729 protein-coding genes, 37 tRNA genes, 16 rRNA genes, 1 other RNA gene, 9 pseudogenes, 2 riboswitches and 1 other annotated feature (1 of these 795 running past the window's edge) are annotated in these 825288 nt (G+C 51.7%); of the genes and pseudogenes, 300 read left to right on the plus strand and 492 right to left on the minus strand.

Translation table 11 applies throughout. The annotated features are described in order from the left end of the window. The 4 genes in view from ACS18Q_RS10885 to ACS18Q_RS10900 are tightly spaced (at most 24 nt apart) and all read left to right on the plus strand, a layout consistent with a single transcriptional unit that may run on beyond the window. On the plus strand, positions 1–327 hold the 3' portion of the coding sequence (locus tag ACS18Q_RS10885; protein ID WP_441257078.1) for a beta-barrel assembly-enhancing protease. Its footprint begins 1134 nt before the window's first position; 327 of the gene's 1461 nt are visible here — the last part of the coding sequence; the start codon falls outside the window, past its left edge; its stop codon occupies positions 325–327. Between the two features lie 24 nt (positions 328–351). Continuing rightward, on the plus strand, positions 352–702 hold the full coding sequence (gene arsC, locus ACS18Q_RS10890; protein WP_055465398.1) for an arsenate reductase (glutaredoxin): 351 nt from the start codon (positions 352–354) through the stop codon (positions 700–702). Continuing rightward, on the plus strand, positions 699–1274 hold the full coding sequence (gene wrbA / locus ACS18Q_RS10895) for an NAD(P)H:quinone oxidoreductase (protein ID WP_154180304.1): 576 nt from the start codon (positions 699–701) through the stop codon (positions 1272–1274). The genes arsC and wrbA overlap by 4 nt, the downstream gene beginning before the upstream one ends. 8 nt (positions 1275–1282) lie before the next feature. Next, a complete protein-coding gene (locus ACS18Q_RS10900; protein ID WP_172562318.1) occupies positions 1283–1702 on the plus strand; it encodes a DUF2069 domain-containing protein in 420 nt (139 codons plus the stop codon). An 87-nt stretch (positions 1703–1789) separates the two neighbouring features. Here ACS18Q_RS10900 and ACS18Q_RS10905 read toward each other — a convergent pair whose 3' ends face one another. Then, entirely contained in the window at positions 1790–3061 is a 1272-nt protein-coding gene (locus ACS18Q_RS10905; RefSeq protein WP_441257079.1) for a DUF2066 domain-containing protein, read from the minus strand. A 220-nt stretch (positions 3062–3281) separates the two neighbouring features. Here ACS18Q_RS10905 and ACS18Q_RS10910 point away from each other — a divergent pair, with 220 nt between their 5' ends. Further along, the gene (locus ACS18Q_RS10910; RefSeq protein WP_004724744.1) at positions 3282–4532 is read left to right on the plus strand and encodes a uracil-xanthine permease family protein; all 1251 of its coding nucleotides are present in this window, start codon (positions 3282–3284) and stop codon (positions 4530–4532) included. A gap of 88 nt (positions 4533–4620) precedes the next feature. On the opposite strand, the gene ybaK is transcribed toward ACS18Q_RS10910, so the two are convergent. The 8 genes from ybaK to hemA form a co-directional block, all read right to left on the minus strand. Next, on the minus strand, positions 4621–5100 hold the full coding sequence (ybaK, locus tag ACS18Q_RS10915) for a Cys-tRNA(Pro) deacylase (RefSeq protein WP_441257080.1): 480 nt from the start codon (positions 5098–5100) through the stop codon (positions 4621–4623). A 148-nt stretch (positions 5101–5248) separates the two neighbouring features. Then, entirely contained in the window at positions 5249–6913 is a 1665-nt protein-coding gene (gene ushA / locus ACS18Q_RS10920) for a bifunctional UDP-sugar hydrolase/5'-nucleotidase UshA (protein ID WP_441257081.1), read from the minus strand. A gap of 348 nt (positions 6914–7261) precedes the next feature. After that, entirely contained in the window at positions 7262–8113 is an 852-nt protein-coding gene (gene kdsA, locus ACS18Q_RS10925) for a 3-deoxy-8-phosphooctulonate synthase (protein WP_004724752.1), read from the minus strand. 21 nt (positions 8114–8134) lie between these two features. Beyond that, positions 8135–8944: a SirB1 family protein gene (locus ACS18Q_RS10930; RefSeq protein ID WP_041942496.1), complete on the minus strand. Its 810-nt coding sequence runs from the start codon at positions 8942–8944 to the stop codon at positions 8135–8137. Positions 8945–8994: 50 nt separating this feature from the next. Beyond that, the gene (locus tag ACS18Q_RS10935; protein WP_004724756.1) at positions 8995–9378 is read right to left on the minus strand and encodes a SirB2 family protein; all 384 of its coding nucleotides are present in this window, start codon (positions 9376–9378) and stop codon (positions 8995–8997) included. Further along, the gene (gene prmC, locus ACS18Q_RS10940) at positions 9363–10244 is read right to left on the minus strand and encodes a peptide chain release factor N(5)-glutamine methyltransferase (RefSeq protein WP_055465402.1); all 882 of its coding nucleotides are present in this window, start codon (positions 10242–10244) and stop codon (positions 9363–9365) included. The genes ACS18Q_RS10935 and prmC overlap by 16 nt, the downstream gene beginning before the upstream one ends. 10 nt (positions 10245–10254) lie before the next feature. Continuing rightward, positions 10255–11343 carry a peptide chain release factor 1 gene (prfA, locus tag ACS18Q_RS10945; RefSeq protein ID WP_004724760.1) on the minus strand — a complete coding sequence of 363 codons (1089 nt, stop codon included), beginning with the start codon at positions 11341–11343 and terminating at the stop codon, positions 10255–10257. A 33-nt stretch (positions 11344–11376) separates the two neighbouring features. Next, positions 11377–12636 (minus strand): glutamyl-tRNA reductase, encoded by a 1260-nt coding sequence (gene hemA / locus ACS18Q_RS10950; RefSeq protein WP_238808918.1) that lies wholly within the window; start codon positions 12634–12636, stop codon positions 11377–11379. A gap of 163 nt (positions 12637–12799) precedes the next feature. On the opposite strand from hemA, the gene lolB reads away from it, so the two are divergent. The 22 genes from lolB to ACS18Q_RS11060 all read left to right on the plus strand — a co-directional run bounded on the left by lolB (position 12800) and on the right by ACS18Q_RS11060 (position 19467). Continuing rightward, a complete protein-coding gene (gene lolB, locus ACS18Q_RS10955; protein ID WP_004724764.1) occupies positions 12800–13414 on the plus strand; it encodes a lipoprotein insertase outer membrane protein LolB in 615 nt (204 codons plus the stop codon). Positions 13415–13425: 11 nt separating this feature from the next. After that, positions 13426–14298: a 4-(cytidine 5'-diphospho)-2-C-methyl-D-erythritol kinase gene (gene ispE / locus ACS18Q_RS10960; protein WP_041942668.1), complete on the plus strand. Its 873-nt coding sequence runs from the start codon at positions 13426–13428 to the stop codon at positions 14296–14298. 29 nt (positions 14299–14327) lie between these two features. Then, on the plus strand, positions 14328–15272 hold the full coding sequence (locus ACS18Q_RS10965; RefSeq protein WP_004724767.1) for a ribose-phosphate pyrophosphokinase: 945 nt from the start codon (positions 14328–14330) through the stop codon (positions 15270–15272). 152 nt (positions 15273–15424) lie between these two features. Next, positions 15425–16015 carry an aminoacyl-tRNA hydrolase gene (pth, locus tag ACS18Q_RS10970; protein WP_055465404.1) on the plus strand — a complete coding sequence of 197 codons (591 nt, stop codon included), beginning with the start codon at positions 15425–15427 and terminating at the stop codon, positions 16013–16015. A gap of 10 nt (positions 16016–16025) precedes the next feature. Next, positions 16026–17117, plus strand: coding sequence for a redox-regulated ATPase YchF (ychF, locus tag ACS18Q_RS10975; RefSeq protein WP_004724772.1), 1092 nt, complete (start codon positions 16026–16028; stop codon positions 17115–17117). A 279-nt stretch (positions 17118–17396) separates the two neighbouring features. Then, positions 17397–17473: transfer RNA gene (locus ACS18Q_RS10980), tRNA-Met, on the plus strand. Between the two features lie 50 nt (positions 17474–17523). Next, positions 17524–17608 (plus strand) — tRNA-Leu (locus ACS18Q_RS10985). Between the two features lie 27 nt (positions 17609–17635). After that, a tRNA-Gln gene (locus ACS18Q_RS10990) sits at positions 17636–17710 on the plus strand. A 41-nt stretch (positions 17711–17751) separates the two neighbouring features. Then, positions 17752–17838 (plus strand) — tRNA-Leu (locus tag ACS18Q_RS10995). 16 nt (positions 17839–17854) lie between these two features. After that, positions 17855–17929, plus strand: a tRNA-Gln gene (locus ACS18Q_RS11000). 82 nt (positions 17930–18011) lie between these two features. Next, positions 18012–18088: transfer RNA gene (locus tag ACS18Q_RS11005), tRNA-Met, on the plus strand. 46 nt (positions 18089–18134) lie between these two features. Next, a tRNA-Leu gene (locus ACS18Q_RS11010) sits at positions 18135–18219 on the plus strand. Between the two features lie 28 nt (positions 18220–18247). Next, a tRNA-Leu gene (locus tag ACS18Q_RS11015) sits at positions 18248–18332 on the plus strand. A 27-nt stretch (positions 18333–18359) separates the two neighbouring features. Further along, positions 18360–18434: transfer RNA gene (locus ACS18Q_RS11020), tRNA-Gln, on the plus strand. Between the two features lie 41 nt (positions 18435–18475). Then, a tRNA-Leu gene (locus ACS18Q_RS11025) sits at positions 18476–18562 on the plus strand. 16 nt (positions 18563–18578) lie between these two features. Continuing rightward, positions 18579–18653, plus strand: a tRNA-Gln gene (locus ACS18Q_RS11030). Between the two features lie 49 nt (positions 18654–18702). Then, positions 18703–18787 (plus strand) — tRNA-Leu (locus tag ACS18Q_RS11035). 36 nt (positions 18788–18823) lie between these two features. Beyond that, positions 18824–18900: transfer RNA gene (locus tag ACS18Q_RS11040), tRNA-Met, on the plus strand. Between the two features lie 50 nt (positions 18901–18950). After that, a tRNA-Leu gene (locus tag ACS18Q_RS11045) sits at positions 18951–19035 on the plus strand. A 124-nt stretch (positions 19036–19159) separates the two neighbouring features. Next, a tRNA-Leu gene (locus ACS18Q_RS11050) sits at positions 19160–19246 on the plus strand. A gap of 15 nt (positions 19247–19261) precedes the next feature. Then, positions 19262–19336: transfer RNA gene (locus ACS18Q_RS11055), tRNA-Gln, on the plus strand. A 46-nt stretch (positions 19337–19382) separates the two neighbouring features. Next, a tRNA-Leu gene (locus tag ACS18Q_RS11060) sits at positions 19383–19467 on the plus strand. Between the two features lie 188 nt (positions 19468–19655). On the opposite strand, the gene ACS18Q_RS11065 is transcribed toward ACS18Q_RS11060, so the two are convergent. The 15 genes from ACS18Q_RS11065 to ACS18Q_RS11135 form a co-directional block, all read right to left on the minus strand. Beyond that, positions 19656–20789 carry a flagellin gene (locus ACS18Q_RS11065; protein ID WP_004724775.1) on the minus strand — a complete coding sequence of 378 codons (1134 nt, stop codon included), beginning with the start codon at positions 20787–20789 and terminating at the stop codon, positions 19656–19658. A 592-nt stretch (positions 20790–21381) separates the two neighbouring features. Next, on the minus strand, positions 21382–22521 hold the full coding sequence (locus tag ACS18Q_RS11070; RefSeq protein WP_004724776.1) for a flagellin: 1140 nt from the start codon (positions 22519–22521) through the stop codon (positions 21382–21384). A gap of 396 nt (positions 22522–22917) precedes the next feature. After that, a complete protein-coding gene (gene flgL / locus ACS18Q_RS11075) occupies positions 22918–24111 on the minus strand; it encodes a flagellar hook-associated protein FlgL (protein ID WP_004724779.1) in 1194 nt (397 codons plus the stop codon). A gap of 13 nt (positions 24112–24124) precedes the next feature. Then, a complete protein-coding gene (gene flgK, locus ACS18Q_RS11080) occupies positions 24125–26059 on the minus strand; it encodes a flagellar hook-associated protein FlgK (protein ID WP_441257082.1) in 1935 nt (644 codons plus the stop codon). Positions 26060–26226: 167 nt separating this feature from the next. Beyond that, positions 26227–27168 (minus strand): flagellar assembly peptidoglycan hydrolase FlgJ, encoded by a 942-nt coding sequence (gene flgJ, locus ACS18Q_RS11085; RefSeq protein WP_158165624.1) that lies wholly within the window; start codon positions 27166–27168, stop codon positions 26227–26229. Positions 27169–27178: 10 nt separating this feature from the next. Next, entirely contained in the window at positions 27179–28264 is a 1086-nt protein-coding gene (locus tag ACS18Q_RS11090; RefSeq protein ID WP_004724785.1) for a flagellar basal body P-ring protein FlgI, read from the minus strand. An 84-nt stretch (positions 28265–28348) separates the two neighbouring features. Then, positions 28349–29128, minus strand: coding sequence for a flagellar basal body L-ring protein FlgH (flgH, locus tag ACS18Q_RS11095; protein WP_004724787.1), 780 nt, complete (start codon positions 29126–29128; stop codon positions 28349–28351). 26 nt (positions 29129–29154) lie between these two features. After that, positions 29155–29943, minus strand: coding sequence for a flagellar basal-body rod protein FlgG (gene flgG / locus ACS18Q_RS11100; protein WP_004724789.1), 789 nt, complete (start codon positions 29941–29943; stop codon positions 29155–29157). 17 nt (positions 29944–29960) lie between these two features. After that, positions 29961–30710, minus strand: a complete 750-nt coding sequence (gene flgF / locus ACS18Q_RS11105) for a flagellar basal-body rod protein FlgF (protein ID WP_004724791.1) — start codon at positions 30708–30710, stop codon at positions 29961–29963. 187 nt (positions 30711–30897) lie between these two features. Continuing rightward, a complete protein-coding gene (flgE, locus tag ACS18Q_RS11110; RefSeq protein ID WP_004724793.1) occupies positions 30898–32202 on the minus strand; it encodes a flagellar hook protein FlgE in 1305 nt (434 codons plus the stop codon). Positions 32203–32230: 28 nt separating this feature from the next. Beyond that, entirely contained in the window at positions 32231–32938 is a 708-nt protein-coding gene (gene flgD / locus ACS18Q_RS11115; RefSeq protein ID WP_004724795.1) for a flagellar hook assembly protein FlgD, read from the minus strand. Between the two features lie 17 nt (positions 32939–32955). Further along, entirely contained in the window at positions 32956–33372 is a 417-nt protein-coding gene (flgC, locus tag ACS18Q_RS11120) for a flagellar basal body rod protein FlgC (protein WP_004724796.1), read from the minus strand. A 4-nt stretch (positions 33373–33376) separates the two neighbouring features. After that, positions 33377–33772, minus strand: coding sequence for a flagellar basal body rod protein FlgB (gene flgB / locus ACS18Q_RS11125; RefSeq protein ID WP_038150821.1), 396 nt, complete (start codon positions 33770–33772; stop codon positions 33377–33379). A gap of 291 nt (positions 33773–34063) precedes the next feature. Next, a complete protein-coding gene (locus tag ACS18Q_RS11130; RefSeq protein WP_004724800.1) occupies positions 34064–34891 on the minus strand; it encodes a protein-glutamate O-methyltransferase in 828 nt (275 codons plus the stop codon). A 10-nt stretch (positions 34892–34901) separates the two neighbouring features. Then, positions 34902–35828 carry a chemotaxis protein CheV gene (locus ACS18Q_RS11135; protein WP_038150823.1) on the minus strand — a complete coding sequence of 309 codons (927 nt, stop codon included), beginning with the start codon at positions 35826–35828 and terminating at the stop codon, positions 34902–34904. A 56-nt stretch (positions 35829–35884) separates the two neighbouring features. Here ACS18Q_RS11135 and flgA point away from each other — a divergent pair, with 56 nt between their 5' ends. From flgA to ACS18Q_RS11150, 3 genes are all read left to right on the plus strand, one after another. Then, complete coding sequence (flgA, locus tag ACS18Q_RS11140; protein WP_167498028.1) at positions 35885–36652, plus strand: flagellar basal body P-ring formation chaperone FlgA; 768 nt, start codon at positions 35885–35887, stop codon at positions 36650–36652. A 162-nt stretch (positions 36653–36814) separates the two neighbouring features. Further along, entirely contained in the window at positions 36815–37138 is a 324-nt protein-coding gene (gene flgM / locus ACS18Q_RS11145; protein WP_004724805.1) for a flagellar biosynthesis anti-sigma factor FlgM, read from the plus strand. 31 nt (positions 37139–37169) lie between these two features. Further along, positions 37170–37595, plus strand: a complete 426-nt coding sequence (locus tag ACS18Q_RS11150; RefSeq protein ID WP_004724807.1) for a flagella synthesis protein FlgN — start codon at positions 37170–37172, stop codon at positions 37593–37595. Between the two features lie 81 nt (positions 37596–37676). On the opposite strand, the gene flgP is transcribed toward ACS18Q_RS11150, so the two are convergent. Together flgP and ACS18Q_RS11160 are read right to left on the minus strand one after the other, a co-directional pair. Next, positions 37677–38114, minus strand: coding sequence for a flagellar assembly lipoprotein FlgP (gene flgP / locus ACS18Q_RS11155; protein WP_370447163.1), 438 nt, complete (start codon positions 38112–38114; stop codon positions 37677–37679). A gap of 6 nt (positions 38115–38120) precedes the next feature. Continuing rightward, on the minus strand, positions 38121–38756 hold the full coding sequence (locus ACS18Q_RS11160; protein WP_014204584.1) for a FlgO family outer membrane protein: 636 nt from the start codon (positions 38754–38756) through the stop codon (positions 38121–38123). Positions 38757–38919: 163 nt separating this feature from the next. Between ACS18Q_RS11160 and ACS18Q_RS11165 the strand changes: the two genes are divergently transcribed. The 3 genes from ACS18Q_RS11165 (at position 38920) to ACS18Q_RS11175 (ending at position 40973) form a co-directional block, all read left to right on the plus strand. Continuing rightward, complete coding sequence (locus tag ACS18Q_RS11165) at positions 38920–40053, plus strand: flagellar assembly protein FlgT (protein WP_208550525.1); 1134 nt, start codon at positions 38920–38922, stop codon at positions 40051–40053. A gap of 54 nt (positions 40054–40107) precedes the next feature. Continuing rightward, positions 40108–40184 (plus strand) — tRNA-Arg (locus tag ACS18Q_RS11170). 282 nt (positions 40185–40466) lie between these two features. After that, positions 40467–40973, plus strand: coding sequence for a Fe3+-citrate ABC transporter substrate-binding protein (locus ACS18Q_RS11175; RefSeq protein ID WP_004724816.1), 507 nt, complete (start codon positions 40467–40469; stop codon positions 40971–40973). A gap of 84 nt (positions 40974–41057) precedes the next feature. Here ACS18Q_RS11175 and ACS18Q_RS11180 read toward each other — a convergent pair whose 3' ends face one another. After that, complete coding sequence (locus tag ACS18Q_RS11180) at positions 41058–42056, minus strand: OmpA family protein (protein WP_441257083.1); 999 nt, start codon at positions 42054–42056, stop codon at positions 41058–41060. A 274-nt stretch (positions 42057–42330) separates the two neighbouring features. After that, a complete protein-coding gene (gltX, locus tag ACS18Q_RS11185) occupies positions 42331–43758 on the minus strand; it encodes a glutamate--tRNA ligase (protein ID WP_055466468.1) in 1428 nt (475 codons plus the stop codon). Between the two features lie 226 nt (positions 43759–43984). On the opposite strand from gltX, the gene ACS18Q_RS11190 reads away from it, so the two are divergent. Next, a complete protein-coding gene (locus tag ACS18Q_RS11190; protein ID WP_441257084.1) occupies positions 43985–46750 on the plus strand; it encodes a heavy metal translocating P-type ATPase in 2766 nt (921 codons plus the stop codon). Positions 46751–46863: 113 nt separating this feature from the next. Continuing rightward, positions 46864–47307 (plus strand): DUF411 domain-containing protein, encoded by a 444-nt coding sequence (locus ACS18Q_RS11195; RefSeq protein WP_143680652.1) that lies wholly within the window; start codon positions 46864–46866, stop codon positions 47305–47307. A 63-nt stretch (positions 47308–47370) separates the two neighbouring features. Here ACS18Q_RS11195 and ACS18Q_RS11200 read toward each other — a convergent pair whose 3' ends face one another. Next, positions 47371–50022: a beta-N-acetylhexosaminidase gene (locus tag ACS18Q_RS11200; protein ID WP_154180313.1), complete on the minus strand. Its 2652-nt coding sequence runs from the start codon at positions 50020–50022 to the stop codon at positions 47371–47373. Positions 50023–50482: 460 nt separating this feature from the next. On the opposite strand from ACS18Q_RS11200, the gene ACS18Q_RS11205 reads away from it, so the two are divergent. After that, complete coding sequence (locus tag ACS18Q_RS11205) at positions 50483–51355, plus strand: TraB/GumN family protein (protein ID WP_238820938.1); 873 nt, start codon at positions 50483–50485, stop codon at positions 51353–51355. A 219-nt stretch (positions 51356–51574) separates the two neighbouring features. On the opposite strand, the gene ACS18Q_RS11210 is transcribed toward ACS18Q_RS11205, so the two are convergent. Further along, positions 51575–51651 (minus strand) — tRNA-Pro (locus ACS18Q_RS11210). Between the two features lie 230 nt (positions 51652–51881). Between ACS18Q_RS11210 and ACS18Q_RS11215 the strand changes: the two genes are divergently transcribed. The 3 genes from ACS18Q_RS11215 to rluF all read left to right on the plus strand — a co-directional run bounded on the left by ACS18Q_RS11215 (position 51882) and on the right by rluF (position 53879). Continuing rightward, positions 51882–52022 carry a DUF3149 domain-containing protein gene (locus ACS18Q_RS11215; RefSeq protein ID WP_004724828.1) on the plus strand — a complete coding sequence of 47 codons (141 nt, stop codon included), beginning with the start codon at positions 51882–51884 and terminating at the stop codon, positions 52020–52022. Between the two features lie 148 nt (positions 52023–52170). Next, positions 52171–52749 carry a DNA endonuclease SmrA gene (gene smrA / locus ACS18Q_RS11220; protein WP_004724831.1) on the plus strand — a complete coding sequence of 193 codons (579 nt, stop codon included), beginning with the start codon at positions 52171–52173 and terminating at the stop codon, positions 52747–52749. Positions 52750–52835: 86 nt separating this feature from the next. Further along, entirely contained in the window at positions 52836–53879 is a 1044-nt protein-coding gene (gene rluF, locus ACS18Q_RS11225; RefSeq protein WP_275722774.1) for a 23S rRNA pseudouridine(2604) synthase RluF, read from the plus strand. 65 nt (positions 53880–53944) lie between these two features. Here rluF and upp read toward each other — a convergent pair whose 3' ends face one another. After that, the gene (gene upp, locus ACS18Q_RS11230; RefSeq protein ID WP_038150875.1) at positions 53945–54571 is read right to left on the minus strand and encodes a uracil phosphoribosyltransferase; all 627 of its coding nucleotides are present in this window, start codon (positions 54569–54571) and stop codon (positions 53945–53947) included. A gap of 317 nt (positions 54572–54888) precedes the next feature. Here upp and purM point away from each other — a divergent pair, with 317 nt between their 5' ends. Beyond that, positions 54889–55929 carry a phosphoribosylformylglycinamidine cyclo-ligase gene (gene purM / locus ACS18Q_RS11235; protein WP_004724837.1) on the plus strand — a complete coding sequence of 347 codons (1041 nt, stop codon included), beginning with the start codon at positions 54889–54891 and terminating at the stop codon, positions 55927–55929. 3 nt (positions 55930–55932) lie between these two features. Further along, complete coding sequence (gene purN, locus ACS18Q_RS11240; RefSeq protein ID WP_014204574.1) at positions 55933–56571, plus strand: phosphoribosylglycinamide formyltransferase; 639 nt, start codon at positions 55933–55935, stop codon at positions 56569–56571. Positions 56572–56655: 84 nt separating this feature from the next. Here purN and ACS18Q_RS11245 read toward each other — a convergent pair whose 3' ends face one another. Together ACS18Q_RS11245 and lpcA are read right to left on the minus strand one after the other, a co-directional pair. Further along, positions 56656–57501, minus strand: coding sequence for a class II glutamine amidotransferase (locus ACS18Q_RS11245; RefSeq protein WP_014204573.1), 846 nt, complete (start codon positions 57499–57501; stop codon positions 56656–56658). 82 nt (positions 57502–57583) lie between these two features. Next, positions 57584–58159: a D-sedoheptulose 7-phosphate isomerase gene (lpcA, locus tag ACS18Q_RS11250; protein WP_004724840.1), complete on the minus strand. Its 576-nt coding sequence runs from the start codon at positions 58157–58159 to the stop codon at positions 57584–57586. A 301-nt stretch (positions 58160–58460) separates the two neighbouring features. Here lpcA and fadE point away from each other — a divergent pair, with 301 nt between their 5' ends. Then, complete coding sequence (fadE, locus tag ACS18Q_RS11255; RefSeq protein WP_441257085.1) at positions 58461–60905, plus strand: acyl-CoA dehydrogenase FadE; 2445 nt, start codon at positions 58461–58463, stop codon at positions 60903–60905. Positions 60906–61012: 107 nt separating this feature from the next. Here fadE and ACS18Q_RS11260 read toward each other — a convergent pair whose 3' ends face one another. Both ACS18Q_RS11260 and dnaQ read right to left on the minus strand, forming a co-directional pair. After that, on the minus strand, positions 61013–62263 hold the full coding sequence (locus ACS18Q_RS11260; protein WP_441257086.1) for a TIGR03503 family protein: 1251 nt from the start codon (positions 62261–62263) through the stop codon (positions 61013–61015). 8 nt (positions 62264–62271) lie between these two features. Next, on the minus strand, positions 62272–63012 hold the full coding sequence (gene dnaQ, locus ACS18Q_RS11265) for a DNA polymerase III subunit epsilon (RefSeq protein ID WP_004724846.1): 741 nt from the start codon (positions 63010–63012) through the stop codon (positions 62272–62274). A 59-nt stretch (positions 63013–63071) separates the two neighbouring features. On the opposite strand from dnaQ, the gene rnhA reads away from it, so the two are divergent. After that, positions 63072–63539: a ribonuclease HI gene (rnhA, locus tag ACS18Q_RS11270; protein ID WP_004724848.1), complete on the plus strand. Its 468-nt coding sequence runs from the start codon at positions 63072–63074 to the stop codon at positions 63537–63539. 18 nt (positions 63540–63557) lie between these two features. Here rnhA and ACS18Q_RS11275 read toward each other — a convergent pair whose 3' ends face one another. Continuing rightward, on the minus strand, positions 63558–64292 hold the full coding sequence (locus tag ACS18Q_RS11275; RefSeq protein ID WP_004724854.1) for a class I SAM-dependent methyltransferase: 735 nt from the start codon (positions 64290–64292) through the stop codon (positions 63558–63560). Between the two features lie 37 nt (positions 64293–64329). On the opposite strand from ACS18Q_RS11275, the gene gloB reads away from it, so the two are divergent. From gloB to ACS18Q_RS11290, 3 genes are all read left to right on the plus strand, one after another. Continuing rightward, positions 64330–65088 carry a hydroxyacylglutathione hydrolase gene (gene gloB / locus ACS18Q_RS11280; protein ID WP_441257087.1) on the plus strand — a complete coding sequence of 253 codons (759 nt, stop codon included), beginning with the start codon at positions 64330–64332 and terminating at the stop codon, positions 65086–65088. Positions 65089–65160: 72 nt separating this feature from the next. Beyond that, positions 65161–66723 carry a LysM peptidoglycan-binding domain-containing protein gene (locus tag ACS18Q_RS11285; RefSeq protein WP_441257088.1) on the plus strand — a complete coding sequence of 521 codons (1563 nt, stop codon included), beginning with the start codon at positions 65161–65163 and terminating at the stop codon, positions 66721–66723. Beyond that, complete coding sequence (locus tag ACS18Q_RS11290; RefSeq protein WP_041942492.1) at positions 66720–67406, plus strand: YIP1 family protein; 687 nt, start codon at positions 66720–66722, stop codon at positions 67404–67406. The genes ACS18Q_RS11285 and ACS18Q_RS11290 overlap by 4 nt, the downstream gene beginning before the upstream one ends. Here ACS18Q_RS11290 and ACS18Q_RS11295 read toward each other — a convergent pair. The 21 genes from ACS18Q_RS11295 to rpsB all read right to left on the minus strand — a co-directional run bounded on the left by ACS18Q_RS11295 (position 67375) and on the right by rpsB (position 90046). Next, on the minus strand, positions 67375–68238 hold the full coding sequence (locus ACS18Q_RS11295; RefSeq protein ID WP_441257089.1) for an endonuclease/exonuclease/phosphatase family protein: 864 nt from the start codon (positions 68236–68238) through the stop codon (positions 67375–67377). The two genes, ACS18Q_RS11290 and ACS18Q_RS11295, sit on opposite strands and share 32 nt — an antisense overlap. A gap of 220 nt (positions 68239–68458) precedes the next feature. Further along, positions 68459–68797 carry a nitrogen regulatory protein P-II gene (gene glnB, locus ACS18Q_RS11300; RefSeq protein ID WP_038150877.1) on the minus strand — a complete coding sequence of 113 codons (339 nt, stop codon included), beginning with the start codon at positions 68795–68797 and terminating at the stop codon, positions 68459–68461. 110 nt (positions 68798–68907) lie between these two features. Beyond that, positions 68908–69219 carry a c-type cytochrome gene (locus ACS18Q_RS11305; protein WP_014204566.1) on the minus strand — a complete coding sequence of 104 codons (312 nt, stop codon included), beginning with the start codon at positions 69217–69219 and terminating at the stop codon, positions 68908–68910. Between the two features lie 66 nt (positions 69220–69285). Beyond that, a complete protein-coding gene (gene tilS / locus ACS18Q_RS11310) occupies positions 69286–70584 on the minus strand; it encodes a tRNA lysidine(34) synthetase TilS (RefSeq protein ID WP_441257647.1) in 1299 nt (432 codons plus the stop codon). A gap of 141 nt (positions 70585–70725) precedes the next feature. Then, positions 70726–71685 (minus strand): acetyl-CoA carboxylase carboxyl transferase subunit alpha, encoded by a 960-nt coding sequence (accA, locus tag ACS18Q_RS11315; RefSeq protein WP_004724871.1) that lies wholly within the window; start codon positions 71683–71685, stop codon positions 70726–70728. A gap of 44 nt (positions 71686–71729) precedes the next feature. Continuing rightward, complete coding sequence (gene dnaE, locus ACS18Q_RS11320) at positions 71730–75209, minus strand: DNA polymerase III subunit alpha (protein ID WP_392439952.1); 3480 nt, start codon at positions 75207–75209, stop codon at positions 71730–71732. 74 nt (positions 75210–75283) lie between these two features. Next, complete coding sequence (gene rnhB, locus ACS18Q_RS11325; RefSeq protein WP_441257090.1) at positions 75284–75904, minus strand: ribonuclease HII; 621 nt, start codon at positions 75902–75904, stop codon at positions 75284–75286. Positions 75905–75919: 15 nt separating this feature from the next. Beyond that, on the minus strand, positions 75920–77059 hold the full coding sequence (gene lpxB, locus ACS18Q_RS11330) for a lipid-A-disaccharide synthase (protein WP_055466480.1): 1140 nt from the start codon (positions 77057–77059) through the stop codon (positions 75920–75922). Positions 77060–77184: 125 nt separating this feature from the next. Continuing rightward, complete coding sequence (gene lpxA, locus ACS18Q_RS11335) at positions 77185–77973, minus strand: acyl-ACP--UDP-N-acetylglucosamine O-acyltransferase (protein ID WP_004724878.1); 789 nt, start codon at positions 77971–77973, stop codon at positions 77185–77187. A gap of 1 nt (position 77974) precedes the next feature. After that, positions 77975–78406, minus strand: coding sequence for a 3-hydroxyacyl-ACP dehydratase FabZ (gene fabZ / locus ACS18Q_RS11340; protein WP_004724879.1), 432 nt, complete (start codon positions 78404–78406; stop codon positions 77975–77977). Between the two features lie 116 nt (positions 78407–78522). After that, positions 78523–79557: a UDP-3-O-(3-hydroxymyristoyl)glucosamine N-acyltransferase gene (gene lpxD, locus ACS18Q_RS11345; protein WP_014204560.1), complete on the minus strand. Its 1035-nt coding sequence runs from the start codon at positions 79555–79557 to the stop codon at positions 78523–78525. Between the two features lie 10 nt (positions 79558–79567). Then, entirely contained in the window at positions 79568–80077 is a 510-nt protein-coding gene (locus ACS18Q_RS11350; protein WP_004724881.1) for an OmpH family outer membrane protein, read from the minus strand. Between the two features lie 14 nt (positions 80078–80091). Further along, positions 80092–82500 (minus strand): outer membrane protein assembly factor BamA, encoded by a 2409-nt coding sequence (bamA, locus tag ACS18Q_RS11355; RefSeq protein ID WP_004724882.1) that lies wholly within the window; start codon positions 82498–82500, stop codon positions 80092–80094. 48 nt (positions 82501–82548) lie between these two features. Beyond that, positions 82549–83907 (minus strand): sigma E protease regulator RseP, encoded by a 1359-nt coding sequence (gene rseP / locus ACS18Q_RS11360; protein ID WP_441257091.1) that lies wholly within the window; start codon positions 83905–83907, stop codon positions 82549–82551. Continuing rightward, complete coding sequence (ispC, locus tag ACS18Q_RS11365; protein ID WP_441257092.1) at positions 83904–85112, minus strand: 1-deoxy-D-xylulose-5-phosphate reductoisomerase; 1209 nt, start codon at positions 85110–85112, stop codon at positions 83904–83906. Before ispC ends, rseP begins: the two co-directional genes overlap by 4 nt. 51 nt (positions 85113–85163) lie before the next feature. Further along, positions 85164–86006 carry a phosphatidate cytidylyltransferase gene (locus ACS18Q_RS11370; RefSeq protein WP_014204557.1) on the minus strand — a complete coding sequence of 281 codons (843 nt, stop codon included), beginning with the start codon at positions 86004–86006 and terminating at the stop codon, positions 85164–85166. 16 nt (positions 86007–86022) lie between these two features. Next, complete coding sequence (gene uppS, locus ACS18Q_RS11375) at positions 86023–86775, minus strand: polyprenyl diphosphate synthase (protein WP_004724890.1); 753 nt, start codon at positions 86773–86775, stop codon at positions 86023–86025. 94 nt (positions 86776–86869) lie between these two features. Further along, on the minus strand, positions 86870–87427 hold the full coding sequence (frr, locus tag ACS18Q_RS11380) for a ribosome recycling factor (protein ID WP_004724891.1): 558 nt from the start codon (positions 87425–87427) through the stop codon (positions 86870–86872). 36 nt (positions 87428–87463) lie between these two features. Then, complete coding sequence (pyrH, locus tag ACS18Q_RS11385) at positions 87464–88195, minus strand: UMP kinase (RefSeq protein WP_004724892.1); 732 nt, start codon at positions 88193–88195, stop codon at positions 87464–87466. Between the two features lie 147 nt (positions 88196–88342). Further along, complete coding sequence (gene tsf / locus ACS18Q_RS11390; protein ID WP_004724893.1) at positions 88343–89185, minus strand: translation elongation factor Ts; 843 nt, start codon at positions 89183–89185, stop codon at positions 88343–88345. A 132-nt stretch (positions 89186–89317) separates the two neighbouring features. After that, positions 89318–90046: a 30S ribosomal protein S2 gene (rpsB, locus tag ACS18Q_RS11395; RefSeq protein ID WP_004724897.1), complete on the minus strand. Its 729-nt coding sequence runs from the start codon at positions 90044–90046 to the stop codon at positions 89318–89320. A 407-nt stretch (positions 90047–90453) separates the two neighbouring features. Here rpsB and map point away from each other — a divergent pair, with 407 nt between their 5' ends. The 3 genes from map (at position 90454) to ACS18Q_RS11410 (ending at position 94581) form a co-directional block, all read left to right on the plus strand. Next, the gene (gene map, locus ACS18Q_RS11400; protein WP_014204556.1) at positions 90454–91296 is read left to right on the plus strand and encodes a type I methionyl aminopeptidase; all 843 of its coding nucleotides are present in this window, start codon (positions 90454–90456) and stop codon (positions 91294–91296) included. A gap of 148 nt (positions 91297–91444) precedes the next feature. Then, complete coding sequence (gene glnD, locus ACS18Q_RS11405; RefSeq protein ID WP_158107709.1) at positions 91445–94069, plus strand: bifunctional uridylyltransferase/uridylyl-removing protein GlnD; 2625 nt, start codon at positions 91445–91447, stop codon at positions 94067–94069. 131 nt (positions 94070–94200) lie between these two features. Continuing rightward, a complete protein-coding gene (locus tag ACS18Q_RS11410) occupies positions 94201–94581 on the plus strand; it encodes a DUF3461 family protein (protein WP_004724902.1) in 381 nt (126 codons plus the stop codon). A 45-nt stretch (positions 94582–94626) separates the two neighbouring features. Here the strand turns inward: ACS18Q_RS11410 and pgpA are convergent, their stop codons facing one another. The 17 genes from pgpA to ACS18Q_RS11495 all read right to left on the minus strand — a co-directional run bounded on the left by pgpA (position 94627) and on the right by ACS18Q_RS11495 (position 110223). Further along, positions 94627–95133 (minus strand): phosphatidylglycerophosphatase A, encoded by a 507-nt coding sequence (pgpA, locus tag ACS18Q_RS11415; RefSeq protein WP_441257093.1) that lies wholly within the window; start codon positions 95131–95133, stop codon positions 94627–94629. Further along, positions 95130–96104: a thiamine-phosphate kinase gene (gene thiL / locus ACS18Q_RS11420; protein WP_055466483.1), complete on the minus strand. Its 975-nt coding sequence runs from the start codon at positions 96102–96104 to the stop codon at positions 95130–95132. Before thiL ends, pgpA begins: the two co-directional genes overlap by 4 nt. An 89-nt stretch (positions 96105–96193) precedes the next feature. Next, complete coding sequence (nusB, locus tag ACS18Q_RS11425) at positions 96194–96664, minus strand: transcription antitermination factor NusB (protein WP_004724908.1); 471 nt, start codon at positions 96662–96664, stop codon at positions 96194–96196. Next, positions 96664–97134, minus strand: a complete 471-nt coding sequence (gene ribH, locus ACS18Q_RS11430; protein ID WP_004724909.1) for a 6,7-dimethyl-8-ribityllumazine synthase — start codon at positions 97132–97134, stop codon at positions 96664–96666. The genes nusB and ribH overlap by 1 nt, the downstream gene beginning before the upstream one ends. 192 nt (positions 97135–97326) lie before the next feature. Beyond that, positions 97327–98436, minus strand: a complete 1110-nt coding sequence (gene ribBA / locus ACS18Q_RS11435; protein ID WP_441257094.1) for a bifunctional 3,4-dihydroxy-2-butanone-4-phosphate synthase/GTP cyclohydrolase II — start codon at positions 98434–98436, stop codon at positions 97327–97329. 41 nt (positions 98437–98477) lie between these two features. Beyond that, positions 98478–99134: a riboflavin synthase gene (locus ACS18Q_RS11440; protein WP_014204552.1), complete on the minus strand. Its 657-nt coding sequence runs from the start codon at positions 99132–99134 to the stop codon at positions 98478–98480. A gap of 2 nt (positions 99135–99136) precedes the next feature. Continuing rightward, on the minus strand, positions 99137–100246 hold the full coding sequence (ribD, locus tag ACS18Q_RS11445; RefSeq protein ID WP_154180328.1) for a bifunctional diaminohydroxyphosphoribosylaminopyrimidine deaminase/5-amino-6-(5-phosphoribosylamino)uracil reductase RibD: 1110 nt from the start codon (positions 100244–100246) through the stop codon (positions 99137–99139). Positions 100247–100259: 13 nt separating this feature from the next. Next, entirely contained in the window at positions 100260–100709 is a 450-nt protein-coding gene (nrdR, locus tag ACS18Q_RS11450) for a transcriptional regulator NrdR (protein WP_014204550.1), read from the minus strand. Positions 100710–100810: 101 nt separating this feature from the next. Further along, on the minus strand, positions 100811–102061 hold the full coding sequence (locus ACS18Q_RS11455) for a glutamate-5-semialdehyde dehydrogenase (RefSeq protein WP_441257095.1): 1251 nt from the start codon (positions 102059–102061) through the stop codon (positions 100811–100813). Between the two features lie 11 nt (positions 102062–102072). Further along, on the minus strand, positions 102073–103230 hold the full coding sequence (gene proB / locus ACS18Q_RS11460; RefSeq protein WP_004724922.1) for a glutamate 5-kinase: 1158 nt from the start codon (positions 103228–103230) through the stop codon (positions 102073–102075). Between the two features lie 98 nt (positions 103231–103328). Then, positions 103329–103718, minus strand: coding sequence for a sigma factor-binding protein Crl (crl, locus tag ACS18Q_RS11465; RefSeq protein WP_004724924.1), 390 nt, complete (start codon positions 103716–103718; stop codon positions 103329–103331). 100 nt (positions 103719–103818) lie between these two features. Further along, on the minus strand, positions 103819–105066 hold the full coding sequence (frsA, locus tag ACS18Q_RS11470) for an esterase FrsA (RefSeq protein WP_004724926.1): 1248 nt from the start codon (positions 105064–105066) through the stop codon (positions 103819–103821). Positions 105067–105156: 90 nt separating this feature from the next. Continuing rightward, entirely contained in the window at positions 105157–105621 is a 465-nt protein-coding gene (gene gpt, locus ACS18Q_RS11475; protein ID WP_038150864.1) for a xanthine phosphoribosyltransferase, read from the minus strand. Positions 105622–105658: 37 nt separating this feature from the next. Then, positions 105659–106951, minus strand: coding sequence for an NCS2 family permease (locus ACS18Q_RS11480; RefSeq protein WP_004724929.1), 1293 nt, complete (start codon positions 106949–106951; stop codon positions 105659–105661). 270 nt (positions 106952–107221) lie between these two features. Beyond that, on the minus strand, positions 107222–108544 hold the full coding sequence (locus tag ACS18Q_RS11485) for a TRAP transporter large permease (RefSeq protein ID WP_004724932.1): 1323 nt from the start codon (positions 108542–108544) through the stop codon (positions 107222–107224). Further along, positions 108534–109151: a TRAP transporter small permease subunit gene (locus ACS18Q_RS11490; protein ID WP_014204548.1), complete on the minus strand. Its 618-nt coding sequence runs from the start codon at positions 109149–109151 to the stop codon at positions 108534–108536. The genes ACS18Q_RS11485 and ACS18Q_RS11490 overlap by 11 nt, the downstream gene beginning before the upstream one ends. 55 nt (positions 109152–109206) lie before the next feature. Beyond that, on the minus strand, positions 109207–110223 hold the full coding sequence (locus ACS18Q_RS11495) for a TRAP transporter substrate-binding protein (protein ID WP_004724936.1): 1017 nt from the start codon (positions 110221–110223) through the stop codon (positions 109207–109209). A 219-nt stretch (positions 110224–110442) separates the two neighbouring features. On the opposite strand from ACS18Q_RS11495, the gene ACS18Q_RS11500 reads away from it, so the two are divergent. From ACS18Q_RS11500 to ACS18Q_RS11530, 7 genes are all read left to right on the plus strand, one after another. Then, positions 110443–111870: an NAD-dependent succinate-semialdehyde dehydrogenase gene (locus tag ACS18Q_RS11500; RefSeq protein ID WP_014204547.1), complete on the plus strand. Its 1428-nt coding sequence runs from the start codon at positions 110443–110445 to the stop codon at positions 111868–111870. A 32-nt stretch (positions 111871–111902) separates the two neighbouring features. Continuing rightward, positions 111903–113174, plus strand: a complete 1272-nt coding sequence (gabT, locus tag ACS18Q_RS11505) for a 4-aminobutyrate--2-oxoglutarate transaminase (RefSeq protein ID WP_055466488.1) — start codon at positions 111903–111905, stop codon at positions 113172–113174. A 100-nt stretch (positions 113175–113274) separates the two neighbouring features. Beyond that, positions 113275–115059, plus strand: coding sequence for a PLP-dependent aminotransferase family protein (locus tag ACS18Q_RS11510; RefSeq protein WP_441257096.1), 1785 nt, complete (start codon positions 113275–113277; stop codon positions 115057–115059). 696 nt (positions 115060–115755) lie between these two features. Continuing rightward, positions 115756–117228 carry an aminoacyl-histidine dipeptidase gene (locus ACS18Q_RS11515; RefSeq protein ID WP_441257097.1) on the plus strand — a complete coding sequence of 491 codons (1473 nt, stop codon included), beginning with the start codon at positions 115756–115758 and terminating at the stop codon, positions 117226–117228. A gap of 260 nt (positions 117229–117488) precedes the next feature. Continuing rightward, on the plus strand, positions 117489–117929 hold the full coding sequence (locus ACS18Q_RS11520) for an ATP-dependent zinc protease family protein (protein ID WP_014204542.1): 441 nt from the start codon (positions 117489–117491) through the stop codon (positions 117927–117929). Further along, positions 117929–118834, plus strand: coding sequence for a 30S ribosomal protein S6--L-glutamate ligase (gene rimK, locus ACS18Q_RS11525; protein ID WP_004724949.1), 906 nt, complete (start codon positions 117929–117931; stop codon positions 118832–118834). Before ACS18Q_RS11520 ends, rimK begins: the two co-directional genes overlap by 1 nt. Next, positions 118794–119894: a succinylglutamate desuccinylase/aspartoacylase family protein gene (locus ACS18Q_RS11530; protein WP_086027257.1), complete on the plus strand. Its 1101-nt coding sequence runs from the start codon at positions 118794–118796 to the stop codon at positions 119892–119894. The genes rimK and ACS18Q_RS11530 overlap by 41 nt, the downstream gene beginning before the upstream one ends. An 82-nt stretch (positions 119895–119976) precedes the next feature. Here the strand turns inward: ACS18Q_RS11530 and ACS18Q_RS11535 are convergent, their stop codons facing one another. From ACS18Q_RS11535 to bolA, 14 genes are all read right to left on the minus strand, one after another. After that, positions 119977–121332, minus strand: coding sequence for a sodium-dependent transporter (locus tag ACS18Q_RS11535; protein ID WP_004724952.1), 1356 nt, complete (start codon positions 121330–121332; stop codon positions 119977–119979). Positions 121333–121489: 157 nt separating this feature from the next. Next, positions 121490–123007, minus strand: coding sequence for a sensor domain-containing diguanylate cyclase (locus ACS18Q_RS11540; protein ID WP_441257098.1), 1518 nt, complete (start codon positions 123005–123007; stop codon positions 121490–121492). 57 nt (positions 123008–123064) lie between these two features. Further along, positions 123065–123811, minus strand: a complete 747-nt coding sequence (locus ACS18Q_RS11545) for a YggN family protein (RefSeq protein WP_038150868.1) — start codon at positions 123809–123811, stop codon at positions 123065–123067. Positions 123812–124062: 251 nt separating this feature from the next. Beyond that, positions 124063–125127 carry a DNA polymerase IV gene (gene dinB, locus ACS18Q_RS11550; RefSeq protein ID WP_441257099.1) on the minus strand — a complete coding sequence of 355 codons (1065 nt, stop codon included), beginning with the start codon at positions 125125–125127 and terminating at the stop codon, positions 124063–124065. Positions 125128–125202: 75 nt separating this feature from the next. Further along, the gene (locus ACS18Q_RS11555; protein WP_004724957.1) at positions 125203–125436 is read right to left on the minus strand and encodes a DUF2789 domain-containing protein; all 234 of its coding nucleotides are present in this window, start codon (positions 125434–125436) and stop codon (positions 125203–125205) included. Between the two features lie 122 nt (positions 125437–125558). Beyond that, entirely contained in the window at positions 125559–125792 is a 234-nt protein-coding gene (gene nqrM / locus ACS18Q_RS11560; RefSeq protein WP_004724959.1) for a (Na+)-NQR maturation NqrM, read from the minus strand. Between the two features lie 22 nt (positions 125793–125814). Then, complete coding sequence (locus ACS18Q_RS11565) at positions 125815–126819, minus strand: FAD:protein FMN transferase (RefSeq protein WP_004724961.1); 1005 nt, start codon at positions 126817–126819, stop codon at positions 125815–125817. A gap of 155 nt (positions 126820–126974) precedes the next feature. Then, a complete protein-coding gene (gene nqrF, locus ACS18Q_RS11570) occupies positions 126975–128198 on the minus strand; it encodes an NADH:ubiquinone reductase (Na(+)-transporting) subunit F (RefSeq protein WP_004724962.1) in 1224 nt (407 codons plus the stop codon). Between the two features lie 33 nt (positions 128199–128231). Further along, entirely contained in the window at positions 128232–128828 is a 597-nt protein-coding gene (gene nqrE / locus ACS18Q_RS11575; RefSeq protein ID WP_004724963.1) for an NADH:ubiquinone reductase (Na(+)-transporting) subunit E, read from the minus strand. Positions 128829–128835: 7 nt separating this feature from the next. Beyond that, positions 128836–129468, minus strand: coding sequence for an NADH:ubiquinone reductase (Na(+)-transporting) subunit D (locus ACS18Q_RS11580; RefSeq protein ID WP_004724965.1), 633 nt, complete (start codon positions 129466–129468; stop codon positions 128836–128838). Continuing rightward, positions 129468–130235, minus strand: a complete 768-nt coding sequence (locus ACS18Q_RS11585) for a Na(+)-translocating NADH-quinone reductase subunit C (protein ID WP_004724967.1) — start codon at positions 130233–130235, stop codon at positions 129468–129470. The genes ACS18Q_RS11580 and ACS18Q_RS11585 overlap by 1 nt, the downstream gene beginning before the upstream one ends. Next, positions 130225–131469, minus strand: a complete 1245-nt coding sequence (locus ACS18Q_RS11590; protein ID WP_004724969.1) for an NADH:ubiquinone reductase (Na(+)-transporting) subunit B — start codon at positions 131467–131469, stop codon at positions 130225–130227. Before ACS18Q_RS11590 ends, ACS18Q_RS11585 begins: the two co-directional genes overlap by 11 nt. 5 nt (positions 131470–131474) lie before the next feature. After that, a complete protein-coding gene (locus ACS18Q_RS11595; protein ID WP_081454213.1) occupies positions 131475–132815 on the minus strand; it encodes a Na(+)-translocating NADH-quinone reductase subunit A in 1341 nt (446 codons plus the stop codon). 495 nt (positions 132816–133310) lie between these two features. Continuing rightward, positions 133311–133619, minus strand: coding sequence for a transcriptional regulator BolA (gene bolA, locus ACS18Q_RS11600; protein WP_004724973.1), 309 nt, complete (start codon positions 133617–133619; stop codon positions 133311–133313). Between the two features lie 153 nt (positions 133620–133772). On the opposite strand from bolA, the gene ACS18Q_RS11605 reads away from it, so the two are divergent. From ACS18Q_RS11605 to ACS18Q_RS11620, 4 genes are read left to right on the plus strand one after another with little or no spacing between them, the layout of a single operon-like run. Beyond that, positions 133773–134906 carry a methyltransferase gene (locus ACS18Q_RS11605; protein WP_441257100.1) on the plus strand — a complete coding sequence of 378 codons (1134 nt, stop codon included), beginning with the start codon at positions 133773–133775 and terminating at the stop codon, positions 134904–134906. Between the two features lie 39 nt (positions 134907–134945). Continuing rightward, positions 134946–135521, plus strand: coding sequence for a YajG family lipoprotein (locus ACS18Q_RS11610; protein WP_004724983.1), 576 nt, complete (start codon positions 134946–134948; stop codon positions 135519–135521). Continuing rightward, positions 135514–136059, plus strand: a complete 546-nt coding sequence (locus ACS18Q_RS11615; RefSeq protein ID WP_004724984.1) for a peptidylprolyl isomerase — start codon at positions 135514–135516, stop codon at positions 136057–136059. Before ACS18Q_RS11610 ends, ACS18Q_RS11615 begins: the two co-directional genes overlap by 8 nt. A gap of 52 nt (positions 136060–136111) precedes the next feature. Beyond that, positions 136112–137497 carry an AmpG family muropeptide MFS transporter gene (locus ACS18Q_RS11620; protein ID WP_441257101.1) on the plus strand — a complete coding sequence of 462 codons (1386 nt, stop codon included), beginning with the start codon at positions 136112–136114 and terminating at the stop codon, positions 137495–137497. Positions 137498–137536: 39 nt separating this feature from the next. Here ACS18Q_RS11620 and nfsA read toward each other — a convergent pair whose 3' ends face one another. From nfsA to ACS18Q_RS11670, 10 genes are all read right to left on the minus strand, one after another. Continuing rightward, positions 137537–138259 carry an oxygen-insensitive NADPH nitroreductase gene (nfsA, locus tag ACS18Q_RS11625; RefSeq protein ID WP_172561611.1) on the minus strand — a complete coding sequence of 241 codons (723 nt, stop codon included), beginning with the start codon at positions 138257–138259 and terminating at the stop codon, positions 137537–137539. A gap of 16 nt (positions 138260–138275) precedes the next feature. Beyond that, positions 138276–138608, minus strand: a complete 333-nt coding sequence (locus tag ACS18Q_RS11630) for a DUF1904 domain-containing protein (RefSeq protein ID WP_004724990.1) — start codon at positions 138606–138608, stop codon at positions 138276–138278. 101 nt (positions 138609–138709) lie between these two features. After that, positions 138710–139621, minus strand: a complete 912-nt coding sequence (locus ACS18Q_RS11635) for a dienelactone hydrolase family protein (RefSeq protein WP_441257102.1) — start codon at positions 139619–139621, stop codon at positions 138710–138712. Positions 139622–139797: 176 nt separating this feature from the next. After that, positions 139798–139874: transfer RNA gene (locus tag ACS18Q_RS11640), tRNA-Trp, on the minus strand. A 36-nt stretch (positions 139875–139910) separates the two neighbouring features. Further along, a tRNA-Asp gene (locus tag ACS18Q_RS11645) sits at positions 139911–139987 on the minus strand. Positions 139988–140019: 32 nt separating this feature from the next. Then, a 5S ribosomal RNA gene (gene rrf, locus ACS18Q_RS11650) occupies positions 140020–140134 on the minus strand. A 93-nt stretch (positions 140135–140227) separates the two neighbouring features. After that, positions 140228–143118 (minus strand): 23S ribosomal RNA (locus ACS18Q_RS11655). 299 nt (positions 143119–143417) lie between these two features. Continuing rightward, positions 143418–143493 (minus strand) — tRNA-Ala (locus ACS18Q_RS11660). Positions 143494–143555: 62 nt separating this feature from the next. Continuing rightward, positions 143556–145108: ribosomal RNA gene (locus tag ACS18Q_RS11665) — 16S ribosomal RNA — on the minus strand. The 16S, 23S and 5S rRNA genes sit together here with 3 tRNA genes alongside, the layout of an rRNA operon. Positions 145109–145596: 488 nt before the next feature. Then, a complete protein-coding gene (locus ACS18Q_RS11670) occupies positions 145597–146955 on the minus strand; it encodes an amidohydrolase family protein (protein ID WP_441257103.1) in 1359 nt (452 codons plus the stop codon). A 482-nt stretch (positions 146956–147437) separates the two neighbouring features. Between ACS18Q_RS11670 and ACS18Q_RS11675 the strand changes: the two genes are divergently transcribed. From ACS18Q_RS11675 to ACS18Q_RS11695, 5 genes are all read left to right on the plus strand, one after another. Further along, positions 147438–148430 (plus strand): ABC transporter substrate-binding protein, encoded by a 993-nt coding sequence (locus ACS18Q_RS11675; RefSeq protein WP_441257104.1) that lies wholly within the window; start codon positions 147438–147440, stop codon positions 148428–148430. A gap of 10 nt (positions 148431–148440) precedes the next feature. Continuing rightward, entirely contained in the window at positions 148441–149265 is an 825-nt protein-coding gene (locus ACS18Q_RS11680; protein ID WP_158165672.1) for an ATP-binding cassette domain-containing protein, read from the plus strand. A 24-nt stretch (positions 149266–149289) separates the two neighbouring features. Further along, complete coding sequence (locus tag ACS18Q_RS11685; RefSeq protein ID WP_014204530.1) at positions 149290–150072, plus strand: ABC transporter permease; 783 nt, start codon at positions 149290–149292, stop codon at positions 150070–150072. A gap of 9 nt (positions 150073–150081) precedes the next feature. Continuing rightward, on the plus strand, positions 150082–150558 hold the full coding sequence (locus tag ACS18Q_RS11690; RefSeq protein WP_004728820.1) for a nucleoside deaminase: 477 nt from the start codon (positions 150082–150084) through the stop codon (positions 150556–150558). A gap of 103 nt (positions 150559–150661) precedes the next feature. Further along, positions 150662–151648, plus strand: coding sequence for an isopenicillin N synthase family dioxygenase (locus ACS18Q_RS11695; protein WP_441257105.1), 987 nt, complete (start codon positions 150662–150664; stop codon positions 151646–151648). A 98-nt stretch (positions 151649–151746) separates the two neighbouring features. On the opposite strand, the gene clpB is transcribed toward ACS18Q_RS11695, so the two are convergent. The 3 genes from clpB to rluD form a co-directional block, all read right to left on the minus strand. Further along, positions 151747–154320: an ATP-dependent chaperone ClpB gene (gene clpB / locus ACS18Q_RS11700; RefSeq protein ID WP_004728823.1), complete on the minus strand. Its 2574-nt coding sequence runs from the start codon at positions 154318–154320 to the stop codon at positions 151747–151749. Positions 154321–154419: 99 nt separating this feature from the next. Next, entirely contained in the window at positions 154420–155154 is a 735-nt protein-coding gene (pgeF, locus tag ACS18Q_RS11705) for a peptidoglycan editing factor PgeF (protein ID WP_004728825.1), read from the minus strand. Positions 155155–155157: 3 nt separating this feature from the next. Then, positions 155158–156132 carry a 23S rRNA pseudouridine(1911/1915/1917) synthase RluD gene (rluD, locus tag ACS18Q_RS11710; RefSeq protein ID WP_004728828.1) on the minus strand — a complete coding sequence of 325 codons (975 nt, stop codon included), beginning with the start codon at positions 156130–156132 and terminating at the stop codon, positions 155158–155160. A gap of 155 nt (positions 156133–156287) precedes the next feature. Between rluD and ACS18Q_RS11715 the strand changes: the two genes are divergently transcribed. From ACS18Q_RS11715 to yjjX, 7 genes are all read left to right on the plus strand, one after another. Then, complete coding sequence (locus ACS18Q_RS11715) at positions 156288–157013, plus strand: outer membrane protein assembly factor BamD (RefSeq protein WP_004728830.1); 726 nt, start codon at positions 156288–156290, stop codon at positions 157011–157013. Between the two features lie 120 nt (positions 157014–157133). Beyond that, positions 157134–158579, plus strand: a complete 1446-nt coding sequence (locus tag ACS18Q_RS11720; RefSeq protein ID WP_441257106.1) for a transglycosylase SLT domain-containing protein — start codon at positions 157134–157136, stop codon at positions 158577–158579. 294 nt (positions 158580–158873) lie between these two features. Continuing rightward, positions 158874–159203 (plus strand): ribosome hibernation-promoting factor, HPF/YfiA family, encoded by a 330-nt coding sequence (hpf, locus tag ACS18Q_RS11725; RefSeq protein WP_004728834.1) that lies wholly within the window; start codon positions 158874–158876, stop codon positions 159201–159203. A gap of 111 nt (positions 159204–159314) precedes the next feature. Further along, positions 159315–159435: a sequence feature (Phe leader region), on the plus strand. A gap of 12 nt (positions 159436–159447) precedes the next feature. After that, positions 159448–160629, plus strand: coding sequence for a prephenate dehydratase (gene pheA, locus ACS18Q_RS11730; protein ID WP_004728835.1), 1182 nt, complete (start codon positions 159448–159450; stop codon positions 160627–160629). Positions 160630–160806: 177 nt separating this feature from the next. Next, positions 160807–161853: a polyamine ABC transporter substrate-binding protein gene (locus ACS18Q_RS11735; protein ID WP_441257107.1), complete on the plus strand. Its 1047-nt coding sequence runs from the start codon at positions 160807–160809 to the stop codon at positions 161851–161853. Continuing rightward, positions 161837–164185, plus strand: a complete 2349-nt coding sequence (locus ACS18Q_RS11740; protein WP_441257108.1) for a putative bifunctional diguanylate cyclase/phosphodiesterase — start codon at positions 161837–161839, stop codon at positions 164183–164185. The genes ACS18Q_RS11735 and ACS18Q_RS11740 overlap by 17 nt, the downstream gene beginning before the upstream one ends. Next, positions 164157–164684, plus strand: coding sequence for an inosine/xanthosine triphosphatase (yjjX, locus tag ACS18Q_RS11745; protein ID WP_041942487.1), 528 nt, complete (start codon positions 164157–164159; stop codon positions 164682–164684). The genes ACS18Q_RS11740 and yjjX overlap by 29 nt, the downstream gene beginning before the upstream one ends. Before the next feature lie 38 nt (positions 164685–164722). Here yjjX and trpR read toward each other — a convergent pair whose 3' ends face one another. Both trpR and sltY read right to left on the minus strand, forming a co-directional pair. Beyond that, positions 164723–165016, minus strand: coding sequence for a trp operon repressor (gene trpR / locus ACS18Q_RS11750; protein ID WP_004728843.1), 294 nt, complete (start codon positions 165014–165016; stop codon positions 164723–164725). 54 nt (positions 165017–165070) lie between these two features. Then, a complete protein-coding gene (gene sltY, locus ACS18Q_RS11755) occupies positions 165071–167017 on the minus strand; it encodes a murein transglycosylase (RefSeq protein ID WP_441257109.1) in 1947 nt (648 codons plus the stop codon). Between the two features lie 257 nt (positions 167018–167274). Between sltY and ettA the strand changes: the two genes are divergently transcribed. Beyond that, positions 167275–168942, plus strand: a complete 1668-nt coding sequence (ettA, locus tag ACS18Q_RS11760; protein WP_004728847.1) for an energy-dependent translational throttle protein EttA — start codon at positions 167275–167277, stop codon at positions 168940–168942. Between the two features lie 151 nt (positions 168943–169093). After that, positions 169094–169471: a PilZ domain-containing protein gene (locus ACS18Q_RS11765; RefSeq protein ID WP_004728849.1), complete on the plus strand. Its 378-nt coding sequence runs from the start codon at positions 169094–169096 to the stop codon at positions 169469–169471. A gap of 51 nt (positions 169472–169522) precedes the next feature. Here the strand turns inward: ACS18Q_RS11765 and tyrA are convergent, their stop codons facing one another. Both tyrA and ACS18Q_RS11775 read right to left on the minus strand, forming a co-directional pair. Beyond that, positions 169523–170650 (minus strand): bifunctional chorismate mutase/prephenate dehydrogenase, encoded by a 1128-nt coding sequence (tyrA, locus tag ACS18Q_RS11770; RefSeq protein WP_014204518.1) that lies wholly within the window; start codon positions 170648–170650, stop codon positions 169523–169525. A gap of 14 nt (positions 170651–170664) precedes the next feature. Continuing rightward, positions 170665–171738, minus strand: coding sequence for a 3-deoxy-7-phosphoheptulonate synthase (locus ACS18Q_RS11775; protein WP_004728853.1), 1074 nt, complete (start codon positions 171736–171738; stop codon positions 170665–170667). Between the two features lie 318 nt (positions 171739–172056). Here ACS18Q_RS11775 and ACS18Q_RS11780 point away from each other — a divergent pair, with 318 nt between their 5' ends. Then, positions 172057–173733 (plus strand): sensor histidine kinase, encoded by a 1677-nt coding sequence (locus ACS18Q_RS11780; protein ID WP_004728855.1) that lies wholly within the window; start codon positions 172057–172059, stop codon positions 173731–173733. Continuing rightward, a complete protein-coding gene (btsR, locus tag ACS18Q_RS11785) occupies positions 173733–174449 on the plus strand; it encodes a two-component system response regulator BtsR (protein ID WP_004728857.1) in 717 nt (238 codons plus the stop codon). Before ACS18Q_RS11780 ends, btsR begins: the two co-directional genes overlap by 1 nt. Before the next feature lie 70 nt (positions 174450–174519). Here the strand turns inward: btsR and nagZ are convergent, their stop codons facing one another. Further along, positions 174520–175509 carry a beta-N-acetylhexosaminidase gene (gene nagZ, locus ACS18Q_RS11790; RefSeq protein ID WP_441257110.1) on the minus strand — a complete coding sequence of 330 codons (990 nt, stop codon included), beginning with the start codon at positions 175507–175509 and terminating at the stop codon, positions 174520–174522. Positions 175510–175645: 136 nt separating this feature from the next. Between nagZ and ACS18Q_RS11795 the strand changes: the two genes are divergently transcribed. After that, a complete protein-coding gene (locus tag ACS18Q_RS11795; protein ID WP_441257111.1) occupies positions 175646–176758 on the plus strand; it encodes an anhydro-N-acetylmuramic acid kinase in 1113 nt (370 codons plus the stop codon). Between the two features lie 42 nt (positions 176759–176800). Further along, positions 176801–177733 carry an N-acetylmuramic acid 6-phosphate etherase gene (murQ, locus tag ACS18Q_RS11800; RefSeq protein ID WP_238773686.1) on the plus strand — a complete coding sequence of 311 codons (933 nt, stop codon included), beginning with the start codon at positions 176801–176803 and terminating at the stop codon, positions 177731–177733. Here murQ and ACS18Q_RS11805 read toward each other — a convergent pair. Next, positions 177730–179541 carry a cation:proton antiporter gene (locus tag ACS18Q_RS11805; RefSeq protein WP_014204515.1) on the minus strand — a complete coding sequence of 604 codons (1812 nt, stop codon included), beginning with the start codon at positions 179539–179541 and terminating at the stop codon, positions 177730–177732. The genes murQ and ACS18Q_RS11805 overlap by 4 nt on opposite strands. A gap of 21 nt (positions 179542–179562) precedes the next feature. Beyond that, positions 179563–179904, minus strand: coding sequence for a DUF2799 domain-containing protein (locus ACS18Q_RS11810; protein WP_004728867.1), 342 nt, complete (start codon positions 179902–179904; stop codon positions 179563–179565). A 239-nt stretch (positions 179905–180143) separates the two neighbouring features. On the opposite strand from ACS18Q_RS11810, the gene ACS18Q_RS11815 reads away from it, so the two are divergent. Then, positions 180144–181628, plus strand: a complete 1485-nt coding sequence (locus ACS18Q_RS11815; RefSeq protein ID WP_004728870.1) for a carbon starvation CstA family protein — start codon at positions 180144–180146, stop codon at positions 181626–181628. Between the two features lie 123 nt (positions 181629–181751). On the opposite strand, the gene ispH is transcribed toward ACS18Q_RS11815, so the two are convergent. The 6 genes from ispH to murJ all read right to left on the minus strand — a co-directional run bounded on the left by ispH (position 181752) and on the right by murJ (position 189368). Then, entirely contained in the window at positions 181752–182714 is a 963-nt protein-coding gene (ispH, locus tag ACS18Q_RS11820) for a 4-hydroxy-3-methylbut-2-enyl diphosphate reductase (protein ID WP_004728872.1), read from the minus strand. 33 nt (positions 182715–182747) lie between these two features. Then, positions 182748–183191 carry an FKBP-type peptidyl-prolyl cis-trans isomerase gene (gene fkpB, locus ACS18Q_RS11825; protein WP_004728873.1) on the minus strand — a complete coding sequence of 148 codons (444 nt, stop codon included), beginning with the start codon at positions 183189–183191 and terminating at the stop codon, positions 182748–182750. 181 nt (positions 183192–183372) lie between these two features. After that, positions 183373–183879, minus strand: coding sequence for a signal peptidase II (lspA, locus tag ACS18Q_RS11830; protein ID WP_004728875.1), 507 nt, complete (start codon positions 183877–183879; stop codon positions 183373–183375). 9 nt (positions 183880–183888) lie between these two features. Further along, positions 183889–186735 (minus strand): isoleucine--tRNA ligase, encoded by a 2847-nt coding sequence (gene ileS / locus ACS18Q_RS11835; RefSeq protein ID WP_441257112.1) that lies wholly within the window; start codon positions 186733–186735, stop codon positions 183889–183891. Positions 186736–186798: 63 nt separating this feature from the next. Then, positions 186799–187734: a bifunctional riboflavin kinase/FAD synthetase gene (gene ribF / locus ACS18Q_RS11840; protein WP_004728880.1), complete on the minus strand. Its 936-nt coding sequence runs from the start codon at positions 187732–187734 to the stop codon at positions 186799–186801. Between the two features lie 71 nt (positions 187735–187805). Next, positions 187806–189368, minus strand: a complete 1563-nt coding sequence (murJ, locus tag ACS18Q_RS11845) for a murein biosynthesis integral membrane protein MurJ (RefSeq protein WP_004728882.1) — start codon at positions 189366–189368, stop codon at positions 187806–187808. Positions 189369–189626: 258 nt separating this feature from the next. Here murJ and rpsT point away from each other — a divergent pair, with 258 nt between their 5' ends. After that, positions 189627–189887 (plus strand): 30S ribosomal protein S20, encoded by a 261-nt coding sequence (rpsT, locus tag ACS18Q_RS11850; RefSeq protein ID WP_004728884.1) that lies wholly within the window; start codon positions 189627–189629, stop codon positions 189885–189887. 157 nt (positions 189888–190044) lie between these two features. On the opposite strand, the gene ACS18Q_RS11855 is transcribed toward rpsT, so the two are convergent. Next, positions 190045–190341, minus strand: coding sequence for an ArsR/SmtB family transcription factor (locus ACS18Q_RS11855; protein WP_004728885.1), 297 nt, complete (start codon positions 190339–190341; stop codon positions 190045–190047). Between the two features lie 262 nt (positions 190342–190603). After that, positions 190604–191494 (minus strand): transcriptional activator NhaR, encoded by an 891-nt coding sequence (gene nhaR / locus ACS18Q_RS11860; RefSeq protein ID WP_055466553.1) that lies wholly within the window; start codon positions 191492–191494, stop codon positions 190604–190606. A 392-nt stretch (positions 191495–191886) separates the two neighbouring features. Between nhaR and ACS18Q_RS11865 the strand changes: the two genes are divergently transcribed. Continuing rightward, positions 191887–193035 carry a Na/Pi symporter gene (locus tag ACS18Q_RS11865; RefSeq protein ID WP_004728888.1) on the plus strand — a complete coding sequence of 383 codons (1149 nt, stop codon included), beginning with the start codon at positions 191887–191889 and terminating at the stop codon, positions 193033–193035. A 147-nt stretch (positions 193036–193182) separates the two neighbouring features. Here the strand turns inward: ACS18Q_RS11865 and ACS18Q_RS11870 are convergent, their stop codons facing one another. Genes ACS18Q_RS11870 through rppH form a run of 5 tightly spaced genes read right to left on the minus strand, consistent with a single transcriptional unit; the run spans position 193183 to position 198462 of the window. Then, positions 193183–194034 carry a thymidylate synthase gene (locus tag ACS18Q_RS11870; protein ID WP_004728890.1) on the minus strand — a complete coding sequence of 284 codons (852 nt, stop codon included), beginning with the start codon at positions 194032–194034 and terminating at the stop codon, positions 193183–193185. 9 nt (positions 194035–194043) lie between these two features. Beyond that, positions 194044–194859 (minus strand): prolipoprotein diacylglyceryl transferase, encoded by an 816-nt coding sequence (gene lgt / locus ACS18Q_RS11875; RefSeq protein WP_004728892.1) that lies wholly within the window; start codon positions 194857–194859, stop codon positions 194044–194046. A 31-nt stretch (positions 194860–194890) separates the two neighbouring features. Continuing rightward, a complete protein-coding gene (locus ACS18Q_RS11880; protein WP_014204510.1) occupies positions 194891–195685 on the minus strand; it encodes a sulfite exporter TauE/SafE family protein in 795 nt (264 codons plus the stop codon). A gap of 9 nt (positions 195686–195694) precedes the next feature. Then, complete coding sequence (gene ptsP, locus ACS18Q_RS11885) at positions 195695–197941, minus strand: phosphoenolpyruvate--protein phosphotransferase (RefSeq protein WP_004728897.1); 2247 nt, start codon at positions 197939–197941, stop codon at positions 195695–195697. A gap of 2 nt (positions 197942–197943) precedes the next feature. After that, entirely contained in the window at positions 197944–198462 is a 519-nt protein-coding gene (rppH, locus tag ACS18Q_RS11890) for an RNA pyrophosphohydrolase (RefSeq protein WP_004728900.1), read from the minus strand. Positions 198463–199080: 618 nt separating this feature from the next. On the opposite strand from rppH, the gene mutH reads away from it, so the two are divergent. After that, entirely contained in the window at positions 199081–199746 is a 666-nt protein-coding gene (gene mutH / locus ACS18Q_RS11895) for a DNA mismatch repair endonuclease MutH (RefSeq protein WP_238773680.1), read from the plus strand. Between the two features lie 3 nt (positions 199747–199749). On the opposite strand, the gene ACS18Q_RS11900 is transcribed toward mutH, so the two are convergent. Continuing rightward, entirely contained in the window at positions 199750–200064 is a 315-nt protein-coding gene (locus ACS18Q_RS11900) for a DUF6482 family protein (protein WP_004728904.1), read from the minus strand. A 187-nt stretch (positions 200065–200251) separates the two neighbouring features. Here ACS18Q_RS11900 and ACS18Q_RS11905 point away from each other — a divergent pair, with 187 nt between their 5' ends. After that, positions 200252–201286 (plus strand): NADP(H)-dependent aldo-keto reductase, encoded by a 1035-nt coding sequence (locus ACS18Q_RS11905; RefSeq protein ID WP_158107737.1) that lies wholly within the window; start codon positions 200252–200254, stop codon positions 201284–201286. Positions 201287–201326: 40 nt separating this feature from the next. Here the strand turns inward: ACS18Q_RS11905 and ACS18Q_RS11910 are convergent, their stop codons facing one another. The 5 genes from ACS18Q_RS11910 to brnQ all read right to left on the minus strand — a co-directional run bounded on the left by ACS18Q_RS11910 (position 201327) and on the right by brnQ (position 207853). Continuing rightward, the gene (locus ACS18Q_RS11910) at positions 201327–201578 is read right to left on the minus strand and encodes a hypothetical protein (protein ID WP_004728907.1); all 252 of its coding nucleotides are present in this window, start codon (positions 201576–201578) and stop codon (positions 201327–201329) included. A gap of 519 nt (positions 201579–202097) precedes the next feature. Continuing rightward, positions 202098–203432, minus strand: coding sequence for a cyclic-di-GMP-binding transcriptional regulator VpsR (vpsR, locus tag ACS18Q_RS11915; RefSeq protein ID WP_004728911.1), 1335 nt, complete (start codon positions 203430–203432; stop codon positions 202098–202100). Between the two features lie 269 nt (positions 203433–203701). After that, entirely contained in the window at positions 203702–205234 is a 1533-nt protein-coding gene (gene lysS / locus ACS18Q_RS11920; RefSeq protein WP_004728914.1) for a lysine--tRNA ligase, read from the minus strand. 32 nt (positions 205235–205266) lie between these two features. Then, a protein-coding gene (prfB, locus tag ACS18Q_RS11925) for a peptide chain release factor 2 (RefSeq protein ID WP_115333250.1) occupies positions 205267–206365 on the minus strand; the annotation gives its coding sequence in 2 pieces (ribosomal slippage) (positions 205267–206289 and positions 206291–206365; 1098 coding nt in all). A 174-nt stretch (positions 206366–206539) separates the two neighbouring features. Beyond that, positions 206540–207853 (minus strand): branched-chain amino acid transport system II carrier protein, encoded by a 1314-nt coding sequence (brnQ, locus tag ACS18Q_RS11930; RefSeq protein WP_004728918.1) that lies wholly within the window; start codon positions 207851–207853, stop codon positions 206540–206542. 306 nt (positions 207854–208159) lie between these two features. On the opposite strand from brnQ, the gene ACS18Q_RS11935 reads away from it, so the two are divergent. Continuing rightward, a complete protein-coding gene (locus tag ACS18Q_RS11935) occupies positions 208160–208879 on the plus strand; it encodes a tRNA1(Val) (adenine(37)-N6)-methyltransferase (RefSeq protein WP_441257113.1) in 720 nt (239 codons plus the stop codon). A gap of 91 nt (positions 208880–208970) precedes the next feature. Further along, positions 208971–210215 (plus strand): ATP-dependent RNA helicase SrmB, encoded by a 1245-nt coding sequence (gene srmB / locus ACS18Q_RS11940; protein WP_004728921.1) that lies wholly within the window; start codon positions 208971–208973, stop codon positions 210213–210215. A 107-nt stretch (positions 210216–210322) separates the two neighbouring features. Here the strand turns inward: srmB and prfC are convergent, their stop codons facing one another. Further along, positions 210323–211912, minus strand: coding sequence for a peptide chain release factor 3 (prfC, locus tag ACS18Q_RS11945; protein WP_055466548.1), 1590 nt, complete (start codon positions 211910–211912; stop codon positions 210323–210325). A gap of 208 nt (positions 211913–212120) precedes the next feature. On the opposite strand from prfC, the gene ACS18Q_RS11950 reads away from it, so the two are divergent. Then, positions 212121–214178: a putative bifunctional diguanylate cyclase/phosphodiesterase gene (locus ACS18Q_RS11950; RefSeq protein WP_004728925.1), complete on the plus strand. Its 2058-nt coding sequence runs from the start codon at positions 212121–212123 to the stop codon at positions 214176–214178. A 5-nt stretch (positions 214179–214183) separates the two neighbouring features. Here the strand turns inward: ACS18Q_RS11950 and rimI are convergent, their stop codons facing one another. The 4 genes from rimI to ubiT form a co-directional block, all read right to left on the minus strand. Beyond that, positions 214184–214627, minus strand: a complete 444-nt coding sequence (rimI, locus tag ACS18Q_RS11955) for a ribosomal protein S18-alanine N-acetyltransferase (RefSeq protein ID WP_004728927.1) — start codon at positions 214625–214627, stop codon at positions 214184–214186. Beyond that, positions 214624–215034 carry a DNA polymerase III subunit psi gene (locus ACS18Q_RS11960; protein ID WP_004728929.1) on the minus strand — a complete coding sequence of 137 codons (411 nt, stop codon included), beginning with the start codon at positions 215032–215034 and terminating at the stop codon, positions 214624–214626. Before ACS18Q_RS11960 ends, rimI begins: the two co-directional genes overlap by 4 nt. 191 nt (positions 215035–215225) lie before the next feature. After that, the gene (locus tag ACS18Q_RS11965) at positions 215226–215732 is read right to left on the minus strand and encodes a GNAT family N-acetyltransferase (protein ID WP_004728932.1); all 507 of its coding nucleotides are present in this window, start codon (positions 215730–215732) and stop codon (positions 215226–215228) included. Beyond that, on the minus strand, positions 215716–216243 hold the full coding sequence (gene ubiT, locus ACS18Q_RS11970; RefSeq protein WP_038152678.1) for a ubiquinone anaerobic biosynthesis accessory factor UbiT: 528 nt from the start codon (positions 216241–216243) through the stop codon (positions 215716–215718). The genes ACS18Q_RS11965 and ubiT overlap by 17 nt, the downstream gene beginning before the upstream one ends. 209 nt (positions 216244–216452) lie before the next feature. Between ubiT and ACS18Q_RS11975 the strand changes: the two genes are divergently transcribed. From ACS18Q_RS11975 to ACS18Q_RS11985, 3 genes are all read left to right on the plus strand, one after another. Then, positions 216453–218498, plus strand: coding sequence for an EAL domain-containing protein (locus tag ACS18Q_RS11975; protein ID WP_441257648.1), 2046 nt, complete (start codon positions 216453–216455; stop codon positions 218496–218498). A 107-nt stretch (positions 218499–218605) separates the two neighbouring features. Beyond that, complete coding sequence (gene ubiU / locus ACS18Q_RS11980; protein ID WP_441257114.1) at positions 218606–219619, plus strand: ubiquinone anaerobic biosynthesis protein UbiU; 1014 nt, start codon at positions 218606–218608, stop codon at positions 219617–219619. A gap of 17 nt (positions 219620–219636) precedes the next feature. Then, positions 219637–220515 (plus strand): U32 family peptidase, encoded by an 879-nt coding sequence (locus tag ACS18Q_RS11985; protein ID WP_158107741.1) that lies wholly within the window; start codon positions 219637–219639, stop codon positions 220513–220515. A gap of 95 nt (positions 220516–220610) precedes the next feature. On the opposite strand, the gene ACS18Q_RS11990 is transcribed toward ACS18Q_RS11985, so the two are convergent. The 17 genes from ACS18Q_RS11990 to rlmE all read right to left on the minus strand — a co-directional run bounded on the left by ACS18Q_RS11990 (position 220611) and on the right by rlmE (position 238505). Next, complete coding sequence (locus tag ACS18Q_RS11990; protein WP_441257115.1) at positions 220611–221945, minus strand: MATE family efflux transporter; 1335 nt, start codon at positions 221943–221945, stop codon at positions 220611–220613. A 48-nt stretch (positions 221946–221993) separates the two neighbouring features. Further along, positions 221994–222404, minus strand: a complete 411-nt coding sequence (locus tag ACS18Q_RS11995) for a MarR family winged helix-turn-helix transcriptional regulator (protein ID WP_004728942.1) — start codon at positions 222402–222404, stop codon at positions 221994–221996. A 114-nt stretch (positions 222405–222518) separates the two neighbouring features. After that, positions 222519–223436 (minus strand): lipoprotein NlpI, encoded by a 918-nt coding sequence (gene nlpI / locus ACS18Q_RS12000; protein WP_014204500.1) that lies wholly within the window; start codon positions 223434–223436, stop codon positions 222519–222521. Positions 223437–223548: 112 nt separating this feature from the next. After that, the gene (gene pnp / locus ACS18Q_RS12005) at positions 223549–225684 is read right to left on the minus strand and encodes a polyribonucleotide nucleotidyltransferase (protein ID WP_014204499.1); all 2136 of its coding nucleotides are present in this window, start codon (positions 225682–225684) and stop codon (positions 223549–223551) included. A gap of 284 nt (positions 225685–225968) precedes the next feature. Beyond that, positions 225969–226238: a 30S ribosomal protein S15 gene (gene rpsO / locus ACS18Q_RS12010; protein WP_004728948.1), complete on the minus strand. Its 270-nt coding sequence runs from the start codon at positions 226236–226238 to the stop codon at positions 225969–225971. Positions 226239–226354: 116 nt separating this feature from the next. Then, positions 226355–227302 (minus strand): tRNA pseudouridine(55) synthase TruB, encoded by a 948-nt coding sequence (truB, locus tag ACS18Q_RS12015; RefSeq protein ID WP_004728950.1) that lies wholly within the window; start codon positions 227300–227302, stop codon positions 226355–226357. After that, positions 227302–227697 carry a 30S ribosome-binding factor RbfA gene (gene rbfA / locus ACS18Q_RS12020; protein WP_004728952.1) on the minus strand — a complete coding sequence of 132 codons (396 nt, stop codon included), beginning with the start codon at positions 227695–227697 and terminating at the stop codon, positions 227302–227304. Before rbfA ends, truB begins: the two co-directional genes overlap by 1 nt. Before the next feature lie 99 nt (positions 227698–227796). Beyond that, positions 227797–230502 carry a translation initiation factor IF-2 gene (gene infB / locus ACS18Q_RS12025; protein ID WP_004728954.1) on the minus strand — a complete coding sequence of 902 codons (2706 nt, stop codon included), beginning with the start codon at positions 230500–230502 and terminating at the stop codon, positions 227797–227799. A gap of 24 nt (positions 230503–230526) precedes the next feature. Next, complete coding sequence (nusA, locus tag ACS18Q_RS12030) at positions 230527–232014, minus strand: transcription termination factor NusA (RefSeq protein WP_004728956.1); 1488 nt, start codon at positions 232012–232014, stop codon at positions 230527–230529. Positions 232015–232032: 18 nt separating this feature from the next. Further along, positions 232033–232488: a ribosome maturation factor RimP gene (gene rimP, locus ACS18Q_RS12035; protein WP_004728957.1), complete on the minus strand. Its 456-nt coding sequence runs from the start codon at positions 232486–232488 to the stop codon at positions 232033–232035. A 205-nt stretch (positions 232489–232693) separates the two neighbouring features. After that, positions 232694–232770: transfer RNA gene (locus ACS18Q_RS12040), tRNA-Met, on the minus strand. A gap of 54 nt (positions 232771–232824) precedes the next feature. Beyond that, positions 232825–232908 (minus strand) — tRNA-Leu (locus ACS18Q_RS12045). Between the two features lie 27 nt (positions 232909–232935). Continuing rightward, entirely contained in the window at positions 232936–233274 is a 339-nt protein-coding gene (gene secG, locus ACS18Q_RS12050; RefSeq protein ID WP_004728959.1) for a preprotein translocase subunit SecG, read from the minus strand. Between the two features lie 266 nt (positions 233275–233540). Continuing rightward, positions 233541–234881 (minus strand): phosphoglucosamine mutase, encoded by a 1341-nt coding sequence (gene glmM, locus ACS18Q_RS12055; protein ID WP_004728960.1) that lies wholly within the window; start codon positions 234879–234881, stop codon positions 233541–233543. A gap of 16 nt (positions 234882–234897) precedes the next feature. Beyond that, a complete protein-coding gene (folP, locus tag ACS18Q_RS12060) occupies positions 234898–235737 on the minus strand; it encodes a dihydropteroate synthase (RefSeq protein ID WP_004728962.1) in 840 nt (279 codons plus the stop codon). A 71-nt stretch (positions 235738–235808) separates the two neighbouring features. After that, positions 235809–237776, minus strand: a complete 1968-nt coding sequence (ftsH, locus tag ACS18Q_RS12065; RefSeq protein WP_082469516.1) for an ATP-dependent zinc metalloprotease FtsH — start codon at positions 237774–237776, stop codon at positions 235809–235811. 99 nt (positions 237777–237875) lie between these two features. Next, positions 237876–238505 (minus strand): 23S rRNA (uridine(2552)-2'-O)-methyltransferase RlmE, encoded by a 630-nt coding sequence (rlmE, locus tag ACS18Q_RS12070; RefSeq protein WP_014204493.1) that lies wholly within the window; start codon positions 238503–238505, stop codon positions 237876–237878. A 119-nt stretch (positions 238506–238624) separates the two neighbouring features. Here rlmE and yhbY point away from each other — a divergent pair, with 119 nt between their 5' ends. Next, positions 238625–238921 carry a ribosome assembly RNA-binding protein YhbY gene (gene yhbY, locus ACS18Q_RS12075; RefSeq protein ID WP_004728967.1) on the plus strand — a complete coding sequence of 99 codons (297 nt, stop codon included), beginning with the start codon at positions 238625–238627 and terminating at the stop codon, positions 238919–238921. A 72-nt stretch (positions 238922–238993) separates the two neighbouring features. On the opposite strand, the gene greA is transcribed toward yhbY, so the two are convergent. Beyond that, the gene (gene greA, locus ACS18Q_RS12080; RefSeq protein WP_004728969.1) at positions 238994–239467 is read right to left on the minus strand and encodes a transcription elongation factor GreA; all 474 of its coding nucleotides are present in this window, start codon (positions 239465–239467) and stop codon (positions 238994–238996) included. 539 nt (positions 239468–240006) lie between these two features. Between greA and ACS18Q_RS12085 the strand changes: the two genes are divergently transcribed. Together ACS18Q_RS12085 and dacB are read left to right on the plus strand one after the other, a co-directional pair. Continuing rightward, positions 240007–241011: a porin gene (locus ACS18Q_RS12085; protein WP_238796031.1), complete on the plus strand. Its 1005-nt coding sequence runs from the start codon at positions 240007–240009 to the stop codon at positions 241009–241011. Positions 241012–241108: 97 nt separating this feature from the next. Then, the gene (dacB, locus tag ACS18Q_RS12090) at positions 241109–242560 is read left to right on the plus strand and encodes a serine-type D-Ala-D-Ala carboxypeptidase (RefSeq protein WP_441257116.1); all 1452 of its coding nucleotides are present in this window, start codon (positions 241109–241111) and stop codon (positions 242558–242560) included. Here dacB and ACS18Q_RS12095 read toward each other — a convergent pair. After that, positions 242526–243371, minus strand: a complete 846-nt coding sequence (locus ACS18Q_RS12095; protein ID WP_004728974.1) for a magnesium transporter — start codon at positions 243369–243371, stop codon at positions 242526–242528. The two genes, dacB and ACS18Q_RS12095, sit on opposite strands and share 35 nt — an antisense overlap. A gap of 393 nt (positions 243372–243764) precedes the next feature. Here ACS18Q_RS12095 and ACS18Q_RS12100 point away from each other — a divergent pair, with 393 nt between their 5' ends. After that, on the plus strand, positions 243765–244166 hold the full coding sequence (locus ACS18Q_RS12100; RefSeq protein ID WP_041942484.1) for a YbaN family protein: 402 nt from the start codon (positions 243765–243767) through the stop codon (positions 244164–244166). A 29-nt stretch (positions 244167–244195) separates the two neighbouring features. Here ACS18Q_RS12100 and tyrS read toward each other — a convergent pair whose 3' ends face one another. Further along, a complete protein-coding gene (tyrS, locus tag ACS18Q_RS12105) occupies positions 244196–245383 on the minus strand; it encodes a tyrosine--tRNA ligase (protein ID WP_004728978.1) in 1188 nt (395 codons plus the stop codon). A 130-nt stretch (positions 245384–245513) separates the two neighbouring features. Between tyrS and ACS18Q_RS12110 the strand changes: the two genes are divergently transcribed. Continuing rightward, the gene (locus tag ACS18Q_RS12110) at positions 245514–246806 is read left to right on the plus strand and encodes a peptidoglycan DD-metalloendopeptidase family protein (protein ID WP_014204489.1); all 1293 of its coding nucleotides are present in this window, start codon (positions 245514–245516) and stop codon (positions 246804–246806) included. A 39-nt stretch (positions 246807–246845) separates the two neighbouring features. Here the strand turns inward: ACS18Q_RS12110 and ACS18Q_RS12115 are convergent, their stop codons facing one another. The 3 genes from ACS18Q_RS12115 to erpA form a co-directional block, all read right to left on the minus strand. Next, entirely contained in the window at positions 246846–249926 is a 3081-nt protein-coding gene (locus tag ACS18Q_RS12115) for an efflux RND transporter permease subunit (RefSeq protein WP_441257117.1), read from the minus strand. A 9-nt stretch (positions 249927–249935) separates the two neighbouring features. Further along, complete coding sequence (locus tag ACS18Q_RS12120) at positions 249936–251036, minus strand: efflux RND transporter periplasmic adaptor subunit (RefSeq protein WP_441257118.1); 1101 nt, start codon at positions 251034–251036, stop codon at positions 249936–249938. Between the two features lie 95 nt (positions 251037–251131). Then, complete coding sequence (gene erpA / locus ACS18Q_RS12125) at positions 251132–251473, minus strand: iron-sulfur cluster insertion protein ErpA (RefSeq protein WP_014204486.1); 342 nt, start codon at positions 251471–251473, stop codon at positions 251132–251134. Positions 251474–251784: 311 nt separating this feature from the next. Between erpA and hemL the strand changes: the two genes are divergently transcribed. Continuing rightward, positions 251785–253077 (plus strand): glutamate-1-semialdehyde 2,1-aminomutase, encoded by a 1293-nt coding sequence (hemL, locus tag ACS18Q_RS12130; protein WP_004728988.1) that lies wholly within the window; start codon positions 251785–251787, stop codon positions 253075–253077. 95 nt (positions 253078–253172) lie between these two features. Here the strand turns inward: hemL and ACS18Q_RS12135 are convergent, their stop codons facing one another. Then, on the minus strand, positions 253173–253295 hold the full coding sequence (locus tag ACS18Q_RS12135) for a hypothetical protein (protein ID WP_004728990.1): 123 nt from the start codon (positions 253293–253295) through the stop codon (positions 253173–253175). 75 nt (positions 253296–253370) lie between these two features. Between ACS18Q_RS12135 and ACS18Q_RS12140 the strand changes: the two genes are divergently transcribed. From ACS18Q_RS12140 to ACS18Q_RS12200, 13 genes are all read left to right on the plus strand, one after another. Beyond that, positions 253371–254456 carry an AI-2E family transporter gene (locus ACS18Q_RS12140; RefSeq protein ID WP_172561636.1) on the plus strand — a complete coding sequence of 362 codons (1086 nt, stop codon included), beginning with the start codon at positions 253371–253373 and terminating at the stop codon, positions 254454–254456. A gap of 95 nt (positions 254457–254551) precedes the next feature. Beyond that, positions 254552–255574, plus strand: a complete 1023-nt coding sequence (rsmC, locus tag ACS18Q_RS12145; RefSeq protein WP_441257119.1) for a 16S rRNA (guanine(1207)-N(2))-methyltransferase RsmC — start codon at positions 254552–254554, stop codon at positions 255572–255574. Between the two features lie 198 nt (positions 255575–255772). Beyond that, positions 255773–259165 (plus strand): response regulator, encoded by a 3393-nt coding sequence (locus ACS18Q_RS12150; protein WP_143680368.1) that lies wholly within the window; start codon positions 255773–255775, stop codon positions 259163–259165. A 697-nt stretch (positions 259166–259862) separates the two neighbouring features. Further along, positions 259863–261533, plus strand: a complete 1671-nt coding sequence (locus ACS18Q_RS12155; RefSeq protein WP_004728998.1) for an ABC transporter substrate-binding protein — start codon at positions 259863–259865, stop codon at positions 261531–261533. Positions 261534–261697: 164 nt separating this feature from the next. After that, positions 261698–262684 (plus strand): ABC transporter permease, encoded by a 987-nt coding sequence (locus tag ACS18Q_RS12160; protein ID WP_143680367.1) that lies wholly within the window; start codon positions 261698–261700, stop codon positions 262682–262684. Between the two features lie 2 nt (positions 262685–262686). Then, positions 262687–263712 (plus strand): ABC transporter permease, encoded by a 1026-nt coding sequence (locus ACS18Q_RS12165; protein ID WP_004729001.1) that lies wholly within the window; start codon positions 262687–262689, stop codon positions 263710–263712. 2 nt (positions 263713–263714) lie between these two features. After that, positions 263715–264698 carry an ABC transporter ATP-binding protein gene (locus tag ACS18Q_RS12170; RefSeq protein WP_004729003.1) on the plus strand — a complete coding sequence of 328 codons (984 nt, stop codon included), beginning with the start codon at positions 263715–263717 and terminating at the stop codon, positions 264696–264698. A gap of 32 nt (positions 264699–264730) precedes the next feature. Then, complete coding sequence (locus tag ACS18Q_RS12175) at positions 264731–265726, plus strand: ABC transporter ATP-binding protein (protein ID WP_286211224.1); 996 nt, start codon at positions 264731–264733, stop codon at positions 265724–265726. Positions 265727–265772: 46 nt separating this feature from the next. Then, the gene (locus ACS18Q_RS12180; protein ID WP_441257120.1) at positions 265773–267497 is read left to right on the plus strand and encodes a glycoside hydrolase family 9 protein; all 1725 of its coding nucleotides are present in this window, start codon (positions 265773–265775) and stop codon (positions 267495–267497) included. Then, entirely contained in the window at positions 267494–268369 is an 876-nt protein-coding gene (locus ACS18Q_RS12185) for an N-acetylglucosamine kinase (RefSeq protein ID WP_154180371.1), read from the plus strand. Before ACS18Q_RS12180 ends, ACS18Q_RS12185 begins: the two co-directional genes overlap by 4 nt. Before the next feature lie 9 nt (positions 268370–268378). Next, positions 268379–270295 carry a beta-N-acetylhexosaminidase gene (locus ACS18Q_RS12190; protein ID WP_238773655.1) on the plus strand — a complete coding sequence of 639 codons (1917 nt, stop codon included), beginning with the start codon at positions 268379–268381 and terminating at the stop codon, positions 270293–270295. A gap of 69 nt (positions 270296–270364) precedes the next feature. Further along, positions 270365–272767 carry a GH36-type glycosyl hydrolase domain-containing protein gene (locus ACS18Q_RS12195; protein ID WP_441257121.1) on the plus strand — a complete coding sequence of 801 codons (2403 nt, stop codon included), beginning with the start codon at positions 270365–270367 and terminating at the stop codon, positions 272765–272767. Positions 272768–272814: 47 nt separating this feature from the next. Then, positions 272815–274227 (plus strand): phosphoglucomutase/phosphomannomutase family protein, encoded by a 1413-nt coding sequence (locus ACS18Q_RS12200; protein WP_441257122.1) that lies wholly within the window; start codon positions 272815–272817, stop codon positions 274225–274227. 52 nt (positions 274228–274279) lie between these two features. Here ACS18Q_RS12200 and ACS18Q_RS12205 read toward each other — a convergent pair whose 3' ends face one another. From ACS18Q_RS12205 to hrpB, 10 genes are all read right to left on the minus strand, one after another. Next, the gene (locus ACS18Q_RS12205; protein WP_158140214.1) at positions 274280–275311 is read right to left on the minus strand and encodes an ABC transporter ATP-binding protein; all 1032 of its coding nucleotides are present in this window, start codon (positions 275309–275311) and stop codon (positions 274280–274282) included. Further along, positions 275311–276936: an ABC transporter permease gene (locus ACS18Q_RS12210; RefSeq protein WP_038152687.1), complete on the minus strand. Its 1626-nt coding sequence runs from the start codon at positions 276934–276936 to the stop codon at positions 275311–275313. Before ACS18Q_RS12210 ends, ACS18Q_RS12205 begins: the two co-directional genes overlap by 1 nt. Before the next feature lie 100 nt (positions 276937–277036). Then, on the minus strand, positions 277037–278050 hold the full coding sequence (locus tag ACS18Q_RS12215) for a Fe(3+) ABC transporter substrate-binding protein (RefSeq protein ID WP_014204475.1): 1014 nt from the start codon (positions 278048–278050) through the stop codon (positions 277037–277039). A 140-nt stretch (positions 278051–278190) separates the two neighbouring features. Then, entirely contained in the window at positions 278191–279420 is a 1230-nt protein-coding gene (locus ACS18Q_RS12220; RefSeq protein ID WP_004729025.1) for an ammonium transporter, read from the minus strand. 26 nt (positions 279421–279446) lie between these two features. Continuing rightward, positions 279447–279785, minus strand: coding sequence for a P-II family nitrogen regulator (locus ACS18Q_RS12225; protein ID WP_004729026.1), 339 nt, complete (start codon positions 279783–279785; stop codon positions 279447–279449). A gap of 206 nt (positions 279786–279991) precedes the next feature. Next, the gene (locus ACS18Q_RS12230; RefSeq protein WP_143680357.1) at positions 279992–280363 is read right to left on the minus strand and encodes a YacL family protein; all 372 of its coding nucleotides are present in this window, start codon (positions 280361–280363) and stop codon (positions 279992–279994) included. 124 nt (positions 280364–280487) lie between these two features. Further along, positions 280488–283085: a bifunctional aconitate hydratase 2/2-methylisocitrate dehydratase gene (gene acnB / locus ACS18Q_RS12235; protein WP_014204474.1), complete on the minus strand. Its 2598-nt coding sequence runs from the start codon at positions 283083–283085 to the stop codon at positions 280488–280490. A 244-nt stretch (positions 283086–283329) separates the two neighbouring features. Beyond that, positions 283330–285579, minus strand: coding sequence for a patatin-like phospholipase family protein (locus ACS18Q_RS12240; RefSeq protein WP_394625048.1), 2250 nt, complete (start codon positions 285577–285579; stop codon positions 283330–283332). 119 nt (positions 285580–285698) lie between these two features. Further along, positions 285699–288047 carry a penicillin-binding protein 1B gene (gene mrcB / locus ACS18Q_RS12245; protein ID WP_143680355.1) on the minus strand — a complete coding sequence of 783 codons (2349 nt, stop codon included), beginning with the start codon at positions 288045–288047 and terminating at the stop codon, positions 285699–285701. After that, positions 288044–290506: an ATP-dependent helicase HrpB gene (gene hrpB, locus ACS18Q_RS12250; RefSeq protein WP_441257123.1), complete on the minus strand. Its 2463-nt coding sequence runs from the start codon at positions 290504–290506 to the stop codon at positions 288044–288046. The genes mrcB and hrpB overlap by 4 nt, the downstream gene beginning before the upstream one ends. Before the next feature lie 73 nt (positions 290507–290579). Here hrpB and sfsA point away from each other — a divergent pair, with 73 nt between their 5' ends. From sfsA to panC, 7 genes are all read left to right on the plus strand, one after another. Next, on the plus strand, positions 290580–291335 hold the full coding sequence (sfsA, locus tag ACS18Q_RS12255) for a DNA/RNA nuclease SfsA (RefSeq protein ID WP_154180379.1): 756 nt from the start codon (positions 290580–290582) through the stop codon (positions 291333–291335). A gap of 125 nt (positions 291336–291460) precedes the next feature. Next, positions 291461–291907, plus strand: a complete 447-nt coding sequence (gene dksA / locus ACS18Q_RS12260; RefSeq protein WP_004729038.1) for an RNA polymerase-binding protein DksA — start codon at positions 291461–291463, stop codon at positions 291905–291907. A 94-nt stretch (positions 291908–292001) separates the two neighbouring features. Beyond that, on the plus strand, positions 292002–292892 hold the full coding sequence (gluQRS, locus tag ACS18Q_RS12265) for a tRNA glutamyl-Q(34) synthetase GluQRS (RefSeq protein WP_143680353.1): 891 nt from the start codon (positions 292002–292004) through the stop codon (positions 292890–292892). 90 nt (positions 292893–292982) lie between these two features. Then, a complete protein-coding gene (gene pcnB / locus ACS18Q_RS12270; protein WP_143680352.1) occupies positions 292983–294347 on the plus strand; it encodes a polynucleotide adenylyltransferase PcnB in 1365 nt (454 codons plus the stop codon). Next, positions 294344–294853 carry a 2-amino-4-hydroxy-6-hydroxymethyldihydropteridine diphosphokinase gene (folK, locus tag ACS18Q_RS12275; RefSeq protein ID WP_014204468.1) on the plus strand — a complete coding sequence of 170 codons (510 nt, stop codon included), beginning with the start codon at positions 294344–294346 and terminating at the stop codon, positions 294851–294853. Before pcnB ends, folK begins: the two co-directional genes overlap by 4 nt. After that, positions 294850–295644: a 3-methyl-2-oxobutanoate hydroxymethyltransferase gene (panB, locus tag ACS18Q_RS12280; RefSeq protein ID WP_004729046.1), complete on the plus strand. Its 795-nt coding sequence runs from the start codon at positions 294850–294852 to the stop codon at positions 295642–295644. Before folK ends, panB begins: the two co-directional genes overlap by 4 nt. Positions 295645–295655: 11 nt before the next feature. Beyond that, positions 295656–296537, plus strand: a complete 882-nt coding sequence (gene panC, locus ACS18Q_RS12285; RefSeq protein WP_004729048.1) for a pantoate--beta-alanine ligase — start codon at positions 295656–295658, stop codon at positions 296535–296537. Between the two features lie 74 nt (positions 296538–296611). Here panC and ACS18Q_RS12290 read toward each other — a convergent pair whose 3' ends face one another. Together ACS18Q_RS12290 and ACS18Q_RS12295 are read right to left on the minus strand one after the other, a co-directional pair. Further along, positions 296612–297382, minus strand: coding sequence for an ABC transporter permease (locus tag ACS18Q_RS12290; RefSeq protein ID WP_004729049.1), 771 nt, complete (start codon positions 297380–297382; stop codon positions 296612–296614). Positions 297383–297387: 5 nt separating this feature from the next. Beyond that, positions 297388–298305, minus strand: a complete 918-nt coding sequence (locus ACS18Q_RS12295) for an ABC transporter ATP-binding protein (RefSeq protein WP_004729051.1) — start codon at positions 298303–298305, stop codon at positions 297388–297390. Positions 298306–298647: 342 nt separating this feature from the next. On the opposite strand from ACS18Q_RS12295, the gene can reads away from it, so the two are divergent. After that, positions 298648–299316, plus strand: coding sequence for a carbonate dehydratase (can, locus tag ACS18Q_RS12300; protein WP_004729053.1), 669 nt, complete (start codon positions 298648–298650; stop codon positions 299314–299316). A gap of 47 nt (positions 299317–299363) precedes the next feature. Here the strand turns inward: can and hpt are convergent, their stop codons facing one another. Beyond that, positions 299364–299891: a hypoxanthine phosphoribosyltransferase gene (hpt, locus tag ACS18Q_RS12305; protein ID WP_004729056.1), complete on the minus strand. Its 528-nt coding sequence runs from the start codon at positions 299889–299891 to the stop codon at positions 299364–299366. Between the two features lie 320 nt (positions 299892–300211). Between hpt and ACS18Q_RS12310 the strand changes: the two are divergent. Beyond that, positions 300212–300833 (plus strand): annotated as a pseudogene (locus ACS18Q_RS12310) (LuxR/HapR/OpaR family quorum-sensing transcriptional regulator). Positions 300834–300951: 118 nt separating this feature from the next. Here ACS18Q_RS12310 and lpdA read toward each other — a convergent pair. The 7 genes from lpdA to xerD all read right to left on the minus strand — a co-directional run bounded on the left by lpdA (position 300952) and on the right by xerD (position 311898). Continuing rightward, positions 300952–302379 carry a dihydrolipoyl dehydrogenase gene (gene lpdA / locus ACS18Q_RS12315; protein WP_004729062.1) on the minus strand — a complete coding sequence of 476 codons (1428 nt, stop codon included), beginning with the start codon at positions 302377–302379 and terminating at the stop codon, positions 300952–300954. Between the two features lie 272 nt (positions 302380–302651). After that, positions 302652–304544, minus strand: coding sequence for a pyruvate dehydrogenase complex dihydrolipoyllysine-residue acetyltransferase (gene aceF / locus ACS18Q_RS12320; protein WP_004729064.1), 1893 nt, complete (start codon positions 304542–304544; stop codon positions 302652–302654). Positions 304545–304561: 17 nt separating this feature from the next. Further along, positions 304562–307222 carry a pyruvate dehydrogenase (acetyl-transferring), homodimeric type gene (gene aceE, locus ACS18Q_RS12325; RefSeq protein WP_004729066.1) on the minus strand — a complete coding sequence of 887 codons (2661 nt, stop codon included), beginning with the start codon at positions 307220–307222 and terminating at the stop codon, positions 304562–304564. A 50-nt stretch (positions 307223–307272) separates the two neighbouring features. Next, a complete protein-coding gene (pdhR, locus tag ACS18Q_RS12330; RefSeq protein ID WP_004729068.1) occupies positions 307273–308043 on the minus strand; it encodes a pyruvate dehydrogenase complex transcriptional repressor PdhR in 771 nt (256 codons plus the stop codon). Between the two features lie 376 nt (positions 308044–308419). Next, positions 308420–310159, minus strand: coding sequence for a single-stranded-DNA-specific exonuclease RecJ (gene recJ, locus ACS18Q_RS12335; RefSeq protein WP_004729070.1), 1740 nt, complete (start codon positions 310157–310159; stop codon positions 308420–308422). 49 nt (positions 310160–310208) lie between these two features. Then, entirely contained in the window at positions 310209–310973 is a 765-nt protein-coding gene (gene dsbC / locus ACS18Q_RS12340; protein WP_055466521.1) for a bifunctional protein-disulfide isomerase/oxidoreductase DsbC, read from the minus strand. 16 nt (positions 310974–310989) lie between these two features. Then, positions 310990–311898: a site-specific tyrosine recombinase XerD gene (xerD, locus tag ACS18Q_RS12345; RefSeq protein ID WP_004729073.1), complete on the minus strand. Its 909-nt coding sequence runs from the start codon at positions 311896–311898 to the stop codon at positions 310990–310992. A gap of 140 nt (positions 311899–312038) precedes the next feature. On the opposite strand from xerD, the gene fldB reads away from it, so the two are divergent. After that, positions 312039–312560 carry a flavodoxin FldB gene (gene fldB / locus ACS18Q_RS12350; RefSeq protein ID WP_004729075.1) on the plus strand — a complete coding sequence of 174 codons (522 nt, stop codon included), beginning with the start codon at positions 312039–312041 and terminating at the stop codon, positions 312558–312560. Between the two features lie 35 nt (positions 312561–312595). Here the strand turns inward: fldB and ampD are convergent, their stop codons facing one another. After that, positions 312596–313150: a 1,6-anhydro-N-acetylmuramyl-L-alanine amidase AmpD gene (gene ampD, locus ACS18Q_RS12355; protein ID WP_158140199.1), complete on the minus strand. Its 555-nt coding sequence runs from the start codon at positions 313148–313150 to the stop codon at positions 312596–312598. A 150-nt stretch (positions 313151–313300) separates the two neighbouring features. Here ampD and nadC point away from each other — a divergent pair, with 150 nt between their 5' ends. The 8 genes from nadC (at position 313301) to yacG (ending at position 320444) form a co-directional block, all read left to right on the plus strand. Then, positions 313301–314188, plus strand: coding sequence for a carboxylating nicotinate-nucleotide diphosphorylase (gene nadC / locus ACS18Q_RS12360; protein ID WP_154180385.1), 888 nt, complete (start codon positions 313301–313303; stop codon positions 314186–314188). Positions 314189–314434: 246 nt separating this feature from the next. Then, positions 314435–314884 (plus strand): pilin, encoded by a 450-nt coding sequence (locus ACS18Q_RS12365; RefSeq protein WP_055466517.1) that lies wholly within the window; start codon positions 314435–314437, stop codon positions 314882–314884. A gap of 6 nt (positions 314885–314890) precedes the next feature. Then, positions 314891–316579 carry a type IV-A pilus assembly ATPase PilB gene (pilB, locus tag ACS18Q_RS12370; RefSeq protein WP_441257124.1) on the plus strand — a complete coding sequence of 563 codons (1689 nt, stop codon included), beginning with the start codon at positions 314891–314893 and terminating at the stop codon, positions 316577–316579. A gap of 78 nt (positions 316580–316657) precedes the next feature. Beyond that, positions 316658–317884 (plus strand): type II secretion system F family protein, encoded by a 1227-nt coding sequence (locus tag ACS18Q_RS12375; RefSeq protein WP_441257125.1) that lies wholly within the window; start codon positions 316658–316660, stop codon positions 317882–317884. Positions 317885–317935: 51 nt separating this feature from the next. Further along, complete coding sequence (locus ACS18Q_RS12380; protein WP_014204458.1) at positions 317936–318805, plus strand: prepilin peptidase; 870 nt, start codon at positions 317936–317938, stop codon at positions 318803–318805. Between the two features lie 2 nt (positions 318806–318807). After that, positions 318808–319416 carry a dephospho-CoA kinase gene (gene coaE, locus ACS18Q_RS12385; RefSeq protein WP_143680340.1) on the plus strand — a complete coding sequence of 203 codons (609 nt, stop codon included), beginning with the start codon at positions 318808–318810 and terminating at the stop codon, positions 319414–319416. A gap of 32 nt (positions 319417–319448) precedes the next feature. Continuing rightward, complete coding sequence (gene zapD / locus ACS18Q_RS12390) at positions 319449–320189, plus strand: cell division protein ZapD (protein ID WP_004729090.1); 741 nt, start codon at positions 319449–319451, stop codon at positions 320187–320189. Between the two features lie 57 nt (positions 320190–320246). Further along, entirely contained in the window at positions 320247–320444 is a 198-nt protein-coding gene (yacG, locus tag ACS18Q_RS12395) for a DNA gyrase inhibitor YacG (protein ID WP_004729092.1), read from the plus strand. 92 nt (positions 320445–320536) lie between these two features. On the opposite strand, the gene parC is transcribed toward yacG, so the two are convergent. The 6 genes from parC to nudF all read right to left on the minus strand — a co-directional run bounded on the left by parC (position 320537) and on the right by nudF (position 327401). Beyond that, positions 320537–322810 carry a DNA topoisomerase IV subunit A gene (parC, locus tag ACS18Q_RS12400; protein WP_004729093.1) on the minus strand — a complete coding sequence of 758 codons (2274 nt, stop codon included), beginning with the start codon at positions 322808–322810 and terminating at the stop codon, positions 320537–320539. Positions 322811–322813: 3 nt separating this feature from the next. Then, positions 322814–324694, minus strand: coding sequence for a DNA topoisomerase IV subunit B (gene parE / locus ACS18Q_RS12405; protein ID WP_014204455.1), 1881 nt, complete (start codon positions 324692–324694; stop codon positions 322814–322816). A 212-nt stretch (positions 324695–324906) separates the two neighbouring features. Then, positions 324907–325494 (minus strand): esterase YqiA, encoded by a 588-nt coding sequence (gene yqiA, locus ACS18Q_RS12410; protein ID WP_004729098.1) that lies wholly within the window; start codon positions 325492–325494, stop codon positions 324907–324909. Position 325495: 1 nt separating this feature from the next. Beyond that, positions 325496–326317, minus strand: coding sequence for a 3',5'-cyclic-AMP phosphodiesterase (cpdA, locus tag ACS18Q_RS12415; protein WP_441257126.1), 822 nt, complete (start codon positions 326315–326317; stop codon positions 325496–325498). 17 nt (positions 326318–326334) lie between these two features. Further along, entirely contained in the window at positions 326335–326784 is a 450-nt protein-coding gene (locus ACS18Q_RS12420) for a DUF1249 family protein (RefSeq protein WP_038152693.1), read from the minus strand. Further along, the gene (nudF, locus tag ACS18Q_RS12425; protein ID WP_038152695.1) at positions 326772–327401 is read right to left on the minus strand and encodes an ADP-ribose diphosphatase; all 630 of its coding nucleotides are present in this window, start codon (positions 327399–327401) and stop codon (positions 326772–326774) included. Before nudF ends, ACS18Q_RS12420 begins: the two co-directional genes overlap by 13 nt. Before the next feature lie 234 nt (positions 327402–327635). Here nudF and tolC point away from each other — a divergent pair, with 234 nt between their 5' ends. Beyond that, positions 327636–328955, plus strand: a complete 1320-nt coding sequence (tolC, locus tag ACS18Q_RS12430; RefSeq protein WP_004729105.1) for an outer membrane channel protein TolC — start codon at positions 327636–327638, stop codon at positions 328953–328955. A gap of 99 nt (positions 328956–329054) precedes the next feature. Here the strand turns inward: tolC and hldE are convergent, their stop codons facing one another. The 3 genes from hldE to ACS18Q_RS12445 all read right to left on the minus strand — a co-directional run bounded on the left by hldE (position 329055) and on the right by ACS18Q_RS12445 (position 334752). Further along, positions 329055–330485, minus strand: a complete 1431-nt coding sequence (gene hldE, locus ACS18Q_RS12435) for a bifunctional D-glycero-beta-D-manno-heptose-7-phosphate kinase/D-glycero-beta-D-manno-heptose 1-phosphate adenylyltransferase HldE (protein WP_004729107.1) — start codon at positions 330483–330485, stop codon at positions 329055–329057. Between the two features lie 62 nt (positions 330486–330547). Continuing rightward, on the minus strand, positions 330548–333394 hold the full coding sequence (gene glnE, locus ACS18Q_RS12440) for a bifunctional [glutamate--ammonia ligase]-adenylyl-L-tyrosine phosphorylase/[glutamate--ammonia-ligase] adenylyltransferase (RefSeq protein WP_441257127.1): 2847 nt from the start codon (positions 333392–333394) through the stop codon (positions 330548–330550). A 101-nt stretch (positions 333395–333495) separates the two neighbouring features. Next, positions 333496–334752, minus strand: a complete 1257-nt coding sequence (locus tag ACS18Q_RS12445; protein WP_014204449.1) for a methyl-accepting chemotaxis protein — start codon at positions 334750–334752, stop codon at positions 333496–333498. A gap of 93 nt (positions 334753–334845) precedes the next feature. Here ACS18Q_RS12445 and ACS18Q_RS12450 point away from each other — a divergent pair, with 93 nt between their 5' ends. Further along, positions 334846–335631, plus strand: coding sequence for a potassium channel family protein (locus ACS18Q_RS12450; protein ID WP_441257128.1), 786 nt, complete (start codon positions 334846–334848; stop codon positions 335629–335631). A 27-nt stretch (positions 335632–335658) separates the two neighbouring features. Here ACS18Q_RS12450 and ACS18Q_RS12455 read toward each other — a convergent pair whose 3' ends face one another. Beyond that, a complete protein-coding gene (locus ACS18Q_RS12455; RefSeq protein ID WP_055466510.1) occupies positions 335659–337176 on the minus strand; it encodes a CYTH and CHAD domain-containing protein in 1518 nt (505 codons plus the stop codon). A 205-nt stretch (positions 337177–337381) separates the two neighbouring features. On the opposite strand from ACS18Q_RS12455, the gene ACS18Q_RS12460 reads away from it, so the two are divergent. The 3 genes from ACS18Q_RS12460 to ACS18Q_RS12470 all read left to right on the plus strand — a co-directional run bounded on the left by ACS18Q_RS12460 (position 337382) and on the right by ACS18Q_RS12470 (position 340250). Next, complete coding sequence (locus ACS18Q_RS12460) at positions 337382–338062, plus strand: TIGR00153 family protein (RefSeq protein ID WP_038152709.1); 681 nt, start codon at positions 337382–337384, stop codon at positions 338060–338062. Between the two features lie 152 nt (positions 338063–338214). After that, positions 338215–339474 carry an inorganic phosphate transporter gene (locus ACS18Q_RS12465; RefSeq protein WP_004729118.1) on the plus strand — a complete coding sequence of 420 codons (1260 nt, stop codon included), beginning with the start codon at positions 338215–338217 and terminating at the stop codon, positions 339472–339474. Positions 339475–339641: 167 nt separating this feature from the next. After that, positions 339642–340250 carry a TIGR04211 family SH3 domain-containing protein gene (locus ACS18Q_RS12470; RefSeq protein ID WP_038152710.1) on the plus strand — a complete coding sequence of 203 codons (609 nt, stop codon included), beginning with the start codon at positions 339642–339644 and terminating at the stop codon, positions 340248–340250. A 40-nt stretch (positions 340251–340290) separates the two neighbouring features. Here the strand turns inward: ACS18Q_RS12470 and ACS18Q_RS12475 are convergent, their stop codons facing one another. Together ACS18Q_RS12475 and ACS18Q_RS12480 are read right to left on the minus strand one after the other, a co-directional pair. Continuing rightward, a complete protein-coding gene (locus ACS18Q_RS12475; RefSeq protein ID WP_441257129.1) occupies positions 340291–341187 on the minus strand; it encodes a general secretion pathway protein GspB in 897 nt (298 codons plus the stop codon). Further along, positions 341187–342779 carry an AAA family ATPase gene (locus ACS18Q_RS12480; protein ID WP_441257130.1) on the minus strand — a complete coding sequence of 531 codons (1593 nt, stop codon included), beginning with the start codon at positions 342777–342779 and terminating at the stop codon, positions 341187–341189. The genes ACS18Q_RS12475 and ACS18Q_RS12480 overlap by 1 nt, the downstream gene beginning before the upstream one ends. Before the next feature lie 89 nt (positions 342780–342868). On the opposite strand from ACS18Q_RS12480, the gene ACS18Q_RS12485 reads away from it, so the two are divergent. Continuing rightward, on the plus strand, positions 342869–344083 hold the full coding sequence (locus tag ACS18Q_RS12485) for a multifunctional CCA addition/repair protein (protein ID WP_172561658.1): 1215 nt from the start codon (positions 342869–342871) through the stop codon (positions 344081–344083). A gap of 117 nt (positions 344084–344200) precedes the next feature. Here ACS18Q_RS12485 and eno read toward each other — a convergent pair whose 3' ends face one another. From eno to rlmD, 5 genes are all read right to left on the minus strand, one after another. Then, a complete protein-coding gene (gene eno / locus ACS18Q_RS12490) occupies positions 344201–345502 on the minus strand; it encodes a phosphopyruvate hydratase (protein ID WP_004729126.1) in 1302 nt (433 codons plus the stop codon). A 79-nt stretch (positions 345503–345581) separates the two neighbouring features. Continuing rightward, positions 345582–347219, minus strand: a complete 1638-nt coding sequence (locus tag ACS18Q_RS12495) for a CTP synthase (RefSeq protein ID WP_055466507.1) — start codon at positions 347217–347219, stop codon at positions 345582–345584. Positions 347220–347424: 205 nt separating this feature from the next. Beyond that, positions 347425–348225 (minus strand): nucleoside triphosphate pyrophosphohydrolase, encoded by an 801-nt coding sequence (gene mazG, locus ACS18Q_RS12500; RefSeq protein ID WP_004729131.1) that lies wholly within the window; start codon positions 348223–348225, stop codon positions 347425–347427. A gap of 122 nt (positions 348226–348347) precedes the next feature. Further along, positions 348348–350573 (minus strand): GTP diphosphokinase, encoded by a 2226-nt coding sequence (relA, locus tag ACS18Q_RS12505; protein WP_014204441.1) that lies wholly within the window; start codon positions 350571–350573, stop codon positions 348348–348350. Between the two features lie 64 nt (positions 350574–350637). Beyond that, positions 350638–351960, minus strand: coding sequence for a 23S rRNA (uracil(1939)-C(5))-methyltransferase RlmD (gene rlmD / locus ACS18Q_RS12510; protein WP_238810580.1), 1323 nt, complete (start codon positions 351958–351960; stop codon positions 350638–350640). A gap of 173 nt (positions 351961–352133) precedes the next feature. Between rlmD and barA the strand changes: the two genes are divergently transcribed. Beyond that, positions 352134–354935: a two-component sensor histidine kinase BarA gene (barA, locus tag ACS18Q_RS12515; protein ID WP_041942482.1), complete on the plus strand. Its 2802-nt coding sequence runs from the start codon at positions 352134–352136 to the stop codon at positions 354933–354935. Positions 354936–355006: 71 nt separating this feature from the next. On the opposite strand, the gene acpS is transcribed toward barA, so the two are convergent. The 11 genes from acpS to rpoE all read right to left on the minus strand — a co-directional run bounded on the left by acpS (position 355007) and on the right by rpoE (position 364151). Continuing rightward, positions 355007–355384 (minus strand): holo-ACP synthase, encoded by a 378-nt coding sequence (gene acpS, locus ACS18Q_RS12520; RefSeq protein WP_004729139.1) that lies wholly within the window; start codon positions 355382–355384, stop codon positions 355007–355009. Between the two features lie 5 nt (positions 355385–355389). Continuing rightward, positions 355390–356121: a pyridoxine 5'-phosphate synthase gene (gene pdxJ, locus ACS18Q_RS12525; protein WP_004729141.1), complete on the minus strand. Its 732-nt coding sequence runs from the start codon at positions 356119–356121 to the stop codon at positions 355390–355392. Next, positions 356118–356843 carry a DNA repair protein RecO gene (gene recO, locus ACS18Q_RS12530; RefSeq protein ID WP_004729143.1) on the minus strand — a complete coding sequence of 242 codons (726 nt, stop codon included), beginning with the start codon at positions 356841–356843 and terminating at the stop codon, positions 356118–356120. Before recO ends, pdxJ begins: the two co-directional genes overlap by 4 nt. A gap of 76 nt (positions 356844–356919) precedes the next feature. After that, positions 356920–357885 (minus strand): GTPase Era, encoded by a 966-nt coding sequence (gene era, locus ACS18Q_RS12535; protein WP_004729145.1) that lies wholly within the window; start codon positions 357883–357885, stop codon positions 356920–356922. Then, on the minus strand, positions 357878–358555 hold the full coding sequence (gene rnc / locus ACS18Q_RS12540; RefSeq protein WP_004729147.1) for a ribonuclease III: 678 nt from the start codon (positions 358553–358555) through the stop codon (positions 357878–357880). The genes era and rnc overlap by 8 nt, the downstream gene beginning before the upstream one ends. Before the next feature lie 35 nt (positions 358556–358590). Further along, positions 358591–359487, minus strand: coding sequence for a signal peptidase I (lepB, locus tag ACS18Q_RS12545; protein ID WP_441257131.1), 897 nt, complete (start codon positions 359485–359487; stop codon positions 358591–358593). 92 nt (positions 359488–359579) lie between these two features. Beyond that, positions 359580–361373 (minus strand): translation elongation factor 4, encoded by a 1794-nt coding sequence (gene lepA, locus ACS18Q_RS12550; protein WP_004729151.1) that lies wholly within the window; start codon positions 361371–361373, stop codon positions 359580–359582. Positions 361374–361486: 113 nt separating this feature from the next. Then, the gene (locus ACS18Q_RS12555; protein WP_004729153.1) at positions 361487–361957 is read right to left on the minus strand and encodes a SoxR reducing system RseC family protein; all 471 of its coding nucleotides are present in this window, start codon (positions 361955–361957) and stop codon (positions 361487–361489) included. Then, entirely contained in the window at positions 361954–362922 is a 969-nt protein-coding gene (rseB, locus tag ACS18Q_RS12560) for a sigma-E factor regulatory protein RseB (RefSeq protein ID WP_004729155.1), read from the minus strand. Before rseB ends, ACS18Q_RS12555 begins: the two co-directional genes overlap by 4 nt. Next, positions 362919–363548, minus strand: a complete 630-nt coding sequence (locus ACS18Q_RS12565; protein ID WP_041942481.1) for a sigma-E factor negative regulatory protein — start codon at positions 363546–363548, stop codon at positions 362919–362921. The genes rseB and ACS18Q_RS12565 overlap by 4 nt, the downstream gene beginning before the upstream one ends. Before the next feature lie 30 nt (positions 363549–363578). Further along, positions 363579–364151 (minus strand): RNA polymerase sigma factor RpoE, encoded by a 573-nt coding sequence (gene rpoE, locus ACS18Q_RS12570; protein ID WP_004729159.1) that lies wholly within the window; start codon positions 364149–364151, stop codon positions 363579–363581. Between the two features lie 460 nt (positions 364152–364611). On the opposite strand from rpoE, the gene nadB reads away from it, so the two are divergent. Then, entirely contained in the window at positions 364612–366222 is a 1611-nt protein-coding gene (gene nadB, locus ACS18Q_RS12575) for an L-aspartate oxidase (protein WP_004729161.1), read from the plus strand. A 15-nt stretch (positions 366223–366237) separates the two neighbouring features. On the opposite strand, the gene ACS18Q_RS12580 is transcribed toward nadB, so the two are convergent. Then, positions 366238–366468: a hypothetical protein gene (locus ACS18Q_RS12580; protein WP_231623435.1), complete on the minus strand. Its 231-nt coding sequence runs from the start codon at positions 366466–366468 to the stop codon at positions 366238–366240. Positions 366469–366598: 130 nt separating this feature from the next. Beyond that, the gene (locus ACS18Q_RS12585) at positions 366599–366859 is read right to left on the minus strand and encodes an FAD assembly factor SdhE (RefSeq protein ID WP_004729165.1); all 261 of its coding nucleotides are present in this window, start codon (positions 366857–366859) and stop codon (positions 366599–366601) included. A gap of 149 nt (positions 366860–367008) precedes the next feature. Here ACS18Q_RS12585 and ygfZ point away from each other — a divergent pair, with 149 nt between their 5' ends. The 3 genes from ygfZ (at position 367009) to ACS18Q_RS12600 (ending at position 369224) form a co-directional block, all read left to right on the plus strand. Beyond that, positions 367009–367980: a tRNA-modifying protein YgfZ gene (ygfZ, locus tag ACS18Q_RS12590; RefSeq protein WP_238773606.1), complete on the plus strand. Its 972-nt coding sequence runs from the start codon at positions 367009–367011 to the stop codon at positions 367978–367980. Further along, on the plus strand, positions 367973–368449 hold the full coding sequence (locus ACS18Q_RS12595) for an aminoacyl-tRNA deacylase (RefSeq protein WP_004729169.1): 477 nt from the start codon (positions 367973–367975) through the stop codon (positions 368447–368449). Before ygfZ ends, ACS18Q_RS12595 begins: the two co-directional genes overlap by 8 nt. Before the next feature lie 568 nt (positions 368450–369017). After that, complete coding sequence (locus ACS18Q_RS12600; protein WP_014204432.1) at positions 369018–369224, plus strand: DUF1107 domain-containing protein; 207 nt, start codon at positions 369018–369020, stop codon at positions 369222–369224. Positions 369225–369290: 66 nt separating this feature from the next. Here ACS18Q_RS12600 and ACS18Q_RS12605 read toward each other — a convergent pair whose 3' ends face one another. Genes ACS18Q_RS12605 through ACS18Q_RS12615 form a run of 3 tightly spaced genes read right to left on the minus strand, consistent with a single transcriptional unit; the run spans position 369291 to position 372305 of the window. Next, positions 369291–370520, minus strand: a complete 1230-nt coding sequence (locus tag ACS18Q_RS12605) for an FAD-dependent 2-octaprenylphenol hydroxylase (protein ID WP_238825920.1) — start codon at positions 370518–370520, stop codon at positions 369291–369293. Between the two features lie 13 nt (positions 370521–370533). Next, positions 370534–371718 (minus strand): 2-octaprenyl-6-methoxyphenyl hydroxylase, encoded by a 1185-nt coding sequence (ubiH, locus tag ACS18Q_RS12610; RefSeq protein WP_004729174.1) that lies wholly within the window; start codon positions 371716–371718, stop codon positions 370534–370536. A gap of 11 nt (positions 371719–371729) precedes the next feature. Next, a complete protein-coding gene (locus tag ACS18Q_RS12615; protein WP_441257132.1) occupies positions 371730–372305 on the minus strand; it encodes a YecA/YgfB family protein in 576 nt (191 codons plus the stop codon). A gap of 242 nt (positions 372306–372547) precedes the next feature. Between ACS18Q_RS12615 and zapA the strand changes: the two genes are divergently transcribed. From zapA to serA, 5 genes are all read left to right on the plus strand, one after another. After that, positions 372548–372856, plus strand: coding sequence for a cell division protein ZapA (zapA, locus tag ACS18Q_RS12620; protein WP_004729178.1), 309 nt, complete (start codon positions 372548–372550; stop codon positions 372854–372856). 17 nt (positions 372857–372873) lie between these two features. Beyond that, positions 372874–373057: non-coding RNA, 6S RNA (ssrS, locus tag ACS18Q_RS12625), on the plus strand. A 2-nt stretch (positions 373058–373059) separates the two neighbouring features. Beyond that, positions 373060–373650 carry a 5-formyltetrahydrofolate cyclo-ligase gene (locus ACS18Q_RS12630; RefSeq protein WP_441257133.1) on the plus strand — a complete coding sequence of 197 codons (591 nt, stop codon included), beginning with the start codon at positions 373060–373062 and terminating at the stop codon, positions 373648–373650. A gap of 119 nt (positions 373651–373769) precedes the next feature. Beyond that, complete coding sequence (gene rpiA, locus ACS18Q_RS12635; RefSeq protein WP_014204428.1) at positions 373770–374426, plus strand: ribose-5-phosphate isomerase RpiA; 657 nt, start codon at positions 373770–373772, stop codon at positions 374424–374426. Positions 374427–374679: 253 nt separating this feature from the next. Continuing rightward, positions 374680–375909: a phosphoglycerate dehydrogenase gene (serA, locus tag ACS18Q_RS12640; protein WP_004729184.1), complete on the plus strand. Its 1230-nt coding sequence runs from the start codon at positions 374680–374682 to the stop codon at positions 375907–375909. Between the two features lie 91 nt (positions 375910–376000). Here serA and ilvN read toward each other — a convergent pair whose 3' ends face one another. From ilvN to ACS18Q_RS12675, 7 genes are all read right to left on the minus strand, one after another. Next, a complete protein-coding gene (gene ilvN / locus ACS18Q_RS12645; RefSeq protein WP_004729186.1) occupies positions 376001–376498 on the minus strand; it encodes an acetolactate synthase small subunit in 498 nt (165 codons plus the stop codon). Position 376499: 1 nt separating this feature from the next. After that, on the minus strand, positions 376500–378221 hold the full coding sequence (locus ACS18Q_RS12650; RefSeq protein WP_004729188.1) for an acetolactate synthase 3 large subunit: 1722 nt from the start codon (positions 378219–378221) through the stop codon (positions 376500–376502). A 426-nt stretch (positions 378222–378647) separates the two neighbouring features. Then, positions 378648–380462, minus strand: a complete 1815-nt coding sequence (locus tag ACS18Q_RS12655) for an AMP-dependent synthetase/ligase (RefSeq protein WP_441257134.1) — start codon at positions 380460–380462, stop codon at positions 378648–378650. Positions 380463–380638: 176 nt separating this feature from the next. Continuing rightward, complete coding sequence (gene leuO, locus ACS18Q_RS12660) at positions 380639–381598, minus strand: transcriptional regulator LeuO (RefSeq protein WP_004729191.1); 960 nt, start codon at positions 381596–381598, stop codon at positions 380639–380641. A 362-nt stretch (positions 381599–381960) separates the two neighbouring features. Beyond that, positions 381961–383007 carry an MJ1255/VC2487 family glycosyltransferase gene (locus ACS18Q_RS12665; protein WP_441257135.1) on the minus strand — a complete coding sequence of 349 codons (1047 nt, stop codon included), beginning with the start codon at positions 383005–383007 and terminating at the stop codon, positions 381961–381963. Continuing rightward, positions 383004–383537 carry a phosphatase PAP2 family protein gene (locus ACS18Q_RS12670; RefSeq protein ID WP_004729194.1) on the minus strand — a complete coding sequence of 178 codons (534 nt, stop codon included), beginning with the start codon at positions 383535–383537 and terminating at the stop codon, positions 383004–383006. The genes ACS18Q_RS12665 and ACS18Q_RS12670 overlap by 4 nt, the downstream gene beginning before the upstream one ends. A gap of 102 nt (positions 383538–383639) precedes the next feature. Then, entirely contained in the window at positions 383640–384272 is a 633-nt protein-coding gene (locus ACS18Q_RS12675) for a TetR/AcrR family transcriptional regulator (RefSeq protein WP_441257136.1), read from the minus strand. Between the two features lie 393 nt (positions 384273–384665). Between ACS18Q_RS12675 and leuA the strand changes: the two genes are divergently transcribed. The 5 genes from leuA to ACS18Q_RS12700 all read left to right on the plus strand — a co-directional run bounded on the left by leuA (position 384666) and on the right by ACS18Q_RS12700 (position 390335). Next, entirely contained in the window at positions 384666–386216 is a 1551-nt protein-coding gene (gene leuA, locus ACS18Q_RS12680; RefSeq protein ID WP_014204424.1) for a 2-isopropylmalate synthase, read from the plus strand. A 62-nt stretch (positions 386217–386278) separates the two neighbouring features. Continuing rightward, positions 386279–387370, plus strand: a complete 1092-nt coding sequence (gene leuB / locus ACS18Q_RS12685) for a 3-isopropylmalate dehydrogenase (protein WP_441257137.1) — start codon at positions 386279–386281, stop codon at positions 387368–387370. Between the two features lie 58 nt (positions 387371–387428). Continuing rightward, the gene (gene leuC / locus ACS18Q_RS12690) at positions 387429–388835 is read left to right on the plus strand and encodes a 3-isopropylmalate dehydratase large subunit (RefSeq protein ID WP_004729201.1); all 1407 of its coding nucleotides are present in this window, start codon (positions 387429–387431) and stop codon (positions 388833–388835) included. A gap of 18 nt (positions 388836–388853) precedes the next feature. Beyond that, entirely contained in the window at positions 388854–389456 is a 603-nt protein-coding gene (leuD, locus tag ACS18Q_RS12695; protein WP_004729205.1) for a 3-isopropylmalate dehydratase small subunit, read from the plus strand. 93 nt (positions 389457–389549) lie between these two features. After that, positions 389550–390335, plus strand: a complete 786-nt coding sequence (locus ACS18Q_RS12700; protein WP_441257138.1) for a DUF547 domain-containing protein — start codon at positions 389550–389552, stop codon at positions 390333–390335. Between the two features lie 126 nt (positions 390336–390461). Here the strand turns inward: ACS18Q_RS12700 and rrf (ACS18Q_RS12705) are convergent. From rrf (ACS18Q_RS12705) to ACS18Q_RS12750, 10 genes are all read right to left on the minus strand, one after another. Continuing rightward, a 5S ribosomal RNA gene (gene rrf, locus ACS18Q_RS12705) occupies positions 390462–390577 on the minus strand. 35 nt (positions 390578–390612) lie between these two features. Beyond that, positions 390613–390688 (minus strand) — tRNA-Thr (locus tag ACS18Q_RS12710). 63 nt (positions 390689–390751) lie between these two features. Beyond that, a 5S ribosomal RNA gene (rrf, locus tag ACS18Q_RS12715) occupies positions 390752–390867 on the minus strand. 94 nt (positions 390868–390961) lie between these two features. Next, positions 390962–393852, minus strand: a 23S ribosomal RNA gene (locus ACS18Q_RS12720). Between the two features lie 291 nt (positions 393853–394143). Next, a tRNA-Ala gene (locus ACS18Q_RS12725) sits at positions 394144–394219 on the minus strand. Positions 394220–394261: 42 nt separating this feature from the next. Beyond that, positions 394262–394338, minus strand: a tRNA-Ile gene (locus ACS18Q_RS12730). Positions 394339–394403: 65 nt separating this feature from the next. Then, positions 394404–395956: ribosomal RNA gene (locus ACS18Q_RS12735) — 16S ribosomal RNA — on the minus strand. A 464-nt stretch (positions 395957–396420) separates the two neighbouring features. Further along, positions 396421–397686, minus strand: coding sequence for an HD-GYP domain-containing protein (locus ACS18Q_RS12740; protein WP_038152628.1), 1266 nt, complete (start codon positions 397684–397686; stop codon positions 396421–396423). Positions 397687–397799: 113 nt separating this feature from the next. Beyond that, positions 397800–398204: a VOC family protein gene (locus ACS18Q_RS12745; protein WP_055465798.1), complete on the minus strand. Its 405-nt coding sequence runs from the start codon at positions 398202–398204 to the stop codon at positions 397800–397802. A 156-nt stretch (positions 398205–398360) separates the two neighbouring features. Beyond that, the gene (locus tag ACS18Q_RS12750; RefSeq protein WP_441257139.1) at positions 398361–399323 is read right to left on the minus strand and encodes an isopenicillin N synthase family dioxygenase; all 963 of its coding nucleotides are present in this window, start codon (positions 399321–399323) and stop codon (positions 398361–398363) included. Positions 399324–399773: 450 nt separating this feature from the next. On the opposite strand from ACS18Q_RS12750, the gene ACS18Q_RS12755 reads away from it, so the two are divergent. Then, positions 399774–400202: a DUF7282 domain-containing protein gene (locus tag ACS18Q_RS12755; protein WP_004728691.1), complete on the plus strand. Its 429-nt coding sequence runs from the start codon at positions 399774–399776 to the stop codon at positions 400200–400202. Between the two features lie 205 nt (positions 400203–400407). Here the strand turns inward: ACS18Q_RS12755 and ACS18Q_RS12760 are convergent. Together ACS18Q_RS12760 and ACS18Q_RS12765 are read right to left on the minus strand one after the other, a co-directional pair. After that, positions 400408–400492 (minus strand) — tRNA-Leu (locus ACS18Q_RS12760). A 143-nt stretch (positions 400493–400635) separates the two neighbouring features. Beyond that, a complete protein-coding gene (locus ACS18Q_RS12765; RefSeq protein ID WP_441257140.1) occupies positions 400636–402009 on the minus strand; it encodes a GGDEF domain-containing protein in 1374 nt (457 codons plus the stop codon). A 278-nt stretch (positions 402010–402287) separates the two neighbouring features. Here ACS18Q_RS12765 and ACS18Q_RS12770 point away from each other — a divergent pair, with 278 nt between their 5' ends. Next, a complete protein-coding gene (locus ACS18Q_RS12770) occupies positions 402288–402761 on the plus strand; it encodes an RDD family protein (RefSeq protein ID WP_441257141.1) in 474 nt (157 codons plus the stop codon). 60 nt (positions 402762–402821) lie between these two features. Here ACS18Q_RS12770 and lptG read toward each other — a convergent pair whose 3' ends face one another. Together lptG and lptF are read right to left on the minus strand one after the other, a co-directional pair. Next, entirely contained in the window at positions 402822–403892 is a 1071-nt protein-coding gene (gene lptG, locus ACS18Q_RS12775) for an LPS export ABC transporter permease LptG (protein ID WP_004728688.1), read from the minus strand. A gap of 3 nt (positions 403893–403895) precedes the next feature. Beyond that, positions 403896–404999 carry an LPS export ABC transporter permease LptF gene (gene lptF, locus ACS18Q_RS12780; RefSeq protein WP_014204393.1) on the minus strand — a complete coding sequence of 368 codons (1104 nt, stop codon included), beginning with the start codon at positions 404997–404999 and terminating at the stop codon, positions 403896–403898. 191 nt (positions 405000–405190) lie between these two features. On the opposite strand from lptF, the gene pepA reads away from it, so the two are divergent. The 3 genes and pseudogenes from pepA (at position 405191) to ACS18Q_RS12795 (ending at position 410178) form a co-directional block, all read left to right on the plus strand. Then, a complete protein-coding gene (pepA, locus tag ACS18Q_RS12785; RefSeq protein ID WP_004728686.1) occupies positions 405191–406699 on the plus strand; it encodes a leucyl aminopeptidase in 1509 nt (502 codons plus the stop codon). A gap of 75 nt (positions 406700–406774) precedes the next feature. Continuing rightward, complete coding sequence (locus tag ACS18Q_RS12790; protein WP_154180433.1) at positions 406775–407224, plus strand: DNA polymerase III subunit chi; 450 nt, start codon at positions 406775–406777, stop codon at positions 407222–407224. A 92-nt stretch (positions 407225–407316) separates the two neighbouring features. Next, positions 407317–410178: pseudogene (locus ACS18Q_RS12795) on the plus strand (valine--tRNA ligase). An 81-nt stretch (positions 410179–410259) separates the two neighbouring features. Here ACS18Q_RS12795 and ACS18Q_RS12800 read toward each other — a convergent pair. Continuing rightward, positions 410260–411222 carry a D-2-hydroxyacid dehydrogenase gene (locus ACS18Q_RS12800; protein ID WP_441257142.1) on the minus strand — a complete coding sequence of 321 codons (963 nt, stop codon included), beginning with the start codon at positions 411220–411222 and terminating at the stop codon, positions 410260–410262. Positions 411223–411267: 45 nt separating this feature from the next. After that, positions 411268–412005, minus strand: coding sequence for an RluA family pseudouridine synthase (locus ACS18Q_RS12805; RefSeq protein WP_206981736.1), 738 nt, complete (start codon positions 412003–412005; stop codon positions 411268–411270). Between the two features lie 305 nt (positions 412006–412310). Here ACS18Q_RS12805 and ACS18Q_RS12810 point away from each other — a divergent pair, with 305 nt between their 5' ends. Continuing rightward, positions 412311–413582, plus strand: a complete 1272-nt coding sequence (locus tag ACS18Q_RS12810) for an Nramp family divalent metal transporter (protein ID WP_004728681.1) — start codon at positions 412311–412313, stop codon at positions 413580–413582. A 61-nt stretch (positions 413583–413643) separates the two neighbouring features. Here the strand turns inward: ACS18Q_RS12810 and rapA are convergent, their stop codons facing one another. After that, positions 413644–416553 (minus strand): RNA polymerase-associated protein RapA, encoded by a 2910-nt coding sequence (rapA, locus tag ACS18Q_RS12815; RefSeq protein WP_432583494.1) that lies wholly within the window; start codon positions 416551–416553, stop codon positions 413644–413646. 417 nt (positions 416554–416970) lie between these two features. Between rapA and ACS18Q_RS12820 the strand changes: the two genes are divergently transcribed. From ACS18Q_RS12820 to ACS18Q_RS12840, 5 genes are all read left to right on the plus strand, one after another. After that, positions 416971–418347: a PhoH family protein gene (locus ACS18Q_RS12820; RefSeq protein ID WP_004728679.1), complete on the plus strand. Its 1377-nt coding sequence runs from the start codon at positions 416971–416973 to the stop codon at positions 418345–418347. Positions 418348–418464: 117 nt separating this feature from the next. Next, positions 418465–419469 (plus strand): ornithine carbamoyltransferase, encoded by a 1005-nt coding sequence (gene argF, locus ACS18Q_RS12825; RefSeq protein WP_441257143.1) that lies wholly within the window; start codon positions 418465–418467, stop codon positions 419467–419469. Positions 419470–419776: 307 nt separating this feature from the next. Beyond that, positions 419777–420706: an aspartate carbamoyltransferase gene (gene pyrB, locus ACS18Q_RS12830; RefSeq protein ID WP_004728677.1), complete on the plus strand. Its 930-nt coding sequence runs from the start codon at positions 419777–419779 to the stop codon at positions 420704–420706. Between the two features lie 12 nt (positions 420707–420718). Continuing rightward, complete coding sequence (gene pyrI / locus ACS18Q_RS12835) at positions 420719–421186, plus strand: aspartate carbamoyltransferase regulatory subunit (protein ID WP_004728676.1); 468 nt, start codon at positions 420719–420721, stop codon at positions 421184–421186. A 108-nt stretch (positions 421187–421294) separates the two neighbouring features. Beyond that, on the plus strand, positions 421295–421684 hold the full coding sequence (locus ACS18Q_RS12840) for a RidA family protein (RefSeq protein ID WP_004728675.1): 390 nt from the start codon (positions 421295–421297) through the stop codon (positions 421682–421684). A gap of 56 nt (positions 421685–421740) precedes the next feature. Here ACS18Q_RS12840 and ACS18Q_RS12845 read toward each other — a convergent pair whose 3' ends face one another. The 8 genes and pseudogenes from ACS18Q_RS12845 to mlaF form a co-directional block, all read right to left on the minus strand. Further along, the gene (locus ACS18Q_RS12845) at positions 421741–422481 is read right to left on the minus strand and encodes a 1-acylglycerol-3-phosphate O-acyltransferase (protein ID WP_004728674.1); all 741 of its coding nucleotides are present in this window, start codon (positions 422479–422481) and stop codon (positions 421741–421743) included. Between the two features lie 72 nt (positions 422482–422553). Continuing rightward, the gene (gene murA / locus ACS18Q_RS12850) at positions 422554–423819 is read right to left on the minus strand and encodes a UDP-N-acetylglucosamine 1-carboxyvinyltransferase (RefSeq protein ID WP_004728673.1); all 1266 of its coding nucleotides are present in this window, start codon (positions 423817–423819) and stop codon (positions 422554–422556) included. 9 nt (positions 423820–423828) lie between these two features. Next, on the minus strand, positions 423829–424083 hold the full coding sequence (ibaG, locus tag ACS18Q_RS12855; protein ID WP_004728672.1) for a BolA family iron metabolism protein IbaG: 255 nt from the start codon (positions 424081–424083) through the stop codon (positions 423829–423831). Continuing rightward, positions 424076–424405, minus strand: a complete 330-nt coding sequence (locus ACS18Q_RS12860; protein WP_014204386.1) for an STAS domain-containing protein — start codon at positions 424403–424405, stop codon at positions 424076–424078. Before ACS18Q_RS12860 ends, ibaG begins: the two co-directional genes overlap by 8 nt. Further along, positions 424402–425015: pseudogene (locus ACS18Q_RS12865) on the minus strand (ABC transporter substrate-binding protein). The gene ACS18Q_RS12860 and the pseudogene ACS18Q_RS12865 overlap by 4 nt, the downstream one beginning before the upstream one ends. 47 nt (positions 425016–425062) lie before the next feature. Then, positions 425063–425557, minus strand: coding sequence for an outer membrane lipid asymmetry maintenance protein MlaD (mlaD, locus tag ACS18Q_RS12870; protein WP_004728669.1), 495 nt, complete (start codon positions 425555–425557; stop codon positions 425063–425065). 2 nt (positions 425558–425559) lie between these two features. Next, complete coding sequence (mlaE, locus tag ACS18Q_RS12875; protein ID WP_004728668.1) at positions 425560–426351, minus strand: lipid asymmetry maintenance ABC transporter permease subunit MlaE; 792 nt, start codon at positions 426349–426351, stop codon at positions 425560–425562. Beyond that, the gene (mlaF, locus tag ACS18Q_RS12880) at positions 426341–427144 is read right to left on the minus strand and encodes a phospholipid ABC transporter ATP-binding protein MlaF (protein ID WP_158140140.1); all 804 of its coding nucleotides are present in this window, start codon (positions 427142–427144) and stop codon (positions 426341–426343) included. The genes mlaE and mlaF overlap by 11 nt, the downstream gene beginning before the upstream one ends. Positions 427145–427490: 346 nt before the next feature. On the opposite strand from mlaF, the gene ACS18Q_RS12885 reads away from it, so the two are divergent. The 12 genes from ACS18Q_RS12885 (at position 427491) to mgtE (ending at position 436677) form a co-directional block, all read left to right on the plus strand. After that, positions 427491–428456: a calcium/sodium antiporter gene (locus ACS18Q_RS12885; protein ID WP_014204384.1), complete on the plus strand. Its 966-nt coding sequence runs from the start codon at positions 427491–427493 to the stop codon at positions 428454–428456. 12 nt (positions 428457–428468) lie between these two features. After that, complete coding sequence (gene kdsD / locus ACS18Q_RS12890; protein WP_014204383.1) at positions 428469–429443, plus strand: arabinose-5-phosphate isomerase KdsD; 975 nt, start codon at positions 428469–428471, stop codon at positions 429441–429443. Beyond that, positions 429443–430000, plus strand: coding sequence for a 3-deoxy-manno-octulosonate-8-phosphatase KdsC (gene kdsC, locus ACS18Q_RS12895; RefSeq protein WP_441257144.1), 558 nt, complete (start codon positions 429443–429445; stop codon positions 429998–430000). Before kdsD ends, kdsC begins: the two co-directional genes overlap by 1 nt. Beyond that, positions 429997–430560, plus strand: a complete 564-nt coding sequence (lptC, locus tag ACS18Q_RS12900) for an LPS export ABC transporter periplasmic protein LptC (protein WP_004728663.1) — start codon at positions 429997–429999, stop codon at positions 430558–430560. The genes kdsC and lptC overlap by 4 nt, the downstream gene beginning before the upstream one ends. Next, positions 430541–431032, plus strand: a complete 492-nt coding sequence (lptA, locus tag ACS18Q_RS12905) for a lipopolysaccharide transport periplasmic protein LptA (RefSeq protein WP_004728662.1) — start codon at positions 430541–430543, stop codon at positions 431030–431032. The genes lptC and lptA overlap by 20 nt, the downstream gene beginning before the upstream one ends. An 8-nt stretch (positions 431033–431040) precedes the next feature. After that, entirely contained in the window at positions 431041–431766 is a 726-nt protein-coding gene (gene lptB, locus ACS18Q_RS12910) for an LPS export ABC transporter ATP-binding protein (protein ID WP_004728661.1), read from the plus strand. A 50-nt stretch (positions 431767–431816) separates the two neighbouring features. Then, entirely contained in the window at positions 431817–433277 is a 1461-nt protein-coding gene (locus ACS18Q_RS12915) for an RNA polymerase factor sigma-54 (RefSeq protein ID WP_004728660.1), read from the plus strand. Positions 433278–433300: 23 nt separating this feature from the next. Then, entirely contained in the window at positions 433301–433588 is a 288-nt protein-coding gene (gene hpf, locus ACS18Q_RS12920; protein WP_004728659.1) for a ribosome hibernation promoting factor, read from the plus strand. A 2-nt stretch (positions 433589–433590) separates the two neighbouring features. Beyond that, positions 433591–434046 carry a PTS IIA-like nitrogen regulatory protein PtsN gene (gene ptsN / locus ACS18Q_RS12925; RefSeq protein WP_004728658.1) on the plus strand — a complete coding sequence of 152 codons (456 nt, stop codon included), beginning with the start codon at positions 433591–433593 and terminating at the stop codon, positions 434044–434046. Positions 434047–434054: 8 nt separating this feature from the next. After that, positions 434055–434915 carry an RNase adapter RapZ gene (gene rapZ, locus ACS18Q_RS12930; protein WP_158140138.1) on the plus strand — a complete coding sequence of 287 codons (861 nt, stop codon included), beginning with the start codon at positions 434055–434057 and terminating at the stop codon, positions 434913–434915. Between the two features lie 9 nt (positions 434916–434924). Then, entirely contained in the window at positions 434925–435203 is a 279-nt protein-coding gene (locus ACS18Q_RS12935; RefSeq protein WP_014204381.1) for an HPr family phosphocarrier protein, read from the plus strand. 115 nt (positions 435204–435318) lie between these two features. Further along, a complete protein-coding gene (gene mgtE, locus ACS18Q_RS12940) occupies positions 435319–436677 on the plus strand; it encodes a magnesium transporter (RefSeq protein WP_004728655.1) in 1359 nt (452 codons plus the stop codon). 104 nt (positions 436678–436781) lie between these two features. Here mgtE and pmbA read toward each other — a convergent pair whose 3' ends face one another. Next, a complete protein-coding gene (gene pmbA / locus ACS18Q_RS12945) occupies positions 436782–438125 on the minus strand; it encodes a metalloprotease PmbA (protein ID WP_004728654.1) in 1344 nt (447 codons plus the stop codon). Between the two features lie 108 nt (positions 438126–438233). On the opposite strand from pmbA, the gene yjgA reads away from it, so the two are divergent. Further along, on the plus strand, positions 438234–438761 hold the full coding sequence (yjgA, locus tag ACS18Q_RS12950) for a ribosome biogenesis factor YjgA (protein WP_004728653.1): 528 nt from the start codon (positions 438234–438236) through the stop codon (positions 438759–438761). Positions 438762–438848: 87 nt separating this feature from the next. Here the strand turns inward: yjgA and thiQ are convergent, their stop codons facing one another. From thiQ to mpl, 5 genes and pseudogenes are all read right to left on the minus strand, one after another. Next, complete coding sequence (gene thiQ, locus ACS18Q_RS12955; protein WP_232658204.1) at positions 438849–439565, minus strand: thiamine ABC transporter ATP-binding protein; 717 nt, start codon at positions 439563–439565, stop codon at positions 438849–438851. Beyond that, a pseudogene (thiP, locus tag ACS18Q_RS12960) lies at positions 439559–441167 on the minus strand (thiamine/thiamine pyrophosphate ABC transporter permease ThiP). Before thiP ends, thiQ begins: the two are co-directional and overlap by 7 nt. Before the next feature lie 7 nt (positions 441168–441174). After that, positions 441175–442136: pseudogene (gene thiB / locus ACS18Q_RS12965) on the minus strand (thiamine ABC transporter substrate binding subunit). A gap of 281 nt (positions 442137–442417) precedes the next feature. Continuing rightward, positions 442418–443041 (minus strand): flavin prenyltransferase UbiX, encoded by a 624-nt coding sequence (locus ACS18Q_RS12970; protein WP_004728649.1) that lies wholly within the window; start codon positions 443039–443041, stop codon positions 442418–442420. A gap of 25 nt (positions 443042–443066) precedes the next feature. After that, on the minus strand, positions 443067–444437 hold the full coding sequence (gene mpl, locus ACS18Q_RS12975; protein ID WP_014204376.1) for a UDP-N-acetylmuramate:L-alanyl-gamma-D-glutamyl-meso-diaminopimelate ligase: 1371 nt from the start codon (positions 444435–444437) through the stop codon (positions 443067–443069). A 259-nt stretch (positions 444438–444696) separates the two neighbouring features. Between mpl and fbp the strand changes: the two genes are divergently transcribed. Both fbp and ppa read left to right on the plus strand, forming a co-directional pair. Continuing rightward, entirely contained in the window at positions 444697–445707 is a 1011-nt protein-coding gene (gene fbp / locus ACS18Q_RS12980) for a class 1 fructose-bisphosphatase (protein ID WP_441257145.1), read from the plus strand. A 229-nt stretch (positions 445708–445936) separates the two neighbouring features. Beyond that, complete coding sequence (gene ppa / locus ACS18Q_RS12985) at positions 445937–446467, plus strand: inorganic diphosphatase (RefSeq protein WP_004728646.1); 531 nt, start codon at positions 445937–445939, stop codon at positions 446465–446467. Between the two features lie 91 nt (positions 446468–446558). On the opposite strand, the gene ACS18Q_RS12990 is transcribed toward ppa, so the two are convergent. From ACS18Q_RS12990 to tamA, 4 genes are all read right to left on the minus strand, one after another. Continuing rightward, on the minus strand, positions 446559–446906 hold the full coding sequence (locus tag ACS18Q_RS12990; protein ID WP_004728645.1) for a DUF2799 domain-containing protein: 348 nt from the start codon (positions 446904–446906) through the stop codon (positions 446559–446561). An 89-nt stretch (positions 446907–446995) separates the two neighbouring features. Beyond that, positions 446996–447343, minus strand: coding sequence for a gamma-glutamylcyclotransferase family protein (locus ACS18Q_RS12995; RefSeq protein ID WP_004728644.1), 348 nt, complete (start codon positions 447341–447343; stop codon positions 446996–446998). A 46-nt stretch (positions 447344–447389) separates the two neighbouring features. Further along, positions 447390–451145, minus strand: coding sequence for an autotransporter assembly complex protein TamB (tamB, locus tag ACS18Q_RS13000; protein WP_441257146.1), 3756 nt, complete (start codon positions 451143–451145; stop codon positions 447390–447392). Continuing rightward, complete coding sequence (tamA, locus tag ACS18Q_RS13005) at positions 451142–452857, minus strand: autotransporter assembly complex protein TamA (RefSeq protein WP_041942473.1); 1716 nt, start codon at positions 452855–452857, stop codon at positions 451142–451144. Before tamA ends, tamB begins: the two co-directional genes overlap by 4 nt. Positions 452858–453002: 145 nt before the next feature. Here tamA and msrA point away from each other — a divergent pair, with 145 nt between their 5' ends. The 8 genes from msrA to ACS18Q_RS13045 all read left to right on the plus strand — a co-directional run bounded on the left by msrA (position 453003) and on the right by ACS18Q_RS13045 (position 459179). Further along, positions 453003–453638, plus strand: coding sequence for a peptide-methionine (S)-S-oxide reductase MsrA (gene msrA, locus ACS18Q_RS13010; protein WP_004728641.1), 636 nt, complete (start codon positions 453003–453005; stop codon positions 453636–453638). Between the two features lie 109 nt (positions 453639–453747). Continuing rightward, on the plus strand, positions 453748–454299 hold the full coding sequence (locus ACS18Q_RS13015; protein WP_004728640.1) for a YtfJ family protein: 552 nt from the start codon (positions 453748–453750) through the stop codon (positions 454297–454299). A gap of 106 nt (positions 454300–454405) precedes the next feature. After that, the gene (locus ACS18Q_RS13020; RefSeq protein ID WP_143680295.1) at positions 454406–454747 is read left to right on the plus strand and encodes a DUF2607 family protein; all 342 of its coding nucleotides are present in this window, start codon (positions 454406–454408) and stop codon (positions 454745–454747) included. Positions 454748–454767: 20 nt separating this feature from the next. Beyond that, entirely contained in the window at positions 454768–455430 is a 663-nt protein-coding gene (gene zrgA / locus ACS18Q_RS13025; protein ID WP_441257147.1) for a zinc uptake protein ZrgA, read from the plus strand. Between the two features lie 57 nt (positions 455431–455487). Continuing rightward, positions 455488–456204 (plus strand): ABC transporter ATP-binding protein, encoded by a 717-nt coding sequence (locus ACS18Q_RS13030; RefSeq protein WP_441257148.1) that lies wholly within the window; start codon positions 455488–455490, stop codon positions 456202–456204. Next, positions 456201–457460, plus strand: a complete 1260-nt coding sequence (locus ACS18Q_RS13035; protein WP_004728636.1) for an ABC transporter permease — start codon at positions 456201–456203, stop codon at positions 457458–457460. Before ACS18Q_RS13030 ends, ACS18Q_RS13035 begins: the two co-directional genes overlap by 4 nt. A gap of 27 nt (positions 457461–457487) precedes the next feature. Further along, a complete protein-coding gene (locus tag ACS18Q_RS13040) occupies positions 457488–457982 on the plus strand; it encodes a DUF3299 domain-containing protein (RefSeq protein WP_004728635.1) in 495 nt (164 codons plus the stop codon). 297 nt (positions 457983–458279) lie between these two features. After that, positions 458280–459179, plus strand: coding sequence for a TIGR03899 family protein (locus tag ACS18Q_RS13045; protein ID WP_004728633.1), 900 nt, complete (start codon positions 458280–458282; stop codon positions 459177–459179). Between the two features lie 69 nt (positions 459180–459248). Here ACS18Q_RS13045 and cysC read toward each other — a convergent pair whose 3' ends face one another. The 5 genes from cysC to cobA form a co-directional block, all read right to left on the minus strand. Continuing rightward, positions 459249–459869: an adenylyl-sulfate kinase gene (gene cysC, locus ACS18Q_RS13050; protein WP_014204370.1), complete on the minus strand. Its 621-nt coding sequence runs from the start codon at positions 459867–459869 to the stop codon at positions 459249–459251. A gap of 29 nt (positions 459870–459898) precedes the next feature. Beyond that, a complete protein-coding gene (locus tag ACS18Q_RS13055; protein ID WP_004728631.1) occupies positions 459899–461623 on the minus strand; it encodes an SLC13 family permease in 1725 nt (574 codons plus the stop codon). A gap of 43 nt (positions 461624–461666) precedes the next feature. Then, positions 461667–463097 carry a sulfate adenylyltransferase subunit CysN gene (cysN, locus tag ACS18Q_RS13060; RefSeq protein ID WP_004728630.1) on the minus strand — a complete coding sequence of 477 codons (1431 nt, stop codon included), beginning with the start codon at positions 463095–463097 and terminating at the stop codon, positions 461667–461669. A gap of 17 nt (positions 463098–463114) precedes the next feature. Next, positions 463115–464023, minus strand: a complete 909-nt coding sequence (gene cysD, locus ACS18Q_RS13065) for a sulfate adenylyltransferase subunit CysD (protein ID WP_038152619.1) — start codon at positions 464021–464023, stop codon at positions 463115–463117. A gap of 72 nt (positions 464024–464095) precedes the next feature. After that, positions 464096–464974, minus strand: coding sequence for a uroporphyrinogen-III C-methyltransferase (cobA, locus tag ACS18Q_RS13070; protein ID WP_154180448.1), 879 nt, complete (start codon positions 464972–464974; stop codon positions 464096–464098). A 304-nt stretch (positions 464975–465278) separates the two neighbouring features. Between cobA and cpdB the strand changes: the two genes are divergently transcribed. After that, positions 465279–467240, plus strand: coding sequence for a 2',3'-cyclic-nucleotide 2'-phosphodiesterase (cpdB, locus tag ACS18Q_RS13075; protein ID WP_004728626.1), 1962 nt, complete (start codon positions 465279–465281; stop codon positions 467238–467240). Between the two features lie 86 nt (positions 467241–467326). Beyond that, positions 467327–467893 carry a Crp/Fnr family transcriptional regulator gene (locus ACS18Q_RS13080; RefSeq protein WP_172562325.1) on the plus strand — a complete coding sequence of 189 codons (567 nt, stop codon included), beginning with the start codon at positions 467327–467329 and terminating at the stop codon, positions 467891–467893. Between the two features lie 3 nt (positions 467894–467896). Here ACS18Q_RS13080 and dbpA read toward each other — a convergent pair whose 3' ends face one another. Then, a complete protein-coding gene (gene dbpA, locus ACS18Q_RS13085; RefSeq protein WP_441257149.1) occupies positions 467897–469279 on the minus strand; it encodes an ATP-dependent RNA helicase DbpA in 1383 nt (460 codons plus the stop codon). Positions 469280–469449: 170 nt separating this feature from the next. On the opposite strand from dbpA, the gene ACS18Q_RS13090 reads away from it, so the two are divergent. Beyond that, a complete protein-coding gene (locus ACS18Q_RS13090) occupies positions 469450–469902 on the plus strand; it encodes a GNAT family N-acetyltransferase (RefSeq protein ID WP_441257150.1) in 453 nt (150 codons plus the stop codon). After that, positions 469899–470804: a DMT family transporter gene (locus ACS18Q_RS13095; protein ID WP_081454510.1), complete on the plus strand. Its 906-nt coding sequence runs from the start codon at positions 469899–469901 to the stop codon at positions 470802–470804. Before ACS18Q_RS13090 ends, ACS18Q_RS13095 begins: the two co-directional genes overlap by 4 nt. Here ACS18Q_RS13095 and ACS18Q_RS13100 read toward each other — a convergent pair. Further along, on the minus strand, positions 470750–471328 hold the full coding sequence (locus tag ACS18Q_RS13100) for a LysM-like peptidoglycan-binding domain-containing protein (protein ID WP_143680287.1): 579 nt from the start codon (positions 471326–471328) through the stop codon (positions 470750–470752). The genes ACS18Q_RS13095 and ACS18Q_RS13100 overlap by 55 nt on opposite strands. Positions 471329–471558: 230 nt before the next feature. Between ACS18Q_RS13100 and ACS18Q_RS13105 the strand changes: the two genes are divergently transcribed. Together ACS18Q_RS13105 and ACS18Q_RS13110 are read left to right on the plus strand one after the other, a co-directional pair. Continuing rightward, positions 471559–472179, plus strand: a complete 621-nt coding sequence (locus ACS18Q_RS13105; protein ID WP_004728621.1) for an FKBP-type peptidyl-prolyl cis-trans isomerase — start codon at positions 471559–471561, stop codon at positions 472177–472179. Between the two features lie 99 nt (positions 472180–472278). After that, positions 472279–472776, plus strand: coding sequence for a DUF2780 domain-containing protein (locus tag ACS18Q_RS13110; RefSeq protein ID WP_004728620.1), 498 nt, complete (start codon positions 472279–472281; stop codon positions 472774–472776). An 85-nt stretch (positions 472777–472861) separates the two neighbouring features. Here the strand turns inward: ACS18Q_RS13110 and rplQ are convergent, their stop codons facing one another. From rplQ to rnr, 30 genes are all read right to left on the minus strand, one after another. Continuing rightward, positions 472862–473248 carry a 50S ribosomal protein L17 gene (gene rplQ / locus ACS18Q_RS13115; protein WP_001216360.1) on the minus strand — a complete coding sequence of 129 codons (387 nt, stop codon included), beginning with the start codon at positions 473246–473248 and terminating at the stop codon, positions 472862–472864. Between the two features lie 26 nt (positions 473249–473274). After that, positions 473275–474267, minus strand: a complete 993-nt coding sequence (locus ACS18Q_RS13120) for a DNA-directed RNA polymerase subunit alpha (RefSeq protein ID WP_004728619.1) — start codon at positions 474265–474267, stop codon at positions 473275–473277. A 24-nt stretch (positions 474268–474291) separates the two neighbouring features. Continuing rightward, positions 474292–474912: a 30S ribosomal protein S4 gene (gene rpsD / locus ACS18Q_RS13125; RefSeq protein WP_014204361.1), complete on the minus strand. Its 621-nt coding sequence runs from the start codon at positions 474910–474912 to the stop codon at positions 474292–474294. A 27-nt stretch (positions 474913–474939) separates the two neighbouring features. Continuing rightward, positions 474940–475329, minus strand: a complete 390-nt coding sequence (gene rpsK / locus ACS18Q_RS13130) for a 30S ribosomal protein S11 (protein WP_001118870.1) — start codon at positions 475327–475329, stop codon at positions 474940–474942. Between the two features lie 19 nt (positions 475330–475348). Beyond that, on the minus strand, positions 475349–475705 hold the full coding sequence (rpsM, locus tag ACS18Q_RS13135) for a 30S ribosomal protein S13 (protein ID WP_004728617.1): 357 nt from the start codon (positions 475703–475705) through the stop codon (positions 475349–475351). Positions 475706–475854: 149 nt separating this feature from the next. Beyond that, the gene (rpmJ, locus tag ACS18Q_RS13140; RefSeq protein ID WP_000868186.1) at positions 475855–475968 is read right to left on the minus strand and encodes a 50S ribosomal protein L36; all 114 of its coding nucleotides are present in this window, start codon (positions 475966–475968) and stop codon (positions 475855–475857) included. Positions 475969–476006: 38 nt separating this feature from the next. Next, positions 476007–477341, minus strand: a complete 1335-nt coding sequence (gene secY / locus ACS18Q_RS13145; protein ID WP_004728616.1) for a preprotein translocase subunit SecY — start codon at positions 477339–477341, stop codon at positions 476007–476009. 20 nt (positions 477342–477361) lie between these two features. Then, entirely contained in the window at positions 477362–477796 is a 435-nt protein-coding gene (rplO, locus tag ACS18Q_RS13150; protein WP_004728615.1) for a 50S ribosomal protein L15, read from the minus strand. A gap of 5 nt (positions 477797–477801) precedes the next feature. Continuing rightward, a complete protein-coding gene (gene rpmD / locus ACS18Q_RS13155) occupies positions 477802–477978 on the minus strand; it encodes a 50S ribosomal protein L30 (protein WP_000201159.1) in 177 nt (58 codons plus the stop codon). A gap of 7 nt (positions 477979–477985) precedes the next feature. After that, positions 477986–478489: a 30S ribosomal protein S5 gene (gene rpsE / locus ACS18Q_RS13160; RefSeq protein ID WP_004728614.1), complete on the minus strand. Its 504-nt coding sequence runs from the start codon at positions 478487–478489 to the stop codon at positions 477986–477988. A gap of 15 nt (positions 478490–478504) precedes the next feature. Continuing rightward, positions 478505–478858, minus strand: a complete 354-nt coding sequence (rplR, locus tag ACS18Q_RS13165; protein ID WP_004728613.1) for a 50S ribosomal protein L18 — start codon at positions 478856–478858, stop codon at positions 478505–478507. A 9-nt stretch (positions 478859–478867) separates the two neighbouring features. Beyond that, positions 478868–479401: a 50S ribosomal protein L6 gene (rplF, locus tag ACS18Q_RS13170; protein WP_004728612.1), complete on the minus strand. Its 534-nt coding sequence runs from the start codon at positions 479399–479401 to the stop codon at positions 478868–478870. 12 nt (positions 479402–479413) lie between these two features. Beyond that, positions 479414–479806: a 30S ribosomal protein S8 gene (rpsH, locus tag ACS18Q_RS13175; protein WP_004728611.1), complete on the minus strand. Its 393-nt coding sequence runs from the start codon at positions 479804–479806 to the stop codon at positions 479414–479416. 29 nt (positions 479807–479835) lie between these two features. After that, positions 479836–480141, minus strand: coding sequence for a 30S ribosomal protein S14 (rpsN, locus tag ACS18Q_RS13180; protein ID WP_004728610.1), 306 nt, complete (start codon positions 480139–480141; stop codon positions 479836–479838). Positions 480142–480158: 17 nt separating this feature from the next. Continuing rightward, positions 480159–480698 carry a 50S ribosomal protein L5 gene (rplE, locus tag ACS18Q_RS13185; protein ID WP_004728609.1) on the minus strand — a complete coding sequence of 180 codons (540 nt, stop codon included), beginning with the start codon at positions 480696–480698 and terminating at the stop codon, positions 480159–480161. 24 nt (positions 480699–480722) lie between these two features. Continuing rightward, a complete protein-coding gene (gene rplX / locus ACS18Q_RS13190; protein ID WP_004728608.1) occupies positions 480723–481040 on the minus strand; it encodes a 50S ribosomal protein L24 in 318 nt (105 codons plus the stop codon). 14 nt (positions 481041–481054) lie between these two features. Next, entirely contained in the window at positions 481055–481426 is a 372-nt protein-coding gene (rplN, locus tag ACS18Q_RS13195; protein WP_004394532.1) for a 50S ribosomal protein L14, read from the minus strand. Between the two features lie 161 nt (positions 481427–481587). After that, positions 481588–481842, minus strand: coding sequence for a 30S ribosomal protein S17 (rpsQ, locus tag ACS18Q_RS13200; protein ID WP_004728607.1), 255 nt, complete (start codon positions 481840–481842; stop codon positions 481588–481590). Then, on the minus strand, positions 481842–482033 hold the full coding sequence (gene rpmC, locus ACS18Q_RS13205; protein ID WP_004728606.1) for a 50S ribosomal protein L29: 192 nt from the start codon (positions 482031–482033) through the stop codon (positions 481842–481844). The genes rpsQ and rpmC overlap by 1 nt, the downstream gene beginning before the upstream one ends. After that, on the minus strand, positions 482033–482443 hold the full coding sequence (gene rplP / locus ACS18Q_RS13210) for a 50S ribosomal protein L16 (RefSeq protein WP_004728605.1): 411 nt from the start codon (positions 482441–482443) through the stop codon (positions 482033–482035). Before rplP ends, rpmC begins: the two co-directional genes overlap by 1 nt. An 11-nt stretch (positions 482444–482454) precedes the next feature. Next, positions 482455–483156 (minus strand): 30S ribosomal protein S3, encoded by a 702-nt coding sequence (gene rpsC / locus ACS18Q_RS13215; protein WP_004728604.1) that lies wholly within the window; start codon positions 483154–483156, stop codon positions 482455–482457. Between the two features lie 19 nt (positions 483157–483175). Continuing rightward, positions 483176–483508 (minus strand): 50S ribosomal protein L22, encoded by a 333-nt coding sequence (rplV, locus tag ACS18Q_RS13220; protein WP_004728603.1) that lies wholly within the window; start codon positions 483506–483508, stop codon positions 483176–483178. Between the two features lie 10 nt (positions 483509–483518). Next, entirely contained in the window at positions 483519–483797 is a 279-nt protein-coding gene (gene rpsS, locus ACS18Q_RS13225; protein ID WP_004394525.1) for a 30S ribosomal protein S19, read from the minus strand. A 21-nt stretch (positions 483798–483818) separates the two neighbouring features. After that, positions 483819–484643, minus strand: a complete 825-nt coding sequence (gene rplB / locus ACS18Q_RS13230; RefSeq protein WP_004728601.1) for a 50S ribosomal protein L2 — start codon at positions 484641–484643, stop codon at positions 483819–483821. A 16-nt stretch (positions 484644–484659) separates the two neighbouring features. Next, a complete protein-coding gene (gene rplW, locus ACS18Q_RS13235) occupies positions 484660–484962 on the minus strand; it encodes a 50S ribosomal protein L23 (RefSeq protein WP_004728600.1) in 303 nt (100 codons plus the stop codon). After that, positions 484959–485561 carry a 50S ribosomal protein L4 gene (gene rplD, locus ACS18Q_RS13240; protein WP_004728599.1) on the minus strand — a complete coding sequence of 201 codons (603 nt, stop codon included), beginning with the start codon at positions 485559–485561 and terminating at the stop codon, positions 484959–484961. The genes rplW and rplD overlap by 4 nt, the downstream gene beginning before the upstream one ends. Before the next feature lie 16 nt (positions 485562–485577). Then, positions 485578–486207: a 50S ribosomal protein L3 gene (gene rplC, locus ACS18Q_RS13245; RefSeq protein ID WP_004728598.1), complete on the minus strand. Its 630-nt coding sequence runs from the start codon at positions 486205–486207 to the stop codon at positions 485578–485580. 14 nt (positions 486208–486221) lie between these two features. Next, a complete protein-coding gene (rpsJ, locus tag ACS18Q_RS13250) occupies positions 486222–486533 on the minus strand; it encodes a 30S ribosomal protein S10 (RefSeq protein WP_001181007.1) in 312 nt (103 codons plus the stop codon). Positions 486534–486951: 418 nt separating this feature from the next. Continuing rightward, a complete protein-coding gene (gene rlmB / locus ACS18Q_RS13255; RefSeq protein WP_055465822.1) occupies positions 486952–487692 on the minus strand; it encodes a 23S rRNA (guanosine(2251)-2'-O)-methyltransferase RlmB in 741 nt (246 codons plus the stop codon). A 7-nt stretch (positions 487693–487699) separates the two neighbouring features. Beyond that, entirely contained in the window at positions 487700–490150 is a 2451-nt protein-coding gene (rnr, locus tag ACS18Q_RS13260) for a ribonuclease R (RefSeq protein WP_206981760.1), read from the minus strand. Between the two features lie 184 nt (positions 490151–490334). Here rnr and ACS18Q_RS13265 point away from each other — a divergent pair, with 184 nt between their 5' ends. Then, the gene (locus ACS18Q_RS13265; protein ID WP_441257151.1) at positions 490335–492170 is read left to right on the plus strand and encodes a DUF3413 domain-containing protein; all 1836 of its coding nucleotides are present in this window, start codon (positions 490335–490337) and stop codon (positions 492168–492170) included. A gap of 53 nt (positions 492171–492223) precedes the next feature. On the opposite strand, the gene motX is transcribed toward ACS18Q_RS13265, so the two are convergent. The 7 genes from motX to kefG form a co-directional block, all read right to left on the minus strand. Beyond that, positions 492224–492859, minus strand: a complete 636-nt coding sequence (gene motX, locus ACS18Q_RS13270; protein ID WP_014204354.1) for a flagellar protein MotX — start codon at positions 492857–492859, stop codon at positions 492224–492226. Between the two features lie 226 nt (positions 492860–493085). Next, positions 493086–494402 carry an adenylosuccinate synthase gene (locus tag ACS18Q_RS13275; RefSeq protein ID WP_004728593.1) on the minus strand — a complete coding sequence of 439 codons (1317 nt, stop codon included), beginning with the start codon at positions 494400–494402 and terminating at the stop codon, positions 493086–493088. A 128-nt stretch (positions 494403–494530) separates the two neighbouring features. Continuing rightward, complete coding sequence (locus ACS18Q_RS13280; RefSeq protein WP_275723074.1) at positions 494531–495472, minus strand: isoaspartyl peptidase/L-asparaginase family protein; 942 nt, start codon at positions 495470–495472, stop codon at positions 494531–494533. 172 nt (positions 495473–495644) lie between these two features. Then, a complete protein-coding gene (slyD, locus tag ACS18Q_RS13285) occupies positions 495645–496208 on the minus strand; it encodes a peptidylprolyl isomerase (protein WP_004728591.1) in 564 nt (187 codons plus the stop codon). Between the two features lie 164 nt (positions 496209–496372). Further along, on the minus strand, positions 496373–496588 hold the full coding sequence (locus ACS18Q_RS13290; RefSeq protein ID WP_004728590.1) for a YheV family putative zinc ribbon protein: 216 nt from the start codon (positions 496586–496588) through the stop codon (positions 496373–496375). A gap of 13 nt (positions 496589–496601) precedes the next feature. Further along, positions 496602–498404, minus strand: a complete 1803-nt coding sequence (gene kefB / locus ACS18Q_RS13295) for a glutathione-regulated potassium-efflux system protein KefB (protein ID WP_158165872.1) — start codon at positions 498402–498404, stop codon at positions 496602–496604. A gap of 1 nt (position 498405) precedes the next feature. Next, a complete protein-coding gene (gene kefG, locus ACS18Q_RS13300) occupies positions 498406–498975 on the minus strand; it encodes a glutathione-regulated potassium-efflux system ancillary protein KefG (RefSeq protein ID WP_004728588.1) in 570 nt (189 codons plus the stop codon). A gap of 136 nt (positions 498976–499111) precedes the next feature. On the opposite strand from kefG, the gene ACS18Q_RS13305 reads away from it, so the two are divergent. From ACS18Q_RS13305 to crp, 6 genes are all read left to right on the plus strand, one after another. After that, positions 499112–501034: an ABC transporter ATP-binding protein gene (locus tag ACS18Q_RS13305; protein WP_172561690.1), complete on the plus strand. Its 1923-nt coding sequence runs from the start codon at positions 499112–499114 to the stop codon at positions 501032–501034. Further along, a complete protein-coding gene (locus tag ACS18Q_RS13310) occupies positions 501031–501504 on the plus strand; it encodes a TIGR02444 family protein (RefSeq protein ID WP_004728586.1) in 474 nt (157 codons plus the stop codon). The genes ACS18Q_RS13305 and ACS18Q_RS13310 overlap by 4 nt, the downstream gene beginning before the upstream one ends. A gap of 127 nt (positions 501505–501631) precedes the next feature. Continuing rightward, positions 501632–502609, plus strand: a complete 978-nt coding sequence (locus tag ACS18Q_RS13315; RefSeq protein WP_004728585.1) for a hydrolase — start codon at positions 501632–501634, stop codon at positions 502607–502609. Between the two features lie 88 nt (positions 502610–502697). Next, positions 502698–502907, plus strand: a complete 210-nt coding sequence (locus tag ACS18Q_RS13320; RefSeq protein WP_004728584.1) for a YheU family protein — start codon at positions 502698–502700, stop codon at positions 502905–502907. A 94-nt stretch (positions 502908–503001) separates the two neighbouring features. Beyond that, positions 503002–503871, plus strand: a complete 870-nt coding sequence (locus tag ACS18Q_RS13325; RefSeq protein WP_004728583.1) for a phosphoribulokinase — start codon at positions 503002–503004, stop codon at positions 503869–503871. Positions 503872–504113: 242 nt separating this feature from the next. Then, a complete protein-coding gene (crp, locus tag ACS18Q_RS13330; RefSeq protein WP_004728582.1) occupies positions 504114–504746 on the plus strand; it encodes a cAMP-activated global transcriptional regulator CRP in 633 nt (210 codons plus the stop codon). An 82-nt stretch (positions 504747–504828) separates the two neighbouring features. Here the strand turns inward: crp and ACS18Q_RS13335 are convergent, their stop codons facing one another. The 18 genes from ACS18Q_RS13335 to pilM form a co-directional block, all read right to left on the minus strand. Continuing rightward, the gene (locus ACS18Q_RS13335) at positions 504829–505623 is read right to left on the minus strand and encodes a DUF1338 domain-containing protein (RefSeq protein WP_055465827.1); all 795 of its coding nucleotides are present in this window, start codon (positions 505621–505623) and stop codon (positions 504829–504831) included. A gap of 185 nt (positions 505624–505808) precedes the next feature. Continuing rightward, the gene (gene astD, locus ACS18Q_RS13340) at positions 505809–507266 is read right to left on the minus strand and encodes a succinylglutamate-semialdehyde dehydrogenase (RefSeq protein WP_238820885.1); all 1458 of its coding nucleotides are present in this window, start codon (positions 507264–507266) and stop codon (positions 505809–505811) included. Between the two features lie 33 nt (positions 507267–507299). Beyond that, positions 507300–508319, minus strand: coding sequence for an arginine N-succinyltransferase (gene astA, locus ACS18Q_RS13345; protein WP_004728579.1), 1020 nt, complete (start codon positions 508317–508319; stop codon positions 507300–507302). Positions 508320–508418: 99 nt separating this feature from the next. Then, positions 508419–509630, minus strand: coding sequence for an aspartate aminotransferase family protein (locus ACS18Q_RS13350; protein ID WP_004728578.1), 1212 nt, complete (start codon positions 509628–509630; stop codon positions 508419–508421). 431 nt (positions 509631–510061) lie between these two features. Further along, positions 510062–510640, minus strand: a complete 579-nt coding sequence (locus tag ACS18Q_RS13355; protein ID WP_004728577.1) for an aminodeoxychorismate/anthranilate synthase component II — start codon at positions 510638–510640, stop codon at positions 510062–510064. Positions 510641–510916: 276 nt separating this feature from the next. Continuing rightward, positions 510917–513550, minus strand: a complete 2634-nt coding sequence (locus ACS18Q_RS13360) for an ExeM/NucH family extracellular endonuclease (protein ID WP_441257152.1) — start codon at positions 513548–513550, stop codon at positions 510917–510919. A gap of 307 nt (positions 513551–513857) precedes the next feature. Beyond that, positions 513858–514874, minus strand: a complete 1017-nt coding sequence (gene trpS / locus ACS18Q_RS13365; RefSeq protein WP_004728575.1) for a tryptophan--tRNA ligase — start codon at positions 514872–514874, stop codon at positions 513858–513860. Positions 514875–515028: 154 nt separating this feature from the next. Beyond that, positions 515029–515709 carry a phosphoglycolate phosphatase gene (locus tag ACS18Q_RS13370; protein WP_014204341.1) on the minus strand — a complete coding sequence of 227 codons (681 nt, stop codon included), beginning with the start codon at positions 515707–515709 and terminating at the stop codon, positions 515029–515031. A 37-nt stretch (positions 515710–515746) separates the two neighbouring features. Beyond that, positions 515747–516418: a ribulose-phosphate 3-epimerase gene (gene rpe / locus ACS18Q_RS13375; RefSeq protein WP_004728573.1), complete on the minus strand. Its 672-nt coding sequence runs from the start codon at positions 516416–516418 to the stop codon at positions 515747–515749. Positions 516419–516543: 125 nt separating this feature from the next. Beyond that, positions 516544–517374 (minus strand): Dam family site-specific DNA-(adenine-N6)-methyltransferase, encoded by an 831-nt coding sequence (locus ACS18Q_RS13380; protein ID WP_055465832.1) that lies wholly within the window; start codon positions 517372–517374, stop codon positions 516544–516546. A gap of 94 nt (positions 517375–517468) precedes the next feature. Further along, positions 517469–518965 (minus strand): SPOR domain-containing protein, encoded by a 1497-nt coding sequence (locus tag ACS18Q_RS13385; protein WP_441257153.1) that lies wholly within the window; start codon positions 518963–518965, stop codon positions 517469–517471. 45 nt (positions 518966–519010) lie between these two features. Further along, positions 519011–520096: a 3-dehydroquinate synthase gene (gene aroB / locus ACS18Q_RS13390; RefSeq protein WP_441257154.1), complete on the minus strand. Its 1086-nt coding sequence runs from the start codon at positions 520094–520096 to the stop codon at positions 519011–519013. A 27-nt stretch (positions 520097–520123) separates the two neighbouring features. Next, positions 520124–520642: a shikimate kinase AroK gene (gene aroK / locus ACS18Q_RS13395; protein ID WP_004728569.1), complete on the minus strand. Its 519-nt coding sequence runs from the start codon at positions 520640–520642 to the stop codon at positions 520124–520126. A 187-nt stretch (positions 520643–520829) separates the two neighbouring features. Next, positions 520830–522554: a type IV pilus secretin PilQ gene (locus tag ACS18Q_RS13400; RefSeq protein WP_004728568.1), complete on the minus strand. Its 1725-nt coding sequence runs from the start codon at positions 522552–522554 to the stop codon at positions 520830–520832. A 24-nt stretch (positions 522555–522578) separates the two neighbouring features. Continuing rightward, positions 522579–523091, minus strand: a complete 513-nt coding sequence (locus ACS18Q_RS13405; RefSeq protein WP_143680276.1) for a pilus assembly protein PilP — start codon at positions 523089–523091, stop codon at positions 522579–522581. Continuing rightward, entirely contained in the window at positions 523081–523671 is a 591-nt protein-coding gene (locus ACS18Q_RS13410; RefSeq protein WP_232658224.1) for a type 4a pilus biogenesis protein PilO, read from the minus strand. Before ACS18Q_RS13410 ends, ACS18Q_RS13405 begins: the two co-directional genes overlap by 11 nt. Then, positions 523664–524254, minus strand: coding sequence for a PilN domain-containing protein (locus ACS18Q_RS13415; RefSeq protein WP_441257155.1), 591 nt, complete (start codon positions 524252–524254; stop codon positions 523664–523666). The genes ACS18Q_RS13410 and ACS18Q_RS13415 overlap by 8 nt, the downstream gene beginning before the upstream one ends. Next, positions 524244–525248, minus strand: coding sequence for a type IV pilus assembly protein PilM (pilM, locus tag ACS18Q_RS13420; protein WP_441257156.1), 1005 nt, complete (start codon positions 525246–525248; stop codon positions 524244–524246). The genes ACS18Q_RS13415 and pilM overlap by 11 nt, the downstream gene beginning before the upstream one ends. Before the next feature lie 144 nt (positions 525249–525392). On the opposite strand from pilM, the gene ACS18Q_RS13425 reads away from it, so the two are divergent. Continuing rightward, positions 525393–527873: a penicillin-binding protein 1A gene (locus ACS18Q_RS13425; RefSeq protein ID WP_038152617.1), complete on the plus strand. Its 2481-nt coding sequence runs from the start codon at positions 525393–525395 to the stop codon at positions 527871–527873. Between the two features lie 86 nt (positions 527874–527959). On the opposite strand, the gene oxyR is transcribed toward ACS18Q_RS13425, so the two are convergent. Continuing rightward, entirely contained in the window at positions 527960–528856 is an 897-nt protein-coding gene (oxyR, locus tag ACS18Q_RS13430; protein ID WP_014204332.1) for a DNA-binding transcriptional regulator OxyR, read from the minus strand. Between the two features lie 143 nt (positions 528857–528999). Here oxyR and ACS18Q_RS13435 point away from each other — a divergent pair, with 143 nt between their 5' ends. Together ACS18Q_RS13435 and ACS18Q_RS13440 are read left to right on the plus strand one after the other, a co-directional pair. After that, a complete protein-coding gene (locus tag ACS18Q_RS13435) occupies positions 529000–529734 on the plus strand; it encodes a glutathione peroxidase (RefSeq protein WP_004728561.1) in 735 nt (244 codons plus the stop codon). Positions 529735–529857: 123 nt separating this feature from the next. Then, positions 529858–530121, plus strand: a complete 264-nt coding sequence (locus tag ACS18Q_RS13440) for a DUF3624 domain-containing protein (protein WP_004728560.1) — start codon at positions 529858–529860, stop codon at positions 530119–530121. Between the two features lie 199 nt (positions 530122–530320). On the opposite strand, the gene argH is transcribed toward ACS18Q_RS13440, so the two are convergent. The 4 genes from argH to argC all read right to left on the minus strand — a co-directional run bounded on the left by argH (position 530321) and on the right by argC (position 535556). Next, complete coding sequence (gene argH, locus ACS18Q_RS13445; RefSeq protein WP_004728559.1) at positions 530321–532195, minus strand: argininosuccinate lyase; 1875 nt, start codon at positions 532193–532195, stop codon at positions 530321–530323. 251 nt (positions 532196–532446) lie between these two features. Continuing rightward, positions 532447–533664, minus strand: a complete 1218-nt coding sequence (locus ACS18Q_RS13450; protein ID WP_004728558.1) for an argininosuccinate synthase — start codon at positions 533662–533664, stop codon at positions 532447–532449. An 86-nt stretch (positions 533665–533750) separates the two neighbouring features. After that, positions 533751–534542: an acetylglutamate kinase gene (argB, locus tag ACS18Q_RS13455; RefSeq protein WP_004728557.1), complete on the minus strand. Its 792-nt coding sequence runs from the start codon at positions 534540–534542 to the stop codon at positions 533751–533753. Positions 534543–534551: 9 nt separating this feature from the next. Then, on the minus strand, positions 534552–535556 hold the full coding sequence (gene argC / locus ACS18Q_RS13460; RefSeq protein ID WP_206981779.1) for an N-acetyl-gamma-glutamyl-phosphate reductase: 1005 nt from the start codon (positions 535554–535556) through the stop codon (positions 534552–534554). Between the two features lie 156 nt (positions 535557–535712). Here argC and argE point away from each other — a divergent pair. From argE to ACS18Q_RS13475, 3 genes and pseudogenes are all read left to right on the plus strand, one after another. After that, positions 535713–536850: pseudogene (gene argE, locus ACS18Q_RS13465) on the plus strand (acetylornithine deacetylase). Between the two features lie 229 nt (positions 536851–537079). Continuing rightward, positions 537080–539713 carry a phosphoenolpyruvate carboxylase gene (gene ppc, locus ACS18Q_RS13470; protein WP_441257157.1) on the plus strand — a complete coding sequence of 878 codons (2634 nt, stop codon included), beginning with the start codon at positions 537080–537082 and terminating at the stop codon, positions 539711–539713. A 357-nt stretch (positions 539714–540070) separates the two neighbouring features. Further along, entirely contained in the window at positions 540071–540610 is a 540-nt protein-coding gene (locus ACS18Q_RS13475; RefSeq protein ID WP_041942469.1) for a PadR family transcriptional regulator, read from the plus strand. A 59-nt stretch (positions 540611–540669) separates the two neighbouring features. On the opposite strand, the gene cysE is transcribed toward ACS18Q_RS13475, so the two are convergent. The 5 genes from cysE to epmA form a co-directional block, all read right to left on the minus strand. Then, entirely contained in the window at positions 540670–541491 is an 822-nt protein-coding gene (cysE, locus tag ACS18Q_RS13480) for a serine O-acetyltransferase (protein ID WP_441257158.1), read from the minus strand. A gap of 93 nt (positions 541492–541584) precedes the next feature. Continuing rightward, a complete protein-coding gene (gpsA, locus tag ACS18Q_RS13485; RefSeq protein WP_004728551.1) occupies positions 541585–542619 on the minus strand; it encodes an NAD(P)H-dependent glycerol-3-phosphate dehydrogenase in 1035 nt (344 codons plus the stop codon). Between the two features lie 188 nt (positions 542620–542807). Then, positions 542808–543275, minus strand: a complete 468-nt coding sequence (gene secB, locus ACS18Q_RS13490; RefSeq protein ID WP_004728550.1) for a protein-export chaperone SecB — start codon at positions 543273–543275, stop codon at positions 542808–542810. A 162-nt stretch (positions 543276–543437) separates the two neighbouring features. Then, on the minus strand, positions 543438–543872 hold the full coding sequence (locus ACS18Q_RS13495; protein WP_441257159.1) for a rhodanese-like domain-containing protein: 435 nt from the start codon (positions 543870–543872) through the stop codon (positions 543438–543440). Between the two features lie 163 nt (positions 543873–544035). Continuing rightward, entirely contained in the window at positions 544036–545010 is a 975-nt protein-coding gene (gene epmA / locus ACS18Q_RS13500) for an elongation factor P--(R)-beta-lysine ligase (protein ID WP_441257160.1), read from the minus strand. Between the two features lie 305 nt (positions 545011–545315). On the opposite strand from epmA, the gene frdA reads away from it, so the two are divergent. From frdA to frdD, 4 genes are read left to right on the plus strand one after another with little or no spacing between them, the layout of a single operon-like run. Continuing rightward, positions 545316–547121 carry a fumarate reductase (quinol) flavoprotein subunit gene (gene frdA / locus ACS18Q_RS13505; protein ID WP_441257161.1) on the plus strand — a complete coding sequence of 602 codons (1806 nt, stop codon included), beginning with the start codon at positions 545316–545318 and terminating at the stop codon, positions 547119–547121. Continuing rightward, positions 547121–547861 (plus strand): succinate dehydrogenase/fumarate reductase iron-sulfur subunit, encoded by a 741-nt coding sequence (locus ACS18Q_RS13510; protein WP_004728546.1) that lies wholly within the window; start codon positions 547121–547123, stop codon positions 547859–547861. The genes frdA and ACS18Q_RS13510 overlap by 1 nt, the downstream gene beginning before the upstream one ends. A gap of 2 nt (positions 547862–547863) precedes the next feature. After that, positions 547864–548247 (plus strand): fumarate reductase subunit FrdC, encoded by a 384-nt coding sequence (gene frdC / locus ACS18Q_RS13515; RefSeq protein WP_441257162.1) that lies wholly within the window; start codon positions 547864–547866, stop codon positions 548245–548247. A gap of 10 nt (positions 548248–548257) precedes the next feature. Continuing rightward, positions 548258–548620, plus strand: a complete 363-nt coding sequence (frdD, locus tag ACS18Q_RS13520; RefSeq protein ID WP_004728544.1) for a fumarate reductase subunit FrdD — start codon at positions 548258–548260, stop codon at positions 548618–548620. Positions 548621–548738: 118 nt separating this feature from the next. Here frdD and efp read toward each other — a convergent pair whose 3' ends face one another. Further along, complete coding sequence (gene efp / locus ACS18Q_RS13525; RefSeq protein ID WP_038152610.1) at positions 548739–549305, minus strand: elongation factor P; 567 nt, start codon at positions 549303–549305, stop codon at positions 548739–548741. A 32-nt stretch (positions 549306–549337) separates the two neighbouring features. Between efp and epmB the strand changes: the two genes are divergently transcribed. Together epmB and ACS18Q_RS13535 are read left to right on the plus strand one after the other, a co-directional pair. Further along, positions 549338–550360, plus strand: coding sequence for an EF-P beta-lysylation protein EpmB (gene epmB, locus ACS18Q_RS13530; RefSeq protein WP_441257163.1), 1023 nt, complete (start codon positions 549338–549340; stop codon positions 550358–550360). A 125-nt stretch (positions 550361–550485) separates the two neighbouring features. After that, the gene (locus tag ACS18Q_RS13535; RefSeq protein ID WP_004728541.1) at positions 550486–550959 is read left to right on the plus strand and encodes an MgtC/SapB family protein; all 474 of its coding nucleotides are present in this window, start codon (positions 550486–550488) and stop codon (positions 550957–550959) included. 78 nt (positions 550960–551037) lie between these two features. Here ACS18Q_RS13535 and ACS18Q_RS13540 read toward each other — a convergent pair whose 3' ends face one another. The 4 genes from ACS18Q_RS13540 to ACS18Q_RS13555 form a co-directional block, all read right to left on the minus strand. After that, positions 551038–551595: a VC2662 family protein gene (locus ACS18Q_RS13540; RefSeq protein ID WP_004728540.1), complete on the minus strand. Its 558-nt coding sequence runs from the start codon at positions 551593–551595 to the stop codon at positions 551038–551040. Positions 551596–551703: 108 nt separating this feature from the next. After that, complete coding sequence (modF, locus tag ACS18Q_RS13545) at positions 551704–553152, minus strand: molybdate ABC transporter ATP-binding protein ModF (protein ID WP_283512492.1); 1449 nt, start codon at positions 553150–553152, stop codon at positions 551704–551706. Positions 553153–553278: 126 nt separating this feature from the next. Beyond that, positions 553279–554916, minus strand: coding sequence for a chaperonin GroEL (gene groL, locus ACS18Q_RS13550; protein WP_143680267.1), 1638 nt, complete (start codon positions 554914–554916; stop codon positions 553279–553281). Between the two features lie 48 nt (positions 554917–554964). After that, positions 554965–555255, minus strand: a complete 291-nt coding sequence (locus ACS18Q_RS13555; RefSeq protein WP_004728537.1) for a co-chaperone GroES — start codon at positions 555253–555255, stop codon at positions 554965–554967. Between the two features lie 251 nt (positions 555256–555506). Here ACS18Q_RS13555 and ACS18Q_RS13560 point away from each other — a divergent pair, with 251 nt between their 5' ends. Together ACS18Q_RS13560 and ACS18Q_RS13565 are read left to right on the plus strand one after the other, a co-directional pair. Beyond that, the gene (locus ACS18Q_RS13560; protein WP_038152609.1) at positions 555507–556124 is read left to right on the plus strand and encodes a helix-turn-helix transcriptional regulator; all 618 of its coding nucleotides are present in this window, start codon (positions 555507–555509) and stop codon (positions 556122–556124) included. A gap of 113 nt (positions 556125–556237) precedes the next feature. Continuing rightward, positions 556238–556588 carry a DUF3135 domain-containing protein gene (locus tag ACS18Q_RS13565; protein WP_004728535.1) on the plus strand — a complete coding sequence of 117 codons (351 nt, stop codon included), beginning with the start codon at positions 556238–556240 and terminating at the stop codon, positions 556586–556588. Between the two features lie 59 nt (positions 556589–556647). Here ACS18Q_RS13565 and ACS18Q_RS13570 read toward each other — a convergent pair whose 3' ends face one another. After that, positions 556648–557085 carry a DUF805 domain-containing protein gene (locus tag ACS18Q_RS13570; RefSeq protein ID WP_014204318.1) on the minus strand — a complete coding sequence of 146 codons (438 nt, stop codon included), beginning with the start codon at positions 557083–557085 and terminating at the stop codon, positions 556648–556650. A 34-nt stretch (positions 557086–557119) separates the two neighbouring features. Then, on the minus strand, positions 557120–557467 hold the full coding sequence (locus ACS18Q_RS13575) for a 5-carboxymethyl-2-hydroxymuconate Delta-isomerase (RefSeq protein ID WP_004728533.1): 348 nt from the start codon (positions 557465–557467) through the stop codon (positions 557120–557122). A gap of 232 nt (positions 557468–557699) precedes the next feature. Between ACS18Q_RS13575 and tpiA the strand changes: the two genes are divergently transcribed. Together tpiA and ACS18Q_RS13585 are read left to right on the plus strand one after the other, a co-directional pair. Then, complete coding sequence (gene tpiA, locus ACS18Q_RS13580) at positions 557700–558470, plus strand: triose-phosphate isomerase (RefSeq protein WP_004728532.1); 771 nt, start codon at positions 557700–557702, stop codon at positions 558468–558470. Between the two features lie 172 nt (positions 558471–558642). Beyond that, positions 558643–560004, plus strand: coding sequence for an MATE family efflux transporter (locus ACS18Q_RS13585; protein WP_441257164.1), 1362 nt, complete (start codon positions 558643–558645; stop codon positions 560002–560004). Between the two features lie 117 nt (positions 560005–560121). Here ACS18Q_RS13585 and rraA read toward each other — a convergent pair whose 3' ends face one another. The 7 genes from rraA to priA form a co-directional block, all read right to left on the minus strand. Beyond that, positions 560122–560652 carry a ribonuclease E activity regulator RraA gene (gene rraA, locus ACS18Q_RS13590; RefSeq protein ID WP_143680265.1) on the minus strand — a complete coding sequence of 177 codons (531 nt, stop codon included), beginning with the start codon at positions 560650–560652 and terminating at the stop codon, positions 560122–560124. A 75-nt stretch (positions 560653–560727) separates the two neighbouring features. Next, positions 560728–561645 (minus strand): 1,4-dihydroxy-2-naphthoate polyprenyltransferase, encoded by a 918-nt coding sequence (locus tag ACS18Q_RS13595; protein WP_014204315.1) that lies wholly within the window; start codon positions 561643–561645, stop codon positions 560728–560730. Positions 561646–561738: 93 nt separating this feature from the next. Continuing rightward, the gene (gene hslU / locus ACS18Q_RS13600; RefSeq protein ID WP_004728528.1) at positions 561739–563070 is read right to left on the minus strand and encodes an HslU--HslV peptidase ATPase subunit; all 1332 of its coding nucleotides are present in this window, start codon (positions 563068–563070) and stop codon (positions 561739–561741) included. Between the two features lie 36 nt (positions 563071–563106). After that, the gene (hslV, locus tag ACS18Q_RS13605) at positions 563107–563664 is read right to left on the minus strand and encodes an ATP-dependent protease subunit HslV (protein WP_014204312.1); all 558 of its coding nucleotides are present in this window, start codon (positions 563662–563664) and stop codon (positions 563107–563109) included. Positions 563665–563802: 138 nt separating this feature from the next. Beyond that, positions 563803–564354 (minus strand): SPOR domain-containing protein, encoded by a 552-nt coding sequence (locus tag ACS18Q_RS13610; protein ID WP_038152602.1) that lies wholly within the window; start codon positions 564352–564354, stop codon positions 563803–563805. A gap of 129 nt (positions 564355–564483) precedes the next feature. Next, on the minus strand, positions 564484–565491 hold the full coding sequence (gene cytR, locus ACS18Q_RS13615) for a DNA-binding transcriptional regulator CytR (protein ID WP_004728525.1): 1008 nt from the start codon (positions 565489–565491) through the stop codon (positions 564484–564486). Between the two features lie 307 nt (positions 565492–565798). After that, positions 565799–568000, minus strand: coding sequence for a primosomal protein N' (gene priA, locus ACS18Q_RS13620; RefSeq protein ID WP_441257165.1), 2202 nt, complete (start codon positions 567998–568000; stop codon positions 565799–565801). A 246-nt stretch (positions 568001–568246) separates the two neighbouring features. Between priA and rpmE the strand changes: the two genes are divergently transcribed. Next, positions 568247–568465: a 50S ribosomal protein L31 gene (gene rpmE / locus ACS18Q_RS13625; protein ID WP_004728523.1), complete on the plus strand. Its 219-nt coding sequence runs from the start codon at positions 568247–568249 to the stop codon at positions 568463–568465. Positions 568466–568675: 210 nt separating this feature from the next. After that, a complete protein-coding gene (locus ACS18Q_RS13630) occupies positions 568676–569950 on the plus strand; it encodes a malic enzyme-like NAD(P)-binding protein (RefSeq protein WP_004728522.1) in 1275 nt (424 codons plus the stop codon). Between the two features lie 76 nt (positions 569951–570026). Here the strand turns inward: ACS18Q_RS13630 and metJ are convergent, their stop codons facing one another. Further along, complete coding sequence (gene metJ, locus ACS18Q_RS13635; RefSeq protein ID WP_004728521.1) at positions 570027–570344, minus strand: met regulon transcriptional regulator MetJ; 318 nt, start codon at positions 570342–570344, stop codon at positions 570027–570029. Between the two features lie 217 nt (positions 570345–570561). Here metJ and ACS18Q_RS13640 point away from each other — a divergent pair, with 217 nt between their 5' ends. From ACS18Q_RS13640 to metF, 3 genes are all read left to right on the plus strand, one after another. After that, entirely contained in the window at positions 570562–571728 is a 1167-nt protein-coding gene (locus ACS18Q_RS13640) for an O-succinylhomoserine (thiol)-lyase (protein ID WP_004728520.1), read from the plus strand. After that, positions 571728–574139: a bifunctional aspartate kinase/homoserine dehydrogenase II gene (locus tag ACS18Q_RS13645; protein ID WP_206981790.1), complete on the plus strand. Its 2412-nt coding sequence runs from the start codon at positions 571728–571730 to the stop codon at positions 574137–574139. Before ACS18Q_RS13640 ends, ACS18Q_RS13645 begins: the two co-directional genes overlap by 1 nt. Positions 574140–574416: 277 nt before the next feature. Continuing rightward, complete coding sequence (gene metF, locus ACS18Q_RS13650) at positions 574417–575304, plus strand: methylenetetrahydrofolate reductase (protein WP_004728518.1); 888 nt, start codon at positions 574417–574419, stop codon at positions 575302–575304. Positions 575305–575389: 85 nt separating this feature from the next. On the opposite strand, the gene zapB is transcribed toward metF, so the two are convergent. Continuing rightward, positions 575390–575632: a cell division protein ZapB gene (zapB, locus tag ACS18Q_RS13655; protein ID WP_004728517.1), complete on the minus strand. Its 243-nt coding sequence runs from the start codon at positions 575630–575632 to the stop codon at positions 575390–575392. 314 nt (positions 575633–575946) lie between these two features. Between zapB and glpX the strand changes: the two genes are divergently transcribed. After that, positions 575947–576954, plus strand: coding sequence for a class II fructose-bisphosphatase (gene glpX / locus ACS18Q_RS13660; RefSeq protein ID WP_004728516.1), 1008 nt, complete (start codon positions 575947–575949; stop codon positions 576952–576954). Positions 576955–577018: 64 nt separating this feature from the next. Here the strand turns inward: glpX and pfkA are convergent, their stop codons facing one another. From pfkA to ACS18Q_RS13675, 3 genes are all read right to left on the minus strand, one after another. Then, positions 577019–577981, minus strand: coding sequence for a 6-phosphofructokinase (pfkA, locus tag ACS18Q_RS13665; protein WP_004728515.1), 963 nt, complete (start codon positions 577979–577981; stop codon positions 577019–577021). Positions 577982–578243: 262 nt separating this feature from the next. Next, positions 578244–579152 carry a CDF family cation-efflux transporter FieF gene (fieF, locus tag ACS18Q_RS13670; protein ID WP_004728514.1) on the minus strand — a complete coding sequence of 303 codons (909 nt, stop codon included), beginning with the start codon at positions 579150–579152 and terminating at the stop codon, positions 578244–578246. Positions 579153–579283: 131 nt separating this feature from the next. After that, complete coding sequence (locus ACS18Q_RS13675; RefSeq protein ID WP_154181306.1) at positions 579284–579829, minus strand: CpxP family protein; 546 nt, start codon at positions 579827–579829, stop codon at positions 579284–579286. Positions 579830–580017: 188 nt separating this feature from the next. On the opposite strand from ACS18Q_RS13675, the gene ACS18Q_RS13680 reads away from it, so the two are divergent. The 4 genes from ACS18Q_RS13680 to trmL all read left to right on the plus strand — a co-directional run bounded on the left by ACS18Q_RS13680 (position 580018) and on the right by trmL (position 583334). Then, positions 580018–580704, plus strand: coding sequence for a response regulator (locus ACS18Q_RS13680; RefSeq protein ID WP_004728512.1), 687 nt, complete (start codon positions 580018–580020; stop codon positions 580702–580704). Beyond that, entirely contained in the window at positions 580704–582083 is a 1380-nt protein-coding gene (cpxA, locus tag ACS18Q_RS13685) for an envelope stress sensor histidine kinase CpxA (protein ID WP_004728511.1), read from the plus strand. Before ACS18Q_RS13680 ends, cpxA begins: the two co-directional genes overlap by 1 nt. A 79-nt stretch (positions 582084–582162) precedes the next feature. Next, a complete protein-coding gene (locus ACS18Q_RS13690) occupies positions 582163–582780 on the plus strand; it encodes a superoxide dismutase (protein ID WP_154180473.1) in 618 nt (205 codons plus the stop codon). 80 nt (positions 582781–582860) lie between these two features. Further along, positions 582861–583334 carry a tRNA (uridine(34)/cytosine(34)/5-carboxymethylaminomethyluridine(34)-2'-O)-methyltransferase TrmL gene (gene trmL / locus ACS18Q_RS13695; protein ID WP_004728509.1) on the plus strand — a complete coding sequence of 158 codons (474 nt, stop codon included), beginning with the start codon at positions 582861–582863 and terminating at the stop codon, positions 583332–583334. A 98-nt stretch (positions 583335–583432) separates the two neighbouring features. Here the strand turns inward: trmL and ACS18Q_RS13700 are convergent, their stop codons facing one another. Continuing rightward, complete coding sequence (locus ACS18Q_RS13700) at positions 583433–583924, minus strand: FxsA family protein (RefSeq protein ID WP_004728508.1); 492 nt, start codon at positions 583922–583924, stop codon at positions 583433–583435. Between the two features lie 223 nt (positions 583925–584147). Between ACS18Q_RS13700 and ACS18Q_RS13705 the strand changes: the two genes are divergently transcribed. The 13 genes from ACS18Q_RS13705 to ACS18Q_RS13765 all read left to right on the plus strand — a co-directional run bounded on the left by ACS18Q_RS13705 (position 584148) and on the right by ACS18Q_RS13765 (position 605023). Then, positions 584148–586058: a GGDEF domain-containing protein gene (locus ACS18Q_RS13705; protein ID WP_143680259.1), complete on the plus strand. Its 1911-nt coding sequence runs from the start codon at positions 584148–584150 to the stop codon at positions 586056–586058. 183 nt (positions 586059–586241) lie between these two features. Further along, positions 586242–587693, plus strand: coding sequence for an aspartate ammonia-lyase (aspA, locus tag ACS18Q_RS13710; RefSeq protein ID WP_004728506.1), 1452 nt, complete (start codon positions 586242–586244; stop codon positions 587691–587693). A gap of 157 nt (positions 587694–587850) precedes the next feature. After that, positions 587851–589158, plus strand: a complete 1308-nt coding sequence (locus ACS18Q_RS13715) for an anaerobic C4-dicarboxylate transporter (protein ID WP_004728505.1) — start codon at positions 587851–587853, stop codon at positions 589156–589158. Between the two features lie 698 nt (positions 589159–589856). Further along, the gene (locus tag ACS18Q_RS13720; RefSeq protein WP_004728504.1) at positions 589857–591302 is read left to right on the plus strand and encodes a YfcC family protein; all 1446 of its coding nucleotides are present in this window, start codon (positions 589857–589859) and stop codon (positions 591300–591302) included. Between the two features lie 961 nt (positions 591303–592263). Next, on the plus strand, positions 592264–593484 hold the full coding sequence (gene arcA, locus ACS18Q_RS13725) for an arginine deiminase (protein ID WP_004728502.1): 1221 nt from the start codon (positions 592264–592266) through the stop codon (positions 593482–593484). Positions 593485–593550: 66 nt separating this feature from the next. Beyond that, complete coding sequence (gene arcC / locus ACS18Q_RS13730) at positions 593551–594465, plus strand: carbamate kinase (RefSeq protein ID WP_441257166.1); 915 nt, start codon at positions 593551–593553, stop codon at positions 594463–594465. A gap of 89 nt (positions 594466–594554) precedes the next feature. Further along, the gene (gene argF, locus ACS18Q_RS13735; protein WP_004728500.1) at positions 594555–595565 is read left to right on the plus strand and encodes an ornithine carbamoyltransferase; all 1011 of its coding nucleotides are present in this window, start codon (positions 594555–594557) and stop codon (positions 595563–595565) included. A 432-nt stretch (positions 595566–595997) separates the two neighbouring features. Then, positions 595998–596927, plus strand: a complete 930-nt coding sequence (gene pyrB, locus ACS18Q_RS13740; protein ID WP_004728499.1) for an aspartate carbamoyltransferase — start codon at positions 595998–596000, stop codon at positions 596925–596927. A 15-nt stretch (positions 596928–596942) separates the two neighbouring features. Beyond that, complete coding sequence (gene pyrI / locus ACS18Q_RS13745; protein ID WP_004728498.1) at positions 596943–597404, plus strand: aspartate carbamoyltransferase regulatory subunit; 462 nt, start codon at positions 596943–596945, stop codon at positions 597402–597404. A gap of 351 nt (positions 597405–597755) precedes the next feature. Beyond that, on the plus strand, positions 597756–598229 hold the full coding sequence (locus ACS18Q_RS13750; protein WP_172475432.1) for an arginine repressor: 474 nt from the start codon (positions 597756–597758) through the stop codon (positions 598227–598229). A gap of 222 nt (positions 598230–598451) precedes the next feature. Beyond that, positions 598452–600248 carry a protein-disulfide reductase DsbD gene (locus tag ACS18Q_RS13755; protein ID WP_441257649.1) on the plus strand — a complete coding sequence of 599 codons (1797 nt, stop codon included), beginning with the start codon at positions 598452–598454 and terminating at the stop codon, positions 600246–600248. Positions 600249–600627: 379 nt separating this feature from the next. Then, on the plus strand, positions 600628–604206 hold the full coding sequence (pulA, locus tag ACS18Q_RS13760) for a pullulanase-type alpha-1,6-glucosidase (RefSeq protein ID WP_441257167.1): 3579 nt from the start codon (positions 600628–600630) through the stop codon (positions 604204–604206). A gap of 187 nt (positions 604207–604393) precedes the next feature. Next, entirely contained in the window at positions 604394–605023 is a 630-nt protein-coding gene (locus ACS18Q_RS13765; RefSeq protein WP_004728494.1) for a response regulator transcription factor, read from the plus strand. A gap of 2 nt (positions 605024–605025) precedes the next feature. Here ACS18Q_RS13765 and ACS18Q_RS13770 read toward each other — a convergent pair whose 3' ends face one another. Continuing rightward, positions 605026–606771, minus strand: a complete 1746-nt coding sequence (locus ACS18Q_RS13770) for a potassium/proton antiporter (protein ID WP_004728493.1) — start codon at positions 606769–606771, stop codon at positions 605026–605028. A 426-nt stretch (positions 606772–607197) separates the two neighbouring features. Between ACS18Q_RS13770 and ACS18Q_RS13775 the strand changes: the two genes are divergently transcribed. Together ACS18Q_RS13775 and ACS18Q_RS13780 are read left to right on the plus strand one after the other, a co-directional pair. Continuing rightward, a complete protein-coding gene (locus ACS18Q_RS13775; RefSeq protein ID WP_004728492.1) occupies positions 607198–607464 on the plus strand; it encodes a DUF4212 domain-containing protein in 267 nt (88 codons plus the stop codon). Positions 607465–607476: 12 nt separating this feature from the next. After that, positions 607477–609180 (plus strand): sodium:solute symporter family protein, encoded by a 1704-nt coding sequence (locus tag ACS18Q_RS13780; protein WP_004728491.1) that lies wholly within the window; start codon positions 607477–607479, stop codon positions 609178–609180. A 93-nt stretch (positions 609181–609273) separates the two neighbouring features. On the opposite strand, the gene ACS18Q_RS13785 is transcribed toward ACS18Q_RS13780, so the two are convergent. Continuing rightward, entirely contained in the window at positions 609274–609939 is a 666-nt protein-coding gene (locus ACS18Q_RS13785) for a 7-cyano-7-deazaguanine/7-aminomethyl-7-deazaguanine transporter (RefSeq protein ID WP_004728490.1), read from the minus strand. A gap of 394 nt (positions 609940–610333) precedes the next feature. On the opposite strand from ACS18Q_RS13785, the gene gmk reads away from it, so the two are divergent. The 6 genes from gmk (at position 610334) to ACS18Q_RS13815 (ending at position 618189) form a co-directional block, all read left to right on the plus strand. Beyond that, entirely contained in the window at positions 610334–610957 is a 624-nt protein-coding gene (gene gmk, locus ACS18Q_RS13790) for a guanylate kinase (RefSeq protein WP_014204297.1), read from the plus strand. A gap of 102 nt (positions 610958–611059) precedes the next feature. Further along, positions 611060–611332 (plus strand): DNA-directed RNA polymerase subunit omega, encoded by a 273-nt coding sequence (gene rpoZ, locus ACS18Q_RS13795; RefSeq protein WP_004728487.1) that lies wholly within the window; start codon positions 611060–611062, stop codon positions 611330–611332. Positions 611333–611370: 38 nt separating this feature from the next. Beyond that, positions 611371–613491 carry a bifunctional GTP diphosphokinase/guanosine-3',5'-bis pyrophosphate 3'-pyrophosphohydrolase gene (gene spoT, locus ACS18Q_RS13800; RefSeq protein ID WP_014204296.1) on the plus strand — a complete coding sequence of 707 codons (2121 nt, stop codon included), beginning with the start codon at positions 611371–611373 and terminating at the stop codon, positions 613489–613491. Between the two features lie 112 nt (positions 613492–613603). Next, positions 613604–614290 carry a tRNA (guanosine(18)-2'-O)-methyltransferase TrmH gene (trmH, locus tag ACS18Q_RS13805; protein WP_004728485.1) on the plus strand — a complete coding sequence of 229 codons (687 nt, stop codon included), beginning with the start codon at positions 613604–613606 and terminating at the stop codon, positions 614288–614290. A 145-nt stretch (positions 614291–614435) separates the two neighbouring features. Beyond that, positions 614436–616514: an ATP-dependent DNA helicase RecG gene (recG, locus tag ACS18Q_RS13810; protein ID WP_038152632.1), complete on the plus strand. Its 2079-nt coding sequence runs from the start codon at positions 614436–614438 to the stop codon at positions 616512–616514. A 283-nt stretch (positions 616515–616797) separates the two neighbouring features. Next, positions 616798–618189, plus strand: coding sequence for a uracil-xanthine permease family protein (locus ACS18Q_RS13815; protein WP_004728483.1), 1392 nt, complete (start codon positions 616798–616800; stop codon positions 618187–618189). Positions 618190–618410: 221 nt separating this feature from the next. Here ACS18Q_RS13815 and envZ read toward each other — a convergent pair whose 3' ends face one another. The 4 genes from envZ to ACS18Q_RS13835 form a co-directional block, all read right to left on the minus strand. Next, positions 618411–619718 carry a two-component system sensor histidine kinase EnvZ gene (gene envZ / locus ACS18Q_RS13820; protein WP_004728482.1) on the minus strand — a complete coding sequence of 436 codons (1308 nt, stop codon included), beginning with the start codon at positions 619716–619718 and terminating at the stop codon, positions 618411–618413. A gap of 73 nt (positions 619719–619791) precedes the next feature. Beyond that, positions 619792–620514 (minus strand): osmolarity response regulator transcription factor OmpR, encoded by a 723-nt coding sequence (gene ompR / locus ACS18Q_RS13825; RefSeq protein ID WP_014204292.1) that lies wholly within the window; start codon positions 620512–620514, stop codon positions 619792–619794. Positions 620515–620782: 268 nt separating this feature from the next. Then, on the minus strand, positions 620783–621388 hold the full coding sequence (locus ACS18Q_RS13830; RefSeq protein ID WP_004728480.1) for a bifunctional 4-hydroxy-2-oxoglutarate aldolase/2-dehydro-3-deoxy-phosphogluconate aldolase: 606 nt from the start codon (positions 621386–621388) through the stop codon (positions 620783–620785). 12 nt (positions 621389–621400) lie between these two features. Then, positions 621401–622780, minus strand: coding sequence for a GntP family permease (locus ACS18Q_RS13835; protein WP_441257168.1), 1380 nt, complete (start codon positions 622778–622780; stop codon positions 621401–621403). A 159-nt stretch (positions 622781–622939) separates the two neighbouring features. Between ACS18Q_RS13835 and ACS18Q_RS13840 the strand changes: the two genes are divergently transcribed. Both ACS18Q_RS13840 and edd read left to right on the plus strand, forming a co-directional pair. Continuing rightward, complete coding sequence (locus ACS18Q_RS13840; RefSeq protein ID WP_055465858.1) at positions 622940–623461, plus strand: gluconokinase; 522 nt, start codon at positions 622940–622942, stop codon at positions 623459–623461. Next, entirely contained in the window at positions 623458–625263 is a 1806-nt protein-coding gene (gene edd / locus ACS18Q_RS13845; protein ID WP_441257169.1) for a phosphogluconate dehydratase, read from the plus strand. The genes ACS18Q_RS13840 and edd overlap by 4 nt, the downstream gene beginning before the upstream one ends. 8 nt (positions 625264–625271) lie before the next feature. Here the strand turns inward: edd and ACS18Q_RS13850 are convergent, their stop codons facing one another. Beyond that, a complete protein-coding gene (locus ACS18Q_RS13850; RefSeq protein WP_004728476.1) occupies positions 625272–626270 on the minus strand; it encodes a substrate-binding domain-containing protein in 999 nt (332 codons plus the stop codon). A gap of 134 nt (positions 626271–626404) precedes the next feature. Further along, a complete protein-coding gene (greB, locus tag ACS18Q_RS13855) occupies positions 626405–626890 on the minus strand; it encodes a transcription elongation factor GreB (RefSeq protein ID WP_004728475.1) in 486 nt (161 codons plus the stop codon). A gap of 130 nt (positions 626891–627020) precedes the next feature. Between greB and ACS18Q_RS13860 the strand changes: the two genes are divergently transcribed. Then, complete coding sequence (locus ACS18Q_RS13860) at positions 627021–627683, plus strand: hypothetical protein (RefSeq protein ID WP_417870758.1); 663 nt, start codon at positions 627021–627023, stop codon at positions 627681–627683. A 55-nt stretch (positions 627684–627738) separates the two neighbouring features. Beyond that, positions 627739–630048 (plus strand): Tex family protein, encoded by a 2310-nt coding sequence (locus ACS18Q_RS13865; RefSeq protein WP_441257170.1) that lies wholly within the window; start codon positions 627739–627741, stop codon positions 630046–630048. An 82-nt stretch (positions 630049–630130) separates the two neighbouring features. Here the strand turns inward: ACS18Q_RS13865 and ACS18Q_RS13870 are convergent, their stop codons facing one another. After that, a complete protein-coding gene (locus tag ACS18Q_RS13870; RefSeq protein ID WP_004728470.1) occupies positions 630131–630601 on the minus strand; it encodes a hypothetical protein in 471 nt (156 codons plus the stop codon). A 128-nt stretch (positions 630602–630729) separates the two neighbouring features. Next, positions 630730–631500, minus strand: coding sequence for a pimeloyl-ACP methyl ester esterase BioH (gene bioH / locus ACS18Q_RS13875; protein WP_441257650.1), 771 nt, complete (start codon positions 631498–631500; stop codon positions 630730–630732). Positions 631501–631586: 86 nt separating this feature from the next. Between bioH and ACS18Q_RS13880 the strand changes: the two genes are divergently transcribed. The 4 genes from ACS18Q_RS13880 to cysQ all read left to right on the plus strand — a co-directional run bounded on the left by ACS18Q_RS13880 (position 631587) and on the right by cysQ (position 634521). Next, a complete protein-coding gene (locus tag ACS18Q_RS13880; RefSeq protein ID WP_238773826.1) occupies positions 631587–632288 on the plus strand; it encodes a phosphoribosyltransferase family protein in 702 nt (233 codons plus the stop codon). Between the two features lie 100 nt (positions 632289–632388). Beyond that, a complete protein-coding gene (nfuA, locus tag ACS18Q_RS13885) occupies positions 632389–632976 on the plus strand; it encodes a Fe-S biogenesis protein NfuA (protein ID WP_038152592.1) in 588 nt (195 codons plus the stop codon). 145 nt (positions 632977–633121) lie between these two features. Next, positions 633122–633670, plus strand: coding sequence for an ADP compounds hydrolase NudE (nudE, locus tag ACS18Q_RS13890; RefSeq protein WP_004728462.1), 549 nt, complete (start codon positions 633122–633124; stop codon positions 633668–633670). Between the two features lie 23 nt (positions 633671–633693). Next, positions 633694–634521: a 3'(2'),5'-bisphosphate nucleotidase CysQ gene (gene cysQ, locus ACS18Q_RS13895; RefSeq protein ID WP_004728460.1), complete on the plus strand. Its 828-nt coding sequence runs from the start codon at positions 633694–633696 to the stop codon at positions 634519–634521. Between the two features lie 60 nt (positions 634522–634581). Here cysQ and ACS18Q_RS13900 read toward each other — a convergent pair whose 3' ends face one another. From ACS18Q_RS13900 to gspC, 12 genes are read right to left on the minus strand one after another with little or no spacing between them, the layout of a single operon-like run. Beyond that, the gene (locus ACS18Q_RS13900) at positions 634582–635340 is read right to left on the minus strand and encodes a type II secretion system protein N (protein ID WP_441257171.1); all 759 of its coding nucleotides are present in this window, start codon (positions 635338–635340) and stop codon (positions 634582–634584) included. Continuing rightward, the gene (locus ACS18Q_RS13905; protein WP_158141343.1) at positions 635337–635846 is read right to left on the minus strand and encodes a type II secretion system protein M; all 510 of its coding nucleotides are present in this window, start codon (positions 635844–635846) and stop codon (positions 635337–635339) included. Before ACS18Q_RS13905 ends, ACS18Q_RS13900 begins: the two co-directional genes overlap by 4 nt. Before the next feature lie 9 nt (positions 635847–635855). After that, positions 635856–637067 carry a type II secretion system protein GspL gene (gspL, locus tag ACS18Q_RS13910; RefSeq protein ID WP_441257172.1) on the minus strand — a complete coding sequence of 404 codons (1212 nt, stop codon included), beginning with the start codon at positions 637065–637067 and terminating at the stop codon, positions 635856–635858. After that, positions 637036–638052, minus strand: coding sequence for a type II secretion system minor pseudopilin GspK (gene gspK / locus ACS18Q_RS13915; RefSeq protein WP_004728455.1), 1017 nt, complete (start codon positions 638050–638052; stop codon positions 637036–637038). The genes gspL and gspK overlap by 32 nt, the downstream gene beginning before the upstream one ends. Continuing rightward, positions 638042–638689, minus strand: coding sequence for a type II secretion system minor pseudopilin GspJ (gspJ, locus tag ACS18Q_RS13920; protein ID WP_004728454.1), 648 nt, complete (start codon positions 638687–638689; stop codon positions 638042–638044). Before gspJ ends, gspK begins: the two co-directional genes overlap by 11 nt. Further along, positions 638676–639032 carry a type II secretion system minor pseudopilin GspI gene (gene gspI, locus ACS18Q_RS13925; RefSeq protein ID WP_004728453.1) on the minus strand — a complete coding sequence of 119 codons (357 nt, stop codon included), beginning with the start codon at positions 639030–639032 and terminating at the stop codon, positions 638676–638678. The genes gspJ and gspI overlap by 14 nt, the downstream gene beginning before the upstream one ends. Further along, a complete protein-coding gene (gene gspH / locus ACS18Q_RS13930; RefSeq protein ID WP_004728452.1) occupies positions 639019–639600 on the minus strand; it encodes a type II secretion system minor pseudopilin GspH in 582 nt (193 codons plus the stop codon). Before gspH ends, gspI begins: the two co-directional genes overlap by 14 nt. A gap of 53 nt (positions 639601–639653) precedes the next feature. Continuing rightward, a complete protein-coding gene (gene gspG / locus ACS18Q_RS13935; protein WP_004728451.1) occupies positions 639654–640097 on the minus strand; it encodes a type II secretion system major pseudopilin GspG in 444 nt (147 codons plus the stop codon). A gap of 37 nt (positions 640098–640134) precedes the next feature. After that, on the minus strand, positions 640135–641358 hold the full coding sequence (gspF, locus tag ACS18Q_RS13940; RefSeq protein WP_004728450.1) for a type II secretion system inner membrane protein GspF: 1224 nt from the start codon (positions 641356–641358) through the stop codon (positions 640135–640137). Further along, entirely contained in the window at positions 641358–642869 is a 1512-nt protein-coding gene (gene gspE, locus ACS18Q_RS13945; RefSeq protein ID WP_004728449.1) for a type II secretion system ATPase GspE, read from the minus strand. Before gspE ends, gspF begins: the two co-directional genes overlap by 1 nt. Further along, complete coding sequence (gene gspD, locus ACS18Q_RS13950) at positions 642869–644896, minus strand: type II secretion system secretin GspD (RefSeq protein WP_004728448.1); 2028 nt, start codon at positions 644894–644896, stop codon at positions 642869–642871. Before gspD ends, gspE begins: the two co-directional genes overlap by 1 nt. A 35-nt stretch (positions 644897–644931) precedes the next feature. Further along, a complete protein-coding gene (gene gspC, locus ACS18Q_RS13955; protein ID WP_172475433.1) occupies positions 644932–645780 on the minus strand; it encodes a type II secretion system protein GspC in 849 nt (282 codons plus the stop codon). Positions 645781–646045: 265 nt separating this feature from the next. Here gspC and hslR point away from each other — a divergent pair, with 265 nt between their 5' ends. The 4 genes from hslR to ACS18Q_RS13975 all read left to right on the plus strand — a co-directional run bounded on the left by hslR (position 646046) and on the right by ACS18Q_RS13975 (position 651314). Further along, on the plus strand, positions 646046–646432 hold the full coding sequence (gene hslR / locus ACS18Q_RS13960) for a ribosome-associated heat shock protein Hsp15 (protein ID WP_038152589.1): 387 nt from the start codon (positions 646046–646048) through the stop codon (positions 646430–646432). A gap of 33 nt (positions 646433–646465) precedes the next feature. Beyond that, positions 646466–647341: an Hsp33 family molecular chaperone HslO gene (gene hslO, locus ACS18Q_RS13965; RefSeq protein WP_004728445.1), complete on the plus strand. Its 876-nt coding sequence runs from the start codon at positions 646466–646468 to the stop codon at positions 647339–647341. 335 nt (positions 647342–647676) lie between these two features. Then, on the plus strand, positions 647677–649305 hold the full coding sequence (pckA, locus tag ACS18Q_RS13970) for a phosphoenolpyruvate carboxykinase (ATP) (protein ID WP_004728444.1): 1629 nt from the start codon (positions 647677–647679) through the stop codon (positions 649303–649305). Between the two features lie 110 nt (positions 649306–649415). Beyond that, positions 649416–651314: an AsmA family protein gene (locus tag ACS18Q_RS13975; protein WP_441257173.1), complete on the plus strand. Its 1899-nt coding sequence runs from the start codon at positions 649416–649418 to the stop codon at positions 651312–651314. Here ACS18Q_RS13975 and ACS18Q_RS13980 read toward each other — a convergent pair. Genes ACS18Q_RS13980 through ACS18Q_RS13990 form a run of 3 tightly spaced genes read right to left on the minus strand, consistent with a single transcriptional unit; the run spans position 651311 to position 653594 of the window. Beyond that, on the minus strand, positions 651311–652237 hold the full coding sequence (locus ACS18Q_RS13980) for a bifunctional GNAT family N-acetyltransferase/hotdog fold thioesterase (protein WP_004728442.1): 927 nt from the start codon (positions 652235–652237) through the stop codon (positions 651311–651313). The two genes, ACS18Q_RS13975 and ACS18Q_RS13980, sit on opposite strands and share 4 nt — an antisense overlap. A gap of 36 nt (positions 652238–652273) precedes the next feature. Beyond that, positions 652274–652708, minus strand: coding sequence for a D-aminoacyl-tRNA deacylase (gene dtd, locus ACS18Q_RS13985; RefSeq protein ID WP_014204277.1), 435 nt, complete (start codon positions 652706–652708; stop codon positions 652274–652276). Continuing rightward, on the minus strand, positions 652680–653594 hold the full coding sequence (locus ACS18Q_RS13990) for a virulence factor BrkB family protein (protein ID WP_014204276.1): 915 nt from the start codon (positions 653592–653594) through the stop codon (positions 652680–652682). The genes dtd and ACS18Q_RS13990 overlap by 29 nt, the downstream gene beginning before the upstream one ends. 62 nt (positions 653595–653656) lie before the next feature. Between ACS18Q_RS13990 and ACS18Q_RS13995 the strand changes: the two genes are divergently transcribed. Further along, on the plus strand, positions 653657–654295 hold the full coding sequence (locus ACS18Q_RS13995) for a DUF2959 domain-containing protein (RefSeq protein WP_004728439.1): 639 nt from the start codon (positions 653657–653659) through the stop codon (positions 654293–654295). Between the two features lie 4 nt (positions 654296–654299). Here ACS18Q_RS13995 and ACS18Q_RS14000 read toward each other — a convergent pair whose 3' ends face one another. Next, on the minus strand, positions 654300–654839 hold the full coding sequence (locus tag ACS18Q_RS14000) for an AAA family ATPase (RefSeq protein ID WP_441257174.1): 540 nt from the start codon (positions 654837–654839) through the stop codon (positions 654300–654302). Positions 654840–654911: 72 nt separating this feature from the next. Continuing rightward, the gene (typA, locus tag ACS18Q_RS14005) at positions 654912–656741 is read right to left on the minus strand and encodes a translational GTPase TypA (protein WP_004728437.1); all 1830 of its coding nucleotides are present in this window, start codon (positions 656739–656741) and stop codon (positions 654912–654914) included. A 506-nt stretch (positions 656742–657247) separates the two neighbouring features. Between typA and glnA the strand changes: the two genes are divergently transcribed. From glnA to add, 6 genes and pseudogenes are all read left to right on the plus strand, one after another. Next, the gene (gene glnA / locus ACS18Q_RS14010; protein ID WP_004728436.1) at positions 657248–658657 is read left to right on the plus strand and encodes a glutamate--ammonia ligase; all 1410 of its coding nucleotides are present in this window, start codon (positions 657248–657250) and stop codon (positions 658655–658657) included. 167 nt (positions 658658–658824) lie between these two features. After that, positions 658825–659355 (plus strand): DUF4124 domain-containing protein, encoded by a 531-nt coding sequence (locus ACS18Q_RS14015; RefSeq protein WP_441257175.1) that lies wholly within the window; start codon positions 658825–658827, stop codon positions 659353–659355. A 135-nt stretch (positions 659356–659490) separates the two neighbouring features. Beyond that, positions 659491–660536 (plus strand): annotated as a pseudogene (glnL, locus tag ACS18Q_RS14020) (nitrogen regulation protein NR(II)). A 55-nt stretch (positions 660537–660591) separates the two neighbouring features. After that, complete coding sequence (glnG, locus tag ACS18Q_RS14025; RefSeq protein WP_014204272.1) at positions 660592–661995, plus strand: nitrogen regulation protein NR(I); 1404 nt, start codon at positions 660592–660594, stop codon at positions 661993–661995. Between the two features lie 58 nt (positions 661996–662053). Then, the gene (locus ACS18Q_RS14030) at positions 662054–664612 is read left to right on the plus strand and encodes a bifunctional diguanylate cyclase/phosphodiesterase (protein WP_441257176.1); all 2559 of its coding nucleotides are present in this window, start codon (positions 662054–662056) and stop codon (positions 664610–664612) included. 81 nt (positions 664613–664693) lie between these two features. Beyond that, positions 664694–665698 (plus strand): adenosine deaminase, encoded by a 1005-nt coding sequence (gene add, locus ACS18Q_RS14035; protein ID WP_441257177.1) that lies wholly within the window; start codon positions 664694–664696, stop codon positions 665696–665698. Between the two features lie 332 nt (positions 665699–666030). Here the strand turns inward: add and ACS18Q_RS14040 are convergent. The 5 genes from ACS18Q_RS14040 to ACS18Q_RS14060 all read right to left on the minus strand — a co-directional run bounded on the left by ACS18Q_RS14040 (position 666031) and on the right by ACS18Q_RS14060 (position 671256). Further along, positions 666031–666107 (minus strand) — tRNA-Asp (locus tag ACS18Q_RS14040). A gap of 32 nt (positions 666108–666139) precedes the next feature. Next, positions 666140–666255, minus strand: a 5S ribosomal RNA gene (rrf, locus tag ACS18Q_RS14045). A 93-nt stretch (positions 666256–666348) separates the two neighbouring features. After that, positions 666349–669239 (minus strand): 23S ribosomal RNA (locus ACS18Q_RS14050). Between the two features lie 290 nt (positions 669240–669529). Continuing rightward, positions 669530–669605, minus strand: a tRNA-Glu gene (locus ACS18Q_RS14055). Between the two features lie 98 nt (positions 669606–669703). Then, positions 669704–671256: ribosomal RNA gene (locus ACS18Q_RS14060) — 16S ribosomal RNA — on the minus strand. 589 nt (positions 671257–671845) lie between these two features. Here ACS18Q_RS14060 and ACS18Q_RS14065 point away from each other — a divergent pair. Beyond that, positions 671846–672307 (plus strand): RNA recognition motif domain-containing protein, encoded by a 462-nt coding sequence (locus tag ACS18Q_RS14065; RefSeq protein WP_038150749.1) that lies wholly within the window; start codon positions 671846–671848, stop codon positions 672305–672307. Here the strand turns inward: ACS18Q_RS14065 and murI are convergent. From murI to ACS18Q_RS14080, 3 genes are all read right to left on the minus strand, one after another. Next, the gene (gene murI / locus ACS18Q_RS14070; RefSeq protein ID WP_004724482.1) at positions 672270–673073 is read right to left on the minus strand and encodes a glutamate racemase; all 804 of its coding nucleotides are present in this window, start codon (positions 673071–673073) and stop codon (positions 672270–672272) included. The two genes, ACS18Q_RS14065 and murI, sit on opposite strands and share 38 nt — an antisense overlap. Before the next feature lie 72 nt (positions 673074–673145). Beyond that, complete coding sequence (locus tag ACS18Q_RS14075; protein ID WP_412499249.1) at positions 673146–673820, minus strand: ATPase; 675 nt, start codon at positions 673818–673820, stop codon at positions 673146–673148. Between the two features lie 43 nt (positions 673821–673863). Then, complete coding sequence (locus ACS18Q_RS14080) at positions 673864–675690, minus strand: TonB-dependent receptor domain-containing protein (protein WP_441257178.1); 1827 nt, start codon at positions 675688–675690, stop codon at positions 673864–673866. A gap of 48 nt (positions 675691–675738) precedes the next feature. Beyond that, a riboswitch (cobalamin riboswitch) is annotated at positions 675739–675935 on the minus strand. Between the two features lie 150 nt (positions 675936–676085). On the opposite strand from ACS18Q_RS14080, the gene trmA reads away from it, so the two are divergent. Beyond that, positions 676086–677195, plus strand: a complete 1110-nt coding sequence (trmA, locus tag ACS18Q_RS14085) for a tRNA (uridine(54)-C5)-methyltransferase TrmA (RefSeq protein ID WP_172561730.1) — start codon at positions 676086–676088, stop codon at positions 677193–677195. 48 nt (positions 677196–677243) lie between these two features. Here trmA and ACS18Q_RS14090 read toward each other — a convergent pair whose 3' ends face one another. Together ACS18Q_RS14090 and fabR are read right to left on the minus strand one after the other, a co-directional pair. Further along, positions 677244–677615, minus strand: coding sequence for a YijD family membrane protein (locus ACS18Q_RS14090; RefSeq protein ID WP_014204266.1), 372 nt, complete (start codon positions 677613–677615; stop codon positions 677244–677246). Next, positions 677615–678256 carry an HTH-type transcriptional repressor FabR gene (gene fabR / locus ACS18Q_RS14095; RefSeq protein ID WP_004724434.1) on the minus strand — a complete coding sequence of 214 codons (642 nt, stop codon included), beginning with the start codon at positions 678254–678256 and terminating at the stop codon, positions 677615–677617. The genes ACS18Q_RS14090 and fabR overlap by 1 nt, the downstream gene beginning before the upstream one ends. Before the next feature lie 287 nt (positions 678257–678543). Here fabR and sthA point away from each other — a divergent pair, with 287 nt between their 5' ends. Next, positions 678544–679944 (plus strand): Si-specific NAD(P)(+) transhydrogenase, encoded by a 1401-nt coding sequence (sthA, locus tag ACS18Q_RS14100; protein WP_055466659.1) that lies wholly within the window; start codon positions 678544–678546, stop codon positions 679942–679944. A gap of 57 nt (positions 679945–680001) precedes the next feature. On the opposite strand, the gene dinF is transcribed toward sthA, so the two are convergent. The 4 genes from dinF to ACS18Q_RS14120 all read right to left on the minus strand — a co-directional run bounded on the left by dinF (position 680002) and on the right by ACS18Q_RS14120 (position 683394). Then, a complete protein-coding gene (dinF, locus tag ACS18Q_RS14105; protein ID WP_441257651.1) occupies positions 680002–681306 on the minus strand; it encodes an MATE family efflux transporter DinF in 1305 nt (434 codons plus the stop codon). A 110-nt stretch (positions 681307–681416) separates the two neighbouring features. Further along, a complete protein-coding gene (locus ACS18Q_RS14110; protein WP_014204263.1) occupies positions 681417–682229 on the minus strand; it encodes a class I SAM-dependent methyltransferase in 813 nt (270 codons plus the stop codon). An 86-nt stretch (positions 682230–682315) separates the two neighbouring features. Then, on the minus strand, positions 682316–682942 hold the full coding sequence (lexA, locus tag ACS18Q_RS14115) for a transcriptional repressor LexA (protein WP_004724427.1): 627 nt from the start codon (positions 682940–682942) through the stop codon (positions 682316–682318). A gap of 89 nt (positions 682943–683031) precedes the next feature. After that, the gene (locus tag ACS18Q_RS14120) at positions 683032–683394 is read right to left on the minus strand and encodes a diacylglycerol kinase (RefSeq protein WP_014204262.1); all 363 of its coding nucleotides are present in this window, start codon (positions 683392–683394) and stop codon (positions 683032–683034) included. A 203-nt stretch (positions 683395–683597) separates the two neighbouring features. On the opposite strand from ACS18Q_RS14120, the gene plsB reads away from it, so the two are divergent. Continuing rightward, entirely contained in the window at positions 683598–686021 is a 2424-nt protein-coding gene (gene plsB, locus ACS18Q_RS14125; RefSeq protein ID WP_004724424.1) for a glycerol-3-phosphate 1-O-acyltransferase PlsB, read from the plus strand. Positions 686022–686111: 90 nt separating this feature from the next. On the opposite strand, the gene ubiA is transcribed toward plsB, so the two are convergent. After that, complete coding sequence (ubiA, locus tag ACS18Q_RS14130; RefSeq protein WP_004724423.1) at positions 686112–686966, minus strand: 4-hydroxybenzoate octaprenyltransferase; 855 nt, start codon at positions 686964–686966, stop codon at positions 686112–686114. After that, complete coding sequence (locus ACS18Q_RS14135) at positions 686967–687506, minus strand: chorismate lyase (protein ID WP_286211381.1); 540 nt, start codon at positions 687504–687506, stop codon at positions 686967–686969. Positions 687507–687672: 166 nt separating this feature from the next. Between ACS18Q_RS14135 and ACS18Q_RS14140 the strand changes: the two genes are divergently transcribed. After that, positions 687673–688080, plus strand: coding sequence for a flagellar basal body-associated protein FliL (locus ACS18Q_RS14140; RefSeq protein ID WP_014204260.1), 408 nt, complete (start codon positions 687673–687675; stop codon positions 688078–688080). A 66-nt stretch (positions 688081–688146) separates the two neighbouring features. On the opposite strand, the gene glpG is transcribed toward ACS18Q_RS14140, so the two are convergent. From glpG to ftsY, 6 genes are all read right to left on the minus strand, one after another. After that, a complete protein-coding gene (glpG, locus tag ACS18Q_RS14145; protein ID WP_432583654.1) occupies positions 688147–688992 on the minus strand; it encodes a rhomboid family intramembrane serine protease GlpG in 846 nt (281 codons plus the stop codon). 3 nt (positions 688993–688995) lie between these two features. Further along, positions 688996–689316 (minus strand): thiosulfate sulfurtransferase GlpE, encoded by a 321-nt coding sequence (glpE, locus tag ACS18Q_RS14150; RefSeq protein WP_004724416.1) that lies wholly within the window; start codon positions 689314–689316, stop codon positions 688996–688998. Between the two features lie 399 nt (positions 689317–689715). Next, complete coding sequence (gene rpoH / locus ACS18Q_RS14155) at positions 689716–690573, minus strand: RNA polymerase sigma factor RpoH (RefSeq protein WP_038150731.1); 858 nt, start codon at positions 690571–690573, stop codon at positions 689716–689718. Positions 690574–690737: 164 nt separating this feature from the next. Then, a complete protein-coding gene (ftsX, locus tag ACS18Q_RS14160; RefSeq protein WP_004724412.1) occupies positions 690738–691706 on the minus strand; it encodes a permease-like cell division protein FtsX in 969 nt (322 codons plus the stop codon). Next, positions 691696–692370 (minus strand): cell division ATP-binding protein FtsE, encoded by a 675-nt coding sequence (gene ftsE / locus ACS18Q_RS14165; protein ID WP_004724409.1) that lies wholly within the window; start codon positions 692368–692370, stop codon positions 691696–691698. The genes ftsX and ftsE overlap by 11 nt, the downstream gene beginning before the upstream one ends. Before the next feature lie 72 nt (positions 692371–692442). Then, entirely contained in the window at positions 692443–693618 is a 1176-nt protein-coding gene (gene ftsY, locus ACS18Q_RS14170; RefSeq protein ID WP_441257179.1) for a signal recognition particle-docking protein FtsY, read from the minus strand. A gap of 286 nt (positions 693619–693904) precedes the next feature. Between ftsY and rsmD the strand changes: the two genes are divergently transcribed. Then, the gene (rsmD, locus tag ACS18Q_RS14175; protein ID WP_055466651.1) at positions 693905–694504 is read left to right on the plus strand and encodes a 16S rRNA (guanine(966)-N(2))-methyltransferase RsmD; all 600 of its coding nucleotides are present in this window, start codon (positions 693905–693907) and stop codon (positions 694502–694504) included. Beyond that, positions 694501–694766 (plus strand): annotated as a pseudogene (locus tag ACS18Q_RS14180) (DUF1145 domain-containing protein). Before rsmD ends, ACS18Q_RS14180 begins: the two are co-directional and overlap by 4 nt. Before the next feature lie 24 nt (positions 694767–694790). Here ACS18Q_RS14180 and ACS18Q_RS14185 read toward each other — a convergent pair. The 3 genes from ACS18Q_RS14185 to ACS18Q_RS14195 all read right to left on the minus strand — a co-directional run bounded on the left by ACS18Q_RS14185 (position 694791) and on the right by ACS18Q_RS14195 (position 696409). Next, on the minus strand, positions 694791–695378 hold the full coding sequence (locus ACS18Q_RS14185; protein WP_004724403.1) for a YhgN family NAAT transporter: 588 nt from the start codon (positions 695376–695378) through the stop codon (positions 694791–694793). 97 nt (positions 695379–695475) lie between these two features. Continuing rightward, positions 695476–695712: a YecH family metal-binding protein gene (locus tag ACS18Q_RS14190; RefSeq protein ID WP_004724402.1), complete on the minus strand. Its 237-nt coding sequence runs from the start codon at positions 695710–695712 to the stop codon at positions 695476–695478. Positions 695713–695779: 67 nt separating this feature from the next. Beyond that, positions 695780–696409, minus strand: coding sequence for a lysoplasmalogenase (locus ACS18Q_RS14195; protein ID WP_004724399.1), 630 nt, complete (start codon positions 696407–696409; stop codon positions 695780–695782). 80 nt (positions 696410–696489) lie between these two features. Here ACS18Q_RS14195 and ACS18Q_RS14200 point away from each other — a divergent pair, with 80 nt between their 5' ends. Beyond that, a complete protein-coding gene (locus ACS18Q_RS14200) occupies positions 696490–696687 on the plus strand; it encodes a hypothetical protein (protein WP_441257180.1) in 198 nt (65 codons plus the stop codon). Positions 696688–697304: 617 nt separating this feature from the next. Here ACS18Q_RS14200 and ACS18Q_RS14205 read toward each other — a convergent pair. Further along, a complete protein-coding gene (locus ACS18Q_RS14205; protein WP_004724398.1) occupies positions 697305–697673 on the minus strand; it encodes a hypothetical protein in 369 nt (122 codons plus the stop codon). 232 nt (positions 697674–697905) lie between these two features. On the opposite strand from ACS18Q_RS14205, the gene ACS18Q_RS14210 reads away from it, so the two are divergent. Further along, a complete protein-coding gene (locus ACS18Q_RS14210; RefSeq protein ID WP_441257181.1) occupies positions 697906–698235 on the plus strand; it encodes a DUF2500 domain-containing protein in 330 nt (109 codons plus the stop codon). Here ACS18Q_RS14210 and ACS18Q_RS14215 read toward each other — a convergent pair. Then, positions 698232–699245 (minus strand): acyltransferase, encoded by a 1014-nt coding sequence (locus tag ACS18Q_RS14215; RefSeq protein ID WP_432583651.1) that lies wholly within the window; start codon positions 699243–699245, stop codon positions 698232–698234. The genes ACS18Q_RS14210 and ACS18Q_RS14215 overlap by 4 nt on opposite strands. A 230-nt stretch (positions 699246–699475) precedes the next feature. Here ACS18Q_RS14215 and ACS18Q_RS14220 point away from each other — a divergent pair, with 230 nt between their 5' ends. Then, on the plus strand, positions 699476–699946 hold the full coding sequence (locus ACS18Q_RS14220; RefSeq protein WP_004724392.1) for a Dps family protein: 471 nt from the start codon (positions 699476–699478) through the stop codon (positions 699944–699946). A gap of 43 nt (positions 699947–699989) precedes the next feature. Here ACS18Q_RS14220 and arsJ read toward each other — a convergent pair whose 3' ends face one another. The 6 genes from arsJ to rhtB all read right to left on the minus strand — a co-directional run bounded on the left by arsJ (position 699990) and on the right by rhtB (position 705078). Continuing rightward, positions 699990–701216, minus strand: coding sequence for an organoarsenical effux MFS transporter ArsJ (arsJ, locus tag ACS18Q_RS14225; protein WP_014204253.1), 1227 nt, complete (start codon positions 701214–701216; stop codon positions 699990–699992). A gap of 48 nt (positions 701217–701264) precedes the next feature. Beyond that, complete coding sequence (locus tag ACS18Q_RS14230; RefSeq protein ID WP_014204252.1) at positions 701265–701762, minus strand: cyclin-dependent kinase inhibitor 3 family protein; 498 nt, start codon at positions 701760–701762, stop codon at positions 701265–701267. Beyond that, positions 701759–702763 (minus strand): ArsJ-associated glyceraldehyde-3-phosphate dehydrogenase, encoded by a 1005-nt coding sequence (locus ACS18Q_RS14235; protein ID WP_014204251.1) that lies wholly within the window; start codon positions 702761–702763, stop codon positions 701759–701761. The genes ACS18Q_RS14230 and ACS18Q_RS14235 overlap by 4 nt, the downstream gene beginning before the upstream one ends. 10 nt (positions 702764–702773) lie before the next feature. Next, a complete protein-coding gene (locus ACS18Q_RS14240; protein WP_004724386.1) occupies positions 702774–703109 on the minus strand; it encodes a metalloregulator ArsR/SmtB family transcription factor in 336 nt (111 codons plus the stop codon). Positions 703110–703200: 91 nt separating this feature from the next. Next, the gene (locus ACS18Q_RS14245) at positions 703201–704427 is read right to left on the minus strand and encodes an EAL and HDOD domain-containing protein (protein ID WP_004724383.1); all 1227 of its coding nucleotides are present in this window, start codon (positions 704425–704427) and stop codon (positions 703201–703203) included. A 33-nt stretch (positions 704428–704460) separates the two neighbouring features. Further along, positions 704461–705078, minus strand: coding sequence for a homoserine/homoserine lactone efflux protein (gene rhtB / locus ACS18Q_RS14250; RefSeq protein WP_014204250.1), 618 nt, complete (start codon positions 705076–705078; stop codon positions 704461–704463). An 84-nt stretch (positions 705079–705162) separates the two neighbouring features. On the opposite strand from rhtB, the gene ACS18Q_RS14255 reads away from it, so the two are divergent. Together ACS18Q_RS14255 and ACS18Q_RS14260 are read left to right on the plus strand one after the other, a co-directional pair. Continuing rightward, on the plus strand, positions 705163–706143 hold the full coding sequence (locus ACS18Q_RS14255; RefSeq protein WP_395213116.1) for an alpha/beta fold hydrolase: 981 nt from the start codon (positions 705163–705165) through the stop codon (positions 706141–706143). 114 nt (positions 706144–706257) lie between these two features. Continuing rightward, a complete protein-coding gene (locus ACS18Q_RS14260) occupies positions 706258–707085 on the plus strand; it encodes a Cof-type HAD-IIB family hydrolase (protein ID WP_004724378.1) in 828 nt (275 codons plus the stop codon). 117 nt (positions 707086–707202) lie between these two features. Here the strand turns inward: ACS18Q_RS14260 and ACS18Q_RS14265 are convergent. Then, positions 707203–707280 (minus strand): annotated as a pseudogene (locus ACS18Q_RS14265) (EVE domain-containing protein); the annotation flags it as partial. A gap of 41 nt (positions 707281–707321) precedes the next feature. Here ACS18Q_RS14265 and ACS18Q_RS14270 point away from each other — a divergent pair. Together ACS18Q_RS14270 and ACS18Q_RS14275 are read left to right on the plus strand one after the other, a co-directional pair. Then, complete coding sequence (locus ACS18Q_RS14270) at positions 707322–708851, plus strand: COG3650 family protein (protein ID WP_441257182.1); 1530 nt, start codon at positions 707322–707324, stop codon at positions 708849–708851. Continuing rightward, positions 708848–709444, plus strand: a complete 597-nt coding sequence (locus ACS18Q_RS14275; protein ID WP_441257183.1) for a tRNA-uridine aminocarboxypropyltransferase — start codon at positions 708848–708850, stop codon at positions 709442–709444. Before ACS18Q_RS14270 ends, ACS18Q_RS14275 begins: the two co-directional genes overlap by 4 nt. 19 nt (positions 709445–709463) lie before the next feature. Here ACS18Q_RS14275 and ACS18Q_RS14280 read toward each other — a convergent pair whose 3' ends face one another. From ACS18Q_RS14280 to lptM, 7 genes are all read right to left on the minus strand, one after another. Continuing rightward, positions 709464–711947 (minus strand): bifunctional diguanylate cyclase/phosphodiesterase, encoded by a 2484-nt coding sequence (locus ACS18Q_RS14280; protein WP_441257184.1) that lies wholly within the window; start codon positions 711945–711947, stop codon positions 709464–709466. A gap of 107 nt (positions 711948–712054) precedes the next feature. Continuing rightward, positions 712055–712774, minus strand: a complete 720-nt coding sequence (gene yigB / locus ACS18Q_RS14285) for a 5-amino-6-(5-phospho-D-ribitylamino)uracil phosphatase YigB (protein WP_154180515.1) — start codon at positions 712772–712774, stop codon at positions 712055–712057. 3 nt (positions 712775–712777) lie between these two features. Then, positions 712778–713707, minus strand: a complete 930-nt coding sequence (gene xerC / locus ACS18Q_RS14290; protein WP_004724367.1) for a tyrosine recombinase XerC — start codon at positions 713705–713707, stop codon at positions 712778–712780. Continuing rightward, complete coding sequence (locus ACS18Q_RS14295) at positions 713679–714383, minus strand: DUF484 family protein (RefSeq protein ID WP_004724364.1); 705 nt, start codon at positions 714381–714383, stop codon at positions 713679–713681. Before ACS18Q_RS14295 ends, xerC begins: the two co-directional genes overlap by 29 nt. A gap of 12 nt (positions 714384–714395) precedes the next feature. Beyond that, positions 714396–715226 carry a diaminopimelate epimerase gene (gene dapF, locus ACS18Q_RS14300; RefSeq protein WP_004724363.1) on the minus strand — a complete coding sequence of 277 codons (831 nt, stop codon included), beginning with the start codon at positions 715224–715226 and terminating at the stop codon, positions 714396–714398. A gap of 11 nt (positions 715227–715237) precedes the next feature. Next, the gene (gene lysA / locus ACS18Q_RS14305; RefSeq protein WP_441257185.1) at positions 715238–716491 is read right to left on the minus strand and encodes a diaminopimelate decarboxylase; all 1254 of its coding nucleotides are present in this window, start codon (positions 716489–716491) and stop codon (positions 715238–715240) included. Between the two features lie 30 nt (positions 716492–716521). Continuing rightward, positions 716522–716638 (minus strand): LPS translocon maturation chaperone LptM, encoded by a 117-nt coding sequence (gene lptM, locus ACS18Q_RS14310; protein WP_004724359.1) that lies wholly within the window; start codon positions 716636–716638, stop codon positions 716522–716524. A 75-nt stretch (positions 716639–716713) separates the two neighbouring features. On the opposite strand from lptM, the gene cyaY reads away from it, so the two are divergent. Continuing rightward, complete coding sequence (gene cyaY, locus ACS18Q_RS14315; protein WP_004724357.1) at positions 716714–717028, plus strand: iron donor protein CyaY; 315 nt, start codon at positions 716714–716716, stop codon at positions 717026–717028. 65 nt (positions 717029–717093) lie between these two features. On the opposite strand, the gene ACS18Q_RS14320 is transcribed toward cyaY, so the two are convergent. Next, positions 717094–719622, minus strand: a complete 2529-nt coding sequence (locus tag ACS18Q_RS14320; protein WP_038150722.1) for a class I adenylate cyclase — start codon at positions 719620–719622, stop codon at positions 717094–717096. Between the two features lie 351 nt (positions 719623–719973). Here ACS18Q_RS14320 and hemC point away from each other — a divergent pair, with 351 nt between their 5' ends. Genes hemC through ACS18Q_RS14340 form a run of 4 tightly spaced genes read left to right on the plus strand, consistent with a single transcriptional unit; the run spans position 719974 to position 724082 of the window. Beyond that, positions 719974–720912: a hydroxymethylbilane synthase gene (hemC, locus tag ACS18Q_RS14325; protein WP_004724353.1), complete on the plus strand. Its 939-nt coding sequence runs from the start codon at positions 719974–719976 to the stop codon at positions 720910–720912. A gap of 3 nt (positions 720913–720915) precedes the next feature. Further along, on the plus strand, positions 720916–721644 hold the full coding sequence (locus tag ACS18Q_RS14330; protein ID WP_014204241.1) for a uroporphyrinogen-III synthase: 729 nt from the start codon (positions 720916–720918) through the stop codon (positions 721642–721644). A gap of 18 nt (positions 721645–721662) precedes the next feature. Further along, a complete protein-coding gene (locus ACS18Q_RS14335) occupies positions 721663–722901 on the plus strand; it encodes a uroporphyrinogen-III C-methyltransferase (protein WP_441257186.1) in 1239 nt (412 codons plus the stop codon). Next, complete coding sequence (locus ACS18Q_RS14340; RefSeq protein WP_441257187.1) at positions 722901–724082, plus strand: heme biosynthesis protein HemY; 1182 nt, start codon at positions 722901–722903, stop codon at positions 724080–724082. Before ACS18Q_RS14335 ends, ACS18Q_RS14340 begins: the two co-directional genes overlap by 1 nt. A 67-nt stretch (positions 724083–724149) precedes the next feature. On the opposite strand, the gene hemN is transcribed toward ACS18Q_RS14340, so the two are convergent. From hemN to ACS18Q_RS14365, 5 genes are all read right to left on the minus strand, one after another. Next, a complete protein-coding gene (hemN, locus tag ACS18Q_RS14345; RefSeq protein ID WP_441257188.1) occupies positions 724150–725538 on the minus strand; it encodes an oxygen-independent coproporphyrinogen III oxidase in 1389 nt (462 codons plus the stop codon). Between the two features lie 139 nt (positions 725539–725677). Next, the gene (locus ACS18Q_RS14350) at positions 725678–726166 is read right to left on the minus strand and encodes a DUF2489 domain-containing protein (protein ID WP_441257189.1); all 489 of its coding nucleotides are present in this window, start codon (positions 726164–726166) and stop codon (positions 725678–725680) included. A 9-nt stretch (positions 726167–726175) separates the two neighbouring features. Next, the gene (gene yihI, locus ACS18Q_RS14355; protein ID WP_441257190.1) at positions 726176–726751 is read right to left on the minus strand and encodes a Der GTPase-activating protein YihI; all 576 of its coding nucleotides are present in this window, start codon (positions 726749–726751) and stop codon (positions 726176–726178) included. Continuing rightward, entirely contained in the window at positions 726751–727383 is a 633-nt protein-coding gene (locus ACS18Q_RS14360) for a class I SAM-dependent methyltransferase (protein WP_441257191.1), read from the minus strand. The genes yihI and ACS18Q_RS14360 overlap by 1 nt, the downstream gene beginning before the upstream one ends. 692 nt (positions 727384–728075) lie before the next feature. Next, positions 728076–728693, minus strand: coding sequence for a c-type cytochrome (locus tag ACS18Q_RS14365; RefSeq protein WP_014204237.1), 618 nt, complete (start codon positions 728691–728693; stop codon positions 728076–728078). Positions 728694–728839: 146 nt separating this feature from the next. Between ACS18Q_RS14365 and yihA the strand changes: the two genes are divergently transcribed. Beyond that, positions 728840–729514: a ribosome biogenesis GTP-binding protein YihA/YsxC gene (yihA, locus tag ACS18Q_RS14370; RefSeq protein ID WP_014204236.1), complete on the plus strand. Its 675-nt coding sequence runs from the start codon at positions 728840–728842 to the stop codon at positions 729512–729514. Between the two features lie 603 nt (positions 729515–730117). Here yihA and ACS18Q_RS14375 read toward each other — a convergent pair. The 4 genes from ACS18Q_RS14375 to hemB form a co-directional block, all read right to left on the minus strand. Continuing rightward, the gene (locus ACS18Q_RS14375) at positions 730118–730165 is read right to left on the minus strand and encodes a hypothetical protein (protein ID WP_438356636.1); all 48 of its coding nucleotides are present in this window, start codon (positions 730163–730165) and stop codon (positions 730118–730120) included. 193 nt (positions 730166–730358) lie between these two features. After that, on the minus strand, positions 730359–733157 hold the full coding sequence (gene polA / locus ACS18Q_RS14380) for a DNA polymerase I (protein WP_441257192.1): 2799 nt from the start codon (positions 733155–733157) through the stop codon (positions 730359–730361). 695 nt (positions 733158–733852) lie between these two features. Next, on the minus strand, positions 733853–734281 hold the full coding sequence (locus ACS18Q_RS14385) for a GNAT family N-acetyltransferase (protein WP_412499225.1): 429 nt from the start codon (positions 734279–734281) through the stop codon (positions 733853–733855). A 128-nt stretch (positions 734282–734409) separates the two neighbouring features. Continuing rightward, positions 734410–735453: a porphobilinogen synthase gene (gene hemB, locus ACS18Q_RS14390; protein ID WP_004724330.1), complete on the minus strand. Its 1044-nt coding sequence runs from the start codon at positions 735451–735453 to the stop codon at positions 734410–734412. A 184-nt stretch (positions 735454–735637) separates the two neighbouring features. Here hemB and ACS18Q_RS14395 point away from each other — a divergent pair, with 184 nt between their 5' ends. Continuing rightward, positions 735638–736399 carry a TatD family hydrolase gene (locus ACS18Q_RS14395; protein WP_004724328.1) on the plus strand — a complete coding sequence of 254 codons (762 nt, stop codon included), beginning with the start codon at positions 735638–735640 and terminating at the stop codon, positions 736397–736399. A 345-nt stretch (positions 736400–736744) separates the two neighbouring features. Here ACS18Q_RS14395 and tatC read toward each other — a convergent pair whose 3' ends face one another. The 7 genes from tatC to rmuC form a co-directional block, all read right to left on the minus strand. Further along, on the minus strand, positions 736745–737488 hold the full coding sequence (gene tatC, locus ACS18Q_RS14400) for a twin-arginine translocase subunit TatC (RefSeq protein ID WP_441257193.1): 744 nt from the start codon (positions 737486–737488) through the stop codon (positions 736745–736747). A gap of 62 nt (positions 737489–737550) precedes the next feature. Next, positions 737551–737952: a Sec-independent protein translocase protein TatB gene (gene tatB / locus ACS18Q_RS14405; protein ID WP_004724325.1), complete on the minus strand. Its 402-nt coding sequence runs from the start codon at positions 737950–737952 to the stop codon at positions 737551–737553. Between the two features lie 3 nt (positions 737953–737955). Beyond that, entirely contained in the window at positions 737956–738198 is a 243-nt protein-coding gene (gene tatA / locus ACS18Q_RS14410; protein ID WP_004724324.1) for a Sec-independent protein translocase subunit TatA, read from the minus strand. Positions 738199–738248: 50 nt separating this feature from the next. Continuing rightward, entirely contained in the window at positions 738249–739883 is a 1635-nt protein-coding gene (ubiB, locus tag ACS18Q_RS14415) for a ubiquinone biosynthesis regulatory protein kinase UbiB (RefSeq protein ID WP_004724323.1), read from the minus strand. Then, positions 739880–740518, minus strand: a complete 639-nt coding sequence (locus ACS18Q_RS14420) for a ubiquinone biosynthesis accessory factor UbiJ (RefSeq protein ID WP_441257194.1) — start codon at positions 740516–740518, stop codon at positions 739880–739882. Before ACS18Q_RS14420 ends, ubiB begins: the two co-directional genes overlap by 4 nt. A gap of 10 nt (positions 740519–740528) precedes the next feature. Then, positions 740529–741311 carry a bifunctional demethylmenaquinone methyltransferase/2-methoxy-6-polyprenyl-1,4-benzoquinol methylase UbiE gene (gene ubiE / locus ACS18Q_RS14425; protein WP_441257195.1) on the minus strand — a complete coding sequence of 261 codons (783 nt, stop codon included), beginning with the start codon at positions 741309–741311 and terminating at the stop codon, positions 740529–740531. Between the two features lie 49 nt (positions 741312–741360). Then, positions 741361–742893 (minus strand): DNA recombination protein RmuC, encoded by a 1533-nt coding sequence (gene rmuC / locus ACS18Q_RS14430; RefSeq protein WP_004724320.1) that lies wholly within the window; start codon positions 742891–742893, stop codon positions 741361–741363. 147 nt (positions 742894–743040) lie between these two features. On the opposite strand from rmuC, the gene ACS18Q_RS14435 reads away from it, so the two are divergent. Then, on the plus strand, positions 743041–743946 hold the full coding sequence (locus ACS18Q_RS14435) for a DMT family transporter (protein WP_004724319.1): 906 nt from the start codon (positions 743041–743043) through the stop codon (positions 743944–743946). 62 nt (positions 743947–744008) lie between these two features. On the opposite strand, the gene ACS18Q_RS14440 is transcribed toward ACS18Q_RS14435, so the two are convergent. The 6 genes from ACS18Q_RS14440 to ACS18Q_RS14465 form a co-directional block, all read right to left on the minus strand. Continuing rightward, the gene (locus ACS18Q_RS14440; protein ID WP_004724318.1) at positions 744009–744839 is read right to left on the minus strand and encodes an HDOD domain-containing protein; all 831 of its coding nucleotides are present in this window, start codon (positions 744837–744839) and stop codon (positions 744009–744011) included. A gap of 80 nt (positions 744840–744919) precedes the next feature. After that, on the minus strand, positions 744920–745759 hold the full coding sequence (gene araC / locus ACS18Q_RS14445) for an arabinose operon transcriptional regulator AraC (protein WP_004724317.1): 840 nt from the start codon (positions 745757–745759) through the stop codon (positions 744920–744922). Positions 745760–745824: 65 nt separating this feature from the next. Beyond that, positions 745825–746340, minus strand: a complete 516-nt coding sequence (locus tag ACS18Q_RS14450; protein ID WP_004724316.1) for a hypothetical protein — start codon at positions 746338–746340, stop codon at positions 745825–745827. A gap of 45 nt (positions 746341–746385) precedes the next feature. Next, positions 746386–747888, minus strand: a complete 1503-nt coding sequence (araA, locus tag ACS18Q_RS14455) for an L-arabinose isomerase (RefSeq protein ID WP_004724315.1) — start codon at positions 747886–747888, stop codon at positions 746386–746388. Positions 747889–747901: 13 nt separating this feature from the next. Then, positions 747902–748651, minus strand: coding sequence for an L-ribulose-5-phosphate 4-epimerase (gene araD, locus ACS18Q_RS14460; protein WP_441257196.1), 750 nt, complete (start codon positions 748649–748651; stop codon positions 747902–747904). Further along, positions 748648–750360 (minus strand): ribulokinase, encoded by a 1713-nt coding sequence (locus ACS18Q_RS14465; RefSeq protein WP_238809914.1) that lies wholly within the window; start codon positions 750358–750360, stop codon positions 748648–748650. Before ACS18Q_RS14465 ends, araD begins: the two co-directional genes overlap by 4 nt. Positions 750361–750722: 362 nt before the next feature. Here ACS18Q_RS14465 and ACS18Q_RS14470 point away from each other — a divergent pair, with 362 nt between their 5' ends. Genes ACS18Q_RS14470 through araH form a run of 3 tightly spaced genes read left to right on the plus strand, consistent with a single transcriptional unit; the run spans position 750723 to position 754303 of the window. After that, positions 750723–751724, plus strand: a complete 1002-nt coding sequence (locus ACS18Q_RS14470) for an arabinose ABC transporter substrate-binding protein (RefSeq protein ID WP_004724312.1) — start codon at positions 750723–750725, stop codon at positions 751722–751724. 60 nt (positions 751725–751784) lie between these two features. Further along, entirely contained in the window at positions 751785–753299 is a 1515-nt protein-coding gene (araG, locus tag ACS18Q_RS14475; protein WP_441257197.1) for an L-arabinose ABC transporter ATP-binding protein AraG, read from the plus strand. A 17-nt stretch (positions 753300–753316) separates the two neighbouring features. After that, positions 753317–754303, plus strand: coding sequence for an L-arabinose ABC transporter permease AraH (araH, locus tag ACS18Q_RS14480; RefSeq protein ID WP_004724310.1), 987 nt, complete (start codon positions 753317–753319; stop codon positions 754301–754303). Positions 754304–754376: 73 nt separating this feature from the next. Here the strand turns inward: araH and ACS18Q_RS14485 are convergent, their stop codons facing one another. From ACS18Q_RS14485 to ftnA, 3 genes are all read right to left on the minus strand, one after another. Further along, positions 754377–755564: an NAD(P)/FAD-dependent oxidoreductase gene (locus ACS18Q_RS14485; protein ID WP_441257198.1), complete on the minus strand. Its 1188-nt coding sequence runs from the start codon at positions 755562–755564 to the stop codon at positions 754377–754379. A 105-nt stretch (positions 755565–755669) separates the two neighbouring features. Next, positions 755670–755993 carry a universal stress protein UspB gene (uspB, locus tag ACS18Q_RS14490; protein ID WP_004724304.1) on the minus strand — a complete coding sequence of 108 codons (324 nt, stop codon included), beginning with the start codon at positions 755991–755993 and terminating at the stop codon, positions 755670–755672. 74 nt (positions 755994–756067) lie between these two features. After that, on the minus strand, positions 756068–756595 hold the full coding sequence (gene ftnA / locus ACS18Q_RS14495) for a non-heme ferritin (protein ID WP_004724303.1): 528 nt from the start codon (positions 756593–756595) through the stop codon (positions 756068–756070). A 162-nt stretch (positions 756596–756757) separates the two neighbouring features. Here ftnA and uspA point away from each other — a divergent pair, with 162 nt between their 5' ends. Together uspA and ACS18Q_RS14505 are read left to right on the plus strand one after the other, a co-directional pair. Beyond that, a complete protein-coding gene (gene uspA / locus ACS18Q_RS14500) occupies positions 756758–757183 on the plus strand; it encodes a universal stress protein UspA (RefSeq protein ID WP_004724302.1) in 426 nt (141 codons plus the stop codon). Positions 757184–757239: 56 nt separating this feature from the next. Continuing rightward, complete coding sequence (locus tag ACS18Q_RS14505) at positions 757240–758124, plus strand: carboxylate/amino acid/amine transporter (RefSeq protein WP_004724301.1); 885 nt, start codon at positions 757240–757242, stop codon at positions 758122–758124. A gap of 81 nt (positions 758125–758205) precedes the next feature. Here ACS18Q_RS14505 and ACS18Q_RS14510 read toward each other — a convergent pair whose 3' ends face one another. The 3 genes from ACS18Q_RS14510 to ACS18Q_RS14520 all read right to left on the minus strand — a co-directional run bounded on the left by ACS18Q_RS14510 (position 758206) and on the right by ACS18Q_RS14520 (position 761830). Continuing rightward, positions 758206–758613, minus strand: a complete 408-nt coding sequence (locus ACS18Q_RS14510) for a hypothetical protein (RefSeq protein WP_014204217.1) — start codon at positions 758611–758613, stop codon at positions 758206–758208. A gap of 77 nt (positions 758614–758690) precedes the next feature. Continuing rightward, positions 758691–759479: a class I SAM-dependent methyltransferase gene (locus tag ACS18Q_RS14515; protein WP_055466621.1), complete on the minus strand. Its 789-nt coding sequence runs from the start codon at positions 759477–759479 to the stop codon at positions 758691–758693. A gap of 65 nt (positions 759480–759544) precedes the next feature. Beyond that, positions 759545–761830, minus strand: coding sequence for an EAL domain-containing protein (locus ACS18Q_RS14520; protein WP_441257199.1), 2286 nt, complete (start codon positions 761828–761830; stop codon positions 759545–759547). Positions 761831–761930: 100 nt separating this feature from the next. Between ACS18Q_RS14520 and asnC the strand changes: the two genes are divergently transcribed. After that, positions 761931–762395, plus strand: a complete 465-nt coding sequence (gene asnC / locus ACS18Q_RS14525) for a transcriptional regulator AsnC (protein ID WP_004724297.1) — start codon at positions 761931–761933, stop codon at positions 762393–762395. A gap of 42 nt (positions 762396–762437) precedes the next feature. On the opposite strand, the gene tsrA is transcribed toward asnC, so the two are convergent. Next, on the minus strand, positions 762438–762719 hold the full coding sequence (gene tsrA / locus ACS18Q_RS14530; protein ID WP_004724296.1) for an H-NS-like global regulator TsrA: 282 nt from the start codon (positions 762717–762719) through the stop codon (positions 762438–762440). Positions 762720–762825: 106 nt separating this feature from the next. Next, positions 762826–763986, minus strand: a complete 1161-nt coding sequence (locus ACS18Q_RS14535) for a multidrug effflux MFS transporter (RefSeq protein ID WP_004724295.1) — start codon at positions 763984–763986, stop codon at positions 762826–762828. A 144-nt stretch (positions 763987–764130) separates the two neighbouring features. On the opposite strand from ACS18Q_RS14535, the gene ACS18Q_RS14540 reads away from it, so the two are divergent. The 8 genes from ACS18Q_RS14540 to choV all read left to right on the plus strand — a co-directional run bounded on the left by ACS18Q_RS14540 (position 764131) and on the right by choV (position 774064). After that, complete coding sequence (locus tag ACS18Q_RS14540; RefSeq protein WP_004724294.1) at positions 764131–765072, plus strand: LysR family transcriptional regulator; 942 nt, start codon at positions 764131–764133, stop codon at positions 765070–765072. A 116-nt stretch (positions 765073–765188) separates the two neighbouring features. Next, positions 765189–766979 (plus strand): aminopeptidase P family protein, encoded by a 1791-nt coding sequence (locus ACS18Q_RS14545; RefSeq protein WP_441257200.1) that lies wholly within the window; start codon positions 765189–765191, stop codon positions 766977–766979. A 267-nt stretch (positions 766980–767246) separates the two neighbouring features. Then, entirely contained in the window at positions 767247–767849 is a 603-nt protein-coding gene (gene betI / locus ACS18Q_RS14550) for a transcriptional regulator BetI (RefSeq protein ID WP_004724292.1), read from the plus strand. Positions 767850–767857: 8 nt separating this feature from the next. Next, the gene (gene betB, locus ACS18Q_RS14555; RefSeq protein WP_441257201.1) at positions 767858–769318 is read left to right on the plus strand and encodes a betaine-aldehyde dehydrogenase; all 1461 of its coding nucleotides are present in this window, start codon (positions 767858–767860) and stop codon (positions 769316–769318) included. Positions 769319–769327: 9 nt separating this feature from the next. Further along, positions 769328–771049, plus strand: coding sequence for a choline dehydrogenase (gene betA, locus ACS18Q_RS14560; RefSeq protein ID WP_441257202.1), 1722 nt, complete (start codon positions 769328–769330; stop codon positions 771047–771049). Positions 771050–771059: 10 nt separating this feature from the next. Next, positions 771060–771989, plus strand: coding sequence for a choline ABC transporter substrate-binding protein (locus ACS18Q_RS14565; protein WP_441257203.1), 930 nt, complete (start codon positions 771060–771062; stop codon positions 771987–771989). A gap of 51 nt (positions 771990–772040) precedes the next feature. Beyond that, positions 772041–772883 carry a choline ABC transporter permease subunit gene (choW, locus tag ACS18Q_RS14570; RefSeq protein WP_055466617.1) on the plus strand — a complete coding sequence of 281 codons (843 nt, stop codon included), beginning with the start codon at positions 772041–772043 and terminating at the stop codon, positions 772881–772883. Beyond that, positions 772880–774064: a choline ABC transporter ATP-binding protein gene (choV, locus tag ACS18Q_RS14575; RefSeq protein ID WP_206982367.1), complete on the plus strand. Its 1185-nt coding sequence runs from the start codon at positions 772880–772882 to the stop codon at positions 774062–774064. The genes choW and choV overlap by 4 nt, the downstream gene beginning before the upstream one ends. A gap of 122 nt (positions 774065–774186) precedes the next feature. Here choV and thiH read toward each other — a convergent pair whose 3' ends face one another. The 24 genes from thiH to ACS18Q_RS14695 form a co-directional block, all read right to left on the minus strand. Further along, on the minus strand, positions 774187–775299 hold the full coding sequence (gene thiH / locus ACS18Q_RS14580; protein WP_206982366.1) for a 2-iminoacetate synthase ThiH: 1113 nt from the start codon (positions 775297–775299) through the stop codon (positions 774187–774189). Next, positions 775296–776066, minus strand: coding sequence for a thiazole synthase (locus ACS18Q_RS14585; protein WP_441257204.1), 771 nt, complete (start codon positions 776064–776066; stop codon positions 775296–775298). Before ACS18Q_RS14585 ends, thiH begins: the two co-directional genes overlap by 4 nt. Before the next feature lie 5 nt (positions 776067–776071). Then, the gene (gene thiS, locus ACS18Q_RS14590) at positions 776072–776278 is read right to left on the minus strand and encodes a sulfur carrier protein ThiS (protein WP_441257205.1); all 207 of its coding nucleotides are present in this window, start codon (positions 776276–776278) and stop codon (positions 776072–776074) included. After that, positions 776275–777084 carry a HesA/MoeB/ThiF family protein gene (locus ACS18Q_RS14595; RefSeq protein WP_441257206.1) on the minus strand — a complete coding sequence of 270 codons (810 nt, stop codon included), beginning with the start codon at positions 777082–777084 and terminating at the stop codon, positions 776275–776277. The genes thiS and ACS18Q_RS14595 overlap by 4 nt, the downstream gene beginning before the upstream one ends. Continuing rightward, positions 777071–778273 (minus strand): thiamine phosphate synthase, encoded by a 1203-nt coding sequence (locus ACS18Q_RS14600; RefSeq protein WP_441257207.1) that lies wholly within the window; start codon positions 778271–778273, stop codon positions 777071–777073. The genes ACS18Q_RS14595 and ACS18Q_RS14600 overlap by 14 nt, the downstream gene beginning before the upstream one ends. Positions 778274–778276: 3 nt before the next feature. Further along, positions 778277–780226, minus strand: coding sequence for a phosphomethylpyrimidine synthase ThiC (thiC, locus tag ACS18Q_RS14605; protein ID WP_441257208.1), 1950 nt, complete (start codon positions 780224–780226; stop codon positions 778277–778279). A 109-nt stretch (positions 780227–780335) separates the two neighbouring features. Next, positions 780336–780434: riboswitch (TPP riboswitch) on the minus strand. A gap of 51 nt (positions 780435–780485) precedes the next feature. Beyond that, a complete protein-coding gene (gene crcB / locus ACS18Q_RS14610; RefSeq protein WP_004724280.1) occupies positions 780486–780869 on the minus strand; it encodes a fluoride efflux transporter CrcB in 384 nt (127 codons plus the stop codon). A gap of 138 nt (positions 780870–781007) precedes the next feature. Continuing rightward, a complete protein-coding gene (locus tag ACS18Q_RS14615) occupies positions 781008–782390 on the minus strand; it encodes a multicopper oxidase domain-containing protein (RefSeq protein ID WP_441257209.1) in 1383 nt (460 codons plus the stop codon). A gap of 273 nt (positions 782391–782663) precedes the next feature. Next, a tRNA-Trp gene (locus ACS18Q_RS14620) sits at positions 782664–782740 on the minus strand. 58 nt (positions 782741–782798) lie between these two features. Then, positions 782799–782875 (minus strand) — tRNA-Asp (locus ACS18Q_RS14625). A 32-nt stretch (positions 782876–782907) separates the two neighbouring features. Then, positions 782908–783023 (minus strand): 5S ribosomal RNA (rrf, locus tag ACS18Q_RS14630). Between the two features lie 93 nt (positions 783024–783116). Then, positions 783117–786007 (minus strand): 23S ribosomal RNA (locus ACS18Q_RS14635). A gap of 303 nt (positions 786008–786310) precedes the next feature. Next, positions 786311–786386 (minus strand) — tRNA-Ala (locus ACS18Q_RS14640). Positions 786387–786428: 42 nt separating this feature from the next. Next, a tRNA-Ile gene (locus ACS18Q_RS14645) sits at positions 786429–786505 on the minus strand. 65 nt (positions 786506–786570) lie between these two features. Beyond that, a 16S ribosomal RNA gene (locus tag ACS18Q_RS14650) occupies positions 786571–788123 on the minus strand. A 346-nt stretch (positions 788124–788469) separates the two neighbouring features. Next, positions 788470–788585: ribosomal RNA gene (gene rrf / locus ACS18Q_RS14655) — 5S ribosomal RNA — on the minus strand. 94 nt (positions 788586–788679) lie between these two features. Then, a 23S ribosomal RNA gene (locus ACS18Q_RS14660) occupies positions 788680–791570 on the minus strand. Positions 791571–791920: 350 nt separating this feature from the next. Continuing rightward, a tRNA-Val gene (locus ACS18Q_RS14665) sits at positions 791921–791996 on the minus strand. A gap of 28 nt (positions 791997–792024) precedes the next feature. Next, a tRNA-Lys gene (locus ACS18Q_RS14670) sits at positions 792025–792100 on the minus strand. Position 792101: 1 nt separating this feature from the next. Further along, positions 792102–792177 (minus strand) — tRNA-Glu (locus tag ACS18Q_RS14675). Positions 792178–792244: 67 nt separating this feature from the next. Beyond that, positions 792245–793797, minus strand: a 16S ribosomal RNA gene (locus ACS18Q_RS14680). 487 nt (positions 793798–794284) lie between these two features. Continuing rightward, the gene (gene hemG, locus ACS18Q_RS14685) at positions 794285–794809 is read right to left on the minus strand and encodes a menaquinone-dependent protoporphyrinogen IX dehydrogenase (protein ID WP_441257210.1); all 525 of its coding nucleotides are present in this window, start codon (positions 794807–794809) and stop codon (positions 794285–794287) included. 10 nt (positions 794810–794819) lie between these two features. Continuing rightward, the gene (locus ACS18Q_RS14690; RefSeq protein WP_004728698.1) at positions 794820–796277 is read right to left on the minus strand and encodes a TrkH family potassium uptake protein; all 1458 of its coding nucleotides are present in this window, start codon (positions 796275–796277) and stop codon (positions 794820–794822) included. 33 nt (positions 796278–796310) lie between these two features. After that, complete coding sequence (locus ACS18Q_RS14695) at positions 796311–796934, minus strand: YigZ family protein (RefSeq protein ID WP_004728699.1); 624 nt, start codon at positions 796932–796934, stop codon at positions 796311–796313. 217 nt (positions 796935–797151) lie between these two features. Between ACS18Q_RS14695 and fadB the strand changes: the two genes are divergently transcribed. Next, the gene (gene fadB, locus ACS18Q_RS14700) at positions 797152–799323 is read left to right on the plus strand and encodes a fatty acid oxidation complex subunit alpha FadB (protein WP_232658283.1); all 2172 of its coding nucleotides are present in this window, start codon (positions 797152–797154) and stop codon (positions 799321–799323) included. Positions 799324–799348: 25 nt separating this feature from the next. Further along, complete coding sequence (gene fadA, locus ACS18Q_RS14705) at positions 799349–800512, plus strand: acetyl-CoA C-acyltransferase FadA (protein WP_004728701.1); 1164 nt, start codon at positions 799349–799351, stop codon at positions 800510–800512. 54 nt (positions 800513–800566) lie between these two features. On the opposite strand, the gene punR is transcribed toward fadA, so the two are convergent. Next, positions 800567–801472 carry a DNA-binding transcriptional activator PunR gene (punR, locus tag ACS18Q_RS14710; RefSeq protein ID WP_004728702.1) on the minus strand — a complete coding sequence of 302 codons (906 nt, stop codon included), beginning with the start codon at positions 801470–801472 and terminating at the stop codon, positions 800567–800569. A 153-nt stretch (positions 801473–801625) separates the two neighbouring features. Here punR and punC point away from each other — a divergent pair, with 153 nt between their 5' ends. Then, positions 801626–802828, plus strand: coding sequence for a purine nucleoside transporter PunC (gene punC / locus ACS18Q_RS14715; protein WP_004728703.1), 1203 nt, complete (start codon positions 801626–801628; stop codon positions 802826–802828). A gap of 108 nt (positions 802829–802936) precedes the next feature. On the opposite strand, the gene ACS18Q_RS14720 is transcribed toward punC, so the two are convergent. Then, complete coding sequence (locus ACS18Q_RS14720; protein ID WP_441257652.1) at positions 802937–803710, minus strand: transporter substrate-binding domain-containing protein; 774 nt, start codon at positions 803708–803710, stop codon at positions 802937–802939. A 93-nt stretch (positions 803711–803803) separates the two neighbouring features. Here ACS18Q_RS14720 and ACS18Q_RS14725 point away from each other — a divergent pair, with 93 nt between their 5' ends. Next, positions 803804–804541, plus strand: coding sequence for an amino acid ABC transporter permease (locus ACS18Q_RS14725; RefSeq protein WP_441257211.1), 738 nt, complete (start codon positions 803804–803806; stop codon positions 804539–804541). A 30-nt stretch (positions 804542–804571) separates the two neighbouring features. Here ACS18Q_RS14725 and glmU read toward each other — a convergent pair whose 3' ends face one another. From glmU to ACS18Q_RS14840, 23 genes are all read right to left on the minus strand, one after another. After that, positions 804572–805933: a bifunctional UDP-N-acetylglucosamine diphosphorylase/glucosamine-1-phosphate N-acetyltransferase GlmU gene (gene glmU, locus ACS18Q_RS14730; RefSeq protein ID WP_004728706.1), complete on the minus strand. Its 1362-nt coding sequence runs from the start codon at positions 805931–805933 to the stop codon at positions 804572–804574. A gap of 153 nt (positions 805934–806086) precedes the next feature. Further along, entirely contained in the window at positions 806087–806509 is a 423-nt protein-coding gene (locus tag ACS18Q_RS14735; RefSeq protein ID WP_004728707.1) for a F0F1 ATP synthase subunit epsilon, read from the minus strand. An 18-nt stretch (positions 806510–806527) separates the two neighbouring features. Beyond that, a complete protein-coding gene (gene atpD / locus ACS18Q_RS14740) occupies positions 806528–807931 on the minus strand; it encodes a F0F1 ATP synthase subunit beta (RefSeq protein ID WP_004728708.1) in 1404 nt (467 codons plus the stop codon). Between the two features lie 34 nt (positions 807932–807965). Then, entirely contained in the window at positions 807966–808832 is an 867-nt protein-coding gene (gene atpG, locus ACS18Q_RS14745) for a F0F1 ATP synthase subunit gamma (protein ID WP_004728709.1), read from the minus strand. A gap of 43 nt (positions 808833–808875) precedes the next feature. Further along, positions 808876–810417, minus strand: a complete 1542-nt coding sequence (atpA, locus tag ACS18Q_RS14750; RefSeq protein WP_038152645.1) for a F0F1 ATP synthase subunit alpha — start codon at positions 810415–810417, stop codon at positions 808876–808878. 13 nt (positions 810418–810430) lie between these two features. Further along, positions 810431–810964 (minus strand): F0F1 ATP synthase subunit delta, encoded by a 534-nt coding sequence (gene atpH / locus ACS18Q_RS14755; protein ID WP_004728711.1) that lies wholly within the window; start codon positions 810962–810964, stop codon positions 810431–810433. Positions 810965–810979: 15 nt separating this feature from the next. Continuing rightward, entirely contained in the window at positions 810980–811450 is a 471-nt protein-coding gene (gene atpF, locus ACS18Q_RS14760) for a F0F1 ATP synthase subunit B (protein WP_041942459.1), read from the minus strand. Between the two features lie 78 nt (positions 811451–811528). Next, positions 811529–811783 (minus strand): F0F1 ATP synthase subunit C, encoded by a 255-nt coding sequence (gene atpE / locus ACS18Q_RS14765; RefSeq protein ID WP_002540812.1) that lies wholly within the window; start codon positions 811781–811783, stop codon positions 811529–811531. Positions 811784–811842: 59 nt separating this feature from the next. Further along, on the minus strand, positions 811843–812655 hold the full coding sequence (atpB, locus tag ACS18Q_RS14770) for a F0F1 ATP synthase subunit A (RefSeq protein ID WP_004728713.1): 813 nt from the start codon (positions 812653–812655) through the stop codon (positions 811843–811845). Between the two features lie 8 nt (positions 812656–812663). Continuing rightward, a complete protein-coding gene (locus tag ACS18Q_RS14775; protein WP_038152649.1) occupies positions 812664–813053 on the minus strand; it encodes a F0F1 ATP synthase subunit I in 390 nt (129 codons plus the stop codon). Positions 813054–813240: 187 nt separating this feature from the next. Beyond that, a complete protein-coding gene (locus ACS18Q_RS14780) occupies positions 813241–814122 on the minus strand; it encodes a ParB/RepB/Spo0J family partition protein (protein WP_441257212.1) in 882 nt (293 codons plus the stop codon). A 23-nt stretch (positions 814123–814145) separates the two neighbouring features. After that, positions 814146–814919 carry a ParA family protein gene (locus ACS18Q_RS14785; RefSeq protein WP_014204191.1) on the minus strand — a complete coding sequence of 258 codons (774 nt, stop codon included), beginning with the start codon at positions 814917–814919 and terminating at the stop codon, positions 814146–814148. Positions 814920–814934: 15 nt separating this feature from the next. Continuing rightward, the gene (rsmG, locus tag ACS18Q_RS14790; protein ID WP_004728717.1) at positions 814935–815570 is read right to left on the minus strand and encodes a 16S rRNA (guanine(527)-N(7))-methyltransferase RsmG; all 636 of its coding nucleotides are present in this window, start codon (positions 815568–815570) and stop codon (positions 814935–814937) included. After that, positions 815570–817465 carry a tRNA uridine-5-carboxymethylaminomethyl(34) synthesis enzyme MnmG gene (mnmG, locus tag ACS18Q_RS14795; protein WP_441257213.1) on the minus strand — a complete coding sequence of 632 codons (1896 nt, stop codon included), beginning with the start codon at positions 817463–817465 and terminating at the stop codon, positions 815570–815572. The genes rsmG and mnmG overlap by 1 nt, the downstream gene beginning before the upstream one ends. Before the next feature lie 488 nt (positions 817466–817953). Next, a complete protein-coding gene (mioC, locus tag ACS18Q_RS14800; protein WP_014204189.1) occupies positions 817954–818388 on the minus strand; it encodes an FMN-binding protein MioC in 435 nt (144 codons plus the stop codon). Positions 818389–818687: 299 nt separating this feature from the next. Next, positions 818688–820049: a tRNA uridine-5-carboxymethylaminomethyl(34) synthesis GTPase MnmE gene (gene mnmE, locus ACS18Q_RS14805; RefSeq protein ID WP_004728720.1), complete on the minus strand. Its 1362-nt coding sequence runs from the start codon at positions 820047–820049 to the stop codon at positions 818688–818690. Between the two features lie 93 nt (positions 820050–820142). Next, complete coding sequence (gene yidC, locus ACS18Q_RS14810) at positions 820143–821765, minus strand: membrane protein insertase YidC (protein ID WP_004728721.1); 1623 nt, start codon at positions 821763–821765, stop codon at positions 820143–820145. A gap of 2 nt (positions 821766–821767) precedes the next feature. Further along, positions 821768–822025, minus strand: a complete 258-nt coding sequence (gene yidD, locus ACS18Q_RS14815) for a membrane protein insertion efficiency factor YidD (protein WP_081454181.1) — start codon at positions 822023–822025, stop codon at positions 821768–821770. Next, the gene (gene rnpA, locus ACS18Q_RS14820; protein ID WP_441257214.1) at positions 821992–822315 is read right to left on the minus strand and encodes a ribonuclease P protein component; all 324 of its coding nucleotides are present in this window, start codon (positions 822313–822315) and stop codon (positions 821992–821994) included. Before rnpA ends, yidD begins: the two co-directional genes overlap by 34 nt. Positions 822316–822361: 46 nt before the next feature. Further along, complete coding sequence (gene rpmH / locus ACS18Q_RS14825) at positions 822362–822499, minus strand: 50S ribosomal protein L34 (protein WP_004728723.1); 138 nt, start codon at positions 822497–822499, stop codon at positions 822362–822364. 254 nt (positions 822500–822753) lie between these two features. After that, positions 822754–823491: an amino acid ABC transporter ATP-binding protein gene (locus ACS18Q_RS14830; protein ID WP_004728724.1), complete on the minus strand. Its 738-nt coding sequence runs from the start codon at positions 823489–823491 to the stop codon at positions 822754–822756. Beyond that, positions 823488–824159 (minus strand): amino acid ABC transporter permease, encoded by a 672-nt coding sequence (locus ACS18Q_RS14835; protein ID WP_004728725.1) that lies wholly within the window; start codon positions 824157–824159, stop codon positions 823488–823490. The genes ACS18Q_RS14830 and ACS18Q_RS14835 overlap by 4 nt, the downstream gene beginning before the upstream one ends. 72 nt (positions 824160–824231) lie before the next feature. Continuing rightward, the gene (locus ACS18Q_RS14840; RefSeq protein WP_004728726.1) at positions 824232–824978 is read right to left on the minus strand and encodes an amino acid ABC transporter substrate-binding protein; all 747 of its coding nucleotides are present in this window, start codon (positions 824976–824978) and stop codon (positions 824232–824234) included. Positions 824979–825288: the final 310 nt, after the last annotated feature.

Below are 825288 nucleotides of genomic sequence, written 5' to 3' on the forward strand. Positions count from 1 at the left end.
CTGACCATCAACTACGCCAACGCGATGATGAAGGAAGAGAAGTACAGCGACGCAATTCGTATTCTGCAACGCTACACCCACGATAACCCCAACGACACCAACGGCTGGCAGCTCTTGTCTGAAGCCAACATTCGTTTGGGGAACAGCTCGGAAGATTTGGCGGCGCGCGCCGAAATTTTTGCGCTGCGGGCCAACTGGAACAAAGCCATTCAGTTTTACACCCAGGCCAGCCAGTTAGCTAAACTGGGCAGTTTAGAACAGGCACGTTACGACGCTCGCATCGACCAATTGATGGTGCAGCGTGAACGTTTCCTATCACTCCAATAACAAAATAATGATGAAGGAAGAATTATGTCAGTCGTGATTTATCACAACCCTCGATGCTCAAAAAGCCGCGAAACGCTGGCCTTACTGGAAGAGAAAAACATTCAACCACAGGTCGTCAAATACCTTGAAGAGCCGCTGAGCGTGGCGCAACTGAAAGAACTCTATGCACAGTTGGGTCTAACGCAAGTGCGCGACATGATGCGCACCAAAGAAGACATCTACAAAACGCTCAACTTGGCTGATACCAGCCTGTCTGACGATGCGCTGTTTGAAGCCATGGTGGCCAATCCAAAACTGATTGAACGCCCTATCGTTGTGGCAAACGGCAAAGCGCGTCACGGCCGTCCACCGGAGCAAGTGCTGGATATTCTATGAGTTGTCGTTTGGTGGTGCTGTATTACAGTCGCCATGGTGGCACCCAAGCCTTGGCGCGCCAAATTGCGCGCGGCATTGAGTCGGTACCGGGTTGCGAAGCGTTGCTGCGCACCGTGCCGGAATTGACCGAACAGGCTGGATTGGCCGACGACCCCCTGCTGACGCTGACAGAACTGCGTCAGTGTGATGGGTTAGCGATGGGCAGTCCGGTGTGGTTTGGCAATATGGCCGCGCCGTTGAAACACTTTTGGGATCAAACCACGCCGTTATGGCTCAGTGGCGACCTGATCGATAAACCCGCATGTGTATTTACCACCTCATCCACACTGCACGGCGGTCAGGAAACCACGCAGCAAACCATGATGATGCCGCTGTTACACCACGGCATGCTGGTGCTGGGGATCCCCTACTCGGAACCGGCGTTGCACACCACCACCTCAGGCGGCACGCCGTATGGGGCCAGTCATGTGTCTGGACACAACGATCGCATCACCGGTGACGAAAGCGCACTGGCACAAAGTTTAGGAAAACGACTTGCCCGCGTGGCAAGCCAATTGAAGGAAAAATCATGAGCGTCGATATGTCGCCGCGCACCACGCTGTTTCGTTGGCTTGCGCTGGGCGGGAACTTGTCTCTCTTGGGCTGGATTGCCCTATGGCAACTGGAACTGTCACCCCATCCACACATTAACCCACTCACGTTGACCATTGCGTGGCTCATTCCGCTGCTGCTCCCGCTGCCGGGAATTTTAGCTGGCAAACCGTATACGCATGCATGGGCCAATTTCATTTTGATGTTCTATTTTCTTCACGCCTTGACCCTCTTGTACATTGATGATGGTGAGCGCGTGTTGGCCGCGGTTGAGCTATTGCTGACGCTGGCGGCATTTATGGGCAACATTCTTTATGCTCGTCATCGCGGGAAAGAGCTAGGATTGAAACTGACCAAGTTGTCGGAAGTGGAAAAGCAGGAACGCGCTCGGTTTGACAACAAGTCGTAACCGCGTTTTCTCGCCACTCACTCGTACAAAAAAAGCGCCATAACGGCGCTTTTTTCATGTTGCAGGGTTTATGTTGCAAGAATCGATTTACCCTTGCCACTGAAAGTAGAGCGTGTTGATCGCGGGTTCAGCAGGCATCACCGGCTGCGCATCAACGCTTGGCTCGGTAGCCAGTACTGGTTGCACATCAATCGTCGACGTCGATGACGCGGCATCCGCTTGTGCAGGAACTGCGGCAGCCCCTTCGCTATCAATGGCATTCGTTTCGACACCATCTGTCTCTACACCGTCCGTTTCAACGCCATCCATGCCAACAGCATGCGTTTCCGCGGCGGGCATCAGCGATGGTTCTCGTTGCAACTGCGGCGCTGGCGCTTCGCGAGTCACCACGCGGCCCATGCGCAGCACTTCTTGCTGAAACTGGCTTTCGCTCGCCAGCAAGTGCACTTTGAAAATCACTTCATTGCCTTGAATTTTAAGAATATCCAACGACGCAACCGAGCTTAACCGTTTGAGGCGGTCTTCCAGCGTAAAGAATGACACCGCGCCATTCACCGGCGTAAACGACGCCAGCACTGCTTCCGAGGATTCGCTGTTGACCATCACCGCGCCTTTCTGTGCGTAGTAATCACTCAGTTCATCCACCATGTCTGCGGCCGCATTTTGCCCCGACGCCTGACCGCTCATCGGCGTTTTAGGCGCCGCAATCATGTTGCCAGCGTTTTGATCGTACAGTGTCCAACGCAAATTCGAGCCTTGCGCACGCACCACCAACACCGCATCGGTTGGGTAACGTTGGCTAGCCAAACTGATCGGCTGCGCAAAGCCGCCCCACAGATCGGAAATTTGCACCCCAGTGATGTCATCAAAATCACCGACAGGCACAATAAGCGGCAGGCCACGTAATTGAGCGCTGGCTTTGAGCTGGCGCAGCAGGGGCGTATTGGCGTGCTCCCACGTGATGCTGCGATCATAGTTGGACTCTTCCACCAGCCAAACCAACAGGTTGGCGCGATTTTCAGGCCAAAATGGCAACTGCGCCTGAGTCAGCAGCGAACGGATATGTTGGCCACTAAATCCCATGCGCAGGGTTTTCGCATCGCCTTGCTGCGCGTAGCTGATTTGATTCAAGTACTGCGAATTCTGACGCAGCGCCTTTTGAATGACCTCGTTGTTGACCGACTCTTTATCGCCGGTCGCACGCACAATCACTTGTTGCATCCCCGCAATGCGGGCCGCGGCGTCAGCATTGTCCTGCTGCTCATCGATCACGACTTCTGTTTGGTACAAATTGACTTTCGTCAGCGCAAGCGCCGGCAGACTCATCAGCCCGGCCATCAACAATGCTAAATAACGCATAGTGTTCCTAGGTCCTCAATTGTGAAGGTTGATGATAAGCAACTATCCGATTTCGGGCAAGAAAACGCCGCCAGTATCGCGTCAAAAAATCCCCAATTCGTGGCTGGCTATTTCGTCACTGTAAACTAAAAATAATCCATTTTTTGATCCAGTTTAAATGGCAAACGTTTGCAAAAGTGATAGAATCCCGCGAATTTTGTTCAGTATCAGGGAAAATACAATGAAAAATGCCATTCAAGGCGCACAGATGCTTTTCGTCGCATTTGGTGCTCTGGTTCTTGTACCGTTGTTAACCGGTCTTGATCCCAACGTCGCACTTTTCGGTGCTGGTGCCGGCACCCTCCTCTTCCAAATCATCACCCGTCGCTCCGTTCCAATCTTTCTTGCTTCTTCTTTCGCTTTCATCGCTCCCATTATGTACGGTATCCAAGCTTGGGGTATTCCGGCAACCATGGGTGGATTGATGGCAGCCGGTGCGGTTTACATCCTTATGGGTGCAGTGATTAAAGTGCGCGGTGTGGAAATCATCCACAAACTGCTGCCGCCTGTAGTGGTAGGGCCGGTGATCATGGTGATCGGTTTAGGCCTTGCGCCAGCCGCAGTCAACATGGCACTGGGTAAAACCGGGGACGGTTCGGTGCAACTGGTCGCAGGCGATGCGGCCCTGTGGATTTCATGCGTTTCACTGCTGGTCACCATCGTGATGAGTGTGTTCTCCAAAGGCTTCTTTAAGCTGGTTCCCATTTGTGGTGGGATTGCATCGGGCTACGCTTTGTCGCTTTACTTTGGTGTGGTGAGCTTTGCGCCAGTACAACAAGCGGCATGGTTTGCACTGCCAAACTTTACTTTCCCAGAATTCAACATCAACGCCATTCTGTTCATGATTCCGGTTGCCATTGCACCCGCTGTTGAACACGTGGGCGATATGCTGGCGATCTCGAATGTGACCGGCAAAGACTACATCAAAAAACCAGGCCTGCACCGCACCATCACCGGTGACGGGGTTGCCACCATGGCGGCAACATTCCTTGGCGCGCCACCAAACACCACCTACAGTGAAGTGACCGGTGCCGTGATGCTGACCAAAGCATTCAACCCAGCAATCATGACATGGGCAGCAGTGACTGCCATTGTGCTGGCACTGGTGGGTAAACTGGGCGCACTGCTACAAACCATTCCTGTGCCAGTCATGGGCGGCATCATGATTCTGCTGTTTGGTTCGATTGCAACCGTGGGCCTCAACACGCTGATCAAAAACAACGTCGACCTGCACAAATCACGTAACCTCGTGATCGTGGCGGTGACGCTGGTATTTGGTATCGGCGGCATGGCTTTCGGTATTGGCGAATTCAGCCTGCAAGGCGTGAGCCTATGCGGTATTGTCGCGATTATTCTTAACCTGGTCTTGCCAAATGATTTGGGCGAAAACCACATCGTGGATAACGCGCAGATGGAAGAAGGCAAACACTGATTCGTTCGCGAATAACGGATTCGTTCTTGAAGATCAAAACGGCCTCTGATGAGGCCGTTTTTTTATGTGGGGTGTTTGCGCCTGCGCGTTAGGCATTTTGGCACAAATCGACAAACTGCGCGCGCGTGAGCATGGCTAAATCCTTGGGTGCCAGCTCGATTTCCAGCCCGCGTTTACCGGCGCTCACACACAGCGTTGGCAGTTCCAACGCACTAAGGTGAATGAAGGTTGGCAGCGCTTTTTTCTGCCCCAGTGGGCTGATGCCCCCCACCACATAACCCGTGGTTTTCTGCGCGATCTCAGGGTTTGCCATGTCTGCCTTTTTGGCATGCGCCGCTTTGGCTGCCAGTTTCAAATTCAATTTGTGATCCACCGGAATCACCGCGACCGCCAGATTCTTCTCTTCTCCATTGAGGCAAAACAGCAAGGTTTTGAATACGGTTTTCGGATCTTGGCCGAGTGCCTGAGCGGCTTCTAAGCCGTAGCTGCTGTGGCTCGGATCGTGTTCGTATTGATGAATGGTGTGGGAAACTTTCTTTTTCTTCGCAAGGTTAATCGCTGGAGTCATGGTGAATCGGTCCTTTATACCAATCAGGATAAACCCGGGCGGGCTTATAGTGATTCGTACCATTGAGATAAAAAAACAGGCGATGCGCCATCGCGCATCGCCTGATAGTTAAAGGGATTCAACCTATTGAGTCAATCCTTTCCTGTCCTCATTCCTGATAAACGATTTCACCCGATGGCGCGAAACGGTTCACATCCACCGGACTGTTCGCTTCCAGATAATCTTTCAGCACTTCAGCGTCGACAAAACCGGTGTTGACGTAACCTGCGTGATCAGAAATCTTCGGATAACCGTCACCGCCCGCCGCGTTAAAGCTTGGCACAGTAAAGCGGTAATTCTCATCCAGACGCAGCTGTTTACCACCGATGAAGACGTTCGACACTTTACCGTTGGCGACCGTCATGGTAATCCCCGCAAATTGCGCGTAAGCACCGGAATCAATCGGCTTGGTTGCCACCACGTTGAGGTAATCCAACACTTCCTGACCATTCATGTCAACGTAGCTCACGATGTTGCCAAATGGCTGCACTTGCAGCACATCTTTATAGGTCACATCACCGGCAGGAATGGAGTCACGCACGCCGCCCGAGTTCATCACCCCAAAGTCGGCTTTCGCGCGCTGCATGTGCGCGGTCGCAATCAAACGACCCAGATTGGTTTGTTGGTAGCGCACCACATCGCGATCACCTTCCAATTTACCGTTGGTTTCAGCGATCTTCACGTTCAGCTGCGCTGCACCTTTTTCCTGATACGGACGCAAGAAATCGAGCATCGCTGGATCTTCTTTAATTTCAGTGGTGGTAAACACACGTTGGCTTTCGCCGTTCACCTTCACTTTTTTCTTCAAGTTCACCGGAATGAGGTTGTAGCTGACCATGTTCAGCTCACCGTTACGGAATTCGTAATCCGCACGACCGACATATTTCCCCCATTCGTACGCTTGAACGATGTACGTTCCGTTTTGAATGTCCGGCTTGCACTCATCACCCGGTACGAAGTTTTTCTTCACCAGATTTGGGCCTTCCATACAGACCGGCTCTTGGGAGTGACCACCGACGATCATGTCGAGCTCACCTTTCGGCAGGAAGCGCGCCAGTGCCACATCGCCCGGCGCGTTAATGCCATGCTGACCATTCTGGTAGTGGCCCATGTGTGTCACGGCGATGATCAGATCCGGGTGTTCGGTTTTTTTCAGTTCTTGGATCACCTGTTTCGCTTCCGCTTTGGGATCACGAAAATCAATGCCACCGATGTATTCCGGGTTACCAATCTTGGCGGTGTCTTCTGTAGTTAGGCCGATCACCGCAATCTTAATGCCCTGCTTGTCGAAGATGTGGTACGGCTGGAACAGACGTTTGCCAGTCGCTTTGTCATAAATGTTGGCCGACAGCATCGGGAAGTTGGCCCACTCTTCCTGTTGGAACAGCACTTCGAGCGGGTTATCGAATTCGTGGTTACCAATGGCCATCGCATCATAACCAATATGGCTCATGCCTTTGAAATCCGGTTCGGCATTCTGCAAATCAGATTCTGGTACCCCGGTGTTGATGTCACCGCCAGACAACAACAGCACGCTGCCGCCCTGTGCTTCTACATCCGCACGGATCTGGTCAATCAACGTTTTGCGCGCGGCCATGCCGTATTCACCATAGTTGTTCTGCCAAAAACGGCCGTGATGGTCGTTGGTGTGCAAAATGGTCAACTTGTAGGTGGTATCTTGTTGCCATTCGTGGGCGGGTTGCGAAGCACAGCCAGCCAGCGACGCAATAATTGCGGCGCTTAACACGGATTTGAGGAGTAAGCCTTGTTTCATTGTCGTACCTTTCAACTGATGGGGGTCCACTACTTTTCTTTTCAAAGTGTAGTCAGTCAATGCGCTCTTCTTTGAGAGTGATCGCGCCAACTGACTGATAAAACATGAACTAATTTAAAATAAGCCAAATGATGTAACAGCTTTGTTGCATCACTCTGTGAAATTCATCACTAAAAATAGCCACAGGCGCGGCGAAGCGTATCGAGAAATGGCAAATGGTGTTGTGAAGCGCCGAGAGTATTTCACCCGTTATCCGCACGCCATCTGCAAAAATGAGTGCGCAAGCGTTTACGTCACCGCCGAAGCACAGCGACAAAAAAGCCGCCCGAAGGCGGCTTCTGCAATCGATTAGCGAATGTCGATCGGCGCGAAGCTTTTCACCAAATCGTCCAGCGCTTTCATTTGCGCCAAGAACGGCTCCAGCTTGTCGAGCGGCAGTGCCGATGGGCCATCGCATCGCGCTTGATCTGGATTTGGGTGCGCTTCAATGAACAAGCCCGCGATGCCCGTTGCCAGACCCGCTTTCGCCAGTTCCACAGTTTGCTCACGACGACCACCCGAGGCAGCGCCCGATGGGTCACGCATTTGCAGGGAGTGCGTCACGTCAAAAATGATAGGGCTGCCGTTCGACGCTTTCTTCATCACGCCAAATCCCAGCATATCAACAACCAAGTTGTCGTAACCATGGCATGAGCCGCGCTCACACAGGATCACTTTCTCATTGCCACACTCTGCGAATTTTTCCACGATGTTGCCCACTTGACCTGGGCTCATGAATTGTGGTTTTTTCACGTTGATCACCGCGCCTGTCTTCGCCATGGCTTCAACAAGGTCGGTTTGACGCGCCAAAAACGCGGGCAACTGAATCACATCCACCACGTCCGCAACCGGCTGTGCTTGTGCTTCGGTGTGTACGTCAGTGATGATTTTCACGCCGAACGTGTCTTTCAGTTCTTGGAAGATTTTCATGCCTTCTTCCAAGCCAGGACCACGGTACGAGTGCACTGAGCTGCGGTTCGCTTTATCAAACGAAGCTTTGAATACGTAAGGGATGCCCAATTTGTCAGTCACTTTGACGTAGTGCTCACAGATTTGCATCGCCATATCGCGCGACTCCAGAACGTTCATGCCTGCAAACAGGGTAAACGGCTTGTCGTTGGCAACCGGAATATCACCGACGTGAACAATTTTCTGTTCCATTCTCTTTTCTCTTCGTTGTGATTAATGCAGCGTCACGTGGTTGTGACTGAGTGCATTGAGTTGAGTTTTCAATAATTCTGCGGCCGGATCGTCCGGGCACTGCTCAATAAAATATTGATAATCCGTCAGCGCCACCTGATGGCAATCCAACTGTTGATAGATAAAGCCGCGATCGCGAATTTCATACGGATCATCAGGCACAAACGTCAGTGCCAGATCGGTGCATCTCAGCGCTAGAGTATAGCGCTCTTCACGCAGCAGAGCACTTTTCAGCAAGGCCAACCAACGCCCAATGATGGTTGGATGATCGGCAGGCTTCAAATGGTCGGCTTTGAGTTTGGTCAGCGGCCCTTTGTGGCCAATCAGCCACGCTTGCAAGGTATGACGCGACACATATTCACCGGAAAACGGGTTCAGGTACAAAGGCGCTTCTCCCGGCCAGCGAAGTTCTAACAAGAACTGCGTCGGAAAGGTGATGCCTTGCAGCGGAAAGCCCAATTGGCGACCAAAAAACAGCAGCAACGCGCCCAAACTGACGGGAATGCCTTTTCGGCGTTCCAGCACTTTATCGATGAACGCGTTGTGGGAATCGTAGTAGGCCTCGCGGTCACCACAAAATCCCCACTCAAAATAGAATAAGCGTAGAAACGATTCAAAACGCTGCTTTTCATCGCGTTCATGAACCAGACTTTGCTCAGCGTCGTCCAGTAATCGTTTCAATTCGATGCGCGCCCAGTCGACCTGGGTGTCCGGATTGATGGCTTTATTCAGCGCAAGGGCACCTTCCACCAGCTCCATCGCATCGAAATCTTCATCAAACAAATCCAGCATCACACTACTCTATCTGTGAATCTAATACGGACAGCAACAGCCAATGCGGCTTAGCCAAAGAACATCGGAATTTTGGTTACGGCAATTTTGCCGGCAATCGCCAGCCAGCCCAGCGCACCAAAAAACGCAAATGTGCGCAGCAGCTTGTTGCGACCCAGTTTCAGGGCAAAGAAACCCAGTGCGATGTAAGCCAGCACGCTGGTCAGTTTGTCGGTCATCCAAGGCGCGGCTGCGGTAAATGGCACAAATCCGGTGACAAAAATCAGGCCGATCCCGGAGAGCAGCAGGCAGGTGTCCACAATATGAGGAAACACTTTGAGGAATTTATGTTGGCGCAGTTCTGAATCCATCATCATCAGTACGTAACGTACCGAGAGCAGCAGCGCGCTCAGACCGATGGTCAGCAAGTGAAAATGTTTTAATCCTTCGTACATTGTCTTCCTCGTTCGTCGTTATATTGGCCCAGCGTCACGCGATCATGACCGGCATAATCCTGCTCGGTGATCACGTGCTGATAGCCCAGCGCTTGCATGATGGTTCTCACGCTCGCACCCTGATCGTAACCGTGTTCAAACGCCAACCAGCCGCCGCTTTGCAGATAATCACGGCCAGCGTCGCTGATATGTTTGATGTCGGCTAACCCGTTATCGGCGGCAACCAGCGCACTTTTCGGTTCAAAGCGCACATCGCCCTGAGCCAAATGCGGATCGTTTTCTTCGATGTATGGCGGGTTGGAGACTATCAAAGCAAACTTTGTACCGTGTGATAAGGGTTCAAACCAACTGCCCTGCAAAAACGTGACATTGGTTAAGTGCAAACGGTTTGCATTGTCGCTGGCCAATTGCTGCGCTTCGTCACGCAGGTCGATCCCAACCACGCGACGTTGTGGCAGTTCAGACGCAAGCGCCAAGGCAATCGCGCCTGTGCCCGTCCCCAAATCGAGAATATCGCCATCCAGCGTCTGCGCTTTTTCCAGCGCCACTTCCACCAAGCGTTCCGTGTCGGGACGCGGAATTAAGGTGGATGGCGAGACTTTCAGCGGCAGCGACCAGAATTCACGCTCCCCGATGATGTACGCAACCGGCTCGCCAGTCAGGCGACGGGCAAGCAATGCATCAAATGCTGCGTGCGTGGTGTCATCGAGAATTTTATCGGGCCAAGTCAGCAAGTAGGAGCGCGGTTTATCCAGCGCATGGCAAAGCAGCACGGCGGCATCGAGTGACGGCGAATCACTGCCGCTGTGCGTCAATTGCAAAGTCGCCGCCTTGAGGGCGGCTTCTATGGTCAGTGGCGAAGTCATTGACATCAAATCAGTTGAGCTCAGCAAGCGCGGCCAGCTGATCCGCTTGGTGCTCTTGAATCACGGGATCCACCAGCGATTGCAGATCGCCTTCCATCACTTCACTCAAACGGTAAACCGTCAGGTTGATGCGGTGATCAGACACGCGGCCTTGCGGGTAGTTGTAAGTCCGAATGCGGTCACTACGATCGCCCGAACCCAGCAGGTTACGACGCGTGTCGGAGATTGCCGCCGCACGTTTTTCTTCTTCCGCTTTGGCAATGCGCGCGGCCAGTACCGACATCGCTTTGGCTTTGTTTTTGTGCTGTGAACGCTCGTCCTGACACTCCACCACAATACCAGTCGGCAAGTGGGTAATACGAATTGCAGAATCGGTGGTGTTGACGTGCTGACCACCCGCACCAGACGAGCGGAAGGTATCAATTTTCAGATCCGCGGTGCGGATTTCTGGAATTTCAGCTTCTGGCACTTCAGCCATGACCGCCACGGTACACGCCGAGGTGTGCACACGGCCTTGCGATTCGGTCGCAGGAACACGTTGCACGCGGTGGCCGCCGGATTCAAATTTCAGCACACCGTACGCGCCATCGCCGCTCACTTTGGCAATCATTTCTTTGTAACCGCCGTGCTCTGCTTCGTTGGATGACATCACTTCGATGCGCCAACCGCGTTTTTCAGCAAAACGGCTGTACATGCGGAACAGATCGCCGGCAAAAATGCCCGCTTCATCACCGCCCGCACCAGCGCGGATTTCCAAGAAACAGTTGCGGTCATCGTTGGGATCTTTAGGCAGCAGCAAAATTTGCAGCTCGTCGCTCAGGCGCTCAATCTCGGCTTTCGCGACCTTGATTTCGTCTTGCGCCATTTCACGCATCTCTGCGTCGTCTTCTTTGGCCATCTCTTCCGCCGCGCTCAGATCGTCCTGCGCTTGCTGATAAGCCTGAAAACAGTGAGTGATCTCCTCAAGCTGTGAGTACTCTTTTGACAGAGCACGGAACTTGTCCTGATCTCCGATAACTGCGGGGTCGCCCAGCAGGTGTTGAACCTCTTCATAACGCTCAACCAGGGATTCAAGCTTTACTAAAATCGACGCTTTCATAGTTTCTTCTTTAAACGAATAAGGAGTAAGTGTTTATTGTGGGTCATCAAGACCCAGACTTTGTCTGATAATGGCCAGTTTGGCTGGCTCTCCCTGCTCCGCGGCGGTTTGCAGCGCACGCGTCGGGGTGTGGATCAGTTTGTTGGTGAGTTTGTTGCTCAGTTCAATCAGCAGTTTTTCCGGATCGCCGCCTGCCGCCAACGCTTGTAAGCTTTTGCTCAGCAAATCCTCACGAATGTCATTGGCCGCTTTGCGGTAGTCGCGAATACTGTCGACCGCTTGTAGCGAGCGCATCCAAGTCATGAACGCGGCACTTTCTTCGCTGACAATCGCTTCGGCTTGAATCGCTTCGACCTTGCGCTGCTCAATATTACTATCGACGATAGATTGCAAATCATCCACTGAATAGAGGTACGCGTCGTTCAAATCGCCAACTTGCGATTCAATGTCGCGCGGCACCGCGATATCCACCAGCAACATCGGCTGATAACGACGCGCTTTCAGGGCGGTTTCGACCATGCCTTTACCAATGATTGGCAGCGGACTGGCGGTTGAACTGATGACGATATCGGCATGCGCCAGATAATCGGGAATTTCATTCAGTGCAATCACTTCGGCGTTGAACTGCTCGGCCAAATTCATGGCACGCTCACGTGTGCGGTTGGCCACGATCATGCGTTTACAGTTGTGGCTGGCCAAGTGCTTGGCCACCAACTCGATGGTTTCACCTGCCCCAACCAAGAGCACCGTCGCATCCGAAAGTGATTCAAAAATGTGTTTTGCCAGCGTGCAAGCGGCATACGCCACCGACACTGCACTGCCGCCGATTTCGGTTTCAGTACGAACCCGTTTGGCCACAGAAAACGCTTTTTGGAATAACTTTTCCATCGACGAATCGACTGAACGACTTTCGCGAGAATCGGCGTAGGCCTGTTTGACCTGCCCCAGAATTTGCGGCTCCCCCAACACCAGAGAATCCAAGCCACATGAGACGCGCATCAAGTGGCGAATCGCCGCCTGTTCTTCATGCACATAAAGGCTCGGTTTAAGATCTTCAGCATTCACCTGATGGAACTGCGACAACCATTCGATCACCTTGTTCTTGCACGATGACTTCACATCACAGTAAATCTCGGTGCGGTTACACGTCGACAGGATCACGCTCCCGTTGACAAATGAACTGTCCGATAGCTGCTCCAAGGCGTCAGACAACTTGTCTGGGCCAAACGCAACTTTTTCTCGCAATTCAACCGAAGCCGTATTGTGATTGATTCCAATAGCAAGCAAGGACATCTATCGAGGGTTCTCTGGTAAGAAATGGGCTAGGCGCAGAATTTTACTTGATGACCCTGTTTATTGAAAGGGTCAACGGGATTTGTTTTCCCGAGTTCGTGATATCAATGATATAGTGAAAGCCGTTTGACCGTTTTGACTGGATAAATAACGAGCACTTTTTATGACGCATAAGCCACGTATTTACCTGATCGTGATGCTGCTGATGACCCTCTTTGGCTGTAGCAGCGTGCCGGAACCCATTACCGATGTGCAATGGCAATCCCATCAAGCTCGACTGACGAGCATCGCGCAATTTAAACTGGCCGGCAAAATCGGTTACATCTCACCTGAGCAGCGCCAATCTCTGAACTTTCAATGGCAAAAATCCAACCAAAATAGTCAGTTACGCCTGACTAACTTTCTCGGCCAGACGGTGCTCAACCTGACCATGACCGCGCAAGGCGCGCGCGTGGAAACGTATGATAACCAAGTTTATACCGCCCCCAACGCACAGCTTTTGGTACGCCAACTGACCGGGCTCGATATCCCGGTGGATCTGCTGCAAGACTGGATCCTCGGCCTGCCATCCCAAGCCGATGCGTACGCGCTGAACGAGAACAACACCCTCGCGACCTTAGACAAGCGCGCGGGCAGCACCAACTGGCATGTGGATTACGGCCGCTATCGTGAATACCCATGGCAACAAACCCAACTGCCATTGCCGGATAAGCTCAAACTGACTCAAAACCAAACCTCGATTAACCTCGTGATTTCCAATTGGACACTGACGCCATGATTCCAGGCCCGATACTGAATACGCCGACCACTTGGCCTTCTCCGGCCAAACTCAATCTGTTTCTGTACATCACTGGTCGCCGCGCCGATGGCTACCATGAACTGCAAACCCTGTTTCAGTTCCTAGACCACAGCGACACACTCACCATCACCGCCCACACCAACAGCGAGATTGTGCTGACGCCGGAATTGCCGGGCGTGGCCACCGAAGACAATTTGATCTGGAAAGCGGCCACCGCGCTGCAACGCGCCAGCGGTTGTTCGCTTGGAGCCAAGATTGAACTCAACAAAGTGCTGCCGATGGGCGGCGGGATTGGCGGCGGCTCATCCAATGCGGCCACCGTACTGGTGGCGCTTAATCACCTGTGGCAAACCCATCTCAGTGATGATGAACTGGCCCAAATTGGCCTCGCGCTTGGCGCCGACGTGCCGGTGTTTGTGCGTGGATTTGCCGCATTTGCCGAAGGCGTGGGTGAACGCCTGTCGCACGTCGACGTGGATGAAAAATGGTATTTGGTGGTACGCCCGAACGTGGCGATTGCGACCAAAGATATCTTCACCCATCCGCAACTGACAAGAAGCACAGCGAAGCGAGATCTGGCAACGCTTCTTGACACTTGTTACGAAAACGATTGCGAAAAAATTGTCCGAATGCTTTACCCAGAGGTTGATAAGCAACTTTCTTGGCTGCTACAATACGCGCCGTCAAGATTGACCGGGACGGGATCTTGCGTTTTTGCTGAATTTTTGAGCAAGAAAGAAGCGGAAGCTGTCCTTGCCGAACTCCCTGACAACGTCTCTGCGTTTGTCGCCCATGGGCGCAATGTTTCACCGCTCAAAGAGACGCTGGCTGATTACCAATCGGCCCACACCCAATCTATTTAAAAACTGGACGCAACCCTGAGGTTTCCACCGTGCCTGATATGAAGCTATTTGCTGGTAACGCCACACCCGAACTAGCCCAACGTATTGCTGAACGTCTCTACATTTCTCTTGGTGATGCGACTGTTTCCCGTTTCTCTGACGGCGAAGTCGCAGTACAAATCAATGAAAATGTTCGTGGTAGCGATGTATTCATTATTCAATCAACTTGTGCACCAACCAACGACAACCTGATGGAGTTGGTGGTTATGATTGATGCGATGCGCCGTGCTTCAGCAGGCCGTATTACTGCTGTTATCCCTTACTTTGGTTATGCTCGTCAAGATCGCCGTGTGCGCTCGTCCCGTGTGCCAATCACTGCAAAAGTTGTTGCAGATTTCCTTTCAAACGTCGGCGTTGACCGCGTTCTCACTATCGACCTGCACGCAGAGCAAATTCAAGGCTTCTTCGACGTACCAGTAGATAACATTTTCGGTACGCCAGTTCTACTGGAAGACATGAAAGCACGTAATCTGGAAGATCCAGTGGTGGTTTCTCCGGATCTGGGTGGTGTTGTTCGTGCACGCGCAACTGCAAAAGCGCTGGGCGATATCGACATTGCTATCGTCGACAAACGTCGTCCACGTGCAAACGTGTCTGAAGTGATGAACCTGATCGGTGACGTCGAAGGCCGCGACTGCGTGATCGTCGACGACATGATCGACACCGGTGGTACACTGTGTAAAGCCGCAGAAGCGCTGAAAGAACGTGGCGCAAAACGCGTTTTTGCTTACGCGACTCACGCGGTATTCTCTGGTAACGCAGCGAAAAACATCAAGAGCTCTGTGCTAGACCAAGTGATCGTCACTGACTCAATCACCTTGTCTAAAGAGATGGCAGCGACTGGCAAAGTTTCTCAACTAACGTTGTCAACCATGCTGGCTGAAGCGATTCGTCGTATCAGCAACGAAGAATCTATCTCTGCAATGTTCAACTAATTCGTTTGCTCAGAGACCGCTTCTGATTGGGCGCTTCATCTTCGGATGAGGCGCTTTTTATTTCTCAGCGCACGAGAAAAGCAGAGTCTCGCCCCGCGCGTCTTTTCTGTGCTATCATACCGCGCTTTTTCGTTTCCGAAGGGATCCTAGCCTTGAGTCAACCCATTAAATTACTTGTCGGTCTGGCCAACCCGGGCCCGGAATACGCCAAAACACGACACAATGCCGGTGCATGGGTCGTAGAAGAACTGGCTCGCATCCACAACGTGGTGCTGAAAAATGAGCCGAAGTTCTTTGGTTTAACCGGTCGTATCATGGTCAACGGCGACGATCTGCGTTTGCTGATCCCCACCACGTTTATGAATTTATCCGGTAAAGCCGTTGGCGCATTGGCCAAGTTTTACCAGATCAATCCCGAAGAGATCATGGTCGCTCACGATGAGCTGGATCTCCCACCGGGGGTTGCTAAGTTTAAAAAAGGTGGCGGTCACGGGGGTCACAATGGCCTCAAAGACACCATCAGCAAACTGGGCAACAACAAAGAATTTTACCGTCTGCGGATTGGCATCGGCCATCCGGGACACAAAGATAAAGTAGCAGGCTATGTGTTAGGCAAAGCTCCCGCCAAAGAGCAGGAGTGTCTGGATGCCGTGGTAGATGAATCCGTTCGCTGCCTCGACATCTTATTCAAAGATGGCCTCACCAAAGCGCAAAACCGCTTACACACGTTCAAAGCTGAATAAGGTTACAGTCATGGGTTTTAAATGTGGCATCGTTGGTCTTCCAAACGTTGGCAAATCAACACTTTTTAATGCACTCACTAAAGCAGGTATCGAAGCGGCAAACTTCCCGTTTTGTACTATCGAACCAAACACTGGTGTCGTACCAGTGCCGGATCTGCGTTTGGACGCACTGGCAAACATCGTCAATCCTGAGCGCGTTCTGCCAACCACGATGGAATTCGTGGATATCGCAGGCTTGGTTGCTGGCGCATCAAAAGGTGAAGGCCTAGGCAACAAATTCCTGGCGAACATTCGTGAAACCGATGCAATTGGTCACGTCGTGCGTTGTTTTGAAAACGAAAACATCGTGCACGTTGCCGGTAAAGTCTCCCCGATTGAAGACATCGAAGTGATCAACCTGGAGCTAGCTCTGGCTGACCTTGATAGCTGTGAACGCGCCATTCAACGCCAAGCAAAACGCGCAAAAGGCGGCGATAAAGACGCAAAATTTGAACTGACCGTGCTAGAAAAACTGCTACCCGTGCTCACGGAAGGTGGTTCTGCACGTACTGTGAATTTGTCGAAAGAAGAACTAGCGGCAGTTGGCTACCTGAACTTCCTGACGCTCAAACCAACCATGTACATTGCGAACGTGGCCGAAGATGGTTTTGACGACAACCCATACCTCGATGCAGTGCGCGAGTTCGCAGCAAAAGAGAACAACGTGGTTGTTCCTGTGTGCGCCGCGATTGAATCTGAATTGTCTGAACTTGAAGAAGACGAGCGTGATGAGTTCTTGGCCGATCTGGGCATCGAAGAACCGGGCCTGAACCGCGTGATCCGTTCTGGCTACGATCTGCTGAGCCTGCACACTTACTTCACCGCGGGTGTTAAAGAAGTACGTGCATGGACCATTCCAATCGGTGCGACCGCGCCGCAATCGGCAGGTAAAATCCACACCGACTTCGAACGCGGCTTCATCCGTGCCGAAGTGATCGGTTACGACGATTTCATTCAGTACAACGGTGAAAGTGGCGCGAAAGAAGCCGGTAAATGGCGTCTTGAAGGCAAAGATTACATCGTAAAAGATGGCGATGTGATTCACTTCCGTTTCAACGTTTAAGTCTGTTCTGATTCGATTGTTCAAAAGCCAACCTCAGGGTTGGCTTTTGTTGTTTTCAAATGCGAGAAATTTGCATAATCAACACCGGATAAAGGTAATGAATCTGTTGTTTTGGTAGCAGTTTTTGATCACAAACACGCCTCTTTGTTTAAAAAAAAGTCGAACGGTCAGTTTCGGGGAATTTATTCAAAAAAACTGTTGACGCTCCTAAGCCATATCCGCATAATGCGCACCGTTCTCGGCGATAAGGCAACTTTGAAGCGAGCAACAAAAATTGTTGGCTACGTAGCTCAGCTGGTTAGAGCACATCACTCATAATGATGGGGTCACAGGTTCGAATCCCGTCGTAGCCACCATTTCCTAAGTACTTTTACATGGCAACATGACAGAGTCTTTAGGAAACAACGCGGAAGTGGCGAAATTGGTAGACGCACCAGATTTAGGTTCTGGCGCCGCAAGGTGTGAGAGTTCAAGTCTCTCCTTCCGCACCATATTTAGATAACGAAAGTTATCGCTGTAGGTCTATCGCCAAGCGGTAAGGCAGCGGCTTTTGATGCCGCCATTCCCTGGTTCGAATCCAGGTAGACCTGCCATATTACACCTTGTCTGAGGTTATCAGACACATACTGAGTTTGCGGTGGTGGCGGAATTGGTAGACGCGCTAGCTTCAGGTGCTAGTGTCCGTTAGGACGTGAGGGTTCAAGTCCCTCCCTCCGCACCAAATTCAGTAGATTTGTAGGTCTATCGCCAAGCGGTAAGGCAGCGGCTTTTGATGCCGCCATTCCCTGGTTCGAATCCAGGTAGACCTGCCATAATTCTTTAAGTTTCAATATGATGTAAAAACTATTGGAACTGCAGACGAGATTGTATTATAGTTTCTCGCTCTGAAAAGATGGCTACGTAGCTCAGCTGGTTAGAGCACATCACTCATAATGATGGGGTCACAGGTTCGAATCCCGTCGTAGCCACCACTTATTTCAAGTTAACAGCTAATGTTGTGACTTTGAATACCGGGACGCGGAAGTGGCGAAATTGGTAGACGCACCAGATTTAGGTTCTGGCGCCGTAAGGTGTGAGAGTTCAAGTCTCTCCTTCCGCACCATCATCCCGATATTCTAAAAACTATTTCTGCGGAAGTGGCGAAATTGGTAGACGCACCAGATTTAGGTTCTGGCGCCGCAAGGTGTAAGAGTTCAAGTCTCTTCTTCCGCACCATATTTAGATAACGAAAGTTATCGCTGTAGGTCTATCGCCAAGCGGTAAGGCAGCGGCTTTTGATGCCGCCATTCCCTGGTTCGAATCCAGGTAGACCTGCCATATTACACCTTGTCTGAGGTTATCAGACACATACTGAATTTGCGGTGGTGGCGGAATTGGTAGACGCGCTAGCTTCAGGTGCTAGTGTCCGTTAGGACGTGAGGGTTCAAGTCCCTCCCTCCGCACCAAATTCAGTAGCTTTGTAGGTCTATCGCCAAGCGGTAAGGCAGCGGCTTTTGATGCCGCCATTCCCTGGTTCGAATCCAGGTAGACCTGCCATTACAACGATGATTCGATATACCAAGTCGGGTTATCTATAAAATATGATGCGGAAGTGGCGAAATTGGTAGACGCACCAGATTTAGGTTCTGGCGCCGCAAGGTGTGAGAGTTCAAGTCTCTCCTTCCGCACCATCTATTCCCTCGTTGAATCAACGAAAGAATAGAAATGGCTACGTAGCTCAGCTGGTTAGAGCACATCACTCATAATGATGGGGTCACAGGTTCGAATCCCGTCGTAGCCACCATTTCCTAAGTACTTTTACATGGCAACATGACAGAGTCTTTAGGAAACAACGCGGAAGTGGCGAAATTGGTAGACGCACCAGATTTAGGTTCTGGCGCCGCAAGGTGTGAGAGTTCAAGTCTCTCCTTCCGCACCATATTTGATGATGAGCTAAGTTTTCTTAGCATAATCAAAAAGCTGTATGACAATGTTGCCTGTTGTGGTTATAATCCAGCACGACTTGTCAGTAAAGATAGCTGAAAAGACAAATAACTGAATTTGCGGTGGTGGCGGAATTGGTAGACGCGCTAGCTTCAGGTGCTAGTGTCCGTTAGGACGTGAGGGTTCAAGTCCCTCCCTCCGCACCAAATTCAGTATCTTGTAGGTCTATCGCCAAGCGGTAAGGCAGCGGCTTTTGATGCCGCCATTCCCTGGTTCGAATCCAGGTAGACCTGCCATTACAACGATGATTCGATATACCAAGTCGGGTTATCCACAAAACATGCGGAAGTGGCGAAATTGGTAGACGCACCAGATTTAGGTTCTGGCGCCGCAAGGTGTAAGAGTTCAAGTCTCTTCTTCCGCACCATATAGACAAACCCAGCTTCGGCTGGGTTTTGTTTTATCTGGCTATTGCGTTTCTGACGTAAATCGCCAGTTCCCTCTGTTGTTTTGCCCCTTCTTGACCTTGATTTATAAAACAGACGGTTACGATCCAACGCATAAAAAAATCCAGCCGAAGCTGGATTTTTGCACGTCATGCTGATTTGTATTCGCTTAACCAAGCAGAGCGAGTGCCGCCTGAGGCGCCTGTTTCGCTTGTGCCAAGACAGAGCTAGAAGCTTGACCCAAAATCTGAGACTTGGTCAGTGCCGTTGTTTCTTTCGCAAAGTCGGTATCTTTGATACGGCTCTTCGACGCATTCACGTTTTCGTTGATGTTGTCTAAGTTGTTGACCGCGTGGTTGAAACGGTTTTGGAATGCACCCAATTCCGCACGGTGGCTATCAACGAACTTCAGCGCTGCATCGACCACAGCAACAGATTGTTGCGCGCCACCCACAGAAGTGACGTCAATGGTATCGACCGTTACGCCTTTGCCTTCCTGAATGCCCAGCTCACCGGCCAAGCTACCGCCAAACGACACCTCACCATCGACTTTGTTGTTGTCGGTGAACAGTTGCAGTTTGCCTTCTTGATCCACAGAGGCTTTGATCATATCGGTTTGACCATTGATGTAAGTGGCCAGCTCTTCGATGTCATCGCCTGCTTTCGCATTGATTTGAATCGTTTTTTCGCCATCAAGCTTGTCATTGAGCGTAATGGTCAGATCGTTTGCGCCAGATTGAACGCTCCAATCTTTATCTTTCCCATTTTCCGCTTTGTAGCTGGTGCCGCCCATCATGCGGTTGTCGCTGCGCATGTTGTTGAGGCTCAGCATCACCGCTTCACCGTTGTCCGCACCGATCTGGAACGATTTAGTTGCGAACGTGCCGTTCAACAGCTTATTGCCACCAAATGACGTGGTTTCTGCGATACGATTCAATTCATCGTTGAGTGCAGTCACTTCTTCCTGAATCGCAACACGTTCCGCTTTTGAGTTCGAACCGTTAGACGATTGCAGTGACAAGTCACGCATACGTTGCAGAATGTTGGTGGTTTCATTCATTGCACCTTCCGCAGTTTGAGCGATAGAGATACCGTCATTTGCGTTGCGTACAGCGACATCCAGACCACGGCTTTGCACGTTCAGTCGGTTGGAGATTTGCAGACCGGCAGCATCATCTTTTGCACTGTTGATACGAAAACCTGAGGACAAGCGTTCCATCGACGATTGTTGCGCGCCGGTAGCACTATTCAGGTAACGTTGGGCTGTCATTGCTGACACGTTGGTATTTACATTAACCGCCATAATGGTGTCTCCTATTTGATTTTCAGACGTAGCGGAACTTCACGAACGGCTTCCGACGTCTCGGAAAACCAAGTAGTTCTCTCAAAGTTATCTCTATTAGCGACTCGCTGAGCTATTCCTTTAGAGAAAAAATGGTTTTCTGTAGAAAAAGACGCCATTGAGGCGAAGTTTGAGATTGAAGGCGCAAAACATCATGAAATACGAAAAAAGTGCTAAAGAATTCACCAACCCGGACGAGTGCAATCGACTGCGTATCAATTCCCCCGACGACCATCGTCGATCAGAGAAAAAGAAAAGATGAAAATGCCACAGGAAACGAACCCGAGAAATCGATCGAGGTTCGAGGCAAGATGGGAAATTGCAGGCAAAAGAAAAGCCCCTTTCCTTTGAGAGAACCGGGGCTAGGTAGTAGCCATCGCCAATGTGGAGATCACGAGAAATGAACACAAGTGGCTGACCATATGAGCATGACCATTCAAAATCAAAAAGCAGGGTTAGTTTGAGAGAGCTTTTTGATCATCAACAATCATACTTTGCCAAGGTACCTTCACTATATACTCACGTCTGAGCTGATTAATGAAGGACCCCAGGACTACTGCAATAGTGAAATTGCAGAGTTTGGCAACTGTTTTGCTTGGGCAAGAATCGATGTCCCTGCCTGTTGCAGAATTTGTGACTTCGTCAACTGTGTGGTTTCTTTCGCAAAGTCTGTATCTTTGATACGGCTCTTCGATGATTCCACGTTTTCTTGGATGTTCGCCAAGTTGCTGATGCTGTGGCTCAAACGGTTTTGTTTCGCACCCAGATCCGCACGTTGTGAATCCACGTATTTCAATGCAGCGTCGATGATGCCGACCGCATTTTGTGACCCCCCCACGGTATTGACATCAATATCTTGAACGGTGGTGTATTGACCGTTGTCCGTATTGAGGCCCAGTTGAGATGCCAACCCGCCGGAGATGCTGAAATCTTCTGCCAGCTCAGGTTGTGCAATGAAAATCTGTAGCTTGCCATCTTGATCCACAGACGCTTTAAAGATGTCTGTTTGACCATTGATGTACGTCGCCAACTCTTCGATATCGTCGCCAGTTTTCGCATTGATATTCAGCGTGACTGGCTCGCCATCTTTGCCGGTGAATTCAAACTTCAGGTCGCGCGCATTGTCTGGCACACCCCAGTTTTTATCTTTACCTTGCTCAGACACGAAAGACATGCCGCCCATGCGATGGTCATCCGCACGAATGCTGGTCAGGCCCATGATGATCGCTTCACCTGAGCTCGCACCGATTTGGAATGACGCTTCACCGAATGAGCCGTTCAGTAGCTTACGACCACCAAATGATGTGGTTTCAGCGATACGGTTCAGTTCATCTTGCAGCGCGGTCACTTCTTCGTTCAGGGCTTTACGCTCTGACGCTGAGTTGGTGCCGTTCGCTGATTGCAGTGACAAGTCACGCATACGTTGCAGAATGCTGGTCGACTCGTTCATCGCCCCTTCCGCAGTCTGCGCAATCGAAATACCATCGTTGGCGTTTCGCATGGCCACATCCAGGCCGCGAGATTGCGCGGTCAGACGGTTTGAGATCTGAAGGCCTGCCGCATCATCTTTCGCACTGTTAATGCGGTTACCTGAAGACAGACGTTCCATCGAGGTGTTTAGCTCGTTAGATGCCTTGTTCAGATAACGTTGAGCGGTCATTGCCGACACGTTGGTATTTACGTTAATGGTCATAGTTTGCTCTCCTATCGAGTTCGCAAGCTTTTTGCGAAGCGGTCAGCTTTACTCTCTCTTGGAAGCACTGACCGTGAATAACTTGCTAAACACGCCACCTGGCGTCTTTAAAACTGGGTTGTATCAACTCTGATATTATCAATTCAATTAGTGTGCCAACTTTATAAAAACCGCTTCTAAAAATTTTATATGCTAATTTTCAATCAGTTAGCTTATTCAACTTTTCTCCTGAACCGCTTCATCATCAGAGAAAATATCAGCGGCAATCGGCATTTGCCGCGCTTTTGCCGCTTCGTCGAAGGTCATTAGCGGTTAAAATGCCGCCATCATTCGACGAAAAACCGTCCAACCAAAACTCCCTTCGCACTTATGGCATGGCACATAAGGCGTTGAAGGTTAGATGTAGTTGAACAGGGTTAAATCTTTGGTTTTACCAAATGCTTGCTGGGATGCCTGCAGCGCACGAGAGTTCTCATTGAACTCAATCACCGCTTCGGCATAATCCAGATCTTCAAACTGGCTTTTCGATTTGGCCAGGCTGATTTTGAAATCTGCGTGTTGCTCTTCTTGAATATCGAGCGTACTCAAACGCGCACCGATATCCGTACGCGCTTTGTTCATATGAATAAAGGCGGTATGGAATTCTTGCGTCATCTGTTGCAACTTCGCCGTTGCCGAAGCATCCGAAACAGAAGCCTTGGAAAAATTGATCGCGTCTTTAAAGGTATCGAACACGCTGAACGACTGACGTGGCGTCAGTGAAATCGCATCGCCCGCGGTCAATTGCCCTTTAACATGAATGGTCAAATCTTCATATTGAATGCCGGTTTTCGGATTGAATTCATCTGTGTCCACCACGCGTCCATTGCGCTCCAATTGATAGCCAAACTTACCGTTGGTCATGTCGACAAAGGTGACTTTGTACTCACCATCATCGTCAGGATTGCTGTTATTGGCTTTCTCAAGCAGCAGCTCTGAACCTTCACGCAACTGGTAATTCGGTTCGTAGTCACCAAACGGGTTTTCGATTTCCATAAACAGTTTGCTGCCCGGCGTGTTGAACGGCATTTCCAAACTGTTGGAGATTTTCATCTTGCGTTGGTAATCATCACCGCCGTACGAGACATTGCCCGCGTTATCACGAAAGAACGGCTGTGTGGTCGGTTTGGTCCCGGCAAAAATATAGTTGCCTGACTCATCTTGCACATTAGCCAGGTTGAGAAAGTTATTGGCAATCTCTTCCAGTTCACGCGCGCGAGCGGCGCGATCTTCTGGCGACAATGAACCGTTGATCATTTCCATAACGTTGCGTTTGGCTTTGTCAGTAAAATCTTCGGCGCTCGACACAATCACTTCTTGGTGTTCCAGACGGTTACGCACCAGCACGATGGCATCCATGTATTGACGCAGTTGCTCTTGCTGCTGAGACACATTTTGAATGTAATGCGTCGCCAACGGGTTATCCGCCGCCGACAATAATTTCTTACCTGACGCCAATTGCGCTTGGTTGTGGTGAATTTTCGATTCCTGACGGCGCAAATCATTTTGCACAGCCTGATAGTTATGGAAGCTAGAAATACGATTAAACATTTATCGGCCTCCCCTATCGCAATGCCAGAATGGTATTAAAGGTATCGTTCGCCGCTTGAATGATGCGCGACGAAGCCATGTACGCTTGCTGGAATTTCATCATATTCGCCGCTTCTTCATCGAGGTTCACCCCAGACACCGACGCGATACGAGATTCAGCCGACTCTTTCTCCAAACGTGCCACATCCGTCAAACGCGATGCGGTGGAGAGTTTCAAACCAAAGTCCGTGTTCAAGTTGTGATACAGCTCGATGATGGTCGATTTCTTGTCATCGACCGTCTTGTTGCTTTGTACATTGATCATTTTGCGCAAGTTGCCGTTGTCACCGTCAGAGGGGACAAGGTTTGCCGTGAACTTATCATCGGCAATCGCACCACGCGACAAGGTAAAAATGGTCGATTTGCCGTCGCTGTCCTGCTTAGGAATTTCTAGCGTCAGCTCTTCTTGATTGTCCTCAAACGCATAAGGTTGCGTGAGCAGCACTTTGCCGTTTTTATCTTGCACGCGAACCTGCATGTTGCCGGTTGGATTGCCGTCGCTGTCTTTCACCGGCACCACGTAGGCTTCAAACTCTTTCACATCGCCCGCTTGGTCGATGTGGAATGTGGCACTGCCTTGGGCAAATGCAGTGGACGCTTCGTAACTCTGGGCGGCAATTTTTGACGCATCATCAATCGCCATGCGCATGTTGGCCGCCCCATCACGCGTTGGGCGAATGATCACGCGCTCACCAGATCGCGGCTCGTTATTGATTTGGATGCGCATGCCATCGATGTCGATGTGACCACGCACCACCGACACTTTACTTTGCTCGCCGTTCGGCATGGTCATGATGTAGTCGTCGCCATTATAGGTCAGTGAATACTCACCTCCTTTCAGCTGGCTGACGTCTTGAATATAAACCGCCAAATCCGCGTCAGAATTACTTGCCGTCACCACGCGAGAGCGCGCCACACGCTCCGAGTTCACGTCGGTAAAAATATCCGCACCAATGTCCCCGCGCAGATCAAGCCCTTGGTGTTGCAACCGATTGACTTCATACGAGAACGAGGTGGCCAAGCGGCCGATTTCGTCCAGCAATCCGGGAATGTGTTTGTCGCGCATGTCCATCAAGGCACCAATTTTGCCGCCGATATCGCGCGCGGTAATCGGTTTTAATGCTTTGCCTTCCACCATCGCCAGACGGCGTTGATGCACATCCGGGTAACCGTCGATCATTTTCAGTTGGCTGGCTTCAGTGCCGGAGACCAAGGTGTGACCGTTTCCGATGTGAATGTTGAAACCTTCAGCATTTTTACGCGGCGTGACCGTCACTTTGGTGTATTGAGACAGCTCAGCCACCAGCTTTTCGTGCTGGTCCATTAAATCGTTGTGTGGGCCTGGGGTGCGCATCATCAAGCGCTGCAAGTCACGAATTTCAACCGCCAATTGGTTGATGCGTTCAATGCCGACATCGAGACCTTTGTTGGTCACATCAAACTGACGGCGCACGGTTTCGTGAAAATCGTTCATGTTCTGGCTAATCAGCCCCGCTTTTTCCAACACGACTTTACGCGCACCGACATCGTTGGGCGTGTCGGCCAGCGTTTTCACGGAATCGAACCATTCATTGAGGTTCTCTGGAATCTTTTTCGAAGCCACCGACGACAGCAGTTTTGACAGCATGTCGAGGTTTTCTTCGTTATCGCGCTTGAACGAGTAATCGGTGGTGGCAAGGTTCAGCTCTTTAACGGCAAACTGGTCCCACGAGCGGCGAACATTTTCCACATGCACGCCCATGCCGTAGGTTTCGCCACCGTATTGGCGAGGCATATTGGTCCCTTGGATCACAGACTGACGGCTGTAACCCTCTGTATTAACATTAGAAATGTTATGACCAGTGGTGTTGAGTTGTCTCTGAGCCGTCAATACGCTTTGCGCACCAACATTCAGAAGATCAGACGCCATAATGCCCCCAAAAACCGAGTAAATCGCCGATTAAACCGGCCCCTAGGTTCAATAAAGCAATATGTGTGCCAAATAAGAATTTACGTTGTAAGGTGAGGAAAATTAAGGAAGTTCATGCTGAAAGGAAAACTAATCAGCCGACCACAAGGGTCGGCTGAGGCAAGGGATTACAGTTCGTCCATCTGTTCGATTTGGGCTTTCACCCGTAGAACTTTGTCGGCGTATTGAGGGTCGGTCGCATAACCGGCCTGATGAATGCCGCGAATGAAATCTTCATCACTGCCGTTATGACGCAGTGCGGTGGTATAACGCGGATTGCTCGACAGGAAGCGCACATAGTCGTTAAAGCTGTCCTGATAATTGGTGTAAGAGCGGAACGCTGCTTTTTCCATGACCGGTGTCTGATCTTGGTATTCCAGCGTTTGCGTCGCCACTTTTGCGCCATGCCAACTGCGATCGGCCTTGATGTTAAACAGGTTATTGCTGCTGCCGCGCGCGTTTTTCACCACTTTCTGTCCCCAGCCGGTTTCCAGTGCCGCTTGCGCCAGCAACAAGGTGGAGTCGACACCCAGCGCTTTTGCCGCTTTATCGGCAAACGGTTTGAGTGAGGCGACAAAAGAGCGTGGCGATTCAAACGAGCCGCTGGCCACTGGCGCCTCAACGGCATTTGCAGCATTGACCATTGGCGTTGCCGCATCCGTTGCCGGTTGATTTGCCGCGACGTCACGAGAGCGTTCCACACGGCGCATCGCTTCTTGGAAGTTATCTTCACCCGTCGTGTTGGACTGCTCTGCTGCTGACAGCTGCGCCACAATCATGTCGGCCAAACCGAGGGAGCCAGACGCACTGAGTTGACTGGTCATTTGCTCATCAAGCATCTGACGGTAAAAATCTTCATTTTGGCTATTGAACATGTCGGACTTAAAGCTCGCGTTCGCATCACGCATCGATTTCAACATCATGGTGGTGAAGATCGACTCAAACTGACGCGCCGCCGCCGTCAAGGCTGCTTTTTCTGACTTTTCATCCCCAGTGACCGCCTGCTTACGCAGCGAATCAAGGCTGGCAATGTCGTGAATAAAGCCAATGTCGTTGGGATTATTAACCATGCCGCACTCCTTAGATGATGATCAGTTGGCCTTCGATGGCGCCCGCTTGTTTCAGTGCTTGCAAAATTGCCATCAGGTCCGATGGGGCGGCGCCCACTTCATTGACTGCGCGAACCAGATCATCAAGCGTGACCCCCGGTTCCAGTTTGAACATCTTGCCTTTCTTCTCCGTCACTTCAATACTGGAATCTGGCACAATGGCAGTCTGACCGCCCGAAAACGCGTTCGGTTGGCTGACATTCAGGTTTTCTTTAATGGCCACCGTCATGCCGCCATGCGTGACCGCCGCAGGTTTCAGGCGCACATGTTGGCCAACCACAATGGTGCCAGTGCGTGAATTGACGATGATTTTGGCTGCGCCATCAGCGGGGTCAAATTCGAGGTTTTCAATCGCCGACAGGAATGCAACACGTTGGCCAACATCACGCGGCGCACGCACGCGCACAGACGTCGCATCGACCGCAGAGGCCATTTGTGGGCCCAAGAATTGGTTGACCGCATCGGCCATGCGCTGCGCGGTGGTGAAATCTGATTCCAGCAAGTTGAACGTGATGAAATCGCCACGGCCAAACGGCGTTGGCACTTCACGTTCTACAATCGCCCCGGCAGAGATCATCCCCACCGTTGGGTTGTTGCCGACAATTTTAGAGCCATCTGCACCGCTGGCACTAAAGCCGCTCACCACGAGGTTGCCCTGCGCCACGGCGTACACTTGACCATCCAGACCTTTTAAGAACGTTTGCATCAGCGTACCGCCGCGTAGGCTCTTGGCAGAACCAATCGATGATACCGTGACATCCACTGTTTGGCCTTGCTTGGAGAAAGCGGGCAAGTCGGCGGTGACGATCACCGCGGCAACGTTTTTCGTTTTGGGTTTGGTGCCCTGCGGCAATTGAATGCCGAAGCTTTGCAGCATGGCATTAAAACTCTGGTCGGTGAATGGTGTGGATTCGCCCGTTCCCGGCAAACCAGTGACCAAACCGTAACCCACAAGTTGGTTACTGCGCACACCTGCTACCTGAGAAACATCTTTGATGCGCGCGGCCTGAGCGGAGACTGCGACGAACATCATCAATAACAAAGTGAGTCTTTTCATGTGGATTACCTATCTAAAAAACGAAGGGGCCAATCAGGCCCCTTCGATACTTATGCTGTCAATATTTCGACCATCGGGTGCGAGCTATAAAGACACATTAAAAAATCGTGCCAAGAATCCAGGTTCTTGCATATCTTGGTTGGTTCCGGTGCCAGAATATTGAATTCGAGCGTTGGAAATGCGGTTGGATGCAATGGTGTTATCGAAGTCGATGTCATCCGGACGAATGGTGCCGCTTAAGCGAATGTACTCATCACCGGTGTTCAAACTCAGCCATTTTTCCCCACGAATCACTAAGTTACCGTTGGACAGGATGTCAATCACTTCCACCGTAATCGACCCCGACAGGCTGTTGCTCTGGTTAGCCTGCGCGCTGCCGGAAAACTTGTTGTCGTTTTTCAGTGCGTAAGAAAAATTATATTCGCCTAAATTGAGTTCTTGGCCGCCGACACTCAGCGGGTCCATGGAGGCGTCATTTTTCTTTTTCAGATCCGCATCGGCACTTTTAGCCGCTTTGGTGCTTTCATTGAGCGTCACAGTAATGATGTCGCCAATGCCACGAGGTTTTGAATCATCATACAAACTGTTCGCACGAGACAAGTTAAACAACGAACCGGTTTCTGCCGCGTAGTGCTCTGGCTTATCTTTCGGATAAATCGGCGCCCAAGCGGGATCGCCAGCCACAGGGTCGGTGCGGTTACGCAGGGTATCGACCAGACCCGTGCTGCTGTCTGACGATTTATCACCTTCGACCGCATCCACAACCGTGGTGCCTTGCGTCACATCGGCCGTTTCAATCGGCTCCGGCAACAAGCTGCACCCCGACAGGAGTGAAATGAGCATCAAGCTGAGTATACGTTTCATCGCGGCATTCTCTTGCTAATTAAGGCTTAAAGCTGTTGGTTCACAAAGCTCATCATTTTATCAACGGCTGAGATCACTTTAGAGTTCATCTCGTACACGCGCTGCGCTTCAATCATGTTGACCAACTCTTCGGTCACGTTCACGTTGGAGCTTTCCAGCATCGATTGACGCACGTTGCCTAAACCGTCTAATCCCGGCACGCCTTCTTGTGGGTCGCCACTGGCGCCTGTCGGCAAGTAAAGGTTTTGACCAATCGGTTCTAGGCCGCCTGGGTTAATGAAATCGACCGTGGTGATTTGCCCCAGAACTTGGTTATCTTGCTGGCCGCGTACGCGCACGGAAACTTCACCATCGTTGCCGACCGTAATGGAGATCGCATCATCTGGGATCACAATCTCAGGTTGTAACGGGTAGCCCGAGCCGGAGGTCACAATCACCCCTTCATCGTTCAAGGTGAACTGACCGTTGCGGCTATAGCCGATGTTGCCGTCTGGCATCAGGATCTGGAAGAATCCATCCCCTTCAATCATCATGTCCAGGCTGTTAGTGGTGGTTTGCGCGTTGCCGTGCGTGTGCACTTTTTGCGTGGCCACGACTTTCGAACCGGCACCAAGCATCAAGCCACTTGGCAATTCAGTGTTCTGCGACGACTGACCGCCAGGCTGGTTAATATTCTGATAGAACAAATCTTCAAACACCGCGCGGCTTTTCTTAAAGCCGACGGTGGAGGCGTTGGCCAGGTTGTTCGAGATCGTCGCAATGTTGGTTTGCTGCGCGTCTAGGCCAGTTTTACTTACCCATAATGCTGGTTGCATCGTTATCTCCTAGTCGGTTAGCTCATACGAAGCAGAGAATCGGACGACTTGTCCATGTCTTCTGCGGTGCTCATCATTTTGACTTGCATCTCAAACTGACGTTGCAGGTCAATCAGGCTGGTCATTTCGCCAACGGCGTTGACGTTACTGCCTTCTACTGCGCCGGTGAGAATCTTCACATTGGCGTTTGCATCGTATGCTGCGTTTGGATCTTTCGAACGGAACAGACCGTTCACATCTTTAAACAACGATTGGTTATCCAGACGAACCAGCTTAATGCGGTCCACCACTTCCATGGCATCGGCAGGCGCCCCCTGAGGACGAACCGAGATGGTGCCATCGTTGCCGATTTCTACTTTGGCCAGCGGCACCGGCAAGGTGATTGGCGCGCCAGTTTCACCCAGTACCGGATGACCATTGCCGTTCAACAGCAGGCCATTGGCATCAATATTGAGGTTGCCGTTACGGGTCAGCCCTTCTTTGCCGGTTTTATCCATCACGGCAATCCAGCCATCACCTTGAACGGTCACGTCCAAATCACGGCCCGTGGTGATCACACTGCCCTGCTGAAAATTGTGTCCAGGACGTTCGGTCATGCTGAACACACGGCTTGGCAGGCCATCACCGTACGCTTGCATCGAACGCGCCTGTTCCAAGTCGGCACGAAAACCCGTGGTGCTGACGTTGGCCAGGTTGTTTGCTCGTAGCTGCATCGCTTGCATATTTTGTTTTGCGCCACTCATGGCAAGAAACAATGCACGGTCCATAATTTGCTCCAGAAATCGTTGTTAAGAGCAATAAAGCAATTGGCGTGCCAATATTAAAATGTGTTTTTAATCAAAGAGTTTAATAAGGATAGAGCGAGGAGGAGGGTATTTTTGCCGCGGCAAGGTGGCAAACTGGCAATCCCATCAAACCGACGTTGCCGCCGGTTTGACAGACCAGATGTTCGAATTATCGAATCTGTAGGATGTTTTGTTGCAGTTGGTTGTGAACTTCAAGCGCACGTGAGTTGGCTTGGAAGTTACGCTGCGCGGAGATGAGATCCACCAGCTCCTGCGTCATGTCGATGTTTGACTGTTCCAGCGTACCGTTGTTGATGGTACCGAAAGACCCTTTGTTTGATTCACCCCAGATCTTGTCACCCGAGAACTGAGTTGAATCCCACTGTGTACCGCCTTTCTTATCCAGACCTTGCTCGTTTGGCACACGCACCAGCGCCACACGACCCAGCGTGATGTTCTCGCCGTTCGAGTAAGTGCCAAGCACGCTACCGTTTTCGTCAAAATCGATTTTCGTCAGGAAGCCTGTTGTAGCACCGTCTTCATCAAACTTCGTCAATTCAAATGGCGCGGCAAACTGAGTGGCCGCATCCAGACCGAACGACAGCACCTGATTCACATCAGCGCCGTTTAAGTTCACCGGATTCGTACCGCCGCCCAGAGGTTCAGAAACGATAGGCTGCCCGTTGTTCAGGCTTGCCAACGTACCGTCATTGTTGAATTTCATGGTGTGACCCACTTGGCCTGATGCAGTTGTCGCGTCACCACCAGTAATGTTCAGGGGTTTCTCGCCTTCTTTATCAGTCACGGTGTAGTAGGTTTGCCATGTGTTTGGCTGAGTCTGATCTTTCAAGTAGTACGTCGTCAGTTTGTACGCCTGCCCCATCGAGTCATAAATGGTCGATGATGTTGAGCGGTTGTACGTGTCTGGATCTGTAAAATCAAACAACGTTGGATCTTTCAGATCGCCATTGGCAGGTAGGTTTACACCCACTTCAATGTTTGACGTCTGTTTTGGCTTACCAAACTCAGCTGGAATGTTCAGTGGTGCTGGCTCATAAGAAAGCACATCACCTGTATCTGGGTTGACCTGGTAGCCCAACAAGTATTCGTCGTTTGAGGTCACCATGTAGTTGTTTTTGTCGAGGTGGAACGCACCGTTACGTGTCAGCTCATTTTGTTGAGGGACTAAACGATCTTTCGCCACGGCAAAGAAACCAGTGCCTGAAATACGCAGATCCATTGGGTTGTTGGTATAAATACTTGAACCTTCGTGGAATTGTTGCGCCACTTTGTTCGCCTGAACACCGCCACCCGGAGTGGTTTTTGCGTTCGTAAACAAAGAGTTCGAATACACATCACCAAATTCAGCACGCGACTCTTTAAAACCAAACGTGTTGGCGTTCGCAATGTTGTTACTGGTGGTGTTCAAATCTAATTGAGCTGCGGACAAACCGCTAAGAGATACATATGACATTCCAAATTCTCCTATCTAGCTAGCATGATTATGCTTTGCCAACTTCTAGTACTTCAGCAAGTCGAACTGGCGATTCAAAACCAGCCAGATTGAGCAGTACGTTACCATCACCTTTACCCAGAAGAACGCTGTTGACGTTTGCATAGGTCGATACCGCAAAGTCTTTACTTTCTCCATCCAGCAAACCCGAAGCTCTCACTTTGTATTTGCCGCCCGGCAATGGATTACCGTTTTGATCGTTGCCGTCCCATTCGACACGGCTATCACCGCTTGGCTTGGCACCAACCTCAAAGGTTCGAACCAATTGGCCCGCTTCGTTTTCGATACGGACAAACAAGTTGTCGACCGATTGAGGAAGCTTCACCATCGCCGCCAATCCGGCGTCATCCTTTTTCACACCCGCAGAACCTGGTACCAATACATCACGACCGACCAGTGATGATGCCTGCAGTGCTTGATTCGATGTCATAGACGAGTTGAGATTCTCAAACTGAGAGTTCATCTTGCCAATGCCATCTACCGTCGCAAATGACGCCATTTGCGCGATCATCTGGTCATTGCTAACCGGCTTGAAAGGATCTTGTTGAGCAAGTTGCTTCGTGAGCAACGACAGGAAATCTTCTTGTTTCAGATCCTGCTTACCCGTTGTCTCGGTTGGCTTATTCTTCTCTTGAAGAGCTTTCAGCTGATCAACATAGGACAAGCCGCTTTGACCAACGTTATTAATTCCGGCCATTCGCTACCTCCTTATCCTTACTGACCCATCTGCAGCGTACGCAGCAGCATTTGTTTACTCGCATCCGCCACTTGGACGTTCGTCTGGTATGAACGAGATGCCGAGATCATATTGGCCATTTCTTCCATCACGTTGACGTTTGGCTTGTAGATATAGCCTTCGTCATTCGCAAGGGGGTGATCTGGGTTAAATTCCGCATTAAGCGGTTTATCGCTTTCTACAATCCCCAATACTTTCACCGGCACATTCGGGTCGCGGTTATAACGTGCCTTACTTAACTCTGCGCCGAACACGGCATGACGCGCTTTGTAAGTGTCTTTCGCAGAGCTGCTGACACTGTCGGCGTTGGCCAGGTTACTTGAGGTCGTATTTAGACGAACAGATTCAGCACTCATGGCAGAACCAGTCACATTGAATACATTAAATAAGCTCATCTAATTATTCCCCTTTAATCGCTTTCGTTAAGTTCTTGAATTTACTTCCGAGGAAGTCGAGTGACGCTTGGTGACGCAGTTGGTTTTGCATAAACAAGTTACGCTCCAAATCCACGTCAACCGTGTTGCCGTCACCGGTATCAGGTTGCGTAGGGACGCGGTAAAGCATTTCCCCTGTCACCGTCGTTGAGGCAGGAATATGCCGACCGTCCGTCCGGCTAAGACCAATGCTTGCCCCCGAACTTGCCGCCTGCAATGCCTTCTGGAAATCCATTCCTTTCGCTTTGAACCCAGGCGTGTTCGCTTGTGCAATGTTGCTCGCAATGACTTCAGCATTGCGTTCGCGAACACCCACCGTGTACTGGTGTATGCCGAGTGCGTTGTCAAAAGAAATAGCCATGTTTTGCCTCTTCGATAAGAACTGACCGTTACTAATGATTTAAAAGCAATTAGCGTACCAACTTTTTCATTCATCCGCTGATTACGCGTCATCACGAGTCAGCTTGCAAAGAACAAGCCGAATCACTGAGTTTGGAATGTCTCACTTCAGGTATAGCGTATCGAGGCTGGCAAAGAAAGGTGGGAACACTGGCGCGCAGGCGGCAAGTAAGGAAAAACATCCGTCAGGCAGCCCCGGCAAAGCGGCAAAAACAAAAAGCCCGGCATTGCCGGGCTTTGAAGCGAGTATCGCTTATTTCAACTTGTAGATGATGCCAGGGTTACAGCGCACCATTTCAAACCGGTCGGTTAACCCCGTCAGTGATTCCGATGCGCCCAGCAGCAAGTAACCACCGGGGTTTAAGCTGTTCGCCATCTGGTTCAAGACTTTAGATTTCATCTCTGGCGAGAAGTAAATCAACACGTTACGACAAAAGATGATGTCAAACTTACCCAGCAGCGCATAACTTTCCATTAAGTTCTGCGGGCGAAAGTTCACCAAACGCTTCACGTTGTCTTTGACTTTCATGCGGCCATCGCCGGCATCTTCAAAGAAAATACGGCGACGTTCGGGTGACAACCCACGGCCAAGCGCGAGGTTGTCATACACACCGGCACGACACATGTCGAGCATGCTGGCAGAAATATCGGTTGCCGTAATCGCCACGCTAGGCAGTAGCCCCGGGCGGCGCTGCTGCACTTCCAAAATGGTCATGGCCATCGAGTAAGGTTCTTGGCCCGATGAACTTGCCGCCGACCAAATTTTCAGTGGGCGTTTGTTCTTCGCCAATTCCGGCAATAAGCGGTCAGCCAGCACAGCAAAAGGATACGTATCTCGGAACCACAACGTCTCGTTGGTCGTCATGGCGTCCACGGCTGCCACACGCAATTCGCGATTTCTGCCAGTCACGACGTCACGCAACAAGTCAGAGAGCGACGCCAACTTGTATTTGGTCACGAGCGGACTGAGGCGACTTCTCACCAAGTATTGTTTGCTGTCGCCCAGTACGATGCCGCACTGAGACTCCAGAAACCGGCAGAAGTCACGATATTCTTGATCGCTTATAGTAATCGCAGTCATTCAGTTCTCTTTATTCTACTAGCGCAGCTTTCACCGCATTACCAAGCTCGTCGGGGTTAAATTTCGCGATAAAGGAGTTGGCTCCCACTCGCTCAACCATGGCTTGGTTAAACACGCCACTCAACGAAGAGTGAAGAATGACGTACAAATCTTTCAAGGCACTGTTACGGCGAATCTCCGCCGTCAAAGTGTAACCATCCATCTCTGGCATTTCGATATCTGAAATCACCAGCGAGATCTGGTCATAAATGCTGCCTTCTTTGGCCATGCTAAGCAATTTTTCATACGCATCTTTGCCGTCTTTGGTCAGCACGACTTCAAAACCGATCGACTCAATCGCACGCTGAACCTGCTTACGTGCCACACTCGAGTCGTCCGCAATCAAGATACGGCGAACAATTTGCTTTTCCTGCTCGGCATGGGCAATTTCTTGGCCAATGCTCGCATCCATCGACTCATCAACAGGTGCAATCTCGGCCAGAATTTTCTCGACGTCGAGAATCTCAACCAGTTCATTATCAATGTTGGTGACTGCCGTCAGGTAGTTGGCTTTGCCTGCCCCTTCCGGCGGAGGCAAAATGGCTTCCCAACGCATGTTGATAATGCGTTCAACCGAACTCACCAGAAACGCTTGAATCGTACGGTTAAATTCTGCGATCACCACAAAACTTTTCTCGACATCCGTCGTGGGACGGCCCCCGATTGCCAAACTCAGATCAATCACCGACACCGTCTGTCCACGGATATGAGCAACCCCTTTTACAAGACGATGCAAATTCGGCATGGCGGTAAGCTTCGGGCACTGGAGAACTTCTTTCACCTTAAATACGTTAATACCATAACGTTGGCGTCCATTAAGACGGAAGGTTAACAATTCCAGTCGGTTTTGACCGACGAGTTGCGTACGCTGATTCACAGAATCAAGAATACCCGTCATAAGCTTATCTCCATCTCAAACTTTTAAACGAAAAAAGTGATAGTCTACTCAAGGCTATGAAGAAACCAGAGAAACGAACAATGCTTTCGAATACCCGTGTATGTCCACATACCAAATGTAAGTGTAGAGCTTTCTACCGCTTTTTTTATAACTCTATCGGCTTTTTATTGTTTTTCTTTAGCCTTTCTGTGCACTCTGCAACGCCAGAGCAGATCGTAAAGATTCAAGAGGCAGCACAAAGCCATGTGCTGAGCACAGTCGATAAACCTGTCGGCGGTGAATTAGTGGTCAACGCGGCAAATATCGACGAGCGAATTTTTGCCACTGACTGCCCCGAACCCTTGAGTACTTCGTCGTCCTCAAGCAACGGTTCTGCCAGTGCCATCACCGTGTTGGTCGAGTGTTCAGCCGACAACTGGAAAGTCTATGTGCCGGTTCGTCTGACCCTGACCGTCCCCATGGTGACTGCGTTAACACCCATCACGCGCGGTCAAATTATCACGGCGAATGATGTGACTATCAGTATGGTAGATCTGCTGCGCTTCAGACGGCAAGGTTTTTCCTCGCAAGATCTAGTGGTCGGAGCAAAAACGAAAAAAAACCTCAAGTTAGGTGATGTTATCGAACAAAACGACGTTTGTGTTGTTTGTCGCAATGAGAGTGTGATGATTCGCGCAATCAGTGCAGGAATGAGCATCACCACGAAAGGCACCGCCTTGTCTGATGGTACACTGGGCGACCAGATAAAAGTGAAAAATGATAAATCTAACCGTATAATAGATGGAAAAGTCAGCGGAATCGGTGAAGTCACGGTGCAATTTTAATGGTCCCATCGCCGCAGGTTGAGGGTTTCAACTTCCCGTTGATTCGTTTTCTCAAGACTGCGCGTAGGAATTATTTACGCATTGGTGAAATAAAACGCTAAAGTTCGTCGTTGTTCAGTCGATATTGACGATACAAGTTCAAAGTTTTTAAAAGGCTCAATTATGGCAGGCATTGATAACATTCGTTCAGGCAACTCGTTAGCGACGACTAACCGCGCGCCTGCACGTTCAGAATCGAATGCATCTTCATCATCGACATCCGGCGCTGTGAGACAAAGCGCAGGGCCGCAACACGATGCGGTATCGCTCAGCTCACAAGGGCGAGCCATTGGTGAAATGCACACAGAAATGGCAAGCAAACCCAGCTTCGATAGCGCAAAAGTCGCGGCGATCAAAGAAGCGATCGCGAACGGCTCCTATGTTGTAGATCCAGACAAACTGGCCGACAACATGATCAAGTTTGAAAAAGAACTGGGCGGATTTTAATTCCCCGGTTTGAGCATAAGGCGATTGAGTAATGGCAGCACTGAAAGACTTAGTCGAGTTCCAGCTAAAAAATGCGCAAGATTTATCGGCGTTGCTGGAGCAGGAAAAAATTGCGATCACCAGCCGCATTTCGGCGGAGATCGAAGCGCTTGCCAAACAAAAAATCACGCTGGTGAATCAACTGCAGCAAACGGATCAACGTATTTCTAATCATCCTCATGTATCGAGCCTGTCTGAGGATGAACATTTAGATACCATCGTCAAACAGATCCGTTCTATCGTGTTTGATTGCCAGCAAGCCAATGCCGTCAATGGGGAAGCCTTGGCGCGCGCGCAATTAAGTTTCAACAAGCTCAATAACCTGATGCAGCAAAGCCACGGCAAAGTGGGCATGACCTATAACGCCACCGGCCAAACGCATACCGTGTCTACACTCGGCACCAATATCAAAGCCTAAGTATCAAAATCAAAGTGACTCCATGAACATAAAAAAAGCGGCAATGATTGCCGCTTTTTTGCTATCTGGAGAGAGAAGAGTTTAGAACAAGGTTTGCTGACGCTTTTCGGGAACCTGTTGCACTTCACCGTAGTCGCGCAAACGGTCCATTTTACGAATGTCCAGACGCAGCTCGGTCACATAGCTGTCACCCACTTTGTAGCTGCGCACCACTTCTGCACCGCGAATCACCCCATCCACCGCGCCAGAGGTGAGCTCAGTCCCCAAACGTTGATCTTGCAGCTCCGCACGGCCGCTCACACGCATGCCGTACACTTGCTCAGCAAGCTCACGATACGCATCGATTTTCGACGCACGCATCGCACGCACTTGCTTCTCTTCGTCATCACGTCCTTTCTGCTCGCTGATGCTCGCATAGCCCACCGCCGTCAACCAGTCATCGGGGCGCATCGTTTGTAACGGCTGACAACCCGACATCACCAGGGCGGCCACAAGCAGGAATAACCACTGTTTCATCATCGACTCCTATGGACGCAAAATTACGGTGTAGGGCTGAGTGATGGTGGGATCTGAACGAATCAGCACACCATCTTGCGTGCGAATACTATTGAGCGTATCCAAATCACGGCCAATGCGATCCGCCGGCAAGAATCCTTGCGCGGTCGCAACCACCACACGCGACTGCATGCCAACCACACGAGCATTGACTAACACCCCGCCTTCTTGACGCAACATGGTACCTGTCAGCACGTATTGAATCTCTTGTTGTTGGGCAAGATCTTTCCAATCACGACTGAAGGCAAAATCACCTTGCTGAGTCACTTGAATTGACCCGGTGGTTTTGTAGTCCACCACCTTAAAACCACGGCGTTGGAACTGATAAATAAAGCCTTCTGAAACCGAATTGCCCAGCCAGTTGGTGGTATCCATATTTTGCAGATCCACAAACGAAGTCACCGCGATCGGCGTACGCGCCGTGACACTGGTGTTTGACTGAACCAAATCTTCGGTCAGGCTGTCGACAAAGAAATCCAACGTGTGACGCGGACTCTCCATCAACATAAACTGTGAACCATTGTATGGCTCTTTACCGTTATAAATCGGGGCATAGGCACATGCAGTTAAAAACACCGCAGGCACTAAAGAAAGCCATTTTTTCATTCTCTTCATCTCCAGATATACTAAGGCAATTCGCTCAATCTCACTCTCTCGGATGAAACTGGAACATTCTTTGCTTTTCTAAACCTGCGACAACTCAGAAATGCAAATGCCTACATCAGCTAAGATTTTAAAAGCAAAATTTATACCTAACTGGTAAATCATGATGAAAAAAAATATTTCTTCTTTAGTTTCAATGCTTTTCTTAAGCCTTTGGATTCCGACCGCTCAAGCAGCGTGGTATGAAGTCACCGGGACTGCCACCATTGTGTCGTCGGAAGAAGCGGCGCGCCTGCATGCATTGGAAGATGCCATCTATAAGGCGGTAAATTTTGCCGGAGCAGATATCGGCAGCATCAGTAACCTCATGCCCCTGCTGGAAACGGACCGCAAAGAATACCTGTTTACCAACCACGAAGTGCGCTACATCCTGATTGAAGATCGAAAGGTCAGAGGCAATGTCATGCAGGTTCGCGCGCGGATCGACCTCTACCCATCGGCAACAGCTTGCCACATTGATCAGTACAAAAAGACTTTTTTGGTCGGCAACATCGATGTGGCATCGCCGCAGCAAGCGGTGATGGGTCAGATTTATGACGTCGGCGATGACTTCGCCCATGTGATTGATCGTCAAATAGCGCAGGAATCTCACAGTTTCGTCTCCGTTGGCACCACCAATTACGACATTGATGCTCGCAACCCTGAGCGGATCAAAATGATCGCGCAAGATTCTGGCGCGCAGTACATCATCGGCGGCGTGATCACCGATCTCACCGCGACCATCGAACAAAAACTACTAAAAGATGATGTGATCAACCGTCAGTTTGCGTTGGAAATGCGCGTCTTCGACGGCAAGACCGGCAATGAAGTGTTTAAACACAACTACCGTGAGGTGGCAAGCTGGCCGTTTGCCAAAACCAGCCAAGTGGATACCCGCAGCGCACGTTTCTGGGCCTCCACCTACGGCCAGATGCTGCTGCGCGTGAGTCGCAACGTGATGCTCGATTTAGAAGCTGAAATTTCATGTAAGATCACGCTGCCGGAAGTGGTGGCCAAGTTTGGCAACACCATCACCATGGATCTGGGCCGCATTCACGGCGTGAAAACGGGCGACAAACTGCAACTGTGGCACACCGGCGCCTTTATCGATCAACGCGGCTTGCCACGCAATAAAGTCAGCCAAAGTGACATCACACTCACTGTGACCCGCGTGTACGAGAGCGATGCCGAGCTAACCGTTGACCAACCAGAACTGGCTTCAAGCATTCAAATTGGCGACGTAATGCACAAACAGCTCTAGTGAGGGCTGCAAGCGATTAACTTATTCAAAGAATTAGGTAAGATAAGCATCTCCGCTCCCGTGGCACAGCTGGATAGCGCGGCCCCCTCCTAAGGGGCAGGTCTCAGGTTCGAATCCTGTCGGGAGCGCCAAATATAAAGCCCTGATGAATCTAGGTTCATCAGGGCTTTTTATCACCCAGCATCGCGTTACCCAATCGGCAGGGTGTGCCGCCCGTCAACGGGTTCTCACCTGCAATTTAAAGCCACCCGTTGCATCACCTTCATTCGCTTCTCGAGCCTTTCCTAGCTTAAGTTTCGCACAAATCTGACATGCTTCTGATGTTGGCTTCCATGAATCCTCTACTCTGTGGCTACTATTCTTACGATTTTCTTCTACTATTACTATTAACAAAATTATCTATAGCCACATGTATGACAAAGAGTAACCTGGAAACCAATACTGGTCACCGCTTTATCTCGAAAGCCAAAACGGCCTATAAGATCCATATTCATACACCCGATGACAAAGTGCTGCATCGGTCGGTCGGCTACATCCGTATCGGTGAGCGCAAAGGGTTAAAGAAAGCCATTAAACTGCGCAATGAACTGGGACGGGAAATGTGGGGACGCCACTGGCGACGGATTTTAAAAGATCCGTATCTGATGACGCGTTTGCCACACAGCTTAGAGCCGAAGATCATCTACAAACCCAGACCCACGCTGGACAACCCCGATTGCCGGGACGCCTGCTACATTGCCGCTTGGCGTAATTACGATGAGAAAGGACATTGCACCTTTAAAAGTGTGGTGTGTTCCATCAACAAACACGGCAAACTCGCGGCATACTCCAAAACCAAAAAGGCGCTGCTAGATGCGCACAAAGATTGCCTGGATATTCTGATTTACATGGGCCGACTCAACAGCATCGATTTGAAATAACCCTCTCCACATCAAATGTAAATAGCGCCAAGTATCAAACACAAAAAAGCCCACCATTTGGTGGGCTTTGTCATGAGGTTGTCATTACTCTTCGACTTGGTACTCAAACGAAGGGATCACAATCTCAACACGGCGGTTTTGTTCACGGCCAGCCGCTGTCGCATTGGATGCGATTGGGTTGCTTTCCCCTTCGCCTTTGGCGGTAATACGTGCAGCATCAATGCCTTGTTCTTGCAGCGCATCCGACACGCCTTGCGCACGCTTCTCAGACAGTTTCTGGTTGTATGCTTCCGCACCTGTCGAATCGGTGTGACCCGTGATTTCAACATTCGCTTGCGGATGCTCATTCAAAAACGCGACGAGATCGCCTAGCTGAGCTTTGCCTTCCTCACTCATTTTCGCGCTGTTGTGAGCAAAGCTCTTGCTGTCGAGTTTTTGGAACGCCACCGTTTTGGTCACCATTTTCGGCTCCGCAGCCACGGGTTCCTGCACTGGCGCTTGTTCCACAACCGGTTGTGGCTCAGCCACAGGTTGCTCTTCCACCATCACAGGGGCCGGTTGGTTATCGTTGCCGCCAAAACGGTACACTAAACCCAACGTGGTGGTGTGCGCTTTGGCACGAACCACATCATTGTTCATATCGCTCAGGTATTGGTACTCAACACGCACACCCAGATTGCGGGTCGCTGCGTATTCCACACCTGCCGCACCAAGGTATGAGTAATCCGATGCATCACCGTAACGAACGCGCGCAGCACCCACTTTCCCGTAAAGGTCCCACTGTTCAGTCAGTGCATAGCTGAGCTTCGGAGCCAATGTATACGCCTGAATCGTGTCGCGATCCAAACCCGCACCATTGAACTTGCCTAGGTAATCGTAGCCCCCTTCCAGAGCCAACCAATCATTGAAATTGTAGCCCAACAGCGCACCCGCGGTTGTGCCGTCTAAATCGCACGACTCGGTGTTGTTACAGGCATCATCTAGCCAGGTTTTCCCCACTTTTGCACCAACGTACACATCGGCCATTGCTGCAGACGAGGCAACCAGCAACGATGCTGAAACCATAGCGGCTAACTTTTTCATAAAACTTCCTTCCGATCATTATTGTGATTGTATGGTGTGTGAACAACGCAACGCCTTATGGCGTCTGGTGTCCACGCGCCCGATATGAATTCAGGACACCATGGATAACTATAATGAATGAAGCAAAAAGTTTCACATCTACACTGTTAATCTTTTGTCACGTAACTGCGAAATTTCGTCAAAACGCTGGCTACAATTCGTTGATATATGAGTCATTTGGATAAAAAAAAGCCGCAACATTCATGTTGCGGCTTTTCTGTTCAGTTCGAAACGATTATTGCGCGTTTGCTTCGCGTGCTTCGATAAATGCTAGTGCCATCTGGATGCGCGCAATCACACGAGCTTTGCCAATCAGGTTCATCACGGCATCAACTGATGGCGATTGACCACCGCCAGTCACTGCAACGCGCAGTGGCATACCGATTTTGCCCATGCCGATTTCAAGCTCAGCACACACGTCTGCAATCACTTGATGCAGCGCTTCAGTGTTCCACTCTGTCAGTGCTTCGATTTTGCTCAGAGCCAACGCCAATGGCTCTTTGGCCACACCGCGTAGGTGTTTCTTCGCCGCATCTGCATCGAACTCAGTAAAGTCTTCGTAGAAGTAGCGAGACTGTTGCGCCAGTTCAACCAGCGTATGACAACGCTCACCCACCAGCTTCACGATGTCAGCCAGCGCTGGGCCATTCGCTTTGTTGATACCTTGATGGTCAAAATGCCATTCTAGGTGTTTTGCAACGTACTCAGGTTCAGACGTTTTGATGTAGTGGTTGTTCAACCACAACAGTTTGTCGGTGTTGAATGCAGACGCTGATTTTGAAATCGCGTTCAGGCTGAACAGTTCAATCATCTCTTCGCGAGAGAAGATTTCCTGATCGCCATGACCCCAACCCAGACGAACCAAGTAGTTGATCAGCGCTTCTGGCAGGTAACCTTCATCGCGGTACTGCATAACAGAGACGGCGCCGTGGCGTTTAGACAGTTTCGCACCATCGTCACCCAGAATCATAGCGCAGTGTGCGAACGTTGGAATCGTTGCGCCCATCGCTTTGTAGATGTTGATTTGGCGTGGCGTGTTGTTGATGTGGTCTTCACCACGAATCACGTGAGTGATGCCCATATCCACGTCATCCACCACTACACAGAAGTTGTAGGTTGGTGAACCGTCGGTACGACGAATGATCAGATCATCCATTTGGTCGTTGCGGATCTCGATGCGGCCACGAATTTGGTCATCAAAAACCACGCTGCCTTCTTTCGGGTTGCGGAAACGGATACAGCAAGGGTCACCCTCTTTTGCCGCTTCGTTGACCGCTTTAATTTTTGGATGATCCGCATCGTAGCGAGGCATCTCTTTGTTCGCTTCCTGCTCGGCACGAATTTCGTCTAACAGGTCTTTTGGTGCGTAACATTTGTAGGCTTTGTCTTCCGCCAGCAACTGTTCCACCACTTCGTTATAACGATCAAAACGTTTTGTTTGGTAGTAAGGACCTTCATCCCAGTCCAGACCCAGCCAAGTCATCCCTTCCAGGATGGCATCCACTGCAGCCTGAGTTGAACGCTCTAGGTCAGTGTCTTCGATACGTAGTACAAATTCACCGCCCTGGCTTTTCGCATACAGCCATGAGTACAGTGCGGTACGAGCGCCGCCTACGTGAAGATAGCCAGTTGGGCTAGGAGCAAAACGAGTTTTAACCGTCATTATGATTTACCTTTATCAGAAACGTCTGCCGAGAGTTCAGCATGAGCGAAATTTTGGGCAGTATTCTAGCACCCACTTCTCCCATATCACAACGTTGATTCCACATATTCCCCCCACCTTTTCCGGCAAGGCATAGCAAGAAATTCTGTAATCGCCGCAGAAGGCTTGACCTTGCCGCAAGGGGAAGGTTTATCCTTGCGAACATAACGTCTTGGAGGAAAGATACATGAGCCACTTTGCTTTACCTTTGTCCGGGTTACATTGCATGGGCTGCGCGCGTAAACTCGAGCGCCAACTCAACGCGGACTTTACGGTTGAGATTCAAGACCTGTCCCCCACTTTTATCGAATTTGACGTAGATGCGCCACTCGATAGCGTGCTCGATAGTGTTGAATCCTTAGGTTATGAAGCCGGTCAATTGCTGCAATTTGATTTGCAAGGGCTGAGCTGCGGCGGTTGCGTCAACAAACTGACCCAACATCTGGCACAGTCGGCGCAGATTGCGCGTCTGTCCGTTAGCAAAACCACGCTGTCGCTACGCACCTCACTCAGTGTCGATGCCATCATCGCGCAAGTGGCCGAAGTCGGTTATCAGGCCACGCTGCACAGCGATGCCCCGCTTCAGAGCGAGGTTGAAATGCCAGACGCCGCTAAGCCATTCGCCGACGAAGCACCTGCATCGACCATTCCTGCACCAAGCATTGCGTCATCAACCATTCCGTCATCGACCACGGAAACCGCGGCGCCAGCGGTCGACGAGGCTCAAGTGAGTACGCACTTACTGATCAAAGGCATGACCTGCGCCAGCTGTGTCTCTTCGGTCGAAAAAGCGCTCCGCTCTGTGGCGGGCGTGCGCAAAGCCCAAGTCAATTTGGCCGAACAAAGTGCATGGGTCATGGCTGACCATGCCGTGAATGCCGAACTGGTCAAAGCGGTCAAACACGCAGGGTATCAGGCCGAGCCGGTCGATGACCCCGCCGAGCAGCAACAAAAACAACAGGCGCAGCTCGAACAGGTGCAAAAAGAGCACAAACGCAGCGCCCTCATGGGCCTGATTCTGGGTGTCCCATTGATGGCTTGGGGTGTGTTTGGCGGCAACATGATGATTCGTGCCCCCAGCGATCAAATCGCTTGGGGCGCCATCGGTGTGCTGTGCCTGATGTTACTCGCCACCGCAGGGCGCAGCTTCTTTGCCAACGCTTGGCAAGCGCTCACTCACGGCCGCGCCACCATGGATACCTTGGTGGCCCTTGGCACTGGTGCCGCGTGGTTCTATTCCATGCTGGTGGTGGTGTTCCCTGCTTGGTTCCCAGACGCAGCGCGTCATGTTTACTTCGAAGCGTCTGCGATGATCATCGGTTTGATTTCGCTTGGCCATTACATTGAAGCCAAAGCCAAAGCGCGAACCACACAATCGCTGCAAGCGTTGATCAACCTGCAACCCCAACACGCCACACAGGTTACTGACGATGGCGATCAAATCATCGCGGTGGCGCAAATCACGCAAGGGATGCGGTTAAGAGTCAAACCCGGCGAGAAATCGCCCGTCGATGGCAACGTACTGCAGGGGGAGTCGTACGTCGATGAATCGATGCTGACCGGCGAACCGATTCCGGTACACAAAGCGCCCGGCGATTCCGTGTCGGCGGGCACCATCAACCAAGATGGCAGCCTATTGATTGAAGCAACCGGCATTGGCTCTCAAACCATGTTGGCGCGTATTATTCAAATGGTGCGTCAAGCGCAAAGTAGCAAACCGGCGATTGCCAAAATGGCCGACCAAATTTCCGCCGTTTTCGTGCCCACCGTGGTTGCGATCGCCATCATTGCTGCCGCCGTATGGTTCTGGGTTGGCCCGGATCCGAAAGCAAGCTATATGTTGGTCATTGCCACCACCGTGTTGATCATCGCCTGCCCCTGTGCACTGGGATTAGCGACCCCATTATCCGTCACCGTCGGGGTGGGCAAAGCCGCAGAAATGGGCATTTTGATTCGTGATGCGAACGTGCTGCAAACCGCGAGCAAAATTGACACCGTTGTGTTTGATAAAACCGGCACCCTGACCGAAGGCAAACCCGTCGTGCAGCAAGTGGTCACCTATGGCATTGATGAAGCGGAACTACTGAGCCTGACCGTGGCACTGGAGCAACACTCCGAGCACCCACTGGCCAAAGCCATCATTCAGCATGCCCGTGAATTGTCGGTCGCACCGGTTACGGTCACCCAGTTCGAAAACCTGCGCGGTAAAGGGCTGCAAGCGCACTATTTAGAGCATGTCATTCAAATTGGTTCGCTGGATCACGTCACGCATCTTGGCATTAATCTGCAAGGGGCGGAAACCGACATGCAACGCTTTGCCGCGCAAGCATGGACACCGGTTGCTGTCGCCCGTGATGGACGCCTGATCGGCTTGATTGGCATTGCCGATCCCGTAAAAGAGAGCGCCATTCAAGCCGTACAGGCATTGAATGACTCGGGGATTCGCACCGTGATGCTCACCGGCGACCACCAAAGCGTCGCCGATGCAATCGCCAAACAGTTGGGCATTCAACAGGTTATCGCGCAAGTGCTGCCCGATGAAAAAGCGCAGCATATTGACACCTTGCAAAGCCAAGGGCGCCGTGTGGCAATGATTGGTGATGGCATCAACGATGCGCCTGCACTGGCACAAGCCGACATTGGCATTGCCATGGGCAGCGGCAGTGATGTGGCGATTGAAAGCGCGCAGATGACGCTACTCAACTCTTCGCCGCTTGCCGTCGTCAGCGCGATTGAGTTGTCGAAAGCAACCGTGAAAAACATGAAACAGAATCTGTTGGGTGCCTTTATTTACAATACGTTAGGCATTCCAATTGCCGCTGGCGTGCTCTACCCAGCGTTTGGATTCTTACTCAGTCCGGTGGTTGCGGGAGCGGCGATGGCGCTGTCATCGATTACCGTGGTCAGCAATGCCAACCGACTGCGTTTGGTGAAAACACGTTTTCACTCCTAAAGTTGACCGAACACGCCAATGTATTAGATGACCGATGTATTGCATGACCAATATATTGGATGACCGATGCGTTGGCGTTGCTTCACCTATTCCGCGAAATGAAGAGGCTTATTATGAAGACATCATCTCTCAGCCTAGCGCTGCTGGCCCTTATGTCTGGGCAAGCACTGGCGACCGATGTGATTAACCACAAATCCCCCTATTGCGGTTGCTGCGGCGAATGGGGTAAACACATGCAAGCGCAAGGGTTTACCGTAAAAGAAGTGCTGCATGACGACATGAACAGCATCAAGCAAAAACTGGGCATAACCCCTAAATTGGCCTCGTGTCATACCGCTGAAATCAATGGTTATGTGTTTGAAGGCCACATTCCGGCCGACGATATTAAAGCGTTTCTCGCCAATCCACCGAAAAACGCCATTGGCTTAGCGGTCCCCGGCATGCCGATGGGTTCGCCGGGCATGGAATATGGCGATCAAAAAGATGCGTATGTGGTGTATGCGTTGAATGACAAAGGTCAGGTCTTTCAGTACCGTCAGCACCCTGGCAATCAGTAATCGTTTTGCCGTGCCAATGAAAAAGGCCTCCCAATGGGAGGCCTTTGCATATTCAATACCGAATTAGTTCAGTGTGGTCACGCGGCTTGCACGTTCACCGCTTGCCGACAGAGAACGAATCCAAACCGTGCCCGTCACTTCTGGCGCGTTCGCAGCATCGTAGTTCAGCCACTGCTCACCATCCAGCGAGTACTGCAGAGTCACACCAGGGAATTGAACGTTCATCGCTAAATGTCCGTTCTCGATGGTGGCACCCGGTACTGGTAGACGGTAATCAATGCCGGCTTTTTCCATCTTCGCCAGTTCACGTTGACCCAGAACGTTCGCAAAGCGGTTCCAGTCCGCGTTCAACGCACTCTGATTCACCAATTGTGTCTCTTGAGAGTATTCAACGCCCACTTTGTAGTCGTTCTCCCATGAAGCGCGGTGCCATGCACGCTCTGCGGCAGCAAGAACGCGTGGGAACACCATGTACTCATATTGCTCGTCAGTACGGACCACTTCAGACCACAGCTGCGCTGACAGGCCCAAGAACGGTTTGCCGTTGAATTCACCTTTGCCGGTGAAGCCGTTGCCATCACGGTCAAGCGACGTTTCTGCGTTCTGAGGCAAGTTTTCTGGCGCAAAACCAAACATCTTACGGGTGTCCGTTGCACGTGTTGCCCAGTAGTAACCGCTCTCTTTCGGATCCACTTCGTATGGCATGTCCATGTAGACGTAGTCTGGGTTAGAGACAATCACATCGTAGCCTTTCTGCGCAAATTCATACGCAGAGGAAGTGCCGCCCCAATACAGAACATCCCAGAAGTTCACGCGCGTCGATTCAGTTGCGAATGACTGCGCACTGTCGCTGTACTTCAAGCCATCTTGCCATGCTTGGAAGTGCGGAATGCCATGGTTCTTCACTTGCTTCGACACTTGCTCTGCAAAGTGGCTTGGTAGGTGAGCAAAGTCGCTCACTTCGCCGCTGGCAATCAGCGCCTGACACTGCGGTGATTTCGCAAATGGCTTGTCTTGTTGTGACAGGTCAATCGAGCCTTTCCAGCTCACCGGTTCCGCAGTGTTGATGTCTTGGTAACCCGCAGCCAGCTTGATGTTTTTCGCTTCATCGCCACCAAAATGCCACGTGGTCAACGGTGTGCCCGCTTCTTTGTGCATGGCCGCCACTTCAGCGATCACTTTGTCTACAAAGCGCTCAGAAGAGTCCAGACATGGGTTGATGAAGCTTTGACGGTTGTAGAACTGCACCGTGGTGACGTTCGACGTGTCGTTTGGATCCATCAGGCGGTATTCATTCGCCGCCACTTCGTTACCTTCATTCATCAGACGTTGGTAACGCGCTTCCATCGAGACCACCGCCGCACGTGCGTGCGCTGGCATGTCAATTTCTGGAATCACTTCGATATGACGCGCTTTCGCGTATTTCAAAATTTCCACGTAATCCGCTTTGCTGAAGTAACCCGAACCGAAGTTATTGGTGTCTGGACCCGAACCCAGTTGTGGCAGCAAACAGGTGGTTTCCGTGAGGTCCAGACAACGCTGTGAACCGATGTCGGTCAGCTCTGGTAGCCCTGGAATTTCAAGACGCCAACCTTCATCATCCGTCAGGTGAAGATGCAGTTTGTTCATCTTGTACGCGGCCATTTGATCCAGTGTTGCCAGAATCGCTTGCTTGGAATGGAAGTTACGTGCCACGTCGACCATGATGCCACGGTAGTCAAAGCGCGGTGCATCTTCCACCGTCACGAGCGGCAGGTGATCTGCGTTGGCGATATCCACCAAACCCAGAACCGATTGCATCGCGTAGAACGCGCCCGCTTCATCGAAGGCACGAATGGTGATGCCATTGGCTGTCACTTGCAGCGTGTAAGCGCCCGATTTCGCCATGTCGCCGCTAAACGCGGTCGGTTCAATGCGAACATCTGTCGCCAGCGAACCGTTGAGATTCACGCCCAGCAGGCTTGCGCGCTCGGCCAGTGCCGCATTTTGTGCCGAATCCAGCACTTGGCTGTTCCAAGCAATGCCTTGCGCAATTGACACCACGCCCGTTTGCGCCGTGATGTGTGTTGGTGTTGGGATCAACGCAGACGACACGTCTTGTAGCGTCACATCTTGGTTTTTCGCAAAACGAGTCGCTGCAGTTGCGAAAATATTGTTGTCGTCCGGCGTACGTTTCAAGTTGTCGCCTTCAAGGCCACGAACAAACTGAGCCACGTCTTCGGTATCGAGGGATACAATACGCTTCGGTTCAGCGTTCGGCGCCGTCACAAACGCGCCCGGAATGAAGTCGGTTTCAAACAGTTGCCAGAATTCGCCAATCAGCGGAACCACCACGGTTTCGTTTGCTGCGAAGCCGTCAAATTTGTCAGTCGGTTCAAGTTTGTGTAGGTCACCCGTCAGGCGAGTGATTTTGAACTGATCATTACCCACATCCAGAATCATGCGAATGCTGTGGAAGTAGATCGCCCAATCTTTGGAATCGATGGCTTGACCTTGGTTCACCAGCGTCATATTGACTTTGTTACACGACGCCCATTCCGCGCCCAGCTCCTGACAACCAAGGCCATCATCGGCGCCATGGTTCGTCAGAACGGTGTAGTGAATATCTAAATTGTTCGCGAGTGAATTCACAACCGACTGAGTCGACGAATTCGTCATTGAACATCCTGCTAACGTGGCAACAACCGCACCCGCAATTATACTTTTCTTCAACATGATAACTTACCTTACTTTCTCGAAACGAAACGCACAGCCGATAAGAAACCAATCCGGGTGCTCTATTTCCTTTCTCAAAACGACATCGGCCAATGGCCCTACTTAATGAACACCGCCACCATAACGCGAGTTATTTTTCAGCGTAAAATTATTCATTAACGGCAGTGATCCTGTTCAAGTTTTAGATTTATAGATAAATATAAAAACTTAAATATCAAACACTTAAAAATAACGTCAAAATCAACATTTCTAAATTGACGAGAATATCGCGACAAAACTCACAACTTCCCGTGCATTTCAGTGAGTTCAATCACACCGTTTTGACAAACAATCGCCCCCGCAACAGAAACTCAAAAAGAAATCTGTGAAGCGCATCAAATGGTTTTATTTGTCAAATCTGTTTAAATGCAGGGAAAGCAACGTATTTAACGTCGACGTTTCGCAACGAAAAGGATGATACATGCATCACATCTCCCGCTGGGTTTTCTGTGTTCTCTGGCTGTTCGCTCCCGCCCTACATGCCGAGCCCCTGTATTGGCAAGCGACCAAGGGCTCGTTAACCATCACGTTACTCGGCTCGATTCACGTCGGGGCACCGTCGATGTATCCACTGCCAACGCCCATTTATCAAGCACTCAATCAGGCTGATGGCTTGATCATTGAAGCCGATGTCAGAAAGAATCAGGACCTTGTGTACCCACATAACCAACCGAGCAGCGAACAAGTTTTGACGAAAGAGCAATTGTTCATGCTGGACCAAATTGCCCACGATCTCGAACTCACACCTCCCACCCTGCGCCAAGCGCCGCCATGGCAATCAGCACTATCGATTCAGTTTCGTCAGTTGCTTCAACTTGGGTTTCATCCGGGAGAAGGGGTTGATCTTAGTCTGATGACCAAAGCCACCGCCAATGACATCGCCGTGCTGCCACTGGAAACGGTGCAGTTTCAAATTGATGCGCTCACGCGTCAGCCCGATGCGGGCAAAGAGATGCTGACAGCACTCATCGACGATTGGGAAAAAAGCGACGCCATGACGCGCTGCATGATTGATAGCTGGGTGGCTGGAGATCAAGCCAACCTAGAAAATATGATGAAACTGAATGAATTTTCGAGTGAATTGGAAAGCACTCTCGTGACCAACCGCAATCACGATTGGGTGAACAAACTCACGTCCGGTAACTTTCTACCCAATCCCCAAGGCCAATACTTGATGGTGGTGGGCGCGCTGCATCTTATCGGTCACGACAATGTGCTGGCATTATTGAGTCAAAACGGCTTTACCGTCACCCGTCTCAACCAATCGACCAAGGCTGGTTGTCAGTTCTACTAACAGTTCCACCACCAAATCCTCGGTACACGCTGCGGGTTTGGTACAAGAATAAACGCCAAATACGAAAAAGCCCCAGCATTGCTGCTGAGGCTTTCAATAGGGTCGGTGAAGCGGGATTCGATCGGACTGGCGCTCCAGCCCACGACCCAAGTCGCTGCCCCGCCAAATGGAAACGCCAGAAACGAAAAAGCCCCAGCATTGCTGCTGAGGCTTTAAATATGGTCGGTGAAGAGGGATTCGAACCCCCGACCCTCTGGTCCCAAACCAGATGCGCTACCAAACTGCGCTATTCACCGAGAACGCTGGGTATATTACGGATTCTGTTTCGTGACGCAAGTCCTTTCCATGAAATTTTTTCGAAACACTGCTCGTTCGCCTAAAACTCAATCAACCCCGTAAAAAATGTGACTAAATACACAACCATGTAAACATTTTAGCAACCTATGAAACACAATTGATCCAGATCAGTGTCGCGATGCTGTGCAGCTTTTACCTTAGCCCTGTCTTCGAACGCTTTGGAGGAAACATGGACTTTTGGCTGGATCTCCTATTTGGTAATGCTGTGGGACTATCTTCCATGATAGTAATTTTTGGCGCTTTAGGTCTGATGCTGTTTTACGGCGGTTTCTTCGTCTACAAAGTCATGAACGACAAATCTCCTCACTAGATCGCTTAGCCTCTATTGAACAATAGAGTGACGCTATGCACCGGAGTAGATTGCTTGTCTACTCCGGTTTTTTATTGCCTGCAATTGATCATATTGCCCATTCGGTTGGTATAATTCCCGCATTCCACACTGATTTCGAGATGCCACTATGTCTCAGGATGATTTCGAGCTGTTTCAGCAGATGATGGGCGATGTCAAACCGCTTAAAAACGACACCGCTGAACTCAAGAAACACCACACCGTCAGCGATGCTCAACTGGCCAAACGCGAAGCGGCAGTTAGCCTCTCCGATGGCGACCCCGATTTTCTTTCGATTGATCACGCCCCGATGATCAAACCGGACGATTTGATTGAATTCAAACGCGACGGCGTGCAGGACGGTGTGTATCGCAAACTGCGGTTGGGGAAATACCCCATTCAAGCCCGTTTGGATCTGCACCGTAAAACCCTGAAAGAAGGCCGCGATGAGGTGGTCTCTTTCTTAAAACAATGCATGCGCCTGGACATTCGCACCGTCGTCATCGTGCATGGCCGCGGTGAACGGTCGACCCCGCCAGCATTAATGAAAAGTTTTGTCGCCCATTGGCTGAGCCAGATTCAGGATGTGCAATGTGCTCACAGCGCGCAACGCTTTCATGGCGGCAGCGGCGCCGTATACGTTTTGCTGAAAAAAAGCGTCGACAAGAAAAGTGAAAACCGCGAACGTCATCAGAAACGACTTGGCTGAAGCCTGTGAGCTGGTACAATGCCGCTCTTTTGACAGCATTGCTGTTGATAAATTAACCATTCCGTTGTGAAACGTCAGGAGATCCTATGTCGACACCAACCGAAAAACGTTTGAACAAATACATCAGTGAAACTGGCTTTTGTTCTCGCCGCGAAGCAGACAAATTGATTGAACAAGGCCGTGTCACCATCAATGGCCAACTGCCAGAAATGGGCACCAAAGTCAGCGATGACGACGAGGTGTGCATTGACGACAAGCCGCTGCGCAGCAAAGAAAAACCCGTATACATTGCGCTCAATAAACCGACCGGTATTACCTGTACGACTGAACGTGACGTTCCGGGGAACATCGTCGACTTCATTGGTCACCACAAACGGATTTTCCCTATTGGCCGCTTGGATAAACCATCCGATGGTTTGATTTTTCTGACCAATGATGGCGACATCGTCAACAAGATCCTGCGCGCCGGCAATAACCACGAAAAAGAGTACGTGGTGCGTGTGGACAAAGCGATCACTGCCGATTTCATCAAACAGATGTCATCTGGCGTGCGAATTCTTGATACGGTCACCTTGCCATGTAAAGTGACACAAGAAACCAAATTCTCATTTCGAATTGTGCTCACTCAGGGACTCAACCGTCAGATTCGCCGTATGTGTGAAGCGCTGGGTTATGAGGTTTTCAAACTGCGTCGAGTGCGCATCATGAATATTTCGCTCGATGGCATTCCAAACGGCAAATGGCGCTACCTGACCGAGGCGGAAGTGGCTGAAATTCTGGCGATGTGTGAAGCATCCAGCGGCACAGAAGAGGCATCACGTGTGGATAGCCAAGGCCAACGCATTCGCAAAGCGACCGATGCCAAGCTGTTTGATAGCCGTGAAGAAAACCAGCCGTCGAAAGCGCGCCGCAATCCGAAAACGTTCCGCGGCCACAATGCCGATGAGTTTCGTCACGCGCCAAATTCTAAAAAAGGCAAAACACGCTCGGAGCGCCCAGACAACAGCCGAGCCGACAACCGAGCGGATCGCAAACCGAAAAGCACAGGTTTCCATCACTCAGGTAAACCCGCGTCCGCCGGCAAACCTGCCGCAGCACGCCAAGGCGGCACGTTGCGTCTGAAAAAATAAATTGCAGATAAAGAAAAAGGGAGCGCGGGCTCCCTTTTTGATCTGTTTCGCGAAGTATTCGTGGCTTACTTCGTACCGAAGATTTTGTCACCTGCATCGCCAAGACCCGGAACGATGTAACCTTTGTCGTTCAGTTTCTTATCGATAGCAGCCGTGTACAGTTCAACGTCTGGGTGGGCTTTTTCCAGCGCTTCAATCCCTTCTGGAGCCGCAACGAGAACCAAAATCTTAAATTGGTTACAGCCTTTCTCTTTCAGCAGATCGATGGTCGCAATCATAGAGCCACCTGTGGCTAGCATTGGGTCAACCACCAGCGCGATACGCTCTTCAATGTTTGATGCGAGCTTGTTGAAGTAAGGAACAGGTTCCAAGGTTTCTTCATCACGGTAGATCCCCACCACACTGATGCGCGCACTTGGAATGTGCTCCAGAACGCCGTCCATCATGCCTAAACCCGCACGAAGAATCGGCACCACAGTCACTTTCTTCCCTTTGATCTGGTCAACTTCAACCGGACCATTCCAACCTTCGATGGTGACTTTCTCTGTTTCAAAGTCCGCAGTCGCTTCATAAGTCAGCAGGCTACCGACTTCGGTCGCTAGCTCACGAAAACGTTTTGTGCTGATATCACCTTCTCGCATCAGGCCAATTTTATGTTTCACTAGAGGGTGCTTAACTTCAACAACTTTCATTTCCATCTCCGGCATAATTTAAACAAACCTTCGGATTATACACCGATTTACTAGGCATGTTGACGTTTCTCCATGTTTTTTAGCGGGTCAATGTCGTCATGGCCTTGCCTCGTCAATATGTGGCACGTTGGCATCGTCAAATAAAACGCGCCACCCGCTCAAATGAACACCATCGACGAAAGTAAAACGCAAACGTTCAGTCAAGGCTTTTGCGCTAAAAAAGAGTGCAAAAAAACTGACGCAAACGTTTTCCTTTTTGATTTAAGCCCTGTAGAATAGCGCCGTTTTCATATCCAACTAGATCGAGGACTTTCCCCGTGAGCGGCAACAACACTTCTCTTAGCTACAAAGATGCAGGCGTAGATATCGATGCAGGCAATGCGCTTGTTGAACGAATTAAAGGTGCAGTAAAGCGTACTCGTCGCCCTGAAGTAATGGGTGGCATTGGTGGCTTTGGTGCATTGTGTGAACTCCCAACAAAATACAAACAGCCTGTACTGGTTTCTGGTACAGACGGTGTGGGCACGAAACTGCGTCTTGCTTTGGATATGAAAAAGCACGACACCATCGGTATCGACTTGGTCGCGATGTGTGTGAACGATTTGATCGTTCAAGGTGCAGAACCATTGTTCTTCCTTGACTACTACGCCACAGGCAAACTGGACGTGGACACGGCAGCAGATGTAGTATCTGGCATCGCTGACGGCTGTGTGCAAGCCGGCTGTGCGCTGATTGGCGGCGAAACCGCTGAAATGCCCGGCATGTACGAAGGTGAAGACTACGACGTGGCCGGTTTCTGTGTCGGCGTGGTCGAAAAAGAAGACATCATCGACGGCAGCAAAGTGGCTGCGGGTGATGCACTGATCGCCGTCGGTTCAAGCGGTCCACACTCCAACGGTTACTCTCTGGTTCGTAAGATTCTAGAAGTATCGGGCGCAGATAAAAACGAAATGCTGGAAGGGAAAACCATCGGTGAACACCTTCTGCAACCAACAAAAATTTACATCCAATCAGGTTTAAAACTGATTGCTGAGCATGACATTCATGCGATTTCTCACATCACTGGCGGTGGCTTCTGGGAAAACATCCCTCGCGTTCTGCCACAAGGCACCAAAGCTGTGATCGACGGTAGCAGCTGGGAATGGCCGGTGATCTTCCAATGGTTGCAAGAGAAAGGCAACGTCAACACGCACGAAATGTACCGTACATTCAACTGTGGTGTTGGCCTTGTGATTGCGCTGCCAAAAGATCAAGCACAAGCAGCGGTTGCGCTTTTGAAACAAGAAGGCGAAAACGCATGGGTGATCGGTGAAATCGCAACAGCTCAGGACCATGAAGAACAAGTAGAGATCAAATAATCCATGAAGAGTATTGTTGTTTTAGTTTCAGGAAATGGTTCCAATTTACAAGCGATCATCGATGCTTGTGAAACAAGTATTCACGATGGCAAAGTAACGGCTGTTTTTTCAAACAAAGCAACTGCTTATGGCTTAGAACGAGCTAAAAAAGCAGGGGCGGCTGCCATCTTTATCGATCCAAAAGCGTTTGAGACTCGTGATGCTTTTGATTACGCGTTGATGCAACAGATCGATGAATATCAGCCGGACCTGATTGTCCTTGCCGGTTACATGCGTATTCTGAGCAACGAATTTGTACGCCATTACCTTGGCCGTATGATTAACCTGCACCCGTCATTGCTCCCGAAATATCCGGGCCTGAACACGTACCAACGTGCGATTCACGCCGGCGACGAAGAGCATGGCACCAGTGTTCACTTCGTGACCGAGCAACTCGATGGTGGCCCGGTCATTCTGCAAGCGCGCGTGCCTATTTTTGATGAAGACACGGTCGAAACACTGACCAAGCGTGTGCAATCGCAAGAGTACCGCATTTACCCGTTGGTCACGCAATGGTTCGTCGAAGGTCGCCTTGAGATGAAAGAAGGCAAAGCCTTCTTAGACGGGCAACCGCTCGGCATGCATGGTTACGCCGACGAGTAAGGTCACGAACCACTCGGTTGAAAACAGAAAAAGGGTTGATCGTGGATCAACCCTTTTTTATGTCCGTTTGATTGCTTAACGCGTCTATTCCAGCGGCGATTTCGGCGACTGATCGCCAGGGCGGCCAGCCACATACGCGACGTCGCTGAGCATCCCCACGTTACTGTCGATCAGCTCACCAAAATGAAACAGGTTATATTCTCCTGGTTTCATCTTCTGCCACACTTCGTTGCCCGTCAGCGGCTGAGTCGCAATCACCGACACCACATCATTGGGCGTGGTTTCTTCCTGAAAGTTAATCTCGACGTCTTCATCAAGCAAGGTGGCATGACCAAACGGCGCGCGACGTGTGATCCAATAGAGATGATTGGTGCAATAACTCATCACGTATTCACCGTCGGACAGCAGCATGTTGAACACGCCCTTCTCACGCAGTTGATCACACAATTGAGCCACGAATGCGAACACACCCGCCATGTCCTGTGGAATATCCGGATAGTGTTTTTCCAGTTCATCCAGCAGCCAACAGAATGCAGCTTCACTGTCTGTCTGGCCCACCGGGCGATGGCGCCCAGACGGCAAATCTTGGTAATCGGCGAGTTGCCCGTTGTGCGCGAACGTCCAGTAACGTCCCCATAATTCACGGGTAAATGGATGGGTATTTTCTAAATTGACGCCCCCACGATTCGCTTGACGAATGTGGCTGATCACCGCGCAACTTTTGATGGGGTAATTCTGCACCAGCTCCGCAATTTTCGATTGGCAGCTTGGGCTTGGATCTTTGAAGGTGCGAAAGCCTTTGCCTTCGTAAAAGGTAATGCCCCAGCCATCACGATGCGGGCCCGTGCGGCCACCGCGCTGCATCAAGCCAGTGAAACTGAAACAAATATCGGTGGGTACATTGGCGCTCATGCCGAGCAATTCACACATGGTTTAAACTACTCCTTCTTTAAACCACTTCGTTCACGGTAGCGGTCATTCGCGCCCCAGCCTGCATGCCGGGGCACTTTGATTATGCCATCTCTTTTTCAATCAACTGAATCACGATGTGGATAATCTTAATGTGGATTTCTTGAATGCGGTCGGCGTAGCCAAAATGAGGGACTCGAATTTCAACATCCGCCAGACCCGCCATTTTACCACCGTCTTTCCCTGTCAGGGCGATGGTTTTCATGCCTTTCGCTTTGGCCGCTTCAATCGCTTTCAGAATGTTGCCGGAGTTCCCCGAGGTCGACAAACCGAACAACACATCACCTTTTGCGCCCACGGCTTCCACATAACGAGAGAAGACGAAATCGTAGCCAAAATCGTTGCTCACACAAGACAGGTGGCTTGGGTCAGAAATGGCGATACCAGGGTAGCCCGGACGGTTTTCACGGTAACGGCCTGTTAACTCTTCGGCGAAATGCATCGCATCACAGTGAGAACCACCATTACCACAAGAGAGTACTTTACCGCCCTGCTTGAACGAGTCAGCAATCACTTTTGCTGCCGCTTCAATTTGCGCGATGTTGTGATCATCGCTCAGAAACTTGTTCAGAACGTCGGCAGCTTCGGTTAATTCACTTTTAATCAGATCCTGGTACATAGGTTTTTTCTCTTTATTAATCTGCTGGCAGACAAACTCACGTAGAAAACGAGAGTTTCGTTAACCTGAGTTTACCCAAACGATTTTCTCTGTCGATAGTCAGCGTCCAAGATTTGCAAGATTCGAACGCGGATCGAGGGGAAAAACTCTCGTTGAGAGCACAAATTAGAACTTTTGCTCTATTCAGATCACTTTTTAAACACAGCAAGGTTTTACATTTCATTAATACTTTGATTACACTCTAACTGGTAAGACCACCAAATATGTAAACCAAATTCCGGTCTGCACAAAGGATAAAAATATGGACATCTTGCTCTCAATCTTAGGGTTCGTGGTCGTGTTAAGCGGCTGCCTGTACCACAGAACCTCATTAATGACTGCCTTAGCCGCACTGACCGTGACCATGTTGGTCCTGTCGTTGTTTGGCCCAGTGGGTATCATCAGCTGGGCGCTGTACTTAGCCGCTATCGCGGTATTGGCAGTCCCGTCAATCCGTCAAAGTCTCATCAGCGGTAAGACACTAAAGGTATTCAAAAAAGTACTGCCTGCGATGTCGCAGACAGAAAAAGAAGCGCTTGATGCTGGCACCGTGTGGTGGGAAGCCGAACTGTTCAAAGGCAAACCGGACTGGCAACAGCTGAGCCATATCAAAGCACCCGCACTTTCTGCCGAAGAACAAGCGTTCCTAGATGGCCCAGTGAACGAAGTGTGCGCCATGGTGAACGACTATCAGGTGACTCACGAATTGGCGGATTTGCCTCCGGAAGTGTGGCAATACCTGAAAGACCACAAATTCTTCGCCATGATCATTAAGAAGCAGTACGGCGGCTTGGAATTTTCCGCGTACGCGCAATCGCTGGTGCTGCAAAAGCTGACGGGCGTATCGGGCGTGCTTTCTTCCACCGTCGGCGTGCCGAACTCTCTCGGCCCGGGCGAACTGCTGCAACATTACGGCACCGACGAGCAAAAAGATTACTACCTCCCTCGTTTGGCGGAAGGCAAAGAGATTCCATGTTTCGCGCTGACCAGCCCAGAAGCGGGCTCTGATGCGGGCTCGATTCCGGATTACGGCATCGTGTGCAAAGGCGAATGGGAAGGCAAAGAAGTGCTGGGCATGCGCCTGACATGGAACAAACGCTACATCACGCTGGCGCCAGTTGCGACGGTTCTTGGTTTGGCCTTTAAACTGCGCGACCCTGACGGGCTGCTGGGCGAACACAAAGAGATTGGCATCACGTGTGCTTTGATCCCGACACACCTCAAAGGGGTAGAAATCGGCAATCGTCACTTCCCATTGAACGTGCCGTTCCAAAACGGCCCGACGCGCGCGAACGATCTATTTGTCCCGCTGGACTTCATCATCGGCGGTCCATCGATGGCCGGCCAAGGCTGGCGCATGCTGGTGGAATGTTTATCAGTGGGTCGCGGTATTACTCTGCCATCGAACTCAACTGGCGGCATCAAAGCAGCGGCAATGGCAACGGGCGCTTATGCGCGCATTCGTCGTCAGTTCAAGCAACCCATTGGTCACATGGAAGGGATTGAAGAACCTTTGGCGCGCCTTGCAGGGAACGCTTACGTGATGGATGCAGCGAGCAACCTCACCGTCGCGGGGATTGATGCCGGCGAAAAACCATCGGTTATTTCTGCGATTGTGAAGTATCACTGTACCCACCGAGGCCAACGCTCGATCATCGATGCAATGGACATCGTCGGCGGCAAAGGCATCTGTTTGGGTCCATCGAACTTCCTTGCGCGAGGTTACCAAGGTTCCCCTATCGCGATCACCGTGGAAGGCGCCAACATTCTGACCCGCTCCATGATCATCTTTGGTCAGGGTGCTATTCGCTGCCATCCGTACGTCTTGAAAGAGATGGAAGCTGCGTATTCAGACAGCGCCAATGCGGTCGAACAATTTGACGCCGCGCTGGCTGGCCATGTCAGCTTTACCATGAGTAACTTGGTGCGCAGTATCTGGTTTGGCCTGACCGACGGGTTCGGTTCTGCTGCGCCAACCAAAGACGCCACCAAACGTTACTATCAGCAACTCAACCGTTACAGTGCAAACCTTGCCCTGCTGGCCGATATTTCCATGGCCGTACTGGGTGGTTCCCTGAAACGTAAAGAGCGCCTATCCGCGCGTTTGGGTGATATTTTAAGCCAGCTTTATCTCAGCTCAGCAACGCTGAAGCGCTTTGAGAATGATGGTCGCCCAGCAGAAGATTTGGCCTTGGTGCACTGGGGGCTGCAAGACAGCTTGAAACAGACCGAAGTGGCGATTGATGAGTTCTTGGCGAACTTCCCGAACAAGGTGATCGGCAAAGCCCTGCGTGTCTTGATCATGCCCTTTGGCCGCGTGCGCAAAGCACCAAACGACAAGCTCGACAGCAAAGTGGCGCAGATCATTCAAACGCCAAGTGCGACCCGCTCACGCATCGGTCGTCATCAGTACCTCGAACCGACTGCACATAACGCGGTCGGCAAGATTGAACTGGCGTTGAATGTGATTCTGCAAGCAGAACCGGTGTTCGACAAGGTATGCAAAGCGCTGAACGAACGTCGCCCATTCACGCAATTGGATCAAGTGGCACAACGTGGCCTTGAGCAAAAGCTGATCACCGAGCAAGAAGCCGAACTGCTGATCGAAGCCGAGCAGCACCGCTTATACACCATCAATGTGGATGACTTTGCGCCGCAGGAGTTAGCAGCAAAAAAGTCACAACCCAAGCTGGTCGAGGTCGCGTGACCACGCGCAAGAAGACGAGCCAGTCAGCAAGTAAATAAGCACCGCTGAGCAACAAAAAAAGGAGGCTGAATGCCTCCTTTTCTTTTTATCTCTAAATACTCAAGCCATTATTTCTTCGGCATGTTGAGCTGCATCTCTGGCGTGGCTTCTTTGCTGGCCCGCAGTTTACGGCTCACCAGCCATCCCCCCAACACCAGAACAATCACCACCACATTGCCCACGGCGATATACATGATGTTGCGTTGACGCGCCTCTTCGCGCATCTGAATGATCAGTTTTTCCTGCGCAATCTTACGTTGCTTGGCCGCTTCTTCTTCCTGCATTCGGCGCGTGGTTTCGAGGTCAATGTCCCCAACCACGCTGTAGGTGTGCTCTTTAATAGGGAAATAGAGCGGACGCTGGGTGGCCAAGTCGGTCGCATACAGCTTGCCATGCCAAGCATAATTGCCAAAGTTGCCTGAATACGGAATGGTCAACGAGACTTTGAGCGCGTCTTTATCCGATTGCCCCTGTGTGACGATCACCGCTTTATCCGGATTACTGTGTTCAACGTGCGCCGCCATTGAGCCGGGTTGAATCATGCCTTGCTCGCCACTGAACACGATCAAGTGCGGCTGATCATTTTCGCGGGATTGAATAAAGGTGGTGGAGATAGGGCTTGGGTACACCAACACTTCTTGCTCTTGCGCGCGCAAAAAGACCCCGTTTCCGGAGGTAATGCGCACACGATATTTCCCCGGCTCGGGTGAAATGGGAAGCGCCACGGTAAACACACCATCGCCCGGTTTTTCATCCAGTCCCTGCCCGTCATCGGCAAATTCACCAATCACGGTGGGCACGGGGCGTGCCTCTTTGACCAATTGGTCTTCATTTTCGATGTACTTAGTGAACGTCACCTTCAGGTTGACGCGATCGAGAAAGTCACGCAGCAGCAGCGGCTTGCCGTCAGACGTCAAACGAGCGGTGTATTTGAGTTGTTCACCTTGATAAAGGCGGTTTGGCAGCGCATCGGCGGCCAGTTGCAAATGCGAAATCAGTTTGATGTTGTTCTTGGGCGACACTTTTCCCACGGCTTGCCACGGACCCGGCATCGGGTTATCGATGGAAATGATGTCCATCGACGGCTCTTCATACCAACGCACGTTGTCTGGGCTGCGCCATGCGTAATACTTTTTGCCATCCGGGCGTACCAGCACCACCGGTTGAGAGTTGTTCTCCCGGTAGACGACGAACGTAATCTGAGTGATGGTCGGGTCGACGCGGAACCGATTGTCCAACAAGGACATACTTGACTCATTGCTGGCAAATACGCTCGCGCTGAGCAGCAATGCCCATAAAGCCAATCCCATCCTCAACATAGCTTCTCCTACTGACGCCAAAGGCAAGTGCCACTTTTTTCTACGATATCCAGGCGATCCTGGTGTGCTTGTATTTCATCGGCCGTTGCGCGCAAAACCTTTAGCGCTTTTCGTCCTTCGGCGACGCGTTTTATTGCCCCCGCTCCCATTCCGTTCTCTTGCGAACTCCCTGAAAATTGCAGTGACGTCTGGCCACCGGTCATCAACAGATACACATCCGCCAGAATTTCCGCATCGAGCAATGCCCCGTGGAGCGTACGATGCGAGTTATCAATGCCGTAGCGATCACACAAAACGTCGAGGTTGTTCCGTTTGCCCGGGAAGATTTTCTTCGCCATGGCCAACGTATCGGTCACCTTACACAGTTCATCGGTTTTCGCCGTCGGAATGCTCAGCTTGCTGAATTCATAATCCATGAAGCCGACGTCGAAGGGCGCGTTATGCGCGACCAATTCAGCGCCGCGAATGAAGTCCAAAAACTCCTCATGCACATCTTTATATTCCGGTTTATCGACCAGAAATTCATCCGTAATCCCGTGTACTTCAATCGCTTCGTCTTGAATGGCACGGTCTGGCTTGAGGTAGACGTGAAAATGACGCCCGGTCAGCTTCCGGTTGATGATTTCGACGGCACCGATCTCAATGATACGGTGGCCTTCGTAGTGTGGGCCGCCTTCGAGGTTCATACCGGTGGTTTCGGTATCGAGAACCACAATGCGACTGTATTCAGAATTGTTGCTAGTATTCATGAGGATATGTGTGTCAGACTATGCCAATTGTGTGCGAAACCCAATAGTATCAAATAATCATGAAGAAACAGGTGGAAATTTTCACTGATGGTTCCTGTTTAGGCAACCCGGGGCCGGGAGGCTATGGCGTCGTCATGCGCTATAAACAAGTCGAGAAAACCCTCGCCAAAGGCTATCGCCTGACCACAAACAACCGCATGGAAATGATGGCGGCCGTCGTGGCCTTAAAAACGCTCAAAGAGCCGTGTCATGTGAGTTTAACCACCGACAGCCAATACGTGCGCCAAGGCATCACGCAGTGGATCCACAATTGGAAAAAACGCGGCTGGAAAACAGCGGACAAAAAACCGGTAAAAAATGCCGATTTATGGCAAGCCTTAGACGCCGAAACCGCCCGTCATCAGGTGGAATGGCATTGGGTCAAAGGCCATGCTGGCCATCGTGAAAACGAAATGTGTGACGAACTGGCACGCAGCGCGGCAGAAAATCCAACCGAAGACGACGTCGGCTACCAACCAGAGAAGTGAGTTCACTCACTTCTTTTTTTATTGCGAATCCGATTTAACTCGGTAGTTGACCCCAACAGGTGACAAACGTCGTTTCAGACGCCAATGGGGTTTAATCGGCTTGAGCGGATAAGTGCGTTTGCGGGCGACGATAAAATACAGACTGCCAAACGGCGCGCCGCAATCCCCGAAACTGTTTTCCAGCCACGTCCACAGCGGGCGATATTTTTGCATCGGAAACAGCGCGTATTGGTCGCATTCAATCACTTGATAATTCAACACACTCAGCCAGTCTTTGATGCGGTTTGGGGTGAACATTCGCCCACTCCATGGCAAATTGTGCTTGCGCCACGGCATCAAACTCGCGAGCCCGGTTAAACTCAGCGGATTAAATCCGGTCAAAATAATGTAACCATCGTCGATGAGCACGCGGTCGACTTCCCGTAAGATGCTGTGCGGATCGTTACAATAGTCCAACTGATGCGCGACAATCACCGCATCAATGCTTTTTTCCAGAAACGGCAAATCGTACGCATCGGCAATCACGTTGTGCAAAGGGTTCTGGATATCGAGTTGAACTTGGTGTTGAATATTACAATTACAACTCACGAGCTCGCAGCTCAGGCCACCCAGTTTTAGCATGTGGTAACCGAAGAGTTTCGGGCACCATTCATCGAGCCGAGTTTGAATCGACTCACTCACCCATTGGCCGTTCTTCAATTGAGACCAAGAATGGGGTTTCTCAAGATTTTTTTCGCTGCGCGCTGGTTTCATTGCTAACTCGCTTCACCACGGTGACTGGAGATAACTCATGTTACATATCAAAAGCATACCCGCATTTAATGATAATTACATCTGGCTGATACAAAATAGCGATCGCCGTTGTGCCGTGGTCGATCCGGGCGATGCTGCGCCGGTCTTAGCGTACTTGTCTCAGTACGATTTAACCTTAGAAGCGATTCTGATCACCCACCATCATCACGACCACATCGGGGGAGTGCCGGAGTTGGTGCGTCAGTACCCAAACGTGGATGTGGTGGGCCCATCGCAAGAGCCCATTCCCACTCTGACCCACCCAGTGGACGCAGGTGATCAAATCGAGCTGTTTGACGAGCGCTTTATGGTGTTGGGGCTACCCGGTCACACACTCGGCCACATCGGTTACGTTGGCGATGGCAAGCTCTTTTGTGGGGATGTGCTGTTTTCGGCTGGTTGCGGCCGCGTGTTTGAAGGCACCATGGAACAGATGTTCACCTCTCTCAGCAAATTGGTCGCGCTGCCCGAAGAAACCGAGGTGTACTGCGCCCATGAATACACCGCCAGCAACGTGGCGTTTGCGATGGCAGTGGAGCCAGATAATGAACAATTACAGATCTATCGTGATGAAGTCATTCGCCTGCGTGGGCAAGGCTATTCCACCTTGCCCAGCACCGTGCGCCGCGAAAAATGGATTAACCCATTTTTGAGAACACAAGAACCAAGTGTGATGAAGTCGGTAGCCAACCGCACGCCACAAACCGATGCACTCTCAATATTTACCGCATTACGTGAGTGGAAGAACGAATTTTGACGTTTTCTTGCTTGTCAGGCCATTCATCCCGAAAGTATTATCAGCAGCCAAGAATTAAAAAGGCTGTCTTACATGCGAGTACAATTCAGCTGGGTAATTGCACTACTATTAGCCGGATGCCAACTTACCCAGCCCTTGAGTCAAAATACATCAGAGACCAACGAGGAAAACACGCCAGCATCTCAGGTCACACCACCCACCAAACCTAAAAAAACACCGGTGGTTGTCGCGCCTAAAGTGCTGACGCCTCAGGAGCAGGACGACGTGTGGCAGCGCATTGCCATGCAACTCCAGCTCCCCATTCCGGACGACAAAACCGTCGACTACTACCGGACATGGTATATCAAACACCCCGGCCATTTAGAGATCGTCGCCAAGCGCGCCGAGCCCTTTCTGTACCTCATCACTGAGAAAATCGAACAACGCAATTTGCCGCTTGAACTCGCGCTGTTGCCAATCGTTGAAAGCTCTTTCGATGCCTTTGCATACTCCCACGGCAGCGCTGCCGGGTTATGGCAGTTTGTGCCGGGCACCGGCAAAATGTACGGGCTTGAGCAAAACTTCTGGTATGACGGTCGCCGCGATGTCGATGCCGCTACCGATGCTGCGCTCGATTATCTTACTTACTTAAGCAATCGTTTTAACGGCGATTGGTACAACGCCATTGCGGCCTATAACAGTGGCGGCGGACGTGTCTCCAGCGCCATTCGTAAAAACACCAATTTGGGTAAACCGACCGACTTCTTCTCACTCGATTTACCCAAAGAGACCAGTGGCTACGTGCCGAAATTACTCGCATTGGCAGACATCATTGCCAATCAAGAACGATACGGCGTCTCGCTGCGCGCGATTGCCAACAAACCCGTGTTGAAATTGGTAGATCCAGAAGAGCAGCTTGATTTAGCGATTGCCGCCAATTATGCCGGCATCAGCGTCAAAGAGCTGCAAAGCTATAACCCGGCCTACAACCAATGGGCGACAGCACCGGATGAACCATTCCAACTGTTGCTGCCAATCGATACGGTGGCACGCTTCCAACAAAACGTCGAAGAAAATCGCGGCAAAGGCATGAAATTGGTGCGCTACAAAGTGAAAAGTGGCGACACACTCAGCGTGATCGCGACCAAACACAGCACCACCACCAAAGTGATTCAAACGGCGAACAATTTGTCCGGCACCTCAATCCGTGTCGGCCAGTATTTGATGATCCCCACCTCGGTCAAAGATGAGAAAGCGTACGCGCTCAGCGCGAGCAATCGCCTGGCTAAAACGCAATCGCTGGCAAGAGGCAAATACAAATTAACCCACACCGTACGCTCAGGCGACAGCCTGTGGACCATTGCTCGTGCCAATAACGTCTCTCACCAAGCGTTGGCGAAATGGAACGGCATGGGCCCGCGCGATACATTGCGCGTGGGGCAAAAGCTGGTGATTTGGAAAGACAGTACCGATGGCGCCATCATTCGAACCGTGTTCTATCAAGTTCGTAATGGCGACACGCTGAGTGACATTGCGGCGCGTTTTAGTGTCAAAACACACGACATCGTCAAGTGGAACGATTTGGCCAACCAGAAGTACCTGAAACCAGGTCAAAAATTGAAACTGTACGTGGACGTCACGAAGGTGAGTGTATGAAACCCTCTGCAAACCCACTCATCATGTTAGTGGACATTTTCCGTTCCCCCAGCGACTGCTTTGCTGCGCTCTACCAGCGCGGCATGTGGGGATGGCAAACCTACATTGTCTTGATGATCACACCGTTCCTGTTCTGGGGAGCCTACTTTGACAATGTCAATTTTGAGTGGCTCAAACAGGGACTGGCCGCGCAACTGGCAAGCACGAACCCCGCGCAGTTGGACTTGCTTGAAGCCAACACATTGATGGCAAGTGAGATCATCAGCGACATCGTTAGCCGCACCTTGACCATTTTTGTCTTGGCCTTGTGGTTTCGTTTGGCAACCAAACCTGTGCAGCCGGCAATGGGATTCTGGAAATGGTTTGCCGCCAGCACGGTGGTGATCTTTCCGGCCGTGCTCGGCGATCTGGCCAGCTACGCCAGCTTGATCCTCAAACATGGCCATGTGATGAGCTACGCGGCGGATCTCAACAGCCTCAACGGCTTATTGAAACTGCCATTGACCAGCGATTGGTCACAATTTGCCAGCGCATTCCCGATTTTGCTGCCATGGTACATTGTGCTGGGTTATGCGGCCGTCGGTACTTGGACTCCGTTAGAGCGCGGCCAAGCGTTGGTGATTGCCACCCTGCCATGGATTGCGTTCTACCTTATCTGGGCGCTGTATATCCTGATAAGCTGAATTCAAGTAACAATGGGTTATGATCAGAAGCGTCCGATTCGGGCGCTTTTGCTTTTTTCAGCGTCAGTTGTTTATAAAACACATGATCGAGTGGTAACCCATTGATAAAACGAGCTCGGTTATCCGGACTGAACATCGCTTCCTGCATCCCGAGGGCGCTCAGTGCATCGCGCAACACTTGGGTCCGCTTTTCACTCCAACTGTTAAAGTCACCGGCCACGAGGATCGGCCCTTTATGCTGGCGCAGCTCTTGAATCAGCGCCGTGAGTTGTTTGCGATACTCCTGCGTACCATATGAAAAGTTCACCGCGTGCAGATTCACCACCGCCAGCACTTGACCATTGCTCAGCGGATACAAGGCGTAGATGCCGGATTTAGGCAGGCGCAACCATGGCTCCATTTCCGTGTAGCCACACGCCAGTTGCGGCATGTGACGCGATAAATTCAACACGCCCGCCGACTCACCCAGCACCTGAAATGCGTTGACTCGCGTGCCCCCCCAATGGTGTTCGGAGATCCAGCGCTGCAAGGCAGGGGTCATGCTCGCTTCTTGCAGCAAGACCAATTGCGCATCGTGACTAAAGCGATTGAGCTCCGCCTGCCAAGTGTCGCGGTTTTGCTTGTAGATATTCCACACCACCAGCTTCAGCGTCCCGTTGTCATCCAATGCCTCAGCATCGGGATCGTGGTAACACACCAAGGGCTGGCCACGCTCATTTTTTCCGATCGTGAACAATTGGGGTTCAGCGGGAACGGTAAACACCAGCGAAAAACCAATCAGCGCCAAAATCACCCCAATCGGCAGCACTAACCACAGAAGACGTTTTTTCATCAGCAATCCAACTCACACAACATGGCACGACCTTACCCTTGCACTATCGAGCCATTCACTATCGAGGCATGCGCTATAAAACCATGCCCTATCGAGCCACAGCACCGACAAACCATAGCACTCGTCAAAGTGAGCGCTCAAGTGAAAACGGCCACAACAGGCTTTACACCCGCAAAAAAAATAAGGAGCCGAAGCTCCTTATTTTTATGACATCTTTGGCTTAAATCGCATCTTCATCTTCTTCGCCCGTGCGAATACGAATGACACGTTCAACATTGGTGATGAAAATCTTACCGTCACCAATCTTACCGGTTTGCGCGGTTTCGATAATGGTGTCGACGCATTGATCAGCCACATCTTCAGTCACGACGATTTCCAGTTTCACTTTAGGCAGGAAGTCGACCATGTATTCCGCGCCGCGATACAGCTCCGTATGGCCTTTCTGGCGACCGAATCCTTTCACTTCGGATACCGTCATCCCGGTAATTCCCACTTCCGCCAACGCTTCACGGACATCATCGAGTTTAAATGGCTTGATAATGGCTTCGATTTTTTTCATGTTCATCCCTTAAACTTCGTTTCGTTGCTGGCATTATCTGCTAGCCGTTGTAAACAATCAATAAAAAGCCCAAGCAAGGCTTGGGCTGTCTCACAAACTCAAGGAGGCGATCACTTCAGGCTTGCAAAGTACGCCGCAAGGTTGGCAATGTCATCATCGCTCAGCATCGATGCCTGCGCTTGCATCACGACCGCTAAACCTCCGGTACGCTCTTTGTTTTTGTAGGCCTTAATGGAAGTCACGATGTACTGCTCATTCTGGCCTTTGAGGTTTGGATACCCCGGGATCACCGCGATCCCATCTGCGCCATGACAAGCGGCACAGACCGCTGCTTTGGCTTTCCCTGCCGCCGCATCACCAGCCACTGCATTGCCAGCCAACAGCGATAAACCCAACATCATTCCCATTGCGACTTTATTCATTGCTCACCCTTATTTGTCCATAGTGATTATACGTATTTATGAATGCAATTTTGGCACGAAAAAACATCACTTGTCCCAGATGAGTTCACAATCTTGCCCGCTGAAGTCACGATCCACGAACAAATTTGCTACAGCCACCACGTTCTGGTGATGCATCACAATCGGCATACGGCGTCTTAGCCAGCTAGGCACTTGATATTCCTGAAAGAGTTTCTTTAATTTGCGCGTTCCCCCTCGGCCTACGGGACAAGCCGACAAACCTTCAGGATTAAACGTGACCCACAAATGTTCAGAATCTGAAGGACAACGCAGTGTCCCTTGCTTGCTTTTAGCAAGAGTCAACTGACCGAGGTGATCCGGCAAAGCCAACGCACAGCCAAGCACCAAGGGCTGCTGCCAAGCCGACACATCTTGCACCAATGGCACGCAATACAAACACTGCTGAAAGCGGCGAATCTCGCACTCCCCCAGCTTGAGTTTCGGGTTGGCATCCGCCTCTGCCAATGCCACTTCGCGCCACAACACGTCTAACTGTATGCGGCTGGGCATCGCAAGTCCTTGCGCAGCCAACCAATAACGCAACAATTGGCGACGTAGTGCATCGCTGTGCGACGTCAACATGGCGACCGACAAGCTGCCATCCCCTTGGGTCGCCGCGTGCAGCGCATCGCGCAGCAGTTCTGCCAGCAATTCGTCTTGCTCGGCACAGAGCTGTGCGCTGCGCTGAACCGCCTGACGAATGCTTGGCCAGCGCTCACTCAATATCGGTGTCACGCGATGACGCAAAAAATTCCGCTCATAGCGCTCATCCTGATTGCTTTCATCTTCGACCCATTGCAGATGATGCTGCATCGCAAAATACTCGATCTGCGCACGGGAGACACTCAGCAATGGACGCAATAATTGACCACAAGAAAACGGGGCTTGCTGCGCCATAGAGGCCAACCCTTTCGGCCCGCTGCCACGTTTCAACGCTAACAAAAACGTTTCCAGTTGATCATCGGCATGCTGACCCAGCAAAAGCGTGCTGCCACGATGCATGTGTGTCGCCAACGCAGCATAACGCGCCTCACGCGCCAACTTTTCAATGCTTTCGCCACTGGCAGTCGCCAAGCTGACTCGTTCAATGGCAAGTGGCACATGAGCGGCTTGGCACCAGTGCTGGCAGCGCTGTGCCCACTCATCGGCATTCACACTCAACCCATGGTGAACATGCACCGCTTGCACGCTGATGTCACGCTCTTGACGATAACGCGCGATCAACGCAAGTAACACACGCGAATCGACGCCGCCACTGAAGGCGAGCACAAAATGGCGTGAGGGCTGTGCATCAAGTAATTGACGAGTATGGGCGTACAAATCCATGGCAATGTCGATTGAGTAAAGAGAACCGCTTGAGTATACCGTAAAGCGCTGACGCAGGCAGCGGGCTGAATGGGGTCTCATACGGAAAAACAAAAAGGCCGGACAATGTCCGACCTTTTTTCATCCAATTGCAAGCGGAGGTTAGCAGTAACCGTAGCTCATCAAGCGTTGGTAACGGCGTTCAAGCAGCGATTCATGATCTAGTTGTTCCAGATCCGCCAACTGACGCAGTAGCGTTGCTTTCATGTTCTCTGCCATCTGCACGTGATCGCGGTGCGCACCACCCAGTGGCTCTTCAATCACTTCGTCGATCAGTTCCAGCTCTTTCAGGCGCGGCGCAATCAGGCCCATCGCTTCTGCAGCTTGTGGTGCTTTATCCGCATCACGCCACAGAATCGACGCACACCCTTCAGGTGAAATCACCGAGTAAGTCGAGTATTGCAGCATGTTGACATAGTCACCCACACCAATTGCCAGTGCGCCACCAGAGCCGCCTTCACCGACCACGTTACAGATCACTGGCACGGTCAGGCCAGCCATCACTTTCAGGTTTTTCGCGATCGCTTCTGATTGACCACGCTCTTCTGCGCCAACACCTGGGTAGGCACCCGCCGTGTCGATGAAGGTAATGATTGGCATGTTGAAACGCTCAGCCATTTCCATCAGACGCAGGGCTTTACGGTAACCTTCTGGCTTTGGCATCCCAAAGTTACGTTTTACTTTTTCACGGGTTTCACGGCCTTTCTGATGACCAATCACCATCACAGGACGACCATCTAAGCGAGCCATGCCGCCCACGATCGCTTTGTCGTCAGCAAATGCACGGTCACCGGCCAGTTCATCGAACTCCGTAAACATGTTGTTGATGTAATCTAAGGTGTAAGGACGTTGTGGATGGCGAGCCATCTGTGCCACTTGCCATGCCCCTAAATCACCGAAAATTTTCTTTTTAAGCTCTAGGCTTTTCTTTTCTAGCTGTTCGATCTCTTTTTCAAGATCTACGGAAGTTCCACCGCCATGACGAGACACGTCACGAAGCGCCTGAATTTTAGCTTCCAGTTCTACAATAGGTTTTTCAAATTCTAGAAAATTTAGGCTCATCTACCGATCCTTTTTTACTCAGCTCACCATCGCGCAGCTGAATTTTAGTTAAATTCAAGTTCTACCTGGTCATTGCCAAGTAGCTGTTTTAATTCGTCTAACAATGTATCGCTTGGAGTCACACGCCATTCAGTGCCTAACGTCAGGCGCGCGCGCGCATCGGGGCGCTGGTAGTATACATTGACAGGGACAGTCCCTGCTCGGTGAGGCTCTAAGATCTGACTAAAGCGCTCAAAAAACTGTTCATCAACCTGTGACTGTTCAATCGAGATCGATAAACCACGGGCATATTTTTCACGCGCGCTGCCCAAGTCCATGACTTCGCGCGCCGACATTTTAAGGCCACCATTGAAGTCATCAAAGCTGACCTGTCCGGAAATCACCAGAATTTTATCTTTTTCTAACAATTCTGCATACCGATCCAGCGCATCAGAAAACAGCATCACTTCCATTCGGCCGCTGCGGTCATCCAGCGTCATCAACCCGATGCGGTTCCCCCGCTTGGTGGTCATCACGCGGGCGGCAATCACCAACCCAGCCACAGTCAGCGATTGATCGCGACGCGTCGGCATGGCTTCATTCAATCGACAACTGGTGTACTTATTGAGTTCCTTGAGATAGGCGTTAATCGGGTGCCCGGTCAAGTAAAGGCCGAGCGTTTCGCGCTCCCCTTCCAACCAGACCTTCTCCGGCCACTCAGGAACCTGAATGTATTTTCGTTCAACTTCTTCCGGCGCATCAGTCAACACGCCAAACATGTCTGCTTGACCAAACGCTTCCGCCTGATGGTGCTGACTGGCAGCTTTCACCGCATCATCAAGTGACGCCATCATCGCTGCACGGTGCGGCCCCAAGCGATCCAGTGCGCCAGCTAAAATCAGCTTTTCAATCACACGTTTGTTGACTTTCTTAATGTCAATGCGCGCGCAGAAATCAAACAGGTCTTTGAAGTAGCCGCCTTTGTTGCGCGCTTCAAGAATCACTTCAATCGGGCCTTCACCCACCCCTTTGATCGCACCGATCCCGTACACAATGGCGCCCGTGTCATCGACGTTAAATCGGTACAGTCCCGAGTTAATATCCGGCGGCAACACAGTTAGCCCCATGCGCATGCATTCATCGACAAGGCCCACCACTTTCTCGGTGTTGTCCATATCCGCCGTCATCACCGCCGCCATGAATTCCGCCGGGAAGTGCGTTTTCAGCCACAGGGTTTGGTACGATACTAAAGCATAGGCTGCTGAGTGCGATTTGTTAAAGCCATATCCAGCAAATTTCTCTACCAGATCGAAGATTTTCATCGCCAGTTCGCCGTCAACACCGTTGTTTTCGGCGCCAGACTGGAAGACGGCACGCTGCTTGGCCATCTCTTCTGGTTTTTTCTTACCCATCGCACGACGCAGCATGTCCGCTCCGCCGAGCGTATAGCCCGCCAGCACCTGAGCGATCTGCATAACCTGTTCCTGATAGAGAATGATGCCGTAGGTCGGCTCCAAAATCTCTTTCAGTGACTCGTGCTGCCACTTTTCATCCGGGTAAGAAATCGCTTCTCGGCCGTGTTTACGGTCGATAAAGTTGTCCACCATGCCCGATTGCAGCGGGCCCGGACGGAACAGGGCCACCAAGGCGATGATGTCTTCAAAACAGTCGGGTTGCAGACGTTTGATCAACTCTTTCATGCCGCGCGATTCAAGCTGGAACACCGCGGTGGTTTCCGAGTTTTGCAGCATGCGGAATGAGGCCGGATCCACTAAAGGAATCGATTCAATTCGCACGGGCGGTTCACCGGCTTTTTCGCGGCGCGGGTTAATCAAACCCAATGCCCAGTCGATGATGGTCAGCGTTCGCAGCCCCAAGAAGTCAAACTTCACCAGACCCGCGTATTCCACGTCGTTCTTATCGAACTGCGTCACCGGATGGTGGCCTTCGGAGTCACAGTAGATGGGCGCAAAATCGGTGATGGCCGTTGGCGAGATCACCACCCCACCCGCGTGCTTACCGGCGTTTCGCGTACACCCTTCCAGAATGCGACACATGTCGATCAGTTCTTTCACTTCTTCGTCTGCGTCGTACAGTTCTTGTAGCGCTGGTTCCGCTTTGAACGCTTTTTCCAGCGTCATACCCGGATCGGGGGGAATCATTTTCGAGATACGGTCGACGAAACCAAACGGATGCCCCAACACACGACCCACGTCACGAATAACGGCTTTGGCCGCCATGGTACCGAACGTGATGATCTGCGATACCGCGTCGCGACCATACATCTCCGCCACGTGATCAATCACCTGATCGCGTTTATCCATACAGAAGTCGACGTCGAAATCGGGCATCGATACCCGTTCCGGGTTCAGGAAACGTTCGAATAGCAGATCGTATTCCAGCGGATCAAGGTCGGTGATTTTCAGTGCGTACGCAACCAAGGAACCCGCACCTGACCCCCGGCCAGGCCCTACAGGAATGTCGTTATCTTTGGACCACTGAATGAACTCCATGACGATCAGGAAGTAGCCCGGAAAGCCCATCTGGTTGATCACTTTGAGCTCAATTTCCAGACGCTCATCGTAAGCCGGGCGACGCTCAGCGCGCACCGCCGGATCGGGGAACAAAAATTCTAGGCGCTCTTCTAAGCCTTCGTGAGATTTCTTGACCAGAAACTCGGTTTCTTCCATCCCTTCAGTTGGGAACGCGGGCAGGAAGTATTCACCCAAACGCACAGTCACGTTACACCGCTTCGCGATCTCGACGCTGTTTTCGAGTGCTTCCGGAATGTCGGCAAACAGCTCGCACATTTCCTCTTCGCTACGAAGGTACTGCTGCGCGCTGTAGTTTTTCGGACGACGCGGATCTTCCAGCGTGTAACCGTCGTGAATGGCGACACGAATTTCGTGCGCATCGAATTGGTCGGGGTCAATAAAGACCACATCGTTGGTCGCGACCACCGGCAAATCGGCTTGTTCAGCCAGCTCTAAAGCAAAGTGCAGGTAATTCTCTTCGTCGGCGCGGCCGGTACGAACCAATTCAAGGTAAAAGTTGTCTGTGAAATGGGTTTGGTAGAACGCCACGCATTTTTCCACCAGCGCTTGGTTGCCTTTGAGCAACGCACGGCCAATGTCGCCGCCTTTGGCGCCGGACAGGAGAATCAAACCTTCGGCGTATTTAATCAACCACTCTTTGTCGATCACAGGTTGGTTCTGCACGTGCCCACGCAGGTAGGCATCTGAAATCAGCAACGTGAGATTTTTGTACCCAACATTGTCTTTCGCCAACACGGTGAGCCGAGTCAACTCATCGCCAAACTCTTCCGAACGCACAAGAAAGTCAGCGCCAACAATCGGCTTAACGCCGCAGCCGTGTGCCGTGCCGTAGAACTTTACCAAGCCACAGAGGTTGGTAAAATCTGTCAGCGCCATTGCTGGCATGCCCATCGCGGCCACTTTCTTCACCAGTGGCGGCACTTTTGACAAGCCGTCAACCATGGAAAAATCACTGTGAATGCGTAAGTGGATAAACTTCGGGTCTGACATTCAATTCTGTCCTGGAGTATCTGAGATTGGAGACTGGCGGTTATTCTACGTGAATCTGGGCGGAGTTACAGAGCTTATTCCAGCCCAAGTACCCGTTTTACGGGGCCAAAACTACGGCGGTGCTGATCAATGACACCATGTTGTTCAATCGCCTCAAAATGCGCTTTGGTTGGGTAGCCTTTGTGTTTGGCAAACCCAAACTGCGGATAGGCTTTGTCGAGCTCTTCCATTTCCTGATCGCGCACGACTTTGGCAATGATGGAAGCGGCGCTAATTTGAGCGACGCGCAAGTCGCCTTTCACCACGGCTTGGGCATCCATCGGCAATGATGGAATCTTATTGCCATCCACCAACACAAGGTCGGGTTTGATGGCCAGCCCGTCGACTGCTCGCTGCATCGCCAACATGGTCGCTTGAAAAATGTTGAGCTCATCAATTTCTTGCGGGCTGCAACGCCCAACCGACCACGCCAGTGCTTTTTGCTGAATTTCTGGCAACAACGCCAGACGTTTTTTCTCGGACAATTTTTTCGAATCGTTCAAGCCTTCAATCGGATGATTCGGATCCAAGATCACCGCCGCGGAGACCACATCCCCCACCAAGGGGCCACGGCCCACTTCGTCGACACCGGCAATCAAGTGATAACCGCTAGGGATCTCAAACGGAGGCAGTTCTTTTTCAGGTTTCTTCGCCATGGGAGTCTATCCGAATCAATGTTGAATTAAATGAAGCACCGCGTTCGCGGCTTGGTCATCCGCGCCTTTGCGGATCCAGTGATGCATTTCGTCAAACTTCGCCAGCATCTCTCGGTTGTCGTTATCCAGCAGACGACACACTTCGTGATACAGATTGTCGACCGTGCAATCTTCCTGCAATAGCTCTTTCACCAGCGCTTGGTCAGCCAGAATGTTCGGCAGCGACACATACGGTGTTTTCAGCAGACGCTTGGCTAAAAAGGCGGTGATCGCATTGACGCGGTAGCCAACCACCATCGGGCGTTTGAGCAGCATACATTCCAGTGCCACCGTGCCCGACGCCAGCATCACTGCATTCGACGCTGTAATCACATTACGCGCAGTATCGTCCACCAAGACGAAATTCAGTTGCGGCGCGTATTGTTGCCAAGCCGCTTCGAACTGTTCACGGCGCTTTTGATTGACCAGTGCCACCACAAACCCTAGGTCTGGATAGCGCTGTTGCAAACGCTGACAAGTTTCGATAAACGGCTGCGCCAGCATCTTCATTTCCCCTCCGCGACTGCCCGGCAATACGGCCAACCAGCGCTGATTGGGGTCAAGGCCCAACAAGTCTTGCGCCGCACGCCGGTCGGATTCAAATGGAATCGCATCCGCCAACGTATGGCCAATAAACTCACATGGCACGTTAAATTTGTCGTAAAAGGCTTTTTCGAAAGGCAAGAACGCCAGCACCAGATTGGTCGCGGCTTCAATTTTGAAGATGCGTTTTTGACGCCACGCCCACACTGATGGGCTGACGTAGTGAACAGTTTTGATGCCCGCCTGTTTGAGATCGTGCTCTAAGCGCAAATTGAAATCCGGCGCATCAATACCAACAAACACATCCGGCGGATTGGTGGTGAAGTACTTCACCAGTTCCGCTTTCACTTTCAGTAGACGCGGCAGACGGCCCAGCACTTCCACCAGCCCCATCACAGCCAGCTCTTCCATATCAAACAGTGATTGGCAGCCTTGCGCGATCATTTTTGGCCCACCAATCCCGACAAACTCAGCATCGGGATAGCGTGCTTTCACCGCGTTGATGAAGCCTTCGCCCAATGTGTCACCGGATAATTCGCCTGCGACGATGCCAATGCGTAATGGTCTCTCCACGCTAAACGTCCTCTTTAAGCCTTGATGAGTGTTATGGACAATCCCTTGAAAAAAGAGACTGTCCATAAAACACAAAAGACCGCCCGCTGCCGGGCGATCTTTTCATGATGTGAATTCAGCAAAGCTTAGCGAATGATGCCACGCTCTGATGTCTCCAGTAACGTAATGAAACGCTGAATCGATGGCCATTGTTCGGCCATTTCTTTCAGAACCGGCAATGCTTCAGCCTGAGTTTTACCTGAACGGTAAATCTCTTTGTATGCTTTTTGCAGTGCGCGAATTTCATCTTTCTCGAAGCCGTTGCGCTTCAGGCCCACCAAGTTCAAGCCAAATGGTGTCGCGTGGTTGCCTTGCGCCAGAACGTACGCAGGTACGTCTTGCACGACCGCAGAACACCCACCGATGTAGGCGTAAGCGCCAACGGTGCAGAACGGGTGAATGGCTGATAGCGCCATCACGCCTGCGTGGTCTTCCACGGTCACGTGGCCACCCAGAATGGCGTTGTTACCGATGTGCGTGTTGTTACCCACAATCACGTCGTGTGCAATGTGCGCATTGACACACAGCAGGTTGTCATCGCCCACCACAGTAGCCGCTTTATCTTGCACTGTGCCACGGTGGATTTGCACCGCTTCGCGAATCACGTTGCGATCGCCGACCACCACGCGTGTATCTTCACCACCGTATTTCTTATCTTGGTTTTCTTCACCAATCACAGCATGCGGGAAAATACGGTTCTCTTTACCAATCACAGTGTTGCCTTTGATGACAACATGCGACATCACTTCAGTGCCTTCACCGATGGTGACACCCGACGTGATGTAGGTAAACGGCCCAACCGTTACGTTAGCGCCAATCACTGCGCCTTCTTCGACCACCGCCATTGGGTGGATTTGTGCCGTTTCGTGGATCATATTAAAACTCTCTACGTGCGCATTTCAGTTCAGCAGAGCACACCACATCGCCATCAACTTTAGCGACGCCGTTAAACAGTGCAATGCCACGACGCTCTTTCAAAAATTCCACTTCGATGATCAGTTGATCACCCGGGCCCACTGGCTTACGGAATTTTGCGTTATCGATGCTAGCGAAGTAATACAGTTCATTTTCTTTTGGCGCACCAAACGTTTTGAATGCCAGCAGGCCCGTTGCCTGAGCCATGGCTTCAAGAATTAGTACCCCTGGGAAAACAGGAAGCTGTGGGAAATGACCGGTAAACTGAGGTTCATTCACTGAAACATTTTTCAAACCAATCAGGTATTTACCTTCTTCAAAATCAGTCACGCGATCAATCAGCAAGAATGGATAACGGTGAGGAAGAAGCTCCTGAATTTCAGTGATATTCATCATTTTCTTTTCAGTAGTCAAAGTCATATTCCTATTTATAAATACATAAAATTGTTTACGGCATTATAGACGAAAAAGACTCGCACATTGCGAGCCTTTTCAGCAAAAACACGGAATTAAGCGTCCGATTTCTGCTCAAGCAGCTTTTCGACCGCTTTCAAACGCTTATTCATGTCATCAATTCGATGCACACGCGCGGCTGTCTTACGCCATTCTTTATTGGTTTGCAGCGGAATACCAGACGAATACATGCCCTTCTCCTCAATGCTTCGCATGACCATCCCCATACCGGTAATGGTGACACCATCGGCAATTTGGATATGACCATTCAAAACAGAAGCGCCACCAATGATGCAGTATTTACCAATCGTGGTACTGCCAGCAACGATAGTACCACCCGCCATCGCCGTACCATATCCGATGTGCACGTTATGGGCGATTTGCAGTTGGTTATCAAGAATCACGTTGTCTTCGATCACCGTGTCATCGAGCGCTCCGCGGTCGATCGTCGTACACGCACCAATTTCCACGCGATTGCCGATACGTACCGAGCCCAGCTGCGGAATCTTAATCCACTCACCACGCTCGTTGGCATAGCCAAAACCGTCAGAACCGATCACGGTGCTCGACTGAACCAAACAATGCTCGCCCAGCACCACGTTGTGGTAAATGCTGACATTGGCCCACAGTTTGGTGTGATTGCCGATTTTTGCGTTCTTCCCGATAAAGCAGCCCGCACCAATGATCACGTGATCGCCCAGCTCAACGCCGGATTCGATCACGGCATTGGCGCCGATGGACACGTTTTCACCTAACTTAGCGTCGTCAGCCACGACCGCGCTCGGCGCAATGCCACCCGAAGCCGGCGCTGGCGTGGTATCCAGCGCCTGCGTCACTTTCGCGAACGCCACATACGGGTCGGCGACGACCAAGGCGTTTGATGGACACAATTCTCGCTCAGTTGCCTTCACCATGATGACGGTCGCTTTACATGATGCGAGATGTTTACTGTATTTTGGGTTCGACAGGAAGGTGATATCGCCTTCCTGCGCACGATCCATCGGGGCTAACCCACGCACCACAGCTTGGCTATCGCCATGCAGTTCGCCCCCAGTAATCGTTGCCAATTCGGCTAAAGTTAGTGTTGTCATAATGCTTTAATTATTTGATTGCTTTGATTACTTTTTCTGAAATGTTGTACTCCGCCTTGCCGTATTGCATGGCGCTGATATCAACAATCATATCGTAGCCTTCTTTTTCAGCGACTTTCTTGACCGCATCTTGAATCACTTTAAACAGTTTCTGCTTCTCTTCCGCTTCGCGGCGAGCTGATGCCTGTTCTAGAGCTTGTGCTTTGATCTTGTAAGCGCTATCCAGTTGACCGATTTCGATACGCAGTTTTTCCACGTCATCCTGGCTCATCAGCTCAGAATCACGTTTCAGTTTTTCAATTTTAGTCTTAGCGTCTGCTTTGATGCTTTGCAACTCAGCAGCTTTATCTTTGAACTCTTCCTGCATTTGTTGCAGAACCACTTCACGTTGTGGCAGAGCTTGGAACACTTGTGCGGTGTTAATGAATCCCACTTTTTGCGCCGCTTCAGCAGCCTGAGCAAAAAACGATGAGCTAAGAACAATAAGGCTAACACCTGCTGCTTTGATGATGTGTTTCAAAATAGTTTCCTCTATTAGAAGGTTCGTCCGATAGTGAAAGTGAAGAATTCTTCGTCGTCACCTTCGTATTTCTTAATAGGTTTCGCCAGCGAGAAGACCAGAGGTCCCATCGGCGACATCCATTGCAATGCCACACCGTATGATGAACGGTAGTTGGTTGGATCCGAGTAATCGTAGTAGTAGTTGTTGCCATAATCGGCCCCGCTACTGCGGTAATCAAATTCGGTATCCCACACACTGGCCATGTCGTAGAAGATACTGGTTCGCACTTGGCTGCGAGCTTCATCTGAAGCAAACGGCGTCGGTACAATCAGCTCAATACTGGCCAGCGCAATGGCGTTACCACCGACGGAGTTGTCGGTTGCGGTATCGCTACCATTGTTGGAGCCCGAGTAATCACGATACACCGCTTTCGGACCCGCTGTGTTAGAGCCAAATCCGCGCAATGTTGTAAAACCACCCGCATAGAAGTTTTCATAGAATGGATACAGGTTATCGTTACCATCCGTTTGACCGTAGCCGTTACCGTACCCTAAGCGGCCACGCAGTAACAGCGTAAACTCATGCTTTTTGGTGAGCGGCACATACTGACGTACATCGTATTGCAGTTTGAAATACTTGGCATCCGACCCCGGCACCGTAATTTTACCCGACGCACGCTGGTAGTTACCGGCGGTTGGGAAGTAACCTTTGTTGAGGTTGTTACGCGTCCACGCAACGTTGACATCGAAGTCATCGGTGATCAAGTTATCTGGACTACAATCCCCTAAGTTACACAGGAACTGCTCCACCTGCAGATAAGGCGTTAGGTTGCCAATCTTGTTGTGGGTGTAGCCGACACCAAATTCAAAGCGGTTGAGTTCATCAAATGGGAAACCCCACGTCAGACTGGTACCATAACTTTCGTTGGTATAGTCAACGATACCGGCTTCTGACGCTTCAAACTGGTTATAGAACACTTTACCGCCCAAGCTGACACCATCGAGGTTCCAGTACGGGTCACGGTATTCCAACGTGACGTTCTTCTGGTAGTCGTTGGTGGTGGCGTTAATGCCCACACGGTTCCCCGTTCCCAAGAAGTTGTCCTGAGTCAGGCCCACCGTAAAGCTCACGCCTGATTCCGTGCCGTAACCGACACCGAAGTTCACGCTGCCCGAGTTAGCCTCTTTCACGGTGTACACCAGATCCACTTGATCTTCGGTCCCCGGAACACGAACAGTCTGTACATCAACGGTTTCGAAGAAACCCAAACGGTTCAGACGCGCTTTACCGGTATCAATCGATTTCGAGTTCAACCAAGCGCCTTCCATCTGACGCATTTCACGACGCAGCACTTCATCACGGGTTGCGTTGTTGCCGACAAAACGAATGTCACGCACGTACATCCGTTTACCGGTTTCAACGTGCACCACCAGCGACACTTGCTGAGTTTCATCGTCAAATTCTGGAATGGTACGCACTTGTGGGTAAGCGTAACCCGCTTCGCCCAGCACGCGCTTCACGCTTTCTTCCAGTTGTGTGACCGACGAACCGCGGTAGGTTTCACCCATTTCAAACGGGATCAGTGATTTGAATTCGTCTTCTTTACCAATCAACTCACCACGGAACTGCACATCTTTGACCGTGTACGGTTTACCCTCATCGAGGTTCATGGTGATGTAAACGCCTTTCTTATCCGGCGAAATAGACACTTGCGTGGAATCGACTTGGAATTTCAGGTAGCCACGATCTAAATAGAACGTGCGCAGCGCTTCAATATCACCCGCCAACACCTGCTTCTGGTATTTGTCATCAGACAGGAAGTTCCACCACGCAACATCCACTTTCAGGTTGAAGCGTGACAGCAATTCTTTGTCAGAAAAGACTTCGTTGCCGATGAAGTTGATTTGTTGAATTTTGGCCGAGACACCTTCAGTAAAGACAAACTTCAGGTCCGCACGGTTACGGGGCAGTGGCGTCACCACCGCTTTTACTGTCGCGTTGTATTTACCCACGCTGTAGTAAAAGTCTTCCAGACCTTTTTCGATGTTGCTTAGCTTGGTGCGATCCAGCGCTTCACCCACACGAATACCGGAAGCATCGAGGTTTTGTTGCAGCTGTTCTTCTTTGATCGCTTTGTTGCCCGAGAAAGAAACACTCGCAATGGTCGGACGCTCTTTAACTTCAACCACCAACGCATTGCCATCGCGCAGCACTTTGACGTTTTCAAAGTTGCCCGAGGCATACAACGCTTTGATGATGGCAGCAACGTCCTGAGAATCCACCGTATCGCCAATACGTACCGGCATTTTCAATAATGCAGCACCCAGAGCGACACGTTGCAACCCCTGAATTTGAATGTCCTGCACCACAAAATTTTCGGCACTATTCGCCGACACGCTTGTTGCGAGCAGTGTCGCGAAAAGGATTTTTTTCATTGCCATATTTGTTCTAGTTATTCCTTACTACAACCTTTGCCTAATGCTTATCAATCACAGGCGAGTAAAATCGTTAAATATTGCCACGGCCATTAGAGAGAAGATGATCACACCGCCAATGCGATAGCGCATTTCCTGCACTTTTTCCGGAACCGGACGACGAGTAATGGCTTCAATTGCAAAAAACAACAGGTGCCCCCCATCGAGCATCGGCAGCGGCACCAAGTTGATGATGCCCAAGTTGACACTGATCAGCGCCAAAAAGCCAAGGAAGTAAACCAAGCCGTAGTCGGCGGTTGCTCCCGCGCCTTTCGCGATAGAAATTGGGCCACTGAGATTGTTCAGCCCAACATCGCCCACCACCAGCTTCTTCAGCATGCTGATGGTCAGGTCAATCACCTGGCCGGTTTTCTCAAATGCTTTACCGAACGATTCAAATACACCAAATTGCAGCTCAAATCGATAACTTTGCGGCCAATCTGCGACTTTAGGTGCGATTCCCGCAAAACCAATGACTTTTCCTTGAGATAGCGTTCGCGCATCCGGAGTGAGCGACAACGACAGCGACTCGTGCTGACGTTCGATATCAATCACTAATGCTTGGTTCGGATGGGTTTGAATCGCATCAATCACTTGTTGCCAATCGGTGATCGGTTGACCATTAATATGCGTCAACACATCGCCTTCTAATAACCCAGCACGTGCACCGGCGCCGTCTTGCGATACGCTGGTCAGCTCCGAAGAGATTTCCGGCGTATACGGCTTAAAGCCAAGCGCTCCCATAGCAGACTCTGTTTCAGGATCAAAGTTCCACCCGTTCAGGTCAAAAGTTTTGATTTCGTCGACGCCGACACCATTCGGCGAAGAAACCGTCAACGTCATGCGTTGATCCCCGATATGGGAGATCAGCCCCATGTTGACGGATTCCCAATCTGGTGTTTGTGTCCCTGAAACGGCTTTGATTTCCATGCCCGATTCAAGGCCCGCATTGGCGGCAATCGAATATGGCGCAACGTGGCCCACCACGGGTTTAACCGCGGGCACGCCAATCATAAACACCAGCCAGTACGCAAACACCGCAAAGAAGAAGTTAAACGCAGGCCCTGCACTGACAATCGCAGCCCGTTTCCACAGCGGCTTTTTATCAAATGCGAAGGCTTGTTGATCCGGTGTCACGTCATCGACTCGGCCATCTAACATTTTGACGTAACCGCCGAGGGGAATCACCGAGATGCTGTATTCGGTGCCATCTTTTCCAACCCGTTTCCACAGCGACTTACCAAAGCCAATCGAAAACTTTTCAACCTTGACGCCACACTTTCTCGCCACCCAGAAATGGCCAAATTCGTGCACGGCGACCAGAATCCCCAGTGCAACAATAAATGACACGAGGTTCCATAAAATGCCACTCATAACAATCGCTCTTTCAACTCTTGAGATGCCAAACTACGCGCCATTGTATCGAGCTCAATCAGGCTTTCCAAGGTATAGGAATGTAACGGACTATTTGTCCCACACACGTTAGACAACACGCGTTCATTGATGGTTGCAATGTCAGTAAAGCGAATCTGACCACGCAAAAAGGCTTGTACCGCGATTTCATTCGCCGCGTTCAAAGACGTGGTCGCATGCTGCCCTTCGTAGCAGGCATCAATGGCCAACTTCAAGCACGGGTAGCGCGCGTAATCCACCTCAAGGAAGGTCAACTCACTCAAGCGCGTAAAATCAAGCGCTTTCACACCAGACAGCACACGCTGCGGGTAAGCCATGGTGAGCGAAATCGGCGTCGCCATGTCTTGCTCACCCAGTTGAGCAATCACCGAGCCATCCAAATACTGCACCATGGAGTGAATCACCGACTGCGGATGAATCAGCACTTTCAATTGCTCTGGCGCAGCGTTAAACAGCCACTTGGCTTCGATAAACTCGAGGCCTTTATTCATCATCGTCGCCGAATCGACTGAAATTTTTGGCCCCATCGACCAGTTCGGGTGGGCAATGGCCTGTTCAGGCGTCACGTCTTTGAGTGTGTTGATGTCACTGTAACGGAACGGACCACCCGAGCCAGTCAATAGAATGTGAGAAATGCCGCCTTGCTTGAGATCGCAGCGACCCAGACGGGTTTGAATCTCCGCCGGCAGGCATTGGAAAATTGCATTGTGTTCGCTATCAACCGGCATCAGTTCTGCGCCGTAGTGTTCCACGGCATCGATAAACAGTTGGCCAGACATCACCAAGGCTTCTTTATTCGCCAGCAGCACACGCTTGCCCGCTTTCACCGCCGCCATGGTCGGCAATAAACCCGCCGCACCAACGATCGCCGCCATCACGGTATCGACCTCATCACACGCTGCCACTTGGCACATGGCCTCTTCGCCATACAGCACTTCGGTTGGCAATTTGAGGGCGCGCAGTTCGTCGGCTAAACGCAATGCGGCGTCTGACGTGGCCATGACCGCATATTTCGGTCGCCAGCGAGCGCACAGTTCGCGCATTTTATCTACATTGCCACCTGCCGCGAGCGCGACCACAGTAAATTGTTCAGGATTCTCTGCAACTACTTTAAGCGTACTGGCTCCAATTGAACCTGTCGCTCCCAGAATCGTTAATTTACGCATAGCAAAAACCGTCGTGGTTGAGTGTGAGCAGCCCCTAGGGCTGCCCAGACGTTAGAACAAGAAATAGAGAAGAGCGAACACAGGGAACGCAGCAGTCAGGCTATCGACGCGGTCAAGAATGCCGCCGTGACCAGGAATAATGTTGCTGCTGTCTTTGATGCCGGAGACACGTTTGAACATGCTTTCCACCAAATCGCCCAACACCGAAATTACAACGGTCAGCAAAATCGTGATAAACATTGCGCCCAGCGATGAAAACTCAATCGCAAACCAATCGGCGAACAACCACCCCACCACCATGGCGGCAATCACACCACCAATCAGGCCTTCAATGGTTTTGTTCGGACTGACCGCAGGGGCCATTTTGTGTTTCCCTAGGCTCTTACCGGTAAAGTACGCACCACTATCTGCAGCCCATACGATGAAGCAAACAAACATCACCAGCTTCGCACCGTGAAAGAAATCGCCCTCAATGCCTTCTGCACGCAGGAAGATCACACTCCAGAAAAAGGGTAATAGCGTCAATAAACCAAACAGATGGCGCGCAGGATTAGACGATTCCCACCAGCGGCGTGAACGAGGAAAGGTGATAGCGAGAAAACTGGAATACAGCCACCAAAGTGTGCCGAGTGCGAGCACCACATAATGAATGCCCGTGATCTGACTCAGCGACTCCGTCCAAGGGGAAATCAGGAGAAAGCTTGCTCCACCGACCACAACAGCAGGCAGTAAGGCCACGTAACGCGATGAGTCATTAACAAACTGGGTCCATTCCCAAAATCCCAATAGAGTCACAACGCCCAAGGCGAGAATGAACCAAGGCAATGGCAAGAAAAAAATGCCTAAAATGACCAAAGGTGCAAGTATGAGCGCTGTAATAATTCGTTGCTTCAAACTTAGAAATCCTATTTTATGATTCCATCAATGCCTTAACTTGCTCACCGGTACAACCAAATCGGCGCTCACGATTCACAAACCAAGTCACTGCTTCAATTAAACTGTCTTCACCGAATTCTGGCCAGTACACGGGCGTAAAATACATTTCTGCGTAAGCCAGTTGCCACAACATAAAGTTGCTAATGCGGCATTCACCACTGGTGCGGATCAGCAGATCGACTTCCGGAATATCCGCCATGGTGAGATGTTCGGTGATCAACGCTTCGTCGATATCAGTTGGGCTAATTTCACCACGCGCCACTTTAACCGCAATGTCACGGGCTGCCTGCGTAATGTCCCATTTTCCACCATAGTTCGCGGCGATGTTCACCACGAGACCGGTGTTGTTGGCCGTCAATGCTTCCGCATGAGCGATCTTAGCTTGTAAACGCTCACTGAAACGGCTCTTATCACCAATAATACGAAGACGTAGGTTGTTCTTGTGCAATTTTTTGACTTCGGTCGAAAGAACTGTGATAAACAGCTCCATTAACACACCGACTTCTTCTTCAGGACGACGCCAATTCTCACTGCTAAAGGCAAACAGTGTGACAGCTTTGATCCCTAATTTCGCAGCGGTAGAGATGGTTTTTCGGACAGCGGCAACGCCATTTTTATGGCCGAAGACTCGGGGTTTGCCTTGTGCTTTCGCCCAGCGGCCATTGCCATCCATAATGATTGCGATGTGCTGAGGTAAAACATCTGAAGAGAGTTGCGAATTTTGCATAGAAACGTAATGACGACAAAAAGATGACGAAGAGTAGCATAAAAAAACGCTGTGCTGCGAGCACAGCGTTTTTTACACTGGCGATAGGAGGGAATTAAACTTCCATCAGCTCTTTTTCTTTAGCAGCAAGCACATCATCGATACGCTTCACTGCGATGTCGGTCAGCTTTTGAATTTCTTCTTGAGCTTTACGATCATCATCTTCAGAGATTTCTTTGTCTTTCAGCAGCGCTTTCAGATCGCTGTTCGCATCACGACGAATGTTACGAACCGCAACACGGCCGCCTTCAGCTTCGCCACGTACGATTTTAACAAGGTCTTTACGACGCTCTTCCGTCAGCGGTGGCAGTGGCACGCGAATTACTGTACCTGCAGACATTGGGTTCAGGCCCAGATCTGACATCAGAATTGCTTTTTCAACTTTTGGTGTCAGTTCTTTATCAAACACGGTGATCGCAAGAGTACGAGCATCTTCAGCCACTACGTTCGCGATTTGGTTAAGAGGTGTTGCTGCACCGTAGTACTCAACAGAGAGGCCAGATAGCAGGCTTGGGTGCGCACGACCAGTACGAACCTTTTGCAGGTTGTTCTTCAGTGCTTCAACACTTTTGTCCATACGCTCTTGAGCGTCTTTTTTGATCTCATTAATCACAATTTCACCTTAATTCTTATTTCATCTTGAGAGTGATTATACTGCGGAGCTAATCAACGTGCCTTCCGCTTCACCCATCACCACGCGACGTAGTGCGCCTGGTTTGTTCATGTTGAAGACACGGATTGGCATTTTGTGGTCACGAGCCAGCGTGAACGCTGCCAAATCCATCACTTTCAATTCTTTATCAAGTACATCGTTGTATGCGAGCTTATCATACAGTTGTGCGTCAGGGTTGGCTACCGGGTCAGCACTGTAAACGCCGTCTACTTTTGTCGCTTTGAGAACTACGTCCGCTTCAATTTCGATACCGCGCAGACAAGCTGCTGAATCGGTTGTAAAGAATGGGTTGCCTGTACCCGCCGAGAAAATGACCACACGGCCTTGGCGTAGTTGGCTAATCGCATCGGCCCAATTGTAATCGTCACACACACCTTTGAGAGGAATGGCAGACATCACACGTGCGTTCACGTAAGCACGGTGCAGTGCATCACGCATTGCCAAGCCATTCATTACTGTTGCCAACATCCCCATGTGGTCACCCACAACACGGTTCATACCAGCAGCGGCTAGGCCTGCGCCACGGAACAAGTTACCACCACCGATAACAACGCCCACCTGAACACCCAGTTCCACCAGTTCTTTCACTTCTTGAGCCATACGGTCAAGTACGGCTGGATCAATACCAAAACCTTCTTCACCTTGAAGCGCTTCACCGCTCAGTTTTAACAGGATACGTTGATATGCGGGTTTAGGGTTCGTTGTCATGGACTTTTACCTTCACAAAGAGAGTTGTTGATTAACAGTCATGGATGCACTCAAAGTGTGAGCACATTCATCACGACTAATCTCGCCTTGGTCGTAAAAAGACCGTAGCCATGGCCACGGTCTTTTTCTGAGCCTGCTCGCTAAGGATTAACCTTTTTGAGCTAGAGCTACTTCTTCAGCGAAGCTTAGGCCTTCAGCTTTCTCGATACCTTCACCCACTTCTAGGCGAACGAATGTAGAAACTGACGCACCTTTTTCTTTCAGGACTTCGCCAACAGATTTCTTAGGTTCCATCACGAAAGGCTGACCAGTCAGAGAAACTTCGCCGGTGAATTTCTTCATGCGGCCTTCAACCATTTTCTCTGCGATTTCTTTAGGCTTGCCTTCGTTCATCGCGATTTCAACTTGAACTTCACGCTCTTTTGCTACAACGTCAGCTGGTACGTCTTCTGGGTTTACGTACTCAGGACGTGATGCTGCAACGTGCATTGCGATGTGTTTCAGAGTTTCTGCGTCGCCTTCACCAGCAACCACTACACCGATTTTCTCGCCGTGACGGTAAGAAGCCAGAGCAGTACCTTCAACGTATTGTACGCGACGGATAGTTACGTTTTCGCCGATTTTTGCTACTAGAGCAACGCGAGTCTCTTCGAACTTAGCTTGCAGTTCTTCAACTGTTGCTTTAGTTGCCAGAGCTTCTTCAGCTACTTGGTTAACGAATGCAGTAAAGTTACCGTCTTTAGCAACGAAGTCTGTTTGGCAGTTCACTTCAAGAAGTACAGCTACACCGTTAGCGTCTTTAATTGCGATTGTACCTTCAGCAGCAACGTTACCTGCTTTTTTAGCAGCTTTTGCAGCGCCAGATTTACGCATGTTTTCGATCGCTAGCTCGATGTCACCGTCAGTTTCAACAAGTGCTTTCTTACATTCCATCATACCTGCGCCAGTACGTTCGCGCAGTTCTTTTACTAGAGCAGCAGTAACAGCCATTCTCTATTCCTCAGTTTGATTCTGGATATGGTAAAAATTGGGGGCCTACATTTTGGCCCCCAATGCTAACTATAACTTAGCTTATGCTTCAGCGTTGTGGCACATAGAGCTAAGTGTAACTCAGAGCCGCTATTATTCAGCTTCTACGAAACCGTCTTTGTCAGCAACTGCTGCAACGTCTTTGTTGCGGCCTTCGTTTACTGATTCAGCAACTGCGTTCAGGTATAGTTGAACTGCACGGATTGCGTCGTCGTTACCTGGGATAACGAAATCAACGCCGTCTGGGTTAGAGTTAGTATCAACAACCGCAAACACTGGAATGCCCAGGTTGTTAGCTTCTTTGATAGCGATGTGCTCGTGATCAGCGTCGATTACGAATAGAGCGTCTGGTAGGCCGCCCATATCTTTAATACCACCAAGAGATTTCTCTAGCTTCTCCATTTCACGAGTGCGCATTAGAGCTTCTTTCTTAGTCAGCTTGTCGAAAGTACCGTCAGTAGACTGAGTCTCTAGATCTTTCAGACGCTTGATTGATTGACGAACAGTTTTCCAGTTAGTCAGCATACCGCCCAACCAGCGGTTGTTTACGTAGTACTGGTTGCTTGCAATAGCAGCTTCTTTAACAGCTTCAGACGCAGCGCGCTTAGTACCAACGAAAAGAACTTTACCTTTTTTCTCGCCAACTTTAGCCAGCTCAGCTAGTGCTTCGTTGAACATTGGTACAGTTTTTTCTAGGTTGATGATATGAACTTTGTTACGAGCGCCAAAGATGAATGGCTTCATTTTTGGGTTCCAGTAACGAGTCTGGTGACCGAAGTGAACACCAGCTTTCAGCATATCGCGCATTGATACAGTTGCCATTATATAATCCTCTATGGGGTTAGGCCTCCACATCCCCCATGTCTCCGACTTCTCAGCCTCGCTGGAAGCACCCCGGAACACGTGTCGGAATGTGTGTGATTTAAAGTTAAATGTTAGTGGACTCGACACTGCTTCGCCATAATGAAGAAAACAGACCGAGATTCCGGCGCGCTTTATATCATATTTGCCCCTTCAGTGGCTAGAAAAAAATGCCTTTTAATTGGCAAAACGCCCTGTTCTACCCCGCGCTTTTCGAGCCTGAATCACGCCCAAATCCGCCTGTTCGTTCCCTAAGTGAAGCGACTTTAATTCTCATTCTTACTCGCCTCACTTCTTGCGCTTCCCTCTTCCACTGTTACAATAACGCCATTAGCACACCCTGTGCCTAGCGTTAATAGAGAAAGCCGATGTCTGTAAAAATTAAGAATGCTGAAGAAATTGAAAAGATGCGCGTAGCGGGCCGTTTGGCGGCTGAGGTTCTAGAAATGATCGAACCTCATGTGAAAGCGGGCGTCACGACCGAAGAACTGGACCAGATCTGTCATCAGTACATCACCGACGTTCAAGGCGCAATTCCAGCACCTCTCAACTACCACGGTTTTCCGAAATCAATTTGTACTTCAATCAACCACATCGTGTGCCACGGCATTCCAGCCACAGCCGATAGTCACTTCGGTCAATTGCTGCGTCCGGGCGTCCTGAAGGATGGCGATATTCTTAACATCGACATCACCGTCATCAAAGATGGCTACCACGGTGACACATCGAAAATGTTCCAAGTGGGCGAAGTGGCGCCAGCAGACAAGCGTCTGTGCTTGGTGGCACAAGAGTGTCTGTACCTGTCACTGAAAAAAGTGAAGCCGGGTGTCCAACTGGGTGAAATCGGCACCACGATTGAAAAACACATCAAGACCAACAACAAAAACAACCCACGTGCGAAATTCTCGATCGTGCGCGATTACTGTGGTCACGGTATCGGTGCCGAATTCCATGAAGAACCGCAAGTGGTTCACTACAAAAATAGCGATCGCACAGTGCTGCGTGAAGGCATGATTTTCACCATCGAACCGATGATCAACGCCGGCAAATTCGGCTGTCGTTTGGACGATGAAGATGGTTGGACCGTCTACACCGCCGATGGCAAAAACTCTGCGCAATGGGAACACACCATTCTGGTGACCAAAGACGGCTGTGAAATCCTCACCCTACGCAAAGAGGAAAGCATTCCTCGCGTGTTCCACAACGCATAACCCACATACTCATCCCTGCTTCGGCAGGGATTTTTTTTATCCACTTTCTCCAGCCAGCCAATTGCAGCAACGTTGCTTGAGCCGCCTTGGGGTTATCTGATAGATTCAATCTCATTATTGTATGAAAGACTTGCACGGACCGCATTGTATGCCCTATTTATCGCCGCTGAGTTTCAACGAAGAACAACTGACCATCAGCGAGCTGAAACAACAGCTTGAACACTTCGCTCAATATCAGAGAGACGAATTCCTCAACCATAATCCGGTCACCGATCTGGTGCTTGGTCGCGCAGAGTACATGGATCTGTTACTGCGTCGTCTGTGGCAACATTTTGGCTTTGCCGAGATACACGATTTGAGCTTGGTCGCGGTGGGGGGCTACGGCCGTGGTGAACTGCACCCGCTGTCGGACATCGACATTCTGGTGGTGTCACACAACAAACTAAACGACGAGATCGCCGCAAAGATCAGTCAATTCATTACCTTTTTATGGGATTTACGCTTGGAAGTCGGCCACGCCGTGCGCACTGTCGCCGAGTGTGCCGATATTGGGCGAGAAGATTTAACGGTCGCCACCAACCTACAAGAAGCGCGCCTCTTGTGCGGCAGTGAAGAAACCTTCCACCGCCTGAAACTGGTGATTCATTCCGAAAGCTTCTGGCCGAGCGAAACCTTTTATCGCGCCAAGATTCAAGAGCAGCGAGAACGACACGCCCGCTATCACGACACCACTTACAATCTCGAACCGGACATCAAATCCACGCCGGGTGGCCTGCGAGACATTCACACCCTCGGTTGGGTCGCGCGACGCCATTTTGGCGCCACCACATTGTATGAAATGAGCCGTTATGGCTTTTTAACCGATGCCGAATTTCGCGAGTTGGTTGAATGTCAGGACTTTTTGTGGCGCGTGCGCTTTGCGTTGCATTTAGAGCTCAAACGATACGACAACCGTCTGACGTTTGCTCACCAAGCGCAAGTGGCCGAAAACCTTGGCTTTACTGGCGAGGGCAACCGCCCCGTTGAAATGATGATGAAGGAGTTCTACCGCACGCTGCGCCGCGTGGCCGAACTCAACAAAATGCTGCTCAAACTGTTTGATCAGGCGATTTTAAATAACGGCGAAGAGAGCGAACCCGACATCATCGACGAGGATTTCCAGCGTCGTGGCAACTTGATTGAAGCGCGCAAACCGGCGCTGTTTCAGGCGCGTCCGGAAACCATTCTCGATATGTTTTTACACATGGCGAACGATTCCACCATCGAAGGGGTATCGCCATCCACCATGCGTCAATTACGCACCGCACGTCGCCGCCTCAACAAATTCCTGCACACCATTCCGGCGGCGCGCGAGAAATTCATGGAACTGGTTCGCCATCCCAATGCGCTACATAAAGCCTTCAGTCAGATGCACAAACTCGGCGTATTGGCAGCCTATCTGCCCCAATGGAGTCACATTGTCGGCCAGATGCAATTCGACCTGTTCCATGTCTACACCGTCGATGAACACAGCATTCGTTTGTTAAAACACATTCATGTTTTTTCGGACATGAAAAACCATGAAAAACACCCGATTTGTTGCGAAGTCTACCCAAAAATTCAGAAGAAAGAACTACTCATCCTCGCTGCCATCTTCCACGACATCGGCAAAGGTCGCGGCGGCGATCACTCCGAAATTGGTGCCGTGGAAGCCTATGATTTCTGCATCGAACACGGCTTATCCAAACCCGAAGCCAAACTGGTGGCTTGGTTGGTGCAAAACCACCTCCTGATGTCGGTCACCGCGCAGCGCCGGGATATTTACGACCCGGATGTCATTATCGAATTTGCCAAGAAAGTACGCGACGAGGAGTACCTCGAATACTTGGTGTGTTTGACCGTCGCCGACATTTGCGCGACCAACCCGGAGTTGTGGAACAGTTGGAAACGCACGCTGCTGGCCGAACTGTTTTACTCAACGCAACGCGCGCTGCGCCGCGGGCTGGAAAACCCGGTTGATGTGCGCGATCGCATTCGTCACAACCAGCAACTCGCCTCCGCGCTGCTGCGCAAAGAGGGCTTTAGCAGCCGCGAAATCGAACTGCTGTGGCAACGCTTTAAAGCCGATTACTTCCTGCGCCATACGCACAAACAGATCGCGTGGCACTGCACACACTTGCTACGCCATGAAGACCCGACCCAACCCTTGGTGATGGTGAGCAAAAAAGCCACTCGCGGCGGCACTGAAATTTTTGTCTACACCAAGGACCAACCGGCGCTGTTTGCCACCGTGGTGGCAGAGCTTGACCGCCGCAACCTCAACGTTCACGACGCGCAGATCATGACCAGCAAAGATGGCTACGTGCTCGATACCTTTATGGTGCTGGATCAAAACGGTCAGGCGATAGAAGAATCGCGTCACAAAGCACTCAGTAAACATCTGGTGCATGTGCTGGAAGATGGTCGCCCGACCAAGATTAAAACCCGTCGCATCCCGCGTAACCTACAACACTTTAAGGTTAAAACTCAGGTTGACTTTCTGCCGACCAAGAGCAAGAAACGCACACTGATGGAGTTCGTCGCTTTGGATACGCCGGGGCTTCTGGCCACCGTTGGTGCGACATTTGCCGAGCTGCATCTCGACTTACATGCAGCGAAAATCACCACCATCGGCGAGCGCGCAGAAGACTTGTTCATCCTGACTGGTGCACACGGCGCCCGCTTGAGTGAGGAAGAAGAGTTGGCACTGCGCGAAAGGCTGATTGAAAACGTGTCTGAATTAGCGCCAAGCTAAGTGGCACAAAGGAATCGCGATCTTGTCCACAACTTAAGCGTATGGGTAGCAACTAAGCTATCTACCACAGGATTAGACTGCTACATTGAATTCAGGTCATTGATGTAACAAAAATAATATAGAGGTCGCTTATGTTTCCACACCTCACGGGTTTAGGGATTACAGATCCAACGCAGATTGAGCGCTATTCATTGCGTCAGGAAGCGCACAAAGATGTCTTAAAAATCTATTTCAAAAAGCAGAAAGGTGAACTGTTTGCCAAGAGTGTGAAGTTTAAATACCCAAGGCAAGTAAAGAATGTGTTGGTTGACAGTGGCAGTCATCAATACAAAGAGGTCACGGAAATCAATCGCAATCTGACGTTGATCATCGATGAGCTGAACAAAATCACCAAAAACGTGCAGATTTCTCAAGTCGATGTGAAGCAGAAAATCCTCAGCGACTTGCGCCATCTTGAAAAAGTGGTGGCGAGTAAAATCGCGGAAATTGAATCCGATCTCGAGAAGCTTTAACTCCCGATTCAATTGAAAAAGGTTCCCCACGGGGAACCTTTTTTGTTAGCTGATCCAGCCCGCCCAATGGCCGATGGCGGCGAGAACAATGGCAGACATCACACCTGCGACCAAATCATCAATCATGATGCCGAGCCCGCCGTGCACACGTTTATCGAGCCAGCCAATCGGCCACGGCTTCACCATGTCAAAAAAGCGGAACAGCACAAACCCCGTCACGACCCATTTCCAGTCAAAGACCGGCAGTTGCAACGCGGGCACAATCAACATGGTGATCCAAAAACCCGCAAATTCATCCCACACAATTGAACCGTGATCGTGCACTTGCATGTCATTCGAGGTGACCTGACAGATCTTAATGCCAATCAAGCTGGCCGCGATCACCACCACCACATAAGCCGTCAACGGCAAATGCGCCAACAGTAGATACACCGGCACAGAGGCGAGCGTGCCCATGGTGCCCGGCACAACCGGTGATAAGCCACTACCAAATCCAGTGGCCAACAGGTGCCATGGGTTGGTCATCGAGAGTCGAGATTTTGGATTGGTCATATCGTGTCCTTAAAGTGATCGTAACCGCGCAGATCCCAATCCAACGTTTCGCCATGGTTATGTAGCTCAAACGTTCCCTGGGGCCGAATCTGACCAATGCAGGTGACCTTGGTGCCACAATGAGCCAGTGCACTGTCGAGTGAGCCTTTGTTCTGCTCTGAGACGGTAAAGCACAGTTCATACTCTTCACCGCTGGTCAGCGCGTATTGTTGCGCGAGCTGAATGTGACCGGTGAACTGGCGCAGCGCTTGTGACATCGGCAACGCACTCACATCCAAACTCACGCCCACCTGCGACTGATGCAGAATGTGGCCGAGATCTGAAATCAAGCCATCCGAAATATCGATCGCTGAAGAAGCCAAATTGAGCAGGGCCTGACCTGCGAGAATTCGAGGCGTGGACAAGTAATGGCGTTTTTCCAGCTCGTCTGCAAACGGCTCATGACGTTTGGCATCATCGAGAATCACGTCCAGACCAGCTTTGCTATCTCCCAACTCACCCGTCACGTAGACCCAATCCCCCACTTTGGCGGTACTACGCAGCAGCACTTTGTCTTGTGGCACAAAGCCTTGGACGGTCAACGTGATGCTGAGCGGGCCTTTGGTGGTATCGCCCCCAATAAGCTGAATGTTGTAATAATTGGCCAAGTCAAAGAAGGCGGTACAAAACGGTTCGAGCCAGGTTTCATCGATTTCAGGCAACGTCAGTGCCATCGATACCCAAGCGGGCGTCGCGCCCATGGCGGCCAAGTCGCTGAGATTGGACACCAGCGCTTTGTGCGCGACCCAAGCAGGGTTGGCGTGAGGAAGAAAATGAATCCCCGCCACCATCGTGTCGGTGCTGATCGCGATGCGCACATTGTCGGGCGCTTTGACGACCGCGCAATCATCGCCCAAGGCAAGATGCACGTCTTTACGTTGTGGTTGGCGTGAAGAAAAGTATTTATCGATTAGGTTAAATTCACCAAACATCGGAAATTCCAAGTCTTTCTGAACAGAAAAGAGTGTAGCAGCGAAATAAAAAAGGTCAGCTGATGCTGACCTCTTTATTGTAAAGCGAATTACGATTTTTTGCGTACATGAGGTGCGGCTTTATCCAGTACCCCGTTCACAAATTTGTGGCTATCTTCTGCAGCGAAAACTTTAGCCAGTTCAATCGCTTCGTTAATCACAACTTTGTATGGTACGTCTTCACGACGTGTCATTTCGTACATCGCAAGACGAAGCAGAGCAAGCTCCATCATGTCGAGATCTTGCATTGGACGAGACACGAACGGACGTAATTTACTGTCTAGCTCTGTGTGGTTAAGCACAACACCCGCTAAAAGATCACGGAAGTATGCAACGTCAGTCTCTGGAGCAGCAAGTGCTGGTTCAGACGCATGATGCTCTTCTTCATCATACTTACCACCGGATAAGAATTGCTCTTCAATAGTCGCAACATTATCTTTAGTAATTTGCCACGAATAAATAGCTTGTAGCGCAAATTGACGTGCATTACGACGTGCGGCTGGTTTCACACTGGCCCCCATTAGGAATCAATTTCAGAAAGAACGTTAATCATCTCAAGTGCGCTCAGTGCAGCTTCTGCACCTTTATTACCAGCCTTGGTTCCTGCGCGTTCAATAGCTTGATCGATTGTATCGACAGTCAGAACACCAAATGCCACTGGAATACTGAATTCCATCGACACTTGTGCCAGACCTTTATTCATTTCACTACAAACATAGTCAAAGTGAGGCGTACCACCACGGATTACTGAACCTAGCGACACGATCGCGTCGAATTTACCGGTTTTCGCAACACGTTGTGCAGTTAGCGGCAGCTCGACTGCACCTGGGCAACGAACGACAGTAATGTTCTCGTCGCTAACTTGGCCGTGACGTTTCAGAGTGTCGATGGCACCAGACAGCAGACTTTCGTTAATAAAACTGTTGAAACGAGAAATCACAATCGCAACTTTTGCATTTGGTGCTGGGAAACCACCTTCGATCACTTTCATAAGCTTTCCTTTAACTCTGTTCATCAAGTGAGAATCGCCGGATTCTAGCACAAATTTGTGAGCGATATCTAATGGTAATTTGACACGCGATTTGCCGAGCAACGAACGGCGCCACCTGAGAACGGGATTGAATCTGAATTATTAATAAAGCACAGCGACTTGCCGCTCATGCGAGCGGCAGCCTGTTTCGAGTTATTCGCAGACGTATTCGACCACATTGAGGCCGAAACCGCCCAGCGCATGGTATTTCTTGTTCGCGGATGACAGCAAACGCATGTCACTGATGCCCAGATCTGCCAGAATTTGCGAACCAACCCCGACGCGTCGGGATGTGCCTTGCTTTTTCGCAAGCGTTGGTGCATCGCCTTTGTCTTGTTGTTCAAACACTTTCACGCGATGCAGCAGCAGTTCAGAGGACTCTTCATTGCCCAGAATCACCAGCACGCCCCCTTCTTGCCCAATGCGTTGCATCGCTTTGTCCAGCGTCCAGCTGCGTTCCGCGTTGCGGTCGCTGCGCAGCAAATCGGTAAAGGTGTCTTGCAGATGCACACGCACCAGCGGCACTTGAGCGGTGGCGGTCTCTTTTTTCAGCGCAAAGTGAATCTGATTGTCGATCACATCGCGGAACGTCACCAAGTCAAATTCACCGTATTCGGTCGGCAATTTGCATTGCGCTACACGTTCAATGGTGGTTTCGGTGTTGTTGCGGTATTCAATCAAGTCAGCAATGGTGCCCAGTTTGATATCGTGTTTTTCCGCAAACAGTTCCAGATCAGGACGACGCGCCATGGTGCCATCTTCATTGAGGATCTCAACAATCACCGACGCTGGCTCCAACCCCGCCAAACGCGCCAAGTCACAACCTGCTTCGGTGTGTCCTGCGCGGATCAGCACGCCGCCGTCTTGCGCGGCCAACGGAAAAATGTGGCCCGGTTGAACTAGGTCTGACGCTTTGGCATCTTTCGCCACAGCCGCTTGCACGGTGCGCGCACGGTCAGCCGCTGAAATGCCGGTGGTCACGCCTTCTGCCGCTTCAATCGACACCGTGAAGTTGGTGGTGTATTGCGCATTGTTGTCCTGCACCATCGGAGGCAGGCCCAAACTATGGCAACGCGCTTTGGTCATGGTGAGACAAATCAAACCACGACCATGAGTCGCCATAAAGTTAATCGCTGCCGGCGTAATGTGCTCGGCCGCCATGATCAGGTCGCCTTCGTTTTCACGGTCTTCATCATCCATCAGAATGACCATTTTACCCAGGCGAATATCGTCGATAATTTCTTGAGGCGTACTAATTGGCATGATTCTCGTCCTATTGTCAGGTGCGCAATCGGAAACCCGAATTACGCGAAACCATTTTGTTGTAAGAATTCCATTGTAATGCGCGATTCTGCTGGCTGTTCTTCACGGCCGCCATGCAGCAAACGCTCCAGATAGCGAGCAAGAACATCCACTTCCAGATTCACTTTACGACCGACCTGGAAGTGATCAATCGTGGTCTCTTGCGTGGTGTGTGGCACGATGGTCAGCTTGAACGCGTTCTTGCGTAAGTCATTGACCGTCAGACTGATGCCATCCACCGTCATCGACCCTTTCTCCGCGACGTATTTGCTCAGCTCCGCGGGCATGGCCACCCAAAATTCAATGGCGCGGCCGACTTGGTTGCGCTCAACGATTTCGCCCACCCCATCCACGTGACCCGACACAATGTGACCACCAAAACGCGTGGTCGGTAACATCGCTTTTTCTAGGTTCACTTTATCGCCCACTTTGTAGTCAGCAAAGCCGGATTTTTTCAGTGTTTCCAGCGATAAATCAGCGCTATAGCTGTGCGAGTCAAACGCCACGACGGTCAAACACACGCCGTTGGTCGCAATGCTGTCACCCAGTTTGACATCGCTCATATCCAGTTTGCCCGCATTCACCGAGATGGTGATGTCTTCGCCTTTGGGCGTAATCGCAGTCAGCGTACCAACTGCTTCGACAATTCCAGTAAACATAATCAGTTATCTTTCCGTTCAAGCGTCGCCACGACGCGAATATCCGGGCCGACCATTCGGCAATCTTGAATGTTCAACGCCAAAACCTGCTGCATATCCGTCAGTCCCAACGCCCCAAACAGGCCGCGTCCGTCGCTGCCCATGATTTTGGGTGCCAGGTACACAACCAGTTCATCCACCAAGTCTTGTTCCAGCAGCGATTTCGCCAAAGTGGCGCCCGCTTCGACCCAAATATGGTTGATATTGTGGTGTTTGGCTAACGCCCCCAAGACTTCGCGCAAATTCAACTGGCCATGTTCATCAAGCGCGACGCACACATCGGCATCCTGATTCGCCACACGGAGCACAGCACTGTCCGTTGCATACAGGGCCAGTTCGCGGTGCAATTGATGCTGACGATCAAGAATGGCGCGCACCGGTTGGCGCAGATGTTGTTCAGCGTATTTTGCTTGAACATGCTCAGGTAAGTCCTGCCAACGCACCGTCAAAGAGGCGTTGTCGGCTAACACGGTTTGGCTGGTTGATAGCACCGCGCCAGCTTGCGCGCGATAAGCCTGCACATCTTGGCGCGCCTGTGGTGATGTAATCCATTGGCTGCGACCATTGGCCAATGCCGTTTGACCATCAAGACTTGCCGCCATTTTCAGTTGCACCCATGGCATGCCGGTTTTCATGCGTTTGATAAACGCCGGATTCAGTGCCAGTGCATCGGCTTCCAATAAACCAACCTGTACCTCAATGCCCGCTTCGCGCAGCATGTCGATGCCCCGCCCGGCCACCTGCGGATTTGGGTCTTGCATCGCGCAGATCACGCGCGCGACACCGGCTTTAATCAAGCCTTCAGCACACGGCGGGGTACGCCCGTAATGAGAGCACGGCTCAAGCGTCACATATGCGGTGGCGCCCACCGATTGCTCGCCCGCCATACGTAAGGCATGTACTTCTGCATGCGGTTCGCCAGCGCGAAAGTGAAACCCTTCTCCAACAATGGACTCGCCTTGCGTGATCACGCAACCGACATTGGGATTGGGGGCCGTGGTAAAACGTCCACGCTGCGCCAGTTTGATCGCACGGGACATCATTTGATAATCAAAAGAGGTAAATGTAGGCATAGTCTGGAAATGCTCAGTCTTCGAGTTTAGCAATCTCTTCGCCAAATTCCCGCACATCTTCAAAGCTGCGGTACACCGAGGCGAAACGAATATAAGCGACTTTATCCAACTCTTTGAGCTGTTCCATCACTAAATTACCGATCAATTTGCTTGGGACTTCACGTTCCCCCGTCGCACGCAGCTTCGATTTGATGGTACTGATTGCCAATTCAATGGCATCGGCACTGACCGGGCGCTTCTCTAATGCGCGTTGCAACCCACCCACCATTTTGTCTTCATCAAACGGTTCACGGTTGCCATTGGATTTGATCACCCGAGGCATCACCAGTTCGGCGGTCTCAAAGGTGGTAAAGCGCTCATTACAAGCCAGACATTGGCGGCGGCGGCGCACTTGATGGCCATCGGCTACCAAACGTGAGTCGATCACTTTTGTATCGTTCTCAGAACAAAAAGGACAATGCATATCACCTCCATAACAAGGCTTTCAGTGTACCGGAATTAGTTTGCGAAGAAAAGGAAAAGGGGCGAAATCGCCCCTTTTGTCTACAACTTACGCTTATTTTGTTAACTACGTGACAAGTAGTTCGCTTTGCCCACCCACTTGTAGCTGGTGAGTTCTTCCAAGCCCATTGGACCGCGCGCGTGCAGTTTCTGAGTGGAGACCGCCACTTCCGCGCCCAACCCAAATTGCGCACCGTCCGTAAAGCGGGTTGACGCATTGACATACACCGCAGCTGAACCCGCAGCATTGATGAACAGTTCCGCATTGCACAAGCTGTTGGTCATGATGGCATCCGAGTGGCTCGCGTTGTGCTCACGCATGTGATCAATCGCGTCATGAACATCTCGCACCACTTTCACGCCCAGTGTGTAGCTCAGCCATTCGGTGTCAAAATCGCCCGCTTGCGCGTCACGAAGCTGCGTTGCCGAACTCATCAGCGCTTTGGCTTTGGGTTCCGCAACAAACGTCACTTTGTCATTCAGTTTTGCGACCAATTTTTCCAGCAGAGGCTGCGCAATGGCTTCATGCACCAGTAAGGTATCAAGCGAGTTACACGCTGATGGACGCTGCACTTTGGCGTTTTCAATCACATCCACCGATTTATCCAAATCAGCACTGTCATCAACAAAAATATGGCTGATACCAAACCCGCCAATGATGACCGGAATCGTGCTGTTTTCTTTACACATTTTGTGCAAGCCCGCGCCGCCACGCGGAATAATCATGTCCACGTAATCGTCAAGTTTGAGCAGTTGAGTCACCAGTTCACGGTCTGGTTTTTCAATGTATTGCACAGAAGCGGCAGGCAGCTGCGCTTTTTCCAGCGCAGACTGAATCACTTTGACCAGCTCCACATTGGAGAAAAACGTCTCTTTGCCGCCACGCAGAATCGAGGCGTTACCGGTCTTTAGACACAGCGCGGCGATATCGATGGTCACATTCGGGCGCGCTTCATAAATCACCCCGACGACGCCCAGAGGCACGCGACGACGCGACAACGACATGCCATTTTCGAGCACTTTGCTGTCGATTTCGCTGCCCACCGGATCATGAAGGCTGATCACGTTACGCACGTCATTGGCAATCGCATTCAGGCGCGATTCATTCAGCAGCAAGCGATCCAACAACGCATCACTTAAACCGGCATCGCGGCCCAATTGGATATCTTTGGCATTGGCCGCAAGAATTTGCGCCGCATTGGCTTCCAGTTCATCAGCAATGATGGCCAGTGCCTGATTTTTTTGTGCCGTCGAGGCGGTGGCGAGTTGAAACGACGCGTCTTTGGCCGCTTTCCCCATGAGTGTTAAATCCACTGTCTCTCTCCCTATTCCTGAATCACGACCATGTCGTCGCGGTGAATCACTTCTGAGCCATAATCATAGCCGAGTGTTTCGATAATCATTTTACTGTGTTTGCCGGCAATTTTTGCCATGTCGCGGCTGGAGTATTTCGCGATGCCACGCGCCACCAAATGGCCATGGCCGTTGGTCACCCGTACCACTTCGCCACGCGAGAATTCACCTTGAACGCGCACCACACCTTTCGCCAGCAGGCTGCTGCCTTTGTTCAAGACTGCGCGCACTGCGCCATCATCGATGAAGATGTCACCGGATGCAGCTGGCCCAGCCAAAATCCAGCGTTTGCGGTTTTCGAGCGCTTCTTCCAACGGTAGGAAGCGCGTGCCTTGCGGCGCGTCGCTCAGGGAATCGAAAATGACGTTCGGCGCACGACCAGCCGCAATGATCACCTCAATGCCCGCACGGCGAGCAATATCTGCCGCTTGCAGTTTGGTCGCCATACCGCCAGTGCCTAAGGTGGTGCCACTGCCGCCTGCGATTTTACGCAGCGTGTCGTCAATGGTTTTGACTTCTTTGATCAGCTCGGCATTGGGGTCTTTACGCGGGTCGGCGGTGAATAGCCCTTTTTGGTCAGTCAGCAGCAGCAATTTATCAGCGCCGCACAAAATACCGACCAACGCTGACAGGTTATCGTTATCGCCCACTTTGATTTCGTTGGTCGCCACCGCATCGTTTTCGTTGACGATCGGAATGATGTCGTGAGCCACCAACGCGTTGATGGTGTCACGTGCGTTGAGGAAACGTTCACGGTCGTCAAGATCAGCACGCGTCAGCAGAATCTGGCCGATTTTGATGCCATAAATCGAAAATAGAGATTCCCAAGCTTGAATCAACTGACTCTGTCCCACCGCGGCCAGCAACTGTTTGCTTGAGATCGCGTTGGGCAGTGCGGGGTAACCAAGATGTTCACGGCCTGCTGCAATTGCACCAGACGACACGATCACGACTGAGTGACCTTGTTTTTTCAGTTCAGCACATTGACGCGCCAATTCGACCATATGCGCACGGTCGAGCGCCAACGTACCACCGGTCAGAACACTGGTTCCTAGTTTCACGATGACAGTTTGTGAAACATTTCCGCTTTGATGATTCGTTTTCATGATTTCTTCTGTAATGAAAAACATTTAAGAGAAGATGTTTTAGCAATCAACAGCGGAATGCACAAGCAGAAAAGGTGCTAAAAAGCACCTTTTTGATTGACAGATATGTCAGACGGGTAAAACTAAACGAATTCAGTTGATTGCTCATGCAAAGATAGCGTGAGCGCGAAACGTTCTTGTAACGTTTTCTCTAACTTTTGATGAAAGTCTTCCTGCGTGCGATTCACCTCTGGCAATGCCGTTTTCGGCACCGCATCGGCGTGCCATTCACCCGCCAGATTGTAACGCCCGATATGATATTTCGCTTCAAACCCGTCGGACGTTGGGCTCAGCTCCATCCACCACCCCCAAAATTCACGTTTCTCTGGGGACTTTTTATCGTTGACACAAAACGCTAAACAATCAAACAGATAGAAACCATCTTTGCACTGTCCTTCGCGCAAATAAGGACCAATGGCTTTCAGTGCCGCCAACAAACGATAATGGGTCGGACTCTTCGTCACCTCTGACATATTGACTCTCCGTTGCAATGTTAAGAATGACCTTTAATATTTGATAATTATATATTTAAGCAATATATATTCATCACTCTTAACTAATTTAGGGCAAAAGTCATCTGTTGAGTTCGTCTTCCAGCCAATTTATCGCTAAATCGAGGGATTGCTCATATCCTTGTGTAATTGTCTTACTTTTTATTTGCTTAGCTTTACCACCTTGACTAAAGAGCGCCACCAACTGGTTATCGCTGTACGGTGATACCGGATCGCCTTCCAGCCCCATGGCGAGAATCGGCACTTTGGTACGACGGCTGCTAAGGAAGCCTTGCATTTTCAACGACCACGCCATCAGCTGCCCAGATAAGCTGTCGATATCCACCGCCGATTTACCCAAACGCGATGCCAGCACATCCAAATACATTTTGGTCATCATCTTCATTTTTTTCGGCGAAACCAGCACATCGTGAATCGGCGCGCCGAGAGAGACACACGCTTTCACACGCTCTGGCTCGAGGAACGACAGGCGCACCATCGCATTGCCGCCAAAGCGGAATCCAACGAGGCCGACACGGAAGTGATCTACCCAAGGCAGCGTATCCAGTTGGTTGAGCACAGCCTGATGCAAGCATGACGAATCTTCTGTGAGCGCCCAGTGCGAACTGTGGCCCACCGAAGGCATGTCGATGGTCAACATCGCGATATCCCGCTTGACCAAAAAGTCACGGAACAAACGCCACATGTCCGTTTGTAAGCTATCAAGCCCGGCACTGACGATCACCACCGGCTGCGGTTTTTCAGTATTGGAGAGATGCAGGTGGCCGACGATTTTTTTGTTTTTGTATGGGAACTCTAAGCGTTTCACCACGTATTTGGTGAGGTTGGCCGCTTCCATGTAAGCGTTGTTGGCCAGAATTTGCGCTTGCAGCGCGAGGTTATCGTTTCTCAGATGTGGGTAACCGGCAATGCTGAAGCAGAGCGACGCGGCAAACATTTCATCAGCGGCTTTTTCGCCGGCTTTTGACCCGGCGCGCGCCTGATGCTGCATGCCCAGCTTGGTCCATTCATAGGCCCAGTTGCCACCACGATACCCCATCACCGTATCCAGCCAGCGATCTTCGGTACGGGAATGTTTGGATGAGGCGATACGCGCTAGTACTTCTTCTTGTTCAACCGGATCGATGCCCTGCCAAGCCCATTGCAAACGACGCAGGTTTCGGTACCAAGCGTTGTCCTCTTGCTCTTTTTTCTGTTCAAGAAATTGTTGGCTACTTGGCATGTACTGAATAAGAGAGGACGTTTCTTTGGCTTGTTTATGCTTTTGGAACAAAGTCTCAGAAAGGTTTTTGCTGATTTCTTCGGACATAACGCGTCTCTGTTGAGAATAGTGGCCTAATAGTAATAAAAAAAATGGCCCTAAACAGGGCCATTATCAAATAAAGTTGAGAATCACAGTTTATTTTTGTTTACGGTTTACCGGTTCAACAAACGACAAAACCATGTCCCAAGGCTGTTCAATCCACGTGTCTTGTGGAATGTCCACCACGTATTGATCCACCAATTCACGACCTGCAGGCTTCGCGCATACAGTCACAAATTTCGCTTTAGGATACATTTCACGGATCTTACGCGCTGTATCGCCACTGTCGACTAGGTCATCAACAATCAGGAAACCTTCGCCATCGTGATCGGGTGCTTTTAGCACGCTCATGTCACGTTGGTGATCGTGGTCGTAGCTCGAGATACATACGGTATCGACGTAACGAATACCCAGTTCGCGAGCCAGGATAGCTGCTGGTACCAAGCCACCACGGCTTACACCCAGGATACCTTTCCATTGTTCTGCAGGCATTTGAAGTTCAGCCAGTTCACGGCAGTACTTCTGCATATTGTCCCAAGTGATAACGAATTTTCTACTCATTGTTATTGACCTAAAGTTTGGAAATGTTTTGCCGCGCTTACGCAGCAAGAATGTATTTGACAGCAAAGATGATCGCCATCACCCAGACACTGAGTGACACGCTGCGGCCTTTCCCACTCAACAGCTTAATCAGCGCGTACGCGATAAAGCCCATTGAAATACCTTCTGCAATTGAGAAAGTCAGTGGCATCAAAAGACAGGTCACCACGGTTGGCGCCGCTTCGGTCAGATCGCGCCAGTCAATGCTTACCAGTCCTGAAAGCATCAGAATAGCAACGTAAAACAGCGCACCTGACGTCGCGTAGGCTGGGATCATACCCGCTAATGGCGAGAAGAATAATGCAAGTAGGAACAAAATACCAACGACAACTGCGGTCAGACCGGTACGGCCACCTGCTGCAACACCCGAGACACTCTCGACAAAAGAAGTGGTATTAGACGTCCCCAGCAGTGCACCCACTGATGTGGCCGTTGAGTCCGCCAGCAGCGCGCGGTTCAGACGAGGGATTTTGCCGTCGTCACCAATCAGGCCCGCTTTAGTCGCAACGCCGACCAATGTGCCCGCAGTGTCAAACAGGTCGACAAACAGGAATGCAAACACAACGGAGATCATGCCCACTTCGAAAACGTGTGAGAAGTCGAGTTGCATGAAGGTTGGTGCCAAGCTTGGTGGCGCAGACATCACACCGCCCCACTGCACATCACCGAAGATCAGACCCAAGACGGTGATGGATAAAATCGCAATCATCACGGCACCTTTCACACCACGGTGAACCAGTGCGATGGTGAAGAAGAAACCGAGTGCGCCCAACACTGCAGGCAGCGACGTGATGGCCCCCATAGAAACCAGTGTTGCTGGGTTATCAACCACGATACCAGCATTTTTCAGCGCAATGAACGCCAAAAACAGACCAATACCCGCCGAGATACCGGTTCGCAATGACATCGGAATCGAGTTGATGATCCACTCTCGAATCTTAAACAAGCTCAGCAGAATAAACAGCACGCCTGAACAGAACACGGCTGCAAGCGCAACCTGCCAAGAGTAACCCATACCCAGCACGACCACGTAGGTAAAGAACGCGTTCAGGCCCATGCCCGGTGCTTGTGCAATCGGATAGTTCGCGACGAGACCCATGATGAAACAGCCAACCGCTGCCGCCAGACAGGTAGCAACAAAAACTGCACCACGATCCATTCCGGCATCTGAAAGAATCGCTGGGTTCACGAAGATAATGTATGCCATGGTCAGGAAGGTGGTGACCCCTGCAATGATCTCAGTGCGCACGTTTGTGCCATGTTCACTGAGTTTAAATAGCCTTTCCAGCATGTTCGAGTCCTAATAAAGGTAAAAAGTAAACGGTTGCGTAATCGATTGGGCGCAGATTATAAAGTTATCAAATCACAAATTCCAGACGGAATTTGCATCGATTTTTTAGAAACTCAGAAACATTTATGCACAGCTACACATAAACAGCAGGCTTTTCGGCCAAAAAATCATCACCAGAATGGCAGTTCAGAAATGAGAACAACCTCTCCCTTTTGCTTGGCTGCACATCAGAGAGAGGTTGTGAATATCAGCAGCATCCACCCGATGGGACTAGGAATTCATCACCTTGTTCGGTAACCAAGTAACGAGGTCTGGAAACAGCATGCAGATCACCAGCACCACAAACTGCACCAGAATGAATGGCGTGACCGATTTGTACAGATCCATCATGGTCACCCCTTTCGGCGCAATGCCTTTGAGGTAGAACAGTGCAAATCCATACGGCGGCGTCTGCACCGCAATCACAATGTTGAGAATCATCAGCACGCCAAACCAAATCGGGTCATACCCGAGTGCCACGGCAACTGGAGTAAATATCGGCGCGCACATCAACACAATGATAAATTCATCGATGATGAAACCGAGCAGCAACATGATGACTTGAAACATCATGATGATGACAATCGGCGGCAGGTCGAGATTTTGAGTAAACCCCGCCACCATGCCTTGAATGCCCATCAGCAGATGGAAGTTACTAAACACCGACGCGCCGAGAATAATCCACATCGCGACACTGACCAGCATCGCGGTTTGCATGCCCGAACGCATCAAGAGTTCCGGTTTAAACCGCTTGAACAGAATCGAGAGCAGAATCGCGCCCATCACGCCCAACGCGCCCGATTCCGTTGGCGTCGCAATCCCGGCAATGATGCTACCAAGGACGACCACAATCAGCGCAAACGAAGAGGCGCCGTCACGAATGGTTTTAAACAGCTCATAACCTTTGGGGATTTCGATGTCGTTGTCGATGTCCATCGGCGCACGTTCCGGACGCATTTTACAGCTGATCACCACGTAGCTGATGAGCAGCACGATCGTGATCAGCGCGGGTACCATCGCGCCAAGAAACATCTTGCCGACCGAGTTCTGAGTCGAGGATGCGAACATGATCATCGGAATGCTCGGCGGAATCAAAATGCCCAGCGAACCGCCTGCCATGATCACCCCGAGTGCCAGCTTCTTGTCGTAGCCGCGCTCAAGCATCGGTTTGAGCGCAATCGAACTGGAGGTCATGATGCCAGCGCCGATGATCCCCACCATCGCGCCGATCATTGAACAGACGCCGATCACGCTGATCGCCAGCGATCCGCGCACACGGCCGATCGCCAGTTGGCTGGCGTTAAACATCGCATCGCCGATCCCAGACCGCGTCAGGATCTGCCCCATGTAGATGTACAGCGGGATCGCCAGCAGAATAAAGTTGAAGAAGGTGCTTTCGACCGTGGTCGGAATGATGTTAAACAGCGACTCGCCCCACACCAGATACCCGACGCCCATCGCGATCCCGCCGAGCGCCAGCCCCACTTGCGCGCCAAGAACGAACGCGGTCAGAATACAACCCAACAACACCAGGGTTAACATCTCAATTCCCATTTGGGCTCTCCTTGTCAAAAACGGAATCCAACTGGTCGTTATCGACCTTAAATGGCTGCTCATCCAGATTGACGTGCTGATGAACCTCACCATTCAATTCGCGGCCTTTGATCAAAAAGAACAGATTGGCAATCAACTCCGTCGAATATTCGGCGATGAACACGCCTGCCGAAACCGTCATCATCAACCAAAAGTGATGCATGGCGGGTGCCCATTCACTCTGAGTTTTGTAATTGAATTCGAGACTTTCGATAAACATACCACCGCAGGTTTTGACCATGACCGCCAGAAACCCCATCGCCAAAATCCCCGTCAGCACATCAAACAGGCGTCTGGTTTTTTCCGACACTTTGGCGTGAATGATATCGACGTTGATGTGCGCTTCGCGTTGCTGAGCATACGCGCCGCCTAATGCCGCAATGTAGCCAAACAAAAATAAGGACGTGTCGTAACCCCAAATGGTTGGGCGGTTCAACACGTAACGAGCAAACACCTCGTAAAACACAATCACGGCAAGTACGGGAAGCAAGTACGACACTGAGCGTCCAATCAGACTGACGACGTATTTCGTGAACTGGCAATACCTCAGTAAAATGGCTTCAAGCATAGAAATCTCCCTATAAAAAACAGGCGAACCCAAACGGGTTCACCTGCGTCGTCCATTATTGTTGCTCAAGAATATCCACCAGCTGCTTGGAGTACTTGTCTTCCGCGGCATACTCTTTTGCCAGCGACATCCCCGCGTCTTTCCACGCTTTCAGATCCGCCTCTGAAGGCTGCGGGCTCCATTGCAGGCCTTTGGCCTCCATGTCTGCCACCGCTTGCGATTCCCACAGTTTGGATTTCGACATCTGTTCCTGCGCGTGCGCTGCCGTTGCCGCTTTCACAATCGCCTGCAAATCGGCCGGTAGTTTGTTCCACGCTTTCTGATTGACGACGATGGGGAGCACTTGCGCGCCCGCCAGTGGCACGGGGTACATGTATTTCGCCACTTCAACGTGGTTGCCATCGCGGTGATCAATCATGTTTGAGCCGATCGAGCCGTCGATCACACCCGTTGCCAGCGAGGTGTAGATTTCGCTCCATGCCAGAGAAACCGGCGAAGCGCCCAAATTACGCAGGAACTTGCCGTATGCACCTGGCGCACGAATCTTCAAGCCTTTGAAATCGGCAATCGAATTGATGGGCTGCTTGGTGATGATGTACACCGGTGGTTGAATGTAAGGATCGAGCCATTCTAGGCCTTGCGAACCGTACGCTTGTTTAAGAATTTTGCCCCAACCTTTGTCATGGAACAGCGTGGTCAGTGCCGCGACATCCGACGTGCCACCCGGCAAGCCCACTTCCACAACGCCCGCCGGGAATTCCCCAGCATGCATCGGTTGAAAGGGTGCGCCCATGGTGATCAAACCCGATTTCACCGCGCTCAGAATGCCGCTGGTTCCAACGCCCTCACCGGAGTAAAGCACTTGCACGGCGATGCGACCATTCGACATGGTTTCGATGTTCTTGGCCAGGTCTTCATACACCTCGCCAAACGCAGTGCCACGGCCGTATAAGTTCGCAAAACGCCAGTTGTACTGCGCCGCTAGGGTTGCAGTCGAACACATCAAAGCACTCACCCCAACCGCCGCGGCCAGAACAGCTTTCGCCAGCTTGGTTCCCTTTACACTTAACATAGAAATTCCTCTTCCTGCATCGTTACACTTTTGTTATTGATTTGTTTCCCAACTCAATATGAAGAACGGAAATGGAATGCGATAGAGCCAGTGGCGAAGTTGTTATGGTACCAGCTCAATTCACCGTTCTGGTACCAACGTTTGTGAGCAACTGGTACTCAGTACGCACCGCGTTTTGTGTCTAACATGCCATCATCAGCTTACAAAAGAGATACAAATATGGAGCACATTGTTAACAAGACGCTACTAAATGCGACCTGCGCAGCCAGTGACGACGCGATTGCGGTCCTCAACCCCGCCACCGATGACATTCTGGCCTACATTCCATCTGTCGATACGCAAACCATCCACACGCTGATCGCCCGTTCAAAACAGGCGCAGCAGCGCTGGCAAGACAAAACTGCCGCCGAGCGCGCGGTGATTCTTAAGCGTTGGTACGATTTGATGGTAGAGAACGCCGACGACCTCGCGCGCATCATGACCTTGGAACAGGGCAAACCGCTGGCCGAAGCCAAAGGGGAAGTGATGTACGGCGCATCCTTCATTCAATGGTTCGCCGAAGAAGGCAAACGCACCTATGGCGAGACCATTCCGTCACCGGCAGGCAACAAACGTCTGATGACGGTCAAGCAGCCGATTGGCGTTGCCGCCGCCATCACGCCTTGGAATTTTCCGATTGCGATGATCACGCGCAAAGCCGCACCTGCGCTGGCCGCCGGTTGTAGCTTCATCGTTAAACCCGCCAACCAAACGCCGCTGTCAGCCTATGCCACGGCGGAGCTGGCCTATCAGGCGGGTCTGCCTCAAGACTTGTTGATTGTGCTCAACAACCATTCATCGGTCGCCGTGGGCGATATTTTCTGTACTCACGAGGACATCAAAAAGCTGTCATTCACTGGGTCGACTCAAGTGGGTCGCCACCTGATTACCCAATGTGCAGGCACCATCAAACGGACATCAATGGAACTGGGCGGCAACGCGCCGTTTATCGTGTTTGATGACGCCGACATCGATGCCGCGGTGCAAGGGGCCATTGCCTCGAAATTCCGCAACGCCGGTCAAACCTGCGTGTGCGCCAACCGCTTCTATGTGCAGGATGCAGTGTATGACGAGTTCGTGACGAAATTCGTCGCGGCCGTGGCCGAACTGAAAATGGGCAACGGTCTTGAAGCGGGCGTCAACATCGGTCCGCTGATTGATATCAAAGCGAAAAACAGCGTGCTCAGCTACATCGACACGGCGGTCGAACAAGGTGCCAGCATTGCACTGGGCGGTCAGTCTGCGGGCGGGCTGTTTATCGAACCGACCGTATTGACCAACGTGACACAAGCGATGGACATCGTGCAAACCGAACTGTTTGGCCCGGTCGCGCCGATCGTGCGTTTCTCCCACGACGACGAACTGGTGCGCAGCGCCAACGACACCATTTACGGCCTCGCCAGCTACTTCTACACCACCAATATTCACCGCGCGTTTCACATCGCCGAAAAGCTGGAATACGGCATGGTGGGCATTAACGAAGGACTGATTTCCAACGAAGTCGCGCCCTTTGGCGGCGTGAAACAATCCGGCTTTGGCCGCGAAGGCGCCAAACAAGGCATCGACGAATACCTCAATATCAAATACCTCTGCTTCGGTGGCTTTTAAGCCGCTGAACATCATCACAAGGACACGCAAACATGACAAATACGGAATGGCAAACTCGCAAGGAAAAAGTCGTCGCGAAAGGCATGGCGAACCTCGCCCCCATTTACGCAGCGAAAGCAGAAAACGCGCTGATCACCGATATTGAGGGCAAGCAGTACATCGATTTCGCCGCAGGTATCGCGGTGAATAACACCGGTCACTCACACCCACGCATCGTCGCGGCAGTCAAAGAGCAGCTCGATCAATTCAGCCACACCTGTTCCATGGTGACGCCTTACACCAGCTTCGTTGAACTGGCCGAACGCGTGGTCGACATCGCGCCGGGAGAGTTCGACAAGAAAGCTGCATTTGTCACCACAGGCGCAGAAGCGGTCGAAAATGCGATCAAGTTTGCGCGCGCATACACTGGCCGTAGCGGCGTGATTGCCTTTAAAGGCGGCTTCCATGGCCGTACCAACCTATGTATGGGACTGACTGGCAAAGTGGCCCCATACAAAACTGGCTTTGGTCCGTTCCCGAACGACATCTACCACGTGCCTTACCCAAATGCGTATCATGGCATCAGCGAAGCGCAGAGCCTCAGCGCAATTCAGGATCTGTTTGCCTGCGATATCGAACCATCACGCGTTGCCGCGATCATTTTTGAACCGATTCAAGGTGAAGGCGGTTTCTACCAAGCGCCAAACGCTTGGGTCAGCGCGATCCGCGACCTGTGTGATCAACACGGCATCGTGATGATCTGTGATGAAATTCAAACTGGGTTTGCCCGCACCGGTAAACTGTTTGCGTGTGAATACTTCGATGCCAAACCGGATCTGATCACCATGGCGAAAGGCATTGCTGGCGGCTTCCCGCTGTCGGGTGTGGTCGGCAAAGCGGAGATCATGGACGCCGCCACGCCGGGCGGCATTGGGGGCACATATGCCGGGTCGCCACTGGCCTGCCGCGCTGCACTGGAAGTGATTCAGATCATCAAAGATGAAAATCTGTGTGAGCGTGCGCAGCACGTCGGTCTGCAATTTCAAGAAAGCTTGCTCGAAATGCAGAAAACGATCCCGCACATCGGGGATATTCGTCAGGTCGGCGCCATGATTGCGATGGAACTCAATGATCCAACCACTGGCTTGCCACTTGCAGACCTGACCAAACAATTGGTATTAAAGTGTCATCACCAAGGCGTGATCTTGCTCTCGTGTGGGGTGAAGGCAAACGTGATTCGTTTCCTTCCGCCACTGACCATCGAGTCAGCACTGATCACTCAAGGCTTGGATATTATAAAAACGGAACTGCAGTCGTTAATCTGACCGTCAACGAGACCTCAAACAGATGCGCAGCCATGCGCGTCTGTTTTCTCTCCCCTTCGTTGATACGCGTCACACGCACTGCCTGATGTGCAGGAAAGCTATGCTGTATCAATTGATTCATATCGACCCCCAGGATTCGCGCACGCTACAAGATCAAATCAAAAGCGACATCGCGAAAGCCATCTTTGCCGGATTTGTGCCCAAGCAAACCAGCATCATGTCATCCCGCCGTTTGGCGGAAAAACTCAATGTATCGCGCAATACCATTTTGCGGGTCTACGAACAGCTCGCCGAAGAGGGCGTGTTGGTGCCGATTGAACGCAAAGGCTATTACGTCAATCCGCAATTAGAATTGAGCGCGCCAGCGCCCCACCCAGACACCCCAGCCCCAGCCACTAGCGCGGGTTTGGATTGGTTTAATTACCTCAATGCCGAGCACTCCCGTGCGGATGTCGAGGCGAACGATCTCAACGATTATCCGTATGTATTCGTCAATGGACTCGTCGATAAAGACCTGTTTCCGGTGTCGGAATGGCGTAAGTGCAGCATTCAATCGCTCAACAAAAGCAACCACCGCAGTTGGACGTCCAATGATCACGATTATGAAGAACTGATCGAACAAATCCGCACTCGCGTGCTGACCAAGCGCGGCATTTTTGTCGCCAAAGACAACATCGCCATTACGTTGGGCAGCCAAAACAGTCTCTACTATTTGAGTAAATTGCTGGTCAGCAAACAGAGTACGGTGGCGATGGAAAACCCCGGCTATCCAGAAGCGCGCCATCAATTTCAGGCACGACGTGCCCATGTGTTGCCGATCGAAGTCGACTCGCACGGTTTGGTTGTTGATGAACGTCTGGCCGATTGCCACCTGGTGTACACCACACCGAGTAACCAATTTCCGACCACCGTGCGTATGTCGCCCGAACGGCGCCAAGCGTTGATGACACAAGCTGATCGGCACGATTTTCTGATCATTGAAGATGATTTTGAGCATGATGTCAGCTTTATGGAGAACAGTTGTCCACCGCTGCGCTGCGAATACCACAGCGAACGCATCATCTATATCTCCAGTTTTACGGCCAGCATCGCACCGGGGCTGCGCATCGGTTTCATCGTCGCTGCCGAGCCGCTCATCGCACAAATCAAATCGCTTCAGGTGCGCACCCACAGTCTGCCGCCGAAAAGCAACTGTCAAACGCTGGCACTGTTTCTCAGCCTCGGCTATTACGATGTGCTGGCGCAAAAGCTACTCAAGCGCTACCGCGATAAGTGGCTGACGATGGAAAAAGCGATGAACTATTATTTCCCGCAATCGGGGGCGGTGGCTTCGTTGGCAGGCACGGCATTTTGGATCGAATACAAACAGGGCTTTGATGCAGAACGCTTTGAACGGCTGGCCGAGGCGCAAGGGATTCTGATCAACAATGGCGCCAAGTATTACTGTTGCGACCACAAGAACAACAGTTTTCGGCTCAGCTTTCAGTCGATTCGCACCGAGAACATTCGCGAGGGCATCCAACAACTGGCGCGTATCGCCAAACAGATCTTACCCAACGAACGCTTGGCAGATTGTGAATCGCCGCCGCTCACCAGCCAGCAAATTCGCGCGCTGTTGACCCAAAAAACATTACTCACCAAAGATTGCTTCAACATCCCCTATCGCATCACACTGCAAGCTGATGGCAAGTTGATTGGCATTTCCGAACGTCCGAACGACGTGGATGAAGGCTACTGGTGGGTTGAGAACGACAAATTTGTCTATCAGTGGCGTAACTGGCAATTTTCGGACATCCGTTACATCACGATCGTGTGCGAACACGGTGAGATCAAACGGTTTGATGAAGACGGCTACTTTATTGGTGAGGCGACGATCAGCGCTTGATCATCGCAATTGGCCGGATCGCAGGCATAAAAAAACGCCACCTGATCGCAGGTGGCGGTGAATCATATTAACCAAATTTGATTAAAAATAAATTCTAATATAGGGGTGAACAAAACTGTTCGAGTTGCAAGCTATCGCTTAGTAGCCAAAGCTTGACGGGTATGTAAAGCTGCCGGTAAACACAGATTTGTTTTTCCAGAACATTACAGAAGATAAACCTTTATTCATAACTATCACCATTAAAACCATACATTCTTGATTGATTTCTCGGTTCCTTGGAGGCGACAAATCGGACTCATCCTTTGAGCATTTTGTCTTCGTTTCCGAAGTTGGTTACAAATATACCACCAAGAAATTTTATTACAATACTTTTGGTGACAAAAATCACATAAATTCGATTAATTGATCTACGTCATGCATATTTGGTAATTTAATTACAAAAACCTCATTTTGTTTTTTAATAAAATTACCAATAGAGCGCAATCAATTGCATTTCATCACATTCGTATTCCTGCCACCATCACCAAAGTGTGACCGATGAAAAACAATCGATCCGCAATTGCGCTACTCCCGATCCGCGCATAGTGGTATGCTGTTGGTCGTCACTATGTCGCAGCCCGATTCCAGTCTATTTGTCTAAAAATAGCGTCAAAAACCTATCAATAATCGGGAAAATTTACACAAAAGGAGTTATCTGTGTCTGAATTCCATTCTGAAATCAGCAAGTTATCACCTGCCCCTGTGTGGCAGTTTTTCGATAAGATTTGCTCAATTCCTCACCCGTCAAAACATGAAGAAGCGCTGGCGCAATACATCATTGGCTGGGCCAAAGGACAAGGTCTGGACGTGCGTCGCGATCCAACAGGCAACGTCTTCATTAAGAAACCAGCCACTGCGGGAATGGAACATAAAAAAGCGGTCGTGCTGCAAGCGCACATCGACATGGTTCCCCAAAAGAACGAAGACACCGATCATGACTTCACCAAAGATCCGATCCAACCTTATGTCGATGGCGAATGGGTCACTGCAAAAGGCACCACATTGGGCGCAGACAACGGCATCGGTATGGCAACATGTTTAGCCGTCTTGGCATCGACAACGATCAAACACGGCCCACTGGAAGTGCTGCTGACTATCGATGAAGAAGCGGGCATGACGGGTGCGTTCGGCCTAGAAGCGGGCTGGTTGGAGGGAGAGATCCTGCTCAACACCGATTCCGAACAAGAAGGCGAAGTGTACATGGGATGCGCAGGTGGCGTGGACGGAGCATTGAGCTTTGATATTCAACGCGACGCGCTGCCAGCAGGTTACGTGACTCGTCAATTAACCCTGAAAGGGCTCAAGGGCGGCCACTCTGGTTGTGATATTCACACCGGTCGCGGCAACGCCAACAAACTGATTGCCCGTTTCCTTGCCGGCCACGCACAAGCATTGGATCTGCGTTTGATCGAATTTCGTGGCGGTAGCCTGCGCAACGCCATTCCTCGTGAAGCGTTTGTGACTGTCGCCGTACCTGCAGAGAATCAAAGCAAGCTTGACGCACTGTTCACCACCTACACCGACTTACTGAAGGAAGAACTCGGCCGTATCGAAACAGGCATCGTGACCTTCAACGAAGCGAAAGACGTGGCACAAGGTGTCTTTACGCTCGCGGATCAACAACGCGTGATCGCAGCGCTAAATGCATGCCCGAACGGCGTGATTCGCATGAGCGATGACATCGAAGGCGTAGTTGAAACCTCACTCAATGTCGGCGTCGTCACCACTGAAGACGACCAAGTGAAAGTATTGTGCTTGATCCGCTCGTTGATCGACTCAGGCCGCAGCCAAGTCGAAAGCATGCTGACTTCCGTGGCAGAACTCGCTGGCGCAAACATTGTGTTCTCTGGTGCTTACCCAGGCTGGAAACCGGATGCTGATTCTGAAATCATGCACATCTTCCGTGACATGTATGAAGGCATTTACGGCCATAAACCGAACATCATGGTGATCCACGCAGGCCTTGAATGTGGCCTGTTTAAGAAACCCTATCCAACGATGGACATGGTGTCGTTTGGTCCAACCATCAAATTCCCCCACTCTCCTGATGAGAAAGTGAAGATCGATACAGTCGGTCTGTTCTGGGAACAAATGATTGCTTTGTTGGAAAATATTCCAGCCAAAGCCTAACCAGAAAGCCGGGGTCAAAAACCCCGGCTTTGTTTTGGTAAACTATCAATAATTTTTGTCGACACGAAAAATTTAATTCATTAGATTGAATTTATTGTTCGCTGCTAGAGTTCGCGTCCTTGAAGTTCCCAGAGTTATTCACCAAACTCTATTCAAGCGATAACTCCATTATGAAGTTGTATCGGGGATGCTGCTTAACCCCCACACTTTCGGGTAAATTCCTGAGCAGTATCTGAAATTCTCAAACTAATGACATTGCGATGAAAGAAAAAATGATTGTCGGATGGCGAGAAACACTCAGCCTTCCAGGGTTAGGTATTGATCAAATTAATGCAAAAATCGATACCGGAGCCCGCACGTCTTGCTTGCACGCATTCAAGGTCGAGAGCTTTATGAAAGATGAAGCGCTCTGGGTTCGTTTTTGGATCCATCCCTTGCAACATAATGAAGAAGAAGTCACTGTGTGTGAAGCAGAAGTGGTGGACGAGCGCACGGTCCGCGATTCCGGTGGCCATGAAGAGACGCGATTTGTGATCCGATCCGATCTGTCTCTTGGTGGCGAAACCTGGCCCGCCGAGATCACGCTCACCAACCGTGAAAACATGGCGTTTCGTATGCTATTAGGCCGAACAGCCATGCACCACAGAATTGTTGTCGACCCAACTGAGTCGTTTTTAATCCCTTTCGAGGAGCCTAGATAATGAAAATTGGTATTCTGTCGCGTAATTCGTCGCTGTATTCAACCAAGCGTTTGATTGAAGCATGCAAGCAACGCGGCCACGAAGTCAAAGTGATCGATGCATTGCGCTGCTATATGAATATCAATTCGGAAAAGCCCGAGATTCATTTTAAAGGTGAAGAACTGTCGGGCTTTGACGCCGTGATCCCGCGTATCGGAGCTTCGGTGACGTTTTACGGCACCGCCGTGCTGCGTCAGTTCGAAATGATGGGCGTGTATCCAGTCAACGAATCCGTGGCAATTAGCCGCTCACGTGACAAACTTCGTTCCATGCAATTGTTGTCACGCAAAGGCATCGGCATGCCGATCACCGGATTTGCCAGTAAACCTGACGATGTCAAAGACTTACTCGACATGGTGGGCGGCGCACCGGTGGTGATTAAATTGCTTGAAGGCACCCAAGGCATCGGTGTAGTGTTAGCGGAAACCCGCAAAGCAGCGGAAAGCGTCATCGAAGCGTTTATGGGCCTGAAAGCCAACATCATGGTTCAGGAATACATCAAAGAAGCGGGCGGCGCAGACATTCGCTGTTTTGTGATTGGTGATAAAGTGATTGCCGCGATGAAACGTCAAGGTGCTGAAGGCGAATTCCGTTCGAACCTTCACCGTGGCGGAACAGCCTCGCTGGTAAAAATTACTCCACAAGAACGCAAAACTGCAATCGACGCTGCCAAGATCATGGGCTTGAATGTCGCAGGGGTTGACCTGCTGCGTTCAGAACGTGGCCCGCTGGTGATGGAAGTCAACTCCTCACCGGGTTTAGAAGGTATCGAGGCAGCGACCGGTAAAGACATCGCTGGAATGATTGTCGAATTTATTGAGAAGAATGCGGCAAGTAAAAGGACTCGAACCCGTGGCAAAGGTTAATAGAAGAAATAAACCGTATCAGTTTCTGGGGGAGTCCATTCCCCCAGGAAGTAAACAAGTCATTGAGCTGGAAGCTGCGAAACTTTACACCCACTCCCCGCTTTCGATTCCCGTTGAAATCATTCATGGTGCCGCTCCCGGCCCGGTTTTAATGGTCAATGCCGCCATTCATGGCGACGAACTCAACGGCGTCGAAATCGTTCGCCAACTCATCAACGCCATTGACCCCACCAAACTGAAAGGCACCTTAATCGCCGTCCCGATCGTCAACGTGTTCGGCTTCATTCATAAATCTCGTTATCTCCCTGACCGTCGCGATCTCAACCGCTGCTTTCCCGGCAGTGAAAAAGGCTCGCTGGCCTCGCGCATGGCGCACACCTTTTTCTCCCAAGTGGCACAGAACTGCGACTACATCATCGATCTGCACACCGGTGCGATTCATCGCACCAACTTGCCTCAGATCCGCGCCGATTTAAGCAACCCAGAAACCCTGCGGATTGCGCAAGCGTTTGCAACCCCGGTGATCCTTGATTCGCCCCTGCGTAATGGATCGCTGCGCAGTGAAGCGGAAAAATCTGGCATTACCGTGCTGACGTACGAAGCGGGCGAAGCATTGCGCTTTGAGCCAATCGCCATCAGTGCTGGCATTGTCGGCATTAAACGCGTGATGCAGGCTGTTGGGATGATGCGCATGAGCCGTAAAAAATTACCCACCTCGGTGATTGCCAAATCCACCAGCTGGCTACGTGCCGAAGCGGATGGCATTTTACGTACTGTGGTGTCCCTGGGCGATCGCGTTGAACGCGGCCAAGTGCTGGCTTACATCAACTCGCCGCTGGGCAATGTTGAAGTAGAGATCAAAGCCAATAAAGGCGGCATTGTGATTGGCCAACAAACGTTGCCATTGGTGAACGAAGGGGATGCGGTGTTCCATCTGGCCTACTTCACTCAGCGTGATCACATGGTGGAACAGGTAGTGGGCGATTTTATTGAAGAGGTCATCGACACTGATCTTGAACCGCTGACGACCGGCCAGTTGATGCCACCATCACCCGCTTAGTTCGGTTGCCCGATAGCAAAAAGCCCCGATTCATCGGGGCTTTTTTGTGTCCGAACTGAACTGACGCTTAACCAACTGACGCTTAACCAAATGAAGCCCAGATCACTGCGGCCACCAACAATGGGCACACGAAGCGCACATACCAAGGCCACACTTTACCAAACAGACTCTGGGTGAATTCCGGGAAACCTTGCTCCAGCTCTTTAAACTTAGCATTGCGATTCCATACCCACCCCCCAAACAGACAGAACATCAGTGCAGCAGTCGGTTGCAGGTATTGCGTGGCTGTGGTGGCCACCAAGCCAAACAGCGCGCCAAAGTTATACACGATTACCACACTAAATAGCGCCAAAATGCCACCCAGCACCCAACTGGTTGGGGTGCGCTTGGTGTTAAAGCGCTCACCGACCAAGGCCACCGGACACTCCAACATCGAAATCGATGAGGTTAGCGCGGCAATGGTCAGTAGCAGGAAGAACACAATCGCAAACAGTTGACCAAACAGGCCCAAGCTATCAAACATCAATGGCAGCACGGTAAACACCAGCGTGTCAGAGCTTAGCAATGAACCATCTTCGGCATAGATTTGTACGCCTTTGTGCATCGCGACAAACATCGCAGGCATCACCACCAAACCAGCAATGAACGCGACGCCGGTATCCACCAAAGTGACGTTCATCGCCATCTTGGGCAGGTTCTCTTTCTTGCTCAAGTACGACCCGTAGATCAGCATCGAACAGCCGCCAATCGTCAGCGAGAAGAAGCCTTGCCCCATGGCCGCCAAAATCAGTTTACGGTCCCACACTTTTTCAAAGTCAGGAATCAGGTAGTGTTGCAAGCCTTCCATCGCGCCTTGTTGCATCATGATGTAAACAAACAGCACCGCAAACAGCACAAACAGAGCTGGCATCAAACGCGTGGACCACTTTTCGATGCCCTGTTTCACGCCGCCTTGCACGATGAGGATCGTCAGAACGTAAAAAATGAGAGTACCAAGAAGGTTACGTTCAACTGAAAAGCCTTTTAACCACGCTGTCGCCGTTTCCATCCCGAGAATATCGGTCACCGCTCCCAGCATGAAACAGATGATCCAGCCACCCACAATGCTGTAAAACGCAAGTACGGCACTTGGTACGCTCAGGCCAACCCAGCCCACCAAACCACCGACACGCTTCGCCAACGGGTTCCCCGTCAGTGAACGCATACTATCCACCGGGTTTGCCTGACCATAACGGCCGATCGCCATTTCGACCACCAGCATAGGAAACGCAACCACAAAGATCAGAACCAGATAGACCAACAGGAACGCGCCACCACCATTGCTGGCCGCTTGTGTTGGAAAGCCCCAGATGTTACCAAGGCCAACTGCCGCACCCGCTGCGGCTAAAATGAACCCAAGGCGAGAGCCAAACGTTTCACGGGAATTATTCTGTGCCATTACCACTCACACATACATCATCAAACTAGTTGACTAGTACACTAATACAAACCGACAAAATACTCAATCAGTAATAGAATTGTTTGCTAGGTAAATTACACAATCTGTCGCACTTATTTTGTAAATTTTGACTGCTACGGTTGAATTGTTCATTTATTCAGCGAATATCTTTCACAACCGACTGGCTGCGACCATGATCTTTGGCTTGATACAAGGCTTGATCCGCTTCATGGAACAGTACCTGATATTGGTCGCGATTCGGCTCAAAGATACGCACCCCGCCAATACTGATGCTCAAATGGCCCTTCACGGGCGATGCTTCGTGCTCAATCGCAAGCGCAGCCACTTGATTTAACATTTGATGCGCAAAGTGACCGGGCTCCAATTCCGTATCGCTTGCAAAGACGACACAAAACTCTTCTCCGCCAAAGCGTGCCACGACTTTTGCGCCATCAAACGGAATCTTCTCCAACGCATGCGCGATCTGTTTGAGCGCGTTGTCCCCTTGCAAATGACCGTAGCGATCATTGTAGAGCTTGAAATAATCCACATCGATGAGGTAGAGCAGCACCCAAGGATAGCGTTGTTCGCAGATGAAACTCGTCAGCTCGCGTTCTAATTTGCGGCGATTCGAAATACGCGTCAGCGGATCGTGTTCTGACTGCCAGCGCAACTCTTCGCGGCTTTTGTCGAGTTCATTGAAAATCTGATTGATGGTGCGCGCAAAGGCTTTCATTTCACGCGAAACAAAAAAGCTTTCATCGGGGATCTTGCCCCCTTTGGACTTAAACCGCTCCAGCACGCGATTGGCGTTCGTGATGGGCCGCACCAGCGAATCGACCACCAACAGGTTGATGAAATACATCAGCACCGAGAATGCCATCAGCGCGACGATTTCATCATTGCGGATAAACGTCGGCAGCTTCACCTGATGCGTCAGTTTGATCACCACGCTGGAATTGCCGCTGAAATCGAGTTTCTCCAAATAGCTCACATTGGGTTGTGCTTTGGGCATCTCGGCATACGGCGCGCGGCTCAACACATCAATATCAATCCCCGTGGCCAGCTCGATCACATTCGCAAACTGGCTGCGCACTTTCTTCACAAAGATCAGATAACCTTTGTCACATGCCGTGCCTTCGCTGGTGCACACACGGGACGTGGCCGCCAAAAACGGCTCTTGCCCTACCACCACAAAGCGCACTTTGGCTTCAACGTAGTCACGACTGGCACGTTTGGGTTCACTGAGAATGATCGGGAAATAGGGCAAAAACGATTGATAGTCACCAACTTTGCGTTGCTCAAAATCGTATTTCATCCCCCACACCAGTTGTTCATCCGGCGTGAAAATGAAGATGCCATCCAACGCTTTCGACTGAAACGCGTGAATCCCGATGCTGTCTTCGATGAATTCGGGATCGGGATCGGCGATGTATTCCGCCAGATCGTTCCAAGCCGCATAGTCGGCCATGGACGCTCCCATTTCCTGTTTCTCCAGCGCAATGATGGTTTGGACGCGAGTGGTTTCAGCTTGTTGCAGTTGGCGGGCATGCTCCAGCTCGCGGTCAAACGACCAAAAGTATTTAAACGCGAGATAAAAAAGGACAAAACACGCCACCACCGCCAATGCTGTCAGTGCAGTTAACGAACGTAGACTGATATTGCTCAGAGTCATGGCACCTTATTTGTTTTGAGAGAGGATGAAAAAGAGCGCCTTAGCGCTCTTTTCAGTTTAGATGGTAAAAACTTGGTAGTTCTTTAGTTCAGGTATTTTTTGATGCAGTTGCTGCTCTTGTTCAACCACATCGTCGAGTGAATCACACAATTCACGTCGCTCTTTTTCGATCGTCTGGGAATGCTCATTAAAGCGCTGTTCTAGGCGGGCTTTCAAGTCTGCCATAGTATTTCCCAGCTCCGTCAGGTTGATGCCGCCATCTTGCTTCATTTTGCTCGCGATCGCGTCAAAGGCGCCGGTTAGAAACTCTTGGGTAAATAGCGCTCGCGCTTTGTCGAAATCTTGCTGCCATTGTTGGCTCATCGACTCAAACGTATCGGCAGGCAACACCCAGTCGCCATCTTTGTTGTAGCGCGCTTCAATGTCATCCACAAACGCTTTCATCGATTGCTTCACGTTATTGAACGCTTCTGGCGCATCGATACTATTCGCCACGTCATCTAAAATATCATTCGCCATCGCAAGGCCATCACTGGCCACTTGGCGCGCCTTCGGCAGCGCGTTGGCAATGCTTTCACGATAGGATTCCACAGCTTGTTGCTGTTGCGGCGTCAGCGACTGCTTCTCTCCCGCCAAATACAGATTATTGTTGTGGTCCATCACCGCGGTCTGACCGCTGGCAGTATGGATTTCCACATCCTTGCCACTGAGATGAACTTCATTCTTCACGTCCACCTGATGGCATTGTGCGGCCCATAACGACGTGCTGCACAGTAAAGAGGTTACTAATACTATTTTTTTCATCATCATTCCGGTCTGTGATATGGCGCTTGCACCAAACCAAGTCGCACATGTGGTCAAGCGTTGAGTTCATTCGCGCCGCTGTTACCCATCGACAGTAACATGGCGGCCCTATCCGATTGTACGCATGGACGGGCTAACCATACCCAAAACTGCACGTCCATCGGTTAGCGGTTTGTCAGTTATTGATGGTTCAGCGACCATTTAGCCGATGGATGCGCAGGATAGGGGGAGAACGCTCAGATCGCAAGTGTTTAGAAAAAGCTCAACTGTCGAATCTGCGCTTCGGGCTTTAGCATCACATTGAGGCCAAGCAGGCGAATTTCCCGTCCTTTTTGGCGTTTCAGCACTTCAGCCAACAAGGTTTTGAAATCTTCCAGTTCCAACTCGGGATGAATATGTTCAATCGTGGTTTGCTGAAAATCGGCAAATTTCACTTTAATCCCCTGTTTGATGATCGCACGTTCCGGCGAAGCACACGTTAAGCGTTCATCCAGTTCAGGGTAAAGACGCTGCTCGATCACTTGCCAACATTCATCATAGGTGACGATGTTTTCGCTGAAAGTGCGTTCGACCCCGACCGATTTACGTTCGCGTTCCGTGATCACCTCACGAGGATCAATGCCATGGCTTTTCTTCCACAGCGATGCGCCCAAACGGCCAAAGCGGCGCAGTAGCTCGCGATAGTCGCTGTTTTTGATGTCTTCGCACACAAAGAACCCCGCTTGATTGAGCTTTTCGAGGCTAACTTTGCCAACGCCAGGAATTTTCCCTAACGGTAATTTGTCGACCACGCCCTGCACTTCCTCGGGGGTGACCACATACATGCCATTGGGTTTATTGACGTCAGAGGCCACCTTGGCGAGAAACTTGACCGGCGCTACACCGGCCGACGCGGTTAAATGCAGTTCATGCCAGATGTCGCGGCGAATCGCCTCCGCAATCAGTGTCGCACTGCCATGACACGCGGTCGCTTCGGTGACATCGAGAAAGGCTTCGTCCAGCGATAGCGGCTCAATGATGTCGGTGTAACGCTGAAAAATAGCGTGGATCTGACGTGATATAGATTTATAAACAGACATCCGGCCCGGCACAACCAGTAAGTTGGGGCACAATTTGATGGCTTGCGCGGTTGGCATGGCCGAATGAATCCCAAACTTGCGCGCCTCGTAGTTGCACGTGCTGAGCACGCCACGTTGTTTTTCATGTCCCCCAACCGCCAACGGTCGGTTGCGATATTCGGGATGATCGCGCATCTCTACGGCCGCATAAAAGCAGTCCATATCAATATGGATAATCTTTCTGATCGGCTCTGACATCGCTGCCACTCAACTACTGTTTAAAAAAACAGTATATAAGCGAATCGCGATTTTGCAAAGTCCGGCCGGACGAGGCTACTTGCGCAGCATGGCATCGAGCTGATCCACCAGCTCCGCCCAATCTGCATCGTCTTCAATCGCTTGACGCAGAAAACTCGCCTGCGCTTTGTTCCAAAAGCTGGCTTTATGCAGCGGGGTGGTGTCGCGATGATGACGATGGGATTGAATGAAGTGCTCAATATCGTGTGATGAACTGCCGAGTCCCAGCTGCTCAAATAACTCCGTCATCCCATGTTGATGAAGTTCCATGCTGCCTCCTGATGTCGCTACGCTCTTTTGAGTATAGCGCCTCAGCGTTCTCGTCACGTTCAATCTGACAGGAAAAAAATAACCCAGCCGAAGCTGGGTTATGTCAATTCAAATGGGTGAGATTACGCGATGCGATCTTTTTCCCACGCAGCGAGACGTTCAGCACGTGCCGCTTCTCGCGCTTCACGTTTTTTACGTGCATCGCACGGTTCTGGGCAGTTGCACACTTTTTCAATGCCAACGGCACCTAAGCCGCCACAGCTGCCTTTGACCACTTTTTTCTGGAAGATATAACCGACTGCCATTGCAGCGATAACCACCAGAAATACACCGAAAGTAATCAGAAAAGTATTCATAATTCCAAGCTCACTCAGTTATTTATCGGTTGAGATAAGGCTTAAACGCACTTGATGCGATCTCTTTGAATCCGTCATCGGTTTTCACGATCATGAACACCGGAATATGATTCTGCTCCGCAATCTCAATCCCTTTTTCATCGCCCAAGACCATCAGACCCGTTGCCAAGCCATCAGCCGTCATGCACGATTTATCCAGTACAGTTACCGATACTACACGGTTATGGATGGGACGCCCAGTCTGAGGGTTAATAATGTGCGAATAACGAACACCATCTCGCTCAAAGTAATTGCGGTAATCTCCCGAGGTAGCGATCGCCATGTCACCCGGTTCAATGATTTCCTGAATGCTACGCTCATCAACTGTGGGCTTCTCAACCGCAATGCGCCAAGGCACGTTGTCGCGGTTCAGCCCCTTCAAACGAATCTCGCCGCCCACTTCCACCATGTAGTTGTGAATGCCTTGCGATTCGATGTAGTTCGCCACCACGTCCACGCCCCATCCTTTTGCAATGGTCGATAAGTCGACGTACAGATGCGGCAGATCTTTGCTCAGTGAGTTGCCATTGACGGTCAGGTGATGAATCCCTGTGTTGGCTTTACGATCCGCTAACTCGGCATCGGTTGGCACTACCTCAGGACGCGCCTCTGGGCCAAAGCCCCATAGGTTGACCAACGGGCCAACGGTGACATCCAACGCGCCTTCAGTCAGTGTGCTCAAACGCATGGCTTCTTTCACCACCGTTGCGGTCTGAGTCGACACTTCAAATGCGTCAGTGCCCTGATATTGGTTGAAACGGCTCAGCTCTGAATCTTGACGGTAAGTCGACATCTGGTCGTTCACTTCTTCCAGCAAACGGTCGATCTCTTTATGGAGATCGTCAGACGATGGCAGGCCATCTTGTTGAATGTATTTGATGTTGTAGCTCGTGCCCATGGTTGGGCCACTCAAATGCACTTGCTGTGGAGGTTGTTCACAACCAGCCAACAACAGTAAAGAAGCTAACGCAACAAGCCAAGTTCTCACTTGTTTACTCCTCAGACAATGGAAATAGATATAGGGAAATCCGAATCCTGATGGCTAAAAGGCTCCTCGCCCTATTTACCTATAGCTACTCTCACTTGAAAAAAAGAATGGCTGACTCGAATGAGCCAGCCATAGATTTAGCAAATTATCGTGGATTAACCACCGAAGTCATCCAGCAGGATGTTTTCGTCTTCAACACCGAGGTTATGAAGCATGTTGATAACCGATGCGTTCATGATCGGTGGACCACACATGTAGTATTCACAATCTTCTGGCGCATCATGATCACGAAGGTAGTTTTCGTACACAACGTTGTGAATGAAGCCGGTGTAACCATCCCAGTTATCTTCTGGAAGCGGATCAGACAGTGCAACGTGCCATGTAAAGTTATCGTGCTCAGCTTGCAGCTGGTCGAAATCTTCCACATAGAACATTTCACGTGTTGAACGCGCACCGTACCAGAACGAGATCTTACGCTTAGAATCAAGACGTTTCAGTTGGTCGAAGATATGAGAACGCATTGGAGCCATACCTGCACCACCACCGATGAAGACCATTTCAGCATCAGTATCTTTCGCGAAGAACTCACCAAATGGACCAGAGATCGTACATTTATCACCTTCTTTAAGCGACCAAATGTATGAAGACATTTGACCCGGTGGTACGTCTGGGTTGTTTGGCGGCGGCGTCGCGATACGTACGTTCAGCATGATGATGCCAAATTCTTCTGGGTAGTTTGCCATCGAGTATGCACGAATGATTGGCTCATCCACTTTAGACTCGTAGCGGAACAGATTGAATTTGTCCCAATCTTCACGGAATTTTTCCGGAACGTCGAAATCAGCGTATTTCACATGGTGAGCTGGTGCTTCAATCTGAATGTAACCACCCGCACGGAACGGTACAGATTCACCATCAGGAATTTGCAGTTTCAGCTCTTTGATGAATGTCGCTTTGTTATCGTTCGAGATAACGGTACATTCCCATTTCTTCACGCCGAAGATTTCTTCTGGAAGTTCAAGTTCCAGATCGTTCTTCACAGCAACCTGACAAGCCAGACGCTCACCTTCACGAGCTTCACCTTTAGTGATGTGATCAAGCTCAGTCGGTAGAATGTCGCCACCGCCAGATTTAATTTTTACGCGGCACTGACCACAAGAGCCACCACCACCACACGCAGACGATACGAATACACCAGCACCTGCTAGCGCAGTCAGTAGTTTACCGCCTGGCTGTGTGACGATCGCTTTCTCAGGATCGCCATTGATAGAGATTGTAATGTCACCTGTTGGTACCAGCTTAGATTTGGCGAACAAAATCACCAGCACTAGAACCAGTACAATCAGAGTAAACATCACTACACCAAGAATAATGTCCATTGACTATTCCTTTATTGTTGCGGTTTACCCGACTTACAGTTGAACACCAGAGAAAGACATAAAGCCAAGCGCCATCAAGCCTGCTGTGATAAAGGTAATACCTAGACCACGTAGACCCGGAGGTACGTCAGAGTACTTCATTTTCTCACGGATACCTGCAAGAGCGACGATAGCTAGCATCCAGCCCACACCTGAACCGAAACCATACACGATGGATTCAGCGAAGTTGTAGTCACGTTGTACCATGAACGATACACCACCGAAGATTGCACAGTTTACTGTGATCAGCGGTAGGAAGATGCCCAGCGCGTTGTACAGAGGTGGGAAGAAACGATCGAGGATCATTTCTAGAATCTGTACCAATGCCGCGATTACACCGATAAAGGTAATAAAGTTAAGAAAACTTAGGTCAACACCCGGAGCCATTGCATCGGGTTTCAGGATCAAGTTGTACACCAAGTTGTTCACTGGCACAGCAATTGTTAGTACAACAACGACCGCGATACCCAGACCAAATGATGTTTTAACTTTCTTTGAAACCGCTAGGAATGTACACATACCCAGGAAGAAAGACAGTGCCATGTTCTCGATGAAAATCGATTTAACCAGCAAACTAATATAATGTTCCATGACAACCTTACTCCTTCGCTTCTACTTGTTCAGGTTTGAACGTACGAATCGTCCAAATCATGAAACCGATTAAGAAGAATGCAGAAGGTGCTAGCAGCATCAGACCATTTGGCTGATACCAACCACCATTGCTGACAAGAGGCAGTACTTCCAATCCAAACAGTTTGCCGGAACCGAACAGTTCACGGAAGAAACCAACAGAAATCAGTACAAAACCATAGCCCAAACCGTTACCAATACCGTCGATGAACGATGGGATTGGTGCAGACTTCATCGCAAACGCTTCTGCACGGCCCATTACGATACAGTTCGTAATGATCAGACCTACGAATACAGACAGCTGTTTCGAGATGTCGTACAGGTACGCTTTCAGGATTTGGTCAACCACGATAACCAAAGATGCGATGATCGCCATCTGAACGATGATACGCACGCTGTTCGGAATGTGGTTACGGATCAGGGAAACGAAGAAGTTAGACAGTGCAGTAACGAACATTACTGCCAACGTCATTACAAACGCCGTTTCTAGTTTGGTGGTCACTGCAAGTGCAGAACAAACACCAAGAACTTGTAGCGCGATTGGGTTGTTGTCCAATACTGGCGCTAGCACGCTCTTTTTCAGATCTTTTGCGCTAGACATTAGTTCAGACCTCCGTCACGGACTTTAGTCAGGAATGGACCAAAGCCCATGTCACCCAACCAGAAGTCGAATGTGTGTTGAACGCCGTTACTGGTCAATGTTGCACCCGACAGAGCATCAACACCGTGTTCAGAACCTTGTGGCGCACCACCTTTCACGACCTTGATCGCTGGCTTGTGGTTTTCGTCGAACAATTTCTTGCCAACCCACTGAGCACGCCAACCTGGGTTCTCAACTTCGCCACCCAATCCCGGAGTTTCGCCTTGCTCGTAGTAAGTGATCCCTGAAACGGTGTTGCCGTCAGTTTCAACTGCTACGAAAGCGTACATCATAGACCACAGACCGTTACCGTGAACAGGCAGGATCACTTTAGACACTTTGTCGCCATCTTTTACGAGGTAAACGATGCCAGTGTTTGCACGACGAATGATCTTCGCAACGTCTGCATTCGCAGGAAGCTTGATAGAATCCGCAGGATCTTTTGCTTCTTTACGTTGGTCAAATGTTGCTGCATCACCTTCAACAAAGTCGCCGGTTTTGAAGTCAATCAGACGAGGTTCAATAAACTTGCGGTACAAGTCTTGAACGTCACCTTTCTGCGTGATGCCTGCAACTTCAACAATCTTGCTTTGCTTATCTAGCACTGCATTTTGTTTTTGCTTATCACGCAGACCAACTGCCGCTGCCGATACGATGATTGAACAAACAAGGCTCAACCCGACAACAACAGCCAGCGTCTTTTTAATGCTGTCGTTATTACTTGCCATAGCGCGCTTGTCTCCGCTTGATGTTTTTCTCCACAACGATGTGGTCGAACAGAGGTGCAAATAGGTTAGCGAACAGAATCGCTAGCATCATGCCTTCTGGGTAAGCTGGGTTCACTACACGGATGAGAACACACATGATGCCAATCAGGATACCGTATGCCCATTTCGCTTTGTTGGTAAACGAAGCCGATACTGGGTCAGTCGCCATGAAGAACATACCGAATGCAAAACCACCCAGAACTAGGTGCCAGTGCCAAGGCATGTTGAACATTGGGTTGGTGTCTGAACCGATCACGTTGAACAGAGTAGACAGTGCGATCATACCGATCATCACACCCGCGATGATGCGCCATGAAGCGATACCCATGTAAACGATGAATGCTGCACCAATCGCAAGCGCAAGCGTCGAAACTTCACCAATTGAACCTGGAATGTTACCGATGAATGCGTCCATCCAAGTGATGGCTTGACCAGTTGCCGCATTGACCAGTGCACCGTTACCGCCTTGTGCCCATTGGCTCAGAGCCGTTGCGCCAGAGAAACCATCCGCAGCAGTCCAAACCAGGTCACCCGAAATTTGAGCTGGATATGCGAAGAATAGGAAGGCACGGCCTGCCAAAGCAGGGTTAAGGAAGTTACGACCGGTACCACCGAAGACTTCTTTCGCAACCACAACACCGAAGGTAATACCCAGTGCTGCTTGCCAAAGTGGTAGCGTTGGCGGAACGATCAGTGCGAACAGAATCGAAGTCACAAAGAAACCTTCGTTCACTTCGTGTTTACGCACCATACAGAACAGCACTTCCCAGAAACCACCCACGATGAATACCGTGGCGTAGATCGGTAGGAAGTACGTCGCACCCAGAAGCATTTTGCTGCCCCAACCTGCGTCGGCGGCTAGTGTGCCACCCAGCATTTGAGTCAACCAGTAATGCCAGTTGCCACCAATGATTGCTGCAAGTTGATCGCCAGCATACATATGATTGAGTGCTGCAATTGCCTGACCACCAGCGTTGTACATACCCCAGAACATTGCTGGGAACACCGCTAGCCAAACCATGATCATGATACGTTTTAGGTCAACGCTATCACGAACGTGTGAGCTTTTTTTGGTCACTAGACCTGGCGTGTAAAACAGAGTCGCTGCAGCTTCGTAAAGCGCAAACCATTTCTCGTGTTTACCACCCGGCTCAAAGTGATGCTCGATATCTTCAAGAAACTTTTTGAGGCCCATGAAAATTACCCTTCCTTCTCAATCTTGTCGAGGCATTCACGCAGTAACTGACCGTACTCGTATTTACCAGGACATACAAAGGTACACAGTGCGAGATCTTCTTCATCCAGTTCCAAAGCACCAAGGCTTTGAGCACTGTCTGAATCACCGGCACACAGATCACGAAGCAACAAGGTTGGCTCCATATCCAGAGGCATCACTTTTTCGTAGTTGCCAATCGGTACCATTGCGCGGTCACTACCGTTCGTTGTCGTGGTCATGTTGAACAATTGACCTTTGAACAGGTGACCTAGGAATGAGCGGGTTACCGAGAACTTGTTCTTACCAGGCAATGCCCAGCCAAGGAACTCTTTCTCGCGACCTTCACGTAATACAGAGACTTGCAGATGGTAACGACCCAAGTATGCATGTGGACCCGTTGCTTTTGTTCCTGACAGTACAGAGCCAGAAATCACGCGAACTTCGCCCGGCATAATTTCGTTGTTCGTCAGTTCATCTAGGCTGGCACCTAGTACTGTACGAATCAGACGAGGGTTGTTGACCACTGGACCTGCCAGAGATACAACGCGTTCGTTGTAAAGTTCACCCGTCAGGAATAACTGACCAACCGCAATCACGTCTTGGTAGTTGATGCTCCATGCCACTGTGTTTGCATTGACCGGGTAAAGGTAATGCATGTGAGTGCCAGGAAGGCCTGCAGGGTGTGGGCCGTCAAAGACATGCTCTTCTACGTTTGACTGAGAAGAACGTGGCAGACTGGTACCTTTTTTACAAACGTACACTTTGCCTTCAGTCAGAGCAGACAACACATCCAAGCCAGCAACGAAGGCTTCAGATTGCTCGTTGATGATCACAGTCGGCTCCGCCGCCAATGGATTGGTGTCCATTGCCGTTACGAAAATAGCCTGTGTGGTTGAATCAACAGCTGGAACCTTGCTGAACGGACGAGTACGTAGCGATGTCCAAAGACCAGATTCAACCAATTGAGTTTTCACCGCTTCACGGTCAAGACTCGCTAGCTGATTGGCTTCGTACTTGTTGAACGTCACCTGGTCATCACCTGCCACTTCAATCACAACGGATTGAAGAACACGTTTTGCACCACGGTTCACTTCAACAACTTTACCGCTGACTGGAGAAGTAAATAGAACGCCTTTGTTCTTCTTGTCTTCAAAAAGAACTTGAGCTTTTTTTACTTCATCACCTACGCGAACATGCATTGTAGGACGCATGCCGACGTACTCTTCGCCAAGCAAGGCGACTTTTTTGATGGCTTTGCCATCATTAATCACCTGGGAAGGAGTTCCTGCGATAGGAAGGTCCAAACCCTTTTTTATTGTAATCATACGCACTTGCACTACTTTTTTATCGGGAAAAAGATTCTTTCATTGCGTAAATTCGAGACGCACTAAACTCTGCTGGCTCATGCGAAAACCGAAGCCACAACAGAGTTTAACTATCTCTAGACACGACATTTTCAGTGCCCGCTTTTGGCTGTTTGAAACGCCAAAACCGCAACATCCTTTTAAAAATCTCATCACATATATGAAGTGAGATTTATCAGGTGCGATAGTCTAGCATCTTTTGGGAACTTGATGCCATGACCAATCCCCTGATTGACCGCTTTATTTAGGAAGAAATGGAGATACAGGCCAAAGTATTAACCATAAATTTGATGCATCGCACACTTAGTTAAGGCCTATGAATATGAGTCTTAACTCACAGATTAATTGATTAAAACAATAGCTCAATTCGCTTTCATTTCCTCCATTTGTTGAAACGGTGTTAAATGTTTGCGCAAAACTTCAGCATTTTAACGCTATTTTTGCAGCAATGTTGAATTAGTGACCACCACCGAGACACATCGGGCTATCGGGGGCGCCACTCTCCAGTTCATGCCATTCTTGTGGCGTATAGGTGTGAATCGCCAAAGCATGGATGTGGTTGGACAACTCTTCCATCAGCGCCTGATTCACCAATCGATGACGAGCAATCAAACGTTGTCCGACAAAGCGTTCGCTCACAACAATGACCTTGAAATGACTCTCTGAGCCAGGGGCAACGTTGTGCATATAACTCTCGTTGATGACTTTAAGATAGTCAGGTTGAAAAGCGTTGTGCAATTTGGTTTCAATCACTTCTTGAAGCATAGGGTTTCCTTGTCACACGACAATGAGTGAACAACTTGATTTAGGAGATGGCATTAGTGTACTCGCGCCGTTCTGGAAGCGAAAGGTTTTGGTTTCATGATCCACGCCCATTTGAGACAATAGCCAAGTTGATGATTTAATTTTATTCCAAATATGAAAACTGAGCTTGCGCTTCACGATCGAACACTCACGCTGCATCGCTACCCAATACGCAGCAACGAAACACTACAGGCCTGGGATGCTGGTGATGAATACCTGATAAATCATCTCGCCGAACAGCACTTGCCAGCGGGTCGTCATATTCTCATTCTGAATGACTCTTTTGGCGCTCTAAGTTGCTGGTTCTCGCATCAGTATCGCGTCACCATGATGAGTGACTCCTTCATTGCCCATCAAGCCACCACACGAAACTTAGAACAGAATCATTGCCCAGCGGTGACATTACTACGGACTTTCGATGCTATACCTGAAAATGTGGATCTGGTGTTGATGCAAATTCCTCGTAACAACCGTCACTTGGTTTGGCAATTGAGTCAATTGCGTCAACATCTCTCAGCTGATTGCCCAGTTATCGCCGTCAACAAAGCCAAAGAGATCCACAGTTCGACGCTGAAGTTGTTTGAGAAATATTTGGGACACACCACCACATCGTTGGCTTGGAAAAAACATCGCTTGGTATTCAGTCAACCCGACAGTTTACCCTCCGACGTCGTCTCCTCCGATACACGCTGGCACGTCGACGGTACATCGATTGAACTGAACAACCTACCGAATGTCTATTCTGGCGAAAGCCTCGACCAAGGTACGCGATTTTTGTTGCCTCACTTACCAAGCGATACCACGTTGAATCACGTGATCGATTTAGGTTGTGGCAATGGTGTGTTGTCAGTTCGTATGGGCCAGCTCAACCCGCAAGTGAATATCACTTGTGTGGATGAGAGCTTTATGGCGGTCGAATCTGCGCGTCAGAACCTCGTGACCAACTTAGGTCAAGAGCGAAATATCGAATGCATCGCCAATAACTGTTTGGATGGTTTTGAAGCGGCCCACACAGATATGGTGGTGTGTAATCCTCCTTTCCATCAGCAGCAAGCCATCACGGACCACATTGCATGGCAAATGTTCTGTGATTCAAAGCATGTTCTTCGCAAGGGAGGGAAATTATTGGTGATCGGTAATCGCCACCTCGGCTACGATGTAAAACTAACGAGGTTATTTGGCCGTTCTCAAGTAAAGACTGTCGCTAGTAATCAGAAATTTGTTATCTTACAAGCTATTAAGCAATAAGCATTTTACAACATGCTCACTCAACGAAAGGAATTGACCATGAAGAAACTGGTTCTCGCGGCTTCTATCGCACTGTTGACTGCCTGTGCCGCGCCTCAGCAGCAACAAATTAACTTTATGCCTCAGCCTGTGCTGAGCAAAAGCGATATCGTGAAAGGCAGTACATTTACCTTTGTCAGCAAAGACGTTCGCTCAGCGCAGTATGTCGCGCTGGTTGACAGTGGTCGCAATAATATCGAACCTGTGCATGCGAAACAGAACGTACGTATTGCGCTGGAAAATGCGTTGTCTGAACAGTTTGGCTCGCAAGGTTTCCGTCTCACCGTGAACAGTGAAAACACGCTGACACTCGAAGTTCAGGAAGCCTTGGTGAATGTGAAACACTCTGTGTTTGAAAACGAAATGGACGCGAAAGTTACTCTGGAACTGACGGCTGAAACGCCTAAAGGTAAACTGGTGAAAAGCTACAACGGCAGCGCGAAACGCACGGCGCCATTGAGTGCTTCTGATGAAGACATCGAAATGGTGCTCAATGACGTGGTGAACTTGGTGCTCAAAGAGATCGCCAACGATTCTGAACTGCAAACTTACATGAAGGATCGCTTCCATGACTAAGGTCTGGCTGACCGCTCTAGCGCTGCTCAGTACCAGTGTTTGGGCGGGTCCCAAAGTGGAATTTGATACCACCCTGGGCTCTTTTACCGTCGAACTGAACGATGAACAAGCCCCGATCAGCAGCGCAAACTTCCTGAAATATGTGGAAGATGGCAGCTATGTCGGCAGCCAGTTTCATCGTGTGATTCCTGGTTTTATGGCGCAAGGGGGTGGTTTCGACAAAAACATGAATCAACTTCACACCTACGCACCGATTAAAAATGAAGCCAGTAATGGTTTGAAAAACGACACAGCGACCATCGCCATGGCGCGAACGGCGAACCCAAATTCGGCCACTCGCCAGTTTTTTATCAACCTCGTCGATAACGATTTCTTGAACAACGACCAACGTCCACCCGGTTATGCGGTGTTTGGTCAAGTGATTCAAGGTTTCGATGTGATTCAGCAAATGGCCAAACAGCCAACACACACGCTGGGCCGCATGGGCGATGTGCCTGTCACTCCTATCGTGATCACCAAAGCAACTCTCATCAAGTAATCTAGTTCGAGCTCTGGCATTCGTCAGGGCTCGCTCCCGAAGGAATAATTCCATGCCGAACGACCAAGTGCAAACCTGGAAAGAGACCGTGCTCAGCTATTTTGACCGCCGCTTACTGTGGGTGTTTATGTTGGGCTGTTCCAGTGGTTTTCCTTGGGTATTGATTGGCTCCAATATGTCCGGTTGGCTCAAAGATGCCGGATTAACCCTGTCTGCAATTGGTTATTTTGGCAGTGTATTTTCAGTCTATGCGATTAACTTTCTATGGGCGCCCTTAGTGGACCGCGTGAAGTTGCCGCTACTCACCCCGTTAATGGGTCAGCGCCGCAGTTGGATTTTCCTTTGCCAAGCGATTGTGCTGGTTTGCACGTTGCTCATCGCTGGCGTCAACCCAGCCAACAACTTGATGGTGACCTCGATGTTAGCGCTCGGTATCGCGATCGCTTCTGCAACGCAAGACATCGCCATTGACGCCTTTCGTATCGACTCATTCCCCAAGTCCGAACCATCGAAACTGCCACAAGCATCTGCCATGGCGGTGATTGGTTGGTGGACCGGTTATTCGCTACCGGGCTACTTGGCTTTTATCAATGCCGATACCATCGGTTGGAATAACGTCTATTATGGTATGGCGGCGATTGTGCTGCTTTTGATGGGCTTTACGTTATGGGTTGGCGAGCCGTCAACTCAACGTGAGACATTGCAAAAACAAGCCGAAGCGCGTCATGAGCATTATGTACATTCGCGCTTGATGCGCTGGCTCAGCGTCACCCTGTTTGAACCGTTTCTCGATTTCTTTCGTCGTAACGGAACGCAAGTCGCCCTGACGTTGCTGCTGTTTGTCTTTCTATTTAAAATCGGCGAGGCATTTCTTGGCCGTATGTCGATTGCATTTTATAAAGAAGTGGGCTTTAGCAACGAACAGATTGGCTATTACTCCAAATTGATCGGTTGGGGAATGACCATGCTGTTTACCTTTGTCGGCAGCATGTTCAACGTCCGCTTTGGTATTGTTCGCGGTTTGATGATCGGCGGCGTCGCGATGTCGGCCAGTAACTTGATGTTTTCATGGATTGCTCAAGTCGGCACCAATGAGCACTTGTTGTTGGCGACGATTCTTGTCGACAACTTCACCACTGCCTTCTCTACCGTCGCCTTTGTCTCTTTCCTGACGGTCGTCACAGGCCAAGCGTTTTCCGCCACACAATATGCCTTACTGGCCTCACTCGGCAACTTCGGGCGAACCGTCTTGGCCTCCTTTAGTGGCAACTTAGCCGAGTATTTGGATAACTGGTCACTCTTCTTTATTTTGACCGCCGTGATGGTGATTCCAAGCCTCATCATGCTCTATTCATTGCGGCACTATTTCACCGACATGCTTCAGCGAGCCCATCAGAAGCATGATGAAGAAATGGCATCACTCAAACAAAGCGAATAAAAAAAACCGCCGAAAGGCGGTTTTTTTCAAGGTTCACTGTTATTTCTTCGCTAGGCCTTTGCCATTCAAGTACCCCATCATAAATGGGCGAGATTCTTGGCTCAGTTTAGCGGTGATTTGCTCAGACCAGCCTTGCTGTTTGGCATTGCTGGAGCGACTCTGATAATAGTCCATCATGGTTTGATCGTATTGATCGATCAGGGTTAAATCCAGCGGTTGGTAGTGGTTCTCATGCACAATCACTTGAGGGCTTAAACGTGGTTTCAGTTGCGGATCCTGATCCGGATGACCTAAACACATGCCGAACAAAATGGCTGTATAAGGAGGAAGCCCCAGCAATGAGTCCACTTCGTTCGGTGAGTTACGTAAACCACCGATATACACACCGCCCAGCCCCAAAGACTCAGCGGCCAGTAAACAGTTTTGCGCCATAATTCCCGAATCCACGGCACCGATCAGCGTCAATTCCATGAACTCTGGCTTCACATTGGGGTTCATTGCATAGTGACGTTGATAATCGATACAGAACACCAAAAATTCCGCAGCACTCTCGACGTATGCTTGATTGCCCGCCAACTTGGCTAATTCAGCCCGCTTTTGCTTGTCAGTGACGCGAATGATCGAGACTACTTGTAGCAAACTCGATGACGATGCCGAGATCCCTGATGCAATGATCGTTTCTAATTGCTCAGGCGTGATCGGTGTTTCTTTAAAGGCTCGAATAGAGCGATGTCCTTGAATGGTGTCGATGACGCTGTTCATTCACACTTCCTTTGACTTAATAATGTTCGCCGTTATCGTAATATTCGTTTGGTTTCAGTGCGGTAAAGATGACAGCAACGTTCACGTCTTCACCCAACACCTCTCGAACCTGACGCGTAATGATGGCAGCAACGTGATCTTGAGTCTCCTGACCGCGGTCAAACCATAACACTTCCACAAATGGGTACGCTGGAGAGACTTCGCCCTCAAAGAAAAACGTGGTGTAAATGTACTCGAACGTGAAATCCTCACGAGGTGATTTCATTAAGGGTTGTAGTTCGTCAGTGAGACTTTTTGATAAAACTTGTACGGTCTGCGGCTCAACCGCACGTAAACGAAAATGTGGCATAACGTGACTTCCTCTTTTTCCAAGCATCATAACAGCTTAAAAAAAGAGGTTCGACCTTACGGCCCTCAATTTGTTACTTCATTCATGAGGACCGCCCTCATCTACATCAAATGAGAATCAAAAAACATCAGCGTTTTCCCCCACGCCGATTCCGCTGCCTCTTCGTTATAACGCCCTGTAGAATCGTTATGGAATCCGTGATTCACGCCGGGATAGATCACGGCCTCAAAAGGTACTTTGTTCGCGAGCAGGGCCTTTTCATAATCCGGCCAAGTCGCATTGACCCGCTGATCCAGTTCAGCAAAGTGAATGAGTAATGGGCCTTTAACCTGATGACGCAAATTCTCTGCTGCCGGTGTTCCATAAAATGGCACGCCTGCATCCAACTGCTCGGGAATCGTTGCTGCCAGCATATTGACGATGTAACCACCAAAGCAAAAACCAACTGCGCCAAGTTTTCCAGAACATTGAGTATGGGACTTCAGAAACAGTGCCGCAGCAATGAAATCTTCTTCAATATTGGCTTTATCCATACTGCTCTGCAACGCGCGTCCTTCATCATCATTGCCCGGATACCCACCTAATGGATACAACGCATCTGGTGCAAACGCGATAAATCCGTTCATCGCCAAGCGTCTGGCGACATCTTCAATGTAAGGATTCAACCCTCGGTTTTCGTGCACCACCAACACGGCTGGGAGTTTCCCTTGCACTTGCGTTGGCACGACCAAATAACCTCGTCCTTTACCGTGCCCTTTGGGGGAATCAAACTCGACATACGTGGCTTTGATTTTTGGATCATTGAACGACACTTGCTCTGCAAATGCATAATTGGGGAGCAGCGCAGACGTCAACACCGACATCGTAAAACCGACCGCAACTAAGCTGGACAACCGCTTCATAAATTCGCGTCGGTCTATCACCCCGTGAGCATATTCGTCATACCAATCAAACGCTTCTTGAGGAATTTCTCGTGCTTGCCGCTCCAACGACTGATCTATTTGTGTTTGCATAACCCTATCCTTGTGTTCAGCAACGAATGTGCTTTGGTCACAAAAAGCTTAGGCGATCACAGATAAGTTGCATGCTTGAACAACGAAGAATTCGTCACGATTTCTATCAGAACGGTGGAAATAAGAATTGCAGATAAATAAAAAGCCTCAGTCTTTCGACTGAGGCTTAGAATAGATGGCAGGGGTGGAGAGATTCGAACTCCCAACACGCGGATTTGGAATCCGCTGCTCTGCCAATTGGAGCTACACCCCTGTTGTTCGTGTTTTATGAGACGACTCTCGAATAAAGTGGCGGAGCGGACGGGACTCGAACCCGCGACCCCCGGCGTGACAGGCCGGTATTCTAACCAACTGAACTACCGCTCCGCACTGGTTAGACTCAAGAGTCTAAATTTAAAGCCTGGCGATGTTCTACTCTCACATGGGGAGACCCCACACTACCATCGACGCTGTTTCGTTTCACTTCTGAGTTCGGAATGGAGTCAGGTGGTCCAAAACGCTATGGTCGCCAAGCAAATTCTTAAAATTCGGAAAGCTGTTTTCGTTCTCTCAACACATTCTTATGCGCTTAGCTTTGAGTCCAGTACAAAACCCCTTGGGTGTTGTATGGTTAAGCCTCACGGGCAATTAGTACAGGTTAGCTCAACGCCTCACAACGCTTACACACCCTGCCTATCAACGTTCTAGTCTCGAACAACCCTTTAGGACAGTTAAACTGTCAGGGAAGACTCATCTCAGGGCTCGCTTCCCGCTTAGATGCTTTCAGCGGTTATCGATTCCGAACTTAGCTACCGGGCAATGCGTCTGGCGACACAACCCGAACACCAGAGGTTCGTCCACTCCGGTCCTCTCGTACTAGGAGCAGCCCCCTTCAATCTTCCAACGCCCACGGCAGATAGGGACCGAACTGTCTCACGACGTTCTAAACCCAGCTCGCGTACCACTTTAAATGGCGAACAGCCATACCCTTGGGACCGACTTCAGCCCCAGGATGTGATGAGCCGACATCGAGGTGCCAAACACCGCCGTCGATATGAACTCTTGGGCGGTATCAGCCTGTTATCCCCGGAGTACCTTTTATCCGTTGAGCGATGGCCCTTCCATTCAGAACCACCGGATCACTATGACCTGCTTTCGCACCTGCTCGAACCGTCATTCTCGCAGTTAAGCGGGCTTATGCCATTGCACTAACCTCACGATGTCCAACCGTGATTAGCCCACCTTCGTGCTCCTCCGTTACTCTTTGGGAGGAGACCGCCCCAGTCAAACTACCCACCAGGCACTGTCCTCAACCCGGATAACGGGTCTAAGTTAGAACATCAAACATACAAGGGTGGTATTTCAAGGTCGGCTCCAACGCAACTGGCGTCACGTCTTCAAAGCCTCCCACCTATCCTACACATGTAGGTTCAATGTTCAGTGCCAAGCTGTAGTAAAGGTTCACGGGGTCTTTCCGTCTAGCCGCGGGTACACTGCATCTTCACAGCGATTTCAATTTCACTGAGTCTCGGGTGGAGACAGCGTGGCCATCATTACGCCATTCGTGCAGGTCGGAACTTACCCGACAAGGAATTTCGCTACCTTAGGACCGTTATAGTTACGGCCGCCGTTTACCGGGGCTTCGATCAAGAGCTTCGACCGAAGTCTAACCCCATCAATTAACCTTCCGGCACCGGGCAGGCGTCACACCGTATACGTCATCTTACGATTTTGCACAGTGCTGTGTTTTTAATAAACAGTTGCAGCCACCTGGTATCTGCGACTCTCATCAGCTCCATCCGCGAGGGACTTCACCATCAAGAGCGTACCTTCTCCCGAAGTTACGGTACCATTTTGCCTAGTTCCTTCACCCGAGTTCTCTCAAGCGCCTTGGTATTCTCTACCCGACCACCTGTGTCGGTTTGGGGTACGATTCCTTACAATCTGAAGCTTAGAGGCTTTTCCTGGAAGCATGGCATCAATGACTTCACACCCGTAGGTGCTCGACGTCGTGTCTCAGCCTTAAAGAGAGCCGGATTTACCTAACTCTCAAGCCTACGCACTTGAACCTGGACAACCGTCGCCAGGCCCACCTAGCCTTCTCCGTCCCCCCATCGCAATTGTAAGAAGTACGGGAATATTAACCCGTTTCCCATCGACTACGCTTTTCAGCCTCGCCTTAGGGGTCGACTTACCCTGCCCCGATTAACGTTGGACAGGAACCCTTGGTCTTCCGGCGGGGAGGTTTTTCACCCCCCTTGTCGTTACTCATGTCAGCATTCGCACTTCTGATACCTCCAGCATGCTTTACAACACACCTTCAACGGCTTACAGAACGCTCCCCTACCCAATACGATAAATCGCATTGCCGCAGCTTCGGTTTACAGCTTAGCCCCGTTACATCTTCCGCGCAGGCCGACTCGACTAGTGAGCTATTACGCTTTCTTTAAATGATGGCTGCTTCTAAGCCAACATCCTAGCTGTCTGAGCCTTCCCACATCGTTTCCCACTTAGCTGTAATTTGGGACCTTAGCTGGCGGTCTGGGTTGTTTCCCTCTCCACGACGGACGTTAGCACCCGCCGTGTGTCTCCCGGATATTACTTACTGGTATTCGGAGTTTGCAAAGGGTTGGTAAGTCGGGATGACCCCCTAGCCTTAACAGTGCTCTACCCCCAGTAGTATTCGTCCGAGGCGCTACCTAAATAGCTTTCGGGGAGAACCAGCTATCTCCGAGTTTGATTGGCCTTTCACCCCTAGCCACAAGTCATCCGCTAATTTTTCAACATTAGTCGGTTCGGTCCTCCAGTTGATGTTACTCAACCTTCAACCTGCCCATGGCTAGATCACCCGGTTTCGGGTCTATATCCAGAGACTGAACGCCCAGTTAAGACTCGGTTTCCCTACGGCTCCCCTATATGGTTAACCTTGCCACTGAATATAAGTCGCTGACCCATTATACAAAAGGTACGCAGTCACCCCACAAAGGAGGCTCCTACTGCTTGTACGTACACGGTTTCAGGTTCTATTTCACTCCCCTCACAGGGGTTCTTTTCGCCTTTCCCTCACGGTACTGGTTCACTATCGGTCAGTCAGGAGTATTTAGCCTTGGAGGATGGTCCCCCCATATTCAGACAGGATAACACGTGTCCCGCCCTACTCGATTTCACTGAACATGCGCTGTCGGCTACGGGGCTATCACCCTGTTTCGCGGTCCTTTCCAGAACCTTCACCTGACGCATGTAAAGCTTAAGGGCTAATCCAATTTCGCTCGCCGCTACTATCGGAATCTCGGTTGATTTCTTCTCCTCGGGGTACTTAGATGTTTCAGTTCCCCCGGTTCGCCCTGTTAACCTATGTATTCAGTTAACAGTAACTGCTTATGCAGTTGGGTTTCCCCATTCGGAAATCTCAGACTCAAGTGGCTGTTACTGCCTAATCTGAGCTTATCGCAAGTTACTACGTCCTTCATCGCCTCTGACTGCCAAGGCATCCACCGTGTACGCTTAGTCACTTAACCATACAACCCGAAGGAGTTTCGGGTTGTTGTTAAACAACCTAGGTGTCACACATTTAATTTACATGAGTGTGTGACTGATTTTGCCGGACTCAATTTGAAGACTTACTGAAACAGTAAGCTTCGATACCAAGCACACTTGAATGTGTTTGTTGGTGTATTCCATTTAGGAATACATTGAGAACTTTACAAACAACAATAAATTGTTGTTTTGTCAGCTTTCCAAATTGTTAAAGAGCAAGATTCGTATCTCTTTCGAGATGAACCATTTCTAAGAACACTTAAGTAAATGTGCTTAAAGATGGTGGAGCTAAGCGGGATCGAACCGCTGACCTCCTGCATGCCATGCAGGCGCTCTCCCAGCTGAGCTATAGCCCCACGAATCTCTTAAACTAAACCGTATCAATCTGTGTGAACACTCATCGCAATAATCATTCGTATAAGGAGGTGATCCAGCGCCAGGTTCCCCTAGCGCTACCTTGTTACGACTTCACCCCAGTCATGAACCACAAAGTGGCAAGCGTCCTCCCGAAGGTTAAACTACCTGCTTCTTTTGCAGCCCACTCCCATGGTGTGACGGGCGGTGTGTACAAGGCCCGGGAACGTATTCACCGTGGCATTCTGATCCACGATTACTAGCGATTCCGACTTCATGGAGTCGAGTTGCAGACTCCAATCCGGACTACGACGCACTTTTTGGGATTCGCTCACTTTCGCAAGTTGGCTGCCCTCTGTATGCGCCATTGTAGCACGTGTGTAGCCCTACTCGTAAGGGCCATGATGACTTGACGTCGTCCCCACCTTCCTCCGGTTTATCACCGGCAGTCTCCCTGGAGTTCCCGACATTACTCGCTGGCAAACAAGGATAAGGGTTGCGCTCGTTGCGGGACTTAACCCAACATTTCACAACACGAGCTGACGACAGCCATGCAGCACCTGTCTCAGAGTTCCCGAAGGCACCAAAGCATCTCTGCTAAGTTCTCTGGATGTCAAGAGTAGGTAAGGTTCTTCGCGTTGCATCGAATTAAACCACATGCTCCACCGCTTGTGCGGGCCCCCGTCAATTCATTTGAGTTTTAATCTTGCGACCGTACTCCCCAGGCGGTCTACTTAACGCGTTAGCTCCGAAAGCCACGGCTCAAGGCCACAACCTCCAAGTAGACATCGTTTACGGCGTGGACTACCAGGGTATCTAATCCTGTTTGCTCCCCACGCTTTCGCATCTGAGTGTCAGTATCTGTCCAGGGGGCCGCCTTCGCCACCGGTATTCCTTCAGATCTCTACGCATTTCACCGCTACACCTGAAATTCTACCCCCCTCTACAGTACTCTAGCCTGCCAGTTTCAAATGCAATTCCGAGGTTGAGCCCCGGGCTTTCACATCTGACTTAACAAACCACCTGCATGCGCTTTACGCCCAGTAATTCCGATTAACGCTCGCACCCTCCGTATTACCGCGGCTGCTGGCACGGAGTTAGCCGGTGCTTCTTCTGCAGCTAACGTCAAAGAATACCGCTATTAACGATATCCCCTTCCTCACTGCTGAAAGTACTTTACAACCCGAAGGCCTTCTTCATACACGCGGCATGGCTGCATCAGGCTTGCGCCCATTGTGCAATATTCCCCACTGCTGCCTCCCGTAGGAGTCTGGACCGTGTCTCAGTTCCAGTGTGGCTGATCATCCTCTCAGACCAGCTAGGGATCGTCGCCTTGGTGAGCCCTTACCTCACCAACTAGCTAATCCCACCTGGGCATATCCTGACGCGAGAGGCCCGAAGGTCCCCCTCTTTGAGCCGAAGCTATCATGCGGTATTAGCCATCGTTTCCAATGGTTATCCCCCACATCAGGGCAATTTCCCAGGCATTACTCACCCGTCCGCCGCTCGCCGCCCAACAAATTCCCCGAAGGTTCAATGTTGTCGCTGCCGCTCGACTTGCATGTGTTAGGCCTGCCGCCAGCGTTCAATCTGAGCCATGATCAAACTCTTCAATTTAAGATTTTGTGGCTCAATGAATACTGACTTCAAATTACCTTAGTAATTCAAAGCTATTATCGTTCCAACAGAACGATAATGAATTGACTGTGCCGATACCGAAGTATCGATTGGTCACTCAGTTCATTGATACCTAAGTTGATTCTTTAGAATCATCTTCGATTATCATCAACGAGTGCCCACACAGATTGATAGGTTTATATTGTTAAAGAGCTTTGCTTTTCGAAGCTTTCTTCTCAAAGCGGACGGCCATTTTAGCGAGTTAACTTAGCGAGTCAACAACTTTTTTATTTAATTTTCTTTAGGTTAAGAAATCAAATTTGCCGTCGTGTTGCCTTGCTTTCTTATGCAGAATTGCCTGACAACGGATGCGCATTATAGGGAGGAAAAAACGCTTGGCAATAGCAAATCAGCCAAAAACTTCGCTTTTCTGACTGACCGCCTAAATAAACGCCAAAGTGGATTTTTAGTGAACGAAATGACCGAAATTAAATGCCTAATGCTGCGACTTTACGGTTGAGCGCTCGCACCGATTCACGAACATTGGCGACCAACTCTTGATAAGCATCTTCATCGCTTGCTTGATAAACCCGTTTACCATTGATGAAAGTGGCTTTAATTTGAGCTGGTTCTCCGCACACAACTGGCGCACTGATCTCAGAGTGACATCCTGCCATGCGAGGCTGCTGAATGTCATAGAGAACCAAATCGGCCACTGCTCCCTCTCTTATATATCCAAGATGATCGAACCCGACCATTGATGCGCCCCCTGCACTGGCCCATTCAATGACACCGTTCACGGACGTCGCAGCCGCGCCATGTTGAGCGCGGTGCAATAACCAAGTCAGATTTAGCTCTTGCAGCATTGACCCCGATTCTGCTGATGCCGATCCATCCACACCGATAGAAATCGGCATCCCCGCTTTCGCCATGTCGATAACCGGCGCGATCCCACTTCCCAAACGACAATTGGATGTTGGGCAATGCGCAATCCCCGTTTGGGTGTTCGCTAACAAGGCAATATCTGCGTGTGTAGCTTTGACTAAGTGAGCAAACCACACATCCTCCCCCAACCAATCACAACGTTGTGCAAACTCCACCGCGCTACAACCGTATTTCGCCATCGCTTGTTGATTATCAAACTCGACTTCTAAGAGGTGGGAGTGCATCCGTAACTGATGAGCGCGCGCATACTCCGCCAACATTTTCAGATCATCGGGAGTCGAGGAATGCACAATGCTGGTCGGAGCAACCACCAGACGTCGCATCGCGTTCTGTTCATCTTGATGATAGCGCCGGCGCGAATGATCTAAACGCGCCAACATCATCTCTAACGATTCTGGCTCGACGCCTGCTTTAGCCAAGCCTTTATGGCTGCCTTTGACCGTTGCTCCCCCTCGACAGAGCACAAATCGAATCCCCATCTCTTCAGCGGCTTGCCAGACCGCATCTTCGACTTCCTGCGAACTGTTGGCATGATAAAGGTAATGATGATCGGCGCAGGTTGTGACGCCAGAACGAAGCAATTCGTAGAAACCCAATTTCGCCGCGCAATACATAATCTCTGGTGTGATCTGCGGCCAATAGCGATACGGAACATGAGCCAGCCACTCGCCGAGACCATCATTTAAACCAGCGGGGATCCCTTTCAACACGGATTGTGCCAAGTGATGATGGGTATTCACGAAACCGGGATAAACCACACAACCTCGGGCATCGACGACATGTTCATGATGAGAAGGCAGCAGGTCGCTCCCCAGCTCGGTGATAATGCCATCTTGAATGCGGATGTCCTGATGACCAGACTGGGAATAGATGGCGCTTGCCTGTTTGATGAGATAGTTCATGCTCACTTCCTTATAAGAATACCAAACCCATGATGGGCGTTCTCATGAGCAATGCCCCGGAGCGTTCCTCCTGACCGCTTCTACTCACATCCTTTGTTTCAACGTCAACCAAGCTGTATACAATGCAAATCACAGACCAGCTTCAACACCTGCAAAATCGAACGAAAAAAGAATAAGTTGCACCATAACAGTGAAAAATACGCTCAATTGGTGTGCACAAACACCGCTCATCACTCCATGCAGAGGGCTCATTGTATACAAGCATCGATTGAAACAAACATCGGCCAGACAAGCGATTGTTAATAAAAGGTTATCAATTCAGCCATTGGTTTAATGCTGTGGCACGCCCCTTGCTCTGGTCATAGACACCATTCGTGAGTAGAAGCGGTTAGATGTCGTGATGGCATCGGGACATTGCTCATAGTTCGTCAAAGGCGATGCATCCTCGCCTTTGACAGTGCAAAGGAAGACACGGAGTAACTATGAAGACACCTATTTCACACCTCAAAACAGTAACACTATCCCTCTCATTGGCGTGTGCCTCAGCAAGCTCTTGGGCAGCAGACAAAGTCACCTTTCAGCTCGACTGGCTACCCGGTGGAGACAAAGCGCCGGTGTATGTCGCCGTGCAGCAAGGCTTTTTCGCCGAGCAAGATCTCGATGTCACCATTTTACAGGGCAAAGGCTCAACCGATGCGATCACCAAAGTCGCAACAGGCACAGCCGACATCGGTTCTTCTGACATCGTGGCATTGCTGGTCGCCAAAGCAAATGACAACGTACCGGTCAAAGCCATTTATTCACTGTTTAGCAAAGCGCCTTACGCGTTTTATGCCTTGGATGACTCGGCGATCACCGGCATCAAGGATGTCGCGGGCAAAACCATCGTGACTTCGCCATTCACATCAGCCAATGTTTTTTTACCACTGATGCTGAAAAAAAATGGCATTGATGACAGCAGCGTCAAAGTGCTCAAAGCCGATCCTGGCGCACTCAACCCCATGCTGATCACCGGTCAATCGGACATCATGATTTCATGGATGACCGATGCGGTGAAAAACCAGCAGCAAGCTGAACAGGCGGGGAAAAAACTCACCGTGCTGCCTTGGTATGACGCCGGACTGGAGTTCTACTCTTCATCGATCATCGCCAGCGACCGCTTTCTTGCCAATCAACCCGATGTCGCTCGCCGTTTTGTCGCCGCTTATGCCAAAGCCGTCGCTTATACGTGGGCCAATCCCGAACAAAGCGCCGCTGACGTGCACAAAATGGTCCCCGAAGTCGACACCGCTCAAGCCGCAGATACCATCCGTTCGATTCGTGGATTGGTCTTGAACGAAGTCAGTGAACGCGATGGCGTCGGCGTCTTTACACCAAATCGACTGGCTGAAACTTGGAAATGGACCGCAGAAGCGCAGAACATCGCCCTCGATAAGCTCGATCCGGAAAGCGCCATTTCGCGCGACTTCTATTAAGGAGCACATCATGCAGCCATTCGTCTCATTTCGTCACATCGGGCACACTTACACCAGTGAACACAGCGCGGTCACGGTGCTCAATAACGTGACTTTTGACATCAATAAACATGAATTCGTCGCCATTGTTGGCCCGTCCGGGTGTGGTAAATCGACATTGCTGCGCCTGCTGTCCGGGTTGATTCACCCCACCCAAGGTGACATTCAAGTGTTTGGTCATCCTGTCTCGGGGCCGCGTGAAGACATCGGCATCGTCTTTCAAAAGCCGACACTGCTGCCGTGGAAAAATGTACTGGATAACGTCCTGTTTCCGCTACAGCATAAATTTGGCCACGTCAGCGCGAAAGATCGTCAATTGGCCACCGAGCTTTTGGACAAAGTCGGCCTGAGTGAGTTTGCCACCAGCCTACCGAATCAGCTCTCCGGCGGGATGCAGCAACGGGTTGGGATTGCGCGAGCACTGCTGCTCAACCCTGACATTCTGATCATGGATGAGCCGTTCTCCGCCCTTGATGCATTAACCCGTGAAGAGATGGGCTTTGAGCTGCAACGCCTGTGGCTGGAAAAACCCAAAACCGTTCTTTTTATTACCCACTCGATTTCGGAAGCGGTATTGCTAGCGGATAAAGTGCTGGTGATGGGACCTCGTCCCAGCACGGTGCTGGAAGAAATCACGATAAACCTGCCGCGCCCACGCACCATCAATACCCTAAAAGAGACGGATTTCGGGCGCTATACCAATCGGATTCGTGAGTATTTTTATCGACCACCGCATGACGACTCTGCCACCGAAAATGCTGAGAAAGTCACACCGCTGCATCGCACTGTTGCTTGAGCCCATCTGCACTAAGGATTCATTATGAAAGGATTACTCGCGAAGCGGTCGCAGAACTGGCTGCCGTTATTGGCCATGCTCACGCTCCTCCCGATATGGGAAGGGGTCTGCCATCTGTTTGCCGTGCCAACCTTTATTCTTCCTGCGCCATCCGACATCGCGCTGGCATTTACCCAAGTGTCCGCCGAACGCTGGCTCGACAATCTTTGGGCCACGCTGAGGATTGCACTGTTTGGTTTTGCCCTGTCGTTCGCACTCAGCATCCCGCTGGCGATCATGATGGTCAATTCTAAGTTTTTAACCCGTGCCATCTTCCCGCTGCTGGTTGTGATTCAGTCCACGCCCGTGGTCGCCATCGCGCCACTACTGATCGTGATCTTGGGCACTGGCGATGCCCCGCGCTTGGCCATCACCTGCCTGATCACCTTTTTTCCTCTGGTGGTGTCTGCCACCACAGGCATGCTGGCCACGCCGCCGGAACTGATTGAGTTATCGCGCTCACTCAACGTCAGCAACCATAAGACCATCTGGCAGATTCGCCTGCCTTATGCCATTCCACACATTTTCAGCGGCGTAAAAGTTGCGATCACGTTAGCCGTGATCGGCTCGGTGATTGCCGAATTTGTCGCCGCCGAAAAAGGGCTCGGCTACTTAGTACAGTTCTCCACTTCATATTTCAAAATCCCCCAAGCTTTTGCGGCACTGGTGTTTCTCTCCGTGGTGAGCATGGTGCTATTCAAATCGGTCAGTTGGATTCAGAAAGGCTACTTTGCTTGGAGCCTGAGTGATGAAGAAAAACAACGATAAGGACATAACATGCTCAACCCAACCCTCGATTACCGCTGGCTACGCCACAGTTTTGCGCTGGCAGAAGATGCCAAATCGCGCGGCATTCACCCTTTTGCTGCCGTACTGGTCGATGCCAACGGCGAGATCTTACTTGAGCAAATCAACGGCTATCTGCCTGATTTGGATATGACCGGACACGCCGAGCGGCTGATCATGACGCAAGCGAGCAAGTTGTATCGTCCCGACTTTCTCAACCAATGCACGCTGTATGTGTCCGCCGAACCCTGCGCCATGTGCGCGGGTGCGATTTACTGGGCTGGCGTCGGACGTGTCGTGTATGGCTTGAGCGAAACTCGTTTGAAAGCCTTGACGGGCAATCATCCGGAAAACCCAACCTTAGCGCTACCGTGTCGAATCGTATTTGAATCCGGACAGCGTACAACAGAAGTGCACGGGCCACTCTTAGAGGCGGAAGCCGAGCAAGTCCAGCACGGCGCTTGGTAAGCGCGATCATTCATCTTAACCCCGGAGTAGAAGCGGTCTGCAATCTCGATGATTGCTGGACATTGCTCCAATCACACGCACATGCTGAATTGGAGAAATAACAATGACTCAACACGCTTATGCACTCGAAGAACTCAACTTCGAAACGACCCTTGGCGGGCGCGGCACCGAAGCAGAACTCGGCGCCATTCCACTCATCGACTTGTCAGATTTTGATACCCGCCGTGACGCGATCAGCGAACAACTGTGGCAAGCGGCCACAGAGGTCGGCTTCTTTCAATTGATCCATCACGGCATCACACACAGCGATATACATCAGGCATTTGCCCTCAGTGAGCAGTTCTTTGCACTGCCAGCTGAGCAAAAGCAACGCTTTCCGCTCAAAGCGGGGCTCAATGCAGGCTGGGAATTTCGTCAGCAAGTCCGCCCATCGACGGGTTTGGCGGATCAAAAGGAGTCTTACCAAATCACGCTGCCACACATGGATACGTTGTGGCCAGAGCAAGATTTGGTGGCCAATTTTCAGTCACACCTACTGAGTATGGAGTATCAGGCATGGCAGTTAGGGATGAAGATTCTCTCTTGCTTTGCCGACAAGTTAGGCTTTGAGCGGGACTTTTTTACTCGAGCGCATCAACGTGATTCAGCGCATTACCTCAGCACGCTGCGCATGCTGCACTATTTGCCGATGAGTGATATTCCTGCGAAGGGCGATTATTGGCGCGCGGGCGCGCACACCGATTTCGATTGTTTAACCTTGGTGTTTCAACAGGAGCATCAAGGTGGATTGCAAGTCGCCGCAGGCAAAGACGCTCAGCAAAACTTGGTGTGGAGCAATGTAACCCCGCAAACTGGTGTCATTACCTGCAATATCGGCGACATGTTGATGCGCTGGAGCGATGACGAATTGAAATCGACCTTGCACCGCGTGCGCATGCCAACCGCCGAGGAAAATCAGGGCTCACGCTACAGCATGGCCTTTTTCTGCCAGGCGAACCGCGATCAGGTGATTCAAGGCCCGAAACAAACCTATCCTCCCATCACCGCGCAGGATTATTTAAAGATGCGCCTCAACGCTAATTTCGCTTAATCCGCTTCACCGAACCAAGGCACCACCGGCCTCTGTTATGGTGAGCGCACTGCAAAAAGAAAGCCACGCAAATGCGTGGCTTTTACTCTTATGATCAATTATTGCGATGCGGTGATGTTGCCATCGTTCACATCGAGTTTGATTGGCGTCCCCGGCAGGAATGTTCCCGCCAGAATTGATTTCGCCAATGGGTTTTCCACATTTTGTTGAATTGCCCGTTTCAATGGACGCGCACCGTATACCGGATCGAAGCCCACTTGCGCAATCAGATCCAACGCTTCGTCGCTGACTTGCAGTTCGAAGTCTTTTTCCAGCAGACGTTTACGCAGGCGTTCCAACTGAATCGATGCGATGGATTTAATGTGTTCACGACCCAGTGGGTGGAAGACCACGGTTTCATCCACACGGTTGAGGAACTCAGGGCGGAAATGTTTACTCACCACTTCCATCACCTGCTCTTTGATGCCCTGGTAATCCAGTGACGCAAAGTTTTCCTGAATGCGTGACGAACCGAGGTTCGATGTCATGATCACCACCGTATTGCGAAAATCAACCGTGCGACCCTGACCATCGGTTAAACGGCCATCATCCAGCACCTGCAACAGAATGTTGAACACATCCGGATGCGCTTTTTCCACCTCATCCAGCAAAATCACGGAGTACGGTTTACGGCGCACCGCTTCGGTCAGATAACCGCCTTCTTCATAACCCACATAACCTGGAGGCGCACCGACCAAACGAGCCACAGAGTGTTTCTCCATGAACTCCGACATATCAATCCGCACCATGGCATCTTCACTGTCAAACATGAAGTTGGCGAGGGTTTTACACAGTTCGGTTTTACCCACACCAGTTGGACCTAAGAACAGGAACGAACCAATTGGACGGTTTGGATCCGACAGACCCGCACGGCTACGACGAATCGCGTTCGCGACCACTTCCACCGCTTCAACCTGACCAATCACACGTTGGTGCAACACGTCTTCCATGCGCAGCAGTTTTTCTTTTTCTGCTTCGAGCATTTTGGCCACAGGAATACCGGTCTGTTTAGAAAGAACTTCGGCAATCTCAGCATCGGTAACTTTGTTACGCAGTAGCGTCATCTCTTGCATTTCTGCTTGCGCGGCCAAGTCGAGTTGTTTTTCCAGCTCAGGAATGCGGCCGTATTGCAACTCAGACATGCGGCTTAAATCGCCGGCACGACGCGCCACTTCGAGATCCAAACGCGCTTGTTCCAGTTCGGATTTAATGTGTTGAGTGCCTGACAACGCCGCTTTTTCCGCGTTCCACACTTCTTCCAGCTCAGCGTAATCCCGCTCTTTTTCCTGCAACTCTTCATTGAGGATGTTGAGACGTTTTTCACTCGCTTCATCGTGTTCATTGCTCAGCGCTTGCTGCTCAATTTTCAGTTGAATGATCTTACGTTCCAGCTTATCGAGCGCTTCCGGTTTGGAGTCCATCTGCATACGAATGCTAGAGGCCGCTTCATCGATCAAGTCGATGGCTTTATCGGGCAACTGACGATCAGACACATAACGATGCGACAACGTTGCCGCCGCCACGATGGCTGGGTCGGTAATTTCAACGTGGTGGTGCAGCTCATAACGCTCTTTCAAGCCCCGCAAAATCGCCACGGTGTCTTCCACGCTCGGTTCATCCACCAGCACTTTTTGGAAACGACGTTCCAGCGCCGGATCTTTTTCGATGTACTGACGGTATTCATCCAATGTGGTCGCGCCGACGCAGTGCAGTTCACCACGTGCCAAAGCGGGTTTGAGCATGTTACCGGCATCCATCGAACCTTCACCTTTCCCTGCGCCCACCATGGTGTGCAGTTCGTCGATGAACAGAATGATGTTGCCTTCTTCTTTCGCCAGTTCATTTAGAACGGATTTCAAGCGCTCTTCAAACTCACCGCGGTATTTCGCCCCTGCAACCAACGCGCCCATGTCCAAAGACAGCACACGGCGACCACGCAGGCCTTCCGGCACTTCGTTATTAATGATGCGCTGCGCAAGACCTTCCACAATGGCGGTTTTACCGACGCCCGGCTCACCAATAATGACCGGGTTATTTTTGGTACGACGCTGCAGCACTTGAATGGTACGACGAATTTCATCGTCACGCCCAATCACTGGATCCAGCTTGCCTTGTTCAGCCCGTTCGGTCAGATCGATGGTGAATTTTTCCAGCGCTTGGCGCAGCTCTTCCGCATTCGGATCATTGACCTTTTGACCACCACGGATCTTTTCGATCGCCGCGGTCACTTTTTTCTCGGTCAAACCGAAATCTTTCAGCAACTGGCCCAAAGGACCTTTGTCTTCCAATGCCGCCAACAGGTAAATTTCAGACGAGATGTAGGCATCCTGACGCTTTTGCGCCACCTTGTCACACAGATTAAACAGCGTCCCCAACCCACTGGAGAGCTGCACGTCGCCACCAATGCCGCTCACTTTGGGCAGACGATCTAACATCTCGCCCAGCTTTGAGCGCAGTTGCATCGCATCCACATCCAACATCGTCAACAAAGGACGAATTGGACTGCCGTTTTGATCAAGCAACGCTACCATCAGGTGCACGGGTTCGATGTATTGATGATCTCGCCCGAGCGCGAGTGACTGAGCGTCGGAAATCGCTATTTGAAATTTACTGGTAAATCTGTCAAGACGCATAACAACCTTCCTAACCTCGTCTGAGATAAACTAACAACGTTAAGAAAGATGGTTACGCAGGGGGAAATTTTCAAGTGAAGACCATTAACTTTATCGGGTTTAATTTGCTTCAATCCAGATAAAGCTGGCCTGACGGCCGGTCACGCCATCGCGGCGGTAAGAATAAAATTGATCGGCCTGTTGATAGGTACACAGACCGTTGTCGAACACAGCGTCAATGCCAAGCTGACGCAGACGCAAACGCGTCAGGTGATTCATATCAGCCCACCATTTTCCCGTTTGATGACCGGGTTTAAACGCAAGGTGTGCGTGGTCATCATGCGCACTGAACGCGGCCAATACATCATCACCCACTTCAAACGCTTGCGGGCCAATGGCCGGCCCCAACCACACCACCACATCGTCATTGGCAAACTGTGTCAGCGCCTGTTCGACAATGCCCGCAGATAAGCCGCGCCACCCCGCGTGCACCGCAGCAACTTTCGTCCCTTGGGTGTTGGCGATCAACACAGGCAAACAATCGGCGGTCATTGCAGAGCACACCACGTTTGGCGCTTGAGTCCAAACACCATCCGCATCCAACACTTGAGCCGTCGGCGCGTCCACTTCCACGACCACGGTGGAGTGTGTTTGATTGAGCCATATCGGCGCGCTGGGCATGCCTGCTTGCTGCTGCAACCAATAGCGATTGCGCTCAACCCGATGTGGATCATCCCCAACGTGCATGCCCACATTCAACCCATCGTAAGGCGGCAGAGAAAAACCGCCAACTCGGGTTGAAGAGAGCGCCTTCACCGAAACCGGTGCAGGCCAGCGAGGGATAATCCAACTCATCGATCAATACTCTTCTGAATGGTTCAGTTGAGCGTCTTCACGCAACGCTTCGGTCATTTCAACCATGTCATCCGGCACTGGCGCGTGGAATTCCAACGGTTCACCGGTGATAGGGTGTTCAAAACGCAGCATGACTGCGTGCAGCGCCTGACGATCGAAACCACGAATCATGTCCGTCAGCTCTTGCGTCGCCCCTTTAGGAATCCGCGCACGGCCGCCGTAGGCAGTGTCGCCCAACAGTGGGTGTTGCAAATACGCCATGTGAACACGAATCTGGTGCGTACGACCGGTTTCCAGACGCAGGCGAATTCGCGTGTGCTCGCGGAAATGTTCCGCCACACGGTAGTGAGTAACAGCCGGTTTACCCAGCGGGCTCACCGCCATCAGTGTACGTTTGGTTGAGTGACGGCCAATCGGCTTATCAATCATACCGCCCGCCGTCATTTTACCGATCGCGATCGCTTCGTATTCACGGGTAATGTTTCGTTTTTGCAGTTCACGCACTAAACGCGTTTGCGCCGGAACCGTCTTCGCCACCACCATCAAACCCGTGGTATCTTTATCCAGACGATGCACGATACCCGCACGTGGCACTTCAGCAATCGGTGGAAAATGGAACAGCAATGCGTTAAGCACGGTGCCGTCTGGCGTACCAGCGCCCGGGTGCACCACCAAGTCTCGCGGTTTGTTGATCACGATAATGTCGTCATCTTCATAAACGATATTCAATGGAATATCTTGAGCTTCCCAGCGTTGTTCATCTTCCAGTTCAGCCTGAACCGTGATCGCTTCACCGCCCATCACTTTGGTGCGAGGTTTGGTCACCACGTTGCCGTTGACCATGACTTTGCCTTCCAACAACCATTCTTTCAGGCGTGAACGGGAAAAATCGGTAAATAATTCAGCCACAGCTTGGTCTAAACGCTGACCAAGCTGGCTTTCTTTTACTGTTTGAGTTAATTCAATCTGCTGAGCCATATCGAACTTTTTTAAAAACCGTGAGACTAATAGCCACTAGTGTGGAAAAATATGGCGCCATTGTATCTGTTACTGCCAAGAAAGTAACGAAACGTTTTGCGGAGCGCCGACGCTCCAAGTGTATAAGCTTTAATTGCAAGGAACTCACTCCTGACATGAAATACCAAACTTTATCAGGCTTACTCGCGTTATCTCTTCTGGCTGGCTGTTCCAGTAATAAAGAGATTGTTCCGGACGTCCCGCCGGCACAGTTGTACACCGAAGCCCAAACCTCGCTGCAAGGCGGTAACTGGATGACGGCGATTGAAAAGCTTGAAGCTTTGGATTCTCGCTACCCGTTTGGTGCTTACTCCGAGCAAGTTCAATTGGATCTGATTTACGCTTACTACAAAAACGATGATCTCGCGTTAGGTCTCGCGACCATTGAACGGTTTATGCGACTCAACCCCACCCACGAGAAAATGGACTGGGTGCTGTACATGCGCGGTTTATCGCACATGGCGCAAGACCGTAACTTTATGCACGACCTGTTCAACGTCGATCGCAGTGACCGCGATCCAGAGCCAGTGAAAGCAGCCTTTGCCGATTTCAAACGCCTGCTGCAACGTTACCCCAATAGTTCGTACGCCGAAGACGCGCAGCGCCGCATGTTTGCGCTGAAAAATCGCCTCGCCGACTACGACTTAGCCACCGCAGATTTCTACCTGCGCCGTGAAGCCTGGATTGCGGCCATCAACCGCACTCAGGAATTGCAAAAAACCTATCCTGATACTGAAGCAGCACGTAAATCGCTCAAAATTCAGTTGCAGGCATACAAGGAGCTGGGGCTAAAAGATTCCATCGCCCGCACTCAGCAACTGATGGAACTCAACCCAGAGTAATCCTCGACATCATGAGAAAAAGCCACTGCTTGCAGTGGCTTTTTTTGTGGCCGAACGTTGCCGTTTTTGCCGTTCGTTCATACACTTAAAGCCGACCTAAAATGCAAAAGGAGCGGCATTTTGCGTTTATTGAACATGGCACTGTTCGCCTTGGCGTGTTGCCTTGGTTGGCCAGCCCACAGTTTGGAACTCTCCCCATTAAGCGCCAAACCCTACACCGGAGATTGGCCCGTCCTGAAAGACAAAGGCACTCTGCGTGTCGTGGTTTCGGCCGACTTAGGGTTTTATTACGTGGAAGGCGGTCGCCCCAAAGGGATTGGCGCCGAACTGCTGTACCATTTTGAACAATACTTGAAAAAGCAATCGCCGTATGTGCACGTACAGATCATTCCCGTGCTGCGTGATGAACTCATCCCCAGTGTTGAACGCGGCTTTGCTGATCTCGCGGTCGCCAATTTAACCATCACGCCCCATCGGCTCCAGCAAGTCGATTTCAGCGCTCCCCTGACCAAAGATCTGCAAGAATTTGTCATCACCAGTAAAGCCGCGGCGCCGATCAGCACCCTTGAACAATTAAGCGGACGCCAAATTTGGCTGCGTGAAAGTTCCAGTTATTGGGACAGCATTCAAGCCGTCAACGCCACATTGCGCGCGATGAAGCGTCCGCTCGTTGAGGTACATTTTATTGATGAAGCACTGCAAGACTATGAGCTGCTGGAAATGGTCAATGCCGGCCATGTTGCCGCCACGGTGCTCGACAGCCACAAAGCCGAGCTATGGCAGCATGTGATGGAAAATATTCAGGTACACAGCGAACTTCCGCTGCGGGAAAATGGCCAAATCGCTTGGGCGCTGCGAAAAGAGAGCCCGAAGCTGAAAACGCTCATCAACCAATATCTGAAAACCGTCAAATCGGGCACCTTGCTGGGCAACGTCATTTATAGCAAATACATTGATGACACACGCTGGCTGACCAAAGCACTCAACCCACAAAAACTCGCCAAGCTCGCGCAACTGAGGCAAATCTTTACTCATTATTCGAACCAGTACGCATTCGAAGATTTGATGATGGCGGCACAAGCGTTTCAGGAATCTGGCCTCGACCAACGCAAAATCTCGCCTAAAGGGGCCATCGGTATCATGCAAGTGCTGCCGACCACCGCTCAAGATCCAAACGTCAACATTCCGCACATCGATCAAGTCGACAACAACATTCATGCTGGCATCAAGTACATGCGCTTTATCAAGGACCGTTATTTCACCGATCCACACATCAGCCCCGATGATCAGGTGTACTTTGCCCTCGCCGCCTACAATGCTGGCCCGGCGAGCATCAACCGAATGCGGCGCTTGGCCCAAAAACACGGCTTTAATCCCAACGTCTGGTTTAAACATGTTGAAGTGATCACGCGGCGCAACATTGGCAAAGAGCCGATTCGCTACGTCTCAAACATCAGCCGTTACTACGTGGTGTACAAACAACTGGATGCCTTGCAGCGTGCCAAGGTCGAAAATCAAAGCGCAAATTTGGATGAGGCAACCGACAACGAACCGATGGCGCCCTAATTGACGATCAAGTTCACAAAAAAAGTTGCTCAGGAAACATACAGGAGGATTTAATGGGCCGAGGATATGCCCTAAAAATGGGAAGATTTTCAGTCAATTACTCTTCCAATTTAGCCAACTTCATCAGAATCTCAAGCTTTTTCGCTCGTCTGTTTCACGACTCTTTGCGGAAGATCACGTTTGGTTTCAAAGCCAAAAACACACACGCGTAAATTGATCTGAATCACATTCTTTTAGTTTGGGATGAGTAATCTGAAGTTAACCCACAAGGGATGCAACAGAGGAAAAAGCACTATGCAAATGAACATCACTGGTAAAAACATCGAAATCACCTCTGCAATCCGCAATCACATTGAGAGCAAATTCAAAAAGCTGGAAAAATGGCAGGTGGACATCATCGGATGTCAGGCAAGTTTCAGTGAGGAACCAAACAAACAGAAAAAATTCGAAGCAACCGTCAGCATTCCAAAAGGACAATTAGTTGCCTCCGCTATCCACGAAGATCTGTATGCCGCTGTGAATGAGGTAGAACAAAAACTAGAGCGTCAACTGAATAAACTTCGTCACAAACCAGAGGCCCGTCGTACGGACAAACCTGAGCTGGAAGAAGAAGTGGAAGAGTAAAAGATACGGTTTCCAGAATAGCGCCTTCGGGCGCTATTTTTTTGCTTGACGCTCCCACCCCGCTTGCTTATTGTGTTGACTTATCAATCAACATTTTCCTCGGAAAAACATGACACTTCATTCCCTGTTCTTTTTTGACTTCTTTTTTCTCCAATAACCTTGGAGGCGTGCTCGTTTACGGAAGATAAGTCAAAAACGAACAGAAAGCCTCCCAACGGGAGGCTTTTTTATAAGGATAATTTACATGACAGACAGACAATACTCGCTCGAAGAGATTCGATTGCGCTTAAATGAACTTGATGACCAACTGCTGAGCCTGCTTTCAGAACGCCGTAAACTCAGCATTGAAGTGGCCAAAAGCAAAGTCGAAACCTCCAAACCCGTGCGTGACGCTGCACGTGAGCAGCAACTGCTTGTCAAATTGATCCACGCGGGCAAAGACAAATACCAACTTGATGCCCAGTACATCACCAAGCTCTTTCACACCATCATTGAAGATTCGGTTCTCCTGCAGCAGGCTTACTTACAAAATCTGGCGAACCCACAAAGTCGCAAACCGTTGGCGCGTGTGGCGTTTCTTGGCTCGAAAGGCTCCTACTCTCATCTGGCCACCCGTGAGTATTTCAGCCGTAAAAATACCGAACTCATTGAACTCAACTGCGATCAATTCAAAGAAGTCACCCGCACGGTGGAATCTGGCCATGCCGATTATGGCGTGCTGCCAATCGAAAACACCAGCTCCGGCTCCATCAATGAGGTGTACGACCTACTGCAACACACCACGCTGTATATCGTGGGTGAAATCACACAGCCGATTGAACACTGCTTGGTTGCGACAAAAGACATTCGTCTAGAAGATCTCAAAGTGCTGTATTCGCACCCGCAGCCACATCAGCAGTGCAGTGAATTTTTGGGCCGTCTCAAAGGGGTGAAACTGGAAACGTGCGCCAGCACCGCAGATGCCATGAAGAAAGTGCAAGAGCTCAACCGCACCGACGTCGCTGCGATTGGCAACGCATCCAGCGGCAAACTCTATGGCCTGCAAGCGATTCAAGGCAACATTGCCAACCAAACCGAAAACCACACCCGCTTTATCGTGGTGGCGCGCAAACCGGTTGAAGTCTCGGCGCAAATCCCAGCCAAAACCACGCTGATCATGTCCACGTCGCAAGAAGCGGGCTCCTTGGTCTCCACGCTCCTTGTGCTGCAACGCCTTGGCATCAACATGACCAAGCTGGAATCCCGCCCAATCATGGGCAATCCGTGGGAAGAGATGTTTTACGTCGATCTCTCCGCTCATCTGGATTCAGAAAACATGCAGCAAGCACTGATCGAATTGACGCGCCTCACGCGCCACCTCAAAGTACTGGGCTGCTACCCCAGCGAGAACGTCAAGCCAACCCAAGTCAAACTTGCTGAACGATAACTGAATCATACATTTGGCTGCAAACGCTGGCAGTTGCATATTGAAACCCTATAATAGCCACAACAAATTTCCACGTGTGGTGATACATGCACTGCCGGCGAGTTTTTGATTCGTCGCGCACTGGGCGAAGACAGCAATAGGATATCGAACCGGCGGAGCCGGGCGAACTCAAAACGGATGACGAAATCGATTTTCACGGCCTTGCTCGGGGGATGCGCCCTCTCAGCATCTGTCCAAAGTAGCGAACTCAACTTATATTTATGGGAAGACACGCTCTCTCCGCGAGTCGTCGATGCTTGGCATCAGCGCCATCCCGACACACCGCTCAACCTCTATCATTTCGATAACGATGACGAGCGCAGCTTGCTGATGCTCAAAAGCGTGCAGTTGCCTTTTGACGTGGTGGTGCTCGATAACGTCTCCGCCCACATTTTCTCTCGCCAAGATCTGTTTGAAGATTTGTCACACTTGCCCAACCGCGACAACAATGCGGCCAAATGGAATCAAGCGTGTGGCAGCCATGCCGTGCCCTATTTTTGGGGATACGTGGGCATTGCCTACCGTAAAAGCAAGCTGGCCGAGCCCCCCACCGATTGGTCGCAACTGGTGCACATTGCGCCGAACATGCGCGGCCACGTCGGGCTCATTTCCGATAGCGTCGAAACACTGCTGCCCACGCTATACAGCTTGGGGGTGTCACCGATTACCGATTCCATCGATGTACTCAAACAGGCGTATCTGGCACTGGAGCAATCCAATCCCAATATCTTGACCTACGAATATGCTCTGAGTTACGTTCGTAGCCATGCCGAAAACGACAATCTTTACATGGCATTAGCCTACAGTGGCGATCAATATTCGCTCAATCGTTTCTTTGCGAACGATGACTGGAGCTTTAGCCTGCCGCAAGGCCAACCTTATTTATGGGTAGATTGCATGGCGATCAACAGCCATTCCCTCTACAAGCCAGAGGCCAAAGCGTTTCTCGAATTCCTGATGCAACCAGAGATCGCTGCCATGAATGCCGCAGATATTCGAGGCGCAACGCCGAACCTGCGGGCCATGCATCTCTTGCCGCCCGAGTATCGCAACGATGCGACGCTGTTTCCCGCACCGGATCTCGTCGAACAAGGGATCATCGATAGCGAACTCTCGCCGGGCAATCTCAACGTCAGAGCCAAAATAATTAACAGTGTGATCAACCAACATGAAGCTCAACCATAGAATCCTTCTGCTGATTGCGCCGGTGATTCTGCTCAGTGCTGCAGCCTCCAGCTATATCATTTACACCAGCCAGAAAGATGCGTTGCTGAAACGGACCGACAGCTATTTGCAATTGAGCATGGAAAAGCTGGCCAGCCATTTCAGGCAAACGCGCGCCTTGGTCAACAGTTACTCCTTCACGCTCGCCAAAAGCGACATCATTCGCCACTACTTCTACTACGAACACAATCCCTACCGCGAATTAGAACTCGTGGACAATTTGCATCAAACCATCAGTATTCTTCAACCCAGCGATAGTCAGCATGTTGCGCTGTCGATCCTCGACGGTGACAAAAACATTCTCTACTACGCCGAGAACAGCTACGACCCGTTTGCTCAAATGGATCCGTTGGTCAAACAGTTCGTCGATCAGCGGTTCAATCAAACCGCGCGTACTTCCGATGTCAGCTACACCGAAAACTCAGCCGGTGAAGGCATATTGGTGCGTTACGACGTGCTGGATACCAAAACATTGCAAACGCCGCTGAGCTACAACCGCGACGAAGTCTTTTTTATCGTGGTGTATGTGGTGCTGGATAAATTTAACGCGCTGCGCCAACACATTGAATTTGATAACCAAAGCCCCATTTTCTTTCAAGACCATCCACCGCAAAACACGCAGCGTCTGACGCAGAGCGTCGAGCTGCAACCGGGCATGTACGCCATTTTGGACCCCGCGCCATTGCTGTTTCGTGACCGCTTGGCACGCATTCAAAAGGAGCTAATGCTGGCGTTTGGTTTCTCGGCACTGGTCACCGTGTTGCTGCTGCTGATCCTGCTCTACAAACATGTCATCAATCCGATTCTTCGCCTCGATAAGCAGCTACAAGAAGTTGAGAACAAACAGCGTAAGAACATTGAAATTCTGAACAGCCAAGATGAAATCGGCCGTCTCTCTTCACGCTTCTACGCCATGTATACCGAGCTCGACAGCACCTATCAACGCACCAAAACCTTGGCGGAATACGATCACCTGACCAAGCTGGCCAACCGCCGCCAATTTCAGGTGCAAGCGGAAAAAACTTTGCTGGAGACGCCGCGAAACAGCCATATCTGGGTGCTGTATATCGATTTGGATAACTTCAAATACGTCAACGACAAATACGGCCACCAGCTCGGCGACTCGCTGCTGGTCAGCTTTGCCGATCACGTACGCCGCTTGTGTGAGGAGTTCAACCAACAGCACTACACCTATAGTTTGGCCGCGCGTTTGTCCGGCGACGAATTTGCGATTGTGCTCTGCGCGCCAAGCCGCAAGGTCGATTGCGCGACTCAGTTTGCCCAGCGTCTGCTTGACCCGATGCAAAAACAGGACAACTCGCCACTGGGCCACTTTCCAATCACCGCCAGTATCGGCATCGCCACTTATCCAGAAGATGGCCAGCAGATTGAAAAACTGTTGCTTAACGCCGACACCGCGATGTATCAAGCCAAAAACGCGGGCAAAAACCAAGTGGCTTACTACTCTCAGCAGCTCGATGAGATCGTTCAGCGCCGCAACACGATTGAACGCGCGTTGCGCTTGGGGCATTTTGATCAAGAATTCAGTTTGGTCTATCAACCGTATTTCACCTGCTCAGGCCATCAAGTCGCTGGGTTTGAAGTGCTGCTGCGTTGGGAGTCCGAACAGTTGGGCGACGTCTCGCCGGATGAATTCATTCCAATTGCTGAACAAACCGGGTTGTTTGGCCAGATTGACCGCTGGGTGATTCAGTCCGCGTTTGCTGAACTCAATACGCTGCGCGAACAATTTACCCAGCCGATTCAAATCTCCATCAACCTCTCGTCGGCGGAGCTAGATTCCCAACACCTGGCGCAGTTTATCCACCAGCATGCGCAGCAACACCAAGTGGTGCCGCGCTGGGTCGACTTTGAAATTACTGAAACCTTTGCCGCCGACTCCAAGAGTTTCCCGCTGCTGCATGAGCTGTCCCGCTTGGGCTATGGCTTGACCATTGACGACTTCGGTTCGGGCTACACCTCCATTGCCCAACTGGTGCAGTACCCAGTGCAGAAAATTAAGTTCGACCGCGCATTTTTGGATACACTGATCGCCACCAACAAACAGAAAGTCATCAAACCCCTGATTGACTTGTGCCACTCCCAGCACATGAAAGTGACCGCGGAGGGCATCGAAAGTGAAACAATGCACCAGTGGCTGGCGAATTATCGCTGCGATTACATGCAGGGATACTTCTTTGGGAAACCCATGTCACTGAGCGAAGTTTGTGCCTGGCAACAACCGAATGAGATGACCCCGTCCTATGAAAAAAGTGATCATTGCTTCTCTTAACCCTGCGAAAATTCGTGCGGTGGAGAGTGCTTTTTCAACCGTATTTCCTGAACACACATTTGCCTTTGAAGGCATCAGCGTCCCGAGCGAAGTGGCCGATCAGCCGATGAGCGACCACGAGACCAAACTGGGCGCGCTCAATCGCGTGCGCAATGCCAAGCAACATCGTCCTGGCGCAGATTTCTACGTGGGGCTTGAAGCGGGCATTGATGCGGGAGTGACATTTGCGTGGATGATCATCGAATCGGACACACAGCGCGGTGAATCGCGCTCTGCCAGCTTGATGCTGCCACCTGAAGTGCTGCATCAACTGGCCGATGCCCATGAATTGGGCGATGTGATGGATGCGGTGTTTGGCACAGAGAACATCAAACAGAAAGGCGGCGCCATTGGCTTACTGACTCAGCATCACCTGACTCGCAGCTCGGTGTACCATCAGGCGCTGATTTTAGCGTTGATCCCGTTTACAAACCCCGACCACTTTCCCGCCAACCTGTAAGTGCAGGGATAAAAAAACCAGCCCCAAGGCTGGTTTTTTTATTTCAGAATTAATTGACTCAAGATGGCCCGATCGGCGTCAGAACGAGATTTCAGTTCGTTGGAGCCACGAGTAATTGTCGCAACACCGACCCGTAACATTTGACTCACCTGTCGTTGTGACATCTCACCTTTCAACAGTTCACAGAGAATATTGACCCTCGCCACCAACGCTTCGCGCTCATCTGGGGTCATTAACATCGTTAGCAGCATCGCGTGCTGCTCTTGGTCTGCGGCCTGTTTGACTAACGTCATCAACTGCGACCAGTCACTGTACTCAGGTTGTTGGGACATGATTGTACTCGTTGAGTGATACACGCCTCTATTGTAGAGAACACTCAAACAGAATCAATATTTTGTCTCCACCTCATGCTGATTTAAAAATGCACCGTCCACGCCCATCAAGTCACGGTAGTAGGTTTCAAACATCAAAATGTTCTGCACGTAGCCGCGTGTTTCTCGAAATGGAATCGCTTCGATGAAAGCGTATGCATCCAACTGGCCATCGGTTTCTTTGCGCCAACGGTCGACCCGTTGCGGGCCGGCATTGTACGCCGCAAAAGCAAAGATTCGATTGTTGTCATATCGTTCCAGCAAACCATTGAGATAATGGCTGCCGATTTCGATGTTCTTGCCGACTTGGTACAACTCATCCGCATCATCATACGTGAGCTGGTATTTCTTCGCCGTATAGCGCGCGGTCGCAGGCATGATCTGCATAATGCCACGAGCGCCCACAGGCGAGCGGGCTTCCGAATCCATTGCACTCTCCTGACGCGCAAGCGACATCAGCATGATCGGATCAATGCCGTGTTTTTCACCGTAGAAGTTAAACCACCATTGATGCGCCATCGGAAAGCGCAGCGTCATGTTGTCCCACATGCGTGCCGAAATCGAAGCCGTGACCGTCAGGTGATGCCAACGTTTACTTGCCGCATAGGCGGCCAACATCTCTTTTTCTTCCAGCGTGACGCGGCTGAGCAACCAGCTCCATTCACTTTTCGCCGCGGCAATTTTATCGCGATCAATCAGCTCTTGAATTCTCACCAGCGCCGTTTGATACGGTTTGACCTTGTTCGAATCGAGATCAAGCGTCGACACCGGATAATTCACCGATTGTTGCACCGCTTTGGCGGCCGCAACGCTGTAAAAATTGCGCTCCCCTAAAATCGCTTGCAGCCGTTTTATTCCCGCATCTTTGTGCCCAAGCGCCATGTCACTGCGACCGAGCCAATATTGCCAACGCGTGGTCGCTTGCTCTGCTGGAGGGAGTTGCTGAATCCAATCGGTCACGCCCTGCCAATCCACATGGCGTAGCGCCAAACGAATGCGGGTTTCAATCAGATTGATGTTACTGCTGCCCGCAATCACACTATCGCGCCATTGACGCAGTTCCAGTGATTCGGCATCCATCATTCGCAGCGCAATGTATTGGCCAATGCGTGCCTGTTGAGCGGCGCTCCAATGCTGCGCTTTGACCACCTCGGCCAATGCACGTTGCGCCTTCAGTTCATCGATGCGCGCCAGTTTTTCCAACGCCAACTCAGCTTGGCGTCGTGCCAGCGCCGCTTTGGCATACCGCTGTGCAAACGCCACCACCGTTTCCGGTTTGTCGTATAAGTCGATCATCTCTTGCGCGATGCTGGCGTTGGCTGGGCGATCGATTTTCTTGAGTAGGTACTTCATCAGCGCGCGGTTACGGCCTTCAAAGGCCAGCACCATGCGATCCAAGACCAAGGTATCCGTGAGGCCACCTTGCTTGTCCCACGCCTCAAACAGCGGGTCACAGGCATCCGCAACGCTGCCGCCGCTGAGCCACAGCGATTTCGCACCTGCATAAGCTTCTGCCCGTTTGCCCGTTTGCAACTTGGCGTTGTAATAGTGGCAGCGATACGTTTCCCCATTAGGTTCGTTGGGCGAAAACTGTAGCAGCGCGCCCCACTTCTCCTGACTGGCGAGTGCATCCAGATACGGCGCACTGATGCGATTGGCAAAGGGAAAATCATGGTGCGTATCGATAAACGCCCGCACCGCAATCGGGGGCTTGGAACCCAAATCAATGAGAAAACTGCGGTAGTCGAGGTAGGGCGTCAGTGGATAATCGGCCAACTGACGGCGGTGTTTCTTAAATTCATCTACATTTTTGTCATCAAGCCACTGCTGGGCTTGATCATACAGATCCCGCTGAGCGTCCAGATCGAGAGAGCTTGAAAACGCTGTGCCGCTAATCAATGAACTGAACATCAACATTGACGATACAAGACGATGCGGCTTAAAAACACACCAAAGCGTCATGGCTCTTATTCCTTTAAAGCTGATTTAACCGACATTTATTACGCTAATTCTAGCGCGAAATGTAAAGCAGCCAGATGTAAACTTGATGTAAATAATGCGACAGAGAATAAAAAAAGTGTCGGCGTTACAATCTCAGCAAACACTATTAGAGCGACTCATCAATTACGCGGGAAAAGCTTGGCCGCTAGTAACAAATGAGAATGCTTTAGTATAGAATGTCGGCTTTATTCTGTTGGAAAGATTAGGAACGATCGGCAATGGCTGAATACGTATATACCATGTCACGGGTGAGCAAAATTGTGCCACCTAAGCGTCAAATTCTAAAAGACATCTCTCTGAGTTTCTTCCCAGGGGCAAAAATCGGTGTTTTGGGTCTGAACGGTGCGGGTAAATCGACTCTGCTACGTATCATGGCGGGCATCGACACCGATATCGATGGCGAAGCACGTCCACAACCAGGTCTAAAAGTCGGTTACCTGCCTCAGGAACCCGTCCTGGATGAATCAAAAACCGTTCGCGAAGTGGTTGAAGAAGCCGTTTCTGACGTTGCAGGCGCTCTCAAGCGTCTGGATGAAGTTTACGCGGCCTACGCGGAAGACGGCGCAGACTTCGACGCACTGGCTAAAGAGCAAGGCGACCTCGAAGCCCTGATCCAAGCGAAAGATGGCCACAACCTTGAAAACGCGCTCGAGCGTGCCGCCAATGCGCTGCGTCTGCCGGAATGGGATCAGAAAATTGCCCATCTGTCTGGTGGTGAGCGTCGCCGTGTTGCGATCTGTCGTCTGCTGCTAGAAAAACCAGACATGCTGCTGCTCGACGAGCCAACCAACCACTTGGATGCGGAATCTGTGGCTTGGCTGGAACGCTTCCTGGTGGATTACTCAGGTACCGTCGTGGCCATCACGCACGACCGTTACTTCCTAGACAACGCAGCGGGCTGGATTCTAGAACTTGACCGTGGCGAAGGGATTCCATGGCAAGGCAACTACACCTCGTGGCTAGAGCAAAAAGATGCGCGTCTGCAACAAGAAGCATCGCAAGAAAGCGCTCGTCAAAAAACCATCGAGAAAGAGCTGGAGTGGGTTCGTAAAAACCCGAAAGGTCGTCAAGCAAAATCCAAAGCGCGTATGGCTCGCTTTGAAGAACTGCAAAGCACAGATCACCAGAAACGTAACGAGACGAACGAACTGTTCATTCCGCCAGGCGAACGTCTGGGCGACAAAGTGATCGAAGTGAAGAACCTGAGCAAGTCATTTGACGGCCGTCTGCTGATCGACGATCTGTCATTCAACATGCCAAAAGGGGCGATTGTCGGCATCATCGGTGCCAACGGTGCAGGTAAATCCACACTGTTCAAGATGCTGAGCGGCGTAGAACAACCCGATTCCGGTACCATCGAAATGGGCGACACGGTGAAACTGGCGTCTGTGGATCAGTTCCGTGATTCAATGAACGACAAGAACACCGTGTTCCAAGAAATCTCGGAAGGCGCAGACATCATCAAGATCAACAACTTTGAAATTCCAGCGCGTGCGTACTGCTCTCGCTTTAACTTCAAAGGCTCGGATCAACAAAAAGTGATCGGCGAACTGTCTGGTGGTGAGCGTAACCGTGTGCACTTGGCGAAACTGCTGAAAGCCGGCGGTAACGTGCTGTTGCTCGACGAACCAACCAACGATCTGGACGTCGAAACATTGCGTGCACTGGAAGAAGCGCTGCTGGAATTCCCGGGCTGTGCCATGGTGATCTCGCACGACCGTTGGTTCCTCGACCGTATCGCGACCCACATCATCGACTACCGCGATGAAGGTCAAGTGAACTTCTACGAAGGCAACTACACCGAATACATGGATTGGCTGAAGAAAACCCTTGGCCCTGAAGCGGCAGAACCACACCGCATCAAATACAAACGTATTGCCAAGTAATTCGCAGACTCGCAAGTCATTCGCAGACGCAATGAAAGGCCGCATCATGCGGCCTTTTTTTATGGCGACGATTCGCAGTCACTCATTCGGTGGAATCGGCTCAGGTTTGCTATGCTTGAAAGGCTTGACCTGCCAGTAAAGTGAGAACGCTATGATTGAACGCCGCCGATTTTCCCGCATCATTTATCAGGCTCCGGCCACTCTCTTTCAGGGAGAGTATCAATTGGCGACCTGTATTCAGGACTTGTCGCTACATGGGCTGCTGTTATGGGCCGTCGATGAGCCCGATTTAGACCCCACCAGATTGGTCGATGTGGCCTTTATGCTGCCCGACAGCGACATCAACATCACATTGACCGCACGCCTCATCAGTCAGGATGAACGTATTTTACGCCTCAAAATCGACCACATTGACATTGACAGCATTGGCCATCTCAAACGGTTGGTGGAGCTGAACGTCGGCAGTGACAGTTTGCTGCATCGTGAAATGGAATACCTAGCGGATTTGGGCGACAGCGAGGACGCGTGACGCACAGGCAAAAAAAAGCGCTGCCAAAGCAGCGCGAATATTCGGGGGAGATTAGCCTCGATGAATCGAGTCATTTGCTTGTTTTAATAAATTTTGGCTCTCAAGCATGAATTGCTGAGAGTAGTTGCCAAACCACTGGCTAACTTTTTCAAAATTCTGTACAAACCCGTCTTTGTCATGATCAGCAATCAGTTTGACCGCTTCACCAAAGTTGCGGTAGAAGTGCTGAATCATCTCCACGTTCTCTTCCGACGAGAGAATAATGTCGCCATACAAATTCGGATCCTGACCAAACAGACGCCCAACCATCGCCAGCTCTAAGCGGTAAATCGGCGAACTGAGCGTCAGCAATTGGGCCAGATTCGGATTCACTTTCGACAGGTGTAGACCGTAGGCGAACGACGTAAAGTGACGCAGCGCCTGAATCAGGGTCATGCCGTGGTCGTGTTCTGCCGCATCAATTTGGCACAAACTCGCCCCCCAAATCCCAATCTGTTTTAGCAACCATTGGTAATGTTCTTCACCGCGACCATCGCAGTACACCACCACCTGCTTTGCCAAACTCGGCACATCGGGGCCAAACATTGGGTGTAAACCAACTACCGGACCTTGGTGCGCTTTGAGCATCGCTTGCAGCGGCTTGGCCTTGATCGAGGTCAGGTCGCACAAAATGCAGTCTTTCGGCAAGTTGTTCAGTTTTTCAATCACACCCAAGGTGAGATGAATGGGCACCGTGACCACCACCAAACCTGCATCACTGAGCAGTTCATCGGCGCGATCCCAATCTTTGCTGCCCAAGACTTTCACTTGGTAGCCCGAGAGTCGGAACATGCGGCCAAACAGACCGCCTAACTGACCGTTCCCCCCGATGATCACCACCGAACGCAGTTCAGGGTTGAGGCATTTAAAGCCAGAATCTTTTTCACTGGCGTATGACTCACGCATGGTGCGGCGCAGAATGTCTTCAATGAGTTGCGGTGGCACGCCTTTGCGCTCCGCTTCTTCACGGCGAGAGGCCAGCATGGCGGCTTCTCGGTCGGGAACATAGATGGGCAGGCCATGTTTACTTTTGACCTCGCCAACCTTTTCCACTAACGCCAGACGACGAGCCAACAGTTCCACCATCTGCTTGTCGACAGCGTCAATCTGATCACGCAATTCATTGAGTTCTACGGCCATGGGCAATCCTTTACTTAACCTTTGAGGCGATTTTCTAAACAGGGAATCAGCTCCTGATGAGCGTGGCGTAATAATGCCTCAGTTGATTCCCAATTAATACACGCATCCGTAATCGACACACCGTAAGCCATTTGATCCAGCGGCTGCTCTGCGGATTGGTTACCTTCGTTGAGATGACTTTCGATCATTAGACCGATAATCGACTGATTACCTTCACGAATTTGGTGAATCACATCCTCAGCGACCAGCGGCTGACGACGGTAATCTTTGCGTGAGTTGGCGTGACTACAGTCGACCATCAGCGCGGCGTCTAAGCCCGCTTTTTCCAGCGCTTCTTCACATTCCGCCACAGAGACTGAATCGTAGTTGGTCTGCTTGCCACCGCGCAGAATCACGTGGCCATTGGCGTTGCCTTGGGTGGTCAGCAGTGCCACCTGCCCTTCACGGTTAATACCCATAAAGCGGTGATTCGACGATGCGGCCTGCATGGCGTTGATCGCCGTGGACAAACTGCCATCAGTCCCATTTTTAAAGCCAATCGGCATTGAGAGGCCGCTGGCCATCTCGCGGTGCGTTTGTGATTCCGTGGTGCGCGCGCCAATCGCCGCCCAGCTAAACGTATCAGCCAAGTATTGCGGGCTGATCGGATCCAGCGCTTCGGTCGCGAGGGGAATTTCCATCTCCGCCAGTTCCACCAGCAGTTGGCGGCCAACATGTAGACCGTGTTCGATATCAAATGTGCCGTCGAGATGTGGGTCGTTGATCAGGCCTTTCCAGCCCACGGTGGTGCGCGGTTTTTCAAAGTACACGCGCATCACGATGTAGAGTTGATCTTTCAGTTGTTCTGACAGTGCTTTCAGACGCTTGGCGTACGCTTTGGCCGCATCCACATCGTGAATCGAACACGGGCCACACACAATCAACAGGCGATGGTCACGTTTGTGAATAATGTCCGCAACGGTTTGACGCGATTCACGGATAAAACGACGCGCGTTGTCACTCAATGGCAGTTTTGCCTTCAGTGCATCCGGGGTAATCAGTATCTGTTCATCAACAATGTTGATATCGCTTAGTTCACTTTTCTTCATCGCATCACCTGTATAAATTTATTTACACCCAACATCGTCATGAGTGCCTAAACCGAATAAACAACAAATTAACAGCCTTTAAAAACAATGCAAGTGTAAATATTAAAAAACATTTAATGTAAACTTAAATTTACATTCATTATTTTCGCTGCTTGATACCCAAAGTTACGAATCAAGCGTGTTTTATTCGTTCTAACTCCCCTAAAATAACCACATTCACACCCTTTCTCTGTGCGTCAACGGCAGGCTTCAGAAAGCGGTGACAAACATGAGATTGACATCGAGGCATGACGTCTCGCATTCAATGAAGAAAGGTATATGGATTTAGTTCTCTCTCTGTTGCAGCAGATGTGTGTGTATCTGGTTCTGGCTTACATGCTCAGCAAGACCCCCATCTTTTTGCCGCTGCTTAATATCTCACGTCGCTTAAATCACAAGCTCAGTGTTTATGTGCTGTTTTCCCTGTTTTGCATTATGGGCACCTACTTTGGCCTGCAAATCAACGATGCGATTGCCAATACCCGAGCGATTGGCGCCGTAATGGGCGGATTGTTTGGTGGCCCCGTGATTGGCTTTGCGGTCGGTTTTACCGGCGGGATTCACCGCTACACGTTAGGGGGATTTACCGACGTGGCCTGCGCGGTCTCGACCACCGCCGAAGGCATCATTGGCGGCTTACTGCATACCTATCTGCTGCGCAAAGGCAAAGGCCGTTTGCTGTTTAGCCCAAGCGTGGTGTTTGCCGTCACGCTATTTGCCGAAATCGTGCAAATGCTGCTGATTCTGATGATTGCCGAACCGTACGATGAAGCCTACGCGCTGGTCTCCACCATCGCGGCGCCAATGATCATCGCCAACTCTGTCGGTGCGGCGCTGTTTATGAGCATTCTGCAAGATCGCAAAACCATCTTTGAAGAGTACTCGGCCACGTTTTCACGCCGGGCACTGAACATTGCTGAACGCTCGGTCGGCATTCTGGCCGCAGGCTTCAACCCGCAGAATGCCGAGAAGATCGCACGCATCGTTTACGAACAAACCAACGTGGGCGCGGTGTCGATTACCGACCGTGAGAAGATCCTCGCCTTCGTGGGCATCGGCGATGATCACCACAAACCCAATACGCCAATTTCATCGCAAAGCACGCTGGATGCCATTGCGCGCAACGCCATCATCTACCTCGACGGCAAAGAGCACCCGTATCAGTGTTCACTGTCGAAAACCTGTAAACTCGGTTCGGCGCTGATCATTCCGCTTCGCGCCGGTGATCGGGTCATCGGTACCATTAAGCTGTACGAACCGAAACGGAAGCTGTTTTCAACCATCAATATGTCGATGGCGGAAGGCATCGCCCAGATGCTGTCGAGTCAGATTCTGTATGGCGAGTATCAAGAGAAACAAATTTTGTTGTCGCGCGCGGAAATCAAACTGCTGCAAGCGCAGGTCAATCCGCATTTCCTGTTTAACGCGCTCAACACCATCAGCGCGGTGATTCGCCGCGATCCCAACAAAGCGCGCGAGCTGATCCAACACCTGTCGCAGTTCTTTCGCAGCAACCTTAAGCAGAACATCGGCACCGTAACACTCAAAGAAGAGCTGGCCCACGTCAATGCCTATCTGACGATTGAAAAAGCACGCTTTAGCGATCGGCTGGATGTCGAAATTGCCATCGACGAAGCGCTGCTGGAGCGCAACGTGCCGAGTTTTACCTTGCAGCCGTTGGTGGAAAACGCCATCAAACATGGCACCTCCAACTTGCTCGAAGGGGGCAAAGTTCGCATCTACAGCATGGCCGATGCTCGTGGGCACCGCATCGTGGTGGAAGACAATGCTGGCAGCTACCAAGCGCCACGTGAGGATCATGATGGCCTCGGCATGCAAATTGTGGCCAAGCGCCTGACCTATAAATTCGGCGCCAGCTCCGCGCTAAACATTGAAGTGGAACCCAATCAATACACGCGGATGAGTTTTGTCATTCCGCATAAAGGAACGTATTAATGCTATCTGCACTGGTCATTGATGACGAACTCTTCGCTCGGGAAGAGCTGACAGAATTGCTGGAAGAGAGTGGTGAGATCGAGGTGATTGGCGAAGCCAACAACGCCATCGAAGGGCTCAAAAAAATCAATCAGCTCAAGCCAGATGTGGTGTTTCTGGACATTCAGATGCCACAAATCACCGGTATTGAGTTGCTAGGCATGCTTGATCCAGACACCATGCCCAAAGTGGTGTTTGTCACCGCTTATGATCAATACGCGCTGCAAGCGTTTGAAGACAATGCGTTTGATTACCTGCTCAAGCCGATTGACCCGGCAAGGTTGGAAAAAACCATCCAACGCTTGGGGCGCAGCGTGAACAAGACGCAAGACTACTCCGCCCTAGCGCCAAATAATCTGGATCAGGTGCCATGCATTGGCCTGAACCGCATTGTGATTGTACCGACAGTCGATGTGGAGTTTGCGTTTAGCGACATCAGCGGCGTGCACGTACAAACCCATCAGCAACGCGCCACCAGCCAGTTGACGCTCAAAATTTTGGAAGAGAAAACGCCGTTGGTGCGCTGCCATCGCCAGTATCTGGTGAACACCAAAGCGATCAAAGAAATCAAACTGTTGGAAAACGGGTTGGCGGAGATCATCACCCGCTCCGGCCATCAAGTCCCCGTCAGTCGCCGTTACCTCAAAGAACTAAAAGAGAAATTGGGCTTCCACTAACCGTTGGCCGCAAAATCGCTGCATTGACAAAAGGCTCCCATGGGAGCCTTTCTTGATCGCGAATGTGCCGTTAGCTGTGCGCGTCAATCAAACGCTGCAGCGCTTGATACGCCTGCTTCCAACGCTCAGTCGCTTTCAGTTCACGGTAGGTGAACTGTTGCTGTTTCAGCAGCGACTGCGCTTGCGGCACCACACTGATTGGTAGCTGATCCAACACCGCGACTGCCGATTCGCGCTTGTTGCACATCAGCACCATGTCGCAACCGGCATCCAGCGACTGCTGCGCACGCTCTGCCGGGCCGCCCATGATCGCCGCACCTTCCATGCTCAAATCATCCGAGAACACGATGCCTTGAAAGCCCAGTTCCTGACGCAAAACCTGTTTCAGCCAATACGGAGAGCCGCTGGCGGGCTGGGCATCATAGTGCGGATAAATCACGTGCGCAGGCATCATGGCATCCAAAATGCCCGCTTCAATCTGCGCGCGGAAAATCGTCATGTCGTCAGCAATCGAATCACGTTCATCGTAAGGCGTTTCCAGATGGGAGTCGGCAATCACCGCACCGTGACCGGGAAAGTGTTTGCCGGTGGTCGCCATCCCCACAGATTTCATGCCGCGCATATAGGCGCTGCTATAGGTCAACACGGTTTGCACATCGTCACCAAAGGCGCGGTTGCCAATTGCACGGCAATCAAAACCCTTATCCAATACGGGCGCAAAGCTGAGATCAATGTCGTGTGCGATGAGTTCCGCCGCCATCAACCAGCCGCCGTCTTCGGCCAACTGCGTACCATTGTCGCTGCGCGCATAAAGCTGCGCGGCAGGGATCTTGCTGAACCCGTCGCGAAAGCGCTGCACGCGGCCACCTTCTTGATCCACCCCAATCAGGATCGGGCGCTTCGCCGCCTGACGAATGGCGGTGTTCAGCGCCAATAATTGTTGGTTGTCGTGGTAGTTACGAGCAAACAAAATGACACCGCCAACGGTAGGATGCGCCAGTATTTCGCGGTCTTCCGCCGTCAGTTCACAACCTTCAACGTCTAGCCATAACGGTCCCATGTTTTCCCCTTCATTCATCACGGTGGATTGTCAAAATTTGTCACAGCAAATGAGGTTATTCAGTTTGTTTTTCAATTACAATGAGTTTTAAAGACTTCGCCCTCGGAAACGAGAAATATGACAATCGGATAACAGAATGACTGAACGCGAACTGTACATCGGCATCATGTCCGGCACCAGCATGGACGGCGTCGACACGGCGCTGGTCGCCCTGACGGACCATCAGATTGAATTGCTGGCACACGATTTTCTGCCCATGCCTGCCGATCTCAAACAGCGCCTCTTGGCGATATGTCTGGGCCAGGAAACCAACGTGCAAGAGATTGGCACGCTGGATCACTTGCTTGGTCATCTGTATGCCGATGCAGTGCTCAACCTCCTGAAGCACAGCGGCCATCACGCCAGTCAGATTCGCGCGATTGGCAATCACGGCCAAACGATCTTCCACCAGCCAAACGGCGCAACTCCGTTCACCGTGCAAATTGGCGACCACAATATTCTTGCCGCCCGCACGGGCATTACCACTGTGGCGGATTTTCGTCGCAAAGACATCGCATTGGGCGGTCAAGGCGCGCCTCTGGTGCCAGCATTCCACCGCACGATTTTTGATGTGCGCGATTCCAGCGTGGTGGTGCTTAACATCGGCGGCATCGCCAACGTGTCGGTACTCAAACCCGGCGGTGACGTGGTGGGTTATGACACCGGCCCTGGCAACGTGTTGATGGATGGTTGGTGTCAGCGCCACACCGGCCAAGCGTATGATCGCAATGGCGACTGGGCACGCAGCGGCGAACTCGATGCTGCGCTACTCACCACGCTGCTAAGCGACGACTACTTTGCAAAACCGGCGCCAAAAAGCACCGGACGCGAATGGTTCAATCTGCCATGGCTGGACAACAAACTGGCCGATCATCATGTCGCGGCTAGCCATGTGCAACGCACCTTATGTGAACTGACCGCGCGCAGTATTGCCAATGACGTGCAGCGCTTTGCCGAAGGCCCCGCCCCCGAACTGTTGGTGTGTGGCGGCGGCGCGCAAAATGCGCTGTTAATGGCGCGATTACACGCTTTGCTGCCGGGTTGGCAAGTGGCGCCGACCACCGCCAAAGGTGTCGATGGCGATTACATGGAAGCCATGGCCTTTGCCTGGCTGGCGCAACGCCGCATGCATAATCTGCCGAGCAATCTGCCCCGTGTGACGGGTGCGACGCGCTTGGCTTCTCTCGGCGTAATTTACCCCGCCGATTAACTGACTTTTCTGTGTTTGATTTAACCGATATGGACAATCCCCATGACGAATGATGCCCTGCTCGCAGCCCTCTCCCATCTGGTTTCTGAAGGTCGCAATCCCGACACCATGGATATCGACCTGCTCTCGTCGCAGGAGATCGTGCAGCGTCTCAATCAGCAAGACAAACTGGTGCCGTTAGCCGTCGAAAGAGTCTTGCCGGAAATCGCCCTCGCGGTCGATAAAATTACCGATGCGTTCAAGCAAGGTGGACGCCTGATCTACATGGGCGCCGGCACCAGCGGCCGTTTAGGCGTACTCGATGCCTCCGAGTGCCCGCCGACGTTTGGAGTCTCACATCACATGGTGGTGGGCTTGATTGCGGGCGGGCGCGATGCGATGTTTAGCGCGCAAGAAGGTGCCGAAGACTCCCCGCTACTCGGCATTGATGATCTCAAATCCATTCATTTTAGTGCGCAGGATGTTCTAGTCGGCATTGCCGCCAGTGGCCGCACGCCGTATGTGATTGGTGCGCTGGAATACGCCAACGATTTAGGCGCTGTCACCGTCGCGCTGTCGTGCAATCCCAACTCGCCGATTGCCGAATTGGCCCATATCGCCATCAGCCCAGTCGTCGGCCCAGAAGCGTTAACCGGCTCCACCCGATTGAAATCGGGCACCGCGCAGAAACTGGTGCTCAATATGCTCACCACCGCCAGCATGATTCGCCTTGGGAAAAGCTATCAAAACCTGATGGTGGATGTGAAAGCGACCAACAAAAAGCTGGTCGCGCGTGCGGTGCGCATCGTCATGCAAGCGACCGATTGCGACCGCCACACCGCCGAAGCGCTGTTGGCAGAAAGTGACAACAACGCCAAAGTGGCGATTTTGATGCACCTGACTGGCGTGGATGCGGCGCAAGCCAAAGCCAAACTGTCTGACTCCGACGGTTTTCTGCGCCGCGCAATGGCAGACGATGACAACGAGAGCCGCTAACGGCTCTCGGTCGGTTTCTTGATCAGGGCAACCACGGTTTCGCCCTCTTTGGCGCTGAAGTTCGCGACATCCGCACACATCTGAATTCGGCCACGATGATCGACCACAAACAGCGGCAGCACATAACTCTCTTTGTGCTGCTGTTGATAATCGTCATAGGTGAAGTTGTCACTCAGTTTGGTGTGTTTGATCTCCCCGCCTTGGTTGAGCAAACTGGCGAGTTTCTTATAACTCACCTCGCCCCCTAAAAAGGGCAACCCATGTGATGCCTGTGCCACGGTGTGTTTGTCACTACCGTTGCCATTGCCATTCCCGTTTGCGTTGTCATTCAAACAGAACACACGCTTCTCTCCGAAATCGGAAAGAAACTGCATGCACGCCATGATGTTGAAGTGTTTATCCGGGCTGAGCGCCAACACGTGACCAATGCCAATCAAGTTCAGGTATTCGTCTGCGTGACTAGAAATGGGGTTGCCGTAATAATGCTCCAGCCCAGCCATGCGTGCTTGGCGAATGTAATCCCAGTTGGAATCGGTCAGCACGACGCGGCAATCGTACTTGGCAATCGCACCGCCAATTTGACGTGCGACATCGTTCGCGCCCAGAATCAGGAAACCTTTTGGCGCCGGCTCAGCCACCTGTAATCCAATTGCAACGGGTCTGGCCGTTACGCTTTGCAACACCACAGTGCCAATGATGACCATAAACGTCAGCGGCACCAGCAACGTCGCTTCGGCCATACCAAACGATTCCAGCTTGATGGCAAACAGCGATGAAATCGATGCGGCAACAATCCCGCGCGGTGCCACCCAGGCCAAAAACGCTTTCTCTTTCCACTGCAAACTGCTGCGCAGCGTGGCGAGAAAAATCGACAGTGGACGCGAGACCAATTGCATCACCACAAACAGCGCGATCGCGCTCCAACCCAATGTGGCGAAATCGTCCACTTCAATACGCGCCGCCAGCAAAATAAACAGCCCGGTAATAAGAAGAACGGTGAGATTTTCTTTAAAGTGCAATATGTGCTGAATATTGACGTCTTTGGCATTGGCCAGCCACATGCCCATGATGGTCACCGTCAGCAGACCCGACTCCGATTCCAGTGCGTTAGACGCTGCAAACACGCCGAGCACCACACTCAGAACCGCAAACGGCTGCAGGTATTCTGGCAAACCGCCGTGGCGCAGCACATAAGCGACCGCCGCGCCCGAAAGCACGCCGATGCCAACGCCGACCAGCAAAATCAGACCAAACACGTGCAAGCTATGCGCTTCACTGCTGGAGACGATGAACTCATACACCATCACCACAAACAGGGCGCCGAGCGGGTCAATTAAAATCCCTTCCCAGCGCAAAATGTTGGACAGCTTGGCATTGGGCCGCACGGTACGCAGCAACGGTACGATCACCGTCGGGCCAGTCACCACCGTCAAGCTACCAAACAGCAAGGCCAGCGGCCAGTCAAAGCCAAGCAGCGCATGTGTGGCAAACGAAGTGACGCCCCAAGAGATGAGTGCGCCCAGAGAGACGATGCTCCACACCGTGTTGCTGACGCCGCGAATCTCTTTGAAATTGAGGGTTAAACTGCCTTCAAACAGAATCACCGCAACCGCGAGTGAAATCAGTGGAAACAGCAGATCCCCAAGCAGTTGTTGGGGATTGAGCACCCCGGAAACAGGGCCGGCGAGAATTCCCGCCAGCAACAAAAATAAAATAGCAGGCAGGCGCAGTTTCCACGCCAACCATTGGCATCCCAGCCCAACGACACCCACAGCGGCCAATGCCAGGGCGATGTATTCTTCATGCATGGACTTGTTACCTAGCGCCGATTAGTTGTTGTATTCATTCCAGCCACGCTGCCATTCCATACGGAATTTTTGCGCTTGTTCGGTGCCTTCACACACCCCTTCGTAATACTGGCCGTTGACGCCCATCTGATAAGCGAAATTCGGGTTACAATACTCGTTCACTCCTTCCACATACCCTTGGTTGTAATCGGCTTGATTGGCTTGGCCTAATTGCGCCAACGCTTTATGGGAGCGTTGGGTGTGTCCGGCGATTCCATCGTTGTAACCAATCTGGTACCAATCGCCCTGTTGGGCCAAATCACTGTCACTGGCGGCACAGCCCATTAACCCAGCCACGACCAACATCAATACTGTTTTTTTCATTATTTTACCTTTACTTAGCCCTTGGATAACGTGTTCATCCTTAACAATAGGCAATGAGCGCTTATTTTGCGTTACTCGCCGTTCACTCGCCATCAAAAACCACTCACTGGCGTCAAATACCACTTAATTCACTATACGACCACTGACCCGGAAACCCAATGAAGCTCGCTTATTGATAATTTAGTATCCAGTCTGAGATTAATTCAATAACACCTACTTCATAATAAAGGACAAACGCTATGTTGTGGTTTCTAACCTGTGTCGCTGCCTTGATTGGTGGATACTTCATTTACGGCGCGTTCGTAGAAAAAGTATTCGGCATCAATGAAAAACGCCAAACCCCAGCTCACACCAAAACCGACGGTGTGGACTACGTCCCGATGTCGACGCCAAAAGTTTACTTGGTTCAACTGCTCAATATCGCGGGTGTCGGCCCGATTTTCGGCCCAATCATGGGTGCGCTGTATGGTCCTGCCGCCATGCTGTGGATCGTGATTGGCTGTATCTTTGCGGGTGCAACCCACGACTACTTCTCGGGTATGCTGTCAATCCGTAACGGCGGTGCATCCGTTCCTTCACTGTCTGGTCGTTACCTAGGCAATGGCGCTAAACACTTCATGAACATTTTTGCCATTGTCTTACTGCTGCTCGTTGGTGTGGTTTTCGTTTCTGCACCTGCAGGCATGATCACCAACCTGATCAACGAACAAACCAGCTTGACCGTAAGCATGTCGACCATGGTCGTCATCATCTTTGCTTACTACATTATCGCGACCATCGTGCCGGTGGATAAAATCATCGGTCGTTTCTACCCACTGTTTGGCGCGCTGCTGATTTTCATGTCCGTTGGTCTCATCACCGCGATCGCGTTCTCGAGCGAACACCAAGTTCTGGGTGGCTTTGAAGTCAGCGACATGCTGCACAACATGAACCCGAACGACATGCCATTGTGGCCTGCCCTGTTCATCACCATCGCCTGTGGTGCGATCTCCGGTTTCCACGCGACGCAATCGCCATTGATGGCGCGTTGTCTTGAAAACGAAAAGAATGGCCGCTTTGTGTTCTACGGCGCCATGATCGGTGAAGGCATCATTGCCCTGATTTGGTGTGCGATTGCATTGTCATTCTTCGGCTCGCTGGACGCGCTGTCTGAAGCAGTGAAAAACGGCGGCCCTGGTAACGTGGTATACAGCGCATCGTTTGGTCTGCTGGGCGTGTTCGGCGGCATCATCGCCTTCTTGGGTGTGGTTATCCTGCCGATTACTTCTGGGGATACGGCGTTCCGCTCCAGCCGTCTGATCTTGGCTGAATACTTCAACATGGAACAGAAAACACTGCGTAACCGTCTGCTGATGGCGATGCCTCTGTTCGTGATTGGCGGCATTCTGACTCAAGTTGACTTCGGTATCATCTGGCGCTACTTCGGTTTCGCAAACCAAACCACAGCCGTGATGATGTTGTGGACTGCCTCAGCTTACCTGCTGCGTCATAACAAGCTGCACTGGATCACCACCATTCCAGCCGTATTCATGACCACGGTATGTATTACCTTTATTCTGAACAACAGCACGCTGGGCTTTGGGCTGCCAATGCAAATCTCGACCATCGTCGGTATTGTGGCAACGCTAGCCATCACGCTGTACGTGATGAAGATTTCTAAAGGTAAAGGGGAAACGGATCTGGCGGATGAAGATAAACCTTCAGGCGTCACCGAAACGGCTTAATCCCGAAACACACCTCGCAAAAGGGCTCCCATGGGAGCCCTTTTTGATTGGATGTATCTTTTAGATTGAATTGATTGGCTTGAATCTGCCATTTGCCACCGCCAAGACCAGCAGCAAACTCGCTTAGTCGACCTGCTTAATTTGCAACTCTTTCGGCACTTCAAAGAACATATTCTCTTCACGGCCCAGCACTTCATCTACTGAGGTTGCCCCCAATTCTTTGATGCGGTTCAGAATCTGATTGACCAATTCTTCTGGTGCAGACGCGCCCGCTGTGACACCGATTTTACTCACGCCATCAAACCATTCTGGATGAATGTCTTCCGGGCAATCAGTCAGGTAACCCGGCGTGCCCAGCTTCTCCGCCAGCTCTTTTAAGCGGGTTGAGTTTGAGGAGTTCTTCGAGCCGACCACCACCATCACATCCACATCCTGCGCCAGAAGACGCACTGCATCCTGACGGTTTTGCGTGGCGTAACAGATGTCATCTTTGCGCGGTCCTTGAATCTCAGGGAATACTTCGCGTAGCTTATCAATCACGTCTGCAGTTTCATCGACCGACAGCGTGGTCTGACTGACATAATGCAGATGAGACGGATCTTTCACTTTGTGTTGCAACGCAACCACATCATCGGGTCTTTCCACCAGATACATGCCACCGGTGTCGCTGGCGTATTGCCCCATGGTGCCTTCCACTTCCGGATGTCCGGCGTGACCAATCAGCACCACTTCCATGTTGCGGCGGCTGGCACGCGCGACTTCCATGTGCACTTTGGTCACCAGCGGACAGGTTGCATCGAACACCGTTAACGAACGCGCTTTGGCTTCCATACGCACCGCCTGTGATACCCCATGAGCGGAGAAAATCACGATATTGTCGTCTGGCACTTCGTGCAGCTCTTCAACGAAAATCGCACCGCGCTGCTTCAACCCTTCTACCACAAAGCGGTTGTGCACCACTTCATGACGGACATAAATCGGAGGCTGATACATTTCAAGTGCACGCTCAACGATGCTGATGGCGCGATCAACGCCGGCACAAAAGCCGCGCGGGTTTGCTAACAGTATTTTCATGGATTTGCTCATGGTTCTCTTTCTGGCTGGCTATTCTACGGCAAGTTATTCGACAGACAAAATTTCAACGTCGAAGATCACATCTTGTCCGGCCAAGGGGTGGTTAAAATCCACGGTGACGGAATCGCCGGCGATGTCCGTGATGATGCCCGGAATTTCCATGCCATCGGGGCCGCTGAAGGCCATGATGGTGCCCACTTCTACTTCAGCATCGCCCACAAAGCGCGCGCGGTCCATGTGGTGAATGTTATCTGGGTTCGGTGCACCAAACGCATCAGCTGCCGCCAGTTCAATCGATTTGTTTTCGCCGGCTTGCATGCCCAATAAGCACTGCTCAAAGTTGTCGCTTAGGCTCCCATCACCAATCACCAACTGGGCCGCTTTGCCAAAGTTGTGCGTGCTGTCTGCCACCGAACCGTCTTTGAGTTTGATGGTGAAATGCAACGTTACGGTAGAGTCTTGAGTGATGGTTGTTGAATGTGTCGTCACGTTCTGGCTTCCTTAAGGTAATCGAAGGGCAACGCCTTCGTGGATGTTTCCCTCATTTCTTCGTGTGATGAGGTGGGTACAGCGTGTGCTCAATCCAATACTCTTGAATTGAATCTGCTTGATAACAAAAAGCGCCTCCCGAATCAACGGGCGGCGCTTAGGGTTATTTCGGCTTAATCACTTACGCCGTCTGCTTTTTACCGCGAAAACCATCCAAAATGATCATCGCCGCACCAATGCAGATGGCGCTGTCAGCGAGGTTAAACGCTGGCCAATGGTAGGTGCCCCAGTAGAAGTCGAGGTAATCGACCACAAAACCGTGCACGACTCGGTCGAACACATTGCCGACCGCACCACCAATGATGAATGCGTAAGCCATGTTATTCCATTTGTCACTCGACGGTAGGCGGCGCATCCAGAAGGCCAACAGGCCCACCACGGCAAACGCAATCCCAGTGAACAACCAACGCTGCCAGCCCGCCTGATCGCTCAGGAAACTGAATGCGGCACCGTAGTTATGCACGTACAGCAAATTGAAAAATGGCAGAACCTCGATGCGATTCTCCCAGCCGTACCCCATGCCGTTCATCACCACCAATTTGATCGCGATGTCAGCGACAAAAATGAGGAGCGCCAGCCATAGCCAGCGAACCCCTGATTGTTTAAGCGTTAATGCTTGCTGTGTCATGCAGTTCCTTTAAGCAAACTTGCGAACTTCGCCTTCACCGTCCACGTTTGACACACAACGACCACAAATAGTTTCATGACCTTTGATGGTGCCCACGTCTGGGGTGTAGTGCCAGCAGCGATCACACTTCTCCGCTTCGGTTTTGTTCACTTGAACAAACAGACCGTCGATGTCGGTGGCTTGCGCCGCATCGTTCTTCTCGGCCAGCGGTTTCACGTTCGCTTTTGAAGTCAGCAAGACAAAGCGCAGTTCATCTTCCAGCTTGTTGATTTTCGCCGCCAGCTCATCGCTAGCAAACAAAGTCACTTCCGCTTGCAGAGAACCACCGATGGTTTTCTCGTTACGCGCATTTTCCAGCAGTTTGTTCACCGCACCACGAACTTTCTGAATATCCGTCCAGAATTCGTTGTTCAGCTCTTCGCCTTCTGCCAGATCAAACAGACCTTCGTACCACTCATCAGCAAATACGAATTTACCACGAGCTTCGCCGTTGGCTTGGTTGGTTGGCATCGCGTTCCAGATTTCATCAGCAGTGAACGACATGATTGGTGCCATCCAACGCACCAGCGCTTCCACGATGTAGTACAGCGCCGTTTGACAGCTACGCTGTGCGTTGCCGCCCAGTTTCGCGGTGTACTGACGGTCTTTGATTACGTCGAGGTAGAATGAACCCATTTCAACCGAGCAGAAGTGCATCAGACGTTGTACAACCGCGTGCGTGTTGTACTCGGCGTAAGCTTTAACGATCTCTTGTTGTGCAGCCATCGCGCGCGCTACAGCCCAACGATCCAGTGCCACCATCTCGTCAGCCGCAATGATGTCGGTTGCCGGGTTGAAGCCATTCAGGTTCGCTAGGAAGAAACGAGCGGTGTTACGAATACGACGGTAAGAGTCAGCGCTGCGTTTCAGGATTTCGTCTGAAACCGCCACTTCACCGGTGTAGTCTGTTGATGCAACCCACAGACGCAAAATGTCAGCACCCAGTTTGTTGGTCACATCTTTTGGCGCAACCACGTTGCCGATCGATTTCGACATCTTGCGGCCTTGGCCGTCAACCACGAAGCCGTGCGTCAGCACTTCTTTGTATGGCGCTTTGCCTTTCATCGCAATGGAGGAGATCAGCGAAGACTGGAACCAGCCGCGGTGTTGGTCAGACCCTTCTAGGTACATGTCCGCTTCCGCGCCGTGGAACTCTTCACGGCTATCCACTACCGCGTAGTGCGTCACACCTGAGTCAAACCAAACGTCCAACGTATCCAGCACTTTCTCGTACTGTTCCGCGTCAGCGCCTAGCAGCTCAGCCGTGTCGACATCCCACCACGCTTGAATGCCTTTCTGTTCAACCAGTTGAGCAACTTGCTCAATCAGTTCAGGCGTTTTCGGGTGCAGTTCTGCGGTTTCTTTGTGGACGAACAGTGCAATTGGCACACCCCAAGTACGTTGACGAGAGATACACCATTCAGGACGACCTTCCACCATACCTTCGATACGGCTTTGACCCCAATCCGGCATCCATTTCACGCCTTTGATTGCGCCTAGCGCTTTCTCACGCAGACCCGCTTGATCCATCGACACGAACCATTGTGGTGTGGCACGGAAGATGATTGGCGTTTTGTGACGCCAGCAGTGTGGGTAGCTGTGCTCGTACGCGTGGTGGTGCAGCAATGCACCGTGCTCTTTCAACACTTCAATCACGGCGTCATTGGCTTTAAACACATGTTGACCCGCAAACAGTTCAGTGTCTGGCAGGTAAACACCGTTTGACCCCACAGGGTTGGCGACTTCTAGGCCGTATTTCTGACCCACAGCAAAGTCTTCTTGACCGTGGCCAGGTGCCGTGTGAACCACACCGGTACCGGAATCCGTAGTCACGTGATCGCCCAAGATGGCTGGCACGGTGAAGTTGTAGAACGGGTGGTTGAACTGAGACAGTTCCAGATCCGCACCTTTCGCAAAGCCAAGGAAGTGGAAGTGTTCAATGCCTGCGCGATCCATCACGGATTTCGCCAGTTCAGAGGCCACGATGATACGTTCAGGCTGCTCGCCTTCGATTTGAATCAGGACGTATTCCAGATCATCACGTAGACACACCGCGCGGTTCGCTGGCAGTGTCCATGGGGTGGTGGTCCAGATGACGATAGACACATCGCCGTGACCTTCGTGACCTTCGGTCAGGGTAAATTTAGACAGCAGCGCCGCTTCGTCGGCCGTTTTGAAACGCACGTCGATAGATGGCGACACTTTATCTTTGTATTCGACTTCCGCTTCTGCCAGCGCACTCCCACAATCCGTACACCAGTGAACCGGTTTGAACCCTTTCAGCAGGTGGCCGTTGTCAGCAATTTTGCCCAGCGCGCGAATGATGTTCGCTTCGGTCGCGAAATCCATGGTGCGGTAAGGTTTATCCCACTCACCCAAGATACCCAGACGTTTGAAGCCTTCTTTTTGGCCTTCAACTTGACCGGCAGCATATTCACGACATTTTTCACGGAATTCAGCCGCAGTCACTTTCTGACCAGGCTTGCCAACTTTCTTCTCAACCATCAGTTCGATTGGCAGACCATGGCAGTCCCAACCGGGGATGTAAGGTGAGTCAAAACCTGACAGTGTTTTGGATTTAATAATAATGTCTTTAAGAATCTTGTTTAGTGCGTGACCAATGTGAATATCACCGTTGGCGTATGGAGGACCATCGTGCAGTACGAACGATTTCTTGCCTTTCTTTGCTTCACGGATTGCACCGTAAAGATCTTCTTTGTACCAACGTTTAAGCATTTCTGGCTCACGTTTAGCCAGATCGCCGCGCATTGGAAACCCTGTTTCAGGTAAGTTCAGGGTATCTTTATACTCACTCATCGATTCTTAATTCCGTTATATTGGGCGAAGTTAGACATTATGTTAGCCGGTGGAATCATCCGGTTAACCCTTAAGCTGACGCAGCCACACCCTTGCTGCCTCAGCATCCAATTCTATTTGCTGTTTGAGTGCCTCAAAGGACTCAAATTTGTGTTCATTACGCAACTTATGTAAAAGTGCGACTTCTAGCTGTTTGCCATACAAATTGCCATGGAAGTCGAATAAATGCACTTCTAATTGTTGGCGAACCCCATTGACCGTGGGACGTTGGCCAATATTCGCCACGCCCCCGATCGGTTGTTCACCTAACCCATACGCTTCGACCACATACACACCAGACACCGGAGACACACACCGCTTGAGCGGAATGTTCGCCGTCGGAAATCCGATGGTGCGTCCGAGCTTACGCCCGTGAGACACGCGTCCGCTGATGCTGTAATCGCGCCCCAACATGTCGGCGGCATCCGCCAACGCATCGGCCGCTAATGCCTCGCGAATGGCGGTACTACTGACACGCAGTTTCTGTAAGCAGAAGCTCTGGGTGCTCACCACTTCAAAGCCGTATTCACGTCCTGCTTGTTCCAGCATAGCAAAGTTGCCTTTGCGCCCCTGACCAAAGCAAAAATCGTCGCCAACGACCAAAAACTTCACACCCAAGCGCGTGACCAACAAGTCACGGATAAACGCTTGTGCGTCTAAGTTGGCAAAATGATGATTAAAGTTCACACACAATAACCGATCGAGATTCAATTTGCCGAGTTGGACAAACTTATCTCTCAATCTTGTTAACCGAGCTGGAGCCTTATCTTTTAAGAACAGCTCCATAGGTTGCGGTTCAAAGGTCATCACGACCGAAGGCAGGTTCAACGCTTTCGCGCGCTCAGCAACCTGATCCAATACCTGTTGATGCCCCAAATGGACACCATCAAAGTTACCTATGGTCAATACACAGCCATGATGGCGTGACTTGATGTTATGAATACCGCGAATCAATTCCATTGGAATACGCTTAAAACCTATAGTTCTCAATTATCTTGGTGTGAAACCGACGGATTATAACCTAATCGGCGTTAATCTGTCGCCGCTTTTAAGTCTTTTAAACGGACGCCCAGCACCAGAGCGGTGACTAAATACACAATCGCGCCAAGTGCGATCAATCCAGTCAGCATCAGAGCGCGTTGCGTCAGCCCCCAGCTTAACCAAACTGACATCGACTCCATCTGCCATAAAATCGCAGCGACCATCGCGCCACCAGCCACCAGCAAACGAACAATAAAACCAATCGTACGCGCAGAAATGACATACACCCCTTGCTTGTGCAGGCCTCGGTACAACAACGCCATATTAATGAAGGCCGACAGCGCCGTGGCGGCAGCCAAGCCGACATAGCCATAAAACCAACCAAAGATGGCGTTAAACACCATGTTGCTCAGCATCGCAACGATCCCAAAGCGCACTGGCGTTTTGGTGTCCTGACGCGAGTAGTACCCCGGCGCCAACACTTTGATCAACATAAAATTGAGCAAGCCTGCGGAATACGCCAGCAGCGACATCGACGCCATGTGCACATCATCTGGCGTAAATTCGCCGCGCATAAACAGCACCATCAACATCGGTTTCGCCAGCACCATCAACCCCAGCATGGCTGGCACGCCAAGTAGAATGACCATGCGCACGCCCCAGTCCATGGTTTGCGCGAACCCATCACTGTGTGCATCAACATGTTTACGTGACAGCGCTGGCAGAATCACCGTTGCAATCGCAATACCAAACAAGCCCAGCGGGAATTCCAATAAACGGTCGGAATAATAAAGCCAGCTGATGGAGCCGGTTTGCAGAAAACTCGCCACAAACGAATCAAATAACAGGTTGATTTGACTGACTGAGACACCAAATAGTGCTGGAATCATCAGTGTACGAATTTTCACCACCCCGGGATCTTTCCAGCCCCATTTGGGCTTAACCAGCACGCCGGCCTTGATCAAAAACGGCAGTTGGAACAAAAACTGCACCAAACCACCTAAAAAGACACCGATTGCCAAACCGATTTCCGGTTGGTCCAACAATGGCGAGATATACCACGCCGACAGGATCATCATGACATTGAGAAAAACCGGCGTAAAAGAAGAGACCGCAAACTTACCCAGCGTATTCAATACCGCGCCAGAAAGCGCCACAAAGGTAATGAACCATAAATAAGGAAAGGTAATTTTCAGCAGCAAGCTGGCAAGTTCAAACTTCGGTGCCGCCGGCCCATCATTAAGCCAGTCTAAAAACCAACCGGCACCAAACAGCGCCGTGACCACCCCAGAGAACACCACCCCCAGCACGGTGACGATGGTCACCAAGACACCCAGCGTCCCCGCAGCCCGAGCAATCAGCTCGCGCGTTTTATTGATGTCCCCTGATGCATGATATTCAGTCAATACCGGAACAAACGCCTGAGAAAATGCCCCTTCCGCAAACAGACGACGCAGGAAGTTGGGAATACGGTTGGCAAAAAAGAAAACATCGGCACTGGCGCCTGCGCCCATCAGGTTGGCGACAACAATGTCGCGCACCAGGCCCAGAACGCGTGAAATCAACGTCATGGCACTGACAACCATGCCTGACTTGAGTAAGCGTTTACTCACGGTAACCTCGAAAAATACGCTAAAACAACATTATCCTTCTTCACCGGGAAATAATGTCAGTGAGAGATCAGATAAGTATTAGCATTGGCAAAAAAATACTGTTAGAATCCCCGCCATCTTAACCGCGAAGACCTTCCGATTCCAAACTTGTTTGGCTTAGACGGGTTTTTGCACAAATCATTTGACAATTAAGTGCAAATAAGGGATATTTCCGGCCCTTAAATTGTCACCGAACTAAAGTTTTTGGGAGTTAGACCCTTGGCAAACTGTAAATCTGCTAAGAAGCGCGCTATCCAATCTGAAAAACGTCGTCAGCACAACGCTAGCCGTCGTTCAATGATGCGCACTTACATGAAGAAAACTGTTGCTGCAATCGCTGCAGGCGACAAAGAAGCTGCAACTGCTGCATTCGCAGTCGTTACACCAATCCTAGACCGTATGGCAACTAAAGGCCTTATTCACAAGAATAAAGCAGCTCGTCATAAGTCTCGTTTCGCTGCTGCTATCAAAGCTCTGTAATTTGAGCCTGATATCCCAGTGATAAAAAAAACCGGCCTTGGCCGGTTTTTTTATTGGTTGTGTTTGCAAAAATAAACCAAAGTTTCCATCTCGCATCCCTTCTGACTATCATTTTTCATATAGTGCATCGATTAAAAACTTCGGCCGTGACATCCTGTCAGTCTGAGCAGTACAAACGATGAAGCAATTCGATCATTGATTTCACGTCATCACTGCTGAGTGTGTAATACACTGTTTGCGCTTCTTTGCGCGTCTCCACTAAGCCATCCCGTCTTAGCCAAGCCAAGTGTTGCGATAGCGCTGATTGACTCAATTCCAGTTTGCCACACAGCTCCCCAACGGAGAGTTCCTGGTTGTGCAACAAGCATAGAATCTGCAAGCGTCTCTCATTTGCCATGGCTTTCAATAACACCACTGCTTGTGCGGAGTTCTTTTCCATTTCCTGTAGGTTCATGAGCAAGCCCCCTTGAAATAACCGCTTAAGCGATACTAATGCACATCATTGTTTCTGCCTGAATGCATCAAACCATTAGCTGCGGGCAATCATCCTCGCGGCGCCATTATTATGTTGGTTCATTTCAGGTTCAACGCTCTGGCAAAAACGGACAAAGAGTACGCCTAAATGTGCCGAAAACACCTCCTACCATTGCGGTAAAACAGGACAAGTATTCATCGGTTGCGTGATAGTAATCTATTTATTAACAGTAATAAAACTCTCATTCAAACAAATTACTAAAATCTGCATCACATACATTCTTTACGGCTGGGTGCTGAATCATTCGCTCGGCGAATATGACGTAGTACTCTTCTTTGATTTCGTCAACGCGGCTAATGAGCTGCAAAGCGCGCTCTTGGTTCATTTCATTCATATACAGCAGCGGGGCCATAAAGATGACGTCGGGGTGATAGAGCGCGAACGCTTTCATCAGTGCGGCATCATCAAACTCCCCTAAAATGTTGGGTTGAATGCCTTGATGATCAAACCACTGACGCACTTTGCGCCCCATCGCGGTGCGGCTGCCGGGGATCAATAATTTGTATTCTTGTAATAGCGCCGGATAGCGCGTTTTATCGACACCACCGCTAGAGAAGAATCCCATGTGGCTTTCTCCCAGCTTTTTACTAAATAGCCCCGGGCTCTGGCTGGAATCCACTGGGCAGTCTGACAAAATCATGTCCAGCTTATGCTGCGAGAGCTGCTCAAGCAGCATTTCGTGAGTGGATTCGAAACAACGCAGATGAATGCTGTTGTCATCGGGGATGGTGGTCATCAAAATCTTGCTCACCAAGCGCTTGGAAATGGCATCCGCGACCCCGACGTCAAACTGAACGTTGTTGCGCTGGCTGTAGTTGACGATATCCAGCATTTCATAACTCAGGCCAAACATGCGGTCGGCGTATTTAAACACCAACTGCCCCAGCTCGGTGGGTTCAATACTGCGGCCGTTGCGTTTGGTCAGCTTGCCCGCCATGCGATCTTCCAACGCTTTGATTTGACCGGTGACGGTTTGAGGCGTCAAAAATAGCGCATCCGCCGCTTTGGTCACGGAGCCTTGTTTGCACACCATCCAAAAATAGTACAGGTGGTTGTAATTGAGGTGAGACATAAGCAGTCACTTGTGATGAACAGAGCGTTGGTTATAGCAAATGTCCGACCTTGTCGCAATTTATCGGGATAATCGAACCATTCACACCTAAGTAATATATTTACCGAAACATTGAATCCCACTCATGACAACGTTGACATAATTGACCTCCTTCCCCGCTGAAAAAATCAAATTAATTTCTCGACGTACGTGTCGTTCATAATTTACAAAAACACTTTATAAACAATAGGTTAAATTCAATAAAATCACTTTAATTGACCGTTCTAATCGCCCTATTAACAATTCTCTCGTTTTGTTTCAGCATTGTCATATTACTGAAATATTCGCCCTCTACTATCGCCCACAGATTCAACAACCGACCAAAGACATTCAGAAGGTCAATGGAGAAAACAATGATAAACCAAGCGACTACCACTGCCGCGCCAATCTCATCGACGACGCGATGGCTACGCTGGGCAAACTTGGCTTTCATGCTGTATCTACTGCTACTGGCAGTTGCCATGGTGGGCAGCGGATTTAAATGGGCAACCGGCGATCAGGCAAAAGTCCTGTTTGAGTTTGCTTCTCACCCGGTCGCTGGGTTGATGATTGGTTTGGTGGCCACGGCGCTGATTCAATCATCCAGCACAGTCACCTCAATTATTGTCGGCCTTGTGGCGGGCGGCTTGCCTGTTGAAACCGCCATTCCGATGGTCATGGGTGCGAACATCGGTACAACCGTCACCAATACGCTGGTCAGCCTCGGCCACGTGCGCTGCAAAGAAGAATTCAAGCGTGCTTTTGCCAGCGCCACAATTCACGACTTCTTCAATTTGCTCGCCGTTTTCATTTTCCTTCCCTTGGAAATGATGTTTGGTATTCTGGAAAAAATCTCGCATTGGTTGGTCTCGCCACTTCTGGCGACAGGCGACATGAGCCTGAAAGGCTTTGATTTTATTAAGCCAATGACCAAACCCGTCATCAGCGCGCTGAAAGAGCAGCTCGCCACGTTGGGGGATACCTTGGGCGGTGTGGCCCTGATCCTGCTGGGCATTGCGACCATTTTCGTGGCGATCACCGTCATGGGGAAATTGATGAAGAGCTTGATGGTCGGCCGTGCACGTGAACTGCTGAAAAATGCCATTGGCCGTGGCCCACTGCATGGTATTGCCTCAGGCACGCTGGTTACAGTGCTAGTACAATCGTCATCGACCACCACCAGCCTGATGGTGCCACTGGTTGGCTCTGGTGTGTTGAAAGTGCGTGACGTGTATCCATTCACGCTGGGCGCAAACATCGGGACGTGCATTACGGCGCTACTAGCAGCGACCGCGGTATCGGGTGAGTTTGCTGTGTTTGCCCTGCAAATTGCGCTGGTCCACCTGACGTTCAACTTACTCGCAACCCTATTGATTTACGGCATCCCTTTCTTACGTGAGCTGCCAATCAAAGGCGCAGAGACGATTTCTGAGTGGGCGATTAAGAGCAAAGCGGTGGTCGCAGGCTACTTGCTGTCGGTATTTATCGTCATTCCAGGCATGATTCTGGCGTTTACCTCGTAAACGACCCGAACCCAAAGCTTCCCTCTCGGGAAGCTTTTTTGTTTGCCTCACATCAACAAGAAACACGCGCTGTTTCGACGCTCATCCTCGAGATCGACGCGCATAAAAAAAACGCTGGCACTGCCAGCGTTTTTTTGTCGTTCGCCATTACACCGAAAACGGATATTGAATCGGCTCATGGAACTCGTAGCCCGTGACATCAAAATCATCCAGCGTCACCCAAGTTTCCAAATCGTGTAGCGATTTGATGTTCGGGTTGATGTGAAATTGCGGCGCCGCGAGCGGTTCACGTTTCAATTGCACATCGCGCATGAGCGCCAGCTGATCCTCATAGATGTGCGCATTAACAATCTTGTGGTAGGCCTGCCCCGGCTTCTTACCGGTAATTTGCGCCATGATCGCCAAAAAGACATACACTTGGACCATGTTAAAGTTTAGCCCCAGCGGCACATCACACGAGCGTTGCGTGCTGTTTAAGTACAGCGTGTCTCCCAACAGGGAAAAATGGTGGCTGTACATACACGGACGCAAACAGCCGAGGTGGAATTCTCCCGGGTTGTAGAAGTTCAGAATCTCACCGCGATCATCAACGCCACGCGTCAAGTCATCGACAATTTTCTTCAACTGATCCACATGACCGCCATCGGGCTTCGCCCAAGCACGACCTTGCACGCCATATACACGCCCCATGTCGTCTTCACCTTGACGGTGGGGGTTATTCAGCCATGCGTCGTTCAGGTTGGCGTTGGCATCCCACGTTTTGGTGCCTAGCGCGCGAAAGTCAGCGGCATTGTCATAACCCCGAATGTAGCCCAGCAGTTCGGCGACCGCTGCTTTCCAAAAACTCTTACGCGTGGTCACCAGTGGAAACTGGTTATTGGCCACGTCATAAGTTAAATCGGCATTGATCACGGTCAGGCAGCGTTTACCTGTCCGTTCGTTTTCCACCCACACACCTTCATCGACAATGCGCTGGCAAAGATCTAAATACTGTTTCACTTCGAACCCTTACTTTGCGGCCACGCTGTCTTGGTAACGGCCACGTTTGTAAGCCCACACCATCAGCAGTACGCCAGCAATAATCATTGGTGTTGAAAGGATTTGTCCCATTGAGATGACTCCGCCAAACAGCCCCAGTTGGGCATCCGGCTCTCGAACAAATTCAACCAGGAAGCGGAATGTACCATATCCCGCCAAGAATAGCCCAGCAACCGAACCCAGCGGACGTGGCTTCTTAATGAACCAATTGAGAATGAGAAAAAGCACAATCCCTTCTAAAACAAATTCATACAGTTGTGATGGGTGACGAGGCAGCGGCCCAGCATTCGGGAAAATAATCGCCCAAGGCACATCGGTGGTGCGTCCCCACAATTCGCCGTTCATGAAGTTGCCCAAACGGCCCATGCCCAAACCAAATGGCACCAGCGGCGCCACAAAATCAGCCACACCAAAGAAGGTGCGTTGATGTTTATGCGCATACCAGAACATCGCCGTGATCACGCCCAGCAGGCCACCGTGGAACGACATACCGCCCGTCCACACTTTGAAGAGGTAGAGTGGATCGGCCAAAAATAAGTCAAAATTGTAGAACAGTACGTACCCGATTCGACCACCGATCACCACACCGAGAAAGCCGGCAAACAGCAGATCGGACACTTGCTCACGCGTCCAGCCACTGCCGGGTTTATCGGCACGGCGGTTCGCCAACCACATGGCAAACATAAAGCCAATCAGATACATCATGCCGTACCAGCGCACAGAAATCGGCCCAATGGAGACTAAAACGGGGTCAATGTTTGGAAATTCAAGATAGCCCTGAGACATAAATTGTGTTCTCTTTTCTTTTAAAATCAGATCATTGCATCAACATTGTGACAGCAACAAACATAAGGAAAACCGCAAAGAAGCGCTTTAATACCGTGGTCGGCAACTGCGTTGCCAGTTTGGCGCCAATCCGGGTGGTTAACATCGACGTCGACGCAATCGCTACCAGCGCTGGCAGATACACATAGCCCACACTGTATTGCGGCAGCCCTTCGGCTTGATAACCGTGCAAAATAAAGCCAAGCATGCCGGAAATCGCAATCATAAAGCCACACACCGACGACGAACCGACCGCTTTGCGCATCTCAACGCCGTGATGGTTGAGAAACGGCACGGACAGCGAACCGCCCCCTATCCCGGCCAAACTCGACACCACACCAATCCCACTGCCGTAGAGCGCCGTCATCATCGCGCCCGGCATGGGCCACGTGTGCGTCACACGAATGGAGCGATACATTTGCAGCGCCAACACCAACACAATCGCGCCAAACACTTTCGGCAAATAGTGGTTGGGAATCCACTCTGCAATCACCGAACCGAGAAAACCGCCGACCAACACGCCAGGCAGCAGCCATTTGACGACGAACATGTCGACATTACCGAGTTTAAGATGATTGAGCGCAGAAGAGCCCGAGGTCACAATGATGGTTGCCAACGACGTCGCCAGCGCCAGTTGCATGACGATATCCGGCGAGATGCCCGATAGCGGTAACAGAAACAGTAACGCGGGCACGACGACCAACCCACCGCCAATGCCGAGCAAACCTGCCAGCACACCCACGATAGCCCCGAGTAGCAACAGCAGGGCCATTAATCCGATACTCACATTGTGTTCCTATTTTTTACCCGCTCTGACAAAGCCGGCGAAGCCTTTCTCTTCGAAATGAGTGAGCATCATATTATAAATATCATGACCGTAGGGTTGCATCAGCGCTTTGTCAGCAAGTGAGCGCAATTCGCTCATATCAGAGTGACGAACCAAGTATTTCACCCGCGCGACGTTCGAGGTGTTCATACTCAGCGCGGTGTACCCTAACCCAATCAGCAATAAAGAGCCAATCGGATCGCCCGCCAACTCGCCACACACACAAACCGGAATCTGATGCTGTTCGCAGGTGTGTTGAATCTGCTTGAGCGCCATCACCACAGCCGGATGCATCGATTCATAGACATCAGCCACACGGGAATTGTTCCGATCGACCGCCAACAGATATTGCGTTAAGTCGTTGGTGCCCACCGAGACGAAATCAATTTTGTTGGCCACCAGCGGCAACAAATACAGCATTGACGGCACTTCAACCATGATGCCAATCTCCGGCATCACAATTTGATCGTCGACTTTGCGCGTTTCAGCATAGGCTTGATGAATCAAGGCCAACGCATCATCAAGCTCTTTGGTGCCGGAGATCATCGGCAGCAGAATGCTCAGGTTGTTGTAACCTCGGCTGGCGCGCATCATCGCCCGCAGTTGAATCATGAAGATGTCGGGGTGATCGAGCGTAAAACGAATCCCACGCCATCCCAAAAACGGGTTGTCTTCTTCAATCGGCAGGTACGGCAGCGGTTTATCACCGCCAATATCGAGGGTGCGCATCACCACGCGTTGATTCGGATACGCCGCGAGCACCGTGCGATACAGTTGAATCTGCTCTTCTTCTGACGGGAAACGGTGCTGCAATAGAAACGAGATTTCGGTCCGGTACAACCCCACCCCATCCACGCCTTGGTTGATGGCAATGTTGGTGTCGGCGCTCAAACCGGCATTGAGCAGCAATTCGATTCGTTGCCCATCTTGCGTAAACGCAGGCTCCGAGATCGCCTCGTTGACCATTTTCGACAGCTCGCGCTCTTCATTGGCGAGCGCGCGATACTCAGACAGCACCTGTTTGGCCGGCGAAATAAAGAGCTTGCCACTGTAGCCATCAACAATGCCTTTCTTGCCATTGATCTGTTTGAGGTTCACCGACACGCCCATGATGGCGGGAATGCCCAGCGCGCGCGATAAAATCGCTGCATGCGAGTTCGCCGCCCCTTCGAGCGACACAACGGCCAACAACTTATCTTTGGGCAGCGCCGCCAGAATAGACGCGGTCAGCTCTCGCACCACCAAAATAATCGGTTTATCAAGCTGTTGCTGTTCGTGTTCAGTGTTGTAGAGGAAATAAAGCAGACGTTGTCCCAGTTCACGAACATCTTGTGCCCGTTCTCGCAGATAGGCATCCGACATGCGGGCAAACCGGTTGGAATAGGTTTCGACCACCTGACGCAGCGCCCAGTCGGCGCGATCGCCTTTTTGAATTTGCACCTTGAGATCTTTGCGCAGCATCGGGTCGTTCAAGAGGTGCGTAAAGAGGTCAAAGATCGCCAGCGCTTCTTTGTTGATTTCGCTGTCGAGCTTTTTACGCATCTTCCGAAAATCGCTCAGCGCGCTTTCAATGGCACGCGTCAGCCATTCCTGTTCGCGATCGACATCCAGCGTTGACGCCGGATACACTTCTGCAAGCTGTGGTTGGGAGTCATCCCACCATAACTCGCCAATGGCGACACCGGGAGACGCCGGAATCCCACTGATCGCTTGCTGTTTTTTGGTCAGCAGCCAATGGCCTTGCGTTCGCGCATGCGCGACGATCACCGCCAGCTGAGCCGCGAGCGTGACGAGAAACGAGACTTCCATCTCGCTAAACAGACGAGGAGATTTCTGTTGGACAACCAAAACGCCCAACACTTGTTTGCGGTAGATAATCGGTGTGCCGAGGAACGAGTTGTAAACCTCTTCGCCCAGCTGTTTGAAGTATTTAAAGTTGGGATGCTTCGACGCTTCAGCGAGGTTGATTGGCTCGGCAGAACGCTTCACCAACCCAACCAGACCTTCATCAAAATCAATGAGGATTTTATCGCCTTTGAATTTCAAGCCTTGGGTCGCCATCAACTCCAGACGATGCATCTCTTCATTTGCTAAATAGACAGTACAACACTCAGTGCTCATCGCACTGCATGTCTGTTTTACAAAAATATCCAACGCTTGGTAAACGTCTTCAACTTTTGAAACCTGTTCAACTATATCCCTTAGCTGAGAGAGCATCTCTATCCTCTTCGATTTTTGCGCTTACCTTTCACTTTACGTTCTTTAAACGGCATCGCCAATGACGCAAATTCTTTCATCGCCCGACGATACACATCACGCTTAAAAGAGACCACTTGTCTCACCGGATACCAATAACTCACCCAGCGCCAACCATCAAATTCAGGGGTGCTACCACGCTGCATGTTGATTCTTGATTCATCACATTCCAAACGCAGTAGGAACCATTTCTGTTTTTGTCCAATACAGACAGGCTGCGAATCCCATCGAACCAAACGTTTTGGCAGCTTGTATCGAAGCCAATGCCGACTGGTCGCAATGATTTTGACGTCCTTTTTCGTTAAGCCAACCTCTTCGTAAAGCTCCCGAAACATCGCTTGCTCAGGAGTTTCACCCTCATCTATTCCACCTTGCGGGAATTGCCATGAGTGTTGCCCGTATCGTTTCGCCCAGAATACCTGACCATGGTTGTTACAAATCACAATACCCACATTGAGTCGGTAACCATCGCCATCTATCACTGGCAAACCTCTAGTAAAATCTTAATTGCTTTGATTTTTCCACATATCCCCAACGGGAGCAAACTTACTAATGTGATTCACACGAAATTTATTGCTTGCGACCTGCAAATTGAATAAGTTTTGTTCAAATTAAAACTTATCAACAGCAGAGTGAGAGATAGCCCACATTTATTCACGTTTTCTGTGAATAACCATGTGCAGAAGACAGTGGACTGTGTAAAAAAGCCATCAAACCCACAATGTCCCACTTCAAAAACCAAACACAAAACCAATAATTTTCCCTTATAATTCATGAAGTAAAAAACATGTAATTCAATCAAGCTAGACGTAAAATAAGAAAAGATCATTCAAACTCAAAAAACGCTCAAAGATCCACCAATTCCGCTGTTATCCACACCACCGCGTCAAAATGCGCTTTTTTTCGCCGTCATCCCGGTCGCGATTCAACCGGAAACCCCTGTTTATGCATACATGTCACATTAATCTCATTTGTAGCCCTGAGCCACCTGTGGATAACTAGCAAAAAGATGATCTTTTGCACACGTTGATCATTATTTCTCCACGATCCGCGTACGCCGAAAATTTGCTACAATCGCCTTTTTGACCACAGCGCTTTTTATGAAACCAGAACCACAAACCGAACAGGAACTGCTAGAACGGGCGCAGCACATTGCCGGCGTCTCGTTTGCCGAGCTCGCTCAAGAGGCACAGATGACAGTGCCACCGGATCTGCGCAAAGATAAAGGCTGGGTTGGCCAATTGCTGGAATGGCATTTAGGCGCCACCGCAGGCAGTAAACCGCAACAAGATTTCGAATCGTTGGGCATTGAACTCAAAAGCATTCCCATCGGATACAACGGCAAGCCCTTGGAAACCACGTTTGTCTGTGTCGCGCCACTCACTGGCGTGCATGGCCTCACGTGGGAGCAAAGCCACGTGCGCAATAAATTGTCTCGCGTATTGTGGATTCCGGTCGAAGGTGAACGAGAAATCCCGCTGGCGCAGCGCCGCGTTGGCTCGCCGCTGATCTGGAGTCCGTCTCCCGAAGAGGAAGCGCAGCTCAAAGCCGATTGGGAAGAGTTGATGGAATTCATTGTGCTGGGCAAGATTTCGGAAATCAGCGCGCGCCACGGCGAAGTGTTGCAACTGCGCCCGAAAGCCGCCAACGGCCGCGTAAAAACTGAAGCCTATGGCGCCAATGGCCGCCCAATCCAAACGCTACCGCGCGGCTTTTATTTACGGACTCAGTTTACCGCACGAATTTTGGCAACTTACTACGCTTGACTCTTAATGCTTGCTGATAGGCAGCGGAATATCGCTGTATTTCTGGCCGCCGGCGATCCCACACTCTTCATACGCGCAGCTCATGCGTAAATAGGCGTGGGTCAGCCCCAGTTGGGAGAGTTGATCTTTGGCGGCATGCAGGGATGAAAAATGCAACGGCTCCCCGCGATCAAGCAGCGGTTCCACACGATGTTTCACCTCGACCCCCAACGTATAATGAGTCGCATCAGCGCACCCAATCACATACACTTTCGGCGGCTCAAAGCCAGGTTTATGCGGGCTGTGCAGCCACTTCGTCAGTTGTTGTTTGTGCATCATTCACCTCCGTTTCCCTCAGTGTAGACGAGCCGCCACAGAGCTCAAGTTCCTCCAGCCGCTGCTGCCGACGTACAAATTTCATTTCCTTTTGCACCAATTCTTCGCTTATAGTGAAATTCATATCAAAAGCCGCTTTAGTTTCAATAAGCTATAAGTGGCGTGTTCCGAATGCAGACAAGGAAGTGCCATGCAATACACCAAACTGCCTCACTCGAGCCTTGAAATCAGCAAACTGTGCCTTGGCACCATGACGTTTGGCGAACAAAATACACAAGCAGACGCGTTCAGCCAGCTTGATTACGCGCTCGAACGCGGCATCAATTTTATCGACACCGCAGAAATGTACCCAGTGCCTCCCAAAGCAGAAACGCAAGGGAAAACCGAAGCATTCATCGGCAACTGGTTAGAAAAATCCGGCAAGCGAGAAAAAGTGGTGTTGGCGACCAAAGTCGCCGGCCCGCGCAATGTGCCCTACATTCGGGACAATATGGCGCTCGACCATCGCCACATTCACCAAGCGATCGACGACAGCCTCAGCCGGCTGAAAACCGACTACATCGATTTGTATCAATTGCACTGGCCGCAGCGTCAAACCAATACCTTTGGTCAGCTCAACTATCCGTACCCAGACAAACAAGAAGAAGTCACACTGATTGAGACGCTCGAAGCGCTCAGCGATTTAGTGCGCATGGGGAAAGTGCGTTACATCGGCGTCTCCAACGAAACCCCGTGGGGCTTAATGACCTACCTGCGTTTGGCCGAAAAGCATGACTTGCCACGCATGGTTTCAATTCAAAACCCATACAACCTGCTTAATCGCAGCTTTGAAGTCGGCTTGTCAGAAATCAGTCATCATGAAGGGGTGAAACTGTTGGCGTACTCCCCGATGGCATTTGGCGTCCTTAGCGGCAAATACCTCAATGGCGCCCGCCCAACGGGTGCGCGTTGCAGCTTGTTTGAACGGTTTCAACGCTACTTTACGCCGCAAGGCTTACAGGCGACTGAAGCGTACGTCAATCTGGCCAGAGAGTTTGGTCTCGATCCGGCCCAGATGGCGCTCGCATTTGTTAATCAGCGCCCGTTCGTGGCCGCCAACATCATCGGGGCCACCAACTTGCAACAGTTAAAATCCAATATTGATAGTCTAGAGCTTGAGTTAAGTGAAGAATTGCTGCTTAAGATTCAAGAGATTGGCACACGCTACTCCAATCCTTGTCCTTAGAATTCAGAGCGGGGCTGGCGCAGCAGCCAGCCCCTTTTGATTACGTCGGTATTCGCGCACTTAAGACACGACGGATATGACGCACACGGCGTTCCGCTTTGATGGCATCCGGTACGCTGCTTCCCATTGGGCGACCGTCTACTTGCAAGCCGATATCTTTCAGTAAATGTTCGTTGTGCCAGGGAATATCAAACGCACTGCGGCGAACTTTTCGTTTCCATTCACGTTCTTCACGACGTAGATCAGCACGAACCAAGAGTGTAGCCAGTTGTAGATAAACAGAATGACGCATAATTTTTCTCCAGTTGAAGATTGAGACTGGGAAAATGGCGCTATGGTGCTGGAAAGCATGGGATGACCCCTGTTAGCTGCCAATTTCCGCAGCCTGTCAGAGGTTACGGATTAATTAGAAATCTTTGCCTTTGGTATCGATGGCACGACGATCAGCAGACATGGGAGCTGCGGTCGCGGCACATGAACCGTGATTAGAAGCGCAAAGGGTATGAATCGATACAAAATGTTTCATATTGCGCCTCCAAGCAAAAATCATTAATCCGAAAAGAAGTGTGTTTTCAGTGAGCTAGACTCACGGTTAAATTCTATGCAACTGAGCGTTATCTTCAACCTTTAATTAACAATCAGCGAAAAAACAACCAATATCTCCAGACTTTCACTCAATAACAGAAAGATATAACGTATTCGCCAGCGGAATAAGCCAATATGCAACATATTTGGGCATAGTCATTCGCCAGTTAATATCCCGATCAAAAAAGCCACCCGCAGGTGGCTTGAGCTGACAGCAGCACAGCGATCAGTACGAGTTGTCAGAAATGAGGTTGTGCTTGTTCAACAATCGGTACATGGTCGCACGCGACACTCCCAACTCTTTGGCAGCATTCGACACCTGACCAGAATGCGACTCCAGCACCAGCAACAACGCATCCCGCTCTGAGCGTTCTCGAATGCTTTTCAGGCTGCGTTTACCATCGCCCCGTTTCGGTAAATCAAGATGCGACTCTTCCAACATGATGGTGTCGGACATCAACACCACCCGCTTGATCTGGTTCATCAACTCACGCACGTTGCCGGGCCAGTGATAACGAGTCAAAGCACGCATCGCATCTTCGGTAAAGCTGCGCGCCTGCGCGTTGTACTCTTTGGAGTATTCGCGCAAAAAGTGCTTCGCCAACACGGCCACGTCTGCCGCGCGCTCTTTCAGGCTCGGCACGTTGATGCGCAGAACATTGATGTAGTGATAGAGCTCTTCATTGAAATCGCCGTCAATCAGCGCTTTTTCAATGTCGGACGAATTGGCCGCCAAAACGCGCACATCAACGGTTTTGCTGCCTTGTGGCGTATCGACGGTGCCTTCTTGCAAGAAACGCAGCAAGTTCAACTGCTGGCTTTTGGGTAAGGTCAGAATGTCATTGAGCAGCAAGGTGCCACCATCGGCTTGCAGCAACAACGGTGACACAGACTCTTCATCACAGCCGATGCCAAACAGCTCGCATTCGATGCGTTTTTCTGACATCGCACGGCAGTTGACGGAAACAAACGGTTTTTGAGAACGAGACGAGGTTTTGTGAATGGCTTTGGCGACAGACTCTTTGCCTGAACCGCTCTCACCGTAGATGAGAATACTGACATCGGTTGGGCCGATGCGTTTAATTTGGTCGCGCAGGCGCTTCATGGGAATGGAGTCGCCAATCAATCCCAAATCACTGTTGGAGCCGTAATGAGGCCACACTTTTTTCTCAAGTTTCAGCATACCAAGCTGGTGACCAATGGTGCTCAGCAGTTGTGTATCGGGAATGGGTGCGGTAAAGAAATCGATACAGAAGTTCACAATGAACTGGCAAATGGTGTCGGAGCTCAACTGAGACTCGCGAATAAACGCTAACCAGCGCACCTGTTTGTGACTACTCACCAAATTGGCGATGCCATTGAGGCTGAATTCATCGTGACTTAGATCCACGATCCCAATGCATGGCCCTGTTTCACTAAACAACAGATCCGCTTTGCGCAAATCCGCGCACTGAGTACAGCGCCACCCCACTTGTTCTAATACCGACAGCCACGGCTCGTACGTACCGCCTACCACGATTAACGAACCCGGCACGGAGTCCATACGGAATTGAGTGCCCATCAACTGAATCCTTTTTGTTATAAAAATTTTTTATGCAGTGCTACTTATTGGCACTTTCACCACTGACGTTACATTAACGAGACTTGTGATTAGAATCTGTCTCAAGTGTAAGACTAGAAAGTAAATAGAAAACTTTCTACCAAGGTTTAGAATTAAGCCACAGCAAAAAGCAAATAAATAGCAGGGATACCCCCTCATTTTTGGAACCTATTACTGAATAAATAAAAAAAGCCGCCATAAATGGCGGCTTTTAATAACTAATTTAGCAATTAAGCCTGAGGGCGCATTGCTGGGAACAGGATCACGTCACGGATGGTGTGCGAGTTGGTAAACAGCATCGCCAGACGGTCGATACCGATGCCTTGACCAGCCGTTGGTGGTAGGCCGTGTTCCAGTGCAGTGATGTAGTCTGCATCGTAGAACATCGCTTCGTCATCACCTGCATCTTTCGCTTCAACCTGCGCTTTAAAGCGTGCGTCTTGGTCTTCTGCATCGTTCAGCTCAGAGAAGCCGTTCGCCACTTCACGGCCGCCGATGAAGAACTCGAAACGGTCAGTGATGAATGGGAAATCATCGTTACGACGGGCCAGAGGCGAGATATCCGCTGGGTAGCCGGTGATAAACGTTGGCTGAATCAGTTTAGGCTCTGCGGTTTCACCGAAGATCTCTTCCAGCAACTGACCACATGTCCAGAACGGTTCCACTTCCACATGCACTGATTTCGCGATCGCCACCATGTGCTCACGGTCTTGAACTTTGTCGTAATCCAGCGCTTGGATCTCTGCGTGGTCTGGGTTGTAGTGTTTGATCGCATCGAGCATGCTCATGCGCGCGTACTGACCACCAAATTCAACCATTTCATCACCGTAAGGCATTGACGTTGAACCCAGAACGTTCATCGCAACCGTGCTCAGCATCTCTTCAGTCAGATCCATCAGATCTTTGTAGTCCGCGTACGCTTGGTAGAATTCCATCATGGTGAATTCTGGGTTGTGACGAGGTGACAGACCTTCGTTACGGAAGTTACGGTTGATTTCAAACACACGGTCAAACCCACCCACAACCAAACGTTTCAAGTACAGCTCTGGTGCGATACGCAGGTACATGTCGATGTCCAGTGCGTTGTGGTGTGTGATGAATGGACGTGCAGATGCACCACCCGGGATCACGTGCATCATTGGCGTTTCAACTTCCAAGTAGCCTTTTGAGCTCATGAAGTTACGAATAGCCGCGACCAGCTTAGAACGGATGATGAATGCTTTGCGTGAGTCTTCGTTGACGATCAGGTCAACGTAACGTTGACGGTAACGCATTTCTTGGTCAGTCAGGCCGTGGAATTTTTCTGGCAGAGGACGCAGTGCTTTGGTCAGCAGTTCGTACTCTTCCATGTTCACATACAGGTCGCCTTTGCCTGATTTGTGCAGTGCGCCTTTCACACCGATGATGTCACCGATGTCCAGACCTTGGTATTTCTCTTTCAGTTCTTTTTGAACATCTTTTGCAGCGTAAGCCTGAATGCGACCCGAGGTTTCCTGAATCACCAGGAATGGACCACGTTTCGCCATCACACGACCCGCGATCGCCACGATGTGGTTCAGCGCTTCCAGTTCTTCTTTGGTCTTTTCACCGAACTCAGCTTGCAGATCACCCGCGAGGCTGTCACGACGGAAGTCATTTGGGTGACCGTTCGCCTTACAACCCTTACGAATGTGCTCTAACTTGCTGCGACGCTCTGCAATCAGTTTGTTTTCTTCTTGCGCGATTTGCTCTTGATTCGTTTCGTTTTGAACAGCATCAGTCATTTTGCATGTACCCTGTTTTGTCGGTAAAAAGCTTAAAGACCTGATTTCAGGCTAGCTTCGATAAATTTGTCTAAGTCACCGTCAAGAACCGCTTGTGTATTGCGGTTTTCAACGCCGGTACGTAAATCTTTGATTCGTGAATCATCTAACACGTATGAACGGATTTGGCTACCCCAGCCGATGTCCGATTTCGCGTCTTCATTCGCTTGTTTCTCAGCATTCTGCTTTTGCAGCTCAAGTTCAAACAGTTTCGCACGAAGCTGTTTCATCGCTTGATCTTTGTTTTTGTGCTGAGAGCGGTCGTTCTGACACTGCACAACGGTGTTGGTTGGAAGGTGGGTAATACGTACCGCAGATTCCGTGGTGTTCACGTGCTGACCACCGGCACCCGAAGCGCGGTAAACGTCGATGCGCAGATCCGCTGGGTTAATGTCGATGGCAATGTTGTCATCAATCTCTGGGTAAACAAACGCAGACGCAAATGACGTATGGCGACGACCACCGGAGTCAAAAGGTGACTTACGAACTAAACGGTGAACACCGGTTTCGGTACGCAACCAACCGTAAGCGTAGTCGCCCACGATGCGAACGGTCGCCGATTTCAGGCCCGCTACATCGCCTTCCGACACTTCAATCACTTCCGTTTTGAAGCCTTTCGCATCGGCCCAGCGCAGGTACATACGCAACATCATGGATGTCCAGTCTTGCGCTTCTGTACCACCAGAACCGGCTTGCAGATCAAGGTAGCAATCTGACGAATCGTGGTCACCGGAGAACATACGGCGGAATTCCAGCTTCGCCAGCTTACTTTCCAGTTCTTCCAGTTCAGGGCCAATTTCGTCAAATGTTTCTTGGTCTTCGGCTTCCACCGCCAGCTCCAAGAGACCTTCAACGTCATCCACACCTTGGTCGAGTTGGTCAATGGTTTCCACAACCGCTTCTAGAGAAGAACGTTCTTTACCCAGCGCTTGCGCGCGCTCAGGTTCGTTCCACACATCCGGTTGTTCAAGTTCTGCGTTGACTTCTTCTAGACGCTCTTTTTTGGCGTCATAGTCAAAGATACCCCCTCAGGACGTTCGTGCGCTCTGACACATCCTGAATACGGTTTTTAATTGGATTGATTTCAAACATGTTTGATTTTGACTTTATGAATAGAATTTAACCGCAGAATTCTACTGAAAAATGTGATGAAGATACAGGAAAAATTCGCCTCACTGCGCAGGGTTTTTCGCGCTTCAGGCAGAAATTCTGCCCAAATAAAAAAGGCGGATGATACCTCATCCGCCTTCACTTTGAATCGAGCGATTACACCGTTTCGTGCTGCAGCTCATCCTGTACAGAGGTCGCCACGAAGAACATGCAAATCAGTGCAGCAAAGGTCGGCAGTACCCACCCCATGCCCACATCAAACAGAGGCAGCACGTCAAAGAATGACATGTCGGCACCAACCACTTTGGCGGCGTCGATCAACGCAAATAGGAACGCAACCAAAGTCACCACGCGAAACGCAGCTTGTGGATTCGGTAATTTGTGACGCACAAATGCCAGCAGAACCAGCACAATCGCCACAGGGTACAGCGCCACCAGCACTGGAATCGACAGCGAAATCAGTTGTGCCAGACCCACGTTCGCGATGACCGCGCACGCTACACCGTTGATGATGACCCACGTGTGGTAAGGAATCTTGGTCACCGAGCTGAAGTACTCTGAACACGCAGAAATCAGGCCAATCGCCGTGGTCAGACACGCCAACAAAACGATGGTCGACAGAACCACTTGGCCGTAAGGGCCAAACAGCGCTTGGACATATTGGCTCAGAATAAAGCCGCCGTTGTCCGCACCGCCGGCAATCACCGAGCTGGTTGCGCCCAAGTAGAACAGCGAGATGTACACCGATGCCAAACCAGCGGCCGCAATGAAGGCCGAGCTAATCAGGTATTTAGTGGTTGCACGGGATTCAGTGATACCTTTACTGCGCATCGCATCCACAATCAGCATACCGAACATCAGTGCCGCCAAAGTATCCATGGTGTTGTAACCTTCCAAGAAACCTTTGGTGAATGGCTGGGTGGCATACGGGCCAGATGCCGGCATCCACGCGCCTTGCGGGTCCATAAATACGCCAACAGCCAAAATGATCAAGCCGATAAACAGCGCAGGGGTTAGCAGTTTACCAATCAGGTCAATCAAACGGCCTTGTGACCAAGAGAAGAACATCGCCACAACAAAAAACAGCACGGAGAACGCAGTCAGGTGCATTTGCGAAGTTTCAGCAAACAGCGGGCTCACCGCCATTTCATACGCCACGAGGCCAGTACGCGGCGCCGCAAAAGCTGGGCCGATAATGATAAAAATCAGCACCGCGATCAACGTGGCCACTTTGACGGGTAAGTCTTTGGTGAGGTGTTGCCAGCTACCGCCCGCAATCGCCACAGCAATGATAGCCACCAAAGGAAGACCCACAGCCGTGAGCAGGAAGCCGCCCATGGCCGGCATCAAGTTTTCGCCCGCCATCTGGCCGGCCAATGGTGGAAAAATGATGTTCCCAGCGCCCAAGAAGAACGCGAAAAGCATAAAGCCTAAAGCGGCAATATCTGTTAGTTTTAACGTCTGCTTCACAGATAACCCTTATTAAAATGTCATGAATGTTGTGTGTGCATCCGGTGGAGATCCGACGTCCCCAACCTTAAATTAGGGGGCGAATAATGACGAAACCATCGATATTTCGCAATAGCAAAGCAAAAAACACCACATTAATTTGCAACTATAAGAAAAAAGCAGTGAAAATCACTATTTGTTAAAAAATAGATAGAACGATATTTCGATCAACTCAGCCCACAAATTGACAACAACCAGAACAAAAATCCAAACAATAAAATAACAACAGACAGAATTACTTCAAGTTAAACAGAAATCGATATTTTCATGAAAAGTAGCACGTTAAAGACTAAAGGCTTCAAATTTAAGCAATTTACCATTGAAGGGGGCCAAAGCGGCATGCCCGTCAGCACCGATGGCGTTTTGTTGGGCGCGTGGGCGTTTGCCACCTCGCCGCAGCACATTCTCGATATCGGTACAGGCACCGGCTTGCTGGCCTTAATGTGCGCGCAGCGATTTCCACAAGCGACCATCACAGCTGTCGATATCGATGAACACGCGTTTCATGCCGCCAGCCACAACGTGACGCACTCCCCATGGGCCAATCGCATCCAGGTGGCGCAGCAAAACATTCTTCAAACCCAGCTCAACACACCCGTCGAGGCGATCATCTGTAACCCGCCCTATTTCAATGACGGCCAACAGTCGCAGCATGCGCAGCGCGCCACCGCGCGACACACCGACCGCTTAAATCATGGTGACTTACTGCAAGCAATGGCGCGCTTGCTGACGCCTCTCGGCACCGCCAGTCTGATCTTGCCTGCCGTTGAGGGGGAACAATTCATTGCTCAAGCCGAGCAGCAAGGTTGGTTTCTGGCGCGACGTTGCAACGTGCAACCTTCGGCGCGTAAACCTGTACACCGCCTATTGTTTGAGCTACAAAGAGAGCCGTGCTCCAGCCAATTGAGTACACTCATAATTCAAGAAGGCACCACCTACAGTGCAGACTTTATCGCCTTAACGCGTGCTTTTTATCTCAAGATGTAGAAATTAAAGATGTGATCTGGCCGATGATCCATCTATAATGTGCGCCCTTTAATTTAGACTGATCAGCCCAGCGCTCGCGGAGTAAATAATAGTGATCAAAACCTTTGCTGACCTAGAACTGGACCCAAATCTTCTTGAAGCGATCGAGGAAATGGGCTTCGAACGCCCAACTCAAGTTCAAGCCGAAGCGATTCCCCACGCCCTGGACGGCAGAGATGTATTGGCATCCGCTCCGACCGGCACCGGTAAAACTGCCGCGTTCGTTATTCCAGCACTGCAGTTCCTGCAAGACTTTCCACGGAAGAAAGCTGGCCCAGCTCGTATTCTGATTCTGACGCCAACCCGTGAACTGGCGATGCAGATTACCGAACAAGCACGTGAACTGGCGAAATACACCAAGCTGAATATTTTCACCATCACCGGCGGCGTGCAGTATCAAGAACACGCCGACATTCTGGCGACCACGCAAGACATCGTGGTGGCAACACCAGGTCGCTTGCTGGAGTACATCGAAGCAGAACGCTTTGACTGCCGCGCAATTGAATGGCTGATCTTGGATGAAGCGGACCGCATGCTAGACATGGGCTTTGGCCCGGTGGTCGATCGCCTATCGGCGGAATGTCGCTGGCGTAAACAGACCATGCTGTTCTCAGCAACGTTGGAAGGTCGTGGCGTAGAAGGCTTTACCGCTGACCTGCTCAAAGAGCCAGCCGAAGTCAACGCTGAGCCGCCACGTCGCGAACGCAAAAAGATTTCTCAGTGGTATCACCGTGCCGACGACATGAACCACAAACTGGAGCTGCTGAAAGCGATTCTGACGCAGCAATCCGAGCGTGCGATCGTGTTCTTCAAGACACGTGAGCGTCTGGCGGAAGTTCGTGCAGTGCTCGAAAGCGCACAAATTGCTTGTTCGTGGATTCAAGGTGAAATGCCGCAAGATCGCCGTAATAACGCAATTAGCCGCTTCCGTGACGGCAGCGTGAACATACTGCTGGCGACCGACGTTGCCGCGCGCGGTATCGACGTACCGGATGTCAGCCACGTGATCAACTTTGACCTGCCTCGCAGCGCAGATGTGTACCTGCACCGCATCGGTCGTACGGCGCGCGCCGGTAAAAAAGGCATCGCGATTTCGCTGGTAGAAGCCCACGACCAACCGATGATGGATCGCGTAGCGCGCTACCTGAAAGAAGACATCAAAGAGCGCTATGTCGATGGCATGCGTCCTAAACACAAAAAACCCGTGTTTAAGAAAAAGAAAAAAGACGACAGCAAGAAAAAAACGGCCGTGAAAAAAACCGCCGGTAAGAAAAGCAGCGGCAAGAAGAAAAAATAATTCTGCCCGCAAAGATAGAAAAAGCCGATGCATTGCATCGGCTTTTTTATTGCGTCATCGCCATGAAGACTGCGCCAGCATTGCCGCGCAGTCAGGCATCCACTCGCTTAGTGCTCGCGTGTGGCGCGGAAGGTCACTTCCGGCGAACGTTCTTGCGCGAGGTTGAGGTTCACCATGGTTGGCGCAATGTACGCCAGGTTGTCCCCACCATCCAACGCCAAGTTGCTTTGGTTCTTGCGCTTGAACTCTTCGAATTTCTTCACGTCACCGCATTCAACCCAGCGCGCCGTCGCAACGTTCACACCTTCGTAAATCGCTTCCACGTTGTATTCTGATTTGAGACGCGCCACCACCACATCAAACTGCAGCACACCGACTGCGCCCACGATCAGATCGTTGTTTTGTAGTGGACGGAATACCTGCACCGCACCTTCTTCTGACAACTGAACCAGACCTTTGAGCAGCTGTTTCTGCTTCAATGGATCTTTGAGGCGAATACGACGAAATAGCTCTGGCGCAAAGTTAGGAATGCCGGAGAATTTCAGTGATTCACCTTGGGTAAAGGTGTCACCAATTTGAATCGTACCGTGGTTGTGCAGGCCAATGATGTCACCCGCAAACGCTTCTTCAGCGCGTGAGCGGTCGCCAGCCATGAAGGTCACCGCATCGGAAATGCTCACCTGTTTACCCAAGCGAACATGGTTCATCTTCATGCCCTGCTTGTAGGTGCCGGATACGATACGCATGAACGCGATACGGTCGCGGTGTTTCGGATCCATGTTGGCCTGAATCTTAAACACAAAACCACTGAATTTTTCTTCGGTCGCTTCGACTTGACGCTCGTTCGCCGCACGCGGCAGTGGCGCAGGCGCCCACTCGGTCAGGCCGTCTAGCATGTGGTCCACACCGAAGTTACCCAGTGCCGTACCAAAGAAGACTGGCGTCAGTTCACCTTTCAGGAACAGCTCGCGATCAAACTCGTGTGATGCGCCGAGCACCAGCTCCAGCTCTTCACGCAGTTGGCTCGCCAGATCCTCACCGATGTGCGTATCCAGCTCTGGGTTATCCAAGCCTTTAACAATGCGCTCTTCCTGAATGGTGTGGCCTTGGCCGGTCGCGTACAGCACCGTTTCATCACGATGAATGTGGTACACGCCTTTGAACTCTTTCCCACAGCCGATTGGCCATGTCACGGGCGCGCACGCGATGCTGAGTTCGTTTTCCACTTCATCCAGCAATTCCATTGGGTCGCGAATGTCACGATCCAATTTGTTCATGAACGTCACGATTGGCGTATCACGCAGACGGGTAACTTCCATCAGCTTACGGGTTCGATCTTCGACACCTTTTGCCGCATCAATCACCATCAGGCACGAGTCCACTGCCGTCAACGTACGGTACGTATCTTCAGAGAAGTCTTCGTGTCCCGGGGTATCCAGTAGGTTCACCAGCGCATCGCGGTAAGGGAACTGCATCACAGAGGTGGTGACCGAGATGCCCCGTTCTTTTTCCATCTCCATCCAGTCTGATTTCGCGTGCTGAGCAGAACCACGGCCTTTGACCGAACCGGCCGTTTGAATTGCGCGTCCGAACAACAACACTTTTTCAGTGATGGTGGTTTTACCCGCATCCGGGTGCGAGATAATGGCGAAAGTTCGACGCTTAGAAACTTCGCCTAAAAAAGGAGTAGTAGACATGAAACGGATCTTCTCTTGATGCTAAAGGGCGGCATGCAGCCAGACCTTAGCCTTTCGGTTCAAATTTGCGCGGTATTCTCTCTGATCTTGGCCTCGGGAGCAACTTTAAGACACGCAACACAGAAAAGCTGAGTTTTGACTTGGCCTTTAATTTCTCTCGAATTATGGACTATAACTGATAAGGAAGAACAGGGAATGCTCAACCTCTATGACCAAACTCAAACAGATTCACTCATTAGCGTTTCGCCAAGCCAAGACCGTCTTTCTGGTCTCTGTGCTATTGGGCTTTTGTTTCAGCCTCTATCATACGCTGGTCGACCTACATCAGGAACAAGGACGCATTGAAGAGCACTATCATTTCAAGCTGATTCAAAGCTACAACAACGCCAGCCAAGCGGCGTATCATTTGAATCATCTGTTGGCAGAACAGGTCGCCACCAGCTTGATGGCCGATCCAGCGATTTACCGCGTCTCGATTGTCGATGACTTTGGGGATGATTTAGCGCGCATGGAACGCAATGTGGCAGCGCAAGGCGCGTTTATTCAACTACTTTCGCGTTACTTAACGCCCGATGTCCCAACCTTTCAGGCCGATTTGCACCAGCCCAACTCCAATGTGGTGATCGGGACCTTAAGTTTTTCTATCAACGGCACCTCCATTGCCGAAGCCTTTTTGGCGAAAACAACCCGCGTGCTGATGTTCGACCTGCTGCGCAACGTGCTGCTCACCACCATTTTGCTGATCTTTTTCTATCGCAAGCTGTCGTTGCCGATCACCACGCTGATCAACTGGGTACGGTCGCTGCCCGACCGGCCGCACAACCTGTCGCCGCCGTTGATTCATCAAGAAAGCGAGCTGAGTGAACTGGCGTCGTCATTTCACACCTTGTGGCATGAGCGCGAACTGGCCGAAGCCAAACTCAATCAGCTCGCCTACTACGATACGTTAACCGGGCTTGCAAACCGCAGCCTGTTGCTGCAAATGCTGAGTAAATCCATCGATCTTGCCCAACACGATCAACACAGCGGCGTGCTGTTCTATCTCGATCTGGATCGCTTCAAAACCATCAATGACTCCTTGGGCCACACCATCGGCGACAAGTTGATCAAAGCCATCGCCACGCGCCTGCAAGCGTGGGCAAAACAGGATTATATTGCCGCGCGCATTGGGGGCGATGAGTTTGTGGTGCTGATCCCCGCTTTGGACAGCGAGCGCGTCGAGAACGTCGCCAAGCAGTTACTCGCGTTGATCTCCAATCCATATTCGATTGACGATCACCAACTGTATTGCTCGGTCAGCATTGGGATTTCGATGTTTCCATCGGCTGGTATCACCAACATCGATGTGCTGCGCCAAGCCGACACCGCGCTCTACCGGGCCAAAGTCAGCGGCCGCAACAAATATGTGTTTTACGAACCGGAAATGCAGGCGCAGGTCGAATCATTTTTGGAAATCGAGAAAGGTTTGCACGAGGCGTTGAGCCATAATCAATTCGAGCTTTACTACCAACCGCAGGTCAATCTCGACCACCAGATCATCGGCGTTGAAGCGCTGATTCGCTGGAATCATCCGCACAAAGGTGTGTTGCCACCGGGGGCGTTCATGTCGATCGCCGAAGAAACCGGACAAATTTTGCAGATCGGCAATTGGATCATCGAGCAAGCCTGCTATCAATACGCTCAATGGAAGAAAGAGGGCGTGCTACCGCCGGAGTTCCAACGTTTGGCGATCAACATCAGCCCGCTGCAATTTGCGCAGGACGCATTTGTCGATCACATTCGCGACGCCTTGCAACAAGCGGGGATCACGGGCGAACACATTGAACTGGAGATCACCGAAAGTCTGCTGCTGGAAAATGTCGAAAGCGCGATTGAAAAAATGGCGCGTTTGAAAGAGTTTCAGCTCAACATTTCGATTGATGACTTTGGGACGGGCTACTCGTCGCTGCGTTACCTGAAACATCTGGCGGTGGATGTGCTCAAGATCGACCGTTCGTTTGTCACCCAGTTGCATCTAGACGACAGCGACCAGGCGATCGTCGATACCATCATCATGATTGCGCGCCGTTTGGGGTTGGAAGTGATTGCTGAAGGGGTGGAAGATACGTTTGAACTCAACGCGCTCAAGGAGTTGGGCTGTGAGCAGTTTCAAGGTTACCTATTTGATAAACCGCTGACGGCCCAAGAGATGGCGCAGCGGTTTAGTCATCATCACTATCATCAATTATTGGAGCCCGCCGAGACGCGTCAGATTGGCCTGCAATAAGCTATTTAGCAGATGTAGCTCATGATGATCGCATCTTCGCGACCATGCCCAGTCGGGTAGTAATTCACGCGGCGGTCAATCTCGTGAAACCCCAGATCCGTGTAAAGGGCGTAGGCTCGCGCGTTGCTTTCTCGCACTTCCAACCAAGCGCTCTCTGCGCCTTGCTCATGGCACATGTCGAGAAAATGTGTCACCAGTTGACGGCCATAGCCTTTGCCTTGTTGCGCCGGTTCAATGGCGATGTTGAGCAGCGTCACTTCACCAACAATGTTTTGAGCAAAGAAATACCCGACCACCTTGCCGCTGACCAACATCACGCAGTGACAAGCACCGCGGCTGGAGAGATCGCCCACCATGGTTTTTGACCATGGGTGCGTGTGTGCATGCAATTCAATGTGATAGACCGCGTCGGTATGCTCGGCGGCCATCGGTACAAATTCAACACTCATTTAGATTGCGCTCCGTACGAGCAAATTTGTTGCCATAAGTCACGGCGATGTTGCGTATGACCATCAATGTCGGCCAACGCAGGTGAGGTCAGCCGGTTGGCCGACGTGTCCACATCCACCTCAACACCCGCCAACCAAATCCACGCTAAGCCGCTCAGGTCCAACTGCGCCAATTGATGGGGAAAGACATGACGCGCCGCTGCAAGTGGCACATGAAAACTTTTCAACACACGTTCAAACAACAGCGCTTCCGCAGCCGTTGGGTAGGTGTCACTCACCAGCACCAAACGGCATTCGTCGTCCAATGGCGCTAAGGTGGGCTGATAGCCTTGCAGACGCTCAGGATGTACCAGATCCCAGCTCTGGATGCCCATGGCGTGTAAGTAGTGTTGTTGGCGGTCAGACATGTCGCTTCGCTCGTCGATTCATTGCGCGCCATGCTATCAAACTTCGCTGAATTCACTCAAGACGCCGTGTGCGAAAAGACACAAAAAACAAAGGAGCCGTCAGGCTCCTTGGCATTCACGTTGTGGCCATCGCATAAGTTGTAACCATAGCATGAATTGAGGCCATCGCATGATCAGCGCGCTCAAGCATGTTACGCGAGGTCAGCAAATTCCGGACAGTATTGAATCTCACCGCTGCGGCCGGTCAATTCATCGTCCCACAGGGCGACAATTTGAAATGCGTCAGCCGGCACGTCCCATTGACAATGAAATCCGTGTTTCTCGGCCGATGTAAAACCAAAGCGCGCGTAGTAATCTGGGTTGCCAAGCACGACGCAAGCGGGATAGCCCAACTCACCCAGCGACGCCAAGCCCTCATTCACCAGCTCGCCGCCCAACCCTTGATGACGAAATTCCGCTTTGACGGCCAAAGGCGCCAAGCCTTGCCAGTTGAGGTCTTCGCCATTGAGCAATACCGGACTGAACATGGCATGCCCCACCACTTCACCCTCATCATCACACGCCACCAGCGACAACGTGCGGTGACTGTTTTCTCGTAATGCCATGACCAGATTTGCTTCAGCGTCGGTGTCAAACACCGTTTTAAGCAGACGGTCGACCGCCAGAATGTCCGCTGGAGCTTCAGTTCGAATAAGCATTGAGTACCTCATTGTGTGTGTTTGGCGTTTGCATGCCTTTATGCACAAAATCGGCCAGTTGGTGAAGTAAAATTTGCAATGCTTTCGGTAATTGTTCCAAATCCACACTGTCCATCAAGTTTTTGACTTCCAGTCCCAGCTCCGTATCCCCTTCAATCGACAGACGACGTTGGAAAAATAAGGTATCGGGATCTTCTTTGCGGCCCGCGATCAGAACAAGGTCATTTAAATCGCCGCTAAAACTGACATCTTCATGGCGTACATTGTCTGCAACGATGAGATTTTCGTTCTCATAACTGATAAACCAACGTAAATTCAGGTCTCGGATTTCGACCTTGAGCCATTTGTCTTCAAGGAATTCGAAGTCGCCGTCATCCAAGGCTTCGTGGAAGGCGAGTTTGAGCCCATCCAGCAAGGCTTTTTTTTGCACAGATTTAGGTAATAAGTGGATTGGAGATCTCAAAATTGATGCGGCATTTTGAACTAGTTGAGTACGAATCTTGTTAATCACGCGCGTTATCCGTTACCTTTTAAATTAAGTGTGTCTCATCATAATGGATGTATTTGCGCCAATTCCTGTTATGCATCAAAAAACCAGTTCCCTGATGTCGCTTTTCAGTAGCAGGAATCAAAGTTATAGTTAATGGTTGTTGCCTGAGTAACAATTTCAATGAATAGTACGCATTCTGGACGGTTGGTAGTATCTTGATGCTTTCGCACATGCCCTCGCAAAATATACAGCACTGGTTTGCAAAAATTACGTCGCATAGTCCGTTCTTTTTTGCATTGCTTAATGACCAACATCAGTATGTTCTGGTCAATGAGCGCTATTGCGACATCGCTGGCTTGTCAGCAGATGAACTCGTTGGCATGAACGATAAAAGCGTGTTGGGCGAACACTCTTATCAACATCTCAAACCCTACTACGACCGTGCGTTTCGCGGCGAAACGCTTGAAGCCGAAGTCACACTACACGAGCTCGACCTCGAAACCAGTCTGCACTTTTCGCTCTCGCCCATTCTCAATGACAAACAGGTCGAATACGTCGTTTTTCACGCCATCGACACGTCTGAAAAACAGATTCTCATTCGTTCACTGGAAGAGTCCGAACACAAGTTTTCCACCCTCACCACACTGCTGCCCGACGGCTTACTGTTGGTGGAAGACGATTGCATCATTTCCGCGAACCCATCATCGGCACGTTTGCTTGGCTTGGATGACACCTCCGATTTACTCGGTGAAGATCTTTCTAGCCTGTTTATTGACGAAAAAACCAAAGCGGCATTTAGCACCCCCATCGGGTTGTTGCTCTCAGAAGCCCCTTTGGTGTGCCTGACCGGCCCTCGCTGCGGCTTTGAGCGGAAAGTACAGCTCAATGCGGGCACCACTCGCGTGCTCAGCAGCAACTCACAACTGATCCTGATTCAGGATGCGTCGCAAGCAACCAAACAGCTCTCGGCGACAACCCAAACGGATGTGCATATCGACACCTTAACCGGTTTGTATAACCGTTTGGGCTTTACCAAACGCCTAGAACACCTGATTCAAAACGACACGCCGTTGGTCATGCTCTACCTCGACATCGATAACTTCAAAAACATCAATGATTCGTTGGGGCATCACATTGGCGACAAAGTGATCAAAGAAGTGTCATCGCGCCTCAAACGCCTGTTGCCGCCTCACGCGGTATTGGGTCATCTTGGTGGCGACGAATTTGGTTTGATCTTGCCCGAGCCGGAGCACAATCGCTCCGCCGAAATGCTGGCAGAGCGCATCATTTCGCTCATCAACCAACCGTTCGATCTGCATCATTTCAGCAAACGACTGGCCTGTTCAATCGGCAGCGTATGTTACCCCGGGGATGGTAGCGACGCGCGCGTGCTGCTGCAAAACGCGGACACGGCAATGTACGAAGCCAAAGATCGCGGCCGCAACCGCTTAATCAAGTTCAATGATCAAATGAATAAAGAAGCACGTATGCGCCTGTGGCTGGAGATCGAACTGCAAAAAGCCCTGCAACAAAATGGCTTGGAAGTGTGGTACCAACCGAAAGTGAATGCGCGTGATTTCAGCATCAATGGCGCGGAAGCATTGGTGCGCTGGAAGCACCCGGTTGAAGGCTACATCAGCCCGGGCGCCTTCATTCCCGTGGCGGAAAAAGCCGGCTTGATTGAACACCTTGGTCGCGTGGTGATGCGCGATGTGTTTGCGACCGTCAAACGCTGGAAACAACAAGGCATTCTGCCAGGCCGCGTAGCAATTAACATTTCACCCGAACAGTTTGGTAACCCACAACTGATTGATTATCTTGAGAAGTTACTGCGCACGACGGCGCTGGATCCCAACTGCATCACCTTTGAGCTGACAGAAAGTGCGGTGATGAGCGACAGCGAACACACGCTGCAAATGCTCAATGCGATTAAGAAACTGGGGTTTTCGTTGTCGATTGACGACTTCGGCACCGGCTACTCGTCGCTGGCCTATTTGGCACGCTTTCCGATCGACGAGCTGAAAATTGACCGCGCGTTTATCACCGACATCGACACGCTCCCGAAACAGGTGACGGTAATTGAAAACATCATTAATTTGGGTAAATCGCTCAACTTAACGGTGGTGGCCGAAGGGGTCGAAACTCAGCAGCAAGCCACGTTGCTGTCCAATCTCAATTGCCATTCGATTCAAGGCTTCCACTTCTATCGCCCGCAACCGAAACATGAAGTCGAAGAGCTGTTTTCTCAGCATCGCCGTCATCGTAAATCACTCTAAGTGAGTAATTTTTCCTTTATTGAATGAAACCTGCCTTACATCAAATCCGATATTCATAATTCTTCATAAAATACGGGAACTTGTCCTCAGAAAACAGTACCCGAGCAATGGAACTACTCTGTCCTGCAGGCAACTTGCCTGCTCTCAAAACAGCCATCGATTGTGGCGCTGACGCGGTTTACATCGGCTTTAAAGATGACACAAATGCACGTCACTTCGCGGGCCTGAATTTCAGTGGCAAAAAGCTGGATAAAGCCGTTCAGTATGTCCATGACCAAGGAAAAAAGATTCACGTCGCCCTCAACACCTTCGCACATCCCAATGGATTTGAGCGATGGAGCAGTGCGGTGGATCAAGCCGCCGATTTGGGCATTGATGCGTTGATCGTGGCCGATGTGGCCATTCTCGATTACGCCGCCACTCGCTACCCAGACTTAGAGTTGCACCTGTCCGTGCAAGCCTCGGCCACCAACGTCAAAGCGGTCGAGTTCTACAAGCAGAACTTCAACGTGAAACGCGTCGTTCTGCCGCGCGTACTCTCCATTCATCAGGTCAAACAGCTCTCGCGTAATATTCCACACGATGTCGAATTGGAAGTGTTTGCTTTTGGCAGCCTGTGCATCATGTCGGAAGGGCGCTGCTACTTGTCTTCGTACATGACAGGCGAATCGCCCAATACCGTGGGGGCGTGCTCACCAGCCAAATACGTGCGCTGGCAAGAAACCGCGTCCGGTTTGGAATCGCGCTTGAATGAAATCCTGATCGATAAATATTCGGCCGGAGAGAACGCGGGCTACCCCACGCTGTGTAAAGGTCGCTTTATTGCCGACATCGACGGTGAACATAAGCGCTACCATGCGCTGGAAGAACCCACGAGCCTTAATACCTTGTCGTTGCTGCCAGAACTGTTTGCTGCGAATGTGGCCTCAGTCAAAATTGAAGGCCGTCAGCGCAGCCCGGCGTATGTTGAACAAGTGACCCGCACTTGGCGCGCCGCTATCGACCGTTACATAGCCAATCCAGAAGGCTATCAAGTGGAAGCGGCGTGGAATGCAGCGCTGGCTAACGTTTCGGAAGGCACACAGACCACACTCGGTGCTTATCACCGTCAATGGCAATAAACGACGTGGAGAACACCATGAAATACGCCCTCGGTCCCCTGCTCTACTTCTGGCCCAAGCAAGATGTAGAACAATTTTATCAGCAAGCGTGCGCCAGCAGCGCCGACATCATTTATCTCGGTGAAACCGTCTGTTCCAAACGACGCGAAATGAAATCGCAACACTGGCTGGAAATCGCGCAAGCCCTGAGCGCTGCCGGCAAGCAAGTCGTGTTATCAACCATGGCGCTGCTCGAAGCCCCCAGCGAAATCAATGTGATGAAAAAATACATTGATAACGGTGACTTCGCGGTCGAAGCCAATGACATGGCAGCGATTCAAATGGCGAGCGAAAAAGGCATTCCGTTTGTGGTTGGTCCGGCCATCAATGCGTACAACGCTTACGCCCTGAAGCTGTTTCTCAAACAAGGGATGACCCGTTGGTGCATGCCAGTAGAACTGTCGCGTGATTGGCTCCAGAACGTGTTGGCACAGTGCGAACAGCTGGGTATTCGGGGTCAGTTTGAAACCGAAGTGTTCAGCCACGGTTATCTGCCACTCGCCTACTCAGCGCGCTGCTTTACCGCGCGGGCTGAAAATCGCGCCAAAGATGAATGCGAGACCTGTTGCATCAAATACCCCACCGGCATTCAAGTTCACAGCCAAGAAGGTCAATCGGTGTTTAATCTGAACGGCATCCAGACGCAATCAGGTTACTGCTACAACTTGGTCAATGACCTGCCTGCCATGCAAGGATTGGTCGACGTGGTGCGCCTGAGCCCGCTTGGCGTTGAAACCTTCAGCCATCTCGACCGCTTTAAAGCGAACGAGCATGGCCAGCACCCTCAGCCTCTAGCGAACCATCAATGCAACGGCTACTGGCATCAACTGGCGGGCCTAGAAGTCAAAAACATCTAACCCACCACACAACGATCACCGCCGTCATAGACGGTGGTTTAGGGATAGAAAAAAGGCTGAAGGATCTCTTCAGCCTTTTCACTCACAGATCGCCGTCAGGCGTAAGCCGGAGCACCCGGTTTGCCCAAGCGCGACACATCACGCCACAGCATCACAGCGACCACCGCAGTTAGCGCAATGTTCGACAGCGGAAACGCAATCCACACCCCGGTAATGCCATACAGTTTCGGCAGCATGTACAAAAACGGCAGCTGCACCAACATATTGCCCACGGTGACAAACATCGCTTTGCCCCCATGATTGGTCGATTGATAGTAAGCCGCACTCACCACCAAAAAACCATCCAGAAACAGCGCAAACATGTGCAGTTTGAGCGCAAACACCGCGCCTTCCATCAAACGAGGATCATCGGAGTTAAAGATACCAATCACCTGTTCAGGAAACAGGTTGATCAGGACCACAAACACGACCCCGCCCAACACAGCGATGCTCATCGCCAATTTGAGCAAGCGGCGAATATTATCGTACTGACGCGCACCATGATTAAAGCTCGCCAACGGTTGCATGCCGTTGGCAATACCTTCCACCGTGAGATAGTACACGGTGACGATATAGCCCAAAATGGCATACGCACCGACCATGACGGCATCGCCGTACTGAATGATCAAGCTGTTGTGTAACGCCACCATGGTTGAACCGTAGGCGTACATAAAAAAGCTGGAGACACCAATGGCAAAAATCTTCGGCAGATAGCGCCACTCCATGGTGAGACAAGCGCGTGTTAAACGCAGTTTGGCGCGCTTGGAGAAAAAGTAGCTCAAACCAAGCCCAGTGACGATCAGTTGCGAAATGGCCGTCGCAATCGCTGCACCGGTTAATTCCCATTGCCACCATGCGATCAGCACGTAATCAAGCACGATGTTACACAGCGCGCCCACCACCATCAACATGGTCGCCAAATTGGGGCTGTCATCATTGCGCAGCAAAAACGGCATCGCAATGGAGCCAAGGGTAAACACGCAGCCAACGATCAGCACTTGCAGATACTGCATGCCCAATTCAAATGTGCGCCCTTGTGCGCCTTGCCAACGCAAAAAGTCATCGGCAAAAAACCACAGTAATGTCGCCACGACTGGCGCCAACATCACAAGAGTCAACAAGCCTGTCGCCAGAATGCGCTTGGCACTGTGCAGATCTTTTTCCCCTTGTTTGATCGACACCAATGCACCGGTGCCGACCCCCACCAACATCCCCACGCCTAAAATGGTCCCAATCACCGGCCAGGCAACGTTGATGCCGGCCAATCCGGTCGCACCAACATAGTGACCGATAAAAATACCATCCACGACTTGATAAAGACCATTCACCAGCATGGCAGCTACGGTTGGAATCGCGTAGCGAAGAAACTGACGATTGATAGCGGTGTTCATGTTCAACTACTCATTTATATTATTAGCTTTGCTAACTAATGTTAGCCATTAACGTAATGCTTTACTCAACAACATATCAAGGCATGATGACTCTTCGTCACTGAGGTGCTGCGACACCTGTTCAGCCAGCAATTGATACACTTTGGCTTCCGATGCCAAATGGATTTCCGCCAGTTCGGTCAATGACAACCGATGTGACCGAGCATCCTCACTGCATCGTGTTCGTTGCACCAATCCTTTTCTTTCTAGGCGTTTAGCCATGTTTGATGCCGACGGTTTACTCACTTCGAGCTCCGCGGCCAAATCCGTGAGTCGAATCGCCTCCTGCGCACCCTGAATGACCTTTAAGTAGTCATATTCATTGAAACTGAGCTGCGCGATGGGATCTTCTTTGCTGTACTTTCGCCACACTTTGGAGGTGAAGCGCTCCAGTTTCTCTAATTGGATATCTAAACTCATCCCGACGACCATTTAGTTAGAAAGGCTAACTATTTTGCCGAAATTTAAATCCATAGGCAATAAAAAAGCCGCCCGCGGGGCAGCTTTGATGAAAAGACAACTGAGTTCATGCCGTTAATCGAGTGAGGGCGCTTCAGCCTTTGCTTTGGCAATTTGCACATCACGCAGATGCTGGTAGATGCGCCCCAGCTCAATGAATGAGTAACGGTGTTCCACGTATTCGTACACGTTAAAGGAGATCGCCAGCTTATACAAAGAGATGGCATGCGCGTAATCCCCTTGCATTTGATAGCGTTTTCCGAGGTAGAAGTAAGCTTCTGTCAGGTGCTGTGCCAACGCGCTGTTGTCGCGTGTGGCTGCCAATACCGCTTTAAAGGCTTGCTCTTCAGACACTTGGTTGAGCATCAATGCCACCAAGACCCAGCCCCACTGTTCATCATGTTGCTGATAACGCGTCATCAAATCCTGACGTGCCTGCGCTGGGTGTAACTCGCTTTGAATGATATACAGCCAGAGCGCGCGAAACGGATCGCTGGGATCTTGCAGGTAATGGTTGTTGATTTCATCCAACGCCAACTCGGGACGCTCGCCGTAATAAAGTGCAATCGCACGATTACGCGCTGCGTAAAAATTCTCGGGGTCGAGCTCTAAGGTTGAATCAAATGATTCGTATGCCGCATCAAATTCACCGGCTTCGGTGTAATACACGCCGAGCAGATTAAAGATATCCGGTTGTGCCGGATTGAGTGAAAGAGACTGCGTAAAATCGAGGCGCGCTAAATCTCTTAACCCCACACTGTCGTAGTAATTGCCGCGTTCAAACAGCATCTTAGCGCGAACTTCATCGCTCAAATCCGGACGTTGCAGCAGTTGCGTTAAACGCGCAATTTGCACTTCTTGCTGCACACTCGCCTGTAGCGGAATCGCCATCGGTGGGTACACCCATTGCGTACCTTGGGTCGAAGATTGAGAGGCGCAACCTGCCAAAATCATCAGCGCGACGCTGGCTGTTGCGGTTCGAAACCATTTCACAAATCGATACTCCTGTGTATCCCGCATAAAAAAAGGGAGCGAATGACGCTCCCTTTATAACATGCTTTGGCGTTAAAAAGCGAAAACAGATCGCGCTTTAACCCAGTGAGGCTTATTCAGCTGCTGGTGCATCTTGTGCCGCTGGCGCTTCTTCAGCTGGTTTCTCAACCGCTTCTTTCATGCTCAGACGGACACGGCCTTGACGGTCGATTTCCAGAACTTTAACTTGTACTTCTTGGCCTTCAGACAGAACGTCAGACACTTTCTCGATACGCTTGTCAGCGATTTGAGAGATGTGAACCAGACCATCTTTACCTGGCAGTACGGTAACGAATGCGCCGAAGTCAGCCAGACGTGCCACTTTACCAGTGTAGATCTTACCCACTTCAACTTCTGCGGTGATCTGCTCGATACGACGGATCGCATCTTGTGCTTGCTCACCTGAAGTTGCCGCGATTTTGATGGTGCCGTCATCTTCGATTTCAATGGTCGTGCCAGTTTCTTCAGTCAGCTGACGAATCACTGCACCGCCTTTACCGATCACGTCTTTGATCTTGTCTGCGCTGATCTTCATGGTGTGGATACGTGGCGCGAATTGAGAGATATCGTCACGAGCACCAGAGATTGCTTGATCCATGACCGACAGAATGTGCAGACGTGCACCTTTTGCTTGGTTCAGAGCGATCTGCATGATCTCTTTAGTGATACCTTCAATCTTGATGTCCATCTGCAGTGCAGTCACACCGTTTGAAGTACCCGCAACTTTAAAGTCCATGTCGCCCAGGTGGTCTTCGTCACCCAGAATGTCAGACAGAACCACGAAGTCATTTTCTTCTTTCACCAGACCCATTGCGATACCCGCAACCGATGCTTTGATTGGCACACCCGCGTCCATCAGCGCCAGTGAAGAACCACATACAGACGCCATAGAAGACGAACCGTTTGATTCAGTGATTTCAGAAACCACACGTACGGTGTATGGGAATTCATCAATCGAAGGCATCACTGCAGCAATACCGCGTTTTGCCAGACGACCGTGACCAATTTCACGACGCTTAGGAGAACCGACAAAACCTGTCTCGCCCACACAGTATGGAGGGAAGTTGTAGTGCAGCAGGAAGTGATCTTTTCGCTCGCCAGTCAGTTCGTCGATGATTTGCGCGTCACGTTGAGTACCCAGAGTCGCCGTCACCAGCGCCTGAGTTTCACCGCGAGTAAACAGCGCACTACCGTGGGTACGTGGCAGAACGCCAGTACGTACGTCTAGTGCACGAACCATGTCTTTTTCACGGCCATCGATACGTGGGTTGCCAGCGATGATGCTACGACGTACCACAGTTTTTTCTAGGTCATGGAAAATAGTGTGAATTTCTTTTGGATTCAGCTCTTCGTTTTCAGCCAGCAGCGTTGCGCTGACTTCAGCACTGATTTCGTGGATGCGGTCATAACGCGCCATTTTTTCAGTGATTTGGTATGCTTCAACCAGTTTCGCTTCTGCAAGTTCAGCGATTTTAGCCGTCAGAGCCGTGTTCTCTTCTGGCGCAACCCAATCCCATGCTGGCGTCGCAACTTCTGCTGCGAATTCGTTGATCGCTTTGATCACAGTTTGTTGTTGGTCGTGACCAAATACAACCGCAGACAGCATCTCTTCTTCAGACAGAACTTCTGCTTCAGATTCAACCATCAGCACAGCAGATTCAGTACCGGCAACCACAAGGTCAAGCTTCGATGTTGCCAGCTCAGTGTTGCTTGGGTTCAGAACCAATTGACCATCGATGTGACCCACACGTGCAGCACCGATAGGACCGTTGAACGGAATACCAGAGATCGCTAGCGCAGCAGAAGTACCAATCATGGTCACGATGTCAGGTTGTACGTCTGGGTTAACAGACACAACAGTCGCAATCACTTGAACTTCGTTTTTAAATGCATCTGGGAACAGTGGACGGATTGGACGGTCGATCAGACGAGCAGTCAGCGTTTCGCCTTCAGAAGGACGGCCTTCGCGTTTAAAGAAACCACCTGGGATTTTACCTGCAGCGTAAGTACGCTCTTGGTAGTTTACGGTCAGCGGGAAGAAATCTTGGCCTTCAACGGCTTCTTTCTTACCAACCACGCTTACGAATACTGCTGTATCGTCCATCGTTACCATGACAGCTGCCGTTGCTTGACGAGCCATCACGCCAGTTTCCAGTGTCACGGTGTGGTTACCGTACTGGAATGTTTTTACTACTGGTTTTTCAAACATTGAGTTTTTCCTTTTCCAGGGCGTACCTGGATGAATCGATTGAGGTCTCAAAACATCACCAATCGCGACTAGTAAAAACGGACTGATTGCCCAATCGGTTTTTAATAGCCGCGACCTGTTGGCCGACTTACGGTGACTGTAATGCCTTGAGTTTAGATAATGCTGACTCCATCGAGTCAGACGGCGGGTAGTATAAACTACATTGCGAAAGATGTGCCAAATTTAGATAACAAAAAAGGGGCATATAGCCCCTTTTTAAACAAACTGTACTATGCAGTCACTGATTAGCGACGTAGGCCTAGACGTTTGATTAGATCTTGGTAACGAGACAGGTCTTTGCCTTTCAGGTAATCAAGAAGTTTACGACGGCTAGAAACCATGCGTAGCAGACCACGACGGCTGTGGTGATCGCCTTTGTGCGCTTTGAAGTGACCTTGCAGGTGGTTGATAGAAGCAGTCAGTAGAGCTACTTGAACTTCTGGTGAACCAGTATCGCCTTCGGCACGTGCGTATTCAGCAACGATTGCTGCTTTAGTTTCTGCATTCAGAGACATAATTCTCTCCTAAAGAGTTAAGTTTATATTTGTGTCAGCCAATCTCTGATTCAGCCGACACGAGGAGCGCGAATTATAGGGAATTATTCCCCTTCGCACAAGATCAAAAAAGACCGTTACTCAGCGTCTGTCGGGTAAACCACCAAACGTTTTGGCGCAATTTTGCCATCGTCATTCATTTCACCCACGCCCAAGAAGAGTTTCTCCTCTCCGCCGGTCAAACGAACGAAGCAATCACTTGGCGCGCCAAAGACTTGCACCGCTTGGCCGTGTTGCACCATGTGGACCAGTTCAGGCACCAGATTCACTTCTGGTAAATCCTGCACTGCGGTATCCATTGGCAGCAGCAACGCATCCAACACGTCGTAAGGCGAGCGCTCTTCACGCTTGGCGTCTTCCACCATCGCGTTGAGTTGGTCTAATGTGACCATATTTTCGTACGGGTACTTCGCCACACCAGTGCGACGCAGCATTGTGACATGCGCACCGCAGCCCAGCATTTCGCCTAAATCGTCAACGATGGTTCGAATGTACGTGCCTTTTGAGCAGTGCACTTCCATTTCCACTTCATCACCTTCAAAGCGATGCAGGACGATGTCGTACACGGTGATTTTGCGCGCTTCGCGTGGCACTTCAATACCTTGGCGTGCGTATTCGTACAACGGACGTCCTTGATATTTCAGCGCAGAAAACATCGATGGCACCTGATCGGTTTCGCCACGGAATGATTCAATCTTGGCCAGCAAAGTCTCGCGATCGACCTGCACCGGGCGTGTTTCCACCACGTCACCGTCAGAGTCTGAGGTGTCGGTGCGCTCACCTAGTTTGGCAATCACGCGATAGCGTTTGTCGGAATCAAGCAGGAACTGGGAGAACTTGGTCGCTTCGCCAAGGCAAATCGGCAGCATACCGGTTGCAAGCGGATCCAGCGCACCGGTGTGTCCGGCTTTCTCGGCGAAAAACAGGCGTTTCACTTTCTGTAAAATGTCGTTCGATGAAATGCCTGTTGACTTATCTAGCAACAGCACACCGTTGATCGCACGGCCTTTACGACGACGCGCCATTACTCTTCGTCCTCACGACCCGATTCTTTTTGTTTTTGCTTGTCTTGGCTGACCACTTCGGTCACCAAGTTAGACATACGCATGCCTTCCACCAAGGTGTTGTCGTAGTGGAAACGAATCTCTGGCGTCAGACGCAGACGAATGCGTTTGCCCAGCATCATACGGATGTGCACTTCGTGCTCACGCAGCGCATTCAGGCATGATTCTGGCGTTTGCTCACCCACGCACAGGAAGGTCACGAAAACTTTGGCGTAAGCCAGATCGCGAGACACTTCTACGTCAGAAATGGTCACCATTCCCAGGCGGGAATCGCGCACTTCGCGTTGCAGAATCATCGCTAATTCTTTTTGTAATTGCTGTGCCACACGTTGAGTACGGCTAAATTCTTTTGGCATATTCTTTTCTCACTGATAGAAAGAATGGGGGGATGGTTTACCCAGCCCCCCATGGTGTATTCAACAACCTAAACTTGCCGATAATGCAATTTTAGTTGGTTAGTCGATGGTGCGTTGAATCTCAACAACTTCGAACACTTCGATCTGGTCGCCTACGCGAACGTCGTTGTAGTTCTTCACGCCGATACCACACTCGTAACCATTCTTCACTTCTGCAACGTCATCTTTAAAGCGACGCAGAGATTCCAGTTCGCCTTCGTAGATAACCACGTTATCACGCAGTACGCGAATTGGGTTATGACGCTTGATGGTACCTTCGGTCACCATACAACCAGCAATTGCACCCAGTTTCGGTGACTTGAACACGTCACGAACTTCAGCAAGACCAATGATCTCTTGCTTGAATTCTGGAGCCAGCATACCGCTCATCGCTTGTTTCACTTCGTCGATCAATTGGTAAATGATCGAGTAGTAGCGAAGGTCGATATTTTCTGCTTCGATTGTACGACGCGCTGATGCATCCGCACGAACGTTAAAGCCGACAACGATAGCATTTGATGCAGCGGCCAAGACGGCATCTGTCTCAGTAATACCACCGACGCCTGAACCCACGATGTTCACTTTCACTTCGTCAGTCGACAGTTTCAGTAGTGAGTCAGCGATCGCTTCAACCGAACCTTGTACGTCTGCTTTCAGAACGATGTTCAGTTCAGCAACGTCACCAGCAGCCATGTTCGAGAACATGTTTTCCAGTTTCGATTTCTGCTGACGAGCCAATTTCACTTCGCGGAACTTACCTTGACGGTAGTTCGCTACTTCACGTGCTTTACGCTCATCACGAACAACGGTTGCTTCATCACCAGCTGCAGGAACGCCTGACAGACCCAGGATTTCCACAGGGATAGAAGGACCAGCTTCGTCCACTTCTTCACCCAGCTCATCACGCATTGCACGAACGCGGCCATATTCTTGACCACACAGTACGATGTCGCCTTTGTGAAGCGTACCCGACTGAACCAGAACGGTTGCAACTGGACCACGACCTTTATCTAGGCGTGATTCAATCACCACACCAGAGGCCATGCCGTCTTTCACGGCGTGCAGTTCTAGCACTTCCGCTTGCAGCAGAATCGCTTCTAGCAGTGAATCGATGTTGGTGCCCTGTTTTGCAGAGATGTGAACGAAGATGTTCTCGCCGCCCCATTCCTCAGGAATCACGTCGTATGCCGCCAGTTCGTTCTTCACGTTATCTGGGTTCGCTGCTTCTTTATCGATCTTGTTGACCGCAACAATCAAAGGTACGCCGGCCGCTTTCGCGTGCTGGATCGCTTCAACTGTTTGTGGCATCACGCCATCGTCCGCTGCAACCACAAGAACAACGATATCCGTCGCTTGAGCACCACGAGCACGCATTGACGTAAACGCCGCGTGTCCCGGAGTATCAAGGAAGGTGATCATGCCGTTTGGCGTTTCAACGTGGTAAGCACCGATGTGCTGAGTAATACCACCCGCTTCGCCAGACGCAACGTGCGTACGACGAATGTAGTCCAGTGTTGACGTTTTACCATGGTCAACGTGACCCATAATGGTCACAACTGGTGCACGTGGCACAGACTCAAATTCGTCATCACGGTCAGACAGAACGGCTTCTTCCAGTTCGTTCTCTTTACGGATGATCACTTTGTGACCCATTTCTTCTGCAACCAGCTGCGCAGTTTCTTGGTCAATCACTTGGTTGATGGTTGCCATTGCGCCCAGTTTCATCATCACTTTGATGACTTCTGTCGCTTTCACAGACATCTTTTGAGCCAGCTCAGACACGACGATAGTTTCGCCGATGACTACATCTGATTTTGCAACCACAGCGCTCTTATCGAAGCCATGTTGCATTGATGAAGGCTTGCTGATGCGACCTTTACGACCGGCTTTGCCACCGCGAGCACGAGAATTGTCACGCTCTTGTTTATCATCGCGAGAAGACATTTTTTTCTTGTTCGCTTTGGTAGAACGACGGCTGGAACCTTCTTCACGACGGTCTGCTTCATCTTCGGCTTCACGAGCGTAGCGTGAAGTCGTTACGTGGTAATCTGTATCTTCTTGCATATCACCCTTTTTCTCTTCTTCAGCAGACCAACGCTCTTTATTTAATTCGGCCAATTCACGCGCTTTTTCAAGCTGACGGCTACTTTCCTCTTCAGCCTTACGTTTCGCTTCTTCTTCCTGGCGATGTTTCAGTGCTTCGGCTTCTTTTCGCGCTGCTTCTTGCTTAGATTTATCTTCAGCAGAACGCTCACGTTTTGCTTCTTGAGCTTCGCGCTTCACTTTATCTTCAGTGTCGCGTTTTGCTTTTTCTTCCGCGTCACGTTTTGCTTTTTCTTCCGCTTCACGTTTCGCTGCTTCTGCAGCTTCACGTTTCAGCGCTTCTTCAGCATCACGTTTCGCTTGTTCTTCCGCTTCACGTTTTGCAGCTTCTTCAGCTTCACGTGTCGCTTCATCTTCGATTGTACTGCGCTTAACATACGTACGTTTTTTGCGCACTTCAACCTGAACATTCTTACTTTTACCGCCACCGGCGTTCACGCTCAGTGTACTACGGGTCTTACGCTGGAGTGTCAAACGAGTTGGCTCTGCAGCCGTTGCTTCGCCATGCTCTTTACGTAGGTGGGAAAGAAGCTTCTGCTTCTCGTCCTCGGTTACGCTGTCAGAGCCTGATTTTGTCATCCCAGCATCAGCAAGTTGCTCTAATAAGCGGTCAATTGGAGTACCAATTTCTTCACTCAGTGATTTAACTGTAAGTTGTGTCATGCCGCTTCCTCCCCTTGCTGAAAATTATGCGTCTTCGCCAAACCAACAAATGTTGCGAGCCGCCATAATTAATTCGCCTGCACGCTCTTCGGTTAGGCCTTCGATTCCTTCTAGATCGTCAATCCCCTGATCTGCGAGATCTTCCAGTGTTGCAACACCTTTCGCAGCCAGTTTGAACGCCATTTCGCGTTCTAGGCCTTCTAGTGCCAGCAGATCTTCTGCAGGCTCAAGACCTTCATACGATTCTTCTTGTGCCAACGCGATGGTGGTCAGCGCGTCTTTCGCACGGGTACGTAGTTCTTCAACCAGATCTTCATCCAGTCCGTCTACTTCCAGCAGTTCATGGACTGGGACGTAGGCGATTTCTTCTAGAGTCGAGAAGCCTTCTTCAACCAATAGCTCCGCGAAATCCTGTTCGATATCCAGGTACTTCATGAAGTTCTCGATAGAAGCCATTGACTCTTCTTGGTGTTTCTTCTGCAGATCCGCCACAGTCATGACGTTCAGTTCCCAACCTGTTAGTTGAGATGCCAGACGAACGTTTTGACCGTTACGGCCAATCGCCTGTGCTAGGTTGTCTGCTTCAACCGCGATGTCCATCGCGTGTGCATCTTCATCAACGATGATCGACGCAACATCGGCTGGCGCCATCGCATTAATCACGAATTGTGCTGGGTTATCATCCCAAAGCACGATATCAATACGCTCGCCACACAGTTCGCCTGAAACCGCCTGAACACGTGCACCACGCATACCCACGCATGCGCCCACAGGGTCAATGCGTTTGTCGTTGGTTTTCACCGCGATTTTCGCACGAGAACCTGGGTCACGCGCAGCACCTTTTAGTTCGATCAGCTCTTCGCCAATTTCAGGTACTTCAACGCGGAACAATTCGGCCAACATTTCTGGCTTAGAACGGGTGATGAACAGTTGGAAGCCGCGCGCTTCTGGCGCTACTTTGTACAGCAGGCCACGAACACGGTCGCCTGGGCGGAAGTTTTCGCGTGGCAATTGGTCTTCACGTAGAATCACAGCTTCAGCGTTGCTGCCCAGATCCAGAATCACCGTATCGCGGTTCACTTTCTTCACCACGCCGGTGATCAAGTCGCCTTCGTTATCGATGAACTGTTCAACGATTTGAGCACGTTCTGCTTCACGCACTTTCTGTACGATCACTTGTTTCGCCGTTTGAGTCGTAATACGGTCAAACGTCACGGATTCGATTTCATCTTCAATGAAGTCACCCAGTTTCACCGATTCATCATCGTAAACAGCAGCTTCCAAAGAGATCTCTTTGGTTGGGTTTTCAACTTCGTCAACCACTAACCAACGACGGAACGTGTTGAATTCACCGGTTTTACGGTCAATCGCAACACGCACATCGATTTCAATTTCATATTTCTTCTTTGTAGACGTCGCCAGCGCAATTTCAAGCGCTTCAAAAATACGCTCACGAGGTACCGCTTTCTCGTTAGAAACCGCCTCAACAACCGCTAAAATTTCTTTACTCATTGTTATAGCCTCTAAGACTTAAAATTTAGGGATCAGGTTAGCTTTAGAAATGTTGCTGAGAGCGAAGTGTTCTTCTTGCCCGTCAACCATGACATTGATGGTTTCACCGTCGGCGCCCAGGATTTCACCTTTCCACTTACGACGGTTGCCCACTGCCATTTTCAACACGATGCTGACCTCGTGACCTTTAAATTGCTCGTAGTGTGCAGCTTTGAAAAGTGGTCTTTCCAAACCTGGTGAAGAAACTTCAAGGTTGTAAGCCACTGTAATTGGATCTTCAACATCCAACACTGCACTCACTTGATGACTAACTTCTGCACAGTCATCGACGGTAATACCGTTTTCGTGATCGATATAGATACGTAGCGTTGAGTGCTGTCCTGCACGGACAAATTCTAATCCAACTAACTCATAACCTGATGCAACAACTGGCGCGTCAAGCATTTCAGTAAGTTGTCTTTCTAAACCAGTCATTTAAACCACTCCAGAAACAAAAAAAGGGCATAGAGCCCAATTTAAATTCCAAGCAAGCACCTGAATTTCAAACGAAAAATTCAGATAACAAAAAACCCCGAAAGTCGGGGTTTTTGTTGCTGGACCCTGATAAATTGAGAATTTCTTCTCAACTGCAGTGAGGTTCGCACTGCCAAACTTGAATCCGTAACCTTCAGAGGTTAATTGGTTGCGGGGGCCGGATTTGAACCGACGACCTTCGGGTTATGAGCCCGACGAGCTACCAAGCTGCTCCACCCCGCGTCCGACTTGTGAGCAATTATACGCTCTACAAGGTGATTTACAAGTTTGTAAATATGGTGCCGAGAGAGGGACTCGAACCCTCACACCTAGGGCGCTAGCACCTCATGCTAGTGTGTCTACCAATTTCACCATCTCGGCATAACCTGACTTATCGCTTTCGATAAGTTATTGAGGAATCTCGTCGCCTGATTTGGCGGGAGCATCACTCACTGTCTCAGCAGCTTTTTGTTGAATCACTTGACCTTGCGATGGGTCAACCCATTGTGATTCAGTTTTATGCGTAGACATATTGCCTAGCACCAAGCTGATGATAAAAAATACGGTTGCAAAAATTGCAGTCATTCGGGTTAGGAAGTTACCTGAGCCGCTCGCGCCAAACACTGTGTTTGAAGCACCAGCACCGAAAGAGGCTCCCATATCTGCGCCTTTACCTTGTTGAATCAACACCAGGCCAATGATACCAACCGCTGCCAACAGGTAAATCACAAGTAGAACTGTAAACATTACTTCCACCTATGTTCCAAATTGTTGAGCCAGCGCCGTTCAATCATGTGACTTGAACAAGGCTAGCGACCTCCTCTTCGAAGGCGGACGCAATACTAACGAATGCGCGTTTGACTGACAAGCGGAATTTTCGAAAAAAATCGACTTTACGAATCAAACGGTCAAAAAAGATTCAAAGATGATTCAAAGAACGTGTAATCAAAAACTTGCCCGATTTGTCAGCCACATTTTAATGACCTGACGAATCGGGCAAATGCAGGCTGCGTTTAGCAGTTTACTTTCACTGCTTCCGCAATTTTCAGCGCTGATGCTTTCACCAACGCCGCATCTTCACCTTCAACCATGACACGAATCAACGGCTCAGTGCCTGATTTACGCAGCAGAACGCGGCCTTTGTCACCCAGTTCAGCTTCCACTGCTTGAACTGAAGCCAACACAGCTTCGGCTTCAAGTGGGTTGCTGTCGCCGCTAAAGCGGACGTTTTCGAGCACTTGCGGATAAAGCGTCATTCCCTGCGCCAGTTCATTCAGCGTCATGCCACTACCGACCACAGAAGCCAGTACTTGCAGTGCAGCAACGATGGCATCACCGGTGGTGACTTTATCCAATAGAATCACGTGGCCAGAGTTCTCCGCACCGATTAACCAACCTTTCTCTTGCAGTTTTTCCATCACATAGCGATCGCCAACCGCGGCGCGAATGAACGGAATCCCCAATTGCTTCAGGCCATTTTCCATGCCAAGGTTGGTCATTAAGGTCCCGACAACGCCACCTTTCAGCTCGCCACGACGCAGCGCATCGCGTGCGATGATGTAAGCGATTTGGTCACCATCGACTTTGTTGCCGAATTCGTCAACCATAATCAATCGATCGCCATCGCCATCAAACGCTAAACCCAAATGCGCTTTTTCTTCCACCACACGTTGTTGTAGCGCGCGCACATCGGTCGCGCCCACATGATCGTTGATGTTCACGCCGTTTGGCTCAACCCCCATCGCGATCACTTCAGCGCCTAGTTCTTTAAATACATTTGGCGCAATGTGATATGTGGCGCCATGCGCACAATCGACAACAATTTTCAGCCCAGACAGACTCAATTGATGCGGGAAGGTGCTTTTACAAAACTCGATGTAACGCCCTGCCGCATCCATAAGGCGGGATGCTTTCCCCAGTTCTGCAGATTCAACGCATTCAAGCGTTTTATCCAGCTCCGCTTCAATTGCTAGTTCGATATCATCGGGCAGTTTGGTGCCTTCGGATGAGAAGAACTTAATGCCGTTGTCGTAATACGGGTTGTGCGACGCAGAAATAACAATCCCCGCTTCAGCGCGAAACGTTTGAGTCAGGTAAGCAACCGCTGGCGTTGGCATCGGACCGGTAAAAATTGCTTTCAAGCCCGCAGCAGCCAGACCGGCCTCAAGCGCCGACTCCAGCATGTACCCCGAAATACGAGTGTCTTTACCAATGATGACTTTTCTTGTGCCCTGTTTTGCCAGCACGCGTCCAGCAGCCCAGCCAAGCTTCAATACGAAATCCGGTGTGATTGGGTATTGGCCAACTTTGCCACGGACACCGTCAGTACCAAAATAACGTCTTTGATCAGACATGATGATTCCTTAGTTTTTATAATGCGCGGTTTTTGTTCATCGTTTGGATAATCGTCATCGCTTCCAGTGTTTCTTCGACGTCATGCACACGGATAATCTGCGCGCCTTTCATTGCAGCAATCGATGCACACGTCACGCTGGCCACCATGCAATCTGCAGGTTGTTTGTCCAGCAATTTAAAGATCATGGACTTTCGAGACATGCCAGCAAGCACAGGCAAGCCGAAACGATGGAATTGTTCCAAATTCGCTAACAGATGATAATTGTGTTCGATGGATTTACCAAAGCCAAATCCCGGGTCAAGGATGATATTCTCACGCGCGATACCCGCCGCTTCACACACCGCCATGCGTTCCGCCAAAAATGCTTCCACGTCAGCCAACACATCGTCGTATTGCGGTGCATTCTGCATGGTTTTGGGTTGGCCTTGCATGTGCATGATGCACACCGGCACATTTGCTTCAGCGGCGACTTCCAGAGCACCCGGCTCGGTCAATGAACGAATATCATTGATCAAATCGGCCCCCGCAGCCACCGACTGACGCATCACCTCCGCTTTGCTGGTGTCCACTGAAATCCACACTGCTGGATTGCGCTCACGGATGGCCTTCACGACCGGAATGACGCGCTGCAGTTCTTCTTCAAGCGTGACGTCAGGCGCACCTGGCCTTGTCGATTCTCCCCCGATGTCAATGATACTAACGCCAGCAGCAATCATCTTTTCAGCCCGTTCTAACGCTTTATCGAGTGTGGTATAGCGACCACCATCAGAAAAAGAATCCGGCGTGGTATTGAGAATCCCCATCACATGGGGGCGATCAAGTTCGAGGGTTTTGGTTGCGGTTTGTATTTTCATAAGTCCCTGAAAATAGGTTGGCCTGAAACAGAAAACCCCGAACAAGTCGGGGTTTTGATTAAAAAGAAGGATTATTCGGTGTCTTTCTTGTCAGCAGACTGCGCTGCATCTTGTTCAGCCGTAGGTTCATCTGCTGGTGCAGCCTCCACTGGCGCTTCAGCTTTTGCTTCTGGCTCAGCTTTGTCTTGAGGTGCCGCATTCGCGCGGTCTCCCCAACCTGCGGGTTCACGAATGTCTGCTTTGCGAGCCATCAGATCATCGATCTGACCCGCATCAATCGTTTCATACTTCATCAATGCATCCTTCATGGCGTGCATGATATCCATATTGTCGATCAAAATTTTGCGCGTACGTTCGTAGTTGCGATCAATAATCTTACGGATTTCGTCGTCAATCAGTTTCGCAGTGTCGTCTGACATGTGTTTGGTCTGCGTCACGCTACGACCCAAGAAGACTTCGCCTTCCTCTTCCGCATACAGCATTGGACCTAGTTTTTCTGAGAAGCCCCATTGGGTAACCATCTTGCGTGCAATATCTGTTGCACGTTCGATGTCGTTCGAGGCACCTGTCGACACTCGCTCAACGCCGTAAATCAACTCTTCCGCCAAACGACCGCCGTACAGACTGGAAATCATCGATTCCAGATGTTGTTTCGACATGCTGACGCGATCTTGCTCTGGCAGGTACATGGTGACCCCCAACGCACGACCACGTGGAATGATCGAGACTTTGTAGACGGGATCGTGCTCAGGCACCAAGCGACCGACAATGGCGTGACCCGCTTCATGGTAAGCAGTTGATTCTTTCGTCTCTTCCGACATCACCATAGAACGGCGCTCTGCACCCATCATGATTTTGTCTTTCGCCAGTTCAAATTCAACCATCGAGACATTGCGCTTGTTACCACGTGCAGCAAACAGAGCCGCTTCGTTGACCAAGTTCGCCAAATCTGCACCAGAGAACCCCGGTGTACCACGCGCAATCAGTGATGGTTCAACATCACCAGCCAGCGGCACTTTACGCATATGCACTTTCAGAATTTGTTCACGGCCACGCACGTCTGGCAATCCAACCACAACCTGACGGTCGAAACGGCCTGGACGCAATAGCGCAGGGTCAAGTACGTCTGGACGGTTGGTTGCAGCGATAACGATGATGCCTTCGTTCCCTTCAAAGCCGTCCATTTCAACCAGCATTTGGTTAAGCGTTTGTTCACGTTCATCGTGACCACCGCCAACACCAGCCCCCCGCTGACGACCCACCGCATCAATTTCATCGATAAAGATGATACAAGGTGCGGCTTTCTTCGCTTGTTCAAACATGTCGCGCACACGAGAGGCGCCGACACCCACGAACATTTCAACGAAGTCTGAACCGGAAATCGTAAAGAATGGGACTTTCGCTTCACCCGCAATCGCTTTTGCAAGCAGCGTTTTACCCGTACCTGGAGGACCGACCATCAAGACACCCGTTGGAATCTTACCGCCCAGTTTCTGGAAGCGGCTTGGATCGCGCAAGTAATCCACCAGTTCTTTCACGTCTTCTTTCGCTTCGTCACAACCAGCGACGTCGCCAAACGTGGTTTTAATCTGTTCTTCGCCCATCATGCGAGCTTTACTCTTACCAAAGGACATTGCGCCTTTGCCGCCACCGCCTTGCATCTGGCGCATGAAGAAGATCCAGACACCGATTAGCAGAATCATCGGGAACCAAGAGATAAAGATCGTGCCGAGTAAGCTTTGTTCTTCTGGTGGTGTCCCTTGAACTTTGACGTTCTGATTAATCAGGTCGTCCAGCAGCTTCTGGTCATACACTGGCATGTAAGTGACGTAGCGAGTGCTTCCACCACGACGGGTGAAAGAAATTTCACTGTTATTGAATTGAGCTTCCTGAATCTGGCCTTGGCCAACTTCCTGTACAAATGTGGTGTAATCAATGGTTCTGCCGTTGCTGTCACCAGGGCCAAAGCTCTGGAATACCGACATCAATACGACAGCGATCACAAGCCACAGTATTAAATTTTTTGCCATGTCACTCAAGGTGTAAGCCTCGCGATAACTAGTTGTAATTAAAGGTAGGGTACTACAGTTTGTGGGCTGTAGCCATAGTGTTAACTTTTCCCTCAAGGGGTAAAATAGTTAACCTTTGTAACCGGTGGCGACGATGTAGACTTCGCGGGAACGCGCCCTTGAAGAATCAGGTTTACGAATTTTAACCGCTTTAAACATGTCTCGGACATCCTTGACATATTGGTCAAACCCTTCGCCCTGGAACACTTTGACCACAAAACTACCATTAGGTGCAAGAACTTGTCGACACATATCTAAAGCTAATTCCACCAGATACATAGCCCGTGGTTGGTCCACTGACAAATTACCCGCCATATTGGGGGCCATGTCAGACATCACGACGTCAACCATATTCGGTTGGATTCGTTCCAGCAGTGCATCCAATACGGCTTCTTCACGAAAGTCGCCCTGCAAGAATGAAACGCCCGCAATGGAGTCCATCGGCAAAATGTCACAAGCAATCACTTGCCCACTTTCACCCACAATCCCCGCAGCGTACTGCGACCATCCACCCGGTGCCGCCCCTAAGTCGACCACCGTCATGCCTGGTTGCAATAATTTATCTTTATTTTGAATCTCTTCTATCTTGAAGATAGCACGAGAACGATAACCTTTCTTTTTGGCCTCGTTTACGTACTTGTCATCAAAATGTTCTTTCAACCAGCGGCCGGAGCTCGCCGAATGTTTCTGTTTACTCATTCGATTCCTAACTTAGCAGCCTCTATCCGAGAAAGTATGGTAGAAAATATAGTCTTCCAAGGTAGATGGCGTTAAAATGTGTTTTTTCAACCCTAATAGTAAAGAAAATTGGGCGCGTAATGAACCTAAGCAACAAACAAAAGCAGCATCTAAAAGCCCTAGCACACAATTTAAAGCCTGTTGTGCTGATGGGTGGCAATGGACTTACTGAAGCTGTTTTAGCAGAAATCGAAATTGCGCTTGACCACCACGAGCTGATTAAAGTGAAAGTGGTATCAGAAGATCGCGAGACGAAACATCTGATTGTCGATGCGATTGTTCGTGAGACTGGCGCAGAGAAAGTTCAGGTCATCGGTAAAGTCTTGGTGCTTTTCCGTCCTTCTGAACAGCGTAAAATCGAACTACCACGCAAGTAATTTCGGTTACTTAAGATTACAAAAAGGTCGCATGATGCGACCTTTTTGATTTTTAGTGCTGACGGGACTGATTTACACGTAATCGACGTGGTCAATCTCAAACACCTTTTCACCACCCGGCGTGCTGATGGTGACTTCATCACCTTCCATCTTACCAATCAGGCCACGGGCAATCGGTGAGCTGACTGAAATGCGGCCCGCTTTGATATCGGCTTCATCGTCACCCACGATTTGGTAGGTTTTTTCTTCATCCGTGTCAACGTCAATCAACGTCACAGTTGAGCCAAAGATGATCTTGCCAGAATTATCCATCTTGGTGACGTCAATTACCTGAGCGACCGACAATTTGAATTCGATATCACGAATTTGCGCTTCACAAATCCCCTGCTCTTCACGAGCCGCGTGATACTCCGCGTTCTCTTTGAGATCGCCCAATTCGCGAGCTTCCGCAATCGCTTCTGAAATCTTCGGACGAAGCTTAAGTAGTCTATCCAGTTCATCACGCAGCAACTTTTCGCCGCGAACAGTCATTGGAACTTTTTCCATTTTATACCTCAATGCCAAAGTTATCTTTGGACAATACAAACCTACCCAATCCTATAAAAGGCTTAGGTCATGCGTAATCATTTCGTTTCGAATAGTGTAAACAAACATGCCGATGAAATCATCCAAATTCAAGTTTTGCGACTAGAAATTGAGATTCACCGCCAACTCCTTTATTCACCGTGATCTTCTGCACAATTCAACTGTTTAGATTTTCGACTAAAACACGTAAAAAAAAATAAAGTTTTCAAGTTTTTTTACCATTTTTACATCCAGCAAAATTACACATTAATACCTTAAAAACAATAGGTTGATATTTTTTTACACTCAATAAAACAGTGTTCATAAGCCGGATTTATATCATTTTACTAACTAATAGAGGAACTTTGCGGGTACAAATTGACCCACGAATCGTTTCAATGAGCGATACGAATACTAATATTAGATGCGTATTCAACAAGACTCATTTGAATATTCGCCGCACGTTAACTAACAACGTGGCTGGATTACTATTTATGGACAGTAAATTAGGACTTAATAAGATGAACAAGACTCTGATTGCTCTTGCAGTCTCAGCTGCAGCAGTGGCAACTGGCGTAAACGCTGGTGAACTATACAACCAAGATGGCACTTCTCTAGCGCTAGGCGGCCGTGCTGAAGCTCGTCTTTCTCTGAAAGATGGCAAAGCTGATGACGCATCTCGCGTACGTATCAATGTTCTGGGTAAAACTGAAATCAATGACGGCGTATACGGTCTAGGTTTCTACGAAGCAGAAATGAAAACCAACACTGAAGGCTCTGTTGATGACGGTAGTGATAGCTTCACCACTCGTCTGGCTTATGCTGGTATCGGCGGTAACTTCGGTGAAGTAGCTTACGGTAAAACTGAAGGTGGTCTGGGTGTGATCACTGACTTTACCGATATCATGGCTTACCACGGTAACTCAGCTGCAGACAAACTGGCAGTAGCTGACCGTACTGACAACATGATCGCGTACAAAGGTCAATTCGATGACCTGAGCGTTAAAGCGTCTTACCGTTTTGCTGACCGTACCGACGATGGTTCAACTTTTGATGACAACCAACAAAGCGGTTACTCTCTATCTGCTATCTACGCATTCGGCGACACTGGTTTTAAAGCTGGTGCAGGTTACGCAGAACAAGATAAAGCTAACGAGTACATGCTAGCGGCATCTTACACAGTTTCTGATTTCTACTTTGCAGGTCTGTTCACTGACGGTGAAAAACAAGATTCAGCACGTAACAAATACGATTACACTGGTTACGAGCTAGCAGCAGCTTACACCATGAATCAAACCGTGTTCACCACTACATACAACAACGCTGAAACTGAAAGTGAAACGTCTGCAAACAACCTAGCAGTTGATGCAACTTACTACTTCAAGCCTAACTTCCGTGCATACGTATCGTACAACTTCAACCTGATTGATAAAGGCGATACTATCGGTTCAGCTGCTGGTAAAGTTGCTGCAACTAAAGTTGACGCAGAAGACGAAGTAGCACTGGGCCTACGTTACGACTTCTAATTTGACGGTTCCGTCAATCTCAAAACGCCTGCTGACTAGCAGGCGTTTTTGTATCTCGCTATACTTCCCCTCATCATTCTCCCAGCGATCAGGCGTTATGTATATTTTTTCCTTGCGACGACTCCGCACGCTCAGCAGCTTCTGGTGTCTTGCCTTGTATTCCATCGTCGCTCATGCTCAAATATCGACCGACCCACTGCCCGCAGGTAGCCGTGCCGGGCTGTTGATTCAGCCACTGCAACCCCATGCCGCCGCGGCCGTACAACAAACCGGAGACTATTTTCCGCCCGCGAGCACCCTCAAAGTCATTACCGCGTTAGCGAGCCAGTTGGAACTCGGCCCTGAGTTTCGCTTTGAAACCACCCTGAACGTCAACGCCGATGATGTTGCGCTGAACTTTGATGGAGACCCCACACTCACCACACAAGACCTTAAGACGCTTCTGCTGGCGCTGAAACAGCAGCATGGCACGGTCATCAAAGGCAATCTTTGGCTCGACAATCGCCGCTTCACGGGTTATGAACGCGCCGTGGGCTGGCCTTGGGATGTGATGGGCGTGTGCTACAGTGCCCCCGTGAGTGCGATCAACATTGATGGCAACTGTATACAGGCCTCGATATACACACAAGATGATGGCGCGACGCGCGTTTTCGTCCCTGAACACTACCCGGTTCACGTGACAACCGATGCACAAACGGTCAGTGACACTGAGCAGCAAAGTCAGCTCTGCGATTTAGAACTCACCGCATCACAAGAAAACCATTATCGACTCGCTGGCTGCCTGACGCATCGCAGCAAACCGTTGCCACTCAAGTTTGCGGTTCAAAACACCGAGCTGTACGCTCAACGTGTGGTGTACAAACTGCTCAATCAACTGGGTATCACGCTCAAAGGCGACATCCGCATTGGAGCAATGCCGAATCATCACGGGCACACGCCCCATACCGTGGCTGTGCACCGTTCGGCCAACTTGACGCAATTGCTTGAAACCATGCTGAAAGAGTCCGACAACCTCATCGCAGATTCTCTGACCAAAACGCTGGGCCATCAGTTTTTTCTCCAACCCGGCAGTTTTAGCAATGGCACAGAGGCGATCAAGCAGATCATTTTCGCGCGCACGGGGATTTCACTACAAGATGCACAACTGGCTGACGGTTCTGGCTTGTCACGCAACAACCGACTGCGCCTCGATAGCATGCGTCAGGTGTTAATGTACCTGTGGCAGCATGACACTGAATTAGGTCTGATGGGATTGCTCCCCGTAGCCGGAGAAAGCGGCACGTTGAAGTACCGTCGTAGCATGCGCAGCGATGAGGTAAAAGGAAAAATCCAAGGTAAGAGCGGTTCGCTGTATGGCACATACAACATGGTCGGTTTCGCCCTTGATGAGCAAGGCAAGCCGGAGACGTTGTTTATTCAGTACGTCACCGACTACTTTCCGCCCAAACCCGTACAGGATGTTCCGGTGGAATCACCCATCACTCAGTTTGAATTGGGCTTTTACCAGCATGTGCTTAGCCTAAGCCAAGCACATAGTTCACCACATTAAAGTAAATCCACATGCCGGAGATATCAACGATTGACGCCAATACCGGACTCACAAGGACAGCTGGGTCCAGTTTACACGCACGCGCAATGATTGGCAGAATACCGCCCAGCGTGGTGGAAATCGTCACCTGAATAAACAGCGCAATCGCAATGGCCAATGCAATGCTATTGAGGCTGAATCCACCAGCCGCATTCGGATCGCTAAACAGCAGAATGCGGCCAATCATGACCAGTGCGATGGCAAATGCGATACACAGCGCAACACGGCTCTCTTTCCACAACACACTCATCCACTGGCGTTTTTTCAATTCACCCGTCGCCAATGCACTGATCACCAAAGTCGCAGCCTGGCTTCCGGTGTTTCCCCCTGCTGCCGCAATCACTGGCATATAAATCGCCAGCAATACTAGCTGACTCAAGGTATCTTCGTAGTGTGAAATGATCAGCCCGGAAACGATCCCCAGCAACGCCAGAGAAATAATCCAGCCGATACGATGTTTCACGTGATCCATCACACTGGTGGTGAGATAGCTGTGTGACGTTTCGACTTCTGAGTGAATAAATCCCAGGCGGTGCGCGTAGTGACGTGCCCGTTTATCGTGATCGTCTTTATCCAACAAGTTCAACAAATGCTGCACATAGCCGACAGAACAGTGATGCAAAATAGCCACCGCCTCATCAATCGGCATAACCGTTAATAAATGCACTTGCGTTGCTTCGTCGTACTGCAAAAAAGCATTACGCGCAGCGCCGATTTCCTCTTGAGAAAAATGGGCGTTGTTTTCAATGTAATAATTGTTCATTACCGTCATGGCGAATCTCCCGATTGGCATTGGGTAACGACCATCAATAAGCAGGCACAACAAATTCGCACACATCACTGTGATGTGACATGCCAAAACTTATCAACTAGATAAAATGGAGAAAAAAGATGGGAATTGAAGAACAGGATTCCTGCCGCGTGGGCAGGGCTAACAAGCCGATACCAACAGCGGTTATTTTTCTCCCTTCATACTAGGGGGATGGTCGGTATTGTTCATGTTAGTCTCCGAAAATGGCGTTACTTCTAGAGTAACGCGCTGATTGTAACAAACGCGACGCGAAAAAGCAGTCAAAAGCGCGTAAATTTTCTCAACGCCTCGACATCCCCTCAACCAACGCCAATACTTGATAGATGACCATCAGCGGCAGGGTTTTCCATCTCGATGAATAGAATAAAGCGGAAAGGCTATCAATGCGTGGGCATCACTTGCGTGCTATTAGGTCTGATCGGCGCGACCGTCCCTTTGCTGCCAACCGTACCGTTTCTGCTGCTTGCCCTGTATTGCTTCGGCGTTTCCTCCCCAGCCTTTCAACAATGGCTCTTGCAGCATCGAACGCTGGGGCCACTGGCGAGACGGTTACATCACAAGCAAGGCTTTACCCGCGCTGAGAAATGGCAATCGCTTGCCGTGATCTGGCTATCGATGGGCAGCGTGTGGTATTTCATGGCACAAAACACCCATTGGCAATACGCGATTGCTGCATTATTGGTGTTTGAAACGGGGTTCATTCTGCGATTGAAAACCTATGTCGCCCCAGCGGACGCCACAAAAAAAGCGCCCTGAGGCGCTTTCTTGTCACAATGATGAGGCAATTACTTCACTGTTACGCGAGCAAACTTGCGTTTACCCACTTGGTAAACCGCAGTGCCAGCGGCAGGAACCAGTTTGGCGTCATCGAGTTTTTCACCATCTTGCTTCACAGCACCCTGTTTGATCATGCGCATCGCATCGGATGTTGACCCCACAAGACCCGCTTCTTTCAGCAAGTTAGCAATCGCGATACCCGCTTCGAATTCAAATTCCGGCATCTCTTCTGGCATAGCGCCTTTTTGGAAACGGTTAATGAATTCTTGTTCTGCAGCATCGGCATCCGCTTCCGTATGGAAACGGGCAATGATTTCTTTTGCCAGCAGGATTTTGATATCACGTGGGTTGGTGCCGTTTGCCACATCGTCTTTGAACTGTTGTAGTTCTTCCAACGGACGGAATGACAGTAGTTCGTAGTAACTCCACATCAGATCATCGGAAATCGACATGATCTTACCAAACATCTCGCTCGGCGCTTCACTCACACCAATGTAGTTGTGAGCAGACTTCGACATTTTCTTCTCGCCGTCCAAGCCCACCAGCAATGGCATCATCAGCACCACTTGTGGCTTCTGACCGTTGGATTTTTGCAATTCACGGCCCATCAACAGGTTGAATTTCTGGTCGGTACCACCCAGCTCCACGTCGGTTTCCATCGCCACGGAGTCGTAGCCTTGTAGCAGCGGATACATGAATTCATGGATCGCAATCGGCTGGCCATTGGCGTAACGTTTTTTGAAATCATCACGCTCAAGCATGCGTGCTACCGTTTGGTTTGCCGCCAGGCGAATCATGCCTTCTGCGCCCAACTGAGACAGCCATTCCGAGTTAAACTGAATCTTGGTTTTCGCAGGATCCAGAATTTTGAACACTTGCTGCTTGTAGGTTTCTGCGTTACGCAGCACATCTTCGCGCGTGAGCGGCGGACGAGTGGTGTTTTTACCGGTTGGGTCACCCACCATTCCGGTGAAGTCACCGATCAGGAACGTCACATCATGGCCCAAATCCTGGAAAGTACGCAGCTTGTTCAGGATGACAGTGTGGCCAAGGTGAATATCCGGAGCCGTTGGATCCGCACCCAATTTGATACGCAGAGGACGGCCTTCTTTGAGCTTGGCAATCAGTTCTTCTTCCGGAATCAGCTCCTCGACACCACGCTTAATCTCAGCTAAAGCAGCTTCAATACTCGCCATTCTTGTTCACTCCCACAGATTTGGCAAAAATTTAATAGTTCGACATCTTACTTGAATAGCGATGAATTTTGAAACCAGTTAGACTAACGAACTAGCGTTTTTGTTAATTAATCATTGAACGAACCCGAGTATGCATTCTATTTTTGCTCGTCTTCCGTGGATTCATCGGGCCTTAATCGCCCTATTCAGCGCGTTGATTGTCGTCGCCCTGTTTTTTCTGCCGAATCCGGAGGATCTGAGAAACGATTCCAACCGACTGGAAGTTGGCCGCCATTATCCGCTTGCTATCAATAGTGAAGCGCTCTCTCCCGGTTCCACCATTTTACCTTCTGCCATTTTGCGTTGGGAAAAACACACGGTTCACGCGGGTGAAAGTGCGGCGGTGTTATTTCAACGTATCGGCCTCTCCGCTCGCCAGTTGTATGCACTGACGTCCAGCAATAGCGAGATCAACCATCAGTTGTCGCGTTTAAGGCCGGGGGATGAACTGCAATTTGGCTTTGATGAAAACAATGACCTGATTCAACTCAAACGAAAACTCAGCGCCTACGAAACATTTTCCATCACAAAAGCTGAATCTGGCTACACCTCAGCTTTTGATAAGAAAGAGATTTTCTATCAATACAACTACGCCGAAGCCGACATCAGTTCAAACTTCTGGAATGCCGCGATGGGCGCGGGGCTGACCGCAAACCAAATCATGGAATTGGCGGGAATTTTCGGTTGGGATATCGACTTTGCACTCGACATTCGCGCGGGAGACAACTTCAAACTGTTGTATCAAGAAAAAGTGGTAGAAGGAGAAGTGATTGGCCGCGGTAACATCATCGCTGCAATGTTCACCAACCAAGGCACCACGTTTACTGCAATTTTGGATGACAATACGGGCAATTATTATGATGAAAACGGTCGGGCGATGAAAAAAGCCTTCCTGCGTTCCCCCCTCGATTTTCGCCGTGTGTCGTCCAACTTCAACCCAAACCGTCTGCACCCCGTGACCGGCCAAGTTAAAGCGCACCGAGGCACGGATTATGTAGCACCAGTCGGCACGCCGATTTGGGCCGCGGGCGATGGCATTGTCGAAAAATCGAGTTACAACCAATTCAACGGGAACTACGTATTCATTCGTCACAGCAACACTTACATCACCAAGTACCTACACTTGACACGCCGCACGGTGAAAACCGGTCAACGCGTCAAACAGGGGCAAGTGATCGGCACACTGGGGGGCACCGGACGCGTCACCGGCCCACACTTGCACTATGAATTCTTGGTCAACGGCGTACACAAAAACCCGCGCACGGTTGCACTGCCACAATCCAAATCGTTGAACGGCAAGGCCAAAGACACCTTCATTGCCAACGCGCACATTCGGTTGCAAAAGCTTTCACGCTACAGTGAATTGCTGTACGCCAAAAACTAACACCAGAGAAACCGGAGCTTGCTTCGGTTTTTTTTCGGTTTATTTTTTCTCGCGTCCCAGCATCAACAGACACGGCGTCAACACCAAGGTTAACAGCGTGGCAAACGCCAATCCTCCCGCCACCGCCGTCGCCAGCTGTGACCACCATTGCGTGCTCGGTGCGCCAAATTCAATCTTCTGATGGATGAGGTCAATGTTCATTTCCAACACCATCGGTAACAGGCCTAAAATGGTGGTGATCGTCGTCAACATCACCGGACGCAGACGCTGCACACCTGTGCGCAAAATCGCCTCTTGTGGATTCAATCCTCGTTTGCGCAGCTGATTATAGGTGTCGATCAGTACAATGTTGTTGTTGACCACAATCCCAGCCAGCGCAATCACACCAATCCCCGACATGATTACGCCAAACGGTTTGTGGAAAATCAATAAACCAGCAAAGACGCCCACCGTCGAAAACAACACGGCACTGAGGATCAAAAAGGCCTGATAAAAGCTATTGAACTGTGTGATCAAGATCAGCGCCATCACCACCAAGGCCACCACAAACGCCGACTGCAAAAACGCCGCCGAGTGCTCCTGCTCTTCATTTTGCCCGCGCAAACGAAACTCAACGCTGTCCGGTAAGGCGAGTTCAGCCAAAGCATGTTCGATGTTGGGCAACATCAATGCGAGGTTATACCCTTCCTTTAGATCGGCCATCACATGAATGACGCGACGACCATCGACGCGCTTGATGGTGTCTTGCTTATGATCCGGCTTGATGGCCGCAAAGTTGGTGATCGGAACCAGTCCCGCGGGCGTTTTCACTCGCAGCTGATCAAACCGACCAATGTCCCGCTGCGCTGTGGGATAACGTACCAGAATATCGACTTCTTCATTGGCATCATCGGGCAAATAGTCACCAATTTTCAATCCATTGGTGACAAACTGCACCGTATTGCCGACCAACGTCGCATCCGCGCCAAAACGCGACGCATCGTCGCGGCGAATGTCGATTCGCCAATCAATGCCCGGTTTATTGCCACTATCACTGATGTTGGTGAACGCCGGATTGGCATCAGCCCAAGCCCGAACCTGTGTGGCTGCCGCATTCAGCTCATCGGCGTTACGAGCCGACAGTTCGATCACCAAATCGTGTTCACTTGGAGGACCGGCATCGGGAAACTTATATTCAATCTCAACGCCAGCGAATTGATCCGTGACCTGTTTGAGTTCCTCAATGATGGTCTTTACTTTGCGCCGATGCTGCCAGTCAACCGGTGTGATTTGAATCTGACCAATCCCGTCCTCCACCCCCGTGCGCGTGTAGACACTTTCAAACTCATCGTGGCCAAGCATCACCTGCTCAATGTCTCGCATGATGGTGTCTTTTTCCTGAATCGACAAATCGCCATAAGAGCGCACTTTGACGGTAAAGAATGGCGGGTCGACTTCGGGGAAAAACTCCGCGCCCAATCCCGCTTTCGCATAGGTCACACCGACCGCTGCCGCCATCACCATGGCAGCCAGCAGTATTTTGAGTGGGTGACGAATGGCCAATGACAATGTTAGGTAATAAAGTTTGGTCAGGCCTGTGGCTTGATCGAACTCGCCATTTTGCAACGCAATCATGCGTGCCTGCTCTTGTGGTGAGACGTGCTGCGGCCTTCCCATCAGGCTGCCCAGCACCGGCACAAACAGCAAGGCCATCACCAGTGAGGCGGCCAACGTGGCAATCAGCGTCAGCGGCAGAAACTTCATGAATTCGCCCGTGATGTCCGGCCAAAACAGCAGCGGCGCAAACGCGGCCAACGTGGTAGCGGTCGAGGCGGTAATCGGCCATGCCATGCGCTTGGCGGCATCGCGGTACGCTTCACCGCGGGGCATGCCCTCTTGCATGCGCCGGTCGGCAAACTCCGTCACCACAATCGCACCGTCCACCAGCATGCCAACCGCCATAATGAGTGAAAACAGCACCACAATATTGACGGTCAAACCAAACACCGACAGCACCAACAATCCGGTTAAAAACGAACCGGGAATCGACACCCCCACCAAAAACGCGGTGCGTACGCCTAAAATGGCAATGATGACGATGACCACCAACAGGATTGCTGACAGGATGTTATTTTGCAGATCGTTTAGCATCAACTGCACATCTTTCGACTCATCCCAAGTGTATTTCACCAGCAAGTTGTTCGGCCAATCTTCACGCTTTTGCGCTTCATGCATCACGGTTTTCACCAGCGCCACGGTGTCGATGATGTTCTCACCCGCTCTTTTTTTTACATCCAGAACCACCGCCGATTTGCCATCAAGACGGGCAAAGCTTTCCGGATCGCGAAACGCACGGCGCACGGTGGCGATATCGCCAAACGTGATCACCCGCTTGCCCTCCACCTTGACGGGCAGCTCCAACACATCTTTTAACGAGTTAAACACCGAGGGGACTTTGACCGAAAAGCGCCCATAGCCGGTATCGACAAAGCCCGCGGCCACTACGCGATTATTGAGTGCGATGAGATTGTAGATGTCCCCCTGATCCAAGCCGTAGCTCTCCATCAGCAACGGATCGACCACGATCTCCACAATGTCTTCGCGATCGCCAGCAATATCCACTTCCAACACTTGGCGATAGCTTTCCAGCTTATCGCGCAGCGCTCGAGCGATCTGCACGATCCCACGCTCAGGCACCGTGCCGTATAACACCACCGACAGCACAGGCTGCTCGGACGCCAACGTCACTTCATTGACAATCGGTTCATCGCTGTCTGCCGGCAACTTCGGTTTGGCGAGGTCAACGGCTTCACGCACGTCCGCCATCGCTTTCGTGAGATCAACGCCAACATTGAACTCCAACACAATTGAGGCATACCCTTCCGCGGCATTGGCCGTCATCTCTTTCACGCCCTCGATGGCGCGTAATTCTTGCTCCAGTGGACGGGCGATCAGTCGCTCCGCATCATCGGGGGAGATGCCTTGGTGAGTGACCGAAACATAAATGATGGGAATGGTGATGTCCGGGCTGGACTCTTTGGGAATGGTCAGGTAGGTCAGCACACCCGCTGCCAGAATAAACACCAGCAACGTCAACATGGTTCGCGCGCGAGACAGCGCGGCATCAATCAATGTAAACATCGCGCGCTCCTACGGGGTCACCAGTTGCTGAACCGCAATGACACGATCGCCGTCGCGCACAAAGCCTTGCCCACGCGTAATAATCTTGACCTGATCGCCAAGCCCCGTCAGCCACACGCCATCTTGTTCTGCTTTCACCAACTGAATGGGCACGAAGTGGACCGTGTCTGCAACCAAGGTTTTCACCCCAAGATTACCTTCTGCATCCAGCGCGAGCATCGCCGGTGTGACTTTGACCGCCGGTTGCGTGGCAAGCGCTAATTCTACTTCCGCACTCACCCCCGCAGGCATCGCATCACGCGGATTGGGAACGGTGATTTCCAGCGCAAAGGTATGGGTGGCTGGATCGGACACTCGAGCCAAATAGCGAATGGTGCCATCGAGCAGCATGCCATCCATCAATCGCACTCGCGCGCTTTGCCCCACCGCTAAATGTTGAATGTGACGTTCACTGACATCGGCTTCGATGACCAACGGATTGAGTTCAATCAGCGTCGCGATCGGATCGCCAATACCAACATAATCACCGTGTTCAACAGGTAACAACTCAACCACTGCATCAAATGGCGCGCGCCCTTGGGTATGGCGCAAGGCGAGTTCAACGCGACTGAGTTCAGCGTTGGCATCCGCTCGCGCCGCCAGCGCATTGGTGTAGGCGACCTCGCCTTGTAGGCCTCGATTTTTGAGCGACTTCGCCGCCTGATACTCTTGCTCACGTACACGAAGTTGCGCGCGAGCGCGTGCCAGTTGCGCCGCCAAATCACCCGTTTCAATACGCGCAATGACTTGGCCTTGTGTCACGGCTTGACCTTTCTCGACCAGTAACGCTTGAATTCGGCCACCAAACTCCGCCGCCAGACGCACCTGACGATTCGGCGCGGTTCGGCCGTAGAGTTCGATTTTTTTGTCGGTGGGCTGCGCGACGAAGGTTTGATACAACACACGCGCAAGGGGAATGGTGTCGGCGTTGGGCTCTCGGCGCTCTTCGGCGTTTAACGCCCCAAGACTAAGCCAAGCAGCGAGAAGACCAATAAGATAGGCAGAAAAAAGCCAAGGACGTTGGGTCAGAAAGTGACCCACGGACAAGCGGCCCGACGTAGGGTGAGACATAAATAATCCTTTATACTTATATCCCTACGCAACCGCCTTATACGTAGGACAGTCAGCCGCTGAAGGCGACTGACTTTGGCATCTATGGTCTGATGTCAGACACTAAACGATGCACCGCAGCCGCAAGTTGTGGTTGCGTTCGGGTTGTTGACAAAGAAACGAGACCCTTCCAGTCCTTCCGTGTAATCAACCACCCCACCGATGAGATATTGCAGGCTCATCGGGTCAACCACTAAGGTTACGCCGCTGTTTTCGATCGTGGTGTCACCATCATTGACGTTTTCGTCAAACGTAAAACCGTATTGGAAACCGCTGCAACCGCCGCCGGTGATATACACGCGCAGTTTCAGTGCTGGATTTTCTTCTTCAGCGATCAACGCTCTCACGCGTGTTGCCGCTGCATCGGAAAAAGATAATGGTACATTTATATCGCTCACGACGACCTCTCTCACTCGTGTCTGTGCCCAGCCGCTCAAGTCATCTCAGGCTCTGCGTCGGGTCTGTCTAATTGTGATTTGTGACGATTATCTAATACCTGACTTGTCCGTTCAAGTATTAGCCTGAATTTCGCTATCTCTCAGCCCGAACCATCATCGCTGCGAATCATTCAATGGTCTTTTTTTACCTCGAATCAAATGAATGACTCTGTGAATGGGCTCAGAAAATCGGGGAAAAGATTTCGTCTCGCGCCGCATCAGCGTACAATGCTGGCCACATTGGTCCGAGCAATCATAAAGAGGAACTATCCATGACCAAATCAGAAGATCTTTATCAAAAGGCACAAACAAGAATCCCGGGAGGCGTAAACTCTCCTGTACGCGCATTTAATGGCGTTGGCGGTTCTCCAATCTTTGTTGACCGTGCAGACGGCGCGCTGATTTTTGATGCTGATGGTAAAGCGTACATTGATTATGTCGGTTCATGGGGTCCGATGATCCTCGGTCACAACCACGCGGTGATTCGTGAAGCGGTGATTGATGCTGCCAATCGTGGGTTGAGCTTTGGTGCCCCCACTGAAATGGAAATCGCGATGGCTGAACTGGTGTCAGAACTGGTGCCATCCATGGAACAGCTGCGTATGGTGAACTCGGGTACAGAAGCGACCATGAGTGCTATTCGCCTAGCGCGCGGTTTTACTGGCCGCGACAAAATCATCAAATTTGAAGGCTGTTACCACGGTCACGCAGACAGCCTGCTTGTGAAAGCTGGCTCAGGTGCCCTCACGCTGGGCCAACCGAGCTCTCCCGGCGTTCCAGCGGATTTCGCAAAATACACGCTTACCGCCCGTTTTAATGATCTCGACTCAGTTCGCGCGCTGTTTGCCGCCAATCCAGGTGAGATTGCGTGCATCATCGTTGAACCCGTGGCAGGCAACATGAACTGTATTCCACCCGTTGAAGGCTTCCATGAAGGCTTGCGTGAAATCTGTGACCAAGAAGGCGCGCTGCTGATTTTCGATGAAGTGATGACCGGGTTCCGCGTCGCGTTGGGCGGTGCTCAAGCGCATTACAACATCAAACCTGACTTAACCACACTGGGCAAAGTGATCGGCGGCGGCATGCCAGTCGGCGCATTTGGTGGTCGTCGTGACGTGATGCAATACATCGCGCCAACCGGTCCGGTTTATCAAGCAGGGACACTGTCTGGCAACCCGATTGCAATGGCAGCAGGTTATGCATGTCTGTCTCTGCTGAAAGAAGAAGGCAACGAAAAACGCCTTGCGGCGAAAACCAAACAACTGGCTGATGGCTTTAAAGAGATGGCCGACCGCCACGGGATTCCGCTGTTGGTTCACCAAGTTGGCGGGATGTTCGGTTTCTTCTTCACGGACCAAACCAGCGTCACGTGCTTCGAAGACGTGACCCAATGTGACGTTGAACGCTTTAAACGCTTCTTCCACCTGATGCTGAAACACGGTGTTTACTTGGCACCATCAGCCTTTGAAGCGAGCTTTACGTCTCTGGCACACGGTTCTAAAGAGATTGAAGCCACGTTGGAAGCTGCCGAACGCAGTTTTGCGATCATGGCTGCAGAAGCATAAGCAAGCTGCGAGACACGAAAAAGGCTGCCGACGCAGCCTTTTTTGTGCTTGAACGCTTTTCAGCGTCAAAGCCTCGTGTGAGCACATGACTGACGTTATGCTTGCCAGTTCACCGCCACCAAGATCACCAAAATGGCGATCACAACGCCCAGCCAAGGGATACGACGGCGCTTGGATGACGTCTGCTCGCAGCCTTTATCGTTATCACAACATCCCATTTTCTGCTCCTCATTGCTAACCGCCTGAAATGCGGCCATTATAAACCCAATTGATGATCACATGGGACCACTACCGTGCCTGACAAACTGAAAATCTCCTCCAGTCACTGGGTTTTGATCGTTGCCTTATTGGCTGCGGCGTTTACCTGCTATTTACTGGTCAAGCCTTACGTGAACTCGATTGTGATGGCATTTATCATCTCACTTCTGATGTTCCCAATCCATGAGAAACTCGAAGCCAAACTGCCATCACACAAGAATCTGGCCTCGCTACTATCGTGTATTATTCTGACCTTCATCATCGTGATTCCACTGCTGTTTGTGTTTGGGGCAATCGTCCAACAGGGCTCTAAATTCTCGCAAAATGTCTATCAATGGGTCACGCACGGCGGCATTCAAACGGTTTTCAACCATCCTTGGGTGGTGAAAGGTCTCTCGCTTGCGAACCATTACCTGCCATTTGATGAAATCCAACCGCAGCAGATTGCGCAAAAAGTCGGCCAATTGGCCACCTCGTTTGGGAGCAATCTGGTTGGCATCAGCGCCAAAATACTCGGCGACGCCACCAACTTCATCATGAACTTTTTGTTGATGCTGTTTGTGCTGTTTTTCCTGCTGCGCGATCACGACAAAATCATCACCGCCATTCGTCATATTCTGCCGCTGTCTCGCAGCCAAGAAGACAAACTGCTGTCGGAAATCGAACAAGTCTCGAAATCGGCAGTGATGGGATCGTTTCTGACCGCCATCGCACAAGGTGCGGCCGGCGGTTTCGGCATGTGGATGGCCGGATTCCCGGGCCTCTTCTGGGGCACCATGATGGGCTTTGCGTCTTTCATTCCGTTGGTCGGGACGGCGCTGATCTGGATTCCTGCGACGATTTATCTGTTTCTCATTGGCGACACCACGTGGGCCATCTTCCTTGGCGTGTGGAGTGTGGCAGTGGTCGGTTCCATCGACAACCTGCTGCGTCCGTTCCTGATGCAGGGCAGCGCAGGCATGAACACGCTGATGATCTTCTTTTCACTACTGGGCGGGATTCAGTTGTTCGGTTTGATTGGCTTGATCTACGGCCCACTGATCTTTGCCATCACCATGGTGCTGTTCAATATCTATGAAGAAGAATTTAAAGGGTTCTTAAACCGTCAAGACAACAGCTAAACCGCCATTCTAAGCCTTACCCGAAGGATAAAAGCACTTCAAGCACTGGGCTGATTATGCGAAAATTAGCCCCCCTATTTTGTGTCGAGTCTGTTATGTCGAATTACATCGCGCCGAGCCAAATTGCACAGCGTCAGTTGGCCTACTTCGAAGGTAAACACGTCTTGGTTGCGGGTGAAGCCGAAGATTTGTTCCCACTGGAACTGGCCAAACACTGCGCCTCCGTGTCGGTCTTTACCACCAACTATGGTTATTACCGCCAATTACACGGCAAATCCGCGCTTCACTGTTACTTTGGTGCCGAATTGGTGGATGACGTCCATGCCGACATGGTGCTGCTGTACTGGCCCAAAGCCAAGCTGGAAGCGGAATACCTGCTCGCCATGCTGATGGCCAAGTTGGGGGAAAACACCGAAATCGTCGTGGTGGGTGAAAATCGCTCTGGCGTCAAAAGCATTGAAAAGATGTTTGCTGCGTATGGTCCGATCAACAAATATGACTCAGCGCGCCGCTGCTCCTTTTATTGGGGTCAATGTACGCAGGCAGTGAAACCATTTATTCTCGACGAATGGTTCAAATCTTACACGGTGCAGTATCACCACCATACCCTCACCGTGCGCAGCCTGCCGGGCGTCTTTAGCCATGGTGAGTTTGACATGGGCAGCCGTCTGCTACTCGATACGCTCCCGCCCCTGCAAGGCAAAGTGCTCGATTTTGGCTGTGGTGCCGGCGTTCTCGGCGGTGTGATGGCCATGCTCTATCCCAGCATTGCATTGGAAATGTGCGACATCAGCGCGTTGGCGATTCGTTCGAGCCAAGAAACCCTCGCGGCCAACGGCCTCTCAGGCCGAGTATTTGCGTCGGATGTATACTCCGACACGGCGTCTGACTATCAGTTCATTGTCACCAATCCACCGTTCCATGCCGGATTGGATACCAGCTACAACGCCACAGAGACATTACTGGCAAAAGCACCTGCGCATCTTCAACGTCAAGGCCAACTGGTTGTGGTTGCCAACAGTTTCCTCAAATATCCGCCGATCATCGAACAGGCATTTGGTAATTGTGAGACGTTAAATAAGACCAATAAATTCACCATCTATCACGCTCACAAATAAGTGAATAGAGAGAAATTGCCGTTTTTAACGGTGATTTCTCTCCCATTTTGCCGAAAAGTGCGTCCATGCCCACGCTTTGAACCCAACTTACTTGTCAAAGTAAAAAAACTCGTTAATTTCGTTATTTCAGTTCATTCTAATCAACCACGCCACTGACTCACCGCAAAGAGCCGGTGCTATCAAAGTAACGCCTTTTCTATGTTTAGGTTCAATCGGAAGCAAAAGTTTAAGCGCCTGCAAAATACCCTCATGCTCGCGTTCTTGGTTCTTAGCATCACCCCATTGACGGTGACGGCGATTTTTTTCCTTCAATCTCACAGTAAAGATCTTCAGGAACAAAGCACATCGCACCTTCTTTCGGTCCGTGATACGAAGCAACAGCAAGTCATCGACTACCTCAGCGCGAAAGAGTCTGAAGTCATGGGCTTTGTTCGCTCAGAACTGGCTTACGCCAGTGGCGGGCGTTTCTATGGTTTAGTGAACGCATTTCAACGCTTAGGCGTTGATATCGACCAAGCACGAGAGCATGCACAGCAGCGTTACGTCACCGGTTCTGGTGATGAAGTCAAAACCTCCGTGCTACCAGAATCGAGCAGTTATGTCGGCAGTGAGCGCTATCGCCTCCTGCACAAACGCTACCATTGGGCCTATCTCGAGCTACTCAAACGGTCCGACTTTGATGACATCCTGTTGGTCGATATCACCGGCAACGTGGTGTATTCCATCTACAAACGTGAGAACTACGGCACCAACTTGCTCACGGGGCGATTCAAAGACAGTAACTTGGGGCAAACCTTCCGCCAGTTGGAACAGCAAGTCAGTGAGCATCGAAAAACCAACGAAGATTACACACCAGTGGTGTTGTCGGACTTTGTCGATGAACAAGGCCGTCAATTTGCTTGGATGGGCGCGCCCATTATTCAACAAGGCTATCTGCACAGCTACGCCATGTTCCGTTTACCCAACAACGGCATCACCAAACTGATCGCAGACACCAACACCACGTCATCGATGCGCACGTTATTGGTCGGTCAGGATCATCGTTCACGCACGCTGGCTTATGATCAACCGGAAATCGATAAAAGTACGCAAGTGATTGATTGGGCACTCAATGGCAGCCGATCCGTCGGCACGTACACCAACCTTGATGACGAGAAAACCATCGCCGCGTACGCGCCGATCAATCTCAAGGATCTGCATTGGGCCTTGGTGGTCGAACTGCCTGAAAAAGAAGCTTTCGCACGCATTCGTCAACTGGAAAAACTGTTCATCTTCGCGATGCTGACTGCCATTATTTTGGTGGTGATTGCCTCACATTACCTATCGAATTTCATCACCTCCCCCCTGCTAAAACTGACATGGGCCGCTGAACGCGTGTCGGCTGGTGATTTAGATGAAACCATGATCAACACCGATCGGCGTGATGAAATTGGACGACTGGCGGTCAGTTTTGAACGCATGCAGCGCTCGATTCGCGAAAAAATGCAGCTGATTAAGGCGCAGAATAAAGAGCTCGAAAGCAACATTCAGGTCATCCGTAAACAGAATGATGAGTTGCAACTGGCCAACAAACTCAAAGATGAGTTTCTGGCCACAACATCCCATGAGCTGCGAACCCCACTGCATGGCATGATCGGGATTGCCGAAGCACTGACCTCCGGCGCCAATGGCCCAATCAACGCTGCGCATAAGTATCAACTCGACATCATCATCAGCAGCGGGCAACGTTTGGCCACACTGGTCGATGACCTACTCGATTACCACAAAATGCGTTATGGCAATCTGGATATTCATCGCACGGCTGTCAATCTCTCTAATGCCACACGTTTGGTTTTGGAGCTGTCAAATCACCTGTTGGGTAAAAAACAGATTCGCATCATCAATCAGGTCGCAGAAGAAGCGCCGGTATGGGTCTCTGCTGATGCGCAGCGTCTTGAGCAAGTGTTGTACAACTTGATTGGCAACGCGATCAAATACACCTCCGAAGGCAAGATTGTCATTTCTGCCACTCGCGTTGACCAACACATTCGCGTACAAGTGGTGGATACCGGACAAGGGATTCCGGCAGAGCAATTGGAACATATTTTCGAACCCCTGATTCAAGCCGGGCACGACACCAGTCGCTACCGCCAAGGGGCCGGACTGGGCCTCTCGATCAGCCGTCAGTTGATCGAGCTGATGCAAGGGTCGCTGTATGTCAGCAGTCAACCCATGGTCGGAACGACGTTTAGCTTCACACTGCCGATGGCCTCTGACGACGAAATCGCCCAAGCGCAGTTGACGCAACAACCGCACTTCCAAGCGCCTGAATTGACTGAACTGGATCTGCCAGACCATCACAGCATTCCGGAGAATCCAACCGGGCCGTTGCTCTTGGTGGCTGATGATGAGCCGGTGAACTTACGCGTGCTCGATAGCTTCCTGCGTCTTGAAGGCTATCGCGTGCGCACCGCTCAGGATGGAAACGAAGTCCTGCAGGCCGTCGCAGAAGAGAAACCTGAATTGTTGCTACTGGACATCATGATGCCCGGCATGAGCGGCTATCAGGTGTGTGAAGAGCTGCGTAAAACGTACGATCATGCAGCGTTGCCAGTCATCATGCTCACCGCGCTCAATCAATCCGATGACCGAGTGCGCGGCTTTGAAGCCGGCGCCAACGATTATCTATCCAAACCGTTCAATAAGCAGGAATTAGCCGCCCGTATCGTCGCGCACTTGACCGCAAGTAAAGCGGAACAACGTCGCCTTGAGAACGCGGAACTGCAAAAAGAACTCAAACATCGCGCCATGGTGGAAGCAAGCTTGCTGGAAACACAAGGCCGACTGCTGGAACAGCTGGAATCAGCGCCAGAAGCGATTGTGTGCATTCGGGAAGATAACAAAGTTCGCTTTGCCAATGACGCCGCAGCGCGCCTGTTTAAACGCAGTCAGGAACAGCTCAAACGCTCCAACGCTGACGAATTGATTGCGCAAAAATACTTGTTGGTCGAACAGGATCACTATTGTGGCAATGTCGACATCTTCATCGACGACACGCGCCAACACGTGAACGCCGATGTCTTGCGTCTGCCCAAAGGTGCCGGATTGCAAGCGATGTATATCTTTAATGTCGGCGGTAACATTAACGCGGCGCGCATCCACAACCTTGAAACGGCGGTTGAAGCCCTATCAAGTTACGCGTTTGACGGTGACAAAGATAAATTGCAACAGCTCAAAGAGCTGGGCGGAGAATTCACACGCTTAGCCGACAAAGCCTCCGGTGACGGCCAATCCAAACAAGAGTTGATGCGTGCTGTTCTGGTCGATGCCATGACCTCCGCCCTCAACTACTGGGAAAGAGTCTCCGGTCAAAGCAAGTTCACCTTTGCTGAACAAAGTGGACTGTGGCGCGTCTACCTCGATCGCAGTACGCTGCAAACTCGAACACTCGACAAATACCTGCGTATCGAAACACTGCCTAAAACGCCGCGCTGGCGCACCGTGCTTAACTCGTTAGATTACATTCTGGATCACTGCCAGGAACAAGGACCAGAACGCACTTACATTGAAGTGCAACGGGATAAGTTACAAAAGCTACTGACGTCAGAATAACCGCACTGCTGCCGACAAAGCCCGTCACTTGACGGGCTTTTTATGGCCGACACGCCGCATCCTAGTCGCATTCTGGCCGCACCAGATTGGCTCGAATAACCGGGCAAAACTTCATCATGCGTGCTTCCTTTTACCCGTAAAATAAACCCATTTGTCGCGCCGCGCTTCCCCCTCTAAAAACGTCAAGGTCCGCGCGAATACGGTGTTCAATGCCGCTTCAAACGGAGTGTATGAACAACTTTGCGAAACGAATCACAACAATTCGCCAGATTTAATTTCCAACAAAAAATTTCTATCTCAAACGAGCAGTGAGCAAGATCTCACTAATAAAAAAACAGGAACAAACCCACAAACAACAATACACAAAGCGTTAGCAAACACTAACTCACCCCGTGTTAAAGTGGATTTTATGTGATATCGATCTGCGCTTATTTTTTACTCACCATGAGACTTTTTTAGTCAATTTTGACGTTTATAACAACGCACCCTTGGGTTTTGACGTTTTTGACGGGAATTGAAATTGATAAATTTCCTGACAAGGTGTTTCCTTACCCCTGTCAAAGGCCTACAGGCCACTCATGTTATCCGGCACCTCCGACCGCATAACACTTCAATGAGGTAGGTCCTTGTGAGTGTTGTTCAATACGATAGCACTCGACTCCATTTGTGAAATAAAAGCAAATAGTAAGGAACAGCTATGCTTGCCAATATTAAGAAAACCGCACTTGCAGCCGCAGTTATTGCTGCAGCAACCAGCGTTTCAGCTCCGGCATTTGCCCGTAGCGAGCTAACCATCGTGCCTGATTTCTACCCTACCATGGTGCGTAACTTCAACCCGTACCTAGCCACAAACCTACGTACCACCACCGACTTCATCTATGAGCCGTTGGTTGTATTTAACGAAATGCATGGCAACACTCCGGTGATGCGCCTGGCTGAAAACTACAAGATGTCTGACGATCTGATGAGTGTGACGTTCGACATCCGTAAAGGTGTGAAATGGTCAGATGGCCAAAAATTCACAGCAAACGATGTGGTTTACTCGTTTAACCTGCTGAAAAACAAGCCTGAGCTTGATCAGCGCGGTATCAACAACTGGGTCACCAGCGTAGAAAAATTGGATGATTACAAAGTCCGTTTCCGTTTGACGGAAGCGAACTCTAACGTTCCTTACGAAATTGCTCAGGTGCCGATTGTGGCAGAGCACGTTTGGAAAGACGTCAAAGATCCAACCACATTTACGAACGAGAATCCGGTAGGTACAGGTCCATTTACGGTTATCGATACCTTTACACCACAGCTTTACATTCAGTGCCGTAACCCGAATTACTGGGATTCTGCCAACCTAGCCGTGGATTGTCTGCGCGTGCCACAAATCGCAAACAACGACCAACTCTTGGGTAAAATTGTTAACTCAGAACTCGACTGGACATCATCATTCGTCCCAGACATCGACCGTACCTACGCAGCAGCGAACCAGAATCACCATTACTGGTATCCAGCGGCAGGGACACAATCGTTCGTCGTGAACTTCAAAAACGCTGACCCAGCGAAAAAAGAAGCGCTGAACAATGTTGATTTCCGTCGTGCATTCTCAATGGCACTCGATCGTCAAACCATCATTGATATCGCGTTCTACGGCGGCGGTACCGTGAATGACTTCGCATCAGGTCTGGGTTACGCCTTCCAATCTTGGTCTGACGAATCAGTTCATAACAAGTACAAAGGCTTCAACACGTACGATGTAGACGGTGCGAAAGCGCTGCTAGCAAAAGCGGGCTTCAAAGACATCAACGGCGACGGCTTTGTTGAAACGCCATCAGGTAAATCATTTGAACTGCTGATTCAATCACCAAATGGTTGGACTGACTTCAACAACACCGTTCAGCTTGCGGTTGAACAATTGCAAGATGTGGGTATCAAAGCGAAAGCGCGTACACCAGAATTTGCGGTTTACAACCAAGCCATGCTGGAAGGAACGTACGATGTGGCGTACACCAACTACTTCCACGGTGCAGACCCATACACCTACTGGAACAGTGCATACAACTCAGCACTGCAGAAAGGTGATGGCATGCCTCGCTTTGCGATGCACTTCTTCACTGACAACAAACTGGACGGTCTGCTAGACAGCTTCTACAAAACAGCAGACAAGAACGAGCAGGTTGAAATCGCACATGGCATTCAGAAGATCATCGCTGAAAACCAAGTGACTGTGCCTGTGATGTCTGGTGCATGGATGTATCAGTACAACACCACGCGTTTCACAGGTTGGTGGAATGAAGAAAATCCAAAAGGCCGTCCAAGCATTTGGGCTGGTATCCCTGAGCGTCTACTGCACGTACTGGACCTAAAACCAGTTAAGTAAGCGTTCTATCTTTGCGGCGCACCCATTGTGCGCCGCTGATTAAAAATCCCCTGATTTCATTGTCCATATGGCGCTCGTCGTTAGGGGATTTCTCGCTCTCAATTTCGCTAGGAGCGGCCTGAAGCCAATTCAGGAACAAACTGGGTGAGTAAGGTGTGTGAGTTATGGGTTATTTTTTAAGACGTTTGTCGTTCTATTTTGTCGCATTGATCGTTGCTGCGACACTCAACTTTGTTATTCCGCGAGCAATGCCTGGTGACCCGGTTACCATGATGTTTGCTAACGCGACAACCCAAGTAACGCCAGAACGAATCGAAGCGATGCAAAAGCTGCTCGGTTTTGTCGATGGCCCTTGGTACGTGCAATACGCCACGTATATGAAAAGTATCTTCAGCTGGGAGCTGGGGACCTCCATCAAATTTTATCCACTAAGCGTCAATGAACTGCTCGGTAGCGCCTTTGGTTGGTCGCTGTTCCTTGCCGGCACCGCGGTGGTCATTTCCTTTTCGATTGGTTCCATCTTAGGCATTTTTGCGGCTTGGAAACGTGGTAGTCACTATGACACCTTCATCACGCCGGGCATGTTGGTGATCCAAGCGGTACCGCAAGTGGTGATCGCCATGCTGGCCATGTTCACGTTTGCCATCGGTTTAGGCTGGTTCCCAACAGGCTATGCCTACACCGCCGGAACAATTCCAGACTGGACCAGTTGGACCTTCATCAAAGATGTCGGCTACCACGCCATTCTCCCGTTGGTCTGTGCGTCAGTGGTCCAAATTGGCGGCTTTTTGGTCAACATGCGAAACAACATGATTAACCTGTTGGCCGAAGACTACATCACGATGGCCAAAGGTAAAGGCTTGAGCGAGAACCGCGTAGTCTTTAACTACGCCGCGCGAAATGCGCTGTTGCCGAGTGTCACCGCCCTCTCCATGTCGTTGGGCATGGCGATTGGGGGTCAGCTCATCATTGAAATCATCTTCAACTATCCGGGTCTCGGTACGGTGTTGTTCAACGCCATTACAGCCCGTGACTATCAAGTACTGCAGGGTCAATTGCTGATCATGACACTGTTTATGCTGTTCTTTAACCTGCTGGCGGACATGTTGTACGTCGTACTCGACCCGCGTCTGCGCAAAGGAGGTAAATAATCATGAAAGCCCTTTGGAAACTACTGCGCGGCAACCGAGTCGCCATGGTGGGTGTCACCATTTTAAGTATCTTCCTGTTTATCGCTGTCGCTGCCCCGCTGATCACAAAGCATGCTCCCGATAAGCGTACAGGGAACCCACATGAATACCCTGCATTTGTCGTGAAAGCGGCCAAAGCCAACCCTGAGGGTTGGGTCGCTGAAAATCTGGCAACCGACCGCCGCACTTTGGCGATGTCGAAAAAAGCCGATCACACCTTAGGCACGACACGGATGGGTCGCGACGTGTGGTCACAAGTAGCTTACGGTGCTCGCGTGTCACTGGCCGTGGGATTTGGCGCCGGGATTACCGTGTGTTTTCTGGCCACCGTCATTGGGGTGTCAGCCGGTTATTTCGGGGGACGCGTGGATGATTTCCTCACCGCAGCCATGAACATCATGCTGGTGATTCCACAATACCCATTACTGTTTGTGGTGGCTGCCTTTATCGGGGAAGCTGGGCCATTAACCATCTCCCTCATCATTGGCTGTACCTCGTGGGCTTGGGGGGCTCGGGTTGTACGCGCTCAAACACTCGCTCTGCGCGAAAAAGAATTTGTGAAAGCGGCGGAAGTCCTAGGCGAATCCTCCTGGCGCATCATCTTTGTGGAAATTTTGCCGAACCTCATCTCGATTGTCGGCGCAAGTTTCATCGGTTCCGTGATGTACGCCATCATGATGGAAGCCACCATCTCGTTCTTGGGTCTAGGCGATCCGAACACCATCAGTTGGGGCATCATGCTCTACAACGTGCAAACGTCTTCTTCCATGCTAATCGGCGCTTGGTGGGAACTCTTGGCACCATGTATCTCCTTGACCTTGTTGGTGACTGGTTTGGCACTGCTGAACTTCGCCGTGGATGAAATTGCGAACCCGCAATTGCGTTCTCACAAAGGCATGAAACGTTGGAAAAAACTGGCCGCACAAGACAAGCAAGAGCGTAAGCCTGAGCCTGCGCCACAAACCCCAATCTGGAGCGGAGACAAATAATCATGACAGCACCACTTATCTCGATCCGCAACTTATGTGTGGATTACATTACCGACGCAGGCGATGTACGCGCCTGCAATAACGTCAGCTTTGATATCGCTCCCGGTGAAGTGTTTGGCCTGGCCGGCGAGTCAGGTTGTGGTAAATCGACCGTCGCATTCTCGTTGATGCGCCTGCATAAGCCGCCCGCATTCATCACTGGTGGCGAAGTTATTTTCAACGGTGAAGACATTCTGAAATACAGCGATGACCAAATGCAGGCATTCCGCTGGAGCCAAATGTCGATGGTGTTCCAGAGTGCGATGAACGCCCTCAACCCGGTTCTGACCATGGAAGAGCAGTTCTGCGATGTGATCATGCGCCACACCACCATGAACCGCCAACAAGCAAAACGTCGTGCAGAAGGATTACTGGAAATTGTCGACATTCACCCTAGCCGTTTGAACGACTATCCGCACCAATTTTCCGGCGGCATGCGTCAACGTCTGGTGATTGCCATCGCTTTGGCGCTCAATCCAAAGATGATCATCATGGATGAGCCGACCACCGCACTGGATGTGGTGGTGCAGCGCGAGATCCTGCAAAAGATCTACGCCCTGAAAGAAGAATTTGGTTTTTCAATTTTGTTCATCACGCACGACTTGTCGCTGATGGTCGAATTCTCAGATCGCATCGGCATCATGTATTCCGGAGAACTGATTGAAGTCGCGCCGTCTAAAGAAATTCTGCAGAGCCCGTATCACCCCTACACCAAAGGCCTTGGCAGTTCGTTTCCACCATTAACCGGGCCAAAAACTCGCCTAACGGGCATTCCGGGGAACCCGCTCAACCTGCTGGAAATTCCACAGGGTTGTCGTTTTCAGGCACGCTGCGATCGCGTACACGAAACCTGTACCAAGATCCCAACCAGCCTGCGTCAAATCGAGCCGGGACGTTTATCCAACTGCCACCTGTATGGTGAGCCCATTGCGCAAGTGAAACTGTAAGTCCGGTAGAGACAGAATTTCTGGAGTCCAATATGAGTAAACAATTCGGCGAACTACTGGTGGAAGGCAAAAATCTGGTCAAGGATTTTCCGATCAACAGTAACGCACTCAAACAACCCATGATGCGCGCCATCAATGACGTGTCATTCAAAATGTACAAAAGCCGTGGTTTGTCCGTGGTGGGTGAATCCGGTTCGGGGAAATCCACCACCGCGAAAATGATCGCCAAAATGTATGCCCCGACCTCAGGCGAGATCGAGTACAAAGGCCGCGACATTCAAACGATCAAATCACGCTCTGATCTAATGCATTACCGCGAAGGCGTGCAAATGGTGTGGCAAGATCCGTTCGGCTCACTCAACCCAACGCACACCATTTTTCACCACATTGCGCGCCCATTGTTGATCCACAAGAAGATCAAACCCGGCAATAAAAAAGAGTTACAAGAACGCGTTTATGACCTGTTAGAACAAGTGGGCCTGATCCCACCGAAAGAAACTGCGGAAAAGTACCCGCACCAACTTTCCGGCGGTCAACGTCAGCGGGTCAACCTCGCACGGAACATTGCAGTCGGTGCAGAAGTGGTGTTGGCCGATGAGCCCACGTCCATGCTCGACGTCTCGATTCGTGCAGGGGTTTTGAACCTGATGGAAGAGATGAAGTTCGAGAAGCAAATGTCGCTGCTGTACATCACGCACGACATCGCGACTGCGCGTTACATCGCCGAAGATCTCGCGGTGATGTACGTCGGCCACATGGTTGAATGGGGCGACACCGAAGCCATCATTCACGATCCTCAACACCCTTACACACAACTGCTGGTGTCTGCGGTGCCGGACCCGAAAAAATCGATCCACGAAAAGCTCAAAGGGAACAAAGGAGACATTCCACTCTGGACCCCCGATTCAGTCGGTTGTCCGTTTGCGGGACGCTGCCTGCACGCCTCCGACAAATGTCGCGAGCAACTGCCCGGCGTCACCCAGTTGTCAGACAACCATTTTGTCCGTTGTTACTTGTACGAAAGCTAAGTTCAAGCGCCTGCGTCGCAGGCGCCAATTCACTCGGAGACGTTGAATGCAGTTACTCATCAACCACATTGGCTATGAAACTTTCGGTCCCAAGCAAGCGGTTTTGCTGACGCATGTGGCCTATTTGCAAGTTGAAGAAGCCTTATTGGTTTGCGCCCGCACTCACCGAACGGTTGAGCGCATCGCTTTTCAATGTGGTGGTCAGGTTGCTCACTGGCATCAAGGGTATTTTCATCGTATTGATTTTTCTCATATTCGCCGTGAAGGCGAGTTCTATTTATGTGTCGAAACCGCGCAATCGCAGCCATTTACCATAGGTGAAGGGGTGCTGATGCAACGTACATTTTCCGATGTACTGCACTATTTCAAATCCCAACGCTGCGGCGGCACGTTTGACCAACAGGATAAGCACGTACCGCTTCTGGGCACATCAACCACTGCCGATGTGCACGGAGGCTGGTACGACGCTTCAGGTGACGTCAGTAAATATTTAAGTCACCTTTCTTACGCCAACTATTTGAACCCACAACAAACACCCATGGTGGTCTGGAACATGTTCAAAGGGCTGGCGCTTTTAGACAATCACTCGGGTTTTGCACCGTTTTCTCGCACTCGCCTCAAGGAAGAAGCGTTGTTTGGTGCTGATTTTCTGCTTCGCATGCAAAATCCCGAGGGATTTTTTTATATGACGGTCTTTGATCAATGGAGCAAAGACACGGCGCAACGGGAGATTTGCGCCTATGCCACTCAACAAGGCGTGAAGTCAGATGCCTATCAAGCAGGCTTTCGTCAGGGCGGCGGTATGGCGATCGCTGCCTTGGCTGCGGCGGCTCGCGAACGCATCGGCGGAGAGTTTACGCCACAGCATTATCTGGCTGCGGCTGAACACGGCTATTGGCATTTGAAAGCCAACAATGCACGTTACTTAGATGATGGCGAAGAGAACATCATCGATGAGTATTGCGCGCTGATGGCCGCGTGCGAACTATACACGACCACGCAACAACCGGATTACTTGCACCAAGCGCGCGAATGGGCCACTCGCTTGATGGCGCGTCAGCATAGCGACGACCAGCAGCAGTATTTCTGGTCGGCCAACCGCGATGGCTCACGCCCCTATTATCACGCGGTCGAAGCAGGCTTACCTGCGCTGGCTTTGTGTCAATATCTGGCGATTGAAAGCGAAAGCAACGCACGCCACAACGCCATACAAATTCTTCATCGCGCATGTCAATTCGAGCTCAGCATCACGCGTGAAGAGCACAACCCGTTTGGCTACCCACGCCAGTACGTCAGCGATGTTCACGGCGGAAAACGCAGTGCCTTTTTTGTTACCCACGACAACGAAAGTGGGTACTGGTGGCAGGGCGAGAATGCGCGTTTGGCGTCACTGGCCACCATGGCCTTTGCTGCGCAAACCTACCTCACTGACGAGGCGCTGAAACACGCTCTGTTGCAAATGGCACACAACGCACTCGACTGGATTGTCGGCCTCAACCCCTACGACATGTGCATGCTCGACGGCCATGGTCGCAACAACCCAGACTACCTGCCTCAGCTGGGATTCTTTAATGCCAAGGGCGGCGTGTGCAACGGCATCACCGCCGGTTTCGATGATGAACAAGACATTGCCTTCAACCCCACACCGCACGATCAAGATCTGTTGCAAAACTGGCGTTGGGGCGAGCAATGGATTCCACATGGCGCTTGGTACCTACTGGCCATCATTCACCAATTTGATTTTTTCTCAACGCAGCGAGGTGAGGCATGAAGGTCTATTACGCTGGCATCGATGGTGGTGGCACCTCCTGCCGCGCGCGTATTCGCGATGCGTCCGGCGCTTTGATTGGCGAAGCCAAGACCGGCAGCGCCAACCTGTTGCTTGGCGTGGAACGCGCGATGGACGCCGTCATTCACGCCATCACCTTAGCTGCCGAACAAGGCGGCCTGAATAACGATAACTTTGGTCAACTGCACGTGGGCTTGGCGCTGGCTGGCGCTGAGCACCAAGCGACTTGGCATGCCTTTATGCAATTGCCACACCCGTTTGCGTCGCTCACGCTCAATACCGATGCCTATGGTGCGTGCCTCGGTGCGCACCACGGTGACAACGGCGCCATCATGATTGCTGGCACGGGCTCATGCGGTTTGTTCTTGCAAGACGGCCACCAGCACGTGGTGGGGGGACGTGAGTTCCCGATCTCCGATCAGGGCAGTGGCGCGGTGATGGGACTGCGCCTGATTCAACAAGTGCTGCTGATTGAAGATGGTATTTATCCGGCGACGCCACTTAGTCAGTGTGTCATGCAGCATTTTGAACACGATGTTGACGCCATTGTCGCTTGGTCGAAATCCGCTTTACCTCGCGACTATGGTCAATTTTCGCCGCAGATTTTCGCGTTGGCGAATCAAGGTGACACGCTAGCAATATCCCTGCTGAAACAGACAGCAGCGGATATCGAAATGTTTTTGAACGCCCTGCATCGCAAAGGGGCACAGCGAATCTGCTTGATGGGCAGCATCGCGGAACGCATTCACGCATGGTTATCCCCTCCCGTTCAGCAATGGATCGTCGCACCGCAAGCGGATGCGATGGAGGGCGCATTAATGTTTGCCGGCAAAGCCGAGCATAATTTGTATTAAGGGTTGCTCATGAACTATCGAATAGACTTCGCGGTATTGTCAGAACATCCACAGTTCTGCCGTTTTGGCTTGACGCTGCATAACCTCAGCGATCAGGACTTAAAGGCCTGGAGCCTGCATTTCACCATCGATCGCTACATTCAGCCCGATAGCATCAGTCACAGCCAGATTCATCAAGTCGGCAGTTTCTGTTCGCTCACGCCGGAGCAGGACGTGATAAAGGCCAACAGCCATTTCTACTGCGAATTCAGCATCAAAACCGCGCCGTTTCACTATTACACCGACGGCATCAAAGCCGCGTTTGTCCAAATTAATGATGTAGAGCCGCGGGTTCGTCACGACGTGATCGTCACCCCCATCGCACTCGCCTCCCCCTATCGGGAACGCAGCGAGATCCCGGCCACGGATGCCGCGACGTTGAGCCTGTTACCCAAACCCAATCATATCGAACGCTTGGATGGTGAATTTGCCCTTACCGCCGGCAGCCAGATTTCATTGCAATCCTCTTGTGCAGAAACTGCCGCCACGTGGCTCAAGCAAGAACTGACGCATCTCTATCAGTGGCAGCCACACGATATTGGCAGCGCCGACATTGTGCTACGCACCAACCCAACGCTGGATGAAGGCGCCTATCTGCTGTCAGTCGACCGCAAAGGTATTCGTTTGGAAGCCAGCAGTCACATCGGCTTTGTCCATGCCAGTGCGACATTGCTGCAATTGGTTCGCCCAGATGGCGACAACCTGCTGGTGCCACACATCGTTATCAAAGACGCACCGCGCTTTAAATACCGCGGCATGATGCTGGATTGCGCGCGTCATTTTCATCCGCTGGAGCGCGTTAAACGCCTCATCAACCAACTGGCGCATTACAAATTCAACACCTTTCATTGGCATCTGACCGATGATGAAGGTTGGCGCATTGAAATTAAGTCTCTACCTCAATTGACCGACATTGGCGCGTGGCGCGGTGTGGATGAAGTCCTGGAACCGCAATACAGCCTGCTGACCGAAAAACACGGTGGCTTTTACACCCAAGAGGAGATCCGTGAAGTGATCGCCTACGCCGCAGAACGCGGCATCACGGTGATTCCAGAAATTGACATTCCCGGTCACAGCCGAGCGGCGATCAAAGCCTTACCGGAATGGCTATTTGACGAAGATGACCAATCACAATACCGCAGCATTCAGTACTACAACGACAACGTGCTATCGCCAGCCCTGCCCGGCACCTACCGTTTTCTCGATTGCGTATTGGAGGAAGTGGCCGCGCTGTTTCCGAGCCATTTCATTCACATTGGCGCCGATGAAGTGCCAGATGGCGTGTGGGTCAACAGCCCGAAATGTCAGGCATTGATGGCAGAAGAGGGCTACACCGACGCCAAAGAGTTACAAGGGCACCTGCTGCGCTATGCGGAGAAGAAGCTCAAATCACTCGGCAAACGCATGGTCGGTTGGGAAGAAGCGCAGCATGGTGACAAAGTCAGCAAAGATACCGTGATTTATTCTTGGTTATCCGAACAAGCCGCACTGAACTGCGCCCGTCAAGGGTTTGATGTCATTTTACAACCGGGACAGTTTACGTACCTCGACATTGCGCAAGACTACGCGCCAGAAGAGCCGGGCGTCGACTGGGCTGGCGTGACGCCACTGGAGCGCGCCTATCGCTACGAGCCGCTGGTCGAGGTGCCAGAACACGACCCGCTGCGCAAACGCATTTTGGGGATTCAGTGCGCGCTGTGGTGTGAACTGGTCAACAATCAAGACCGCATGGACTACATGATCTATCCGCGTTTGACCGCACTGGCGGAAGCGGCTTGGACACAAAAATCCCAGCGTGATTGGCTGGATTACCTGGCGCGCCTCAAAGGCCATTTACCCCAACTTGATCAACAAGGCATCCGCTACCGGGCGCCTTGGAAAGCATAACGCAACACGTTTTCTCTAGCATCGACATTGAGTGGCGCCAATGCGCCACTGTTTAAAAAGGAAATTACCATGAAATACGGCTATTTCGATAACGACAATCGCGAATACGTCATTACTCGTCCCGATGTTCCTGCACCTTGGACCAACTACCTCGGCACGGAAAAATTCTGCACCGTCATCTCCCATAATGCGGGGGGCTACTCGTTCTATCACTCACCCGAGTACAACCGTGTGACCAAGTTCCGTCCGAACTTCACACAAGATCGTCCCGGGCATTACATCTATTTGCGCGATGATGAAACCGGTGATTTCTGGTCGGTCTCTTGGCAGCCCGTTGCCAAAAACCTTGACGATGCCCATTACGAAGTGCGCCATGGTTTGTCCTACTCCAAATTCCGTTGTGATTACAACGGCATTGTGGCCACGAAAACGTTGTTCGTACCGAAAGGCGAAGATGCGCAGGTGTGGGATGTTGAAATTGAAAACACCTCCGATCAACCACGCACGATCAGCGCATTCGGCTATGTTGAGTTCTCGTTCAGCCACATCGCCTCAGACAACCAGAACCACCAGATGTCACTCTACTCTGCGGGCACCGAATACAACAATGGCGTTCTGGAATACGACCTGTACTACAACACTGATGATTTCCTCGGATTCTACTATCTGACCGCCACGTTTGATGCGGATAGTTACGACGGTCAGCGTGATGCGTTTCTCGGCATGTACCGCGACGAAGCCAACCCGATTGCCGTTGCTAACGGTCGCTGCTCGAACAGCGCGCAAACCTGCTACAACCACTGTGGCGCCCTGCACAAACAGTTTGTGCTGCAACCGGGTGAAAAAGTCCGCTTTGCCGTGATTCTGGGAGTCGGTAAAGGCAACGGGGAGAAACTACGAGCGAAGTATCAAGACCTCAGCCAAGTCGATGCCGCTTTTGCGGGCATCAAACAGCATTGGGACGAACGCTGCGCGAAATTCCAAGTGCGTTCTCCCAACCAAGGTTTGGACACCATGATCAACGCTTGGACTCTGTATCAAGCCGAAACCTGCGTGGTGTGGTCACGCTTTGCCTCGTTCATTGAAGTCGGTGGCCGCACAGGCTTGGGTTATCGCGACACGGCGCAAGATGCGATCTCCGTCCCGCACACCAACCCCGCCATGACCCGTAAACGTCTGGTGGATCTGTTGCGTGGGCAAGTGAAAGCGGGCTACGGTCTACACTTGTTTGATCCAGATTGGTTCGATCCAGAAAAAGCCGATGTCAAACCGTCGAAATCACCGACGGTGGCCCCCACCCCATCGGATGAAGACAAGATCCACGGCATCAAAGACACCTGCTCGGATGACCACCTGTGGATCGTGCCGACCATTCTCAACTTCGTCAAAGAGACGGGGGATCTGAGCTTTATTGATGAAGTGATCCCTTATGCTGACGGCGGCGATGCGACCGTGTACCAACACATGATGGCAGCCTTGGATTTCTCTGCGGAATACGTGGGTCAAACCGGTATTTGTAAAGGCTTACGCGCCGACTGGAACGACTGCCTCAACCTTGGCGGCGGCGAGTCTGCCATGGTGTCCTTCCTGCATTTCTGGGCGTTGGAAGCGTTCTTGGAACTGGCACGTCATCGTCAAGATGCGGCAGCCATCGACAAATACCAGGCGATGGCCAACGGTGTGCGCGAAGCATGTGAAACCCATTTGTGGGATGACAATGGCGGCTGGTACATTCGCGGCCTGACCAAAGATGGCGACAAAATCGGCACGTTTGAGCAACAGGAAGGCAAGGTTCACCTTGAGTCCAATACGCTGGCCGTCTTGTCTGGCGCCGTCTCGCAGCAGCGCGGCGAAAAAGCCATGGATGCCGTGTATGAGTATCTGTTCTCCCCATACGGTTTACACCTCAACGCCCCCTCGTTTGCAACGCCCAACGATGACATCGGTTTTGTCACCCGCGTCTACCAAGGCGTGAAAGAAAACGGTGCGATTTTCTCGCATCCGAACCCGTGGGCATGGGTCGCCGAAGCCAAACTGGGACGCGGTGATCGCGCGATGGAATTCTACGATTCGCTCAACCCATACAACCAGAACGACATCATTGAAACGCGCGTGGCAGAGCCATATTCCTACGTGCAATTCATCATGGGTCGCGACCACCAAGATCACGGCCGTGCAAACCACCCTTGGCTCACCGGTACATCGGGCTGGGCCTACTACGCGACCACCAACTTCATTTTGGGAGTGCGTACCGGATTTGACACCTTGACCGTGGATCCATGTATTCCTGCCGCTTGGTCGGGCTTTGAGGTCACGCGCGAGTGGCGCGGTGCGACGTATCACATCTCAGTCCAAAACCCGAATGGCGTCAGCAAAGGCGTGCAATCGATTCTGGTCAACGGTGAAGCGGTCGATGCCATTAATGCCCAACCGGCAGGCAGCGAAAATCAAGTCACGGTGATTTTAGGTTAATCCGATTTCGGGTGCCGCCCAGCGGCACCCTCGTAAGGAGACATAGCATGATTCAATTTGGTACGGGTGGTTGGCGCGCCTTTATCGGCGAAGAGTTTACTAAAGACAACGTTCGTCTGGTCGCACAAGCCGTGGCCAACATCATCAACCACGAGCAAGTGGCCGACAGCGGATTCGTGATCGGTTATGACCGCCGTTTTCTGTCAGACAAAGCAGGCCGTTGGTTTGCCGAGGTCTTGGCAGGCAACCACATCACCGTCAGCTTCATTGATAAGTTTGTGCCTACGCCGGTGGTGATGTATAAGGCCAAAGCGATGAACTGCGCCTATTCTGCGTGCATCACCGCCTCACATAACCCGGCAGACTACAACGGGATCAAAGTCTTCATTCAAGGTGGACGCGACGCCGATGAAGTGATCACCCACAAGATCGAGCAGCAAGTTAGCACACTGACTGCTTCCGATGTCCGCAGCGAAGACTTTGATCAAGCGGTCGCCAACGGTCGCATTCAAGTGATCAACCCAATGAATGAGTTTGTCGATTCGATCATCGACTTTATCGACATTGAAGCGATTAAACGCGCCAACCTGCGTGTGTTGATCGATCCGATGTTTGGCGTGGCGAAAAACGCGCTGCAAACCGTCTTGATCAGTGGCCGCTGTGACGTCGACGTGATCAACGATGGCAAAAACCCAGATTTCGGTGGCTTGATGCCTTCACCCAACGCTGCAACACTGTATCGCCTGCAACACTTGGTCAAAGATGAAGGCTACGACATTGGTATTGGCACTGATGGCGATGCCGATCGTTTGGGGATCATTGACGAAAAAGGTCACTTCATTCATCCCAATGAAGTGCTGTTGCTGCTCTACTACTACCTACTCGAATACAAAGGCTGGAAAGGCTCAGTGGTGCGTAATATCGCGACCACGCATCTGCTAGATAAAGTCGCCGCCGACCATGGCGAAAAGAGCTTTGAGGTTCCGGTAGGCTTTAAGCACATCAGCTCCCAAATGGAGGCCGACGACTCACTGATCGGCGGCGAGAGTTCCGGCGGTCTGACCATTCGTGGTCACATTAAAGGCAAAGATGGCGTATTCGCATCGAGCCTATTGGTGGAAATGATCAGTGTGACGGGGAAAAAGCTGTCTGAGTTGCTGAGCGAAATCTACAACCGCTATGGCTATGCATACACTGCCGAAGGGGATTGTAAATTTAAGCCCGCGCAGAAAGCAGAACTCTACTCGAAACTCTACGTGGAAAAACAGTTGCCTGAATTTGAATTTGAGGTTGAAAAAGTCAGCTACGAAGATGGGGCGAAAGTCTATTTCCGTAACGGCGGCTGGGTGATTGCGCGCTTCTCCGGCACCGAACCTCTGCTGCGTATCTTTGCTGAAATGCACGACAAAGACACCGCAGAACGAGTTTTACAGCAAATGAAACAATTTCTGTCCTTGTAATCCAGCGCTGTAAAAAACCAAAGCCCGGTCTGTCCACCGGGCTTTTTTTGTCTTATGCAAAGGCCAATACGCCTTGTGTATCAATGTTCACAGCCACGGTTTGTCCCACAGACAAACCTTGCGATGAGGTCGCCAATAACGTGGAACCATGTGCATCAATCACATAGCGACAATGATCGCCCATAAATTGCTGCTCGAGTACCACAACGCTACTCTCGGCATCAGCGCGAATCATGACCTGTTGGGGACGCAGTAGCAGCTCACATTCACTGCCCAGCGCAATACTTTGCTGCGCCTGCGCGTCCACCACACCGAGCGGCGTTTGATAACGCTGTTCATCCATACGTGTCGCAGGCAGGTAACTGCCGCCACCTAGAAAATCAGCAACAAACTTGCTCGACGGACGATAATACAACGCCGACGCGGTGCCGTATTGCTCGATGACCCCATGATTCATCACCGCCATTTTGTCGGCAAAGGCAAACGCCTCTTCTCGCGAGTGAGTGACAAAAATCGCCGTCACCCCCTGCTTTTTGAAGATCTTACGAATCTCGGCAATCAGGTCATGGCGCACCTGAGTGTCAATATTGGAAAATGGTTCATCCAGCAGCAGCAGATCGGGCTTATAGGCCAATGAACGTGCGATTGCCACACGTTGCTGCTGTCCGCCCGAAAGTTGGTGCGGATAACGGTCACCATAACCACTTAAATGCACTAACTCCAACATCTGTTGAACTTGCAACTGACGCGCCGTTGTCGACATGTGGCGCAAACCAAAAGCGATATTGTCCGCCACGGTCAAGTGGGGGAACAGCGCATAGTCTTGGAAGATCATCCCGATGTTGCGTTGCTCGGGTGGCAGCCAATGCTCGCCATCGTCAATCGTAACGCCATTGAGACTCATGATGCCCGACGACAAGGGCAACAACCCCGCGATCGCTTTCAGTAAGGTCGTTTTTCCGCAACCACTGGCCCCCAACAAACACACAATCTCACCCTGTTCGACATTCAGCGACAGTGATTCCAGGACCGTTTGCGTCTCGTACTGACAAGTCAGATGTTGAATCGATAATGCACAGCTCATCAGTGGGTTTGCTCCAGAGAACGGTTAACAACAACAAGAGGGATCAGACCGACCAGCACCAGTAACACAGCAGGCAATGCCGCCAATTCCAAATGCTCATCGGAGGCATAATTGTACACGTAGGTGGCCAAGGTTTCGAAGTTGAACGGGCGCAGTAACAGCGCAGCATTGAGCTCTTTCATCGACTCAATGAACACCAACAGACCCGCAATCAGCGCGCCGCGCCGCACCAACGGTAAATGCACTCGCCACAACATGCCATTGGCTTGGCAGCCCATTGTCCGCGCCGCCATGTCCAGCGACGGCGAAATGCGGTTTAAACTGCTTTCAATGCTACCAATGGCCACCGCCGAAAAACGCACAATCAGCGCAAAAATAATGGCAAACATGGTCCCGGAGAAAATCAATCCCGGCCGGCCCCAATGCATCGCTTTGGCTACATCGTTGACCGCATGATCGAGCGTTAACACTGGCACCATCACGCCAATGGCAAGCACAGTTCCCGGCACTGCATAGCCCATGGACGACAGGCGCATCAGCGCAATGCTGGGGCGATTTTGTTTCAGCCGCGCGTAGAAATTCACCACCAATGCCACACTCACAGCAATCACCGCAGCACTCAGCGAAACTTGCAGGCTGTTCCACGCGTATTCACGGAACTCTGCCGTCCAACTCTGCTCAAAGTAGGTATAGGCGTAGCTGAGCAGTTGTAGTAGCGGAAAGATAAAGGCCACGCACACCAGTCCCCAGCACCACAACAATGCCGCCCATTTTTTCCACCCCTGCAAGGTGTAACGAAAATCTTCATGGCTATTGAATTGGCTTTGATAGAGCTTTTGCCGGCGGCGACTGTAGCGCTCGGCGCTGAGGAGCAGCAGTACAATCACCAACATCACCGCTGAAATTTTGGCCGCGGCGGTTAAATTGGAATAATTCATCCAGGTGTCATATACCGCCGTGGTTAGCGTGTTCACGGCGAAGTAGCTCACCGTGCCGAAATCGCCCACGGTTTCCATCGCCACCAGCGATAAAGCAACCGCCATCGATGGACGAACTAATGGCAGCGAGATACGACGAAAGCTTTCCCATGGTGAGCATTTCAGCAAACGTGCCGACTGCAACAGCGACACATTCTGCTCCATGAACGAAGCGCGGCACATCAGATACACGTAGGGATATAAGACCAACGCCAGCACCATACTGGCACCGCCCAAAGAGCGAATATCCGGAAAGTAATACTCGCCCGCCATCCAGCCCGTTTGTTCACGTAGCCAAACCTGAATCGGCCCCGCGTAATCAAACCACCCGGTAAAGATATAACCGACGATATAACCGGGAATGGCGAGCGGCAGCACCAGCGCCCATTGCAGCATTTTTTCGCCCGGCAGACGACACATCGCCATCAACCAAGCACTGGGAATACCAAACACCAGCGAAAGCGCCATCACGCTCAACGTGAGAAGGACGGTGTTCAGCGCATAGGTGGGCATCACGGTCGACATCAGATGCGCAAAGACATCATCTGTTTGACCGATGGCGGTAAAGAAGATCGCTAAGATCGGCAAAACCAGCAGGGTTGCCAAAGCCACACTACTGGTTTTCCATAGAAGATGTTTTTCTTTCATTGCCTAGAAACTGTCAGGCGGTATAAGGCATAAATGCATCTGCAAATACATCTCATATCCCTTTAATAAATCAGGGGTATAGTTATACCCCTAGACTCATTTACAGGTCAAATTTGACTTCGTCCAACAGCTTGATCGCTGCGGCGTGATTGTCGGCAATTTTCTCGAGCGGCAAAGCGTCAGACTTAAACTCGCCCCAAGATGCCACCAGTTTTGAGCGCTCAACGCCAGGTTTCACTGGATACTCAAAGTTCACGTCGGCATACATGTGCTGCGCGGTCTCACCGGTCAAAAACTCCATCAACTTCACCGCGTTGTCACGGTTCGGTGCGTATTTGGCCATGGCCATACCGCTCACGTTGACGTGGGTGCCTTGCACTTGTTGACCCGGGAAGTTGATGAACACCGATTCAGCCCACGTTTTCTGCTCTTTGTCTTCTAGCATTTTGCCAAGGTAGTAGCTGTTGCCCAGCGACAAATCACACAGGCCTTCTTTGATGGCGCGAACTTGGTCGCGATCGTTGCCTTGCGGTTTACGCGCCAAGTTCGCTTTTACCCCTTGCAACCACGTTTTGGTTTCCGCTTCACCGTGATTTGCGATCATCGCCGCCACCAGCGCAATGTTGTAAGGGTGTTTTCCGCTACGCGTACAGATCTTGCCTTTGTATTGTGGATTCGCCAGATCAAGATAATCGAAATCGTCACCCAGTTTGCCTACGCGGTCACGTGATGAGTAAACGCTGCGCGTACGAATGGTCAAAGCGAACCACTCTTCACTACTGTCACGGTATTGCGCCGGAATGTTTTCGTCGATCACCGCACTCTTGACCGGCTGGGTTAAGCCTTTATCCGACAGTTCAAACAGACGGCTGAATTCTGAAGTCAAAATGACATCGGCGGGGCTGTATTCCCCTTCTTGAGCCAATTTTTCTGCAATGCCTTCTTTAGCAAACTTCACGTTGACCTGAATTCCGGTCTCTTGCGTGAACTCTTTAAACATCGGTTCAATCAGGAAAGGTTGACGGTAAGAGTACACATTGACTTCGTCAGCCGCCATCACTGAAGGGGCCATCACGCAGCCTGCGAGTGCCGATAGAGCCAGCAGTTTTTTCATGGTTCAAGTCCTTTAATATTGCTAATGATAACACTTATCAATTGCGTAAATTATATTGACCGAGCCTAATAAAACAATCAGCAAAAATAAAAAACCTGCCACATAGGGCAGGTTTTTAGCAAAGGTTTTGTAACGAATTATTACTTCACTGTCACAAACTCAGGGTAAGACTCTACACCGCAGTCGTGCATGTCCATACCGGTCATCTCTTCTTCTTCAGAGACACGGATACCCATCGTCGCTTTCAGGATGCCCCACACAATCAGGCTTGCAATGAAGACCCAAGCAAAGATCACCACCGAACCGAGCAACTGAGCACCGAACGTCGTATCTGCATTGCTCAGAGGCACAACCATCAGGCCAAAGAAACCACACACACCGTGAACCGAGATAGCGCCCACTGGATCATCGATTTTCAATTTATCCAGCGCCACAATCGCGAACACCACAATCACACCTGCAACCGCACCGATTGCCACCGAGTATAGTGGTGATGGTGACAGCGGATCCGCTGTAATCGCAACAAGGCCTGCCAACGCACCGTTCAGCACCATCGTTAGGTCAGCTTTGCCCCACGTGGTTTTACATACCAGCAGCGCAGCAATCGCACCGGCAGCAGGCGCCGCGTTGGTGTTGAGGAACACTTTACCGACAGCGGTCGCGTTTTCAAAGTCAGACACCATCAATTGAGAGCCGCCGTTGAAGCCGAACCAACCTAACCACAGGATGAATGTACCCAACGTCGCCAGTGGCATGTTGGAACCTGGAATCGGGTAAACTTCGCCGTTTTTGCCATATTTCCCTTTACGTGCACCCAGCAATAGAACCCCTGCCAGCGCCGCAGCTGCACCCGCCATGTGAACGATACCTGAACCCGCGAAGTCGCTGAAACCAGCCGCAGACAGGAAGCCGCCGCCCCAAGTCCAGTACCCTTCAATGGTGTAGATGAAGGTTGTAAACACGACCGCGAAAATCAGGAAAGCCCACAGTTTCATACGCTCTGCAACGGCGCCCGAGACCACAGACATGGACGTGGCTACAAACACCACTTGGAAGAAGAAATCCGACTCGAGAGAGTGGTCCGCGCCATCTGCTTGGCTACCAATCAAGGCACCAAAAGATGGTAACCAACCCGCTTCGGCATTATCAACATACATGATGTTGTAGCCGACCACGAGGTAAGTGGTACAAGCAATCGCGTACAGTACAAAGTTTTTAGTCAGAATTTCCGTGGTGTTTTTTGAACGCACGAGGCCAGCTTCCAGCATGGCAAATCCTGCCGCCATCCACATGACCAATGCGCCCGAAATGAGGAAAAAGAATGTATCCAGTGCGTAGCGTAACTCCGCTACCGTAACTGACAGTTCCATAATAGTCGTCTCCAGTCCTTTGAATCTTAAAGTGCTTCCGCGTCCATTTCGCCAGTGCGAATACGAACTGCGTGGCTCAAGTCGTAAACAAAAATTTTGCCATCGCCAATCTTGCCCGTGTGTGCGGCTTTGATGATCGCTTCTAGCACACGATCGACATTGTCCGCTTGTGTGGCGATTTCGATTTTCACCTTCGGTAGAAAGTCCACTTGGTACTCTGCACCGCGGTAAAGTTCGGTATGACCTTTCTGACGGCCAAAGCCTTTGACTTCTGATACGGTCATCCCTTCGATGCCGACATCGGCCAGGGCTTCACGAACATCGTCAAGTTTGAATGGTTTGATGATTGCGTTAATGAGTTTCATCGCGTCCTCTCTGAAGCTGTAGTCCATTTACAGTTCTATTAATCCAAGGTGCGTGCCAACTTTTTAACTGATTGATAAATAATAACTTAGTGAGATTTCGCTTCAAAAAACAAAAAGGGTTGCACATTTATTGTGCAACCCTTTCCCAAAAATAAGGCGACTTTTGCTTTCTTCACCACATGGGTGCAGCTTGACGAGAGGCCAACTCAGTAACCGGCGAGGAAATCCTGCCATTGCATCAACAGCGACTCAAAATCTTCTAGGCCGCACTGCGCCACACTCTCACTGTCATAAAGTTCAAATTCACTTTCTAACTCAATATCATGGCCATAGTTCAGCGCGTTATCCTGCACCGTCACTTCGTCCCCACAAATCATCAGTGAGATTTCACGCCCCGGGTATGACCACTCTTGTGCAGGACATTGGTGCGCTTTTTCCAACAGCCCCAACACATGCTCGATTTTTGTGCGGTCTTGCGCGATTTCTTCTTGCAGCCAGCGAGCCACAATCTGATGCTCCATACTGCAGGTGACGTAATACTCGCCCAGCAGCGTATTTTTGGTGAATTCAAATTCCATCGATGATGACCGATTAATGACGATGGCGCGAGTATAGCGCTAGCGAAACCGAATGACGAGCCTCAATCCGGCACAAAAAAAGGCCGCTGCAAGCAGCGACCTTCAATCGTCATTTCATCCGTAATTAAGCGGGTTCTTGGAAAATCACGGTATCCGCTTTCTTGGTGTAATCACTCATGCGGTGGAAGTTCAGGTAACGGTAGGTATCAGCTGCCGTCGCGTCGATCTGTTTCGCGTATTCCAGATACTCTTGCAACGTTGGAATGCGGCCGAGAATCGCGCCCACAGCCGACAGCTCTGCCGATGCCAAGTACACATTCGCCCCGGTGCCCAAACGGTTCGGGAAGTTACGTGTTGACGTCGACATCACCGTCGCTTTATCTGCCACGCGTGCTTGGTTACCCATACACAGTGAACATCCCGGCGTTTCAATGCGCACACCCGAGCGGCCAAAGATGCCGTAGTAGCCTTCTTCCGTCAGTTGATCGCGGTCCATCTTGGTTGGCGGTGCCACCCATAGACGCGTTTCTAGCTGGCCGTTGAATTTATCCAGCAGTTTACCTGCAGCGCGGAAGTGGCCGATGTTGGTCATGCACGAACCGATGAACACTTCATCAATCGGCGTGCCTTGAACTTCAGACAGCGGACGCGCGTCATCTGGGTCGTTTGGCGCACAAAGAATCGGTTCTTTGATGTCGGCCAAGTCGATTTCGATCACGTGTGCATATTCTGCGTCTTTGTCCGCTTCCATCAGATCTGGCGTCGCCAACCATGCTTCCATCGCTTTAATGCGACGTTCGATCGTGCGGCGATCACCGTAACCTTCTGCGATCATCCATTTCAGCATGGTGATGTTCGAGTTCAGGTATTCGGCGATAGATTCTTGCGACAGTTTAACCGTACAACCGGCCGCTGAACGCTCTGCTGATGCATCCGACAGTTCGAATGCCTGTTCAACCGTCAGGTGTTCAACCCCTTCGATTTCCAGCACGCGGCCAGAGAATTCGTTGATCTTACCGGCTTTTTCAACCGTCAGCAGGCCTTGTTTGATGCCGTAGTAAGGAATCGCATGCACCAAGTCACGCAGCGTGATCCCCGGTTGCATCTCCCCTTTGAAACGCACCAGAATGGACTCCGGCATATCGAGCGGCATAACGCCCGTTGCAGCAGCAAAAGCCACCAGGCCAGAACCGGCTGGGAATGAAATCCCCAGTGGGAAACGCGTATGCGAGTCACCACCCGTACCCACCGTATCCGGCAGCAGCATGCGGTTCAGCCATGAGTGAATCACACCGTCGCCTGGGCGCAGTGACACGCCGCCGCGGTTCATGATGAAGTCTGGGAGTGTGTGGTGCGTTTGCACGTCAACGGGTTTTGGATAAGCCGAAGTGTGACAGAACGACTGCATCACCAGATCCGCAGAGAAGCCGAGACAGGCCAAATCTTTCAGCTCGTCACGCGTCATTGGACCGGTGGTATCCTGAGAACCCACGGTGGTCATCTTCGGCTCACAGTATGTGCCAGGACGAATCCCTTCGACGCCACACGCTTTGCCGACCATTTTCTGTGCCAGCGTGAAGCCTTTGCCACTGTCTGCGACAGGAACTGGGCGACGGAACACGGTGGATGCTTCCAGATTGAGTGCTTGACGCGCTTTGTCTGTCAAACCACGGCCCACAATCAGAGGAATACGGCCACCCGCGCGGACTTCGTCGATCAGCACGTCGGTTTTCAGCTTGAATGTCGCCAAGACTTCACCAGTGTCGTGGTTGCACACTTTGCCTTCGTATGGGTAAACATCAATCACGTCACCCATGTTCAGTTTTGACACGTCCACTTCGATTGGCAGGGCGCCCGCATCTTCCATGGTATTGAAGAAGATCGGTGCAATCTTACCGCCCAGCACATAACCGCCAGCGCGTTTGTTCGGGACGTTTGGAATGTCATCGCCCATGAACCACAATACTGAGTTGGTCGCCGACTTACGTGAAGAACCCGTACCGACAACATCACCGACGTAAACCAGTTGGTGACCTTTTTCTTTCAGTGCTTCAATTTGGTTAATTGGACCAATTTGTCCCGGCGCATCCGGCACGATGCCGTCGCGTTCGTTTTTCAGCATCGCGAGCGCGTGCACAGGAATATCCGGACGTGACCATGCATCGGGTGCTGGTGACAAATCATCCGTGTTGGTTTCACCCGTCACTTTAAAGACGGTCAATGTAATTTTTTCAGCCAGTGCAGGCTTTGACAGGAACCATTCTGCTTCCGCCCAAGATTCCAGCACCTGTTTGGCGAACGCGTTGCCCGCTTTGGCTTTTTCTTCGACGTCGTAGAACGCATCAAACATCAGCAGTGTATGCGACAACGCGGTGGCTGCGATGGGTGCCAATTGGGCGTCATCCAGCAGCGATACCAGCGGTTCGATGTTGTAACCACCTTGCATGGTGCCGAGCAAAGTCGCCGCTTTTTCGCGACTAACCAGCGGAGATGACACATCGCCTTTCGTGATTGCGGTGAGAAAGCCTGCTTTTACATACGCAGCTTCGTCAACGCCTGGAGGAATACGGTTCTCAAGCAGATCAAGAAGAACATCTTCTTCACCTTGCGGGGGATTTTTGAGTAACTCAACAAGTCCAGCGACTTGCTCAGCGTCTAGGGGTTTAGGTACAACTCCTTCAGCAGCACGCTCTTCGACGTGTTTACGGTAGGCTTCAAGCACGACTTTTTCCTCTCATTGCGGTTCACCCAATTATTATAAAAATGTGAGTGAACATCCTTGGAAACTTGGCTCTCCGTTGCCCATGTTTTCATTCAAATTTGACTGAGAAACAGCGCCCTAGAGGCCAAACTGTGGGCGTCAGGATAGCAAAATTAACGATAAATTAAAATCTCATCATTTTGACCAACATAGCAACTTAAGACGAAAGTTATAGGAAATCATGTTCACAATTTCCGTTCTTCAGCTATTTGAACGTGGTGCCGATGATCAGATAAATCGAATCGTATTTCTGCTCTGTGCGTCCGTAACCGAACATGATTGGACCGATTGGAGAGTCCACGCCGGTAAATACTGATCCCGCAGCGTACAACGGCGCGGTATCAATTCTTAAATCAGGATCAGACCAAACGCCACCGTACTCGATCGAAGCACCGAGATAGACTGGTGACGTAAACAGGCCAAAATCATTGTCAAACCAACGGTAGCGATAGATCAGGTTCGCGTACGCTTTGTTTTGGCCAATCAAGCTGTTGCGGGAGATTCCCGACAAGTTGAGAAAACCACCGATGGTTTTCGGATCGATCGGCTGAATCGAATTTTTGCTCTTCACGATGCCGTAATCAATGTTGCCGACCAAAGTATGACGATTTAGGAAGCTGTAAGCCGTGATCACCTTCGCGGAGAGCTCATAAACCGTATCCGACGCATCGTCGGCCACGCCACTTTCTTTCATGGAGACGTCATCGTGCGAGATGAGGTACTCCAAATCGATGTACACCCCGTTGTTCGGCAAGCTGAAATCATCCAACGAGTCGATCCGGTAGTTCAGGAACACCCCCTGGCGCGTGAATTCCATATCAGCAAAATCAGGTAGCGTGGAGTACTTCGCCGAGCCATCAGAATAGCGTCCGCCGACTTTAAACTCTTGCCACAACTTGGCTTGGTAGCCCAGCGCCGCTTCCGCCATGAAGGTCTGATAGGTCACAGGGAAATAGTTGCGGCTCGCCGACAGCGTGGTGTCTTCAAAGCCCGTGACCGGCACGCTACGGTTTTCATCGGTATAGCGCAAGGTGGCAGTATAAAACGCCTTTTGTCCTGAGCGCACGGGTGAATAGAGCTCCGCTTCCAGCAACTTATCGGTGCCAATGTTCAGGTTGACCGCAAGCTCGGCACCGTGTGAGTTGATGTCGGTAAAATTGAGTGAGCCACCAATCGAGTATTGGCTGTCGGTATTGAAATCATCTTCGAGGAAGAAGCGAAAATTGAGGTAATTGGGACCCCATGATTTCTCATGAACATCAATGACCAGATTGTTTTCGCCATCTTTTTCTTCGTATTGGTAACTCACCAACTTGAAGCGATCCAGCGCATACAAATCCTGAACGCTCGATTCAATTTGTTCGGTCGAGAGCTTTTCTCCCGCCTCCAGATTAAGGCGGTTTTGCAACAACACATCACTGTAGTGGGATTGGTTATTGATGACGACATGATCGACGGTGATGGTATCGCCGTATTTCAGTTGGCGACGCAAGGTTTCTTTGTGATCGATATAATGCTGATAATCGGCACTGGTTAACGACAGCCTCTTGAGGTGATCCGATTGCTCCATCGCAGATTGATAGCCTTTCACAAACGCATCCGGCATCTTATCGAACTCAGTGGTTTCCATCAGGCCCACTTGCGGACGCAGTAGCACATCATCTTCAGTCAGCGTTTCCGCTTGCAGTTCGGTACTGCGGCGCACCAGGTAGTTCGACAGTTGGTCGGCAACGGTGAGAAAGTTCGTGAACGCTTCCTGACTTTTGTAATCGGTACTGATATCGACCGCGATCACCACATCCGCACCCATTTGACGCGCCACATCGACCGGCATGTTGTTGGTCACGCCGCCATCAACCAGCCAGCGGCCATCGATTTCATACGGCGGTAATGCGCCCGGCACCGACATACTCGCCATCATCGCATCGACCAAGTAGCCTTTGTCGAGCACCACCGGTTCCAGTTTGATGATGTCGGTGGCGACCGCGCGAAACGGCACCACTAAATCATCAAACGATTGAAACGGCATGAGATTACCCGAGGTTTCACGCAGAATACGCAGCATGTTCTGCCCCTGCACCACACCACGCGGCGCGTAGACCCCATCCAAACGCACACCGAGATCGGTGGTCAGCTGGTAGCGGTCTTCATATTCTTTGTCGCGCACGCGGCGCTGACTGCGGTTCACGCGGTCGCGGTAGCCGGTATTCCAATCCACGCTGTAAATGAAGCTTTCGATTTCATCGGCGCTCATCCCAGTGGCATAAAGCCCTGCGACATACGCGCCCATGCTGGTACCGATCACGATATCCACCGGCACATGCATCTCTTCCAGTGCTTTGAGCACCCCCATGTGCGCAGCGCCCTTTGCGCCACCACCGGCCAACACTAACGCGATTTTCGGTCGAGGATGTCCCAACACCAAAGCCTCAGAAGGCGCTTGTGCCGATACCATCGCAGGCCAGATCAGAGCTGGAATACACAATATGCTGAACAGCCAACGGGTCACAGTATGTCCTTCATTACTTTACAATCGCGCTACTTTTATCATCAAAACACTATAAACGGGCTCAATCACCACTCAAAGAGTTTTTTCAACCACTCTGTGGGGCGGTTCTCACACTGTTTTTTCCAACTGCCGGACACATCCCACACTGGCAGTTTGAAATCGTTGTTGCAATCAAGCTCCAAGCCGCCGTCACGTGAAGGAGAGAAACCCACAGTGGTGATGCCTTGCGGCCACGGCAACACCAGCTTTTCCGGAATGCGGTAGCGCAGGTAATCAGCATAGACGCGCAGCGCGCCGCTGGCGCCGGTTAATTTGGTCGGTTGGTTATCGTCTCTTCCCAGCCAAATCGTGGTCACTTCGCGGCCATCCACGCCAACAAACCAACTGTCGCGACTATCATTACTGGTGCCGGTTTTCCCCGCCAGTGCTGCCCACGCAAATTGGTTGTTGAGGTAACGCCCCGTGCCTTCCATCACGCCGCGCTTCATCGCGTACGTCGTTAGCCATGCCGCTTGTTGATCGACCGCTTGGGACACTTTCGGGATCGATTGATACAGCACATTGCCTTGCAAATCGAGCACACTGCGCAGTGCCGACAACGGCGCTTTCTTGCCAGAGTTCGTCACGGTTTGGAACATTTGCGCCACTTGATATGGCGTCAAAGAGAACGCCCCGAGGAACATCGAAGGCACCGGACGAATTTCATTACGATTCACGCCCAGTTTCTCCAGCGTCTTCGACACATTTTCAATGCCCAGTTGCATGCCCAATTGCACGGTCGGCACGTTGAGCGATTTGGCCAGCGCGATGTATAACGGCACTTCACCTCGGAACTGGCGATCAAAGTTGCGCGGGCTCCACACGGTGCCTTCGCTGCCTTGCAGGGAAATCGGCTTGTCCATCAAGGTGGTCGCCAAATTGTATTTTTCCGGCTGCGCCAGTGCGGTCAAATACACCGCGGGTTTCACCAATGAACCAATCGGACGACTGGCATTGAGCGCGCGGTTAAAACCGTCGTATCCGGTGCGTTTACCGCCCACCATGGCACGAATTTCACCGCTATTGCGATCCACCGCAATCGCTGCCGCTTCCAACTCTTTGCCAGCGGTGCGCGCCAAAATCGGCACCTGATTTTCAACCGCGGCTTCGAGCTTGGCTTGCGATACCGGGTCGAGCGACGTAAACACACGCAGCCCGGTATCGGATTTAAACACATCACCGAGTTTTTGCTTGAGTTCAATCGACAACTGCTGGAAGTACGCTGGCTGACGGCTGGCAATGCGCGCATGCTTTTGCACATCCAACGGACGCGTCACCGCTTGCTCATACTGTTTGGCGGTCAGAATATCTTGGTCCATCATCAGCTTAAGCACCAAATCACGACGCTCTTTGGCACGTTCAGGGAAACGCATCGGGTTGTAGTAGGACGGGCCTTTCACCATACCAACTAATAACGCGAGCTGGTCAATACGCAATTCTTGCAGCGGCTGGCCAAAGTAGAGGCGCGACGCCAAGCCAAAACCGTGCACGGCTTCTTTACCGTTTTGGCCCAGATATACTTCGTTGAGGTAGGCTTCCAGAATGCGATCTTTGCTGTAGCGATAATCGATGATCAGCGCCATATAGGCTTCACGCAATTTACGCCACAAGGTGCGATCGCTGGATAAGAAAATGTTTTTCGCCAACTGCTGAGTCAACGTACTGCCGCCCTGCACGGTGCGGCCCGCTTTGACGTTGGCCACCATCGCACGTGCGATCGCCATCGGTGACACACCATCATGCTGATAGAAGTTGCGATCTTCGGTGGTGAGCAGCGCATCGATCATCACTTCCGGGAACTGTTCACGGCGCAGGAACAAGCGCTGCTCCTGCATGTCTTTTTCTAGCATGCCTAGCATTTTCGGCTCAATGCGCAAGTAGCCAAGATCACCCCGTTTTTCCAGTGACTGAATGCGGGTCAACCCACTGTCATCAAACATGAGCATCACATGGCGATCCGGCTCCGGCCCATCGGCGAACTCAAACGGACGACGAATCAGTTCGATGCGAGTTGACGAAGCCGAGTATTCACCGGCATAGCGCGGCTGACTCACTTTGCGATAATTGAGCACATCCAGCTCATTACGCATCTGTTTGATGCTGATGTCACTGCCCGGTTCGAGGGTCAGAATTCGAGCGTACACCACGGTCGGCAGATCAAACAGTTGCCCTTCAAAGCGCTGCTTGATCATGCTGTCGAGATAGATACCGGTAAACACCAGCACCGCGGCCAGCGCCAGACCAACCTTCCAGCCCAAGCTCCACAAACGCTTTAACCACGTGCGTGAACGGGTGGGTTTGGCTGACGGGGATTTACGCGGCGTACGTTTTTTGGCCGGTGTACGTTTCTTTGGGGATTCGCTTTTCTTGGTCATGAATTCAGTTGTCGCTTGGTTTTGGTCGTCGCACTGTGATTGGCAGGATCATCCGGCCACACGTGTTTTGGGTAACGCCCTTTCATTTCTTTTTGCACGTCTTTGTACGCACCGCGCCAGAAGCCCGCTAAATCGCGGGTTACTTGCAGCGGACGCTGAGCGGGAGAGAGCAACTCCATCACAATCGCCTTGGTACCTTTGGCAATCAAGGGCGTGCTTTTCTCACCGAACACTTCCTGCATGCGCACCGACAGCACCGGTTCCATACCGAGCTGATAGCGAATACGCTTGGAGGTGCCGGTCGGCAAAGCGTGATGCGTGGGCAGCCACTCGTCAAGTTGTTGGCTTAATGGCCAGCCTAAACGGGTGATCAAGGCGTCCATCAGCGGCACTTTATTTAATTCTTTCACCGAACTGATACCGGCTAAATACGGTTCTAGCCAATCAGACAGCTGGTGGCGCAGCGCTTCGTCATCCATATCAGGCCAGTTTTCCTCAGGCAACCATTCGGCCGCACAACGTACCCGTGTCAGCCAGTCGAGACTGGCCTGAGTCCAATTTAATACCGAAAGGCCTTTACGCTCGACATAGTTGAGCAAAGCTTGCGTCATTTTTTGTTGATTTGGCGCCGGCAAGGCCTGACGACGAATCACCAGTTGTCCGCATCGCCACTGCATTTCGGCCACCAAACGGCCCGCTTTCTCATCCCAATCCACCCGCTCTTGCTCGCTAAATAAGTGAGGGCACTGCTGTTCCAGTTGAACCATATCCAACGCTAAGGCCGAAAAGATTTGGCTCGATTGCTGATGACCGCGCATTAAATCCAGTGCAATCAGCGCATCGCTGCCCGCCAGCGGCTGATCATCGGCCACAAACGCGCCGTGACCATTGGCCAGCAAGAATTGACCGTGTTGACCGCGTTGCTGCGCGATACGATCGGGAAACGCTAAACACGCCACCACAGCCAGCAGCGTGCTGTCGACGCGGCGCAGATCAAACCCGTCATCGAGCTTATGCGCCAATGCTGTGGCGCGTTGAGCCATCGGGCGCGCCTTCGAATGTTTGCCCTGTTGCCAACGGTGCAGACTGTGCTGCACATCCAGTACCTGACGTTCGGGCTCTTCCAGCAGCGCGGCCAGCGCCAATGCACTTTGCAGGTGCACCGGGCCAAGTTGCTGCGCGGTCAGTAGCATCGCCGCAATCCGAGGCTCCACACCCAAATGGTGCGCAGCTTTGCCTTGAGCCGTCAGTTGCATTCGCTCATCCATCAGCCCCAGCGTATGCAGCAAACGGCGAGCCTGAGCCATCGCGACAGCGGGCGGCACATCCAGCCACTGTAAATCCGTTGCTTCTTGTGCGCCCCATTGCGCCAGTTCCAACGCCAATGGGGCTAAATCGCTTTGCACAATCTCCGCCACTGGCACCACCGGTTGCTGTTTGAGCTGCGCTTCACTGTACAAACGCACACACACGCCCGGCGCAAGGCGTCCGGCTCGGCCAGTACGTTGCTCGGCTGACGATTGCGCAATTCGTACCTGTTCCAAACGCGTAATCCCGGTTTTCAAATCAAATCGCGCGCGGCGCTCTAACCCGCTGTCGAGCACGATGCGAATGCCTTCAATGGTCAAGGACGTTTCAGCGATGTTGGTCGCCAACACCACTTTGCGCCGCCCGTTTGGTGTCGGCGCAATGGCTTTTTGCTGCTCAGCAAAATTCAACTGCCCAAACAGCGGACACACATCGATATCGTCTGCTAAATCGCCTAAAGCCTGAGTCAACTGAGTGATACTGGCCGCGCCCGGTAAGAAAGCCAGCAGTGAACCATTTTCCTGCGCGAGTAGCTGACGAATCTGCTTTTCCATGCTCGCCACCAGCGGCTCACCTTGTTTCAGCGCCTGATAGCGCACCGCCACCGGATAACTGCGACCGTGAGATTCGACGTAAGTCGCCATCGGCAACAACGTTTGCAATGCGTCTTGCTCTAAAGTCGCCGACATGACGATGATTTTGAGATCGTCGCGCAGCGCCGCCTGCACTTCTAAGCTAAACGCCAATGCGGTGTCGGCGTGAATGCTACGCTCGTGAAATTCATCGAAAATCAACGCATCGATGCCATTGAGTTCCGGATCGTGTTGAATCATGCGAGTCATGATCCCTTCGGTCACAATCTCCAGCCGCGTATTGGCGCTCACGCGTGTTTCACCGCGCACGCGATACCCCACCGTGTCCCCCACACTTTCGCCGAGTTGCTGCGCCAGATAACGCGCGATGTTGCGTGCCGCCAAACGCCGCGGTTCCAGCATCACGATCTTGCCCTCCACGAGGTTGGCGTTGAGGAGCGCTAACGGGAAATGGGTCGACTTACCGGCACCGGGGGCGGCTTTGAGGATCACCTGAGGGGAGCGCTGAATCCCAGCAAGTAGCTCGGGAATCACAGCTTCGATGGGCAATTGTGACAAGACGATATCCTTGTGTTTAAATGGCGCCGGTATTGTACATAAAAACAGTAATCAAAGCGAAACCGAGTCTCTTATGCAGTTTTCCCCACCGCTTCAATCCGCAACGCTGATTCAGCGCTACAAACGTTTTCTGGCCGATGTCACCCTGCCAAACGGCGACCTACTGACCATGCATTGTGCCAACACGGGCGCGATGACGGGCTGTGCCGAACCGGGCAGCACCGTGTGGTATTCCACCTCCGACAACCCAAAGCGCAAGTACGCCCACAGTTGGGAAATCACCCAGACCGCGCGCGGCCATCGCATCTGCGTCAACACCGCACGCGCCAACACATTGGTCGTCGAAGCCATTCAAGATGGCACCATTACGGAATTGCAGGGCTATGACCAACTGCGAACCGAAGTGAAATATGGCAACGAAAATAGCCGCATTGATATCTTGCTCAACTCAGAATCCGGTCCAAACTGTTATATAGAAGTGAAAAGCGTCACCCTTTTGGATGAGCGAGCCGGGATATCGGGTGAGGAAAATCAATGCAAAGGTCAAGGTTACTTTCCCGATGCGGTCACAACTCGAGGCCAGAAACATTTACGAGAGCTGGCAGAAGTGGCAAAAAATGGAAGCAGAGCAGTACTTTTGTTTGCTGTTTTGCATTCAGGGATTGAAAAAGTCGCCCCAGCGCACCATATAGACGCGAACTATTCACAATTGTTAATAATGGCTCAAGAAGCCGGAGTGGAAGTTTTGTGTTACAAAGCAGAGCTTTCCGAGTGTGGCATCCGATTAGTGTCCTCAATCGAATTTGCGCATCAATCGCCAAAAAATTGATGGCGCCTTCACATTGACGATAACTTTATAATTGAGTATTTGCCTCGCCAACTTCTTTTTGCTATAGATACCCGCCTTAAATTGACTGCTCTCGCAGTTGACTAGGTGTTAGTAGGAGATGCTGTATGCCAGAATCCAAAAAGAAAACGCTAGGCATCCTAGCCATTGCAGGTGTTGAGCCGTATCAAGAAAAACCAGGTGAAGAGTACATGTCACCTGAGCAGATCGCTCATTTTACAAAAATTTTAGAAGCTTGGCGCAACCAGCTCAGAGAAGAAGTTGACCGTACCGTGCACCACATGCAGGACGAAGCAGCAAACTTCCCCGATCCAGTTGACCGCGCTTCTCAGGAAGAAGAGTTCAGCCTAGAACTGCGTAACCGTGACCGTGAGCGCCGTTTGATCAAGAAGATTGAAAAGACGTTAGACAAAATCAAAGAAGATGATTTTGGCTTCTGTGAATCTTGTGGGGTTGAGATCGGAGTCCGTCGTCTTGAAGCTCGTCCTACGGCCGACCTTTGTATCGACTGTAAAACGCTTGCAGAAATCAAAGAGAAACAGATGCTGGGTTAATTACCCGTCAGATGAGAAAAAGGGAGCAAAAAGCTCCCTTTTTATTTTCTTCGCAGGTTACACTTGAGAGTCACTGGTCACAAATTGCAATCCTATGAGTTACATTGGTCGTTTCGCCCCCTCACCGTCGGGTCCCCTGCATTTCGGTTCACTGATTGCTGCACTCGGCAGCTACTTTCAGGCTAAATCCCAACACGGGCAATGGCTGGTTCGCATCGAAGATTTGGATCCACCGCGAGAAATGCCCGGCGCTGCCGACTGGATCTTACAGGCGCTGGACGCGTATCACCTGCACTGGGATGGTGAAGTGGTGTATCAAAGCCAACGCCATGCGTTGTATCAGGGCCAAATTGAGCACTGGGTAGATTCAGGTCAAGCGTATTATTGCCAATGCACCCGTAAACAAATCAAAGCCGCAGGTGGCTTCTACCCCGGCACATGCCGCGATAAGCAGTTGCCGCTGAGCCAAGACTGCGCCATTCGCCTGCGCATGGACAATCCGGTGTATTCGTTCATCGATTTGAAACATGGGGAAATCACGATACCTTCAGCGTTGGCTGAAGAAGATTTCATCATCAAACGTCGGGATGGCTTGTTTGCCTATAATTTGGCCGTCGTGTTAGATGACATCGACCAAGGCGTGACCGAAGTGGTGCGAGGAGCCGATTTGATTGAGCCCACCGGGCGACAAATCAGTTTGTATCACACTTTAAAACAAAACCCAGTAAGCTACCTACATTTGCCTTTGGCGATGGATGGCAACGGGAATAAACTCTCAAAACAGAATCACGCCACGGCGATTAATCCCGCCGATCCAAAGCCAACGTTAATTCACGCCATGAAGTTCTTAGGCTTTGATATTAATGAAAAATTTATGGATGGACGCGTTGATGAAATCATCGCATGGGGATGCCAAAACTGGCGGATTGCACAGCTGCCAGTCGAGACCGAGATCACACCACGATTCTCAAATGGCGTTGTGTAAGCTATTATTAGCCGCAAATTCGGCCCATTTAAGCCACATTACGTGCAGAAACACGCTTGAATAGGCAACACCAATCAATGTCAGATGCACATGAATAACAACGACTTAGAACCAAGCAAACATCGCGTATATCCAGATTTAGATTTGAATATCATCACGCGCCAAGAGCACAACGTGTCTCGTCAGCATATCAGCGAGAATGCGTTAAAAGTGTTGTACCGCCTTCATGGTGCGGGCTTCGAGGCGTATCTGGTCGGCGGCGGTGTGCGTGATTTACTGTTGGGTGGAAAGCCCAAAGATTTTGATGTGGCCACCAATGCCACTCCCGAACAAATTCGCCAGCTGTTTCGTAACTGTCGCCTGATCGGGCGCCGTTTTCGTCTGGCACACATTATGTTCGGCCGCGATATTATTGAAGTGGCGACCTTCCGCGGTCACCACCAAGAAAACAACAAACAGATTGCCTCGCAATCTGAAGCCGGCATGCTGCTGCGTGATAACGTCTACGGCACCATCGATGAAGATGCCGAACGTCGTGATTTCACCATCAACGCCATGTACTACAACATTGCCGATTACAGCATTCACGACTATGCAGGCGGCATGGAAGACATGGACGACAAGCTGATCCGTCTGATTGGCGATCCGGAAACCCGCTACCGCGAAGATCCGGTGCGCATGCTGCGTGCGATTCGCTTTGCCGTCAAACTCGACTTCGACATCGAAGAAGAGACAGCGGCGCCAATCGAACACTTAGCGCCGCTGCTACGCGACATTCCGGCCGCGCGTCTGTACGAAGAATCGCTCAAGATGCTGCAATCGGGTTACGGCTTGGAAACGTACCACCTGATGCGTGAGTACAACCTATTCCAACAACTGTTTCCGACCATTGCGCGTCACTTTACCGACGATTACTCGTCGCAAACCGAACAGATGCTAGATTTGGCGCTGGATTCCACCGATCAGCGCATGGAAGAAGGCAAACGCGTCAATCCGGCGTTTATGTTTGCCGCCATGTTGTGGTACCCCATGCTGAAGATTGCCGATGAGCTGATGGAATTCGACCATTTCAGCGAATACGATGCCGTGATGGAAGCGAGCAACCGCATTCTCGATGACGTGGTGAAAAGCATTGCGATTCCGCGTCGCCACACCGCGACCATTCGTGAAATTTGGCAATTGCAACTGCGTCTGCCACGCCGCACCGGGAAACGCGCTTTCCGCCTGATGGAGCTAAACAAGTTCCGCGCCGGATTCGATTTTCTGGAAATGCGCGGGGAAGTGGAAGACGGTGAAACCAAACTGCTGGCTGGCTGGTGGGAAACCTTCCAAAGCGCAGGTCGCAACATGCGTCAGGCCATGGTGCTGGATTTAGATGGGGGCGCAAAAACCTCATCGACCCCGCGTCGTCGCAAGCCATCGCCACGCAAGAAGAAGAGCAAGACCTCGTCATGATCACCGCATATATCGCCGTAGGCAGTAACCTCAGCGACCCTGTGACTCAGGCAAGGCAAGCCATCGAAGCACTAAAATCTGTCCCGAAGTCGCGATTTATCGCGGCTTCGTCGCTGTATAGCAGCACACCAATGGGCCCACAGAATCAGCCGGATTACATTAATGCGGTGGTGGCCATTGAGACTGAATTAACGCCACTGGAACTGCTCGATTGCACCCAAGCGATTGAACAGGAACATGGGCGTGTCCGTAAAGCCGAACGTTGGGGCCCAAGAACACTCGACTTAGATATCGTGCTTTATGGCAATGAGGTGATGGAATCGGAGCGGCTAATCATTCCCCATTACGGAATGAAAGTACGTGAGTTCGTGCTCTACCCGCTCGCCGAGATCGCACCAAATTTACAACTCCCGGATGGGACTGCGTTGCCGACGCTGCTAGAGAGCGTTCCTCTCAATGGGCTCAGTATTTGGCAGACGCCAACGCCTAGTAAGGACAACGAATGAAAAAAATCACCATTAACGACCTGATGAAATGGAAACAGGAAGGTCGTAAAGTTCCGACTGTGACCGCTTACGATGCCAGCTTTGCACAGCTTTTTGAAAGCCAAGAGATGCCGGTGTTATTGGTGGGCGATTCTCTGGGCATGGTGCTGCAAGGCCATAGCGACACCTTGCCAGTGACCGTTGATGACATTGCGTACCACACGCGCTGTGTGCGTGCAGGCAGCCCGAATTCGCTGCTGATGGCCGACATGCCATTTATGAGCTACGCCACGCCAGAGCAAGCGTGTGAAAACGCCGCCAAAATCATGCGCGCTGGTGCGAACATGGTCAAAATTGAAGGTGGCGATTGGCTGGTCGAGACCGTCAAGGTCCTTGCCGAACGTGCGATCCCAGTGTGCGCGCATTTGGGCTTGACGCCGCAATCCGTCAATATTTTTGGTGGTTACAAGGTGCAAGGCCGCGAGCAAGAAAAAGCGGATCGCATGGTGAAAGACGCTCTGGCGCTACAAGAAGCCGGTGCGCAAATCATTTTGCTGGAATGTGTTCCAGCCACTTTGGCTGAACGGATTACTCAGCTGTTAGACGTGCCCGTGATCGGCATTGGCGCAGGCAATGCGACCGATGGTCAGATTCTGGTGATGCACGATATGTTCGGAATTTCGGCCAACTACATGCCAAAATTCTCGAAAAACTTTCTCGCTGAAACAGGTGACATGCGTAAAGCCGTAGCAAAATACATGGAAGATGTGGCAAACGGTACATTCCCTGATGAAGCGCATACTATTGCCTAAAGGAGTATTTCATGCAGACTTTTGCTGATGTTGCAGCTCTTCGTGAGCAGCTCAAACAGGTCAAGCGTGATGGTCGCCGTGTCGCATTCGTACCGACAATGGGCAATTTGCACGAAGGTCACCTCACCCTGGTGCGTAAAGCCCGTGAACAGGCCGATGTGGTCGTGGTGAGTATCTTCGTCAACCCAATGCAGTTTGACCGCGCAGATGATCTCAATAACTACCCACGTACGCTGGATGATGATCTAAGCAAACTCAACAGTGAAGGCGTGGATTTCGTCTTCACCCCCACGCCAGAGATCATGTACCCGTACGGCCTTGATAAACAAACGTTTGTTGAAGTCCCAGGGCTGTCTCACATGCTGGAAGGTGCTTCTCGCCCGGGCCATTTCCGCGGTGTGGCCACCATCGTCAGTAAGTTGTTCAACATTGTGCAGCCGAACGTCGCTTGCTTTGGTGAAAAAGATTACCAACAGCTGGCAGTGATTCGTCAAATGGTGGATGACTTGTGTCTCGATATCGAAGTGATTGGCGTGCCAACCGTGCGTGAAATGGACGGTTTAGCGATGAGTTCGCGCAATGGCCTGCTGACACTCGATGAGCGTCAACGTGCGCCTGTTCTGGCACGCACGATGCGCTGGATCAACAGTGCGATTCGTGGCGGCCGTGACGATTACAACTCAATCATTGAAGATGCGGTGGATCAGCTGCGCGCAGCCGATCTGGAACCCGATGAAATCTTTATTCGCGACGCACGTACGCTGCTGCCAATTTCCGCAGACAGCAAACAAGCGGTGATTCTGATGTCGGCCTTTCTGGGCAAAGTCCGCCTGATTGATAATCAGGTTTTGGATCTCGCCAGCGACAGCAAAGACGACTCGGAAGAAGAATAATCGTTTCGGCAGTCACAAAAAAAGGTCAACCTCGGTTGACCTTTTTTATTGCCAGCGGCTTGTAAGGCGGCAGCTTAGCTACGCAAGCCTCGGCCTTTGCTCACCAAGTAATGCGCCACGGCGTACAACGCCACAACGAACACACCCAGCACGCTAAATGACGTGACAATATTCACATCCGACACGCCTAAGAAGCCATAACGAAATGCGTTAACCATGTAGACGATCGGGTTGATTTTCGACACGCCTTGCCAAAACTCCGGCAACAAGCTGATCGAGTAAAAGACCCCGCCGAGGTACGTCAGCGGTGTCAGGACGAAGGTAGGAATGATCGAGATGTCATCAAACGTGCGTGCAAACACCGCGTTGATCAAGCCGCCCAACGAAAACACCACGGACGTCAAAAAGACGGTCGCAATAATGATGCCCCAGTGGTCAACACTGAGGTCGACGAAGAACAGCGACACAAACGTCACCATCGCGCCCACCAACAAACCACGTGCCACTCCGCCCATCACATAGCCGGCAATGATGACGTAGTTCGGTACCGGCGCCACCAGCAGCTCTTCAATGTTCTTTTGAAACTTGGCACTGAAAAAGGACGACGCCACGTTGGAGTACGAGTTGGTGATCACCGACATCATGATCAACCCCGGCACAATGTATTCCATGTAACTAAAGCCGTTCATCTGACCGATGCGAGACCCGATCAAATTACCGAAAATGATGAAATACAAGCTCATGGTAATCGCAGGCGGCACCAGTGTTTGCACCCAAATGCGCGTAAAACGGTTGATCTCTTTGCGCAGCAAGCTACGAAAAGCAGTCCAATAAATCTGATACATGCGAATTACCTCTGGCTCTGCTGGCGAACAATGCTGACGAACAGCTCTTCAAGACGGTTCGCTTTGTTACGCATCGACATCACATTGACGCCCTGCGCCGACAACTGCTCAAACACATGGTTCATGCCTTGCGTTTTCTCCAGTTCAATCTCCAGCGAACCATCAACCACGCGCTGCGAGACCACATCCGTAAGCGGCTGTAGCTTCTCTTCGCTGTCGATATCGAGAATAAAGGTTTCCACGCGCAGTTTGCCCAGCAACCCTTTCATGGTGGTGTTCTCAATCAGCTCACCTCGGTTGATGATGCCGATATGACGACACAGCATCTCTGCTTCTTCCAGATAATGCGTGGTCAGAATAATGGTGATGCCTTGCGCGTTGATCTGTTTGAGGAATTCCCACATTGAACGGCGCAGCTCAATGTCGACCCCGGCGGTCGGTTCATCCAAAATCAGCAGTTGCGGCTCGTGCATCAACGCGCGAGCAATCATCAGGCGACGCTTCATGCCCCCTGACAGGTTGCGCGCTCGCTCTGCACGCTTTTCCCACAGGTCAAGCTGAGTCAGATACTTCTTGGCGCGCTCCTTAGCCAGTGCGCGCGATACGCCGTAATAGCCCGCTTGCTGCATGACGATCTGTTCAACCGTTTCAAAGGGGTTGAAGTTAAATTCCTGCGGCACCAGACCTAAATGCTGTTTGGCTTGTTCCAAGTGGGTATCGATATTGTGGCCAAACACTTTGACCGTACCGGAGGTTTTATTCACTAAGGAGGAGATGATGCCAATCGTGGTCGACTTACCGGCACCATTGGGGCCAAGCAGCGCGTAGAAGTCGCCCTGATTGACCGTCAGGCTAACGCCCTTCAGCGCTTCAAAACCACCGGCATAGGTTTTGCGCAGCTGCTCAATGTCTAATGCATACATAACAATGTAAAAACTCTTTCTGTTCGAACAGACTAGATGTGCTGCTTAAAAGGTCAATTTTCAACCCTCCAACGCAAATAGATGGGATTAAATTCCCTTAATGTGAACAAGGTGATCTCTTCACCTTGTTTCAGTTATCACTTTTGCAAACAAAAACTTGCAAAAATTTTACTTCCATTAACTGCTCAGATGAGTAGTCTGTTAAGCAATTTGTCAGAGAATGAACGTATGACATTGTGTATAGTTGGCAAGCATACCCAAGTGGACTCAAGACGCCGCGTTCCATCTCGGGATTGAAGCAGGCACCTTGAGGGTACTTGGCTATAAACTAAGGGAAGTAAAATGCCAGAGATTAAACAACTATTCGAAAACAACTCGAAGTGGTCAGAGTCGATCAAAGCCGAGCGTCCTGAATACTTTAGCAAGTTAGCCGAAGGACAAAATCCGGACTTTCTATGGATTGGTTGTTCAGACAGTCGCGTACCCGCAGAGCGCTTAACCGGCCTCTATTCCGGTGAGTTGTTTGTACACCGCAACGTGGCCAACCAGGTCATTCACACCGACCTGAACTGCCTGTCTGTGGTGCAGTACGCGGTTGACGTACTGAAAGTGAAGCACATCATCATCTGTGGCCACTATGGTTGTGGCGGTGTGACCGCATCCATCGACAACCCGCAACTGGGGTTGATCAACAACTGGATTCTGCATATTCGCGATTTGTACTTCAAACACCGCGAGTATCTGGACCACATGCCAGAAGCCGACCGTTCGGACAAATTGGCCGAAATCAACGTCGCTGAACAAGTTTACAATCTGGGTAACTCTACTATCCTGCAAAACGCTTGGGAGCGTGGACAAGACGTTGAGATTCACGGCGTGGTGTACGGCATCGGTGATGGCCGTCTGGAATATCTGGGCGTGCGTTGCAACTCACGCGGCATGGTGGATGACAGCTACAAGAAAGCCATGGAAAAGATTTTAAATCCGCAGCACAAGTTGCTGTGTCGATAACAAAAAATGCCCACATCATGTGGGCATTTTTTTCATCCGGAATCGGCTTAAAGTGGAATCACTTTACCGATGTATGGCAGATGACGGTATTTCTGTGCGTAGTCGATGCCCACGCCCACCACGAATTCGTCTGGGATTTCAAACCCAATCCACTTCACGTCGACAGGCACTTCGCGACGAGACGGTTTGTCGAGCAGCGTACAGATCTGAATTGATTTGGGTTCGCGCAGTGACAGAATCTCTTTCACTTTGCTGAGCGTGTTGCCGGTATCAATGATGTCTTCCACCAGCAGCACATCTTTACCTTTGATGTCGTCATCCAGATCTTTCAGGATGCGCACGTCGCGAGAGCTTTCCATGCTGTTGCCGTAGCTCGACGCGGTCATGAAGTCGACCTGATGTGTCAGGCTGATGGCACGTGCCAAATCCGCCATAAACACAAAAGAACCACGCAGCAGACCGACCAGAACCAAATCTTCACTACCTGCGTAGTGATCTGAAATTTGCTGGCCTAGTGCGCGGACACGTTCCTGAACCTCTTGCTCAGAAATCATTACTTCAATTGTATGTTTCATACCAATCTCGTTTTTGTTGGAGCGACACTTGGCACTGCAAATCACACCGACAGCGCCGCTAAAGCTTTCGGCGCGTATAGTACCATTGCTGACGATGGGTGTTAACCTTTCACTGACGTTACGTTTTAATGAGAAATTGATTCAATAAAACACATTGAAAATAAATGCATTTCGTAAATGTGCACATTTTTTAGTCGCGAAACATTGACCTAAATCATGTACGCAATTACACTCATAAGGCTTTCAAAGCAATTAACAAAATAATCATTAGCGTTTACTAAAAAACGCAGACTACAACTCAAATGGCAAGGATTAAAACTATGGACGCATCGATAGAGAAACGCCCTAGAACGCGGCTATCTCCCCAAAAACGTAAACTTCAGTTGATGGAAATCGCGCTGGAAGTGTTTGCAAATCGTGGGATTGGTCGTGGCGGTCACGCCGACATCGCAGAAATTGCTCAAGTTTCTGTCGCGACCGTATTCAACTATTTCCCAACGCGCGAAGATTTGGTCGACGACGGACGTGCTCACTTACGTGGTTCGTCAGTTCTCCAACTTCCTGACCGACAACATCGATCTGGACATGCACGCAAAAGACAACATTGCGAACATCACCCGCGAAATGGTTCGTTTGGCCAATGACGATTGCCACTGGCTGAAAGTGTGGTTTGAGTGGAGCGCATCCACCCGTGATGAAGTGTGGCCCCTGTTTGTGTCGAGCAACCGCACCAACCAACTGCTGCTGAAAAACATGTTCTCAAAAGCGATTGAACGGGGTGAAGTATGCGAGCAACACGATGCAGATGATCTGGCGACGCTGTTCCATGGCGTGTGCTACTCCCTGTTCGTGCAAGCAAACCGTGTACGCGATGAAGGCTACATGCAGAAGCTGGTGAAGAGCTACCTCGACATGCTGTGCATCTATAAACGCGATCACTAAGCAAAGATTGATGAATCATAGCGCCGCAAGGCGCTATTTTTTTGCCGCAAAGGCCGAGCGACAGACATAAAAAAACCGCTGAGTGATCAGCGGTTTTTATCATTTAGCGCTTAGAAAATTATTTTTTCTTTTTCGCTTTTGCGTTTGGCAGGTCAGTGATCGTACCTTCAAACACTTCGGCAGCAAGGCCAACAGACTCGTGCAGCGTTGGGTGTGCGTGAATGGTCAGCGCGATGTCTTCTGCATCACAACCCATCTCGATTGCCAGACCGATTTCGCCCAGCAGTTCGCCGCCGTTCGTGCCCACAATCGCACCACCGATCACACGGTGAGTCTCTTTATCGAAGATCAGCTTCGTCATACCATCGGCACAGTCAGACGCAATTGCACGGCCTGATGCTGCCCATGGGAAGGTTGCCACTTCGTAGTTGATGCCTTCTGCTTTCGCTTCTTTTTCAGTTTTACCCACCCAAGCCACTTCTGGCTCAGTGTAAGCAATTGAAGGAATGACTTTCGGATCGAAGTAGTGTTTCTTACCAGAAATCACTTCCGCAGCGACGTGACCTTCATGTACACCTTTGTGCGCCAACATCGGTTGACCAACGATGTCGCCGATTGCGAAGATGTGAGGCACGTTGGTACGCATTTGCTTGTCTACGTTGATGAAGCCACGCTCATCCACTTCCAGACCCGCTTTCTCTGCGTCCAGCAGTTTACCGTTTGGTACACGGCCAATTGCCACAAGAACTGCATCGTAACGCTCAGCTTCTGCTGGCGCTTTTTTGCCTTCCATCGAAACGTAGATGCCATCTTCTTTTGCTTCAACCGCAGTCACTTTGGTTTCTAGCATCAGGTTGAACTTCTTCGCAATACGCTTGGTGAAGACTTTCACGATGTCTTTATCGGCTGCTGGGATCACTTGGTCGAACATTTCAACCACGTCGATTTGAGAACCCAGTGCGTGGTAAACCGTCCCCATTTCCAGACCGATGATACCACCGCCCATGATCAGCAGTTTTCCTGGGACTTCTTTCAGTTCCAGTGCGTCTGTTGAATCCCAAATGCGTGGGTCTTCATGAGGAATGAATGGCAGTTTGATTGGGCGAGAACCTGCAGCAACGATCGCGTTGTCGAAGTTCACCACAGTTTTGCCATCTTCGCCGTCTACTTCAATGGTGTTCGGGCCAGTGAACTTACCAAAACCGTTCACAACGTTCACTTTACGCATCTTCGCCATACCGCCAAGACCGCCAGTCAACTGAGTAATTACTTTTTCTTTCCACAGACGGATCTTGTCGATGTCTGTTTGTGGTTCACCAAACACGATACCGTGTTCAGCCAACGCTTTGGCTTCTTCGATCACTTTCGCAACGTGCAGCAGTGCTTTCGATGGGATACAACCCACGTTCAGACACACACCACCAAGGGTGTTGTAACGTTCGATAAGTACTGTGTCCAGACCTAAGTCTGCACAACGGAATGCAGCGGAGTAACCAGCAGGACCGGCACCAAGCACTACAACTTGGGCTTTAATTTCTTTGCTCATTTCGACCTCTTGTAGTCAATATCCCTAACAGGCTGAGTGGGTGTTCTATCTATTTGTTTTGTGTTTAAAACGTAATGCTTAAAACGAAAGACTTAAACGCTTATTTTTCAGACCGTAACAGTTTACAGAGATGTTAATGGTGTGAAAAGTAAATCCATGTAGCCTGTGAGCTAGACGACAATTCAATGGGGAAAAATTTTTCCATCATCAAATTGCAAGACAATGCTTGAATCAAGGCGGCTAAAGAGCCGCCTTATTGTGTTTTGAACCGATTACAGAACCAGACGACGAATGTCGCTCAGGCAACCGTTCAAGTAAGTGATGAAGCGTGCACCTTCCGCGCCATCGATCACACGGTGGTCGTATGACAGAGACAGTGGCAGTTGCAGACGTGGCGCAAATTCTTTGCCGTTCCACACTGGCTTCATTTCAGACTTAGACACACCCAGAATACCTACTTCTGGTGCATTCACGATTGGTGTGAATGCTGTACCGCCGATACCACCCAGACTTGAGATGGTGAAACAGCCGCCTTGCATGTCAGACGCCGTCAGTTTACCTGCACGTGCTTTCTTCGATACGACTGCCAACTCTTCAGACAGCTCGTAAATGCCTTTCTTGTTCACGTCTTTGAACACAGGAACAACCAGACCGTTTGGTGTGTCAACAGCGATACCGATGTTCACGTATTTCTTCAGAATCAGGCTTTCACCATCTTCAGACAGAGACGAGTTGAACGCAGGGAATGCTTCCAGCGCTTTCGCAGCCGCTTTCATGATGAACACCAGTGGCGTGATCTTCATGCCAGTGTCTTTCTTCGCTTCGATCGCGTTCTGTTCTTTACGGAAAGCTTCTAGTTCTGTGATGTCTGCGTTATCCCACTGAGTCACGTGCGGGATCATCACCCAGTTACGGTGCAGGTTCGCGCCAGAGATCTTCTTAATGCGAGACAGTGGCTGAATTTCAGTGTCACCGAACTTGCTGAAGTCCACTTTTGGCCAAGGTAGCAGGCCAAGTGCTGCGCCGTCGCCTTTGCCAGATGCGGCTGATGCTGCGCCTGATTCTAGGCGTTTCAGCGCTTCTTTCACGTAGTTCTGAACGTCTTCTTTCAGAATGCGGCTCTTACGACCTGAACCTTTCACTTTAGACAGGTTCACACCGAATTCACGCGCTAAGCGACGAACCACTGGTGACGCGTGTGCGTACTCATTGTTCTCTTGGAAGTCGCCGGTTGCCGCTGCAGGTGCTGCTGCCGCTGGCGCTTCAGCTTTCGGTGCCGCTGCTGCAGGTGCTGCGGCTTGAGCTGGTGCTGAAACAGCTGCCGGCGCTGCGCCTGCCACTTCAAACACCATGATCAGTGAGCCAGTCGACACTTTGTCGCCAGCCGCGACTTTGATCGCTTTCACTTTACCCGCGAATGGTGCAGGAACTTCCATCGACGCTTTGTCGCCTTCCACAGTGATCAGAGATTGCTCTTCGCTCACCATGTCGCCAACTGCAACCATGATTTCAGTCACTTCAACTTCATCGCCGCCGATATCTGGCACGTTAACTTCTTTATCTGCTGCTACCGCTGGCGCTGCTGCTGGAGCCGCTGCCTGAGCTGGCGCTGCCGCTGCTGGCGCACCAGAACCGGCCACTTCGAAGACCATGATCAGTGAGCCTGTGGTCACTTTGTCACCCGACGCGATCTTGATCTCTTTCACGGTACCCGCGAATGGCGCAGGCACTTCCATTGACGCTTTGTCGCCTTCAACAGTGATCAGCGACTGCTCTTCAGACACGGTGTCACCCACCGCAACCATGATTTCAGTCACTTCAACTTCGTCACCGCCGATGTCCGGTACGTTGACTTCTTTCAGTTCAACCGCTGCTGGCGCTGCCGCAACTGGTGCTGCTTCCGCCGCAGGTGCTGGTGCAGCCGCTGCTGCACCTTCCGCTTCAAACACCATGATCAGTGAGCCAGTTGTGACTTTATCACCAGTCACAACTTTGATTTCTTTGACAATACCGGCCTGAGACGCAGGAACTTCCATAGAAGCTTTGTCGCCTTCAACAGTAATCAGAGATTGTTCTTCTTCAACCTTGTCGCCTACGCTGACAAGAATCTCAGTCACTTCAACCTCATCTGCACCGATATCTGGTACGTAAATTTCGATAGCCATGCTTTTCCTACCTTCAATTAAGCGTATAGCGGGTTAGTTTTTTCAGTGTCGATGTCGAATTTCTTGATAGCTTCCGCCACCACAGATTTCTCAACTTCACCACGTTTCGCTAGTTCGTTTAGCGCAGCAACAACGACGTAGCCTGCGTTCACTTCGAAGTGACGACGTAGGTTCTCACGGCTGTCTGAACGACCGAAGCCGTCAGTACCCAGCACTTTGTAAGACTCTGCAGGAATGAACGCGCGAACTTGGTCAGCGTAGTTCTTCATGTAGTCGGTTGCAGCGATTGCTGGTTCAGTTCCCATCACTGAAGCGATGTAAGGTACTTGCGCTTCGGCTTCTGGGTGAAGCATGTTGTAACGCTCGACGTTCTGACCATCACGAGCCAGTTCGTTGAATGAGGTTACAGAGTAAACATCAGACGCGATGCCGTATTCTTCGCTCAGGATCACTGCCGCTTTGCGTACTTCATTCATGATAGTACCTGAGCTCATCAGTTGAACCTTACCTTTAGAACCAGACAGCGTTTCCAGTTTGTAGATACCTTTACGGATACCTTCTTCTGCGCCTTCTGGCATCGCTGGGTGAGCGTAGTTCTCGTTCATCAGCGTCATGTAGTAGAACACGTTCTCTTGATCGCCATACATACGACGGATACCGTCTTGCATGATCACCGCAACTTCGTAAGCGAATGTTGGGTCGTAAGAGATACAGTTCGGAATCGTCGCGGCTTGAATGTGTGAGTGACCATCTTCGTGCTGCAGACCTTCACCGTTCAGAGTTGTACGGCCAGCCGTTGCGCCCAGTAGGAAACCACGCGCTTGTTGGTCACCTGCCATCCATGCCATATCGCCAACGCGTTGGAAACCGAACATTGAGTAGTAGATGTAGAACGGAATCATTGGCAGGTTGTTGGTGCTGTAAGATGTCGCAGCCGCAACCCAAGATGACATTGCACCCAGTTCGTTGATCCCTTCTTGCAGTACCTGACCTGCAGTGTCTTCTTTGTAGTAAGACACCACGCCACGGTCTTCAGGCGTGTACGTCTGGCCGTGTGGGTTGTAGATACCGATTTGACGGAACAGACCTTCCATACCGAAAGTACGTGCTTCGTCAGCAATGATAGGAACGATGTTCTTACCAATGTTTTTGTCTTTCAACAGAATGTTCAGTGCACGCACGTAAGCCATGGTTGAAGAGATTTCACGTTTCTGTTCTTCCAGAAGCGGTTTGAACTCTTCCAGTTCAGGAATCACAAGCTCTTGTGTGAACTTAGGCAGACGCTGTGGCGTGTAACCGTGCAGCGCTTTACGACGAGCGTGCAGGTATTCAAATTCTTTTGAACCTTCTTCCAGTTTCAGGTAAGGCAGATTGTTCACTTCTTCATCAGAAATGATGTCTTGCAGACCCAGACGGTTACGCATCGCGATCACGTGCGTCATGTCCATCTTCTTCACTTGGTGTGCAATGTTCTTACCTTGAGCCGCATCACCCATGCCGTAACCTTTTACAGTCTTCGCGAGGATAACGGTTGGACGGCCTTTGGTGTCTTGTGCGTTCTTGAACGCTGCGTACAGTTTAGAAGACTCGTGACCACCACGTTTCAGGGCGAACACTTCGTCGTCAGTCATGTCAGCAACCAGCGCTGCTGTCTCTGGGTATTTACCGAAGAAATGCTCACGAACGTACGCGCCATCTTTCGCTTTGAACGTTTGGTAGTCGCCGTCGATGGTTTCGTTCATCAGTTGCAGCAATTTACCTGAGGTGTCTTTTGCCAGCAGAGAATCCCAGTTGTTACCCCAGATCACTTTCACCACGTTCCAGCCAGCGCCTTTGAACAGGCCTTCTAGCTCTTGGATGATCTTGCCGTTACCCATTACTGGGCCATCCAGACGTTGCAGGTTACAGTTGATCAGGAAGCACAGGTTGTCCAGTTTCTCACGCGCCGCGAAAGAAATGGCACCACGTGATTCTGGCTCATCCATCTCACCGTCGCCCAAGAACGCGTAAACGCGCTGCTCAGCAGTGTCTTTCATGCCACGGCCTTCCAGGTATTTCAGGAAGCGAGCTTGGTAGATCGATGCGATAGGACCCAGACCCATAGATACGGTTGGGAATTGCCAGAATTCAGGCATCAGTTTCGGGTGTGGGTAGGAAGGAATGCCTTTGCCATCCACTTCTTGACGGAAGTTATCCAGTTGTTCTTCTGTCAGGCGGCCTTCAACGAATGCACGCGCGTAAATCCCTGGAGAAATATGACCTTGGTAGTAAACCAGGTCACCACCGTCCTTCTCGTTTGGTGCACGGAAGAAGTGGTTGAAACATGTTTCATAGAACGCAGCTGAAGACTGGAATGATGCCATGTGGCCGCCCAGATCCAGGTCTTTCTTCGATGCACGCAGAACGATCATGATCGCGTTCCAACGAATGATCGAACGAATACGACGTTCAATGGTCGTGTCGCCTGGGTATGCCGGTTCTTGCGCCGCAGGAATCGTGTTGATGTAGTTAGTTGTAATACCAGTTGGCATATCAACGCCGTCTAGACGTGCTTTTTCCAGTACTTCTTCTAGTAGATACTGGGCACGCTCTACGCCTTCTTCACGTACAACTGACTCAAGTGCGGCTAACCACTCCTGAGTTTCCAGTGCATCTACGTCATGCTTCATGTCAGACATGGCGATCTATCCTTCTGTTGGTTGGACTTATTTGAATCGCAATGGACCGCTTATTGCGGCTCATTACCCTGTTGGATACGGCGCAGAGAACGCTCACGACGAGACTCTTCCCGGGTCAGATCCAACAATGTTTCTTCGATATAAGCTAAGTGTGAATGAGACATCTCGCGCGCCTTTTCAGGCTGACCAGATACGATCGCATCCACGATATTAGCTCGGTGCTTACTTACTTTCTCCACCGCTTCGGGGCGGCGGCGTAATAATTTAAAATTCTGCAGAATATTTTGCTCAAGCAGGGGAGCAAGACTTCGAACGATGTGGAGCAGAACCACGTTATGAGCAGCTTCCGTAATAGCAATCAGAAACTCCATGACGGTTGCGGATTCTTTTTCGACGTCCTTCGCATCCTGAAGCTCACCAATTCGCGCCACGCAGGCTTGAATACGGGCAAAATCTTCTTCGGTACCACGCAGTGCTGCAAAATACGCCGAAATTCCTTCCAACGCATGACGCGCTTCAAGGAGATCCAACTGGGTTTCCGAGTGGCTAGACAATAAATTTAGCAGAGGATCGGAGAAACTCTTCCACATGTGCTCGCTTACGAAAGTGCCACCGCCCTGACGACGAGTCAGCAGACGTTTGGCTTCGAGGCGTTGAATGGCTTCACGGACAGATGGACGGGATACATCGAACTGTTTGGCCAGCTCTCGCTCCGGTGGCAGTTGATGCCCAGGGGCTAATGTTCCTTCCACAATCAACCGTTCTAACTCCTGTTCAATCACATCGGAGAGTTTCGGCTGACGAATCCTTTGATAAGCCATAATTTATTGTTCTTCTCTTTGTATTCTTGCAGGCAATTGGTAATACCAATTTCAAGTTGGTGCAGAAATTAACATAATTAAAACGCCAATGTCCAGTCAAAAATTGACCCACATCATAGAACCGGCCTAATGAAAACACTTTACTAACAATAGCGCACTAAAACGGCAATAAGATTGGTCAGACCAATTACAAAAAACATACAGACGAGAAATTAACGGACGATGAAAAATATTCATAGTGTCGATGTTGTGGGCAAAATTTAGAAGCCAATCACAAAAATAGGACAAAAAAAGAGCACCTGACAAGTCGGTGCTCTGAGATAGGATTATTTAACTAAAACGTACAAGTGAATTACAGATTGGTAACCTCATTCACTTATCGTGCTTCGAGATGATCGACCATCAACTGCAAGGATTGGTTGCCGCGAAACTCGTTGATATCGAGTTTGTAAGCGAGGCGGACGGTTTTCACTGAAGCATCAGGCCAGCGACGCAAATCCACGTTAAACGCGATACCGTCGATCATGATGTTGGTCGGGTGACCTTTATGCAGCGGCTCCAACATCAACTTGAGATGCTTCTCCCCCACCAGCTTTTGATGCAGGACTTTAAACTCACCATCAAACACCGGCTCTGGAAACGCTTGTCCCCACGGGCCGCCTGCGCGCAGCATTTCAGCCACGTGCATCGAAAACTCTTCCGGCGCCAATTCGCCATCAGTCAGAATCACGCCTTTGAGCAGCGCGTCATCGAGATCCTGACGCACCACCTCGTCAAACAGGCGGCTAAAACGCTCAAAATTGTGCTCTTCAATCGTTAATCCCGCCGCCATGGCGTGGCCACCAAACTTCAGAATGATGCCCGGATTCTGTGTGTCGATTTTGTCGAGTGCGTCTCGCATGTGCAGGCCTGGAATGGAGCGACAAGAGCCTTTAATCAAGCCGTCACCGCCATCGGCAAACGCAATCACCGGACGATGAAACTGCTCTTTGATACGCGAGGCCAAAATGCCAATTACGCCCTGATGCCAATCGCGCTGGAACATCACCAAGCCGTGTGGCAACTCGGTGTCTTTGCCAAATTGCAGCCGTTCACAAAACGCCATCGCTTCTTGTTTCATGCCCTCTTCAATCTCTTTGCGCGTCTGATTGAGGCCATCCAGTTCACTGGCCATGCGCCGCGCCGCGTGAATGTTGTTGCTCAGCAGCAACTCCACCCCAAAGGACATGTCATCGAGACGCCCTGCGGCGTTAATCCGCGGCCCCAATGCAAACCCGAAATCCGACGCCACCAGTTTACGCGCATCGCGCTTAGCCACTTCAATCAGCGCTTGAATCCCCGGACGCGCTTTCCCGGCACGAATGCGCTGTAAGCCTTGGTGCACCAAAATGCGGTTATTTTCATCCAGCGGCACCACGTCAGCGACCGTCCCTAACGCCACCAAATCAATCAGTTCCATCAGTTTGGGTTCGGCCATGCCTTGCTCAGCAAACCAGCCGCAACGACGCATGTGAACGCACAGCGCCATCATCAGGTAAAACGCCACCCCCACCCCAGCCAGTGCTTTGGAAGGAAACGCACATTGCTGCAAGTTGGGGTTGACCATGGCATCCGCCGCCGGCAGCTCAGCGCCCGGTAAGTGGTGGTCGGTCACCAACACGCTCAGTCCGTGTTGTTTGGCAAATCGCACGCCTTCAATCGAGGACACGCCGTTATCGACGGTCATGATCATCTCGGCGTTCATCGCCAGCGCTTGTTCTACCACTTCGGGGCTTAGGCCATAACCGTCTTCAAAACGGTTGGGCACCAGATAATCCACGTTGTGGCTGCCCAGCATGCGCAGCGCCAGTACCGACAAGGCGGAACTGGTGGCACCATCGGCGTCAAAGTCGCCAACAACGATGATGCGCTTCTGCTGCTTGATGGCCTCAAACAGCAGTTCAACAGCGGCATCGATGCCATGCAATTGCTGATAGGAGTGCAGCGCCTTGGCCGCTTTTTCCAGTTGTTCGACGCTGCTCACCCCACGGTTGAGGTAGATGCGTCTTAACAATGGAGGAATGGTGTCTGGGAGTTGAGCCAGATCTGGCTCCGGTCGTCGTTGAATTTCAATCATCTGTTCTCAGGCCTGAGGCGTGCTCAGGCCCGTATCCTTTCTGCTTTGATTACATGTTTTGTAGGCGTTGCAACAGTTGTGGTGCTGGCAAGTAACCACCGACCATTTCGCCGTTCGGCAGGAAGATCGCCGGAGTACCGCTGATGCCCAGCTCACGCCCCAATTGGTAATGCTGTGCGATGGTTTGTTTGCACTGCGCCAAATCCCCTTGGGTTTCCAACGTTTGACGGTTCATTTTGGCGTTGTGGATGGCCGCTTTCGGATCATCAGCGCACCAGATGGCAGCCATCTGTTCAGCGACTTGGCCAGTCGGCCCTTGGCGTGGGTACGCCAGATAACGCACGGTAATACCCGCATCGTTGTACTCTTTCAACTGGCTGTGCAGGCGCACGCAGTAGCCACAAGTAATATCGGTAAACACGGTGACAATGTATTTTTCATTCGCCGCTTTGTATTCGATCATACTGTCTTGGAACTGCGCGATTTTCTTGGCATTGATCGGCGCTTGGCGCTTGGCCAAAACGTCGGTGTAGCCGCCATTGGCATCCATTTCGTACAGTGTGCCAGCAATGAAGTGCTTGCCATCGGGTGACGCAAACAACACGCCACCGGCCGTTTGCACTTCCACCAAGCCGTCAATCGCCGACGGCACCACATCCATCACATCCAACCCCAGCTTGGCAAATCGTTGCTGAAATACGCTTTTGTCGAGCTGCACTTGGGCAGCGGTTTTCTCGGCAGACACCGTTTCTGCGTTACACGCCACCGCAACGAACGGCAGCAGCAGAAGTGATAATCGGCGTAAAATCTTCATAAAAAAGTCCTTTCCATCAAGCCCTTGGGTGGTGCTCGCTGTGTAGTTGTTTCAATCTCTCAGTCGCGACATGAGTATAAATTTGCGTCGTCGATAAGTCACTATGACCGAGCAGCATTTGTACCACGCGTAAATCCGCGCCGTAGTTTAACAGGTGGGTGGCAAACGCGTGGCGTAAAACGTGCGGCGATAGTTTGTCGACATCAATGCCGGCAATCACCGCGTAATGTTTGATGCGATGCCAAAATGTTTGGCGCGTCATTTGTTGCGCTCGCTTGCTTGGAAACACCACATCCGATGTTTGCTCACCTAACAGGTGAGACCGACCTTGCGCCAGAAAAGTTTCAATCCACTCAATGGCATTCTCGCCCATCGGCACCAAGCGTTCTTTGCCACCTTTACCAATCACGCGTACCACGCCTTGACGTAGGCTGATGTTTTCCATCGTCAGCGACACCAATTCGGTCACACGCAGGCCCGTGGCATACAACAGCTCTAGCATTGCTTTGTCTCGCAGCTCAATCGGGTCGTCCGGATTGGGGGCACTGAGCAGCGCATCCACTTGGGCTTCGCTGAGATCTTTGGGCAAGCGCTTCGGTAATTTGGGGCTAATCAATAAGGCACTCGGATCGTCGGCACGCATTTTCTCGCGGTGCAGGTACTGAAACAGGCGACGAATCGCCGACAACATGCGCGCGCGCGAGGTCTGTTTGTAATCCTGATCCACCAGCCAAGTTTGATATTCTTGCAGGCCTGACAGGCTGATGAAATCCAATCGGTAGTTGTGGCGCTGCATCCAATCTAGCAGCTTCATCAGATCATTGCGGTACGACATCAGGGTGTTTTCCGATAACCCTCGTTCCATCCACATCGCATCAAGAAACTGTTCCACCAGCCCTTGATCAGGAGAAAAATGCTCTGACACCTGTACTTCTCATCTCTTTGTCGTTCGTGATTCCCTAAGCTTAATACCATAAAAGTATTCTGACAGCAGGATATTCACTGCACTCCGGGTTATTTTATGGTTAGAATTCACCATTCCAGATAAAAAACGAACATGAAACTATGAAGATCGGTCTTTTTTACGGCTCAACAACCTGTTACACCGAAATGGCAGCGGAGAAAATGCGCGCCATCCTCGGTGATGATCTGCTCGACATTCACAATGTGAAAGAAACGCCGCTCAGTTTGATGAGCGACTATGATCTGTTAATACTGGGAATCTCCACATGGGATTTCGGCGAAATCCAAGAAGACTGGAGCGCAATATGGGATCACATCGGTGGCGTGTCGCTAAAAGGCAAGTTCGTCGCGTTATACGGCTTAGGCGATCAAGAAGGCTATGGCGAATGGTTCCTCGATGCGATGGGGATGCTCCACGACGAGATCAAGAAGACGGGAGCGACGCTGATCGGCTATTGGCCGAACGATGATAGCTACCAGTTTGAAGCCTCAAAAGCGCTCACCGCAGAGGGTACCCAGTTCGTTGGCCTCGCGCTGGATGAAGATTCGCAATACGAACTCAGCGATGAACGCATCGCCACCTGGATTGAACAGGTGCTAGTCGAGTACCACGACGCGCTCTAAAATGTCATCGTTGTTGGCCCATCAAGCACGATGAGTCATCCAGCGTGATGGGTCAGAAGCGCGCGATATTTTCGCCAGTCAAACACCAGCCCCGGGTCGGTTTTCCGCATCGGGGCAATGTATTGATGCCCGGTAATGCGTGGCAAGGTGATTGCCGGATAGCGCGTCATCAGCGCATCACTGAGTGTGGCTAAGGCGTGATATTGCGCTTCGGTATAGGCGACAAAATCGGTTCCTTCCAACTCAATGCCAATCGAATAGTCGTTGCAGCGCGGGCGCCCGGCAAATGATGATTGCCCAGCATGCCAAGCGCGGGCTGAAAATGGCACAAACTGCACCACTTCCCCATCTCGGCGAATCAGACAATGCGCCGACACGCCCATGGTGTGAATCACGCGAAAAAACGGATGCTGATTCGGATCAAGCAGGCCGGTAAAAAACTGCTCGATGTACGGCCCACCAAACTGCCCTGGCGGCAAACTGATGTTGTGCACCACCAGCAACGAAATATCTTGCGCGTCCGTGCGTTGGTCGTAAAACGGCGAAGGCACGCGGCGGGCAGCCTGATACCAGCCCTGATTGTCGATCATAAACACGCTCCATTGACTTGCGGTGAAACCACCTAGGGAATGGAGCGATTTTAACGTTCTGACCACGAAATGCGAGATCAAGAGCTGAATTTAACGCCCACTCCGCGTATCATTCCTCCCCTTGGTTCAATTTACTATTAACGATTTGCGATGAAAGAGTCCCACAACAGTCAAGAACGCCTCGAATACCTCAAGCAACAACTGCCACTGGAAATCACCCGCTCAGTCACCGACACGCTGAAAGAAGATTTAGGCGGCACGCTCGATCCCGCAGCCGACATCACCGCAAGTCTGATCCCCGCCGATGTGCAGGGCAACGCAACCATCATCACCCGAGAACATGGCGTGTTCTGCGGTCAAGCGTGGGCGGATGAAGTGTTCAAGCAACTCGGTGGCGAAGTAACCATTGAGTGGTTGGTCAAAGACGGTGATCCCGTGGTGCCCAACCAAACGCTGTGTACGCTGAGCGGTCCGGCGCGCATTCTGCTGACCGGCGAGCGCAACGCAATGAACTTTATTCAAACCTTGTCCGGTTGCGCCACCACCACCGCGACATATGTCAAAGCACTGGAAGGGACAGGATGTCGCCTGCTCGACACGCGCAAAACCATTCCAGGCCTGCGCAGCGCGCTGAAATACGCCGTGGCCTGTGGCGGCGGTTTTAACCACCGTATTGGTGTGTTTGACGCGTACTTAATTAAAGAAAACCACATCATCGCTTGTGGTGGCATAACACAAGCGATCAGCACCGCGAAGAAACTCAACCCGGGCAAACCCGTGGAAGTCGAAACTGAGAACCTCGATGAGCTGCGTCTGGCGATTGAAGCTGGCGCTGACATCATCATGCTCGACAACTTTACGCTGGAGATGATGCGTGACGCAGTGGCGATCAACGCTGGTCGCGCGGCACTGGAAAACTCCGGCAACGTCACGATGGAAACGCTGCGTGAATACGCCGAAACGGGCGTTGATTACATCTCGGTGGGCGCACTAACCAAACATGTACGCGCCATGGACTTGTCGATGCGCTTCAAATAAAAATCGAATTTTCAAATAGTTAAAAGGAGGCTTTGCCTCCTTTTTTTGTGCCCACCAACCCTCAAATCGCGGCCATGCTTTTAACTGAGGCTTTTAACTGAGTCGAAAGAATTTGCCCAATTCATGCAACCCGAACAATAAAAATCCCGAATGACTCGCGCCCTCTGATTCCAACAATGTTCCTTAAATCAGCAACTTCTTATGCTCTTGCCCATCGTCACAAACACACGCATAACGGAGAGTTTCATGAACGCGAATCAACGCAAAAAGCAACAAGGCTTTACCCTGATCGAACTGATGATCGTGGTTGCCATCATCGGCGTCCTGTCGGCCATTGCCGTCCCAGCCTATAAAAATTATGTCACCAAGAGCGAGATTGCTTCTGGTTTTGCCACGATCAAATCAACCATCACACCAGCAGAATTAATTGTCCAATCAGAAGGCACATTGAAAGCTGTCAGTGGAGCAACGATCTTAGATGCAATAGGCATTACATCAGGTGCAAATCCTATTGGCGAATTGACGGCTGTAGAAGGAAACACCACGCATAAAGGTCAGATGGCGTTTGAATTTAAAAACGGAGGAGCAGCACCAGCGACGTTCACTTATACACGTGAAGATAATGGTTGGAAATGTGCGTTCGATCCTAAAACAACTGGCTTAGCGACTACTGATGCCCCTAAAGGCTGTCAATAATCCCCAATGCTGACCAACCTTATCGCCATTCTGCGTCAGGCTGAGTTGATCAGCCCAACGCAGGAACAGGCCGTGATCGATCATATTCACGCTTCCGGTGCCATGGTGCCGGAGGCGTTGATCGATTTGGCGATATTTCATCATCACGATTTAACCGAGCAACTGAGTCAGATCTTTGGTCTACCCGAAACCGATCTCACTCGGTTTGATTACGCGCCATTGTGCCAGCAATTGGGACTTCGAGAACTCATCACCCGCTATCAAGCCCTGCCGCTACACAGCAATGGCCAAATCCTGACGTTGGCGGTTGCTGACCCAACTGACCTGCAAGTCGAAGACGAGTTTCGCTTTGCCACCGGGTTACAGGTGGAACTGGTGCTCGCCGATCATAAAGCGCTGCACGCCGCCATTCGCCGTTTGTATGGGCGCAGCCTCGCGACGCCGGGAACGCAAGGCAAAGAGATCAGTCAGGATGAATTGGCGGACCTGGTACAGATCTCTGACGACGAAAAAACCACCATCGAAGATCTCAGCCAAGATGATTCACCGGTCAGTCGTTTTATCAACCAGATCCTACTCGATGCCGTGCGCAAAGGTGCGTCCGACATTCACTTTGAGCCGTATGAGTCCCACTACCGTATTCGTCTGCGCTGTGACGGCATTCTGGTCGAAACCCAACAACCAGCCAGTCACCTCAGCCGACGCTTGGCAGCTCGAATCAAAATTTTGTCGAAATTGGATATTGCCGAGCGCCGTCTCCCGCAAGATGGACGCATCAAACTGCGCTTGGATGCCGACACCGCGATTGATATGCGTGTATCGACCTTGCCAACATTGTGGGGTGAAAAGATCGTTCTGCGCCTACTCGACAGCAGTGCAGCCAACCTCAACATCGACAAACTCGGCTACAACGAACAGCAGAAACAGCTCTACCTCGCGGCCCTCACCAAACCGCAAGGCATGATCTTAATGACCGGCCCAACCGGCAGCGGCAAAACTGTGTCGCTCTACACCGGATTACGCATTCTCAATACCGAACAAGTGAACATCTCCACCGCCGAAGATCCGGTGGAAATCAACCTGCCCGGTATCAATCAGGTGCAAGTTCAACCCAAAATCGGCTTTGGCTTTGCACAAGCGCTGCGCTCGTTTCTACGTCAAGATCCCGATGTGGTGATGGTGGGCGAAATTCGCGATCTAGAAACCGCAGAAATCGCCATTAAAGCCGCGCAAACCGGGCACTTGGTGCTCTCAACCTTGCACACCAACTCGGCCGCGGAAACCGTGATTCGTTTAGCCAACATGGGCATTGAACCCTTTAACCTTGCCTCATCATTGAGCCTGATCATTGCGCAGCGGCTGGCCCGCCGTCTGTGCCCGCATTGCAAGGTCGCCATCACGCCCCCAGCTGCGCTGCAGCAGCAATTTGGCTTGCTCGCCGAAGATGCCGTGTACGAAGCACATCCATCGGGTTGCACGGAATGCACCAATGGGTATAGCGGCCGCGTGGGCATTTATGAAGTGATGGCGTTTCATCCCGCCTTGGCGGACGCGGTGATGCAGCGCGCCAGCATTCATCAAATCGAAACCATTGCCCAACAGCACGGCATGCAACCCCTGCTGCAATCGGGGATTGAAAAACTGCGCGCGGGCATCACCAGTTTTAGTGAATTACAGCGAGTGCTCTACTTTTAGTGACCCGATTGTTGAGTTACTGAGTTGTTTAGTCACCGAATTGTTCCCTTGCCACTTCAAGTTGAATGAGCCACGACCATGAAACCAAATAAAGCTGCCGAATTGAAAAACTTCCGCTGGAAAGGCATCAACAGCTCCGGGCGAAAAGTTGCCGGTCACACCTTGGCCATCAGTGAAATCGAAGTGCGCGACAAGCTCAAAGAGCAGCACATTCAGGTGAAGAAGATCAAAAAAGGCAGCATTTCACTGCTGACTCGCCTCACCCACCGCGTCAAGACTCGCGACATCACCCTGCTCACACGCCAGCTTTCCACCATGCTGACTACAGGCGTGCCCATCGTTCAAGCGTTGAAACTGGTTGGCGACAATCACCGCAAAGCAGAAATGAAATCAATTCTGGCCCAAGTCACCAAAGGGGTAGAAGCGGGCACCCCGATGTCCAAAGCAATGCGCACTGCCAGCCCACATTTTGATGCGCTGTACGTTGACCTTATTGCCACCGGCGAGCAATCTGGGAATTTGGCCGAAGTGTTTGAGCGCCTTGCCACCTATCGAGAAAAAAGCGAACAACTGCGCGCCAAAGTGATCAAGGCGCTGATCTATCCGGCAATGGTGATGTTGGTCGCGTTGGGTGTCTCTTATCTGATGCTGACCATGGTCATTCCCGAGTTTGAAAGCATGTTCAAAGGCTTTGGCGCAGAGCTTCCTTGGTTTACCCAGCAAATTCTAAAACTCTCCCACGGCGTGCAAACCTATAGCCTATGGGGCGTACTGGCGACTAGCGCTGGCCTATTGGCGCTCAAAACCGCGCGCAACAAATCATTGGTTTTTCGATTGAAAACCAGCCGCCTTGGCTTGCGATTTCCTGTTGTTGGCGCGGTCTTGGCCAAGGCTGCCATTGCCAAATTCAGCCGCACATTGGCCACCAGTTTTAGCGCCGGCATACCGATTCTGGCCAGTTTAAAAACCACCGCCAAAACCGCCGGCAACGTCCATTTTGAAACCGCGATTCAAGAGGTACATCGCCATACCGCGGCAGGCATGCCGATGTACATCGCCATGCGCAATACCGACGCATTTCCGGAGATGGTGCTGCAAATGGTGATGATTGGCGAAGAGTCGGGCAAGCTTGACGACATGCTGAACAAAGTCGCGACTATTTATGAGTTTGAAGTCGACAATACCGTGGACAATCTGGGTAAAATTCTCGAGCCGCTGATCATCGTCTTTCTGGGAGTGGTCGTTGGCGGGCTGGTGGTTGCGATGTACCTCCCCATCTTTAACTTAATGAGTGTATTGGGTTAGTATGGACACCTCTGATTGACGCACTAAGGCAACGCGCCGCGAGCATATTGCATGGACATTTTTACTTTCTATCCCTGGCTGTTTCCCACGCTGGCCACCTTGCTGGGTCTGATCATCGGCAGTTTTCTCAATGTGGTGATCTATCGCTTGCCGAAAATCATGGAGCGCGAGTGGCGTCAAGACTGTGCCGAGTCCTTTCCGGAATACCACATTGAACCGCCCCAAGGTGTGTTAACGCTCAGCACGCCCCGTTCCACCTGCCCACATTGTGATACACCGATTCGTATCATCGACAATATTCCGGTGCTGAGCTGGCTGCTACTGCGCGGCAAGTGCTCGCAGTGTCACGCACCCATCAGCGCTCGCTACCCACTGATTGAATCGTTTACGGCGTTATGCAGCTTGGCGATTGCTTTGCAGTTTGGTTTTAGCTGGTTTGCGGTGGCTTTGCTGTTTTTCAGTTATGTGCTGATTGCGGCGACCTTCATCGACTTCGACACCATGCTGCTGCCTGACCAACTGACGCTGCCATTGATGTGGGGCGGTATCGCACTCGCGCTAGCGGGCATCAGTCCAATCACGTTGCAAGATGCCGTGATCGGCGCGATGGCGGGGTATCTGGCGCTGTGGTCCGTCTACTGGCTGTTTAAACTGCTCACCGGCAAGGAAGGCATGGGGTACGGTGACTTTAAGTTGTTGGCCGCACTGGGCGCTTGGCTCGGATGGCAGCAGCTGCCGATCATCATTTTGATGTCTTCAGTGGTTGGCCTCGTGTTTGGTCTGATTCAACTACGCCTGCAAAAACGCGGCATAGATAAAGCCTTCCCGTTTGGCCCTTATCTGGCGATTGCGGGTTGGCTGTCAGCGCTATATGGTCAGGCGATCGTTGGCTGGTATTTTCACTCCGTATTAGGATTTTGACGATGGCACTCATCATTGGTTTAACCGGCGGTATCGCCAGCGGAAAGACCACCGTGGCGAATCTCTTCCATCAGCATTTCGCCATCGATATTGTCGATGCTGATGTGGTGGCCCGCGAAGTGGTCGCGCAAGGGACACCGGGACTGCATGCCATCACCGCGCATTTTGGTGACGCCATCCTCCACGCCGATGGCACCCTAAATCGCACCGCCCTGCGCGAGCGTATTTTTGCCGATAACGATGAGAAAAACTGGCTCAATCATTTGTTGCATCCATTGATTCGCGAAAAAATGACACAGGATTTACGACAAGTCCGCTCTCCTTATGCGTTACTAGTGGTTCCATTGCTCGTGGAGAACCAACTGCAGTCTATGGCAGACCGCATTTTGGTGGTCGATGTCGATGAAGCAACCCAGATCGCGCGCACCATGTCGCGCGATCATGTGTCCGAGCAGCAGGTGAAGGCGATTCTGTCTTCGCAAGCGAGCCGTGAACAACGTTTAGCCATCGCCGACGATGTGATTAAAAATAACGCAGAAAACCAGAAACTTTTGCCTCAAATCACAGAATTGCACCAAAAGTATCTAGCCATAAGCCGTACAAATCTGTGAGAATAAGTCCCAAATAACCCAAGGCTAGTTTGATGACCACACATAAGTTTGAACATCCGCTCAACGAAAAAACGCGTATTTACCTTCGTGTCGAAGCGCTGCTCAATCAGATGGAGCAAGCGTCGCAGTTTAGCGACGAAATTCAGCATCAGCTATTCTTCCGCTCACTGTTCGATCTGCTGGAAATTTTTGAGCAGATCCAACTCAAAAGTGAACTGGCTAAAGACATCGAAAAGCAGCGCCTGGCTTATCGCAACTGGCTGAACGTGGAAGGCGTTGACCAAGCGATGCTGCTCGGCTTGTTGCGCGAAATCGACGACGTCCACCGTCACCTCATGGGCGGCGAGCGCTTCGGCCAATCCCTCAAAGAAGACCGTTTTCTCAGTGCCATTCGCCAGCGCTTTAATCTGCCTGGTGGGTCATGTTGCTTTGACCTTCCGGCGCTGCATTATTGGCTGCACTTAGCCTTAGCGCAAAAAACTCGCGATGCTCATCAATGGATGCAAACCCTGCAACCGCTCGCTGATGCCCTGAAACTATGGCTCAAGCTGACACGAGAAACCGGCAACTTCCGAGCCCGTGAAGCGAAGTCTGGGTTCTACCAAAGCGATGCGGAAGAAGCCAACATTCTGCGCCTGTCGATTCCGTTAGATTACGGTGTGTACCCGATGATTTCTGGACACAAAAATCGATTTGCCATCAAGTTCATCGATTTCAGCTCTGGCCAAGCCAGCACGCAGGACATTGCTTTCGATCTTGCCGTGTGCAGCTAACGTCGCCATACTTCAGTTCATTCACGGCGAGCCATTCTCGACGTACAGGATAAGACCATGTCAAAAAAAATTACGGTGGTGAAATGCCCCACATGCGGCCAAGGTGTTGAATGGGGTGAACAAAGCCCTCATCGTCCGTTTTGCAGTAAAAAATGTCAGATGATTGATTTCGGTGAATGGGCCGATGAAGAGAAATCGATTCCCGGCGCGCCGGACATGTCCGACAGCGACGGTTGGTCGGAAGACAACTACTAACCCGCATCGCTTGCTACGCCCAAGCTAAGCGACACAAATAAACGACACAAAAAAGCCCCGCAGTGCGGGGCTTTTGCTTCGTTCAGTTCGCGTTATTCTTCTTCCGAACTCACTTGACCATCCACGTCCAGATCAATCCGAGTCACACGTTGCAAGCCACGAGGTAGCAAGCCCCCACGACGGCCACGCTCACCACGGTAATTGTCCAGATCGGCCGGTTTGAGCCCCAGCTTGCGTTTACCCGCATACAGCGTGATGGTGACGCCTTTCGGCAGCGCCATCAGATGCGACACCACTTCTTCACGGGCTTTGGCTTTCGCTGCCGGAATGTTGATGATCTTGTTGCCTTTCCCTTTGCCCAATTGTGGCAGATCTTTGATCGGGAACAGCAGCATACGGCCTTGGTTGGTGATAGCTAAGATCTCATCACTTTCTAGATCGTTCACCGCTTGAGGTGCCATGATCTCTGCATTTTCAGGCAAGTTCACCAGCGCTTTCCCGCTGCGGTTTTTCGACAACAAGTCGGTGCCTTTACACACGAAACCGTAACCAGCATCCGAGCCCACCAGCCACAGTTGATCTTCTTCGCCCATCACCACCTGACGAATTGACGTGCCTTCAGCCACGTTGAGACGCCCCGTGATCGGCTCACCCTGACCGCGTGCAGACGGCAGTGTGTGTGATTCGAGTGAGTAACTGCGTCCATCACTGCCTAGGAAGACCGCTTGTTGGTTACTCTTACCACACGCGTGCGCTAAGTAGTTGTCGCCGGCTTTGTAGTTCAAGCCTTCACAATCGACTTCATGACCTTTCGCGTGACGAATCCAACCTTTTTCCGACAGAACGACGGTGATCGCTTCACTTGGCATCAAATCGCGCTCTGTCAGCGCCTTGGCTTCTTCACGTTCTACCAACGGTGAACGGCGATCGTCACCGTATTTTTCCGCGTCAGCTTTCAATTCTTTTTTCAGCAACGTATTCAAACGACGCTCAGAGCCCAGCAACTCTTCCAGTTTCTTGCGCTCTTTTTCCAGCTCGTCTTGCTCGCCGCGGATCTTCATCTCTTCCAATTTGGCCAAGTGACGCAGTTTGGTATCCAGAATCGCGTCCGCTTGAATATCGCTGATGCCAAAACGGGCCATCAGCACCGCTTTTGGATCGTCTTCTGTGCGAATGATTTCAATCACTTCATCGATATTGAGGTACGCAATCAGCAAACCTTCCAAGATGTGCAGGCGCGCCAGCACTTTATCCAGACGGTATTGCAGACGAGAACGCACGGTCTCACGACGGAACTGAATCCATTCACTCAAAATGCTGACCAGACCTTTCACCTGCGGGCGATTGTCGAGGCCAATCATGTTGAGGTTCACGCGGTAGCTGCGTTCCAAATCGGTCGAGGCAAACAGGTGATTCATCAGCAGATCGCAATCGACACGGTTTGAACGCGGCACAATCACGATGCGAGTCGGGTTTTCATGATCCGATTCGTCGCGCAAATCTTCCACCATCGGCAGTTTCTTCGCACGCATCTGGTTGGCAATCTGCTCTAGCAGTTTAGCGCCAGACACCTGATGCGGCAGCGCGGTGATCACCACGTCGGCGCCTTCTTTGTGCCACACCGCGCGCATTTTCACGCTGCCGCGGCCGGTACGATACACTTTTTCCAGCTCAACCTGCGGCGAAATAATCTCCGCTTCGGTTGGGTAATCCGGGCCTTTCACGTATTGCATCAGATCCGATAGCCCAGCTTGCGGGTTGTCGATCAAATGAATGGTCGCATCCGCCACTTCACGCACGTTGTGCGGTGGAATGTCGGTCGCCATGCCCACGGCAATACCGGTCACACCATTGAGCAGAATGTGCGGCAGGCGCGCTGGCAGCATCTTCGGCTCTTTCATCGTGCCATCGAAGTTCGGTTGCCAATCAACCGTACCCTGACCCAATTCGCTCAGCAGAACTTCAGCAAACTTCGACAGTTTCGCTTCGGTATAACGCATGGCCGCGAATGATTTCGGATCATCCGGCGCCCCCCAGTTCCCCTGACCGTCCACCAATGGGTAACGGTAAGAGAATGGTTGCGCCATCAGCACCATCGCTTCATAACACGCCGAGTCGCCGTGCGGGTGGTATTTACCCAGCACGTCACCGACGGTACGCGCCGATTTTTTGTATTTGGCTGAGGCAGAAAGCCCCAACTCAGACATTGCATAAATGATACGTCGTTGTACCGGTTTCAAGCCGTCGCCAATGTATGGTAACGCCCGGTCCATGATGACGTACATGGAATAATTCAGATAAGCGTCTTCAGTAAACTTGCGCAGCGGCAGCTGTTCAACGCCATCGTAGGTGATTTCAGTCGACATTCGTTACACCTCAGCCAGATCGCCATTGCTTTGCAGCCAGTTGCGGCGGTCATCCGCACGCTTTTTACCCAGCAGCATATCCATCATCTCTTCGGTCGCTTTCGCGTCATCAATGGTCAATTGAACCAAACGACGCGTATTCGGATCCATGGTGGTTTCGCGCAGCTGGATCGGGTTCATTTCACCCAGACCTTTGAATCGCTGTACGTTCACTTTGGCTTTCTTCTTCGCTAAACGTTCGAGAATGGCGTCTTTTTCATTATCATCCAGTGCGTAGAACACTTCTTTACCGCAATCGATACGATACAGTGGCGGCATCGCCACGTAGATGTGCCCTTCGCGTACCAACGCCGAGAAGTGGCGCGTAAACAGCGCACACAACAAGGTCGCAATGTGCAACCCATCGGAGTCCGCATCGGCGAGGATACACACTTTGCCATAGCGCAGTGTTTCGAGGTTGTCGCTGTCTGGGTCAATCCCCAGCGCGACTGAAATGTCGTGCACTTCTTGCGAGCCGAGCACTTGATCGCCCGAAACTTCCCACGTGTTCAGAATCTTACCACGCAGCGGCATGATGGCTTGGAACTCACGATCGCGCGCCTGTTTGGCACTACCACCCGCCGAGTCACCTTCCACCAAAAACAGTTCGGTGCGGCTGAGATCTTGTTGCGAACAGTCGGTCAATTTACCTGGCAGCGCGGGGCCAGAGGCCACTTTCTTACGCACGACTTTCTTCGCCGCACGCATGCGACGGTGTGCATTCGCGATACACACTTCCGCCAGTTGCTCAGCCAGTTGCGGTTTTTCGTTCAACCACAAGCTGAAGGCATCTTTGACCACTCCAGACACAAACGCAGCGGTTTGACGTGACGAGAGACGCTCTTTGGTTTGGCCCGCAAACTGCGGGTCCTGCATTTTCACCGACAGCACGTAAGCACAGCGGTCAAACACATCTTCACCGGTCAGCTTCACGCCCCGTGGCAGCAGATTGCGGAATTCACAAAACTCACGCATCGCATCCAACAGACCCTGACGCAAACCGTTCACGTGCGTACCGCCTTGTGCGGTTGGGATCAAGTTGACGTAACTTTCGGTGATCATCTCACCGCCTTCCGGCAGCCAAATCACCGCCCACGTTGCCGCTTCGGTTTCTGCAGAAAATTCACCAGTGAACGGCTCTTCCGGCAACAAGGTGTAGCCTTTGACGCCTTCGGCCAGATAGTCTTTCAAGCCATCTTCGTAGAACCAACGGTATTCGTTGTTGTTCACTTTGTCGGAGAAAGTAATTTCCAAGCCCGGACACAACACGGCTTTCGCACGCAGGTTGTTGATCAGACGGGTCACGGAAAAATTCGGGGAATCAAAATACTTGGTCTCTGGCCAGAAGTGGACACTGGTGCCGCGGTTGCGACGGCCACAGGTGCCGGTCACGGTAAGATCAGACACTTTGTCGCCATGTTCAAAGGCGATGTCATATACCTGGCCATCTCGACGCACTGTAACTTCGACGCGCTTGGAGAGCGCGTTCACGACTGAGATCCCTACCCCGTGCAAACCACCGGAGAACTGGTAGTTCTTGTTGGAGAACTTACCGCCCGCGTGCAGTTTGCATAAGATCAGTTCGACCCCGGAGACTTTCTCTTCCGGGTGAATGTCTACAGGCATACCACGACCGTCATCAATCACTTCCAGTGATTGATCGGCATGTAGGATCACTTGAACCTTAGTGGCGTATCCGGCCAGCGCTTCATCGACACTGTTGTCGATGACTTCCTGCCCAAGGTGGTTAGGGCGCGTGGTATCCGTATACATCCCAGGTCTGCGACGTACTGGTTCCAAACCATTGAGTACTTCAATGGCCCCAGCATTATATTGTTCAGTCATAATACGGAATGCTTTTATCGATAAATGATTCGTAACTTTACGACTCGTTTATGAACGCTTTATTTTTGATGAATTAGCAGGCGCTTTGCCGCTTTTTCCGGCGCCATAAACGAGGAAAGTCCAAGAGAAACATAGTCTGGAAGAGGCTCGCTGATGTCAAGCGACATCAGTAAGTAACGAGCAAAATTATGACTCTTCCCTCAATGAAAAGGTCAGAGATTTAAGAAATGAATGATTTGTGCCGGATACCGTTCAAAATCGACAAAACTGTGATCGCCGCCCTCTTCTATCGTTTGACGGGCATGACGATACTTGTCTACCGCTTGGCGATAATCCAGCACTTCGTCGCCGGTTTGTTGCAGCAACCAGAAGTCTTGTGGTGCACGCAACGTCGGGGTATCCAACGCTTTTAATTCATCAATATGCTCAGCCGCCAGAACATAACGTTCCTGCGTGTAAGGGTTTTGTTGTTCACCCAAAAAATTGGCTAATAATTCGTACGGTTTCACGGCCGGATTCACCAGCACGGCGCGAAACCCAAATTGGTGATTGAGCCACGTCGACAAATACCCACCGAGCGAACTGCCAACCAAGCCAATCTGATAATCATCTTTGTACTGGTTCACCACATCGACCAGATATGCCGCCGCTTGTTTCGGAAACGAAGGCAACTTGGGCACAACGACCTTGATATCCGGGCGGTTCGCCGCGCAGTACTGCTGCATCACTTGCGCTTTGTGCGACAGAGGTGAACTGTTGAAACCGTGAATGTAGAGCAGTAGCGATGGGAGATTCGACATATTAATATCCGCTGGAGGTGAAATCGGGTTGAAACTGACCTTTGGCTAAGCGTTTGACCTGTGTGGTCACTCGGCCATCGGCATGCAACGCTAACTCACGCCAACCGGGCGAACATTTGTCGAGCGCAAAGTCATCCGAATTGGGTTTGAATTGCACGCAGGTGGAAGGCGTCGCCATAACGCGCACACCGTGATGCATGCGATCCATATCCTGATGCACGTGCCCACACAATACCGCTTTGACGTTCTGATGGCGTTCAACGATGGTCCAGAATGCCTCGCTGTCTTTGAGCGTGTGTTGGTCAAGCCAAGCACTACCCACCAGCAACGGATGATGATGCAACAGCACCAAAGTATAACGCGTCGGATGTGCCGACAATTGCGCTTCCAGCAGAGCCAATTGCTGATCGCTCAATCGGCCGTGGGGAACGCCCACAACTTGCGAATCCAGCAAAATCATTTGCCAATGATCGCCCAACAGGACGTGGTCAAGCGCATGAATCTGCTCAGACGGCAGCACACTGCCCATATTGGGTTTGTAATCGTGGTTACCGGGCAACCAGAAACACGTTTTCTCTAACGGTTGAATGCCTTGGGCAAAACGGTGATAGGACTCCGCCGTGTGATCCTGCGAAATATCGCCGGTCGCCAAAATGGCATCAAATTCCAATCGTTGCGCCGAAATCGCTTCGACCACTGCGAGAAAGCTGTCTGCGGTGTTGACGCTCAGCAGGCTCCCATCATCGGGCGCGAACAGATGCGTGTCCGTGATTTGCACTAATTTGATGCTGTCGGAATTCTCTAAACTGGACGACACGTTCAAAATCTATAAACCTAATGCTATTGATTGATGTGAATGGGGGCGCGGCTAATGCCTCTTTTCAGGCAAAATGTCAGCCAGTCTCCCAGAAAACGATTGATTTGTGCCTTCTCGTCCTTTTGCACCATTTTCTCATTCGGGTAATCGTAACGTGCCAATACCCGGTTAAGCTGATCAGTGGTCAGTACTTCTGCAACACGCGCATCGTGATATAGCCTGACAGACATGGTTGGTAATGGAAATATCGAAATATCATCACTTTGACAAATCTCCACCAAAGTTGTGTACTTTGTGACTTCCAGCACTTGTAGCTGATACGTTAAATGTGCAGCTTGATAACAACGCACGTCACCGACACTCGGTTGCGCGGGCAACAAAGCGTTCAACTTGGCGTAGTTGGTTTCATAAGTCCGCATCAGTTCAGGTAAATCAACATGATACGTTTTTTTTAATGCTGTCATTGCTGCCATTGTGATCGTAAATTCTCGTGGTTTAGCTCCAACCATTGGAGTGCGATTATCGAGGCACCATTCTCGATTCGTCCATCTTTCACGCATTGATACGCGTCCTGCCGAGACATGACGTGAACTTGAATATCTTCCCCTTCATCATCCAAACCATGGACGCCATGAGCGAGGGAAGCATCCACTTCTCCTACGTAGACATCGAGTTTTTCAGAACATCCCCCGGAAGAAGGATAATAGGCGGTTATTTTCTCGGTTCGTTTGACCGAGATCCCAGCTTCTTCTTCCGCTTCACGGCGAACGACTTGTTCTGCCGTTTCATCGCGATCGATGATGCCGGCGACAATTTCCAGCTGCCAAGGATGTTCATGTTCTAATGCGCCCACTCGAATTTGTTCGATCATCACCACCTGATCTCGAATGGGATCATAAGGCAAGACTGCGGCGGCATGACCGCGCTCAAACATTTCTCGTTCAATTGTCTGACTCCACCCGCCTTGAAATAATCGATGCTTAAACCGATACTTCACCATTCGGAAAAATCCTTGAAACAATGTCTCGGTCGAGACAATTTCAACATCATTCGGAGTAAATGCTCCTGGCGACCGTTCAGACTGCTGCATTAGAAACCTCTCTCAGTGAATCTTATAGTTTACTCATGAATTTTTGTTACTTCCAAGGACCTTGCTCAACTTTTTATACAAAAGTTACATTTATATTTAAGTTAATATGCGATTTTTATTGCACAAATGGACAGCTAAGTGTAAAAAAGTGCAAAGTTTCGAGTGAAATACCATCAATTTGAGTTACACTCTCGAAAGCGTAACTCCTTTCATATTCAGGCAGGAATAGGACTAATGAAAAAACTGCTTCCACTACTAATTAGTGCAACACTAGGCAGCCTAAGTGCTCAAGCATCTGCAGATGACCTTGCACAAATTTACGATCAAGCAAAACAAAACGATCCTCAACTGCTGAGTGCAGCGGCACAACGTGATGCAGCGTTTGAAGCGATCAACTCAAGCCGCAGCTCTCTTTTGCCACAAATCAATTTGACTGCGGGTTACAACATTAACCGTAGTGATGTTGATCTTCGCGATAGCGACAAACTGAGCGCAGGCATCAACTTCTCGCAAGAATTGTATGACCGTTCAAGCTGGGTTTCTCTGGATACGTCTGAGAAACAAGCCCGTCAAGCTGACGCCCAATACGCCAACACTCAGCAAAGCCTGATGTTGCGTGTGGCGCAAGCCTACTTTGACGTGTTGAGCGCGCAAGATAACTTGGAATTTGTTCGTGCGGAAAAAGCCGCCGTTGGCCGCCAACTCGAGCAAACCAAACAACGTTTTGAAGTGGGCTTGTCTGCCATCACTGACGTTCATGATGCACAAGCACAATACGATACCGTGCTGGCTGATGAAGTGCTGGCCGAAAACGCCCTGATCAACAGCTACGAGTCATTGCGTGAAATCACCGGTCAAGAACACACCAACCTGAGTGTGCTCGACACCAACCGTTTCTCCACCAGCCGCACCGCCGATTCCATGGAAGCGCTGATTGAGAAAGCACAAGAGAAAAACTTGTCTCTGTTGTCTGCACGCATCTCGCAAGATGTTGCGAAAGACAACATCTCGCTGGCAAGCTCGGGTCACTTACCTTCACTAACACTGGATGGTGGCTACAACTACGGTCGTGAATACAACGACAACTACAGCAGCTACAACACTTACCACGAAAATAACGACTTCAACATTGGTCTGAACCTGACGATTCCACTCTACAGCGGTGGTAATGTGTCGTCTCAAACCAAACAAGCGGAATACGCGTACGTCGCAGCCAGCCAAGATCTGGAAGCGGCATACCGCAGCGTGGTGAAAAATGTACGTGCGTACAACAACAACATCAACGCGTCGATCGGTTCAGTGCGTGCGTATGAGCAATCGGTGATTTCTGCGCAGTCTGCGTTGGATGCCACTGAAGCAGGTTTTGATGTGGGTACTCGTACCATCGTTGACGTTCTTGACGCAACGCGTACACTGTACAGCGTGAAGAAAAACCTGTCTGATGCACGTTACAACTACATCATCAGCGTGCTGCAACTGCGTCAAGCAGTGGGCACACTCAGCGAGCAAGACATCGTGGATGTCAACGCTGGCCTGAAAGCCATGAAGAAATAAAGTGCCTGTTCGTCACACACTGTGTGGCGGTCAGTTCTCGTAAAAAGGGCTCACCTCGTGAGCCCTTTTTTATTGTCGATGCATCATGCAGCGTTGGGATTAACCACGGCCACCTTTGATTGCTTCGATAATTTCTGTGGTTGAGCAGCCGTCTTCAAAGTTCAGCACTTGCACCTTACCGCCTGCTGCAATCACTTCTTTGCCACCCGCAATCTCTTCCGGTTTGTAATCGCCGCCTTTCACCAGCAAATCCGGTAAAACCTCAGCGATCAAACGTTGTGGCGTATCTTCAGCAAAAGGCACCACCCAATCCACCGCGCCCAAACCGGCCAATACCGCCATGCGACGCTCCGTTGGGTTCACCGGACGACCGGGGCCTTTCAGACGCTTCACCGACTCATCCGTATTGACTGCGACAATCAGACGATCGCCCAGCTCAGCTGCATGATTGAGGTAAGAAACATGGCCTGCATGCAGAATGTCGAAACACCCGTTGGTCATCACCACTTTCTCACCGCGTGCTTGCGCTTTTTTCACCGCTTCAATCAGTGACGCTTCATCAATCACGCCAAAATCGGTATCTTTACTGCCATGAATCGCTTCTGCCAGTTCGATGGTTGACACGGTTGAAGTCCCCAGTTTACCGACCACGACACCTGCAGCAGCATTGGCCAAAGCGCACGCTTCATCCAACGCTTTGCCCGCTGAAACCGATGCAGCTAGCACTGAGATCACGGTATCGCCTGCGCCGGTCACGTCGTACACTTCTTTGGCTTGTGTTGGCAGATGGAACGGATCCATGCCACGACGCAGCAAGGTCATGCCGTTTTCGCTGCGAGTCACCAACAGGGCTTCCAGATCAAACTGTTCGATTAGCGCCTCACCTTTGGCCACCAACTCTTCATTGGTCTTAACTTTGCCCACGACCTGTTCAAACTCAGACATGTTTGGCGTCAGTAAGGTCGCACCGCGGTAGCGTTCAAAATCAGCACCTTTCGGATCGATAAACACCGGTACACCCGCCGCACGCGCGGTTTGAATGAACTGTTGCACGTGTTCCAATGCGCCTTTGGCGTAATCGGACAGAATCACCGCTTTCACCTGTGGCAATGCCTGTGCCATGCGTGACAGAATGAGTTGTGGATCGGTGTTTTCAAATTTGTCTTCAAAATCGAGACGAATCAGTTGCTGGCCACGGCTTAAGACGCGCAGCTTCGTGATGGTTGGGTAATCAGGCAGAGCGACAAAATCGCACGTCACATTTAACGACGTGAGCTTGTCTGACAAAACCTGAGCCGGTTCATCCATCCCAGTTAAACCAATGATATGCGCCTGACCGCCGAGAGAGGCAATGTTCATCGCAACGTTCGCTGCACCGCCCGGACGCTCTTCGTTCTGCTCTACTTTTACCACAGGCACCGGAGCTTCTGGCGAGATGCGACCCGTTGGTCCATACCAATAACGGTCAAGCATCACATCGCCAATAATCAAAACCCCAGCATTGCTGTAGTCAGGTAGGATTGGTTTCATTATGGATCTCCAATATTTATGACTGGGCGGAGTGTATCACAGCCCTTTTTGTGGCTAAAGCATCAGCCCAACCACTGTTGCCAAACGCGTTTCACCTGCTCACGCTCCGTCACGAATTTCGTCTCACTGACGTCCGCGTCCTGATTGAGTAGGTTGCGGTGATGGATCTGGTTTCGCATGCTGGTGTAAGCATTCGTCAGCGCCATCGCCTGGTCTTCTTCCATGACACCTTGCGTGAGCAATGATTCAAAAATTCTCACGTTATCTGACCAACGCGTCAGCTTAGGTTTGTCATGACTGTAGCGTAGCACCAGGTACTGCGCCAAAAATTCAATGTCGGTAATGCCGCCCACATCTTGCTTGAGCATGAAGCGGCCGGCTTTTTTGCCCCCGAGGTGTTCGCGCATTTTCTGGCGCATCTCGACCACCTCTTTCTTGAGCTGGTCCTCATCACGCGGCAACGACAAAATGGCGTGACGCGTGGCAAGAAACGCCTGTTGTAGCGGTTCATCGCCGTAAATGACACGCGCCCGCACCAGCGCTTGATGTTCCCAAGTCCATGCATCTTCACGTTGATACGCTTCAAACGCATCAATCGGGCTAACCAATAAACCGGATGCGCCGGACGGACGCAAGCGAGTGTCCACGTCATACAAAATGCCAGATGCGGTGCGAGTGGAGAAAATATGGATCACGCGCTGCGCCAAGCGCAAGTAAAACTGACGGCCGTCGATCTCTTTCACGCCATCGGTATTGGCATCGACCGGGCAGTCGTGAATAAACACGATGTCGAGATCCGAGTTATAACCCAGTTCCCAACCGCCCACTTTGCCATAGCCGACCACCGCAAAGCCTTTCCCAGCGCGGTCGTGAAGGTGGGTGGGCTCACCGTATTTGGCACTGACTTGCAGCCACGCCTGATGGATTACTGCTTCCACAATCGCTTCGGCGAGATAGGTTAAGTGATCGCTCACTTTCATTACCGGGAGTACGCCCGCAATGTCGGCGGCGGCAATTTTCAAAATACAAATCTGTTTGAACTGACGCAGCCCTTCCATCTGCTGTTCCATGTCATCTTCCGGAATACGGGCCAGAAAATCGCGCAGCTCGGTTTTGTACCCATCCAACGCAATTGGATTGTACAAATGATGCGGGTCGATCAGCTCATCAAGCAAAATCGGGTAGCGCGCCAGTTGCTCGGAAATCATCGGACTGGCAGTACACAAACGTACCAGTTGCGTCAGCGCCGCAGGATGTTCGTCCAGCAGTTCCAAGTACGTGGTGCGTGTGGCAATGCTGTGCAGCAGCGATAACACGCGCGAGAGACCAAATTCGGCATCCGGATGGGCAAAGATGGCTTGATACACTTTGGGCATCAGACGATTGAGCACGTCTCGCCCTCGCGGGCCAATGGTGCGCTTGGCCAAATCCTCTTTAAACTGAATGACGGTGGTCGCCATCACCTCGCTTTGCGCACGTGACAAATCATGTTCAATCACGTGTTCAATCACGTCGCGCTTGTGCGCCATGTCCCACAGCTCATGAAAGTGCGCCGCAATCGCATCGTCTTCCTCATCCCCTTCATCGCCGATGAGATTGGCAAACACCGCATGAACGCGTCCCATGTGTGCCTGCACGTCATCCAACAGCGCCTGCCAAGAGACAAAATTCATCGCCACCGCCAAACGCAGTTGATCGTCCGCTTTGTCTGGTAACGTCTGCGTTTGCTTATCTGCCAAGGCTTGCAGCAGGTTTTCCAATCGGCGCAGGAAGCGATAGGCCTCGGTGAGCGCCGCGACTTCTTGCTCAGTAAGCAGAGCCAGATCGCCAATCGCCTGCAGCGTTTCCAAGAGACCACGCTGACGCAGCGCAGGCTCACGGCCGCCCCGAATCAACTGGAACACTTGCGCGATAAATTCAATTTCACGAATACCACCTGCGCCGAGCTTGATGTTGTTACTCAAGCCGCGGCGACGTACTTCGCTGCTGATCATCGATTTCATGCGGCGCAACGATTGAATCGCACTAAAGTCGATGTAACGGCGAAACACAAACGGACGCAGCATCTGGCGCAGCTCTTGATACTGCGAGTACATTTCCCGCCCCATCACGCGCCCTTTGATCATCGCGTAACGTTCCCAGTCGCGCCCTTGTTCTTGATAGTAATCCTCCAGCGCCGCATAGCTCATCACCAATGGTTCACTTTCGCCAAACGGACGCAAACGCATGTCGACGCGATAGCAGAAGCCATCAAAGGTGTGTTGATCCAACATCTTGATGATGCGCTGGCCCAAACGGGTAAAGAATTGCGCGTTGGCGATAGAACGGCGTGTGCCCTGCGTTTCGCCATTTTCGGGATAGGTGAAGATCAGGTCGATATCAGAAGAAAAGTTCAATTCCCCGCCACCGAGCTTGCCCATCCCAATGATCAACATGGGTTGTGCTTGCCCTTCGGCGTTGCACGGCGTGCCCCACTCTTGGCAACAGATGTGATACTGCCATTGATAGGTTTCAAAAATCAGCGCTTCCGCCAGTTGCGACAGGTGCTCGAGGCTCTCATCCAAAGTCCAGCTGGCGAGAAAATCACGCCACGCGATGCACACCATTTCGCGGTTGCGAAACTGACGCAACACGCGCTGGCCTTGCGTTTCATCCTGGCACTCGCTGAGGAGGACATTGAGATGTTGACGATAATGCTCACTGCGCTGCGTGCTCGCCAGCATCGCTGGTAGTTCACGACACAACCCTGCGTCACGCTGCAAGACGTCGCTGACAAATTGGCTAAAGCCGAGCACGGTTTTGAGTTGCTGTTGATAGTCGCGGTCCCAGTCGGCAATCACCGGCTGTTGCTCAAGAAGCAGTTGATACTGATGGTCGGCATGAGCCTCAAGTTTTGGCGGCAATGACATGATGCATCCTTGTCTCTACGAATAGTGTAGTTATAACAGACTTGAACCAATAAAAAACGCCCACAAATCAATTGTGGGCGTTCTTTCATCGTGTGGAACAATCAGACTTTAAACACGGTAATTTTACGATCCAACTCTTCCGCATTGCTTTGCATGATTTCGGAGGTTTCCAGCAATTCACTGACCACCGTGACCGATGCTTCCACCAGCTCACGCACATTGGTCAGATTCTGGTTCATCTCTTCCGCGACGCTGGTTTGTTGGCTGGCCGCCGTCGCGATTTGGAAATTCATGTCGTTAATTTGCTGCACTTGTTGGACGATACCATCCAATTCGCGGCCGGCATTGGTCACCAGTTCCACGCCATCGGCGGCTTCCACCACGCTTTTTTCCATCAGATCGACCGCGGAGTTGGCGCTCGCTTGCAGATGAGAAATCATGTCTTGAATTTCCACCGTCGCGTGTTGCGTGCGCTGCGCAAGGTTACGCACTTCATCGGCCACCACCGCAAAACCGCGACCCGCTTCGCCCGCGCGCGCTGCTTCAATCGCGGCATTCAGAGCCAATAAGTTGGTTTGTTCAGAGATGCCTTGAATGGTGCCGACCACGCTGCCGATCGCCACCACGCGCTCTTCAACCTGATTCACCGCACCTGCCGATGCGGAAATGTCTTTCGACAGCTCACTCATCTTACCGATGGTCTGTTTCACAAAACGCTGGCCTGTGCTGGCTTGGTGCGACGCATTTTCTGTGAGCGAGGAGGCATTTTGTGCATGCTCGGCCACCGTTTGAACGGTAGACGACATTTCGCTCATCGCCGTCGCCAGTTGGTCAATCTCTTGGAATTCTTCTTGCGCCGATTCTTTGGTTTCCGACATGCTCATGGTCATGACTTCGGTCAACGCTGTCAGCTCTTGCGAGGCGTTGACTTGCGTTTTGATCAGCTCTTGCAGTTGCAAACGGGTCTTTTCCAATTCGCGCGCCACGTCGCCGTACTCGTCTTTACATGCCATGCCGATCGGCTCAGACAGGTCGCGGCTTGCCATTTGATTGATCGCATCACTGAGGTATTGCGTCTGACGCAGCATAATGCGCGCGGCAAACAGCAGCAGCACCACAAACACCACAATCATCAACCCAGTTTGCCACACCACCTGCATCAGATACGCATCGTAATGCTTTTGTGCCACCTCAACGCTTTGTGTCGCCGCCAAGAGCGAGTCATAGAATGTGCTGGCATCTGACAACTGTTTGCCAATGATCAACGCGGTACTGAAGACCATCAACAGGATCATTTTTGGAACCAGCCGAATGTCCGTGATCACACGCTCCCACGGTTTAAAAACCATCCTCGCCATTGTCAGTTCTCCATTAAGTCTTTTATATTGAAAACATTCATGATTGATTGCCACTTTCAGGCAAGCGGCAAACTTATTTATTTCGAGCTTCGTATGAAAAACGATGATATCAAAGATGAAACCCGGCCAATGAGCTTATTGTCGCTGATCCTGTCATTCATGGCGCTATTTGTGATCTCAGGCTTGTTGTTTGTGCCGGTTGAACATGAAACGCGACAGGTTCTTATCGGCCTTGATTTTGTCATCTGTAGCATTTTTATCCTGCAACTCAGCATAGATTTGATCCGCGCCACAGATCGCGTGAAATTTCTGAAACGCCATTGGATCGACATTTTGGCCAGCATTCCGGCGATCGAGCCGTTGCGTTTTGCCCGCATCTTTCACATTCTGCGCGTGATCTTGGTGATCCGATCCGGGCGCATGGTGCTGCGCCAATTGTTGGCCAACCGCCGAGAAACCACTTTGGCGACCATTCTACTGCTGTTGGTGGTGTTGCTGACGCTGGGATCGAGCATGATGCTGTTCTTTGAAACCCAAGATCCCAACGCCAACATCACTGATGGAGGGGAAGCCTTGTGGTGGGCGCTGGTGACGATCTCGACCGTGGGGTATGGCGATCATTATCCGGTGACCTTGGCCGGAAAAATTGTCGCGTCGGTGATGATCGTGTGCGGTGTGGGGATGTTCGGTATGATTTCCGGTTTGATCGCCTCGTTCCTCTCTTCACCGGATCACAGCCAAACGGCGCGCTCGGAAAATCAGGAACGCTTGATCAAGCAAATGGTGACCCAGCAACACGAGATCATTTTGCGATTGAAAGAGTTGGAAGAACGCGTCGATCGGGACCGTCAAGCGCGGGTAAACAAAAGGGATGCCTAAGCATCCCTTTCAATCGAGTGTGAGTGATTATTCACGCCAGTAAGGCGAGGTTTCCAGACTGATAATCCGCGTCTGTTCCATCGCGTGCAGGATGGAGTTCTCCTGACGGATCAACCAACGTTTGAGCTGCTCTTGCTCGTCGCCTTCCAAACGCTCCACCATGGCTTCCACGGGTTTGAGCGTCAGTAAGTCATCAATGCCGTGCAGCAAGTCCGCTAATGGCAGACGAAACGCTTGGCGCTCTTCTGGGTCGAACAGGCTGGCAAAGCTGATGCCGGTATATAGGCTGCGCATCAAACGATACTGCTGGTCGATGTATTCCTGACAAGTCAACTGGCGATCCGGCGGGAAGACCTCTTGCAACTCGGCCCACGCGCGGCTCAGTTGTTTCACCGCAAAATGATGAATGTTGAGCGCCATTTTCTCGCGCGCTTTGTCATCCAAGAACGGCTGCCAGCCACGCGTTAAAATCCAGCGACTGAGATCCAGCAGTAATCCGGTATAGCGAGCCGAGTTGAGCAGTTTCAGCATCTCTTCACGCTGCGGCAAAGCATCTTGCAGTTGCTTCAGTTCGCTGATCAGGAATTTACGTGCATCCAGTTTACGCAGCGCGTACCCTTTGTCTTCAAGCAATTCATTCAGGTAATCGTATTGCTTAAGCCACGTCAGTTCGCCTTCAAGCCATTTCAGCTCTTGGCGTAGAATGGCACTGGCGCGACGCGGCACCACGCCGCCGTACACGGCCAACACCTGACGAATAAAACTGATGGCATGACTGATTTCATGCAAAGCTGGAATCGAATCACGTTCGGTGTAAATTTGCTCATGGTGATGCCAATGCGACAGTGCATGCTCCAGCGAGTTAATAAAGCACGATTCCACCGTATCTTGGCTCTGCGTATTCACCAGGGCCAACGGTGCCACTTCATCCCCTTGATAGTCCGCCGCCAAGCGATACCCGCGCGCCGCTTTACTCATGTTGCCTAAACGCATGCCGCCCTGTTCACACAATTGGCGCGCGAGCGTAAATAGCGCATCGGTCTGACCGGATTTCAGCTCCAGTTCCACTTCACAAATCGGCGCTTCTCGGTCACCAGCGACCACCACACCTTGGTCGAAAGCCACTTCGATTTGGCTACCATCCGGCATGCCAATCAACCATTGCTCACGGTTAAAGTTCGTCGAGAATAGTGCAACCAATTCCGATTGCAGGGTCGCCACATCACGCTCCGCCGGCCAAATGTCTGCAGGGTGCAGCGACAAATCCGGTTCATTACAATGATGTTCTGCGTTGTACTCCGGTCTTTGGTGCAAGCCTGCGACCACGCGCCCCGCCGTTTTCACGGTTTGAACAAACACGTCATCAAAACGGCGGATACGAAGTCCGATGTCATGTTGGCGTAACCAGTTGTCGGGAGAATCAAAGTAGGTATTTCCTAACTCACGACAACTATGCTGAAGTACTTTGGTTTCAGAAATTTTTTTCAGTAAAACTTCTGAAAATTCAGGAGAAACAAAAAACTTCAGTTCTATCTCGGTTTCCATAGCCATACCTTTCGAAGCAGATAGCGACAGGATATTGCCTAATAGACACCGGGGCAAGAAAGAAATATCGGCAGTTTGATGATCTAAAACAGTTTAAATGCGCCATTGAATGGGTTAACATGCGCGCCTTTATAGCCAACGCTCAACATTTCACCATAGAATGGTTTATGTTCTTTTTAGGTTATAGCAATTAGGTTGAATGACCATGCCAGTAAATACAATCATGGGGTTATTTGCAAAGTCCCCTATTAAGCCTTTGCAACGACACGTTGTGTGTGTCAATGAATGTTGCTCTCACCTCATCAACTTCTTTGAAGTTTGTGCCAAAGGTGATTGGGAAAAAGCAGCAGAAATTCGCGCACAAATTTCTCATCTTGAGAAAGAAGCTGATGTGTTAAAGCGTGAAATTCGTCTAAAACTTCCTCGCGGTTTGTTTTTGCCAGTTGATCGTACCGACATGCTCGAACTTCTGACTCAACAAGATAAACTTGCCAACCTTGCGAAAGACATCGCTGGCCGTGTTTACGGTCGTCAACTCGTTATTCCTGAGCCTCTTCAAGAAAACTTCCTTGCTTATATTAAACGTTGTCTCGATGCAGCAAACCAAGCACAGAAAGTCATCAATGAGCTCGATGAGTTATTGGAAACTGGATTTAAAGGCCGTGAAGTAACACTTGTGGCTGAGATGATCCATCAACTGGATGTGATTGAAGATGACACCGATGCCATGCAGATTCGCCTGCGCCAACAACTGATGGCGATTGAATCTACCATGAACCCAATCGATGTGATGTTCTTATACAAAATTTTTGAGTGGGTAGGTGGTATTGCCGACCAGGCACAGCGCGTTGGTGCTCGTCTGGAAGTCATGCTGTCTCGTTCTTAAATCATTAAAGTTAACCAAATAACTAAGAGCACTATTTTTCGAAAAGACCACGGATTAGGCGTTGAATATTTTCCTCGCTGATGGGCTTTTCTCGTGTCAAAAAAAGCACGATTCGAATACGCTCCGCTTGTTATAAACAACTAGGTATTACGATGGATATCCTTACGAACTACGGTACTATCCTGATTATTGTTGCTGCGATCTTCGGTTTTCTCATGGCAATTGGTATTGGCGCGAACGACGTGGCCAATGCAATGGGCACCTCCGTTGGTTCTAAAGCACTGACCGTGAAACAAGCGATCATCATCGCGATGATCTTTGAATTTGCGGGCGCCTATCTGGCGGGCGGCGAAGTTACCGAAACCATCCGTAACGGTGTTATCGAAACATCTCTTTTTGCGAGCCAACCCGACGTTCTAGTCTACGGCATGATGTCAGCACTGCTGGCTGCAGGTACTTGGCTTCTTCTCGCATCTTACATGGGCTGGCCCGTGTCAACCACGCACTCCATCATTGGTGCCATCATCGGTTTTGCTTGTGTTTCTGTGGGTACAGAAGCGGTGGACTGGGGTTCAGTTCAAGGCATCGTGGGCAGTTGGATTGTGACACCGGTAATCTCTGGTATCTTTGCTTACATCATCTTCGTCAGCGCACAACGCCTGATTTTTGATACCGAAGACCCGCTATTCAACGCGAAACGCTTCGTCCCTGTGTACATGTTCATCACCACCATGGTGATTGCACTGGTAACCATCAAGAAAGGTCTTAAACACGTGGGTCTGCACCTCTCTAGCTCTGAAGCTTGGGTGTGCGCTGCGATCATTTCTACCATCGTGATGGTGGGTGGCTACCTGTACATTCAGAAAAAATTCGCGAACCGCGATGAAGACCGCAGCTACAGTGGCGTCGAAAGCATCTTTAGTATTCTGATGGTGATCACCGCGTGTGCAATGGCATTTGCGCATGGTTCAAACGACGTTGCCAACGCGATTGGTCCCCTATCTGCGGTTGTATCGACTGTAAGCCATCTGGGTGAAGTGACTGCGAAAAGTTCTATCGCATGGTGGATTCTACCAATGGGTGGTCTGGGCATCGTGGTGGGTCTCGCTACACTGGGTCACAAAGTGATGGCAACCATCGGTACCGGTATCACCGAGCTGACACCAAGCCGTGGCTTTGCCGCTCAGCTGGCGACTGCTTCAACCGTTGTACTCGCTTCAGGAACTGGCCTGCCTATCTCAACCACACAAACACTGGTTGGTGCGGTTCTGGGTGTCGGTTTTGCACGTGGTATCGCGGCATTGAACCTGGGCGTCGTGCGTAATATCGTGGCGTCATGGATTGTGACACTGCCTGCTGGTGCATTGCTGGCTGTGGTCTTCTTCTACGCAATTCAGGCTGTTTTCGCATAAACCGCCACGTCAGTCGTATGTAAGCGCTTTGTCATTATTGACTCAAACGCACAGAAAGGGAGGCTTTGCCTCCCTTCTTTGTTGCACCGCATGTGGAAAGTTCTTACTATTTGGCAATCAAACACAATGGCTTTTCATGCCAAACTCGTCATAACAAGGGATTTACCGTGAAAAAACTGATCTGCATGGTGCTATTCTCCATGTTGGCTGCACCAACGTTTGCACAAGACCGCTATATTGCGGACAAATTGTTTACTTACATGCACTCAGGCCCGAGTAACCAATATCGCATTATTGGCAGTATTGATGCGGGTGAGAAAGTGAAACTCATCAACACAAACAAAGAGACAGATTACACTCAGATCGTCGACGAACGTGGCCGCACCGGTTGGGTAGAGAGCCGTTTCGTAACACGCGATGTGAGCATGGCGGTGCGCCTGCCGCAACTGGAAAAAGAACTGACTGACGTGAAGAGCAAGCTGGCGAATGCTCGTCAAAATGCCGATAGCGAAAAGGCCGGTCTGGTTGACTCTCTGGAAGTGCGTAACAAACAGATTGCTGAGCTAGAAAAGAACTACAGCGACATCAGCAAACAGCTGACCGCCTCACAAAGCGAAGTGCGTGAGCTGCGCGCCAAGCTAGACACGCAAAAAGAAGACCTGCTGCTGAAATACTTCATGTACGGTGGTGGTGTTGCAGGGGGCGGCCTGCTATTTGGCTTGGTTCTGCCACACATTATCCCTCGTCGTAAACGCAACCCGGCGGGTTGGGCATAAGCCTGATGTAAAAAACGGTCACTTCGCAGTGACCGTTTTTTTATCCGCGCCAATCGTAAAGCGCTGGAATTTCTATCTGCTGATTTCTAAACCGCACAATGGTGCTTTGCGGTTTGATTGCCACTAACTGCACCTCATCCCCCATCTTATCTCCTTCGTGATACTCGACGCCGTTGACTTTGATCCACCGCTTCACCGCATTGCTGGCGTACACGTGAGTTTGAAAGTTCATCGCTGGTAATCTCCCCGTCAACTCATCGCTGTGTTGCACCAAGGGAAGCGCTTGCGCTGTCGATACCTCTGGTGCGCTGTGGTCTGCTTCATGATTGGCTTTAAGAATCGATTCCACTCTGGCGGCCATTTCAGGCGACAGCTGACTGAGATCCAATTCACTCAGCGCCATCTGGCTCTGCTGCTCGACCTGTGCGTTCGAACTCGGCGCCGACTTGGCTGTCACGACTGTCGCCGTGGATTGAATCGGCTGACGCTCTTGGGCTGCAGTGTTGGTATTTCCTTCGGCGCGTTCAGGTTGCGCCTTGTTCGATTCAGTCTGATTTAGCGCAACATTCGCCACGTCATCAAACTCGGATGCCTCACCAAACTTGGATTCCTCATCAAATCTGGGCACCTCAACATGGGTGCGAATGAGCGGGCCAAAGTCGGGATACGCCAATTGCTGATATGGCGCCGCCACATCAATCACCGCTGGCGGGGTGGCGGCCTGCTGCGCAATCGCAAGTTGCTGGCGTTCAATTCCTTGGTAACCGAGCACAGCAACCGTGGCCAAGCCTGGCAGTGTAAGCCACAAGGCGTGATACCAACGAAATCCTCGCAGTGGTGCGCTCGCTTGCTCCATCGGCGCCATACCCATGGCATATCCGGTGTATTGTTGATGGCTGAGCTCAGAGCGCTGCAGCGCTTTCATCACCTGAGACATTACTGCACCTCCATCAGGCGTGGGCCGTGTTGCTGCGTGAGCAAATCCAACTGACGCAACGTCTGGCGTCCGGCAATCCCATCGACTTGCATATGCTGCCAACGCTGAAAAATTTCCACTTTGCGTTTCACCTCTTGGTCATACTCGGTGACGTGGCGCTCAGGTTCGCCCAGTAAACGAGACAACTTAGCGTCTAGCAGCGTGATGACCTCGCCGCGCATGCCCGAGCGCAATGTCTGATAGAACGACGGTTGCCAGACCACGCGATACTCGCCCTGCCATAACGGCTCGATCCACTCGCGGCCAATACGCACGCGCTGCCCTTGGATCAACAGTTCAACGTCTTCGCCCTGCATGCGGTAAAGCACGGTGTAGGTGCGCAGCCCCTGCCAGTTGAGCGTCAATACCACGGGCAGATTCAATGCCGCTAAGCGTTGCCAATCCCCCATGTTCTGCTCGCACTCTAATGACGATGACGCCGAACGCTGGCAAAAACTTTCGATCACGGACGCGTCATATCCCCAAACAGCGTACAAGGCTCTCATCGCCTGCTCACGGTCGGTGGCACCTTTCAACGCATCTTCGACCGTTTTGGGGAAAACCGTCTGCTCAGACGCTTGTACGGGCGCTGGCAATGGCCACTGCTGTTGAATCATCTGGTTAAGGTATGGCGGCATCCCATAAGCGATTGCTGCCGCAAAACCAATCCCAAGGAGCGCAGACATCACGCCGACAAGCGGAAAACGTCGCGCCCTTGCCTGCCCCTGATGCTGATACACCGTCGACTGGAAACTCATGATTTGCGTACACGCTTGCTGTACCCGCTCCAAACTGAGAGTGCGTTCTCCGGCCTGATACGCGCTTTTCAATGCGGCATCGCACACCAGATTGATCAAACGCGGAATCCCATAAGTTTGCTGCGCAATCCATTTGGCGCTGCGCGCAGAGAACAAATGGCCGTCCCCACCAGCCTGTTGTAGGCGAAAACGAATGTAGTGTGCGGTTTCACTGATATCGAGCGGCAGCAAATGGTAACGCCCGGTGATGCGCTGCGCCAACTGACGCAACTGGGGCAATTGCAATTTGTATTGCAGTTCAGGCTGGCCAATCAAAAGTACTTTCAACAGCTTGCGGCTTTCAGTTTCTAAATTGGTGAGCAAGCGCAGTTGCTCCAGCACATCGGGCGCCAGGTGCTGCGCTTCATCAATCACCAGCAACACTTGAATGCCGTTGGCGTATTCATTGAGCAGAAACTGATACAGCACTTGGCTGAGTTGTTTGAGCGTCGCCTGCGCTGGGTATTTGATCGCAAACTCATCGCAAATCGCTTCGAGCAGCTCGCGCTCAGAAAAAGTGGGATTGAGAATAAACCCTGCGCGAGTCTGGGCGGGCAAGCCCGCTAAGATGGCTTTGGCGACCGTGGTTTTGCCTGTGCCCACTTCACCGGTCAACATGGCAAAGCCACCACCATCGCCCAGTCCGGCTTGAAGGTGAGCCATCGCTTCTTTATGTCGTTGACTTAAATATAAATACCGAGAATTGGGCACAATCGAGAACGGATGTTCTATCAGGCCGAAAAATTCTGGATACATGCGCTCGTCTCTTTGAATGTCATTAGGCGCAAAGTATCATTGTGACTATGATTATCCAACGCCATAAACGTAATTATTGAGGTTCCGTGGTGCAAATTTATCTCGTGGGCGGCGCAGTTCGCGACCAATTGCTTCAGCTTCCAGTATATGACAAAGATTGGGTCGTGGTGGGCAGTAGCCCAGACGCCATGCTACAAGCTGGCTTTCAGGCCGTCGGCAAAGACTTTCCGGTGTTTCTGCATCCGAAAACCCGTGAAGAGCACGCCCTAGCGCGCACGGAACGTAAAACGGGAGCGGGTTATACCGGTTTCGCCTGCCATTTTGCGCCCGATGTGACGTTAGAAGCCGATCTACAGCGCCGCGATCTTACCATCAACGCCATGGCGCAAGATCAAGACGGCACGCTGATCGACCCCTATGGTGGCCAGCGCGATCTGCATGATCGCGTGCTGCGTCATGTCTCGGAAGCGTTTGTCGAAGATCCATTGCGAGTGCTGCGGGTGGCCCGTTTTGCCGCCAAACTCGCGCACCTGGGGTTTTCCGTTGCCGATGAAACCCTGGCCTTAATGCAGCGCATCAGCGCTTCGGGTGAACTAGCGCACCTAACACCCGAGCGCGTCTGGCAGGAGTGGCACAAATCGCTGTCGACGCAAAGCCCGCATATTTTTCTGCAAGTCCTGCGTGACTGCGGTGCATTGCAGATCGTACTGCCAGAACTCGACCGTTTGTTTGGTGTGCCTCAGCCTGAAAAATGGCATCCGGAAATCGATACCGGCGTGCACACGCTGATGGTGGCCGAACAAGCAGCGCTGCTGTCGGAATCGCTCACGGTGCGCTTTGCCGCGCAGGTGCACGACCTCGGCAAAGGCGTGACGCCAGCCAGCGAATGGCCGAGCCACAAACTGCATTGTCATACCGGATTGAAGATCATCGAAGCGCTGTGTGCGCGCGTCAAAGTGCCCAATGAGTTTCGTGACTTAGCCTTGGCGGTGTGCGCGCAACATTCCAATGTTCATCGCGCAGCCGAACTTAAACCGGCAACCAAACTCAAAGTGCTCAATCAACTGGATGTCTGGCGTAAACCGCAGCGACTCGATGAAGTACTGCTGTGCTGCGAAGCGGACCATCGGGGACGTTTGGGGCTAGAACAGACCCCCTATCCACAACGGGATATCTTTCTGCGCGCGTATCGCGCCGCGCTCAACGTGGATGTGCAGCAGGTGATCGCCGCAGGCTTTGGTGGCAAACAGATTCGTGACGAGCTGGATAAGCGCCGAGTCCATGCCATTCAAAATGAAGGCTAAACGCAGAGGTTTGACGCCGAGCCCAAGCTCGAAACGACACCGCGCTAAACCCAGTGACTTAAACGCAAAAAGCCCCGCAATGCGGGGCTTTTTTAAGCGTCAACGCTAAGCTTTGAATTAAGCTTGGCCTTTCACTTCTTTCAGACCGTTGAAAGGTGCACGTTCGCCCAGTGCTTCTTCGATACGGATCAGTTGGTTGTACTTAGCAACGCGGTCAGAACGGCTCATAGAACCAGTTTTGATTTGGCCTGCTGCAGTACCTACCGCTAGGTCAGCGATAGTTGCATCTTCAGTTTCGCCTGAACGGTGAGAGATTACTGCAGTGTAACCTGCATCTTTAGCCATCTTGATTGCAGCTAGAGTCTCAGTCAGAGAACCGATTTGGTTGAATTTGATCAGGATAGAGTTAGCGATGCCTTTCTCGATACCTTCAGCAAGGATCTTAGTGTTAGTTACGAACAGGTCGTCACCAACAAGTTGGATCTTGTTGCCCAGCAGTTGAGTTTGGTGTGCGAAACCATCCCAGTCAGACTCGTCCAGACCGTCTTCGATAGAAACGATTGGGAACTTCTCAACTAGCTCTGCTAGGTAGTGGTTGAACTCTTCAGAAGTGAAGGTTTTGCCTTCGCCTTTCATGTTGTAGATGCCAGCGTCTTTGTCGAAGAACTCAGATGCTGCACAGTCCATCGCTAGAGTCACGTCTTTACCCAGAACGTAGCCAGCTGCTGCAACTGCTTCTGCGATAACTTCTAGTGCTTCTGCGTTAGATTTCAGGTTAGGAGCGAAACCACCTTCGTCACCAACTGCAGTGTTGTAACCTTTTGCTTTCAGAACTTTAGCTAGGTTGTGGAATACTTCAGAACCGATACGTACCGCTTCTTTCAGAGTTTTCGCGCCAACTGGTTGAATCATGAATTCTTGGATATCAACGTTGTTGTCTGCGTGCTCACCACCGTTGATGATGTTCATCATTGGTAGAGGCATAGAGAATTGACCTGCAGTGCCGTTCAGTTCAGCGATGTGCTCGTACAGAGGCATGCCTTTAGACGCTGCTGCTGCTTTCGCGTTTGCTAGAGATACAGCTAGGATTGCGTTTGCACCGAAGTTAGATTTGTTTTCAGTGCCATCTAGGTCGATCATGATTTGGTCAACAGTTGCTTGGTCTTTCGCATCTTTGCCCACTAGCGCTTCAGCGATAGGACCGTTTACTGCAGCGATCGCTTTCAGTACGCCTTTACCTAGGAAACGAGATTTGTCGCCATCACGCAGCTCAAGAGCTTCACGAGAACCAGTTGATGCACCTGATGGTGCAGCAGCCATACCTACGAAACCGCCTTCTAGGTGAACTTCAGCTTCAACAGTTGGGTTACCACGTGAGTCGATGATTTCACGACCTAGAACTTTAACGATCTTAGACATTAATGTTTCCTCTCATTGAATTTAAATGTCAAAACTAAACGGGTAGCCGCACAACGCAAGCCGCTACCCATATCCTTTTTTACTTCAATTCGCCGCGCTGGAACTGACCTGCAGCTTTCACAAAGCCTGCAAACAATGGGTGACCATCGCGAGGCGTTGATGTGAATTCTGGGTGGAATTGAGCCGCGACAAACCAAGGGTGAGCCGGGTTCTCAATCACTTCTACCAGTTTCTTATCAGCAGACAAACCAGACACTTTCAGACCTGCTTTTTCAATTTGTGGACGCAGGTTGTTGTTCACTTCGTAACGGTGACGGTGACGCTCGTGAATCGTAGCGCTGCCGTACAGTTCGTAAGCTTTTGAACCTTTCGCAAGGTGACACAGCTGTGAACCCAAACGCATGGTACCACCCAGATCTGACGCTTCAGTACGTTCTTCAACGTTACCTTGCTCGTCGACCCATTCGGTGATCAAGCCTACCACAGGGTATTTGGTGTCTTTGTTAAATTCTGTTGAATGTGCACCTTCCATACCCGCGACGTTGCGCGCGTATTCGATCAGTGCGACCTGCATACCTAAACAGATACCCAGGTAAGGAATGTTGTTTTCACGTGCGTATTGCGCTGCACGAATCTTCCCTTCGATACCACGATCGCCAAAGCCACCTGGTACTAAAATCGCATCAAGACCCTCAAGGATATCAGCACCTTTGGTCTCAACATCTTGAGAATCGATGTATTTAATGGTCACGCTCAGGCGGTTTTTCAGGCCTGCGTGTTTCAACGCTTCGTTCACCGATTTGTACGCATCCGGCAGTTCGATGTACTTACCGACCATACCAATCGTGACTTCACCGGTTGGGTTCGCTTCTTCGTAGATCACCTGTTCCCATTCAGACAGGTCCGCTTCTGGCGCGCTGATACCAAAACGAGTACACACCAGATCATCTAGACCTTGAGAACGGATCAGTTGAGGAATCTTGTAGATCGAATCCACGTCTTTCATGGAGATCACAGCTTTTTCAGCCACGTTACAGAACAGTGCGATTTTCTTACGTTCGTTGGCAGGGATCATGCGATCGCTACGGCAAACCAAGATATCAGGCTGAATACCGATAGACAGTAGTTCTTTCACCGAGTGCTGTGTTGGCTTCGTTTTCACTTCGCCTGCTGCAGCGAGGTAAGGAACCAGCGTCAGGTGCATGAACATCGCGTTTTCGCGGCCCACTTCGATCGCAAGCTGACGAATTGCTTCCATGAATGGCAGTGACTCGATGTCACCGACCGTACCGCCAACTTCAACGATGGCGATATCGTGGCCTTCAGAGCCAGCAATGACACGATCTTTGATCGCGTTTGTAATATGAGGGATAACCTGAATGGTTGCACCCAGGTAGTCGCCACGGCGTTCTTTACGTAGAACGTCAGCGTAAACACGACCTGCAGTGAAGTTGTTGCGCTTGGTCATTTTGGTACGAATGAAACGCTCGTAGTGACCAAGGTCTAGGTCAGTTTCCGCGCCATCTTCCGTAACGAACACTTCACCGTGTTGAGTTGGGCTCATTGTGCCTGGGTCAACGTTGATGTAAGGGTCAAGCTTCATCATGGTCACTTTAAGACCACGAGCTTCTAAAATCGCTGCAAGAGATGCTGCTGCAATACCTTTACCTAGAGAGGATACAACCCCGCCAGTAACAAAAATATAATTTGTCGTCATGTTTAACCTGAAATTGGTTGAATGAGGGAAATGGATTTCTTCTGGACGGGACGAAACTATACCAGAACCCATTTATCGCCACAACGTGAAATCTATCACACTCAGTTTTTTATTTTTTGCTTCAAATCAAAGTGAAGTTCAGGGATTTCCATTCGTTTTTATTTCACTTCCTGCGGAAGGACAACGCAACACCCTGCAAACGCCGCTACTGCGCCTTTTCTTGGCGTTTGACGGTCTCCCACATCGCATCGAGCTCTGGCAAAGAAAAGTGTTGCAGATGTTTACCTTGCGCATGAACCTGGGCTTCCACCCCTTGAAAACGACGCACAAACTTGTGATTGGCCTTCATCAGCGCCACTTCCGGATCCTTGCCCAAATGGCGCACTAAATTGACGGTCGCAAACAGCAGATCACCCAGCTCTTCTTCCACTTTCTGTTCATCCACATCGACCTGTAGCACTTCGGCCATCACTTCATCGATCTCTTCGTGAACTTTATCCACCACCGGCCCAAGCGTTTTCCAGTCAAAGCCGTATTTCGCGCACTTTTTCTGGATTTTATTGGCCTTGGATAACGCCGGTAATGAGTGTGGTATAGAGTCTAGAATACTTTGTTCGCTTTTGCCTGCCTTGGCTTTTTCTTTGGCTTTTTCCGCTTCCCAGTTGGCATTGAGCGCCGCTTCGTCGGCAAAGCTTGCGTCGCCAAACACGTGCGGATGACGGCGAGTGAGCTTCTCATTGACCGAATCCACCACATCACGAAACTCAAACAGTCCCTGCTCTTTGGCCAGTTGGCTGTAGAAAATCACCTGAAACAGCAAATCCCCCAACTCTTCCTGCAAATTCGGCCAATCTTGATTGTGAATGGCATCCACCACCTCAAACGTCTCTTCAATGGTGTGCGGCACAATGGTGTCGAAGGTTTGCTGTTGATCCCACGGACAGCCGGTTTGTGGATCGCGCAGGCTGGCCATGATGTGTTCAAGGTGTTCGATTGGATGAGGCATACGACAGATGTCCTTTTTCTAAAACCCGGTCTAAATATGAAAAAGGCGAGCAGATTATCCACTCGCCTTCAATTGATTGTGATTGGCTGCTTCGCTGATGGGCGCTTTAGGCCACCAGCACTTTAGCCAAGACGTTTCACCAGCATCACATCTTTGATCTGTTCGATGCGTTTCGAGACACGCTCAAACACTTCGACGCTGTTCACTTCCAGCTCAAAGTCCATGATGATGATTTGACGCTTGTAATCGCTGCGGCTCTTCATGGTGGTGACTTTCACTTTCTCGTTACTGAGCAAGGTGGTGATGTCTTTTAGCAGCCCCACCCGCTCCATCGCTTCGATGCGCAGCGTGATGTGGTAAGTGCCCACAAACCCTCGCCCCCATACGGTATCGATGATGCGTTCCGGCGCATGATGGCTCAGCTCTTCCAGCTGTTCACAGTCGCTGCGGTGCACGGAAATGCCACGCCCCTGTGTGATGTAGCCTTTGATTTCATCGCCCGGAATCGGCTGACAGCAGCGCGCTAAGTGGGTCATGAGGTTATCAACCCCTTCCACCACCACCGCGTCTTTGTGTGTGCGATGCGGCGCGCCAGCGGCTCTGTTTTCACCAACCTGAAGTTTTTCAAGCACCAGCTTGTCTTCTTCTTCGGCCGTTGGTTTGTTCACCAACGCATTGATGTGGTTGACGATTTGGTTGATACGCAGATCACCGCTACCCACACCGACATACAGTTCGTCGGCGGTGTTCACGTTAAATCGTTTCAGCGCGTAGGCTTCAGCGTCTTTGAGCGTGGCACCGATTTTCACCAGTTCCGCTTCCAGAATCTCACGACCCGCTTCGAGGTTTTTCTCGCGGCTCTGTTTGCGGAACCACGCGTTGATCTTGGCACGCGCACGGCCGGAATGCACAAAGCCCAGCGACGGGTTCAACCAGTCACGCGATGGGTTGGGTTCTTTGGCGGTGATAATTTCCACCTGATCGCCCATGCGCAGTTTGTGGGTGAATGGCACGATACGACCGCCCACTTTGGCCCCGATACAACGATGGCCCACTTCAGAGTGAATGTGGTAAGCGAAATCCAGTGGCGTCGCGCCCATCGGTAGATCGACCACATCACCGCGCGGCGTAAAGGCATACACGCGATCATCAAACACCTGACTGCGCAGTTCATCCAGCATTTCGCCAGAATCGGACATCTCTTCTTGCCAATCGAGCAGTTTACGCAACCACGTAATTTTCTCGTCGTAGCCACTACGGCCACTGCTGGCGCCTTCTTTGTATTTCCAGTGCGCCGCCACCCCCAGCTCCGACTCTTCGTGCATCTGCTTGGTGCGGATCTGAATCTCGATGGTCTTGCCTTCCGGCCCCAAAATCACCGTATGGATCGACTGATAGCCGTTGGGTTTCGGATTGGCCACGTAGTCGTCAAACTCACTTGGCAAGTGACGATATTTGGTGTGCACCACGCCCAGCGCCGCGTAACAATCTTGCAGTTTGTCGGCGATGATGCGTACCGCGCGCACGTCGAACAGTTCGTCAAACGCGAGGTTTTTCTTCTGCATCTTGCGCCAGATGCTGTAGATGTGTTTCGGACGGCCGCTCACTTCCGCGTTAATGCTGGAGACGCTCATCTCGTTACGCAGATCGTTGACGAAATCACGAATGTACTGCTCGCGCACAATGCGGCGCTCAGAGAGTTGCTTGGCGATTTGTTTGTAGGTATCCGGCTGCTGATAGCGGAAAGCGTAATCTTCGATTTCCCATTTGAGCTGACCAATGCCCAAGCGGTTTGCCAGCGGCGCGTAGATGTTGGCACACTCTTTCGCGGCCGCGCGGCGAACGTCATCTGGCTGATCTTTCACTTCACGCAGGTTACAGATGCGTTCAGCCAGCTTGATGACCACGCAGCGAAAATCATCCACCATCGCGAGCAACATGCGGCGCACGTTATCGACCTGCGCCGAGGCTTCGCTGCCTTGGACCGTGACATTCAACTGGCCGATGGCGGCCATCTCTTCCACGCCGTTGATCAGCTTAATGATCTCTTTGCCGTAATGTTCTTCCAGCTCTTCACGATCCAGTAAGCCGCTGGTCGCAATTGGAAACAGCACCGCCGCCACCAATGTGGGGCGATCCATCGAGAGCGTGATCAGAATTTCGATCATCTCGCGACCGCGCCACAACAAAAGTGGCCCCTGAGGGTTGCCTTCCAGCAGATGCTCGCACTGGCGATACACCTCGGTCAGCTTCGCGGAGGTTTTTGGCTCCTGGTGCAGACTAGAAATCCATTTTTCTAGCTCAAACTGTTCGTCTGGGTTTAAGTGTGCGCTACGTACCGCAACCATGGGATTATCCTAATTCTTATATTTTGTGGTATTCGACTCCCTTCCGCTCCCGGAAGTTCGACGCTTACCGATTTTTTACAAACAAAGCCATCGATTCCAGATGACTGGTATGAGGGAACATATCAAGCATTCCCAATTTCACCAACTGGAATCCCTGGCTCAGCAAGCTTTGGCTGTCACGAGCAAGCGTAGCAGGATTACACGAGACGTAAACCACGCGTTTGGCACCCAAAGCTGCCAACTGGTCAACAATCCCTGCCGCACCGGCTCGGGCCGGGTCGAGTAGTACTTTATCAAATTTTTCCGCTGCCCACGTCTCGCCAGTCATATCTTGTTCCAAATTCGCCTGATAAAACGAGACGTTATGCAGATCATTGCGCGTGGCATTGGCCTTGGCTCGCTCGACCATGTCGTCAATCCCTTCAACACCCACGACCTGTTTGGCAAGCTTAGCCAGTGGCAAACTAAAGTTACCCAAACCACAGAACAGATCTAACACGCGCTCCTCGGGGGTAACCGCCAACCACGCCAGCGCTTGGGCAACCATGGCTTGATTAACCTGCTGATTGACCTGAATAAAGTTGCTGGGCAAAAACGGAATCGTCACCCCCGCTTCACCATAGACGGCGCCGTCACCGCAAACGTGCTCCAGTGACTCGCTGCTGGGCATGCGATACAGCGTGAGGTCGTGCTGAGCGGCAAACGCCGCCAATGCGCTTTGGTCTTTGGCGGCCAGTGGCGCCAGATGACGCAGCACCAACACGCGCGTGTTGTCGGCTTTGACCAATTCAACGTGACCCAATTGCTCCGGATGCGCAAAGCCGCTCAGCAATGCGTGCAGCGCTGGCAACAGAGCATTCAAGCTTGGTTCGAGCACCGCACAGTCGGTGACGGTGACAATGCTCTTGCTCTGCTTGCGACGAAAACCAAACTGCAGCTGCTGCGTTTTTTTATCCCAAAGCAGGCTCAGGCGCGCGCGGCGGCGATAACCGGTATCGCAAGCACTCACCGGCGGCGACAACGCCAGTTGCTGACCGGCAAATTTAGCCATCAGTTGGCTGAGCGCCTGTTGCTTGTGTTCAATTTGCGCAGCGTGCGCCAGATGCTGTAAGTCGCAGCCGCCGCACTCGGCGTAATGCGGGCAAAACGGCGTGACCCGTTGCGCGCTGGGTTTCAGCACCTTAATCAGCTTGGCGCGAGCAAACTTACTTTTGCTTTCGGTCAGTTGCATCAGCACGTCTTCACCGGGCAACGCGCCCTCAATGAACACCGGTTTACCGTCGTGATACGCAATGCCTGCGCCTTGATGATCGAGTTTCGTCACCGCGACGGATTGGTGTTTCTGATTGAGGGTGGTTTTCTTTTTCGGTTGGAAAAAACGTGCCATGCTCTGTGCCTAAGTGTGATTTATATGATGGTTTTCGCCCCAGCATCACTATTCTGCTTGGGGAAGATTGTCGAAGTTACTGTACTTGAATTAAGCTAACCGCTTATTCGAAACGTCGGCGAATCATTTTGCCGGCTATTTTCCCATATCCACACCACGATGTTTAGACAATAATGACCCGATATGGCTTACGTGCGCGCGTAATTACTCTCACTCTGGCTCCGACCTTGATTATCGGGCTGCTGCTCAGCGCTCTGTTTTCGTTCAACCGCTATCACGATCTGGAAACGCAGGTCCTCAATGCCGGGGCGAGCATCATTGAACCGCTGGCGATTGCCAGTGAAGATTCGCTGAAAAATCAAAGTCGTGAATCCGTGCGTCGCATCATCAGCTACGCGCACCGCAAGAATTCGAAATTTGTTCGCAGTATCGCCGTGTTCGATGCGCGTCATGAGTTGTTCGTGACCTCGAACTTCCACCCGAATTTCGAAGCACTGATGTACCCGAAAGACAAACCGATTCCGGTGCTCAGCAGCTCGCAACTTGACGACAACACCCTCATTCTGCGCACCCCCATTTTGGCTGAAGGCCGCTTGGTTGAAGACAGCCTCAACGCGCAATCGACCCCAGTGCTGGGCTATATCGCGATTGAGCTCGACCTCTCATCGCTACGTTTGCAGCAATATCAGGAAATTTTCTCCGCTTGCTTGGTGCTGATCATGGGCCTGCTGCTCTCGGGCGTGTTTGCTTTCCGCTTGATGCACGATGTGACGCGCCCCATCACACACATGAAGAACATGGTCGATCGCATTCGTCGAGGCCACTTGGATGTGCGGATTGAAGGCAAAATGCACGGCGAGCTGGATTCGCTGAAAAAAGGCATCAACGCAATGGCGGTGTCGCTATCGGAATACCACGTGGAGATGCAACACAGCATCGACCAAGCCACCTCTGATTTACGTGAAACCCTAGAGCAGCTCGAGATTCAAAACGTCGAGTTGGACATCGCTAAAAAACGTGCGCAAGAAGCCGCGCGGGTGAAATCGGAATTCTTGGCCAACATGTCGCACGAGCTGCGCACTCCGCTCAACGGCGTGATTGGCTTTACCCGTCAGATGCTGAAAACCCAATTGACCAACAGTCAGGCCGATTACCTGCAAACGATTGAAAAATCGGCCAACAATCTGCTGACCATCATCAACGACATTCTCGACTTTTCGAAACTAGAAGCGGGCAAACTGGCGCTGGAAAACATTCCATTTGAGTTCCAAGAAACGCTGGAAGAGGTGGTTAACCTGCAAGCCACCAGCGCGCACGAGAAAGGCTTGGAAATCACCCTGAAAGTGGATCCGAAGATCCCGGCCGGTTTGGTGGGTGACCCGCTGCGCATTCAACAAGTTCTGACCAACTTGGTCGGCAACTCGATCAAATTTACCGAACGTGGCAACATCGACATCAGCGTCGAAATGCGCTCGCAGCGTGATGATGTGGTGGAGTTGCAATTTATGGTGCGCGACACCGGCATCGGGATTTCCGAGCGTCAGCAAGCGCAGCTATTCCAAGCCTTCAGTCAGGCCGACGCCAGTATTTCTCGCCGCTACGGCGGCACCGGGCTGGGCTTGGTGATTACTCAGAAACTGGTCAGTCAGATGGGTGGCGAAATCAGCCTGACCAGCCGACTGCACCAAGGGTCTACTTTCTGGTTTACCCTGCGCCTGCACATCACCGAAATGCCGATGAGCGACTGGCTGGATCCAAAAGCGCTGAGCCAAAAACAGTTGCTATTGGTGGAACCGAACATGCAAGCGGCATCGATTGTGCAGCAATTGCTGGTACAAGCGGGCCTGACGGTGACATACCGCTCAGCGATGCCGGAAGAGTCGGATCACTTCGATTATGTACTGCTCAACCTCGCACCAAGCAAAGAGACCGATGTCGAGTTGGTGGAACAGTGGGTGCAGCGCTCGATTGGCATTTCATCACACGTGATTATCGGGACGCCAAGTACCGAGCTGGCGCTGGCCGACCTGCTGATGAAGCAGTATCCGGTGCAGTGCATTACCAAGCCGCTGTCGCGTAAGAAACTGCTGCAAACCCTGATCGCCCATCAACCTGTGGTGATCGACGCGCCCGCTCAAGCCGTGCCAGTGAAACAAGACAAGATGCCACTCACCGTAATGGCGGTCGATGACAACCCGGCCAACCTGAAACTGATCACAGCACTGCTGCAAGAGCGCGTCGAGGCGGTGGTCTCCTGCACCAACGGCCAAGATGCGATTGAGCAAGCGCGCCAGCGTCATTTTGATATCATTTTGATGGACATTCAGATGCCGCACATGGATGGCGTGACGGCGTGTAAGGCAATTAAACAACTGGAACTCAATCAGAATACGCCCGTGATTGCCGTCACCGCCCATGCGATGTCTGGCGAACGTGATCGCCTGCTGAAAGCAGGCATGGACGATTACCTCACCAAACCGATCGAAGAGCATATTCTGCAACAGGTTCTGGTGCACTGGAGCCCTGATTCGCTGCGACACGATGTCGACAAGCTGGAGCTGCCCGAGCCGATTGCCTTTGATGCCACCGCCATCCACCGGGAAGAGCCGGAACACAGTAACATCATCGTTGACTGGCAGGCGGCGCTCAAACAGGCGGCCAATAAGGAAGACTTAGCACGCGAGATGCTGAGTATGCTGGTCGAGTCGATTCCGGAAGTGAATCAGGTGGTGGCCATGGCGCTCGAAGACGATGAATATTCGATTGCCGATCTGCTGCATCACGTCCACAAACTGCACGGCAGTTGTTCGTACAGTGGCGTCCCTCGCTTGAAAAAAGTATGTGCCACGCTGGAGCAAACCCTGCGCTCAGGCGCCAGCATCAGCGATGTCGAGCCGGAATTGTTTGAACTGCAGGATGAGATGGACAAGGTCATCGCCACCGCGCAACCTTACTTAACCGAGCAGCCTGAGTAGAGGGCTGCGACCGCAAACAAAAAAAAGAGGTGCTTAGCACCTCTTTTTTATTGTTGCGATAGCGTTCTGCTTCACGCTTCGAGGATCACCGTCGCCACCGCATAATGGCGCTCGTCCGAAATGGTCAGATGCACCGACACTACGTGACTGCGCTGCGCCAGCTCCGCCGCTTTACCACTCAAGCGAAGCAGTGGCTTGCCCTGCTCATCATTGCTGATGGCAAAATCTTGGAAACTCACGCCCTGCGCGATGCCCGTCCCCAAAGCTTTGGAAGCGGCTTCTTTGGCAGCAAAACGCTTAGCCAGATAACGCCCTTGTTGCTTGAGGCCATCGAACTGCGTGAGTTCTTGCGCCGTCAGAATGCGCTCAGCAAACGCGCGGCCGCTGCGAGCGAGCGCTTTTTCAATGCGCTCAATTTCTGCGATGTCTGTGCCAAGTCCAACAATCATGCGAATTAACGACGTGCGTCGTCCATCACGGCTTTCATGTCGGCAACCGCTTTCGACAATCCATCAAACACCGCGCGACCAATGATCGCATGGCCGATGTTGAGTTCGTAGATTTCCGGAATCGCCGCAATCGCCGCCACGTTGTGGTACGTCAGGCCGTGACCTGCGTTGACCATGATGCCTTGATCAGCCGCGTAGCTTGCTGCCGCTGCAATTTTCTTCAACTCGTTTTGTTGGTCCACTTCGCACGTTGCATCGGCATAATGGCCCGTGTGCAATTCGATGAATGGCGCGCCACACGCTTTCGCCGCGTCGATTTGTTCGCGGTCGGCGTCAATGAACAGCGACACTTTGATGCCCGCAGCAGTCAGTGTTTGCGTCGCGGCTTTAACTTTCTCCAACTGACCCATCACGTCAAGGCCACCTTCAGTGGTCAACTCTTCACGCTTTTCCGGCACCAGACACACAAACTCTGGTTGCGTTTGCAGCGCAATCTCAACCATTTCATCGGTCACGGCCATTTCTAGGTTCATTCGAGTCTGAATCGTTTCACGCAGAATGCGTACGTCACGGTCCAGGATATGGCGACGGTCTTCTCGCAGGTGAACGGTGATACCATCCGCTCCCGCGCGCTCCGCAATTTCAGCCGCGTGCACAGGATCCGGATATTTGGTGCCGCGTGCGTTACGCAAAGTGGCGACGTGGTCGATATTCACACCTAAAAGAATTGAGCTCATTTTCCTACACTCCGTGCTCTGGGTTGCATTGCTTGCCGGAACAATTCCCGGCTTTTTAAAGGTTTACCGCCAAGATACGGCTTTAAGGCAATGCGTGTAAAGCGTTTTGCCGCCTGCAGTTGTTCTTTGGTGGTAAAGCGGCGTTCGCTGATCGCAATCAGTTCATTGCCAAGAAATGTCAGGTTATCGCGCCGCACCGACGCAATAAAGCCTTTTTGCTCGCGGTAACGATAGGTCATCGCCGGGTCTACCGGCTCCCCCGTTCCCGCGCAATGAAGAAAATCGACGCCATACCCAAGTGACGACAGCAGCGCCAACTCAAAACGGCGCAGCGGTGGTTCAGGGTTATCGCTTTGTGCCAGCTCAGTCAGGGCAAACAGGTAATCATGAAACAGGCCCGGCGACGGCACTTCCGGCGCCAAGACGCGGCCAACCAATTCGTTGACGTACATGGCTGAATAGAGGTGAATGCCGGTCAGTGGCAGTCCGAGGCTGATCGCTTCGGCTTGGCGCAGCGTTTTCATCGAACTGTTGCCCGACCATTTGAGCAACAGTGGCGTAAACGGCTGCAAGGCCCCTTTGAGGTTGGAGCGCTTGCTACGCGCGCCTTTGGCGAGCAGCGTCAGTCGTCCGTACTCTTCGCTGAACACATCCAGAATCAGGCTGGTTTCGCTATACGGACGCCGATGGAGCACAAAGCAGCGTTGTAGACCGTCTGACATAGTGGGCAATCCGTTCTCGCAGTGGGCAAAGCGTCAATAAAACACTGGCCCCATAACGGAGCCAGTGCAGGAGAGATTATAGGTCGTCGATGTAACCCAGTGAGCGCAGCGCACGTTCGTCGTCCGCCCAGCCCGATTTCACCTTCACCCAAGTTTCCAGATACACCTTGCGGCCAAACAGCTCTTCCATATCCAGACGCGCTTGGCTGCCGATGGTTTTGATCTTTTCACCTTTGTTACCAATCACCATTTTTTTCTGGCCGATGCGTTCCACCAGAATCAGGGCGTTGATATGGAAACCGTCGGTGTCCGGATTGTAGTCAAAGCGTTCAATTTCCACGGTCACTGAGTAGGGCAACTCTTCACCGGTGAAACGCATCAGTTTTTCACGAATGATTTCTGATGCCATAAAGCGCTGTGAGCGGTCGGTGACGTACTCTTCCGGGAAATGGTGTACCGCTTTTGGCAGGTGATCGCGCACGTGCTTGCGCAGCACCTCAACGTTCTTGCCAAGCTTGGCGGAAATTGGCACTACATCGACGAAGTCCATCTTGTTCGACAGCTCCATCATGTGCAGCATGACGTCGTTGCGGTCTTTGACGTTATCGACTTTGTTGACACACAGTACGACCGGGAAGTTGGCATTCTTCAGCTTATTCAGCACCATCTCATCATCGGCGGTCCAGTGCGTGCCTTCCACGACAAAAAACACCAGATTCACGTCGCTGAGCGAGCTGCTCGCCGCACGGTTCATCAGGCGGTTGATGGCGCGTTTTTCTTCAATATGTAGCCCCGGTGTATCGACGTAAATCGCCTGATAATCACCATCGGTATCCACACCCATAATGCGGTGACGCGTGGTTTGTGGTTTGCGCGACGTGATCGAAATCTTCTGGCCGAGAATGTTATTCAGCAGCGTTGATTTCCCCACGTTCGGACGACCCACGATCGCCACGAAACCGCAGTGTTGATTGTCGGGTGAAGATGAACTTTCACCACTGGATGCAAAATATGCATCGATATCGAATTCTTGATCAGACATTTGTCAATTGCTCTAGTGCCGTTTCCGCAGCCGCTTGTTCTGCCTTGCGGCGGCTCGTACCTTTACCGATCACAGGCGCTCCGATGCCTGCAATGTCACACGCGACAGTGAATTCCTGATTGTGTGCTTCACCTTTAATATTAGTCACAGTGTAGACAGGCAGCGGTTTTCTTCTGCCTTGAAGGAATTCCTGCAAGCGCGTTTTCGGGTCTTTTTGCGAAACGCCCGGCTTAATCGCTTCCAGACGAGACTGATACCAGCTCAGCACTGTCGCGCGCGCCACTTCGATATCGCTATCGAGATAGATCGCACCGATAATCGCTTCTACTGCATCGGCCAAAATTGAATCACGACGGAAACCGCCACTTTTCAACTCGCCTGGACCTAATTTTAAGTAATCTCCTAGGTCGAATTCACGGCCCAGTTCTGCAAGCGTATTTCCACGCACGAGAGTGGCTCGCATGCGACTCATGTCGCCTTCGTTCACTTTCGGAAAACGATGGTAAAGATCATCTGCAATGACAAAACTTAAAATTGAATCGCCCAGAAACTCAAGACGTTCATTGTGTTTACCATTGGCGCTGCGGTGTGTCAGCGCCAAAGAGATAAGCTCAGCATTGTTAAACTGATAGCCAAGCTTAGTTTCTAGTCTACTAATTGGAGAATTCATACTCTCTCGATGTGTTGCGATCAGCGCTCGCTGACCTAGTTAATACCACCAATGCGGTTAAAACGCACACCAGTTGGAATCCAAGCCGGTAGCACGCTGTCTGACGCACGATCAAACTCAAAGCTGATCCAAATCGCCACCGCTTTACCGACTAAGTTTGCTTCTGGAACAAAGCCCCAAAAACGGCTGTCAGCACTGTTGTCACGGTTATCACCCATCACAAAGTAGTGCCCTTGTGGAACCACCCATTCGTTCACGCCACGGCGCGGTTGATAGTCGTTGACGTTATCAATACGCAGCGGGTTAATCAGAATGTTGTGCTTCACTTCACCCAACTGCTCATCAAGCTGAATCAGGGGGATGTTATTTTGAATGAACGGACTCTCCACCACGTTGGAAAGCTTCACTTGTTTGCATTGCGCTTCGCCTTTGGGCTGAATGCACACTTCTTTGGCGCTGCTGTAACGCACGGTATCGCCCGGCATGCCGACGACACGTTTAATGTAGTCAACACTTGGCTCTTTCGGGTATTTGAACACCACAATGTCGCCACGATGCGGTTTGCCCGTTTCGACCAATTGTGTCCGCCACACTGGATCTTTCAGACCGTAGGCGTATTTCTCCACCAGAATGAAATCGCCCACCAGCAAGGTTGGCATCATCGAACCCGATGGAATCTGAAACGGTTCAAATACAAATGAACGCAGCACCAGCACAAACGCAATCACAGGGAAAATCGACACCGCGTTTTCCACCCACCACGGTTGTGGATGAATTTTCGCCGTCAATGAGGCATCAATACCGTGGGTTTCACTTTGCAGTTGCGCCATTTTTGCTTGACGCTTCTTCGCCCACACCCATTTTTCCAGTGCCCAAATGACACCTGTCACGAGTGTGAAGATGACCAGAAAGAGTGAAAATGTATTCGCCATTGACTTCCCTTATCTAAAAATACGAAAAGTGAAAGAGCCGAGACCCTTTCACTTGAGAGTTAATGCAAGCAACTGACCGTCACCGATAGAGTTTAATCTTTGCCTACGTGAAGAATGGCCAAGAACGCCTCTTGAGGAAGCTCAACGTTACCGATTTGCTTCATGCGTTTCTTACCTTCTTTCTGTTTCTTCAACAGTTTCTTCTTACGGCTCACGTCACCACCGTAACATTTCGCCAGAACGTTTTTACGCAGCTGTTTCACCGTAGAACGCGCGATGATGTGGTTACCAATCGCCGCTTGAATCGCGATATCAAACATTTGGCGAGGAATGAACTCTTTCATCTTCTCAACCAGCAGACGACCACGTGACTGAGACTGATCTTTGTGCGTGATGATCGCCAATGCATCCACTTTGTCGCCGTTGAGCAGTACGTCGACACGTACCATGTTCGACGCCTCAAAACGCTGGAAGCCGTAATCGAGTGACGCATAACCGCGAGACGTTGATTTCAGACGGTCAAAGAAATCCAAGACCACTTCAGCCATCGGAATATCATAGGTCAATGCCACTTGGTTCCCGTGGTACACCATATCGACCTGAATGCCGCGTTTTTCGATACATAAGGTAATCACGTTACCCAAGTAATCGGCTGGCACCAGAATGTTACAGCGCGCAATCGGCTCACGAATTTCTTCAATATCGTTAATGGCCGGCAGTTTGGCCGGGCTATCCACGAGCATCAGTTCTTTGTCGGTTTTCAGAACTTCATACACAACGGTTGGTGCCGTGGTGATCAGATCCAGATCGTATTCACGTTCCAGACGCTCCTGAATGATTTCCATGTGCAGCATGCCAAGGAAACCACAACGGAAACCAAAGCCCAGTGCGGCCGACGTTTCTGGTTCGTAGAACAGCGAGGCATCATTCAGGCTCAATTTGCCCAGTGCATCACGGAACGCTTCGTAATCATCAGACGACACCGGGAACAGACCCGCGTAAACCTGAGGTTTCACTTTCTTAAAGCCCGGCAGTGGTTTGTCACAGCCGTTCTTCGCCAGCGTCAGGGTATCGCCCACAGGCGCGCCGAGAATGTCTTTAATACCACACACAACCCAGCCCACTTCACCCGTTTCGAGATCGTTCGTGTCGACTTGTTTTGGTGTGAAAATACCCAAGCGATCCACACCCCAAACCTGGCCAGTGCTCATCACTTTGATCTTGTCGTTTTTCTTCAGCTTACCGTTTTTGATACGTACCAACGACACCACGCCCAAGTAGTTATCGAACCACGAGTCGATGATCAGGGCTTGCAGGGGTGCATCAGGATCGCCTTCTGGCGCTGGAATCGCAGACACGATTTTTTCCAGCACTTCATCCACGCCCACGCCGGTTTTGGCTGAACAACGCACCGCATCGATCGCATCGATGCCGACGATGTCTTCAATCTCTTCAGCCACACGTTCAGGTTCTGCGGCAGGCAGGTCAATCTTGTTCAAGATTGGCACCACTTCCAGATCCATTTCGATCGCGGTATAGCAGTTTGCCAAGGTCTGAGCTTCTACGCCCTGACCTGCGTCGACCACCAGCAGTGCGCCTTCACACGCCGCTAGAGAACGGGACACTTCATACGAGAAGTCCACGTGTCCAGGAGTGTCGATGAAGTTAAGTTGGTAGGTTTCGCCATCTTTTGCATGGTAATCGAGAGTCACACTCTGCGCTTTGATGGTGATGCCACGCTCACGTTCAAGATCCATGGAGTCCAGAACTTGCTCGGCCATTTCACGGTCGCTTAATCCACCACAGACTTGGATTAAACGGTCAGATAGGGTCGATTTACCATGGTCAATGTGGGCGATAATCGAAAAGTTACGAATGTGCTTCATAGGTTTGGGATGACTAAACTCTTACTAATTAGGACATAAGAAAGGCCGCATCTGGCGGCATTTCATTCAAGTTGGCCGATTCTACCCAATTTCGTTGGGGTTCGCACCATAATTTAGGCGATGGGTTGCCCAAGCACGCGCAGCAGAACCACCTCTTGTGCAGAGCGTTTCTCCAGTTGTGTCGAACCCCGTTTGGCCATCGCGATGCCTAATCCAATAAACAGCAGCGAGGTAAGAATGATGATGCCCTCCCCCATGCCAAGCAGCGGAGCTAACCACGCGTCCGCTAACCAAGCGCCGAGGATCATCATCAGCAACGGCACCAGATACACCAGCGCGGCCGATTGCAGCAGGCTTTTCTCAGGAAAACCAATTTCAACCACCTGGCCTTGCTCTACTTTTTTATCGGTATCCAATTGCCAGAACAGCGCTTTATTACCCACCGCTTTGGAGACAATGCCCGTGCCACAACTTTTTGAAGACGCACAACCGCTGCAACTGGTTTGTTGCTCGCAACTGAGTTCAACATGATAGCCGTGTTTTTGGCTGGCAACGGCGGTCACGGTGGCTAAGGCGGTCATCATGGTTTAGGCGCTCCGTCGGTATGGAACACCACAGACTGAGCGATGCGTTTGGCAGTATCAGGCGGAATGTCGCCCACCACCGAGATTTCGCTGTCGCCTTTCACAAAGCTGTGCAACGTGCGGCGGCCTTGGCGAACCAACTGACCTTTGAGTGAATAGTTGTCACTGGCAGAGACGTACACCGAGAAACTAAATAGCCCATCCGAGAACATTTGGCTTTCCACCAAGCGTTCGGTAATCGCCATGCGGTAACGGTTCAATTCCAATGGTTTAAAGCCTTCCGGCGTCCAACCCACCGACCAAAACGTGTCGGTAATATTGCCTTTCGGCAGCGACAGGACTTCTGGCAGTTGGACTTTGTTCAGCCCAGACATCAGCTCCGCCAGTTTGTCACTGATGGAGTAAGAAATGGTGCGGTATTGCTCCAGCACTTCCCCATCACGATCCACCAGATCGGCGCGCAACGGCAGGTTACTGTGCTCGTCGACCCACAACACATAGGAGTAACGCAGGCCATCTTTCGGCACGATACGCAGCACTTGGCATGCCGCGCCCGCTTCACGGGCTCGACCCACTTTGACGAAATCGTAATATTGGCTGAGCTCATTCACATCGCTGTTGAGCATCGGAATGGTCGGGGCGACCATGTTGCCCGATTCGATAGTAAAGGGCTCAACTCCCGGCTCAACATAACTGACCTCGTTGCCGCGACGAATCACTTCGCGCACCGGACCGCTGAGGTACACCAAGTGAGCCAACTGTTGATCGTTGGCTTCACGCGCATGACGATACAACAACGGTTCAATGCTGTTTTTCTTAATCAGGATATAAGACAGTTCATAATTGAGATGCTGACTGGCATCGTTCATTTGATGCAACAAAGCCTCTGCAGACTCTTCCTCTGCAAAGGCTGGATTGATGCTCAAACTGAACAGTGTCAGTGCACTGATCAGAAATTTCTTCATTCAACTACCGGTTCGACTGGATCGGAATGAGAGCCTAAGTTCTCACTGTTCAATCTTAATTGAAGTTCATAGTCTTGCAGCAACGCATTCACACGGCGACGTTGTTCTTGCACGTTCGCTTCATTGCTGTGGCGTTCAACAGATTCGCGCGTCAGGCTAACAGGTTCTGCACTGCCTGAAAACGGAATCGTTTGAAGCACTGGCAATTGATCTTGCTGTGGCGTCGCACCATCGGTGCCACCATATTGCTGAACGCCCAAAATTACCGCTAAAGATACGCAAGCCGCGACCGCGACTTGACCAAACTGGGATAACCAAGCCGGTAACTGACGACGCGCTTGCTCAGGCTTAGGCTGAGACTCAATGCGAGCTTGGTTGATATCGGTAATATGGGTCGTGGCAGTGCTAAACGTCGAATGCGCCGGTTCATTTTCCAACGCGAGTGCGACACTTTCAGCGATATTCCATTCTGGTCGCTCAGGCGCCTCACCACGCAGCACATCACCAATCAGATGGTAATTTTTCCACGTGTCGAGACCGTCGCGGTCGCTGGCCAATTCTTGAATTAGCAGCTTATCGACCAGTTCTCCATCCATGAGCGCTGAAAGTTTCTCTTTGTCAGCCATTATTTTCACCATTGTTGTTGCTCGTTAGCGCTATAAAAGAGGTTTAATTCTTTTTTCTACCGCCTCACGAGCACGGAAGATACGAGAACGCACCGTACCTACGGGGCAATCCATGACTTCAGCGATGTCTTCATAGCTTAAGCCTTCTAGCTCTCGCAATGTCATCGCGGTTTTCAAATCTTCAGGCAACGCTTCTATCGCACTAAACACCGCCTGCTTTAACTCTTTGGACAGCGTAATGTTTTCTGGGTTCGATATTTCTTTTAATGCGTTGCCGCTTTCGTAAAATTCAGCTTCTTCAGCATCAACATCGCTTGCCGGCGGACGACGGCTTTGTGCCACGATGTGATTTTTTGCAGTATTAACAGCAATACGGTAAAGCCAAGTGTAAAACGCACTTTCGCCGCGAAAAGTCGGAATCGCACGGTAAGCTTTGATAAAGGCTTCCTGCGCAACATCCGCCACATCTCCTGAATTGCTCACATACCTGGAAATAAGATTGCAGACCTTGTTTTGATATCTCAGTACCAAAAGATTAAACGCTTGCTTATCTCCGTTCTGAACTCGCTCAATCAACACTTGATCGGTCAGCTGCTCGTTCATTCGAGCGGTTACTCCTATTGTTATATTCCGTACCTTCTCAGATATGGACTCTAATGATGCAAAATGTTGCCTTGACACCACTGCCTACATGAGCACTATTGTGACTCAGCCGCGCAGGGAAAGTTCAATTCTGTGTGAATTTTTTTACCATTCACCCACCGCATTGTGATGTAATCTAGGTTCCTGGAAATCTCCCTGAATAGTGGGGACAGGAGTCAGAAAAGACAATAGCATTTACAATGTATTGCTTTTAGCGCGAAGATAATACCCTCAAGAGCATGTCGGTCATGCCCATCTCAACCGAACATTTTGAGGTCAATGGACTCACGTTGCATGGTTCCCTGACCATAGGTTACTCAGATGACACATTGCCCGCTCACGGCCAATGGGAACTCAGCGTGCTGTATTTTAAACTTAGAGTAGGATAACTCTAACTGGAGTTCGGGAATATAAACATTTTATGAACGCTAACCGAGAACATCAGTGCGATGTATTAGTCGTGGGAAGTGGTGCAGCAGGCTTGTCGTTAGCCCTGCGTATAGCCAAACATTGCAACGTCATCGTGCTGAGTAAAGGACCTCGCAGCGAAGGGTCGACCTATTACGCTCAAGGCGGGATTGCCGCGGTGTTTGATGAATCAGACAGCATTGATTCACACGTCCAAGATACCCTTATCGCTGGCGCAGGGATTTGCGAGCAAGAGACCGTTCGTTTTATTGCGGAGCACGCCAAAGAGTGCGTGCAGTGGTTGATCGACGGCGGCGTGCCATTCGATAAAGAAGAAGATAGCGACGAAGAAGAGCCGCGTTATCACCTCACTCGCGAAGGGGGTCACAGCCATCGTCGTATTCTGCATGCTGCCGATGCGACCGGCATGGCCGTACAAACCTCTTTGCAAGACAACGTCCACAATCATCCAAATATCACCTTGTTGGAACGCTACAATGCGCTCGATTTGATCACCGAGGATAAAATCGGTGGCCGCGCCGATAAAGTGGTTGGCGCCTATGTGTGGAACCGCAACGAAGAACACGTGGAAGTGATTCATTCGAAGTTTGTTGTCTTGGCAACCGGCGGGGCATCGAAGGTGTATCAGTACACCTCCAACCCCGATGTCTCTTCCGGTGACGGCATTGCGATGGCATGGCGTGCCGGGTGTCGCGTGGCCAACTTAGAATTTAACCAGTTCCACCCGACCTGTTTGTATCACCCAGATGCGCGAAACTTCCTGCTGACCGAAGCGCTACGCGGCGAAGGCGCTTACTTGCGTCGCCCAGATGGCTCACGTTTTATGCCCGATTTTGACGAACGCGCCGAACTGGCGCCGCGTGATGTCGTGGCGCGCGCGATTGACTTTGAAATGAAGCGTCTGGGCGCAGACTGCATGTATCTCGATATCAGCCACAAACCGGCCGACTTCATCGAAAAGCATTTCCCGATGATCTACAGCCGCTTGATGGACCTGGGCATCGACATGACCCAAGAGCCGATTCCGATTGTTCCAGCCGCGCACTACACCTGCGGCGGCGTGATGGTCAATCAGAACGGACAAACCGACCTTGAGCAGCTCTACGCGATTGGCGAAGTCAGCTACACCGGCCTGCACGGTGCCAACCGCATGGCCTCAAACTCCTTGCTGGAGTGTGTGGTTTACGCGTGGTCGGCGGCCAAAGACATTCTCAGCAAACTGAAAGACGCGCAGTTGCCCCCTAGCCTACCCGGTTGGGATGAAAGTCAGGTCACTTGCTCGGATGAAGAAGTGGTGATTCAGCATAACTGGCACGAACTGCGCCTGTTTATGTGGGACTACATGGGCATTGTGCGCACCGACAAGCGCTTGGAGCGCGCCTTACGTCGCATTCAACTGCTGCAACAAGAAACCCACGAGTACTACAGCAACTTCCGTGTGTCGAACAACCTGCTGGAACTGCGTAACTTGCTGCAAGTGGCAGAACTGATGGTGCGTTGTGCGATGCAGCGTAAAGAGAGCCGTGGCTTGCACTACACGCTGGACTATCCGGAGCTTGCAGAAGACAGCGGCCCGACGATTTTGACGCCGGATCAAGCATAACATCCAACGGGAGCGCTACAGCTCCCGTTTTAATCTCACCAACAATTGACGATATTCAACCTCTGAACAGCTATCACGCCACAACAACCAACGCAGCCCTGGCCCTTCGATGATCACAAACGCCCCCGCAAACAAACATTGCACGCGTGTGATCGCATGGCGCGCCTCTCCTATCACTAAGTAGCCGGAAAAATCGAACGCGACCTCACCACGCAGTGCTGGCGTCAACCAATGATGCAGCGGCACACGCAGGCTCATGCCAATAATGAGTAATGTAACAACAAGGGGAATCGGAGAGAGAAGTAACGCCCACAGCCCCCCTCCCCAAACAAGGATGGCGGCAATGCAGGCGTGATAAGAAGGTGTGAGGTGGAGCTTAACGCACTTTGCTGAGGTTATGAGCGACAATCTTGTCTACCATCGCGGCGTGACCAAGATTCTCGGAACGACCATGGCCCATGACCCAAGTAAACAGATCCGGATCATCACACTCAAGCAAAGACACAAAGTCTTGCTGTTCTGATTCACTCAACGTATCAAAACACTCTTCGAAAAATGGCATGATGACCACATCAAGCTCTAACATTCCACGACGACAGGCCCATTTAATACGCGCTTTTTCTTCCGCGGTGTACATCGGTTATCCTCACCTTATGATTATTTTCCGCCAAGTCTATCAAACACCGGGCTTGCTCAACTAGTAGCTCAGTCACAGTCCCTGTTCAAGCTGACAAAAAAGTTGATCCAGATTAACATAGTGGAAATTATTTCACTTAGGTGAAGGACATGAACTGGAAAACTACATTTGCTCCGCTCAGTGTCAACGCCAGCGATACGCTGCCTGAACTGATGCTCACTCATCTCGATTCTTGGGGTGCGATCACCATGGTCGGCGCTGACAAGAAAAACTACCTGCAGGGCCAAGTGACCTGTAACGTCGTCACCCTAACCGCCGATCAATCGATCTTTGGTGCACACTGTGATGCCAAAGGGAAAGTGTGGTCGGTATTTCGTTTGTTCCATCATCGTGATGGGTACGCCATGTTCCAGCCCAAATCTGCGATTGAAGCCGAACTGCGCGAACTGAAAAAATACGCCATTTTCTCCAAAGTCGAGATTGCCGAAAGCCCAGACATCGCACTCGGCGTGATTGGCACGCAGGCGCAAGCCTACATCGATCGCCTCAGCGATGCACAGGGGGATGTACGCGCGATTGACGGCGGAACAGCCGTTCGCATTAGCGAACAACGTTGGCTGCTGCTGGTCAATGAACAGACCGCAGAGCAGCTAGCCACCAACACCGACGCCACACGAGTCGACGCCGCACTGTGGACTCGTTTTGACATCGAAGACGCGATCCCCGTGATTGAACGTGCCGATCAAAACGAACACATTCCGCAAGCCGTGAACGTTCAGGCAGTCGATGGCATCAGCTTTACCAAAGGCTGTTACACCGGTCAGGAAACCGTTGCGCGCGCGAAATACCGCGGCATCAACAAACGGGCAATGTACATTGTCTCGGGCAATGTAACCACGCCACTGTCCGACAGTGACGCACACGAGATGGAACGCTCTGTGGGTGAAAACTGGCGCAGTGCGGGTCGCCTGATGGCGCACTACACCTTTGCCGATAACACCGCTATCGGTTTGATTGTGTTACCTAACAATCTGGAAGAAGGCACGGAACTACGTTTGACGGCACAACCCTCCACCCGTTGGACGATTCAACCGCTGCCTTATTCATTGGATGATGAATAACGCATTCAGCACGCCAATCACGCAGTATCTGGATGCGCAGCAGGTGCCCTATCGCCTGCTGCCGCATGCAACGCACGCCACCACCATCGAGGCGGCGGCCCGCCAACGCGGCATTGAACCCGCTCAGATGGTCAAATGCATTTTACTGCGCGATATGGGCGATCAGCTGGCCTTAGCGTGCGCGCCTGGCGATCGCAGTGTGGATCCCAAAAAAGTGCGCGCGCTGCTCCATTGGCGGCGAATGACCTGTGTGGATCTTTCGCAAGTCGAGCCCATCACGGGTTATGCCATCGGCACCGTCACCCCGTTGTTACTCAAAACACCGATGCCGATCATTTTTGATCATGCAATTTTGCAACACACGCTCGTCACCATCAGCAGCGGATCGACGTTGGCAGGCATTGCACTCGACGTAAACGATCTCGTCCACCTTTGTCGCCCTCAGTTTGCACACATTCAACGTGAATAAGTGATGCAAACCATGCAATCCATTACATGTGATCGTGATCAAGTTCTAAATTAAGATCATTTTGTTATGAATTTTTATACAATTTACAAACATAAATAGTCACAACTTTTTTTTTAGTTTACTCTCTCCTGCGTTGGTTAAAGTTCACGCAGAGGTACGACTCTGTTGATATCCTTCGCCAACAAAAAAGTGAATCCACTGATTGTTTCAGGACATCCACTTTTTGTGTAATGCATCTGTGACTATTTCGCCCGCATCTGATTGCGGGCTTTTTTTATACAAAAACATGACACCTTTTTTACCTTTTTTGCTGAAAGCCAACTATTCTTAAAACTGTCATATTGCTGTGGCTAAATAAGCGCCGTCTCAAGCCACGGAGAAGTTTTATCCACCCTATTTATTTGAGGTAAAGGTCACGCAATTATGGATATTTATCCATGAATTTGCTCAAGGCAGCACAAATATCTAATTTAGTCAGTAAACACTGCATGTATCCCTAGCTCAATCACACTATTTCCCTGGGGAATTTCTTATAATCTGCGGTGTGAAAACAACAAAGGATCGAAGTATGAGACTGTTTAAGCGCTATACGCCAGGTATGATTGCTAAACACGTAAGTCGTCTTTTTAAAGGAAGAATTTATATCTACGGGGTTGGTAAGTTTGAATTTGATAACGGCAAGCTGATATTGCCGGACCGCGCAGAACGGCGCCACTACCAAACCGTCAAAGAGGTCAACCAAGAGATCATGCGACTACGCTGCGCATACGCATAATTGACTTCACAACGATAGAATGAAAAAAGGGTTGGCCATCGCGCCAACCCTTTTGCATTGTATGGATTACGCCGTCGGCGACGTCCGCTGCGTTTTTGCCAGTTCCGGCAGATTACCTTTGAGCCCCAGTGCATATTTCATGATTTCGTCTTTCGCACCCGGCAATTGCCCTGCCAGGCGCATCCCGATACCACGAATCAATTTCTTGGCTGGGTTATTGCCTGAAAACAGATCTTTAAAACCTTGCATCGCCGCAATCATCTTCGCCGCTTCCGCTTTGCGCCAGCGCTCATACCCACGTAGGTTGCGCTTGCTGCCGATATCTTGCCCTTGGTGCCACAACGCCATCACTTCCTGCGCCAAACTCGCCGCGTCCAGCAAACCAAGGTTCACGCCTTGACCCGCCAAGGGGTGAATGGTGTGCGCTGCATCGCCGACCAACGCAACGCGCTCGACGACAAAGTCTCGGGCATAACGCATTTTAAGCGGGAACGCATGACGCTCGCCCACCACCTCGCACACGCCCAGTTTGGCGTCAAATTCCGCCGTCAGTGCTTTGTTGAACGCTTGAGCATCAAGCCCGACCAAGTGCTCGGCACGATTTGGGTCGGTCGACCACACGATCGAACTCATGTACGGATTCCCCAGCGGCAAAAAAGCCAAAGGCCCTTGAGGAGTAAAGATCTGGCGCGCGATCGATTCATGCGGTTCGGTGGTGCGCACATTCGCAACCACAGCACTGTGGCCGTAATCCCAATGCGTGAGCGGAATATCTTGTTGCTTGCGCACCCAAGAGTTGGCGCCATCAGCGCCCACCACCAACTTGGCTGTCAGCGCCTGTCCATTATTAAGCGTCAGCCACGCTTCGCTTTCGCCAATCGCTAAACTTTGGCACGTTGCCGGCATGTACAAAGAGACATTCGACTGCTGCTTCACTTGCTCCAGCAGCGCCAACTGAATCACGCGGTTTTCAACAATGTGGCCTAGATTGGGCTGCGTCAGATGGTTCGCATTGAATTCGATGCGCGCGAAACTATCTTGCTCCCACACTTCCATCGCCTGATAGGGCGCGGCGCGGCGGGCGGTGATGCCCTGCCAAGCATTGAGGTTTTGCAACATAATCTCGCTAGAACGGCTGAGCGCCGACACGCGCACGTCCGGCAACTCGCTCAATCCTTCTTGGGGTAATTTGCCTTCAATCACCGCAATTCGTAGTTCGGTATTTTTAAATGCCGCGGCGAGAGCAAGCCCGACCATGCCGCCGCCAACAATCGCAATATCCACGCTTTGCATCATAATTTCGTACCTTTTATCGATTCACCACACCCAGCGTGCGGCGCAGCAACGGAGATTTCAGCATTGGCAGATTATCCATCGCAGCCAAGCCCAGATTTCGCCCAATGCTCAACGTCAGCCAGTCGTTGGAAAACAGGTGTACCAGCGTCGACGTCAGTGTAATGGTGGCTTCGCGATCCGCTTCACGGCGCTGCCTAAACCGGTTGAGCTGCGCATAACTGCCGATCGCATCGCCGGCGGTGAGTTCTTCGGCCAGTGTTGCCACATCGCGAATGCCTAAGTTGAATCCTTGCCCCGCAATCGGATGCAGCGTTTGCGCCGCATTCCCGACAATCGCAAAGCGGTGAGAAATGTTCTGTTCACGGTAACGCAGCAACAGTGGGTAAGCACTGCGCTCGCCTGCTTTGATCAAGCGCCCTAGACGCCAGCCAAAGGCCGTTTGCAATCGCGCTAAAAACTCACTATCGCTGCATTGCATGACTTGCGCCGCCACTTCAGGAGGTAAACACCACACCAGCGACAAGCGGTTGTCACTCATCGGCAGCAGCGCCACTGGGCCGGTCGATGTAAAGCGTTCAAAAGCACGGCCTCGATGTGGCTCGCTCGCCACTACATTGGCAATGATCGCCACTTGGTTAAAGTCGTGTTCTGTGAGTGCCAATCCAATTTGCTGACAACACGTCGACACGGCGCCATCGGCCGCAACCAGCAATTGGCCTCGCAACGATTCACCGCTATTGAGTGTGACCGTCACCGCATCATTGTGACGCTCGACCGTTGAAACGCTGGCTGGGCAGAACACATGAATCGCAGCACTTTGCGCCATTTTTTCTGCGTAAATGCGGCCCACGTGTGCCAATTCAACCACATATCCCAGCGCATCCACACCAGCCGATTCGCGCGTGATATCGGTCATACCGGCATGCGAGCGATCCGACACATGAATCTGGGTGATCGGCGTGGCCACAGGGGCAATCGCTGGCCATAAAGCCAACTGGCGCAGAATACCCACCGTCCCATAAGAGAGTGCAATCGAGCGGGCATCGAACCCCGGATGCGCGTGATGATCCGTCTGATATGCTTCAATCACCGCGATGTTGAGACGCCCCTGACTCAACGTATCTAGCGCTAACGCCAACGTTGCGCCAGCCATGGCGCCACCAGCAATAATCACATCAAAAGATTTTGCCTCGCTCACTGCCGCCTCACTTAGTGAATCGTTGGTTCTGAAGCTTGTTGCGGTTTGGCGCCAAACTCTGCGTGCAGCGTCAAAACGCAAGCTTTCACATGCTCAATGACTTGCTCAAGCAATTGCGCTTGCTCGTCCATGTCATCGTCTTCATCAATGCCCAGCTTCGAGATCTCTTCCAGATCCTCTAACGCTTCTTTGGCGACGTTGGAGGCGCTTTGTACTTTCGCCCCCACCAAACCGAGGCCAGAAATAAAATGGTTCACCCATTCCGCCACGCTGTCGGCAAACTGAAAGAGCGCTTCGTCACCGTCAGTTGTTGGCAGCATCAGGGTCACTTCCAGATCCGTACTGATCAATTCTGCGTTGGTCGCGGTAAGCGTTTGCTCTGCCAGCGCCAGCACTTGCATCGGCCAGCCCATCCCATCATTGGTATAATCAAAAATCAGCGGCTGCCAACTTTTATCATTCAAACTCAAACCACCAGCCAGCATGCCGGTCAATAAGCCGTGCAATTCTGCCGGTGTGACCCCCAGCGATGCCGATTGCAGTTCGGAGGCTAAGTTTGCATAATTTGGAAACGTGTTGTCGCTCATAATGGGCTCGTCGTTGAAAAAATATGTTTAATCGTACCACTTCAACGATCCGGCGAAAATGCTCACGTCAGCAATTGTGACCAGCTTTTATGCAAATTGCCCAAGAACTGTGTTTTTGCCCAACCAAATCCAGCTTACGCGTGTGAAAAGCTTGAATCTTAGGAACGCTTTACCTATAGTTTGACCCTCGATGGTCACGTAAGCGATATCATCTTTAGTTACGCCAATAGAGTTCATTTATCATGAGTAATCAAGCGGTTGACGTTGAAATTTTAGGCAAAGTGACACGGGTTAATTGTCCGGCAGGCGAAGAAGAATCCCTGTTACGTGCCGCACAGGACCTCGACCAACGATTGAAAGATATGGCCGATCGTACTAAGGTATCGAATGAGGTAAAGCTACTGACAATCGCCGCGTTGAACATCTGTTACGAGCTGCAAACTAAGCAGCAAGAGAAAGACGGTCATCAATCGGCCATCAATGAGCGAATGGAAAAGCTCACCGCTTCACTTGAAGAAGCACTCAGTAAAGTCAAGCCAGGAGAGCTGTAGCCTTTACCATCCAAAGTTTTACCCTGGAGTGTTCGTCAGCGGATTTATGTCCCTGAGCCGATAAGCAACACGTAAGGGTTAGTACTTGGTAGCTATTGAGCATGCTCGGCTCGTACCGAGAAGCCTACGGTTATCCTTGCTGATCCGCCTTGAACCAGCTGGTTCAAGGGCTACAATCCTCAACGGCACTCTGGGGTTCCTCTATGCAATACTCTCGTCAGGCGCTACGTAAGCGCATTCGTCAGCAACGCAATCAACTGTCCAGCGACACGCAATACCAAGCCAGTCAGGATCTGATTCGCCGCTTTTCAGCGCTGCCGGAAATGCAGACCAGCCATCACATTGCGCTCTATTTATCTACTGATGGCGAGCTCGACACCCAGCCGCTGATCGACTGGTTGTGGTCGCAAGGCAAAGCCGTCTATCTCCCCGTGCTGCATCCGTTTTCTGCCGGTCACCTGCTGTTTCTTCACTATCAAAGCACCACACCGATGACTTATAACAAATTTGGTATTCTCGAGCCCAAGCTCAACCAAACCTTAGTCAAACCGGTGAAAGAACTCGACCTGATCTGCACGCCATTGGTGGCGTTTGATTCCCACGGCCATCGCCTCGGCATGGGAGGCGGCTACTACGATCGCACCCTCGCGCACTGGTTTCAAACCGGTGAAGGCGCCATGCCTTTGGGATTGGCGCATGATTGCCAACATGTTGATCAACTGCCAGTCGAAACCTGGGATGTTCCCCTACCGAAGATTGTCACGCCGAACCAGATTTGGCACTGGAAAGCGTGATCACTGCAAAATTAAGAGCACGGATAATGCCGCTATCGGAGTACATCTCCCGTTGGTTTGAGGGTATAATCGCGCCGCGCAAACGCGTTCCCCCACAGAATCGAAATCAGGAGAAAGGCATGACTCAAGATGAAATGAAAAAAGCCGCCGGTTGGGCTGCACTGAAATATGTAGAAAAAGGCAGCATTGTTGGTGTCGGTACCGGTTCAACGGTGAATCACTTCATCGATGCTTTGGGGTCGATCAAAGATGACATCAAAGGCGCAGTTTCAAGCTCAATTGCGTCCACCGAGAAACTCAAGGGCCTCGGCATTGAGGTGTTCGATTGTAACGATGTGGCTGGCTTGGACGTGTACGTCGATGGCGCGGACGAAATTAACCCGCATCGCGAAATGATCAAAGGCGGAGGTGCGGCGCTGACGCGTGAAAAAATTGTGGCGGCCATTGCCGACAAATTCATCTGTATCGTCGATGGCACCAAAGCGGTTGACGTCCTGGGAGGATTCCCGCTTCCCGTAGAAGTGATTCCAATGGCGCGCTCTTATGTGGCACGTGAACTAGTCAAACTGGGCGGTGATCCGGTGTATCGTGAAGGTGTTCTGACCGACAACGGCAACATCATTCTAGACGTGCACAACATGCGCATCACAGACGCCAAAGATCTGGAAAGCAAAATCAACGCGATTGCAGGCGTGGTGACCAACGGTCTGTTCGCTCACCGCGGAGCGGATGTGGTCATTACCGGTACCCCTGAAGGGGCTAAAATCGAAGAATAAGATTGGAAAAAACGTCTTTTTTCCGTCATTAGATTACAAACGGCACACTGGGTGCCGTTTTTTATTTCTTTTCTCGAAGAAAATTATGCCTTATTCCGTAATTTTCTTACCCAAAACAAAAAAAGTTTGTTAATTTATTGCGTAGAAGATACGCAATGCAAACGTTTGCTTTGTTATAAAAGGCTCAGTTATTACACGTTTCGCTTGATGTTCGCTTCATTTGCCCACCTTCCCATATTTAAGGACGAGAATAATGGCCAAAGTTTCACTGGAAAAAGACAAAATTAAAATCCTACTCCTTGAAGGACTTCACCCATCATCAGTTGAAGTGCTGCAAGCTGCTGGCTATAGCAACATCGAATACCACAAGGGCTCCTTAGAAGAATCAGAATTGCTCGAAGCGGTGAAAGATGTTCACTTCATTGGTATCCGTTCACGTACAAACTTGACGGAAGAAGTCATCAACGCGGCAGAGAAACTGGTCGCAATCGGCTGCTTCTGTATCGGTACCAACCAAGTCAACCTGAATGCAGCTGCCAAACGCGGTATTCCAGTGTTCAATGCGCCGTTCTCCAATACTCGTAGTGTGGCTGAGCTGGTTCTGGGTGAAATCCTATTGCTGCTGCGTGGCATTCCAGAGAAAAACGCCCTGGCTCACCGCGGTATCTGGAAGAAAAGCGCCGACAACTCTTACGAAGCTCGTGGTAAACGCCTAGGCATCATCGGTTACGGCCACATCGGTACTCAATTGGGTATCATTGCAGAAAACTTGGGGATGCACGTGTACTTCTACGACATCGAAAACAAACTGTCGTTGGGCAACGCCACTCAAGTGCACACCATGAGCGAGCTGCTGAATAAATGTGACGTGATTTCGCTGCACGTCCCAGAAACACCAGAAACCAAGAACATGATGGGCAAAGACGAATTTGCACGCATGAAACCCGGTTCAATTTTCATCAACGCCGCACGCGGTACCGTGGTCGACATTCCAGCATTGTGTGATGCGATGGAATCGGGCCATCTGGCTGGCGCGGCCATTGACGTGTTCCCAACAGAACCAGCATCCAACAAAGAAGCGTTTGAATCTCCGCTGATGCAATTTGACAACGTGATCCTGACACCGCATGTGGGCGGCTCCACTCAGGAAGCACAAGAAAACATCGGGATTGAAGTGGCTGGCAAGCTGGCGAAATACTCAGACAACGGGTCAACGCTCTCAAGCGTTAACTTCCCTGAAGTGTCGCTGCCTGAACATCGCCAAGCGTCTCGTCTGCTGCACATTCACGAGAACCGTCCCGGTATTCTGACGCAAATCAACACCATCTTTGCGCAAGACGGCATTAACATTGCCGCGCAGTACCTGCAAACCTCAGCCAACATTGGTTATGTGGTGATTGACGTTGAAAATGCACGCTCAGAAGAAGCCCTCGCGAAACTGAAAGGGATCGACGGCACCATTCGCGCGCGTATCCTGCACTAAGCGCCCCGCCAGCGGCGTATCGACGCCGCTTGGCTAAAAGCAAAAAAACCAGCCATTCGGCTGGTTTTTTTATGTGAGTCGCGAGCATGGGTTAACCACGTAGCGCACGTTCACCGCGTGCAATACCAACCACCCCACTGCGAGCAACTTCAATCACATCGGTCACTTCCGCAATCGCATGGATAAACGCATCGAGTTTTTCACTCGCGCCTGCAATTTGCACCGTGTATTGCGAAGCCGTTACATCAACGATTTGGCCGCGGAAGATATCCGCCGTGCGCTTAACTTCCGCACGCGCAAAACCGCTGGCTTTGACTTTTACCAACATCAGTTCACGCTCAATGTGGTCAAACTCCGTCACATCTTGCACTTTCAGAACATCAATCAGTTTGTGCAACTGTTTCTGAATTTGCTCCAACTGCATGTCGCTTGACGTTGTGGTGATGTTCAAGCGTGACAAGGTTTCATCGTCTGTCGGTGACACGTTGAGGCTTTCAATGTTGTAACCGCGTTGAGAGAACAACCCCACCACACGAGACAACGCACCCGGCTGGTTTTCTAGCAGTATTGAAATAATGTGTTGTCTCATCTTAAGTACGCTCCGTTTTGCTCAACCACATTTTGTCCATCCCCTCGCCTTTGATCTGCATTGGGTAGACGTGCTCCGTTTCATCGACGTTGATATCCACAAAGACCAGGCGATCTTTCATCTCCAATGCCTGTTTCAACCCAGATTCCAATTCATCTGGTGTTGAGATGCGGATCCCCACGTGACCGTAAGCTTCTGCGATCGCTGCAAAATCAGGCACAGAACTCATGTATGAGTTGGAGTGACGCCCCTGATAAATGATATCTTGCCACTGTTTCACCATGCCAAGGAAACGGTTGTTCAGGTTGATGATTTTCACCGGAATATCGTACTGCAGCGCAGTCGACAACTCTTGAATGTTCATCTGAATACTGCCGTCACCCGTCACGACGACCACTTCTTCATCCGGCATTGCGAACTTCACGCCCATACCCGCAGGCAGACCAAAGCCCATGGTGCCAAGGCCACCTGAGTTGATCCAACGACGCGGTTGATTGAACGGATAGTACAACGCTGCAAACATTTGGTGCTGGCCCACATCAGACGCCACATACGCATCGCCATTGGTGAGCTTGTGTAAGGTTTCAATCACTTGCTGAGGTTTGATGCGCTCAGATGAGGTTTCATACGCCAAGCATTGACGTTCACGCCAACTTTGAATCTCACTCCACCAATGATCCATGGCTTGTTCATCGTTGCGCGTGTCGAGATCCGCCAGCAGTTTGAGCATGGTTTCCAGCACTTGATCTGCCGACCCCACGATAGGGAGATCCACTTTGACGTTCTTCGAGATCGACGATGGATCGATATCAATGTGCATCACTTTTGCATTTGGGCAGTATTTCTCGAGGTTATTGGTCGTACGATCGTCAAAGCGCACGCCCACACCAAAGATCAGATCAGCGTTATGCATCGCCATGTTGGCTTCATACACACCGTGCATCCCCAACATGCCTAGGAAATTCTTGTGGGTGCCCGGAAACGCGCCCAACCCCATCAAGGTACTCACGACGGGCAGATTCAAGGCCTCTGCCAGTTTGAAAATTTGCTGATGCGCTTCAGAAATGATGGCACCGCCGCCGATGTACAGCACCGGTTTTTTGGCGTCCAACAACGCTTTGAGTGCTTTTTTGATCTGACCTTTATGACCCGATGTCGTCGGGTTGTAAGAGCGCATTTTGACCGATTCTGGGTATTGGTACGGGAGTTTGATCTGCGGGTTCATCACATCTTTGGGCAAGTCGATCACGACCGGACCAGGACGGCCAGTTGATGCGATGTAAAATGCTTTTTTGATCGTTTCAGGGATATCTTCCGCTTTTTTCACCAAAAAGCTGTGTTTTACGATCGGACGTGAGACGCCGACGATATCACACTCTTGGAACGCGTCATTGCCGATCAGATTGGTCGCCACGTTACCTGAAATAACGATCATCGGAATGGAATCCATGTAGGCCGTCGCAATGCCGGTGACGGTATTGGTGGCACCAGGGCCAGAGCAGACGAGCACCACACCCGGCTTGCCGGTTGCGCGAGCGTAACCATCGGCCATGTGGGTTGCCGCTTGTTCGTGACGAACGAGGACGTGTTTGATTTTGTCGGTTTTTTCGTGGAGGGCGTCGTAGATATCAAGAACGGAACCACCGGGGTATCCAAAAATTTGCTCTACGCCTTCTTCGATCAGAGATTGAACCACCATCTCTGCGCCGGATAACATTGCCATATTTTCTCCTTACCAGAGCCGAACACAAGGTCAGTCAACGGTTCTGGTTATACATAGTTAGGGCTTATTCGTAGCCTAATTCGAAAACTCTCCGCTTTCGGCTATGTCCCGCACTTGTCATAACAAGCGCTAAGGTAACGCAACAACTGTAACGCTTTATTTTCATCAGGTCTAACGGCGAAAATGGCGCATTTTTAATAAGATATGGCAAAAAAACGGATATTAAGTATTCAATTCCAAATGTAGGAGCAGAATTAGGCGAGAGAACAATGAAGTGGATAAAAAAAAGTGGAATATTTTGTCGAGGGGCAATTAAAACCACAGAAAATCGCAGAGTGATTCAATTTTTCAGCGCTAGAAAAACAAACATCCCCGCGAGGGTCACTCTGCGAGGATGTCGTTTATCACCATGACGGCCAAAGGCACTTAAGAGTGCTTATCTTTTGGTCGGTCTTGGTACATTTCTTCGATTTCGTGCTGATAACGGTCATGAATGACTTTTCTACGCAGTTTTTGCGTTGGCGTCAGTTCGCCATCATCCATGGAAAAGGCTTTTGGCAGTAGCTTAAACCGCTTCACTTGCTCAAACTTCGCCAAGCCATGTTGCAACTCATTCACCCGCTTTTCAAACATCTCGATGATCTGGCTGTGTTTCAGCAGTTCCAAGCGATCGTGGTATTTGATGTTCAGCTCTTTGGCATGCTCTTCAAGCGCATCAAAACACGGTACAATCAGTGCCGAGACAAACTTACGCGTGTCGGCAATCACCGCAATCTGTTCTACAAAATGATCTTTGCCAATCGCGCCTTCAATCACCTGCGGCGCAATGTATTTGCCGCCAGATGTTTTCATCAACTCTTTAATGCGATCGGTAATAAACAAATTCCCCTGCTCATCGATATGACCCGCATCGCCCGTTTTCAAGAATCCATGTTCATCAAACGTCTGCGCGGTTTCTTCTGGCATTTTGTAGTAGCCACGCATCACCATGGGGCCACGCACCAGAATTTCGTTGTTCTCACCAATTTTCACTTGAGCGCCCGGCATGGTCATGCCGATCGAGTCTGGGTCAAAACACCGGTCATCCCAACACGAAATCGTCGCGGTGGTTTCGGTCATACCGTAGCCCAATTTGACATTGATGCCGATGGCATGGAAAAAACGGCCAATGGTTTCATCCAACTTCGCGCCACCGCACGGCATAAAGTTAATGCGCCCCCCCAGCAGCCCACGCAGTTTGCTGAGCACCAATTTGTCGGCCAACTGATGGCACTGTTTCAGCGCCCAAGATGGCGTGCGTTTTTCCTGATGACAGCGCGCTATTTTAGCGCCCATGTTCACAGACCATGTAAACATCACTTTGCGGTGCAATGGCGCACGCGCCACTTTTTCGTGGATCGCCGAGAAGATTTTCTCGTAGAAGCGTGGCACTGCGCACATGACGGTAGGACGAACCTGGCTCAGTGCGTCACGGACCTGACCAACATCTTGCAAATAACAGTTGGTCGCGCCTTTGTAGAGCACGTAAAACGTCCATGCGCGTTCAAACACATGAGACAGCGGTAGGAAGCAGAGCGAGACATCGTCTTGGCTCAAGTTCAGACGTTGATCGTGCCCTTCGAGCTGCGCGCCAACGTTGCGATAATCGAGCATCACACCTTTCGGCTTGCCCGTGGTGCCGGAGGTATAAATCAGGGTAAACAGGTCATCATCATTGGCCTGTTCCAAACGCTCATCGAGCAGTTCGCCGGATGTATTCTCGCCCAAAGCAACAAACGCCTGCCAGCTCATGGCGAAATCACAGTCGCCAAGCGCAATCGCATCGCTCATGGCCACGATCAGCTGCAGCTGATCGCATTGTTCAAACATGGCCACCGCCGCATCAAACTGCGGCTGTTCGCCGACAAACAGCACTTTGACATCCGCATCTTGCAGAATGTAAGCCGCTTGTTCAGCAGTATTGGTTGGGTAAATCGGCACGGTCACCGCTCGAATCTGCAGTGCGGCAAAATCGGCGATCGTCCATTGCGGCATGTTGTTGGAAAAAATCCCGATCTTGTCCTGAACATCCAGCCCGAATGCCAGTAACGCCATCGACATTGCATCCATCTCTTCACCGAACTGAGTCCAGCTGATGCCTTGCCATTCGTTGTCCACTTGATGTTTCAACGCGATACGACTACCGCCAAGAGCAACCTGCTCTCGAATGCGTTTAACGATATGAAAATCTAAATTGGCCATCTTCTTTACCTATAGCTTACACATGTAAGCTCTTTTGAGCGCACAAGTGTACATTCAGTGATAAAAAAGGCAACTGACAGATGTCATAGTTATGGATGAAAGTCTGGCGTGAGCGCAATAAAAAAGCCTTAGATCGGGACAACCCAATCTAAGGCTAAATAAAGAGGCATTTAGTACTATTTGAATGCAACCACTTCGCCGCAGATCATCATCAATTGATCGCGTAGCCAGATGTGGCCTTTGTCTTTTTCACTCGATTCATGCCAGCTCAGGTAACCGCTGATATTGCCATTGTCGAATGGGAATTCAAGCACTTGCAGCTGGTCTTTGTTGGCAGCGTTTTCAACCATCCAACGAGGTGCAATGGTCACCAACTCAGACTGACCAACCACGTACAGCACGTTGCTTAGGCTCGTGCCTTCGTAGCTTGGTTGGCAATCAAGGTCACGATACGCTTGCTCAGAGAAGCTGCGTTGACCATGAATTTTTGACAATTTTGCATGTTGCTCATTCGCCAGAGCTTCTGGGCTCACGGCACCTTGAATGCGTGGGTGCGATTTCGCCGCCACTACCACCAATTCGTCTTGGAAGATTTCAGTGCTTGAGAAACCTTGCTCATCAAAACGAGCGTAATCAATTACAAAATCAATTTCTTGGTAGCGCATACGCTCCGCCAGTTTACGGTCGAATTCTGCATCCAAGTGCAGTTGCACGTTCGGTGCTTGTTCGTAAATGCTGGACATGATTTTAGGTGCAAAACGAATGTCACATGGGCTGCAGATCGCCAACTTGAACAAACGTGTTGACGTTTCTGGTGAGAACACCGAACTTGGCAGCTCATTGCGAATCAATTGCAGCGCTTGGCGAATCGGACCAAACAGTTGACGCGCACGCTGAGTCGGTTGAATCCCGCGACCTTGGCGCATAAACAGTTCGTCGTTAAACATCACTTTTAAACGCGCAACGGCGTTACTCACTGCTGGCTGTGACATTCCCAAGTTGTGCGCTGCACGGGTAATATTTTGCTCTTGCATTACTGCATCAAACACAGTCAGTAGGTTGAGGTCCACACCACGCAGTGTGCTCTCCATTCGATAGCTCGCAATCGCGCTCATCGGATCTTTTTTGTCTAACATTAGGCACGCCTCTTATTTTTATTCTGATATCTGTCGCCGGAGACCCAACGACATAAATGATTTCGGTTGGCGAATAGATAACCGTCGTTTGTAGTATTTATTACCCGGATACTTCCAAGGGGTACGCTACTATCAACCATTCATTTATCGAATAGCAATAAGATTGATAAAATCTCAGTTTATTTTACCAAGCACCAAAAAAATCCAATATTTTTCAATGATTTGATGTTTTATAAAAAAACATAAAAAATCACTTTTATGCTATTTTTACAAAACATTGACGAGATTAATACATAGGATTATGCGCGAAACCTAATATTCACATGCGCTATGAGAGGTGAGCAAGTTAATCGACAGCATCATTAGTTTGTCGAAACGTAACTGGGGAAGTCAACTTGTTGCCACAATGTGTTGCATAGCTCAGAATGATCATCCCAGCGTCCCTTCATCACCCATTCTGTTATCGCACTGGCAACGTTTGGATACACGACGCGTTCTGCTTGTTTTTCATCCAACCATTTGCTGACAGCCGACGCATCCAGAAAGTCCATCACAGAGGCCAACCCCAAAATATCGAGGGTAGCAACATTACTCTGCTGCTCAAATTGGCCATTGAGTGGCTTGAGCAACAACTTTTTCCCCAACGACAACGCTTCGGAAGGCAATTCAAATCCACCATTGGCAATCACGCCCGCACAGCATTGAAGATGCTGATGAAACTGCGCGTGACACAACGGGCGAAGCTCCACGTTTTCAATCAACTCCGCTTCAATGACGTGAGGGTGATAGAAAACAAAGTGTTGATTTACAAAGCGAAAAATCATTTCACACACCTGTTCAATCTGCTCAAATGGCAAGTACACCAAAATGTAATCTTGGTTGACATTGGCCGTGTCCGCGGTGTGAACAATCGGTGGCAGAATCGGCTGATCGAAGTGATACCAATGCAATCCTAAGTGATAATCGGCGGGTGCAAAGCGCTGCATGATGAGCTTATCCAACCACGTCGCCCCTTTGAGCGGCACGGGATAACGAAAGGCATTTTGATGACTGATCCCAATGCACGGAATACCTTGTCGCTTGGCAGCCCAAGCAGACACGGGTTCAAAGTCATTCAACACGAGGTCGTAGTCAGAGAGGTCAAGCTGTTTAATTTCTTGCCATAATTGCGCAGGACTGTTGTTAAAAGCAGTTTTGACGTAATTGACTTGGCCTTGCTGGGTTGCAAACGTCAGTCCACGGCGAGTTTGGTAGTGGCCAAAGCATTCCATCGAGAAGTATTTGCTCTCGTCGCGGCCAGAAAATAGAAAATCAACCTGAACGCCTCGTTCACGAAACGCCTCACACATCACGCGGGCACGCGTAATGTGTCCATTTCCAGTGCCTTGCACGCCATACAAAATGTTCAAGCCATCGTCTCCAACCACGTCATCGCCAACGTCGCACAGCCCATTCCCAGCAGCGCGCCAATAATCACATCCGATAAAAAGTGCACTCCAAGCAGAATTCGAGCGCTGCCAATCAGCGCCGCCCACATCAACGCGACGCCATAAATATCGGGATAACATTGACCAATCAAAGTCGCCATCACAAACGCAGCCGCCGTATGGCCAGACGGTAAACTGTAGCGATCCGAAGGGGTAATGAAAGCGGTGAGCAGTGGGGATAGCTCTTGAGGTCGGCGGCGCTGAAAACTGTTTTTCAGGCCCCAATAAATCGGCAGTTCAATCGCGAATGCGAGCAATCCCGCCAGTAAAAAATATTGCCCGTGTTGGCCATCCAGCCACCAAGCCAGAACACCAAACAACGCGTAGAGATGGCCATCGCCCGTGTGCGATACCGCTTTGCTGATCCGAGCAATGGGTTGGTTAAACTTGTGTTGTAAGCAGAAAATTGAAAAGGCTAAGTCCAGCTTAGCGATAGGCTCGATGGTACGCATCCGCATCTCCTCTCCCTGTTGAGTCTCCTATCTAGGCACAAGATAAGAGGGAGAGATGACAACTCCGTGATGCTTTGTTTGTAAATGGATGACAATTGCCGTTTATTTCACCAGCAAAAAACCATCTTCCATTAAACGAATATTGTGCTCAATGAGCCGGTCCAAAAATTCTTCATTCAGTTCAATGCCATGCACCGCAAGTAACGCTCGAGGCGCAATAAACGGAAAGACCATCAGGCTTATATAAGAGACACGACACAACTGGGGATCCGCATCGGGCCGAATCACACCCCGTTGAATCAGCTTTTGAAACATCATGTCTTGTACCGGCTTCGTCACATCCAATATAACCTTTTCGATCAGTTGGCGTTGCAGTTCAGAAGGTGGCATCTGCATCACTTGCATGATCAAACGGGGAAAATGCGGCACTTTGATCATCTCGCGATAGTAAGTACGCATCAGTTCCGTCAGGTTCTTGTGATTGCTGTCTGCCAGCAGTTGCGTGATCTGCGCTTTCATCGGCGCCAACGTTTCACGCAGCATGGTTTCAAACAAGCCGCCTTTGTTTCCAAAGTAGTTGCGAATCATGCCAATATCGACACCGGCTTTCTGGGCAATCAAGCGCGTTGAGACCTTGTCGTAGTCCATCACGGTGAATAGTTCCGTGGCTTGTTGCAACAGTAGCTCACGCACATCCGTGGGTTGTTGCGGGCGCCCCGCTTTTCTTGTACTCATGCTCGACACCGCTCTATTCATCAATCGATGAATTATAGAAGCATCTGCGGGCACTGAATAGCATCAGGATAAAAAACCGCCGACTCAGTAGAAAATACTAATTTTTACCGCGTTAAAACCAAAAGCTCTTGAGCATGAATAAAAAATCAACTTTAGGGTTGACGTGAATCAGCGAGTGCGGTACTAATTTGTTAACTTAAATTTGTGGATTGTTACTAATGACAACACGTTTTTCACTGCTCCTTAGCCTCCTCCTTATCGTGAATCCATCGCGCGGGTAGGTAGTGGCAGAAAAACACCACAACAGAATCACAGAAACCCGCACTTGATGCGGGTTTTTTTATAACTAAATCCAGGAAGTAAACGATTAACTCTCGGAATGAGGAAGCAAACATGAACGATCAGGTCATTATATTCGACACCACCTTACGCGATGGTGAACAAGCATTGTCAGCCAGCTTAACCGTCAAAGAGAAGCTGCAAATTGCTTTCGCACTCGAGCGTTTAGGCGTTGACGTGATCGAGGCAGGCTTCCCTGTATCATCACCGGGCGATTTTGAATCCGTACAAACCATTGCCAAACACATTAAAAACAGCCGTATCTGTGCCCTTTCGCGAGCCGTTGCGAAAGACATTGATGCCGCAGCTGAAGCGTTAAAAGTCGCAGAAGCATTCCGCATTCACACCTTCCTTGCTACCTCTACCATTCACGTTCAAGACAAATTGCGCCGTACCTACGACGATGTCGTCGAGATGGCGGTGAAGGCGGTGAAACACGCTCGCCAATACACTGACGATGTGGAATTCTCCTGTGAAGATGCAGGGCGCACCCCCATCGACAATCTGTGCCGCATGGTCGAAGCTGCCATTGATGCCGGTGCCAGCACCATCAACATTCCTGATACCGTAGGTTACACCCTGCCAAGCGAATTCGGTGGCATCATTGAACAACTGTTTAATCGCGTCCCCAACATCGATAAAGCCGTGATTTCCGTGCACTGCCACGATGACTTAGGCTTGTCTGTTGCCAACTCCATTGCCGCAGTACAAGCCGGTGCTCGTCAGATTGAAGGCACCATCAACGGTATCGGTGAACGTGCCGGAAACTGTGCGCTAGAAGAGATTGCGATGATCATCAAAACGCGCCAGGATTTGCTGGGCGTGACCACGAACTTCAAACACGATGAAATCAGCCGCACCAGTAAATTGGTGAGCCAACTGTGCAACATGCCGATTCAAAGCAACAAAGCCATTGTCGGCGCAAATGCCTTCAGCCATTCATCGGGCATTCACCAAGATGGCATGTTGAAGAACAAGAACACCTACGAAATCATGACCCCTGAATCGATTGGCCTGAAAAACCAAGCACTGAACCTCACCAGTCGCAGCGGCCGTGCTGCCGTGAAGAGCCACATGGATTCACTGGGTTACAACGACAACGAATACAACTTGGATGCGTTGTATGAAGACTTCCTAAAATTGGCCGACCGGAAAGGCCAGGTGTTTGATTACGACTTGGAAGCGTTGATGCACTTCTCCAACCTCCGTGAAGAAGATGATTTCTTTAAATTGAACTATCTGAGCGTGCAATCTGGTAGTGTAATGGCGACCACATCAATCAAACTGCAATGCGGCGATGAAGAGAAATGTGAAGCGGCTGTTGGGAACGGGCCGGTCGATGCGCTCTATCAATGTATTTACCGCGTCACCGGTTACGAGATCGTTTTGGATAAATTCGATCTGACAGCAAAAGGTGAAGGGGAAGATGGCTTGGGCCAAGCCGACATCATCGCGAATTACAAAGGCCGTAAATATCACGGTACAGGCGTCTCAACCGACATCGTTGAAGCCTCGGGTCAAGCGTTGCTGCATGTGATCAACAGCATTCATCGCGCCGACCAAATCGCCGAAATCAAACAGAAAAAGAAAGTCGCATCGGCGTAATCTCGCTGCGACAACAGACACAACATGAAACGAACAAACTATTTTATAAGTGAAGGAATCGCATGACAGACAAGACTTACAAGATCGCCGTACTTCCCGGTGACGGCATCGGCCCTGAAGTAATGCAGCAAGCACACAAAGTGCTGGATGCTATCGAACAGAAGTTTCAGTTAGCGTTTGTGCGTGAAGAACATGATATCGGTGGTATTGCGATTGATAACCACGGTTGTCCACTGCCCGACAGCACACTGCATGCGTGTGAAGAAGCCGATGCCGTGCTCTTTGGTTCAGTTGGTGAACCAAAGTGGGAACATCTGCCCCCGAACGATCAACCGGAACGCGGCGCACTATTGCCACTGCGCAAACACTTCCAACTGTTCTGCAACTTACGTCCAGCGCAAATTCACAAAGGGCTAGAAGCATTCTCGCCGCTGCGTGCTGACATCTCTGACCGCGGCTTTGATATTGTTGTGGTTCGTGAGTTAACCGGCGGCATCTACTTCGGCCAACCCAAAGGCCGTGAAGGTGAAGGCGCCAATGAAAAAGCATTCGACACCGAGGTGTACCACCGCTTTGAAATCGAACGCATCGCTAAAATAGCGTTTGAATCTGCTCGTCTGCGCCGCAAGAAAGTCTGCTCGATTGACAAAGCCAACGTGCTGCAAAGCTCTATTCTGTGGCGTGAAGTGGTTAGCGAAATTGCCAAAGATTACCCGGATGTCGAGCTATCACACATGTACATCGATAACGCGACCATGCAGTTGATTAAAGATCCATCCCAATTTGATGTGATGCTGTGTTCCAACATCTTCGGTGACATTATTTCTGATGAATGCGCGATGATCACAGGTTCCATGGGTATGCTGCCTTCCGCAAGCATGAACGAAAGCAAATTCGGCCTGTATGAACCTGCAGGCGGTAGCGCGCCAGATATCGCAGGTAAGAACATCGCCAACCCGGTTGCCCAGATCCTGTCAGCCGCGCTGATGCTACGATACAGCCTCGGAGAAGAAGACGCCGCGCAAGCGATTGAAAACGCAGTCAGCAAAGCACTGTCTGCTGGTCAGTTAACTGGCGATTTGGCAGGAAACAAACCAGCGCTATCGACCAGCGAGATGGGCGATGTGATCGCCGCCTATATTCAAAACGCATAATTCGCAGAGCCGGCGATGCTCCGGCTCCATCTAGCTCTTTGAGCTCAAGGAAGAAGCAATGTCACAAGCAAAAACCTTATACGAAAAAATTTACGATGCGCACGTTGTCGTGGCGGCGCAGGGCGAGAACCCAATTTTGTACATCGATCGTCACTTAGTACATGAAGTGACTTCACCGCAAGCCTTCGATGGTTTGCGTGAAAAAGGACGCCAAGTGCGTCAGGTCGGCAAAACATTCGCCACCATGGACCACAACGTATCCACCACCACCAAAGACATCAACGCGTCTGGCGAGATGGCACGTATCCAGATGGAAACGCTGTCGAAAAACTGTGAAGAGTTCGGTGTGACCTTGTACGACATCAACCACAAGTATCAAGGCATCGTTCATGTCATGGGGCCAGAACTGGGCATTACGCTACCAGCAATGACCATCGTGTGTGGTGACTCTCACACCGCAACTCACGGCGCGTTTGGTTCCCTTGCCTTTGGTATCGGAACCTCCGAAGTGGAACACGTCCTGGCAACCCAAACGTTAAAGCAAGCGCGTGCCAAAACCATGAAAATTGATGTTCAGGGAAAAGTAGCGCCTGGCATTACAGCGAAAGACATCGTACTGGCAATCATTGGTAAAACCACCGCAGCAGGCGGCACAGGGTACGTGGTTGAGTTCTGCGGCGAAGCGATTCGCGATCTGTCGATGGAAGGTCGTATGACCGTATGTAACATGGCGATCGAACTGGGCGCCAAAGCGGGCTTAATTGCCCCAGATGAGACCACGTTCAACTACATTCAAGGCCGTAAGTTCGCCCCAACTGGCGCAGATTGGGATGCAGCCGTGGCCTATTGGAAAACATTTAAAACGGACGAAGACGCACAATTTGATGCCGTGGTGACACTCAATGCCGCCGACATCAAACCACAAGTCACTTGGGGGACAAACCCAGGCCAAGTGATCGCGGTCGACCAACCAATTCCGACACCTGCATCATTCCACGATCCGGTTGAGCGCGCTTCAGCTGAAAAAGCACTGGCTTACATGGGCTTGGAAGCGGGCAAAATGCTGGCCGATTACAAGATTGATAAAGTTTTTGTCGGCTCGTGCACCAACTCACGTATTGAAGACATGCGCGCCGCCGCTGCCGTAGCCAAAGGTAAAAAAGTGGCAGGCCACGTTCAAGCGTTGATCGTACCGGGGTCAGAGCAAGTCAAAGCACAGGCGGAAGCGGAAGGATTAGATAAGATCTTTATCGAAGCAGGCTTTGAATGGCGTTTGCCGGGATGCTCGATGTGCCTAGCGATGAACAACGACCGCTTGGGGCCTGGGGAACGTTGCGCTTCGACTTCCAACCGGAACTTCGAAGGCCGTCAAGGTCGTGATGGACGTACGCATTTGGTCAGCCCAGCGATGGCCGCCGCCGCCGCGATTGCAGGTCATTTCGTCGATATTCGTGAAATTAACTAAGGACAGAGGACATAATCAATGGCAGGTTTTCAACAACATACAGGCTTAGTGGTTCCTCTGGACGCAGCAAACGTCGACACGGATGCCATCATTCCAAAGCAATTTCTACAGAAGGTAAACCGTATCGGTTTTGGCCAGCACCTGTTTCACGACTGGCGCTTCCTCGACGATGCTGGCAAACAGCCAAATCCGCAATTCGTCATGAATCAACCACGTTACCAAGGCGCGAGTATTTTACTGGCGCGAGAAAACTTTGGTTGTGGTTCATCGCGTGAGCATGCACCTTGGGCACTGGCTGATTATGGTATTCGCGTCATGATCGCACCCAGCTTTGCGGATATCTTCTACGGCAACTCCATCAATAATCAGATGGTGCCGGTGCGCCTCACCGAACAGGAAGTGGATGAGCTATTTACTTATGTTCACGCCAACGAAGGCGCAGAAATCACCGTGGATCTGGAATCGATGACCGTGTCTGCTAATGGTCAAACATATTCATTTGAGATTGACGAGTTTCGTCGTCACTGCTTGCTCAATGGTTTGGACAACATTGGTCTAACCCTTCAACATGAGAGCAAAATTGCCGATTATGAAGCGAAGATTCCAAGCTTTCTGAAATAACCATATGGGCTGCATTGCAGCCCTTTTTTATCCCTGAAAGAAAGTTCAACAGCATCGGGTCTTATCAGCACGATACTAAACCGGTCCCATGTTATGAAACCTTTTATCGCCATTCTACTGTCCACACTCTCCACAGCCAGTTGGGCGGCGCCTAACGCAGAGCTGTGGCCATTCTGGAACCGTAGCGCCGCGACACAATCGCTGACGGTTTCGCACCAAGCCTGGCAGCAATTACTTGACCGTTACCTCATGACGCAAGGTGAAAACACCTTATTTGACTATGCAGCCGTCACGCATGCCGATCAACAATCATTGAGCCGTTACATCCAAGGCCTCAGCACGCTTGATCCTCGCCAGCTCACCAAATCTCAGCAATACGCCTATTGGGTCAACCTATATAACGCGCTCACCGTGCAATTAATCCTAGAAAATTACCCCATCTCTTCGATCAAAAAGCTGGGCGGATGGCTGAGTTTTGGGCCTTGGGATCAAGAGCTGCTCACCATTCAAGGTCAGAACATCTCCTTGAATGACATTGAGCATCGTATTTTGCGCCCTATCTGGCGCGACCCTCGCACGCACTATGCGGTGAATTGTGCCAGCTTAGGCTGCCCCAATTTGCAAAGTGAAGCGTTCACGGCTCACAACAGTGAACATCTACTGGAACGAGCAGCGCATACGTTTATTAATAGCAATAAAGGCGCACGACAAAGCGAGGATCAGTGGGTGATTTCTTCTATTTATGACTGGTTCATTGAGGACTTTGGTTCTAAACGCGCCTTAATTCAACATTTGAGCACCTACCGCCCTGAACTCAAAGATTATCACGGTGAGTTACGCTATGAATACAACTGGCAACTGAACGACAAAAAACGCTGATAATAAAAAGCCTCGAATCATCGAGGCTTTTTATTGAGGTTTGCGATTGAATAATGCTGGTCGTTCGCAAAACTTATCATCTGAAACGAGAAAGCCCCGACTTTTCAGTCAGGGCTTTGGAATTGAGCCTGGCGATGTCCTACTCTCACATGGGGAGACCCCACACTACCATCGGCGCTACTTCGTTTCACTTCTGAGTTCGGAATGGAATCAGGTGGGTCCAAAGTGCTATGGTCGCCAAACAAATTTTTTGACCGCGTATCGCGTGTCGAATAAATGGTGCTGATACCCAGAATCGAACTGGGGACCTCATCCTTACCAAGGATGCGCTCTACCGACTGAGCCATATCAGCACACGAAATCTTTTGTCCGTGGACTAAAAAAGCCCGTTTAGCAACGGGCTCTTCAAATTTAAAGCCTGGCGATGTTCTACTCTCACATGGGGAGACCCCACACTACCATCGACGCTGTTTCGTTTCACTTCTGAGTTCGGAATGGAATCAGGTGGGTCCAAAACGCTATGGTCGCCAAGCAAATTCTTAAAATTCGGAAAGCTGTTTTCTATTCTCTCAACACATTCTTATGCGCTTAGCTTTGAGTCCAGTACAAAACCCCTTGGGTGTTGTATGGTTAAGCCTCACGGGCAATTAGTACAGGTTAGCTCAACGCCTCACAACGCTTACACACCCTGCCTATCAACGTTCTAGTCTCGAACAACCCTTTAGGACAGTTAAACTGTCAGGGAAGACTCATCTCAGGGCTCGCTTCCCGCTTAGATGCTTTCAGCGGTTATCGATTCCGAACTTAGCTACCGGGCAATGCGTCTGGCGACACAACCCGAACACCAGAGGTTCGTCCACTCCGGTCCTCTCGTACTAGGAGCAGCCCCCTTCAATCTTCCAACGCCCACGGCAGATAGGGACCGAACTGTCTCACGACGTTCTAAACCCAGCTCGCGTACCACTTTAAATGGCGAACAGCCATACCCTTGGGACCGACTTCAGCCCCAGGATGTGATGAGCCGACATCGAGGTGCCAAACACCGCCGTCGATATGAACTCTTGGGCGGTATCAGCCTGTTATCCCCGGAGTACCTTTTATCCGTTGAGCGATGGCCCTTCCATTCAGAACCACCGGATCACTATGACCTGCTTTCGCACCTGCTCGAACCGTCATTCTCGCAGTTAAGCGGGCTTATGCCATTGCACTAACCTCACGATGTCCAACCGTGATTAGCCCACCTTCGTGCTCCTCCGTTACTCTTTGGGAGGAGACCGCCCCAGTCAAACTACCCACCAGGCACTGTCCTCAACCCGGATAACGGGTCTAAGTTAGAACATCAAACATACAAGGGTGGTATTTCAAGGTCGGCTCCAACGCAACTGGCGTCACGTCTTCAAAGCCTCCCACCTATCCTACACATGTAGGTTCAATGTTCAGTGCCAAGCTGTAGTAAAGGTTCACGGGGTCTTTCCGTCTAGCCGCGGGTACACTGCATCTTCACAGCGATTTCAATTTCACTGAGTCTCGGGTGGAGACAGCGTGGCCATCATTACGCCATTCGTGCAGGTCGGAACTTACCCGACAAGGAATTTCGCTACCTTAGGACCGTTATAGTTACGGCCGCCGTTTACCGGGGCTTCGATCAAGAGCTTCGACCGAAGTCTAACCCCATCAATTAACCTTCCGGCACCGGGCAGGCGTCACACCGTATACGTCATCTTACGATTTTGCACAGTGCTGTGTTTTTAATAAACAGTTGCAGCCACCTGGTATCTGCGACTCTCATCAGCTCCATCCGCGAGGGACTTCACCATCAAGAGCGTACCTTCTCCCGAAGTTACGGTACCATTTTGCCTAGTTCCTTCACCCGAGTTCTCTCAAGCGCCTTGGTATTCTCTACCCGACCACCTGTGTCGGTTTGGGGTACGATTCCTTACAATCTGAAGCTTAGAGGCTTTTCCTGGAAGCATGGCATCAATGACTTCACATCCGTAGATGCTCGACGTCGTGTCTCAGCCTTAGAGAGAGCCGGATTTACCTAACTCTCAAGCCTACGCACTTGAACCTGGACAACCGTCGCCAGGCCCACCTAGCCTTCTCCGTCCCCCCATCGCAATTGTAAGAAGTACGGGAATATTAACCCGTTTCCCATCGACTACGCTTTTCAGCCTCGCCTTAGGGGTCGACTTACCCTGCCCCGATTAACGTTGGACAGGAACCCTTGGTCTTCCGGCGGGGAGGTTTTTCACCCCCCTTGTCGTTACTCATGTCAGCATTCGCACTTCTGATACCTCCAGCATGCTTTACAACACACCTTCAACGGCTTACAGAACGCTCCCCTACCCAATACGATAAATCGCATTGCCGCAGCTTCGGTTTACAGCTTAGCCCCGTTACATCTTCCGCGCAGGCCGACTCGACTAGTGAGCTATTACGCTTTCTTTAAATGATGGCTGCTTCTAAGCCAACATCCTAGCTGTCTGAGCCTTCCCACATCGTTTCCCACTTAGCTGTAATTTGGGACCTTAGCTGGCGGTCTGGGTTGTTTCCCTCTCCACGACGGACGTTAGCACCCGCCGTGTGTCTCCCGGATATTACTTACTGGTATTCGGAGTTTGCAAAGGGTTGGTAAGTCGGGATGACCCCCTAGCCTTAACAGTGCTCTACCCCCAGTAGTATTCGTCCGAGGCGCTACCTAAATAGCTTTCGGGGAGAACCAGCTATCTCCGAGTTTGATTGGCCTTTCACCCCTAGCCACAAGTCATCCGCTAATTTTTCAACATTAGTCGGTTCGGTCCTCCAGTTGATGTTACTCAACCTTCAACCTGCCCATGGCTAGATCACCCGGTTTCGGGTCTATATCCAGAGACTGAACGCCCAGTTAAGACTCGGTTTCCCTACGGCTCCCCTATATGGTTAACCTTGCCACTGAATATAAGTCGCTGACCCATTATACAAAAGGTACGCAGTCACCCCACAAAGGAGGCTCCTACTGCTTGTACGTACACGGTTTCAGGTTCTATTTCACTCCCCTCACAGGGGTTCTTTTCGCCTTTCCCTCACGGTACTGGTTCACTATCGGTCAGTCAGGAGTATTTAGCCTTGGAGGATGGTCCCCCCATATTCAGACAGGATAACACGTGTCCCGCCCTACTCGATTTCACTGAACATGCGCTGTCGGCTACGGGGCTATCACCCTGTTTCGCGGTCCTTTCCAGAACCTTCACCTGACGCATGTAAAGCTTAAGGGCTAATCCAATTTCGCTCGCCGCTACTATCGGAATCTCGGTTGATTTCTTCTCCTCGGGGTACTTAGATGTTTCAGTTCCCCCGGTTCGCTCTGTTAACCTATGTATTCAGTTAACAGTAACTGCTTATGCAGTTGGGTTTCCCCATTCGGAAATCTCAGACTCAAGTGGCTGTTACTGCCTAATCTGAGCTTATCGCAAGTTACTACGTCCTTCATCGCCTCTGACTGCCAAGGCATCCACCGTGTACGCTTAGTCACTTAACCATACAACCCGAAGGAGTTTCGGATTGTTGTTAAACAACCTAGGTGTCACACATTTAATTTACATGAGTGTGTGACTGATTTTGCCGGACTCAATTTGAAGACTTACTGAATCAGTAAGCTTCGATACCAAGCACACTTGAATGTGTTTGTTGGTGTATTCCGTTAAGGAATACATTGAGAACTTTACAAACAACAATAAATTGTTGTTTTGTCAGCTTTCCAAATTGTTAAAGAGCAAGATTTTCTAATGAAAACCATGTTTAAGAACACTTAAGCAAATGTGCTTAAAGATGGTGGAGCTAAGCAGGATCGAACTGCTGACCTCCTGCGTGCAAGGCAGGCGCTCTCCCAGCTGAGCTATAGCCCCATCAGGTGTTGATACTGTGTGCCAATCCTCTGGGAGGAAGATTGGTGGGTCTGAGTGGACTCGAACCACCGACCTCTCGCTTATCAGGCGAACGCTCTAACCACCTGAGCTACAGACCCAGTATCGTCTCTAAAACGTATAAACCATCAATCTGTGTGAACACTCATCGCAATAATCATTCGTATAAGGAGGTGATCCAGCGCCAGGTTCCCCTAGCGCTACCTTGTTACGACTTCACCCCAGTCATGAACCACAAAGTGGCAAGCGTCCTCCCGAAGGTTAAACTACCTGCTTCTTTTGCAGCCCACTCCCATGGTGTGACGGGCGGTGTGTACAAGGCCCGGGAACGTATTCACCGTGGCATTCTGATCCACGATTACTAGCGATTCCGACTTCATGGAGTCGAGTTGCAGACTCCAATCCGGACTACGACGCACTTTTTGGGATTCGCTCACTTTCGCAAGTTGGCTGCCCTCTGTATGCGCCATTGTAGCACGTGTGTAGCCCTACTCGTAAGGGCCATGATGACTTGACGTCGTCCCCACCTTCCTCCGGTTTATCACCGGCAGTCTCCCTGGAGTTCCCGACATTACTCGCTGGCAAACAAGGATAAGGGTTGCGCTCGTTGCGGGACTTAACCCAACATTTCACAACACGAGCTGACGACAGCCATGCAGCACCTGTCTCAGAGTTCCCGAAGGCACCAAAGCATCTCTGCTAAGTTCTCTGGATGTCAAGAGTAGGTAAGGTTCTTCGCGTTGCATCGAATTAAACCACATGCTCCACCGCTTGTGCGGGCCCCCGTCAATTCATTTGAGTTTTAATCTTGCGACCGTACTCCCCAGGCGGTCTACTTAACGCGTTAGCTCCGAAAGCCACGGCTCAAGGCCACAACCTCCAAGTAGACATCGTTTACGGCGTGGACTACCAGGGTATCTAATCCTGTTTGCTCCCCACGCTTTCGCATCTGAGTGTCAGTATCTGTCCAGGGGGCCGCCTTCGCCACCGGTATTCCTTCAGATCTCTACGCATTTCACCGCTACACCTGAAATTCTACCCCCCTCTACAGTACTCTAGCCTGCCAGTTTCAAATGCAATTCCGAGGTTGAGCCCCGGGCTTTCACATCTGACTTAACAAACCACCTGCATGCGCTTTACGCCCAGTAATTCCGATTAACGCTCGCACCCTCCGTATTACCGCGGCTGCTGGCACGGAGTTAGCCGGTGCTTCTTCTGCAGCTAACGTCAAAGAATACCGCTATTAACGATATCCCCTTCCTCACTGCTGAAAGTACTTTACAACCCGAAGGCCTTCTTCATACACGCGGCATGGCTGCATCAGGCTTGCGCCCATTGTGCAATATTCCCCACTGCTGCCTCCCGTAGGAGTCTGGACCGTGTCTCAGTTCCAGTGTGGCTGATCATCCTCTCAGACCAGCTAGGGATCGTCGCCTTGGTGAGCCCTTACCTCACCAACTAGCTAATCCCACCTGGGCATATCCTGACGCGAGAGGCCCAAAGGTCCCCCTCTTTGAGCCGAAGCTATCATGCGGTATTAGCCATCGTTTCCAATGGTTATCCCCCACATCAGGGCAATTTCCCAGGCATTACTCACCCGTCCGCCGCTCGCCGCCCAACAAATCCCCCGAAGGTTCAATGTTGTCGCTGCCGCTCGACTTGCATGTGTTAGGCCTGCCGCCAGCGTTCAATCTGAGCCATGATCAAACTCTTCAATTAAAGTTTTGGCTCAATGAATACTGATAACATTACTATGTAATGTTGAATTGACTGTGCTCGATACCGAAGTATCAAATTGGTCACTCAGTTCATTGATAAATCTTTTGCGATTATCATCAACGAGTGCCCACACAGATTGATAGGTTTATATTGTTAAAGAGCGTTGCTTTTTCGAAATTTTCTTCTCAAAGCGGAGGTGCATTCTAGCGAGATAACTGAGCGTGTCAAACACTTTTTTCAATTTTCTCTTTTAGAAGCTTTCACCTCGATGACAACCGCTGAAGCCTTGTGGCGTCTGCCGTGTCAGTGAGGCGGCATTATAGAGAGTTGCTTAAACTTGGCAAGTACAAAAAGGCATTTTTTTATAAAAAAACGTTCGTTTGACCAATAATCAAACGAACGCCTTTTTATGCAGATCTTATCTTCAAGATGAGCACACTTTACTCACAAATTCCTGTGGATAACTAGTCATCGCTATCAAAAAAGTACGAAATCCTCGAACGTGGATTGAGATATTCACGAATTTTATCCGGTAATTTATTTGGCAAGATCGCACTGACGATTTTAATGTCTTTATCAGCAAGGTCGATAATCGGTGCCTGAGTGCGCGGCACTGACGGATCGTAGATCAGTACATTCGGAAACAGCAGGCTTTTCGCGTTAACGGAAATGACCAGCCCAATCATGTCATTGGACAACTGCACAACGGTCCCTGGCGGAAACACCCCCATGAACTTCACCAGTATGTTCAGATTATCGTGATTATAAAGATGCTTGCAGTTCTTATATAAGTGGGACAGTGCCACATACGGAATCTTTTGCTCAGACGGAATGTTGGGATGACACAGATTATCAAAGGTATTGGCGACTGCGACCACTTGCGCCAACTCATCAATCTCCTCTTCTTTTAATCCTTGCGGATACCCCGACCCATCATTGAGTTCGTGATGTTGCTCGATCACCTTCATCGCACTGGCAGGAAAGTGTTCGGTACTCGCCGCGATTTCCATGCCGTATTTGGTGTGCAGTTTGAGATAATTCTTTTCCGGTTCATTGAGTGGTGTTTGTTTACGAACAATCGCACTGGGCACACGAATCTTACCGATGTCATGGAATAAAGAGGCAAACGCGAGTTCTTTGATTTTTTCAGCCGGGTAATCTTTGGCTTTACCGATCATCATGGCGATGACCGAAACGTTGAGTGAATGAAAGTAGATATCTTCAAACTCACTTTTGCTGTTCATCAAATGTAGGGTCACACTATCGTCGCTCAATAATTTCTCGACGATATCTTCAACCAATTGCGCCGCTTCATCGACGGCATCTTGTGGACGATTGCGGATTTTGTTCATCACGGCACGCATGCGAGCAAGCGAGCGCTCGAACTCTTTCTCACAACTGATCACGCGGCGACGATACGCACTGAGCTTTTCTATGCGCTTTTGTTTTTCCTGCCACAGCTTATCCGCTTCATCATGAATCGCTGCGTTTGATGCGTCACTTTCTGCCGCGTCCACACTCGGCTCGCTATTCGGCGGCAAAGGGGATGTGTCACTTTGCGCAGGATTAAGAAACACGTGCTGAATCCCCAGATGCTTGATCAGCATGATCTGTTCCTGCGTTTTGATTTTGAAGCTGTTGAGTAGAAAGGGATGCTCATTCCATTTAACTGGCAAACGAATATGTAAGCCTGGCTGCAACCTATCTACCGTGATCTTTATGCTCGCCACAATTTACCAACACCTTTACTTGGAAATTTTTATTATTTTAGAAGAAGTTGATAACAAGATCATCAATGCAACATCGTGCTTATATGCCACAATGTGATGCCTTTCACCCTCCATCAACCAAACTCACAATTGATGATCCAACGAATCCCAAACTGATCTTCCACTTTGCCGCAGCGCGTCCCCCAGAACGTATCGGCTAACGGCATCATGATCTTTCCGCGCTCAGCCAATCGATCAAACAAAATCAATTGTTGGTCGAGGTCATCCATCACCAATGACAACGCAATTTGATTGTCGACCAGCTGTTGCGCGGCAATGCCGTCAGACAACATCAATTTCATGTGTTGGGTAATCAACTCAGCATGCATGACCCAATTGGGGTTCACCCCTTCAATGTGTTCGGGAGATTCATGAAAGTAACGTTTGGTCAGCACGTATCCATCGAAACACTGACAGTAAAAATCCAGCGCCTGCTCGCAACGACCAGAAAAAAACAAATAAGGTGTTAGGATAAACATACCCACCTCCATCACTCTTTCTTGAAGCATAGACGATCCCTCAACGCAGCTCCTCATTGCTCCGTGAGATCGCAAGCCGTCGTTGCTGTCATGCCTTGATGACGAATGAAGAGGACGATTCATTTACCGCGGCCAAACGACCGCGACAAAAATGACTTAAACCAGGGTGCTTTCACGCTCACGACGATAGGCGTAAGTTTCTGTAAAACGAGACACGATCCAATCACCGGCGGTAATTACCGGATAGCCCCCCTGCCCCGCTTTCTCTGCCAAGCAAGAGGCTAAGGTGACGATCGGCGTGTCGAAATCAGGTTCGACAAAAAACGGCATCGAAAAACGCGAACGTCCGTGAGTTGGGCTCGCGACTCGGTGCTTGGTTGAACGGTAGATATCATTGGTCCAGCGCTGCATCAAATCGCCAATATTGACCACAAAGCTGCCCGCGATCGGTGGTGCATCCATCCATTCATCTCGTGTGTTCAACACCTGCAAACCACCGCTCGCATCCTGATAGAGCAACGTGATACACCCATAGTCGGTATGCGCTCCAGCACCATTGGTTGCTTGGGTCTGGCTTGGGTAGTGCAACATGCGCAATACCGAGATCGGTAAATTAAAGTGCTGAGTAAAAAAATCTTCCGCTTCATTCAGCGCAATGGCCATCGCTTTGAGAATCCGCAGCCCGACATCGAGAGTCAGCGAATAGTGCTGATTCATCGCCTGCGTAAACCCTGCAATGTTCGGATATTGGTTTGGGCCATAGAGCGTAGGACAACGCGACACTTGAGAATGGTAAGGGGAGAGATCCAACGCCATATCAAACGACTCTTTGCAATCGAGTTCTCCCAGCGGGTCGAGTTTCTCCGCACTTAACCGCCCCCAGCCTCGATGGTTCTGGCTGTTCTCAATCGATATGCGTTGCTTTTCCGTTTCAGGTAAACGGAACAACGTGTCCGCCATCGATTCAATGCCATCAAACTGAGCTTGAGGGATACCGTGCCCCACCACATAGAAAAAACCTAGCTCCCGACACGCTCGGTCGATTTGGTCAATCACGGGTTGCCAATCGTTGCGATTGGCAGAGTGGAGCGGCGAAATATCGATAATCGGCAATGACATACTGTTTCCTTGTTGTCTGGCTTCCGTCATCCACACGGACTGAAGCATCGAGAGTGATGTGAATGGGTTAAGCAAAAAACTGACCAATCAGCCAACTTCTCATCAGCAACCAGAACATAACGTTTTGAGAAATACGACGAGGCCAGCTACGCACCGAAAAGGTACAAACACTATTGGCATTGCACCAATTTGGCAGCGCCGGCATCGCGGTTTCCCCCTGACCTCATAATTCTAAATCGCAGCTATTCACATTTGGTTACATTTCAACCTAAACCAAACTTCATGAATAAATTCAATCATCAAGCCGTACATCACGGTAATTTTCGCTCGGGGAATCGCCCCCGTAGACAATTTATTCCAACTCAAAGCGTCAGCCGCTCGTATCAGTTGATTGTTGGTCGATGTAACGCTGACACACACAAACATCTCACTCTACAACGGATAGCCATTATGAAAACTCATTTACTCAGTTCAGCCAAAACATTGTGTCTTGCCTTGTCACTGCTCGGCGTCTCCTCTTTTGCGCTTGCAGGACATCACCTCGGGGTCAAAGGAACGGATCAGGATATGTCTGGAGGCACCGTGACCGCCAATATGGTCATGGCCGGAGAAAATGGCTGGATGGTCGTGCATCGTACCGATAGCAACATGAAACCGGGCCCTGTCGTCGGCTATGCCCCACTGAAGAAAGGCAACAATCAAAACGTCACCGCTATTTTGACCGAACCGGTGAAATCGGGAGAGATGTTCATGCTGATGCTGCATGGTGAAACTGGTGGCATGAAAACCGGCGTGTTTGAATATACACTCGGCGCCAAAGCTGACGGCCCAGTGAAGGAAAATGGTCAATTGGTCATGGCGGTGGTGACTGCTCAGTGATCTGACGTTGATAAAAATGGGCACACGATGCCCATTTTTATGCCCGCGATAGACAGCGTTCATTCGAACTTGCGCTCAAGCCGCCACGCCGAAAAACATCGTTTTTCTATCATTCAACAAACATCGACACATCAGAGATTGCCGCTGAAATTGACGGCGCCCAAAACGACGAAAGGCTGCTTTGATAAGCAGCCTTTCTAAATCATGGTACCGATGGGCGGACTTGAACCGCCACTCCCGAAGGAAACGGATTTTGAATCCGTCGTGTCTACCAATTTCACCACACCGGCATCTTAGGGTATGTCCCTTTGATGGTTGGCCATTATACGGAAGAAACGGCTTGGCGCAATAACAAAATATTGAAAACTAAATCGTTTGCTGAATATTTCGCCATGACGGCCATTTTCCGTTCACATGACGTCCTCAGCCCTTGTTATTCCTCAACCAATTGCTGCACCACGCAATTGCGGCCCTGCGCTTTGGCACGGTACAACGCCATATCTGCGCGACGAAAAATGGCGGTTTCATTGTCCATCGGTTGATAACACGTCACACCAAGACTGATGGTAAAAGCAGGCAGGCCATCCAACTGCAGCGCTTCCATTTGTGCTCGCAGGGTTTCTGCGAGGGTATACGTCGTGTCGATGTCCTGCATCGGGAGCAAAATCGCGAACTCTTCGCCGCCAAGTCGAAATAAGGTGTCTGTCGCGCGAATGCGTTGTTGCAACTGTTTGACCAATTGTTGCAGCAGTTGATCCCCGACCTGATGGCCGAACTGATCGTTCACCTGTTTGAAGTAATCCACATCCAACACAATCAGGCCAAACGAATAGCCACCGCGCTGCGCCAAACCAAGCTGCATCTCAATTTGTTCGTCCCATTTATGCCGGTTGAAAGCACCAGTCAGTTTGTCCTGAGTTGCCAACGTCAGCAGTTGCTTTTCGATTTGCTCGCGACAGGTAATTTCCTGCGCCAATCGAGACATCACCACTTTGATGTCGTGTTCTAGTTCAGCCAACTCATCGTTGGTCTTCACCTGTTCGGCAACCTCAACCGCGAACGCTTCACCGTGATCCAACGAGGTATTAAGGGTTTTGATCTCACCTTTGATGCGTTGAATGCGCTGTAAAATGGCGCGCACAATGTATACCGTCAGCAATAGCCCGAGCACCACCGCACATAATCCCAACAAAAAGCTGACCAACAAAAAATCTTCCTCGTGCTGCTCAGTGTAGAGCGCATCATTGCTGGTCATGTCCCTGAGTTGTTGCAAAATCGTATTCTCAGCGTGTTCCAACGCTTTCGCCATCGCTTCCATATTCGCACGTTCCGCCTCACTGAGACTCTGGCGATTAAAAACCTGCGCCAGATGCTGTTCAAACACGGCACTTTGCTCGGCGTAGCGTTCGATGGCCCGCATGACGTCTTGATGATCTTGTTCATCGAGCACAATTTTGTGTGAGTGAAGGTTTTCGGCAATCAGCATGACGGCACGATCCAACAAGTTTTTCAGTTTTTGTTGTTGGAAAATCAGTTGTTGATGAGGGGTGCGAGCCTGATGACCGCGTTGGCGTTCAAGTTGAAACTGTTCAAATTGCAGATGTTGTTCGAGTTCGATGAATTCCACCTGGCGCACGATTTGATTCAGCGGAATATCCAGATAAGCGACTTCACGCATCTCCTTTTCAATCCGCTTAATTTTGTAGCTGGAGTAAACGATGACGCATAACAGAAACGACAACAGCAGCACAAACAGACCACCAATCTTCTGTTTGATCGAGGCGTGAGACCAATTAAAGACGGACATGAGAAACCTTGCCATACGATGTGAGAACTCGGTCGATGCCCCTTTGCGCGTGACATTCACAGAGCACCATTCGGCCGAAAAAGAAGCGTTTCATTCTACCCCGCTCGTGGCGTGTGACAAGGTGTCTACCGCCGTATTTTCGACCTTTCTCAGATGCCCCAGCTCGCTCTGTGAATGGGGAAAGTTGACGCCGATTCATGAAGCTGTGCGACAGCTCTCTTTTCAGCATAGCGCTCAGCCGATATGCTTGCCGCCTTTATGGAAGACGAAAGGTTGTTATGAGCACATCAACTCTGCCCCCTGCGGGACTGTTTCGCCGTCTTGGCGCCCTGTTTTATGATTCACTGGTGGTGATGGCTATCTTAATGATTGCTGGCGGTGTGGTGGTGGCCGTGCTGGAAGCACTGGTTGCTGCGGGACTCTTCAACTATGCGCCTTATCAAGATGCCGGCGATCTCCTCACGCGTCATCCAATCTGGAACCCGGTTTACACGCTCTATCTGGCGGCATGCTGGCTTTATTTCTTTGTCTACTTCTGGACGCGTGGCGGACAAACGCTGGGCATGCGTGCTTGGAAGATTGTTGTGCGTAACGCAGATGGTCACCGTATCAGCACGACCCAAGCCCTGATTCGACTGGCAACCTCGCTCTTTGGTTTGGGGAATTTGACTGTGCCACTGGATCCGAAAAAGCGCGCGTTCCAAGACATATGGGCAAAGACAGAAGTCGTGGTGCTCCCGAAAGTGCGTTAACACGCCATCGGCCAAATGGCCACAGACAAAAAAAGGAAGGCCATGCCTTCCTTTTTCGTTTTACAATTTTCGTCTCAGGAGCAACAAGGCAATACTGAGGAACACGATGCTCGGCGCCACGGCACCAAACACCGGTGGAATGCCATACACCAAACTGAGCGGGCCGAAAAATTCACTGGAAATATAGAAGGTAAATCCAGCGATCACCCCAGACAAAATCCGCGCGCCCATGGTCACGCTACGCAACGGACCAAAGATAAACGACAGCGCCATCAGCATCATCACGGCAATCGAAAACGGCTGCGTGATCTTACGCCAAAACGCCAATTCATAACGCGATGCATCTTGCTCGGACGCCTTCAAATAATGCACGTAATCATACAAACCGCTCAGTGCCAGTTCTTCCGGCTTCACTGTCACCACGGCCAACTTGTCCGGCGCCAGTGACGTCTCCCAACGGTATTCTGGCAACGATTGTTTGGTGATCACCACATCATCGTTCATGTCGGTCACTTCCACATCTTTCATCACCCAACTGTTCCCGCCGAGGTAATCGACCTGCTTGGCAAAAATCACATGACGCAGTTGTTTGTGCTCGTCAAACCGCCACATGTTCATGCCGTAAAGACGATTGTCATCAATCTTTCCGATGAAGATAAAGTCGTTGATATCACGCGCCCACACCCCGGTACGCACCGAGAGAATCTTACCGCCAGAAGTGGCAAAGGCACGCAGGTCACGCGCTGCTTTTTGCGCTTGTGGCGCGCCCCACTCCCCGAGCAGCGTGATGATGATCATCAGCGGCACCGCCGTTTTGAGCACCGACAAACCGATGTCTAATTTCGAGAAACCCGCGGCCTGCATAACCACCAGCTCAGAGCTTGCCGCCAACGCACCTAGACCGATCAGCGCGCCCAACAGCGCGGCCATCGGGAAAAACATTTCGATGTCCCGGGGAATACTCAATACCACAAACAGCAAGGCCTGCATCAAATCGTAGGTACCGTCACCCACTTTGCGCAGCTGTTCGACGTATTTAATAATGCCAGACAACCCCACAAACGTGGCCAAAACCAGCATAGTGGTTGCGATAATGGTCCGGCCAATGTACCAGTCAAGAATCTTAAACACGACTTACGCCACCTTTCTCTTCTGTTTTATTTTGTCTTTGAATTTTCTTACCGGAACACTGTCGAGCGTATTGGCAATGATCGCCGCAATCAGCAGGGCCGCATTGATGGGCCACATGCCAACGATGGCCGGAATCGACCCATCTTCCAGTGCCGACTTGGTCGCACTGATGGCCAAAAAGTACGTCAGATAAATCAGGATCGCTGGCCCCATTTTGGCAAAACGCCCCTGACGCGGGTTCACCGCCGACAGCGGCACCACCAGCATGGTCAGCAAAGGAATACACACCACGAGGGAAATACGCCATTGCAATTCGGCTTGCGCACTGCGATCTGCATTCTTGACCAGTTCCAACGTCGGAATCGCTTCCCAGTCACGGCCTTTCTCTTTCACCGCGCGCTGGCCAATCAAGCCTTCATATTCATCAAACTTGGTGACCATGTAGTCGACGCGTGTCGGCACACCTTCATAGCGCGTCCCATTGTACATGGTGATCACTTGGCGACCGTCGCTCAGCTCTTTAACATCGCCCGCATCGGAAAACATCACACTCGGTAAAATGGACTCACGCGGCGTCAACTGGGCAACGAACACATTGCTCAGTTTTTTATTTTCGATGTTGTCGATGAACACCACGGACGAGCCATCGGGTGAGCGCTGGAATTGGCCTTTTTGCAGCAAATCGACGCTGTTTTCCGCCGCCAATTGTTCCATCACCGACTGAACTTTGTCTTGGCTCCATGGCGATAACCACAGGGCGTTGAAACCGGCAAGACAAGACGTAATGATGCCAAGGTACAACGCCGCACGAATCAGAAACTTGTTTCCGATCCCGGTCGCGTTCATCACCGTGATTTCACTTTCCGCGTACAGGCGTCCGAAGGTGAGCAGTATCCCGATGTACAGACTCAAAGGCAGCATTAATAGCCCCATCGCAGGCATGTTCAAACCCACGATAGATAGAATTAAGCGAGCTGGAATTTCGCCATCAGACGCATCGGCCAAAACGCGAATAAATTTTTGGCTCAGAAACACTAAAAACAGCACGAAAAAGATTGCTAATTGACTTTTTAGTGTCTCGCGGATCAAATATCTAACAATAATCACGCTGAAATAACCTATGCAAAACTTGTTTTTTTGATTGAATCACTATAATTTCCCGTTGAACCTTTTATTTTTTAAAATTTCGCTATGTGTTAGAGCGCTTACACAAAGGGTAGATCCGATTAAGGATTCAACAAGTAAGAACGCATTATCTAACATTTAGTTCTATTTGTCTTTAGGATGTAGGAGTACGCATGGAGTTCAGTGTTAAAAGTGGTAGCCCTGAAAAACAACGTAGCGCATGTATCGTTGTCGGAGTCTTTGAACCACGCCGCCTTTCTCCAGTAGCAGAACAGCTAGATAAGATCAGCGACGGCTATATTAGTTCACTGCTTCGCCGCGGTGATCTAGAAGGTAAACCGGGGCAGATGCTACTGCTGCATCAAGTGCCAGGTGTCCTATCTGAGCGCGTATTGTTGGTCGGTTGCGGCAAAGAGCGCGAACTGGGTGAACGTCAATACAAAGAAATCATTCAAAAAACCATCAGCACCCTGAATGAAACAGGTTCGATGGAAGCCGTATGCTTCCTGACTGAACTGCACGTCAAAGGCCGCGACACCTACTGGAAAGTTCGCCAAGCCGTGGAAGCGACCAAAGATGGCCTGTACACCTTTGATCAATTCAAGAGCGTGAAGCCGGAAACCCGTCGTCCGCTACGTAAGCTGGTGTTCAACGTGCCGACTCGTCGTGAACTGAGCCTCGGTGAGCGCGCAATCACTCACGGTCTGGCCATTGCGTCAGGCGTGAAAGCGTGTAAAGACCTTGGCAACATGCCGCCGAACATCGCTAACCCAGCTTACCTAGCGTCTCAGGCTCGTCGCCTGGCTGACGATTACGAAACCATCACCACCAAAATCATCGGTGAAGAAGAGATGGAAAAACTGGGTATGAGTTCATACCTGGCTGTGGGTCGCGGTTCGAAAAACGAATCCATGATGTCGGTGATCGAATACAAAGGCAATCCTGATGCAGACGCCAAACCGATTGTGTTGGTGGGTAAAGGGCTGACCTTCGATTCAGGTGGTATCTCACTCAAACCGGGTGAAGGCATGGATGAGATGAAGTACGACATGTGTGGTGCGGCATCGGTATTCGGTACCATGAAGGCGATCGCGAAACTGAACCTGCCACTCAACATCATTGGTGTACTGGCGGGCTGTGAAAACATGCCGGGCAGCAATGCGTACCGTCCGGGTGACATTCTGACCACCATGTCCGGTCAAACTGTCGAAGTCCTAAACACCGACGCTGAAGGCCGTCTGGTACTGTGTGATGCCCTGACATACGTTGAACGCTTCGAACCAGATTGCGTCGTCGATGTGGCCACATTGACAGGCGCGTGTGTGATTGCACTGGGTCATCACATCAGCGGCGTCATGGCGAATCACAACCCACTGGCGCACGAACTGGTGAACGCCTCTGAACAAGCGAGTGACCGTGCATGGCGTCTTCCGCTAGCAGACGAATACCATGAACAGCTGAAAAGCCCGTTTGCCGATATGGCGAACATCGGTGGCCGTCCTGGCGGTGCGATCACAGCAGGTTGCTTCCTGTCTAAGTTTGCCAAGAAGTACAACTGGGCACACGTTGACATCGCGGGTACCGCGTGGCGTTCTGGCGCAGCCAAAGGCTCGACGGGTCGTCCGGTCTCGATGCTTGTCCAATTCCTGCTCAACCGCAGTGGCCAAGAGACCGAGGAATAAACCTCATCCATGAAAAGGGCCGCAAGGCCCTTTTTTGTTTTTCCCAGTTCACCCCACAAGGAGACACGGTTCACCATGGCCACCGCTACGTTTTACATCGTTCGACCCGACTCGCCGCAAGCCACGGCAGCCGGTTTTGAAGCGTATGTTGTGTTTCTGGCTCAGCACTTTGCTCGTCAGGGGGCAAAAGTGTATTTACAGTGCGCGACGCAACAGCACGCTGAACAGATTGCAGAGCGATTCTGGCAAGTCGAAGCCAAAGACTTTCTGGGCCATAATCTGGTGGGGGAAGGGCCGAAATACGGCACCAATATTGAAATTGGCCATGTGGGGGTGAAACCCTCTTGGAACCGACAGCTGGCAATAAATTTGGCCGATAATCATACAACCTTTGCGAAGGCCTTCGCAGAGGTGGTAGACTTCGTCCCCAACGAAGAAAATGCGAAACAGCGGTCTCGCGAGCGTTATAAGTTGTACCGTCAGGCGGGTTATCAACTGCAAACCATCGAGATCCATTATCCGTAGCGGTTCATCCTTATAGTTAAGCTCTCTTTGCAAGAGAACTCACTTATAGCGATTGACCGAATTAACCATCAAAGTATCCATTAAAGAGCACTATGGAAAAGACATACAACCCAACATCCATCGAACAAGATCTGTATAAGACTTGGGAAGAGAAAGGCTACTTTAAGCCTCACGGTGACACATCAAAAGACGCGTACAGCATCATGATTCCGCCACCGAACGTCACTGGTAGCCTGCACATGGGTCACGCCTTCCAAGACACCATTATGGATACCTTGATCCGTTGCCAACGTATGAAAGGTAAAAATACGCTGTGGCAAGTGGGTACGGACCATGCGGGTATCGCAACTCAGATGGTTGTTGAGCGTAAGATCGCTGCCGAAGAAGGCAAAACCAAACACGATTACGGTCGTGATGCGTTCATCGACAAAATCTGGGAATGGAAAAACGAATCCGGTGGCACCATCACCAAACAGTTGCGTCGCCTAGGTGCGTCTGTCGACTGGGACCGTGAGCGCTTCACCATGGATGACGGCTTCTACAAAGCGGTTCAGGAAGTGTTCGTTCGTCTGTACAAAGACGACCTGATCTACCGCGGCAAACGCCTGGTCAACTGGGATCCAAAACTGCACACCGCAATTTCGGATCTGGAAGTTGAAAACAAAGATGTGAAAGGCCACATGTGGCACTTCCGCTACCCGCTGGCTGATGGCGTGAAAACGGCTGAAGGCAAAGACTACATCGTGGTCGCCACCACACGTCCTGAAACCATGCTGGGCGATACCGGTGTTGCGGTTAACCCAGAAGATCCGCGTTACAAAGATCTGATCGGTAAAGAAATCATTCTGCCGCTTGTGGATCGTCGCATTCCTATCGTGGGCGATGAGCACGCGGACATGGAAAAAGGCACCGGCTGTGTGAAAATCACACCAGCGCACGACTTCAACGACTACGAAGTCGGTAAGCGTCACCAGCTCCCCATGATCAACATTCTGACTTTCGATGCGAACATTCGTGATGCAGCCGAAGTCTTCAACTCAAACGGCGAAGCCAGCACCGCTTACGGCACTGAGATTCCTGCGAAATACCAAGGCATGGAGCGTTTTGCTGCGCGTAAAGCGATCGTGGCAGAATTCGACGAACTGGGTCTGCTGGAAGAAATTAAAGATCACGACCTGACCGTGCCTTACGGCGACCGAGGCGGCGTGGTGATCGAACCGATGCTGACGGACCAATGGTACGTGCGGGCAGGCATTCTGGCAAAACCAGCGGTTGAAGCGGTTGAAAACGGCGACATTCAATTCGTACCGAAGCAATACGAAAACATGTACTTCTCTTGGATGCGTGACATTCAAGACTGGTGTATCTCGCGTCAGCTGTGGTGGGGTCACCGCATTCCGGCGTGGTACGACGCACAAGGCAATGTTTATGTTGGCCGCAACGAAGACGAAGTGCGCGCAGACAACAACATTCCTGCGGATGTGGCACTGAGCCAAGACGAAGACGTACTGGATACTTGGTTCTCTTCTGCATTGTGAACCTTTGGTACACTGGGCTGGCCAGAGAAAACAGACGCGCTGAAAGTCTTCCACCCATCCGAAGTGTTGGTGACCGGTTTTGACATCATCTTCTTCTGGGTTGCCCGTATGATCATGATGACCATGCACTTCATCAAAGATGAAGACGGCAAACCACAAGTGCCATTCAAAACCGTGTACGTAACGGGTCTGATCCGTGACGAAAACGGCGACAAGATGTCGAAATCGAAAGGCAACGTGCTGGATCCGATCGACATGATCGACGGCATCGATCTTGAGTCACTGGTGACCAAGCGCACGGGCAACATGATGCAGCCGCAACTGGCAGCGAAGATCGAGAAAAACACACGTAAAACGTTTGAAAACGGTATCGAACCTTACGGTACTGACGCACTGCGCTTTACGCTGGCCGCAATGGCATCAACTGGCCGCGATATCAACTGGGATATGAAGCGTCTGGAAGGTTACCGTAACTTCTGTAACAAACTGTGGAACGCAAGCCGTTACGTCATGATGAATACAGAAGAGCAGGACTGTGGCTTTGGCGCAGGTGCTGAGCTGGACTACTCGCTGGCAGACAAATGGATCGAATCTCAGTTTGAACTGGCTGCCAAAGCGTTCAACGAGCACATCGACAACTACCGTCTGGATATGGCCGCGAACACGCTGTACGAGTTCATCTGGAACCAGTTCTGTGACTGGTACCTAGAGCTGACAAAACCCGTACTGTGGAAAGGCAGTGAAGCGCAGCAACGCGCAACCCGTCGCACCCTGATCACCGTATTGGAAAAAACGCTACGTCTGGCTCACCCAGTTCTGCCATACATCACTGAAACCATCTGGCAAAGCATCAAGCCACTGGTTGACGGTGTGGAAGGCGATACCATCATGCTGCAGGCGCTGCCTCAGTTTGATGCGGCGAACTTCCACCAAGACGCGCTGGATGATATCGAGTGGGTGAAAACCTTCATCACCGCGATTCGTAACCTGCGTGCCGAGTACGACATCAACCCAGGTAAACCACTGGATGTGATGCTCAAAGCCGCAAGTGACAGCGATGCTGCGCGTCTGGAAGCGAACAAACAAGTGTTGATGTCTTTGGCGAAACTGGAAAACGTTCGCGTACTGACTGCCGGTGAAGAAACACCCGCGTGCGCAACAGCACTGGTTGGCAAATCTGAACTGATGATCCCAATGGCGGGTCTGATCGACAAAGACGCTGAGCTGGCACGTCTGGCAAAAGAAATTGCCAAAACCGAAGGTGAAGTGAAACGCATCGAAGGCAAACTGAGCAACGAAGGCTTTGTTGCAAAAGCGCCAGAAGCGGTCATCGCCAAAGAGCGTGAAAAGCTAGACGGTTACAAAGAAACCTTGGTGAAACTGGCTGAGCAGCAAGCGACCATCGCGGCGCTGTAAAACAGACCTTCACCCAAGCAAAAGGCAGCGAACTCGCTGCCTTTTTTATTGCCTTGCGTTGACGCTGTAGACACGCGCAGGTCAGACAATACGATTCTGCTGGCGACCTTCAACAAACGCCTGAATGTTGTCGATCAGAATATGGGCTAACTGCTGAATCGCAGAATCACTGCCCCACGCCACATGTGGCGTCAGCAGCAAATTGGGTAAGTCCATGTTGGCAACCAACGGATTGGTGATGTCTGCGGGCTCCTGAGTGAACACATCCACCCCTGCCCCGGCAATCTGGCGTCTTTTCAACGCATCCACCAGCGCCACTTCATCCACTAAACCGCCGCGCCCCGCGTTGATCAGCAGCGCGTTCGGTTTCATCTGCGCCAGCTCCGCTTCACCAATCAGATGGTGTGTGGCTTCCGTTAACGGACAATGCAGCGTCAGCACATCGGCCTGTTGCAACACTTGCTCGAACGGCGTGTAGCCTGCGCGGCAAGTCGACACACCTTTGTGTTCCGCAAACAGCACCGTCATGCCCAGCGCTTTCGCCAGTGTCGCGGTGCCTTGTCCCAACGTGCCGCCACCGACCACGCCCAGCGTGCTGCCTGCGATATCGCCAATCGGATGGGTAAAGAAACAGAACTGCTTGTTGCGTTGCCATTCACCTGCGGCAATATCGTGGTGATAGCCCATTAGATTTCGGCGCAGAGCAAACATCATCGCGACCACATGTTCAGGCACCGATTGGGTCGCATATCCCTGCACGTTGCACACCGCAATGTGGTGGGCGCGGCAATAGTCGATATCCACGTTGTTGAACCCCGTGGCAGACACCGCAATTAAGCGCACTTTCGGCAATTGCGCCAAGACCGCAGCGCTCAGCACCACTTTATTGGTGATCACGATTTCTGCCTCTTGTAGGCGCTCGACCACCTGCTCCGGCGCGGTGAAATCAAACTCTTGCCAGCGATGGGAAAACGTCAGTGCAGGCACATGAATGTGGCGGGGAATCGTTGCGCGATCGAGGAATACAACAGTGGGTAAAGCCATAATTTCTCCTTTGCCTACCCACTGCCATCAATGACACATGATCGATTAAGGACGGGGTAGTTTTTTATAATCCGGCAATTTTCGCTCAGGATCGAAATGCTGCAATATCTCTTCCTGCGCTTCGGGATAGAAGTCACACGGAACAAAGATCGAACGTAACCAATGACTGCGAGGATGATAAAAGCTCAGCTCCGCGGCATGCAACGCCAGTCGATCAGTAAAATCGATCGCTTCTTGCGGCGCGTAAAACTCATCGCCGACAATCGGATGCCCGAGAGCCTGCATGTGCACGCGCAGTTGGTGTGACCGGCCAGTAACCGGCAGCAGGCGCACCACGGTGGTGTGCGCTTCACGTTTGACGACCTGAAACAATGTCTGCGATGGTTTCCCTGTTTCATGACAAACCATCTGTTTCGGGCGATTTGGCCAATCGCAAATCAGCGGCAAATCGATCTCGCCTTCATCCTGCGCCATCACACCCCACACGCGAGCGTAATAAATTTTATGCGTCAGACGATATTGGAACTGTTTCTTGAGCGCCGCTTCCATGTACTTGTCTTTGGCAAACAGCATCAGCCCCGAAGTTGACATGTCCAAACGGTGCACCACTTGAATCTCCGGGTATTGCGCTTGCAGGCGGCTCCACATGCTATCGTGGTGTTCCGCCAGACGGCCCGGCACGGAAAGTAAACCGGACGGTTTGTTTACCGCCAGAATGTAGTCATCCTCAAAGACCACATCAATCCACGGATCCGTTGGTGGGTGGTACTCGGTCATTGCCATAAATTTCTCTCGCAAACGCGCTGATAATAAAAAACGGCGCATTATATACCCAACATCACCTCTGAATCACGCCTTGGTGTCGCGCCTGCCGCGGCGCCCCCGCCATCATAGCGCCACTTCACGCTTGATGCTGCCCTTTCATGACGTGAACAAAAAGTTACGCCGAAGTTGTAAGTATAAATTGACACTAACAATCAGTGTGATATTGATGAAGGGTATTGACAAAAAAATCAGCCAATCCCACGCAGGACAAGGCAAATCATAAATACAATCAAACACAACATAACAATTCATAAGGAACAAGAATGGAAAACGCCGTCCCTTATTCATCCGAACAACGGCTCTCTTTACCTCAACTGCTTCGATCTTTGGGTCCGGGCATCATGATGGCTGCTGCTGCCGTTGGCGGCTCTCATCTGGTGGCTTCGACCAAAGCGGGGGCCATTTATGGCTGGCAACTCGCGATCCTCATTCTGCTGGTCAACCTGTTTAAATACCCCTTTTTCAAAGCAGGCGTTCAGTACACCATGGGCACAGGCGACAGCTTGGTCGAAGGTTACGCCAAAATGGGCAAACCTTACCTGTGGATCTTTGCGGTTCTGGCGGTGTTCTCCGGCATCGTCAACACCGCAGCGCTGCTGATGTTCAGTGCCAGCTTGCTGAGTTACTTCATTCCGTTTGAGCTGTCGTTGCCGGTGTTGTCTGGCATCGTGCTCGCCACCTGCCTCATCATTCTGTTTGCCGGTCACTACCGCGCGCTGGATACGCTGTCAAAGGTGATCATGGCGGTCTTGACCATCGCGACGCTGCTGGCCGTGGTGATTGCTGCCGCTAACCCCGCACCCGCGACCGTCGTTGCCGAAGCGCCATCGCCGTGGACACTGGCGGCCATCGGCTTCTTGGTGGTGACCATGGGCTGGATGCCAGCCCCGATTGAGATTTCATCTCTCACGTCTGTGTGGCTGAAAAGTCAATGTCGTCACCAACGCGTCACACCGCAATCGGCGCTGTTTGACTTCAATGTCGGCTACATTGGCACCGCGATTCTGGCGATTGTCTTCCTCGCACTGGGCGCGTTGGTGTTGCATGGCAGCGGTGTCGAACTGTCGAAATCTGGTGTGGGCTTCTCGCATCAGTTGGTCGGTTTGTATGCCTCCACCATCGGAGAGTGGTCACGCTACCTGATTGCGGTGATCGCGTTCTTCTGTATTTTCGGCAGTACCATTACGGTGATTGATGGCTACTCACGCGTGATTGCCGAATCGCAGCGTCTGCTGAAAGAGCAGCCAGAGCAGAGCCCGAAAGTGTTGCAAGGCTGGATGATTCTGGTCTCGGCGGCGGCCCTGGCGATCATCATGTTCTTCGCGTCAGCGCTGATGCCGCTGCTCAACTTTGCGATGATCATGGCGTTCATGACCACGCCCGTATTTGCCTTGCTGAACTACATTTTGGTGACGCGCACGGAGCTGCCGCAAGAGCTGAAAGTGGGTCCGAAGCTCAAAGCGCTGTCGATTCTCGGCCTGATTTACCTATTTGGGTTTTTAGCGCTGTTCATCTGGTGGCAGTGGTTGATGTAATCGCTAGCTCACCGACACAAAAAAGGCCTTCCGTTGGAAGGCCTTTTGCGTTTCAGCGCACTTAGTTGTGTGCGACCACAATCATGCGCAGGGAATCCAGTTGGTACTGCGCCTGCGCGATGTAACCGGTCAATTCCTCAATCTGCTGCTCCAGCACCTCAATCTCTTCATCACGAATGTTCGGGTTGACCGCTTTAAGCGCCTGTAAACGCTCTAGCTCCCCGTTGAGGATTTGATGCATCTCTTTCTGCGCTTGCTCGCGAATCGCCTTCACCTGCTCCATCACTGGCGTTTCACTGGCGGTAATCAAACGATGGACATCGTTTTGCACTGAGCTCACGAGTTTGCTGGCCAAATGACGGTTCACCGGGCTGAGCTGACGGTTAAATGCTTCAAACTCCACCTGCGCCGACAAATCATTGCCACGCGCATCCATCAACATGCGGATTGGCGTTTGTGGCAGGAAGCGACTAATCCCGGTACGTTTGGGGGCTTGCGCATCCACCACGTACACCAGCTCAAGCAAAATCGTGCCCACGGGCAGCGCTTTGTTTTTCAGCAGCGAAACCGCTGAAACGCCCACGCCTTCGCTCATCAGTAAGTCGATGCCGCCTTGCACCATCGGGTGCTCCCAGCTAATAAAGTGCATGTCTTCACGCGACAGCGCGGTATCACGATCGAAGGTGATGGTTGCGCCTTCATACGGCAAACCGGGATAGCTCGGCACCATCATGTGCTCCGACGGCGTCACCACCAGCGCGTTCTCACCACGGTCTTCTTGGTTAAGGCCGATGGTATCAAACAGGCTCAACGCAAACGTCACCAGATTGGTGTCGCCATCAGTCGCGGCGATTTGCTTGGCAATCTGCTCCGCTTTGTCGCCCCCGTTAGAGTGCATTTCCAGCAGGCGGTCACGGCCTTGCTCAAGCTGCGCTTTGAGCGCCTTGTTCATCTTGGCCGATTCATCGATGATCGCATCCAGCTCGCTGTCATCGCCGGAAGCCAGAATCGGAATCAGGCGTTCGGCAAACTCATCGTACACCGCGCGACCTGTCGGACAGGTTTCGGCAAACGCGTTCAGGCCTTCGTTGTACCAACGCGCCAAAATCGCCTGCGACGTGCCTTTGAGGTAAGGCACATGAATGTCGATGTCGTTCTTCTGACCGATACGGTCAAGACGACCGATACGCTGCTCCAGCAGGTCTGGGTTGAATGGTAAATCGAACATCACCAATTGGCTGGCGAATTGGAAGTTACGACCTTCCGAGCCGATTTCGCTACAGATCAGCACCTGCGCGCCACCCTCTTCTTGGGCAAAGTACGCCGCCGCTTTGTCGCGTTCCAGAATCGACATGCCTTCGTGGAAGACGGTCGCACGAATGCCTTCCCGCTCACGCAGCGCTTGTTCCAGTTGCAATGCAGTGCTGGCGCGAGATGCGATCACCAGAATCTTGTCACTGCGTTTGGCTTTGACTTTTTCAAGCAACCAGTTCACACGGGAATCAAACTGCCACCAGCTGGCGTCATCGCCTTCAAACTCTTGGAAGATCTCTTCCGGATAGAGCATTTTCATCGCACGCGCTTCAGGGCTGAGCTTGCCGCCAATCATGCCAGCAACACGCATCGACGTGGTGTACTGCTGTGGAATGTCCATCGCCATCAAGTGCACATTGCGCACCGGGAAGCCTTTGATTGCCGCGCGAGTGTTACGAAACAGCACGCGTCCCGTGCCGTGACGGTCCATCAGGTTATCAATCAGCTCTTGGCGTGCTGATGCCTTCTCGGCGTCATCCGCTTGGCTTTCCAGCACACGGAACAGCGGCTCGACATCTTGCTCTGACAACAGCTCAGTAATTTGGTTTTTCGCCTCGTTTGGCAGCGCCTGACCAGAGAACAGCGCGCTCACCGCGTCTGCCACTGGTTCGTATTGCGCTTCTTCTTGCACGAACGCGTCGTAGTCATAGAAGCGGTCCGCATCAAGCAGACGCAGACGCGCAAAGTGGCTTTCGCGGCCCAATTGCTCTGGCGTTGCCGTCAGCAGCAGCACGCCCGGCGTGCACTCTGCCAACGCTTCAATCACCTGATATTCACGGCTCGGTTTGTCTTGGCTCCATGACAAGTGATGCGCTTCATCGACCACCAACAGATCCCACTCCGCATCCAACGCTTGTTCAAAACGCTGACGGCTCTTACGCAGAAAGTCGAGCGAACACAGGACGAACTGCTGGGTTTCAAATGGGTTGTCGGCTTCCGCGAACGCTTCCACGCAGCGCTCTTCATCAAACACGGAGAAATGCAGGTTGAAACGACGCAGCATTTCCACCAACCATTGGTGCTGCAGGGTTTCTGGCACCACGATCAGAATACGCTCCGCGCGGCCAGACAGGACTTGTTGGTGAATGATCATGCCCGCTTCGATGGTTTTACCCAGGCCCACTTCGTCGGCCAACAGCACACGCGGCGCATGACGGCGGCCCACTTCATGGGCGATGTACAACTGGTGCGGGATCAAGCCTGCACGCATGCCACACAGGCCACGCATCGGGCTCTTGTGTTGTTGATACTGGTTGGTCAGCGCGCGATAGCGCAGCACAAAGTTGTCCATGCGATCAATTTGACCAGCGAACAGTTTGTCCTGCGGTTTGTTAAAGCGAATTTGGTTGCTGAGGAAAATTTCGCGCAGCGCGACGCCCGATTCTTCGGTGTCTTGACGTGTGCCCAGATAAGTCAACAGACCGTTCTCTTCCACCACCTGTTCCACGGTGAGCGACCAGCCTTCTTGGCAGTCAATCACGTCGCCGACATTAAACGTCACACGGGTTACCGGGGCATCATTACGTGCGTACACGCGGTTTTCTTCGGATGCAGCAAACATCAGTGTCACGGTACGAGCGTCCATCGCGACCACTGTACCTAAACCTAAATCGCTTTCCGTATCGCTTATCCAGCGTTGCCCCAAAGCAAAAGTCATGAATCGACTACCTCATCAATTTGGATTGGAATTTAAAGTGACCTGCGACCACAAGAAGGGAGAGTCTAATTATGATAGTTCTGAAAGCGTGGTGCAGAAAAAGGTCGCTAATCTTACTTGATGGCGTGATGGAGGTCACGCCCATTCCCTGCTTTTTTTCGTCAAGATCTAACTGACATCAAACTGTAAGAAACCAGTGGCATTTGTAAAAGACAAAGTTGCTATAATCGTTTTGAAGGCGCGACAAACTGAGGTGAAAACCTTGGCACAAAGTCTGCAAGTTCAAACAGAGAGTATCAACACGGGTTTGCACCAGTCGACAAGTGATCGAAAGCCTGCCCAATGCGTACGATCCTTGGCAGCACTGATGGCAAACATCCTTTGCAAAGCAAGCTACAACGTAGCAAGGAGACGCTTATGGGCGATACCGATCGGAAACTGTTTGTACTGGATACCAATATCCTGCTTCATGAACCGCTAGCCATCTACTCCTTCCAAGAACATGATGTGGTCATTCCCATGACCGTCCTCGAAGAACTCGACCGAATTAAAGACAGCAAACGCGATGTTGCACGTGATGCGCGTGTGGCGATTCGGGCGTTGGAGAATATGTTCCACGACGCGACTCCAGATGAGATTTCAGAAGGGATTCCGTTTACCAAGCACGGCAGTGCGACCGGCACCATTTCTATCCTTGCCGACTACGATGTGCACGAAAGCGTCAAAGCGTTTACCGACAAAGAGGGCGACAACCGAATCCTCAATGCGGTGCTCCATCTGCAGAACAAACGAGCGCCCCGCTCGGTGGTGCTGATCACCAAAGACATCAACATGCGCTTGCGTGCCAAAGGCGCCGGCGTGCGGTTTGTGGAAGATTATCGCACCGACCAACTGATCGACGACGTTCAGTACTTAACCAAAGGATTTCAAACCCGTCCGGGGCATTTTTGGGACAAAGTGGATAGCGTCGATAGCTACACCTTGGGCGGAAAAACGTTCCATAAATTGGATCGCGAACCGTTTGAACCCACCTACATCAACCAATACGTGCTCGATGAAGAGAGCGACTTCGCCGCACGGGTTGAAACCATCACCGAAGACCAAATCACCCTGCGCGATCTCAGTCGTGAACGCATGTTGCACCGCAAAGCGTGGGACATTACCCCAAAAAATATCTACCAAGGCATGGCGCTTGATGCCCTGCTCGACCCAGACATCGATCTGGTGATCCTGACCGGCGCGGCAGGGAGTGGGAAAACATTGCTGGCCATGGCTGCCGCACTTGAACAAACCATTGAGAAGAAGATGTTCGACAAGATCATCGTCACACGCAATACGCCAGACATCGGCGAATCGATTGGTTTTCTACCGGGCACCGAGGAAGAGAAAATGATGCCTTGGCTGGCGGCGGTCACCGATACCTTAGAAGCGCTGCATAAAAACGATCACTGCACGGAAGGGTCGTTGAAATACATCGTCGACAAGGCCAACATTCAATTCAAATCCATCAACTTTATGCGCGGCCGTTCGATTCAAGACGCATTCGTGCTACTCGATGAGTGTCAAAACCTCACCGCCTCACAAATCAAAACCATCATTACGCGCTGCGGCGAAGGCACCAAAATCGTCTGCTCCGGGAACCTAGCGCAGATTGACTCCCCTTACCTCACCCCGGTCACGTCCGGATTAACCTACATGGTGGAGCGCTTCAAAAACTTCGAAGGCAGCGCCAACATCCACCTCAACGGCGTCGTCCGCAGCCGCTTGGCTGAATTCGCCGAAGAGAATTTATAATCACATTTGGCGAGATATTATTTATATCTCGCCACTTTTATTAAAATAATTATTCACTTTTATGGCATTTGTATGTTTAACTAGCCGGACTCAACTGTTACCGCAAAGGACTGAGATATGGCTTTCAATTTACGTCACCGCAATTTTCTCAAACTGCTCGATTTCACCCCGAAAGAAATTCAGTTTCTGCTGGATCTGTCTGCCGAACTGAAACGCGCAAAATATGCGGGTACCGAGCAGAAAACCCTAACGGGCAAAAACATCGCGCTCATTTTTGAAAAGTCCTCTACTCGCACCCGATGTGCGTTTGAAGTGGCAGCGTTTGATCAGGGCGCGCAAGTGAGTTACCTCGGTCCATCAGGCTCGCAAATCGGCCACAAAGAATCGATGAAAGACACCGCACGCGTACTCGGCCGCATGTACGATGGCATTCAATACCGTGGTTTTGGCCAAGAGATCGTCGAAGAACTCGGCCAGTTCGCCGGTGTTCCCGTCTGGAATGGCTTAACCGATGAATTCCACCCGACCCAAATTTTGGCCGATTTTCTGACCATGCAAGAGCACGGACGCGGCAAAGCGCTGCATGAAATCAGCTTTGCTTACTTGGGTGATGCACGTAACAACATGGGCAACTCACTGATGGTCGGCGCGGCGAAAATGGGCATGGATATCCGTCTGGTTGCACCAAAAGCATTCTGGCCAGACGCCGATTTGGTGCATACCTGCCAGCAGATTGCCGAGCAAACCGGAGCCACTATTACGCTGACGGAAGATGTCGCTGAAGGAGTGAAAGGGTGTGATTTCCTCTACACCGATGTGTGGGTTTCGATGGGCGAAGCCGCCGATGCATGGGATGAGCGCGTTGCCATGATGGCCCCATATCAAGTCAACATGCACACCATCGAAGCGACGGGCAATCCGCACGTCAAATTCATGCATTGTCTGCCGGCATTCCATAACGATGAAACCACCATCGGCAAACAAGTTGCTGAGAAATACGGCATGAAAGGGCTGGAAGTGACGGAAGAGGTGTTTGAATCCGACTACGCCATCGTATTTGATGAAGCCGAAAACCGCATGCACACCATCAAAGCGGTGATGGTCGCAACGCTAGGTTCTTGAGTTCCCGAGACAACTCGGTATGTGATCCGAGCGAGCGAAAGTGGCGAACAACGTGACAGTGACCAGGATGCTGAAGATTGTGAGTTAATCGCTTGCGCTCACACAAACTAGGCGTATAATGCCGAGCAATTTGTCTGAGGGGTCGCCGGTGAAACTAGTCCAGGTCACACATTACACATTCAGTGAGCACGTATGCTTACCGGGCGTCGTATTTGCCCCCTCCATTGATTTTTAAAGCCTCCCAGATCGGGGGGCTTTTTTATGGCTAAAAGCCGGGTATTGCTACACATTTATAGGGAAGAAGATCATGGCGAATTCGCTTTTTCAAAAGCACATCATCTCCATTTCTGAGCTTTCACGTGAAGAGCTGGAACTGATTGTAAACACGGCAGGCCAGCTCAAAGCTCAGCCAAATCCGGAACTGATCAAACACAAAGTCGTCGCAAGCTGTTTCTTTGAACCATCGACCCGCACACGCCTGTCGTTTGAGACGGCGATTCAACGCATCGGTGGCAGCGTGATTGGTTTTGATAACGGTGGGAACACGTCTCTGGCCAAGAAAGGCGAGACGTTGGCCGACTCGGTTCAGGTGATTTCTTCTTACGTGGATGCCTTCGTGATGCGTCACCCACAAGAAGGTGCTGCGCGTCTGGCATCTGAATTCTCTCACGGCGTACCGGTCATCAATGCTGGTGACGGTTCCAACCAACACCCAAGCCAAACACTGCTGGACCTGTTCACGCTGTTCGAAACGCAAGGTCGCCTCGACAACCTGAATGTCGCGTTCGTCGGTGACTTGAAATATGGTCGCACCGTGCATTCGCTGGCTCAGGCACTGGCAAAATTCAACAACAACCGCTTCTTCTTCGTCGCGCCGGAAGCGCTGGCGATGCCAGATTACATCTGTGAAGAACTCGACGAAGCCGGCGTGACATACAGCCTACATGCCGACATGGAAAGCGTGATTCCTGAACTGGATATTCTCTACATGACTCGCGTGCAGAAAGAGCGTTTCGACGAATCGGAGTACGCCCACATCAAATCCGCCTACGTGTTGACCGCTGCGCTGCTGGACAATGCGCGTCCAAACATGAAAGTGCTGCACCCGCTGCCACGCGTGGATGAAATCACGACGGATGTGGACAAAACGCCACACGCCTACTTCTTCCAACAAGCGGAAAACGGCGTGTACGCCCGTGAAGCCTTGCTTGCCCTTGTTCTGAACGAATCACTGTAATCGGAGTCTGTCATGAGTAAAGAAACCAAACTGCAAGTTGAAGCGATTAAAAACGGCACGGTGATTGACCATATTCCGGCGAAAGTGGGCGTGAAAGTGCTCAAGCTGTTTGATATGCATCACTCCAATCAACGCGTGACGATTGGCCTCAACCTGCCTTCATCGGCGCTGGGCCACAAAGATTTGCTGAAAATCGAGAATGTGTTCATCAGTGAAGAGCAAGCCAACAAGCTGGCGCTGTATGCACCGCACGCGACAGTGAACCAGATTGAAAACTACGAAGTGGTGAAAAAGCTGGCGCTGGAACTGCCTGAGCGCATCAACAATGTGTTTGCCTGTCCAAACAGCAACTGCATTTCACACAATGAGCCGGTGGAAAGCAGCTTCCGCATTTTTGAAAAAGCCCACGACATTCGCCTGAAATGTAAGTACTGCGAGAAAGTTTTCTCCCGTGAAATCGTGACCGAACGCGAAGCCTAAGCGCTATGAGGCCGACCGGGTGAAATTCCAAGGTCGGCTCTTTACCTCGCCGCCAAGAACAGGCACACTGACCGCTCGTTTTTTTGCTTAACCAATGGAATAACAAGCATGACAAAAGTTCTGCATACAGACTCTGCTCCTGCAGCGATTGGCCCTTACATTCAAGGCGTTGATCTTGGCAACATGGTTCTGACGTCAGGCCAGATCCCAGTGAACCCAGCCACGGGTGAAGTACCAGCAGACATCGCGGCGCAAGCGCGTCAGTCGCTGGACAATGTCAAAGCCGTTGTTGAGGCCTCAGGCCTGACCGTCGGCGACATCGTGAAAATGACCGTGTTCGTGAAAGATCTCAACGACTTCGGCACCGTAAACGACGTGTACGGCAAATTCTTTGATGAGCACCAAGTTGCGCACTACCCAGCGCGTTCTTGCGTGGAAGTGGCTCGTCTGCCCAAAGATGTGGGTATCGAAATCGAAGCCATTGCCGTACGCAAGTAAGGTGATGAAAACAAAAAAGGTTGCTCATTGAGCAACCTTTTTTTATTGGCCTGACATCAGTTAGACGTCGCTTTTTTCGCGTTACGCATCGCCACTTCGTCATCCAGCGCTTGCAGCTTGGCTTTCATCTCTTGATGGCAACGTTGCGACAGCTCACGCACATGCTCTTTGCCCAGCCCTTCAGTGCTCACTGGGGGCAACATCTCCACAATGATGTGGCCGTTGTTCCAGCGGTTCAAACGCAGTTTATCCGTTGAGCTGCACACAATCGGAATGATGGGCACGCCAGCACCAATGGCCGCGTGAAACGCGCCTGCTTTAAACGGCAGTAAGCCACGACCGCGTGAGCGGGTACCTTCCGGGAACATCCACACCGACACGTCGCTGTTTTTCATGCTATCGACCACTTGGTCGATGGTGCCTTTGGCTTTGGTTTTGTTCGCACGGTCAATCAGAATATTCCCGGTTAACCAGTAAAGCTGACCAAACAGCGGCATCCACGCCAAACTCTTTTTCCCCACCGTCACCACTTTTGGCGTCACCGCCGAAGAGACGGTAAACAAATCCCAGTTGTTCTGGTGGTTGGCAATGTAAATCGCTTGGCCGCGATTGTAGGCATCATCCGGAATACGCAATTCCAGCTTAATGCCAAACACTTTGGACATCGCACCAAACAGGCGGCCAAAGGTAAATACGTGTTTCGGATTTCGCGGGCTCAACAAACAGTAGCCACAACCGAACACAAACATCACGACGGCAAACAGCGCCACCGCAAGAATACGGAGTAAAGCAATCATTCAGATTCTCCAAAGGAGCTAGAATAAAAAGGCCGAAACCCTTGGATTTCGGCCCATTGATGAAATGGCAGTTTAACTCGACTCGCGAACGCGCTCAATGTTTGCGCCCAGAGCCGACAACTTGTCTTCAATCTTCTCGTAACCACGGTCGATGTGATAAATCCGATCCACGATGGTTTCGCCTTTGGCAATGCAGCCAGCAATCACCAAACTCGCCGAAGCGCGCAGATCCGTGGCCATCACCTGAGCACCACTTAGAGAATCGACATCACCGCAAATCACGGTGTTGCCTTCGATTTCCGCTTTGGCACCCATGCGCATCAGTTCAGGTACATGCATGAAACGGTTTTCAAAAATGGTTTCGGTGATCACACCGCCACCTTTGGCCATCATGTTCAGCAAGGTAAATTGCGCTTGCATGTCGGTTGGGAAACCTGGGTGTGGCGCGGTACGAATCGAGACTGCTTTGAGTTCACGGCCGGTCATGTCAAGGCTGATCCAGTCGTCGCCGACTTCAATCAATGCGCCCGCTTCTTCCAGCTTCGCCAACACCGCTTCCAACAGTTTTGCGTTGGTTTTACGACACACGATCTTACCGTGAGATACCGCAGCAGCCACCAAGAAGGTCCCAGTCTCAATGCGATCTGCAACCACAGAATGTTTGCCGCCGCCCAGACGCTCAACCCCTTCCACCGTAATGGTGTCGGTGCCAGCACCGCTGATTTTCGCGCCCAGTTTATTGAGGAACATCGCGGTATCCACAATTTCAGGTTCACGCGCGGCGTTGTCCAGCACCGTGGTGCCTTCTGCCAGTGTGGCTGCACACATAATGGTAATGGTGGCACCCACGCTGACTTTATCCATCACAATGTGCGCACCTTGCAGGCGGCCATCGACGCTCGCTTTCACGTAGCCGTCTTCCAATGTGATCGTCGCGCCCAGTTGCTCCAGACCGTTGATGTGTAAATCCACCGGACGAGCACCGATCGCACAGCCGCCCGGCAGTGAAACTTGGCCCTGACCAAAACGCGCCACGAGAGGACCTAATGCCCAGATAGACGCACGCATGGTTTTCACCAAATCATAAGGCGCACAAAACTGATCAATTTGGCTTGGATCGACGTGGACAGAACCGTTACGCTCGACTTTCGCACCCAGACGCTTCAGCAGCTCCATGGTGGTGTCGATGTCACGTAAGTGAGGAACGTTGGCAACTTCTACCGGCTCAGACGCCAGAATAGAAGCAAATAAAATAGGCAGTGCAGCATTTTTTGCACCAGAAATGGTCACTTCGCCTTGCAGCGGTTTATCAGACCCAATAACTCGAAACTTATCCATTCACAAACCTTATAGCGACATCAACTTCTTATCGCGAGCCCACTCATCAGGCGTGAACGCTTTGATTGACACAGCATGAATATCATTACGCTGAATGTACGCCATCAGAGGCGCGTAGATCAGCTGCTGTTTCTTCACACGGCTCATGCCGTCGAAAGCGGCATCAACAGCAATCACTTCATAATGACTGCCTTCACCTTTGACGTGAATCTCTTGAAGATTGAGTGCTTGTTCTAATATCTGTTGTACTTGTGCGCTATCCACAATTCACCCCTGCAGGTTGTTTAATGTGTTGAGACATCATTGCATCGATGTTACTCAACTGAAACAATGTGCGCAGTTGCTCTGGCACAAAACTCAGCATTATATGACAGTTTTGCTTTTTTGCATGCTCTAATAAGTGAATTAACATCACCATCCCCGCAGAATCGATACGTGTGACCGATTTCAGCGAGAGCTCACATTCAGCGTTTTGTGGCTGCCATTGTTGCAACACGGCCCACAATTCGGGCACCGTATCACGATCTAATGGACCACTTAACGCCGCCAGTGCTGGGCCTTGCAGTTGCCATTGTGGATGGCTCATTGGGTTTTACTCTCAAAGCGAATCGGTTGTGCTGCCAAGCTTTCCAGCTCTTTCGCGACCGACAGGATACCTTCCTGACGAATCTTCCCGTTCCATTCCGATTGTTTGCTCGACAGCAAGCTAATGCCTTCAGCAATCATGTCGAACGCACGCCACTCACCGGATTTCTCTTTGCGTAGTTTGAATTCCAGTTTGATGTTCGGACGCGGCGTGTCGACGATATCGACTTTCACACTGGTGATACGGCGATCATCGCCCACCGATGGTTCCGGACCAAATTCAATGGTCTGATCCGTGTACTGAGCAGGACTTGCGCGTAGTTCGCCACCAAGTAAGCACGAAATGCTTTGATGAATTCACCCACATCTTCGCGCTTGGCCCCTTTCAGGTTCGAGCCGAGCAATTTCAGCGCCGCGTATTGATCGTTGACGTAAGGCATCAGCTCTTCTTCAACAATCACTTTCAAATGGTCCGGATCCTTGTGCACCAGATCCTGCTCCGCTTTCAGGCGGTCAAATGCCTTTTGCGCCACTTGCTTCATCATCAGATACGGATCGGTCTGATCAATCTCCTGCGCGGCATTGGCCGTCCAAGACAGCAGCACACTCATCAGAAGAATAACGTATTGTTTTAGCCATTTTGTTTTGCTGAACATGATTACTCACTCTTCTTGTCGTCTTTGTCTGATCCACCCATGCTGTATAGCACTTGGCCAATCAGATCTTCCAGTACCAACGCCGACTTGGTGTCTTCAATACGGTCGCCATCTTTCAGCATCTCTTCGTCATCGAAGATGAAGCCGGGAATCAAGCTGATGTACTGTTCACCAATCAAGCCAGACGTCAGGATCTGCACACTGGAGTTTTCCGGAAATTGATTGTAACGGCTGTCAATCGCCAGCGTGACCGACGGCAGCAGGCGTTCGGTGTCGAGTGCAATCGACTGCACGCGCCCCACCACCACACCACCAACTTTCACAGGCGAACGAACTTTCAGGCTGCCGATGTTATCAAATTCCGCTTGGACCAAGTAAGTATCGTTGGAGCCAATGCCCTTCACGTCAGCGACTTGAAAAATCATCACCAGAATTGCGCAAATTCCTGCCAGCACAAAACTGCCTACCCAAAATTCTAGTTTTCGTGTTTGTTGCATGATTAGTTCCCAAACATCAATGCGGTAAGTACAAAGTCCAGCCCTAAAACAGCCAGGGACGAATGTACAACGGTTCGTGTTGTCGCACGGCTGATGCCTTCAGAAGTCGGAATCGCATCATAGCCATTAAACAGAGCAATCCAAGTGACAGTAATAGCAAACGCCACACACTTAATCACACTGTTCCCAATATCTTCACCCAGCTCGACGGAAGCCTGCATCGCCGACCAGAAGCTGCCGTGATCAATGCCTTTCCAATCCACGCCGACCAACTGACCGCCCCAAATACCGACCGCCATAAAGATCATCGCCAAAAGCGGCATCGAGATCAGCCCCGCCCACAAACGTGGAGCAATCACCCGTTTGAGCGGATCGACGGCCATCATTTCAAGGCTCGACAGCTGTTCGGTTGCTTTCATCAACCCGATTTCAGCAGTCAACGCGGAGCCGGCACGTCCGGCAAACAGCAAGGCAGTAACCACCGGCCCGAGTTCACGCAGCAGCGACAAGGCCACCATTTGGCCTAAGCTGGTTTCCGCGCCGTAGTCGACCAGAATCACGTAGCCTTGCAAGCTCAAGACCATGCCGATAAACAGGCCGGAAACCACGATGATCGCCAGTGACTGCACGCCAACGCTGTACAGTTGTTTGATTAATAAGGGGAGGTTTTGAATCGGACGCGGGCGCCCCGCGAGCGCCCCAAACAGCATCAAGCTGGCACGGCCAAACGATTCGCAGATTGACAACACGCGTCGGCCAACACCGCTGATCCAGCGCTGTAGATTATCCAACATGGAACAGATCCTTTTCTATCGGTTGGGCCGGAAACCGGAAAGGCACCGGACCGTCGGCTTCGCCCTGTAAAAATTGTTGCACCCGCGGATCGGGATTATTGATGAGATCGTGCGGCGACCCAAATGCAATCACTTTGCCATCGGCGAGCAGATACACCCAATCGGCAATGCTCATCACTTCCGGCACGTCATGGGACACCACAATAGACGTCACGCCCAACGCTTGGTTGAGGTTACGGATCAGTTCCACCAGCACGCCCATGGTGATCGGGTCTTGGCCCACGAACGGCTCATCGAACATGATGAGTTCAGGGTCGAGTGCAATGGCTCGCGCCAGCGCCGCTCGGCGAGCCATGCCGCCGGAGAGTTCACTGGGCATCAATTGTGCCGCGCCACGCAGCCCCACCGCTTCAAGCTTGAGCAGCACCAGCGTGCGAATTAGGGATTCATCGAGTTGCGTGTGTTCACGCAAAGGAAAAGCGACGTTATCAAAAACATTCAGATCGGTGAACAGTGCGCCAGACTGGAACAACATGCTCATTTTTTTGCGGGCTTTGTAGAGGTTACTGCGAGTCAAGGTGGGGATGTTCTGGCCATCAAACCAGATCTCGCCCTTTTCCGGCAGTAACTGTCCGCCAATCAAGCGCAGCAAAGTGGTTTTCCCGATCCCGGAAGGCCCCATAATGGCGGTGACTTTTCCTTTCGGGACTTGCAGGCTGATGTCATCAAAAATCACCCGTTCTGCTCGGGAAAACGTCAGATTGTTTATGGTCACTAGATCGGTTTCGGACATACTCACGATTCGCTGTTGTGGGGTTTCCATCCAAAGAATGGGCAATCATAAGCACATTGCCCGTAAATTAAAAGCACTGTTCAATTACATTTAACATTCAAACTGAAATTAAGGATGAATTCCAGTTTTCCCCGCATTTTTGTTGATAAACTCATCACTCTAGCCTACGGATTATGCGGGTAACATCTTGTCCAAACATCAAAATTCGTCCGTTCTTGGCACGCTTGCCCACCCCAATGAACAGCGAAAATGAGACAATAAATTGGATCTTCGACTTCCCTTTTAATGACCAACACGTCAAAATTAGCGGTTACTCGTTCTATTTTTCACAACGTTAGGAATTGTCATGCTTGAAGCCGTTGCGTTTCTTATTGTAGGTCTCATTCTTTTGGTCTGGAGTGCCGATAAATTGGTCTACGGATCCGCCGCCCTCGCACGCAACATTGGCATTTCCCCTTTAGTGATCGGCATGACCATTCTGGCCATGGGCTCTTCCGCGCCAGAAATGATGGTGTCCGCCACGGCAGCGCTTGACGGCCACACCGACACCGCCGTGGGCAACGTCTTGGGATCGAACATTGCCAACATCGCTTTGATTCTTGGTATTACCGCTTTGATTAAGCCACTGGCCATAAGTTCCACGGTCGTGCGTCGTGAACTTCCGCTGATGATTGGCGTCACATTACTGGCAGGCGCGATTTTATGGGACAACCACCTCGGCTTTTACGAAGGCGTGCTGCTGTTTGTGCTGTTCGCCGCTTTTATTTTAGCCATGCTGAAAATCAGCCGCAGCGAACACAAAAATGGCGACAGCCTGCTTGAAGAACACGAGTCTGAAATTCCAGACAACGTGAGCAATCAAAAAGCCATCATGTGGGTGGTGATTGGGTTGATTCTGCTGCCCTTGGCAGCCAACTTGTTGGTGGATAACTCCGTCATCATCGCCAAATACTTTGGCATGAGCGATCTGGTGATTGGCCTGACGATCATCGCCATCGGCACCAGCCTACCGGAACTGGCCGCCTCGCTGGCTGGCGTTCTGAAAGGTGAAGATGACATGGCGGTGGGCAACATCATCGGGTCCAACGTCTTTAACATTCTGGCCGTCATGGGCCTACCGGGTATTCTGAACCCATCGCTGCTGAGCACCTTAGCGATGGGTCGTGATTTTTGGGTCATGCTGGCAGTGTCACTCCTGCTGGTTCTGATGGCGCTGGGTAAATCTCGCAGTATCAACCGCATTGAAGGGGCGATCCTATTTGCGGCGTTTCTCGCATATCAGGTTTACCTCTTTATGAATATGGCAGCTTAACTGGAGTTTAGAATGTCTGATCACTTTGACTACCGCGGTGTTGCCCAGCAAGTGCTGGCAACGGAAATCGAAGCTCTGCAACAACTCGACCAATATTTTAATGATGACTTTTGCCGCGCGTGCGAGATGATCCTCGCCAACAACAGCGGGAAAGTGGTCGTGATGGGTATTGGTAAGTCTGGCCATATCGGCAGGAAAATTGCGGCGACGCTGGCAAGCACGGGCACATCCGCGTTCTTTGTTCATCCCGGGGAAGCGTCACATGGCGACTTGGGCATGATTGAAAGCGGCGACATCGTGTTGGCCATTTCCAACTCCGGTGAATCATCCGAGATTCTGGCCCTGTTCCCAGTGTTAAAACGCCTCAATAACCGCATCATCAGCATGACTGGCAACCCGCACTCGAATATGGCGAAATTGGCGGACATTCATTTGCAAATCACGGTGCCGAAAGAGGCCTGCCCGCTCGGCTTGGCCCCGACCTCCAGCACCACGGCAACGTTGGTGATGGGCGATGCGCTCGCGGTCGCGTTATTGCAGGCGCGCGGCTTCACTGCCGAAGACTTTGCGCTGTCTCACCCTGGCGGCGCGTTGGGTCGTAAACTGTTGATGAAACTGCATGACATCATGCACAGCGGTGAAGAGCTGCCCAAAGTGTCTCCCGATGCATTGGTGCGCGATGCGCTGCTAGAAATCAGCCAGAAAGGCCTCGGCATGACCGCGGTGGTGGCCGAAGACGATCATCTGCTGGGCATCTTCACCGACGGCGACTTACGCCGCATTCTCGACAAACGCATTGATATTCACACCGCCAGTATTCGCGACGTGATGACCTGCAACCCAACCGTGGCCTCACCCAACATTCTGGCGGTTGAAGGGCTGAACTTGATGCAGGAAAAACGCATCAATGGTTTGATGTTGGTCGAAGACGGCAAACTGGTTGGCGCCTTGAACATGCACGATTTACTCAAAGCTGGAGTGATGTAATGAACCAACCGGTTGAAACCCTGTACGGTGAAGTCGATGCATCACTGCTGGCGATTGCCAAAACGATCAAACTGCTGATTTGTGACGTCGATGGCGTCTTCTCCGACGGCCTGATTTACATGGGCAATCACGGTGAAGAGTTGAAAACGTTTCATACTCGTGATGGATATGGCGTAAAATCGTTAATGAACGCTGGCATTGAGATCGCCATTATTACTGGCCGACAATCTCAACTCGTTGAAAACAGAATGAAAGCGCTGGGCATCAAGCTGATTTATCAAGGTCAGGATGACAAAGTCAAAGCCTATCACGACATCTGCCAGCGCTTAGCCATTGAGCCGCAACACACCGGCTACATTGGCGATGATCTGATTGACTGGCCCGTGATGGAAAAAGTGGCCTTGAAAGTCTGCGTCGCAGACGGCCACCCACTGCTGGCCAAGCGCGCAAACTACGTCACTCACATCAAAGGCGGACACGGCGCAGTACGCGAAGTGTGCGATTTAATCTTACAAGCACGGAATGAGCTCGACGTACACAAAGGCCTGAGTATATGAGTTTTTCTCGTATCCTTTACGTGATACTTTTCTTTGTTGCATCATGGTCCGCTTATTACCTGATCGACAAAGAACAAAGTACTGCTATTCAGGTGGCTCCCAATTTTGAGCTACCGATGTTTAGTGGTAAAAATCTAGACAACGTCTCATACAATCAGCAAGGCGTGCGCAGCTACGTCATTACATCGAAACACCTGGACCACTACGCCAAGAGCGGCAACACCACGTTTGAGTACCCGGTGTTGAAGGTGTATCAGCAAGGGACCACTCAAGAGTGGGAACTCACCGCGAAACGTGGCATTTTGACCAAAGATCACGTGCTGATTCTGTATGATGAAGTGTTAGCAAAGAATTTACTGGCGGACTCTGGCTTTGATGAATTATCAACAGCCAAATTGAGTATTCAGCTCGATAGCCGCGATTTTTGGGCCGACAGCGAAGTCACGATGACCGGGCCACAATTTGAAACTCGCGGACAGGCGATGAAAGGCAACTTTGGCGATCACTCGGCTGTTCTGTATAACCATGTACAAGGTAGATATGAAACTCTCACACCTTAGTCTCATTGCTTGTTTGCTGACCTCCGGTTCAGCGCTGGCGCTGTCATCCGACACCCAGCAACCGGTTTACATTGATTCAGACAGTCAGCAGCTGGACATGAAAAGCAGCCGCGTGACCTTTGTCGGCGATGTCAAACTCAAACAAGGCAGCATCAACATCAATGCCGATAAATTGGTTGTGATTCGCGATGCAAAAACCGGCAAGATCGAAACCATTGAAGGCTATGGGAATCTGACCACTTTCTCTCAGCTCACCGATGATGGCAAAACCCTGTACGGGGAAGCCAAAGAGCTGCATTACAAAATGGCAGACGATGAGCTGACCATGATTGGTCAGGCGATGTTGTCTCAGGATGATAGCGAAATTCGCGGTAGCAAAATCCGCTACAAAATCTCGTCGCAGAAATTGATTGCGGACAGCAACGGCAGCGGCCGCGTGTCGACCGTACTGCAACCACAAGCAGCACAATAAGAACAACTATGGCAATACTCAAAGCAGAACACTTAGCCAAGAGCTACAAAAAACGTAAAGTGGTCTCGGACGTCAGTCTGCAGGTCGAGTCGGGCCAAATCGTCGGCCTGCTGGGCCCAAACGGTGCCGGTAAAACCACCTCGTTCTACATGATCGTGGGTCTGGTGGCGCGCGATGAAGGCACCATCTGCATTGATGACAAAGACATCAGTGTGCTCCCGATGCACAGCCGCTCACGTCTGGGGATCGGCTATCTGCCACAGGAAGCATCGATTTTCCGCAAACTGTCGGTCGAAGACAACATCATGGCCGTACTAGAAACGCGTGAAGAGATGACCCGTGAAGAACGCCAAGACAAACTGGAAGATTTGCTGGAAGAGTTCCACATTCAGCACATTCGCCAAAGTGCCGGTATGGCGCTGTCTGGGGGCGAACGTCGCCGAGTGGAAATCGCGCGGGCGTTGGCTGCAAACCCACAATTTATTTTGTTGGATGAACCTTTTGCAGGGGTCGACCCGATTTCGGTAATCGACATCAAAAAGATCATCGAACATTTGCGTGATCGCGGCCTCGGCGTGCTGATCACCGACCACAACGTTCGAGAAACCTTGGATGTGTGTGAAAAAGCTTATATCGTAAGCCAAGGACGCTTAATCGCAGAAGGGACACCGCAAGAAGTGCTCGATAACGAGCAGGTGAAACAGGTTTATCTCGGTGAACAATTCCGTCTATGATTAGAGTAGATTGTGATCAATTCTAACAAAAACAAGGCAGTCAATACTGAATGAAACCCTCATTACAGCTTAAGCTAGGTCAACAGTTAGCCATGACCCCCCAGCTGCAGCAAGCCATTCGCCTGCTTCAGCTGTCGACATTGGATCTGCAACAAGAAATTCAAGAAGCGTTGGAATCGAACCCGCTTTTGGATGTTGAAGAGCCAATGGACGATTTTGCGGGTGCTGACAACACGACCGCGAATGAGGAGAAAGAAGCCAGTGCTGACGTCGCCGAGCCTGAACCGCAAGACAGCTCTGAACTGATTGAAAAATCGGAAATCAGTGCGGAGCTAGAAATTGATACCACTTGGGATGACGTTTACAGCGCCAACACCGGCAGCACCGGCATCGCGCTAGACGACGACGCCCCGGTGTATCAAGGGGAAACCACCCAAACCCTACAAGATTACTTGTTGTGGCAACTGGACTTAACCCCCTTTAGCGACACCGACCGCACCATCGCCATGGCACTGATTGATGCCATCGACGATTACGGCTACCTCACGCAATCGCTGGAAGAGATTTTGGAAAACTTCCACGGCGAAGAGATTGAGCTCGACGAAATCGAAGCGGTGCGAAAGCGCATTCAACAATTTGATCCACTGGGCGTGGCCTCCGTCAATCTGCAGGACTGTTTACTGCTGCAACTGGCCACCTACCCAGCCGACACCCCATGGCTGGACGAAGCCAAAACTCTCCTATCTCAGTACATTGACCAACTTGGCAACCGCGATTACAAAGTCATTCTGAAAGAAGCTAAACTCAAAGAAGAAGAATTGCGTGACGTGCTCCAACTGATCCAACAGTTGGATCCAAGACCGGGCAGCCGTATCGCATCGGAGCATGCAGAATACGTGATCCCCGATGTGTCGGTGTTTAAAGAGCATGGCAAATGGATTGTCACCATCAATCCAGACAGCGTACCACGCCTCAAAATTAACCAGCAATACGCCAATTTAGGCCGCGGAAACAGTGCCGACAGCAACTACATTCGCACCAACCTGCAAGAGGCAAAATGGTTAATTAAGAGCTTGGAAAGCCGAAACGAGACCTTGCTCAAAGTTGCCAAGTGCATAGTTGAACATCAACGTGATTTCTTCGAGTATGGTGAAGAAGCCATGAAGCCGATGGTCCTGAATGACGTCGCGCTTGCCGTGGATATGCATGAGTCGACCATTTCACGTGTGACGACCCAAAAATACATGCATACCCCACGTGGCATATTCGAGTTGAAGTACTTTTTCTCCAGCCACGTCAGTACCGACAATGGCGGAGAATGTTCATCTACCGCGATTCGAGCTCTGATCAAAAAATTGGTCGCTGCGGAAACCCCAGCCAAACCATTAAGTGACAGCAAGATCGCGGCTTTACTCGCTGACCAAGGGATTCAGGTGGCACGACGGACGATCGCCAAATACCGTGAATCATTGGGCATCGCCCCCTCAAGTCAGCGCAAACGCCTGTTATAAGGCCTAACTGAGAAGGAAAGTCTATGCAAATCAATATTCAAGGCCATCACATTGAACTAACCGATTCAATGCAAGACTATGTTCACTCCAAATTTCAGAAACTTGAGCGCTTTTTCGAGCATATCAATAGCGTTCAAGTGATTTTACGTGTTGAAAAAGCACGCCAAATCGCAGAAGCTACGCTTCACATTAACCAAGGAGAAGTTCACGCCACTGCGGAAGATGACATCATGTACGCAGCTATTGATGGCCTCGTGGACAAGCTCTCTCGTCAACTCAACAAGCATAAAGAAAAGCTAAGTAGCCACTAATCATGCAATTAAGCGAAGTACTTTCACTGGACTGCACCAAAAGTGCAGTCCAGTGTTCTAGCAAAAAAAGAGCCCTGGAAATCATCAGCGAGATCGCCGCACAGCACACTGGTTTAAACGCCACTGAGCTGTTTGAGTGCATGCTTAGCCGAGAAAAAATGGGCAGTACCGGTATTGGGAATGGGATTGCTATTCCTCACGCACGAATGACCACCAGCGATCAAGCAGTCGCCGTTTTGGTCCAGTGTGAAGAACCGATTGAATTTGACGCGATCGACAATCGTCCGGTCGATTTGCTCTTTGCCTTGCTGGTGCCTGAGGCTCAGTGCAAAGAACACCTCAAAACCTTGTCGTGCATGGCTGAACGCCTGAACGATAAGCAAACTCTGAAACAGCTTCGCGCCGCAACCAGCGATCAGGAGCTGTACGACATCATGGTTAATCAACAACCTGAGTAGGTCATCCCATGCGTTTAATTGTTGTGAGTGGTCAATCTGGCGCGGGTAAAAGCGTCGCATTGCGGGTCTTAGAAGATCTGGGCTACTACTGCGTGGATAACTTACCCGTCAGTTTGCTGCATGCCTTCATTCAATCGGTACACGGCAGCAAACAAAATGTCGCGGTCAGTATCGACATCCGCAACCTGCCCAAAGAACCGGGCTTGGTCGAAGATGTTCTGGACCAACTCAAGCAAAATAACGATGTCAGCGTGCTCTTTCTGGATGCCAGTAAAGAGACGCTGCTCAAACGCTATAGCGAAACACGCCGTATTCATCCGCTCTCACTTAGTGAAGGGAAACCAACACTGGCGCAAGCGATTGAACTCGAAAAAGGTTTACTCGAACCGCTCAAAGAGCAGGCCGATTTGCTGCTCGACAGCAGCAATCAGTCGCTTCATGAGCTGAGTGAAACCGTGCGCATGCGCGTGGAAGGCCGCGAGCGCAAAGATCTGGTGATGGTATTTGAATCCTTTGGCTTCAAATACGGTTTACCGAGCGATGCCGACTACGTCTTTGATGTCCGTTTTCTCCCCAATCCCCATTGGGAACCCGATCTCCGGCCGCTCACGGGGCTGGATGCTCCCATCAAATCGTTCCTTGAAAGCCATGCTGAAGTGATTGAACTCAAGCAGCAGATCCAAAAGTTCTTTGAACACTGGCTGCCATCGCTGGAGAAAAACAATCGCAGTTATCTCACCATCGCGATTGGCTGTACCGGCGGCAAACACCGCTCGGTTTATTTGACGCAGCAATTGGGGGAATACTTCGCCCAACTGGGTCATCAGGTACAAATTCGTCACACCTCTCTGGAAAAGAACCGCTCATAAGGAACCGATATGCAGCAAGCAAGCCGTACCGTCCTCATTCAGAATCGCCTCGGCTTGCATGCGCGAGCGGCCGTAAAATTGGTTGAACTGGCGCAATCTTTCGATGCGGTGCTGACCATTCAAAGTCAGGAAGGCAAAGAAGCAACCGCCGACAGCGTGATGGGGCTGCTGATGCTCGAATCCGCACAAGGACAGAACGTCACCATCTCCGCCGAAGGCTCACAGGCCGAGCAAGCGCTCGATGCCGTGTGCCACTTGATTGAAGCGAAATTCGAAGAAGACGAATGACGCGCGGTCGAAAACGAAATTAAATACTCATGATTAATCAGAACGTATTAAATAAGACCTAGAATTAAGTTACTATTCAACACATTGCCACAATTCAAAGCATTAGGGGGAAGCGATGGCAGAGCAAATTGAATTTGACCAAGCTCACCAAACCCTCCAAGAAATTACCGAAGCGCTGGAAAACGGCCGCTTTGTCCATGTTCGTCGCCAACTGCAGGACATGGAACCGGAAGATATCGCCAGCCTGTTAGAAGCCTCTCCTCGCAAAGCACGTGATGTGCTGTGGCAACTGACCGACCCTGAAGATTACGGTGAAATCCTTGATGAGCTAAGCGAAGACGTCAAAGATGCGTTGGTGTCGAAAATGGCACCGGAAAAACTCGCGGAAGCCACCGAAGGCATGGACACCGATGACGTGGCCTACGTCCTGCGTAGCTTGCCCGATGATCTGTCCCGTGAAGTTTTAGCGCAAATGGACGCTGCGGATCGACTGCGCGTCGAAACCGCGCTGTCCTATCCAGAAGACACCGCCGGCGGTTTGATGAACACCGACGTGATCACCATTCGTGGTGATGTCGACGTCGACGTAGTGCTGCGTTATCTGCGCATGAAAGGTGAACTCCCAGAAGCGACCGATGCGTTGTATGTCATCGATGATGAAAGCAAACTGATTGGCCACTTATCGCTGAGTACGCTGCTGACCACGCAACCGGATGTGCCCGTCAGCGAAGTGATGGACGATGCCGATGAAGCCATCAAAGTCGATACCAAAGACTCTGACATCGCCAGCCTGTTTGAACGTCGGAACTGGATTTCTGCGCCTGTGGTAGACGAGAACCAACACCTGGTCGGTCGTATCACCATCGATGACGTGGTCGACGTCATCCGTGAAGATGCCGAACACTCGATGATGAGTATGGCGGGTATGGACGACGACGAAGATACCTTCGCGCCTGTGGTCAAATCTGCACGTAAACGCAGCGTCTGGTTGGGTGCGAACGTTCTGGCCGCTCTGGCCGCCGCGTCCGTCTCCAACATGTTTGAAGCCACGCTGGAACAGATGGCTGCGATTGCCGTTTTGATGACCATCGTTCCATCGATGGGCGGTGTCGCAGGCAACCAAACCGTGGCGCTGGTGATTCGCGGTCTGGCACTGGGTCATATCGGTGACAGTAACAAACGCGAACTGCTGATGAAAGAAGCCGCGATCGGCTTTCTCAACGGCATTCTGTGGGCCTTAATCATTGGCGCAATTGTCGTGGTCTGGAAAGGCGAATGGCTGCTGGGCGGTATTATCTCTGCGGCGATGATGACCAACTTGTTTGTCGCCGGGGTCGCCGGGGTAACGATTCCGGTGCTGCTGAAAAAGATGAACATCGACCCGGCTCTGGCGGGCGGGATGGCACTGACCACCGTCACCGACGTGGTGGGCCTATCGGTGTTCCTAGGCTTGGCAACGCTGTTGATTCGCTAGCCTAACTCCTCTAGCGGCGTGAACGCGGGTAAACGTGAACGCCATAAAAAAGCGCAGACTGAAGGCTGCGCTTTTTTGATCGAACGGCTGTCTACGGGCGGCGCTTATTCGCCAGCCACTTTCATGGTTTCCAGCAGAATCGAACCGGTTTGGATCTGCGAACGTGTTTCCGTATCGCTGCCCACCGCCACGATCTGATTGAACATGGTTTTGAGGTTGCCCGCGATGGTGATTTCAGAAACAGGATATTGGATTTCGCCATTCTCCACCCAGAAACCTGCAGCGCCGCGTGAGTAGTCACCAGTCACCACATTCACGCCTTGGCCCATCACTTCGGTCACCAACAACCCAGTGCCCAGCGCTTTCAGCATCTGTTCAAAGTTCTGTCCGGTATGTTGAACGAACCAGTTGTGAATGCCGCCCGCATGACCCGTTGGCGTCATGTTCATCTTACGCGCAGCGTAGCTAGTTAGCAGGTAAGTCGCCAACACGCCATCGGTGATGATATCGCGGTCTTCCGTGCGTACCCCTTCGCTGTCAAATGGGCTGGAAGCCAACCCGCGCAGCACATGCGGGCGCTCTGACACGTTAAACCACGATGGCAGAATTTGCTGACCGAGGTGGTCGAGTAAGAACGACGATTTACGGTACAAGTTACCGCCACTGATCGCCATCACCAGATGCCCCATCAAGCCAGTCGCCACATCTGCGGCAAACATCACAGGGTACTTCCCGGTTTTCAGCTTCTTCGCATCCAAACGGCTAATGGTTTTCTCGGCCGCCTCCAAGCCAACACGCTCAGGGGCCCACAAGTCATCGACGTGACGCGCTACGGTGTAGCTGTAATCGCGTTCCATCTCACCATTTTTGCCCTGACCAATCACACAGCAACTGATGCTTTGGCGGCTGGACGCGTAGCTGGCCAGCAAACCGTGGCTGTTGCCGTACACTTTCACGCCGTAATGGCTGTCGTAACTGCCCCCATCACTCTGTTTGATTTTGTCACTGTATTGCAGCGCCGCACGTTCGGCTTCAATCGCCACCTGCGCCGCTCTATCGGGATTCGGTTCATCCGGGTGAAACAGGTCCAAATCCGGAATCTCGGTCACCATCAACTCTTTCGGTGCCGGGCCAGCATACGGGTCTTCGGAAGTGTATTGAGCAATATCCAATGCGGCCAGCACGGTCTGCTGAATCGCTTTTTCACTTAAATCAGAAGTAGACGCACTGCCTTTACGCTGACCACGATACACCGTGATCCCCAACGCACCGTCACTGTTAAATTCCACGTTTTCCACTTCGCACATGCGAGTCGAAACACTTAAACCTGTGCTTTTGGTAATGGCAACTTCAGCGGCATCAGCACCAGCTGAAGCCATGTCGAGCGCTTTTGCAACGGCCGCTTCAAGCTCGGTACGCTGCACAGCGACTTGCTGTCTTACATCCATATCTCATCCAACTATTGCGCTTTAATGAGGTTAGGATAACAAGAATTTCGCTTTCTCCCCACGATTCTTGCTAAAATAGCAGACATAAATAACTCATTAGTGAAGAAAATGGCTCGTAAGAATCAAAAAGCCCCTTGGGAAGACGAAGAGGAAATCATTTGGGTCAGTAAGACCGAGATGAAGAACGATATGATTGTGCTGCAAAAACTCGGCGAAGAGCTGGTTGAGCTGAAGCCTTCGGTGCTGGCGAAATTCCCGCTGCCCGACGACTTGGCCGCCGCAATCAAAGATGCGCAGCGTTTCAAAAACGAAGCGCGTCGTCGTCAATTGCAATACATCGGTCGTCTGATGCGTAACATCGACCCAGAACCGCTGCAAGCGGCGCTGGACAAACTGCGTAACAAACACTCGCAAAACACCGCAGTGCTGCACAAGCTGGAACAGATGCGCGATCGCATCGTCGAGCAAGGTGATGACGCAATTGAAGAGGTGATGACGCTGTACCCAGAGGCTGACCGTCAACGTCTGCGCCTGTTGGCGCGTCAGGCGAAAAAAGAGAAACAAGGCGAGAAGCCGCCGAAAGCTTCTCGCGAAATTTTCCAGATGCTGAAAACCCTCAACGACCAAGAGTTCTGAGTGTTTCGGCCTGTGGTTATCACGAAAAAGGTTGGCCTATGCCAACCTTTTTTCTTATCTGTCATTGAGTACACCTGCGTGAAATGCTTACTCCCCCGCGCGTACAAAATCTGCCAGCGGCGCGTCACGGTGCTGCGCCGTTAAGGCGGCAATCGGCGCCATGTGCTGCACTTGCCCTTGGGCCATAAACGCAAAATGCGTGGCAATGGCGCGCGCGTCGCTGATGTGATGCGTCACCATCAACACGGTGATATTGCGCTCCGCAGCTAAGGTTTTGACCAGCGTTAACATCTCCTCACGCAGCAGTGGATCCAGTGCTGAAAACGGCTCATCCAGCAACCAGATGGGATGCGGTTGAACAAAACAGCGAGCCAGCGCGACGCGCTGACGCTGCCCGCCCGACAACTGCTCCGGCAGGCGATCAAGTAAATCCCCCACCCCAACTAGGTGGGCCGCACGCACCACGTGCTCCCGCTGCGCGGCACTGAGTTTGAGCCCCGGATGTAATCCCAAACCAATATTGTCACGCACACTCAGGTGCGCAAACAAGTTGTGCTCTTGAAACAGCATCGAAAACGGTCGCTGATACGGCGCTTTGCCCACCACGGATACCGTTTCGCCGTCGCTTTGCACCCGAATGTCGCCGCTGCGAGGTTCGATAAAACCGGCCACCAAACTAAGCAGTGTGGACTTGCCCGCCCCGCTTGGCCCCATCAGGGCGACAATGCTGCCTTGCGCGACACTGAGGTCAAACACGAACCACTCATCCTGATATTCATAACGCACATTATCCAGTACTAACATGAGCTTCTCCGCGAGGATGTAGAAGAGGAACGCACGCGAAACAGGCGTTCAATCAGATAAAACAGGCCAACACTCAACACCAGCAGCACCAGAGAGACCACCGCGGCAGACTGCATTTGATAACTCCCCAGCAACTGATACAAATAGAGCGGCAGCGTGCGAAAATCTTGGCTGCCAAACAGTGCAATCGCGCTTAAATCGCCCATCGACAACAAATAACTGATGGTCAACGCATGGGCCAGCGGCTTGCGCAGGGCACGCAGCTCAATCAGTCGCAAGCGCTGCCAGCCGCGCATGCCTAAACTGGCACACAAAAACTGATATTGCTGCGCCAGATGCAGCATCGGTTGACTGAGCGTTTTCACCACGTACGGCAGCGCCATCAGGCCATTGACCGCCACCACCACCCAATACGCGAGGCTGAACACATCGGTTAGATTGCGCAGCAGTAAGAACAATCCGGTGCTGATCACCAACCCCGGCGTCACTAAAATGATGGTGCCAATCAGTTCAAGCCCGTTTGCTCGGCGCGAGTGAGATTTCAAGCGCCAGTGACGACTGGTGAGAATGATCGCCACGCCCGCCAGCAGCGCCAACGAACTCGCCAGCAGCGCAACCTGCAACGAAGCGCCCATCGCACGCCAGAACTCGCCACTGCTCAGCACGCTGAAAAGTTTCTCGTTCAGGCCACTCAGCACGACCATCAAAAGCGGCGGGATGACCAGCAATAGCGCAAACCCAATCCACGCCCCATCCCATAAACGACTGCAGCGCGAATCACGTACCCATTGCTGCGTGGCGACACTGCCGCTACTCACCGGCAACGGGCGCGAAAAACGTTGTATCGATAGCGTCAGTACACCGCACAAGAGCATTTGCCACAGCGCCAACAGCGCGCCAGTTTGCAGATCGAAATCAAATTTGATGGCCTGATAAATAGCCAGCTCAATCGTGGTCGATTTGCCCGCCGCCCAGCGCCATCACCGTGGCAAAACTGGTGAAACACAGCATGAACACCAAGCCCAGCACATGCGGCAGTTGCTGGCGCAACCGCGGCCACTCCACCGCAACAAATTTCTGCCAGCCCGTCATGCCAAGGTGGGCGCATAACTTGTGCTGTTCGGCCGGAATGGTGTCCAGACTTTGCAGCAACAAACGCGCGGCGTATGGCAGATTAAAGAAGACGTGGGCGAGCAAAATGCCGTTCAGGCCATAGATGGAAAAAGGCAATTTGAGCTGCCAATGTTGCAGCCCGCTTGCCAGTAAACCGCTGTTGCCATAAATCGCCAGCAAGCCAAAGACGCCCACCAGCACTGGCAAGACCAAGGTCATGGCAAACAGTTTGAGCAGCAGCCCGCGCCCGGGGAAACGGCGGCGGCTTAACGCATGCGCAACTGGCACCGCCAAGCCAACGCTGAGCAGGGTCGACAACAGGGCTTGGTAAAGGCTGAACCAAGTCACATGGCGATAATAAGCATCGCCCCAAATCTGATTCAGATGAAGTGTGGGCGCTTGCCACAATAAAGCGCAGAGGGCAGAAAGGACAAAGGCCGCGACAACTGCCGCGACCCCGAGACCCAATTTAGGTGTACGGCTTTGCATCAATCGCTCAGAACGTTAAGGCATTTTGCCATTCGCGAATCCAGCCTCGGCGCTTCGCCGCCACCTCTTCGGCACTAAACGACAGCGATTTGGCGGGCACACTCAACGTCTCAAAACCTTTGGGCAGCGCCACGTCCGTCACCGGATACATCCAGTTGCCCGTCGGCATCAAGGCTTGAAATTCGTTGCTGAGCATAAATTGGAGGAACTCATCCGCCAGCTTGTCGTTCGGCGTGCCCTGCACTTTGGCCGCCACTTCGACCTGCATGTAATGACCTTCGGCAAAATTGGCCGTTGCGTACTGGTCATCGTGTTCAGCAATCAGGTGATAAGCTGGCGATGTGGTGTACGACAGCACCATGTCAGATTCACCATCGAGGAACATCGAATACGCTTCTGACCAACCTTTGGTCACCGTCACGGTTTTGTTGGCCAGCTTCTGCCACGCCTGCGTCGCATCATCGCCATACACCGACTTCATCCACAGCAACAGCCCTTGGCCTGGCGTCGACGTACGCGGATCTTGATAGATGATGCGCAGATCGTCGCGCTGTTCTACCAGTGCTTTCAAGCTGGTCGGCGGGTTGGTCAGTTTTTGCTTGTTGTAGACAAAGGCAAAGTAACCGTAATCGTACGGCACAAAGGTGTCATCACTCCAGCCGTTTGGCAGGTGCACCGCGTGCGTATCGGTGTTGTGTTGAGCCAATAATCCCGTTTGCTTGGCTTCCACCATCAGGTTGTTATCCAAGCCCAGCACCACATCTGCTTTGGTCTTCTTGCCTTCCAGACGCAGACGGTTGAGGATCGACACACCATCATCTAGCGCGACAAACTGAAGATCACAGCCGCATTGGGCTTCAAAGGCTTTTTCGACCGCTGGCCCGGGCCCCAATCGGCCGCGAACGAGTCGTAGGTGTAAACGGTGAGGGTCGGCGCCGCCAAGGCTGCCGAAGAAAATAGGGTCGCCATGGCAATGGCGGACAATTTGAGGGTCAAGGCTCGCTCTCCTTTTGAGCGGCACAGGTTTGAGAGGATGTGATTCGTCCGTTAATCGGTGTCGCAAACCCAGCTCAATTCCTACGCCAGCATTATCTGGTTCAGGTGTCTAACCGCAAAGATGGGCGATACGCACGACCTTTGCGACTAATGCGGGTCCCAAGCTAGGCTTGATCTCAGCGCCATTCACGTGATGAATGGTGAGCTCCCCGATGAGTGCTACGGATTGTAATTCGATTCGCATGAAAAAGCGACTACACGCGTTGGTCGTATCCCCACCGTGCAACCAGCGTTTGTTCAATGCCTAGGTGATCGAGAATGCGCGCCACGAGAAAATCGATCAGGTCATCAATCGACTGCGGTTGATGATAAAACCCCGGAGCCGCGGGCATGATGGTCACGCCCATTTGTGACAGCTTGTGCATGTTTTCAAGATGCAGCGTCGAGAACGGTGTTTCACGCACCACCAGCAGCAGTTGGCCGCGCTCTTTCATCACCACATCGGCAGCACGTTCGATCAAATTGTCCGACATGCCGTGCGCAATCGCTGCCACACTACCGGCCGAACAAGGACACACCACCATCTGTTTGGGCGCCGCAGACCCCGATGCCACGGGAGAAAACCAATCGTCTTTGCCGCACACCACCAACTTGTCGGGGTCGCACCCGACATGGGCAACCAACGCCGCTTTGGCCGCTTCGGGGCCGGCGGGGAGTTTCAGCCCATGTTCGGTCGCCAGCACAACGCGCGCAGCCGAAGAGATGAGCAAATAGACCGTGTAATCGGCTGCCAAAAGACACTGCAGCAGGCGCAGGCCATACGGCGCGCCGGAAGCCCCCGTCCACGCGAGGGTGATGGCTTTGGGTTGTTTCGTCATAGGGTTCGCAGATTCACTGTTTGAGTTACGCTGGTTGCTGCGCTTTGGCTTTCAGCGCTGCCAGCAGTTTGCCGTGAATGCCATCAAAGCCGCCGTTGCTCATCACCAAAATTTGATCGCCCGGCTTGGCCTCTTGGCAAATTTGCGCCACAAACTCGGCCATGTTGTCGCTCACGTGCGCCGGTTGCGAACATTGGTCAGCCACATCCTGCACCGCCCAAGGAATGTTACTGGGTTGGAACAGGTAAACCGAGTCGGCCGCCGCCAGCGATGCCGCCAAGGTTTCTTTGTGCACGCCCAATTTCATGGTCGCGGAACGGGGTTCCAGCACGGCAATGATTTTACGGTCGCCGACTTTATTACGCAGCCCTTCCAGCGTCAGTTCAATCGCAGTCGGATGATGGGCAAAATCGTCGTACACTGTGACGCCATTTTCGGTACCTTTCAGCTCCAAACGACGTTTGGTGTTGATGAAAGAACCCAAAGCCTCACACGCCAGATCTGGCGTCACGCCGACATGACGCGCCGCCGCGATGGTCATCAGCGCATTGTTCACGTTATGCTCGCCCACCAAATCCCACGTCACGGTACCGACACGTTCGCCTTGGTGTAACACATGGAATTGAGAGCCATCTTTGCAGATTTTCTCCGCTTGCCATTCGCCCTGCTCGCCCGAAAACTCGGTTTCGCTCCAACAACCACGACGCAACACATCGGCTAATGCGGCATCTTGACGCGGTGCCAGAATGCGGCCATTGCCCGGCACGGTACGGACTAAATGGTGAAATTGGCGCTTAATCGCTTCCAGATCATCGAAGATATCAGCATGATCGAACTCAAGGTTATTCATCACCAAAGTGCGCGGATGGTAGTGAACGAACTTCGAACGCTTATCGAAAAAAGCACTGTCGTATTCGTCCGCTTCAACCACGAAAAACATGCTTTCGCCCAAACGGGCTGAAATGCCGAAATTTCCCAGAACGCCGCCGACCAAAAAGCCAGGTTGGTAACCGCAATGTTCGAGTACCCACGCCAACATGCTCGAAGTGGTCGTTTTTCCGTGCGTTCCCGAAACCGCCAGTACCCAACGATCGTACAAAAGATGGTCTTGCAACCATTGCGGGCCTGAGGTGTAACGCAGGTTATGATTCAGCACATATTCCACACATGGATTGCCCCGGCTCATGGCGTTGCCAACCACCACCAGATCAGGCCTCGGCTCTAATTGAACCGGATCAAATCCCTCGATGATGTCAATGCCATGCGATGCCAACATGGTGCTCATTGGTGGGTAAACATTGGCGTCACTACCGGTCACTTTATGGCCTAACTGGCGAGCCAACATGGCGACACCGCCCATGAATGTGCCACAAATTCCCAGAATATGAATGTGCATAAACCTAGCCTCATTACGACTGTTTTGTATTGCACTCCATTATCCTGATTCGCATCGCAAAAGCGAGCACCACAAATCAGAGCAATGTAATTTCCAAAAAGTCGACAAACAAATTGAGATCTCCGTCTGTTACTTCATTACCCATAAAAAGATCTACCCCCTAAAATCGTCGCTAGGCGCGAGTGCAAATAAGTTCCCCCCAAAGAACCCGTCACGGCGCCGACAAACTCCCCCAAAAAATTAGTGTTAAGGAAAGAACATGTCTGAGATGCGCACCCTTGGTGAGTTCATTGTTGAGAAGCAACATGACTTCCCCCATGCAAGTGGTGAACTATCCTCCCTACTGGCATCGATTCGTCTTGCAGCGAAAATTGTCAACCGCGAAATCAACAAAGCGGGCCTAGCCGACATTACTGGCGCGTCAGGTAACGACAATATTCAAGGTGAAGAACAACAGAAGCTTGATGTGTATGCGAACGAAAAATTCAAATCCGCTCTCGAAGCGCGCGACCAAGTGTGTGGCGTGGCGAGTGAAGAAGAAGATGAAGCCGTCGCGTTCAATAAAGAGCTGAACAAAAACGCCAAATACGTTGTGCTGATGGACCCGCTTGACGGCTCATCGAACATCGACGTGAACGTGTCCGTGGGGACCATTTTCTCGATTTACCGCCGTATTTCACCGGTGGGCGGTCCACCAACTGCGGAAGATTTCCTGCAACCGGGCAATAAACAAGTCGCCGCGGGTTACGTGATTTATGGTTCATCCACCATGCTGGTGTACACCACCGGCAATGGCGTGAACGGCTTTACTTACGACCCGTCAATTGGCTCATTCTGCCTGTCGCATGAAAACATGTGCATTCCAGAAAACGGGAAGATTTACTCGATCAACGAAGGCAACTACATTCGTTTCCCAACCGGCGTGAAAAAGTACATCAAATACTGTCAGGAAAATGTGCCGGAAGATGGTCGTCCTTACACCTCTCGCTACATCGGTTCCTTGGTGGCAGATTTCCACCGCAACCTGCTCAAAGGCGGCATCTACCTCTACCCAAGCACGCAAAGCCACCCGAACGGCAAACTGCGTCTGTTGTATGAGTGCAACCCGATGGCCTTTTTGATTGAGCAAGCTGGCGGCACCGCATCGGATGGCGTGAACCGTATCATGGACATCAAACCGACCGAGTTGCACCAGCGTGTGCCGTTCTTCGTCGGTTCGAAGCGCATGGTGGCGAAAGTCGCAGAATTCCTCGAAGCCAACCCCGATTAAATCACTGAGCGTCGCACATGCGGCGCTTTTTTTCGCTTCACAGAAATTCAAGCAGTTAGCCATGCGCGGCCGCTCGGTGGCGTGATTCGGCTGATGTTTATTTGGGAATCAGTCAATTTGAGAGTAAACTCTCGGCGTAACTGAGTGTTGATTTTTGCACCTCAGCGCAACTTGAATAATAATAAGTCTCGATTTTTTGAAGTCCGGCCAACAGAAAAAGGAAAACTTAATGAGCTTAAACAATGTGCCAGCAGGCAAATCGCTTCCTGATGACATCTACGTTGTAATCGAAATCCCAGCCAACGCGGATCCGATCAAATACGAAGTCGACAAAGATTCTGGCGCTGTGTTCGTAGACCGTTTCATGTCTGCGCCAATGTTCTACCCATGTAACTACGGTTACGTGAACCACACCCTGTCTCTAGACGGTGACCCGGTAGACGTATTGGTCCCAACGCCATACCCACTGATCCCAGGTTCAGTGATTCGCTGCCGCCCAGTTGGCGTCCTGAAAATGACAGACGAGTCTGGTGAAGACGCGAAAGTTGTTGCGGTACCGCACTCTAAACTGTCGAAAGAGTACGACCACATTCAAGATGTGAACGATCTGCCAGAACTTCTAAAAGCACAAATCACTCACTTCTTCGAGCGTTACAAAGAGCTTGAATCAGGCAAGTGGGTGAAAGTTGACGGCTGGGAAGACGCAGCTTCAGCTCGCGCTGAAATCCTGACTTCTTACGAGCGCGCTCAACAAAAATAAGCGTTTCGACGTCAGACGATCTAAAAAGCCAGCAATTTGCTGGCTTTTTTACGTCGACAGGCTGCGAAATGAACCTGACATAGCGCTCGACTTAGTCGAGGCTGGCACCATCATCCCACCATAACCCCTCAGAAAATTGAGCGCGGAAATTGGGGTTTTGCGCATCACACACACCCAAATAGGCACGTTGCGCTTTCCCGAGGGCTACCGGATCCTGAGCGCAGTACTGTTGCAGGCCTTGCGCATACCCTTGCTGATAGCTGGCAATCATATCCGACGTCGCTTTCTGTTGGTCGAAATTCATCGCCACACGCCCATGAGTCCCTTGGTCATAGCCATAAGATTGCCAATCTGCCGCGTTAAACGCCGTGGTATCTGGATTCATGCTACAACCGGCCATCACGGTGACGGCCACTGCCATTAACCAACCTTTCTTCATGATATCGTCTCCTTTATAGATAACCATATCAATAGTATGGACGTTTTTGGGTCAGAACTTGTAAATGAAATGTAAATCAGTGTAAAGATTTAGATTCTCTGACACCAGTCACCGGAATCGATGATCGCATCAAGGCGACTGGCATCTTGGTAGATGTAAATCCACGCCATGCCATATGGCGTCTCGATGGTCTCACGCCGATATTCCACCGGCACATCTTCCAGAATATCGAGCTTGGCGAGTGTCGCTTCATCAACGCGATAGACTTCGCCATGAATCGACTGATGGCCCGCGACCAATCCCGGATAAGGACCAAGATCGTGAAGGGCATACTCAGGCAACGTATCAAAACGCCCCAGCAGTTCACCGTCGGTCAAGTAATTGTGGTTACTCTCACCTTGACGCAACGTGCCATAAACAAAGACCAGATGCTGCACAGCTTTTCTCCCTGATGTCATTCGGCTTGCGATCGTCAGCCAGCGATTAGTTAAACTCGAAGCGGTACAACAGATCCACCGCACTGTCGATGCCCGACACCGCTTCCAGATAGAGATCCTTCATTAACCGGTAGCGAACGGTAAACTCGCCCACCGAGTTAAAAATACCCACACCATACTTCACTTGCAAGCCCGGCAGAATGTAACCACTCACCGTCACCTGCGAATCATCGCCGGAACCGGCAGTATCCAATTGCAAATCCTGCACGCCGAGCTCTTCGCCAATCTGGCCAACCACTTTCCCGCTTTTCGCAAGGCTCAAACCAATCAACGTGGTGGTCATGGCGTTGCCGCCAGTTTCGCCATCAATGTCCTGACCACGCAGCAAGTAAGACAGCGCGTTGGCCTGAGGCATCGACGGCTCAGAGAAAATCGACACCGTCGGTTCATCCGCCGGCCCCGTCACCTGCACCCCGGCAACCACGTCATCTTGCGTGTTATCCGGGTTACGAATCGCTTTGATCGACACGTACGGCTGATCCACCGGACCATTCATCAAAATTTTGCCTTCTTGAATGATCAAATCTTGGCCAAACGAACGATACTGGCCGCCCTGAATGTTCACCTCACCGGTCACAAAGGGGCCTTTGTCTTTTTGGCTCACTTGCAAACGACCGACTAAGCCGCCCGACAAACCAAACGCATTGAGTCTAAAGTCATCCCCGATCACGATGCTGACATTGGTTTCGACATCAAACGGAATCGCGCTTTGCTCAGACACCGGTTGCAGATCCGCATTCACCAACACCTGATCTTTCGACACTCCAATGGCGCTTGGTGGCAACTCTTCCACCACGATACGCCCCCACGGCAATGCGATTGAGCCATCGATTTTGGCCAGTTGTGGACGAATGGCCAGCGTCAAATCCGGCACCACCTTCATCTTCACCATCGGCGGCATATCCACCAACAACGACGCCGCACCGACATGCGCGTTGACGCGCCAATCGTCGAGTTGTTGCCAGTTGGCATCCCCGGTGACATTCAGCAACCCGTCGGTGGTTTGTATGTCTGCATTGAGCGTGGCGTCATAGCCATTGAATAAAAGCGCCACCGTGCCGTCGTTGATTTCGACAGGCGAAATGTCACCACGCACCACCATGTCACTGACGTTGAAACGACCTTTGACCTGTGGATGTAACATCGCACCACTGAAGGTTAGGTCGGTTTCAATGTTGGATTTCACTTCGCTGTACTCACCAATCAACGGCGCAAGAAAATCGATGTTGAAGGTCGTCAGCTTGAGCCCGCCCTGCATCTGTTTGTCCTGCACGGTGACGTCGGGAATCATCAATTTACCGCTGATGTCGCCGTTGTCGGTGATATCCAATCGCCAATCGGCCTCCAAGCGGTTTTTGAGCAACGTCGCGTTGAGTTCAATGTCATCCCAACCCACACGCAGTGGCTGATCGAATTTCTGTTCGACATGGCCTTGCGGCAGACGAACCTTGGCTTTGACTTGAGGTGGCTGCTCTGGGGCCCATTGCGCCCACACATCCGCATCAACCGAGCCGCGCAATTGCGTTTCGGCAGGCAAAAACGCGCTCACCTGTGAGAAATCAAACTGGTTGATGGACAACTGCGCTTCACCGCGCGTGCCGACCGTGGCGGGTTTATCGAGACACAGCGACGACCCCGCTTGCAGCCAGCAGTGCGCCGCAATGGTTGCATTCTGCTGATCGATGTTGGCGTCAATCGCCGTGGGTTGATTGAGCGACCACACGCCCTGCTGCGATTCAATGCGCGCACGTTCCAAGCGGCCCTGCCAACGCATCGACGGCTGCGTCAGCAAACTACCGCTGATCGCGATCTGCGTGGAGACAATGTCTGATGCCACATCCAGTGTCAGTTCATGTTGCTGCTGCCCGCCTGCGGCAACCAAGCTCACGCTGTCGATGCGCTGATCTTGATATTGAATGTCGCTGATGCGTAACCTTACATCGCCTTGCGGCACCGGCATCGGGGTCACGTTGCCCACCAGCGTGACGTGTTTCACCGTGGCCTCTTTCTGCCACGCCAAGCTATCGGCATCGAGCGCCAGTTTGACTTTCGGCGTCTTGAGCGGCCCCAATAGCGTCACATCGCCAATCACTTTGCCGTGTAAATCGGGCACACTTTTGGCTAAATCTGGTAAATCCAGCGATAATCCGAGGCGCCAATCAGTGTCCAACTGGCCTTGCGCGGTCACTTGGTTGGGTCCGTGAGCCAATGTCAGCCCCGGCGTCGTAAACTTAAATTCCCCGTTGCCACTGACATCCGATGCGCTGAGCGTGCCGTTAATATCCAATGGGTAATCCCGCACGATGCCTCGAATCGCCAACGTTGGCAGCTCAATCTGCCAGCCGCCTTGCTTGGTCAACTGACCTGACGTGGCGATGTCTCCGCTGATCACGCCTTCGGCTTCCGGCCACTGCAACCCCGGTTGAATTTGATTCAGATTGAGCGACGCCTGCCACTTCGCCAGCGCGCTCCAATCGGCGCTGACTTGCCCCTGAATGGTTCCGCCCAGCGTCTGCACGTTCAGCGTGTTGAGGGCGATGTGCTGCAAATTTCCTTCACCTTGCAACGCCACATCCACGTTGGGTATCGCTTGGCCTTGGAGATGAGTTTGCAGCGTCATGTGATAGCCGTTGAGTGAGCCCTGAGCGCCGATGTGCGGCGCTTGAACAAAGTACTCGCCTTGGTCCACCAGCGGCCACTGCGCTTTCAGTTGTTCGATGGCAATGTCAAACGGCAGCGCGCGTTTCAGCGGCTGCAACTGCGCGCTAAGGTTTGCCTCCGCGCGGCCACCGAGCTGCGCTTTGAGTGTTAAGTCAGCGACACTGCCACTCGCTTGCAGCGCCAAGGTTTGCCCTTGGGCTTCCGCCTGTTTCACCGTCGCATTGAGGGCGAGCGACAACGGGTAGTCGCCACGCAAGGTGACTTGTGTGTTGAGCTTGGCGACCACCTGCGGCATGTCGAGCTCTAGCGTGTCGACATTGACCTGCGACTGAAACGCGTTGGCTTGGAGCCCCAGATGATGAATTTGAATCGGCGTCTCTTGCGCCAGCGTAAAATCGCGCAGATCAAAGCGGCTCAGTTCCACTCGCAAGGGAATGATGACGGCGGGCAGCTCGATGTCCTGAGCCGGTTCAACCGACGCAGGGGCCGTGGCGGCCTCGGGCTCGCTGGCCTGCGCCAGCGCAATGCGCACGCCTTGCCAATCGGTCTGACCGATGCGCAGGCGGTTACTCTGAAACGTCGCGCTGGTCGCAAAGTGTTGCCAGTCAATCTGGTGGCCCAGCACGTTGAGATGAATGTCATCTAGCACCAGACGACCCAGTTTGATCGGCACGGGAGTGGCGATGCGCGTCACCGGTTTGGCAGGTGGCGTCGGTTCATCCGACGATGCCAGCAGCGTCGGCATATTGAAATGCAGGCCGCTGATGGCCACTTCATTGATACACACCACCGGATCAAGCAAGCAACTGGCTTTGACTGCCAGCGTTAACCGTTCGACCTGAGTGTCGATGTGTCCTTCTGGATCATGGAAGCGTACTTGCTGCAAGGTAAAGCGAGGAAACAGCGCACCTTGCGTCGCACCGACCGACAACTGCGGTAGCGCCTGCTGCGCGCCCCAGACCATCACATTCAAGCCTTGATTGGTGAACACCAAGCCCGCAATGGCCAGCGTGAGGATCATCGCCAGCGCCACAAATCCCGCCGAGCACCATTTGGTCCATTTCAACGCATGTTTGATCATAACTCAGGCCCCAGCGTGAAGTGGATCTTAAAGCGATCGCCCGGATCCGAGTCCAACCCCCAAGCAAAATCGAGCCGAATCGGCCCCACGGGCGAGATCCAGCGAATGCCAAACCCGGTCCCGGTTTTCCAGTCCGGCGTGTCGTTAAACGCATCGCCGTAATCGACAAACAGCGCGCCCCACCAGTTCCCTGTCAGGCGGTATTGGTATTCAAGCGAGCTGGTCGCGATGTATTTAGCACCGGTCAACGAGCCACTTTCATCCCGTGGTGAAATCGATTCATAACCGTAACCACGCAGGTTATTGTCGCCCCCGGCAAAGAAGCGCAATGACGGCGAGAGCTTGTCAAAATCTTCAGCAAAGTTGGCCCCGCCATCGAGGCGAATCAGGCCACGATGATTCCGCCCGGCACTACGCAGCCACGAAGTCCCCGCTTGCACACGCGTGACACGCGTTTCCGACACAAACGCCGGATCGCCATATTCCAACGTGATGGTCTGTTTATCCCCCCACGTAAGCAGCGAGCCATTCATGCGCGTGCGGGTTCGCGTGTAAGTGACCCCGGGCAGCACGAATTGCGCGACGTCGTCTTGCAAGCCTTGTTCATAGTTTTCAATCAGATAGCGGATAAACAGCGTGCGGTGCCAGCCGTCGTCCAGCAGCCAGTGACGCTCGAGCGACAAGTTGGATTCGATACTTTTCGTATCGCGGTTATCGACATTTTTCATCCCGTATTGAATGCGATAGTACTCGTGCAACACGTCTTCAAGCGGAATTTTGTAGCCAGCGGTAATGCTCTGCTCGGGGGCCGAAATAGAGAAACTGCTATCAAAACTGTGGCCCCGTTCGTTCACCCAAGGTTTTTTCCATTTTAGGGTGCCACGCACGCCAACGTCGGTCGAATAGCCAATCCCCGTTTCGAGTTGGTTACGCGACTGGGGCGCGAGCGACACCTTCATCGGCAATTCCCGCCCCTGATCGAGCTGGCTGAGATCCGGCTCGACCAACACCGACGAGAACCAATCGGTGTTCGACAAGTTCTGGTTAAACTGCCCCACTTGCGACACCAGATACGGATCCCCTTCTTTAAACGGTTGCAGGGAACGCACACGATTTTCATCAATCTGGCTGCCCGTGATCGTGGTGGCCCCAAAGTGATAGCGAATCCCACTGGCATAGTGCATACGCACGAACGCTTGGTTCAACTCCGGCGACACTTCAAGTCGACTGGTAAGGTATTCCCCATCGAAATAGCCTTTCTGTAACGCCAAATTGCGCAGGCTTGATTTCAAACTGTCGTACTGGCCATGATTCAGCGGTTCACCCACGCTGAGGCCGCTGCGGCGAATCAAACGCTGGAAATCGGGGTCGTTCTCCGCTTCACCGGTGATCACAATGTCGACCAATTGCAGGCGCACCACTTCGCCGGGATTTACCGTCAGGGTGAGCGCCTTGTCGGGGCTGGTCACGTCAAAGGAAAATTGCGGATGGTAGTAGCCCAAAGCGTTGAGCGCTTCGGTGACCATTTTCTCCAGGCGCGACTGAAAGCGCAACTGCGTGGAGTAGTCGCTCTTGGGAATGGAAGATAGGTAAGCATCGACATTATCTTTCAACCCTCCTTCCAATCCTTTGATGGTTAAATCCACGTCGGCGAAAGAAGCAGCGGAAAAGCATAAAGCCGAGATTAGCACTGGTAATGGGGTCCGTCTCATGCTTAATTATTGGCGTTATACAGCAGTTAGATTTAGCTAGTTGGGAATCATACCGTCAATATGCAATTTAGTCTGTATGAAATCCGTCAATTATCCGGTCTCTCTGTTTTGAGTCACACAGTCAGCGAATCAAAAAGGAAATACCATGGTAGACAAACAAGTGATGGTCACCGCTGAAACGGCATTGCCAGGACGTGCAACGCCCCTGAGTGTAGACGACACTCACTTCGTCAATCAAACCCGCCTCTCGGCGCCACCCGCTGCCGGTCAGGAAGAAATTCTGATTGGGATGGGCTGCTTCTGGGGCGCCGAACGCCTGTTCTGGCAACTCGATGGCGTCGTCTCAACATCGGTTGGTTATGCGGGCGGCTACACCCCAAACCCGACCTATGAAGAAGTGTGTACCGGTCGCACTGGCCATACCGAAGTGGTGCGCGTGATTTACAATCCCCAAACCCTGCCACTCAAAGCCCTGCTGCACGCATTTTGGGAACGTCACGATCCCACCCAAGGCATGCGCCAAGGCAACGATTTGGGCACCCAATACCGCTCCGCGATTTACACTTACAGCGACGAGCAACACGCGATCGCGACGCAGAGTCAAGCCGATTATCAAGCGCTGCTGGAAGCGCACCAACGCGATCACATCACCACCGAGATTCTGCCCGCTGGCCCTTACTACTTTGCCGAAACTTACCACCAGCAATATTTGGCGAAAAATCCACAAGGCTACTGCGGCTTGGGCGGCACAGGCGTCTGCTTTCCGCCAAGTTTAGCGTAACGCACTCATGCGAAGTCAGGTGGAGCGAACCCACATTCCGACCACCTGACTTTTTCGCAACTGCATTTTCTGTGCTATACCTTTGAGTGCTCAACCAAAGGAAAAAATAATGAAAAATAAAACACTTATCGCCTTAATGCTGGCGTGCTCTCCCACACTTGCTCTCGCACACAACATTCAGCTCGGTCAAGCGGTGCCGAATGTCGAAGTCGACAGCTACGGGGAAGTGATTCTGCAAAATAAAGACACCGCGTTCCAACCTTGGAACAGCGCGCAAATGCCCGGTAAAGTACGCGTCATTCAGGCGATTGCTGGCCGCAGCAGTGCCAAAGAGATGAATGCACCGCTGATGACCGCTATCACCGCCGCACATTTGCCGCAAGAACAGTACCAAACCACGTCGATCATCAACCAAGACGATGCCATGTGGGGCACCGGTTCGTTCGTCAAATCCTCCGCACAAGACAGCAAGAAAGAGTTCCCATGGTCTTCTATCGTGCTGGATCAAAACGGGAAAGTAGCGAAAAGCTGGGATCTACAACCAGAGTCGTCCGCCATTATCGTGCAAGACAAAGCCGGTAAAGTCTTGTTTGTGAAAGAAGGCGCACTGAGTGAGCCGGAAATCGAACAGGTTCTGGGATTGGTCAAACAAAGCTTGTAACCTTGATGCCGTGAGAAGAAATCTCGCCTCACGGCACAATCCGCACTTGCCTCTGCGTTCAATTGTTATATTATAACAATTCTTTCTCATTCCAGTTGGATTCATCATGAAGCATAGCCTGCACAGTCTGCGACTGCATGCTCGGGTAGTCGCGTTAACGGCTATCCTGCTGACGCTATGGCTCAATCTCGCGTTTGTCGAACACCAACTGGACGTCACACCATCGCATCATGCGCAGCATCACTGCCAACTGTTTTCCGCAGCCCATCATGGCGTCGCGGCGGCCTTGCCTGAACTGCCGGTGTGGATTGAACATGAGTACCTGCAGCCTGTCGCCACGCCACTCAGCGTGACGCTGCTTTATCTGGCCTATCTGGCCCGTTCACCGCCGACTTCATCCCTCACAAAAGACCACAACGCGCCCTCGCGCGCGGATTACTTATTTTGAATTGATGGAGTCAAACCACCATGTTTACCAAACCAATGCTGGCACTCAGCATTTCTGCTGCCGTGTGCGGTAGCGCTTTCGCTCACGAAGAATTTCGCCAACACGACGCGCACGTCCACGGCCAAGTTGAACTCAACATCGCGCAAGATGCGCACGATCTGCTGATTGAAATCACGGCACCGGGTGCCGATGTGGTGGGTTTTGAACACGCGCCGAAAACCGACGCCGAAACACAGCGCCTGAATCAAGCCCTAGAAAACCTCAATACTGCGGATGCATTGTTCACTTTAAGCGAGCGTGCCCGTTGTCATCTGGAAACAGCCTCGGTGCACCATACACTGGGGGGTCATGACGACCACGACCACGACCACGACCACGACCACGACCACGACCAGCATGATGATCATGACCACGCGCAACATCAAGCGCATGATGACCATGAGCATCACGACGATCATGACCATGACCATGACCACGATGGACATGACCACCACGATCACCAACATGGTTCGTTTACCGTGCAATACCAGTATCACTGCGACCAGATTCAAGAGCTCAAGCAGATCGACACACACTGGTTCCAACTGTTCTCAAGCACCCAGAAAATGGATGTCAATTTGCTGACCGATACACAGCAAACGGCGACTGAACTGCGTCCGGGCCAAACCCGCATTTCACTGTAATCATCCTCTCGGGTAAGTCAGCGCTTACCCGAGTTTTTGTTTTTGCGAGGCACCGTGATGAGTGAACCCCATCTCTATTCTGCGAAACAGGTGATCGAACTGCAGCAGGTCACCTTTCATTGGCCCGACAGCGACGCTCCGACATTAGACATCGAGCACCTTGTTGTCGCCGCCAAAGAACATCTGTTTATTAAAGGCCCCAGTGGTTGTGGTAAATCGACGTTACTCAGCTTGCTGACGGGCATCAACCCAGCCACCAGCGGCGCGGTGTGTCTGCTCGGGCAGGACATGACGCAACTGAAAGCCAGCGCACGCGATCGCTTTCGCGCCGACCATATCGGCTATATTTTTCAACAATTCAACCTGTTGCCTTACCTGTCGGTGATCGACAACGTGATTCTGCCGTGTCAGTTCTCGGCGCTGCGTCGCAGCAAAATCAATGAACCGTTGATAACGCGCGCCAAAGCTCTGCTGGCTCGGCTGCATTTACCGCCATCCTTACTGGACAAACCGGTCGTTGAACTGAGCATCGGCCAGCAGCAACGTGTCGCAGCAGCTCGAGCATTGATGGGGGAACCGCAACTGATCATCGCCGATGAACCGACCTCATCACTCGATTACGACAACCGCACCGCATTCATTGAACTGTTGCTAGAAGAGGCGAATCGCGTCGGCTCCACCTTGGTGTTTGTCAGCCATGACCCTACGCTGGAAAGCCTGTTTAGCCGAAGTGTCCACTTACCGACTCTCAACCGCGCGCGAGGCATGCTATGAGCGTCACGATCAAATTGGCTTGGAAAAGCCTACTCAATCGCAAAACTACCGCCCTGTTGACCGTTCTAACGGTCGCGATTTCCGTCATTCTGCTGCTCGGGGTCGAACGCATTCGGACTCAGGCCAAAAGTAGTTTTGCCAACACCATTTCCGGCACCGACCTGATTGTGGGCGGTCGCAGCGGACAGGTGAACTTACTGCTCTATTCGGTGTTTCGCATTGGCAATGCCACCAACAACATCGACTGGAAAAGTTATCAAGAATTCAGTACCCATTCGGCCGTGAAGTGGGCGATTCCGATTTCGCTCGGCGATTCGCACAAAGGCTTTCGTGTGATGGGCACCAACCACAGCTACTTTGAACACTATCGCTACGGCAGTAAGCAACCACTTACTTTTTCTCAAGGTCGCGAGTTCAACGGGTTGTTTGAAACCGTGCTGGGCGCCGATGTCGCTCGCCAGCTCGGGTATCACATCGGTAGCCAAATCATCATTGCGCACGGCATCAGCGACGTCGGGTTTGCCCGTCATGACAACCTACCATTTACCGTGGTGGGCATTCTGGCACCAACCGGCACCCCGGTGGATAAAACCGTGCACGTCTCGCTTGGCGCCATTGAAGCGATTCATGTCGGCTGGGAGTCCGGCGCACGATTGGGCAAAACACCAGATGCCGCACAACTGGAGCAGCGTCAGTTTGAACCCAAACAGATCACCGCCATGCTGATCGGGCTGAAATCCAAAATTCAGACATTTGCGCTGCAGCGCCAAATCAACGAATATCGCCAAGAACCGCTCAGCGCGATTATGCCGGGAGTCGCACTGCACGAATTGTGGGGCATGATGTCCGTCGCCGAACAAGCCTTGATGGCGGTGTCGGTATTTGTGGTGGTCGCGGGGCTGCTTGGCATGCTCAGTAGCCTGCTCACCAGCTTGCAAGAGCGGCGCCGAGAGATGTCCATTCTGCGCGCTATGGGCGCACGGCCGCACCATGTGTTTGCGTTGCTGGTCAGTGAAGCCAGCGTACTGACCTGTTGTGGCATCGTGGTGGGCCTTGGCGGGCTTTATGCGCTGCTGGCGATTGCCGCGCCGCTGATCGAAACTCAGTACGGCATTCGCTTGCAACTGGAATCGCTGTCGCACTATGAGTGGCAATTGCTGGGCTATGTGCAAGCAGCGGGTATCCTGATCGGCTTTATTCCAGCGCTACGCGCTTACCGTCAGTCGCTCAGCGATGGCATGACGATTCGACTTTAATCCCTCCACATCGACATGAGGAACGAGATGAAAAAATGGCTGGCGAGCGCCACGCTGCTGCTACTCACGGTGGCAGCCCCTGCATTGAGCAATGAGGTCTTGAAACTGGACTGGATCGATCTGATCCCGGAAAACGAGCGTAACTTGTTTGATCACCAAGGCATGCCCATGCCGGATCACAGCGGAGATGCGCCCGCACAGCAGCAAAAAATTGGCAACGTGCGCCCCGAACTCAACGGCAGTACGGTGAAAATTCCTGGCTTTGTGATTCCACTGGAAGGGGATGAAAATACCGTCACCGAGTTTCTGTTGGTGCCGTATTTTGGCGCCTGCATTCACGTGCCGCCTCCGCCACCGAATCAGATCATTTATGTGAAATTCCCGAAAGGTGCCCCCGTGCAGGAGCTTTGGGATGTGGTGTATGTGATCGGCACGCTCAAAACGCAATCGGTCAGTTTGGATCTAGCGGAAACCGGCTATGTGATTGAAGGCCAAGAGATTGCCGAATACGACGATATGTAAAATTTCTTAACAACCAAGTTACCTATGGATTGTGCTGCCTAAACGATGTACTTGGAGAGATACGTCAGTACTCCCAGATAAACGACAAACAGTAGCGCAATCGATAGGTGCTTGCGTAGTTTATTATCCTTCCAATATTTCATGTGCACCCCCACAAACAGCGATAACAATTTTAACAAACTATTATCATTTGGCATAGTGCAAATTTGTGCACTCCAACCAAGAGTTTCGCTGGAGGCATCGCGGCAGACAGGGTACATTTTAAACCATGTCCGAAACGCATAACTGCTGGTAAACATGGCCGAATCGAAACAACCTGTCGTGATTGAACACGAACCGACATCGGGTTCGTCGCAGAACAAAAAATCGCATTACGTGAAAGACAGCGGCAAGCGCATCTTTGCGATCGCGCAGCAACATGGTGTCGATGCGCTGTTGCTGAGTGAAGCGCCGAAGAAAACGCCGCTCGACCGCGCGTTCAAGCGCGAACGTGATCGCAAAGAGCAGCGCCAGAAAAACTTAGAGCAGATTGTGCGTTTGGCGCACGTGTCATGCCACAATGAAACCGCCGGTGACCCCGACCAAGATTGGCTGTACCGTTTTTTCGATATGGCGCAAGACATTCACAATTCGTCGATGCAGCGCTTGTGGGCTCAAGTACTCAAACGCGAAGTGACCAACCCGGGGTTTACCTCGATGAAAGCGCTGAAAGTGCTGCAAGACATGACGCCCAAAGAAGCGCAGATTCTGCAACGCGCCGCCGGCCTGTCGTGCAGTTTTGGCAGTGACCACAGCTTGAAATTGCTGTTTGGCCTCAAGATTCAAAATGGCTTATTCAGCCTTGGCAAACGGGCGGTGACCAACACGCTCAACATTGGCAATCATCAAATGCCCTACTCCAGCTTGCTGGTGCTGATTGAGCTTGGCTTGCTGCATGCCACCGAACTGGAATCGGGCGAAATTGAGCTCGACCCGCCACTCACCCTCAGCTATCAAGGCAAGCATTTGTCGCTGAACGCCAACTCGCGCGGCGTGCGACTGCTCTACTACCGCTTCACGCCCACCGGCAATGAGCTGTGCCGCCTACTCGGCAACAAGCCCAACATGGGGTATTACGATCAACTGGTGGCCCTGCTCAATCAGAAATTTACCGTGCACACCGAAGCCAGCGCATCGACCATTCACCACACGGTGTAATGGCGCCGCAGAGACAAAAAAAAGTCAGGCTGAGCCTGACTTTTTGTTTATCGTGTTCAGTCTATGGATTTACTGAGCGATGATACCGCGCGCGTTGAGCTCAGCCACACATTGCGCCACCAGCTCATCGATACTGGCCTCACCGGCAGGCAAGTCGATCTCAGGATCGCGCGGCGCTTCGTACGCAGAATCAATCCCAGTGAAATTAGCAATCTCCCCGGCACGTGCTTTCTTGTACAGCCCTTTCGGATCGCGTTGCTCACACACGTCCAGCGACGTGTTGACGAACACTTCGATGAACTCTCCTTGCGGCAGCAAGTCTCGCACCAATTGGCGCTCGGCGCGATGCGGCGAGATAAAGGCCGTCAGCACAATCAAACCGGCATCGGCCATCAGCTTGGCCAGCTCACCGATACGACGAATATTTTCGCGGCGATCTTGCTCCGAAAAGCCCAAATCGCTGCACAAACCATGGCGCACATTGTCGCCATCCAGCAAGTACGTGTGATACCCCAACGTCGCCAAACGACTTTCCAGCGCACCCGCCACGGTTGATTTACCCGCGCCGGACAGGCCGGTAAACCACAGCACGGCCGGTTTCTGCTTTTTCAGTTCAGCGCGACACTGTTTATCAACCGAGTGTTGATGCCACACGATGTTGTCGTCTTTCACATTCGATGCGCTGCTCATAGGTCATCCTTTTACACAGATTCTAAAAATTAAAATGGAAAAAATACCGGGATCAAGGTCAGGACTAACACGGAATACACTAATGAAATCGGAATGCCGACCCGCACGTAGTCACTCAGTTTGTAGTTGCCCACGCTATACACCAACAAGTTGGTTTGATACCCGTAAGGGGAAATAAAGCTCGCACTGGCACCAAACAGCACCGCCATGATAAACGGCATCGGATCCACGCCATACCCGACCGCCATGCTGTAGCCAATCGGAAAGGCCAGCGCTGCGGCGGCGTTGTTGGTGATAAGTTCGGTTAACACCAAGGTCACCAAGTACGTGGCAATCAAACCGCCCACCACGCCCCAGCCGTTAAAGGCCTGAATAAACATCTGCCCCATACGCTCGGACAAACCAGACGAAATCATCAATTGCGCGATCGACAGCGCCGAGCCGACAATCACCACGATATCGACCGGAAAACGGCGACGCAGCTCCCCCACATGCACAATACCAAACACAAACAGCAGCAGCAGATACGCCAGCAAGCCTTTGATGATCGGCATCACCCCAAGGAGCGACGCGCCAATGACTGCAGCAAACCCCACCAACACCAAAGTGGATTTGGTGGTATCGAGTTTGGCACTGGAATCTAAATCATTGATCAGCACAAATTCGCGGCTGTTGGCGCTGCGCTGCGCATCAAAGCGTTTGCCAGGCACCAATACCAGCGTGTCACCGGCAGTCAGCGTGATATTGCCCAGCCCGCCTTCCAAGCGCTCATGCCCACGGCGAATCGCCACCACCACCGCATCAAAACGGTCGCGAAAGCGGCTCGATTTCAAGGTTTTGTTGCAGAAACTGGCCGAGGAACTCACCACCACTTCGACAAAGTTTTGGCCGTTGAGATGGTGCTGACCAAACAGCGTCAAACCTTGAATTTCCTGCAATGTCGAGACACTTTCCACGTCGCCACAAAACAGCAGACGATCGCGCGCCTGCAACACAAAATCCGGCCCGACCGACGGCACACTTTCCCCATCACGGTTCACTTCAGCGAGAAACAGCTTACGCAAGGCACGTAGATTATTTTCAGCAATGCTGTGGCCCACCAACGGTGACCCCGGTTCGACAATCGCTTCCAAAAAGTACGGCAGATCGTCTTGGCCCTGCTCATCGTAACTGGGCAGCAGATAACTCAGCGGGATCAAAATGATCACCCCGCCCACCAGCACCGCCAGACCGATCAACGATGGCGCGAAAAAGTTCAGGCTGGGTAGCCCGGCATCTTCGACAAAGCTATTGATGATCAAGTTGGTCGACGTGCCGATCAGCGTCAGCGTGCCGCCAAAGATCGCGGTGTACGACAGCGGGATCAATAACTTCGACGGCGCGTGTTGTTGATTGCGCTTGATGGCACCAATCAGCGACACCACCACCGCGGTGTTATTGGTGAATGAGGAGAGAAATGCGGTCGACAAGCCCAACTTGGCAACCACAGTGCCCAAGTTACCTTCTGAAATGTTGCGACTCACCCAGCTGACCAGACGCGTTTTTTCCAACGCACTGGAGGCCAAGATCAACAAAACCAGAGTCAACAGAGACGTGTTGGTGAAGTTCGACGCCAGCGCGTTCACATCCATCATGCCGGACATAAACGCCACAAACGCCGCGCCGGCAAAAATGAAGCTCGGCTTAATTCGCGTGACCAGCAGACAGGTCACGATGCCCAGCAGAATCGCCAGTACCAGCCCTTGTTCCCACATAACACATCCCTCAACACGAGGGTGGTTGCCCACCCTCCATCACTTATGATTTAAGCAATTGACTCAGATCCTTCGCATCCCAGTGTGGGAAGTGCTTACGGATCAGCGCGTTGAGTTCAACTTCAAACGCAGAGAATTGACCTTCGGCTTGCGCCACGCTTTGCAAACTGTCTCGCACCAAGCCCGCACCCACGGTGACGTTGGTCAGACGATCGATGATGATGAAACCACCGGTGTCGGCACAATCGAGGTATTTATCCAGCGCAACCGCTTGGTTAAACGTCCACTCACACAAACCAATGCCATTCAGCGGCAGTTCGTCTGCGGCATAGCTCGACAGGTTGTTGATGTCGTATTGGTGACGAATCGCCGTCACTTGACCCACGGTTTTCTTGCCAGCGATCTTCACGTCGTAATCACGACCCGGTTGAAGCGGTTGCTCCGTCATCCACACCACATCGGCCAGCAGATGGTTGGTGCTTTCCACTTGATCGTGCGCCAGCACAATCAGATCGCCGCGGCTGATGTCAATCTCATCCGCCAGCGTCAGCGTGACGGCAAGCCCAGCGCGCGCAGATTGCAGATCGCCATCAAACGTGACAATGCGAGCAACCGTAGACGTTTTGCCCGATGGCAGCACTTTGACCGTGTCGCCCACATTGATGGCACCGGACGCGATCGTGCCGGCAAAACCGCGGAAATCGAGGTTTGGACGGTTGACGTACTGCACCGGGAAACGGAATTCGCCGCTGCCTTTTTGCTGATCAACATCGACGGTTTCCAGCAGATCGAGCAGTGACGGACCTTGGTACCAGTCCATGTGCGCACTTTTATCGACCACGTTGTCGCCTTCCAGTGCCGACAGGGGAATGATCTGAATATCGATGTCACCGTGTAGGTGTTTGGAAAACTCAAGATACTCGGCACGAATCTCTTCAAAACGCGCTTGCGAATACTCGACCAGGTCCATCTTGTTGACCGCGACCACAAAGTGTTTCAACCCCAACAAGTTGGAGATAAACGAGTGACGACGCGTTTGATCCAGCACGCCTTTGCGCGCATCAATCAAGATCACCGCCAGATCACAAGTCGAAGCACCGGTCGCCATGTTACGGGTGTACTGTTCGTGTCCCGGTGTATCGGCGATGATGAATTTGCGCTTCTGCGTCGAGAAATAACGGTACGCCACGTCAATGGTAATCCCCTGTTCGCGTTCCGCTTGCAGACCATCGACCAGCAACGCTAAGTCCGGGCGCTCGCCCGTGGTGCCGACACGTTGGCTGTCGGAATGCACCGCGGCCAGTTGATCTTCATAAATCTGTTTTGAGTCGTGAAGCAGACGACCAATCAGCGTACTTTTACCATCGTCAACTGAGCCACAGGTGAGGAAGCGAAGTAGCGATTTGTGTTGGTGTTGATTGAGGTAACCTTCAATACCTAGCTCAGCAAGTTGAGCTTGAACTGCACTATTCATGTTCTTTCCTTAGACCCTTAGAAGTAACCTTGACGTTTTTTCAATTCCATCGATCCGGACTGATCGTGGTCGATCGCTCGGCCTTGACGCTCACTTGACGTCGCCACCAGCATCTCTTCGATAATTTCCGGCAGTGTTTTGGCGTTCGATTCAATCGCGCCAGTCAGTGGGTAACAGCCAAGCGTACGGAAACGCACACTCTTGTGTTCAATTTTCTCACCCGGTTGCAGCTTCATACGGTCGTCATCCACCATGATCAGCATGCCGTCGCGCTCGACCACTGGACGCACATCCGACAGATACAGCGGCACAATCTCAATGCCTTCTAACAAGATGTATTGCCAGATATCCAGCTCCGTCCAGTTCGACAGTGGGAATACACGAATGCTTTCACCTTTGTTGATTTGGCCGTTGTAAGTTTTCCACAGCTCCGGACGCTGGTTTTTCGGGTCCCACGTGTGGTGCTTATCGCGGAATGAGTAGACACGCTCTTTGGCACGCGATTTCTCTTCGTCACGACGCGCGCCACCAAAAGCGGCATCAAAACCGTATTTGTTCAACGCCTGTTTCAGGCCTTGCGTTTTCATGATGTCGGTGTGCTTGGAAGAGCCGTGATCAAATGGGTTGATACCCATCGCCATCCCTTCCGGGTTTTTGTGCACCAGCAGCTCAAAACCATATTTCTTTGCGGTCGCGTCACGGAACGCGATCATGTCGCGGAATTTCCAGTCGGTGTCGACGTGTAACAAGGGGAATGGGATCTTGCCCGGATAAAACGCTTTGCGCGCCAGATGCAGCATGACCGAAGAGTCTTTGCCGATCGAATACATCATGACGGGATTGGCAAATTCCGCAGCCACTTCACGAATGATGTGGATACTTTCTGCCTCAAGCTGTTTTAAATGGGTTAAGCGTTGTTGATCCATTTTGCGTGCTTCCTTTTAGCTGCCTGTTGGCTTGAAAGACCCGTCACCGGGTCTCGCAATTTGAATAATGAGTTATGCGTATTGGTATTGCGCTGACGGGTTGGCGTGGTCACCAAACCAAGCCAATTTGTCGGCCAGCGTGACGACTTCGCCAATGACAATCAGTGACGGCGACTGAGCATGTGCCGCTAACTGAGGTAATTCACTGAGTGCGCCGCGAAATACTTTTTGTGAGGACTGCGTGCCACGTTCAATGATGGCAATTGGCGTGCTGGCGTGGCGACCGTGTTCCATCAACTGCTGCGCAATGGTGCTCGATTTCATCAGCCCCATGTAAATCACCAGCGTTTGTTGGCTGCGAGCCAGCGTTGACCAATCCATATCCGCGGCATCGGCTTTCAAATGCCCAGTGACAAACAGCGCCGATTGCGCGTAATCACGGTGAGTCAATGGAATGCCCGCGTAGGCCGTTGCCCCTGCGGCGGCGGTAATGCCCGGCACCACTTGGAACTGAACGCCGGCGTCAAACAGCACTTCCAGCTCTTCACCACCACGACCAAACATGAATGGATCGCCGCCTTTGATGCGCACCACACGGTGGCCTTGCTTGGCAAAATCCACCAGCAACTGGTTGGTTTTTTCCTGCGGCACGCTGTGGTGGCCAGCGCGTTTACCCACGCAAACCAAAATGGTGTCGCTGGGAATCAAGGCCATGATGTCGTCCGAGACCAAATAGTCGTACAGCACCACGTCTGCCTGTTGCAGGTAACTCAGCGCTTTGACGGTCAGCAGTTCCGGATCACCCGGCCCCGAGCCCACCAGCGCTACTTCACCCGGCTGCAATTGACTGCGAGCAATCTTCGACCATGTCGCGTTGTGTGTGCCACTATCCACGGCAACTAAGCGTGGGGCTGCGGTGGTCAGCGTTGACACTGTGTGAGAACCCGCCATGTCTTGTCATCCTTTACCCGATTGATGATTGCATTATGGGCAGTTCCTTTTATTACCGGAAATTCTAAAATTTCATTTTTTATTCGAAAAACTGATATAGGCTTGGCACAGTTGAAGCATTGCGTGGCTACAATTCGAACGGATGGCGTGATGACGAAATGCGCAGCACCTTGGCAAAACGGCCCATGGGTTACGCAATAAAGTGCGTAAAATCACACTTCAACTTCAAGTGAAGTCATTGTTTCATCGATATTTGTTACATTTATCGAGTTATAGACTTCCCTTAACCCGATTGGAGCGCACGATGACAGCGGCAATCAAACCTCTCTCTATCGCCATTCTCGGCGGCTTGCTGACGCTAGCTGGCCCGGCGATGGCAGAAACCATCAAACTTCGTATTATTGAAACCACCGACATCCATACCAACCTGATGGATTACGACTACTACAAAGACAAACCGTCGCAGCAAATTGGTCTGGCGCGAGCGGCCAGCCTCGTCAAAGAAGCGCGCAGTGAAGTCACCAACAGTATTCTGGTCGATAACGGCGATTTGATTCAGGGCAGCCCGATGGGCGATTACATGGCGGCCAAAGGCATCAAGCCGGGCGAAGTCCATCCCGCATATAAGGCGATGAATCAGCTCAGCTACGACGTGGGCAATATCGGCAACCACGAATTCAACTACGGTCTGGAATTTCTGCTCGAAACCATCAATGATGCGAATTTCCCGTACATCAATGCCAACGTCTACGACGCGAAATCAGGCGAGCACTTCTTTCAACCCTACCTGATCAAAACGCATACCTTTAAAGACACCGATGGCAAAGCGCATTCCGTCAAAGTGGGTTACATCGGCTTCGTCCCTCCACAAATCATGGTGTGGGACAAAAAGAATCTCGAAGGCAAAGTGACCGCCAAAGACATCAAAGCGACCGCTGAAAAACTGGTGCCAGAAATGCGCGCGCAGGGCGCGGACGTGATTGTGGCGATTCCACACTCGGGCGTCTCTTCCGACCCATACAAACTGGGTGCGGAAAACTCGGTCTATTACCTCACCCAAGTGCCGGGCATTGATGCCATTGCCTTTGGTCACTCACACGCCGTCTTCCCGGGCAAAGAGTTCGCGTCACTGCCGGGCGCCGATATTGAGCAAGGCACCATCAACGGGGTCACCGCCGTGATGCCGGGCCGCTGGGGCAGCCATGTCGGGGTGATGGATTTGACGCTGGAACAAAAAGAGGGCCAATGGGTGGTGACACACGGCCAGTCTGAAGCGCGCCCGATCTTCGATAAAGCACACAACAAACCGCTGGTAGACGCCGACCAAGGGATCGTGAAAGCCCTGAAAGCGGATCACAAAGGCACCCGCGATTTTGTCAACCAACCGATCGGCAAAGCCAATGATGTGATGTACAGCTACCTCGCGCTGGTGCAGGACGACCCAACGATTCAAATCGTCAACTTGGCGCAGCAAGATTACGTCGAGCGATTTATTCAGGGCGACCCGAACTTGGATGGCCTGCCGGTACTTTCCGCCGCCGCACCATTTAAAGTGGGCGGGCGCAAAAACGATCCGTCTAACTTTACCGAAGTGGAATCAGGCGAGCTGACATTCCGCAACGCCGCCGACCTCTATTTGTACCCGAACACGCTGGTGACAATGAAAGTCTCCGGCCAGCAAGTCAAAGCGTGGCTGGAATGTTCGGCTGGGCAATTCAATCAGATCGACGTCAACACTGAGCAGCCACAATCGCTGATCAACTGGGATGGGTTCCGCACCTATAACTTTGATGTGCTTGATGGCGTGAACTACCAAATTGATGTCACGCAGCCGGCGAAATACGATGGCGAGTGTCAGGTGATTCATCCCCATGCACAGCGTATCGTGAACCTCACCTATCAAGGCCAACCGATTCGAGATGATCAAACCTTCTTGATCGCGACCAACAACTACCGCGCATACAGCAACAAGTTCCCGGGCACCGGGAGTGAGTTCATTGCATTTGATTCTCCGGATGAAAACCGCACCGTGGTGGCCGATTACATTTCTCGCGTCAGCAAGGAGCAAGGGCAAGTGATGCCAAGTGCCGATAACAACTGGTCGTTCGCACCGATTCACAGCACGCACAAACTCGACATTCGCTTTGAAACCTCACCGAGTGACAAAGCGGCGCAGTTTATTGCAGACAAAGGTCAGTACCCGATGCTCAAAGTGGCCACGGATGAGGTCGGCTTTGCCGTCTACCGTATCGATCTACAAAACTAACGCAAGATTGAGTACAGTATCAGCCGCAGCATGTGCTGCGGCTTTTTTTATCGGAGCAAACCGGCATGCCATTCGCCGAGACAGACATTCAGCAACAGTTTCATCAGGTGATGACCGAGCACGGTTTTTGCGCCGACGACATCGCGGAGCTGCTCGCGGCGGCCACGCCGTTGGAGCTGCCAACACGCCATATTCTGGTCAATCAGGGGGAAACCCCAACGCATTTTTACTTCATCTGTAAGGGTATTTGTCACGCCAGCTACCTGACGCCAGAGGGCAAGGAGTTCAGTAAAGAGTTTTACTGGGAACAAGATTGGATCATTGGTTTTGAAAGCTTGATTCACCGCGCACCATCGCCGTATCTGCTGGAAAGCCTGACGCCGGTGACGTTGCTGTGCTTACCGATTGAGTATTTACATCAATGGCGCCAGCGTGTGCATCCGTTGTACATCAAACTACTGGAAGCGCAGTTGATGCACAAGGAGAATAAAGAACGCTTCATGTTGCTCTATCGCCCAGAGCAGCGTTATCAAGTGATGTGTCAGCAGTTTCCGGAATTGATGCCGCGAGTCAGCGACACCCACATCGCCGCCTATCTGGGGATCACGCCCATCAGCCTCAGCCGAATCAAGGCTCGGCTGAGAAATGAGTGACGGTTATTTGATGTAACGCGCGCGGAACTGGCGGCCTTTCATTTTGCCGTTGCTAAGTTTATCCAGCGCCACTTTAGCCACGCTCTTTTGCACCGCGACATAGGCGCGCATTTGGAACAGGTTGATCTTGCCGATCTGATCTCCAGTCAAGCTGCCATCACTGGTCAAAGCGCCCAGAATGTCGCCCGGGCGTACTTTCTGTTTCTTACCGCCGTCGATCTGAATCGTCACCATGTTTGAACGGTACGGCGCAACCCCTTTCACCAGTTCAGGCAGTTCGGCAGGCGAAATCACAATGTCCATGTACTCTTCGATCTGCGCAATGCGGTACATCTCTTTATCGCTAAAGAAACTGATCGCCAGACCTTGGCTGCCTGCGCGACCAGTACGGCCGATGCGGTGGACGTGGACTTCCGGATCGCGTGACAGCTCGAAGTTAAATACCGCGTCGAGATTATCCACATCCAGACCACGTGCGGCCACGTCCGTCGCGACCAACACCGAGATACTCTTGTTGGCAAACTGCACCAGCGCCTGATCGCGCTCACGCTGTTCCATGTCACCGTGCAGTTCAATCACACTGAAGCCTTTGTGGTGCAGCTCATCCGCCACACTTTGTACTTCACGTTTGGTGTTACAAAACACCACCGCAGATTCCGGTTGATGATTCAGCAGCAGGGTCGCCAACGCTTCATCGCGCGCTTCGGTGCCTTCGACTTTGTAGAACTGTTGACGAATGCTCGAGGTTTCATGGGTCGATGCCACTTTGATCATCAGCGCGTCACGCGTCACCGATTGGGCGATCTCTTGGATTGCTTCCGGATAAGTGGCACTAAACAGCAAGGTTTGACGCTGTTTTGGCGCTTCAGCAATGATCGCATCCAGCGCTTCCTGAAACCCCATTTCCAGCATACGGTCCGCTTCATCAAGCACCAAAGTGTTGAGTTCTGACAAGTCGATACGTCCTTTGGACAGGTGATCCAGAATCCGCCCCGGCGTACCCACCAGAATATGCGCACCGTGTTCCAGTGAGCCAATCTGAGGCCCCATCGGCATGCCGCCGCACAACGTCAGCACTTTGATGTTGTGAATCGCGCGGCCCAGTGTGCGAATGTCGGTCGCCACTTGATCCGCCAGTTCACGCGTCGGACACAACACCAAAGATTGCACGCGAAAACGCTTCACGTGGAGGTTTTGCAACACACCCAGACCAAACGCTGCGGTTTTGCCTGAGCCGGTTTTCCCCTGACCAATCACATCCTGACCGTTGAGGATTGCTGGCAGAGATTGCGCCTGAATTGGCGTCATATGAGTAAACCCCATGGTGTCGAGGTTTGAGAGCAGTTCTGGCTTGAGGTTCAAAGCAGCAAAAGATGTTGGGTTCAAGGGTGTGTCCTTAGGTCAGACGAAAAAACGAGCGGCTATTATCGTTATTTTAATCGTCAGCACCAGTGAATATTGATTTAAATTTTTTGCGGTCGACGCTTAACTTTTGTTAATGCCGATACAAGAATGCGCTGCTAGAGTAACACGCAAACCATCCTAAGGAGTGACGCATGGTAACCTGGCAATGCCTTTCTTTTTCTGAACTCAGCAACCACCAACTGTACGAGCTGCTCAAACTGCGGGTTGACGTATTCGTCGTCGAGCAAACCTGCCCTTATCCCGAACTCGACAACAAAGACATCGTCGACGGTGTCAAACATCTGCTTGGCTATCGAGACGGGCAGTTGATCGCGTGTTCACGCTTGCTGCCCCCCGGCATCAGTTATTCCAGTGTCAGCATCGGCCGTGTTGCAACCTCCCCCACCGCCCGCGGAGATGGCCTTGGCCATCAACTGATTCGCGAAGCACTCGAGCAGTGCCAAAGCTTGTGGCCTAATCAAGCGATTGAAATCGGCGCGCAAGCGCACCTGTCAGAATTTTACGCCCGTCATGGCTTTGTTCGAACCTCTGCCCCCTATCTCGAAGATGGCATCGCACACGTGGACATGAAGCGCGACGCATGACCTCGCAAACGCTCGCGCTGTGGTTATTGATTTTCGGCAATCTGGCCGCGTCACTCTCGGATGTCGCGGTCAAGCTGCTTGACGGGGAAGTGTCGCCTTTTCAGTACATGTTTCTGCGTCAGTTGATTTCATTCGCCGTGATCCTGCCGTTGTGGTGGCGACAACCTCGCGCGCAGCGAGCGCTGCATCATCCTGGCATCACGGTATTGCGGGCCCATCTGGTCTTAATCGGCAGTGGTTGCATGTTGGTCGCAATTACCTATTTGCCGCTCGCCACCGCCAATGCGGTATTTTACGCGGCGCCATTGTTGATGCTGCCGCTGTCGATTGTCTTACTTAAGGAAACACCGGGACTCGGCAAAGTAGTGGCGACGACGTTGGGATTTGTAGGCGTGTTGGTGGTTTTGCGTCCCTCGCAGTTTCATTGGGCGGCGCTGTTTGCACTCGGCACTGCGATGACCTTAGCACTGTTTAATATTTTGGCGCGGAAGATTCCCGCGAAGCAGACGGTGGTCACGACCCTAATGTGGACTTGCCTCTTTTCGCTGCCGCTGTCTGCGGCGCTTGCGCTGTGGCAATGGCATGCCATGACTTGGGAACAGATGGGTTGGGTGGCCAGTAGCGCGCTGCTGATCTTGACCTACAACGGTTTGGCCGTGGCTGCCTACCGGCGTGCACCCGCTAGTCAGATTGCATTGGCGGAGTATTCCGGCTTGATTTTCGTTGCATTGATGGGCATGGGGTGGTTCAACGAAATCCCCGATCGCCTCACTTGGCTTGGCATCGCGTTGATCGTTCTGCCACTGCTGCCCGTTAGAATCCTCAAACGGACAGCCGTCGCTGGTCATTATTTACTGCGGCCGAAACCGCCATCGGATAAGCGGAAAAACATCACCGATTGATTGTTTTTCTCAAGTTGCAGAATATCCAATTTGCCGTCGCTGGCGAGTTTAAAACGAATCAGTTGACCTTGCTGAATCTGACTCAGCGGCTTATCACTGCCTTCAATTTTGACCAAATCGTTCAGATCCGCCATCGGCAGTTGGTTATTACGAAACACTTGCGATAGCGTATCGCCCTGTTGCACGATGTATTCATGCCACACTGTCGACTTCAGTTGGCTCTGCTCTGCCGATTGCTGTTCACTCAAACCACGCGTGTTGATGTTCACTTCCACGCGTTGACCGGAGGCTGGCGTTTGTGGCGCTTGCTCCGAACGCTGAGGCAGTGGCATCACCATCAAGATCAAAACGACCGGCACCAGCACCATCAAGGCACGCTGATGTAATCTCGGTAAACGTTGCCAGAATTGCGTCGCTTTGTGCTGATATTCACGCCAATCGAATTGAACATCGATGGCTGCCCACTTGCTTTGAATCAGTGCGAGATAATCCGTCTGCTGCTTTTTCTTATGTCGACGATTCATGTTAATCCGTCCCTAAAATCCTTGCCACAGTATAAAAACTCATGTGCCGAGAGTATAGAGGCAGCCCCCTAATCTGCTAAAGGTTGACATAATCCTGAAGAATTTCCTCTGGGATTCTGCGCGAAGTCACACCTTACACCCATATTGCAGCGATTTCCTGTCGAACGTTTCATCCCTATCCTGAACCTGTTATCCTGTGGCCTTTATTGATACGACAAAGAGTGACTTTTATGTCTGACGTAAAATTTGACACCGTAGAACAGAAAGCAAGCTACGGTATCGGTCTGCAAATGGGCCAACAACTGGCAGGTAGCGGTCTGGAAGGCCTGAGTGTTGACGCGATTGCAGCGGGCATTGCCACTGCACTGGTTGGCGACATGCCAGCAATCGAAATCGACGAAATCAACCAAGCGCTGCAAGCACTGCACATGCGCGCGGAAGAAGCACGCCAAGAAGCAGCAAAAGCAGCTGCGTCTGAAGGTGATGCATTCCTGAAAGACAACGCTTTGCGTTCAGAAGTAACCGTTCTGGAATCAGGTCTACAGTACGAAGTGATCACACAAGGTACTGGCGAAATCCCAACTGCAGATAAAGCAGTTCGTGTTCACTACCACGGTGAACTGGTTGACGGCACAGTATTCGACAGCTCAGTATCGCGCGGTCAACCTGCTGAATTCCCAGTGACTGGCGTCATCAAAGGTTGGGTTGAAGCCCTGCAACTGATGCCTGTGGGTTCTAAATGGAAACTGTACATTCCACACGACCTAGCATACGGCGAGCGTGGCGCAGGTGCCGCGATCCCTCCATTTGCTGCTCTGGTATTTGAAGTGGAACTGCTGGACATTCTGTAAGCAGAACAATTTAGCAAAGAATTAACATCAAGCGGCGCTCAGCGCCGCTTTTTTTATCTAAAATTAAAGCTCAGCCCACATTTAGGAATTTCATTCATCATGAAACAGTCGCTCGTATGGACACTGATGCTCGGTACGCTGATCAGCGCGCCATCTTATGCTTTTCTCAACTTCGGTAGCAGCAATGATGATCTGGCCAGCATGGTCAGCAACACGCTCAATCAAGCAGAGAGTAACTCGTCACTGATTTCTCAAGTCACCAGTCAACTGCCCGTCTCAGGACAACAAGCCACAGGCGGCGTTGGTGCGTTATTGTCTCTGGCCCAAAACCAATTATCCGAGAGCAACAGCGAAGAACTCACCAAACTCATTCCGGGGATGGATCAGTTGACCAGCCTCAACCTGTCAGGCAGTTCGGGCAGCACCGATATTTTATCGAGTATTCAAAATATGGAATCGGTGAATAAAGTGTTTGAACAATTGGGATTGGATTCAAGTATGGTGTCGCAGTTTGCGCCGGTGCTACTGCAATACTTGACCGGCCAAGGGGCCAGTGATGGCTTGCTCAGCTCACTGAGCAGTTTATGGGGCGCGTAACGCTCACGCAGCGCATCGGGTACATCACGATAGCGCAGATACAAAAAAGCCGAGCAAATGCTCGGCTTTTTTAATCACGAACTGATTACTCAGCAGCAGCTTCAACAGCAGCTTCTGGGCGATCAACAAGCTCAATGTAAGCCATTGGAGCTTTATCGCCTGCACGGAAACCACACTTCAGAATACGAGTGTAGCCGCCTTGACGTGCAGCGAAACGTGGACCTAGTTCGTTAAACAGTTTAGCAACGACTTCGTTGTCACGAGTGCGTGCAAATGCTAGACGACGGTTAGCAACACTGTCAGTCTTAGCTAGTGTAATCAAAGGCTCAACTACGCGACGTAGCTCTTTAGCTTTTGGCAAAGTAGTCTTGATAACTTCATGACGTACTAGAGAGCTAGCCATGTTGCTGAACATCGCTTTGCGATGACTGCTGTTGCGGTTGAGTTGACGACCACTCTTACGATGGCGCATGACCAAATCCTTCTAACTAGTATCGATTAATCTTCAGCGATGGACGCTGGCGGCCAGTTTTCTAGGCGCATGCCCAGAGAAAGACCACGTGATGCAAGCACGTCTTTAATCTCTGTAAGAGATTTCTTACCAAGGTTAGGCGTTTTAAGTAGCTCAACCTCAGTGCGCTGTACTAGATCACCGATGTAGTGAATCGCTTCTGCTTTCAGACAGTTAGCAGAGCGAACTGTTAGTTCAAGATCGTCTACAGGACGCAGTAGGATCGGATCGAATTCAGGCTTCTCTTCTTTCTCCTCAGGAACTCGTACATCACGTAGATCTACGAATGCATCCAGTTGTTCAGCAAGAATAGTTGCTGCACGACGGATTGCTTCCTCAGGTTCTAGAGTACCGTTAGTTTCCATATCGATAACGAGTTTGTCCAGGTCAGTACGTTGTTCAACACGTGCTGCATCAACAGAGTAGGCAATTTTGTCTACTGGGCTGAAAGTCGCGTCGACAAGCAGACGACCAATTGGACGCTCGTCTTCTTCGGTATGGATACGCGCAGAAGCTGGAACATAACCACGACCACGTTCAACTTTGATACGCATAGCGATCTCAGCGTTGTCATCAGTTAGGTGACAAATAACGTGTTCAGGGTTTACGATCTCTACATCACCATCATGGGTGATGTCACCTGCAACCACAGGGCCCGAGCCTGATTTGTTTAGCGTAATGAACACTTCATCTTTGCCTTCGGCAACGCGAACAGCCAGACCCTTCAGGTTCAGGAGAATCTCAAGGATATCTTCCTGAACACCTTCTTTGGTGCTGTACTCATGAAGTACGCCTTCAATCTCTACTTCTGTTACGGCACAACCCGGCATAGAAGATAGAAGAATACGGCGAAGTGCATTACCCAGAGTATGGCCGAAACCACGCTCTAATGGCTCAAGAGTTACTTTTGCGTGTGTCGTGCTGATTTGTTCGATATCAACAAGACGTGGCTTAAGAAATTCTGTTACAGAACCCTGCATTGTGTCCTCTCTTTAGTTTAAACCTTACTTAGAGTAAAGCTCGACGATCAATTGTTCGTTGATGTCAGCTGATAGATCTGAACGTTCAGGCAAACGCTTGAAAGTACCTTCCATCGAGCTAGCATCTACTTCAATCCAAGTTGGTTTTTCGCGTTGTTCTGCAACTTCTAGAGCTGCTTTAATGCGAGATTGCTTTTTAGCTTTCTCACGGATTGCAACAACGTCGTTAGCCGCAACATTGAAAGAAGGAACGTTTACAACTTTACCGTTTACTAGGATAGCTTTGTGGCTAACTAGCTGACGTGCTTCTGCGCGAGTTGCGCCAAAGCCCATGCGGTAAACTACGTTATCTAGACGACCTTCAAGAAGCTGAAGTAGGTTCTCACCAGTGTTACCTTTAAGGCGAGCTGCTTCTTTGTAGTAGTTACGGAATTGTTTTTCTAGAACGCCGTAGATACGACGAACTTTTTGCTTCTCACGAAGCTGAACGCCATACTCAGATAGACGACCGCGACGAGCGCCGTGTACACCTGGTGCGTTATCGATTTTACACTTGGTATCAATCGCACGAACGCCTGACTTAAGGAACAAGTCAGTACCTTCGCGGCGGCTAAGCTTCAGCTTAGGACCCAAATATCTTGCCATGATCTTTCTCCAATGTTCCCAGAAACGTTAAACGCGACGTTTCTTAGGTGGACGACAACCGTTATGAGGGATTGGTGTCGCATCAACGATGTTAGTGATACGGAAACCAGCGGCGTTCAGTGCGCGAACAGTAGATTCACGACCTGGACCAGGACCCTTAACCATAACTTCCAGGTTCTTCAGGCCATATTCTTTAGCCATTTCAGCACAACGCTCAGCAGCAACCTGTGCAGCGAACGGAGTTGACTTACGAGAACCACGGAAACCAGAACCACCTGCTGTAGCCCAAGCTAGAGCATTACCTTGACGGTCAGTAATGGTAACGATTGTGTTGTTGAAAGATGCGTGGATATGCGCTACGCCATCAGCAACTTGCTTGCGTACACGCTTACGAGCGCGTGTTGGTTGTTTAGCCATTGTACTCTACCCTTCCCGATTATTTCTTGATCGGCTTACGCGGACCCTTACGGGTGCGAGCATTGGTTTTAGTACGCTGTCCACGTAGTGGTAGACTGCGACGATGACGAAGACCACGGTAGCAACCAAGGTCCATAAGACGCTTGATGTTCATGGAAACTTCACGACGTAGATCACCTTCTACAGTGTATTTAGCTACACCATCACGCAGTTGATTGATCTGATCTTCAGTTAGTTCACTGATCTTAACATGCTCAGCAATACCCACCTCAGCTAGAATAGCTTGAGAGCGAGTTTTACCGATGCCGTAGATCGCAGTCAGTGCGATTACAGCATGTTTCTGATCAGGAATGTTAATGCCAGCTATACGGGCCACTATTCACTCCTAGTACTTTCTATAAAAGAATTAGCCGCAGCAAAGCCCGTAGAGGATACGCTGCGGGATACTACTTCTTTTGCACGCAAAAGGTAGGCCGAGGAATATACTCGACCAACCTTTACTTTTCAAGTAAAAATTTCTGCTTATTAGCCTTGGCGCTGCTTGTGCTTTGGCTCACTGCAAATCACGCGAACGACACCGTTACGCTTGATAACTTTACAGTTACGGCAGATTTTTTTAACGGAAGCACGAACTTTCATTGCTAAACTCCGTAAATCTACTCTGAATGGGCGACCGATTAACGGCCGTAACCCTTCAGATTTGCCTTTTTCAACACAGACTCATATTGATTTGACATCATATGTGTCTGTACCTGTGCCATAAAGTCCATGATTACGACGACTACAATCAGTAGTGATGTACCGCCGAAGTAGAAACGTACGTTCCAAGCGACCATCATGAACTCAGGGATCAGACAGATGAAAGTAATGTATAGCGCACCAGCAAGGGTTAAGCGAGTCATTACTTTATCAATATATTTAGCTGTCTGTTCACCTGGGCGGATACCGGGTACGAATGCACCTGACTTCTTCAAGTTATCTGCTGTTTCACGTGGGTTAAACACCAACGCTGTATAGAAGAAACAGAAGAAAATAATCGCTGCTGCATAAAGCATTACATACAGAGGCTGGCCTGGGCTGAGAGCCAAAGACACATCAGTTAGCCAACCGAATGTGCTGCTCTCACCGTTCTGACCGAACCACTGAGCCAGTGTTCCTGGGAACAGGATAATGCTTGATGCAAAAATCGCAGGGATAACACCCGCCATGTTGATTTTCAACGGCAGGTGCGTGCTCTGCGCTGCAAATACTTTACGACCTTGTTGACGCTTCGCGTAGTTAACGACGATTCGACGCTGACCACGTTCCATGAACACAACGAAGTAAATAACAGCAAACGCAACCACTGCGATTAACAGTAGAAGAAGTACATGCAGTTCACCTTGACGCGCTTGCTCGATTGTTTGTCCGATTGCTTTTGGCAATCCAGCAACAATACCTGCAAAAATTAGCAATGAAATACCATTACCAATTCCTCGCTCTGTAATTTGTTCACCTAACCACATTAGGAACATGGTGCCGGTTACTAAACTCACGGTCGCAATTAGCGTAAACATGGTTTGGTTGATAACAACCAGATTGTCGACCATGTTTGGTAGGCCAGTTGCAATACCAATAGCTTGGAAAGTTGCAAGTACAAGCGTGCCGTAGCGCGTATATTGGCTGATCTTACGACGGCCTGCTTCACCCTCTTTTTTGAGTTCCGCTAACGCTGGATGAACTACAGTCAACAACTGAACAACAATCGACGCCGAAATATACGGCATGATGCCCAGTGCGAATATAGATGCACGCGAAAGTGCACCACCAGAGAACATGTTAAACATTTCAATGATGGTGCCTTTTTGCTGTTCGAACAAATCGGCAAGTACAGCAGCGTCAATACCAGGAATCGGCACAAAAGAGCCTGCTCGGAATACTAAAAGCGCACCCACTACGAATAACAAGCGCGACTTCAGTTCACTTAAGCCGCTCTGAGCACTACGAAAATCTTGTCCTGGTTTCTTAGCCATCTGTACCTCAATCCTCGAGATTATTCCTCGATTTTACCGCCTGCAGCTTCGATTGCAGCTTTAGCGCCTTTAGTCACGCGCAGACCTTTTACAGTCACTGCTTTGGTGATCTCGCCAGAAAGAACAACTTTAACAAACTCGATGTTCTTAGTAACGACGTTAGCCGCTTTCAGGCTGTTCAGATCAACTACGTCACCAGTTACTTTCGCTAGCTCAGCTAGACGAACTTCAGCAGACACTAGGCTCTTACGAGAAGTGAAACCGAATTTAGGTAGACGTTGTTTCAGAGGCATTTGACCGCCTTCAAAACCTGGACGAACTTTACCGCCAGAACGAGACTTTTGACCTTTGTGACCACGGCCACCAGTTTTACCAAGGCCAGAACCGATACCACGGCCCAAACGCTTCTTAGAAGGCTTAGAACCCGCAGCCGGTGCTAGAGTATTCAAAAACATTCTGATTACTCCTCAACTTTAACCATGTAGTAAACCTTGTTGATCATGCCGCGCACGCACGGAGTATCTTCAAGTTCTACTGTGTGGTTGATTTTACGAAGGCCTAGACCGCGCAAAGTAGCTTTGTGCTTAGGCAGGCGACCAATTGAGCTTTTAGTTTGAGTTACTTTAATAGTTGCCATGGTGTTCTTACTCCGAAATAGATTCAACAGTCAGACCACGTTTAGCAGCAACCATTTCAGGTGACTTAACGCTTGCTAGTGCATCGATCGTTGCACGAACGATGTTGATAGGGTTCGTAGAACCGTATGCTTTAGACAGAACGTTGTGTACACCAGCAACTTCAAGTACTGCACGCATCGCACCACCTGCGATTACACCAGTACCTTCTGCAGCAGGCTGCATGTAAACTTTAGAGCCCGAATGGCGACCTTTCACCGGGTGGTGAAGAGTACCTTCGTTCAGAGCGATCGTAGTCATGTTACGACGCGCTTTTTCCATTGCTTTTTGGATCGCTGCAGGTACTTCACGAGCTTTGCCGTAACCGAAACCTACACGACCGTTACCGTCACCAACTACAGTCAGTGCAGTAAAGCTCATGATTCGACCACCTTTAACCGTTTTAGAAACACGGTTAACGGCGATTAGCTTTTCTTGCAAATCATTCGCTTGAACTTGTTGTTCTTTAGCCATCTTTCCAACCCTACCTTAGAATTTCAGACCAGCTTCGCGAGCAGAGTCTGCTAGCGCCGCCACTCGACCGTGGTATTGGAAACCAGAACGATCGAATGCAACTACTGTTACGCCTTTTTCAAGCGCACGCTCAGCAACTGCTTTACCAACTGCTTTCGCTGCATCGATGTTACCAGAATATTTCACTTGCTCACGGATCGCTTTTTCTACAGTAGAAGCTGCTGCGATAACTTCAGAGCCATTAGCTGCAATCACTTGAGCGTACACGTGACGAGGAGTACGGTGTACTACTAGGCGAGTTGCACCCAGTTCTGCAATCTTACGACGTGCACGTGTAGCACGACGGATGCGAGATGCTTTCTTATCCATAGTGTTACCTTACTTCTTCTTAGCTTCTTTAGTACGCACATTTTCATCTGCGTAACGAATACCTTTACCTTTGTATGGTTCAGGCGCGCGGTAAGAACGAATGTCAGCCGCTACTTGACCGATGACTTGTTTATCACAACCAGTCAGAACGATCTCAGTTTGGCTTGGACATTCGGCTTTAACACCCGCTGGCAACTCGTGCTCAACTGGGTGAGAGAAGCCTAGGGTTAGACCTACAGCGTTGCCTTTGATAGCAGCACGGTAACCAACACCTTTAAGAACTAGCTTCTTAGTAAAGCCTTCAGTAACACCAACAACCATGTTGTTTACAAGAGCGCGAGCAGTACCTGCTTGAGCCCATGCATTTTCAACACCGTCGCGAGGGCCGAAAGTTAGCTTGTTTTCTTCTTGTGCGATCACTACGCCATTGTGAACAACGCGAGTTAGTTCACCTTTAGCGCCTTTTACAGTGATCTCTTGGCCGTTTAGTTTCACCTCTACGCCAGCTGGAATAGCGACAGGTGCCTTAGCAACACGAGACATTTTCTACTCCTATTACGCTACGTAAGCGATGATTTCACCACCAAGACCTGCTTTGCGAGCAGCACGGTCTGACATCAGACCTTTGGAAGTGGAAACGACAGCAACACCAAGACCGCCCATCACTGATGGCAGCTCGTCTTTCTTCTTGTAAACACGAAGACCTGGACGAGAAACGCGTTTGATTTGCTCGATTACTGGTTTTGCTTGGAAATACTTAAGAGTAATTTCCAGCTCAGGTTTTGCTTCGCTGTCAACAGCGAAGTCAACGATGTAACCTTCAGCTTTAAGTAGTGCAGCAATTGCAACTTTAAGCTTTGAAGAAGGCATTTTAACAGCAACTTTGTTTGCTGCCTGACCGTTACGAATACGGGTCAGCATATCCGAAATCGGATCTTGCATGCTCATAAACTTTACTCCAAATGATTAAGTGGCAATTACCAGCTAGCCTTACGAAGTCCAGGAATCTCGCCTTTCATGCAAGCTTCACGAACTTTGATACGGCTCAGACCGAACTTACGTAGGTAACCGTGTGGACGACCAGTTTGGTTACAACGGTTGCGCTGACGAGATGCACTTGAATCACGTGGAAGAGATTGCAGTGTCAGAACTGCGTTCCAACGATCTTCTTCGGATGCGTTTACATCGCTGATGGTAGCTTTAAGCGCAGCACGCTTTTCAGCGAACTTAGCTACTAGCTTTGCACGTTTTTCTTCACGTGCTTTCATTGATTGTTTAGCCATAACAGTAACCCTTCACCTTACTTACGGAATGGGAAGTTAAAGGCAGCCAGCAGAGCACGGCCTTCCTCATCGTTTGCAGCAGTAGTCGTGATAGTAATATCAAGACCGCGCACACGATCGACTTTATCGTAGTCGATTTCCGGGAAGATGATTTGCTCGCGAACGCCCATGCTGTAGTTACCGCGACCGTCAAAAGACTTAGCGCTAACACCACGGAAGTCACGTACACGTGGAAGAGCGATCGAAATCAGACGCTCCAGAAAATCCCACATGCGTTCGCCACGCAAGGTTACTTTACAACCAATTGGGTAGCCTTCACGAATTTTGAAACCTGCAACAGATTTACGAGCTTTAGTCACCAATGGTTTTTGACCAGAGATGATAGCCATATCAGCTGCTGCGTTTTCTAGTAGTTTCTTATCGTTGATTGCTTCACCAACGCCCATGTTGAGGGTGATTTTCTCAATTCTAGGGACTTGCATGACGCTTGTGTAACTGAACTGTTTGGTCAGTTCAGCGACTACAGACGACTTGTAGTAATCATGCAGTTTCGCCATAGTAGAACTCCAAATTACTTCTAATTAGTTAGAAACGGTTTCGCCGTTAGACTTGAAGAAACGAACTTTCTTGCCGTCTTCGATACGGAAACCGATACGGTCCGCTTTACCAGTAGCTGCGTTGAAAATTGCAACGTTAGAAACATCGATCGCTGCTTCTTGCTCTACGATACCGCCTTGGATACCTAGTGCAGGAACAGGTTTCTGGTGTTTCTTAACAAGGTTGATACCTTCAACGATAACTTTACCAGTTGCGAGAACCTTAGTTACTTTACCTTTCTTGCCTTTATCTTTACCAGCAAGAACGATTACTTCGTCATTACGACGGATTTTAGCTGCCATTGTATTGCCGCTCCTTACAGAACTTCTGGAGCCAGTGAGACAATCTTCATGAATTTCGCGTTGCGAAGTTCACGAGTCACTGGACCAAAGATACGTGTACCGATAGGTTGCTCAGTGTTGTTGTTCAACAACACACAAGCATTACGGTCGAAGCGAATGACAGAACCGTCTGGACGACGTACGCCTTTACGGGTGCGAACTACCACCGCCTTCAGTACATCACCTTTTTTAACTTTACCGCGAGGAATTGCTTCTTTAACGGTAACTTTGATGATGTCGCCAACGTGGGCGTAACGACGGTGAGAGCCACCCAGAACCTTAATACACATTACGCTGCGAGCGCCTGAGTTATCAGCTGCGTCCAGCATACTTTGCATTTGGATCATGTTAGTGCTCCGCTAAATATTTAAATTAACTAGACCCATCTCGGGTCGGGCTGCCTCTTTAAAGGGACGCGAATTGTATCACCCTTTTTCGAGATTGGGTAGTCAAAAAACAAGCGGCCCCAAAAATAATTGGGGCCGCTTTTTCGTAGGTTTAAGCTAAATTAGATTTTCGCTTTTTCTACTACTTTCACCAATGTCCAAGTCTTAGTCTTGGACAGTGGACGACATTCTGAAATTTCAACTGTGTCGCCAATGCCACACTCGTTGTTTTCGTCATGTGCGTGTACTTTAGTCGTGCGCTTAACGAATTTACCGTAGATAGGGTGCTTTACGAAACGCTCGATAGCAACAGTGATAGACTTATCCATCTTGTCGCTAACAACACGACCTTGTTGGGTACGAATATTGTCGCTCATTATGCGCCCGCCTTCTCAGTCAAAACAGTTTTTACACGTGCGATATCACGGCGTACAGCTTTCAGAGTATGAGTTTGCTGTAGTTGACCAGTTGCAGCTTGCATACGCAAGTTGAACTGCTCTTTAAGCAGATTCAGTAGCTCTGCATTCAGCTCTTCAACGCTTTTTTCGCGTAGATCTAGTGCTTTCATCACATCACCTGTTTAGTTACAAATGTAGTCTTGAATGGCAGTTTACGTGCCGCAAGACGGAACGCTTCACGAGCCAGTTCTTCAGGTACACCATCAACTTCGTACATAACCTTACCAGGTTGGATTTGGGCTACCCAGTACTCAACGTTACCTTTACCCTTACCTTGACGAACTTCTAGTGGTTTTTCTGTGATTGGTTTGTCTGGGAACACACGGATCCAGATTTTACCTTGACGCTTAATGTGACGCGTCATAGCACGACGTGCCGCTTCGATTTGACGAGCAGTTAGACGACCACGGCCAACAGCTTTCAAACCAAAAGAACCGAAGCTTACTTCTGTACCTTTAGCCAGACCACGGTTACGACCTGTATGAACCTTACGGAACTTAGTACGTTTAGGTTGTAGCATCTGTCGACTCCTTACTTACGGCCTTTACGCGGCTTCTTGTTAGGCTTATCAGCCTTTGGCTCTACTGCGTTAGCAGCTGGCATACCGCCCAGAATCTCACCTTTGAAGATCCAAACTTTAACGCCGATTACACCGTATGTGGTGTGAGCCGAAGAAGTTGCGTAATCAATGTCTGCACGTAGAGTGTGTAGAGGCACACGGCCTTCACGGTACCACTCAGAACGTGCGATTTCAGCGCCGCCTAGACGACCGCTTACTTCCACTTTGATACCTTTAGCGCCTAGACGCATGGCATTTTGTACCGCGCGCTTCATAGCACGACGGAACATCACGCGACGCTCTAGTTGAGACGCGATGCTATCAGCCACTAGTTGGCCGTCTAGCTCAGGCTTGCGTACTTCAGCGATGTTAATTTGCGCTGGTACACCTGCGATTTTCGCTACAGCTGTGCGTAGCTTCTCAACGTCTTCACCTTTCTTACCGATAACAACGCCTGGACGAGCAGTGTGAATAGTCACACGGATGCTCTTCGCTGGACGCTCGATAACGATGCGTGAAAGAGACGCTTTTGACAGTTCTTTAGTTAGGAACTGACGTACCTTGAAGTCGCCGTCTAGGTTGTCAGCGAAATCTTTGGTGTTAGCAAACCATGTAGCATTCCAAGGCTTAACGATGCCTAGACGAATACCATTTGGATGTACTTTTTGACCCATTGCTTACTCTCCTAGTCTCTTAGCGATCTGCGACAACCACAGTGATGTGGCTTGAACGCTTCAAGATACGATCCGCACGACCTTTGGCACGAGGCATAATACGCTTCATGACAGGGCCCTCATCTACGAAGATTTTAGCGACACGTAGGTCGTCGATATCAGCACCTTCGTTGTGCTCCGCGTTTGCGATAGCTGACTCAAGAACTTTCTTGATCAGATCAGCAGCTTTTTTGTTGCTGAACGTCAGAACTTCTAGAGCTTGGTCTACTGATTTACCACGAATTAGATCTGCAACTAAGCGAGCTTTCTGAGGCGAAATGCGAGCAAAGTTATGTTTAGCTAATGCTTCCATTATTTACTCCTTAACGCTTCTTAGCTTTCTTATCCGCAGCGTGACCGCGGTAAGTACGAGTTGGTGCAAATTCACCCAGTTTGTGACCGATCATCTCGTCAGTTACAAAAACTGGAACGTGTTGACGACCATTATGGACAGCGATGGTCAAACCGATCATTGTTGGAATGATCATTGAACGACGGGACCAAGTCTTAATAGGCTTTTTGTCTCCGCTTTCCACCGCTTTCTCTACCTTCTTCAGCAAGTGTAGGTCAATAAATGGACCCTTCTTGAGAGAACGTGGCATGGCGATTCCTCTTTAAATAGATTACTTGTTACGACGACGTACGATGTACTTGTCAGTGCGTTTGTTCTTACGGGTTTTGAAGCCTTTAGTAGGCATACCCCAAGGAGAAACAGGGTGACGACCACCAGAAGTACGGCCTTCACCACCACCGTGTGGGTGGTCAACCGGGTTCATTACCACACCGCGAACGGTTGGACGAACACCGCGCCAGCGGCTTGCACCTGCTTTACCCAGTTCACGTAGCATGTGTTCAGCGTTGCCTACTTCACCGATTGTTGCACGGCCTTCAGACAATACTTTACGCATCTCACCAGAACGTAGGCGGATAGTTACATATGAACCGTCGCGAGCAACGATTTGAGCATATGCACCCGCAGAACGAGCTAGCTGTGCACCTTTACCAGGAGTCAGTTCAACACAGTGAACAGTAGAACCCACTGGGATATTGCGCATTGGTAGAGTGTTACCCGCTTTGATCGGTGCATCAACACCAGATTGGATAACGTCACCAGCTTGCATACCTTTTGGTGCAATGATGTAACGACGCTCACCGTCTGCGTACAGAACTAGAGCAATGTTTGCGCTACGGTTTGGATCGTATTCTAGACGCTCAACTTTCGCTGGAACGCCGTCTTTAGTGCGTTTAAAGTCGATTACACGGTAGTGTTGTTTGTGACCACCACCGATGTGACGTACAGTGATACGACCGTTGTTGTTACGACCGCCATTCTTAGAGTTTTTCTCTAGAAGTGGTGCGTAAGGCTTACCTTTGTGTAGGTCAGCGTTAACAACTTTAACTACGTGACGACGACCAGCCGAAGTCGGCTTACATTTAACAATAGCCATTTTTCAACTACTCCTGTTATTCCGCGCCGCCAACAAAGTCAAGATCTTGACCTTCTTTCAAAGTTACGTACGCTTTCTTCACGTCTGAACGACGGCCTTGGCGTAGACCTTGACGCTTGGTCTTACCCTTAATGATAAGAGTATTTACAGACTTAACTTCAACTTCAAATAGCTTTTCTACAGCTGCTTTGATCTCTTTCTTAGTTGCATCTTGTGCTACTTTGAAAACGATAGTGTTCGCTTTCTCTGCAGCCATAGTTGCTTTTTCAGAGATGTGCGGTGCACGTAGAACTTTTAGTAGACGCTCTTCACGGATCATGCCAGCATCTCCTCAACTTGCTTAACTGCAGCAGCAGTCATAAGAACCTTGTCAAATGCGATTAGGCTTACTGGGTCGATACCAGAAACGTCACGCACGTCAACTTTGTACAGGTTACGAGCAGCTAAGAATAGATTCTCGTCTACTTCGCCAGTAACGATTAGTACATCGTTAAGCTCAAGTTCTTTAAGCTTAGCTACTAGCTCTTTAGTTTTTGGTGCTTCAACTGAGAATTCTTCAACAACGATTAGACGCTCTTGACGAACTAGCTCAGACAGAATGCTCTTCATAGCACCGCGGTACATTTTCTTGTTTACTTTTTGGCTGTGATCTTGTGGTTTCGCAGCAAAAGTAACACCACCTGTACGCCAGATTGGGCTACGAATTGTACCAGCACGTGCACGGCCAGTACCTTTTTGACGCCATGGCTTAGCGCCACCGCCAGAAACTTCTGAACGTGTCTTTTGAGCACGAGTACCTTGACGAGCACCTGCTGCGTACGCAACAACTACTTGGTGTACAAGAGCTTCGTTGAACTCACGTCCGAAAGTAGTTTCGGAAACAGTTAGTGCGTTAGCACCTTTAACCATCAATTCCATTACTTACTCCTAGACGTTATGCTTTAACAGCTGGTTTAACGATCACGTTACCGCCAGTTGCGCCAGGGACTGCACCTTTAATCAGAAGCAGATTGCGCTCAGCGTCAACACGTACGATCTCTAGGTTTTGAGTCGTTACACGCTCAGCACCCATGTGACCTGCCATCTTCTTGCCTTTAAACACGCGGCCTGGAGTCTGACATTGACCGATAGAACCAGGAGCACGGTGAGACAATGAGTTACCGTGAGTCATATCTTGAGTACGGAAGTTCCAACGCTTAACAGCGCCTTGGAAACCTTTACCCTTCGATGTACCAGTAACGTCTACTTTCTTAGTTTCGTTGAACAGTTCAACAGTCAGTTCTGAACCAACTTCAAACTCTTCACCGTTTTCCAAACGGAATTCCCAAAGACCGCGACCAGCTTCAACACCAGCTTTAGCAAAGTGACCTGCTTCAGCTTTGTTTACACGGTTAGCTTTCTTAGAACCAGCAGTTACCTGGATTGCAGCGTAGCCGTCAGTTTCAAGAGTTTTCACTTGAGAAACGCGGTTTGCTTCAACTTCAACAACAGTTACTGGAATAGAAACGCCGTCTTCAGTAAATACGCGGGTCATGCCCACTTTACGACCGATTAGACCAATCATTCTTCTAATCTCCCTTAACCTAGGCTAATTTGTACGTCAACGCCCGCAGCAAGGTCTAGACGCATCAGAGCATCAACAGTTTTGTCTGTTGGCTCAACGATGTCGATTAGACGTTTGTGAGTACGGATTTCGTACTGGTCACGAGCATCTTTGTTAACGTGTGGAGAGATAAGAACTGTGAAACGCTCTTTACGAGTTGGCAGTGGGATTGGACCACGAACCTGTGCGCCAGTGCGCTTAGCTGTTTCAACGATTTCCGCGGTAGAAGCGTCGATCAGTTTGTAATCGAATGCTTTTAGGCGGATACGGATACGTTGGTTCTGCATGAGACAGAGCTCCAATATTAAAAAATTACACAAACAATATCGCCACTCAAACTCGTCGAGACGAGAGAATGCCGATTGATTTATGTGAAACCGTAGCATCCAAGATTAGGACGCATTGTCAGCTAATAGGTGATTAACCTGAACTATCATAACGATAGTGAAAGCTAAATTTTTATTAACTGCGAACATAAGCTGAGTTTACATTACCTAACGAATCGTAAGATTCATCAGCTCCTCGCTGCTCATTGGTTCACAACTGGCTTAACCAGTGCGCTGCATTATACAGATCACATGTTTTCATGCAAGTAGTGTTTGAAAAATAATCGCCTCTCGAATTAAGCGGCTGATTGTTGGTTGAACGCGGGCAATAAAAAACGCAGGCAAATTGCCTGCGTTTTGGATTCATACGTCGAATGGCTTATGCCAATGAACGCTGACGCACCGCTTCAAACAAACAGATGCCGGTGGCGACCGAAACGTTGAGGCTCGAGACGCTACCCGCCATTGGGATCTTGATCAGGTCATCACAGGTTTCACGCGTGAGGCGGCGCATGCCATCCCCTTCCGCTCCCATGACAATCGCCAAAGGCCCAGTCAGTTTGCTTTGGTAAATATCGTGTGTCGCTTCACCCGCCGTACCGACAAACCAGATGCCCTTTTCTTGCAGCGCACGCATGGTACGAGCCAGATTGGTCACGCGAACCAGTGGCACGGTTTCGGCCGCGCCACACGCCACTTTGCTGACCGTGGCCGTCATTGGCGCAGATTTGTCTTTCGGCACGATAACCGCCGCCACGCCCGCAGCGTCTGCATTACGCAAACATGCACCGAGGTTATGAGGGTCAGTCACACCGTCCAGCACCAACAGCAAAGGCTGAGGATGCTGAGCCAGGATGTCGTCCAAGTCGTTTTCATTCAGTTGTTTCGCCGGTTTCACTTTGGCAATCACGCCTTGGTGATTGGCCCCTTGCGCTTTGTCATCCAGCGCTTTGCGGTGCATTTCCTGAATCGAAATCCCCAAACGTGCCAGTTCATTCAGAACCGGCAACAGTCGGTCATCCTGACGACCTTTCAGTACATAGGCTTCCACAAAACGAGCGGGATCGCGCTCAAGAACTGCGTTCACCGCGTGGATGCCATAAATAAATTCGTTACTCATTGTTTACCTATTGTTTTTTCGCTCGCGCTTTGCCAGCTTTACTGCGAGCTTTTTGCTTACGCGCTTTTTCGGCTTTGGTCTTGTTGTGTTTTGGCCCTCGGGCAGCCCCCGGTTCATCCGGACGCTTGGTTGGCTCGACCAAAGGCACCGCTTTACCACCACGGGTCGCCGCTTGTTTTTTACCTTTGGCTTTGGCTTTCGCATCCGCCGCGCGTTTCTTCGCCGTTTTGCCTTCGCCGCGTAGCTTACGACTAGTTTCGACTAATTCAAAGTCTATTTGACGATCATCCAAGTTCACCGCCAGCACTTTCACTTTGACCACATCGCCCAAGCGGTAAATTGCCCCAAACGATTCGCCAATCAGGCGTTGACCAATTGGGTCAAACTGGTAGTAGTCGTTTGCCAGCGTCGAGATGTGCACCAGACCATCGATGTGCAGTTCCGTGAGACGGACAAAGAACCCAAATCCGGTGACATTGGCAATCACCCCTTCCAGCTCTTCTCCCACGTGATCTTGCATGTATTCACATTTCAGCCAGTCCGACACTTCGCGCGTGGCATCATCGGCGCGGCGCTCGGTCATCGAACATTGTTCGCCGTAGTAATCCATGTCATCAAACGAGTAATGATAGCCACCAGTCGGCGTCCAACGATCTTGGTTACGGCCTTCTTCTTTGGCAATCAGGTACTTGATGGCGCGGTGCAACAGCAAATCCGGGTAGCGACGAATAGGCGACGTAAAGTGCGCATAACGTTGCAGCGCCAAACCAAAGTGGCCAGCGTTGTCTGCGTTGTACACTGCCTGTTTCATCGAACGCAGCAGCATGGTTTGAATCAGCTCTTTGTCCGGACGCTCACCCACTTGGCTCATCAAGTGCGCATAATCAGTCGGGGACGGTTCCAGACCGCCGCCCAGATCTAGGCCGAGTTCGCCGAGGAAATCACGGAAGCCCATCAAGCGCTCTTCACCCGGTGCTTCATGAATTCGGTACAGCGACGGCTCTTTGGCTTTTTCTACCAAGGACGCCGAGGCGATGTTGGCCATGATCATGCACTCTTCAATCAGTTTGTGTGCATCATTGCGAATCAATGGTTCAATGCTCTCGATTTTACGTTGCGCATTGAAAATAAATTTGGTTTCTACGGTTTCGAATTCAATCGCACCCCGTTGCTCACGCGCACCTTTCAGCACTTTATACATGCGGTGCAACTCTTCGAGGTGGGGAACCAGTTCGCGATAACGCTCACGGAGCTCTTCGTCACCTTCCAAAATGTCGTGCACTTTGTTGTAGGTCAGGCGAGCATGGGAGTTCATGACCGCTTCGTAATGTTTGTAGCCCGACAGTTTGCCTTTATCTGAGATGGTCATCTCGCACACCATACACAGGCGATCCACCTGCGGGTTGAGCGAACACAGACCGTTGGACAGCACTTCCGGTAACATCGGCACCACTTGGGATGGGAAGTAGACAGAGTTGCCGCGGTTAATGGCTTCTTTATCCAGCGCACTGTTTGGGCGCACGTAATAACTTACGTCGGCAATCGCCACCCATAAGCGCCAGCCGCCACCTTTTTTGGCTTCACAGAACACGGCGTCATCGAAGTCGCGTGCGTCTTCACCATCGATGGTCACCAACGGCAGCGCACGTAAGTCAACACGGCCTTGTTTGGCTTCTTCTGGAACCTCTTCGCCCAGCCCAGTGATCTGTTGCTCCACTTCTTGTGGCCACACATGCGGGATCTGGTGCGTACGAATCGCAATTTGGGTTTCCATGCCCGGCGCCATGTTTTCGCCCAGCACTTCGACCACTTTCCCCATCATGCCGCGGTTGCGCCCGCCCCGATCGGTGATTTCAATCACCACCACGTTGCCCATGCGAGCCCCGCCGCGCAGATCATTCGGGATCAAGATGTCTTGATGAATGCGTGAATCGTCTGGCACCACGTATGAGTACCCGTATTCAAAGAAGAAACGACCGACGATTTGCGTCTGACGCTCTTCCAACACGCGGACCAGACGCCCCTCTTTTCTGCCGCGTTTATCGGTACCGGTTGGTTGCACCAAAACCAGATCGCCATGAATGATGGTCCGCATCTGGTGATGAGGAAGTAGAATATCGTTGTCTTTATTATTGCTGCCTTCTGGGCGCACCCAGCCGTGACCGTCTTTATGACCAATCACATAACCTTTCACCATTTCCAGTTTTTCTGGCAATGCGTAACACTGACGGCGCGTAAAGACGAGCTGGCCATCACGCTCCATCGCACGCAAGCGGCGGCGCAGACCTTCGTATTGTTCTTCACCATTCAGCTCCAAGGCTTCAAACAGATCATTACGGTTCATTGGCACATTGGCCTTCGTCAGGAATTCAATGATGTATTCACGACTTGGAATCGGGTTGTCGTAGTTATCAGCTTCACGATCCGCAAACGGATCAACGTGGGTGGTGTCAGACATAGGCAGACCTGCTTATTTAGGTAGGGGATTACAGTATATCCTACCGAGTTCCTAACCTTAAGGGTTAATACGAATATCCTGAACAACATCACCAAACGACAAGATGTGACATCGCTCGAATAATTCGTTACATTGTGCACGTTTTTTCCCCCATTTGTTTACCCCGTCAGGGAACCCATTTTTTATGCGATTCACGATTCGACAAAACGTTCGTTGGTTATTGTGCCAATTTATTTTGAACATTGTTTTATTATCTGGTTTAGGTTTACCGTACCTGACATGGATGACGCCCCCCGACCATGATGTCGTGGCACACTTGTACTTGGTGACCACTCAAATCGGCTGGTTCGGCCTGTTTGCTGTCGTCATTTTGTTTGCCATGCTACTTCTGAGTTGGCTGCCTTGCCGTGTCTTACGCATATTGGCCACCTTCGTGACTTGGCTGGGGTCGGTGCTGCTGATGATTGATGTGGCGGTGTATCAGCAATATCGCTTCCATCTCAGTGGTTTCATTTGGGAACTGTTGATTGAAGGGGGCGACGAGGTCATCTCACTCTCTTGGTACACCCTGTTGATGGCGACGCTGCAAGTGCTTGCTGTCGCCATTGCGTGCACGGCGATTGCCCTGCTCAGCACTCGCCTCGCCAAACGTCACTTGCGTTGGGCGACTTATGCCGGCGGGGTATGGCTGGCAGCGTTGTTGGTCAGCCAATCCATTCACATGTGGCGCGATGCCAACTACGATACCACCGTACCGAGCTACAGCGTGCATTGGCCGCTGTATTACCCTCTGACCGCCAAACGCTTTTTCCATCGTTTCGGCTGGGTGGATACGCAGGCCGTGCGAGAACAAAGCTTGAACATGAGCCGACCAAGCAACTCCCATCTGAATTATCCGTTGCATCCGCTGGTCATTGAGCCGCCGCACGAGCAACCCAACATTCTGTTCATCGCCATTGATACGTGGCGTTATGACGATGCCAACTCAGAGGTGACGCCAAACATCGCTCAGTTTGCCCAACGCTCGCTGCGTTTTGAGCAACACATCAGTGGCGGCAACTCGACGCAAGCCGGTATATTTAGCCTGTTTTACGGTTTGCCAGCGACCTATTGGGAGGCCTTTCACGCAGCCCAAAAGCGCCCGGCGATGATGAAAACACTGGCAGCACTCAACTATCAGTTTGCCATTTACGCATCGGCGCCGCTCAACAGCCCGCCGTTTGATCGCACCGTTTTTCGCGGCATCGACCATCTGCGCGTCGACACACCGGCCGACCGTTCGACCGATCGCGACCGTCGGATCACTGATGACTTTGTTGACTTCCTCGCTCAGCGAGACACTCAGCAGCCATATTTTGGTTTTCTGTTCTACGATTCAGCGCATGCGACCGAATTTCCGGCCGACATGACGCCGCGTTTTACCCCATCTTGGAGCCGTGTCGATCACATCAAGCTCAATAACGACTTCGATCCTGAGCCGTATCGAAACCGCTACCGCAATGCGCTGTATTACATTGATGGCCAAATTGAACGCGTGTTAAGTGCCGTGGAAGCGCAAGGCGGTTTAGACAACACCATCATCGTGATTACCTCCGACCACGGTCAGGAGTTTAACGACAATCATCAGAACTATTGGGGGCATGGCAGTAACTACAGCATGGCGCAAATTCATGTTCCGCTGTACATCTATGTGCCGGGCGAAGCACCGGAAGAGATTGACTGGAAAACGACACACTTGGATATTGCCCCAACCTTTATGCATCGTGTGCTCGGCGTCCAAAACCCAACGGACGACTATTCGGTGGGGTACGATTTACTGAACACACAACGTGATCGAGAATGGTTGATTGTGGGCAGTTATTTCAACTATGCGCTGGTTGCCGATGATGAAATTATGGTGACCTACCCCAGTGGCGCGGTTCAAACCATGACGCCGCAATTGGAGCCCAAGGCACTTCGCTCACTGAGCAGTGGCGATCTGATGCAGGCGTTGAAGCAGATGAATCGATTTTTGAATTGATGGCAGGAATCAGGTGATGACGACCTTTGGTAACGGACGGGTATGAGTGCCCGTTACCAAAAGGTGCCGCGACGCTTAGCGCGCGCGATGATGTTTTCCGGCATGCGTTGCTCCAAACCTTGGCGCAAAATCGCAATGCGGTTATGCGTACGTTTGTCGGCGGTCACGGAGTTATACAGCCAACGATAAGCATCTTCGTAATCCAGCGGGCTACCGTAATCACGCAGCAGCAGTTCGGCCAGCTGAATTCGCGCATTCAAGTTGCCCATGGCGGCCGCTTCTCGCAGATAAGGGATCGCGCGCTCTTTATCTTGTTGCACCAAGGTGCCACGCGAATAATAACGCCCAAGCTGCTCCAGCGCTTCCGGCAGGCCTTGATGCGCCGCGTTCTCCATGTAGTAAAGCCCCAGCTCCACGTCTTGGTTCACACACACGCCCCACGCCAGCATGTCGCCATACAGAAACTCGTACGACGGCAAGTTGATACGCGTGGCACGCGCAACAATGTCTTCCACCAACTGGCAATTGTCTGCTTTCACACGCTCAAGGTGTTTGTTTTCTGCAATTAATTTAATCAGCTCTGCTTCTGAATAGATCGGCACGGGTTCTCCGACTTCGGTCACGTTGGCGTAACTAAAAGCCGAATGCAATGCGAACACTAAAGAAGCAGCTACCGTACGTAGCTTCATACCTGCACTCTTCGTTGACTCCGATAGCCATAACAGTATAGCGCGTCGTCCGCGCTGGCTCGGTCTGATTCCTTTATCGGCCATTTGGCGCCACGCTTTAATGAAAACTTGCCTAGCAGCGGCAATTTTTTGCCACCAGCGCACAAAATCACAGCAAAACCAATGCATAACAGGCATAAAAAAAGCCGACTGAGTCAGTCGGCTTTTCATGTTCAGAAACGCAAAATTACACGCTAAATGGGTGTACTTTGATGATGGTTTCGTTACGGTCTGGACCGGTTGAGATGATGTCTACAGGTACGCCAGTCAGCTCTTCGATACGTTTGATGTAATCCAGTGCCGTTTGAGGCAGCGCATCAATCGATTTAGCACCGAATGTTTTTTCAGACCAACCCGGCATGGTTTCGTAGATTGGTGTGACGTGTTCGTACGCATCAGCAGCCATTGGCGACACTTCAAGTACAGAACCATCCGCCATTTGGTAACCGGTACAGATCTTGATTTCTTCTAGGCCGTCTAAGACGTCTAGTTTCGTCATGCAGAAACCGGTAATTGAGTTGATTTGAATGGCACGACGCATCGCAACCGCATCGAACCAACCGGTACGACGCAGACGACCCGTTGTCGCACCAAATTCAGCACCGACAGTACCCAAATGCTTACCGATTGGATCTTGCTTCTCTTTACCATCGTAAAGTTCAGTTGGGAATGGACCTGCACCCACACGAGTACAGTACGCTTTCGCGATACCCAGAATGTAACCCAAGTGACGAGGACCAAAACCAGAACCTGCCGCAACGCCACCTGCTGTGGTGTTAGAAGAAGTCACGTATGGGTAAGTACCGTGGTCGATGTCCAGCAGTGTGCCTTGTGCACCTTCGAACATGATCTTATCGCCGCGCTTACGTGCTGCATCCAGCTCGTCTGTCACGTCAATCACCATAGAAGTCAGCAGATCAGCATAACCCATGGCTTGCTCAAGTACGTCTTCGTAGCTTACAGGTTCAACTTTGTAGAAGTGTTCTAGCTGGAAGTTATGGAGCGCCATGACTTCTTTAAGTTTCTCAGCGAATGCTGCACGGTCAAATAGGTCGCCAACGCGCAGACCACGACGTGCCACTTTGTCTTCGTAAGCTGGACCGATACCACGACCCGTTGTACCAATTGCCTTATTACCACGCGCCGCTTCGCGCGCTTGGTCCAAAGCAATGTGATAAGGAAGAATTAGAGGACAAGCTTCAGAAATGAAAAGACGCTCTTTCACAGGAACACCGCGGTCTTCTAAACCAGTCATTTCTTTGATAAGTGCATCAGGTGAAAGTACAACACCGTTACCGATAATGCATTTCACATTGTTGCGAAGGATACCTGATGGAATCAGGTGAAGAACGGTTTTCTCACCGTCGATTACGAGCGTGTGACCTGCGTTGTGACCGCCTTGGTAGCGAACCACGTATTTTGCATCTTCAGTTAAAAGGTCTACGATTTTACCTTTCCCTTCGTCACCCCATTGGGTGCCAAGAACGACTACGTTATTTCCCATCTTTCCAAGTTCTGTTGCTAGTTAAAAATGGATTCTAGCATCGAATTTAGATCGTTGCAGTCATTTTTTAAGCATGTAAATACCATGCGAAAAAGACGGATAGAATCCATTTTTTCGTGAAAAAACACTCACTCGTCTGCATAAATTTTGACGAGCAAATCCCCTTGTGTGTCAATGCTTGCGCGATACATACCGCTGCTGTTCATGGCAAAATGAATCTCGCCGGAGGCATCCAAGGCGATCAAGCCCCCTTCACCGCCTAAGGTTTTGAGCTCGCCCTGAATCACCTGTTCACTGGCGGTGTGAACATCCTCTTTCAAGTACCGCATGCGCGCTGCCACATCACCCGCGACCATTTTGCGAATAAAGAATTCGCCCATGCCGGTGGTCGAGACGGCCACGTTGCCATTTTCTGCCACCGTGCCCGCGCCTATCAGTGCAGAATCGCCCACGCGGCCAAATTTCTTGTTGGTGATGCCGCCGGTACTGGTTGCCGCTGCTAAGTTGCCGTGCAGATCGAGCGCCACCGCGCCCACGGTGCCAAATTTCTTATCATCCGGATATTTGGACTCCGACAGCGCAAACAGCCCTTTGGCTTTCATTGCTTGCAACTGCTCATAACGGCGTTCGGTGAAAAAGTAATCTTGTTCGGTATAGTCGTAACCTTGGCCAAACGCAAACGCCTCCGCCCCATCGCCGATCAGCAACACATGGTCGCTGTGACGCATCACATCACGCGCGAGTTCAACTGGATTACGAATGTGGCGCACTCCCGCCACCGCACCGGCATCCATGTGCAAGCCATGCATGACCGACGCATCCATTTCAACCATCTCTTGGTGTGTCAGCACCGAGCCTTTGCCCGCATTGAAGTACGGCGAGTCTTCCAACACCCTTACCGCTGCCACCACAGCATCGAGCGCATCGCCCCCTTGAACTAACAGCTGATGACCAGCGCGCACCGACTGCTCCAGCGCCGCAACAATCCCCTGCTTGAGTTCATCGCTCATCTGCGCTCGTAAAATAGTGCCCGCGCCGCCGTGAATGGCAATCGCAATAGGTTGAGACATGTTCGATTCCTTACCGTCAAATGGCCAATTCATCAGCCTGATGTATCTAACATACCGCATCATCTCAACTGACGCGCATAAAAAAAGCGCCAACCGATCGCTCGATTCGCGCTTTTTGTGTCTTGCTTCAGCCAAGAGATTCACCCCGGCCGAAGTCGCTTGTCACTGCAACTTAGTGGCAGTGACCGCCGCCGCAGCAGCCGCCTTCGTGGTCATGGCCGTGATCGTGGTCATGACCGCCACAGCAACCACCTTCATGGTCGTGATCGTGTGCTTGGTGGATGTGACCGTGCGCGATCTCATCTTCAGTCGCTTCACGCATTGCAACCACTTCACATTCGAATGTCAGTGTGTGGCCAGCCAGCATGTGGTTACCATCAACCACAACTTCGTCACCATCAACTTCAGTGATTTCGACAGGGATTGGACCTTGGTCAGTATCGGCCAAGAAACGCATGCCCACTTCGATTTGATCCACGCCTTGGAAAACGTCTGCTGGTACGCGCTGAACGAGCTCATCGCTGTGTTCGCCGTATGCGTCTTCTGGTGCGATGGTTGCAGTGAATTTATCGCCGGCAACTTTGCCTTCCAGTTCACGCTCAAGACCAATGATCAGGTTGTTGTGACCATGCAGGTAATCCAGTGGGGCTTCCACTGTTGATTGGTCAACCACGATGCCATCTTCCAGTTTGACTTGGTAGGCAAGGCTTACAACCACGTTCTTTTCAATTTTCATAACGGCTCCAAGGAGTTGTGTATTCAATACTCAATTCGTGCCAGCGAACTGGCGACTGAGATGGGCAATATTATGGAGTAATCCCCCAGTCACCTCAAGCCATCTGTGACCACCTTGGCATCGAACTGCGGTTCCATCCCGTGAATCACGGGGCAGACAGCGCATTATTCCGGTTTAAAAATACCGATCATCTGCTCGCTGCCATGGTCGCTGCTTTCCACCGATTTCGGTTTGCGCTGCTCGTGGTAGTCACACTCCACACACTCCACCAGCTCGATATTATTCTCAATCCACCAGCGCAGTGTGTCCTGCGCCTTGCAGCTTGGGCAGCTCGCACCGGCGATAAAGCGTTTTTTTGATTTTAGTTGATTGTTATTCACGTTCTTGGTCCTGTTACTTTTCCCAATAGCCACGCGATTGACGATCGTTGTCCATCTCGCGGCCAAAAATTTCTTCCAACTCCTTGCGCGCTTCTCTGGCCCGCAAGGTCAATCGCTTGTCTTCATTGTGTTGTGGCAGCAACTCTTTGAGCATCGCACTATCCAAGCGGCGAAAATGCGCTTCCGCGCGTTTGGCTTCATACGGATGCATGCCCAGCGTCACCAAAGCTTGGCGGCCTAAATCCAACGCCCCGAGGAACATCTCGCGCGAATAGCGTTCCACACCATGATTGAGCAGTTGATGCGCTTCCACGCGGCTGCGAGCACGCGCGAGAATTTTCATGCGCGGGAAGTGATGTTGGCACAATTCGACGATTTTCATCACTTCATCCGGCGCGTCGGTACAAATCACGATGGCTTCAGCTTCATCGGCGCCCGCCGCACGCAGCAGCTCAAGATGTGTGGCATCGCCATAAAACACTTTGTAGCCATATTTACGCAGCAGTTTAATTTGGCTGGGATCGCTCTCCAGCACGGTAATTTTAATCTTATTGGCGTACATCAGACGACCCACAATTTGGCCAAAGCGGCCAAATCCGGCAATGATCACCCGCGGCTCTTTATTCACGATATCGCTGGCCAACTTGTCATCGCTAGACGTATTGAGATTGCGCGCAAACCATTTGCGCTGCGCCGTCAGAAGCAGCGGAGTGGTCACCATGGATAAGCTCACCACCACCAGCAAGAAGGAGACTTGTTCGCTGTGCAACAACCCTTCGCTACTGGCCGCCGTGAAAATCACAAACGCAAATTCACCGCCCTGGCTGAGGATCGCCGCCATGCTGCTGCGCGCTTTTGCGCGGGTGCCCGACAAGCGTGCCAACACATACAGGATCAACCCTTTGACCACCACCAAGCCGATCACCGCCAGCACGATCTGCACCGGCATCAGCGCCAATAAGCCGAGATCGACCGCCATGCCGACCGCGATAAAAAATAAGCCCAGCAGCAGCCCTTTGAACGGCTCAATCGCGATTTCCAGTTCATGGCGAAATTCGCTCTCCGCCAGCAGGACGCCCGCAAGAAAGGTGCCGAGCGCCATCGACAACCCCAGATTTTGCATCAGCAGCGCAATGCCGATCACCAGCAGCAGCGCCGCGACGGTGAACAGCTCACGCACGCCACTGAGCACAATATAACGAAACAACGGACTGAGCAGATAATGGCCGCCGACCAGCAGCCCCACAATGCCGCACAGCATCCACACGCCATCAAGCCAGTTGCCGCCGGTGTTTCCGGCCAGCACCGGCATCAGCGCGAGCATCGGGATCACCGCGATGTCCTGAAACAGCAACACCGCAAATCCAGATTGGCCGGTTTCACTGCGCGACCAGCCTTGCTCTTCAATCACGCGCAGCGCAATCGCCGTCGATGACAGCGCCAAGCCCATGCCGATCACCAAACAGCTTTGCCAATTGAACCCTAGCAGGTAAGCAATGCTCGCCAGCACCGCCCCGGTCACCAGCACTTGCGCGCCGCCCAGCCCCAAAATCGGCCCGCGCATCTGCCACAGTTTTTTCGGATTCAATTCCAAACCGATCAAAAACAGCAGCAGCACCACCCCAAATTCGGCGAAGTGCAAAATGGCATTCACATCGCTAATCAGCCCCAGTCCCCACGGACCGATGGCCACGCCCGCCAGCAAGTAACCGATCACCGACCCCAAACCCATCCGCTGCGCCAGCGGCACCGCCACCACCGCCGCGGTGAGAAACACCACGCCGCTTTGTAGAAAATCGCCCGTTAACGAGGCCATGTTATCGCCCTCCGCCCGGCAGTGGGTTTTGCAACCAGTCGAAGTACGCTTCCGCGTGTTGATAACGCTCGACATCACTGACATTGCGCGCCCAGTACAGCACCAAGGGTTCCACCCACTGCATGCGACACAGCGCCGCCGTCAGCTCAAATGGCTGGAGAATTTCACGCATGGTGTAGCGGTTGTAGCCATCGGAGGTGAAGGCATCTTGATGGCCGCCAGCCGTCACCACGCTGCGCCACACTTTGTCTTTCATCGCACTCTCATTGCCAAACGCAAATCCTTTACCAAGCACGCGGTCAATCCACTCTTTTAACAAGGCCGGGCAGGAATACATGTACAGCGGGTGCTGAAATACAATCACGTCGTACTGCAACACGCGTTGGTGCTCAGCATGGACGTCGATGAAGAAATCGGGATAGGTGGCGTACAGATCGAGGATCGACACATGCTCCAGCGCGGCGATCTTTTTGATCATCACCTGATTGGCGACCGAATGATCCGGCTCGGGATGCGCGTAGATCACCAGCACGCTGGGCTTATTGGATGGGCACGTTTCAGCGTTTGTCATTCCTTGACGACACTCCGTTTTGTTAACAATAAGTGACTTCGCATCATAACCCAATTTGCATAATGATCGACATTTATCCTTATTCCCCCTACTATTCCGAGCGAAAAAATTAAAGGCCAAAACAGACGATATTTTTATGATTACCTTCTCTGACATTCAGTTACTGCGCGGTGGTAAACCACTGCTCGATCAGGCTTCGGCAACCATTCAACCCGGCGACAAAGTCGGCTTGGTGGGGAAAAACGGCTGCGGTAAATCCACCCTGTTCGCCTTGCTGAAAGACGAACTGAGCATTGACGCCGGCTCGTTCAGCAAACCGGCGCAGTGGGAGCTGGCTTGGGTGGCGCAAGAAACGCCAGCTTTGGAGCGCAGCGCACTGGAATACGTCATTGACGGCGATCGTGAATACCGCGATTTGGAACGCCAACTGGCAGACGCGGAGCGCGCAGACAACGGCAACAAAGTGGCCGAACTGCACGGCCACATCGACACCATTGGTGGCTACAGCATTCGCGCGCGCGCCGCTGAGCTGCTCGATGGTCTGGGCTTTTCTCAAGAGCAGATGAGCTGGAGTCTGACTCAGTTCTCCGGTGGGTGGCGAATGCGACTCAACCTCGCACAAGCGCTGATCTGTCGCTCCGATTTACTGCTGCTGGATGAACCGACCAACCACTTGGATTTGGACGCCGTGATGTGGCTTGAACGCTGGCTGCAGAGCTATCCGGGCACGCTGATCCTCATCTCGCATGACCGCGACTTCCTCGATCCGATCGTCGGTCGCATCATTCACATCGAGAACGAAAAACTCAACGAATACACCGGCAACTACTCATCGTTTGAAACCCAACGCGCGCAGAAGATGCTGCAACAGCAAGCCATGTTCCAGAAGCAACAAAAGCAGATGTCGCACATGCAAAGCTACATCGACCGCTTCCGTTACAAAGCGTCCAAAGCCCGCCAAGCGCAGAGCCGCATCAAAGCCCTGGAACGCATGGAGAAAGTGCTGCCAGCGCAGTTTGATAACCCCTTCAGCTTTGAGTTTCGTGAGCCATCGGCACTGCCGAACCCCATTTTGATGATGGATGATGTCAGCGCAGGCTACGGCGAGCGCCTGATTCTAGAAAAAATTCGCCTCAATCTGGTACCGGGCAGCCGCATCGGTTTGCTGGGTCGAAACGGCGCGGGTAAATCCACGCTGATCAAACTGCTGTCCGGTGAACTGAAACAGCAAGGCGGCGATTTCACCTATTCGCAAGGCGTAAAAATTGGTTACTTTGCCCAGCATCAGTTGGAAACGCTGCATCCGGAAGAGACGCCGCTGCAACACATGATGCAGATTGCGCCTGACAAAAACGAACTCGAACTGCGTAACTATCTGGGCAGTTTTGGCTTCCACGGCGACAAAGCACTGGATAAAGTCGGCCCGTTTTCCGGCGGCGAAAAAGCGCGTTTGGTGCTGGCGCTGCTGGTATGGCAAAAGCCGAACCTGCTCTTGCTCGACGAACCGACCAACCACTTGGATCTCGACATGCGTCAAGCGCTCACGCTTGCGCTGCAAAGCTATGAAGGCGCCATGGTGATCGTCAGTCACGACCGCTATCTGCTGCGCGCGACCACCGATGATCTTTACCTCGTGCACGATCACCAAGTGGCACCATTTGATGGTGACCTAACCGATTACTACAAGTGGCTGACCGATCAGCAAAAAGCGCAGCGCAAAGAGACGCAAGCGCAAGCCCCGGCCAAAGACAACACCAACAGCGCTGCGGCGAAGAAAGAGCAAAAACGCCGTGAAGCCGATTTTCGTAAGCAGACTGCGCCAATTCGCAAAAAGCTGACACAGTTGGAAACGAAAATGGATAAGTTGAACGCCATGATCGCTGAAGCGGAGGAACAATTGTCCGATGCCTCACTGTATGACACAGAAAATAAAGCTAAACTTACACAAGTACTCGCCACGCAGGCCAACGCCAAGTCCGAACTCGAAACCATTGAAATGGACTGGATGGCAGAGCAGGAAGTCTTGGAAGAGATGGAACAGGAGTTCAACAGTCAATGAGCCACGAGCACGTCAGAATCCCCCTCACGTTGGAACGACTATGGCAATTCAGTTTGCAGTATTACAGCGTGCGCGAGGTGAAAGAGGCGTGCTTAAGCTTGCAAAACAACTTCAACGGCAACGTCAACTTGCTGCTCCTGCTCAAATATCTCGACGAGCAGCAAGTCACGCCGATCGAAAACGAATGGCAGCAGGTGATCGACTGCCTCAGTCGCTCAGAAACCCTGCTGCACAGTTACCGCGAGATGCGTCGTAAGATGAAAACCCATCTGCCCGATACGCTCTACCGCGAAGCGCTGCAATTTGAACTGCAACTCGAAAAGCAGCAGCAAGCGGATTTGGTCGACTGCATCAACCACCTCACCTTAGAAAATAGCCACGGCGAAGCGCTCACACTACGCTACTGCCGCCAACTGGGCGCAGAGCATCTGGCGGCCGTATTTATGAAGCCCGTGCCACCCAGCTATTAATCTCGTCATCGGCTATCCCTCTCATTTGGGGCAGCGCTTCACAAAATGTCACCGCCACTCGCCGAATCGACTCATCTGAGGTAACTTGGGTATATACTCATTCAATCATTCGGTATTGGTTTGAATTATGACCCAGTTTGTGGCCGCAACCGGCTTGAAAAACCCGCATTTGCAAACGCTGTTTCCGCGTTTCATTCGAAAAAAAGCGCTGTTTGAACCGGTGTGGCAAACCCTCGATACGCCGGACGGCGACTTTCTCGATCTCGCTTGGAGTGAAGACCCGCACCACGCCGATGCGCAAAATAAGCCGCTGTTTGTGCTATTTCACGGCTTGGAAGGCTGTTTCTACAGCCCGTATGCCAATGGCTTGATGCACGCGTTTGCTCGCGACGGCTGGCTATCAGTGATGATGCATTTTCGCGGCTGCAGCGGCAAACCCAACCATTTGGCGCGCGCGTACCATTCCGGTGAAGTGCAAGATGCGCGTTTTGTCTTGGAAACCTTGCGCGAGCAATTTCCTTCGCAACCCATGATTGCGGTCGGCATTTCGCTCGGCGGCAATATGCTGGTCAACTATCTGGCCGAGTTCAACCACGATCCCATCGTTAGTGCCGCAACCGTGGTCTCTGCGCCGCTGGATCTCGCCGCCTGTTCGGAGCGTATCGAACACGGGTTTTCCAAACTCTATCGCACCTATTTGCTCTCGTCGCTCAAACAAAATGCGCTGCGCAAACATCAGTTGCTGAAAGGTGAATTGGGGCTGTCGTATCACAACATCAAACGCGTCACGCGCTTGCAAGAGTTTGATGATCTGATCACCGCGCCCCTGCACGGATTCAAAGACGCGCAGGATTACTATCAGCGCTGCTCAGGCATCCACAAACTCAAAGACATTCGCGTGCCCACGCAAATCATCCACGCCAAAGACGATCCATTTATGACCGATGCCGTGATCCCCAAATTTGTCCTGCCGGAAAACATCGATTATCGCTTGTTTGATCAAGGCGGCCATGTGGGCTTCCTTAGTGGCTCGCTACTCAAACCGACCTTCTGGCTCGAACAATCCCTGCCCGCTTACTACGCAAGCCTGCGCGACAGCATCTGATCTGCACTGACTCGCTTGGCACTGACGCCTTCCCTCGAAGGCGTTATACTTGGGCATTCAACCACGAACATAAAAGCAAGAGGTATTTATGATCGTTCCGTGGCAGCAAATCGCGCCGGATACACTCGACAGTCTGATTCGTGAATTCGTGTTACGCGAAGGCACCGATTACGGCGAAGTCGAGATTTCGCTGCAAGAAAAAGTCGATCAAGTGAAGGCACAATTGCAGTCTGGCGAGGCCGTGATCGTCTATTCAGAATTACATGAAACCGTTGATATCAAAGTCAATCAACGCTAACGGATGACGACAGTCATCTTTTCCGTGCTATAGTGATTCGACTTGGGCTGTGTTGAAACAGCCCGATTTTATGGACTCAGAGACAAGGTTTGTCATGTCAGCGAAACACCCTATTATCGCCGTCACCGGTTCGTCGGGCGCCGGCACAACCACGACCTCAGAAGCATTTCGCAAGATGTTCAATATGATGGACATCAAACCCGCGTGGGTGGAAGGCGATAGCTTTCACCGCTTTACTCGCCCAGAGATGGACGTCGAGATTCGCAAAGCGCGCGAGCAAGGTCGTCACATCAGCTATTTTGGGCCGCAAGCCAACGACTTTACCGCGCTGGAAGACTTCTTCCGTCAGTTTGGGAAATCAGGCACCGGTCAGGTCAGACGCTATCTTCACTCCTTTGACGAAGCCGTGCCGTACAATCAGATGCCGGGCACCTTTACGCCTTGGCAGCAATTGCCAGAAAACTCCGATGTGCTGTTTTACGAAGGGCTGCACGGCGGGGTGGTCGATGGCGAAGTCAACGTCGCACAACACGTCGATTTTCTGATTGGCATGGTGCCGATTGTGAACTTGGAATGGATTCAAAAATACGTGCGTGACACGCGCGATCGCGGCCATTCTCGAGAAGCGGTGATGGATTCGATCGTGCGCTCGATGGACGATTACCTCAATTACATCACGCCGCAATTCTCCCGCACCCACATCAACTTTCAGCGCGTCCCCACCGTCGATACTTCCAACCCGCTCAATGCGAAAGGCATTCCCAGTTTGGATGAAAGCTTTGTCGTCATTCGCCTGCGCGGCATTAAAAACGTCGACTACCCCTACTTGCTGGCGATGATTGATGGCTCGTTCATGTCGCGCCACAACACCATTGTGGTACCGGGGGGGAAAATGGGCTTTGCCATGGAGCTGATCGTCAGACCGCTCCTGCAACAGCTGATAGAGTCAGGGAAAATTGGCTAATCATACCGTCACTGTGTCGATTACTTTTCATACCGTGATCATGTGCACAATTTTGCGTAGTTTATCCGTCCCCCGACACGATTAAAATCAAGAAATCGTTTGGGAAAAAGGATACTATTCCATACCGAAACACAAGATAACTTGCAGCAACAAGAAAGTCCTCTTATTCTAGAGAATCCAAAATAAGGCTTCGCTAAAATATGGATAGCAGCAAGCGTACCCTGCAGAGGAAGTGAGATATTATGGTTCTAGGTAAACCTCAAACCGACCCAACACTAGAGTGGTTTCTTTCACATTGTCACATTCATAAGTACCCTTCAAAAAGCACGCTGATTCACGCGGGCGAGAAAGCAGAAACGTTGTACTACATCGTCAAAGGTTCTGTAGCGGTACTGATCAAAGATGAAGAAGGTAAGGAGATGATTCTGTCTTACCTCAACCAAGGTGACTTCATCGGTGAGCTTGGCTTGTTTGAAGAAGGTCAGGAGCGTACTGCCTGGGTTCGTGCAAAATCTCCTTGTGAAGTAGCGGAAATTTCATTTAAGAAATTCCGTCAGCTGATTCAGGTTAACCCGGACATCCTGATGCGCCTGTCTGGTCAGATGGCTCGCCGTCTGCAAGTGACCAGCCAAAAAGTGGGTGACTTGGCGTTCTTAGACGTAACCGGTCGTATTGCACAGACCCTACTGAACTTGGCGAAACAACCCGACGCGATGACTCACCCAGACGGCATGCAGATTAAGATCACTCGTCAAGAGATCGGTCAAATCGTTGGCTGTTCACGTGAAACCGTGGGCCGCATCCTGAAGATGCTGGAAGAGCAGAACTTGATTTCTGCACACGGTAAAACCATCGTGGTGTACGGCACTCGTTAATCGACGTCGCAACAGCATTACACAGAAAAGCCACCTTCGCGGTGGCTTTTTATTTGTGTCGATTACGGTCAACGTGCCGTGGTTATTTGCTGTCGGTGCTTTCAAAAATCTTATCGGCTGATGCCGCGACAAACCCGGTGTAGAGTTCACCGTTGGCCATGGGGTAACGCTTGGCAAACTCATAAAAGCCCCCCGGAATGATCTCGCTGCCTTCAAGGAAACTCACTGGCACTTTATCCGCCATGGTCGATGACTGCTCCAGCAGCACGTCGGGTGAGCCCTTCACTTCGCCGCCAGATTCATTGATGGTGAAGCCTGCGCTGCGTAGGTGATCGTTCACCTGTTTCACTTCATCCAGCGTCTTCAACTGATTCACGCTCACGGTAAAGTGGTTAGCACCGTAACCATGTGCTGCCAACCAAGCCGCGTATTCGCTCTCTTTCGCCAGTTGCAGATAATCAGCGTAACTCAGATCCCACAAGCGGCCACCGTAGAGGAATGCCGCGTGCTGAAGTTGCGTCACATCCACTTGCGCCGCCAACTTCGCCACAATCGATTGCAGCTCAAGCGAGCACGCTTCCACTTTCAGTTCACTGATGAAGACTTTCGGTTGCAGCGGGTCTGGATGCTCAAAATGTTTTGCCACCAGCTTTTTGCTTTCAAACACGTAATCACCGCACGGCGTGTAGCCCAATGCCAGAAACGGTTTAGCCAGTGTTTCCAGCCCCAACGGCGCGATATTAAAGGTGCGCAGGGCGATGTGGTCGTTGATCAACACTTCGTCTTCCTGAAGCAGTTGATGCACCTTGTCGGCCGACGGACAAAGGCGTCGAATGTAGTCATTCCATAGGGATTCAAAAAGAACTGCTGGCGTCATAACGCCTCCTTGTCTGCGCTGCTCTGCAAGCAACCTGGGTGATTGGATTCTATTGCCCAAGTGACTACTCACGACTTGGGGCGACGATACCGATTTATTGTTGTTCTGGTAAAAAGTGGCTACCCGATCCGAAGCCCGAGAAGGACCGGGTAGCCTTCAGCCTGTGACGTAAGCTAAATCATCAATTACAGTTCGATACCCGGGCTCAACGTGGCTGGCAATTCAGTGGCCGAACCTTCCATCGACGCCATCGGATACGCGCAGTAGTCCGCCGCGTAGAACGCGCTTGGACGCAGGTTGCCCGACGCGCCCGGGCCACCAAATGGCGCATCGCCACTTGCGCCTGTCAGCTGACGGTTGCGGTTCACAATGCCAGCGCGAATGTGGTCCACAAAGTATTCCCACTCGCGGTCATCAGTGGTGACCAGACCCGCCGACAGACCAAACTGGGTGTCATTGGCCAATTCAACCGCCTCGGCCAGCGTTTCGTAACGCACCACTTGTAGCAGCGGGCCAAAGTATTCGTCATCTGGTAGCTCGGCAATCGGCGTGACATCGATGATGCCCGGCGTGACAAACGCCGCTTGCAGACCGCGCGCTTCCAACAAAATTTCACCGCCCAGCGACTGTAAGTTTGCCTGCGCATTGAGAATCACGTCTGCGGCCGCTTTGGAGATTTGTGGCCCCATAAACGGTGCAGGCTCTGCAAAAGGTTGGTCGATGCGCAGCTTCTGAGTGGCTTCCACCAGACGTGTGATCAGCGTATCGCCCTTGTCGCCATGCGGCACGTACAAGCGGCGTGCACAGGTACAGCGTTGACCGGCGCTGATAAACGCCGATTGAATGATGGTGTACACGGTGGCATCCAAATCACCATATTGATCGGAGATCACCATCGGGTTGTTGCCGCCCATTTCCAGTGCCAGCATCTTACCGGGTTGTCCTGCGAACTGACGGTGCAGCAGATGCCCCGTATTGGCGCTGCCGGTAAATAGCAAACCATCAATGCCTTTTGACTGCGCGAGTGCAATGCCGGTCTCTTTGCCACCTTGCACCAAGTTCAGCACGCCTTTCGGCAAGCCCGCTTCTTCCCATAGTTTCATCGCCACTTCCCCCGTCCACGGGGTTTGTTCCGATGGTTTGAAGACCACAGTGTTGCCTGCCAGCAGCGCAGGTACGATGTGACCGTTTGGCAGGTGGCCCGGGAAATTGTACGGCCCAAAGACCGCCATCACGCCCAGCGGACGATGACGCAGCACAATCTGGTTGCCTGCCGCTTCACGCACGCTTTCACCGGTACGGTCGTGGTAGGCTCGAATCGAGATGGCAATCTTGCCAGCCATGGCGGCGGCTTCGGTGCGCGTTTCCCAAATCGGTTTGCCAGTTTCTTTGGCAATCACTTCCGCAATGGCTTCGGCGTTGGCTTTAACCTTTTCAGCAAACGCCAGCACCACTTTTTCGCGTGCCGCGAATGGCAGTTTCTTCCACGCAACAAACGCAGTGCGCGCGGCTTTCACGGCATCTTCAACCTGAGCGGGCGTGGCACTGTCGCCCTGCCAGACGATTTCGTTGTTGTATGGGCTTAAAGAGGTGAGGTGTTCCCCCTGACCAGCCACCCATTGACCGGCAATCCACTGAGTCATTGTCTTGTCCTTCAATTCGTTACTGTGCGCTGATTATTGCGCTAGGATGCGCAGGAAGTCGCCTTGGTCGACTTGCAGCGCGGCTGCCACGTTCGGCGCAATAATCACGGTTCCCCGCTCACGGTTATAGGCTGCTTTCGCCGCCGTCGCGCGGAAATGTTCAAATGAGGTATTACACATCAGGAAATCCTGCGAGCTGGAATGCTCGGCGATCTCCACCTTGGCACGCACCGAGTCGCGCACCGATTCAATATTGCGCAGGTCGCATTCCACAGACGGGCCCGCATCAAAAATGTCGACGTAGTTACGACAGGTAAAGCCCTCTTTTTCCAGCAACTTCAGCGCCGGGCGGGTTTTCTCATGCACCTGACCAATCACCGCCTGCGCTTCTTTGCTCAGCAGGTTGATGTAAATCGGCAACTTTGGCATCAAGTCGGCGATAAAGCCTTTCTTGCCGATGCCGGTCAGGTAATCCGCCATGGTGAAGTCAATGGAGAAAAAGTGCTCTTGCAACCATTGCCAAAATGGTGAGTTACCATCTTCGTCCGACACACCGCGCATCTCCGCAAAAATGGTTTGCGAGAATCGATGTGGATGCTCGGCCATCATCAGAAAGCGGCATTTCGACATCAGGCGTCCGTTGAGTCCCTCGCGAAACGGCGGGCGCAAAAACAGCGTGCAGATTTCCGAACAACCGGTGTAGTTGTTTCCAAACGTCAGCAACTTAACCACATTGTTGACGCCCAGTTTTGGCGAGGCATGCACAATGGTGCTGATGTGGTATGAGTAAAACGGAATATCCCAGCCCACGGACGCTTCGATGCCGGTGGTCCCGGCGACTTCACCGCTGTCGGAATCAAAACCAACCATCAGGTAGCCTTCATCGCCCGGCTGGTTGACGTCGGGTTTGGTAAAGCTGTATTCGGAATGTTTAATGCGATTGGTTAACAGTTCTTCGTTAACCGGCAATGAGGTGAATCCATGACCCGATTCCACTGCGCAGGTGTGCAGCGCGTCGTAGTCTGAAATTGCAATAGGGCGAACAACTAGCATCAATACTCCCTCCAGATGCAAACAGGTCTAAATGCTTCGACCTGGTAACGCCGCCATACCGCCCCCATCCGATGGGTTTGGTATGGCGCACGGGCTCGCTTAAACTAGGGTCGCAATGGCTTTATCTAGTCGTGCGAAACCTTCTTCGATTTCTTCTTTGGTGATGATCAAGGATGGGGTCATACGAACCACGTTCGCACCAGCCACCAGTAGCATCAGCCCTTGTTTACCACAGGCAACCAACACATCACGCGCGCGGCCTTGCCACTCGTCGTTCAGCGCCGCACCTAACAGCAGGCCTTTGCCACGAATTTCTTCAAACAGGTTGTACTTGGCATTGATTTTCGCCAAACCTTCACGGAACAGCGCTTCACGCTCTTTGACGCCCGCCAATGTTTCTGGCTTGCTCACCACATCCACGACAGCTTCTGCGACCGCACAAGCCAGCGGGTTACCGCCGTAAGTCGAACCATGCACGCCCACTTTCATGTGCTCTGCCAGTTTCGATGTGGTCAGCATGGCGCCGATTGGGAAACCGCCGCCCAGTGATTTGGCGGTGCTCAGGATATCTGGCGTCACGCCAATGCCTTGGTAAGCGTAGAAGTGACCGGTACGACCGTTCCCGGTTTGCACTTCATCAAAAATCAGCAGCGCATTGTGTTTGTCACACAGCTCACGCACCGCCTGAACAAATTCTGGTGTTGGCGAAACAATACCGCCTTCACCTTGCAGCGGCTCCATCATCACCGCACAAGTGCGGTCAGACATATGTGCTTGCAGCGCTGCCACATCATTGTAGGGCAGATGCGTCACATCCCCCGGTTTGGGACCAAAACCGTCAGAGTAAGCCGCTTGGCCACCCACAGTCACGGTAAAGAACGTACGGCCGTGGAAACCTTGTTTGAAGGCGATGATTTCTGATTTTTCAGGGCCGTGCACATCGGCCGCGTAGCGACGTGCCAGTTTCAGTGCCGCTTCGTTCGCTTCCGCGCCTGAGTTGGCAAAGAACACTTTTTCCGCAAAGCTGACTTCCGTCAGTTTCTTTGCCAGACGCAGTGCAGGCTCGTTGGTCATCACGTTACTGAGGTGCCACAGTTTGTTGCCTTGCTCCGTCAGTGCGTTCACCATCGCAGGGTGACAATGCCCTAAACAGCTCACCGCGATGCCACCGGCAAAATCGATATACTCGTTGCCCTGCTGATCCCACACACGTGAGCCCTGTCCCTTCACCGGGATGAATTCCATCGGGTTGTAACAAGGCACCATCACCTCATCAAACAAACCGCGTTCTACTTTAGTTTCCACTGTCATTGCACATTCCTTCTCGATACCGCATGCCTAGCAGAAAGGCCGTCCTTTCACAAAACCTCGTCAATAAGATTTTGTATTGCATATCAGCTGATGCAGCATTGTATTTACAAATTATTAACTAGTTCAATAGTGATTTATTCTTTCAGCCAGTCGATTCAGCTCACAATCTTCACCACTCATGATTATTTATGCACCAAGTAAATACTTTTATGAAGCACTTTTTCATTATGGCTGAAAAAACCCTGTTAGCACCTTAGCTGAATAAGGCATAGCAAGGGATTGGCAGGATCTGCGGCGAATAAATTTTCAATGTAGAAAAAAGGAAATTTTGATGACGAAAATGTTAAGAATAGTGATCGCGATCGGAAAAATTGTACAGCCTGCCCTGCCGCATCCTCGGCGGTAGCGCACAGGAGAACAGGGATGAGAGGTTATCGACGCAGGAAATTGGCCAGCAGTTCATGACCTTGTTCGGTTTTGATCGATTCCGGGTGGAACTGCACTGCATCAATAGGCAGAGTTTTATGCTGGTAGCCCATGATCTCGTCCGGCGTGCCATCCGGTAGTTCCGTCCACGCCGTCAGCTCAAAGCAATCGGGAAGCGTGCCGTTTTTCACCACCAGCGAATGGTAACGCGTGACGGTGAGTGGGTTATTCAGCCCGGCAAACACACTGCGCCCGGTATGACGCACCGGGGAAGTTTTGCCGTGCATCACCTGACGGGCGCGCACCACTTCCCCCCCGAACACCTGTGCAATCGCCTGATGACCAAGACACACCCCCAGAATTGGCAGCCGGCCGGCAAAATGCGCAATCGCCGCCAGTGAAATGCCCGCTTCATTTGGCGTACACGGCCCCGGAGAAATCACCAGGTGACTGGGCGCCAGCGCTTCTATCTGTGCCAGCGTGATTTCATCGTTACGCACCACTTTGACCTCGGCACCCAGTTCGCAAAAATACTGATAGAGGTTGTAAGTAAAAGAGTCGTAGTTATCGATGATCAGAAGCATAACGTCGCCAGCGTGAGACAAGAATGCCTCGCATTCTACAAACCAGCGCGCCAGATTCAATCAATAAAGCGGTTTATTTTGTTTTCAGCCGAGCTGACTTGCCATCGGTGAGCGCGCACGCGTGTCGTGGGCGAGCAAATTGCGGGCGAACACATCAAGGGCGCCAACAAATCAGGGGAGCCATGCTCCCCCGTAATTGTTGCCAACGTGCCGGACTCGAATGTTCATGCTGTGGCGATACTTCGATGTATATGCCCCAAAGTATGACTCAGCACATTACGCGGATGCTCGGCGGCCAGATTGGCGACGCCACCCACCTAACCCAAGCAGCAAGGCCAGCCCTGCCAAGCTGAATGAACCGCCGTAGATATTGAGCTCAACCACGGCGGGATCATGATCAGAAGCGCGGAAATGGTCTGCATATTTCGGCAGATCGCCTTTGTATTCATCGTTGTAGTCAAACAGCGTCGATTCACCGCCGTTGATGTGCCAATCCATGGCATCGACGACACGCAGCTTCAGACTGTCGCTGACCAACAGGTGATCGAGCGCGCCCACTTCATCGTTGTATGAGTAGCTCCAGCTGTTGTCTTTGTGCGCCAGTTCCATCGCACTCAGGTAACCGAAGCCTTGCGTGATCACCGCGCCATCATCGCCAAACTGGGGTTGATCGCCAATCACGGTATTGCGCGCTGCTTGAATGACTTTGCCGTATTTCTCTGGCGTGTAGTCCGTCAGAACCAGCATCGGATCTTCCTTACCGTACGAGTTCATGTCGCCAAGAATCACTTTGTGACCGTCGATTTTCGCCAACGCTTCCCCCAGTGCCACCGCTCCGGCAACACGGAAGTTCTCACACGATCCCTGCAGATCGGCATCTGCGCCGCCCTGCCCGCCTTCACTGACTGGCGCCGCATCTTCCCAGCAGGTTGACCCTTTGGATTTCAGGTGGTTGACGGCTACGGTGATGGTCTCGTTGCCGCCTTTGACTTTAAAGGTCGGCGCCAGCGTATCACGCTGGTAGTTTTGACCATCTTCAATCACTTTGCCTTCCTCATTCAGCACTTCAGGGGCGTGCTGACTCGGCATGGGGATCACGCGGCTTTGCAGCAGTTTGACCACTTTGTCGCGATAAATTACGCCCGTGGTGATCGCGTCGCTGCCAACCGAATCTTTTTCATCGGTCTGACCATCCTGATTCGAATCCACGGCCACAAACTGGTAACGTTTTTTCTTGTCATCGATACGCTCGTTGAGCTGATCAACCAGTTGGCGAATCGCCGCCCCTTCCCCAAAACCGTTGTTCTCAATTTCCATCAAGCCGACGATGTCCGCATCCAGACGCAAAATCGCATTGACGATCTTCGCCTGCTGCATCGAGAACTCAGTCAAGTTGCTGGCACCGCGGTTATCACCGTGCTGATTCGCGTCTCCCCCATAAGGGGAATTGAAGTAGTTGAGGACGTTAAACGACGCGATACGCAAATCCCCTTCGTACATCTTCGGTTTGGCGGTACGCGGATCGTTGTGGACCAGATTGTCCTGGCTGATGGTGTTGGTCACCACCAGACGGTATTCGCCGTAGCTGTAGGTCACCACGCCTTCCACATCGAACAGCGTATCATCCACACGAATGTAGTCTTCCGTTGAGCCATCCTGATCGATATCGCTGCGGCCAAATTGCGGGTAGTAAGGGATCTGACCATCCCCCGCTTTGGCATCCGATTCGACAAACAGTCGGCGCTGAGCGTTGTCGAGGCTCTGTTGCTGAGCGGGCTCGGAGCCTGCCGGGAACAACTGGTTCGGCTGCATGTTCACACGCCCTTGGGCGAGCACCATATTGTTGCGGCGCGCATCGTAATCGTAACCAAAGGTGCGGGTGACACGCATATCCAGCGCTTTCGGCAGCGTCACCAACATGCCTTCGTAGCGTTCCATGGTTTGGGCAAAGTGCTCGTCACTGTCCAACATGGTGACCTCGTGCGCGGTCGGCGCGGCTTGTTCGGACAATTTTTCCCACTGATTGTTCTCCACTTTCAGTTGGGTCAGATTGTAGTACTCCTGCACTTTACCACGAGTACACACGACATCCCCCGGCTGAAGATCGCTCGACGACTGACCGGTCAACACAAACAGCCCTTCTGACGTCAACGGATTGTGGTCATCGTCCAACGCTTGCAGATAGAACCCTTTGGTCAGGCCGCCCGTCACCGCACTGACCACCCCTTTCACCGTGTATTCGTCGTCGGTGATGTACGGATAACCATTGATCAACGGTGATGTATCGCCCTCGCCCTGAATATCCTGAATGGCGGTAAAGGTTGGCTCGTTGCCATCCTGATCACAAGTGAACGCCTGAGGCAGCGCTGTATCAAGCGAACCCAAACCGTCAATGACATTGGCATCCCACACCATCCACTGCTGTGGTTGATACACCGCCGATGGCGTCAGCGCATCGGCTTGGCGCACCAGCGTGCGGTCTTTCCCGAAATCGGCGCCGCCCATCTCGCCAATGACATCATGCACGGCACCATCGCTGTTAAGCAGCGCCACTGGGTCGTTGCCGTTAAAATTAATCACGCTGTTGTTGCTGATATCGGTGACCGCCTGAATGTCACTGCTGGCGCCAGAGTTGGACAGTACCAACACATCGTGTGCGGCGATCACTCGGCCGCTCAGCGGCAGGGTTTTATCCCAGCTGCCACTGCCGTTGGTCGACATGGCCAGCGTGTAGCCATCCAGGCTGACCGACGCGTCGCCCGTGTTGGCGATCTCGATCGCTTTGTTGTAACTGCTGCCCTCAACGTATTGCGACAGCACAATCTCCGCGCGCACTGGCGCACTGAGTCCCGCAGCAATGGCCAGCGCCAGTGCCGAAAAAGAAACTGAAAAAGTGGGTTGGGTATGCATGATTAGCCTCGTCATCCCTACGATGTAATCTGGGTATGGAGTAAAGTGCGATATGTCACACTCAGCAGTGCAACACGGTTAAAAACATCAACCAGTGTTGTGCTTTTGTTTGCAAACACAAACCATTCACTATGCATATCGAGACATATCTCGCATTCTCAAAATCAATGTTTGAACCCAGTGCAAAGTTTCAACAGTTAACGTAAAAACTTAAATGAACATTAGATTAAACATTGATTGCAAAGCGATTTCTTCAGGCATAAAAAAGCCCCGGACCATGCCGGGGCTTTTTACATTCGGAGAACGTTTACGGACGAGCGACAAAACCGACAGCATCAAACACTTTCTTCAGCGTTTGTAGCGCACGCGCTGAGGCTTTTTCTGCACCATCACGCATCACACTGTCGAGGTAGGCGCGATCTGCGCGCACACGGTGGTATTCGGCTTGAACGGGTTCGAGCATCGCCACCAGCGCTTCACCGACGTCTTTCTTAAACGGACCGTACATTTCCACGCCTGCATATTGCGCTTCAATCTCGGCAAACGTTTTACCGGTCGCCGCAGCGTACAGACCCATCAGGTTCGAGATACCCGCTTTCGCTTCAACATCGTGTGCGATACGTGGCGGCGTGTCTGTGTCTGTCTGGGCTTTGTTGATCTTCTTGATGATCGACTTCGGATCTTCCAGCAACGTGATCACGTTCTTGCGGTTGTCATCCGACTTCGACATTTTCTTGGTCGCATCTTGCAGGCTCATCACACGCGCATTCACAGTTGGAATGTACGGCTCTGGCACTTCAAAGATAGGCGTTTCTGGGCTGTAGATGTTGTTGAAACGGGTGGCGATATCGCGCGCCAGCTCCAAGTGCTGCTTCTGGTCGCTGCCCACGGGCACTTGGTGCGCGCCGTACAACAGAATATCCGCAGCCATCAGCACCGGGTAATCAAACAGACCCGCGTTCACATCGTTCGCGTAACGCGCTGATTTGTCCTTAAACTGAGTCATGCGGCTCAGCTCGCCCATCTGGGTGTAACAGTTAAGAACCCAACCCAATTGAGCATGCTCTGGTACATGAGACTGAACAAATAGCGTGCTCTTTTTCGGGTCAACACCAACGGCCAGACAGATTGCCAATGCATCCAGTGTCGCTTCATGCAGCGCTTTCGGATCTTGACGAACCGTGATCGCATGCAAATCTACCACACAGTAGTGACAGTCATAATCGTCTTGCATCTGTTGCCATTGACGGAGAGCACCCAAGTAGTTACCGATACTTAGTTCACCTGACGGTTGAACACCACTCAATACAATGGGTTTGCTCATGAGAATGATTTCCTTGTTACTTAATATGAGATAAGACAGAACAAATCTGTGAAAAAAGCGCGCTCAGACCACGTGGCGCGCGCTTTGATGTGAAAAACATCAAACCAGCAGTGTACTCATTAACAAGTATTTTGCCAGCGAAGATTGACGTCTTTTACGCAGAAACGAGCACAACATCGAGCAATTGCGCGATGTTATCGGCGACCACATTCGGCTCAGATGCCGCGATAGGCTCACCGTGGTTGTATCCGTAAGTCAGACCAAACGACGCACAGCCGGCATTTTTCGCCGCCAGAATGTCGTTCTTAGAATCGCCGACCATCAGCATTTCGCTGGCGCTGAGGTGATGTTTGTCCAGCAGCCAGTTGAGTGCCATCGGATCCGGTTTTTTATTCGGGAAGGTATCACCGCCAATCACGTCGCTAAAAAAGCCATCAATGCCGTGTTGCGCCAACACGTGCGGCACAAACTTCGACGGTTTGTTGGTCACCAACGCCAGCGTAAAGCCCGCGCGGTGCAGCTGCGCCAGCGTCTCTTTCACGTTGGGGTACAAATGACTCAGTTTGTGGCCGGTTTGCTCATAAAACTCATCAAACAACACGCGCGCTTGGCTGCGCACTTCGTCGCTCAATGACGGATCAATCGTCAAGCTGTGACTTAATGAACGCGCAATCAACACATCAGCACCGTTGCCGACATAATCACGTACTTGCAGTTCTGTCACGCCCGGGAATCCCATGGCGCGCACCGCTTGATCGGCGGCAACCGCCAAGTCTGGCACACTGTCGAGCAGCGTGCCGTCGAGATCAAAAGCGATCAACTTAATTTGGTTCAAAACAATCTTCCTAAAGCTTTCAAATGATGGGATCGCGTTATTCAACGTGTGCCAGTTCGGCACGCATCGCATCGATCACCGCTTTGTAATCGGGCTGACCGAAAATCGCGGAGCCTGCAACAAACATATCCGCACCAGCGGCTGCGATTTCGCGAATGTTGTCCACTTTCACACCACCGTCGATTTCCAGACGAATGTCACGGCCGCTGTCGTCAATCAGCTTGCGCACTGCGCGCAGTTTATCCAGCGTGTGCGGAATGAATGACTGGCCGCCAAAGCCCGGGTTGACCGACATCAGCAAAATCATATCGACTTTGTCCATGATGTAATCAAGGTGGCTGAGTGATGTTGCGGGGTTGAGCACCACGCCCGCTTTGCAGCCGTGCTCTTTGATCAGTTGCAGTGTGCGATCCACGTGCTCCGACGCTTCCACATGGAAGGTGATCATTGAGGCGCCCGCTTTGGCGAAATCAGGAATGATGCGATCGACCGGTTTGACCATCAGGTGCACGTCGATTGGTGCGGTAATGCCGTAATCGCGCAGCGCTTTACAAATCGGCGCGCCAAACGTCAGATTAGGTACGTAGTGGTTGTCCATCACGTCAAAGTGAACCACGTCGGCACCCGCCGCGAGCACTTTTTCGACGTCTTCCCCGAGACGGGCAAAATCTGCAGAGAGAATGGATGGCGCAATGAGAAAATCTTTCATACCTGACCTCTTAGGCGATGGAATGGAGTGAACAGTTTGTGTTCGACATTCTACCTAAGGGAGCAGAGAGATCCTAGCGCCAAGGGCCAAGCCAACTGGCAAATCTGCACATTCGGCGCCAGTGATTACAAATCCTGTTGAACCGGACTAAACAGCGCCAGCAGTTCGTCGACCTTATTGCGGCCCGCGCCGTTGCGGCTGATGGTACGCTTCACTTTCACCACGTTGAGCTGCGCGCCATGATACAAACGGCGGGTCAAAATGGTGTCGTGGTTAGAAATCAGCACCGGAATGCCACGTTCTGTTGCGGTTTTTTCAGCGATATCGGCCAGCGCCGCTTGGTCATCAAGCGTAAAGCCATTGCCTGCGTATGAGGTAAAGTTCGCCGTGGAGGAGAGCGGCGCGTACGGGGGATCGCAATACACCACGCTGCTGGCTGCCGCGCGGCGGAATGTTTCGTCGTACCCCGTGCAGATAAAGGTCGCGCGCTGCGCTTTTTCGGCAAAGAATTCCAGTTCCGCTTGCGGGAAATAAGGCTTTTTGTACGAACCGAACGGCACATTGAAGCCGCCTTTTTTGTTGTAACGGCACAGGCCATTAAAACCAAAACGGTTCATGTATAAAAAGGCCAGCGAGCGGTACATGACATCGTCGGTCTGATTAAACTGCTGACGAATCGACAGGTACGCTTCTTTGCGATTGTTTTCCGGCGTAAACCAGCGTCGGGCTTCGTCGATATAATCGTTTGGACGCTCTTTGAGCAGATTGTAGAGATTGATCAGGTCCGGATTGATATCCGCCAGCAAGTAATGCTTAAACTCAGTGTTGAGAAAGATAGACCCAGCGCCGACAAACGGTTCAACCAGTTCATCAGCCGGTGGCAGGTGGCGTTGAATATCTTCGACGAGGCCAAACTTTCCCCCCGCCCATTTCAGAAAGGCACGCTGCTTTTTCATCTACTGCTCTAATCAATCACCGAAAAAATAAGGCTGCGGAATGTAACACATTTTCAGACCAGACCCAACGTAAAAGGCACCGAATGGCGCAGCCTTACTGGCCACGCTCAATTTCTCGCTGCACCTGACTGAGTGATTTGGCCCACGGCCCCATCGCTTGTAGCGCTTTGGGCAGTGTTTCCACCGCATCACGCGCCATCTGAATGGTGGGGTAATTGCTGTAGGTGATGATGTACCACTCGACGTCGTTGCGCAGTGTCGGGTAAACATTCACTTGGCCTTGCAACTGATGCCGCTCAATGAACGTCTGCACTTCGGCCAGCGAGTTGACCGCCGCGAGTTGCAACGTGTAGCTGCGTGGCGACATCGCTTTCAGCTCGTCTCGGCCAAATGAGAACGTGATGGGCGACGACGGTGGCGTTTGCGCCTCCGCACTCGGTTGCTCTAACGCAGGCTGTGGTGCTTCTACCGCCGTTTGCAACGCGCCATCCGTCGTTTGTGCTGACGGCGCAGCGGCCACAACCTCATCCAGCACTTGGGTATTCGAAGGTTGCGCTTTGCCTTCCAGCAGCGCATCAACCACATCGGAGGTAATCACCACACGCTGTTGATCGCTGTCGGCTTGCCCCACGCCTTCAGTAGATTCTTTCACATCTGGCGGGAGTGCCGACGAGTCATCTTCCGCTTGATCAGGTTGCGAGCTGACCGTCGATAGCACCGAATCCATCTTGGTGGCCGCGCCGCTCGACACGCTCAACGTCGGAATGGCCGTTTGATCAGCCGTTTGTGTCAAACGCTGCGTTTTTTCATTTGGGGAAGGTTGCGAGAGCATCCACCAGTAACCGCCGCCGATCAGGAGCAACAGAATCAGCACCAGTAACGTAATCTTCAACGGCGAACCGATGATAGAACGAATCACAATGCGTTTTTCCATTTTCTGATCTGCGAGTGCCATAATCTCTCCCGGTAACGGTTTCACTTTCTTGTAGGCGTTACGCACCTGACGTTCCATCTCGTCTTCCACATAACGCATGACGCGCTGTTCAAACAGCCGGTCGGACTCATCTGGTGAAAGCGCCTCAATTTCGAGGTCCACCGGTTTCAAATCCTGGCCATAACTCAGGCGAGTCAGCAGTGCGTCCAAGCTGTTGGACTGCGCAAACAGCACAACGTTCACCGTCCAGCGCGGATTGCTTTGCGCTTCCAGCACCCACATCCACAATTCAGACACCATGGTGTCCGTGAGCAGATGGGCATCATCCACCACCACCACGATGTCGCAGCTGCTGTCTTCAAATAGGCGGGAGAAACTTTCGACCAAAGCATCTTTCGGATTGAACAGCGGCTCCGACACCAGTTGCGTCAACAACGTGGTGCGGCGCTGTTCGTCATCCTGATTCGGATGGCACATCAAGAGCGACTGGTTTTTATCGTCTGCCCAATGTTCCAGATAACGTTGAGCCAACCAGGATTTTCCGGCCCCCAACGGACCGACCACATTGACGAAGTTGGAGCCAAAGCGGGTCAGCAGCTGCAAGCGTTCAAGCAACTCGACCTGAGAATCCAACGTCAACTCATGTGCCAAACTCATGGAGATTCCTAATGACAATCAGTGGTCACACTGAAAAAATTCGCATTACACCGTACGGCAGTAGTCGATCGCCTGTTCAATCACCGCTTCCGGTACCCCTTTCACCACATCGGCGGTCCCAATGCTGGTCGGTAATACCAAGCGTAGCTCACCCGCCAGCACTTTTTTATCGCGCATCATGTGTTTCATGAAATCGTGGAACGACATGCTGTCTGGCGTATGCACCGGCAGATTGGCTTTTTGCAGAATCGCGAGAATGCGATCCAGTTGATCTTGAGAGATAAGCCCTTGAAGCTGAGCGGTTTTCGCCGCCATCACTGTGCCTGCTGCCACGGCTTCACCGTGTAGCCAATTACCATAACCCAGTTCCGCTTCGATCGCATGACCAAATGTATGACCTAGGTTCAACAACGCACGAATACCGGCTTCTTTTTCATCTTGCGCCACCACTTCCGCTTTGATCTGACAGCAACGTGCGATCGCATAAGAGAGCGCGTGCTTGTCCAGCGCATAGAGCGAGTCCATGTTCTGTTCCAGCCACACAAAGAAGTCGTGATCGTAAATGATGCCGTATTTGATCACTTCCGCCATCCCCGCGGCAAATTCGCGTTCAGGCAACGTCGACAAACAATCGGTGTCGATGATGACGGCTTTGGGTTGGTAGAATGCACCAATCATGTTTTTGCCCAGAGGGTGATTGACCGCGGTTTTTCCCCCAACGGACGAATCCACCTGAGACAGCAAGGTGGTCGGTATCTGAATGAAATCGACGCCACGTTGATAACATGCCGCAGCAAAGCCCACCAAGTCACCGATCACGCCACCACCGAGAGCAATAATCACCACATCGCGGCTGTAATTGTGCTCGAGCAGGTAGCTCATGACCCTATTGAAGGTATCGAGGCTTTTGTATTTTTCACCGTCAGGCAGTTCTAACACCGCAGACTGACAGCCTTTTTGATCGAGCAAAGCCGTGATCCGATCAGCATACAGCGGAGCCACTGTATGATTGGTGATGATCAGAACCTTTTGTTTTGCTGATAAAGAAAGAAGAGCCGGATCATTAAATAATCCGGCACCAATTGAGATTGGGTAGCTACGCTCATCTAAACTGACCGTAATCCGTTCCATGGTTCGTACTCCAAGTAAAAGAACAACTTAATGTTCTTCTAGCATTTTTACGATCTGGTTGGCTACCACTTTTGCACTTTGATCGTCTGTGCGTACCGTAATATCTGCAATTTCTTCATACAGAGGGTTACGCTCACCCGCGAGTGTTTCGAGCACTTCACGCGGATTGTCGGTTTGCAGCAACGGGCGTTTCTTGTCGCGGTTAGTGCGCGCCAGTTGTTTTTCAATGGTCGTTTCAAGGTAAACAACAATACCACGTGCAGATAGACGGTTGCGGTTCTCTTTGCTCTTCACAGAACCACCACCCGTGGCAAGAACAATACCTTGCTCTTCGGTGAGATCATTAATGACCGCTTCTTCGCGTTTGCGGAAGCCTTCTTCACCTTCGACGTCAAAGACCCATGCGATATCTGCACCTGTGCGCTCTTCAATCACTGTATCAGAGTCGACAAACTCCATATGCAGTTGTTGAGCCAGGTGTCTACCAATTGTGCTTTTGCCGGCGCCCATCGGGCCAACAAGGAAAATATTGCGTTTTTCAGCCATGTTTAGCAGTAATTTACAACGTTAATTCAATGACATCGCCACAAGGTTACGCCAGACAGCCGTCAGCGATAGGAATGCTTGTGGCACCTATTCCTCACAGATATTTCGTGATAAGACCCGAAATTATCTAGATATGGTGCCACTAATGCAACTTTAATTTTGTCTGCCTGACAATTATGACGATAAGTTACTGAATCACAACTTTCGGCGTGACGAAGATCAATAGCTCACTTTTCCCCATCTGTTCGTAGCTGCGACGGAACAGCGCGCCCAGTAATGGCAAGTCCCCAAGCAAGGGCACTTTGTCCACAGAACTGGTCACGCTGTGTTGAAAAATGCCGCCCAGCACCACGGTTTCACCGTTATTAACTAACACTTGGGTCCCAATACGCTGCGTGTTAATCGCCACCGCTTCGCCCGTGCCCGTTTTCACCACTTCACCCGGTCGGTCTTGGGTGACGCTCAAATCGAGCACCAAACGGTTGTCAGGCGTGATTTGCGGGGTCACTTTGAGGCTGAGGACCGCTTTTTTAAATGCCACGCTGGTTGCGCCACTGGAGGACGATTCGAGATAAGGGATTTCCGTCCCCTGTTCAATGTAAGCCGGCTGTTTGTTGGTGGTGATCAGCCTTGGGCTGGAAATAATTTCCGCTTTCGACTCGCGCTGCATCGCCGACAATTCAAGATCAAGTAAGGTGTCAGCGCCCAGCTTGGCGACTTGAAACGCAATACTGGATGCATTGGCGGAGGTGGCGGCAAGGTTCACATTGAGGAAATCATCAATCGCGGCGCCATCGCCTGAATCACTGCTGCCGTCATACAACCCAATGGCACCGAGATTACTTTCAATCGAGCCCCCGGTGGTGGTGCTCCCGTTGGTGGAACTAAAGCCCCAGCGCACGCCAAGCTCATCCAAATCGCCCTCATTCACCGTGACGATGCGCGCTTCGATTTGCACTTGTTTGACCGGAATGTCGAGTGAAGCCACGATGTCGCGGATCACGTGAATGTTGTCGGGCAGCTCGCGCAGTAGCAAGGCGTTGGTACGCTCATCAATACTGATGGAGCCACGCTCTGACAACATGTTCACCGCCCCATCGCCGCCAATCATCTGTGCAATGTCGGATGCCTTGGCGAAATTGATTTTGATGATTTCCGATTGCAGATCGCCCAGCTCTTCCGCCATGCGCGCTTTTTCCAATTGCTGCTGCTCGCGTCGGTCCAGCTCCTCTTTGGGCGCCACCAGAATGACGTTGCCATCGACCCGTTTGTCCAGCCCTTTGACTTGTAAAATGATATCCAGCACTTGTTGCCACGGCACGCCATCGAGGCGCAATGTCAAGTTGCCGCTGACGGAATCGGAGACCACCAAGTTGAACTGGTTGTAGTCGGCGATGAGCTGCAGCACGTTGCGCACGGGAATGTCTTGGAAGTTAATCGAAATCAGCTTGCCCTCTTTTTCTAAGACACTTTTCGGTTGCGGTTCTTGCGCACTGACTTTGCTGATCACCACCTCCAAGTAATTGCCTTTCAGGCTGTATTCGTAATTGAATGCCCCTTGCACCGTCGCCACCAGCACCGTGCTCGGTTGCTGGCGAAACACTTCGATGTTTTCCACCGCCGTGGCAAAATCGCGCACGTCCACCAAATACAGTTTGTCATCGCTAACATCGGTTTTAAGCAATTCGATCGTCAATCCTTGCTCCGTTTTCTGCACATCCACCACCGCAGAAGCCGACGCCAGTTCGACAATCAACACCGCCGCTTTGTCTTTATTGATGCGAAAGTCGATATTTTTCAGCTGATTGGCCGCCGCTTCCTGGGCTAATGTGGCGGCCGATAACAGCAGGCATACGCCCACAAACAGACAACGTATTCCCCAAGCCGTGGAGGCATTTAGTCCTTTAATCATAGTTATGTCTCTAAACTCAAAATTTTATTTCAAAGCCAATTTAACGTTGCGTTGGTTCCAACATCCCAATCCATCCGGCAGGGTCTCTTTGATCAGCAGATAATCGTCTGCCACGCGGGTCACCCGGCCGTTGTTTAATCCTAGGTACTGTCCTGCTTTAATTTTCATGACTGAACCTTGCGGCGTTTGCACCAACGCTGAAACGGCACCACCACTGCTCATCACGCCTTTCAGGTGCAATTGACTGAGCGGATAGCGCTCCAACACGCCACTTTTGTGCCGCGCCGTCGGTTGCCAACAGTTGGCTTTCACCACCGGTTGGTTTTGCACTAAGGCTTCTTGTGGCAGTACAAACGGCTCGCGACCCTGCTGCTGGGTGTAAGCAAACACCTCAAATTGCACCACGGGCGCCAGCACCGCGACATCGCGCTGAGCCTGCCGTTCCACCGTCGCTAGGTAATCCGTCAAGGACTCTTGATTGGCTTTGCAGCCGCCCAGAAGCGTCAGGAGCAAACACCCGCACCATTTACTGTTCATCACTGACCTCCGGTTTGAACTGATAGGTATAGGCGCGAACGCGGAAATGGAGCGTGCTGCTCTCTTGGCTGACGCGCTGCCAGTCAACGTCGTCAAAATTAATGATGCGCGGTAGACGCGCGATCGCTTCAGAAAAATCGCCGATGTCGTGATAATTACCGGTCAATTCGATATTGAGCGGCAGCCGATAGAGAAATTGCTGATTTTGCTTTTCTCCCCAGTCGATGCGAGTAAAGGTCAGACTGTTGTCGAGCCCCAACTCGTTCACCGACGCCAACATGCTGGCGAGCTCTTTTTGCACCGGCAACTGACGCAACAGGAAGTCGTACCGCTGTGCCAGTTCATCCAGCTGAATCTTGAGCTTCGGCAATGTCGCGACTTTGCTGGCTTTGATTCGAATCGTCGACTTCAGCGTTTGTTCTTGCTGCTTGCGTGCGGCCAATGTGTCTTGTTTAGGCTGCAAATAAAACCAGTATCCCGCGCCCTGCAACACCAACACCAGCAACACCAAAGCGACCAATTGAGCCACCAACGGCCATTCGCTGATTTCGTCCAGTTCCAGATCGTGTACGTTAGCCATGGGCACCTCCGGTATCAGCACTCACCGCTTGCTGCGACGAAGCGTGGAACAAGAACGACACTTTAAAACTCTGAAATTGCTTACCAAACCGACGGTTACCCGCCACAATCGAATGCATGCCGACCTCAGACAGTTGGTCGGATTTCTCCAAATTATCGAGCATGGTTGCCAGCCGCGCGGTGCTGTCGCTGATACCACTCAGCTCAATTTCCTGACCGTTCATTTTGATTTTGTCGACGTAGACGCCTTCCGGGATCAGTTGGGGCATCAAGTTCATGAACTCAGTGGTCTTGTTGCGTTTCTGCTGCAACGACTCCACCACCGACAAGCGGGTCAGCAGCGCTTTATGCTCTTGCTCAGTCACCTTCAGCGCCGCAATTTGGCTGTCTAAGTCACGAATGTGTTGGTTGAGAAAATCCAGCCGTTGCTGCTGCGCTTGCGTTTGACGGTCGATATACGCTCCTGCGCCCCATTGCAGTCCCAACGCGGCCAGCACCGCCAGCACACACAAACCGGCAAAACGGCGTTTATGGGCTTCGCGCCGCGCTTCTCGCCACGGCATTAAATTGATGTCATGCACCATGGTCACGCTCCAACCAGTTGAGTCCGCGCAGCGCCAAGCCGGCCGCCGTACTAAAGCGTTGCAGATCGTCAGGCACACGCGCTCGCATGCGGCGGCGCGTCACAAATCCCGTCAGCGGATGAAACAGTTCACACGGCAGATTCAGTCGCGCAGCCAAAGCCGCGCTGAGGCCTTCAGTCGTCGCCCCACCGCCCGACAGCCAAATCCCGCCCAGCGCTTGATGGCCCTGCAAGGACAACAGCAGTTGCACTTGGCGCGCAATTCGTTCAACTAGCTCATTGACTCCAGCCATCGGTGGCTCGCTCAGCGGCACAGGATGGGGCGTGGGGTCGGCATGCCATTGACGCGTTCCCAGCGGAATGTCTTTATAGAAGGGCGCTTTATCGGCGAAATTCATGCATAACGTGGTTTGCGTCAGCCCGACGTCCACCAGCATCCAATCGTCGCGCTGCTGCGCGCGACTCACCCATTGCCAAATCTGGAGCAACCCATGCACCTGCACATCGAGCAGCAGCGGCTCAAATCCCGCTTTGCTCGCCACCGCTAATCGGTTATCGACCACTTCGCGTCGCGTGGCGTACACTTGATACAGGGTATTGGTGCTGCGCCCGGCGGGGTTATCGCCGCTTGGTACGAAATCCAAACTCAGATCATCGATGGGAAACGGCGATTGATGGGAAAACGCCTGATAGACAGCAAATTCTTGTTCGCTGGCATCTAAATCGCTATCTATCTGTAATACCTTACTTATTACCGCGTTATCCGGCACAGCCAGCGCAACTTTGCGACTAAATAACGGTAATCCCTTTTTTAGTTCTTTGAGTTTCTTTACAATTTTCTGATAATCCAGCGTGTGGTTATCAGCGAAAATATCGTCGGATACGACTATTTCTTGGTAGCCGACCAGCGAATACGATTCGCCCTTCGGTTTTAAAACCACCGCTTTAATACTGTGGTGGCCGATATCGACACCTGTAACTAATGATTTACCCATGCCCACGTACTCCGGTGGCTACACGCAATGGCAGCACATTTATTTATGTGAAAAATAGTCACGCGACATTTTTAAGTGCTGCGTTTTTAGTCTAGAGTACAGGGGTTTGCATTAGGGCAGCCTCTACTAAACAGGGATTCTCCGGTGAAGTTCATAAAGCGTTTATTAGTATTTTCATTGATTTGCATTATTCTTGGAGTCACTACAATCTTTGGCTTCTACTTCTATGTGAAGTCTGATCTCCCAGATGTGGCGACACTGCGTGACGTGCAGTTGCAAACGCCAATGCAAGTTTTTAGTCAGGACGGCAAACTGATTGCTCAGTTTGGGGAAAAACGTCGTATTCCGCTGAAACTCGACGAAATGCCAAAAGAGCTGCTCGAAGCGGTCATCGCAACCGAAGACTCCCGTTTTTACGAACATTATGGTTTTGACCCCATCGGTATCACGCGCGCTGCATTTGCCGTGTTAGCTTCTGGCAGTGCGTCGCAAGGCGCCAGTACCATCACGCAACAGCTTGCGCGTAACTTCTTCCTCTCAAACGAGAAGAAGATCATGCGAAAAATCAAAGAGATTTTTATCGCCGTTCACATCGAACAACTGCTGACCAAAGACGAGATTCTTGAGCTCTACCTCAACAAGATTTACCTCGGCTACCGTTCTTACGGGGTTGGCGCTGCGGCTCAGGCCTACTTCGGCAAAGAAGTGAAAGACCTGACCTTGGGTGAAATTGCGATGATTGCTGGCTTGCCAAAAGCCCCATCCACCATGAACCCTATCTATTCCGTTGAGCGTGCGACGAACCGTCGAAACGTGGTGCTGCTGCGTATGCTCAACGAAAAATACATCACGCAGGCACAGTATGATGAAGCGCGCAACGAGCAACTCGACTCGCGTTTCCACGGCGCAGAAATTGAACTCAGCGCGCCTTACGTGGCTGAAATCGCTCGCGCTTGGATGATTGATCGTTACGGCGAAGATGCGTACACCTCCGGCATGAACGTCTACACCACGGTTGATTCCAAACTGCAACGGGCGGCCAACAAAGCAGCCCTCGATAACCTGCTGGCTTACGACGAACGCCACGGCTTCCGCGGCGCAGAAAAAGAGCTGTGGAAATCAGGACAAGCCGCTTGGGATGAAGAGAAAATCAGCAACCACCTGCGCAATGAACCGACGTACAACGACCTCTTCCCAGCTGTGGTGATGAAGGTTGACAGCAAGTCGGCCCAGGTGTGGGTGAAAAATACCGGTCTGCAAACCATCGCTTGGGATGACATGAACTGGGCACGTCGCTTCATTACGGATGAACGTCAAGGGCCAGTGCCTAACAAAGCAGCGGACATTTTGGCCGTCGGCGAACAAGTGTGGGTACGTCAGTTACACGACAGCGGCGCAGAGGAACAGCACTGGAAACTGAGCCAAGTACCGAATGCACAAACGGCCTTTGTGGCGATGAATCCAGAAAACGGCGCCGTACTGGCACTGGTGGGTGGCTTCAACTTCGTCCACAACAAATTTAACCGTGCGACTCAGTCGGTGCGCCAAGTGGGTTCGAGTATCAAACCGTTTATCTATTCGGCGGCATTGGACAAAGGGCTGACGCTGGCATCCCTGATCAACGACGCGCCCATCAACCAATGGGATGAGAGCCAAGGCACCGCATGGCGTCCAAAGAACTCACCACCAACTTACGCAGGCCCCACCCGCGTACGCATTGGTTTGGCACAATCGAAAAACGTCATGGCGGTACGGGTGCTGCGTGAAGTGGGCCTTGACGATGCGCGTCAGTACCTGACTCGTTTTGGCTTTAACCTCAACCAACTGCCCCGTTCCGAAACCATTGCACTGGGTGCAGGCAGTTTAACGCCGGTGAAAATGGCGCAAGGGTATTCCGTGTTTGCCAACGGCGGTTACTATGTGGAACCGTTCTACATCAGCAAAGTGGAAGGGCCTTACGGCGACGCTGAATTTGCGGCAACTCCGAAAGCGGTGTGCCACAGCGAGTGCACCACCACGCTGAGCAATGGCATTGAAGAGCAAGATGTCGATGCGCCATACGCCCCGAAAGTGATTTCCGAGCAGAACGCATTCTTGGTGCGCCAGATGATGTACAGCAACATCTGGGGCGGCGGAGACTGGCGTGAAGGCACCGGTTGGAACGGCACAGGTTGGCGCGCGCAAGCGTTGAAACGTCGTGATATCGGCGGTAAAACCGGGACCACCAACGATTCAAAAGATGCGTGGTACAACGGTTATGGTCCGGGCATTGTGGCCACCGCTTGGGTCGGCTTTGACGAGCACAGTCGCAACCTCGGTCGCACCACACCGAACCCAGCGATTGAAGACGATGTCTCCGGCGCTGAAGCAGGAGCCAAAACAGCGCAACCAGCTTGGATTGAATTTATGGGTCTGGCGTTAGATGGCGTGCCGTATCAAGAGCAAGCGATCCCCGACAACATCGTGCGCGTGCGTATCGATCGCGACAGTGGCCTGCTAACCAATAAGTTGGATTCCAGCTCCATGTTTGAATACTTCGTCAATGGCACTGAACCGAAAGAGTACATGACGGAATCAAGTACCAACAGCATCTACACCAGCGACGACAACGAATCGCTGTTCTGATGACAAGGACGAAAAAAGAGGCTGAAGAATCTTCAGCCTCTTTTTTTTAGCGCTCGTTTTTATTGATTGCGACGCTCGCCTATCGCTTAATGCAGTGTCGCGCTCAAACAACCTTGCATGGATGCCGCGAGGTTTTCAAATCGTTGACGCAGCGGCGAACCGGGACGGTAGACCAACACCAAACGACGTGATGGCACCGGATTGACCGCTTTGATGTAACACACGCCATCTTTCTCTTTTTCGCCCGGCAACGACAATTGTGGTAACAGCGTGATGCCAGCGCCCGCCGCCACCATATTGCGCAGCGTCTCTAAGCTGGTCGCTTTGAAACGTTCGTCATCTTTAGCGCCTGCCGCAAAACAGAACCCCAAGGCTTGATCACGCAAGCAGTGCCCATCGCCCAGCGCGAGCACGGTTTTTCCGTTCAGCTCCAGCATGTCGACTTCGTTGCGCCCCGCCCATTCGTGACCACACGGCACCGCGATGCTCATCGGTTCGTTGAAAATATCAATTTCTTTGAATGGCGCGGTCTCTTCAACCGAAGCCAACACCAAGCAATCGAGTTTTCCCTCTTCCAACTGACGCACCAGCTGATGCGTTTGCGCTTCGTGCAGGTAAAGCTCCAGCTCGGGAAAGCGCTCTTTCAACGTCGGCACAATGCGCGGCAGCAAATACGGCCCCAACGTTGGAATAAACCCGATATGCATCGGGCCTGTCATGGCACCACTTTGGCCGCTCGCCATGTCTTTGAAGGTTTTGACTTCACTCAGAATCCGCTTGGCCTGATCCACCAATTGCAATCCGGCATCTGTGAACAGGACTCGGCGACTGCTGCGCTCCAGAAGTACCGTTCCCAATTCATCTTCCAGCTTACGAATTTGACCACTTAAGGTAGGTTGACTGACAAAGCAAGCCTCTGCGGCTTTACGAAAATGTTTATGCTCAGCCAAGGCCACCAAGTATTCAAAATCTCGAATGTTCATTTTGTACCTCGATAGAATGCACCTATCAAAACCATAACATCAAACGATTAGAGCTATCAAAGTTTTTCTTCAATAATAGGCACAACTTAACGGGGCGCACCCATCCCCTTGAACTGAATTTCTCAAATTTATAAGGAAAAATCATGTTTGCATCAAAAGAAGGCCAAGCTGTACCACAAGTTACGTTTCCGATTCGTCAAGGCGATGCTTGGGTCAACGTGACCAGTGATGAGTTGTTCAAGGGCAAAACCGTCATCGTATTCAGTTTACCGGGCGCTTTCACACCCACGTGTTCATCCAGCCACCTGCCTCGCTACAACGAGCTGTTTCCGGTATTCAAGGAGCACGGCGTCGATAGCATTCTGTGTTTATCCGTCAACGACACCTTCGTGATGAATGCATGGAAACACGATCAGGAAGCAGAACACATTCAGTTCATTCCTGATGGCAACGGTGAGTTTACCGATGGCATGGGCTTGCTGGTTGATAAAAAAGAGCTCGGTTTTGGCAAACGTTCATGGCGCTACAGCATGCTGGTCAAAGATGGCATCATCGAGAAAATGTTCATTGAACCCAATGAGCCAGGTGACCCATTCAAAGTGTCAGACGCAGATACCATGCTGAATTACTTGGCCCCGGACTACAAGACGCAAGAGTCGATCACCGTCTTCACCAAACCCGGTTGCCCGTTCTGTGCCAAAGCCAAGCAGAACCTGATTGATGCTGGCCTGCAATACGAAGAAGTGATTCTGGGCAAAGATGCCACTAGCGTCAGCCTACGTGCCATTACCGGCCGCACCACAGTGCCACAAGTTTTCATCGGAGGACGCCACATTGGTGGCAGTGAAGAGTTAGAAGCGCACTTGCTCAACCGCTAATTTCATGCCGATAGCCCCTATTCAGGGGCTTTTTTTCGTCGCTCTATTGATGAGTTCGCATTGGCGTTTGGGTTGCGTATACTAACGGTGTCGTATCCAATCATCCCTGTGAGGCGAAAATCGATGGCGTGTCATGATTGCCGCGAAAACTGGTTCTGGAAAAAAATTGGCCGCTGTCAGCGCTGCATGGATCAACTCACCACGTTGTCGGTGGTGTGCTGGGTGGTGTGGTATTTTGCATTTCGAGACGATCCACGCAGCATCCAATCGATCGCTTTGATCGTGGCCGGTTTTGCGTTTAACACGTTGCTGTTTCTGCATTTGTGGATGAAGTTTGTCATTCTGCCGTGGCGTCAACGCCAAGGTAATCATAAGCGCGATAGATGAAACACGAAGACTTTGATTTATTGCGGCTCAGAAAAGAAAAAAGCCCCAAAACGAAACGTGTTTCAGGGCTCTCTTAGATTCTTCTAAGAAAAAGCAGTGGTACAGATATAGACCCAGCTTCCTCTTATTGGTTCCCAAAAAAATCGATCTTTTTTCGATCTTTTTGAGTCATTCAATCGAGTACTGAATATTCAATTGGTTATGCAACACTGGCCTTAATGATCAGGTGCTCATCCAAATTGACTTCCAGCGCAACTTCATCACACGCATGTTGACGCGGGCACTGCTCGCAATCTTTCAGTACTTTTTCAGGCAGCAACGTTTTCGAGGTCGGAATGAAGTCCAGCTTCATAAAGAACTCCGGTGTCCGTGTCAGCACAAACACTTTCTTGATCGCCATTTGGCGCGCTTTTTTCACCAGATAGTCGACGATGGCCGTGCCCTGACCTTGTCCTTGCCAGCCCGCTTCCACGCCGAGTGAGCGAATCTCGGCTAAGCCGGAATCGTACACATAAAGTGACGCACAACCGGTGATTTCACCATTGTGTTCCGCCACCGCAAACGAACCGATATCGCGCACGATTTCATTGCGTGAACGCGGCAGGTTTTCGCCCATGTTGGCCCAGTAAGTCACCATGCCTTCCAACGTTTCAATGTCGGTCAGACGCGCAGGACGCACTTTGACTGAAGACGCATCGCGTTTAGACAGGCGTTTCTCTGCTTGTTCCACCGCGTAGGCCACTTGATGTGGCGCCACGCCGCCGAGAGCGCTCCGTTTTTCCAAGCACGACTCAATGGTCAAAATCGCATACACATCATTTTCAATCACGGGTGAGAAGGCTTTCAACTCTTCCAGTGACAGCTCTTCCAGTGCGCAGCCTTTGGCAATCGCACCCACGACCGCAACCCCAACAATATGGTGCGCTTCACGGAATGGAATGCCTTTCGCCACCAAGTAATCTGCCAGTTCAGTGGCGTTGGCGTATCCTTGTTTGGCGGCTTCCAACGTACGTGCGTTGTTGACTTTGATCCCTTCAAAGCACAGCGCCGCCATTTCCATACAGTCATTCCAAGTGTCGAGCGCGTCAAACAGCCCCTCTTTGTCTTCTTGCATGTCTTTGTTGTACGCCAGTGGCAGCGCCTTCACGGTCATCATCATACCAGCCAGTGAGCCATACACACGACCGGTCTTACCACGAATCAGCTCCAGCGCATCCGGGTTTTTCTTTTGTGGCATCAAGGACGAGCCCGAGGTGACGGTATCTGCCAGTTCAATAAAGCCTGATTCACCGGAGTTGTAGAAGATCATGTCTTCCGCCAGACGTGACAAGTGCAGCATCGAAATCGACGCCGTGGTCATCAGTTCCATCACATGGTCGCGGTCCGATACGGAATCGAGTGAGTTACGGGTCGCACGACGAAAGCCGAGCGAGTGCGCCAGTTTTTCACGGTCAATCGCGTACGCAGTGCCAGCCAGCGCGCCAGACCCCAGCGGGCATGTATCGAGGCGTTTAATCGCATCGCTCAAACGAGAATAGTCACGCTCAAACATTTCGACATACGCCAAGCACCAGTGTGCAAATGTCACCGGCTGAGCCCGTTGCAGGTGTGTATAACCCGGTAGCACGGTGCCCTGATGTGCTTTGGCCACGTCGACCATTTTGTTTTGCAGACGATCTAGTGCAATCAGCAGTTGCTGACCTTGCTGGCGACACCACAATTTCAGGTCGGTGGCCACTTGGTCGTTCCGCGAACGGCCGGTGTGCAGTTTTTTACCTAAATCGCCGACTTTGCTGATCAGTTGTTGCTCAACCCAAGAGTGAATGTCTTCCGCATCCGACAGTAGAATCTGCTCGGGGTCTTCCATCACTTCTAGCTTGAGTTCATTGAGCGCCAGTTCCAGCTTTTGCTGTTCTTCTTCGCTCAGCACATTCACAGACAGCAAAGCTTTCGACCAAGCAATGGACCCCACAATGTCCTGCTCAGCCAATCGGTAATCGAAGCGCAATGAATCATTAAAGTCTTTGAATCTTGTGTCTGCCGCTTGGGTAAATCTTCCGCCCCATAATGCCATTGCGTGTCTCCTAATGCTCACTCATCACTTGCTGTGCTAGTATGATATCCGACCTGAATCAGGCGATTTATTGTGTTTGTCAAAGTTACGGGAAGTTGAACAAAAAATAAAGTAAAAATTCACTTTTTAAACATAGTTATTCAGTAAATATTTTAAGACTGACTCGTTTACTATCGCAGATACAACAAAGCCCGCTTGCAGAGCAAACGGGCTTTTCTATTTGTGGCAAATTTTGATTATTTATTTGCGCGTTATTTCTTCGCTGCAGCGCTTAGCGCACGAATACGGCTCGACAGAGAGTATAGACGAATGAAACCACCCGCGTGGCTTTGGTCGTACACGTCGTCTGCACCGAATGTGGCAAACTCTTCCGAGTAGAGGCTGTTCTCAGAACGTTTCTGAGTCGCCGTTGCCTGACCTTTGTAAAGCTTGATCACCACTTCGCCATTCACGTCTTGCGCCAGCTCTTCTGCCGCGGCAAACACAGACTTACGCAGTGGTGTAAACCAACGGCCATCGTACACCAGGTGAGAGGCTTTGATGCCCAGCTCTTCACGGAATTCAAACGCCGTTTTGTCTAGAACCAGCTGCTCAACAGCACGCAGCGCTTCCATCATGATGGTGCCCCCCGGCGTTTCATAACAGCCACGAGACTTCATGCCCACCAAACGGTTTTCCACGATATCGATACGACCCACACCGTGTTTCACGCCTTTCTCGTTCAGCGCAACCAACACGTCGTAAGGTGACAGCGCTTGGCCGTCCACGGCTACTACTTCGCCTTTCTCGACTTTCAGCGTCACGTACTCGGCTTCATTTGGCGCTTGCTCTGGGTCGACTGTCCATGCCCAGCAATCATCGTTCGGTGCGTTCCAAGTACTTTCCAGTACGCCACCTTCTGTAGAAATATGCCATGCGTTTGCGTCACGCGAGTAGATTTTCGTCAGTGACGCCGCACATGGAATGTTACGCTCGGCAAGGTAATCCAGACACTCTTCACGGCTGACCAGATCCCACTCACGCCAAGGGGCAATCACGTGCAGATCCGGTGCCAGCGCAGCGAACGCGCCTTCGAAACGCACTTGGTCGTTGCCTTTACCGGTACAACCGTGCGCCAGTGCATCTGCGCCAACTTGACGTGCAATTTCCACTTGTGCTTTCGCGATCACCGGGCGCGCCATTGACGTTCCCAGCAGGTATTTACCTTCGTAGTAAGCACCGGTTTTCAGCGTTGGGTAGATGTAGTCTTTAACCAGCTCGTCTTTCAGATCGACGACGTAACACTCTGAAGCCCCTGAGGCGATCGCTTTCTCTTCAATGCCGACCAGCTCATCCGCGCCTTGACCAACATCGGCCACAAACGCCACGACTTCACAGTCATAGTTTTCTTTCAGCCATGGAATGATGACTGATGTATCCAGACCGCCAGAATATGCGACAACCACTTTATTTACTTGAACTTTACTCATTGTACTTCTCTCCAACTTCCTGGCTCTGCGCTTGGCGGTCAGTGCTCAGGTTTATGTCCATTAATTCGTTTGTTATTTCAATTCGTTTATTCAGGCAGAAACTGCGTGCCGATGCTTTGTCCGGCGAACAGCTTGGCGAGCTTTTCCGGATAGCGCCAGGTGGCCACTTCAATCGGGCGCCCCAGATCTTTAGCCGCTTCCAGCGCCGCTTTGACCTTCACAATCATGCCGTCGGTAATCACTTTGCCGGCGATCAACGCGTCGGCTTGCTGTTCATCAAGGCTGGCAATCAGATGACCTTTGCCATCCAACACACCGCTCACATCCGACAGCAGCACCAGTTCAGCGTCGAGCGCGCCAGCCACTGCAACAGCAGCTTGGTCAGCATTGACGTTCATCATCTGCCCCTCAGCGGTCAGGCCGATGGAGCTGATGATGGGCAGAGCACCCGCCGTCAGCAGCGCTTCAACCAGCTTGGCATCACCCGCTTTCGCCAGACCAACCGCGCCCAGTTCCGGATCCAGTTCGACCACCTGACACAGGCCGCCGTCAGCCAGACAAAGCCCCACCGCATTCAAACCATCTTTGATCGCTTGGCCTTGCAGCATCTTGTTCGCCGTCCCGGCCAGCGCACCGGCAATGACCGGGATCTGATCGTAAGGCGTCACGCGCAAACCGTCTTTTTTCACGGTTTTCAGCTGCAGTTTTTCCATCAGTTCGTCCACGAGGTAACCACCGCCGTGTACGATCACAATTCGTCGCTGTGCTTGGGCTTGATACTGGGCGATTGCGCCGAAAAGCTTGCTGAGTGTCTCTGCACACGACAGAGCGGCACCACCTAACTTAATCACCAATGGATTTTGCTTTGTATCCGTCATTTTTAACCCTTACACCAAAGCGGTTAGTTCATCGAAACCGTAGTGAATGTTTAAACATTGCATCGCTTGACTCGATGCACCCTTCAATAAATTGTCTATCGCCGATACGACGATGATGTGTTCGCCCTGCACTTTCCAACCGATGTCGCAGAAAGGCGTGAATTCCACATTCTGAATGCTCGGCAGTGTGTTGGTCTGCAAACGCACGGCTGGCTTGTTGTAGTAGGCCTGCTCAAACGCTTGTGCGACCTGTTCCGCCGTCACACCCGCAGCGAGCTTCAGGGTAATGGTGGCCAGAATGCCACGCTTAAAGTTGCCCAGATGCGGCGTAAAAATCACATCGCAATCGAGGTGTGCCGCGATTTCAGGTTGGTGACGATGGGTAAACACGCCATACGGCTGCAAGCTGACTTCGCAGAAACTGTTGGTCATGCTGGCTTTACGCCCCGCACCGGACACACCGCTCACCGCGTTGATCACCGGCCACTGAGATTTATCCACCAGACCCGCCACCAAGAGCGGCTTAATCGCCAGTTGCGATGCGGTTGGGTAACAACCCGCGACGGCAATCAACTGACTATTGAGGATCGCGTTTTGGTTCCACTCCGCCAATCCGTAAGCCGCTTCGGCTAACCAATCACCATGCTGATGTTCGAACCCATAAAACTGTTGATAAAACCCTTCGCTTTGCACGCGGTACGCGCCAGACAGGTCAAACACCTGACAGTTGTTGGCAAGAAACACGGGCGCGAGGTCATGGCTGACTTCATGCGCCGTGGCAAGAAAGACCACATCAGCATCTTTCGCCACTTGCTCGACATCGAGTAATGCCTGCACTGGCATCTCCACCAATCCAGCCAATTTGCCGTGCAATTGGGCAATTGACTTTCCAGCGTCTACGCTGTTGGCGGAAACGTATAAACCTGATAGCGTGAGCTCTGGGTGTTTATGAACCATAAGAGCCAGCTCTGCTCCGGTGTAACCGCTTGCGCCGATGATGGTGGTTTTTAGCATCGTAAAACATCCAAAAAGAAGGTGAATAACAACATTTAAAACTGACTATTAATTTCCAAAAAGACCAGATTAATCGGTTTTTTATTCATTAAAAGTGATTTAATATGTGTTTTACATTTTCAACGTTATTCTGTCAATAGTAGGAGCGAAGATAATATGCAATTACCCAGTTTCCTCGAAGTCTATGAAGGCTTGATTTCGACCCCGTCGATTAGTGCCACCGATCCCAAATGGGGCAGAAGGTAATGAACAGGTGATTGCCAAATTGGCAGGCTGGCTGACCGATCTCGGCTTTCAGGTGACGATTGATCAAGTGGCGCCAGGTAAACAAAACCTGATCGCCAAAAAGGGCGAAGGGGAAGGCGGCCTGTTACTGTCAGGCCACAGCGATACCGTGCCGTTTGATGAAGGGCGCTGGAACTATAATCCTCATGCGCTCACGCAGGATAACAACCGGTTTTACGGCCTCGGCACCGCCGACATGAAGGGCTTTTTTGCCTTTATTCTGGAAGCTGTGAAAAAAGTGGACTGGAGCAAACAGCGCAAACCGCTGTATGTGCTGGCGACCTGCGATGAAGAAACCACCATGCTGGGCGCACGTCACTTCACGCAAAATGCGCCATTCAAACCGGATTACTGCATCATCGGTGAACCCACCAGCTTGGTGCCAATTCACGGCCACAAAGGCCACGTCGCCAACGCCATTCGCGTGACAGGCAAATCGGGGCACTCCTCGAACCCTGCGCTCGGTGTCAACGCGATTGAAATCATGTATGAAGTGCTGTTTGCGATGATGCAACTGCGCGACAAACTGGTGAAAGAGTACCATCACCCCGGTTTTGAAATTCCCACGCCGACACTCAACCTCGGCCATATTCACGGCGGCGATGCGCCCAACCGAATCTGTGGTTGCTGCGAACTGCATTACGATGTGCGCCCGCTACCGGGCATCAGTTTGGATGGGTTGGACAACATGCTGCGTGGCGCGCTGCAAGAGGTTCAGGAAAAATGGCCGGGCCGAATTGAATTGGAGCCGCTGCACGACGCGATTCCGGGTTACGAGTGCGCGCACGATCACCCATTTATCACCGGCGTGAGTGAAATTTGTGGCCATGAAGCGCAAACCGTCAACTACTGCACGGAAGCGCCGTTCTTGCAGGAGCTATGTCCGACTTTAGTCTTAGGCCCAGGCTCGATTGATCAAGCCCACCAACCAGACGAATTTTTGGCATTTGAGTTCATCGACCCCACCATCAACGTGTTGTCCAAAGCGATGGTCAAATACTGCTTTTAAAGTGTGAACAAGCTGTTACGTCGCCCTGAGTCGGTTTTACCACTCAGGGCTTTTTGTAAGAAAATTTCAACAAAAAAGGTGTTTTATCCTAACAGCTGTTCAAAAGAACCAACGAAGCAATAAATGGAATCTTAGTCTGCTATGTTTGACGGCACTGGACAAATTTCGTTAGATTGTGTACTTAAAGAAAAGAACAATGGATGTAATTTTTTTACAAGGCAGGATGACAATGAACGAAAAATACGCCGCGCTCAAAAGTAACGTGAGCATGTTGGGTCGACTCCTCGGTCAGACCATTCAAGATGCAGACGGAGACGTTATTTTAGAGAAAGTGGAGACCATCCGAAAACTTTCCAAATCTGCCCGCGCCGGCAACCAAGCGGATCACGCGAATCTCATTGAAGAGATTAAAAGCCTTAACAACGATGAGCTCACGCCCGTCGCTCGTGCTTTCAACCAATTCTTGAACCTGACCAACATCGCCGATCAATACCACACCATTTCACGTCATTGTGAAGCGCATGTGTGTGAACCGGATGCGGTGCATTCGCTATTCAGCCAACTGAGCCAGAACGGCATCAGCAAACTGGATACCGCCCAAGCGGTACGCGATCTGAACATTGAACTGGTGTTGACCGCGCACCCGACGGAAATCACCCGTCGCACCATGATCAACAACCTGGTCAAAATTAACGAATGTCTGTCCAAACTGGAGCTGAGCGAACTCTCTTCCAAAGAACGCCTCAAAACCGAGCGTCGCTTAGAGCAGTTGATCGCACAGGGCTGGCATTCCGACGTGATTCGTAAACAGCGCCCAACCCCGCTGGATGAAGCCAAATGGGGCTTTGCCGTGGTGGAAAACTCTCTGTGGCAAGCGGTACCTGAGTTTCTTCGTGAACTAAACGAGAGCGTCAAAGGGTATCTGGGAGAAGGATTACCTATCGACGCTCGTCCGGTGCACTTCTCCTCTTGGATGGGCGGCGACCGCGACGGTAACCCGTTTGTGACCCACTCCATCACGCGTGAAGTGATGCTGCTGTCGCGCTGGAAAGCTGCCGACCTGTATTTAGGCGACATCAGCGAGTTGGTGGCCGAACTGTCGATGACCAAATGCAACGACACGCTACGTGAATTGGCTGGTGAAGAAGAACACGAACCGTATCGCGCGGTGTTGAAACGCGTTCGTTCGTTGCTGCAAGAAACACTCGATATTCTCGATGCAAAAATTCACGGCCAAAAACTCGCGGTGAAAGCGCCGCTGCAAAACATCAGCCAGCTGTGGGATCCGCTGTACGCCTGTTACCAATCGCTACATGAGTGTGGCATGGGCGTGATTGCCGACGGCTCGCTGCTCGATACCCTGCGCCGCGTCAAAGCGTTCGGGGTTCACTTGGTGCGCCTCGACATTCGTCAAGAAAGCACCCGTCATTCCGATGTTTTGTCGGAACTAACCCGTTACCTTGGCATCGGTGATTACAATCACTGGAACGAACAAGACAAAATTGCGTTCCTGACCAACGAGCTGGCGTCCAAACGTCCGCTGTTGCCACGCGATTGGGAACCGTCTGAGCCGGTCAAAGAAGTTCTGGATACGTGTAAGATCATCGCCGCGCAGCCGCGCGAAGCGTTTGGTGCTTACGTGATTTCGATGGCGCGCACCGCTTCAGATGTGCTCGCGGTACACCTGCTGCTGCAAGAATCGGGCTGCCCTTACCGCATGGACGTGTGTCCACTGTTTGAAACGCTGGACGACCTCAACAACGCCGAAGCCGTCATTACTCAATTGATGAGCATCGATCTCTACCGCGGCTTTATTCAAAACCATCAAATGGTCATGATCGGTTACTCCGATTCCGCCAAAGATGCTGGTGTGATGGCCGCAGGTTGGGCGCAGTACCACGCGATGGAATCGCTGGTGAGAGTGGCAGAAGAAGCGGGTGTTGAACTGACGCTATTCCACGGCCGTGGCGGCACGATTGGTCGTGGTGGCGCGCCAGCGCACGCGGCACTGCTGTCTCAGCCACCGAAAAGCTTGAAAGGCGGCCTGCGCGTGACGGAACAAGGCGAGATGATTCGCTTTAAACTCGGTCTGCCCGAAGTCGCGGTCAACAGCTTTAACCTGTACGCCAGCGCGGTGCTGCAAGCGAACCTGCTGCCACCACCGGAGCCAAAACAGGAATGGCGCGATCTGATGAACGTACTGTCGGAAGTGTCATGTGAAGCCTATCGTGCCGTGGTACGGGGCGAACCGGACTTTGTGCCGTACTTCCGCCAAGCAACGCCGGAGCTAGAACTGGGTAAACTGCCGCTGGGCTCACGTCCGGCAAAACGTAACCCGAACGGCGGCGTCGAAAGCCTGCGTGCGATCCCGTGGATCTTCTCGTGGAGCCAAAACCGTCTGGTCCTGCCTGCATGGCTGGGAGCGGGTGAAGCGATTCAGTACTCTATCGACAAAGGCCATCAGGCGCTGTTGGAAGAGATGTGCCGCGAATGGCCTTTCTTCTCTACCCGTCTGGGCATGCTGGAAATGGTGTACACCAAGTGCAGCGTCGACATTGCCCGTTACTACGACGAGCGTTTGGTGGATGAAGCACTGCGTCCATTGGGCCAACGCCTGCGCGCGCAACTGCAAAAAGACATCAAGACCGTGCTGAACGTCGAGAACAACGAAAACTTGATGCAAAGTGATCCGTGGGGCCATGAGTCCATTCGTCTGCGCAACATCTACGTCGAACCGTTGAACATGCTGCAGGCCGAACTGCTGTACCGGACGCGTCAATCCCAGGAACCAGCACCAGAACTGGAAGAAGCGCTGATGGTCACCATTGCGGGCATTGCAGCAGGTATGCGCAATACCGGCTAATTAACAGCATAAAAAACCACTTAAAACCAAAAGACCGCTCACTGGCGGTCTTTTATTTTATTTGATAGATTTATTGAGAATAATATCAGTTTTTTGAAAAAAAACGCTATTGTATTCTACTTTATGCTTATTATTTAGATATACTACAGCTCCTCTGCGACATCTATTCAAACACTACAAGTCGCAGTTCGATATGCAACGACATATCAATCCTAGGTGATAAACGGCTTTCAAGGTGACAAGGGCAGCACATCGTTGCTGACAAGACTCAAACCCTGAATCACAGCGTGCCAACAAGAAGTACGCACGATGGCTGAGTCTACTGTTAGAAGTTTATTAACCATTTGGATTGAAGACATGTCATTACCACACGTTATCCTCACTGTTCTGAGCACACGCGATGCAACCGGATACGACATCACAAAAGAGTTTTCTGCAAGCATCGGCTATTTCTGGAAAGCCAGTCACCAACAAGTTTATCGTGAACTGAACAAAATGGGTCAGCAGAATCTGGTGACCTGTGTCCTGGAACCTCAAGAAGGCAAACCGGATCGTAAAGTCTACTCCATCACCGATTTAGGCCGCAGCGCGCTAGGTGAATGGTTTGACCAACCGACCGCCCACCCAACTGTACGTGATGAATTCAGCGCAAAATTAATGGCTTGTGCTGTCCAACCGGCGGATCCGTACCGCATTCAACTGACCGAACTCATCGAAGAGTCGCGCAAACTGGTTGCCCACTACAACGAGATTGAAGCGGCGTACTATGCCAACCCAGCCGTGATGGACAAGCAGCAGCGCTTAGAGCGCCTGACACTGCGTCGCAACCTGTTGGTGCGTCAAGCCTGGATTCAGTGGGCCGAAGAAGTGGTCGCTGAACTGGACGCGATGGCGTAAAGTGAAAAAAGGGATGATGCGCAGCACCATCCCTTTTTTGTTATCGTTGACGGCTCGAACTAGATGCCGTCGCCACCAATAAAGGTTTGTGAACGGCCGTTAAAGTTCTGGTCCATGTCCAGCGACGGCTTATCAGTTCTCGGACGGCCGACAATGCGTGCGGGCACGCCCGCCACTGTGGTGTGCGGCGGAACCGGTTGCAACACCACCGAGCACGACCCAATCTTGGCCCCTGTCCCCACTTCGATGTTGCCGAGAATTTTTGCCCCAGCACCAATCATCACACCTTCGCGGATTTTCGGGTGACGATCACCACACTCTTTACCGGTACCACCCAGTGTCACGTCTTGCAGAATAGACACATCGTCTTCCACCACCGCCGTTTCACCAATCACGATCCCCGTGGCGTGGTCGAGCATGATGCCGCGACCGATACGCGCTGCCGGGTGAATGTCTACCTGACACGCGACTGAAATTTGGTTTTGCAGATAAGTTGCCAGCGCCTGACGACCTTGGCACCACAGCCAGTTCGCCACGCGATACCCTTGCAGCGCATGGTACCCTTTCAGATACAGCAGCGGCATCGAGTACATAGAAACGGCCGGGTCACGCGTCACCGTCGCACAAATATCACACGCCGCGGCTTCAGTGATTCTCGGATCGGCGGCGAACGCCTCTTCCACCACTTCACGAACCGCCATGGCTGGCATAGATGCGGTATTGAGTTTATTCGCTAGAATATAACTCAGCGCAGCCGCCAAACTTTCGTGTTTAATAATCGTCGCGTGATAGAAGCTGGCCAGCATTGGCTCTTGCTCTGACTGCTCGCGAGCCTCGTTCACGATGGCTTGCCAGACTTTATTTTGTGCGCACTGTTTCATTGATCACTCTGCCTCGGGCTTTTCCCCGGCATGGCGTCACGCCGGGTTGCTCTTTTAATCCTTCAAAAAATGCCAAGCAGCTTATTGCTGTGGTTATCGTTCTGCTTTTTTATCACGCGCCAGCAAATCTTGTGCTGCCATGCGGGCGTCCTTTCCTTGATACAATACTTGATAAATTTGTTCAACTATTGGCATCTCCACGCCCATGCGTTGCGCCAGTAGCCACACCTCTTTGGTGTTCCGATACCCTTCCACCACTTGGCCGATATCTTGTTGCGCCGTATCGACATCTTTGCCTTGGCCCAAGGCCAAACCAAAACGACGGTTGCGCGATTGGTTATCGGTACACGTCAGCACCAAATCACCCAGCCCCGCCATGCCCATGAAGGTTTCCGGCTGCGCGCCCAGCGCCGCGCCCAGACGGGTCATTTCCGCCAAACCACGGGTAATCAGCGCCGTACGTGCGTTGGCACCAAAGCCGATGCCATCCGACATCCCCGCACCAATGGCAATCACGTTCTTCACAGCGCCACCCAGTTGCATGCCGATGAAATCGCTGTTGGCATAAACACGGAAGGTTTTGCTGCAGTGAATCTTTTCCTGCAGATCGGCGACAAACTGCGCGTCAGGCGATGCCACTGAAATCGCGGTGGGCATGCCCATCGCCAGCTCTTTCGCAAACGTCGGGCCAGACAGCACCGCCAATGGATGGGATTCACCCAGCACGTCATGCGCCACATCTTGCAGCAAACGTCCCGTGTCCGGTTCCAACCCTTTGGTTGCCCAGCAGATACGGGTGTCTTCTCGCAAGTAAGGTTGCAGGCTGTTGAGCACAATCGCAAACACATGGCTTGGCACCACCACCAGCAGATCGCGGCTCGCTTGCACCGCTTTTTGCAAATCGGATTCAATGATCAGCGACGGTGGAAAATCGATGTCAGGGAGGAATTCGTGGTTAGCACGTTCCGCTTCCAAACGCGCCATGTGGACCGGATCGTGTCCCCACAGGACAACATTGGCGCCGTTGCGAGCCAAAGAAATGGCCAGAGATGTGCCGTACGAACCCGCGCCAATGACGGTCATGGCGATCGCTTTACCGTAAGCATTGTTTGTGTGTGAATCAGTCATTGTTCCGCCTGATGGATAACAGTTTGTCTTATTCTATACCCAAAACACGCCCAAATGCAGACGCACGGCGTTTCGCTGTGGGTAAAAACAAAAATGCACATCGCACCATGCTAGGAAGATGCGCTGTGCATTAGCGTTGCCTCTCACAACTTTTTGGCGCGAGAGGCAGAGCGGTGAAGAGCGTCAGCTTAAGCTTGCGCTTCACCTTGTTCAGCTTGTTGCTGTAGGTAGTTCATGAACAGGGCATCAAAGTTCACAGGTGCCAGGTTCAGTTGTGGGAACGTCCCTTTCACCACAAGGCTCGCGATTGTTTCACGTGCGTATGGGAACAGGATGTTCGGGCAGAATGCGCCAAGGCAATGTGCCAGTTGGCCCGCTTCCATTTGGTCAGCCGTGAAGATACCCGCTTGTTGTACTTCACACAGGAATGCGTTTTCTTCTGCGTTTTTCACAGTCACAGTCAGGCGTAGCACCACTTCGTACACACCTTCGCCCAGTTCACGGCTTTGCGTGTCCAGATCCAGTTTCACATCTGGGTTCCACTCTTTTTGGAACATTGTTGGCGAGTTAGGTGCTTCAAACGACACATCTTTTAGATAGATGCGTTGAATTGCGAAGTTTTGTTGCGGAGCTTGTTGTTGTGCTGCTTCAGCCATGATTTTGTCCTTAATACAGATAATTTCGAGTCATTGCCCTGAGACTAACCGAGAGCTGGCGGGATCACTAGAGTGGAAATCCAATCCGTGCCAAGTATCACAACTCTGGGTTTCAGGCGCCGACATTTTGTGCAGCGCCCATTTCAGAACGTTCGTGACCGATTATTTTTTGCCACGAACCAGAGGAAGATTTGCTTCGTTCCAAGCCACTAGGCCGCTTTTTAGCAGGTTAACGTTCGCAAAGCCCGCTTTTGCCAGCAGCTCAGCACTTTCACGTGCAGTCTGACCTGTTTTGCATACTACGATGATTGGGTCAGATTTGTGGCTTTCAAGGGCAGACAGGTTACCGGCTTTAATGTCCGACGGTAAAATGTGAACTGAGTCGGTAATGTGACCACGTTTGTAATCTTCTTTGGTGCGAATATCCACCACCACACCGTTTTCTCGGTTCATCAGATGCGTCACCTGTGAAGCGGTGACTTCTTTGTAAACAGCCGTTGATGATTTATAGATGCTGGCGATCAACGCCACCAAAATACCTACCCAGGCCAGGGATAGGATCATGTTCTGTTGGAAAAACTGAATGTATTCTTGCATATCCTGCGCTCTTGCAATGGTGGATCAAAACAGCCAAAGAGTATAACGAGGTTGCCAGCCTGACGCGAGCAGTTAGCACGCAGAATCCCTGACTTATGCCACGAAAATGACTCCCGTTTGGCCAGCGTTCGCGCTTTGGGGCGTGCTGGCCACTGGCCTTTGATTAGGCACGGGGAAACGGAAATGCGGTCACTTTATCAATGTGATCCTCACCCAGCGCCAGCATGATCAAGCGATCGATGCCCAGCGCAACCCCGGCGCACGCCGGCAAGCCCGCGTCCAGCGCGGCAATCAAATGATAATCGATCGGTTGGGAGGCCAACCCCATATCGATGCGTTTGGCATTATCAGCCTCGAAACGCGCCAGTTGTTCGCGGGGGTTGTCGAGCTCATGAAACCCGTTCGCCAACTCGATGCCTTTGAAATAGACCTCAAAGCGATCCGCCACGCGCGCATCGTTTGGGTTGATCTTGGCCAGCGCTGCTTGCGAGGCGGGAAAATCATACACAAATGCTGGCACGTGCTGACCAATGTTGCCTTCAACGCCCATGCTAAATAGCAGTTGCAGCAAGGTATCGCGATCCGTTTCCGGCTCAGCAATGTCGCTTAATCCTAACGACGCGGCCGCCTGTTTCAGCTCGGCCATGCTGCCTTCCAGCGGACACACCCCCAGCACGGTTAAAAATGCCTGCTGATAGGTCAGGCGCTCAGAAGCTCCCGTTTGCAGCGTCATTTGCAGCAATGCATCCATTTCGTCCATCAAATCGTGATGATCGAACCCGACGCGATACCACTCCAGCATGGTGAATTCTGGATTGTGATAACGGCCATTTTCTTCATTGCGAAACGCTTTCGCCATCTGATAAATCGAGCCGCTGCCGGCAGCCAGCAAGCGCTTCATGTGAAATTCCGGGCTGGTCATTAGATGCAGGTGACGCCCCGTCGCGTAACCGGGGCCAACAAACTGGGTTTGAAACGTATGCAGATGCACATCGGTCACGGTGGCATGACTCATCGCGGGCGTATCCACTTCCAACACATCACGCTCGGCAAAAAACTGACGAATGCGACTCAATAGCGCTGCGCGCTGCTTCAGTTGCTCAATTGATGCGGTCGGCATCCATTCTGACTTGCTCATTTTCGGTCTTCACATATACACAGAGAGGGATAATTCTACTCATATGTATAAAAAAACCAAACCCGTACGTGATCGAAATCACACAAAGAGCAATAAGTATGCTTGCGCTTGCATTACCTAAGCAAAAGCCCAACAGAATCAATTTTTTCAAACAACGCCTCTTCTAAACTACCGCTACCACTTTGGTACAAGTGGAAAGTAGCGAGTACCGAGAAGAAGCTTTCCTTCGTATCGACAAGCTGCGAATCATAATCAAGGGATCCTAGCCGGTCCCCATAAAAAACTCACTACACTGGAGGATAACTGTGCAAACTATCACCACAGATATCGCAGTCATCGGCGCCGGCGGCGCTGGTCTTCGTACTGCTATTGCAGCGGCTGAAGCAAACCCGGACTTGGAAGTCGCGCTTATTTCCAAAGTTTATCCAATGCGCTCTCATACGGTCGCTGCAGAAGGTGGATCAGCAGCAGTTATCAAGGAAGAAGACAGTTTAGATAACCACTTCAACGATACCGTTGGCGGTGGCGACTGGCTGTGTGAACAGGATGTTGTTGAATATTTCGTTGCGAATTCGACACGCGAAATGATCCAAATGGAGCAATGGGGTTGTCCTTGGAGCCGTAAAGAAAACGGTGAAGTCAACGTGCGCCGTTTCGGTGGGATGAAAGTCGAACGTACATGGTTCGCAGCCGATAAAACCGGTTTCCACATGCTGCACACCCTGTTCCAAACTTCAATGAAGTACCCGCAAATCAAACGTTTTGACGAATACTTTGTGGTCGACCTTCTGGTGGTTGACAGCGAAGTGCAAGGTCTGATTGCGATTCATATGTCAGAAGGTGAATTGGTTACTATTAAAGCGAAATCTGTTGTTCTCGCGACAGGTGGTGCTGGCCGTGTTTACCACTGCAACACCAACGGCGGCATCGTGACTGGTGACGGCATGGCGATGGCTTACCGCCACGGCGTTCCCCTACGTGACATGGAATTCGTGCAATACCACCCAACCGGTCTACCGGGCACAGGTATCCTGATGACCGAAGGTTGTCGTGGTGAAGGCGGTATCATCGTCAATAAAAACGGTTACCGTTACCTGCAAGATTACGGCATGGGCCCGGAAACACCGGTTGGCCATCCAAAGAACAAATACATGGAACTGGGTCCACGCGACAAAGTTTCTCAAGCGTTCTGGCATGAGCAGCAAAAAGGCAACACCATCAAACACCCACTGGGTGATGTGGTACACCTCGACCTGCGTCATCTGGGCGAAGAATACCTGCAAGAACGTCTGCCGTTCATCTGTGAACTGGCTAAAGCTTACGTCAACGTCGATCCAGCGAAAGAGCCGATTCCTATTCGTCCGACCGTGCACTACACCATGGGTGGTATCGAAACTAACGGCGAATGTGAAACACGCATTCAAGGCCTGTTCGCTGTGGGTGAATGTGCGTCTGTCGGTCTGCACGGTGCCAACCGTTTAGGTTCAAACTCTCTGGCTGAATTTGTGGTGTTTGGCCGCGTTGCCGGTGAACACGCCGTGAAACGTGCTGAAACATTCAAAGGCTGGAACGACACCGCCATCGCTGAACAAGTGAAAGCGGTTGAAGCACGCATTCAAGCGCTGCTGGACCAAAAAGGCGACGAAAACTGGGCTGACATCCGCACTGAAATGGGTCACACCATGGAAGCGGGTTGTGGTATCTACCGTCAGGAAGATCTGATGGAAGAAACCATCAACAAACTGGCAGAACTGAAAGAACGCTACAAACGCATCAGCATCAAAGACAAAGGCAAAGTGTTCAACACTGACCTGCTGTACGCGATCGAAGTCGGTTATGGCCTAGAAGTCGCAGAAACCATGGTTCACTCTGCCATCCTTCGTAAAGAGTCTCGTGGTGCGCACCAACGTCTTGACGACGGCTGCACAGAGCGTGATGACGTGAACTACCTGAAACACTCGCTGGCGTTCTACCAAAACGGTGATGCACCGAAGATCGATTACAGCGCGGTCACCATCACAAAATCTCAGCCAAAAGCCCGTCTATACGGTGAAGCGGCAGAGCAAGCAGCAGCGGCCGAAGCAGCACAGAGCGTAGAGGAGCAGAAATAATGTCAGCGAACCGCATTCAAAAAGTGGAAATCCTGCGCTACGACCCAGCAAAAGACGCAGAACCCCATCTTCAAGCGTTTGAAGTTCCGTTTGATGAAACCATGTCTGTGCTAGACGCGATCGGTTACGTGAAAGACCACCTAGACAAAGATCTGTCTTACCGTTGGTCTTGTCGTATGGCGATCTGTGGTTCATGCGGCATCATGGTCAACGGCGTGCCAAAACTGGCCTGTAAGAGCTTTTTGCGTGACTACCCTGATGGCGTGAAAATTGAGCCACTGGCGAACTTCCCTATCGAGAAAGACCTGATTGTGGACATGAGCCCGTTCATCGAGCGTCTGGAAGCCATCAAGCCTTACATCATTGGTAACGACCGCAAACCGGAAGACGGCACCAACCTGCAAACACCGGAACAGATGGCGAAATACAAACAGTTCGCTGGTTGTATCAACTGTGGTCTGTGCTACGCAGCGTGTCCTCAGTTCGGTCTGAACCCAGAGTTCATCGGTCCTGCGGCCCTGACACTGGCTCACCGTTACAACCTAGACAGCCGTGACAACGGTAAAGCAGAACGAATGAAGCTGATCAATGGTGCCAACGGCGCTTGGGGCTGTACGTTCGTCGGCTACTGCTCTGAAGTGTGTCCAAAACACGTTGACCCAGCGGCTGCGGTAAACCAAGGCAAAGTGGAGTCATCTATGGACTTCGTCATTGCAATGCTGAAACCACAGGAGGCTTGAGGATGAGTAACCGTAAACCTTATGTTCGTGAAATGAAACGTACTTGGTGGAAAGATCATCCGTTCTACCGCTTCTACATGGTACGTGAAGCGACCGTACTGCCACTCATCCTGTTCACCCTGTTCCTGACCGTGGGTCTGGGTGCATTGGTGAAAGGACCGGAAGCGTGGGATAGCTGGTTGGCCTTTATGGCAAACCCAATCGTCATCGCGATCAACATCGTCGCGCTGGCAGGTAACCTGTTCCATGCGCAAACCTTCTTCAGCATGATGCCACAAGTGGTGCCAATTCGCCTGAACGGCAAATTGCTGGATAAGAAAATCATCGTACTGACTCAGTGGGTGGCAGTTGCCTTCATTTCACTGATCGTTCTCTTCGTGGTGTAAGGAGCTTATTGTGATTAATACCAATCCAAAACGTTCAGATGAACCGGTATGGTGGGGTCTATTTGGTGCTGGTGGTACATGGTTTGCCATGATCACGCCAGTGACCATTCTGGTGCTGGGTATCCTGGCACCGCTGGGCATCATTGATGCTGACGCGATGAGCTACGAGCGTGTGTCTGGTTTCGTGACCAGCATCATCGGTGCGCTGTTTGTGATCGGCACATTGGCGCTGCCGATGTGGCATGCGATGCACCGTGTTCACCACGGCATGCACGACCTGAAATTCCACACTGGTGTGGCAGGTAAAATTGCATGTTACGGCTTCGCAACCATCATTTCTGCACTGGCCGTTGTGTTTATCTTCATGATCTAACACACCGTCAACAGGCAAAAAGGCAGGTCTCTCACCTGCCTTTTTTATTGCGCCGAATGCCTGAATTCCGGCCACAAAAAAACCAGCGCTAGCGCTGGTTTTTTAATCAAACGGTTACTTATTTCACGCGGCTGACGTATTCGCCACTGCGAGTGTCCACTTTGATCACTTCACCAATTTGGATGAACAGCGGTACACGTACAACAGCACCGGTAGTCAGCGTCGCTGGTTTACCGCCAGTACCTTGCGTGTCACCTTTCAGGCCTGGATCCGTTTCTGTGATTTCCAGCTCAACAAAGTTCGGTGGTGTCACGGAGATTGGGTTACCGTTCCACAGTGTCAGCGTGCACGTGTTGTTCTCAACCAACCATTTCGCGCTGTCACCCACCGCTTTCAGATCCGCTGGGATCTGTTCGAACGTTTCTGCGTTCATGAAGTGGTAGAACTCACCGTCGTTGTATAGGTAGTCCAGATCGATATCCATGACGTCAGCGACTTCAACTGTGTCACCAGACTTGAATGTTTTTTCTAGAACTTTGCCAGAAAGCAGCTTACGGATTCGTACGCGGTTGAACGCCTGACCTTTACCGGGTTTCACATACTCGTTTTCGAGAATGACACACGGCTCATTATCAAGCATAATTTTAAGACCGCCTTTAAATTCATTCGTGCTAACAGTAGCCATTATTTCCTCTTACATTCTTCGAGTTAAAGTTAATGCCGCACATCATAACCCGAAAAGTCGATTCTGTTGAGCAAAACTGGATCCAACAGCTCGCGAATGGGATCTCCGATCCCGCGCAATTACTTCAGCAGCTCGGTATCGATCCCCAGCCATGGCAAAACGGATTTGACGCGCGCAAATTGTTTGCGCAGCGGGTGCCACAAAGTTTTATTGATCGCATGGAAAAAGGTAATCCGTACGATCCGCTGCTGCGTCAAGTTTTGCCACTCAGTGAGGAGTTTGACGTCCATCCGGGCTACTCCGAAGACCCGCTTGACGAACAGAACAACGCCGTGCCCGGCTTGCTGCATAAATACCGCAACCGCGCGCTGATGATTGTCAAAGGCGGCTGTGCGATTAACTGTCGTTACTGCTTTCGCCGTCACTTTCCGTATGCCGACAATAAAGGCAGCAAAGCGGTGTGGCAGCAAAGTCTGGATTACATCGCGTCACAGCCAGAGCTCAATGAAATCATTCTCTCCGGCGGCGATCCGTTGATGGCCAAAGATCAGGAGCTGAGCTGGCTGATTGAGCGTATCGGCGCCATCAGCCATATCAAGCGCCTGCGCATTCATTCTCGCTTGCCGGTGGTGATTCCTGCGCGCGTCACCGATGAATTGGTGGCGCTACTGGCCAATACCCGCCTTCAGGTGGTGTTAGTCACGCACATCAACCACGCCAACGAGATCAATCTGGCACTCAAACAGCAGATGGCACGCCTGCGCGCGGTGAATGTCACGTTACTGAACCAAGGCGTGATGCTCAAAGGCGTGAACGACAGCGTGACGGCGCAAGTGGCGCTGAGCGACACTCTGTTTGATGCCGGTATTCTGCCCTACTACATGCATGTGTTGGACAAAGTGCAAGGTGCGGCGCACTTCTACATCAGTGATAGCGAAGCCAAAGCCATCATGAGTGGATTGCTGGAGCGCGTGTCCGGTTACTTGGTGCCCACGCTGACGCGCGAGATTGGCGGTCGCAAGAGCAAAACGCCGCTCGACTTGCATTTGGAATAACCGAGCGCCTATCCGCCCGCGTAATAAGCAAGCGTTATCCACACCAGCAAAAGCTTTTATTCGCGTCACGGTTCAATTGGGCGCATACTGCGCCTTTTTCTTCTTGAGCAATTGTAAAGACCATGATGCTTTCTCTCGATACTGTCTTTGATTTGGGCCCGTTCAGTTGGCCAGCCCTACTGTGTTGCGCCATTACGGGTTTGCTGATCGGCGTGGAACGCCAAACGCGCGGCAAGCCGGTCGGCATTCGAACGTCGATCCTCATCGTCTCCGGGACTTACCTGTTCATGGCGATGGCGGTATCGCTCTCGCCCAATACGCTCGACCAAGCGCGCGTACTCGGCCAAATCATTACTGGGGTTGGTTTCCTCGGGGCTGGCGTGATGATGACGCAAGATGGCAAGATTCATGGCGTGACGTCGGCAGCCGTCATTTGGGTCCTGGCCGCGCTCGGCTTGATGATTGGTTTGGGTTACCACGTGCAATCGGTGATGATCACGGTGCTGGTGCTGTGCGTGCTATATGGCGTGGATAAGGTTGAAAATACCTTTCAAAGCCTGCGCCGTGGTGTGCATCAACGTTTTCGTCGTCCGCACTAACGCCCGGCTCACCCGCTCAGAAACTCAGAAACAAAAAAGCGTTGCACCCTGGCAACGCTTTTTTCATTCAACCGCCGCTTATTTCGCGAAGTTGATAATCGGGAAACACTTGAAGAAGCCGTTGTCTGCACAGTTAATCAGACCTACCTGCACACCTTCAATTTTCGATGTTTTGTTGAAGATACCCACTTGCACAGTTGAGGTGTCAGAGAAGTTCGCTGCACCCACATCGACCATGGTGTTACCTTCAGAATAGTTCACGAAGCTGACGTTCGCGCCTTTCACATCATTGGTGATGTTGACGGCACCGAGGTTCGCACCCACCGTTTTACCGGTGTTCCAGTTGAACAGACCCAGTGAAGCACCCGTCATTTCTTGGTTGATTTTGTGCGCGCCGAAAATACCCAGGTTCACACCTGTGGTGGTTTGCGTTTCCGACATACCAATCACAGCCAAGTCCAAACCTTTCACCTGATCAACATTGCCGTACAGGGCCGCAACACGGACGCCCGCAACCGTATTGTCATCCGGCGCATTAAAGTTGTTGATTGAAGAGAACATCACCGGTGTTGACGCCAAAGCAGAAGTCGAAGCCAGAGCGGCAGTCACTGCCAGCGCGGATACGATCTTTTTCATACTAACCTCCATCGTTGGGATAGTTTTAATTGTGCACCTGCTTATTATGGCCGCAACAATGACCAGCAATTGTTAGTTTTTCGTCATTCTTTTGCTAAGCGACTGATTTCACTCTATTGAGTGAATCTTCACGCCATAGCCCCCCGCCTCTTGCGCGACAAAATCGACGAAGTGGTGAATGGCTTCTAACGCATCTTCTTCATGATGGGTGACGTACAGCAGCTGACTGATGCCCGCCGAAGCAATGCGATTGAGCGCATGGAACACCAATTTACGATTGAGGTAATCCAGCCCCTGATATGGCTCATCCAGAATGAGCAGCGCTGGCTGCTTGATCAGCGCGCGGCCAATCAGCAGGAGACGTTGCTGACCGTAATCAAGATTGCGAAATCCGACCTTCTCCAGCGCGCTCATTTCTAACAGGTTCAGCCACTCACGCGCCAACAGAATCTCTTTCTTGGACGGTTGTTGATACAGGCCAATCGAGTCGTAAAAGCCCGACACCAGCACTTCCAACGCGCTGCAATTGACGCGATATTGCAGATGCAGCGCCGAAGACACCACGCCGATGTGCTTTTTGATATCCCAGATGGTTTCGCCACTGCCGCGCTTCATCCCCAGCACGGTGATATCGTTGCTGTAACACTGCGGGTGATCGCCGAGGATCAGACCGAGCAGCGTGCTCTTGCCGCACCCATTAGGGCCACGTACCTGCCAGTGCTCCCCTTGTCGAATTTGCCAGTTGATGCCCTGAAAAATGGGCGCATCGACATACTCAACCGTGACGTCATTCATCACCACCAGCGGATCCGGATAGCGGTGCGCGCTCTGATGAGCCTCCAGCAGTGTCAGCATGGCGTCACTGCGGCTGTGCGACAGCGCTTTCATCTGCGCCATCAGCGGATGCTGGAGCCACGCCTCGCGAGTTAGGGTTTGTGACAAGCTGCGCTCGTCAAAGAGCGCCACGTGGGTCACAAACGGCGGTAATTCATCTTCACGCGAGGTGACAATCAGCAGTTGCATCTGCTGCGCCAGTTCCTCCAGCAGTTGAGAGAGGTGCGCGCGGTGGGCAATATCTAACCCGGAATACGGTTCATCGAGGATCAGCAATTGTGGCTTAAGCGCCATCGCCCGCGCCAACATCACGCGGCGAGTTTCACCGGTCGACAACTGACGAAACCCACGCTGACGCAGCGCCAGCAGATCGGTTTGCATCAATAGCGCTTCCAGTGCCGCTTCACCACAGCCAGTTTCCAGAATCAGCTCCTGCACTGTCGACCCGTAATCAATCTGGTCCATAAAGTCGGTGTCGTCTTTTTCCAGCTCCATATCCAGCAACCGCTGCTGCTCATGCAGCGACACACATGCCACTACGCCGGGCAGGTCACTCACCTCACCTTGCTGCGGCGTCAGTTCGCCGCTCAGAATGCGCACCAACAACGAGGCGGCGTGGCTGTGGGTGGAAAACATGCCCCAATGTTCGCCTTGGGCCAACGCCCAGTCGTCAATGGTGAGCGACACCGATTCGGTGTGGTGTTTAAGTTGCTGAATTTTCATATTGACCTTTCCTTGGAAACTGATTTTTCAGTGTGCAGAAACTGCGCAAAAATTTCTAGCGGATTTTCAGGCATAAAAAAAGCCGGAGCATTCACTCCGGCTTGTTCAGTTTGAATGGGGCGCGAATTACATCATGCCGCCCATGCCACCCATGCCGCCCATGTCAGGCATTGCTGGTGCATCTTTCTTCGGTAGGTCAGTCACCATCGCTTCCGTGGTGATCATCAGGCCAGCCACAGACGCTGCAAATTGCAGTGCGCTACGGGTTACTTTGGTTGGATCCAGAATACCCATGGCAATCATGTCGCCGTACTCGCCAGTTGCGGCGTTGTAACCGTAGTTACCGTCGCCCGCTTTCACGTTGTTCGCAACCACTGAATCTTCGTCGCCCGCGTTTTTCGCGATTTGACGAATTGGCGCTTCCATCGCACGTAGCGCCACGCGGATACCCACGTTTTGCTCTTCGTTGTCGCCAGTCAGTTCAGTTAATTTAGATGCTGCGCGAATCAGTGCCACGCCACCACCTGCAACCACGCCTTCTTCCACAGCTGCGCGAGTCGCGTGCAGTGCGTCTTCAACGCGGTCTTTCTTCTCTTTCATTTCAACTTCAGTCGCTGCGCCAACTTTGATCACGGCAACGCCGCCTGCCAGTTTCGCAACACGCTCTTGCAGTTTTTCTTTGTCGTAATCTGATGTCGCATCTTCGATTTGTTGACGAATCTGAGTCACACGACCTTGAATTGCCACTTCATCACCTGCGCCATCAATGATGGTGGTGTTTTCTTTGGTGATGGTCACGCGTTTCGCTTGACCCAGATCTTCCAGCACAGCTTTTTCCAGCTCCAGACCGATCTCTTCAGAAATCACTGTACCACCAGTCAGAATCGCGATGTCTTGCAGCATCGCTTTACGACGATCGCCAAAGCCCGGAGCTTTCACAGCCGCAACTTTCACGATGCCGCGCATGTTGTTCACAACCAGAGTAGCCAACGCTTCGCCTTCCACGTCTTCTGCCACGATCAGCAGTGGACGAGAGGCTTTCGCAACGCCTTCTAGGACTGGCAGCAGTTCGCGAATGTTTGATACTTTTTTGTCAACCAGCAGGATGAACGGGCTTTCTAGATCCACGCTGCCTGCTTCTTGGTTGTTGATGAAGTAAGGTGACAGGTAACCGCGGTCAAACTGCATCCCTTCTACCACGTCCAGCTCGTCTTGCAGCGCCTGACCTTCTTCAACGGTGATCACACCGTCGCGGCCCACTTTTTCCATCGCTTCTGCGATGATGTTGCCCACGCTCACATCTGAGTTTGCAGAGATAGTGCCGACCTGTGCAATCGCTTTGGTGTCTTCACATGGCACAGACAGCGCTTTCAGTTCTTCAACCGCTGCAATCACCGCTTTGTCGATGCCGCGTTTCAGATCCATTGGGTTCATGCCCGCCGCCACAGCTTTCAGACCTTCGTTCACGATCGCCTGAGCCAGTACGGTTGCGGTTGTTGTACCGTCACCCGCTGCGTCGTTGGCTTGAGAAGCTACTTCTTTCACCATTTGTGCGCCCATGTTCTGGAATTTGTCTTCCAGTTCAATTTCGCGCGCCACAGATACACCATCTTTGGTGATGGTTGGTGAACCAAAAGATTTGTCGAGAACAACGTTGCGGCCTTTCGGGCCAAGGGTAACTTTTACTGCATCCGCCAGAACGTTTACACCTTCTAGCATTTTAACTCGAGCGTCATTACCAAATTTTACGTCTTTAGCAGCCATTTTGTATTTCCTTTAGAATTCGGTTTTAGTTCGTTTGCTTGGGAGCAATTACTCAACGATTGCCAGAATGTCGTTTTCAGACAAAATCAGTACTTCTTTACCGTCGATTTTCTCTGATTTCGTGCCGTAGCCTTCAGCAAAAATCACAGAATCGCCAACTTTCACGTCCAGAGGCAGAACTGTACCATTTTCCAGAATGCGGCCTTTGCCGACTGCAAGTACTTTACCGCGTGTTGATTTTTCTGCCGCAGAACCAGTGAGAACAATTCCACCAGCAGATTTTGATTCAACTTCTTGGCGTTCAACGATAACTCGGTCGTGTAATGGACGAATATTCATCGGTCGTCTCTCCTGATTAAATTTTCCGTTTGGTTAATAAAACGCTGATTGACCAGCTTGTGAATGATATGTGGGGTATCAAACGCCATATCCCAAGGGGTAAGCGCGAAAAAATTGTGATGAAATTAACGAATCCGTGGTGAAGTCGACGCATTGCGAGCATTTCGACCGCCTAACACCATCCCGTATAGTAAATAATTTGCTTTATTAAACTGAATATCCATAATAGTCAGAGAATAAAGAGGGACATGATGAAGACGATCGACCGGATTTTACACACCATCAAACGTGAAGGTGCCGTGACCGCCAAACAGCTTGCCGATGACTTGGGAATGACCACCATGGGGGCGCGTCAACACCTTCAGGCACTGGAAGACGACGGCATCCTGGCGTTTCACGATGTGAAAGTCAAAGTGGGTCGTCCGACGCGCCATTGGTCACTGACCCGCAAAGGCCATGATCAATTTGCCGATCGCCACGGTGAACTCACCATTCAAGTGATCGAAGCGGTGGAACATCTCTTTGGCAAAGAAGGCTTAGCCAAAGTGGCAGCCGAGCGTGAAGCGCAAACCTTGGCTCATTATCAGCAAGAACTGGACGCCTGCCCCGATCTGCACAGCAAACTCGCCACCTTGGTGGAACTGCGTGAGCAAGAAGGTTACATGGCGGAGCTGGAGCAAACCGAGCACGGTTATCTGCTGATCGAAAATCACTGCCCAATCTGTAAGGCCGCCAAACGCTGTCCAAATTTGTGTCAATCAGAGCTGAACATTTTTCAGCGCCTGCTGGGCGACACCTGCCGCATTGAACGCAGTGAACACATCATCGAAGGCCAACGCCGCTGCACCTACGTGATTGCGGCCGCCTAACATTGTCTTAATATTGAGAACGACGATATTCGTTCCACCTTGTGCACCGTTCCTCGCTTATGCTTGATGTGTTGATAATTTAATCAACGCAAGACCTTGCAGAGGAGTGTTCTATGTCTCCCCCTCAAACCAACGTAGCCAGCCAGGCTCTGCCACCCTTTGATGAACTGGTCGAGCTGGCGCAGCAGGATCCTGAAGCATTCAGCCGATTTAAGCGCGAAATGTGTCAGGAGATGATCCTTTCTGCTTCCGATGGAATGCAGCACCGATTGTGGGCGCAGCAAAGTCATATCGACCTGATTCTGAGCCAATGCAAGAATCCAGACCACGCGAACGTCACCCTGATGCGAGAACTCAGTCTGCAAATGGCCAAATTCCGTGATGCGCTGGACGGCGAAATAGTGGAAGAAAAGCCGAGCGCGGACGTGATTCCCTTTCGCCCGACATCCGAGTCGTGGCGTTAAAAAAGGAGGCTCAAGCCTCCTTTTTTCTTGACCGCACAGGCTCTAACAGCCCTGTCCTATCACGATGAATGAGGCGCTTTCCCAAAGCGGTTATCGCCGCGGCTGCCCACCAAAAAACCGCACTCCACCAAAATCCAACTGCCACACAACAAGGCAGCAAGCGAGATCAGGGTATCGAGAATGTTGGGGGTGCTGGTCATCGCCATATTGGCGCCACCCATCGGCACCGTCATTCGGCCAATCACCAGCGGTACATTGAGCAACAGCCACCAGCTCGATTTATCGCGATCGTGCCAACGCTTGGCGGTGATGGCCAAATCCGGCACCAGAATCAACAGCATAAACAGCGGCAGCAGGTATGGCGCCCAGTCTGGCAGCCAACGGTTAAGCAGCGCGATCGCAGTGACGATCGCCACATAGTAAAAGACGTTCCAAATCCAGTATGTACGACGCCCGATGCGCCCCTGAAACGAAAAGAGCAGTGTTTGATAAGACATTAGCGTTTCCTGTTCAAACGGAATCAACTCGCTGTCAGTTCGTGACCTTCTGAAACCAAGCTCGGTCCATGTCACGAATGTTTACCGTCAAGCTGCGAACGTGGCTGGCTTGCGCCACCAACACATCCATGAGCTGACGTGACAACTCGCGTTTTTGCTCGGCGGTGCGCCCGTCCATCATTTCAAAACTGATGTGAATAAAATCCACGCTGTCGCCTTCGTCACCCACCAACCAATGGTGGCAACGCAGCGCGCGGGATTTAATCGAGGGAATATCAAATAAGCCACACGTCATGACCACCTGATGCAAATCTTCCAATAACCCCTGCACATTGACACGTTCATCCACAGAGTTGGAGTACTCGAGCACCAAATTAGGCATATTCACTTCCTTGTTTGTTATTTTCCTCATACTGAACTGACAGTAATAGCAAGACGCAGCACAAAATCCGAGCGAATGGCCTCTATTCTGTATAGCAGATCACTTCTCGGCCTTGCGCCTCATCAAACAAGATCCCAGAAAGTCATGACCGGAGTCATGATCTACGTAGTTTTATCTGTTATATTCTTTCGCAATCACGTTTTTTTTATTCATTGAAATTGGAGATATTCCTATGCGTCGTCCTGTAGTGATGGGGAACTGGAAACTGAATGGCAGCAAAGCAATGGTAACTGAGCTGTTGACTGGTCTGAATGCGGAACTTGAAGGTGTAACGGGTGTTGACGTGGCAGTAGCTCCACCAGCACTGTACCTAGATCTGGCTGAGCGTCTGATTGCAGAAGGCGGCAAAAAAATGATCCTGGGTGCACAAAACACTGACCTGCACAACAGCGGTGCGTACACTGGCGACATGTCTCCAGCCATGCTGAAAGATTTCGGTGCAACTCACATCATCATCGGCCACTCTGAGCGTCGTGAATACCACAACGAATCAGACGAGTTTGTTGCTCAAAAATTCGCATTCCTGAAAGAAAACGGTCTGACTCCAGTATTCTGTATCGGTGAAACTGAAGCGCAAAACGAAGCGGGCGAAACTGAAGCCGTTTGTGCACGTCAAATCAACGCAGTGATCGACGCATACGGCGTAGACGCTCTGAACGGCGCAATCATCGCTTACGAACCAATCTGGGCAATCGGTACTGGTAAAGCAGCAACGGCTGAAGATGCACAACGCATCCACGCATCTATTCGCGCGCTGATCGCAGCGAAAGATGAAGCGGTTGCAGCACAAGTGATCATCCAATACGGCGGTTCTGTTAAACCAGAAAACGCAGAAGCTTACTTCTCACAACCAGACATCGACGGCGCTCTTGTTGGCGGCGCATCTCTGGATGCGAAAAGCTTCGCAGCCATCGCGAAAGCAGCTGCAAAAGCAAAAGCGTAATCGCTTGTTGATGAAAAAGGTCGGCACTGCCGGCCTTTTTTATCGCCGTGACTCAGCGCGAGCGCGGCTAGTGCCTCCCCGCAAATTCGAGTATCCTACCCCCTTTCTTCCCTGTAATTGGCTGCCTGCTGACGCACGTCCGGCACGGTGCCGCGCGATGTAAGAAGGGTATATGCACGACAAACACGGCCTGCTTTCCGCCCCGATTCCCACGGTGCTCCGCCAGATGACCATCCCGATGACGTTCGGCATGATCGCCATTCTGATGTTCAACCTGGTCGATACCTTTTTCATCTCGCTGCTGGGCACCGACGCGCTGGCCGCGATCAGCTATACCTTTCCTGTCACATTTGGCATCAACTGCATCACCATGGGCATTGGTGTGGGCTTGTCGACCAGCATCGGTCGGTTGTTGGGGCAAGGCGATGCGCCCAATGCCGCGCGTTTTTCCACACACGGTGTGCTGCTGGCGGTGTGTTTGGTCGCGATCGCCTCCACGCTGGGCTTTTTCACCATTGAGCCACTGTTTCTGTTGCTGGGCGCCAAAGCTGAGTTGATTCCGCTGATTGAGCAATACATGCAGGTCTGGTACCTCACCATTCCGCTGCTGGTCATTCCGATGGCGGGCAACAGCGCGATTCGCGCCACCGGTGATACCAAAACCCCAGCCAAAATGATGATGCTGGCGGGTGCAATTAACGGCTGTCTCGATCCGCTGCTGATTTTTGGCTACGGCCCGTTTCCAGAACTCGGCATTCAGGGCGCGGCCATTGCCAGTGCCTTCTCGTGGCTGGGCGCATTGGTCGGCTCGCTGTATGTGTTGGTCAAACGCGATCGCCTGTTGGCGCCGCCGCACTTTGCGTCGTTGCGTCACGATTGGCAGCAAATCCTCAAGGTTGGCACACCAGCGGCGCTGTCGACGGCGATGAACCCCATTTCCGGCGCACTGCTGATGATGATACTCTCCGGCCACGGCACCGCTGCGGTGGCCGCTTATGGCGCAGCGCAGCGCATCGAATCGATTTTAATCTTGGTGTTGATGTCGCTCACCTCGGCGTTGACGCCATTTATGGCGCAGAATTTTGGGGCCAACAATCCGGTGCGCAGCTTTTCCGGCCTGTTTTTAAGCCTGCGCTTCTCGCTGATTTTTCAGTTGTTGGTCTTCATCATGATGGTGCCATTGAGCATTCCCTTGGCTGCACTGTTCTCTCAAGAACAAGCGGTGCGCGACTTGTTGTGGCATTACCTGTTGGTGGTGCCATTCAGCTATGGCTTTCAAGGGGTGGTGATGATGCTGGTGTCGGCGCTCAACGCGCTTCATCTACCGCTCAAAGCGTTTCAATGGAGCTTTATGCGCCTCTTTCTCTTCACCCTGCCATCAGCATGGCTCGGGTCAACGTTGTATGGCATTGAAGGGTTGTTTATTGGCATTGCGCTGGGCAACATTTTGGGCGGGCTGTCGGGCTACTTGTATGCTTTGATCCTGCGACGTCGCACGCTGCGCGATGGCGTGATGCAATCCGGTGCCTCCTAGCAGCGGCTCATTTTGCACAACCTTTTCTTACGCGACCTAATCTTGCTAGGTTGATGCGATAGCGCGAGACAAAAAAAGCCAGCGTCACGCTGGCTTTTTCTATGCTCGGATTCAGAGTCATTCGTCGATGACGTCATCTTCATCGCTTTCATCGCTGTCGAGGTCCGTCGTATTGAGCGGCTCTTGCGACAGGATGATGCCGGTGTTGTCGGCATAGAGATAATCTTCTGGCAGGAACGTCACGCCACCGAAGTTGACCGGCACATCGACTTCGCCGATGCCTTGTGCAGGCGCTCCCACGGGAATCGAAGCCAACGCTTGAATCCCGATGCTCATGTCTTCCAGCTCATCGACTTCACGCACGCAGCCGTAAACCACAATGCCTTCCCATTCGTTCTCTTCGGCTATGGCCGCCAGTTCAGCATCAACCAGCGCACGGCGTAGCGAACCACCGCCATCGATGAGCAGCACACGCCCAAGGCCGTCTTGTTCCAACGTCTCACGGATGAGGCCGTTGTCTTCAAAACATTTGATGGTCGTGACTTGGCCGGCAAATGACGCGCAGCCACCAAAATTGCTAAACATGGGTTCTACCACATCCACCTGGTCGAGATAGATATCACATAACGCAGAGGTGTTATATTCCATAGCCTTAGTCTCTTTACGAACAGTCTTTCAACGAGTATATCGGGTCAGTAAGTCAATGCAATGACAGAGTGCAAATTAACTCGTCAGAGTTTGAGCTATCACCACACCAACAAACAAAAGGTTAGTCACCAGCGAGCACTTGACGATCACCGGCAGCATCGGGGCAATTTGCGCCGGTTGCTCTGTAGCCCACACCGCGCGGCCATGCTTGGTCACCATGATGAGGCTGAGTAAAAACGGCAGGCTGATCCACACCGGTTTCCCCTGCATCAACAAGTAGCTGGCAAACGCGATCACCGCGCCAGTCAGCAGCAAAAAGTGGTAGGTTTTGGCGCGCTGTTGGCCCAATCGCACAGGCACGGTGCGCTTGCCACATTCTGCATCGTTTTCAATGTCGCGCATGTTGTTGACGTTGAGCACAGCCACCGCCATCAAGCCACAGCCCAGCGACGGCAGAAACAAACTCCACTCAATGTGACCGATGTGCAAAAAGTAAGTGCCGGACACGCCGAGCAAACCAAAGAACAGAAACACCGACAAATCCCCAAGGCCGACATAGCCGTACGGTTTGTTGCCGACGGTATAGGCGATCGCCGCCATCATTGCCAGCACACCCAAACCAATAAAGGCCAGAATGCTTTCTAGGCTGTCGAGGGCGTAAAACACCAGCGCCAATCCCGCCACAATGGTGAGACCGATGTTGATGAAAATCGCTCGCTTCATGTCTGCCAGCGACACTTCGCCTGACTGAATCGCGCGCATCGGGCCAAGACGTTTGTCGTTGTCGGTACCTTTCACGGCATCGCCGTAATCGTTCGCCAAGTTCGACAGGATTTGCAGCAGGGTTGCAGTCAGTAGCGCCAATAGCGCAACAGGTAACGAAAAGTGGCCAGACGAAAAGGCCAGCGCGCTGCCCGTAAAAATAGACACCAGCGCCAACGGCAACGTTTTCGGACGCGCCGCGTCAAACCAGATACGTAAAGAATTATTCATGGGGAAAAATTGTAAGATCGATCAACATAGTTTTCAGTATACGCGCAAGTGCGTAATATGAAAAAGCCCACCAGATCAAGGTGGGCTCAGAAATTACAGAATAAAGCGGCTGAGGTCTTCGTCTTCGACCAACTCGCCGAGTTTGGCGCGCACATAAGCCGAATCAATCGTCAGGCTTGCACCGGCTTTCTCGGTGGCATCAAACGAGATTTCATCCATCAGACGTTCCATCACCGTATGCAGGCGACGCGCACCGATGTTCTCGGTGGTTTCGTTGACTTGCCATGCGGCATCGGCAATTTGCTTGATGCCATCTTCGGTAAAGGCAATGTCGACCTCTTCCGTTTTCATCAGCGCCATGTATTGCTCGGTCAGCGACGCTTTTGGTTCGGTCAGAATGCGTTTGAAGTCATCACTAGAAAGCGCTTCCAGCTCCACTCGGATCGGCAGACGACCTTGTAGCTCAGGGATCAGATCCGAAGGTCGTGCCACTTGGAAAGCACCCGATGCGATGAACAGAATGTGGTCGGTACGCACCATGCCGTGTTTGGTGGTGACGGTGCTGCCTTCAATCAGGGGCAGCAAATCGCGTTGTACACCTTCGCGAGAGACATCAGGGCCTGACGATTCGCCGCGCTTACAGATCTTGTCGATCTCATCGATAAACACGATGCCGTTGTTTTCAACGTTGTAAATCGCCTGCTCTTTCAGTTCTTCCTGATTCACCAGCTTCGCCGCTTCTTCTTCGGTCAGGGCTTTAAACGCATCTTTAATTTTCAGTTTGCGTTTTTTCTTGGTGTCACCACCTAAGTTCTGGAACAGGCCCTGCAGCTGATTGGTCATCTCTTCCATGCCCGGAGGCGCCATGATTTCCACGCCCATCTGCGCCACCGCGACGTTCACTTCGATCTCTTTGTCATCCAGCTTGCCTTCACGCAGCTTCTTACGAAACGTTTGGCGTGTCGACGACGCAGTATCGTTGTGCTCCGCTTCGCCCCACGCATCACGCGCCGGCGGCAGCAACGCGTCAAGAATGCGCTCTTCCGCCTGCTCTTCAGCACGGAACTTCACTTTTTCCATCGCTTGCTGATGCGTCATCTTCACTGCCACGTCCGTCAGGTCGCGAATGATGGTTTCAACTTCTTTACCCACATAGCCCACTTCGGTGAACTTGGTGGCTTCGACTTTAATGAACGGCGCATTGGCCAGTTTCGCCAAACGGCGCGCAATCTCGGTTTTACCGACGCCGGTTGGGCCGATCATCAGAATGTTTTTCGGCGTGACTTCAACACGCAAGCTTTCTTCCAGCTGCATGCGACGCCAGCGGTTACGCAGCGCAATGGCGACCGCACGTTTGGCGTTGTCCTGACCGATGATATGACGGTTCAGTTCATGGACAATTTCACGAGGAGTCATTTCAGACATAGTGGTTTCCTTCAAATTCAGTAGCATCACACACGATTATTCGGCTGCGGCAGCAGGCAACAGTTCCGGCGGAATTTCCAGCTCTTCAATGGTGTGATGATGGTTCGTGAACACACAGATGTCGCCAGCAATCTTCAGCGCTTTTTGTGCAATTTCACGGGCGTCTAAATCGGTATTTTCCAGCAAGGCAATCGCCGCGGCTTGTGCAAAATTACCGCCGGAACCGATCGCAATCAGATCGTGTTCAGGCTGCAATACATCGCCGTTACCGGTAATGATCAGTGATGCGGTTTCATCCGCGACAGCCAAAATGGCTTCGAGGCGACGCAGTGCGCGATCGCTGCGCCAATCTTTGGCCAGCTCCACCGCCGCTTTTGTCAGGTGGCCCTGATGCATTTGCAGTTTGCTTTCAAAGCGTTCAAATAAGGTGAATGCGTCCGCTGTCCCCCCCGCGAATCCGGCCAATACTTTGTTGTTGTACAAACGACGAACTTTGCGCGCATTGCCTTTCATCACGGTATTGCCAAGCGAGACTTGTCCGTCACCTGCGATGACAACTTTGTTATTACGACGTACAGATACGATGGTAGTCACGAGGAACCCCTTTGTGCTTTTCACTATCAAGATAGTGGTTATATGAGGTTGGAAAATCAAAATTCAAGGCGGGAATCGTCAGCGCATCGTAAAAACGCCCAGCACTGAGGCCGGGCGTTTGATGACAATGGGAAACTGTTATTGCTGCTCTTTCCAAATCGCGCAAGGTTCAATCTTAGCGCGTTGCAGCTTGTGCTTATCACGCTCTGCATCGCGTTTGAATTTGTATGGGCCAAGCACCACACGGTACCAGCTGCTGTCTTCTTTCTTGCGAATTTTGCTGCTCAGGCCTTGGAAAGCAATGTCCAATTTACGCGCTTCCGCCTGCTGCATGGTTTTGTAAGCCCCACACTGCATGATGTACGGAATGTCCGAGACTTGCAGCTCTTTGGCTTTCACTTCAATCTCGCGATTGGGTAGCGATTCCACGTAGTCCCACTTCTCGGTGGGTGGTGGCGGCAAACGGTTGTTGTTTTGTGGTTGGCTGACCGGTTTTGATTTGGTCTCGACCACCACCGGTGCCGGCGGCTCAGGATCTTGATTGAGCAGATACAAGCCATAGCCAAACCCGCCGACCAACAGCATCGCCAGCAAGCCGCTGCGCCATGGTTTTCTGCGTCGAGGAGCTGATTTTTTAGGGGTCGGCTTTTTCGGACTACGACCGCGCCTTACATAATCTTTATTAGCCACTGAGAATTTCGAACGTTGACAATTTTGTCCACATGTTAAAGCAGATTCACCGCAGATAACAGCGCGGAAATGGAAGCGGCGCATCAAAATACGCCGCTGGTTGCAGGGAAATCACCGCGTTCACACGGCTTAGGCCGAGCGGGGCGGCGCTGCACTCTCGCGAATGACCAATTGGGTGTCGAGCAGACGCGAGCCCGCACGCACATCATGACCCCGCAGTAACTCAAGCATCATCAACATCGCCTGACGGCCGATCTCGTAACGCGGCTGAGAAATGGTGGTTAGCGGTGGATCGCAGTACTGCGCAAACTGAATGTCATCAAAGCCGACCACAGACAGGTCTTGCGGCACACGCATGCCCAAACGCTTGGCTTCCTGAATGGCACCAATCGCCATGGTATCGTTGTGACAGAAAATGGCTGTCGGCGGCTCTGGCAAGGCCATCAATTGGCGCACCGCTTTGGCACCCGACTCAAACGTAAAGTCACCGATGGTACTGTAGGTTGGATTGCGTGAAATCCCCGCGCGGCGCAGGGCTTGTTGATACCCTTGCTGACGGAATTGACACAACACCGCCGCTTCAGGGCCGGCAATCTGCGCGATGCGTTTGTGCCCCATCTGCGTCAGATAGTTCACCGCTTCAAAGGCAGATGTCAGGTTATCGATATGCACCGTCGGCAATTCAAGTTCTGGCGCAAACTCACACGCCATCACCATCGGTGGTAGGTTTTTCTGCTCAGGTTTGCTCACGTCAAACGGCAAATCGGTCCCCAGCAATAGCATACCGTCCGCCTGTTTGGTAAACACCAAGTTCACAAATGAGCTTTCACGTTTTTTCTGCTGACCGCTGTCACCCAGCAGTACCAGATAACCGTGTTCCATCGCGGCGTCTTCGATACCACGAATAATTTCGGTGTAATAAGGATCACAGATGTCCGGCACGATCGCGACAATGGTTTTCGATTCATTGCGACGCAGATTTCGGGCTAAAGAATTCGGTGAATAGCCAGCTTCTAAAACCGCCTCTTCAACCCGTTTACGAGTTGAGGCTGAAACTTTCTCGGGATTCATCAGAGCGCGCGAGACTGTCGCCGTCGATACGCCTGCAAGCTGGGCAACATCCTTCATTGTCGCCATGTGTAATTACCCTCTTTCTCGGTTCTTCATAGTGCGATGCACTTTTTTTATGATTATGGGATCGCTTTGAGTTGCCCTTTACTCTTCAACCACCCGGCACTCCTTTTACCGTGTCATTGAGACTGCTTTTGGCCAACTTTAAGCACACTTTATGCAGCGAAAACGATTCACTAACACAAGATTGCGAATAGTTTATTCGTTTCCGAATAGAAAGTTACGGTCTGATTAACAAATCTTACATTGCAAGTGTGACGTTAATCACGATAAGAAGGTTTTTATTTTTTGACAAAAATAACAATAAGAACAATCAACTGAGATCTTGCGGTTCAATGTCCAGTGACCAACGCACTTTACTCGCCAGCGGCAAGAGCTGAATGGCCGGTTTGGCGCTGGCGAGCAGCTTTTGCATCACTGAGCGACTCGGCGCCTGCAGCAGCAATTGCCAACGGAATTTACCCGCGCGTTTAGCCAAAGGCGCTGGCGTTGGGCCAAGCACCAGGCAACCCTGTTCACACAATGGATGCGCTTCCAACGTGTGGCGCACTTGGCGCAGAAAATCTTCCACAGGTTGCGATTGGTTGCCTTCGGCGCGAAACAGCGTCAAATAGGTATACGGCGGCAGTTGTGCCAATTTGCGCTCAGCGAGCGCAGTCTCGGCAAATTGGCTGTAGTCGTTGTGCAGTAATGCTTGCAGCAAGGTGTGCTCCGGATGGTGGGTTTGCAATACCACTTCGCCCGGTTTGCTCGCCCGCCCCGCTCGGCCTGCGACTTGAATAAACAGCTGCGCCAATCGCTCCGACGCGCGAAAATCGCTGCTATAGAGCGAGCCGTCGACATCCAGAAGCGCCACCAGCGTTACATCCGGAAAATGGTGACCTTTGGCCAGCATCTGCGTGCCAATCAGAATTTGATATTCACCGCGGCGAATCGCGCCAAGCGCTGACTCCAAGCTGCCTTTGCGACGTGTGCTGTCGCGGTCGATACGAATCGCTTTGTATTCCGGAAACAGCTCACTGAGCTGCGCTTCCAACTGCTCGGTGCCCACGCCGACGGTCACCAAATGGGTAGAACCACATCCCTGACACTGGTGAATCACCGGACGCTGAGAGCCACAATGGTGACAGCGAATTTCGCTGCTGTGTTGGTGATAGGTGTAATAGGCATCGCAGCGCTGACAGTTGGCGATCCAACCACATTCGTGGCACATCAGCGCCGGTGAAAAACCGCGGCGGTTGAGAAACAACAACACTTGATTGCCTTGCGACAAATGGCGGCGCATTTCGGCGATCAGCGGCGCCGACAGGCCACTTTCCAAGTACAGCCCTTTGACATCCAACACGCGGTTGGTGGTGGGTAGCGCTGTGCCCGCACGCTGCGTCAGTTGCAGATGATGGTATTTGCCGGTCAGCGCGTTGTGCAGCGTTTCTAATGCCGGCGTTGCCGACCCCAACACAATCGGCACCTGCTCCAAATTGGCGCGCATCACCGCCACATCACGGGCGTGATAACGTAGGCTATCTTGCTGTTTGTAGGAGGCATCGTGCTCTTCATCGACAATAATGATGCCGAGATCAGCAAACGGGGTCAGCAATGCCGAACGGGTACCAATCACGATGCCAGCCACTTTGTCGCGCGCAGCCAGCCAAGCATTGAGCCGCTCGGTGTCGTTCAAGCCGGAGTGAATCACCTCCACCGGCACGGTGAAGCGCTTGCGAAATCGGTTGATGGTTTGTGGCGTGAGGCCAATTTCCGGCACCAGCACCAACGCCTGCTTGCCCGCTTCCAACACCGGTTTGATGAGATTGAGGTAGACCTCCGTTTTGCCAGACCCGGTCACCCCATGCAGCAGATAACAGCCAAAGCCGCGCTGACTGTTGACTGACGCAATCGCGATTGCCTGCTCTTGGTTGAGTTTGGGTTTATCGACATCGGCTTCAACCACCTTGGGCCATGGGCGAAACTGCGGCTGCTTCTCCGTGACTTCAATCCAGCCTTTGTCTTGCAAAGTATTAAGCGTGGCACTGGACACCTCTTCATCGAGCATGATCTGATGCGCCACCGGGCCCGGCTCAAGCAAATGCATCACCTGCGCCTGCTTGACCGCGCGGCCAAAGCCTTGCATCAACTGATCGCGCCCACGTTCGGTCATGTACCACTCTTTACTGCTGGCAAAATCAGCCGGTTTACCTTTGCGCAGCGCACTCGGCATCGCATTGGCCAACGTGTCGCCGAGTGGATATTGATAAAACTGGCTGCACCATTGCAACAAGCGGTACAGCGTTTCTGGCCACACGGGCTGAGAATCGAGCACTGCTTTGATCGCTTTGAGCTGCTCGCGCGGAAACGCCGATTCCTGCGCCAACGCCGTCACCACACCGACCAGCGTCTGGCGGCCAAACGGCACCGACACACGGCCGCCGATGATCGGAAACAAATGGTTGGGGATCAGGTAATCAAATTGCTTATCCAGTGGTACCGGCAGGGCGACACGGGCAATACTTGGGCGCATAACAGTCCGTCAGCAGTCAAAAATGGTGAGAAATCACAGTCTACTGGATGCGGGTGGGAAATTCGACCCACAAATAGTGGCGAAAATAACGCCGAAAGCGGTTGATCCGGCGCGGGGGATTCATTAATATATCGCGCCTTGAAGATGCTTGGTCACCAAGGCTGAGTATCGAACAGTATCATTAACATTACGTGTGGTGTCCGACATTGATTCGGATAGCGACACGGCCTAAATTGAGGTTATCCCATGAAAGCTGGTATCCACCCAGAATACAAAGAAGTAACAGCGTCTTGCTCTTGCGGCAACACTTTCGTTTTCAAATCAACTCTAGGTAAAGACGCTCTGCACCTGGACGTATGTGACCAGTGCCACCCATTCTACACTGGTAAACAACGTGTTGTTGACACTGGCGGCCGTGTTGATCGCTTCAACAAGCGTTTCGGCGCGCTATCAAGCAAGAAGTAATTTCGACTTCACGCGAAGATTCAAAAAGGACGCTCCGGCGTCCTTTTTTCATGCCTGCAATTTCTCCTTACCGCGATCACAAAATAGCTGGTCTTATCAGATTAAATTAGTCAAGTTTTGTACGATTGACCCGCAATCCTGCCTAGGCAGCTTGACAGACATCTATTAGAATAATTCCCCTTTTCCAAAAACAATAAAGAGACCTCCCCTATGTCCGATGACAACCAAGAACTGACGCCGGAAGAAGCATTCCGCCAGCGTGCGCTGGATTACCATGCGTTGCCGATCCCAGGAAAAATTGCTGTTTCTCTAACGAAACCAGCAGATTCTGCTGCAGACTTAGCCCTCGCCTACAGCCCAGGCGTGGCAGAGCCCGTGCGTGAAATCGCGCAAAATGTCGACAACGTTTACAAATACACGGCCAAAGGCAATACCGTGGCAGTGATCTCAAACGGCACCGCCATTCTTGGCTTGGGTAACTTGGGCCCAATGGCATCCAAACCTGTGATGGAAGGAAAAGCCCTGCTATTCAAACGCTTTGCAGGTCTCGATTCCATCGACATCGAAGTCAAACACCGCACCATTGATGAATTCGTCGATACCGTCGCCAACATTGCCGACACCTTTGGCGGGATCAACCTCGAAGACATCAAAGCCCCAGACTGTTTTGAAATCGAGCGTCGCCTGATTGAGCGTTGTGACGTGCCCGTCTTCCACGATGACCAGCACGGCACTGCGATCGTGACCGCCGCTGGCATGCTGAACGCGATTGAACTGCAAGGCAAAAAGCTGGAAGAGTGCATCATCGTCTGCCTTGGCGCAGGCGCTGCGGCCGTGGCGTGTATGGAGCTGCTGATCAAGTGCGGCGCGATGCGTGAAAAAATCTACATGTTGGACCGCAAAGGCGTAATTCACACGCGCCGTGACGATTTGAACGAGTACAAACAGCTGTTCGCCAACAATACCGACAAACGCACATTGGAAGATGTGATTGCCGGGGCTGACCTGTTCCTTGGTGTATCAGGCCCGAACCTGCTGCCAGCCGACGCACTGAAGCTGATGGCCGACAAACCCGTAGTGTTTGCATGTTCAAACCCGGATCCAGAAATCAAACCGGAACTGGCGTACGAAGTGCGCAGCGATTTGATCATGGGCACCGGCCGCAGTGACTACCCGAACCAAGTCAACAACGTGTTGTGTTTCCCATTCATCTTCCGTGGCGCGCTGGACGTACGCGCGAGCGAGATCAACGATGAGATGAAACTGGCCGCGGTCGACGCAATTCGTCAACTGGCCAAAGAAGACGTGCCTGCAGAAGTCCTGAAAGCGGCCGGCGTTGATCACCTGGCATACGGCAACGACTACATCATTCCAAAACCAATGGACCCGCGTCTGCTGCCTCGCGTCGCCAAAGCCGTGGCTCAAGCTGCCGTGGATTCGGGCGTTGCACGCATCGACATGCCACAAGGCTACATGGAAGCGTAAACGCTCCTTGCTTCAAGTGAAGACAAAAAAACCTGGCTCATGGCCAGGTTTTTTTATGCGTGACGTACGTGTGCGCTTAGTCGTCGTAAGCTTCGAACTCGATGCCCATCGCGGTCATCAGCTCTTTCACTTCGGCAGGAATATCATCCGGACGGTCTTTACGCAGATCTTCATCCGTGGGTAGCGGCTGACCGGTGTATGCATGCAAAAACGCTTCACACAGCAGCTCACTGTTTGTTGCATGACGCAGGTTATTGATTTGGCGGCGAGTTCGTTCATCCGTCAGCACTTTCAGCACCTTAAGCGGGATCGACACAGTGATTTTTTTCACCTGCTCGCTCTTTTTCCCATGCTCCGCGTATGGACTAATATAGTCGCCATTCCAGTCTGCCATTGCGCACCTTCGTTGTTTGGATTCGAGTTAGTTTTTCAAAGTCCCCAATTTTAGCGGGATTTACTGCCATAAGCAAAGACATATAGACGTCTAGAAGTGTTGACGTCTTCTTTTTTGCCCAGTAAAGTGTGATGTTATTCAGCGGGGTGATCAGCGTCAGCATGCGTCACCGCCGACTTGGAAGCCAAAACATCGTCAATCAGGAAAGGAAACGCTCATGACCAATCGCAAGCCAGCGACCGTTGCGGTCCGCACGGGTATTGAATCGGACACGCAGTATCACGCTGTGGTTCCCCCCATTTATCTCTCGACTAACTATGGCTTTCCTGCGTTTGGTGAAGTGCCAAAATACGATTACACCCGCTCGGGGAACCCCAATCGTGGTTTGCTCGAACAAGCGCTGTCTGAACTCGAATGCGGCGCGGATGCAGTCGTCACCAACTGCGGTACTTCAGCGCTCAACCTATGGGTTTCTGCCTTCCTGACTCCGCAAGATTTAATCATTGCGCCACACGATTGTTATGGCGGCACATACCGTTTATTCAACACGCGCGCTAAAAAAGGTGACTTCAAAGTGCTGTTTGTCGATCAATCTGACGAACAGGCGCTGGCCGCGGCGATGGCCCAACACCCGAAACTGGTGCTGCTGGAAACGCCGTCTAACCCGCTGGTGCGGGTGGTCGACATCGAAAAAATCTGCCAGCAAGCCCACGCGGTCGGCGCGCTGGTGGCGGTCGACAATACCTTTTTGACACCGGTGTACCAAAAGCCCCTGACGCTCGGCGCTGACTTTGTGGTGCACTCCACCACCAAATACCTCAACGGTCACTCAGACGTGATTGGCGGCGTGATTATCAGCAAAGCGGCTCAGCATGCCGAAGAGCTGAAATGGTGGGGCAACTGCATTGGTGCAACGGGCACGCCATTTGATAGCTACATGACGCTGCGCGGCTTGCGCACGCTCGGCGCGCGGATGCGCGTGCATGAAGAAAGCTCCCAACTCATCCTCAACTACCTGCAAAGCCAATCGCTGGTGAAGGTCATTTACCACCCGAGCCTGCCAGAGCATCCGGGTCACGAGATTGCGAAAAAGCAGCAGGTCGGTTTTGGTTCCATGCTCAGTTTTGAGTTTGCGGGCTCGTTTGAACAACTGAAATATTTTGTCGGCAAACTCGACCTGTTCTCGCTGGCGGAATCACTCGGCGGCGTCGAAAGTTTGGTGTGTCACCCTGCGTCGATGACGCACCGCGCGATGGGCGAAGAAGCCCTCGCTGAAGCGGGCGTATCACAGCAACTGCTGCGTTTGTCGGTTGGTTTGGAAGATGCCTCTGACCTGATTGCCGATCTGGATCAGGCATTCAACAAAGCTAAGGAGGCCTTTTAATGACTCAGTCGCGTCAACTGCATAAATTTGGCGGTAGCAGTCTCGCAGACCCAGAATGTTATCAACGCGTGGCGCATATTCTGCAGGAATATTCTCAGCCCGACGATTTGGTGGTGGTGTCCGCTGCGGGCAAAACCACCAACCGGCTGATCGCGTTTCTCGATGCGTTGAATAAAGACGGTCGCATCGCGCATGAAACCCTGCAATCCCTGCGCGTATATCAAAGTGAACTGATTGAAGGCTTGTTAGAAAGCGATGCCGCCGATCGGTTACTGACCCAATTGAATGGTGAATTCGTCGCACTGGGCGAACTCACGGCGCCGCTGAGCACCGCGCAACAAGCGGCCGTGCTTGGTCATGGTGAAGTGTGGTCTTCTCGCCTGCTGGCGGCACTGCTGAACCAACTGCAACTCCCCGCTGCCGCGCAAGATGCGCGCGTGTTTCTGCGCGCTGAAAGTGGCACGCAACCCGAAGTGGATCGCGCCCGCTCTTACCCACTGCTCAAAGAAGTGTTGGCACAACACGCACATCATCGCGTGGTGATCACCGGCTTTATGGCGCAAAACGACGCAGGGGAAACCGTACTGCTCGGGCGCAATGGCTCCGATTACTCGGCAACGGTGATTGGCGCACTGGCGGAAGTCGACCGCGTGACGATTTGGAGCGATGTGGCGGGCGTCTACAGCGCCGACCCGCGTTTGGTCAGCGATGCCTGCCTGCTGCCACTGCTGCGTTTGGATGAAGCCAACGAACTGGCACGCTTGGCAGCCCCTGTATTACACAGCCGCACGTTGCAACCCGTCGCCCAAAGTGCGATGGATCTCAGCTTACGTTGCAGCTACCAGCCGGAATCCGGTTCTACGCGCATTGAACGCGTGCTGGCCTCTGGCCGCGGCGCCAAAATCATCACCTCGCTTGACGACGTGCAGCTGATCGAATTGGCATTTGCACACGGCCACACCGTTCAGCGCGCGCAACACGAAGTGCTGGAAAAACTCAAACGTGCGCAGCTTGAACCGTTGGCATTTGAAGTACAAGCCGACCAACACCACATGCGCTTGGCCTACACCGCTGAAATCGCCTCCGGCGCACTGAGCTTGCTACACGATTTGGCCATTGAGGCCGAAATCAAACTCAAAGATGGCTACGCGATGGTCGGCGCGGTCGGCGCAGGCGTCACCAAGAATGCGCACCACAGCTACGGTTTCTTCCAACAACTCAAAGCCTCGCCGGTGGAATTTGTGTGCGAAGCAGAATCGGGCTTGAGTTTGGTGGCCGTACTGCGTCAAACCGACGTTGAGCCGTTAGTCACCGGTTTGCACACGCAACTGTTTCAGGCGCAAAAACGCGTGGCACTGGCGCTGTGTGGCAAGGGCAACATCGGCTCAAGCTGGCTCAAACTGTTTGCTGAACAAAAAGATGAGCTGGAAAAACGCCACGGCATGAACTTCGAATTGGTCGCCGTCATTGACAGCCAAACTTACTGGTTCAACCCACAAGGCATCGATGCAGCCAACGTGTTGGCGCATTACAGCGATGAAGCGCTGCCAAACGATGGTCAGCAGTGGCTCAAGCAACTGGGCAACATTCAAGGCTTTGATGAAGTCGTGGTGTTGGATGTCACCGCCAGCCAAGAGTTGGCCGATCGCTATCTGGACATCGCAGAGCACGGCATGCACCTGATTTCCGCCAACAAGGTGGCTGGTTCAGCTGCGGGCGATTATTACCAGCAAGTCAAAGACGCGTTTGCCAAAATCAGCCGCCATTGGTTGTACAACGCGACCGTCGGCGCCGGCTTGCCCATCAACCACACTGTGCGCGATTTGCGTGAAAGTGGCGATGAAATCACCGCGCTATCGGGAATTTTCTCGGGCACGCTGTCGTGGCTGTTCCAGCAATACGACGGCCAAGTGCCGTTCAGTGAATTGGTCGATTTGGCGTGGCAACAAGGCTTAACCGAACCCGACCCGCGTTGTGATTTGGATGGCTCAGACGTCATGCGCAAACTGGTCATTCTGGCGCGCGAATCTGGGCTGGACATCGAACCGCAAAGCGTCCGCGTGGAATCACTGGTGCCTGAAGAGCTGCGCGCGTTGTCGCTGGATGACTTCCTCGACAAAAGCCAGTTGCTCAACGAACGCTTGGCGGAACGTCTGGCCAAGGCGCAGCGCCAAGACAAAGTGTTGCGTTATGTGGCCCGCCTCGAGAAAAATGGCAAAGCCACCGTCGGTGTGGAGGCCCTCGACAAAGAGCATGCGCTGGCGAATTTGCTGCCGTGTGACAACATCTTTGCCATCGAAAGCAAATGGTATCGCGACAACCCGTTGGTGATTCGAGGCCCGGGCGCCGGGCGAGAAGTGACGGCCGGCGCGATTCAGTCCGACCTCAACTTGCTCGCAGGTCTGCTGTAAACATGATAAAGCTCGTCAAAATGGCGAGCTTTTTGTTGTTTATTCTGTTATTAATTTCAAGGACAGAACAATTGTCGAACAGGATGGGAATGGCCGTGAATCACCGCTAACGTGCTGATAACGGTGTTGAATTCCCCTCACGATCAACATGAAAAATATTCATAATGGCAAGGTTGACATTAAAATGCATTCAAGACATTCTGTAGCCATATAGACGTCTAAACGTCAATCTTAACAGTGTTCGCGTTGTGGCATGAAGCCACAGGGAGAGAAAAAAATGGGATATACGCACGCCAGTCATATTGACGCACTAAACCAGAATATTGCTGATCTTTCAGACATCAACGTTTCGTTTGAATTTTTCCCGCCGAGCACTGCGCAAATGGAAGAAACGCTGTGGAACTCGGTGCATCGTCTCAAAACCCTGAAACCGAAATTTGTCTCGGTCACTTACGGCGCGAACTCCGGCGAACGTGATCGCACCCACTCGATCATCAAAGCCATCAAAGACCAAACCGGCCTGATTGCCGCGCCGCACCTGACCTGTATCGATGCCAGCCGCGAAGAACTAATTCAGATTGCCGACGATTACTGGCACAACGGGATTCAAAACATCGTCGCCCTGCGTGGTGACATTCCACCGGGCGGTGGCAAGCCAGACATGTACGCTTCGGACTTGGTGACGCTGCTGAAATCACGTCACGATTTCGACATCTCCGTCGCGGCTTTTCCGGAAGTCCACCCGGAAGCCAAAAGCGCCCAAGCAGACCTTCTGAACCTGAGACGAAAAGTAGATGCGGGGGCCAACCGTGCCATCACGCAGTTCTTCTTTGATGTCGAAAGCTACCTGCGTTTTCGTGACCGCTGTGTGGCGGCGGGAATTGATGTGGAAATCGTCCCGGGCATTTTGCCGGTCTCCAACTTCAAGCAGGCCTCGCGTTTTGCGGCGCAGAACCACGTCAAAGTACCGAGCTGGATGGCGAAGCAATTTGATGGGCTGGATGACGATCCAGTGACACGTCAGCTGGTCGGTGCCAGCCAAGCGATTGACATGGTGCGCATCTTGTCACGCGAGGGCGTGAAAGACTTTCACTTCTACACCCTCAACCGCGCGGAAATGACTTACGCGCTCTGCCACACGCTGGGTGTTCGTCCAAGCTTGTAAGCGACGATGAGACACAAAAAAACGCCGACAACTGTCGGCGTTTTTTATCAATTCGATATTGCGGCAAATCGCGGCAATCGGTTGATTATTCCACGTCGTCCATTTTGCCCAGCAGGTTGCGAATACGCTCTTGCCATGCAGTGTGTTCTTGTTGAATTTGTTGAGAACGTTGCTCTAGTGCTTCACGGCTCGCTTTCAGCTCGTTCGCTTCTTCGACCAGTTTCACTTTCTCTTCTTTCAGCTCTTCAACTTCCATTTGCAGTAATGCGATTGTATCAACCGCGGTTTGGATTTTTGCTTCTAGTTGTTCTAGTACTTCAAAAGACATGGTACTTACCCTTTCTTGATTCGGTTGCGGTGAACTCACTTCACTAATCGTTCCATTCTACTCAGCCAAGCGCAGAGAAACACTCACTATATTCGATATTTTGCGCTATTCGGTTAAAAAAACGGCGCAAATTGACTTCCCGCTTACTTTCGTGACGCGCAGGGGGAAACAAAGCCTGAAAAATCAGGCTATCGTAACGACTTTTGATCGAGTGCAAGTCTCGTGAGTGTCAAAAAGCAAACGTTTCCTTTCGAATATGCTAAGATCCGCCGCAAATCATTCCCCCTATTACTGATCCTTGGTTTGGAGTAAGCATGAAACGCGAATTGGCAATGGCTTTTTCACGCGTCACAGAAGGCGCGGCATTGGCTGGATATAAATGGCTTGGCCGTGGCGACAAAAACGCCGCAGATGGCGCGGCAGTAGAAGTGATGCGCACCCTATTAAACAAAACCGAAATCAAGGGTGAGATCGTCATCGGTGAAGGTGAGATCGACGAAGCGCCAATGCTGTACATCGGTGAGCACGTGGGTGTGGGCGGCGACGAAGTGGACATTGCCGTCGACCCGATTGAAGGCACGCGCATGACAGCCATGGGTCAATCCAACGCGCTGGCCGTGCTGGCCGCCGGCGAGAAAGGCAGCTTCCTCAAAGCGCCGGACATGTACATGGAAAAATTGGTGGTCGGCCCAGGCGCGAAAGGCTGTATCGACCTCAACAAACCGCTGAAAGAAAACTTGGAAAATGTGGCCGCCGCGCTGGGTAAATCCCTGAACAATTTGACCGTGATTACGCTGGCAAAACCGCGTCATGAAGCGATGATTGTCGAAATGCAACAGCTCGGTGTGCGCGTGTTCGCGGTGCCAGACGGCGACGTGGCCGCCTCAATTCTGACCTGCATGCCCGACAGCGAAGTGGACATGATGTACTGTGTGGGCGGCGCGCCGGAAGGGGTGGTGTCTGCCGCGGTGATTCGCGCGCTCGATGGCGACATGAACGGCCGTTTGCTGCCCCGTCATAAAGTCAAAGGGGAAACCGAAGACAACCGCATCTGGGGCGCTCGTGAGCTCGAACGTTGCGAACAGATGGGTGTGACCGCGGAAGTGGTGTTGAAACTCGAAGACATGGCGCGCAGCGATAATGTCATCTTCGCCGCCACCGGCATCACCAAAGGCGATTTGCTGGAAGGCATTACCCGCCAAGGCAACATCGCGACCACCGAAACCTTGCTGATTCGTGGCCGCTGCCGCACCATTCGCCGCATCAAGTCGATTCACTATCTGGAGCGTAAAGATCCAGAAGTACGCGAATTCATTCTTTAATCGCGAGCAACAAAAAAGACCGCCAAGGCGGTCTTTTTTTTCGAACTAATTGCAGGTTAAGCGCTTAGAACAGCTCTTCAGCCACCTGGAACAGATCTTTACGTACTGGACGTTTCATGTTTTCAATCGCGTCGATGATGTCGTGGTGAACCAGTTGCTCTTTTTGAATGCCCACACAACGGCCACCGTGACCTTCCATCAATAGATGAACGGCGTAGTTACCCATGCGAGACGCAAGCACGCGGTCAAACGCAGTTGGTTTACCACCCCGTTGAATGTGGCCCAAGATCGTCGCACGAGTCTCACGACCCGTCGCTTTTTCGATCTCTTTCGCCAGTTGGTTCGCATCCATCATCAGTTCAGTCAGCGCGATGATCGCGTGTTTCTTACCTTTCTTGATGCCGTCTTGAATATTAGAAATCAGCTGTTCCATATCCAAACCCGTTTCAGGCGTGATGATGTACTCACAGCCGCCTGCGATCGCAGACATCAGCGTCAAGTCACCGCAGTGACGACCCATGATTTCAACGATCGAAATACGTTGGTGAGAAGAAGACGTGTCACGCAGACGGTCAATCGCTTCGATCACGGTGTTCAGTGCAGTCAGGTAACCGATGGTGTAATCCGTGCCCGCGATGTCGTTGTCGATGGTACCTGGCAGACCGATACATGGGTAACCCATTTCAGTCAGTTTCTTCGCACCCATGTACGAACCGTCACCGCCGATCACAACCAATGCATCGATGCCGTGTGTTTTCAGGTTTTCGATCGCTTTTTCACGCACTGCTTCTTCACGGAACTGCGGGAAACGCGCAGAACCCAGGAATGTACCACCACGGTTAATCACATCAGACACGCTTGAACGGTCTAGCTGCTTGATACGACCTTCGTACAGGCCTTGATAGCCATCGTAGATGCCGAATACTTCAAGACCTGCGCCCAACGCCGTACGAACCACGCCGCGAATCGCAGCATTCATGCCTGGGGCGTCGCCGCCACTTGTCAAAATACCGATCTTCTTAATCATGCTCACCCTCGATTTTTGGGAACTTAATATAATATTTTTCGCGCCGCCCGCCCTGGATTGGCAGGCAGCAAAAGCATTCTATATCTGTGCGTTATGTTACATTTCCTAATTAGGAATACTACTGTTATTTGCACGAAATTCTGTAAGTTTGCTACTTATGTAAGAGTATTACAGTTTCGACCCACAGCGTTGTTGATTCACATCAGGATCAGGTTTTTTAGTTCAATTGGGGAAAAGATAGCCAACCTCGACCACTTTTGCCTCACCACCCTTGGAATTTTTGCTTTCGCTCTGGACCGAAGACCACAGAATACGGATCCTGATGGATTAAAACATCGGCACCGGGAAAAGTTTTGCGCAGCTTCGCTTCCACAATATCCGAGATGCGATGTGCTTCAATTAACGGAATGTTGTCATCCAATTCCAAATGCAGCTGAATGAAACGCACCGGGCCGGACATGCGTGTGCGCAGTTGATGCACGCCCATCACCCCATCAACCGAAAGCGACAAGGTGCGAATCTGCATCAGCTCATCATCAGGCAATTTGCGATCCAGCAGCGTTTGGACTGCGCCATGCGCCATGCGATAAGCGCTGTAGAGAATGTACACCCCAATCCCGACCGCAAACACCGCATCGGCCTGTTTGATGCCAAACCAACTCAGTCCGAGCGCCACCATGATTGCGCCGTTCATAAATAAATCGGACTGATAATGCAGTGAGTCGGCCGCGATGGCCTGACTGCCAGTTTTCTGCACCACGTGGCGCTGGAACATCACCAAGGCAAACGTCACCACCATGGCAAACCCACTGACGTAAATCCCGTACTCTGGCGATTGCAATTCATGGGGGCGGAAGAAACGGTCAATGCCGTTGAGGATCAAAAAGCAAGCAGAGCCGGAGATGAACATCGCTTGCGCCAGCGCCGCCAAGGATTCCGCTTTGCCGTGACCAAAGGTGTGTTCTCGGTCTGCCGGTTGCAGCGAATAGCGCACCACAATTAAGTTGACCACTGACGCGGCGATGTCGAGCAGCGAGTCAATGAGCGACGCCAGCAAGCTGACCGAGCCGGTCACCCACCACGCGGCGATTTTCACGATCAGCAGCAACGTGGCGACTGTGGTCGCGGTCCAAGCGGCGAGGGTCACCAATCTGGCGTATTCCTGTTTCATAGTCTGTTATCCATGCAAATCAATGACGTAATTATACGCAAAAGGCTGTTTGATGTGCGTTAAATCTCATCCGATATCCAGTCAAAAAACGTAAAAAAGGCAGCCGAAGCTGCCTAAAATGCGAGTCACCATTATTCACCAGCTGGTGGCGCAGGTGGCATCATGCGTTGACCTTTTGGTCCCTTGCCATCGTGATGACCGCCACGAGGGCCGTGTTCCCAACATTGATCCATGCGCTCTTGTTGCAGGGTCTGGAACTGCGCTTTTTGCGCTGGCGTTAACACGCTCAGCATGTGATGACGTTTTTCCATCATCTGTACGCGACGTTCCACTTGCATATCGACCATCTGTTTCGCCAGCTCAGTCGCTTGCGCTTTATCGAAGTTAGGCGCCAGCATCAGCGCACGTTCTTTGTCACGCATCGCCTTCATCTGTTCAGACGGCCCCGCCTGACGTTTTTGTTGCATCTGCGCACGGCCATCTTCACGCATCTGACGCAGTTGAGCCTGCTGCTCAGCGCTTAGATTCAGCTGTTTGAAAATCCCACGCTCACCACGTGGACCGCACATCTCATCGTCAGGACCTTTGTTTTTGCCGCCAGCTGCCAGCACACTCGCTGAACCCAGCACCATCGGTAGAACCACAGCGGTAAGCATCAATTTTTTCGCCATTTTCATCATCATATCCTCAATCGTTGCATTCTGACTTACGGGCTGCCCTTGCAGCGCTTGAGTGTAGAATACGACTTGCTAAGTAAAGTGGTGTTTAGGCAGCGTAAAGAATCGTAAAGAGTGCAATTAGCGCTAATTGCGCGCAAACTTTCACAGTAAACTACAGAGAATCCCCCGATGTTTAAGAGGCAGATATGGCGCACATTCTTCTTATTGATGACGACACCGAACTCACTGGTCTACTGAAAGAGGTCTTGAGCTACGAAGGCTTTGAGGTCTCCGAAGCGAACGATGGTGAAGCTGGCTTACACGCCGTCAACGACAGCGTGGATCTGATTCTGCTTGATGTGATGATGCCCAAACTCAATGGCATGGAAACGCTGAAAAAGTTGCGTGAGAAATGGCAAACGCCGGTCTTGATGCTGACCGCCAAAGGCGAAGAGATTGACCGCGTGATTGGCCTAGAACTGGGCGCCGACGATTATCTGCCAAAACCGTTCAGCGACCGCGAGTTGCTGGCGCGCATTCGCGCCATTTTGCGCCGCACGGGCAACCACACGCAAAGCAAGCCAACCGATATGATTGAGTGTCAGGATTTACAACTGTATCCGGGCAAGCAGGAAGCGTATTGCCAAGGGCAATTGCTCGATCTCACCACCACCGAATTTGCCCTGCTGACCCACTTTGTGCAAAACCCGGGCGAAACCCTGACCAAAGAGATGTTGAGCCTCGATGTGCTAGGGAAACGACTGGCGGCATTTGACCGTGCGATTGATATGCATGTGTCGAACCTGCGTAAAAAACTCCCGGAACGCAGTGATGGCAAACCCCGCATTAAAACACTGCGCGGCCGCGGTTACTTGATGATTGTGGAGGATTAATGCGTCTACCGAAGATCAATAGCCTCTACGGCCGCATCTTTGCCATCTTCTGGTTCACCATGATGTTGGTGTTGGTCGCCGTCTTGACGCTGCCGCACCTCGATCCGCGAAAAACGCGCGACATTCCGCCCGAAGGTTACCAACGCCTGCTGGAATACCGCAACGCGATTGAAAACCGCTTTGGGCGCGAAGAAAACTTAGCGCGCATTCTGATGCGGCTGGAAGAGAATGGCGGACACAAAAATGAAGAACGCTCGCGTTTCTTCCTGACTGATCTCGACGGCAACATTCTCACCACCAAAAAACATGCGGATTTCAAACTCAAAGCGCTGCAAAACTTTACCACCAGCATTGAATCGATTGAAAAACCGCAGCAGCGTTTGTATGGCCGCTACATGATTGCCGGCCCCCTGCCAATCCAACTTGCGCAGCGCGATTTGCTGCTTTACGTCGGTTTGCGTTGGGATGAGCCGCCACCGTTTTTATTGCGTCTGTTTGACCGCCCGCTGCAACTGCTGCTGGCCGTCATGGTGGTCAGCACGCCTTTGCTGTTGTGGCTGGCATGGGCCCTGAGTAAACCGGCACAACGTTTGGCATTGGCAGCCCAACGCGTCGCGCGCGGCGAATTTGTGGTCGACCCCAGTTTGGAAAAAGGCACCACCGAGTTTCGCCAAGCCGGACGCAGTTTCAACCAGATGGTCGAAGCGGTGAATCAGATGATTTCTGGCCAGCAGCGCCTGCTGTCCGACATCTCGCACGAACTCCGTTCGCCCTTAACCCGTCTGCGTATGGCCAGCGCATTAGCGACCCGCAAACAGGGCTCCAGCAGCGAGCTGGAACGCATCGACACCGAAGCGCAGCGCCTTGAACGCATGATTGGCGAACTGCTCGAAGTGTCGCGCATGCAGATCAACAGCCACTTGAGCCGCGAAGTGCAGCCGCTGAGCAGCTTGTGGGAAGAACTCTTGTGCGACGCGCAGTTTGAAGCCGAACAAATGCACAAAACCCTGACGCAGGATCCGATCCCAGAATGCAACATTTCCGGCAACCCCACCTTGCTGATGAGCGCGCTGGAAAACATCGTACGCAACGCCATTCATTATGGGCAGGACAAAATTGAAGTGCACTTTGCTGCCACGACACAGCAACTGACCGTCACCGTTGAAGACAACGGCGAAGGCGTGCCCGACAGCGAACTGGCTGAAATTTTCCGCCCCTTCTATCGCGTGTCAACTGCGCGCGATCGCCACAGCGGCGGCACGGGATTGGGGCTAGCGATCACCGAAAGTGCGATTCGCCAACACAGCGGCCAAATCACCGCCAGCCGCAGCCAGCTTGGCGGCTTGAAAGTGCAGTTTACGCTGCCCTTGGATGCGTAACGAAAGACCTTACAAAAGACATAGTTGATAATGAGATTGATTATCAGTAACGTTAAGTCAATCAAACGGAGGATCAACTATGTCTCATATTTTCCCAGAGTTGCCATACGCCTACGATGCACTGGAACCGTACATCGACGCGAAAACCATGGAAGTCCATTACAGTAAGCACCACCGGACTTACTACGACAAATTCATCACGGCCCTCAAAGGCACCGCACACGAACACACCCCGCTCCCGGAATTGTTTGCCCAAATCTCCACCCTGCCCCCCGCCCTGCGCAACAATGGCGGCGGCTACTACAACCACATTCTGTACTGGAACTGCATGGCGCCCCACGGCGGCGGTGAACCCCAAGGGGAGCTTGGCGAAGCCATTCGCGCCACCTTTGGCAGTTTTGAGGCGTTCAAAGAACAGTTTGCCCAAGCGGCGGTCAACACCTTCGGGTCGGGCTTTGCCTGGTTAGTGGTGAATGAGGGCGCCCTGCACATCAGCGCCACCAGCAATCAGGATAACCCGCTGATGGATGTCGCCAGCGTGCGCGGTGAACCGATTCTGGCACTGGATGTGTGGGAACACGCCTATTACATCAGCTACCAAAACCGCCGCCCGGAATACATTGATGCGTGGTGGCATGTGGTTGACTGGGAAGCGGTGGGCGAAAACTACGCGGTCGCCAAAGCGCTCTCGGCCTAAGCGGCGTCCGTCCCTTGCTCGCATCTTGCCGTGACTTGGGTATATACTCCGTCGCTCAGCAAGAGAGGAATGAACGCGTCATGTTTGATATCGCCCTGTATGAACCCGAGATTGCGCCGAACACCGGCAACATCATTCGTTTGTGTGCCAACTGCGGTGCCAACCTGCATCTGATTGAGCCGCTGGGGTTTGATCTCGAAGAGAAGAAAGTGCGCCGTGCCGGGCTGGATTATCACGATCTGGCGCGCGTGACTCGCCACAAAGATTATCAGGCGTTCATCGCATTTCTGGAAGCGCGGGGCGATTACCGCATTTTTGCCTGCACCACCAAAACCACCGGCCATCATGTCGATGCGCAGTTCCAACGCGGTGATGTGTTACTGTTTGGCCCGGAAACCCGTGGCTTGCCCGCAGACCTGATTGAAAGCCTGCCGATGGCGCAGCGCATTCGCATTCCAATGATGCCTGAAGCACGCAGCCTGAATTTGTCCAACGCGGTGGCGATCATCGCGTTTGAAGCGTGGCGTCAAATGGGGTTTGAAGGCGCACGTTAAATCGCGCGAAACAAGGCATCCAACCCGCTCATGAACACCGAATCATCGGCAATAAAAAAGCTCTCCCATGGAGAGCTTTTTCGTTATAGGAAGCTGGTTTACGGACGATTGAGTTTGTCCTGATCATCCTGCTTGCGCTCAAATTCACCATCAAATGTTTGGCCGTGATGCGACGACGAGTGCGTCTCGCCATCACGCTCAAAGTGACTGGACTGAAATCCGGATGCCATAGGGGTCACCACCATTTTGCTCATCAGGGAGTGCGCCAGCTTGGCACGAGGCGCGGGCAGCAGAATCACCATGCCGAGCACATCGGTCATAAACCCCGGCACCACCAGCAACACGCCAGCCATCGCCAACAATACGCCTTCCACTATCTGCTGCGCTGGCATCTCGCCGCGCTGCATACGTTGCTGCACCGTCATCAAGGTATTGAGTCCTTGGCTGCGCACCAGCGACGCGCCGACAAACGCAGTGATCAACACCAACGCAATCGTCGGCCACAGCCCCAGCACGCCACCCACCTGAATAAACAGGCCGATTTCGATCACTGGCACTGCAATAAATAAAATCAGTAGTATCGGAAACACAGTCCCTCCTTATTATCGGCTACAACCTTAGCGCCAAGCGCTAGGCACTTCAAGCGCTCAACACGAGGCAAAAATGTAGCGAATTATTGCCTGAGAGGAAAATTTCTCTGAATGAAAATCAAGTGGATAGCTCGAAACGCCCGAATTCACTGGCCTCAGCGTTGGCAAATTAGCAAAGGCTCAACTACCTTTTAAACACAGATTTCACTCAACATGTATCATAATGAAACGGGTTGCCAATACGCTAAAAAAAACGGTGATTCTGTGGCTAGGGCTGTCGTTGATTCCGCTGGGCTACTATTACCATTTATCTGACAAAGCGCATCAGTTCTTGCTCGACCGATTGGAAGTGCAGGGTTTGCAGTTCCTGTCGTTTGTCGATGCCAAGGCCAGCCGCACGCACGCCCAAATTCAAAAATCCTTTTATGAAATGAGCCACTCCCCACTGCTGTTGGATTTCGCGCTCAGCAACAACCCACAATACCGGGGCTACCTCGAAAGCCAGTGGTATCTCACCTCATTTAATTCCGGTTTGTTTTACCAATTACGCTATTTAGACCAAGCCGGTACCGAGGTGATTCGAGTCGATTACACGCCGCAGATGACCCACCCGTTTATCGTCCCCATCAGCCAACTGCAAGAGAAAGGACATCGTGACTATTTCCATTACGCGCAGCAATTAACCCCCGGCGAACAAGGCTACTTCGGCATCGATTTGGAATACGAACATGGCCTGCCGGTGATCCCCTATAAACCCGGTTTTCGCATTCTCTATCCGATTGACACACTGGCGGGGCGGCAAGGCTATTTCATTGCCAACCTCGACGTAATGGAGGTGATTCATCAAATCACGGAGAACACACAGAACCTGTCGATCGACTTTGTCGACGCACAGGGATATTTCATTGTCAGCAGTGACGACAACAAACTATTTGGTGATTTAATTCAAACACGCGCATTCAACAACCTGCCACGCGAGTACCCCGACGTGTGGCGCGCAATTCAGCAGCATCCCAATCAACGCGGCACCTTGTTGACCCAAGATGGTTTTTTCATTTACCAACCCTTTGAAAATCAACTCTTTGGATCCGTTGGCGGGTTAACGATGCTGACGCATTACGATCCCGCCACCTTGCAACAGATCTTTCAAACCCGCGATGAGCAAATTCGATCCGATGCGATCACCATCTGGTTGTGTTTGGGCTTAGCATCTGTGGTGCTGGGCATGTTGTGGGAAGCGTTTCACATGGTGCGCATGGATCAAACCTACGCTCAGTTTGTGATGGACAATGGCGTCGCCATCGCATTTGCCAATCGCGAGCACCGCATTTTGCGCGCCAATGCTCGCTTTAGCGAGCTGGTGGGCATTGATCTGCACCTGCTGCATGGGCGCAGTGTGTTGGACATTCTCCCCTCGCGCCACAAGCAGAAATTGATGCTCAATCAACTGGCGCAACAAGGCGAATGGAAAGGTCAATACAGCCTGCAAGATCCCGATGGTCACGAGGTGATGTGTAAAACAGAAGTGCGGGCATTGGCGGGGAAAATCGCCAAAGTGCAGTACTACGTGTACTCATTTACCGACATCTCCGAACATTACAATGCGATTGTCGAACTCAAAGAACGCAGCGAACGCGACCCCGCCACCTCGCTGTGGAACAAGAAGAAATTCGAGCACACCTTGCAGTATTACGCGCGCCTGAAACAGCGTTACCCCAATCAACCGCCCACCTGCCTCGCCATCATCGATATCGATTCATTCAAAGCGATCAACGACTCGCTCGGCCACACCGTCGGTGACGAAGTGATCTTGTATGTCGCGATTCAATTGCAATCACTGCTGCGTGATACCGACTTCATCGCGCGCATCGGCGGTGATGAGTTTGCAGTAATCATTCAGCACACGGATATTCACCAAGCGGTGAAGCTGATGCAGCGCGTCTGCACCGCCATTTCGTCGTGGCCACAGCACAAAGTCACGGTCAGTGTCGGCGTTGCCGAAGTGACCGCCGAAGCCCCGCAAACCTGCACCAATGCCGACAAAGCCATGTACCGCTCCAAGCGCAAAGGCAAAAATTGCGTCTCGGCACATGGTTTTGAAAATTTGACGGTAGTTGAGTCACATCGCGTGTAATTCTTTTCTGAAAATTGAACTAAAAAGTGATCCAGTTCCTATTTTTTAAATACTACTCAAGTATTATGTGCCACAGAAGTCAGGACGGATTTTCCAGCCAATAATTCTGATGAATGGATTCTTAAGGCAGAAATGGCTAAGCATTTTAAATCTAATCAGAATAATTATCTTAAGGATCCTGTTATGGCTACCCTATCTGATGCTCCAATGACATCCACCACAGCCACTCGCATCGAAGAAGATCTATTAGGTCAACGTCACGTACCGGCCGACGCTTACTACGGCATTCACACCCTGCGCGCAATGGAAAACTTTAACATCTCGAATGTCACCATTTCAGATGTACCAGAGTTAGTGCGCGGTATGGTGATGACCAAAAAAGCAGCTGCACTCGCAAACAAAGAACTGAGCGTAATTCCTAAGGATGTGGCGAATTACATCATTCAAGCGTGTGACTTGATTCTGGAAACTGGCAAATGTATGGACCAGTTCCCTTCAGACGTCTTCCAAGGCGGCGCAGGCACTTCTGTGAACATGAATGCGAACGAAGTGATTGCAAACGTTGCGCTTGAGCTCATGGGCAAAGAAAAAGGTCAATACGAGTTCGTGAACCCGAATGACCATGTGAACAAGAGCCAATCCACCAACTGTGCATACCCAACCGGTTTCCGTATTGCGGTATACAACAGCGTGCTGAAACTGATTGACGCGATTGAATACCTCAAAGGCGCATTCGAACTGAAAAGCGTTGAGTTCAAAACTATCCTGAAAATGGGTCGTACTCAGCTTCAAGACGCAGTTCCAATGACTGTTGGCCAAGAATTCCACGCTTGGGCAGTAACACTGAACGAAGAAATTCGTGCCCTGCAATACACCTCAAAACTGTTGCTTGAAGTGAACATCGGTGCAACTGCGATCGGTACGGGTCTGAACGCGGCACCAGGTTACCAAGCGGCTGCCATCAAACACTTGGCTGAAGTGACTGGCCTTGAAGTGGTTCCAGCAGAAGACTTGATCGAAGCAACATCTGACTGTGGTGCGTACGTGATGACTCACGGTGCACTGAAACGCCTTGCGGTGAAACTGTCTAAAATCTGTAACGACCTACGTCTGCTGTCTTCTGGCCCACGTGCAGGTCTGAACGAACTGAACCTACCTGAGCTTCAAGCAGGTTCTTCTATCATGCCAGCAAAAGTAAACCCAGTTGTGCCAGAAGTGGTCAACCAAGTGTGCTTTAAAGTGCTTGGTAACGACAACACGGTATCGTTCGCAGCCGAAGGCGGTCAGCTACAGCTGAACGTGATGGAACCTGTGATCGGTCAAGCGATGTTTGAATCCATTTCACTGCTGTCTAACGCGTGTGTGAACCTGCGTGACAAATGTATCGATGGCATCACAGTGAACAAAGAAATCTGTGAAGGCTACGTGTTCAACTCAATCGGTATCGTCACTTACCTGAACCCATACATTGGCCACCATGAAGGTGACATCGTGGGTAAAATCTGTGCTGAAACCGGTAAGAGCGTACGCGAAGTTGTGCTTGAGCGCGGCCTACTGACTGAAGAAGAATTGGATGACATCTTCTCAGTAGAAAACCTGATGCACCCACAATACAAAGCAAAACGCTACGAATAAGCACTTCTCGATCAGGCCCCTTTCCGGGGCCTGTTTTGTTCGTATTTTTGGTGATACGCAACGGACCTGCTCCAACCGCCCCTGTTTTAATTATCTGAGGATTTATCCCCCTGAGTTCTCAGATAATTAAATTAATAATATTAAACGAGGTATCACTATGGTTTGGGTTGAACTGTTAGTTGTTCTGCTCTTTATCTTTTTGGGAGCACGTATCGGCGGTATCGGGATCGGTTTTGCCGGTGGCGCTGGTGTCATTGTCCTGTCTCTTGTTCTGGGCGTTCCGACCAGTCAAGCTTTCATTCCTGTCGACGTAATTCTGATCATCATGTCCGTGATCACAGCGATTGCTGCCATGCAGGTTGCTGGTGGGATGGATTGGCTTGTACAGATCGCGGAAAACTTTTTACGTAAACACCCTGAACGCATCACCTTCTACGCCCCAATCGTGACATTCTTCATGACACTGATGGCGGGTACTGGCCACACTGCATTCTCAACACTACCTGTGATTGCTGAAGTGGCGAAAGGCCAAGGCGTACGCCCATCACGTCCGCTGTCTATCGCGGTGGTCGCCTCACAAATCGCGATCACCGCCTCGCCAATTTCTGCTGCCGTAGTCGCTTTTGCCGCGATGCTGGTACCGTTTGGCGTGGACTACTTAACCCTGCTGGCCATCTGTATTCCAACCACATTCGCGGCCTGTATGGTCGGTGCGTTTGTGGCAAACTTCATGGGTTGTGAGCTGAAAGACGATCCGGTTTACCAAGAAAACCTCGCCAAAGGTTTGGTGAAACTAGACAACGACCACAAGCGTGAAATTCTACCAACGGCCAAACCAGCAACTTACATCTTCCTTGCTGCGATTGCGTTTGTGGTGTGTTACGCCGCTGCAATTTCGTCTTCTGTCGGTTTGATTGAAAACCCTGCGCTTGGCCGTAACGAAGCGATCATGACTGTGATGCTTGCCGCTGCGGCAGCCATCGTGATGGTGACCAAAATCGACGCGTCTAAAATTGCATCCGCTGCCACCTTCCGCTCTGGTATGACCGCATGTGTGTGCGTTCTGGGTGTGGCATGGTTAGGTTCAACCTTTGTGAACGCGCACGTAGATGGCATCAAAGAAGTGGCTGGCGCCCTGTTGGCAGACTACCCATGGATGCTGGCATTGGTGCTGTTCTTTGCGTCGATGCTGCTGTACTCACAAGGGGCAACCACGGTTGCCCTGATGCCTGCCGCATTGGCGATTGGTGTGGCACCGCTGACTGCAGTTGCATCTTTTGCAGCCGTGAGCGCGCTGTTTGTACTGCCAACTTACCCAACCCTGTTGGCGGCAGTCGAAATGGATGACACCGGTTCAACTCGCATTGGTAAATATGTGTTTAACCACGCATTCTTTATTCCAGGCGTGGTGACCATTGCATCGGCAGTGGCCTTTGGCTTCCTGTTCGGTGGCCTGTTCATCTAGAGAATAAAGTGCAATCAAGGGGAGCTTCGGCTCCCTTTTTTTATGACTCAAGACTGCCCGCGCGACCCGCCTCTTTTTACGCCACCATCGGTTGCCTATCGAATCCACGAATCGGTGCGCTCAAGCGACTTGATTTAAATCAAGCATTAGTGCAAAAGTTATTTTTTACCCGCTGAATTTTCAACTGAATAAAATTCCCCTGTTTGAAATAGACGAAATAAAATATCGCTTATATTCGCGAACAACCTGAATTAATCAAGAATAGAATTCCATTATTTATACACAATTACCCTGACTTATTTTGAGTCTAATTTCGGCCACGAATCACCACTCAATAATTTGTGAACCACCGCTAAGATAATCCCCACCAGCCTCTTTAGAATTTCTTTAACGATGAAGCGTTATTCACTTCATCACCATGAATAAAAATAAGATTTTTTGCCATATTTATTAATTTTCCTTAAGCTTTATTTCACTTAATACGTTGCCATATTCGATAATATTGCAATTAAGGTTTTCTAAGTTACTGATTTGAGATGCCGGTTGGACGATGTAACCTATCTATTTTTGTTTTCGCGCCAATATAGGTATGCATCGCCCCGCTCAAAACGGGCCTGAGAAAACAATCCGGTGAATAGAGAATATTAGCCACCAAACGCGTTCAGAGCGTTCTATTTTCTGAATGTAAGGAGACAGCTATGACAACCCAAACTGCACCCACAGAACGTAAAGGCGGCTTTCTGGCCAACTTTAAGTTCCCCTCCGCCTACACCATTCTCTTTGTGTTGATCGCCCTGGTGGCGATGCTCACCTGGATCGTGCCCGCCGGTCAGTACGACCGAGCTATGAACGAAGACCTCGGCCGTGAAGTGCCCGTTGCTGGCACCTACCACGCCACCGAAGGCAACCCACAAGGCGTGATTGATGTCTTGCTTGCGCCGATTGACGGCTTCTACGATCACAACAGCTATGAAGCGGCGGCGATTGACGTGTCGCTATTCATTCTGGTGATTGGTGGCTTCCTTGGCTTGGTGACCAAAACCGGAGCGATTGACGCCGGTATTGAACGTGTCACCGCACGCTTGGAAGGCCGCGAAGAGTTGATGATTCCCATTCTGATGGCGCTGTTTGCCACTGGCGGGACCGTGTATGGCATGGCGGAAGAATCCCTGCCGTTCTACACCTTGTTGGTGCCGGTGATGATGGCCGCTCGTTTTGACCCTGTGGTGGCCGCTGCGACCGTTTTGCTCGGCGCAGGCATTGGTACCCTCGGTTCCACCATCAACCCGTTTGCAACCGTCATCGCGGCCAATGCGGCGGGCATTCCCTTCACCGATGGCATCTGGTTACGCGTGGCGATGCTGATTGTGGGTTGGATCATCTGTGTCATGTACGTCATGCGCTACGCCAAAATGGTGCGTGCCGACCAAAGCAAATCCATCGTGTTTGATAAATACGAAGAGAACAAAGCGCACTTCCTGGGCAGCCGCAGTGGTGAAACCCTGGAGTTCACTGGCACGCGTAAAGTGATTCTGACTATTTTCGCGGCTGCGTTTGCCGTGATGATTTACGGGGTCTCCGTCGCCGGATGGTGGATGGCGGAAATCTCGGCCATGTTCCTTGGCGCGACCATCATCATCGGTTTGGTCGCTCGCATGAGCGAAGAAGAGTTTACCTCAAGCTTTATTGATGGCGCCCGTGACCTACTGGGTGTGGCTCTGATCATCGGGATTGCACGCGGTATCGTGGTGGTCATGGACCGCGGCATGATCACCGACACCATTCTGAATTCAGCCGAACAACTGGTGACTGGCCTGTCATCGGTGATTTTCATCAACGTGATGTACTGGTTGGAAATCCTGTTGTCGTTCTTGGTGCCTTCTTCATCTGGTTTGGCCGTCCTGACCATGCCGATCATGGCACCATTGGCCGACTTTGCAGGCGTGGGTCGTGAACTGGTGGTGACCGCTTACCAATCTGCGTCCGGTATCGTCAACCTCATCACGCCCACTTCAGCAGTGGTGATGGGTGGCTTAGCGATTGCCCGTGTCCCTTACGTGCGCTGGCTAAAATGGGTCGCCCCGCTACTGGGTATTCTGTGTGTGCTGATCATGATCATGCTCAGTGTCGGTGCCTTTATGTAACACCGAATTCGTGACCCCGAGGCCTGCCACACCAAAGCCTCTACTGCTCACCAAGCCGCGCTCAGCGCGGCTTTTTTCTGCCCGCCATCTCATGATCCATGGCACAGGGTTTTGCGCCATGACGGGGCAAGAAACGCCATCAGGACGCCGTTTCTCTTTCGTCCTTTAGCTTTCGTCCGCGATTTGTCGCCTCAGTCGTCCGTTCCCCATCTTCTGCGACCCAGCTTCGGCCTCCAATCATTCGACCCCAGCCTTTCGACACCAGCCTTTCGACACCTGCTTTTGCTGCTCGCCTTTCAACAGCAAATGCCCTCGACTACACGGTTCGGCGCATCCATGCCGCCGTCTTGAATCTAGTCGGTTCAAGCTATGGATAATTAGTGCCAAACGCGGAAATATTATTCTGCCGCATTTTTTCATGCGCGCGTGATGCACAATATTCGGATTCAAAATGCGACGTTTTTTATCATCACCCCAAACTTTGGACGCGTATTTTCAATTGTCTCAGATCAATATTTTGCACGATATTTTTGTTACAACACGGCCATTCGCGGCGGTTAAAGTCACTATCTACCCTTTAGAAATGCATACTTCGGTCGTTCAACAAGCCGAATAAATCAAATTAAATTGCATAAACTTCCCCAATTATCAATTCATCTCACTAATTTCATGAATATTCTTTATTTTGCTCGATTAAATTTCCGTAAATGACGCGCATTCACCCAAGCGTATCAATCCCTATTCGATGAATAAACATTGTTAAAAAGGACTATTTTTGGCGGTCATTTATTAAAAATCGAACTGTGATCGTTCTCTAAGAAAGGCCTCTCTCACTGGGTAATATGAATATCAGAACGAAACAATGAATTAATTAAAAGCTAATTTAAATTCATTACCTAACCCTACAAATAAATATGTATTTCAAATTAAGAAATACACAGAAAATAAGAGAGATACGATTATGAGTAAGTTATACGTAGGTTCTGAAATCGGTCAATTACGTCGCGTTTTAATTCACCGTCCACGTCGCGCACTCACCCACCTGACGCCATCAAACTGTCACGACCTGTTATTTGATGACGTTTTGGATATCGAACGTGCGGGCAAAGAACACGATGTGTTTGCCCAAACACTTCGCGACCAAGGTGTGGAAGTATTGCTGCTCACCAATTTGCTTGCAGAAACACTGGATGTGCCGGAAGCCAAAGAATGGCTGCTGAATACGCAAATTTCTGATAACCGTTTTGGTCCAACGTTCGCCAATGATCTGCGCTGCTACCTTGCAGATCAACCCCACATGGAATTGGCGAAAATTCTGACCGGCGGTCTGTCTTACGGTCAGCTACCCATCAAATCGTCTTCTATTTTACAAACCATGAACAAGGCGAACGATTTCATCATCAAACCGTTGCCAAACCACCTGTTCACTCGTGACACCTCATGCTGGGTTTACGGGGGTGTATCCATCAACCCAATGGCGAAAGTGGCACGCCAACGTGAAACCAACCACCTGCGTGCAATTTACCGCTGGCACCCAACATTCGCCGGCCAAGACTTCATCAAGTACTTCGGCGACGAAGAACGCAACTACGACAAATCCACCATTGAAGGCGGTGACGTTCTGGTGATTGGTCGCGGCGCTGTGCTGATTGGTATGTCAGAACGTACCACGCCACAAGGGGTTGAGCAGTTGGCTTCTTCTCTGTTCAAACATGGCCAAGCCAAACAAGTGATCGCACTGGAACTGCCAAAAGATCGTTCTTGCATGCACTTGGATACGGTGATGACACACATGCGTGAAGACACCTTCTCTGTGTATCCAAACGTGATTCCAGATGATGTGAACTGCTGGAGCCTGACCGGTGATGAATCTGGCCGCGTGAAAGCGACCCAACAAGCATCTTACATTCACACCATCGAAAACGCATTGGGCGTCGACAAACTGAACATGATCACCACCGGCGGTGACAGTTTCGAAGCCGAACGTGAACAGTGGAACGATGCCAACAACGTGTTGACCGTTCGTCCTGGCGTGGTGATTGGTTACGAACGTAACACCTACACCAACGAAAAATACGACAAAGCCGGCATCACCGTTCTGCCAATTCCGGGTGATGAACTGGGCCGCGGCCGTGGCGGTGCACGCTGCATGAGCTGCCCAATTGAACGTGATGACATCTAGTGACTAACTCGGGCCGGGGCTGACCTTCCTCTGCCAGCTTCGGCCCACATAATAAGAGATATAACCATGACTAAACAAACAGTAGTCGTCGCATTAGGTGGTAACGCATTGCTTCGTCGCGGTGAACCGTTAGAAGCGGATGTTCAACGCCACAACATTGAAATTGCAGCCAAAACCATTTCTGAAATTGCCAAAGCATACAACGTGGTGTTGGTGCACGGTAATGGTCCACAAGTGGGATTGCTCGCGCTGCAAGGTTTGGAATACAAGAAAGTAAACCCTTACCCACTTGACGTGTTGGGTAGCGAAACTCAAGGCATGATCGGTTACATGTTGATGCAGGAATTCAAAAACCTGCTGCCAGAACGCAACGTGACTTGCATGCTGACTCAAATGTCGGTCGATCCGAACGACCCGGCCTTTGCCGACCCGACCAAACCGATTGGTCCAGTCTACGAAGAAGCCGAAGCGCGTGAAATGGCCGAGAAGTACCACTGGACGGTGAAACCGGACGGCAAATACTTCCGCCGCGTGGTGCCAAGCCCACAACCCACCGGCATCATCGAACATGAAGCGATCACCAAGCTCATCGATGAAGGCCACTTGGTGATCTGTACTGGCGGTGGCGGCATCCCGGTCAAACGTGATAACGGCAAATTGGTCGGTGTGGAAGCAGTGATCGACAAAGACATGTCAGCCGCATTCCTTGCCAAACAGATCGGCGCCGATGCACTGCTGATCCTGACCGATGCCGATGCGGTGTACCTCGACTGGGGCAAACCAACTCAAACCGCACTGCGCAACACCACCCCGTCTGAGCTGGCGAAATACCAATTTGATGCAGGCTCCATGGGGCCAAAAATCGAAGCGTCCTGCGAATTCATTCGCAAAGGCGGCACCGTGGTTGGCATTGGCGCGCTGCAAGATGGCTTGCGCATTCTGGAAGGCCAAGCAGGCACCAACATCACTCGCGATCAGTAATCACCCGTGCAACGTCACTGGTAATCAAACATTGAATTTTCAGCGCTTAGGCAAGATGGCGTAAGCGCTTCCCAGATGAGGATAAGATCATGGCTTTTAACCTACGTAACCGTAATTTCCTGAAACTACTCGACTTCACACCACGCGAAATTCAACACATGTTGGATCTAGCCGCTGAACTGAAAAAAGCCAAATACAACGGCTATGAACAGCCACGCCTGACTGGCAAAAACATTGCACTGATCTTTGAAAAAACCTCCACTCGTACCCGTTGTGCATTTGAAGTGGCGGCATTCGACCAAGGCGCGCAAGTGTCTTACCTTGGCCCCTCAGGCTCTCAAATTGGTCACAAAGAATCGATGAAAGACACCGCCCGCGTGCTGGGTCGTATGTACGACGGCATTGAATACCGCGGTTTCGGTCAAGCGATCGTTGAAGAGCTGGGCGCACATGCCGGTGTACCGGTATGGAACGGTCTGACTGACGAATTCCACCCAACGCAAATCCTCGCTGACTTCCTAACCATGATGGAACACAGCCGTGGCAAACAACTGCACGAAATCAAATTCGCTTACCTTGGTGATGCGCGCAACAACATGGGCAACTCATTGATGGTCGGCGCAGCGAAAATGGGCATGGACATTCGCCTCGTGGCACCTAAACAATTCTGGCCGACTGAAGAATTGGTCGCCACTTGCCGCGAAATCGCCAAACAAACCGGCGGTAAAATTACCCTGACTGACGATGTGCAAGAAGGTGTGATTGGCTGTGACTTCCTCTACACCGACGTGTGGGTGTCTATGGGCGAAGCGAAAGAAGCGTGGGCAGAGCGCATTAACTTGATGCTGCCTTACCAAGTCAACATGAACGTCATCAAAGCAACCGGCAACCCGCATGTGAAATTCATGCACTGCCTGCCAGCATTCCATGGCGAAGACACCACCGTGGGCAAACAACTGGCACACGACTACCCAGTGCTGAAAGACGGCTGCGAAGTGACTGACGAAGTGATCGAATCCGACTACTCCATCGTGTTCGATGAAGCGGAAAACCGCATGCACACCATCAAAGCAATCATGGTGGCAACACTCGGCGACTAAGCCAAAAACCAAAACTTCCTTTACCTACCGACCAATGCGGGCTGAATAAAGCCCGCATTTTTTTTCAGCCTTTTTTCAACGCTTTTTCGGCAAAACCCATCACCAAGCCAGACGCATAAACTGGTGGGTAAAATGCAGAACATTTGGGTAAAATTCGCATAAAAATCCACAACTTGAATATTTTTCAAAAGCTATTGCACCGGTGATTTTTGTCCGTATAATCCTCCGCAATTTGTCTACAGGGAACAAAAAATGAGCGTATTCAATCGAGCATCGCGTTTGAAAAGCCGTCCGTATTGGGCGCGTCACGCCGTTTTGTTTTGCTGTGGTGATCGTTGTTAAAGCCTCCTATTTCAGGAGGCTTTTTTTTGAGTTTTTTTCGTCCTCAGCCCATCGGCCGAGCCATGAACCCACACAAAAGGAAGAGACGTTATGGCACACTCGCTGTTTAACCGACACATCATTTCGATTCCAGAATTCACACGCCATGAACTGGAACTTATCGTCGATACGGCCGCCCGCCTCAAAGCGGAACCTAACCCTGAGCTGCTGAAAAACAAAGTGGTGGCGAGCTGTTTCTTTGAACCCTCCACCCGCACCCGCCTGTCGTTTGAAACCGCAGTACAACGCCTCGGCGGCACCGTGATTGGCTTTGACAACGGCGGCAACACCTCGCTGGCGAAGAAAGGCGAAACGCTAGCCGATTCAGTGCAAGTGATTTCCTCGTACGTCGACGCGTTCGTGATGCGCCACCCGCAAGAAGGTGCCGCGCGTCTCGCTTCCGAGTTCTCCAACGGCGTGCCAGTGGTCAACGGCGGGGACGGCGCCAACCAGCACCCGACGCAAACCTTGCTCGATCTGTTCTCGATTTACGAAACGCAAGGCACGCTGGATAACCTCAACGTCGCATTCGTCGGTGATTTGAAATATGGCCGCACCGTGCATTCGCTGACGCAAGCACTGGCGAAATTCAACAACATTCGCTTCTTCTTCATCGCCCCCGAGGTCTTGGCGATGCCCGATTACCTGTGCCAAGAACTGGAAGAAGCAGGCATCGCATTCAGCACTCACGCCAGCATTGAGGAAGTGGTGCCGGAGCTGGATATTCTGTACATGACTCGCGTGCAAAAAGAGCGCTTTGACGAGTCCGAATACGCGCACATGAAATCGGCGTACGTCCTCTCGGCCGACACACTCAAAGCAGCGCGCGCGAACCTGAAAGTGCTCCACCCGCTACCCCGCGTGGACGAAATCACCACCGACGTGGATCACACCCCTTACGCCTACTATTTCCAACAGGCCGAGAACGGCGTTTATGCCCGCCAAGCCCTACTCGCCCTTGTTCTGAACCCAAATCTATAAGCAGGAGATGTCATCATGGTAAAAGAGAACCAACTACAGGTAGAAGCGATCCGCAACGGCTCAGTGATTGACCACGTTCCTGCCAACCTCGGCATCAAGATTCTGTCGCTGTTCAAACTGCATGAAACCAATCAGCGCATCACCATCGGCCTCAACCTGCCCTCGTCTGCGCTGGGTCATAAAGATTTGATTAAGATTGAGAACGTCTACCTGAGCAAAGAGCAGGCCAACCAACTGGCGCTGTACGCACCGAATGCGACCGTGAACCAAATTGAAGAGTATCAGGTGGTGAATAAACTGACGCTGGCACTACCTGAGCGCATCGACGGCGTGTTTGCTTGCCCGAACAGCAACTGCATCTCACACGGCGAGCCGGTCAACAGCCGCTTTCGCGTGATTTTGAAACAAGAAAATGTGCAGCTCAAATGCCACTACTGTGAAAAAGTATTCTCGCGCGAAATCATGACCGAGAACTGATTCACCGCCAGCCACTCAGCCGCCTACGTTGGCGCTGAGTGGCCCTTCGCTCACCGCACGCAATATTGCATAAAGTTACATCACTTCAACATAAAATACCAAGCATGACATATTTATCCGAATTATTGTTTGGTGATCCTATTCAAAAAGCCACATTGTGAATAATGGTAAGCTGCTGCCATCAACGATAATGATCCCAGTGCTCAACACAGGTTTCCCGCCCATGCTGCGATGTGCATCGTGGGTGGATGTCGCACTCTAAGGCTTTGGGAGTGTGCTGACAGGGTATGGAATACCAGATTGTCTCGCGCCTAGGCGTGACTGGATAAGGAGTTACCCGTGAACAGAAAAATGCCTCACAGTGCACTCACGTATGAGGATGAATCTCTGGCGGCGGCGTGCAAACGCCTGCTTCAACAGCAGAGCTTTGCCAATCAAAATGAACTGCGTGAAAAACTCATCGAACTGGGCTTTGAGGGCATCAGTCAATCGACGGTGTCGCGCCTGCTGTCACAGCTTGGCGTGGTGAAAGTACAAAATGCCTGCGGTAAGAAAGTTTATTGCATCACGGTGGAAACCGCGCCGGTGCGCGTGGAATCCTCCATCGCCTCGCAGATTGAATTTATCACTCACAACCAAGCGATTGTGGTGGTCAAAACCCATCCCGGCAGCGCGCAATTGGTGGCGCGACTAGTGGACATCGACCCGCACAGCGAAATTCTTGGCACCGTGGGCGGCAATGACACCGTGCTGGTGATCCCGCGCGATGCGAATAATGTGGAAGCGTGCGAACACATCGTCAAAACCCGCCTCGGCGTGGCCTAACTCAAGCACCCGCCCTGTGCGGGTGTTTGCTCACGGTTTTTCAGCAAATTGACGCCATTTGCGACCCAACATGAAACCAAATCCCCTTTCCACCGGTCTCATCGAACACCCCCCCAAACACTCCGGGTGCGCCTGATGTTGCACAGAATTTGACACCAACAAACGCAGTCGCGGATTTTTTGGGTATAGTATGACCGTCCACTTTTTCAGAATGTCTCGATGATGCGTATATTTTTGTCTTTTTTTCTGCTGCTGTGTGCCGCACTCAGCCAGCCCGCACTGGCCGCCTTTGGCAACAGCAATCCGCTGGCGCTGGGCAGTAACTCGCGTTTTGTCACCGTCGATGAAGCCTTTCCGTTCAGCTCATTTCAACAAGGCCATCAAATCTACCTCGATTGGCAAGTGAAAGACGGCTACTACCTCTATCAAGACCGCATCAGCATCAGCGCCGACAAGGTGACGCTGGGCGACTATCAGTTGCAGCAAGGTCAGCCGTATCACGATGAATTCTTTGGGGATGTCACCATTTACACCACGCCGTTGTCGCTCGCGCTGCCGCTGAGCGACTACCAAGACGGCGCGCGTCTGATTGTGCAGTATCAAGGCTGTGCCAAAGCGGGCTTCTGTTATCCGCCGGAAACGCGTGTGATCGACATCGAGCGTTTCAATGGCACGCAGGCCGCCGCCATAACACCCGCGCCGTCAGCCACAACCGCATCGACGGACAACGCCGCTATCCCCCCCAGCAGCATACCCGCGTCTCAACAGGATTCTCTGGCATCACAACTGGCCGATGCTTGGTGGACGCCACTGCTGTTTTTGCTGCTCGGCATCGGGCTGGCGTTTACCCCATGCGTGCTGCCCATGTATCCGATTCTAACCAGCATTGTGCTCGGTGGCGGCCAGTTGTCGCACCGCCGCGCGCTGCTGCTCAGTGTTGTGTATGTGCAAGGCATGGCGCTGACCTACACCCTCCTCGGGTTGGTGGTCGCTTCAGCCGGATTGCAATTTCAGGCCGCCTTACAGCATCCGTACGTGCTGATCGGCCTCAGCGCGCTGTTTGTGCTGCTCGCCGCCTCCATGTTCGGCCTTTACACCTTACAACTGCCCAGCCGCGTCCAGACTTGGTTGAACAACCTCAGTAACCAACAACAAGGCGGCAGCCTCGCGGGCGTATTTGCCATGGGGGCGATTTCCGGTTTGGTGTGTTCGCCCTGCACCACGGCGCCGCTGTCCGGCGCATTGCTGTATGTGGCGCAAAGTGGCGATTTACTCACCGGTGGCGTGGCGCTCTACGCACTGGCTCTCGGCATGGGCATTCCGCTGATTCTGGTGGCGGTGTTTGGTAACCGTCTGCTGCCCCGCGCAGGCATGTGGATGGAGCGCGTCAAAACACTGTTCGGCTTTATTCTGCTCGCGGCGCCGATTTTCCTTTTGGAGCGCCTGCTGCCTGAATTCTGGGCCACCGCGCTGTGGTCTCTGCTTGGCATCGCTGCGTTTGGTTGGTTGTACCATGTTAAAAACAGTCTGCCGTTTGCCGGCTGGAAGCAGAGCCTGCTGGGCATCATCGCCATGCTCGGCCTGCTGGCCTCAGCCCAGCCGCTCCTGAACCATTGGCTGCTGCCAGAACACGCAGCCACGCAGGCACAACCGACGATTGCATTTACGCGGATTGCCAATGTGGACGATCTCAACCGCGAACTGGCCAACGCCAAAGCGGCTGGCAAACCGGTGATGCTCGATTTCTATGCCGACTGGTGCGTGGCGTGTAAAGAGTTTGACAAGTACACTTTCCACCATCCGGATGTGGCGCAGAAACTGAAAAACTTTGTCTTGCTGCAAGCCGACGTCACACGCAACCAGCCGCAAGACATTGCCCTGCTCAAACAGCGACAAGTGTTGGGGCTACCCACGATTGAATTCTGGAATGCTCAAGGCGAATCGGTGCCCAACGCGCGCATCACCGGCTTTCAACCTGCCGAGCAGTTTTTACAGCATCTCAAAAACCATCAGCTATAACGGGTCACCGTTTTGGCATGGCAGATATTTTAGTCAATGAAGGAAGTGACTGAAATATCTGCCTAATTTTCACGCTCCCGCAGGCACACACGACCAGCGATCGTGCAATGCAACCGCTGTCTAACAACATTGTGTGCGCCGTGCGACACCTCCGCCCCCGCTCCACCCTGCGCCTCCCCCTTCAATATGTGCCAACGCTCACTACAACTCATACCACATTTGGTGACGCGGACTCCAAGCCGAGATTTTTTCTGTCACCAAATTATCTTTACGGCACTGACTCACACTTTGTAGCCCCAGCCGGCTTTTAGCATATCGATTGCAAAAAGAGCCGGGCTAAGCATGGCCAGGCGATCATAACAATCAGGAGTCTACAAACGTGAACAAACCTACTCTGCCTCATTCGGTACTTTGGCAGGCGATGTTGCCAATCATCGCCGCGGGAGTGTTGGTCGGCTGTAATTCATCGTCTGACGATGATGACGTCGACACTGGCACGCAAACGGTCACGGTCTACTACAAAGCCAACGACACCGTGACAACATTGAGCGCCGACAGTACGGCCTACGACAATGCGACCTTATACATCTGGAACGACAGCAACTGTAACGCCTTTGCCGGGGATACCAGTGCCGCCTCGGATTGGAACCAAGGGCTCCCCGCAGACGGTGTTGATCCTGAATTTGGTGCCTACTGGACGCTCAGTTACAACCAAGACAGCACGCAGTGTATTAACTTCATCCCGCGTGTCGACGGCAACAAAGTGCTGGGAGAATACGATGGCAAAATCGATCTGACCCAACTGGGAGAAAACGACAGCGCCTACACTCAGCAAGGGGTTGCGGCGGTGTATCCGGAATTGATTCCAACCAGTGACTTAGCGGCCAATACCACACGTATTTACTTCAATAGCACCGACGGTGATCTCGACGCGTTTACTTTGCACGTGTGGAATAACGAGACCTGCACCAGTTTTGATGACAGCAATACCACGTGGCCGGGGATGGCTCCCACTGGCTTTAGTTCTGCGTACGGTGCGTATTGGGATCTGCCGACCAATGATGAAAACACCTGTATTAACATCATTCCTAACGACAACGGCACCTACCAGACCGCCGATTTGAGTTTTGATTTTGCCAAGCAAAGCGTCATTGGCCCGATTGGATTTGTGTTTAAAGGCACCGACAAAGTTTATTACGAACCTTTAACCCGGTTACCGCAAACGCAAGTCGCCCTGAGCGGCGCCAGCGCCATTTTTGCCGATGCCAGCACGCTGCTGGTGGCCAGCCTCGATGCCACATCGCTGTCGCTGTATTACTCCGAAACCGGCGATCTGGCGTTTAACAGCAGCAGTAAAACCGTGACCGGTTTTGATGACCTCATCACCACCAGCCAAGCGGGCAGTGATGATTGGAAGAGCAGCAAACCGCACCTAGTCGATGCCTTCAAGGCGTTTCAATTTGATTTTTCCACCGCACAACACGATTTAAAAACCATGCTCAAAGGCCAGCTGTGGTTGGTCGCAAGTGACAGCAGCGGTGTAATTCTGGCGACCGAAGTGCAACCTGCCAGCGCTTTGGATGCCCTCTACGCCGATACCGCCAGTCAGTTGCAATATGGCGCGATCGTCAGTGGGAACACCACCAGCTTCCGTCTCTGGGCCCCGACCGCGCAATCGGTCGATTTGGTTGCCTATGATGCCGACAAACAGCTCAAAGAAACCATTGCAATGAACTGGGACAACACGTCCGGTAGTTGGTATGCCGCCGAGACGGCGCTGACGCATGGCGATTTTTACCGCTACCGCGTGAAGGTGTATCACCCTGCGACCGATCAGGTGGAAGAGTATGAAGTCACCGACCCATACTCTCACAGCTTGGCCCGCAACTCGGAATACAGTCAGGTCGTGAACCTCGACAGCACCGAGGTAACGCCAACCGGTTGGGGCACCTTAAGTGCACCGCATACACAAGACAACCCATCTCAATTCGTCTTGTACGAAGCGCACGTGCGCGATTTCTCCTCATCAGACAGCAGCATGGCCGCGCAATACCGTGGCAAGTTTGCCGCCTTTACGCAAAGCGATTCCGTGGCGGTCAGCCATCTGAAAGCGCTGGCGAATTCTGGCGTCACGCACCTGCACCTGCTGCCGGTGTTTGACATTGCCACCATCAATGAAGACCCCGACCAAGTGGCCGATATCGACCAGCCATTCAGCAAGCTGTGTGAACTGCAGCCGACAGTCAGTGCCGACAGCGACTTTGGCGCCTACTGTAGCAGCAGCCAAACCATTGCCGATGTGTTTAGCGCGCTGCAAAGCGACGACAAACAGACGCAGGCCGTGCAACGCCTGAACGCCTTTGTGCGTGATGTGGACAGCTTCAACTGGGGCTACGACCCATTCCACTACACGGTGCCGGAAGGCTCTTATGCCAGCGATCCGGATGGCCTAGCGCGGATTCTTGAATTCCGTCAGATGGTCATGGCGATCAAGCAAGACGTCGGCCTCAATGTGGTCATGGACGTGGTGTACAACCACACCAATGAGTCGGGCACCTCTTCGAAATCGGTACTCGACCGCATCGTACCTTGGTATTACCAACGCTTGAATGAGTATTCCGGCAGCGTTGAGAACTCCACGTGTTGTTCCAACACCGCGCCAGAAAACCGCATGTTTGCCAAGTTGATTGACGACTCCATCGCCACGTGGGTCCGCGACTACAAAATCGATGCCTTCCGTTGGGATTTGATGGGCCATCACCCCTTGGCGCAGATTCAGCACACACTGCAAGTCGCACAAGCGATTGATCCTCAAGTCTACTTCTATGGTGAGGGTTGGGATTTTGGTGAAGTGGTCGGCGATCGTATGTTTACCCAAGCCAGCCAATCCAACTTAGGCGGCACCGGGATTGGCTCCTTCTCGGATCGCCTGCGTGATGCGGTGCGTGGCGGCGGCCCATTCGATAGTCAAGACGCTCTGCGTTCAAATCAAGGCTTTGGCAACGGCATTTACGTGCAGCCCAATGACTTAGCGTCGAGCGACACTCTGGCCAGCGCGCTGCATCTGTCTGATTTGGTTCGCCTTGGCATGGCCGGTAACCTCAAAGCGTTTACCTTTATCGACAGTCAAGATAACACCATCACGGGTGAAGAGCTGGACTACAACGGTCAACCCGCCGGTTATGCGGAAGATGCGTGGGAAATCCAAAACTACGTCTCGAAACACGATAACCAAACGCTGTGGGACAACAACCAGTACAAAATCGCCTATGACGCCTCCGTCGAAACGCGTGTCCGCATGCAAGCCGTCAGCCTCGCATCCGCCATGCTAGGGCAAGGGGTGCCGTTTATCCACATGGGCAGCGAACTGCTACGCTCGAAATCCATGCAGCGCGACTCGTACGACTCGGGCGACTGGTTCAACCGCGTCGACTTTAGCATGCAAGGCAACAACTGGGATGTGGGCTTGCCTCGTTCTGATAAAGATGGCGACAACTGGGACATCATCACCCAAGTGATCACCGGAGCAGGTGAAGCGGCGAATCCAGGCGCAGACAACATCGCAGCGATGAACCGCTACTTTATGGAGATGGCCCAATTGCGCGCCTCATCCGGTTTGCTGACGTTAGGCAAAGGCAGCGAGATCATCAAACGCGTTGCCTTCCACAACACCGGAAGCACTCAAATTCCTGGCTTGATCGTGATGAGCATCAACAACAGCACCGACGTGTTCGATTCAACCATCGATGCTGAGCGCAGTGGCCTGATCGTGGTTCTCAACGCATCACCGACCGCGGTTAGCAATTTCGCCGGCGTGGATGCCAGTGGCTATCAGCTGCATAGCATTCAACAACAGGCGGGCAGTGATTCAATCGGCTTTGGTGCCAGCGTAGACGACGGCAAGCTGTCCGTTCCGGCTTGGTCTGTCGCCGTTTTTGAAGCCCCAATCACGAATTAAGTCATCACACATTGTCCATAACCTTTGCGCTGAGCGTAGCATACGACGCTCAGCGCTTTTTTTTTGTTGTTGCAGCGATCTGACCCAAAATAGGGATACAGTTCAGACTTTTAGTGTGTGAGCATTGTCCATATTTTCAAAGCGGACAATAATTTCATTAACTTATTTGTTCAAAGTGTTTAACGTCATGGACTCGACCTACACCATCATCATCGCCGATGATCATCCGCTATTTCGCAATGCCTTGTTCCAATCGGTGCACATGGCAGTCAGTGGGGCGAACCTTCTTGAAGCCGATTCGCTCGAAGCGCTGCTTGCATTGCTCGACAAAGGATCGGAGCCGGACCTATTGCTGCTGGATTTGAAAATGCCCGGAGCCAATGGCATGTCTGGGCTAATCCACCTGCGCGCCGAACACCCGGATTTGCCGATTGTGGTCGTGTCGGCCAGTGAAGAGCCGTCGGTGGTGTCACAAGTTAAAAGCCACGGCGCGTTTGGCTTCATTCCCAAATCGAGCGACATGCGCAGCTTAATCAGTGCGATTAATCAGGTGTTGAACGGCGAACCATACTTTCCGGAAGGGCTGATCGCAAATGCAGGCGCGTGCAACGATCTGGCGGAAAAAATAGCCGCCCTCACCCCCCAGCAATACAAGGTTCTGGGCATGTTATCGGACGGCTTATTGAATAAGCAGATTGCTTATGAGTTGAATGTTTCGGAAGCCACCATCAAAGCACACATGACGGCGATCTTCCGAAAACTTGGGGTGAAAAACCGCACGCAGGCGGTGATCCTGTTGAAGGAGATCAGCGAGTAAATTTACTCGCTCGCTTCCTGAATATCTTTCTCGGCTGGCAGACGCAGACCCACTTTCACCACCTGCCAGTCCACCACATCCGCCACAACCCAATACAGGCCGTGCCACTCAAAATGGTCACCAAGAACCGGCGTGGTGCCAAGGTGTTCGGTCACCAAGTCCTTCAGGGTTTTCTCATCATTGAGTTCACCGAGATCCAAACCGTAAATCATCGCCACATCGGACAACTTCGCATCGATGTCTAGGAAGAAGTCACCAAAGAATCGCGCCAATGACGCTTTTTCAGGCGCTTCACTAAACAACTGACTCAAGGCTTCCAGATCTTTTTCCTGCGCCAACACACACAGCGTATCGCCTTCTTCCAGCTTGGTACTGCCCGATGGGTGAAGCAACTGCTGCTGACGGAAGAGCGCCGCAATCCGCGTGCCCTCAGGCATGAAGAGATTACGCAGTGGCTCGCCAATACACCATTTTTCCTGTTTCAGCTTATAGATGAACAGCTCCCACTCGCTGGTCGGGAAAATTTCCACGCCCGTGCGAGACATCGGCTCCGGTTTAGATGGCAATTCCACTTTCGCCAGTGACATCGCTTTGGTCAGCGTTCCACCCTGCACAATCAGCGACACCATGACCACGAAAAACGCCAAGTTAAAGTAGAGCTGCGCGCCCGGCAGACCGGCCATCATCGGGAATACCGCCAGGATGATCGGCACAGCGCCGCGCAGACCCACCCAAGAGATGAACCATTTTTCACGCGCGGTAAAGCTCTTGAATGGCAACAGGCCAATCCAAACCGAAATAGGACGCGCAAACAAGATCATCCCAAACGCCAATGCCAGACCCGGTAGCATGATCGACACCAGATTCGACGGCGTCACCAGCAGCCCCAGCACCAAGAACATGCCGATTTGCGACAACCACGTCATGCCATCCAGCACGTTCAAAATCGAGTGGCGGCTGCGCGTTGGACGGTTACCAATCAGTAACCCCACCAAATAAATCGACAAAATGCCACTGCCGCCCAGCGCATTCGACAACGCAAAAATGATCAAACCACCGCTGATGGTCAGAATCGAATACAGCCCTTCTGGCAATTGGCTGCGGTTAATCAGTTTCCACAGTAGCCAACCGCCACACAGGCCGAGCAATGCCCCCAAACCAAACTGCTTCACAAAACTCAGCGCCAGAAAACCTGCGCTCAGATCGGTGCCTTGGCTGCCCAGCACGGCAATCATTGTCACGGTCAAAAAGACCGCCATCGGGTCGTTGGTCCCCGATTCAATTTCCAGTGTAGCGCCGACACGTTCGTTCAGGCTGCGTCCTTTCAGCAGCGAGAATACCGCTGCCGCATCGGTCGAGCCGACAATCGCGCCAACCAAAATCCCTTGCATCAAATCGAGATCAAATAGCCATGCCGCCATCAATCCCGTTAACATGGTGGTAATCGCCACCCCCACGGTCGCAAGCGATACCGAGGGCCAAAATGCCACTCGAAAACTTGCCACCCGAGTGCGCATACCGCCGTCGAGCAATATCACCGCCAGCGCGAGGTTACTCACCAAATACGCAACCGGATAATTATCAAATAAAATGCCCCCGAGCCCATCTTCCCCAGCCACCATACCGACGGCAAGAAACACCAAAAGAATTGGAATACCCAATTTTGAGGATACAGGGCTTAAGAGAACGCTAAGCGCGATAAGTAATGCGCCAATCAGAAAAAAGCTGTTGATGGTGATCGCGTCCACTCTTTAGCTCCCTTGATTAAATTGTTGTTATTATACGGTGGAACCCCACCGCCCGCTGCTCGCCTATTGTGCACGAAAACTCCCCACTTTTACGAAAAGTTTGTGTAAACAAATACCACCAAGTTCTCATGGCATAAGACTTGCGCCGATCTTGCCCTCACGCTCATGACACCAATTTCGCATCAAAACGTTATCTGAGCACAATTTTATGACGTTCTGGTGTTAGACCTTTGGCTAATTTAACATCACCTTAACATAAAACACACATCACAAACTCGCAGACACGCTTTGATTTTAAAGCGTTTTAAACAAAAAACGTCACGACTAAAGTTGCACAGATCCCTTGCCAAAACACTGCTAGATTACAAATCGTAACATTGCGTTAACACAACATCTCATCAGGAATAGAAACGGAAGGAGAAGGCCATGGCGTTCGAATCAACAGAACATGCTCAAGCCTACTGGAAGGAAAACTTGGGAATTATGGGCGCACTGCTCGCAGTGTGGTTCCTTGTGTCATACGGGGCCGGCGTGCTGTTTGTCGATGCGCTGGACACCATTCAAATTGGCGGCTTTAAACTCGGCTTTTGGTTTGCCCAGCAAGGCTCTATCTACACCTTTGTCGCCCTAATCTTTATTTACGTTGCGCGCATGAATGCGCTCGACAAGAAATATAACGTACATGAAGACTAAGAGGGTTTAGAAATGGATATTCAAACTTGGACGTTTATTCTGGTTGGTCTCTCATTTGCGCTGTACATCGGTATCGCGATTTGGGCACGTGCGGGATCCACCAGTGAATTTTATGTCGCCGGCGGTGGGGTTCACCCGGTGGCAAACGGCATGGCCACGGCAGCCGACTGGATGTCAGCGGCTTCTTTTATCTCCATGGCCGGGATCATCTCTTTCATCGGTTACGATGGCGCGGTTTACCTGATGGGTTGGACGGGCGGCTACGTGCTGTTGGCACTGTGTTTAGCACCTTACTTGCGTAAGTTCGGCCAGTTCACCGTGCCTGACTTCATTGGTGAGCGTTACTACTCCAAAACCGCCCGTATGGTTGCGGTATTCTGTGCGATTTTCGTCTCGTTCACTTACGTGGCCGGACAGATGCGTGGTGTGGGTGTGGTGTTCTCTCGTTTCCTCGAAGTTGACATCAACATGGGTATCATCATTGGTATGGCGATCGTGTTCTTCTACGCCGTACTGGGTGGCATGAAAGGCATCACTTATACGCAAGTGGCTCAATTCTGTGTGCTCATTTTCGCCTTCCTTGTGCCCGCCATCTTTACCTCAATCATGATGACAGGGAATCCGCTGCCTCAACTGGGCATGGGTTCCACCGTTGCCGGTAGCGATGTGTACTTGCTGGATAAACTCGATGGCTTAACCCAAGAACTCGGATTTACCGCGTATACCCAAGGGAACAAGAGCATGGTGGATGTGTTCTTCATCACCGCCGCGCTGATGGTGGGTACGGCGGGTCTCCCCCACGTCATCATCCGTTTCTTCACCGTGCCGAAAGTCCGTGATGCGCGTATCTCGGCAGGTTGGGCATTGCTGTTCATTTCATTGCTGTACACCACTGCACCGGGTGTGGCTGCGTTTGCTCGCGTCAACATGATCGACACCATCAACGGTCCGGACATGCAAGGCGTGCCGGGGGATCAAGCACCAAGCTGGTATAAGAACTGGGAAAGCACTGGCCTAGTCGGCTGGGAAGATAAGAACGGCGATGGCCGCATGTTCTACTCGGGCGACGAACGTAACGAGATGAGCATCAACCGTGACATCATCGTTCTGGCATCGCCAGAGCTGGCCAAATTGCCAAACTGGGTCGTCGGCCTACTGGCTGCAGGTGGCTTAGCCGCAGCACTGTCAACTGCAGCAGGTCTGCTGCTGGTGATCTCAACCTCGATTTCACATGACTTGTTGAAAAAAGGCTTCCGACCCAATATGACCGACAAACAAGAGCTGCTCGCGGCGCGTTTGGCGGCCATCGTGGCCATCATCGGTGCCGGTTACTTGGGGATTAACCCGCCCGGATTTGTGGCGCAGGTGGTTGCGTTCGCCTTCGGCTTGGCTGCCGCCTCCTTCTTCCCAGCCATCATCTTGGGTATTTTCTACAAGAAGATGAACAAAGAAGGGGCGATTGCCGGTATGGTCGCTGGTATTGTCTTCACCGCAGCGTACATCATCTACTTCAAGTTCATTAACCCAGCGGCAAGCACGCCAGACAACTGGTTCTTCGGCATCAGCCCAGAAGGCATCGGTACACTGGGTATGTGTCTGAACTTTGTGGTCTCAATCGTCGTGAACAAGTTCACCGCCGAAGTCCCGAATGAAGTTCAAGACATGGTGGAGTCTATCCGTTATCCGAAAGGTGCCGGTGCTGCTCACGACCATTAATCCTCTCCAGAGGAGCGAATTGTAGGGATTCTCTCCACAAAAAAGCCCGGGCATATGTCCCGGGCTTTTCTTTGGCAATTCACCACGTTTTGTCTACGCTTTGGCAACCGAAAAATTCGGATTCACCGCCGTCAGTTTGCGGATCAGGTAGTTGAGCAGCACACCGTACATTGGCACGAATAGCCCCAAACTGATGATCAATTTAAAGCTGTAATCCACCAGCGCGATTTCCGTCCAGTGCTGCGCCATAAACGGATCGGGACTTTGATAAAAAGCAATCGCAAAGAACGCGATGGTATCGAGCGCATTCCCAAACAGCGTAGATGCCGTAGGCGCGACCCACCACTGCTTCAATTGGCGCAGGCGGTTAAACACATGCACGTCCATAATTTGGCCGAGCAGATACGCCATAAAGCTTGCTGCCGCGATACGCGCGACAAACAGGTTGAATTCACTCAGCGGCGCCACACCTTGAAATTGACCTTCAAAGAACACCACCGACAATCCATATGACACCAACAGCGCCGGCAACATCACCAAAAAGATGATTTTGCGGGCCATTGGCGCCCCAAAGATACGCACCGTTAGGTCGGTTGCCAGAAAAATAAACGGGAACGTGAAAGCGCCCCACGTGGTATGGAAGCCAAACACGGTAAATGGAATCTGCACCAGATAGTTGCTCGAGGCAATGATCACCAGGTGAAATAGAACGAGATAGGATAAAGCTTTGCGCTGCTGCGCAGGGGTAAAGTTACTCATTGTGTACCTTTTTAGTTTGTTTTGGGGGCGAGGGAACCCAAATGGAAGCCGCAGCTTCACGCATCAATGTTCGTGTTGACGTCGTTCTGGCTCGCAGCCAGCGTCAAGGGCGGCGATTATACCGTAATCAATTCGCCCTGCAAGTGAGCAAAAAATAGCAAACGTTTTTATCCTCAAATGATTGTGTTCTGCCCCGATCACTCATACCACGAAACCGATCTCATTCGGTGACCTTTTGCTTGAGAAGATCCAAAGGATCGTGCTAATCTTCGCCTCCATTTTTCTGGCCTAAAATTCATCCTCTGAATGAACAAATGCGGGCCAGTGCTATCTTTTAGGGTGTTGCACGCACACGCGTGAGCACACAATCCCAACCCAAAGTGGAACCGAACAGATGGGCAAAGGTACTCTATACATCGTCTCTGCACCAAGTGGCGCAGGCAAATCGAGCTTGATCGCGGCGCTGTTGGAACGCAATCCAACGTACGCGATGAAAGTGTCCGTTTCGCACACCACGCGCGGCATGCGCCCGGGCGAACAAGACGGCGTGCACTATCACTTCGTTCAGAAGGAACACTTCGAAGACTTGATTGGCAAAGGCGAGTTTTTGGAGTACGCCGAAGTGTTCGGAAACTACTACGGCACATCCCGTGTCTGGATTGAGGACACGCTAAATAAAGGTATTGATGTCTTTTTGGACATTGACTGGCAAGGTGCGCGTCAAATCCGCGAACAGATGCCAGCATCGAAAAGCATCTTTATTCTGCCGCCATCCAAAGAAGAGCTGGAACGTCGTTTAAACACGCGCGGCCAGGATAGCGAAGCAGTGATTGCAAAACGGATGAGTGAAGCGCAGTCAGAAATTTCGCACTACAGCGAATACGACTACGTGATCATCAACGACGATTTCGATGTCGCACTGATGGATTTTAAAGCCATCATGCGTGCAGAAAGATTGAAGCAGGATAAGCAAGCTGCTAAATATAGCAGTATGCTGGCTGCACTTCTGGCGGACTAAGCCCGCCACCATGAAATTGGCCAGCCTGTCGCTAGTATCTCAACGCGTTAGGCTGTATACTTTCTCGTCATTCAACATTTTAGTTAACTATTTGGAGTTCTCATGGCACGCGTAACTGTTCAAGACGCTGTTGAAAAAGTTGGCAACCGTTTCGACCTAGTTCTGATTGCGGCTCGCCGCGCTCGTCAAATGCAAACTGGCGGTAAAGACTCACTGGTGCCGGAAGAGAACGATAAGCCAACGGTTATCGCTCTACGCGAAATCGAAGAAGGTCTTATCACGAAAGATGTGCTAGACGCACGTGAACGCCAAGAGCAGCAAGAGCAAGAAGCAGCAGAATTGGCAGCGGTGAGCAGCATCGTGCACAACCGTTAATTCTGCATCAGGAATTAATCAACACTCGGGCCTGAAATTTGTATCTATTCGATAGCCTCAAAGATGTTGCCCAGGAATATCTCACAGAGCCTCAAATTGAGGCTCTGCGCCAATCTTATGTGGTGGCACGAGATGCCCATGAAGGGCAAACCCGCTCCAGCGGCGAACCTTACATTATCCACCCTGTTGCCGTAGCTCGAATTCTGGCAGAAATGCGTTTGGATTTAGAAACGCTGCAAGCCGCCCTCCTGCATGATGTTATCGAAGATTGTGACGTCACCAAAGAAGACCTCGAAGCTCAGTTTGGCCATGCCGTGGCAGAACTGGTGGACGGCGTTTCGAAGCTCGACAAACTCAAATTCCGCGATCGCAAAGAAGCCCAGGCTGAGAACTTTCGAAAAATGGTCCTGGCCATGGTGCAGGACATTCGCGTCATCCTGATCAAGCTGTCAGACCGGACTCACAACATGCGCACGTTGGGCGCCCTTCGCCCAGACAAAAAACGTCGCATTGCCCGTGAAACACTAGAAATCTACGCCCCGTTGGCACACCGCCTCGGCATTCACAACATCAAAACCGAGCTCGAAGAGCTGGGCTTTGAAGCCCTGTATCCCAACCGTTATCGCGTCCTGAAAGAAGTGGTGAAAGCCGCGCGCGGTAACCGGAAAGAGATGATTCAGCGCATTCACAGTGAAATCGAAGGCCGTTTGCAAGAAGTGGGCTTGCCTGCTCGCGTGGTGGGTCGCGAAAAGAACCTGTTCTCCATCTACAACAAGATGAAAACCAAAGAACAGCGTTTTCACACCATTATGGATATTTACGCGTTCCGCGTGGTGGTCGACACTGCCGATACCTGTTATCGCGTGCTCGGTCAGGTACACAGCCTGTACAAGCCGCGTCCGGGGCGTATGAAAGATTACATCGCCGTCCCCAAAGCCAACGGTTACCAATCCATACACACCTCCATGGTCGGCCCGCACGGCGTGCCGGTGGAAGTGCAGATCCGTACCGAAGACATGGATCAAATGGCAGACAAAGGGGTCGCGGCACACTGGTCTTACAAAGCCAACGGCGATCGCGCTGGCACCACCGCGCAGATTAAAGCGCAGCGCTGGATGCAAAGCCTGCTTGAGCTACAACAAAGCGCCGGTAACTCGTTCGAATTTATTGAAAACGTCAAATCCGATCTGTTCCCAGATGAGATTTACGTCTTCACGCCCAAAGGCCGCATTGTGGAACTGCCTGTCGGCGCCACCGCGGTTGACTTTGCGTATGCGGTGCACACCGATGTGGGCAACACTTGTGTCGGCGCGCGTGTTGATCGCACACCGTACCCACTGAGCAAACCGCTGAAAAACGGCCAAACCGTTGAAATCATCAGCGCGCCGGGCGCTCGCCCGAACGCAGCATGGCTCAACTACGTGGTCACCTCACGTGCGCGCACCAAGATTCGTCAAGTGCTGAAAACCATGCGCCGTGAAGAGTCGATCACCTTAGGCCGCCGTCTGCTCAACCATGCGCTGGGCGACTTGTCTCTGAGTGACATCAGTGAAGACAACATCAAACATGTGCTCAGTGATCTCAAGATCGCGTCTGAAAACGATCTGCTGGCCGCAATTGGTCTGGGTGAGTTGATGAGTATCGTCATCGCACGTCGCCTCCTCGGCGATGCTGACGAACTGACGGAGCTGGACACCAAAGACAGCAAACCGAAGAAGAAACTGCCGATTCGCGGTGCGGAAGGCATTCTGCTGACGTTCGCCAACTGTTGTCATCCAATTCCAGGCGATTCGATCATTGCCCACGTGTCACCGGGCCGAGGTTTGGTGGTCCACCGCGAAACCTGCCCGAACGTGCGCGGTTATCAACGTGAACCGGATAAGTACATGGCCGTGGAATGGAGTCGAGATTACGAGCAAGAGTTCATTGCCGATCTGCGTGTGGACATGCAAAACCGTCAAGGCGCACTCGCTGAGCTGACCAACGTGATCTCCAATACCGGATCGAACATTCATGGCTTGTCGACCGAAGAACGAGATGGTCGCCTCTACACCGTGACGGTCTCGCTGACCACCAAAGATCGCGTCCATCTGGCGGGCATCATGCGTAAAATTCGTGCGATGCCCAATGCGCTGAAAGTCAGGCGCAGAAAGTACTAACTCACACTGTACACTGCCCTTGATAGCCACCTATCAAGGGCTTTTTTATTTTACGAGAGACCCAAATCGTGCCGCCATTTGCCAGCATGTGGGTCCCCCAAGAGTCCTCACCATGAATTTAGATCGTTACGCCCGAATTCAGGAAGTCCTGAAAGCCCGTCAAACCGACTTAACCGTGTGTCTGGAAGAAGTGCACAAACCCAACAATGTCTCCGCCGTGATTCGCACCGCTGATGCCGTCGGCCTGCACAAGATTCACGCCGTGTGGCCAAACGAGCAAATGCGCACCCTCACGCACACCTCAGCGGGCGCGCGCAACTGGGTGGAAGTGGAAACACACAACAGCACGCTGGACGCGATCAAAACCCTGAAAGCGCAAGGCATGCAAGTGCTGGTGACCAACCTATCAGACGACGCGGTCGACTTTCGGGACATCGACTACACCCAACCCACGGCGATCATCGTGGGCAGTGAAAAAGTCGGCATCTCCAAGCAAGCCTTGGCACTGGCCGACCAAGACATCGTGATTCCCATGGTCGGCATGGTGCAATCGCTCAATGTGTCGGTGGCCAGCGCGTTGATCTTGTATGAAGCGCAGCGCCAACGTCAGCAAGCGGGCATGTATGAGCGAGACGAAAGTCCACTGCCCGCAGACACCATCAACCGCATTCTGTTTGAACGCGGCCATCCAGTGCTGGCGAAAGTCGCCAAACGTAAAAAGCTTGCCTACCCATCATTGGATGACGCAGGTCAGATCGTGGCCGACGAAGCATGGTGGAAAGCGATGCAGAGCGCGTAATTGGCCTTTCGTGCCGATTTACCCCTGTACAAATAGACAGCTCAGTGTTTGAATAGCAATTTGATGTTTGAATCGTCACGCCGAGTTTACATCGGGATTTGAGGGGTCACACGTGACTCCGTCCATTGGTTATGTGGTTGAATTTATGTCGCAACTTCTTTCAGCAATTCCATTAAGCTCCCTGTCCGGCGTCGGTGCCAAGGTGGCCGAAAAGCTGGAAAAAATTGGCTTGAACAGCGTTCAAGATTTGCTGTTTCACTTGCCGCTGCGCTATGAAGATCGCACGCGCGTCTACCCCATCATCAAACTGCATCCGGGGCTGTGGGCCGCGGTGCAAGGCAAAGTGATGGCGGTCGACACCACCTTTGGTCGTCGTAAAATGCTGACGGTCAAAATCAGCGATGGCAACGGCACGCTCACGCTGCGTTTTTTCAACTTCACCGCGGGCATGAAGAACAACTTCGCCGACGGTAAGTTAGTACACGCTTACGGCGAAATTAAGCGTGGTAATGGTGGGCTGGAAATCATTCACCCGGATTACAAGTTTTTCGCGCCGGCGCAAAACCCCGATGTCGAACCCAACTTGACCCCGGTTTACCCAACCACCGATGGCCTGCGCCAGCTCACGCTGCGTAACCTCACCGATCAAGCGTTGGCGCTGCTCGACAAAGCCGCAGTACAAGAGTTACTGCCCTCTGGGCTGTATGACCACCAAATCACCCTCGCTCAAGCGCTGCACACCATTCACCGCCCACCGGCAGACATTGACTTAAGCCTGTTTGACGAAGGCCGTCATCCGGCGCAGATTCGCCTGATCATGGAAGAGCTGCTGGCGCAAAACTTATCGATGCTCGCGGTGCGCAGCAAAGGTCAGCAAGACGTCGCGCTGCCGCTGCCGGAGACCCATCAGCTCAAACAACAACTGCTGGCACAACTGCCCTTCTCGCCCACCCAAGCGCAAGCACGCGTGGTGCGTGAAATCGAAGCCGACCTCGCCAAGCCCCACCCGATGATGCGACTGGTGCAAGGCGATGTGGGTTCAGGTAAAACCTTGGTGGCAGCACTGGCGGCCGTGCGCGCACTCGAACACGGCTATCAGGTTGCGCTGATGGCGCCAACTGAACTCTTGGCTGAGCAGCACGCCCTCAACTTTGCCAACTGGTTTGAGCGCATGGGCATTCCCGTTGGCTGGCTGGCGGGGAAACTCAAAGGCAAAGCCAAAGAAGCGGAACTGGCGCGCATCGCCAGTGGCGAAGTCAAAATGGTGGTCGGGACGCATGCGCTGTTTCAAGAGCATGTGGTGTTTGATCACCTGTCGCTGGTCATCATCGATGAGCAGCACCGCTTTGGGGTTCACCAACGTTTAGAACTGCGTGAAAAAGGTGCCAAACAAGGCGCGTACCCGCATCAACTGATCATGACTGCCACGCCGATTCCGCGCACCTTGGCCATGACCGCCTATGCCGATTTGGAAACTTCCATCATCGACGAATTACCTCCCGGCCGAACACCGATTCAAACCGTGGCCATTCCCGACACCAAGCGCGCCGACATCATTGAACGCGTGCGCCATGCGTGCCTGACTGAAGGCAAGCAAGCGTATTGGGTCTGCACCCTGATTGATGAGTCCGAAGTGCTCGAAGCGCAAGCGGCGGCAGACACCGCCGAAGAGCTGCAACGAAAACTGCCAGACCTCAACATTGGTTTGGTGCACGGGCGCATGAAACCGGCCGAAAAGCAGGCCGTGATGCAAGCATTTAAAGACAACCAGCTGCATTTATTGGTTGCCACCACGGTGATTGAAGTCGGGGTGGATGTGCCCAACGCTAGCCTGATGATCATCGAAAACCCAGAACGTTTGGGACTGGCGCAGTTGCACCAGTTGCGTGGCCGTGTGGGTCGCGGCTCGGTGGCCAGCCATTGTGTCCTGCTCTACCATGCGCCGCTGTCAAAAACAGCGCAAAAACGCCTCGGCGTCCTGCGCGAGAGCAACGATGGCTTCGTGATTGCGCAGCGCGATTTAGAAATTCGCGGCCCCGGCGAACTGCTGGGCACCAAGCAGACCGGTTTGGCCGATTTCAAAATCGCCGATCTGGTGCGAGACCAACGCCTGATCCCGGAAGTGCAACGCATCGCCCGCCACATTCACGAACAATACCCCGACAATGCGGTCGCAATCATCGATCGCTGGTTGGGTGAACGCGACGTGTACGCCAAAGCCTAAAACGCGCGAGATCGCCTTCGCCGCTTTTCCTCAAGCGGCGTCCTCACGCCTTGCCAATTGATGCCGATCAATCACGGGCTTCAACCTTCTGGCAAACGTTTGCTTTCTTGAGTAAAACCTCTATAATCGCCGCCAAATTTGAGTAAACGCAAACGTTTACCTTGGGAAGAATCCCCACATCCTGAGCCGGACCTGATTAACAGCAATCACAGATAACGTCCGCGTTCCGCTTCCAATGCCCACTCAGCGCATACGAAGTGACATGACACATTAGGAAACTGCCATGACAACCCAAAACACGCGTAAGTCCGATCTGGTTTACCAGCTCAATGACCGTCCGCCACTGCCACAAACGTTTTTTGCCGCTTTGCAGCACCTGCTGGCGATGTTTGTTGCCGTGATCACCCCATCCCTGATCATCTGTCAGTCACTGGGTGTGCCGGCCGATCAGACCAATACCATCATCAGCATGTCGCTGTTTGCCTCCGGTCTGTCTTCATTCATTCAAATTCGCACCATCGGTCCAATTGGCTCCGGTTTGCTGTCGATTCAAGGCACCAGCTTTAACTTCCTTGGCCCCATCATTGGCGCAGGTTTGGCACTGAAAGCCGGTGGCGCAGACATCGCCACCATGATGGCGGCGATTTTTGGCACCATCCTTGTGGCGTCTTTCGCCGAAATTCTGCTCTCGCGCGTGCTGGAATTTGCCCAGCGCATCATCACCCCGCTGGTCTCTGGCATTGTGGTGACGCTGATTGGCTTGACGCTGGTGCAAGTGGGCTTGGTGTCGATGGGTGGCGGCTATGCGGCGCTGGGCGACGGCACCTTCGGGAGTCTGGATAAACTGGCACTGGCTGGCACCGTGTTGGGGCTGATCGTGCTACTCAACCGTTCACGCAACCCTTACGTGCGTGTGGCATCCATTGTGATTGCCATGCTGGTCGGTTACATCATGGCGTACCTGATGGGCATGGTCGACACCAGCCAACTGGGCGCCACCGAGATGATTGCCCTGCCGATTCCGATGCAATACGGCCTCGGCTTTGACTGGTCACTGTTCATTCCGCTGGTGCTGATTTTCCTTATCACAGCACTGGAAGCCATCGGCGATATCACCGCGACGTCTGAAGTGTCGGGTGAGCCAGTGAAAGGTCCGGTCTACATGAAGCGCATCAAAGGCGGCGTGCTGGCAGACGGCATCAACTCCGCGCTGGCAGCGGTGTTCAACAGCTTCCCGAACTCCACCTTCAGCCAGAACAACGGCGTGATCATGCTGACCGGTGTCGCCAGCCGTTACGTCGGTTACTTCATTTCCGGCATGTTGGTCCTGCTGGGCCTGTTCCCGGGTGTGGCGAGCTTTGTTCAGCTGATTCCAGAACCAGTGCTGGGCGGCGCAACCATCGTGATGTTCGGTACCATCGCTGCGGCGGGTGTGCGCATCATTTCTCGCGTCGACCTCGACCGCCGCGCCATTCTGATCATGGCGCTGTCGTTCTCGATGGGTCTGGGCATCGCGCAAAAACCAGAAATCCTGCAATTTATGCCCGACTTCATTAAGAGCATTTTCTCTTCAGGTGTCGCTGCCGGTGGGATCACCGCGATTCTGCTCAACCTGCTGCTGCCAGAAACGCATGTCACGCGTGAAGACGCGCAAGACGACGTAAAAGAAGCGTAAGTGATGTGCATGCACTGCATAAACGATTGAGACGAAAAAAGCTCGCCAGATGGCGAGCTTTTTTGTGGGTGATGCTTACGTGATAGCCCAACGCCCATGATGGCCAACCCGCGTCGGGTGGCCGTACTTTGGCACATTAGGAACGCATCATCTTCGTTCGTATCAACATCATTCGTATCCACATCATTCGTATCCACGCAATCCGTATCGACGTATCCGTATCAGCGTGTCGGGAAACTGATTTGTGCTTTCAAACCACCCTCGCTGCGATTGTTCACCGCCACCGAGCCGTGATGTTGGCTGATGATGCGCTTCACAATGGCCAGCCCCAATCCCGTGCCTTCACTACCGCGGGCGGTATCGCCCCGAGTAAACGGTTCAAACAGCTTGTTGACCTGCGACGGCTCGATGCCCGGGCCATTGTCTTCCACACACACCCACGCCATTTTTTTATCCACGGTCAGGCCGGTACTCACTTTGACCCAGCCATTGCCGTAACGTAGCGCGTTCACAACCAAGTTGCTCACCGCCCGCTTGATGGCGATGGGGTTACCAAAGGCTGGCACAAATTCAGGGTGCAAACTCACGTCGACTTGCACTTCGTAGCCGCCTTCCGAAGTCGCCACATCGTTGGCAATTTCATTGAGGTCGACTTGTTCAAAGCTCTGTTTATTGACCGGTTTGAGGTAGTCCATGAACTGGCTGATGATCTCGTTGCACTCTTCAGTATCGCTGATAATGCCTTCGGCAAGGTAGCTCTCTTCCGGGGACATCATTTCGGTCGCGAGGCGAATGCGGGTCAGCGGCGTGCGCAAATCATGACTGATGCCCGCCATCAACAGCGCGCGGTCGGCCTCCAGCGCTTGAATGCCCTTAGACATCTGATTAAACGCCCGAGTGACCGAGCGAATTTCACTGGCTCCTTTTTCTGGCAGTGGCGGCGGAATTTCCCCGCGCCCCACCGCTTTAGCCGCTTTTTCCAGCGCGATCAACGGCCGGTTCTGTAAACGAATAAATAACCAACCGCCAACCAGAATCAACACCGCCATCACAATGCTATTGCGAAACAGCGGCGCAAAGTCCTCTTCCTGCAACTCCGACAGCGGAATGCGCAGCACTTGCCCCGGCAGCAGATCGATCTTCATCCACAGCACGTAACTGTCTGGCCCAACGCCCATGCGCACTTCCGTCGGCGAACCGAGTTCTTGCGACATCTCCTCACTCATCAAATCGATGCTGACCGAATGGTTAAAGCCATCCGCCAGTGGGCTGTTTTCGTTAAAAATACTCACGCCAAGCTGCTCCAACACGCGGCGACGCATCGGGACATCCATCGCCAAGCTGTCATCCGCTGGGGTCAGGGAATCATCGAGCATCAGGCTGATTTCATGGCTGAGGATTTTGTTGAACTGCTGCAAACTCGGCATCAGCGCGTAATTAAACAACGCGTAATAGGAGTACGCTTGGCTGGCGATCAGCAGGGTGAAAAACAACAGAATGGTTTGAGTAAATGAGCTGCGAATACGCATGCGACACCTTTTGGGGCAAGGGAAAATTCAGCACCAATATCAGGGCGACACTGGTGCTGCAAGGGGCGTCAGATTAGCTGGCGGCTTTGCCATCGGGAACAAACACGTATCCCAGACCCCACACGGTCTGAATGTAACGCGGTTTGCTTGGATCCACTTCCAGCATGCGGCGCAGGCGGGAAATTTGCACGTCAATCGAGCGTTCCATCGCGGAGTATTCGCGGCCACGTGCCATGTTCATCAGTTTGTCACGCGACAACGGCTCGCGCGCGTTGGTCACCAGAGCTTTGAGCACAGCAAATTCACCCGACGTCAGCGGCATCGCCTCTTCGCCGCGGAACATTTCACGCGTGCCAAGGTTTAAGCGGAATTCACCAAACTCGACCACGGTATCATCTGCGCTTGGCGCACCCGGGGCTTCAATCACCTGACGGCGCAGCACCGCTTTAATGCGTGCCAGCAGTTCACGTGGGTTAAACGGTTTTGGCAGGTAGTCATCGGCGCCCACTTCTAGGCCGACGATACGATCAATTTCATCGCCTTTAGCGGTCAACATCAGAATCGGAATGGCGTTGTTGGCATTGCGTAGACGACGACAAATCGACAGACCATCTTCACCCGGTAGCATCAAATCCAGTACCATCAGGTGAAACGTTTCACGGGTTAACAGGCGGTCCATCTGCTCACTGTTTGCGACGCTGCGCACCTGAAAGCCTTGTTCAGATAAATAACGCTCCAGCAATGCACGCAAACGCGCGTCATCGTCGACGACTAAAATTTTGTAGTTTTCTTGCATGTGTCCTGATCCCACTAATTAAGTGACTGCCCCCGAAAAGACGGGGGCGAGTAAAATGTAACACTGTTATGCGCAGTAAGATTCAAAGAATTGTTAATGTTTATTTCCGCTTACGCCGCATGGCAGCTTGCGTGATGCGGCTTGCCGCGCTCGCGATGCACCAATTTGCTTTTATCATAGTCCATCGCAGGGGAACAACTCGTTTCATACCGCACAAAACAAAAAGCCAGCCACATGGGCTGACTTTCTCATTCATGAGCACACTGGCTTACAGGTCACGGACTAAACGCGCGATCGCGTCCCAGTCGCCGCGGTCCATCAAGTCGGTGGGCACCATCCACGTTCCGCCACAGGCAACCACGGCCGGAATCGACAAATACTCAGCCACATTGCGCGGATTTACGCCGCCCGTTGGCATAAACTGCACGGGGTACACGGCGCACAGCGCTTTGAGCATCGCCACACCGCCCGACGGCTCTGCTGGGAAGAACTTCACCGTGCGCAGACCCAGTTCCATGGCTTGCTCCACCAAGCTTGGGTTGTTCACGCCCGGAACAATCGCAATGCCCCGTTGCTGACAGTATTTCACCGTGGTGGGGTTCAACCCCGGGCTGACGATGAAATCAGCCCCCGCGCTGATCGCTTGATCCACTTGCTGCGTGGTCAGTACGGTGCCCGCACCAATCAACAGCTCTGGGTAGGCGTCGCGCATCAAGCGAATCGATTCCTGCGCTGCGTCGGTACGAAACGTGACTTCGGCACACGGCAAGCCGTTTTCCACCAGCACTTTCGCCAGCGGCACCGCGTGCGCCGCATCATTGATCGCAATGACCGGGACAATTTTGATGTGTTGCAGTCGTTGTTCAAGCGTCATTCTCAGTCCACCTTATAAAATAAAGCTAAGCAGTGCGACAATCGCAAAGGCAATTGTGCCCAGCAGCGTTTCCATCACTGTCCAAGTTTTCAGTGTGGTCTTCTCATCCATTTCCAGCAGGCGAGACACCAGCCAGAAACCCGAATCGTTGAAGTGTGACAACACCGTCGCACCACCGGCAATCGCAATCACGATAAAGCACAGGTCCAGTTCAGTCAGACCGACGGTCTGTGACACAATCGGCGCCATCAGTGCGGCAGTTGTTGTCAGCGCCACGGTTGCCGAACCTTGCGCCACGCGCAAGCAGGTTGAAATCACGAACGCGGCCAAAATCACAGGCATACCGGTGTCGGCCAACACATCCGCCAGTGCTTGGCCAATGCCGCTTGAGCGCAACACGCCACCAAACATCCCACCCGCACCCGTCACCAGAATCACGGCGCAAATCGGAGCCAACGCGTCAGTACACAGTTTTTCCAATTTACCCATGCCGTATTTGCCGGCAAACACGCTCAGACACACCAACAAGGTGATCAGCAACGCAATCGGGGTTTTACCCAGCATTCGCAAGAATTCAATCACCGGTTGCTGGCCATCAATGATGCCGGCCACCGTCAATGTGTTGAGGCCGGTATCCATGAAAATCAGCAGCACAGGCAGCAGCAAGATTAGCAGGACGGTCGAGAACTTCGGCAAATCGGTTTTGTCTTTGAACATCACTTCAGTGTTCAAAAATGCTTTGGAGAGCGGAATGTTGAATTTATTCCCAGCATACAAACCGAACAGGTACGCACCGAAATACCACGTAGGAATCGCGACCAAAATACCGACAATCAGCAGCAGACCCAAGTCCGCACCAAGCAGATCCGACGCGGCCACCGGGCCCGGATGCGGCGGTACAAACGCGTGCATCACCGCAAACGCACCCGCCGCTGGCAACGCGTATTTGAGCGGTGAACCGCCAAAGCGTTTCGCGACACTAAACAGGATCGGCATCATCACAATCAAGCCGGCATCAAAGAAGATCGGGAAACCGAACATCAAGGACGCCACCCCGAGTGCCAACGGCGCACGGTGTTCACCAAAGCGGCCAATCAAAGTATCCGCCAGCACTTTCGCCCCGCCGGTCACTTCAAGAATTTTACCAATCATGGCCCCAAGGCCAACCAGCAGCGCCACCGAGGCCAGCGTGCCGCCAAATCCCGACATCATGGTCGGAACAACTTGCTCACTGGGCATGCCCGTGGCGAGTGCGGTACCAAAGCTCACCAACGTCAGTGAGGCAAAGGCATGCACCTTCAATTTCATGATTAAAACAAGCAGCGCTGTGATGGCACAGGCAGCGATCAGCAACAGATAGGTAGGGTCTGGGCTATGTGCTATTGATTCCATTTTGTTCACCTTTATCAAGGATTGGATGTTTGTGTATTGGGTCACAAATCTTTAAGTTACGGGTAACATGTTACCGATAACACCGATAAGATAAAGTCAATTCTTAGAGCAATTTTCGAAATTGAGATCTCGCTCAGATCTCGTGATTAAGGAGTCTGTATGACGGGTAGCAGCATTATCGTTATGGGTGTAAGTGGCTCTGGCAAAAGCACCATTGGTGCCAATATCGCCCAACGCCTCAACGCAAAATTTATCGATGGTGATGACCTACATCCACGCGCCAACATTCAGAAAATGAGCCGCGGCGAACCACTCAACGACGCGGACCGCGCGCCTTGGCTGGAACGCATTCGCGACGCCGCTTTCAGTTTGGAAAACAAAAGCGAGCGCGGTGTGATTGTCTGCTCGGCGCTGAAAAAATGCTATCGCGACCAAATTCGTGACGGCAACCAGCACGTGACGTTTGTGTTTCTCGATGGCGATAAGTCGCTGATTCTAGAACGCATGCGAGCGCGTCAGGGCCATTTCATGAAAACCGACATGCTCGACAGCCAATTCGCCACGCTGGAACGCCCAAACGCCGACGAGCGCGATGTGCTCATCATCCCCATCGATTGCAGCATTGACGATGTGGTGACACGCGCCGTCGCCGCCCTGAATCAGTTGGAGGCCGTGGCATGACTCAAACACTCATCGCGCAGGTCACCGAGCGCATTCGTCAACGCAGCGCACCGCTGCGCCAACAGTTTCTCGCCAAAACCGCCGCGCAACTTGCCGCCGGGAAGGGCAAAGCCAGCTTGTCGTGCGGTAACTTGGCACACGCCATCGCGGCCTCGTGTAGTCACGAAAAGTCGCATATTTTGGATCTCACACGCTCCAATCTGGCGATTATCACCGCATACAACGACATGCTCAGCGCGCATCAGGTGTACAAAACCTACCCAGACCAAATCAAAGCCACGTTGGCACCACTCGGTCACACCGCGCAAGTGGCCGGCGGCGTCCCCGCAATGTGCGATGGCGTGACCCAAGGTCAACCGGGCATGGACATGTCGCTGTTTTCACGCGATTTGATTGCGCAAACCACGGCGCTGTCGCTGAGTCACAATATGTTTGATGGCACGCTGCTGCTGGGCATCTGCGACAAAATCGCCCCCGGGCAGCTGATGGGCGCCCTCGCCTATGCGCATTTGCCGACCGCATTTATTCCCGCCGGCCCCATGGCTACCGGGATCAGCAACGAAGAAAAAGTCGATGTGCGCCAGAAATACACCGCGGGTCAAGTGGGACGCGACGCACTGCTGGACATGGAATGCAGTTCATATCACTCACCGGGAACCTGCACCTTTTATGGCACGGCCAACACCAACCAATTGGTGTTTGAAGCCATGGGCTTGATGCTACCGGGCTCAGCATTCGTGCCACCGCACTGCGCGCTGCGTCATGCCTTGACCGATTACGCCGCTCAAGCGATTGCTGCGCAAGCACCGGGCACGCCGGGCTATCGTCCACTCAGCGACGTGGTGACCGAAGAGAGCTTGGTCAATGGCGTGGTCGCCTTGCTGGCTTCCGGGGGCAGCACCAACCACACCATTCACATGGTGGCGGTGGCGCGCGCTGCGGGGCTGATTTTAACGTGGCAAGACATCAGCGACTTGTCCGATGTCGTCCCGTTGCTGGTCAACGTTTATCCGAACGGCACCGCCGACATCAACGCGTTTGAAGCCGCCGGCGGCGTCCCAATGCTGATGACGCGCCTCAATGAGCGCGGCCTGCTGCATCAGAATGTGACCCCTGCCATCGGCAGTTTTGAACAGCAACTGCAACGTCCCCAACTGCAAGATGGCCAACTGCAGTGGCATATATGCCACGACACGCTCAACCCGAGCGTGATTGCGCCGCAAGGCGAAGCGTTTCAAACCAGTGGCGGCATTAAAGTGCTGCAAGGCAACTTGGGACAAAGCGTGATCAAGATTTCGGCGGTCAAAGCGCAGCATCACGTGATTGAAGCGCCAGCGAAAGTGTTCGAGTCGCAGCACGATGTCGAAGCGGCTTATCATCGCGGCGAACTCAATCAGGATTGTGTGGTGGTGGTGCGTTACAGCGGCCCGGCAGCCAATGGTATGCCAGAGCTGCACAAACTGATGCCCATTCTGGGCAACGTACAAAAAGCGGGCTATCACGTGGCGCTGGTCACCGACGGCCGTTTATCAGGCGCATCGGGTAAGATTCCAGCGGCGATTCACGTCTCTCCAGAAGCCTTGCGCGGCGGTGCGATTGGCCTGCTACAAGATGGCGATCGTCTTCGTCTCGATGCCACCCACGGTCAACTGACCTGCTTAACGGATTTGACGGGCCGCACCGCGACCTTGCCCGATAGCGAAGCCACGCAACACAGTTGGGGCCGAGAGTTGTTTGCTCAAGCGCGCCATCTGGTGACGGCGGCGGATCAAGGTGCGACGTTTTTGTTCGACGCGCAGTAAAGTCAGGATTACAGGCTGTCGCCTTCGGTGAGGCGATAGCCGAGATCAAACACTTTCTGCTCGACCACGTCACCGGCGAGTGCAGCCAGCAGCAGCTCTGCACTCTTCTTCCCAATGTCATAACGCGGCGTTTCCACACTGGTCAGTTTGGGAATGATCGCCTGACCAATATCCAACGCGTTGTAACCCACCACGCCAATTTGCTCGGGCACCGCAATGCCTTTGTGCGCGCAGTACATCATGGCACCAATCGCCACGTCATCGTTGGTACAAAAAATGGCATCCAGTTGCGGCTCGTCTCGCAAGGCTTTTTCCAGCAGTGCGCCCCCAAGCGTAAAGCTCGAATGCTCACCCGTGGAGACTTGCAGCGGGGTGAGCCCCGCATCGTACATCGCGCGCTCATAACCTTTCATCCGCAAACGGGTTCGCGTATCGAGACGCGCGCCTAAGTACACGATGTGTGTTTTGCCGCGTGCAATCATAGTCTGCACTACCTCGTACGAGGTTTGCTCGTGATCGAGCCCAACCGCCATGTCGATCGGTCGCTCGGGGATTTCCATGGTTTCCACCACCGGAATGCCTGCGGAGTTGAGCATCTGCAAGGTGCGATCCGTATGATTGGTTTCGGTGAGAATCAACCCATCCACACGATACGACAGCAGCGCCGCAATCTTCTCTTCTTCTTCTTTGGCACTGTAGCCGGTGTGCGCGATCAGCGTGTCGTAACCGGCCGCTTTGGTCACCGCTTCAATGCCCTGCACCAAGTGAGCAAACACTTGGTTCGAGAGCGAGGGCAGAATGATGCCAATCGCGCGGCTGGATGATTTGGACAGAATCGCCGGCACGCGGTTCTGAATGTAGCCGAGCTCTTCAATCACTGCCGCGATTTTTTCCTGGGTCTTTTGGGCCACAGAATTGGGATCGCGCAAATAGCGCGAAACGGTCATCTTGGTGATGCCCACTTGGTCGGCAATGTCTTGTAATGTCGGTCTGGTTTTTCGCTGCATAGTTATCCTAATCGGTGCGGCCGGAGCCGCCCTGTCACGACTTCGCTGTCGGCGGGCTATGATAAAACAAGGCCGTAACTGAAACTACGCCAACTTTTCACAAAAGCGCGCCAACTGAGCGATCGCATGCGCATTTACGCATTTTTTTCGTATTCGATGCGGTTGATGAACCACTCTTTTTCGCCGCTAGGTGTGCGCACCACAAATTCGTCATCGACCTCTTTTTTCAGCAGCGCCCGCGCCATCGGCGAGTCGATGGAGATATACTCTTTCACATCATCGCCATAGATTTCTTCGGGGCCAACGATGCGAAATCGCTTCACGTCGCCCGCGCTGTTTTCAATCTCAACCCAAGCGCCAAAGAACACTTTGCCTTCCTGCTGCGGCGAATAATCGACGATTTTCAGCTCTGGGAGTAGCTTGCGCAGAAAACGCACTCGGCGGTCGATTTGACGCAACAGGCGCTTGTTAAAGGTGTAGTCAGCATTCTCGGAACGATCGCCAAGGCTGGCAGCCCAGGTGACAATTTTGGTCACTTCCGGACGGCGTTCATGCCACAAATAGTCGTGCTCTTTTTTGAGTTTCTCATACCCTTCACGGGTGATCAGTTTGGTCTTCATTTACACCTAAATACTCTATCAATCATCAAGTTAACCCTAAAATCACATCATTTTAGGTTGTTTTAGTGCCATAAAAAACACTGTTTTAATAACATAGTAAGATTGTGAATCACTAGCGAGTCTCAATATTATGTCCACTCACGATGCAAAACTCCAAATTCTCTCCAGCGGCAAAGAGCTGCTGGTCTTGATTGCTATGCTGCTGCTTGCACCGCTTGCGCTGTATATTGATCTCACCCTACTGCACAATGACATCGGTGAAATCTCGGTCACTGAAATTTCCCAAGAAGCGCTGATTGCCTTTGCGGCCCTGATGTTCGCGCTTGCCGCCAAGCGCACGCCACAAGCGCGCGGTTTTTATCTGCTGGCGGCCGGCTTCTTCAGCTGTGTGCTGATCCGCGAACTCGACCAACTATTTGATGTAGTTTACCACGGCTTCTGGCTGATCCCGGCGCTGCTGGTCGCGATGGCAAGTATCGGCTACACCGTGCTCTATTGCAGTGACTCCGTGTGGGTGCCCATGGCTGCCTTTACAAAGCAAAGAGAGTATGTGTATATGATCGGCGGATTGCTGATGGTGCTGGTCTTTAGCCGTGTGTTCGGAAGCGGACGCCTGCTGTGGGAACACATCATGGGCCAAGAGTATAATTTTGTATTCAAAAGCGCATTGCAGGAAGGTCTCGAACTGCTGGGCTATACGTGGATGAGTTACGCGGCCTACTACCACTGTTGGCGTCGCCAAACTCAGACCGACGAAATTCAATCTTCTCTGACAAGGCTGATAGACGTTTAAAATAGACTCTGGAGCCCCCACTTCAGAGATTCTGTTGTAAAAAGTGATATCAACCATGAGCTTAGCTATCTGTCAATCGATTGCCAAAGAGCTGAACGTTCGCTCAGAGCAAGTCATCGCCGCCGTCAAACTGATTGACGACGGCAACACCGTGCCGTTTATTGCCCGTTACCGTAAAGAGGTCACCGGCGGTCTGGACGACACTCAATTGCGGACGCTGGACAGCCGCCTCGCGTATTTGCGCGAAATGGACGACCGCCGCCAAACCATTCTGAAATCGATTCAGGATCAGGGCAAACTGACTCCTGAGCTGGAACAAGCGATTCAAGACGCCGACAGCAAAACCCGTCTGGAAGATCTATATCTGCCGTACAAACCCAAACGTCGCACCAAAGGTCAAATCGCGATTGAAGCAGGCCTAGAGCCGCTGGCCGATCAACTGTGGACGCAGCCGGAAACGGATCCAGAGCGCGAAGCGGCACGTTACATCGCCGCCGACAAAGGCATCGACGACACCAAAGCCGCACTCGACGGCGCACGCGCCATCGTGATGGAACGCATCGCTGAAGATGCGAACCTGCTGGAAAAAATCCGTCAGCACCTGACACGCAACGCTGAAATCGTCTCGCGCGTCGTAGAAGGAAAAGAACGGGACGGCGAGAAATTCAAAGATTATTTCGACCACCACGAACCCATCAGCAAAGTGCCGTCGCACCGCGCGTTGGCGATGCTGCGCGGCCGCAATGAAGGCTTCCTGACCCTAACGCTCAACGCCGATCCTGAATTGGAAGAGACCGCACGTCAGTCCTACTGTGAAACCCTGATTGCCGAGCATTACGGCATTCACCTCAGCCAAGCGGCAGCCGATGCCTGGCGCAAACAGGTGATCAGTTGGTCATGGCGCATCAAAGTGTCGATGCACATGGAAACTGAACTGATGGGCGCGATGAAAGAGCGGGCTGAAATCGACGCCATCGACGTGTTCGCCACCAACCTGAAAGATTTGCTGATGGCGGCGCCGGCAGGCCCGCGTGCCACCCTTGGCCTCGACCCCGGCCTGCGCACCGGCTGTAAAGTCGCTGTGGTGGATGCCACGGGTAAAGTGCTGGCAACCGACACCATCTACCCGCACCAACCGCACAATCAATATGACCGCGCGATGGCGAGCGTGGCGGCGCTGGTGAAGCAACACCATGTCGATCTGATTGCGATCGGAAACGGCACCGCCTCGCGTGAAACCGACGCATTTACCGCCGACCTCATCAAGCGTGGCAACCTCAACGTGCAAAAAGTCATCGTGAGTGAAGCGGGCGCCTCGGTGTACTCGGCGTCTGAGTTGGCAGCCAACGAATTCCCTTATCTGGATGTGTCGCTGCGCGGCGCAGTCTCCATCGCCCGCCGCCTGCAAGACCCATTGGCCGAGCTGGTGAAAATCGATCCGAAATCCATCGGTGTGGGCCAATATCAACATGACGTGAGCCAATCAATGCTCGCCAAACGACTCGATGCCGTGGTGGAAGACTGTGTGAACGCCGTGGGTGTGGATGTCAACACCGCCTCTCCGGCGCTGCTCACGCGTGTCGCAGGTCTGTCGAGCACGCTGGCACAAAACATCGTCGACTACCGCGATGAGAACGGTCGCTTTGATTCACGCAGCGCGCTGAAAAAAGTCGCACGTTTGGGGCCCAAAGCGTTTGAACAGTGTGCCGGCTTCCTGCGCATCATGGGTGGTAAAAACCCGCTCGATGCCTCTGCGGTGCACCCGGAAGCGTACCCTGTGGTGAAAAACATCGCCGAGAAAAACCAAAAAGCGATCCAAGCGCTGATTGGGAACAGCGAGTTTCTGCGCAACCTGCGCGCGGTCGATTACACTGACGAACACTTTGGGGTGCCGACCGTGAGCGACATCATCAAGGAACTCGACAAGCCGGGTCGTGACCCGCGTCCTGAGTTCAAAACCGCGACCTTCGCCGAAGGCGTGAATGAAGTGTCGGACCTCGAAATCGGCATGGTGCTGGAAGGCGTGGTGTCGAACGTCGCCAACTTTGGCGCGTTTGTCGACATCGGCGTGCATCAGGACGGTTTGGTGCACATCTCTGCGCTGACCGATCGTTTTGTTTCCGATCCTCGCGACGTGGTCAAAGCGGGCGACATCGTGAAAGTCAAAGTGATGGAAGTCGACGTGCAGCGCAAACGCATCGCTCTGTCTATGCGTTTGAACGATGAACCGGGTCAGGAAAGCCGCCCAGCACGCAGCAGCCAGCCGCGTCAAGAGCGTGCACCGCGTCGTCGTGATGAACCCGCCAACACCGGGGGTGCCATGAGTGGCGCCTTTGCGGCAGCCTTTGCCAAAGCGAAGAAATAAGCGCCATTGCGCTGAAAAAGAAAATCCCCAACGGCGTACGCTGCTGGGGATTTTTTTGTGCGTGTCTCATCGCAAGCGATGACTACAAGACCGCAATCACTTCTGAGGGCGTATTGGGCGCCACGGCATGGCCGTAATGGAATTTGATCACGGTGCGCCGCTTGGCCATTTTGCCTTCAGTTATCGCAGCATCAATCACGCGTTTCGGCAACCGAAACCGCATTGCATAACCTTTGCCCTGCGCGTTGCTGTAGGTCGACAAAGCCAGCAGGTCGAATAATCGCTCCAACTCACTTTTCGGCTCGTCATACGGGCGTACCGTGGTCTCGGCCTCCTGATCCAGCTCATAGCCGGGGTGTTCAGACGGATCCCAAGACGACTGCTTGCGCCGTTTGTCATCGCCTTTGACCTTACGCTCAGCATTGGGTTTGGTCAGCTCTACCGTCGGCATCACAGGTTCACGGACTCGGTTGTCACGCGCAGCCTGCTCTGTCGGCACGTTAACTGATGGGGCGATAAGTGGCACGCTGACATTTGTCGGTGACACGATCATAGCCGAAACCTCCTCAGTATCGCCCGGCCCGGTCGGCGCGTTCACGCGTCTGGGTTAGCTTATTTATCGACCAACCACCGCAAACGTTTAGCGTTATTTCAATGCCATCGTCGCTTTTGCGCCAAAATTTACATTTCTCTGCTAAACGCCACCAGTTGCTGACAAAACGCTTCGAGTTCGGTCATAAACGGCGCATGGGATGATTCGGTAAAAATGTACTGCTGACTGTGCGGCACCACGTGGGCCAGATCGTGCGCCACTTTGACTGGCACCAATCCATCCAAACGGCCATACAAACGCAGCAGCGGCATCGACAAATGCGGCAGTTGGTCACGCAGGTCGACTTCGGCCAGCATGTTCAACCCCGCCAGCAGAGACTGCGGATTCGGGCTCGGGCGCGATAACACCGCATGCTTGAGGGTTTTCACATCTTGACGTGCCGAGGGACTGCCCATCGCTTGCAGCGCCATAAAGCGTTCGATCGTGGCTTGGAAATCGTCCACCAGCTGATCAGTAAACGCACTCAGCACTTGAGGTTGAATACCGCGCCAAGGGCGTTCGGCGGCAAATTTCGGAGACGAGGCCACCGTGACCAATTTGGCCACGTACTCGCGATGATACAGCGCCATGTGCGTGGCCACTAACCCGCCGAGCGACCAACCCACCCAAATCGCTTGCTTGGGCGCATGCTCCAACAAGCGCTGCGCAATGGCGTCGAGCGAGTCGGCGTGTTGCTCGGCGCTGTGTCCGTAGCCCGGTAAATCGACCACATGCACGCGAAAATGCGCGGCCAGCGCGTCTGCCGTTTGTTGCCATACCGCTCCGTTCATGCCCCAACCGTGCACCAACACCAGATCCGGGCCACTGCCGGTGACCTGCCAATACAACGCCGCTGCCATCGTCACATGCTCTCCTACTTATTCCATGCACACTGTGCCTTGGCCTGTCGCGATGATAGCGACACGCCTTGTCAATTTGGTCTGCTATGTTAACCAATCGCTTTCAAAAAACCATGTTTTCCTGGCTGGCGCCCGCCTGCCAACTGTGCGGCTTAGCGCTACACGCGCCGACCAAACCCAGGCTGTGTGCGGCATGTCTGGCGTGGTATGCCCCCACACCGCGCTGCGCTCGCTGCGGCCTGCCTTGTGAAAGTGCCACCGCGCAGTGCGGCCAGTGCCTGAGCACGCCGCCGCCGTGGCATCAGCTGGTCTGTGTAGGCGATTACCGCTTTCCTCTCAGCCACAGCGTGCATCAGCTCAAGTATCAGCGCCAGTTTTGGCAAGCGCGGCCCCTGGCTGCATTACTCGCGCCCAGAATCACCACGCCTGCGCCGCTGATCACGTGCGTACCGTTGCATTGGCGTCGCCAACTGCGGCGCGGCTTCAATCAAAGTGATGTGTTGGCACGTCAGCTCGCCCAGCATTTGGGCAGCGAGTATGACCCGCAGCTGTTTTCTCGCCCGCACGCCACGGTGCCACAACACGGCTTGGACAAAGTGCAGCGGCGACGCAACCTCAACCGTGCCTTTGTGTTAAACCACGAGCCGTGCCAGCAACACGTAGCGATTGTCGACGATGTCGTCACCACTGGCAGCACCGTACGGCAATTATGCAATTTACTACTTGAAGTGGGCGTCAAAAGCCTCGATATTTACTGTATCTGCCGTACTCCTGAACCAAGCGACTAGCCCGAGCACAACACCCTGTGCACAAAAAAGGGCTGGATCCTCGGCTCGACAGGAGTAGAATGGTGACTAAATAGCCTACAATTTTACTCAGGTATTCGTCGTGTCAAATCCTATTACTATTACAGAATCTGCCCAGTCTCACTTTGCTAAGCTGCTTGCTCAGCAACCAGACGGTACTAACATTCGTGTGTTCGTGGTTAACCCGGGCACTCAAAATGCGGAATGTGGCGTGTCGTACTGCCCGCCTGAGGCTGTGGAAGCTACCGATACAGAAATCACATACAGCGATTTTTCTGCGTATGTGGATGAGCTGAGCCTGCCATTTTTGGAAGAAGCCGTGATCGACTTCGTGACAGATAAAATGGGCTCACAACTGACGCTGAAAGCCCCGAACGCCAAAATGCGTAAAGTGGCTGACGATGCGCCACTGATGGAGCGCGTGGAATACGCGATTCAAACTCAAGTGAACCCACAGCTTGCAGGCCACGGTGGTCACGTCCAACTGCTAGAAATCTCAGACGACGGCGTAGCACTGGTTCAGTTCGGCGGCGGTTGTAACGGCTGTTCGATGGTCGACGTCACGCTCAAAGAAGGCATTGAGAAAGAACTGCTGGCGCAGTTCGAAGGTGAGCTGACCGCGGTGCGCGATTCTACCGAACACGATCGGGGCGAGCACTCTTACTACTGAGTCCCCAACCGAAAAAAGCTGATGCGTGCATCAGCTTTTTTTATTTTCTGCGCCTGTACGCAGGGTTGCAGATAAAGAGTAATATGTTCACTCATCCGTTTTTCTCATATAGTAGGAAAACATTTGAATGCGAAGGAGTTAACGTATGCCATCTAAATCATTACCGGAGATTTTGGCCCGTAATACGGTTGCCAAATCGAGACTATTTGCCATCGAGGCGCTCGACCTCCGTTTTTCGAATGGTGAGCAACGTACCTACGAACGCATGAAGCCCAGTGGCCGCAACGCCGTGATGATGGTGCCCATCACCGAGAACGGCGATCTCCTGCTGGTGCGCGAATACGCCGCAGGCACTGAAAACTATGAACTGGGGTTTCCCAAAGGGCTGATTGACCCGGGCGAATCGGCGCAAGAAGCCGCTGTGCGCGAACTCAAAGAAGAGATCGGGTTTGGCGCGCACTCGCTGACACCGCTGAAAGATGTGGTGTTGGCGCCATCGTATTTTTCCAGCCGCATGACCCTCTTCATCGCTCAGGATCTATACTCAGAACAATTGGAAGGCGATGAGCCAGAGCCGCTGGAACTCGTGCGCTGGCCCCTCGCTCAAGCCGAAGAGTTGCTGACTCACTTAGATTTTAGCGAAGCTCGCAGCATCACTGCACTATTGCTCGCGCTGCGCCACTTGCAATCCTGACCCGCAGCGCTAAAGGAAAGAGTATGCCTACCGCCAAAGATCTGTCTCATTTATTGCCCGATGTGATTAGCATCGCGCGTTCTGCTGGGCAATTGATCCTCGAGATTTACGAGAAAAAATCCTACGAAGCGTTCACCAAAAGCGACGAAACCCCCGTCACCAGCGCCGATTTAGCGGCGCACAAACTGGTGGTCGAACGCCTGAGTGAACTGACACCGGATATTCCAGTGCTGTCGGAAGAAGCCGCCAACATCAGCCTCACCACGCGTGAAACGTGGCAACGCTACTGGTTGGTGGACCCGCTCGATGGCACACAAGAATTCATTGCCCGTAGCGGCGATTTCGCCACCATTATCGCGTTGGTTGAGAATAACCGTCCGGTGATGGGCGTGGTGTACGGCCCGGTCTCTGGCGTCACGTACTACGCGTATAGCGGCAAAGGGGCGTGGAAGATTCCGGACATGTCGGAAAGCCTGCGTATTGAAACCCACACGCATGAGCTGCCGGGGCAGTCGATTGCAATTGCCATCAGCCGCCGTCAGGACATCAACCGCATCACCAGTCGTTTAAGCAGCCAGTGGAACTATGAGTTGGTGCCACTCGGCTCGGCAGCGCTCAAAGCATGTCTGGTCGCTGAAGGCGCCGTGGACTGCTACTTGCGCCTGGGGCCAACGGGCGAATGGGACACCGCTGCGACACAATGCATCGTCGAAGAAGCGGGCGGGCGCATTCTCAGCACGCAGTTAGAACCGTTGTCCTACAATGAGCGGGATACGCTGGAAAATCCGAACTTTATTGTGCTGGGCGATGCCAACTTGCCGTGGGATCAGATTCTCAAGGTGAAAGATTAACGAGCAAAAAGGGCGAGATGAACTCGCCCTTTTGTTTGTACGGTTATATTGTTTGCACGGTTATAACTGCCCTTGACGGGAAAACTGAAAGCGGCCTTGACCATCGGGACGCGGCAGGTACTTCAACTGCTCCGCCATCGCGGCGGGGAAGTCGGCCCCCGGCTTAAACCAAGCTTGCGCATTAAACCGGCGTTTGGCATTCAACTCTGCGCTGAATTCGCTACTGACCTGCGCGCTCTGCTGGCCCCCTTTCACCGTCACCACGTTATTGTCACACGTGACATCGGCCATCACCGGCCCCATGCTGAGATCCCCCAACGGTGACCCCATCATGCTTTGCGCCCATACCAATGTGCCGTTGGCCGCACCGCACCACGGCGCCGCGTATTGGTAATCACGCACGGTCAGTTCCACTTGGCCCTGCGCGCTGATTGGCAGCGGTAACGCAAGCGTCTGCATCAGGGTCGCCGCCGGGGCCGAGAGCACCACATCCTCGGCAAACGGCCCAGACATGCCGTAACCGATCACGCCTTTGCCGCGCACATCCAAATCGCTTCCGCGACCAAAACGCACCGCCACCTTCGCTTTCGCGCTCAGCAATGACGACCACTGCAACTGCCAGCTCAACGCACCAAGCTGATTGCGTTGCCAACGCACCTGAGTCGCGCTGCCCTGCCACCAACGCCCCTGCACACCTTGCAGTTCCAGCCCTGCAGGCAGCGGAACCGCTTTGATTACCACCGCGGCAGGCAAATGCACAATGGCACTCACCACAAAGACCACCACAAATAGGGCGACAAAGCTTAATCCTTGTTTCATGACGTGCCCCGTTTTAATTGCAGCCGTTTAACCTCAACCACACCGGACACTTTGCCGCGGTCGAGATCCATATATTCAACATCCACACCCTGTTTCTCTTTGAGGTACGCAATCCACGCCACCAATTGAGAAAACGGCAGCGGCTGAACCCACACTTGCATCATGTCACCGCGAGGCTGAACTCGAATCAACTCAATGTTGAATTGACGCGTGGAGTTGGTGATCACCTGATTGAGTGTTTGCGACGTGCGCGCCACACCGCCTTGCCCCCGCAGCGCCACGATGTCATCCGCCGTGGATTGAACCCATTGCAGTAACTGCTGCTCAGACACGATGCGTGCTTTGGCCGCGTCACTGCGCTGTTGCAGCGGCTGGAGAATGCCCCAGTATAAAACCCCAAGGAATAACAGGCCGCCACACATCAGCACCAAACGCTGTTCGCGTTGGCTGATGCCACTCCACCAAGTCTGGAGCGACGCTTGAAGTGGGCCGAGTAAATTCTTCATGTTCTGCCCTTATTTGCGTTTGAGGACATACGACCCCACCACCAAATCACCATTTTTGCTTAACTGGCCCTGTTCAACCGTAAAGTGCGCTTCAAGTTTGACGCGCGCTTGCTCAAAGGTTTGAAAATCTTTGCTGCTCGCTTCCAAACGCACTTCGCCGCGGTTGCCATCAAATCGCAGGCTCTGCACTTGCAGTGCGCGCACGCTACGCAGAGTGTCGGGCAATTTGCTCAGCCAGCCCAGGACATGCTCTCCACTGCCGCCACCCGACAACGCCGCCAATTCATCACTCATCTGACGTTTGAGATAACTGACGGTCGGAATGCGCTGCTTATCAGGAAAAATGGTTCGAAAAATGCGTTCACTCTCCGCGCGATAACGCTGCGCCTGAGTTTCGTATTGATAAGCTTCCACAAAGCGGTATCCCATCACGACCACCAGCAACAAACCGGCCGCGATTGCCGCCTTACGCCACACGCCCCAATGTTTGGACCACGAGGATTTCGGCGCAAATTCACCGGTCAGTAGCGTGACTTTGCTACGCAGCGCCTCTTGGGTCAGCTGTTGCATCACCAGATCTGCCGCTTCGGTGTGCCACACCTGCCCTTCAGCCAATGCCAGTTCAGGCAGCGGCGTGTAAGCCGTGAGCGGTAACCAAGCCTCACCCTCTCGTACCCAATCGGATTGGCTAAATAGCGGCAGCCACTGCGTCTCGACGCTTAAGCCCGCCAAGTCCCCTTTGCGCACCAACCATTCGTCGCCCAATTGCAATGCCGCGAGGCCATCGGCTTGCGGTACAGCCAGGACATCGGGCAGCACGCGTTTGACGTCGAACTGCAATGCTTTGAGCGTGTCCAGGCACGATTGCAACCATTGGCGATCCACGCCGGCCACGTGCGCCACACCGCCGCTTTTGCTCAATACGCTAAAATGCAGCTCTTCGACATCTTGCGCAATTTCATCTTCCACCAAATATGGCAGCATGCTCTCCAACTGGCGACTGGCACCAGAAGGAATCTCGACCTGTGTCAGCACCACATCACTGGCGGCCAGCAGCACCAGCGTTGACCGCTGCGCAGCATACGGCGCCAGCTCATCCAGCTGCTCGATTCCGGCCACTTCGCCGCTGGCGATCACCGCCTGCTGTTGCGGCGACCACACCAGCCAAGGAATGGCGGCATTTTGTTGACTACTCAGCCGAACGGTCAGAAACTCGCTCACTGATTCCTCCAAAGCGACGGCGTATCACCGTTGCAGTTTCTTTATTGCTACTAAAAAACAGACTCCGAACGCGCACGCGGGATTCATCCACTTTCACCTGTGCGTCCAGTTCAAAATATTGGCTGTCGACCGACAAATAGCCACGCGCATCATCACGTAAGGTGCTGTCCAGCGCGGCGATCTGAGCTTCTGCCATAAAATTATTCACGCTGCTCCAACCATCAAACGGGCGATTTTCCAGCACCGTTTTGGCGTTGGCTTCACTGAGTGCGGGCGTAAACATCGCCGCCAGCAACTTGGCTTGCTCCGGTGCCAACGTATTGATATTGAGTCGCCAGTCATCCATCGGCAGTGCGCACACGTAAGGCGCGAGCTTTTGCATCACCTCGCCACTCACCTGATTGACGGCGCGCAGTTCGCTGCTGTCAGCGAGCAGCGTATTGGCCGCCAAATAGGCCGGCGACATCGACTCGTAGTAACTGTCTTCAACCCCACCGACCGAGTTCACACTGTCATTGCTGTCGATGTAATCCCACGTCGCCCCAGCGATGCTTTCCGCTTGGTAATTGTCGATGTCGAGATCATCGAGCAGCGCTCGCCAAACGCGATATACGTAAGCTTGCGTGGTGCCTGTGCTGGTCGCTGGCACATTGGCAAACACATTGAGATTAAAACACGCCTGTCGGTCGATGATGCTGCCGGTCACCTGACCATAATCGAGCGGATAGCTGCGATCTTTCTGTGACCAAGGCTGATTCAAGCTGATCACATCGTTGTCTTTGTAACTCTGCTCAATCGCTGCTTTCGCTAAGGCTTCCACCCCCAAACTGTACCAATACGCTTGCTGGTAATTGAGTTGATGGCTGGCGCGCTGAAACTGAGTAAACATGCGTTGTGACATCGTGGCCGCAATCGACACCATGATCGCTAGGAGCAGCAAAACAATGATCAACGCCACACCGCGCTGTCGCTGGTTACGAATCATTGCTGTCTCCCAGCGTACCGCCTGAGGTCAAATAAATACGTTCAACCTCACCGTAATCTTTCAAGGTCAGCGTCACCGATACGGCCTGTGGCAGCGACTGTTTCGACGTCCACTCGTCCAGCCACTGGCCTTGAAAATAGAACTTCATCGACCACGATGTGACTTGCGTCAGCAGTGGCATCACCACCGGCGCTTGAGCCACCGGCGTATCGGCATAGCGCCACCACACGCGCTCTAGCACGTCATCTTTTAAACGATAGCCAACCTTCGCCACTTCGCCACGCGGGAACTGTTGCTGCGGGTTGTGCCAGCCCAAACGCACAAACAGCACGCCTTTGCTATCAGAATCAAGCAAGTAATCGCGCCACAGCAGCATCGTGTCGCCCGGCTCTTCGCCATTGGTGCGAAAACGACGCAGCGCCATTTGGCGAAAATCAGCATCCATGATCACGATGGCACGTTGCAGTTCACTCAGGCGCGCTTCCCGTTCAGCCGACAAACTGTTGCTGCGTTGCACTTGATTAAGCACCTGATAAGCCGCCAAGCTTAAGCTGGCAAAAATGGCCATCGCCACCAGCACTTCGATCAGGGTGAAACCGCGTGTGCGGCGCTGACGCCCTGCGTTATTTCGCCACATAACTTCTCACCGTCACCACCGGAGCGGCTTTTTTCTCTGTCGCGACACTGACATCAAACGCCGCCAGAATATCGTTACCGGTTTTCACCGGCGTCACTTTCCAATACCACGTGCGACCCGCCATTGTCTGCGTCCCTTGCCGCGCGCTGAGTCCCTGCGGATTGAGCATCACGTTGGCCATCTGGTTATCCACCACCAGTGCGGCAAAGGTTTTCTCTTCCAAATAGCTGATGGTGTTGATGTGCTGGCTCACCGCGCGCATCACACTGATGGCCGCGGTGGCAAAAATTGCCAGTGCCACCAGCACTTCCAACAAGGTAAACCCACGTTTAGCGCTGCGCATGACGTTCTCCCGGAGCGAGCAGTTGGATCGCCCCGTTCTCTTGCACGTTGACTTGCCAGCCATGCTCCGGCGTCTCCGATTTAACGTAGACGTCGAGCGTAAATGGGGTCAGCTCGCCACTGGACAAAATAAACACTTGCGGCGGACGCGTTTTCTTGGCGTCATCTTGCTCGGCAAACATCTCGTCATCAAACAAGCTGCCCGGCTTGAACAATCGATCCTTGTCTTGCCACACATCGCCGCCGGCCCGAAATTGCAGCACCAGCCCTTCCTCGGCCTGTAACTGCGCGCTAAACCCCGGCTTATTCAGCCGTTGCCAGCCAGTTTCATTGAGGCGAAGAAATGTAGCGCGGCGCGTTTTTTCATCCACACGCAACCCGTAATCCATCCCGCTCAAAATCGCTTCTTCGTTGATCAGTTGCAAACGCTGATACAGGCTTTCGGCAAAGCGGTTGGCCTCGTCATTGGGTCGATCCGGTAAGGTGGCAATCACCGCCACCGCACTCATCGACAACAACACCAGCACCAACAGAATTTCCAGCAGGGTAAACCCGCGTTTGTACTTCATGACTTCGCCGCAACTCATCTCAAATCATGGGCGGTCTCACCGCCCAATCCACCTTATTGGAAGTCCTGCAGGTTCCAGTTGCCGATGTCGGTACTGGTGCCTTCGCCGCCTTCTTGACCATCTGCCCCCAAGGTAAACACATCAATGGTGCCTTTATCGCCTGGGCTCAGGTATTGGTAGTCATTGCCCCAAGGGTCTTTAGGCAGACGCTTAATGTAGCCCCCAGTGCGGTAGTTGCGCGGCTCAGGGCTAGACGGTTTGCTGACCAGCGCATCCAAGCCTTGGTCGGTGGTTGGGTAAACATTGTTGTCTAATTTGTACATATCGAGCGCATTTTCCAGCGCGACGATATCGGTAATCGCTTTTTGTTGATCGGCTTTTTCTTTGTTACCCAGCAAGTTAGGCACAACAAAACTGGCCAGAATACCCAGAATGACCACCACGACCATCACTTCCAGCAGGGTAAAACCAGACTGTTTGTTTACTTTTTTGTTCATAGAGACTCCATGTTAAACAAGGCGAAATTGAGCCGAATTAACGACTCATTAAGTTATTCATTTCGAGGATGGGCATCAGGGTCGCCATCACGATAAACAGCACCAGCCCGGCCATCAACGCGATCAAGGCGGGTGTAAAAATACCCAGCGCAATATTCACGGTCGATTCAAAACTGGTGTCTTGGTTATCGGCTGCGCGCGTGAGCATGCTTTCCAACTCGCCACTCTGCTCGCCACTGGCGATCATGTGGAGCATCATCGGTGGAAACAGCTTGGTTTGGTCGAGCGCTTTACGCAGGCTGGAGCCTTCACGCACATTTTCCGCCGCCGCCAACACTTGCTGTTTTACATATTGGTTGGTCATGACATCGACAGCGACTCGCATGCCATCGAGGATCGGAATGGCACTGGAGGTACAGATCGATAAGGTGCGCGCAAAACGTGAGGTATTGAGGCCGCGCGCGATTTTGCCAATCATCGGCATATGAATCACGCGGCGATCCCAGTTCAAACGCACATCCGGTTTACGCAGTAACCAGCGGCACACGTAGATGATCACCAGCAGCGCGAGCAGCAACTGAATGCCCCAGTGTTGAATAAAATCGCTGGATGACAGCAAAAACTGCGTCGATTTCGGCAATTCCTGCCCCATTTGTACAAACTGACCGACGATTTTAGGCACCACTGCCGCGAGCAAAAACGCGACAATCGCAACGGCAAACACCACCAGCACGATCGGATAGAGCATCGCTTGCAGCAATTTGGAGCGCATTTTCTGGCGGTTTTCCGCGTAATCCGCCAACCGCTCCAACACCGCATCGAGGTGACCTGATTTTTCACCTGCCGCCACCATGGAACGAAAGAGTTCATCAAACACCTGCGGGTAATCTGCCATGCTGTCTGACAGGGTGTACCCTTCGGTGACTTTGGAGCGCACGGCCGCCAGCATGTTTCGAATACGCGGCTTTTCCGATTGCTCGGATACCGCGCGCAAACACTCTTCCAGTGGCATGCCCGACTGCACCAGCGTCGACAATTGGCGCGTCAGGAGCGCCAAGTCCGGCGTACTGATACCACGGCGTGATAGCCCCAAGCTGCGGCTTTGGTCTTTGGCCGCTTTGACTTTGGTTTCCACCACTTCAATCGGTACCAAGCCTTGTTCTTTAAGACGCAGACGTGCCTGCCGCGCATTATCGCTTTCCAGCACACCTTTTTTCTGTTTGCCACGGGCATCCAGCGCCTTATATTCAAACGCTGCCATCAGGACTCCTTGGTCACACGCATCACTTCTTCAAGCGACGTCAAGCCTTGGCGCACTTTTTCCAGTCCGTCATCGCGAATGCTTGGCGTGGTTTCACGCACCGCTTTTTCCATCGCCTGCTCACCGGCTTCGGCGTGGATCAATGCTTGTACTTCTTCTGTCACCAGCACTAGCTCATGAATCCCGGTTCGGCCGCGATAGCCTTTAAAGTTACATTTCTCACAACCGTGCGCTTTGTACAGCGTCAGTGGGTCCTTTTTCTTCACATCAAACAGCTTGCGTTGCTCTTTGTCAGCTTCGTAAGGTTCTTTGCAGTCCGGACACAAGGTCCGCACCAAACGCTGAGCCAACACACCCAGCAGTGACGAGGAGATCAAAAAGGGTTCAATGCCCATATCACGCAGGCGCGTCACCGCACCAATCGCCGTGTTGGTGTGCAGCGTCGACATCACCAAGTGACCGGTCAACGAGGCCTGAACCGCAATCTGCGCGGTTTCTAAGTCACGAATCTCACCCACCATCACCACATCTGGATCCTGACGCAAAATCGCGCGCAGGCCACGGGCAAAGGTCATGTCGACTTTGGGGTTCACTTGCGTTTGACCGATACCATCGATATCAAATTCGATCGGATCTTCAACGGTCAGAATATTGCGTTCGTTGCTATTGAGTTCTTGTAGGCCCGCATACAGCGTGGTCGATTTCCCCGAACCGGTCGGTCCGGTGACCAGCAAAATGCCGTGTGGACGCTCAATCAAATGGCGGAAGTTATCGTGGTTGTGCGCCGTCATGCCCAAGCTGTGCAGATCCAATCGCGTGGCGTTTTTATCGAGCAGACGCATTACCACGCGCTCCCCATGCGACGATGGCATGGTCGACACCCGCACATCCACCGAACGTCCTCCGATACGCAGCGAAATGCGACCATCCTGCGGCACGCGTTTTTCTGCGATGTCCAACTTGGCCATCACTTTAACCCGCGACACCAACAACGGCGACAGCTTGCGACTTGGCGACAGCACTTCACGCAACACGCCATCAACGCGAAAACGAATCGACAGCACTTTCTCAAACGTCTCAATGTGAATATCAGACGCGCCTTCTTTGATCGCTTCGCCGAGCATGGCGTTGATCAATTTGATGATGGGCGCGTCGTCTTCCGATTCGAGCAAGTCCTCATTTTGTGGCAACTCTTCCACAATCGAGAAGAAATCGTCGCTGTCAGCGCCGATGTCTTCCATCAGTTGGCGCGCTTCTGAGGAGTCGCGCTGATACACTTGGGTGAGCTTGCTTTCAAACTCATTCGGCTGCAGTTCAATCAGATTCAGGCTGCCTTTGACCACGCGGCGCACTTCCGCCAAGGAGGTCACCGACATCGGCGCCACGTAATACACCGTTGGCGCGGCCTCTGCATCCTGCCACTCGAGCACCAGTTTATAGCGATTGGCAAAACTGAACGGCAATCGGCGGACTAAATTGCGAACCGCCTGCGCTGCCACTACATCCGTCATTACTTCTCTTCCATTTGATCAAGAAAGGCTTGAATTTCTGGTGGATGAAGACGATCTTGACCGTATTTCGGCAACACCGGAATGTTGCTGTCTTCCATCAATTTCAGGCCTTTATCGGCTTTGAATAACTGCTCCGCGCGAATGTAGTTGTACTTACGCTGCGTAATCCCATCGGCGGTCACGCCATTGCGAATGATGGTCGGCTTGATGAACACCATCAGGTTTTTCTTCTCAACCTGCGTGCTGGTTGATGAGAACAGATGCCCGATGATCGGAATGTCCCCCAGCAGTGGCACTTTCGATTCACTCTCTGCCGTGCGTTCATCAATCAAGCCCCCAAGTACCAGCATCTGACCGTCTTGCACCATCACCGAGGTGTTGAGCTGACGTTTGGCAAAGCGCACGTCGACGGCACCATTGGCCCCCAACACGTTCGACACTTCTTGCTCAATCGCCAGTTGCACCGAATCCCCTTCGTTGATTTGCGGGACCACTTTGAGTTTGATACCCACTTCTTTGCGATCCACCGTTTGGAACGGGTTGTCGTTGTTGGAGCTAGAGGTCGAACCGGTAATCACCGGCACTTCTTCACCGACGATGAACGACGCTTCGCCGTTATCCATCACGGTAATGCTCGGTGAGGAGAGAATATTAGTATTGGAGTTGCTGGATACCGCGCTGATCAGCGCCGTCCAGTCGCCCATCAAAACGCTTACGGCCGCGCCGTTGATGCCCGACAGGGCGGAGGCCAAGCTTGAATAGTCGCCCGATTCGGTGCTGGTGTATGGGCGTCGGTTACCGCTCGAGTCGTAGTAGTATTCGGTCGTGGTCTGGTCTTTGGCTTCTTCCAGCCCCACCATCACGCTACCAATCGATGCGCCGCTGTTGCTGTACTGAATCACGGAACCACTCTCTAGCGAGCCCCATTGCACACCAAGGTTGATCCCGTCAGCTTCCGACATTTCAACAATCAACGCTTCAATCAACACCTGCGCACGGCGAATATCCAACTGCGCAACCACATCCAAAATCGCGTTCATGATGTCTTGTGGCGCGGTGATCACCAGCGAGTTGGTATCGGCGTGCGCGGCAATCATCACCTCGTTGCGCTGCGCTGCACCGCTCGAGCTTTTCTGACCCGTTTGCTTGTCCGCTTGCAAGTTGTCCGACACCCCTTTGAGCACGTCGACCAAATCTTCAGCTTTAGCGTATTTGAGGTACACCACGCGGTTATTGCCTTTGGTCGCCATCTCCACATCAAGCTGTCTGATCAAGCGTTTGAGGCGTTCACGCACTTTCGGGTCACCAGAAATCAGAATCGAATTGGTGCGCTCATCGGCGACAAACTTCGGCTGCAGGAATTCAGGGGTATTCTTGGCATCATTGGCTTTGTTCAAAGCTTCCACGATACGCACCATTTCCGAAGCGGAGGCATTTTTCAGCTCCACCACTTCGATGTCTTTATTGCCCGCTTGGTCAACGCGACGAATGATATCCGCCAAACGGTTGACCACCGCCGCACGGCCCGTGATCAAAATGATGTTTGCCGGGTCGTAATGCACCACGTTGCCCGCGCCCGCGTTATCAATCAGTTGGCGCAGCAGCGGCGACAGTTCGCGCACAGAAACATTTTTCACCGCCACCACTTGGGTGATCACATTGTCGCCGTTGGCACGGTCATGATCGCCCAACACTGGAATGGCCGAGGTTTTGGCGTCTTTGGCTTTGATGACTTTCAGCACGCCGTTGTCCATCTCAACCACCGCAAAGCCGTACACTTCCAGCACATTGAGGAAAAAGCTGTAGTACTGCTTTTCGTTCAGCGTGTCGTAGCTGCGCACATCCACTTTACCTCGAACAGAAGGGTCAACAATAATGGTTTTCTCGAGGTTGCGGCCAACAATGTTGATGAATTCCTGAATATCCGTGCCTTTAAAGCTGGCGCTGAATTCATTCGCCAGTGCTAACGGCGTCGCCAATAAACTTCCGGCCAACAGCCATGCACTTTTTTTAAGCCAATGCTTCACAGAATACTCCCTCAAACTTTGCTGACATTTTGCGGTTAAAACTGAATATAGATGTCATGTTGCTGTCCATCTCGTTCTACGGTGAGATTGATCTCGGTCAGATCGCTGATCGACTCAAAGACTTTACTCATCACGTCTGGATCGGTCAGATCCAAACCATTTAATTGTGTGGCGATGTCGCCGTTTTGTAAGCCAACCGATTCAAACAACGCTGAATCTTTGCCTGGGCTGACACGATAGCCCAGAATTTTGTCATCCTGCTTCAACTGGGAGAGCGTGACATATTGGAAAATTTCGCGCGGATTTTTCGCCACGGCGGCGCGAATGGCATCCAGTTTGTCATCCACAGAGGCTGACTGAGCGGCACGTGAAGGGGCTGGCGCAGGCTGAGCGCTCATTTTTGAGTAGTCGATCCCTTCCAGCATCAGGGTTTCATCCCGGCCAGAGTTATCGATGATGACGCGATCCGGCAGCACGGCTTTGAGTTTGACGCGCGTGCCTTCAATCACTTCGTTGAGGCCGTACGTCGCTTGCGAGCCCCGGTTTGCGATCACCGCCAAGCTCAAACGCGGTTCAGAACTCGCAACTACGCCCACCAGCTCTAGGTTCAAGCGCGTTTTCGGTGCATCCACTTTGACCGTTTTCACCACTGCCGGTGCTTGCTCGTTGTACTGTCCAAATAGATCGCCTTGTTGCAATCCGCTGATGTCCATGCCGCTTTGCGTCTGCGTTTGCGTCGTGGTGCTGGCAACCCAACCGCCAACCGCCGTTTGCTCTGCCGGCAGCATCCACACCATCTGACCGACAATCCAGGCAGACCACGCGATACAAATCAAAGCCACCCACACACTCATTGGTTTTTGCCAACGTGCGAGGTGTTGCATCCAATCGCCGGATGTCAACTGCTGAAAATTGATACGCTCCACTTTGTGTCCTTTATTCCTAATTCTTCCGCTAACGTCGTGTTTTTTCTCAGTAGGAGCCTTTTTAATTCAGGGCCTTATACAAAATATAGCAATATATCACAAGCTTTACGGTGTTCTTACACATAAAGTTAACGTTTGTGATGAGTTGAATTATCGGCGATCAATCACCATTGTAAGCGGTAAGCAAAACGCTAAATCATCACATTAGAGGTAATTTGCCAGCATGAGTTCCCATTCTGAAGCGGTTCGACTCGATAAATGGTTATGGGCCGCAAGATTCTATAAAACTCGCTCGCTGGCGCGGAATATGGTCGATGGTGGCAAAGTTCACTATAATGGCCAGCGAACAAAGCCAAGTAAGCTGGTCGAAATCGGTGCGATCATTACCCTGCGCCAAGGCAACGAAGAGAAAACCGTGGTCATCGAACACGTGTCGCAGCAGAGACGTGGCGCACCGGAAGCTCAGACCCTGTATTCAGAAACGGCTGAAAGCGTCGAAAAACGCGAGCGCATGGCGCTGGCACGTAAACTCAACGCCATCAACCCAGCCCCAGATCGCCGCCCGGATAAAAAACAGCGTCGCGATCTTCTAAAATTTAAACATCAATAACGAGCCGGACTATTCCTTATGACTACACGTTCAGTGTCAAACAACACATTAAACCGCTACCTATTTGAAGACCTTTCAGTACGTGGCGAGTTGGTACAACTGGATGAAACGTACCAGCACATCATTACCAGCAAGGAATACCCCGCGCCGATTCAGACGCTGTTAGGTGAGCTATTGGTCGCGACGTCACTGCTGACCGCGACGCTAAAATTCGAAGGCTCAATTACCCTACAACTGCAAGGGGATGGCCCGGTTTCGCTGGCCGTCATTAACGGCGACAACAATCAGCAAGTCCGCGGTGTGGCACGTTGGGACGGCGACATCGCCGACAACGCCAATCTGCATGACATGATGGGCAAAGGCTACCTGGTGATCACCATTGAACCGAAGCAGGGCGAACGCTACCAAGGCGTGGTTGGCCTGGAAGGGGATAACTTGGCTGACGTGCTGGAAGGCTACTTCCTGCGTTCAGAGCAGCTCAAAACTCGTCTGTGGATTCGCGTGGGTGAACACGAAGGCAAACCGCACGCCGCAGGTATGCTGCTGCAAGTGATGCCTGATGGCACAGGCACGCCGGAAGATTTCGAGCACCTCGAACAGCTAACCAATACCGTGAAAGATGAAGAACTGTTTACATTGGAAGCCAATGAGCTGCTGTACCGCCTGTACAACCAAGAAAAAGTGAACGTGTTCGAACCGCAACCGGTGGCATTCCAATGTGGCTGCTCACGAGAACGCAGCGCAGCGGCGATCATCACACTGGCTCGCGACGACATCAACGAAATCCTTGCTGAAGAGGGATTTGTGGCACTGCATTGTGACTACTGCGGCACCACCTACTCGTTCGATTCGGCGCAAGTGGCTGAATTGTTCGCACATCAAGCGGGCGAGAACAAAACCCTGCATTAATTCATCGGGCTTAACAAGCACGAAGATTTACCGCTACAGCCAGCATTATGCTGGCTTTTTTTGTGATCAAAACCCAATAAAATCAATAGTTACACTCACCGTACGCCGTACTTAATTTCTTTGGAATAATAATCCTTTTGATCTGGCGCAATGGTTTGCGCGCACGATAAAATACCCAAGCCACAATATGTGACGGGTCACCTAAAACCACAGGGAATGCGTGGGTAATTTTTGAACTATCTCCCTGTTTTTTCCCCCTCCCGTTGCTAGCATGGTGAGCAGATAACAATTACAAACTTTTAAAAATCCCTACAAAATCCTCATAAGGAGCACCTATGACCGTTATGGAACATACGAAGGCTGCACAATTAGATCTTACCCAATACGGAATAACCGATGTAACTGAAGTGGTGCGCAACCCAAGTTACGAATTGTTATTCGAAGAAGAAACTCGCTCAGATCTGGAAGGCTACGAAAAAGGCGTCGTCACTGAACTGGGTGCAGTTGCCGTGGACACTGGCATCTTCACTGGCCGCTCACCAAAAGATAAATTTATCGTCAAAGACGCCACCACCGAAGAGAACATGTGGTGGACCTCTGAACAGGCGAAAAACGACAACAAACCCATTAACCAAGCGGTTTGGAACGATTTGAAAGCGCTGGTCGGCAAGCAATTGTCTGGCAAGCGTCTGTTTGTGGTGGACGGATACTGCGGCGCGAACGCCGATACCCGTCTGTGCGTGCGCTTTATTACTGAAGTGGCATGGCAAGCGCACTTCGTGAAAAACATGTTTATCCGTCCATCAGACGAAGAACTGGCAACCTTTAAGCCTGATTTCGTGGTCATGAATGGCGCCAAATGCACCAACGACAAATGGCAAGAACACGGCCTGAACTCAGAAAACTTCACGGTCTTCAACCTGACCGAAAAAATGCAACTGATTGGCGGGACGTGGTACGGCGGCGAGATGAAAAAAGGGATGTTCGCGATGATGAACTACTTCCTGCCGCTGCAAGGCATCGCATCCATGCACTGTAGTGCCAACATGAGCAAAGATGGCGACGTTGCGATCTTCTTTGGTCTGTCTGGTACCGGTAAAACAACCCTGTCGACCGATCCGAAACGCGCACTGATTGGCGACGACGAGCACGGCTGGGATGACGATGGCGTGTTCAACTTCGAAGGCGGTTGTTACGCGAAAACCATCAAGCTCTCAAAAGAAGCGGAACCAGACATCTACAACGCGATTCGTCGTGATGCGCTGCTGGAAAACGTAACGGTTCGTGCGGATGGCTCGATCGATTTCGATGACGGTTCAAAAACCGAAAACACCCGTGTGTCGTACCCGATTTACCACATCGACAACATCGTGAAACCGGTCTCCAAAGGTGGTCACGCGAACAAAGTGATTTTCCTGTCTGCTGATGCATTCGGCGTGCTGCCTCCGGTGTCTAAACTGACGCCAGAACAAACCAAGTACCACTTCCTGTCTGGCTTTACGGCCAAACTGGCGGGCACTGAGCGTGGCATTACCGAGCCAACGCCAACCTTCTCCGCGTGTTTTGGTGCAGCATTCCTCACGCTTCACCCAACCAAATACGCTGAAGTGCTGGTGAAACGCATGGAAGCTGCAGGTGCGGAAGCGTACCTCGTGAACACGGGCTGGAACGGCACTGGCAAACGTATCTCGATCAAAGATACCCGTGGCATCATTGATGCAATTCTGGACGGCTCGATTGAACAAGCGGAAACCAAACACATTCCGATCTTCAACCTCGAAGTGCCAGTCGCGCTGCCAGGCGTTGATTCAGCCATCTTGGACCCACGTGACACATACACTGACCCACTACAATGGGAAAGCAAAGCCAAAGATTTAGCGTCTCGCTTTATCAATAACTTTGATAAGTACACCGACAACGCGGAAGGTAAAGCGTTGGTAGCGGCAGGTCCACAGCTAGACTAAAACTGATAACTCAGTAGCAAGCCCCTCTTTTGAGGGGCTTTTTTAGTTGAAGCCGACGCCAATTTACTCCAAGCTGTGAGCTTTCAGGACGATCATCGCATCAGGGAATTATGAAAAAGCTGCTTGCTCTGGGAGTTGGTTTGATTGCACTGCTGCTGGCACTCATGCTGGTCGCATTTGGCATCATGCACACCCGTTACCTCACCCCGTCTGCGCAGTGGCTAACCGACCATCTGTGGCCTGAAAAACTGACGTTTAGCGCGCTCGATTACGAATATCCACTCCATTTTCGCCTGCACAATGTGACGCTAGAAACCAACGCGACCCCACTGAGTTTTCAACAGGTGGATGTTTGGCTCAGTCCACAACTGTTCCAAGACGACAAATGGGTGATCGACAGCGTGCTGCTTGATGGCGCCAATTTTGCCGACGGCCTGCCAAGCAACGACTTTCTCGCCCAGCTGCAACTCCATCAACTGGCGCTACACAACATTGATTTCGCCGACCACGGTTTGATCGCTCGTGGCGTCAACATGCAAGTCAAAAACCCCGTCTGGACCCACGCCCAACAATGGCTGCCTTATGGCGAACTACAACTCTCTGCTGAGCAGTTTTACTGGCAAGGCGAAGCGCTCAATAACGTGTTGATTGATGCCAACTACCAAGCGCAAGACAGCACCATCTTTGGCGCCTCATTTCAGTGGCGCGGCGGCGAGTTTTCGGGTCAGGCAGAGCAGTATCCGGCGGGCTGGTCGTTGGTTAACGTCACCTTGAGCAAGCTCGATCTAAAAGATGATCTGTCGACGCTGAGCGCGCCGTGGTGGCAATTGGCCAAGCCTTATCTTCATCACATCAACAGCCTGGATGTACTCAACAGCAATCTGCAACTGGCCGGCACTCGGCTGACCAACGTTGCGTTGTCGCTGGAAAATCTGACATTAGATCACTCACTGTGGCAACAAGAGGACGGGTATGTGTCGCTCAATGCCGAGTCGGTCGACTGGCACGGTTTGCAATGGATAGACCCAACGCTGAAGCTGACACTGCGTCCCGGCCGCATCACCATCAGCGACTTTGCCACCGAACTGCTGCAAGGCAGCATTCAGCTTAGTGGTGATCTTCAACCTTCAGGCATCCATCTGCAGCAACTCAGCGCCAGTGGCATCAAATGGTTTGCTGAGCAGCCACACGATTGGGCTTGGTTGGAGGGCGATCTTCCCGAGCTGAACAATCTGACCATCGATCGTTGGGATCTCAACAACTTGCAATTGATCCAACTGACACACAAACCATTCTGGCAGCTCTCTGGGGTCAATGTCGAAGGACGCAATACCGAGCTTAATCGCGAGGGTCGCTGGGGGCTATGGAATGGTCAACTCCATATCAGCGCCAACAGCGCCAGTATTGATTCCCTACTCAGCACGCAAGGCGTGGTGGACATGAGCAGCAAAGAGGGCCATTGGCAGCTTGAGCGCGCGTTCCTGCCTCTTGAGAACGGTTATGTGGATGCCACTGCCGATTGGGCGTTTAACGCGCCGAGCGCGCCGTGGCGCGTGAATCTGCATGGGGATGGTATCCCACTGGCGCCGATGCACACATGGTGGCCGCTCCCGCTGAAAGTCGACGCATTAGCTGAACTGGATGTCACCGCCGACGGCCTTGCGGGCGATTACCCGATGCTGGCGCATTCGCTCAGTGGCACACTCAACCTCAACCTGCGCGATGGGGTGATGGTCACCCAATCGGCAGATGCTTTGGTGGTGCAACCTTTCGCCCTCGATGGGCTCACACTCAGCGCTGATCGTGGGCGCTTGTCCGTGGAGGCGACGCCGCTGTCTGGCCCAACGCTGAATGCGCACGTGCATGGCGCAATCGATCTGGTCGAGCCCAAGCAGGGCGTGCTGGAACTGAAGGTGAAGCAGCGCTGCACAACGCAGCATTTTGATCTGCTGCGCAATCAACAGCGCACTGAGGCAAATCCTGAGATGATGTGCGCGCCAACCCCTTAGTCGCGCGCACTTTCCAAGATGGCTTGATAATTCGGAATCAGCATGTAGGTGCCAATAAACGTCACGGCATCGACGTCACCACTGGCAATGTTCACATTGACCACAATACGCGCTTTGCGCCCAGATTCGAGGCGATCCAAATCGCCGCTGATACCATCCAGAGACGTCGACGCCACCGGGTTGTGCACCACCGGATGGCGATAACGAATACGACTGTCGACCAGCACAATGTCTCCATCCAAATTGCGCTCACGCATCAGCAGCCACGCCATGCCCCAGCCGGTTAAGGTCGCCAAGGTAAAGGCCGAGCCAGCAAACAGCGTATTGTGCGGGTTGAGGTTGGGATTGAGCTGCGCGCCACATTGAAATTGATAGCCCGTGTACTGCAGTACTTTGATGCCCATTTTCTCGCTGATCGGAATGTGCGCCGCCCAGCGCTCCTGAAGCTCAGTACACCACTCCGGTTTACGCAACACATTGGCCATCGGGTCGAGCGGTTTCACCATCTGTTGATGGCGCACAGGGCCGCGTTCATCGGTCAACTCACCGCGACGTTCAAATCCGTTTTTCTCATAGAACTTAATCGCATCTTCTCGAGCATTGCACACCAGACGTTTGGCCCCTTCCTGGCGCGCCAGAGACTCCAGAGCCACCAGCACCAGCGATCCCATCCCTTTGGCTCGCCGTGTGGATTTGACCGCCATAAAGCGAATCTGGCCTTCGCTGTCCGGTGTAATATACAACCGACCGATGGCGATCGGGCGTCCTCGTCCGTCGACAATCATGCGGTGATGGCTCATGGCGTCGTATTCGTCGCGCTCCGAACCAATCGGCATCCGCCACGGCTCGCGCAGCAATTGCCAACGAAAGTGGTAATACTTATTGAGCTGATTGTCCGTTTTCGGCGTAATAAGTTTAAACATAGCGTCCGTTCCCGAAGGCTCACGAGGAGCCGAAATTTATACCTGCAACCAGAAGGTTACTGGGCCATCGTTGACGAGTGATACTTTCATGTCGGCCGCAAAACGTCCACGTTCTGTCGGCAACACCTCGGCACACACATCAGAAAAATAATCGTAAAGGCGCTCGGCCTCTTGCGGGTGTGCACCGCGTGAAAACCCAGCGCGCGTGCCCTTTTTGGTGTCGGCTGGCAAGGTAAACTGCGAGACCACCAGCACACTGCCCCCAACGTCTTTGACGCTGAGATTCATTTTGCCGGCGTCGTCTTCAAACACACGATAGGTGGTGACACGCTCCACCAAGCGTTTGGCTTTGGCTTCATCGTCGTCGCGTTCTACCCCCAACAGCACCAACAGACCTCGGTTGATTTCACCGATGGTCTCACCGTCGACACGAACGGCCGCTTCACTCACCCGTTGAATCAAGGCTATCACTTTGGTTTCCTTCTTGTTTGTGCTGAGTTTGAGGCAATGAGTGTATCACGTCTGGGGACTCACTCCAGTCTTCACGCTCACCGAGCGCCGCCGTAACTTCGGCCCCAATCAACACAATCAACCAACACAAATACACCCAAACAAACAAAATAGGAATCGCGGCGAGTGCCCCGTATATCAACTGATAAGAAGGGAACTGAGTGATGTAGGCGGCAAAGGCCTTTTTACTCAGTTCAAATAACAATGCCGCGACAAACGCGCCAGCAATGGCATGCAAAAAGTGGACTTTTTTATTCGGCACCAGCAGGTATAAACCCGCAAACGCAAAGAATGACAACAGCAGCGGCAGACGACGTAGGAAGAAGTTGAAGGCTCCCGTGAGCGCTTCACTGTCGAGCAGCTTGAGCGACGTGATATAGGACGTCAGCGCAATGCTGGCCCCCACCAAAATCGGGCCAAGCGTCAGAATCATCCAATACATCGAAAACGAAAACACCATGCGGCGTTTTTTGCGCACCCGCCAGATGTAGTTGAGGTTTTTATCGATATTTGAGATCAACGTTAACGCGGCGACAAACAGGAACATCCCGCCGACCGCCGTCATCTTGCCCGTATTGGTCACAAACTCGCTCAAAGCATGGCGCACCGCATCGCCAGCCGCAGGGACGAAGTGGGTAATCACATAGTCTTGTACCACGTCACCGACGTTTTCAAAAATCGAGAACGACGAGAGGATCGACAGCAACACGGTCAGCATGGGCACTAACGACAACAGCGTGATGTACGCCAGATACCCGGCGTTAACGTTCACTCGGTCGTGCACCATTCGACTCAATAAGTAACGACCAAATAATACGCTCTGCTTTACCAAAGTTTGGATTTTCAACTTGTCTCTCCCATGCGACTAAGCCATGCTAACGCCTTCATTTTAATTGAAAGGAGCGCATGATGCCTTACCTGTTGGCCATCTTCTTATCGATCTTTACTCTAACGGGCTGTCAAAGCGCCTACTACTCGGCGATGGAAAAAGTCGGCGTCCACAAACGCGACATCATGGTTGACCGCGTCGAGGCTGCTCAGGACGCCCAGAAAGACGCACAACAAGAACTGACCAGCGCGTTAGACGCCTTGTCGGCATTCACGCAGTTTGATGGCGGCGAACTCGAAAGCGCTTACGAGCGTATCAACGACCAGTATCAACACAGTGAAGACGCCGCCGCTGACGTTCGTGAGCGCATTGCCGCGATTGAAGACGTTGCCGAGGCGCTCTTTGATGAATGGCAAGGCGAACTGAAACTCTACACCAGCAGCAAACTGCGCCGCGCCAGCGAACAAAAACTCAACACCACCAAAGCGTCATATCAGACGATGCTCAAAGCGATGAAGCGCGCCGAGCAAAAAATGACGCCGGTGCTCAACACGCTGCGAGACAATACGCTCTTCTTGAAGCATAACCTCAATGCCAGTGCGGTAGGATCGCTGCAAGGTGAATTTGCGACGCTGGAACAAGATATTCGCACCGCGATCACGCAAATGAACGCGGCAATTGAAGAATCAAATCAATTCCTCAATCAGTTGAAACAGTAATGCCTTATCGTGCTGCGTGCTCACGCTCTAGCGTACGCAGCACAAATTCAACCCGCGCCGCCACCGGGCCAAATGGGACATCCACACAGAGATAGCCCAATTGGGTGTATGTGGTGAGCAACTGCTCATGAATGGCGAGCGCTTGTGCAAACGGATACGGTCGCACCTCATCTTGCACATAAATCGCCGCATGAGGCCGACAGACAAAGACCAAAGGGAAATACCCTTGGCTTTCGGCTTGCAGCTCAGCGTTCGGCGCAATCCCCGCTTCATGCAGATAACCACAAATGTCCGGAATCGCACGGTCCAAAAACGCCAAAGGTTCGTTTTCCGCACAGCGCTTTTGCTCGCGCATTGCCACCAAACACAACTGAGCAAATCCCGGCAGATCGTGCCAAGGCAAAATGCCCTGAGGCTTGGCACGCTCCTGCTCAATCAAGCGTCTCGACACCTCGGGAAACGTTGCCATACCGGTTTGCGCGAACGCCTCTATCAAGGTGGTTTTTCCAGCGCCCGGACCGCCGGTGATGATGATCGGTTTCACTCTCACTCCTTTTCTCAGGGCGAAAAAAAGCCCCCAGCAGATGCTGAGGGCTTCGCGCGATTCATTCAACGATTATTTTGCGTCGCGAGCAGCGCGTTTACGATCGTTTTCAGTCAGGTGACGTTTACGAATACGGATGCTTTGTGGTGTTACTTCAACCAGTTCATCGTCATCAATAAACTCAAGCGCTTGCTCTAGCGTGTATTTGATTGCTGGAGTCAGAACTTGAGCTTCGTCCGTACCAGAAGCACGTACGTTGGTCAGCTGTTTGCCTTTCAGACAGTTGACAGTCAGGTCGTTCGAACGGTTGTGAATACCCACGATTTGACCTTCGTAAACTTCGTCCGCGTGTTCAGTGAACAGACGGCCACGTTCTTGCAGGTTAAACAGTGCGTAAGTCAGTGCTTTACCAGTTGCGTTCGAAATCAGTACGCCGTTCACACGTTGGCCGATGTTGCCGCCTTTGTGTGGACCGTAGTGGTCGAATGTATGGTACAGCAGACCAGAGCCTGAAGTCAGCGTCATGAACTCAGTTTGGAAGCCGATCAGGCCACGTGATGGCATCACGAAATCTAGACGTACACGGCCTTTGCCATCTGGAGACATATCTTTCAGTTCGCCTTTACGCAAACCGATTTTCTCCATGATGCCGCCTTGGTGCTCTTCCAACACGTCGATGGTCACGGTTTCAAACGGTTCCATCAGTTGGCCGTTTTCTTCTTTCAGGATTACTTCTGGACGAGATACTGCCAGTTCGAACCCTTCACGGCGCATGTTTTCGATCAGGATAGACAGGTGAAGTTCACCACGGCCTGATACGCGGAATTTATCTGGATCGTCAGTTTGCTCAACACGCAGTGCAACGTTGTGAACCAGTTCTTTTTCCAGACGCTCAAGGATGTTACGTGAGGTTACAAACTTACCTTCTTTACCCGCGAACGGAGAAGTGTTGACCTGGAAAGTCATGGTAACGGTTGGTTCGTCAACGCTCAGCGGTGGCAGCGCTTCGATGCAGTTCACGTCACAGATGGTGTCTGAAATTTTCAGTTCGCCAAGACCCGTGATCGCAACGATGTCACCCGCTGTTGCTTGTTCAGTTTCAGAACGTTGCAGACCCAGGTAACCCAGAACAGTACCCACTTTGCCGTTACGTTTTTTACCATCAGCGCTCACAACGGTCACTTGCTGGTTCGGTTTGACCGTACCGCGAGTCACACGGCCAACACCGATAACACCAACGTATGAACTGTAGTCCAGCTGAGAAATTTGCATTTGCAGCGGACCTTCAAGGTCAACTTGAGGTGGTTCAACGTTATCCACGATCGCTTGGAACAGCGGTTCCATGTTCTCGCCCGTTTCGCCTTCTTCCAGCGTTGCCCAGCCGTTCAGCGCTGATGCGTAAACCACTTGGAAGTCCAGTTGTTCATCCGTTGCACCTAGGTTGTCGAACAGGTCAAAAACCTGATCCATAACCCAGTCAGGACGCGCGCCAGGGCGGTCGATTTTGTTGATCACAACGATTGGTTTCAGACCGTGAGCAAACGCTTTTTGAGTCACGAAACGAGTTTGTGGCATTGGGCCGTCAACGGCATCAACGATTAGACATACGCAGTCAACCATTGACATGATACGTTCAACTTCACCACCGAAGTCCGCGTGTCCTGGGGTGTCTACGATGTTGATACGGTAGTCATGCCAGTTAATCGCAGTGTTTTTCGCTAGGATGGTAATGCCGCGCTCTTTTTCAATGTCGTTCGAGTCCATGACTCGCTCTTCAACATCACCGCGCGACTCTAACGTGCCTGATTGCTGGAGTAGTTTATCCACCAGGGTCGTTTTGCCGTGGTCAACGTGCGCGATAATCGCGATGTTTCTTAATTTATCAATCTGTGGAGTAGCCATGGAGTTTTGCTTCACTTATTTACACAAAATGGTCCGCTTTCGCGCGTAGGCGAAATCGGCACCTGAGTTTGGTTCAAAAAACGGCCAATAATGTACCAGATTTTGGCGAAAAACCTAGGAATATGTGATCTGTCACGCTGAATTTCGCTCCTTTAGAGCCTAGTTGTCAAATTGATTTAAAACAAACCGAGACATACTGGTCGGAAATGGCAATTGACATCCCTGCAAATTAGCGGCTGAATAGTGTTCGCTTTGACAGATATTGGTGCAGTCAAAATTAATTTGCACCAATAAGGTGCAATAAAGGATCTTCTTGGTGCAGCAATAAGCACCAAAACGAACCAAACCTATGCAAGGCATTGAATTTATGGAACTTAAGAAATTGGCACGATTTTAGCTAATATGATTTCAGCACAGATTAAGTAGCAGTTCAGACATTAATCGATGCTGGAATTCATTTTTGATTCGAGCCCAAACCGCTTTATTAACACTGGAGGTTATCCAAGATGTCAGTAGAAAACGTACTATCGCTGATCCAAGAAAACGAAGTTAAGTTTGTTGACCTACGCTTCACAGACACAAAAGGTAAAGAGCAGCACATCTCTATCCCTGCTCACCAGATCGATGCAGACTTCTTCGAAGAAGGTAAAATGTTCGATGGTTCATCAGTTGCTGGCTGGAAAGGTATCAACGAATCAGACATGGTCATGATGCCTGATGCATCATCTGCTGTGCTTGACCCATTCACAGAAGACTCAACGCTGAACATCCGTTGTGACATTCTTGAGCCTGCAACCATGCAAGGCTACGATCGCGACCCACGCTCTATCGCAAAACGTGCAGAAGACTACATGCGTTCAACTGGCATCGCAGACACTGTCCTGATCGGCCCAGAGCCAGAGTTCTTCCTGTTTGATGACGTAAAATTCTCGACTGACATGTCCGGCTCTTTCTTCAAGATTGATGACGTTGAAGCCGCTTGGAACACGGGTACTGACTACGAAGACGGTAACAAAGGCCACCGTCCAGGCGTGAAAGGGGGTTACTTCCCAGTCGCACCAGTCGACTCATCACAAGACATCCGTTCAGCCATGTGTTTGATCATGGAAGAGATGGGTCTGGTTGTTGAAGCGCACCACCACGAAGTTGCGACCGCAGGTCAGAACGAAATCGCTACACGTTTTAACACGTTGACCACTAAAGCGGACGAAATCCAAATCTACAAGTACGTTGTTCATAACGTTGCTCACGCATTCGGTAAAACAGCGACTTTCATGCCTAAACCACTGGTTGGCGACAACGGTTCTGGCATGCACGTACACCAATCTCTGGCCAAAGACGGTGTGAACCTGTTTGCTGGCGACAAGTACGGCGGCCTGTCTGAAATGGCGATCTACTACATCGGTGGTATCATCAAGCACGCACGTGCACTGAACGCCCTGACTAACCCGTCAACCAACTCGTACAAGCGTCTGGTACCTCACTACGAAGCACCTGTGATGCTGGCTTACTCAGCGCGTAACCGTTCTGCGTCAATCCGTATCCCAGTGGTACCAAGCCCGAAAGCGCGTCGTATCGAAGTTCGCTTCCCAGATCCAGCAGCAAACCCATACCTTGCGTTTGCCGCGATGCTGATGGCTGGTCTTGACGGTATCAAGAACAAGATCCACCCAGGCGAAGCGATGGACAAAGACCTGTACGATCTGCCAGCAGAAGAAGCAGCAGAAATTCCTAAGGTTGCAGAATCACTGAAACAAGCGCTAGAAAGCCTAGATGCTGACCGTGAATTCCTGACCGCAGGCGGCGTATTCTCTGATGATTTCATCAACTCTTACATCGATCTGAAAACGAAAGATGTTGAGCGTATCAACACCGCTGTGCACCCACTGGAATTCGAACTGTACTACTCTGTATAAGTTGCATTTCGTGTAACCTTCACGGGCTTACACCAGAAAATCAGGCTCGCCTCGCAGGCGGGCCTTTTTCATATTTGGCGTTTATCATCGGCAATTTAACATGAACGTTACATAATCTAGCGTCTTCGACGCTGCCGTTTTGGCCACCACCATGAGTGAGGTGAACGATGATTCGTATTGTGTTTTTGGAGTTACTCCTGTTGCTCACACTGCCGCTGAAGTTGAGCGCACAAAGTGTTTATACTTGGGAAGATGAACAAGGCGTAGTGCACTTTAGCGATGCGCCAGCCGACGATCAGGCTCAAGCCATTCACCTACCCGATGTGGATGCAACGCCCCCCGCTCCCAGTTATACCCCCGCCCAACCAATCGACCCACCTGCACCCAAATCGACCACCGAACCGCACATCGCGCTGCAAGTGACCCTGAGCGCGCCCCACCATGACCAAACCATTCGCGACAATCGCGGCCGAATGACCCTTGAGGTTGAGCTCAATCGCCCGCTGGGCGTTGGTGAACACCTGCAATTACTGATGGATGGCAAGCCTTACGGCGCACCCAGCACCAAAACGGTGTGGCACCTGAACAATATTGAACGCGGGTCTCATACCTTTTCAATTCAGGCATTTGGATTCGGCAAGGTTATTGCATCATCTAAGTTTGTAACGGTGCATTTACATCGAGCGTCCGTGAATTAGGCGATATCCACACTAATTTGCTCGATTTCAGGCAGTGTCTGGCTTTTTCTTTGTGCTCCGTTGCGCCATACTTGACAATTTGATGCACCATTTTTGTGCATTGCATTATTTTGGAACACGGACAAGGATGAACCTGTGAGTGCAGAGCTAAGCGAAACCATACTGAACAACGTTGTGACCGCCACTTTGATGTTGGATGAAACCCTGTGCGTGCGCTATGCCAACCCAGCAGCCGAACAGCTGTTTTCACAAAGTGCCAAACGCATCATCAATCAGCCGCTGTCTAAACTGATTCAACATGCGTCGATGGATCTGGCGCTGCTCTCACAGCCGCTGCAAAGCGGTCAGAGCATCACCGACAGCGACGTCACCTTCGTGGTCGATGGCAAACCCCTCATGCTGGAAGTGACCGTCAGCCCACTATCATGGCAAAAAGAGCTGATGCTGTTGGTCGAAATGCGCAAAATAGGGCAACAGCGTCGCCTAACGCAAGAGCTTAACCAACATGCACAACAACAAGCGGCCAAACTGCTCGTGCGTGGCTTGGCCCATGAGATCAAAAATCCACTGGGTGGGTTACGCGGCGCAGCGCAACTTCTCGAGCGCATGCTGCCCGATCAGAGCCTGACTGAATACACCCAAATCATCATTGAACAAGCGGACCGCCTACGCGCGCTCGTGGATCGCCTGCTCGGCCCCAAAAGCCGGGCAAGAAAACCTCCGAGAACCTGCACCTGATTTTGGAAAAAGTTCGTCAATTGGTGGAACTGGAAGGCCGCGCCGATCTCACAATTGAGCGCGATTACGATCCCAGTTTGCCCAACATCCTGATGGACACCGATCAAATCGAGCAAGCCCTGCTGAACATTGTCAGCAATGCAGCGCAAATTTTGGCCAACCAGCCACATGGCGTGATCACACTCCGCACCAGAACGGTGCACCAAGCCAATATTCATGGCCAACGACATAAGTTGGTGGCCAGAATCGAAATCATCGATAACGGTCCGGGCATTCCGCTCGAACTTCAAGACACGCTGTTTTACCCCATGGTCAGCGGTCGTGAGGGCGGTACCGGACTTGGCTTATCGATTTCACAAAACCTGATTGACCAGCACAATGGAAAAATAGATGTAGAAAGCTGGCCAGGTAGAACCACATTTACGATTTATTTACCGATTTGAACGACGTGACCATTCTCGCTTGGAGAATGGAGGCTGCTGTTGAGGAAACCAGACTATGAGTAAAGGATACGTATGGGTTGTCGATGACGACAGCTCGATTCGCTGGGTGATGGAGAAAACCCTGTCGTCAGCCAATATTAAGTGTGAAACCTTTTCTGATGCAGAAAGTGTGTTGATGGCACTCGAACGAGAAACCCCTGACGTCTTAGTTTCCGATATTCGTATGCCCGGCATTGATGGGATTGAGCTATTGCACCAAGTGCATTCACGCTCACCGGAATTGCCGGTGATCATCATGACCGCGCACTCCGACTTGGATGCCGCAGTCAACGCCTATCAAAAGGGGGCCTTCGAATATCTGCCGAAGCCATTTGATGTCGATGAGACGTTAACCCTCGTTGAGCGTGCCATTGCGCATGGTCAGGAGCAGCGTAAAGAACAATCGCAGCATTTGATTCCCACCTACGATGCACCAGAAATCATCGGTGAAGCCCCCGCGATGCAAGAGGTGTTTCGCGCTATCGGCCGCCTCTCTCGCTCCTCTATTTCAGTGTTGATCAACGGTGAATCCGGCACGGGTAAAGAACTGGTGGCGCATGCACTGCACCGTCACAGTCCGCGCGCGCAAAAGCCGTTCATCGCGTTGAACATGGCCGCGATTCCCAAGGATTTGATTGAATCAGAGCTGTTTGGTCACGAAAAAGGGGCGTTTACCGGTGCCAACAACGTGCGCCAAGGACGTTTCGAACAGGCCAATGGCGGCACGCTGTTTCTGGATGAAATCGGCGATATGCCACTCGATATTCAAACCCGTCTGCTGCGCGTGCTTGCGGACGGACAGTTTTATCGCGTGGGTGGCCATTCAGCGATCAAAGTCGATGTGCGCATCGTGGCCGCAACCCACCAGAACCTAGAAAAACTGGTACATCAAGGCAAATTCCGTGAGGACTTATTTCACCGTCTGAACGTCATTCGCATTCAAATCCCGTCATTACGTGAGCGCCGTCAGGATATTGATAAGCTGACTAAACATTTCCTCGCTTTGGCCGCCAAAGAGTTAGGCGTGGAGATGAAAACGCTGCACCCCAAAACGATTGAGATACTCAACCGCCTCGACTGGCCCGGGAACGTGCGTCAATTGGAAAACATGTGCCGTTGGTTAACCGTGATGGCCAGCGGCACTGAAGTGCTCCCGAGCGATCTACCTTCTGAACTGTTGGCTGAAAAGAAAAGCGTCGACTTTGACAGCGATGCCAGCTGGCAAAAACAGCTTGAAGCGTGGGCGAAATCGGCGTTGGCCTCGGGAGAAACCGAGATACTTTCGTACGCACTCCCAGAATTTGAACGTATACTTTTAGAGGCAGCACTCAATCACACCAATGGCCATAAGCAGGACGCCGCCAAAGTATTAGGTTGGGGACGCAATACGCTCACACGGAAACTGAAAGAGCTGTATTAGCATGTAGGTTGTCTCCCGCTGCCAATCCTAATACCGGCCATTAGCGCAGAATCAGGATATGCCGTTCAGACAACAGATGACTTTAAAAACTGCAGTGTTGTTTCCTTTTGTGATCATTATTTTGGTCACCATTGGAGTCATCGGCGCGGTACAAAAATACAGCTACGAACAGATGGTTCAGGACGTGAGCCGCAAGCAGCTCACGTTCCTGTCCAGCAATGTCGACCAACGGCTGCATACCTTTCTGGATGAGCCATTTCGCGCCAACCAAAGCATGAGTTATGGCATTGGCTTCCATCAGTTGTATCAACCCCACCAAGCGCAGGTGATCGAGCGCTTTCTTCACTCAGGGTTTGATGAGCTGTATCGGCCGATTTCGCAAATCGATGTGATGAGCTTTGCCGGCATCCACGGCGAATTTGTCGGTTTTCGCAAAGAGGATAATCAAGACTTTACGCTGATGCTCAAAGATGCGCGCACTCAGCAGCAGTTGATGATCTATCACGGTGACTCGGTGAATGGTGAAGTCCGTTCCGTTATCAATCACTATGACCCTCGCACTCGCCCATTTTACACACCAGTCGCTGCCAATCTGCGCCCGATGTGGTCATCGGTATACACCAACATGGATGAACGTCAGGACATCACCCTGTCCGCGCTCACGCCCGTCATGCAACAACAGCAGTTTGTTGGCGTCATGGTCACCGACGTGAAGATCAGCACCTTCAACGCGTTCCTGCATCAGTTAAAGCGTGAAACCAACGCTGATGTCTATATCTTTGATGGTGACCAACGCTTGATTGCACACACGGTGCCGACGGGCGTGGTCTCTTGGGGAACCGAATCGTCTCCCAAAGGAGAACGACTCACGACACAAGAAACCCCAAACCCCGTGCTCAAAGCCAGCGCGACACACATCGCGCATTCACTGCATACCGAACATGCCGTTCCCAGCCAAGTGTTTAGCACCAGCGTCGATGGCGCGCGCTATTTCAACCAAGTCGCCGCAGTCAGGGATGAATACGGGCTTCAATGGTATATCAACGTCACCATCTCTGAAGCCGACCTCTTGGGTTCGCTACCACAAAACCAGCGTAATAGCTGGTTACTGGGGTTGCTCGTGAGCTTATTCGGCATCGGGATTGGTTTTATCACATTCAACCGAGTCACGGCGCCTATCACCTCCACCGCCGTGGCCGCAAAACATCTGGCACAGGGCGACTGGAACAGTGCCATGCCCAAACCCGGCAAAATCTACGAAACCAGCATGATGGTGTACGCCTTTACCGAAATGGCCAACAACTTAAAGGCGTCCTTCAAAGCACTGCGTGAACAATTGATTTATGACTCGTTGACCAAGGTATACAGCCGTGAAGGCATCATCGATTGCTGTAGCCAGATGCCTGTGCTGCACGGCAGCTTATTTCTCATCGGCATCGATAAGTTTCGAGACATCAATGACAGCCTCGGTCATCACCAGGCCGACCAACTGTTGGTGTTGATCGCCCAACGCCTCAAAACCGTGAATAACGAAGAGACGTACATCGCCCGTATCGGGGGCGATGAATTCGCGATTTATCGGCCGCATTGCGTGGAGGAACAGCCGGTGAAGTACTTTGCTCAGCAATTGCTACAGCTGTTTGCGACACCATTTCATATGCCAAACGAAAACATCGCCGTGAACATCTCCATCGGCATCGTACATCATCTATCTTCCGCCAGTATGACGGTTTGGCTGCGCAACGGCAGCATTGCGCTCAGCAACGCGAAACAGGACTCTACTCGCATCAGTTATTACGTTCCAGAAATGGCCGATATTTCGCGCAAACGAACTCAAATGGTCACGCACATTAAGCTGGCACTAGAGAACCGAGAGTTTGTACCGTTCTATCAACCCATTGTGGATCTCCACAGCGGTGAAGTACTGGGGGCGGAAGCGTTAGCACGCTGGTTATCGCCGGAGTTTGGCCTCGTACCGCCAATGGATTTCATTCCAATCGCCGAAGAAAGCGGCCTGATCAACGCCATTGGTGAACACATGCTGCGCCAAGCCTGCTGGGACACCGTGCAAGGCATTGAACAAGGCAAGTGGTCGGCGGACTTCCAAATGCACGTGAATTTATCAGTCAATCAATTGTCTCACCCAGAGTTCTTACCGCAGTTGCGAGAGACATTGCGCAACACCGGGATGCAGCCCAATAACCTCACCTTGGAGATCACCGAATCGCGTATCGTCAACAACGACCCCGTCATTCTCAATACCATGCAAGCCATTAAACAACTGGGCATCCGTTTGGCCATCGACGACTTCGGCACAGGTTATAGCTCATTGGCCTACTTGTATAAATTGCCATTCGACTGTCTGAAGATCGATCGTGCGTTTGTTTCGTTACTCAACCCAACGCATTTTGAAACCAGCATCGCCGCCACCATCATCACGCTGGCCAACAGTTTTAAAGTCAACATCGTCGCCGAAGGCATTGAAACACCAGAACAAGCAGAGTTGTTGGCAAAATTACATTGCCCACAAGGACAAGGCTTCCTATTTAACAAGCCGATGTCTTATCACGAATGGCCAACAGATCTAGTGAACATGAAGAGAATATCGGCAAAATAGCGACGATTTCCGCTTTCTCACTACTGACACTTCACGGTTTGGTTTTTATACTTAGCGCAGATTTTGACTTGGTAGATGAACATGATTACGAAAACTATTCCACTCACCGATTTGCACCGTCACCTCGACGGGAACATTCGCACTCAAACTATTCTCGACCTCGGTCAAAAATTTGGTATTGCTTTGCCCGCCAACACGGTAGAGGCACTCACGCCACACGTACAAATTGTGGAAGCTGAGCCTTCACTGGTGGCCTTCCTGTCTAAACTGGATTGGGGCGTGGCCGTACTGGGCGATTTGGATGCGTGTCGCCGCGTTGCGTATGAAAACGTGGAGGACGCACTGCATGCTCAAATTGATTACGCAGAACTGCGTTTTTCCCCGTACTACATGGCGATGAAACACAACCTACCCGTAGCGGGTGTGGTTGAAGCGGTCGTCGATGGCGTTCAAGCCGGCGTACGCGATTTTGGCGTTCAGGCGAACCTGATTGGGATTATGAGCCGTACTTTTGGCACAGACGCTTGTCAGCAAGAACTGGACGCGATTCTGAGCCAAAAAGATCACATTGTGGCCGTCGATCTAGCCGGTGATGAACTGGGCCAGCCTGGCGATCGCTTTGTCAGCCACTTTAAACAGGTGCGTGATGCCGGTTTACACATCACTGTGCATGCCGGGGAAGCCGCAGGTCCAGAAAGCATGTGGCAGGCGATTCGTGATTTGGGAGCCACTCGTATTGGTCATGGTGTGAAAGCCATTCACGATCCGGAGTTGATGGATTATTTAGCCAAGCATCGCATTGGTATCGAGTCTTGTCTCACCTCCAACATTCAAACCAGTACAGTAGAAAGCTTCGCACAACACCCTCTCAAGTGTTTCTTGGAGCATGGTGTACTTGCATGCTTGAATACCGACGATCCAGCAGTCGAAGGCATTGAGCTGCCTTACGAGTATGAAGTAGCCGCACCTCAAGCCGGACTGAGCCAAGAACAGATTCATCAGGCACAGATCAATGGTCTGGAGCTGGCTTTTCTTTCCGAAGCTGACAAACAGACCCTCAAAGCCAAAGTCGCTCAGCGCGTGTAACGTAGAAACTCTCTTCTGTTGAAGCCGATGCCTATCGCATCGGCTTTTTTATTCTCGGCTGTTCGAAAGTCGCGTAAGCGCAGCTTCGCCTGTGTCAATAAACAACGTCATAGTGACCGTCATTCACCCATTGAGAACCAGTCAAGATGTCGAGCACGAACGGTTCGCACCAAAATTACAAAGAGTAAGAGGAAAAATTTGGAGCACGTAAAGGGATAAACAAGAGAGTTCAGGAATAAAGGAAATAAAGGAAATAAAGGATGGCAATTTGATGCGTTTTCTAAACGCCAGATAGCAAAAAACCCAGTCAAAGACTGGGTTTTCAAAATAAGTGGCGGAGCGGACGGGACTCGAACCCGCGACCCCCGGCGTGACAGGCCGGTATTCTAACCAACTGAACTACCGCTCCGCACTGGTTAGACTCAAGAGTCTAAATTTAAAGCCTGGCGATGTTCTACTCTCACATGGGGAGACCCCACACTACCATCGACGCTGTTTCGTTTCACTTCTGAGTTCGGAATGGAGTCAGGTGGGTCCAAAACGCTATGGTCGCCAAGCAAATTCTTAAAATTCGGAAAGCTGTTTTCGTTCTCTCAACACATTCTTATGCGCTTAGCTTTGAGTCCACTACAAAACCCCTTGGGTGTTGTATGGTTAAGCCTCACGGGCAATTAGTACAGGTTAGCTCAACGCCTCACAACGCTTACACACCCTGCCTATCAACGTTCTAGTCTCGAACAACCCTTTAGGACAGTTAAACTGTCAGGGAAGACTCATCTCAGGGCTCGCTTCCCGCTTAGATGCTTTCAGCGGTTATCGATTCCGAACTTAGCTACCGGGCAATGCGTCTGGCGACACAACCCGAACACCAGAGGTTCGTCCACTCCGGTCCTCTCGTACTAGGAGCAGCCCCCTTCAATCTTCCAACGCCCACGGCAGATAGGGACCGAACTGTCTCACGACGTTCTAAACCCAGCTCGCGTACCACTTTAAATGGCGAACAGCCATACCCTTGGGACCGACTTCAGCCCCAGGATGTGATGAGCCGACATCGAGGTGCCAAACACCGCCGTCGATATGAACTCTTGGGCGGTATCAGCCTGTTATCCCCGGAGTACCTTTTATCCGTTGAGCGATGGCCCTTCCATTCAGAACCACCGGATCACTATGACCTGCTTTCGCACCTGCTCGAACCGTCATTCTCGCAGTTAAGCGGGCTTATGCCATTGCACTAACCTCACGATGTCCAACCGTGATTAGCCCACCTTCGTGCTCCTCCGTTACTCTTTGGGAGGAGACCGCCCCAGTCAAACTACCCACCAGGCACTGTCCTCAACCCGGATAACGGGTCTAAGTTAGAACATCAAACATACAAGGGTGGTATTTCAAGGTCGGCTCCAACGCAACTGGCGTCACGTCTTCAAAGCCTCCCACCTATCCTACACATGTAGGTTCAATGTTCAGTGCCAAGCTGTAGTAAAGGTTCACGGGGTCTTTCCGTCTAGCCGCGGGTACACTGCATCTTCACAGCGATTTCAATTTCACTGAGTCTCGGGTGGAGACAGCGTGGCCATCATTACGCCATTCGTGCAGGTCGGAACTTACCCGACAAGGAATTTCGCTACCTTAGGACCGTTATAGTTACGGCCGCCGTTTACCGGGGCTTCGATCAAGAGCTTCGACCGAAGTCTAACCCCATCAATTAACCTTCCGGCACCGGGCAGGCGTCACACCGTATACGTCATCTTACGATTTTGCACAGTGCTGTGTTTTTAATAAACAGTTGCAGCCACCTGGTATCTGCGACTCTCATCAGCTCCATCCGCGAGGGACTTCACCATCAAGAGCGTACCTTCTCCCGAAGTTACGGTACCATTTTGCCTAGTTCCTTCACCCGAGTTCTCTCAAGCGCCTTGGTATTCTCTACCCGACCACCTGTGTCGGTTTGGGGTACGATTCCTTACAATCTGAAGCTTAGAGGCTTTTCCTGGAAGCATGGCATCAATGACTTCACATCCGTAGATGCTCGACGTCGTGTCTCAGCCTTAAAGAGAGCCGGATTTACCTAACTCTCAAGCCTACGCACTTGAACCTGGACAACCGTCGCCAGGCCCACCTAGCCTTCTCCGTCCCCCCATCGCAATTGTAAGAAGTACGGGAATATTAACCCGTTTCCCATCGACTACGCTTTTCAGCCTCGCCTTAGGGGTCGACTTACCCTGCCCCGATTAACGTTGGACAGGAACCCTTGGTCTTCCGGCGGGGAGGTTTTTCACCCCCCTTGTCGTTACTCATGTCAGCATTCGCACTTCTGATACCTCCAGCATGCTTTACAACACACCTTCAACGGCTTACAGAACGCTCCCCTACCCAATACGATAAATCGCATTGCCGCAGCTTCGGTTTACAGCTTAGCCCCGTTACATCTTCCGCGCAGGCCGACTCGACTAGTGAGCTATTACGCTTTCTTTAAATGATGGCTGCTTCTAAGCCAACATCCTAGCTGTCTGAGCCTTCCCACATCGTTTCCCACTTAGCTGTAATTTGGGACCTTAGCTGGCGGTCTGGGTTGTTTCCCTCTCCACGACGGACGTTAGCACCCGCCGTGTGTCTCCCGGATATTACTTACTGGTATTCGGAGTTTGCAAAGGGTTGGTAAGTCGGGATGACCCCCTAGCCTTAACAGTGCTCTACCCCCAGTAGTATTCGTCCGAGGCGCTACCTAAATAGCTTTCGGGGAGAACCAGCTATCTCCGAGTTTGATTGGCCTTTCACCCCTAGCCACAAGTCATCCGCTAATTTTTCAACATTAGTCGGTTCGGTCCTCCAGTTGATGTTACTCAACCTTCAACCTGCCCATGGCTAGATCACCCGGTTTCGGGTCTATATCCAGAGACTGAACGCCCAGTTAAGACTCGGTTTCCCTACGGCTCCCCTATATGGTTAACCTTGCCACTGAATATAAGTCGCTGACCCATTATACAAAAGGTACGCAGTCACCCCACAAAGGAGGCTCCTACTGCTTGTACGTACACGGTTTCAGGTTCTATTTCACTCCCCTCACAGGGGTTCTTTTCGCCTTTCCCTCACGGTACTGGTTCACTATCGGTCAGTCAGGAGTATTTAGCCTTGGAGGATGGTCCCCCCATATTCAGACAGGATAACACGTGTCCCGCCCTACTCGATTTCACTGAACATGCGCTGTCGGCTACGGGGCTATCACCCTGTTTCGCGGTCCTTTCCAGAACCTTCACCTGACGCATATAAAGCTTAAGGGCTAATCCAATTTCGCTCGCCGCTACTATCGGAATCTCGGTTGATTTCTTCTCCTCGGGGTACTTAGATGTTTCAGTTCCCCCGGTTCGCCCTGTTAACCTATGTATTCAGTTAACAGTAACTGCTTATGCAGTTGGGTTTCCCCATTCGGAAATCTCAGACTCAAGTGGCTGTTACTGCCTAATCTGAGCTTATCGCAAGTTACTACGTCCTTCATCGCCTCTGACTGCCAAGGCATCCACCGTGTACGCTTAGTCACTTAACCATACAACCCGAAGGAGTTTCGGGTTGTTGTTAAACAACCTAGGTGTCACACATTTAATTTACATGAGTGTGTGACTGATTTTGCCGGACTCAATTTGAAGACTTACTGAAACAGTAAGCTTCGATACCAAGCACACTTGAATGTGTTTGTTGGTGTATTCCATTTAGGAATACATTGAGAACTTTACAAACAACAATAAATTGTTGTTTTGTCAGCTTTCCAAATTGTTAAAGAGCAGATTTTCTAATGAAAACCATGTTTAAAGATTCTAAAGGTAAAACCTTTAAAGATGGTATCCCGTAGGGGAGTCGAACCCCTGTTACCGCCGTGAAAGGGCGGTGTCCTAGGCCTCTAGACGAACGGGACACAGCAATGTGCTCGCGCTAAAGGGCAGAGGCACGAATCTCTTCACTTTATTAAACACTATCAATCTGTGTGAACACTCATCGCAATAATCATTCGTATAAGGAGGTGATCCAGCGCCAGGTTCCCCTAGCGCTACCTTGTTACGACTTCACCCCAGTCATGAACCACAAAGTGGCAAGCGTCCTCCCGAAGGTTAAACTACCTGCTTCTTTTGCAGCCCACTCCCATGGTGTGACGGGCGGTGTGTACAAGGCCCGGGAACGTATTCACCGTGGCATTCTGATCCACGATTACTAGCGATTCCGACTTCATGGAGTCGAGTTGCAGACTCCAATCCGGACTACGACGCACTTTTTGGGATTCGCTCACTTTCGCAAGTTGGCTGCCCTCTGTATGCGCCATTGTAGCACGTGTGTAGCCCTACTCGTAAGGGCCATGATGACTTGACGTCGTCCCCACCTTCCTCCGGTTTATCACCGGCAGTCTCCCTGGAGTTCCCGACATTACTCGCTGGCAAACAAGGATAAGGGTTGCGCTCGTTGCGGGACTTAACCCAACATTTCACAACACGAGCTGACGACAGCCATGCAGCACCTGTCTCAGAGTTCCCGAAGGCACCAAAGCATCTCTGCTAAGTTCTCTGGATGTCAAGAGTAGGTAAGGTTCTTCGCGTTGCATCGAATTAAACCACATGCTCCACCGCTTGTGCGGGCCCCCGTCAATTCATTTGAGTTTTAATCTTGCGACCGTACTCCCCAGGCGGTCTACTTAACGCGTTAGCTCCGAAAGCCACGGCTCAAGGCCACAACCTCCAAGTAGACATCGTTTACGGCGTGGACTACCAGGGTATCTAATCCTGTTTGCTCCCCACGCTTTCGCATCTGAGTGTCAGTATCTGTCCAGGGGGCCGCCTTCGCCACCGGTATTCCTTCAGATCTCTACGCATTTCACCGCTACACCTGAAATTCTACCCCCCTCTACAGTACTCTAGCCTGCCAGTTTCAAATGCAATTCCGAGGTTGAGCCCCGGGCTTTCACATCTGACTTAACAAACCACCTGCATGCGCTTTACGCCCAGTAATTCCGATTAACGCTCGCACCCTCCGTATTACCGCGGCTGCTGGCACGGAGTTAGCCGGTGCTTCTTCTGCAGCTAACGTCAAAGAATACCGCTATTAACGATACCCCCTTCCTCACTGCTGAAAGTACTTTACAACCCGAAGGCCTTCTTCATACACGCGGCATGGCTGCATCAGGCTTGCGCCCATTGTGCAATATTCCCCACTGCTGCCTCCCGTAGGAGTCTGGACCGTGTCTCAGTTCCAGTGTGGCTGATCATCCTCTCAGACCAGCTAGGGATCGTCGCCTTGGTGAGCCCTTACCTCACCAACTAGCTAATCCCACCTGGGCATATCCTGACGCGAGAGGCCCGAAGGTCCCCCTCTTTGAGCCGAAGCTATCATGCGGTATTAGCCATCGTTTCCAATGGTTATCCCCCACATCAGGGCAATTTCCCAGGCATTACTCACCCGTCCGCCGCTCGCCGCCCAACAAATTCCCCGAAGGTTCAATGTTGTCGCTGCCGCTCGACTTGCATGTGTTAGGCCTGCCGCCAGCGTTCAATCTGAGCCATGATCAAACTCTTCAATTTAAGATTTTGTGGCTCAATGAATACTGACTTCAAATTACCTTAGTAATTCAAAGCTATTATCGTTCCAACAGAACGATAATGAATTGACTGTGCCGATACCGAAGTATCGATTGGTCACTCAGTTCATTGATACCTAAGTTGATTCTTTAGAATCATCTTCGATTATCATCAACGAGTGCCCACACAGATTGATAGGTTTATATTGTTAAAGAGCATTTCCGCTATCGACTTTGCTTTCAAAGCACTGTCGCTAGGGGTGCGTATAATACGCTTAAATTTCTGAGAGTCAACAGTTATTTTCAAACTTTCTTAACTCTTCACCGTGAACCACTTTGTGATGTTTGTCTCACTCCGTGTCGGTGAGGCGGCATTATAGGGAGGTCTGAAATTATGACAAGCACTTTTTTCAAATTAATTTTCGTTCGATTAAAAAGCCATCAACTCGCTGTTTATCGAATAAAATTCCAACATTTGAGGGGGGTCACAGCAATTGGTTGGAAAAAAACCAAGCATATACGTAAGATTCATGTGTCTATTTTGTTAATCGTAGACATGCATCTTATTTTTATCTGATAAGTAGTATTTCAATATGAACTCTAATAAATCGATGTTATGGATTATCGCGCTGGTCATTCTTGGCGCTGTTATTTTCTCTCAGGTATCGACTCACCCTTCGGTGAGTTTTGTTCTTGGTGTAGTGGCTGCAGCTATTATCTTTAAACTTTTTACTTCTACTTCTTCACCCAAGGAGTCTCAAGACGAGTCTTCGACTGCAACCAAAACACTGTATGTGGGTAACTTGCCTTATAAGGCGAATGAATCCCATGTGCGCGATCTGTTCGCACAGCATGGCGATGTGTTCGCGGTTCGCCTCATGAAGGACAAACGTACGGGTAAGCGTCGTGGATTTGGTTTTGTGGTGATGGCCGCTGGTCATGCACAAACGGCCATCGATGCTTTAAATGAGAAGGATTATATGCAGCGTACATTGAAAGTGCGGATTGCGAATGATCCTAAGCACCCTGAAGAGGGAATGGACGAACAGGACTAAATCCTAGTTGTTCCAGCTTTTCATTCAGTGCGTCTTCCTCCCAGGGAGGCGCACTGGAGAAAATGCTGTGCGGATGCTCGTCTTGCATACTGCCCGTTTCTAAATGCAATAGATCTTGTACTCGTCTTGCAATCGCTTCCCCCGAATCCACCAGCATGACATCCTTGCCTAATACAGCCTGAATCTCTTCTTTAATGAGCGGGAAATGCGTGCAGCCCAATACTGCGACATCAATGTGCTGACGCAGTGGACTTAAGATACTCGCCAACTCTTCTAGATCGACCGCTTTACCACGTAGCTTCTCTTCGGCCATATCAACCAGACGCGTTGAGCCCAGCAGTTCGACATTTTTATCAGAAGAGAAGTCACGAATCAGATCATGCGTATACTGACGCGTAATCGTTGCAGGCGTCGCAATCAACCCCACCGCTTTATGCGCCAACATCGATGCCGGTTTAATCGCAGGCACAACGCCCACAACCGGAATGGCAAGTTTGGCGCGCAAACGAGGCAGCACGATGGTACTGGCGGTGTTGCACGCTATCACCACGATATCGAAACCTTGCTGAGCGACCAAATTCGTCACCAGCATATCGACGCGCTGCAGTAATGTCTCTTGCGCTAATTCACCGTAAGGATAAGCGGCGTTGTCAAACAGGTAGGTATAACTCACTTGCGGCAGACGCGTTTGTATCTCGCGGTACACGGATAAGCCGCCCACACCGGAATCAAAAATGAGTGCTTTATATTGAGGATGTTCAGACACGCAATACCCCGGTGGTTAGCATCGTTAGGATTCAAAACGCCCTGATCATACTCCCTCTTTACGAATAGGCAACTACTGCGCAATGGCCCCAAAGGACGCCTGATAACGCTGATGACAAAACCGCTCGCCACACTCGACCTGTGTCAACACGAGGTGAATCGGCTGACGAAACCCCGGCGCAAATGTCACTAACGTGTGGAATTCGCCATCTTCTCCGCACGGATCCACACGCTCCGGTAAGCTTTGGATAAACTGAACGCTGTACCATTGCCCACAATATGAATCATCCAATGCGTGGCCATCAGTGGTGACCACCAGCGTTTGAATACCACGCGCGAGTATTTCTTGCGCCAGTGCGAACGAATCCTCGCCCAGCAGTGGCAAAACGCATTCCCAGCCCGCAGGCTCGATATAGCTTTTGCGATACTCGGCAATGCCATTACAAAACATGTCACCAAACGCGACAGCTTGTACGCCCAATCCGCTCTGCTGAATCCCATTCACAATCAGAGATTGATAGACCGGATTACTGGGAAATACTTCCGGTAATGCAATCTTGACCAAGGGCAATCCCAGCGCCTCGGCCTGCATTTCAACCACATTCAATGGCGTGGCCTGAAACGGCACTTCATCAGCCACATATGTGGTGAACAACCCCACCACTTCGTAGCGTGGGTCTTGTTGCAATCGCAACAGGGTCAGCGTTGAGTCTTTGCCGGACGACCAGCTCACAATCACTTTTTTCATCTTTGCCTCTGGATAACAAAAGCCGCCCGAAGGCGGCTTGAGGTTAGAACTGGTACGTGGCGTTCAAGTAGTAAGCTCTTTCTGGTGAACGATACCCGACAGCCGTTTCATACTGTTCATTAAATAGGTTCTCAACACGGGTACGCACGACAAAAGTGTCACTCACCCAATACCCCACCGAGGCATCCCACAAATTCGTCCCACCGATGTAATCGTCACCTGTCGTTTCTGTTTTTGGCAGATTCAGACGTTTACCGGTGTAGGTGTACGTGGTGTTCACTTCCACATCCCCAAACTGCGCCGATGCTATCCATTTGTAGTTCTCTTTCGCACGACGCGCCAACTGAACACCATTGTCGTCCTTGTGATCTTTAAACTCTGCCACTAACGTATGGTTGATTGGACCGGTATCGAAGTTAACGTCCATTTCGAGCCCTTTAATGCGGGCGTCCACGTTGTCCGAATACCAACTGCCGCTGGTGCTTTCATACCAAATAATCAAATTGTCGACTTTGTTGTCGTACGCTGAGATGTTCCAACGGGCAAATGAATACGCCCCCGAGACACCCACTTCCATATTCCGTGACTCTTCCGCTTCGAGATCAGGTGTGGTGGTGAGGTCCGTGTAGCTTGGCGCTTTATAAGCCGTACCGTACGATGCTCGCACACGATGATACTCACCCAGTTGATAGCCGGCGGCCACCGACCACGTCGTGTGACCATCATACTTGTCATGTTTGTCATGACGCACATTGGCTTCAAGCACCCAATCGCTGATGGTGAACTTTCCAGAGCCGAAAGCCCCTTTCGTGTCTCTGCTCTCCCCTGCCAATGCATGCGCAGAACCGTAATTCAGTGCATCATCGTCAAGCGATTCACGACGTGCATCAATCCCGCCCCCCAACTGAATGTAGTTATTCAACTGATAAAGGTTGGCCCATTGAATCTGAGTGAGATCGATATTCGCTCGCGTGCTGGCGTTGTCCTTGCCTTCACTCTGGCTGTAGTCCAGATTCTCTGTTTGTTGGTAATTGAGGGTGACGAGGCTCTTGAGTTTCAAGCCTTCATAGTTCAGTTGCCCGGTAAAACTCTGGTTATCGGAATAACCGTGGTACACACTGCCTGAGGAGTTGTACTCCACATCACTGTCAAACCAACTGGCGGAGACATAACCGACCCAGCGGTCATTGAAGCGATGCTCATAACCGCCCATCAGATTTTGGCTTTCATAGCCATAATCCACACCGGTCTGCGTGCTTTTAATGTCATAGCCATCGGTTTTCTCAAAACCCGCCGCCAGTTGCAGATGTCCTTGTTCATTCACATCCGCTTTCGCCACCACATCGCCTTTGCGCGCTTGATGACTCCCGATACCCACCGTCACTTGTTTCAGGTTATTGCCACGATGGGAGCGAGTAATGATGTTGATGACACCACCCACAGCATCGGAGCCGTACATGGCAGCCCCCGGACCGCGGATCACTTCCAATCGTTCAACCAAACCGAGTGGGAAGCGGTTAATCGCCACACCACCAGCTGCGGAATCAATACGTACACCGTCAACCAAGACCAGCACATGGCTGCTGTTCGTCCCGCGCATAAACACGGACGCGCTATGACCACGGCCACCATTCTGAGCGATTTCAACACCCGGAACGCGACGCAGCACTTCTGTGAGCGAGTTTGCTTGGTACTGTTCAATTTCCTGACGGCTGATCACCGTGGTTGCGGATAAAACGGAAGTTTGTTTTTGTTCAAATCGGTTTGCGGTCACCACCACCGTTTCGTCTGCGGAAGTGTCCTGAGCGAATGAAAAAGAGGCGTAAGGAAGCAGCGACGCCACTGCCACCGCTAGAAGGGATTTATTCATTATGTTGTCCTAAATCGCGTTAATCCTACTGAGCATGGCTTCGTGCCGCTTCTTCGCTCAGCCGCTGGCAGGTCTTCGGACTTGAGAGCACTGTCTCCTACTAACTCGACTTCCCGCGATCGCAGTGTCACTGAGTGTTCGTTCTCTCTTACCGCTGCGCGTCAGTTCTGGATTCCCACCAGATTCCCTTTTCAGTCATTTAGCCATCTAGGCAGCTAAATCACACCAGCTTGGCGCTGATAGTATTGAGCAATGGGTGAATTGTCTAGCTCGGTTTGGCATAAGCTATAGTTTTACAGATCCAATTCTCATCAAAACGGGCACAAAACTGGACAAGTGCGAGGGATTGAATAAAATCTGCGCTCTTTATTTGAATGCACCCAAAAGGTAAAACCATGGCGACTCTCGATGTAAACCCAAACCACTACCAAGCGCAGCTGGATGACAAGGTCACTCGCCTGACCGACATGTTCCAGGCTTATCAGGTTCCTGAGCTGGAAGTGTTTGAGTCGCCGCAGCAACATTACCGCATGCGCGCAGAGTTTCGCGTGTGGCACGATGGCGATGACATGTACTACATCATGTTCAACCCAGAGACGCGTGAAAAATACCGTGTGGATCAGTTCCCAGCAGCAAGCCGTTTGATCAACGATCTGATGCCGCTGCTGATGGATGCCATGAAAGGTGACGACACGCTACGCCGCAAACTGTTCCAAGTAGATTTTCTTTCGACGCTTAGCGGCGAAGTGCTGGTGTCACTGCTGTACCACCGTCAGTTGGATGACGCGTGGACTGCGGCAGCGAAAAAACTCAAACAGCGCCTGAATGATGAAGGGTTCAACCTCAACCTGATTGGCCGCGCGCGGAAAATGAAAATCGTCTTGGATCGCGACTTCGTGGTGGAAAAACTGCACGTCAACGGCCAACCATACATTTACCAGCAAGTGGAAAACAGCTTTACCCAACCGAACGGGAAAGTCGCGGAGAAGATGCTGGAATGGGCGGTGGATTGCACGCAAGAGAGCCAAGGCGACTTGCTAGAGCTGTACTGCGGTAACGGCAACTTCTCATTGGCCTTGGCGCAGAACTTCGACCGCGTACTGGCCACCGAACTGGCCAAGCCATCGGTCGAGTCGGCGCAATACAACATCGCCGCCAATGCAATCGACAACGTGCAGATCATTCGCATGTCAGCTGAAGAATTTACTCAAGCGATGGAAGGCAAGCGGGAATTCAACCGCCTCAAAGATGCTGGCGTAGATCTCAAGAGCTACAACTGCAACACCATTTTTGTCGATCCACCGCGCGCCGGCATGGACATCGACACCTGTAAGATGGTGCAAGGCTACGAACGCATTCTCTACATCTCATGCAACCCAGAAACACTCAAAGAAAACTTGGATGTTTTGTGTGAAACCCACCGCGTCACCCGTTTTGCACTGTTCGATCAGTTCCCTTACACCCACCACATGGAAGCGGGTGTGCTGCTGGAACGCAAAGCGTAAGTATAAAAAAACGAGCCTCATGGCTCGTTTTTTTGTGTCCGTTTCCACCTACGAGGTGCGGCCCAGATACCCCAGCTTGCGACCGATCCACACCAGCAGCAACAGAGCGACCACAATCGCAAAGAAGTTCGAGCCCGAATCTGGATACTGCGCTTTGATAAACGCATTGTGACCAAACGCGCCCACAAAGAAGCACGCCAAGCCCACCAAAGGAATATCCTCTGAAACGGGATGACGCAGATACTCTTGGTACAGCGCCTGCACGGACAACACCAATGCGATCAATGGAAAAATAGAAAAAGAGACCTCACTCATGGTCATCCACGACAAAATAGCGTCGCCACACATACCAGCCACCAGTGCCAGCACCAGCGTTTTACGTTCAGAACCGTGATCGGTTTTGCTGTTTTCCTTCGTCATTAATCTATTCCACCTTTGAGTCGATTACGTTCACGTTCTTTGCGATACCAGAACGCCCCCTTGGCGACCATTCGCAACTGCATGATCAGACGTTCCGATAACTCTTCCCGTGAACGTCGGTCTAAATCCAGCGCTTCTGCGCCTGAAGTAAATACCAAGATAACGGAGGCTTCCGCCTGCGTGACCGCTTCTTCGCGGTTCATACCGGTATTCACCAAGTATTCGGTCAGTTCGGCCGAAAAGTGCTGCATCTCGCGCGCCACAGCGGTCCGAAACGCCAAAGACGTTCCAGAACGTTCACGCAGGAGCAAGCGAAACACGTTGGGACTGCTTTCGATAAACTCCATGAAAGTTTCGACCGAGGTGCGAATCACGCTGCCCTCTTTGACGATGCGTTGACGCGCCTGACGCATCAATTGACGCAGCAACAAGCCGCCTTCATCCACCATGGTTAAACCCAACTCGTCCATGTCTTTGAAATGACGATAGAACGATGTCGGGGCAATCCCCGCTTCACGGGCGACTTCCCGCAAGCTTAAATTAGAAAAACTGCGATCAGCGCTCAATTGGCTGAAGGCGGCATCAATCAGTGAACGACGCGTTTTCTCTTTTTGTTGTGCACGAATACCCGTAGATTTCATACTGCGTAAGTTCTCTGCCTGGTCCCATAATGGCCCATACTATAACGCGAATGTGAAACTTGTCTAAGTGGCAAAGCATGTCCGTTTGAGCCAGCAGACAATTTATCCTGCCGTGTGGTTCCCTGTTGCTCGCGCAGCCACCCGGCCAGTACGAGTGTGCAACACCGAATATTTCTTGCGATGACGTGATCCCCTGCACTCTCTGATGGGAACACGATTTACCGACTCGTGGAATCAGTTAAAATCTCGCTACAGCAATGTTAAGCGAAAATAACAAGGAAATCCTTATGGCACAGAACAACCACTTTGACGTCATCGTAATCGGCAGCGGCCCCGGCGGAGAAGGTGCCGCGATGGGGCTCAGCAAAGCGGGAATGAATGTCGCCATTATTGAAAAAGAGAGTGGCGTCGGCGGGGGATGCACGCACTGGGGCACCATTCCATCCAAAGCCCTGCGTCATGCGGTCAGCCGGATTATCGAATTCAACAGCAATCCGCTATTTTGTAAGAACAACACCAGCTTGCACGCCACCTTCTCAACCATTCTGAGCCACGCCAAAACGGTGATCGACAAACAAACACGCTTGCGCCAAGGGTTTTACGATCGCAACCAATGCTCACTGATTTTCGGCACCGCCAAATTTGTCGATGCCCACACTGTGGCGGTCACCAAAAGCGATAACACGATTGATCTCTACACCGCCGATAAGTTTGTGATTGCCACCGGCTCTCGCCCTTACCGCCCAAATGATGTCGACTTCAACCACGCACGCGTCTACGACAGCGACTCGATTCTCAACCTGAAACACGACCCACGCCACATCATCATTTACGGCGCAGGCGTGATTGGCTGTGAGTACGCGTCTATTTTCCGTGGCTTGGGCGTGAAGACCGACCTCATTAACACTCGCGACCGCTTGCTGGCGTTTCTGGATAACGAAATCTCCGACGCCCTGTCGTACCATTTTTGGAACAACGGTGTGATCATCCGCAACGACGAGACCTACGAGAAAATCGAAGGCACTGAAGATGGCGTCATTGTGCACCTCAAATCCGGTAAGAAGATGAAGGCCGATTGCCTGCTGTACGCCAACGGCCGAACCGGGAACACCGATAAGCTCAATCTGGAAGTGGTTGGCCTGTCACCGGATTCACGCGGCCAGCTCACCGTCAACACCAACTACCAGACCGAGGTGGACCACATTTACGCCGTTGGTGATGTGATTGGTTACCCAAGCCTTGCCAGCGCGGCGTACGATCAGGGGCGCTTTACCGCGCAAGCGATCGCCAAAGGCAACGCAACCAATCAACTGATTGCCGACATTCCAACCGGCATCTACACCATTCCGGAAATCAGCTCGGTTGGTCGTACCGAGCAAGAGCTGACGGCCGCGAAAGTGCCGTACGAAGTGGGCCGCTCATCGTTCAAACATCTGGCACGCGCACAGATTTCCGGTAAAGATGTTGGCAGCCTGAAAATACTGTTCCATCGCGACACCAAAGAGATTCTCGGCATTCACTGTTTTGGGGAACGCGCAGCAGAAATCATTCACATCGGTCAGGCGATCATGGAACAAAAAGGCGCAGCCAACACCATCGAGTACTTCGTGAACACGACCTTCAACTACCCGACAATGGCGGAAGCCTACCGCGTGGCCGCGTTGAACGGGTTGAATCGCTTGTTCTAACACAGCGCCCAAAGCAAAAAACGCAGCTCAAGAGCTGCGTTTTTTGATTGAATGCGATCAGGCGAGAAACGTCCCCAGCCGCCACTGACGAAGCAACACAATACCCAAACTGAAACCGCGCATCGCCATAAAGCTCAGCATCGCCAACCACAACGCATGATTTCCCAAGAAGGCAAAGCCGTAGAACACCACAAAGAAGGTACTCGCAGCCACAAACATGCTGTTGCGCATTTCACGTCCTTTGGTGGCACCAATGAAAATGCCGTCCAACAAAAAGCACCACATGGACGTCAGCGGCATCGCCACCAGCCACGGTAAATACACCTGCGCCGTTTGCTGCACCGTCGGGATGTCGGTGATCAGCCGGATCAGCGCCGATCCATACCCACCAAACGCCAGCGTCAACAGTAAACAGATCACCACACTCCAGAACGCACTGCCAATCATCGCCGCTTTCAGTTGCGCTTCATTTTTCGCGCCAATCGCTTTCCCCACCATGGCTTCCATCGCGTAGGCAAACCCGTCCATGCCATAAGAAATCATCATCAGAAAGCTCATCAAGACCGCATTGGCGGCCACGGTTTGATCGCCAAACGCTGCGCCCTGAAACGTCATAAAACTAAATGCCGCCTGCAGGCACAATGAGCGCAAAAAGATATCGCGGTTAAGCGCGACAAAACGGCTGAGCCCCTGAGTAGATTCACGCAGCAAGGCCAAAGGCGAGGGCAACTGATGTTGCAGCCAATAGCGCCACACACACCATAAACCAAAACTCATGCCTGCATAATCGGCGATCACCGAGGCCAATGCTGCCCCTTCGACTTTCCAGCCCAACCCGAGCACAAACAGCACATCCAACGCAATGTTGACCACGTTGGTGATGATCACCATCCACATCGGCGCACGTGAGTTTTGCGTCCCGAGTAACCAACCGAGCAACACAAAGTTCGCCAGGGATGCGGGGGCACTCCAAGCACGAATGACAAAATACTGCTGCGCGTAATGTTTCACTTCAGCACTGGCAGCGCTCAAACCAAACACCCCATCAGCAATGATGCGATGGAGCAGTAAAAAGATCACCGCAAACCCCAACGCCATCAACATGCCTTGCAGCCAGACGCGCGCCAACCCCACGCGGTTGTCAGCCCCCAAGGCTTGCGCAGTTAAACCGGTGGTCGACATGCGCAAAAATCCCAGCAGCCAGAAAGTCACGCTAATGACGGTGCCACCCAGCGCCACCCCGCCCAAATACCAAGCGTGCTCAAGATGCCCGATGACGGCAGCATCAACCAAGCCCAACAGCGGGATGGTGATGTTCGAGAGCACCATGGGAATCGCCAGCCACAACACCTGTCGATGCATGGCTGGATTGGAAAGCGTCTGAAAAAGAAATTGCACGGAGTCACCCTCAAGTCATTGAGAGCAAAGTGTATCGAAGATGAGCTGCAACGGCTATGGTTTGCGCGGCAGGCTTACCAGCGGGCGTAGACGACCACGGGGGTATAACGCTGCTTGAGGGCGCCGATTTTGCTGATGAGGCGATGCCAGAACTTCCAACGCCCGCAATGCCGATCCAGTGGAGAGTGCGTGCTCACCGAGCGCGCCCACGGCAGGCAATCCAACACCGCTTCACCCGCATGCGCAAAGCCATGTTGATACTGACCCGATCCCATGTTTTGCCCCAAACGAGTCGCTGTGCGATCGCCCGCTAGCACCAAACACGCACTGGCATTGACGAAGTTCAGCCCCAACGCGCGAATAAAACGCGACACCTGCGTGCGGTCCCCATCAAGCAGTGCGTGCTCACACACAATGAGCACCGGCGCGTATTCCGGCACCGGCAAGCGATCAAGCCAAGATAAATCGGTCACACTGCCGCAGCAGTGTTGATAACGTTCACTGCTGTGAAACAGTTTTTGACGCCACAATAAGTTTTCCGTGACATCCAATTCCAGCCAGTGACAGCGGCCATTGTCAACGCGATAAAAACGCGTATCCAGCCCCGCACCAACGTTCACAATCCAGCCATCTGGATGCGCTTCCAGAAAACTGCGAACTTGTTGATCGCACAGTTGGGTCAATGTGACGTGCAGAAGTTGTTTTTGATCGATGTCGCCAGAGAGACATTCCGGCGCAAGAAGACAGCGCTGACACGCAGATGCAGCAATGGGGTCGTACACTAAACCGTTATCCACCAAGCTTTCGCGACTGCGCAACCACAACGGCTGCATCAAATTCGCAGGGATCGGATAACGTCTTGTTGAGGGGGAACGGGTTGAGCGCATTATCATCTTCCTTACATCGCACAAAGAAGATGATAATGAATATCAATTAGATTGACAAGTTATTGAGAATGACTCTCAGGAAAATCCTACATCCAGTCAGTATTGCGAATGATGCCAACCGCAATGCCTTCGATGGTCAGATCCTGACAAGTGAGATCCACTTCGATCGGTGAAAACGCTTCATTTTCAGCATGCAACAGCACTTTCGCGCCTTTGCGTTCCAAACGTTTTACGGTGACGTCATCTTCCACGCGGGCCACGACCACTTGGCCGTTGTGCACATCTTGGGTTTTGTGCACCGCCAGCAAATCGCCATCCATGATGCCGATATTTTTCATACTCTCGCCATGAACGCGCAGTAGGAAATCCGCTTGTGGGCGGAACATGCCCGGATCAACCTGATAGTGTGCTTCGACATGCTCTTGAGCGAGAATCGGTTCACCCGCCGCCACACGACCAATCAGGGGTAAGCCTGCATCGTCTGCGTTGTCGTTCGCCGCTTCCACCAGAATACGAATCCCACGAGAGGCACCCGGTACGATTTCAATCACTTGTTTACGTGCCAGAGCTTTCAAATGCTCTTCCGCCGCATTGGCAGAACGGAAACCCAACTCACGTGCAATTTCAGCACGAGTGGGTGGCATTCCGGTTTCATCGATCTTGCTTCGAATCAGATCGAACACTTCTTGTTGGCGTGGCGTCAACGGCTTCATAAGTCACCTGTCTTTTTATACAGTTGCCTGTGAGTATATCCAGTATTTGGTGAAATGCAAACCAATTGCTCGTTTTTTATATCAACGGGTTAGATAAAGAGAGCCTCGACCCACACGTAGCCGCAAATGGCCATGGCGACAAACACCGCCGCCGAGCCCATGTCTTTGGCACGCCCCGCCAATTCGTGCTGCTCTGAACCAATGCGATCCACCACCGCTTCCACGGCACTGTTGAGCAGCTCCACCACCATCACCAACAGCACAGTGCCAATCATCAGCATGCGTTCTAATTGCGTGACATCCAGCCACACCGCCAATGGAATGAGCACGCAGGCGAGAATGGCTTCTTCGCGAAAAGCGGCTTCGTGTTTTAATGCCGCACACAGGCCTTGGTATGAATAGCGTGTCGCTTTGATGACGCGTTTGATTCCTTGAGGATTTTTTTGCTGCACGTGTGTTTCCCGTTCTGGACATTTCACGCAGAAATGACGCTTTGGTAATCATTAAAATTAAAAGGTTCGACCAGTTTCTGGTATGCTTGCTGCTCAAAAAAAGACACCGATTGACGTGTATCGCATTTTTCATGCTCTCTGTTTCTTATGAAAAACACGCTGCACGTCAGTTTCTGTATGTATTCTTGAGGCCTTGAACTCTTATGTCTTCTGGACACTCATTTTCGCGTTCCTTGTTGAAATTACCACTGTCTGTTCTGGTAAAAGGTACGGTCATTCCATCCAATCCGATCGATGATCTCGAGATTGATATTAACAAGCCGATCGTCTATGCACTACCCTTTCGCTCCAATGTCGACCTGTTGACGCTGCAAACGCATGCGTTACAAGCCGGCCTGCCGGATCCGTTAGAACCGCTGACCATTCATGGTCACACGCTGAAACGTTACGTGTTCATCTCGTCGCGCCCCACGCTGCTGCAAGATGACAATCAGGTGCCGACCGATTCTATCGCCACATTCAGCGAAATGCTCAGCCTGCATCAAGAAGATTCGGAGTTGGATGTGCAGGTCATTCCTGCCACCGTCCTGTGGGGACGCAAACCGGGCAAAGAAGGTCGGGAACGTCCATATTTGCAAGCCTTGAATGGCCCGCAAAAAGCCAAAGCGGTCTTTGCCGCCGGACGGGACTGTTTGGTGCGCTTTAGCCCCGTGGTCTCGCTGCGTTATATGGCCGACTCGCACGGCACCGATGCCTCGATTGCCCACAAGCTGGCACGTGTGGCGCGCATTCACTTCTCACGTCAGAAGCTGGCGGCGTCTGGGCCGAACCTGCCACAACGCCACCAGTTGTTCCAGCGCTTGATGAACTCCCCAGCGATCGAAAAAGCGATTGCTGATGAAGCGGCCGCGAAGAACATCTCGCTGGAGAAAGCGCGCAAAGAAGCGCACGACATGCTTGATGAAATCGCCGCAGACTTCTCTTACTCGTTGGTGCGCAAAGGCGATCGCATTCTGGGTTGGTTGTGGAACCGCATCTATCAAGGCTTGAACATCAATAACGCCGCGACGGTGCGCCGTCTGGCACAAGATGGTCACGAGATTGTATATGTGCCCTGTCATCGCAGCCACATGGATTACCTGTTGCTGTCGTACGTGTTGTATCACGAAGGCATGGTACCCCCGCACATTGCGGCAGGCATTAACCTCAACTTCTTCCCGGCCGGACCGATTTTCCGCCGTGGTGGCGCATTCTTTATTCGTCGCAGCTTTAAAGGCAACAAACTCTATTCGACCATCTTCCGCGAGTATCTGGCTGAGCTGTTTGCCAAAGGCTACTCGGTGGAGTACTTCAGTGAAGGGGGCCGCTCACGCACAGGTCGCCTGCTGCAAGCCAAAACCGGTATGCTGGCGATGACCATTCAAGCCATGTTGCGCGGTCTCAACCGCCCGGTCACGCTGGTGCCCGTGTACATCGGCTATGAACATGTGATGGAAGTAGGCACTTACGCCAAAGAGCTGCGCGGTAAACGCAAAGAGAAAGAGAATGCCAGCCTGGTGCTGCGCACCATTCGTAAACTGCGCAACTTCGGTCAAGGCTACGTGAACTTTGGTGAGCCGATTCCATTGAACCAGTTCTTGAATGAGCAAGTGCCCGAGTGGACACAAGACATCGATGCCATGGGCGCGAGCAAACCCCAGTGGATGACACCGGTGGTGAACAAGCTCGCGACGAAAATGATGACGCACATTAACGATGCGGCGGCCGCCAATGCCATGACCCTGTGTGCGACGGCGCTTTTGGCATCGCGTCAACGCGCGCTGGCCCGTGACAATCTGGTGAAGCAGATCGATTGCTACCTGCAATTGCTGCGCAACGTGCCCTATTCCAACACCTATACCGTGCCAAGCGACAGCGCGGAAAGTTTGGTACAGCACGCCGAATCACTGGATAAGTTTGTGGTGGAAACCGACACCATGGGCGACATCATTTCGCTCGATCGCAATCAGTCGATTCTAATGACCTACTACCGCAACAACATCATTCACCTGCTGGCGCTGCCATCACTGATTGCGCAGATGCTGATCCGTCAGCAACAAATGCCGGTGGAACAGATTCAGACCTGTGTTGCGAAGGTGTACCCATTCCTCAAACAAGAGCTGTTCCTCAGCCATGATGAAACGCAACTCGATGAGGTGGTGATGCATTATCTCGCTGAGCTGCAACGCCAACAACTGGTCACGCTGGACGATGGCATAGCCACCATCAACCAAGCGCAGACGCAGGTGCTGATGCTGCTGGGTCGCACCATCTCTGAGACGCTGCAACGCTACGCGATCACACTCAACCTGTTGGTGGCCAATCCTGAGCTGGGTAAATCCGATCTGGAAAGCAAGAGCCAAGAAATTGCGCAGCGTCTGGGTCGACTGCACGGCATCAACGCCCCCGAGTTTTTCGACAAAGGCGTGTTCTCGTCGATGTTTGTCACGCTCAAACAACAAGGCTACCTCGACAGCGATGGCAACTGCCACCTCGACCAGACCAAGCACTTCTCGCGCATGCTCTACACCATGCTGTACCCTGAAGTGCGCCTGACCATTCAGGAAAGTATCTGTCAGGTGGAATAATTCCCCGCAGACACACAAAAGGCATCCCGCGGGATGCCTTTTTTCTTGCTCATACGTGAGTCACGTCGATACCAAACACCGCGGCCACGCTTAGAGGAAAGAGATAAACATCCCCAAAGCGATCGCCATACCGACGTAGTTGTTGTTGAGGAACGCCTGAAAACACGGCATGCGATCGCGATGGCGAATCAGATGCTGTTGATACACAAACAAACCGCTGGCCGCCAACAATCCCCAATAGTAACTGGCGCCCAGTTGGAAACTGTACCCAAGCGCAATCAGCATCGCGATGGTCAGCAGTTGCAACACACCGATGATCAGTTTATCGAAGCGACCAAACAGAATCGCGGTCGATTTCACCCCGATCAGCAGATCGTCATCACGGTCAACCATGGCATATTGCGTGTCGTAGGCCACCGTCCACAGCACGTTGATCACAAACAGATACCACGCCACCAGCGGTAATTCACCCGATTGCGCCGCCCACGCCATCGGAATCGACCAGCTAAACGCCAAGCCAAGAAAGAATTGTGGCAGGTGCGTATAACGCTTCATAAACGGGTAGATGAACGCCAGAATCAACCCGGCAAACGACAGTTTGATCGTCAGCGGGTTCATGGTCAGCACCAAGAGAAACGACAGCAGCGACAGCAGCACAAACAACGTAAAGGCTTCACGCGCCGTCACTTTGCCTGCAGGCAGCGGACGCTGCGCGGTCCGTTTGACGTGGCCGTCAACTTTGCGATCGGCAAAATCATTGATCACGCACCCCGCCGAACGCATGGCAAACACCCCAATCACAAACACCACCAACACGTTGAAATCCGGCATGCCTCGCGCGGCTAAAATCAACGCCCAAATGGTCGGCCACAACAGCAGCAATGAGCCAATCGGACGATCCATGCGCGTTAACTGCCAATAGGCGCGGGCTTTTGCAGTATTCATCTACACTCTCTCCTTAGAGTAAATCAGTGAGTCTGGCAGAAACAGTTCTGCCACCAACATGGGTTTGTCGTTCATCCACAAGCGGGAGCGGCGTGCCATCAGCGGGCCGTGCGCGGTGTGCGCCCAGCCAACCTGCAAAGCGTCACGTTTCGCATTGTCAGAGCTGAACACCGTCAAGCCCAGCGGAATCTCGCCTTGTTGGGTGAAATCGTGGGATTGATCCTGCAGCGAAGAGCGCGGAATCAATGTGCTGCCTAACACCCAAGGCACCTCATCTCCCAATAGAACCACCTGACGTAAGAGGCAATCTTCGTGTGCCAATAGATCAATTTCATCCGCCTGAAGCGCGTCGTGACTCATCACTTGGTTACGCAACAAATTGACACTAAAATGCTGACAATGTTGTGCCATCAAATGTGATAATGAGCCCTGCTCTAACAACCAAATTTTGGCGTTTTCATCAGGATACCGGAAATGGTCTGGCTGCTGCCATGTGACCTGGCGCAAAGCCGTCAAATAAAGCGAAGTTGTTTGATTCATACTAGTATTCAATATGACGTTTGATCGTCATACAATAAGGCCCAACTGGGGAGACATCCCTGAACTTTCGAACCCTATCAAGCATTTTGTTTACAATTAGATGCGCTATTGTAACAAGACTCGGGCGTTTCGAGTATCGTGAACCGTAGAAAGAATTGACAGAAATATGCTTAAACGTTATCTAGTCCAAACAATGCTGGCTCTCGGCTTGCTTCTTCCGTGCGTGGCTCATGCCGAGGAAAACGAAGCGCCGAAGTTTGCCTATTTCACCCTAGAACCCGATCTGACCACCAACTTTTATACCAAAGGCAAAAAGCTCGGCTACATTCAGGTACGTATCGACATTATGGTGGCCAGCAGTACGGACCTGCCCTTGATTGAAACGCATCAGCCACTGATTCGTGATGCGGTGGTCGAATTGCTTGGCAAACAGACGGAAGACACCATCAAGTCGTTGGCCGGACGCGAAGATTTACGCAAAACCTTGGTCGAGCAGCTCAATAATATTCTGCTGACAGAAACCGGGCGACGCGTCATCGCAGACTTACTGTTCACCAAGTACATTTATCAGTAAGCACCACGCCCCATCGGTGCGACAGCGATACAAAAAAGCGGCTCATCAGCCGCTTTTTTTAATGCGTTAGTTCTGCGCAGTTTTGGACTGAAAACGTCCGGCATCATGCAAACCGAGCACCACGCCGGTCACCAATCCGGCCAGGTGCGCCGTATTGGCAATCGCCATAAAGGGTTGCACATACCCCAACACCAACCAGACCAGCATGAAACCGATCAGCGGTTTGGGCATGCTAAGGCCCACATGTGGCGCGCGCACACCAAGCATCCACAAGTAGCCGACCAGCGCATACACCACGCCCGACAGACCACCAAAATTGGCCCCTTCGACCCAATATTGGCCAGCGCCCGACAGCGCAGCCGAGATCAAAAACACTTGCAGTAACTTGCCACTGCCGAGGCGCTTTTCAATGTCGCCCCCCAGTTGCCACCACCACAACAGGTTGAACACAATGTGGATCACCGAGAAATGCAGCAGCGCATGCGTAAACCAACGCCATAACTGCCATTGCTGGCCCGCGTGCGCCGGAAAGTGCAGCGCGCCAAAAATCTGATTGCCCAACCCCAGATAGGCCAGCACGAAGATCACTGCGCACACCGCCATCACCAACAGGGTCAACGGGCCCGCTTTCGCGCGCACCATCGCCATCATGCTGGGCGAACGGTAATGGAATTGAGATTGACGGGATTCGGCCATCGTCCACGACGCGGCCTGATATTTAGCATCATGTGGATGGTGCAAAAACTGCTTTAATTCCGCTTCCGCTTCCACTTGGTGCTGATCGTCGACCAACCACAGCGCAAACTGATTCCCCCCTTCCGGCATCATCTGAATTTCAATCTGGCGCGAGGCCATGTAATCGATGAAGGCTTGCGCCACGCGCGGGTTATTCAGGGCAATCAGTCTAATCATAAGTCAGCTCGCTTCGACAGGCAGGTTGGCACGATGCCAGGCTTCAAAACCACCATCGACACTATACACCTGTTCAAAGCCCTGGTTAACCAGGTATTGCGCCGCGCCTTGGCTGCTGATGCCGTGGTAACACATCACCAGCACCGGTTGATCAAATTCGACTTGTTCCATGAAAGAGACGATCGTGTCATTGGTCAGGTGATACGCCGTTTGGGCATGCGCCACAGCAAACGACTGCGGATCACGAATGTCGACGAGCTGGGCATTGTGTTGTTCGATGAGTGCTTGCGCACCCGCCACATCGATGTGCTGAAATTGGTCCATGTTGAGTTCTCATTTGGGCATTATTTTACAGCACACAGTGTAACCTATCCCACGCTGAACAAGTACACGGGCGGAGTAAGGTTATCCACCAGCGATCAAATTCTCATCATTTGTGGATAATTCTGTGGATTGCGTTGATAAAGTGGTTTGATTGAAATCGATCCACAACATCTTGTGATGATCCTGATTTAGTTGTGTGTAAAGAGAAACATATCCCCAAATAGAAAACAGCGTTCAAGCCTTGATTTACCCCGCTTGATGACAGTCAGTAAATAATTTTGTCACAGAGTTATCCACAGAAGTGACTTGACTTCGGATCGCCCCTGTCGATCAAGCATAAAAAAACCGAGATCCAGAGATCTCGGTTTTTCATCAATACGTCAGACTTACGGAGGGAGTTTAGAATTCGCCAACCGCGTCTTTCAGTTTCTTCATCGCGTTCTTTTCTAGCTGACGAATACGCTCAGCAGAGACGTTGTACATTTCGGCCAACTCTTGCAGCGTGGCTTTCTGGTCGTCTAACCAACGTGAACGCACAATGTGTTGGCTACGTTCATCCAAACTCGACAGCGCAAGCGCCAAGCGTTGGTTGGTGTGCGCTTCCCAGTTCTGGGCTTCGACGTTTTCCGCTAAATCCGATTGCTTGTCTTCCAAGTACAACACCGGCGCGGTATACGCGTTCGGGTTGTCGTCATCGTCGTTCGACATTTCAAACGTCGCATCTTGGGCGGCCAAGCGCGATTCCATTTCACGCACTTCGGACGGTTCAACGCCCAGCTCGCGTGCTACAGTTTCGACCTCGCCGTTATTGAACCAACCCAGACGCTTTTTCGATTTACGCAGGTTGAAGAACAACTTACGTTGCGCCTTGGTGGTGGCAATTTTCACGATGCGCCAGTTACGCAGCACGTACTCGTGAATTTCTGCTTTGATCCAGTGCACCGCAAAAGACACCAGTCGTACACCCACCTCTGGGTTGAAGCGTTTCACCGCTTTCATCAAACCGATATTGCCTTCCTGCACCAGATCGGCCATTGGCAGACCGTAGCCGGAGTACCCACGAGCAACATGAACAACAAATCGAAGGTGCGACAGGATCAACCCTTTCGCGGCTTCAATATCACCTGAGTAATGTAATCGCTCAGCCATTTCACGCTCTTCTTCAGCGGTCAGCATAGGGTAGCTGTTCACTGAACGGATGTAGCTGTCTAAGCTGTCCTGTGAAACGAGAGCCATTGGATACGCTTGGTTAGTCATTCAAATCCTCATCAATCTCTGATCTGGAGTAAGTTTTAACCCATCAATCTTGAACCCAAAATGAACAGGTTTCAAGACTCGATTGGTCATTATGCACAAACTGTCGGTGGTGACAAGTCACGCCGCCACGCGGATTGAGCACTGTGGGTTAAGACCCACAACGCTTACACAGGTTCAATTTCTTTTAAATGTCGACGCGCGGAGACGCGTGCCGCAATGCAGCCTAAAAATGTGCCCAACATCAGCAGCAACAGTGATTCATCCCAGCCAAGGCCAATCAAACGAAAACGGCTGTCGTACAACTTCGCCAACTCTTCCACGGCGCCATTGAGTAGCACCGTGATGAGAGCCGTCAGCAACCAGGCCGCCAACGCCCCCAACAACCCAAACCACATGCCCGAATACAAGTACGGACGCAGAATGTAGCTGTCGGTCGCACCAATCAGCTTCATGGTTTGAATTTCATCTTTATTGGCCTGCACATTAAAGCGCAGCGTGTTACCGACAATCAGAAACACCGAGGCCAGCATCAGCAGCGATAAACTCACCACCACCACACTGGCCAAGTTGCGAATCGCATCCAACCGCGCCAACCAATCTTCGTCGAGGCGCACATCGGTGACGTCCTCTTCGCCTTGAATGGCGCGCGCAATCGCTTTGATCTGCTCTTTGTCGTCAATGCCTGGGCTAATCACCAACACCCCCGGCAGTGCGTATTCATCCAGCAAGCTGATCGCTTGGTCAAATCCGGCGTACTGGCTTAAATCGTCCAGCCCTTGTTGGGGCGAAATGTAATCGACCACCGCCACATCGCTGCGACTTTCAATCTGGTCTTTGAGCACCATGATCCGCGGCTCCGGCGTGCCCTCTTTCATATACACACTGATTTGCGACGGGCTGGCCACATTGTCGGCCACCGACGCGATATTTTTACTCAGCAAGTACATGCAGGCCGGCAGAGACAACGCCATCGAAATCACCGCCAGCGTCAACACATTGCCCAGCGGACGCTGCCACAAGGCCGAAAACGATGCCTTGGCCTGCTTAATGTGCATGGTGAGGAAGCCGTCCGTTTTTGCCCGCTTGTTGTCGCGCGCTTTAGCTGGCTTCTTGGCGTTGGGTTTAATGGCCATAATCTTCGACCTCACTCAAAAATCCCTGATTCAGTTCCATGTGACGGTACTGCGGACGCGAGTTGACTAAATTGATGTCGTGCGTCGCCAGCAAAATGCTCACGCCGGCCCGGTTAAACTCTTCAAACAGGCGCAAAATGCGATTCGACAATTCTGGGTCGAGGTTTCCGGTCGGTTCGTCAGCCAGCAGCAGTGTGGGGCGATTGACCACCGCACGCGCGATGCCGACTCGCTGTTGCTCACCGCCAGAAAGTTGCGTAGGCAAACAGCGGGCTTTGTCCAGCAAACCGGTTTTATCTAGTGCCGCCGATACGCGACGTTTGATGTCGTTTTCTGAAATCGATTCGATGCGCATCGGCAACGCCACATTTTCAAATACCGTGCGATCCATCAGCAAACGATGATCTTGGAACACAATACCGATGTTGCGGCGCAGAAAAGGAATGTCTTTGGCGGGAATTCGCGTGATGTCGTGACCATTGAAGCTGATCTTGCCATCGGTCGGACGTTCAATTGCACAAATGAGTTTCAGCAGCGTACTTTTCCCTGCCCCGGAGTGACCGCCTAAAAAGGCCATTTCGCCACGGCGCAAATGAAAGTCGACTTTTTGTAGTGCTTGGCGTCCGCCGCGGTAGGCTTTACTGACTTGTTGGAACTTGATCACGTATCCTTCCCCTGTTGACCGTTAACCCCAGCCAGACGCAATACGATACGTCTGGCTGTGTGGCAGATTCAATTACTCGTCGCGACTAAACAGCGCGTCGATAAATTCCTGCGTTGCAAATGGACGCAGATCGTCAATGCCTTCACCGACACCGATGTAACGAATTGGAATTTGGAACTGATCGGCAATCGCAAAAATCACGCCACCTTTGGCGGTGCCATCGAGTTTGGTCAGCGTGATCCCGGTCAGCGGCGCCACGTCGCTAAACAGCTTCGCTTGGCTGATGGCATTCTGGCCGGTACCCGCATCAAGCGTCAGCATGATTTCGTGCGGCGCTGAATCGTCGATCTTCTTCATCACGCGTACGATTTTGCGCAGCTCTTCCATCAGGTTCGCTTTATTTTGCAAACGGCCAGCGGTATCGGCGATCACCACGTCCACGCCACGCGCTTTTGCCGCTTCAATCGCATCGTAAATCACCGAAGCACTATCGGCGCCCGTGTGCTGCGCAATCACAGGGACGTTGTTGCGCTCGCCCCAGATTTGCAGTTGCTCGACCGCTGCGGCGCGGAACGTATCACCCGCCGCCAGCATCACTTTCTTGCCTTCGGCTTGGAACTGTTTAGCCAGCTTACCGATGGTGGTGGTTTTACCCACACCGTTCACGCCCACCATCAGGATCACGAATGGCGTTTTGCTGCTATCGATCACCAGCGGCTGCTCAACCGTCGACAGAATCTCGGCCATCTCGTCTTTGAGCACACCATACAAGGCTTCGCCGTCACGCAGTTGCTGACGCGATGATTTTTCGGTCAGGCTGGCGATGATTTTGAGCGTGGTGTCCATCCCGACATCGGCCACCAACAGTTGTTCTTCCAACTCTTCAAACAGGTCGTCGTCAATTTTTTTGCCTTTAAACAGGCCAAAGAAACCGGCACCGATGTTGGCTTTGGTGCGGCTTAGGCTACGTTTCAGGCGCGCAAAAAAGCTTTCGGTGGGTTTTTCTTGTTCTTGCACACGTTCCGGCTGCGTGGCTGCTGGTATTGCTTCGTCAACCGCAACCTCGGTTGCAACGTTTGTTTCTGCTTCTGCTTCTGCTTCTGCTAAGGCAGTCTCGGGTTCCGCGACAGGCTCTTCAACCGGGTTCTGTTGTTCGTCTTGTTCTGTATCGGTTGTTGGTTTCTGGCTCTGTTCTTCATCACCAAAGCCAAGCCATGACAGTAAGCCACGCTTCTTCTTTTCCGTCATCTGGGGATATCCTGGATTGATTTAACTCACACACCGAAGCCGATTGCGCCCTGCACGCCGTTGAGCAAGCGAGGGATGAACCATAAGGCCACATCAACGGGACTTGGGTGTGTCTTCTTTTCTTAAAGAATTATCGCTTTTGCACAAAGAATAATGACAAAGCAGTGAAAACTTTTACGCTTGCTTGATACACTTTGCCATAATTTTGAATGCCAAACTTCTGTTCGCCCGGCGAAAAGGCGCACAGACTGGCTATAGTAACACTTAATTAGCGGTCAAAAAATCTATGCTAAGACGTCGTCAGCAAAACCCATCACAAAAACGCGCACCCAGCGGTCAGGTTCGCATCATCAGCGGCCTATGGCGAGGACGCAAACTGCCCGTGCACGATGCCGAAGGCTTGCGCCCAACCACCGATCGCGTCAAAGAAACGCTGTTTAACTGGCTCGCCCAAGACATCCCGCACGCCAAGTGCCTCGACCTATTTGCCGGCTCTGGCGGTTTAGGTTTTGAAGCGGCGTCGCGTCAGGCCGAGAAGGTCACCATGCTGGAGATGAACCCGCAAGCCTTTGCGCAGCTCAAAACCAACATCGCCGCGCTCAAAGCCAGCACCATTGAAGCCATCAACACCGATACACTCGCCTACCTCAAGCAACCAGGCCAAGGCTACGATGTGGTGTTTATCGACCCGCCGTTCCGTCAAGGTTTGTTACAACAAACGGTGCAGTTATTGGAGCAAAACGGGTGGCTTGCGCCCAACGCCATGATTTATATTGAGAGCGAAAAAGAACTGCCCCTGACTGAGCTACCAGAACACTGGCAACTGTATCGTGAGAAAATTGCGGGTCAGGTGTGTTACCGACTGTTTGAAAGGACATCCGAATGAAAATTCTGCTGGCGTTAGCCAAAGCTGCCATCGCGTTCGTCTGGTTGATACTGCTGATCAACATCGTGATGCCATTTCCGGGCAAAGCGGCGATCGCGCTGTACATCATGACCGCCTTCCTGTTTTTTATGCACGGTTTGCAGATGCTGATCTTCGTTGGCGCGTTTGGCGACAAAGTCAAAATGAGTGGCTGGGAGAAATGGTCATTTTGATTTTTGGTATCTTTGCGTTGCTCGATATTCGCCGCAAACACATGATGTAAAAAAACCGCCGAATGGCGGTTTTTTTACATCCCTACGTAACTCTTAATGCCGTTGAGCAGCATCTGCGTCGACATCATCACCAACAGCAGCCCCATCAGGCGCTCGACCGCTTTAAGGCCGCGCTCGCCGAGCACTTTGTGGAAGAAGCCATAGAACATCAAAATCAGGAACGTGCCCGCCCAAGCGAGAATCACCGCCGCCGACAGCTCCAGTAAGTTGTCTGGGTATTGCGTGGACAAGAGCAGCAACGCGGCAATCACAGACGGACCGGCGATCATCGGAATCGCCATCGGCACGATAAACGGTTCTTCCCCCGCAGCAAGGCCGGTGATGCTGCCAGCGCTGGGGAAAATCATCTTGATGGCGATAATAAACAGAATGATACCGCCGGAAATGCTTAAGGTTTCTGGCTGCACATGCAGGAAGCTGAGTATCGATTGACCGGCAAACAGAAACAGCATCAGAATCACCAGCGCAAAACAGAGCTCGCGAACCAACACTTTACGACGACGTTTGGGATCCAAGTGTTTCAGAATGGACAACACCACGGGCAAGTTGCCCAGCGGGTCCATGATCAGAAACAGCATGGTCGCAGCCGATAAAATCTCCATAACACCTCAATACCACAGCAAAAATTTTGCGCAGTATATCAGCGTCACTTATGGATTTCGATGTGTATTACGGTGAAAAATGCGCCGTTTCCGGCCACTAATGCTGGCACACACGCGCTTGGTTGAGATGCCAGAGACCGTCCTCAATCACCACTTTGCGTTTGTCTTGGAAGAAGGTCAGCAAGCTGTCCAAATCCAACCCGCTGAGTTTGCAGGTATGGAAACGGGCGTTGGCACCAAATTCGCGGCACACCACGTCACGCAGTGCGCTTTCGGTCATTGGGGTTTGTTTGATCAGGTGAAGGACTTGATGAGCATGAATGTCCGGTGTCATGAGCGTTCTCGCTTGGGTAGAAAAAATCAACTGTACCCAACAGAGTGCCGCTTGGCTTTGACGTAGCTCAGGGCAACAGCACAACCGAGGCCACAATCAGCCCTTGCGCCAACAAATAGCTGCCAGAAATCAGGTACTGACCCAACGGCAAGGGGTGCCGATAGTCATGGATGGCCAGCAGCAACGCCGACAACATCAACACCAAGCTGCCCACAAACCCAGCCAGTGAAGCATCGGAAGGCAGCTTCAACCACACTTCCCCCGCCGCCCAAGCCATCTGCAACAGCATGATGCCCATGATCGTCACCGGGAAAATCAGCGTATCGAGCTGCGGCAGCAGCAGAAAAAAGGCCACAATGCTGGTGGCAATCAGCAATGCAGGTAGCCACCAGACGATGGCCCCGGAGATTTGTACCCAAAACGCTTTGCTGTAAAACAGCTGCGACAGCAAAAAGGCGCCAAAACAGAGTTTCGGCCGCCATTGCAATAGGTGCAGCGCATCGGCCAGCAACGCCGCGCACAAGCCCACAGCGACCCACACGACCGGCGCTGAAGCAGCCGCAGCATGTGTCACGGTGATATAGAGAAGCAGGGCTAAACTCGTCACTTTAAACACTAACGCGTGCGTGAGTTTGTTGTTTTCAAACGCAGAAATGCTGATAAGTCCCGATACCGCGACAGAAATCCAGCTCCACATGCCTCTACCTCTTTAGAAATCTGCCGCCAGTGTAGGCATGTGACATTCGATGTCCAGAACCAAGCGGCAAAAGTTGGATCTTGATTGCGATTCAACCGCAAACTGTGGGGCTGTTTAAAACTGTCACCCATCATGGCCTGTTTACCTTTTCATCAACAAACCCAGGAAAAACCCGCCAGCCTATCCACACGATAAAAAACAACGTTTTCAATAACAAAACCCAAAGAAAACCGCATGAAACACAACGTCCCACCCCAAAAAATCAAAAACAAAAATAAAAATAAATCAAACAGTTAAATAAAAACAACCCCTCAAAACCCGCCAGCCATCCTGCAATGCAAAAACAAAACCATTGAGGAAGTTTACACTCAGAAACAACTGGACCAACCACCAAAAGGTGAGATTAATTCTCATCTATAAAAATAATTTTCTTAAAAAATGAGAATTCACCTAAAAATCACCTCCCTCACACCGCTAACTAGCAAAAACCGGACAAAAGGAATCATGAAACATCAAGTTAACCTTTACAAGATCAATAAATTCAATATGTTATAAAACCCAAAGATTATTTTAAACTCACAATGATTAATTGATAAACGCACCAAAACTACACATTTAGCTCACCATTTTAGGGCTGATAGCCAGATATAGAATGCTATTTTTAACCATTTTAGAAAGATGGTCTTGATCAAGCCGTTAAACTAGTGCTATTCTAAATTCACTGAAGGAAACAAATTTAAAGGAGCAGTGTTATGATTTCTTCATCTCAGAAACAAGGACTAGTAATGATCGCAGTAATCGTTGGTTTGATGACACTGCCGATGATGTACTAAGCATCTGTTAAACAACAAAAAAGGACGCCAAGGCGTCCTTTTTTTCGTACTCAATATTGTGCTTACTGCAGATGTTGCGATAACTCTTCCCAATGAATGTAATACACCACCATCGCCGCCAAGGTCATCAGCAGCATTAACATCACCGCCACTCGCCAAATAAATCGGCCACTGCGTGGGGTTAGCTCTTTTTCACACTCCAAACAGACCGCCAGAAAGGCTTTTCGATCGTCTAATTGGTAATGCTCCTGTTGCGTGACATCTCCACCAATGCTGGCGACATAGCGCAGCTTGGCTAACACATCATGCGGCAGACGATCAGCACAGCTGTTGATCAGCGCTTCAAGTGAGTCCCCTTGGGCGTGATATTGCATGCGTAGCAATGTCTCTAGCCTGCGCGTTTGCATCATTACTTGTTCACTATCGGACATGACCGCCTCCCTTGCTCATCCACTCAGTTTTTGTCGTTCTTGTTAACAGAGTCTTACTCCATAGATAGGGGTGAGAAAAGCTCACTTCTAGCTTAGCCTTCAATCCTAGTATGAAAGTGTGATACCTGCCGAAAAACTCATCTCTATTACTGTGCATCACGCGGGTTATTTCGTCAAAGTGCTCGTAAAATCAGATTATTAGAATGTCATTGCTACCAAAAAGGAGGCGTGAATGCCGGGTGTATTTTGGATTGCGTTAGGCGGATTGATTGCCGTCGGGCTGTGGTTGTTTTCTCGTTTCTATCGTCGGCACATACACGGGGAAAACGCCCCGGAGCGCCATGTGCAAGTCACCGTGTTAGACAAGCAAAGCATTGATATCCCTCACCCATTACCGGGACAAGATGACCGAGAATACTGGGTTTACGTCCAAAAAGGTCAATGGGGGCCAAAACGGGAGTTTCAGATTGGCATTCACTATTTCCACGCGCTGAATCCCGGCGACCGCGGCACACTCACCTACCGCGGCACCGACTTTATTCATTTTGCCCTGCAACGTTAGGGCAATAACCAACGGGTTTTCGCGCTGCGTGAGACCAACCAGCTCACGCCCAACGACGCCGCACCGCTCAACACAATCCACATGGGGATCACCCACCCCGGGTGTCCCTGATGCCAACCGTAAGCTTTCATCGGCCACAAGAAGATGGGGTGCAGTAGGTAAATCCCCAAGCTGTGCTGACTGATGAACGCCACCACCGTTTGCGCTCGTGGCGACAGATGATCAGCCCACGCACGGCAGAGAATAAACACCATGCTGGCTGCCAAAATGGTATTGAGCGTTTTGTACGACAACCAGCGCTCGACGATGTAGCTCTGATATTGCAGACTCACCGAAACCACCGAAGTCACCGTGACGTACAATGCACCGCCCCCCAGCAACAGCGCTGCCATCACCACCCAGCGGTTGTTGGGCACTTTCTGATACAGCAAATAGCCGAGCAACAAGTAGCCACTGTAGAGCCACAGTTCCAGATTCCACACGCCATCAATGTAAAACAGGAACAGCGTCGCGGTCAGCATCCACACCGCCACCCACGCACAAATCGCCAGTGTATCGACCCGTTTCACCAGCCACTGGAACAGCGGAATGACAAAATAAAGCGGAATGAAGTAATAGAAAAAGCCCAGATGGTAATAGGTTTCGTGCTGCGGGCTGTGTTTGAGTGTCTCAAGCGCGATTTGGCCATCAAACCCGCTCGCACTCCACCCAGAGAGATACGCATAGAACAGCGACCAAATCATGAAAGGCACCAGCACCTTGCCTAAGCGACGTCGCAGATAATACTGGAGATCAAAAGGACGCGGGTCGCTCAGCATCAACGCACCGGAAATCAGAATAAACACGGGCACCGCCCAGCGGCTGAGGCCATTGACAGTGACTGCGGTCAGCCACTCCGACAAAGGAATCGTGCCCAATTCCTGCCGATAGGGCGCCAACACATGAATGCCGATCACGGCCACCGCCGCGACACAGCGCAACATATCAAAAAAGATTATTCGTTTCGTCATCACTCACGCCCATCAAACACCGAAACCTCACTATAGAACGATTGGTAGCCAAAGTGTAAACCAGCGGTCAACGATGGGTTAACTCGCGCAAACTTTTTGATTTTGATAGCTAATACCTATTACAGCGATGCACACAATCGAATATAGGTCTACAAAGTACAGGGTTATTATGCTTGCAACGATTTCACAGAAATCCATTTAATTTTTCGATTACTAAGAAGGTGAGTGTTATGACTACTAATCTAATCGGCCTGGACCGCAACCAAAGCCAACAACTTGCTCAGTCACTCAACCGCCTACTGGCCAACTACCAGGTGTTCTACATGAACACTCGCGGTTACCATTGGAATATCAAAGGTAAAGAGTTCTTTGAGCTACACGCTAAATTTGAAGAGATCTACACCGATCTGCAACTCAAAATCGATGAACTGGCTGAACGTATTCTGACCTTGGGCCACCAACCACTGCACAGTTTTAGCAGCTACTTGGAAAGCACCGAGATCAAAGAGCACACCAACGCGACCGACGGTCAGAGCACCATGAACGGTTTGGTGAACGGGTTTAGCGCCCTGATCACACAGCAACGTACCATTGCAGAACTTGCCGGTGAAGCTGGCGACGAAGGCACCGCAGCGCTCATGAGCGACTATATTCGTGAACAAGAAAAACTGGTATGGATGCTGAATGCATGGCTGCAATAAGCCATTCCGCGTCACATCGCCCCTAATCAAGCCACAAGCCCGTTTAACGGGCTTGTGATGACAGTTTCGGTAATCCGAGCGAAATAAGGCTGGTCAGCATGAGGAAGCCCAAAGACACCCAGAGACATGCGGCCAGCCCTCCCACCTGAAACAGATAACCTGATAAGATCGTCCCGATTAAACGCCCCATCGCGTTTGCCATGTAGTAAAACCCCACATCGAGCGACACGCCATCGCCCTTGGCATAACTGACGATCAAATACGAATGCAGGGATGAGTTGACCGCAAACACCGCGCCAAACAGCATCAAGCCCATGGTAATGACCCATTGTGGGTGCCAGTTCAGCGTGACACCGATCGCCACCCCCGCCGTCACCACACTCAGCATCACCGCCCAGCGCAATGCCGCATGACCATCCGGCAATTTACCCTGCGCTTTGCCCGTCATGCGCGGCGCAAAACCTTGCACCACGCCATACCCAATGACCCACAGCGCCAAAAAGCCGCCCACCCAGATGTGATCCCAGCCAAACACCGTGCCGAGATAAACCGGCAGTGCAACCACAAACCACACATCGCGCGCGCCAAACAAAAACAGACGCGCCGCCGAGAGAATGTTCACCGACCGCGATTTGGAGAATATTTCCGAGAACTTAGGCTTGGCTTTGGCTTTGCCAAGGTCAGCACTCAGCCAACACAAACTGCCGATGAGCACCAGCACCAGCACTGCCGCCATGCACGCCACCGCAAGCTGAAAACCGAGTGCCGTCAGCAGCACGCCACCCAAAAAGAATCCCGCGCCTTTGAGGGCGTTTTTCGAGCCGGTTAAAATGGCGACCCAGCGATACAGCGCGCCCTGTTGTTCATCTGGCACCAGCGTTTTAATCGCGCTTTTGGCACTCATCTTATTGAGGTCTTTGGCGATGCCGGACAGTGCCTGCGCCGCCATCACCCAAGGAATGGTCAGCCACACGCTGGGCAGCGCCAGCATTCCCAACGCAACGATTTGCATCGCCAGCCCGACGTTCATGGTGCGATTGAGCCCCAATCGCGCGCCCAGCCAGCCCCCAATGAGGTTGGTGACCACGCCAAAGAACTCGTAAAACAGAAACAGCGAGGCGATCGCCAGCGTATCGTAACCGAGCTGATGGAAATAGAGCACCACCAGCATGCGCAGCGCACCATCCGTCAGCGTGAAGTTCCAGTAGTTGAACGTCACCAGCATGTACTGACGGATCGAGTGGTCTAATTTGGCATAAGTTTTCAACATATTCCGATCCAACATGAGCTTGGGGATCATGATGATCCCAAAGCCCGATTAGCTGATCACACCCGCAACGTGTTCGATGTAACAGCGCTGCTCCGCTTTAGTAAACGCGCCCGGACGCAGAGCCTGAATGCGTTCAATACACTGATCCAGCGGCCAGCCGAGGTCGAGTAGCACATGCCCGGCCAGCAAACCGGTACGACCCGATCCCCCCATGCAGTGGATCGCCACTTTGTCGCCGCGTTTCAGCACACTGCGCAGTTGCGGGCTGACGGTGGGCCAGTGCTCCGTAAACAGCGCATCCGGCACACTGTCGTCTTCAATCGGCAGATGAATCCACATCATGCCCAGCGCTTGGGCGGTATAACCGAGTTGCTCGACCTGCTTAGCGGCCATCTCGTCACGCGTGATCGCGCTGACAATCACATGCACGCCTTGCGCTTTCAGTTGCGTCAAGCTGTCAAACAAGCTGACCTCTTTGGTACCCGGGCACGGCATCAGCACCAACGCCGCTTTCTCGACCGGCAGTTCCCACGTCGGATGCATCATTTCGCCAGCCCCACTTTACGCACCAGTTCAGCGGTGCGAGTCGCGTAACCCATTTCGTTGTCGTACCACGCATAGATTTTCACCATGCGCGTCCCCACCACCATGGTCGACAAAGCATCAACGATGGTCGAACGTGGGTCACCGCGGTAATCAATCGACACCAGCGGTTTTTCTTCGAAACCGAGAATACCTTTCAGCTCACCTTGCGCGGCTTCTTTCAGCAACGCATTGACTTCTTCGGCGGTGGTATCGCGTTTCACATCAAAAATGATGTCAGTCAGCGACGCATTCGCCAGCGGTACACGCACCGCGTGACCGTTAATTTTGCCCGCCAGTTCTGGGAAAATTTCCACAATCGCCGTCGCGCTGCCGGTGGTGGTCGGGATCAGGCTCATGCCGCACGCACGGGCACGGCGCAAATCTTTGTGCGGTGCATCCAAAATGGTTTGCGTGTTGGTCAAATCGTGAATGGTGGTGAACGACGACTGCTCAATGCCGAGTTTTTCGTGAATCACTTTCACCACGGGGGCAATGCAGTTGGTGGTGCACGAAGCCGCCGTAACGATGCGGTGCTGCGCGGGGTCGAAAATGTGGTCGTTCACCCCGACCACGATGTTGGCAATGCCTGGCTCTTTGACCGGTGCCGACACCACCACTCGCTTGACGCCCTGCGCCAGATATTGGTTCAAGAACGCTGTTTTGCGATGCACGCCCGTGGCTTCAATCACCACATCGCACCCTGACCAGTCCACCGCGCTGATGTCACGCTCCTGACTGGTGGTGATGCGCGCATCACCAATCAGCATGGTGTTGCCTTGCGCTTCCACCGCATGATGCCAACGCCCTTGCACTGAATCGAACGCCAGCAGATGCGCCAGTGTTGCCGTATCACCCGCCACATCATTGATGTGCACAAATTCGATGTCTGGCCAGTCAAACGCTGCACGCATTGCCAAACGGCCAATGCGGCCAAATCCATTGATTCCGACTTTAATGGTCATGTTTTTCTCCTTAACAGCACGGGCGATCGGCCATGGTCGCCAGTCGCTGACTGTCGACGCCGTATTGTTGTTGCAAACAGTTGGATTGTTTTAATCCATCGATGATTTTATTCAGCCAGCCCGGGAGCTGGTCTGACACTTGGTAATACACCCATTGCCCCTGGCGCTCGTCCACCAGCACACCGCTTTGGCGCAACTGCGCCAGATGGCGCGACACTTTCGGTTGGCTCTCTTGCAGCGCGTGCGTCAGTTCGCACACGCACAGGCGCTTTTCGCGGGCAATCAGCAGCAGGCAGCGCATACGCGTTTCATCCGCCAGCAGCTTGAAAAATTGGTGAGGTAGCATTGGTATCTCCAATATATTCATATATCCATATATCTTAATTACAAAAAAGCACGCGTCAATGCGCGTGCTTTCACTGTCATAAAAGTTTCATCTACAGCAGGCGATTCACATCCTGACTCCAGCGTTGAGCGGCTGCGAGATGATTGGTGACCTCGTTGACCTGCAACCCCAGTTGCAAGCAGCAGTTTTCCACCCCTTGCCAATCAGCATGCTCAAAACACTCTTCCAGATTGAGCAATTCGCCAAACGGTCCGATGCGCTGATTGAGCGCATCTTTGATCGCTTTGGTCAGCGGCAATTGTTCCACCAACTCGCCGAGTGATGTGTCCAACAAGGCATCGAGCACCGAAAACAGGCCAATGATGAAGGCCTGATCTTTAAACTCGACAAACGGGCGACGCGATGCCATCAACTGACAGAACTGCGCCCGCTGCAACGACAAGTTGTACAGCTCTTTGGGCTTTTTGACCGAGATGTAAGACGCAACCGCCAGCGAGACAAAGATTTTCAGCCGATCTTGCCCAAGATACACCAAGGCTTGGCGAAATGAAGAGATAGGCACCGCGAGGCGATCCGACATGCTGTTGACAAAGCGCAGCAGCTTGTACGACAGCGCGATGTCTTGCGCCACAATGTGTTCAATGCGCTCAAAATCAACGTCGGGACGGCACACTTCCTGAAACAGTTGCATCGCCAGCACGTGTTCCGGGCTGATGTAGCGCTGTTTGATGATTTGCGGCTTGCTGAAGAAGTAGCCTTGAAAGAAGGTAAACCCGGCGCGGCGTGTCTGATCAAACTGCGCTTCGGTTTCGACCCGTTCCGCCAAAAAGCGGCGACGACTGCCGTGATCGAGGCGTTGACGAACGAATTCGCACGCTTCATCCACCCCTAGCGCCATGATGTCGAGTTTGACAATGTGCACGTACGGCAGGAATCGCTCCCACTCCGGCGCATAGACAAAGTCATCCAGCGCGATCAAGTAACCACGCGCGCCAAGCTCGCGCACCGCTTCAAGCAGTTCATCAGTCGGCGAACAGGTTTCCAGCACCTCCACCACGATCTGCTCTCTGGGCAGTGTCAGCGGCAAGCGGCGCAATAAGCTTTTGTACGGAAAATTAATAAAACAGCGTGAACGGGCAATCGACGGGTTGGTGCCGACGGCCAGAAAATTTTCGACAATCAGTCGATATGTCGCACGATCAGAGTCCATGTGCTCAGGAAACGCATTCTCTTCCCCATCACGAAACAGCAGTTCATATCCTAATGTCTGCCGCTTCGCGTTTAAGATGGGTTGTCGTGCTACATAAGTGGTATACATGTCACCCTCAAACGCATTCGGCGCCGGTGATGATTAGGCTTTGGCCGCTGCCAGCAGCGCACCACAGCCCATAAACATGGTGCCGAATACTCGATTAATTTTACGCATAATGCGATCGGAGCGAATAAAACGCCCCATCTGTGACGCCAACGAGGTGTAGCCCAACATCACAAAGGCATCTATGGTAACGGTTGTGATGCCCAGCACCAAGAGCTGAGTGAGCTGATCCCCTGTTGGATCAAGAAACTGTGGAAATAAAGCCACCAAAAACACAATCGACTTCGGATTGGTCAGATTAATCAGCACCGCTTTACGCAGCAACGTGCCTGCGCGCTGGTTTTGCGTGGCACTCTCCGCCATCAAACTGCTGCGATCGCGCCATTTTTGAATGCCGAGCCACACCAGATACACGGCGCCCACCCATTTGATCAGTGTAAACGCCAGTGCCGATTGTGCCACCAAGGCGCCAATGCCCGCGCCCACCAACACAATGTGAATCGCCAAACCAATTTGCAGCCCCGCAATGGCGGCCAGCGACTTGCGCGTGCCGTAACTCAAACCATTACTGATTGAATTGACGGTGCCGGATCCCGGCGCCAAGCTAAACACAATCGCCGTCGCCACATAAGCCAACCAAACATGCGTATCCATTGCAATTCCTCCCAACTCGCTTATTCTAGCGACCTTAGACAACTAATTTGATACTCACCCATTGTGATGAGTCGAGCCCGTGTTATGACCTCACCTTATACTCAAGAGTCCAACTTTGAGCAAGCAATCCAGCATCAGATTGCCGATTTGTGGCGCACGCGTGATGAAGGGGTTTATCGTGCGTTCGACAAGACCCAACTCTATTGGTGCTCATTAACCAAGCCGGAACACCGCAAAGCCATTGTGGTGGTCAACGGTCGCATCGAATCCGCTTGGAAGTATCAAGAACTGTTTTACGATCTGTTTCAGCAAGGATACGACATTTATGCCTACGACCATCGCGGGCAGGGCTTGTCTGATCGCTTGATTGACGAACGAGAAATGGGTTATGTCGGCGAATTTCACGATTACGTTCAAGACCTCGCCGGTTTGCTCGACATGTGGGATCTCAGCCGCTATCCACAGCGTTTTCTTTTGGGCCATTCGATGGGCGGCGCGATCGCCACCCGCTTGGTGCAAACCCATCCGCAACATGGGTTTCACGCCATGGCGCTTAGCGCACCGATGTTTGGCGTGCACATGGCGTGGCAACTACGTCCGGTGGCGCTACCACTGTCACAAATGCTCACGGCCATTTACCACAAACCGACTTACGCGCCGGGCTACAGCGCGTATTATCCCAAGCCGTTTGAAATCAACCCGCTCACCCACAGCGAAGTGCGCTACCGCTGGTTCCGCGACCTGTACGAAGCCAAACCAGAACTGAAACTGGGAGGCCCCAGCACACGCTGGGTGTGGCAAGGATTGATGGGCGCCAAACAGTGCATTTTGCTGACGCGTCAAGTGCGGCTGCCCACTTTGGTGATTCAGGCCGAAGCCGACACCATCGTCAGCAACCAAGCGCAAACCCGATTTGTGACCAAACTGGCACGCACCAACCCGCACAGTGCGATCGAGGTGGTGCTGGGCGCGCGGCATGAACTGCTGTTTGAACAAGATCAGTATCGCAATCAAGCGCTGGACGCCGTCCTCAGCCACTTTGCGCACGCCAGCGAGGCTAAATAGAGGAAATTTTGCTGTGGTAGGTTTACCCTCTTTTTCCTCTTTCGCTTCACGTACACTAACCGCTCAGAAACGCGCGAGCATCGCCGCTATTTCACCTGTGACTAAGAGGGTTTTATGACCACTGAACGTAACGCATCGCCATACCGTATTGTGGCTTCCGATCTTGACGGCACGCTGCTGGCACCGAATCATCAACTGAGTCCGTTTGCCAAACAGACGCTGCACGATCTGCATCAGAAAGGCTACACGTTCATTTTTGCCACCGGACGCCATCACGTCGACGTGGCGGGCATTCGTGAAATTGCGGGCATTCCGGCTTATATGATCACGTCCAATGGCGCGCGCGTACACGACCAAAACGGCCGTGAAATGTACAGCAAAAACGTGCCACCTCAGCTCGTGCAAGCAATCATCGATGTGGTCAAGCACGAACCGGACATTTACGTGCACCTGTACCGCAATGACGAATGGTTGCTCAACCGTGAAGATGAAGTGCTGCGTAACTTCCATGAAGAATCCGGCTTTAGCTACCACCTGTTTGATGTGAATGCGGCCCCGACCGACGGCGTCGCCAAAGTGTTTTTCAGCAATGAAAGCCACGACCACGAGCAACTGGTGCACTACGAAACCCTCATCAACCAACACTTTGGCGATCAGGTGAACGTGGCGTTCTCCACCCCATGGTGTTTAGAAGTGATGTGTGCCGGCGTGTCCAAAGGCGATGCGCTGCAAGCCGTGGCAGAATCGCTCGGCCTGACACTCGACAACTGCATCGCGTTTGGTGATGGCATGAACGATGTGGAAATGCTGTCGATGGCTGGCAAAGGCCTCATCATGGGCACAGCGCACGAGAAAGTGATGCATGCCCTGCCTAACAACGAGGTGATCGGCAGCAACGCCGATGATGCCGTACCGCACTACCTGCAAACGCACCTGATTTAATCACGCGCTTCTTTGCATCGCGTCCCAAGGCAGCCTCAGCTGCCTTTTTGCGCGCTCAGGCACAAGGCGCACGCCCTAACGCGCCTTGCCAATAACGAAATCATCAACGTTCACCGCCCAACAGGAAACCTTTTGTGTTCGCCGCGTGTCAATAGAGATGGTGTCTGGTTCTGTTTTGAACAGCCAATATGCCATAATGAAACCCGTTTAATGTTCTGTCACGAGGAAGAGATCCCATGAAGGCGCTGAGAACCCCAGCCGCAATCCTGACCGCCCTTGCCCTCCAAGCGTGCTCCAGCACACCCGGCCCTCAGCCCACCCCCGCTGAACCGCCGAAAACCAGCTTGGACCAACCGGCCTCCATTCAACCCCAACCGTTTGTGGTGCGTGGTCAGGTCGTGATCGGCCCGGAAGTGCGCTCGCTCACCCCGTGTGGCAGCAATCAACAACTGCTGCTTGACCTGTCACCCACGCAGGTCAAACAAGCCACCGATTTAGCCCATTCGCCCTATCAAATCATGTACGGCGAAGTGATTGGGCATCTGGCGCCGCCCAGCAAGACAGGCTACAACGGCGATTACGCCGCGCGCTTTGTGGTCGACCAAGTGAACATGCTCAGTGCTGAAAACCCACAGCGCTGCAACTTAGCGGCCACGCCAACGCGCGCATTTGGCACCGAACCCTTCTGGTCGATGAACTACACCGCCGATGGCCTGACATTCCAGCCGCTCGGCGGCCCGAAACAGACGTTCGCGATTGACAGCAGCCGGTTGTCGGCCAACCAGCGGGTTTATCGTTTCGAAGATGGCGAACTGAGCCTGACACGCGAAGCGTGCGCGGATGGCATGAGCGACACGCTGTATGGCTGGCGCTCTGAACTGAGCCTCAAAGGCGGTGACTACCAAGGTTGTGCGACCTTGGGCAACAGCGATCCAACGCTGGAGTGGGTTGGCACTTACTTTGCCAGTTCCACCCAAACCACAGGCTTTAGCGTGACCTTAAACCTCGATGCCGATCATATGGCGACCACCCGCTACCACTACAGCAGCGGCGAAGCCGACATTGTCGAACGCGGCTACTGGCAGCAGCTCAATCCGCGTCAAATTCAAGTGGTGATGACCCAACATCAGCAGCAGTATTTGGTGTCGGAACGCGTCTTCACGCGCGAGGGCAGCACGCTCAGCGCCGAGAAAGAGAAAGTCGGCGACGTGGTTTACCCCATTGCCAACGGCGGGCTGGTGCTATTTTCTGCCCGCCAAGCCAGTTCCCCCGCCGCAAGCCCTGCGCCACTGAGCGATCACCAGATCGCCTCGCGGGACGACTACGAAGAAGATGTTGATCAAGCGCTGCGTCGCTACTTTGCATTGCATCACACCGCGCCGGACAACACGCAGTATCGCTGGTTGAAATACGATCTCACCGGTGACAACCAACCAGAACTGCTGGTGCAGTTGGATTGGTGTGGTTCCGGGGGCTGCACGCTGTTGGTATTCCAGCAGCAGAATCAGGAGTGGCGTTTTAACAGCCGCATTACTTTGGTGCGGACCCCTTTTCAACTCGGTAAGCACAACACGCATGGATGGCAGGATCTGATGCTGCCGGTGAGTGGCGGCGGCGCGCAAGCTGCGACGCACCGCTTGCAATACAACGGCATCAGCTATCCGGTCAATCCGAGCGTGGCCGACGTGGCGCAAAGTGAGGAGATCAGCGGCATCACCTTGTTTGCCGATGGCCTCTCCCCGAAACAAGCGGGCGTGAAACTGTGACACCTTGCCCACACTGCTTGTTGGTTCACCAATGCGTGTGCCAACAGGTGCCCCAGCTGACCAGTGCGCTGCAACTTTCGTTGCTGATGCACGATAACGAACGGTCGCGTGACACCAACACGGGACGCTGGCTGACGGCCGCCCTGCCCGACTGCCAAGCGTTCAGTTGGAGCCGCGTCGAACCCAACGCGGCGCTCAAGGCACGCATCGCCGATCCAGGCCATTACTCCGTGTTAGTCTATCCGGGCGAGCCGAGCCTTCATGTGGAAGACGCACTGACACAAGCTCGCGCGTTACATCAGAAGCCGCATTTTATTTTGCTCGACGGCACCTGGCAGGAAGCAAAGAAAATGGAGCGCAAAAGCCCGTGGCTTAAGGATTTACCCCGAGTCGCCCTCAGTCCGCAACAGCTGTCGCAATACCGCCTGCGCCGCAATCAAAGCGACGGGCACCTGTGTACCTTGGAAGTGGGATGTGAACTGCTGCGCGCTCTCGATGAGGCGCCGCAGGCCGATGCCTTGGCGGCGTTTTTTGCGCAGTTTATGGCCATCTTTCAGGCCGATAAGAGTGGCCATCGCTGGCCACATCCTTGATCGTGCGCGGCCGCACGCCTCAACCGAGCCGTTGCGGCGCGCCCAAATGAAAACCTTGTAGGTAATCGACCCCCATCGCTTCACTGATGCGACGCACCTCATCGTTATGCACAAACTCCGCCACGGTTTTGGCATTCAGCACTTGGCACAGTTGCACCAACTGCTGCGCAATGCGGCGCTGTTTGATGTCTTGGTCGATGTTGCGGATCAGGCTGCCATCGAGCTTGATCACCTGCGGTTCCAGTTTGACGATTTCATCAATGTTGGAATATCCCGAGCCAAAGTCATCGACGATGATGCTCGCGCCCAGCGAACGGAAGTGGTTACACACTTCAATCATGTGGCCGTAGTCTTTGATCTGCTCCGTTTCCAACACTTCCAGCCCCACGCGGCTTGGGTCGGGTAACGATTTGATCGCCTCTTCCAAATTGAGCAACGTGCGCTCACTCATGAAATCTTGTGGCGCGAGGTTAATCGAAAACGCTTCATGGCGATCGCGCATCAAGTCAAAGGTGCGGTTGATCATTTGGCGACTGAGGCGCGTGTAGAGATGGGTACCTTCGATGATGGGCAGAAAACGCCCCGGCAGAATAATTTCGCCGTCGTCATCGATGCGCACCAAGCACTCCAGCGACGCCAGTTCATGGCTGTGCGCTTTGTAGATCGGCTGCGCGTACACCAAAACGTTGTTATCCAACACCGCGCGGCTTACGCACGACAACCATCCCAATCGTTCCTGACGCATCTGCTCTTGCGCGCGCAATTGGCTGGCGTTACAGAAATGACGGTTGTGTTGATGCGCGTGGCGGCGTGCTTCGATGGCACGCAGCAGCAAATCATCTGGGTCTTTGTCCGGGAAATCACGTCGACTGACCAAACCGGCACACAGCGACACCGACACGTAATCCACTTCCGGCAGCCCAAACGGCTCGAAATTGACGTGTTCCAACTGATCAACAAACTGCGAGAATGTCAGGTGAATAAATGCTTCATCCGCCTCACTGCGAAACAGCGTCGCCCATTCGCCCACCCCGATGGCAAACAGCTCACTGCGGCCGGGCAAATGTTGCTGCAAATAGTGCTGAAAATGGGCGCTGAGATCCTGCAGCAGGCGATCCCCCACTTGATACCCGTACTTTTCATTGATTTGGTTAAAGTTGGTTAACTTGAGCGCCAGCAGATGATGACTTCCCGCCATGCGCAGCAGTTTCTCGCGCAGCACCACGCGGTTGGGTAATCCGGTACGCGGGTCGACGCGATAACTGGCGGTTAGCATGCTGGCTTGGCTTTGAATCTTATAAGCCAGATTGTGGTTCATCTCGTCCAAGTCGCTCAGCGAGTTACGAATCAAACTAAACAGCGGCGCAATCACGTCATGACGACCCAGTGAGAAAGGTTCAGCGCGGCGCTCAACCGTGTCCCCTTCGCGCAGTGCCAAGTAGGTCATGCTGTGATGCAGCGAACGTTGCAGCGTGCCATCGTGCCACAGCTCCCCCATGCAATAACAGCCTTGGGTTGGCGCGACCGATTGCAGCGGTAACAGCTCTTGGTTCTCTTCAATGAATTCCAAGCGGGACGTGCAGTTGTAGACAAAAATCTGCTCTGGCTGAAATGCACGCAGCTGCTCGGCGCCAAAATAGACCTGTTCTAAAGTCAGGGACGGATGGTCAAAGCAGAAACGGACTTCGTCACCCACCGACAGCGCTTGATTCAGCACAATCCCCGGTTCATCTTCATACATCGGTACGTAGACATCTTGCTGCTGCAAATCGCCCTTGATGAGCGGAAAGTTGTGCAGCATCTCAAACGGCACATGCTGACCATCGCCGAGGTAGCGGTTGTACACCTCTTGCACAGGCATGTCATCGAGACGATACAGCGTCTTACCGTCGGTCTTGGTGACGCGGAAATGACGCCCAATCGGGTTCCACTCTGTATACGCCGCATTGCTGGCGTGCAATGTGTCACCGTGCAATGCCACCGCCACCATCGCATCGCGATAGGTTTGCGTCCCCAACAGCACCCAACGGCCGTCGTCACCATCTGAGGCGGCGCCCCCTGCCACCGGCACATTCGGCGCCAAATGGTTGAACGCACCAATGCGTTCAGAGCGCTCCATACTCAGGTACTCAGCAAAACAGAGCATCGCTTGGGTATTGGGTTGCAGCGCCAGCGCAGTGACCAGTGTTTGAGTGTCTCGCACCGGGTTGTTGCTAAAACGGCTGACCGCCGCGCTCACCGTAGCCTCCGCAAACTGCGTCATCAGCAGCAAAGTGCCTTGATGATGAATGTCTCCGTTGTGAATGATCTGCCCGGTGCTCAGCCCCACCAACTGCGCGTCGGGATAGCGCTGAACGATCTGTTCGGCAAACGGGGTAATATCTTGAGCGGGCAGGCTGGAGAAGACCTGAATGAGTGTCTGGCCCTGCGCAGAAAACTCGAAAGCCGACAGGGCATGGTTTAGCGATTGATGTGCTGGGATAAAAAGAGAGGATGTAAACATGTAATCCAACTAACTCATCATGAGTGACTGGCGATCCAACGAACTGATTACCTTAAAACATACTGACTAAGAAGTTAATTGTTGTGAATGGAAATCACAACGTTGATTCACAGAATCAGTTGATTAAGTTGAGATAGCGTCTCTATTTCGACGTCCGGCAGCAGTTTCATCTGCGGCGTTGCACGTAGGGTGAGACCTTGATCGTTGTACCAGCAGGCTTGAAAACCGCACTGTTTGGCGCCTTGCACATCCGTCACCGGGTGGTCACCCACGTGTAAAATGGCCTGCGCCGGCAACGCCAGAAAAGCGCGCGCTTTATCAAACATATCGGGATACGGTTTAGCATGGCCATCCGGCCCGGCTTTGAAAACACGTTGAAAATAACGGCTGAGGCCAATTTTTTCGACATCGACATTGCCGTTGGTGATCGCCACCAGCGGCACCTTCGTCGCCAAATGGCTCATCACGCGGTGGGTTTCTTCAGGCACATCAACGCAGCTGCGCAGCTGCGTCATTTGGTCGATGGTGTCATTCGCTGCTTGCTCGGCTTGGTGCGGCGCATAGCCGAGCGCCAGCAACCCTTGGCGAATCTGCTCATACCGCCACAAGGTGACATCGTGCGGCAACCATGGGTTGTCTTGCGCGATGCGCAGCTTGAGAGCCTTCCACCACGCCATCGGCTGCGTCGCCGCGACTGGGTGTTCCCGATGCAACCATGCCGCCACTTGCTGCTCCACATGACGAATCACCGGGCGGTTATCGTACAAGGTATCATCCAAATCAAAGGTGAGGGCTTGAATGGGCGGCAAGTTGCGGTAAATCAGCATCGGTTACTCCTTGGCTTTTTTATGCGCACGCGGATGCGCTTGGTCATACACTTCCGCCAAATGTTGAAAATCCAAATGGGTATAAATTTGCGTGGTGGAGATGTTCTCGTGTCCGAGCAGCTCTTGCACCGCGCGCAGGTTGTTGCTCGATTCCAACATGTGGGTGGCAAACGAGTGGCGCAATTTGTGCGGGCTGATGTGGCTGGCCACCGACTGCTTGTGACCCCACTCCGCCATACGTTTTTGCACGTTGCGGTGCGAGATACGCGCGCCCAGTTGAGAGATAAACAGCGCGGGTTCGTCGCCTTTGAGCAGCGAACTACGGACTTTGAGCCATTTCCCGACCCACTCTTTGGCTTGGCCGGCAAACGGCGCTTTACGCTCTTTGTTACCTTTACCGATGACGCGAATTTCGCCGGCGCTGAGGCTCACATCGCGTACGTTGATCGCCACCAGCTCAGCCAAACGCAGGCCTGCGCCGTACATCAGTTCCATCATGGCGCGATCGCGAATCGACAAGGGGTCATCTTCGTTCACTTCCAACAACTGCGCCATTTCGTCCACATCGAGGTTTTTCGGCAGCGGGCGTTTCTTACGCGGCGCCGACACCCCTTTGGCTGGGTTGGCATTCAGCTCGCCACGCAGGATCAGAAAATCAAAAAAGCTGCGCAGCGACGACAAGCGAGTCGCCAAACTGCTGGCTTTCATGCCGTCGCGCATGCCTTTACTCGCCAATTGGCGCACCCAACCGGCATCCACTTGCTGCCATTGATTGAGCCCCATGTGGTTGAGGTGCTGCGCCATGGTGGTGAGCTGCTGTTTGTAGTTACGCTGCGTGTGTAAGCTCAGCCCCTTTTCACTGCGCAAATACTCGTAAAAGCGCTCCAGAGGCCGACCTAAACTGTCAGGCAGAGGGGTGGCTGAGTCGATCATGTTCGTTCACCTGCCAAGGTAGAATCTCAATTAGATGCGACAACACCAGCGCCAGATGACGCAAAAACAGCGTATCCATGCACGGCTGGAAGTGGCCGCCATCGTCACTGGCAAACGCCAGCACGCCCTGCGGGTTGCGTTTGACCAGCGGCAAAATCACGTACGATCCCATCTCCGGTGCCAGATGGTCTTCGCCGAACAGATGATGGCGATCCACCTGACGCAAACGGCCGAGATAGGCGCTTTTGCCATTGAAATGATTGGTTGAAAATCGTTGCCACTGCTCTTTGCTCAGGGCATAACGAGGGTGGTCGTGACCCAAAAGGCGCACATACGCGGTTAAGCCAAGCAACTGCGCTTTGGCTTCAATCGCGCGGCACACCTCGGTCAGCGTGGCACATTGCAGGATCTGCTCTTGCAAGTCCATGAATTCATGAAAGGTGCGATCGTTGTTGGCGGCCAGAGACATCAAGGTGGTGATCTCTTCTTCCAACTCATCAATTCGCTGGCGCTGACGCGCCATTTGAATGTGCACCAGTGACACCGACCCCATCTCCTGATGCGGCAGTGCCAACCGGTCCACCAGATCCGGACGGTGAGAAAAGAAGTCCGGATGGTCTTTGAGATACTCTGCGACCACTTCGGCCGTCAGCGCATCAGCTTCCAGTTGCGACACAACAAATCCTTATTAGCAAGAGAGCTGGCCGTCAAAGACGTGCGTCGCAGGGCCAGTCATGTACAGCGGTTTACCCGGACCTTGCCAGCTGATTTCCAAATCGCCGCCCGGCAGATGCACCGTGACGGTATCATCAAGCAACCCTTGCACCACGCCCACAGCTACTGCGCCACACGCGCCGCTGCCACAGGCCTGAGTTTCACCCGCGCCGCGTTCGTACACACGCAAGTTCACTTCATTGCGATTGAGCACCTGCATAAAGCCCGCATTCACGCGCTCCGGAAAACGCTCGTGCGATTCCAACAGCGGCCCCAGCGTCTCGACATTGGCAGTCGTCACGTCATCCACCACCGTCACCACGTGCGGATTCCCCATGCTCACCGCGCCGCAGAACAGGGTTTGCTCTTCCACACGCATGATGTAGGTTTTTTCCGCTTGCTTGGCACGGAATGGGATTTTGCTCGGCTCAAATTCCGGCACACCCATGTTGACGGTGATCTGATCATCGTCTTCGACAATCAGCACCATTTTGCCTTTTTTGGTGCTGACGCTGATGCTGTATTTGTTGGTCAGGCCTTTCATGCGCACAAAGCGGGCAAAACAGCGCGCGCCGTTGCCACACTGTTCCACTTCACTGCCATCGGCGTTGAAGATGCGGTAATGAAAGTCGGTCTCTGGATCGTAAGGCGCTTCAACCACCAACAGTTGGTCAAAGCCCACCCCAGTATGACGATCCGCCATACGGCGGATCAACTCAGGGGAAAAGAAAACGTTCTGGGTAATGCAGTCCACGACCATGAAGTCATTACCCAAACCGTGCATTTTAGAAAAATGGAAATGCATAAGTCGTCACTTTACTCCGGCAGAAGGCTCTCAAAGGCCCACAGGCTCGACAGCTCTTCGCGTTGGCGCACCACGTGGGTGGTTTCACCATCGACAATCACTTCCGCCGCACGCGTGCGCGTGTTGTAGTTCGACGACATCGCAAACCCATACGCACCAGCAGAACGCACTGCCAGCAAATCCCCTTGCTGAAGCACCAGCGAACGGTCTTTGCCCAAGAAATCACCCGTTTCACACACAGGCCCCACTAAATCATAGGTCAATGCAGCGCCTTCGCGCGGCGACACCGGCACAATATCTTGCCACGCTTGGTACAACGCCGGACGCATCAGGTCATTCATCGCAGCATCAATGATGGCGAAGTTTTTGTGTTCGGTGTGTTTGAGGTACTCAACACGGGTAAGCAGCACGCCAGCGTTAGCCGCAATGGCACGACCCGGTTCAAAAATCAGTTCCAACTCTTGATGATTCGCCAGACGCGACAACAGCGCTTTGGCGTATTCAGAAGGTTGGGGTGGCAATTCATCACGATACACCACGCCCAGACCGCCCCCCACATCCAGATGTTTGATGTGGATGCCTTCCGCTTTCAGGTTGTCAATCAGCGCCAACAAACGATCGGTTGCGTCGATAAATGGTTCAATCGCCGTCAGTTGCGAGCCGATGTGGCAGTCGATGCCATGAATCGAAATGTGATCGAGGCGTTGCGCCAAACGGTATACATCCGGCGCACGGTCAAACGCGATACCAAATTTGTTATCGCGTAGGCCAGTCGAAATATAAGGGTGCGTTTTGGCGTCGACATCCGGATTGATGCGCAGCGAAATTGGGGCTTTGACACCCATCTCGCCCGCCACTTGGTTCAGGCGCTCCAGCTCAGATTCCGACTCCACGTTGAAGCACTTGATCTTCAGCGCCAAGGCGCGTTTCATCTCGGCAGCGGTTTTACCCACACCAGAGAACACTACTTTCGCCGGGTCACCGCCCGCAGCCACGACACGTTCCAGCTCACCTGCTGACACAATATCAAAGCCCGATCCCAAACGCGCCAGTGTGTTGAGCACCCCGAGGTTCGAGTTCGCTTTCACCGCATAACAAACCAGGTGGGGATGATCGCCGACCGATTTGTCAAACGCGTGCCAGTGACGCTCCAGCGTCGCACGGGAATAGACATACAGCGGCGTGCCATAATCCTCAGCCAATTGAGCCAGTGATACGTTTTCCGCCCAAAGTTGGCCATCATCCTGATAATTGAAGTAATCCAAAATACTTTCCCTTAATATAATTGTTTGAATTTACTGATTTTGTTCACTCTGTTGAGCGTCATCAGGCATGTACAGCGGGCCTGTTTGACCGCAGCCTGCCAAAGTGAGAACGGACAACAAAAACAGTGCGGTGATGGACTTTTTCATTTTGCATATCGTGATTATTGAATCAATGCCCCCTATAATCGCACCACAATCAGGAAAAGCAATAGGATAGACAGGATGAACGAGACTGAATTTCATCAACTGGTCGACAGCCAGATGCAAATCATTGAAGAAGCCATTGATGATTCCGGCGCGGACATCGATTTCGAAACCTCCGGCAATGTGATGACGCTGGAATTTGATGATGGCAGCCAGATCATCATCAACCGCCAAGAGCCGATGAAAGAGATTTGGTTGGCGTCGAAATCCGGCGGCTTCCACTTTCAATGGAAAGCGCAGCAGTGGATCTGCTCAAAAACCGGCATCGAGCTGTTTGAGATGGTGAAGCAAGAGTGTGAAAAACACGCAGGGGAACACATCGATTGGGCCTAATCGCCGCCGACAAAAAAGAGCACCTTGGGTGCTCTTTTTTTTGAGGCAATGAGCGCGGGTTTGTCTTACGCGTTTACCGCTTTGGATGGCTTGGAATAGACCGCGGAATCATTGCGGTAAGGCGCCACGTAACTGTCGCCCTCTTCCGGATGGATGATTTGATAGTACTGCGGCAAGTTGAAGTTAATCAGCTTCGACGCCAGTTGGTTGTCATCACGCACCGACGTATAGAAGCTGTTGACGCTGGCAATCATCTCATCTTTTTCGCCGCTGAACTGGTGGTAGACTTCCACGCGGTTGGTTTCATCCAGCACATAAATGTTGAAGCCTTTTTCGGTGTCTTCAAAGAAGAACTGCACCAACCCTTCACTGGCAAAGCCATCTACCACATCCGGCAGTTGATAATCCTGCTCGCGATCCAGCATCAGCAGCGGTGAGCCTTTGAGTTTATTGGTCGAAATACTGCGATAGAAGTCGACCGAGTTTTCCAAACGCTGCACCGAGACCCCACGACGTTCAAAGAACAAACCGTACATTTGCGAGCCGATACGCAGTGCTTTAAAGCGGCGACGTTTCTCTTGTTCCACCGGTTTGAGGCGCAAATCAATGCACTCGGCCAGCAGTTGATACACCAAGTTACGCATCACACCACGCAGGTTTTTGCTGTAGCAGAACACGTCGACCGATTCCGGCGGCAACGCGTCTTGGTGCATTTTACCCAACACGGTTTTCAGCGCATCCAGCATCGCCGTTTCGCCTTCAAAGTGCAGCGTCCGCACTTCTTGCCACGAGTTGCGATAGACCAAATCAACACTGCCCACTAGGCAACGCTGCTCCGCGCCGAAACTGAAGATATCGACATTCTTGACGTCGACTTTGAGTGATTTGCCGCTCAGTTCGGTCGTCGGGTCGTTTTCAAAGTTGATGAACATCGCCAGTTGGCTGATTTCACACGGACTCGCCAGCGCCGACATGGTCGGACGACGTTTGTGCAGCGAGAAGGTGTTTCGCAGGTCGCTCACCATTTGATAGAACTTGTCGATGTCGAGATGCGCTTCACGCACCACCGAATGCAAGCGCGTCGATTCAGTGATCAGGCCGTTGAAAAACGCCCACGCCACCAGCTTACTCAGGTATTCGTTGTGCTCGAGATACGGCTGACCCAAAATGCGATGCGCCACCAGCGGCTGCTTATACAGATACCAGCCCGCCTTGTTGGTGCGGCCCGGACACACCTCGATGAAGGTCAAGTCGGGTTCATGCAAGTCGGGAGAAATCTGCGGATTGAGCAGGGTGACTTTCCCCGGCAGCACTTCAAACGCCGCGTAGAGTTTACGCGCCAGAATCGAGATATCTTGTGGGCTGATCGCCGAGGTAATGTCGTTGCGACGCGCAAACTGAATCAGATTACGGTAGCTGACCATCAACGCATCCAGCAACGCATGGTGTACGCCTTTGACTTGCTCGACTTTCCAGTTACGGCGGTTGTCGAGTTCCTCAATCACGTCCGGCCCCCAGTGCCAGGTTTTGATCATGTCGTTCAGCGCTTCACGGCGCCAAGCCACCGATCCCACCCCCGGTTCACGAGAGAGTTTTTCATGGGTTTTGAGGTAGAAACAACGACGCACCAAATCAAGACGCGCATGATCGCCAATGCGTTCCAGATAACAGGTCACCTTGGCCAGCATCAGATAATAGGCGTCCATGCTGTAGAGATCAGGCTCATGCGCAAAGAAACGACGCTTGGTATCGATACTGAGCAGTTGTGTGTGCGGGTACTCCCACGAATACGCTTCCAGCAGCGTCGCTTTCAGCACTGACTTATAAGGCGAGTCGATACTCTTGTACAACTGCCATAAGTTGGCACCGAAATACTCTTCGGCCGGAATCCGATTGAGACGACCAAAGTCGATCCATTCACTGCAGTCAATGTACGCATTGGCACATAACTGTTTCACGTATTCGTCGTAGCACTCTTCCATCTCCGGTGGCACGATTTGCCACAGCAGACGTTTGCCCGCCAAACGCACTGCCGAGCGATAAAACTCATCCAGCAGTAACAAATGCTGAGACGAACCACAGTTTTCCCCAGTCATTTCATCCGACTGATTATGGCGAAAACGCTGTTCATCCATGATGAAGAAGTTCGCTTCCACCCCTTGGCTTTTCGCCCAGTCGGTGATCAGCAGGCACTTATTCCCCAATGTTTCACGTGAATCACAATCCATATCGGCATCCACACACACCCAGATATCGAGATCGCTCGACGTGCTCTGACCAATCGATGAGGTACTGCCCATGGTGTACAAACCAAGAATGGCCGGACGCGGCGCAGTCTCCAATGCTTGACCGATCGCCAGCTCCGTGTCGTCGACCATCAGTTGCTGAATGTCATTCAGTTCGAAATGGTGTACGCCATACGGCACATCGTCGGCAAAATAGCCGGGAATGAGGGGATGATTGTAGTGAAACAGTGCGGGAATGAGATGAAAAACACGCTGACCTTGCAAATCCATAAGCGCCAGCGCTCGCTCAGTGCGTTGCCGGTTCAGCTTATCCAGTCTCTGTATTAAGGTCGTTGTGTAAGCCTGCAAGGTGGATTCCTTGGTTGAAACATAAATGCGCGTTTTGGTTGTGTTTTATGCGAATGCGTCAACAAAACGTGATCAATTTAACACTTTAATTCCTATTGGTAAAGCGATCTGCTCACCATGTCACACCAAAGTCGTAGTGCCACAAGGCTTGAATTCACGACCGTTCCTAGTGTCGACGCTAACGGTTGCTTTGTAATAATAGCGCAGTTTACAAACGAGAACCTAGTCACACAATTTTGCGCGATCGGTGTGAATTGTCTATCAAACCAGCATCCCAGTGATCTTGGAGTAAGACCTTCCCCAGCCTTAATGATAGGATGAAGCCATTATTGACTGTCTAACGGGATTATCATGACCTCTACCACCCCCATTCGAATTGCCACTCGTCAAAGTCCACTCGCTTTATGGCAAGCGCATTTTGTCAAAGACGCGCTGCAAGCGGCTCATCCGGGGCTCGAAGTGGAACTGGTCACCATGGTGACCCGAGGTGACGTGATTCTTGATACGCCGCTGGCCAAAGTGGGCGGCAAAGGTCTGTTCGTCAAAGAACTCGAAGTGGCGATGCTAGAAGGCCGCGCGGACTTGGCGGTGCACTCGATGAAAGACGTGCCGGTCGATTTTCCCGAAGGCCTTGGCTTGGTGACCATCTGTGAACGCGAAGACCCGCGTGATGCGTTTGTCTCCAACACCTATGCGTCACTGGATGAGCTGCCACACGGCGCCATCGTCGGCACCTGTAGCCTGCGTCGTCAATGCCAACTCAAAGAAGCGCGTCCGGATCTGGTGATCAAAGAGCTACGTGGCAACGTCGGAACCCGTTTGGGCAAACTGGATGCCGGTGAATATGATGCCATCATTCTTGCCGCTGCGGGGCTCAAACGCCTTCAACTAGAACAGCGCATTCGCAGCCTGATTGAACCCGAGCAGTCACTACCTGCTGTCGGCCAAGGCGCGGTAGGCATTGAGTGTCGTTTGGATGATGCGCGCCTGCGCGCGTTGCTGGCACCGCTGAGCGATGCCGACACCACCGATCGCGTGTTGTGTGAACGAGCCATGAACCTCACACTGGAAGGCGGTTGCCAAGTGCCGATTGGTAGCTATGCGCTGCTCGACGGCGATGATTTGTGGCTGCGTGCGCTGGTCGGTGAGCCGGACGGTTCCCACATTGTGCGTGGCGAAATCCGTGGCCCACGTCAGGATGCCGAACGTCTGGGGGTCGAGCTGGCCAATCAACTGCTAGCCGATGGCGCGCGCGACATTCTGACCAAGTTGTACGCCGAGCACGAGTAAGCTATGGCCGTCTTGGTGACGCGCCCCGAGGCGCAGGGACAAGCGTTGTGTCAGCAGTTGGCACAATGTGGGATTCATGCCCTCCACCACCCATTGATCACTCTGAAGGCAGGCGCTGACCTGCCTCAGCTGCTGCCCGCCCTGCACCAATGTGATCTGCTGATCGCCGTGAGTCAGCATGCCGTGACATTTACCCACCAGTTTTTGCAATCTGAGCGATCTTGCTGGCCAACTTCCGCCATTTACCTTGCCGTTGGTCAAAAAACTGCACACGTTTTAAGCAAACTTTCTGCACAACCAGTACACTACCCGGACATCAGCGACAGCGAACATTTATTAGCTCTGCCAGCCCTGCACGCGGTGCAGGGAAAATCAGTCATCATTTTGCGTGGCAACGGCGGGCGCGAGCTGATTTTCGACACATTGGTCGCACGTGGCGCGCACGTCAGTTACCGCGAAGTGTACCAACGCGTGGATTTACCATTTGCCAGTGAGGCCTGCGTCGCCACATGGCAACAAGCGGGCGTGGATACGCTGGTGATCACCAGCAGCCACCAGCTGATGTTTTTTGTTTCACAACTGACCGCAACCAGCCTGAGCTGGGCGCTTGGTCTGAAATTACTGGTACCCAGTGATCGAATCGCCCACGATGCCAAAGCCTTGGGATTTCAAACCATCGTGACCACAGGAAGTGCGGCGAACCCAGATTTAGTGGCGGCTCTCCAGCCCTAACACACAGGACTCTTAGCAATGACAAGCAATAAAAATAATCCTCAGCAGGAACCTGAACAACAATCAAAAACTGCCCTCGCTGCCGAGACAACCTCCCCCGATGCCAAGACCAAAGCAGCATCCACCGACAAAGCCGCTGCCGGGCAAAGCAGCACGGCAACATCGGCCAAACCACAGCGCCCCGCCGAGCCAGCACCGGTATTTGAAGAGAAACAGGGCAAACGAGGCGTCAAGCTTGGCACCATCGCGATCGTTCTGGCGGTGCTGTTTGGCGGCGGTTTAACGCTACATAGCCAGCAGCAACAAGCGGACTACCAAGCGCAGATTCAAGCCCTGCGCGCCGAGCTTGAGCAAACGCGCAGCAACATCAACGCCCAGCTCGATGCCACCAAACAAGACGCAGTCGACAAAGCCACTGAACTGACTCATCGCGCAGAAGTGGTACTGACGCAGCAACAAAAGAGCATTGAAAGCCTGCAACTGGCCGTGGCAGACATCAAAGGTCGTCGTCCCAACGACTGGCTATTGGCCGAAGCGGATTACTTGGTCAAACTGGCAGGACGTAAACTCTTTCTCGAACACGATGTCGACAGCGCGACGCTGTTGATGGAGAGCGCGGACCAACGCATCGCCGCCTTGAACGATCCAAGCCTGACACCGCTGCGCAAAGCAATGGCCAACGACATCACGACACTCAAAGCAATTCCACGACTGGATCGCGATGGCTTGGTGCTGCGCCTGACCAGCCTGCAACAGCAAGTCGATACCCTGCCGCTGGCGAACGCCATTTTGCCGGACGCGCCGCAGGAAACCGAACAAGCGGTTTCAGAAAATATCAACAACTGGCAACAGAACCTGATGACGTCGCTGAAAGATTTCGCCAACAACTTCATCACGTTCCGCACGCGCGATGGCAACGTGGTGCCGCTGCTGTCACCGCAGCAGCATTTCTATCTCAAAGAAAACCTCAAAGCCAAGCTGGAAACCGCGATTAAGTCGGTGTACACCGAGCAGCAGGAAATCTACACCGTGTCACTCACCACCGCTGATCAGTGGTCGAAATCATTCTTCAATCAAAGTGACAACCGCGTGAAAGCCTTCAATCAGACGCTGGAACAACTGGCGAAACAGCAGGTGCAGGTTGAGTATCCGGTCAAACTGGGCACGCAAAAGCAACTGGCGGATGTGATCACCGATCGTCTGCGCCGCTCGGTCAGCTCGATGACAGTCAGTTCGATGACAACGGAGGCTAACTGATGGTTCGTGTCCTATTTCTATTTGTCGTCTTGGGGCTCGGCTTGTTTGCCGGCACCCAATATGCGGGTCAGCAAGGCTACGTGCTGATCTCAGTCGCCAGCCATACCATTGAAATGAGTGTCACCACATTGGTGATTTTCATCATCGGTGCGCTGGCTGGCTTATTCGCACTGGAATATCTGCTGAAAAAACTGATGTACGCCAGCTCCAATACCTGGAACTGGTTCAGTGTACGCAAACTGCGCCGCTCGCGTCGTTACACCAACGAAGCGATCATCAAATTGCTCGAAGGGGACTGGAAACAGGCGGAGAAGAAAGTCACGCGCTGGGCCAATCATCATGACATGCCGCTGCTGTGTTATCTGGTGGCCTCAGAAGCCGCCAACGGCATGGGCGATCGCGCCAAACGCGACCGCTATTTGGCGCTGGCTGCGCAGCAAGAAAACGCCACATTGGCGGTGGAACTGACGCGCGCCAAACAGCAACTGAGCGATGGCGAGTTGCAAGCGGCATTGAGCACGCTGAGCGCGCTGCAAGCCGATCACCCCAACAATACCATTGTGCTCAACCTACTCAAGCAAACTTACACCCAACTGAAACAGTGGCAGCCGCTGCTCGATCTGCTGCCTAAATTGGTCAAAGCCAAACGCATGACGCAGGATGAAGCCGAACAACTGGCCTTGGTTGCTCACCAAGGGGTGATGGACACCATCGCCAGTCAGAAAGGCAGCGAAGGATTGATTGCTCACTGGAACAGCCTGCCGCGTAAACTCAAAGCGGAATCACAACTCGAACTGAACCTGATCCGCCAACTGATTGTGCGCAAGGCTGATTACGAAGCGTTCACGCTGATCAAAGAGAGTTTGAAAAAACGCCCATCGCCAGCGCTATACGCCTTATTGCCAGAGCTCAACATCAGCGATCGCCATCCAGCGATTGTCCTGTTGAAAGATGCGCTCAACCGCGATGGCAACAATGCCGAGGCGCACAGCGCATTGGGTCAGCTCTATCTGCGTGAGCAGCAATGGGCCGATGCGCAGCAGCATCTGGAAAAAGCCTTGTCCTTGCGCTCAAGCGTGTCCGATTACGCTTACCTAGCCGATGCATTAGAAAAGCAGCACCTGACCAAAGCCGCTCACGACGTGACGCGCAAAGCCTTGTCGCTGCTCGAATCCGCGTAGATTCAAACGCGCAGCGAACAACAAAAAAGCCAGCAGAAATGCTGGCTTTTTTCATGCTGAGTCGCGCTTAAATCACGCGGGAGAACTGCTGCTGACGCGCGCGATCGCGCAGGTATTTGTCAAAGCACATACAGATGTTGCGGATCAGCAAACGGCCACGCAACGTGACGCGAATGTGGTGCTCATCGACCGTCACCAATTCATCGTCGACAAACGTTTGTAGCAACGCCAAATCTTGGCGGAAGTAGTCATTAAAGCGCACGCGGAACTGGCGCTCAATCGCCCGCTTATCAAGTTGGAAATTGCAAATCAGCTGTTTAATCACTTCGCGGCGCAGTAAGTCATCGCTATCCAGCGACACCCCTTTCCACAACGCATGACGCATTTCATTGACCTGAGCGTAGTACTTTTTCAGCTCTTTTTGGTTCTGCGCGTAGGCATCGCCAATCATCGAAATCGCCGACACACCAAAACCGACTAAATCACACTCGCCTTGCGTGGTGTAGCCTTGGAAATTGCGATGCAGCACGCCATTGCGTTGCGCCACCGCCAGTTCATCATCCGGTAAGGCAAAGTGATCCATACCGATAAACTGATAACCGGCATCCGTCAGCGTGTTGATGGTGTATTGCAGAATCGCCATTTTCTCTTCTGGCGCCGGCAGGTCTTCGTCTTTGATTTTACGTTGTGCGGCAAACAGCTGTGGCATGTGTGCGTAGTTAAACACCGACAGACGCCCCGGTTTCATCGCCAGCACCTGTGCCAGCGTTTGACTGAAGGTTTCCAGTGTTTGTTTTGGCAGGCCGTAAATCAGGTCAAGGTTGGTGGAACGGAACCCCAAGGCTTTTCCGCGCGCGACCAAATCGATAATAAACTGCTCGTTTTGCTCGCGGTTCACCAGCTTCTGCACTTCTTTATCGAAATCCTGCACGCCGATGCTCAGGCGGTTAAAACCTTCGCTACGCAGGTGATCCAGCACGTCGAGCTGAATCTCACGCGGGTCAACTTCGATGCTGATTTCGGCATCCGCGTCGAACTGGAACTCTTCACGCAGCAGCGTCATCAGACGGCTGATCTGCTTGTTGGTCAGAAACGTCGGGGTGCCGCCGCCAAAATGCAATTGAGTCACATGACGCCCCACCAGCAGCGATGCACGCTGGCGAATTTCATGTTCCAGAACATCTAGGTATTCGTCAGCTTTGTGCGAATGACGGGTGATGACTTTGTTGCAGCCACAGTAGTAGCACAGCTTGTGACAGAACGGAATGTGAATGTAGAGCGATAACGGTCGCTCAGGGTACTGAGTACACGCCATATCGTAGTCCGCAATGGTGAACGCTTCATGAAACTCCACAGCGGTCGGATAGGAAGTGTAACGCGGCCCCGAGTAGTTGTACTTGTCTAAAATGGCTTGATCCCAAACGATCTGCTGACTGGGTACGACGTGCGACGACATAGTAACTCTTTCCGTTTTCAATCTTTTGACGGGCTATTTTGCCACACGACGTTGACACGTCGGGTGGCAAAAATAGGATTTGCGAACAAAATGTTCGAAACTGCTAGCGTGATCACTCACTCAAAAGAGGGAGTATCACTTATACCATTTGGATGGCAATTTGGTTGTTCAGTGGCTGAACACGTTTTTGCAGCGCTTTTAACTCTTCGACGATGGCGTCGTTGAGGCGGGATTCTGCTTTCAGGCGAATCAGGTTGTGTTGCATACGCTCCTTCTTCACCATCTGCTGGCGGGCGTCACCACGCGGCATGTCTTTGACAATGTGATACAACTCGGCGGTTGCCGGGTAGTCACGATCAAAATCGACGCGGTCTTCGCCCTGAACGTAATCCATGATGCAGTAGACGCGGATGCTGATTTCCGACAAATCACACTGCCCTTGAATCCCGGCCAAGCACAGAACGTTGACGTTTTCGAAAATGTTCGCATTGCGTTTTTCGATCGCCAACGCCTGGTGCTGCTGCTGCAGCTCCTTTTGCTTTTTCAGTTGCAACAAAAGGTAACCCGCGTAGGCCGCTAAGCCCAGAATAATCACAGCTCCAGCTATCGCTAATAGGGTTACATTCATTGTGGCACCTTATCCTTTGTAATCGTTCAGATCGAGATTTTCAAACTGAGACAACAGATCGTCATCGGTTTTTGCCTTCGCTTTCGTTGCTTTGGCTTGTGGCTGTGGCGCGATGGCTTCCGCTTCTTCGGCTTCTTCCATCTCTTCTGCGCCTTCAAACAGACCCAGTTGATTCATCAGCACTTCAATGCGATCCAGTTTCTCATCCACATATTTTTGCAGACCAGCACCCAGTTTTTCACCGTTGTCGATGCGATCCAACAACACGTTCAATTGCGCGTCATTTTCCAGCATCGCCAGCTCTTTTTCAGCAGAGAGACGACGCTCTTGCTTGTTGAGTTTCTTCGGCGCATCCACGATCAATGGAATGGGTTTTTTGCTGCCAAGGCGCGGGTCACGTTGCTGCGCACCGTTGCGTACCGCCGCTTCCGCACCTTCTGAATGACGGCTACCCGTTTTCAGGCCTTTGTGTTTTTTCGCTTTTTTACGCAGACGTCCTTCCAGCTCACCAGAAGTACGGTTGTGTTTGCGTGCAAAAACCAGATCACCATTGATGCCGGTTTTGGATTTCTTTTGTCGAGACATTACTGGGGCTTCCTCAGTAAAATTACATCATTGCCTATAAATTCAAGTTCGAGCTGATCCCGCTCTGCCAGATATTCAAACGTGTGGCGACTGAAAAAGATCACGTGAGTGAGATCGTTTTTGTAGTGCCATGTCGCAAATGCGTCCACGTCTTTGACCATTTTGGTCATCAGACCAATCCAGCCACCCGGCTTAACTAAATTTAACCATTGCTGCCACACTCGGTGTGGATCGTGCAGATGCTCAATCACTTCCGTGGCAGTCATAAAATCGTAAGTGGTTGTCAGCGCTTGGGCATTCGGATGATAGAAAATATCATACAACGCCACCTGATGGCCGGCTTCTTCCAGCATCAGCGACAACGTCGGGCCACAACCAAAATCTAACCCTTGTGAATGCGGTGCGATTCTTTCAAGCATAGGCGTACACACACGAGATAAAAAGCGGCGATAGCCGGCATCATTGGGGTCATTCTCGTGAAGGTCGTAAAACGCTTTTTCGCGTTGCGCATTCAGTCGATGTTCAGGATTAACGAACACCAGTTGGCAAGGCTGACATTGCAGATAAGCACGATGCGCGTCTTCATAGTACGCATGCGTATCGTCACTGTGACATAAAGGGCAAGTGTGCATTCTGACATCCTTCCAACGGGGGATGCGAAACATACCAGAAACTGGCTGGAGAGTGGAGCGTGATCGTACAAAATCTCAGCAATTTTGCAAAAAAAGCTCCTAAAGATAAAAAAAGCGATAGGTTGCCCTATCGCTTTCTAAGTGGTCACAGAACGTGACAAAACTGGGTTGCGTTCAATCAACGCACCAAGAGTCCCTTTGTTTTTCGAGCTTTCCTTGCCAAAAGTGTGGTTTGACATCGTCCTGATGAGTTTTGGCTATCCGTTGTTACGTCCTGTAGCTGGGCGACTCCGTCGCCTGAATCCATGTCACTGTCTTCACCTTGAGACCAGTTGACCATCCCTATCCCGACTCCCATCCTGGAAACCGTTATCCCTGTCCTGTTGCCAGATTCCTTCCGGCTCCTTGGAGACCTGCCTAGTCTGAATTCCTCGTCAGCCTCATGCCGACATGAACAACTTTACGCCAACCACGGCAACGCACAACGGACCAAACGCACATTTTTGCGCCTTTTTGAACACCATAAAATCAAGTTATTTATTTTCAGTAGCTTACAAAGCTATCCTCGGCATCATGATGCGCAACTATGGCGAATGTCTTACACAAAACAGGGCAATCTGACGCAGAAATAGAAACAGCCCCGACACGCGGGGCTGTTTCTTACCACTTATGCTCGAACACGTGTAGGGCTATTAGTGCAGGCCGCCAACGTATTTAGACAGAATTTCGATATCAGCATCGGTCAATTTCTTCGCTACATCACGCATCATCGCGTTCATGTCGTTGCCGCGGTTTTCGTCACGGAATTTCTGTAGCTGCGCTTTGATGTAGTCCGCATGCTGACCTGAGATTTTAGGGAACCCAGACAGTTCGGTACCGTTACCACGCGGGCCATGACACGCCGTACACGCCGTCAGACCACGCGCCGCATCACCAGCGTTGTACAGAACTTTCCCTTTCGCGACCACGTCTTCCGGTGTAGAGTTCGGCGAAATCGGCAGTGAAGCGAAGTACGCCGCCACATCGGCCATGTCTTCTTCACTGAGTGGCATCGCCATGGCACTCATGACCGGATCGTAACGGCCTTGTTTGCCACCGCTCGACATGCCAAGCTTGAGATCTTTCAGCTGCTTCTCAATATACTTAGCGTGCTGACCAGCCAGCTTCGGGTAAGTTGTAATTTGACTGTTGCCATCCGCACCATGGCAGGCAACACACGTTTGGGATTTTGCTTTACCAGCTTCAATGCTGCCTTGGGCCCATACAGAGCAGCTGGCTAAAAGACTTAAGATTAGCGCTAATTTCTTCATGACATTCCATTTATAATTATCAAGCTTCCAGTACCACGGGGTACCACTCATGGTACAATAAGCGACCTTATGCCGAGCACGGTTATTTTACACAATTTCACAAAAAAGTAATCAATCGACTACACAAAGTCGAGATGGAGTTAACAGTGAGCGTAAAAATTCATTATCAAAACACGCATTTCATCACCAGTGCGCCAGACATTCGCCATCTTCCCACTGATGAAGGTATCGAAATCGCGTTTGCAGGACGCTCAAATGCTGGAAAGTCGAGTTCTCTCAATCGGTTAACAAACCAGAAGAACTTGGCTAAGACCAGTAAAACTCCTGGCCGTACTCAGCTCATCAACCTATTTAAGGTGACTGAAGGCTGCCACATTGTCGATCTACCGGGGTACGGTTTCGCCCAGGTACCGCTGGAAATGAAAAAGAAGTGGCAAAAGTCACTGGGTGAATACCTGCAAAAACGGACCTGCCTGAAAGGCTTGGTGGTGTTGATGGATATTCGTCACCCGATGAAAGATCTCGACCAACAATTGGTCGTGTGGGCCGTGGAATGTGGTATTCCCGTTCAAGTGCTGCTGACCAAAGCCGACAAACTCAAAAGCGGCGCTCGTAAAGCGCAAGTGTTAAAAATTCGTGAAGCGGCGCTTGCATTTGGCGGCGATGTACAGGTGGACGCATTCTCGTCTCACAATGGCATTGGCGTTGATGTGCTGCGCAACAAACTCGACAGCTGGTTTGCGCCGATGGTGGCACAGTTGGCCGCAGAAGCTGACATTGAACACACCCCAGAAGAGCACGGCGGCGAGCAAGACGCTTAATCCGCTTCGCGCTCACTGCATCAGCCTCGCCTTTCGGCGGGGCTTTTTATTACGTTCTGAATCGATGACTTGCAACATCGCTGGCTTGCGAACCTAACGCATGGATGACTGGCGTAAAAGCCGAGCACTCTGCCACGGCGATGGGCAGATGCCATGCGGCTGATATGACTCGATTGACTGACGTGAGAAACAACCGGCGTGAGAAACAAAAAGCCCCACCATCCTGGTGGGGCAACGGGAGAGAAATAGGAGGTAATTATTGTTATGTGGTTAGGATTCCTGAATCCCGATCAGATTACAAGTTGCGCCGATCACGATTTTTGCCCCGCCGCTTTTGCGCATAACTTCACATCTTATTTAATTATTTCAATACATTAGATAAATACGCACGCATTAATCTGCTTAGTTTTTAATTAGAATTAACTAAAATTGTGATTGGAGATTAGTTACAGAAATGAAGCTTGCTGTCATTGACGTGACGTCGAGGATAAACGACAACGATGAGCGAAATTGCGGTCAAAAAGCCCAGAAACAGGCCGAAGGAAATGTGGAATGCGGCCCAATAAAAAACGCCCCAGTCAAATGGTGACTGGGGCGGCTGAATCAGCCTAATCCAATAACGTGAAACAAAAGGTCTGAAAGATAGAACATCTTACCTCTGTACCCTACGGAAGTTAATGTACAACAATTGGTCACAAATGAAAACCATTTTTGTAGTTTATTTTCATTAAATTTTTATTAAGCAACACAAATATATGAATGTTGTTTACTTTTTTATTGGTAAAAAAAAGCCAGCGACTGTGCGCTGGCTCATATATTTAGCGTGATTTAGGCGATTTTAGGCTTAATGAGCCTCATCCCAGTTGTCACCATGGCCAGCTTCGGCCACCAGCGGCACCTTCAGCGCTGCTGCAGATTCCATCAATTTCTGTACTTTACTTTCAATTTCGGACAAAGCTGACTCTTCGACTTCAAACACCAGTTCATCGTGTACCTGCATCAGCAGTTTCACGCGACCCGCACCTTCCGCTTCGATCCACGCATCCACCAGCAACATCGCTTTCTTAATGATGTCGGCCGCAGTACCCTGCATCGGCGCGTTGATCGCCGCACGTTCCGCTGCTTTCCGACGCATGCCGTTACGCGAGGTGATTTCCGGCAGATGGAGACGACGACCAAACAAGGTTTCCACGTAGCCCTGCTCTGCAGCGGTACTGCGTGTGTCTTCCATGTATTGCATCACGCCAGGGTAACGCTCAAAGTAAGTGTCCATGTACGCTTGCGCTTCACCGCGCGGAATGCCGAGTTGTTTCGCCAAGCCAAACGCACTCATGCCGTAAATCAAACCAAAGTTGACCGCTTTCGCTCGGCGGCGCTGCTCGCTGGTCACCTGATCGATGCTGATACCCAGAATTTCAGCCGCGGTGGCGGCGTGGATATCTTTACCTTGTTGGAAAGCTTCCAGCAGCGCTTTATCGCCAGACAAATGCGCCATGATGCGCAGTTCGATTTGCGAGTAGTCGACCGCCATGATTTTCCAGCCATGTGGCGCAACGAATGCCTGACGAATGCGACGGCCTTCTTCATTGCGAATCGGAATGTTCTGCAAGTTTGGATCGGTCGAAGAGAGACGCCCGGTGGCCGTCACCGCCTGATGATATGACGTGTGTACGCGGCCCGTAGTCGGGTTGATCATCTTCGGCAGTTTATCGGTGTAGGTCGATTTGAGCTTCGCCAGACCGCGGTATTCGAGAATGACTGCAGGCAATGGATAATCCAGCGCCAGCTCTTGCAGCACTTCTTCGTTGGTTGATGGCGTACCCGATGGTGTTTTCTTGATCACCGGCAGTTTCATCTGATCAAAGAAGATGGTTTGCAGCTGTTTTGGCGAGCTGAGGTTAAATTCTTGGCCCGCGATATCGAACGCTTTCTTTTCCAGCTCATCCAGACGCTGAGCAATCTCTTGCGATTGCGCGCCCAGCAGCATGTCGTTGATCAGCACGCCAGTGCGTTCAATGCGCGACAGAACCGGCACCAGCGGCATCTCGATGTCGCGATACACACTCAGCAGTTTGTCGTCTTGTTCCAGCAGCGGCAGCAAACGATGATGCAAACGTAGCGTGACGTCGGCATCTTCTGCGGCGTAAGGCGCCGCTTGTTCAAGGTCAATCTGGTTAAAGGTGAGTTGGTTCTTGCCTTTGCCCGCCACCTGTTCAAACGAAATGCAGCTGTGTTGCATGAAACGCAGCGCCAGGCTGTCCATGTCATGCTTGCCGCCCACGCTGTTGTACACATACGATGCGAGCATGGTGTCGTGCGCGATGCCCTGCATGTTGATGTCGTAGCGCGCCAGAATGCTGGCATCGTACTTGAGGTTTTGACCCACTTTGGCTTGCTGCGCATCTTCTAAAATCGGTTTCAGTTGCGCCAGCACCCAATCGCGATCGAGTTGCTGTGGCGCGTCCAGATAATCGTGTGCCACTGGCACGTAGGCAGCCTCTCCTTCCGCAACAGCGAAAGAAACGCCCACCAGATTCGCCACCATGTAATCCAGGCTGTCGGTTTCGGTATCAAACGCAAACACCTCGGCGCTGCGCAGTTTGTCGAGCCAACGGTTGAATGCCGCTTCATCCACAATGGTTTCATATTGGCTGCGATCGATTTTCACCGCCACCGAGTCAGCCATCGGTGCCGCTTGCGACGCGCCACTGACGGCAACGCTAGCAGCACTTTTCTCTGCCGCTTCGACCACACCAGTGCCGCCTTCAAGCAGCTCGTTCAACCAAGATTTAAACGACAATTGGCCATAAAGTTCAATCAGCGCATCACGATCCGGCGTGGCTTTGAGCAGCGTTTCCGGCGTGCAATCCAGCGCAACATCGAGTTTGATGGTCGCCAATTCGTACGACAGCTCGGCGTTGGCGCGGTTGTCTTCCAGCTTCTTGGCCATGGTTTTAGACCCACGGAATCCCAGGTCGGCAATTTTATCCAGATTGTCATACAGCGCCGTCAGGCCACCGATCCCCTGCAACAAAGCTGTGGCGGTTTTGTCGCCCACGCCCGGCACACCCGGAATGTTATCGACTTTATCGCCCATCAGCGCGAGGTAATCGATGATCAGCTCCGGCGGAATGCCGAATTTTTCAATCACGCCGTCGCGATCCATCACCACGTTGGTCATGGTGTTGATCAGGGTCACGTTGTCGTCAACCAACTGCGCCATGTCCTTGTCGCCGGTACTGATCAGCACCGGAATACCCGCCTGAGACGCTTGATGCGCCAGTGTCCCGATCACGTCGTCCGCTTCGACCCCTTCAATCGACAGCAATGGCAGCCCCATGGCACGAATCACGTTATGGAGCGGTTCGATCTGACAACGCAGATCATCCGGCATCGGCGGACGCTGCGCCTTGTATTCCGGATACAGTTCATCGCGAAAGGTTTTGCCTTTGGCATCAAAGACGACCGCCATTCGATCACTGGCAAATTGACGCATCATGGCGCGAACCATGTTGATCACGCCATACACAGCGTTAGTCGGGATCTCACCGTTGCTCATGGTGCCCGGGTAGGCATGAAATGCACGGTATAAATAAGAAGAGCCGTCGATCAGAATTAACGGGTTATCAGGGATGCGAGCCATAGTTTTGCTATCCAACAAGAAACAATGGCGCTAAGGATGCCATGACTGCTGATTGGTTTCCATGCTCACGACCGCATGCGGCGGAACTCACGGCGGTGAATAATTCAACGCCCAGCCCCACCATCTGTGGATAACTCTGTTTATAGAATTTATCCACCGGTTATTAAAGCGCGAATAAAGTCGTGCTTTGTGTTTTTAATTATTTGTTTTTATTTGATTTTTACAAAGATCGATCATTCCCATCACGATCCTTTTGCGATCATGCATTGTGGAAAAGACACTCGCTGCCCTTTTACTCAACCTGAGATCTTGATCCCGACACGCTGCTGCAGATTTGCACAGATCAGGATCGAAAGTTGGACGTTTTACCGTGGGAGAATCAGGCGCGGTGGATAACCGGCATAAAAAAAGCGACATCCGAGGATGTCGCCTAGCAATAACAGGTCAAAGCCAATACCGATTGTTCAGCCTTACCATAAAGCTTAAATATTACACTGGAAGCAATGTGAGCAATGTCGTGTCAAAAAGAACGTGTGCAAGTTCAAGCGTCAGTTAGATTATCTGCCAACCTAAAGAACCATTCAGGTCGATAATTCAACGTCTAGGTGAACTTCACTCATTCCCTAAGACAGGGTTAATAATAATGATTCTCATTTAATGGTCAAGCATTAAATGAGAAAAAATCTCATTTAATTTTATAAATGTTTCACGAAGTGAATGCGACTTTCCAACAATGGTTCTACTTTTTCAAAATTTTCAATGAGATAACCATTCCTCAACAACAGGCGCAACATGGCCGGAAATTGGTTGCGCGATTTCACTTTGAGCTGGCGATAGCCATGCTTGGCCACCCAATGCTCTTGTGCGTTCAATAAATGCTGCGCCACCCCGCGATTGCGCGCCAACGCGGAAACACCGCCAAACCAGCTATAGAAGGTCTCACTATCGAGTTCATAGCCAATTTTGAATCCGAGTAACTGGCCATGTTCTTCTGCGATCAGAATTAAATCGTGCTTGCCCGCTAAACGCTGCGCCATACTCGCCACCGTTTCTTTGTGCGCAAATTCATCAATCTCTTGGACCACCTGTACGGCTTCTGCCAATGTGCCTAAGCGGATCTGCATCCCCACCTCCTCATGGCATTCGAAGCAAGCCGGTACTCAACCACTCGCGTTCATCGAATGCATTCTTAACCCCGAAAAAACAAAAAGGCCGGCAACGGTGCCAGCCTTCTCAATCGATGTTGCTGTCGTTAGTCTGCGCGCAGATGCTGCGCCGCTTGTGCGTTTTCTTCTGCCAGCCACTCAGCCACATCTTTGGCAAAGTAAGTCAGAATGCCATCGGCACCCGCGCGCTTAAAGCACAGCAGCGATTCCAGCACGGTGTCGCGTTCTTTGAGCCAACCGTTCATGATCGCGGCTTTGTGCATCGCGTACTCTCCCGACACTTGATACGCAAACGTCGGGACTTGCAGCTCGCTTTTCACGCGGCGCACTACGTCCAAATAAGGCATGCCCGGTTTCACCATCACCATGTCCGCGCCTTCGTTGATGTCCATCGCCACCTCATGCAGCGCTTCATCACTGTTGGCCGGATCCATCTGGTAGTTTTTCTTGTTGCCACCTTTGAGGTTGCTCGCCGAGCCGACTGCATCGCGGAACGGGCCGTAATAGCATGACGCATATTTAGCCGAGTACGCCATGATCTGCGTATGAATGTGTCCCGCTTCTTCCAGCGCGTCACGAATCTTGCCGATGCGACCATCCATCATGTCAGATGGCGCCACCACATCCGCACCCGCCGCCGCATGGGACAACGCTTGCTTGATCAGCACTTCCGTGGTTTCTTCATTGAGGACATAACCCGCTTCGTCAATAATCCCGTCCTGACCGTGGGTGGTGAACGGGTCCAATGCCACGTCGGTGATCACTCCCATTTGCGGCACGTGTTCTTTCAGCAAACGCACTGCACGCTGCACCAAACCGTCCGGGTTGTAGGCTTCGGTCGCACACAGGCTTTTCGCATCCTGATTGACCACAGGAAACAGTGCGATGGCCGGCACGCCAAGGTTGGCCAAATACAGCGCCTCTTCCAGCATCAGGTCAATCGACAGACGTTCAACGCCCGGCATCGATTCCACAGCTTCACGACGATCTTTGCCCATCAGAATAAACATCGGGTAGATCAAGTCACTCACAGACAACTGGTTCTCCGCCACCAGACGACGGCTGAAATCATGCTTACGCAGACGGCGCATACGACGCCCAGGAAACTGACCTTGGATGGATACAGACACTCGACTCTCCTTATTTGTCTACCTGAACCACGGCGCTGACGCGCCCCATCAGGCGTTTTGTGTTGGCGAAATCATATCATTCTGATGGCCCGGCGCTAGGCTCTGGGCGGAAAAATGCAAAAAATGACCCCAAGCTCACACTCACGTATACTGCCGCCAAGCTTCCCGAAAATGAGACGTTGCCATGATTGATACCCACGCCCACATTTATGCCAGTGAATTTGACCACGACCGCGATGAGGTGGTCAGCCGGGCATTGGCGCAAGGCATTGAACGCATTCTGCTCCCCAACATCGATCTGGAATCTATTGAGCCGATGCTGGCGACCGAAGCGGCTTACCCCACAGTCTGCCGCGCCATGATGGGCCTGCACCCGTGTTATGTCGATGGCAACGTCACGCAAACGCTCGACACGATCCACCGCTGGTTTGCCCAACATGATTTCATTGCGGTGGGCGAAATCGGCATCGACCTCTATTGGGACAAAACATTTCGCGCCGAACAAGAAATGGCGTTTGTAACCCAGCTCAACTGGGCTAAAGAGATGAACCTGCCGGTGGTGATCCACACCCGCGATTCGATTGACGAGACGCTCACCCTGCTCAAACAAGAGCAAAATGGCCAACTGCGTGGCGTGTTCCACTGCTTTGGGGGCAGCGTAGACGAAGCCAAAGCAATCAACGACCTTGGCTTTCATCTCGGCTTGGGCGGCGTGTCGACATTTAAGAACGGCGGCATGGATCAGGTGATTCCACACCTCGACATGAACTACGTGATTTTGGAAACCGACTGCCCGTATTTGGCCCCAGTGCCCCATCGTGGAAAGCGTAACGAACCGGCCTACACTCAACTGGTTGCACAACGTGTTGCGGACCTGAGAATGACGACCATCGAAGCGATCGATTGCATTACATCAGTGAATGCTAAATCACTGTTTAATCTATAGTTTAGGGATATGTTGATTACTAATTTATAGATTAAGATCACATTTTTTAAATGGGATAAAGATCACATTAATCGCTATGCATGCAATGTACTATTCGTGGCCAAATTTTTATAACGATCTACATATACAAACGTCATGGCTAGCTGTAATCACACCAACCAACTGCAACGACTACGTCGTACCTTCTGGCAGAAAATGCTGGGAGTGAAAGAAGTCTACGTCTGCAAGCATTGCGGACAAATCGTAAAAATTAAATAATTTTGACGAGAAGACACCCCATCTAAAACGGAAAAAGCGGCCACTGGCCGCTTTTTTTTATCCATGGTTTGCCCCATCACGTGGCGACTACGCTTCCCCGTCTTGCGCCTCATCTCTGCGCGTGTAGAAACGCGCGAAGAATAGACCGATTTCAAACAGCAAACACATGGGAATCGCCAACAGTGTTTGTGAAATCATATCAGGCGGTGTCAGCAGCATGCCAACCACAAACGCGCCCACGATGATGTACGGACGTTTTTGGCTTAACTCAGTCGGCGTGGTCGCGCCCGTCCAGCACAGCAGAATGATGGCCACCGGCACTTCAAACGCGATGCCAAACGCCATAAACAGCGCCAAGACGAAATCAAGGTAACTGGCAATGTCGGTGGCAAACTCCACCCCGCCGAGCGATATCGCGGTAAAGAAGCCAAACACCAGCGGAAAAACCACATAGTAAGCAAACGCCACACCGCAATAAAACAGCAGCGAACTCGACACCAACAGCGGAAAAATCAGGCGACGCTCATGCTTATACAGGCCCGGCGCCACAAACGCCCACACTTGATAAAGAATAAACGGCACCGACACAAAGACCGCCACAATCAGCGTCAGCTTGAGTGGGGTGAAAAACGGTGAAGCCACATCAGTGGCGATCATCGTTGCCCCTTCCGGCAGGCGATCCACCAGCGGGCGAGAGACAAATTCGTAGATGTGATTGGAGAAATAAATCAGCCCAAGAAACACCACGATCACCGCCGCAATACTGCGCAGCAAGCGATCACGAAGTTCCAATAAGTGGCTGATCAACGGTTGAGTCTGTTCGACTGACATTGACACCTCATGTAACCAATCAAAAAGAGTTACCGCTCAGGGGTAACTCTTTACAAAGACTATTAGTCGGCTTTCTTTTCTGCCGTCTTCGGCTGAGCGGGTTCAGCCACAACGTGGAGGGATTCTGCCGAGGGTTGCGGCTGGTCATCCTCTGTCGGGCTGGTGGCTGGTGTGGCGTACGGACGTTGCACGTCCTGCGCCGCCTGCTTGAGCTTATCGACCGATTCTTGCAGCTCAGGCGACAGGTTTTGCATCCCCATCTGCTCGGCTTTGCGCAGGTTTTCCTGCAGCTCCTGCACTTTCAGCTCGTGCGCCAGCTCATCTTTGACACTGTTGGCCATGTTTTTGGCCGCCGAGACAAACTTCGCCACACTGCGAATCGCATGCGGCAGCCGCTCTGGACCCAGCACCACCAGTGCCACGACAGAAATTAATACCAGTTCCCAAAAACCGATATCAAACACGATTTAAGCCTGCTCTTTGTCTTTCTTTGTTTCAGCAGTTGCGTCGGTCTTCTGCTGTTCCAGATTTTTCTGTTCGAAATCGGCATCTTTCTTCGCCGCAGACTGATCTTCGTCTGCCATGGCTTTCTTGAAGCCTTTCACTGCGCTACCGAGATCGCCGCCGATACCACGAAGTTTCTTCGTACCGAACAGCAATACAACGATGACCGCAATGATAAGAAGTTGCCAAATACTGATACCACCCATTCTTTCTACCTCGGGTTATGTGTTACAAAAACAGTTCAAGAGTTTAACGTTTATTGACGATAAGCTCGCCAACTAAACAACCAAAATGTGACGCCTGCGATTGCACTGCCCGCGGCCCACGGTTCGTAGTGACTGGCCACCAATATAGCCGAGCATACGACTAAAGTGGCGCCAACACCAAACAAAAACTTACCGGTCGCCTGCTGGCGCTTGCTGTCGCGGTAGCCCTGATAAAACTGCTCCATGCGCAGATTCAGGTGACGACCTTGTTTCAAACTGTCGTACAGCAATTCCGGTAGTTCCGGCAATTTTTCGGCCCAGAACGGCGCACGCTCTTTGATGGCATTCACCACCGCTTGCGGGCCAACCTGATTCATCATCCATTTTTCCAGAAATGGTTTCGCCGTCTGCCATAAATCCAATTGTGGATATAGCTGACGCCCTAACCCTTCTACGTACAGCAGCGTCTTCTGGAGCAACACCAGTTGCGGCTGCACTTCCATATTGAAGCGACGTGCGGTGTTGAACAGGTTCAACAGCACATGGCCAAAGGAGATATCGCACAGCGGTTTGGCGAATATCGGTTCGCACACAATACGAATCGCCACTTCGAATTCATCGATGTTGGTGTCTTGCGGCACCCACCCCGAATCGACGTGCAATTGCGCCACTTTGCGATAATCGCGATTGAAGAACGCCAGGAAGTTTTCCGCCAGATAACGTTTGTCGTCTGCATTCAGCGTGCCGACAATGCCACAGTCGAGACCAATCCATTGCGGGTTGTCCGGATGCTCCGGATTCACAAACACATTGCCCGGGTGCATGTCTGCATGGAAGAAACTGTCGCGGAACACTTGCGTAAAAAACACACTCACGCCGCGCTCAGCCAAGAGCTTCATGTTGGTGCCATTGGCCTGCAAGCGTTCAACATCGGATACCTGAATGCCATATATTCGCTCAGAAACCATGACAGTTTTATTACTGAAATCGGTAATGACTTCAGGAACATACAATTCTTCGCTGTCTTCAAAGTTGCGGCGCAGTTGAATCGCATTGGCCGCTTCACGGCGCAAATCCAGCTCATCAAGCAGCGTTTTTTCGTAATCACGCACCACTTCAAGCGGTTTCAAACGACGTGCTTCAGGCGTCGCTCGTGCGACTATACGCGCGAGGCGATGCATCAGTTTTAGATCTGCATCAATCACCGGACGAATATCTGGGCGAATGACTTTTAACACCACTTCGCGGCCGTTGGATTTGAGCGTCGCGGTATGCACCTGAGCGATCGACGCAGAAGCCAGCGGCTGGAGATCGAAGTCGTTGAACCACGTTTCCAGTGGGCCGCCGAGTGCGCTTTCGATCTGCGCTTTGGCGAGGTTGCCGTCAAACGGCGCCACTTTGTCTTGCAGCAGCGCAAGCTGATCGGCGATGTGCGGTGGGAAGAGGTCGCGGCGGGTCGACATCATCTGGCCGAACTTGATCCACACCGGGCCAAGTTCTTGCAACGCCAAACGCAGCCGCTCACCGAGCGGTTTGTCGGCGTGTTGATTGCGAATCCAGAAGATGGATTTGCGCGCCAGCCGCGGCGCTTTGGTCAGTTGATGTTCGGGTAACAACTCGTCCAGCCCATATTCGAGCTGAACTTTGATAATGCGGTATAAACGTTTGAGTTCGGCTGGGGTCATACAGTGTCCACGCACCCTTGTTCTGTCGGTTGCCCGCGCTCAAGCAACTGATTCAGGCGGCTTTCTAGGCGTGCCGCTTGGCTATTCACCTCATCCACTTGATCGCAAAAATGAGCAATTTCCAGCGGCCCCGGAGCCACGCGCCACTCTTCGGTCAGCACTTGCGCCAAATGGCTCTGGTGTTTACTCACTTGCGCGCTCAGCAGCGCGCCGAAGTTTTTGGCGCCTTGCACCACGGTGTGTGCGACCACATCACCGGTCACGCGTGACAGCCACTCTTCGATGTCGGGTTTGCAGTCCGTCATGAGCTGAGAAAATTTCTGCGCCAGTTGAATGTCGCCTTCCAGCACCAATTTATCTTGTTTGATCAACTGCGTGATGTTGGCCTGCTCACGCAGTTCCGGCAACACCGACAAATTGAGCGACAGATAACAATCCGGCGCCCCTTCGTAGTGAGCCAGCACGTCGATCTGCTGACTGAAAATGAAGGTCAGGGTTTGATTGAGTTCTTTGAGATGGACCTGAATCACTTGGCCTTTAAGGCGGGCCAAACGACGACCCAGCTCCGGGTCGTCTTTGATCAGGGCATTGAGCGATGATTCAATCACCGCGGTGATTAACGGTTCAAACGGCATACGCAAGTCCTCAGAACTTGTAGCCACGGTGCAACGCCACGATACCGCCAGTCAGGTTGTAGTAGCTGGCCTGCTCGAAGCCCGCATCGATCATCATGCCTTTCAGCGTTTCTTGATCTGGGTGCATGCGAATCGATTCCGCTAGGTAACGGTAACTGTCTGCGTCGTTGGCGATCAGTTGACCCATTTTCGGCAGAATGTGGAACGAGTACGCGTCGTACACTTTGGATAACGGTTCTAGCACCGGTTTTGAAAATTCCAGCACCAGCAGACGGCCACCCGGCTTCAACACACGGAACATCGAACGCAGCGCTTTGTCTTTGTCGGTGACGTTACGCAGACAGAAACTGATGGTGATGCAATCAAAATAGTTGTCTGGGAACGGCAGTTCTTCCGCATTCGCTTGCACGTAATGCACGTTGCCGACAATGCCGATGTCGCGCAGTTTATCGCGGCCGACATTGAGCATGGAGTTGTTGATATCTGCCAGCACCACGTGGCCTTTGTCGCCCACGATGCGAGAGAATTTTGCCGTCAGGTCACCGGTACCGCCGCCCAAATCGAGAATACGTTGCCCCGGACGCGCGCCGGCACAATCGATGGTGAAACGCTTCCACAGACGATGAATCCCGCCCGACATCAAATCGTTCATGATGTCGTATTTCGCCGCAACCGAGTGGAACACTTCCGCGACCTTGGCTACTTTTTCTTCTTTACGTACGGTTTCAAAGCCGAAATGGGTGGTGTCTTGATTCTCTACTGCTGTTTTCGTTTGCACGCTGGTATCCGTCATTGTGTTTCCTCTTAGGCAGTTTTCACGACCAAACTGCGACTGCGGGCGATTAGTTTACTTTATCCTCAGCGGGATGTCTTTCTACTAAAGGGCCAATTTCCGAATCTGCCTCACGCTGTGCCTTTTCCACCCACTCGGTGTTGATAGAACGCTTAATCTCCACGCCCAGTTGCTTAAAGCTTTCGGCCTGACGAATGGCATTGCCGCGCCCGGTGGCGAGTTTGTTCATCGCGCCTTGATACGATTGGTTGGCGCGGTCGAGCGCGCCGCCCAAGCCTTCCATGTCTTCCACGAACAGGCGCAGTTTGTCGTACAAACGGCTCGCCCGCTCAGCAATCAATTGTGCGTTCTGGTTCTGGCGTTCGTTGCGCCATAGGTTATCAATGGTGCGCAGCGCCACCAGCAATGTGGTCGGGCTGACCAGAATGATGTTCTGCTCCATCGCATCTTTCACCAAGCTCGGATCGGCTTGAATCGCAACCTGAAACGCAGGCTCGACCGGAATAAACATCAGCACGTAATCGAGCGACTGAATGCCTTTGAGCTGATGGTAATCTTTCTGCCCCAAACCTTTGATGTGACTGCGCAGCGCCAGCAAGTGATCGCGCAGCGCGACGTCGCGCTCGGCATCGGTGTCAGCGTGGTAATACCGCTCATACGCCACCAGCGCCATTTTGGAGTCGATCACTACCTGTTTGTTGTGCGGCAGATGCACGATCACATCCGGCTGATAGCGCTTGCCCGCTTCGTTTTGCAGGCTCACTTGGGTTTGGTATTCGTGCCCTTCACGCAGGCCCGATTCGGCCAGTACGCGCGCCAACACCACTTCGCCCCAGTTGCCCTGCTGCTTGTTGTCGCCTTTCAGCGCTTGCGTCAGGTTGAGTGCTTCTTTGGCCATCTGTTCGTTGAGGCGCTGCAAATTACGCAGCTCATGCACCAACGTATGACGCTCTTTGGCTTCTTGATTGAAGCTGTCGTTGACCTGTTTCTTAAAGCCATCCAACTGCTCACGCAGCGGCGACAGCAAACCATCCAAACTTTGGCGGTTTTGCTGATCCACTTTGGCGGTTTTGGCTTCAAACACCTGATTGGCGAGGTGCTCAAACTGCTGCTTGAGGCGCTCTTCAGCACGTTCGAGCAGTTGCAGTTTGTCTTGGCTGGCTTCGAGTTGCTGCTGATGACGCGCTTCTTGCTCACGCAGTTGCACGTCGAGTTGCGCTTTTTGTTCCCGCATGCGGTTGAGTTCGTCGGCGTATTGCTGGCGCTCTTGTTTAATCGCATCGAAATAACGCAGTTTTTCCATCACAGCCATCACTTTGCCGTGCGATTGCTTGAGCTCAAACTCCGCTTTGTCGCGCTCTTGGTCGAGTTCATCCAGCTCTTGCTGCGCCGCCTGCAACTGCTGTTTGAGCTGCTCAAGCTGCTGTTCATGCCAGCGAGCATCACTCGTCAATTGCTGTTCTAACAGCTGCGCTTGCAGTTGATATTTCTGTTTCACCCACCAACCGGCGGCCACGGCGGACACCACGGCGCCAGACAGCGTACTGATCCACACGGCGGGGTTCTCGAGAATCCATTGCATAATAATGAGTTACTTGATGTTGGTTGTTGATAAAAAGAGTATTTCGATACTGGATAAATGTCCAGTTTGCCGGGCAATTATTCAGCCGATAGACTAGCGATTCACCTGAACACAGGTCTACCTAACATGGATATGGGGAAATTGGGAATGAATGAACGCCGCGCTCTGGGATTGGGCTTGTCTGCTGTGTTGTTGTGGTCGACGGTGGCCACCGCGTTCAAACTGACGTTGGCAGAGTTTTCCCCCATTCAAATGCTGACCATCGCCAGCATGGTTTCAGCCTTGGCGCTGTTGGTCATCTGCACGCTGCAAGGCAAGCTGCCTTTGGTGATCAGCACCTTCCTCGCCAACCCGTGGTATTACCTGCTGCTGGGGCTGATTAACCCGCTCGCCTATTACCTGATCCTGTTCAAAGCCTACGCCCTACTGCCCGCCTCGCAAGCGCAGGCGATCAACTACAGCTGGGCGATCACCCTGACGCTCATGGCGGCGGTGTTTCTTGGCCAAACCATTCGCAAACAAGATTGGATCGCCTGCGCGCTGAGTTATTTCGGCGTGGTGGTGATCGCCACGCAAGGCGATGTGCTCGGCATGCAGTTCGAGAGCCCACTCGGCGTTGGGCTGGCGCTGCTGTCAACCCTGTTGTGGGCCGGTTATTGGATTCTCAATACCAAAAATCAAGCCGATCCGGTGGTGGGCGTGCTGTTGGGGTTTGTGATTGCAATTCCGTTTGCCATTGCGCTCAGCGTGTATGAAGGGGCGCCGTGGCAGCACATCAGCCCGCAAGGCTGGGCGGCGGTGACCTACGTCGGTTTATTTGAGATGGGCATTACCTTTGTGTTGTGGCTCAGTGCGCTGAAAAACACTCGCAACACCGCGCGCATCAGCAACTTGATTTTCGCCTCGCCGTTTATTTCACTCATCCTGCTGTCCACCATCATTGGGGAAGCGATTCACCCCACCACCCTGATTGGATTGGTGCTGATCATCGCCGGTTTGGTGGTGCAACAAGTGAAACGTCGCAGCAAACCGCTCGCCACCGAAAAAGCGTGAGCGGCGCGCCGAGCCGCCACAATGCGTCAGCACGCTGAAGTGCATCTGAACACCGAAGTGCGTCAGAACAATTGATGCGCCAATTCGGCGCCTTGGCCGCGTACCTGATCAATCAAGCCATGACTCTCCGGCGCTAAGGCCAGCGCTTTGGCTGCCGGATGACGGGCGAGAAACGCCTGCTTTTCATGCACATCAAACAGCGAATCCCAGCGCTTATGAATGTCACGCGCCAGATAGAGCACGCACGCCAAACGCTTGGCTTCGCCCGCTTGACCGGGGTGATTGACGTGTTCAATCGCATCGGCCATGTCGACCGGGAAATTCCACGCTTTGGCCAGTTGCGCGCCGAGTTGCTGCGCGTCAACACCCAGTAAATCCTGCTGCACATCTGCCCGCTTTTCGCCCTGCTTGACGCGCTGTTCAATCTGCTCGGCGAGATTCGGTTCGAGCGCATGAATCATCAGCTCGCCGATGTTGTGCAAGACGCCGGTGGTGAACACTTCGTTGGGATCAAGCTTGAGCGGTTTGGCGAGCTTGCTGGCGATCATCGCGATTTCAAATGTGTTCGACCAGTAATCTTTGATATTGAGCGTTCGCAACTGGGGAAACACCCCCGACACGACCGATGAGGAGATCAGCGTGCGCACCGCGCCGCTGCCGACACGAATGATGGCATCACTGATGGTGGAGACGCCCTTGCCGTTGACGCCGCCAAATTGCGCGGAATTGGCCATTCGCAACACGCGCGCACTGAGGACCTGATCCATCGACATTTTGCGCGACAGTTCGCTGAAGTCGACGTTGTCGCGATTCACCATATTCAGGAGTTCTTGCTGGATACTTTCAATGCGGGGCAGTTCATTCAGGCGGGAGATCAGGGCTTCTTGATTCATTCGTTCACTCCTTCTAGCAACCAACAGATTTACTATAGGACAGAAATCCCGCTTTGGAATGGCAAATGCTGAGCAATTTATCAGGTAATTTGTTCGCGATAGAGCTTCGGACTGACCCCGGCTTTGCGTTTGAAGACGCGCGAGAAATAGAGCGGATCCGAGTAGCCGACAATCCGGCCAATGTGGTTGACTGAGTAGTGAGTGGTCACTAACAACTGTTTGGCACGACTGATGCGCTGATCATCCCGCCACTGGGTGATGGTCATCTTCATCTCATCACGAAACAGGTGCCCTAAGCGCGACGGCGACAAACAGGTGTACGCGGCAATCTCTTCCAAGGTGAAGTCTTGATTGAGGTTCTGCGTCATGTAGTTGATGGCCTGAATGATGCGCGGGTCGAGCGGCTTGCTCACCACATCCGGTTGCACCGTTTTACAGCGGATCAGCAACTGCTCGAGCAGGTTAATCGCCAAGTCATCGCGATATGGCATGTCGGATTTGGCGGTGTATTCGATATCGACAAACAGGTTTTCGATGTGTGCCATGGTTTGCGCGTCTAACCCACGAGTCAGATAGACCCCGTTGCGCTCTTCCTGCCAGCTCAGCCAGTCATTCCAGAACGCGCGCGGACGGAAGTAGACCCAGCGATGGAACCAGGATGCACTGTCGGTCCGACGATGATAAAAGTGCGCCGCACTGGGCGGAAACAGCAACAAGTCACCCGGTTTCACATGAAACATCTGCTCGCCGGAAAAAATAGTGCCCTCGCCTTTGCTGGTGTAGTTGATGATGTAGCCTTTCATGCCATGAGGGCGATCGATCGGGTAATCGAGCTCATCGCCTTCGATGATCGGCGTTAAACCGGCCACCAAATGCGCATCAAAGTTATAGCCCGGTTTGAGAGGATCGGTTGTTTGCATAGACCAACAGTCGCTAAGTTTTTGCCTAGTGTATGTTGCGCCTTGTCGCATTGCGATTTTCGAGTTCACACTTTTCCTAATACGATCCATTGGGTGGCGGAAAACGCCTCACGAAACCAATCGGTTTTGGCCGATTGGCGAATAAAATCGCTCGGTAGCCCGTGTCTGGCGCGTTGCCAGTCCGGCTGGACGGTGTCGGTGGATGGGGGCACCACCAGCGCCGCGTTGAGCGGCTGAATGACGTGACGAATGTCGAGCCGAGTCGGAATGCTGTTGCGCGCCAGATACTCAATCACCACCGCATTGTGCTGAAAGTAGTAATTCATATTGAGCGACAACCGGTCGCTGTGATGCCACTGGCACCATTGCTCAATCTTGTCCGCGCGATGGCGAAAGTTCCACTGCGCATGCGACACATCCAGCGCTTCGCCGTTGTTGATCAGCTCCAACGCCCCTTCGTACATCAGTTGATTGCCATGCAGCAGTTGGAACTGTGTCGGGCTCGCGCTGGCGACCCGCAGCGTCCAACGTTGATGATGAATGTCAAAGTGCGACACTCGCTTCGATTCGTCAACCGTCATAAGTACCTCTACAACGCCCCCTCATCACTGAGGGGGCTGATTTCGTTACACCCCAGACGTTAAGCGATAGTACACGCTATTGGTTTTCAACTCATGTTTGAAGGTGCGCGTCTCGGTGTGTTCATCAATCACCACCATTTCCATGCCAAGAATATCGGCATAGTCAGCCAAGGTGTCGACACTCACTTGTTGGCTGTACGCACTGTGGTGCGCCGCCCCGGCATGAATCCAGCTCGCCGCCGCAACTTGCAGATTCGGCATCGGTTCCCACAACGCATGCGCCACCGGCAAATGCGGCATGCTTTGCGGCGGTGCCACGGTGTTCACTCGGTTCACCACCATGCGGAAGCGGTTGCCCAAGTCGATCACCGACACGTTCACCGCCGGGCCTTCACGACCGCTAAACAGCAGGCGAGGCACGTCGCAGCGCAAGCCGATGGTGTGCAAATGCACTTCGAGTTTTGGTTTCGCCGCAGCAATCGATGGACACACTTCCAGCATGTGCGCGCCCAGCACTTGGTCGGTGGCGCCGAAGTTGTAGGTGTAGTCTTCCATAAACGAAGTCCCGCCCTGACGCCCTTTGCCCATCTGTTTCATGATGTGCACCATGGCCGAGGTTTTCCAGTCGCCTTCACCGCCGTAACCAAAGCCTTTGGCCATCAAACGCTGAGTCGCCAAACCGGGCAATGAATCCAGGCCGGTCAAGTTTTCAAAGGTGTTGGTAAACGCATGCGCGCCCACGTCGGTCAGGAAACGTTCCATGCCCATTTCCAAACGCGCTTCGTGCTGCATCAGTTTGAGCAGCGCCGGATCGCTCAGCAGTTGCGGGCTCATGTCATAGGTGGAGGCGTATTCATCGAGCAGACGCGCGACATCCGCATCCGACACCGATTGCACCACCTCACTCAGTTCACCCAAGCCATAGGCATTCACTTCATAGCCAAATTGAATTTGCGCCGATACTTTGTTGCCTTCGGTCACCGCCACTTGGCGCATGTTGTCGCCAAAGCGCGCCACTTTCAGGTTCTGACCAGCATCAATGCCGATCGCAGCGCGGCACCACGCGTCGATTTCTTGATGCACGTTCGGGTTCTGCCAATGACCGACCACCACTTTGCGGTCCAAATCAAGACGTGTGCCGATAAAGCCAAATTCACGACAACCATGCGCACTCTGGTGCGTGTTCATGTAGTTCATGTCGATGCTGTCCCATGGCAGCGCCGCGTTAAATTGGGTGTGCAGATGCAGGAACGGTTTGTTGAGCTGCGATAACCCCGCGATCCACATTTTCGCTGGCGAGAAGGTGTGCATCCACAGCACCAGACCAATACACGCCGGATCGTTGTTGGCCGCGCGGCACACTTGCAGAATTTCGTCCGGTGACTTCACTGTGCCCTTGTCGACCATCGGCACGGAAATCGCGTCGGTCTGGTTAAAGCTAGCCACGATTTGTGCGCTGTCTTGCGCCACTTGCTCGAGCACTTTTGGGCCGTACAGGGTTTGCGAACCGGTTACGAACCACACGTGTTTGTTGTCGAATACTTTCATAACTTTCCCTTGATTATTTTTTGTTCGTCGCAGTCTGACCGTAATAAGCGTTCGCGCCGTGTTTGCGCAGGTAATGCTTATCGAGCAGAGCCTGATTGATAAATTGCACCGCCGGGTTGATTTGCAGCGTTTGCAGCGCCATCGACGCCACCACTTCCATCACCACCGCGTTGTGCACCGCTTGATGGGCATCTTTCCCCCAGCTGAACGGGCCGTGTTCATTGACGATGATGCCGGGAATGGCCATCGGGTCTTGCGCTGCGATGGTTTCGACAATCACGCGTCCGGTATTGAGTTCGTAATCGTGGGCGATTTCGTCATTGGTCAGCGGGCGCGTGCACGGAATGCTGCCGTAGAAGTAATCGGCATGGGTGGTGCCAAGCGCCGGAATGGCTGTGCCCGCTTGCGCCCACGAGGTGGCGTGCGGCGAATGGGTGTGCACCACGCCGCCAATGTGTGGATAGGTGCGATACATCACCAAATGGGTCGCGGTATCAGACGACGGATTGAGGTCACCCTCCACCACATGCCCTGCCAAATCCACCACAACCATGTTGTCGGCCGAGAGATCTTCGTAAGCCACGCCGCTTGGTTTGATCACCACCAACCCTGATTCGCGGTCGATGGCTGAGACGTTGCCCCAAGTAAACGTCACCAGATTGTGACGTTGCAGATCGAGGTTGGCTTGCCACACGTCATGACGCAGTTGGCGCAGCCGTTCAGTTTGAGTCGATACGGGTTGCATCAAGGTGTGTTCACTCATGATTGCACTCCTTGGCTTGATGATTTGGCTTGATGAAATTCGGCCAACTGCTCTAGGTGTTGACCCAGCTCACGGTAGCCCGCGTAACGTTCACGGCGCAGCGCTTGCGTGTCGGCATTGGGCGAATACACCGCACTGATGGGGCTCGCCATCGCTGCCTGCGCTTGCTGAGCGTCGTCATACACTCCCGCTGCCACAGCGGCGAAAATCGCCGCGCCCAATGCGCAGCACTGCTCTGAGCGCACCACCGCAATGTCGCGGCCAATCACATCGGCGCACATCTGCATCACATAAGGCGATTTTTGCGAAATGCCGCCAATCGCGATCACGCGATCCACCGCCATGCCTTGGTCGACAAAACAATCGACAATCGCTTTGGCGCCGTGCGCACTCGATTCCACCAACGCGGCAAACAGCGCAGGCGCGGTTGAGCCCAAATTCAGATCCGACAGCGAACCTTTCAGGCGCTGGTTGGCGTAAGGCGTGCGGCGGCCATTGTGCCAGTCCATTGCCAGCGGCGAATGGGCGTTAAACTCGTAGCTTTCCGCCGCTTGAGACAGCATCGGAATCAAGGCTTTATCTAAGGCGTCTAGTGTGGCTTGCGCTTCGGGCTGCTGCGCAGCCAAGGCTTGCACCGGCCACAACAGCACGCGTTTGTACCAAGCATAAATGTCACCAAACGCCGATTGACCCGCTTCAAGCGCCATCAAATTCGGCAGTGCGCTGCCTTTGACCTGGCCGCAAATGCCGTGAATGGTGCGCTCGCCCACGTTGTCGGCGTCCACCATCAAAATGTCGCAGGTGGACGTGCCAATCACTTTGACCAAATCGTGCGCGCCTGCGCCTGCGCCGACAGCGCCCATGTGGCAGTCAAACTCACCAACTGCGACCGCGATGCCCTCCGGCAAGCCCAGCGTTTGTGCCCAGGCCGCCGACAAAGTGCCCGCTTGCTGCTCAGCGGTGTAGACCTCGCTGAACATGCGCTCGCGCATGCCATCCAAGGTGGGGGAAATCGCCGACAAAAACGCTTGATCCGGCAAACCGCCCCAGCTTTCGTGCCACATCGCTTTGTGGCCGGCCGCGCAGATGCCGCGGCGCAGGTGGTGTGGGTGCTGATTGCCGCTCAAGAGCGCTGGAATCCAGTCACACAACTCCACCCAGCTGTAGGCGTGTTTGGCCACATCGGCATCTTGTTCGCTGACCCACGCGGCTTTGGCCCAAAACCATTCCGACGAATAAATGCCGCCGATGAATTTGGTGTAGTCAGTAAAATCGCCGCTGTGCGCCAGTTGGTTAATGCGTTCGGCTTTGGCGACCGAGGTATGGTCTTTCCACAAAATGAACATCGCGTGTGGGTTGTGTTCAAATTCCGGCAGCAGTGCCAACACATTGCCTTCAGCATCGATCGGTGCCGGCGTCGAGCCGGTGGTGTCAACGCCAATGCCCACCACCGATTGCGCGACCTCAGCCGGCACGGCGGCCAGCGCCTCACGCACCGCTTGGGTCATCGCTTCAATGTAGTCTTTCGGGTGGTGGCGAAATTGCGATTGCTCCGGCTGGTTGTACAGCCCCTGCATCCAGCGCGGGTAGTAAGTGACGCCGGAGGCGACTTCTTCCCCGCTAACCGCATTCACCAATAAGGCACGCACGGAATCGGATCCAAAGTCGAGGCCGATGACATGCGCAGGTTGAGTAGCAAAATGCTCCATAACAACTCCAATTCGGGTGATATTTTCTATTTGTTATAACGCTCGAACCCCATTTCAACCATGAACCGCACCGCTAGATTCATGGATAAAAACGCCACATGGACAAAACCGTGCAGTTGTTTAAAAAAAGTGCATCATGTTTGAAATGGCCTTAAAAACCTCAGTTAACCGTTTACATCGGGTCTATTTTTATGCAACAACGCACCAAAAAATAGCAAATGGGATCCACATCATGGCTACTCGCGCTAAATGAATGGACTTTTCTGCTACATTTTTTTGGTGTGATTTTGCTCACTCCAACGGCGAGTCGAATCAACAACTATGGATAGCGAAACAACCCCCTACCAGCGGATGGACTTATAATGAAACTAAAAACCTTACTCTCGACCGCAGCCCTCTCCGGGCTGACGCTGCTCAGTGCTTCTGCCAACGCTTTCTTTGGATCCAGTGATGACACCCTGAAACTGGGCTATCTGGTGAAACAGCCCGAAGAGCCTTGGTTCCAGACCGAATGGTCGTTTGCCGAACAAGCGGGCAAAGACATGGGCTTTAAAGTGATCAAAATGGCGGTGCCGGACGGCGAAAAAACCCTGAACGCGATCGACACCCTAGCGGCTAGTGGCGCTAAGGGCTTCGTCATCTGTACCCCCGACCCGAAATTGGGGCCTGCGATCATGGCCAAAGCCAAAAGTTACGATCTGAAAGTGATCACCGTGGATGACCAGTTCCTCAACGCCAAAGGCGAGCCGATGAAAGACGTGCCGTTGGTGATGATGGCCGCCAGCGCGATTGGCGAACGCCAAGGTCAGGAGCTGTACAACGAAATGCAAAAACGCGGCTTTGATGTCGCCACCACCGGTGTGATGGCGATTACCGCCGATGAACTCGATACCGCACGCCGCCGTGTGGACGGTTCAATCAAAGCGCTGAAAGCGGCTGGCTTCCCCGCCAACCAAATCTATCGCGTGCCCACCAAAACCAATGACATTCCCGGCGCACTCGATGCGGCCAACTCTCTGCTGGTGCAATACCCGAACGTGACCCAGTGGCTGGTGGTCGGCATGAACGACAACACCGTGCTGGGTGGCGTGCGTGCCACAGAAGGCCAAGGCTTTGCCGCGGACAAAGTGATCGGCATTGGCATCAACGGTGTGGATGCGGTGAACGAACTGGCGAAATCACAAGCGACCGGCTTCTACGGATCCCTACTGCCAAGCCCCGACGTTCATGGCTACAAATCGATTGAGTCGCTGTACAAATGGGTCCAAGACGGCGTGGAACCGACCAAGTTTGTCGAAGTGACCGATGTTGTCCTCATCACCCGTGACAACTACAAAAAAGAACTCGAGAAAAAAGGACTGTAAGTCCGGTTTGGGCGGCAGCAGATTGACGCGGCCGCCCGCTATTGGAACGGAGAGAATGTTATGGCGAAGTCCCCCTCATCCCTTGAGTTTCGCAACATTTCAAAGCACTTTCCCGGTGTAAAGGCGCTGAGCAACATCAGTTTTCGCGCCAACGCAGGCAGCATTCACGCCCTGATGGGCGAAAACGGTGCCGGTAAGTCCACGCTACTCAAAACGCTCAGCGGACTCCACCAACCCACGGAAGGTCACATTGCGATTGACGGCCAAGAGCTGTCGCTCACCAACACCACCGATGCCCTCAATCAAGGCATCGCCATCATTTACCAAGAACTCAATCTGGTGCCAGAACTGAGTGTGGCGGAAAATATTTTTCTGGGGCAATTCCCGACCAAAAACGGCCGCGTGGATACCGAAACCCTCAATCGTCAGGCCCGCGAGCAATTGCTGCGTTTGGGCGAGGATTTCGACCCGTCACATCCGCTGAAAGAGTTTTCCATCGGCCAGTGGCAGATGGTGGAAATTGCCAAAGCGCTGAGCCGCAACGCGCAAATCATCGCCTTTGATGAACCGACCAGCAGCTTGTCGCAACGTGAAATTCAAAACCTATTCAACGTCATTCGCGAACTGCGTGATGACGGCAAAATCATTCTGTATGTGTCACACCGCATGGAAGAGATTTTTACCCTGTGCGATGCGATCACCATTTTCAAAGATGGCACTCATGTGCAGACGTTTGATGACCTAACACAACTGACTCACGATCGCTTGGTGGAACTGATGGTCGGACGCGAAATCAACGACATCTACAACTACCGCGCGCGCAAACTGGGGCTTAGCGGCCTGCGCTTAGAGAACTTTGAAGGCCCCGGGCTAACCGCGCCAGTGTCGCTGGATATTCGCCAAGGCGAGATCCTCGGCCTGTTTGGTTTGGTCGGCGCCGGACGCACCGAACTCACCCGGCTGATCTTCGGCGCCGAAAAACGCACCGCCGGCGACTTGTACCTGCACGACGTCAACATTCAAGTGCGCAAACCGGGCGATGCCATCAAAGCGGGCATCACCTTGTGTCCGGAAGATCGCAAAACCGACGGCATCGTGCCGATCATGTCGGTGGCAGAAAACACCAACATCAGCGCACGTCCTTGGCACCTCAAGCTCGGCAGCCTGATCGACTTTCACTGGGAAGCGAAAAACGCCGACACCCAGCGTCAGGCGCTCAACGTCAAAACCACCTCGTTGGAGCAGCCAATCGGCAAACTCTCGGGTGGCAACCAGCAAAAAGTGATTCTTGGTCGCTGGCTCTCCACCGCCATGAGTGTGATTTTGCTCGATGAGCCAACGCGCGGCATCGACGTCGGAGCCAAATCGGAAATCTATGAACTGATCTTTAAGCTGGCGGAAAACGGCGTCACCGTGTTGGTGGTATCGAGCGATTTGCCCGAGGTGCTCGGCATCTCGGATCGCCTGCTGGTGATGAAAGATGGCGCCATCGCCGGTGAACTGCAACGCGATGAATTTAAAGAACAGACCGCGCTGCGCCTCGCCATGTTAGACAACGAACACGCCGCTGCATAAGAAGAAGGAATTGCATTATGTCTCTATCAAGTTCTACCAAAGTGGTTGCTGCCGACCAAAAGCCGAGCGGCGTGAACTTCGCCCAGATCTGGGATCGATTCGGCATGCTGATGGTGTTTGCCGGTCTGTTTTTGCTGTGTAGTTTGTTCGTGCCCTACTTCGCCACCCTGATCAACATGAAAGGCTTGGGCTTGGCGATTTCCATGAGCGGCATGGTCGCCTGTGCCACGCTGTTCTGCTTGGCCTGTGGCGACCTCGACTTGTCGGTGGCCTCCGTGATTGCCTGCTCAGGCGTGGTTACCGCCGTGGCCATCAACGCCACCAGCAGTGTGGTACTGGGCATCGGCGCGGGGCTGCTCTCGGGCGTGCTGTTTGGCCTGCTCAACGGCTTTGTGATTGCCAAACTGCAAATTAACGCGCTGATCACCACCCTCGCGACGATGCAAATTGCCCGCGGTCTGGGTTACATCATCTCAGACGGTAAAGCGGTCGGCATCACAGAAGAGAGCTTCTTTGCGCTCGGTAACTCGTCGCTACTTGGCATTCCAACGCCGATCTGGCTGACCATCATCACCTTCATTGTGTTTGGCTTTTTGCTCAACCGCACCGTGTATGGCCGCAACACCTTGGCCATCGGCGGCAACGAAGAAGCGGCGCGCTTGGCTGGCGTCAACGTGGTCAAAACCAAGATGATGATTTTCACCATCTCCGGCTTTATCTCCGCTTTGGCAGGGGTCATTTTGGCGGCGCGCATGACCAGTGGCCAGCCGATGACATCGGTCGGATTTGAAATGGTGGTGATCTCGGCGTGTGTGTTGGGCGGCGTGTCGCTCAAAGGCGGGATCGGTAAAGTCTCTTACGTGATTGCCGGGGTGCTGATTTTGGGCACCGTGGAAAACGCCATGAACCTGCTGAACATGTCCCCCTTTGCACAATACGTTGTCCGTGGCGTGATCTTGCTGGCGGCCGTTATTTTTGACCGCTACAAACAAAAATCACGTTAAGTAAATTCCGCTCCAAATAGCTCTCTTATTTCCCATCAATAAGAGAGCTTTTTTATGACATGAATTCGATCCGTTACGCCCATTGCCCTGCCACGTAGCCGCTCGACCACGCCCACTGGAAGTTGTAGCCCCCCAGCCAGCCGGTGACGTCCATCACTTCGCCGACAAAATAGAGCCCCGGCACGGTTTTGCACGCCATGGTTTTCGATGAGAGCGAATCGGTATCAACGCCGCCCAGCGTCACTTCTGCGGTGCGATAGCCTTCGGTGCCGTTGGGCACAATACGCCACTGTTGCAGCGTGTCGGAGACCGCGCTTAGCTCTTTCGGGTTGAGTTGTTTGAGCGGTTTGTCGCTCAGCAGTTGGCGCTCGATGAGCACTTCCACCAAGCGTTTTGGCAGCACGCGTGCCAGAGTGTTTTTCAGGCTTTGGTTCGGGTGCTTTTCACGCGAACGAGTCAGCAGCTCGTCGATGTCCACATTCGGCACCAGATTGATGCTGAGCGCTTGCCCCGGCTTCCAGTAAGAGGAAATTTGCAATACGGCAGGGCCGGATAAACCGCGATGGGTAAACAGCAGCGCTTCTTTAAATACTTTGCCGCATTCCGCCTGAATTTCAGAGGGCACCGCAATGCCCGACAATTCAGCCAGCGCGTCTTTGTCTTCCACATGCAGCGTAAACGGCACCAAACCCGCGGTGGTCGGGAGCACGGGCAAACCAAACTGCTCGGCAATCTTGTAACCAAATGGCGTCGCGCCCAGTTTGGGCATCGACAAGCCACCGGTCGCGACCACCAGCGACTGGCATTCAATATCGCCCATTGAGGTCGTAAGGTGAAAGCCCTGCTCGGTTTTGGCGATGGCCAGCGTTTCGACTTGGTAGCGCTGACGAATGGTCGGCTGATCGCACTCTGCCAGCAGCATGGTGACAATGTCTTTGGCCGAATCGAGACAGAATAACTGGCCGTGGTCACGCTCTTCGTACGCGATGTCGTACTTGCTGACCATGGCAATGAAATCCCAGTTGGTGTACTGCGACAGCGCCGATTTAACGAAGTGCGGGTTACCACATAGGTAGTTGGCTGCCGACACATCGTAGTTGGTGAAGTTACAACGGCCGCCGCCAGAGATGAGGATTTTACGACCCGGTTTTTTGGCGTGATCGAGGATCAAGACTCTGCGACCCCGCTTCCCCGCTTCCGCGGCACACATCAGGCCAGCGGCACCCGCGCCCATCACGACAACATCGACTTTTTCACTCATTTCGGCTCACTCAACTGCAATAAAAAAGGATGTGCAGCGCACATCCTTACTCACTTGGGGCGGTATTCTAACGGTAAAACCATTGCTTGCCAATTGACCGCGAAATCACAGCATAAAGGCGGCCACCGTCGTCAGGAGCACCAGTGATGTCGAGAGGATAAACAGCTCACGCACGCGGTCACACTTGCCGGTAAACACCGGGTCGTGATGGTGGTGATACTCTTTGCTTTTGATGTAGTGGTACAAGCGCACCTGTTTGGTGACATTGCCGTGGGTGGTAAAAAAGCCACCGCCATCGACTTGCTGATAGAGCAACGGGTGAGCTTCGCGCATGATATAAATAAGAGAGCGTAATGCGGTGAGGTAACGGAGCACGTTCACACCGGTTACGATCATTAGCGCTAAAAGAATGGTATCTCCACTGATCATCTTTTCCTCCCTACATCTTGTGTAAGAATGCCCAGAGAAAAAGACGATCGCTTCAATTGGTCTTTTTGCCGAGATTACTCAGCGGGGGCATCCATTACCGAAGATGAGCCTGCTTTTGCCAATGCAGCCAGATCTTTATCGATGAAGAACAACGCCTTACCATCTTCGCCGACCAGTTCCAGCTTATCTAAAATCCCTTTAAACAACTTCTCTTCTTCATGTTGCTCCGCAACGTACCACTGAAGGAAGTTAAATGTTGAGTAATCTTGAGATGTGAACGCCAGATGAGCCAGTTTGTTGATTTTCTGCGTAATCATCTGCTCATGTTCATACGTTTCGCGAAATACTTCGCCTAAGCTTGCGAAATCGTGTTTTGGCGCTGCGATCGCCCCTAGGATTGGCATCGAGCCGGTTTCACTGACATAAGTAAACAGTCGTTGCATGTGCTGCATCTCTTCTACGGCATGAGCGCGTAGAAACTCTGCGGCACCATCAAATCCTTTGTCTTCACACCAAGCACTCATTTGTAAGTATAGATTGGATGAAAAAAATTCGAGATTAATTTGATCATTCAATTGATCGACCATGGCTTGAGCTAGCATCGAGGGTTCCTATTCATCATAAATCACTGAAGCCACTATAACATGTTCGTTGGCTATTGTTAGAACACCGTGACCATACACGATGGATATTTGATCGCGACGGCAAAAAACTTCTCAGCGAGGTGCTAATCTGTAGTGAGTCACCTACAAGGAGATAGCATTATGAGTTATCAACACATTTTAGTTGCCGTCGATCTCTCAGAAGACAGCAAACTTTTGATCGACAAAGCGGTTGCGCTGGCTAAGCCTCTGAATGCCGAGATCTCTTTTATTCACATTGATGTGAACTATGCCGAGCTCTACACCGGGCTGATCGACATCAACCTGGCGGAAACGCAACACCACGCAATGGAAGCGTCTCAGAAACAGCTGCAAGAGATGGCCAACTACGCCAACTACCCGATTCGCCACACCTTGGTGGGCAGCGGCGATTTGAGTAACGAGCTGTGCGACACCATCAATGAGTTCAACATTGATTTAGTGGTGTGCGGTCACCACCAAGATTTCTGGAGCAAACTGCTGTCCTCAACCCGTCAGCTCATTAATTGCTCACCTGTCGACCTGTTGGTTGTACCACTCAACGACTGACGACGAAGAAAAACTCAGTTAGACTGCAGATAAATTTTCATTAAACCATTCTCGTTATGATTTATTTATCTGCAGTGACCCTACTTTGGGCCTTCTCATTCAGCCTGATCGGCGTGTACCTCGCCGGTCAGGTCGATTCTTGGTTTTCGGTGCTAATGCGGGTGGCCCTCGCCAGCCTCGTGTTCCTTCCCTTTCTTAAGTTCAAACACGTCCCCGGTCAGCTGATTGGCAAACTGATGGCAATTGGCGGCATTCAACTTGGCTTGATGTACTGCTTCTACTACCAATCATTTTTGCTGCTCTCCGTGCCGGAAGTACTGCTATTTACCGTGTTTACGCCGATTTATGTCACCCTGATTTATGACTTGCTCAAAGGGCGGTTCTCGCCGTGGTATCTGGTCACTGCCGTGATTGCCGTGGCAGGCGCAGCGGTGATTAAATTCGCCGGCATCAATGACAACTTCTTCCTAGGCTTTATGGTGGTACAAGGCGCCAACCTCTGCTTTGCCATCGGTCAGGTGGGCTACAAATACGTGATGGAACGCGAAACTGTGACGCTGCCGCAACACACGGTGTTTGGCTACTTCTATCTCGGCGCGCTGGTGGTCGCCAGTGTCGCGTTTCTGCTGCTTGGCAATCCGAGCAAACTGCCCACCACTTCGCTGCAATGGAGCATTCTGATTTATCTTGGCGTGATTGCGTCGGGATTTGGCTATTTTGCGTGGAACAAAGGCGCGTGCATGGTCAACGCCGGCGCGCTGGCGATCATGAACAACGTGCTGGTGCCCGCGGGTCTGGTGGTCAATATTCTGATCTGGAACCGCGATGTGGATGTGCTGCGTCTGTCGCTGGGCGGATTGGTTATTCTGCTCTCGCTGTGGGTCAATGAAACCTGGGTCAAACGCCGTGTGGAATTGCACTACCGCACCTTTGACCAATAAGCGAATGCACCGTCAACAAATAAGCTGAAAGCGACACACAAAAAAGCCCACCGAATAGTGGGCTTTTTCATGGCATCAGCATCAGTGCACGTGCGTCAGCACGCGGCTGTCGGTTAACACCACGCTAGGAGTCAACGCATCAAATTTGGCTTGCAGCGCTTGCTGCTTTTTCATCACTTTTTGTTGCTGTTTGAGCACTTTGGCCAGCTTCTTCTGATATTTTTTCTGCTTTTTCAGCGTCTTCTTCGCCAGTTTCAGCGCCGCTTTTTCTGCAGACTTGCTGCGCGTCGCACGTACATCAAGTGCCCCTTGGGCTTTGCTTGCACGTTTGAGCGTGGGCAAGGCTTCGGGCTTACACAGCGCATTTTTGTCGGCGGATGAACGGGCACAAGCACGGCACATAAAGGCCGGTTGCGCCACCAAGCGATGAATCTCACCCAGGGAGGTGGTGATGTCACGACGATTTAACTTACACAATCGTTTCGTCATGGTCGAGGCTCCAGCTAAGAATAGGAATAATTCTTAGTTAGATATAACCGTCCCCCCGCGGAAACGCAAGTGCTGATTTATTGGCTGTCGCCCATCGCAGCAATCACGTACACATCAAAGCGGTTCTTCTTGGTTTCAATCGCCATGCTCGGTTTGTGTTCATTCAACCATTCGGCGTAATCCGGACGCTTCACCACCACACGTTTGGTCGCCAGCGACAATGCCGGTGCCAGCAACGCATCTGCGTCGTTGTCGGCCCCGACCAAGGATTGAAACACGCGCATCTCTTTTTTGACCAGCGCGGTTTTCTTTTTGTTTTCCGGGTGCGGATACATGGGATCGAGATAGACCACGTCTGGGCGTTCAAACGTTGCATCCTGCGCCAGCTGATCCAGCGCAGCATGGCTGGACGCATGCAGCAACGTGACTCGTTCACTGACCCACGGACCGATTTCTGCATCGAGTTGCGCGCGCATCAGGCCATCGTCGAGCAACGCCGCAACCACCGGATGACGTTCCACCATCTGCACCTTGCAGCCCAATGACGCCAGCACAAACGCATCACGCCCCAAACCTGCCGTGCCATCAAGCACCGTCGGCGTCACGCCTTTGTTCAACCCTGCAGCTTTAGCAATTGCCTGACCTTTGCCGCCACCAAATTTACGGCGATGCGCCACCGCGCCGCTGACCCAGTCAACGTAAATCGCACCCAGTTTGGGCTCATCGGTTTTACGCAGTTCCAAGCGTTCCGCCGTCAGCACCAGCGCAAACGGGCTGCTGGCATCGTGGCTTAAGTGCCAGCGCTTGGCGATACGTTGCAGTTCTTCAGCACGTTCGCGGACTTCACAAATCAGTTGTAGCTGCAAAGGTCTCACTCCAGAATCGAGGGGGTCAAATCGGCGGCCAGTGTAGCCGATTTTCAGCGTGGCGGCTAAGCCTTCTGCGCGGTCAGCAGTTGTTCAACCAGCTCGTCAATCGGCTGTGGTTTGCCAATCTGATAACCCTGCGCAAAATGGACGCCAATCTCGCGTAAACGCTGCAAAATCGCCTCATTTTCGACGAACTCGGCCACGGTCTGTTTTCCCATCTGGCGGGCCAAATCGTGGATTGAACGCACCATCAAATGGTCTGTCTCATTCACATCAATGTCGCGCACAAATAGGCCATCGATTTTAACAATGTCGATCGGCAACTTTTTCAGGTAGCCGAACGAAGAGAGCCCCGATCCAAAATCGTCCAACGCGATGCGACAGCCGAGCTGTTTCAGGCGACTAAACAGATCAATCGCCTGATTGAGGTTGCGCATCGCGGCGGTTTCGGTGATTTCAAAACAGATTTTTTCGCATGGCACGTCACTGCGTTGCAGCCGCGCCAGCAGCGTGTCGATGAATTCCGCATTGCCCATCGAGTGGCCGGACAGGTTGATGGAACACAAACCCAAGTGAGCCAGCACCTGCGGGCGAGTTTCAAACCAGCGCAGCGTCTGTTCCACCACTTGTTTATCCAGCAGGTGTGCCACGTTATAGCGTTCAGAGGCAGGCACGAAGATGCCCGGCGACACGTACTCGCCTGCCGCGTTCTTGATGCGCACCAAAATCTCAAAGTGCATGCCCGCGTCATCCCCGCTCAACGCCAGAATCTGCTGCGCAAACAGCTCGACGCGATCTTTTGCCAGCGCATCATGCACCAGATTGACGCTCTCCATCTCCAACTGACGGCGGCACAGATCCGCATCGTCCTGACGATACAAGTTGTAGCGGTTGCGTCCCTCTTCTTTGGCAGCGTGACACGCGGTGTCCGCTTGCGCGTGCACCATCTGCGGTGACGTCGCAGTGTGGTCAATCAAACGAATCCCGATCGAACACGTCAAATTGAGGCGAATGTCATCCCACCAAAACGCGTGCTCAGCCAAGGTCGCGACGATGATTTTCGCCACCTGAATCGCATCTCGCTCGGTGCAGTCTTTGAGCAAAATAGCAAACTCATCACCGCCCATGCGCGCCAAAACGGCGTTGTACGGCAACACCTCTTCCAACATGCTGGCGCAAAACTGAATCGCGCCGTCTCCGGCATCGTGGCCGGCGGTGTCATTGAGGACTTTGAGTTGGTCGAGGTCGAGGTACAACATGGCGTGCGTGCGCAGTTCGGTTTCCGTCTCTTGCAGCGCTTGCGCCAGTTCCAGCTCAAACTGGTTGCGGTTGTAGGTGTTGGTCAGCAGGTCAAATTTGGCTTGATAAGCCAGTTCATCAGCCAGTTTGCGCGTGGGCGTCACGTCTTCTCCCACAATCAGCAGATGGCCCGTTTCCACCAGCGCACGAATGTTTTCACGCACCCAAATGGCGTGGCCATCAGCATGGCGATATTCAATTTCACGCTGCCACACGCCTTGCAACGATTGATTGGGTTGCAGCAACATTTGACGCGCGCTGAGCGCTTGCTCGCTGAGGTAAAACTCTTTCAAGCGATGGCCGAGCATCTGCGAGGCATCAAACCCGAGCATCTGCTCGGCAAACCGGTTCACTTGTTGAATGCGGTTCTGCTCATCGAGCGTCAGCATCATCACCGGTTGCAGGTCGTAATAGTGACTGAGGCTGGCTTCACGCTGAAACAGTTTGTCTTCGGTGATTTTCCGCCAGGTAATATCTTGCGCTTCACACAGGTATTGAATCGGTTCCCCCGGCATGTTGAACATGGGTTTGAATGCCCATTCCAATACAATGGCACCCTGATCGGCGTGCCAGATTTCCGCTTCAAACTGCCGCGGTTGGGTGGAGACTTCTTCAAAGTACGCTTTGATGCGTTCGGCGGAGGCATCTTCCCAGTGCGGATGCTGCCACAACGGCTGTTCGAGGCTCACACCTTGGCGGTACAACAGTTCCTGAAATTTATGATTGCAGGAAATAAGCCCGCCCTGATGATCAAAAATACCGATATAGTGGTTACTCTGTTCAAACACCGACTCCAACAGGCGCTGATGATCGCGGATCTGGCGTTCACTGTTGCGCAGCCGTACGAGGTAGTAAAGTAACAAGGCGAGGACGCCGACCACCAGCACCAGCCCTGTCAACACCGTGGCGATGTCCCAATGTTGATGATTGCTCAGCCCGATGCGTTCAAAGAACGTCGGCGCTGCTGACGTGGAGAGAGGAGCCGCGTGAAGCGGCGCCACCATGACGCTCAAAAACAGCGATGACATGGCGAAAAATAAGCGAGCCACAAACGGATTCCTTGGCAGAGTCGATGATTAATGATATCACTCCAAATCATAGATTATCCGTGTGATATTCTGACCAATTGCACAAAACGCAGGATTTAATATGCAAGTAGCCACAGCAAAACTGGACGAATTGGATCGCGCGATTCTGAAAATTTTGATGGATGACGCCCGGACCCCTTACGCAGAAATGGCCAAGCAGTTCAATGTCAGCCCCGCCACCATTCACGTGCGTATCGAGAAGATGAAAGCCGCGGATGTCATTCAAGGCACCGAAGTGGTGGTGAACACCAAAAAGCTCGGATACGACGTGTGCTGCTTTATCGGCATCAACCTTAACGCCGCGCGCGATTACCATTCCGCGCTGGCCAAGCTCAATGCGCTAGATGAAGTGGTCGAAGCCTATTACACCACTGGCGCGTACAACATATTCGTCAAACTGATGTGTAAATCGATTGAAGAGCTGCAATACGTGCTGATCGACAAGTTGCAGGCGATCGACGAAGTCCAATCCACCGAAACACTGATTTCGCTGCAAAACCCGATCAACCGCAACGTCAACCCATAAAAAAACCCGGGACTCAGCCCGGGCTTTTCTTGTAAATTTTGTTTATTTGTTCAGGTATTTCAACAGCTCATCGGGTGAGATACCTTGTTTGGCGAGCTCTTTCGCCAGCAAATCAACTTGTTCGTTCTTGCGTGAATCAATCACTTGCTGGAATTGAAAGACCAGATCACGCAACACCGGCAGTGGTACCTGCTTGGCGGCACTACGAACACGTTCACTACTTTGGTTGCCCAGCTCTGCGAGCAATTTGCCAAACATAACCTTTTCTGGAGACTCGTCGAGTTGTTCCCAGATGCGAGCCATTTCATAGGTTGTCATAGACATCGTATCGTGATTCCAAAGCATTTTTCTAATGAATGAAGAGGCCACAATATACACGCCTAATCGAATTTAGAAAATAGCCGTTTGAGTGAATTTACCAAAGCTTACGCTACGATTCCAAAGCCCATTGGTGCCAAGCACGGCCCGCTTTTGAAAACAGAATGATCAGGGCCGGCGCGATAAGCCACATATGCAATGCAATCAGCATTTGCGGCTCCAAGTGTAAACGTTGCAACGTGCCAACCACCAGACCGGAACCACTCATTTGGAATAAACCTAACAATGCGGCTGCGGTGCCCGCTTTATCACCAAACGGCGCCAACGCTTTGCCTGCCGCTGCGCCCAGAATCCAAGCAAAACCAATCGATGACACGAAAATCGGCAGCATGAACGCAAATGCCGTCGCCACATCGGCCAGCATCACCATGGTGACCCCAGCCACCAGCAGCGCGCTGATGCCCATCACCAAGGTGGTGTGAGTACCAAAGCGGTCCATGATGCGCGGCGCCGTCATACAAGCGACGATATTCACCACCGCGTTGATCCCAAACCAGAACGTAAACTGGTTCATGGTCAGGCCCAAATGTTCCATTAACACCACCGGGGCCGATGTCACGTACGCCAGAATCACCGCCATCGCGAGCAAGCACAGCGAGGCATGGAACAGGAACGACGGGGTTTTCAGCACCGACCAGTAACGCGACAACTTAAACACCGCTTGTTTTTCGGTGACGGGGTTGGTCTCTTGCATTCGCACCAGCAACAGTAATCCAACGGTCACGGCAAACCCCGCCATAAAGCTGAAGTTCGCTCGCCAGCCAAACTGCTGCGTGAGCCAACTGCCCAGAATAGGCGCCAGCGCAGGAATAAAACAGATGGCGCCATTGAGGTAACTGATCATTTTACCGCTGCGTTGCGGGCCGAAAATATCGCGAACTGTCGCAAAGGCTGCTACCGATGTCGCACATGCACCGAAGCCTTGTAGCAGACGGGCCGTCAGCATCCATTCAATGCTTTGCGCGCTCCACGCCAATAAAGCGCTCACCGCATAAATGCTGATGCCACCCAATGCAACAGTTCGACGACCGAGTTTGTCTGCCAGAGGACCGGCAAACAACTGGCCGACCCCCATCGCAAACAGAAACCAAGTAATCGTGTCTTGAGCCAGAGCGTGTTCCACGTGAAACGTCTGCGCAATTTGCGGCAAAGCCGGCAAATAAATATCAATCGCCAAAGGGCTAAACAGGACCAACAGCGTCAGTAATACCATTTGCTGTTTACTCGGTCCGCTCGAATGCGTCACGCTCACGTGCTTCTCCAACTAAATTAATGAGACTTCGCGCATCATAGAGCAATCCTGATATGCGTAAAAATGGCTTATAATCATCAGTAATATTCCTCTTAGGAAAATCAGATGAAGATTGAAAAGTTAGCCCGCATCGATCTCAACTTGTTGGTGTGCCTCAAAGTCCTCAGCGAAGAGTTGAGTGTCACGCGCACCGCCAACCGCCTCTACCTCAGCCAATCGGCGGTGAGTAAATCGCTGGCCAAGCTACGCGAGCAATTTGATGACCCGCTGTTTATTCGCACGTCACACGGCCTAAAACCGACCCCCAAAGTGGTATTTCTCAAGCCCAAGCTCGACATTCTGGTCAATCAACTTGAACTCATCACGCAGCCAGAGCAGTTTTCACCGCAATCGAGTGAGTACCGTTTCCACATCGCCACGGTTGAAAGTGTCTATCCGTTGATCCTGCCCCATTTTTTGCCTGCTATCTTCAGTCAGGGTCCGAACCTCAACATCAGTACGCACGCGTGGACCGAGCAAACGTTCAAAAAGCTGCAACTGGGTGAACTTGATTTTGGCTTGACGGGGAAAGACATCGACATCAATGACGCGCGGCTGACCATGATGCCGCCGAGTGACATCTGCGAGCAGGAAATTTACCGCGACACCCAAATGTGTGTGGTGCGAAAAAACCACCCGGCGCTGAGCCGACCGTGGAATCTCGAGCAGTATCTGGCACTGCGCCATGTGCAAGTGCGTTGCGATGGCAACGACCGCTGGTTGTTGGACTATCGCTTGGCCGATATGGGCCATGAGCGCGACATCGCCATCACGGTGCCCGACTTCAATAGCGCAGCCAGCTTGTGTACCTACACCGATTTTGTGTTTACCGCGCCGAGCCATTTCACCCATTTGGTCGCACATCAAATGGATTTGGTGGTACTGCCGCTACCACTGGAATTTCCGCCGATGGCCTACACGCTGTTTTGGCATCGCGATCGAGAAAATGACCCGGCGTTGAACTGGCTGCGCCAGATCATTCAAACCAAAACACTCCATTTGCGCTGAGCAGACGACGATTTGCACGCCTTGGGCAAAAGGAGTAGCTTAGTCGCACTTGTCCCGGGCCAGCAAACCACCGCATGTGCCGTCACAAAGGACTGTTCAAAAAAGGATAATCACCGATGCCACACTCCATTTCACAACGTGTTACCGAGCTGCGTCACTGGCTAGCACAACACGATTTCGATGCACTCATTGTGCCTCACGAAGATGAATATCTGGGCGAATACGTGCCCGAACACAACGAACGTCTGCATTGGCTGACCGGGTTTACCGGTTCAGCGGGTGCGGCAGTGATCACCCGCGAACACGCCGCGATCTTCGTCGATGGTCGGTATACCGTGCAAGTTCGCAAACAAGTTCCGAGTGACCTGTTTGCGTATCACCACTTGATTGAAGAACCCTACTTGGCGTGGCTGAAAAACGCCCTCCCCAACGGTGGCAAAGTGGCTTACGACCCACGCATGCACCGCGCCAGTTGGCTCAACGCCGCGCAAGCGACACTGGGAACCACGCTGCCGTTGGTCGCCACCCGCGGCAACGCCATTGACCAACTGTGGCACGATCGCCCAGCGCCTGTCGTTTCTGACATGCGCCTGATGGGCAATGATCTGGTGGGCGTCGACAGCGCAACCAAGCGCCGCACCATCGCAGAGATTCTGGTCAGCAAAAACGTCGACAGCGCCATTTTGACCGAACTTGATTCCATCTGCTGGCTGCTCAACATTCGCGGCTTGGATGTCTCTCGCCTGCCAGTTCTGCTGTCGCACGCGATTGTGCATGCCGATGCCAGCGTGGACTTCTTCCTCGATCCCGCACGGTTAGCGCCGGGCTTTGATGCCCATGTCGGCGCCGGTGTTCGCGTTCATCAGCCCGACACTTTGGAATCCCACTTGGTGCAACTGCGCGGCACACGCGTGATGGTTGATCCTGCCACCAGCAATGCTTGGTTTACCTTGGTATTGCAAAACGTGGGCGTTGAACTGCTCAACGATGCCGACCCGTGCCTGCTGCCTAAAGCGGCGAAAAACGCCACCGAAATTGCCGGCATGAAAGCGTGTCACGTGCGCGATGGCGCAGCGATGACCAAGTTCCTCGCCTGGCTGGATAGCGAAGTGGCGGCCGGCCGGTTGCACAATGAGGCTGAATTGGCCGATCAACTGCAAGCGTTCCGTGAACTCGACCCAACGCTGGCCGATCTGAGCTTTGATACCATTTCGGCCGCGTGCAGCAACGCCGCCATGTGTCACTACAACCACATGAACCAGCCGCAACCGGGCCAGTTGGAAATGAATACACTGTATCTGGTCGACTCCGGCGGTCAGTACATCGACGGCACCACCGACATCACTCGAACCATCGCCATTGGTGATGTGAGTGACAAGATGAAACAGCAATTTACGCTGGTGCTTAAAGGCCACATCGCACTCGCCAAAGCGCGCTTCCCTCAAGGCACCTGCGGCCATCAGTTGGACGTGTTGGCACGCCAATACCTGTGGGCCAATGGCTATGATTACGATCACGGCACCGGCCACGGCGTCGGCCATTTCCTGAGCGTGCATGAAGGCCCACAACGTATCAGCAAAGTGTTCAACAACGTTGCGCTGCGCCCGGGCATGGTGCTGTCAAACGAGCCGGGTTACTACCGCGCCGACGGCTTTGGTATTCGTATTGAAAACTTGGAATTGGTTACGGAAGTCGCCACCCAAGGTGATTTCAATGTGCTCGGGTTTGAATCACTCACCCGCTGCCCGATTGATGTGCGCGCCATCAACGTCAACCTGCTGACCAAACCGGAACTCAACTGGTTGAACGCCTACCACGCCACGGTATGGGATGAAGTCAGTCCGTTGGTCGATGGGGATGTTCGCGCTTGGTTACGCCAAGCAACGCAGCCCATCCATCACGCTTAAGGGCCTCAGGCCACGATCAATCCCTTAACGACGTTGTCGTTAAGGGATTTTTTTCGTTTACACCCCGCAACAATTACATTTACCACTAAACGTTACGCATCAAATTAATTTTTTATTTACCCATTAAATACCTGTTTCAAATCAATTAATTCATCAAAACCATCCCAACCCACCCCAGATACGCCAACATTTTAGTTTGAGATCTAATGATTTTTTGTTTAACGTATATTTAACTAATCGTTCAATTAAAAATGATAAGGACTCGTGATGCCGAAAGTTGGAATGCCAGATATACGCAAACCACAGTTGGTTCAAGCCACCATGGCAGTGATCGAACGCGTTGGGTTACATGCGGCCAGTATCGCGCTGATCAGCCGTGAAGCCGGCGTCTCAACCGGCATCATCAACCACTACTTCGGCGGCAAACACGGATTGTTGGAAGAGACCATGCGCGCGATTTTGCGCGAGCATTCGGTCACCGTCACACAGGCGTTGGCGAAATTGCCTCGCGATGCGCATCAGGCACGCATCAACGCCATCGTCAATGCCAACTTCGAAGGCTTCCAAGCCGAAAGTCAGGTGGTCAAAACCTGGCTGGCGTTTTGGTCTTACTCGATGCACGACGCTCAACTGCATCGCTTACAGCGCGTGAACGAACAGCGTCTGCTCTCTCACCTCAAAATTGAACTGAACGCCCTGCTTCCACGCCACCATGTTCAATCGGTGGCCCACGGCATCGCCGCCCTGATCGATGGCATCTGGCTACGCGGCGCACTGAACCCCGACGGGATCAACGCCCAGCAAGCGCGCGTTTTGATCAACGACTACTTAGACATACAACTGGCGCAACATGCGCTGACAACCGACTAGGTCTTCACATGGAACATGCATCACTTTATATCGATGGCGCGTTAACTCACGCGACATCCGGGGAAACCTTTACCTCATACAACCCGGCCACAGGCGAACCGCTCGCTGTATTGGGTCACGCCAGCGCCGCAGACGTCCAGGCAGCGGTGGATTCTGCGCAGCGCGGCTTCGCAATTTGGTCGGCAATGACCGCCGTAGAGCGCAGCCGCATTCTGCTCAAAGCCGTGGCGATTTTGCGCGAACGCAACGACGAACTGGCCCTGCTCGAAGTACTTGATACCGGTAAACCGATTCAAGAGGCAGACTGTGTGGACATCGCCACCGGCGCTGACGTGATTGAATACTTCGCCGGCCTCGCACCCGCGCTGCAAGGCGAGCAACAACCACTCTCCGCCAGCCAGTTTTTCTACACCCGCAAAGAGCCGTTAGGGATTTGCGCTGGCATTGGCGCGTGGAACTACCCGATTCAAATCGCGATGTGGAAATCAGCGCCTGCGCTCGCCGCGGGTAACGCGATGATCTTCAAACCGTCGGAAGAAACGCCGCTCAGCGTGTTGAAACTGGCGGACATCTTTACCGAAGCGGGCATGCCTGCGGGCGTGTTTAACGTCGTGCAGGGCGATGGCCGAGTCGGCCAGATGCTGACCGCGCATCCGGCGATTGCCAAAGTTTCCTTCACGGGCGAAACAGGCACCGGTAAAGCGGTGATGGCAGACAGCGCGCGCAGCCTTAAATCCGTCACCATGGAACTGGGTGGTAAGTCCCCGCTGCTGGTGTTTGAGGATGCCAAGCTCGATCAGGCAGTTTCTGCGGCGATGGTCGCCAACTTCTACACCCAAGGCGAAGTGTGCACGAACGGCACCCGCGTGTATGTGCATGCGCATTTGTACGACGCATTCATCGATCAGCTGAAATCCCGCACCGAACAACTGATCGTGGGCGATCCGCAAGATCCGCGCACTCAAATCGGCGCGCTGATCTCCAACGATCATATGCACAAGGTTTTGGCCGCCATCGACAGCGCCAAAGCGTGCGGTGCCAAGCTGCTGACCGGCGGCTACCAAGTGACAGACAACGGCTTGGCCAATGGCAATTTCGTTGCGCCGACGGTGTTTGTCGACTGCGACGACAACATGGATTTTGTGCAGCAAGAAATCTTTGGCCCAGTGATGGCCGTCATGAAGTTCGATGACGAACAAGAGGTCATTCAACGCGCCAACAACACCCACTACGGCTTGGCCGCTGGCGTTTTCACGCAGAACCTGTCGCGCGCGCACCGTGTCATCCACCAGCTTGAAGCGGGTATTTGCTGGATCAACACCTGGGGTGACTCGCCAGCGCCAATGCCCGTTGGTGGCTACAAGCTCTCGGGCGTGGGACGTGAAAACGGCATCGAAACGCTTAACCATTACACCCAAACCAAAAGTGTATTGGTGGAACTGGATGATTTCGTCGGGCCATATGCGTAAGGAGACAGCATGAAACAACACTTTGACTACATCGTCATCGGTGCGGGTTCCGCTGGCTGCGTGCTGGCCGACCGTTTAACCGAAAGCGGTGAACACTCCGTGCTGCTGCTCGAAGCCGGCGGCAGTGACAAAAGCATCTTCATTCAGATGCCCACCGCGCTCTCATACCCGATGAACAGCGACAAATACGCCTGGCAGTTTGAATCGCTGCCCGAGCCCGGTCTCGATGGCCGCGCCCTGCACTGCCCGCGTGGCAAAGTGTTGGGCGGTAGCTCGTCGATCAACGGCATGGTGTACGTGCGAGGCCACGCGTGTGACTTTGATGAGTGGCAACAACACGGCGCGACAGGCTGGGATTACGCGTCGTGTTTACCGTATTTCAAACGCGCGGAACGCTGGCGCGGCGGCGCGGATGACTACCGTGGTGGCGAGGGTCCACTCGCGACTTGCAACGGCAACGACATGACGCTCAACCCGCTCTATCAAGCCTTCATCGATGCCGGTCAGCAAGCTGGTTACCCCAAAACCGGCGATTACAATGGCTATCAGCAAGAAGGCTTTGGCCCGATGCACATGACCGTCGATAGTGGCGTGCGCGCCTCCACCGCCAATGCGTACTTGCGCCGCGCACTTAAGCGCAGCAACCTGACGCTGCTAAAAGGTGTGTTGACGCGCAAAGTGGTGCTGAAAAACAAACGGGCAATCGGTGTCGAGTTTGAACGCAACGGCCAAATTCAAGTCGCGTTTGCCAATCGTGAAGTGGTCTCCAGCGCAGGCTCGATCGGTTCGCCGCACCTGCTGCAATTGTCCGGTATCGGCCCTCGCGACGTGTTAGAACACGCAGGGATTGACGTGCACCACGAACTGCCCGGTGTGGGCGAAAACTTGCAAGATCATCTGGAAATTTACTTTCAGTATCGTTGCCAACAACCCATCACACTCAACAGTAAGCTGGGGTTGATCAGTAAAGGCATGATCGGTGCCGAATGGATACTGACCAAACGCGGTTTGGGGGCCACCAACCATTTTGAATCGTGCGCGTTTATTCGCTCACGTGCCGGACTCAAGTGGCCTAACCTGCAATACCACTTTTTACCAGCCGCCATGCGCTATGATGGACGCACCGCGTTTGACGGTCACGGGTTTCAAGTTCACGTGGGCCCCAATAAACCGATGAGCCGCGGTCGCGTGTGGCTTCGTTCCAGCGATCCCAAACAAAAACCGGCGATTCTGTTCCGTTACCTGTCCGAACCACAGGACATTCAGGACTGGCGCGATTGTATTCGCCTCACACGTGAAATTCTGGCGCAGCCGGCGCTGGATGATTACCGCGGCGATGAAATTCAGCCTAGTCTTGCGGTCAGCAGCGATGCCGAGATTGATGCGTGGGTGAAGCAAAATGTCGAGAGTGCCTACCACCCGTCGTGCACCTGTAAAATGGGCGCCGATGATGATGACATGGCCGTGCTCGACAGCGCTTGCCGAGTCCGTGGCATTGACGGGCTGCGCGTCGTGGATTCGTCCGTCTTTCCCACCATTCCCAACGGCAACTTAAACGCGCCGACCATCATGGTCGCCGAGCGCGCCGCCGATCTGCTGCTGGGCAAAACGCCTCTGCCCCCCAGCGAAGCCCCCGTTTGGATCGCGCCGCAGTGGCAGACCCAACAACGTCAAACCGCGCCGCAACGCGCGCTGGATGCTCAACCGTCCGTGGCACTGGACACACAATAAGGAAATCCCCATGCGTCACCTCATGACTTTCACCGCAGCCACGCTGCTTTCTCTCAACGCCTATGCCGACAACTGCAACACGGTACGTTTTGCCGATGTGGGTTGGACGGACATCACGGCGACCACCGCCGTCACCACTGAACTGCTGCATGGTTTGGGCTATCAAACCAAAACCGATTTGCTGTCGGTTCCCGTCACCTATTCATCGATGGCCAATGGCGATATTGATGTCTTCCTGGGCAACTGGATGCCAACCATGGAAGGCGACATCGCCAAGTATCGCGATGCCGGCACCGTGGAAACGCTCCGCGCCAACCTCGAAGGCGCCAAATACACGCTGGCCGTTCCTCAATACGTGTATGACGCCGGCGTGCACTCGTTCGCGGATCTCGCCCAGCACGCAGACGCGTTCAAGCACCGCATTTACGGCATCGAACCGGGCAACGATGGCAACCGTCTGATTCAATCCATGATCGATAACAACGCCTTTGATCTCAACACCTTCGATCTGGTTGAGTCGAGCGAAGCTGGCATGGTGTCGCAAGTCAAACGCGCCGTGCGCCGCAAACAGTGGATTGCCTTTTTGGGTTGGGCGCCACACCCCATGAATAGCAATGTCAAAATGGCCTACCTCAGCGGTGGCGATGATTACTTCGGTCCGAACTACGGCGGAGCCAACGTGTATACCAACGTGCGTCAGGGCTACGTTTCGCAGTGTCCGAATGTCGGCCAGTTGCTCAACAACCTCTCTTTCAATCTGGAGATGGAAAATGCATTGATGGAAGCGATCCTCAACCAAGGTCAACAACCATCGAAGGCGGCCAAAGCATGGTTGCGTGAGCACCCGGAAGTATTGTCAAAGTGGCTCAACAAGGTCACCACACTCAATGGCAAACCTGCTGAGCAAGCCATCCACGACTACCTTAACTCCGATATTTAATTCAGCGCCGGTGGAGTCCATCTCCACCGCACTTCAAGGACTTCTCAACTTATGATTAGCGATCACAAAATTCCGTTAGGCCATTGGATGGAAGCCGGGGTCGACTGGCTGACCCTGCATGCGTCCGGCTTTTTCGATGCCATTTCATTTCTGCTCGAAAGCATCATCATGGTGCTGGTCGACGTGTTCAAATGGTTCCCGCCCGCCGTGCCGATTGTCGTCACCGCCGCCCTCGCGTGGTGGCTGCACCGCAGTCTGTCGTTGGTGATTTTTATCATCGCTGCACTGCTGCTGATTCTGAATTTGGGCTACTGGCAGGAAATGCTGGAAACTTTTGTTTTGGTGTTTGCCGCGACAACGATTTCCGTATTAATTGGCGTGCCCCTTGGCATCATGGCGGCGCACCGCCCGTGGATGTACACCGTGATGCGGCCGATCCTCGATTTGATGCAAACCGTACCGACGTTTGTGTACCTGATTCCGACGCTGGTGTTGTTTGGTCTGGGGATCGTTCCGGGGCTGATCTCGACGATTATCTTTGCCATTGCGGCGCCCATTCGTCTGACCTATTTGGGCGTCACACGTGTGCCGGAAGCACTGATCGAGGCTGGTAAAGCGTTCGGGGCCAGCAACATGAAATTGCTGTTTAAGGTCGAGCTGCCGGCGGCGTTACCCAGCATCATGGCAGGCATCACACAATGCATCATGCTGTCACTGTCGATGGTAGTGATTGCCGCGCTAGTCGGCGCCGATGGGTTGGGCAAACCGGTCATTCGCGCGCTCAACACGGTGAACATTTCGCAGGGCTTTGAAGCCGGTCTCGCCATTGTGCTGGTTGCGATTATTCTCGATCGCTTGTGCAAAGCGCCTAACAGCAAGGAGGTGTCATCATGAACGCCATCAGTATTGAAAATCTGGATGTGGTGTTTGGTTCCCATACCGCACCCGCTCTCAACTTACTGGACCAAGGCAAAAGTCGTCAGCAAATCATCGATGAAACGGGCCTCGTGGTAGGCGTGGATAACGTCAGCTTGGATGTTCAACAAGGTGAAATCTGCGTGTTGATGGGCTTGTCGGGTTCCGGCAAATCCAGCCTGTTACGTGCCGTGAATGGCCTGAATCCAATTACGCGTGGCGCCCTGAAAATTCAAGATGGCGATCAGTGCATCGATTTAGCCCACTGCGACGATGCGACCCTGCGTCACCTACGCACTCATAAAGTCTCGATGGTGTTTCAAACGTTCGCCTTGATGCCGTGGCTAAATGTGCTGGATAACGTGGCATTTGGTTTAGAGATGCAAGGGATCAGCAAGAGCGAACGCCGTCAGCGGGCGCGCGAAAAACTGGCCATGGTTGGCTTGTCGGAGTGGGAAACGAAATTCCCTCATGAACTGTCTGGCGGCATGCAACAGCGTGTCGGTCTGGCTCGCGCCTTTGCGATGGACAGTGACATTTTGTTGATGGACGAACCGTTCTCCGCCCTCGACCCGCTGATTCGCAGCCAACTGCAAGATGAGTTGCTGAGCCTGCAAAAACAGCTCAACAAAACCATCATCTTTGTGAGCCATGATTTGGACGAAGCCCTGAAGATTGGCTCACGCATCGCCATCTTAGAATCCGGCAAACTGATTCAGTATGGCAAGCCAGAAGCGATCGTCCTGACGCCTAACACACAATATGTGCAGGACTTCGTGGCTCATACCAACCCACTGAATGTGCTCAAAGGCCGTTCGTTGATGAACAGTTGCGACGACCTGATTCAAGACAACGGTCGCTGGCAGATTTGTCAGCAGTCAGATGTATGGGTGGAACAGCAAGCGCAGCGCTGGGTGGTGTCTGGCGATTCCCCGTTAAAACTGATTGAATGGCATGACGAGATGTCACACCAGCACCTCACCCCGGACACCTTGGTAATGGCCAGCCCAGACATCGACATGCGCGATGCGATTGAAATCCGCTACCACACCGGCAACCCGATTTTGCTGATGGAGGAAAACCAGTTGGTCGGCACGTTAAGCGATCATGATTTCTACCATGCGCTGCTCGGCAAATATCACCAAGTGGATGCGGCTTAAATGAGGTCAATCCAGTGAGCCGCTTGAGTCGTCCTCAATAGAATCGCTGAAAAATGGCATCGATAGAAGAAAGGCGACCATCAGGTCGCCTTTTTGTGTTTCACGTGAAACATGAACATCGTTTAGCCAGAGTAAACGGCATGCCAATCATGCCACACTGCTTCCAACCCTTTGGCTTTCATGGCCTGTTCCACTTGCCAAGCCGGCCGTTCATCGCTGGTCGCGAACTGCTCCAATTCCGCTTTGGGATCGGCATATCCCCCCGGCTGGGTCTTCGATGCCGCCGACATACTGGTGATGCCCAACATGGCCACATTATCGCGAAACGCCGGCGTCTCACGCGTCGACAAAGACAACTCCACTTCCGAGTTCAACAAACGAAACGCACAGATCAGCTGCACCAATTGTTTGTCACTCATCACTGACTTGGGTTGCAACGCCCCTTCACAGGGTCGCAAACGCGGAAACGAAATCGAATAACGTGACTGCCAATACGTCTTCTCCAAATAGTGAAGATGTTCGGCGACGTAGACACAATCGGTACGCCAATCTTCCAGACCAATCAGCGCGCCCAAACCAATTTTATCAATCCCGGCTTTGGCCAATCGGTCAGGCGTGTCGAGACGAAAATTAAAATCCATCTTATTGCCGCGCAAGTGATGCTGCGCATATGTCGATGGATGGTACGTTTCCTGATACACCATCACCGCGTCGAGCCCCAAGGTTTTCAACTCGGCATACTCTTCCAGCTTCAGCGGTTGCACTTCCATTGCCAGATAATGGAACGACTGCTTAATCATCGGCAGCATTTGACGAAAGTAATTCATGCCAACTTTGGTTTCGTGCTCACCGGTGACGAGCAGTACGCTGTCAAACTTCATCTGCTTGATCGCCGCAATCTCCTGCGCCACATCATCTTGAGATAACGTTTTACGCTTGATGCGGTTCTCCATAGAAAAACCGCAATACGTGCAGGCGTTGGCACACAAGTTCGATAAGTAGAGTGGAATGTAAAACGACATGGTATTGCCAAAGCGGCGCCGAGTCGCCTGATAAGACAGTTGCGCCATCTGTTCCAAGTACGCTTCTCCGGCGGGAGAAATCAGGGCTTTGAAATCCTCCACGTCGCGTTTGCTTTTTGCCAGTGCTCGCTCAACGTCAGCCGCGGTTTTGCCGTACACCGACAACTTAATGTCATCCCAATCCAGTTGGTTGAATCGTTGTACAAAGCTCATCGTGAACCATCCAGAAATGCGGTAAATGGACTCGACGCAGCCGCATGCTGATGTTGCGTTGCCAAGCCGGATTCATACGCCAGTCGCCCCGCTTCTACCGCGAGTTTGAAAGCGCGTGCCATCGCAATCGGATCGCTTGCCGTGGCAATGGCGGTATTCACCAGCACGGCGTCGGCCCCCATCTCCATCGCCAGCGCTGCATCCGAAGGTGCACCAATGCCTGCATCGACAATGACCGGCACGTTTGCTTGATCGATGATGATTTCCAGAAAGGTCTTTGAACTCAACCCCTGATTGGTACCAATCGGCGCACCGAGCGGCATGACCGCAGCGCAGCCCACTTCCTCCAACCGTTTACACAGCACCGGATCGGCATGGCAATATGGCAACACGGTAAAGCCATCTTTCACCAACTGTTCAGCCGCTTTCAGCGTTTCAATTGGGTCAGGCATCAGGTATTTCGGATCTGGGTGGATTTCCAGTTTGAGCCACGACGTCCCCAACGCTTCACGCGCTAAATGCGCGGCAAAAACCGCATCACGCGCTGTTTTGGCACCCGAGGTATTGGGTAGTAAATGAATTCCCACCGCAATCAACGGCGCCAGAATGTCATCATCACGTTCGGCCAAGTCAACGCGTTTCAGCGCCATGGTGACCAGTTCAGATTCACTATCACGAATGGCATCGGCCATCACATGACGATTGGCAAATTTGCCTGTCCCGGTTAAAAGCCGGGAGCGAAAAGTTTTATCAGCTATGGTAAACATGGCGTTTAGCCTCCTGCAATCGCCTGAAAGAGAGAAATGTGGTCACCGTCGTTGAGCACCGTTTGGTGCCATAAACCACGCGGAATCACCTGATCATTGATGGCAAACACGCAGCCTTGTACTGGCAGCTCAAGTTGCGTTTGCACGCTCGCCAAGGTGCTGCCAAGTTGGGTGGTGTGCGGTTGCGCGTTGATGTGAATCGTCATAGTCATGACTCGTCCTCGTTGATTGGGGATGCCAGATTGGTGGTTAAATGAGGTTTGGACGGAGACGCGCAGCATATCGAACAATCGGGATCATTCAGCAAGTGCCATTTTTGCCACTGCATGTTCAGTCCATCAAACCGCATCACCTGATGGGATTGGAAATGGTTGAGTTGCAGCAGCCACTGCATCGCCATCAATGCTTGCAGGTTACCGATGGAACCCACCACAGGCCCCATCACACCGAGATCGGTGCAACGTCTCGAGGTGGGAATGACATCATCCGGCACCAAGCAGCGATAACAACCTTGAGGCTGATTGGCAAAATCAAACGCCACCAATTGGCCTTCCCAGCCAATCGCCGAACCGGCGATCAGAGGCTTGCGCGCTGCAAAACACGCTGCGTTGATCGCATGACGTGTCTCTAGGTTGTCACTGCAATCGAGTACGATATCGGCATGCGCAACTTCCAAGTCCAGCACGCTGCCCGCCATTTTGCGCTGCACAGTGCGGACCCGGCAGTCAGGATTGATGCTTGCCAGTGTTTGTGCCAAGGCTGCGACTTTCGGCAGCGTCAACTGCGTCATGCGATATGCCAATTGGCGATGCAAGTTGGACAACTCGACACAATCGTCATCGGCAATCACCAGAGAACCGACCCCAGCAGCCGCCAAATATTGCGCTGCAGCCGTACCTAAACCGCCGCAACCGACGATCAAGATTCGGCCATTGAGGAGCTTGTGTTGACCACATTCACCTACATCAGGCAACGCGACTTGTCGCTGATAGCGAACAAATTGTTCATCCGACAACATGGTTGCGCTCCTTCGTCGATACCAGCGACAGCGCGAGAATATGCTGCAACGTGTGGGTAGCAACAGCCACATCCTTTGCCTCAGTAATGGCTCTCACCACGGCAATACTGGTGACGCCGCACGCCAGAACGTGCTCGGCGTTAAGCGCATCAATCCCGCCTATCGCCACACTGGGCACCCCCGTGGTGTCACCATAAGGCATCGAATCAAGCAGTCGTTGATACAACGCCAAGCGCACCAGCCCCTGCGGTTTGGACGGCATTTGTTTGGTGGTGGTCGGAAAAATATGCCCCAAGGCAATGTAGCTCGGCGCCAATTGGTGAATGCGAAGCAATTCAAAATAACCGTGAGTGGATAAACCCAACCGAAGGTTATTGTCCGATAGCATCTTCAAATCGACCGTCTGCAGATCTTCCTGCCCAAGGTGCACGCCATAAGCGCCATGCTTTACCGCCAGCTGCCAATAGTCATTAATAAACACCTGCGCCCCGAACTCGCGCCCAAGACGAATGGCTTCCATTACCTGCTGTTCCAAATCAGCTTGATGCGAGTCTTTGATGCGCAGTTGAATGGTGGTGATCCCCAGTGGCAATAACTGCGCAATCCAACGGACATCATCCACCACGGGGTACACACCCAATGACGCCGACTTCAGGGTTGGAAACGCAGAAAATTCAGCTTGGGTGCGTGGTTGAGGAAAGTGTCGGTAGTCGCTTGGCCATGTTTCACGTGAAACATTCAATGCTGCTCGACTCAAAACCAACGCATCTTCAATGGGAAAATCGAGACTCAGACACGCCAGCACCCATGCCAAATGACGCCCATAGTCACGAGGTTCCAAGGGGGTGACTTGAAGCAAGGAACGGACTTCATCAGAATGTTGCCAATGGTCGGTCACGTACCCCTGATGCTCGTCGCCAATAAAAATCCAACGGTCATGCATTGCTGTGGACGCACAATCATCAGTCACAGCACCGTAGTGCAACACCCTATCAGCATCTGGCTGAACATGGGGGAACCAATTGCAAGACAAACGGAGAGTCGTGTCGCCAACAAGTTGCAAATCAGGCGTTGGGCTCACGCCCAACTCGATATGTCCAATCGCAAAACCTTGTTGTTCAGCGAGCAATAGCACCCGCTGCACGTCTCCCGTCAGTTCAATACACTGAGATGGGATAAGTAATTTCACGATTTATTCCTCAGTCACCGTCTCGGCAGATGCAACCGCAGGGTGATACAGTTCCGAGCCCGTGGCTAAGAACTCCTCAGACTTCTGGCGCATGCCTTCCAGCGGATCGTCGAAAACTTTCACCTCAACCGATTGTTCACCGGCCATCCTGTCAGCATTGGCGTATGTACGGCGCACTTCCTGCGAGATTTTCATTGAACAGAATTTCGGGCCACACATCGAACAGAAGTGCGCGACCTTTCCTGACTCCTGTGGCAACGTTTCATCGTGGAATGCGCGCGCCGTGACTGGATCCAGCGACAGGTTGAATTGGTCTTCCCAACGGAATTCAAAACGCGCTTTCGATAACGCGTTGTCGCGAATCTGCGCGCCAGGATGCCCTTTGGCCAAATCGGCCGCATGGGCAGCGAGCTTGTAGGTAATCAGACCGGTTTTGACATCTTCTTTATTGGGCAACCCCAAGTGCTCTTTGGGTGTCACGTAACACAACATGGCACAACCAAACCAACCGATCATCGCAGCACCAATGCCCGAGGTGATGTGGTCATAACCCGGCGCGACATCGGTCGTCAGTGGACCCAAGGTGTAAAATGGCGCTTCATGACAATGTTCCAACTGTTCGTCCATATTGGCTTTGATCAGATGCATGGGCACGTGTCCTGGGCCTTCAATCATCACTTGCACGTCGTATTCCCACGCCACTTGAGTCAGCTCGCCCAATGTTCTCAATTCGGCAAACTGCGCTTCATCGTTGGCATCAGCAATCGAACCCGGACGCAGACCATCGCCCAATGACAGCGCCACATCGTACTTAGCACAAATCTCACAGATCTCGCGGAAGTGCGTATAAAGGAAGTTTTCCTGATGATGAGCCAGACACCATTTGGCGATGATCGAGCCACCGCGTGACACAATGCCAGTGACACGCTTCGCGGTCATCGGCACATAACGCAATAGCAAACCGGCATGAATGGTGAAGTAATCCACCCCCTGCTCTGCCTGTTCTAACAACGTATCGCGCATCACTTCCCAAGTCAGGTTCTCTGCAATACCGTTCACTTTTTCCAACGCTTGATACATCGGCACGGTCCCAATCGGTACCGGACTATTGCGTAGAATCCATTCTCGTGTTTCGTGAATATTCCGTCCGGTCGACAGATCCATCACGGTATCACCGCCCCAACGGGTGGCCCACACCAGTTTTTCAACTTCTTCTTCAATCGACGAACTCACGGAGGAGTTACCAATGTTCGCATTGACCTTCACGAGGAAATTGCGGCCAATAATCATCGGTTCCGATTCGGGGTGGTTGATGTTACATGGAATGATGGCACGGCCTTCCGCCACTTCCTGACAAACAAATTCAGGGGTGATTGCTTTAGGCAAATGAGCACCAAAGTGTTGCCCCGGATGTTGGCGGTTTAACTGCTCATCTTGATAGTGGTGGCGCCCCATATTTTCACGCAGCGCAATGTATTCCATTTCCGGTGTAATGATCCCCTGACGGGCGTAATGCAGCTGCGTCACACGACGACCAGCTTTCGCACGGCGAATTACAGGAAGGTTGCCATAACGCAATTCATCCAGAGTCTGGTCGGCGAGGCGTTCACGCGCGTACGCTGAACTCATGCCCTCGAGAACTTCGGTATCCTCGCGCTCCATAACCCAGTGTTCACGCAGTTTGGGCAACCCCTGATAGAGATCGATAGTGTAATTTGGGTCGGTGTATACACCTGAAGTATCGTACACACACACCGCTTCGTTCGGTTCATAGACGGGTGCGTCTTTCGTACCACCGATCAAGCTGTCGGCGAGCGAAATTTCGCGCATTGGTACGCGGATATCGTCACGCGACCCAGTCAGATAGGTTTTCTTTGAATTGGGGTACGGCTGTACCGAGAGGGTTTCAATAAACTGTTTGGCTTCCAGTCTCGCTTGTTTGCGACTCGACATAGCATTTTCCTTGATGAGGATTTTAGGGATAAATGCTTGGCGGAAAGATGCGACAAGAGGTGATCAGACAGATCTGGAACTGAAGATACGACGATCCACAGATCGCCAGAGATTGTCTTCTCTTGTTCCCTTCGCAGGTTCTAACCTGATCAGGTTCAACGGATCCCGAATAAACGGTCTCAGCCTTATGGCACTCCGACAAGTGAAATCATTATAGAGCAGTGATATTGCTAAACAAGCAGAAAAGTAGAGTTTTTAATCAACCACGGACCAACCACTGGTACGCAACCCAAGCGGCCGAGATACTCAGCAACACGTTGAGCAGCACGTTTAAACCCATTTTAAAAAACGCACCTTGTTGCATAAGTAGCACGTTATCCATCGAAAAGGTGGAAAATGTGGTCAATGCGCCCAAAAAGCCCAACCCGATGATCTGACGCCAAGGGTATGGCGCTAACCATTCATTTTCAAAAGATGCAATGAGCAACCCCATAATGAACGAACCGACGATGTTAACGGTTAACGTGCCGTAGGGGAAATTGCGCCCAAAGAGTGTCACACACCATTCCGAAACCAAATAACGCGAACAAGCACCCACAGCACCACCGATGGCAATCAAACCTAAAATTGCAAATTGTCCCATGTGCCCTCCAAATGTATTGCCATCATTGTACTGGTTCATTGATGAAAAATGAGCCAGTACGGGTAAAAAAATAGTTTTCAATAACAGCACTAGATAGCCAAAGTGCGAAGAAATACAAAAGTTACAGGAGTCACTTATTTAAGCAACTTCGATAAAACCCATCAATCCGGTTTTCATATGCTCGATCACGTGGCAGTGATACATCCATCGTCCAGGGTTGTCGGCAACAAACGCTGCCTTGGCACTGCCATTTTTGCCTAGCAGTACGGTATCGGTATGAAACGGTTTTTCCAGAACTTGACCATCAAGCTCCAACACTGTAAACGTGTGACCATGTAGGTGAATAGGATGATGGTACTGCGTGACATTGCGTAAATTGAAAATATAGGTTTTTCCCAATTCCAGTTTTGCCAAGGGTTCAGGAATGTGGTCGGCACTCATCCCTTCCCACGCACGTTTATTCACCAACCAGAAATTGGGCACAGCGTGACCACGCTTATCCGCAGGTGTCACTGCACCTTCCCATTCAAATACAAAATCGATTTCTTGCGCTTGATACAGCTTTACAGGGGCGATCGGATTCAATGGTAATCGAGGGATGGATTTCCCATTGGCCAGCCAAGACTCCTCACAGAGGAACTCACACAACGGAAAAGCGAACTTCCCTTTCATTTGCCGAACATAAACCGTTTCACCCGCTTTGGGCGCGATAAAGGCAATGTCTAAACGCATGCCAGGGCCAATTTTATGTTGCGTTAGCAGATATGGCGTTTCGACCGGGTTGCCATCAATCGCAATGATCCACGCCTCTGCACCTTCGACAGCGATTGGATAAGTGATCGTGTTATCCACGTTGGCAATACGAGCTCTCACCGTCGCATTCTGTTTAATCGTGTATTGCGGATTGTGTTTACCGTTCACAGTCCCCCACTCGCCGGGCGTTCCCATCCGCGCACTGTAGCGTGGGATCATTAAATCTTTCCACTGACCTTTTTTGTCCAAATGCCAATGTTTCAGCATGAGTGGGTATTCATGATCAAAGGCCACAGGTTCGGCCTCATCAACAATGATCAAGCCCACTAAGCCCATCCCGAGCTGTTTGACACTATTCATGTGTGGGTGGTACCAAAACGTACCCGCATCCGGCGGTGTAAACTCATAGGTAAACGTCTCACCGGGTAGAATGGGAGGCTGACTCAGAAAAGGCACCCCATCCATGGCGATGGGAATGCGTAGACCGTGCCAATGTATAGTCGTCGGTTCATCCAACTTGTTGGTAAAGTGGATCGTCACCTTCTGTCCTTGGCGACAACGAATGATAGGAGCTGGGATGGAACCGTTGAACCCGAGAACGGGTGTCGAATAATCTGGTACTAACGTGGCGTTCGCCGGTTCAGCGGTCAGTTGATAAACATATTCGTCCGGGCTTGAGACCAATCGAATCAAAGAACACGCTGGTAATGCAGCGGTGAGACCGAAAGCTGACCCAATTTTTAAAAAGTGACGACGCGAGATATCCATAACCAGTCCTAATAACAATGTTTAATGGATTGGTAATAAAACTGATTCGCAACAAAATGTAAATGATGAGCCGTTGAAATCTGAAAGAAAAACCGAGCAAATTCGGATTCACAGCGAGATTTCAGAGTAAAGAGTAACACCAAGGAGTCAATCGATACAGGAACTGATGAATGGCTGGATTACAAAAAACGACTGAGCTGACGTAGTCCAATGCCAGTTGTTTCAAAAGCCACAAACAACAAAGCCCCAGCTTTCGCTGAGGCTTTGTAATAATGGCAGGGGTGGAGAGATTCGAACTCCCAACACGCGGATTTGGAATCCGCTGCTCTGCCAATTGGAGCTACACCCCTAAATTTGGTCTTCCAGATTGAAGAAAACCCCAGCATTTCTGCTGAGGTCTTAAATAAGTGGCGGAGCGGACGGGACTCGAACCCGCGACCCCCGGCGTGACAGGCCGGTATTCTAACCAACTGAACTACCGCTCCGCACTGGTTAGACTCAAGAGTCTAAATTTAAAGCCTGGCGATGTTCTACTCTCACATGGGGAGACCCCACACTACCATCGACGCTGTTTCGTTTCACTTCTGAGTTCGGAATGGAGTCAGGTGGGTCCAAAACGCTATGGTCGCCAAGCAAATTCTTAAAATTCGGAAAGCTGTTTTCGTTCTCTCAACACATTCTTATGCGCTTAGCTTTGAGTCCACTACAAAACCCCTTGGGTGTTGTATGGTTAAGCCTCACGGGCAATTAGTACAGGTTAGCTCAACGCCTCACAACGCTTACACACCCTGCCTATCAACGTTCTAGTCTCGAACAACCCTTTAGGACAGTTAAACTGTCAGGGAAGACTCATCTCAGGGCTCGCTTCCCGCTTAGATGCTTTCAGCGGTTATCGATTCCGAACTTAGCTACCGGGCAATGCGTCTGGCGACACAACCCGAACACCAGAGGTTCGTCCACTCCGGTCCTCTCGTACTAGGAGCAGCCCCCTTCAATCTTCCAACGCCCACGGCAGATAGGGACCGAACTGTCTCACGACGTTCTAAACCCAGCTCGCGTACCACTTTAAATGGCGAACAGCCATACCCTTGGGACCGACTTCAGCCCCAGGATGTGATGAGCCGACATCGAGGTGCCAAACACCGCCGTCGATATGAACTCTTGGGCGGTATCAGCCTGTTATCCCCGGAGTACCTTTTATCCGTTGAGCGATGGCCCTTCCATTCAGAACCACCGGATCACTATGACCTGCTTTCGCACCTGCTCGAACCGTCATTCTCGCAGTTAAGCGGGCTTATGCCATTGCACTAACCTCACGATGTCCAACCGTGATTAGCCCACCTTCGTGCTCCTCCGTTACTCTTTGGGAGGAGACCGCCCCAGTCAAACTACCCACCAGGCACTGTCCTCAACCCGGATAACGGGTCTAAGTTAGAACATCAAACATACAAGGGTGGTATTTCAAGGTCGGCTCCAACGCAACTGGCGTCACGTCTTCAAAGCCTCCCACCTATCCTACACATGTAGGTTCAATGTTCAGTGCCAAGCTGTAGTAAAGGTTCACGGGGTCTTTCCGTCTAGCCGCGGGTACACTGCATCTTCACAGCGATTTCAATTTCACTGAGTCTCGGGTGGAGACAGCGTGGCCATCATTACGCCATTCGTGCAGGTCGGAACTTACCCGACAAGGAATTTCGCTACCTTAGGACCGTTATAGTTACGGCCGCCGTTTACCGGGGCTTCGATCAAGAGCTTCGACCGAAGTCTAACCCCATCAATTAACCTTCCGGCACCGGGCAGGCGTCACACCGTATACGTCATCTTACGATTTTGCACAGTGCTGTGTTTTTAATAAACAGTTGCAGCCACCTGGTATCTGCGACTCTCATCAGCTCCATCCGCGAGGGACTTCACCATCAAGAGCGTACCTTCTCCCGAAGTTACGGTACCATTTTGCCTAGTTCCTTCACCCGAGTTCTCTCAAGCGCCTTGGTATTCTCTACCCGACCACCTGTGTCGGTTTGGGGTACGATTCCTTACAATCTGAAGCTTAGAGGCTTTTCCTGGAAGCATGGCATCAATGACTTCACATCCGTAGATGCTCGACGTCGTGTCTCAGCCTTAGAGAGAGCCGGATTTACCTAACTCTCAAGCCTACGCACTTGAACCTGGACAACCGTCGCCAGGCCCACCTAGCCTTCTCCGTCCCCCCATCGCAATTGTAAGAAGTACGGGAATATTAACCCGTTTCCCATCGACTACGCTTTTCAGCCTCGCCTTAGGGGTCGACTTACCCTGCCCCGATTAACGTTGGACAGGAACCCTTGGTCTTCCGGCGGGGAGGTTTTTCACCCCCCTTGTCGTTACTCATGTCAGCATTCGCACTTCTGATACCTCCAGCATGCTTTACAACACACCTTCAACGGCTTACAGAACGCTCCCCTACCCAATACGATAAATCGCATTGCCGCAGCTTCGGTTTACAGCTTAGCCCCGTTACATCTTCCGCGCAGGCCGACTCGACTAGTGAGCTATTACGCTTTCTTTAAATGATGGCTGCTTCTAAGCCAACATCCTAGCTGTCTGAGCCTTCCCACATCGTTTCCCACTTAGCTGTAATTTGGGACCTTAGCTGGCGGTCTGGGTTGTTTCCCTCTCCACGACGGACGTTAGCACCCGCCGTGTGTCTCCCGGATATTACTTACTGGTATTCGGAGTTTGCAAAGGGTTGGTAAGTCGGGATGACCCCCTAGCCTTAACAGTGCTCTACCCCCAGTAGTATTCGTCCGAGGCGCTACCTAAATAGCTTTCGGGGAGAACCAGCTATCTCCGAGTTTGATTGGCCTTTCACCCCTAGCCACAAGTCATCCGCTAATTTTTCAACATTAGTCGGTTCGGTCCTCCAGTTGATGTTACTCAACCTTCAACCTGCCCATGGCTAGATCACCCGGTTTCGGGTCTATATCCAGAGACTGAACGCCCAGTTAAGACTCGGTTTCCCTACGGCTCCCCTATATGGTTAACCTTGCCACTGAATATAAGTCGCTGACCCATTATACAAAAGGTACGCAGTCACCCCACAAAGGAGGCTCCTACTGCTTGTACGTACACGGTTTCAGGTTCTATTTCACTCCCCTCACAGGGGTTCTTTTCGCCTTTCCCTCACGGTACTGGTTCACTATCGGTCAGTCAGGAGTATTTAGCCTTGGAGGATGGTCCCCCCATATTCAGACAGGATAACACGTGTCCCGCCCTACTCGATTTCACTGAACATGCGCTGTCGGCTACGGGGCTATCACCCTGTTTCGCGGTCCTTTCCAGAACCTTCACCTGACGCATGTAAAGCTTAAGGGCTAATCCAATTTCGCTCGCCGCTACTATCGGAATCTCGGTTGATTTCTTCTCCTCGGGGTACTTAGATGTTTCAGTTCCCCCGGTTCGCCCTGTTAACCTATGTATTCAGTTAACAGTAACTGCTTATGCAGTTGGGTTTCCCCATTCGGAAATCTCAGACTCAAGTGGCTGTTACTGCCTAATCTGAGCTTATCGCAAGTTACTACGTCCTTCATCGCCTCTGACTGCCAAGGCATCCACCGTGTACGCTTAGTCACTTAACCATACAACCCGAAGGAGTTTCGGATTGTTGTTAAACAACCTAGGTGTCACACATTTAATTTACATGAGTGTGTGACTGATTTTGCCGGACTCAATTTGAAGACTTACTGAATCAGTAAGCTTCGATACCAAGCACACTTGAATGTGTTTGTTGGTGTATTCCGTTAAGGAATACATTGAGAACTTTACAAACAACAATAAATTGTTGTTTTGTCAGCTTTCCAAATTGTTAAAGAGCAAGATTTAACTTTCTATTTAAAGAAAGAAACCATGTTTAAGAACACTTAAGCAAATGTGCTTAAAGATGGTGGAGCTAAGCAGGATCGAACTGCTGACCTCCTGCGTGCAAGGCAGGCGCTCTCCCAGCTGAGCTATAGCCCCATCAGGTGTTGATACTGTGTGCCAATCCTCTGGGAGGAAGATTGGTGGGTCTGAGTGGACTCGAACCACCGACCTCTCGCTTATCAGGCGAACGCTCTAACCACCTGAGCTACAGACCCAGTATCGTCTCTAAAACGTATAAACCATCAATCTGTGTGAACACTCATCGCAATAATCATTCGTATAAGGAGGTGATCCAGCGCCAGGTTCCCCTAGCGCTACCTTGTTACGACTTCACCCCAGTCATGAACCACAAAGTGGCAAGCGTCCTCCCGAAGGTTAAACTACCTGCTTCTTTTGCAGCCCACTCCCATGGTGTGACGGGCGGTGTGTACAAGGCCCGGGAACGTATTCACCGTGGCATTCTGATCCACGATTACTAGCGATTCCGACTTCATGGAGTCGAGTTGCAGACTCCAATCCGGACTACGACGCACTTTTTGGGATTCGCTCACTTTCGCAAGTTGGCTGCCCTCTGTATGCGCCATTGTAGCACGTGTGTAGCCCTACTCGTAAGGGCCATGATGACTTGACGTCGTCCCCACCTTCCTCCGGTTTATCACCGGCAGTCTCCCTGGAGTTCCCGACATTACTCGCTGGCAAACAAGGATAAGGGTTGCGCTCGTTGCGGGACTTAACCCAACATTTCACAACACGAGCTGACGACAGCCATGCAGCACCTGTCTCAGAGTTCCCGAAGGCACCAAAGCATCTCTGCTAAGTTCTCTGGATGTCAAGAGTAGGTAAGGTTCTTCGCGTTGCATCGAATTAAACCACATGCTCCACCGCTTGTGCGGGCCCCCGTCAATTCATTTGAGTTTTAATCTTGCGACCGTACTCCCCAGGCGGTCTACTTAACGCGTTAGCTCCGAAAGCCACGGCTCAAGGCCACAACCTCCAAGTAGACATCGTTTACGGCGTGGACTACCAGGGTATCTAATCCTGTTTGCTCCCCACGCTTTCGCATCTGAGTGTCAGTATCTGTCCAGGGGGCCGCCTTCGCCACCGGTATTCCTTCAGATCTCTACGCATTTCACCGCTACACCTGAAATTCTACCCCCCTCTACAGTACTCTAGCCTGCCAGTTTCAAATGCAATTCCGAGGTTGAGCCCCGGGCTTTCACATCTGACTTAACAAACCACCTGCATGCGCTTTACGCCCAGTAATTCCGATTAACGCTCGCACCCTCCGTATTACCGCGGCTGCTGGCACGGAGTTAGCCGGTGCTTCTTCTGCAGCTAACGTCAAAGAATACCGCTATTAACGATACCCCCTTCCTCACTGCTGAAAGTACTTTACAACCCGAAGGCCTTCTTCATACACGCGGCATGGCTGCATCAGGCTTGCGCCCATTGTGCAATATTCCCCACTGCTGCCTCCCGTAGGAGTCTGGACCGTGTCTCAGTTCCAGTGTGGCTGATCATCCTCTCAGACCAGCTAGGGATCGTCGCCTTGGTGAGCCCTTACCTCACCAACTAGCTAATCCCACCTGGGCATATCCTGACGCGAGAGGCCCGAAGGTCCCCCTCTTTGAGCCGAAGCTATCATGCGGTATTAGCCATCGTTTCCAATGGTTATCCCCCACATCAGGGCAATTTCCCAGGCATTACTCACCCGTCCGCCGCTCGCCGCCCAACAAATCCCCCGAAGGTTCAATGTTGTCGCTGCCGCTCGACTTGCATGTGTTAGGCCTGCCGCCAGCGTTCAATCTGAGCCATGATCAAACTCTTCAATTTAAGATTTTGTGGCTCAATGAATACTGACTTCAAATTACCTTAGTAATTCAAAGCTATTATCGTTCCAACAGAACGATAATGAATTGACTGTGCCGATACCGAAGTATCGATTGGTCACTCAGTTCATTGATACCTAAGTTGATTCTTTAGAATCATCTTCGATTATCATCAACGAGTGCCCACACAGATTGATAGGTTTATATTGTTAAAGAGCTTTGCTTTCAGTGCGTTAGCACTTAGGCAGGACGCGTATATTACGCTTCACACCGTGAAAGTCAACATAAAACTCTAAGTTTTTTAGAGCTCTATGGTGACTTGCTTAAAGTTTAAGCAAGTGCAAATTAAAGCCTGGCGATGTTCTACTCTCACATGGGGAGACCCCACACTACCATCGACGCTGTTTCGTTTCACTTCTGAGTTCGGAATGGAATCAGGTGGGTCCAAAACGCTATGGTCGCCAAGCAAATTCTTAAAATTCGGAAAGCTGTTTTCTATTCTCTCAACACATTCTTATGCGCTTAGCTTTGAGTCCAGTACAAAACCCCTTGGGTGTTGTATGGTTAAGCCTCACGGGCAATTAGTACAGGTTAGCTCAACGCCTCACAACGCTTACACACCCTGCCTATCAACGTTCTAGTCTCGAACAACCCTTTAGGACAGTTAAACTGTCAGGGAAGACTCATCTCAGGGCTCGCTTCCCGCTTAGATGCTTTCAGCGGTTATCGATTCCGAACTTAGCTACCGGGCAATGCGTCTGGCGACACAACCCGAACACCAGAGGTTCGTCCACTCCGGTCCTCTCGTACTAGGAGCAGCCCCCTTCAATCTTCCAACGCCCACGGCAGATAGGGACCGAACTGTCTCACGACGTTCTAAACCCAGCTCGCGTACCACTTTAAATGGCGAACAGCCATACCCTTGGGACCGACTTCAGCCCCAGGATGTGATGAGCCGACATCGAGGTGCCAAACACCGCCGTCGATATGAACTCTTGGGCGGTATCAGCCTGTTATCCCCGGAGTACCTTTTATCCGTTGAGCGATGGCCCTTCCATTCAGAACCACCGGATCACTATGACCTGCTTTCGCACCTGCTCGAACCGTCATTCTCGCAGTTAAGCGGGCTTATGCCATTGCACTAACCTCACGATGTCCAACCGTGATTAGCCCACCTTCGTGCTCCTCCGTTACTCTTTGGGAGGAGACCGCCCCAGTCAAACTACCCACCAGGCACTGTCCTCAACCCGGATAACGGGTCTAAGTTAGAACATCAAACATACAAGGGTGGTATTTCAAGGTCGGCTCCAACGCAACTGGCGTCACGTCTTCAAAGCCTCCCACCTATCCTACACATGTAGGTTCAATGTTCAGTGCCAAGCTGTAGTAAAGGTTCACGGGGTCTTTCCGTCTAGCCGCGGGTACACTGCATCTTCACAGCGATTTCAATTTCACTGAGTCTCGGGTGGAGACAGCGTGGCCATCATTACGCCATTCGTGCAGGTCGGAACTTACCCGACAAGGAATTTCGCTACCTTAGGACCGTTATAGTTACGGCCGCCGTTTACCGGGGCTTCGATCAAGAGCTTCGACCGAAGTCTAACCCCATCAATTAACCTTCCGGCACCGGGCAGGCGTCACACCGTATACGTCATCTTACGATTTTGCACAGTGCTGTGTTTTTAATAAACAGTTGCAGCCACCTGGTATCTGCGACTCTCATCAGCTCCATCCGCGAGGGACTTCACCATCAAGAGCGTACCTTCTCCCGAAGTTACGGTACCATTTTGCCTAGTTCCTTCACCCGAGTTCTCTCAAGCGCCTTGGTATTCTCTACCCGACCACCTGTGTCGGTTTGGGGTACGATTCCTTACAATCTGAAGCTTAGAGGCTTTTCCTGGAAGCATGGCATCAATGACTTCACATCCGTAGATGCTCGACGTCGTGTCTCAGCCTTAAAGAGAGCCGGATTTACCTAACTCTCAAGCCTACGCACTTGAACCTGGACAACCGTCGCCAGGCCCACCTAGCCTTCTCCGTCCCCCCATCGCAATTGTAAGAAGTACGGGAATATTAACCCGTTTCCCATCGACTACGCTTTTCAGCCTCGCCTTAGGGGTCGACTTACCCTGCCCCGATTAACGTTGGACAGGAACCCTTGGTCTTCCGGCGGGGAGGTTTTTCACCCCCCTTGTCGTTACTCATGTCAGCATTCGCACTTCTGATACCTCCAGCATGCTTTACAACACACCTTCAACGGCTTACAGAACGCTCCCCTACCCAATACGATAAATCGCATTGCCGCAGCTTCGGTTTACAGCTTAGCCCCGTTACATCTTCCGCGCAGGCCGACTCGACTAGTGAGCTATTACGCTTTCTTTAAATGATGGCTGCTTCTAAGCCAACATCCTAGCTGTCTGAGCCTTCCCACATCGTTTCCCACTTAGCTGTAATTTGGGACCTTAGCTGGCGGTCTGGGTTGTTTCCCTCTCCACGACGGACGTTAGCACCCGCCGTGTGTCTCCCGGATATTACTTACTGGTATTCGGAGTTTGCAAAGGGTTGGTAAGTCGGGATGACCCCCTAGCCTTAACAGTGCTCTACCCCCAGTAGTATTCGTCCGAGGCGCTACCTAAATAGCTTTCGGGGAGAACCAGCTATCTCCGAGTTTGATTGGCCTTTCACCCCTAGCCACAAGTCATCCGCTAATTTTTCAACATTAGTCGGTTCGGTCCTCCAGTTGATGTTACTCAACCTTCAACCTGCCCATGGCTAGATCACCCGGTTTCGGGTCTATATCCAGAGACTGAACGCCCAGTTAAGACTCGGTTTCCCTACGGCTCCCCTATATGGTTAACCTTGCCACTGAATATAAGTCGCTGACCCATTATACAAAAGGTACGCAGTCACCCCACAAAGGAGGCTCCTACTGCTTGTACGTACACGGTTTCAGGTTCTATTTCACTCCCCTCACAGGGGTTCTTTTCGCCTTTCCCTCACGGTACTGGTTCACTATCGGTCAGTCAGGAGTATTTAGCCTTGGAGGATGGTCCCCCCATATTCAGACAGGATAACACGTGTCCCGCCCTACTCGATTTCACTGAACATGCGCTGTCGGCTACGGGGCTATCACCCTGTTTCGCGGTCCTTTCCAGAACCTTCACCTGACGCATGTAAAGCTTAAGGGCTAATCCAATTTCGCTCGCCGCTACTATCGGAATCTCGGTTGATTTCTTCTCCTCGGGGTACTTAGATGTTTCAGTTCCCCCGGTTCGCCCTGTTAACCTATGTATTCAGTTAACAGTAACTGCTTATGCAGTTGGGTTTCCCCATTCGGAAATCTCAGACTCAAGTGGCTGTTACTGCCTAATCTGAGCTTATCGCAAGTTACTACGTCCTTCATCGCCTCTGACTGCCAAGGCATCCACCGTGTACGCTTAGTCACTTAACCATACAACCCGAAGGAGTTTCGGGTTGTTGTTAAACAACCTAGGTGTCACACATTTAATTTACATGAGTGTGTGACTGATTTTGCCGGACTCAATTTGAAGACTTACTGAATCAGTAAGCTTCGATACCAAGCACACTTGAATGTGTTTGTTGGTGTATTCCATTAAGGAATACATTGAGAACTTTACAAACAACAATAAATTGTTGTTTTGTCAGCTTTCCAAATTGTTAAAGAGCAATGCCACTTTCTATCGAAAATAACACTTTCTAAGGATCCTCAGCGTCAGAAATCCGAACCACACCCGTTTTACTGAAGTGGTTTGGCTATCCTATCCAAAAATACTTAGAGAGTGGTGGGCGATACCGGGTTCGAACCAGTGACCCCCTGCTTGTAAGGCAGGTGCTCTCCCAACTGAGCTAATCGCCCACATTATTTGATTTCCTGTGGCAGGAAATGGTGGGTCGTGCAGGATTCGAACCTGCGACCAATTGATTAAAAGTCAACTGCTCTACCAACTGAGCTAACGACCCGTGGTATCCCGTAGGGGAGTCGAACCCCTGTTACCGCCGTGAAAGGGCGGTGTCCTAGGCCTCTAGACGAACGGGACACTAAGATACTCTTCACATCTAAACCGTATCAATCTGTGTGAACACTCATCGCAATAATCATTCGTATAAGGAGGTGATCCAGCGCCAGGTTCCCCTAGCGCTACCTTGTTACGACTTCACCCCAGTCATGAACCACAAAGTGGCAAGCGTCCTCCCGAAGGTTAAACTACCTGCTTCTTTTGCAGCCCACTCCCATGGTGTGACGGGCGGTGTGTACAAGGCCCGGGAACGTATTCACCGTGGCATTCTGATCCACGATTACTAGCGATTCCGACTTCATGGAGTCGAGTTGCAGACTCCAATCCGGACTACGACGCACTTTTTGGGATTCGCTCACTTTCGCAAGTTGGCTGCCCTCTGTATGCGCCATTGTAGCACGTGTGTAGCCCTACTCGTAAGGGCCATGATGACTTGACGTCGTCCCCACCTTCCTCCGGTTTATCACCGGCAGTCTCCCTGGAGTTCCCGACATTACTCGCTGGCAAACAAGGATAAGGGTTGCGCTCGTTGCGGGACTTAACCCAACATTTCACAACACGAGCTGACGACAGCCATGCAGCACCTGTCTCAGAGTTCCCGAAGGCACCAAAGCATCTCTGCTAAGTTCTCTGGATGTCAAGAGTAGGTAAGGTTCTTCGCGTTGCATCGAATTAAACCACATGCTCCACCGCTTGTGCGGGCCCCCGTCAATTCATTTGAGTTTTAATCTTGCGACCGTACTCCCCAGGCGGTCTACTTAACGCGTTAGCTCCGAAAGCCACGGCTCAAGGCCACAACCTCCAAGTAGACATCGTTTACGGCGTGGACTACCAGGGTATCTAATCCTGTTTGCTCCCCACGCTTTCGCATCTGAGTGTCAGTATCTGTCCAGGGGGCCGCCTTCGCCACCGGTATTCCTTCAGATCTCTACGCATTTCACCGCTACACCTGAAATTCTACCCCCCTCTACAGTACTCTAGCCTGCCAGTTTCAAATGCAATTCCGAGGTTGAGCCCCGGGCTTTCACATCTGACTTAACAAACCACCTGCATGCGCTTTACGCCCAGTAATTCCGATTAACGCTCGCACCCTCCGTATTACCGCGGCTGCTGGCACGGAGTTAGCCGGTGCTTCTTCTGCAGCTAACGTCAAAGAGTGCCGCTATTAACGACACCCCCTTCCTCACTGCTGAAAGTACTTTACAACCCGAAGGCCTTCTTCATACACGCGGCATGGCTGCATCAGGCTTGCGCCCATTGTGCAATATTCCCCACTGCTGCCTCCCGTAGGAGTCTGGACCGTGTCTCAGTTCCAGTGTGGCTGATCATCCTCTCAGACCAGCTAGGGATCGTCGCCTTGGTGAGCCCTTACCTCACCAACTAGCTAATCCCACCTGGGCATATCCTGACGCGAGAGGCCCGAAGGTCCCCCTCTTTGAGCCGAAGCTATCATGCGGTATTAGCCATCGTTTCCAATGGTTATCCCCCACATCAGGGCAATTTCCCAGGCATTACTCACCCGTCCGCCGCTCGCCGCCCAACAAATCCCCCGAAGGTTCAATGTTGTCGCTGCCGCTCGACTTGCATGTGTTAGGCCTGCCGCCAGCGTTCAATCTGAGCCATGATCAAACTCTTCAATTTAAGATTTTGTGGCTCAATGAATACTGACTTCAAATTACCTTAGTAATTCAAAGCTATTATCGTTCCAACAGAACGATAATGAATTGACTGTGCCGATACCGAAGTATCGATTGGTCACTCAGTTCATTGATACCTAAGTTGATTCTTTAGAATCATCTTCGATTATCATCAACGAGTGCCCACACAGATTGATAGGTTTATATTGTTAAAGAGCTTTGCTTTTTCGAAGCTTTCTTCTCAAAGCGGACGGCCATTTTAGCGAGTTAAGTTTTAGTGTCAACCACTTTTTTCAAAACTTTTTTCATCACATTTGATGAAGCTAAATGACCTGCTAATCAAGGACTTTTCTAACGAACCGTTCCCGTGTCAGCGAGGCGGCATTATAGGGAGACCTCGATTTTTGGCAATAGTTTTTTTGCCTAATTTTATGCATTTTTTATCGTTCGACTAAAAAAGAGTCAAAAGGCCACAAATCTGCTGGTTTTCTTTACATCTTTTTAAATTTTAGCGCGAATTGACTCACTTTTTCCCAATTGGTGTACTCCACTTCTTTGGTGGTGTCCGTTTCGCCCCCAGTCATGCTCATGATGAAACGAATCATCATTTTGTCGAAGAAACGGTATCTTGGGTAATACAGCGCCCCTGCAAACACGCCAATCAGTGCAGGCTGCCAAGGTGACTTTTTCAGAAAGGTTTGGATATAGACACTGCCTTCCGGCGTATCTTTACCTTGTTCTTCTTTACGTGCCGTCAGATTCACACAGAAGAAAGCGGCTTTACTTTGCGTCAGTTGCGTTAAATGGCGTGTGATGAAGTAATAGAGCTTTTTGTTTAGGTGACCGTAACGAATAGACGCCCCAATCAAAACTTTGTCGTACGCAGCGAAATCCACGCGCTCACATTCGTGCAGATTCTGAATGTCACACTCATACTCGCTCAGCTGCGCTGCGATGGCGCGAATGATTTTTTGGGTTTGCCCTTCTCGGCTGGAATACAACAATAATGCTTTCACAACTTCTTCCTTAGCTACGCCAGAACGTTGGCGTCAGCAATATTAATAACGTGAAGATCTCTAAGCGCCCAAACAACATCGACACCACCAGAATCCATTTGGCCGTATCGTTGACGTTGGCAAAGTGCATTGAGACTTCACCCAAACCGGGACCAAGGTTATTTAGCGTCGCAGCGACTGCGGCAAATGCGCTCAATTCATCCATCCCCGTCGCAATGAGTGCCAACATACACACCACAAATACCAATGCGTAGGCGGAGAAGAACCCCCACACCGCATCCACGACGCGTTGTGGCAGCGCACTATCGCCAATCTTGATGTGATAAATCGCGCGCGGGTGCACCAAGCGCTTCATTTCACGTGCGCCTTGCAGGGTCAGTAGGAACACACGAATGACTTTCATCCCGCCTCCCGTCGATCCGGCACAGCCACCAATAAAAGAAGAGAACAACAGTAGCACGGGTAGAAATAGTGGCCAGTCCGCAAATCCTGTGGTGGTAAACCCTGCTGTGGTTGAAATCGACACGGTTTGGAACAACGCTTGGTCAAAGGCATCGTAAAGCGAATCGTAGGAGTGATGCTTGAGTAACATCAAAAAGCAGATGGCAAACAAAATCGCTTGAATCACCACAAAGGCGCGAAACTCTGGATCTTTCCAGTAGTACTTTGGATGCACCCCCCCCGTCGCAAAAGCAGCGTAGTGCAACGTGAAGTTACACGCGGAGATCAGCAAGAACACCACCGTAATCATGTTGATGGCATAACTGTCAAAATAACCAATGCTGGCATCGTGCGTGGAGAAGCCACCAATCGCAATGGTCGAGAAGCTGTGACAAATCGCATCAAACAGCGTCATTCCCGCCATCCAGAACGAGCCCGCACAAGCGATGGTTAAACTTAAATAGATGTACCACAACGCTTTGGCGGTTTCTGCGATCCGCGGCGTCACTTTATTATCTTTCACCGGGCCGGGGATTTCGGCGCGATACAACTGCATTCCCCCGATCCCCAGTACGGGTAAAATAGCCACGGCCAAGACGATGATCCCCATCCCGCCGAACCATTGCAAGAACTGACGATAAAACAGTATTGCCTTGGGAAGGTTATCCAAGCCGACGATCACCGTCGCGCCGGTGGTGGTCAATGCCGAGAAGGATTCAAAAAAAGCATCGGTGACCGAAACATTGGGATTGTCGGCCAGCAGAAATGGCAGTGAGCCAGCGCTACCGATAACCGTCCAGAACAGCACCACAATCAAAAAGCCATCGCGGGCTTTGAGTTCATGACGGTGACGTCGATTGGGAAACCAAAATACGCCACCGCACAACAGCAGCACAAAGAAAGTCGATACGAAAGGAACGCCAGCGCCGTCGCGATAGATCAAAGCCACCAGCGCAGGGGCCAGCATCGATACGCTGAACAAAGCGAGCAACAGCCCGACGATTCGAATGATTGAACGAAATTGCATGAATAGACTTAACGAAGCTGTGCTTCTGACTTCCTAATTGTTTTCCACACGGGCCACCACAATTTTGGCGCCGCTCTTATTGATCAGACTTTGAGTAAAGTCTTCGGCATGAAGACATTCCAGTTCCACCGTCAGTTGAACGCATTCTCCATACTGCGCGTCCACTTCCACCGCGTCGAATTGCGCCATGATCGATTGCGCCAATGCAACTAATCCGTAGTCTAGCGTCAGGTGTCGTTGAGTGGTGATTTTTTTCTCAATAGTTTGAAGCAACTTAAGCGCTTGTTGCACACCGCCCCCATACGCTTTCACTAAACCGCCGGTTCCCAGCCGAATTCCACCATAATAACGGGTCACCACCGCCGTCATTTCCCCGACGCCCGATCCCGACAACTGCGCCAAAATCGGTTTCCCAGCCGTGCCCGAGGGTTCGCCATCATCACTGAATCCCCACAACATTGAGTCTTGTGGCCGCCCGGCAACAAACGCCCAGCAGTTATGACGCGCGTCCGCATGGCGCGCTTTGATCGCATCCACAAACGCTTTGGCAGCTTCCATATTTGGCGTATGCGCTAAATACGTAATAAAGAGGCTCTTTTTGATTTCTTCTTCAAAACGAACCGGAGCCGCAGGAATGAGATAAGGCTGAACGTTCATATTTCTCGCGCCGTGGTGAAAAGGTCGGCAAGTGTATCACGAGCTGGCAAAAAATGACCTAGGATTGGGATGAGCGCACAATGTTAAACAGATGTTTAAAAAATGTATTGAAATTAACCAATCTCAAGTTCACACTGAGTTTACTGGTCAAACCAGAACATTAATACAACAAAAACTCTCACACACAATCGCGGATTGTATGTCACGGAGATAGACAATGATTTACCAAGCCAAAACCCTACAGGTAAAGGAATTACATGATGGTATTGCGGAGTTAAGTTTCTGCTCACCCGAATCCGTCAATAAGCTTGACCTCGCCACCCTGCAATCGCTTGATGAAGCGCTGGATGCCCTGAATGCGCATGCCGGACTAACCGGGGTTGTGTTAACTTCAAACAAAGACGCCTTCATCGTCGGTGCCGACATCACCGAATTTCTCGGCTTATTTGCCAAGCCAGAATCCGAGCTCGATGACTGGTTGATCTTTGCCAACCGCATTTTCAATAAGCTGGAAGATTTGCCCGTTCCCACCTTATCCGCACTGAAAGGCTTCACGCTCGGCGGTGGATGTGAGTGTGTACTCGCGACCGACTTCCGCATCGGCGATCAAACCACCAGCATCGGTTTACCAGAAACCAAACTCGGCATCATGCCTGGCTTTGGTGGCACGGTTCGTTTGCCACGCCTTGTGGGCGCAGACAGCGCGATGGAAATCATCACACAAGGAAAAGCCTGCCGCGCAGAAGAAGCCTTAAAAATCGGCCTGCTAGACGCGCTGGTCGACAGCGACAAACTACTGGAATCGGCGCTGGCGACGTTAACACAAGCCATCAATGAAAAAGTCGACTGGCAAACGCGTCGTCAGCAAAAAACATCGCCGCTGACGCTCAGCAAGCTCGAAGCGATGATGAGCTTTACCATGGCCAAAGGCATGGTCGCGCAATTGGCAGGCCCACATTACCCGGCGCCAATGACTTCTGTCGTAACGATTGAAGAAGCCGCTCGCTGCGCGCGCGATGAAGCGCTGGCGATCGAACGCAAACATTTCATCAAGCTGGCGAAATCTCAGGAAGCACAAGCGTTGGTCGGTATTTTCCTCAACGATCAATACATCAAAGGCCTGGCGAAAAAATCCGCCAAAGCAGCCAGCAAAGCCACAGAGCGTGCAGCGGTACTGGGTGCCGGCATCATGGGTGGTGGCATTGCTTACCAGTCTGCCAGCAAAGGCGTGCCGGTACTGATGAAAGATATCGCGCAGACATCACTGGATTTAGGCATGACCGAAGCATCCAAGCTGCTGAATAAACAGCTGGCACGCGGCAAAATTGATGGTTTTAAAATGGCTGGCGTTCTGGCTTCCATCACGCCAAGCCTGCATTACGCAGGTATCGAACAAGCCGATGTGATCGTCGAAGCAGTGGTGGAAAATCCAAAAGTTAAAGCTGCGGTATTGAGCGAAGTGGAACAAAACGTCTCTGCTGAGACCATCATTACGTCCAACACCTCAACCATTCCAATTAATCTGCTGGCCAAATCGCTGCAGCGCCCGGAAAACTTCTGTGGCATGCATTTCTTCAACCCGGTACATCGCATGCCGCTGGTTGAAATCATTCGCGGCGAGCACACCTCTGAAGACACCATTAACCGCGTTGTGGCTTACGCCGCCAAGATGGGTAAATCGCCGATTGTGGTCAATGACTGTCCGGGATTCTTCGTCAACCGCGTGCTGTTCCCCTACTTTGGCGGCTTTAGCCTGCTGATGCGTGACGGTGCGGACTTCACTCAGGTTGATAAAGTGATGGAACGTCAGTTCGGCTGGCCCATGGGTCCGGCGTACCTGCTGGATGTGGTCGGTATCGATACCGCGCATCACGCGCAGGAAGTCATGGCGCAAGGTTTCCCGCAACGTATGGGTAAACAAGGCCGTGACGCGATTGATGCCCTGTATGAAGCGAACAAATATGGTCAGAAGAACGGTTCAGGCTTCTATCAGTACACAATTGATAAGAAAGGCAAACCGAAAAAAGCGTTCTCAAGCGATATCCTGCCCGTGCTGGAAACCGTGTGTGGTGAGAAAGCGGCATTTGACGCACAAACCATTATCGCTCGAATGATGATTCCGATGATCAACGAAGTCGCCCTGTGTCTGGAAGAAGGCATTATCGCCACAGCACAAGAAGCGGATATGGCGTTGGTCTACGGCCTTGGTTTCCCTCCTTTCCGCGGCGGCGTGTTCCGTTACCTCGACAGCATTGGCCTAGCTAACTATGTCGCGATGGCGAAACAATATGAACACTTGGGCGCCATGTACCAAGTCCCACAACTGCTGATCGACAAAGCGGCAAAAGGCGAAAGCTTTTACCAGTCACAGCAAGCCAGCTCGCTATAACCCCGTTTGGAAAAGGAATGACAAAATGAATAATGTAGTGATTGTTGATTGCCTTCGTACTCCGATGGGTCGCTCCAAAGGCGGGGCATTTCGCCACCAGCGTGCGGAAGATTTATCGGCGCATCTGATGAAAGGCCTGCTATCGCGTAACCCTCAGGTAGACCCGCACGACATCGAAGACATCTATTGGGGCTGTGTACAGCAAACCTTGGAGCAAGGCTTCAATATCGCCCGAAATGCCGCGCTGCTGGCGGGACTGCCGATTGAAATCGGCGCGGTCACCGTCAACCGTTTGTGTGGTTCATCCATGCAGGCGCTGCATGATGCCACGCGTGCGATCATGGTCGGCGATGCGGAAATTTGTATCGTCGGCGGTGTTGAACATATGGGCCACGTCCCGATGACGCACGGCGTGGATTTCCACCCGGGCATGTCGAAAAACGTCGCCAAAGCCGCAGGTATGATGGGTTTAACAGCAGAAATGCTGGGTAAACTGCACGGCATCAGCCGTGAACAGCAAGATGCGTTTGCCGCCCGCTCTCACCAACGCGCGCAGGCAGCAACACTGGAAGGGCGCTTTAAAAACGAAATCCTGCCAACTGAAGGCCATGCACCAGACGGCACGCTGTTCACGCTCGATTACGATGAAGTGATTCGTCCGGAAACCACCGTGGAAGGCTTGTCGGAACTGCGCCCGGTGTTTGACCCGGCCAACGGCACCGTGACGGCGGGCACCTCGTCGGCATTGTCGGATGGTGCATCTGCGATGCTGGTGATGAGTGAAGCCAAAGCCAACGCACTGGGCCTGACCATTCGCGCGCGCGTGAAGTCGATGGCCATTGCGGGCTGCGATCCCTCCATCATGGGCTACGGTCCGGTTCCAGCGACGAAAAAAGCGCTGCAACGCGCCGGTCTGAGCATCGACGATATGGATGTGGTGGAACTCAACGAAGCGTTTGCGGCTCAGTCGCTGCCCTGTGCCAAAGACCTCGGTCTATTGGACAAGATGGATGACAAGGTGAACCTCAACGGCGGTGCGATTGCGCTCGGCCACCCGTTAGGCTGTTCCGGCACACGCATCTCCACCACGCTGATCAACCTGATGGAAGCCAAAAATGCCAAATACGGCCTGGCGACCATGTGTATCGGCTTGGGCCAAGGCATTGCAACCATCTTTGAACGCCCATAAGCGGCAACTGAAAAGCCAGCAAACGCTGGCTTTTTTATTTCCTGTGATTCTGGCTCAATACGCCTGCAACCAATCTTGATGTAACTGCTCACTGCTACCGAGATAGTTCACCATCCACTCAATCAATTTGTGATTGTCGTCTTTACGCCACACCAAGCAACATTGGCTGAGCGGCAGTTCATCCGGTAAGCGTTTTTCCACCAACTGACCGCTGGCCAATAACGGCTGCGCCATATGCCGCGGCATATACCCCACACCCACACCATTTTTCAGGCATTCAATGGCACTGTACCAATTGGGCAGCAACAGACGTCGCTGCTGCGGATAATGACCCGTGTGGCGCTTGGGCAACACACTCGAAGTATCATCAAGGCAGATCGCCGGAAACTGGCTGACAAATGCTTCAGTGAGCGCTTGCTCACGCACACACGGATGCGCAGGCGACATCACAAATGCCCAATCCAAAACGCCCATGTCACGTACTTCGAAATCGCCCCCCACCGGTACGGCTGACGTTGCGCCGATCACGATGTCAGCACGCCCTTGAGAAATCGCTTCCCATGAGCCGTTGAACACCTCCATGTTGATTTGCAACTCAGCAAATTCAAACGTGCGGTAGAAGTCTTCCACCATCGGCTTCATCCGATCCAATTTCACCACATTGTCTAACGTGACCTTGAGCGTTTTTTGCCAACCGTGCGCCGCCCGCCGCGTTTGCGCTTTCAGCTCTTCCATCTGCCGTAACAGTTGCCGAGCCTCTTGCATAAACAGTTCACCCGCTGGCGTGAGTGCCACCTTACGGGGCAAACGGCGAAACAGCACCACGCCAAGCTCAGTTTCAACCTGTCGCACGCTGTAGCTGATCGCAGAAGGTACTTTATGTAGCACATCCGCCGCCGCGGTAAAGCTGCCCAAACGAGCCACCGTATCGAGCAGCTCCAGCGAGGATTTAGAAAACATGATTTTTACCTATCAAATTTTTTGAACGATAACTAACAAATTTCGCGTTTCATTTCATCTTAAACCAAAAATAAAATAATGACGCTTATAAATCCTGGTTGGCGCCAAAAGAGACTGGATCAAATTGAATTAATTTTTTTGATGAGAAGAACAATGAAAGTATCGCCATTACAACTGTTTTATTTAGCCGCGCTCTCCATGCTCGGCTTTATCGCCACCGACATGTATCTGCCGGCGTTCAAAATCATGGAACAAGACTTTGCCACCGGGCCGGAACAAATTGCGCTCTCTCTGACGGTATTTCTGGTTGGGATGGCTTCTGGCCAATTGCTCTGGGGCTTGGCATCGGACAAATTCGGTCATCGCAATACCCTGATCACCGGGTTGTTGGTGTTTACTCTCGCGTCGGCAGGCTTGGCGTTCTGCGATCAAGTATGGCAACTGCTCTCTTTACGATTCGTGCAAGCGATCGGGGTTTGTGCGCCCGCGGTCATTTGGCAAGCCATGGTGATCAAACGTTACCCAAGCCAAACCAGCCAACAAATTTTTGCCACCATTATGCCGCTGGTCGCGCTGTCTCCGGCGTTGGCACCTCAATTAGGCGTGGTGTTGGCGGATCATTTCGGCTGGCACAGTATTTTTATCGCCCTGACAATCATTGGCCTTGCCTTGGTGATCAGTACTGGCATGCAAAAAAATGTCATCAGTGAACCCAAAACGACATCCATTACACAAGACATCAAACACCTGTTGAGCAGTAAATCTTACCTTGGCAACGTGTTGATGTTCGCCACTGCATCCGCCGCGTTTTTTGCCTACCTTACTGGTATGCCAGAAATCATGGCGCAGTTGGGCTATGAAGCAAAAGACATCGGTTTGAGTTTTATCCCGCAAACCATCGCGTTTATGGTCGGTGGCTACATGGGGAAACTGTGCGTTCGTAAGTTTGGCGATGAAGCCGTACTGAAACAGTTATTGGCGCTATTCACGCTCTCCACGGTCCTGATTTTTATTGCGTCACAATGGACACTGACGTCCATCTGGCCAATTCTGGCACCGTTCTGCCTGATTGCTGTGGCTAACGGCGCGTTGTATCCAATTGTGGTGAACCGCGCATTGTCGAGCGCGAAAGAGAGCCCAGCGACTGCCGCGGGTTTACAAAATAGCCTACAAATCTGTGTGGCCAGCTTGGCCAGTGCCTTGGTGGCCGCTTTTGCCAGCCAAGCACAGATGGTGACGGGGATTGCGATTGTGGTCAGTATGTTCGGCCTGTGGATTGGCTACATTCTGGCAAATCGTGAGTTAAACAAACACTTCACGACGCCAGACAATGCGCGCGTCGTGCAGGACAAATAAAAACGCAGCGCCTCAATCGAGGCGCTTTTTTTGTTTCCGTGAATCGAGAATTCCTGTAAATCGAGCGATCCCGCGAATCAAAAGTTGCCGCGCATCAAGCAGCACTGTTTAGAGACTTTTCAGTCCCCACTTTTCTGCCGTTTGACGAAAAAATCCCTGCGTCTTTTTCAGCTCCACCCAGTGGTTGATGTAATTGATCCACACCTGATCATCCTGAGGTAACAGCATCGCAATCGGGGTGGGACGGCGCGCCGCTTTCACTGGCACAATCGCCAACTGGCTGAATTTGTCCACCAGCGTGGCGGCCTCTACATTGGAGGTCACCGACACATCAGCACGTTTGGCCAACAGTTCCTGATAATCACGGGCTGGCGCTTCAATCACAATGTGCTGCGCATTGGGGAAAAATTCTTTCACCATCTTCTCTTGCACCGTACCAAGCGTGGCGGCCACTTTCACGCTCGGCAGATCAAAGTCCTGCCAATCCTGATAACGGCTCAGTTCACTTTTTTGCACCACGGGTACAAACGCCAGATAGAAATAAGGCTGACTGTAACCGGCCACTTTGGCCCGTGACATGTTGAGTGAGGCGCTGCCGGTGATGTCATATTTATTGGCCGTGATGCCATTCACCAAAGTTTTCCAATCGGTGGCCACGTACTCGACCGTCACCCCAAGATCGTTGGCCAATTCAGTGGTCACATCGATATCAAACCCTCGATAACGATTGGTCGCCGGATCTTTGATGCTCATCGGATTCCAGTCACCGGTCGTTCCAACACGCAGCACGCCGGTATTCAACACCGTCTGCAGACGACTTTGTGCATAACTCGGCACGACAACCAACAAACACAGCCCCAAGAGCGCGATTCGTTTTCTCATCATTTCATCCTTAAATAGCGGGCCATTCAATATCTTGCACTATGGTTAACATAGCAGTATCTCTGCTGTTTTTTTAGTCAACTGAGGTGGCGAGTGATTCGACAATACAGTGTTGGCCTATGTACGCTGCTGCTCACCGGATGCAGCCAATACCAATGGGGCTGGTATGTTCTCGATCCGTTCACGGCTCAAGGTGTACGGAATCTTACATTTCTCATTGCAGGCTTTGGTGACACGCTCAGTCTGTCATTGCTGAGTATGGTACTGGCCATGGGATTGGGGCTGATGGTGGCTCTGCCTGCGCTGTCGCCGCGTCGCACGTTGCGCCAAGCCAATCGCGTGTATGTTGAGGTGGTGCGCGCAATTCCGCTGTTAGTGCTCCTGCTGTGGATCTATTACGGCTTGCCCGTGTTGTTTGACCTGTCACTCAACCATTTTACCGCCGGGGTCATGGCGCTGAGTCTAGCGGAAAGTGCCTTTATGGCCGAAGTGTTTCGAGGCGGGATTCAAGCCATTGATCGTGGCCAGCACGAAGCGGCCCAAGCCCTCGGGTTACGTGATTGGCAAAAAATGCGTTTGGTGATTCTGCCTCAGGCATTGCGGCACATCCTGCCGCCCTTGGGCAATCAGTTTATCTATATTCTGAAGATGTCATCGCTGGTGAGCGTGATTGGGTTGAGCGATCTGACCCGCCGCGCCAATGAGCTGGTGGTGACGGAATATTTGCCGCTCGAAATCTACACCTTTTTGGTTCTAGAGTATCTGATACTGATTCTGCTCGTGTCGTACGGCGTGCGCCGCTTGGAGAAGAAACTCGCACTGCCTAAATAAAAAAGCCTGCTTTACAGCAGGCCTTGCGTTTTATTTTTGCTTCACTGGGCGTTGCCACCCCGTGACAATCTTCTCTTTAGCGCGAGTGATCACTAACTCACCCTCACCCACATTGCGCGTCAATGTGGTGCCCGCACCAATCGTGGCGCCGTTCGCAATGGTGACCGGAGCCACCAGTTGGCTATCCGATCCGACAAACACATCATCACCAATCACGGTTTTGTGTTTGTTTGCGCCATCGTAGTTGCAAGTGATTGCACCCGCACCAATATTGACGCGTTGACCAATTTCAGCATCACCTAAATACGTCAGATGGTTGGCTTTTGAGCCCTGACCCAAACGCGCGTTTTTCACTTCGACAAAGTTGCCAACGTGCGCATCGTTTTGCAATTCAGCGCCCGGACGCAGACGAGAGAAAGGCCCCACGGTACAATCTTCACCGACAGTCGCGCCTTCAATCACGCTGTACGGACGAATCACGGTATTGTCGTCGATTTCACAATCTTTCAGAATTGAACCTGCACCGATCACCACATTATTGCCGATCGACACCGATCCTTCGATGATCACGTTCACATCGATTTCAACGTCCGTACCGCACTGCAACTCACCACGCAGATCAAAGCGCGCCGGATCGCGCAGCATCACGCCTTGCTCCAGCAGCTTGTTCGCCTGACGCGCTTGGAAAGCACGCTCAAGACGCGCCAATTGAATGCGATCGTTGACGCCTTCCACTTCAATGGAACTCACGGGATGTACGGCTTCGACCGCACGGCCTTCATTGTGCGCTGCTGCAATCACGTCGGTCAGGTAGTATTCACCTTGTGCGTTGTTGTTATTTAACCCAGCCAACCAACGTTTCAGATCGCCGCCTGTCGCGACCATCACACCCGTGTTGATCTCTTTAATCAGTTTCTGCTCTTCAGTGGCATCTTTCTGTTCGACGATCGCCACGACGGGGCCATTCTTACGCACAATACGACCGTAGCCGGTTGGGTTATCCAACACCACTGTCAGTAGCGCAATGCCGCCTGTTGGCTGAGCATCCAATAAACTGTCAATGGTCTCTTCTGAAATCAGCGGCACATCGCCGTACAACACCAGAATTTTTTCATCATCTTCAAACTGAGGCGACGCTTGATCCACCGCATGACCGGTGCCCAACTGTTCTGCCTGCAATACCCAGTTGACGTTTTCATCCGCCAGCGCTTGCTTCATTTGATCACCACCGTGGCCGTACACCAGATGGATGTTGTGCGCACCTAAACTATTACAGGTGTCGATGACGTGTTTCGCCATCGGTTTGCCCGCAAGCGTATGAAGCACTTTGGGCATGTTGGAATGCATACGGGTGCCTTTACCCGCAGCAAGAATCACTGCACTAAATTTCATTGGGAACCTAACTTACCTGACGTAAACACAAATAATGTCAGCATTTTAGCGGCTTAATTTGAGGGTGTTAAATGATTGGCGTAAATTTCTGATAAAAATTAAGCAAAAAGGCGACCGAGCGGTCGCCTTTGGGTCTCAACATCGTTAATGGGATTAACGACGTTTCTTTGTCAACTCGATCACTCGAAGCTGAGCAATGGCTTTAGCCAGTTCACTGGCCGCTTGCGCGAAGTCCATGTCGCCATGCTGATTCTGAATGTGTTCTTCAGCGCGACGTTTGGCTTCTGCTGCCTTCGCTGCGTCTAGGTCTTCACCACGGATTGCTGTATCAGCCAGCACAGTCGCTGTGCCAGGCTGAACTTCAATGATACCACCAGAAACATAAATGATTTCTTCGTGGCCGTGCTGTTTCACAATACGCACCATTCCCGGCGTAATAGCGGTCAGCAGCGGAGTGTGGCCGTGGAAAATACCCAGCTCACCTTCGCTACCGGTCACCTGGAACGTTTCAACGAGACCGGAGAAGATTTTCTTCTCAGCACTCACAACATCCAGATGAAAGGTTATTGCTGCCATATCGCCTCCTAGTTAGCCTTATAGCTTCTTCGCATTCTCAAGAGCATCTTCGATTGCACCGCAGTACATGAACGCTTGCTCTGGAACATCGTCGTAGTCACCAGCTAACAGGCCTTTAAAGCCACGTAGAGTTTCTTTTAGTGGTACGTAAACACCTGGGTCGCCTGTAAAGACTTCCGCTACGTGGTAAGGCTGAGTAAGGAAACGCTCAATCTTACGCGCACGAGCCACAACTTGCTTATCGGATTCAGACAGTTCGTCCATACCCAAAATCGCAATGATGTCTTTCAGCTCTTTGTAACGTTGCAGTGTTTGCTGCACGCCACGCGCGATGTCGTAGTGCTCTTGACCCACAACCAGTGGATCAAGTTGACGAGATGTCGAATCCAATGGGTCGATCGCTGGGTACAGACCCATCGCTGCGATGTTACGGTTCAATACAACCGTTGCATCCAAGTGCGCAAATGTGGTTGCTGGTGACGGGTCGGTCAAGTCATCCGCAGGTACGTATACCGCCTGTACAGACGTGATAGAACCTTTCTTGGTTGACGTGATACGTTCTTGAAGTACACCCATCTCTTCAGCCAGTGTTGGCTGGTAACCTACCGCAGATGGCATACGACCCAGAAGTGCCGATACCTCTGTACCCGCAAGGGTATAACGGTAAATGTTATCGATGAACAGCAGTACGTCACGACCTTCGTCACGGAAGCGCTCAGCCATCGTCAGACCAGTTAGAGCAACACGCAGACGGTTGCCTGGTGGCTCGTTCATCTGACCGTAAACCATCGCTACTTTTGATTCTTCAGGTTTCTCGATGTTAACAACACCCGCTTCCTGCATTTCGTGGTAGAAGTCGTTACCCTCACGAGTACGCTCACCAACACCCGCAAATACAGACAGGCCGGAGTGTTGCAGTGCGATGTTGTTGATAAGTTCCATCATGTTAACGGTCTTACCTACACCTGCACCACCGAACAGACCGATTTTACCACCCTTCGCGAATGGACAAATCAAGTCAATGACTTTTACACCCGTTTCAAGCAGCTCAGTTGCGTTAGACTGCTCTTCGTAGCTTGGTGCTTCACGGTGAATCGAGTAAAGCTCTTCAGCACCGATTTCACCGCGTTCATCAATCGCATCGCCAAGGACGTTCATGATACGACCTAGCGTTTTAGTCCCTACTGGTACTGAAATTGGAGCGCCAGTGTTTTCAACTGACATTCCACGACGTAAACCATCCGAGCTACCCATTACGATTGCGCGTACTACGCCACCGCCAAGTTGTTGCTGAACTTCAAGAACCAGACGTTCTTTTGCTTCTGCAACTGTCAGAGCATCGTAAACACCTGGTACTGCGCTCTGTGGGAACTCTACGTCGACTACTGCACCGATGATCTGTACGATCTTACCTGTAGCCATCGTTAATCCTCTAAACTGTTTGTTTTACCTAAGCTTAAACCGCTGCTGCGCCGCTCACGATTTCCGACAGTTCTTGTGTAATCGCCGCCTGACGGGCTTTGTTGTACACAAGTTCTAAGTCATCAATCAGATTTGAGGCGTTGTCTGTTGCAGCCTTCATCGCAACCATTCGAGCCGCTTGCTCACAAGCAAGGTTCTCCACCACACCTTGGTAAACCTGAGACTCTACGTAGCGCAGTAGTAGCGCATCCAGCAGAGGTTTTGGTTCAGGCTCATAGATGTAGTCCCATGAATGCGCACGCTGCATATCTTCGCTGTCCGATTTAGGCAAAGGTAGCAATTGATCGATCTTTGGTTGTTGTACCATGGTGTTCACGAATTCGTTGAACACTACGTACAGACGATCCAACTCGCCGTTATCATATTTCTTCAGCATCACGCCAACAGAACCGATCAGGTCTTCCAGCGTTGGGCTATCACCCAAACCAGACACTTGAGCCGCTACTTTTGCGCCGCTGTTGTTGAAAAATGCAGTTGCTTTAGAGCCAATAATGGCCAACTCCAGCTCTGCACCCTTCTCTTTCCACGTTTGCATGTCTGTGATCGCTTTTTTGAACAAGTTAATGTTCAAGCCACCACACAAACCGCGGTCAGTTGAAATAATGATGTAACCAACACGTTTCGCTTCACGCTCTTCTAGATACGGATGACGATACTCTAGATTCGCGTTGGCGACATGACCGATCACTTTACGCATAGTTGCCGCGTATGGACGAGAAGCTTCCATGGCGTCTTGAGAACGACGCATTTTTGAAGCTGCTACCATTTCCATCGCTTTCGTAATTTTCTGAGTGCTTTTCACACTACCGATTTTATTACGTATCTCTTTTGCGCCGGCCATCGTTACTCTCCATTAGTTGGTGGCAAAATTTGCCACCGACCTATTACCAAGTTTGGGTTGCTTTGAAATCGTCAACCAGCTTCTTCAGCTGTGCTTCGATGTCATCGTTGTAAGCACCCGTCTTGTCGATCTGCGCTGCAAGTTCAGCGTATTGACCGCGAGCGTACGATAGTAGAGCTGCCTCGAAATCTAGAACTTTGCTCAGTTCTACATCGGCAAGGTAACCGCGCTCTGCTGCGTAGATAGTCAGAGCCTGATCAAAAACAGACATTGGAGCGTACTGTTTCTGTTTCATCAGTTCTGTTACTTTCTGACCGTGCTCCAGCTGACGTTTTGTTGCATCATCCAGATCCGATGAGAACTGCGCGAATGCTGCCAGTTCACGGTACGCTGCAAGTGCAGTACGAATACCGCCTGACAGTTTCTTGATGATTTTCGTCTGTGCTGAACCACCTACACGAGAAACTGAGATACCTGGGTCAACTGCAGGGCGAACACCCGCGTTGAACAGTTCAGTTTGTAGGAAGATCTGACCATCGGTAATCGAGATTACGTTAGTCGGTACGAATGCGGATACGTCACCAGCTTGGGTTTCGATGATCGGCAGCGCCGTTAGAGAACCGGTCTTGCCTTTCACTTCACCGTTTGTGAAACGTTCTACGTAATCAGCGCTTACGCGAGCAGCACGCTCAAGTAGACGTGAGTGGAGGTAGAAAACGTCACCAGGGAATGCTTCACGGCCTGGCGGACGACGTAGCAGTAGAGAAATCTGACGGTAAGCAACAGCTTGCTTAGACAGATCATCGTAAACAATCAGTGCATCTTCACCGCGATCGCGGAAGTATTCACCCATTGCACACCCAGCGTATGGCGCAAGGTATTGCAGAGCTGCAGACTCAGAAGCAGACGCTACCACAACGATAGTGTTCTTCAGAGCGCCATGCTCTTCAAGTTTACGAACCACGTTTGCGATAGTCGAAGCTTTCTGACCGATCGCGACGTAGATTGAGTAAATACCTGAATCTTTTTGGTTGATGATCGCATCGATCGCCATCGCTGTTTTACCAGTTTGACGGTCACCGATAACCAGCTCACGCTGACCACGGCCGATTGGAATCATCGCATCCACTGATTTATAACCAGTTTGAACAGGTTGATCGACTGATTGACGGTCGATTACGCCTGGTGCAATCACTTCTACAGGAGAAGTTAATTTTGCTTCGATTGGACCTTTACCGTCGATTGGCTCACCCAGTGTGTTCACTACGCGGCCTAACAGTTCAGGACCGACTGGTACTTCTAGAATACGACCTGTACCAGTCACTTTTTCGCCTTCCTTCAGGTCAGCATATGGGCCCATGACAACTGCACCAACCGAGTCACGCTCAAGGTTAAGTGCGAGTGCATAACGGCCACCCGGTAATTCAATCATTTCACCCTGCATCACGTCCGCTAGGCCGTGAATTCGGATAATACCATCGCTTACCGAAACGATAGTACCTTCATTGCGAGCTTCACTAACAACGTTGAAAGACTCAATACGCTGTTTAATTAGATCGCTAATTTCCGTGGAATTAAGTTGCATGCTCCAATCCCCATTAAGACTGCAAGGCATCGCTCAGGCGGTTCAAACGACCACGCGCTGAGTTATCGATGACTAAGTCTCCGGCTCGAATTACTACCCCACCAAGTAGGGTCTCATCTACACTGCAATTCAGCTGAACTTTGCGTTCCAGACGCTGCTCAAGTTTGTTGCTGATGTCTGCCAGTTGCTGCTCTGAAAGTTCAGATGCTGAAATCACTTCAACGTCGACTTTCTTCTCATGCTCTTGTTTCAGAGCATGGAATTGAGCACAAACATCCGGAAGGGCCTGTAAGCGGCCATTCTCAGCCATTACCTTCAGCAGGTTCTGACCATGTGCATCAAACTGTTCGCCACAAATTGCGACAAATATTTCTGCCATTTTATCGGCAGAGGTCGAGCTGGTTAACAGCTCTTTCATCTGGTCGTTCTTTGCGACTTCGGCAGCGAAAACAAGCATCTGGCTCCATTGATCCAGTTGTTGTTTTTCCACCGCAAATTCAAATGCTGCTTTAGCATAGGGGCGTGCAATTGTAGTCAAATCAGACATTCGGCGCCCCCAGACTTAAAGTTTTGCAGTAATGTTGTCGAGAATATCTTTGTGCGCATCTTTATCGATCGTACGCTCAAGGATCTTCTCAGCACCAGCAATCGCCAGAGTTGCAACTTGTTTGCGCAGCTCATCGCGGGCACGGTTACGTTCGGCTTCAATCTCAGCATCAGCTTGAGCAAGGATTTTCTGGCGTTCTGCCTGAGCTTCCTCGCGCGCTTCATCCAAAATTTGCGCTTTACGTTTGTTCGCTGCCTCAATGACCTCAGTTGCTGTGCGCTTCGCTTCTTTCAGTGAATCAGAAGCGTTGGCTTGTGCTAGGTCCAAATCTTTCTTTGCACGCTCAGCAGCTTGCAAACCGTCAGCAATTTTCTTCTGACGCTCTTCAATCGCTTTAATGATTGGCGGCCATACATATTTCATGCAGAACCACACAAACAGTGCGAATGAAAGTGCTTGACCTAGCAGAGTTGCGTTCATATTCACAACAGCTACCCCTCTATATGGACTTCGTGTTAATCAAAGACAAACCACCTTGCGGGGTTTGTCGCTGGCAAAACGTGATTAACCTAGTTGACCAACAAATGGGTTCGCGAATGTGAATAGCAGTGCGATTACGATACCGATCATTGGAACCGCATCCAGCAGACCTGCAATGATGAACATCTTAACTTGCAGCATAGGAGCCATTTCTGGTTGACGAGCAGCGCCTTCCAGGAATTTACCACCTAGAAGTGCGAAACCAATCGCAGTACCAAGAGAAGCAAGACCGACGATGATACCTACGGCGATTGCAGAAAAGCTCAGTAAAGTTTCCATTACTATCTCCAATTATTGTTGTTGGCTTATGAGCCCAAATAAAAGCTAAATATTTTTTATTAATGATCACTATCTTCATGTGCCATAGACAGATAGACGATTGTCAACATCATGAACACGAAAGACTGAATCAGAATTACCAGAATATGGAAGATAGCCCACGGTAGTGAACCCAACCATTGTAGCCACCATGGTAGCATCGCTGCGATAAGAATAAATACAACCTCACCCGCGAACATGTTACCGAATAGACGCATACCCAGTGAGAGTGGTTTAGCCAGTAGCGACACCACTTCAATAAGCAGGTTAAACGGAATCATAATTGGGTGATTGAATGGGTGTAACGCCAATTCTTTCGCAAACCCACCTAGACCTTTCACTTTGATGCTGTAGTAAATCATCAGAGCGAACACGCCTAGAGCCATAGCCATGGTGATGTTCACATCAGCAGACGGGACCACTTTTAAGTAAGGGATACCGAGCCAATGCTGTGCTGGATACGGCAAGAAATCAATTGGCACTAAGTCCATGATGTTCATTAGCAATACCCAACAAAAGATAGTCAGTGCCAGCGGTGCTATTAGCGGATTGCGTCCATGGAAGGTGTCTTTGACGTTGGTATCGACAAATTCAACCACTATTTCAACAAAACACTGTAGCTTGCCTGGTACACCCGCTGTTGCTTTCTTGGCCACAGAACGGAACACCCAAAGGAAGATCAGTCCAGTAAACAAAGAAAAAAACAGGCTATCGATATGTACGTTCCAGAAACTTGTCTCCTCCGCAACCAGACCTAACTTGTACAACGATAGGTTGGAAAGGTGGTGTTCAATGTATCCGGACGATGTTAGCGCTTCACCTGGCGCAGCCATAACTCATCCTATTTTTTGTTGTTAATGAAAAGCACTGGCGCACAGATATTAATACCTAGAGCCAGCAAATAGGTTAGTTTTAGGGGAACAAGTTCCACCTGCATATACATGTAGGCGACAGAGAACAGTGCGATAGTGATGAGGATTTTAAGTGTTTCACCTGTGTAGAAAGAGGCCGTAATTCGCTTTGCAGCACGAGCTCCACTAAACATAAAAGCACACAGCGCAAAAACTGCATTAGCGAAGACAAAAATGCCCCCACCAATCAGCGCTGAAATTCCCCATTCAGCATTTACGGCAATCGCCATCCCTGCTGCCACAACCATAACCGCGCCGAACTGGATCATTAACAATTGCTTTGCAAGCGCTCGTCCTGGCCTAGCTAACGCAGCTACCATGTATTCGTACCTCTAGTAATGTCCAACACACAACATATTGCTGGAGCCGGAAATTGGCGAAAATTATACGGTGACATCAATTGATTGCAATTACAACGCTGCAAAAAGTTACAATTTTGTTTACACACCGACATATTTCGCTAAAGAAATCTTATTTTTCACAATTGATTTAAATCAATTATCTCACTTAGCCTTGTAGCTTGGCAATTAGTTGCTCGAATTTGTGAGGCTCATCAATACTTATCGTGACTTTTGACTTTCCGCTTTTTGAACGGACGATTGACACTTTTGCCCCGAGTTTTTCACTCAGATTTTGTGACATTTGTTGTATTTCTACGTCTTCTGGCACATTTTTTACATCAGAGTGCTCTGAGAGGCATTTTTTTACGAGTTGTTCGGTTTGGCGCACCGTCAGTTGTTTCTTCGCAACCCGAGCAGCCACTTCAATTTGCTGCTCACCGTCGAGCATCAACAGCGCGCGAGCATGGCCCATTTCTAACTGACGCGTCTCTACCAAACGTTTCACGCTGTCGTCCAGTTGGTTCAAACGCAGCAAGTTACTCACCGTGGCGCGCGACTTACCGATCACATCCGCAACTTGTTGATGAGTCAGTTTGAATTCGTCCTGCAAGCGTTCTAGCGCTTGTGCCTCTTCGATCACATTCAGATCTTCGCGCTGAATGTTTTCGATCAACGCCATGGCGATCGCCGCACGATCGTCGACACGTTTCACCAAACACGGCACTTGCTTGAGGCCGGCTTGACGCGCCGCTCGCCAGCGACGTTCGCCGGCAATAATTTCGTAGCCACCCAACGCCAGTGGACGCACCACGATCGGCTGAATGATGCCTTGAGATTGAATGGAGGCAGCCAGTTCTTCCAGCGCCTCCGGCGACATATCTTTACGGGGTTGGTACATACCCGGCTTCAGGTTGGTGATCACAAGATCGGTCAACTCACCCTCGCTAGACATAGCTTGGCTTTGAGAGGCCACGTGTTGTTTCTCACGAGCCAGAGAGCTGGTGGACAGCAGTGCGTCCAGCCCTTTTCCTAAACCACGTTTAGTCATGCACACGAATCCTTTAGTTGGTGTTATGCGGGTACTTCTTCACGACGTAACATTTCGCCTGCCAACGCGAGATACGCTTTGGCTCCGGCCGAATACTTGTCGTAATACATGGCAGGTTTGCCATGACTTGGCGCCTCAGCGAGGCGAACGTTGCGAGGGATAACTGTGCGGTACACCTTGTTGCCAAAGTGTTTTTTTAATTGATCAGAAACTTCGTTAGCGAGTCGGTTGCGTGGATCGTACATGGTACGAAGCAGACCTTCGATCTTCAGATTGTCATTCACCACCGCAGCTAACTTACTGATGGTATCCATTAACGCCGTTAAACCTTCCAAGGCAAAGTACTCGCATTGCATCGGTACTAAAACCGAATCGGCTGCCGCCATCGCATTGATTGTAAGGAGGTTTAAAGAAGGAGGACAATCGATAAAGATGAAATCATAGTTATCACGAACTGACGCGAGAGCGTTCTTCAAACGCACCTCACGCGCAAACACTTCCATCAGTTTGATCTCGGCTGCCGTCACGTCGCCATTGGCTGCAATCAGGTCGTAATGACCAGTGGTCTTACGACACACCACTTCTTCAAATGGGGCTTCTTCGACCAACAGCTCGTACGCAGTGGCATCAACCTGATATTTATCCACACCGCTGGCCATGGTTGCATTGCCTTGCGGGTCGAGATCAATCACCAGCACTTTGCGTTTGGTGGCCGCCATTGAGGCCGCCAAATTAATACAAGTTGTTGTTTTTCCTACGCCACCCTTCTGGTTAGCGATCGCTACGATTTTACCCACGGCCGTGCCTCGTTATTATCCCTTGCGCGATAAGATTACAAGATGACGCTCACCTTCCAACTCAGGAACTTTCAAAGCTTTGATATCGATCACAGAACACCATTCCGGCAACTGCTCAATCTCATCTTGCGGTAATTGCCCTTTCAGCGCTAAGAAGACACCGGTTTTAGCACGCGGTAAGTGATGGCACCACTCCACCATATCCGTGATGGAAGCAAACGCACGACTCAGCACCCCGTCAAAACCGTCTTCACCACCGTCAAACTCTTCCACGCGGCTCTGAACCGGCGTGACATTGGTGATGTTCAATTCATGCAAGACCTGTTTGATAAAGCGAATCCGCTTGCCCAAACTATCCAGCAAAACAAAGCTCTTGGTCGGGTTCATGATCGCCAAAGGAATCCCCGGCAGACCTGGCCCCGTCCCAACATCAATAAAACGCTCCCCCACCAACAGCGGGCTCACCACAATACTATCCATAATGTGCTTCACGAGCATGTCAGACGTGTCGCGTACGGATGTCAGATTATAGGCTTTGTTCCATTTGTTGAGCAGCTCGACATAACCAACCAGCTGCTCACGTTGACGCTCAGACACGTCAAGGTCGGTCTGAGCAATCAGGGCATCAAGTTTAACGCGTAGTGAATTCATTACGCGGCTTCTCCTTTCTTGAGTAGGCCGTGTTTTTTCAGGTGCACCAGCAGAATGGAGATCGCCGCAGGAGTGATTCCCGAAATGCGTGACGCAATACCGATACTTTCCGGTTTCGCGTTATTGAGCTTCATCACCACTTCGTTTGACAAACCTTTGACCGCTTTGTAATCGAGGTCGATAGGCAGTTTGGTGTGCTCATGACGCAGAGATTTTTCGATCTCATCTTGCTGACGCTGAATGTAACCGTCGTATTTCACCTGAATTTCAACTTGTTCCGCGGCTTCACGATCCTCAAGCGCAGGAGCAAAGGCCGACAACGAAGTCAGCAAGTCGTACGTCATTTCAGGGCGACGTAGCAGATCTTCACCACTGGCTTCACGCGACATCGGCGTTTTCAGCAGTGTGTTAAGCGCATCAACACCGTCAGAATTCGGGTTCATCCAGGTCTCTTTCAGACGTTGACGTTCGGTTTCCATGTGTTCAATCTTCTGATTGAAACGTGCCCAACGCGCATCGTTGATCAGGCCCAGTTCACGGGCTTTTTCAGTCAAACGTAGATCGGCATTGTCTTCACGCAGCAGCAAACGGTATTCCGCACGCGATGTGAACATGCGGTACGGTTCTTTGGTGCCCATGGTTGATAAATCGTCAATCAGCACGCCGACATACGCTTGGTCACGACGTGGGCTCCAGCCCTCTTTGTCTTGACTAAACAAGCTCGCGTTCAGACCCGCCATCAGGCCTTGCGCTGCCGCTTCTTCGTACCCGGTGGTGCCGTTGATCTGGCCAGCGAAGAACAAACCTTGAATAAACTTGGTTTCAAAGGTCTGTTTTAGATCGCGTGGATCAAAGAAATCGTATTCGATCGCATAGCCCGGACGGACAATATGCGCATTTTCAAACCCTTTCATCGAACGCACGATCTGCACTTGCACGTCAAAAGGCAAACTGGTGGAGATGCCGTTTGGATACAGTTCTGTGGTTGTCAGACCTTCCGGTTCGATGAAAATTTGGTGGCTGTTTTTATCCGCAAAACGCATGACTTTGTCTTCAATCGACGGACAGTAACGCGGCCCAATCCCTTCAATCACACCCGCATACATTGGGCTGCGATCGAGGTTGGCACGAATCACGTCATGCGTTTTCTCATTGGTGTGCGTAATGAAACATGGAATCTGACGCGGATGATGCTCGCGTTTGCCCATGAATGAGAACACCGGTGTTGGATTGTCACCGTGTTGCGCTTCCAATATCGAGAAATCGACACTATTGGCATCGATGCGAGGTGGAGTGCCGGTTTTCAGACGATCCACGCGGAATGGCAATTCACGCAGACGCTGTGCTAAAGCGATCGATGGTGGATCGCCTGCGCGGCCACCAGAGAAGTTTTCCAAGCCAATGTGGATCTTTCCGCCCAAGAAGGTGCCCACGGTCAATACCACGGCTTTGGCGCGGAATTTGAGCCCCATTTGGGTCACCACACCACGCACTTGATCGTTTTCAACGATCAGATCATCCGCCGCTTGTTGGAACAGCGTCAGATTGGGGGTGTTTTCCAACGTATGGCGAACGTACGCTTTGTACAGTGCACGGTCGGCCTGAGCACGTGTCGCACGTACCGCTGGCCCTTTTGAGGCGTTCAGTGTGCGAAATTGAATACCCGCATGATCGATGGCTTCTGCCATCAGACCACCCATCGCATCCACTTCTTTAACTAAGTGGCCTTTACCAATACCGCCAATTGCTGGGTTACAGGACATCTGTCCCAGCGTGTCGATATTGTGAGTGAGAAGTAACGTACGTTGGCCTGTACGAGCGGCTGCGAGCGCGGCTTCCGTTCCTGCGTGACCGCCACCAACCACAATGACGTCAAATGTTTCGTGATAAAGCATGAACGACCTCAGGTATTCATTGAGCGAAGAGATAAAATAAAAGAGACGTATTCTACCTTCTTTCCATTGGCTAGAAAATCGCTTTTCTGCTTTTTTCCATCCTGAGTGTTTAACTAAATAATATATAAAGATCTATTTAGAGATCTTTTATTGGATCTACTATTAGGATCGACGATCTCTGTGGATAAGTGAAAAATGATCAACGAGATCATGGATCTTCTCTTGATCAGAACATGTGATCATCACCTGATCTGATCGAGGATTAGCTGGGATCAAAAAGGGTAGTTATTCACAGGGGGTAATTTAGATCTAAGTTGTTATTTGGATAACTATAGGTTGATCACCGGATAAGCGCAGAGTTATGCACAGGCCTTCGCGTGAATCCATGCTGCCTTTTTCTGACGAAAGCGTGAAAAAACATTCACAGCGGAGCACGTTCCCTTTTTTGGGGTTTAAAAAAAGCGACCGATGGCCGCTTCACAGACTGATTAGAACGCTGCAAGGCGCTCATTGAGCCACACTTCGGCGGCATCTTCCGGCACGGGGTACTCTTGCACATCGATGGTAAAGCAGTCCGCCAGCGGTGTTGCCCCAATATCTTCGAGCAAATCAAACGCGTGCTTGCCCGCGGCACAGAACGTGTCATAACTTGAGTCACCTATGGCCACCACGGCAAATGTCAGATCGCGGGTGTTGGGGGGGGTGGCTTGTAGCGCCTGAATAAACGGTTGGATGTTGTCTGGGTAATCGCCTGCGCCGTGCGTCGATGTGATGATCAACCACGTTCCTTGCGCAGGAATCTCTGCCAATTGTGGCTGATTGTGAATCGTGGTCTCTTTTCCTTGCGCCTGCAGCAAATCGCTGAGGTGATCTCCGACGTATTCTGCGCCGCCTAAGGTACTGCCTGTGATGATGTGAATCATATAAAACCCCGAGCTGTTTCGTCTTAAACGAAAGAAGTGAATAATCGACTTGGGTGAGAAGAATACAGGGGTAAGCTGTGGATAGTAAAGGGCAAGATCGTGTATCCACGCTATCAAGAAAGGATCCTGCCTGTGCACAAGCTTCTCCACAAGGGGGATCGCGCCTAAGGGATCATTCTCGGTAAAAGGTCATGTGGTGCAGGGAAGGCGGGGAAAATGAGTTGACAAAAAGGCAAAGAAACGCGGGCGTATCACAAAAAAAATAGGCTAAGCGTTGAGTCACGCTTAGCCTTCATCAATTACTTGCCGATACAGAATGAGGAGAAGATGCGCCCGAGTAGGTCGTCTGAACTGAATTCCCCGGTGATCTCATTGAGATGTTGCTGCGCCAGACGCAGCTCTTCTGCCAGAATTTCTCCCGCCATGTAGCCTTCCAGTTGCTGCTGACCAATGCTCAGGTGTTCTGCGGCACGTTCCAGCGCATCGAGGTGGCGGCGGCGCGCCATAAAGCCGCCTTCTTGATTGCCGGTAAAGCCCATGCACGCTTTCAAGTGTGAACGCAGCGCATCGACGCCTTCACCGGTTTTCGCCGATAGGCGGATCAGCGTGGGTTGGTTCACGTGGCAGATCCCCAGCGTTTCGCCGGTTTGATCGACTTTATTGCGGATCACGGTCATGCCCATGCTGTCGGGTAGGCGATCGACAAAATCGGGCCAAATGTCTTTGGGATCGGTGGCGCTGGTGGTGGTACCGTCAACCATAAACAGAACACGGTCCGCTTGCGCGATTTCGTCCCACGCTCGCTCGATGCCAATTTTTTCCACTTCATCCGACGCTTCCCGCAAACCGGCGGTGTCGATGATGTGCAGTGGCATGCCGTCGATATGAATGTGTTCACGCAAGACATCGCGCGTGGTGCCGGCAATATCGGTCACAATCGCAGACTCTTTGCCAGATAGCGCGTTCAGCAGGCTGGATTTCCCGGCGTTCGGACGGCCTGCAATTACCACTTTCATCCCCTCACGCATGATGGCGCCTTGATTGGCTTCTTGGCGCACCGCGTTGAGGTTGTCGATGATGGCTTGTAGGTCGCCGGAGACTTTGCCGTCGGCAAGAAAGTCGATTTCTTCTTCCGGAAAATCAATTGCTGCTTCGACGTAGATGCGCAGATGGATCAGCGATTCCACCAGCGTATGGATGCGTTTGGAAAACTGACCCTGCAGCGATTTGAGCGCCGATTTGGCTGCTTCTTCGGAGCTAGCGTCGATCAAGTCGGCAATCGCTTCCGCTTGTGTCAGATCCATCTTGTCGTTAAGAAACGCGCGCTCAGAGAACTCGCCCGGACGCGCCGGACGCACGCCAGGAATCATCAGAATGCGTTTGATGAGCATATCCATGACCACGGGGCCGCCGTGGCCTTGCAGCTCCAGTACGTCTTCACCGGTAAACGAGTGTGGGTTTGGGAAGAAGAGCGCGATGCCCTGATCCAGTTCCACCCCCGACTCTGTTTTGAAAGGCAGGTATTCTGCGTAACGTGGCTTGAGCGTGCGGCCGGTCACTGCCAGCGCCACTTCCGTGGCTTTGGGACCTGAAACGCGAATAATGCCAACGCCACCACGACCCGGAGCCGTGGCTTGCGCGACGATAGTATCGGTAGTCATAACCTTACCTGTAAAAAATCGAATTAGCGTCATTGTAATCAGCAAGCAACAAAAAGGCGACCTTTTGGCCGCCTTTGCTGATTCGCTTCGTGCTTACTTGGAGTGTAAGCCTTTTTTCTCCAGACCTTTGTAAATCAAAGTCTGTTGAATCAGAGTCACGATGTTCGATACCAACCAGTACAGTACCAAACCTGACGGGAAGAACAGGAAGAAGAACGTAAACATAACCGGCATAAAGGTCATGATCTTCTGCTGCATTGGATCCGTCACGGTGGTTGGGCTCATTTTCTGGATGAAGAACATACTTGCACCCATCAACAATGGCAGGATGTAGTACGGGTCTTGTGCTGACAAGTCGTGAATCCAACCAAAGAATGGTGAGTGACGCAGTTCAACCGATTCCATCAGAGCCCAGTACAACGAAATGAAGATCGGCATCTGTAGGAAGATAGGTAGACAGCCGCCCAGCGGGTTCACTTTCTCTGTCTTGTACAGTTCCATCATTTCTTGGCTCATGCGCTGACGGTCATCGCCGATGCGCTCACGCATGGCTTGCAGTTTTGGTTGCAGCATGCGCATTTTCGCCATGGAGGTGTACTGCGCTTTAGTCAGCGGGTACATCGCACCACGTACGATGAAGGTCAGACAGATGATTGCCACACCCCAGTTACCAACGAATGACTGAATCACAGACAGCAGCCAGTGCAGTGGTTTCGCGATGAACCATAACCAGCCGTAGTCAACCACGAGGTCCAGGTTTGGCGCAGTGGCCGCCATTTGGTCTTGTAGTTTAGGACCAACCCAAAGGGTGGCTTTGAAATCAGCTTGTTGGCCATCTGCGATGGTTTTGTTTGGCATGCGGACGCCAATGTCACCCAGGTTGCCGATCACGCGAGAGTACAGGTTGGTGCCTGGCTCGTTGCGTGGAATCCATGCAGACGCAAAGTAGTGTTGGATCATCGCTGCCCAACCTTGACCGTTGGCGAGGTTCATCGCAAGGTTGCGATCCTGCATGTCGTCAAAGCTGTATTTTTTGTAACGCGTATCTTCAGTTGAGTAAGCGCCGCCACGGTAAGTTGGCATCGCTAGGCTACCGCCAGAATCGAGCAGGTTTTGACGCAGGTGTGCGTACATGCCCAGAGTGGCGTTGTTGCCTGAGTGGTTCACCACGTTGAATTCAACGTCAACCGCGTAGTTCCCGCGTTTGAGCACGAATGTTTTGGTGTATTCAAGGCCGTTGGCTTGGTAAGTCATCGGAATGCGCAGTTCATCTTGGCCGTCAGCCAGCGTGAAGCTGTCTGCGTCAACCGTGTAGGTTGGGCGATTGTTGCTGCTCAGATCGATCCCTTGAGGGCCGATCAGGCCGCTTTGTGCGATGAATTGATGACCTTGTGTATTTTTCAATAGGACGAATGGGTTTTCTGAGTCCAATTCGTCAGAGTATTGGTTCAGTTTTGCTGTGACCACATCACCACCAACTGTGTCGATAGACAGAGTCAGTACATCTGTAGTGACGGTAATCACTTTGGCCGCAGCACTGTTTTGCGATGGTGCTGGATCGAACTCATCGGCTAAAGACGGTGCAGGGACGGCACTGCTGGTTTGAGCCTGCTCAACCGCTTGAGGTGCTGGGTTCTTCGCTACTTGCCACTGTTGGAAAAGTAAAAAAGAAACCAGAGCCAAAGCGATTAACAGGATATTACGTTGAGAATCCATCGTTATTTATCTCTGTCGTGTTTTTGGACTGGTGGAACGGGGTCAAATCCCCCTTCGTTCAAAGGGTGGCATTTTAATAGACGTTTGCCGGATAACCAACACCCTTTTACAAATCCGTGAGCTCTCAACGCTTCTATCGCATAAGTAGAGCAAGTGGGAGTAAATCGGCAACGCGGGCCGATCAGCGGACTAATAAACCACTGGTATAGTCGGACTAAACCAATGGCTAGCCACGTGAAGGGCGTGAAAGGCGATGCCATAACTTGTCGAACAAAGTGAACATTTCCTCATTGCTCAAATCTTGGGCGCTTTTCTTCGCAATGACAACATAATCTTTGTGTGCAAGTTTGTGTTGATTGAGACGAAAGCTTTCGCGGGCCAAACGCTTGAAGCGGTTACGACCAACGGCTGTCTTGATTTGTTTCTTAGGAACCGCTAACCCTAAACGAGGATGAGAAAGGTTATTATCGCGTGCAATGATGGTGAAATGGGGGCAGCCTGCTCGGTGAGCTTGCTGAAAGACATTTTGATAATGCTCGGGAGTTAACAAACGTAACTCCCGATTAAATGCGTACGTACTCAAAATAAGCTAGCGATTATTTTGACAGGCGCTTACGGCCTTTTGCACGACGTGCATTAATTACTTTACGACCGTTCGCAGTCGCCATGCGTGCACGGAAACCGTGAGTACGCTTGCGCTTTAGAACTGTAGGTTGAAAAGTGCGTTTAGACATGGTTATTACCTTTACTGATCAGTAGTTTTTAGGTTCATAAAACCCGGCGTGGGCAATACGTCTTCTCTGTATATAAAAGAAAGGACATTCCGACGCCTCTCAACAAAGAGGCGGAATTGTAATCACAGTCACAAAAGGTGTCAATGATTGGGTTTGCCGAAACTCGATTCCAACGAACGAAAAACGTTCAGGCTCGGGCTTCATACTTTCCGGTCGGCCGATTATACGGAGTCTCGATAAAATCTCAAGGATCCTTAATCGATCCCGACCTGATTCAGGAATTTTCTGAGGCGTGGATCCTGTGGATGGTCAAAGATATCCTGTGGAGAACCTTGCTCAACAATATTCCCTTCCGCCATAAAGATCACACGGTCGGCGACCTCTTTGGCAAATTGCATTTCGTGAGTCACCACCAGCATGGTTTGGTGCTGGGTGGCGAGTTTTTTCATGAGTCCCAGCACTTCGCCCACCCATTCTGGGTCTAGCGCAGAGGTGGGTTCATCAAACAGCAGCAGTTCCGGCTGCAGCGCCATCGCACGGCCAATACCGACGCGTTGCTGCTGGCCGCCAGAGAGCGCTGCTGGGTAGCTGTCGCCGCGATCGCCCAAACCAATGTCTTCGAGGATCTGCTGCGCACGCTGTAGCGCTTGATCTTTTTTCCAGCCACGCACGGTGATGAGGCCTTCCGCAATGTTCTGACGTGCGGTGAGGTGAGCAAACAGCGCGTAGTTCTGAAACACGAATCCGGTTTTGCGGCGCAGGGCCAGCACTTCGGCTTTGGTGTGTTTTTGGGTATCGACGCTGACATCATCAATGGTGATGGTGCCTTGGTCGGCCTGCTCAAGAAAGTTCACGCAGCGTAGCAGAGTGGATTTACCGGTGCCGCTGGAGCCGATAATCACAATGATTTCACCCTGATTGATGGTGATATCGATGCCTTTTAGTACCTCGGCATCGCCAAAGCGTTTATGAATGTTGGATAACGTGATCATCGTACATACGCCTTATTCAGTTTGTTCTCTGCCCAAATCTGCACGCGGGTCAGAACCATCACGACCGCCCAGTAAATCAGTGCTACGGCCAGGAAGGCTTCAAAGAAGCGAAAGCTGGAGGAGGCTTCCATCTGCGCTTTGGCCATGATTTCCGCCACGCCGAAGGTAAATGCCAGTGAGGTCGATTTGATCATGTCGATGAAGTAGTTCATCAATGACGGCAGCGCGACGCGGCTGGCTTGCGGCAAAATAATGCGGCGCATCGCTTGCCCCGTGGTCATGCCGACCGACAGGCTGGCTTCCATCTGGCTGCGGTCGATACCAATGATCGCCGCGCGAATGGTTTCGGCCATGTAGGCAGCAAAGTGCAGCGTCAAACCAATCACGGCCGCGCTAAACGCATCAATGCCGATTAATAGTGGGAAAATCTGCGGTAGGCCGTAGTACAACAGAAACATTTGTACCAGCAGCGGTGTGCCACGAAAGAAGCTGATGTACAACTGGCTCAGGGCGTTCAACACCGGCACTTTGAACACGCGGATGTTGGCCAGCAGCACGGACAAAATCAGCGCAAAGAACATGCCCCACACCGCCATTTCCATGGTGGTGCTCAGATACTTGAGCAGGATCGGCATCAGCCCCAGCATGTATTGAAAATCAAACCCCATTTACGTCCCCCTAAAGACAACAAAAGGCGGAATCCTGCGATTCCACCTTATTGATTCGGCTGTTGGTCTCAGTTATTTGGTAATATCCGTACCGAACCATTTCTCAGAAATCTGGCTCAGTGTACCGTCTGCACGCATCGCAGCAAGTGCTTGGTTCACTTCCGACTGCAATTTATGGCCTTTCTCGTTGTTCAGGAATGGCCACGCGTTGGCGATGGTTTCAAATGGAGACCCTGCCAATTGCAATGGCAGACCTGTTTTATCAATTACTTCCAGCACAGAGAGGCGGTCCATCACGAACGCATCGATGCGGCCCAGCGCGACATCACGTTCAAAACCGGTATCGTAGGTTTTGATGTTGATTTTGCCGTCTTTGTCGTGCGCACGCAGCAGTTGTTCGAAGTTTGACCCCAAGTTCACCGCCACGGTTTTACCGGCCAGGTCTTCGATGCCTTGAATGCTGTCGTTGCCTTTACGTACGGCGATTTGCGCGCCATCGATGACATACGGTGCCGAGAACAGGTATTTCGCCTGACGCTCTTTGGTCATGGTGATCTGATTCGAGATGGTGTCAATGCGGCCAGTTTCCAACAAACCAAACAAACCTGAGAAGTTTGAGGTCACATATTCCACATGGTAATCGTTGCGTTTACCGATCTCGTTCCACACATCCACTTCAAAACCTTGCAGTTGGTCTTGCTTGACGAAGGTGAATGGGAAGTAACGACCCGACATCCCGACTTTGATGTCTGTTGCGGCTTGTACAGTCGCGGCGGATAGAGCAAGCGCGGCCACTGCCAATTTAATCCAGTTTTTCATCTTGTGACTCCTTATGATTATAGGGCGTGATATTACTGGTAAATAACTTAATAGAATAAATAACCAGTTGTTATTAACCATAACTGGACGATCACCCATTTTTGGGGATAACTCCGGTTGATCATTGAATCTGTGGATCACTGTGTGAGTAAATTTAGGACGTGCTGTGTGGATCTTGCCAACTGATGAGAAAATATTGTGAATAACTTGGATCTTATTCACTGGATCGTGGATCAATCGCTGGCGATCTGAGTTATCAACAGGTAGAATTGCCAATCTTTACCGATCATTGATTTAGAGTGAGAGAATC

This window comes from Vibrio sp. Vf1514 (genome assembly GCF_052076135.1).
GTDB classification, from domain to species: domain Bacteria; phylum Pseudomonadota; class Gammaproteobacteria; order Enterobacterales; family Vibrionaceae; genus Vibrio; species Vibrio furnissii.

Excerpts from the sequence above, each read along its gene's own strand:
- arsC (WP_055465398.1), top strand. The coding sequence starts at position 352 with ATGTCAGTCGTGATTTATCACAACCCTCGATGCTCAAAAAGCCGCGAA.
- wrbA (WP_154180304.1), top strand. The coding sequence starts at position 699 with ATGAGTTGTCGTTTGGTGGTGCTGTATTACAGTCGCCATGGTGGCACC.
- ACS18Q_RS10900 (WP_172562318.1), top strand. The coding sequence starts at position 1,283 with ATGTCGCCGCGCACCACGCTGTTTCGTTGGCTTGCGCTGGGCGGGAAC.
- ACS18Q_RS10905 (WP_441257079.1), bottom strand. The coding sequence starts at position 3,061 with ATGCGTTATTTAGCATTGTTGATGGCCGGGCTGATGAGTCTGCCGGCG.
- ACS18Q_RS10910 (WP_004724744.1), top strand. The coding sequence starts at position 3,282 with ATGAAAAATGCCATTCAAGGCGCACAGATGCTTTTCGTCGCATTTGGT.
- ybaK (WP_441257080.1), bottom strand. The coding sequence starts at position 5,100 with ATGACTCCAGCGATTAACCTTGCGAAGAAAAAGAAAGTTTCCCACACC.
- ushA (WP_441257081.1), bottom strand. The coding sequence starts at position 6,913 with ATGAAACAAGGCTTACTCCTCAAATCCGTGTTAAGCGCCGCAATTATT.
- kdsA (WP_004724752.1), bottom strand. The coding sequence starts at position 8,113 with ATGGAACAGAAAATTGTTCACGTCGGTGATATTCCGGTTGCCAACGAC.
- ACS18Q_RS10930 (WP_041942496.1), bottom strand. The coding sequence starts at position 8,944 with ATGCTGGATTTGTTTGATGAAGATTTCGATGCGATGGAGCTGGTGGAA.
- ACS18Q_RS10935 (WP_004724756.1), bottom strand. The coding sequence starts at position 9,378 with ATGTACGAAGGATTAAAACATTTTCACTTGCTGACCATCGGTCTGAGC.
- prmC (WP_055465402.1), bottom strand. The coding sequence starts at position 10,244 with ATGACTTCGCCACTGACCATAGAAGCCGCCCTCAAGGCGGCGACTTTG.
- prfA (WP_004724760.1), bottom strand. The coding sequence starts at position 11,343 with ATGAAAGCGTCGATTTTAGTAAAGCTTGAATCCCTGGTTGAGCGTTAT.
- hemA (WP_238808918.1), bottom strand. The coding sequence starts at position 12,636 with ATGTCCTTGCTTGCTATTGGAATCAATCACAATACGGCTTCGGTTGAA.
- lolB (WP_004724764.1), top strand. The coding sequence starts at position 12,800 with ATGACGCATAAGCCACGTATTTACCTGATCGTGATGCTGCTGATGACC.
- ychF (WP_004724772.1), top strand. The coding sequence starts at position 16,026 with ATGGGTTTTAAATGTGGCATCGTTGGTCTTCCAAACGTTGGCAAATCA.
- ACS18Q_RS11065 (WP_004724775.1), bottom strand. The coding sequence starts at position 20,789 with ATGGCGGTTAATGTAAATACCAACGTGTCAGCAATGACAGCCCAACGT.
- ACS18Q_RS11070 (WP_004724776.1), bottom strand. The coding sequence starts at position 22,521 with ATGACCATTAACGTAAATACCAACGTGTCGGCAATGACCGCTCAACGT.
- flgL (WP_004724779.1), bottom strand. The coding sequence starts at position 24,111 with ATGTTTAATCGTATTTCTAGCTTCCATAACTATCAGGCTGTGCAAAAT.
- flgK (WP_441257082.1), bottom strand. The coding sequence starts at position 26,059 with ATGGCGTCTGATCTTCTGAATGTTGGTGCGCAAAGCGTATTGACGGCT.
- flgJ (WP_158165624.1), bottom strand. The coding sequence starts at position 27,168 with ATGGTTAATAATCCCAACGACATTGGCTTTATTCACGACATTGCCAGC.
- ACS18Q_RS11090 (WP_004724785.1), bottom strand. The coding sequence starts at position 28,264 with ATGAAAAGACTCACTTTGTTATTGATGATGTTCGTCGCAGTCTCCGCT.
- flgH (WP_004724787.1), bottom strand. The coding sequence starts at position 29,128 with ATGAAACGTATACTCAGCTTGATGCTCATTTCACTCCTGTCGGGGTGC.
- flgG (WP_004724789.1), bottom strand. The coding sequence starts at position 29,943 with ATGCAACCAGCATTATGGGTAAGTAAAACTGGCCTAGACGCGCAGCAA.
- flgF (WP_004724791.1), bottom strand. The coding sequence starts at position 30,710 with ATGGACCGTGCATTGTTTCTTGCCATGAGTGGCGCAAAACAAAATATG.
- flgE (WP_004724793.1), bottom strand. The coding sequence starts at position 32,202 with ATGTCATATGTATCTCTTAGCGGTTTGTCCGCAGCTCAATTAGATTTG.
- flgD (WP_004724795.1), bottom strand. The coding sequence starts at position 32,938 with ATGGCCGGAATTAATAACGTTGGTCAAAGCGGCTTGTCCTATGTTGAT.
- flgC (WP_004724796.1), bottom strand. The coding sequence starts at position 33,372 with ATGAGCTTATTTAATGTATTCAATGTGACTGGTTCTGCCATGAGTGCT.
- flgB (WP_038150821.1), bottom strand. The coding sequence starts at position 33,772 with ATGGCTATTTCTTTTGACAACGCACTCGGCATACACCAGTACACGGTG.
- ACS18Q_RS11130 (WP_004724800.1), bottom strand. The coding sequence starts at position 34,891 with ATGACTGCGATTACTATAAGCGATCAAGAATATCGTGACTTCTGCCGG.
- ACS18Q_RS11135 (WP_038150823.1), bottom strand. The coding sequence starts at position 35,828 with ATGACGGGTATTCTTGATTCTGTGAATCAGCGTACGCAACTCGTCGGT.
- flgA (WP_167498028.1), top strand. The coding sequence starts at position 35,885 with ATGAAGAAACCAGAGAAACGAACAATGCTTTCGAATACCCGTGTATGT.
- flgM (WP_004724805.1), top strand. The coding sequence starts at position 36,815 with ATGGCAGGCATTGATAACATTCGTTCAGGCAACTCGTTAGCGACGACT.
- ACS18Q_RS11150 (WP_004724807.1), top strand. The coding sequence starts at position 37,170 with ATGGCAGCACTGAAAGACTTAGTCGAGTTCCAGCTAAAAAATGCGCAA.
- flgP (WP_370447163.1), bottom strand. The coding sequence starts at position 38,114 with ATGATGAAACAGTGGTTATTCCTGCTTGTGGCCGCCCTGGTGATGTCG.
- ACS18Q_RS11160 (WP_014204584.1), bottom strand. The coding sequence starts at position 38,756 with ATGAAAAAATGGCTTTCTTTAGTGCCTGCGGTGTTTTTAACTGCATGT.
- ACS18Q_RS11165 (WP_208550525.1), top strand. The coding sequence starts at position 38,920 with ATGAAAAAAAATATTTCTTCTTTAGTTTCAATGCTTTTCTTAAGCCTT.
- ACS18Q_RS11175 (WP_004724816.1), top strand. The coding sequence starts at position 40,467 with ATGACAAAGAGTAACCTGGAAACCAATACTGGTCACCGCTTTATCTCG.
- ACS18Q_RS11180 (WP_441257083.1), bottom strand. The coding sequence starts at position 42,056 with ATGAAAAAGTTAGCCGCTATGGTTTCAGCATCGTTGCTGGTTGCCTCG.
- gltX (WP_055466468.1), bottom strand. The coding sequence starts at position 43,758 with ATGACGGTTAAAACTCGTTTTGCTCCTAGCCCAACTGGCTATCTTCAC.
- ACS18Q_RS11190 (WP_441257084.1), top strand. The coding sequence starts at position 43,985 with ATGAGCCACTTTGCTTTACCTTTGTCCGGGTTACATTGCATGGGCTGC.
- ACS18Q_RS11195 (WP_143680652.1), top strand. The coding sequence starts at position 46,864 with ATGAAGACATCATCTCTCAGCCTAGCGCTGCTGGCCCTTATGTCTGGG.
- ACS18Q_RS11200 (WP_154180313.1), bottom strand. The coding sequence starts at position 50,022 with ATGTTGAAGAAAAGTATAATTGCGGGTGCGGTTGTTGCCACGTTAGCA.
- ACS18Q_RS11205 (WP_238820938.1), top strand. The coding sequence starts at position 50,483 with ATGCATCACATCTCCCGCTGGGTTTTCTGTGTTCTCTGGCTGTTCGCT.
- ACS18Q_RS11215 (WP_004724828.1), top strand. The coding sequence starts at position 51,882 with ATGGACTTTTGGCTGGATCTCCTATTTGGTAATGCTGTGGGACTATCT.
- smrA (WP_004724831.1), top strand. The coding sequence starts at position 52,171 with ATGTCTCAGGATGATTTCGAGCTGTTTCAGCAGATGATGGGCGATGTC.
- rluF (WP_275722774.1), top strand. The coding sequence starts at position 52,836 with ATGTCGACACCAACCGAAAAACGTTTGAACAAATACATCAGTGAAACT.
- upp (WP_038150875.1), bottom strand. The coding sequence starts at position 54,571 with ATGAAAGTTGTTGAAGTTAAGCACCCTCTAGTGAAACATAAAATTGGC.
- purN (WP_014204574.1), top strand. The coding sequence starts at position 55,933 with ATGAAGAGTATTGTTGTTTTAGTTTCAGGAAATGGTTCCAATTTACAA.
- ACS18Q_RS11245 (WP_014204573.1), bottom strand. The coding sequence starts at position 57,501 with ATGTGTGAATTGCTCGGCATGAGCGCCAATGTACCCACCGATATTTGT.
- lpcA (WP_004724840.1), bottom strand. The coding sequence starts at position 58,159 with ATGTACCAGGATCTGATTAAAAGTGAATTAACCGAAGCTGCCGACGTT.
- fadE (WP_441257085.1), top strand. The coding sequence starts at position 58,461 with ATGGACATCTTGCTCTCAATCTTAGGGTTCGTGGTCGTGTTAAGCGGC.
- ACS18Q_RS11260 (WP_441257086.1), bottom strand. The coding sequence starts at position 62,263 with ATGTTGAGGATGGGATTGGCTTTATGGGCATTGCTGCTCAGCGCGAGC.
- dnaQ (WP_004724846.1), bottom strand. The coding sequence starts at position 63,012 with ATGAATACTAGCAACAATTCTGAATACAGTCGCATTGTGGTTCTCGAT.
- rnhA (WP_004724848.1), top strand. The coding sequence starts at position 63,072 with ATGAAGAAACAGGTGGAAATTTTCACTGATGGTTCCTGTTTAGGCAAC.
- ACS18Q_RS11275 (WP_004724854.1), bottom strand. The coding sequence starts at position 64,292 with ATGAAACCAGCGCGCAGCGAAAAAAATCTTGAGAAACCCCATTCTTGG.
- gloB (WP_441257087.1), top strand. The coding sequence starts at position 64,330 with ATGTTACATATCAAAAGCATACCCGCATTTAATGATAATTACATCTGG.
- ACS18Q_RS11285 (WP_441257088.1), top strand. The coding sequence starts at position 65,161 with ATGCGAGTACAATTCAGCTGGGTAATTGCACTACTATTAGCCGGATGC.
- ACS18Q_RS11290 (WP_041942492.1), top strand. The coding sequence starts at position 66,720 with ATGAAACCCTCTGCAAACCCACTCATCATGTTAGTGGACATTTTCCGT.
- ACS18Q_RS11295 (WP_441257089.1), bottom strand. The coding sequence starts at position 68,238 with ATGAAAAAACGTCTTCTGTGGTTAGTGCTGCCGATTGGGGTGATTTTG.
- glnB (WP_038150877.1), bottom strand. The coding sequence starts at position 68,797 with ATGAAAAAAATCGAAGCCATTATCAAGCCATTTAAACTCGATGATGTC.
- ACS18Q_RS11305 (WP_014204566.1), bottom strand. The coding sequence starts at position 69,219 with ATGAATAAAGTCGCAATGGGAATGATGTTGGGTTTATCGCTGTTGGCT.
- tilS (WP_441257647.1), bottom strand. The coding sequence starts at position 70,584 with ATGGATTTGTACGCCCATACTCGTCAATTACTTGATGCACAGCCCTCA.
- accA (WP_004724871.1), bottom strand. The coding sequence starts at position 71,685 with ATGAGCCTAAATTTTCTAGAATTTGAAAAACCTATTGTAGAACTGGAA.
- dnaE (WP_392439952.1), bottom strand. The coding sequence starts at position 75,209 with ATGTCAGACCCGAAGTTTATCCACTTACGCATTCACAGTGATTTTTCC.
- rnhB (WP_441257090.1), bottom strand. The coding sequence starts at position 75,904 with ATGGCGAAGAAACCTGAAAAAGAACTGCCTCCGTTTGAGATCCCTAGC.
- lpxA (WP_004724878.1), bottom strand. The coding sequence starts at position 77,973 with ATGATCCACGAAACGGCACAAATCCACCCAATGGCGGTGGTCGAAGAA.
- fabZ (WP_004724879.1), bottom strand. The coding sequence starts at position 78,406 with ATGAATATCACTGAAATTCAGGAGCTTCTTCCTCACCGTTATCCATTC.
- lpxD (WP_014204560.1), bottom strand. The coding sequence starts at position 79,557 with ATGACAACACTAACTTTAGCCGAATTGGCAACGATTACTGGGGGCGAA.
- bamA (WP_004724882.1), bottom strand. The coding sequence starts at position 82,500 with ATGGCAATGAAAAAAATCCTTTTCGCGACACTGCTCGCAACAAGCGTG.
- rseP (WP_441257091.1), bottom strand. The coding sequence starts at position 83,907 with ATGAGTGGCATTTTATGGAACCTCGTGTCATTTATTGTTGCACTGGGG.
- ispC (WP_441257092.1), bottom strand. The coding sequence starts at position 85,112 with ATGCGTAAATTAACGATTCTGGGAGCGACAGGTTCAATTGGAGCCAGT.
- uppS (WP_004724890.1), bottom strand. The coding sequence starts at position 86,775 with ATGCAAAATTCGCAACTCTCTTCAGATGTTTTACCTCAGCACATCGCA.
- pyrH (WP_004724892.1), bottom strand. The coding sequence starts at position 88,195 with ATGACAACGAACCCTAAACCCGCATATCAACGTATCCTGTTAAAACTG.
- tsf (WP_004724893.1), bottom strand. The coding sequence starts at position 89,185 with ATGGCTGTTACTGCTGCTCTAGTAAAAGAACTGCGCGAACGTACTGGC.
- rpsB (WP_004724897.1), bottom strand. The coding sequence starts at position 90,046 with ATGGCAACTGTATCAATGCGCGATATGCTGAAAGCTGGTGTTCACTTC.
- map (WP_014204556.1), top strand. The coding sequence starts at position 90,454 with ATGTCTGTAAAAATTAAGAATGCTGAAGAAATTGAAAAGATGCGCGTA.
- glnD (WP_158107709.1), top strand. The coding sequence starts at position 91,445 with ATGCCCTATTTATCGCCGCTGAGTTTCAACGAAGAACAACTGACCATC.
- ACS18Q_RS11410 (WP_004724902.1), top strand. The coding sequence starts at position 94,201 with ATGTTTCCACACCTCACGGGTTTAGGGATTACAGATCCAACGCAGATT.
- pgpA (WP_441257093.1), bottom strand. The coding sequence starts at position 95,133 with ATGACCAATCCAAAATCTCGACTCTCGATGACCAACCCATGGCACCTG.
- thiL (WP_055466483.1), bottom strand. The coding sequence starts at position 96,104 with ATGTTTGGTGAATTTAACCTAATCGATAAATACTTTTCTTCACGCCAA.
- nusB (WP_004724908.1), bottom strand. The coding sequence starts at position 96,664 with ATGGGGGCCAGTGTGAAACCAGCCGCACGTCGTAATGCACGTCAATTT.
- ribH (WP_004724909.1), bottom strand. The coding sequence starts at position 97,134 with ATGAAAGTGATCGAAGGTGGTTTCCCAGCACCAAATGCAAAAGTTGCG.
- ribBA (WP_441257094.1), bottom strand. The coding sequence starts at position 98,436 with ATGCCAATTAGTACGCCTCAAGAAATTATCGACGATATTCGCCTGGGT.
- ACS18Q_RS11440 (WP_014204552.1), bottom strand. The coding sequence starts at position 99,134 with ATGTTTACTGGAATTGTCGAAGCAGTTGGTACGCTGACTGCGATTACG.
- ribD (WP_154180328.1), bottom strand. The coding sequence starts at position 100,246 with ATGCCTACATTTACCTCTTTTGATTATCAAATGATGTCCCGTGCGATC.
- nrdR (WP_014204550.1), bottom strand. The coding sequence starts at position 100,709 with ATGCATTGTCCTTTTTGTTCTGAGAACGATACAAAAGTGATCGACTCA.
- proB (WP_004724922.1), bottom strand. The coding sequence starts at position 103,230 with ATGTTTTTCATTACAGAAGAAATCATGAAAACGAATCATCAAAGCGGA.
- crl (WP_004724924.1), bottom strand. The coding sequence starts at position 103,718 with ATGTCAGAGGTGACGAAGAGTCCGACCCATTATCGTTTGTTGGCGGCA.
- frsA (WP_004724926.1), bottom strand. The coding sequence starts at position 105,066 with ATGTCCGAAGAAATCAGCAAAAACCTTTCTGAGACTTTGTTCCAAAAG.
- gpt (WP_038150864.1), bottom strand. The coding sequence starts at position 105,621 with ATGAGTAGAAAATTCGTTATCACTTGGGACAATATGCAGAAGTACTGC.
- ACS18Q_RS11480 (WP_004724929.1), bottom strand. The coding sequence starts at position 106,951 with ATGCTGGAAAGGCTATTTAAACTCAGTGAACATGGCACAAACGTGCGC.
- ACS18Q_RS11485 (WP_004724932.1), bottom strand. The coding sequence starts at position 108,544 with ATGGGAATTGAGATGTTAACCCTGGTGTTGTTGGGTTGTATTCTGACC.
- ACS18Q_RS11490 (WP_014204548.1), bottom strand. The coding sequence starts at position 109,151 with ATGCTTGAAGCCATTTTACTGAGGTATTGCCAGTTCACGAAATACGTC.
- ACS18Q_RS11495 (WP_004724936.1), bottom strand. The coding sequence starts at position 110,223 with ATGTTAAGTGTAAAGGGAACCAAGCTGGCGAAAGCTGTTCTGGCCGCG.
- ACS18Q_RS11500 (WP_014204547.1), top strand. The coding sequence starts at position 110,443 with ATGGAGCACATTGTTAACAAGACGCTACTAAATGCGACCTGCGCAGCC.
- gabT (WP_055466488.1), top strand. The coding sequence starts at position 111,903 with ATGACAAATACGGAATGGCAAACTCGCAAGGAAAAAGTCGTCGCGAAA.
- ACS18Q_RS11510 (WP_441257096.1), top strand. The coding sequence starts at position 113,275 with ATGCTGTATCAATTGATTCATATCGACCCCCAGGATTCGCGCACGCTA.
- ACS18Q_RS11520 (WP_014204542.1), top strand. The coding sequence starts at position 117,489 with ATGAAAGAAAAAATGATTGTCGGATGGCGAGAAACACTCAGCCTTCCA.
- rimK (WP_004724949.1), top strand. The coding sequence starts at position 117,929 with ATGAAAATTGGTATTCTGTCGCGTAATTCGTCGCTGTATTCAACCAAG.
- ACS18Q_RS11530 (WP_086027257.1), top strand. The coding sequence starts at position 118,794 with ATGCGGCAAGTAAAAGGACTCGAACCCGTGGCAAAGGTTAATAGAAGA.
- ACS18Q_RS11535 (WP_004724952.1), bottom strand. The coding sequence starts at position 121,332 with ATGGCACAGAATAATTCCCGTGAAACGTTTGGCTCTCGCCTTGGGTTC.
- ACS18Q_RS11540 (WP_441257098.1), bottom strand. The coding sequence starts at position 123,007 with ATGACTCTGAGCAATATCAGTCTACGTTCGTTAACTGCACTGACAGCA.
- ACS18Q_RS11545 (WP_038150868.1), bottom strand. The coding sequence starts at position 123,811 with ATGAAAAAAATAGTATTAGTAACCTCTTTACTGTGCAGCACGTCGTTA.
- dinB (WP_441257099.1), bottom strand. The coding sequence starts at position 125,127 with ATGTCAGAGCCGATCAGAAAGATTATCCATATTGATATGGACTGCTTT.
- ACS18Q_RS11555 (WP_004724957.1), bottom strand. The coding sequence starts at position 125,436 with ATGGAACTTCATCAACATGGGATGACGGAGTTATTTGAGCAGCTGGGA.
- nqrM (WP_004724959.1), bottom strand. The coding sequence starts at position 125,792 with ATGAATACTTTTCTGATTACTTTCGGTGTATTTCTGGTGGTTATCGCT.
- nqrF (WP_004724962.1), bottom strand. The coding sequence starts at position 128,198 with ATGGACATTATTCTTGGTGTAGTGATGTTTACTCTGATTGTACTGGTT.
- nqrE (WP_004724963.1), bottom strand. The coding sequence starts at position 128,828 with ATGGAACATTATATTAGTTTGCTGGTTAAATCGATTTTCATCGAGAAC.
- ACS18Q_RS11580 (WP_004724965.1), bottom strand. The coding sequence starts at position 129,468 with ATGTCTAGCGCAAAAGATCTGAAAAAGAGCGTGCTAGCGCCAGTATTG.
- ACS18Q_RS11585 (WP_004724967.1), bottom strand. The coding sequence starts at position 130,235 with ATGGCAAGTAATAACGACAGCATTAAAAAGACGCTGGCTGTTGTTGTC.
- ACS18Q_RS11590 (WP_004724969.1), bottom strand. The coding sequence starts at position 131,469 with ATGGGCCTCAAAAAGTTTCTTGAAGATATCGAGCATCACTTTGAGCCG.
- ACS18Q_RS11595 (WP_081454213.1), bottom strand. The coding sequence starts at position 132,815 with ATGATTACAATAAAAAAGGGTTTGGACCTTCCTATCGCAGGAACTCCT.
- bolA (WP_004724973.1), bottom strand. The coding sequence starts at position 133,619 with ATGCTTCAAGAAGTGATTGAAACCAAATTGCACAACGCTTTTCAACCT.
- ACS18Q_RS11605 (WP_441257100.1), top strand. The coding sequence starts at position 133,773 with ATGAAAACTGAGCTTGCGCTTCACGATCGAACACTCACGCTGCATCGC.
- ACS18Q_RS11610 (WP_004724983.1), top strand. The coding sequence starts at position 134,946 with ATGAAGAAACTGGTTCTCGCGGCTTCTATCGCACTGTTGACTGCCTGT.
- ACS18Q_RS11615 (WP_004724984.1), top strand. The coding sequence starts at position 135,514 with ATGACTAAGGTCTGGCTGACCGCTCTAGCGCTGCTCAGTACCAGTGTT.
- ACS18Q_RS11620 (WP_441257101.1), top strand. The coding sequence starts at position 136,112 with ATGCCGAACGACCAAGTGCAAACCTGGAAAGAGACCGTGCTCAGCTAT.
- nfsA (WP_172561611.1), bottom strand. The coding sequence starts at position 138,259 with ATGAACAGCGTCATCGACACCATTCAAGGACATCGCTCTATTCGAGCC.
- ACS18Q_RS11630 (WP_004724990.1), bottom strand. The coding sequence starts at position 138,608 with ATGCCACATTTTCGTTTACGTGCGGTTGAGCCGCAGACCGTACAAGTT.
- ACS18Q_RS11635 (WP_441257102.1), bottom strand. The coding sequence starts at position 139,621 with ATGCAAACACAAATAGATCAGTCGTTGGAGCGGCAAGCACGAGAAATT.
- ACS18Q_RS11670 (WP_441257103.1), bottom strand. The coding sequence starts at position 146,955 with ATGAACTATCTCATCAAACAGGCAAGCGCCATCTATTCCCAGTCTGGT.
- ACS18Q_RS11675 (WP_441257104.1), top strand. The coding sequence starts at position 147,438 with ATGAAGACACCTATTTCACACCTCAAAACAGTAACACTATCCCTCTCA.
- ACS18Q_RS11680 (WP_158165672.1), top strand. The coding sequence starts at position 148,441 with ATGCAGCCATTCGTCTCATTTCGTCACATCGGGCACACTTACACCAGT.
- ACS18Q_RS11685 (WP_014204530.1), top strand. The coding sequence starts at position 149,290 with ATGAAAGGATTACTCGCGAAGCGGTCGCAGAACTGGCTGCCGTTATTG.
- ACS18Q_RS11690 (WP_004728820.1), top strand. The coding sequence starts at position 150,082 with ATGCTCAACCCAACCCTCGATTACCGCTGGCTACGCCACAGTTTTGCG.
- ACS18Q_RS11695 (WP_441257105.1), top strand. The coding sequence starts at position 150,662 with ATGACTCAACACGCTTATGCACTCGAAGAACTCAACTTCGAAACGACC.
- clpB (WP_004728823.1), bottom strand. The coding sequence starts at position 154,320 with ATGCGTCTTGACAGATTTACCAGTAAATTTCAAATAGCGATTTCCGAC.
- pgeF (WP_004728825.1), bottom strand. The coding sequence starts at position 155,154 with ATGAGTTGGATTATCCCTCGCTGGCCTGCACCGGTTTCGGTGAAGGCG.
- rluD (WP_004728828.1), bottom strand. The coding sequence starts at position 156,132 with ATGGCTCAGCAGATTGAATTAACTCAAACAGTAAAAGAAAGCCAGCTT.
- ACS18Q_RS11715 (WP_004728830.1), top strand. The coding sequence starts at position 156,288 with ATGAAATACCAAACTTTATCAGGCTTACTCGCGTTATCTCTTCTGGCT.
- hpf (WP_004728834.1), top strand. The coding sequence starts at position 158,874 with ATGCAAATGAACATCACTGGTAAAAACATCGAAATCACCTCTGCAATC.
- pheA (WP_004728835.1), top strand. The coding sequence starts at position 159,448 with ATGACAGACAGACAATACTCGCTCGAAGAGATTCGATTGCGCTTAAAT.
- ACS18Q_RS11735 (WP_441257107.1), top strand. The coding sequence starts at position 160,807 with ATGACGAAATCGATTTTCACGGCCTTGCTCGGGGGATGCGCCCTCTCA.
- ACS18Q_RS11740 (WP_441257108.1), top strand. The coding sequence starts at position 161,837 with ATGAAGCTCAACCATAGAATCCTTCTGCTGATTGCGCCGGTGATTCTG.
- yjjX (WP_041942487.1), top strand. The coding sequence starts at position 164,157 with ATGAAAAAAGTGATCATTGCTTCTCTTAACCCTGCGAAAATTCGTGCG.
- trpR (WP_004728843.1), bottom strand. The coding sequence starts at position 165,016 with ATGTCCCAACAACCTGAGTACAGTGACTGGTCGCAGTTGATGACGTTA.
- sltY (WP_441257109.1), bottom strand. The coding sequence starts at position 167,017 with ATGACGCTTTGGTGTGTTTTTAAGCCGCATCGTCTTGTATCGTCAATG.
- ettA (WP_004728847.1), top strand. The coding sequence starts at position 167,275 with ATGGCTGAATACGTATATACCATGTCACGGGTGAGCAAAATTGTGCCA.
- ACS18Q_RS11765 (WP_004728849.1), top strand. The coding sequence starts at position 169,094 with ATGATTGAACGCCGCCGATTTTCCCGCATCATTTATCAGGCTCCGGCC.
- tyrA (WP_014204518.1), bottom strand. The coding sequence starts at position 170,650 with ATGGCCGTAGAACTCAATGAATTGCGTGATCAGATTGACGCTGTCGAC.
- ACS18Q_RS11775 (WP_004728853.1), bottom strand. The coding sequence starts at position 171,738 with ATGAAGAAAAGTGAACTAAGCGATATCAACATTGTTGATGAACAGATA.
- ACS18Q_RS11780 (WP_004728855.1), top strand. The coding sequence starts at position 172,057 with ATGGATTTAGTTCTCTCTCTGTTGCAGCAGATGTGTGTGTATCTGGTT.
- btsR (WP_004728857.1), top strand. The coding sequence starts at position 173,733 with ATGCTATCTGCACTGGTCATTGATGACGAACTCTTCGCTCGGGAAGAG.
- nagZ (WP_441257110.1), bottom strand. The coding sequence starts at position 175,509 with ATGGGACCGTTATGGCTAGACGTTGAAGGTTGTGAACTGACGGCGGAA.
- ACS18Q_RS11795 (WP_441257111.1), top strand. The coding sequence starts at position 175,646 with ATGACTGAACGCGAACTGTACATCGGCATCATGTCCGGCACCAGCATG.
- murQ (WP_238773686.1), top strand. The coding sequence starts at position 176,801 with ATGACGAATGATGCCCTGCTCGCAGCCCTCTCCCATCTGGTTTCTGAA.
- ACS18Q_RS11805 (WP_014204515.1), bottom strand. The coding sequence starts at position 179,541 with ATGCATGAAGAATACATCGCCCTGGCATTGGCCGCTGTGGGTGTCGTT.
- ACS18Q_RS11810 (WP_004728867.1), bottom strand. The coding sequence starts at position 179,904 with ATGAAAAAAACAGTATTGATGTTGGTCGTGGCTGGGTTAATGGGCTGT.
- ACS18Q_RS11815 (WP_004728870.1), top strand. The coding sequence starts at position 180,144 with ATGTTGTGGTTTCTAACCTGTGTCGCTGCCTTGATTGGTGGATACTTC.
- ispH (WP_004728872.1), bottom strand. The coding sequence starts at position 182,714 with ATGAGCAAATCCATGAAAATACTGTTAGCAAACCCGCGCGGCTTTTGT.
- lspA (WP_004728875.1), bottom strand. The coding sequence starts at position 183,879 with ATGACACAGCAAGCATTAACGCTTAAACAATCAGGGGTTCGCTGGCTA.
- ileS (WP_441257112.1), bottom strand. The coding sequence starts at position 186,735 with ATGAGTGAGTATAAAGATACCCTGAACTTACCTGAAACAGGGTTTCCA.
- ribF (WP_004728880.1), bottom strand. The coding sequence starts at position 187,734 with ATGGAATTGATTCGCGGTATTCATAACATCAAGTCACGCCATCATGGC.
- ACS18Q_RS11855 (WP_004728885.1), bottom strand. The coding sequence starts at position 190,341 with ATGAACCTACAGGAAATGGAAAAGAACTCCGCACAAGCAGTGGTGTTA.
- nhaR (WP_055466553.1), bottom strand. The coding sequence starts at position 191,494 with ATGTCTCACCTCAATTACAACCACCTGTACTATTTTTGGATGGTGTGC.
- ACS18Q_RS11865 (WP_004728888.1), top strand. The coding sequence starts at position 191,887 with ATGATAAACCAAGCGACTACCACTGCCGCGCCAATCTCATCGACGACG.
- lgt (WP_004728892.1), bottom strand. The coding sequence starts at position 194,859 with ATGTCTCAGGGCTATCTTGAATTTCCAAACATTGACCCCGTTTTAGTC.
- ptsP (WP_004728897.1), bottom strand. The coding sequence starts at position 197,941 with ATGCTCTCTCAGCTAAGGGATATAGTTGAACAGGTTTCAAAAGTTGAA.
- mutH (WP_238773680.1), top strand. The coding sequence starts at position 199,081 with ATGAAACCAGAACCACAAACCGAACAGGAACTGCTAGAACGGGCGCAG.
- ACS18Q_RS11900 (WP_004728904.1), bottom strand. The coding sequence starts at position 200,064 with ATGATGCACAAACAACAACTGACGAAGTGGCTGCACAGCCCGCATAAA.
- ACS18Q_RS11905 (WP_158107737.1), top strand. The coding sequence starts at position 200,252 with ATGCAATACACCAAACTGCCTCACTCGAGCCTTGAAATCAGCAAACTG.
- ACS18Q_RS11910 (WP_004728907.1), bottom strand. The coding sequence starts at position 201,578 with ATGCGTCATTCTGTTTATCTACAACTGGCTACACTCTTGGTTCGTGCT.
- vpsR (WP_004728911.1), bottom strand. The coding sequence starts at position 203,432 with ATGGGCACTCAATTCCGTATGGACTCCGTGCCGGGTTCGTTAATCGTG.
- lysS (WP_004728914.1), bottom strand. The coding sequence starts at position 205,234 with ATGACTGATGCTGTTCAAAACGAAACGAATCAAGAGCAAATCGCGCAA.
- ACS18Q_RS11935 (WP_441257113.1), top strand. The coding sequence starts at position 208,160 with ATGAAAAGTAGCACGTTAAAGACTAAAGGCTTCAAATTTAAGCAATTT.
- prfC (WP_055466548.1), bottom strand. The coding sequence starts at position 211,912 with ATGTCTACTACTCCTTTTTTAGGCGAAGTTTCTAAGCGTCGAACTTTC.
- ACS18Q_RS11950 (WP_004728925.1), top strand. The coding sequence starts at position 212,121 with ATGACCAAACTCAAACAGATTCACTCATTAGCGTTTCGCCAAGCCAAG.
- rimI (WP_004728927.1), bottom strand. The coding sequence starts at position 214,627 with ATGAGTGTTGAATTTGTACCGATGGCCGCCGAGCATACCGACGCGGTC.
- ACS18Q_RS11960 (WP_004728929.1), bottom strand. The coding sequence starts at position 215,034 with ATGTCTGACCGCCAACAACACTACTTACACGCCATGGGCATCCAGAGC.
- ACS18Q_RS11965 (WP_004728932.1), bottom strand. The coding sequence starts at position 215,732 with ATGCTTATTCGAACTGAAGCTCCAGCGGACATTCTGGCGGTCGACCGT.
- ACS18Q_RS11975 (WP_441257648.1), top strand. The coding sequence starts at position 216,453 with ATGCCCTCGCAAAATATACAGCACTGGTTTGCAAAAATTACGTCGCAT.
- ubiU (WP_441257114.1), top strand. The coding sequence starts at position 218,606 with ATGGAACTACTCTGTCCTGCAGGCAACTTGCCTGCTCTCAAAACAGCC.
- ACS18Q_RS11985 (WP_158107741.1), top strand. The coding sequence starts at position 219,637 with ATGAAATACGCCCTCGGTCCCCTGCTCTACTTCTGGCCCAAGCAAGAT.
- ACS18Q_RS11990 (WP_441257115.1), bottom strand. The coding sequence starts at position 221,945 with ATGAACACCGCTATCAATCGTCAGTTTCTTCGCTACGCGATTCCAACC.
- ACS18Q_RS11995 (WP_004728942.1), bottom strand. The coding sequence starts at position 222,404 with ATGAGTTTAGATATCCAATTAGAGAAACTGGAGCGCTTCACCTCCAAA.
- pnp (WP_014204499.1), bottom strand. The coding sequence starts at position 225,684 with ATGTTTGAAAAACCAGTAGTAAAAACATTCCAGTACGGTAACCACACC.
- rpsO (WP_004728948.1), bottom strand. The coding sequence starts at position 226,238 with ATGTCTCTGAATGCAGAAACTAAAGCAGCAATCGTTGCTGAATACGCA.
- truB (WP_004728950.1), bottom strand. The coding sequence starts at position 227,302 with ATGGCGCGTCGTCGTAAAGGCCGTGCGATCAACGGTGTGCTGTTGCTA.
- rbfA (WP_004728952.1), bottom strand. The coding sequence starts at position 227,697 with ATGCCAAAAGAATTTAGCCGTACTCAACGTGTGGCACAGCAATTACAA.
- infB (WP_004728954.1), bottom strand. The coding sequence starts at position 230,502 with ATGACACAACTTACAGTTAAATCACTGAGTGAAGAAATTGGTACTCCA.
- nusA (WP_004728956.1), bottom strand. The coding sequence starts at position 232,014 with ATGAGTAAAGAAATTTTAGCGGTTGTTGAGGCGGTTTCTAACGAGAAA.
- rimP (WP_004728957.1), bottom strand. The coding sequence starts at position 232,488 with ATGACTGGTTTAGAAAGACAACTTACTGAAATGCTTGACGCGCCAGTT.
- secG (WP_004728959.1), bottom strand. The coding sequence starts at position 233,274 with ATGTTTACAGTTCTACTTGTGATTTACCTGTTGGCAGCGGTTGGTATC.
- glmM (WP_004728960.1), bottom strand. The coding sequence starts at position 234,881 with ATGTCTGATCAAAGACGTTATTTTGGTACTGACGGTGTCCGTGGCAAA.
- folP (WP_004728962.1), bottom strand. The coding sequence starts at position 235,737 with ATGAAAATACAAACCGCAACCAAAACCCTCGAACTTGATCGCCCCCAT.
- rlmE (WP_014204493.1), bottom strand. The coding sequence starts at position 238,505 with ATGAGTAAACAGAAACATTCGGCGAGCTCCGGCCGCTGGTTGAAAGAA.
- yhbY (WP_004728967.1), top strand. The coding sequence starts at position 238,625 with ATGAACCTAAGCAACAAACAAAAGCAGCATCTAAAAGCCCTAGCACAC.
- greA (WP_004728969.1), bottom strand. The coding sequence starts at position 239,467 with ATGGAAAAAGTTCCAATGACTGTTCGCGGCGAAAAGTTGCTGCGTGAT.
- ACS18Q_RS12085 (WP_238796031.1), top strand. The coding sequence starts at position 240,007 with ATGAACAAGACTCTGATTGCTCTTGCAGTCTCAGCTGCAGCAGTGGCA.
- dacB (WP_441257116.1), top strand. The coding sequence starts at position 241,109 with ATGTATATTTTTTCCTTGCGACGACTCCGCACGCTCAGCAGCTTCTGG.
- ACS18Q_RS12095 (WP_004728974.1), bottom strand. The coding sequence starts at position 243,371 with ATGACGGTAATGAACAATTATTACATTGAAAACAACGCCCATTTTTCT.
- ACS18Q_RS12100 (WP_041942484.1), top strand. The coding sequence starts at position 243,765 with ATGAATAGAATAAAGCGGAAAGGCTATCAATGCGTGGGCATCACTTGC.
- tyrS (WP_004728978.1), bottom strand. The coding sequence starts at position 245,383 with ATGGCGAGTATTGAAGCTGCTTTAGCTGAGATTAAGCGTGGTGTCGAG.
- ACS18Q_RS12110 (WP_014204489.1), top strand. The coding sequence starts at position 245,514 with ATGCATTCTATTTTTGCTCGTCTTCCGTGGATTCATCGGGCCTTAATC.
- ACS18Q_RS12115 (WP_441257117.1), bottom strand. The coding sequence starts at position 249,926 with ATGTTTACATTGATTGATGCCGCGCTGTCTCGCGCGCGAACCATGTTG.
- ACS18Q_RS12120 (WP_441257118.1), bottom strand. The coding sequence starts at position 251,036 with ATGTCTCACCCTACGTCGGGCCGCTTGTCCGTGGGTCACTTTCTGACC.
- hemL (WP_004728988.1), top strand. The coding sequence starts at position 251,785 with ATGACCAAATCAGAAGATCTTTATCAAAAGGCACAAACAAGAATCCCG.
- ACS18Q_RS12135 (WP_004728990.1), bottom strand. The coding sequence starts at position 253,295 with ATGGGATGTTGTGATAACGATAAAGGCTGCGAGCAGACGTCATCCAAG.
- rsmC (WP_441257119.1), top strand. The coding sequence starts at position 254,552 with ATGTCGAATTACATCGCGCCGAGCCAAATTGCACAGCGTCAGTTGGCC.
- ACS18Q_RS12150 (WP_143680368.1), top strand. The coding sequence starts at position 255,773 with ATGTTTAGGTTCAATCGGAAGCAAAAGTTTAAGCGCCTGCAAAATACC.
- ACS18Q_RS12155 (WP_004728998.1), top strand. The coding sequence starts at position 259,863 with ATGCTTGCCAATATTAAGAAAACCGCACTTGCAGCCGCAGTTATTGCT.
- ACS18Q_RS12160 (WP_143680367.1), top strand. The coding sequence starts at position 261,698 with ATGGGTTATTTTTTAAGACGTTTGTCGTTCTATTTTGTCGCATTGATC.
- ACS18Q_RS12165 (WP_004729001.1), top strand. The coding sequence starts at position 262,687 with ATGAAAGCCCTTTGGAAACTACTGCGCGGCAACCGAGTCGCCATGGTG.
- ACS18Q_RS12170 (WP_004729003.1), top strand. The coding sequence starts at position 263,715 with ATGACAGCACCACTTATCTCGATCCGCAACTTATGTGTGGATTACATT.
- ACS18Q_RS12175 (WP_286211224.1), top strand. The coding sequence starts at position 264,731 with ATGAGTAAACAATTCGGCGAACTACTGGTGGAAGGCAAAAATCTGGTC.
- ACS18Q_RS12180 (WP_441257120.1), top strand. The coding sequence starts at position 265,773 with ATGCAGTTACTCATCAACCACATTGGCTATGAAACTTTCGGTCCCAAG.
- ACS18Q_RS12185 (WP_154180371.1), top strand. The coding sequence starts at position 267,494 with ATGAAGGTCTATTACGCTGGCATCGATGGTGGTGGCACCTCCTGCCGC.
- ACS18Q_RS12190 (WP_238773655.1), top strand. The coding sequence starts at position 268,379 with ATGAACTATCGAATAGACTTCGCGGTATTGTCAGAACATCCACAGTTC.
- ACS18Q_RS12195 (WP_441257121.1), top strand. The coding sequence starts at position 270,365 with ATGAAATACGGCTATTTCGATAACGACAATCGCGAATACGTCATTACT.
- ACS18Q_RS12200 (WP_441257122.1), top strand. The coding sequence starts at position 272,815 with ATGATTCAATTTGGTACGGGTGGTTGGCGCGCCTTTATCGGCGAAGAG.
- ACS18Q_RS12205 (WP_158140214.1), bottom strand. The coding sequence starts at position 275,311 with ATGAGCTGTGCATTATCGATTCAACATCTGACTTGTCAGTACGAGACG.
- ACS18Q_RS12210 (WP_038152687.1), bottom strand. The coding sequence starts at position 276,936 with ATGAAAGAAAAACATCTTCTATGGAAAACCAGTAGTGTGGCTTTGGCA.
- ACS18Q_RS12215 (WP_014204475.1), bottom strand. The coding sequence starts at position 278,050 with ATGAAAAAACTGCTGGCTCTATCGGCACTCGCAGGCTGCGTGATGGCC.
- ACS18Q_RS12220 (WP_004729025.1), bottom strand. The coding sequence starts at position 279,420 with ATGGAACTGTCAGTTACGGTAGCGGAGTTACGCTACGCACTGGATACA.
- ACS18Q_RS12225 (WP_004729026.1), bottom strand. The coding sequence starts at position 279,785 with ATGAAACTCATTAACGCAATCATCAAACCATTCAAACTTGACGATGTT.
- ACS18Q_RS12230 (WP_143680357.1), bottom strand. The coding sequence starts at position 280,363 with ATGGAATTTGAATTCACCAAAAATACGCTGCTGGGCGAGTATTACGTC.
- ACS18Q_RS12240 (WP_394625048.1), bottom strand. The coding sequence starts at position 285,579 with ATGGTATCGGCACAAGCGCCTTCTGAGGCTTTGGTGTTGGGACATCCT.
- mrcB (WP_143680355.1), bottom strand. The coding sequence starts at position 288,047 with ATGACCAAGAAAAGCGAATCCCCAAAGAAACGTACACCGGCCAAAAAA.
- sfsA (WP_154180379.1), top strand. The coding sequence starts at position 290,580 with ATGCAGTTTTCCCCACCGCTTCAATCCGCAACGCTGATTCAGCGCTAC.
- dksA (WP_004729038.1), top strand. The coding sequence starts at position 291,461 with ATGCCAGAATCCAAAAAGAAAACGCTAGGCATCCTAGCCATTGCAGGT.
- gluQRS (WP_143680353.1), top strand. The coding sequence starts at position 292,002 with ATGAGTTACATTGGTCGTTTCGCCCCCTCACCGTCGGGTCCCCTGCAT.
- pcnB (WP_143680352.1), top strand. The coding sequence starts at position 292,983 with ATGAATAACAACGACTTAGAACCAAGCAAACATCGCGTATATCCAGAT.
- folK (WP_014204468.1), top strand. The coding sequence starts at position 294,344 with ATGATCACCGCATATATCGCCGTAGGCAGTAACCTCAGCGACCCTGTG.
- panB (WP_004729046.1), top strand. The coding sequence starts at position 294,850 with ATGAAAAAAATCACCATTAACGACCTGATGAAATGGAAACAGGAAGGT.
- panC (WP_004729048.1), top strand. The coding sequence starts at position 295,656 with ATGCAGACTTTTGCTGATGTTGCAGCTCTTCGTGAGCAGCTCAAACAG.
- ACS18Q_RS12290 (WP_004729049.1), bottom strand. The coding sequence starts at position 297,382 with ATGTATCAGATTTATTGGACTGCTTTTCGTAGCTTGCTGCGCAAAGAG.
- ACS18Q_RS12295 (WP_004729051.1), bottom strand. The coding sequence starts at position 298,305 with ATGTATGCATTAGACATTGAGCAGCTGCGCAAAACCTATGCCGGTGGT.
- can (WP_004729053.1), top strand. The coding sequence starts at position 298,648 with ATGCCAGAGATTAAACAACTATTCGAAAACAACTCGAAGTGGTCAGAG.
- hpt (WP_004729056.1), bottom strand. The coding sequence starts at position 299,891 with ATGAAACATACAATTGAAGTAATGATTTCTGAGCAAGAGGTTCAGGAA.
- lpdA (WP_004729062.1), bottom strand. The coding sequence starts at position 302,379 with ATGAGCAAAGAAATTAAAGCCCAAGTTGTAGTGCTTGGTGCCGGTCCT.
- aceF (WP_004729064.1), bottom strand. The coding sequence starts at position 304,544 with ATGGCTATCGAAATTTACGTACCAGATATCGGTGCAGATGAGGTTGAA.
- aceE (WP_004729066.1), bottom strand. The coding sequence starts at position 307,222 with ATGTCTGACATGAAGCATGACGTAGATGCACTGGAAACTCAGGAGTGG.
- pdhR (WP_004729068.1), bottom strand. The coding sequence starts at position 308,043 with ATGGCTTATCAAAGGATTCGTCAGCCGAAACTCTCCGATGTGATTGAA.
- recJ (WP_004729070.1), bottom strand. The coding sequence starts at position 310,159 with ATGATTGAAATTCAACGACGACCGGAGCCAGATCTGGCTCAACTCCCA.
- dsbC (WP_055466521.1), bottom strand. The coding sequence starts at position 310,973 with ATGAAGATTTTACGCCGATTATCACTTCTGCTGCTGCCGTTCGTTGCG.
- fldB (WP_004729075.1), top strand. The coding sequence starts at position 312,039 with ATGAAGATCGGTCTTTTTTACGGCTCAACAACCTGTTACACCGAAATG.
- ampD (WP_158140199.1), bottom strand. The coding sequence starts at position 313,150 with ATGATCGACAATCAGGGCTGGTATCAGGCTGCCCGCCGCGTGCCTTCG.
- nadC (WP_154180385.1), top strand. The coding sequence starts at position 313,301 with ATGAAAGAGTCCCACAACAGTCAAGAACGCCTCGAATACCTCAAGCAA.
- ACS18Q_RS12365 (WP_055466517.1), top strand. The coding sequence starts at position 314,435 with ATGAACGCGAATCAACGCAAAAAGCAACAAGGCTTTACCCTGATCGAA.
- pilB (WP_441257124.1), top strand. The coding sequence starts at position 314,891 with ATGCTGACCAACCTTATCGCCATTCTGCGTCAGGCTGAGTTGATCAGC.
- ACS18Q_RS12375 (WP_441257125.1), top strand. The coding sequence starts at position 316,658 with ATGAAACCAAATAAAGCTGCCGAATTGAAAAACTTCCGCTGGAAAGGC.
- ACS18Q_RS12380 (WP_014204458.1), top strand. The coding sequence starts at position 317,936 with ATGGACATTTTTACTTTCTATCCCTGGCTGTTTCCCACGCTGGCCACC.
- coaE (WP_143680340.1), top strand. The coding sequence starts at position 318,808 with ATGGCACTCATCATTGGTTTAACCGGCGGTATCGCCAGCGGAAAGACC.
- zapD (WP_004729090.1), top strand. The coding sequence starts at position 319,449 with ATGACCACACATAAGTTTGAACATCCGCTCAACGAAAAAACGCGTATT.
- yacG (WP_004729092.1), top strand. The coding sequence starts at position 320,247 with ATGTCAAAAAAAATTACGGTGGTGAAATGCCCCACATGCGGCCAAGGT.
- parC (WP_004729093.1), bottom strand. The coding sequence starts at position 322,810 with ATGTCGACTGAAATCACCTACGATGGCGTTGAACAGCTGCCGCTGCGC.
- parE (WP_014204455.1), bottom strand. The coding sequence starts at position 324,694 with ATGACTGAACAATATAATGCTGGGGCCATTGAAGTACTCAATGGTTTG.
- yqiA (WP_004729098.1), bottom strand. The coding sequence starts at position 325,494 with ATGTCGAATCTCCCATCGCTACTGCTCTACATTCACGGTTTCAACAGT.
- ACS18Q_RS12420 (WP_038152693.1), bottom strand. The coding sequence starts at position 326,784 with ATGGCAGCAATGACAGCATTAAAAAAAACGTATCATGTTGATTTACCT.
- nudF (WP_038152695.1), bottom strand. The coding sequence starts at position 327,401 with ATGCAGCAGTCTGAACGGTCGCCAGGAGCATTTACTCCGAATGATGTT.
- tolC (WP_004729105.1), top strand. The coding sequence starts at position 327,636 with ATGAAAAAACTGCTTCCACTACTAATTAGTGCAACACTAGGCAGCCTA.
- hldE (WP_004729107.1), bottom strand. The coding sequence starts at position 330,485 with ATGAAACCAATCCTACCTGACTACAGCAATGCTGGGGTTTTGATTATT.
- glnE (WP_441257127.1), bottom strand. The coding sequence starts at position 333,394 with ATGTCATTGCCGCCAAAACTTGAGGCTCATGCCGACCATCAGTATCAA.
- ACS18Q_RS12445 (WP_014204449.1), bottom strand. The coding sequence starts at position 334,752 with ATGGCGAGGATGGTTTTTAAACCGTGGGAGCGTGTGATCACGGACATT.
- ACS18Q_RS12450 (WP_441257128.1), top strand. The coding sequence starts at position 334,846 with ATGAAAAACGATGATATCAAAGATGAAACCCGGCCAATGAGCTTATTG.
- ACS18Q_RS12455 (WP_055466510.1), bottom strand. The coding sequence starts at position 337,176 with ATGGAAACCGAGATAGAACTGAAGTTTTTTGTTTCTCCTGAATTTTCA.
- ACS18Q_RS12460 (WP_038152709.1), top strand. The coding sequence starts at position 337,382 with ATGCCAGTAAATACAATCATGGGGTTATTTGCAAAGTCCCCTATTAAG.
- ACS18Q_RS12465 (WP_004729118.1), top strand. The coding sequence starts at position 338,215 with ATGGATATCCTTACGAACTACGGTACTATCCTGATTATTGTTGCTGCG.
- ACS18Q_RS12475 (WP_441257129.1), bottom strand. The coding sequence starts at position 341,187 with ATGTCTCAGGTGATGAAAGCGCTGCAGCGCTCTGAGCTCAGCCATCAA.
- ACS18Q_RS12480 (WP_441257130.1), bottom strand. The coding sequence starts at position 342,779 with ATGTATCCAGAATTTTTCGGCCTGATAGAACATCCGTTCTCGATTGTG.
- eno (WP_004729126.1), bottom strand. The coding sequence starts at position 345,502 with ATGTCTAAGATCGTTAAAGTTCTAGGTCGTGAAATCATCGACTCACGT.
- ACS18Q_RS12495 (WP_055466507.1), bottom strand. The coding sequence starts at position 347,219 with ATGACGACAAATTATATTTTTGTTACTGGCGGGGTTGTATCCTCTCTA.
- mazG (WP_004729131.1), bottom strand. The coding sequence starts at position 348,225 with ATGCCTCATCCAATCGAACACCTTGAACACATCATGGCCAGCCTGCGC.
- relA (WP_014204441.1), bottom strand. The coding sequence starts at position 350,573 with ATGGTTGCGGTACGTAGCGCACACTTAAACCCAGACGAACAGTTTGAG.
- rlmD (WP_238810580.1), bottom strand. The coding sequence starts at position 351,960 with ATGGCACGTTTTTTCCAACCGAAAAAGAAAACCACCCTCAATCAGAAA.
- barA (WP_041942482.1), top strand. The coding sequence starts at position 352,134 with ATGACCCGATATGGCTTACGTGCGCGCGTAATTACTCTCACTCTGGCT.
- acpS (WP_004729139.1), bottom strand. The coding sequence starts at position 355,384 with ATGATTGTTGGACTTGGCACAGACATCGCAGAAATTGAGCGCATTGAA.
- pdxJ (WP_004729141.1), bottom strand. The coding sequence starts at position 356,121 with ATGAGCTCAATTCTTTTAGGTGTGAATATCGACCACGTCGCCACTTTG.
- recO (WP_004729143.1), bottom strand. The coding sequence starts at position 356,843 with ATGTCAGACGGTCTACAACGCTGCTTTGTGCTCCATCGGCGTCCGTAT.
- era (WP_004729145.1), bottom strand. The coding sequence starts at position 357,885 with ATGTCTGATCAAGAATTCGATATCGATGCATATTTTGCATCCAGTGGT.
- rnc (WP_004729147.1), bottom strand. The coding sequence starts at position 358,555 with ATGAATTCTCCAATTAGTAGACTAGAAACTAAGCTTGGCTATCAGTTT.
- lepB (WP_441257131.1), bottom strand. The coding sequence starts at position 359,487 with ATGGCGAATACATTTTCACTCTTTCTGGTCATCTTCACACTCGTGACA.
- lepA (WP_004729151.1), bottom strand. The coding sequence starts at position 361,373 with ATGAAGCACATTCGTAACTTTTCGATTATCGCCCACATTGACCATGGT.
- ACS18Q_RS12555 (WP_004729153.1), bottom strand. The coding sequence starts at position 361,957 with ATGATGACCGCCTTAGCCACCGTGACCGCCGTTGCCAGCCAAAAACAC.
- rseB (WP_004729155.1), bottom strand. The coding sequence starts at position 362,922 with ATGAAGAAATTTCTGATCAGTGCACTGACACTGTTCAGTTTGAGCATC.
- ACS18Q_RS12565 (WP_041942481.1), bottom strand. The coding sequence starts at position 363,548 with ATGGCTGACAAAGAGAAACTTTCAGCGCTCATGGATGGAGAACTGGTC.
- rpoE (WP_004729159.1), bottom strand. The coding sequence starts at position 364,151 with ATGAACGAGCAGCTGACCGATCAAGTGTTGATTGAGCGAGTTCAGAAC.
- nadB (WP_004729161.1), top strand. The coding sequence starts at position 364,612 with ATGAACGCTAACCGAGAACATCAGTGCGATGTATTAGTCGTGGGAAGT.
- ACS18Q_RS12585 (WP_004729165.1), bottom strand. The coding sequence starts at position 366,859 with ATGTACACCGCGGAAGAAAAAGCGCGTATTAAATGGGCCTGTCGTCGT.
- ygfZ (WP_238773606.1), top strand. The coding sequence starts at position 367,009 with ATGAACTGGAAAACTACATTTGCTCCGCTCAGTGTCAACGCCAGCGAT.
- ACS18Q_RS12595 (WP_004729169.1), top strand. The coding sequence starts at position 367,973 with ATGAATAACGCATTCAGCACGCCAATCACGCAGTATCTGGATGCGCAG.
- ACS18Q_RS12600 (WP_014204432.1), top strand. The coding sequence starts at position 369,018 with ATGAGACTGTTTAAGCGCTATACGCCAGGTATGATTGCTAAACACGTA.
- ACS18Q_RS12605 (WP_238825920.1), bottom strand. The coding sequence starts at position 370,520 with ATGATGCAAAGCGTGGATATTGCGATTGTTGGCGGCGGCATGGTCGGG.
- ACS18Q_RS12615 (WP_441257132.1), bottom strand. The coding sequence starts at position 372,305 with ATGAGCGACAACACGTTTCCAAATTATGCAAACTTAGCCTCCGAACTG.
- zapA (WP_004729178.1), top strand. The coding sequence starts at position 372,548 with ATGAGTAATCAAGCGGTTGACGTTGAAATTTTAGGCAAAGTGACACGG.
- ACS18Q_RS12630 (WP_441257133.1), top strand. The coding sequence starts at position 373,060 with ATGCAATACTCTCGTCAGGCGCTACGTAAGCGCATTCGTCAGCAACGC.
- rpiA (WP_014204428.1), top strand. The coding sequence starts at position 373,770 with ATGACTCAAGATGAAATGAAAAAAGCCGCCGGTTGGGCTGCACTGAAA.
- serA (WP_004729184.1), top strand. The coding sequence starts at position 374,680 with ATGGCCAAAGTTTCACTGGAAAAAGACAAAATTAAAATCCTACTCCTT.
- ilvN (WP_004729186.1), bottom strand. The coding sequence starts at position 376,498 with ATGAGACAACACATTATTTCAATACTGCTAGAAAACCAGCCGGGTGCG.
- ACS18Q_RS12650 (WP_004729188.1), bottom strand. The coding sequence starts at position 378,221 with ATGGCAATGTTATCCGGCGCAGAGATGGTGGTTCAATCTCTGATCGAA.
- ACS18Q_RS12655 (WP_441257134.1), bottom strand. The coding sequence starts at position 380,462 with ATGGCCAATTTAGATTTTCATATCGTTAAACGCATTCGAGAGCAGGTT.
- leuO (WP_004729191.1), bottom strand. The coding sequence starts at position 381,598 with ATGTTAGACAAAAAAGATCCGATGAGCGCGATTGCGAGCTATCGAATG.
- ACS18Q_RS12670 (WP_004729194.1), bottom strand. The coding sequence starts at position 383,537 with ATGCGTACCATCGAGCCTATCGCTAAGCTGGACTTAGCCTTTTCAATT.
- ACS18Q_RS12675 (WP_441257136.1), bottom strand. The coding sequence starts at position 384,272 with ATGAGTACAAGAAAAGCGGGGCGCCCGCAACAACCCACGGATGTGCGT.
- leuA (WP_014204424.1), top strand. The coding sequence starts at position 384,666 with ATGAACGATCAGGTCATTATATTCGACACCACCTTACGCGATGGTGAA.
- leuB (WP_441257137.1), top strand. The coding sequence starts at position 386,279 with ATGACAGACAAGACTTACAAGATCGCCGTACTTCCCGGTGACGGCATC.
- leuC (WP_004729201.1), top strand. The coding sequence starts at position 387,429 with ATGTCACAAGCAAAAACCTTATACGAAAAAATTTACGATGCGCACGTT.
- leuD (WP_004729205.1), top strand. The coding sequence starts at position 388,854 with ATGGCAGGTTTTCAACAACATACAGGCTTAGTGGTTCCTCTGGACGCA.
- ACS18Q_RS12700 (WP_441257138.1), top strand. The coding sequence starts at position 389,550 with ATGAAACCTTTTATCGCCATTCTACTGTCCACACTCTCCACAGCCAGT.
- ACS18Q_RS12745 (WP_055465798.1), bottom strand. The coding sequence starts at position 398,204 with ATGTTTATCCTAACACCTTATTTGTTTTTTTCTGGTCGTTGCGAGCAG.
- ACS18Q_RS12750 (WP_441257139.1), bottom strand. The coding sequence starts at position 399,323 with ATGTCATTGCCGATTATCGATATTTCGCCGCTCCACTCTGCCAATCGC.
- ACS18Q_RS12755 (WP_004728691.1), top strand. The coding sequence starts at position 399,774 with ATGAAAACTCATTTACTCAGTTCAGCCAAAACATTGTGTCTTGCCTTG.
- ACS18Q_RS12765 (WP_441257140.1), bottom strand. The coding sequence starts at position 402,009 with ATGTCCGTCTTTAATTGGTCTCACGCCTCGATCAAACAGAAGATTGGT.
- ACS18Q_RS12770 (WP_441257141.1), top strand. The coding sequence starts at position 402,288 with ATGAGCACATCAACTCTGCCCCCTGCGGGACTGTTTCGCCGTCTTGGC.
- pepA (WP_004728686.1), top strand. The coding sequence starts at position 405,191 with ATGGAGTTCAGTGTTAAAAGTGGTAGCCCTGAAAAACAACGTAGCGCA.
- ACS18Q_RS12790 (WP_154180433.1), top strand. The coding sequence starts at position 406,775 with ATGGCCACCGCTACGTTTTACATCGTTCGACCCGACTCGCCGCAAGCC.
- ACS18Q_RS12800 (WP_441257142.1), bottom strand. The coding sequence starts at position 411,222 with ATGGCTTTACCCACTGTTGTATTCCTCGATCGCGCAACGATTCCCCGC.
- ACS18Q_RS12805 (WP_206981736.1), bottom strand. The coding sequence starts at position 412,005 with ATGGCAATGACCGAGTACCACCCACCAACGGATCCGTGGATTGATGTG.
- ACS18Q_RS12810 (WP_004728681.1), top strand. The coding sequence starts at position 412,311 with ATGGAAAACGCCGTCCCTTATTCATCCGAACAACGGCTCTCTTTACCT.
- rapA (WP_432583494.1), bottom strand. The coding sequence starts at position 416,553 with ATGACTTTTGCTTTGGGGCAACGCTGGATAAGCGATACGGAAAGCGAT.
- ACS18Q_RS12820 (WP_004728679.1), top strand. The coding sequence starts at position 416,971 with ATGGGCGATACCGATCGGAAACTGTTTGTACTGGATACCAATATCCTG.
- argF (WP_441257143.1), top strand. The coding sequence starts at position 418,465 with ATGGCTTTCAATTTACGTCACCGCAATTTTCTCAAACTGCTCGATTTC.
- pyrB (WP_004728677.1), top strand. The coding sequence starts at position 419,777 with ATGGCGAATTCGCTTTTTCAAAAGCACATCATCTCCATTTCTGAGCTT.
- pyrI (WP_004728676.1), top strand. The coding sequence starts at position 420,719 with ATGAGTAAAGAAACCAAACTGCAAGTTGAAGCGATTAAAAACGGCACG.
- ACS18Q_RS12840 (WP_004728675.1), top strand. The coding sequence starts at position 421,295 with ATGACAAAAGTTCTGCATACAGACTCTGCTCCTGCAGCGATTGGCCCT.
- ACS18Q_RS12845 (WP_004728674.1), bottom strand. The coding sequence starts at position 422,481 with ATGATTGCTTTACTCCGTATTCTTGCGGTGGCGCTGTTTGCCGTCGTG.
- murA (WP_004728673.1), bottom strand. The coding sequence starts at position 423,819 with ATGGATAAGTTTCGAGTTATTGGGTCTGATAAACCGCTGCAAGGCGAA.
- ACS18Q_RS12860 (WP_014204386.1), bottom strand. The coding sequence starts at position 424,405 with ATGAGCCATCCACAATGGCAACTGCAAGGCCCAGCACTGGCGGCGTTA.
- mlaD (WP_004728669.1), bottom strand. The coding sequence starts at position 425,557 with ATGCAACAAACACGAAAACTAGAATTTTGGGTAGGCAGTTTTGTGCTG.
- mlaE (WP_004728668.1), bottom strand. The coding sequence starts at position 426,351 with ATGTTGGATAATCTACAGCGCTGGATCAGCGGTGTTGGCCGACGCGTG.
- mlaF (WP_158140140.1), bottom strand. The coding sequence starts at position 427,144 with ATGTCCGAAACCGATCTAGTGACCATAAACAATCTGACGTTTTCCCGA.
- ACS18Q_RS12885 (WP_014204384.1), top strand. The coding sequence starts at position 427,491 with ATGCTTGAAGCCGTTGCGTTTCTTATTGTAGGTCTCATTCTTTTGGTC.
- kdsD (WP_014204383.1), top strand. The coding sequence starts at position 428,469 with ATGTCTGATCACTTTGACTACCGCGGTGTTGCCCAGCAAGTGCTGGCA.
- kdsC (WP_441257144.1), top strand. The coding sequence starts at position 429,443 with ATGAACCAACCGGTTGAAACCCTGTACGGTGAAGTCGATGCATCACTG.
- lptC (WP_004728663.1), top strand. The coding sequence starts at position 429,997 with ATGAGTTTTTCTCGTATCCTTTACGTGATACTTTTCTTTGTTGCATCA.
- lptA (WP_004728662.1), top strand. The coding sequence starts at position 430,541 with ATGAAACTCTCACACCTTAGTCTCATTGCTTGTTTGCTGACCTCCGGT.
- lptB (WP_004728661.1), top strand. The coding sequence starts at position 431,041 with ATGGCAATACTCAAAGCAGAACACTTAGCCAAGAGCTACAAAAAACGT.
- ACS18Q_RS12915 (WP_004728660.1), top strand. The coding sequence starts at position 431,817 with ATGAAACCCTCATTACAGCTTAAGCTAGGTCAACAGTTAGCCATGACC.
- hpf (WP_004728659.1), top strand. The coding sequence starts at position 433,301 with ATGCAAATCAATATTCAAGGCCATCACATTGAACTAACCGATTCAATG.
- ptsN (WP_004728658.1), top strand. The coding sequence starts at position 433,591 with ATGCAATTAAGCGAAGTACTTTCACTGGACTGCACCAAAAGTGCAGTC.
- rapZ (WP_158140138.1), top strand. The coding sequence starts at position 434,055 with ATGCGTTTAATTGTTGTGAGTGGTCAATCTGGCGCGGGTAAAAGCGTC.
- ACS18Q_RS12935 (WP_014204381.1), top strand. The coding sequence starts at position 434,925 with ATGCAGCAAGCAAGCCGTACCGTCCTCATTCAGAATCGCCTCGGCTTG.
- mgtE (WP_004728655.1), top strand. The coding sequence starts at position 435,319 with ATGGCAGAGCAAATTGAATTTGACCAAGCTCACCAAACCCTCCAAGAA.
- pmbA (WP_004728654.1), bottom strand. The coding sequence starts at position 438,125 with ATGGATGTAAGACAGCAAGTCGCTGTGCAGCGTACCGAGCTTGAAGCG.
- yjgA (WP_004728653.1), top strand. The coding sequence starts at position 438,234 with ATGGCTCGTAAGAATCAAAAAGCCCCTTGGGAAGACGAAGAGGAAATC.
- thiQ (WP_232658204.1), bottom strand. The coding sequence starts at position 439,565 with ATGTTAGTACTGGATAATGTGCGTTATGAATATCAGGATGAGTGGTTC.
- ACS18Q_RS12970 (WP_004728649.1), bottom strand. The coding sequence starts at position 443,041 with ATGACGAAACAACCCAAAGCCATCACCCTCGCGTGGACGGGGGCTTCC.
- mpl (WP_014204376.1), bottom strand. The coding sequence starts at position 444,437 with ATGCACATTCATATTCTGGGAATTTGTGGCACATTCATGGGCGGTGTC.
- fbp (WP_441257145.1), top strand. The coding sequence starts at position 444,697 with ATGTCTGAGATGCGCACCCTTGGTGAGTTCATTGTTGAGAAGCAACAT.
- ppa (WP_004728646.1), top strand. The coding sequence starts at position 445,937 with ATGAGCTTAAACAATGTGCCAGCAGGCAAATCGCTTCCTGATGACATC.
- ACS18Q_RS12990 (WP_004728645.1), bottom strand. The coding sequence starts at position 446,906 with ATGAAGAAAGGTTGGTTAATGGCAGTGGCCGTCACCGTGATGGCCGGT.
- tamB (WP_441257146.1), bottom strand. The coding sequence starts at position 451,145 with ATGATCAAACATGCGTTGAAATGGACCAAATGGTGCTCGGCGGGATTT.
- tamA (WP_041942473.1), bottom strand. The coding sequence starts at position 452,857 with ATGAGACGGACCCCATTACCAGTGCTAATCTCGGCTTTATGCTTTTCC.
- msrA (WP_004728641.1), top strand. The coding sequence starts at position 453,003 with ATGGTAGACAAACAAGTGATGGTCACCGCTGAAACGGCATTGCCAGGA.
- ACS18Q_RS13015 (WP_004728640.1), top strand. The coding sequence starts at position 453,748 with ATGAAAAATAAAACACTTATCGCCTTAATGCTGGCGTGCTCTCCCACA.
- ACS18Q_RS13020 (WP_143680295.1), top strand. The coding sequence starts at position 454,406 with ATGAAGCATAGCCTGCACAGTCTGCGACTGCATGCTCGGGTAGTCGCG.
- zrgA (WP_441257147.1), top strand. The coding sequence starts at position 454,768 with ATGTTTACCAAACCAATGCTGGCACTCAGCATTTCTGCTGCCGTGTGC.
- ACS18Q_RS13030 (WP_441257148.1), top strand. The coding sequence starts at position 455,488 with ATGAGTGAACCCCATCTCTATTCTGCGAAACAGGTGATCGAACTGCAG.
- ACS18Q_RS13035 (WP_004728636.1), top strand. The coding sequence starts at position 456,201 with ATGAGCGTCACGATCAAATTGGCTTGGAAAAGCCTACTCAATCGCAAA.
- ACS18Q_RS13040 (WP_004728635.1), top strand. The coding sequence starts at position 457,488 with ATGAAAAAATGGCTGGCGAGCGCCACGCTGCTGCTACTCACGGTGGCA.
- ACS18Q_RS13045 (WP_004728633.1), top strand. The coding sequence starts at position 458,280 with ATGGCCGAATCGAAACAACCTGTCGTGATTGAACACGAACCGACATCG.
- cysC (WP_014204370.1), bottom strand. The coding sequence starts at position 459,869 with ATGAGCAGCGCATCGAATGTGAAAGACGACAACATCGTGTGGCATCAA.
- ACS18Q_RS13055 (WP_004728631.1), bottom strand. The coding sequence starts at position 461,623 with ATGTGGGAACAAGGGCTGGTACTGGCGATTCTGCTGGGCATCGTGACC.
- cysN (WP_004728630.1), bottom strand. The coding sequence starts at position 463,097 with ATGAATAGTGCAGTTCAAGCTCAACTTGCTGAGCTAGGTATTGAAGGT.
- cysD (WP_038152619.1), bottom strand. The coding sequence starts at position 464,023 with ATGGATCAACAACGCTTAACCCATTTAAAACAGCTTGAGGCAGAAAGT.
- cobA (WP_154180448.1), bottom strand. The coding sequence starts at position 464,974 with ATGGCGGGTTCTCACACAGTGTCAACGCTGACCACCGCAGCCCCACGC.
- cpdB (WP_004728626.1), top strand. The coding sequence starts at position 465,279 with ATGACAGCGGCAATCAAACCTCTCTCTATCGCCATTCTCGGCGGCTTG.
- ACS18Q_RS13090 (WP_441257150.1), top strand. The coding sequence starts at position 469,450 with ATGGTAACCTGGCAATGCCTTTCTTTTTCTGAACTCAGCAACCACCAA.
- ACS18Q_RS13095 (WP_081454510.1), top strand. The coding sequence starts at position 469,899 with ATGACCTCGCAAACGCTCGCGCTGTGGTTATTGATTTTCGGCAATCTG.
- ACS18Q_RS13100 (WP_143680287.1), bottom strand. The coding sequence starts at position 471,328 with ATGAATCGTCGACATAAGAAAAAGCAGCAGACGGATTATCTCGCACTG.
- ACS18Q_RS13105 (WP_004728621.1), top strand. The coding sequence starts at position 471,559 with ATGTCTGACGTAAAATTTGACACCGTAGAACAGAAAGCAAGCTACGGT.
- ACS18Q_RS13110 (WP_004728620.1), top strand. The coding sequence starts at position 472,279 with ATGAAACAGTCGCTCGTATGGACACTGATGCTCGGTACGCTGATCAGC.
- rplQ (WP_001216360.1), bottom strand. The coding sequence starts at position 473,248 with ATGCGCCATCGTAAGAGTGGTCGTCAACTCAACCGCAACAGCAGTCAT.
- ACS18Q_RS13120 (WP_004728619.1), bottom strand. The coding sequence starts at position 474,267 with ATGCAGGGTTCTGTAACAGAATTTCTTAAGCCACGTCTTGTTGATATC.
- rpsD (WP_014204361.1), bottom strand. The coding sequence starts at position 474,912 with ATGGCAAGATATTTGGGTCCTAAGCTGAAGCTTAGCCGCCGCGAAGGT.
- rpsK (WP_001118870.1), bottom strand. The coding sequence starts at position 475,329 with ATGGCTAAACAACCAACACGCGCTCGTAAGCGTGTACGCAAGCAAGTT.
- rpmJ (WP_000868186.1), bottom strand. The coding sequence starts at position 475,968 with ATGAAAGTTCGTGCTTCCGTTAAAAAAATCTGCCGTAACTGTAAAGTT.
- secY (WP_004728616.1), bottom strand. The coding sequence starts at position 477,341 with ATGGCTAAGAAACCAGGACAAGATTTTCGTAGTGCTCAGAGCGGCTTA.
- rplO (WP_004728615.1), bottom strand. The coding sequence starts at position 477,796 with ATGTTTTTGAATACTCTAGCACCGGCTGCGGGTTCTAAGCCTTCTAAG.
- rpmD (WP_000201159.1), bottom strand. The coding sequence starts at position 477,978 with ATGGCAACTATTAAAGTAACTCAAACTAAAAGCTCAATTGGTCGCCTG.
- rpsE (WP_004728614.1), bottom strand. The coding sequence starts at position 478,489 with ATGGCTAAAGAACAACAAGTTCAAGCGAATGATTTGCAAGAAAAGCTA.
- rplR (WP_004728613.1), bottom strand. The coding sequence starts at position 478,858 with ATGGATAAGAAAGCATCTCGCATCCGTCGTGCTACACGTGCACGTCGT.
- rplF (WP_004728612.1), bottom strand. The coding sequence starts at position 479,401 with ATGTCTCGTGTTGCTAAGGCACCTGTCGCTATTCCAGCTGGCGTAGAG.
- rpsH (WP_004728611.1), bottom strand. The coding sequence starts at position 479,806 with ATGAGCATGCAAGATCCGATTTCGGATATGCTGACCCGTATTCGTAAC.
- rpsN (WP_004728610.1), bottom strand. The coding sequence starts at position 480,141 with ATGGCTAAACAATCAATGAAAGCACGTGAAGAAAAACGTGCAAAGCTA.
- rplE (WP_004728609.1), bottom strand. The coding sequence starts at position 480,698 with ATGGCGAAACTGCATGATTACTACAAGTCGTCTGTAGTCGCTGAACTG.
- rplX (WP_004728608.1), bottom strand. The coding sequence starts at position 481,040 with ATGGCAGCTAAAATCCGTCGTAATGACGAAGTAATCGTTCTTGCTGGT.
- rplN (WP_004394532.1), bottom strand. The coding sequence starts at position 481,426 with ATGATCCAAATGCAAAGTATGCTGGACGCAGCTGATAACTCAGGCGCT.
- rpsQ (WP_004728607.1), bottom strand. The coding sequence starts at position 481,842 with ATGAGCGACAATATTCGTACCCAACAAGGTCGTGTTGTTAGCGACAAG.
- rpmC (WP_004728606.1), bottom strand. The coding sequence starts at position 482,033 with ATGAAAGCACTAGATCTACGCGAAAAAAGCGTTGAAGAGCTGAATGCA.
- rplP (WP_004728605.1), bottom strand. The coding sequence starts at position 482,443 with ATGCTACAACCTAAACGTACTAAGTTCCGTAAGGTTCATACAGGTCGT.
- rpsC (WP_004728604.1), bottom strand. The coding sequence starts at position 483,156 with ATGGGTCAAAAAGTACATCCAAATGGTATTCGTCTAGGCATCGTTAAG.
- rplV (WP_004728603.1), bottom strand. The coding sequence starts at position 483,508 with ATGGAAGCATTAGCTAAACATAACTTTGCTCGCATTTCGCCTCAGAAA.
- rpsS (WP_004394525.1), bottom strand. The coding sequence starts at position 483,797 with ATGCCACGTTCTCTCAAGAAGGGTCCATTTATTGACCTACACTTGCTG.
- rplB (WP_004728601.1), bottom strand. The coding sequence starts at position 484,643 with ATGGCTATTGTTAAATGTAAGCCGACTTCGGCTGGTCGTCGTCACGTA.
- rplW (WP_004728600.1), bottom strand. The coding sequence starts at position 484,962 with ATGATCCGTGAAGAGCGTCTACTAAAAGTTCTACGTGCACCGCACATC.
- rplD (WP_004728599.1), bottom strand. The coding sequence starts at position 485,561 with ATGGAATTGATGGTTAAAGGTGCTAACGCACTAACTGTTTCCGAAACT.
- rplC (WP_004728598.1), bottom strand. The coding sequence starts at position 486,207 with ATGATTGGTCTAATCGGTCGTAAAGTGGGCATGACCCGCGTATTTACT.
- rpsJ (WP_001181007.1), bottom strand. The coding sequence starts at position 486,533 with ATGCAGAACCAACGTATCCGTATCCGCCTAAAAGCATTCGATTACAAA.
- rlmB (WP_055465822.1), bottom strand. The coding sequence starts at position 487,692 with ATGAGTAACGAATTTATTTATGGCATCCACGCGGTGAACGCAGTTCTT.
- rnr (WP_206981760.1), bottom strand. The coding sequence starts at position 490,150 with ATGTCTGACACCACCCACGTTGATCCGTTTGCGGATCGTGAAGCTGAT.
- ACS18Q_RS13265 (WP_441257151.1), top strand. The coding sequence starts at position 490,335 with ATGCGATTCACGATTCGACAAAACGTTCGTTGGTTATTGTGCCAATTT.
- motX (WP_014204354.1), bottom strand. The coding sequence starts at position 492,859 with ATGAAGCTACGTACGGTAGCTGCTTCTTTAGTGTTCGCATTGCATTCG.
- ACS18Q_RS13275 (WP_004728593.1), bottom strand. The coding sequence starts at position 494,402 with ATGGGAAATAACGTAGTCGTTCTTGGCACCCAATGGGGTGACGAAGGG.
- ACS18Q_RS13280 (WP_275723074.1), bottom strand. The coding sequence starts at position 495,472 with ATGTCTCAACCTATTGCGATTGCCATTCACGGCGGCGCGGGCACTATT.
- slyD (WP_004728591.1), bottom strand. The coding sequence starts at position 496,208 with ATGAAAATTGAAAAGAACGTGGTTGTAAGCCTTGCCTACCAAGTCAAA.
- kefB (WP_158165872.1), bottom strand. The coding sequence starts at position 498,404 with ATGGCCTCGTTAACGGGCGATTTTCTACAAAGCGGCGTGGTGTTTCTC.
- kefG (WP_004728588.1), bottom strand. The coding sequence starts at position 498,975 with ATGACAAACGCTGAAACGTGCCCATCCAATAAGCCCAGCGTGCTGGTG.
- ACS18Q_RS13305 (WP_172561690.1), top strand. The coding sequence starts at position 499,112 with ATGATTACCTTCTCTGACATTCAGTTACTGCGCGGTGGTAAACCACTG.
- ACS18Q_RS13310 (WP_004728586.1), top strand. The coding sequence starts at position 501,031 with ATGAGCCACGAGCACGTCAGAATCCCCCTCACGTTGGAACGACTATGG.
- ACS18Q_RS13315 (WP_004728585.1), top strand. The coding sequence starts at position 501,632 with ATGACCCAGTTTGTGGCCGCAACCGGCTTGAAAAACCCGCATTTGCAA.
- ACS18Q_RS13320 (WP_004728584.1), top strand. The coding sequence starts at position 502,698 with ATGATCGTTCCGTGGCAGCAAATCGCGCCGGATACACTCGACAGTCTG.
- ACS18Q_RS13325 (WP_004728583.1), top strand. The coding sequence starts at position 503,002 with ATGTCAGCGAAACACCCTATTATCGCCGTCACCGGTTCGTCGGGCGCC.
- crp (WP_004728582.1), top strand. The coding sequence starts at position 504,114 with ATGGTTCTAGGTAAACCTCAAACCGACCCAACACTAGAGTGGTTTCTT.
- ACS18Q_RS13335 (WP_055465827.1), bottom strand. The coding sequence starts at position 505,623 with ATGACGCCAGCAGTTCTTTTTGAATCCCTATGGAATGACTACATTCGA.
- astD (WP_238820885.1), bottom strand. The coding sequence starts at position 507,266 with ATGACTCAGTGGATTGCCGGTCAATGGGTGGCTGGTCAGGGGGAACAC.
- astA (WP_004728579.1), bottom strand. The coding sequence starts at position 508,319 with ATGCTAGTTGTTCGCCCTATTGCAATTTCAGACTACGACGCGCTGCAC.
- ACS18Q_RS13350 (WP_004728578.1), bottom strand. The coding sequence starts at position 509,630 with ATGACAGTGGAAACTAAAGTAGAACGCGGTTTGTTTGATGAGGTGATG.
- ACS18Q_RS13355 (WP_004728577.1), bottom strand. The coding sequence starts at position 510,640 with ATGCTTCTGATCATCGATAACTACGACTCTTTTACTTACAACCTCTAT.
- ACS18Q_RS13360 (WP_441257152.1), bottom strand. The coding sequence starts at position 513,550 with ATGCATACCCAACCCACTTTTTCAGTTTCTTTTTCGGCACTGGCGCTG.
- trpS (WP_004728575.1), bottom strand. The coding sequence starts at position 514,874 with ATGAGCAAACCCATTGTATTGAGTGGTGTTCAACCGTCAGGTGAACTA.
- rpe (WP_004728573.1), bottom strand. The coding sequence starts at position 516,418 with ATGAAAGATTTTCTCATTGCGCCATCCATTCTCTCTGCAGATTTTGCC.
- ACS18Q_RS13380 (WP_055465832.1), bottom strand. The coding sequence starts at position 517,374 with ATGAAAAAGCAGCGTGCCTTTCTGAAATGGGCGGGGGGAAAGTTTGGC.
- ACS18Q_RS13385 (WP_441257153.1), bottom strand. The coding sequence starts at position 518,965 with ATGAGTTTGGCACATGAGTTGACGTTGGATTCTCAGGTCGAGTTGCTT.
- aroB (WP_441257154.1), bottom strand. The coding sequence starts at position 520,096 with ATGGAACGGATTACGGTCAGTTTAGATGAGCGTAGCTACCCAATCTCA.
- aroK (WP_004728569.1), bottom strand. The coding sequence starts at position 520,642 with ATGGCTGAAAAACGCAATATTTTCCTTGTTGGCCCGATGGGCGCCGGC.
- ACS18Q_RS13400 (WP_004728568.1), bottom strand. The coding sequence starts at position 522,554 with ATGATTAAAGGACTAAATGCCTCCACGGCTTGGGGAATACGTTGTCTG.
- ACS18Q_RS13405 (WP_143680276.1), bottom strand. The coding sequence starts at position 523,091 with ATGAACAGTAAATGGTGCGGGTGTTTGCTCCTGACGCTTCTGGGCGGC.
- ACS18Q_RS13410 (WP_232658224.1), bottom strand. The coding sequence starts at position 523,671 with ATGGCTAACGTACACGATCTGGAACTGGACGAAATCAGCGAATGGCCG.
- ACS18Q_RS13415 (WP_441257155.1), bottom strand. The coding sequence starts at position 524,254 with ATGGTGCATGACATCAATTTAATGCCGTGGCGAGAAGCGCGGCGCGAA.
- pilM (WP_441257156.1), bottom strand. The coding sequence starts at position 525,248 with ATGGGTAAATCATTAGTTACAGGTGTCGATATCGGCCACCACAGTATT.
- oxyR (WP_014204332.1), bottom strand. The coding sequence starts at position 528,856 with ATGAACATTCGAGATTTTGAATACTTGGTGGCCTTGGCTGAGCATAAA.
- ACS18Q_RS13435 (WP_004728561.1), top strand. The coding sequence starts at position 529,000 with ATGTTTGCATCAAAAGAAGGCCAAGCTGTACCACAAGTTACGTTTCCG.
- ACS18Q_RS13440 (WP_004728560.1), top strand. The coding sequence starts at position 529,858 with ATGGCGTGTCATGATTGCCGCGAAAACTGGTTCTGGAAAAAAATTGGC.
- argH (WP_004728559.1), bottom strand. The coding sequence starts at position 532,195 with ATGGCATTATGGGGCGGAAGATTTACCCAAGCGGCAGACACAAGATTC.
- ACS18Q_RS13450 (WP_004728558.1), bottom strand. The coding sequence starts at position 533,664 with ATGAGTAAAGTTCAAGTAAATAAAGTGGTTGTCGCATATTCTGGCGGT.
- argB (WP_004728557.1), bottom strand. The coding sequence starts at position 534,542 with ATGACGGATACAAAGCAAAATCCATTGGTGATTAAGTTAGGTGGTGCC.
- argC (WP_206981779.1), bottom strand. The coding sequence starts at position 535,556 with ATGCTAAAAACCACCATCATCGGCGCAAGCGGTTACACCGGAGCAGAG.
- ppc (WP_441257157.1), top strand. The coding sequence starts at position 537,080 with ATGAACGAAAAATACGCCGCGCTCAAAAGTAACGTGAGCATGTTGGGT.
- ACS18Q_RS13475 (WP_041942469.1), top strand. The coding sequence starts at position 540,071 with ATGTCATTACCACACGTTATCCTCACTGTTCTGAGCACACGCGATGCA.
- cysE (WP_441257158.1), bottom strand. The coding sequence starts at position 541,491 with ATGAAACAGTGCGCACAAAATAAAGTCTGGCAAGCCATCGTGAACGAG.
- gpsA (WP_004728551.1), bottom strand. The coding sequence starts at position 542,619 with ATGACTGATTCACACACAAACAATGCTTACGGTAAAGCGATCGCCATG.
- secB (WP_004728550.1), bottom strand. The coding sequence starts at position 543,275 with ATGGCTGAAGCAGCACAACAACAAGCTCCGCAACAAAACTTCGCAATT.
- ACS18Q_RS13495 (WP_441257159.1), bottom strand. The coding sequence starts at position 543,872 with ATGCAAGAATACATTCAGTTTTTCCAACAGAACATGATCCTATCCCTG.
- epmA (WP_441257160.1), bottom strand. The coding sequence starts at position 545,010 with ATGAGCAAGTCAGAATGGATGCCGACCGCATCAATTGAGCAACTGAAG.
- ACS18Q_RS13510 (WP_004728546.1), top strand. The coding sequence starts at position 547,121 with ATGTCAGCGAACCGCATTCAAAAAGTGGAAATCCTGCGCTACGACCCA.
- frdC (WP_441257162.1), top strand. The coding sequence starts at position 547,864 with ATGAGTAACCGTAAACCTTATGTTCGTGAAATGAAACGTACTTGGTGG.
- efp (WP_038152610.1), bottom strand. The coding sequence starts at position 549,305 with ATGGCTACTGTTAGCACGAATGAATTTAAAGGCGGTCTTAAAATTATG.
- epmB (WP_441257163.1), top strand. The coding sequence starts at position 549,338 with ATGCCGCACATCATAACCCGAAAAGTCGATTCTGTTGAGCAAAACTGG.
- ACS18Q_RS13535 (WP_004728541.1), top strand. The coding sequence starts at position 550,486 with ATGCTTTCTCTCGATACTGTCTTTGATTTGGGCCCGTTCAGTTGGCCA.
- ACS18Q_RS13540 (WP_004728540.1), bottom strand. The coding sequence starts at position 551,595 with ATGAAAAAGATCGTATCCGCGCTGGCAGTGACTGCCGCTCTGGCTTCG.
- modF (WP_283512492.1), bottom strand. The coding sequence starts at position 553,152 with ATGAAAATTCAGCAACTTAAACACCACACCGAATCGGTGTCGCTCACC.
- groL (WP_143680267.1), bottom strand. The coding sequence starts at position 554,916 with ATGGCTGCTAAAGACGTAAAATTTGGTAATGACGCTCGAGTTAAAATG.
- ACS18Q_RS13555 (WP_004728537.1), bottom strand. The coding sequence starts at position 555,255 with ATGAATATTCGTCCATTACACGACCGAGTTATCGTTGAACGCCAAGAA.
- ACS18Q_RS13560 (WP_038152609.1), top strand. The coding sequence starts at position 555,507 with ATGAAGACGATCGACCGGATTTTACACACCATCAAACGTGAAGGTGCC.
- ACS18Q_RS13565 (WP_004728535.1), top strand. The coding sequence starts at position 556,238 with ATGTCTCCCCCTCAAACCAACGTAGCCAGCCAGGCTCTGCCACCCTTT.
- ACS18Q_RS13570 (WP_014204318.1), bottom strand. The coding sequence starts at position 557,085 with ATGTCTTATCAAACACTGCTCTTTTCGTTTCAGGGGCGCATCGGGCGT.
- ACS18Q_RS13575 (WP_004728533.1), bottom strand. The coding sequence starts at position 557,467 with ATGCCTAATTTGGTGCTCGAGTACTCCAACTCTGTGGATGAACGTGTC.
- tpiA (WP_004728532.1), top strand. The coding sequence starts at position 557,700 with ATGCGTCGTCCTGTAGTGATGGGGAACTGGAAACTGAATGGCAGCAAA.
- ACS18Q_RS13585 (WP_441257164.1), top strand. The coding sequence starts at position 558,643 with ATGCACGACAAACACGGCCTGCTTTCCGCCCCGATTCCCACGGTGCTC.
- rraA (WP_143680265.1), bottom strand. The coding sequence starts at position 560,652 with ATGGAATATAACACCTCTGCGTTATGTGATATCTATCTCGACCAGGTG.
- ACS18Q_RS13595 (WP_014204315.1), bottom strand. The coding sequence starts at position 561,645 with ATGAATAATTCTTTACGTATCTGGTTTGACGCGGCGCGTCCGAAAACG.
- hslU (WP_004728528.1), bottom strand. The coding sequence starts at position 563,070 with ATGTCTGAAATGACTCCTCGTGAAATTGTCCATGAACTGAACCGTCAT.
- cytR (WP_004728525.1), bottom strand. The coding sequence starts at position 565,491 with ATGGCGACAATGAAGGATGTTGCCCAGCTTGCAGGCGTATCGACGGCG.
- priA (WP_441257165.1), bottom strand. The coding sequence starts at position 568,000 with ATGCGCCCAAGTATTGCCCGTGTCGCCCTGCCGGTACCACTGGATAAG.
- rpmE (WP_004728523.1), top strand. The coding sequence starts at position 568,247 with ATGAAAGCTGGTATCCACCCAGAATACAAAGAAGTAACAGCGTCTTGC.
- ACS18Q_RS13630 (WP_004728522.1), top strand. The coding sequence starts at position 568,676 with ATGTCCGATGACAACCAAGAACTGACGCCGGAAGAAGCATTCCGCCAG.
- metJ (WP_004728521.1), bottom strand. The coding sequence starts at position 570,344 with ATGGCAGACTGGAATGGCGACTATATTAGTCCATACGCGGAGCATGGG.
- ACS18Q_RS13640 (WP_004728520.1), top strand. The coding sequence starts at position 570,562 with ATGACCAATCGCAAGCCAGCGACCGTTGCGGTCCGCACGGGTATTGAA.
- ACS18Q_RS13645 (WP_206981790.1), top strand. The coding sequence starts at position 571,728 with ATGACTCAGTCGCGTCAACTGCATAAATTTGGCGGTAGCAGTCTCGCA.
- metF (WP_004728518.1), top strand. The coding sequence starts at position 574,417 with ATGGGATATACGCACGCCAGTCATATTGACGCACTAAACCAGAATATT.
- zapB (WP_004728517.1), bottom strand. The coding sequence starts at position 575,632 with ATGTCTTTTGAAGTACTAGAACAACTAGAAGCAAAAATCCAAACCGCG.
- glpX (WP_004728516.1), top strand. The coding sequence starts at position 575,947 with ATGAAACGCGAATTGGCAATGGCTTTTTCACGCGTCACAGAAGGCGCG.
- pfkA (WP_004728515.1), bottom strand. The coding sequence starts at position 577,981 with ATGATTAAGAAGATCGGTATTTTGACAAGTGGCGGCGACGCCCCAGGC.
- fieF (WP_004728514.1), bottom strand. The coding sequence starts at position 579,152 with ATGAAACAGGAATACGCCAGATTGGTGACCCTCGCCGCTTGGACCGCG.
- ACS18Q_RS13675 (WP_154181306.1), bottom strand. The coding sequence starts at position 579,829 with ATGAAAATGGCGAAAAAATTGATGCTTACCGCTGTGGTTCTACCGATG.
- ACS18Q_RS13680 (WP_004728512.1), top strand. The coding sequence starts at position 580,018 with ATGGCGCACATTCTTCTTATTGATGACGACACCGAACTCACTGGTCTA.
- cpxA (WP_004728511.1), top strand. The coding sequence starts at position 580,704 with ATGCGTCTACCGAAGATCAATAGCCTCTACGGCCGCATCTTTGCCATC.
- ACS18Q_RS13690 (WP_154180473.1), top strand. The coding sequence starts at position 582,163 with ATGTCTCATATTTTCCCAGAGTTGCCATACGCCTACGATGCACTGGAA.
- trmL (WP_004728509.1), top strand. The coding sequence starts at position 582,861 with ATGTTTGATATCGCCCTGTATGAACCCGAGATTGCGCCGAACACCGGC.
- ACS18Q_RS13705 (WP_143680259.1), top strand. The coding sequence starts at position 584,148 with ATGAAACGGGTTGCCAATACGCTAAAAAAAACGGTGATTCTGTGGCTA.
- aspA (WP_004728506.1), top strand. The coding sequence starts at position 586,242 with ATGGCTACCCTATCTGATGCTCCAATGACATCCACCACAGCCACTCGC.
- ACS18Q_RS13715 (WP_004728505.1), top strand. The coding sequence starts at position 587,851 with ATGGTTTGGGTTGAACTGTTAGTTGTTCTGCTCTTTATCTTTTTGGGA.
- ACS18Q_RS13720 (WP_004728504.1), top strand. The coding sequence starts at position 589,857 with ATGACAACCCAAACTGCACCCACAGAACGTAAAGGCGGCTTTCTGGCC.
- arcA (WP_004728502.1), top strand. The coding sequence starts at position 592,264 with ATGAGTAAGTTATACGTAGGTTCTGAAATCGGTCAATTACGTCGCGTT.
- arcC (WP_441257166.1), top strand. The coding sequence starts at position 593,551 with ATGACTAAACAAACAGTAGTCGTCGCATTAGGTGGTAACGCATTGCTT.
- argF (WP_004728500.1), top strand. The coding sequence starts at position 594,555 with ATGGCTTTTAACCTACGTAACCGTAATTTCCTGAAACTACTCGACTTC.
- pyrB (WP_004728499.1), top strand. The coding sequence starts at position 595,998 with ATGGCACACTCGCTGTTTAACCGACACATCATTTCGATTCCAGAATTC.
- pyrI (WP_004728498.1), top strand. The coding sequence starts at position 596,943 with ATGGTAAAAGAGAACCAACTACAGGTAGAAGCGATCCGCAACGGCTCA.
- ACS18Q_RS13750 (WP_172475432.1), top strand. The coding sequence starts at position 597,756 with ATGCCTCACAGTGCACTCACGTATGAGGATGAATCTCTGGCGGCGGCG.
- ACS18Q_RS13755 (WP_441257649.1), top strand. The coding sequence starts at position 598,452 with ATGCGTATATTTTTGTCTTTTTTTCTGCTGCTGTGTGCCGCACTCAGC.
- ACS18Q_RS13765 (WP_004728494.1), top strand. The coding sequence starts at position 604,394 with ATGGACTCGACCTACACCATCATCATCGCCGATGATCATCCGCTATTT.
- ACS18Q_RS13775 (WP_004728492.1), top strand. The coding sequence starts at position 607,198 with ATGGCGTTCGAATCAACAGAACATGCTCAAGCCTACTGGAAGGAAAAC.
- ACS18Q_RS13780 (WP_004728491.1), top strand. The coding sequence starts at position 607,477 with ATGGATATTCAAACTTGGACGTTTATTCTGGTTGGTCTCTCATTTGCG.
- ACS18Q_RS13785 (WP_004728490.1), bottom strand. The coding sequence starts at position 609,939 with ATGAGTAACTTTACCCCTGCGCAGCAGCGCAAAGCTTTATCCTATCTC.
- gmk (WP_014204297.1), top strand. The coding sequence starts at position 610,334 with ATGGGCAAAGGTACTCTATACATCGTCTCTGCACCAAGTGGCGCAGGC.
- rpoZ (WP_004728487.1), top strand. The coding sequence starts at position 611,060 with ATGGCACGCGTAACTGTTCAAGACGCTGTTGAAAAAGTTGGCAACCGT.
- trmH (WP_004728485.1), top strand. The coding sequence starts at position 613,604 with ATGAATTTAGATCGTTACGCCCGAATTCAGGAAGTCCTGAAAGCCCGT.
- recG (WP_038152632.1), top strand. The coding sequence starts at position 614,436 with ATGTCGCAACTTCTTTCAGCAATTCCATTAAGCTCCCTGTCCGGCGTC.
- ACS18Q_RS13815 (WP_004728483.1), top strand. The coding sequence starts at position 616,798 with ATGACAACCCAAAACACGCGTAAGTCCGATCTGGTTTACCAGCTCAAT.
- envZ (WP_004728482.1), bottom strand. The coding sequence starts at position 619,718 with ATGCGTATTCGCAGCTCATTTACTCAAACCATTCTGTTGTTTTTCACC.
- ompR (WP_014204292.1), bottom strand. The coding sequence starts at position 620,514 with ATGCAAGAAAACTACAAAATTTTAGTCGTCGACGATGACGCGCGTTTG.
- ACS18Q_RS13830 (WP_004728480.1), bottom strand. The coding sequence starts at position 621,388 with ATGACGCTTGAACAACGACTGCAACACATCAAAATTGTCCCGGTCATT.
- ACS18Q_RS13835 (WP_441257168.1), bottom strand. The coding sequence starts at position 622,780 with ATGGAATCAATAGCACATAGCCCAGACCCTACCTATCTGTTGCTGATC.
- ACS18Q_RS13840 (WP_055465858.1), top strand. The coding sequence starts at position 622,940 with ATGACGGGTAGCAGCATTATCGTTATGGGTGTAAGTGGCTCTGGCAAA.
- edd (WP_441257169.1), top strand. The coding sequence starts at position 623,458 with ATGACTCAAACACTCATCGCGCAGGTCACCGAGCGCATTCGTCAACGC.
- ACS18Q_RS13850 (WP_004728476.1), bottom strand. The coding sequence starts at position 626,270 with ATGCAGCGAAAAACCAGACCGACATTACAAGACATTGCCGACCAAGTG.
- greB (WP_004728475.1), bottom strand. The coding sequence starts at position 626,890 with ATGAAGACCAAACTGATCACCCGTGAAGGGTATGAGAAACTCAAAAAA.
- ACS18Q_RS13860 (WP_417870758.1), top strand. The coding sequence starts at position 627,021 with ATGTCCACTCACGATGCAAAACTCCAAATTCTCTCCAGCGGCAAAGAG.
- ACS18Q_RS13865 (WP_441257170.1), top strand. The coding sequence starts at position 627,739 with ATGAGCTTAGCTATCTGTCAATCGATTGCCAAAGAGCTGAACGTTCGC.
- ACS18Q_RS13870 (WP_004728470.1), bottom strand. The coding sequence starts at position 630,601 with ATGATCGTGTCACCGACAAATGTCAGCGTGCCACTTATCGCCCCATCA.
- bioH (WP_441257650.1), bottom strand. The coding sequence starts at position 631,500 with ATGGCAGCGGCGTTGTATTGGCAGGTCACCGGCAGTGGCCCGGATCTG.
- ACS18Q_RS13880 (WP_238773826.1), top strand. The coding sequence starts at position 631,587 with ATGTTAACCAATCGCTTTCAAAAAACCATGTTTTCCTGGCTGGCGCCC.
- nudE (WP_004728462.1), top strand. The coding sequence starts at position 633,122 with ATGCCATCTAAATCATTACCGGAGATTTTGGCCCGTAATACGGTTGCC.
- cysQ (WP_004728460.1), top strand. The coding sequence starts at position 633,694 with ATGCCTACCGCCAAAGATCTGTCTCATTTATTGCCCGATGTGATTAGC.
- ACS18Q_RS13900 (WP_441257171.1), bottom strand. The coding sequence starts at position 635,340 with ATGAAACAAGGATTAAGCTTTGTCGCCCTATTTGTGGTGGTCTTTGTG.
- ACS18Q_RS13905 (WP_158141343.1), bottom strand. The coding sequence starts at position 635,846 with ATGAAGAATTTACTCGGCCCACTTCAAGCGTCGCTCCAGACTTGGTGG.
- gspK (WP_004728455.1), bottom strand. The coding sequence starts at position 638,052 with ATGATTCGTAACCAGCGACAGCGCGGTGTGGCGTTGATCATTGTTTTG.
- gspJ (WP_004728454.1), bottom strand. The coding sequence starts at position 638,689 with ATGTGGCGAAATAACGCAGGGCGTCAGCGCCGCACACGCGGTTTCACC.
- gspI (WP_004728453.1), bottom strand. The coding sequence starts at position 639,032 with ATGCGCAGCGCTAAACGTGGGTTTACCTTGTTGGAAGTGCTGGTGGCA.
- gspH (WP_004728452.1), bottom strand. The coding sequence starts at position 639,600 with ATGAAGTACAAACGCGGGTTTACCCTGCTGGAAATTCTGTTGGTGCTG.
- gspG (WP_004728451.1), bottom strand. The coding sequence starts at position 640,097 with ATGAACAAAAAAGTAAACAAACAGTCTGGTTTTACCCTGCTGGAAGTG.
- gspF (WP_004728450.1), bottom strand. The coding sequence starts at position 641,358 with ATGGCAGCGTTTGAATATAAGGCGCTGGATGCCCGTGGCAAACAGAAA.
- gspE (WP_004728449.1), bottom strand. The coding sequence starts at position 642,869 with ATGACGGATGTAGTGGCAGCGCAGGCGGTTCGCAATTTAGTCCGCCGA.
- gspC (WP_172475433.1), bottom strand. The coding sequence starts at position 645,780 with ATGCAACACCTCGCACGTTGGCAAAAACCAATGAGTGTGTGGGTGGCT.
- hslR (WP_038152589.1), top strand. The coding sequence starts at position 646,046 with ATGAGTTCCCATTCTGAAGCGGTTCGACTCGATAAATGGTTATGGGCC.
- pckA (WP_004728444.1), top strand. The coding sequence starts at position 647,677 with ATGACCGTTATGGAACATACGAAGGCTGCACAATTAGATCTTACCCAA.
- ACS18Q_RS13975 (WP_441257173.1), top strand. The coding sequence starts at position 649,416 with ATGAAAAAGCTGCTTGCTCTGGGAGTTGGTTTGATTGCACTGCTGCTG.
- ACS18Q_RS13980 (WP_004728442.1), bottom strand. The coding sequence starts at position 652,237 with ATGTTTAAACTTATTACGCCGAAAACGGACAATCAGCTCAATAAGTAT.
- ACS18Q_RS13995 (WP_004728439.1), top strand. The coding sequence starts at position 653,657 with ATGCCTTACCTGTTGGCCATCTTCTTATCGATCTTTACTCTAACGGGC.
- typA (WP_004728437.1), bottom strand. The coding sequence starts at position 656,741 with ATGGCTACTCCACAGATTGATAAATTAAGAAACATCGCGATTATCGCG.
- glnA (WP_004728436.1), top strand. The coding sequence starts at position 657,248 with ATGTCAGTAGAAAACGTACTATCGCTGATCCAAGAAAACGAAGTTAAG.
- ACS18Q_RS14015 (WP_441257175.1), top strand. The coding sequence starts at position 658,825 with ATGATTCGTATTGTGTTTTTGGAGTTACTCCTGTTGCTCACACTGCCG.
- glnG (WP_014204272.1), top strand. The coding sequence starts at position 660,592 with ATGAGTAAAGGATACGTATGGGTTGTCGATGACGACAGCTCGATTCGC.
- ACS18Q_RS14030 (WP_441257176.1), top strand. The coding sequence starts at position 662,054 with ATGCCGTTCAGACAACAGATGACTTTAAAAACTGCAGTGTTGTTTCCT.
- add (WP_441257177.1), top strand. The coding sequence starts at position 664,694 with ATGATTACGAAAACTATTCCACTCACCGATTTGCACCGTCACCTCGAC.
- ACS18Q_RS14065 (WP_038150749.1), top strand. The coding sequence starts at position 671,846 with ATGAACTCTAATAAATCGATGTTATGGATTATCGCGCTGGTCATTCTT.
- ACS18Q_RS14075 (WP_412499249.1), bottom strand. The coding sequence starts at position 673,820 with ATGAAAAAAGTGATTGTGAGCTGGTCGTCCGGCAAAGACTCAACGCTG.
- ACS18Q_RS14080 (WP_441257178.1), bottom strand. The coding sequence starts at position 675,690 with ATGAATAAATCCCTTCTAGCGGTGGCAGTGGCGTCGCTGCTTCCTTAC.
- trmA (WP_172561730.1), top strand. The coding sequence starts at position 676,086 with ATGGCGACTCTCGATGTAAACCCAAACCACTACCAAGCGCAGCTGGAT.
- ACS18Q_RS14090 (WP_014204266.1), bottom strand. The coding sequence starts at position 677,615 with ATGACGAAGGAAAACAGCAAAACCGATCACGGTTCTGAACGTAAAACG.
- fabR (WP_004724434.1), bottom strand. The coding sequence starts at position 678,256 with ATGAAATCTACGGGTATTCGTGCACAACAAAAAGAGAAAACGCGTCGT.
- sthA (WP_055466659.1), top strand. The coding sequence starts at position 678,544 with ATGGCACAGAACAACCACTTTGACGTCATCGTAATCGGCAGCGGCCCC.
- dinF (WP_441257651.1), bottom strand. The coding sequence starts at position 681,306 with ATGCATCGACAGGTGTTGTGGCTGGCGATTCCCATGGTGCTCTCGAAC.
- ACS18Q_RS14110 (WP_014204263.1), bottom strand. The coding sequence starts at position 682,229 with ATGCGCTCAACCCGTTCCCCCTCAACAAGACGTTATCCGATCCCTGCG.
- lexA (WP_004724427.1), bottom strand. The coding sequence starts at position 682,942 with ATGAAGCCGTTGACGCCACGCCAACAAGAAGTGTTCGATCTGATTCGA.
- plsB (WP_004724424.1), top strand. The coding sequence starts at position 683,598 with ATGTCTTCTGGACACTCATTTTCGCGTTCCTTGTTGAAATTACCACTG.
- ubiA (WP_004724423.1), bottom strand. The coding sequence starts at position 686,966 with ATGAATACTGCAAAAGCCCGCGCCTATTGGCAGTTAACGCGCATGGAT.
- ACS18Q_RS14135 (WP_286211381.1), bottom strand. The coding sequence starts at position 687,506 with ATGAATCAAACAACTTCGCTTTATTTGACGGCTTTGCGCCAGGTCACA.
- ACS18Q_RS14140 (WP_014204260.1), top strand. The coding sequence starts at position 687,673 with ATGCTTAAACGTTATCTAGTCCAAACAATGCTGGCTCTCGGCTTGCTT.
- glpG (WP_432583654.1), bottom strand. The coding sequence starts at position 688,992 with ATGATTAGACTGATTGCCCTGAATAACCCGCGCGTGGCGCAAGCCTTC.
- glpE (WP_004724416.1), bottom strand. The coding sequence starts at position 689,316 with ATGGACCAATTTCAGCACATCGATGTGGCGGGTGCGCAAGCACTCATC.
- rpoH (WP_038150731.1), bottom strand. The coding sequence starts at position 690,573 with ATGACTAACCAAGCGTATCCAATGGCTCTCGTTTCACAGGACAGCTTA.
- ftsX (WP_004724412.1), bottom strand. The coding sequence starts at position 691,706 with ATGGCCATTAAACCCAACGCCAAGAAGCCAGCTAAAGCGCGCGACAAC.
- ftsY (WP_441257179.1), bottom strand. The coding sequence starts at position 693,618 with ATGACGGAAAAGAAGAAGCGTGGCTTACTGTCATGGCTTGGCTTTGGT.
- rsmD (WP_055466651.1), top strand. The coding sequence starts at position 693,905 with ATGCTAAGACGTCGTCAGCAAAACCCATCACAAAAACGCGCACCCAGC.
- ACS18Q_RS14185 (WP_004724403.1), bottom strand. The coding sequence starts at position 695,378 with ATGGAGATTTTATCGGCTGCGACCATGCTGTTTCTGATCATGGACCCG.
- ACS18Q_RS14190 (WP_004724402.1), bottom strand. The coding sequence starts at position 695,712 with ATGACACCGGACATTCATGCTCATCAAGTCCTTCACCTGATCAAACAA.
- ACS18Q_RS14195 (WP_004724399.1), bottom strand. The coding sequence starts at position 696,409 with ATGTGGAGCTGGATTTCTGTCGCGGTATCGGGACTTATCAGCATTTCT.
- ACS18Q_RS14205 (WP_004724398.1), bottom strand. The coding sequence starts at position 697,673 with ATGTCCGATAGTGAACAAGTAATGATGCAAACGCGCAGGCTAGAGACA.
- ACS18Q_RS14210 (WP_441257181.1), top strand. The coding sequence starts at position 697,906 with ATGCCGGGTGTATTTTGGATTGCGTTAGGCGGATTGATTGCCGTCGGG.
- ACS18Q_RS14215 (WP_432583651.1), bottom strand. The coding sequence starts at position 699,245 with ATGACGAAACGAATAATCTTTTTTGATATGTTGCGCTGTGTCGCGGCG.
- ACS18Q_RS14220 (WP_004724392.1), top strand. The coding sequence starts at position 699,476 with ATGACTACTAATCTAATCGGCCTGGACCGCAACCAAAGCCAACAACTT.
- arsJ (WP_014204253.1), bottom strand. The coding sequence starts at position 701,216 with ATGTTGAAAACTTATGCCAAATTAGACCACTCGATCCGTCAGTACATG.
- ACS18Q_RS14230 (WP_014204252.1), bottom strand. The coding sequence starts at position 701,762 with ATGATGCATCCGACGTGGGAACTGCCGGTCGAGAAAGCGGCGTTGGTG.
- ACS18Q_RS14235 (WP_014204251.1), bottom strand. The coding sequence starts at position 702,763 with ATGACCATTAAAGTCGGAATCAATGGATTTGGCCGCATTGGCCGTTTG.
- ACS18Q_RS14240 (WP_004724386.1), bottom strand. The coding sequence starts at position 703,109 with ATGCTACCTCACCAATTTTTCAAGCTGCTGGCGGATGAAACGCGTATG.
- ACS18Q_RS14245 (WP_004724383.1), bottom strand. The coding sequence starts at position 704,427 with ATGTATACCACTTATGTAGCACGACAACCCATCTTAAACGCGAAGCGG.
- rhtB (WP_014204250.1), bottom strand. The coding sequence starts at position 705,078 with ATGGATACGCATGTTTGGTTGGCTTATGTGGCGACGGCGATTGTGTTT.
- ACS18Q_RS14255 (WP_395213116.1), top strand. The coding sequence starts at position 705,163 with ATGACCTCACCTTATACTCAAGAGTCCAACTTTGAGCAAGCAATCCAG.
- ACS18Q_RS14260 (WP_004724378.1), top strand. The coding sequence starts at position 706,258 with ATGACCACTGAACGTAACGCATCGCCATACCGTATTGTGGCTTCCGAT.
- ACS18Q_RS14270 (WP_441257182.1), top strand. The coding sequence starts at position 707,322 with ATGAAGGCGCTGAGAACCCCAGCCGCAATCCTGACCGCCCTTGCCCTC.
- ACS18Q_RS14280 (WP_441257184.1), bottom strand. The coding sequence starts at position 711,947 with ATGTTTACATCCTCTCTTTTTATCCCAGCACATCAATCGCTAAACCAT.
- yigB (WP_154180515.1), bottom strand. The coding sequence starts at position 712,774 with ATGCTGATTTACCGCAACTTGCCGCCCATTCAAGCCCTCACCTTTGAT.
- xerC (WP_004724367.1), bottom strand. The coding sequence starts at position 713,707 with ATGATCGACTCAGCCACCCCTCTGCCTGACAGTTTAGGTCGGCCTCTG.
- dapF (WP_004724363.1), bottom strand. The coding sequence starts at position 715,226 with ATGCATTTCCATTTTTCTAAAATGCACGGTTTGGGTAATGACTTCATG.
- lptM (WP_004724359.1), bottom strand. The coding sequence starts at position 716,638 with ATGAAAAAGTCCATCACCGCACTGTTTTTGTTGTCCGTTCTCACTTTG.
- cyaY (WP_004724357.1), top strand. The coding sequence starts at position 716,714 with ATGAACGAGACTGAATTTCATCAACTGGTCGACAGCCAGATGCAAATC.
- hemC (WP_004724353.1), top strand. The coding sequence starts at position 719,974 with ATGACCTCTACCACCCCCATTCGAATTGCCACTCGTCAAAGTCCACTC.
- ACS18Q_RS14330 (WP_014204241.1), top strand. The coding sequence starts at position 720,916 with ATGGCCGTCTTGGTGACGCGCCCCGAGGCGCAGGGACAAGCGTTGTGT.
- ACS18Q_RS14335 (WP_441257186.1), top strand. The coding sequence starts at position 721,663 with ATGACAAGCAATAAAAATAATCCTCAGCAGGAACCTGAACAACAATCA.
- ACS18Q_RS14340 (WP_441257187.1), top strand. The coding sequence starts at position 722,901 with ATGGTTCGTGTCCTATTTCTATTTGTCGTCTTGGGGCTCGGCTTGTTT.
- hemN (WP_441257188.1), bottom strand. The coding sequence starts at position 725,538 with ATGTCGTCGCACGTCGTACCCAGTCAGCAGATCGTTTGGGATCAAGCC.
- ACS18Q_RS14350 (WP_441257189.1), bottom strand. The coding sequence starts at position 726,166 with ATGAATGTAACCCTATTAGCGATAGCTGGAGCTGTGATTATTCTGGGC.
- yihI (WP_441257190.1), bottom strand. The coding sequence starts at position 726,751 with ATGTCTCGACAAAAGAAATCCAAAACCGGCATCAATGGTGATCTGGTT.
- ACS18Q_RS14360 (WP_441257191.1), bottom strand. The coding sequence starts at position 727,383 with ATGCACACTTGCCCTTTATGTCACAGTGACGATACGCATGCGTACTAT.
- ACS18Q_RS14365 (WP_014204237.1), bottom strand. The coding sequence starts at position 728,693 with ATGAAGAAATTAGCGCTAATCTTAAGTCTTTTAGCCAGCTGCTCTGTA.
- polA (WP_441257192.1), bottom strand. The coding sequence starts at position 733,157 with ATGGCTCGCATCCCTGATAACCCGTTAATTCTGATCGACGGCTCTTCT.
- ACS18Q_RS14385 (WP_412499225.1), bottom strand. The coding sequence starts at position 734,281 with ATGCAGATCCGCTTAGGCACATTGGCAGAAGCCGTACAGGTGGTCCAA.
- ACS18Q_RS14395 (WP_004724328.1), top strand. The coding sequence starts at position 735,638 with ATGATTGATACCCACGCCCACATTTATGCCAGTGAATTTGACCACGAC.
- tatC (WP_441257193.1), bottom strand. The coding sequence starts at position 737,488 with ATGTCAGTCGAACAGACTCAACCGTTGATCAGCCACTTATTGGAACTT.
- tatA (WP_004724324.1), bottom strand. The coding sequence starts at position 738,198 with ATGGGTGGTATCAGTATTTGGCAACTTCTTATCATTGCGGTCATCGTT.
- ubiB (WP_004724323.1), bottom strand. The coding sequence starts at position 739,883 with ATGACCCCAGCCGAACTCAAACGTTTATACCGCATTATCAAAGTTCAG.
- ACS18Q_RS14420 (WP_441257194.1), bottom strand. The coding sequence starts at position 740,518 with ATGCCGTTTGAACCGTTAATCACCGCGGTGATTGAATCATCGCTCAAT.
- ubiE (WP_441257195.1), bottom strand. The coding sequence starts at position 741,311 with ATGACGGATACCAGCGTGCAAACGAAAACAGCAGTAGAGAATCAAGAC.
- rmuC (WP_004724320.1), bottom strand. The coding sequence starts at position 742,893 with ATGCAATGGATTCTCGAGAACCCCGCCGTGTGGATCAGTACGCTGTCT.
- ACS18Q_RS14435 (WP_004724319.1), top strand. The coding sequence starts at position 743,041 with ATGAATGAACGCCGCGCTCTGGGATTGGGCTTGTCTGCTGTGTTGTTG.
- ACS18Q_RS14440 (WP_004724318.1), bottom strand. The coding sequence starts at position 744,839 with ATGAATCAAGAAGCCCTGATCTCCCGCCTGAATGAACTGCCCCGCATT.
- araC (WP_004724317.1), bottom strand. The coding sequence starts at position 745,759 with ATGCAAACAACCGATCCTCTCAAACCGGGCTATAACTTTGATGCGCAT.
- ACS18Q_RS14450 (WP_004724316.1), bottom strand. The coding sequence starts at position 746,340 with ATGACGGTTGACGAATCGAAGCGAGTGTCGCACTTTGACATTCATCAT.
- araA (WP_004724315.1), bottom strand. The coding sequence starts at position 747,888 with ATGAAAGTATTCGACAACAAACACGTGTGGTTCGTAACCGGTTCGCAA.
- araD (WP_441257196.1), bottom strand. The coding sequence starts at position 748,651 with ATGAGTGAACACACCTTGATGCAACCCGTATCGACTCAAACTGAACGG.
- ACS18Q_RS14465 (WP_238809914.1), bottom strand. The coding sequence starts at position 750,360 with ATGGAGCATTTTGCTACTCAACCTGCGCATGTCATCGGCCTCGACTTT.
- ACS18Q_RS14470 (WP_004724312.1), top strand. The coding sequence starts at position 750,723 with ATGAAACTAAAAACCTTACTCTCGACCGCAGCCCTCTCCGGGCTGACG.
- araG (WP_441257197.1), top strand. The coding sequence starts at position 751,785 with ATGGCGAAGTCCCCCTCATCCCTTGAGTTTCGCAACATTTCAAAGCAC.
- araH (WP_004724310.1), top strand. The coding sequence starts at position 753,317 with ATGTCTCTATCAAGTTCTACCAAAGTGGTTGCTGCCGACCAAAAGCCG.
- ACS18Q_RS14485 (WP_441257198.1), bottom strand. The coding sequence starts at position 755,564 with ATGAGTGAAAAAGTCGATGTTGTCGTGATGGGCGCGGGTGCCGCTGGC.
- uspB (WP_004724304.1), bottom strand. The coding sequence starts at position 755,993 with ATGATCAGTGGAGATACCATTCTTTTAGCGCTAATGATCGTAACCGGT.
- ftnA (WP_004724303.1), bottom strand. The coding sequence starts at position 756,595 with ATGCTAGCTCAAGCCATGGTCGATCAATTGAATGATCAAATTAATCTC.
- uspA (WP_004724302.1), top strand. The coding sequence starts at position 756,758 with ATGAGTTATCAACACATTTTAGTTGCCGTCGATCTCTCAGAAGACAGC.
- ACS18Q_RS14505 (WP_004724301.1), top strand. The coding sequence starts at position 757,240 with ATGATTTATTTATCTGCAGTGACCCTACTTTGGGCCTTCTCATTCAGC.
- ACS18Q_RS14510 (WP_014204217.1), bottom strand. The coding sequence starts at position 758,613 with ATGACGAAACGATTGTGTAAGTTAAATCGTCGTGACATCACCACCTCC.
- asnC (WP_004724297.1), top strand. The coding sequence starts at position 761,931 with ATGCAAGTAGCCACAGCAAAACTGGACGAATTGGATCGCGCGATTCTG.
- tsrA (WP_004724296.1), bottom strand. The coding sequence starts at position 762,719 with ATGTCTATGACAACCTATGAAATGGCTCGCATCTGGGAACAACTCGAC.
- ACS18Q_RS14535 (WP_004724295.1), bottom strand. The coding sequence starts at position 763,986 with ATGGTATTACTGACGCTGTTGGTCCTGTTTAGCCCTTTGGCGATTGAT.
- ACS18Q_RS14540 (WP_004724294.1), top strand. The coding sequence starts at position 764,131 with ATGAAGATTGAAAAGTTAGCCCGCATCGATCTCAACTTGTTGGTGTGC.
- ACS18Q_RS14545 (WP_441257200.1), top strand. The coding sequence starts at position 765,189 with ATGCCACACTCCATTTCACAACGTGTTACCGAGCTGCGTCACTGGCTA.
- betI (WP_004724292.1), top strand. The coding sequence starts at position 767,247 with ATGCCGAAAGTTGGAATGCCAGATATACGCAAACCACAGTTGGTTCAA.
- betB (WP_441257201.1), top strand. The coding sequence starts at position 767,858 with ATGGAACATGCATCACTTTATATCGATGGCGCGTTAACTCACGCGACA.
- betA (WP_441257202.1), top strand. The coding sequence starts at position 769,328 with ATGAAACAACACTTTGACTACATCGTCATCGGTGCGGGTTCCGCTGGC.
- ACS18Q_RS14565 (WP_441257203.1), top strand. The coding sequence starts at position 771,060 with ATGCGTCACCTCATGACTTTCACCGCAGCCACGCTGCTTTCTCTCAAC.
- choW (WP_055466617.1), top strand. The coding sequence starts at position 772,041 with ATGATTAGCGATCACAAAATTCCGTTAGGCCATTGGATGGAAGCCGGG.
- choV (WP_206982367.1), top strand. The coding sequence starts at position 772,880 with ATGAACGCCATCAGTATTGAAAATCTGGATGTGGTGTTTGGTTCCCAT.
- thiH (WP_206982366.1), bottom strand. The coding sequence starts at position 775,299 with ATGAGCTTTGTACAACGATTCAACCAACTGGATTGGGATGACATTAAG.
- ACS18Q_RS14585 (WP_441257204.1), bottom strand. The coding sequence starts at position 776,066 with ATGTTTACCATAGCTGATAAAACTTTTCGCTCCCGGCTTTTAACCGGG.
- thiS (WP_441257205.1), bottom strand. The coding sequence starts at position 776,278 with ATGACTATGACGATTCACATCAACGCGCAACCGCACACCACCCAACTT.
- ACS18Q_RS14595 (WP_441257206.1), bottom strand. The coding sequence starts at position 777,084 with ATGTTGTCGGATGAACAATTTGTTCGCTATCAGCGACAAGTCGCGTTG.
- thiC (WP_441257208.1), bottom strand. The coding sequence starts at position 780,226 with ATGTCGAGTCGCAAACAAGCGAGACTGGAAGCCAAACAGTTTATTGAA.
- crcB (WP_004724280.1), bottom strand. The coding sequence starts at position 780,869 with ATGGGACAATTTGCAATTTTAGGTTTGATTGCCATCGGTGGTGCTGTG.
- ACS18Q_RS14615 (WP_441257209.1), bottom strand. The coding sequence starts at position 782,390 with ATGGATATCTCGCGTCGTCACTTTTTAAAAATTGGGTCAGCTTTCGGT.
- ACS18Q_RS14690 (WP_004728698.1), bottom strand. The coding sequence starts at position 796,277 with ATGCAATTTCGTTCAATCATTCGAATCGTCGGGCTGTTGCTCGCTTTG.
- ACS18Q_RS14695 (WP_004728699.1), bottom strand. The coding sequence starts at position 796,934 with ATGAACGTTCAGCCTTATCTCATTCCTGCGGCTCCGGTTCGTTTTGAA.
- fadB (WP_232658283.1), top strand. The coding sequence starts at position 797,152 with ATGATTTACCAAGCCAAAACCCTACAGGTAAAGGAATTACATGATGGT.
- fadA (WP_004728701.1), top strand. The coding sequence starts at position 799,349 with ATGAATAATGTAGTGATTGTTGATTGCCTTCGTACTCCGATGGGTCGC.
- punR (WP_004728702.1), bottom strand. The coding sequence starts at position 801,472 with ATGTTTTCTAAATCCTCGCTGGAGCTGCTCGATACGGTGGCTCGTTTG.
- punC (WP_004728703.1), top strand. The coding sequence starts at position 801,626 with ATGAAAGTATCGCCATTACAACTGTTTTATTTAGCCGCGCTCTCCATG.
- ACS18Q_RS14720 (WP_441257652.1), bottom strand. The coding sequence starts at position 803,710 with ATGAGAAAACGAATCGCGCTCTTGGGGCTGTGTTTGTTGGTTGTCGTG.
- glmU (WP_004728706.1), bottom strand. The coding sequence starts at position 805,933 with ATGAAATTTAGTGCAGTGATTCTTGCTGCGGGTAAAGGCACCCGTATG.
- ACS18Q_RS14735 (WP_004728707.1), bottom strand. The coding sequence starts at position 806,509 with ATGGCAGCAATAACCTTTCATCTGGATGTTGTGAGTGCTGAGAAGAAA.
- atpD (WP_004728708.1), bottom strand. The coding sequence starts at position 807,931 with ATGGCTACAGGTAAGATCGTACAGATCATCGGTGCAGTAGTCGACGTA.
- atpG (WP_004728709.1), bottom strand. The coding sequence starts at position 808,832 with ATGGCCGGCGCAAAAGAGATACGTAATAAAATCGGTAGTGTGAAAAGC.
- atpA (WP_038152645.1), bottom strand. The coding sequence starts at position 810,417 with ATGCAACTTAATTCCACGGAAATTAGCGATCTAATTAAACAGCGTATT.
- atpH (WP_004728711.1), bottom strand. The coding sequence starts at position 810,964 with ATGTCTGATTTGACTACAATTGCACGCCCCTATGCTAAAGCAGCATTT.
- atpE (WP_002540812.1), bottom strand. The coding sequence starts at position 811,783 with ATGGAAACTTTACTGAGCTTTTCTGCAATCGCCGTAGGTATCATCGTC.
- atpB (WP_004728713.1), bottom strand. The coding sequence starts at position 812,655 with ATGGCTGCGCCAGGTGAAGCGCTAACATCGTCCGGATACATTGAACAC.
- ACS18Q_RS14775 (WP_038152649.1), bottom strand. The coding sequence starts at position 813,053 with ATGGTAGCTGCGTTAGCTAGGCCAGGACGAGCGCTTGCAAAGCAATTG.
- ACS18Q_RS14780 (WP_441257212.1), bottom strand. The coding sequence starts at position 814,122 with ATGACTAAACGTGGTTTAGGAAAAGGGCTGGACGCACTGCTGTCCACC.
- rsmG (WP_004728717.1), bottom strand. The coding sequence starts at position 815,570 with ATGAATTCACTACGCGTTAAACTTGATGCCCTGATTGCTCAGACCGAC.
- mnmG (WP_441257213.1), bottom strand. The coding sequence starts at position 817,465 with ATGCTTTATCACGAAACATTTGACGTCATTGTGGTTGGTGGCGGTCAC.
- mioC (WP_014204189.1), bottom strand. The coding sequence starts at position 818,388 with ATGATTCACATCATCACAGGCAGTACCTTAGGCGGCGCAGAATACGTC.
- mnmE (WP_004728720.1), bottom strand. The coding sequence starts at position 820,049 with ATGACTACCGATACTATCGTCGCGCAAGCCACGGCTCCGGGTCGTGGT.
- yidC (WP_004728721.1), bottom strand. The coding sequence starts at position 821,765 with ATGGATTCTCAACGTAATATCCTGTTAATCGCTTTGGCTCTGGTTTCT.
- yidD (WP_081454181.1), bottom strand. The coding sequence starts at position 822,025 with ATGGCATCGCCTTTCACGCCCTTCACGTGGCTAGCCATTGGTTTAGTC.
- rpmH (WP_004728723.1), bottom strand. The coding sequence starts at position 822,499 with ATGTCTAAACGCACTTTTCAACCTACAGTTCTAAAGCGCAAGCGTACT.
- ACS18Q_RS14830 (WP_004728724.1), bottom strand. The coding sequence starts at position 823,491 with ATGATCACGTTATCCAACATTCATAAACGCTTTGGCGATGCCGAGGTA.
- ACS18Q_RS14835 (WP_004728725.1), bottom strand. The coding sequence starts at position 824,159 with ATGGGGTTTGATTTTCAATACATGCTGGGGCTGATGCCGATCCTGCTC.
- ACS18Q_RS14840 (WP_004728726.1), bottom strand. The coding sequence starts at position 824,978 with ATGAAAAACTGGATTAAATTGGCAGTGGCCGCGCTTGCTCTATCCGCC.